The sequence below is a fragment of the Streptomyces graminofaciens genome, assembly GCF_030294945.1.
Classification (GTDB): Bacteria; Actinomycetota; Actinomycetes; order Streptomycetales; family Streptomycetaceae; genus Streptomyces; species Streptomyces graminofaciens.
The window spans coordinates 10,878,292-11,602,651 of sequence record NZ_AP018448.1 but is presented as its reverse complement, the minus strand read 5'-3'; the positions used below and the strand labels follow the sequence as shown (position 1 = coordinate 11,602,651).

General features: G+C 70.2%; 588 protein-coding genes, 46 pseudogenes and 1 riboswitch (1 of these 635 cut by a window edge). Of the genes and pseudogenes, 309 read left to right on the top strand and 325 right to left on the bottom strand.

What is annotated here, in order from left to right; all coding sequences use genetic code 11:
* The 3 genes and pseudogenes from SGFS_RS51175 to SGFS_RS51665 all read left to right on the top strand — a co-directional run.
* Positions 1-806, top strand: a pseudogene (locus SGFS_RS51175) (LuxR family transcriptional regulator); the annotation flags it as partial.
* A 171-nt stretch (positions 807-977) separates the two neighbouring features.
* Positions 978-1,985, top strand: a complete 1,008-nt coding sequence (locus tag SGFS_RS51170; protein ID WP_286259717.1) for a hypothetical protein — start codon at positions 978-980, stop codon at positions 1,983-1,985.
* The gene (locus tag SGFS_RS51665; protein WP_350284066.1) at positions 1,871-2,218 is read left to right on the top strand and encodes a response regulator transcription factor; all 348 of its coding nucleotides are present in this window, start codon (positions 1,871-1,873) and stop codon (positions 2,216-2,218) included. The genes SGFS_RS51170 and SGFS_RS51665 overlap by 115 nt, the downstream gene beginning before the upstream one ends.
* Before the next feature lie 355 nt (positions 2,219-2,573).
* Here SGFS_RS51665 and SGFS_RS51165 read toward each other — a convergent pair whose 3' ends face one another.
* The gene (locus SGFS_RS51165; RefSeq protein ID WP_286259716.1) at positions 2,574-2,744 is read right to left on the bottom strand and encodes a hypothetical protein; all 171 of its coding nucleotides are present in this window, start codon (positions 2,742-2,744) and stop codon (positions 2,574-2,576) included.
* A gap of 774 nt (positions 2,745-3,518) precedes the next feature.
* On the opposite strand from SGFS_RS51165, the gene SGFS_RS51160 reads away from it, so the two are divergent.
* Positions 3,519-3,674 (top strand): hypothetical protein, encoded by a 156-nt coding sequence (locus SGFS_RS51160; protein ID WP_286259715.1) that lies wholly within the window; start codon positions 3,519-3,521, stop codon positions 3,672-3,674.
* 217 nt (positions 3,675-3,891) lie between these two features.
* Here the strand turns inward: SGFS_RS51160 and SGFS_RS51155 are convergent, their stop codons facing one another.
* Positions 3,892-4,251: a hypothetical protein gene (locus SGFS_RS51155; RefSeq protein ID WP_286259714.1), complete on the bottom strand. Its 360-nt coding sequence runs from the start codon at positions 4,249-4,251 to the stop codon at positions 3,892-3,894.
* Positions 4,252-4,312: 61 nt separating this feature from the next.
* Between SGFS_RS51155 and SGFS_RS51150 the strand changes: the two are divergent.
* From SGFS_RS51150 to SGFS_RS51660, 3 genes and pseudogenes are all read left to right on the top strand, one after another.
* Positions 4,313-4,718 (top strand): annotated as a pseudogene (locus SGFS_RS51150) (transposase); the annotation flags it as partial.
* A 1,011-nt stretch (positions 4,719-5,729) separates the two neighbouring features.
* Positions 5,730-6,089 carry a hypothetical protein gene (locus SGFS_RS51145; RefSeq protein ID WP_286259713.1) on the top strand — a complete coding sequence of 120 codons (360 nt, stop codon included), beginning with the start codon at positions 5,730-5,732 and terminating at the stop codon, positions 6,087-6,089.
* Positions 6,090-6,461: 372 nt separating this feature from the next.
* A pseudogene (locus SGFS_RS51660) lies at positions 6,462-7,585 on the top strand (MFS transporter).
* Between the two features lie 326 nt (positions 7,586-7,911).
* Here the strand turns inward: SGFS_RS51660 and SGFS_RS51965 are convergent.
* Both SGFS_RS51965 and SGFS_RS51120 read right to left on the bottom strand, forming a co-directional pair.
* Positions 7,912-8,339, bottom strand: a pseudogene (locus SGFS_RS51965) (ISAzo13-like element transposase-related protein); the annotation flags it as partial.
* Positions 8,340-8,982: 643 nt separating this feature from the next.
* Entirely contained in the window at positions 8,983-9,408 is a 426-nt protein-coding gene (locus SGFS_RS51120) for a hypothetical protein (protein WP_286260447.1), read from the bottom strand.
* Between the two features lie 259 nt (positions 9,409-9,667).
* Between SGFS_RS51120 and SGFS_RS51655 the strand changes: the two are divergent.
* Together SGFS_RS51655 and SGFS_RS51650 are read left to right on the top strand one after the other, a co-directional pair.
* Positions 9,668-10,033, top strand: a pseudogene (locus SGFS_RS51655) (VOC family protein); the annotation flags it as partial.
* Positions 9,955-10,278: a VOC family protein gene (locus SGFS_RS51650; RefSeq protein WP_350284107.1), complete on the top strand. Its 324-nt coding sequence runs from the start codon at positions 9,955-9,957 to the stop codon at positions 10,276-10,278. The pseudogene SGFS_RS51655 and the gene SGFS_RS51650, both read left to right, overlap by 79 nt.
* Before the next feature lie 193 nt (positions 10,279-10,471).
* On the opposite strand, the gene SGFS_RS51110 is transcribed toward SGFS_RS51650, so the two are convergent.
* From SGFS_RS51110 to SGFS_RS51095, 4 genes and pseudogenes are all read right to left on the bottom strand, one after another.
* Positions 10,472-11,065 carry an isochorismatase family protein gene (locus tag SGFS_RS51110; RefSeq protein WP_286259763.1) on the bottom strand — a complete coding sequence of 198 codons (594 nt, stop codon included), beginning with the start codon at positions 11,063-11,065 and terminating at the stop codon, positions 10,472-10,474.
* Positions 11,066-12,076: 1,011 nt separating this feature from the next.
* Positions 12,077-12,217, bottom strand: a complete 141-nt coding sequence (locus SGFS_RS51105; RefSeq protein ID WP_286247418.1) for a hypothetical protein — start codon at positions 12,215-12,217, stop codon at positions 12,077-12,079.
* A 292-nt stretch (positions 12,218-12,509) separates the two neighbouring features.
* Positions 12,510-13,567 (bottom strand): annotated as a pseudogene (locus SGFS_RS51100) (PP2C family protein-serine/threonine phosphatase).
* A gap of 25 nt (positions 13,568-13,592) precedes the next feature.
* Positions 13,593-14,210, bottom strand: a complete 618-nt coding sequence (locus SGFS_RS51095; RefSeq protein ID WP_286259710.1) for a PAS domain-containing protein — start codon at positions 14,208-14,210, stop codon at positions 13,593-13,595.
* An 818-nt stretch (positions 14,211-15,028) separates the two neighbouring features.
* On the opposite strand from SGFS_RS51095, the gene SGFS_RS51090 reads away from it, so the two are divergent.
* Positions 15,029-15,337 (top strand): transposase family protein, encoded by a 309-nt coding sequence (locus SGFS_RS51090; RefSeq protein WP_286247422.1) that lies wholly within the window; start codon positions 15,029-15,031, stop codon positions 15,335-15,337.
* Here SGFS_RS51090 and SGFS_RS51085 read toward each other — a convergent pair.
* Positions 15,300-15,557, bottom strand: coding sequence for a hypothetical protein (locus SGFS_RS51085; RefSeq protein WP_286247424.1), 258 nt, complete (start codon positions 15,555-15,557; stop codon positions 15,300-15,302). The genes SGFS_RS51090 and SGFS_RS51085 overlap by 38 nt on opposite strands.
* A gap of 287 nt (positions 15,558-15,844) precedes the next feature.
* A pseudogene (locus SGFS_RS51645) lies at positions 15,845-16,030 on the bottom strand (transposase family protein); the annotation flags it as partial.
* Between the two features lie 707 nt (positions 16,031-16,737).
* Here SGFS_RS51645 and SGFS_RS51080 point away from each other — a divergent pair.
* Positions 16,738-18,007: pseudogene (locus SGFS_RS51080) on the top strand (MFS transporter).
* 518 nt (positions 18,008-18,525) lie between these two features.
* On the opposite strand, the gene SGFS_RS51070 reads toward SGFS_RS51080, so the two are convergent.
* Positions 18,526-18,759 carry a hypothetical protein gene (locus SGFS_RS51070; protein ID WP_434026096.1) on the bottom strand — a complete coding sequence of 78 codons (234 nt, stop codon included), beginning with the start codon at positions 18,757-18,759 and terminating at the stop codon, positions 18,526-18,528.
* 108 nt (positions 18,760-18,867) lie between these two features.
* Entirely contained in the window at positions 18,868-19,524 is a 657-nt protein-coding gene (locus SGFS_RS51065) for a TetR/AcrR family transcriptional regulator (RefSeq protein ID WP_286247427.1), read from the bottom strand.
* Positions 19,525-19,600: 76 nt separating this feature from the next.
* Here SGFS_RS51065 and SGFS_RS51060 point away from each other — a divergent pair, with 76 nt between their 5' ends.
* The 3 genes and pseudogenes from SGFS_RS51060 (at position 19,601) to SGFS_RS51050 (ending at position 20,872) form a co-directional block, all read left to right on the top strand.
* A complete protein-coding gene (locus SGFS_RS51060; RefSeq protein WP_286247429.1) occupies positions 19,601-20,293 on the top strand; it encodes an NAD(P)-dependent oxidoreductase in 693 nt (230 codons plus the stop codon).
* 15 nt (positions 20,294-20,308) lie between these two features.
* Positions 20,309-20,643, top strand: a pseudogene (locus tag SGFS_RS51055) (pyridoxamine 5'-phosphate oxidase family protein); the annotation flags it as partial.
* A 67-nt stretch (positions 20,644-20,710) separates the two neighbouring features.
* On the top strand, positions 20,711-20,872 hold the full coding sequence (locus SGFS_RS51050; RefSeq protein ID WP_286260448.1) for a hypothetical protein: 162 nt from the start codon (positions 20,711-20,713) through the stop codon (positions 20,870-20,872).
* A 94-nt stretch (positions 20,873-20,966) separates the two neighbouring features.
* On the opposite strand, the gene SGFS_RS51640 is transcribed toward SGFS_RS51050, so the two are convergent.
* Positions 20,967-21,215, bottom strand: coding sequence for a hypothetical protein (locus SGFS_RS51640; protein WP_350284108.1), 249 nt, complete (start codon positions 21,213-21,215; stop codon positions 20,967-20,969).
* Between SGFS_RS51640 and SGFS_RS51635 the strand changes: the two genes are divergently transcribed.
* Positions 21,138-21,431: a hypothetical protein gene (locus SGFS_RS51635; RefSeq protein WP_350283966.1), complete on the top strand. Its 294-nt coding sequence runs from the start codon at positions 21,138-21,140 to the stop codon at positions 21,429-21,431. The two genes, SGFS_RS51640 and SGFS_RS51635, sit on opposite strands and share 78 nt — an antisense overlap.
* Positions 21,432-21,749: 318 nt before the next feature.
* On the opposite strand, the gene SGFS_RS51630 is transcribed toward SGFS_RS51635, so the two are convergent.
* The 3 genes from SGFS_RS51630 to SGFS_RS51035 all read right to left on the bottom strand — a co-directional run bounded on the left by SGFS_RS51630 (position 21,750) and on the right by SGFS_RS51035 (position 25,546).
* On the bottom strand, positions 21,750-22,178 hold the full coding sequence (locus SGFS_RS51630; RefSeq protein ID WP_350283967.1) for a transposase family protein: 429 nt from the start codon (positions 22,176-22,178) through the stop codon (positions 21,750-21,752).
* Between the two features lie 412 nt (positions 22,179-22,590).
* The gene (locus tag SGFS_RS51040; RefSeq protein ID WP_286259705.1) at positions 22,591-23,145 is read right to left on the bottom strand and encodes a tetratricopeptide repeat protein; all 555 of its coding nucleotides are present in this window, start codon (positions 23,143-23,145) and stop codon (positions 22,591-22,593) included.
* Between the two features lie 79 nt (positions 23,146-23,224).
* The gene (locus SGFS_RS51035; RefSeq protein ID WP_286259704.1) at positions 23,225-25,546 is read right to left on the bottom strand and encodes an alpha/beta hydrolase; all 2,322 of its coding nucleotides are present in this window, start codon (positions 25,544-25,546) and stop codon (positions 23,225-23,227) included.
* 222 nt (positions 25,547-25,768) lie between these two features.
* On the opposite strand from SGFS_RS51035, the pseudogene SGFS_RS51960 reads away from it, so the two are divergent.
* Positions 25,769-26,074, top strand: a pseudogene (locus SGFS_RS51960) (helix-turn-helix domain-containing protein); the annotation flags it as partial.
* Positions 26,075-26,530: 456 nt separating this feature from the next.
* On the opposite strand, the gene SGFS_RS51955 reads toward SGFS_RS51960, so the two are convergent.
* The 3 genes from SGFS_RS51955 to SGFS_RS51010 form a co-directional block, all read right to left on the bottom strand.
* Positions 26,531-27,615 (bottom strand): IS630 family transposase gene (locus SGFS_RS51955; RefSeq protein ID WP_434028169.1). Its coding sequence is split into 2 segments (ribosomal slippage): positions 26,531-27,117 and positions 27,117-27,615, totalling 1,086 coding nucleotides; the frame shifts between segments, so codons are not numbered across the junction.
* Positions 27,616-28,116: 501 nt separating this feature from the next.
* Positions 28,117-29,031 carry a hypothetical protein gene (locus SGFS_RS51015; protein WP_286259702.1) on the bottom strand — a complete coding sequence of 305 codons (915 nt, stop codon included), beginning with the start codon at positions 29,029-29,031 and terminating at the stop codon, positions 28,117-28,119.
* A gap of 316 nt (positions 29,032-29,347) precedes the next feature.
* Positions 29,348-29,599: a hypothetical protein gene (locus SGFS_RS51010; protein WP_286259701.1), complete on the bottom strand. Its 252-nt coding sequence runs from the start codon at positions 29,597-29,599 to the stop codon at positions 29,348-29,350.
* A 479-nt stretch (positions 29,600-30,078) separates the two neighbouring features.
* On the opposite strand from SGFS_RS51010, the gene SGFS_RS51005 reads away from it, so the two are divergent.
* Complete coding sequence (locus SGFS_RS51005; protein WP_286259699.1) at positions 30,079-30,762, top strand: protein-arginine deiminase family protein; 684 nt, start codon at positions 30,079-30,081, stop codon at positions 30,760-30,762.
* On the opposite strand, the gene SGFS_RS51000 is transcribed toward SGFS_RS51005, so the two are convergent.
* Entirely contained in the window at positions 30,648-30,956 is a 309-nt protein-coding gene (locus SGFS_RS51000) for a transposase (protein ID WP_286260441.1), read from the bottom strand. The genes SGFS_RS51005 and SGFS_RS51000 overlap by 115 nt on opposite strands.
* A gap of 183 nt (positions 30,957-31,139) precedes the next feature.
* Here SGFS_RS51000 and SGFS_RS50995 point away from each other — a divergent pair, with 183 nt between their 5' ends.
* Complete coding sequence (locus SGFS_RS50995) at positions 31,140-31,454, top strand: DUF6980 family protein (protein ID WP_286259697.1); 315 nt, start codon at positions 31,140-31,142, stop codon at positions 31,452-31,454.
* A 757-nt stretch (positions 31,455-32,211) separates the two neighbouring features.
* Here the strand turns inward: SGFS_RS50995 and SGFS_RS50990 are convergent.
* Together SGFS_RS50990 and SGFS_RS50985 are read right to left on the bottom strand one after the other, a co-directional pair.
* Positions 32,212-32,685: a hypothetical protein gene (locus tag SGFS_RS50990; RefSeq protein WP_286259696.1), complete on the bottom strand. Its 474-nt coding sequence runs from the start codon at positions 32,683-32,685 to the stop codon at positions 32,212-32,214.
* 390 nt (positions 32,686-33,075) lie between these two features.
* Positions 33,076-33,901 (bottom strand): annotated as a pseudogene (locus SGFS_RS50985) (IS5 family transposase).
* On the opposite strand from SGFS_RS50985, the gene SGFS_RS50980 reads away from it, so the two are divergent.
* The gene (locus SGFS_RS50980; protein ID WP_286260481.1) at positions 33,789-34,070 is read left to right on the top strand and encodes a hypothetical protein; all 282 of its coding nucleotides are present in this window, start codon (positions 33,789-33,791) and stop codon (positions 34,068-34,070) included. The pseudogene SGFS_RS50985 and the gene SGFS_RS50980 sit on opposite strands and share 113 nt — an antisense overlap.
* 637 nt (positions 34,071-34,707) lie before the next feature.
* On the opposite strand, the gene SGFS_RS50975 is transcribed toward SGFS_RS50980, so the two are convergent.
* Entirely contained in the window at positions 34,708-35,100 is a 393-nt protein-coding gene (locus SGFS_RS50975) for an ester cyclase (RefSeq protein WP_286259694.1), read from the bottom strand.
* A gap of 126 nt (positions 35,101-35,226) precedes the next feature.
* Between SGFS_RS50975 and SGFS_RS50970 the strand changes: the two genes are divergently transcribed.
* Positions 35,227-35,805 carry a PadR family transcriptional regulator gene (locus SGFS_RS50970; protein WP_286259693.1) on the top strand — a complete coding sequence of 193 codons (579 nt, stop codon included), beginning with the start codon at positions 35,227-35,229 and terminating at the stop codon, positions 35,803-35,805.
* A gap of 20 nt (positions 35,806-35,825) precedes the next feature.
* Complete coding sequence (locus tag SGFS_RS50965; protein ID WP_286259692.1) at positions 35,826-36,809, top strand: NADPH:quinone reductase; 984 nt, start codon at positions 35,826-35,828, stop codon at positions 36,807-36,809.
* 38 nt (positions 36,810-36,847) lie between these two features.
* On the opposite strand, the gene SGFS_RS50960 is transcribed toward SGFS_RS50965, so the two are convergent.
* Together SGFS_RS50960 and SGFS_RS50955 are read right to left on the bottom strand one after the other, a co-directional pair.
* Positions 36,848-37,387 carry an ATP-dependent DNA ligase gene (locus SGFS_RS50960; protein WP_286259691.1) on the bottom strand — a complete coding sequence of 180 codons (540 nt, stop codon included), beginning with the start codon at positions 37,385-37,387 and terminating at the stop codon, positions 36,848-36,850.
* Positions 37,388-37,533: 146 nt separating this feature from the next.
* Positions 37,534-37,683, bottom strand: coding sequence for a hypothetical protein (locus SGFS_RS50955; RefSeq protein WP_286259690.1), 150 nt, complete (start codon positions 37,681-37,683; stop codon positions 37,534-37,536).
* Positions 37,684-37,802: 119 nt separating this feature from the next.
* On the opposite strand from SGFS_RS50955, the pseudogene SGFS_RS50950 reads away from it, so the two are divergent.
* Positions 37,803-38,294: pseudogene (locus tag SGFS_RS50950) on the top strand (LacI family DNA-binding transcriptional regulator); the annotation flags it as partial.
* A gap of 216 nt (positions 38,295-38,510) precedes the next feature.
* Here the strand turns inward: SGFS_RS50950 and SGFS_RS50945 are convergent.
* Positions 38,511-39,470 carry an acyl-CoA dehydrogenase family protein gene (locus tag SGFS_RS50945; RefSeq protein WP_286259688.1) on the bottom strand — a complete coding sequence of 320 codons (960 nt, stop codon included), beginning with the start codon at positions 39,468-39,470 and terminating at the stop codon, positions 38,511-38,513.
* A gap of 26 nt (positions 39,471-39,496) precedes the next feature.
* On the opposite strand from SGFS_RS50945, the gene SGFS_RS50940 reads away from it, so the two are divergent.
* A complete protein-coding gene (locus tag SGFS_RS50940) occupies positions 39,497-40,378 on the top strand; it encodes a CaiB/BaiF CoA transferase family protein (protein WP_350284105.1) in 882 nt (293 codons plus the stop codon).
* Positions 40,379-40,897: 519 nt separating this feature from the next.
* Here the strand turns inward: SGFS_RS50940 and SGFS_RS50935 are convergent.
* Positions 40,898-41,464 carry a substrate-binding domain-containing protein gene (locus tag SGFS_RS50935; protein ID WP_286259687.1) on the bottom strand — a complete coding sequence of 189 codons (567 nt, stop codon included), beginning with the start codon at positions 41,462-41,464 and terminating at the stop codon, positions 40,898-40,900.
* Positions 41,465-41,713: 249 nt separating this feature from the next.
* Between SGFS_RS50935 and SGFS_RS50930 the strand changes: the two genes are divergently transcribed.
* Both SGFS_RS50930 and SGFS_RS50925 read left to right on the top strand, forming a co-directional pair.
* A complete protein-coding gene (locus SGFS_RS50930) occupies positions 41,714-42,895 on the top strand; it encodes an FAD-dependent monooxygenase (RefSeq protein WP_286259686.1) in 1,182 nt (393 codons plus the stop codon).
* Positions 42,895-44,433 (top strand): hypothetical protein, encoded by a 1,539-nt coding sequence (locus tag SGFS_RS50925; protein WP_286259685.1) that lies wholly within the window; start codon positions 42,895-42,897, stop codon positions 44,431-44,433. Before SGFS_RS50930 ends, SGFS_RS50925 begins: the two co-directional genes overlap by 1 nt.
* Positions 44,434-44,816: 383 nt before the next feature.
* Here SGFS_RS50925 and SGFS_RS50920 read toward each other — a convergent pair whose 3' ends face one another.
* Positions 44,817-45,053, bottom strand: a complete 237-nt coding sequence (locus SGFS_RS50920; RefSeq protein ID WP_286259684.1) for a hypothetical protein — start codon at positions 45,051-45,053, stop codon at positions 44,817-44,819.
* The gene (locus tag SGFS_RS50915; protein WP_286259682.1) at positions 45,050-45,307 is read right to left on the bottom strand and encodes a hypothetical protein; all 258 of its coding nucleotides are present in this window, start codon (positions 45,305-45,307) and stop codon (positions 45,050-45,052) included. The genes SGFS_RS50920 and SGFS_RS50915 overlap by 4 nt, the downstream gene beginning before the upstream one ends.
* A 360-nt stretch (positions 45,308-45,667) precedes the next feature.
* On the opposite strand from SGFS_RS50915, the gene SGFS_RS50910 reads away from it, so the two are divergent.
* Positions 45,668-46,222, top strand: a complete 555-nt coding sequence (locus SGFS_RS50910; RefSeq protein WP_286259680.1) for a CAP domain-containing protein — start codon at positions 45,668-45,670, stop codon at positions 46,220-46,222.
* 487 nt (positions 46,223-46,709) lie between these two features.
* On the opposite strand, the gene SGFS_RS50905 is transcribed toward SGFS_RS50910, so the two are convergent.
* Entirely contained in the window at positions 46,710-46,919 is a 210-nt protein-coding gene (locus SGFS_RS50905; RefSeq protein ID WP_286259679.1) for a hypothetical protein, read from the bottom strand.
* Positions 46,920-47,003: 84 nt separating this feature from the next.
* On the opposite strand from SGFS_RS50905, the gene pdxR reads away from it, so the two are divergent.
* Positions 47,004-48,413 (top strand): MocR-like pyridoxine biosynthesis transcription factor PdxR, encoded by a 1,410-nt coding sequence (gene pdxR / locus SGFS_RS50900; RefSeq protein ID WP_286259678.1) that lies wholly within the window; start codon positions 47,004-47,006, stop codon positions 48,411-48,413.
* Positions 48,414-48,546: 133 nt separating this feature from the next.
* Positions 48,547-49,671, top strand: coding sequence for a S8 family peptidase (locus SGFS_RS50895; protein WP_286259676.1), 1,125 nt, complete (start codon positions 48,547-48,549; stop codon positions 49,669-49,671).
* A 689-nt stretch (positions 49,672-50,360) separates the two neighbouring features.
* Here SGFS_RS50895 and SGFS_RS50890 read toward each other — a convergent pair.
* The 4 genes and pseudogenes from SGFS_RS50890 to SGFS_RS50875 all read right to left on the bottom strand — a co-directional run.
* Positions 50,361-51,047, bottom strand: a complete 687-nt coding sequence (locus tag SGFS_RS50890) for a response regulator (protein WP_286259675.1) — start codon at positions 51,045-51,047, stop codon at positions 50,361-50,363.
* Positions 51,044-52,462, bottom strand: a complete 1,419-nt coding sequence (locus SGFS_RS50885) for a sensor histidine kinase (protein ID WP_286259673.1) — start codon at positions 52,460-52,462, stop codon at positions 51,044-51,046. Before SGFS_RS50885 ends, SGFS_RS50890 begins: the two co-directional genes overlap by 4 nt.
* A 10-nt stretch (positions 52,463-52,472) precedes the next feature.
* Positions 52,473-54,464 carry an APC family permease gene (locus SGFS_RS50880; protein ID WP_434028252.1) on the bottom strand — a complete coding sequence of 664 codons (1,992 nt, stop codon included), beginning with the start codon at positions 54,462-54,464 and terminating at the stop codon, positions 52,473-52,475.
* Between the two features lie 174 nt (positions 54,465-54,638).
* Positions 54,639-54,982: pseudogene (locus SGFS_RS50875) on the bottom strand (ATP-binding protein); the annotation flags it as partial.
* Between the two features lie 904 nt (positions 54,983-55,886).
* Here SGFS_RS50875 and SGFS_RS50870 point away from each other — a divergent pair.
* Positions 55,887-56,450, top strand: coding sequence for a hypothetical protein (locus SGFS_RS50870; protein WP_286259671.1), 564 nt, complete (start codon positions 55,887-55,889; stop codon positions 56,448-56,450).
* A 254-nt stretch (positions 56,451-56,704) separates the two neighbouring features.
* Complete coding sequence (locus SGFS_RS50865) at positions 56,705-56,842, top strand: hypothetical protein (RefSeq protein WP_286259670.1); 138 nt, start codon at positions 56,705-56,707, stop codon at positions 56,840-56,842.
* Positions 56,843-56,980: 138 nt separating this feature from the next.
* Here the strand turns inward: SGFS_RS50865 and SGFS_RS50860 are convergent, their stop codons facing one another.
* Positions 56,981-57,673 carry a hypothetical protein gene (locus SGFS_RS50860; protein WP_286260439.1) on the bottom strand — a complete coding sequence of 231 codons (693 nt, stop codon included), beginning with the start codon at positions 57,671-57,673 and terminating at the stop codon, positions 56,981-56,983.
* 539 nt (positions 57,674-58,212) lie between these two features.
* Between SGFS_RS50860 and SGFS_RS50855 the strand changes: the two genes are divergently transcribed.
* Positions 58,213-58,608: a hypothetical protein gene (locus SGFS_RS50855; protein ID WP_286259669.1), complete on the top strand. Its 396-nt coding sequence runs from the start codon at positions 58,213-58,215 to the stop codon at positions 58,606-58,608.
* A gap of 171 nt (positions 58,609-58,779) precedes the next feature.
* Here SGFS_RS50855 and SGFS_RS50850 read toward each other — a convergent pair whose 3' ends face one another.
* From SGFS_RS50850 to SGFS_RS50840, 3 genes are all read right to left on the bottom strand, one after another.
* Positions 58,780-59,406: a class I SAM-dependent methyltransferase gene (locus tag SGFS_RS50850; RefSeq protein WP_286259668.1), complete on the bottom strand. Its 627-nt coding sequence runs from the start codon at positions 59,404-59,406 to the stop codon at positions 58,780-58,782.
* A 781-nt stretch (positions 59,407-60,187) separates the two neighbouring features.
* A complete protein-coding gene (locus SGFS_RS50845; protein WP_434028251.1) occupies positions 60,188-61,021 on the bottom strand; it encodes an alpha/beta hydrolase in 834 nt (277 codons plus the stop codon).
* A 658-nt stretch (positions 61,022-61,679) separates the two neighbouring features.
* Positions 61,680-62,219, bottom strand: a complete 540-nt coding sequence (locus SGFS_RS50840) for a MarR family winged helix-turn-helix transcriptional regulator (protein WP_286259666.1) — start codon at positions 62,217-62,219, stop codon at positions 61,680-61,682.
* 329 nt (positions 62,220-62,548) lie between these two features.
* Between SGFS_RS50840 and SGFS_RS50835 the strand changes: the two genes are divergently transcribed.
* The 11 genes from SGFS_RS50835 to SGFS_RS50785 all read left to right on the top strand — a co-directional run bounded on the left by SGFS_RS50835 (position 62,549) and on the right by SGFS_RS50785 (position 76,360).
* On the top strand, positions 62,549-63,052 hold the full coding sequence (locus SGFS_RS50835; RefSeq protein WP_286259665.1) for a flavin reductase family protein: 504 nt from the start codon (positions 62,549-62,551) through the stop codon (positions 63,050-63,052).
* A 42-nt stretch (positions 63,053-63,094) separates the two neighbouring features.
* Positions 63,095-64,546, top strand: coding sequence for a 4-hydroxyphenylacetate 3-monooxygenase, oxygenase component (hpaB, locus tag SGFS_RS50830; protein WP_286259664.1), 1,452 nt, complete (start codon positions 63,095-63,097; stop codon positions 64,544-64,546).
* Positions 64,546-65,979, top strand: coding sequence for a fumarylacetoacetate hydrolase family protein (locus tag SGFS_RS50825; RefSeq protein WP_286259663.1), 1,434 nt, complete (start codon positions 64,546-64,548; stop codon positions 65,977-65,979). The genes hpaB and SGFS_RS50825 overlap by 1 nt, the downstream gene beginning before the upstream one ends.
* A complete protein-coding gene (gene dapA, locus SGFS_RS50820; RefSeq protein ID WP_286259661.1) occupies positions 65,976-66,908 on the top strand; it encodes a 4-hydroxy-tetrahydrodipicolinate synthase in 933 nt (310 codons plus the stop codon). The genes SGFS_RS50825 and dapA overlap by 4 nt, the downstream gene beginning before the upstream one ends.
* On the top strand, positions 66,905-68,386 hold the full coding sequence (hpaE, locus tag SGFS_RS50815; RefSeq protein ID WP_286259660.1) for a 5-carboxymethyl-2-hydroxymuconate semialdehyde dehydrogenase: 1,482 nt from the start codon (positions 66,905-66,907) through the stop codon (positions 68,384-68,386). Before dapA ends, hpaE begins: the two co-directional genes overlap by 4 nt.
* Positions 68,383-69,384, top strand: coding sequence for a 3,4-dihydroxyphenylacetate 2,3-dioxygenase (gene hpaD, locus SGFS_RS50810; RefSeq protein WP_286259659.1), 1,002 nt, complete (start codon positions 68,383-68,385; stop codon positions 69,382-69,384). Before hpaE ends, hpaD begins: the two co-directional genes overlap by 4 nt.
* 61 nt (positions 69,385-69,445) lie before the next feature.
* On the top strand, positions 69,446-70,390 hold the full coding sequence (locus tag SGFS_RS50805) for an AraC-like ligand-binding domain-containing protein (RefSeq protein ID WP_286259658.1): 945 nt from the start codon (positions 69,446-69,448) through the stop codon (positions 70,388-70,390).
* A gap of 304 nt (positions 70,391-70,694) precedes the next feature.
* Positions 70,695-72,041 carry an MFS transporter gene (locus tag SGFS_RS50800; protein ID WP_286259657.1) on the top strand — a complete coding sequence of 449 codons (1,347 nt, stop codon included), beginning with the start codon at positions 70,695-70,697 and terminating at the stop codon, positions 72,039-72,041.
* Positions 72,042-72,237: 196 nt separating this feature from the next.
* Positions 72,238-73,194, top strand: a complete 957-nt coding sequence (locus SGFS_RS50795; protein ID WP_286259656.1) for an AraC-like ligand-binding domain-containing protein — start codon at positions 72,238-72,240, stop codon at positions 73,192-73,194.
* Positions 73,195-73,361: 167 nt separating this feature from the next.
* The gene (locus SGFS_RS50790) at positions 73,362-74,909 is read left to right on the top strand and encodes a GMC family oxidoreductase (protein ID WP_286259655.1); all 1,548 of its coding nucleotides are present in this window, start codon (positions 73,362-73,364) and stop codon (positions 74,907-74,909) included.
* A 14-nt stretch (positions 74,910-74,923) separates the two neighbouring features.
* Complete coding sequence (locus SGFS_RS50785) at positions 74,924-76,360, top strand: aldehyde dehydrogenase family protein (RefSeq protein ID WP_286259654.1); 1,437 nt, start codon at positions 74,924-74,926, stop codon at positions 76,358-76,360.
* Between the two features lie 32 nt (positions 76,361-76,392).
* Here the strand turns inward: SGFS_RS50785 and SGFS_RS50780 are convergent, their stop codons facing one another.
* Together SGFS_RS50780 and SGFS_RS50775 are read right to left on the bottom strand one after the other, a co-directional pair.
* Positions 76,393-76,704, bottom strand: a complete 312-nt coding sequence (locus SGFS_RS50780; protein WP_286259653.1) for an SDR family NAD(P)-dependent oxidoreductase — start codon at positions 76,702-76,704, stop codon at positions 76,393-76,395.
* Positions 76,705-76,975: 271 nt separating this feature from the next.
* Complete coding sequence (locus SGFS_RS50775; RefSeq protein ID WP_286259652.1) at positions 76,976-77,857, bottom strand: LysR substrate-binding domain-containing protein; 882 nt, start codon at positions 77,855-77,857, stop codon at positions 76,976-76,978.
* 71 nt (positions 77,858-77,928) lie between these two features.
* Here SGFS_RS50775 and SGFS_RS50770 point away from each other — a divergent pair, with 71 nt between their 5' ends.
* The 5 genes from SGFS_RS50770 to SGFS_RS50750 all read left to right on the top strand — a co-directional run bounded on the left by SGFS_RS50770 (position 77,929) and on the right by SGFS_RS50750 (position 82,567).
* Positions 77,929-79,134: a thiolase family protein gene (locus SGFS_RS50770; protein WP_286259651.1), complete on the top strand. Its 1,206-nt coding sequence runs from the start codon at positions 77,929-77,931 to the stop codon at positions 79,132-79,134.
* Positions 79,131-79,826, top strand: coding sequence for a 3-oxoacid CoA-transferase subunit A (locus SGFS_RS50765; protein WP_286259648.1), 696 nt, complete (start codon positions 79,131-79,133; stop codon positions 79,824-79,826). Before SGFS_RS50770 ends, SGFS_RS50765 begins: the two co-directional genes overlap by 4 nt.
* Positions 79,823-80,515: a 3-oxoacid CoA-transferase subunit B gene (locus SGFS_RS50760; RefSeq protein WP_286259647.1), complete on the top strand. Its 693-nt coding sequence runs from the start codon at positions 79,823-79,825 to the stop codon at positions 80,513-80,515. The genes SGFS_RS50765 and SGFS_RS50760 overlap by 4 nt, the downstream gene beginning before the upstream one ends.
* Before the next feature lie 105 nt (positions 80,516-80,620).
* Positions 80,621-80,770, top strand: coding sequence for a hypothetical protein (locus tag SGFS_RS50755; protein ID WP_286259645.1), 150 nt, complete (start codon positions 80,621-80,623; stop codon positions 80,768-80,770).
* Between the two features lie 9 nt (positions 80,771-80,779).
* A complete protein-coding gene (locus SGFS_RS50750) occupies positions 80,780-82,567 on the top strand; it encodes a serine/threonine-protein kinase (protein ID WP_286259644.1) in 1,788 nt (595 codons plus the stop codon).
* A 39-nt stretch (positions 82,568-82,606) separates the two neighbouring features.
* Here the strand turns inward: SGFS_RS50750 and SGFS_RS50745 are convergent, their stop codons facing one another.
* Positions 82,607-82,738 carry a hypothetical protein gene (locus SGFS_RS50745; protein ID WP_286259642.1) on the bottom strand — a complete coding sequence of 44 codons (132 nt, stop codon included), beginning with the start codon at positions 82,736-82,738 and terminating at the stop codon, positions 82,607-82,609.
* Between the two features lie 157 nt (positions 82,739-82,895).
* On the opposite strand from SGFS_RS50745, the gene SGFS_RS50740 reads away from it, so the two are divergent.
* The 3 genes from SGFS_RS50740 to SGFS_RS50730 all read left to right on the top strand — a co-directional run bounded on the left by SGFS_RS50740 (position 82,896) and on the right by SGFS_RS50730 (position 86,157).
* Positions 82,896-84,044: a hypothetical protein gene (locus SGFS_RS50740; RefSeq protein WP_286259641.1), complete on the top strand. Its 1,149-nt coding sequence runs from the start codon at positions 82,896-82,898 to the stop codon at positions 84,042-84,044.
* A 291-nt stretch (positions 84,045-84,335) separates the two neighbouring features.
* Complete coding sequence (locus SGFS_RS50735) at positions 84,336-85,025, top strand: hypothetical protein (RefSeq protein WP_286259640.1); 690 nt, start codon at positions 84,336-84,338, stop codon at positions 85,023-85,025.
* Positions 85,026-85,491: 466 nt separating this feature from the next.
* The gene (locus SGFS_RS50730) at positions 85,492-86,157 is read left to right on the top strand and encodes a lysophospholipid acyltransferase family protein (protein WP_286259639.1); all 666 of its coding nucleotides are present in this window, start codon (positions 85,492-85,494) and stop codon (positions 86,155-86,157) included.
* Positions 86,158-86,198: 41 nt separating this feature from the next.
* Here SGFS_RS50730 and SGFS_RS50725 read toward each other — a convergent pair whose 3' ends face one another.
* Positions 86,199-86,762, bottom strand: a complete 564-nt coding sequence (locus tag SGFS_RS50725; RefSeq protein ID WP_286259638.1) for a 3'-5' exonuclease — start codon at positions 86,760-86,762, stop codon at positions 86,199-86,201.
* Positions 86,763-87,053: 291 nt separating this feature from the next.
* Between SGFS_RS50725 and SGFS_RS50720 the strand changes: the two genes are divergently transcribed.
* Both SGFS_RS50720 and SGFS_RS50715 read left to right on the top strand, forming a co-directional pair.
* Positions 87,054-88,094, top strand: coding sequence for a glycoside hydrolase family 5 protein (locus tag SGFS_RS50720; RefSeq protein ID WP_286259637.1), 1,041 nt, complete (start codon positions 87,054-87,056; stop codon positions 88,092-88,094).
* Positions 88,095-88,336: 242 nt separating this feature from the next.
* Positions 88,337-88,999, top strand: a complete 663-nt coding sequence (locus SGFS_RS50715; protein WP_286260438.1) for a DUF6629 family protein — start codon at positions 88,337-88,339, stop codon at positions 88,997-88,999.
* A gap of 48 nt (positions 89,000-89,047) precedes the next feature.
* Here SGFS_RS50715 and SGFS_RS50710 read toward each other — a convergent pair.
* The 8 genes and pseudogenes from SGFS_RS50710 to SGFS_RS50675 form a co-directional block, all read right to left on the bottom strand.
* A pseudogene (locus SGFS_RS50710) lies at positions 89,048-89,452 on the bottom strand (flavin reductase family protein); the annotation flags it as partial.
* Positions 89,453-89,490: 38 nt separating this feature from the next.
* Entirely contained in the window at positions 89,491-90,369 is an 879-nt protein-coding gene (locus SGFS_RS50705; protein WP_286259636.1) for a DODA-type extradiol aromatic ring-opening family dioxygenase, read from the bottom strand.
* 61 nt (positions 90,370-90,430) lie between these two features.
* Positions 90,431-91,438, bottom strand: coding sequence for a quinone oxidoreductase family protein (locus SGFS_RS50700; protein WP_286259635.1), 1,008 nt, complete (start codon positions 91,436-91,438; stop codon positions 90,431-90,433).
* Entirely contained in the window at positions 91,438-93,327 is a 1,890-nt protein-coding gene (gene asnB / locus SGFS_RS50695; protein WP_286259634.1) for an asparagine synthase (glutamine-hydrolyzing), read from the bottom strand. The genes SGFS_RS50700 and asnB overlap by 1 nt, the downstream gene beginning before the upstream one ends.
* A gap of 36 nt (positions 93,328-93,363) precedes the next feature.
* Positions 93,364-94,914 carry a 4-hydroxyphenylacetate 3-hydroxylase family protein gene (locus tag SGFS_RS50690; RefSeq protein WP_286259633.1) on the bottom strand — a complete coding sequence of 517 codons (1,551 nt, stop codon included), beginning with the start codon at positions 94,912-94,914 and terminating at the stop codon, positions 93,364-93,366.
* Positions 94,911-95,774 (bottom strand): TauD/TfdA dioxygenase family protein, encoded by an 864-nt coding sequence (locus SGFS_RS50685; protein ID WP_286259631.1) that lies wholly within the window; start codon positions 95,772-95,774, stop codon positions 94,911-94,913. The genes SGFS_RS50690 and SGFS_RS50685 overlap by 4 nt, the downstream gene beginning before the upstream one ends.
* On the bottom strand, positions 95,764-96,843 hold the full coding sequence (locus SGFS_RS50680; protein ID WP_286259630.1) for an isocyanide synthase family protein: 1,080 nt from the start codon (positions 96,841-96,843) through the stop codon (positions 95,764-95,766). Before SGFS_RS50680 ends, SGFS_RS50685 begins: the two co-directional genes overlap by 11 nt.
* 139 nt (positions 96,844-96,982) lie before the next feature.
* Positions 96,983-99,943 carry an AfsR/SARP family transcriptional regulator gene (locus tag SGFS_RS50675; protein WP_286259628.1) on the bottom strand — a complete coding sequence of 987 codons (2,961 nt, stop codon included), beginning with the start codon at positions 99,941-99,943 and terminating at the stop codon, positions 96,983-96,985.
* Between the two features lie 216 nt (positions 99,944-100,159).
* Between SGFS_RS50675 and SGFS_RS50670 the strand changes: the two genes are divergently transcribed.
* The 12 genes from SGFS_RS50670 (at position 100,160) to SGFS_RS50615 (ending at position 107,036) form a co-directional block, all read left to right on the top strand.
* Positions 100,160-100,654: a phage holin family protein gene (locus tag SGFS_RS50670; RefSeq protein ID WP_286259627.1), complete on the top strand. Its 495-nt coding sequence runs from the start codon at positions 100,160-100,162 to the stop codon at positions 100,652-100,654.
* A 199-nt stretch (positions 100,655-100,853) separates the two neighbouring features.
* A complete protein-coding gene (locus SGFS_RS50665; RefSeq protein ID WP_286259626.1) occupies positions 100,854-101,141 on the top strand; it encodes a gas vesicle protein GvpO in 288 nt (95 codons plus the stop codon).
* Between the two features lie 75 nt (positions 101,142-101,216).
* Positions 101,217-101,642, top strand: a complete 426-nt coding sequence (locus tag SGFS_RS50660) for a gas vesicle structural protein GvpA (RefSeq protein WP_286259625.1) — start codon at positions 101,217-101,219, stop codon at positions 101,640-101,642.
* Positions 101,639-102,394, top strand: coding sequence for a GvpL/GvpF family gas vesicle protein (locus tag SGFS_RS50655; RefSeq protein ID WP_286259624.1), 756 nt, complete (start codon positions 101,639-101,641; stop codon positions 102,392-102,394). The genes SGFS_RS50660 and SGFS_RS50655 overlap by 4 nt, the downstream gene beginning before the upstream one ends.
* A gap of 9 nt (positions 102,395-102,403) precedes the next feature.
* Positions 102,404-102,667, top strand: a complete 264-nt coding sequence (locus SGFS_RS50650) for a gas vesicle protein GvpG (protein WP_286260437.1) — start codon at positions 102,404-102,406, stop codon at positions 102,665-102,667.
* Positions 102,664-103,230, top strand: coding sequence for a DNA primase (locus SGFS_RS50645; protein ID WP_286259623.1), 567 nt, complete (start codon positions 102,664-102,666; stop codon positions 103,228-103,230). The genes SGFS_RS50650 and SGFS_RS50645 overlap by 4 nt, the downstream gene beginning before the upstream one ends.
* A complete protein-coding gene (locus SGFS_RS50640) occupies positions 103,227-104,270 on the top strand; it encodes an SRPBCC family protein (RefSeq protein ID WP_286259622.1) in 1,044 nt (347 codons plus the stop codon). Before SGFS_RS50645 ends, SGFS_RS50640 begins: the two co-directional genes overlap by 4 nt.
* On the top strand, positions 104,267-104,608 hold the full coding sequence (locus SGFS_RS50635) for a gas vesicle protein (protein WP_286259621.1): 342 nt from the start codon (positions 104,267-104,269) through the stop codon (positions 104,606-104,608). Before SGFS_RS50640 ends, SGFS_RS50635 begins: the two co-directional genes overlap by 4 nt.
* A complete protein-coding gene (locus SGFS_RS50630; protein ID WP_286259620.1) occupies positions 104,605-105,459 on the top strand; it encodes a GvpL/GvpF family gas vesicle protein in 855 nt (284 codons plus the stop codon). Before SGFS_RS50635 ends, SGFS_RS50630 begins: the two co-directional genes overlap by 4 nt.
* The gene (locus SGFS_RS50625) at positions 105,456-105,644 is read left to right on the top strand and encodes a gas vesicle protein (protein ID WP_286259619.1); all 189 of its coding nucleotides are present in this window, start codon (positions 105,456-105,458) and stop codon (positions 105,642-105,644) included. Before SGFS_RS50630 ends, SGFS_RS50625 begins: the two co-directional genes overlap by 4 nt.
* Complete coding sequence (locus SGFS_RS50620; RefSeq protein WP_286259617.1) at positions 105,641-105,925, top strand: gas vesicle protein K; 285 nt, start codon at positions 105,641-105,643, stop codon at positions 105,923-105,925. Before SGFS_RS50625 ends, SGFS_RS50620 begins: the two co-directional genes overlap by 4 nt.
* 121 nt (positions 105,926-106,046) lie before the next feature.
* The gene (locus SGFS_RS50615; RefSeq protein ID WP_286259616.1) at positions 106,047-107,036 is read left to right on the top strand and encodes an AraC family transcriptional regulator; all 990 of its coding nucleotides are present in this window, start codon (positions 106,047-106,049) and stop codon (positions 107,034-107,036) included.
* Between the two features lie 51 nt (positions 107,037-107,087).
* Here the strand turns inward: SGFS_RS50615 and SGFS_RS50610 are convergent, their stop codons facing one another.
* On the bottom strand, positions 107,088-107,210 hold the full coding sequence (locus SGFS_RS50610; protein ID WP_286259615.1) for a hypothetical protein: 123 nt from the start codon (positions 107,208-107,210) through the stop codon (positions 107,088-107,090).
* 50 nt (positions 107,211-107,260) lie between these two features.
* Positions 107,261-108,154, bottom strand: coding sequence for a helix-turn-helix domain-containing protein (locus SGFS_RS50605; RefSeq protein ID WP_286259614.1), 894 nt, complete (start codon positions 108,152-108,154; stop codon positions 107,261-107,263).
* Positions 108,155-108,322: 168 nt separating this feature from the next.
* Between SGFS_RS50605 and SGFS_RS50600 the strand changes: the two genes are divergently transcribed.
* The 4 genes from SGFS_RS50600 (at position 108,323) to SGFS_RS50585 (ending at position 111,472) form a co-directional block, all read left to right on the top strand.
* Positions 108,323-109,189 carry an SIR2 family NAD-dependent protein deacylase gene (locus SGFS_RS50600; RefSeq protein WP_286259613.1) on the top strand — a complete coding sequence of 289 codons (867 nt, stop codon included), beginning with the start codon at positions 108,323-108,325 and terminating at the stop codon, positions 109,187-109,189.
* A 76-nt stretch (positions 109,190-109,265) separates the two neighbouring features.
* A complete protein-coding gene (locus SGFS_RS50595) occupies positions 109,266-110,123 on the top strand; it encodes an SDR family oxidoreductase (RefSeq protein ID WP_286259612.1) in 858 nt (285 codons plus the stop codon).
* A 64-nt stretch (positions 110,124-110,187) separates the two neighbouring features.
* A complete protein-coding gene (locus SGFS_RS50590; RefSeq protein WP_286259611.1) occupies positions 110,188-111,186 on the top strand; it encodes a protein-ADP-ribose hydrolase in 999 nt (332 codons plus the stop codon).
* 70 nt (positions 111,187-111,256) lie between these two features.
* On the top strand, positions 111,257-111,472 hold the full coding sequence (locus tag SGFS_RS50585; RefSeq protein ID WP_286259610.1) for a hypothetical protein: 216 nt from the start codon (positions 111,257-111,259) through the stop codon (positions 111,470-111,472).
* A 43-nt stretch (positions 111,473-111,515) separates the two neighbouring features.
* Here SGFS_RS50585 and SGFS_RS50580 read toward each other — a convergent pair whose 3' ends face one another.
* The 4 genes from SGFS_RS50580 to SGFS_RS50565 are packed head-to-tail and all read right to left on the bottom strand — an operon-like array spanning position 111,516 to position 116,495.
* Positions 111,516-113,138, bottom strand: a complete 1,623-nt coding sequence (locus SGFS_RS50580) for an ABC transporter ATP-binding protein (RefSeq protein WP_286259608.1) — start codon at positions 113,136-113,138, stop codon at positions 111,516-111,518.
* The gene (locus tag SGFS_RS50575; protein ID WP_286259606.1) at positions 113,135-113,941 is read right to left on the bottom strand and encodes an ABC transporter permease; all 807 of its coding nucleotides are present in this window, start codon (positions 113,939-113,941) and stop codon (positions 113,135-113,137) included. The genes SGFS_RS50580 and SGFS_RS50575 overlap by 4 nt, the downstream gene beginning before the upstream one ends.
* Positions 113,938-114,957 (bottom strand): ABC transporter permease, encoded by a 1,020-nt coding sequence (locus SGFS_RS50570; protein WP_434028168.1) that lies wholly within the window; start codon positions 114,955-114,957, stop codon positions 113,938-113,940. The genes SGFS_RS50575 and SGFS_RS50570 overlap by 4 nt, the downstream gene beginning before the upstream one ends.
* Positions 114,942-116,495: an ABC transporter substrate-binding protein gene (locus SGFS_RS50565; RefSeq protein ID WP_286259604.1), complete on the bottom strand. Its 1,554-nt coding sequence runs from the start codon at positions 116,493-116,495 to the stop codon at positions 114,942-114,944. Before SGFS_RS50565 ends, SGFS_RS50570 begins: the two co-directional genes overlap by 16 nt.
* 288 nt (positions 116,496-116,783) lie before the next feature.
* Between SGFS_RS50565 and SGFS_RS50560 the strand changes: the two genes are divergently transcribed.
* The 6 genes from SGFS_RS50560 to SGFS_RS50535 all read left to right on the top strand — a co-directional run bounded on the left by SGFS_RS50560 (position 116,784) and on the right by SGFS_RS50535 (position 123,776).
* The gene (locus SGFS_RS50560) at positions 116,784-117,773 is read left to right on the top strand and encodes a TauD/TfdA family dioxygenase (protein WP_286259603.1); all 990 of its coding nucleotides are present in this window, start codon (positions 116,784-116,786) and stop codon (positions 117,771-117,773) included.
* On the top strand, positions 117,770-118,792 hold the full coding sequence (locus SGFS_RS50555; RefSeq protein WP_286259602.1) for an ornithine cyclodeaminase family protein: 1,023 nt from the start codon (positions 117,770-117,772) through the stop codon (positions 118,790-118,792). Before SGFS_RS50560 ends, SGFS_RS50555 begins: the two co-directional genes overlap by 4 nt.
* Positions 118,789-120,135: a type III PLP-dependent enzyme domain-containing protein gene (locus SGFS_RS50550; protein WP_286260435.1), complete on the top strand. Its 1,347-nt coding sequence runs from the start codon at positions 118,789-118,791 to the stop codon at positions 120,133-120,135. Before SGFS_RS50555 ends, SGFS_RS50550 begins: the two co-directional genes overlap by 4 nt.
* An 18-nt stretch (positions 120,136-120,153) precedes the next feature.
* Entirely contained in the window at positions 120,154-121,212 is a 1,059-nt protein-coding gene (locus SGFS_RS50545; protein WP_286259601.1) for a cysteine synthase family protein, read from the top strand.
* Positions 121,212-122,621, top strand: a complete 1,410-nt coding sequence (locus SGFS_RS50540; RefSeq protein WP_286259599.1) for an MATE family efflux transporter — start codon at positions 121,212-121,214, stop codon at positions 122,619-122,621. The genes SGFS_RS50545 and SGFS_RS50540 overlap by 1 nt, the downstream gene beginning before the upstream one ends.
* Positions 122,622-122,822: 201 nt before the next feature.
* Positions 122,823-123,776, top strand: a complete 954-nt coding sequence (locus tag SGFS_RS50535) for a cyclase family protein (protein ID WP_286259598.1) — start codon at positions 122,823-122,825, stop codon at positions 123,774-123,776.
* Between the two features lie 124 nt (positions 123,777-123,900).
* Here the strand turns inward: SGFS_RS50535 and SGFS_RS50530 are convergent, their stop codons facing one another.
* Positions 123,901-125,013 (bottom strand): hypothetical protein, encoded by a 1,113-nt coding sequence (locus tag SGFS_RS50530; protein ID WP_286259597.1) that lies wholly within the window; start codon positions 125,011-125,013, stop codon positions 123,901-123,903.
* A gap of 225 nt (positions 125,014-125,238) precedes the next feature.
* On the opposite strand from SGFS_RS50530, the gene SGFS_RS50525 reads away from it, so the two are divergent.
* On the top strand, positions 125,239-128,361 hold the full coding sequence (locus SGFS_RS50525; RefSeq protein WP_461852183.1) for a beta-N-acetylglucosaminidase domain-containing protein: 3,123 nt from the start codon (positions 125,239-125,241) through the stop codon (positions 128,359-128,361).
* On the opposite strand, the gene SGFS_RS50520 is transcribed toward SGFS_RS50525, so the two are convergent.
* Positions 128,362-129,150, bottom strand: coding sequence for an SIS domain-containing protein (locus SGFS_RS50520; RefSeq protein WP_286259596.1), 789 nt, complete (start codon positions 129,148-129,150; stop codon positions 128,362-128,364). It lies immediately after the preceding gene.
* A gap of 170 nt (positions 129,151-129,320) precedes the next feature.
* Here SGFS_RS50520 and SGFS_RS50515 point away from each other — a divergent pair, with 170 nt between their 5' ends.
* The 6 genes from SGFS_RS50515 to SGFS_RS50490 all read left to right on the top strand — a co-directional run bounded on the left by SGFS_RS50515 (position 129,321) and on the right by SGFS_RS50490 (position 138,759).
* Positions 129,321-130,205, top strand: coding sequence for a MurR/RpiR family transcriptional regulator (locus SGFS_RS50515; RefSeq protein WP_286259595.1), 885 nt, complete (start codon positions 129,321-129,323; stop codon positions 130,203-130,205).
* 106 nt (positions 130,206-130,311) lie between these two features.
* Entirely contained in the window at positions 130,312-134,622 is a 4,311-nt protein-coding gene (locus SGFS_RS50510) for a glycoside hydrolase family 38 N-terminal domain-containing protein (RefSeq protein ID WP_286259594.1), read from the top strand.
* Positions 134,619-135,317, top strand: coding sequence for a peptidyl-prolyl cis-trans isomerase (locus SGFS_RS50505; protein WP_286259593.1), 699 nt, complete (start codon positions 134,619-134,621; stop codon positions 135,315-135,317). The genes SGFS_RS50510 and SGFS_RS50505 overlap by 4 nt, the downstream gene beginning before the upstream one ends.
* A 150-nt stretch (positions 135,318-135,467) precedes the next feature.
* Complete coding sequence (locus SGFS_RS50500; RefSeq protein ID WP_286259590.1) at positions 135,468-136,841, top strand: extracellular solute-binding protein; 1,374 nt, start codon at positions 135,468-135,470, stop codon at positions 136,839-136,841.
* Between the two features lie 2 nt (positions 136,842-136,843).
* Complete coding sequence (locus SGFS_RS50495; RefSeq protein ID WP_286259588.1) at positions 136,844-137,860, top strand: carbohydrate ABC transporter permease; 1,017 nt, start codon at positions 136,844-136,846, stop codon at positions 137,858-137,860.
* A complete protein-coding gene (locus tag SGFS_RS50490) occupies positions 137,857-138,759 on the top strand; it encodes a carbohydrate ABC transporter permease (protein WP_286259587.1) in 903 nt (300 codons plus the stop codon). Before SGFS_RS50495 ends, SGFS_RS50490 begins: the two co-directional genes overlap by 4 nt.
* On the opposite strand, the gene SGFS_RS50485 is transcribed toward SGFS_RS50490, so the two are convergent.
* Both SGFS_RS50485 and SGFS_RS50480 read right to left on the bottom strand, forming a co-directional pair.
* Positions 138,723-141,008, bottom strand: a complete 2,286-nt coding sequence (locus SGFS_RS50485) for a glycoside hydrolase family 3 N-terminal domain-containing protein (RefSeq protein ID WP_434028167.1) — start codon at positions 141,006-141,008, stop codon at positions 138,723-138,725. The genes SGFS_RS50490 and SGFS_RS50485 overlap by 37 nt on opposite strands.
* Before the next feature lie 78 nt (positions 141,009-141,086).
* Positions 141,087-142,118 (bottom strand): BadF/BadG/BcrA/BcrD ATPase family protein, encoded by a 1,032-nt coding sequence (locus tag SGFS_RS50480; protein ID WP_286259586.1) that lies wholly within the window; start codon positions 142,116-142,118, stop codon positions 141,087-141,089.
* Positions 142,119-142,140: 22 nt separating this feature from the next.
* Between SGFS_RS50480 and SGFS_RS50475 the strand changes: the two genes are divergently transcribed.
* Positions 142,141-143,421 (top strand): glycoside hydrolase 5 family protein, encoded by a 1,281-nt coding sequence (locus SGFS_RS50475; RefSeq protein ID WP_434028250.1) that lies wholly within the window; start codon positions 142,141-142,143, stop codon positions 143,419-143,421.
* Between the two features lie 22 nt (positions 143,422-143,443).
* On the opposite strand, the gene SGFS_RS50470 is transcribed toward SGFS_RS50475, so the two are convergent.
* The 3 genes from SGFS_RS50470 to SGFS_RS50460 all read right to left on the bottom strand — a co-directional run bounded on the left by SGFS_RS50470 (position 143,444) and on the right by SGFS_RS50460 (position 146,832).
* Positions 143,444-144,937 carry a glycoside hydrolase family 3 N-terminal domain-containing protein gene (locus SGFS_RS50470; protein WP_286259584.1) on the bottom strand — a complete coding sequence of 498 codons (1,494 nt, stop codon included), beginning with the start codon at positions 144,935-144,937 and terminating at the stop codon, positions 143,444-143,446.
* Between the two features lie 73 nt (positions 144,938-145,010).
* Complete coding sequence (locus SGFS_RS50465) at positions 145,011-145,229, bottom strand: hypothetical protein (RefSeq protein WP_286259582.1); 219 nt, start codon at positions 145,227-145,229, stop codon at positions 145,011-145,013.
* Positions 145,230-145,314: 85 nt separating this feature from the next.
* Positions 145,315-146,832: a hypothetical protein gene (locus tag SGFS_RS50460; protein WP_286259580.1), complete on the bottom strand. Its 1,518-nt coding sequence runs from the start codon at positions 146,830-146,832 to the stop codon at positions 145,315-145,317.
* Positions 146,833-147,372: 540 nt separating this feature from the next.
* On the opposite strand from SGFS_RS50460, the gene SGFS_RS50455 reads away from it, so the two are divergent.
* Positions 147,373-149,592: a M4 family metallopeptidase gene (locus SGFS_RS50455; protein ID WP_286260431.1), complete on the top strand. Its 2,220-nt coding sequence runs from the start codon at positions 147,373-147,375 to the stop codon at positions 149,590-149,592.
* Between the two features lie 93 nt (positions 149,593-149,685).
* Here SGFS_RS50455 and SGFS_RS50450 read toward each other — a convergent pair whose 3' ends face one another.
* From SGFS_RS50450 to SGFS_RS50425, 6 genes are all read right to left on the bottom strand, one after another.
* Positions 149,686-150,186 carry a GNAT family N-acetyltransferase gene (locus SGFS_RS50450; protein WP_286259577.1) on the bottom strand — a complete coding sequence of 167 codons (501 nt, stop codon included), beginning with the start codon at positions 150,184-150,186 and terminating at the stop codon, positions 149,686-149,688.
* A gap of 132 nt (positions 150,187-150,318) precedes the next feature.
* Positions 150,319-151,098, bottom strand: coding sequence for an alpha/beta fold hydrolase (locus tag SGFS_RS50445; protein ID WP_286259575.1), 780 nt, complete (start codon positions 151,096-151,098; stop codon positions 150,319-150,321).
* A gap of 62 nt (positions 151,099-151,160) precedes the next feature.
* The gene (locus SGFS_RS50440; RefSeq protein WP_286259573.1) at positions 151,161-152,303 is read right to left on the bottom strand and encodes an alpha/beta hydrolase; all 1,143 of its coding nucleotides are present in this window, start codon (positions 152,301-152,303) and stop codon (positions 151,161-151,163) included.
* Positions 152,300-154,657 (bottom strand): thioester reductase domain-containing protein, encoded by a 2,358-nt coding sequence (locus SGFS_RS50435; RefSeq protein WP_286259571.1) that lies wholly within the window; start codon positions 154,655-154,657, stop codon positions 152,300-152,302. The genes SGFS_RS50440 and SGFS_RS50435 overlap by 4 nt, the downstream gene beginning before the upstream one ends.
* Before the next feature lie 52 nt (positions 154,658-154,709).
* Positions 154,710-168,644, bottom strand: a complete 13,935-nt coding sequence (locus SGFS_RS50430) for a type I polyketide synthase (protein WP_286259569.1) — start codon at positions 168,642-168,644, stop codon at positions 154,710-154,712.
* Between the two features lie 202 nt (positions 168,645-168,846).
* Positions 168,847-170,595, bottom strand: coding sequence for a fatty acyl-AMP ligase (locus SGFS_RS50425; RefSeq protein ID WP_286259567.1), 1,749 nt, complete (start codon positions 170,593-170,595; stop codon positions 168,847-168,849).
* 314 nt (positions 170,596-170,909) lie between these two features.
* Between SGFS_RS50425 and SGFS_RS50420 the strand changes: the two genes are divergently transcribed.
* Together SGFS_RS50420 and SGFS_RS50415 are read left to right on the top strand one after the other, a co-directional pair.
* Positions 170,910-171,875, top strand: a complete 966-nt coding sequence (locus tag SGFS_RS50420) for a DUF1152 domain-containing protein (protein ID WP_286259566.1) — start codon at positions 170,910-170,912, stop codon at positions 171,873-171,875.
* Between the two features lie 98 nt (positions 171,876-171,973).
* Entirely contained in the window at positions 171,974-172,957 is a 984-nt protein-coding gene (locus SGFS_RS50415; RefSeq protein WP_286259564.1) for an aldo/keto reductase, read from the top strand.
* A 170-nt stretch (positions 172,958-173,127) separates the two neighbouring features.
* On the opposite strand, the gene SGFS_RS50410 is transcribed toward SGFS_RS50415, so the two are convergent.
* The gene (locus SGFS_RS50410) at positions 173,128-173,571 is read right to left on the bottom strand and encodes a hypothetical protein (protein WP_286259562.1); all 444 of its coding nucleotides are present in this window, start codon (positions 173,569-173,571) and stop codon (positions 173,128-173,130) included.
* Between the two features lie 243 nt (positions 173,572-173,814).
* Here SGFS_RS50410 and SGFS_RS50405 point away from each other — a divergent pair, with 243 nt between their 5' ends.
* Both SGFS_RS50405 and SGFS_RS50400 read left to right on the top strand, forming a co-directional pair.
* A complete protein-coding gene (locus SGFS_RS50405; RefSeq protein WP_286259559.1) occupies positions 173,815-175,179 on the top strand; it encodes an FAD-dependent oxidoreductase in 1,365 nt (454 codons plus the stop codon).
* A gap of 143 nt (positions 175,180-175,322) precedes the next feature.
* The gene (locus tag SGFS_RS50400) at positions 175,323-175,943 is read left to right on the top strand and encodes an L-threonylcarbamoyladenylate synthase (RefSeq protein ID WP_286259558.1); all 621 of its coding nucleotides are present in this window, start codon (positions 175,323-175,325) and stop codon (positions 175,941-175,943) included.
* A gap of 19 nt (positions 175,944-175,962) precedes the next feature.
* On the opposite strand, the gene SGFS_RS50395 is transcribed toward SGFS_RS50400, so the two are convergent.
* Positions 175,963-177,024 carry a DUF6745 domain-containing protein gene (locus SGFS_RS50395; RefSeq protein ID WP_286259557.1) on the bottom strand — a complete coding sequence of 354 codons (1,062 nt, stop codon included), beginning with the start codon at positions 177,022-177,024 and terminating at the stop codon, positions 175,963-175,965.
* Positions 177,025-177,075: 51 nt separating this feature from the next.
* Positions 177,076-177,402, bottom strand: coding sequence for a hypothetical protein (locus SGFS_RS50390; protein WP_286259556.1), 327 nt, complete (start codon positions 177,400-177,402; stop codon positions 177,076-177,078).
* 243 nt (positions 177,403-177,645) lie between these two features.
* On the opposite strand from SGFS_RS50390, the gene SGFS_RS50385 reads away from it, so the two are divergent.
* The 6 genes from SGFS_RS50385 to SGFS_RS50360 all read left to right on the top strand — a co-directional run bounded on the left by SGFS_RS50385 (position 177,646) and on the right by SGFS_RS50360 (position 185,322).
* On the top strand, positions 177,646-178,614 hold the full coding sequence (locus SGFS_RS50385; RefSeq protein ID WP_286259555.1) for an STM4015 family protein: 969 nt from the start codon (positions 177,646-177,648) through the stop codon (positions 178,612-178,614).
* A gap of 54 nt (positions 178,615-178,668) precedes the next feature.
* Positions 178,669-179,808: an STM4014 family protein gene (locus SGFS_RS50380; RefSeq protein ID WP_286259554.1), complete on the top strand. Its 1,140-nt coding sequence runs from the start codon at positions 178,669-178,671 to the stop codon at positions 179,806-179,808.
* A 49-nt stretch (positions 179,809-179,857) separates the two neighbouring features.
* Positions 179,858-180,664 (top strand): STM4013/SEN3800 family hydrolase, encoded by an 807-nt coding sequence (locus SGFS_RS50375; RefSeq protein WP_286260430.1) that lies wholly within the window; start codon positions 179,858-179,860, stop codon positions 180,662-180,664.
* Entirely contained in the window at positions 180,661-182,001 is a 1,341-nt protein-coding gene (locus SGFS_RS50370; protein ID WP_286259553.1) for an STM4012 family radical SAM protein, read from the top strand. Before SGFS_RS50375 ends, SGFS_RS50370 begins: the two co-directional genes overlap by 4 nt.
* An 8-nt stretch (positions 182,002-182,009) precedes the next feature.
* Complete coding sequence (locus SGFS_RS50365; RefSeq protein WP_286260429.1) at positions 182,010-182,906, top strand: STM4011 family radical SAM protein; 897 nt, start codon at positions 182,010-182,012, stop codon at positions 182,904-182,906.
* A 202-nt stretch (positions 182,907-183,108) separates the two neighbouring features.
* The gene (locus tag SGFS_RS50360) at positions 183,109-185,322 is read left to right on the top strand and encodes a hypothetical protein (RefSeq protein ID WP_286259552.1); all 2,214 of its coding nucleotides are present in this window, start codon (positions 183,109-183,111) and stop codon (positions 185,320-185,322) included.
* Positions 185,323-185,390: 68 nt separating this feature from the next.
* On the opposite strand, the gene SGFS_RS50355 is transcribed toward SGFS_RS50360, so the two are convergent.
* Together SGFS_RS50355 and SGFS_RS50350 are read right to left on the bottom strand one after the other, a co-directional pair.
* The gene (locus SGFS_RS50355; RefSeq protein ID WP_286259550.1) at positions 185,391-186,092 is read right to left on the bottom strand and encodes a response regulator; all 702 of its coding nucleotides are present in this window, start codon (positions 186,090-186,092) and stop codon (positions 185,391-185,393) included.
* Positions 186,089-187,738, bottom strand: a complete 1,650-nt coding sequence (locus tag SGFS_RS50350) for a sensor histidine kinase (RefSeq protein ID WP_286259549.1) — start codon at positions 187,736-187,738, stop codon at positions 186,089-186,091. Before SGFS_RS50350 ends, SGFS_RS50355 begins: the two co-directional genes overlap by 4 nt.
* 320 nt (positions 187,739-188,058) lie before the next feature.
* Here SGFS_RS50350 and SGFS_RS50345 point away from each other — a divergent pair, with 320 nt between their 5' ends.
* On the top strand, positions 188,059-189,042 hold the full coding sequence (locus SGFS_RS50345; RefSeq protein ID WP_286260427.1) for a Bug family tripartite tricarboxylate transporter substrate binding protein: 984 nt from the start codon (positions 188,059-188,061) through the stop codon (positions 189,040-189,042).
* Between the two features lie 116 nt (positions 189,043-189,158).
* On the opposite strand, the gene SGFS_RS50340 is transcribed toward SGFS_RS50345, so the two are convergent.
* From SGFS_RS50340 to SGFS_RS50295, 10 genes are all read right to left on the bottom strand, one after another.
* Positions 189,159-190,475 carry an esterase-like activity of phytase family protein gene (locus SGFS_RS50340; protein ID WP_286259548.1) on the bottom strand — a complete coding sequence of 439 codons (1,317 nt, stop codon included), beginning with the start codon at positions 190,473-190,475 and terminating at the stop codon, positions 189,159-189,161.
* 32 nt (positions 190,476-190,507) lie between these two features.
* A complete protein-coding gene (locus tag SGFS_RS50335; RefSeq protein WP_286259547.1) occupies positions 190,508-191,443 on the bottom strand; it encodes an ABC transporter permease in 936 nt (311 codons plus the stop codon).
* Positions 191,440-192,552, bottom strand: a complete 1,113-nt coding sequence (locus tag SGFS_RS50330; protein ID WP_286259546.1) for an ABC transporter permease — start codon at positions 192,550-192,552, stop codon at positions 191,440-191,442. Before SGFS_RS50330 ends, SGFS_RS50335 begins: the two co-directional genes overlap by 4 nt.
* A complete protein-coding gene (locus SGFS_RS50325) occupies positions 192,549-194,132 on the bottom strand; it encodes an ABC transporter ATP-binding protein (RefSeq protein WP_286259544.1) in 1,584 nt (527 codons plus the stop codon). The genes SGFS_RS50330 and SGFS_RS50325 overlap by 4 nt, the downstream gene beginning before the upstream one ends.
* Before the next feature lie 33 nt (positions 194,133-194,165).
* Complete coding sequence (locus tag SGFS_RS50320; protein ID WP_286259542.1) at positions 194,166-195,257, bottom strand: BMP family lipoprotein; 1,092 nt, start codon at positions 195,255-195,257, stop codon at positions 194,166-194,168.
* A 114-nt stretch (positions 195,258-195,371) separates the two neighbouring features.
* Positions 195,372-196,118 carry a purine-nucleoside phosphorylase gene (deoD, locus tag SGFS_RS50315; RefSeq protein WP_286259541.1) on the bottom strand — a complete coding sequence of 249 codons (747 nt, stop codon included), beginning with the start codon at positions 196,116-196,118 and terminating at the stop codon, positions 195,372-195,374.
* Positions 196,115-196,864, bottom strand: a complete 750-nt coding sequence (locus SGFS_RS50310) for a glutamine amidotransferase (protein ID WP_286259540.1) — start codon at positions 196,862-196,864, stop codon at positions 196,115-196,117. The genes deoD and SGFS_RS50310 overlap by 4 nt, the downstream gene beginning before the upstream one ends.
* A gap of 95 nt (positions 196,865-196,959) precedes the next feature.
* A complete protein-coding gene (locus SGFS_RS50305) occupies positions 196,960-197,997 on the bottom strand; it encodes a LacI family DNA-binding transcriptional regulator (RefSeq protein WP_286259538.1) in 1,038 nt (345 codons plus the stop codon).
* Positions 197,987-199,372, bottom strand: coding sequence for an amidohydrolase (locus SGFS_RS50300; protein ID WP_286259537.1), 1,386 nt, complete (start codon positions 199,370-199,372; stop codon positions 197,987-197,989). The genes SGFS_RS50305 and SGFS_RS50300 overlap by 11 nt, the downstream gene beginning before the upstream one ends.
* A 94-nt stretch (positions 199,373-199,466) precedes the next feature.
* Positions 199,467-199,997 carry a hypothetical protein gene (locus SGFS_RS50295; protein WP_286259536.1) on the bottom strand — a complete coding sequence of 177 codons (531 nt, stop codon included), beginning with the start codon at positions 199,995-199,997 and terminating at the stop codon, positions 199,467-199,469.
* 423 nt (positions 199,998-200,420) lie between these two features.
* Here SGFS_RS50295 and SGFS_RS50290 point away from each other — a divergent pair, with 423 nt between their 5' ends.
* Together SGFS_RS50290 and SGFS_RS50285 are read left to right on the top strand one after the other, a co-directional pair.
* Positions 200,421-202,355, top strand: coding sequence for an AMP-dependent synthetase/ligase (locus SGFS_RS50290; protein ID WP_286259535.1), 1,935 nt, complete (start codon positions 200,421-200,423; stop codon positions 202,353-202,355).
* A gap of 161 nt (positions 202,356-202,516) precedes the next feature.
* Positions 202,517-203,764 (top strand): DUF4032 domain-containing protein, encoded by a 1,248-nt coding sequence (locus SGFS_RS50285; protein ID WP_286259533.1) that lies wholly within the window; start codon positions 202,517-202,519, stop codon positions 203,762-203,764.
* Positions 203,765-203,830: 66 nt separating this feature from the next.
* On the opposite strand, the gene SGFS_RS50280 is transcribed toward SGFS_RS50285, so the two are convergent.
* On the bottom strand, positions 203,831-204,703 hold the full coding sequence (locus SGFS_RS50280; RefSeq protein WP_286259532.1) for a universal stress protein: 873 nt from the start codon (positions 204,701-204,703) through the stop codon (positions 203,831-203,833).
* A gap of 66 nt (positions 204,704-204,769) precedes the next feature.
* Here SGFS_RS50280 and SGFS_RS50275 point away from each other — a divergent pair, with 66 nt between their 5' ends.
* The 5 genes from SGFS_RS50275 to SGFS_RS50255 all read left to right on the top strand — a co-directional run bounded on the left by SGFS_RS50275 (position 204,770) and on the right by SGFS_RS50255 (position 210,048).
* A complete protein-coding gene (locus SGFS_RS50275; protein ID WP_286259531.1) occupies positions 204,770-205,123 on the top strand; it encodes a VOC family protein in 354 nt (117 codons plus the stop codon).
* Between the two features lie 84 nt (positions 205,124-205,207).
* Positions 205,208-206,884, top strand: a complete 1,677-nt coding sequence (locus tag SGFS_RS50270) for an NAD(P)/FAD-dependent oxidoreductase (RefSeq protein WP_286259530.1) — start codon at positions 205,208-205,210, stop codon at positions 206,882-206,884.
* A 19-nt stretch (positions 206,885-206,903) separates the two neighbouring features.
* Positions 206,904-208,370 (top strand): ATP-binding protein, encoded by a 1,467-nt coding sequence (locus SGFS_RS50265; protein ID WP_286259529.1) that lies wholly within the window; start codon positions 206,904-206,906, stop codon positions 208,368-208,370.
* The gene (locus SGFS_RS50260; protein ID WP_286259527.1) at positions 208,370-208,723 is read left to right on the top strand and encodes a UBP-type zinc finger domain-containing protein; all 354 of its coding nucleotides are present in this window, start codon (positions 208,370-208,372) and stop codon (positions 208,721-208,723) included. The genes SGFS_RS50265 and SGFS_RS50260 overlap by 1 nt, the downstream gene beginning before the upstream one ends.
* 83 nt (positions 208,724-208,806) lie before the next feature.
* Positions 208,807-210,048, top strand: coding sequence for a 4-hydroxybenzoate 3-monooxygenase (locus tag SGFS_RS50255; RefSeq protein ID WP_286259525.1), 1,242 nt, complete (start codon positions 208,807-208,809; stop codon positions 210,046-210,048).
* A gap of 39 nt (positions 210,049-210,087) precedes the next feature.
* On the opposite strand, the gene SGFS_RS50250 is transcribed toward SGFS_RS50255, so the two are convergent.
* Both SGFS_RS50250 and SGFS_RS50245 read right to left on the bottom strand, forming a co-directional pair.
* Complete coding sequence (locus tag SGFS_RS50250) at positions 210,088-213,276, bottom strand: amidohydrolase family protein (RefSeq protein ID WP_286259523.1); 3,189 nt, start codon at positions 213,274-213,276, stop codon at positions 210,088-210,090.
* 65 nt (positions 213,277-213,341) lie between these two features.
* Complete coding sequence (locus SGFS_RS50245; protein WP_286259522.1) at positions 213,342-213,845, bottom strand: DUF6328 family protein; 504 nt, start codon at positions 213,843-213,845, stop codon at positions 213,342-213,344.
* Between the two features lie 159 nt (positions 213,846-214,004).
* Here SGFS_RS50245 and SGFS_RS50240 point away from each other — a divergent pair, with 159 nt between their 5' ends.
* Positions 214,005-215,741 carry a cholesterol oxidase substrate-binding domain-containing protein gene (locus SGFS_RS50240; protein ID WP_286259521.1) on the top strand — a complete coding sequence of 579 codons (1,737 nt, stop codon included), beginning with the start codon at positions 214,005-214,007 and terminating at the stop codon, positions 215,739-215,741.
* A gap of 19 nt (positions 215,742-215,760) precedes the next feature.
* On the opposite strand, the gene SGFS_RS50235 is transcribed toward SGFS_RS50240, so the two are convergent.
* Both SGFS_RS50235 and SGFS_RS50230 read right to left on the bottom strand, forming a co-directional pair.
* Positions 215,761-216,531: a DUF1206 domain-containing protein gene (locus SGFS_RS50235; RefSeq protein ID WP_286259519.1), complete on the bottom strand. Its 771-nt coding sequence runs from the start codon at positions 216,529-216,531 to the stop codon at positions 215,761-215,763.
* Positions 216,532-216,553: 22 nt separating this feature from the next.
* On the bottom strand, positions 216,554-216,940 hold the full coding sequence (locus tag SGFS_RS50230) for a hypothetical protein (RefSeq protein ID WP_286259518.1): 387 nt from the start codon (positions 216,938-216,940) through the stop codon (positions 216,554-216,556).
* 171 nt (positions 216,941-217,111) lie between these two features.
* Here SGFS_RS50230 and SGFS_RS50225 point away from each other — a divergent pair, with 171 nt between their 5' ends.
* The 6 genes from SGFS_RS50225 (at position 217,112) to SGFS_RS50200 (ending at position 222,669) form a co-directional block, all read left to right on the top strand.
* Positions 217,112-218,035, top strand: a complete 924-nt coding sequence (locus SGFS_RS50225; RefSeq protein WP_286259517.1) for a MurR/RpiR family transcriptional regulator — start codon at positions 217,112-217,114, stop codon at positions 218,033-218,035.
* Between the two features lie 287 nt (positions 218,036-218,322).
* Complete coding sequence (locus SGFS_RS50220; protein WP_286259516.1) at positions 218,323-218,706, top strand: hypothetical protein; 384 nt, start codon at positions 218,323-218,325, stop codon at positions 218,704-218,706.
* A gap of 94 nt (positions 218,707-218,800) precedes the next feature.
* Positions 218,801-219,094 (top strand): YkvA family protein, encoded by a 294-nt coding sequence (locus SGFS_RS50215; RefSeq protein WP_286259515.1) that lies wholly within the window; start codon positions 218,801-218,803, stop codon positions 219,092-219,094.
* Positions 219,095-219,137: 43 nt separating this feature from the next.
* The gene (locus SGFS_RS50210) at positions 219,138-220,514 is read left to right on the top strand and encodes a CAP domain-containing protein (RefSeq protein ID WP_286259514.1); all 1,377 of its coding nucleotides are present in this window, start codon (positions 219,138-219,140) and stop codon (positions 220,512-220,514) included.
* 200 nt (positions 220,515-220,714) lie between these two features.
* Positions 220,715-221,953, top strand: coding sequence for a serine hydrolase domain-containing protein (locus SGFS_RS50205; protein WP_286259513.1), 1,239 nt, complete (start codon positions 220,715-220,717; stop codon positions 221,951-221,953).
* Positions 221,954-221,970: 17 nt separating this feature from the next.
* The gene (locus tag SGFS_RS50200; protein WP_286259512.1) at positions 221,971-222,669 is read left to right on the top strand and encodes a nucleoside/nucleotide kinase family protein; all 699 of its coding nucleotides are present in this window, start codon (positions 221,971-221,973) and stop codon (positions 222,667-222,669) included.
* Positions 222,670-222,787: 118 nt separating this feature from the next.
* On the opposite strand, the gene SGFS_RS50195 is transcribed toward SGFS_RS50200, so the two are convergent.
* From SGFS_RS50195 to SGFS_RS50165, 7 genes are all read right to left on the bottom strand, one after another.
* The gene (locus SGFS_RS50195) at positions 222,788-225,064 is read right to left on the bottom strand and encodes a hypothetical protein (protein WP_286259511.1); all 2,277 of its coding nucleotides are present in this window, start codon (positions 225,062-225,064) and stop codon (positions 222,788-222,790) included.
* Between the two features lie 74 nt (positions 225,065-225,138).
* On the bottom strand, positions 225,139-227,010 hold the full coding sequence (locus tag SGFS_RS50190) for a hypothetical protein (RefSeq protein WP_286259510.1): 1,872 nt from the start codon (positions 227,008-227,010) through the stop codon (positions 225,139-225,141).
* 46 nt (positions 227,011-227,056) lie between these two features.
* A complete protein-coding gene (locus SGFS_RS50185; protein ID WP_286259509.1) occupies positions 227,057-228,775 on the bottom strand; it encodes a hypothetical protein in 1,719 nt (572 codons plus the stop codon).
* 2 nt (positions 228,776-228,777) lie between these two features.
* On the bottom strand, positions 228,778-229,680 hold the full coding sequence (locus tag SGFS_RS50180) for a carbohydrate ABC transporter permease (RefSeq protein WP_286259507.1): 903 nt from the start codon (positions 229,678-229,680) through the stop codon (positions 228,778-228,780).
* Positions 229,677-230,597, bottom strand: a complete 921-nt coding sequence (locus SGFS_RS50175; RefSeq protein ID WP_286259506.1) for a carbohydrate ABC transporter permease — start codon at positions 230,595-230,597, stop codon at positions 229,677-229,679. The genes SGFS_RS50180 and SGFS_RS50175 overlap by 4 nt, the downstream gene beginning before the upstream one ends.
* A gap of 128 nt (positions 230,598-230,725) precedes the next feature.
* Entirely contained in the window at positions 230,726-232,048 is a 1,323-nt protein-coding gene (locus tag SGFS_RS50170; protein WP_286259504.1) for an extracellular solute-binding protein, read from the bottom strand.
* A gap of 277 nt (positions 232,049-232,325) precedes the next feature.
* The gene (locus tag SGFS_RS50165) at positions 232,326-233,456 is read right to left on the bottom strand and encodes an ROK family transcriptional regulator (protein ID WP_286259503.1); all 1,131 of its coding nucleotides are present in this window, start codon (positions 233,454-233,456) and stop codon (positions 232,326-232,328) included.
* 321 nt (positions 233,457-233,777) lie between these two features.
* Here SGFS_RS50165 and SGFS_RS50160 point away from each other — a divergent pair, with 321 nt between their 5' ends.
* Positions 233,778-234,692 carry an N-acetylglucosamine kinase gene (locus tag SGFS_RS50160; protein ID WP_286259502.1) on the top strand — a complete coding sequence of 305 codons (915 nt, stop codon included), beginning with the start codon at positions 233,778-233,780 and terminating at the stop codon, positions 234,690-234,692.
* A gap of 110 nt (positions 234,693-234,802) precedes the next feature.
* Positions 234,803-236,713, top strand: a complete 1,911-nt coding sequence (locus tag SGFS_RS50155) for a phosphatase PAP2 family protein (protein ID WP_286259500.1) — start codon at positions 234,803-234,805, stop codon at positions 236,711-236,713.
* Positions 236,714-236,767: 54 nt separating this feature from the next.
* Here the strand turns inward: SGFS_RS50155 and SGFS_RS50150 are convergent, their stop codons facing one another.
* The 3 genes from SGFS_RS50150 to SGFS_RS50140 form a co-directional block, all read right to left on the bottom strand.
* The gene (locus tag SGFS_RS50150) at positions 236,768-239,152 is read right to left on the bottom strand and encodes a SpoIIE family protein phosphatase (RefSeq protein WP_286259498.1); all 2,385 of its coding nucleotides are present in this window, start codon (positions 239,150-239,152) and stop codon (positions 236,768-236,770) included.
* 189 nt (positions 239,153-239,341) lie between these two features.
* Positions 239,342-240,130 carry a peptidoglycan-binding domain-containing protein gene (locus tag SGFS_RS50145; protein ID WP_286259496.1) on the bottom strand — a complete coding sequence of 263 codons (789 nt, stop codon included), beginning with the start codon at positions 240,128-240,130 and terminating at the stop codon, positions 239,342-239,344.
* Positions 240,131-240,201: 71 nt separating this feature from the next.
* Positions 240,202-241,449: a sensor histidine kinase gene (locus tag SGFS_RS50140; protein WP_286259495.1), complete on the bottom strand. Its 1,248-nt coding sequence runs from the start codon at positions 241,447-241,449 to the stop codon at positions 240,202-240,204.
* Between the two features lie 160 nt (positions 241,450-241,609).
* Between SGFS_RS50140 and SGFS_RS50135 the strand changes: the two genes are divergently transcribed.
* The 4 genes from SGFS_RS50135 to SGFS_RS50120 all read left to right on the top strand — a co-directional run bounded on the left by SGFS_RS50135 (position 241,610) and on the right by SGFS_RS50120 (position 245,654).
* On the top strand, positions 241,610-241,978 hold the full coding sequence (locus tag SGFS_RS50135) for a hypothetical protein (RefSeq protein ID WP_286259493.1): 369 nt from the start codon (positions 241,610-241,612) through the stop codon (positions 241,976-241,978).
* A 30-nt stretch (positions 241,979-242,008) separates the two neighbouring features.
* Positions 242,009-242,692: an ABC transporter ATP-binding protein gene (locus SGFS_RS50130; RefSeq protein WP_286259492.1), complete on the top strand. Its 684-nt coding sequence runs from the start codon at positions 242,009-242,011 to the stop codon at positions 242,690-242,692.
* A gap of 145 nt (positions 242,693-242,837) precedes the next feature.
* Entirely contained in the window at positions 242,838-244,841 is a 2,004-nt protein-coding gene (locus SGFS_RS50125) for an FtsX-like permease family protein (RefSeq protein WP_286259491.1), read from the top strand.
* Between the two features lie 114 nt (positions 244,842-244,955).
* A complete protein-coding gene (locus tag SGFS_RS50120) occupies positions 244,956-245,654 on the top strand; it encodes a response regulator (RefSeq protein WP_286259490.1) in 699 nt (232 codons plus the stop codon).
* 27 nt (positions 245,655-245,681) lie between these two features.
* Here SGFS_RS50120 and SGFS_RS50115 read toward each other — a convergent pair whose 3' ends face one another.
* Positions 245,682-246,068, bottom strand: coding sequence for a PPOX class F420-dependent oxidoreductase (locus tag SGFS_RS50115; protein ID WP_286259489.1), 387 nt, complete (start codon positions 246,066-246,068; stop codon positions 245,682-245,684).
* A 70-nt stretch (positions 246,069-246,138) separates the two neighbouring features.
* Positions 246,139-246,771 carry an HAD family acid phosphatase gene (locus SGFS_RS50110; protein WP_286259488.1) on the bottom strand — a complete coding sequence of 211 codons (633 nt, stop codon included), beginning with the start codon at positions 246,769-246,771 and terminating at the stop codon, positions 246,139-246,141.
* A gap of 197 nt (positions 246,772-246,968) precedes the next feature.
* Between SGFS_RS50110 and SGFS_RS50105 the strand changes: the two genes are divergently transcribed.
* The 4 genes from SGFS_RS50105 (at position 246,969) to SGFS_RS50090 (ending at position 250,887) form a co-directional block, all read left to right on the top strand.
* On the top strand, positions 246,969-247,973 hold the full coding sequence (locus tag SGFS_RS50105; RefSeq protein WP_286259486.1) for a hypothetical protein: 1,005 nt from the start codon (positions 246,969-246,971) through the stop codon (positions 247,971-247,973).
* 91 nt (positions 247,974-248,064) lie between these two features.
* Positions 248,065-248,895 carry an SAM-dependent methyltransferase gene (locus SGFS_RS50100; protein ID WP_286259485.1) on the top strand — a complete coding sequence of 277 codons (831 nt, stop codon included), beginning with the start codon at positions 248,065-248,067 and terminating at the stop codon, positions 248,893-248,895.
* Positions 248,895-249,416: a GNAT family N-acetyltransferase gene (locus tag SGFS_RS50095; protein ID WP_286259484.1), complete on the top strand. Its 522-nt coding sequence runs from the start codon at positions 248,895-248,897 to the stop codon at positions 249,414-249,416. The genes SGFS_RS50100 and SGFS_RS50095 overlap by 1 nt, the downstream gene beginning before the upstream one ends.
* Positions 249,417-249,516: 100 nt before the next feature.
* Entirely contained in the window at positions 249,517-250,887 is a 1,371-nt protein-coding gene (locus tag SGFS_RS50090) for a S1 family peptidase (protein ID WP_286259482.1), read from the top strand.
* An 80-nt stretch (positions 250,888-250,967) separates the two neighbouring features.
* Here SGFS_RS50090 and SGFS_RS50085 read toward each other — a convergent pair whose 3' ends face one another.
* A complete protein-coding gene (locus SGFS_RS50085) occupies positions 250,968-251,138 on the bottom strand; it encodes a hypothetical protein (RefSeq protein WP_286259481.1) in 171 nt (56 codons plus the stop codon).
* 90 nt (positions 251,139-251,228) lie between these two features.
* On the bottom strand, positions 251,229-252,395 hold the full coding sequence (locus SGFS_RS50080) for an ROK family transcriptional regulator (RefSeq protein WP_286259480.1): 1,167 nt from the start codon (positions 252,393-252,395) through the stop codon (positions 251,229-251,231).
* A 165-nt stretch (positions 252,396-252,560) separates the two neighbouring features.
* Between SGFS_RS50080 and SGFS_RS50075 the strand changes: the two genes are divergently transcribed.
* Positions 252,561-253,763, top strand: coding sequence for a Gfo/Idh/MocA family protein (locus SGFS_RS50075; protein ID WP_286259479.1), 1,203 nt, complete (start codon positions 252,561-252,563; stop codon positions 253,761-253,763).
* A gap of 143 nt (positions 253,764-253,906) precedes the next feature.
* Here SGFS_RS50075 and SGFS_RS50070 read toward each other — a convergent pair whose 3' ends face one another.
* Complete coding sequence (locus SGFS_RS50070; RefSeq protein WP_286259478.1) at positions 253,907-254,602, bottom strand: L,D-transpeptidase family protein; 696 nt, start codon at positions 254,600-254,602, stop codon at positions 253,907-253,909.
* A gap of 134 nt (positions 254,603-254,736) precedes the next feature.
* On the opposite strand from SGFS_RS50070, the gene SGFS_RS50065 reads away from it, so the two are divergent.
* Positions 254,737-255,222: a carboxymuconolactone decarboxylase family protein gene (locus tag SGFS_RS50065; protein ID WP_286259476.1), complete on the top strand. Its 486-nt coding sequence runs from the start codon at positions 254,737-254,739 to the stop codon at positions 255,220-255,222.
* An 87-nt stretch (positions 255,223-255,309) separates the two neighbouring features.
* Here SGFS_RS50065 and SGFS_RS50060 read toward each other — a convergent pair whose 3' ends face one another.
* The 6 genes from SGFS_RS50060 to SGFS_RS50035 are packed head-to-tail and all read right to left on the bottom strand — an operon-like array spanning position 255,310 to position 263,323.
* Complete coding sequence (locus SGFS_RS50060) at positions 255,310-256,104, bottom strand: aminotransferase class IV (RefSeq protein WP_286259475.1); 795 nt, start codon at positions 256,102-256,104, stop codon at positions 255,310-255,312.
* An 11-nt stretch (positions 256,105-256,115) separates the two neighbouring features.
* Positions 256,116-257,297, bottom strand: coding sequence for an FAD-dependent monooxygenase (locus SGFS_RS50055; protein ID WP_286259474.1), 1,182 nt, complete (start codon positions 257,295-257,297; stop codon positions 256,116-256,118).
* Positions 257,294-258,871, bottom strand: coding sequence for a class I adenylate-forming enzyme family protein (locus SGFS_RS50050; protein WP_286259473.1), 1,578 nt, complete (start codon positions 258,869-258,871; stop codon positions 257,294-257,296). The genes SGFS_RS50055 and SGFS_RS50050 overlap by 4 nt, the downstream gene beginning before the upstream one ends.
* Before the next feature lie 54 nt (positions 258,872-258,925).
* The gene (locus SGFS_RS50045; RefSeq protein WP_286259472.1) at positions 258,926-260,554 is read right to left on the bottom strand and encodes an AMP-binding protein; all 1,629 of its coding nucleotides are present in this window, start codon (positions 260,552-260,554) and stop codon (positions 258,926-258,928) included.
* Positions 260,551-262,668, bottom strand: a complete 2,118-nt coding sequence (gene pabB, locus SGFS_RS50040) for an aminodeoxychorismate synthase component I (RefSeq protein WP_286259469.1) — start codon at positions 262,666-262,668, stop codon at positions 260,551-260,553. Before pabB ends, SGFS_RS50045 begins: the two co-directional genes overlap by 4 nt.
* Positions 262,669-262,699: 31 nt before the next feature.
* Positions 262,700-263,323, bottom strand: a complete 624-nt coding sequence (locus SGFS_RS50035; RefSeq protein WP_286260426.1) for a hypothetical protein — start codon at positions 263,321-263,323, stop codon at positions 262,700-262,702.
* Positions 263,324-263,508: 185 nt separating this feature from the next.
* Between SGFS_RS50035 and SGFS_RS50030 the strand changes: the two genes are divergently transcribed.
* Complete coding sequence (locus tag SGFS_RS50030; protein WP_286259467.1) at positions 263,509-264,303, top strand: DUF3050 domain-containing protein; 795 nt, start codon at positions 263,509-263,511, stop codon at positions 264,301-264,303.
* Between the two features lie 11 nt (positions 264,304-264,314).
* Here the strand turns inward: SGFS_RS50030 and SGFS_RS50025 are convergent, their stop codons facing one another.
* On the bottom strand, positions 264,315-265,091 hold the full coding sequence (locus SGFS_RS50025) for an aminotransferase class I/II-fold pyridoxal phosphate-dependent enzyme (protein ID WP_286259466.1): 777 nt from the start codon (positions 265,089-265,091) through the stop codon (positions 264,315-264,317).
* A 170-nt stretch (positions 265,092-265,261) separates the two neighbouring features.
* Between SGFS_RS50025 and SGFS_RS50020 the strand changes: the two genes are divergently transcribed.
* Positions 265,262-265,801, top strand: a complete 540-nt coding sequence (locus SGFS_RS50020; RefSeq protein WP_286259465.1) for a hypothetical protein — start codon at positions 265,262-265,264, stop codon at positions 265,799-265,801.
* A gap of 46 nt (positions 265,802-265,847) precedes the next feature.
* Here SGFS_RS50020 and SGFS_RS50015 read toward each other — a convergent pair whose 3' ends face one another.
* A complete protein-coding gene (locus tag SGFS_RS50015) occupies positions 265,848-266,762 on the bottom strand; it encodes an SDR family oxidoreductase (RefSeq protein WP_286259464.1) in 915 nt (304 codons plus the stop codon).
* 136 nt (positions 266,763-266,898) lie between these two features.
* Here SGFS_RS50015 and SGFS_RS50010 point away from each other — a divergent pair, with 136 nt between their 5' ends.
* A complete protein-coding gene (locus SGFS_RS50010; RefSeq protein WP_286259463.1) occupies positions 266,899-267,726 on the top strand; it encodes a PP2C family protein-serine/threonine phosphatase in 828 nt (275 codons plus the stop codon).
* Between the two features lie 73 nt (positions 267,727-267,799).
* Here the strand turns inward: SGFS_RS50010 and SGFS_RS50005 are convergent, their stop codons facing one another.
* Together SGFS_RS50005 and SGFS_RS50000 are read right to left on the bottom strand one after the other, a co-directional pair.
* Complete coding sequence (locus SGFS_RS50005) at positions 267,800-268,429, bottom strand: MBL fold metallo-hydrolase (protein WP_286259462.1); 630 nt, start codon at positions 268,427-268,429, stop codon at positions 267,800-267,802.
* Complete coding sequence (locus tag SGFS_RS50000) at positions 268,429-269,517, bottom strand: S-(hydroxymethyl)mycothiol dehydrogenase (protein ID WP_286259461.1); 1,089 nt, start codon at positions 269,515-269,517, stop codon at positions 268,429-268,431. Before SGFS_RS50000 ends, SGFS_RS50005 begins: the two co-directional genes overlap by 1 nt.
* Before the next feature lie 253 nt (positions 269,518-269,770).
* On the opposite strand from SGFS_RS50000, the pseudogene SGFS_RS49995 reads away from it, so the two are divergent.
* From SGFS_RS49995 to SGFS_RS49985, 3 genes and pseudogenes are all read left to right on the top strand, one after another.
* A pseudogene (locus tag SGFS_RS49995) lies at positions 269,771-271,114 on the top strand (MBL fold metallo-hydrolase); the annotation flags it as partial.
* Positions 271,115-271,186: 72 nt separating this feature from the next.
* On the top strand, positions 271,187-271,705 hold the full coding sequence (locus SGFS_RS49990; RefSeq protein WP_434028249.1) for a rhodanese-like domain-containing protein: 519 nt from the start codon (positions 271,187-271,189) through the stop codon (positions 271,703-271,705).
* On the top strand, positions 271,702-272,448 hold the full coding sequence (locus SGFS_RS49985; RefSeq protein ID WP_286259460.1) for a sulfite exporter TauE/SafE family protein: 747 nt from the start codon (positions 271,702-271,704) through the stop codon (positions 272,446-272,448). Before SGFS_RS49990 ends, SGFS_RS49985 begins: the two co-directional genes overlap by 4 nt.
* A gap of 61 nt (positions 272,449-272,509) precedes the next feature.
* Here the strand turns inward: SGFS_RS49985 and SGFS_RS49980 are convergent, their stop codons facing one another.
* Positions 272,510-272,797 (bottom strand): metal-sensitive transcriptional regulator, encoded by a 288-nt coding sequence (locus tag SGFS_RS49980; protein ID WP_286259458.1) that lies wholly within the window; start codon positions 272,795-272,797, stop codon positions 272,510-272,512.
* A 143-nt stretch (positions 272,798-272,940) separates the two neighbouring features.
* Between SGFS_RS49980 and SGFS_RS49975 the strand changes: the two genes are divergently transcribed.
* The 4 genes from SGFS_RS49975 to SGFS_RS49960 all read left to right on the top strand — a co-directional run bounded on the left by SGFS_RS49975 (position 272,941) and on the right by SGFS_RS49960 (position 276,666).
* Positions 272,941-273,525, top strand: coding sequence for a rhodanese-like domain-containing protein (locus tag SGFS_RS49975; protein ID WP_286259457.1), 585 nt, complete (start codon positions 272,941-272,943; stop codon positions 273,523-273,525).
* Positions 273,526-273,954: 429 nt separating this feature from the next.
* Complete coding sequence (locus tag SGFS_RS49970; protein ID WP_286259456.1) at positions 273,955-275,709, top strand: ABC transporter ATP-binding protein; 1,755 nt, start codon at positions 273,955-273,957, stop codon at positions 275,707-275,709.
* 379 nt (positions 275,710-276,088) lie between these two features.
* Positions 276,089-276,454 (top strand): nuclear transport factor 2 family protein, encoded by a 366-nt coding sequence (locus SGFS_RS49965; RefSeq protein ID WP_286259454.1) that lies wholly within the window; start codon positions 276,089-276,091, stop codon positions 276,452-276,454.
* 11 nt (positions 276,455-276,465) lie between these two features.
* Positions 276,466-276,666 (top strand): hypothetical protein, encoded by a 201-nt coding sequence (locus SGFS_RS49960; RefSeq protein WP_286259453.1) that lies wholly within the window; start codon positions 276,466-276,468, stop codon positions 276,664-276,666.
* Between the two features lie 14 nt (positions 276,667-276,680).
* Here the strand turns inward: SGFS_RS49960 and SGFS_RS49955 are convergent, their stop codons facing one another.
* A complete protein-coding gene (locus SGFS_RS49955; protein ID WP_286259452.1) occupies positions 276,681-278,069 on the bottom strand; it encodes a hypothetical protein in 1,389 nt (462 codons plus the stop codon).
* A 50-nt stretch (positions 278,070-278,119) separates the two neighbouring features.
* Positions 278,120-278,206: riboswitch (ZMP/ZTP riboswitch) on the top strand.
* A 30-nt stretch (positions 278,207-278,236) separates the two neighbouring features.
* On the opposite strand from SGFS_RS49955, the gene SGFS_RS49950 reads away from it, so the two are divergent.
* On the top strand, positions 278,237-279,118 hold the full coding sequence (locus tag SGFS_RS49950) for a bifunctional 5,10-methylenetetrahydrofolate dehydrogenase/5,10-methenyltetrahydrofolate cyclohydrolase (RefSeq protein ID WP_286259451.1): 882 nt from the start codon (positions 278,237-278,239) through the stop codon (positions 279,116-279,118).
* Between the two features lie 171 nt (positions 279,119-279,289).
* On the top strand, positions 279,290-280,513 hold the full coding sequence (locus tag SGFS_RS49945) for a glycosyltransferase (protein ID WP_286260423.1): 1,224 nt from the start codon (positions 279,290-279,292) through the stop codon (positions 280,511-280,513).
* A 155-nt stretch (positions 280,514-280,668) separates the two neighbouring features.
* Here SGFS_RS49945 and SGFS_RS49940 read toward each other — a convergent pair whose 3' ends face one another.
* Complete coding sequence (locus SGFS_RS49940; RefSeq protein WP_286259450.1) at positions 280,669-281,328, bottom strand: TetR/AcrR family transcriptional regulator; 660 nt, start codon at positions 281,326-281,328, stop codon at positions 280,669-280,671.
* A 214-nt stretch (positions 281,329-281,542) separates the two neighbouring features.
* On the opposite strand from SGFS_RS49940, the gene SGFS_RS49935 reads away from it, so the two are divergent.
* On the top strand, positions 281,543-282,805 hold the full coding sequence (locus SGFS_RS49935) for a YncE family protein (RefSeq protein ID WP_286259449.1): 1,263 nt from the start codon (positions 281,543-281,545) through the stop codon (positions 282,803-282,805).
* Between the two features lie 4 nt (positions 282,806-282,809).
* Here the strand turns inward: SGFS_RS49935 and SGFS_RS49930 are convergent, their stop codons facing one another.
* The gene (locus SGFS_RS49930) at positions 282,810-284,672 is read right to left on the bottom strand and encodes a glycoside hydrolase family 5 protein (protein WP_286259448.1); all 1,863 of its coding nucleotides are present in this window, start codon (positions 284,670-284,672) and stop codon (positions 282,810-282,812) included.
* Between the two features lie 313 nt (positions 284,673-284,985).
* On the opposite strand from SGFS_RS49930, the gene SGFS_RS49925 reads away from it, so the two are divergent.
* Positions 284,986-286,092: an XdhC family protein gene (locus SGFS_RS49925; protein ID WP_286259447.1), complete on the top strand. Its 1,107-nt coding sequence runs from the start codon at positions 284,986-284,988 to the stop codon at positions 286,090-286,092.
* Here SGFS_RS49925 and SGFS_RS49920 read toward each other — a convergent pair.
* Positions 286,022-286,597, bottom strand: a complete 576-nt coding sequence (locus tag SGFS_RS49920; protein WP_286259446.1) for a metallophosphoesterase family protein — start codon at positions 286,595-286,597, stop codon at positions 286,022-286,024. The genes SGFS_RS49925 and SGFS_RS49920 overlap by 71 nt on opposite strands.
* A gap of 84 nt (positions 286,598-286,681) precedes the next feature.
* Here SGFS_RS49920 and SGFS_RS49915 point away from each other — a divergent pair, with 84 nt between their 5' ends.
* Positions 286,682-287,884 (top strand): barstar family protein, encoded by a 1,203-nt coding sequence (locus SGFS_RS49915; RefSeq protein WP_286259445.1) that lies wholly within the window; start codon positions 286,682-286,684, stop codon positions 287,882-287,884.
* A gap of 55 nt (positions 287,885-287,939) precedes the next feature.
* Here SGFS_RS49915 and SGFS_RS49910 read toward each other — a convergent pair whose 3' ends face one another.
* Positions 287,940-290,372, bottom strand: a complete 2,433-nt coding sequence (locus SGFS_RS49910; protein ID WP_286259444.1) for a SpoIIE family protein phosphatase — start codon at positions 290,370-290,372, stop codon at positions 287,940-287,942.
* 405 nt (positions 290,373-290,777) lie between these two features.
* On the opposite strand from SGFS_RS49910, the gene SGFS_RS49905 reads away from it, so the two are divergent.
* Positions 290,778-292,931: a SpoIIE family protein phosphatase gene (locus SGFS_RS49905; RefSeq protein ID WP_434028166.1), complete on the top strand. Its 2,154-nt coding sequence runs from the start codon at positions 290,778-290,780 to the stop codon at positions 292,929-292,931.
* 199 nt (positions 292,932-293,130) lie between these two features.
* On the opposite strand, the gene SGFS_RS49900 is transcribed toward SGFS_RS49905, so the two are convergent.
* Entirely contained in the window at positions 293,131-294,708 is a 1,578-nt protein-coding gene (locus SGFS_RS49900) for a S1 family peptidase (RefSeq protein ID WP_286259443.1), read from the bottom strand.
* 206 nt (positions 294,709-294,914) lie between these two features.
* Between SGFS_RS49900 and SGFS_RS49895 the strand changes: the two genes are divergently transcribed.
* The 5 genes from SGFS_RS49895 (at position 294,915) to SGFS_RS49875 (ending at position 302,011) form a co-directional block, all read left to right on the top strand.
* The gene (locus SGFS_RS49895) at positions 294,915-295,328 is read left to right on the top strand and encodes a PaaI family thioesterase (RefSeq protein WP_286259442.1); all 414 of its coding nucleotides are present in this window, start codon (positions 294,915-294,917) and stop codon (positions 295,326-295,328) included.
* A gap of 501 nt (positions 295,329-295,829) precedes the next feature.
* The gene (locus tag SGFS_RS49890; protein WP_286259441.1) at positions 295,830-296,045 is read left to right on the top strand and encodes a type A2 lantipeptide; all 216 of its coding nucleotides are present in this window, start codon (positions 295,830-295,832) and stop codon (positions 296,043-296,045) included.
* A 110-nt stretch (positions 296,046-296,155) separates the two neighbouring features.
* Positions 296,156-296,962 (top strand): HlyD family efflux transporter periplasmic adaptor subunit, encoded by an 807-nt coding sequence (locus SGFS_RS49885; RefSeq protein WP_286259440.1) that lies wholly within the window; start codon positions 296,156-296,158, stop codon positions 296,960-296,962.
* On the top strand, positions 296,959-299,187 hold the full coding sequence (locus tag SGFS_RS49880; protein WP_286259439.1) for an NHLP family bacteriocin export ABC transporter peptidase/permease/ATPase subunit: 2,229 nt from the start codon (positions 296,959-296,961) through the stop codon (positions 299,185-299,187). Before SGFS_RS49885 ends, SGFS_RS49880 begins: the two co-directional genes overlap by 4 nt.
* A 1-nt stretch (position 299,188) precedes the next feature.
* Positions 299,189-302,011 carry an NHLP bacteriocin export ABC transporter permease/ATPase subunit gene (locus SGFS_RS49875; RefSeq protein WP_286259438.1) on the top strand — a complete coding sequence of 941 codons (2,823 nt, stop codon included), beginning with the start codon at positions 299,189-299,191 and terminating at the stop codon, positions 302,009-302,011.
* 241 nt (positions 302,012-302,252) lie between these two features.
* Here SGFS_RS49875 and SGFS_RS49870 read toward each other — a convergent pair whose 3' ends face one another.
* From SGFS_RS49870 to SGFS_RS49855, 4 genes are all read right to left on the bottom strand, one after another.
* Positions 302,253-303,512 (bottom strand): MDR family MFS transporter, encoded by a 1,260-nt coding sequence (locus SGFS_RS49870; RefSeq protein WP_286259436.1) that lies wholly within the window; start codon positions 303,510-303,512, stop codon positions 302,253-302,255.
* Positions 303,509-305,263 (bottom strand): ABC transporter permease subunit, encoded by a 1,755-nt coding sequence (locus SGFS_RS49865; RefSeq protein WP_286259435.1) that lies wholly within the window; start codon positions 305,261-305,263, stop codon positions 303,509-303,511. The genes SGFS_RS49870 and SGFS_RS49865 overlap by 4 nt, the downstream gene beginning before the upstream one ends.
* Positions 305,260-306,753 (bottom strand): ABC transporter substrate-binding protein, encoded by a 1,494-nt coding sequence (locus tag SGFS_RS49860; RefSeq protein WP_286259434.1) that lies wholly within the window; start codon positions 306,751-306,753, stop codon positions 305,260-305,262. Before SGFS_RS49860 ends, SGFS_RS49865 begins: the two co-directional genes overlap by 4 nt.
* Before the next feature lie 86 nt (positions 306,754-306,839).
* Entirely contained in the window at positions 306,840-307,397 is a 558-nt protein-coding gene (locus tag SGFS_RS49855) for a GNAT family N-acetyltransferase (protein ID WP_286259432.1), read from the bottom strand.
* A gap of 212 nt (positions 307,398-307,609) precedes the next feature.
* Here SGFS_RS49855 and SGFS_RS49850 point away from each other — a divergent pair, with 212 nt between their 5' ends.
* Together SGFS_RS49850 and SGFS_RS49845 are read left to right on the top strand one after the other, a co-directional pair.
* Positions 307,610-308,671, top strand: a complete 1,062-nt coding sequence (locus tag SGFS_RS49850; protein WP_286259431.1) for a Ppx/GppA family phosphatase — start codon at positions 307,610-307,612, stop codon at positions 308,669-308,671.
* Positions 308,672-309,029: 358 nt separating this feature from the next.
* A complete protein-coding gene (locus SGFS_RS49845; protein WP_286259430.1) occupies positions 309,030-309,221 on the top strand; it encodes a hypothetical protein in 192 nt (63 codons plus the stop codon).
* Between the two features lie 192 nt (positions 309,222-309,413).
* Here the strand turns inward: SGFS_RS49845 and SGFS_RS49840 are convergent, their stop codons facing one another.
* Positions 309,414-309,860 carry a subtilase-type protease inhibitor gene (locus SGFS_RS49840; protein WP_286259429.1) on the bottom strand — a complete coding sequence of 149 codons (447 nt, stop codon included), beginning with the start codon at positions 309,858-309,860 and terminating at the stop codon, positions 309,414-309,416.
* A 458-nt stretch (positions 309,861-310,318) separates the two neighbouring features.
* Here SGFS_RS49840 and SGFS_RS49835 point away from each other — a divergent pair.
* Positions 310,319-310,615: pseudogene (locus tag SGFS_RS49835) on the top strand (alpha-hydroxy-acid oxidizing protein); the annotation flags it as partial.
* A gap of 303 nt (positions 310,616-310,918) precedes the next feature.
* Here the strand turns inward: SGFS_RS49835 and SGFS_RS49830 are convergent.
* The 5 genes from SGFS_RS49830 to SGFS_RS49810 all read right to left on the bottom strand — a co-directional run bounded on the left by SGFS_RS49830 (position 310,919) and on the right by SGFS_RS49810 (position 319,601).
* The gene (locus SGFS_RS49830; protein ID WP_286259428.1) at positions 310,919-312,733 is read right to left on the bottom strand and encodes an RICIN domain-containing protein; all 1,815 of its coding nucleotides are present in this window, start codon (positions 312,731-312,733) and stop codon (positions 310,919-310,921) included.
* Positions 312,734-313,262: 529 nt separating this feature from the next.
* Positions 313,263-313,640, bottom strand: a complete 378-nt coding sequence (locus SGFS_RS49825; protein ID WP_286259427.1) for a toxin Doc — start codon at positions 313,638-313,640, stop codon at positions 313,263-313,265.
* Between the two features lie 3 nt (positions 313,641-313,643).
* Positions 313,644-313,889, bottom strand: coding sequence for a hypothetical protein (locus SGFS_RS49820; RefSeq protein ID WP_286259426.1), 246 nt, complete (start codon positions 313,887-313,889; stop codon positions 313,644-313,646).
* Between the two features lie 131 nt (positions 313,890-314,020).
* Positions 314,021-316,264 (bottom strand): glycoside hydrolase family 9 protein, encoded by a 2,244-nt coding sequence (locus tag SGFS_RS49815; protein ID WP_286259425.1) that lies wholly within the window; start codon positions 316,262-316,264, stop codon positions 314,021-314,023.
* Positions 316,265-316,493: 229 nt separating this feature from the next.
* Positions 316,494-319,601: a glycoside hydrolase family 2 TIM barrel-domain containing protein gene (locus tag SGFS_RS49810; RefSeq protein WP_286259424.1), complete on the bottom strand. Its 3,108-nt coding sequence runs from the start codon at positions 319,599-319,601 to the stop codon at positions 316,494-316,496.
* Positions 319,602-319,831: 230 nt separating this feature from the next.
* Here SGFS_RS49810 and SGFS_RS49805 point away from each other — a divergent pair, with 230 nt between their 5' ends.
* Positions 319,832-322,243, top strand: a complete 2,412-nt coding sequence (locus SGFS_RS49805; RefSeq protein WP_286259423.1) for a SpoIIE family protein phosphatase — start codon at positions 319,832-319,834, stop codon at positions 322,241-322,243.
* A gap of 171 nt (positions 322,244-322,414) precedes the next feature.
* On the top strand, positions 322,415-323,674 hold the full coding sequence (locus tag SGFS_RS49800) for an SLC13 family permease (RefSeq protein ID WP_286259421.1): 1,260 nt from the start codon (positions 322,415-322,417) through the stop codon (positions 323,672-323,674).
* 19 nt (positions 323,675-323,693) lie between these two features.
* On the opposite strand, the gene SGFS_RS49795 is transcribed toward SGFS_RS49800, so the two are convergent.
* On the bottom strand, positions 323,694-324,608 hold the full coding sequence (locus SGFS_RS49795) for a helix-turn-helix domain-containing protein (RefSeq protein ID WP_286259420.1): 915 nt from the start codon (positions 324,606-324,608) through the stop codon (positions 323,694-323,696).
* A gap of 64 nt (positions 324,609-324,672) precedes the next feature.
* On the opposite strand from SGFS_RS49795, the gene SGFS_RS49790 reads away from it, so the two are divergent.
* Positions 324,673-325,470 (top strand): phytanoyl-CoA dioxygenase family protein, encoded by a 798-nt coding sequence (locus SGFS_RS49790; protein WP_286259419.1) that lies wholly within the window; start codon positions 324,673-324,675, stop codon positions 325,468-325,470.
* A 99-nt stretch (positions 325,471-325,569) separates the two neighbouring features.
* Here the strand turns inward: SGFS_RS49790 and SGFS_RS49785 are convergent, their stop codons facing one another.
* From SGFS_RS49785 to SGFS_RS49760, 6 genes are all read right to left on the bottom strand, one after another.
* Positions 325,570-326,277, bottom strand: a complete 708-nt coding sequence (locus tag SGFS_RS49785) for an alpha/beta fold hydrolase (protein ID WP_286260420.1) — start codon at positions 326,275-326,277, stop codon at positions 325,570-325,572.
* 164 nt (positions 326,278-326,441) lie between these two features.
* Complete coding sequence (locus tag SGFS_RS49780) at positions 326,442-327,110, bottom strand: response regulator transcription factor (protein ID WP_286259418.1); 669 nt, start codon at positions 327,108-327,110, stop codon at positions 326,442-326,444.
* Complete coding sequence (locus tag SGFS_RS49775) at positions 327,107-328,360, bottom strand: sensor histidine kinase (protein ID WP_286259417.1); 1,254 nt, start codon at positions 328,358-328,360, stop codon at positions 327,107-327,109. Before SGFS_RS49775 ends, SGFS_RS49780 begins: the two co-directional genes overlap by 4 nt.
* 106 nt (positions 328,361-328,466) lie before the next feature.
* Positions 328,467-329,615, bottom strand: a complete 1,149-nt coding sequence (locus SGFS_RS49770) for an ABC transporter substrate-binding protein (RefSeq protein WP_286259416.1) — start codon at positions 329,613-329,615, stop codon at positions 328,467-328,469.
* Positions 329,616-330,008: 393 nt separating this feature from the next.
* Positions 330,009-330,596 (bottom strand): flavoprotein, encoded by a 588-nt coding sequence (locus SGFS_RS49765; RefSeq protein ID WP_286259415.1) that lies wholly within the window; start codon positions 330,594-330,596, stop codon positions 330,009-330,011.
* A gap of 24 nt (positions 330,597-330,620) precedes the next feature.
* The gene (locus tag SGFS_RS49760; protein WP_286259413.1) at positions 330,621-331,649 is read right to left on the bottom strand and encodes a helix-turn-helix transcriptional regulator; all 1,029 of its coding nucleotides are present in this window, start codon (positions 331,647-331,649) and stop codon (positions 330,621-330,623) included.
* Between the two features lie 509 nt (positions 331,650-332,158).
* On the opposite strand from SGFS_RS49760, the gene SGFS_RS49755 reads away from it, so the two are divergent.
* The 5 genes from SGFS_RS49755 (at position 332,159) to SGFS_RS49735 (ending at position 338,461) form a co-directional block, all read left to right on the top strand.
* The gene (locus tag SGFS_RS49755; RefSeq protein WP_286259412.1) at positions 332,159-333,193 is read left to right on the top strand and encodes a sugar ABC transporter substrate-binding protein; all 1,035 of its coding nucleotides are present in this window, start codon (positions 332,159-332,161) and stop codon (positions 333,191-333,193) included.
* A 9-nt stretch (positions 333,194-333,202) separates the two neighbouring features.
* Positions 333,203-334,948 (top strand): sugar ABC transporter ATP-binding protein, encoded by a 1,746-nt coding sequence (locus SGFS_RS49750; RefSeq protein ID WP_286259411.1) that lies wholly within the window; start codon positions 333,203-333,205, stop codon positions 334,946-334,948.
* Positions 334,945-335,946, top strand: coding sequence for an ABC transporter permease (locus tag SGFS_RS49745; protein WP_286259410.1), 1,002 nt, complete (start codon positions 334,945-334,947; stop codon positions 335,944-335,946). Before SGFS_RS49750 ends, SGFS_RS49745 begins: the two co-directional genes overlap by 4 nt.
* 43 nt (positions 335,947-335,989) lie before the next feature.
* The gene (locus tag SGFS_RS49740; RefSeq protein WP_286259409.1) at positions 335,990-337,687 is read left to right on the top strand and encodes an amidohydrolase; all 1,698 of its coding nucleotides are present in this window, start codon (positions 335,990-335,992) and stop codon (positions 337,685-337,687) included.
* Between the two features lie 201 nt (positions 337,688-337,888).
* Complete coding sequence (locus SGFS_RS49735; RefSeq protein ID WP_286259408.1) at positions 337,889-338,461, top strand: MarR family winged helix-turn-helix transcriptional regulator; 573 nt, start codon at positions 337,889-337,891, stop codon at positions 338,459-338,461.
* A gap of 457 nt (positions 338,462-338,918) precedes the next feature.
* Here the strand turns inward: SGFS_RS49735 and SGFS_RS49730 are convergent, their stop codons facing one another.
* From SGFS_RS49730 to SGFS_RS49685, 10 genes are all read right to left on the bottom strand, one after another.
* Positions 338,919-339,650, bottom strand: coding sequence for a gamma-glutamyl-gamma-aminobutyrate hydrolase family protein (locus tag SGFS_RS49730; RefSeq protein WP_286259407.1), 732 nt, complete (start codon positions 339,648-339,650; stop codon positions 338,919-338,921).
* A complete protein-coding gene (locus SGFS_RS49725) occupies positions 339,647-341,137 on the bottom strand; it encodes an aldehyde dehydrogenase (RefSeq protein ID WP_286259406.1) in 1,491 nt (496 codons plus the stop codon). The genes SGFS_RS49730 and SGFS_RS49725 overlap by 4 nt, the downstream gene beginning before the upstream one ends.
* A 90-nt stretch (positions 341,138-341,227) precedes the next feature.
* Complete coding sequence (locus SGFS_RS49720; RefSeq protein WP_286259405.1) at positions 341,228-342,688, bottom strand: APC family permease; 1,461 nt, start codon at positions 342,686-342,688, stop codon at positions 341,228-341,230.
* 272 nt (positions 342,689-342,960) lie between these two features.
* Positions 342,961-343,563: a TetR/AcrR family transcriptional regulator gene (locus SGFS_RS49715; RefSeq protein ID WP_286259404.1), complete on the bottom strand. Its 603-nt coding sequence runs from the start codon at positions 343,561-343,563 to the stop codon at positions 342,961-342,963.
* Positions 343,564-343,591: 28 nt separating this feature from the next.
* A complete protein-coding gene (locus tag SGFS_RS49710; protein WP_286259402.1) occupies positions 343,592-344,437 on the bottom strand; it encodes a fumarylacetoacetate hydrolase family protein in 846 nt (281 codons plus the stop codon).
* Between the two features lie 10 nt (positions 344,438-344,447).
* Positions 344,448-345,395 (bottom strand): 3,4-dihydroxyphenylacetate 2,3-dioxygenase, encoded by a 948-nt coding sequence (locus SGFS_RS49705; RefSeq protein ID WP_286259401.1) that lies wholly within the window; start codon positions 345,393-345,395, stop codon positions 344,448-344,450.
* The gene (locus SGFS_RS49700) at positions 345,388-346,848 is read right to left on the bottom strand and encodes an aldehyde dehydrogenase (RefSeq protein ID WP_286259400.1); all 1,461 of its coding nucleotides are present in this window, start codon (positions 346,846-346,848) and stop codon (positions 345,388-345,390) included. Before SGFS_RS49700 ends, SGFS_RS49705 begins: the two co-directional genes overlap by 8 nt.
* 124 nt (positions 346,849-346,972) lie before the next feature.
* Entirely contained in the window at positions 346,973-347,785 is an 813-nt protein-coding gene (locus SGFS_RS49695; protein ID WP_286259399.1) for an acetoacetate decarboxylase family protein, read from the bottom strand.
* A 12-nt stretch (positions 347,786-347,797) separates the two neighbouring features.
* Complete coding sequence (locus tag SGFS_RS49690) at positions 347,798-349,030, bottom strand: NAD(P)/FAD-dependent oxidoreductase (RefSeq protein ID WP_286259398.1); 1,233 nt, start codon at positions 349,028-349,030, stop codon at positions 347,798-347,800.
* A 1-nt stretch (position 349,031) separates the two neighbouring features.
* On the bottom strand, positions 349,032-349,220 hold the full coding sequence (locus tag SGFS_RS49685; protein WP_009314194.1) for a ferredoxin: 189 nt from the start codon (positions 349,218-349,220) through the stop codon (positions 349,032-349,034).
* 370 nt (positions 349,221-349,590) lie between these two features.
* Here SGFS_RS49685 and SGFS_RS49680 point away from each other — a divergent pair, with 370 nt between their 5' ends.
* The 6 genes from SGFS_RS49680 to SGFS_RS49655 all read left to right on the top strand — a co-directional run bounded on the left by SGFS_RS49680 (position 349,591) and on the right by SGFS_RS49655 (position 355,159).
* The gene (locus tag SGFS_RS49680; RefSeq protein WP_286259397.1) at positions 349,591-350,946 is read left to right on the top strand and encodes a glutamine synthetase family protein; all 1,356 of its coding nucleotides are present in this window, start codon (positions 349,591-349,593) and stop codon (positions 350,944-350,946) included.
* 17 nt (positions 350,947-350,963) lie between these two features.
* On the top strand, positions 350,964-352,247 hold the full coding sequence (locus SGFS_RS49675) for a cytochrome P450 (protein WP_286259396.1): 1,284 nt from the start codon (positions 350,964-350,966) through the stop codon (positions 352,245-352,247).
* 156 nt (positions 352,248-352,403) lie between these two features.
* A complete protein-coding gene (locus SGFS_RS49670) occupies positions 352,404-353,036 on the top strand; it encodes a LysE family transporter (protein ID WP_286259394.1) in 633 nt (210 codons plus the stop codon).
* A gap of 95 nt (positions 353,037-353,131) precedes the next feature.
* Positions 353,132-353,581 (top strand): nitroreductase family deazaflavin-dependent oxidoreductase, encoded by a 450-nt coding sequence (locus tag SGFS_RS49665; protein WP_286259393.1) that lies wholly within the window; start codon positions 353,132-353,134, stop codon positions 353,579-353,581.
* 225 nt (positions 353,582-353,806) lie between these two features.
* Positions 353,807-354,823, top strand: a complete 1,017-nt coding sequence (locus SGFS_RS49660; protein WP_286259392.1) for a glutathione S-transferase family protein — start codon at positions 353,807-353,809, stop codon at positions 354,821-354,823.
* Between the two features lie 24 nt (positions 354,824-354,847).
* Positions 354,848-355,159, top strand: coding sequence for a DUF4235 domain-containing protein (locus SGFS_RS49655; protein WP_286259391.1), 312 nt, complete (start codon positions 354,848-354,850; stop codon positions 355,157-355,159).
* Positions 355,160-355,192: 33 nt separating this feature from the next.
* On the opposite strand, the gene SGFS_RS49650 is transcribed toward SGFS_RS49655, so the two are convergent.
* Positions 355,193-355,585, bottom strand: a complete 393-nt coding sequence (locus SGFS_RS49650; RefSeq protein ID WP_286259390.1) for a VOC family protein — start codon at positions 355,583-355,585, stop codon at positions 355,193-355,195.
* 156 nt (positions 355,586-355,741) lie between these two features.
* Between SGFS_RS49650 and SGFS_RS49645 the strand changes: the two genes are divergently transcribed.
* Both SGFS_RS49645 and SGFS_RS49640 read left to right on the top strand, forming a co-directional pair.
* Positions 355,742-356,104, top strand: a complete 363-nt coding sequence (locus SGFS_RS49645) for a DUF1304 domain-containing protein (protein WP_286259389.1) — start codon at positions 355,742-355,744, stop codon at positions 356,102-356,104.
* The gene (locus SGFS_RS49640) at positions 356,101-356,655 is read left to right on the top strand and encodes a TetR/AcrR family transcriptional regulator (protein WP_286259388.1); all 555 of its coding nucleotides are present in this window, start codon (positions 356,101-356,103) and stop codon (positions 356,653-356,655) included. The genes SGFS_RS49645 and SGFS_RS49640 overlap by 4 nt, the downstream gene beginning before the upstream one ends.
* A gap of 113 nt (positions 356,656-356,768) precedes the next feature.
* Here the strand turns inward: SGFS_RS49640 and SGFS_RS49635 are convergent, their stop codons facing one another.
* From SGFS_RS49635 to SGFS_RS49625, 3 genes are all read right to left on the bottom strand, one after another.
* Positions 356,769-357,635, bottom strand: coding sequence for a hypothetical protein (locus tag SGFS_RS49635; RefSeq protein WP_286259387.1), 867 nt, complete (start codon positions 357,633-357,635; stop codon positions 356,769-356,771).
* A 182-nt stretch (positions 357,636-357,817) separates the two neighbouring features.
* The gene (locus tag SGFS_RS49630; protein ID WP_286259386.1) at positions 357,818-358,927 is read right to left on the bottom strand and encodes an NAD(P)-dependent alcohol dehydrogenase; all 1,110 of its coding nucleotides are present in this window, start codon (positions 358,925-358,927) and stop codon (positions 357,818-357,820) included.
* 155 nt (positions 358,928-359,082) lie between these two features.
* Positions 359,083-360,540, bottom strand: coding sequence for an aldehyde dehydrogenase family protein (locus tag SGFS_RS49625; RefSeq protein ID WP_286259385.1), 1,458 nt, complete (start codon positions 360,538-360,540; stop codon positions 359,083-359,085).
* A 105-nt stretch (positions 360,541-360,645) separates the two neighbouring features.
* Between SGFS_RS49625 and SGFS_RS49620 the strand changes: the two genes are divergently transcribed.
* Together SGFS_RS49620 and SGFS_RS49615 are read left to right on the top strand one after the other, a co-directional pair.
* Positions 360,646-361,074: a MarR family winged helix-turn-helix transcriptional regulator gene (locus tag SGFS_RS49620; RefSeq protein ID WP_286259384.1), complete on the top strand. Its 429-nt coding sequence runs from the start codon at positions 360,646-360,648 to the stop codon at positions 361,072-361,074.
* 147 nt (positions 361,075-361,221) lie between these two features.
* Complete coding sequence (locus SGFS_RS49615; RefSeq protein WP_286259383.1) at positions 361,222-361,605, top strand: anti-sigma factor antagonist; 384 nt, start codon at positions 361,222-361,224, stop codon at positions 361,603-361,605.
* A gap of 62 nt (positions 361,606-361,667) precedes the next feature.
* Here the strand turns inward: SGFS_RS49615 and tuf are convergent, their stop codons facing one another.
* Together tuf and SGFS_RS49605 are read right to left on the bottom strand one after the other, a co-directional pair.
* Positions 361,668-362,861 (bottom strand): elongation factor Tu, encoded by a 1,194-nt coding sequence (tuf, locus tag SGFS_RS49610; protein WP_286259382.1) that lies wholly within the window; start codon positions 362,859-362,861, stop codon positions 361,668-361,670.
* A gap of 68 nt (positions 362,862-362,929) precedes the next feature.
* The gene (locus SGFS_RS49605; RefSeq protein WP_286259381.1) at positions 362,930-363,883 is read right to left on the bottom strand and encodes a ribose-phosphate diphosphokinase; all 954 of its coding nucleotides are present in this window, start codon (positions 363,881-363,883) and stop codon (positions 362,930-362,932) included.
* Positions 363,884-364,090: 207 nt separating this feature from the next.
* Here SGFS_RS49605 and SGFS_RS49600 point away from each other — a divergent pair, with 207 nt between their 5' ends.
* Both SGFS_RS49600 and SGFS_RS49595 read left to right on the top strand, forming a co-directional pair.
* Complete coding sequence (locus SGFS_RS49600; RefSeq protein ID WP_286259380.1) at positions 364,091-364,747, top strand: DUF4230 domain-containing protein; 657 nt, start codon at positions 364,091-364,093, stop codon at positions 364,745-364,747.
* Positions 364,748-364,892: 145 nt separating this feature from the next.
* Entirely contained in the window at positions 364,893-365,537 is a 645-nt protein-coding gene (locus tag SGFS_RS49595) for a VanZ family protein (protein WP_286259378.1), read from the top strand.
* Here the strand turns inward: SGFS_RS49595 and SGFS_RS49590 are convergent.
* On the bottom strand, positions 365,534-365,782 hold the full coding sequence (locus SGFS_RS49590; RefSeq protein ID WP_286259377.1) for a hypothetical protein: 249 nt from the start codon (positions 365,780-365,782) through the stop codon (positions 365,534-365,536). The two genes, SGFS_RS49595 and SGFS_RS49590, sit on opposite strands and share 4 nt — an antisense overlap.
* A 128-nt stretch (positions 365,783-365,910) precedes the next feature.
* On the opposite strand from SGFS_RS49590, the gene SGFS_RS49585 reads away from it, so the two are divergent.
* Complete coding sequence (locus SGFS_RS49585) at positions 365,911-366,924, top strand: PHP domain-containing protein (RefSeq protein WP_286259376.1); 1,014 nt, start codon at positions 365,911-365,913, stop codon at positions 366,922-366,924.
* A gap of 376 nt (positions 366,925-367,300) precedes the next feature.
* Here SGFS_RS49585 and SGFS_RS49580 read toward each other — a convergent pair whose 3' ends face one another.
* The 4 genes from SGFS_RS49580 to SGFS_RS49565 all read right to left on the bottom strand — a co-directional run bounded on the left by SGFS_RS49580 (position 367,301) and on the right by SGFS_RS49565 (position 369,788).
* Positions 367,301-367,579 carry a hypothetical protein gene (locus SGFS_RS49580; RefSeq protein WP_286259375.1) on the bottom strand — a complete coding sequence of 93 codons (279 nt, stop codon included), beginning with the start codon at positions 367,577-367,579 and terminating at the stop codon, positions 367,301-367,303.
* Positions 367,580-367,651: 72 nt separating this feature from the next.
* Entirely contained in the window at positions 367,652-368,620 is a 969-nt protein-coding gene (locus tag SGFS_RS49575) for a phosphotransferase family protein (protein ID WP_286259374.1), read from the bottom strand.
* 63 nt (positions 368,621-368,683) lie between these two features.
* Complete coding sequence (locus SGFS_RS49570) at positions 368,684-368,932, bottom strand: hypothetical protein (protein ID WP_286259373.1); 249 nt, start codon at positions 368,930-368,932, stop codon at positions 368,684-368,686.
* Positions 368,933-368,978: 46 nt separating this feature from the next.
* Positions 368,979-369,788 carry a DUF3626 domain-containing protein gene (locus tag SGFS_RS49565; protein WP_286259372.1) on the bottom strand — a complete coding sequence of 270 codons (810 nt, stop codon included), beginning with the start codon at positions 369,786-369,788 and terminating at the stop codon, positions 368,979-368,981.
* A gap of 212 nt (positions 369,789-370,000) precedes the next feature.
* On the opposite strand from SGFS_RS49565, the gene SGFS_RS49560 reads away from it, so the two are divergent.
* On the top strand, positions 370,001-370,495 hold the full coding sequence (locus tag SGFS_RS49560) for an FBP domain-containing protein (protein ID WP_286259370.1): 495 nt from the start codon (positions 370,001-370,003) through the stop codon (positions 370,493-370,495).
* Positions 370,496-370,505: 10 nt separating this feature from the next.
* Here the strand turns inward: SGFS_RS49560 and SGFS_RS49555 are convergent, their stop codons facing one another.
* Positions 370,506-371,846 (bottom strand): erythromycin esterase family protein, encoded by a 1,341-nt coding sequence (locus SGFS_RS49555; protein ID WP_286259369.1) that lies wholly within the window; start codon positions 371,844-371,846, stop codon positions 370,506-370,508.
* A 176-nt stretch (positions 371,847-372,022) separates the two neighbouring features.
* On the opposite strand from SGFS_RS49555, the gene SGFS_RS49550 reads away from it, so the two are divergent.
* The 3 genes from SGFS_RS49550 (at position 372,023) to SGFS_RS49540 (ending at position 375,767) form a co-directional block, all read left to right on the top strand.
* Positions 372,023-373,279, top strand: a complete 1,257-nt coding sequence (locus SGFS_RS49550) for an aromatic acid exporter family protein (RefSeq protein WP_286259368.1) — start codon at positions 372,023-372,025, stop codon at positions 373,277-373,279.
* A gap of 35 nt (positions 373,280-373,314) precedes the next feature.
* Positions 373,315-374,394, top strand: coding sequence for a hypothetical protein (locus tag SGFS_RS49545; protein WP_286259367.1), 1,080 nt, complete (start codon positions 373,315-373,317; stop codon positions 374,392-374,394).
* A gap of 140 nt (positions 374,395-374,534) precedes the next feature.
* On the top strand, positions 374,535-375,767 hold the full coding sequence (locus SGFS_RS49540; RefSeq protein ID WP_286259366.1) for a lactonase family protein: 1,233 nt from the start codon (positions 374,535-374,537) through the stop codon (positions 375,765-375,767).
* Here SGFS_RS49540 and SGFS_RS49535 read toward each other — a convergent pair.
* Both SGFS_RS49535 and SGFS_RS49530 read right to left on the bottom strand, forming a co-directional pair.
* Positions 375,735-376,460, bottom strand: a complete 726-nt coding sequence (locus SGFS_RS49535) for a DUF2470 domain-containing protein (RefSeq protein ID WP_286259365.1) — start codon at positions 376,458-376,460, stop codon at positions 375,735-375,737. The two genes, SGFS_RS49540 and SGFS_RS49535, sit on opposite strands and share 33 nt — an antisense overlap.
* Before the next feature lie 95 nt (positions 376,461-376,555).
* Positions 376,556-377,164, bottom strand: a complete 609-nt coding sequence (locus tag SGFS_RS49530; protein WP_286259364.1) for a TetR/AcrR family transcriptional regulator — start codon at positions 377,162-377,164, stop codon at positions 376,556-376,558.
* 108 nt (positions 377,165-377,272) lie between these two features.
* On the opposite strand from SGFS_RS49530, the gene SGFS_RS49525 reads away from it, so the two are divergent.
* Positions 377,273-378,739 carry a cytochrome P450 gene (locus SGFS_RS49525; RefSeq protein WP_286259362.1) on the top strand — a complete coding sequence of 489 codons (1,467 nt, stop codon included), beginning with the start codon at positions 377,273-377,275 and terminating at the stop codon, positions 378,737-378,739.
* 15 nt (positions 378,740-378,754) lie between these two features.
* Here the strand turns inward: SGFS_RS49525 and SGFS_RS49520 are convergent, their stop codons facing one another.
* The 10 genes from SGFS_RS49520 to SGFS_RS49475 all read right to left on the bottom strand — a co-directional run bounded on the left by SGFS_RS49520 (position 378,755) and on the right by SGFS_RS49475 (position 389,573).
* Entirely contained in the window at positions 378,755-379,576 is an 822-nt protein-coding gene (locus SGFS_RS49520; protein ID WP_286259361.1) for a pentapeptide repeat-containing protein, read from the bottom strand.
* A 73-nt stretch (positions 379,577-379,649) separates the two neighbouring features.
* Positions 379,650-380,393 (bottom strand): PIG-L deacetylase family protein, encoded by a 744-nt coding sequence (locus tag SGFS_RS49515; RefSeq protein WP_286259359.1) that lies wholly within the window; start codon positions 380,391-380,393, stop codon positions 379,650-379,652.
* Between the two features lie 40 nt (positions 380,394-380,433).
* Positions 380,434-381,735: an alpha/beta fold hydrolase gene (locus SGFS_RS49510; protein WP_286259358.1), complete on the bottom strand. Its 1,302-nt coding sequence runs from the start codon at positions 381,733-381,735 to the stop codon at positions 380,434-380,436.
* Positions 381,736-381,867: 132 nt separating this feature from the next.
* The gene (locus tag SGFS_RS49505) at positions 381,868-382,893 is read right to left on the bottom strand and encodes a LacI family DNA-binding transcriptional regulator (RefSeq protein WP_286259356.1); all 1,026 of its coding nucleotides are present in this window, start codon (positions 382,891-382,893) and stop codon (positions 381,868-381,870) included.
* Positions 382,894-383,004: 111 nt separating this feature from the next.
* A complete protein-coding gene (locus tag SGFS_RS49500; protein WP_286259354.1) occupies positions 383,005-384,429 on the bottom strand; it encodes a BNR repeat-containing protein in 1,425 nt (474 codons plus the stop codon).
* A gap of 73 nt (positions 384,430-384,502) precedes the next feature.
* Positions 384,503-384,823, bottom strand: a complete 321-nt coding sequence (locus tag SGFS_RS49495; RefSeq protein ID WP_286259353.1) for an L-rhamnose mutarotase — start codon at positions 384,821-384,823, stop codon at positions 384,503-384,505.
* 17 nt (positions 384,824-384,840) lie between these two features.
* Positions 384,841-385,923 carry a rhamnose ABC transporter substrate-binding protein gene (gene rhaS / locus SGFS_RS49490; protein WP_286259352.1) on the bottom strand — a complete coding sequence of 361 codons (1,083 nt, stop codon included), beginning with the start codon at positions 385,921-385,923 and terminating at the stop codon, positions 384,841-384,843.
* Between the two features lie 71 nt (positions 385,924-385,994).
* Positions 385,995-387,026 (bottom strand): ABC transporter permease, encoded by a 1,032-nt coding sequence (locus tag SGFS_RS49485; protein WP_286259350.1) that lies wholly within the window; start codon positions 387,024-387,026, stop codon positions 385,995-385,997.
* Positions 387,019-388,059 (bottom strand): ABC transporter permease, encoded by a 1,041-nt coding sequence (locus tag SGFS_RS49480; protein WP_286259349.1) that lies wholly within the window; start codon positions 388,057-388,059, stop codon positions 387,019-387,021. The genes SGFS_RS49485 and SGFS_RS49480 overlap by 8 nt, the downstream gene beginning before the upstream one ends.
* Positions 388,056-389,573, bottom strand: a complete 1,518-nt coding sequence (locus SGFS_RS49475) for a sugar ABC transporter ATP-binding protein (RefSeq protein ID WP_286259348.1) — start codon at positions 389,571-389,573, stop codon at positions 388,056-388,058. Before SGFS_RS49475 ends, SGFS_RS49480 begins: the two co-directional genes overlap by 4 nt.
* 258 nt (positions 389,574-389,831) lie before the next feature.
* On the opposite strand from SGFS_RS49475, the gene rhaI reads away from it, so the two are divergent.
* The 6 genes from rhaI to SGFS_RS49445 all read left to right on the top strand — a co-directional run bounded on the left by rhaI (position 389,832) and on the right by SGFS_RS49445 (position 397,863).
* Positions 389,832-390,992 (top strand): L-rhamnose isomerase, encoded by a 1,161-nt coding sequence (rhaI, locus tag SGFS_RS49470; protein WP_286259347.1) that lies wholly within the window; start codon positions 389,832-389,834, stop codon positions 390,990-390,992.
* Between the two features lie 157 nt (positions 390,993-391,149).
* Positions 391,150-393,189 (top strand): bifunctional aldolase/short-chain dehydrogenase, encoded by a 2,040-nt coding sequence (locus SGFS_RS49465; RefSeq protein ID WP_286259346.1) that lies wholly within the window; start codon positions 391,150-391,152, stop codon positions 393,187-393,189.
* Complete coding sequence (locus SGFS_RS49460) at positions 393,186-394,628, top strand: rhamnulokinase (protein ID WP_286259345.1); 1,443 nt, start codon at positions 393,186-393,188, stop codon at positions 394,626-394,628. Before SGFS_RS49465 ends, SGFS_RS49460 begins: the two co-directional genes overlap by 4 nt.
* 345 nt (positions 394,629-394,973) lie before the next feature.
* Positions 394,974-395,729: a (Fe-S)-binding protein gene (locus SGFS_RS49455; RefSeq protein ID WP_286259344.1), complete on the top strand. Its 756-nt coding sequence runs from the start codon at positions 394,974-394,976 to the stop codon at positions 395,727-395,729.
* Entirely contained in the window at positions 395,726-397,213 is a 1,488-nt protein-coding gene (locus SGFS_RS49450; protein ID WP_286259343.1) for a LutB/LldF family L-lactate oxidation iron-sulfur protein, read from the top strand. The genes SGFS_RS49455 and SGFS_RS49450 overlap by 4 nt, the downstream gene beginning before the upstream one ends.
* The gene (locus SGFS_RS49445) at positions 397,210-397,863 is read left to right on the top strand and encodes a LutC/YkgG family protein (RefSeq protein ID WP_286259342.1); all 654 of its coding nucleotides are present in this window, start codon (positions 397,210-397,212) and stop codon (positions 397,861-397,863) included. Before SGFS_RS49450 ends, SGFS_RS49445 begins: the two co-directional genes overlap by 4 nt.
* 120 nt (positions 397,864-397,983) lie before the next feature.
* On the opposite strand, the gene SGFS_RS49440 is transcribed toward SGFS_RS49445, so the two are convergent.
* Positions 397,984-398,472, bottom strand: coding sequence for a hypothetical protein (locus tag SGFS_RS49440; RefSeq protein ID WP_286259340.1), 489 nt, complete (start codon positions 398,470-398,472; stop codon positions 397,984-397,986).
* A gap of 227 nt (positions 398,473-398,699) precedes the next feature.
* On the opposite strand from SGFS_RS49440, the gene SGFS_RS49435 reads away from it, so the two are divergent.
* Positions 398,700-399,494, top strand: coding sequence for an SAM-dependent methyltransferase (locus SGFS_RS49435; RefSeq protein ID WP_286259339.1), 795 nt, complete (start codon positions 398,700-398,702; stop codon positions 399,492-399,494).
* 12 nt (positions 399,495-399,506) lie between these two features.
* Here the strand turns inward: SGFS_RS49435 and SGFS_RS49430 are convergent, their stop codons facing one another.
* Complete coding sequence (locus tag SGFS_RS49430) at positions 399,507-400,166, bottom strand: UdgX family uracil-DNA binding protein (protein WP_286259338.1); 660 nt, start codon at positions 400,164-400,166, stop codon at positions 399,507-399,509.
* A 286-nt stretch (positions 400,167-400,452) separates the two neighbouring features.
* On the opposite strand from SGFS_RS49430, the gene SGFS_RS49425 reads away from it, so the two are divergent.
* From SGFS_RS49425 to SGFS_RS49400, 6 genes and pseudogenes are all read left to right on the top strand, one after another.
* Positions 400,453-402,423 carry a protein-arginine deiminase domain-containing protein gene (locus SGFS_RS49425; protein ID WP_286259336.1) on the top strand — a complete coding sequence of 657 codons (1,971 nt, stop codon included), beginning with the start codon at positions 400,453-400,455 and terminating at the stop codon, positions 402,421-402,423.
* Between the two features lie 228 nt (positions 402,424-402,651).
* Positions 402,652-404,610 (top strand): PAS domain S-box protein, encoded by a 1,959-nt coding sequence (locus SGFS_RS49420; RefSeq protein ID WP_286259335.1) that lies wholly within the window; start codon positions 402,652-402,654, stop codon positions 404,608-404,610.
* 31 nt (positions 404,611-404,641) lie between these two features.
* Positions 404,642-404,825 (top strand): annotated as a pseudogene (locus SGFS_RS49415) (polyphosphate kinase 2); the annotation flags it as partial.
* Positions 404,826-404,907: 82 nt separating this feature from the next.
* Entirely contained in the window at positions 404,908-406,029 is a 1,122-nt protein-coding gene (locus SGFS_RS49410; protein WP_286259334.1) for a Rieske 2Fe-2S domain-containing protein, read from the top strand.
* A gap of 123 nt (positions 406,030-406,152) precedes the next feature.
* Positions 406,153-406,791 carry a TetR family transcriptional regulator gene (locus SGFS_RS49405; protein ID WP_286259333.1) on the top strand — a complete coding sequence of 213 codons (639 nt, stop codon included), beginning with the start codon at positions 406,153-406,155 and terminating at the stop codon, positions 406,789-406,791.
* An 82-nt stretch (positions 406,792-406,873) separates the two neighbouring features.
* Positions 406,874-408,538, top strand: coding sequence for an MDR family MFS transporter (locus SGFS_RS49400; protein ID WP_286259331.1), 1,665 nt, complete (start codon positions 406,874-406,876; stop codon positions 408,536-408,538).
* Positions 408,539-408,736: 198 nt separating this feature from the next.
* On the opposite strand, the gene SGFS_RS49395 is transcribed toward SGFS_RS49400, so the two are convergent.
* The 3 genes and pseudogenes from SGFS_RS49395 to SGFS_RS49385 form a co-directional block, all read right to left on the bottom strand.
* Positions 408,737-410,116, bottom strand: coding sequence for an LCP family protein (locus tag SGFS_RS49395; protein ID WP_286259329.1), 1,380 nt, complete (start codon positions 410,114-410,116; stop codon positions 408,737-408,739).
* Positions 410,117-410,325: 209 nt separating this feature from the next.
* A pseudogene (locus SGFS_RS49390) lies at positions 410,326-410,475 on the bottom strand (M56 family peptidase); the annotation flags it as partial.
* 53 nt (positions 410,476-410,528) lie between these two features.
* On the bottom strand, positions 410,529-410,918 hold the full coding sequence (locus SGFS_RS49385) for a BlaI/MecI/CopY family transcriptional regulator (RefSeq protein WP_286259327.1): 390 nt from the start codon (positions 410,916-410,918) through the stop codon (positions 410,529-410,531).
* 242 nt (positions 410,919-411,160) lie between these two features.
* On the opposite strand from SGFS_RS49385, the gene SGFS_RS49380 reads away from it, so the two are divergent.
* From SGFS_RS49380 to SGFS_RS49360, 5 genes are all read left to right on the top strand, one after another.
* On the top strand, positions 411,161-411,421 hold the full coding sequence (locus SGFS_RS49380; RefSeq protein ID WP_286259325.1) for a twin-arginine translocase TatA/TatE family subunit: 261 nt from the start codon (positions 411,161-411,163) through the stop codon (positions 411,419-411,421).
* 97 nt (positions 411,422-411,518) lie between these two features.
* The gene (locus SGFS_RS49375) at positions 411,519-413,327 is read left to right on the top strand and encodes a methylmalonyl-CoA mutase subunit beta (protein WP_286259324.1); all 1,809 of its coding nucleotides are present in this window, start codon (positions 411,519-411,521) and stop codon (positions 413,325-413,327) included.
* Positions 413,327-415,501 carry a methylmalonyl-CoA mutase gene (gene scpA, locus SGFS_RS49370; protein WP_286259323.1) on the top strand — a complete coding sequence of 725 codons (2,175 nt, stop codon included), beginning with the start codon at positions 413,327-413,329 and terminating at the stop codon, positions 415,499-415,501. The genes SGFS_RS49375 and scpA overlap by 1 nt, the downstream gene beginning before the upstream one ends.
* Positions 415,498-416,472 (top strand): methylmalonyl Co-A mutase-associated GTPase MeaB, encoded by a 975-nt coding sequence (gene meaB / locus SGFS_RS49365; RefSeq protein WP_286259322.1) that lies wholly within the window; start codon positions 415,498-415,500, stop codon positions 416,470-416,472. The genes scpA and meaB overlap by 4 nt, the downstream gene beginning before the upstream one ends.
* Positions 416,473-416,483: 11 nt before the next feature.
* On the top strand, positions 416,484-416,948 hold the full coding sequence (locus SGFS_RS49360) for an SRPBCC family protein (RefSeq protein WP_286259321.1): 465 nt from the start codon (positions 416,484-416,486) through the stop codon (positions 416,946-416,948).
* 85 nt (positions 416,949-417,033) lie between these two features.
* Here the strand turns inward: SGFS_RS49360 and SGFS_RS49355 are convergent, their stop codons facing one another.
* The gene (locus tag SGFS_RS49355; RefSeq protein WP_286259320.1) at positions 417,034-420,057 is read right to left on the bottom strand and encodes an MGH1-like glycoside hydrolase domain-containing protein; all 3,024 of its coding nucleotides are present in this window, start codon (positions 420,055-420,057) and stop codon (positions 417,034-417,036) included.
* A 610-nt stretch (positions 420,058-420,667) separates the two neighbouring features.
* Here SGFS_RS49355 and SGFS_RS49350 point away from each other — a divergent pair.
* Complete coding sequence (locus tag SGFS_RS49350) at positions 420,668-422,716, top strand: alpha-L-fucosidase (RefSeq protein WP_286259319.1); 2,049 nt, start codon at positions 420,668-420,670, stop codon at positions 422,714-422,716.
* Between the two features lie 422 nt (positions 422,717-423,138).
* Here the strand turns inward: SGFS_RS49350 and SGFS_RS49345 are convergent, their stop codons facing one another.
* Together SGFS_RS49345 and SGFS_RS49340 are read right to left on the bottom strand one after the other, a co-directional pair.
* A complete protein-coding gene (locus SGFS_RS49345) occupies positions 423,139-423,732 on the bottom strand; it encodes a VOC family protein (protein ID WP_286259318.1) in 594 nt (197 codons plus the stop codon).
* Positions 423,733-424,070: 338 nt separating this feature from the next.
* Positions 424,071-424,826: a FadR/GntR family transcriptional regulator gene (locus tag SGFS_RS49340; RefSeq protein WP_286259317.1), complete on the bottom strand. Its 756-nt coding sequence runs from the start codon at positions 424,824-424,826 to the stop codon at positions 424,071-424,073.
* 329 nt (positions 424,827-425,155) lie between these two features.
* Between SGFS_RS49340 and SGFS_RS49335 the strand changes: the two genes are divergently transcribed.
* From SGFS_RS49335 to SGFS_RS49325, 3 genes and pseudogenes are all read left to right on the top strand, one after another.
* Positions 425,156-426,520 (top strand): ABC transporter substrate-binding protein, encoded by a 1,365-nt coding sequence (locus SGFS_RS49335; protein ID WP_286259316.1) that lies wholly within the window; start codon positions 425,156-425,158, stop codon positions 426,518-426,520.
* Positions 426,517-427,431 carry a carbohydrate ABC transporter permease gene (locus tag SGFS_RS49330; protein ID WP_286259315.1) on the top strand — a complete coding sequence of 305 codons (915 nt, stop codon included), beginning with the start codon at positions 426,517-426,519 and terminating at the stop codon, positions 427,429-427,431. Before SGFS_RS49335 ends, SGFS_RS49330 begins: the two co-directional genes overlap by 4 nt.
* 124 nt (positions 427,432-427,555) lie before the next feature.
* Positions 427,556-427,693 (top strand): annotated as a pseudogene (locus SGFS_RS49325) (carbohydrate ABC transporter permease); the annotation flags it as partial.
* 132 nt (positions 427,694-427,825) lie between these two features.
* On the opposite strand, the gene SGFS_RS49320 reads toward SGFS_RS49325, so the two are convergent.
* Positions 427,826-428,989 (bottom strand): pentapeptide repeat-containing protein, encoded by a 1,164-nt coding sequence (locus tag SGFS_RS49320; protein ID WP_286246900.1) that lies wholly within the window; start codon positions 428,987-428,989, stop codon positions 427,826-427,828.
* A 168-nt stretch (positions 428,990-429,157) separates the two neighbouring features.
* On the opposite strand from SGFS_RS49320, the gene SGFS_RS49315 reads away from it, so the two are divergent.
* The 6 genes and pseudogenes from SGFS_RS49315 (at position 429,158) to SGFS_RS49290 (ending at position 438,015) form a co-directional block, all read left to right on the top strand.
* Positions 429,158-430,060 (top strand): transposase family protein, encoded by a 903-nt coding sequence (locus SGFS_RS49315; RefSeq protein ID WP_286246902.1) that lies wholly within the window; start codon positions 429,158-429,160, stop codon positions 430,058-430,060.
* Between the two features lie 55 nt (positions 430,061-430,115).
* Positions 430,116-430,826: pseudogene (locus SGFS_RS49310) on the top strand (carbohydrate ABC transporter permease); the annotation flags it as partial.
* Between the two features lie 50 nt (positions 430,827-430,876).
* Positions 430,877-432,877 (top strand): hypothetical protein, encoded by a 2,001-nt coding sequence (locus SGFS_RS49305; protein ID WP_286259314.1) that lies wholly within the window; start codon positions 430,877-430,879, stop codon positions 432,875-432,877.
* Positions 432,874-435,981 (top strand): RICIN domain-containing protein, encoded by a 3,108-nt coding sequence (locus SGFS_RS49300; protein WP_286259312.1) that lies wholly within the window; start codon positions 432,874-432,876, stop codon positions 435,979-435,981. The genes SGFS_RS49305 and SGFS_RS49300 overlap by 4 nt, the downstream gene beginning before the upstream one ends.
* Positions 435,982-436,132: 151 nt before the next feature.
* Positions 436,133-437,005, top strand: coding sequence for an amidohydrolase family protein (locus tag SGFS_RS49295; protein WP_286259310.1), 873 nt, complete (start codon positions 436,133-436,135; stop codon positions 437,003-437,005).
* Positions 437,006-437,034: 29 nt separating this feature from the next.
* Positions 437,035-438,015 carry an aldo/keto reductase gene (locus SGFS_RS49290; protein ID WP_286259309.1) on the top strand — a complete coding sequence of 327 codons (981 nt, stop codon included), beginning with the start codon at positions 437,035-437,037 and terminating at the stop codon, positions 438,013-438,015.
* Between the two features lie 78 nt (positions 438,016-438,093).
* Here the strand turns inward: SGFS_RS49290 and SGFS_RS49285 are convergent, their stop codons facing one another.
* Genes SGFS_RS49285 through mhpA form a run of 5 tightly spaced genes read right to left on the bottom strand, consistent with a single transcriptional unit; the run spans position 438,094 to position 443,483 of the window.
* Complete coding sequence (locus SGFS_RS49285) at positions 438,094-438,852, bottom strand: EthD domain-containing protein (protein WP_286259307.1); 759 nt, start codon at positions 438,850-438,852, stop codon at positions 438,094-438,096.
* A gap of 49 nt (positions 438,853-438,901) precedes the next feature.
* Positions 438,902-439,957: a maleylacetate reductase gene (locus tag SGFS_RS49280; RefSeq protein ID WP_286259306.1), complete on the bottom strand. Its 1,056-nt coding sequence runs from the start codon at positions 439,955-439,957 to the stop codon at positions 438,902-438,904.
* Complete coding sequence (locus tag SGFS_RS49275; protein WP_286259304.1) at positions 439,954-440,823, bottom strand: dioxygenase family protein; 870 nt, start codon at positions 440,821-440,823, stop codon at positions 439,954-439,956. Before SGFS_RS49275 ends, SGFS_RS49280 begins: the two co-directional genes overlap by 4 nt.
* Before the next feature lie 9 nt (positions 440,824-440,832).
* Positions 440,833-441,930, bottom strand: a complete 1,098-nt coding sequence (locus tag SGFS_RS49270; protein ID WP_286259302.1) for an alpha/beta hydrolase family protein — start codon at positions 441,928-441,930, stop codon at positions 440,833-440,835.
* Positions 441,927-443,483 carry a bifunctional 3-(3-hydroxy-phenyl)propionate/3-hydroxycinnamic acid hydroxylase MhpA gene (gene mhpA / locus SGFS_RS49265; protein WP_286259301.1) on the bottom strand — a complete coding sequence of 519 codons (1,557 nt, stop codon included), beginning with the start codon at positions 443,481-443,483 and terminating at the stop codon, positions 441,927-441,929. Before mhpA ends, SGFS_RS49270 begins: the two co-directional genes overlap by 4 nt.
* 177 nt (positions 443,484-443,660) lie before the next feature.
* Here mhpA and SGFS_RS49260 point away from each other — a divergent pair, with 177 nt between their 5' ends.
* Positions 443,661-444,308: a TetR/AcrR family transcriptional regulator gene (locus SGFS_RS49260; protein WP_286259300.1), complete on the top strand. Its 648-nt coding sequence runs from the start codon at positions 443,661-443,663 to the stop codon at positions 444,306-444,308.
* A gap of 303 nt (positions 444,309-444,611) precedes the next feature.
* Here SGFS_RS49260 and SGFS_RS49255 read toward each other — a convergent pair whose 3' ends face one another.
* The gene (locus SGFS_RS49255; RefSeq protein WP_286259299.1) at positions 444,612-446,912 is read right to left on the bottom strand and encodes an alpha-L-fucosidase; all 2,301 of its coding nucleotides are present in this window, start codon (positions 446,910-446,912) and stop codon (positions 444,612-444,614) included.
* Positions 446,913-447,308: 396 nt separating this feature from the next.
* Between SGFS_RS49255 and SGFS_RS49250 the strand changes: the two genes are divergently transcribed.
* The 3 genes from SGFS_RS49250 (at position 447,309) to SGFS_RS49240 (ending at position 452,881) form a co-directional block, all read left to right on the top strand.
* Positions 447,309-448,748 (top strand): RICIN domain-containing protein, encoded by a 1,440-nt coding sequence (locus tag SGFS_RS49250; RefSeq protein WP_286259298.1) that lies wholly within the window; start codon positions 447,309-447,311, stop codon positions 448,746-448,748.
* Positions 448,749-449,284: 536 nt separating this feature from the next.
* Positions 449,285-451,240, top strand: a complete 1,956-nt coding sequence (locus SGFS_RS49245) for an alpha-L-fucosidase (RefSeq protein WP_286259297.1) — start codon at positions 449,285-449,287, stop codon at positions 451,238-451,240.
* A 210-nt stretch (positions 451,241-451,450) separates the two neighbouring features.
* Positions 451,451-452,881: a glycoside hydrolase family 43 protein gene (locus tag SGFS_RS49240; RefSeq protein ID WP_286259295.1), complete on the top strand. Its 1,431-nt coding sequence runs from the start codon at positions 451,451-451,453 to the stop codon at positions 452,879-452,881.
* Positions 452,882-453,016: 135 nt separating this feature from the next.
* On the opposite strand, the gene SGFS_RS49235 is transcribed toward SGFS_RS49240, so the two are convergent.
* Positions 453,017-454,828, bottom strand: coding sequence for a glycoside hydrolase family 6 protein (locus SGFS_RS49235; RefSeq protein ID WP_286259294.1), 1,812 nt, complete (start codon positions 454,826-454,828; stop codon positions 453,017-453,019).
* A 61-nt stretch (positions 454,829-454,889) separates the two neighbouring features.
* Positions 454,890-455,069, bottom strand: a complete 180-nt coding sequence (locus SGFS_RS49230; protein ID WP_286259292.1) for a hypothetical protein — start codon at positions 455,067-455,069, stop codon at positions 454,890-454,892.
* A gap of 548 nt (positions 455,070-455,617) precedes the next feature.
* Between SGFS_RS49230 and SGFS_RS49225 the strand changes: the two genes are divergently transcribed.
* From SGFS_RS49225 to SGFS_RS49215, 3 genes are all read left to right on the top strand, one after another.
* Complete coding sequence (locus tag SGFS_RS49225) at positions 455,618-458,536, top strand: glycoside hydrolase family 48 protein (protein ID WP_286259291.1); 2,919 nt, start codon at positions 455,618-455,620, stop codon at positions 458,534-458,536.
* A gap of 402 nt (positions 458,537-458,938) precedes the next feature.
* The gene (locus tag SGFS_RS49220; RefSeq protein ID WP_286259290.1) at positions 458,939-459,961 is read left to right on the top strand and encodes a LacI family DNA-binding transcriptional regulator; all 1,023 of its coding nucleotides are present in this window, start codon (positions 458,939-458,941) and stop codon (positions 459,959-459,961) included.
* Positions 459,962-460,195: 234 nt separating this feature from the next.
* A complete protein-coding gene (locus tag SGFS_RS49215) occupies positions 460,196-461,335 on the top strand; it encodes a GH12 family glycosyl hydrolase domain-containing protein (RefSeq protein WP_286259289.1) in 1,140 nt (379 codons plus the stop codon).
* 188 nt (positions 461,336-461,523) lie between these two features.
* Here SGFS_RS49215 and SGFS_RS49210 read toward each other — a convergent pair whose 3' ends face one another.
* The 11 genes from SGFS_RS49210 to SGFS_RS49160 all read right to left on the bottom strand — a co-directional run bounded on the left by SGFS_RS49210 (position 461,524) and on the right by SGFS_RS49160 (position 472,927).
* Complete coding sequence (locus SGFS_RS49210; protein ID WP_434028248.1) at positions 461,524-462,474, bottom strand: expansin EXLX1 family cellulose-binding protein; 951 nt, start codon at positions 462,472-462,474, stop codon at positions 461,524-461,526.
* A 275-nt stretch (positions 462,475-462,749) separates the two neighbouring features.
* On the bottom strand, positions 462,750-464,516 hold the full coding sequence (locus tag SGFS_RS49205) for an alpha-L-fucosidase (protein ID WP_286259286.1): 1,767 nt from the start codon (positions 464,514-464,516) through the stop codon (positions 462,750-462,752).
* Positions 464,517-464,844: 328 nt separating this feature from the next.
* Entirely contained in the window at positions 464,845-465,480 is a 636-nt protein-coding gene (locus SGFS_RS49200) for a LutC/YkgG family protein (protein ID WP_286259285.1), read from the bottom strand.
* Positions 465,477-466,991 carry a lactate utilization protein B gene (locus SGFS_RS49195; RefSeq protein ID WP_286259284.1) on the bottom strand — a complete coding sequence of 505 codons (1,515 nt, stop codon included), beginning with the start codon at positions 466,989-466,991 and terminating at the stop codon, positions 465,477-465,479. The genes SGFS_RS49200 and SGFS_RS49195 overlap by 4 nt, the downstream gene beginning before the upstream one ends.
* The gene (locus SGFS_RS49190) at positions 466,988-467,728 is read right to left on the bottom strand and encodes a (Fe-S)-binding protein (RefSeq protein WP_286259282.1); all 741 of its coding nucleotides are present in this window, start codon (positions 467,726-467,728) and stop codon (positions 466,988-466,990) included. The genes SGFS_RS49195 and SGFS_RS49190 overlap by 4 nt, the downstream gene beginning before the upstream one ends.
* Positions 467,719-468,627, bottom strand: coding sequence for an amidohydrolase family protein (locus SGFS_RS49185; RefSeq protein WP_286259280.1), 909 nt, complete (start codon positions 468,625-468,627; stop codon positions 467,719-467,721). Before SGFS_RS49185 ends, SGFS_RS49190 begins: the two co-directional genes overlap by 10 nt.
* Entirely contained in the window at positions 468,624-468,935 is a 312-nt protein-coding gene (locus tag SGFS_RS49180) for an L-rhamnose mutarotase (protein ID WP_286259279.1), read from the bottom strand. Before SGFS_RS49180 ends, SGFS_RS49185 begins: the two co-directional genes overlap by 4 nt.
* Complete coding sequence (locus SGFS_RS49175) at positions 468,932-469,972, bottom strand: aldo/keto reductase (protein WP_286259273.1); 1,041 nt, start codon at positions 469,970-469,972, stop codon at positions 468,932-468,934. The genes SGFS_RS49180 and SGFS_RS49175 overlap by 4 nt, the downstream gene beginning before the upstream one ends.
* Positions 469,969-470,727: an SDR family NAD(P)-dependent oxidoreductase gene (locus tag SGFS_RS49170; RefSeq protein ID WP_286259272.1), complete on the bottom strand. Its 759-nt coding sequence runs from the start codon at positions 470,725-470,727 to the stop codon at positions 469,969-469,971. The genes SGFS_RS49175 and SGFS_RS49170 overlap by 4 nt, the downstream gene beginning before the upstream one ends.
* A complete protein-coding gene (locus SGFS_RS49165) occupies positions 470,724-472,061 on the bottom strand; it encodes an L-fuconate dehydratase (protein WP_286259271.1) in 1,338 nt (445 codons plus the stop codon). The genes SGFS_RS49170 and SGFS_RS49165 overlap by 4 nt, the downstream gene beginning before the upstream one ends.
* 14 nt (positions 472,062-472,075) lie before the next feature.
* A complete protein-coding gene (locus SGFS_RS49160) occupies positions 472,076-472,927 on the bottom strand; it encodes a fumarylacetoacetate hydrolase family protein (RefSeq protein ID WP_286259270.1) in 852 nt (283 codons plus the stop codon).
* A gap of 855 nt (positions 472,928-473,782) precedes the next feature.
* Here SGFS_RS49160 and SGFS_RS49155 point away from each other — a divergent pair.
* The 4 genes from SGFS_RS49155 (at position 473,783) to SGFS_RS49140 (ending at position 478,403) form a co-directional block, all read left to right on the top strand.
* Positions 473,783-474,832: a sugar ABC transporter substrate-binding protein gene (locus SGFS_RS49155; RefSeq protein ID WP_286259268.1), complete on the top strand. Its 1,050-nt coding sequence runs from the start codon at positions 473,783-473,785 to the stop codon at positions 474,830-474,832.
* 122 nt (positions 474,833-474,954) lie between these two features.
* Complete coding sequence (locus SGFS_RS49150; RefSeq protein ID WP_286259267.1) at positions 474,955-476,568, top strand: sugar ABC transporter ATP-binding protein; 1,614 nt, start codon at positions 474,955-474,957, stop codon at positions 476,566-476,568.
* Between the two features lie 2 nt (positions 476,569-476,570).
* Positions 476,571-477,614: an ABC transporter permease gene (locus SGFS_RS49145; protein WP_286259266.1), complete on the top strand. Its 1,044-nt coding sequence runs from the start codon at positions 476,571-476,573 to the stop codon at positions 477,612-477,614.
* A gap of 87 nt (positions 477,615-477,701) precedes the next feature.
* Positions 477,702-478,403, top strand: coding sequence for a FadR/GntR family transcriptional regulator (locus SGFS_RS49140; RefSeq protein ID WP_286259265.1), 702 nt, complete (start codon positions 477,702-477,704; stop codon positions 478,401-478,403).
* 263 nt (positions 478,404-478,666) lie between these two features.
* Here the strand turns inward: SGFS_RS49140 and SGFS_RS49135 are convergent, their stop codons facing one another.
* Positions 478,667-480,865: an MMPL family transporter gene (locus SGFS_RS49135; protein ID WP_286259263.1), complete on the bottom strand. Its 2,199-nt coding sequence runs from the start codon at positions 480,863-480,865 to the stop codon at positions 478,667-478,669.
* Between the two features lie 348 nt (positions 480,866-481,213).
* Between SGFS_RS49135 and SGFS_RS49130 the strand changes: the two genes are divergently transcribed.
* From SGFS_RS49130 to SGFS_RS49120, 3 genes and pseudogenes are all read left to right on the top strand, one after another.
* A complete protein-coding gene (locus tag SGFS_RS49130; RefSeq protein WP_286259261.1) occupies positions 481,214-482,620 on the top strand; it encodes a flavin monoamine oxidase family protein in 1,407 nt (468 codons plus the stop codon).
* 85 nt (positions 482,621-482,705) lie between these two features.
* A complete protein-coding gene (locus SGFS_RS49125; protein WP_286259260.1) occupies positions 482,706-483,191 on the top strand; it encodes an SRPBCC family protein in 486 nt (161 codons plus the stop codon).
* A gap of 227 nt (positions 483,192-483,418) precedes the next feature.
* A pseudogene (locus tag SGFS_RS49120) lies at positions 483,419-483,586 on the top strand (transposase); the annotation flags it as partial.
* Between the two features lie 180 nt (positions 483,587-483,766).
* Here the strand turns inward: SGFS_RS49120 and SGFS_RS49115 are convergent.
* A complete protein-coding gene (locus SGFS_RS49115) occupies positions 483,767-484,975 on the bottom strand; it encodes an MFS transporter (RefSeq protein ID WP_286259259.1) in 1,209 nt (402 codons plus the stop codon).
* Positions 484,976-485,183: 208 nt separating this feature from the next.
* Here SGFS_RS49115 and SGFS_RS49110 point away from each other — a divergent pair, with 208 nt between their 5' ends.
* A complete protein-coding gene (locus tag SGFS_RS49110; protein ID WP_286259258.1) occupies positions 485,184-486,266 on the top strand; it encodes an AraC family transcriptional regulator in 1,083 nt (360 codons plus the stop codon).
* Between the two features lie 40 nt (positions 486,267-486,306).
* Here SGFS_RS49110 and SGFS_RS49105 read toward each other — a convergent pair whose 3' ends face one another.
* The 3 genes from SGFS_RS49105 to SGFS_RS49095 are packed head-to-tail and all read right to left on the bottom strand — an operon-like array spanning position 486,307 to position 489,940.
* Positions 486,307-487,719 (bottom strand): aldehyde dehydrogenase family protein, encoded by a 1,413-nt coding sequence (locus SGFS_RS49105; protein ID WP_286259257.1) that lies wholly within the window; start codon positions 487,717-487,719, stop codon positions 486,307-486,309.
* Positions 487,716-488,597: an SDR family NAD(P)-dependent oxidoreductase gene (locus SGFS_RS49100; RefSeq protein ID WP_286259256.1), complete on the bottom strand. Its 882-nt coding sequence runs from the start codon at positions 488,595-488,597 to the stop codon at positions 487,716-487,718. Before SGFS_RS49100 ends, SGFS_RS49105 begins: the two co-directional genes overlap by 4 nt.
* Positions 488,594-489,940, bottom strand: coding sequence for a flavin-containing monooxygenase (locus tag SGFS_RS49095; protein WP_286259255.1), 1,347 nt, complete (start codon positions 489,938-489,940; stop codon positions 488,594-488,596). The genes SGFS_RS49100 and SGFS_RS49095 overlap by 4 nt, the downstream gene beginning before the upstream one ends.
* Positions 489,941-490,462: 522 nt before the next feature.
* Here SGFS_RS49095 and SGFS_RS49090 point away from each other — a divergent pair.
* On the top strand, positions 490,463-492,406 hold the full coding sequence (locus SGFS_RS49090) for an alpha-L-fucosidase (protein WP_286259254.1): 1,944 nt from the start codon (positions 490,463-490,465) through the stop codon (positions 492,404-492,406).
* Positions 492,407-492,537: 131 nt separating this feature from the next.
* On the opposite strand, the gene SGFS_RS49085 is transcribed toward SGFS_RS49090, so the two are convergent.
* The 3 genes from SGFS_RS49085 to SGFS_RS51950 all read right to left on the bottom strand — a co-directional run bounded on the left by SGFS_RS49085 (position 492,538) and on the right by SGFS_RS51950 (position 495,002).
* Positions 492,538-493,260, bottom strand: coding sequence for a FadR/GntR family transcriptional regulator (locus SGFS_RS49085; protein ID WP_286259253.1), 723 nt, complete (start codon positions 493,258-493,260; stop codon positions 492,538-492,540).
* A 256-nt stretch (positions 493,261-493,516) separates the two neighbouring features.
* Entirely contained in the window at positions 493,517-494,146 is a 630-nt protein-coding gene (locus tag SGFS_RS49075) for a TetR/AcrR family transcriptional regulator (protein ID WP_286259252.1), read from the bottom strand.
* Between the two features lie 172 nt (positions 494,147-494,318).
* Entirely contained in the window at positions 494,319-495,002 is a 684-nt protein-coding gene (locus tag SGFS_RS51950; protein ID WP_434028247.1) for a cellulose binding domain-containing protein, read from the bottom strand.
* Here SGFS_RS51950 and SGFS_RS51945 point away from each other — a divergent pair.
* From SGFS_RS51945 to SGFS_RS49060, 3 genes are all read left to right on the top strand, one after another.
* Complete coding sequence (locus SGFS_RS51945) at positions 494,926-495,105, top strand: hypothetical protein (RefSeq protein ID WP_434028254.1); 180 nt, start codon at positions 494,926-494,928, stop codon at positions 495,103-495,105. The genes SGFS_RS51950 and SGFS_RS51945 overlap by 77 nt on opposite strands.
* A gap of 778 nt (positions 495,106-495,883) precedes the next feature.
* The gene (locus tag SGFS_RS49065) at positions 495,884-497,509 is read left to right on the top strand and encodes a glycoside hydrolase family 43 protein (protein ID WP_286259250.1); all 1,626 of its coding nucleotides are present in this window, start codon (positions 495,884-495,886) and stop codon (positions 497,507-497,509) included.
* Positions 497,510-497,564: 55 nt separating this feature from the next.
* Positions 497,565-499,601 carry a non-reducing end alpha-L-arabinofuranosidase family hydrolase gene (locus SGFS_RS49060; RefSeq protein WP_286259248.1) on the top strand — a complete coding sequence of 679 codons (2,037 nt, stop codon included), beginning with the start codon at positions 497,565-497,567 and terminating at the stop codon, positions 499,599-499,601.
* On the opposite strand, the gene SGFS_RS49055 is transcribed toward SGFS_RS49060, so the two are convergent.
* The 5 genes from SGFS_RS49055 to SGFS_RS49035 all read right to left on the bottom strand — a co-directional run bounded on the left by SGFS_RS49055 (position 499,544) and on the right by SGFS_RS49035 (position 504,965).
* Entirely contained in the window at positions 499,544-500,830 is a 1,287-nt protein-coding gene (locus SGFS_RS49055; protein ID WP_350284104.1) for a hypothetical protein, read from the bottom strand. The two genes, SGFS_RS49060 and SGFS_RS49055, sit on opposite strands and share 58 nt — an antisense overlap.
* 676 nt (positions 500,831-501,506) lie before the next feature.
* A complete protein-coding gene (locus tag SGFS_RS49050) occupies positions 501,507-502,124 on the bottom strand; it encodes a DUF732 domain-containing protein (protein WP_286259247.1) in 618 nt (205 codons plus the stop codon).
* A gap of 634 nt (positions 502,125-502,758) precedes the next feature.
* On the bottom strand, positions 502,759-503,571 hold the full coding sequence (locus SGFS_RS49045; RefSeq protein ID WP_350284065.1) for a GNAT family N-acetyltransferase: 813 nt from the start codon (positions 503,569-503,571) through the stop codon (positions 502,759-502,761).
* Positions 503,572-503,595: 24 nt separating this feature from the next.
* Positions 503,596-503,841, bottom strand: coding sequence for a hypothetical protein (locus SGFS_RS49040; protein WP_286259246.1), 246 nt, complete (start codon positions 503,839-503,841; stop codon positions 503,596-503,598).
* Positions 503,842-504,173: 332 nt separating this feature from the next.
* Positions 504,174-504,965: a hypothetical protein gene (locus SGFS_RS49035; protein ID WP_286259245.1), complete on the bottom strand. Its 792-nt coding sequence runs from the start codon at positions 504,963-504,965 to the stop codon at positions 504,174-504,176.
* A 1,231-nt stretch (positions 504,966-506,196) separates the two neighbouring features.
* On the opposite strand from SGFS_RS49035, the gene SGFS_RS49030 reads away from it, so the two are divergent.
* The 3 genes and pseudogenes from SGFS_RS49030 to SGFS_RS49020 all read left to right on the top strand — a co-directional run.
* A complete protein-coding gene (locus SGFS_RS49030) occupies positions 506,197-507,228 on the top strand; it encodes an FAD-dependent monooxygenase (protein WP_286259243.1) in 1,032 nt (343 codons plus the stop codon).
* 31 nt (positions 507,229-507,259) lie between these two features.
* Positions 507,260-507,469 (top strand): AMP-binding protein, encoded by a 210-nt coding sequence (locus SGFS_RS49025; protein ID WP_286259242.1) that lies wholly within the window; start codon positions 507,260-507,262, stop codon positions 507,467-507,469.
* A gap of 29 nt (positions 507,470-507,498) precedes the next feature.
* A pseudogene (locus tag SGFS_RS49020) lies at positions 507,499-507,981 on the top strand (AMP-binding protein); the annotation flags it as partial.
* A gap of 101 nt (positions 507,982-508,082) precedes the next feature.
* Here the strand turns inward: SGFS_RS49020 and SGFS_RS49015 are convergent.
* Positions 508,083-509,399, bottom strand: a complete 1,317-nt coding sequence (locus tag SGFS_RS49015; protein WP_286259241.1) for a ferredoxin reductase family protein — start codon at positions 509,397-509,399, stop codon at positions 508,083-508,085.
* A gap of 342 nt (positions 509,400-509,741) precedes the next feature.
* Positions 509,742-511,634, bottom strand: coding sequence for an amidohydrolase (locus SGFS_RS49010; protein WP_286259240.1), 1,893 nt, complete (start codon positions 511,632-511,634; stop codon positions 509,742-509,744).
* Between the two features lie 120 nt (positions 511,635-511,754).
* Between SGFS_RS49010 and SGFS_RS49005 the strand changes: the two genes are divergently transcribed.
* Positions 511,755-512,807 carry a LacI family DNA-binding transcriptional regulator gene (locus SGFS_RS49005; RefSeq protein ID WP_286259238.1) on the top strand — a complete coding sequence of 351 codons (1,053 nt, stop codon included), beginning with the start codon at positions 511,755-511,757 and terminating at the stop codon, positions 512,805-512,807.
* Positions 512,808-512,995: 188 nt separating this feature from the next.
* On the opposite strand, the pseudogene SGFS_RS49000 reads toward SGFS_RS49005, so the two are convergent.
* From SGFS_RS49000 to SGFS_RS48975, 6 genes and pseudogenes are all read right to left on the bottom strand, one after another.
* Positions 512,996-513,424: pseudogene (locus tag SGFS_RS49000) on the bottom strand (non-reducing end alpha-L-arabinofuranosidase family hydrolase); the annotation flags it as partial.
* Positions 513,425-513,442: 18 nt separating this feature from the next.
* Complete coding sequence (locus tag SGFS_RS48995; protein ID WP_286259237.1) at positions 513,443-515,878, bottom strand: SpoIIE family protein phosphatase; 2,436 nt, start codon at positions 515,876-515,878, stop codon at positions 513,443-513,445.
* A 314-nt stretch (positions 515,879-516,192) separates the two neighbouring features.
* A complete protein-coding gene (locus tag SGFS_RS48990) occupies positions 516,193-516,756 on the bottom strand; it encodes an MBL fold metallo-hydrolase (RefSeq protein ID WP_286259235.1) in 564 nt (187 codons plus the stop codon).
* Between the two features lie 55 nt (positions 516,757-516,811).
* Positions 516,812-517,426 (bottom strand): TetR/AcrR family transcriptional regulator C-terminal domain-containing protein, encoded by a 615-nt coding sequence (locus SGFS_RS48985; RefSeq protein ID WP_286259233.1) that lies wholly within the window; start codon positions 517,424-517,426, stop codon positions 516,812-516,814.
* Between the two features lie 206 nt (positions 517,427-517,632).
* A complete protein-coding gene (locus SGFS_RS48980) occupies positions 517,633-519,699 on the bottom strand; it encodes a SpoIIE family protein phosphatase (protein ID WP_286259231.1) in 2,067 nt (688 codons plus the stop codon).
* Between the two features lie 335 nt (positions 519,700-520,034).
* Positions 520,035-520,190: pseudogene (locus SGFS_RS48975) on the bottom strand (pirin family protein); the annotation flags it as partial.
* On the opposite strand from SGFS_RS48975, the pseudogene SGFS_RS48970 reads away from it, so the two are divergent.
* Positions 520,177-520,329, top strand: a pseudogene (locus SGFS_RS48970) (transposase); the annotation flags it as partial. The pseudogenes SGFS_RS48975 and SGFS_RS48970 overlap by 14 nt on opposite strands.
* Positions 520,330-520,636: 307 nt before the next feature.
* On the opposite strand, the gene SGFS_RS48965 reads toward SGFS_RS48970, so the two are convergent.
* Positions 520,637-521,134 (bottom strand): flavin reductase family protein, encoded by a 498-nt coding sequence (locus tag SGFS_RS48965; RefSeq protein WP_286259228.1) that lies wholly within the window; start codon positions 521,132-521,134, stop codon positions 520,637-520,639.
* A gap of 133 nt (positions 521,135-521,267) precedes the next feature.
* Positions 521,268-522,440, bottom strand: coding sequence for an acyl-CoA dehydrogenase family protein (locus SGFS_RS48960; RefSeq protein WP_286259226.1), 1,173 nt, complete (start codon positions 522,438-522,440; stop codon positions 521,268-521,270).
* Between the two features lie 179 nt (positions 522,441-522,619).
* Here SGFS_RS48960 and SGFS_RS48955 point away from each other — a divergent pair, with 179 nt between their 5' ends.
* Entirely contained in the window at positions 522,620-523,519 is a 900-nt protein-coding gene (locus SGFS_RS48955) for a LysR family transcriptional regulator (protein WP_286259224.1), read from the top strand.
* Positions 523,520-523,647: 128 nt separating this feature from the next.
* On the opposite strand, the gene SGFS_RS48950 is transcribed toward SGFS_RS48955, so the two are convergent.
* From SGFS_RS48950 to SGFS_RS48940, 3 genes are all read right to left on the bottom strand, one after another.
* Positions 523,648-524,178 carry a cupin domain-containing protein gene (locus SGFS_RS48950; RefSeq protein ID WP_286259222.1) on the bottom strand — a complete coding sequence of 177 codons (531 nt, stop codon included), beginning with the start codon at positions 524,176-524,178 and terminating at the stop codon, positions 523,648-523,650.
* A 74-nt stretch (positions 524,179-524,252) separates the two neighbouring features.
* Entirely contained in the window at positions 524,253-525,305 is a 1,053-nt protein-coding gene (locus tag SGFS_RS48945; protein ID WP_286259221.1) for a phosphotransferase family protein, read from the bottom strand.
* Positions 525,305-526,306 (bottom strand): C-terminal binding protein, encoded by a 1,002-nt coding sequence (locus SGFS_RS48940; protein WP_286259220.1) that lies wholly within the window; start codon positions 526,304-526,306, stop codon positions 525,305-525,307. Before SGFS_RS48940 ends, SGFS_RS48945 begins: the two co-directional genes overlap by 1 nt.
* Positions 526,307-527,033: 727 nt before the next feature.
* Here SGFS_RS48940 and SGFS_RS48935 point away from each other — a divergent pair.
* Positions 527,034-528,314 carry an MFS transporter gene (locus SGFS_RS48935; RefSeq protein ID WP_286259219.1) on the top strand — a complete coding sequence of 427 codons (1,281 nt, stop codon included), beginning with the start codon at positions 527,034-527,036 and terminating at the stop codon, positions 528,312-528,314.
* 224 nt (positions 528,315-528,538) lie between these two features.
* On the opposite strand, the gene SGFS_RS48930 is transcribed toward SGFS_RS48935, so the two are convergent.
* Entirely contained in the window at positions 528,539-529,318 is a 780-nt protein-coding gene (locus SGFS_RS48930) for a fumarylacetoacetate hydrolase family protein (RefSeq protein ID WP_286259218.1), read from the bottom strand.
* Between the two features lie 185 nt (positions 529,319-529,503).
* Here SGFS_RS48930 and SGFS_RS48925 point away from each other — a divergent pair, with 185 nt between their 5' ends.
* Complete coding sequence (locus tag SGFS_RS48925; RefSeq protein ID WP_286259217.1) at positions 529,504-530,535, top strand: LacI family DNA-binding transcriptional regulator; 1,032 nt, start codon at positions 529,504-529,506, stop codon at positions 530,533-530,535.
* Between the two features lie 91 nt (positions 530,536-530,626).
* Here the strand turns inward: SGFS_RS48925 and SGFS_RS48920 are convergent.
* Positions 530,627-531,192 (bottom strand): annotated as a pseudogene (locus SGFS_RS48920) (NADPH-dependent FMN reductase).
* 478 nt (positions 531,193-531,670) lie between these two features.
* On the opposite strand from SGFS_RS48920, the gene eno reads away from it, so the two are divergent.
* From eno to SGFS_RS48890, 6 genes are all read left to right on the top strand, one after another.
* The gene (gene eno / locus SGFS_RS48915; RefSeq protein WP_286259216.1) at positions 531,671-532,981 is read left to right on the top strand and encodes a phosphopyruvate hydratase; all 1,311 of its coding nucleotides are present in this window, start codon (positions 531,671-531,673) and stop codon (positions 532,979-532,981) included.
* 88 nt (positions 532,982-533,069) lie between these two features.
* Positions 533,070-534,080, top strand: a complete 1,011-nt coding sequence (locus SGFS_RS48910) for a VOC family protein (RefSeq protein ID WP_286259213.1) — start codon at positions 533,070-533,072, stop codon at positions 534,078-534,080.
* Positions 534,081-534,106: 26 nt separating this feature from the next.
* Positions 534,107-534,658: a carboxymuconolactone decarboxylase family protein gene (locus SGFS_RS48905; RefSeq protein WP_286259210.1), complete on the top strand. Its 552-nt coding sequence runs from the start codon at positions 534,107-534,109 to the stop codon at positions 534,656-534,658.
* Positions 534,659-534,719: 61 nt separating this feature from the next.
* On the top strand, positions 534,720-535,826 hold the full coding sequence (locus tag SGFS_RS48900) for an alcohol dehydrogenase catalytic domain-containing protein (protein WP_286259208.1): 1,107 nt from the start codon (positions 534,720-534,722) through the stop codon (positions 535,824-535,826).
* Positions 535,827-535,957: 131 nt separating this feature from the next.
* On the top strand, positions 535,958-536,866 hold the full coding sequence (locus SGFS_RS48895) for a LysR substrate-binding domain-containing protein (protein WP_286259207.1): 909 nt from the start codon (positions 535,958-535,960) through the stop codon (positions 536,864-536,866).
* 259 nt (positions 536,867-537,125) lie between these two features.
* Positions 537,126-537,992, top strand: coding sequence for a 3-hydroxybutyryl-CoA dehydrogenase (locus SGFS_RS48890; protein WP_286259206.1), 867 nt, complete (start codon positions 537,126-537,128; stop codon positions 537,990-537,992).
* A 572-nt stretch (positions 537,993-538,564) separates the two neighbouring features.
* On the opposite strand, the gene SGFS_RS48885 is transcribed toward SGFS_RS48890, so the two are convergent.
* The 9 genes and pseudogenes from SGFS_RS48885 to SGFS_RS48845 all read right to left on the bottom strand — a co-directional run bounded on the left by SGFS_RS48885 (position 538,565) and on the right by SGFS_RS48845 (position 546,796).
* The gene (locus SGFS_RS48885; protein ID WP_286259205.1) at positions 538,565-539,530 is read right to left on the bottom strand and encodes an electron transfer flavoprotein subunit alpha/FixB family protein; all 966 of its coding nucleotides are present in this window, start codon (positions 539,528-539,530) and stop codon (positions 538,565-538,567) included.
* A 43-nt stretch (positions 539,531-539,573) separates the two neighbouring features.
* Positions 539,574-540,356: an electron transfer flavoprotein subunit beta/FixA family protein gene (locus SGFS_RS48880; RefSeq protein ID WP_286259204.1), complete on the bottom strand. Its 783-nt coding sequence runs from the start codon at positions 540,354-540,356 to the stop codon at positions 539,574-539,576.
* Between the two features lie 86 nt (positions 540,357-540,442).
* Positions 540,443-541,621 carry an acyl-CoA dehydrogenase family protein gene (locus SGFS_RS48875; protein WP_286259203.1) on the bottom strand — a complete coding sequence of 393 codons (1,179 nt, stop codon included), beginning with the start codon at positions 541,619-541,621 and terminating at the stop codon, positions 540,443-540,445.
* Positions 541,622-541,680: 59 nt separating this feature from the next.
* Positions 541,681-542,940 (bottom strand): CaiB/BaiF CoA transferase family protein, encoded by a 1,260-nt coding sequence (locus SGFS_RS48870; RefSeq protein WP_434028164.1) that lies wholly within the window; start codon positions 542,938-542,940, stop codon positions 541,681-541,683.
* 59 nt (positions 542,941-542,999) lie between these two features.
* Positions 543,000-543,425 (bottom strand): Zn-ribbon domain-containing OB-fold protein, encoded by a 426-nt coding sequence (locus SGFS_RS48865; protein WP_286259200.1) that lies wholly within the window; start codon positions 543,423-543,425, stop codon positions 543,000-543,002.
* Positions 543,426-543,648: 223 nt separating this feature from the next.
* Positions 543,649-543,945 (bottom strand): annotated as a pseudogene (locus tag SGFS_RS48860) (hypothetical protein); the annotation flags it as partial.
* A gap of 831 nt (positions 543,946-544,776) precedes the next feature.
* Positions 544,777-545,139: pseudogene (locus tag SGFS_RS48855) on the bottom strand (carboxylesterase family protein); the annotation flags it as partial.
* A 127-nt stretch (positions 545,140-545,266) separates the two neighbouring features.
* Positions 545,267-545,557: pseudogene (locus SGFS_RS51620) on the bottom strand (carboxylesterase family protein); the annotation flags it as partial.
* Between the two features lie 54 nt (positions 545,558-545,611).
* Positions 545,612-546,796, bottom strand: coding sequence for a thiolase family protein (locus SGFS_RS48845; RefSeq protein ID WP_286259198.1), 1,185 nt, complete (start codon positions 546,794-546,796; stop codon positions 545,612-545,614).
* 253 nt (positions 546,797-547,049) lie between these two features.
* On the opposite strand from SGFS_RS48845, the gene SGFS_RS48840 reads away from it, so the two are divergent.
* On the top strand, positions 547,050-547,574 hold the full coding sequence (locus SGFS_RS48840; RefSeq protein ID WP_286259197.1) for a helix-turn-helix domain-containing protein: 525 nt from the start codon (positions 547,050-547,052) through the stop codon (positions 547,572-547,574).
* Here SGFS_RS48840 and SGFS_RS48835 read toward each other — a convergent pair whose 3' ends face one another.
* The 8 genes from SGFS_RS48835 to SGFS_RS48800 form a co-directional block, all read right to left on the bottom strand.
* On the bottom strand, positions 547,575-548,408 hold the full coding sequence (locus SGFS_RS48835) for a citryl-CoA lyase (protein WP_286259196.1): 834 nt from the start codon (positions 548,406-548,408) through the stop codon (positions 547,575-547,577).
* On the bottom strand, positions 548,401-549,591 hold the full coding sequence (locus SGFS_RS48830) for a CaiB/BaiF CoA transferase family protein (protein WP_286259195.1): 1,191 nt from the start codon (positions 549,589-549,591) through the stop codon (positions 548,401-548,403). Before SGFS_RS48830 ends, SGFS_RS48835 begins: the two co-directional genes overlap by 8 nt.
* Before the next feature lie 3 nt (positions 549,592-549,594).
* On the bottom strand, positions 549,595-551,070 hold the full coding sequence (locus SGFS_RS48825; protein WP_286259194.1) for an amidohydrolase family protein: 1,476 nt from the start codon (positions 551,068-551,070) through the stop codon (positions 549,595-549,597).
* A 4-nt stretch (positions 551,071-551,074) separates the two neighbouring features.
* Positions 551,075-551,593 (bottom strand): DoxX family protein, encoded by a 519-nt coding sequence (locus SGFS_RS48820; RefSeq protein WP_286259193.1) that lies wholly within the window; start codon positions 551,591-551,593, stop codon positions 551,075-551,077.
* Complete coding sequence (locus SGFS_RS48815) at positions 551,590-552,471, bottom strand: dioxygenase family protein (RefSeq protein WP_286259192.1); 882 nt, start codon at positions 552,469-552,471, stop codon at positions 551,590-551,592. Before SGFS_RS48815 ends, SGFS_RS48820 begins: the two co-directional genes overlap by 4 nt.
* 216 nt (positions 552,472-552,687) lie before the next feature.
* Positions 552,688-553,677 (bottom strand): nuclear transport factor 2 family protein, encoded by a 990-nt coding sequence (locus SGFS_RS48810; RefSeq protein WP_286259190.1) that lies wholly within the window; start codon positions 553,675-553,677, stop codon positions 552,688-552,690.
* A gap of 108 nt (positions 553,678-553,785) precedes the next feature.
* Complete coding sequence (locus SGFS_RS48805; RefSeq protein WP_286259189.1) at positions 553,786-554,508, bottom strand: YceI family protein; 723 nt, start codon at positions 554,506-554,508, stop codon at positions 553,786-553,788.
* 124 nt (positions 554,509-554,632) lie between these two features.
* The gene (locus SGFS_RS48800) at positions 554,633-555,598 is read right to left on the bottom strand and encodes an SDR family NAD(P)-dependent oxidoreductase (RefSeq protein WP_286259187.1); all 966 of its coding nucleotides are present in this window, start codon (positions 555,596-555,598) and stop codon (positions 554,633-554,635) included.
* A gap of 100 nt (positions 555,599-555,698) precedes the next feature.
* On the opposite strand from SGFS_RS48800, the gene SGFS_RS48795 reads away from it, so the two are divergent.
* Positions 555,699-556,274 (top strand): TetR/AcrR family transcriptional regulator, encoded by a 576-nt coding sequence (locus SGFS_RS48795; RefSeq protein WP_286259185.1) that lies wholly within the window; start codon positions 555,699-555,701, stop codon positions 556,272-556,274.
* A 228-nt stretch (positions 556,275-556,502) separates the two neighbouring features.
* On the opposite strand, the gene SGFS_RS48790 is transcribed toward SGFS_RS48795, so the two are convergent.
* From SGFS_RS48790 to SGFS_RS48750, 9 genes are all read right to left on the bottom strand, one after another.
* On the bottom strand, positions 556,503-557,294 hold the full coding sequence (locus SGFS_RS48790; protein ID WP_286259183.1) for a class III extradiol dioxygenase subunit beta: 792 nt from the start codon (positions 557,292-557,294) through the stop codon (positions 556,503-556,505).
* 49 nt (positions 557,295-557,343) lie between these two features.
* The gene (ligA, locus tag SGFS_RS48785) at positions 557,344-557,700 is read right to left on the bottom strand and encodes a protocatechuate 4,5-dioxygenase subunit alpha (protein WP_286259181.1); all 357 of its coding nucleotides are present in this window, start codon (positions 557,698-557,700) and stop codon (positions 557,344-557,346) included.
* Positions 557,701-557,731: 31 nt separating this feature from the next.
* Entirely contained in the window at positions 557,732-558,484 is a 753-nt protein-coding gene (locus SGFS_RS48780) for an SDR family NAD(P)-dependent oxidoreductase (RefSeq protein ID WP_286259180.1), read from the bottom strand.
* The gene (locus tag SGFS_RS48775) at positions 558,481-558,762 is read right to left on the bottom strand and encodes a muconolactone Delta-isomerase family protein (protein WP_060905174.1); all 282 of its coding nucleotides are present in this window, start codon (positions 558,760-558,762) and stop codon (positions 558,481-558,483) included. The genes SGFS_RS48780 and SGFS_RS48775 overlap by 4 nt, the downstream gene beginning before the upstream one ends.
* An 18-nt stretch (positions 558,763-558,780) precedes the next feature.
* On the bottom strand, positions 558,781-559,497 hold the full coding sequence (locus SGFS_RS48770) for an alpha/beta fold hydrolase (RefSeq protein ID WP_286259174.1): 717 nt from the start codon (positions 559,495-559,497) through the stop codon (positions 558,781-558,783).
* Entirely contained in the window at positions 559,494-560,552 is a 1,059-nt protein-coding gene (locus tag SGFS_RS48765) for an aromatic ring-hydroxylating dioxygenase subunit alpha (protein WP_286259173.1), read from the bottom strand. The genes SGFS_RS48770 and SGFS_RS48765 overlap by 4 nt, the downstream gene beginning before the upstream one ends.
* A 121-nt stretch (positions 560,553-560,673) precedes the next feature.
* Positions 560,674-561,711 carry a PDR/VanB family oxidoreductase gene (locus tag SGFS_RS48760; protein WP_286259172.1) on the bottom strand — a complete coding sequence of 346 codons (1,038 nt, stop codon included), beginning with the start codon at positions 561,709-561,711 and terminating at the stop codon, positions 560,674-560,676.
* Positions 561,712-561,853: 142 nt separating this feature from the next.
* Positions 561,854-562,192, bottom strand: a complete 339-nt coding sequence (locus tag SGFS_RS48755; protein ID WP_286259171.1) for a hypothetical protein — start codon at positions 562,190-562,192, stop codon at positions 561,854-561,856.
* Positions 562,189-562,938, bottom strand: a complete 750-nt coding sequence (locus tag SGFS_RS48750; RefSeq protein WP_286259170.1) for a PIG-L deacetylase family protein — start codon at positions 562,936-562,938, stop codon at positions 562,189-562,191. The genes SGFS_RS48755 and SGFS_RS48750 overlap by 4 nt, the downstream gene beginning before the upstream one ends.
* A 267-nt stretch (positions 562,939-563,205) precedes the next feature.
* Between SGFS_RS48750 and SGFS_RS48745 the strand changes: the two genes are divergently transcribed.
* Entirely contained in the window at positions 563,206-563,577 is a 372-nt protein-coding gene (locus SGFS_RS48745) for an FCD domain-containing protein (RefSeq protein WP_286259168.1), read from the top strand.
* A gap of 30 nt (positions 563,578-563,607) precedes the next feature.
* Here SGFS_RS48745 and SGFS_RS48740 read toward each other — a convergent pair whose 3' ends face one another.
* Positions 563,608-565,248, bottom strand: a complete 1,641-nt coding sequence (locus tag SGFS_RS48740) for an AMP-binding protein (protein WP_286259167.1) — start codon at positions 565,246-565,248, stop codon at positions 563,608-563,610.
* 373 nt (positions 565,249-565,621) lie between these two features.
* Here SGFS_RS48740 and SGFS_RS48735 point away from each other — a divergent pair, with 373 nt between their 5' ends.
* The 3 genes from SGFS_RS48735 to SGFS_RS48725 all read left to right on the top strand — a co-directional run bounded on the left by SGFS_RS48735 (position 565,622) and on the right by SGFS_RS48725 (position 568,964).
* A complete protein-coding gene (locus SGFS_RS48735) occupies positions 565,622-567,277 on the top strand; it encodes a sensor histidine kinase (protein WP_286259166.1) in 1,656 nt (551 codons plus the stop codon).
* Between the two features lie 17 nt (positions 567,278-567,294).
* Positions 567,295-567,912 carry a response regulator gene (locus SGFS_RS48730; RefSeq protein ID WP_234441052.1) on the top strand — a complete coding sequence of 206 codons (618 nt, stop codon included), beginning with the start codon at positions 567,295-567,297 and terminating at the stop codon, positions 567,910-567,912.
* A 140-nt stretch (positions 567,913-568,052) separates the two neighbouring features.
* Positions 568,053-568,964 carry an SDR family NAD(P)-dependent oxidoreductase gene (locus SGFS_RS48725; RefSeq protein ID WP_286259165.1) on the top strand — a complete coding sequence of 304 codons (912 nt, stop codon included), beginning with the start codon at positions 568,053-568,055 and terminating at the stop codon, positions 568,962-568,964.
* Positions 568,965-569,016: 52 nt separating this feature from the next.
* On the opposite strand, the gene SGFS_RS48720 is transcribed toward SGFS_RS48725, so the two are convergent.
* Complete coding sequence (locus tag SGFS_RS48720; protein WP_286259164.1) at positions 569,017-569,808, bottom strand: IclR family transcriptional regulator domain-containing protein; 792 nt, start codon at positions 569,806-569,808, stop codon at positions 569,017-569,019.
* A gap of 284 nt (positions 569,809-570,092) precedes the next feature.
* Here SGFS_RS48720 and SGFS_RS48715 point away from each other — a divergent pair, with 284 nt between their 5' ends.
* Positions 570,093-571,574: an aldehyde dehydrogenase family protein gene (locus SGFS_RS48715; RefSeq protein ID WP_286259163.1), complete on the top strand. Its 1,482-nt coding sequence runs from the start codon at positions 570,093-570,095 to the stop codon at positions 571,572-571,574.
* A gap of 129 nt (positions 571,575-571,703) precedes the next feature.
* Here the strand turns inward: SGFS_RS48715 and SGFS_RS48710 are convergent, their stop codons facing one another.
* Positions 571,704-572,648 carry an NHL repeat-containing protein gene (locus SGFS_RS48710; protein WP_286259162.1) on the bottom strand — a complete coding sequence of 315 codons (945 nt, stop codon included), beginning with the start codon at positions 572,646-572,648 and terminating at the stop codon, positions 571,704-571,706.
* A gap of 367 nt (positions 572,649-573,015) precedes the next feature.
* On the opposite strand from SGFS_RS48710, the gene SGFS_RS48705 reads away from it, so the two are divergent.
* From SGFS_RS48705 to SGFS_RS48695, 3 genes are all read left to right on the top strand, one after another.
* On the top strand, positions 573,016-574,476 hold the full coding sequence (locus SGFS_RS48705) for an aldehyde dehydrogenase family protein (protein ID WP_286259160.1): 1,461 nt from the start codon (positions 573,016-573,018) through the stop codon (positions 574,474-574,476).
* A 369-nt stretch (positions 574,477-574,845) separates the two neighbouring features.
* Positions 574,846-575,652, top strand: a complete 807-nt coding sequence (locus SGFS_RS48700; protein ID WP_286259158.1) for an SGNH/GDSL hydrolase family protein — start codon at positions 574,846-574,848, stop codon at positions 575,650-575,652.
* A 251-nt stretch (positions 575,653-575,903) separates the two neighbouring features.
* Positions 575,904-576,353 (top strand): hypothetical protein, encoded by a 450-nt coding sequence (locus SGFS_RS48695; RefSeq protein ID WP_286259157.1) that lies wholly within the window; start codon positions 575,904-575,906, stop codon positions 576,351-576,353.
* A 70-nt stretch (positions 576,354-576,423) separates the two neighbouring features.
* On the opposite strand, the gene SGFS_RS48690 is transcribed toward SGFS_RS48695, so the two are convergent.
* A complete protein-coding gene (locus SGFS_RS48690; RefSeq protein WP_286259156.1) occupies positions 576,424-576,999 on the bottom strand; it encodes a PadR family transcriptional regulator in 576 nt (191 codons plus the stop codon).
* A gap of 125 nt (positions 577,000-577,124) precedes the next feature.
* On the opposite strand from SGFS_RS48690, the gene SGFS_RS48685 reads away from it, so the two are divergent.
* Both SGFS_RS48685 and SGFS_RS48680 read left to right on the top strand, forming a co-directional pair.
* Positions 577,125-577,517, top strand: a complete 393-nt coding sequence (locus tag SGFS_RS48685) for a nuclear transport factor 2 family protein (protein WP_286259155.1) — start codon at positions 577,125-577,127, stop codon at positions 577,515-577,517.
* Positions 577,518-577,826: 309 nt separating this feature from the next.
* A pseudogene (locus tag SGFS_RS48680) lies at positions 577,827-579,306 on the top strand (ATP-binding SpoIIE family protein phosphatase); the annotation flags it as partial.
* A 96-nt stretch (positions 579,307-579,402) separates the two neighbouring features.
* On the opposite strand, the gene SGFS_RS48675 reads toward SGFS_RS48680, so the two are convergent.
* Complete coding sequence (locus SGFS_RS48675) at positions 579,403-580,449, bottom strand: AraC family transcriptional regulator (protein WP_286259154.1); 1,047 nt, start codon at positions 580,447-580,449, stop codon at positions 579,403-579,405.
* A 118-nt stretch (positions 580,450-580,567) separates the two neighbouring features.
* Here SGFS_RS48675 and SGFS_RS48670 point away from each other — a divergent pair, with 118 nt between their 5' ends.
* From SGFS_RS48670 to SGFS_RS48640, 7 genes and pseudogenes are all read left to right on the top strand, one after another.
* The gene (locus SGFS_RS48670) at positions 580,568-581,503 is read left to right on the top strand and encodes an AraC family transcriptional regulator (RefSeq protein ID WP_286259152.1); all 936 of its coding nucleotides are present in this window, start codon (positions 580,568-580,570) and stop codon (positions 581,501-581,503) included.
* Between the two features lie 172 nt (positions 581,504-581,675).
* Positions 581,676-582,581 (top strand): alpha/beta hydrolase, encoded by a 906-nt coding sequence (locus SGFS_RS48665; protein WP_286259151.1) that lies wholly within the window; start codon positions 581,676-581,678, stop codon positions 582,579-582,581.
* A 55-nt stretch (positions 582,582-582,636) separates the two neighbouring features.
* A complete protein-coding gene (locus SGFS_RS48660; RefSeq protein WP_286259150.1) occupies positions 582,637-583,077 on the top strand; it encodes a tautomerase family protein in 441 nt (146 codons plus the stop codon).
* Between the two features lie 97 nt (positions 583,078-583,174).
* Positions 583,175-583,429 carry a hypothetical protein gene (locus SGFS_RS48655; RefSeq protein ID WP_286259149.1) on the top strand — a complete coding sequence of 85 codons (255 nt, stop codon included), beginning with the start codon at positions 583,175-583,177 and terminating at the stop codon, positions 583,427-583,429.
* A gap of 388 nt (positions 583,430-583,817) precedes the next feature.
* On the top strand, positions 583,818-584,702 hold the full coding sequence (locus SGFS_RS48650; RefSeq protein WP_286259148.1) for an MBL fold metallo-hydrolase: 885 nt from the start codon (positions 583,818-583,820) through the stop codon (positions 584,700-584,702).
* A gap of 74 nt (positions 584,703-584,776) precedes the next feature.
* Positions 584,777-586,243, top strand: a complete 1,467-nt coding sequence (locus SGFS_RS48645; RefSeq protein WP_286259146.1) for a class I adenylate-forming enzyme family protein — start codon at positions 584,777-584,779, stop codon at positions 586,241-586,243.
* A gap of 355 nt (positions 586,244-586,598) precedes the next feature.
* Positions 586,599-587,011, top strand: a pseudogene (locus SGFS_RS48640) (MFS transporter); the annotation flags it as partial.
* 455 nt (positions 587,012-587,466) lie between these two features.
* Here SGFS_RS48640 and SGFS_RS48635 read toward each other — a convergent pair.
* Genes SGFS_RS48635 through SGFS_RS48620 form a run of 4 tightly spaced genes read right to left on the bottom strand, consistent with a single transcriptional unit; the run spans position 587,467 to position 590,825 of the window.
* Positions 587,467-588,093 carry a TetR family transcriptional regulator gene (locus SGFS_RS48635; protein WP_286259145.1) on the bottom strand — a complete coding sequence of 209 codons (627 nt, stop codon included), beginning with the start codon at positions 588,091-588,093 and terminating at the stop codon, positions 587,467-587,469.
* Between the two features lie 35 nt (positions 588,094-588,128).
* Positions 588,129-588,887 (bottom strand): SDR family NAD(P)-dependent oxidoreductase, encoded by a 759-nt coding sequence (locus SGFS_RS48630; protein WP_286259144.1) that lies wholly within the window; start codon positions 588,885-588,887, stop codon positions 588,129-588,131.
* Positions 588,888-588,903: 16 nt separating this feature from the next.
* Complete coding sequence (locus SGFS_RS48625) at positions 588,904-589,641, bottom strand: SDR family NAD(P)-dependent oxidoreductase (RefSeq protein WP_286259143.1); 738 nt, start codon at positions 589,639-589,641, stop codon at positions 588,904-588,906.
* Positions 589,642-589,679: 38 nt separating this feature from the next.
* Positions 589,680-590,825 (bottom strand): acyl-CoA dehydrogenase family protein, encoded by a 1,146-nt coding sequence (locus tag SGFS_RS48620; protein ID WP_286259142.1) that lies wholly within the window; start codon positions 590,823-590,825, stop codon positions 589,680-589,682.
* Positions 590,826-591,399: 574 nt separating this feature from the next.
* Between SGFS_RS48620 and SGFS_RS48615 the strand changes: the two genes are divergently transcribed.
* Both SGFS_RS48615 and SGFS_RS48610 read left to right on the top strand, forming a co-directional pair.
* Positions 591,400-592,617, top strand: coding sequence for an acetyl-CoA C-acetyltransferase (locus tag SGFS_RS48615; protein ID WP_286259141.1), 1,218 nt, complete (start codon positions 591,400-591,402; stop codon positions 592,615-592,617).
* Between the two features lie 231 nt (positions 592,618-592,848).
* Complete coding sequence (locus tag SGFS_RS48610) at positions 592,849-593,208, top strand: hypothetical protein (protein WP_286259140.1); 360 nt, start codon at positions 592,849-592,851, stop codon at positions 593,206-593,208.
* A gap of 127 nt (positions 593,209-593,335) precedes the next feature.
* On the opposite strand, the gene SGFS_RS48605 is transcribed toward SGFS_RS48610, so the two are convergent.
* Complete coding sequence (locus SGFS_RS48605; RefSeq protein WP_286259138.1) at positions 593,336-593,944, bottom strand: hypothetical protein; 609 nt, start codon at positions 593,942-593,944, stop codon at positions 593,336-593,338.
* Positions 593,941-594,510 (bottom strand): RNA polymerase sigma factor, encoded by a 570-nt coding sequence (locus tag SGFS_RS48600; protein WP_286260416.1) that lies wholly within the window; start codon positions 594,508-594,510, stop codon positions 593,941-593,943. The genes SGFS_RS48605 and SGFS_RS48600 overlap by 4 nt, the downstream gene beginning before the upstream one ends.
* Before the next feature lie 321 nt (positions 594,511-594,831).
* Between SGFS_RS48600 and SGFS_RS48595 the strand changes: the two genes are divergently transcribed.
* From SGFS_RS48595 to SGFS_RS48570, 6 genes are all read left to right on the top strand, one after another.
* Positions 594,832-595,401, top strand: a complete 570-nt coding sequence (locus SGFS_RS48595) for a TetR/AcrR family transcriptional regulator (RefSeq protein WP_286259137.1) — start codon at positions 594,832-594,834, stop codon at positions 595,399-595,401.
* Between the two features lie 536 nt (positions 595,402-595,937).
* Positions 595,938-596,816, top strand: a complete 879-nt coding sequence (locus SGFS_RS48590; RefSeq protein WP_286259136.1) for an alpha/beta fold hydrolase — start codon at positions 595,938-595,940, stop codon at positions 596,814-596,816.
* Positions 596,817-596,920: 104 nt separating this feature from the next.
* The gene (locus tag SGFS_RS48585) at positions 596,921-598,594 is read left to right on the top strand and encodes a CocE/NonD family hydrolase (protein WP_286259135.1); all 1,674 of its coding nucleotides are present in this window, start codon (positions 596,921-596,923) and stop codon (positions 598,592-598,594) included.
* Between the two features lie 228 nt (positions 598,595-598,822).
* Positions 598,823-599,731: an enoyl-CoA hydratase/isomerase family protein gene (locus SGFS_RS51615; protein WP_350284064.1), complete on the top strand. Its 909-nt coding sequence runs from the start codon at positions 598,823-598,825 to the stop codon at positions 599,729-599,731.
* A gap of 189 nt (positions 599,732-599,920) precedes the next feature.
* Positions 599,921-600,178, top strand: a complete 258-nt coding sequence (locus tag SGFS_RS48575; protein WP_286259133.1) for a hypothetical protein — start codon at positions 599,921-599,923, stop codon at positions 600,176-600,178.
* A 131-nt stretch (positions 600,179-600,309) separates the two neighbouring features.
* Complete coding sequence (locus SGFS_RS48570) at positions 600,310-600,672, top strand: hypothetical protein (RefSeq protein WP_286259132.1); 363 nt, start codon at positions 600,310-600,312, stop codon at positions 600,670-600,672.
* 529 nt (positions 600,673-601,201) lie between these two features.
* Here SGFS_RS48570 and SGFS_RS48565 read toward each other — a convergent pair.
* From SGFS_RS48565 to SGFS_RS48530, 8 genes and pseudogenes are all read right to left on the bottom strand, one after another.
* Positions 601,202-601,828, bottom strand: a complete 627-nt coding sequence (locus SGFS_RS48565; RefSeq protein ID WP_286259131.1) for a peroxiredoxin — start codon at positions 601,826-601,828, stop codon at positions 601,202-601,204.
* 456 nt (positions 601,829-602,284) lie between these two features.
* On the bottom strand, positions 602,285-603,457 hold the full coding sequence (locus tag SGFS_RS48560; RefSeq protein ID WP_286259129.1) for a thiolase family protein: 1,173 nt from the start codon (positions 603,455-603,457) through the stop codon (positions 602,285-602,287).
* A gap of 56 nt (positions 603,458-603,513) precedes the next feature.
* A pseudogene (locus SGFS_RS48555) lies at positions 603,514-604,190 on the bottom strand (3-oxoacid CoA-transferase subunit B).
* A complete protein-coding gene (locus tag SGFS_RS48550) occupies positions 604,187-604,945 on the bottom strand; it encodes a 3-oxoacid CoA-transferase subunit A (RefSeq protein ID WP_286259128.1) in 759 nt (252 codons plus the stop codon). Before SGFS_RS48550 ends, SGFS_RS48555 begins: the two are co-directional and overlap by 4 nt.
* 852 nt (positions 604,946-605,797) lie before the next feature.
* The gene (locus SGFS_RS48545) at positions 605,798-606,424 is read right to left on the bottom strand and encodes a CGNR zinc finger domain-containing protein (protein WP_286259127.1); all 627 of its coding nucleotides are present in this window, start codon (positions 606,422-606,424) and stop codon (positions 605,798-605,800) included.
* Between the two features lie 121 nt (positions 606,425-606,545).
* Positions 606,546-607,334 (bottom strand): enoyl-CoA hydratase/isomerase family protein, encoded by a 789-nt coding sequence (locus tag SGFS_RS48540; RefSeq protein WP_286259125.1) that lies wholly within the window; start codon positions 607,332-607,334, stop codon positions 606,546-606,548.
* Between the two features lie 69 nt (positions 607,335-607,403).
* Positions 607,404-608,660: an alpha/beta fold hydrolase gene (locus tag SGFS_RS48535; protein WP_286259124.1), complete on the bottom strand. Its 1,257-nt coding sequence runs from the start codon at positions 608,658-608,660 to the stop codon at positions 607,404-607,406.
* Positions 608,621-609,343 (bottom strand): flavin reductase family protein, encoded by a 723-nt coding sequence (locus SGFS_RS48530; protein ID WP_286259122.1) that lies wholly within the window; start codon positions 609,341-609,343, stop codon positions 608,621-608,623. Before SGFS_RS48530 ends, SGFS_RS48535 begins: the two co-directional genes overlap by 40 nt.
* A 304-nt stretch (positions 609,344-609,647) precedes the next feature.
* On the opposite strand from SGFS_RS48530, the gene SGFS_RS48525 reads away from it, so the two are divergent.
* The 3 genes from SGFS_RS48525 (at position 609,648) to SGFS_RS48515 (ending at position 612,531) form a co-directional block, all read left to right on the top strand.
* Complete coding sequence (locus SGFS_RS48525; protein ID WP_286259121.1) at positions 609,648-610,514, top strand: alpha/beta hydrolase; 867 nt, start codon at positions 609,648-609,650, stop codon at positions 610,512-610,514.
* Positions 610,507-611,403: an alpha/beta hydrolase gene (locus SGFS_RS48520; RefSeq protein ID WP_286259119.1), complete on the top strand. Its 897-nt coding sequence runs from the start codon at positions 610,507-610,509 to the stop codon at positions 611,401-611,403. The genes SGFS_RS48525 and SGFS_RS48520 overlap by 8 nt, the downstream gene beginning before the upstream one ends.
* 276 nt (positions 611,404-611,679) lie before the next feature.
* On the top strand, positions 611,680-612,531 hold the full coding sequence (locus SGFS_RS48515; protein WP_286259118.1) for an MBL fold metallo-hydrolase: 852 nt from the start codon (positions 611,680-611,682) through the stop codon (positions 612,529-612,531).
* Between the two features lie 532 nt (positions 612,532-613,063).
* On the opposite strand, the gene SGFS_RS48510 is transcribed toward SGFS_RS48515, so the two are convergent.
* The 14 genes from SGFS_RS48510 to solA all read right to left on the bottom strand — a co-directional run bounded on the left by SGFS_RS48510 (position 613,064) and on the right by solA (position 628,207).
* Positions 613,064-613,417: a cupin domain-containing protein gene (locus SGFS_RS48510; RefSeq protein ID WP_286259116.1), complete on the bottom strand. Its 354-nt coding sequence runs from the start codon at positions 613,415-613,417 to the stop codon at positions 613,064-613,066.
* Positions 613,418-613,524: 107 nt separating this feature from the next.
* Positions 613,525-614,934 carry an aspartate ammonia-lyase gene (aspA, locus tag SGFS_RS48505; protein WP_286259114.1) on the bottom strand — a complete coding sequence of 470 codons (1,410 nt, stop codon included), beginning with the start codon at positions 614,932-614,934 and terminating at the stop codon, positions 613,525-613,527.
* 154 nt (positions 614,935-615,088) lie between these two features.
* Complete coding sequence (locus SGFS_RS48500) at positions 615,089-616,372, bottom strand: NAD(P)/FAD-dependent oxidoreductase (protein ID WP_286259113.1); 1,284 nt, start codon at positions 616,370-616,372, stop codon at positions 615,089-615,091.
* Positions 616,373-616,418: 46 nt separating this feature from the next.
* The gene (locus SGFS_RS48495) at positions 616,419-617,084 is read right to left on the bottom strand and encodes a haloacid dehalogenase type II (RefSeq protein WP_286259111.1); all 666 of its coding nucleotides are present in this window, start codon (positions 617,082-617,084) and stop codon (positions 616,419-616,421) included.
* Positions 617,085-617,127: 43 nt separating this feature from the next.
* A complete protein-coding gene (locus tag SGFS_RS48490) occupies positions 617,128-618,066 on the bottom strand; it encodes an aldo/keto reductase (protein WP_286259109.1) in 939 nt (312 codons plus the stop codon).
* Complete coding sequence (locus SGFS_RS48485; protein WP_286259108.1) at positions 618,063-619,523, bottom strand: aldehyde dehydrogenase family protein; 1,461 nt, start codon at positions 619,521-619,523, stop codon at positions 618,063-618,065. The genes SGFS_RS48490 and SGFS_RS48485 overlap by 4 nt, the downstream gene beginning before the upstream one ends.
* Positions 619,520-620,473, bottom strand: coding sequence for a succinylglutamate desuccinylase/aspartoacylase family protein (locus tag SGFS_RS48480; protein ID WP_286259107.1), 954 nt, complete (start codon positions 620,471-620,473; stop codon positions 619,520-619,522). Before SGFS_RS48480 ends, SGFS_RS48485 begins: the two co-directional genes overlap by 4 nt.
* A 23-nt stretch (positions 620,474-620,496) precedes the next feature.
* Positions 620,497-621,888, bottom strand: coding sequence for an aminotransferase class III-fold pyridoxal phosphate-dependent enzyme (locus tag SGFS_RS48475; protein WP_286259106.1), 1,392 nt, complete (start codon positions 621,886-621,888; stop codon positions 620,497-620,499).
* Positions 621,885-622,751 carry an ABC transporter permease gene (locus tag SGFS_RS48470; protein WP_286259105.1) on the bottom strand — a complete coding sequence of 289 codons (867 nt, stop codon included), beginning with the start codon at positions 622,749-622,751 and terminating at the stop codon, positions 621,885-621,887. Before SGFS_RS48470 ends, SGFS_RS48475 begins: the two co-directional genes overlap by 4 nt.
* Positions 622,748-623,680 carry an ABC transporter permease gene (locus tag SGFS_RS48465; protein WP_286259104.1) on the bottom strand — a complete coding sequence of 311 codons (933 nt, stop codon included), beginning with the start codon at positions 623,678-623,680 and terminating at the stop codon, positions 622,748-622,750. Before SGFS_RS48465 ends, SGFS_RS48470 begins: the two co-directional genes overlap by 4 nt.
* 1 nt (position 623,681) lies before the next feature.
* Positions 623,682-624,827 (bottom strand): ABC transporter ATP-binding protein, encoded by a 1,146-nt coding sequence (locus SGFS_RS48460; protein ID WP_286259101.1) that lies wholly within the window; start codon positions 624,825-624,827, stop codon positions 623,682-623,684.
* Positions 624,820-625,926: an ABC transporter substrate-binding protein gene (locus SGFS_RS48455; RefSeq protein WP_286259100.1), complete on the bottom strand. Its 1,107-nt coding sequence runs from the start codon at positions 625,924-625,926 to the stop codon at positions 624,820-624,822. Before SGFS_RS48455 ends, SGFS_RS48460 begins: the two co-directional genes overlap by 8 nt.
* A 77-nt stretch (positions 625,927-626,003) precedes the next feature.
* Positions 626,004-627,071 (bottom strand): M14 family metallopeptidase, encoded by a 1,068-nt coding sequence (locus tag SGFS_RS48450; RefSeq protein WP_286259099.1) that lies wholly within the window; start codon positions 627,069-627,071, stop codon positions 626,004-626,006.
* Positions 627,068-628,207, bottom strand: coding sequence for an N-methyl-L-tryptophan oxidase (gene solA / locus SGFS_RS48445; protein WP_286259097.1), 1,140 nt, complete (start codon positions 628,205-628,207; stop codon positions 627,068-627,070). The genes SGFS_RS48450 and solA overlap by 4 nt, the downstream gene beginning before the upstream one ends.
* Before the next feature lie 282 nt (positions 628,208-628,489).
* On the opposite strand from solA, the gene SGFS_RS48440 reads away from it, so the two are divergent.
* Together SGFS_RS48440 and SGFS_RS48435 are read left to right on the top strand one after the other, a co-directional pair.
* Positions 628,490-629,236, top strand: a complete 747-nt coding sequence (locus tag SGFS_RS48440; RefSeq protein ID WP_286260415.1) for an IclR family transcriptional regulator — start codon at positions 628,490-628,492, stop codon at positions 629,234-629,236.
* Between the two features lie 334 nt (positions 629,237-629,570).
* Positions 629,571-630,314: an IclR family transcriptional regulator gene (locus SGFS_RS48435; RefSeq protein WP_286260414.1), complete on the top strand. Its 744-nt coding sequence runs from the start codon at positions 629,571-629,573 to the stop codon at positions 630,312-630,314.
* A 132-nt stretch (positions 630,315-630,446) separates the two neighbouring features.
* On the opposite strand, the gene SGFS_RS48430 is transcribed toward SGFS_RS48435, so the two are convergent.
* The 3 genes from SGFS_RS48430 to SGFS_RS48420 are packed head-to-tail and all read right to left on the bottom strand — an operon-like array spanning position 630,447 to position 636,024.
* Complete coding sequence (locus tag SGFS_RS48430) at positions 630,447-631,886, bottom strand: NAD-dependent succinate-semialdehyde dehydrogenase (RefSeq protein ID WP_286259096.1); 1,440 nt, start codon at positions 631,884-631,886, stop codon at positions 630,447-630,449.
* On the bottom strand, positions 631,883-634,759 hold the full coding sequence (locus SGFS_RS48425) for an FAD-binding and (Fe-S)-binding domain-containing protein (RefSeq protein WP_286259094.1): 2,877 nt from the start codon (positions 634,757-634,759) through the stop codon (positions 631,883-631,885). Before SGFS_RS48425 ends, SGFS_RS48430 begins: the two co-directional genes overlap by 4 nt.
* Positions 634,756-636,024, bottom strand: a complete 1,269-nt coding sequence (locus SGFS_RS48420; RefSeq protein ID WP_286259092.1) for an aspartate aminotransferase family protein — start codon at positions 636,022-636,024, stop codon at positions 634,756-634,758. The genes SGFS_RS48425 and SGFS_RS48420 overlap by 4 nt, the downstream gene beginning before the upstream one ends.
* Before the next feature lie 293 nt (positions 636,025-636,317).
* Here SGFS_RS48420 and SGFS_RS48415 point away from each other — a divergent pair, with 293 nt between their 5' ends.
* A complete protein-coding gene (locus tag SGFS_RS48415) occupies positions 636,318-637,937 on the top strand; it encodes a PucR family transcriptional regulator (protein WP_286260413.1) in 1,620 nt (539 codons plus the stop codon).
* Between the two features lie 683 nt (positions 637,938-638,620).
* Here SGFS_RS48415 and SGFS_RS48410 read toward each other — a convergent pair.
* A pseudogene (locus SGFS_RS48410) lies at positions 638,621-639,520 on the bottom strand (S8 family serine peptidase); the annotation flags it as partial.
* Positions 639,521-641,272: 1,752 nt separating this feature from the next.
* Between SGFS_RS48410 and SGFS_RS48405 the strand changes: the two are divergent.
* The 4 genes and pseudogenes from SGFS_RS48405 to SGFS_RS48390 form a co-directional block, all read left to right on the top strand.
* Positions 641,273-641,843: pseudogene (locus tag SGFS_RS48405) on the top strand (IS30 family transposase); the annotation flags it as partial.
* Between the two features lie 378 nt (positions 641,844-642,221).
* Positions 642,222-642,623, top strand: a complete 402-nt coding sequence (locus SGFS_RS48400; protein WP_286259091.1) for a transposase — start codon at positions 642,222-642,224, stop codon at positions 642,621-642,623.
* Between the two features lie 71 nt (positions 642,624-642,694).
* Entirely contained in the window at positions 642,695-643,951 is a 1,257-nt protein-coding gene (locus SGFS_RS48395) for a hypothetical protein (protein ID WP_286259090.1), read from the top strand.
* A gap of 22 nt (positions 643,952-643,973) precedes the next feature.
* A pseudogene (locus SGFS_RS48390) lies at positions 643,974-644,210 on the top strand (transposase family protein); the annotation flags it as partial.
* A gap of 33 nt (positions 644,211-644,243) precedes the next feature.
* Here SGFS_RS48390 and SGFS_RS48385 read toward each other — a convergent pair.
* Positions 644,244-645,440, bottom strand: coding sequence for a tetratricopeptide repeat protein (locus SGFS_RS48385; protein WP_286259089.1), 1,197 nt, complete (start codon positions 645,438-645,440; stop codon positions 644,244-644,246).
* Between the two features lie 1,001 nt (positions 645,441-646,441).
* Here SGFS_RS48385 and SGFS_RS48380 point away from each other — a divergent pair.
* Together SGFS_RS48380 and SGFS_RS48375 are read left to right on the top strand one after the other, a co-directional pair.
* On the top strand, positions 646,442-646,783 hold the full coding sequence (locus tag SGFS_RS48380; protein ID WP_286259087.1) for a hypothetical protein: 342 nt from the start codon (positions 646,442-646,444) through the stop codon (positions 646,781-646,783).
* Between the two features lie 63 nt (positions 646,784-646,846).
* On the top strand, positions 646,847-647,035 hold the full coding sequence (locus SGFS_RS48375; RefSeq protein WP_286259085.1) for a hypothetical protein: 189 nt from the start codon (positions 646,847-646,849) through the stop codon (positions 647,033-647,035).
* Between the two features lie 267 nt (positions 647,036-647,302).
* On the opposite strand, the gene SGFS_RS48370 is transcribed toward SGFS_RS48375, so the two are convergent.
* Together SGFS_RS48370 and SGFS_RS48365 are read right to left on the bottom strand one after the other, a co-directional pair.
* Positions 647,303-648,913, bottom strand: a complete 1,611-nt coding sequence (locus SGFS_RS48370; RefSeq protein ID WP_286259083.1) for a class I adenylate-forming enzyme family protein — start codon at positions 648,911-648,913, stop codon at positions 647,303-647,305.
* A 1-nt stretch (position 648,914) separates the two neighbouring features.
* A complete protein-coding gene (locus SGFS_RS48365) occupies positions 648,915-649,862 on the bottom strand; it encodes a crotonase/enoyl-CoA hydratase family protein (protein WP_286259082.1) in 948 nt (315 codons plus the stop codon).
* Positions 649,863-650,034: 172 nt separating this feature from the next.
* Between SGFS_RS48365 and SGFS_RS48360 the strand changes: the two genes are divergently transcribed.
* Positions 650,035-650,634 carry a TetR/AcrR family transcriptional regulator gene (locus tag SGFS_RS48360; protein WP_286259081.1) on the top strand — a complete coding sequence of 200 codons (600 nt, stop codon included), beginning with the start codon at positions 650,035-650,037 and terminating at the stop codon, positions 650,632-650,634.
* A gap of 198 nt (positions 650,635-650,832) precedes the next feature.
* On the opposite strand, the gene SGFS_RS48355 is transcribed toward SGFS_RS48360, so the two are convergent.
* Positions 650,833-651,780, bottom strand: coding sequence for a helix-turn-helix domain-containing protein (locus SGFS_RS48355; RefSeq protein WP_286259080.1), 948 nt, complete (start codon positions 651,778-651,780; stop codon positions 650,833-650,835).
* A 245-nt stretch (positions 651,781-652,025) separates the two neighbouring features.
* Between SGFS_RS48355 and SGFS_RS48350 the strand changes: the two genes are divergently transcribed.
* Positions 652,026-653,048 carry a zinc-dependent alcohol dehydrogenase family protein gene (locus tag SGFS_RS48350; RefSeq protein ID WP_286259079.1) on the top strand — a complete coding sequence of 341 codons (1,023 nt, stop codon included), beginning with the start codon at positions 652,026-652,028 and terminating at the stop codon, positions 653,046-653,048.
* 121 nt (positions 653,049-653,169) lie between these two features.
* Here SGFS_RS48350 and SGFS_RS48345 read toward each other — a convergent pair whose 3' ends face one another.
* Positions 653,170-653,448: a hypothetical protein gene (locus SGFS_RS48345; RefSeq protein ID WP_286259077.1), complete on the bottom strand. Its 279-nt coding sequence runs from the start codon at positions 653,446-653,448 to the stop codon at positions 653,170-653,172.
* Between the two features lie 173 nt (positions 653,449-653,621).
* Between SGFS_RS48345 and SGFS_RS48340 the strand changes: the two genes are divergently transcribed.
* Entirely contained in the window at positions 653,622-653,765 is a 144-nt protein-coding gene (locus tag SGFS_RS48340; RefSeq protein ID WP_286259076.1) for a hypothetical protein, read from the top strand.
* A 170-nt stretch (positions 653,766-653,935) separates the two neighbouring features.
* Here SGFS_RS48340 and SGFS_RS48335 read toward each other — a convergent pair whose 3' ends face one another.
* The 3 genes and pseudogenes from SGFS_RS48335 to SGFS_RS51605 all read right to left on the bottom strand — a co-directional run.
* The gene (locus SGFS_RS48335; protein WP_286259075.1) at positions 653,936-654,463 is read right to left on the bottom strand and encodes a GntR family transcriptional regulator; all 528 of its coding nucleotides are present in this window, start codon (positions 654,461-654,463) and stop codon (positions 653,936-653,938) included.
* Between the two features lie 19 nt (positions 654,464-654,482).
* Positions 654,483-654,758, bottom strand: coding sequence for a hypothetical protein (locus tag SGFS_RS48330; protein ID WP_286259074.1), 276 nt, complete (start codon positions 654,756-654,758; stop codon positions 654,483-654,485).
* A gap of 70 nt (positions 654,759-654,828) precedes the next feature.
* Positions 654,829-655,140, bottom strand: a pseudogene (locus tag SGFS_RS51605) (PAS domain-containing protein); the annotation flags it as partial.
* 418 nt (positions 655,141-655,558) lie between these two features.
* Between SGFS_RS51605 and SGFS_RS48320 the strand changes: the two are divergent.
* Positions 655,559-657,169 (top strand): alpha/beta hydrolase, encoded by a 1,611-nt coding sequence (locus tag SGFS_RS48320; protein ID WP_286259070.1) that lies wholly within the window; start codon positions 655,559-655,561, stop codon positions 657,167-657,169.
* On the opposite strand, the gene SGFS_RS48315 is transcribed toward SGFS_RS48320, so the two are convergent.
* Complete coding sequence (locus SGFS_RS48315; RefSeq protein WP_286259068.1) at positions 657,126-657,917, bottom strand: hypothetical protein; 792 nt, start codon at positions 657,915-657,917, stop codon at positions 657,126-657,128. The two genes, SGFS_RS48320 and SGFS_RS48315, sit on opposite strands and share 44 nt — an antisense overlap.
* A 578-nt stretch (positions 657,918-658,495) precedes the next feature.
* Between SGFS_RS48315 and SGFS_RS48310 the strand changes: the two are divergent.
* Together SGFS_RS48310 and SGFS_RS48305 are read left to right on the top strand one after the other, a co-directional pair.
* Positions 658,496-658,972, top strand: a pseudogene (locus tag SGFS_RS48310) (zinc-binding dehydrogenase); the annotation flags it as partial.
* Positions 658,973-659,122: 150 nt separating this feature from the next.
* Positions 659,123-659,634: pseudogene (locus SGFS_RS48305) on the top strand (aldo/keto reductase); the annotation flags it as partial.
* Positions 659,635-659,777: 143 nt separating this feature from the next.
* Here the strand turns inward: SGFS_RS48305 and SGFS_RS48300 are convergent.
* The 3 genes and pseudogenes from SGFS_RS48300 to SGFS_RS51600 all read right to left on the bottom strand — a co-directional run.
* Entirely contained in the window at positions 659,778-663,068 is a 3,291-nt protein-coding gene (locus SGFS_RS48300; protein ID WP_286259066.1) for a S8 family serine peptidase, read from the bottom strand.
* Positions 663,069-663,889: 821 nt separating this feature from the next.
* On the bottom strand, positions 663,890-664,180 hold the full coding sequence (locus SGFS_RS48295) for a VOC family protein (RefSeq protein WP_286259064.1): 291 nt from the start codon (positions 664,178-664,180) through the stop codon (positions 663,890-663,892).
* Positions 664,181-664,244: 64 nt separating this feature from the next.
* A pseudogene (locus SGFS_RS51600) lies at positions 664,245-664,331 on the bottom strand (VOC family protein); the annotation flags it as partial.
* A 136-nt stretch (positions 664,332-664,467) separates the two neighbouring features.
* Between SGFS_RS51600 and SGFS_RS48290 the strand changes: the two are divergent.
* The 5 genes and pseudogenes from SGFS_RS48290 to SGFS_RS48270 all read left to right on the top strand — a co-directional run bounded on the left by SGFS_RS48290 (position 664,468) and on the right by SGFS_RS48270 (position 670,257).
* Positions 664,468-664,812 (top strand): hypothetical protein, encoded by a 345-nt coding sequence (locus SGFS_RS48290; RefSeq protein ID WP_286259063.1) that lies wholly within the window; start codon positions 664,468-664,470, stop codon positions 664,810-664,812.
* A 516-nt stretch (positions 664,813-665,328) separates the two neighbouring features.
* Positions 665,329-665,877, top strand: a complete 549-nt coding sequence (locus tag SGFS_RS48285) for a PadR family transcriptional regulator (RefSeq protein ID WP_286259062.1) — start codon at positions 665,329-665,331, stop codon at positions 665,875-665,877.
* A 104-nt stretch (positions 665,878-665,981) separates the two neighbouring features.
* A pseudogene (locus tag SGFS_RS48280) lies at positions 665,982-666,343 on the top strand (nuclear transport factor 2-like protein); the annotation flags it as partial.
* Positions 666,344-666,401: 58 nt separating this feature from the next.
* Positions 666,402-668,426, top strand: a complete 2,025-nt coding sequence (locus SGFS_RS48275; protein ID WP_286260412.1) for an NADPH-dependent 2,4-dienoyl-CoA reductase — start codon at positions 666,402-666,404, stop codon at positions 668,424-668,426.
* Positions 668,427-668,529: 103 nt separating this feature from the next.
* A complete protein-coding gene (locus tag SGFS_RS48270) occupies positions 668,530-670,257 on the top strand; it encodes an acyl-CoA dehydrogenase (RefSeq protein WP_286259060.1) in 1,728 nt (575 codons plus the stop codon).
* 46 nt (positions 670,258-670,303) lie between these two features.
* Here SGFS_RS48270 and SGFS_RS48265 read toward each other — a convergent pair.
* Positions 670,304-670,560: pseudogene (locus SGFS_RS48265) on the bottom strand (IS110 family transposase); the annotation flags it as partial.
* Between the two features lie 84 nt (positions 670,561-670,644).
* Between SGFS_RS48265 and SGFS_RS51595 the strand changes: the two are divergent.
* From SGFS_RS51595 to SGFS_RS48230, 7 genes and pseudogenes are all read left to right on the top strand, one after another.
* Entirely contained in the window at positions 670,645-671,031 is a 387-nt protein-coding gene (locus tag SGFS_RS51595) for a hypothetical protein (protein ID WP_350284109.1), read from the top strand.
* A 776-nt stretch (positions 671,032-671,807) separates the two neighbouring features.
* The gene (locus SGFS_RS48255; protein ID WP_286259059.1) at positions 671,808-672,419 is read left to right on the top strand and encodes a TetR/AcrR family transcriptional regulator; all 612 of its coding nucleotides are present in this window, start codon (positions 671,808-671,810) and stop codon (positions 672,417-672,419) included.
* A 44-nt stretch (positions 672,420-672,463) separates the two neighbouring features.
* Entirely contained in the window at positions 672,464-673,135 is a 672-nt protein-coding gene (locus SGFS_RS48250) for an enoyl-CoA hydratase-related protein (RefSeq protein ID WP_286259057.1), read from the top strand.
* An 89-nt stretch (positions 673,136-673,224) separates the two neighbouring features.
* The gene (locus SGFS_RS48245) at positions 673,225-675,474 is read left to right on the top strand and encodes a molybdopterin-dependent oxidoreductase (protein ID WP_286259055.1); all 2,250 of its coding nucleotides are present in this window, start codon (positions 673,225-673,227) and stop codon (positions 675,472-675,474) included.
* A gap of 125 nt (positions 675,475-675,599) precedes the next feature.
* Positions 675,600-675,954 (top strand): annotated as a pseudogene (locus SGFS_RS48240) (molybdenum cofactor biosynthesis protein MoaE); the annotation flags it as partial.
* A complete protein-coding gene (locus tag SGFS_RS48235; protein ID WP_286260410.1) occupies positions 675,949-676,596 on the top strand; it encodes a PaaI family thioesterase in 648 nt (215 codons plus the stop codon). The pseudogene SGFS_RS48240 and the gene SGFS_RS48235, both read left to right, overlap by 6 nt.
* Positions 676,597-677,202: 606 nt before the next feature.
* Positions 677,203-678,150, top strand: a complete 948-nt coding sequence (locus tag SGFS_RS48230; RefSeq protein WP_434028163.1) for a LacI family DNA-binding transcriptional regulator — start codon at positions 677,203-677,205, stop codon at positions 678,148-678,150.
* Positions 678,151-678,363: 213 nt separating this feature from the next.
* On the opposite strand, the gene SGFS_RS48225 is transcribed toward SGFS_RS48230, so the two are convergent.
* The 7 genes from SGFS_RS48225 to SGFS_RS48195 all read right to left on the bottom strand — a co-directional run bounded on the left by SGFS_RS48225 (position 678,364) and on the right by SGFS_RS48195 (position 687,727).
* Positions 678,364-679,392: a Gfo/Idh/MocA family protein gene (locus SGFS_RS48225; RefSeq protein ID WP_286259052.1), complete on the bottom strand. Its 1,029-nt coding sequence runs from the start codon at positions 679,390-679,392 to the stop codon at positions 678,364-678,366.
* Positions 679,393-679,722: 330 nt separating this feature from the next.
* On the bottom strand, positions 679,723-681,087 hold the full coding sequence (locus SGFS_RS48220) for a GH1 family beta-glucosidase (protein ID WP_286259050.1): 1,365 nt from the start codon (positions 681,085-681,087) through the stop codon (positions 679,723-679,725).
* A gap of 112 nt (positions 681,088-681,199) precedes the next feature.
* Positions 681,200-682,036: an ABC transporter ATP-binding protein gene (locus SGFS_RS48215; RefSeq protein ID WP_286259048.1), complete on the bottom strand. Its 837-nt coding sequence runs from the start codon at positions 682,034-682,036 to the stop codon at positions 681,200-681,202.
* Entirely contained in the window at positions 682,033-683,772 is a 1,740-nt protein-coding gene (locus SGFS_RS48210) for a dipeptide/oligopeptide/nickel ABC transporter permease/ATP-binding protein (protein ID WP_286259047.1), read from the bottom strand. The genes SGFS_RS48215 and SGFS_RS48210 overlap by 4 nt, the downstream gene beginning before the upstream one ends.
* A gap of 17 nt (positions 683,773-683,789) precedes the next feature.
* On the bottom strand, positions 683,790-684,731 hold the full coding sequence (locus tag SGFS_RS48205; RefSeq protein ID WP_286259046.1) for an ABC transporter permease: 942 nt from the start codon (positions 684,729-684,731) through the stop codon (positions 683,790-683,792).
* A gap of 9 nt (positions 684,732-684,740) precedes the next feature.
* Entirely contained in the window at positions 684,741-686,291 is a 1,551-nt protein-coding gene (locus SGFS_RS48200; protein ID WP_286259045.1) for an ABC transporter substrate-binding protein, read from the bottom strand.
* Positions 686,292-686,713: 422 nt separating this feature from the next.
* The gene (locus SGFS_RS48195) at positions 686,714-687,727 is read right to left on the bottom strand and encodes a LacI family DNA-binding transcriptional regulator (protein WP_286259043.1); all 1,014 of its coding nucleotides are present in this window, start codon (positions 687,725-687,727) and stop codon (positions 686,714-686,716) included.
* 243 nt (positions 687,728-687,970) lie between these two features.
* On the opposite strand from SGFS_RS48195, the gene SGFS_RS48190 reads away from it, so the two are divergent.
* The 4 genes and pseudogenes from SGFS_RS48190 to SGFS_RS48175 all read left to right on the top strand — a co-directional run bounded on the left by SGFS_RS48190 (position 687,971) and on the right by SGFS_RS48175 (position 694,855).
* Positions 687,971-688,744 (top strand): alpha/beta hydrolase, encoded by a 774-nt coding sequence (locus SGFS_RS48190; protein ID WP_286259041.1) that lies wholly within the window; start codon positions 687,971-687,973, stop codon positions 688,742-688,744.
* 32 nt (positions 688,745-688,776) lie between these two features.
* Complete coding sequence (locus tag SGFS_RS48185; RefSeq protein ID WP_286259040.1) at positions 688,777-691,380, top strand: alpha-L-rhamnosidase; 2,604 nt, start codon at positions 688,777-688,779, stop codon at positions 691,378-691,380.
* Between the two features lie 26 nt (positions 691,381-691,406).
* Positions 691,407-693,677 carry a glycoside hydrolase family 3 C-terminal domain-containing protein gene (locus tag SGFS_RS48180; RefSeq protein WP_286259039.1) on the top strand — a complete coding sequence of 757 codons (2,271 nt, stop codon included), beginning with the start codon at positions 691,407-691,409 and terminating at the stop codon, positions 693,675-693,677.
* Positions 693,678-694,137: 460 nt separating this feature from the next.
* Positions 694,138-694,855: pseudogene (locus SGFS_RS48175) on the top strand (SDR family oxidoreductase).
* Between the two features lie 150 nt (positions 694,856-695,005).
* On the opposite strand, the gene SGFS_RS48170 reads toward SGFS_RS48175, so the two are convergent.
* Positions 695,006-695,440 (bottom strand): hypothetical protein, encoded by a 435-nt coding sequence (locus SGFS_RS48170; protein ID WP_286259038.1) that lies wholly within the window; start codon positions 695,438-695,440, stop codon positions 695,006-695,008.
* 91 nt (positions 695,441-695,531) lie between these two features.
* Between SGFS_RS48170 and SGFS_RS48165 the strand changes: the two genes are divergently transcribed.
* Both SGFS_RS48165 and SGFS_RS48160 read left to right on the top strand, forming a co-directional pair.
* Positions 695,532-696,533, top strand: coding sequence for a TerC family protein (locus SGFS_RS48165; RefSeq protein WP_286259037.1), 1,002 nt, complete (start codon positions 695,532-695,534; stop codon positions 696,531-696,533).
* Positions 696,534-696,660: 127 nt separating this feature from the next.
* On the top strand, positions 696,661-696,819 hold the full coding sequence (locus tag SGFS_RS48160; RefSeq protein WP_286260480.1) for a hypothetical protein: 159 nt from the start codon (positions 696,661-696,663) through the stop codon (positions 696,817-696,819).
* A 112-nt stretch (positions 696,820-696,931) separates the two neighbouring features.
* Here the strand turns inward: SGFS_RS48160 and SGFS_RS48155 are convergent, their stop codons facing one another.
* Positions 696,932-697,969 (bottom strand): LacI family DNA-binding transcriptional regulator, encoded by a 1,038-nt coding sequence (locus SGFS_RS48155; RefSeq protein ID WP_286259036.1) that lies wholly within the window; start codon positions 697,967-697,969, stop codon positions 696,932-696,934.
* Positions 697,970-698,293: 324 nt separating this feature from the next.
* Between SGFS_RS48155 and SGFS_RS48150 the strand changes: the two genes are divergently transcribed.
* From SGFS_RS48150 to SGFS_RS48120, 7 genes and pseudogenes are all read left to right on the top strand, one after another.
* Complete coding sequence (locus SGFS_RS48150; protein ID WP_286259035.1) at positions 698,294-699,241, top strand: carbohydrate ABC transporter permease; 948 nt, start codon at positions 698,294-698,296, stop codon at positions 699,239-699,241.
* Positions 699,238-700,059 carry a carbohydrate ABC transporter permease gene (locus SGFS_RS48145; protein WP_286259033.1) on the top strand — a complete coding sequence of 274 codons (822 nt, stop codon included), beginning with the start codon at positions 699,238-699,240 and terminating at the stop codon, positions 700,057-700,059. Before SGFS_RS48150 ends, SGFS_RS48145 begins: the two co-directional genes overlap by 4 nt.
* A 31-nt stretch (positions 700,060-700,090) precedes the next feature.
* The gene (locus tag SGFS_RS48140; protein ID WP_286259031.1) at positions 700,091-701,362 is read left to right on the top strand and encodes an extracellular solute-binding protein; all 1,272 of its coding nucleotides are present in this window, start codon (positions 700,091-700,093) and stop codon (positions 701,360-701,362) included.
* A 161-nt stretch (positions 701,363-701,523) separates the two neighbouring features.
* Positions 701,524-702,057 carry an alpha-L-rhamnosidase N-terminal domain-containing protein gene (locus SGFS_RS48135; protein WP_286259029.1) on the top strand — a complete coding sequence of 178 codons (534 nt, stop codon included), beginning with the start codon at positions 701,524-701,526 and terminating at the stop codon, positions 702,055-702,057.
* Positions 702,027-702,256 (top strand): annotated as a pseudogene (locus SGFS_RS51940) (IS630 family transposase); the annotation flags it as partial. The gene SGFS_RS48135 and the pseudogene SGFS_RS51940, both read left to right, overlap by 31 nt.
* A 306-nt stretch (positions 702,257-702,562) precedes the next feature.
* Positions 702,563-703,312 carry a glycoside hydrolase family 1 protein gene (locus SGFS_RS48125; RefSeq protein ID WP_286259028.1) on the top strand — a complete coding sequence of 250 codons (750 nt, stop codon included), beginning with the start codon at positions 702,563-702,565 and terminating at the stop codon, positions 703,310-703,312.
* 14 nt (positions 703,313-703,326) lie between these two features.
* Positions 703,327-704,262: an NADP-dependent oxidoreductase gene (locus SGFS_RS48120; protein ID WP_286259027.1), complete on the top strand. Its 936-nt coding sequence runs from the start codon at positions 703,327-703,329 to the stop codon at positions 704,260-704,262.
* Between the two features lie 191 nt (positions 704,263-704,453).
* On the opposite strand, the gene SGFS_RS48115 is transcribed toward SGFS_RS48120, so the two are convergent.
* From SGFS_RS48115 to SGFS_RS48095, 6 genes and pseudogenes are all read right to left on the bottom strand, one after another.
* The gene (locus tag SGFS_RS48115) at positions 704,454-704,849 is read right to left on the bottom strand and encodes a MerR family transcriptional regulator (protein WP_286259026.1); all 396 of its coding nucleotides are present in this window, start codon (positions 704,847-704,849) and stop codon (positions 704,454-704,456) included.
* A 10-nt stretch (positions 704,850-704,859) separates the two neighbouring features.
* A complete protein-coding gene (locus SGFS_RS48110) occupies positions 704,860-705,696 on the bottom strand; it encodes a hypothetical protein (RefSeq protein ID WP_286259025.1) in 837 nt (278 codons plus the stop codon).
* 141 nt (positions 705,697-705,837) lie between these two features.
* On the bottom strand, positions 705,838-705,990 hold the full coding sequence (locus SGFS_RS48105; RefSeq protein WP_286259024.1) for a hypothetical protein: 153 nt from the start codon (positions 705,988-705,990) through the stop codon (positions 705,838-705,840).
* 37 nt (positions 705,991-706,027) lie between these two features.
* Positions 706,028-706,264: pseudogene (locus SGFS_RS51585) on the bottom strand (SDR family NAD(P)-dependent oxidoreductase); the annotation flags it as partial.
* Between the two features lie 466 nt (positions 706,265-706,730).
* Entirely contained in the window at positions 706,731-707,177 is a 447-nt protein-coding gene (locus SGFS_RS48100) for a hypothetical protein (protein ID WP_286259023.1), read from the bottom strand.
* 161 nt (positions 707,178-707,338) lie between these two features.
* Positions 707,339-708,232 carry a helix-turn-helix transcriptional regulator gene (locus tag SGFS_RS48095; RefSeq protein ID WP_286259022.1) on the bottom strand — a complete coding sequence of 298 codons (894 nt, stop codon included), beginning with the start codon at positions 708,230-708,232 and terminating at the stop codon, positions 707,339-707,341.
* 211 nt (positions 708,233-708,443) lie between these two features.
* Here SGFS_RS48095 and SGFS_RS48090 point away from each other — a divergent pair, with 211 nt between their 5' ends.
* The 4 genes and pseudogenes from SGFS_RS48090 to SGFS_RS48075 all read left to right on the top strand — a co-directional run.
* Positions 708,444-708,767 (top strand): carboxymuconolactone decarboxylase family protein, encoded by a 324-nt coding sequence (locus SGFS_RS48090; RefSeq protein WP_286259021.1) that lies wholly within the window; start codon positions 708,444-708,446, stop codon positions 708,765-708,767.
* 29 nt (positions 708,768-708,796) lie between these two features.
* Entirely contained in the window at positions 708,797-709,636 is an 840-nt protein-coding gene (locus SGFS_RS48085; RefSeq protein WP_286259020.1) for an SDR family oxidoreductase, read from the top strand.
* Between the two features lie 30 nt (positions 709,637-709,666).
* Positions 709,667-710,077, top strand: a complete 411-nt coding sequence (locus tag SGFS_RS48080; RefSeq protein ID WP_286259019.1) for a (R)-mandelonitrile lyase — start codon at positions 709,667-709,669, stop codon at positions 710,075-710,077.
* Positions 710,078-710,244: 167 nt separating this feature from the next.
* Positions 710,245-710,592 (top strand): annotated as a pseudogene (locus SGFS_RS48075) (enoyl-CoA hydratase/isomerase family protein); the annotation flags it as partial.
* 140 nt (positions 710,593-710,732) lie between these two features.
* Here SGFS_RS48075 and SGFS_RS48070 read toward each other — a convergent pair.
* Complete coding sequence (locus tag SGFS_RS48070) at positions 710,733-711,620, bottom strand: SDR family NAD(P)-dependent oxidoreductase (RefSeq protein WP_286259018.1); 888 nt, start codon at positions 711,618-711,620, stop codon at positions 710,733-710,735.
* 907 nt (positions 711,621-712,527) lie between these two features.
* Here SGFS_RS48070 and SGFS_RS48065 point away from each other — a divergent pair.
* The 4 genes from SGFS_RS48065 to SGFS_RS48050 all read left to right on the top strand — a co-directional run bounded on the left by SGFS_RS48065 (position 712,528) and on the right by SGFS_RS48050 (position 718,661).
* Positions 712,528-713,439, top strand: coding sequence for a LuxR C-terminal-related transcriptional regulator (locus tag SGFS_RS48065; RefSeq protein ID WP_286259016.1), 912 nt, complete (start codon positions 712,528-712,530; stop codon positions 713,437-713,439).
* Positions 713,440-714,481: 1,042 nt separating this feature from the next.
* Positions 714,482-715,078, top strand: coding sequence for a hypothetical protein (locus tag SGFS_RS48060; protein WP_286259015.1), 597 nt, complete (start codon positions 714,482-714,484; stop codon positions 715,076-715,078).
* 514 nt (positions 715,079-715,592) lie between these two features.
* A complete protein-coding gene (locus SGFS_RS48055; protein WP_286259013.1) occupies positions 715,593-717,164 on the top strand; it encodes a class I adenylate-forming enzyme family protein in 1,572 nt (523 codons plus the stop codon).
* Between the two features lie 558 nt (positions 717,165-717,722).
* Positions 717,723-718,661, top strand: coding sequence for a cyclase family protein (locus tag SGFS_RS48050; protein WP_286259011.1), 939 nt, complete (start codon positions 717,723-717,725; stop codon positions 718,659-718,661).
* A gap of 836 nt (positions 718,662-719,497) precedes the next feature.
* On the opposite strand, the gene SGFS_RS48045 is transcribed toward SGFS_RS48050, so the two are convergent.
* From SGFS_RS48045 to SGFS_RS48025, 5 genes are all read right to left on the bottom strand, one after another.
* The gene (locus SGFS_RS48045; RefSeq protein ID WP_286259010.1) at positions 719,498-720,394 is read right to left on the bottom strand and encodes a zinc-binding dehydrogenase; all 897 of its coding nucleotides are present in this window, start codon (positions 720,392-720,394) and stop codon (positions 719,498-719,500) included.
* Between the two features lie 560 nt (positions 720,395-720,954).
* Positions 720,955-721,896, bottom strand: a complete 942-nt coding sequence (locus SGFS_RS48040; RefSeq protein ID WP_286259009.1) for a hydroxymethylglutaryl-CoA lyase — start codon at positions 721,894-721,896, stop codon at positions 720,955-720,957.
* The gene (locus SGFS_RS48035) at positions 721,893-723,107 is read right to left on the bottom strand and encodes a CaiB/BaiF CoA transferase family protein (RefSeq protein ID WP_286259007.1); all 1,215 of its coding nucleotides are present in this window, start codon (positions 723,105-723,107) and stop codon (positions 721,893-721,895) included. Before SGFS_RS48035 ends, SGFS_RS48040 begins: the two co-directional genes overlap by 4 nt.
* A gap of 61 nt (positions 723,108-723,168) precedes the next feature.
* Positions 723,169-723,534, bottom strand: coding sequence for an AMP-binding enzyme (locus tag SGFS_RS48030; RefSeq protein WP_286259005.1), 366 nt, complete (start codon positions 723,532-723,534; stop codon positions 723,169-723,171).
* A 247-nt stretch (positions 723,535-723,781) separates the two neighbouring features.
* Positions 723,782-724,360, bottom strand: the 3' portion of a protein-coding gene (locus tag SGFS_RS48025; RefSeq protein WP_286259003.1) for a hypothetical protein. Its footprint extends 192 nt past the window's final position; the window shows 579 of its 771 coding nt (coding positions 193-771); its start codon lies off the right edge, out of view; it ends in the stop codon at positions 723,782-723,784.

Sequence of the window (724,360 nt, the reverse complement as noted above, 5' to 3'; positions counted from 1 at the left end):
CCCTCGTCCGGGGCCACAACGACACCGTGACCGGGGTGCCGAGCGGACTCGCCTCCCTACTCCTGGAGGAACTGACCTCGCTGACCGTGGCACAGCGCCATACCATCCAGGCGGTGGCGGTCCTCGGCGACCATGCCACGCCCGCCATGGTGAGCCTGACGACCGGGACCCCCACGGCGGCAGAACTCGACGACTGCGTCGGTGCGCTGGCGCGGCGCGATCTGCTGCGCATGGGATCCGACGGCCGCTGGACCCTGCGCCACCCGCTGCTGCGGGCGTTGGTCTACGAGCACACCCCCGCACCCCGCCGCGCCGAGATCCACCGCACCGCCGCGGACGAACTGGCCCGGACCGGCGCCTCCGCCGCCGAACGCGCCCACCACGTGGAGAGGTCGCTGGTGGAATGGGACCCCGCGTCGGCCGCCGTACTGAGCGAGGCGGCCGCCCGGTTCGCCCACACGGCACCCGCCACGGCCGCCCACCTGCTGGATGTCGTCCTCCGGCTCATGCCGGACACGCCCACATACTCCAGGCGGCGCGGCGAGCTGACACTGGCCCGCGCCAGAGCGCTCGGTGTGGGCGGCAGCCTGCGGGAGAGCCGTGATCTGCTATACACGCTGATCAGCGGGCCCGGGCAGGACGACGCATCGCTGCGCGGGGATGCGACAGCGCTGTGCGCCATGGAACGCCACCTCGGACACTCCCGGAAGCGATCGCCCTGCTCCAGCGAGAACTGGTCCGCACTCCCGGTCCCGAGCCCCGCCAGGCGGTCTCCCTGGGACTCGCCCTGGGCATGGCCGCCCTGAACACCGTCTCCTACCCCGACGTACGAGACGACATCGCGAGAACGCTCGCTGTGGCCCGCTCCCACGGCGATCTCATGGAGAGATGGCGGCCCTGGCGCTGGGGCGCTGGGAGAGGCCTACGAAGGACAGGCCGCGGCGGCCCGCCGGTTCACCGATGCCGCCGCCGGGCTCGTGGACGGTCTGACCGATCCCACCTTCACGGAAGCGTCCGAGTCGCTGGTGTGGCTGGCCTGGGCGGAAGCCCTCCTCGAACGCTACGCCGACGCTGAACGCCACGCCGACCGCGGGCTGGACATCGCCCGCCGCAGCGGCCAGGTCCACGTCCTGCCCCACCTGCTGAGCGCCAAGGCCTTCGTACACCTCACCACCTGTCGGCTGCCGTCCGCCCTGGAGTCGGCCGAGGAGGCGGAATCCGTCGCACGAGCCATAGGCAGCAGCGATCTCCTGGCCTTCACGCTGTGCTTCAAGGCGCTGATCCTCCTCCTGCACAGCCCCCTGGGAGACACCGGAGCCCTGAGGACGGCGCAGGAGGCCGTGGCCGCGGCCGGCGGAAGCAGACACTGGTGGGCCTCGCTGGCCAGATGCGTGCTCGGCCACACGGCCCTCGTGAGCGGTGACCCGCACCGGGCACAGAACGCCATCCTGACAGCGGGCGGTCCCGAACTGCTGGACCTGCAGCCCTCGATCCGCCCCGGCCAGCTGGAAACCCTCGTCAACACCGCCCTCGCAGTCGGCAACACCGATCAGGCGGCGCGCTGGGCTGCACGGGCCCTCGCGGAGGCCGAACGGATGGGTCTGCGCGGTCAGCTGGGGGCGGCACTGCGCGCCGAAGCGGCGCTCGCCCAGCATCGGGGCGACACCCGCGCGGCCGCCCGCCTCTTCGAGCGCGCCGCGCAGGCGTACGCACCCTCCGGTGCGACGCTCTGGGAGGCGTACTCCATGCTCCTGGCTACTCCCAGGCACAGGCCGCGGGCGACGCCCCGCGCGCCGCCGCGATGTGGGAGCGGGCCCGCCGTCTCGCCGACGACGGCGGCGCACGTCTGCTGTCCGACCTGGCCGCGGTCGTGCGGCCACAAGACGTGGAAGCCTCGCGTAGGCCGACGGAACTGGACCGACTCACCGAAAAACCAACACGCACGGAAGAACCCCTGCGCACACCGACAGAGCTCGACCAACTGACCAAACGGGAAAGGGAGATAACCGAACTCGTCGCGCAAGGGCTGAGCAACCAGGCCATCGCGACGAAGTTGTACATCAGCTGCCGCACGGTCGAGAGCCACCTGTCGGCCATCTACCGCAAGACCGAATTGCCTTCCCGTTCAGCACTGGCGAGCCTCGCGACACGCGCCGCCCTCGACCGACGGTCCGAACCAACCCCGAACCACCGCTCGTTGGAACGAAACGACCGCTGAGCATGAACTTGCTGGCCGGTTTGGCCGGGGTGGGGTGGGGTCCTGCTCGCTTTCCACCTAGCAGTTCCACCTCGCAGTTCCACCCACCGTCGGCCATCTGCTGGCCAAGGGTCGCTCGACGACCCGCGCGACGTCCATGCCGAAGTAGGCTCCGAGCGCCAGGGACCGGCCGTTGACGCACGACTCCACTCCCCGGAGAAGAACAGCTCGCCGTTGTGCTCCCACTGGACGTTCTCGCGCACCAGACCGACGACGTGGCGCGCCGCCAACAAAATCCCCGCGTTGTCCGTTGCCGCAAGTCAGGCGACCTCGACCGGCTGAAGAGTGACCGGGTGGCCGAGTTGGTTGAGCCGGCTCACCAGCCGGGTCTGCCTGGCACGGCCGGCGCTCTGAGGAAATGAATGGAGGGTGCCAGGGCGACCAGGGCTCGCTCCTTGCCGCGGCCGACGGCTTGCGCGCCGTCCGGGTCGGCCTCTGGGATCAGCCGGTCGACATGGCCCTGCGGCTCCGGCCCGGCCGCAGTCATGCCCGCTGCCCCGCGGACCAAATACGTAGCGGATTACGTGTTTTCCCCGATGGCCCGCTCTCGCCGATGCGGCACCCTCGGATCACAGACCGTGACCGTCGGGAGACGAAGTGCGCAACGCGTGGATCTGGTTCGCGCTGCTGCTGGGCATCGCCCAAATTCTGTACTACACCCACAACGGCTTTCCCTGAACGGCCCACCGGCACGCCGCGAGGTGGCCTGAGCGCCGGCCCACGAGGCATCTGGGCTGCGGCTCCGGCAATTCGACGCCGCGACAACTGAGTATCGTGCTTCGCGTGCGGCGCAGCCTGCCCTGTGGCACCGGAGCCGTTGCATGACCACCGGCGTCATGCAGGACATCCCGAGGAGACACCACTCGTGAACATGGGACAACCGCTCGAGTTCCAAGCCTCATGCGGACACTTGCTGGCGGTGCCGAGCTACCGGGTGGGTCAGGACGTGCGCTGCCCCCACTGCCACCGGGTGGTTCCCGTGCCACCGCCGGAGGTGCCGTACGCCTCTGCTGTCCCTGTGCCCGCCGGTGCCCGGAACCGGCCGCTTTGAATGTCCTTTACGCCATACTCCTGCTGGGCGGCCTGGCAGGGGCCGCCCTCATCTACCTGGTGCTGTTCAACGAACTGTCGGAGTCTCAGCTGGTCACCTACACGCCGCTGTTTCTTTCCCGTGGTGTTCGGCCTGTACGGATTCGTCTCGCAGCGGCTGCTGCGCCTTCTCGCGGCAGGCCGGGCAAGAACACTCAGTGAGGCTGCCCACATGTCCATCGGCGTAGGAGGTTTCTGGGCCGCCTTGGCCATGTTTCCGTTCCTGGTACTGAAGTGGCGCAGCTCCCTGCTTGTCTCCATGGTCGCGGCGCTGTTCTGGGCAGTGCTGCTCTGGCTCTTCTTCGCGCTGGTCTTCCCGGTCCTCTGAGTACAAGGTGGCGCCAGGGTCTCGCCCGCGCTGCGGGCCGCGTCCAGGCAGTCCCCCGGCCGTGGCCAGTCCTGCTTCGAGCAGGAAGACGGCGACACTGTGGGCGTAGCCCAACTGGGTAATGGCGAGGGAGGAGTCGAAGTCGGCCGGAACGGCCCAGAACGTACCGTCATCGCCGTGCTCGGCCGCGGCCAACAGGCCGTCGGCACACCCCCCATTACCTTCTTCGTGGCTCCGCAACGGGGCCTCCGGCCTTCGGGTCCGGCATGACTTCCCCTCCCGTGTTGTTGATGATCCGGGGGGTGGTGTCACCGGGCCCGGAGGCATCGACGGACCGCTGATGTGGGGCTTGAGCACCGGCTTCACCCCGGCCGGAAGAGCTCTCCGTAACATGGATGTGGCAGCTCGTTGCCGTGGCAGGCCGGACGAGCCTGAGCGCAGGGGCCTGCACGTGATCGACACCGGCGGCATCGACGTCTTCCTCGGCCTGGACGTCGGCAAGGGCGAACACGATCGCCAAGCTGGAGATGATCGTCGGACGCGACGACGACCCGGCCGGCGAGGCCACCAGGGTCACCAACCTGCTCCATGGCCCGCTGACCCACATCCATCCGTCCCCGGAGCGGGTGCTCGAGGAACTCCCGGAGGCCCACCCTCTTTCCAAAGTCCTGACGTCCATGCCGGGAATCGGCGTCAGGACCGGAGCACGGATCCTCATCGAGGTCGGCGACGGCACCACCTTCCCCACCACCCACCACCTCGCCGCCCACACCGGCCTCACCCCGCGACCCGCAGTTCAGGCTCGTCGATCCACGGCGAACAGCCATCCAGGCGAGGAAACAAGCAGCTCAAGAGCGCTTCCGTCCCTCCGCGTTCACCGCCCTCAGCGACCCGGCATCGCGGGCCCAGTACGACAAGAAGATCACCCAAGGCAAGCACCACACCCAAGCCCTGCTGTGCCCCGCCCGCCGCCGGGCCGACGTCCTCTTCGCCATGCCCCACGACGGAATCTTCCACGAACCCCAGGCACCCGGAGCGGGCTGAAGGCAACCAGACCCGTCTGCGAGCGAAACCCCTACATCTTGTGAACCTCCACGAGAACCCCTCCGCAAGGACGGAGTCCAGGTGCTCCGCATGCGCACCGAACCATTGGCGAGTGTCGGCGAACGGTGCCGTCAGTTCGACGAGCACGTAATCCTCGGAACCATCAGTCGGCCCACCACAAACGCAGCAACGGAGGCGCTGGCTCACCACGCCCGTCCACTCTCGTCCGCCCCCGCCCACTGCCACCGTCTGATCATCAACATCCATGCGGCACATCGTTCCAGACGCCCTGAAGCAGAACCCATCCACCTTGGCCAAGACAGGGGCACCCCCCCACGCACGGTCCCGGAACACCTGCCGTCCGGTCGCCCGCCAGAAGCGCAGCTGGTTTCATCCGGCTCCGGCCACTCCGTGAAGCACGTCCGGTTGCCCAGCGCAGGGGCAGGGCCAAGGCAAGGCGTACGGCCCGCCGGCCGCGAATGTGGCTGACACTCCAGTGGCGCACTACGTGGTTCCACGGATGCAGCTTCAAGGGGCGATAGGCCAGCGTCAGCCAGGTACCGGGGGTTTGCGGTGCACGAGTCCGCGGGCCCGGCGAACCTCTCTGCGACCATCTGGGAGGAGAGCCAGAGATGAGCGACAACCAGCCGGCCCCATGCGGCGGGCAACTCCAGCAGGCCGAGGCACCGCAGGGGGTTCCGCCGCAGACCCCAGCGCCGGCGGCGGCAAGAGAAAGGCCGGCATCTTCATCGGCTCAATCGCGGTGCTCGCCGTCATCGGTATGGGTGTGTTCTTCACCATCGGTGGATCGGGCGACTCGCACATCGCCGATGACGGGGGCACAAACTGTCGGCGCCCCGGACGATCCTCGACGGGAGGTACAAGAGGGTCAGCGCCCAGAGCGACTCGCTGACGGAGAATGAGATCAAGGAATTCGAGTCGTGGGGGGTCCATGACCCCAGGGACGTCACTGCCGTCTACACCACGGAATCGGGCATCACCACGATCGCCGTGACGGTCTCGGGCTTCTACGGCACCATCGACGATCCGGAGAGGGCCGTCGACGCGATGTACGCCAAGCTGAAGGCGCAGTCGGAGAAGGATTCCGGCCACGGCAAACTCGTAGGCAGCCTGAAGGAGTTCAAGCCATCCGACTTCGAGAACGGCATCATGAAATGCCAGCAGACCGAGACCATCGACGTGGTGACAAAGACATACGCGTTCTGCATCTGGGGTGACCACAGCACGCTCAGCTATGTCACGTCGTACGACCCGGTCTCGCTCGGCGCCGTCTCTTGGAACTCCATGTCGCTGGAGGACGCCGCCGATCTGACCGCCAAAGTCCGCAAAGATGTGCGAGTCAGGGCCTGATTGGGCACCGCCGTATCGGGCCGCACCGCGCACCTCGGCAGAACCCGACCCACATGGCCGTCACCGAGGCAGGGCACCGAATCCGCATGGTCGCGTGGTCGCGTGGTCGCGTGGACTACGCGGTTTCACGGATGTCACTTCAAGGCGATCTGCCAAGGTCAGCAGGGTACGGGGGTTGCGGTGCACGAGTCCGCGGGCCCACCGAACCCCTCTGCGGCGCACCGGTGTTGCGGACGATCGCCTCGAAACGGTGGTTGCCCCAGAAGAGTTCGCGCACCGCGAGCAGCGCCCACTTCTCGCCCACCACGTGGAGCCCAGCGGCGGCGGAACAGGGGCGTCGGAACAGGGGCGACCGCGCAATGCGACCACATCATGACCGCCCATGCGGACAGGGTTGGCATTTCAAACTCGCCAGGCTACGTTGCCGCTCGTGATAGTTGGAGATTCAAACTCACTAGCTTTCGGGCGGGCCACCGTCTGGATCGTCTCGGTCGGCGTCTTCGTAGTGAACCTGGACCTGTTCATCGTAAATGTGGCGGTCCCGCCCTCAGCAGCTCCTTCGACGGTACCTCGCTCGCCTCGCTGTCCTGGGTACTCAACGCCTACGCGATCATCTTCGCCGCGCTGCTCGTCGTGGCCGGCCGGCTCGCCGACCGGTACGGACACCGCCGCGGCTTCCTCCTCGGACTCGCGCTCTTCACCGCTGCCTCCGCACTCTGCGCCGTCGCCCCCGGTGCCGGCTGGCTGATCGCCGCCCGGGCGCTGCAGGCCGCCGGAGCCGCCGCCCTCATGCCGACATCGCTCGCGCTGCTGCTCGACAACACCCCGCCCGAACGCCGCCCCGGGCCATCCGGGGATGGGCGGCCATCGGCGGTGTAGCGGCCGGTCTGGGGCCTGTGGCCGGTGGACTGCTCGTCGAGGCCGACTGGCGCTGGGTGTTCCTCGTCAATGTGCCGGTCGGCCTGGCCGGTCTGGTAGCCGGAGCGCGGCTGCTGCCCGACCCCCGCCCGGACCGCGAAGGACCGCTGCCGGACCTCGTGGGGGCTGCCCTGCTCACCCTCGGGATCGGCGCGCTGGCTCTCGGTCTGGTCAAGGCCGATGCCTGGGCTGGAGTTCGCCCGGTGTCGTCGGCGCACTCGCCGCCGTGGTCGTTCTCGGCGCGGCCTTCTGGCTGCGGTCGGCGCGCCCACGCCGCGCCGGTCGTCGAACTGCCTCTGCTGCGCATCCCTGCCTTCACCGCCGCCACCGTCGCGGCGCTGCTCTTCACCGTTGCCTTTGCCGCGATGCTGCTCACCTCCGTGCTGTGGTGCCAGCAGGTCTGGAACTACTCGGCGATCCAGACGGGCCTGGCGATCGCACCGGGACCGCTGGTCGTTACCGTGCTCGCCATGACCCTGGGACCGGTCGTGCAGCGATTTGGCGCGGGACGGACGGCCCGCACTCGGTTGCCTGCTGTTCGCCGGAGGTCTCGTCTGGTGGGTTCTCGCACTCGGTAGGGATCCGCAGTACTCGACCGCGTTCCTCCCCGGCATGCTGATCACCGGCATCGGAGTGGCTTCGCCCTGCCGACCCTGGTTGGCGCGGCCGCCGCAGCTCTCCCGCCGCACCGCTTCGCCACCGGGTCGGCCATCACCACGATGGCCCGCCAGACAGGTTCCGTACTGGCGTCGCGGTCACAGTCACTCTCCTCGGTGAACCCCGCACCGCCCACGCTGTACTTACCGGGTTCCGTCACGGCTGGACAGCGGCTGCGGCGGCCGCCGGGATCGCAGCCTTGGCGGCGCTCGCTCTGCGCCGACCCGCAGCCGCTACGCCTCAGCGCTCAGTGGGAAAGCCGGTCGCGGAGCCCGATAACGGTACGTACGGCGATGGCGCCTCGGGCCACGCCGCCGGTGGATCTACGACCCGGCGGCTGAGGAGGTTTTGAGTTGCCGTTCAGGGTCCTGCAGCGAACGCCCGCCTGAGGCAAGGCGGTCTGTTCGCCGGGGCCTGGCCTGGGGCGCTGTTGATCGCCGTCACGTCCAGCGGATGCTGGGGGTTGGGGGGTGCAGTTCCAGTCGCCGTGGAAGCGGTGCCGGGTGATCGGCAGGGCGGCGATCTCGTCGTCACTGATCTGGATGCCGGTGGGGTACGGGTTGGTGTCGAGTTCGGCGTGCACTGTCAGGCCGGTTTGGCGGCAGTCGCAACGATGCTCTCGACGATGACTCCATGTGTGGTCAGAGGCCTTCCACGCCAGTTCATGGTGATGTGGAGGTGACGTGGGAGAACCGCCTGTGGTGAAGTCGGCCAGAGCGCGGTCTCGTCTTTCGACCGAGCCCTTTCTCCGGGCCGCTTCCCGCACCCCGGCGTGCCACTCTCGCGGCACCGGGCGCTCCATAAGTCCCGTCCGGCTGTTGATGATTGTCTTCAACCGGCGGTTTGCCAGGGAGAAGGGATGGCTGTCCCTCGGCCGATGCGGGCGCAGGCCGGGGACCGGTAGGGTGCCGTGGCCCCCTACCGGCAGGCCGCCGACCACGGCGACGTACGTTCTGAGCGACTTGGGCACGAGGCGGGTACTCGAAAGGCTTTGGCCGTACGGCCTGGATCCGGACGGTACGCCGACGCCCCGATGGTGATCGCCGTAGCCAAGGTGGGCCACCACCGCCGCACACCGTCGGCCGGAGCACGGGCGCCTCCCGTTCCGGACGTGTGGCGCTGTCCCAGCGGCTGACCACGGCTCTCTCCTCCGTCGTCGCCCTGCGCCTGGTCCCCAGACTGGGCGCGCGTTCACGAAGGCCGACGACTCCCACACGCCCGCCGGGGGCGATGCCGTGGTGGAGGTCGTGGCGGGCACCACCCGGCACACGGTCGTCACCGTGGTACGCCTGCGCTGACCCGCGACAGGTCCATGTGGTCAGACCACGCACGAGCCCAAGCGGGGTGGGATGTGGGTGTCGATCCCGTCCTGCGTACAGCCGGTGATGTCGAACAACAGGCCATCCAGCGGACCGCCGACCAGTTCGGCGTAGGCGCGGCCGGGGCGTGGGCCGGGGTGGGGGTCGTCCGCGTCGTGGCCGTAGACCCGGCCGCGCAGCAGCTGCTCATCGTCGCTGTCCATGCCGTCCAGCCTCCCAGCCGCCACCGACAACGAGGGCTTGCCCAGGAACTCCTGGGCAAGCCCCGGACCGGCTGGGAAGGCTTGGCCGGGTCTGGCACGGAAGCGTCCGAGCCAACCGTCGGCCTTCGACGCGGGCGGCGCCTCCTGCTGCTCCTGGTGCTCGCGCTCGTCCTGTCCGGCCGGGCATGCCGCCTCGATGGCCCGCGTATCCACGCGTCGCACGCACACGCCCATCGCAGGCGCTGACCTGCCGTGGTCGACGCTACGCGCGGCGCGACCTGGCCCGGGTCAGGGTCAGGGTCAGCGAGCCTGAATTCGTACGCCTGCCCGATTGTGGATCACCTAAAGTACGCGGCATGACGCTGCAACTTGTTCAGGTGAACTTCAAGGCCCGGGACGACTCGGCGCTCGGCCGGTTCTGGGCGGAGGTGCTCGGCTGGGTCTTTCCAGCGAAGGGCCCGGCGTCACCAACCTGGAACCCGTGGGCTTCGACTGGCCGGACCCGTCCGCCGTCTGCATCGATCTCGTCCGCGTCCCGGACCCGGAGACGGTGAAGTACCGCGTGCACATCGAGCTCGCCACCACCTCCGACGCCCATCAGGCGGAGTTGGTCGCACGTCTGAAGGAGCTCGGGGCGACGCCCGCCGATGTGGGCCCGGGCGACGCGCCGTGGACGGTGATGGCCGACCCGGAAGGCAACGTGTTCAGCGTCCTGGAGCCCCGAGAGCTCTACCGGGACACCGGGCCGATAGCCGCCGTGGTTGTCGACTGCGCCGACCCAAGAACCATGGCCCGGTTCTGGGGCGAAGCAATCGACTGGACCGTCCACGAGCTGACCGACGACCGCGCCCTGCTGCGCTCCGTCAAGGGTGTCGGGCCGTACTTGGAGTTCCGCCGTACGCCCGACGACGAGTCGTATGGACCCGCGTCCATCTCGACGTGATGTCCGACCCCGTCGAGGATCAGGCGAGGGAGGTCGCCCGGCTCGAGGGCCTCGGCGCGATACGGGCGGACGTGGGTCAGGGTGACGTCTCCTGGGTCGTCCTGGCCGACCCGGCGGGGAACGAGTTCTGCGTCCTCGGCCGGGGCTGACGCGGAAGTCCGTCCGCGCCCTCATGGCGGTGCGCCAGCGCGCGGCGCCGGGCCCCGCCCTCCCCGGCCACCAACTCACGACAGCCTGCCCCACGCATACGGCAGGAAAGCCCTAGAAGTGCGCCCTGTCACTGTTTCTCGGCGGCAGGGCGCACCACAGTTCGCTCCGGTCCGGGCCAGGCCTGGTGCGGGACTACTGCGGTAGGGGTGCCTCGCCGGATACGGCGATACCTGCCTGGTGGAAGTCGTCCACGGCTGCGGCTGTCGTGTCGGGTGCGACTCCGACGGAGTAGTCCAGGCGTACCCGTGCGCGGAAGCCGGCCTTCACCGCGTCCAGCGCAGTGGCACGAACGCAGTGGTCCGTGGCGATGCCCACCACGTCGACGTCGTCGACCCCGTGGGTGCGCAGCCAGTCCGCGAGGGGGGTTCCTTCTTCGTCGGCTCCTTCGAAGCCGCTCTTGGATGCGCTGTGGGCGCCTTTGTAGAAGACGGCGTCGACCTTTCCGCCGGTGACGGCGGGGGCGAAGTGGGGGTGGAATTCGCTGCCTTCGTTTCCTGCCACGCAGTGGACGGGGAAGCTGTCCTTGAAGTCCGGGGTCTCGGAGAAGTGACCTCCCGGGTCGATGTGGTGGTCGCGGGTGGCGACGATGTACTGGTAGTCACGGCCCGCGGTCTGCTCCACCAGGTCGGCGATCTTGGTAGCGATCCGCGCACCGCCCTGTACGGGGATACTGCCTCCTTCACAGAAGTCGTTCTGCACGTCCACGACGATCAAGCCTCGGCTCACCATGGCCACCCTTCATCACGACGGAACACCCCCCTGCGTTCTACCGGCCCTCGCACGCCCCCGGGGACATAGGCGGCTGCGTTCACCCACACGGCCCATGGTCTTCACCGCAGGAACGATTCGCATTCGTCGAAGGCCATACCGCGCTCAGAGCCGGTGCCCTCTGTCTGGTGTCACCGCACCGGCGACGCGGCGGCGCCGGCCAGAGGCCCCGTCAGCCAGAGGCCCCGCCGGCCAGCTGCGGCGGGTTGGGCAGGTCGGTTCTGCGATGCTTCTAGCGCCCGGGCCTTGCAGTCGTCGCACAGGTACGGGTGGCTGTCCCCGCGGCCCCATTCGACCGCGGTGCCGGCCTTCCACCGGCCGTCGGTGAACTTGGTCCCGCAGTCCCCGCACACCGGGCACTGGGCCTCGCGTTCGGCTGCTTCCTGCGCTTGGCGGCGCCGCGCGGCTTCGGCGCGGCGGGCGAGGGTGGCATCCCGGCGAGGGTTGCCGATCGCGTCCCAGAGGTTCTGGCGTCCTCCCGGCCGAAGCGCCGGAACGCGGGCCCGCCACCCCGTGCTCCCGCAGCCGCTCCAGCGTCGTCGCCACGATCCGCATCTTCGCACCGCAGGAGTGGAAGCCACCCCAGCTGTTCCAGTCGCCCTGACAGTGCTCGCGGGTGAGTTCGGCGACCCGCTCCATCTCCTTCCATGCGGTCCGCTTGCCGACCTGGTGAAAGACGAGCAGGACCGGCCGGTGCGACGCGTCGCCCCACCGGGGATCGCGCGCACTCCAACGGGTGCGCCACATCGGCTTGTCCTGGCCGTCGCTGTCCTTCACCTTGCGGCGGAAGTGGCCCATGTACTTATCGAACTTCAAGGCGATGACCGGGGCTTCCTCGGTGCGGTCGTCGGCCTCGACGAACAACAGCGCCAGCCCGGCCTCCGGCCCGATGAGGACGATGTCGGCCCACGCACATCCCACGCCCGGGTTCTTCCACGCGCCCGTCGCCGGGAGGGCGACTTCGGTGGCCTAGGAGGTGATGGCGCCAATCCCGTCGGGCGCGGCCACACAGGCCCGGGCGGCCGCGGCGTCTTCGGCCGGCTCACCGGCCACCAGGTCCAGGCCGGGCTTCGGACGGATCATCGCAATCACGGTCTCGTTCACCGTCATCGGTCACCGTGGCCACCTCATCATCCGGACGGCGGCACGCCGCGAAAGTGCGTCGGCCCGGGCAGCGGTGAGCGCGGCGAGGGCCAAAGTGCCCACGTCCCACTCCCAGCGATGACAGGGGTCGGGTAGGAGAACTGCGTCCAGGCCTCCGGGCCGTTGGTCCTGCGGTCCCGCTCGGTCACCTGGCCGGTCGACATCCGCCGGAACATCCGCCGCTTGAGCAGTACTCCTGACCGCGTAGCCGGGCCTCGGCCACTTCAGGGGCGCCTCCTGCCGCCCGCTGAGATGCGGGTCACTCATTCTCGGCGCGCTGGCGGGCGGCGAGGATCGCGACGTCGTCCTCGTAGGCACCGTTGGCGAGGCGGGCCAGGAACGTGTCGAGCATGTCGTCCAGAGGGCCGTCCGCTGACAGGCTCAGCGACTCAAGCGCTTGCACCGAGACGTCGATGTCAGTACCGCGGCGTTCCACCAGCCCGTCGGTGTAGAGCAGCAGCGTGGTGCCGTGGTCCATTCGTACGGTGAACGATTCGTAGCCTCCGAGTCCGGTGCCGATGGCGGGCCGGCCGGGAGCCACACGATCTCGATGCTGCCGTCTGGTCGTAGGGCGGCCGGTGGTAGGTGCCCGGCGCTGGCCGCCGTGCAGGTGCCCGCTCGGGGATCCATGATCGCGAGAAGGCAGGTGGCGAGGCGGTCGAGGCCGAGCTGCGCCACCTGGCGGTCGAACTCGCCGAGGATCTTGTCGACGCTCGTGCCGGAAGCGGCAATGGTGCGTAGCAGGGAGCGGTACTGGCTCATGGCGACAGCGGCCTGGAAGCCGTGGCCCATCACATCGCCCATGACCAGCAAGGTGCGGGAGTCCGTCAGGGGGATCGAGTCGTACCAGTCGCCACCGACGAGGACGCTGCGGCCGGAGGGGATGTAGCGGGCGGCCACTTCCACGGCGGGGTGGGGGGTTCTGGGTTCGGACAGCAGAGCCCGCTGGAGTTCCAGCGCCATGGTGTGTTCGTAGCTGTAACGGCGCGCGCTTTCGATGGAGAGGGCGGCACGGTCGGCCAGCGCCTGGATCGTCACGAGGTCGTCGTCGTTGAAGGGCTGCGATGCTCCGGCCCGCCCCAGAAGGGTGACGCCGACCGGTCGGCCTGTAGTGATCAGGGGAGCGATGAGGAGCGAGTGGATGCCGGCCGCACGGAAGAGTTTGGTTCGTTCGGGTCTACGGTCACCTTCTGGAACAGCTCGTCCGAGGCCAGGTTGCCCAGCCAGAGCCGCCCGCTGTCCAAGCAATGCCGGGTGGCGACGCCCCGGGGAACGTCGACGTACGGTCCTGGTCCGCCCAGCTGATGCAGCAGCCATTCCATTCCAGGGGGCGCTGAACCCCTCACCTTGCGCAGCCGCAGAAAGCCCGGAGGAGGCGGAGGAGCACTGGTGAACTCCTCCTCGACGATTCCCACCGCGGCCATGTCGACCAGCGAGGGGCCAAGAGGTCGACCAGTTCCTGGCACGTGGTTTCGATGTCGAGTGTGGTGCCGACGCGCGTGGCTGCGGCATCCAGCAGGGCAAGCCGCTGATGCGCGGTCTCCAGGTCGTCCAGATAGCGGCGCAGGTTACTGATCTCCACGCCGATCCCGCACAGACACACATCCCCTTCCGGCAGATCCACCCGGTGATAGACCGCTCGCCAGAGCCTTTGCCCCAGCGGCGAGGGGACTTCCGTCGTTCCTGAGATGGTTGCCTCCCGGGGCTGCCCGTCCGCGAGTACCTCGAACAGGACGTCGTCCGGGCGCTGGAGGTCCGGCAGCACTTCCCCGAGCGTTCGTCCCAGGAACGCGGCGGCGGGCACGCCACTGGCCTTGACCCATGCCGGGTTGACGTACAGATGGCGCAGCCGCGCGTCGAGAACGACGACGGGGGCCAGCGTCCCCTCTACAAGCTGACGCGCCGGAAAGCCATCACCTTCCGGAAAGCCATCACCTTCCGGAATGTGCCACTGCGGCATGGGGCCCTCACCGTTCACAGGTTCCCTCTCGCTGTCTTCACTGGAGCCAATCCATACCCCGTCGATGGAGAGACCTCTCGCGGTGAGGTGAGCTTCCTCCACGCGCGTTAAATGCGGGGCATGCACGTCAGAGGCCGGCAGAGCCCCGTTGGGCGTTGGCGACACAATCGCAAAGGGCATACGGTGATGGATGGCTCGAGGTCCTGGCCCGGACCCTGCACGGCCTCCTGTTCACCCCGGGACCGAGACCTGCGCGGGGATAAGGCGACTACCGAGGACCGATGATGGGCGCTTCGCAGAAAGGGGATCCCCAAGTCACCATGAACAATCCATCGCCGCGACTGCTGGAGGTACCCGTGGTCCGGCCGTTCGTCTTAACCGGAAGTTTCTTGTTCATCGGAATTTTCTGCCACTATCTCATTCCGAATTTCACGGGTGTTCGGTCCGAGGCCTTGGCGCCCATGAGCCTCGGACTTGTTGTGTCCGCAGGATATTTTCTGGGATGGCCGTCGATGCTCGCCCTCGGAACGAATCCTGCATCGCCATGGACAGATGTCATGGCGGCAATCACGGAGGCGACAGTTCTCTACTGGTTCGGGGTGGTCACCAACATGCCGTCTGTGACTTCGAAGGCTCCAGAGGCTTCCGATCATGCCTACTCCCCGTCAGCAGCCCGATGAGTTGCGCGAGCATGCGACGACGCCGGCGGCTGAAGCCCAGGAGCGCCGCGGGATTGTGCCGGTACGCTCCGCCATCACCGGGCTGTCGGCGAGGTGCGGCCCCTGCTCGCTGAGCGGGGGTGCGCAATCAGCCCCGACGTGCGGCTGCGAAGCCTGGCCGAGGTCGTGGACCATCTCGGCGCGACCGGGAAGACCGGCAATATCGACGGCACCAAAATCCGGGTCCGCCGTCCGGCCCTCGGACGCAGAGACCGGGACAAGTTCATCTCCGGCAAGAGCAAGCAGAACGCCGTCAAGACCATGGTGGTCACAGACGAGGACGGCAGGGTGCTGTTCTGCAGCCCGACCAAGCCCGGCAGCTGCGCGGACATCACCCACGCCCGTCAGTTGGGGCTGGTCAAACCGTTACTCAGCCGGTGGACGCGAAGTACTTGCACGCGATCGTAATGGTGCAGTAGCGCCGGAACTCGTTCTGAACTGTCAGACAGGCAGAGTGGGTTCCGAACGGCCCCTGCCATTTCAGGCTCTGGACGCCGACGCTCCCCCTGTAGTCAATCTGCTGCACCGTCTGTTCGCTGGCGTGCGCGGTCGCAGCGGCGCCGGTAATAGCGCTTGCGGCAAGCACCAACGCCGCCGCCGCTGTCGTCTGCATGATTTTCCTGAACATCGGTTTCCCCTGAACGAGTCACCAGAAGTGCGATACCGGTTCGCCGCAGACCCGGGTTCCGGTTTCGGGTTTCGGGTTTCGCTTGTGCTCGACTCGGTGGTAGGGGCGACTCCTTTCGGTCTGGGTCGAAACAAGACATAGCCCGGCGTGCCACCGCAGCAGGCGACGGTCGGACTTCCCCTTCGGGCGGCGGACCGGGACGCGTGTATCCGATGCCGGCGCCGATGTATCCCTTGTCGGCCAGGGTGGGCAGGCCGTCTGCGGCTGCCTTGCAACAACGCGGGCAGGACGTGCAGCCGGGCGGCGGTGATGTCCGGGGTGGAGCCCGCCTCGACATCGGAGACCCACAGCGGGGTGCCGTCCGGGGCGGACAGGAACTGGACGTTGCCGCCGAAGCTCTTGTGTTTCCGGCTGAACCACAGGTCGTTGCCGTTGTCCCGGGTGCCGGCCAGGCGGTCGCTCTCGATGAGCATGCCGTCGAGGATCACGTGACTCTCTCCTCCTCGCGGCAGCGGTCCAACACCTCGTGCAGATCGGGTGCTTGGGCCGCGAGGATGTCGATGCCCTCGTGCAGGTAGCGATAATGGTGGCCTGGGAGATGCCAGCGTCCTTGGTCAGGCAGTGCACGCAGCCCCGCTCACGGAACCAGCGCCGCACGAGGACCGCCTGCCGGAACGTGCCCAGTGCCCGCGAGCCCCGCGGGGTGCCCAGACGACGGCGACGCGCGGCAAGCAGCCGGGAGAGGTGCACCACGATGTGGCGCGGGACATCGAGCGTGGCAGCATAGGTGACCAACGTGAAGCCTCTGGTTCAGCGGACGATCTTGTGGTGAGAACCGCCCTACCAGGGGTTTCACGTCTCTCGACGATCGGGGCCCACCTGCCCCACCCGTCCCGAATCGAGCGGTTCACATAGCTTCGCGAAGATCATTTCTCAGTGACGAGGTCTGGGATTTCCCTGACTTCACGCCCACGCTGGCTCCAAGATGTACGCAACCGTCTCCAGAAGATGCGCGCTACCGTCTCCAGCATTTGACACCCGCCACCGGGGATGGCCGCGGCGCCGGCAACGGTTCCCGGATGGCCGGCCCAATATCCTGCGCGAAGTATGGACTGGAGGTTCCGGTCGGCGGCGGAGGCCCAACACCAATGATCACCGGAGTAACCAGGGAGCCCGCAGCATGACCGGCACCACGGAGGCCCTTGGCGGGTCGGCTGCAGTCGGCAATGCAGCACGAAGTGTCACGCGCCCGTTCTACGTATACGCCGTGCTCACCAACTCGCTGTTCCAGCGCGGCGTATTCGTCATCTTCCTTTATCAGCGCGGCTTCTCCGCCGCGCAAGTGGCCCTGCTGCAGACACTGCTCTACCTGGTCAGCGGACTTGCTGAGTTGCCGACGGGAGTCATCGCCGACCGAATCGGCAGGCGTGCCAGCATCGTGACCGGCCAGATGCTGATAGCTGGATGTCTGCTCGGTCAGGTGGCGTTCTCCAACTACTGGGTGTTCCTGGCGCTGTTCATCGGGCAGGGTGTGGGCATGGCATGTGTGTCCGGTTCGGACACCGCCCTGCTGTACGACCTGCTCGTGCGTCGTGGTGCAACGGCCAGCTACATCAAGATCAAGTCCCGGTTCACCATGCTCGGGACGGTCACCTCGGGAGCCGCCATCGTCCTCGGCGGCCAACTGCAGCAGATTTCCTGGGGAGTCGTCTACGTCGGTTCGGCGGCGTGCCTCGTCCTGGCCGTGGTGGTGCTGATATCAAGGGTGCCCGAGATCCGCGGCGCGGACGCGGTGGACGAGCAGGAGGGAGCCGAGGAGGAGCACGGCGACGTCACAGCATGGCGGGCGATGCTTCGGGTCGCCACACCGGCGCTCGTGACGCTTGTCGTGGTGTCCGGATTGATGCATGCGACTTTGACGCCGTACATCATTTTTACTCAGAAGACCCTCTCCGATCAGGGAGCGGGCACCGCATTGGTCAGCGTGGTCATAGCGGCGGGATTCATCGCCGGCGGGCTCACTCCGCTGCTGTCGGACCGCGCGGACCGGCGCATCGGGTATCGGATCATAGTCCGGTGTCTCTCCTGACGCTCGCCGCGGCACTCGGCCTGAGCGGCCTCGGCCTTGCCTGGGTCACCATCGCCGCGTTCCTGGCCCTGGCCGGGATTCCCGAGATCACCGCCGTGATCGTGGACAACGTGTTCAACGAGGCCGTGCCGTCGCGCCACCGGGCGAGCCTGCTGTCGATGATCGCATTCGTGGAGTCGGCGCTCATCGGCATCGGCTATCTCGTCCTCGGCGCGCTCATGGACGGGATGGGCTCCAGTGTGGGCATGGCAACCTACGCCGCAGTCCCCTGCTGGCATGTCTCCTGTGGCTCCCGGTGCTCTTCCGAGGGGCACGGGTGGCCACCGAGACCGAGAAGCCCGCCGGCCAAAAGGCATCCTGAAACAGACCATCTCGCGCAACGTCCTGCCCGATGGCAGGGGCGCTGCTCGTTGACATGTCGCTCCCAGTCAGCGACGGAGCTGTCATCGCGACGATCAGCGCCAAACGGGATGGGAAGAATCGCGCCACTGAGAAAACCTCACTGATACAGATGCGCGAAACAGAGGCCTGGTTGCACGGGAGTTGTGGCTCGGGTGTGAGTAGTCGAGGTGCAGGAAATCCCGGTGCGAACGATCATGCTCGGCTGGCGCACCGGCCGGAGGCTCTGCTGGAGTTCGCGGAAAGATCGCTGGACGGGCGCCGGTGCTGGCTACGGTCCGCTTCGTGCCGGTGGTGGGCAGCGTCGCCGACGCATCCCGTGCTCCTCGGTGCCCGTCCCCGCGGAGGCGGGGATCAGGCGATCAGGCGATCAGGCGATCAGGTCGAGGGTGGACTCGACGGAGTTGAGCTGGGCCACCATGCGGCGGCCCCACTTGTCCTCGGGGGCGAGTGGCGCGTGCGGGGTGACCGTGCCCGTGATCAGCCTGCGGATCTCGGTCGGCTTTCGTGGATCACTCCCACCTCGTACGCCTGCAGGACGTCGCCGTCGGCGGTGAACTGGTAGCCGTCGGCGCGTGTGCAAAAGAGGGGCCGCCAGCCCTTCTTGGCGATGACGTCGCGCAGCATCGCCAGCCCTGAGCGGACTTGACTGCAGGTCAGCTCGGTGGCCAGCATCAGCTGCGGCATGTGCAGGTCGGCAGGGCTGGCCGACATCAGCACCCGCCAGAGGGCCTCGGCGTACTCGCGGGCGGTATCGCCAAAACTCCCTGCACCGCTACCTACAGGGGTAGCCGCACCGGATGTGTTGAGGTGGTCAGGTGGTCAAGGCCGGACGGCGCCTCCACCGGAGAATGGCGAGCCCTGACGGCCCGCGCTGGTGGTTGCCGCGGTGCGCGGCCTCGGGGTCAGTGCCGCGCGCAGCGCCGGGGTGAGGATGCGGCGGGTCTCGGACGGGGTGAGGGCGGCTAGGGTCGGGAGCGGGTTGAGGTAGCGGGTGTAGATGAGGCCGCCGAGGATCGTCACCACGGCCGTGGCGCGGGCGGTTGCGTCCCGGCCGCCGAGAAATTCAACAAGCCGGGCCATCAGCTCGCGTTCCAGGTATTCGCGGATCACCTCGGCAGCCTCCTCGCTCTGGGTGGTGAGCTGTAGGAAGTCGGCGTCCTCCCACAGGTCCGTCACCGCGTCGATCAGGCGGTCGGGGAGGGTGGCCGGGTCACCGCCGAGGACTTCGTCCACCGCCAGCGCATTGGCGCACTGGAACTGCATCACGTCCGCGAACAGGCCCTTCTTCGAGCCGAAGTGGTACGCGATCAGCGCCGGGTCGACCCCTGCGGCTCCGGCCACCGCGCGCAGAGTGGTGCCCCGATAGCCGCGCTCCAGGAACAGCGCCCGGGCCGCTGAGACGATCGACCCGCGGGTCGGCGGGTTGCCGCGGGGGCGGCCTCGGGTGCGGGCGGGGGCAGGGGCGGCGTTATTCATCAGCGTTGAGCCTGCTTTTCGTGATCGGCACAGTCAAGGGCGTTCCGGCAACCACACGAAGGGATGACCCGACGCCATGCGTATCGCAGTCTTCGGTGCCAATGGACCCACCGGCCGCCACCTCACCGACCAAGCCCTCGCTGCCGACCACGAGGTCGTCGCCGTGACCCGCCGCCCCAGCTCCCTCCCCACGCGGCCCGGCCTCGCTGTGGCCGTCGCCGACGCCACCGACCCGGCGGATGTCGACGCCGCGATCGAGGGGACGGACGCCGTCCTCTCCGCATTGGGCGCGCGCTTCAGCAAGGAGACCATCACCACGTACTCGGCGAGCGCCACGGCCATCACCGGGGCCATGGCCCGCCACGGCATCAAGCGGTTGCTCGCCGTAAGCTCCAGCATCGCCGACCCGAACTGGCGTCCCACGGGCGCGCACTTCTTCAATCATGTGCTCGACCCGCTGGTGAACCGACGCCTCGGCCGCACCCTCCACGAGGACATGCGCCGCATGGAGGCCGTGATCCGTCAGACGGACCTCGACTGGACCTTCGTCCGGCCCTCAGGCCTCTTCGAGCACCCCGTCGTCACGGACTACCACACCGCCGAGACCAGCGCCGACGGCGTCTTCACCGCCCGTGCCGACCTCGCCGCGAGCATGCTGCGCGAGCTGGAGGAGCGGCGGTACGTCCGTACGGCCATGGGTGTCATCACCACGGCCGTGAAGCCGAACATCGCCAAGCTGATCTGGAACGAGGGCGTGAAGAAGAAGTGAGCGAATGTCGAACTCTTGGCCGCCACACGGGCGTTCCTCACTCGCGCCCACTCGGCCACCCTCACCACCCTCCGCCCCGACGGCACCCCACACGTCACCCCTGTCCGCTTCACCTTCGACGCGGCCACCGGCCTGGTCGGGTGACCACCTGGGCGGGAGCGCGCAAGGCCAGGAACGTGGTGGCGGGCGGCCCGACGGCCCGTGTCGCGCTCTGCCAGGCGGACGGCTTCCGTTGGGTCACCCTCGAAGGCCGGGCAGCCGCGACCGACGACCCCGGGCGCTCGGCCGAGGCGGCCCGCCGCTACACCGTCCGCTACCGCGCGGCGCCGCCCGCCCCGCTGGACGTTACGCCGCCTGGCCGGCCTCCAGCCCGAAGTCCCCAAGCTGCTCGCCGCGTTCGAGCCGGGCCCGGGCGCCATGACCGACCAAAAGGCCGTGGACTGGTGCGAGGAGAACATCGCCGGCCTGGAGGTATCCCGCCACGGCCGCGCCGGCCACCACTCCCCGGAGGATCGCCCCGAGGAGCTGGCCGCAGCGATCAACGCCTGGGCCGACCGCCACGGGCTGGCGCGCCAGTAGGTGTCCTCGATCACGATGGTGCCGATCGTCCCGCGGCCGGCTCGGCCGCCACTGACGGATGTACGCGCCGCGATCGCCTTCACCATCAAACGCCTCAGCGAACGGGACCTTTCGGACGCCGCCTCCCGGGCAGCTCTTGGAAGCCCAAAAACCGCCCCATGTGGTCCAGCCCCAGATAGTTCGGCACGCTGAAGATCGCGGTGTGGATGCCCAAAGAGCGCACGAAGCGCTCCTCGGGGCCGAAGACCAGCGCTCTGGCCCGCGAGTGCAGCCTGTCTGCGCCGACCAGCAGGTCGAACCGGCGCGGCGGCCCGCTCCTCAGTCGGCCCTGCTCGTGCCGCACGGCATGCGGCACATCGACTGGCGCCTGGCCGCCCTGGACGGCCTAGGGCTGGACGCCAACACCTGTACGCACGCGGCCGTCACCCTCTTCGGACATGGCCGAGGCCAGGCGGTCGACGCGGAACCCCAAGCACGAGCCGGCCAGGCCAAGCCAGGCCAGGCCAGGCCAGCCGCATCACCGCAGAGCAGTGGATGGACACCCAGCACGACCGCATGACCACCCTGCCGGCCCAGGGCCGCCTCCCCCATTTCGCTTCCGTCACCCCTGAAGCCGACCTCTCGTCCACATCGCTGTACCGGTTCGGCCTAACAGTCCTGCTCGAAAGCCTCGCAGCACGAATCAACGCGGTGACACCAATGACACCGTGGTCTGAGACACCCTCAGGTGCTGCGCCGAATGGGGCAACAACGCCATGTCTGTCAAGAGGCCCCTCATGCTGCAGCCCCGGGGTTCAGAACACCTACTTGGTTCAGAGAAGAGCAGCAGGCCGTCCAGCGGGCCGCTGACCGGTTCGGCGTTACTGAATTCGGCTCGTCAGGGTGAATCATCGCGAAGTCCCTGAAGGTCTTCGGGTGGTGGCTGTATTCCGTGGTGTGTGAGGTATGCGGATGGGGGTGATGGGGATCTCTGAAATCCGGTCAGTCCGGTGCTGGAGCGGCGGTGCCGCTCGGACAGGCCCGGCACCTGCTCGACGAACGTCTTGCGGGAACAGTTCTTCCGATCACAGAAGTACCGACGGACCCGCAGCCGGACTATGACTCGGCGTGGCCCCAACGGCCTTTCATCCAGGGATCGTTGATACGTGCTATGCATGCGCCTCGCCTGTTTCCTGCAGTCTGGGCACCGGCCCGGGCGAGCGGTGGACACGGCCTCCACCACGAGGACATCGGAGGAGTCGGTGACGCGCTCCACTCGCACATCGATCCCGGGAAACAGCACAGCCTCGACCGTCTTGCTTGCCATGCCGGGACATACTCTGCCGAAACGATCCCTCGCTCACCTCCCTGACCTGGGGATTCACGGAACTGCGGACAGAGCCCTGAAATCGGCCAGTGCCGCTCGTCGCCCCACTCGATCCAGCGCTCAACGGAGTGGGGTTTCAGCGAGCGGTGCGCGCGTCGGCCGGAGCCACCCACTCATGGAACATGCGGGCCGTGCTGGCCGGTCAAGGGCGCCTCGGCGACCCTGCACCCTGGCCTTCGGCCACGTTGGACAGTCCGTCCCGCTCCTGGACCCGGCTGGCTGTCGGGCGGCCCCTTCCTTATGGCGTCCGTCCAGGGCCACCGCCGAATTTGTTGACCTGGGGTATTGGCAGTGGGGTGGCTGCTCTTCTACCGCCGTGAAGCCGATGGCTTCCCGGGATGAGAGGGTGCCGTCAGCCGTTGGTGTCCAAGCCCTCGCCGCTGCGTTCCTGCCAATGGGCAAGGGCATTGCGGGTCTTGAGGGTGTGGGGGTGGTCGGGGCCCAGTACCCGCAGCCGATCATCCAGCAGCTCGGCAAACGCCGTCACAGCTCCCGCCACATCGCCCGCTTCCCCTTGCGAGCGAGCCAGGTTGTGGCGGGCGGCGAGGGTGTGGGGGTGGTCGGGGCCCAGCACCCGCACATAGTCATCCAGCAGCTCGGCAAACGCCGTCACAGCTCCCGCCACGTCCCCCGCGTGGCCTCGCCAAAAAGCCAGGTTGTGGCGGGCGGCGAGGGTGTGGGGGTGGTCGGGGCCCAGCACCCGCACATAGTCATCCAGCAGCTCGGCAAACGCCGTCACAGCTCCCGCCACGTCCCCCGCGTGGCCTCGCCAAAAAGCCAGGTTGTGGCGGGTGAGGAGGGCGTCGGGGTGGTCGGGGCCCAGTACCCGCAGCCGATCATCCAGCAGCTCGGCAAACGCCGTCACAGCTCCCCCCGCATCCCCCGCCTCCCCCCGCCAAAAAGCCACGTCGTGGCGGGCGGCGAGGGTGTGGGGGAGTCGGGGCCCAGCACCCGCACATAGTCATCCAGCAGCTCGACAAACGCCGTCACAGCTCCCGCCACATCCCCGCTTCCCCTTGCGAGCGGGCCAGGTTGTGGCGGGCGGCGAGGGTGTCGGGATGGTCGGGGCCGAGGTGGTGGCGAGTAGTGCCGGCCAAGTACTGGTAGTACGTGACGGCGGCGGTGACCTGACCGAATTCGCCGAAGCTGCGGCCGGTGCGGTTCAGGATGTCGTGGGCGCGGGGCTGGTGGAGGGCGGCTTCGGCGTGGGTGGCGAGGACGGTGGCGCCTGCGCGCAGGGTTTGGGCCAGGACGGTGTCGCGTTCGACGTCGGGCCAGGCCGCCATCAAGGCGTCAGCGGCGGTGCGTGCTGCATTGTGGTACTGCTCCGTGGTGAGGGTGTCGCGGACGGCGCGCTGGATCAAAGCGTGGATACGAACCTCACGGTGGGACACATCTGGGGTGTGGTCGATCAGGCTCAAACGGTGCAGCACCCGCAGTCCTGCGGTGACCTCCCCCTCCGTGACCTCCCTCGTGGTGGCGTCGCCGGAGGCGGGGTCGTGCAGGGGAAGGCCAGCGGAGCTGGCTCGCTCTTGGGTCAGGTAGGTCAGGGCGGGCGAGGTGGCCAGGACAGCGGCGGGGATGCCGTTCGGATCGAGGAACGCGGCCAGATGGAGAAGCAGCGGAGCCAGCCCGGCCGGGCGCATCCGGCCAGCGCGCCCGATCGACAAGTCCCAGGCGGCGGCCATTTCTTGCGTGTGGCCGGGCGGCAGCGGCTGCGGGCTGGCCTCGGCAAGCGAACCCGTCCGGTCGGCCAGCAACACCCGGTAGTCTGAGACGCCCATATCGGCATCCGCCATAAATGCGGCCGCTTGAGACAGGGCTAGCGGGAGACGCCCCAGATCCTCCGCCAACGCGGCCAACTGCTCTGCGGGTTCACTGCGGCCGTGGATAGCCAGCACAGCACCCAAGTAGGACACGGCTTCAGCCTCGGTGAACACACCGACGTCGATGCGGGTCCGGCCGTCGTGGGCGAAGGCCGCGTCGCGGCGCCGGGTCGTGATCAGGGTCCGCCCGTGCGGGCTGGCGGGGGGCCAGAGTCCTTCGAGGTCGGCGGGGTCGGAGACGTCGTCCAGCACGACCAGCCACCGGTACACCTCCTGTCCGGCTTTGGGCTCCAGCCACGCCGTGAACGCCTCAGCCGCCGCCTCCAGGTCGCCCGGCTGCGCGCCCGCTATCTCGATGCCGGCCCGGCCCAGACCCACCACCAGGGACGTACGGTCGGCCGCGGTCACCCACACCAGCAGGTCCACCTCACCACCGGTCAGCGCCGAACGGGCATGGTCGGCGGCGAGCTGCGTCTTGCCGACCCCGCCCATCCCCGACAGCACCTGCCCACGGTCCGGCCCCTGGACACCTTGAGCCGCTGCGACCTGGCCGAGCACGGCCGTGCCACCGCCGGCCACCGGCCGGCGCAAGCGCGCTCGTTCCGCCCGGTCCTGGAACGCCCCCGCCGGCGGCGGGATCACCCCCACCTGGCGAGGCCGGACCACCTCCTCCAGGCCGGCAGAACGAGCCGGGCCGTCGGGAGCCTTTCCGGGGGGCTGGTCCGCTGCGCTGCGGGCCGAGGCGGTTTCGTGCAGGTGGCGGCGCAGGGTGGTGAAGGTGCGGTGCTCGGGTGTGACGGCTTCGAGGATGCTGAAGTGGTCACCCGGCAGAGCCGCGGCGTCGCTGAAAACGGACCGGGCGGATTCCACCGACACGATGCCGTCGCTTTCCCCGGCGTAGACGAAGAACGGGACGGGGCAAGTCCGGTCGGTGATCGCGGTTGCGCGCAGCACCTGGTTCACGATGACCCGCCGGGTCTCGGCGACCTCCTTGTTCAGCGGCCGCAGCTCTCGCTCTTGCGGATTCCTGCCGCGGCGTCCGAAGACGGCGTGGCGCAGCGAGCGCAGCAGCTCCGAACCGTCGTTGGGGCAGGCCAGCATCACCACCCGCCGGATTCGGGCCAGCTCCGAACCGTGTCCATCGGTGAGCATCCGCGCCAGATACCGCTGCACGACCAGCCCACCCATGCTGTGGGTGATGATCACCAGATCATCGAACGGGCCGCCCTCGGTCCGCAGATACTCCTTGAGGCTGTCGGCGATCGTGCTGATCTCCGGGAACACCCGGATCCCCAGCGGACCCCACTTCGCGACCCCTGTCGCATAGTGAAACGACAGCAACCGCACGGCGCCTAGCGACTGGTCCTGCTCGATGCGCTCCTGCACGTGCCCCCAGGTCTCCGGACCGGAATTGAACCCGTGGACCAGCACCACACCTAACTGTCCGTCCCCCACCAGCGCGCTCCCCTTCTGCACCTCCACGCACTGCACACGTTATCCGCCGCCCCCCGACGACTGCTGCGGAACCGCACAGATGCCCAGGAAGCCGCAAGCCAGCCCAGAGAACACCACATCATTCCGTCACCCGCGAACCACCATTTCGTCGATCCCTCTCCACGGGTCAGGTGCCAGATGGGTGGGGAGATCCACTGAGCAGGTGTGGGGTCGCCCCGGAGCCGGGGGTGGCCGCTTTCAAAGAGTGCCATCAGGGGTGGGCTGACCGCTGCGGGACGTCGGCGCCGGGAGTCGGTACGGCTGCAGGCGGCCGAGTTGTTCGAGCAGGGGATCAAGCCGTCGGAGGTGGCACGGTGCCTGCGGGTGAGCTTGAAGTCGGCCTATCGGTGGCAGCAGTTGTGGCGGGACGGCGGCGTGCAGGCTCTGGCCTCCCGTGGCCCGAGCGGATCGCGGTGTCGTCTGTCCCCGCGTTGTCTGGAGAAGCTGGCCGGGTATCTGGAGCAGGGGCCGGCCGCGCATGGCTGGGTGGAGGACCAGGTGTGGACCGCGGCGAGGAGCGTACCGGGCTGGCGGAGTTCTCGCCGGAGAGGTTATGCAGGAGGAAAAATGTACCCACAGGCAGCGGCGATAACAGACAACTGGCAGGCAACCATCGTCATGTTGCTCCTCGGAGGCGCTGTCATCGCATTCTTCCTGATCAAGGGGAAGAAGAGGTAGAAACACCTCTCACGTTGCGTCTGCCGCCCCTGCTGCGCGGGGCGGCAGACGCGCAGCCGCGGCTGGTTCCCGCCGCTTGCCGCAGCAGAGGACCGCAGATGTCCTCGCGCTGGCGGACGAAGTCGGCACAAAGGCCGGCACCTACGCCTGCCGTCCCAGCGGCGTCACCCGCGCGTCGACGTCGGAGCACACCGGCCTCCACCACTTTCGCCGCCACTGCTACGAGGCCAAGACGCCCACAGACACGGCGCCCGTGCTGAGTGCATTCCAGTCTCCTGCGTCCATGAGGCGAAGCTAGTGCTGTGGTGACGCTGGTTCGTCGAGTGCCAGGCCGGTGCCCGCTATGAAGCCATCGAGGGTGTCGGGCCGGTACTGAAGACGCTTGAGTCGGTTGCGGACGAGGGCCTCAAGCCGGTCGAGGGCGACCACGGCGAGGTTGGCCAGGCTGCGCTTGACGTGCGCCCATACCCCCTCGACGGGGTTGAGGTCGGGCGAGTAGGCGGGCAGCAGGAACACCGTCAGCCATGCACGCTCGGCGATCAACTCACGCATAGCATGGGAGACGTGGGTATTCAAACGGTCCCACACCAGCACGATCGGCGCTTTGACGAGCTGGTGGACGCCGTCGATCAGCGCGATGAAGTCGCGCTCGCCCATGCTGCGGCGCTTGCCTTTGCCCGCGGGGTGGACGCGCAGGCGGTGGCACAGCCGGGTGCGGGAGCCGGGCCGCATCGCGATCAGCCCGGCCACCGACAGCCGCCCCGAGCGTCGCCCGCTGACCGCCACTTGCGGAGTCACGCCACGCCGGCCCCAGGTACGTCCTTTGGGCGGCCGTCGGGTGAAGCCTGCCTCGTCCTCGAAACAGACGTAGCCTCCGCAAGCCGCCCGGGCTCTTTTACCTCGGTCCAGGTCGCCTCCTTCCACGCGGTGACGGCCTGCTCGTCACGCTCGGCGACCCGCCGCGCGGGGACCTGCGGGCTGAAGCCGAGCCGGTGCATCAGCCTCGTCGCCCCGGAGACGCTGTAGGAGACGTGGAACTTCCTGCCGATCAGCGTGGCCACCCTAGCCGCGGTCCACACCTGGTCCTCCACCCAGCCATGCGCGGCCGGCCCCTGCTCCAGATACCCGGCCAGCTTCTCCAGACAACGCGGGGACAGACGACACCGCGATCCGCTCGGGCCACGGGAGGCCAGAGCCTGCACGCCGCCGTCCCGCCACAACTGCTGCCACCGATAGGCCGACTTCAAGCTCACCCGCAGGCACCGTGCCACCTCCGACGGCTTGATCCCCTGCTCGAACAACTCGGCCGCCTGCAGCCGTACCGACTCCCGGCGCCGACGTCCCGCAGCGGTCAGCCCACCCCCATCCGCATACCTCACACACCACGGAATACAGCCACCACCCGAAGACCTTCAGGGACTTCGCGATGATTCACCCTGACGAGCCGAAGTCAGTAGGCGCCGCCGGGTCGTGGGCCGGGGTGGGGGGTGGGGGTGGGCTCGGTGGCCGCCGCGGAGGGGGCGGCGTTCGTCTGCGTCATGGCCGTAGACCCGGCCGCGCGGCCTTCGAGGCCTGCGCCGACTCCGTCTCCTGGCGCTCCTGCTCCTGGCGCTCGCGTTCGACTTGTTAGGCCTGCCGGGTGCAGTTCCTCTCGAGGGATGGGCTGAGCCGGGTCCGACAACGAGCGCCGCAGGGCCTCCTGATACTGCGGACTTCGACGTCCCTGCACTACCAAGGGCCCTGCGTTTATGCGCCGCACCGGTCGAGATCACCCGGTCAGGTACCTGGTTCGACCCGATCGCCCTCGTGATCGATGGGCCAACGGCATCTCACCACTCAAAGTCCGGACAAAGGCCCGGGTGAAACGTTCGGGCCGATGCTCACAGCTCGGTCTTGGGGCTGCTGTTACTGGGGTCCAAGAACAGTTTCCAGAGGGCGGCGATGAGGACCGCCCACTCCGACGCCTGGTTGTCGCCCCTCTGCTGCGCTATCCCCAGGAGGTCACTGTTGCTTGCTTCGAACTCCGGGTTGTTGACGGGGGCGTCATTGCTGTCGGGGCCGGGGGTCGTCGGCCCTTCGGCGGGCTGGTCGGCCAGTTCCTCGGCCGTGGGCGTCTCCTCCGTGACCCGCAGATCGGCAGCGCCTGCTGTGGGGTTGGGGCAGGTGATGGACCCCCCGCTCTCCCGGCACACAGGGGCGGGCACGGGCATGGTCACGTCCGATGCGTTGGGGCCCTCCAGGTACTGATAGAGGTGGAAATCCGTGTAGTGGTTGGGGGTGTAGAAAATGAAGCCGTTGACGTTGTCCCGGACGATCCGCTCGTCACCACGATTCGTGCCCCGGGTCGGCCGGATGTCGATGTCGTACTCAAGGAGCTGCGGCTCCTGCGTCCCGGGCATGTTCCGGATGAACTCGGTGAGATCCCCGGAGGCGGCGTCGAGGAAGAAGCCTCCCCGCATGATGAAGCCGACCCGATTTGTCGCCGAGTTCGTGGGGTCGTTGGGGTCGGTCATGTCGATTCTGTCGGTCCGCCTGCCGAAGGGGAAGCCCCGGCTCATCCAGTAGGCGATCGCGGTATCCAGTTTCTCCGTCGGGAACTGGAAGGTCTTACCGTCGTCGACGGCTGCGCTCGCCTGCTGCCCCTGGGACGCGGCAAACCACGTTCCGCCACCCAGCAGCGTCGCCACAGCAAGGAAGATCGCCAGGAACTTCCCGCTGAGCCATCGGGAACGGCGCTTGTGCGCACGGGTGCCGGACGCCCGTCCAGCGCCGGTGGGCGGGGTTGTCATTTCCATTGTTCGCTCCCTGGATCGTGATCTTGTTGGCCGTGGGCTTGACGGCCGCGTCGGCCATCCGGCGGGCGGGCGAGGCTTTCAGTGACCTCCGCGAGGCATCGCATCGGGGCGCGGAGCGTGCCCACCTCCCTTCCTTCCGATGTCTCCGTCGACCACTCGAGGGAGGCGGACGACTCCGTGCAAACGCATCCAGGAGTTGCCTCCGGCTCGACACTTGGGAGGTAGGGATGTGTACAGGCCTTGTTGCACCAGCCCCTCGAATCACAGCAACCCCACTGGCCGTATATTCAGAGGAGGCACACTTCCGGCACCAGGGTCATTTGTCCCAACCTCCGAGTAAAGCTTGATACTTCAAGATCAGCTCTGCGGGTCTCCGATGCAGTACGTCGGTGCCGCCCCCGGTAGCGCCGAGGAGCGAGAGTGCGGCGATGCCGCAGGTGGTCTGGTGACCGATCATCATCGTGGCGAGGTGCGGCCAACGGGTCGCGTCGGTGTGGCGGGCGCGTTCGAGGTAGGCCCGCACGACGCGGTTGGCGGTGCAGTCCAGGATCAGATCGTAGGAGTGCACGTCCGTTCTCGCCGGGTCCGGCACGGCCTCGGGACGGAGCAGGCCCCCCGCCGGACGGCCAACCTCTGAGATCCATGCGGTCCTGCTGAATCGGCAGTCGAGAGGTGTTCGGTTCAGAACGCCTCATGTCCGGTCGGCATGCGGGCACATCGCCTCTACCGCCCGCGACTCCCCGCCCGGCCGGGTGTGTGCCGGTTGACCGTCGCGATCACGGTGGCGTACGAGGAGCGACGCGGATGCCGGGGACGGCAAGCATCGTGCCGCTGCGCAGGCAGCCACCCCCTGGCACCGCCGCCGCGTAAACCGTCCGACGGCCCCGGAGCAGTGGCCGGGGTGCGATCTTCCTGCCGAACACCGGCGACAAGCAGCGGCGTTGTAAGACAAGGACGCCGGACGGCCGCTGGCTGTCGAACGTCGAGCTGGAGGCGTGCAACGACGCCGAGGGCAACGTCGTACGGGCGCCCGGATACCTGGCGCCTTTGCTTACGCTCCCGGTCGGCGACGTCTCGGACACCGCCACCGGAAGCCTCCAACTGGTCGGCGCGGACAAGTCCAAGGTCCGGCTGTTTTTCAAGAGCGGCGACACCTGGACGTACGTCACAGCCGGCACCGGCGTCACCGCCGCCGAACTGCGCGCCGGTCTCGAACTGGGCGTGGACGGGCATCACCTGCAGCGGGTGAAGCAAGCGCTGGTGGTCGACGGAAGCCGCCAGAACCCGAACCAGAGGAAGTTCACCTCGGAGTTCCCCAAGGAGGTGCGAAAGGCCGGTATCACCAAGCCGACGTACAAGTTCAAGGACGACTCGGACATCTGGCCGCAGGACTTCGTCGAGCCCGGCTACGTCAGCATTCCCGGCCCGGGCGGCAAGCCCCGTGTCCTGCATGTGATGATCCGTTCCGCGCAGATGGACCGCAAGGCCGGCAAGCAGGTCTTCGAAATGCGCGGCCCCGGCGTGGGCGTCGCGCAGGTCAACGAGGGGACGAACGACCAGATCAACTCCACGGGCAACCTGGAGACCACCCCGCCGTACACGCACAACGGCAAGTCTTACCCGGCAGCCGGATCATCACCGGCCGGCACGGGTCCCGGCTGCTCGCGCACACGGTCTTTCTCAAGGCCCAGGGCACGCAGGACCGCTGATGGCGACTCCGCCAGGGGGTGATCAGATCTTTCGTGCCGGCCCGTGCCTGCAAGGCAGTGAAGATCCGATGCCAGGTGCCGTCCCGTTGTCAGCGACGGAACAGGTCGTACACCCGAGCCCAGCAGGTCGTACACCCGAGCCCAGGAACCGTAGTCTGCGGGCATGTCCCGCCACGGGATACCGGTGCGGACCCGGAACCGTATGCCGTCTGCCATCTGCCGTCTGCCGTCTGCCCGTCGGGCTCCATACCGGTTGCCGACCAGGCTCCTTACCCTTCGGCAGCAGCATCTCCAGCGCCGCCCATCGCGCGTCAGCCAGATCTCCAGGTGCCACTCGGTGATCATCACAGACCGTGATCTACTTCTGGTCAGGGCGCCGATCTGGGAGAAGCCGAGGTCATGACCAATCACTGTTGCGAGGCGATGACCAGCCGCGTGAACGTACGCTGCGACCAGCACGCCGACCCCTTCGCCTGCCCGGACGCGCTGGTTGACTTCAGCGCCAAGTTCCAGGAGTACGGGCTGATCATTCATGACGGCGGTACGTCGAGCATCACGATCGACTTCTGCCCCTGGTGCGGACGACGCCTCCCCGAGCCACAGCGGGACCGGTGGTTTGACGAGCTAGAGCGCCGCGGGATCGATCCCTGGGAGGACGAGGTGCCCGCTGAGTTCCAGGACGACCGCTGGCTCGCGTCTCTGCGCCAGGAGTAACGGACCAGCAACCTCGGGGCCATTTCTTTTCGGGCCAGTGTCCAGGGCCTGTCCCCGCGCTCCCATGCGTCTCTGGTAACGGCGGGGTTGGAAGCGGAGCGTTCGAGCCCAGGGGTGCCTCGGTCATCGAGGAGCCCCGGGTGGGGGGAAGGCTGAGCGGGTGAACGCGGGTGAACCCTCGATGATGCCCCGGAGGTGTCCCCGAGGTTCAGGTGCCCGAGGTGAGACAGACACTGCGCCCTGAAACTGGCAGCAGCGCGTAATTTCTACACGGGTTCCTACTCAACTGACCACGTGGAGGCCCCAACACATACGCCACCCCTTACGGACCATGGCAGCCGGAGCAGCAATCTCGTGGGGGGGACCGAACCGTCGTCGCCGCGTTGGCAGCCTTGGTGTGGGCGGTCGACTTTGCGTCTCTTGCCTGGCTGACGTGTCTCGTGGGCAGAGCACCGGTCTGGGGCGCGGCGGCGGGGGTACCCGTCGGAGGCATCCTTCTGCGAGTCTTACTGACCGTCACCGGCGCTGCTGGCGCTCTTACCGCACTGGCTTTCGCGCCAGGCATCCGCCGGCTGTCCGCAGCGAGCCGTCTGCTCCTCGTGGGTGCTCCGGTATGCCTGGTCCCCACAGGCCTTGCGATCTGAACCTGGTTCCAGGCGGGCTGACCCCCATCCAGCACCGGGCGACCGCACCGGTCACCACAGGGCCGAACAGCACTGCGAGGTGACACCACCGGCCCGTTGCCGCCGCCGGCCGTTCACGACTGCGCGGGCCAGAACTGCACAAGGTAGCGCTCTACACCGTGTCCGGTGCCCTCGCCCTCTGACAGAGCCGCAGCGGCGGCGCGGCCCGCGCAGCTGACACGCACCCGCCATGATCCGCCGGAATCAGCCAGCGTGATGAGGTCGTCGGTGCGGCCCGTGTGCATCGACCACACGGCGACCTCGCCGCTGGTGGATGTGAAGTCAGCTTCGGCCTGCTCATCCCAGCCGGTCAGATCCTGCTGGGGCGGCGGCCCCTCCCACACTTCGACACTGACAGTGGCGGTGTGCGTGTGACCGCCGCTGGTGATGTCCAGCCGCCCAGGATGCGCGCTGAGAAAGACGCCGAAGTCGAAGTCGTCCGGGAACGGAACCGGCAGGTCGGCGTCGTCGCTTTCCTGAAGCCCGAAGGCGTGGAACCCCACGTGGGCGTCCACGTACTGCTGCCGGACAAGCTCGGCCACGGGCATCCCCTCAACTCACTCAACAGGTCACTCTCGAGACCCTACGCCTGAGTTTCAGCGTCCTGGCGCGAGCGGTACGGCCTCCTTCCGGGCGCCTAAGTGGGCGTTTGATGTTGATTCGCACCTACTGTTTCGATGCGGTTTGCTTGCATTCATCGTCAACGTGCACAGCTTGAAATGCCCGGAAGGTCCCGATGAATGGGGAGCTTCCAGGCCATCGCTAAACCAGACGGAATCCGGGACTGAGAAGCGGAGCAAACGGACGGCCGGGCCGATGTGTCGAAGGGCGCGAAGCGGTAGGTCCGGCACGGACCATCCCAAAGCCCCTGACCGCAAAGGGAGCTGATCGCCAGAAACTATGCCTAAACGCCCACTAAGAGAGCATCTGATCAGCGTTCAGGCCGTTGCGAGAGAGATGTCCGTTTCGATTCGCCAGGTTGGTGCGGATTCTCCGGTCAGTTCGCGGGACATTGTGTTAGCCATCGCCCAGTGGATCATTGCTCTCGATCTCTGCGGGAGAGCTTCGTAGTCTCGCGCCAGGCGACGGTGCTGCATCAGCCAGCCGAAGGTCCGCTCGAACATTCACCGCTTGGGCAGCGGCTCGAACCCCTTCGCCCGTGGCCGCTGCACCACCTCGACATCGATGCCCAGCCGGGCGCCGTGGTTGAAGATGTTGTTCTGGTAACCGCCGTCGGCCCAGACCTTGGGTCACACCAGGATGTGCCGCGGCCAGGTCGTCGGGCAGGAGCTTGCCGCCGGTGGTGTCGTGCACGTTCGCGGCGGTGACCAGGACGGCCCGCACAGGACCGAGCGTGTCCGTGATCAGGTGCCGCTTGCGGTCTTTGATCTTCTTGCCGGCGTCGATGCCCTGGCTCGTCTCGGCGACGTTCGCCGAGGTCTTCACGCTCTGCGCGTCCACCACGGCCGCGGTCGGCTCCGCATTGCGGCCATGCGCTCGGCGGGTCTTGTCCCGTAACAGGTCGTGAACTCGCTGGGTGGTGCCGTCGGTCTCCCACTTCGCGTCGTAGTCATAGACGGTCTTGTACGGCGGGAAGTCGTGCGGCAAGTACTCCCACGGGATGCCGGTGCGGTTGACATAGAGGATCGCGTTGACGATCTCCCGCAAGTCGTGCACCCGCGCCGCGGTGCCCGGTCCCGTCCGTCTCGCCCGCCAGGCTGTGAAAACCGGTTCGGCCGCGTTCCGTGACCGCCTGGTGGCCACCGCCGCCGAAGCGGGTGCCCCTGACCCGCAGAGCCTGGGCAGGCAGCTGGCCGTGATCTACGAAGGGGCGAACTCGCTGTCGGCTTCGTGCAACGACGCCGAGGCGTTCGAGGATGCCCGTCGCGCCGCCGAGGCACTGCTGAAGACCGCCCTGGAGCAGACTGCATAAGAGTTCAGCCACCGGCGCCTGAGCGTACGCCGATGGCAGTGCGGTGGCGGCGGTCGACGTGGCCGGATGGCGGTGGGCGACGAACTCGGCGACCGTGTCCGGCCGGACCGGGCGGTACTCCAGTTCGTCGTGCGTTCCGCACCTGGCGCTGAAGTTCCGCCCGTGCCAAGGGTGTTCGGACCCGGCGGCCACCAGGCGTTCGCCCAGCTCGCGCCGCGTCGCGGTGTTGAGGGCGGTGCTGCGGGCGACCAGCCGCAGCACGCCGGCTTCGTCGTAGCGGTCCAGGAGAAGGGTGAGCGGGTTCTTCACCGTGCCGGTGACACCGCCGATCACCGCTTCGGACGCCACCTGGGCACACTGTGGACTGTCGGTATTCGAGGGTTGCCGTATTCGCCGTAGAGCGAGCAGTTCCGTACCGGCTCGGTCACGTCAGCGGTGACAAGGTGTAAAGGCTCTCGCCGCAACGGGGGCTGTCTGCGCGAAGACGCCGGATCAAGAAGAAGACCGGCCTCTTGCGGTGAGCCCGCGCCGGCGCCCGCGCTCCGGTGCGGGCCTTCGCCCTCTGCCACCGCGTCGTACGGGCCCCTCCCGGCAGCGGCATCCCGCGCGGCAGAAGGCTCACCCGGCGCTACGAGGTTCACGGCGTCGGTAGGGCACCGATCTGCTGCATCACCCCGAGGAGGTCGGGCTGGCCCCGTTCGCCGAGGATCCGGCCGTCGGCCAGGTAGTAGAAGTTCATGGCCTGCACCGAGATCTTGTTGCCGCTCGCCGGGATCCCGAAGAACTCACCGTCGTGGGTTCCCCGCATGGTGAACCGCGCGGCCACTGTGTCGCCTTCGGTGACCGTCTCCTCCAGCGTCCACTGGACGTCGGGGAAGGCGCTGCGCATCATCCCGAGGACTTCCATGTACCCATCGGGTCCCCGCAGTGGTTCCGGGTGGCTTGGCGCGTGGAACACCGCGTCCGGAGAAATGACCTCGCGGGCGAGATCCTCGTTGCCCGTGTTGATGAACTCGATGAAACGGTTCATCACTGACTCGGTGGACTGCGATGGCATCTTGCTGTGCCTCTCCAGAGACGTTTGGACGGGTATCTGCGAGCGTAACATCGAATCGATGTTCACATCGATTCGATGTTCGCGTGCGAAGATGGACTCATGCTGGAACTCGCGATACTCGGCTTCCTCGCCGAGGGACCCCTGCCTGGACACGAGCTGCGCCGCCGCATCTCACAGCTGACCGGCTACACGCGGCCGGTCAGTGACGGCAGCCTGTATCCGGCGATCAATCGTCTGACCAGGGCGGGCTTGATCGAGCGGCGCGCCGACCCGGCCGCGGGGGCGGCCCGGTACGTGCTCAGCCTGACCGCGGCCGGACGGGCCGAAATGCTTCAACGCCTGCGCATGCCCGCCGACCACGAGATCACCGACTTCACCCGGTTCTACGTCGTCCTGGCCTTCCTCTCCCACCTGCCCGACGTGGCCGAACAGCACGCGGTGCTGCGCAGACGGCTGGAGTTCCTGGAGGAACCGGCGAGCTTCTTCTACGACAATGAGCGGCCCCTGCGTGCCGAGGAGATCGCCGACCCCTACCGGCGGGGCATGCTGCTCACCGCCCGCGCCACCAGCCGCGCCGAACGGACCTGGCTGCGCGAGGCCCTCGGGGAGAAGGCGCCCGCATTCGACACCGCATGCACCGACAGCGATCCGCATGCGCCCGCCGCTCCCGCGAGCTGACTGTCCACGGAGGTACCCCCATGCTTGCTTCCTGGTATGACGACCAGGGCCCCGCCGCCGATGTCCTGCACGTCGGTGAACTCCCTGATCCCGTCCCCGGCCCCGGCGAGGTCCGCGTCCGCGTCACCGTCTCGGGCGTCAACCCCGGCGACACCAAGAAACGGCGCGGCTGGCTCAGCTCGTCCATGCCCTTCCCGCGGGTGATCCCGCACAGCGACGGCGCCGGAGTCATCGACGCCGTGGGCGCCCAAGTCGACGCCCGCCGCGTCGGACAGCGGGTCTGGGTATACGGCGCCCAGTCCTACCGCCCCTTCGGCACAGCCGCCCAGTACACCGTCGTACCTGACCACCAAGCCGTACCTCTGCCAAATCATCTGAGTGATGAGCTGGGGGCGAGCCTCGGCATCCCCGGCATCACCGCCCACCGCACCGTCTTCGCCGACGGCCCGGTCGACGGCCAACTGGTCCTGGTCCACGGAGTTCTCGGCGGCGTCGGCTCCCTGGCCGCCCAGCTCGCCCACTGGGCCGGCGCGACTGTGATCGCCACCGTCCGCCGAACCGCGGACCTCAACCGCGTCGACGCGGCCGTCGTCTCCCACGCCGTCGCCCTGGATACCGGCGACCCCGCCGCGGCCATCCGCTCGTACGCGCCGCGGGGCGTCGACCGGATCATCGAGGTCGCGCTGTCCGACAACGCCGATCTCGACAACGCCGTCGCCGCCAACAACGCCGTCATCGCCGCCTACGCCACCCGCACGGACCGCACCGAGATCCCCTTCTGGCCGCTGCTGTTCAACAACGTCACCCTGCGGCTGCTCGGCAGCGACGACTTCCCCGCCGAGGCCAAGCGCCAGGCCGCCCGCGACCTCACCTCCGCAGCCGCCGTCGGCGCCCTCACCGTCGCCGTCGGCGACCGTCACCCGCTGGACGACATCGCCAAGGCCCACGACCGCGTCGACGTCGGCGGTGGCCACGGCCGCATCCTGCTCACCATCCCCCAATAGCGCGGACTCGGAACACCGCCCTGCTCAACTGCCTAGCCCTACGGAGCGGCCCGTCGCGCTGCCAAGTAATCGGACCAGTTCCCGCCGGCGAGGGTGGCCCAGCGTGCCGTGCCGCGGTCGGTCGTGTTCGGGCACAAAGTGAACGGCGCGCCGAGCACATCGCGGGCGAACAGGTCCTCAAGGAGCGCGCGTCGCTCGCGGTAGGGCCGGGCCAGCCGCTCGGTCCCGGCGGCCTCCAGAACGTCGAAAACGATCAGGTAGGCCGGATGAAGCGCGGCAACCTCGGCGGCACTTCGGCCCCGGCGGCGCGCGCGGCGCTGGAGCTCGGGGAAGTCCAGCCGGCCCCTGTGGGGGACGACGAGTTCACCGTCCAGGATCAGCACCTCGCCCAGGGCCAGAGCCGCAGCGGCGATGTCCGGGAAGGCGGGGGTCAGGTCCGATCCCCGGCGCGACTGGATCAGTACACTGCCGGGACGAGCGAAGACCAGGGCGCGGAACCCATCGGCCTTCTGCTCTGCGACCAGCCCGCCGGGCAAAGCACCCTCCGGGGGCAGGACCCGCCGGGCTTCGGCGAGCATCGGTGCGACCGGAGGGATCAGTGCCACGCCGCCACATGTCCGCGGCTTCCTGGCGGTCCGCACGCTGAGCGGCACGGGGCGCGGCGCGTCCCACCGAATGAACGCACCTCCCCCCTGAGGTTCCCCCGCTGCACGGGAGTGGCTGACTAGCAGGTCAGGGCGGGTTGACGTCGTTTCAGGTTCACTGGTTCGGCCGTTGCCTGGTCGGCGTAGTGCTTCTCCTCGAACTCGATGGGGCTGAGGTAGCCGAGGCGCTTCTGGATAGCCTCGGCGGCGGCCTGCCCGGACGGCAGCATGCCGATGTCGTCGACGACGATGAGGTCGCACCTGGTGATCTTCGCGACAGCCTTGGAGACCGTGTTGTCGACGATGGCCCGCCCGAGGTGGGCGGTCAGCGATTCCAGGGTGAAGGCCCCACCGGAACATCGCCCACATCGCTGGACAGGGCGTCGTCGGCGAACTGCGGCGGCGCAGCTTCGAGACGGTCATGCGCGAACACGCACTCGCCGGTCTCGCGACCGTGGAACAGGGCGATGTGACGGAGGAGGGCGACTACCGGGCGATGGTCAGGCTGCTGAGTGCCCCGCAGTGGCCGAGCGCCGTCTTCGCCTTCAACGACATCGCGTGCGTGGGCGCCCTGTCCGCGGCCGAAGAGTCGGGTCTCCAGGTGCCGCGGGACCTCTCCCTCGTCGGGTACGACAACACATACCTCTCGCGCCTGCGCCACCTGTGGCTCACCACGGTCGACAACGCCAGCCACGACGTCGGTCGCCGTGCCGCGCAGTACCTCCTCGACCGGATCACGGACCCGGCCCGTCCGAGCGAGACCGTCCTCGCGACACCGGCGCTCGAAGTGCGGGGTACGACGGCGCCTCCCACGACCGTGCACTCGACGCCGCGCGCCTGACCGGTGTCGGGACGATGCCGGGTAGCCGTCTGCCATGTCCACGAATTATGTGAAGTCATACGGGGCCCGGTCGGGACCCGGCGGTAGCCGAGATGCTGGTAGAGGGCGTTGCTGGTGAGTTGCCCGCATCCGTGAACAGCACGACCTCCGTGGCGTCCGCAGTAAGGGTGGCTCGGTTGACCTCGGCTGTCACCGCGGCCGGCGCAGGAGGCGGGATCAGCCCGTGACGTCCCTGCCGATGAGGCGGCGCGAAATGATCCACTGCTGGAGCTCATTGGCTCCTTCGAAGATCTCCAGAACCTTGGCGTCGCGGTACATCTCTTCAAGACGCACCGACTCGCCCGTGGCACCGACCTGGCGGACGAATCCGAGCGCCCCGTGGACCTGAACGGCGTCACGGACCACGTCCCCTGCGGCCTTCGTCGCGTACGACTTGGCCATGGCGGCTGCGGCTTCCGCGTCGTGGCCCCGGTCGAGCAGGGTTGCAGCTTTCTGGTAGAGGCTGCGTGCGCACTCGATGCTGGTGGCGTGCCCCGCCATGACGTACTGCCAGTGCTGCATGGCGCCCAGCGGGGCGCCGAAGGCGTGACGGGTGCGCAGGCGCGCGACGGCGAGGTCGAGCGCCGCCTGGGCAAGGCCGACGCCGGCGGCCCCGATGCCGATCCGGCCCCGGACCAGGGCTGCGAGAGCGACGCGCATGCCCTGTCCCGGGGCGCCGAGGACGCACTCGTCCGGCACCGCGACGTCGTCGAGGACGATGTCGGCCGTGATCTGGCCTCGGTGACCCATCTTGAGGTCCGGGGGGCCGATCGTCACGCCGGGGGACTTGAGGTCGATCAGCAGCATGACCGCCCGGTCGCCGTCCTTGCCGTCACGGCACAGAACGGAGGCCCAGCCGGCGACGACACTGTTGGTGATCCAGCGCTGGCGCCCGTTGACCGTGTATCCCGAACCGGTGCGCTCGGCCACGGTCGACAGTCTCCGAGCGGTCAGATCAGAGCTGGTCTCAGGCTCGGACGTGGCGAAGGCGAAGGCGGTGCTGCCGGAGACCAGCTCCGGGATCAGCCGCTTCCGTAGGGCCGGTTGGGCGGCGGCGAGGGTCTGCGGGACGAGAATGCACTGGCCGTCGTAGACACCGGCCATCGACGAGGACTCGTAGGCGATCTCCTCCGCCACCGTGCACGTGGCCAGCAGCGGATGCGCTGCAGCTCATCGAGGAAGCCGACATCCTCCTCGAAGGGATGCGTCCCGGGGTCACCGAGCGCCTGGGCCTGGGCCCGGACACCTGTTCCGCGCGCAACCCCCGGCTCGTCTACGGGCGCATGACAGGGTGGGGACAGACCGGACCGCTGGCACATGCTGCGGGTCACGACCTCACGTATATCGCGATCACTGGCGTGTTGCACGGTCTCGGGCAGACAGCCGACAGGCCGCAGTTTCCCATCAACCTGCTCGGTGACTTCGGCGGAGGATCCACCTTCCTCGTCATCGGCGTGCTGTCGGCTCTCCTGAGAGCCCGGATGACGGGTCAGGGCCAGGTGGTCGATGCCGCGATCATCGATGGCACCTCCTATCTGGATCTGATGACGGCCGGGCTGCGTGCGTCCGGCAGGCACTCGCTGCTGCGGGGCAGGAACATGCTGGACGGCGGAGTACCGTACTACCGCCTGTACCGGACGCTCGACGACCGTTGGGTCGCGGTCGGTGCCCTGGAACCGCAGTTCTTCCGGACGCTCGTCGATCGACTCGGTGTGGCCGACATCATTCCCGCGCAGGACGAGGTAGAGCGCCACGGCGAGATGGAGTCCATCTTCGAAGCCACGTTCGCGTCCCGGACCATGGCCGACTGGACTGCCCGTTTCGAGGGAACCGACGCCTGCGTCGCACCCGTTCTCACGCCGGTCGAGGCGGCGCAACACACCCACCTCAGGGCACGCAATACCCACATCGTCATCGACGACGTCACGCAGCCCGCACCTGCACCGAGATTCAGCGGCACCCCCACGGCGATGCCGACAGCCCCACGCAAGTCCTCTGCGGACCGAGTACTCGCCCGCTGGACCGCCAAGTCCGTTCAGCCATGACCATGCGTATCCGCGGGGTACTGGCTGGACAGGCCCGCCTCACACCGACTCGGGTCGGGTGCAGATTTTCTGAGCTGGTCTGTCCAGCCAACGCTCCTGTCTCACCATCGGTGGTGACGGAGTGTGCCGCTATCCGAGGAGGATGCGGTGGCGAAGTAGGGTGAAGCCTGACCCGGAGCACGCGCCTCCGCGGCCATCAACAGCCGCCGCTGCCGCTCGTCAAAGCTCCGCAGCAACACCGCGAGCTGCACCGTGAGTTGGGCATTGTCTCGTCCTGGATGCGCGTACACATCAAAGATCCCCAGAGCGGGAAGCAACACCGGTTGCGTCCAGGGAAGTTATGTACGGCCGTCGCTTCGGTGCCTGGTCCCGGTGGGGGCTGGGCGGTGGTGGTGGCCGCGTCATTGAGGCCCGGGCTTGTTCATCAGCTTCTCCGTGATGATGCAGCCGGGGAGGCGGTTGGCTCACGCTCCGGGACGGGTCGATTCACGCACTCGCAGATGCATCGGTTCCAGGTACTCACCGGGCGGCGGCGCCGTCCAGCGCGAGCTCGACCGCGCGTCGCCCCATCGCCTCGAACGGGAGGGCGGCAGTGCTCAGACGTGGGCGGAGGAAGGAGACGATGTCGTCGTCGAAGGAGACGACGGACCTATCCTCGGGGATGCGGAGTCCCACCGATCGGAACGCCTCGTAAGCGCCTGCCGCGATCGCATCGTTCAGTGCGACTACGGCGCGGACCGGTGCCGCGTCCCGCAGTGCGCGCGAGGCGGTGTCGAACCCCGCGTCGGCGTCCCAGCACTCGGGCTCGTGCGGCACGGAGACGGCTTCGATGCCCGCGTCCCGGAACGTTTTCGCAAGACTCTGGATGCGCCGGTGCACCTGAGCGGTGAGGCGAGCGGGATCGTCAAGGTGCGTCGGCACGCCGAACAGGTGCACTTTGCGGTGCCCCAGGCTGATCAGGTGCTCCGCCGCCTGCCAGCCGCCCGCCGTCTCGTCGGGGAGGACCGAGATGTGGCTCCCGTCCGGGCTGACGGCCGTTGAGCAGGACCACGGGCACGCCAGGCCGCCGCTCGGGAAGCTGGACACGGCTGGTGACCGTCGCGAGCACCAGTGCGTCCACTCCGCGGTCGAGCAGTGGCTCCACCGCGCGTCTTTATGAGCTGCATGTACGGCGCGGACCTGCGGGTCCACCCCTCGGCACGTTGACAGGCACCTGCCGACATGTTGCTATGAGGCGCTGCTCAGCCGGACCTGCGCCGCGTCGCATGCCGCCCGGGCACCGGATTGACGGCCAAGTGACCGGGGGCGGCGTCCCCGAATTCAGAGCGAGGACCCATGCCGCAGCGCGCCGCAACCATCGTCGGCGGCGGTATCGGCGGGCTCGCGGCGGCCATCGCCCTGCATCGCCGGGGCTGGCGTGTCGAGGTGCTGGAACGGGCCCCGGAGTTCACCGAGATCGGCGCCGGCATCTCCCTGTGGCCGAACGCGCTGCACGCGCTCGAGGTGCTCGGCCTGGCCGACGCCGTCCGGGCACTCGGCGCCGTCGAGGCCGTAGGCGGCGTACGCGACCGCCAGGGCCGTTGGCTGTCCCGTACGGACAACGCGGAGCTGGCGCGCCGCTTCGGCCATCCCCTGGTGGTCCTGCACCGCGCGGATCTGTTGCGGGCGCTCACCGATGCGCTGCCCGCTGACAGCCTGCGGCCGGGCAGTGAGGTGTCCGCGGTCCGCGACGAAGGACACTGCCTTGTCGTCGATCACCGTGGGGGCGAGTCCCGGCCCGACCTCGTGGTCGGCGCCGACGGGCTGCGCAGTGCGGTCCGCCGCGCCCTGTGGCCCGCCGCGGCCGGCCCCCGGTACGCCGGCTACACCGCTTGGCGCATGGTCACCGAGCCCCTCGCCGAGCCGCCCTCCGAGGGTGCGGCGACCTGGGGCCGTGGGGCGAGGTTCGGCTACACGGCGCTGCCCGGCGGGCGGATGTACTGCTTCGCGACCGCGTCGCTGCCGGCGGGAGCGGCCTCCGGCTCGTCCGAGTACGCCGAGCTGCTGCGCCGGTTCGGGTCCTGGCCGGATCCCACCCCCGCCCTCCTGGCCGCCGTCCCCGCGGACACGGTGCTCCGACACGACCTGTACGACCTGCCGCCGCTGCCCTCCTTCGTCCGCGGGCGGGTCGCGCTGATGGGCGACGCGGCCCATGCCATGACCCCCAATCTGGGCCAGGGCGCATGCCAGGCGCTGGAGGACGCGGTCACTCTCGCCCACTGTCTCGACGGCACCCCGGAGGTGGCCGCCGCGCTCCGCTCGTACGACCTGCTGCGCCGTCCGCGGACACAGGCCATCACGCGCCGTTCCGCCCGGCTGGGCGCGATCGGCCAGCTGTCGTGGCCGCCCGCGGTGCTTCTTCGCGACACGGCCGCCCGGCTGACGCCGAATCGGGCGACGCTGCGTTCCATGACTTCGGTGCTCGGCTGGACCGCGCCCGGTGACCCTGTGACCGCGACGACGAGCGAGAGCCACTGATGCCGGACTGGACGTACCACCCGCTGCGCGGCCTGGCCGCTGCCGTCCTCGGCCGACGCCGTTCGCAGCGGACCGCACTGCGGCTGCTGGCCTCGATCGGCTCCCGTCCCGCCGGCGCGCGGCTGATCGCCGGGGGGTTCGGCCACCGTCATCCGCCCGAGCGCCTCGCCGGCGAGATCGCAGGCGTGCCCGTGACCGTCCGCCTCGGCATATCCGTCCCGCCCTCGCTCGCCCGCGAAGCGGTACGCGCCATGCCCCCGCTCGGGGCTGGTCTCGTCGAGGTGGCGCCCGTCTCGGCGGCCGACACGGAGACCGTGCGCAAGGCCGCTGCCGGGCGCTCGATCCCGCTGGTTGTCCGAGCCTGCGACCCGGAGACCGAGGCCGCCCTCAAGCCCCATGTCGACGGGTTCACCAGCAGCGACGACCCGCACGTGGTCCATGTGTCCGACCCATCGGTCACCGCCGCGGCCACCGCGCTCGAGGAGCCCGGCGCCGTCGTGCTCGCCCGGCCCGGGGTGCTCGTCGCGGCCGGACCCGGCTGGTTCCAACGGGTCACCGAGGCAGCCACGCCCACCACGCCCGCTCCGCGGCTACGGGACGTCGGCCGCGATCCCCGCCGCTGGCCCGCCTGGTGGTGGGCGCTGCTCGTCGGGCTGGGTATGACGGGCGCCGGACTCGGCGCCGCGGCGATCACGCTCGGGCCGGTGCTGCTCTGGTACGACCGCGACTACCTCGGCATGACGCTGCACGAACTGCATGGCGCCAACCACCACCTCGTGCACTTCCTCCAGCACGACCGGATCACCATGGCCGGCACGATGGTGGCGATCGGCGCCCTCTACACCGGCCTCGCCGTGGGCGGGATCAGACGCGGCCGGCCCTGGGCCCGCGAGGTGTATCTGCTCTTGGGGGCGATCAGCTTCCCCACCTTGTTCTACTTCCTGGCCACCGGTTTCGTGGAACCTCTGCACACGGCCACCACCATCGTGCTGTTCCCGATGTTCGTGGCCGCGGTCCGTCGGACCCCGCACGCACCGAGGTGGCGCCTGGCCCCCGAGGGGCCTGAGCCGGAACGCCGACGGGCGCTGGTCGGCCAACTGCTGCTGATCGTCACGGGAGCGGGGCTGTTCGTCGGCGGAGCGGTGATCTCGGTGGTCGGTCTGACCGGTGTCTTCGTGCCGACCGACCTGGTCTTCCTGGGCACCAGCGCGCGCACGCTGGACGTGGTGAACCCCCGGCTTGTGCCGTTCGTCGCGCATGACCGCGCGGGGTTCGGCGGCGCCCTGATGGCCGCCGCGGTGGCGATCACTCTGCTCAGCGCGTGGGGCTGGCGGCGGGGTGAGGCCTGGGTGTTCTGGACCCTGGCCACTGCGGCGGCCGCCGGCTTCCTGCCGGCTGTCGTGGTGCACGGTGCGATTCACTACACCGACTTCATCCACCTCGCGCCGGTCTACTTCGGCATCGCCACGACCGCCACCGGCCTGCTGCTCGCGCGTCCGTACCTCTGCGCCAAGGCGTCGGCGAGGCCGAAGGACTGACCGGGCCGCCCCGGTCGGCGCTCCACCACGAGCGCATGGACGACTCGGGCGCCCCCGATCCACCGGACCGGCAGCTGTACAGGTTGGCCTTCTGGGGCTCGGCGAAAGTTCCGATCGTCGGCGAGAGCGGGCGGCGTCGTACATCCGCCGCGAAGTCCTCCGACGGCACGGGACTTCGTCCAACTCCCCTGCGTTCGATGGAGGAGGCGACGTATCGGTGTCGACGGCATGCCCCACCCTCGCGCCTGTGGCCATACCTGCAGCAGGGACAGCCGGCACCCCGAACGCCGGCGGCGGCTCCCGCCGGCGTTCGGCCCGTGCGGCAGACGGTGTACCGGTGCTTCGCCCAACCAGGTGCCATGTCGGTGGGCGAAGCGCCGTGGTCAGCGGCTGAATGTCTCCACGACATACTTGTGGAATTCAGACGTGCTGTTGACATCGATCAGATGCTCCGGAACCTCGACCTCTTGAACAGTCTGGCCCTGCAGGGGGACGATGAATGCCACCGGCTGGGTGTCCGCCTTAGAAGCTTCCGTTCCCACATCCTCGGGAATTCCGATCGGCCCAGATGTCGCCGCAACCAGTTCCCCACGCTCGTTGATGAGCACGTTCAGCTTCATGCGCCTCCACCACCCTGCAGGTTGTGCCAAGCGCCCCCAGGACCACGGTTCGCGATGGTTACAAAGTACGCAGCCGTCCCGTCGTTGAACCGCGACTTGCCCTGCTCGTCCGCTACGTGCTGCCCGCCCGCGTTGGGAGTCTTGACGTCGGCACCCGCCTGCTGAAACCCTCTGTCGGAGCCCCATGAATAGTTCCAGCGAACCTGCTGCCCAGCGGCGAGAAACGTCAATGTTCCCGCGTTGGAAAACGCCATCTCTTCAATCCTTTCGACTGTTTTCCAGATGAAGCCGACGGAACCGACTCTATGAGTCGGTGAGTCCGTCCGCATTTCGCAGTCGTCCGATTGAGTAAATACGGAAGGTCGCCCGCTCTCGGGGGTTTACCTCTCCTCCCGCTCTCTTCCGTAGCGGGTCACCCGCAACCGCAGGGTGCCAGGTGGCGGCACGGCAGACCGGGTGTCAGGCTGGGAAACGACGTCGTAGCGCTGCGTCGCCCTCTCCGTACCGCTTTGAACCATCTGTTCGCGGGAGGTCGAACCACCGTGAGAAGGCACGCAACACACAGCAGAGCCGCGTTGACTCTCGCCGCGGCCGGCGTTCTCTCAGCCACCCTCGTGCCCGCTACCGCATCGCAGGCCACGGCCGTCTCGGAATGCGACAGTGCGGCGGCCTACTACGACCGGAGCCCAGGAGGTGGCACCGGCACCCTCGGGACACGGCAGGCGCTGGTCTGTCTCATCAACGCCGAGCGCGCACGGCACGGGCTGCCGGCGCTCACGTACAACCAGTCCCTGACGGACGCGGCGTTTCAGCACACCGACCAGGCGGTGCGCCTGAAGTGGTGGGGGCCCGGCAAGGACTCGCACACCAACCCTCAGACCGGCTCGACGCCAGTGAGTCGTATCAAGGCCGCGGGCTACTGTCCGAACCCTCGGTCCTGGAAGGTCAACGAGATCACCTACACCGGCTGGGGCGGCGGGGGCACACCACGGGCGGCCGTCAACTGGTGGGTGAACGTCAGCACATGGGGGCACCGCCAGATCGTCCTCGACCCGTCGCTCAGGGAGATCGGGCGCTGGGGCCTGGGAGGCGCGGCCGACCCGGCCGGCGCCGGCGCGAGCGAAGCGGGAACCTACGTCGTGACGTTCGGAAGCTGCCAACCGGCCTGAGCTTTCAGAGAACGTTCAACAGGCTCTCGAGAGCGACGGATTCGGAGAGTTCCCGTCGGCAGTGCTCCGCTGTGGTCTGTGCGTAGGGCATGACGAACCATCAGCAGGTTCGGGTCTACGTCGGGGACAGGCGTGGTGTGAGGGTGACCCTCGAGGTAACGGCCACGGTGATGGTGATTTCGCGCGCCGTGCGGGCGGTCTGCAGTAGTGCCCGGGTACGGGTACTTGTCGCGCAGTTGTTCGCGCACCGGCGGGTGGCTGCGCAGTAGCCCGCTGAGCACCGACAGACGGCGATCTCCTACGAGGTGCACCGGATCCTGGCCTCCGCGCCGGACCGGTTCGAGCTGATCCAGCACCCTCTGCTGAGCGCACCCGGCCGCCCGCCGGTGGAGTGCGGAAGTGGCCAAGAAGACGTGCCCGTCGAGTGACGCAGTCGGGGCCGACAGACGCCCCTACACGTCTGTTCGGCCCTACGCGGGCCAAGAGGCTACGTCCCCTCTATGCGCCGCCCGAGTCGGGCCCGCAGCCAGCGCCTCGCGGGCCCGCTCCGGCGGTCGTCGTCCGGTACGACCGGCGCGTCCGGCAGCGCCGACAGGGCGCCGGCCTTGGCGTACCAGTGGTCGAACACACCGCGGAACAGCGGATGGGCCTGGGCCGGTGGTGAGCTCCGTACGAAAGCCACGGTCTTCTCCCTCATGTGCGCGTCGGTGCCGACCAGTTGTCCCTTGTGCCGACAGAGCCGAAGTTACCGAGGAATGGCTCGCTGATACCGTCCAATAACATGCGGGTATCACAGACCAATCTGGCAGGGGATCTCCTGCTCCACCTGGGTCAGCCCAGCGACGGACCGCTGCACGAGAGGGTCAAGCGGGCGCTGCGCTCCGCGATCAGGGACGGGCGTATCGAGGTCGGCACCGCACTGCCCCCCAGCCGGCAGCTCGCCGCCGACCTCGGCTGCTCGCGCTGGACGGTGACCGAGGCCTACAGCCAGCTCGTCGCGGAGGGTTACCTGGAAGCCAAGACCGGCTCCGCCACCCGGGTGCGCTGGTCGAACAACCCCGACGCCGACGCCCGGCACCCCGCCCAGCGCGACGCTCCCCCGGCCCGCTTCGACCTCGCTCCGGGCCTGCCGGACCTGCGCGCGTTCCCGCGCCGCCAGTGGGCCGACGCCGTCCGCGGTCAGGTGACCACCGCGGCGTTCACGGAGTTCGGTTACCCGCCGCCCGGTGGCCATGTCCGCCTCAGGCGGCTGCTGGCCGCGAACCTGGGCCGTTCCCGCGGCGTCGTGGCAGGGCCACAGGACGTGACGGTGTGCACCAGCGTGACCGACGGGGTGCGGCGCGTCTGCCACGCCCTGCGAGCCGAAGGCATCACCGCCGTCGGCTGCGAGGAACCGGGCTGGACACGGCTGCGTGAGGTGATCCGCGCCGCGGGCCTGGAGCCGGTGCCGCTGCGCACGGACAGCGGCGGCCTGCGCACAGAGGACCTCGCCCGACACCCCGGCCTCCGGGCGGTACTGACCGCCCCCGCGCACCAGTTCCCCCTGGGCACCGTGCTCGCCCCCGAACGCCGCGCCGCCCTGCTGCACTGGGCCCGCCAGGCGGACGGCGTCGTACTGGAAGACGACTACGACGCAGAGTTCCGCTACGACCGACGCCCGGTCGCGGCCGTCCAGGGCATGGACCCGTCCCGCGTCATCCTGTTCAAATCACTCAGCAAGACCCTGTCCCCCGCGCTCGGCATCGGATGGATCGTGGCACCACCCCGCTGGTCCCACCACCTGCACCGAACCGACCAGACGGCAACCCAGCCCGCGCCTCTCGACCAGCTCGCCTTCGCCGCACTCCTGGAATCGGGCGCCTACGACCGCCATCTGAGGGCCTGTCGAAGGCGCTATCGCAACCGCCGCGACGCACTCGTCCAAGCCCTCGCCCAGCAGCTCCCCACCGCCCCCGTCTCCGGCATCGCAGCCGGCCTCCACCTCATCCTCCGCCTGCCCGCCACAGTGGACACCCAAGCCGTGGTCGCCGCAGCAGCCTCCCGTTCGCTACGCGTCGCCGACCTCGCCGACTACCACGCCACCGGCGACCACGCCGACCACGGGCTCGTCCTCGGGTACGGCAACCTCGCCGACAGCGCGGTGACCGAAGCCGTGCGCCACCTCCACGAGGCAATCCAGTACAGCCGATAACACATGGTGCGCGGCCGGACAGGATTCAATCGAGCGCGTCAACCGACCCACCCCTACGTCCCACCGGAACCGCCCGCCCCCTGTGGTCGTCTTGTGCGCTGACTGTGTACGAAGCAGGGATGTGGGGGACGTTGTGACGCGGAACGTGACGAAGGCCGGTCTGCTGATAGTGGCCATGGTGACGGTGCTCGGGGCCTCGGCCTGCGGCGGGGAAGCCGGCGCGGCGGCCGGGGGGACCGGCGGGACGCTCCCCGCGCACGGGAACGGGAAGTCCGTGGCGCCCTTCGGGGACGGGGCGTCGTCCGGCTCGGCACCGACGTCTCCCGGCACCGTGGAGAAGTTGTCCGGGACCGCGCGGACCGCAGGGTCGCCCATCACCCGGAACGTGCCGTGGAACCTGGACATTCTGGACCAGCGGAAGCGGCCGCTGAACGGGAAGTTCACCACCACCGCCACGGGCAAGGGCGTTCACGTCTATGTGATCGACACCGGGATGGACATCTCCCACAAGGAGTTCGGTAAACGCGCCCACCTCGGCGCCGACTTCGTGGGCCCGAAGGACTCCGGTGACTGCTTCAGCGAGGACGGCATCGGCCACGGCACGTTCGTCGCGGGCATCATCGGCGGGGCGAAGTACGGGGTGGCGCCCAAGGCGAAGCTGGTACGGGTTCAGGGCATCCTGTGCGAGAGCGGGGGCGGCGGTTCCCCGGCGGCGGCCGAGGCGGCCGTGGTGAAGTCGGTCAAGTGGGTCACCGCGCACGCCCAGAAGCCTGCGGTGGTGAACATGTCGCTCAACTTCGACCACCGGTCGGCGGCCGTGGAGTCCGCCGTGAAGAAGATGGTCGACGCAGGCATCCCGACGGTGGTGTCGGCCGGCAACTTCAATGACGACGCCTGCAAGCACTCCCCCGCCGGCGTCCCCGGCACGATCGTCGTGGCAGCCTCCACCTCGAACGACCGCGCGTGGAGCGACGGCGGCTCCTACGGATCGGGGTACGGACGGTGCGTGGACCTGTACGCCCCCGGCCAGAAGGTGACAGCCGCCCTCGCCGGCGGCGGTACGACCAGGCAGGACGAGGGCGCGACGTCCTGGGCCGCGCCGCATGCGACCGGCGTGATCGCCCTGTACCTGTCGGCACACCCCCACGCCACGGCTCACGAAGTCCACGTCTGGCTCGACCGCACGGCCACCCGTGGTGTCGTGCGCGGCGTCCGCTCCGACACTCCCAACCGGCTGCTCAACACCGGCGGCCTCTGACCTGCCCCGGCCGCCTCTGGCGGTCAGCCGCCGAAGTCCGACCCGGAGGGCTGCAAGGCTCGACACGCAGGCGAACGCAGCATCAAATCTGCCTCGAACGGCACCGCGCTACGGCCACGAGGTAGGACTGGCTCGCAGTCGCGTCCGACCAGTTCCTCACCCCGCCCGGCTTTCCTGGCGGGGCGCCGATGGAGCGACGGCCGTCCGGCGGCCGGAAGCCGACCGTCGAGCGTCGTCGACGATCTCGGACGTCTCGCTGGGGCAGGGCTCACTGTCTGCACCCTCTGGATTCCGAGTGCGGAGGGGCATCTGGAGTCAAGTGCGCAGTCCCGGCCCAGTTCGTGGCGGGCCGGGACGACCGTGCGCCCCCTACGCTGGAACCTTCCACCAAATCCTCCACGGTCCCTGCGTCGGCCGACACCCTTCGAGAACCAGCACCCCGACAACAACCGGCGCCAGGCGGCCAGAGTGCCCGACGAGATCGGACGTGTCTCCAAGACCAGGCTGGCCCCGGGCCGCTGGACCGGCTGGCCTCCTGGCCGCCGAGGGGTGAGCCGAGGGTGCGGGTGATCGTGGCCGACGCCGGCTACGGCCGCAGCGTCTCTCGATAGGAACTGGCAACGCTGAGGGACCCGTCGCGACGGGCCGACTGGACGGTCGTCGGGCGTTGGGGTGTGCCGACCGTGGAGTCAGGCGGGGGTGTCGGGGGTGAAGCGGTAGCCGATGCCAGGCTCGGTGATGAGGTAGCGCGGGTTGGAGGGTACGGGTTCCAGTTTGCGACGGAGGTTGGCGAGGTGGACGCGCAGGTAATTGGTCTCCTTTTCGTAGCGTGGTCCCCATACCTCGTGGAGGAGTTGGCGCTGGGTGACCAGGCGTCCGGGGTTGCGGACGAGGGTTTCCAGCAGGTGCCATTCGGTGGGGGTGAGCCGGATCTCGCCGCCGCCAGTGGTGACGCGTTTGGCGGCCAGGTCGATGGTGAAGGCCGCGGTGGTGATCAGGGGTTGTTCGTCGGCGGGGGCGGCGCGGCGGAGGGCGGCGCGGATGCGGGCGAGGAGTTCACCCATGCCGAAGGGTTTGGTCACGTAGTCGTCGGCGCCGGCGTCCAGGGCGTTGATCTTGGCGGTCTCGTCGTGGCGGGCGGACAGCACGATGATCGGGGCGGTGGACCAGCCGCGCAGGCTTTCGATGATGTTGATGCCGTCGAGGTCGGGCAGGCCGAGGTCGATGACGGCCAGGTCCGGTGCGGTGGTGGCGGCGGCCTGGAGGGCGGCGGTGGCGTCCGGTGCCGGGCTGGTGTGGTAGCCGCGGGCGTTGAGGGCGATGGTCAGGGCGCGCAGCAGGTGTGGGTCGTCGTCGACGACGAGGATGCGGGTCATGGTGCCACCGGGAGGGTGAGGGTCATGGTCAGGCCGCCGCCGGGGGTGTCGGTGGGGGTGAGGGTGCCGTTCATGGCTTCGGTGAAGCCGCGGGCGATGGCCAGGCCCAGGCCGAGGCCCTGGTGGGTGGTGTGGTCGTCCAGGCGTTGGAAGGGGGCGAAGGTGCGTTCCCGCTCCTCGGCGGGGATTCCTGGTCCGTGGTCGATGACCTTCAGATGGACCAAGTGTGCTTCCTGTCGTGCGTGCAGGTGGACCGGTTGGTCGGGCGGGCCGGCCTGGAGCGCGTTGGTGAGGAGGTTGGCGACTACTCGCTCCAGCAGTCCGGGGTCGGCCCATGCGGGCGGCAGGTCGTCCGGGACATCGACGTCGAGGACGCGGCCGGGAGGCGCTGGGGTGTGCAGCAGAGCGGCGGCCGTGATCTCGTCGAGCGCGGTGGCGCGCGGGTGGACGCTCAGGGCCCCGGCCTGCAGGCGGCTGAGCGCGAGGAGGTTTTCCACCAGGTCGCTCATCTTGTCCGCGGAGGCGTCCACGCCGGCCAGGAGCTCGGTCTGCTGGGCTTCGGTGAGCTGCAGGTCGGGTTCGCGGAGGACGGAGACGGATGCTTTGATCCCGGCGAGCGGGGTGCGCAGGTCGTGGCCGACGGCGGCCAGCAGGGCGGCCCGCAGTCTGTCGATCTCGGTCAGTTCCCGCGTGCGGGCGGCCTGGGTGGCCAGCCGCTCGGCCTGCAGCGCGCGGGCGGCGGCGGTGGCCAGCAGGGTGAGGAAGCGCTGGTCGGCGGCGAAGACCTCGGGGCCGTCGGCCACCAGCCGCAGGTGTTCCCCCGCCGATGCGGACAACGCGGGATCGGCCGACGGCGGTTGGCCGACGACGGCGACCGGGTGCTCGCCGTCGGCGTCGCTCTCCAGCAGAGCGGCGCCGCTCATGCCGAAGGTGTCCCTCACGTGTTCCAGCACCGCTTTCAGGGGCCGTTCCTCCAGCGGCGCCTCGGTGATCCGGGCCAGCAACGCGGCTTCGACGCCGCTGCGGGCGGCGGCGGCGCGCTGCCGGGCGGCCAGGTCGACCGCGACGCTGACGGTGGTTGCGACCGCCACGTAGACGGCCAGGGTGATGACCAGGTCCCGGTTTTCCACGGTCAGGGTGTGGAAGGGCGGCACGAAGAAGAAGTTGACCAGGACATCGGAAGCCACCGCCGCCGCCAGCGCCAGGAGCAGGCCGCCGGTGGCGGCGACGATGACCACCGCGGTGAGGTAGATCAGCACGATGCTGGCCAGCGACAGCGAGTCCCTCGCAGGCACGAGGACCGCGGTGAGGAGCGCCAGGCCCGCCGCGGCCCCGCCGGCCACGGCCAGCCGACGGCCCGCGCCCCTGTGGCGGCGCCGCTCACCGCCGTCTCGCGGCAGATCCAAACTCTTCATGATCGAAACGCTAGCCGACCTTGGGCCCGGCGCCAGATGAGCCGTACGCCTGTTGCTCGGCCGCACGGTCGCTGGAGTCCAGCTGCCACGGCACGCTGATGACCATCACCCCGCGCTGGAACAGCAGCCGGGCCTTGAGTCGCAGCGCGGACTGGTTGTGCAGCAGATGCTCCCACCAGTGGCCGACCACGTATTCGGGGATGTACACGGCGATCAGATCCTCGGGGTGCTCGCGGTGCAGGCGGGCGATGTACTCCAGCACCGATCCGGTGATGTCACGGTACGGGGACGCCATCATCGCCAGCGGAACCTGGATCTCCCGCTCCTCCCACTCGGCGCGCAGCGCGCTCACCTCCTCCTCGCTGATCTCGACCGTCAGCGCGGTGAGGGTGTCCGGGCGGGTGGCCTTGGCGTAGCCCAGCGCGCGCAGGGTCGGCTGGTGCAGCTGGGAGACCAGCACCACGGCGTGGGTGCGGATGGGCAGCACGATGCCGCCCGGCTGCGGGAGCAGCTCGCGGGCCACCCGGTCGTAGTGGCGGCGGATGCCGCGCATCATCGCGAAGAGCACCGGCATGGCGATCACCACCACGTACGCGCCGTGGCTGAACTTGGTGACCAGGACCACGATGAGCACCAGCGCGGTAAGGCAGGCGCCGACCGCGTTGATCGCCCGCGAGCGGTGGATACGCCGACGCCGTACCGGGTCGGTCGTTCCGCCCAGTTCCCGGTTCCAGTGCCGGACCATGCCGGCCTGGGAGAGGGTGAAGGAGGTGAACACGCCCAGGATGTAGAGCTGGATCAGACGGGTCACCGACCCGTCGAAGGCATAGATCAGGGCGCCTGCGACCACTGCCAGGATGACGATGCCGTTGGAGAACGCCAGCCGGTCCCCGCGGGTGTGCAGCTGGCGCGGCAGGTAGCGGTGCTCGGCCAGGATCGCCGCCAGCAACGGGAAGCCGTTGAAGGCGGTGTTGGCCGCCAGGATCAGGATCAGCGCGGTCGCGGCCTGGATGTAGAAGAACATCACCGTATCCGTGCCGCCGAACACCGCCGCGGCGAGCTGGGCGATCACCGTGCGCTGGCTGCCGGTCGCACAGTCGCCGGGAAAGCCGACCAGCTGGCAGGCGTCCTCGGTGTAGCGCACGTCCGCGATCAGGGCCAGCGCCGTGATACCCGCGAACATGGCGATCGACAGGCCGCCCATCACCGCCATAGTGGTGGCGGCGTTGCGCGCCTTGGGCGGCCGGAACGCCGGCACTCCGTTGGAGATCGCCTCCGCGCCGGTCAGCGCCGTGCAGCCGGAGGAGAAGGCTCGCAGGGTCAGCAGCACCAGTGCCATACCGGTCAGCCCGAGCTGTCCCGGCTCCGCGTGGACCTGCCACCCGGCGCTCTCGGCCACCGGCGCGTGACCGAACGCCGTCTGGAGCAGCCCGATCGCGACCATGGCCAGCACACCGGCGATGAACAGATAGGTCGGCACCGCGAACAGCCGCCCCGACTCGCGTACCCCGCGCAGGTTCATCGCGGTCAGCAGCGCCACGAAACCGAGGTTCACCACTACCCGATAAGGGCCCAGTGACGGCACCGCGGAGATGATGTTGTCCACGCCCGCGGCCACCGACACGGCCACGGTCATGACGTAGTCCACCATCAGGGCCGAGGCCACCACCAGACCGGCCCACGGTCCCAGATTGCGCGAGGCCACCTCGTAGGACCCACCGCCGGACGGGTAGGCCTGCACCACCTGCCGGTACGACAGCACCACCACGGCCAGCAGCACCACCACCGCCGCAGCCACCCACGGCGCCAAATGCAGGTACGCCAGCCCGCCCAGCGTCAGCACGAGCAGGATCTCCTGCGTCGCATAGGCCACCGACGACAACGGGTCACTGGCAAAAACCGGCAAAGCGATCCGCTTGGGCAGCATCTGCTCACCCAGGCGGTCACTACTCAGCGGGCGGCCCACAATCAACCGCTTGAACGATATCGACACATCCGGCAGCCAACGCGTCCGTCCGAACAGCACCCGAATCTTTGCGCCCTCTTAACGCCACCACCTGCGATCTTCACGCCCTCTTGGCGCGCCGTCGTCCAGCCGAGGCCCTGCGTGGTTGTCCCCGCGCCCTCGGTGGGCGCGGTCTCGTACGACTCAGCGGAGGCCCGGGAGCCGGGTGTGGCAGAGCGGCAGGCCCTTTCTTGCCCAGTCGCAGGTGGCCGGCGTGTGGATGACAGCCGGGTCGATCTGGGGGTTGCTTCGAAGTCGAAGCCCCACATGGATTTCTCCCACGGGAAGGCGGCGGCCTTGATCCGCCGCTCGAAGCGTCGGCGTGCCCGGTCACAGCACTCGGCCATCAACAGCTCGGCCAAGAACCCGCGAAACGACATCTGGTCGCGGGCGGCGGCTTCGGCCACGTCGGGGAACCGTCCCCGGAGGGTCGGCAACCGCAGCATGCGGCATGCCTGGTTGACGGCGGCGTCGGCGGCCTGTTCCACCCACCCGCGGTGGCGTTGGAACGTCACGGCGTCACGGCGTCACTCTCCCAACACCTCGGCACCCGCCACGACGGCACCGTCTCGTCCGGCCTGCCGCTGCCCACAGCTCAGGCGTGGCCGAGGCCTGCGATGCGCCGGCCGTCGGCGGCCTTCGAGCCGGACTCGACCGGATCGAGGACACGGCGGCGGCTCTCGGGCGGATGGCTGGGGGCATGGCGGCCTCCGGTAACTGCTGAACAGTCAAATGCTCCAGCGGCACGACCCCATCAGTTCCAGGGCAGACCACTATGCGTTGCATCCAGCCGCCGGTTGGGACTGACGCGCTACACCCCGTCTTGTGTCGGTGTCATGGGAACGGTGCTTCTGATCCTTTTGCGGCGCGTGTGGGTTCACAGTGGTGTCAAAACTGAGCCGCGGGGACGCGGTCCCACACCCCCACGATCCACGACTACATCACAACAGCGCCGGGCAGAAGCATCGGAAGAAGGAGGGGTGTGAGCGGCGACCACAGCATCGGCGTCCGCCAGGGCAGCAACGGCATCGGCATCATGGACAGTTCGGAGGCGACCGCTGTCAGCACGGGCGTTCTCGCATCCGTCACCTCCGGCGACCCGCCCGTGGACACGGACGGGGGGCGCCCCAGGAGTCGCTCAAGGGGCTGCGCGACGTGTACGCCGAGCACGGCAGGCAATGGCAGGCGCCGACCGCGCACGTGCACGCGGTGAGGTGAAGAGGTGGCCGGCGACTCGCTGCCGACGAACCGAACCGCGGCCGCCTGGCCGGTGGCCCGTCCGGCGGCGGCACTCGGGTCGGTCCGCCGCTGCCCAGGCGCTGAAGCCGGCCGCCGCCAAGCTCTTCGGATGACCAGCGGACGGGTCGCCCCTGCGGCCCGGAAACGTCCCATCGCATCACAAGGAGGCACCGCTCAGTGTTGAGAGAGTTCAGACAGCTGCAGAAGATCGTCGGGAGACGGGACGCGATCAGGTACGGGGGACTCGGCCTGGTAGGTCTCGCGCTCGCCGCGTGCGGCAAGAAGAACGACGATGGCGGGCCCGGCGCCACGACGTCGGACAAGCGCGGTAAGGCCACCCTCGCCGGGGCGACTGTCGAGGCGTTCGTGCGTGGTTCGTGGAACCTATCGTTCACCCCGCAGGGACAGGTCAACGACGAATACGCGCTGATCGAGATCACGGGTCGCAGGTGGAGCCTCGACAACGGGGACACGACGGGCTCGTTCGAACTCTCCGGGGACAGGGTTCAGGTCCGGTTGGACCAGGTCAGCACGGACAACGTCTGGACCGCTTCAGGGATGCCGGGGAGGGTCGCCGACAGCGCCTCGCTGACCCTGCAATGGGGACACGACGAATCGGCCGGCCAGGGGGATCCCGGCTCGCCGGTGGACACCACACCGTTTCCGCTGCCGGTGACGTGGGACGGGACGACATTGAAGATCCAGGCCAAGGGCGGAGTGCTGATTACCGCCGTGCGGGCGTGAACACGGCGGGGCCTTCCTCATCGACTCCTTCGGCGTCCGTTGGAAGGCCCTGCCGCCTCGCGCCACCTCGCCGCCGTCCTCGCCGTCAACCTCACCGATGCCTTGTTGAACCCGCCGCGGCCACCCCCGTGTTGATGACTTGCCCACCGCCTGCCACCCGCCTGGCGCGAGGGCCTGTTCACCCGCGGCTCCCTCTCCCCCGCCTCCACTCGCCCGGTGACACGGGAGGTCCCGACGACCGTGAGCGTGGCGCCGTGCGTGAGCGTGGCGCCGTGCGTGAGCGTGGCGCCGTGCGTGAGCGTGGCGCCGTGCGTGAGCGTGGCGCCGTGCGTGAGCGTGGCGCCGTGCGTGAGCGTGGCGCCGTGGTGAAGCTGGTGTTGTCCACGACGTGAACCAAGGTGCCGCGGAACGAACGGCGATCGCTGCCCGCGCGGCGCAGCACCTTCGGCTCTTGGGTCTCCTCGGCCAGGGCACGGTCCAGCTCCAGAGCGTCGTCCGGGTGTAGGACATCGTCCCTCGCGCACGTCTTTCTACGGCGTGTACGGGGCGTCGCTGTGGTGCAGCTCAACCATGGCGGGCTCGCTGACCTCGTACACCGCGGTACGGGTGAGGGTGACGACGGCCGCCGGATCGTCCTCGCCGCGTGTCCGGTAGACAACGGTCACCTGTCCCGGTCCCCCGGCGGACGCGATGTCGATGGAGACCACGGGTGTGCGGTCGCCGAGCTCGGCGGCGGCCGCGGGGACGGGGGTGCCGTCGTCGTTGCGCCACGTCACCAGCGTGTAGAACCTCCCGGTGCCCCCGGTCGAAATCTTCAACACACCCACGGCGTCGTGCGCGCTGTCCCCGGTGACGTCACCGATGGCGCACTGCGGCTGCAGCTCGATCACGACATCGTCCGCGCCCTCCCAACGTCCTCCGCTGAGAGCGGCTCCCGAAATGCCGTACCCCTCCAGCCCTCCGCCTTCCAGGGACGCGTTCTGCAACTGCTCGCAGGTTAGGGCCTTGGCGCCGCCCCCGGCTGCTGTGCCGCTGGGCTTCGGGGACGGGGTCTTGGTGGGGGTGCCGGGCGTCTTCGCCGGACTGTCGGGGGTCTTTGCCGGTGTGGCGGTCGCGGGCTCCGAGGCCTTGCCCGGCTTCCCGCTCCCCGCCGCTTCTCCCGGGGCCAGATCCTTCGGCCCGCAGGCCACGACCAGCCCCGAGATCAGCCCCGCGGCGACCATCTGGGACACCCGTCTCGCACATCCCCTGGATCGGTTCACTCGTCACTCCCAGTCGCACTTTGGCCCAGCATTCCCGCTGGGCACGGTCGGAGACGCGGGCGGGTGGTACACGGTTGCACCGAGTTGTCCCCGTCCTGTAACTCCCGAACCCTCCCCGACCACCTCACACACCACCCCACCCCGTCGAACCGGTGAAAGCAGCCGCCAGCCCTCGGATCGGCCTGACCTGGGGCTTATCTGGCAACTCGCACAGGATGCGGGCTTCCCGCATCTGATGCGAGTCACGGAGAGTGTCGAGGTCGGCGAATTCTGCTCCCGGTGGTCGACGACCCCACTTCAGCGCATGTATACGCGCCTGGGCCGAACAGGTCGGGCACATCGACGCCCCGGTCGCCGCCGCGAGCGTCACCGCTGCCCGGGCGGACGCCGTACGCCGGGCGCCCGCATCGACACGTAGAGCAAGGATCAGTCCGGTCGCGGCCGCGCAGCGCAGCGCAGACGCTTGACGTCTCGTCCACGGCATTGTCTGTGCTTCGTCCTTGACGGCGTCTCAAGCGGAAGGAGGACGTGGACCACCTGAACATTCCTCATGGCCTGCGTCACGTCACGAGCCCGCGCGAGCGGCGGGGACCGCCCTGCGCAGGGACAGAGCGAAAGCCGCCCGCTTCGAACTCAGCCTGGAGGCAGCCCGTCGGCCGGAGCTACGTGCCGACCTGCGGAACGCGGGCCTCGCCGCACGGTCCCGGGCCACCGCCCTGCTGGCAGCGCTCGGGGCTCCCCGGCCGGCGCCGGCAGCGGATCTGCTCGTCGCCTGGACCGACGGCCTGCTGTACGACCGGCTCGCCGGCGCGCTGGCCACGACCCGCCCGCTGCCCGATGTGACCGAGCTGACCACAGTGGTCCGGCGGATGCTCGAAGCCGCGCTTTCCACCTGACCGAAGCCGACGACCTCGCCGGTGTGAGGACGTGTTCACCCTGGCGATCACTCTCATGATCATGTTCACGTGGCTGTCAGCGGTGTCCTGAGTGGTGGGTTGCCTGCTGGTCGGTGAGGAGTCCGGCGACGACCGCGGTCCAGGGGACCAGCCAACACGCAGGGCTCGGACTCAGTCGATGGGGCGGGCGTGCACGCTGACGGCATAGCCGCCGCCCTGATGGTAAGGGTCGCCGTCCCAAGTGGCGAAGCGCTGCCGCAGGGTTAGTCCAGCCTGCGCGCACCAATGGTCGAATTCCGTCAGGCTCACTGGCGGTTCCGGCAATGGCAGGTGTTCCGCGTCCAGTCCCATGCCGGTGATCAGCAGTCCGCCGGGGCGCAGGACGGCGGCCAGCTGCCGGACAACAGCTGGTTCGGTGCCGGGTGCCAGCAAGGGGATGACGTTTCCGGCGGCGAGCGCCAGGTCGAAGCCGGGTTCCAGACCGAGGCTGTCCAGGCAGGCCAGGTCACCGTGGAGCCAATGCTGCGTGGGGGCGTTGCGACGGGCGACCGCGAGCATGGAGAGGTCGACGTCCACGCCCGTGCAGTGGTGGCCCAGCTCGGCCAGCCGGATCGCGATCCGCCCGGTGCCACAGCCGGCATCGAGTATTCGGGCGGCGGGTTTCAGCAGCGCGGCACAGAAGGCGGCCTCGCCGTGAATGTCGTGGCCTGATTCAGCGAGTTGCGCGAACCGTCGGGCGTACTCCTCACCAGTTTGTCCGCCTGTCAGTTCCGCCCAGCGGTCCCGCTGCTTTGCCATGTCCTGCACACCTTCCGGTCGGCCCCGGTGTGAGAGCGAGGGCGGCGCCATCACTCATTTCCCATCGTAGGTATGGACCTCGCTGGCTAGAAAGGCGCCAGGGCGAAGCCTCGCAGTGCCCGCTGCGGCGTGACCGGGAAGGGCAGGTGACCACCGTCCGACGCCGCGACTCCCGACGAGCAACCGCCCTTCGTCCGCCTGACCCCGGACAGGGTGCGTCGAGCATCAGCCTTCCTGGCGGACGTCTCGCTCGGCGTCCGCTGGAGGCCGCGGGCCCCAACCTGCACACAGCGTTCGGTCCTGGCTGGGCCGAAGAGGGCGTCAGGGACATCCATGTCCAGCACCATGCTGGCCTCCGCGCCTTCTACGTATATCCCTGGGCTCGGCCAGGGTGGTGCCGAGCAGGCCCTGATCGAGGACGTGCGCATCCGCGCGGACCGGCGAGGCGGCGGGCCCGGCCGGACCTTGATGGGGCGCGTGATCGCGCGGGCGAGCGCGCGTGGCTGCGCGCTTCTCCACTTGACGAGCAACTGTCCAGTTGACGAGCAACAAGCGGCGCGAGGACACGCACCGCTTCCATGCCGCACTGGGCTTCGCGCGCAGCCACGACGGCTTCAAGCTCGGGCTCCAGGGTTCGCCGCCGGCCGTCATCATGCGGGCGGAGGCAGCGACTCTCGGCCGTGGCCAGCAGCCCTGCGATCGGCACGCCCCGCTCCTCGAACGCATGGGCGGGGCACCACGGTTCATGTCGGTCGGCTCTCGACAACGCAGCCCGTCAGCGTCAGTCGCTGAGTGCCGTGCGCAGGGTGGTGGCCATCAGATCGATGGCTTCCTTTCCGGCCGGTACCGGACCGGTGTGGGTGAAGTAGTGGTCGACGCCCTCGAAGCAACGGTGGGTGACCGGAACGCCGGCAGCCTCCAGGGCCTTGGCGTAGGCGTCGCCCTCGTCGCGCAGGCGGTCGTTTTCCGCGGTGATGACCAGGGCCGGCGGCAGTCCGGCAAGGTCGTCGGCCAGTCCGGGCGACACCAGCGGATGGGCGAGGCCGGCGGGATCCGGGACGTAGGCGGCGGTGAAGACCCGCATGAGCGAAGGGGTGAGCAGGGGCTTGGCAATGGGTGACTGCTTGGTGGCGGGGTCGGCGAGCTGGTCGAGGGGTGCCGAGTCGATGATCTGGAGGCGGGGCGTGAAGGTGCCGCGGTCCCGAGCTGTGCGGCAGACCGCGGCGGTCAGGTTGGCCCCGGCACTGTGTCCGCCCACGGCGAGTCGCGAGCCGTCCCAGTTGTTGGCGGAGCCGTTCTCAGCCACCCAGGCGGTGACGTCGTAGGCCTGAGTGACGGGTACGGGGTACGGCCTCTGCGGGGCGACGGCGTAGTCCACGTTGATCACCACGCATCCGGCCGTGGCTGCTATGTAGCGGCAGATGTGGTCGTCCTGCTCGGGGCGGGCGACCACGAAACCGCCGCCGTGGAAGTTGACGTACACGGGAGCAGGGGCTGCGGCGGCCGACGGGCGGTAGACGGTGCAGGTCACCGGCCCGGCGCCGGTCTCCACCCGGATGGATTCCGTGCGCTTCGGGATGTCGGTGAAGCGCAGATCCTTGTGCACGCGGCTCATCATCGGGCCGAGCAGCAGCTGGATCCCTCTGGCCTGAATTCTGGACTTGAATGGCACGGCTCAACCTATCGCTACAGAGTTAAAGTAACAGGATTCCTGATAATGGAGCCTCGTCTCCGATCGCACAAGGGGAAACATGGGGCGACTGCTCCACGGTGGATGGACGCCTCAAGGCGTAGTGCCCCGCCTGCTCATCCAGGCCGCATGGGGCTCCGAGCCGGCCTGGCCGCGCAGGCGGACCCCGGGTCGGGAGCACGTCGGACAGCGGCGGTGTGACGTTCCAGCACGACAGGTTCTCCGCCTTCCGCCACCACCGCGGGCGCGCTCCCGAGTTCGGCCCACGGCTTCCGTCGGAGGCAGCCGAGGCCGCAGCGTACGAGGAGGACCATCGACCGAGTCGCCGACACAGTGGGCGGACAGGCGTCCTCGACGCCGTGCGGCACGGTGCGGGTCACCGCGCCCCAGGCAAGGGTGCCGTGCCTGACACAGATCAGTACTCCGCCATCGTCCCCTTCGTCACTCACGAGGGTTCCGGGCTCGGCAGCTCACTGGACGTCCTTGACCAGTACTGCCCGCGCCCACGAAGGGGCCATGGCCTCTCGGAAACGGCGCGTTTCAGTGCTGATGGCGTCTGCCGAGTGTTCCAGGGTCGGCTCCGTCACGCACGATGACGTGCTTCGAAGTGCACCGAGTGCGCTGTCAGCTTCCCGAGCAGGGCGATCAACGTAGCCTGTTCCTCCCTGCTCAGCGAGCCCGCCCATTCCTGTTCGCGCGCGTTGTGCTCGCGGAAGGCCTCACTGATCGCTGCCCGGCCCTGCGGGGTCAGGGTCAGGTGAACGGCACGCTTGTCGTGCGGGGCGCGCTCCTTGGAGAGGAGGCCGTCCCGCTCCAGTGTGGCCACCAACGCGGAGACGGCGGCACGGCTCATTCCGGACAGCTCGGCAACCTTCTTCGCCTCGACCGTCCCGGTGAGCCAGACCGCGAAGAGCACCCGGAAACCCGCCCAGGACCACCCGCGTGGTCGATGGACGGTGGATTCCAGGTCATAGACCAGCATGTTCGCGGCCCTGTGGAGAGTGAGCACCAGGCGCATGGCGAGCGGGTCCACGTCCGGAATCTCCCGGGCGGTGCGCGAGATCGCGTGGTCGATGAACGACCAGAAGTCCAGTTGTTCGTTGTCCGGCTGCTCCTGGGGCACATCCGGAGTGTAGGCCGAAGGCCCCGGTAGCCGTCCGCCCGTCCACTCACCCCCACCTTGCGCCGGCGTCAGCCTGCCGCCTGCCGCCTGGCCCGTGTGGCACAAGGACGTGTCGGCCGCCACCCCGCAAGGTTTCCGGCGAGCGGAAACTTCGGCGTCGGGGGTTCCCAAGCGAGGTTCCCGGGGGTACGGTCCCGAATTAATCAAAGCATTGATTACATACTTTGATCCGCTTACCTAACGATTCGCCCCCCCCTCACGGCACCAGTCGGACTGCGGCCGGGCATCCCGCTCGATGCCCGGCCGGGCCTTGCCAAGGGAGTAACCCCATGCCCGAAGCCCTCGCTCCACCGAGCCCCGGCGCCCTGCGCGCCTGTATGTCCCGCTTCACCACCGGCGTCACCGTCGTGACATACGAAGGAGACGACGGACCGCGCGGCGCCACCATGAACTCCTTCACCTCCGTCTCGGCCGAGCCCCCGCTGGTGCTGATCAGCGTCGCCCGACGCGCCCGCTGCCACGACCAGCTGCTCGACCGGCCGTTCTGCGTGAACATCCTCGGCGCCGAACAGGAGCCCCTGGCTCGGCAGTTCGCCGGTGTCCAGGGCGCGGCCGAGCCCCGCTGGGCGGCCGACGCCCGCGTCCCGCGCCTCGCGCATCCACTGGCCTGGATCGAGTGCGAGACCTGGCGCACCTACGACGGCGGCGACCACACCCTCGTCCTCGGCCGCGTCACCGACCTCGGCCACCGCGACGGTGACGCCCTCACCTACGCCTGGAGCCGATTCGGTACCGCGACCGAGGCCACCGACGGCATCGAACACCTCATCTGACCTGCCCTTCTCCCCGCCCACGCACATCCCAGGAGCACGAACATGGCCGCACGCACCGGCAAGGAATACCTCGAGCGACTCTCCGCCTCCCGCCCCACCGTCCACATCCAGGGCGAGACCGTCACCGGCGGCATCCAGGACCACCCGGCCTTCCGCAACGTGGTGCGCAGCTACGCCGAGTTGTACGACCTCCAGCACTCCGCCGAGCACAAGGACGTCCTGACCTACACCTCGCCCACGTCCGGCGAGCCGGTCGGCACCTCCTTCCTCACCCCGAAGACCCCGGAGGACCTGGTCAAGCGGCGCAAGGCGTTCAAGGTGTGGGCCGACCACAGCAACGGCATGCTGGGCCGCACCGGCGACTACATGAACAGCTCGCTGATGGCGCTCGCCTCGGCCGCCGACTGGTTCGCCCAGGCCAACCCGGCCTTCGGCGAGAACATCCTGCGCTACTACGAGAAGGTCCGCGAAGAGGACCTGCTGTGCACCCACACGCTGATCCCGCCGCAGGTCAACCGCTCGGTCGCCGGCACCCAGCAGGCGGGCGGCAAGCTCGCCGCGCGGATCGTGAAGGAGGACGACAACGGCATCGTGATCCGGGGCGCGCGCATGCTCGCCACCATCGCCCCCTTCGCCGACGAGATGCTGGTGTTCCCCTCGACCGTGCTGCGCGGCACTCCCGAGGACAAGCCGTACTCGTACGCCTTCGCCATCCCCAACGACGCCCCGGGTCTGCGCTACGTCGCCCGCGAGCCCCTCGACTACGACCGCCCGCGCCACGACCACCCTCTCGCCTCGCGCTTCGAGGAGTCGGACTGCGTGGTCGTCTTCGACGACGTGCACGTGCCCTACGAGCGGTGTTTCGCCATCGGCGACGCCGACCTGTGCAACGGCTTCTACTCGCAGACCTCCTCCGTGGTGCACATGACCCACCAGGTCGTCACCCGCACCACCGCCAAGACCGAGTACATCCTCGGCCTGGTGACGCTGCTCACCGAGGCCATCGGCATCGAGCAGTTCCAGCACGTGCAGGAGGACATCGCCGAGATCATCACCACGCTGGAGATGCTCCGCGCCTTCCTGCGCGCCGCCGAGGCCGACGCCCAGGTCAACGAGTACGGCGTGCTCACCCCCGCCTTCGCCCCGCTCAACGCGGCCCGCAACCTCTACCCCAAGCTCTACCAGCGCTTCCCGCAGATCCTGCGCAAGCTCGGCGCCTCCGGCCTGATGGCCACCCCGACCGAACTCGACATCAACGGACCGGCGGCCGCCGACATCGAGGCGTACCTGCAGTCCGCGACCCTGACCGGCCCCGAGCGCGTCAAGCTGTTCCGGCTCGTGTGGGACACCTGCATCTCCGCGTTCTCCAGCCGCCAGGCGCTGTACGAGTACTACTTCTTCGGCGACCCGGTCCGCATGGCCGGCGCGTACGTGAAGTCCTACGACCGCGAGCCCTACAAGGCCAAGGTGCAGGCGTTCCTGGAGCGTTCCTGATGGCGCACCCGCTGGGGAATCCCCCATCGAAGATCATCGCCGTTCACCTCAACTACCCCAGCCGAGCCAAGGAACGGGGCCGCGTCCCCGCCCAGCCGTCGTACTTCCTCAAACCGCCGTCGTCACTGGCGGGCACCAAGGAAGCGATCGTCCGGCCGGCGGGCTGTGAACTCCTCGGTTTCGAGGGGGAGATCGCCCTCGTCATCGGCTCGCGTGCCCAGCGCGTGGCGCCGGAGGACGGCTGGTCGTACGTCCGCTGGGTGACGGCCGCCAACGACGCGGGCGTGTACGACCTGCGGTACGCCGACCGGGGCTCCAACCTCCGCTCCAAGGGCGCCGACGGGTTCACGCCCCTGGGGCCACGGCTGCTGGACGCCCGCGAGGTCGAACCGGCCGGGCTGAGACTGAGCACCTGGGTCAACGGCGAGCTGGTGCAGGACGACACGACGGACACGCTGCTGTTTCCCTTCGGGCAGCTGGTCGCGGACCTGTCCCGGCTGGTCACCCTGGAGCCTGGGGACGTGATCCTCACCGGTACGCCGGCCGGCGCTTCGGTCGTCCGTCCCGGTGACCTCGTCGAGGTCGAGGTCACGTGCGGGGAGCTGTCCACCGGGCGGCTGCGCAACCCGATCGCCGACGGCGACCCGCTCGCCCCCTACGGGGCCATGCCCAGGAACGACGAAGCCGAGCGCGAGTCGGCATACGGCTCGGCCTACCTACCGGAGCCGCTGCTCGACCCGCTCCTCGCGGACGGACTGCGCTCGGTCGCCGTGGCCACGCTCAGCGCCCAGCTGCGCGCACGCGGCCTGCCGCACATGTCCGTCGACGGCATACGACCGGTCGGATCCGACGGCGGGACGATGGTGGGTGTCGCCCACACGCTGCGCTATCTGCCGCTGCGCGAAGACCTGTTCAAGCGGTACGGCACCGGCATGAACGCCCAGAAGCGGGCGATCGAAGAGGTGCGGCCCGGCCATGTCCTGGTGATGGACGCCCGCCGCGACGCGACCGCGGGCACACTCGGCGACATCCTCGCGCTGAGGGCCCTCAAGCGCGGGGCGGCCGGCGTCGTCACCGACGGTGCCGTGCGCGACGCCGCCGCCATCGCGGACCTCGGCCTGCCGGTGTACGCGGCCGGCGCCCACCCCTCGGTCCTCGGCCGCCGGCACGTCCCGTGGGACACCGGTGTGCCGATCGCCTGCGGCGGCGCCCTGGTCCAGCCCGGGGACCTGATCGTCGGGGACTCCGACGGCGTGATCGTCGTCCCGCCGGACCTCGTCGAGGAACTGCTCGTCGACTGCCGGGAGCAGGAGCGCCAAGAGCGCTTCATCACCGAGCGGGTCGCGGCGGGCGAGAGCGTCGAAGGCCTGTATCCGCTGGGGCCAGCCTGGCAGGACGCCTACCAGAACTGGTGCAAGGGAGAGACACAATGAAGTTCCGCAGCGACCCGTCGGGCATCCGCGGGTCCATCGCCCCCGTCGTCACACCATTCACCGCGGACGGTGCCGTCGACCACGACAGCCTGCGCGGCCTGATCCGCTTCCAGCTCGAGTCCGGCTCGCACGGCATCTCGCTGGGCGGTTCGACCGGCGAGCCGAGCGCGCAGAGCGTCGCCGAGCGGATCGCGGCCATGCGTACGGCGGTGGAGGAGATCGGCGACCGGGTGCCGTTCCTGCCCGGCACCGGTTCCCACAAGCTCGACGAGACCCTTGAACTCACAGCATCTGCAAGGGAGTTGGGGGCAGACGCGGCGCTCGTCATCACGCCGTACTACGCGCGCCCCACCCAGGAGGCGCTCTATCAGTGGTACGCGACAGTGGCCCGCGAGTTCCCGGACCTGCCGATCGTGGCCTACAACGTGCCCTCGCGCACGGCCGTGGACATCGACCCGGAGACGGTGAAGCGGCTGTTCACCGACTTCGACAACTTCGTCGGAGTCAAGGAGACGACGAAGGACTTCGAGCACTTCTCGCGTGTGCTGCACGCGTGCGGGCGTTCACTGCTGGTGTGGTCGGGCATCGAGCTGCTCTGTCTGCCGCTGCTGGCGCTGGGGGGTGCCGGGTTCGTGTCGGCCGTCGCCAACCTGGCCCCGACCGCCGTGGCACGGATGTACGAGCTGTGGGAGGCGGGCGACTTCGACGCCGCGCGTGACCTGCACTACCGGCTGCACCCGCTGGTGGACCTGCTGTTCGTCGAGACCAACCCCGCCCCCGCCAAGTGGGTGCTCGCCCAACAGAGCCGCATCGCCTCGGACTTCGTCCGCCCGCCCCTCGTATCTCCGACCGACGCGGGCCTGGCGAAGATCCGCGCGCTGCTCGCGGAGGGCGGCGACCTCACCGCACAGATCGGAACCGAGAAGTGACTCCTGAGAACCTGCCTTCGATCATCCGGCACTGGATCGGCGGTGAGCTAGTCGACGCCGCCGACGGGCGGACGTTCGACGTCTGCGATCCGGTGTCCAACACCGCCTACGCCCAGGCCGCGCGCGGTTCGGCGGCCGACGTCGAGCGTGCGGTGGCAGCGGCGAGCGCCGCCTTCCCCGAGTGGGCCGGGCTGTCCAACCGGGCCCGCGCGAACACGCTGTACCGCATCGCGGACGCCGTCGAGGCCCGCCACGACAAGCTCGGCGCCTTCGAGTCCTACGACACCGGGCTCCCCATCAGCCAGGCGCGTGGCCAGGCCCGGCGGGCGGCGGAGAACTTCCGCTACTTCGCGGACGTGATCGTCGCACTCGGTGAGGAGGCGTTCCGGCAGGGCGAGGAGCAGTTCTCCTACGCCGTGCGCCGGCCGGTCGGGGTCGCCGGGCTGATCACGCCCTGGAACACCCCGTTCATGCTGGAGAGCTGGAAACTGGCACCGGCCCTGGCCTCCGGCTGCACGCTCGTCCTCAAGCCCGCCGAGTGGACGCCGCTGTCCGCGTCCCTGTGGCCGGAGATCTTCGCCGAGGCCGGCGTCCCGGCCGGGGTGGTGAACATCGTGCACGGCATCGGCGAGGAGGCGGGCCAGGCACTCGTCGACCACCCGGACGTCCCGCTGATCTCCTTCACCGGGTCGACCGACACAGGCCGCCACATCATCCGCTCCTCCGCCCAGCACCTGAAGACCACCTCCATGGAACTGGGCGGCAAGTCTCCGGCCGTCGTCTTCGCCGACGCCGACGTCGAAGCCGCCCTCGACTCGGTCGTCTTCGGCGTGTTCTCCCTCAACGGCGAGCGCTGCACGGCCGGTTCACGGGTCCTCGTCGAGCGCCCGTTGTACGAGGAGTTCACCCGGCGACTGGCCGAACGGGCGGCGAACGTCCGCGTCGGGCTGCCCGCCGACCCCGCCACGGAGGTCGGCGCACTGGTCCACCCGGAGCACTACGCGCGGGTCCTGAACTACGTCGAGATCGGCAAGAAGGAAGCCCGACTCGTCGCCGGCGGCACCCGCCCCGACCACCTGCCGGACGGCAACTACCTCCAGCCCACCGTCTTCGCCGACGTCGAGCGCGACGCCCGGATCTTCCAGGAGGAGATCTTCGGCCCCGTCGTCGCCGTCGCCCCGTTCGACGACGAGGCCGAGGCGATCGAGCTGGCCAACGCCACCCAGTTCGGCCTGGCCGCCTACATCTGGACCTCGAACCTCAAGCGCGGCCACCGCATCGCCCACGCCGTCGACTCCGGAATGATCTGGATCAACTCCCACAACGTCCGTGACCTGCGCACCCCCTTCGGCGGGGTCAAGGCGTCCGGCGTGGGCCGCGAGGGCGGCGCGCACTCCATCGACTTCTACACCGAGTCGAAGATCGTCCACGTCGCCCTCGGCGACGTCCACACTCCCCGTTTCGGAGCCATTTCATGACCGCACCGGCACCTGACGTCATCCGGTCCGCCTACGCCCAACTGGCCGTCACCGACCTCGGCGCCGCCCGCTGGTTCTGGGTCGACATGCTCGGCTTCCACGTCCAGTACGAGGACGCCGAGTCGCTGTACCTGCGCGGCACCGACGAACTCACCCACCACTCCCTGGTGCTACGCAAGGGTGAGATCGCGGCCCTGGACCACATCGCCTACCGGGTCCGCACACCGGAGGACGTCGACAAGGCGGAGAGGTTCTTCAGCGAACTCGGCCGCCCGGTCAAGCGGGTGAAGAAGGGCGAGGGCACCCACGGCATCGGTGACGCCGTCCGCGTCATCGACCCCCTGGGCTTCCCCGTGGAGTTCTTCCACGAGATCGACCGCGCCGAACGCCTCATCCAGCGCTACGACCTCCGCCACGGCGCCGAGATCGCCCGCCTCGACCACTTCAACATCTGCACCCCCGACATCCCGGCCGCCTACGCCCACTACAAGTCCCTCGGCTTCGGCTGCTCCGAGACCATCGAGGGCGACGAGCACGAGCTGTACGCCGCCTGGATGTACCGCAAGCAGACCGTCCACGACGTCGCCTTCACCGGCGGCGCCGGGCCACGCCTGCACCACCTCGGCGTTGCCACCCACGAGTCCCACCAGGTCCTGCGCAGCGCCGACATCTTCGGCGCCCTGCGCAAGGAGCACCACATCGAGCGCGGGCCCGGCCGGCACGGTGTCTCCAACGCCTTCTACCTCTACCTGCGTGACTGCGACGGCCACCGGGTCGAGATCTACACCTCCGACTACTACACCGGCGACCCCGACCACGAGACGTACCGCTGGAACGTCCACGACGACCGCCGCCGCGACTTCTGGGGCAACGCGGTCATCGAGTCCTGGTACAAGGAGGCCACGCCGGTCCTCGATCTGAACGGACGGCCGCAACCCGTCTCCGACGCCCTGCTCGACGAGTCCGCCGTGCAGGTCGGCGCGGACGGACTCGGCTGAGTCACCCGGGGGCCCCGAGCCGCGGGGCCCCCGAGCCGCTGAGGAGACCACCATGCCGTCAATGACGACGCCACGGAACGACACGTCCGCCGGGCGCTTCGAGCTCTGGCGGGAGACCGTCCGCCGGAGCTTCGTACCGTTGGAGGCTCTGCCGGGCGAGGCCCGCGACTTCCACGCGTCCCTGCACACCGCACACCTCGGCGCCGTGCAGGTGTCCGTCGTGACCGCGCAGCCGCACGGGATCATCCACACTCCCCGGCACATCGCGGCCGACCAGCCCGACTTCGTCAAAGTGAGCCTTCAACTGGCCGGCCGCTGCCGACTGGCCCAGGCAGACCGTCAAACCGAGCTCGCCCCCGGTGAGCTGGCTGTGTACGACACGCGCCGGCCGTACAGCCTCGACTTCGACCTGCCGTACCGCATGCTCGTGCTGATGTTCCCCCGCGCCCTGCTCCGGCTGACCGATCAGGAACTGGCACGCCTGAACGCGACCGCCATTTCCTGCCGTGCAGGGCTCGGACCGGTGGTCCAGCCCTTCCTGCGCGGCCTCGCCAACCAGGTTCGGGAGCTGGAGTGCCTGGGCTCACCCCAGGTCGCCGACAGCGCCGTCGACCTGGTCGGCACCCTGCTCGCACAGCACAGCCGCGCGTCGCACACTCTGGAGGCCGACGGGCGGGAGGTGCTCCGGCAGCGCATCTTCACGTACATGGAGCAGCGGCTGGCCGACCCCGAACTGGGCCCGGACCGGGTCGCGGCCGCCCACCACATCTCCCGCCGCTACCTGTACAAGCTCCTGGCCGAGCAGGGGCACACCGTCTCCGGCTGGATCCGGGAGCGGCGGCTCACCCAATGCCGACGCGACCTCACCGACCCCGCGCTCGCCCATCTGCCCGTCGGCGCCGTGGGCAGCCGGTGGGGCTATCCCGACCCGGCCCAGTTCAGCCACACCTTCAAGGCGGCCTACGGGGTCAGCCCCCGGGATGCGCGTACCACCGGGTACGTGTAGTCGGCCGGGCGTAGCAGCCATGCCCGGCTTCACAAGAACCCGTGCACACCACGGCAAGCCCGTCGGCTCCGCCGGGCGCACCCTTCCGACAGGAATTCCGCCCGTGGCCGTGCGTCTTTCGTCCAGTCGCCGGTCGGCGGTCTTCCGGCACGGGCGCCCCGGCGCACGAAGACAGCGCCGCAGGCCGCTCCGGCGGCGCTGAGGGGCGCGGCGACCGTCCGGCAGCCGCTCCGGCCCTCGACTCCCCCACGAGTCCGGCCGCCCATGCCATTCAGGGACACCACTCAAGCCCGCAAGCGAGGCCATGATGCTCGACCCGACTCCCCCGCCCGGCTCCGACCGTGGCGCGGACCGCGCGGCGCGCCGCTACGAGAACAAACTGCTCTTCATCCTCTTCCTCACCTTCGGCTTCGTCTTCTTCGACCGGCAGGCCCTGCTCTTCCTCGTCCCGTTCATCAACGAGGACTTCCACCTGTCCAACACGGCGCTGGGCACTCTCTCCGGCATGCTGGCCCTGGCCTGGGCGCTGTCGGGCATGTTCTCGGGCCGGCTGGTGGACCGCCTGGGCAGACGCAAGCCCGTCATCATCGCCGCCGTGCTGCTGTTCTCCGCCTTCTCGGCGGTGGGCGGCCTGGTCGCGGGATTCGCGGCGCTGCTGGTGGCGCGAGCCCTGATGGGAATCGCCGAGGGCGCCGTGCTGCCGTCGGCGCAGTCCCTGATGGTCGAGGCGTCTCAGGAGCACCGGCGCGGGCTGAACATGGGACTGCTCCAGGGTTCCTCGGCCGGCCTGCTCGGCGGGATCCTGTGCCCCCTGGTGGTCGTGTGGGTCGCGGAGCACTACCACTGGCGCACCGCGTTCCTCGTGACCATCGTCCCGGGCCTGCTGCTCGCCCTCTGGATCTGGCGGTCCGTGAAGGAGGTACCGCCCGGTGGCGTCGTGGCGGCCGCGAAGGCCGCGCCGGGCGACGCGGCCGATGCGGCCGGCCGGAAACCGACGATCCGCGAGATCCTCGGGCACCGCAACATCGTCCTGTGCGTGCTGATCTCCTGCGCCTACATGACCTGGTTCTTCGTCATCATCACCTTCACCCCGGTATACCTCACCACGGTGAAGGGCTTCTCGCCGGGCACGATGAGCACGGTCATGACCTGCTTCGGAGTCGCCTGGGTCATCTGGGGCTTCCTCACCCCGGCCGTCTCGGACCGGTTCGGGCGGAAGGCCACCCTGATCGCGTTCACCGCCGTCGCCGCGCTCTGCCCGCTGGCCGTGATGTACGTGGGCAGCCCGCTGCTGCTCGGCGTGCTCGTCCTCCTCACGTACACGGGTCTGGGCTGCTTCACCCTGTTCATGGCGACGATCCCCGCCGAGACCGTGCCGCGCGGCGCGCTCGCCACCGCGCTGGGACTGGTCATGGGCATCGGTGAGCTCGCGGGCGGCTTCCTCGCCCCGGTGATCGCCGGGTGGGCGTCGGACACCTGGGGACTGCGGGCCGCCATGTACATCTCCGCGGCGGGCGCGGTGGTCGTCGTCCTGCTGTCGCTCGGGCTGCGCGAGACGGCCCCGGCGGTCCTGCGCCGCCGGTCCGGGTCCGCGCCGTCCGGCCCGAGCGCGTCGCCCGACCCGGCTCCGGCCGGCTCCGGGGCCGCCTGAGCACCAGGCGATCGGCCCCGGCTCCCCTCTGACAAGAGGCGGGGCCGGGGCCGTTTTCCGTGGATGGGGCGAGGACCTCCTGGAGCGGTGCGCGGTGGGCGCGGGTGGACACTGTCCTGCCCCGGGGCCTGCGACGACTGTTGCGTTGGCACTGGTTTGTCGTACTGTGCACCAACCTTTTGGAAGGAGGACTGCCGTGCCCACCGTGACCACACCGCCGGACGGGAGTCCTGCGGAACGTTTCGACTTCTGGCGGACGCTCATCAAGAGCAGCTTCGTCCCCCTGGACGCGGTGCCCCGCGAGACGCCGGACTTCCGGGGCCGTCTGCGCAGCGCCCGGCTCGGCCCCGTCCAGGTCTCGGTCGTCGAGGCGGATCCGCACGGTGTGACCCATACGCGTCGGCACATCGCCCCCGACCTGCCGGACCTCGTGAAGGTGAGCCTGCAGTTGTCGGGGCAGTGCGTGCTGGCGCAGAAGGACCGGCAGGTGCTTCTGGGACCGGGCGGACTGGCCCTCTACGACACCCGCTTCCCGTACACCCTCGAGTTCGAGCACCCCTATCGCCAACTCGTCCTCATGCTCCCCAGAGCCCTGCTCAGGCTGCCCGAGGCGGGGATCGAGCGGGTCACAGCGGTCCCCGTGCCCTGCCGGACGGGTGTCGGGCCGGTCGTCCTGCCTTTCCTGAGAGGGCTGGCGCAGCAGGTGGAGGAGCTGGAGTCCGTGGCGGCGCCACGGTTCGCGGACACCGTCGTCGACCTGCTCCAGGCTCTCCTGGCACCGTACGGCGAGGTCCCGCCGGGAGCCCGCGAAGAAGGCCGGGACGTGCTGACCCGGCGGATCCTCATGTACATGGAACAGCGGCTCACCGATCCGCACCTCGGTCCGGACGAGATCGCCGCCGCCCACCACATCTCCCGCCGCTACCTCTACAAACTGCTCGCCGAGCAGGGCCACACCGTCTCCGGCTGGATCCGGGAGCGGCGCCTGACCCAGTGCCGACGCGACCTCACCGACCCCGCCCTGGCCCATCTGCCGGTCGCCGCCATCGGTGGCCGCTGGGGCTACCCCGACCCGGCCTATTTCAGTCACGCCTTCAAGTCCGTGTACGGCATGAGCCCGCGCGAGGCGCGCACGACGCCACAGTGCCCGTAGCCGGTCGTCAGCGCCCCGCACAGGCCTTCGCCGATGCCCGGGACTTCGCCGGTGCGCGCCGCTCGCGGCAGTGAGAAGGAGGCGGCGGGCCCTTCGTGCCCGCCGCAGCAAGGCTTCGTGCACAGGACCACAAGCCCGCACCCCACCGGTGGAGCGACGCTCACCCCATGGGAGCCGCACACACTGATTACGACCACATCGTGGTCGGCGCCGGGTCCGCGGGCTGCGCCATCGCGCGCAGGCTCGTCGACGCCGGCCGAAGCGTTCTGCTGATCGAGACGGGTGGACGGGACGACAACCCGGCCATCCACGACCCGGGCCGCCTGTGGGAACTCTGGAACTCTCCCCAGGATCACGCCTACACCACCGAGCCCCAGCGCCATGCGGACGGAACCCAGGTGTTCTGGCCGCGCGGCAAGGTCCTCGGCGGATCCAGTGCCCTCAACGGCATGATCTACGTCCGGGGCCACCGCTCCGACTACGACGACTGGGCTGCGCGGTACGGCGCGACCGGCTGGTCGTACGACGAGGTGCTGCCGTACTTCAAACGCTCGGAGGACTTCGAGGACGGCCCGTCCGCCTACCACGGCGCCGGCGGCCCGCTGCCCGTCACCCGCAACCACGCGCCCAACCCGGTCACCAGCGCGTTCATGGCGGCCTGCGAGCAGTACGGCATCCCCAACAACGACGACTGCAACGCCGAGGAGATCCTCGGTGTGAACCTCATCCACCGCACCATCCGCGACGGCAGACGGGTCAGCTCCTGGACAGCCTTCGTGCAGCCGGTCCTCGACAACCCTCTCCTCACGGTACGGACCGGGGCGCTGGTGACCCGTGTCCTCGTCGAGGGCGGCCGCGCGGTCGGCGTCGAGCTGCTGCACCAGGGCCGCACGGACACCGTTCGCTGCTCGGGTGATGTGGTCCTGTCCGCCGGAACCATAGGCTCGGCGCAGTTGTTGCTGCTCAGCGGCATCGGCCCCGCCGACGAACTGCGTGCCCTCGGTATCGGTGTGACCACCGACCTGCCCGGGGTGGGCGGGAACCTGCACGACCACACCCTCACGCCGGTGGTGTGGGAGTCGGCCAGGGCCGTGCCCGAGGGCACCGCGAACAAGCTGGAGGCCCACTACTTCGCCAAGACCGACCCCTCGTTGCCAGCACCCGACCTGCAGCCCCTGATGTCACACGTACCGGTGCCCGTCGCGGGGCAGACGGTGCCGGAGGAGGGCCACGGGTACTCCGTGCTGGCGGGCACGATCCGCCCGCTCAGCCGGGGCCGGCTGTGGCTGCGCTCCGCCGACCCGACGCAGGCGCCGGCGCTCGACCCGAACCACTTCGCCGAGCCGAGCGACCTCGCCGCCATGGTGGAGGCGGTCAAGCAGGTCCGCGAAATCGGGGCTCAACAGGCGCTCGGCGACTGGCGGTCGAAGGAGATCGCACCCGGCCCCGGCATCCACACGGACACCGAGATCGCCGCGTACATCAAGCGCAATCTACTCAGCTACCACCACCAGGTCGGCACCTGCCGCATGGGCACCGGCCCGGAGGCGGTCGTCGACCCTCGCCTGGCCGTCCACGGCCTTACGGGACTGCGGATCGCCGACGCCTCCGTCATGCCGGCCGTCACCTCCGGCAACACCCACGCACCCGCCGTCATGATCGGCGAGCGGTGTGCCGACTTCGTCCTTGACGCATCAGGATTCGACGCACAGTAATGAGGAGCACAGCAATGGGGCAGACCCTCTTCATCGGCGGCACCTGGCTGTCGGCCGCCAACGGCGCCGAGTTCGACACCGTCGACCCGGCGACCGGTCAGACGCACGCCCGCTGCGCCGACGCCGGACCACTCGACGTGGACAACGCCGTCACCGCCGCGCGAGCTGCGCTCGAAAGCCCCGCCTGGGCAGGGCTCGCACCCGCCGAACGCGCCCGTGTCCTATGGCGCGTCGGCGACCTCATCGACGAACACGCTGAGGAACTGGCCGCGTTGGAGACCCGCGACCAGGGACAGCCGCTCGGGATCTCGCGGATGGTGAGTGTCAGGAGCGCGGCGGAGCACTTCCGTTACTACGCCGGATGGGTCACCAAGCTCTACGGTGAGACGGCACCCGTGTCCTTCCCGAACGTGCTGCAGTACACGAAGCGGGAGCCGGTCGGGGTCTGTGCCCTCATCACACCGTGGAACTTCCCGCTGATGATCGCCAGTTGGAAGATCGCACCCGCCCTGGCGTGCGGCAACACGGTCATCGTGAAGCCCGCCGAACAGACGCCCATGACGACGGTCCGGCTGGTCGAGCTGTGCCGGGAGGCGGGCGTGCCGGACGGTGTGGTGAACCTGCTGACCGGCGGGCCGGAGGCCGGCCGCGCCCTGGTCGAGCACCCGGGCGTCGACAAGGTGTCCTTCACCGGCTCCACGGAGACCGGACGCGCGATCGTGCGGGCCTCGGCCGGCAATCTGAAGCGGGTCTCGCTGGAGCTGGGCGGCAAGGCGCCGAGCATCGTGCTGCCCGACGCCGACCTCGACGCGGCCGTCGCAGGCTGCCTGCAGGGCTCGCTCCTCAACAGCGGGCAGGTGTGCGCCGCGTACACCCGCTTCCTCGTCCACCGCTCCCTCGCCGACGAGTTCGCCGAGCGCTGCGCCAAGGCCGTCGGCCAGATGCGGCTCGGACCGGGCAGCGCGCCGGAGACGGAACTTGGCCCGCTGGTCACCGCCGACCACCTCGACCATGTGGACGCACTGGTCCGCAGCGGCGTCGAGGAGGGGGCGACCCTGCTCACCGGTGGATCCCGCGCCGAGGACCTCCCCGGCTTCTTCTACCGGCCCACCGTGTTCACCGGTGTCAGCGACGACATGCGCATCGCCCGTGAGGAGATCTTCGGCCCCGTACTCTGCGTCCTCCCCTACGACGACGAGGACGAGGCGGTCGCCCGCGCCAACGACACCGAATACGGCCTCGCCGCCGCCGTCTGGACCCGTGACGTGGCCACCGCCCACCGCGTCGCCGGGAACATCCGCGCCGGAACGGTCTTCATCAACATGCCCAACCCCGTGGACGCCTCGGCCCCCTGGGGCGGCTTCGGCGCCAGCGGCTGGGGACGCGAGATGGGCAGCGGGGCGCTCGACCTGTACACCGAGGTCAAGAGCGTGTGGACGTCTCTGGCATAGCCCCGTGCCCGGCGCTTCGCCGACGGCCGTCCTCAGCAGGGGCGCCGCTGACCGGCCCAGGACTCGGGCTCGGGCTCGGGCTCGGGCTCGGGCTCGGGCTCGGCGGCAGCCTCGGCCCACTGACCCGGCGAGGTGACGTCGAGCCGCTGGTCCCGCACCCGCCCTCCTGCGGCGCGGATCTCCTCGGCGCCGCGACGAACGCCCTCGGCGTCCAGGTCGGTGACGAGGACGGACGCTCCGTCCGCCGCCAGTCGGCGGGCGGTGGCCGCCCCGATCCCGGAGGCGGCCGCGGTGAGAAGGGCCGTACGGCCGGTGAAACGCGCCGGTGCGGCGGCGGCGGTCATGGCGTTCCTCCTGGTCCTGCCGGTCCGGCCGTGGAGCCGCGCGGCACCAGCCGCGGGTCGCATGGTTATGGGCGCGTACGTCGGAGTCCGGCTGCGGCCGGACCAAGTGGTGAAGGCCGGCCCGAGGGAGGTACGGCCGTTGGGGCGGCGGTGCCGCAGGCCGATGGCGTCAGCGGCTCGGTCCGACGCCCGCACCGGGCCGACTGGGTCGCCCGACGTCGCCAGGCAGGGTTGCGCCAGGCCGGGGCGCCCTGTCCGGCGCGGTGATGTCTCAGAATGTCGCCTGGATGATCGCCACGGTGCGCGCCAGGTGCGGCTCGGAGCGGTCGGCGCGGTGGGCCACGGCCAGCTCCACGCGTGCGTCGGCCCCGGCCAGCGGTAGGTAGGCGACGCCGTCGAGCGCCAGCGCGGTCACGGGCTCGGGTACGACGGCGACACCGAGGCCGCCGGCCACGAGCGTGACCAGCGTCGAGGTTTCGCCGACCTCGTGGCGGATGCGTGGCTCGACCCCGGCGTCGCGCAGAAGGCCCAGGACGATCTCGTACATCACCGAACGGCGGTCGGCGGAGTGCACGATCAGGTCGGCACCGGCGAGGTCCGCTGCCCGCAGCCGTTTCCGGCGGGCGAGGGGGTGGTGGACCGGTACGGCGACGACGAGCCGGTCCCGTCGCAGGGTGCGCACGGTGAGGGAGAGGTCGGCCACCGGAGGACGCAGCAGCGCGACGTCGATCGCGCCGGTGCGCAGCGCCTCGGCCTGGTCGGGCGCGAGCATCTCGCCGCGGAAGGAGAAGTCGACGCCGGGAAGTTCCTCCGAGAGCCGCCGCGAGAGTGTGGGCAGGAGGCTGTACGTCGCCGAGCCCACGCACCCGATCGTGAGGTGGCCGACCGTGCCGGCGGCGACACGCCGTGCGTGGTGGGCGGCCTCGTCGACGTCGGCGAGGATCGCGCGCGCCCGTTGGAGGTAGGCCCGGCCGGCCTCGGTGAGGTCGACGCGGCGTGTGGTGCGTTGCAGCAGTTCGACGCCGAGCTCGGCCTCGAGCTGGCGGATCTGCTGGGAGAGCGGCGGCTGGGCCATGTGGAGCCGCTCGGCGGCGCGACCGAAGTGGCGTTCTTCGGCCACGGCCACGAAGTAGCGCAGATGTCGCAGATCCATATGTCGTCCATATCAATCGGCTCGGATATGCGTACTTCAGAATATCGCGTCCCGGAATTAGCGTCGTTGTCATGAGTGCTTTCCTCTACGCCGCGACGCGGACGCCGTTCGGCCGTTTCAACGGCGCGCTGGCCGGGGTGCGCCCCGACGATCTCGCCGCCGCCGCCATCACCTCGACGCTCGCCAAGGTGCCGGGCCTGGACCACGCCGCGATCGACGACGTGGTGTGGGGCAACGCCAACGGCGCCGGCGAGGAGAACCGCAACGTCGGCCGTATGGCGGCGCTGCTCGCCGGGCTTCCGGTGAGCGTGCCCGGCACCACGGTCAACCGGCTGTGCGGCTCCAGCCTCGACGCGGCGATGACCGCGAGCCGGACGATCGAGTCCGGCGACGCCGAGGTGGTGCTGACCGGTGGCGTGGAGTCGATGACGCGTGCGCCGTGGGTGCTGCCCAAGTCGGCGAAACCGTTCCCGGCCGGCGACGTCACCGCGGTCTCGACCACGCTCGGCTGGCGACTGGTCAACCCGCGGATGCCGAAGGAATGGACGGTCAGCCTCGGCGAGTCCAACGAGCAGCTCCGGGAGCACTTCGGGATCTCCCGCGAGCGGCAGGACGAGTTCGCCGCCCGCTCCCACCGACTCGCCCACGCGGCCTGGGAGTCGGGCTTCTACGACGACCTGGTGGTGCCGGTCGAAGGCGTCGACCTGACCCGCGACGAGGGCATCCGAGCCGGATCCACGCCGGAGGTGCTGGCCGGGCTCAAGCCGGTCTTCCGTACACCGGAGCAGGGCGGCACCATCACCGCGGGCAACGCCAGCCCGCTCAACGACGGCGCCTCCGCGGTGCTGCTGGGCAGCGAGCAGGCCGCAACCACGATCGGGGCCGACCCGATCGCGCGCATCGCCGGCCGCGGCGTGATGGCGCTGGAGCCGCAGTCCTTCGGCTACGCCCCGGTCGAGGCCGCGAACCGTGCGCTGGTCCGGGCCGGCATCGGCTGGGACCAGGTGGGCGCGGTCGAGCTCAACGAGGCCTTCGCCGTGCAGTCGCTCGCCTGCCTCGACGCGTGGAAGATCGACCCCGCCATCGTCAACCAGAAGGGTGGCGCCATCGCGATCGGACACCCGCTGGGCGCCTCCGGCGGTCGTGTCCTCGCCACGCTGGCCAAGGTGCTGCGCGAGAAGAGGCAGCGCTACGGCGTCGCCGCGATCTGTATCGGGGTCGGTCAGGGGCTGGCCGTCGTACTCGAGAACTGCGACGTCACGGAGGCGGGCAAGTGAGCAGGGCGGAGATAGTCGAGAGCGCCGACGCGGCGGTGGCCGGGATCGAGGACGGGTCCACGATCCTCGTCGGCGGCTTCGGCTTGGCCGGGATGCCGTTCGACCTGATCGACGCGCTCATCCGGCAGGGTGCGAAGGACCTCACCATCGTGTCCAACAACGCGGGCAACGGCGAGGTAGGGCTGGCCGCGCTGCTGGCCGCCGGCCGGGTGCGCAAGGTGCTCTGCTCCTTTCCGCGCCAGGCCGACTCCTGGGTCTTCGACGGCCTCTATCGCGAGGGGAAGATCGAGCTCGAGGTGGTGCCGCAGGGCAACCTCGCCGAGCGGATGCGCGCGGCAGGTGCCGGCATCGGCGCGTTCTACTGCCCGACCGCGGTCGGCACGCCGCTGGCCGAGGGCAAGGAGGAGCGTGAGATCGACGGTCGGAAGTACCTGCTGGAGTACCCCATCAGGGGCGACTACGCGCTGATCGGCGCGCACGTCGCGGATGCGCTGGGCAACCTCGTCTTTCGCAAGACCGCCCGCAACTTCGGACCGGTCATGGCCACGGCCGCGACGACGACCATCGTCCAGGTCGACGAGGTCGTCGAGCCCGGGATGCTCGACCCCGAGGCCGTCGTCACCCCGTCCATCTACGTCGACCGCGTCGTCCAGGTGGCGGCCCGTCACTACACCGTGCAGGGGGCACGATGACCACCACGTCAACCACCACGTCGAGCGGCCAGCCGTACGCCGGGGTGCCGAGGAGCGCCGACCACCGGCTCTCGATGGACGAGCTGGCCGCCGTCGTCGCGCGCGACATCCCGGCCGGTGCTTTCGTCAACCTCGGTATCGGGCAGCCCACCAAGATCGCCGACCATCTGCCTGCCGACTCCGGGGTGGTGCTGCACACCGAGAACGGCATGCTCAATATGGGCCCGAAGGCCGAGGGCGACGCGGTCGACCCCGACCTGACCAACGCCGGCAAGGTGCCGGTGACCGAGCTGCCGGGGGCGGCGTACTTCCACCACGCCGACTCCTTCGCGATGATGCGCGGCGGGCACCTCGACGTCTGCGTCCTCGGGGCGTACCAGGTCGCCTTCGACGGCGACCTCGCCAACTGGCACACCGGCAGGCCCGACGACATCCCTGCCGTCGGCGGCGCCATGGACCTCGCCATCGGCGCCAAGGACGTCTACGTGATGATGACGCTCTTCACCCGCTCGGGTGAGCCGAAGCTCGTGCCCCGGTGCACCTACCCGCTGACCGGCACCGGCTGCGTCAGCCGTGTCTACACGGACCACGGCGTCTTCGACGTCGGCCCCGACGGCGTACGGATCCGGGAGACCTACGGCGTCAGCGCCCACGAACTCGCGGAGCGACTCGGCATCACGCTGTCCTGAGCTCGTGACACCACCCGCGACAGCGAGCACGGTCTTCCCGTGGGACTTCCTGCCACCGTAGCCCTGGTACTCGGTGCCCTCGCAGACGAAGGAGACCAAGGTGGGTTGGACCGTCGGTACCAGGTCGCCGCTCAGGTCGACGGCGTGCTGCTTCCCGCCCCGCGCGCCGAACCGGCCTGTTCCTCCACCCCATGCAAGGGGCTGTCGGCCCGGCCGGTCCGCGGGGCGGCGAAGGCTGTCGGTGACGGCAATTAGGATCCGCCCATGAACGAGGACGACAGAGGACCCGAAAGACGAGTCGTCGACGGGCGCTTCGAGTTGGAGACCCGCCTTGGCGGCGGCGGGATGGGGACGGTCTGGCGGGCCAGGGACCTGGTGCTGCACAGGCTCGTGGCCGTCAAGGAGGTCCGCCCGCCCGACCGGGACCTCGCCGAGTACGACCCCGACGGCGCGCGGATGCTGCGCGAGCGGGTGCTGCGTGAGGCCAGGGCACTGGCCCGTATCGACCATCCGAACGTCGTCACCATCCACCACATTGTCGACGGCGGCGACGGCACGTACCCGTGGATCGTGATGGAACTGGTCAGCGGTGGCTCGCTGGCCGACCGGCTGGCCCAGGGCCCGATGGCGCCGGCCGAGGCGGCGCGGATCGGTCGGCAGGTGCTGGCCGCACTGACCGCCGCGCACGACGTCGGTATCCAGCACCGGGACGTCAAGCCGGCCAACGTCCTGCTGCGCCCCGACGGGCGTCCCGTCCTCACCGACTTCGGTATCGCCGCGATCCGCGAGACGACCGGCCTCACTGCCACCGGCTCCATCATCGGTACGCCCGACTTCATGGCACCGGAGCGCATATCGGGGCACGAGGGCGGATCCGCCTCCGACCTGTGGTCGCTGGCGATGATGCTGTACACCGCAGTGGAGGGCCACCACCCGCTGCGCCGGGGCACCACCCTGGCCACCCTCGCCGCTGTCCTCAACGACGACGTCTCACCTCCGGTGCGCGCCGGTGCCCTGGGCGACGTCCTGATGAGTGTGCTCGTGCGAGATCCGTCGGCACGGCCGTCGGCAGCCGTACTGGACCTGCGACTGGCCGAGGTCGAGTCGGGGCCGACCGCTCCGGCGGCGTGGGACGAGCCCACCTCGTTTCCGCTGAATCCGCCGTCGCCCTCCCCCCACCCGGCCCCTCCACACCCGGGCGGCTTCGGCTCGCCGACCACGTTCGCCCCGTCCGGCGTTCCCTCCTCGCCGTACCCTTCCTTCGGGGTCGGCATAGGCGCTGCCGACCCGGCGCGTGCCGCCACCGCCGGGTTCGGCCCGCCGCCGGTCCAGTCAATGCCGGGGCATGCTCCGCACCAGCCGGTGACCGCACCCGTAGGCGCGGTACGCCGACGCGCACCGCGCCTCGCCGTCCTGCTGAGCATGTCGGGAGCCTCGCTCGCCGGAGCCCTGGTCCTGCTGTGGTGGCTGCTGCCCTTGGGAGCCGACGCTCGCGACTCGGACGCGAGCGACTCGCCCACCACCTCGGCCCCGAAGTCGACCGCCTCACCGACCGATGCCACCCCGACGACCCAGCAGCCGAAGGACTCGAACACCGACGACATGCTGACTCCGGACGGCATCCGCACCGCGATCAAGGCGTTCGAGGAGGAGACCGGCCGGGACATGTTCGGTGACTTCACGGTCTACCCGGATTTCGTGTCGGCCCAGCTCATGGTCGAGGGCAGTGACACGAAGTACGACACCTACACCTACCGGCCGGGGCAGGGCGTGGAGAAGGGCATCATCAAGGGCACCCTCGCAGGCGGCGAACAGCCCATCAGCCTCGACGACTTCAACTGGGACAAGGTTCCCGCACTCCTCAAGGAGGCGGAGAAGAAGCTCAACGTCGCCGATCCCGAGAGCCGCTACCTGGTGGTGAGACAGCCCAACGACATCTTCGACACCCCGGCCGGAATCGCCGTCTACCTGAGCGACGAGTACAACCAGTCCGGCTATCTTGAGGCCGACACCGACGGCAAGGTGACCCGCGTGTTGCCCGCGGAGGACTGACAACTCACGCCACGCCGATGAGGGACTCGAGCAGCGCCTTCACCCGAGCGGGACGATCGCCGCGGCGCGGGAGCAGACCGAGTTGCCTTCACCGGCGTCCAGGGCCTGTCTCTTGCCCGGTGACAGTGATCGCGAGCCGATGACGAGGGGCGTCCACGAGACGAAGGCCAAGCCGGGGAGCATGAGCAGTAAGCCGGTTCGCCGAAGTCTGGGGTTGCTCGGGAAGGTCGGCGCGGTGCAGGCGGAGGCCGGCGGGACCCCGGTGATCTCCACCGGGCCGCGGCGGCGATACTGTCATGCGCACGTGCCCCTGCTTCCCGGTGGACTTATGCCGACCTCCCCCATAGCCCGTCCCACGACTCCCCCCACGGTGTGGCCGGCTCGCGGCCGCCACGTCGGACCCGACGCGGAAGGCGTACTCCGTCGCACCCTGCGGCAGCTCAAGGACAGCCAGGTCATCGACGACTTCCTGGAAGTGCCCGACGCCGGGGGCGACTCACCGGAGCGGGTCTTCGAGGCCCGCTGGCGGGCTTCCGACGAAGTGACCGTACGTGCCCGGCTGAGCCTCGCGCCCGACCTGGGCGGCGGGCGGGAGTGGACCCTGCTCGCGGAGGCGGAACAGCCGTGGGACCCGGCATGGCCGTCCCCCGTCACCCGGTTCTGGCCGGAGTACGGCGACTGGGACCACGACGCCGCCACAGGCTTGTCGCTGAGCAGGATCACCACCCTGCCGGAGGAGGACAAGGACACACGGCGCCTGCTCAGGGACTCCGGGCGCGGCGGATGGTGCGTCCACGTCGTGATCCACGAAGCCATGACCACGGACGAGCGCGGTCGGCTGCCTCTTACGCGATGGCTGCCGCCGAGCCTGCGTCACCGCGTCGTGGAACACCGGGCCGCGCCGCACCAGCTGCGGGTCTTGAACTGGGCGCTGCGGGAGTTCGACGTGGAGGTGCCGCGCGGCGGCGCGGCGGTGCTGCCCGGCACCCCGGCCCCGTCCGGCTACGACGCCGAGGACTTCACCGTACGCACGGTGTTCCTGGACGGTTCGGAGCCGGCCGACCTCGTCGCTGCGGTGACACGGTTCGCCGCGCTGCCGCGGCCGCTGCCGGACGGCGCCGACGAGGCCCTCGCCGCGCTGCGGGAGGACTGGCACCTCCTCACTCTCGAGGAGGAACTCGCCCGGGAACGGAAACGGGTGGCGATGTACGCCGAGGCGCTGGAGGCCATGACGAAGTCCCGGGACCTGTACCGGGAGGCGACCGACCGCGCCCACGAGGCGCTCGCCGCCTACCGCGAGTCCGCCGAGGCCGCTGTCGCCGGACAGCAGCGGCCCGGGACGCGGACGACGTCGCCGTTCCAACAGCTGACGCGCACGCTGGAGCGCCTGAAGAACAACACCAAGGCCCAGCGCCCCGCCGCCACGGCCCAGGGCCAGGAGGACACGGACACCCGGCCGACCACCTCCGAGCGCTAGCGTGTCGGCGCCATAAGGCCGGCCCGGGGCATCGGGTCGGCCCTCTGGGCGTATGGGTATCGAATACCAAGGCCAGGCGGGACAAACTCGGCCAGGACCGGCAAACCGCGCTGTCAAAGATGGGGATGCGCCGGACATAACGCCAACCGCCGCCGGTCCATGGGTGCATGCCGGTGGTCATCGTGCAGAATCTGGCCAGGACGTGCAACTGCCGATGGCTGAAACTCGTCCCTTCCTCCCGAGCCGACGAGGCTCACGGAGACGTCGAACAAGCAAGATGGGGGACGAACCATGTACCTGACGCCGAGGAAGAGCCGCCGCAGACCGGGCGCCGTCCGAGCAGTCGTGCTGGGTGTATGCGCCGCAGGGGCGCTGGGCCTCACAGGCTGCTCCGGTGACGGCGGCACGGAGGGTGCGGACAGTGACGTGAAACCGAGCGCGACGGTTTCGAGCGGCACCGACGACAAGACGGGAGCGAGCGCCGACACTACGGGCAAGAAGCCCGGCGCAGAGGCTTCCGCGGGCACAGGAAGCGGCGTCAAGTCCCCCGGGAGCACTCCGGCTTCCAAGCCGTCGGCGCCCACGGCGACGGGCTCAGGGGGTGCTGACGGCGCTGACGGCGCTGGTGACGACTGTGACCACAAGATGCCCATCTCGCCCGACGAGATCGCGGTCTACCGCTACACCCCGGAAGGGGGATCTCTGAGCTTGATCGTCAAGCACGGCAATTGGGGATGCGGCACCCCTGACTCGGACGGCGCACCGTTCGAGACAGTCGGCAAACAGACCTACATCCCGATGGATCAGGCCGCATTCGTCACGGTGACCAACCCCATCGTGGAAAGCACCGAGAATCAGCACATCGGGGTCCAGGAGTTCCTCGACTGGCTCGATGCACACCCTGACTCCGGGCTGGTGTTCACCTACCACCTGGGCAGCAACGGAGCCATCGACCGCCTCGAAGAGGTCTTCACCCCTTAGTGGGTCTCCGTGAGGTCCGTCTCGAGCTTGAGGTACGCAAGGACCTGGCCGTCCTCGACGTCGACGACCGCGAGCGGCCCGTTTTCGAAACGCGGATCGGCGCCGCCCGCCGGGGTGTTCGCCGGGGCGGCCCTTTTCGTGCCCGGCGGCCGTGGCTCGGACTTGGCGGCGCGTCGACCGCGTCGAACAGCTCGGACCTGAAGTGGGCGGAGGGAGCGATTTGGTGTGAGATCCGGAAGGGCGGACCGCCACCGTGCGCCAGCCGTCGCAGTGGCAGAACGCTCGGGGCGGGCATGCCCATACGGGGGTGGCCTCGGTGCCCCCGCCCCCACCTCGACGGACTTCAGCGGCAGCACGAAACCGAGCCTGGGTACCGGCCCCCGTGGAATTGAGTACGAGCGCTCAGGCCGGGCGCCGCCCGCCCGCCGACGATGAAGGTCACCACCGTTCAGACCGGGAGACCCACATGCTCAGCCGCCTCGCCGACATCCTGGTGCCTGCCGTCGGTCGTCTCAGCGTCACCGCCGATGCCGGTGCCGACCTGGCGCCGGGCAGCATCATCGCCGCGAACCACACCTCGCTCGCCGACCCCGCCGTCGTCTGCGCCGCGCTGCACCGTCTCGGTGTCCAGCCGGTCGTCATGGCTGCCGCCGGCCTGTGGCGCATCCCCCTGCTCGGCCGCGCGCTCGCCCGTGAAGGGCACATCCCTGTGTACCGCAACGACCGGCGCGCCGCCCACGCACTTGACCTCGCTGCGGCCGCGCTGGAGAAGGGGCGGCTCGTCCTCATCTATGCCGAGGGTGGGCTCCCGCTCCGCAAGGACGCCGCCGAAGCCGCACCGGAAGCGTTCCGCAGCGGCCTGTCCCGGCTCGCCGAGCGCACCGGCGCGCCCGTCGTCCCGGTCGGCCAGGCCGGGGCACGCCGGGTTACCTCGGGCACCACGGCCAAGCAGCTCGCGGGGCTGGTCACCGCGCCACTGCGCCGGCCGGGCCTGCACGTCCACATAGGGGCACCGCTCACCCTGACCGGCGGTCATGCCCCAAGCACCGCGCAGGCGCATACCGCGGTGACGGCCGCCTGGCAGACGGCGGCCGCCCGCCTCGGCGAACCGGCCGCGCTCGCCGCCTGGTAGGACTCCGTCAGGTCCTCCTGTCGGGCCTGTCCCACGCGACCTCAGCCCTCGGGCCAGTCTCCACGCCCGGCCAGATCCAGCACCAGGGCCGCGATGTTCCACGCGTCGTCGTCACCTCGGTGGTGGCGGCCCTCCAGCGGGAGGCCGGCCGCCCTCAGCGCCTCGGCCATTCCGGGGCGTCGGCGCAGGCCGTAGGAGGCGGTGAACGCGACCTTGGCATTGGTGTGGCGGTGGCCGAAGGGGTACTGGGTACGTGTGCGCCGGCATTGGCGAGTGAACTGGTTACGGTCGTAGTCGCCCCAACTGGCCCACGGCAGCAGGCCCGCTCGATGCTGGGCTGCCAGCGCCCGGCACGCCTCGGCGAAGGGCAGGCCCGCGTCCACGTCGGTCTGCGTCAGCCCGGTCAGCTCCGTACAGAACGGGCTCACTTCCGATCGGGCCGGGCGTACCAGCAGGCGGTGTTTGGCGAGGCGCTCCCGGGCACGCAGATCGACCACGGTGAGCCCGATCTCGATGATCTCGCTCACCTGGCCGGGTGGGGGCTGCCCCTCCCAGCACGTCGCTTCGACATCGACCACGTTCAGTAGGTGCTGATCCACGTCCATGAGGAGAGAGCATAGGAACCGCCTCGCGCCAGGTCATTCTGAATTCCGCCGCCCGTCTTGTGGCCCCGCCCGGGGTCAGTTCGACGTTCGTGACGACGGCAACGCGGACCTGCGGCTGCGGTGCTGACGGGCTCGCGTCTGACCCTGCTCACGTCGTGATCCTGTGTTCTTGATGAAATTTGATGTGAAGATGTGTTGACCTCTGTTCGATGTCTCTTCTACTTTGCGGGAGCCACAGAGCCGCCGACCTGCAGTAAGGGTCGCGAACTCAACTGCCCAGAAAGGGACTTCGTGCGTCGAAAGAACCATCGCGGGACAGCTTGCCTTGGGGCGTTCCTGGCCGGTGTCACGGCCTTCGGCGGGGCTCTCGCCTCCCCCGCGTCCGCCGCTCCCGCAGCCGCCTCCCGCCACGCCTCGCCGCCGCCCGTCAGCGACTTCCGCGGGGTCAACTGGGCCGACCCGCGCGACAACTACGCCGACGACGCGGTCGTGCCCTCGGGCCTGTCCACCTCCGACAGCTATGCCACGACCTACGCCAAGTCCGAGGCGATCATCGGCGGGTTCGCCAAGCTCGGCGCCAACACGGTCCGCCTTCCGGTCAACCCCACTTCCGTGAACGGCCCGTTCTGGAAGTCGTACCAGGCCGCGATCGACGCCGCCACCGCCAAGGGCTTCAAGGTCATCCTGGGCTACTGGGAGGCCGACAACGCCAAGGACGGCAAGATCGACGACCAGGCCTCCTGGGACCGGATGTGGGCGCGGATCACCTCCGCCTACAAGGACAACTCCAAGGTGTACTTCGAGCCGATGAACGAGCCGTTCGGCTACACCTCCCAGGAGTGGCGCGACGTGGCCGCGCGCTGGCTGACCACGCACCGCTCCATCCCCCGCGACCGGGTCCTCATCGGAGGCATCAAGTACAGCGAGGACGTCAAGCCCGTCTGCGCCGACAGCCGGCTCGACGGCACCCGGATCGCCCTGCACAACTACGGCTTCTGGCACACCGACTGGACCAGCGTCGACCAGTGGAAGCAGGACTTCAAGGCGCGCATCGGCAACTGCGCCTCACGCACCGTCCTCGACGAGTTCGGCGCGACCATGACCTCCGGCCTGAACTACAACGGCCCGGTCAACGGCTCCAGTGAGGTCGCCTACATCCAGGCCGCGACCGACACCATCCGGGAGCTGGGCCTGGGCTCGGTCTACTGGCCCGGTCTGCGCAACGGTGACACCTACTCCCTCACCACCCTCCAGGGCACGGGCACCCGCCTCAGCCTGAAGGTGAACAACCAGAGCGGGCTCGATCGCCTGCACTGGGCCTGGAAGAAGTGACAGCGGTGCGATAGCCATCGTGTCCCTTCCGGGTTCGGCGCCTCAGGGCAACACAACCGACCCCGGAAGGGAGCCGAGCCGGTCGCCGCTCGTGCCGCCCGCTGCGGTGGCGGTGTTCTTGTACGAGCCCGTCCCTACCGGTCCGGTCCACGACGCGTGTCACCCGGGCCGCCGGCCGAGCGCGACGTAGCGTGGGCCGCGGCAAGGTGGATACGCGCGGCGGTGGACCCCCTGGTGGCGTGATGTGTTGGAGTGGGACGGCCGATCTTGTGGCGGGTGCCGGGGTCGGGGTCATCGGGGTGGTCTGTGTGGCGGGGGTGCGTGACCGCCGGGATCTGCCGCTCGCCGCGCTGCCCCTGGGGCTCGGGGCGCATCAGATCGTCGAGTCGATGGTCTGGGACTCGGGCGGTGGTGTCGGCCCCGCCACCGTCGTCTGGGCCGTCATCGCGCTGCCCCTGCTGGCGGTGTGGGTGCCGGCCGGGGTGTGGTGTGCCGCCCCGGCGTATGCCCGGCGTCGGCTGGGGTTCCTTGTCGTGGTCGGGAGCGGGACAGCCGCGGTGCTCGCGTACGACCTGGCGACCGGTACGGTGACCGCCGAGCTCCGCGGCCGTACGGTCGGGTACGCGTTCGAGCTGTCCCACGCTCCGCTGCTCGTGGCGGGCTATCTGCTGGCGACCCTGGGCTCTCTACTGCTGTCCGGCGACCGGAGGCTGTCGGCGCTGGGGATCCTGCTCGCCGTCGGTGCGTTGGCCTGCTGGGTGCTGTGGCGGCTGGAGTTCGTGTCGACGTGGTGTGCGTTGGCCGCCCTGTGTTCGGTGGTGCTGCTCGGTTGGGTTCGCGCCCGGCCGGCCACTCCGGACATGGTGTCCGGTTCGGGCGTGGGGCGCCGGCGCGGAGTGGAATGAGCTGCGGTAGTAGAGCAGGGGGACGTTTTCGGGGTGGTGGGTCATGTGCTCGACGTGGCCCAGGAAGAGGACGTGGTCGCCGCCGTCGTAGGTGGCCCAGGGTGAGCAGGCGAACGTGGCCAGGGAACCGCTGAGGGCGGGGGCCAGGGGCGCCGGTGCGGGGAGCCAGGAAGGGGCGGGGCCCGAGGCCTGGGGGCTGCCCGCGAAGTGCAGGGCCAGGTCGTGCTGGTCCTCGGACAGGATGTTGACCGTGAACGGCCGGCCGGGCAGCAAGCGGGCCGCCTTCGAGGTGCGGGCCAGGGAGATCAGGACCAGTGGTGGGTCCAGGGAGACGGCGGTGAAGGCGTTCACCGTCGCGCCGTGGCAGGTGTCGGCCGCCGTGCAGCTGACGACGGTGACGCCGGTGGCGAAGTAGCCGAGGCAGGTGCGGAGTTGCTGCGGATCGATCGCCACCGGGTCTCCTTGTCATGGGTCGATGGGTGGGGCGTGGGTCAGTCCGTCCAGCCTCCGGCGGGGCGGTCGAACCAGAGGTGTACCTGGCCGGTGCCGATCGCGTTCTCGTACTCGCCGTAGCGGCGGCCGGGTGCGATGCAGCGGAGGCCGCCGAGGGCGCCGGCCAGGGTCAGGTAGTGGCCGAAGTCGCCTTCGGGGGCGTGTCGGCGGTACTCCGGCATGGTGGTGATGACCTGGTCGTGGCGGCCGGTCTCCAACCAGGCGATGCGTTGTTCGTCGGCGGCGCGGGCCGCCGGGCTGATGATGTTGGCCGGGTCGCCGGCCATCCGGTCACGGAGTTCGGACAGGGGCCAGAAGCGGTGCGAGAGGCCGCCGGAGGCCAGTACCAGTACCCGCCGGGCCACTCCGGCCACCGCGTCCACGACGGCCTCGCCCAGGCGCAGATGGTCCTCGGCGGTCGCGGTCTGGCAGACCGACATCGACAGCCATGGCACGTCGGGGCGGCCGAGGTAGCTCCAGAGGTTGAGGGTGGCGTAGTGGAGAGGGAGGTGGGGGTCGTCGTTGGCCGTGAGGAAGAGGGAGTTCTTCTCGGCTGCCGCGGCCACCGCGTGGGCCAGTTCCGGATCTCCCGGGATGGCGTACGGGACCTGGCTCACCTCGCTGGGCATCTCGTCGGAGGTGAAGCGCCCCGACCGGTGCCGGTGGGCGGTGACGACCGTCTCGGTCGTGGTGGCCCAGTGGGTGTCGAGCACCAGTACGGCGTCGTGGCCGGTGGTGTCGATCACCTCACTGCGGAGTCGTATGAGGCCGGTGGCCAGGGTGAAGTCGTGGCCGCCGTTGACCTCGACGCGCTGCGCTTCGGGGAACATGATGACGGGGGCGTGGGAGAGCAGTCCCGCGCCGACTATCGCGCCCATGGGCGGTTCGCCTTCCTGAAGAGGCACTTCTTGAAGAGGCATGTCCTGAAGAGGGACGTGGCTAGGGGACGAGCAGCAGCTTGCCCGTCGTGCGGCGGGCGGCCAGGTCGGCGTGTGCCTCGCGGGCGCGGGCCAGCGGGTACGTGCCGCCGATCGTGATGCGCAGAGTGCCGTCGGCGATGCCTTCGAAGACCTCTCCGGCCCGCCAGGTGAACTCCTCCACGGTGGCCCTGAAGTGCTCCAGGTAGGGGCGTGTCAGGGTCAGTGAGCCGCCCCAGAGCAGCCGCATCACGTCGACGGGGGGTACGGGGCCGCTCGCGCCGCCGAAGACGACGAGGGTGCCCCGGCGGCGCAGGCTGTCCAGGCTCGCGTCGAAGGTGGCGGCGCCCACTCCGTCGTAGACGGCGTGCACGCCCTCGCCGTCGGTCAGGCGTTTCACATCGGCGGCGAGGTCCTCGCAGTGGTCGTAGCGGATGACCTCGTCCACGCCGTTGGCCGCCGCCAGTTTCTCCTTCTCGCCGCTGGAGACCGTGCCGATCACGCGTACCCCGCGCCGCTTGAGCAGCTGGGTGAGGAGCAGGCCCACTCCGCCCGCCGCCGCGTGCAGCAGGACCGTCTCGCCCGGGCGGGCGCGGTAGGAGTCGTTGGCCAGGTAGTGGGCCGTCATGCCCTGGACGAGTGCGGCGGCCGCGGTGTGCAGGTCGATGCCGTCGGGGACGACGACGGCCTTCTCCTCGGGGACGAGGAGCTGGCCGGCGTAGCTGCCGAGGACGGTGGTCCAGGCGACGCGGTCGCCGACCGAGAAGCGGGTGACGCCGGGACCGACGGCCAGTACGGTGCCGGAGCCCTCCTCGCCCGGTACGGCGGGCAGGGGCAGCGGATAGCGGCCCTCGCGGCGGTAGATGTCGATGAAGTTCACGCCGGCGGCGGCGAGTTCGACCAGGATGTGGCCCTCGCCGGGCTCGCCCGGTGCGGGCCGGTCGACGGGGAGGAGGACATCGGGGCCGCCGGTCTCCCGGATCTCGATCGCCGGGATCGTCGACGTCGATGTGGTGGTCCGCGGTGGCATCAGTTCGCTCCCTGCAGGGTGAGACGGTCGGGGTCGAGGTCCAGGTCCACCCCGTAGGTGGTCAGCCAGTCGGCGAGACGGACCGTGGACTCCAGGAGGATGCGTTCGAACTCGGAGAGGGTGGCGGTCGTCGTCCGGTCGGTCAGCCGGCGTACGGCGGCCGGGTCCAGGTGGGCGGCGAGCGGGCCCTCCGCGTCGGTGGCCGCGCCGGTCAGGCCGGTGATGAGGGCGCGGTCGTAGGCGGGGTCCTGGATGGAGGGGTACGCGGCCTTGGTCCGGCGGAGGACGGACCGCGGCAGCAGGTCGGCGGCCGCCTCGCGGAGCAGGCCCTTCTCCTGGCCGGTGCAGGTCTTCATCGCCCAGGGGACGTTGAAGAGGTACTCCACGAGACGGTGGTCGCAGAACGGCACCCGGCCCTCCAGTCCGTTCGCCATGCCCATGCGGTCCTTCTTGTCGAGCAGGATGGGCAGCCAGCGGGTGAGGGTGAGGTGGCCGAGTTCGCGCGTACGGCGTTCCTCGGGGTTCTCGCCGTCGAGCCGGGGCACCTCGGCCAGGGCGGTGCGGTAGAGGTCGGCCTGGTAGGTCGCGAGGTCGATGCCCTCGACGAAGCCGGGGCGGAACAGTGCGCGGGGGTCCAGGCCCCGGTGCGCGCCGAGTTCCAGCCAGGGGAAGGTCTCGGCCGCGCGGGCGGCGGGGTCGGAGAACCAGAGGTAGCCGCCGAAGACTTCGTCGGCGCCCTCGCCGGAGAGGGCCACGGGGGCGTGTTCGCGGACTGCCGCGAAGAGCTGGTGCAGGGAGACGTCGAGGTCGGCGAAGTTGAACGGCAGGTCCCAGGCCGCGAGGACGGTCCGGCGTACGGCCGGGTCGAGGAGGCGGGACCGGTCCAGGGTGATCGTGTGGTGTGCGCTGCCGACGTGTTCGGCGACCGCGCGGGCGTAGGGGCCGTCGGGGGTGGGGCGGATGGCGTCGCCGCGGAAGTTCTCGCTGTGGCCGGCGAAGTCGACGGCGAAGGTGGAGATCCGGCCGCCCTCGGCGGCGCGGACGCGCTGGGCCAGGGCGGTCACGGTGCTGGAGTCCAGGCCGCCGGAGAGCAGTGCGACGAGGGGGACGTCGGCGACCATCTGGCGCGGCACGATGTCGTCCAGCAGGTCGCGGACGGTGGCGATGGTGGTGGGCAGGTCGTCGGTGTGCGGGCGTGCCTCCAGTGCCCAGTACCGCTGCTCGCGCAGGCCGTCGCGGCCGACACGCAGCAGATGGCCGGGCTTCAGCTCCCGCATGCCTTTGAACGGGACCCGGCCGGGGGTGCGCAGGAAGAGCAGCGCGTCGCAGAGTTCCTCGGCGGAGGCGCTCGGTGTCACCAGCGGGTTGGCCAGGATGGCCTTGGGTTCGGAGCCGAAGAGCACGCCGTGCGGGGTCGGGTGGTAGTAGAGGGGTTTGACGCCGAGGCGGTCGCGGACGAGGAGGAGTTCCTCGCGGGCGGTGTCCCAGACGGCGATGGAGTACATGCCGTTGAGGCGGTGGACGAAGTCGGCGCCCCACTGAAGGTAGGCGCGCAGTGCGACCTCGGTGTCGCTCGTGGTGGTGAACCGGTGTCCGTGCAGGGCGAGTTCGGCGCGCAGTTCGCGGTAGTTGTAGATCTCGCCGCCGTAGGAGATCACGGCGCGGGGCAGGTCGCCGCGCGGGCCGCGTTCCGGGGTGGCCATGGGCTGGGCGCCGCCCTCGAGGTCGATGACCGCGAGGCGCCGGTGGCCGAGGGCGGCGTGGGTGTCGAGCCAGCTGCCGCCGGCGTCGGGGCCGCGGCGGACCAGGGTTCGCACCATGGCGTCGAGGGTGGTGGACTCGGCGGTGAGGTCGCGGGAGAAGTCGACCCAGCCGGTGATGCCGCACATGGTTCGCTCCTTTCTCAGTGCGGTGGCAGTCCTGTCTCAGGCCTGGTCGGGGCCGAGCCAGGGGCCCCGGCGCCAGCCGTCGGTGTCGTAGTCGTCCAGGCACTCCTGGACCAGCGCCTCGTGGTCGGCGAGGCCGCCGCGGCGGGTGGCCCAGCGCAGGGCGTCCAACCGGATCTGCTCGCCGTTGCCGGAGTAGTTGCGCTCGTAGAGTTCGTGGCGGGCGCCGAACTCGGTGCCGATGGCGTCCCAGACCAGCTTGAAGAGCTTGATCCGCTCCAGCGCCGAGGTGTCGGCGCCCCGGTAGTAGCGGTCGATGAGCGGCCGCAGCTCGGGGTTGGCGAGATCCCGGACGCTGGAGGGCACGACCAAGGGGGCGCCGCCGAGCAGGGTCTCGAAGAGTTCGTGCACCCGGTTCCAGATGTGGGCGTTGGCCATCCGCATCGCCGAGGCGTGCTCCAGGCGTGGCAGGACCGTGCCGCCGGGGCCCGGTTCGGGATCGTGGGCCATGGCGGAGGTGAGCGCTCCGACCAGATGGCGCAGGGTGAGGAGTTCACCGAGGCCGGCCTGGACGCCGCGGAACGCGTCGGTGCCGTTGGCCCTGGTGGCGCGGGAGAGCAGCCCGGCCATCAGCTCCAGCTTCACGCCCAGGCGGATGCCGGACTGGAAGTTGTAGAGGTTGGGGAAGCCGGAGCCGGCGTAGAAGCCGGTGGCGCGCTCGGTGTCGCGGTGGACGAGGACGTCCTCCCAGGGGATCAGGGCCTCGTCGAGCAGCAGCACGCTGTCGTTCTCGTCGAACCTGCTGCTCAGCGGGAAGTCGAAGGGGCTCTCGGCCCGCCGTTCGTAGGGGGTGCGGCAGATCAGCCGTACGCCGGGGTTGTCCATGCGGACGAAGAAGACCAGCGCGAACGGGTCCGCCTTGCCCTTCTCCAGTTGGGCCGAGCCGACCGGGGCGACGAAGCCGGCGTTGGTCAGCGCGGACCCGGTGGCGAGCATCTTCGCCCCGCTGACCACCACCCCGGCGTCCGTCTCGCGCACGGCGTGCACGAAGACGTCGCCCATGTCGTGGATGGCGCGTTTGCGGTCGATGGGCGGGTTGATGATGACGTGGTTGAGGTGGAGCGCCTTGCTCGCGAACCTGCGGTACCAGGCGGTGGCGTTGCCGGCGAACGGGCCGTAGTAGTCGGCGTTGACGCCGAGTCCGGCCATGAAGGCGGCCTTGTACTCGGGGGTGCGGCCGAGGAAGCCGTAGCTCGTCCGCGCCCACGTGGCGATGGCCTCCCCCGCCCCGACGAGGTCCGCGGAGGAGCGGCTGGGCTTGAAGAAGCGGTGGGTGCGGATGCCGGTGGCCGGGTCGACGCCGGTGAGGACGTCGGCGGTGGCGGGGTCGTGGAGGCCGTCGTAGAGGCGGGCGATCGAGCGGGCCGAGTTGCGGAAGGCGGGGTGCGCGGTCACGTCCTTCACCCGTTCGCCGTCCACGAAGACGGCGCGGCCGTCGCGCAGGCTGTCCAGGTACTCGGCCCCCGTCATCAGGGTGTCGGTGGTCGCGGTTCGGGTGGTCGTCCGCTGCCGCGGTTCGGTCGTCGTCATCGGATCAGCCCCGGGTTGGCCAGCGGCGGATCGGCGAGGACCTGGACACGGCGCAGGTGCCGGGGTGCGCCGCTGGTGAAGGCGTTGCGGCCGTGCAGCAGGGTGTAGTTGTCCGTCACCACCACGTCGCCGGTCCGCCAGGCGTGTGCGTAGAGGTGGGACGGGTCGTACAGGGCGGCACGCAGGCCGGCGTGCAGTTCGGCGACTTCGGAGTCGTCGGCGAGACCGGAGAACTCCAGGTCGGGGTGGTTCACGAAGGTCTCGCCGGCCTCGACGGTGGGCTCGTTGTAGCGGATGACCGGAGTGCCGTGGACCGGGTGGGCCGTCACCACCGGGGAGACGCACGTGCCGTCGTAGTACTCCATCTTCCGGTGGTAGGTGCCGGTGGCCCTGGACCACAGGGCGCGGGTGGCCTCGTCGGTGTCGGTGAGTACGGCGGTGGTGTCGGCGAAGGTGGTCTCGCCGCCGTTGCCCTCGCCGGGCGCGTGGACGCACTGGAAGATCTGGAACTCGGGTATGTGGTCGCGGTACATGCCGTCCCAGTGCATGGGCATGTGGCTGTGATCGAAGATGTGGTCGGCCGGGTCGGGCTGCTGAACCAGTTCCAGGACGGTGCCGAACGGCCACACGCTGAGCTGCCCCCAACGCTCGCCGTACGCGGAGAGTTCGGCGGGCTCGGCGAACCCGGCGAAGTCGCGGAGCAGGAGCAGGCGGTGCTCACGGACGAGGGCGCGCAGCGGCTCGACGGGGAGATCGGTCAGGGCGCGACCGGGGTCGACGGCGTGGACGGCGATTCCGAACGGTTCGAGGGGGGTGATGCTCAGGCGCCGGTCGCCGAGCGGGGCGTGGTCAACGGTCATGGCGGGCGGCTCCTGTGGTGGGGGCGAGCGTGGGGGCGTGGGCCAGTGCGGGGGCAGTGGCCTGCGTGGGGGCAGTGGCCTGCGTGGGGGCAGTGGCCTGCGTGGGCACGGTGGCGGGGGCTCCGGGCAGCGCGAAGTGGCTCGGGCGTCCGTGTGCCGTCACCAGCCGGGCCCCGGCCGCCTCGGCGTCGGCGCGTTTCATGAGGGTGAAACGTCCGTCGCCCGTGTCGACGGCGACGCTGTGCCAAGGCGTGAGCCAGGCATCGGGGGTCTCCGCCAGCAGCAGCCCGATCTTCCGTGTGCTGCACGGCTGCGGGTGGATGGACAGCCGGACCGTGTCCGGGAACAGCTCGGCGAGCAGCTCGTCCCAGGCACGGCTGCGGGCGATGACCCCGTAGGCGAGTTCACGGCAGTGGCGCTGCAGGGCGGCACGGCTTCCCGTGTATCCGGGGACCGACAGGTCCTCCAGCATGAAGCGGGTGATGCCCCGGTACATGTGGACCAGATCCCCGCCCCGGCGCACCTCGGCGCGCAGTTCGTCGGTGCTCGGGCCGCGGCCGGCCGTGAGTCTGGCCCGCAGTTGTGCGTGGTCTGCGCCCGGATAGACGTCGTCCAGCGTGAACTGGCCGAGACGGGTGGCGCCGATCCGGTCGATCATCCGGTTGATCTCGCGGGCGTACCGGGTCACGTTCTCGTCGCTGACCCCGATGAGGTCGTTGAAGACCCGTCCGTCGGAGCAGATGAGGACGCGGGCGCCGGGCGGGTAGACCTCGGCGATGCGTTCGCAGAGCGATTCGAGGAACCTGAGCGCGAGTTCCTCGGCCAGGTCGGGGAGCGGGCCCAGGACCTTGGCTGGGTTGGGGGACTTGGTGGGAAACGCCGGGAGCAGGAACTCGATGGTCCGGCCCTGTGTCATGGCCTCGGCGATCGCGTTCCGGTGGTGACGCAGGCACCTCAGGCAGACCCTGCCGGTGCAACCGCTGCCGCGCAGCCTCCGCTGGTGTACGAGCACCTCGCGGATCACTTCGATGGCGGCCAGTTCGGTATCGAGGGTGGCGAGTTCGAACACCGCACCTCCTGATAGTGGGGACTTCAACCACCCTCGCCCCACGGCGCACACAAAACGCACAAGGCCGAACTGGTTTCGTAGGACGCAACAGGAGACGACAGTCTCAGTGAGCCCGAGTGCCGCGACCGCCTCGGTGGGGTCAGCCGTCGAGAGCGCAGAGTTCCTTGCGGGCGCTCTTCTCCCAGTCGGGCATGCGCAGTGCGCCGAACCCGGCCAGTGCCACCCCGAAACAGGCCTCCGCCCGCTCCCGCTGGCCCAGGGCGGCGTACGTGCGGGCCTGCATGAACGCGGTCAGTGCCTCGCCGCGTCGCTCACCGAGTTCGGCGAACACCTCCGCGGCCTCGGCGAGCGGGCGGAGTGCCTCGGCGGCCCGTCCCGGTTCCCTGGCCACCCGCAGCCGCCCGATCGTGTACAGCGCGTACGCCTCGCCGGGACGGTGCCGGACCCGGCGGTAGTGGACGAGCGCCCGGTCCAGGTGGCGGGCGGCCGTCCGGTAGCGGCCCAGGGAGATCTCGGACACGGCCAGGGCCTGCAGGACATCGGCCAGCGCCAGCGGATGCCCCAGTCGTTCGGCCGTCTCCAGGGCGCTCTCCAGCACGGGCACGGCCTCGGCCTCCCGGTGCAGGCAGAGCAGCACCGCGCCCAGGCTGCGCAGGGCCAGTACCTTGCCGTGCGGGTCGCCCAGCGTGCTCAGGGCGGCGACGGCCGCGGACGCGTCGGCGTGGGCATGCTGTGCCATCCCCCGGTCCGCGACCGCGAAACTGCAGTGGACGCGCAGGTAGGCGGCCCGGCGCCGTTCCCCCAGCTCGTCCAACTGCTTGATGGCGGAGGCGAACCAGCGCACCGCCTCGTCCGCCCGGCCGCGCCCCACGGCGGCCCGGGCGAGCGAGCCCTCGGCCATCGCGACACGTCTGCGGTCACCGTCGGCCGACGCCCGGGCCAGCACGGCCCGCGCCATGCGCTCCCAGTCGTCCCACCAGTTCCGCTGATGACATATGTCGTCCAGGGCGGCGGCGAGTTCGCTCGCCTGTTCACCGTGACCGGCGCGCGCGGCGAACTCCACGGTGGCGGCCAGACCCGTCCGTTCGAACTCGAGCCACGCGGTGGCGGTGTCCGCGCCCGTTCGCCGCAGCTCCTCCCCCACCGTGACCACCCGCCGCAGCCAGCCGTCCAGGACCCGTGCGACGATCTCCCGCTGCCGTGCCGGGGACTCCTCCTCGGCGGCACGTTCCGCGGCGTAGGCACGCAGCAGGTCGTGGACGCGGTAGCGGGGCCGACCGTCCGGGCCGATCTGGTGGACCCGGATGAGGTTGGCGTGGATCAGCGTGTCGAGGATGTCGTCGACCCGGTCGTCCGTTTCCTCGTCCCCGGCCGGGCCGGACATGATCACCGAGGGTACCCAGGACGGGAACTCGCCCGTGGGGAGCAGGCCGAGGGCGCGGAACGCCCGGGCGGTGTCCGGGTCCAGCCCGCGGTACGCGGTGGCGACACAGGCACGCATGGCGAGGTCACCGGCGCGCAGCTCGCCCAGCCGGCGTTGCTCGTCGGCCAGCCGTTCGGCCAGCCAGCGCACGGGGCGGTGCGGATTTCCGGCCAGCCGGGCGCCCGCCACCCTGAGGGCCAGGGGAAGGCCCGCGCATCCGTCGAGGAGACGTCCCGTCGCCTCCGGCTCGACGGCGAAGCGCCGCGTTCCCGCGATCCGGTCGAGCAGGGTACGCCCGTCGGTGTCGTCCAGCGGCTCCACGTCGAGCAGGTGCGCGCCGGGGATGGCGGTCAGCCGCGCCCGGCTGGTGACCAGGACGGCACAGCCGGCGCTCCCGGGCAGCAGGTACTGGATCTGGGAGGTGTCCGGTGCGTCGTCCAGGACGACCAGCACCCGGCGGCCGGCGAGCCTCGAACGGAACAGGGCGGCCCGCTGGGACTCGGTCCTGGGGATCGCCGAACCCGGCACCCCGATACCGAGCAGCAGATCGGCCAGGACGGTGGCCGACGTGCGGTACGGCCCGCGAGCGCCGTCGAGCTGGACGTAGAGCTGGCCGTCGGGGAAGGTGCCGCGGAGCCGGTGGGCGAGGTGGGTGACCGCGGCCGTCTTGCCCACACCGGGCAGACCGGTCAGGACCAGGACCGGCACCAACGGCGGCGGCCTTTCGCCGTTCGGCGTGGCGAGCAGTTCTGCCGCGCGCTCGAGCAGCTTCTCGCGGCCGACGAAGTCCGGTATGAGCGTGGGAAGTTGGCAGATCGGCCAGCCTGACGCCGGTCCTGGCCTGCCGCCCGTGTGCGCGGCGGGCGGGGGCGGTCGGAGGGGTTCGGCAGGGGCCGCCGGTGGTGATCCGGCGGCCGGCGGCAGGTCACGGGCGAGTACGGCCTGGTGCAGCCGTCGCAGTTCGGCGCCGGGGTCGAGTCCGAGCTCGTCGCGGAGCGTCCGGCGGGCCCGGGCGTAGGAGCGGAGCGCGTCGCCCGGACGTCCGCAGTGGTACTGGGCGGTGATCAGCAGTGCCCATAATCGCTCGCGCAGCGGGTGTGCCGCGGTCTGGGCCCGTAGCTCCGGGACGAGTTCCTCGTACTCGCCCAGCGCGAGGCGGGCCGCGGCGTGATCCTCGAAGACGGCGAGCCGGGACTCCTCCAGCCGCAACGCCTCCATGTGCAGGGCGGAGTGATGTGCCAGTCCGTCGAAGGCGGCGCCGCGCCACAGGTCCAGGGCGGCGCGCAGCCGGTCGGCCGCCGAGCGGTGATCTCCTGCGGCCAGGGCGGCCCGGCCGCGTGTCGTCAGGTCGTCGAAGAGCCGCAGGTCCAGTTCGTCCGGCTGGAGCCGGAGACGGTATCCCTGGTGGCCGTGGCTGAGTCGGTCGCCGTCCGAGGCCGTGTTGAGCGAACGGCGCAGGCCGGCGGCGTAACTGCGCAGGTTCGCCTGCGCGGAGGCCGGTGGGCTTCCGGTCCACAGCACGTCGCAGAGCCGGTCGGCGGGGATCGCGGTGTTCGCGTTCAGCAGGAGGGCCGCGAGGAGCGTGCGTGGCTTGGGTCCGCCGAGCGTCAGCGTCCCGCCGGCGCCGACGGCCTCGACGCGTCCCAGCACCCTGAACTCCACACGGCTCAGCTCCACGGTCCGAACACCCCTCCGCTCCTCTCGGGGCGGGGCGTTTCCCGCAGTAGTCAGCCTTCCGCCGTAGCGGTGGAATCACTCCGGTGACTCGTGCGAACCGCCCTCGCCCACGCCTCGTCAGGGCGTCGCCGATTCGGGCCATGCCCGTGCGGGGCAGAGCTTGTTGGCCGGTGGGGGTGGACGTTACGGGCGGGTGACCACGGGTACCCGGCGGGCATGAAGCGCATGGATCACCTGGAGCATCTGGACAAGCACCTGGTCGACGAACTGGCACAGGTGGCGCGCGAGACGATCCGCGACGAGTTGCGCGAGCAGACCCGCAAGCAGCGCCGGAAGGCCACGCTGTACGCGGCGTCCGGCGCCGTGGCTCTCTACGCGGGCGCCTCCGTCGCGTTCGCCCTGGGGCTGGCCCTCGACATCGGGCTGCCCGGCTGGGCCGCCGCGCTGATCACCGCGGCGGTCCTCGGCGTCGTGGCGTACGTACTGCGCGGCGCCGCCCGCCCGCACGCGCCGTCCCGGCCCACGCCCGAACGAGGGGCCGGGCCGCCCGCCTCGGAGCGGGGCCAAGGCGTCGGAGGGAAGACACCGTCCGGGCCGGCCGACGGTCTCGGCACGCCGTATCCCCATCCGCCGATGCCACCCACCGCGCCCGGCACCCCGGCACCGCGCCCGGACACCGTCGACCCCGAGAGCCCGCACCACCGGACGTGACACCTGTCCGAGAACCCTTGCTGACGGAGGCTCACACGGGCCGTACGTCGTCGTAGCCCCCGAAGCCCGGGCCCGTGAAGGTTTGGCCACGAGGCTCCGGGCCACTCGGGGGACACGAACAACACATCGTGGACACGGACTTCACGTAACCCCCGGAACGTATGGAACGCGACAGATCTCGACGAGCCAGGACGGCGGTATGACGGACGACGAGCGGCCGAACCCGATGGAGGTACTGCGTCAGGCGCGGGCCCAACTCGCCGAGTTGACCGGCATGACCGCCGAGACCGTCTCGTCCTTCGAGCAGACGGAGGACGGGTGGTCCTTGGAGGTCGAGGTCCTCGAACTCGCGCGGGTTCCCGACACGATGAGCCTGATGGCGAGTTACCGGGTCGACCTGGATCCGAGGGGACAGCTCACCGGCTACCGGCGTCTCCGCCGCTACGAACGGGGGCGGGCCGACCCGCACCCGCGCGGCGGGCGTTAGCGCCGTTCCCGGCACTCCCCCGAGCACCCGCACGTTCCGGACCCACCGTTCCCGAGACAAGGAGGCACGGCCCACATGACCGTCGTACCGGCACAACAGACCGGCGGTGGAGGCGGCAGCAGCGGCCTCTACGACGTGCTGGAACTGATCCTGGACAGGGGCCTCGTCATCGACGCGTTCGTACGGGTCTCCCTGGTCGGCATCGAGATCCTCAAGATCGACGTACGCGTGGTCGTGGCCAGCGTCGACACCTATCTGCGGTTCGCCGAGGCGTGCAACCGCCTCGACCTGGAGGCCGGCCCGCGCAAGAGCCCCGGCCTGCCCGACCTCGTCGGTGAGATCACCGAGTCCGGTGCGCGCGGCAAGTCCAAGGGCGCGCTGTCCGGAGCGGCCGAGACCATCTCCGACGCCTTCAAGCAGGCCCGTGGGGAGGCCGACGCCGAGCCCGGGCCGCGCGCCCGCAAGAGCACCGCGTCACGCCGGAAGGAGGAGCAGGAGTGAGCACGTACGTCTACGGGATCAGCGCGAGCTCGCACCCGGCTCTCCCCGAGGGCATGGCCGGCGTGGGCGACCCGCCGGTGACCGTGCGTGTGCTCAAGGAGCAGGGCCTGGCGGCGGTCGTCAGCGACGCGCCCGAGGGGCTGCGGCCCAAGCGCCGGGACCTCCTCGCCCACCAGAACGTGCTCGCCGAGGCGGGCGCCGCCGGCTGCGTGCTGCCCATGCGGTTCGGCAGTGTCGCCCCCGACGACGACTCCGTCACCGGGGTGCTCGCGGAGCGCGCCGGGCACTACGAGGAGCGGCTGCGGGCCCTCGACAACAAGGTCGAGTACAACGTCAAGGCCATCCATGTCGAGAACGCCGTACTGCACACGGTGATGGCGGGCAGCCCCGAGCTGCGGGCCTTCGTCGAGGCCAACCGGCAGGCGGGCGGCGGCAGTTACGAGCAGAAGATCCAGCTCGGCGAGATGGTCGCCGCCGCGGTCAAGGCACAGGAGGCCGAGGACGCGGCCGCCGTGCGGCAGGCCCTGGAGCCGCTCGCCGCGGCCGTCGGCGTGGGGCCGGAGTCGACCGGCTGGCTGACCAACGTCTCTTTCTTGGTGGACCGGGACGCGGCCGCGGGCTTCACAGAGGCGGCGGACGAGTTCCGCAAGGCCCATCCGCACCTCGACCTCCGCCTCAACGGCCCGCTGCCGCCGTACAGCTTCGTCGAGCCCGGACCGGCCGAGCCCGCCGGGACGGCCGACGAGGAGTAGGGGCGCGTGGTGGGGCTGATCGGAGAGGTGCTGCTGCTGCCGTTCGCCCCGGTGCGCGGCAGCGCGTGGGTGATCGGACAGGTCGTCCGGGAAGCCGAACGGATCTACTACGACCCTGCCGCGGTACGGGCCGAACTGTCCCGGCTGGAGGAGCGGCTGACGGACGGGGAGATCACGGAGGAGGAGTTCGACCGGGCGGAGGACGAGCTCCTCGACCGGCTGGAGATCGCGACGCGCGGCAGCGCGGGAACGGACGACGGGACGGCACGATGAACCGAACGGGACTGGGCCTCGCGATGGGGGCCGGATACGCCCTCGGACGTACGAGGAAGCTGAGACTGGCGCTCGTGGTCGGTTCGCTGGTGGCGGCCAGGCGGCTGCACCTGACCCCGCGGGCCGTCACGGACCTGGTGGCCGGCCGACTGCGGGACAACCCCCGGTTCAAGGAGATCGGGAACCAGCTGCGCGAGGATCTGCGGGGCGCCGGCAGGGCCGCGTCCGGTGCCGTGGTCGAGCGGCAGTTGGACGCGTTCGCCGACCGGCTGCACGTCCGTACGGCCGAAGTGCGGGACCGCCTCGTCGGCGTCGTGCCCGGCGGGCGGGACGAGGAGGACGTGCAGGGCGAGGGCGAAGACGTGGGCGACCGGCCTCGGCGGAAGGGCGCCTCCCGCAAGGCACCGGCGAAGAAGGCCGTCGCGAGGGCCCCCGCGAAGAAGACCGCCCGTAAGGCTCCCGCCAAGCAGTCCGCCCCTCGCGGTGCGGCCGGGAAGAAGACGGCGGCGGCGCAGAGGACCGGGGCCGGAGCCCGGGTGCAGAAGGGGGGCGGAGGCCGATGACCGGGACCCTCGGATCGGCGACCTCCGCCGCGGGCAGGGCCGTCGGCGGCGATCCGCCGGCCGGCCTGGCGCGGAGCGCGGCGGCGGACCGGCTCAGGGCGGAGGTGCGGGAGTACCTCGCCGTGCAGGCCCAGCGGCTGCTCGTGGGCGCGGGGCGCAAGCTGGGCGAGGCCACGGTCAAGCTGAACGACATCGCCGAGGGCGACAGCCCCGGATTCGCCCGGCTCGCCCTCGACGGCGGCCGCAAACTCGCCCAGGGCAAGGGCCCCGTGCGCTCCGCGCTGGAACTCGGAGCCGCACACGCGAAGGACACGCTGGTGGGCGCCCTGAAGAACCTCGGGGGCGGCAAGGGCGGGCGCAACGGCGGGGCGGGCCGGAAGCCCACCGCCATCGTCGAGCGGATCGACGTCGGCGTGCCCCTGCGCACCGCCTACGACCAGTGGACGTGCTACCAGGACTTCAGTGCCTTCGCCCAGGGCGTCGAGAGCGCGAGCCGCACCGACGACACCCGGTCCGACTGGCAGCTCAAGGTGTTCCGGTCCCACCGCAGTTGGCGGGCGACGACCACCGAGCAGATCCCGGACGACCGGATCTCCTGGACGTCGGAGGGAGCCAAGGGCACGGCGAAGGGTGTCGTCTCCTTCCACCGGCTCGCCGACAACCTCACCCGCGTACTGCTGGTCATCGAGTACCACCCCTCGGGCCTGTTCGAGAAGACCGGCAACCTGTGGCGCGCGCAGGGCCGCCGTGCCCGTCTCGACCTCAGGAACTTCGTCTGCTTCCTCACCCTCGAGGGGGAGGCGGAGGACGGCTGGCGGGGCGAGATCCGGGACGGCGAGACGGTCCGCTCGCACGAGGACGCGGTCGCCGAGGAAGAGGATCACGCGGAGAGCGACGAGAGCCCCGAGGCGCGGGACGTCGAGGAGGACGACGAGGCGTACGAGGAGGAGGGCCCGTACGACGAGGATGGCGACCCGGACGCGTACGAGGAGGACCCCGAGTACGAGTCGGAGTACGCCGAGGGCGGGAGCCGTCGATGACCGTGCCGAGCCGGCTGCCGGAGCCCTACGGTCAGGGCGGCGGAGCCAATCTCGCCGACATCCTGGAGCGTGTCCTCGACAAGGGCGTCGTCATCGCGGGCGACATCCGGATCAACCTCCTGGACATCGAGCTGCTCACCGTCAAGCTCCGGCTCGTCGTCGCCTCCGTCGACAAGGCGAAGGAGATGGGCATCGACTGGTGGGAGGACGACCCGGCCCTGTCCACCCGGGCCCGCCGTGACGCTCTCGCCCGGGAGAACACCGAGTTGCGTGAGCGTCTGGCACGGCTGGAGGAATGGAAGAAGGCCCCTTCGGACGTCCGTGAGGAGACCCCGTGACCGGACAACTGCGTTACGTCTACGCCGTGTGCCCGCCCCTCGGCGCGGCCTCCGCCTTGCCCTCCGACCTGGCGGGTGTGGCGGGCGGCGCGCCCACGCCGCTCACCCACCACGGCCTGACCGCCGTCGTCGGCACCGTGCCGGAGGGGGACTTCGCCGAGGAGCCGCTCCGCCGCCGTCTGGAGGATCTGGACTGGCTGACGGCGACCGCCCGTGCCCACCAGCAGGTCGTCGACGCCCTCATGACCGTCACGACCCCGCTGCCCCTCCGGCTCGCCACGGTGTTCCGGGACGACAACGGGGTCCGCGTGATGCTGGAGGAACGCGCAAGCCACTTCCGTGGCGCTCTGGAGCGGCTGGAAGGGCGGGTCGAGTGGGGTGTGAAGGTGTACGTCGAGCCCGAGGCCGAGCCGACGGACAGCGGTGATGCGGTGACCAGGCCGGCGTCCGGCCGGGACTATCTGCGCCGGCGGCGACAGCGGGCGACCGCCCATGAGGACGCCTGGCAACGGGTCGAACACTTCGCCGGCCGGTTGCACACGACGCTCTCCGCGCACGCCGAAGCCGCCCGCCTCCACCCGCCGCAGAACGCCGCACTGTCCGGTGCCGCCGGGCGGAACGTCCTCAACGCCGCCTATCTGGTGCCGCGTACGCGTTCCGAGGAGTTCACCGCAATCGCGGACGGCGCGAAGCACGGCGAACCGGGAACTCGTGTCCAGGTCACCGGGCCTTGGGCGGCCTACTCCTTCCTCGACTCCGACTCCGGCTCCGACTCCGGCTCCGGCTCCGGCTCCGACGGGGACGGGGACGGGGACGGAACAGGACCGGACGGCGAGGAGAGGAAGCCATGACCGTCGTGGAGCGCCGCGAGGTCGCCCTCGTGGACCTGCTCGACCGGCTGCTGGCGGGCGGGGTCGTCATCACGGGGGACATCACGCTGCGCATCGCGGACGTGGACCTCGTCCGTATCGACCTCAACGCGCTGATCAGCTCCGTGAACGAACAAGTGCCGTCGCCCTGGAGGTCCCCGCTGTGACCGCCCGCCGCGAACGCCTCGACCTCGACCCCGACACCGTCGAGCGCGACCTGGTCAAGCTCGTCCTCACCGTCGTCGAGTTGCTGCGCCAGCTGATGGAACGACAGGCGCTGCGCCGCTTCGACCGGGGCGATCTGAGCGAGGAGCAGGAGGAGCGCATCGGGCTCACCCTGATGCTGCTCGACGAACGCATGACCGAGCTGCGCGAGCGCTACGGTCTGCGGCCGGAGGACCTGAACCTGGACCTCGGCCCGCTCGGATCACTGCTCCCCAGGGACTGAGAGGCTTGCCGACGACGACGGCGGCGCACATGCTGTCGGGCTCCGCCGTCCCGGCCGAAAACTCCGCGTGCGAGGATGTCGGCGCCATCCACCGGACGGAGGAAACGGAGGGTCGGGCGGAATGATCGGGACCGTGTTCCGGAGCGAGGACGTTCCTGCGGAAGACAGGTTCGACCACTGGCGGCAGGTGATCGGCCGGACGCGCGCGAGCGATGTGATCAGTGCCCACTCCGCCGACTTCTGGGCGGAGTCCCGGTTGCTGGAACTGGGGCCGGTGACCGTGTGCCCGATGTCGTTCCTGCCGACGCGCTACCGACGGAGTTCGACGATGGTGCGTCAGTCCGATCCCGAGCTGTATCACCTGACGCTGCTGGTCGACGGAAGTCTGACGCTCGACCACGCCGGGCGGACCGACACGTTCCGTCCGCGTGATCTGCATCTGGCCGACAGTTCGCGGCCGTACGACCTCCGGCCCACGGACGACCGGGAGTGCCGGGCCTTCAAGGGCGTGGGGGTGGACTTTCCGAAGGTGCTGCTCCCTCTGCCGCCGCATCAGGTCCGGGAGTTGCTGGGGCGGGGCCTGTCGGGGCGGGAGGGCATCGGCGCGCTGCTGGCGGACTTCCTCCTCGGTCTGGAGCGGCAGGCCGACTCCCTCCAGCCGTCCGACGCGGCCCGTCTGGGTACGGTCGTCCTCGACCTGGTGTCGGCCTGGTTCGCGCAGGCGCTGGAGGCGGAGGCCGCGCTGCCGCAGGAGACCCGCCGCCGGGCCATGGTGGAACGCGTCCAGGCGTTCATCCGGCAGAACCTGCACGACCCGGAGCTGACGCCGCCCGTGATCGCCGCCGCGCACCACATCTCCCTCAGCTATCTGCACCGGATCTTCCAGCAGCAGACACAGGAGACGGTGGCGGCGTGGATCCGCGCCCGGCGTCTGGAGGGAGCCCGCCGCGATCTGGCGGACTCCTCGCTGCGCGCGATGCCGATCCACGCCATCGCCGCCCGGTGGGGCATCCCCCGCGCCTCCGACTTCACCCGCGCCTTCCGTACCGCCCATGGGTTCTCCCCCAAGGAGTACCGGCTCCGGGAACTCACCGAGCCCGAGCGGAAGTAGCCGCCGCGTCGCCCCGGCATCGGCTCGCACCCCGAACGGGCGGCTGTGTCTTCAGGCTCCGATCGACCGCTGGACGGCTTTCAGCGCCCGGCCCGCTCCGTCCTCGGTCGCCATGTGGAGCCTTCGTACGGTCACCCCGGCGAACGCCGAGACCTGCCCCACGGAGTACCCCATGCGTCTGCCCTTTCGTCAGGCTCAGTCTTGAGCCTGACGTCAGGTGAGGGTCAACTCGTCTCGCGTCGCACGCTTCTGCGGAAGTCGATCGGGGACCGGCCGGTGCGCTGGTGGAAGTACTTGCTGAACTGGGTGGGGTTGGCGAAGCCCAGTTGGCCGGCGATCTGGGCGGCGGTCCGGTCGCTGTGGGCGAGGAGGCGTTTGGCCTCCAGCACCACCCGGCGGTCGACGAGTTCCTTCGCGCCCAGGCCTGCCGCGGCGAGGGTGGCTCTGGACAAGGTGCGGGCGGAGTAGCCGAGCGTGCGGGCGTAGTCCTCCACCCGGCGGGTCCGGGTGAAGTCCCGTTCGAGCGCGTCCCGGAATCTCAGGTAGGTCTCGTCCGGTCCGGGAACGGGACTTCCGGCCGGTGAGCGCACATGGGCCAGGCGCAGCACGAGCACGGACAGCAGTTGGCGCAGGGCGGCCGTGTGCGCCTCCAGGGGCAGTTGCCCGAGGGAGTGGAACTCGTGGGTGAGGTGTTCCTCGGCGATCCGCAGGGCCTCGGCCTCCTCGGGTGACGGAGTGCTGAGCGCGGGAGCGTGCGGGTCCTCCACGCGTGCGGCGGAGGCGGTGGCCCGGTCCAGGAAGTCCTGCCGGAACAGGATCAGCGTGCCGTGTGCGCGGGTCACGTCGCCCCACTGCTGTACCTGCCCGGGCCGCACCCAGAGCCAGGACCCGGGCCGGAGGAGGTGGCCGGTGAAGTCGACCGTCTGCCGAAGTTCGCCGGACGCGAGGGTGATGAGCTGGTGGAACTCGGGCCGCTGTGGCTTGGCCAGGGCCTCGGGCGAGACGCGGCGGCGCAGGTCGGCCAGTGACAGCACCTCGACTCCGGCCGGGGTGCCGGGTGGGGCGGCGAAGGCGATCTCCGGGATGCCGCGCGCTGCGGGCTGTCTCTTTCTGGCCATCACTGACGGGATCATAGCGAGGTCCGCGCCGACGTCGCCCAGACGGACACGGGCGAGGCCGGTGCCCGCGTTGTCGGATATTGACCATCAGCAGTCGCAATCCCTCCCCCTTCCCGGTGATCCCCCTTCCTAGCCTTGAGGGGCAGCAGGTCGAAAGGATCCCGAAAGATGACCGTCCAGAGCGATGCCCCGAGGGCTTCCGTGCAGCCCGTCGACACCCTGCGTACCTGGCTCGACGAGGCCGACCGGGTGCTGGTCGCGGCCGGTGCGGGGCTGAGCGCGGCCGCCGGGTACGACTACGGGGACGCCGAGCGCTTCAAGGAACTGCTCCCGGCGCTGCACCGGCTCGGGCTGCGCTCGCGCTATCTGCTGGGCGTGCCGCTCCCGGACGACATGATGTGGGGCTACTGGGCCGTCCACATCGACGACATCCGCTTCGGGGCACAGCCGAACCCCCTCTACCGGCGGTTGCGCGCGCTCGTCGGGGACCGCGACCACTGGGTGATGACGTCGAACGTCGACGCGCTGTTCGCCCGCAACGGCTTCGATCCGGACCGGATCTTCACGCCCCAGGGCGACTACGGGCAGTTGCAGTGCACCGTGCCCTGTGTGCGGGAGACCTGGGACGCGAAGCCGTACCTCGACCGGATCCTCGCCGCCTACGACCGGGAGTCGGGGCGGGTGACCGACCGGGCGGCCCTGCCCGTCTGCCCGAACTGCGGAGCGGACGTGTTCCCGAACGTGCGTGTGGGGCCGGAGTTCGTCGACAGCGCGTTCATGCCCGCCGGGGACCGGCTGACGCGGTGGCTCGGCGACGCGCCCCGCTCCGGCCGGCTGCTCGTCCTGGAGATCGGCGCCGGGTTCAACACCCCCGGCGTGATCCGGTGGCCCATGGAGAACGTCGTCCGTCACACCCCCGGGGCGCGTCTGGTGCGGGTCAATCCCGGGCACCCGGATGTCCCCGCCGACCTGGGGGACCGGGCCCTGGCCGTGCCGTTCGCCGCGGATCTTCTCCTGGACGCGCTCGCCGGGTGACCATGGACCTTCCAGGAGCCTCCCCGATCCCCGTACACCCGCACCTGCACCCGCACGTCAGGACGTGAAGCCACCCATGACCGCATCCCCCGAACCGACGCTGGTGGTCACCGGAGCCACCGGACGCCTCGGCGGGCGAGTCGCCCGCCGCCTCGCCGAGCGAGGCGTGGCGCAGAGACTGCTGGCGCGCAGCCCCGAGCGGGCGCCCGCGCTGCCCGGTGCCACGGCGGCCCGCGGCGGATACGGCGAGTTCGACGCCGTCGTGCGCGCCCTCGGCGGTGCGAGGACCGTGTTCATGGTGTCCGCCTCGGAGAGCGTCGACCGGGTCGCCGAGCACAGGTCCTTCGTGGACGCCGCCGTGGAGGCGGGCGTCGAGCATCTGGTGTACGTGTCCTTCTTCGGTGCCGCGCCCGACGCCGCCTTCACCCTGGCGCGCGACCACTTCCACACCGAGGAGCACATCCGGGCGAGCGGGCTGGCGTACACGTTTCTGCGCGACAACCTCTACGCGGAGATCGTCCCCGAGCTGGTGGGCGAGGACGGTGTCATCCGTGGGCCCGCCGGGCAGGGGCGGGCCGCGTTCGTCTCCCAGGACGACATCGCCGACGCCGCCGTGGCCGTCCTGGCCGGGCCCGCCGACCACTCCGGGATCGTCTACGACCTGACCGGGCCCGAGTCCCTGACGCTGGACGAGGCCGCCTCCATCCTCTCCGAGCGGCTCGGACGGACCGTGCGCTATCTGCCGGAGACGGTCGAGGAGGCGTACGCGTCCCGGGCCTCCTACGGTGCCCCGCCCTGGCAGCTCGACGCCTGGGTGTCCACGTACACGGCCATCGCGGCGGGCGAACTGGACGCCGTCAGCGACGCCGTACCCCGTCTCACCGGCCGCCCCGCCAAGTCCCTGGCCGACGTCGTTCGCGCCACCCGGGGCTGACGCGGGGCCCGCGCGCCGCCCCCCTTTCCCTGTCCCACCTCAGCCACATCGCCCGGAGCCATTCATGACGATTTCGCGGACTTCCGACAGCGGCTTCGCCGAGACGGAGGCCCGGCCCTCGGCCCTGCCGCCGGCCGTGTACCGCTCCGCGATCGCCCTGGACGAACCGTTTCGGCCGTCCGTGGCGCCTGCCCCGGCCGAGCGGCTGGACGAGTACGTGGGCTCCGCGCTGAGGCTGCTCGGCGCCGACCCGGCGGTGCTGCAGCTGGGGCTGCGAGGCGGCTCCCTGGCGGATTTCGCCAGCGCCGACGCGACGACGGCGCGCCGGGTGCTGCGCGCCCTGCTGACCGTACGCCCGCCCGGCCCGCTGCCCGAGGGGGCCGCGGACGCGTTGGACGCCGTCCTCGGGGCGGAGCGCGGGCTGCGGCCCACCGTCTCGGCTCTCCGGCTGCCCACGATCGCCGAGGAGTTCCCGCACACGGCCTTTCGGGCGGCCGGTCGTACGGCACTGTGGCGGGGAGACATCACCACCCTCGCGGCGGACGCCGTCGTCAACGCGGCCAACAGCGCCCTGCTCGGCTGCTTCCGCCCGCTGCACGCGTGCATCGACAACGCGATCCACAGCGCCGCCGGGCCGCGGCTTCGGGACGACTGTCACACGATCATGGAGCTGCAGGGCCTCTCCGAGCCGACCGGCACAGCCAAGATCACCCGGGGTTACCACCTGCCGTCCCGCTACGTCCTGCACACCGTCGGCCCCGTCGTCGACGGCCGGCCCCGTCCGGCCGACGCGGAGGCGCTCACCGCGTCCTACCGGGCCTGCCTCGACGTGGCCGCCGAAGTGGAGTCGATCCGTACGATCGCCCTGTGTGCCGTGAGCACCGGCGTCTTCGGCTACCCCAAGGACGAGGCCGCCCCTGTCGCCCTGCGGGCCGTGGCCGACTGGCTCGACCGGCACCCCGGCCGGTTCGACCGGGTCGTCCTCACCGTCTTCGAGGAGGCCGACGAGACCGCCTACCGGCGCGCTCTCGGCGGACGGGCAGTCGACCAGGGGGTGTCTTGAAAGTCCTGGCGGGCGGGGCCGGTGCCTGTGTCGAGCTGCGCCCGAGCCCCATCCGGCGCATGGTGGTGCCATGGACGAGCGTCCTCCCGTCGTCGTGCTGCCGCCCTCGGACGGTGCGCGGCAGGTGATGATCCAGGGCAAACGCGTGGGCAGCGCCCACAACCTGTTCGACGTCATGGAATACCTGCACCAGGCAGGCCTTCCTGCCAAGGAGACGGCCGTCGACGACCCCGAGCTGATCGAGTGGCAGGGCGGCGGACCGTACGACTGGAACTACTCCACGTAGCGGGCCGCCGCCAGACCCCGTCCGACCGGCCGACGCGCCCCGCTCAGGGCCGCCCCGCAGCCGCGGGCGTTCCCAGCAGCGCTCGCGTCGCCTCGTGCCGAGGCGTGGTGAAGACGTCGCCGGTGCGGCCCGCCTCGACGACGTGGCCCGCGTCCAGGACCGTGACGGTGTCGGTGCGGTCGGCGATCAGGGGAAGGTCGTGGCTGATGAGGACGAGGGTGGTGCCGCGCCGCTCGCGCAGGCCGGTCAGCAGGTCCATGATCGCGCGGCCGGTGTCGGCGTCCAGCGCGGAGGTGATCTCGTCGCAGATCAGTACGTCGGGGTCGGCGGCGAGGGCCCGCGCGATGGCGACCCGCTGACGCTGGCCGCCGGACAGCTCATGCGGATGGCGGTCGGCGTACTCGGGCGGCAGGCCGACCTGTTCGAGGAGGTCGGCGACCCGTTCGTGGATCTCCCCACCGGCACAGCGGCGGTGCAGACGAAGCGGGCGGCCGACGGCGGCTCCGATCGTACGGCTGGGGTTGAGCGCGCCGAGCGGGTTCTGGGTGACGAGTTGCACGGCGCGGCGCTGTTCGCGGGTACGGCCGCGCAGGCCGGTGCTCAGGGGTGCGCCGGCCAGGTGGATCGTCCCCGAGGTGCTGCGGTGGAGTCCCACGACCGTGCGGACGAGGGTGGTCTTGCCGGAGCCGGAGACACCGACGATGCCGGTCGCGGAGCCGGCGGCGACGGCGAAGCCGACGTCGGTGAGGGCGGGGACGCCCCGGAAGTGGGCGTGGAGGTCGCGGACTTCGAGGAGGGGCGTGCTCTCGGTGGGGGCCTCCTGGGCCGAATCAGCGATCACGTCCGGATCGGCTTCCCGGCCCCCCTCGGCCGTCCGGCTCGGGTCACCTGCCTCTTCCGGGCCGCGCATACGTTCCCTGTCCCGCGCCCCGAGGTTCCGGCGCGGCCCCGGCAGCGGCGCCGTGAGGGCCACCGCCTCGTCCGCGAACCGCTCCACGACCGCCGGGTCATGGCAGGAGAAGGCGATGGCCAGGTGGTGTTCGCGGGCGAGGTGGCTCAGCAATGTGCCGATGTCGTCGCGGAGTTCGGGGTGGAGCCCGGCGGTCGGCTCGTCGAGGAGCAGGACGTCGGGGCGGCGGGCCAGGGCCCGGGCGAGGGCGACGCGGCGCTGTTGTCCGCCGGAGAGGGCGCCGGGGCGGCGGGCTGCGAACCGGCCGTCGTCCGGAAGGTGGACCTCGGCCAGGAGTGCGGTCACCGCCTGTGCGCTTCGGTCGGCGGCGAGTTCGCGGACGAGGCCACGGACGCGCATCCGGGGGTTGAGGCCGGAGCCGGGGTCCTGGCCGACGTAGGCGAGGCGGGTGCCGCGCAGGGTGCGCAGCTCTCGGTCGCCGAGGGCGTGGACGTCGTGGCCGAGGACGTCGATGTGGCCGGCGGTGCGGGAGGTGCCGGGGGGCAGCAGGCCCGTCACGGCACGCAGGAGGGTCGTCTTGCCCGCGCCGGAGGGGCCGGTCAGGGCGACCAGTCGGCCGGGGCGCAGGGTGAGGTCGGCGTCCCGCAGGAGCAGTCGTCCGTCGGAGGCGGCGACCGTGAGGCCGGTGACGGTGACGGCCGGGGTGTCGCCGGGTGGTCCCTCGGGTTGCGCGTACCGGTCGCGGGTGTGGCTCACAGGACGGTCACCGCCTTCCGGCCGGTCTGGGGGGCGAGGGTGGCGGCCGCGAGGTTGACGCTCAGGGCGAGCAGGCCGATGGCGATGCCGGGGGCGACGACGGACCAGGGGTTGAGGAGGATGCCGGAGGAGTTCTCCCGGATCATCAACGCCCAGTCGGCGGCGGGTGGTTGGGGTCCCACTTGGAGGAAGCCCGCCGTGGCGACGAGGTAGACGGCGGCGACGAACCGCAGGCCGAACAGGGCGAGCAGGGTGGCGCGCAGATTGGGCAGGATCTCGCGGACGACGAGGTACCAGAGGCGTTCGCCGCCGGCGGCGGCCGCTTCGACGTACCCGGTCGCGGCGACGGGACTCGCCGCGCTCGCCGCGAGCCGGACGGCGTACGGCACGCCGAGGACGACGGCGGCCGCGATGACGGCGAATCGGCCGCCGCCGGGCCAGGACAGGGTGACGAGGAGGATGCCGAGTACGGCAGGGAGCAGCATCAGTACGTCGGCGGTCCGCTCCACCAGGCGTCCGACGATCGGGCGTACGGCGCCGATCGCGCCGAGCACCGCGGCCGTGCCGGTGACGAGGACCGCGACGAGCAGCGAGGACAGGACGAGGTCGCGGCCGCCGGCCAGCAGGCGGCTGAGTACGTCCCGGCCGAGCTGGTCGCCGCCGAGGACGGCGGCGGAGCCGGGTTCGGCGTAGGGCGCGGTCACCGGAGCGTCCACGGCGTGCGGGGCGATCCAGGGGCCGGCGAGGGCGAGGCCGAGCAGGAGCAGGGCCGGGGTGATGCGCAGGGCTGTTCTGATGCTCACCGTCGGGCTCCCGTCACCGTGTCGCGGACCAGGTCGGCCAGGAGCAGGACTCCGGTGATGACGGCGCCGGAGAGCGCCGTGACGCCGGCGATGACCGGGCTGTCCCGGTCGGTGACGGCGGAGGCCAGCACGGAGCCGATGCCCGGGTAGTTGAAGATGGTCTCCACGACGACCGCGCCGCCCAGCAGCATGCCGGTGGAGGTGGCGAGGCCCGCGGCGATGGCGGGCAGGGCCCCCGGCAGCACGTGGTGGGTGAGGACGCGGTGCGGTGGGAGCCCGTCGAGGACGGCGGTCTCCACGTGCGGTGCGCGTGCCTCGTCGGCGAGGGCGGCGCGCACGATGCGGATGTTCCAGCCGGCCTGCGGGATGGTCAGGGCGAGGGCGGGCAGCACGAGCATGTCCCAGGAGGCGGGGGTTCCGTCGGCGCCGGTGAGGGTGACCGCGGGCAGCCAGCCGGTCCACAGCGACAGGACGAGGACGAGGGCGACGGCGACGACGAACTCGGGCAGGGCGAGGACCGCGGTCGCCGTGCCGGAGACGGCCCGGTCGAGACGGCCGGCGGGGCGCAGCGCGGCCCAGCAGCCGAGGGCGAGGGACACGAGCGCGGTGAGCAGCAGGGCGATGCCGCCGAGCAGCAGGGTGTTGGGGAACGCGGTGGAGAGGAGGTCGGTGACCTTCTCGCCGCGGGCCGAGGTGCCTAGGTCGCCGGTGGGCAGGCCGGTCATCCAGTCCCGGAAGCGTTCGAGTACCGGGCGGTCCAGGCCGAGCAGTTCACGGCGCGCCGCGAGGTCGGCGGCGCTCTCGCCGCGTTCGCCGGTGGCCGTGGCCGCGTCGCCGGGCAGCATTTCGACGGTGCCGAAGACCAGCGCGAGGAGCAGCGCGAGCAGGACGGCCCGTTTCAGCAGCACCGTGCCGACGCGGGCCAGGACCCGGACAGGGGTACGCGCCGTCCGCCTCCCCGGGGTGACCGGGGAGGCGGACGGCGCGGTGGTGTCGGGGGTCAACTGGCCAGCCACGCGCCTTCGAGCAGCACCCTTCCGTACCCGGGCAGCGTCGGCAGCCCGCGCACCTTGGAGCCGGCGAGGTCGATGCCGTCGGCCATACCCCACAGCAGATAGCCGGAGCTGTCGTACTCGATCTGCTGGAGTTCCTTCAGCAGCGCGGTGCGCTCGGTCGCGTCGGCGGTGCCGATGGCCTTCTCGTACGCCGTGTCGAAGGCCTCGTCCTTCCAGCCGGCCTCGTTCTGGCCGCTGTCGGAGACCATGGTCTTGCTGGCGAAGAAGACCACGGAGTCGTTGGTGCCCCAGTAGGTGGTGTAGAGGTCGCCCTTGAGCCAGGTCTTGTCCCAGAAGACGGCCGACTCCTGCTTGACGACCTTGATCTTGACGCCGGCCTCGCGGACCTGGGTGGCGAAGAGGGTGGCCGACTCGGCGAGGCCGGAGATGTCCTCGGTGGTGTACAGCTCGTAGGTCTTGGAGGTGTCGAACTTGGCCTCCTTCAGCAGTTCCTTGGCCTTGGCGAGGTCGCGGGCGCGCTGCGGGAGGCTCTTGTCGTAGGCGGGGTCGCCGGTGCCGAGGACGTCGTTGGCGACGGTGCCGTAGCCGGAGAGGACCTGGGTGACCATGGCCTCGCGGTCGACGGCGAGGCGCAGCGCCTCGCGGACCTTCGCGTCGGCGAACGGGCCGTCGGCGGTACGCATGACGATCGGCATCGCCATGTCGTTGGGGCGGCGGACCGTCTGGACGTCCTTGCGGCCCTTGGCCGTGCGGGCGGCGACCGCGCCGACGTTGGAGGCCACGTCGATCTGGTTGGCCAGCAGGGCGCTCGCCATGGCCTGCGGGCTCTCGAAGATCTTGACCTCGATGGCGTCGAGGTGGACCTCGCCGCCGTACCAGTCGTCGTTGCGGACGAGGCGGGCGTTGCCGCCGCGGAACCAGTCGAGCTTGAAGGGGCCTGTGCCGGGGGCCTTGGCTATGTCCTTGTCCTTGGTGCCCTTCGGGACGACGAAGGTGGTGAGGCGGACCAGCAGGGGCAGTTCGGCGTTGGCGTAGTCGGAGACGACGACCACGGTGTCGTCGCCGTCGGCGGTGATGTTCTTCGCCTGGATGCCGGGCAGCCGGGAGGCGCCCGCCGGAGTGGCGCGCAGCCGCTTCAGCGAGAAGACGACGTCCTCGGCGGTGACCGGGGTTCCGTCGTGGAACTTCGCGCCCTTGGCGATCGTGAACCGCCAGGTCTTGAGGTCCTTGGAGGCGGTCCAGTCGGAGGCGAGCCGGGGCTCGGTGTTGGGCTTGGTGCCGGGGACGGTGAGGGTGTCGTAGATCAGGCTGATGATGAGGTAGTCGCTCTCGTTGGCCTGACTGCCGTGCGGGTCGCGGGTGATGGCGCCGGCCCGGCCGAGGGCGCCGACTCTCAGGGTGCCGCCCTTGCGGGGCTTGCCCGAGTCTCCGGAGGCGGACCCGGTGGGCTCCTCGTCGCTGCCGCCGCAGGCGGTGAGCATGACGCCCGCGCCGATGGCGCCGCCGGCCCAGAGCAGTTGACGTCGCGTCAGGTCCACTTGTCCCTCATTTTCCTGCGGTTGGCTGATTTGCTTAGCCTTACCTATCTTGTATGACGCCTGTGTGACAAGACCGTCCGGCGTGTGATCTAGATCAAACTTAGGTAAGCCTTGCCTGTTTTCTGTTGGCTGGCTATGTTTCCGGAGGTCGACCGGCGCCGCACCTGACCCGTGCGGCCCGCTTCGGGCGGCCTTCTTCGCCATGCCCGCAGACCACCCACAGACGCACCCGTAGACCGCTGCACCGCGCCCGCACACGCATCCCGCACTGGAACGGACGGACCCCCCATGCCCACGGGTATCGCCCCCGTACGCCTGCTCGATCCCGCCTCGGTGGCAGAGCTGACCGCCGCCGCCCGCACCCTTCTCACCTCGTACGACGGCTCCCCCACCCATCCGGGCCTGCTGGCCCAGGTACCAGCTGTCGCCGCCGCGTTGAGCGACCCGATACGCCACGCCTGCCGCCCCGTCGACACCCCCGACGGCCTGTTCGTGCTGCGCGGCCTGCCCGTCGACGACGAGGCGATCGGCGCCACCCCCGGCCACTGGTCGACCGCAGGCGACGCCGGAGCCGTGTACGACGTGGTCCTGCTCCTGCTGTCGACGGTGATGGGCACACCCATCGCCTGGGAGGGCCAGCAGGACGGCCGTTTCGTACACAACATCGTGCCCAGTCCCGGCCACGAGGAGGAGCAGACCGGCGCCAGCAGCAGTGTGCTGCTCAGCCCGCACACCGAGGACGCCTTCCACCCGGGCCGCGCCCATCTGCTGGTCCTCGGTTGTATGCGCAACCCCGACTCCGTCGCCACCACGGCCGCCGGTGTCCGCCATGTCGAACTCTCCGACGCCGACGTGGAGTTGCTCAGCCGCCCGATCCTGCCGATCCTGCCCGACGACGCCTACGAGGAGGCCCAGGCGTACCAGGGAGCCCCGCCGGCCGTACCCACGCTGTGGGAGTCGGAGGAGGGCCTGACCCTGCGCTTCGACCCGGCGTACACCCCGCTCGACCAGGCGCCCGACGACCACCGCGCGGCCTACGCCCGGCTGGAGGACGAACTCGCCCGGGTCAGCGTGGCGGTGAGCCTCGAACCCGGTGAAGTCCTCGTCGTGGACAACGACCTGGTCGTGCACGGCCGGGTCCCGTTCAAGGCGCGCTACGACGGCACGGACCGTTGGCTGAAACGTTCCTCCGTGCGGGTGAAGGGCCGCCGGACCCGGCCGCCCGCCGAGGAGTCGGAGCACGGTTACGGCCAGGCCGCCGTGGAGGCCCACGCATGACCGGCACCGACCACACGGGAGGGAACACCATGGCGTCCGACGACACGACCCTGCGGATCCTCAGCACCAGCGACGTGGCCGGGATCGACATCTCCCTGTCCGACGTCGTGTCCGTGGTGGAGCAGGCGTACCGCACCCTGGCCGACGGCCGGTCCGACAATCCGCAGAAGCTCACCGTCAAGCCGGAGGACGGCCACTCGGTGGCGTACGCGATGCTCGGGCGCGACGGGGTGCGCGGGGTGGTCGCGGTGAAGACGTCGTACAAGTACGGCCTGCACGAGGACCGCGACAAGCAGCACTACTACACGACGCTGACGCTGTACGACGACGAGACCGGGCTGCCGGTCGCCATGCTGGACTGCGGCCGGGTGGGCGCGTTGCGCACCCCGGCGGTCTCGGCGCTGCTGGCCCGCGAGCTGGCCGTGCCGGGCGCCCGCAGCGCGCTGGTCATCGGCACGGGTACGCAGGGGCGGCTCGCGCTGCCGTTCCTGCTGACCACGCGGCCGGACCTGGAGCGGCTGATGCTCTTCGGCACTCATCCGGACGGCATCCGGGCGGTGCGCGAGCAGCTGCACACGTACTTCCCCGACCGTGAGCTGGAGGTCGTGACCGATCTGCGCGCCGCGGCCGGCGACGCGGACATCGTGCTGGCCACGGCCGGCCCCAACACCCCTGCCTCCGTGGACGCGGAGTGGCTCAAGCCCGCCGCGCTGTCCGTCCTCATCGGCTACGGCATCGCCGCCTCGACCCTGCACCGGGCCGACCGGGTGATCGCCACCAGCGCGGCGCAGATGCGGGTCACCGGCGTCGACATGGCCGACGCGGACGGGCGGCTGCGGGACGTGGACGCCGAGTTCCCCGAGGTGCTGGCGGGACGCGCCGAGGGCCGTACGGACGCGGGGCAGCGGATCTTCGCGTACAACAGCGGGCTCGTCGTCACCGACATCGCGCTCGGGCACCGGTTCGCCCAACTGGCCCTCGCCCAGGGGCTGGGCACGGCGGTGTCCCTGTGGAAGTGACGACGGCGCTCGCCTCGCACACCACGCCCGAGGTGCGCTCCCTGCTGGGCGACGCGCTGCTGCACGAGCTGAGCCACGGTTTGGGCGGCCCGTACCACGTGCTGTTCCCGGAGCGCTTCGACGCGTGCGCGGCGGCGTTCCGGGCCGTGTTCGCCGAGGCGGGTGTGGACGGCCAGGTGTACTTCGCGAAGAAGGCCAACAAGGCGGCCGTCTACGTCGAGCGGGCGGCCGTGGCCGGGCTGGGCGTGGATGTGGCGAGCCACGGCGAGCTGCGCGAGGCGCTGGCGGCCGGGGTGCGCGGCGAGGACCTGGTGGTGACCGGCCCGGCCAAGGCTGACGACCTGCTGCGGGTCGCCGTCCTCCAGGGCGCGCTGATCGCGGTGGACGCGCTCGACGAACTGGACCGCCTCATCGTGCTCGCGGCCGGACTCGGCCGTAGGGCACGGGTGTTGCTGCGTCGGCTGCCCGCGGAGCAGCCGCACAGCCGCTTCGGCCTGGACGACGGCGAGCTGGCTGCGGCCCTGCGGCGGTGCGTCGACGGGCCGGTGGACATGGAGGGCTTCAGCTTCCATCTCTCCGGCTACGACGTCCGTCAACGCACGGATCTGGCCGCCGAGTCGATCGGCTGGTGCACCGAGGCCCGGGCTCTCGGGCTGCGCGCCGACCGGATCAGCGTCGGCGGCGGCTTCGCCGTGGACTATGTGGACGCCGAGGACTGGCGGCGGTTCGAGGAGAGCAGCCGGCCCGAGCACTTCCACGCGGGGAAGTCCTTCGGGGGCTTCTATCCGTACCACTCCCCCGTGGCCGGGGCCGACGCCCTTCGTACGATCCTGGCGGCCGCCCCGTCCGGCTCAGGCGAGGGCACCACTCTCGCCGAGCTGTTGCGGTCGGCCGGGGTGACGCTGCTCGTCGAGCCGGGCCGGGCGCTGCTGGACCAGGCCGGGTTCACGGTGTTCCGGGTTCAGGGCGTCAAGGACCGGGACGGGTACGCCGTCCTCACCGTCGACGGCAGCAGCCTGAGTCTGTCGGAGCAGTGGTTCGACAGCGAGTTCCTGCCGGACCCGGTGCTCGTGCCGGGCGGTGCCGGGCCGGTCGCCGACGCGGGACCGTACCCGGCGTGCGTCGGGGCCGCGACCTGCCTGGAGTCGGACATGCTGACCTGGCGCAAGATCCCCTTCCCGGTGCGGCCGGCCGTCGGTGACCTGCTCGTGTACCTCAACACGGCGGGCTACCAGATGGACTCCAACGAGTCGCCGTTCCACGAGCTGCCGCTGCCGCCGAAGGTCGTCGTCGAGCCTTCGGGATCCCGTTTCCGCTGGCGTCTCGACCGCCACCCCCACTGAAGGATCACAGGAGCCCCCATGGTCGACCCCCTGTACCGGCCGCCCGTCGTGCGGCAGGTCTCCGAACTCATCGGCGCCACCCCGCTGTTCGAGCTGGCCCGCTCGGAGAGCGACGCCCGGCTGCTGCTGAAGCTGGAGCAGTTCAACCCGACCGGCACGGCCAAGATACGGATGGCCCGGCAGATGGTCGTCGACGCCGAGGAGCGCGGGCTGCTGCGCCCGGGCGGCCGGATCATCGAGTCGACCTCCGGCAACACCGGGCTCGGCCTGGCCGTCGTGGCCGCCGAGCGCGGCTACACCTTCACCGCCGTCGTCGACCACCACGCGGCCGTCGACAAGCTGCGCGCGATGAAGGCGCTGGGCGCGGAGCTGGTCTATGTCGCCGCCGACGGGGACGAGGAGCTGGCCACCGCAGCCCGCGAGGACCTGGCGGAGAAGATGGCCGCCGAATCCGACAACGCCTACTTCACCGAGCAGCACAACAACATGGCGAACGGGGTGGGCTACCACCCGGTGGCCCGGGAACTCCACGCCGCGCTGGACGGCCGTATCGACATCCTCATCGGCGCGGTGGGCACCGGCGGCGGGCTGTTCGGAACCGGGGGCCCGCTGCGCGAGACCGTGCCCGGGGTGCGGATCGTCGGGGTGGAGCCGAAGGGCTCGATCGCGTTCGGGCCGCCCGCGCACGACTACTACCAGTCGGGCACCGGCACACCCGAGGGCGCGACGATCGGGGCGATGGTCGACTACTCGCTGCTCGACGAGGGTGTGAAGGTCGGGGACGTCGAGGCGTTCGCCACCGCGCGGGCCGTCGCCCGGCGCACCGGTCTGCTCCTCGGCGGCTCTGCGGGCGGGGTCGTGCACGAGGCCCTGACCCGGCTCTCCTCGCTGCCGCCCGGCACGACTATGGTCGCGTTGATCAACGACGGCGGTGAGAAGTACATGGACACCGTCTACGACGACGACTGGATGGCCGCCCGTGATCTGCTCTCCCCGCAAGTGGAGCGCGAGGTCGACGAGTTGCTGACCAAACTCCGCCGCACCGCAAGCCCCGATTCACCGCAGGAAAGCAACTGATGCCACCCGCTCTCACCCGCCTGCTCACCGACGGCCGTGCCCTGGCCACGCTCGCCGTCCCACTCGCGCTCACCCAGCTCGCGCAGGTCGCGCTCACCACCACCGACACGGTCATGATGGGCCTGCTCGGTACGGAGGCCCTGGCCGCCGGCGGCCTCGCCATGGTGATCTTCAACCAGCTGCGGACCATGGGCGTCGGCCTGGTCACGGCCGTCGGCAACCAGGTCGCCGCGGCCGACGCGCGCGCCGAGACGCAGGGCACGGAAGCGGCGGGCGCCGACGCGGAGGCCGCTCGTGAGGAGGTCCGGGACCTGGTCCGGGCGAGCCTGCTGCTGTCCACGCTCGCGGGTCTCGCCGGAGCCGTGCTGATGGTGCTGATCGGGCACGCCGTGGTGTTCCTCGGCCAGGACGCGGACGTGGTCGACGCGGCGAAGCCGGTGCTGTACGCGATGGCACCCGGTCTGGTGCCCTGCCTGTGGTTCCAGGCGATCCGCCAGTTCACCGTCGGTATGCGCCGTCCGCAGGCCCTGCTGCGCATCACCATCGCCTCGATCGCCGTGAACGCGGGCCTGAACTGGGTGTTCATCCACGGCACCTGGGGTCTGCCGAAGCTGGGCCTGCCGGGTATCGGGCTCGCCACGACCTCGGTGTACGCGATGTCGTTCCTGGCGCTGTACCTCTCCGCCCGCCGCGATCCGCGGCTGGCGCCGGTGCTGTCGCTGAGCATCTGGAAGACCCGCCCGGCCACCCTGCGCCGACTGGCCGGTCTGGGCGCGCCGATCGCCGCCACCTACGGCTCGGAGGCGGGTTTCTTCTCCGTCGTCGCCCTGCTGGTGGGCAGCTTCGGCACGGCCGCGCTGGCCGCGCACACCGCCGTCAACCAGCTCGTGTACATCGTCTTCCAGATCGCCGTCGGCCTCTCCCACGCCGCCTCTCTCGGCGTCAGCCGTGAGCTCGCCCTCGGCAACACGGCGGCCGCGCAGCGCCTGAAGTCGACGGCCCTGGCGTGCGCCGCCGCGGTCATGGCGGTCGTGGCGCTCGTGTACGTCGTACTGCCGGGTGTGGTGCTGGCGCCGTTCTTCGAGGGTGAGAACGAGTCGGCCATCGATCTCGCCACGCGGCTCCTGCTGGTCGCCGCGGTGATGCAGTTCTTCGACTGCGCCCAGAACATAGGCGTCGGCCTGCTGCGGGGCCTCGACGACACCAAGGGCGGCTTCCGGGTCACCCTGATCGGCTACTGGCTCGTCGGCCTGCCCGCCGCCGCGCTCCTCGGCTTCGCCACGGGCTGGGAGACCGTCGGCATCTGGCTGGGCCTGCTCACCGGCCTCGCCACGACCGCGCTGCTCCTGCTGCGCCGCTTCAACCGAGGGGTGGGGCAGCTGCGCGAGGCCGCGACCGTGACGCCGTGACGCCGCCGGGGCGGGGAGCTGACCGGGGCGATAAAGCCGCCGAGGGGAAAGCCCGGGTCGCTTGCACTCGCCGTCGGCGCACGCGATCGCTACCGTCGGGAGCGGCCGGACCGCCGCGCCCCGCGGTGCCCGGGCCGACCGTGACGCGCCCGCCGCGCGGGCCGACCGCGGACCCTCCGAGCCCTGGAGCGCTCAGCAGCCATGAACAGCAGCCCGCACGCTTCCCCGGACAACGGCCCGGCCGTGACCCGCGCGGAGTTCGACGCCCTGTTCGAGCGGGTGCGGAGCTGGGGACGGTGGTCCCCCGAGGAGGCCGACCGCGGGGCGTGGAACCTGGTCACCCCCGGCCACGCCCGGCGGGCCGCGGCCCTCGTCCGCACCGGCACCACCGTCCCGATGGGCCTGCCCTGGAACACGGTGTCGGGCCCGGACAACGGCAGGCCCGCCCTGCACTACATGTCCGACCTCGGTGACGTGGAGGCCCCGGAGCCCTCCTGCCACAAGGATTTCATCGCCGCCGACTACCACGGCAAGGGCGTCAGCCACCTGGACGCCCTGTCCCACATCGCCTACCGGGGCCGACTCTTCGACGGCCGCACGGCCCGTGACGTGGTCGACGCCGGGGGCGCCCGCTTCGGCGCGGTGTCGGCCCTCGGCCCGCTGGTCACCAAGGGCGTCCTGCTGGACCTGCCCGCGGTACTCGGCACCGACTGGCTGGAGCCCGGCCAGGCCGTGCACGCGGGGGACGTGCTCACCGCCGAGAAGGCGCTCGGGGTGAGCATCGGCCACGGCGACGCGGTGCTGCTGCGCTCCGGGCACTTCCGCCGCCGCGCCGCCCTGGGCGCCTGGAACCCGGACACGGCCAGCGCCGGCTTCCATGTGGACGCCATGCCGCTGCTGGCCGAGCGCGAGATCGCCCTGCTGGGCGCCGACGGCGACAGCGACGTACGGCCCTCCCCGGTGGCGGGACTGCACTCCCCCGTCCATGCCCTCGCCATCACCGCCATGGGCGTACCACTGCTGGACAACCTCGACCTGGAGAAGCTCTCCGGGGCCTGCGCGCAGGCGGGGCGCTACGAGTTCCTGCTGGTCGTCACCCCCCTCAACATTCCGGGCGGCACCGGGTCGCCCGTCAATCCGGTCGCGGTGCTGTGACGGCGAACTGACGCCGATGCAGCCGGGTGCCGGTCGGGTGGGGTTCGACGCGCTCGCCCGACATGGTCAAGGACCGGGAGGCGGCCCGTGACCACGCCCGCTCGACGGGTGTCGCGTCGGTGTCTTAACTCGCCCGCCACATCAGCGACTTCACGGCCTTGCCCTCGCTCTCGCCTTCGCCCTGGAAGGACACCATGGCCGGGCGGTCGCCCTTCGGGAGCAGGTGGATGGTGCACAGGCTCAGGGTGGAGTCCGGCTCCAGGCGGGTGTGGGGGACGCTGCCCCGGCACTGGTCGATGCCCTCGCCCTCGGCGGTGTCGGAGAAGGACAGGTCGAGCAGGGCGAGGGGCTGGATGTCCCGGCCGCCGGCGCTGCGCAGGCCGACTCCGTCGTCCATGGTCGGCAGGAGCTTCTCCTTGCCGGCGTTGCGGTACTCGAAGGTCACGTACCAGGGCACCAGGTTCTTCTGGGCGGCGCTCAGCTCATAGCCGCTCAGGTCGTCGAGACTTCCGGTGCGCACGCTCTTCGGGGTGACACGGATCGGCACGGCACCGCTCTTGGTGGAGATGTTCTCGTACACCGAGTCGGCGGTCGTGCCCTCGGCCAGCAGTCGGCCGGCGTCGTCGTCGCCCTTGCCGTCGCCGACCTTCCACAGGAGAGTGCCGCTGTCGTCGGCGTACGCGACGGTGGCGGGCTTGTGCCCCTTGGGCAGCAGCACCAGTCGGCACACCTTGGCCGTGTCGCCGGCGGCCACCGATGCGGGGCCGGCCTTGTCGCAGTCGTCGGGCAGGGCCGAAGAGGACGCGGTGGCGAGGGGGTTGGTGTTCCACAGGGAGATCGCCCTGCCGGGTGTTCCGTCCGCGAGGGTGACCGTGAAGTTCGCCTCGGGAGCCGGCTGCGTCAAGGGCGCCGAGCCGGTGTTGGTGTAGGCGACGGTCAGGTAGTACGGGACCATCCCCTTCATGTCGTCGTCCAGCTGTACGTGTTCCAGATCCGCCGCCGTGCCCCGGGCGAGCCGTTCGGGCGCGAGCTTCAGCTGGTGTGCCGTGCTCCGGTCGGTCCAGGTCGCCTTCCGTACGGTCGACTCGACCGGCAGCGCCGTGGCCTCGGCGGCTTTGCTCGTTTTCGTGCCGGAATTCTTCCCCGTCGCCCCGCTGGATCCGCCGGAGTCCGAGCCTCCCGCACCGCAGGCCGTGACGACCAGGGCGAGCGCTCCAACCCCCGCGATTCGGGACATGGTTCTGCGAAACATGATGTGCACCCCCGTGCCTTTCCGCTGTTCCGTTCGCAACGCGATCAGCTTACGGGCCGTGCCGCCGTGGTCTGCGGCACGGTCACCGCGTACGAACGCCGGGAGGTGCGGGCCGGGTTCGGCGACGGCCGAGCCATCGGCCCCATGGCGAACCCGCTCCCTCGCTCCCCGACCATTGAATGCTTGATTCAGCACCTCTAGCATCTTCCGGTGACTTCAATCACCTCTTTCCTCCCCCACCCCCCTCTCCCCCACAGACCCCGCCGTCTACGCCGGGCGTTGCTGCTGGCCCTCGCCCTCACGGTCCCCTCCTTCCCGGCCGCCGCCGCGCCGACCGCACCCACCAGCCCGGCGATCCCCCAGGTATGGCCGACACCCCGGCACATCGAGAGCGCTGGACGTCAACTCACCGTCCCCGACCGGGTGGTGGAGGTGGTCGGCCCGGACACCGACCCCTCCGCCCGCCGGGTCGTCGAGGCCGCGCTGCGGGCCGCCGGTGCCGATCGGATCGTCACCGTCCCGGCCGACGCGCGCCCGCCCGCCGCCGGACTCACCGTCTTCGTCGGCGGCCCCGGCGAAAACCCCGCCACCAAGGGCGCGTTGAAGCGCCTGGGCGTCAAGTCCCCGGCCGGGCTGCCTCCGGAGGGCTACGTCCTGGCCTCCGGCCGCCACTCGGGCCGCGCCCTGCTCGCGCTCTCCGGCACCGACACCACCGGCACCTTCTACGCCGCCCAGACCCTCCGCCAGCTCCTCGGCGGCCGACACCTCCCCCAGGTCACGGTCCGCGACTGGCCCACAGCCAAACTGCGCGGCGTCGTCGAGGGCTTCTACGGCACTCCGTGGACCCACGCCGAACGGCTGCGCCAGCTCGACTTCTACGGCCGCACCAAGCAGAACGTGTACGTCTACTCCCCCAAGGACGACCCGTACCTACGGGAGCGTTGGCGCGACGAGTACCCGGCCGCCGACCTGGGCCGACTGCGTGAACTCGTCGACCGGGCCGCCGCCGACCACGTCCGCTTCACCTACGCCCTCTCGCCCGGCCTGTCGGTCTGCTACTCCTCCGACAACGACATCAGCGCGCTGGTCCGCAAATTCGCCTCGCTGTACGACATCGGCGTGCGCTCCTTCGCGATCCCGCTGGACGACATCAGCTACACGAAGTGGAACTGCCCGGCCGACGAGGAGAAGTTCGGCAGCGGGGGCGGCGGCGCCGGTGCCGCCCAGGCCCATCTGCTGAACCGGGTGTGGGAGGAGTTCTCCGCCCGCCGCTCCGGTCTCGAACCGCTGGAGATGGTCCCGACCGAGTACTCCGACCTCGCCGACACCCCGTACAAGAAGGCGCTGCGCGAGCGGTTGGACCCGGACGTGGTCGTCGAGTGGACGGGAGTCGGCGTCATCGCGCCGACGATCACCGCCGCGCACGTGCGGCAGGCCCGCGAGGTGTACGGGCACCCGATCCTGGTCTGGGACAACTACCCGGTCAACGACTACGTCACCAGCCGCCTCCTGCTCGGCCCCTACACCGGCAGGGAGGCCGACGTGGCCCGTGAGTCCGTCGGCGTCACCGCCAACCCGATGGTCCAGGCCGAGGCGAGCAGGCTGGCGCTCTTCACCTCGGCGGCCTACCTGTGGAACCCGGACTCCTACGACCCCCGGTCCGCCTTCCTCGCCTCCGTCCGCGACCTGGCGGGCACGGCCAAGGCCGCGAACTGGCTGCGGATCTTCGCCGAGAGCAACTACTCCTCCCAGCTCGACGCCACCGAGTCCCCGACCCTGAGCAGGCTCATCGCCGCGTTCCGCACGGCGTACGAGGAGGACAGCGGCCTCGACCGGGCGGCGGCCGCGCTGCGGTCCTACTTCACCGACATGGCCGCGACGCCCGCGAAGCTGCGCGCCGACCTCGCCAACCCCGGGTTCCTGGCGGAGACCTCGGCCTGGCTCGACAAGCTCGGCCGGTACGGCACGGCGGGCCGGACGGCCGTCGACCTGCTGCTCGCCAACAAGCGGGGCGACACGGACGCGGTCTCGGCGTACTGGACCGAGTTGCGGGGCGAGCGCAGGGAACTCGATGCCATACCCGAGCAGGTCTCGCCCGGGGTGATGGACCAGTTCCTGTACACGACGATGCTGGAGAACGCCCCCGACCCGGGCGTCGACGCCTCCTTCGCCCCTGGCTCCCTCAGCCTGAAGCCGGGCGCATCCGAGACGGTGACTCTCCGCTTCTCGGACAAGGACGCCCGGACGGTCACCTGGAGACTCGACGTGCCGGACGGTGTCACCGCCTCGCCGACCGAGGGAACCGTGACGGTCCCGGCCGGGGGCGGCGCCTCGGCCACCGTCACCTTGACCGGTGTCACCGAGGGCGTCCACTCCGTCGTGGTGTCCGGCACCGGCATCCTCGACCGGGCGATCCCGGTCCGGGTCACCGACGGGAACGGATCACCGAGAGCCCTGACCGCCAACTTCAGCGGCGCGTCGGTCAGTTCGATCGACCTGTCCTCCGGGAAGAGCACCGCCATCGCCGTGGGCGACAACCCCGGCGAGGTCGTCGTGAGCGCCGACGGCCGCACCGCCTACGCAGCGAACCAGGGCTCCCACACGGTCAGCGTCATCGATGTGGCCCGCGACTCGGTCACCGCCACGGTCGCCGTGGGCCGTGTTCCCGCCGGGCTGGCGCTCACACCGGACGGCGGCACGCTGTGGGTCGCCAACTACTCGGACGGCACGGTCCAGCCAGTGGACACCGGCACTCTGAAGGCGGGAGCGACCGTCGCGGTCGGGTCGGGGCCGGAGAACATCGCGATCACTCCGGACGGCCGGACGCTGTACGTGGCGAACATCCAGGACAACACCGTCACACCGGTCGACCTCGACACCCGGAAGGCCGGGCCGGCGATCCCCGTCGGCCCCCGCCCCTTCAACATCGTCGCCGCGCCGGACGGGAAGACGGTCTACGTGTCCAACTCCGGCGGCTCGACGGTGACTCCGATCGACACCGCGACCGACGACACCGAGCCGACACTCCTGGTCTCCGGCCAGGCGTACGGTCTCGGCCTGTCACCCGACGGGCGGACGTTGTGGGTGAGCCCCAGTACCGGGGACTACGTCACGCCCGTCGACACGGTGACCGGCGCGCCCGGCGCGCGGATCACCGTGGGCAGGTCCGCCTTCGATGTCGGCCTGGACTGGAACGGCGGCACGGCTTACGTCACCACGGCCGACGGCAACAAGCTGGTACCGGTCGACACCGCGTCCGGCGCCGCCGGGGCGCCGCTGACGACCGGCGCCTATCCGCTGGCGGTCGCGCTGACGCCCCTACCGGTGGAGTGATCAGCTCGCGGTACGCCGGATCCGTCCGGCGTACCGCTTCTCCAGCTCCAGGTTGCCCTCGAAGCCGCCGGGCACGTTGGCCGAGACGTAGACCGGGGGGCGGGCGCCGGAGGCGAGGAGCTGGGCGGCGGCCTCGGCGACCGTCATCTGGACGAGCATGACTCCGGTCAGCGTGGACAGCGCGCACACGGCACCTCCGCCCGGAAGTTCCAGCAGCGCGTCACCGCACGGGGCCGCGTTGTCGAGGACGACGTCGGCGAGGTCGGCGAGCTTCTTGCCGCTGGGGTGGGTGGCGGGGACGGAGCCGGTGTGGGCGAGGGAGGTGATGGCGAGGAGCCGGTGGCCGCGTTCCTTGGCGTGCAGGGCCATCTCGACGATCACGTTGTTGACGCCGGAGTTGGAGATGACGACGAACAGGTCCTGGGGGCGGGGGGCGGCCAGTTCGTAGAGGCGGACCGCCAGGCCGGGCTCGCGTTCGAGGAGCGGGTTGTCGAGGTCGCCGGGGTGGTCGCCGCCGTACAGGACGAGGTCCGCCATCTGGAGGCGGTTGGTGGGCACGAAGCCGCCCGCGCGGCCGGCGAGTTCGAGGACGAGGGCCTGGGAGTGGCCGGTGCCGAAGGCCTGGACGACACCGTCCTCGCGGACGCAGTCGGCGATCAGTGCGGCGGCGGCGCTCACATCGGCACGCGCGGACTCGGTGAGGCGGTTCAGGACGGCCAGGCCCTCGCGCGCGAAGCGGTCGGCGCTCACCGGCTCTGTCACGGACTCGTTGGCGGACTCGACGGACACCTGAGACTCCCCACTGGTGGATTGAACCACCTCACGCACATATATCAGTGAATCACTGAATCACAGGCGTCGCATCGAGGGCAATGGCGCAGTTCACCCCCGCATGCGCGAGCCGATCCCGGTCCTGGTATTCAGCCACTGCCCCAACGGGTGGCTGGTACCTTCTCTGCATGCCCTCGACCGATGTCACCACCCTGATCCGCACCGAGTTGCCCCGGCTGGCCGGCTCCCTGCGGAAGGTCGGCGAGCTGATCCTGGAGGATCCGGCCGCCGTCACCCACTGCTCGGCCGCGGAGCTGGGCCGCCGCACCGGCACCTCCCAGGCCACGGTCACCCGCTTCTGCCGGGCCATCGGCCTCGACTCCTACCAGCACCTGCTGATCGAGCTGGCCCAGGAGCGGGGCCGCGGCGAGTCCTCGGAGTGGGGCAGTGCCGAGATCGGCCCGGACATCTCCCCCGACGACAGCCTGGAGCGGGTCGTCCAGGTCGTCGGCACCGCCGATCTGCGGGCCATCCAGCAGACCATCGACCGGATCGACCTGGACTCGGTCGAGCGCGCGGCCCAGGCCGTGGCCCGCGCCCGGCGTGTCGACGTGTACGGCGTGGGCGGCAGCGGCGCGGTCGCGCAGGAGACGGAGACCCGGCTGTTCCGCATCGGCTGCGCGGTGCGCGGCTGGACCGAGGTGCACGCGGCGACCACCTCCGCGGCTCTGCTCACCCCGGCGGACGTGGCGATCGGCATCTCCCACTCCGGCGCCACCCGGGAGACCATCGAACCGTTCGAACTGGCCAGGGAGCGCGGCGCCACCACCATCGCCCTGACCGCCGACCCGCGCTCGCCGCTGGCGCGCGCCGCCGACGTACGGCTGATCTCCTCCTCCTCGGAGACCAGTTTCCGCACCGGCAGCATCGGCGCCCGCCACTCGGTCCTGATGCTCATCGACTGCCTCTACGTCCGCGTCGGTCAGCTCTCCTACCAGCGGGCGAGCGCCTCCCTGGCGCTGACCGACCACATCGCGGGGGCACACGCGGTGAAGTCGCGGCGGGCCCGCTGAGCCATCCGCCATTGCATGGATGAATCAACCAACATGCCATTCCATGGTTGATTGAACCACCCCACGCTGCCAGGATGGGGCTCCGCCGAGCACTCGTAGGAGCCCCATGCGTGTCATCTCTGTGGAGTCCACCGAGCTCTTCGTCGGCACGGAGGACCAGCCGCACCAGGTGGTCGCCGTCGACATCGAGCACGAGCCCGGGCGGCCGGTCCGGCTGAGCCTGGAGGGCCCGGGCGTGCGTGGTGTCGGGGAGAACGTCGTCGCCGCCGGCGAGGACGGAACCGTACGCGCCGAGATGCCCGTGGCCGTCGACGGCCTGGTCCCCGGCGACCGCCGGGAGATCACCGTCACCGCCGTCGACGGGGACCGGGCCGCCCGGCAGACGGCCGAGTTCACGGCCGCCGAGCCCGGCTGGACCATGTTCATGGTCAGCCACTTCCACTACGACCCCGTCTGGTGGAACACCCAGGCCGCCTACACCGAGACCTGGGACGTCGCCGACGACCCGGCCGTCACGGGCCTGCCCGCCCGGACCTTCGACTCGCGCGGCCAGAGCGGCATGAGTCTGGTGCGGGCCCACTGCGATCTGGCCCGGCGCGACCCCGCGTACACCTTCGTGCTCGCCGAGGTGGACTACCTCAAGCCCTACTGGGACGCCTTCCCCGAGGAGCGGGCCTTCCTGCGGCAGCTGATCCGCACCGGCCGGGTCGAGATCATGGGCGGCACCTACAACGAGCCCAACACCAACCTCACCGGCGCCGAGGCGACCGTGCGCAACGCGCTGTACGGCGACGGCTTCCAGCGCGGGATCATCGGGGCCGCGCCGGAGACCGCCTGGCAGTTGGACGCGTTCGGGCACGACCCGCAGTTCCCGGGGCTGATGGCGGACGCGGGGGTCACGTCGAGTTCGTGGGCGCGCGGGCCGTTCCACCAGTGGGGGCCGACCCTGTCGGTCTTCGGCGAGGAGCCGCGCGATCCGCAACGGATGCAGTTCCCGGCCGAGTTCAGCTGGATCGCCCCCTCCGGGCGCGGCCTGCTGACCGCGTACATGGTCAACCACTACGGCGCCGGCTGGGCCATCGACAACGCGCCCACCCTCCCCGAGGCGGAGGCCGCCGCGCTCAAGCTCTTCCGGGGGCTGAAGAAGGTCGCGCTCACCCGTAACGTCCTGCTGCCGGTCGGCGGCGACTACGCTCCGCCGTGCCGCTGGGTGATGGGCATCCACCGCGACTGGAACACCCGTTACGTCTGGCCCCGGTTCGTCAGCGGCATCCCCCGGGACTTCTTCGCCGCCGTACGGGCCGAGCTGGAGCGGGAGGGGCGCACGGCGTCCCCGCAGACCCGGGACATGAACCCGGTCTACACCGGCAAGGACGTCTCGTACATCGACACCAAGCAGGCCCAGCGGTACGGCGAGGCGCTGCTCGCCGACGCCGAGGCCTGGGCGACCCTCGCCTCCCTCACCACCGGGCACCCCTACCCGGACGCGGCCCTCGACAAGGCCTGGCGGCAGCTGATCTACGGTGCCCACCACGACGCCATCACCGGCTCCGAGTCGGACCAGGTGTACATCGACCTGCTCACCGGCTGGCGGGAGCTGTACGACCTGGCGGAGGAGGTGCACGCCGACGCGACCCAGGCGCTCGCCGATCGTGTCGTGCCGCTGCCGGGCGACGGCGCCGATCTGGTCGTCTTCAACTCCGCGACCTGGCAGCGCAAGGACGTGCTGACCGTCGCCGACCCCGGACGGGTCCCGCTGGACCACACCGGGCTGCCGCTTCCGGCCGTGCGCGAGGACGGCGAACTGCGGGTCGTGGTGCCCGAGGTGCCCGGCATGGGCCTCAAGGCGCTCTCCCTCGCGGAGGGTTCGATCTCCGGCTGGACGGCCGGCGAGGGGACGACGATCCGCAACGAGTTCTACGAGGTGACCGTCGACCCGGCGCGGGGAGGCGGCGTCAGCAGTCTGCGGGCGCTCGCCGAACCCGGGGGCGAGAACGGTCGGGAGCTGCTGCGCGCCGGGGACATCGGCAACGAGCTGGTGGTACAGGAGGAGTATCCGAGGCACCCGCGCTTCGGTGAGGGCCCCTGGCACCTCACGCCGACCGGCACCACCGCCGCTCGCAGCCGGGATGTGACAGCTGACATCGATGTCGAGCACTCTGCGGCAGGCTCCCGCATCACCGTCCGCGCCGACCTGGGCCTCTTCCGCTACACCCAGCGGCTCACGCTCTGGGCGGGCGTCGACCGGCTGGACGTGACGACGACCGTCGACGGCTACGACGGCGCCGACCGGCTGATCCGGGTGCGCTGGCCCTCGGACGTGCGCGGCGCACTGCCGGTGCACGAGGTCGCGGACGCGGTGATCGGGCGGGGCTTCGGGTTCGTGGAGGTGGACAGCGAACGGTTCCCGTGGACGCTGGACAACCCCGCGAACACCTGGTTCGGGCTCAGCTCAACGGCCCGCGTCGCCGTCCACGACGACTCCGGCGCGCTCCTGGGTCATCGGTCGATCGGCGTGGCCGAGCTGATCTTCAGCGACTGGGACACCGCCGGTGAACTGGGCACCCCGCTCGCCGCCGCCCTGGTCCGCACGGGCGTCACGGCCACCTCGACGATCGCGGGCGGCCCGCGCTACGGCGACCTGGAGGTCGACTCCAACCTCCCCGACATCCGCATCGCCGTCGGCGGCCCGGAGCGCAACTCCCTGGTCGCCGAGGCCCTCGGCTGGGACCCGGCCGCCGCCCGCGAACTGCGCCGCCGACTCGCCGAGGACGGCCTGGCCTCGGTGTGGGTGGCGCCGCGTGCCTCCCTCCGCGAGGAGTGGGTGCCCGGCGCCGACCTGCGCGACCTGGAGCGGCTGCCGCTGCTCGTGGTGGCGGGCGCCCGCCCCGAGGACGACGCGAAGGCCGTGGACGCGCTGATCGCCGACCTGGACGACGCGACCGTACGGGCCACGGCAGCCGGTGGCGGCGAGGCGCTGCCGCCGGGCGACGCCTGGGACGGGCGGGGCTTCGCGATCCTCAACCGGGGCACCCCCGGCTGCGTGGTCACCACCTCAGGCGACCTCTACATGTCGTTGATGCGCTCCTGCACCGGCTGGCCCTCCGGCATCTGGGTCGACCCGCCCCGCCGTACGGCCCCGGACGGCTCGGGCTTCCAGTTGCAACGCTGGTCGCACACCTTCGAGTACGCGGTCGTCGCCGGCGAGGGCGACTGGCGCGACCTGGGCTGGCCGCGTGCCGGGCATGCTTTCAACCGTCCGCTGACGGCGCGGTTGCGGGAGCCCGATCACCCGCTCACGGTACGGCTGCGGGAGCCCGCCGGGACGCCGGCCGGCCTACCGAGGACCGCGGCCCTGCTGGCGCTGGAGCCCGAGGGCCGGGTGCTGTTGGACGCGCTGAAGCCGGCCGGGTCGCCGCTGGCCCGGGGCGGTACGGCGCCTGCGGACCCCGCGCGCGGAGTCGTCGTACGGGCGCACGAGGTGGACGGACGGCCGGTGCGGGCGCGGGTGGCGGGGCCGTCGGCCTGGGCCGAGGGCAGCCGGGCGGACGTCCTGGAACGGCCCGGTGAGGCCCTGTCCCCCGGCGTGGACGGGGCGTTGGAGCTGGACCTGACGGGGTTCGAGGTGGCCACGGTGCTGGCCTCGCCGGTGGACGGCAAGCAGGCCCCGGGCCCCGGCGTCGCCGCGCACGAACCCGCCCAGCCCGTGCACACCCGCTACTGGCTGCACAACTCCGGCCCCGCGCCCCGGGGGAACATGCCCGTGGCCGTGTACCTGTCGCCCACCGCGCTGACGGCCGACGGCCCGGTCACCTCGGTGGTCCGTATCTCCTCCGAGCTGACGGACGCGCCCGTGTCGGGCACGGTGGCCCTGGAGGTGCCGCCCGGCTGGAGCATCGAGCCCGCCGCACTGCCGTACGCGCTCGGCCCGGGCGGTTTCTCGCTCACCGAGGTCACCGTGACGCCCCCGCCGGACCCGGTGCCGGGCCGCTACTCGCTCGCCGCGCGGCTGGCGTACGACGGGCAGACGTTCGAGGACGTGATCGCCCTGGACGTGCCCGGCGAGGCGGCGGAGGGCGAGCCCGACGGTCGGACCGGGCCGAGTCTGGTGATGGAGCTGGGCGTCGACCGTGTCGAGGTGCGCCGGGGCGAACGGGTGCGGGTGCCGGTGAGCGTGCGCAACACGACCCGGGGGCCGGTGAGCGGGCAGCTGTGGGCACTGTCTTCCTGGGGAACCTGGGCGGGCGTCGGGCCGGGCCTTCAGGGGTTCGCCCTGGGCGCCGGGGAGAGCGCCGAGTGCGTGGTCCAGGTGGACGGCTCGGCGGTACCCCCGGGGTCCTACTGGCTGATGGCGAAGGCCGGCTGGCACGGATGCGTGGCCTATACGGAGACGATCGTGCTGGAAGTGACGCCATGAGCGAGCCTCCGGCGCGCGACGGTCGTTCGGGGCCGGGCCACCACGCCGCGCCGCACAGGCATCCGGCCCCGAGCGGGCACGCGGTGCTCGTCGATGGTGAGCCCGTCCCCCGGTACCGCGTCGACGCCGTACTGGACGCCGTGCCCGCCCGGGACCACGAGACGCGGCCGGAGGGACAGGCGCGGGCGGAGCGGCAGCGAAGGCGGTGGGCCACGCAGGTCGTGGTCGCCGACGAGCTGGCCCGCCGGGCCTGCGCCGAGCGCGGGCTCGCGCCGCCGCCCGAGGTGTCACCGGCCCCCGCGCTCGCGGTGTCCGGGACCGAGGTCGCCGACCTGGGCAGCATCATCGCGGTGGCGCTCGCCCACTCCCCCGCCGCGCGCACCCTGCTGGCGGCACTGGAGGCCGAGCAGAGCGTGCCCGACCAGGCCGCACGGGCCTACTACGACCGCAATCCGGACCGCTTCCTCACCCGGGAGGCTCTGCGGCGCGGCGTCGACCCGTACGGCGGGGCGGGGCCGGGCGACTTCCTGCCGTACGACGACGTCCACGACGACGTGGTGCGGGAGCTGCGGCGGGCCATGGGCCGGCAGGCCTTCTTCGACTGGCTGGACCGGGCCCGCGCCGACGTGGAGTACGCGCCGGGACACGAGCACCCGGGCGACCCGACGCACCCCGACCACGAGCACCGGCACTGAACACCCGGCCGACGACTCGGAACCGAAAAGCAACACGGCAAAGCATTGACCTCCGATGAATTCTGGTCCACCTTTTCATCAATCGAAGTCCAAGTTGGTGATTTGAACCAGCAGCTGGGTCCAGCGGGCTGACTGATCGCAGGAGGCAACATGCGCGCGAGAAGAGTGACCGGATGCGTGGCGGGCGTCATCGCCCTCACCCTGACCGCCGCCGGCTGCGGCCTGTCGGGCGGTGGTTCCGACAGCGGGGACGCCACGGCCGGCGGCTGCAAGGTCGACCAGGGCAACGTCGGTTCCGGGAAGCTCACGGGGGACGTCAAGGGGAAGATCACCTTCCAGACGACCAACCTGAAGAAGGACTTCGGCGGCTACTTCAACGGAGTCATCAAGGCTTTCGAGAAGGCCCACCCGGACACCACCGTGAAGTGGGTCGACGACCCGGGCGACGCCACGTTCACCCAGCGCCTGGTGGCGGACGCACAGGGCTGCACGCTGCCGGACGTGGTGAACATCAACGTCAACACGGCGATCGCGCTCACCAAGAACGGCTATCTGCTGGACCTCGACAAGAAGGCACCGGACGCGGGCGAACCGTTCGTGCCCAACCTGTGGAAGTCGAGCATGTACGCGGACGCCTCGGGCTCCAAGGCGCACAGCGTGCTGCCCTGGTACTCCGGCGGCATCGTGCAGACCTTCAACACCGACCTGATGAAGAAGGCGGGCCTGGATCCGGCCAAACCTCCGACGACCGTCCTCGGGCTGTTCGAGGACGCCGAGAAGATAGCGAAGGTCTCGGACGGCAAGTACTACGCGTTCCTCGCCAATCCGCAGCTGCGCATCCCGGCCGACTGGCAGCAGATGGACATCAAGGTCCTGTCCTCCGACGGCAAGAAGTTCACCTTCGCCGACGACCCGAAGACCGCGCGGTGGGTCGAGGCCATGACGAAGCTCTACAAGAGCGGCGGCATGCCGAGGGACTCGCTCTCCTCCACCCAGGACCCCGCCAATGTCTACGGTCAGGGCAAGCTGGTCTACGGCCCGACGAACCCCAACTTCCTGCGGTTCATCCAGCAGAACAACCCGAGCGTCTACAAGAAGACCGGTGTCGCCCGCTTCATGCTGGACGACCTGGGCCACACCGTCGGCGCCCCGCAGTACATCGGCGTCGCGTCGACCAGCAAGAACGCGGCGACCGCGCTGTCCTTCGCCCAGTTCCTGACCAACGCGCGGAACCAGCTGGAGTGGGCGAAGGACCCGAACGTGGTCATCTTCCCCTCCACCACGGCCTCCCTCGACGACCCGTTCTTCCAGTCGGTGAAGGGCGACGACCCGTTCGCCGAGGCCCGCAAGATCGTCGCCAGTGACCGCAAGACCTCGACGGCCGACGAGATCGCCCTGACGCCCGGCGAGTTGAACGCCATCACGGCCCAGATCCAGCTGGCCATGCAGGGCAAGAAGAGCGCCCAGGACGCCTTGGACGAGGCCCAGAAGAAGGCCAACGAGCTGATCGAGCAGGGCAGCTGAGTATGACCACCCTCTCTCCCCCCACCAAGGGATCGGGGGTCGCGCTCCCCCGCGGCCCCCGACCCGGGGAACCGAGCGGCCGGCGCCGCCTGCTCCGGGCCGTCAGGCCCGGACCCACCGCCGACGCGGGCGGCGCCGCGCTCTACCGTCGCTGGTGGCTGCCGTGGCTGTGGATGTCACCGGCGATCGTCGGCGTCACCGTCTTCGGCGTGTACCCGTTCCTCAACACGCTGCTGCTGTCCTTCACCGACGCCAAACCGCTCGGCGGAGCCGCCTCGTTCGTGGGCCTGGACAACTACACGCGCATGCTGGGCGACTCCGACTTCTGGCTCGCCACCCGCAACAGCGTGCTGTACGCGCTGATCGTGGTCCCGCTGATGGTGCTGCTGCCGCTGATGCTGGCCGTGCTGGTGGAGAAGAACCTGCCGGGCATCGGCTTCTTCCGCTCCGCCTTCTACACCCCGGTCCTCGCCTCCAGCGTGGTCGTCGGTCTCAGCTGGCAGTGGCTGCTCAGCGACCAGGGCCTGGTCAACACATGGCTGCAGAAGGCCCACCTGATCAGGTCGGCGATCCCTTTCCTGTCCGACTCCTGGCTGATCCTGCTGTGCGCGATGGGGCTCACCCTGTGGAAGGGCCTCGGCTGGTACATGATCTTCTACCTGGCCGCGCTGGGGAATGTGCCCAAGGAGCTGCACGAGGCCGCCGCCGTGGACGGCGCGGGCGCGATCCGCCGCTTCTGGCACGTCACCATGCCCGGCGTACGCACCTCGATGATGCTCGTCGGCACCCTCACCGGCATCGGCTCGCTGCGCGTGTTCACCGAGATCTACATGCTCGGCGGCTCCACCGGCGGTCCCGGCGGCGCCGACCGCACCCTCCCCTTCTACATCCGGGACGTCGCCCTCGACCCGCTGACCGGTAATGCCGGTTACGGCTCGGCGGTCAGCGTCGCCCTCTTCGTACTCACCCTGGGCCTCACGCTGCTCGCTCAGCGCCTGACGAAGGAGGACGAGGCATGACGACGACAGCCGTGACGTCCGTGGAGCCCACGGAGGAGAAGCGGCGGCGCCTGATGCCGCGCTGGCGGGACTACGGTCGCCCGCGCGAACTCGTCGTCCGCTACCTGCTGTTGCTGTTCGTCCTCGGCATCACCATCGGCCCGCTGCTCTGGCAGCTGCTGTCGTCGCTGAAGGGCGTCGGCGAGGACGTGTTCGGCTCGAACGCCTCCCTCTTCCCGCGTGATCCGACCCTGCGCGCCTACCGCGAGGTGTTCGCCCAGGTCCCGGTGTGGACCTACATCCGCAACAGCCTGGCCGTCGTCGTGCTGTCGGTCACCAGCCAGCTGGTCTTCTCCACGCTCGCCGGCTACATGCTCTCCAAGCCGAGCTGGAAGGGCCGCAAGCTGGTCTGGGTGCTGCTGATGGCGTCCATGATGTTCCCCTTCGAATCGATCATGGTCTCGCTGTTCCTCAGCATCCGCGACCTGGGCCTGGTCGACAACGTGGTCGGGGTCTGGCTGCCCGGCTTCGTCGCGGCCATCAACGTCCTCATCATGCGGGCCGCGTTCCTCGCCGTACCGCGCGAGATCGAGGACGCGGCGATGCTGGACGGGGCGGGCGAGTGGAAGCGGTTCCGGTATCTGTATCTGCCGTCCGCGTGGGGCGCGATCCTCGTCGTCACCATCAACACCTTCATCAGCGCCTGGGACGACTTCCTCTGGCCCCTGATCGTGCTGCGTACCGAGGACCACTTCACCCTCACACTGGGCCTGTCCCGTCTGCAGTCCTCGTCCTTCGGCTACGACCAGCGGATGGTGATGGCGGGCTCGGTGATCTCCGTGATCCCGGTGCTGGTGCTGTTCGTGATCACCCAGCGGTGGTTCTACAAGGGGGTCTCCTCCGGGGCCGTGAAGCTCTGAGGGCGGTCTCTCAGGTCCAGGACCAGGGGCGCCGCGGTGAGCGCCGCCCGCGCGGACTCGGCGACGCGGATCTCGACGGCACCGGCCCCGGGGGGCACGTCGAAGGACAGTGAGACCGTACGGCGCTCACCCGGCGCAAGGTTGACACCCTCGAACGCGCACAGTTCGAGGGTGCGCGGCCATACGGGAGTGATCAGCCGCCGGAGGTACACCTGGACGACCGCACGCCCGTGCCGTCTCCCGGTGTTGGTGACGTCGACCTCGACGGCGGACCCCACGAGGCGTGGTGTGCCGTACGCGAAACTCGTGTACGACAGCCCGTGCCCGAAGGAGTGGAGCGGCTCGGCGCTCTCGTCCACGTAGGCGCCGTACTCGGTGTCCTTGTGGTTGTAGTAGACGGGGAGTTGGGCGACCGAGCGCGGCACCGAGACGGGCAGTCGGCCCGTGGGGTCCGCGAGTCCCAGCAGCACCTCGGCGATCGCGTCGCCGCCCCACGGGCCCGGATACCAGGCGGTGAGCACCGCGCCCCCCGAGTCGGGCACCACGTGCGGGCGGCCCTGGATCAGGACCACCGCCGTCGGCGTACCCGTCGCCACGACCGCGTCCAGGAGCGCGTACTGCGCGGCGCCGAGCCGGAGCCCGGCGAGGTCGACGCCCTCCCCGCAGGTCATCTCGGACACAGCCGTGAGCGCGGCCCCGTTGGCGTCGAACACGGTTCCCGCGGTGCGGGCGCTGCTGCCGCCCAGGACCAGTACGGCCAGGTCGCAGGAGGCGGCCTCGGCGATCGCCTCGGGGATGCCGGAGAGGTCGTCGCCGGTGAGGGAACAGCCCGGGGCATGGCGGATGTCGATGCCGGGCGGGGCGAGCCGCCGCAGCGCGTCGAGCACACTCGCGTCGGCGCCGGGGGGCTGCGGGGCGGTGTAGTCGCCCGACTGATGTGCCGCGGTGGCGGATTGGGGCCCGATGACGGCGATACGGGAGACCGTCGCCGGTACGGGCAGGATGCCGTCGTTGCGCAGGAGGGTGACCGCGGCCCGCGCGAGGGCGGTGCTCACCTGCCTGCCGCCCACGGGCGGCGCCGTCGTCGGACTCCGCTCGTCGAACAGCCCCAGGCGGAACTTCAGACGCAGAACGCGGGCGACGGCGACGTCGAGGGTCTCCTCGCTGACCAGCCCTCGCTCGACCGCCTCCTCCAGATGCGTGAAGCCCTCGTCCCAAAGGCTCAGATCGACACCGGAGTTGAGCGCGAGCGCTCCGGCGGAGATCTTGTCACCGGTGATGCGGGCCAGCCGGTCCACGGCAAGGCCGTCGGCCATGACGAGCCCCTCGAAACCCCAGTCGTCCCTGAGGATTCCGGTGAGCAGGGCCCGGTTGCCGGAGCACGGCACGCCGTCCACCTCGTTGTAGGCGGCCATGACGGCGGCGGCACCGGCCCGGACACCGGCCCGGGCGGCCGGGAGATGGATCTCGTGCAGTTCACGCAGGCCGAGTTCCGATTCCGCGGAGTTGCGGCCGCCGACCGTGGCGCCCTGACCGGCGAAGTGCTTGAGGACGACCGGGGCCTTGTCCGCGGCGAAGAGCTCCCGCGTTCCCTGCATGCCCCGCACCAGTGCCTCGGTCAGCCGGGCCGCGAGGTACGGGTCCTCGCCGAAGCACTCCTCGGTGCGACCCCAGCGCGGGTCCCGGGCGATGTCCAGCGCGGAGACGAGGGCCACATGGCCGCCCCGGGCGCGCAGTTCCGCGGCGGCGTGGGCGGCGGCGCGCTCGTACAGGTCGGGGTCCCAGGTGGCGCCGACGGCCAGATTGACGGGGAGGACCGTGCCGTCGAGGGCCATGTGGCCGTGCGGCACCTCCTCGACGAACAGGGCGGGGATCCCGAGGCGGCTGCGCTCCAGCACATGGCGCTGGACCAGGTCGGCGAGGTCGGCACTGTCCTCGGCGCCGGGTCCCCGGCCGTGCTCGACCCCGGACCAGGCATCGGCGCGCATCAGGCCGTAGAGGGCGCCGAGGCCCGCGAAGCGCTCGGTCTCGGCGTACAGGGCCTCGGTGAGCTCGAAGTCCCCGTCCGGGGTGCGGCGGTAGGCGTCCCAGCCGTACATCCTCTGGTTGAGCTGGCCCACCTTCTCACGCGGGGTCATACGGGAGAGGAGGTCGGTCACGCGGGTGTCGAGGGGGGTGGCCGGGTCGAGGTACGGGGGTTGCGCGGAGGCGTCGGCGGCCGGGGCGCCCGTCCGGTCCTGAGGTGGCATGGGTCGTCCTTGTGGGCGTGGGGAGGGGCCTTGCAGGCCTGGGGTCCGGCGCTGCGGTTGTCGGGTGGGTGAGGCAGGTCAGCCGACGGCGCCGTGGGCGAGGCGGGCCAGGGCGACGGCGCCCGGGGAGCCGTCCGCCACCGGGGTCACGGCGAGTCCGAGGGGGGCCAGGCGTTCGGTCAGCGGGGGTAGCAGGGGGCCGTTCGGGGCGAGCAGGCCGCCGGTGGCGACGAGGGGTTCGCCCGGACGGGGCGCCAGGGCCGCGACGGTCTCGGCCAGGCGCCGGGCGGCCTCCTGGAGGATGTGTACGGCGACGGCGTCCTTCTTCTCGGCCGTGCGCACCACCGCGGGCGCGTGGTCGGCCAGCCGGACGGGAGACCGGTCCATCACTGCGGGCAGCAGGTGGGCACGGTAGGCGGTGCGGCGCTCGGCGCTCCAGTGCGCGGCGTCCGTGACCCCGTAGCCCTCCGGCGGCAGGACCTCCCCGGGCAGCCCGAGGTCCCGGCCGACGGCGAGGACGAGTGCGGTGGGTCCGCTCCGGCCGTCGGCGGCCCGCAGGACCGCCCGTACGGCCGCTCGGCCGATCCAGAAGCCGCCGCCGTCGTCTCCGAGGAGCCAGCCGTCGCCACCGGAGGTCGCGGTCGGCACGCGTCCGGCGATCCGGGCCGCGACCGCGCCGGTGCCGGCCACCAGGACCAGCCCGTCGGCGGGATGACCTGGAGCCGCGGCGAACGTGGTCTCGATGTCGCTGTGGACGCCGACCGTGGCCGCCGCGATGCCGAGCCGGGCGAGCGCGGCGGACAGGGCGGCCCGCGCCCGCAACCGGCCGGGCTCGTCGGCGCCCTGGGCCTGGTGACCGGCCCCCGCGAAACCACCCGCCACCGCGACCACCCGCCCGCGCAGCGCTTCGGGCACGGCTCGGCCGATGGCTTCGGCGAGATGGTCGGCGAGCACCGGCCCGGGCACGGTCAGCGAGTTCCCCGGCCCGGCCGATCCCTCGCCCCGGGTGCGGCCGTCGCCCAGGTCGGCGAGGACGGCACGGGTACGGGTACCACCGGCGTCGAGGCCGACCACGAAGGCGGCGAAAGCTTGGTTCAAATCACTATTCATCGCCGTCCATGGTGGTTGATACATTCGCCGGAGACAAGGTCCATCTCTTGAGGAGGACGCCATCAGCACGCCGCCCTCGCCCGCGCCCACACTCCGCTTCGGGGTCAACTACACCCCACGCCGGGGCTGGTTCCACGCCTGGCACGACTTCGATCCCGGGCTCGCGCGTGAGGATCTGGCGCAGATCGCCGGGCTGGGCCTGGACCACGTCCGGGTCTTCCACCTCTGGCCCCTGCTCCAGCCCAACCGCGCTCTGGTCCGGGCGTCGGCCGTGGACCAGCTCGTCCGGCTGGTGGACCTGGCGGCCGAGTGCGGCCTCGACGTCCTCGTGGACGGCGTCCAGGGCCACCTGTCGAGCTTCGACTTCTACCCGGAGTGGACACGCAGCTGGCACCACCGCAACGTCTTCACCGACCCCGAGGCGATCGAGGCCCAGGCCCTGCTGCTGCGCACGCTCGGCGGCGCCCTCTCCGGCCACCCCCACCTCATCGGCCTCCAGCTCGGCAACGAGCTCAACAACCTGGTCGAGCACAACCCGGTGTCCGTGGCCGAGGTCGACCACTACCTGGACACCCTGCTGGCCGCCGCGCGGGGCGGGCTGGGCGAGGGCGGCGGCCTGGTCACGCACTCGGCGTACGACGCCGCCTGGTACGGCGACGACCACCCCTTCACCCCCGAGGCCTCGGCCCGCAAGGGCGACCTGACCACCGTCCACCCGTGGGTCTTCTCCGCGAACTGCGCCGGCCGCTACGGCCCGCGCTCACCGCAGGTGCACCATCTCGCGGAGTACGGCACGGAACTGGCCGCCGCCTACGCCACCGACCCGGCCCGCCCGGTCTGGGTCCAGGAGACCGGCGCCCCCGAGCCGCACATCCCGGCGGCCGACGCCCCCGACTTCGCCCGCGCGACCCTCCTGAACGCGGCCGGCTGCACACACTTGTGGGGCGTCACCTGGTGGTGCTCCCACGATGTCGACCGCTCCCTGGCCGACTTCCCCGAACTGGAGTACACGCTCGGTCTGTTCGACTCCACGGGCCGCCCCAAACCGATCGCGGAGGCCCTGTCCACCACGGTCGCCGGACTCCGGGCGGCACCGGCGCCTCCCGAGCCCCGCAGCACGGCTCTGGTCCTGGACTGCACCCCGTCCACCCGCTCGGTCTCCGGCCCGGGCGGCGCCTTCTTCGAGGCCTGGATGCGCCTGCGCCAGGAGGGCGCCCGCCCGGCGGTGGTCCTCGCGGAGCGCGCGCAGGACACGGCGTACCTCTCAGCGAGGGGGATCACGGAGTTGATCGAGGGGAAGTGAGAGTGCCGAGGGGCGGACGCCGTCAGAGCGTCCGCCCCGCCAGCACCTCCGCCACCGCCCGCAGATTGACCCGCCCCCGGCCGTACGCGCAGACCGCGCTGCCCGGTTCCGGCAACCCGGTGGAGACCACCAGCGCGTCCGGTCGCGCCGTCGCCAGCATGTCCCGCAGGCGCCTCTGCCAGGGATACAGCTCCGCGTCGCACACGGCGACGACCAGCGGCCGCCCCTGCGCCGCCCGCAGCGCCTCCTCCACGACCGCCCCGACGTCCTCCGGCTCCCCGGCGACCGCCGTCCCCGTGGCCGATACGTCGAGCGCACGCACCTCGGTCAGGAGGTCCTCGCCGCCCCAGTTGAGGGCGGGGTGCGGGGGCGGGAAGCAGTCGACGACATGGGCGCCCGACACCGGTTCCGGCAGCGGTCCGTCGCCGCGTACGGCCCGCCGCGCCGCCGTCAGCCCGGCGTCCGCGTCCCACGCGGCCACGGCACCCGGCCGGTACGGCACCGCGTACCGCAGCGCGAGCCGCCGTACCCGCTCGGCGGCCTCGGTGACGCGCCCCTCTGACAGTTCGCCCCTCCGCAGTGCGTCGAGCACGGCGTCCCGGCAGGCGAGGGTGACCGCCGGATCCGGTACGGCGACGATGACCTGGTCCGCTCCGGCGGCGAGCGCGAGCCGGGCGCCGGCCGCCTCGCCGTAGCGGTCGGCGATGGCCTTCATCTCCAGCGCGTCGCTGACGAGGACGCCGTCGAAGCCGAGTTCGCCGCGCAGCAGCTCGGAGAGGATGCGCGGGCTGAGGGTGGCGGGCCGGTCCGGGTCGAGGGCCGGGAAGACGACATGGGCGCTCATCAGCATGGGCACACCCGCGTCGACGGCGGCCCGGAAGGGCGCGAGGTCGAGCCGGTCGTACGGCCTCGGGTCGACCGCCAGCTCGTGGTGGCTGTCGGTGACGGTCCCGCCGTGGCCGGGGAAGTGCTTGGCGCAGGAGGCCACGCCGCGTGCCTCGGTGGCCTCGATCCAGGCGCGCAGATGCCGGGAGACCAGCCCGGGGTCGCCGCCGAAGGCGCGGGTGCGCACGATCGGGTTCTCGGGACGGCTCTGGACGTCGGCGACGGGGGCGTAGGAGGCGGTGATGCCGAGGGAGAGCAGGTGTCCGGCCAGGGCGTCGGCGCAGGAGGCGGTGAGCCGGGGGTCGTCGGCGACGCCGAGCGCCCAGGAGCCCGGTACCTCGGGGGCGCCCGCGGCCACCAGGTGGCCGATGCCGCCGCCCTCGTTGTCGATCGCGACCAGCAGGTCAGGGCGCAACGCCCGCAGTGTCCCGGTGAGTTCGCGGACCTGGTCGGCGTCGCGGACGTTGCGGGTGAAGAGGATGACCCCGCCGAGCCCACGGTCGACGAGCCGCTTCAGGGGGTCGGGCACGGTCGTCGTCCCGCCGAAGCCCGCGACGAGGCAGCGATGGGCCGCCTCGTCGAGGGCGGCGGGGAGAACCGGGCCGTCGGACCCGGGGGCGGAGTGCGTCACCCCCGGAATCCTCTGGCTCGACAAGCCGAAAGTCAACCTTCAGATGGCTGAATGATTCAACCGCTGTCGGCGGTCAGAGACCCAGCGCGAGCCAGGCCACCTCGGGGGCGAGCACCGGCTGCTCGGGGAGGGCCGGAGGCTCCTCGCCGCGGCCGGTGTGCGTGGGCGGGACGACACTCAGTGCCTTGACTCCACCCGCGGCCCACTCCGCGTCCGTCGCGGGGAGCGACAGGGTCATGCGCCGCCCGTCGGGCAGGGTGGTCTCGAGCTGGGACGGGTCGTTCGTCTGCATGGCAACTCGCTTCCGTCGTACACCATGATGGTCCGGCCTCGCGGTGAAGTACGGACGCACCACGAGAGAAGTTCCCGGTGGGGGATCAGGAGTTCGCGCCGTAGCCCGACGTCATGTAGGCGCACTCCGTGTAGATGTAGCCCGAGGACAGCTTCGCCGTGTCCGTCGCCGGCGTGGAGGTGGAGCCGCTCTTCGGCTTGTGCACGAAGTACGTCGTGCCCGTCGGCAGGCTGATCGTCTTCTGCGGATACTTCTTGTTGTCGTTGCACGGCTTGAAGTTGGTGAGCAGGGTGCTGCTCCACGAGTAGGTGGTGCAGCTGCCGCAGCCCTTCAGCTTGAAGCTGCCCGTGACCGGGCCGGTGTACATCACCGTGATGTCCTCGGGGCTGTCGTTCTTGACCGTGACGGAGATGCTGCCGCCGGAGCGGGTGGTCGGCAGGCGCTTGCCCGCCGCGGGGATCTCCTGGGCGACCTCGGCGGCTATCGCGATCTTCTTGGCGCGGGGCGCGTTCTTGTGGCTCTTGTGGGCGGCGACGAAGTCGTTCATCGACGTCACGGCCTCCTCGAAGTCACCGTCCTTGTACTGGTCCACTCCGCAGGCGTAAACACCCGTCGAAGCCGCGCTGTCCGCTCGGGAGGCGTCGTCGTCGAGCGCCTTGTCGATGCCCGCCTCCGCCCCGCCGAGACCCTGTACCTGGGTGCTCAGCGACTTCAGGCTGTCCACGGCCGCGCAGGGATCGTCGCCGCCGACGTCCTTCACCGCATCGTCGACCACCGCCTTCACGGCCGGTTCCACCTTGGCGGCCTGATCGGATTTCGGGAAGGTGTCGAGGAGGTTGTTGAACATGGTCGACCAGTTGGCGTCGTCGTTGCCGTTCAGGCCGTAGCTGCCGCACTCGTACAGGGAGGTCGCCAGTCGGTCGTCGGGCCAGGTGGCCAGTGAGCCGAGCTCCTTCTTGCTCACCGTACGGGGGACCGTGCGCAGGAACTCCAGGGGCTCGACGGCCTCGCAGTAGTTCTTCTCCTCGTAGGGGGCGCCGACCGTCGTGTAGAAGGTCTTCAGACGGGCGGGGATCTTCTCGGCCGCCCGGGAGTCGGGGTGGTCGGCGGTGAGGCCCTGATAGGCGTTCAGCGCCTTGCGGTACTTGGGCTCGGCCGTGCCGAAGGACTGGCCCGAGGCCTTCTCGACCAGGCCGTCGGCGTCGTCCAGCCGGTCCAGGAGCATCTTCTCGATCGCTTCCTGCCGGGCGCTCTCGTAGAGCACGCCGCTCGCGGCCGGCAGGGCCAGCAGGACCACGCCGAGCAGGATGGCGAGCGGGGAGCTCGTGGGCCACACCAGGCGGGTGCGCAGACCGACGTAGGCGCCGTGCGCGGCCGCGAGGAGCAGGAACAGGCCGTACAAGGCGAGCGTTCCGCCCGAGACGCCGTCCGGGTCGGCCGGCAGCACCACGAACAGGAGGACGGCCGTCGCCGCCCAGCAGACCAGCATCAGCAGCCAGCGGCGCATGAAGGCGTAACCGAGTCCGAGACCGCTCAGGTTGAGCACGGCCACGGCGGCGGCCCGCAAGCCGTCCGCCGGCGCGGGTGGTGGTGCCGTCGGCATCGGCGGCACCGCGAATGCCCCATATCCTCCCGGATATCCACCAAATCTGTCGTACTGGTCTCCGGACATGCCGTGTCCCCCCGTCAACTACGCCCCCATGGCTACGAATTGTCAGTGTACGGCTGAGACGAGCTGCTGCGACAGTTGGTTCCGGAGGGCGGGACGAGGGTGATATCCGCACCAGTCGGGCGATCAACTCCCCTACTGGGCTTGCGAATTGACCGATCAGCGGAGATTTCCGTTCGGGAAGCGGACGGCTTCCGGCCAAACACTTGATATGCCCCTGACATGCGCCACCCGGGTCTGACACTCTGTGCCCATCCGCCTCACTGAGGCGCACGCGCACCCGCTTCGCAGTTCCGCCTGCACCACCCGACGCAACCAATCCGTGCGCCGGGTCCTTCGTACGGCCGCCCGTCCGACGGCCGCAGCAAAGGAGTTCGCGTGAGAAAGACCCCCCACAGATCCACCGGTACCTCCACCCGCAGGTCTCCCCGCACCCGCCTCGCGGCCACCGCCGCGCTGGTCGCCGCGGCGGCCATGATCACCGCGGCCCTGCCGAGCGCTTCCGCCAGCGCCCGCGACGACGGCACCGAAGGCAGTGCCCGTCCCGCGGCCGCCGCACCGGACCGCGGGTCGCTGCCCGCCAAGCTCAGCCCGGCCCAGCGCAAGAGCCTGATCCAGCGGGCCGAGAAGGCCACGGACAGGACCGCGGGCCGCCTCGGTCTCGGGGCCAAGGAGAAGCTGCGGGTCCGCGACGTCACCAAGGACGCCGACGGCACCGTGCACACGCGTTACGAGCGCACCTACGCCGGTCTTCCCGTGCTCGGTGGCGACCTGGTCGTCCACACCTCGAAGAGCGGCGCCGTCGAGAGCGTCACGCGGGCCCGCAAGGCGAAGCTGAAGGTGTCGGACCTGAGCGCCGACGTCAGCAAGGCCACCGCGGAGAAGCAGGCCGTCGCCGCGGCGAAGAAGGAGGGCTCCACCAAGACCGAGGCGGACAGCGTCCGCAAGGTCGTGTGGGCCGCGAAGGGCACGCCGACGCTCGCGTACGAGACCGTCGTGAGCGGGTTCCAGCACGACGACACCCCCAGTGAGCTGCATGTCGTCACCGACGCGCAGAGCGGCGAGAAGCTGTTCGAGTACGAGGGGGTGCACACCGGCACCGGCAACACCCGCTACAGCGGGACGGTCACGCTCGGCACCAGCCAGTCCGGGTCGTCGTACACGCTGACCGACGCGGAGCGCGGCAACCACCGGACGTACAACCTGAACCGCGGCTCGTCCGGCACGGGCACGCTGTTCAGCGGGTCCGACGACGTCTGGGGCGACGGGACCACCTCCAACCTGGAGACCGCGGGCGCCGACGCGCACTACGGTGCGGCCCTGACCTGGGACTACTACAAGAACGTGCACGGCCGCAACGGGCTGCGCAACGACGGGGTGGCGCCCTACAGCCGGGTCCACTACGGCAACGCGTACGTCAACGCGTTCTGGCAGGACGCCTGCTTCTGCATGACGTACGGCGACGGCTCGGGCAACGCCAACCCGCTGACCTCGATCGACGTGGCCGCGCACGAGATGACGCACGGCCTGACCTCGGTCACCGCCGGGCTCAACTACAGCGGTGAGTCGGGCGGGTTGAACGAGGCGACGTCCGACATCTTCGCCGCCGCGGTCGAGTTCGCCGCCGGCAACGCGAGCGACGTCGGTGACTACCTCGTCGGCGAGAAGATCGACATCAATGGCGACGGCACCCCGCTGCGCTACATGGACAAGCCCAGCAAGGACGGCTCCTCGCGCGACTACTGGTCCTCCACGCTCGGGAACGTCGACGTCCACTACTCCTCGGGTCCGGCGAACCACTGGTTCTACCTCGCCTCCGAGGGCAGCGGCGCCAAGGTCGTCAACGGCGTCTCCTACGACTCGCCGACCTACGACGGTCTTCCGGTGACGCCGATCGGCCGCGCCGCGGCCGAGAAGATCTGGTTCCGGGCGCTGACCACGTACATGACGTCCACGACCAACTACGCGGCCGCCCGCACCGCCACCCTGCAGGCCGCCGCCGACCTGTACGGGCTCGGCTCGGTCACCTACAACAACACCGCCAACGCCTGGGCCGCGATCAACGTCGGCGCCAGGATCCTCGACGGGGTGACGGTGATCCCGCCGGGCAGCCAGTACTCCCTGGTGGGCCAGGCCGTCACGCTGGACGTCCAGGCGTCCTCCACCAACGCCGGCGCGCTCTCCTACGCGGCCACCGGTCTGCCGGACGGGCTGTCCATCGACGCCGCCACCGGACGCGTCTCGGGTACGCCGACCACGGCGGCGAGCTACAGCCCGACGGTCACGGTGACGGACGCGACCGGGGAGACCGGTACGGCGAGCTGGACCTGGCGGGTCGACGAGGAGGGCAACCAGTCGGTCTTCGAGAACACCGCCGACTACCAGATCCCCGACAACAGCACGGTCGAGTCGCCGATCAACGTCAACCGGGCCGGAGCCGCGTCCAACCCGCTCACCGTGGACGTGAACATCGTCCACACCTGGCGCGGTGACCTGGTCATCGACCTCGTGGCGCCGGACGGCACGGAGTACCGGCTGAAGAACTCCTCGTCCTCCGACTCCGCGGACAACGTGATCGCGACCTACACCGTCAACGCCTCCTCGGAGACGGCCGCGGGTGTCTGGAAGCTGCGGGTCCAGGACGTGGCCAGCCTCGACACCGGCTACATCAACAGCTGGAAGCTGACGTTCTGACCCACTGAGGGTTGTTCTTGGACTGAGGGTTCGTCGTCGACAGCGGCGGCCGGTCCCGCGCGAGCGGGGTCGGCCGCCGCCTGCCGTGGGCGCTCACACGGCGCGTTCCATGCACACCAGCTGGTCCCGCTCGTCCCACGACTCGGTGACGGCGAAGCCGAGGCGTTCGTACAGGGCGATGGCCGTGGTCCGCCACTTCCACACCGACAGCCGGACCGTGCCCACGCCGTTCCCGGCGGCGTGCGCGAACGCGGCGTCGATCAGGCCGGACGCGACGCCCCGGCCCCGGAACGCCGGGTCCGTCCAGAGCCGCTTGATCTCCGACCCTCCGCCGGTGGGCGCGGTCACCACCAGACAGCCCACGGCGGTGTCACCGCTCAGCGCCAGCAGCACGACGTCGTCGGCGAACGCCGCCCCCGGGTCGGCGACCTCGGCCCGATACCGCTCCGGCAGCCCGTCCACACCGGCGACGGCCTCGCCCTTCTCGGCCTCCGTCCGCAGGTGGTAGGCCGCGAGCAGCGCGGCGAGCCCGTCGGTGTCGGAATCACTGCTGGCCGTCCAGTGGACGACGGTGATCTCGGCTTGTCCAGTCATGGCCTCAGCATCACACGACGTGCACCACGCGTCGTACGGGGCTGTGGCAGCCCGGCCGCGTGCCGGAGCTGCGCGAACACCGGGCCCGTCCGGACCCGAAGCTGGACCCGAAAGCTGGAGCTGGAGCCGAGATCACGCCTTGGTGGTGAGGAAGCCCTCCAGTGCCCTGGTCAGTTCCGCGGGCTTCTCCACCGGGAGTTCGTGGCCCGCGTCGATGATGCGGACCACGGCGTCCGGGTAGGCCTTGGCCATGCGGAGCATCTGGGAGACGGGCAGCTGGATGTCGTGGTAGCCGTGGATCAGGAGGGTGGGGGCGGTGATCTCGGGGACCCGGTCGAGGACGTCGAAGGCGCGCATGGCGCCGTAGAGGGTCATGACGACCTCGCGCGGGGTGGTCCCGGAGGCGCGGATGTACTCCTGGATCCGCTCGCGGGGGTAGCCGGGGGCGAAGGCGCGCTGGATGTTGGCGGCGACGAAGAGCTTGAAGGGGACCCGGGCCGAGGCGGCCATGAGCAGGCCCCTGCCCTTGTTGTACGTCATGCGGCTGATCGAGTTGACCAGCACCATGCGCTCCACCCGCTCCGGGTGGGACAGGGCGAGGGTCTGGCTGATCATGCCGCCCATGGAGTGGCCGACGGGAATGAAACGGTCGACCTTGAGGTGGTCGAGAAGGGCGAGGACGTCTCGCGCCAGCTCCTCGATCGTGCGCACTCCGGCGCCGCTGCTCTCCCCGTGCCCGCGCAGGTCGAGGCGGATGACCCGTCGTTCGCCGGAGAAGTGCGCCACCTGGTGGTCCCAGCGGTGGCGGTTGGCCGTCCAGCCGTGGATGAACACCAGGGGTACACCGTCGCCGTCGCGGGGGCCCTCGTCGTCGTACGTCAGTGTCGCGCCGTCGACTTCGAGCTGCGGCATGGGGGCCTCCTGCGGTGCGGTCCGGTTACTGTCCGGTACGTTAACCGGCCGCCGGGCGCGCGTCACCGTCGTTCGCCGAGGAAATCGAGGATGTGGCCGAAGACGTCCAGGGCCGCGCCCCGGCCCAGGAAGGTGTCGAGGTGACCGTAGCCCGGGATCTCGGTGTACGTCACGTCCAGCTGGGGCTGTCGGCGGGCGAGGATGTCGTGGCAGAGCTGCTGGGAGTCCAGCCACAGGCCGTTGTCACTGCCGGCCATCAGCAGGACGGGGGTGTCGATGCGGGCGGCCGCGTCCAGCGCGTTCGGGGGCAGGGCCTGGTAGCGGTGGTCGGTGTCGTGCCAGCGGACGACGCTGCGGGCCAGTTCGATCCGGCGCAGATGCGGGAGGATCCACAGCGGGGCGGGGCCGAGGAGGTCGGCGAGCCGGTTGTGGGTGGTCTCCGACAGATGCTCGTGGACGAAGAGCGAGGCGCCGGTGCCCCAGGCCGAGTTGTGCAGGATCTGGCAGGTGGGGTCGGGGCAGTCCGCCTTGCGGGAGGCGAGGGCGAAGAGCGCCGTGTACTTCGACCGGAGGCCGACCTTGCGGAAGTCGACCGGTATGTGGTCGATGCGGGACTTCAGCAGCTCCCCCGCCACCGTCATGCGCAGGGACGTGCGGCCCGCGAGCTTCGGGGTCAGGAACACCCCCTGCGAGACCACTCCCGCGAGACCGGGGACCAGACCCGCCGTCATGCTCAGCGACAGGGTGAGCGAGCCGATGCAGTGGGCGACCACGAACAGCGGGCGGTCGCCGATACGGCCGCGGATGTGGTTGACGGCGGCCGGGATGTCGTACAGCGCCACGTCGTCGTACGTGTACCTCTGGCCGGTCTCGTTGTACGGCAGCCGGCAGCTGCCCCGCCAGTCCAGCAGCCAGGGTTCGTAACCGTCGTCGAGGAGGGCGTCGACGAGGTTGCGGGTCTCGGGCAGCAGGAACATGTCGGCGGACGCCGTGTGCCCGTGGAGGAGGAGTACGGCGGGGCGGTTCGGTTCGCCGCTGTCGACGCGGGTGAGGCCCAGGCGTACGCCGTCGGCCGCCTGGAAGGGGATCTCCTCGACACGGGCCGGATCCAGGCGGTGCTGGAGCGGGCGCAGGGCCGCGGTGGTCCTGACCCGGCGGAGCGCGGGTCGGGTGGTGGTCCGGGGACCGGCCGTTCTGAAGATCATCGGTGGCGCTCCGTGAGGGTGGTGGGGCGGCGCAGGTCGAGCAGGTCCGCGGCGGCCCGGGCGAACGGGCCGAGCAGTCCGCGGCCCATCTCCAGACCGAACCAGGCGAGCCAGGTCAGCTTGGCGGCCCGCTTCTCCTGACCGGTCAGGCGCGGGTCGACGTGGATGCCGTCGATCTGGTCGCGGACGTAGGAGTCGGCGGGGACGACGACCTCGCCCGCCAGGCTCGCCGGTTCGCCCGCGCGGCCGATCTCGACGGTCAGGGCACGGGTCTGGCGCCACACGTCACGGCGGGCGCGGGCGTACTTGCGGCCGCGCAGCCACCAGCGGCCACCGTCGGCGTCCACCAACTCCAGCTGGTAGCTGATGAGTTGGTGGCGCATGCCGTGCTGTTCGGGGATGCCCTCCTCGGGGCGGACGACGAGGTCGCCGCGTTCGACGACGACCGGTTCGGGGTGGAGGGCCGGGCAGGTGAGTTCGCCCTGCACGTCGACCCGGCGTTCCTTCACCAGCTGGTGCATCCCGGCGATGGAGAGGGTGAGTCGCATGGCGCAGGGTGTGTCGGCGGGGGCGCCGACCGGGCCGACCGTGCCCTCGGTGTTCTCGGTGAACCACAGGTAGGGGGTGTCGTCCTTCTGGGGCAGCCGGGCGAGGCCGTCGTCGGCGAGCTTTTCGAACGTCTTCAGCTGGGCCTGCGCGTCATAGCGGGCGGCGGGCGGCAGACCGAGCGCCTCGACGAGGGCGGCGGTGCGGTCGTCGACGGCCGCCGGGCCCTTCAGGGTCGCCTCGCACAGCTTCAACGCGCTGGGGCTCTGCAACACCCGGGTGAGGAAGGTCAGTTCGGGAACCGGCTCGGCCTGGAGGCGGGCCAGGGCGTCGGCCCGCCATGCGTCCCAGTCCTGCACGCGGACGTGCATACCGCCGAGGGCCATGTCGCGTACGACATCGTCGAGGGTGTTGGGGACGCCGGTGAGGTTGTAGTCGTAGCCCCAGGCGTCGGGTTCGCAGATGACGGCGACGGCGGTGCGGCTCACCCAGTCCACCGGCGCCGCGTTGAGGTAACGGAAGGCAGGGACCGTGCGGAAGCGGGCGAAGGCGGAGATCAGGCCGCTGCTGAGGTCCTGCGGGTTGTACGCGCCGGTCCTGGTGTGGCCGCCGATGCCGCCCGGGCGCATGGCCGTCACCAGCAGGCCGTGGTCGCGGGCGCGGCGCAGCGCGACCTCGGCGGTCCACTTGGTCTGGTCGTAGCCGGCGATGAGGCGGTCGATGTGGGCGAGCGGGTCGTCCTCGCCCATGGCGGTGATGCCGACCTCGTTGAAGACGGCGATGGAGGAGATGTGGTGCAGCGGCTTGGGGCGGCCGGTCGCCGCCAGTTCGGCGAGCGTGAGGGCGCCGAGGACGTTGCTGGTGCGCAGCGAGTGGTAGCCGCGTAGGAAGTCCACGGCCGCCGCGACGCCGACGACGCTGTCCAGTTCGTGGGCGAGGCGGTGCCACAGCTCGTCGTCGAGGCCGAGGCGGGGCAGGCGGATGTCGCCGGGGAGGACCGTGATCCGGCGGCGGATCTCCGACGACCAGGGCAGCCGGTAGCTCTTCAGCGCTTCGCCGAGCCGGGCCGTGGCCGTCTCCTGGTCGGCCGCGCGCACCAGGCAGTAGACGTGCGCGTCGCTGTGCCGCAGCAGGTCCAGGAGCATATGGCTGCCGAGGAAGCCGGTGGCTCCGGTCAGCAGGACGCGGCGGGGCGGCAGCGGCTCGGGCGAGCGGGTGAAGGGGAGGCGGTCGGCGAGGGCGAGGTCGGCGAGGATCTGTTCGAGGTCCTCGGGGCGGGCGGTGGTGTAGGGGGCGGCGGGGGCAGTGGCCGGCAGGACCGGGGGCGGCGGGGCGTAGGGCGCGGCGGCCGGAAGGGTGAGCGGGGCGGGGGCGGTCGGAGAGACGACCGGGGCTGCCGGCGGGGCGTGTGTGGCCCCACTCGCCTCCAGCCACCGCCGGGCCAGGCTGATCGGCCTCGCGTCGGCGAACACCTCGTCCAGGTCGAACTCCATGCCGAGTTCGCTCTCCAGCTCCGCGACGAGTTCCACGGCGTGGACGGAGGTGCCGCCCGCGTCGAAGAAGTCCGCGTCGGGTGAGAGACGGCCCTCGGGGAGATGGCGGCCCGCCGCGGTGGCGATGGTGGCGGCCAGGGTGTCCACGTCCAGGGCACCCTCGGCGGCCGGTGCGGCGGCCTGAGCTGCGATCTCCCCGGACTCGGACGCACCCGCCGTCATGACCTTCGCCAGCAGGTCGTCCACGCCGAGCCCGCCACCGCCCCGCTCGATCGACTCGGCGTATGCCCGCGCGCCGTCGTTCACGTCACCCATGAGAGCCCTTCACGTTGTCCGCCGTCCTTTCCCTCACTGCTGCCGCGCCCCCTCACTGCCGCCAGGAGCGGAACGCCCGCAGGTGTTCCGGTGTGACCACGAGGTCCAGTCGCTCGTCGTCCACGTCCCCGCCGCCGAGCGCGGCGACGATACGCCGGGCCGGTGTGTTGCGCGGGGTTCGTTCCGCCGTCAGGTGGACCTTGGCGCAGCCCAGTTCGTCGGCGTGGTCGGCGAGCCACCCCAGCAGGCGTTCCTCGACGCCCCGGCCGAGCGCGCGGCAGCTCATCATCCAGGCCAGGACCTCGAGTTGGTCGCCGTCGGGGCGCAGGGCGAGCAGGCCGATCTGGCCGTAGTCGCCGAACCGGTCCCGGGCCGCCGCCGTCCACACCTCGCCGCGCTCGCGCCAGCGGGCGACGTCGCCGCCGTCGGCGGAACGGGCGCGCAGGGTGAACTGGTTGGTGCGGCGGACGAGTTGTTCGGCCCGCTGGACGTCGTCGTCGGTCAGGGCCCTGATGTCGACCTCCAGTTCCAGCTCGGCCAGGAACTCCTCGAAGTCGGCCTGCTGCTCGCGTACGGAGTCACGCTCGCGCTCCTGCTCGTAGAAACGTGCCCGGAGCGCGTCCTCGGCCGTCGCGGCGGCCGGGACGAGCGGCCACAACCGGCACAGGAAATCGGGCATTTCGGGCGTCGGCGGGCAGGTCACGGACAGCACCTGCGGCAGGGCGGCACGCATCTTGGCGATCTCGGCCGGGTTGTCGTCCAGGAAGAGGAAGCTGTCCAGGCCCAGGTTGAGAGTGCTCGCCGCGTCGGCCAGGCGGACCGGCTTGGGGCCCCAGGCGGCGGACAGGACGCTGAAGTGTTCCGGCTTGAGGAGGCTGTCCGGGCGATCCAGTACGGCACGGACGGTGTCCTCGTCGTTGTTGCTGACCAGCGCCAGCAGCGCGCCCGCCGCCCGCCACTGGAGCAGCCTGCGGGCCAGCAGCGCGCGTGGGCCGGTCAGGTCCACCGCCTCCGGTCCGATCTCCCCGGCGACCCCGCCCCACAGGGTCTCGTCGCCGTCGACGGCGATCACCTTCGGCGCGGGGCGCCCCACCGCCCGTACGGCCTCGGCGAGGCGCAGGGCCACCGCCGCCTGGAAGTGCGCGGTGAAGGGCAGGTGGGCGAGGCGTTCGGTGCGCTCGTCGAAGCGTTCGGCGACGGAGTGGTGGCGGGTCCAGTCGTCGGGGCCGAGTACCGCGATGCCGGGCTGTTCGGCCAACTCTGCGGCGATCTCGCGCTCCCATCGTGCGAGGCGTTCGTCGTCGCGGCCGGAGGGCAGGAAGCCGACGATCAGCGACTTGCGGGTGCGCTCGGCGACGGCCCGCAGCGCGGCCGGGTACGCGGTGCGCAGCTCGGCGAGGAGTGCGTCGTCCACCGGGCCGAACCGTTCCAGGTCCGTCGCCCGCAGCAGCGCCACGCCCACGGTGGTCGTGGGGTCGGCGAAGACGCCGGAGGGATCGCGGAGGCTTGCCAGCACCTGGTGGTAAGGGGCTTCGGCGACGGTCGGGCCGCCGTCGGGCGCACCCTCGCCGACCGCCGTCCCGATCATCAGGGGAAGGTTGCCGAGGGCGAAGGTGGCGGCGAGGGCGAGGCCGCGGCGCGGGGCCGCTGTGACCGGGGTGCTCTCGGCCGTCGTACGCACCGGTGCCGTTGGGTCCTCGACCGTCACACGCACCGGCGCCGTCGGATCGTCCACCGCCGCCGCGAGCAGCCCCAGGAACTCCTCCCCCAGTCCCGTCGCGGTCGCCGCGTCCAGGATGTCGAGGTTGTGGTCGAGGCGGACGCTGCCCGCGTCCGGCGTCATGGTGATCATGAGGTCGAGGTCGGAGTAGCCCGTGCCGACGGGCAGCACCTCCAGGTTCGTCAGTCGACCCGAGGCCGACCGTACGTAGTTGAAGTACACCTCGACCAGGGGCGCGTCGGCCCGATACAGGCCCTGCTTGGCCAGGGTCGGCAGGACGTCGGAGAACATGACGCCCTTGGCGAGGACCTTCGCGAGACGGGCGTCGGTGCGGCGCAACACCTCCTCGATCCGCTCCCCCGCACGGGCTTCCGCCGGGAACGGCACCGGGACTCCGAAGAAGCCCACCGCGTCGAACGCGTCGGCGTGGATGCGGGTGTCCACGGGCACGGCGAGCACGAAACGCTCACGTTCGCGCCTGCGGGCCAGCAGGACGGTCAGGGCGCCGAGGCAGAAGGCGGCGGGGGTGACGGCGAGGCCGCCGGCGGCCGCCGAGACCTGCGCCATGAGTCCGTCGGGGATCGTGACGGTGACGCTTCCGGCGCGGTACGACCGCTGCTGCGGGCGTGGCCGGGCGAGGGTCAGGTCGAGGCGGGCGCTGCCGTGGAAGGCCTCGCGCCACTCGTCGGGTCCGTTCGACGCGGCTGTGCGCGGCCCTGGTTGCTGCGCCTCGATCAGCAGGTCGATGTCCCGGTTGGTGACCGTGTCGCCGAGCGGGGTGCCGGTGAGTTCCGCGTCGATCTCGCCCGCGACCAGCAGGAGCGACTGGAGGTCGCTCACCGCGTGGTGGGCGCCGAAGACCAGGGTCTGGCCGTGGTCCGTACCGCCGTCGAGCAGTTCGAAGCGCCACAGGGGTGCCGTCGCCAGGTCGAACGGCGGTTCCAGCAGCGCGCGCAGCCGGTCGCCGGCGTCGAGTCCGGCATCGGCGGTCGCGGTCGTCCAGCGCAGCAACGGCTCCGCGGGCTCCCGCTCGACCCGCAGCTGCCGTGCGCCACCGGTGCTCCCGGAGACGATCGCCGTGCGCAGGGCCGCGTGCCGTCCGGCGAGCCTGGTGAGGATGCCGGTGAGGGCGTCGCGGGTGGTCGGGGTGGTGAGGCGTACGGCGAGGCCGACGGCGTGCGCGGCGCCCGGCATGTTCGCCGACGCGCTCCTGAGCAGTCGTACGACATCGCGGGTGGCGGGCCGCAGTTCGCTGTCGGGCACGGTCTCCGGGGTGGGCTGTGTCGCCGTGTCCGTGGCCCGTTCGGGCAGGGCGGCCGCGAGGGTCCGGGCGAGGCCCCGGATGTCGGCGGCCGAGAAGACGGCGGCGGCCGGGAGTTCCACGCCCAGTTCGCGGGCGAAGGCGTTGCGGAGCCGCACCAGCATCAGGGAGTCCAGGCCGAGTTCCTTCAGGGCCGTGGTCGCGGACACCTCGGCGCCGCCGCCGGAGACATCACGGACCCTGGCCCGTACGTACGCTTCGATCCGCTCGGCGCGCTCGGTGTCCGTCGTGGCGTCGAGGACCTGCTCGACCAGGGCGTCCGGTGTCTGTGAACCGCCCGTCGGGAGGGTGATCAGGTCACCGAGGATCGGGCGCGTGCGGGCGGCGCCTGGGTCGAGGGCGAGCATCTCCCAGTCCAGGGCGAGGGGTGCGAGCTGGCGGCGCTCGGTGGACAGGACCCGGTCGAAGAGTTCGCCGCCGTCCTGCGGGGAGAAGGCGACCAGGCCGGAGCGGGCCGTCTCGGTGGCGCGGGTGCCGGATTCGGCGACCATGCCGACGCCCGTCCAGGCACCCCAGTCCAGGCTCAGCGCCCGGCGGCCGGTGCGGGCGAGGTGGTGGGCCCACGCGTCGAGGAAGGCGTTCGCCGCCGAGTACGGACTCTGCCCGGCGGAACCGAGGAGACCGGCCGCCGAGGCGAACAGCACCAAGTCATGTGCTTCGGGGACCAGTTCGGTGAGGAGGGTGGTGCCGAGGACCTTGGGGGCGAGGACGCGCAGGACGCGTTCGTCGGTCAGGTTCGCCACGGTCGCGTCGTCGAGGACACCGGCCGCGTGGACGACTCCGGCGATCGGCCCGGCTTCGTGTCGTACGGCGTCCAGGGCGGTCCTGAGACCGGCGCGGTCGGCGACGTCGGCGCGGGGCAGGAGCACGGTGACGCCGCGTTCCTCCAGGCCCTTGATCCAGTCGGCGGTGTCCGGGCCCGGGGTTCCCCGGCTCAGCAGGGCGAGGCCGCGGGCGCCGCGCCGGACCAGTCGCTCGGCGACGACCCGGCCGAGGCCGCCGAGGCCACCGGTGATCAGATACACGCCGTCGGGGGTGATCCGGCCGTGTCCGCCGTCGTCGGGGCGGGTGCGGGTCAGGCGGGGCACCAGGCGGCCCGCTCCGCGCAGCGCGACGAGGCGTTCGTCGTCGGCGTGGCGCAGCTGGGTCCACAGGGCGTCGATGCCGTCGATGGGCGGCAGGGCGTCCGTACCGTCGCGGGGAGGCAGGGCGTCCGTACGGTCACCGAGAGGCAGTGCGTCCGTACCGCTGCTGGGCGGCAGGTCGATGAGGGTGGTCGCCAGTTCCGGGTGCTCCTGGGCCACCGCGAGGCCGAAGCCCCAGGCCAGGGCCTGCTCCGGGTGCGTCACCCGCGTACTGTCACCGGCGGCCTGGCTGCCGCGGGCGACCACGAAGAGGCGTGGCGCCCGGCCGTGCGCCGGCCGTTCGGCGAGGGTCCGCACCAGGTGCAGTGTGCTCAGGCAGGCCAGGCGGGCCGCCTCCTCGGCCGTACGGTCGTCGGTCACCGCGGGGGCGTCGAGTGCGGAGAGTTGGACCACTCGGCCGGGCGGCGCGTCCGGGTAGGCCTCGTCGAACAGGCGGGCCAGGTGCCGCTGATCGGCCGGGTCCAGGACGTAGCGGCCGGGGCCCTCGACCGCGAACCCCTCGCCCCTGCGGGCGATCACATGCGGCACGGCGGCCTGGCTCAGCCGGTCGGCGAGCGCGGCGGCCACACCCGTGTCGTCGGCGAGGATCAGCCAACTGCCGCCGCCGGGAGCCTCCTTCGCGGCCGGGCGGGGCTGCCAGCGGGTCTCGAAGAGGGCGCCGTCCAGCGGCGAGAGCGCGGCGAGCCTGAACTCCACGGCCTCCAGGACGAGTTGCTCGTCCTCGTCGAACAGGGCGAGGTCGAGGAGCGCGGTGTCGCCGTCCACGGAACGCAGTCGGCAGGTCACCCACGTGGGCGTGGTCGTCAGCCCCGTGAACCGCAGGCGTCCGACCCCGGCGGGCACGAAGGCCCGGCCCTCGGGTGCGTCCCCCGGCAGGGCGGCCGTGTGGAAGGCGGCGTCGAGGACGGCGGGGTGCAGGAGATGTCCGGCGGCGGGCTTCGGCGCGAGCCGGCCGAGGGCGGCGCCGCCCGCGCGGTGACCTTGTGCGAGTCCTCGGAAGGCGGGGCCGTAGTCGATGCCGAGGGCGCCGAGTCCGGTGTAGACCGCCGACAGGTCGACGTCCCGCCTGCACTCGGCGCGCAGCTCGGCGAGCGGCTCGGTCCTCGGGGGTGTGTCGTCCGCGCTTGGGGCGACACGCCCGGTGACGTGCCGCTCCCATCGTGCTTGCCCGGTGCCGGTGGCCGCCGAGGAGATGGTGAACTCCCGCCGCCCGTCCTCGGCGGGCCGCAGCACCAGTTGCAGCCGTGCGGGCCGCTCCGCGTCCAGGCGCAGCGGCTGGAGGAACGCGACGTCGGTCAGGCGTATGTCGCTCCGGCCCAGCGCGGACACGGCCTCCAGGGCCATGTCCAGGAAGGCGGCCGCGGGCAGCCACACCTCGCCGGTGACCCGGTGGTCGGTGAGGTAGGCGAAGCGGGGGTCGCGCAGGTCGATGTCGGTCTGGAAGAGGTGCCGGTCGGGTTCGTCGCTGGCCTCGATGTGCGTGCCCAGCAGCGGTGCGCCCGCGTCGGTGCGGGGGGCGGGGGCGAGCCAGTGGCGTTCGCGGGCGAAGGCGTAGGTGGGCAGGTCGACGCGGCGGCCGGCCGGGAACAGGGGCGCCCACTCGGGTGTGTGCCCGGCCGCGTACAACTCGCCGAGTCCCCGCAGCAGAACGCCCTGGCCGTCCTGTCGCCTGCGCAGGGACGCGACGCTCACGGCGTCGATGCCCGCCTCGGCGGCCACGGCCTCGATCGACGAGCCGAGCGAGGGGTGGGGGCTCAGCTCGACGAAGTAGCGGTAGCCGTCGTCCAGCATCCGCCGGATCGCGTCCGCGAACCGCACGGGTTCGCTGAGGTTGGCGTACCAGTACCCGGCGTCCAGCCGTTCCCCGGACACCGGCTCCGCCAGCACCGTCGAGTACAGCGGGACCGGGGTCCGAACGCCCCGGACGGCGGCGAACCGGTCGAGGAGTTCCTCGCGGACCGGGGCCATGAGGGGGGTGTGCGAGGCGAAGGCCGTGGACAGTGGCCGGGCGGGGATGTCCTGGTCGTCCAGGTGTCGGCGCAGTGCGGCCAGGGCGTCGGCCTCGCCGGAGACGGCCGTGGAGTCCGGGCTGTTGACGGCCGCGACGAACAGGCGGCCCGCGTACGGCGTGAGCAGTTCCTCGACCTGGGGGCGGGGCAGGTGCACGGCGAGCATGCCGCCCTTGCCCGCCAGCGGTACGACGGCCCGGGCACGCCCGGTGATCACGGTCACGGCGTCGTCGAGGGTGAGGGACCCCGCGACGTAGGCGGCGGCGATCTCGCCCAGGCTGTGCCCGACCACGGCGTCCGGGGCGACGCCGAGCGCGCGCCAGGCAGCGCCCAGGGCGGCGTTGACGGCGAACAGCACCGGCTGGAGGATCTCGGTCCGCTCCAGCTCGGCTTCTCCGTCCCGCAGGACGTCGAGCACGGACCAGCCGGCACGCGCGTGGATCGCCCGGTCGATGCGGGTCAGTTCCGCACGGAAGGCGTTCGAGTCGGTCATCAACTCCAGGCCCATGCCCGGCCATTGACCGCCGTGGCCGGCGAACACGAAGGCCACCTTGCCGGTCTGATCCTCGCGAGGCGCGGGCAGGGGTGTCCGCCCGTCCGCCAACTCGTCGAGCCGGGCGCGCAGTTCGCCCCTGTCCCCGGCCACGATCGCCGTACGCCGCTCGAAGTGGCTGCGGTGCCGGGCCAGGGTGAAGGCGACGTCGGACAGCTCGGCACGCTCGTCGTGCACATACTCGGCGAGGCGTGCGGCCTGGCCGCGTACGGCCGCCTCGCCGCGCCCGGAGAGCACGAACAGCCGCTTCCCGGGTGCGGGGCGTTCCGTCGGCTCCGCCTCGACGGCTCCCGGCGCCTCCTCCACGATCACGTGCGCGTTGGTGCCGCTGATGCCGAAGGCGCTCACACCGGCCCGCCGGGTCCGTCCGTCGGCCGGCGCCCAGGCCACCGCGTCGTGCAGCAGGCTCAACCCGCTGCCGTCCCAGTCGACGTGCCGACTGGGGGTGCCGGCGTGCAGGGTGCGCGGGAGGGACCGGTGGCGCAGCGACTGGACCACCTTGATCAGGCCGAGGACGCCGGAAGCGGCCTGCGCGTGGCCGATGTTGGACTTGAGCGAGCCCAGGTACAGCGGCCGGTCGTGCGGCCGGGAGGCGCCGAAGACCTCGGCCAGGGCGTTCGCCTCGATCGGATCGCCGAGCGTGGTGCCCGTGCCGTGGGCCTCGACGTGGTCGATGTCGGCGGGCTCCAGACCGGACTGTTCCAGCGCCCGCCGGACGACCTGCTCCTGTGCGGGGCCGTTCGGGGCGGACAGGCCCTGGCTGCGGCCGTCCTGGTTGACGGCCGTGCCGCGCAGCACGGCCAGTACCTCGTCGCCGTCGCGCCGGGCGTCGCTCAGCCGCTTCAGTACGACCATGCCGGCGCCCTCGGACCAGATGGCGCCGTCGGCGTCGTCGGAGAAGGAGCGGCAGCGGCCGGTCGGCGACAGGCCGCGCAGTCGGCTGAACTCCACGAAGGTCTGCGGGGTCACCATCAGGGTGACGCCACCGGTGAGCGCCAGGTCGCACTCGCCGGAGCGCAGCGCCTGGGCCGCCAGATGCACGGCCACCAGCGACGACGAGCACGCCGTGTCCACGGTCAGGGCCGGTCCGTTGAGTCCCAGCGCGTACGCGAGCCGCCCCGAGGCCACGCTCAGCGCCGAGCCGGTGCCGACGTAGCCGTCCAGCTGGTCGAGGCGGGAGCCCGCCAGATACTCGCTGCCGAACATTCCGACGTAGACACCGGTGGTGCTGCCCGCCAGCTCGGCGGGCACGATCCCGGCGCGCTCCAGCGCCTCCCAGGCCGTCTCCAGCAGCAGCCGCTGCTGCGGGTCCATGGCGGCGGCCTCCTTCGGGGTGATCCCGAAGAAGCCCGCGTCGAAGGAGTCGATGTCGTCGAGGAAGCCGCCCTCGCGGGCGTAGGACTTGCCCATGGCGTCCGGGTCGGGGTCGTAGAGCGACTCCACGTCCCAGCGGTCGGCGGGGAAGGGCCCCACCGCGTCCCGCCCCTCGGCGACCAGCCGCCACAGGCCCTCCGGGTCGGTGACTCCGCCGGGCAGCCGGCAGGCCATGGCGACGACGGCCACCGGTTCGTCGACGGCGGGCGTTTTCGCGGCGGCGGGCCGGGCGACGGCACGACGGGCGGTCGCCGTACGGCCGTCCGTGGCGAGCGCGGTGCGCAGCAGGTGCTCGGCGAGCCGTGCCGGAGTGGGGTGGTCGAAGAGGAGGGTCGCGGGGAGCTTGGCGCCGATACGGGTGCCGATACGGTTCCGCAGTTCGACGGCGGTCACGGAGTCCATGCCGAGGTCACGCAGCGGCTGGTCGGGGCGGACGGACTCCGCCGAGCGCAGGCCGAGGGCGCGGGAGGCCTCCTCGCGGATCAGGGCGAGGACGCGTTCGGCGCGTTCGGCCTCCGGGAGCCGGGCGAGGCGGTCGGCGAGACCGTCGCCCTCTCGGCTCGTGCGGGGCGCGGGCAGCAGGGAACGCCACAGGGCGGCCGAACCGCCGTCCGAGTGCGCCGTGCCGGCCCGCAGCCGGGGCAGGTCCAGGGCCCAGGCGACCAGGTGCGGGGTGCCCCGGCGCAGGGAGAGTTCGACGAGTTCGCGTCCCTGGTCGGGGGTGAGGGCACGGTGGCCGAGACGGGCCATCCGCTCCAGGTCGGCGTGCTCGACGGCGAGGCCCTCGCCCGCCCAGGCGCCGAAGGACACCGATACACCGGGCAGGCCCAGGGCCCGTCGGTGGTGGGCGAGTTGGTCGAGGAAGACGTTGGCCGCCGCGTAGTTGCCCTGACCCGCGTTGCCGACGACACCGGCGGCCGAGGAAACCAGCAGGAACAGGTCGAGCGGCAGCTCTGCGGTGAGCCGGTGCAGATGCGCGGCGCCGTCGACCTTGGGGCGCAGCACCTCGGCGAGGCGCTCGGGGGTCAGCTCGGTGACCACACCGTCGGCCAGGACACCGGCGCAGTGCACGACACCGCGCAGCGGCCACTCGTCGCCGATCCGGCCGAGTAGGTCCGCCACGGCCGCCGCGTCCGCGATGTCGCACGCCGCCACCTCGGCCTCGGCGCCGAGCGCGGCGAGTTCGGCGGTGACCTCGGCGGCACGCGTGTCGGCAACGCCCTGACGAGACGTCAACAGCAACCGCGGAACACCGCGTTCGGCGAGGAGGTGCGCGATGTGCCGTCCGACCGCGCCGAGGCCGCCGGTGATCAGCACGGTGCCGTCGGTGGGCACCGCCGTGCGCCTCGGCACGCGGGACTCCGCTGGGCGAGGCGCCGGTTCCGCCGTCAGGTCGACCGGCTCGTACCGGTCCCCAACCGGGACGCGGGGCACAGCCGCGGCACGGGCACGCACCAGCCTGGGGGCGAGCAACGCGCCTGCCCGAAGGGCGAGTTCGGGCTCGTCCGCGCAGGCGACCGCCCTCTCCAGCCCCGCCGGGGAGTCGACGTCGAGCAGGGTCAGCCCCAGGTCCGGGTGCTCGGTGCGGGCACTGCGCGCCAGGCCCCACAGCACCGACTGGGCGAACCCGGACGCCAGGTCGCCGTCACCGGTCGCGACCGCGCCCCGGGTCACCCACACCGTCCGGGCGGGCGTCTCCTCCGGCGGGAGTGCGATGAGCGCCTGGAGTTCGGCCAGCGCCGTGGCAGCCAACTCCTGTGCCAAGGCGGCCGGTTCGGCCTCGTCCGACGGCTGCGGCCAGAACCGTACGAGGATGTCGCCGCCCGTGTCGGCCACCTCGATCCCCGACTCGGCGAGGCCGCCCAAGGCCGCCGCGATCTCCGGGTCCGAGGTGTCGCCGGACACCGACCACGTGGTGGGCGACGCCCCGCTCGGCCCGTCGGGCACCGCCGTCCACACCACCTCGTACAGATGACGGGCGTTCTCCGAACCGCTGTCGAGGTCCGCCGGGTCGGCGGCCCGCAGTCGTACGCCCTCCAGCCGGCCCACCGGAAGCCCGTCGGTGTCCCACAGGGCCACGTCGAGCGTGAGGTCGCTGTCGGAGGCGCCGGTGCGGCGCACGGACGCGATCAGGTCGGTGGCTCCGCCGGGCGGCAGGACACAGCGGCCCACCGCGACCGGGAGCAGTACCCGGCGGTCGGAGGGGTCGAGCGCGGCCGCCACGTGGAGGGCGGCGTCCAACAGCGCGGGGTGGACGGGATAGGGGTCGGCCGTGTCGCGGGCCTCGGTGGGCAGGACGAGCCGGGCGAGGAGCTCGCCGTCGGCGGTCACGACCGCTTCCCGTACGCCTCGGAAGGCGGGGCCGTAACCGAGGCCGAGCGCGGTCAGGCGGTCGTACGTGTCCGGGGTCCAGGACGGTTCGGCGGCCCCGGGCCACTGCGGAGGCGGTCCGGAGTCCGCCGGGGCGGAGTCGGCCGCGGAGGCGGTGGCGTGCAGGGTCCAGCCCTGGATCTCCTGGCCGCGCGGCCGGCTGTGCACGGTGATCTCGGGAACGGGGCCGGCGGTGACGACCTCCACGGACACCTCGACCGTGCCGGAGGACGGCAGGGTGAGGGGCGTGAGGACGATCAGGTCGGTGACGTCGCAAGGGGCGTCCGGGCGGGCCACCTCCAGGGCGGCACGGCACAGCTCCATCAGGGTCGTGCCGGACACCACGGTCCGGCCGAACACGGCGTGGTCGGGCAGCCAGTCGGCGGTGGCCGGCGACCACTCGCCCCGGAAGGTCCAGCGGGACTCGTCCGCCGACTGCAGCTGGACGCCGAGGAGCGGGTGCGCGGCACGGTCGAAGAGTCCGGGGGCCCCGGCGGCCGACTCCGGCTCGATCCAGTGCCGCTGGAGATCCCAGGCGTACGTCGGCAGCTCGGCCGCCGGGGCGATTCCGGAGCTGAGCCTGCGCCGGTCGACGGTCCGGCCGTGGACGTGGAGTTCGGCGGCGGCCCGGTCCAGGCAGGCGGGGCCGTCCTCGTCGCGGCGGAGCGAGCCGACGGCGACCAGGTCCTCGTCGATCGTGCGCACGGCGGTGAGCAGGGACGGGTGGGGGCTCAGCTCGACGAAGTACCGGTAGCCGTCGGCCGCCATCCGCTCGACGGTGGGCGCGAAGCGGACCGGTTCACGGAGGTTGGTGTACCAGTAGTCGGCCTCCAGCTCCTCGGTGACCGGTTCGCCGGTGACCGAGGAGTACCAGGCCACGGAGGCCGGGTAGGTGGTGACGCCGTCGAGTTCGTCGAGGATCGTGGCGCGTACCGGTTCGACCTGGTCGCTGTGGGAGGCGTAGTCGACGTCGAGGCGACGGACGAAGACCTGCTCGCGTTCGAACTCGGCGAGCAGGGCCAGCAGCGGTTCGACCTGGCCGGCGATCACCGTGGAGCGGCCGCTGTTGACGGCGGCGACGAAGACGTGGTCGGGGAGGCGGGGCTCGACCTCGGTGTGCGGCAGGGCCACGACGGCCATGGTGCCGGTGCCGGACAGTTCGGTCAGGGCCTGGCTGCGCAGGGCGACGACCGCGGCGGCGTCGTTCAGGCTCAACGCCCCGGCGACACAGGCGGCGGCGACCTCGCCCTGGCTGTGCCCGATCACGGCGTCGGGACGGATGCCCCGGGCCCGCCACACGGCGGCGAGGGACACCATCACGGCGAACAGGACCGGCTGCACGACGTCCACACGGTCCAGGGAGGGCGCGTTCGCGTCACCGCGCAGGACGGCCGCGACGGACCAGGTGGTGAAGGGGCGCAGGGCGGCGTCGCAGCGGTCGAGTTCGTCCGCGAACACCGGGTCCCGGTCGAGCAGGTCGCGGGCCATGCCGGTCCACTGGGCGCCCTGGCCGGGAAAGACGAAGGCCAACTTGCCCGGGGGGAGGGTGTGCTGGGGGCCGACGGTGAAACCGGGGTCGGGCTGTCCGTCGGCGAGGGCGCGCAGCGCGGTCAGCAGGTCGTCCCGTTCGGCGGCCTGGACGACGGCCCGGTGCTCGAAGTGCGTGCGGTGGTGGGTGAGCGTGGCGGCGACGGAGGGCAGGGGCAGCTCGGGGTCGGCCGCGAGCGCCGCGTGGAGGCGGGCGGCTTGGCCGTGGAGGGCGGGGAGGGTGCGGGCGGAGAGGGGGAAGAGGTGCGGACGAAGCGTTTCTTCCGAACCGGCGCCGGGCCGGGCCGCCAGGCCCTCCGGTGCATCGCCGGGCCGGGCCCGCACATCATCCGGCGCCTCCTCGGGTGCTTCCTCCAGCACCACGTGCGCGTTCGTCCCGCTGATCCCGAACGCGCTCACCCCGGCCCGGCGCACGCGGCCCTCGCCGCGCGGCCACGCCACCGCGCCGGTGTGCACGCGCAGGCCGCTGTCCGCCCAGTCGATGTGCTCGGTCGGGGTCTCGGCGTGCAGGGACGCGGGCATCTGCCCGTGTCCGAGGGCGAGGACCGTCTTGATGACGCCGCCGATGCCCGCGGCGGCCTGGGTGTGGCCGATGTTGGACTTCAGGGAGCCGATGCCGAGGGGGCGGTCGGCCGGGCGGCCCGGGCCGAAGACGGCGGCCAGGGCGCGGCCCTCGATGGGGTCGCCGAGCTTCGTGCCGGTGCCGTGGGTCTCGACGTGGTCGAGGTCGTCGGGGTGGAGCCCGGCCGCGTCCAGGGCGGCGCGCAGGACGCGTTCCTGGGCGGGGCCGCTGGGCGCGGACAGGCCCTGGCTGCGGCCGTCCTGGTTGATCGCGGAGCCCTTGACGACGGCGAGGACCCGGTCGCCGTCCCGCCGGGCGTCCGCGAGCCGCTTGAGCAGCACCAGACCACAGCCCTCGGCCCACACCACACCGTCCGCGTCGGCCCCGAACGGGCTGCACTTCCCGGAGGGCGAGAGGCCGCGCAGGCGGCTGAACTCGACATGGCCGCGCGGGGTCACGAGCAGCGTCGCGCCACCGGCGATCGCGAGGTCGCACTCACCGGCCGCGAGGGCCCGGGCGGCCAGGTGCAGGGCGACCAGGGAGGAGGAGCAGGCCGTGTCGACGGTGACCGCCGGGCCCTGGAGGCCGAGGGTGTAGGCGATGCGCCCGGAGGCCACGCTGGACGCCGAGCCGGTGCCCACGTGCCCGTCGAGTTGGCCGAGCGCGGCCGAAGCGAGGTATCCGCTGTCGTACAGGCCGATGTAGACCCCCGTGGAACTGCCGTTCAGGGTGTCGGGGACGATGCCGGCGCGTTCGATCGTCTCCCAGGTGGTCTGCAGGAGCAGCCGCTGCTGGGGGTCCATGGCCGCGGCCTCGCGGGGCGAGATACCGAAGAAGGACGCGTCGAAGCGGTCGATGTCGGTGAGGAAGCCGCCGCGCAGGGTGTAGGCCTTGCCGGTGGCCTCCGGGTCGGGGTCGTACAGGCCCTGGGTGTCCCAACGTCCCGCGGGTACCTCGGTGACGGCGTTCCCGCCCGTGGTCAGCAGCCGCCACAGCGCCTCGGGGTCGTCGGCGCCGCCGGGGAAGCGGCAGGCCATGGAGATGATCGCGATGTCGTCGTCGGGCCGTACGCGTGGCGCGGCCGTCTCGGTCCGGGTGCCGGTGGACCGGTCGTCGAGGACCGCTTCGGCGATCGCCGCGATGGTGGGGTGGTCGTAGACGAGGGTGGGGTCCAGGGTGCGGCCGATCCGCTCGGACAGACCGGCGGCCAGAGTCACCAACTGGCGTGAGCCGAGGCCGAATTCCGCGATCGGTCGCTGTGGGTCGACGGCCAGCGGGTCCAGTCCGGCCGCGTCGGCGACGGCCGACGCCAGCCAGGTCCGCACATCCTCCACGGTCGTGGCGGACGTCTCGGGGGTGTGCTTCGGTGACTCGTTCGCAGGCATCTGGGCAGGTGTCCTCGTGAACTGGGGCTCAGGAGCGGATTTCCGGTTTCCGGCTGTCGTACGACCGCTCACGGCCGGTGGACCGGACGGGGTGTACGGCCGTGGCGGGGACGGCTGCCGTACGCCGTGACGTGTGGATGGGCCGGTACGGCCTCTCGGGGCGCCGCCGACGCGGTGGGGGGCGCGTCGGCGGCCGGTGAGATCAGCCGGTGGCGGGGATGTGGACCACCGACAGGCCGCCCGCGAGGTAGGCGGCGCGGGTGGCGTGGCGCTGGATCTTGCCGCTGGACGTCTTCGGGATGGTGCCGGGGTGGACCAGCACGACGTCGCGTACGGCCAGGCCGTGGGCCTCGCCGATCGCGCCGCGGATCACGTCGACGATCTTCTCGGCCTCGCCGGCGGCGTCCGGGGCGACCTCGGCGACGAGGACGGGCTGCTCGCCGCCGACGACGCCGTCCACCACACCGTCGGCCGCGGTGTCCACGGAGAACGCGGCTGTGCAGCCGGGGCGCAGGGCGGGGTGGGCCAGCTCGGCGGCGAGTTCGAGGTCCTGCGGGTAGTGGTTGCGGCCGTCGACGACCATCAGGTCCTTGAGGCGGCCGGTGACGAACAGTTCGCCGTCGCGCAGGAATCCGAGGTCACCGGTGCGCAGGAAGCGGCCCTCGCGGCCGGTGAGGGTGGCGCGGAAGGTTTCGCGGGTGGCGAGGGTGTTGCGCCAGTAGCCCTTGGCGACGCTCGCGCCGGCGACCCAGATCTCGCCGACCTCGCCGTCGGGGAGCTCCTCCCCTGCCTCGGGATCGGCGATGACCACGGTCACCCCGGGTCCCGGCCGTCCGGAGCCGACCGCCGCGGCGTCGGCGGCGCCCGCGAGCGGACCCGTCTCGGCGGTGTCGATCAGGACGGGCGGGGTGTCCTTGGTGCTGCCGGTGACCATCAGGGTGGCCTCGGCCAGGCCGTAGCAGGGGTAGAGCGCCTCCCGGCGGAAACCGGCCGGGGCGAAGGTCTCGGCGAAGCGGCGCAGGGTGGCGGCCCGTACCGGTTCGGCGCCGTTGAAGGCGACCTTCCAGCTGCTCAGGTCGAGGCCGTCGAGGAGTTCGGGGGTGGCGTGCTTCAGGCACAGCTCGTAGGCGAAGTTGGGGCCGCCGCTGGTGTGCGGGCGGTAGCGGCTGACGGCCTCCAGCCAGCGGCCGGGCTGCTGGAGGAAGTGCAGCGGGGAGAAGAGGGTGCTGGTCACACCGAGCTGGAAGGCGTTCAGGACGGGGCCGATGAGACCCATGTCGTGGTAGACGGGCAGCCAGCTGACGAACACCTCGTGGCCGTACTCCTCGATCACGTCCGGGGTGTGGCCCATCCGCTCCGCGATGACCCGCCCGTTGTCCAGCAGGTTGCCGTGGGTGACGACGACACCGCGCGGGGCGGAGGTGGAGCCGGAGGTGTACTGGAGGAAGGCGACCGAGTCGGCGGTGAGGTCCGGTTCGCGCCAGGAGGCCGCCAGCTCGTCGGGGATGTCCTCGGTGGCCACGCAGGTGATGTCGGCCAGTTCGGGCAGGTTCTCCGCCATGGTGCCGAGGGCGGTGAGGACCTCGCGTCCGCCGAGGATCACCTTGGTGTCGGCGTCGGCCATCAGACGCTTCATCCGGGTCAGGGCGCGGTGGTTGCGCGAGCGGCCCTGCGGGGGCACTCCGGGTACGGCGACGACGCCCGCGGCGAGGCAGCCGAGGTAGCTGCTGATGAATTCGAGGCCGGGCGGGTGGAGCAGCATGGCGCGCGATCCGGCCAGGCCGCGGTCCTGCAGCCAGGCCGCGACGGCCCGGGAGCGGTCGGCCAGCCGCCCGTACGAGATCTCCTGGACCTCTCCGTCGCTGTCGCCCGTGACGAGGTAGCGGTAGGCGATGCGATCGGGGTGGTTCGAGGCGTGGGCGGTCAGCAATTCGACCAGGGTAGGAGCCATGTGACGAGTCTCACCTGTCTGAACTAGCGGTAGATGAACTGGAGTTCGAGGGCCTCGTTTCAACTTGCTACTGACGGGTAGCGGCGACCGTATCAACATCTTCGGGCGCCCGACGGGCGAACCAATGACGGGCCAACAAGATGTAACCCAGGAGTAACCGGGAGGCCGTCGCACTGCGCGGCCCGACCATATCCCCCAGCGCGCCCAACCCCTTGAACCCTAAAAGGAACTTACCGGGAGTATCGCCGCCGGATTGGCGAACTCCTTTTGCTGGATGGCGAGTTCCACCCCACCCATCTTGGTAGCGTCCCCCGGTGTTCTCCCTCCGACAGCCCGCCCTGTTCACCCGGCTCCAGGATGCGCGGCGCGTCCTCGTCGCCGGTGCCGGCGGCGGTTTCGACATCTACGCCGGGCTTCCGCTCGCCCTCGCCCTGCGCGAGGCGGGCAAGGAGGTCCACCTGGCCAATCTGTCCTTCGCCGACCTGTACGGCCTCGACACGGGCGTCTGGGTGGAACGGGACGTGGCCGCCATCGGCCCGGAGACCACCTTCCGCGGCGACTACTTCCCCGAGCGCGCCCTCGCCCAGTGGCTCGCCCTGCACCGGCTGCCCGCCACGGTGTACGCGCTCTCCCGCACGGGCGTGGCACCGCTGCGGACCGCCTATCGGGCACTCCTGGACCATCTGGGCGGGGTGGACGCCATCGTGCTGGTCGACGGCGGCACCGACATCCTGATGCGCGGGGACGAGCACGGACTCGGCACCCCGGAGGAGGACATGGCGAGCCTTGGCGCGGTCGCGGGGCTCGACGAGGTGCCGCACCGGCTGGTGGCCTGCCTCGGCTTCGGCGTGGACGCCTACCACGGCGTCAACCACTCGCTGGTCCTGGAGAACCTGGCGGCGCTGGAGCGCGACGGCGCCTACCTCGGCGCGTTCTCCCTGCCCCGCGACAGCCGCGAGGGCGCCCTCTATCTGGACGCGGTGGCCCACGCCCAGCGGTGCACACCGGACCATCCGAGCATCGTCAACGGCTCCGTCGCCGCGGCCGTGCGCGGCGACTTCGGCGACGTGAGGTTCACCGAGCGGACCCGGGGCGGCGAACTGTTCATCAACCCGCTGATGGCCCTGTACTTCTGCGTGGACGCGGTCGGCCTCGCCCGCCGCAACCTCTACCTCGACCGGTTGGAGAAGACCGAGCTGACCCGGCAGATCAGCTCGATCATCGCCGAGTTCCGGGACGAACTGCCCCGGCAGCGCCCACCGCGCGCGTTCCCGCACTGACCGGGCGCCATGGACCGGGCGGCACGGCTCGGACCGGGCGGCACGGCTCGGACCGGCGCACGCGCAGGTGACAGTGGGCGGGTGACAGACTGACCCGCATGGAAGAACGTGCATTCGGTAGGTCGGGCCGACAGGCGTCCGTCGTCGGCCTCGGTACATGGCAGCTGGGCGCCGACTGGGGAGACGTCGACGACAAGGAAGCCCTCGCGGTGCTGGACGCGGCGGTCGAGTCGGGGGTGACCTTCTTCGACACGGCCGACGTGTACGGGGACGGGCGCAGCGAGCAGACCATCGCCGCGTTCCTGCGCGACAGGCCGGACCTGAACGTGTTCGTGGCGACGAAGATGGGCCGCCGCGTCGAGCAGATCCCCGCGAACTACGTCCTCGACAACTTCCGGGCCTGGAACGACCGCTCCCGCCGCAACCTCGGCGTCGACCGCCTCGACCTGGTGCAGTTGCACTGCCCGCCCACCCCCGTCTACTCGTCGGACGAGGTGTTCGACGCCCTGGACACCCTCGTCGACGAGGAGCGCATCGCCTCGTACGGCGTCAGTGTGGAGACCTGCGCCGAGGCGCTGACGGCGATCGCCCGGCCGAACGTGGCGAGCGTGCAGATCATTCTCAACGCGTTCCGCATGAAGCCGCTGCTGGAGGTCCTCCCGGCGGCCGAGCAGGCGGGCGTCGCGATCATCGCCCGGGTGCCGCTGGCCTCCGGGCTGCTGTCCGGCAAGTACACGAAGGACACGGTCTTCCCCGCCAACGACCACCGCACCTACAACCGGCACGGCGAGTCCTTCGACCAGGGCGAGACCTTCTCCGGCGTCGACTACGAGACGGGGGTCGAGGCCGCCGCCGAGTTCGCGGCGCTCGCCCCCGAGGGGTACACCCCGGCTCAGCTGGCGCTGCGCTGGGTCGTCCAGCAGCCCGGCGTGACGACCGTGATCCCCGGCGCCCGCTCCCCCGAGCAGGCCCGCGCCAACACGGCCACCGCCGCGCTGCCGCCGCTCTCCGAGGAGACGCTCGCGGCGATCAGGGACATCTATGAGCGCCGGATCAAGGAGCAGGTGGAAGGCCGCTGGTAAAGCCGCTGGTAGGACCGGGCGGGTTTGTCGCACCGGTTTGACGCACCGGTGCACAGCGCTCGTTCATCGTTCTCGTGCAACGCGCTCGTATAACGCGCTCGGGAAGCGGCCGCGCGTGCCGCTTCCCGAGCGTCGCTCTGCCCCTGCCCGGCCGGTGGGCGGTGGGCGGGTCAGATGCGTCCGCCGGTGAGGCGGGTGAGCGGGCCGTGCACATGGCGTTCGGCACGGCGGCCGGCCACATAGGAGGCGGCCGACAGCGCGGTCAGGCCCGCGCCCACGCCGGCGGCGACGAGCTTGCGGTGGGCGAGCACGGTGATGGCGGTCCTGGCCGTGGCCGCGACATGGCCGGAGGCCTGGACGACCGCCTGGCGGCTCGCCTCGACACTCTTCACCGCGCTGCGCACGGCGCCGCCCGTGGTGTCGGCCGCGTGCGCGGCACCGGCCGCGGCAGCCGACGCCGCGTCATCCGTCTTCGACGCGACCGCCTTCGCGGACCTGGTGGCCGGCGCCGTCGCCTTGCCGGTGGCGCGACGGGCCTCGGCCGCGGTGGTCGAGGCCGCGTCGGACTTGTCGGGGTCGGGCTTGTCGTTGGGGTCCTTGTGCGTTCGGTTCATGGGAACCGCGTTGCCGTTCACGGCGCGGGCAAACCCATCGCGTCGGCGTCCATGCCCGCCGGCCCGTGCCGACCGGGGTCATGTCCACTGGCCGCGAGGCGCTACCCTGCCGTCCGGATCGGGTGCTCGCATGCCATAAGATCGCTTTATGAGGTCATAGGCCCGACCCCCGTACCTGGTAAGGGTTGCCTTAGTTTAGGGTTGCCGACGAGTCGCTTTTCTCCGCTCGAAGGGAACCTGAACATGCCCCGCCCTCTGCGGGTAGCCATTGTCGGAGCCGGACCCGCCGGGATCTACGCCGCCGACGCGCTGCTGAAGTCCGACGTCGCCACCGAACCCGGTGTGTCCATCGACCTCTACGAGCGGATGCCCGCCCCGTTCGGACTGATCCGTTACGGCGTGGCCCCCGACCACCCCCGCATCAAGGGCATCATCACCGCCCTGCACCAGGTGCTCGACAAGCCGCAGATCCGTCTCTTCGGCAACGTCGACTACCCGACCGACATCAACCTGGACGATCTGCGCGCGTTCTACGACGCCGTGATCTTCTCCACGGGTGCGACGGCCGACCGCGCGCTCGACATCCCCGGCATCGACCTGGACGGCTCCTACGGCGCCGCCGACTTCGTCTCCTGGTACGACGGCCACCCGGACGTCCCGCGCACCTGGCCGCTGGAGGCCGAGAAGGTCGCTGTCCTCGGCGTCGGCAACGTGGCGCTCGACGTGGCGCGTGTCCTCGCCAAGACGGCGGACGAGCTGCTGCCGACCGAGATCCCGGCGAACGTCTACGAGGGTCTGAAGGCCAACAAGGCGCTGGAGGTCCACGTCTTCGGCCGCCGGGGCCCGGCGCAGGCGAAGTTCTCCCCGATGGAGCTGCGGGAGCTGGACCACTCCCCCAACATCGAGGTCATCGTCGACCCCGAGGACATCGACTACGACGAGGGTTCGATCGCGACCCGGCGCGGCAACAAGCAGGCCGACATGGTCGCCAAGACCCTGGAGAACTGGGCGATCCGCGACGTCGGCGACCGCCCGCACAAGCTGTTCCTGCACTTCTTCGAGTCGCCCACCGAGATCCTCGGCGAGGACGGCAAGGTCGTCGGCCTGCGCACCGAGCGCACCGCCCTCGACGGCACCGGCAACGTCAAGGGCACCGGCGAGTTCAAGGACTGGGACGTCACCGCGGTCTACCGCGCGGTCGGCTACCTCTCCGACAAGCTGCCCAAGCTCCCCTGGGACGTCGAGTCGGGCACCGTGCCGGACGCGGGCGGCCGGGTCGTCGAGGAGACCGGGGCGCACCTGCAGTCCACGTACGTCACCGGCTGGATCCGGCGCGGTCCGGTGGGCCTCATCGGGCACACCAAGGGCGACGCCAACGAGACCGTCTCCAACCTGCTGGACGACTTCGCGAACGGTCGTCTGCACGAGCCCGCCTCGCCGGAGCCGGAGGCCGTCGACGCCTTCTTCGCCGAGCGCGACGTGCGCTTCACGACGTGGGACGGCTGGTACAAGCTCGACGCCGCCGAGAAGGCGCTGGGCGAGCCCCAGGGCCGGGCGCGCGTGAAGATCGTCGAGCGTGAGGACATGCTGCGGGCCAGCGGCGCGTGACGCTTCGCTGAAGTGCTGGGGGACTGCGGGCCGTCGTCGAACCGCGAGTCGTTCGTGGCTGGTCGCGCAGTTCCCCGCGCCCCTTTTCGGGGCCTGCGGCCCCATCAACGGGTGCGGGGCTCTCGTGGGCATAAGCTCGGCAGATGGCCAAGTATTTCGACGTGCACCCCGACAACCCCCAGCCGCGCGCCATCGGTCAGGTGGCCGACAGCGTCCGTCAGGGTGGGCTCATCGCGTATCCGACGGACTCCTGCTTCGCGCTGGGGTGCCAGCTGGGCAGTCGTGACGGCATCGAGCGCATCCGGGCGATCCGGCAGCTCGACGACCGTCACCACTTCACCCTGGTGTGCGAGAACTTCGCGCAGCTGGGCCAGTTCGTACACGTCGACAACGACGTGTTCCGCGCCGTGAAGGCGTCGACGCCCGGCAGTTACACCTTCATCCTCCCCGCGACCAGGGAGGTGCCCCGCAAGCTCCTCCACCCCAAGAAGAAGACCGTCGGGGTGCGCATCCCCGACCACCGCGTGGTCCAGGCCCTGCTCGCGGAGCTCGGCGAGCCCCTCGTCTCCAGCACTCTGCTGCTGCCCGACGAGGAGGAGCCGATGACGCAGGGCTGGGAGATCAAGGAGCGCCTGGACTACCTGGTCGACGCGGTGGTGGACTCCGGTGACTGCGGCACGGAGCCGACGACCGTCATCGACTTCTCCAGCGGCGAGGCCGAGATCATCCGCAAGGGCGCGGGCGACACGTCACGGTTCGAGTGACCGACGGCGACGGTGGCGCTCACGTCTGCTTCAGCGGCTCGTACACCTCGGCGTCCAGGCCGAACGTCCAGGCCACTCCCTCCCTGGCCGTACGCGTCGTGGGCGGCACGCGCAGCCAGTAGGTGCGGCTCGTGCCGTCGGGCTCGGGCGTGGAGTTGACGACCTCGACCATCACCACGTCCTCGTCGCCGGACAGTTCTATGCGCCAGAGGACGCCCGTCTCGTCGCGGTCCACCGGCTTCGCCCCGGACTCCTCCAGATAGCGCTCGTAGCCGTAGAACTCCAGCATCACGCGGCGCAGCTCCGCGTTCTCCTCCTGCCGGATCTGCTCGGGTGTGAGCGCGCCCAGCCGGTCGAGGAACTCGGCGGGTACGGGCAGTCCGCGCCAGGCGTGCAGGGCGAAGCCGTCGGCGTAGGCGAGCGCGGGGCCGTCGCCGCGGTCCAGACGGCCCGCCTCGTCGCGGTGCAGCTCCGTGGGCCGTTCGGTGAGGACCGCGACGTTCTCGTACGGCCACCACCAGCCCGCCGTACGGGCCACCTCGGCCAGTGCGTCGAGCCCGGAGCCGGCGTCGCTCGCCGTATCGGCGTCCGCGTCGGTGTCGGTGTCGAGGGCGTACAGCCAGGCGGCGTCGTGCTGGCCGAGGACGGCATCCAGGAGGAGGAGTCTGATGCGGGTCTCCTCCTCGCGGTCGCTCGGGGCCAGCGCCTCGACGACGCCGGTGCGGACGCGGTCGACGAGCGGGCGGGTGGTCTCCCACAGGTTCTCGCCCGTCGCGCGCCAATGGCCGCTCCAGCCCGCCGGGCCGAGGCCGCTGTGAAGTCGCTCGCGGGCGGCGGCGAGAGGTCTGTTGCGCAGGGCGTCGCGCACGCTCGCCCCGGTCGGCAGGGGCGTCGTCACGCCTTCCGGCACGTCACCGGAGAGCAGCCGCACCGCCTCCAGCGGGGAGCGCGCCCACACGATCATCTCCGGCTCGTCGAGCCCCGCCCTGCGGTAGGCGAGGCGGACACCCGCCTCCGCCCCGGCACGCTCCCCCGTTCCCGTGGCCGCCGCCACCGCCCGCCAGTTCGTCTCTTCCGTCACGGCCTCGCCCCTCACTCCTCGTCGTTCTTCCCGCTCGTCCCGCCCCGCGCCTCAGTCGGCGACGATCCGCACCGACCCCGGCACGTACTCACGCTGTCGTACGACTCGGTACCAGCCCTTGGGCAGGGATATCGCCGCGTGCTCCTCGTGGACGACCCGGGCGCCCTCCGGCACGTGCAACAGCATCGGGCCGAAGACGCCCGCCTCGCGGATCAGCCGGCCCGGGCCCACCACGGCGTGGGCGTGGCCGGTGACCTCGCCGAGGGCGAGGACGAACCTGCCGCGCCCGTCACGCGGCTCCGACACGGCGTCATGCGCGCTCTCGGGCACCGCGTGCTCCGCGAGCGGCACGATCAGGACATCTCCCTGCCGGTACATGGGTCTTCCTCCCGTTCGGGGCACTCGGGTGTGCCATGGAGAAGACCGTAGAGGCACCCACTGACAACCGCCCTCGGCAAGGCCGCGACCAGACCGAACAAGGGTCCGCCGTACGCGTTGTCAGTGGGGCTTGGTAGAACTCCCCTACCCGGCGGCGCTGTCCGCGCACCGGGTGTTCAGCGAGCGGTTCCGGCCACCGGGTCGGATCCATCGGCCGGCAGCAAGGCGAAGAGGCGGGCGCACATGACCATCGGAGACCACCTGCGGGAGTTCCACGACCTGCCGGCCTTCACCTTCCCGGACTCGGTGAAGGGGCCCGAGGACGCGGCCGGACTGCCGAACCCCGAGTCGGTGGCGTGGCGGGTCGCCGTGGAGTCGTACGAGAGCGACGAGGAGTGGGAGGACGCGTTCGGGCGGTTCCTCGCCTCGGTCGACACCACGAAGGTGCGGGCCCTGGTGGTGGGCGCCTGGAGCGACGCGTACGACAACGGTCCGGAGAAGATCATCGAGGCTCTGGTGGCCGCGAAGGACCGGCTGCCCGCCCTGCGCGCGCTGTTCCTCGGGGACATCGTGATGGAGGAGTGCGAGATCTCCTGGATCAACCAGGGCGATGTGTCCCCACTGCTCAACGCCTTCGGCGAGCTGGAGGAGTTCGGGGTCCGCGGCGGCCAGGGGCTGGTCTTCCCCGCCGTGCGCCACGAGCGGCTGCGGACGCTGACGGTCGAGACCGGCGGCATGCCGGTAGAGGCGGTGCGGGGTGTCGCGGCGAGTGAGCTGCCGGCCCTCGTCAAGCTGGATCTGTGGCTGGGCACCTCCGAGTACGGCGGCGACTCCGAGGTGGCCGACCTGGCGCCGATCCTGGCGGGCACACGTCTCCCGGCGCTGAGGCATCTGGCGTTGCGCAACAGCGAGATGCAGGACGACATCTGTACGGCGCTGGCCGCCGCGCCGGTGGTGGCCCGTCTCGCCGTCCTCGACGTGTCGATGGGCGTGCTCACCGACGACGGCGCGACCGCGCTGCTCACGGGCCAGCCCCTCACCCACCTCATCACCCTGGACCTGCACCACAACTACCTGAGCGCGGCGATACGTGACCGGCTGCGGGACTCCCTGGAGGCGGAGGGCGTCCAGGTCGACGTGGACCCGGACGACGCGGAGTCGGACGAGGAGGACGACGGCACGGTGTGGCGTTTCGTCGCGGTGGGCGAGTAGGCGCGACGGACCGAGGGGGGCGGCATGGGGGACGGCTTGAGGGGGGAGGTCGGTATGTTCGGTCCCGGGGGCGCGGGTGCGCCGTGGGTGGTCGTCGGCAACGGGGAGAACCGGCGGGTGCGGTTGTTCGTCGCGGCCGCCGAGGCCGCCGGTGCGGGCACGCCCCGGATCGTCGAGTGGCGGGACGTCCTGCGCGACGGCGGTCACGACTTCGCCGACGACGAGATCGTCCGGCTGGACTCGCCGGGCGAGAATGCCGAAGTGGACCGGCTGCTGCGCGGGGTCGACGAACCGACACGGGTGGAGGGTTCGGCCACCTGGTACGGCAGGTTCCTGGACGCCGTCGGGTCGTTGCGGGGCGGGGTCCGGCTGGACGATCCCGCGGAGCTCGCCGTGCTGTTCGACAAACGGCAGTGCCATGCCCGGCTCGACGCGGCGGGCGTTCCGGTGCCGCCGTCGCCCACCTCGGGCGGTGTGCTGCCGGTGCGCGGCTGGGACGACGTACGGGCGGCCATGCGGGAGCACGGCATGCCGCGTGTCTTCGTCAAGCTCGCCCATGGTTCGTCGGCGTCCGGGGTGCTGGCCGTCGAGACGGCGACGTCGGGACGGATCAGGGCCACGACCTCGGTGGAGGTGGCGCCGGACGGCCGTCTCCACAACTCCCTGCGGGTGCGGCGCTACACCGACGAGCGGGAGATCGCCGCCGTCGTCGACGCGCTGGCGCCCGACGGGCTGCACATCGAGCGCTGGCTGCCAAAGGCCTCCGCCCAGGGCAGATCGGCGGACCTGCGGGTCCTGGTCGTGGCGGGCCGCGCCACGCACGCCGTGGTACGCACCAGCCGGTTCCCTCTCACCAACCTCCATCTGGGCGGGGCGCGGGGCGACCTGGCGTCGGTGGTCGACGCGGCGGGCGACCGGTGGGCGCGGGCGCTGGACATCTGCGAGCAGGCCGCGGCCTGTTTCCCCCGCACGCTGTCCGTCGGCGTCGATCTGCTCCCGTCGATCGGCTGGCGCCGGTTCGCCGTCGGCGAGGTCAACGCCTTCGGGGACCTGCTGCCCCGGTTGACCGGGCTGCCGGGAAGCCCGGCGGAGGGCCTGGACACCTACGCGGCGCAGCTCGCGGCGGCCCGGGGCTTCGCGCTCCCGGCGGCCTCGCACCACCCCCGGCCGAGGAACGACCATGCACGTATCTGACCTGCACGTAGCCGAACCGAACCCCGGGGCCGCGGCCCCGGAGCCCGACATGAACGAGGTGGTGGGCCGCGACGACCTGCTGCTGCTCACGCTCGACACACTCCGGTACGACGTGGCCGTGGAGCTCGCGGCGGCCGGCCGGCTGCCGAACCTGGCCGCACATCTGCCGGGCGGCACCTGGGAGAAGCGGCACGCGCCCGGCAGCTTCACCTACGCCTCGCACCAGGCCATGTTCGCGGGCTTCCTGCCGACCCCGGCGGCCCCCGGACCGCACCCGCGCCTCTTCGCGAGCCGGTTCGCCGGCAGCGAGACGACAGCGGGGCGCACATTCGTCTTCGACCGGCCCGACCTGGTGTCGGCGCTCGCCGAGCGCGGTTACCGCACGGTGTGCGTCGGCGGTGTCGGCTTCTTCAACAAGCAGGGCGCACTGGGCAGCGTCCTGCCGGGCCTGTTCCAGGAGAGCCACTGGGAGCCGGAGTTCTCGGTCGCCTCCCCGACCTCCTTCGAGTCCCAGGTGGCCCTCGCCGAACGGATCGTGGCCGAACTGCCCGCCGAACAGCGGCTGTTCCTCTTCCTCAACGCCTCGGCCCTGCACCAGCCCAACTGGTTCCACCTGCCCGGCGCCACCCGCGAGGCAGGCGACAGCCTGGTCACCCACGCGGCGGCCCTGGAGTACATCGACCGGCACATCGGGCGGCTCTTCACCGCGATGAGCTCACGCCGCCGCTGCTTCGCCGTCGTCTGCTCCGACCACGGGACCACGTACGGGGACGACGGATACACCGGGCACCGGCTCGGCCACGAGGCCGTGTGGACCGTCCCCTACAGCCACTTCTTCCTGGAGCCGTCCGCATGACCGTGACCGAGACACCGGTTCGCCCCTATCAGCACTACGTGTACGCCTACCCGCACAAGACGGCGTACCGAAAGCTGCCCGGCAGTCCACGGCTCGCGGACCTGTGGGCCGGCGAGTCCCGAGCGGCCCTGTCCCTCTACGCGCACATACCGTTCTGCGAGGTGCGCTGCGGGTTCTGTAACCTGTTCACCCGGATCGGTGCTCCGGACGGGCTGACCGGCCGTTACCTCGACGCGCTGGAACGGCAGGCGATCGCGGTGCGCGAGGCGCTGGGTGACACGGCGCCGGTGCGGTTCGCGAACGCCGCGTTCGGCGGGGGTACGCCGACCTATCTGGAGGCCGCCGAGCTGGAACGGCTGTGCGACATCGCCGAGCGGCACATGGGCGCGGACCTCCGGGCGATCCCGCTGTCGGTCGAGGCCTCCCCCGCCACCGCGACGGCCGACCGGCTCGCGGTACTGGCCGAGCGGGGCACCACGCGGCTCAGCCTCGGAGTGCAGAGCTTCGTCGAAGCGGAGGCACGCGCGGCAGTACGACCGCAGCGCCGCGCCGACGTCGAGACGGCCCTCTCCCGCGTCCGCGACACCGGCATCCCGGTCCTCAACATCGACCTGATCTACGGCATCGACGGGCAGACGGCGGCCAGTTGGCGGCTCTCCCTCGACGCGGCCCTCGCCTGGCGGCCGGAGGAGATCTATCTCTACCCCCTGTATGTACGGCCGTTGACGGGCCTCGGCCGGCACCTCGACCCGGAGGTCGCGGACCGTGACTGGGACGAGGCACGGCTGCGGCGCTACCGCGAGGGCCGCGACCACCTCCTCGCCCATGGCTACGAGCAGGTGTCGATGCGGATGTTCCGCCGCGCGGACGCGCCACCGCAGGGCCCGGACGACTACACCTGCCAGACCGACGGCATGATCGGCCTGGGCTGCGGCGCCCGCTCGTACACGTCGAAAGTGCACTACTCCTTCGACTACGCGGTCGACATGCGGGAGATCCGCGCGATCATCGACGACTACGCGGCCACCGAGGACTTCAGCCGCGCGTCCGTCGGCCGCGCGGTCGACGAGGGCGAGGCGCGGCGCCGCCATCTGCTGCAGTCGCTGCTCCAGGCGGAGGGACTGCCGGTGGCCGACTACCGGCGCCGGTTCGGGGCGGAGCCGTACGAGGACTTCCCGGCGGAGCTGGAGACGCTGGCCTCCCGTGGCTGGCTGGCGGACACCGGGACCGAGCTTCTGCGGCTCACTCCCGAGGGGCTGGCGCACTCGGACGCGATCGGTCCCGAGTTCTTCTCCCCGGGCGTGCGGGCCGCGATGGCCGACTACGAGCTGCGGTGACGGCCGCCGTGGACCTGACGATCCTGTACCGGGGCCCGCTCGCCTCCTGCGACTACGACTGCCCGTACTGCCCGTTCGCCAAGAGGCGTGACTCGACGGCGCAGTTGCGGGCCGACCGTGCCGCCCTCGACCGTTTCGCCGGCTGGGCGCGGGCGCAGACGGACGACCGGCTGTCGGTGCTGTTCACCCCGTGGGGCGAGGGACTGGTGCGGTCCTGGTACCGGCGGGCCATGGTGGAGCTGTCGCGGGAGCCGCACATCGACCGCGTGGCGATCCAGACGAACCTCAGCTGCCGTACGGAGTGGCTGGCCGAGGCGGACCTGGACACGGTGGCCCTGTGGTGCACGTACCACCCGGGGCAGACACCGTACGAGCGGTTCCTCGACAAGACGCGGCGGCTGGTCGGCATGGGGGTCCGGTTCAGTGTGGGGATCGTCGGGCTGCCCGAGCACCTGGAGCACGCGCGGCGGTTGCGCGCCGAGCTGCCGGAGCAGGTGTATCTGTGGGTGAACGCGGCGGAGGGCCACTCGTACACGGACGAACAGGCCGCGCTCTGGACCGAGTTGGACCCGCTGTTCCCGTTCAGCCGTGAACCGCACCGCTCTGCGGGCCTGCCGTGCCGTACGGGCTCGACGGTCGTGTCCGTCGACGGCGACGGGACAGTGCGGCGCTGTCACTTCGTCCGGGCCGAGCTGGGCAACCTCTACGACGGCTCGTACCGCGCGGCCCTCGCGCCCCGCCCGTGCCCGCTCGCCGTCTGCGACTGCCACATCGGCTATGTCCACCTCGAAACGCTGCCGTTGTACGACACGTTCGCGGGCGGCGTCCTGGAACGGGTACCGACGGCCGAGGCCCGGCTCGGGAAGTACCCAGCGGTGCCGACATCGCACACCGGCACCCCCTGATGCGGGCTCGGATCCACGACCCCCATGGCCCGACCGTCACCGCCCATGACCCAACCGGACTATTGCGGCATCCCGGCTTCCGCAGGAGGTTGAGCCGGTAACGAAACTGTCACATGCAGCCCACGCCCGGGGCTCAGGGGCGGAATCGGTCGGCCGGGGGGCGCCTTCTGCCACCCCATGCTTCGGCCCCGGGAGGGCGAACATGAGCAACGACCCAGCACGAACGTACGACTCCGAACCACGAGTCCTGCCGAACAACGCGAACGTCACCCCGTCCGGGATCCCGGTCGCGGCCCCGATCCTCGTCGAGGACGCGTCGGCCGGAGCCCAGGGCGACGATCAGGGCGCGGCCGGCGCACAGAGCGGCCTGCCCGTCCCCGTCCCGCTCCCGCGACTGCGGCCGTGCCGGATCGACTTCCGCAACGGGTGCTACCAGGTGACGATCAGGCCGAACCAGCCGTCCCTGCCGAGCACCGTCGGCACCCTGCGCGTCGACCGCGGGGCACCGGCCGCCGGAGAGGACGGCGTGATCGTCAGCGGCGACCTGTACCGGCTGCCGCAGTCCGTGGTGGCCGGGCCGGAGGACGCCGCGCTCGCGGGTGCGATGCCCGGCCAGGACGAGGCGGCCGGGTCCGGGGCCAGGGGCGAGTCCGTCGCCGCCGCGGCCAGCCGCGCGGGCGCGCTGCCGCCCCTGCTGCGGCCTCGTATCCCGATCTTCCCCCGGGACCGGTATCAGTCGTACCTCAAGGGCACCCGTCTCGCGGTGCCGATCTTCGAGCTGCCCGGGCGGCGGTGCCAGGTCACCATCGACCTCGACGAGTTCGACTACACCCAGCCCCCCGCGGGCCAGTTCAAGGGCACGTTCCCCGCCACGCCCAGCCGGTCGCTGCGGTTCGTCGTCTCCCAGGTGCCGAGCACCTTCCCACTGCCGGGCCTCGGCGGGCCGCGCTTCGAGGGCACCGTGCTGGAAGGCGGAGTCGTGCGCGGGAGGGTCACCCTGACCAGGGTGTCGAGCTTCCTGCGCCGGGCCGTGCTGGAGATCGACACCCTGCGCGGTGCCGTGGCACCCCAGCCGGTGCCGGCCGCGTCGGGTACCGGCACGGAGTTCTTCGACACCGTGTACGCGACCGCCGGCTGGCAGCTCACCATCGACCGGACCGAGGCGCAGATCGACATCCCGGTGCCCACCGGCGTCAACCCCGACATCTGCTGGTCGGCGGCGAATCTGCACGCGCTCATGGCGAGCGTGCGCAGGGCGAGCACCGACCTCGACGCCGAGTGGCGCACCCACCTCGTCGTCGTCCCCGCCGCGCTGGGCTGCTCGCGCGGAGTCATGTACGACCAGATCGGCGTGCCGCGCGAAGGGTCGGCGAGCTTCAGCGACGACGGATACCCGTCGGCCGACTCGTCGAACTTCGGGGCGGCCTCGAACCAGCAGCAGCGCAACGTGCCCCGCGCCTTCCTGAGGTCGGCGACGCATGAGGTCACCCACGCCTTCAACCAGATCCACCAGGAGAGCGAGACCGTCGCCGACAACTCGATCATGACGACCACGCCGAGCGTGGCCGACGTCCTCGGCGGGCCCGCGTCCGGCGCGCCCGGGGTGTTCCCGGACCAGATCAACCTGGGCTTCAACCCGACCGTGCGCAACCACCTCGCCCATATGCCCGACCCGGTGGTACGGCCGGGCGGCTGGCCGTTCGCCACCTGGTTCCCGGCCGGTTCGCCACAGGCCGCCGACCGCAACCTCTTCCGGTCGAGCGAGCTGGAGCTGGAGGTCTGGTCGGAGACCGACCGTGCCCCGCTCGGCGCGCCCGTCACCGTGTCCTGGCGGCTGACGAACAACTCCGACAACGAGTTGCTGGTGCCCAACGATCTCCGGCTGGAGGCGCTCTTCGCCAGCATGTCCTGCCTGGACGAGAGCGGCCAGGAGCGGCCGGTGCGGCCGTTCGTGATCAGGTGCGAGGCGGCGAAGCTGGCCCCGCTGGCGCCCGGCGAGTCCCTCGGGGCCGAGTACCGCGTGTTCTGGAGCACCGAGGGGTTCCCGCTGGAGCGGCCCGGCCGGCACACGGTGACGGTGACGGTCGCCTGGTCGGCCGGTGGCGTGCCGGTCGCGGTGACCGGCCGCACCGACCTGTGGGTGGACCGGCCCACGTCCGACGCCGAGAACCGTGACGCCTCGCTCGTCATGCACCCGGAGGTCGGCAAGTGGGTCGTCCTGGGCGGCGGCGCCTACCACCTCCCGGAGGCGGTCGACCGGCTGCGCACCCTCGACGGCGGCGGCATCTCGCCCCTGGCCGCGGCGGCCGGCGACACCGGCGAACGCTCCCGCGTCGCGGACGCCTTCGACGCCCTCGCACTGCTCCCGGGCGCGACGGATGTGAAGAACGGGACGAGTGGAGGCGATGGCGGCTGACAGCGGGCCTCACCGATGTCGGCGCCGGTGCCGGACGGCACAGCCCTCCCGGCACCGGCACCACCCCGTCACACCCGCCAGCTGTACCGCCGCTCCGGCCGCCCCGCCACCCCGTACCGCAGGGAGACGTCCGCGCTCCCCGTGGTGTGGAAGTGCTCCAGGTAGCGGCGGGCGCTGACGCGGGAGATGCCGGTGAGGGTGGCGCACTCGGTGGCGGAGAGGGTGCCGTCGGCGGTGCGGAGGGTGCGTTCGATGAGGTCGGCGGTCTCGACGCTCATGCCCTTGGGCAGGGCGTCGGCCGCCGACGCCTGGGTGCCCGCTCCGGCCATGACCCGGTCGACGTCGGCCTGGCTGCGGACGACGGTGGTGAGCAGCCGGCCGCGCTGGGCGGCGTACCGCTGGAGCCGGCCGCGCAGGTCCTCGAACTCGAAGGGCTTGAGGAGGTAGTCGACGACGCCGTGGCGGACGGCGCCGCGCACGGTGTCGGCCTCGCGGGCGGCGCTGATGACCATGACGTCGCAGTCGTGCCCGGCGGCGCGCAGCCGGGGTATGACGTCGAGGCCGAACCCGTCCGGAAGGTACAGGTCGAGCAGGACCAGGTCGGGGCGGAGTTCGTCGACGGCGGCGGCCGCCTGTTCGCCGGTGCTGGCCACGCCGACGACCCGGAACGGCTGGACGCGTTCGACGAATGCGTGGTGGACCCTGGCCACCATGAAGTCGTCGTCGACCACCAGGACGTCTATCGCGCCGGGTGTACGCGTCGTAGTCATGAGGGCACTCCTTCCGCCACCGCGTCGGCGAGGTGACTGACGGTCATGCGTGCGGTGAACATGGCACCGTCGGGGGTGTTGGTCACAGAGATCTCACCGCCGTGGCGTTCGCAGACCAGCCGGGTGAGGGCCAGACCGATGCCACGTTCGCCCTCCCGGGCGGCCTTGGTGGTGAAGCCGTGCGAGAAGACCTCGCGGGCGAGTTCCGGTGCCACGCCGGGCCCGGAGTCACGGACCACGATCTCCACGCTGGAGGCGTCCTGGCACAGCTCGACCTCGACCCAGGCCTCACGGTCGTCGGGCGTGCCCGTGGTGGCGGCCGCGTCGACCGCGTTGTCGACGAGGTTGCCGACGACGGTCGCCACGTCGGCGGCGTCCTCCGGGGCGAGCCGGTCGAGGGCGGTGCTGTCGGAGATCCGCAGGGTGACCTTGCGTTCGGCGGCGAGGGACGCCTTCGCCGTCAGCAGCGCGGCAATGGCGGTGTCGCGGACGCGGCGGCTGAGGACGACGTCGAGGGACTGGCGGCGCTGGTTCAGGGCGCGGATGTAGCGGACCACCTCGTCCTGCTCGCCGATCTGGATGAGCCCGGAGATGGTGTGCAGCTGGTTGGCGAACTCGTGGGCCTGGGCGCGCAGCAGTTCCGAGGAACTGCGGAAGGAACCGAGCTCCCGTTCCAGACGGGCGAGCTCCGTGCGGTCGCGCAGGGTGGTGACGGAGCCGAGGGGGCGGCCGTCCTTGGTGACGGTCATGCGGTTCATGACCAGGACGCGGCCGCGGCGCAGAACGACCTCGTCGCGGTCCGCGGCGCCTTCCCGGTCGCCCATCAGCACGTCCCGCAGCCGCCCCTCGATCCGGAGTTCGGCGAGGCTCTGGCCGACGCAGTCCTCGGGGAGGTCGAGCAGGCGGCGGCCCATCTCGTTGACCAGGGTCAGCCGGTGCTGCGGGTCCAGGGCGATCACGCCCTCGGCGATGCCGTACAACATGGCCTCGCGGTGTTCGGCGAGGCCGGCGATCTCGCGGGGCTCGAGACCGAGGGTCTGTCGCTTGACGCGGCGGGACAGCAGCCAGGACCCGGCGATGCCGAGGCCGCTGGCGACGCCCAGATAGGCGAGGAGGTAGGAGGAGGCGCCGCTGAGCCGCTGCCAGACGGTCGGGGAGGCCTCGCCGATCATGACCGTGCCGAGGAAGCGGCCGAGGTTGTCGTCCGTGGCGCCGAGGACGGGGACCTGGGCGACCAGCTCGCGGGTGCCGTCGAGCGTGAGCGAGCCGGACCAGCCGCGGCCCCGGGCCGCGCCCTCGCCGCGCGGGAGGCGGTCGCCGATCGCGGTGGGGTCGGTGGAGCTGACGATCCGCCCCTCGGCGTCGGCGACGGTCACCGAGGTGACGCCGGACTGGGTCTGGGTGGAGTTCACCAGCGGCGCCAGGGCCTCCTGCGGCAGGGCCTGGGCGAGCCGGGACCGTACGAGCGGGTTGGCGGCCAGTTGCTCCGCGAGTGCGGTGACCCGGCGGCCCTCGACCCGGTTGAAGGTCGCCGCCGACTGTGTGAGGGAGACCGCGGCGACCGCGAGCAGCACGACCACCACGATGGCGAGCTGGAGGACCAGCATCTCGCCCGCGAGGGTATGGCGGCGGAAGGTGGCGACCACGACGGACTCAATCTCTCGTGCCGGCACGATGTACGGCTGCTGCTGCGGGTACGGCGGCTCGGGTGCCGGTTCGCGCGGCGGGTCGCCCCATCATGGCGCTCGCGTGTGCCGGGGGAAAGGGAGGTGTGGGGAGAGTGCTCATACGGTGACGGAGACCGTGACCACAAAGACCACAACCTCCGTTGCTTCCGTAAGTGGGCCGGACCTCCCACCCGAGAGCACGATATGGCACAGGTCACTCTCCGATCGGGCGATCCGACGGCACAATGACCCGACCGACGGCACCAGGCCCATGGACGTAGCGACAGGTGGTGGCACTCGTGCGGCTGCGCACCCCCCTCGCCCTGCTGGGGGCCGCCGTGCTCGTGCTCGTGGGGCCGCCGCTGGTGACCACGGGCAGCGGCGGCGAGACGGGCACCCAGATCCCGGGCCTGCGTTTCATGGTGCCGAACACGCCCGGCGGCGGCTACGACATCACGGCGCGGACGGCCGCGAAGAACGCCCAGGAGGCGGGGCTCACCCACGACGTCGAGGTGTTCAACCTGCCTGGTGCCGACGGCACCGTCGGGCTGGCCCGCCTGGTGGGCGAACGCGGCAACGGCAAGCTCGTCATGGCCATGGGCCTCGGCGTGGTGGGGGCCGTCCGCTCCAAGGACGCGCCCAGGACCCTCGCCGACATCACCCCGATCGCCCGGCTCACGGAGGAGCAGGGGGTCGTCGTGGTCGCCAAGGACTCCCCGTACAGGACCGTGGACGACCTCACCGACGCCTGGCGGGAGAACCCCGGCGGGCTCTCGGTCGGTGTCGGCTCCGCACCCGGCGGGGGTGACCACACCGCGCTCATGCTCATGGCGAGGGCCGTCGGGATCGCGCCCAAGGACGTCGACTCCGTCCGCTTCGACGGCGGTGGCGAACTCCTCACCTCAGTCCTCGACAACAAGGTCGCGTTCGGGGTCTCGGGTGTCGGCGAGTACCTGGACCAGATCAAGGCGGGTGAGTTGCGTCCGCTCGCGGTCACCGGCTCCGAGCGCGTCGACGGACTGGACGCACCCACCTTGCAGGAGTCCGGCTACGACGTGAGCTTCACCAACTGGCGCGGCGTCGTGGCCCCGCCCGGCCTCTCCGACGCCGAACGCGACAGGCTCACCCGCCTGTTCGACGCACTTCACGACTCGCCCGAGTGGCAGCGGTCCCTGAAGCACAACGGCTGGGACGACGCCTTCCTCACCGGTGAGGAGTTCGGCGCGTTCCTGGACGCCCAGGACAAGCGGGTGGTGTCAGTACTGAAGGAACTGGGGCCGTGACCGCGCACGGCACCGGTGGCGCCGACCGCCATTGAGCTGTACGGCATACGACAGGGCCCCTGCTGAAGCGGCGGTCACACGGGACCGCACCACCGCCTCCGCAGGGGCCCTGCCGCCTACGCCGTCGGGAACTTCTTCGTGTACGTCAGCCAGAGGCGGATGTCCTTGGCGTTCGTGCGGCCGTTCCCGTCGAGGTCTCCGGCGCGCCCGGCGGTCGGTATGGCGGCGAGATCCCGGGCGTCGACGACGCCGTCGCCGTTGACGTCGGGGGTGCGCGCGGCCAGCAGTCCGGAACGCACGGACAGCAGATGGAACTTGGTGGTGCTGCCGTTGAAGCCGAAGTTGTCGTCGGCGACGAGGACGAGGGAGCGGGAGCCGTCGGGCAGGGTCGGGCCCCAGGTGATGCCCTCGACGTTGTCGGCGTCGGCGCCGGTGGTGGTGAAGTCGAACAGGAGCTTCTTCGTCATCGGGGTCTCGGTGCCGGACAGGGCCTCCTCGCCCCTGACATCCGTGGCGCCGAGCGTGCTGGTCCAGTAGACGCGGATGGCGAAGCCCACGCCCGAGGCGAAGGAGCGTTCGACGGTGAGGTAGTCGGTCTCGTTGATCGCGAGGATCTCCGAGACGCCCCGGTCCGCCGAGTACGTGTTGACCGGCGGCGGCAGTGGCGCGGTGGGCGCGTCCGAGATCGGGTCGACCTCGTAGACGCGCTCGGCGACCGGCTCGCCCGTACGGCGGTCCGTCACCAGCAGCCGGGAGGGGCTCTTGGCGACCAGACTGGCTGCCGGCCCGTCCTGGACCAGGGCGTTCTCGGTGATCGTGACGGCCTTGCCGCCGTCCGGGGAGAGGGTGAGCCCTTCCAGGGCCTGGTTGTTGCGGACGCCGGCGGTCAGCGTCCCCGAGGCGGACCGGACTGGCGCGTACGCCGACGGCAACGGGAGTTCTGTCACGTATCCGCCGGAGGTGGTCGCCTCCCGCACGAACGCGGGCTTCCCCGCACTCGACGCGCCCTCGCTGGTCCACAGCACGCTCCGCGCGCCCGGCGTGAAACGGATGGCCTCCGGGTCGACCGTCTTGGCGGCGAAGGGCGCGCCGTCGGTGTCCGCGAGGACCGACAGACTTTCGACGTCCGGTGCGCTGCCCGCGAATGCACCGCCCGCGAGTGGCAGCCGGAGCGTGTAGAAGCGGGCCTTGCCGTTCTCCGAGCGGTCGTCGCTGACGGCCACGTAGGTGCCGGATCCCGGGTCGTAGTCGATGCCGGACAGTCCGCCGAACGGCATGCCCAGCTCGGTGCCGCCGACCGGGACGGAGATCGTGTCCAGGAGCCGGACGTCCGGTGCCTGCCCGGAGGAGGCGGAGGCGGAGGCGGGGAGCGAGGCGGCGAAGAGGGTGGTCGTGGCGGCGAGGCCGCCGACGAGCGCGCGTGCGTGTCGCATGTGTCCTGTTCCAGGAGTCAGGTCGGTGCGCGTCAGAGCGAGACCGGGGCGGGCTCGCCCGTGCCCCGGCGCTTGCGACGCCAGGCGTACAGCGCGAGGGCTACCAGGGTCATGACGTACGGGATCGTCGAGACCAACTGGGGTGGTACGTCGAGGGTGCCGAGCTGTACGGCCAGGGCCTCGGCGGCGCCGAAGCCGAGGGCGGCGAGGAAGACGCCCCAGGGGCGCAGGCCGCCGAGGAACACGGCGGCGAGGGCGATGAAGCCGCGGCCCGCGGTCATGTCCCGGACGAAGAACGAGACGTAGCCCATGCTGAGGTACACCCCGGCGAGGCCCGCGAGCGCGCCGCTGAGGGCGAGGCCCGCGTACTGGACCCGGCGTACGGGGATGCCGACCGACGCGGCGGCCTCCGGCATCTCGCCGACCGCGCGCAGGTGGAAGCCGAAGCGGGTGCGGTAGAAGAGCCAGGCGACGAAGGGGGCGGCGAGGAACGCCAGCCAGGTGACCATGTTCTGGTCGCTCAGCACGTCTCCGAGCACCGGGACGTCCTCGATGCCGGGCAGCGGGATGGTCGGCAGGGTGCCGCTCTTCAGGCCCGAGGTGCCGCCCTTGTCGTCGAGGAGGCTGAAGACGGCGTAGGCGGTGGCGCCGGAGGCCAGCAGGTTGAGGCCGATGCCCGCGATGATCGCGTCGGCGCCCAGTTCCAGGCGCAGGGCCGCGAGGAGGAGGCCCAGCAGCATCGCCACGGCGACGCCGGACAGTGCGCCCAGGGCGACCGAGCCGCTGTAGCCGGCGACGAGTGCGCCGGTGCAGGCGGCGGAGAGCATCTGGCCCTCCAGGGCGATGTTGCTGATTCCGGCGCGTTCCGCGACCAGCCCGCCGAAGGCGGCGAGCAGGTACGGGGTGGCAACCCGCAGTACGGCGGCCAGGAAGGCGCTGCTGAGGACGACGTCGAGTACGGAGTTCATCGGGCGCCCACCTGCTTGCGGATGAGCCGCCGCTTGAGCAGGTCGGGCAGGGCCTGGGCGGTGACCAGCAGCACGATGACCGCCTGGATGACGACGACGATCTCGGTGCCGACGTCCGTCTGCTGTTCCATGATGTCGCCCCCGGCGCGCAGATAGGAGTAGAAGAGCCCGGCGACCACGACGACCAGCGGGTTGTTCCTGGCCAGCAGGGCGACGACGATCCCCTCGAAGGCGAGGCTTCCGGCGAGGCCGGGTTCGAGGCGGCCGTAGACGCCCTGCACGAGGTGGGCTCCGGCGAGGCCCGCGACGGCGCCGCCGATGACGAAGCTCCACTCGATGGCACGGGGCACCCGGATGCCGCCGTACTCGGCGAAGTCGGGGTTGGAGCCGGTCATGCGGATGCGGTAGCCGAGCGGGGTGCGGGTGATCAGCAGCCACAGGGCGACGGCCGTCAGCAGCATGAGGACGAAGCCGATGTTGGCGCGGCCGAGCGGGACGCCGAACCAGTCGGTGAGCGGGGTGAGCGCCGAGTCCGGCTGGATGGGCTTCGAGTGGACGGCGCTGCTGCCGGGCTGCTTGAGCGGGCCGTTGACCAGGTAGTCGTAGACGCGGACGACGATGGCGTTGAGCATCAGCGTGGCGACGATCTCGTTGGCGCCGAGGCGGGCCTTCATGGAGCCCGGTACGAAGCCCATGCCGGCCCCCGCGGCGGCGGCCGCGACCAGCGGAAGGATGACGGCCGCGACCGGTGGCAGCGGCAGGAGGATCGCGACGGCGGCTGCCGCCAACGCCCCTGCGTACAGCTGGCTTTCGGCGCCCAGGCTGATCTGGCGGGCCCGGAAGGGGATGGCGACGGACAGGCCGAGGAGGATGAGGGTGGTGGCGTCCTCCAGCCAGCGGCCGACGCGGAAGGAGCGCTCCAGCGGGCCGGTGAGGAGGGCCTCGTACGCGGCGACCGGGTCCTTGCCCGTGGCGAGTATGACGAGGAAGCCGATGATCAGGGCGGCCAGGATGGTGGCCAGGGTCATGCCGAGGTCCACGGCGAGGTCGCGGCGCCGGGTGGCGCGGTACTCGCGGCGGTCCTCCTTCTCGATGAGGGTCGTGGTCATACGGCGTCCTCCGCGTCGTCGAGTCCGGCGGTGAGCCGCTCCCGGTCGTGGTGCTCGACGCCGAGCATGTAGAGGCCGACCTTTTTCTCGGTGAGGCCGGTGGTGTCGTCGAAGCGGGCGACGAGGCGGCCGTCCTTGAGGACGAGCAGCCGGTCGGAGAGGGCGAGCAGTTCGGTGAGGTCGGCGGAGATCAGCAGTACGGCGGCGCCCGCGTCCCGGGCCTCGACCACGCGCTCGTACATGAACCGCATGGCCCCGATGTCCACGCCCCGGGTGATCTGGGAGGCGATCAACAGTCGTGGTCCGGCGGAGAGTTCGCGGGCGACGATCACCTTCTGCATGTTGCCGCCGGACAGGGCGCGGACCGGGACGGCCGGGTCGGGGGTGCGGATCGCGTAGTCGTCGATCAGCTGCTCGGCGTGGGCGCGTACGGCCTTGGGGTGCAGGATGCCGTGCCGGGCGAGGGGTGGGCGGGTGTGTCGGTCGACGACGAGGTTGTCGGCGATCGACTCGTCCAGGGCGGCGCCGTTGTGGAGGCGGTCCTCGGGGACGTATCCGATGCCCGCGCGGCGGTGGCCTGCGACGTCGAGCCCGGCGGTGTCGGTGTCGCCGACGCGGACCGTGCCGTCGGTGGGGCGGCGCAGCCCGGCGAGGATCTCGGCGAGTTCGCTCTGCCCGTTGCCCTCGATGCCGGCCACGCCGACGATCTCCCCGGCGCGGACGTCGAAGTCGAGGTCGTGCAGGGACTGGCCGACCGGGGCCGCGTACCGCAGCTTCCTCACCCGGAGGGTGACTTCGGTGGGGCGGGCGGGGGTGCGGGCCACGTCGAGGGTGAGGTCGCGGCCGACCATCATGGCGGCGAGGGAGCGTTCGGTGGCGTCGGCGGTGGGGACGGTGCCGACCAGGGTGCCCGCGCGCATCACGGTGACCGTGTCGCTGATCTCCCGCACCTCGCGCAGCTTGTGGGAGATGAACAGCACGGTCATGCCGCCGTCGCGCAGCCGTCGTACGGCGGCGAAGAGGTCCTCGGTCTCCTGCGGGGTGAGCACGGCGGTGGGCTCGTCGAGGACCAGGACGCGGGCGCGGCGGTGGAGCGCCTTGAGGATCTCGGCGCGCTGCCGCATGCCGACGGACACCTCGTCGACGCGGGCCCTCGGGTCGACCGCGAGCCCGGACTCCTCGGCGAGCCTGGCGGTCGTCTCGATCGCGGCCTTGGTGTCGACCATGCCCCGGCGGCCGGGTTCGACGCCGAGGACGACGTTCTGGGCGACGGTGAAGGAGGGCACCAGCATCAGGTTCTGGTGGACCATGCCCACGCCGAGCGCGATCGCGGAGGCGGGGCCGCGCAGGACACGGGGTCTGCCGCCGATGGCGATCTCGCCCGAGGTGGGCTGCTCCAGGCCGTAGAACATCTTCATCAGCGTGGACTTGCCCGCGCCGTTCTCTCCGACGACCGCGCGGATCTCACCGGGCGGGACAGCGAGGTCCACACCTCGGACCGCGCGCACGCCGTTGGCGTAGGTCTTGGTGACCGCGCGGGCGGCGACGGCCGGTCCGGCCGTGTCCCATGACTCGTTCATCTCAAGGCCGTTCAGGGATCGGGTCAGTGGGTGTCAGAAGGCGCTGGGGACCGTGACGGAGCCGGACTTCACCTTGTCGGCGGCGTCCTGGAGTTCCGTGCGGATCTTCTCCGGGACCAGCTCCCGGAAGTGGTCGTCGTCCACATAGCCCACGGCGTCCTCGGCGAGACCGACGGTGTCGACGGCGCCGTACTTCAGGGAGTCCTTCTTGTCGGCGTCCGCGGCCTTGTAGAGGGCGTTGCCGACGTTCTTGAGGATGGAGGTGACGACGGTGTCCTTCTGTGCCTGGTCGGTGAGGGTCCGGTACTGGTCGGAGTCGACGCCGAACGTGTAGCGCGCGGCGGTGACGGCGGACTCGAAGGTGCCGAGGCCGGAGAGACCGGCGACCGGCCACACCAGGGCAGCACCCTGGCCGTACATGGCGGTGGAGATCTCCTTGCCCTTGGCGGGGTCGCCGAACGGCTTGTCGCCGCCGACGTACTGCACGAGCACATCGGAGTTCTTTCCGCCGGCGGCCTTGAATCCCGCCTTGAAGCCGACGACGAAGTCCTCGATGACGGGGATCTTCACACCGCCCATCACGCCGGCCTTATTCTGCGATTCGGCGCCCTTGAGGGCCTTTTCGGCGACCAGCTTCTCGGCGAGGAATCCGGCGAGATATCCGCCCTCGTTCTGCTGGAAAGTCACGGAGTAGACGTTCTCGCACTTGTTGGAACAGGTGCCGTTCTTTCCGCTGTAGTCGACGGCCGAGTCGAAGACCCAGAACTTCTTGTCCAGGTATTGCGGAGCGAGATCGCCGATGTAGTCGGTGACGTCGAAGGTTCCGGCCGCGAGGATGTCGTAGTCGTCGGCCGCTGCGGCGTCCTCGAAACCGGGCTCCCACTTGGTGCGGTCCGAGCCCAGCTCGACGACCTTCAGCTCATAACCGAGGTCCTTCTCGGCCTTCTTCAGCCCCTCGTAGGCGGAGTCGAAGAACGACTTGTCGCCGAGGCCTCCGTTGACGACCAGCTTGATACGGGTCTTTCCGGAGGAGGCGGCGGTGGAGTCGTCGCCGCCCGATCCGCCGCATGCGGTAAGGGCGAGCATCCCGGCCACCATGACGGCGGCGCTTCTTCCGTATCTCATCATCGATCTCCTGATCATCGGATATTTTGCGGTGTGGGGTTGCGTCGACAGTAGGAAGTGCAAAACGTTTTGGCTACGTTGCCCGGTTTCCGTTTGATTTCTTCTGCGGGACATTCAGACGTCGGCCAGAAGTGCGGCCGCGGCGATACGGACGGCCCGGTCGAAGCACGTCTCGCGTTCCTCGGCGGAGAGTGCCTCGCCGGTGCGGACGTGGTCGGAGGCGGTCAGCACGGCCAGCGCCTCGCCGCCCTCGGCGCCCGCGACGGCGTACAGCCCGGCCGCCTCCATCTCGACGGCGAGGGTGCCTCGGCCCGCCAGTGCGTCGAAGACGCCCGGGCGGTCGAGGTAGAAGTGGTCGCTGCTGAACACCGGCCCGATGTGGACGGGTTCCTCCCACCGGGCGGCGTCGGCGGCGGCGCGCAGCAGCCGGTAGGAGGGGGTGAGGGACAGCGTCACCCCGCCCACGAGCAGTCCGCTCACGCTGGAGTCGGTGTGGGCGGCGGAGGCGATGATCACGTCCCGCAGGGAGACGGAGAGCGGGATCGCCCCGGCTGTGCCGACCCGGACGATCCTGCGGACGTCGTAGTGCCGGAACAGTTCCGTCGCGTAGATCGACATCGAGGGGATGCCCATGCCGGACGCGAGCACCGACATGGGTACGCCGAGGTGGGTCCCGGTGTAGCCGAGGATGCCGCGTACGTCGGTGACCTGGCGCGCGTCCTTCAGGAACGTCTCGGCGATGTGGCGGGCGCGACGGGGGTCCCCCGGCATGAGGACGAGCGGGGCGAAGTCGCCGGGTGCGGCGGCGATGTGGGGAGTACCTGTCGGCGGTGTACGGGTGGTGGTCGTCTCCTGCTTCACAGCTCCGCCCCCGCCAGCCAGCGCACCAGCCGGTCCCACAGCTCCGCGTACCCGTCCCAGGCCAGGAACGGCGGTGGTGCCCAGTGCGGAGCCACGTCCGAGGTGAAGGCGCCGGAGCGGCCGTCGCCGTAGTCGCCGACGACGAGGAGCGGGTGCCCGGCGCACTCGGCCAGCAGCGTGGCCTCCGGCCGTGCGGTGACCTCGTTGAGGCCGAGCAGCGCGGGCCAGGACCGCTCCAGGCCCTGTACGACCGTGTGCTCGCCGACCACCTCGGGGACGGCTCCGGCGGGGAGTTCGACCCGGTCGTCGCGGTCGACCATGAGCACGGGAAGGGCGGGGGCGAGCGGGGTGCGGCCCCAGCGGGCGCGGGCGTCGATGCCGCTGAAGGTGAGGTAGCCGCCGATCATCAGCACCCCGCCGCCGCGCTCCACGAAGGCGCGTACGAGTTCCGAGCGGTCGGGGGCGGGGACGGAGGCGCCGAAGGTCTGGGGCGGGAGCTGGAAGCTGTTGGCGCCGACGTCACTGATGGCGACCACGTCGTAGGCGTCGAACCCGTCGGCCGTGTCCGGCACCCGCGTCGCTATCTCGTGCGAGGGCACGTACGTCACCTCGTGGCCGCGTGCGCGCAGCGCGTCGAGGAAGACGCCGCCGCCCTCGGTGTACTCGGCGGTGTGGAAGGCGTCGAAGCCCTTCTGATGGACGGTGTACGTGAACCAGGACTCGCCGATGACGAGGACTCTGGGCATGGCGGAGCTCCTTTCGGGGAGAGGGTTTTCGGGCACGGGGGCGGCGCGGCACGGCGGCGCACCGTGCCGGTCGGGAGATCGGGAGAAAGGGGACGTCAGCGGGCAGGCGGTGCCGTGCTGGCGCGGACCTTGAGTTCGACGGGGAGGGTGTGCCGGGAGGCGGGCGGGACCTCTCCTCGGGAGACGTACTGGAGGAGTTGCGCGGTGGCGGTGCGGCCCACGTCGTAGGCGGGCTGGTGGACGGTGGTCAGGGGCGGGTGGATCAGGGAGGCGGCCCGGATGTCGTCGAAGCCGACCACCGAGATGTCTCCGGGGACGGAGAGTCCGGCCTCGCGGAGCGCGGTGAGGGCGCCGAAGGCCATCAGGTCGTTGGCGGCGAAGACGGCCGTGCAGTCCAGGCGGCCCTCTTCGAGGCGTCCGGCGACGAGTCGGTGACCGGAGGCCTCCTTGAAGTCGCCGACGCGTTCGACGACCTTGCCCTTGAAGGCCTTCACGAAGCCGTTCGCCCGGTCGGCGCCGCTCTTCAGGGCGCGCGGGCCGGTGAGCATCAGGGCCCGGCGGTGACCGAGTTCGCGCAGATGTTCGCCGACCAGCCGGCCGCCCGCCTCGTGGTCGGCGGTGGCGATGAGGGCGCCCTGGAGTCCGTCGACCTCCTCGTCGGCGAGGGCGATCGGGAACTTGCCCATCAGCGCCTCCAGCCTCCGCCGGGAGGGCGGCGATCCGGAGGCGTACACCATGCCGTCGATGAACCGGCTGCGGATCATGCCGAGATAGCGGTCCTCGCGGTCGGCGTCGAACTCGGTGTTGCAGAGGATCAGCCCGTAGCCCAGGTCGTGGGCGGCGTCCTCGGCGCCCTTGGCCAGCTCGGCGAAGAAGGTGTTGCTGATGTCGGGGATGAGCAGGCCGATCACGGAGGTGGAGCCGGCCTGGAGGCTGCGGGCGAGCGAGGCGGGGACGTAGCCGAGGCGGTTGACGACACTGCGGACACGGGCGGCGGTGTCCTCGTTGACGGGCCGGTTGCCGCTGAGGACGTGCGAGACGGTGGTGGGGCTTACCCCGGCCGCGGCGGCCACGTCCTTGATGGAGGCGGGCCTGCGCACGACCGAACGGTCCCCGAGGTGCTCACGGGTCATAGTGCTGCACCGCCCTCCCGTGGGAGGTGTCCAGGATGCGGGCCACCCGGGCGTCGACGTCCACGAGCAGGGCGCTCTCGTCCACGGTCAGCAGTCGGCCGTCCCGCATGAGGACGCGCCCGTCGACGACGACCGTGCGTACGTCACTGGCGCGGGCGCTGTAGACGAGGGCGGCACGCGCGTCGTGCAGTGGACGGCAGTGCGTGCCGGTCAGATCCGTGAGGACGATGTCGGCCCGCATGCCCGGTTCCAGGGCGCCGATCCGGTCCTGGAGGCCGAGCGCGCGGGCGCCGCCCCGGGTGGCCAGGCGCAGGGTGTCGGAGACGGTCATCCAGGTGGCGTCCCGTACGGCCTGCTTCTGGGTCAGCGCGACCAGCCGCAGCGCCTCCCACACGTCGAGCGTGTTGTGCCCGGCGGCCCCGTCGGTGCCGACCGCGACGCCGACTCCTGTGTCCAGCAGGTCGCGGACCGGGGTGAGCGGGGACAGGGCGTGTTTGAGGTACACCTTCGGGCAGCAGGCCACGGCGGTCGTCGCGGCGTGCTCGGCCAGCAGCGGCAGGTCCTGCTCGACGATGCCGCAGCCGTGCGCGATGAGGGCGCCCGCGTCGAGCACGCCGGTCTCGTGCAGGACCCGGATGGGGGTGATGCCGCGCCGCTGAAGGCTGGACTCGGTCTGCTCCAGGTGCTCGGCGGCGTGGATGTGCAGGCGAAGGCCGAGCCGTCGAGCGTGGTCGGAGAGGGCGCGCAGGTCCTTGTCGTCGACGGTGTACGGGGCGTGCGGTCCGAGCGAGACCGTGATCCGGCCGTCGGCGTCGCCGTGCCGGGCCTCGGCGAAGGCGACGGTCTCCTCCAAAGCCTTTTGGCCCCGGCTGCTGAAGTAGGTGGGCGCGATGTCGGCGCGCAGGCCGGTCTCGGCGACGGCGTCCGCGATGCGCTCGGGGAAGAAGTAGTGGTCGGCGAAGGCGGTGACGCCGGATCGGATCATCTCGGCGCAGGCCAGCAGGGCGCCGGCGTGTACGTCGTCGGGGGTGAGGTTGCTCTCCATCGGCCAGACGCGGTCGTTGAACCAGCCCTCGACCGTGACGTCCTCGGCGGCGCCGCGCATCAGCACCATCGGGCTGTGCGTGTGCGCGTTGACCAGGCCGGGGACGGCGAGGAGGCCGCGGCCGTCGATCACGTCCGCCTCGGTCTCGGTGGCGCTTCCGGTCGGGGATACGGCCTCGATGACGCCGTCCGCGACCACGATGTCCCGCGCCCGCAGCACCTCGCACTCGCCCTCGGCCGGGACGCGCAGCACATCGCAGCCGCGGATCAGGAGGCGGCGGGTCGGCTCGGGCGTGGGGAAGCCTGCCGACAGGGGCGTTCTGTCGCTCATGCCGGACAAGCTAGATATCCAAAACGTTTTGCACAATGGCCGGATTTCGACCATCCGTTACGTTGCTCGTCCGGCACGGGGTGGGCGGGCTCCCTCAGCCCGCGCCCCGCTCCGCCTCCTCGTGCAGGAAGGCGCTCACCTGCCCCGCGATGCCCTCGCGGGCGGTGCCCGTGGCCGGGTCGAGGAAGTCCTCGTCGATGCCGATGCCGATCCCGCCCGACCACAGATGGCGGTCGGCCCACTCCTCGTCGGCCCTGAGCTGCACCTGGATGTCGAGATGGGTGAGACACGCCTCGGAGGCGGCCGCGTACAGCACGGCCGTGGCGCGGCGCAGCGGGTAGACGTCGAAGCCCTCGATGAACTGGGAGTTGCGCCAGTCCAGGAAGGCGCTCTCGCCGTCGGGGCCGGTGCGGATGTCGAGCTGGCCGTCCTCGAGGTGGACGCAGACGTCGTCGGCGCCCCGGTTCTCGACGGTCACCCGGAAGCGGAAGTAGGTCTGGCCCTCGGTGGCGTCGTCGCGTCCCTTGGGGGGTTCCGCGCGCTCCACGCCGTGGACGCGCACGCGCAGGCCGGCCAGATCGCCGTCGTACTCCTGCCAGTCGCCGATGACGTTGGGCTCGCGCACCGTCCACCTCTCTACCCTCGGCGGGGGCACCTCCCACTCCCGCGCGCACCACAGTGCCACACCCGCCAGAGACCCCGAGACCAGGTCGTTCCACCCTGGTTTGCGGTGATCAAGCCGTGGACAGCGACGATTCCCGCAGGGGATCACGGGCGGGGGCACGGCACGTGCCGCACATCACGTTCCGGGCCACCCGGACCCGCCGATTCCGCCCGGCCTCCCACCACGTTTCCCTCGTCCCGTCCGCTCCCCGGCCGTGCGGCTTCGGCCCGGATCTCCGGCGGACTCGATACGGAGACGACTTGCCGAATCCACTGACCGTCGCCGGAAGCATGCGCTACCTTGCCAGGCGCCATGGCCGGTCACCGCCGGTCACGGAGGCGACGGAACCATCGGCAAGGTCGTGGGAAGGCTCGGGAGCGGCGCATGGGCAACTTCGGCATCGCTCGATCGGCGGCCCCGGTGATGGCCGGAGGACTCGCCGACTCCCTCTTCGAGACGGCCCACCGTGATCCGGCGTTGCCGCAGATCGCGCGGCGCGACAAGGAGAACCCGGGTACGTGGAACCCGGTGAGCGCGTCCGAGGTACGGGACGAAGTGGTGGCCCTGGCCAAGGGGTTGGTCGCGGCCGGGATCCGGCCGGGCAACCGGGTGGCCGTGATGGCGCGCACCCGTGACGAGTGGACCGTGCTCGGTGTGGCCCTGTGGTCGGTGGGGGCCGAGATCGTGCCGGTGTATCCGACATCGTCGCGCGACCAGGTCGAGTGGATCCTCAGGGACGCGTCCTGTGTGGGCGTGGTCGTCGAGGACGAGGCGGGTGTGATGACGGTCGGCTCGGTGTGCGCCGGGCTGCCCCTGCTGCGGCATGTCTGGCAGCTCGACGCCGACGCCCTGCCCCACTTGATGGAGGCGGGCCGGGAGGTACCGGACGCGACGGTGGACTCGCTGCGCCGGATCGTGCTGCCGGAGTCGACGGCGGTCGTCGCGTACACGTCCGGCACGACCGGGCGCCCCAAGGGCTGCGCGCTGTCCCACCGCAGTCTGGCCGCCCCCTGCGACGTGCTGCTCGCCGGGTGGCGGCACACCGCGGCGGCCCCCGGGCAGCAGCCCGCGATCCTCGCCTTCCTGCCGTTCTCCCACGTCTACGGCCTGATGATCCAGCAGCTGTGCCTGCGCGGCGGGCTGCTGCTGGCCCACGAGCCGGAACTGACCGAACAGGCCCTGTCCGCCGCCCTGCTGTCCTTCCGGCCCACCTTCCTCTACGGCGTGCCGTACATCTTCGAGAAGATCTACAAGAACTTCCTCCGCAAGGCCCAACAGACCGGCAAGGGCCCGCTGTTCGAGCGCGCGGTGCGCACGGCCCAGGACTACGCCGTCGCCACCGAGCGGCAACGGCTGGACCAGGGCCCCGGCCCCGGCGTCGACCTGCGTCTCCAGCACGCCTTCTTCGACCGGACCGTGTACCGCAAACTGCGCGCGGCGCTCGGCGGCCGGGTCAGGGGAGGCTGCTCGGCCGGCTCCCCCCTCAACCGTGACCTCACGCTCTTCTACGCCGGCATCGGCATCTTCCTCCACGACGGCTACGGCCTCACGGAGACCGGGGGCGGCATCACGGCGCAGCCCGTGGGCCGGGAGAAGTTCGGGACCGTCGGGCGTCCGCTGCCGGGTACGGAGGTCCGGGTGGCGCAGGACGGGGAGATCCTGGTGAACGGGCCGTCCCTGTTCCAGGGGTACGTCAACGACGAGCGGGGCACCCGGGCCGTGTTGCAGGGCGGTTGGCTGGCCACGGGCGACATCGGACGGCTGGACGCCGAGGGGTATCTGTCGATCACCGGGCGCAAGAAGGAGATCGTCATCACCAGCGGCGGCAAGTGTGTGGCCCCCGCTCCGCTGGAGGAGCAGCTGCGGGCGCATCCGCTCATCCACCAGGCGGTCGTCGTGGGAGACAACCGGCCCTGTGTGGGCGCCCTGATCACCCTGGACCCAGAGTTCCTCGCACACTGGCGGGGCGCGCTGGCCACGTCCGGGGACGTGCCGGGCCGGGAGGTGCGTGAGGCCCGGGAGGAGAACGCGCTGCGGCAGGAGGTGCTGCGCGCGATCGCGGCGGCCAACAGCACGGTGTCCCGTTCCGAGTCCATCCGGGTCTTCCGGGTCCTCCAGGAACCCTTCGCCCCGTCCAACGGCCTGCTGACGCCGTCGATGAAGCTGCGCCGGGACGCCATCGTGCGGCGGTACGGGCCGGAGATCGACGCGATGTACGCGACGGCCGCACGGGCGGACCGGGGTGGCTTCGCCGGCACAACGGAGGACTTCATGAGCTGGGACGAGGCCGACGACGTGTTCCGGCGCGCCCGGCCCTGATCTCCCGCACTTCGCCGCACCCCTTCACCACACCCTTCCGCGCTTCCCCTCACGGTTGACGAAACGGTCCTTCAAATGCGGTGATGCTCCAGCGAGCGCGACACACCGCACCACCGTCGCCGGCACACCCGTACGACCGTGAGAACGAAGGCAGAGGACCCATGGCACTGCAGATCAGCGCCACCAACCCGGAACACCCCGCGCTGCTGCTCGAACTGCCGTGGCACCTGCCCCTGGAGGAGTGGCCCGAACACCACCTCGTACCGCTCCCCCGCGGTATCTCCCGCCACGTGGTGCGCTATGCCCGTGCCGGTGACGAGGTGGTGGCGGTCAAGGAGCTGGCCGAGCGCCCGGCGCTGCGCGAGTACGAGCTGCTGCGCGACCTGGACCGGCTCGGCATACCGGCCGTGGACGCCCTCGGCGTGGTCACCGGCCGCACCGACGACGCCGGTGATTGGCTGGAGCCCGTACTGATCACCCGGCATCTGGGCGGCTCCCTGCCGTACCGCTCGATGTTCGAGACGACCATGCGTCCGGCGACGATGCACCGGCTGATGGACGCGCTCGCCGTGCTGCTGGTGCGGCTGCACCTGGCCGGGTTCGCGTGGGGCGACTGCTCACTGTCCAACACCCTGTTCCGGCGGGACGCGGGGGCGTACGCCGCGTATCTCGTGGACGCGGAGACCGGCGATCTGCATCCGCAGTTGAGTAGCGGGCAGCGCGAGTACGACCTCGATCTCGCGCGGGTCAACATCAGCGGGGAGCTGCTGGACCTGGAGGCGTCCGGGGCGCTGCACCCGTCGGTCGACCCGATCGACTTCGGCATGGAGATCTGCGCCCGCTACCAGAAGCTGTGGCAGGAGCTGACCCGCACCTCCGTGTACCCGGCCGGGAAGTACCACTACATCGAGCGCCGGATCCGCCGCCTGAACGACCTCGGTTTCGACGTCGCCGAGATGCAGATCGAGCACTCCTCCAACGGCGACACGGTGACCTTCGTGCCCAAGGTCGTCGACGCGGGCCACCACCAGCGGCAGCTGCTGCGGCTGACCGGTCTGGACACCGAGGAGAACCAGGCCCGCCGGCTGCTGAACGACCTGGAGAGCTGGATGGCCACCCAGGACGACTACGCCCCGGGCGACCCGCTCGGCGCCCGCCCCGAGGTGCTCGCCCACCGCTGGGTGCGGGAGGTGTTCCGCCCGACCGTCCGCGCCGTACCGCTCGAACTGCGCGGTGCCATGGACCCGGCGGAGATCTACCACCAGCTCCTCGAACACCGCTGGTACCTGTCCGAGCGCGCCCAGCACGACATCGGCCTGGACACGGCGGTGAAGGACTACATCGACAGCGTCCTGCCGAACGCGCGGGCGGTGCTGCCGCCGCCGGTGGACGACGTCACGGCGATGTGACACAGGACCCGTCGTGCGGGACCACGCCCCGCGGCCAAGGCGTGATCCGAACGACAGGCCCCGGGGTCAGTCGTGCGGGACCACGGCCACCGGGCAGTGCGCGTGGTGCAGTACGCCGTGGGCGACCGAGCCGATGCGGGCGCCGACGGCCGTGCGGCGGGCGCGACGTCCGACCACCATCAGCTGGGCCCGCCCGGCGACGGACAGCAGGACCTGCCCGGCGCTGCCCATCTCGACATGCTGGGTGACCGGTACCTGCGGGAAGCGCTCGCGCCAGGGTTCCAGCGCGTCCGCGAGGGCGTTCTTCTCGTACGGCTCCAGACCGCCGGCGTCGTCGAGGAGTTTCATCGAGGCCGGGCTGTAGGCGTACACCGGCGGCAGGGTCCAGGCGCGGACGGCACGCACGGAGGCACCGCGGGCGGCCGCTGTCTCGAACGCGAACCGCAGGGTCTCGGCACTGTCCTCCGGTCCACCCTGCTGGCCCACGACGACCTCGCGCCCGGCGGCCTCACCCGCCGGGTCGTCCTCGGCGCGGACGAGCACGACGGGACGCGTCGACTCGACGATCACCTGCTGCCCCACGGAACCCACCAGGAACCCGACGACCGCGCCGTGCCCACGTGAGCCGAGCACCAGCGTCTCGGCTTCCGCAGCGGCGCCGACCAGGGTCGCGACCGGGCCGCCCTCCAGCACCTCGGTGGACACCTGGAGGTCCGGGTGCCGCCCGGTCACGGTCCGCGCGGCCTCCGCGAGCGAGTCCCGCGCCCACTGGGCCTGGCCGTCCCGGTCCACGGTGATCGCCGCGTGCGGCTGCCACTGCCAGGCGTGCACGACGCGCAGCTCCAGTCCCCGGCGTACGGCCTCGCGCCCCGCCCAGGCCAGTGCGGCGAGGCTCTCGGGCGTTCCGTCCACTGCGGCGGTGATCGCGCGCGTCGGCATGGGGCCACCTCTCTGTGTGTCATACAACGGTCAGCTGACGGGACCAGTCTTCACTACGCTCGTGCCATGACCGTTGAGTGGGAGCAGGTAGTGATCGACTCGGCGGATCCGGTGGCCCTGGGCCGCTGGTGGCTGGAGGCGCTCGGCTGGGTGGTCCTCAATGACGCGCCCGACGAGTACGAGATCCGTCCGGCCCCGGACCGGCTCCCCGGCCTGGTCTTCGTACCGGTCCCGGAGGGCAAGACCGTCAAGAACCGCCTGCACCTGGACTTCCGCCCCGCCGACCAGGAGGCCGAGGTCGCCCGTCTCCTCGCCCTCGGGGCCCGGCACGCGGACGTCGGCCAGGGCGAGCAGCCGTGGGTGACGCTCGCGGACCCGGAGGGCAACGAGTTCTGTGTGCTCGCCGCGCGCCGTTCCTGACGGCCGGATCACTGCTTTTTCCAGACCGAGCGAACCTTGACGTTCGAACATACGATGGGCGCATCGGTTCGGGGTGGGAGGCATATGACTCAGGCGGTCGGTCCGGCGCGGAACGTGATCCTCACCGTGGATGACGATCCGGGGGTGTCGCGTGCGGTGGCACGGGATCTGCGCCGCAGGTACGGCGAGTCGTACCGCATCGTGCGGGCCGAGTCCGGGCAGACCGCGCTGGAGGCGCTGCGCGAGCTGAAGCTGCGCGGGGACCAGGTGGCGGTGATCCTCGCCGACTACCGGATGCCCGGGATGAACGGCATCGAGTTCCTGGAACAGGCCCTGGACGTGTATCCGGGGGCGCGCCGCGTCCTGCTCACGGCGTACGCGGACACCAGCGCGGCGATCGACGCGATCAACGTGATCGACCTCGACCACTATCTGCTCAAGCCCTGGGACCCGCCGGAGGAGAAGCTCTACCCGGTCCTGGACGACCTGCTCCAGGCGTGGCGGGCCGCCGACCGCACCTGCGCGGGCACGACGAAGGTGGTCGGGCACCGCTGGTCGGCGCGTTCGTCGGGCGTACGGGAGTTCCTGGCGCGCAACCAGGTGCCGTACCGCTGGTTCTCGTCCGACGAGCCGGAGGGGCGGCGGCTGCTCGCGGCGGCCGGGGAGGACGGGGAGCGGCTGCCGCTCGTCGTCACTCCGGACGGTACGCCGCTGATCGCGCCCGAGGACCCCGAGCTGGCTCAGAAGGTGGGGCTGGCGACGACGCCGGACGCGGAGTTCTACGACCTGGTCGTCATCGGCGGTGGTCCCGCCGGGCTCGGCTCGGCCGTCTACGGGGCGTCGGAGGGGCTGCGGACCCTGCTCGTGGAGCGGTCGGCGACGGGCGGGCAGGCCGGGCAGAGTTCGCGGATCGAGAACTACCTCGGGTTCCCCGACGGGGTGTCCGGGGCGCAGCTCACCGACCGGGCACGGCGGCAGGCGACGAAGTTCGGCGCGGAGATCCTGACCGCCCGCCAGGTGAGCGGCCTGGAGGTGAACGGGGCCGCACGCACCGTCCGCTTCTCCGACGGCTCGGCGGTCGCCGCGCACAGCGTGATCCTCGCGACCGGTGTGTCGTACCGGCAGCTCGACGCGCCGGGCTGCGCGGACCTCACCGGGTGCGGGGTGTTCTACGGCTCGGCGCTCACTGAGGCCGCCGGCTGCCAGGGGCACGACGTGTACATCGTGGGCGGCGCCAACTCGGCCGGGCAGGCCGCGATGTATCTGTCGCGCGGCGCCAAGTCGGTGACCCTGCTCGTCCGTGGGGAATCCCTGGCGGCGTCCATGTCGCACTATCTGATCCAGCAGATCGCCGAGGCGCCCAACATCTTCGTGCGCACGGGAACGGTCGTCGAGGCCGCGCACGGTGAGAACCAGCTGGAGCAGCTCACGCTCAAGGACATGACGACCGGGCGCAGTGAACTCGTCGACGCGCAGTGGCTGTTCGTGTTCATCGGCGCCCAGCCGCTGACCGACTGGCTGGAGGGCACGGTACTGCGGGACGAGCGGGGGTTCATCCTGGCCGGGCCCGACCTGGCCCCGGACGGTGGCCCGCCGTCCGGCTGGGAGCTGGACCGGCCGCCGTACCACCTGGAGACCAATGTGCCCGGCGTGTTCGTCGCCGGGGACGCGCGGTACGAGTCCGCCAAGCGGGTCGCGTCCGCGGTGGGAGAGGGAGCCATGGCCGTGATGCTGGTGCACCGCTATCTGGAGCAGTCGTGAGGACCGCAGGGGGGCTGTCGTGAGCGGGCAGCCGATGTCGTGCGACCGGGCCGAGCTGGGCACGCTGTTCCTGTTCGAGAAGCTGGACCCGGAGCAGTTGGACCGGTTGTGCCGCGAGGGCCGGGTGGAGCGCTTCGAGCCCGGCCCCGTCTACCAGGAGGGCGAGCCCGCCACCTGCTTCTTCGTGCTCATGGAGGGCACGGTCGTACTGTCCCGGCGGGTCGGCGGCGACGACGTGGAGGTCAGCCGCAGCTCGCAGCGCGGGGTGTACGCGGGTGCCTTCCAGGCGTATCTGGGCGGCGGGCAGGACGAGGCCCGGTACAAGGGCTCCATGCGCGTGACCGTGCCCTCACGGTTCTTCGTGCTGCCCGCGCCCGCCTTCGCGGCGATCATGCGCGACTGGTTCCCCATGGCCGTCCATCTGCTGGAGGGCCTGTTCTTCGGCAGCCAGAACACCCAGCGGACCATCAACCAGCGTGAGCGGCTGCTGGCGCTGGGCTCGTTGTCGGCCGGTCTCACCCATGAGCTGAACAACCCGGCCGCGGCGGCCGTCCGGGCGACCTCGGCGCTGCGCGAACGCGTGGCCGGGATGCGGCACAAGCTGGGCGCGATCGCCTCCGGGCCGTACAAGCGCGCCACCCTCGAATCGCTGGTGGAGCTCCAGGAGCGTACGGCCGAGCAGGTCTCCAAGGCCACGCCGCTCAGCGCGCTGGAGGCCGCCGACCGGGAGGACGAGCTGACCGACTGGCTCGACGACCACGGCATCACGGGCGGCTGGCAGCTCGCCCCGAACTTCGTACAGGCCGGGCTGGACACCGCCTGGCTGGACCAGGTCGCGGCAGCCGTCGACGAGCACACCCTTGAAGGCGCGGTCCGCTGGCTCAACTACACGGTCGAGACCGAGCTGTTGATGAACGAGATCGACGACTCCACGACTCGCATCACGCAGCTGGTCGACGCCGCCAAGCAGTACTCGCAACTGGATCGCGCCCCGTACCAGAACGCCGACGTCCACGAACTCCTCGACAGCACCCTGCTGATGCTCTCCGGCAAGATCGGCAAGCGCATCGCGGTGGTGAAGGAGTACGACCGCGGGCTGCCGCGCATCCCCGCCTATCCCGGTGAGCTGAACCAGGTGTGGACGAATCTGATCGACAACGCGGTGGCGGCGATGGCGGAGGTGGGCGGCGAGGGCACGCTGACGGTCCGTACGGCGCTGGACCACCGCGACCAGCTGCTGGTCGAGTTCCGGGACACGGGCCCGGGCATCCCGGCGGACATCCGGGGCCGCATCTTCGACCCCTTCTTCACCACCAAGCCGGTCGGGCAGGGCACCGGGCTCGGCCTCGACATCTCCTGGCGGATCGTCGTCAACAAGCACCACGGGCACATCGAGGTGCGGTCGCGGCCCGGCGACACGCGCTTCCAGGTCTTTCTGCCGCTGACGGCGCCCGCGCCCGACCTCGACAGCGCCGAGGAGGCGTGATGGACGTGACGACCGACGGAATCGACCCCGCCGTGCCGCCGAGCGGGGACGGGTGTGTGGAGTGCGACGAGGTCGGGGGCTGGTGGTTCCATCTGCGCCGGTGCGCTCGGTGCGGGCATGTCGGCTGCTGCGACTCCTCGCCGGCGCAGCACGCGACGGCGCATGCGCGGGCCACCGGCCATCCGCTGGTCCGCAGCTACGAGCCGGGCGAGACATGGTTCTGGAACTACGACACGTCCGAGATGTACGAGTCGGGTCCCGAGCTGGCGCCACCCCTGAGCAGGCCCGCGGACCAGCCCGCGCCGGGCCCTGCGGGGCGGGTGCCGAAGGACTGGGCGGCGGCGCTCCACTGACCGCCGGGGCGCCCCATCCGCGCCGTCGTGGGGAGCTCGGGTGAGCCGGCAGGCGTCCCCCACCCGCCCTGCATAATGCTCGGATGACCTCCCCCACCCCCGCGTCTTCCTCCCCCGCGCCTTCCTTCCCCGTACCGGTCGAGCGCGTCCCCGTCGTCATCGTCGGTGCCGGCCCCGCCGGTCTGACCGTCGGCAACATCCTGCGGGCCGCCGCCGTGGACTGTGTGGTGCTGGAGAGCGAGAGCCGGGCGTTCATCGAGCAGCGGCCGAGGGCGGGGTTCCTGGAGGAGTGGGCGGTAAGGGCGCTGGAGCGGCGCGGGCTGGCCGCCGGCATCGCGGAACGGGCGCCGGTGCACACCGAGTTCGAGTTCCGCTTCGACGGCGAGCGGCAGCGCTTCCCGTACACGGACATCACCGGGCACCACCACTTCGTGTATCCGCAGCCCCTCCTCGTGACGGACCTGGTGCGGGAGTACGCGGACGTCCGGGGCGGCGACATCCGGTTCGGCGTACGCGATGTGGAGCTGCACGACCTCGACGGCGAGCGGCCCGCCGTCTCGTACACGGACCCGGAAACCGGTGAACGGCGGCTCCTGCACTGCGAGTTCGTCGCGGGCTGCGACGGCGCGCGCGGCGTCACCCGCACCGCCGTCCCGGCCGAGCACGCCACCGTCGCCCGCCACGACCACGGCGTGGGCTGGCTGGCGCTGCTGGCCGAGGCCCCTCCGTCGTCCGACTGCGTCGTCCTCGGTGTGCATCCGCGCGGCTTCGCCGGCCACATGGCGCGCAGCCCGGAAGTCACCCGCTACTACCTGGAGGTCCCGGCCGGCGACGATCCGGCGAACTGGCCGGACGAGCGGGTCTGGTCCGAGCTGCACGCGCGTCTCACGGTGCCCGGCACCCGGCCGCTCACCGAGGGCCGCCTGGTCGAGAAGCGGGTCCTCGACATGCACAACTACGTCACCGAGCCGATGGCGTACGGGCGGCTGTATCTGGCGGGCGACGCCGCGCATTTGGTGGCGCCGATCGCCGCGAAGGGCATGAACCTCGCCCTGCACGGCGCCCTCCTCCTCGCGGACGCGTTGGTCGCGTACCTCGGCCAGGGCGACGACAGCGGTCTGCGCGGCTACTCGGCGGCCTGTCTGCGCCGGGTCTGGCACTACCAGGAGTTCTCCCAGTGGCTGGCGGAACTGCTGCACGGCCCGTCGTCCGGCGACCCGTTCCGGGCGGGGGCGGCGAGTGCCCGGCTGCGCCGGATCCTGGGCTCGCCCGCCGCCGCGTCGACGTTCGCGCAGCTGTTCATCGGCAAGGACACCGACCACTAGGGTCTGCCCTCGAATTCCCGTCTGCCGCGCGGCGGTCCCTCAGTGGGCGTCGCAGCACCCGTCCATGCGCATCAGCCGCCCCACCTCCAGCCAGTCCTCCTCTACGGCCTTCGTCCGTCGCACCGTCGGCTCGTACGCCGTGACCAACTCCTCGGTGGTGTGCGGGACTCCGCCGACGAGGACCGAGGTCGTGCGGACCAGGGTGGCGAAGTCCGTGAAGGGGTCGCCGTCGACGACGGTCAGGTCGGCGAGCTTGCCCTGCTCGACCGTGCCGAGGTCGGCGTCGAGGCCGAAGAGCCGGGCCGGCATCACGGTCGCGGTGCGCAGGGTCTCGGCGGGGGTCAGCCCGCCGTCGTGCAGGGCGCGCAGGGCGAGGTGGAGGGAGAGTCCGACGGCGACGAGGGGCTGGTCGGTGCCGAGGGCGACGATGCCGCCCGCCGCGAGGATCCGCCGGTAGATGTCGGTCTCCGTGCGCAGCGCGGCGAGCTGGGCGGCCGTCGGCGGGACGCCTGCGGACTGGCGTACGGAGGCGGAGTCCCACGGCGGCATGACGACGGTGACGCGCGGGTCGTCGGCGAGGGACGGGTACGCGCCGACGAGGGGCGCGGCGGTGAACGGCGTGGCGATGAGGGAGAAGCCGACGCCCTGGGCGCTGTAGGTCTCCACCACGTCCTGGTGGGCGCGCCCGGCGGCGGTGATGGCGTGCCCGAACTCGGCGCGCTGGGTGGCCTGCAGATGGGTCGTCAGGTCCTGCCCGAGCTGCACCCCGGGTGAGAGGAGGTGGCCTCCGGTGCGTACGCCGAGCCGGTCGTGTGCGAAGCGCGCGGCCTCGCTCATCACCCAGCCCGGCGCCCGTACGTACGTCTTGACGAAGTCCCAGTCGAGTGCCGCGCCCCGCTCCAGTGAGCGCCGCAGTCCCGCTTTCGTGCGGTGGGCGCGGCCCATGCTGTACGCGACGCGGGCGCCGTCGAGGAGTTCGCCGGTGGTGAGCAGGCGGGGTCCTGCGAGGGCTCCGGCGAGGACCGCCTCCCGGATGCGGGCCTGTTCGTGGGCGAAGCCGCCGAGGGAGACGGCGGTGGTGATGCCGTAGGTGAGCTGGCCGGTGGTCTGCCGGCCGCCGTAGGTGTACTGCCAGGGGTGGGTGTGGGTGTCCCACAGGCCGGGGAGCACGGTGTGCGTGGAGGCGTCGATGCGGCGGTGGGCGGGCCGGCGGGTGCTCCGGTGGGGTTCAACGGAGGTGATGCGGCCGTCGCGTACGACGATGTCGACGTCGTCGCGGACGGTATCGCCGGTGCCGTCCCACAGTCGTCCGGCGTGGACGACGGTGTCGGCGGGTGTGGGCCGGGTGCGGTCCAGCGGGACGCGGACGGTTCTGGCCCGGCCGCCGTCGATGTCGATGAGGCGCAGCCGGGTGCCGGAGAGGTACAGCAGGGTCTTGGAGTCGCCGGACCAGGTGGGGTTGTCGGCGGGTTCGGTGGTGAGGGTGCGCAGTGCGCCGCGCGGGGTGCCGTCGGCGTCGACGGGCAGCAGGCACAGCGCGGACTCGACGATCACCGCCATCCAGCGGCCGTCGGGCGACCAGACGGGCCCGGAGTCGTACCGGTCGGCGATGGAGGTGTGGCGAGCGACAGCGTGCAGCCGGTCGGCGCCGGTCGTGGTGTCGACGACCCGGATCAGGTTGTAGCCCTCCCGGAAGCGGGCGGCCAGGCGGTTGCGATCGCACAGGGCGAGGTGGCGGCCGTCGGGCGACCAGCTCGGCCGGCCGGGCAGTCCGCCGCCGTTCAGCGGGGTGACGAGGATGTGTTCCTCGCCCGTGCCCAGGTCCCGGACGACGAGCCGTCCGGTCATGTCCAGGCAGGCGAGGCGCTGTCCGTCGGGCGAGAGCGCGGGGTGGACGCGGCCGCCGGTCGCGAGCGTGGTCTCCTCGCCGGTGGCGAGATCGTGGCGGTGGACGCCGAGGAGGCCGTCGCGGTCGTCGGCGTAGACGAGGGACCGTCCGTCGCGTGCCCAGGACGGGCCCAGCAGATAGCGGGTGGGCGGCGACTCGCGCAGCCGCTCGGGTCGTCCGCCGCCCGAAGTCCCGGCCAGCCAGAGCGAGTTGAGTGCGGCGAAGGCGATCTTCCGACCGTCGGGCGACAGCGCGGGCAGATGGACGCCGCGCACCGGGCGGACACGGGCCTGGCCGAGGTCGTACTTCTTGACCCGGTAGCGCGGCCGGTCCACGGGGAGCGTGCCCTCGAAGGGGACGGTCTCCGGCCGGGCGGGTTCCTCGGGTCGCACGAGCGTGAACCGGCCGTCCAGCGTGAGGAGCAGTTCGCCCGCCGCCGACCAGCGCGGGGGCACCGGGGCGATGTCTCCGGTGACGGGGACGGGCTCGCCGTCGACGACGAGGGCGCAGGAGCCGTTCGGTGAGGCCGTGGTGCGCAGATACGCGAGGCGACGGCCGTCGGGGGCGAGGGCGGGGGTCATGATCTGCGCGGCCGCCGTCTCGGTGTGCCGGACCGTGACCGGGCCGTCGCCGTCGGAGGGAACGGCGGCCACGGTCCTGGCCTCCAGGACGGGGCCGGTGGCCGTAGTCGTGACCTTTGCGCGGACGAACAGCAAACTATCGCCGTCCGGTGACCAGGTGGGGTCGAAGTCCTCCCACGGGCCGTCCTGGAGGGGGCCGTCCTGGCCGGGGCGGCCGGTGAGACGGGTGAGGTCGCCGGTGCGCAGGTCCAGGACGTGAATGCGGTACGGACTACCCGTCACCGGGTCGCCCCCGCGTTCGGAGGCGAAGGCGAGGCGGGTGCCGTCGGGCGACCAGGCCGGTCCCCGGTCGTCCCAGGGGCCGTCGGTGCGCTGTCGCAGCCCGGAGCCGTCGGGGCGAACCGTCCACAGATGGAAGCCGCCGTCCCGGTAGGCGCAGAACGCGACGAGGGTGCCGTCCGGGGCGTGGGTGGGCCGGTTGGGTTCGAGGTCGGCCGGGGTGAGGGGGACCGCTGTGCCGCCGGTGCGCGGCAGGGACCACAGGGTGCTCTGGACCTCCGCGATCAGTGTGTCGCCGGCCGGTGCGAGGGTCGCCGCGCCGTTGGTGGCCCGGGTGAAGGACAGGGAGAGGCCGTCGGTACGGGGCCGGGCGCCGGCGACGGCCGCGGTGGTGGCTCCGATGACCGCCACCGCCCCGGTCGCTGCGAGGAGTTGACGGCGGGTCATGGCGAGCGAGGGGTGGGTGTGGTCACGGTCCATGCCCCCTCACGCTGGCGCACCACGAGGCCCACCGGCAACAGCGTCATTCGCGCCACCGGGGTGTCTCATTCGTCGGTGTGCCGGTGTCGGATCCACGCGGGCAGCGCGAACCAGCACAGCAGGTACCAGAGCACGACGCACGCCACCAGCCAGGGCACATACGCGTCGTGGGTCGCCACCCGCAGGATCAGCAGCAGTGCCGCCGTCATGGTCGCCAGCAGCAGGATCAGGCCGGTGAAGGTCAGCCGGGCGGCCCAGCGCACGGCCGCCGACTTGATACGGCGGCCGGAGACGATCCGGTGGAAGGAGACGGGCCCGATGAGGGCGCCGGTCGCGGCGGCGCCGAGGACGACCGTGACGATGTAGATGTTCCTCTCGGTCTGCGGCAACTGCTCGTAGCGGGGGGTGAACACGACGGTGAGCAGAAATCCGAAGAGGATCTGCACACCGGTCTGGGCGACCCGTACCTCCTGGATCAGCTCGCTCCACCGCCGGTCGGCGCGCTCGTCCTCGGTCTCGTCACGGCCCCGGCCCCGGTCCCGGTCCCCGCTCTCGTTCCACTGCGACACGGTGTCCTCCAGGTTCGGTCGATGTCCCTGCCCTGTCTCCTTCCCCGGACGGCGCGGTGGATGGGACCACGCAGCACACACATCTGCCACTTCACTCACACGAGTGAATCCGGTTGACACAACTGCTCTTTCTGTACGCGACCGCCTAGCGTCGGAAGGATGACCTCTTCTTCTGCGAACACAGAGGGTGCGCCCTGGTCGCGCCGGGGATTCCTGCTGAGCGCAGCCTCGCTGGCCGTCGCGCCGCAGTTCGTCCTCCAGGACCGGGCCGCCGCGGCCGAGCTGCCCGGTTTCCCGGAGGGCGTCGACCTGTACCGGTCGGCGTACCGCAACTGGGTCGGGGAGATCACAGCCGACGGGCTCTGGGCCTGTGCGCCCGCCGACGCCGACCAGGTGGTCGCGGTGGTCGACTGGGCCTGGCGGCAGGGCTGGACGGTGCGTCCGCGAGGGCTTTCGCACGGCTGGTCGCCGCTGACGATACCCGCCGGCACCGAGTCCGGCGCGCCCGTGCTGCTCGTCGACGCGGCGACGCACCTCACCGGTCTGGCTCTGGAGTCCGCCGACCCGGCCGCGGTGCGGGTGGGCGCCGGTGTCTCGATGGAGGCGCTGCTCACCTTCCTGGAGGACCACGGTCTCGGTGTGACGGCCTGCCCCGCTCCCGGCGATCTCACGGTCGGCGGTGCCCTGGCCGTCGACGCCCACGGCACGGCCGTACCGGCCGACGGGGAGACGCTGCCGCCGGGTCACACGTACGGCTCGCTCAGCAATCTGGTGCTGTCGTTGACGGCGGTGGTCTGGGACGCGGACCGCGAGGCCCATGTGCTGCGGACGTTCACGCGCGACGAGGCGGACTGCGCCGCGCTCCTCACCCACCTGGGGCGCACCCTGGTCACCGAGGTCGTGCTGCGGGTGGGCGCCGACAGCAACCTGCGGTGCGTCAGCCGGACCGACATCTCCGCCGGGGAACTGCTGGCGGCGCCGGGCGACGGTGACGACGAGGGGCGTACGTTCGCGAGCTTCTTGGACAAGGCGGGTCGGGTCGAGGTGATCTGGTTCGCGTTCACCGAGTTCCCCTGGCTGAAGGTGTGGAGCGTGGCTCCGACCCGCCCGCTCACCTCGCGGCGCGTGACCTCGCCGTACAACTACCCCTTCTCCGACAACGTGCCGACGCCCGTGGCGGACCTCGTCGGGCGGATCGTGTCGGACGGCGCCTGGTATCTGGCGCCGGTGCTGGGCAACACACAACTCACCACGGCCTCGCTCGGGCTGGTGACCACGCTGTCGGCGGACATCTGGGGGCCGTCGAAGAACACGCTGCTGTATCTGAAGCCGACGACGCTGCGGGTGACGGCCAACGGGTACGCCGTGCACACCTCGCGGGACCAAGTGCAGCGCGTGGTGGCCGAGTTCACCGACTTCTACCGCGAGCGGCTCACCGTGTACGCGGCCCGGGAGAGCTTCCCCGTGAACGGCTCGGTGGAGATCCGGGCGACCGGCCTCGACGACCCGGCGGACGTCGGTACGGCCGGGGCGCGCGCCCCGCTGCTGTCGGCGCTGCGGCCGCGCGCCGACCACCCGGAGTGGGACACCGCCGTGTGGTTCGACGTGCTGACGCTGCCGGGGACGCCCGACGCCGAGGCGTTCTTCCGGGAGCTGGAGCAGTTCATGCTGACGACGTACGACGGCGGCCACGCCCTCGTCCGCGTCGAGTGGTCGAAGGGCTGGGGCTACACCGCCGAGGCCGCCTGGAGCGACGAGGAGGTGGTGGGCTCCGTCGTCCCCGCCTCGTTCGACGACGGCGAGGGGCCCGGGTGGGACGGGGCGACGGAGATCCTGGACCGCCTCGATCCGCATCGGGTGTACGGGAACGTGTTCCTGGACCGGCTGTTCTCCTAGGGCCTGTTGCACACCGGGTTCACACCTCGCGCCATCGCGCCTCGGCGAAGGAGAACAGTCCGAACAGCACCAGGCCGGCCGCGACGCACGCCAGGAGCAGTCGGCCGAGTGGGGCGTCGGCGAAGGAGCGGAGGGTGTCGTCCAGGCCCTTGGCCTTGTCGGGCTGGTAGTCGACCGCGGCCCGGACGAGGAAGGCGCCCGCCACAGTGAACACCGCGCCGCGCGCGATCCCGCCGGTCACACCGGCCACGTCGACGGCCCGGCGTTCCCAGCGGGACATCCCACCGAGCCGAAGGTGCTCGCGGTACGAGCGTGTCCCGGCCCGGACGCCGACCCACACGCCCCCGAGCGCCACGCCGATCCCCGCCGCGGCCACGAGCCACTGTCCGCCGGGCAGTTCGAGAGCCCTGGCCGTCACGTCCCGGGACTGCTCGTCGCTGGAGGCTCCGCGCCCGGCGTCGGCCGCGAAGGCCGACACCGAGTGGGCGACGAAGGTGTAGAAGACACAGCGTGCGGCTGCGGACAGCCTCCTGCGCCAGGTACGGCCGTCCGGGCCCGCCGCGCCGAAGAGTGCCTCCGACAGCCGCCACAGGGCCATGCCCACGAGGCCGATGGCCAGGGACCACAGCAGAACGGCGCCCATCGGTCTCGCCGAGATCTCTTCGAGCGCCCCCTGCCGGTCCGCCTGACGCGAGCCGTCGCCGGAGGCGATCCGCAGGGCCAGCGCACCGACCAGGGCGTAGATCACGCCACGTGCGGCGAGGCCCGCCCGCGCCGCCCCCGCGGTCATGGCTCCCGTCGCCTCCGCCACCTCAGCGGGAACGCCGCGCCCCCTCCACCTTCAGCTGGAGTTCGACCTCCTGGTCGCCCGCGTCCACGCCCACCTCGTGCACGGTGAAGTTGTCCTCCAGGACCTCGCGCAGCAGCCGTACCGCGCGGGGACTGCCCTGGGCGTCGACCGTGACCGGGGCCGACAGCGGACCGGGGTGGACCTCGGCCTCGGGGGACGCGGCCGAGGTGTCGAAGGTGCCGGACCAGGCGGTGGGGCGGTCGCGGGAAACGTCGTGCGGCGGGTCGTCGGTGCGGCGGTCCGAGTCGAAATGGGTGCACAGAGCCGCGAAGACGCGCTCGGCGTCCTCGACCGCACAGTCGCCGAGCACGACCTCGACCTGGGACACGGGCAGCCGGGGCAGGGTCACGACGTCCTCCCTCGTGTGGACGGCAGGGTCCGGGTACCCCCATGGTGTGGCCGAAACCCGGTCCGCGCAGGTCGTGGGAGCCGGCCGGCCCCGGGTGGGGCCGCACTCTCGCTGACCCGCCCGGGCCGTCGGCTATGTTGAGTGCTCGTGGGAGACGAAGGAGACACACGGGTGCCATCGCCGCAGCAGGCCCGCGCCCAGGCATCGGCGATCACGTCCGGGCGGACCGCCCCGGAGACCGAGCAGGCGCCCACGTCCCGGCTCAGGGAGTTGTTCGACAAACCCCGCCTCTCCCCCGGGCAGCGACGCATCGCGCAGTATCTGATCGAGCACATCACCGAGGCCGCGTTCCTGTCGATCACGGATCTCGCCGAGCGCGTCGGGGTGAGCCAGCCCTCGGTGACCCGGTTCGCCGGGGCCGTCGGCTTCAGCGGCTACCCCGCGCTCCGCGAGCGGCTCCAGTCGATCGCGCTCGCCGGCCTGGGCAGCACCCCGGGCACGGTCGCGCAGCACCGCAGCAACGAACTCCAGTCGGCCGTGGACGCCGAGATCGAGAACCTGGAGAACCTGCGGCGCGACTTCGCCGACCCGGACCAGATCATCGAGGTCGGCCGCGCCCTGTCCCGCTCGACCCCGCTGACGGTCCTGGGGCTGCGCATCTCCGGCTCGCTCGCCGAGTACTTCGCCTACGCCGCCCGCCGTATCCACCCCGACGTACGGCTGGTGACCAAGGGAGGCAGCGTCGCCTACGACACGCTGCTGCAGTCACGGGAGGCGGGCGGCACCTGGGTGCTGGCGTTCTCCATGCCCCGACACGCGCAGGAGACGCTCACCGCGCTGCGGGTCGCGCACGGCGCGGGGCTGAAGGTGGCCCTGGTGACCGACCTTGGGCTCGGCCCGCTGGCGGACGAGGCCGACGCCGTCTTCGCCACCGGCACCGGCTCCCGGCTCGTCTTCGACTCCTACGCGGCCCCCGTGGTGCTGTCCTCCGCGCTGCTCCAGGCCATGACCGACGCCGATCCGGAGCGGACCCAGGCCCGGCTGGAGTCCTATGAGCAGGTCTCCGAACAGCAGCAGTTCTTCCTCAAGGACTGATCCCGTCCCCTCCCCCCACCCTCCCGTTCCCTCCCACCCCGGACAGCACGGGAGTATTCACAACTTTCCCGGCATGAATTTTTTCATTTCCTTGCAAACTCATCGGTATATATAAATACTGCTCGCGGATCGTGATCCGGCGGGACTCCGGGTCACGACGTCCGCCCGGGACCGTCCGCTCCTACCCGCCACGGCGCCCCGGGTCGGCGGCCCCGGCCATCCCCTAGACCGGGGCCGCCCAGACACCTCACACCCTTTGGCGTCGATGCAAGACCGGAGCGTTGAACATGGCCCTCACCACAGCACCGATCCGTACTGACTGGCCGTGTCAGGTCAAGACACCCGGCAGCTACGACTGGGAGCGGTCCGCGGCCAAGTGGCTGCGGGAGCTGGTGCCGGCCCGTTACGGCAGCTACCCGGCGCTGATGCGCCACCCCGTGCTGCTCGCCCGGCACGCCCAGATCCAGGTCCAGCAGGAGATCAGGGTCGCCCGCACCGCCCTGCAGACGGCACGCGCCGAGCTGCCCGCGCTCGGGATGTCCGAGTCGGTCATCGAGCACACGATCAAGATGTACGCCGCCGAGGTCATGCAGCTGAGCCACATAGCCCGCAGCATCAGGGCCGTCAGCCAGGCCCTCGTCGAGAACAACCTCGCCCGCGCCTCGCACTGACGCCGCCGGGCGAAGGTCCTGTCGTACGTCGAAAAGGGCCGTACGTTGAAGAGACACGGATTTTCGGCGAGAGCGAGGGGCGGGAGCGGGAGCGATGGATTCCTGGACTTGGGGTGTGCTCGTCGTCATCGTGGTGGTCGCGGTCTCCGTCCTCGTGGTCGCCGTCCGACTACTGCTGCGGCTGGTACGCACCCGTCGTGATCTTCAGCGGGCGGGGCTGCCGACCGGCCCCAAGTGGGTTTTCTGGGGCGCCGTCCTCTATCTCGTCCTGCCGACCGACCTCGTGCCCGATCCGGTGTACCTCGACGACATCGGGGTCCTGCTGCTCGCGCTGAGGTCGATGCGTGCGGGCCGGGCCGAGGAGGCGGGAACCGCCCTGCGGGAGTGAGACGTTGTCGGGCTGACGGTCACTGCGGCGACGGACGGCACCGATGAGCGAGCTGGTACCCGGGGGCAATCTCCCCCTGCCTGGAGGCACCCTGACGATCCGGGTGCCGGGCCCCTTCGATGTGTCCGCGCTCATCACCGACGACAGCGGGAAGGTGCGCGGCGACGCCGACTTCGTCTTCTACAACCAACCGGCCGCTCCCGGCACCCGTCTGTCCGGCGACACCCTGACCGTGGACCCCTCGGCGCTACGCCCCGGGGCGAGCCGCGTCACGGTGGTGATCAGCCCCGCCGACCCCGGTACACCGCTCGGGCGGTTGCCCGCGCCCACCTTGCACGTCACGGGGACGGGCGGCCGGATCGTGGCCCGGTTCACCCCGCCGCGTCCGCAGCGGGAGACGGTGCTGCTGCTCGCCGAGCTCTACCGCCGCGGGCCCGAGTGGAAGGTACGGGCGCTGGGGCAGGGGTATGCGGACGGGCTGGCGGGGGTGGCGCGCGACTTCGGGGTGGATGTGGCCGAGGACGTATCCGCACCCGCGCCCTCCAAGGGGCGCGGGGCTGCGACATGTGCGGCTCCGCCGCGTGGGCGCGACCAGCCCCCGCCGGCCCGCGCCGCGACATCCACCCCGTACGACCGTTCACCGGCACCCGACGGCGTTCTGGGGCTGGTCAACTCCGCACGCGTCTTTGCCGGCTCCCCGCCCGTCACCCTGAACACACGGCTCTCCGCGGCGGCCCGGGCCCATGCCTCCGCCATGGCCGGGCAGGGGCGACTGGCGTCCGAGGGCCCGGACGGCGTCTCCGTCTTCCAACGGATCACCGCCGGCGGCTACGCGTATCTGACGGTCGGCGAGCATCTGGTCTCCGGCCCGCGCACCCCGGCCGAGTTCGTCGACTACTGCCTGTCCGACGAGCAGTCCAGGCGCACGCTCCGCGAGCCCGCGTTCAGTGAGGCGGGCGTGGCGCAGGTGACCGACCAGCGCTCGGGGACGGTGTTCTGGACGGCGCTGTGGGCACGCCCCTTCACTCCGGCGGGGCTGGAGCGCACGGCGGCGGAGGTCCTCGCCCTCACCAACGCCGAGCGGACGGCCGCCGGACTGCGGCCGCTCTCCCCCGACCGGCTGCTCACGGACGCGGCTCAGGGGCACAGCGCCGACATGGTGGCGCGCGCCTTCTACGCGCACACCTCTCCCGAGGGCGGGGAGCCGTGGGACCGGGCCGCCGCCGCGGGCTCACGCATGCGGTCCATCGGGGAGAACATCGCCTGCGGGCAGCGTTCCCCCGCCGAGGTGGTGCGCGGCTGGATGGACAGCCCCGGCCATCGCGCCAACATCCTCAAACCCGGCTTCACCCATCTGGGTGTCGGTTTCGTCGGGGGCGGCGCGGCGGGCACGTACTGGACTCAGCTGTTCGGCGGTTGACAACGGCCGAAGGCCGCCCCCTGCCCCGTCGGCGGAGCGAACTCGCCCGACCACCGGGCTACTTGACTCCAAGTGATCACTCGACTCCAATGCACCGTGCCGGTGCCTGCGACGCGTACAGGTCACGTCGCCGCCCGACCAGCGTCCGCGGTGTGCGCCGCGGCTTTCGCGCCGGCGGACGGAAACGGGAGAAGAAGCTGATGGTTTCGAGAACGCCGGCCACGAGCGCGGTGGCGTCGGCCGCGGTCGTGTTGTCCCTCCTCGCGGTCCCGGCCCACGCCGCCGCCCCGGCCGGCACCGCGAACGGGGCTGTGGCGGCCCCGGATGCCGATGCCCTCGCGGCGCCGGACAAGGAGGAGGTCCGCTCACTGCTGAAGACGGCGCGCTCCCAGGGCGCGCCGGGCGCGTTCGCGCGGATCGACGACAACGGCACGGTCAGCCATATCGCGGAGGGCGTCGCCGACCGCGCGACCGGCCGGGCCATCGGCACGGGCGACCGCATCCGTATCGGCAGCATCACCAAGACCTTCTCGGCGGTGGTCCTGCTGCAACTGGTCGACGAGGGCAGACTCAAGCTCGACACATCGGTGAACAGCTACCTCCCGGGGCTGCTGCCCGACAACCGGATCACCGTGCGCCACATCCTCAACCACCGCAGCGGCCTGTACGACTACACCGACACGCTCTTCGCAAGCACCGTCTCGGGCTTCGAGTCGGCCCGCAACAAGGTCTTCACCTTCCGCCGGCTGATGGACATGTCGCTCGCCGAGGCGCGTACCAACGCCCCCGGGGCGGCGCACTCGTACTCGAACACGAACTACATCGTGGCGGGCATGCTCATCAAGAAGATCACCGGGAAGTCGGTGGTGACGGCGTACCAGGACCGCATCATCAAGCCGCTGAACCTGACGAACACGTTCTACGTCCATCCCGCGACGAGCATCCCGGGGACGTACAGCCGCGGCTATCTCACGGCCGACTCGGCGGGCAAGAAGATCGACTCGACGAAGCAGACGGTTTCCTGGGCGCAGAGCGCGGGCGCGCTGATCTCCAACTCCAAGGACCTCAACAGGTTCATGACCGCTCTGATGCAGGGCGAGCTCATGTCCGCCGCCCGGCTGAAGCAGATGACGACATGGACACCGGTCAGCAGCACCCAGGCGTACGGCCTCGGGCTGCGCCGCCGTGACCTTTCGTGCGGGGTCTCGGTGTACGGCCACACGGGCACCGTGCAGGGCTACTACACCTGGGCGTTCACGTCGAAGAGCGGCAAGCGCAGTGTCACGGCGTTCGCCAACACCTCCAACAACAGTCCCGTGTACGCCACGGTGAACCGCACCCTGGAGGCCACGTTCTGCGGCAAGAGCGCCACGGCGGTGCGCGGCACGCCGGCCTCGCTCGATTACTACGCCACCTTGCCCGACGGCGCTCTGGACTGACGTACTACCGTCTCGGCATGAACCACGGTGCACACAGCGAGCGGCGCGCGCCCTCGGCGACGACGTTCGACGCCCTCCTGGACCGGGCCGCCTCGCTCGTCCGCCCCGGCCACCGCGCGCTGCTCGGCATCACCGGCAGTCCCGGGGCGGGCAAGTCCACCCTGGCCGAGCACCTGGTGCGGGCGCTCAACGGCGACGGGGAACCGTGGGTCGCCCATGTCCCGATGGACGGCTTCCACCTGGCCGACGTCGAACTGACCCGGCTGGGCCGTCTGCACCGCAAGGGCGCCCCCGACACGTTCGACGCGGCGGGATACGCGGCCCTGTTGCAGCGGCTGCGCGGCGACGAGGACGGCATCGTCTACGCGCCGGGCTTCGAGCGCACCCTGGAGCAGCCGATCGCCGGCGCCGTCCCGGTACCGCCGACGGCCCGCCTGGTGGTGACGGAGGGGAACTATCTGCTGCTGGAGGACGGGGCATGGTCCCGCGTCCGCCCTCACCTCGACGAGGTCTGGTTCTGCGAGCTGGACGAGACGGAGCGCGTACGACGCCTGGTCGCCCGGCACGAGGAGTTCGGCAAGGGGCATGAGGAGGCGGTGGAGTGGGTGATGCGGACTGATCAGCGCAACGCCGAGCTGGTGGCGGCGAGCCGGGGGCGGGCGGACTTGGTGGTGGCGGAGTCGGTGATGCCGGGGGACGACACGGGGGCGCAGTAATTCCGGGGAACCGGTGGCGGGCGCCCGCCTGAGCAGCGCGCATGGGCTTGGGCATCACGGTTTTCGAGGTGCTGGGTGCGGCGGCACGGCAGGGGCGGGTTGCCGTTCTGGGCTGTCGTCACTGCCGTCCAACGCGGGGCGGGGTCCTCTGCTGCTGCTTGAACCGGGAGACCGCCGCCGCCTCCCTCTTCGACAGTACGCTTTGCCCCCAGGGCGCCGCCGTCGTCCCATCCGGCTCCAGTCCGAACCGTCGTACGCGGTCCAGTTCCTCGCGCGAGCCGGTCTTCCTCAGGTGGTGCATCAGCTTCTGCATCGACAGCCAGGTCCCCCGGGCACATGCGGCCCTAAGCCTGGCCTCCTCGTCTCCTGGAGAGGAGGGCGGCGGTTCCACACTCAGCTCAGTGACGACGGCTGCCAGAAACCGCGCCCATTCCCAGGACTCCACGCGCACAGCGCTCTCGTAGAGATCGGTCATGTCATCGACGCGGCCCTGCTCCCCGCAGACGCGCACCAGCACGGCCGTACAGTGAGCGCGGAACACGGTCACGTCCTCGGCGATACGAGGGAATCCGGGATCCAGTGCCGATCGCAACAGGCGTTCGGCCTCGGCGTGCTCGCCGACGACCGTCAGCCACTCGGCCAGCGTGACGTACCAGGTGGAGCGTGGCCTGAGCGGGTCCTCATCCGGCTGATCGCGGAGGTCCTCTCGCCAAAGTCTCCGCAGACATCGGATGGCGAACTCGAAGTCACCGCGCTCGCCGCTGCGGGCCGCCATCGCCAAGGTGGCTGCCACGTCTCCGTCCTCCATCTTCGCGACCAGCTCAGCCACGTGGGCCTTCTCCGTATCCCGATGCATTTCCTCCATTGCTACGCGCCTGGCCCTGCGCCCTCTCAACCATTTTCCGCCCGGGACAACCACCATGATCATCATGAACACGGCAGCCCCTATGACGCTGTCACTCGTCCGGAAAACCAGTGCGAGGAAAACACCGTACGCAAGGACGGCGGCACCCCCGAGCGCACGTAGAAGCCACCTGCCTCGCGGACTCGTCCAGCGCGCTTGGTCCTCGCCGATGTCGTACAGCAGGAAGAACGCGCTGAACGTGGCCAGGGCGTTCCCGCGCACCGCAGCTGCCCCATACAGACGAGCCCCGTAGCGATACAGGCCCCGCTGCATGGCGGTGGACGCCAGTTGGTGCAGCGAGGCCGAATCCGCGTAAGGCGTGTAGGCGAGGGCGGCCTCCCACAGCGCCTTCGGACCCCGACAAGCGGGCATCACCGGCACGATCTCCTGTGCGAGGAAATCAGCCACGAGAAAGCCGTCCGTCTCTTTGCCGTCGGGCCTGACCCGCACCAGGGTGAGGGGAGCCACAGCATCCATCACCATCTCGGTGGCATACGCGAGCCCCGCCTCGAACCATGTCTCCGGCAGCGACTCGTCGTCCGACGCATAGGCTTCGGCGGCGGCGCGCAGCATGCCGCGCGGTACAGGCGCGGTCCAGCCCAGCCGCCACGCTTCCAAAGCCGCAGTCATCACCGCTCGCGCGCCGGAATCGGCAATGTGATAGCGGGTGACGAGCTCCGGACCTGCGGCAAGGCTCTGCGTGAGCCGACCGGTGGCGGAGCGTGTTTCGAGCGCTGCGGCGAGAGGCGGCGACTCGGCGGCCAGGCGCTCCGCCTCGTCCAGTTCCCCGCTGTTGAATGCCTCCGCCACATAGATCGCCGGTGCCGCAAGGTTGAGCAGCGCCCGTGCCTGCCCGCGCCTGTCCTCGTCGCTCCCAGGGGCCGGAGAGCGTATCCCGTGCCAGAACTCGGGCCACATCGCGCCGATGACGGCGACGGGTCCCGGCCGCTGCAACAGCAACCGCAGCTTCTCCGCGGCCCGTTCGCCCGCCTCGCCGCGCAGACGGAGGCGCAGGTCGTCCAGCCAGATGACCGTCCTCGGTTCGATCGAGCCATGGTCCAGCAGCGCCACCAGGCTCTCCGCGCCCGGCGGGGCGACGAGCTGCCAGTCCGGGAAGCACTTGCGCACCGCCTCGAAGGCCGCTCGCGACTTGCCGGTGCACGACTTCCCAACGAGTACAGCCATCACGTTGGACTCCGGAGACACGCTCAGGCGGCCGACGAGTTCACGGTCGTGTGCTCGGGCGACGTAGGCGGGCAATCCTCCCTCCGCCTTGATGGACTGGTGCACGCCCAGCACATAGGGGTCCTTCAACGCCTCCTCGACGGTGACGGTCCGCGGTACGGCGAACGCGGCCCGCCCAGGGACCGCGTTCAGGAAGAGTTTTCCGACCTGCCAGAGCTTGCCGACGGACCCGCCCTGCATCGTGTTGTGCACATGAAATGGCGTCGGGTCGTCCTCGCCGTCCCTCACCGCGTCGTCCGCTGCCATACACCGCCCGCCCGCTTCACTCCCCAGGTGAAGACTGGTATACCGCCGGACGGCGCGCCGTACGCGTCAGGAGCTCACGCCCTGCCGCTCACGGTCAGGATCGGTTCGCCCCTCTCGTCACCCGCGATGTTTCCGATCAGCGCGGTGAACGCCTCGGTGCGGACCATCAGGCCCTCCGGGACGCGCGCGAAGGTGGTCTCGAAGGACCGGTCGCCCGGGCCGTACCGCACCGCGAAGACGTTCAGGTCCTCCGGGGCGCCCGGCACCGGGCTCGCCTCGATCGCCGTGGACGCGATCAGGTGGGCCCAGCCCTCGTCCGGGTTGCCGTAGCCACGCGGGTCGGCGGCCAACGCGAACGCCGCCAGCTCCTGGGTGGTCTCCGTGCGGGCGTCGAAGAACTCCGGGCCCTCGGTCGTGGGGTGGGTCACGCGCAGGCCACCCGTCGACGACACCTCGGCCTCCGCGATGCGGCGCAGGCCCTCGCCGTCGTCCGTGACGTACGGCAGGCCCGCCAGCAGGTACGGGTCACCGGGCAGGCGTTCGACGGTCACCGTGGTCCACAGGCGTGTGCCGTCCGTGACGTACAGGGACTGGACGTGGCGCAGGACGTGGTCGCGGGTGACGACCGGCTTGGTGACCAGCTTCGCCGTCAGGCCGTCGGTGCTCACGTCGCGTACGCGGACCTCGCCCATGGGGCGGCACAGCAGGAAGCCGTCGGTCACCGGGCCGAAGCCGTGCTGGCGGTTGACGGCGGCCGGGAGGAAGTACGTGCCGTCGGCCTCGATCAGGGACGGGGTCATCTTCGAGTCGAAGGCGACCGAGACCGTGCCCGCGCGCAGCTGGTGGCGGAAGGCCGCTGTGCGCGGGGTGCGGTGCCAGGGCGTCGGGTCCTGGATCTGCCAGACCAGCATCCACGCGAAGTGGCCGTCGATCCCGCCGTCCGGCTTGACCGCGTACCGGCCCCTGGGGGTACCTCCCACGCCCTTTAGGCAGTGGGGGAGGGTGTCGCCCCGGTAGCGGCCCAGGTCGGAGCCGATGCGCGCGCCGAAGTAGCGCAGGCCGAGGACGGACTCGAAGCCGGAGTGCTGTTCGCTGTAGCGGGGGCCGCCGTTGTCGAAGCCGCCGACCGTCAGGCGTGCGTCGATGTAGCGGGCCAGTGCCTCGCCGTCCTCCGCGAAGATCTCCTCGCCGCTGACCCGGTGGGCCTGGGCGAGGAAGGAGAGGGAGATCGGGCCGTAGTTGTTGTCGTACGCCCCGCCGTGCTCGGGGGGCAGCAGGGCGCCGCGGTCACGGACCCGGTGAGCGCGGATCTTGTCGACGTACAGCTCGATGGCCCGCGACCGCACCGACTCGCCCTGATCGAGCGGCAGATGGCTCGCCAGCATCAGCCCGCCCACCACGCAACCGATTGCCTGGTTGCCCGCCTCCTGCGGGTTGAAGAAGGTCGCCTCGGTGAGCCAGCGCCAGTAGCCGCACGCCACCTCCAGCAGCTCGGCCCGCTGCCCGTCGTCGACCAGTCCCTCGGTCGCGTCCAGCAGATTGACCGCCTGGAGCAGCGCCCACACCGTGCTCGGCCAGTCACCGATGGGGTGCGCGCCCGCCGCGAGGGTGTAACGGGCGTACGGCAGACCGGAGTTGCGGACCCTGAGGTTCGGATAGCCGGGGTTGTCGTCGGTGTGGACCCGCTCGCGCAGATGGAAGGCGAGGCTGCGGCGGACCGCCTCCGGCAGCCGGTCGTCCTTGGTGCGCTGCCAGGTGAACGCAAGCAGCGAGGTGATGCCGAGGGAGGTGTCGCCGATGTCGTCGACGCAGTCGGGGTGTTCGAGGTTGCCCTCGGGCGTGATGCGCGCGAGGGCCTGCTCGGTGACGTCGGCGAGCACGGCGTCGTACGCCTCCGGAGTGTCCGGCAGGTCGTGCAGCGAACCGAGCTGGCGTGGGAGGTGCAACGGATCAATCCTTCATGCCTGGGGTGGCCATGGCGGTTCGTGGGAGTCACACGGCGGGTGCGGGCCGGCGGGCGCGCAGCGCGACGGTCAGTGTGTGCGGGCCGAGTCCACCGATGTAGACGTGGTTCCCGGTCGTCGCATCGGTGCCGCCCACCACGGTGTAGTCCTGCCCCGGGTCGTACCGCAGTACGTCGCTCCGGTCCGGCCCGGCGAGCGGTTCGCCCGCCTCGACGCCGGCCTCGACCCGGATCTCGTCGTCGCCGACCCGGTAGGTCATCGGCCCGGTCGTCAGGCACCAGCGTCCGTCACCGATCGGTACGGCGCCCTCCGGCACGCCGCCCGGCCGGAAGGTCAGTTCGAGGGCCCAGGGCACCCGTGGTCCACTGATGTCGATCCGCAGGTCGGCACCGTCTTCCCGCAGGTCCACCTCGACGCGGGTCGTGTGTGAGACCTCGTCCTGAGGCCGGTCCAGGAAGGCCATCGCGGCCGAGAAGCGTCCCTCGTCCACCAGCCGGTAGACGCCGTCGTCCCGCCTCTGATCCGTCGGGAGCGGCTGGTAGTAGGCGGCCGTGAGTGCTTCGGTGAGCCGGTACCGGTTGTCGGCGAGCTGTTCCATGTCGGCGGCGCGGAACGGGCCCAGGTCGAAGAAGCCTCGCGAGAGACGGACCGCGTCGAGGACGGCGTCGCCGGCGAACAGGCGCAGGAAGGTGGGGTTGCAGGCGAGGCCCGAGCGGATGCGCCGGTGCTCGGGCACGTCGGAGCCGCCGTACACCACCGTGTGCGCGGCGATCGAGGCGCGTGCGGCGAGGCGTGCGGTGGTGAGGTACCGGTCGCGCGGAAGAATCTCCGCAGTCGGGGCCGGCAGGGCGCGGCACAGGTCCGGGGTGAGGAGGGTCTCGGCGAGCAGGTCGGGGTCGTCGATGCCGCCGGCGGCCGCCAGCCGCGCCACCCGTGCGAAGTCGCCCCGGCCGGTGCGGATCGCGAGCAGCCGGTAGTGCGGCAGGTAGGGCGCCAGCGGGAACGGGTGGTTCTGGTCCTGCCGTCGCGAGTGGACGGTCTCCACCGTGCCGTCCGGCCTGATCAGGTCGAGGGTCGTGGCGAGATTGCGTTCGACGGCGTACAGCAGGTCGGCGCGGCCGAGCACTTCGGCCAGCAGCAGCAGCGACGGGTTGGACACATGGGCCGCGTAGTTGGCGCTCCGTTCCGAGTACAGGCCCTCCGCGTCGATGTCGACGCCCTCGGCGAGCCACTGCTCGACGCGGTCGAGCAGCCGGTCGTCCGGGAACGACCGGTGCAGCCGGGCCAGCGCCGCGCACAGCTCCCAGCGGTGGTTCGGGGTGTGCACCCCGCCGGTGAGGAGGCTGCCGGTGGCGGCGCCGGCGATCTCGGCGAGCGCGGCCGTGACGTCGCGCAGTTCCGGGCCCGCGTCGGCGGCGAGGAGGTGCGCGTCGCACACGTCGTTGACGGTGAAGCCGGAGTCCGGCGGTGACTGCACGTTGTCGCCGCCGGCGAAGAGGCCGGTGGTGGTCTGCGTGGCCCGCAGGGCGTGGAGGTGGGTCATCGCGGCGGCGACGGCCTGCCCGCTGCCGTGCAGTGCCGAGTCCGGGGAACGGTAGGCCGCGACCAGGGTCTTCACCCGCCGCGCCAGACCACGGTGCGGAACGCCGGCGGGTTCCTCGTCGGGGCGGGCCGCCAGCGGGGCGGCCGTCCGGTCGGCGGCGCGGGCCGCCGACCGGACGAACTCGTGGTCGAGCGGGGTGGGCAAGGTCAGTCCTTCAGTCCGGCGTTGATGTCGGCGTTCATGACGTACTTCTGGAACACCAGGAAGACGACGATCAGCGGGACCATGGAGATGACCGATCCGCCGAGCAGCACCGACCAGTTGATGTTCTGCGCGCCGACGAGGCTCTGGATGCCGATCTGCACGGTGAACTTCTCGGGGTCGTTCAGCATCAGCAGCGGCCAGATGTAGTCGTTCCACCTCCACTGGAACGACAGGATGGCGAGCGTCAGCATGATGGGCCGGGAGAGCGGCACCATGATCCGCAGGAAGATCGACAGCTCTTTCGCGCCGTCGATGCGGGCGGCCTCGATGAGCTCGTCGGGGACCGTCAGGAAGAACTGGCGGAACATGAAGCACCCGGTCGCGGTGAGCAGGGCCGGGAGGATGATGCCGGAGAGCGAGTTGTAGAGGCCGAGGTCGCGGACCACCAGGAACAGCGGGGCGAGCATGACCTCGGCCGGCAGCATCGTGGTGGCCAGGATGCAGACGAAGAAGGCCTTGAGCCATTTGTTGTCGTACTTGGCCAACGCGTATCCGGTGCAGCAGCTGACGCCCACCGTGAGGATCGTGGCGATCACACACACGATGATCGTGTTGATGAAGTACCCGGAGAAGTTGGCGCTTGCCCACGCTTCCTTGTAACCCGACACGGTGGGGTCGTCCGGGAACAGCGTCAGCGGAAGGGAGAACAGGTCTCCCGCCGGCTTCAAGGAGCTGAGGACGAACCACAGCACCGGAATCCCGTAGAGGGCCGCCAGGACCCACAGCAGAGCGGTCGGGGCAATCGCGCGCCGAAGGCCGCCGCTCGCCGCGCCGCGGGGCCGCTTCCTGGAGACCGCCGGCACGGAGTCGGTGTCGACCTTGCGCGGTGTGTCTGTGGTTGTCATCGGTTCTCCACCCGCCGGTTGACCATCATCTGGATGACCGCGACGACCATCAGGATGAGCATGAGCACGAACGACGCGGCGCTCGCGTAGCCGATCTGGCCCGACTTGAACCCCGTCTGGTAGATGTACTGGACAAGCAGGTTGTTCGACGTTCCGGGTCCACCGTTGTTGAGGGAGGCGAACACCGCGTACTCCTTCATCGCGTGGATCGTGTTGAGCAGGATGACGATGAAGGACGTGGGAGCGATGCTCGGCAGGGTGATGCTGATGAACTGGCGCCACGGACCGGCGCCGTCGAGCGCCGCCGCCTCGTAGTACGACGTCGGTACGTTCTTGATCGCCGCGATGAACAGCAGCATGGAGAAGCCCGTCCAGGCCCAGGCCGCCGCCACCACGACCACGAGCAGTGACAGGTCCGCGTTCGACTGCCAGGGAACGGCGCTTCCGCCGACCTTCTCTATGAAGTAGTTGACCAGTCCGAAGTTCTCACCGAACAGCCACCGCCACAGGACACCCACGATGATGGGCGACAGCAGCCACGGGATGAAGAAGAAGATGCGGGCGACCGACGCGCCCTTGGCGTGCTTGCTCACCAGCACGTTGGCGATGAGCAGCGACAACACGAAGTTCAGCGGGACGAAGAGCACGGTGTACAGCAGCGTGCGGGTCGTCGCGGAGTAGAAGGTCGAGTCCCCGAGCAGCTTCTGGTAGTTGTCCAGTCCGACGAACTGGAAGGACCCCACACCCGTGTAGTTCGTGAAGGAGTAGACGAGCCCGATCACCGCCGGCCAGACGAAGAACAGCGCGAAGAGCACGACATTGCCCGTGATGAGGACGAGCGGTGCGAGGGTGTACTTGCTTCGTCTCCTGGGCGGGCTCACGGACACGTCCGAAGCGTCCGGGGCGCGTTTTGTCATCTTCCTGACTCCGTGCTGGTGGAATGGATCCTGGGGGCTCAGGCCATGAGCCCGGCATCACGTGGGTGGGGTCCGTGGTCCCGGGCGGCGGTGTCTGGACCCCGCCGCCCGGGACTGTCGGCCTGTGATCAGCCGCCGACCTGCTGGTTGTAGCCGTCCACGATGTTCTGCAGGGCCTTGTCGGCCGACTGCTCGCCGTTGATCGCCTTGCCGAGCTCCGCCTTGGTCGGGTCGTCGGCGAGGCTCTTGCCCTTCAGCACCCAGTTCGTCTGCGCGCTGTTGAAGTAGCCGGAGATGGGGTCGTACAGCGGGATCGACTCGTTGTAGAGCTTGAACGCCGCCTGCGCCGCCTCGGACTTGAAGGGGTACTTCGGGTTCAGACCGCTCTCGACCGGCAGGAAGCCGGAGGTCTCGCACAGCGTCTTGTAGTGGTCGGGCTCGTACAGCCAGGACAGGAACTTCTTCGCGGCGGCGGCCGCGTCGGCGTTGTTGTTGAAGCCCACCGTCATGCCACCGCTGTTGACGTCACTGGCCTGCACCGGCTGGGCCGGCGTCGGGACGCTCGCCCAATCGAACTTCGTGATGCTCTCCGAGTAGGCGGCGACCTGCCACACACCGGACCAGTAGGCGACGACGTCACCGCTCTGGAACATGGCCGACGGGTCGGCGCCGCTGGTCCACACCGACTTCGGCATGGTCTTGTCGTCGTTCCATCCGACGAAGGTGTTCACGGCCTTCTTGGTCGCCGCGTCCACCGAGAACTTGCCGGAGTCGTCGGCGTGGACGTACTTCCCGCCCATCTCGTACACCATGGCGCGCAGCCGGGACGGCGACTGGTCGAAGGTCAGGGAGTACTTCGCCTTGGTCTTCTCCCGGACCTTGTTGGCCGCCTTGATGAACTCGGTCCAGGTCCAGGTCTTGTCGGGCGAGGTCGGGTAGTCGACGCCGGCCTTCTCGAAGAGCGACTTGTTGATGAACATGCCGGACGCGGTGACGTCCGAGGGGATGGACAGCACCTTCCCGGACGAGTCCTTGGCGACGAAGTTGGCGTTGATCTTGTTCGTCTTGTTGTTGGCGATGTCCTTGAGGTCGATCAGCTTGTTCGACCAGATCGGGTCCAGCGCCGGCACGGCCGCCACGTCGGGCAGCGAGTTCGCCTGCGCGGAGTTGCGCAGCTTCGTCGCGTAGCCGTCGTAGGGGATGTTGACGAGCTTGACCTTGACGCCGGTCTCCTTCTCGTACTGCGCCACCATCTTCTTCCAGCCCGCGTCCTGCCCCGGAACCGTGGAGATCCAGAACGTCAGCGACTTGGAGGTCCCGCCCGAGTCAGATCCACCTCCGCAGGCGGAGAGCAGCAGGGCACCTGCCGTGGCCACGGCAGCGAGGGGAACAAGGCGGCGCATACCGCCGCGGCCGAGTCGGCTGGAGCGCCGCGCACCTACATTGGTCATCTTCGATCCCTTTTTCGTCGCAGGGGACGGAGCACGGCGCCGACCGAGGCGGCACGGGTGCATTTTGCAGGAAAAGTCACTTTCTGGGGGGCGCGGCCTCGCCCGGCCGCGTCTTCCTGGCGGGCGAGGATCCCCGGCCGCTCTGGCCGTCACCGCACGGGCACGCCCTCGTGCGGTTGCCGTACGTCGCGTACGGGCGGGACGCTCGCTCCAAGTCGGCGTCCCGGCCGACTCAGAAAGCGCTTGTCCGGACATTGGCAGACCGAGCTGGAAACCGTCAATCCTTGGCCCGCGCCACATCGGTCACGGTTTGGACTCCCCGGGCGACCGCGAGCCGAGAGGCGCCCACGACGGTACCGAGATCCCCGACCGTGCTGCTGACCACCTCGGTGGGCCAGCTCAGCCGCGCCATCTCCGCCCGCACCCCCGCCAGGAGCTGCGGATCCGCGCCGGTGCTGCCGCCCAGCACGATCAGTCCGGGGTCCAGTACGGCGGTCACAGCGGCGGCCAGCCGGCCGATGTCGGCGGCGTGGCGGTCCACGACCGTGCGGGCCGTGGGCCGGCCCTCCTGGGCCAGGGCGAAGAGCTCGTCGGCGGTGCGCGGGCAGGGCCCGTCGCCGTCCGGCCAGGCCTCGGCGGCCCGGCGCACCAGCGAGCGGGCGCCGATGTACTCCTCCAGGGCCTCCTGGCGCGGCTCGACGCCGTCGTCCCAGGGGTAGGGCAGCCGGGCGAGCTCACCGGCGGCCCCGTTCGCCCCGCGCAGAACCTGGCCGCCGACCACGATGCCGAGACCGATACCGACGCCGATCCGCAGATAGCCGAAGGAGGCGCGGCCGCGGGCGGCGCCCTCGTGCAGCTCGGCGAGCGCGGCGCAGTTGACGTTGTTCTCCAGGTGGACCGGCACGCCCCGGGGCAGCGCAACGGCCATCGCGTCGAAGACGGGCCCGGCCTTGGCGGTGGCGGGCCGCGCGCCCGCGCCGTCCTGCTCGGCGGTGACATCACCGACGGCGACGACGATCGAACGCAGCGGAGCGCCGTCGGGCAGGGCGAAGACGGCCTCGCGCACAACGTCGGCGGCCTCGCCCCGGGAGCCGGTGGCCTGGGCGAGCAGGGTGCCGTCCAGGGCGCAGCCGCGCACCCGGGTGAGGGCCGGGCCGAGGTCGACAGCGAGCACCGCACCGGCGGCCGGTCCCAGACCGTATACGGCGGCGGAGCGGCCGGTGGCGCCGGAGGCGGTGCCGGAGTGGGCGGCGAGGCGGGCGTTCTCGAGTTCCGCGACGGCGGAGGACACCGTCGGTTTGGACAGGCCCGCCAGGCTCGCGAGCTGCGGGCGGGTCGCCGTGCCGGCCCGGGCCAGCACGGCGAAGACCGCGCTCGCGCTCTCGCTCAGACGGGGGACTTCCGCCACGTCGTGTTCCACAGTTCTCCCACTGAAGATCGAGCGCCGCGCCCCGGGTCCAGACGGCTCCACGGAGTGCGGCGATGGGATGCCATGACGTCACGCGTTCCCGCCCCGCGAGGGCCCGGTGGGGGCCCGCCCGGTGGCCGAGTGCGCGATTCCTCTTGACGCACTGTACTTCGTTAGTTAACTTCCTAACGAACGTCACGGTACTCGCCTGCCGTGGTCCCTCAGAGGCCCGTCCCGGGGCTTCCCTAGTTCTTCAACCCCCTTTCCTCCAGCACGGTTTCGCCCGCCGTCGCAGCTCATCGCAACGGCGAAAGAGAACTCGTGCAGCACTCCACCCCTGTCGCCGTCGGTATCGACGTCGGCGGCACCAAGACCCATCTCCGCGCCTTCGCGGGAACGGAGTCCGTCGCCGACCACGTCCGCACCAGCAGTGGCTGGCGGCCGCACGATCACGTGGCCGCAGCCGCATGGCTCGCGGCGCTGATCGAGGGAGCTCTGCCCGAGCACGTACGCCCGTCGGCCGTGGCCGTCGGCGCGCACGCGTGCGAGACACCCCTCCAGTGCGAGGCGATACGCCTTCTTCTCCAGGAACGCCTCCAGATCCCCTGCCACGTCGTGGGCGACGCCGAACTCCTCGTGCCCGCCGCCGGGTTGGACCGGGGCGTGGGCCTGGTCGCCGGCACCGGTTCGGTGGCCGTCGGCCGCCGTGCCGACGGCACCTCGGTGCAGGTCGGCGGCTGGGGCGCGATCCTCGGCGACGAGGGCGGTGCCGCCGGCCTGGTCCGTGAGGCGGCCCGTGCCGTATGGGCGGCCCATGACCGGGGCGAGGCCCCCGACATACTGGCCCGGTTGCTCCTGAACGCCTTCGAGGTGGACGAAGTACCGGCGCTGTGCGCGGCGTTGGAGAGCGCCACGGACGTGTCTGCCGAGTGGGGCCGCCGTGCGCCGGTGCTGTTCGAGGCCGCCGAGCAAGGGTCCGCGATCGCCGCGGAGGTGATCGCGGCCGGGGGCCGTGCGCTCGCCTCGCTCGTCGTCCGGCTGGACGCGCGCGGAGTACCCGTCGACGACGTGGTGCTCGCGGGCGGCACGATCCTCTCCCAGCCGGCCCTGTACTCCGCCTTCACCACCGCGCTCGCCGAGGCCCTGCCGTCCACGCGGCCACGCACCCTCCAACTACCCCCCGTCGAGGGCGCCTTGGCGCTTGCACGTATTCTCCTCCGACCGGTCACCGGCTGATCACCGCCGCGTCGCCGACCGGCCATGAACCAGCCACGCACCACCCCCACGCTCAGCCCGAAGATCCATCCACCGCGACATCCGTCCACCGCGAAAGGAGCGGCACCTCCATGCCGTCATCAGCCGGGCACCACACGTTCAACAGGCGCTCGTTCCTCAGCACCTCCCTCGGCGCCTCGGCGGGCCTGATCGCCGCTCCGACCCTCGCGACCTGGTGGCAGGCGACCGAGTCCAAGGCCGCGACCGCCTTCCCCGCGTTCGTCGACGACTACACCACCAACATCACGGCGAACCTCACCGCCGAGACCAACGCGGTGGTCCGTGCCCTCGGCGGCTTCGCGCAGATCTGGAAGACGGGGAGCGCCTGGAACACCGGCATCCCGCTCAAGCCGGAGATCCTGCGCGCCAACATGCGCTACTGCGCCCGCCTCACCCAGCGGCGCACCGAGGCGCAGGCCCGCGAGGCGTTCGTCTACGACCGGCAGCACCAGAGCTACGCGATGATCGGCGCCCTCGGCCCGCTCGCCGAGCTGTACCGATCGGGCGCGAAGGCGGTCACGTCGATCACCTCCGCCCCGGACGGCATCCCGGCGACGAAGATCAACGACGCCGTCCCGGCCGACGCGCCCGCCGGGTCCGCGCTGGGCGCCGGCTCGTACGACTCCGACCTCGGCCAGGTCGCGAAGCTCGTCGACACCGTGCGCGGGCCGTTCGCGTCGGGCAACCCGGCCAAGTTCGCCTTCCAGTACCCGCGTCCATGGCGGATGAACGAGGAGAGCGAGGTCGTCGACACCGGTACGACGGACGCGCTCGGCTTCCCGGTGTACGACTCCGAGGTGGTCGTCGTGACGCAGTTGCTGCGGCAGCGCGGTACCGACCCGGCGGAGGACGGCGGCTTCCCCAGCGGGCACACCAACGCCTTCCACCTGGCGGCGCTGGCGTTCGCGTACGCGGTACCGGAGCGGTTCCAGGAGATCGTGACCCGTGCCTTCGAGCTGAGCCACACCCGGATCATGTCGGGCATGCACTCCACGGTCGACGTCCTCGGTGGCCGGGTCATGGCGACGGCGCTCGCCGCCGCCGCGCTCGCCGACCCGAAGAACGCCACGCTGAAGGCCGCCGCGCGCAAGCAGGCCGCCGAGTACTTCCAGGCCAGGACGGGCACGACGGCCGACACGCTGTTCGCCCACGCGCACTCGGCGGACCGGGACTCCGACCCGTACGCCGACCGCAAGGCCAACGCCCGCCTGGTCGAGCCGAAGCTGACGTACGTCCTCACCCGGCAGGGCCGCTCCGAGGAGCTGACCGTGCCCAAGGGCGCCGAGGTGCTGCTGGAGACGCGGCAGCCCTACCTCGACGCGGCGCAGCGGCGCGAGGTGCTGCGCACGACCGCGCTGCCGTCCGGGTACGTCCTGCTGGACGGCTGGGAGCAGTGGGGGCGGCTCAACCTGTTCGCGGCGGCGGACGGCTACGGCGCCTTCGACTCCGAGGTGACGGTCACGCTGAACGCGGCCGACGGTGGTTTCGGTGCCGCCGACACCTGGCGCAACGACATCTGCGGCACGGGTGGTCTCGTCAAGCTGGGCACCGGTTCGCTGACGCTGACCGGCGCCAACCGGTACACGGGCGGCACCACCGTGGAGGCCGGTGTGCTCGTGGCGGGCTCGAAGGAGGCTCTCGGCCGCGGTGACGTCCGGGTGAAGGGCGGCACGCTGAGCACGGGCGACCGTTCCGTCCGGGTGCGCGGCGGGTACGCGCAGGCCGGCGTTCTCGACGTCACGCTGGACCGGGGCGCCGACCCCGCACTCGTGGTGGACGGGCGCGCGGTCCTGGAGCGGGGCAGCAAGCTGGTCGTCCGCTTCGACGCCGAGCAGCCGCCGCGCTCCGGCAGCACGGTGGCGGTCATCGGTGCGCGGTCCCTCCAGGGCCGGTTCGCCGAAATCACCGTCGCCGAGGAGGGCTGGACGGCCCAGCAGATCTTCACGGCGCACGGGGTGTCGGTGCGACTGCTGAAGAAGTAACCCGCTTGATCCGTGGGTTGTCGGGGGTGGCGTGCGCCGCCCCCGACAGCCTTTTCACGGGTTGGGCGGCAGCGACTGCTCGGCCCAGATGGTCTTTCCCTCACCGCTCGGGCGGCTGCCCCAGCGGTCGGTGAGCTGGGCGACCAGCAGCAGGCCCCGGCCGCCCTCGTCGTAGGTGCGGGCCCGGCGCAGATGGGGGGAGGTGCTGCTGGCGTCGGAGACCTCGCAGATGAGGGTGCGGTCGCGGATGAGGCGGAGCTGGATGGGGGCGCCGCCGTAGCGGATGGCGTTGGTGACCAGTTCGCTGACGACGAGTTCGGTGACGAAGACGGCGTCCTCCAGATCCCAGACGACGAGCTGCTCGGTGGCGAGTTTGCGGGCGGTGGCGACCAGCGCCGGGTCGTCCGGCAGGTCCCAGACGGCGACCTGGTCGGCGTCGAGGGCGCGGGTGCGGGCGAGCAGCAGGGCCACGTCGTCGGCCGGGGTGTCGGGCAGCAGGGCCCTGAGGACGTTGTCGCAGGCGATCTCCAGACTCGCCACCTGCCCCTCCAGCGCGGCGCACAGGGCTGCGGTGCCCGTGTCGACGTCGCGGTCGCGGGCCTCGACCAGGCCGTCGGTGTAGAAGGCGAGGACCGAGCCCTCGGGCAGTTCCAGCTCGGTCGCCTCGAAGGGGAGTCCGCCGACGCCGAGCATCGGGCCGGCGGCGACCTCGATGACCTCGACCGGGCCGTCCGGGCGGACGAGGACGGGCGGCGGATGTCCGGCGGCGGCGATGGAGCAGGTGCGGGCCACCGGGTCGTACACCGCGTACAGGCAGGTCGCGCCGATCTCGGTGGTGCCGTCGCCGGCGGCGAGGTGTTCGACGAGGTCGTCGAGGTGGGTGAGGAGTTCGTCGGGCGGCAGGTCGACGTCGGCGAGCGCCCACACGGCCGTACGCAACCGGCCCATGGTGACGGAGGCGTGGATGCCGTGCCCGACGACGTCGCCGACGACCAGCGCGACCCGGGTCCCGGACAGCGGGATCACGTCGAACCAGTCGCCGCCCACCCCGGCCTGCGACAGCGCCGGCAGGTAGCGGGAGGCGAACTCGACGGCGGCCTGGCCCGCCACGGTCTTGGGCAGCAGGCTGCGCTGGAGGGCGAGCGCGGTGGTGCGTTCCTTCGTGTACCGGCGGGCGTTGTCGACGCAGACGGCGGCCCGGCTGGCCAGTTCCTGGGCGAGCGACACATCGTCCTGGTCGAAGGCGTCGGGGTGTTCGGGTGTCAGGAGCCGTACGAAGACGGCCACGCCGAGGGTCGTGCCGCGCGCCGTCAGCGGTACGGCCATCAGGGACAGGTCGTGCTCCTCGGCATCCCGCAGCTTGGCGGAGCGCGCGCCGTGCTCGGCGAACCAGGCGTCGAGGTCCTTGTCGCCGGTCCGGGTGAGCACCGGTGCGCCGGTGGTCAGGGCGCGGGCGGGCGGGGAGAAGAGCGGGTAGTCGTCGGCGGCGCCCAGGCCGATCGCGGCCTCGGGGGCACCGGGTGTACAGGAGTGGTGGGCGGCCCTGCGCAGCATCACTTCGCCGTCCGTCGGGACCGGCTCGGGTTCTTCGCCCTGGAGCACCGAGTCCAGCAGGTCGACGCTGGCGAAGTCGGCGAGGCGGGGGACGACCAGTTCGGCGAGTTCGCGCGCGGTCTGGACGACGTTGAGCTTGGTGCCGATGGACCCGGCGGCCTCGTTCAGCAGGGCCAGGCGCTGGCGCGCCGCGTACTGCTCGCTGCTGTCGAACGCGGCGAGCGCGGTGCCGATGAGCTCTCCGGAGTGGTTCCGCACCGGCCACATCTCTGAGGTCCAGGCGTGCATGCGGCGGCCGGACGGTGAGCGGGTCCAGCTTTCGTAGCGGACCGGCCGCCCGGTCTCCGCCACGATCTCCAGATGGCGCAGGAAGCCGCGGCTGTGTTCGGCGTCCTCCACGGTGTCGGGGAAGTGGCGGTGCCGGAACTCCTCCTCGGGCTGCCCCATGACCTGGCACGCCCATGCGTTCATCCGCAGATAGTGCTGCCCGGTGTCGAAGACCGACATGGACATGGAGGCCTGCTGGAAGGCCAGCTCGCCCAGAGCCCGCTCGGCCGGGTCGGGTGTCGCCGAGACGACGAACCCGCGGGGGGCGCCCGGCCCGCCCAGGAGCGGGCACAGCCGCAGCGCCAGCTCCTGCCGCCGCCCGTCCCGGTACCGCACGGTCACCACCGCGCCCCCGTGCGTCACCAGTTCCCGCCGGGCGGCCGCGGCGTCCCCGGCGACCAGCTCCGCCGCCGGCCGCCCGGTGACCTCCTCGGCCGGGTACCCGGTGAGCCGCCGGGCGCCCTCGCTCCAGCCGGTGACGAGGCCGCGTGCGTCGACCAACGCCATCGGCTCATCACCGGTGGCTGCCCGCGACGCGACGGACCCCTTCGTCACCATATGGCCAAGGATGGTCCGATCAGGGCGGGGCAACAACCCGGATACGGCCGTGCGCCACCGGGGCGAGATCCCGCAGGGGGCCAGGGCCCTTCCGACGGATCTCCGCCGCCGATGTCCATCAGAAGGGCCCTCGGGGGTGTTCCGAAAGTCCCGCACAGCACCACACAGGACTTTCGAAACACCCCATAGCTAGAGGTCGGTGCGGGATTCCAGGTCCTGGCGGGTGTCGTTGCCGTAGACGCCCGTTTCGTCGCCCCGGATGCCGTACCAGAGCTGGAAACGCGCCACCGCCTCCTTCAGTACGGTGTCGTACGTGCCGGAGGTGGCTCCCTGGTCGTACACGTTCGGGATGCGTCGCAGGCGCTGCTGCAGTTCGGACACCGCCGGGCCGCTGTCGCCCTCGCGAAGGGTGCCTGGGCCGTCCGGGTCGTTGTCGTCGGCCGGGGCCGAGGGGGCGGGGGCGGGGGCCGACGCGGTCGGGGTGGGGGTGGGCGTGGGGGTGCGGGCCTCCTCGTTCTTCTCGCCGCCGGGTACGAGCAGTGCGGCGCCGAAGCCGATCAGGGCGGCCGCGCCGACGGCCACGACCGCCGCGGCGCGCTTGAGGCCCGGGCCACGGCGGGGCTCGGCACTGCGGCGTCTGCCGCGCGGGACGCTGTCGCCGGTGAAGTCCTCGCCGACGACGACCGGGGGAAGCTCCTCGGTCTCGGGTTCCTCTTCCTCCGGTTCGGCCAGGAACTGCTCCCGGGACCGGGCCTGCGACCGGATGCGGGCCGCCTCCGTGTCCGGGTCCTGTTCCTGGTCCGCCACGGGTGGTACGGCGACGGTCTCGTACTCGTCGTCCGGGAGGGTCGTCCCCTTGTACAGCTCCATCTCGCGCAGCAGCTCGGCCAGGGCCTCGGTGCGGCGGCGCCGGATCACATAGGTGGGCTCGATCGTGGTGCGCTTGACCCTCTGCCCGGGTTCGGGCGGTACAGACACGCTCGTCTCCTTCCGTGCACGCGGTCTCCCGCCATCCCCGTGAGGAGATACGGCGGGAGCGGCCGGGAAGTTCAGCGCGTCCGGGTGCCGGTCACCGGGAGCGCCGCGACGACCTCCCAGCCGGGACCGTCCGCGCGGCGGCGGGCCTGGATGCGGCCGCCGAGCGCGGTGACGCGTTCGTTGAGGCCGACGAGGCCGAAGCCGCCGCCCCGGGCCGCCTCCGGGAGGCGGGCGCCGCCACGGCCGTCGTCGCGTACCGCGACCCGCAGGGCACCGCCGTCGTAGTGGAGGCCGACCGTGACCTCGGTGGCGTCGGCGGCGTGCCGACGGACGTTGGTCAGGGCCTCCTGGACCACGCGGAAGGCGGCGGCCTGGACCTCGTGCGGCAGGTCGTCGGGGACGCCGGGGGCGAGGTGCAGAACGGCCGTGTGTCCGTCGACTCCGCCGACACCGTCGAAGCCACGGACCAGTTCGTCGATGCCGGCCAGGTCGCCGGCCGGGCGCCGGTCGGCGGTCTCCGGTTCGTCGTCGTGGTCCCGGAGCACCCCGACCGTGCGGCGCATCGAGGCCAGCGCCTCGGTGGCGGCCCGCTCGATGCCCGCGAGCACGGGGTCCAAGCGCTCGGGCTGGGTGGTGGTCATCATCCGCGCGACCTGCGTCTGCACCAGGATCCCGGTGACGTGGTGGGCCACGAAGTCGTGCAGGTCGGCGGCCATGGCGAGCCGTTCGGCGCGCCGGGTCTCGGTGACGGCCTGATTCCGGCGGTGGTCGAGGGTGCGCAGATAGGCGGCGAGGCCCGCCGTGACACCGGTGAACAGCAGGAGCAGGGCGAGCACGCCGTAGAAGCTGCCGTCCGGCTGGACGGCGTAGTACGGCAGCGGGAGCGCCAGCAGGACGATGCCGTCGAGCAGCCCGCAGGCCAGCGCCCAGCCGGGCGGACAGGTGCGGACGGCGACCATCAGCAGGCTCAGCAGAACGGCCGCCTGGCCGGGTCCGAAGCCGCCCTTCTGCCCGGCCACGAGCAAGGTCACGATGTTGGCGGCGGCGGCGAGGGCGGGCACGCCGGTCCGCAGCTGCGGGGTGAGCCAGGCGGGTCGGCGGCGCTCGGGCCACAGCAGCGCGACGAGGCCGATCACCTGGGCGAACAGATGCAGCCACAGATAGGCGGTGTCCTCCTCCGTCCCCAGCATGAGGAAGTCGGTCCCGCAGAGCAGGAACAGGGCCACGACGCCGCCGACGCGTACGCAGCCCGCCTTCGCGGGGCGCCTCGGCCGTTCGGTGCCGACTGCGGATTCCTTGGTGTCGAGCGCGAGGTTCACGCAGATCACAGTAGGCAGCCCGGGTGTGCCCCGGATCGGCCGTACGGCTGAGGAGGTGTGCCGGGCGGGCCGTGAAGCCTGGCCGTTCGGCCGAGGTGCGGGCCCCTGCCGCCGGGAGAGGTTGTGACTCGCAACCTTCCCTCCACGACAGGAGCACCCGATGGAACGCAGGCCTCTGATCATCACCGGTGTCGCGGTGGCCGCAGTGGCCGTCGGCGGCGGCGCCCTCACCTACGCGATGAGCGGCACCGAGTCGACGACCGGGCTCGACAGGTTCAGCTCCGTGTCCGTGGGCGGTGCCCCGGGGCTGAGCGGGAACATCCTCGCCGGTCGCATCGAGTCGAAGTACAGCCCGCTGCCGTGGATCGGCCGCGACCTGTCGGGCACGACGTGCCCCGGTCTCAAGGCGGTGGCCGGAGCGAAGGTGACGTGCACGGCTGAGGGCGACGACGGCAAGGACTTCTCGATCCCGGTGACCGTCGTCAAGGCCGACGCCTCCAGCGTCACCTGGAAGTTCGAGCGCAAGTAACCCCGACCGACAAGGACCCCCGCACCCCTCATGAGCACCGTCCTGGCCGGTCACGGCCTCATCAAGAAGTACGGCTCCACCAACGCCCTCGCCGGGGTCGACGTGGAGGTCGGCGCACGCGAGTCCCTCGCGATCATGGGCCCCTCGGGCTCCGGCAAGTCCACCCTCCTGCACACCCTCGCGGGCATCATCCGGCCCGACGGCGGTCAGGTCCTGCTGCGCGGCGAACGTATCGACCACTGGGGCGAGAACCGGCTCAGCGCCCTGCGCCGCAAGCGGTTCGGCTTCGTCTTCCAGTTCGGCCAGCTGCTGCCCGAACTGCCCGCCGAGGAGAACGTGGCGCTGCCGCTGATGCTGGAGGGCGTCCCACGCCGACAGGCGGTCAAGCAGGCCCGCCGCTGGTTCGCGCCGCTGGGCCTCGCCGGTCTGGAGCAGCGCCGGCCGGGCCAGCTGTCCGGCGGCCAGGCCCAGCGGGTGGCGATCGCCCGCGCCCTGGCGGTGGAACCGGACGTGGTCTTCGCGGACGAGCCCACCGGAGCCCTCGACCAGGCCACCGGCGAGGAGGTCATCCGCCTGCTCACGTCGGTCACCCGCGACCAGGGCGCCTCCCTGGTGATGGTCACGCACGACGCGGAGGTCGCGGCCCACTGCGACCGTGTCCTCCAGGTGCGGGACGGCCGGATCAGCGGACACAGCCAGTACACGGTGGCTTGAGCCGCACCCCGTCAGGGGCGCGGGACTGTCCCCATGTGCGGCTCCGCCGCGTGGGCGCGACCAGCCACGAAGCGACCCGCAGCCGCCGTCCGTCACAGCCCATCGAGCTCTCAGGCTCTTTCACGCCCCTTCCCGGAGCCCCCTCATGCCCTCCCCCGTACTGCCGTTGGCTTGGCACCTGACCCGCGCCTCCGGCCGCCGAGGCCTCCAGAGCCACCTGCTCTCCGCCGCGGCGGCAGCCGCCGGTGCCCTCGTCCTGCTGCTGCTCCTCGCCTCGTACCTCGGCTCCGGCACCCGCGCCGACCGCACGGCCTGGCGCCTGCCGGACGCCGTACCCGCCAAGGAGGCGACGGCCGTCCAGACGACGGGCACCACCTACGTGGGCCACCGCCCCGTGACCGTCGTGTCCCTCGCCCAGCTGCCGAACCGACCGACGACCCCCGCCCCACCCGGCCTGATACGCTTCCCCGCCCCCGGGCAGGTCTACCTCTCCCCCGCCCTGGCGAAGCTGATGGACGAGCTGCCCGCGAAGCGGCTCGCGAACCGCTTCCCCACGAAGAACGGCTACGGCACGATCGGCGAGGCCGGTCTCGCGGCGCCCGAGGAACTGGTCGCCGTGATGGGCCGCGCTCCCGCCGACCCGGCGATCACGCGCGCACCGGAGGGCGGCGACTTCGACACCCAGACGGCTCGCGGTCGGGTCGCCGGCTTCGACGGCACGAAGGCGAGCATGTTCACCGCCTTCGACCAGCAGGCCGCGGTGCTCGGCGGAGCCCTCCTCGTCGTCCCCGTGATCGTGCTGGCGTCGGCGGCCGGGCGGCTCGGTGCCGCGCGGCGCGAGCAGCGGCTGGCGGCGCTGCGGCTGGCCGGGGCGACGCCGAGGCAGATCCTCGCCATGACGGGCGCCGAGTCGGCCGCGGTGGGGCTCGCCGGAGGCCTGGTCGGCGCGTTGGCGTACGTACTGCTGCTGCCGGTGCTGGCTCAGGTGCCCTACGGCATCGGGACCTGGTTCGCGGGGCAGTTGTGGGTGGGCGTGCCGTGGCTGGGGGCCGTGGTCGCGGTCGTCGCCGTGCTCACCTCGGTCAGCGCGATGACGACGCTGCGCGGGGTGGCCCGTTCGCCGCTGGGGGTCGCGCAGCAGGCCGATCCGCGCCGGACGCGGCTGATCCGGCTGGTGCTGTTCGCCGCCGTCGGGCTGTACGTGGTGGTCACCGCCCACGGTGGCTCGCTGACCGCGGGCCAGTCGATCGCGCTGGTCGTCCTGGTGTACGGGGCGTTCTGGATGCTCGGTCCGTGGGTCGTCGACATGCTGGGCAGGGTGCTGAGCCGCTTCGCGCGCCGCCCGGCGACACTGCTCGCGGCGCGCCGCCTCAGCGACGATCCGCGCGGGGCCTGGCGCACGGTCAGCGGGCTGGTGCTGGCGGGTCTGGTCGCCGGGTTCTTCACCGTGGGCCAGGTCGGCATCGTCGGCATGGACTATCCGGGTCAGGTCGCGGTGCGGGCGGAACACGCAAGCCCGCGCGAACTCGCAGGACAGGCGCGCGAACTGCTCGCCGGGGCCGGAGTGAAGGCGACCGTGAAGACGGCGAGCGCCGACGACTGGGACGGCCTCCTGAACGGGTCGAAGGGTGTCGTGGCCCACGTCGAGGGCGGCCGGGCCCAGCTGGACGCCGCCACGACCGCGCTGTCCTCGATCTCGCCGGGGAACCAGCCGTTCACACAGGACCACGTCAACGCCGAGGGAGACGTCACGACCCGGCTCATCGGCGAGATGGGGCTCGCGGTCCTGGCCCTGGGGTTCCTGGTCGCCGCCGCCTCCGCCGGGCTCACCGCGGCGGCCACGGTGCTCGACCGGCGCCGGGTGTACGGTCTGCTGCGGCTCGCCGGTACCCCGCTGAAGGTCCTCGACCGGGCGCGGATCCGGGAGACCGCGCTGCCCCTGGTGGTGCTCGCCGGGGGTACGACGGCGACCGGTATCTACGCCGGGCTGAAGGTCAACGACATGTTCCACCTCTCGCCCGGCTCCTCGGGCGCGGTACGCCTCGCGATCTGCGTCGGCCTCGGCACGGTGACGATGTTCGCGGCCCTCGCCGGGAGCAGGCCGCTGCTGCGCCGCGTCACCGCCGAGCGGGCACAGGATCCCGACTGACCCGAAGGGCCAGAGGCCGGGGCCGCCACGACGGCCCCGGCCCCACTGCTGTCCCCCGCTGTACTCCGCGCCCCCTCTCCGCTGTTCCCCTCCTCCCTCAGGCATGATGCGCCCATGACCGACCGCAGCCCGATCCGTGTGCTGATCGCCGACGACCAGGACATGGTCCGCACCGGCTTCCGTTTCTTCCTCGACGCGCAGCCGGACATGACCGTGGTCGCCGAGGCCGCCGACGGCGAGGCGGCCGTGCGGCTGGCCCGCGAACTGCGGCCCGACGTCTGCCTGTTGGACATCCGTATGCCCAAGCTGGACGGCCTGGAGGCCACCCGGCTGCTGGCCGGGCCGGAGGTCGCCGATCCGCTGCGGGTGGTCGTGGTGACCACCTTCGACCTCGACGAGTACGTGTACGGGGCGCTGCGCGGCGGCGCCTGCGGCTTCCTGCTCAAGGACTCGGGACCGACCCTGCTGGCCGAGGCCGTGCGGGCGGCCGCGGTGGGCGACTCGCTGGTGTCGCCGTCCGTCACGATCCGACTGCTGAAGCACCTCACGGCCGAACCGGCACGGGGCCAGGAGCGGGGGGCGGTTCCGGCCGCGCCGTCGCGCCCTCAGGAACCGCTGACCGACCGCGAGCTGGATGTCGTACGTCTGGTGGCCCTCGGGAATACGAACGCCGAGATCGCCGCGTCGATGTTCGTCTCGCTGTCCACGGTCAAGACGCACCTGGCGAGCATTCAGCTCAAGCTCGCCGCCCGGAACCGGGTCGAGATCGCGGCCTGGGCCTGGCGTACCGGCCACGCGCGCGACGGTTCCTGACCGGGCGACGCGCCCGGCGGGCGCCCCTCAGTCGGTGAGGGTGACGCGGATGCCGACCGTGCCGTCCGTGCCCCGGCGCAGCCGGCTGCCGAGGAGGGTGAGGCGGCCGAGGACGCCGTACTTGCGGGCGAGCAGCCGACGGTAGTGGGAGACGCCGCTCGCGTCGAGGATCTCGGCGCGGGCGGGGACGGAGTCGCCGGTGGGGTTGCCGCGCAGATCGCAGGGGCCGACGAGGACATCGGCGCGGTTGCGGATCCGCTTGACCTTCCAGGAGTCCGCGACCGTCCAGATCCCCAGCGCGTCACCGTCCCGCACCACCCACACCGGGGTCGCGACGGCGGTGCCGTTCTTGCGGTAGGTGGTGATCAGCAGGTATTTGCCCGCGGCGAGCGCGTCGAGCGTGGTCTCGGCCATGGGCGCGAGTCTAGGCGTACGGCCGCCGGTTGCCACCGGGGGCCGTACGCCTGGACGAAGAGCGCGGGTGTCAGTCGAGCAGGCCGTCGTAGTCGGGCAGCTTGAAGGTGCGCTCGGCGTGGCCGCCGACCAGGTCGGTGGTGTTGTTGCCGACGTTGGCGATGATCGTGTAGCCGTCCGACTCGATGTCCGCGCGGGAGGCGGTCTTGTAGGCGGCGACCTCGGCGAACAGGTCGGGCAGGTCGCGGACGTAGAGGCCGTCGACGGGGTAGCCGACGGTCTTCAGGTTCCACTTGGTGACGCTCTCGATGATGCCGGGGCGGGCGGTCACGAAGAAGACGGAGACACCGCGGGACTTGGCGTACGTGGCCAGCTCCAGGGAGGGCTTCAGCGCCGGGGTGGGCAATTGGTACCAGGGCGTGTAGTGCGACTCGAGCGTGGTGTTGTCGATGTCGAAGACGATCGCCAGCTTCTTCCCGGAGGCGTTCGCGGTGCGCGTCGTGATGTACGGCGTGGCCGTGTCGATGACGGCCTTGACGTCCTTCTGCCAGGTCGCGTAGTCGACCTCGGCGGCCGCCGCCGTGCTCGCCGCCTGCGCGGGCGCCGCGATCGCCGGTGCGGCGGCGGTCACCGTCCCGCCGAGCCCCAGGGCCACCACCGCGGCGATCGTCGTGATCCGGCGTCCCGCACCGCTTGCCATCATGCTCGTCCCCTTCACAGGTCAAAGCGGCGAGGGTGGACCACCCTTCGCCGCGTGCGTCATGTTCATGCTCATCAGTGGCCGGGAGACTACATGAAAGTTACCGATTGGTAGAGGGGTCGCGACGATCAAATTCACCGACTCCGGCAAACCCCCGTGCGCGATGATGTGCATGGGACAACGAAGCAGGGGGCAGCGCGGTGACCTGGAGTCGTACGGACCTGACGGGAGCGGTGGCGGGCGGCCGGACCCTGGAGGTGGTCTGCGACGAGTCGGGGTCGGACGGCGAGAACCTCACCACCGGGAACACCGATGTGTTCGCGCACGCGAGTGTCCATCTGTCGGTGGAGTCCGCCTCCGGACACATGCGGGAGATACGCAGCCGCATCCGCTCCCCCGCCGAGGAGTACAAGGCGAACCATCTGCTGCGCGAGAAGCACCGGTCGGTGTTGGTGTGGTTCCTCGGCACCGCCGGGCCGATCCACGGCACCGCCCATGTGCACCTCACCGAGAAACCCTTCTTCGTGGTGGACCGTGTGATGGCCCTCCTCACCGACGAGGACCCCGCAGCCGCCCTCGCCCTCCATCGGCAGGGCCGGACCCTCTTCGGGGCCGAGCCGTGGCGGGAGTTCCTCGAGTCCTCCAACGAAGTGCTGCGCACCCGGAGGAACGAGGAGACCGACTCCCCCGTCGACGCCTTCTTCCGCACGGTGGACGCGTTGCGCGGCGCGCCCGCCGTCGAGCCGGTCGCCGGCATCCTGGACCTGCTCGCCCGGGCCCGGCCCCGCGCCGACGCCCATCGGGCGAGGATCGACGACAGTCCCGAGCTGTTTCCCGTGCTCGATCCGCTGATCCCGGCCATCGGCCACACCGCGGCGTACTGGCGCCGCTCGGGGCTGCCCGTCACGCTGGTGCACGACCGGCAGAACATGCTCACCGACGAGCGCATCGCCCGGATCGAACAGGAGGCCCGGCTGGCCGGTCTCCGGCTCGTCGCCGCGCGCTCGGACCCACGCGTCCTGCTCGCCGACTTCCTGGCCGGTGCCGCCCGCAAGATCGCCTCGGACGAGCTGGGCGGCCGGGGCGACGCGGAACTGACCACGCTACTGCGGCCGTACGTCGGCGCCTCCTCGATCTGGGGCGACGAACGCAGCTGGGCCGCCCTGAGCCCTCACACATGTCACTCCGGCAACAGAAGTCCATGAAGATCGCCGAACTCTCGGCAGCAGACAACTCGCGGGTCTACATTGCCCGTTGAATCAAAGCACCTTCACAGGAGATCCAGGAGCTGATGCCGTGACAGAGAACCCGGCAGCCTCGGGCGTCCCCTTCTCGGCGCTGAACAGTCGCATCGTGACCACGCGGCCGGTCGCGGCGCGGATCTGGAACTACTGGCTCGGCGGCAGGGACTACTACGAGGTCGACCGGAAGGCCGGGGACGAGATACGCCGACTGCATCCGAGCATCCTCGACTACGCCCGCGCGGACCGGCAGTTCCTGCGGCGGGCCGTGCGTCATCTGGCCGCCGACGTGGGGGTCCGGCAGTTCCTGGACATCGGCGCCGGACTGCCGACCGCGGAGAACACCCACGAGGTCGCCCAGCGCATCGCCCCGGACTCGCGGATCGTCTACGTCGACAACGACCCGCTGGTGCTGGTACACGCCCGCGCCCTGCTGACGAGCGCGCCCGAGGGCCGTACGGACCACATCGACGCGGACGTGCGCGACGTCGACTCGATCCTCGAACAGGCCGCGAGCACCCTGGACCTGGGCCGGCCGGTCGCGCTGATGCTGCTCGACGTGATGGCCTTCATCGGCGACGACGAGGACCCGTCCGGCATCGTGCGCCGGTTCCTCGACGCGCTGGCCCCGGGCAGCCATCTGATGCTCTCGCACACGATCACCCGCCCCGACCTGTACGAGGTCGACACGGCGGTCGCGTGGTGGAACGCGCACGGCACGCCGAGGCTGACCCAGCGCACACCTCAGACGGTGGCCCGGTTCTTCGACGGGCTGGACGTCCTCGACCCGGGAGTCGTCTCCTGCTCCCGCTGGCGCCCGGACGACCCGGACGGCTCCGATCAGGAGGAAGTGGCCATGTACTGCGGAGTGGGGCGCAAGCGCTGATGGCGATCGAATGGATCCGGCTGCAACTGGACTCCACCGACTTCGACCTGGCGCGTTTCCGGCCGTATGTCGACAAGTGCCGTACCTCCGGGATCCGTCTGACGACGCTCTCCGAACTGGGCGACACCCCGGAAAACCGTAGGGCGCTGTATGAACTCAACAAGGAGTGCTCGGCGGACATCCCGGAGCGCGGCGAGTTCCACACCTTCGACGAGTACCACCGGCTCCGCATCGACGTGCCCTCCTACGACCCGCGCGGTGTCGTGCTGGCGTTGGACGGCGAGGAGTGGATCGGGATGGCGGCGACCTCGGACCACCGCGGGTCGGGGTATGTGTTCAACGAGATGACGGGGGTCCGGGCCGGCCATCGGGGGCGGGGTGTCTCGATCGCGATGAAGACGTTCGGCATCGGGTTCGCCGGGTTGTGCGGGGTGAGCACGATCCGTACGCTCCACCACCCGGCCAACACGCCCGCGATCGCCATGAACCGGACCTTGGGATACGTCGACGCCGACTGGTGAACGCGCGGGCACCCGCGCGCGTATGAACTGAAGGGCACTCAAGGACCGGAGGCCCTCGCGGCTTTCGAGGCCGTGACGTACGGGGTTCGGGAGCCATGTAATGAGGCACGCACGACGACGAGTCGTGAAGCGAGTGGCACGGCTGGTGGCCGTCGGTGGGGTGCTCTGCGGAGGCCTGATGGTCACACAGGCGGCGATGGCGACCGAGCCCGCCGATACGCCGCCGGTGACACAGAGCTCGACCTTCGCCGCGGCCGGCACCGGCGTCGGCCTGGTGAGCGAGCTGGGCACCTCCCGTACGGCGGGCACCTGGCTCGCCAAGGACGGGCGCCCGGTCGTCGCGGTCACCGACGAGAAGGCCGCCGCCGAGGTCAAGCAGGCCGGTGCGCGCCCCAAGATGGTCGAGTACAGCGCCAAGGACCTGAGGTCCGCGACGGCCGCGCTGCGTTCGGCGCCCCGGGTCTCGGGCACCTCCTGGGCCATCGACCCGGCCTCCAACGAGGTCGTGGTGCGGGCCGACAGCACGGTCTCCAAGTCGGACTGGTCCAAGCTGACGGATCTCGCCGAGGGCATCGGCGGTTCGGTGCGGATGGAGCGCACCGAGGGCACGTACACCATGCGACTGAACGGCGCCCAGCCGATCTTCGGGACCGGCGGCCGCTGTTCCATCGGCTTCAACGTGACCAACGGCGAGAACGACTTCATGCTCACCGCCGGGCACTGCGGTCCGGGTGGTTCCGTGTGGTTCGCGGACAACCAGGGGCAGCGGGAGATCGGCCGGACGATCACGTCGGACTTCCCCGGCGCCGACTACTCCCTCGTGCAGTACCTCCAGGACCAGCCCAGCAACAAGACCAACGTCGTGGAGGTCGGCGACGACGAGGGCGTGCAGATCACCTCGGTCGGCGAGGCGACGGTGGGCCAGCGGGTGTTCCGCAGCGGCAGCACCAGCGGCCTCGCGGACGGCGAGGTGACCGGGCTCGACGCGACGGTGAACTACCCCGAGGGCACGGTGACGGGGCTCATCGAGACCACGGTGTGCGCCGAACCGGGCGACAGCGGCGGCCCGTTGTTCTCGGAGGGGGTCGCCCTGGGCGTGACCTCGGGCGGCAACGGCGACTGCGAGCAGGGCGGTACGACGTTCTTCCAGCCGCTGACGAAGGCGCTCGACGCGCTGAACGTGCGGTTGGCGGGTCTGCCGGAGGCGGCCGGCACTCCGACCGCCGGGGCCGACGATCCGTCTGACCAGGGTGCCGCGGCGCCGGGGGCCGCCGAGCCGGGCGCGGTGCAGCCGGTGGAGAACGACGGGGCCGGATCGACGCTCCTGGAGCGGCTGGCCGATCCGCGGAACGTGGGGCCCGGGCTGCTGGTCGTCGCGGGAAGCCTGGTGGCGCTGGCGGCGACGAGGTTCATCCGCACGGAGAACGACCGGAACGCGTATCGGCGGCAGTATTCGCAGAGTTGGGGCTGAGTTCGGGGGGGCCGGGGCCGGGTTCGGCTCTGTCGGGGATCTTGGAGTGGTCGAGGTGAGCAGCTGAGGGGGGCCGGCCTCTAGGAGGCCGCCGCCCACTCCAGGACGAGCCGCTCGTACACGCGCCGCTGCTCCATGTTCAACGTCCCCCCACTGGAGAACCACAGCGCGCGGATCTCCTCATTGACCTCGGCGGCCGTTCTCTCGGATCTTTCCGCTCTTTCCAGGACGACTTCATGAGTGGTGGACATGATGCAAAGCCTATGGTCCTGGACGTGAAGCCGTTGTGAGTAAAGGTCCCACTTCAGACATTACGGACCGTGAAGCTGATCACTCTCCGTTTAGGACTCGGCGGTCCCGAGCACGAGCACCTGAATGGCCAGTACGGCGGCACCCCTCGCCCAGTCGTGGAAGTCGGACACCTTGGTCTCCAGCGGGACCGGCGCGGCGAGGGGATGACGGTGGCCACGGATCGTCTCCCGCACCGCCTTTCCCGCGACATCCATCAGCCCGACCCCTTCTCCCGCGAGCAGGATCTTCTGCGGCATCACGAAGTTGGAGATCTGCGCCACCAGCGTGCCGAGGGCGCGCGCGGCCTCGGCGATGACACGGGCCGACATCGGCTCCCCGGCGGCGGCACCGGCGAGGATCTCCTCGTATGTCAGATCGCGGCCGGTGGCGGCCTGGATCTGGTAGCGGATGCTGGGGATGGCCAAGAGCGAGACGGCGCTGCCGCGTTCGCCGTCGGGGGTGAGCGGACCGCCGGGGTCGACGATCCAGTGGCGGCCGAAGCCCCGGTCCTCCTCGGCGCCGGGCACCCGCTTGCCGCCCAGGACCAGCCCGTAGCCGATGCCTGCGCCGATGGTCAGGACGACGAACCGGTCGAGTCCGCGGCCGGCGCCGAACCAGGTCTCGGCCTCGACGAGTGCGGCCACGTCGTTCTCGACGACGACGGGGAGTCCGGTGCGCTCCTCGACGAGTTCGGCCAGCGGGACGTCGCGCCAGAGCAGGAAGGGGGACTCGCCGACCGTCGCGTGGCGCCGGACGAGTCCGCCCACTCCGATGCCGATGCCGGCCGGCCCCGGGTGCGTACGGCCGAGTTCGGCGGCCATCTCCGCCAGCTGGTCGGCGACCCGCTCCGGCTCGTGCGTGGTGAGCGGGCGGTCGTACCGGGTGACGATCTCACTCCTGAGGGTGGTGACGACGCCGTACACCATGTCGTCGGTGATCTTGAAGCCGATGAAGGAGCGGGAGTCGGCGACGATGTCCAGCGGTTGCGAGGGGCGCCCCTGGCGGGCTTCGGGGAGTGCGGGGCCTTGGCCTTCCGGGGCCTCGATCAGCAGTCCGGACTCGATCAGCGGTTTCGTCAGGCGGGTCAGGCTGCCTGCGGACAGGCCGAGGCGCCGGGCGAGTTCGGTGCGCGAGAGCGGGCCGTGCACGAGTACCTCGATCGCCACGGCCCGTTCTCCGGGGCTGAGCGGCAGCCAGCTGTCGGCCAGTGCGGTCATGAGGGTCAGGCTCCCACACATCATTTGTTTCACTACAGAAGTAACGTGACTCACTCTATGCCATTCCGACCGACTTTCACAGATGCTCACCCACCCCTTGACGCGACTATTCTTTCGGAGCAAAAGTAAGCGGTCGTCACTCGATCCTTGAAGGGCACCCCTTACATGACGTTCTCCCTAGGCATCGTCGGCGCCGGCCAGTTCTCCGGCCAGTTCGCCACGCTGTTCCAGGCCCACCCCGGTGTCGGCGACGTCTACGTCACCGATCTGCTGCCCGAGCGGGCCGAGCAACTGGCCGCCGCCCAGGGGCTGGCCGGGACCTTCCCCTCGTACGAGGCGATGCTGGAGTCGACAGCGGTCGACGCGGTCGCGATCTTCACCCAGCGCTGGACCCACGGGCCGCTGGTGCTCCAGGGGCTGGGCGCCGGCAAGCACGTGTACTCGGCCGTGCCCATGGCGATCACCACCGAGGAGATAGCCTCGATCATCGACGCGGTCCGGGCGACCGGGCTGACGTACATGATGGGTGAGACGAGTCAGTACAACCCGGCGACCGTGCACGCCCGCAACCAGATCGCGGAGGGCGCGTTCGGGCGGCTCTTCTACGCCGAGGGCGACTACGTCCACGACATGGATCTGGGGTTCTACGACGCGTACCAGTACAGCGGCGGCGAGAACTGGAAGGCGACCGCCAGCTATCCCCCGCTGCTGTACCCGACGCACTCGGTGGGCGGGGTGCTCGGCGCCTGGCGGACGCATGCGGTGAGCGTGTCCGCGATCGGGGTCGTGGACGAGCGCGGGGACGGGGTGTTCGACAAGGAGGTCAGCCAGTTCGGCAACGACTTCTCCAACGCGACCGCGCTGTTCGAGGTCGCGGGCGGTGGGTCGTTCCGTACGAACGAGTTCCGGCGGGTGGGCTACCCCTCGCACATCCGGGAGTCGCGTTTCCGGTTCTTCGGCACGGAGGCGAGCATGGAGCAGCTCGCCACGTTCGCGCTGTGGCAGGACAAGAACGGGGTGAAGGACATCAGCGAGCTGCTTGAGCCCAAGCCCACCATGTCCCCCGACGACCCCTCGCTCCAGCACATCGCGCCGGAGCTGCGGGCCGCGTTCACCTCCGGCTCGGCGCCGGTGCACGACCGGGCGCGGCTCCCGCGCGAGTTCGACCAGCTGCACAACGGGCACGAGGGCAGCCACCACTTCCTGGTGGACGACTTCGTGACCGCGGTCAACACACGGACCCTGCCGTCGGTGAACGCGTGGGTCGCGGCCCGCTACACCCTGCCGGGCATCATCGCGCACGAGTCGGCGCGGCAGGGCGGGGCCAGGCTGGAGATCCCGGACTTCGGGGACGCGCCCGGGGCGTGACGGGGCGAGGCCGGTGCCGGTGCCGGTGTGGCGCCCGGCACGGTGACCGGCGTGCCCTTGACGACCGCGTCGGCCGGGTTGCCGTCGGGGGAGAGTCCGCGTCCCGTTCCGCCCCCACGGCGGGGCGGGACGCGGGCGTTTCGTCAGGTGCCCGGCTTGCGGCCGTACACGAAGACGTCGTCGCCGTTCTTCAGCAGCGACCAGTACTTCTTGGCGTCGGTCTTGGTCATGTTGGCGCAGCCGTGGGAGCCGGGCGGGTTCCACATGCTGACGCCGACGGAGTGGAAGGCCTGGCCGCCGTCGAAGAACTGGCTGTAGGGCATGGGCACGTGGTAGATCGACGAGACGTGGTCGATGTGCCGCCAGTAGATCTTCTTCAGGCCCGTGCGGGTCTCGTAGCCGTCGCGGCCGGTGCGGACCGGGACCGGGCCGTACACGAGCTTCTTGCCGTCCTGGATCCAGCTCAGTTGGAGGGTGAGGTTCACACAGGCGATGCGACCCTTGTTCACCGGGCACTTGCCGTCCGCGTTCGGGTTGTCGCCGACGGCCTTCTGCTTGTTCATCAGGTCCATCACGCCCCAGGTGACGGCGCCGGCGAAGCCGGCGTTCGGGGTGATGCCGTGCTTGGTCTGGAAGGCCTGGATCGCCTTGCAGTCGGCGGCGGACTGCTTGCCGTCGACCGGGCGGCCGAGGAACTTCTCCACCTGCTTCTGGTACGGCCCGGTCTGCGTCGTGCAACTCGCCGACTGCGCGGGCGCGGCGCCCAGCGCGAGCGTGAGCGGCGTCAGCAGGCCGGTGACGGCGAGTGCGATCGCGCTTCTTCTGCCTATGTCCCCCATGGCGGGCCTTTCCCTTTCATGCGATTTGCGGGTTCCGTCTCCGTAGACAGGCCACGGGGCGCGGTGGTTGTGGGGTGCGCCCGGTCGAGACGAAACAGTTACACGACGAGAATTGAAGATATACAGTTCTTCCCATGAGCAACAGCGATTCCATATCTCGCGTGCCCCTGAAGAAAATCACCCCCGACGTGTCCGGGGCGATGGGCTCCCTGCACGGCGCGGCCGTTTCCGCCGCGCGGGACGCGAAGGTCGAACCGGAAATCCTCGAACTGATCAGGATTCGCGCGTCCCAGATCAACGGCTGCGCGTTCTGCCTGGACATGCACACCAAGGACGCCCGCGCGGCGGGCGAGACCGAGCAGCGGATCTACGCCCTGAGCGCCTGGCGCGAGACGCCCTTCTTCAACGCCCGTGAGCGGGCCGCGCTGGCGTTGACCGAGGCAGTGACGCTGGTCCACGACGGGCATGTGCCCGACGAGGTCTACGCGCAGGCCGCGGAGGTCTTCGACGACGAGCAGGTCGCGGCGCTGATCTGGGCGGCCACCGTCATCAACGCGTACAACCGGATCGCCATAGCGACGCGGATGGTTCCGGGGGCTTACCAGCCCGTCCAGAAGTAAATTCGCCGATATCCGAAAACGTCATATCGCGCCGGGCCGTTCAACATTCGGCCCGGCGCTTTCCCATGTCTTTTTGTCTCTTTCCCTTCACTTCTCCGGCAGTGGTTCCAGGATGCCGTCCAGCCATTTCCGCCACTCCGGGGCGTGTACGGCCGGGCCCGCGGTCATCGGGCGGCCGGTCCAGGCGCTCACGGGGCGGATCCCGTGGAGGGCGTTGACGAGCCAGACCTCGCGACCGTCCAGCTCCGCGAGGGAGCGTTCCCGGTGGGCGACCCGGACACCGGTGTGTGCCGCGTGCTCCTGGACGAGCCCCACGGTGACTCCGGCGAGCACGGGCAGCCGGGGCGGCGGCATACAGAGGGTGTCGTCCTCCCACCACACGATGCTGGCGGTGGGGGCCTCCAGCACCACCCCGGAGGGGGCGATCAGCACGGCCTCGTCGGCGCCCACGCCGGACGCCCGGCCGCGCACCCGGGCCAGGGCGTCGAGGTCCGGTCCCTTGCGGCGGGGCACGGTACGCGGGTCGGGCTGGCCGGCCGCCCAGACCCGTATGTCGGTGCCGAGGGGCGGGGCGTGCCGCAGCAGGAGCCTCAGCTCCAACGAGCCCCGGGCGAGTTCCACGCGCGGGAACCACTCACCCGTGCGCGGCAGCGCGGCGGTCATGTCCTGCCAGAACTCGACCAGCCGCCGTGGCTCGGGCGCGCCGCAGTCGCCGCAGGCCCGGAGGAACCGTTCGCGGTGGCGGTCGAAGCCGCGCACCCGGCCGTCGCGCAGTAACCAGGAGTCCGCGACCAGCAGCCGTCCGCTCTCCGCCGGGCATGGGGTGAGGCCGCGATCGGGCGACCATGCCAGCAGTTCCTCCGCGATGGCAGGTTGAGTCAATGGGATTCCTCTCAGTACTTGCGGCCGGCGGCGGCCGGTGAGCCGTGCCGGGGTCCGTAGGGCGCGTGCTCCAGCCACGCGCCGCAGCGCGGCAGGACCGGGGCGAGGGCCGCCGCCGCGCGTTGTTTGACGCGGACGATACTGCGTGTGGGCCGCAGGTGCTCCAGGGCGGTTCCGGCGGCGGCGCTGTTGAACAGGCCCGCCGAGCGGCGGAGTTCGGCGAAGGAGGCCACCGCGTCCGGCGTGCCGTCGGCGATCGCCCGGGCCGCGGCGGCGGCGTCGGCGATGCCGCTGTTCATGCCGCGCGCCCCGAACGGCGGAAAGAGATGGGCCGCCTCGCCGACGAGCAGCACCCGGTGCCGCGGGTCGGTGAAGGAGGCGGCGACCTTCCGCAGGAAGCGGTACGTCGACACCCACAGGACGCGCTCGCCGTACCCGTCCCCGACGACCGCCGGCAGCCAGCGGCGCACGGCGTCCTCGCTGCCGTACTCCTCCGGCGCGTCGTCGTCGCGGCACTGGAGGTCGAGCTGGAAGCCGCCGGTGAACGGCACGCGCATCACGCTGCGGCCGCCGAGGCCCGGGTGTTCGTAGTGGAAGACGCGCTCCAGGGGCAGTTCGGCGCCCGGGATGTCGGCGATGTCCGCGACGACGTGGAAGCCGTCGCCGTGGGTGCCCTCCAGGGGGATGCCGAGTTCACGGCGTACGGCGGAGCGGGCGCCGTCGGCGGCGACGGCGTGGGTGCCGGTCCAGGTGCGCCCGCTCTCGTCGGTCAGCGTCACCCCGGCCGGGTCGACGCGTACGCCGGTCACCTTGGCGTCCCACACGAACCGAACACCCGCGTCCCGGCAGGCGGTGAGCAGGAAACGCTCGGTGTCGACCTGGCGGAGGCTGGTGAAGGGCGGGGTTCCCGTGGGCGGCGGGAAGGTGCGGGCGTACACCTCACGGCCCCGGTACAGGGTCCGCTTGGTGTGCCAGGTGCTGCCGTACTCGGTGATCTCCAGCGCGAGTCCCGGGCTCATGCCGTCGAGGAGTTCGAGGGTCTCGCGGTGGACGAACAGGGCGCGGCTGCCGGGGCGTTCGCGGCCCTCGGGGTCCGCCTCCAGCAGGACCACGGGCAGTCCGTGGGCGCGCAGGGCGAGGGCCGCCGAGAGACCGACGGGGCCCGCGCCCACGACCAGGACGGGGGTCGTCATGACGCGCGGGCGCTCTCGGTCAGCATGCGGGTGATCTCCACGCGCTTCACCTTCCAGGTGGAGGTCATCGGCAGCTCCTCGAACCGCCACTGCCTGGGCTCGGCCATGGTCGGCAGGTCTGCCGTGGCCTCGCGCCAGCGCGCCGGGTCCAGCGGGCGTTCGCCGCGGACGCACACCACGGGCACGGGTTCGCGGTCGACGCCGGGCACGATGACGACCTCGCGCAGCTCCTCCAGGCGGGACATGAGGGTGTCCTCGATCTCGAGGTTGCTGTGCACGGAGTCGATCTGGTCGATCTCGCGGTCGATGAGGTACAGGGCGCCCCAGCGGCTCTGGTAGCCCATGTCGCCCATCTCCCACCAGCCGTCGCTGAGTTGGCGCAGATAGCGGTCGCGGGCACCGAGGTAGGTGAGGATACGGCCGCGGGTGCGGGCCTCGATCCGGCCGGCCGTGCCGGGGCCGACCTTGCGGCCGGAGTCGTCGGCGACGCGTACGCGGGTGAAGCCGGGGATGCCGATGCCGACCCGGCGGCCGTCCGCGCGGGCGGCGCTGCGACGGGTGAACCACTGGAAGGCGACCGGGCCCGTCTCGCTCTGCCCGTACAGCTGGATCAGCCAGGGCGAGCGCCGCTTCGAGGCGTCGAGGAGCCGCTGCACGGTACGCGGGTGGATGGCGTCGAAGGTGGAGCCGTACGAGCGGACGCGGGACAGCGGGGCGCCGGGCGCGTCGGCCAGCTCCTCCCACAGGACGAAGGTGTTGGGGTGGGTCTCGACGATGCCGGGGCGGTGGCGGGCCAGCAGTGGGCCGACGTTCGACGGTTCCGGGTCGATGATGAGGACGAGCGGGCTGCCGAAGTGCAGCAGGACGCCGAGCAGGTGATAGAAGCGCGAGTGCACGAACGACATGTGCAGCGCGGCGGTCTCGCCCCGGGTGGGCCAGCCCATCGCCTTCTGCGGGACGAGCCGGTTCCACATGGTGTTCGGGCAGTGCACGGCCAGCTTGGGCAAGCCGGTGGTGCCGGAGCTGTGGGTGATGAGGGAGGGGTCGCGGGGGTGCAGTCGCACGGCGGCCGGGGTGGCGGCGCCGGCGTACTTCTCCAGGGGTTCGGCGCCGGGGGCGTCGTCGACGGAGAGCGTGCGGCGGACGAGGCCGGTGAGTTCGACGTCGCTCAGCGGACCTTCGAGCTTGGCCCGGTCGGTGATCAGCCAGGGCCGGTGGAGGCGTCCGAGGAGCTGGCCGACGACCGGGCCCGCGAGGCCGGGCGAGAGGAGGACGGGGACGGCGCCGATACGGGAGAGCGCGCAGGTCAGCAACACGATGTCGACGTTGTCCGTCTTGTGGACGACCACCTCCTCGGAGGGGCGTACGCCCGCCTCCCACAGGCGGCCGGAGAGTTCGTCGACCACGTCCGCGAGGGTCGTGTAACTGAGGTCGCGCCCGAGGCCGGGGAGGACGTCGAGGGGCCGGTCCAGGGTGACGAAGACGGCTCCGTGGCGGTCGGCCGCCTCCCTGAACATCGAGCCCAGGTAGAAGCCGCGACCGGAGAGCAGGGCCTGGGGTTGCTGGTCTCGCATGGGGCGAGTCCTTTCTGCGGTGGCGACGACGACGGGGCTGGTGCCGGTCATGGCTCACCACGCCCCTTTCCGGACGAGGTGACGCCGTAACTTGCCGGTCGCGGTGCGCGGCAGTGACGGTACGAAGCTCACGCTGCGGGGCACCTTGAAGGCGGCGAGGTTCTCGCGGGCCAGGCAGATCAGTTCGGCTTCCAGGCCCACCGCGATGGGCGGGACGGGGATGACGAAGGCCCGCAGTTTGTTGGCGCCGCGTTCGTCGGTGACGGCGACCACGGCGACGTCCCGGACCGACGGGTGGCCGCGCAGCAGGGCCTCCACCTCCAGCGGGGAGACGGTGATACCGCCGACCATCTCCATGTCGTCGGCGCGGCCCAGATGCCGGAAGGTGCCGTCCGGTTCGCGGCGGGCCCGGTCCCGGGTGGCGAGCCAGCCGCCGACCAAGGCGTGCTCGGTCTCCTCGGGCCGGTTGAGGTAGCCGGGGGTCACCGTCGGGCCGCGCACCCAGAGTTCGCCTTCCTCGCCGTCCTCCACAGGGGTGCCGGCGCGGTCGCGCAGCTCGACCTCGAAGCCGGGGACGGGACGGCCGACCGTACCGGGGTGGTTGTGGTCGAAGCCGTTGGCGCAGAAGGCGTGTCCGGCCTCCGTCGAGCCGATCTGCTCCAGTACGGGGGCGTTGAGCAGTTCGGTGACCTGTTTGCCGAGTACGCCGGGCATGCCCTCGCCGGCCGACACGGCCGCACGTACGGAGGCGAAGCAGTGCTCGTGTCCGCCTGACCGGTCGGCCACCAGGGCCGCGTACGCCGACGGCACCGAGTAGAGCAGGGTGACGCGGTGCCGGGCGACGAGTTCGTCCACGGCGGCCGGGGTGGGCCGGCGGTCGGTGAGGACGGCGCTGGACCCGGAGAAGAGGGGGAAGACGAAGGCGTTGCCGAAGCCGTAGGCGAAGTAGAGCCGGGAGACCGAGAAGGTGACGTCGTCGGGGGTGATGCGCAGCAGGCGTCGGCCGATGAGGTCGTGGTAGGTCTTCGGGTCGCCGTGGACGTGCACGACTCCCTTGGGGCGGCCGGTGGTTCCGGAGGTGTACTGGATGTAGAGCGGGGTGTGCGCGTCGACCGGGTGGGCGTCGGTCGTGGGCGCGGCCGTGCGGGTGAGGGCGACGAGCTGGTCGGCGCCGAGGCGGGTGCGGCGGGCGAAGTGGTCGTCGAGGCCGGGGCCGGTGACACAGAGCGTGGCGTCGGTGTCCTCCGCCATGAACTGGTGCTCCGGCGGCGTGAGTTCGGGGTTGACCAGCACCGCGACGGCGCCCAGTCGGGCGATGGCGAGGAACGCGGCCGCCCATGTGACGGAGTCCGGCAGCGCGAGCACGACCCGGTCGCCGGGGCGGACCCCGTGGTCGGCCAGCACGGTCGCGGCGCGGGCCGCCAGGTCGTGCACCTCGCCGTGGGAGTAGGCGCGGTGGCCCTGGTGGAAGGCGGGCCGGTCGTTCCATCCGCGCCGCTCGGCGAGGGCGGCGAGGTGCGCGGCGAGGTTGCCGGGGGCGGTGGCTTCGGCGGTGAGGGCCGGTTCGGCCGCGGGGTCTTCCGGGCCGACGCCGTCGAGCGGGAGGCCGACGGAGTCGCCGGGCTCGCCGCCGACGCCGATCAGGGCGGCCGGGAGCAGCGTGCGTTGCGGTGTCGTGGTCATCGTGTCGGCTCCTCCGTGACGGACGGGGCGGAGGCGTGGTCGCGGTGGGCGCGCATGAGGGCCGCGGTCTTCAGGAGCATCTCGTCGTACTCGGCGGCGGGGTCCGAGTCGAGGACGATGGCGCCGCCCGCGCCGAGGTGCATCCGGCCCGCCTGGAACACGGCCGTACGGATGACGATGTTGAGGTCGGCGCCGCCGCCGCAGCCGAGGTAGCCGAGCGCCCCGGAGTACACGCCCCGGGCCTCGGTCTCCAGCTCGTCGATGATCTCCATCGTGCGGAGCTTGGGCGCCCCGGTCATCGATCCGCCGGGGAAGCAGGCGCGTACGCAGTCCACCGCGTCGGTGCCCTCGCGGAGCCTGCCCTCGACCGTCGACACCAGCTGGTGCACGGTGGCGTACGACTCCGTCGCCATGAGGCGGGAGACCCGGACGGACCCGGTCTTCGAGACTCGGCCCAGGTCGTTGCGGAGCAGGTCGACGATCATCAGGTTCTCGGCGCGGGTCTTGGCGTCCGCGGCCAGCTCGTCGCGCAGCCGGTCGTCCTCCTCCGGGGTGCCGCCGCGCGGCGCGGTGCCCTTGATGGGCTTGGCCTCGGCGATGCCGTCCGGGGTGATCCGCAGGAACCGTTCGGGCGACGAGCCCGCCACGTCGAGGTCACCGAAGCGGAGGAAGGCCGCGTACGGGGCCGGGTTGGTGCGGCGCAGCACCCGGTAGAAGTCGTAGGGGTCGTACGGGGCGGGTAAACGGACCGCGTTGGTGAGACAGACCTCGTAGCTGGTGCCCGCGTTGAGCTCCGTCTTGCAGGCCTCGATGTCGGCGAGGTAGGTGGCGCGGTCGCGGACGAGCCAGGGCTCGGCGGCGCGCGGGTACGGCGTGCCCGACGGGGCCGCGGCCGGGGTTTCCGTGGACACGAAGGTGAGCTGGGCGATCGCGGCGTCGAGCCAGTCGCCGGCCTCCCGGGCGGCCTGCGGGGTGTCCTCGGCGAGGCAGACGGCGTAGGTGTCGCCCTCCTCGTGGTCCACCGCGATCAGCCGGTCGGCGAAGAGCCAGCAGGCGTCCGGGGTGTCGGCCTCGTGCTGGTTCGGGGAACCGCAGTCCGCCTTCAGCTCGTACCCGAAGTAGCCGACGTAGCCGCCGGTGAAGTCGAAGGGCAGGCCGCTCGCGTCCACCCGGCGGCTCGCCAGCTGCCGCTTCAGATAGTCGAAGACGCTCGCCTTGACCTTGCGGGTGGGCCGCCCGGCCCGCTCGATCTCGCAGAGGCCGGTGGCGACGTCGTAGCGGACGAACTCGGCGAGCGGGCCGGTGCCGTCGCCGAAGAACGAGAACCGCGACAGGCCCTCCTCGACCCGCGAGCTGTCCAGCCAGAACGCGCGCGGCGCGTCGGCACACATCCGGGTGAAGGCTGCCTCGGTGTCGACGGCGGAGGCGATTCGGCGGGTGTGCAGCTTGTACATGGGGCCGGGGGCCCGGCGCGGGCGGGGGATCCCGGCGCCGAGCGGGGTGACGGCCGTGTTCTTCGTACGGGGGCTGCCGGCCCGTTCCGCCGTGAGGTTGCGGAAGTTGACCAGCAGCCGGTGGCCGTGGTCGGTGAGGATCGACTCGGGGTGGAACTGCACGCCCCACAGCGGCCGGGTGCGGTGGCGCAGCCCCATCAGGACGCCGTCCTCGGCCCAGGCGGTCGCCTCCAGGGTCGGCGGCAGCGGCTCGCGCACGGACAGCGAGTGGTAGCGGACCACGCTGAAGTTCTGCGGCAGCCCCCGGAACAGGTCGCGGCCGTCGTGCCGGACGGTCGAGATGTGCCCGTGGCGGGGCCATGGCGCCGGCTCGACGTCGGCCCGCTCTCCCGCCGCGATGCCCTGATGGCCGAGGCAGACGCCCAGGACGGGGATCGTGGCCTCCGCGATCAGGCGCGCGGCGATGCCGAAGTCGCGGGGTTCGGCGGGGTGGCCGGGACCCGGCGACACCACCACATTGTCGAATTCCCGCAGATCCGGAATGTCATCCACGGCGGCGTCATTGAGCACCACAACCGGTTCCTCGCCGTTGACCTCGGCGATCAGCTGGAACAGGTTGTAGGTGTACGAGTCATAATTGTCGATGAGCAAGGTCTTCAACCCGCCCACCTCCCTCTGATCGTTCTCGGACCTAGGCGGTCCGTCGTTTGTGCCGGCCACGGAGCGCCTGAAGCGGCGGATACAGCCATTTCTTGAGGAATCGCTGGAGCCTCGGCATGAGGATCCAGGTGACGATGGCCGTAACGGCCAGACAAAGCAACAGCGTACGGAAAAGTGGATTGAGCTCGCTGAGGTAAGGAAGTATCAGGAGATTGAATAACAGCACGGGTGGGAAGACCGCGCTCATATTCACCAACCACAGTTTCCATTTGGGGGGCGGGCCTGGTGGCGCGGGCGCGGGGGCCCGGGAGGTCTGGAGGTCGAACCAGGCCTTGGAACCCGCGATGCTGCGCCGCCCGGTCTCCCGGGCCAGCCCTTCGGCGCGGGCCGCCCACTGTGCCCAGACAAGGGAGTTCTCCCAGGCCCGAGCCGTATCGTCGCCGTCGAAACGGTAGACAACATGCCACTCCGCCTCTCCGTCGACGAGCACGCCACCCCCCAGAAAACCCGGTTGCTGCGCACTCGCGCGCAGCACGGCCCACCCCCACGAGTGGAAGTCGGCCTCGCGCCCCGGCACCACGTGGTACGCGATGGTGACGGTAACGGGATTCCTGCTCACGCCGACGAATACGCGAAGAAGTGCCGCCCCGTTCAAATCTTCAACGAACTTTTTCAAGTGTCCAGATCGTTCAAATATGACTACCTTTCAGCCAGCTTGGCGTCTTCTGTGAGGCATGGCGAATAGGTAATTTTCACTAATCCTCGGAAGTCGCTTGTCCGGCGAACAGGTAAAGGCGCACCATCCCGACAAGGGCTCCGCCGAGAAAGCGAAGGAGGGCTATGTCCAGGTACGACTGGGACATGCGGCACGAGGGAATCGACCGGGCGCGGGCCGCGATCGAGCCCGTGCGGAAGGAAGTCACCGCGCATCCGATCTACGAGCGGATCGACGACCGCGCGGACATGGCGGTATTCATGGAGCACCACGTTTTCGCGGTGTGGGACTTCATGTCGCTCCTCAAGTCCCTTCAGCGCGATCTGACGTGTGTCGACGTGCCGTGGGTGCCGCGCGGATCCGCGGTCGGCCGACGGCTCGTCAACGACATCGTGCTGGTCGAGGAGAGCGACGAGTTGAACGGCGGCTTCACCAGTCACTTCGAGCTGTACCGGGCCGGCATGGGCGAGGCCGGCGCGGACACCGGGCGGCTCGACACGTTCCTCGGGCTGATCGGGGAGGGGCACGACGTGTCTGCGGCGCTTCGGGTCGCCCAAGTGCCGCAGCCCGCCGCCGAGTTCGTCCGTACGACCTTCGGGATCATCGCGGAGCGGCCGTTGCACTGCCGGGCCGCCGCGTTCGCGTTCTCCCGTGAGGATCTGATCCCCGACATGTTCGATCAGGTGATCAAGAAGGAGGGGACGGAGCGGTTCCCGTTGTTCTGCGACTATCTCGCGCGCCACATCGAGGTGGACGGGGAGGAGCACACACCGATGGCCATGCAGATGGTGGCGGATCTGTGCGGGGATGAGGAACGGCGGTGGGAGGAGGCGGTGGAGACGGCGGTGGTCGCGCTGGAGGCGAGGTCTCGGTTGTGGGACGGGATCGTGGGGGCGATGGGTCAACCCCGCACCCCTTGAGGGGCGCCGGTTCACCGGGGTTCAAGGCGCCGCAGAATATCCACTGCTCTGGTCAGCGTCTCTTGCGTCGCCGTGAACGGGAGCCTCAAGTGCCGGCTCAGCGTGGTGCGGTCCGACGCGAACAGGGGTCCCGGCGTCACCACCAATCCCTGCGCTGCCGCCCTCCTTTCCAGTTCCGCGGCCGTCGTAGGGTCGTCCAGGCGGATCCACAGCGACAAGCCGCCCTCCGGCACGGTGTACGTCCAACCGCTGTCGGCGAGCAGGGAGGCCAGGTGGTCGCGTTGTGCGCGCAGACGTGTCCGGCGGTCGACGAGGATCTCGTCCAGGCCCTCCCCCAACAGCTCGGCGGCGATGAGCTGTTCCAGGGGCAGCGGTGAGAGCTGCGCCTGGAGTGGGTTACGCCGCAGGGCCCGTACCACCTCCGCGGTGGCCCTGATCCAGCCGACGCGCAGGCCGCTCCAGAGGATCTGGACCGGCAGCAGACGGGCCCGGCGGTGGCGCAGGACGGACAGGGCGCCCGGGTAGGTGGGGCTCTCGATCAGGACCGGTGCCCCGCGGTCGGTGTGCAGCTGGTCGGTGAGGAGAGTGAGTGCGGACTGGGCGCCGGAGGTGACGAGGATCTGCTCGGGCCGGGTGGCGAGGCCCGCGCGGGTGTAGCGCTCGGCGAGCAGTTCGCGCAGCCGGGGCAGGCCCGCGCTCGCCACACCCGAGTCGACGAGCAGGGCGGCGCTGCGGCCGGCCGCCCGGTCGAGTGCCGCGAGGTAGGCGGCGTGCGGTGCCGCCGTCACCGCGAGGGTGAGGTCGAGGTCGAGGTCGGCGTCCCCGGCACCGCCCCGGTCCTGTGACCAGGGGGTGGTGCGCTCGGTGAGACGGGCGGGCAGGCGTATGCAGAACGTAGTGCGCCCGCGATCAAGGGGACAGGTGCCACGCGATCTTCGTACGGCTACGTTATGTGCCCATGTCAGCCTTCATCCAGCAGCTCCCGGCGCTGATCGGCGTGGTCATCGGCGCGCTCGGCTCGTATCTGGTCGTCATGCGGGGCGAGCAGGTCAGGTTCCGTCGTGAGCAGGACGCCCGGTGGGAGGAACGACGGCTCACGGTGTACGCGGAGTACGCGCGCGCCCTGAAGCAGACGATCACCCTGACCTACCGGGTCGCCTCCCACTTCGGGAACGACCCGCACCCGCACCCGCTGTCCCCGGACGAGGCCGCCCCGCTGCTGGCGGAGGCGGCCGTGGCCCGTGACCCGGCGGGTGAGGCACTGCTGATGCTGGGCACGACCGAGGTGGTGGAGAAGGCGCGTGCCTGGGTGGTACTGGTCATCGAGATGGAACGGTTCCTGGACGCGGGGACCCGCGACCCGCGGGCCTGGCAGGCACTCCTCGACCGCCAGCGTGCCGCGCGCGAGCAGTACTACGCGGCCGTACGCACCGATCTCGCACTCCCGCCCGGCCACGCGGCACGCTGGGCCCTCCCGTCACCCCGTACGCACGTCTGACTCGGCCATGTCCGGCCCCGTCACCCCGCACGCACGTCTGACGCCCTCACCGGTATCCCGTCGTGTCGGCCGGTTTGTCCGTGTCCTGGACCTCGACGATGTAGCGCCAGGCGTCGGGGCGGCTGCCGTCGAGGTCGGTGAAGCCGTAGACCCGGGCGAGGCCGCCGCTGGAGAGCGACTCGCCGTTCCAGCGGGCCACTTCGGGGTCGGCGGCGAGGGCGGCGACGGCCCGGCCGACATAGCGCGGGGTCTCGGAGATGGCGAAGTGCGGGACGCTTTCCAGGGCGTCCCGCCAGTTGGCCTCGGTGACGCCGAAGGCGTCGAGCATGATCTCCGAGCGCATCCAGCCGGGGGTGAGCGCGACGGCGGTGGCACCGCGCGGGCCCAGTTCGTGGCCGAGGGAGAAGGCCATGCGCAGGACGGACGACTTGGCGAGGTCGTAGAAGAAGGAGTTGCGGTAGGTGGCACGGTTGTAGTCGGCGGTGCCGTCGGTCATCTCGACGACCAGGCCGCCGGGACGGCGCAGCAGCAGGGGCAGCGCGTGGTGGCTGGTGATCGCGTGGGTCTCGACGGCCAGCCGCAGCAGCCGCAGGCCGTCGTCGAGGTCGTGCTCCCAGACCGGCGCGTCCCATGCGAAGAGCTTCTCGCCGCCCCAGATGTCGTTGACCAGGACGTCGAGCCGGCCCTGCTCCTCGGCGATACGGTCCACGAGCGCCCGGACCCGCGCCGGGTCGAGATGGTCGGTGGGTACGGCGATGCCGTGGCCGCCCGCCGCCGTGACCAGGTCTGCGGTGTCCTCAAGGGTCTCCGGCCGGTCGTACTCCGAGCGTCGCTCGCGCGTGCTGCGCCCGGTGACGTACACCGTGGCCCCGGCGACCCCCAGCTCGACGGCGATCCCGCGCCCCGCCCCGCGCGTCGCCCCGGCCACCAGCGCGACCTTGCCCTCCAGCGGACCTGACATCTCCGACCTCCTGTGCGTACCACTGTCACCTTGACGGACACCGGGTGCGTCCCGGTGTCTCGGACACGAGGATGGCGTGGAAGCCGGACATCTTCTGTCGTGTTTTTCGCACGCTCTCTGCCAGGATGCGTCGGCGATGGACGAGAACACGAGCTGTGTGGTGTGCGGTGGAACGGTCGCCCCTGACGGGCACTGCTGGGACTGCGGGGAGAGTCAGCCGGCGTTCCGCGCGCATGTGGAGACGACGGCGGACGGCGGCGCGGCCGGCGTCAGCGACCGAGGTCTGCGACGTGGTGTGAACGCGGACGCGATGGCGCTCACGACGGCCGGTACGTGGACGATCGGTGTCGTCTGCGACGGTGTGTCCATGGCGCCCCGGGCGGAGCGGGCCGCGCGGGTGGCGGCCGAGGGGGGGCTCAACTCGCTGGTGGAGAGGTTGAGTTCGGGGACTCTTCCGGAAGCCGCCCTCGCCGAGTCGGCTGCCCGCGCCGGACGAGCGGTCACGGCCCTCGCGGGGCCTGAGCGGGCGGCCCGGAGCGGTGCGGAGGTCACCGTCTCCCCGGCCTGTACCTACGTCGCCGGTGTCGCGGGCCCGCAGGGCATCTGGGCCGCCTCGGTCGGTGACAGCCGTGCCTACTGGCTGCCGGAGGAGGGCCCCGGCATGGCCCTCACCGAGGACGACACGGGCGACCTCGACACCCTCACCGCCTGGCTGGGCGCCGACGCCGACGAGCCCGTCCCGCACATCCGCAGCTACCGGCCGCCGTGCCCCGGCCGTCTGCTGCTGTGCACCGACGGCCTGTGGCGCCACCTGCCCCACGTCGAGGAACTGAGCGCGATCGCACGGCGCCCGAGACCGGACGGCGAGGGCCCGTTGGCACAGGCGCGGGACCTGGTCGCGTACGCCCTCGAAGCCGGCGGGCACGACAACATCACCGTGCTCGTCGTCCCCGTCGCCGGGTGAGGCCCGGGGCCGGACTGCCACGCCTTCTTGGCAATCCGGCCCCGGAACGCACGCACCTGGGACGCGTCAGCGGTCAGTGACCGCGGGCGATCCACTCCTGGAGGTGCGGCGCCTCGGCACCGATCGTGGTGCTGTCGCCGTGGCCCGTACGGACGACCGTCTCGGGCGGTAGGGCGAGCAGACGGTCCCGGATCGAGTCGATGATCGTCGGGAAGTGGGAGTACGAGCGGCCGGTGGCGCCCGGGCCGCCGTGGAAGAGCGTGTCGCCGGTGAAGACGGTGCCCAGGGCCGGGTCGTACAGGCAGACCGCGCCCGGCGCGTGCCCCGGCGTGTGCATCACGGTCAGGTCGGCGCCCGCGGCCTCGATGATCTGGCCGTCGGCGAGCCAGTTGTCGGGCTGCCGGTCGGGGTGGGTCTGCTTCCACAGCGGCAGGTCGTCCGGGTGGAGCCAGATCTTGGCGCCGGTGAGCTCCGCGAGGGCGGGCGCGGCGTCGATGTGGTCGTTGTGGGCGTGGGTGCACACGATGGCCGACAGTCTGCGGTCGCCCACCGCCGCCGCGATCGCCTCGGCGTCGTGAGCCGCGTCGATGACGATCACCTCGCGGTCGTCACCCACGATCCACACGTTGTTGTCGACGTCCCAGGTGCCGCCGTCGAGCGTGAACTGGCCCGAGGTGACGAGGTGTTCGATACGCGCCGCCATCAGAACGTCACCACCGAGCGGAGGACGTCGCCGGTGTGCATGCGCTCGAAGGCCTTCTCGATGTCGTCGAGGCCGATGGTCTCGGTGACGAAGGCTTCGAGGTCGAGCCGGCCCTGGAGGTAGAGGTTGATGAGCATGGGGAAGTCCCGGTCCGGGAGGCAGTCGCCGTACCAGCTGGACTTCAGTGCCCCGCCGCGTCCGAAGACGTCCAGCAGGGGCAGCTCCAGCTTCATCTCCGGCGTCGGCACCCCGACGAGGACGACGGTGCCGGCCAGGTCACGGGCGTAGAAGGCCTGCTTGTACGTCTCCGGGCGGCCCACCGCCTCGATCACCACGTCCGCGCCGAACCCTCCGGTCAGCTCACGGATCGCCTCCACCGCATCCGTCTCACGGGAGTTGACCGTGTGCGTGGCACCGATGTTCTTGGCGGTGGAGAGTTTCCGGTCGTCGATGTCCACCGCGATGATCTTCTCCGCGCCCGCGAGCCGGGACCCCGCGATCGCCGCGTCCCCGACACCACCACACCCGATCACCGCGACACTGTCCCCACGGCCCACGTTGCCGGTGTTGATCGCGGCACCGATGCCCGCCATCACACCGCAGCCCAGCAGCCCGGCCACAGCCGGGGACGCGGCGGGGTCGACCTTCGTGCACTGCCCGGCCGCGACCAGCGTCTTCTCCGCGAACGCCCCGATCCCCAGCGCCGGCGACAGCTCCTGGCCTGTGGCGGCGAGCGTCATCTTCTGCTTGGCGTTGTGGGTGTTGAAGCAGTACTGGGGCCGCCCCCGCCGACACGCGCGGCAGTTCCCGCACACGGCACGCCAGTTGAGGATCACGAAGTCACCGGGAGCGACATCCGTGACACCCTCGCCCACCGACTCCACCACACCCGCGGCCTCGTGCCCGAGCAGGAACGGAAAATCGTCGCTGATCCCGCCCTGCTTGTAGTGCAGATCGGTGTGACACACCCCGCAGGCCTGGATCTTCACCACGGCCTCACCGGGGCCGGGATCCGGCACCAGGATCGTCTCCACCCGCACCGGCTCGTTCTTCCCCGGTGCGATCACGCCGCGTACTTCCTGCGCCATGGTGAACCCTTCCGTCGATCAATGGCAGGCGATCTCCGCCCATGGTCACCCTACGGAGTGACCGGCTGGTACAGGCCCCGGGCGAGGCGGATCGCTGGCCGAAAACGACGCCTTCGGCATATGCGCCTAGCCCTTCGCACCACTTCCATAAATACCCCCGGGGGTACCTCTGCTACGGTGGTCACATACCCCCGGGGGTACTCACTCCCCGGTGCTTGAGCGAGCAATGGACAACGAGGAGAGGAGCGCTGCCGTGTACTTCGTCGACACCATCGAGGTGCCTGGCCTGGGCAACCGCAGCTATCTGGCGGGTGGCCCCGCGGGCGCCGTGGCGGTCGATCCGCCGCGTGACATCGACCGGATGATCGCGGCCGCGGCCCGGCGGGGCGTGCGGATCGCGTACGTCGTCGAGACGCATGTCCACAACGACTATGTGACCGGCGGCCTCGAACTCGCCCGGCTGACCGGTGCCGCCTACCTGGTGCCCGCCGGGGCGCGCGTCGCCTTCGAGCGGATGCCGGTGCGGGACGGCGACACGGTGGAGGTCGACGCCGGTCTGACCCTGCGTGCCGTGGCCACGCCCGGCCACACCCCGCACCACACCGCGTACGTCCTGGAGGAGGCGGGCCGGGCGGTGGTCGCGTTCACCGGCGGTTCCCTGCTCATCGGCACGGTCGGGCGGCCGGACCTGGTGGAGCCCCGCCTGACCGGTGACCTGGCACGGGCGCAGCACGCCTCCGCGCACCGGCTGGCCGAGGGGCTGCCGGACGAGACGCGGGTGCTGCCGACGCACGGCTTCGGCAGTTTCTGTTCCGCCGCGCAGGCCACGGGCGAGGCCACGACCATCGGGCGCGAGCGGGTCACCAACGAGGCCCTGGTCAAGGACGCGGACACGTTCGTCGCCGACCTGCTCGCCGGGCTCGACGACGTCCCGGCGTACTACGCGCACATGGGTCCAGCCAACGCCGAGGGCCCCGCTCCCGTCGACCTCACGCCGCCGGCCCCGGCCGACGCGGCGGAGATCGCGGCGCGGCTGGCGGCCGGCGAGTGGGTGGTGGATCTGCGCAACCGGGTCGCGTTCGCCGAGGGGCATGTGGCGGGGGCGGTGAACTTCGAGGCGGAGGGGCAGCTGGCCACCTATCTGGCCTGGTTGCTGCCGTGGGGCAAACCGGTGACCTTGCTGTCCGAGTCGCCCGCTCAGCTCGCCGACGCCCAGCGCGAGCTGGTCCGGGTCGGCATCGACCGGCCCGCCGCTGCCGCCACCGGCTCGCCTGCCGAGTGGCTGCGCGCGGGCGAACGGCCGCGCTCGTTCCCGCGTGGCACCTTCGCCGAGCTGGCCAAGGTCCATGACGCCGACGGGACGGTGGTCCTCGACGTCCGGCGCGACTCCGAGCGGGCGGGCGGACACATCGCCGGGTCGCTTCACATCCCGGTCCACCGGCTGCGCGACCGGCTCGGGGAGATACCCGAGGGCACGGTGTGGGTGCACTGCGCCGGAGGCATGCGGGCGGGTATCGCCGCCTCGCTGCTGGACGCGGCCGGGCGGGACGTCGTGGCCGTCGACGACGGTTTCGCCGCCGCGGCCGACGCCGGGCTCCCCCTGTCACGGATCACCCCGGCGCGGGCCCACGCCCGCACGGGCGCCGAGGGTGACGCCGTACTCCTCGATGTGCGTGAGGCCGAGGAGTGGGCCGCCGGGCACGCGCCGGTCGCGGTGCACGCGCCGCTGTCCGCGCTGGCGGCCGGGGCACCGCTGCCAGGGCCGGCGCACGGTCGCCCGGTGGTCGTGATCTGCCGCTCCGGGCGGCGGTCGCAGCAGGCGGCCGCGCTGCTCAGGGCGCGAGGCGCCGACGTGGTGGATGTCCTCGGCGGGATGCGGGCATGGGCGGAGGCCGGGCTGCCGGTGGTGACCGAAGCACCGAAGACCGAGCTTCAGGCAGCCGGCAAGGCGAGGACCGAAGCACCGAAGACCGAGCTTCAGACGGCCGGCAAGGCGAAGACCGAAGCACCGAAGACCGAGCTTCAGACGGCCGGCAAGGCGAAGACCGAAGCACCGAAGACCGAGCTTCAGGCAGCCGGCGCGGCGAGGGCCGATGCCCCACTGATCGGCGGGGTGTCGAAAACCCCGCATGCGGCAGCGAGCGAGGCACTCGGCGCCGCCTTCGCGCACGGTGAGCCGACGGCGTGAGCACACTCGTTCTCGCCCTGGTCGCCGGGGGCGTGATCGGGCTCTCGCTCGGGGCGCTGGGCGGTGGCGGCAGTGTGCTGGCCGTTCCCGCGCTGATCTACCTGCTCGGCTTCAGCCCGGCCGCGGCCACCACCGCGAGCCTGGTGATCGTCACGGTCACCTCGGCCACCGCGCTGGCCGCGCACACCCGGGAGGGCACCGTCCGCTGGCGCGGCGGGGCGCTGTTCGCGGCGGCCGGTCTGGTGCCCGCTGCACTCGGCGGCGCGCTCTCCGCGCGGCTGCCGACGACCGTGCTGACCGGGGCGTTCGCCCTGGTCGCGGGCCTCGCCTCGTACCGGATGCTGCGGCCCTCCGCGACCCGGCGCGAGGAGTCGACCGTACGGACGAGCCGGGTCGCCCTGTCCGGTGCCGGGCTCGGCGGGGTCACCGGGATCCTCGGGGTGGGCGGGGGTTTCCTCGCCGTACCGGCCCTGGTGAACGTCGTGGGCCTGCGCATGCGCAACGCCGTCGGCACCAGCCTGCTGGTCATCACGGTGAACTCGCTGGCCGCGCTCGCGGCCCGGAGGGGTGCCGCCGAGAGTCTCGACTGGGCGGTCGTCGGGCCGTTCGTCGCGGCGGCGGTGCTCGGCGCCTGGGACGGCAAACGGCTCGCGGCCAAGGTCTCCGGGGACACCCTCCGGCGGATCTTCGCCTGGGTGCTGCTGGCGGTGGCCGCGTTCATGCTGGCCGACGTCCTCGTGTGAACCACGGGCCGCCGACCGCCACACGTCTGGGCTCAGCATGCGCCAACGCCGACGGAGCCCGTCACGCCAGCGACAGGAACAGCTTCTCCAGCCGCGCCCGCATCTGCTCCTTCGTCTCCCCGTTCCGCTCGTTCTTCTCCGAGTCGGTGAGGCACTGCTGCAGTCCGGTCGCGATGATCGCGAAGCCTGCCCGGTCCAGGGCACGCGAGGCGGCGGCGAGCTGGGTGACGACGTCCTCGCAGTCCCGTCCCTCCTCGATCATCTTGATCACCCCGGAGATCTGCCCCTGGGCCCGACGCAGCCGGTTCAGCACCGACTTGAGCTCATCACCTTCGAACTGCAGCTCCACGATCACTCCTCTATATACCCTTGGGGGTATTTTACCTCCCCGGGGACGCACCTCCCTGAATCGCTCCCGATTCGCTCCCGATTCGCGCCGGATTCACGCCCGATTCACTCCCGTTTCCCCTCCCGAAAGGATCGCAGCACACCATGCCCACTCCCCGTACCCCCGACGCCGCCGGCTCCCTCGACGCCGACCAGGCCCGCGAGCGGCTGCCCGAGCTGACCGTCCTCGACGTCCGCACCCCCGGCGAGTACGCCTCGGGGCATCTGCCCGGCGCCCTGAACCTCCCGCTCGACCAGTTGGAGCGCGCGCTGCCCGCCCTGAAGGAGTCGAACGCCGCTCTGCTGATGGTCTGCGCGTCGGGGGCCCGCTCCGAGAAGGCGTGCGCGCTGCTCGCGAAACACGGCGTCACGGCCGCCACGCTCTCGGGCGGTACGAGCGGCTGGGCCTCCCGGGGGCACGAACTGCACCGGCCGGCCACGACCGCGCGGGCCGGCTGGGCGATGGAGCGCCAGGTCCGCTTCACCGCCGGCACGCTCGTCATCGCCGGGCTCGCCCTCGGACTGCTGCACCCCGCCTGGCAGTTGCTCGCCGCGGGCATCGCGGGCGGTCTGGTCTTCTCCGCGGTCACCGACACGTGCGGCATGGCCGTGGCCCTGGGGAAGCTGCCGCACAACCGTCCGCGCCCGGCCGACCTGGACGCGACACTCACGGCGCTCCGGGCACGGTAGTGCCCTTCTGATGGACCTCCGTGGAGGATGGAGCGGCGTTCGGTGCGCACGTCGGCCTCATGGGCGCGGTCGCGGACGCCGCCCTGGCCGGCGGGGGCGAGGCGACCGGCGTGACACCGCGCCGCATGCTGCCGTGCGAGATCACCCACGACGGGCTCAGCGAGCTGGAGTTGCGAGGCCCGGACGGGCGTCGAACTGCTGGGGCAGGACGGGGTGGGCACGTATCTGGAGCCGGGCCCCGGCGACGTGCCGGCCCTGATGCTCGACGAGTGCCAGCCGGGGCGACGGCACCGCGCAGGTCCTCGCACGGCCCGGGACCGGAGGTCGCTGGTCGGCTGACAGAGAACGCGTTCCCGGTGCTCCTCGCCGCAGACGTAGGCTGTGGATTCCGCCCCCGGTCCCCACTCCCCCACTGTCGCGAGGAGCCTCGTGAGCACCCTTGAAGCAAGAGCCGAACAGCCCACGTGGCGGCTGCTGTTGGGCTATGTACGGCCCCACCGGTGGGCGTTGCTGCTGGGCGCGGTGTTGTCGCTCGTCACCGGTGCCGCGGGGCTCGCCCTGCCGCTGGTGGCCCGGGAGCTGATCGACGACCTGTCGCACGACCGGACGGTCACCTGGGCGCTGCTGCTGATGTCCGTGCTGGTCGTCGCCAACGCGTCGGTGGGCGCCCTGGGTTCGTACGTGCTGCGCCGCACGGCCGAGTCGGTGGTGCTCGGCGCGCGGCGCGCCCTGTCGTCGTATCTGCTGCGGCTGAAGATCACGGCGGTGGACCGCAGCGAGCCGGGCGATCTGATGGCGCGGATCACCTCCGACACGACCCTGCTGCGCGAGGTCACCACCGACTCGCTGGTGGGCCTCGGCACCGGCGGTCTCACGCTCGTCGCGACGGTCGTGATGATGGGTCTGGTCGACCCGGTGCTGCTGGCGGTCACCCTCGGCGTGATCGCGGGCGCGGGCGTGGTGCTCGGGGTGATCGTGCCGCGCATCAACCGGGCGAGCCGGGCGGCGCAGAACGCGGTCGGGGCGATGGGTGCCTCGCTGGAGCGGATCCTCGGCGCGCTGCGCACGGTCAAGGCGTCCGGCGCCGAGCACCGCGAGGAGGAGACGATCCACGCGGCGGCGAAGGAGTCGTGGCGGCAGAGCGTACGGGCGGCCAAGTGGTCGGCGGCCGCGGGCAACACGGCCGGGCTCGCCATGCAGATCGCCTTCATCACCGTGCTCGCGGTGGGCGGCGCCCGGGTCGCGACGGAGGCCATCGACGTGGGCACGCTGGTCGCGTTCCTGCTGTACGTCTTCTATCTGATGTCGCCGATCCAGCAGGTCGTGGGCGCGATCACCCAGTACCAGACCGGCGCCGCCGCGCTCTCCCGCATCCAGGAGGCGCTGCACCTGCCCGCCGAACCGGCCGCCCGCCCCGCCCCGCTGCCCGCCCCCGACGAGGCACCGGCCTCGCTCTCCTTCGACGAGGTCCGCTTCCGGTACGCCGACGACCTGCCGTACGTCCACCACGGCGTGACCTTCACGGTCCCCGCGCGCGGCATGACCGCGTTCGTCGGCCCCTCCGGCGCGGGCAAGACCACGGTGTTCTCGCTCATCGAGCGGTTCTACGACCCCGAGGCGGGCGTCATCACGGTCGACGGCCGCGAGGTCACCGAGTGGGAACTGCCCCGGCTGCGCGCCGCGATCGGTTACGTCGAGCAGGACGCGCCCGTGCTGTCGGGCTCCCTGCGCGACAACCTGCTGCTGGGCAACCCGGACGCCGACGAGGACGAGCTCACTCGGGTGCTGAAGACGACCCGGCTCGACGGCCTGGTCGCGAAGCTCCCCCAGGGTCTGGAGACCCTGGTCGGCCACCGGGGCACCAAGCTCTCCGGCGGCGAACGCCAGCGCGTGGCCATCGCCCGTGCCCTGCTGCGCCGGCCACGGCTGCTGCTGCTCGACGAGGCGACCAGTCAGCTGGACGCGGTGAACGAGGCGGCGCTGCGCGACACGGTCGCCGATGTGGCCCGTACGACCACGGTGCTGGTCGTCGCGCACCGGCTGTCGACGGTGACGATGGCCGACCGGATCGTGGTGATGGACGCGGGCCGGGTACGAGCCGTCGGCACGCACCGGGAGCTGGTGGCGGGCGACCCGCTGTACGCGGAGCTGGCGGCCACGCAGTTCCTCGCGGCGGCCGGCTGACGCGGGTCGCGACGGGGGGTGCGGGACGGGCGCGGCCATGTCCGCGACCCGGTGCAGTCGTTGCAGCTGGTTCAGGTCGTGGACCTGCTTGAGGTCGGCGAGCCGGGCGGAGGGGCGCGGCATGGCGGCCTTGTGCTCCTCGGGGATGGCGTACGCCGATGAGCGAGTCGAGCGTCGCCGTCGGGCTGATGCCCGGGTCCAGGGCCTCGGCGGTGCCCGCGCCGGCCATCGGTGCGGCGAGTCCTGTGATACCGGCCGGCCGCCCACCCGTCAGGTCCGTCGGGCTGCGCTTGCCGCGTCCGGCCCGGCGGAGGAGCCTCGTAGGTGAGGCCCTCAAGGCCCGCCCTCCGCCGGGCCGCGGCCTTCGAAGGAGGTCACCATGGGCACTGCGGCAGGCCCCGCGTTCGACACCGAAACGCTGCGCCGGGGCATCGAGGAACACAACGCGACGACGCTGTTGTCGTTGTACGCGGACGACGCGGAAATGCGTGTCGTGGACCGCAACACCCAGCCCAGCCACCCCTTGGTCAAGCACGGGCGCGGCGAGATCAGCGAGTTGCTGACCGACGTCTACGGCCGCGACATGACCCACAAGCTGGAGCAGTGCGTCATCCAGGGCGACCAGGTCGCCTTCACCGAATCCTGTCTCTACCCGGACGGGGTACGGGTCCTGGCCACGTCGATGATGTCCCTCAAGGACGGCAAGATCGTCGACCAGACCGTGATCCAGGCGTGGGACGAGTAGGCGGACATCCGATGGCGGTCCGTCTGACCTGGAACTTCTCGGGCCGGGCCACGCTGGGCGGCCACCGGTTCCGCACGCGGCGGCCGGGGCCGGTGACCGAGACGGGCCGGTGGCTGTCGGCCGCGCTCGTCCGTACGGCCGTGCGCGCGGCCCGCCCGCGCCGGCTCCGTCCGGCGGCGGCACGCGCCCCACGAAGACTCCACCGTCGGTGATCGGGACCCGACGCTCAGGCGGGTACGCCCAGTTCGTCCAGCAGCCGGTGCATCCGAGCCACGGTGAGCGCGGGATTGGAGGCCGCCTGGAACGCGGTCCACTGGTCGCGCAAAAACTCCTCGATCCTGGCCGCCGGGAGCCGGGGATCCGCAGCCGTCTGTCGGCACACCCAGTCGGACTCGTCGCGGCTGAGGCGCTCGATCTGCTCCGGTGTCGCGTCCGGGTCGTGCACGGCGAGGCGTCGCCGGGCGGGGTCGGGATGATCCGCGTACCGGGCGAGGCCCTTCCGCGGGAACTGCGGCAGCCTCAGCATGTCGTAGGTGGTGTAGCCGCTCCATTCAAGGACGGTCCGCAGCAGTACCTCGGCCGGGGCGTCGGGCTGGTACTCGCAGATGAACAGCCGGACCACGAACTGCTCGTCCCCGGCGAGGAGTTCGACGAGGTCGGCCGGGAGCGCCGGATGGACGGCGGCGGTGCGGCGCAGCCAGGGGTGGGCGGAGTTCGCGCAGGCGCGCAGGGCGTCGGAGTCGCCGTCGAGGGCCAGGACCCAGCCGAGCCGGCCCAGGCTGTCCTTGCTCTCGACCTTGTAGTCGATCGCCGCCCGCTGTTCCTCGGTGAGTTCGGGGCGTGCCGAGACCGCCCGTCGTACGTCGTGCTCGGGGTCCGTGGCGAGCCGGGCCACCAGGTCGGGCGGCAGCGACGGGTTGGCGGCGAGCGCCTCCCTGTCGTACGGGTCGTCGAGGTCCAGGAGTCGCTCGGCGGTGGCGCGGGGCAGCCGGGCCTCTTCCAGGACGCCTCGGCGCTCGTGTCTCTCCACACCTGCGAGCACTTCGTCGGTGTGGGCCTCGTCGGTGCGGCAGGCCTGCCGGGCGGCGGCGCGGCGCACGCCGGCGTCGGGGTCGGCGAGCAGCGCCGCGTGGACATCCGGGGCCAGCAGGTCCCAGGCCCGGCACACCGCTTTGCGGACCCAGGGGTCGTCGTGCCCCGCGTTCGCGGCCAGGATGCGGTCGGGGATGCTCGACGAGCAGGCCGCCATCTCGCGTACGACGCGGTCGGGAGCGGACAGCAGCCGCGCGTACGTCTCGTCGGGCAGGGGTTCGACCGTACGGTGGTACGGGCGCGGGCCGTCGGCCAGCTCCAGACGCACCCTGCGTTCGGGGTCGTCCACGAGCCGCGCCCGGTCGGCGGGCGCCGCCCCCGAGCTCTGGGCGAACACGCCGCGCACCCGCCAGTTCTCGTGGGTGACGAGCGCGTCGACGACGTCGGCGGGCAGCCCGGACCGGTTGAGCAGGTAGTCCCAGGCGGCCTTGGCCTCGGGCCGCAGCAGCCGGAGCAGGACGTCGCTGCTCGCGGCCTCGTTCCGGGCCAGCCCCCGCAGAACCTCTTCGCGCGCGTACGTCATCGACCGGCTCCCCCCGTCGCACCGGCCGCTCATCCTACGAGTTACTGTGGGCGGCGAGCCGTGACTGGCGCTGAGGTGGAGTACCACCGGGGAGCGGCCCGAGGTTTGAGTTCCTGCCGCGCGCCTGGGCGATTGTCGACGGTTTCCCGGACGCCCAGGAGCGGCTCATGCCCCAGTCAGCATCCACGACCACACCCACCACGTCCCCGGCCCGCCTCATGGACGGCACGGCTCTCGCCCGGCGGATCGTCGAGACGACGGCCGAGCGCGCCGCCGCGTTCACCGCGCGTACGGGTACGTCCCCTTGTCTGGCGACCGTGCTCGTCGGCGAGGACCCGGCCTCCGTCACCTATGTACGCATGAAGCAGAACCGCTGTCGCAAGGCCGGCATCGTGTCGCGGCACGTGGCGCTGCCCGCCGAGACCACCACCGCGGAACTCGTGCACACCCTCACCGCCCTGTCCACCGACCCGGCCGTGCACGGCATCCTGCTCCAGCACCCCATGGGCGAACACATCGACGAGCGGGCCGCGTTCGAGGCGATCGCGCCGGAGAAGGACGTCGACGGGGTGACCCTCAGCTCGTACGCGGCGATGAGCTTCGGCCTGCCGGGCTTCCAGTCCTGCACGCCAGGCGGGATCATGCGGCTGCTCGACGCGTACGACGTGGACCCGGCCGGGTCACGGGCCGTGGTCGTCGGCCGCAGCGCGATTCTCGGCAAGCCGGTCGGGATGCTGCTGCTCGCCCGGGACGCCACGGTGACGTACTGCCACTCGCGGACGAAGGACCTCGGGGCGGTGGTGCGGGAGGCGGACATCGTGGTGGCGGCCGTGGGGCGGCCCGAGCTGATCCGCGGCGAGGACATCAAGCCGGGGGCGGTCGTGATCGACGCCGGGTACAACCCGGGCAACGTGGGTGACGTCCACTTCGCGTCGGCCGTCGAGCGGGCCGGGCTGATCACGCCGGTGCCGGGCGGAGTCGGCCCCATGACGATCGCCACGCTGATGGAGCAGACCGTCACGGGCGCGGAACGGCAGCTGGGGCTCTGAGAGCCTGCGACGCGGCGAGGGTGCGTGCGTGCCGTGCCATGCGGCGTGCGCTCGGCCGGGGTTCGGACACCGGGCTCCGACGCCCCGGCGGCCTCTTTCGGACGTTCGCCGTACGGTACGGGTGCGCGGCGGGCGTCCGCCGCCATACTGGCCCACGTGCGTGTGGCGATCATGACGGCGGGTTCCCGGGGCGATGTGGCCCCGTACACGGGTCTGGGGCACGGGCTGGCGCGGGCGGGGCACGAGGTCACCCTTGTGACGCACGGGCGCTTCGAGCCGCTGGTGGCGGGATCGGGGGTCGGCTTCCATGCCCTGCCCGTGGATCCGAGGGCCGTGCTGGAATCCCCGCGCGGACAGGGTCTGCACCTAAGCGGCAGCGGGGCGGGAAAGCTGTTCCGGGCGGTACGGATGGCGCGGGACGTGGTCGGCCGGATGGTCGGCGACGTGGTGGCCGCCGCCCGGGCCAGTGACGTACTGCTGCTCTCACCGACCATGGCCCCGCTCGGGCACGCCGTCGCCGAGGGGCTGCGCCTCCCGAGCATGGGGGTGAACCTCCAACCCCTGGCCCCTACAAGGGAGTTCGCGCCGCCGATGACCGGGGTCCGCTCCTGGGGGCCGGTCGGCAACCGCGCGGCCGGGCACGCCGTCAACCTGGCCGTGGAGTCGATCTTCGCCGGGGAGATCCGGAGACTGCCCGCCGCCCACGGCGTTCCGCGCACGGCCACCGGACCGCGCACCCGGGAGCGCCGGGGCTGGCCGGTGTTCCACGGGTTCAGCCCCCGCGTGGTCCCCCGTCCCGGTGACTGGCGGGACGGACTCGACATCACCGGGTACTGGTGGCCGTACGACCGCGAGGACCGACTCCCGCCCGATCTCCTGGACTTCCTGGACGCCGGGCCGCCCCCGGTCTTCGTGGGACTGGGCAGCGCCACCGTGCCCGACCCGGAACGGCTCAGCTCCGAGGTCGTACGGGCGCTGCGGGCGGCCGGGCTGCGCGGGGTGATCCAGCGGGGCTGGAGCGAGCTGCGGGGCGGCGGCGGCGACATGTTCACGGTGGGCGAGGTGCCGCACTCCCTGCTCTTCCCGAGGACGGCCGCGGTCGTCCACCACGCGGGCGCGGGCACCACCGCGGCGGGCCTGCGCGCCGGGGTCCCGGCGGTGCCGGTACCGATCCAGTTCGACGGCGCCTTCTGGGCCTCCCGCCTCACCGCCCTCGGGGTGTCACCGGGCGCTGTCCCGCTGCGGGGGCTCACCGCCGCCGGGCTGGAGACGGCGCTGCGCCGGGCGACCGGCACTCCGTCGTACGGGCGCCGGGCGCGGCAGGTCGCCGAGGAACTGCGGGCGGAGGACGGGGTGGGTCCGGTACTTGAGGCGGTGAACCGGTTGGCGGGGTGAGCGGACGACGGGCCGTGCCCTTGGAACGGACGACGGGCCGTGCCCTTAGGGGTGTGGAAACTGGCGCGACCGGCGCCCCTCGCCCCGCAGCCGCCGCTCATCGGACGCCCCGCCCCCTGACGCGCCGAACGCCCGTCTGAAGGCCGCCGCGCCCGTCACGCCTCCGGCCCCCACCCCACCGGCCGCAATATCCCCAGCAACAGCCCCACCAGTTCGTCCACCACCTCGTCGAGACCCGCGTCCACCCAGCCCGCCTGCCAGTCGTGGAGAAGCCCGTTCACGCTGCCGATGAACGCGGCGGCGGCAATGCGGTAGTCACGGTCGGCGGCCTCTCCCCGGGCGGCGGCCGCCGCGGCCTCGGCGCAGATGAAGTCGATCCAGCGGGAGCGGCGTTCGAGTCGCTGGCGCTCCAGGCGGGGGCTGACGCCGATGATCTCGGTGAAGGTGATGCGCAGGCGGCGCGGGTCACCGGTGACGTTCGCGGCGTAGGCGCGGAACGCGGCGGTGACCCGCTCGTCGACCGGCCGGCCCTCCACCGAGGCGAGCCCGACGAGGGCGGCCTCCTCGGCCCAGTCGTTGACCTGGAGATGGAGCGCGGCCAGCACGTCCTCCAGGGTGTGGAACTCCTCGTAGAACTGGCGGGTCGACAGGCCCGCCGCCTCACTCAGCCCCGCGACCGTCGTCGCCCGGAAGCCGGGGCTGTCGCCGAAGAGCTGGAGGGCGGCGTCGAGGAAACGGCTGCGGCGCTCGGCCCGACGCTCCTCGGCGGACCTGCCCCCGTAACGGCCGGTGGGCTGTTTGAGCCTGCCCGCCACGCTTGTCCTCCCAAAACCTCACCCGTTCGACGACCAGTTCGGCCGTCGGTCGATTTTGTCGTGTCCGTGGGGTTGTGGAAAACCACACCCCTTCCTTACTTTCCAGTAAGTCCACTCTGAACGCCGTTGTATTCAGATTGACATCTTTCCGTTGCCTCTTTTCCCCTTCCCTGAGCCGCCTTGTCATGCCCCCAGCAAGCAGGAGGAACCTCTCATGACCGTCTCCCCCACCCGCCGCCGTCGCAGAACCCGCCACCTGTTCGCCGTCGGCGCCGCTCTCGCGCTGACCGCGTCCGCCGCCGCGACCGCCACCCCGGCAGCCGCGGCCGATCTGCGGGAGGTGATGTTCGTGGGCAACAACTGGGAGGGCACCGCGGACGTCATCAAGTCCACCGGCGACTTCTCGAAGATCGGCCGGATCAATGTCATCCCGGACAAGGCAGCGCGGATGGCGGAGATCAACGCCGACCCGATCAAGTGGATCTACTTCATGGCGATCCGCAACGGCGTGGGCGAGGGCAACGACCAGTTCGTCGACGACATGTACTCGACCCCGGACGGCTCCTCGATGGTCGTCTCCCGGCCGAGCTTCGCCGACGTGGTCTCCATCAACCTCACCACCGGCGCCATCAACTGGCGCTTCCCCGTGTCGGGTTACCGCTCCGACCACATGGCGGTCTCCCCCGACGGCAAGCGCGTCGCCGTCTCGGCCTCGATCTCCAACACCGTGCATGTGCTGGACATCGTCACCGGCAAGCAGCTCGGCTCGTTCAGCACCGGCGACAAGCCGCACGAGAACATCTTCACCAGCGACGGCAAGTACATCTGGAACATGGCCATCGGTGATGTGAACACCTCGACCGACGCCCCGTGGCTGGACTGGACGAAGGGCGACCGCAAGATCACGGTCGTCGACGCGACCACGTACAAGCAGGTCAAGGTCATCGACATGCGGGACCGGCTCAACGCGATCGGGCTGACCGACTACTCGGACGCGGTCCGCCCGGCCGCCTTCTCGCCCGACGAGACGAAGCTGTACTTCCAGGTGTCGTTCTTCAACGGCTTCTTCGAGTACGACATCGCCACCGACAAGATCACCCGCACCAAGACCCTGCCGAAGAACTCGGCGACGAGCGACGACCGCACCACCTACGTCAACGACTCGCGCCACCACGGCCTCTCGATGAAGCCCGACGGCACCAAGCTGTGCGTCGCGGGCACGATGGACGACTACGCGACCGTCGTGGACCGGGCGACCCTCCAGGAGGGCCCGCTCGTCACCGCCTCCAAGCCGTACTGGGCGACCGTCAGCGGTGACGGCAAGTCCTGCGTGATCTCCGAGAGCGGCGCCGACCAGGTCACCGCGATCGACTTCGCCACCGGCAAGAAGACGGTGTCCGTCCCAGTCGGCGACCACCCGCAGCGAGTGCGTCTCGCGCACGTGCCCGCCAACTGGACCGGACCCTCCGGCAGCTGAACCGCTAGCTGAACTCCGAGGCCAGCCACCCCGACAGCTCCGTCCGCGCCGCGTTCAACTGCGCCGCGGTCGGGGCTGTCGCGCCGTTGGTGACCAGGGCGTAGTGCAGCTTGCCCGAGTCGGCGGAGGTGAGCAGCAGCCGGCGGCTGCCGGTGCCGCCCGGCTCCTTGGCCGCGGCGATCGGCGTCGACGTCGTGTACGCCGGCGGGGAGGACGAGACCCCGAGGTCGGACACCACCGTCGTGGAGGCGGTGGGGAAGGACGCCGGCAGATGCAGTTCCGTCGGCTCGGTGCTGCCGTCGGAGCGCCAGACCAGCAGGGCGTACTGCCCGGAGCCGACGAGCGAGGAGACGCCCGGCAGTGAGCTGGGCACCGGGTTCCACGTCAGTGTCGTGGAGCCGTCGCGCGAACGGTCCTCGTAGGTGAAGGCGAGGGCGCTGCCCGCGGTGGCGCTCGGGTAGATCCGGTCCAGCATCCGGGCGTCCTGGCGGAGCACGGCCGTACCGGAGTCGTCGAGGCGTACCGCCGAGAGGTCCTCGTCGTTCCAGCCGTCACCCGCGACCTGCACCTCGTCGGGGTTGTCGTTCATCAGCTCGTGATGGCGGCCGTTGTAGATGTCCCACTGCCACTGGGAGCCGGAGAGGACCGGGCCGGAGGACGCCGGGTCCGACCACCAGTTCACGCCCTTCACCCGGGAGTCGAGCGCCTGGTACATGGCCTTGTAGACCGTGGGCGCCTTGTCGGAGACCGACCCGGAGAGCGGGTGCCCGAACTCGCTGACGATCGCGGTGGTGCCGCCCGCCGTCGCCCGGTCGCGGACGGTACCGAAGTCGTTCACGTACTGGCCGTTCTCCGCCTTGCCCCACATGAAGACGCCGGAGATCGCCTTCTGGTCGTAGAAGTGGGTGTTGAAGACGTAGCGCGGTCCGATCGTGCCCGCGTCGAGCAGTCCGCCCTCCTGTTTCTGGAAGTCGATGTTGGCGTTCCAGAAGAGGTTCGGCTCGACGAAGGCGGGCTTGGACTGCCAGCCCGCCGCGTCCATCCGGGCGCGGAACTTCGTATAGAACGGCCAGAGAACGTTCTTCTCCCAGGTCCGGCTGGTCTGCCCCGAGTCGAGGGTCCCGAAATGCGGCTCGTTCCACGGGTCGAAGCCGACGAGGCCCTGGAACTGGGCGGCGGTGAGGTTCGACTTGAGATACGTCATCGTCTTCTGCGCGGTGTCCAGGAAGGAGTCCTGGACACCGTAGGTGTTGTGCCAGAAGTCGTACGTCGACTTCGTCACGGCCGCGTTCGAGGTGATGTTCTGCCCCCAGAACGGGCAGATCCCGCAGTACTCGTCGGGGTAGTTGCCGAGGTCGACGGCCCACTTGGGGGCGCCGTCGCCGGTGTACCAGCTGTCCGAGTCGAACAGCCAGCGGGAGTAGAGGTCCTGGTGGAAGTCGGGGTAGACACGGATCCCGGCGTCCAGGAAGGCGGCCATCTGTGCGGTGGCGGCCGAGAGGTACGCGGTGTCGACCTGGCCGCGCACGGGCTCGGCGTACGCCCAGGACAGCAGGAAGCGGACGGAGTTGCCGCCGCCGAGCGCCCTCAGCGCGGTGGCCGACTTCTTGGCGTCGGCGACCGAGGCGAAGGGCAGACCGTTGTTCTCCTTGAGTTTCGTCTCGCCGGAGACGTTGTAGCCACGCAGGACGACCTCGCGGCCGAGGCCGTCCTTGAAGCGACCGCCCTCGACGGTGAGGGTCGCCGAAGCGGTCGCGTCGAACCAGAGTTCATCGGGGAGAGCGGAGGCGGGCTGGGTGCCCGCCGTGGTCAGGAAGCCGGTGCAGAGTGCAAGGACACCGAGCAGACGTGAGCGCAGTCTTGACATGTCCGCCACATTCGACATGTCCCCTACCGTCCCAATGGGCAGGCGAACCGTCAATAGCAACTGACGCACGAGTAAGTACCCGCTTTCACAGAAGAGTTCACATGATTCTGCTCACCCGTCTCTCACCCTGGGTGATCGTGCGGTTGGGCGCCCGGGTGCGTTCAAGCGCACAGGGCCGTCGCTTTCGCGACAAGCCCCCACCGACCCGCAGCCGAACAACCGAACCCTGCCCACGGGGAGCGTGGCGGTCCGCCGCTGGTCACTGGTCGGATGCGACGCTGCCCGGCAGGGACGCGTGAGAGGAGCGAAAACCATGCGCGAGATCCTCCCGACCCTCAGCGACTGGTACACGGCGGGCTCCCCCTTCGGTCTGGCCACCGTCGTCGCGGTCAGCAGAAGCGCGCCGCGTGGACCGGGAGCCGCGATGGGCGTCGGCCCGGGTGACGAAGTCGTGGGCAGTGTGTCCGGGGGGTGCGTCGAGGGCGCGGTGTTCGAGCTGACCCAGGAGGTCATGGCGTCCGGTCAGGCCCGGCTGGAGACCTTCGGATACAGCGACGAGGACGCGTTCGCCGTGGGGCTGACCTGCGGCGGGGAGATCACCCTGCTGGTGCGGCGGGTGACGGCCGACGAGGACCCGGCGTTCGGCGCGGTCGCGGAGTCGGTCGCCGCCGGGCGGCCGGTGACCACGGCGACCGTGATCGACGGCCCGGCGCCACGCGGGGCGACCCTCGCCGTTTGGCTGGACGCCGTCTCCGGCACCCTCGGCTCCACAGGCCTGGACGTGGCGGTCACCGCCGACGCGCGCGGCGAACTCGCCCAGGGCGCCACCGGGCAGCGCCACTACGGTCCGCACGGCGAACGGCGCGAGGACACCGTCACCGTTTTCCTGCACTCGTTCGCGCCACCGCCCCGCATGCTGGTCTTCGGCGCGATCGACTACGCGGCCGCGGTGGCCCGCATCGGTGACTTCCTCGGCTACCGGGTCACGGTGTGCGACGCGCGCCCGGTGTTCGCCACGCCGAAGCGGTTCCCGGCGGGGGTGGAGGTGGTCGTCGACTGGCCGCACCGCTATCTGCGCGGCACGGACACCGACGACCGCACGGTGCTCTGCGTCCTCACCCACGATCCCAAGTTCGACGTACCCCTGCTGGAGGAGGCGCTGAGCCGCCCGGCCGCGTACATCGGGGCGATGGGCAGCCGTCGTACGCACGACGACCGGATGCGGCGGCTACGGGAGGCCGGGCTCGGCGAGCCCGAGCTGTCCCGGCTGCGCTCCCCCGTCGGCCTCGACCTGGGCGCCCGTACACCCGAGGAGGTGGCGGTGTCCGTGGCGGCGGAGATCGTCGCGCTCAGGTGGGGCGGGACGGGGGTGCCGCTGACGGCGACGTCGGGCGTGATCCATCCACCGCCCCCTTCGTGAGGCCGGCCCGACCCGGCAGGCGGTGCAGCAGCACCTCCGTCAGCTCGCCCTTCGTCACGGTCGCGGTCATGTATGTGCAGTACGGCTGTCGGCGGCGATCCGTGGGCGAGCCCGGGTTGAGCAGGCGCAGGCCCGTGTCCGTGACCGTGTCCCAGGGGATGTGGCTGTGGCCGAAGACCAGGACGTCGGCGTCGGGGAACCGCTCGGCACAGCGGCGTTCGCGGCCCTGGGCGGCGCCCGTCTCATGGACGACGGCGAGGCGCAGGCCGTCGAGTTCCACGCGGGCCACCTCGGGGAGGCGGGCCCGCAGTTCGGGCCCGTCGTTGTTGCCGTACACGCCGACCAGGCGGCGGGAACGGCCCTCCAGCAGGTCGAGGGTGGCCGTGTCGACCCAGTCCCCGGCGTGCACGACCACGTCGGCGCGCGGGACTTCGGCGAGGAGCTGCTCGGGCAGTGCCTTGGCGCGCTTGGGCAGGTGGGTGTCGGTCGTGAGGAGCAGACGCACGGGTTCAGTGTCTGTCTTCGGGGGGCGGGACAGCCAGTCGGCCCAAGTGTGCGGCTGTGCCGACCGGCCCTAGAGTGGCGCGGGATGACGACCTTTCAATGGCCGGAGGGCGTCGCCCGGTCGGCCGCGCCGCCCCGGTTCGCACTCGTCGCATCCGCGGACTCGCCGCCCTTGGCGGTGTGCGCGCGGGTCGAGGGCCTCTTCGTCGACCCGCCGACCCGGCCGTACGAGCTGATCGGGTGTGCACCGGCGGGGCGACTGGCCGAGGCGGTGAGTGGCAGCCCGGACGGAGCCGAGCTCGGCGACCTCTGGGTGATGCCGGTCGGCGACGAACACTGCCCGCAGGGCTTGGAGCGGCTCTTCCCCTGGCGGCTCGTCGACGCCCGGATGCTCGGCCACCGGCCGAACCCGGCCGACCCGGCGTTGCTGGATGTGGTCGTGGCGGCGGCCTACGACTGGGTCGAACCGCCCGAGGACCCCTACCTCGGGGCAGGCGCTCGCCTCCATGACGAGCGCGAGTGGCTCGGTGCCGTCCAGGACGTGGTGCGGGTGGTGCCGGCGGACTCCGCGGGGGACGGGGACGGGACCGTGTTGCGCCTTCTCGGGTGCGCGGTGGGTGACGAACTCGCGGCGGCGCTCAGCGCCGCCGGTCGGCGGGCACGGCAGCTCGAACGCGCGGAACTGGTCGCCCTCGACCCGTCGGGTACGGCCGTGACGCGGTGGAGTGTCGACGCGGAGATCGTCGACCGGTGCCCGTCGGACCTCGGGCCGGACCTGGTCGATCTCACCCTGCGCCGGGTTCCCTGGGACGCGCCCTCCTTCCGCGCCCGTCCGGTCGTGGAGCAGTGGCTGAGCGGTGTGCCCTCGGCCCCCAACCTCTGGGCGGCGTATGACGCGTGGGGGCGCGATCAGTGGCTCACCCTTGTACGGAGGTCCGGGTGCGCGCGACGGGACCGCCCTGATCGGCCACGGGACAGCACGTATCACCTGGACGGCCGGTACGTCACCGACCGGGCCTCCTTCTACTGCGCCCTCGGTGAGGCGGTCAACGGCCCCGGCGGTTACTTCGGCTGCAACCTGGACGCGCTGGACGACTGCCTGCGAGGGAGGTTCGGGGCGACAGCGCCGTTCACGCTCGTCTGGCACGGCTCCGACATCGCCCGTCGGCACCTGAGCGGTTTCATCGATCCCTGGGACGGCGAGCCGTACGACTGCTTCGACGCGATCCTGAAGGTCTTCGCCGACCACGGCATCGTGGTGGTGCACCGACCGGCAGAGGCTCACTGAACCGCGAACCGTCCCCGCACCCGCACCCGCACCCGCACCCGCACCCGGAAACGCCTCACTCGGCGAGAGCCTCCTCCTCCAGGGGAATCTCGGCCCACACCTGCTTGCCCCCACTGACCGGTACCGTGCCCCAGGTCGTCGACATGGCCTCGACCAGGAGGAGGCCGCGGCCGCCGGTGGCCTCCCAGCCGATGTCGGTGGGTTTGGCGGGGGTGCGGGGTGAGGCGTCCGTCACCGAGACGCGCAGACGGTTGTTGAAGAGGGTCAGGTCGAGGCGGACCCTGCCGTCGGTGTGCACGAGGGCGTTGGTGACCAGTTCGGAGACGACGAGGAGCACGCTGTCCGCCTCGGCCTCGATGCCCCAGGCGCGCAGGACGCGACGGGTGTAGCGGCGGGCCTGACCGACCGCCTGGGGGACGCGCCACACCGTCCAGTTCTCGCGGCGCGGGCGCAGGGCCATGCCGTCGTAGCGCGTGAGGAGCAGGGCCACGTCGTCGTCGCGGTTGGCGGCGCCGAGGAGGGTGTCGGCGACGAGGCCGAGGTGGGCGGGGTCGGCGGCGGACAGTTCGGCGGCGAGGTGGTCGAGCCCGTCCTCGACGTCGATGTCGGCGGACTCCACCAGGCCGTCCGTGGTCAGGGCGAGAAGCGTGCCGGGGGCCAGGCGCAGCGGGGACATCGGGTAGTCGGCCTGGGTGATGACGCCGAGCGGGGGGCCGCCCTCGGACTCGGCGATCTCGGTGGTGCCGTCCGGGTAGCGCAGGACGGGCGGGATGTGCCCGGCGCGGACGCACCAGGCGGAGCCCTCCTCCATGTCGAGGTCGACGTAGCAGCAGGTGGCGAAGAGGTCGGTCTCCATGTCCATCAGGAGCCGGTTGGCGTGGGCGACGACGACGTCCGGCGGGTGCCCCTCGACGGCGTAGGCGCGCAGGGCGGTGCGCATCTGGCCCATGAGGGTGGCGGCGCCGACGTTGTGGCCCTGGACGTCGCCGATGACGAGGGCCACGTGGTTGTCGGGCAGCGGGATCACGTCGTACCAGTCGCCGCCGACCTCCAGACCGGCGGTCGTGGGCAGATAGCGGGCGACGGCGACCGCGCCGGGCAGCTGGGGCAGACGGCGTGGCAGGAGGGTTCGTTGGAGCATGTCGACGAGTTCGTGTTCGGCGTCGAAGGCATGGGCACGCAACAGGGCCTGGCCGGCGAGGCCCGCAGCGGCGGTGAGCAGGGCGCGTTCGTCGGGGGCGAAGTCGTGGGGCGCGTCCCAGCCGATCAGGCAGGCCCCGGCCATCCGGCCGCCGGCCGGGAGCGGAAGGACGGCGAGGCCGCCGGGTCCGACGTCGGCGAGGGCGGGCTCCAGGGCGGTTCCGGCGGGCCAGATGGCGGTGCGGCCCTCGCGCAGGGCCGCGCTGAGGGTGGGCATGGTGCGTACGGGGGCGTCGGGCCACTCGGAGCGCCATTCGCTGCGCCACACCTCGGGCCAGGACTCGGGCTGGGGCGGGTCGAGGACGGTGACGACGAGGCGGTCGGCCTCCAGTTCGGCGAGGGCGATACGGTCGGCGTGGAGAGGCTTGCGCAGGGCGGTGACCATGGCCTGGCTGACGTCGCGGACCGTGCCCGCGGTGGCGAGGGCGGCGGCGAGGCGCTGGATACGGGCCACCTCGGTGACGCCTGAGCGCAGCGTGGAGGCGTCGACGACGGTGCCGACGAGCCGGGCCTGACGGTTCTCCCCCGCGGGCAGCAGGCGGCCGTGCAGCCGGAGCCACTTCGGTTCGCCGGACGGCTGGAGGATGCGGAACTCCAGTTCGCGGTCGCCGCCGACGAACATGTGGTCGGCCTCCACGACGGACATCAGCGCGGGAAGGTCCTCGGGCACGGTCTGCGCCAACAGGGTCTCGACCCGGCCGTCGAAGTCGCCGGCGTCGATGCCGAACAGTTCCAGCAGTTCGTTGTCGGCCTCCACCTGCCCGGTGTCCATGGCCATGGTGAACGCCCCGCCGGGCCCGACGGGGCCGGTGGCGAAGGTGATCGCCTCGGTGAGCAGGTCGAGGCACTGCCGGTCCCCGGCGGCGAAGCCGTTCGCGCCGTCGGTCACGGCGACCAGGCAGCCCCGCTCGCGCAGCGGCAGCACCCCGACGGAGAAGTCCTTGGCCGGGGCGCGGCGGACATCGGCGTCCTCGGCGAGGGCGGCGAAGTCCAGCCATCTCGGCTGCCCGGAGCGGCACACCTCGGCGACGGCAGTGGTGCCTGCGGCGGGATAGCCGTCGCGCAGTCCGTACAGGGTTCCCGGTACGCCGGCCGAGTCGACGAGGCTGAGCGCGTCACCCTCGTCGTCCGGGGTGTACACGGCGGCGAGGGTCGCCTCCGTGAAGACGAGCACCTGTTCGAGTATGCGGCGGAGTCGTTCGCGGGGGTCGAGGTCGCCCGCGAGCGACTTGAGGGCAAGCTCGGCCCGCGGCCTCGTTCCGCGTTCCTCAGCGCCCTCACTGACCACGTGGCAATTACAGCGCTTTCGGCACACTCGCGCAGCCCCTGCGACCGCTCCGGGGCTCCCGTGACGGGGCCGGGCGGCGGGACGGGGACGCGTGCCGGACGGGCCCAGGGACGCGTTCCGCGCGGCCGTACGGGGCGGCCGGGCCGCCGCGACACGGACCCGCCCCACGGGGCGATACGGGTGAGACGACGCGGCTTCGGCGGCACGGTGCACAATGCGCACCGGCGGCCGGCGGCCGGCGGCCCGGACACCACGCGGGCACACGGGGCCCGGACACGCGGGGTACGCGGAATCACACGCCCCGCGGGCCGCCGCTACAGCGACGTGCATCGACGGTTCGCCGTGCGCGCTCGGCCGTCTGGAGGGAGCCTTGTCCCGGGGCCCGTCGCGCGGCCGTGCGAGGAGGTGGTCGGCGTGTCCGACGTGCACATGTCCCGGCGGACGACCGTCGAGACCGCTCGGGCCGGTCAGCCGCTGCTGTCGCTGGCCCTGGCCGCGATGATGGACGACGTGGGCGCCCATTCGGGCGCGGTGTATCTGCTGACGCCCGACGAGCCGGTCCTGGAGATGGCGGTCATCGCGGGGCTGCCGAGATCGTTCGCCGTGCCGTGGGAGCGGGTGGGGCTGAGCGCGCCGGTCCCGGTGGCCGAGGCGGTCCGGGGCCGACGGCTGGTCTGGGTCAGCGGCGAGGAACAGATGGCCCGCCGCTATCCCCGGATCGCGATGGTCCTGCCCTATCCGTTCGCCCTGGCCGCGCTGCCGGTGGCGACCCGGGACACCACCTACGGGGCGGTCTTCGTGACCTGGCCCGGCTCGCATCCGCCGGAGCTGAGCGAGCGGGAGCGGGACCATCTGACCTCGGCCTGCGAACGGCTGGCGATGCGGATGCGGCGCGCGGAGGAGGAGGGCCGGCCGATCATGCCGGAGCCGGATCTGTCGGCCCCGTCGGCCACCGCGGTCGCGGGGACGCTGGGCACGGTGGAGGCGGCGCGGATGGTGGCGCGGCTGCCGTACGGTCTGTGCGCGCTGGATCTGCACGGGCGGATCGCCTTCGCCAACGCGGCGACGGCCGAGCTGCTGGGCATCCCGGTCAGCGGTCTGCTGGGCACCCAGCTGTGGGCGTCGGTGCCCTGGCTCAACGACCCCTCCTACGAGGACCGCTACCGGGCGGCGCTGTTCAGTCAGCAGGTGACGTCGTTCGTGGCGCTGAAGCCGCCGGGCGACTGGCTGTCGTTCCGGCTGTATCCGGGGACGAACGGGCTGAGCGTGCGCATCTCGCGGGCCCGTGCCGTCGCCGAGATGGAGCGCGCGGGGCTGGAGGAGGGCGACGAGAACGGTCCGGGCCGGCTGGTGATCATCAACAGGGTGCTGGCGCTGGCGGGCGCGCTCACCGAGGCGGTGGGCGTGCAGGACGTGGTGGACCTGGTCGCGGGCGAGATCGGGCCGGCGGTCGGCAGTCAGGGGCTCGTCATGCTCGGCTCGCGCGGCGGCCGACTGCACCTCCTCGGGCACCACGGCTATCCGGACCCACATGTCGTGGAGCGCTTCGACGGCGTACCGCTCACCGCCCCCATGCCCGGCGCCCACGTCCTCACCAGCGGCGTACCCGCCTTCTTCGAGACCCGGCAACAGCTGGAGCACCTCTATCCGCTGCGGCGGACCACCCCGGACGGCATGGAGGCCTGGGCGTATCTGCCGCTGATCGTCTCGGGGCGGCCGGTGGGCACCTGTGTGCTGACGTACGCCGAACCGCATCCGTTCCCGACCGAGGAGCGCGCGGTGCTGACCAGCCTCAGCGGTCTGATCGCGCAGGCCCTGGAGCGGGCGCTGCTGTACGACGCCAAGCACCAGCTCGCGCACGGGCTGCAGGCCGCGCTGCTGCCGCACACCCTGCCGTCGATCCCCGGTATCGAGGCCGCCTCCCGCTATCTGCCCGCCACGCAGGGCATGGAGATCGGCGGTGACTTCTTCGACCTGGTGCTCTCGCACGGGCGGGCGTCCGCGGTGATCGGCGACGTGCAGGGCCACAACGTGACGGCGGCGGGGCTGATGGGGCAGATCCGTACGGCCGTACGGGCGTACACGACCGTCGGTCAGGCGCCGGAGGAGGTCATGCGCAGCACCAATCGGCTGCTGATCGACCTCGGCTCCGAGTTGTTCGCCAGCTGTCTGTATCTGCGACTCGACCCGGCGTCCGGTACGGCCGTGATGGCGCGGGCCGGGCATCCGCCGCCGCTGCTGCGCAAGCCGGACGGGCGGGTGAAGGTGCTGGACCTGGCGGGCGGTCCGCTGCTCGGCATCGACGCGTCCGCCACGTATCCGACGACCGAGGTCGCCCTCGCCGAGGGGTCCGTGCTGGTGCTCTACACCGACGGGCTGATCGAGTCGCCGGGCGTGGACATCGAGGACGCCCTCGCCGATCTCGGGAAGCGGCTCGCCGGCGCCGGGGACCGGCCGTTGGACGAACTCGCCGACCTGCTCGTCCGGGAGACGGCGACGGCGGAGGAGCGGCTGGACGACGTGGCGTTGCTGTTGTTGCGGGCGACGGCCGAGGGATGAGCCGGCGGCCGGCCGCCGTGTGAGCGCGGTCGCGCCCGGACGCACATGCGGTCCGGCCCTCCCGCCGGAGGGCCGGACCGTTCCATCTACCGGCCGGAACCGCTGTGTGGCCGGCAGATGGATCGTGGGCACGAGGCCCGGGTGTCAGTGGCCGCTGACCCCGTTGCCGTCGTCCACGCCTTCATCGGCGTCGGCGTCCTTACTGGCCGTTGCCCTGCTCCTGGCCGACGCCCTGCTCCTGCTCCTGGCCGACGCCCTGCTGCTCGTCCTGACCCTGCTGCTCGTCCTGACCCTGCTGCTGGTCCTGGCCCTCGCCGGCCTGCTCGCCGGCGGCGCCTTCCTCCTGGCCCGCGCCCGCACCGGCCGCCGCGCCACCGTCGGCGGCTTCGTCACCGGCGCCCGCGTCCTCGCCACCGGCCGCGCCACCGTCACCGATGGACGCGCCGGTCGCCGCGAGAGCGGTGGTGACCGGCTGGAAGAAGGTCTCGCCACCGACGGTGCAGTCGCCGCTGCCGCCGGAGGTCAGGCCGATCGCCAGGCCGTCCTCGGTGAACAGCGAGCCGCCGCTGTCGCCGGGCTCGGCGCAGACGTTGGTCTGGATGAGGCCGGTGACGGTGCCCTCGGGGTAGTTGACCGTGGCGTCGAGGCCGGTGACCTGGCCGTCGGCGAGACCGGTGGTGCTGCCCATACGGAAGACCTGGAGGCCGACCGTGGCCTCGCCGGCCTCGGTGATGTTCACCGTCTGGCCGTTGCCGAGGTCGACGGTGCTGGTGGCCTGGGTGGCCGGGTCGTTGTACTTGACCAGGGCGAAGTCACCGGTGCCGGGGAAGGTGGCGGTGTCCGCGTCGACGGTGCCGACCGGCTCGCCGTTCTCGGAGTCCGACCACTCGGGTTCCACCACACCGCAGTGACCGGCGGTCAGGAAGCCGGGCGTGCCGTCGGCGTTGGTGACGTTGAAGCCGAGCGAGCAGCGCGCGCCGCCGCCGAAGATGGCGTCGCCGCCGTCGAGGACGCCCTGGCCGCCGGCGCCGGCTTCGGCGCCGCCGTTGCCGGCCTCTTCACCAGCGCCAGCACCACCGTCGACACCGGCCTCTTCACCAGCACCGGCGCCACCGTCGACACCGGCCTCTTCACCAGCACCGGCGCCACCATCGGCACCGGCCTCTTCACCAGCACCGGCACCGCCGTCGGCACCACCGTCGACACCGGCCTCGCCGTCGCCCGGATCGAAGGTCTTGAAGGTGCCCTCGGACTTCTTGATGGTCGCCATGCCCGAGCCGAGCGACTTGACCGTCGACTCGATGGTGTCCCAGTTCTCGCCCGTGACCGTGGAGTCGGCGGTGACCTGGATCTTGTTCGTGCGGGGGTCGACGGCCCAGGCGGTGCCCGGGATGGTGGCCTCGGCCTTCAGCGTCTTCGCGCCCGCCGCGAGCTCGGCGAGGCTGTTGTCGACCTCACGGATCTGCGCGCCGGCCTTCTTGGCCTGGATGATCACGTTGTTGTCGTCGCCGTTGATCTCGAGGCCGTCGACGACGTTGATGATGAGCTGCTTCTCGCCCGAGTCATAGTACGCGCCTGCGAACGCGTCGCCGAGCAGCTCCTCGAGCTGGGCGGCGAGGTCAGGGACGTCCTTCGCCTCGAGGGTCTTCGCCGCGGGGGTGTCCGAATCCGTCTGCGAGGCCATCGCGTTGGGCAGGATGAGGGCCGCCGCTCCGAGCGCCGCCACGCCGCCTGCAGCAATGAAGGCCTTGCGCTTGGTGGTGCGTTTGTGACTCAACTTCCAACCTCCTGGGGACGGGGCCAGTGCCGCCGTCCGGCAGCTGAACTGGGGGCGCCTGGTTGCCAGTTGGTACGGACGGTTCCGGTGGGTTGTTCAACGCCTCGCAAAAAGATTTCAATCTTCCATTTCGCAAATTGGGGTTCGGGGGCAGTTCGGGTGGCATTTCACGACTTCCCGCCCGCGCGGGCGGGAACGATGCTCCCATGACGCTCACATCCGCCGAAGCCGACAAGATCCTCGCCGCCAATTTCGCCCCCTGGGTGCTCGACCTCGGGCTCACCATCGTGGAGTCGGACGAGCGGCGCGCGGTGCTCCGCCTGCCGTGGTCCGACCGGCTCGCGCGCGAGGGCGGCGCGCTGTCCGGTCAGGCTCTGATGGCGGCGGCCGACACCGCCACGGTGATCGCGGTGTCGGCGGCGCGCGGCGCCTTCGTACCGATGACGACGGTTCAGCAGTCCACCAGCTTCCAGCGGGCGGTCGTCGGCGAGGACGTGCTCGTCGAGGCGGCTCTCACCAAGCTCGGCCGCCGGATGGCCTTCGCCGACATCTCCATGACCGCGGCCGGCAGTGGGGAGTTGGCGGCTCGGGCAAGCACGGTTTACGCCCTCCTGGGGTGACAAACGGCCATTCCTGCGGCAATTGGCCACAAGCCGCCGCCCGAACCGACACGCTGGGCGACCTGTCGGTAGCAGCCCGTTCCCGCCGTCGACCTGATTTCCGGCTTCAGGGAATCTCCACACCGAATACCCAGTGAGGTCACGGCACACGAGGGATCTGCACAGTGGTCCCGGGCGTCCCGTGCCTTTCCGGCGGGACTGTCCAATTCGTTTTCCGGATGGCAATGAACGGCGTATGACGATGCCGCGTGGCGTGTGAAGAACCTGCCGCCGTGACGTGCCCGCGCCTGCACGGATGCCTCGTCTTGGACACCAAGTGCCCAGGTGAGAGGCCTGGTTGAGTGGCTGGGCGCGGCGGCGATCTGCTTTGATCCATCGCACCGCGGGGGCCGCCGGGCTCTCGGAGACGAAAGCCCCGGCACCCACGTGTGCGGCCACGTTCTGTCCCCAGAAGGGGGCCGCTCCCCCCTTATGAATAGCTATACGAAGGGAAGTTCCATCATGAACTCCACCCCCCAGGTCGAGACCGCCGAGATCTCGGACGCCGCCCTCGACGCCGTTTCCGGCGGTCTGTCCGTCCACGCTGTCGGCACCGTCACCGGCCTGGTGGACGGCATCGCCCCGGTCTCCGGTCTGGTCGGCACGGTCGTCGACACCGCCGAGGGTGTCACCGGCCTGAACACCGCCCCGGTCACGAACCTGGTCGCCGGTCTCTGATCGAGCCCCAGTGCCGCTGAGTCCCGGAACCGCCCTGACCGGTTCCGGGACTCTCGGGTGCCACAAGGCACGTTGAACCCGTCTCACATCGCGCAGGTGAGGGAAGTCCCGTGCAGTTCCGCCAACAGGCCCTCGCCAAGCTCCAGTCGCCGGAAGAGCTGGACTTTCCGGTGCGCTTCGCCCGCCCGCAGGGCTGGCTCGTGCTGTCCGTGACGGTGGTCGCCATGGCCGCCGCGTCCGTGTGGGCCGTCACGGGTTCCGTCGCGTCCACGGTCAGCGCGCCCGCCGTCCTCACACACGGGCAGGGCAGTTACGTCCTCCAGAGCCCGGTCGCCGGCCAGGTCACCGCCGTACTGGCGAAACAGGGCGAGCGGCTGCCCGCCAGGGCCCCGGTCCTGAAGGTCGCCACCGCCGACGGCGAGAGAGTCGTACGGTCCGTCGCGGCCGGCCGGGTCTCCGCGCTCGCCGCCACGATCGGCCAGATCATCTCCACCGGAGCGAATGTCGCGGCCATCGAGAAGGTCGCCGACGCCGACGACCCGTTGTACGCCACGGTGTACGTCCCCGCCGAGAACGCGGCCTCCATCCCGAAGAACGCCGAGGTGGACCTGACCGTGCAGTCGGCGCCCACCCAGAGTTACGGCGTGCTGCGCGGCCATGTGAAAACGGTGGACCGCGCCGCCCAGACCCCGCAGTCGATCGGGGCGTTCCTCGGGGACAGCCAACTGGGCGAGCAGTTCACGAAGAAGGGCCGGCCGGTGGCGGTGACCGTGCGACTGGACCGCAAGGCCTCCACCGAGTCCGGCTACAAGTGGTCCTCGCAGGACGGACCGCCGTTCAAGCTGACCTCCATGACCCTGGCCACGGGTTCGATCCGGCTGGCCGACGAGCGTCCGATCGATTGGCTGCTCCCGTGACCCGAACCCAGGACACCGCGCACGGCAGACGGAAAGCCACCCCGGCCAAGCGGCGCCCGGTACCCAAGGGCGGCCAGAAGACCGTCCGTACGCCCACGGTCCTCCAGATGGAGGCCGTGGAATGCGGCGCGGCCTCGCTCGCGATGGTCCTCGGCCACTACGGGCGGCACATCCCGTTGGAGGAGCTGCGCATCGCGTGCGGTGTCTCCCGGGACGGCTCCCGCGCCAGCAACGTCCTGAAGGCGGCCCGGAGTTACGGCCTGACCGCCAAGGGCATGCAGATGGACGTGAACGCCCTCGCCGAGGTGAAGGCGCCCGCCGTCCTCTTCTGGGAGTTCAACCACTACGTCGTCTACGACGGCATGGGGCGCCGCCTCGGCCGTCGCGGGGTGCACATCAACGACCCGGGCAAGGGCCGCCGGTTCGTGCCGATGGAGGACTTCGACTCCAGCTTCACGGGTGTCGTCCTCGTCATGGAGCCGGGCGACGACTTCGAGACGGGCGGCCGCAAACCCGGGGTACTGGGCGCGATGCCCGCCCGGATGCGCGGCACCTCCGGCACGCTGCCCGCCGCCGTCCTGTCGAGCCTGCTGCTGGTCGCGGTCGGCGCGGCGGTGCCCGCGCTGAGCCGGACGTACATCGACATGTTCCTGATCGGTGGCCAGACCTCGTTGCTGAGCGTGCTGTTCACGTCGATGGGCGCGTGTGTGCTGCTCACGGTCCTGCTGACCTGGCTGCAACAGGCGAACCTGCTGCGCGGCCGCCTGATCTCGTCCACATTGAGCAGCGCCCGTTTCCTACGGCACCTGCTGCGGCTCCCCGTCACCTTCTTCTCCCAGCGCAGCCCCGCCGACCTCGTCCAACGCCTCCAGTCCAACGACGCGGTCGCCGAGACCCTGGCCCGCGACCTCGCGGCGGTCGGCGTGGACGCCGTCGTGGTCGTCCTCTACGCCGTACTCCTCTATACGTACGACCCCCAGCTCACCTTCGTCGGTATCGCGGTCGCGCTGCTGAACGTGGTGGCGATGCGGGTGGTGATCCGGCTGCGCGCGACCCGTACGGCGAAACTGCGGGCGGACAGCGCCCGGCTCACCAACACGGCGTACACCGGGCTCCAGCTGATCGAGACGATGAAGGCGACCGGCGGTGAGGACGGCTACTTCCGCAAGTGGGCCGGGCAGCACGCCACGACCCTGGAGGAGCAGCAGCGCCTCGGGGTGCCGAGCGCCTGGCTGGGTGTCGTCGCCCCGACGCTCGCCACGCTCAACAGCGCGCTCATCCTCTGGATCGGCGGCATGCGCGCGATCGAGGGTCACATATCGGTGGGCCTGCTGGTCGCCTTCCAGGCACTGGTCACGCGGTTCACCGCGCCGATCACCCGGCTCAACGGCGTCGCGGGCCGCATCCAGGACTTCGCGGCCGACGTGGCCCGCCTCAAGGACGTGGAGAACTTCCAGGCGGACCCGCTGTACGCCCGCCCGGACACCGGCGAGTCCACGCGCCGTCTGCACGGCCACATCGAACTGGAGAACATCACCTTCGGTTACAGCCCCCTCGACAAGCCCCTGCTCACCGGCTTCGATCTGACGGTCGGCCCCGGCCGGCAGGTGGCCCTGGTCGGCGGCTCCGGCAGCGGCAAGTCGACGGTGTCGAGGCTGATCTCGGGCCTGTACGCCCCCTGGGAGGGCGTGATCCGTATCGACGGCCGGCGTCTGGAGGACATTCCACGCGGCGCCCTGGCCGCCTCGGTCTCCTTCGTCGACCAGGAGGTCTTCCTCTTCGAGGGCACGGTCCGCGACAACGTGGCCCTGTGGGACCCGTCGATCCCGGACGAGGCGGTCGTCGAGGCGTTGCGGGACGCGGCCCTGTACGACGTGGTGACCCGCCGCCCTGGCGGCATCCACAGCAGGGTCGAGCAGGACGGCCGCAACTTCTCCGGCGGGCAGCGGCAACGTCTGGAGATCGCCCGGGCGTTGGTGCGCAGGCCCAGCATCCTCGTGCTCGACGAGGTGACGAGCGCGCTCGACGCGGAGACCGAGCTGACCGTCATGGACAACCTGCGCAAGCGCGGCTGCGCCTGTGTGGTGATCGCGCACCGGCTCAGCACGGTCCGCGACAGCGACGAGATCGTCGTCCTGCAGCACGGCACGATCGTGGAACGCGGACGGCACGACGAGCTGGTGCTGCGCGGCGGCGCGTACGCCCAGCTGGTCAGGGAGCGGTGAGATGACGTCGGTACGTGAGGACGGCGACCTCGTCCTCGATGCGCTCGGTGCCATGGGCACGCCCCTCGACTGCGCCGGCCACACCCGCCTCGACCTCGAAGGCCCGCAGGTGCTGTGGCTGGTGGCCTCCGGCGCCCTGGACCTGTTCGCGGTCGACGCGAGGCAGCAGGGCCACTGGCACCACCTGGGCCGCCTCGAAGCGGGCTCGCTGTTGCTCGGCCCGGTCACCGGCCCCCAGCACACCCTGGTCGCCCGCCCGCTGCGCGACTGCGTGGTGCGCCGCATCGGCCTGCGCGAGCTGTACCAGCCGGTGAACACCGAGACCTGGTCGTACGACGAATGGGGCAACGCGCAACTGGTACCCCCGCGGACCAGCCCCCTGGAGTACGCCCTCGCGCTCGGCGTCGGCCGTGGTCTGTCCATCCTCTTCCAGGCGCCGATGGCCACCGAGCAGGCCGCCGCGCCCACCGACGACGACGTGTTCTGGATGCAGGTGCCGCCCGGCAGTGTGCAGTACGGCTCGCTGTACGGCGCGGAGGCGGCGGCGGATCTGCTGATGGACCCCGGGGTCTGGCAGAGCATGGTCGACCAGCAGTACCGGCTGCTGGCCACGCTGGACCGCTGGATCGAGCAGCTGGAGCGCACCCACGAGGACCGTACGGCCGCCGGTATCAAGGCCGGTGAGGCCGTGCGCGCCCAGGCGGACCGGACGCTGCTCGCGTCCATCGGCAAGTCCTCCGCGGCCCGGCGTACGACGGCCGCCGACGCGGACGCCACGTACGCGGCCTGCAAACTCGTCGCGCAGGCGGCCGGGATCGCCCTGGCCCAGCCCGCGCAGAGCGGCACCGAGAGCGACCGGCTCGACCCGGTGGAGCGGATCGCGCTCGCCTCCCGGGTCCGGGTCCGTGCCGTACGGCTCACCGGGCGCTGGTGGCACGACAACGTGGGCCCGCTGGTCGGGCAGCGGGCCCTGTCGGGGGCGCCGGTGGCGCTGCTGTGGCGGCGCGGCGGTTATGTGGCCGTACAGCCGTCGTCCGGCCGGGAGACGCCGATCGAGAAGGAGAACGTGGCGGAGTTCGAGCCGCGTGCCGTGATGTTCTACCGCCCACTGCCCGAGCGCGTGCTGAGTCCGCTCCGGCTGATGCGGTTCAGCCTGCACGGCACCGGCGGCGACATGACGGGCCTGCTGCTGAGCGGCCTGGTGACGGTCGCGCTCGGCTCACTGGTCCCCGTCGCCACGGGCAGGATCCTCGGCGAGTACGTGCCGAAGGCGCAGGAGAGCCTGATCGTCCAGGTCTGTCTGGCGGTGATGTTGGCGAGCGTGGTGTCGGCGGCGTTCCTGCTGCTGCAGAACCTGACGATCCTGCGTCTGGAGGGCCGGATCGAGGCCACGCTCCAACCGGCCGTCTGGGACCGCCTGCTGCGGCTGCCCACGAAGTTCTTCGCGTCCCGTTCGACGGGTGAGCTGGCCGGCGCGGCCATGGGCATCAGCGCGATGCGCCGGACGCTGGCCGGGGTGGGCCCGGTGGTCGCCCAGTCGGTGACGGTGGGCGCGGTGAACCTGGGGCTGCTGCTCTGGTACAGCGTGCCGATGGCCTTGGCCGCGATGGGCATGCTGGTGGTCGTCGCCTCGGTGTTCCTCGGGCTCGGTCTGTGGCAGATCCGCTGGCAGCGCCGCCTGGTGGTGTTGAGCAACAAGCTGAACAACCAGGCGTTCCAGACCCTGCGGGGCCTGCCGAAGCTGCGGGTGGCGGCGGCCGAGAACTACGCGTACGCGGCCTGGGCGGGCGAGTTCGCGCGCAGCCGGGAGCTCCAGCAGAGGGTCGGCGGGATCAAGAACCTCAACACGGTGCTGGGCGCGGTGTATCTGCCGCTCTGCACCCTGTTGATGTTCATGCTGCTGGCGGGCCCGGCGCGGGGCTCGATGTCGGCGGCGGAATTCCTCACCTTCAACACGTCGGTGACCATGCTGCTCACCTCGGTCACCCAGCTCACCGGCGCGTTCGTGTCGGCGGTCGCGGTGCTCCCCCTCTTCGAGGAGATCAAGCCGGTCCTGGAGGCCACACCGGAGGTGCGCACGGCGAGCACGCGCCCCGGGGTGCTGTCCGGCGCGTTGGAGGCCCGACGCCTGTCCTTCCGGTACGCGGACGACGGTCCGCTGGTGCTGGACGACGTGTCCTTCGAGATCAAGCCGGGCGAGTTCGTCGCGATAGTCGGCCCCAGCGGCTGCGGCAAGTCGACTCTGCTCAGACTGTTGATCGGCTTCGACAAGCCGGTCTCGGGCAGTGTGCTGTACGACGGTCAGGATCTGGGCGCGCTCGACCAGTCCGCCGTACGCCGCCAGTGCGGTGTCGTGCTCCAGCACGCCCAGCCGTTCACGGGTTCGATCCTGGACGTCATCTGCGGTACCGAGCCGTACACGCCGGAGGAGGCGATGGCGGCGGCCGAGATGGCGGGGCTCGCGGAGGACATCAAGCGGATGCCGATGGGGTTGCACACGATCGTCCAGGGCAACGGGGCGATCTCCGGGGGCCAGCGCCAGCGGCTGATGATTGCCCAGGCCCTGATCCGTCGTCCGCGCATTCTCTTCTTCGACGAGGCGACCAGTGCGCTCGACAACGAGACACAGCGGGTGGTGATCGAGAGCACGCGGGCCCTGAACGCGACGCGGGTCGTGATCGCGCACCGTCTGTCCACCGTGATGGACGCCGACCGGGTGGTCGTGATGGAGGACGGGAAGGTGGCGGAGGTGGGGGCGCCTGCGCAGTTGTTGGCGGATGCGGGTGGGCGGTTGCACGAGTTGGTTCGGCGGCAGATGGCTTGAGGTGGGGGTGCGTCAGCGGGGTGCCGGGGTCTTCCTCGCCCCCGCCGCCCCTACCCGTTCCCATCCCCAGGGGCGCGGGGCCGTTGCTTTTAGGGGCGCGGGGAACTGCGCGACCAGCCCCACCAAACCCGCACCCGCCAACGCACCCCGCCCACCCGGGCTCTCCCGCGCAGTCGGGGTCGAAGGGGCAGCGCCCTTGGGGATGGGAACGGGTAGGGGCGGCGGGGGCGGAAAAAACGCCCTAGACCCGGCGCGGCAGCAACGCGATCGACGCCATCGGGATCGCCGCGAGGGCCAGCCAGGGGACGGCGGCGGGGAGCCCCGTGTCCATCAAGGAGCCCGTCGCCGCACTGCCCACCAGCACGATCAGACCGGAGACGGAGGACATCGCCCCGGTGTAGAGACCCAGCCGCCCCTCCACCGCCAGATCCGGCACCCACGCACGCGCAGCGGGAGCCACCAGCATCTGCCCCACCGTCAGCAACACCACGAACCCGGCGGCCGGCAACAGCCCCCTGTTCCCCGTCCACTCGGCGGGCCGCGCCACGGCCACCACTGCGAACCCGGCGGCGATCAGCGCCAACCCGGCCGCCATGGACCGACGCAGATCCAGCCGGTCCGCCGCCCACCGGGTGACCGGAAGCTGCGCGGTCACCACGAGCAGCGAGGACAGTCCGAACAGCCACGCCAGCGCCGACTGCGACCCCGTGGCCCGCTCCACCTCGTCCGGCAGGAGAAGGTACAGCTGGTTGTACGCCAGCAGGTACGCGCCGTACGCGCAGCACAGTGCCAGGAAGCGCCGGTTGCGCAGCAGCCCGCGCAGCCCACCCCTCACCTCCACCCGCTCCCGGCCCGGAATGTGCTGCGGCAGCAGCCAGAAGTGCCCGGCGAGGACGAGCACGAAGACCCCGGCGCCCGTGAGGCAGACCACGCGGTAGTCCACGGCCAGCAACAGCGCGCCGATGAGCGGCCCCACGAACGCCCCCGCCTGCCCCGCCACCGTGAACAGCGCCAGTACGCTCGTACGGGGGCCGCCGCCCGACTCCTCCCACACGACCGCCTGCCGGGCGACCTCGGACTCGACGGCCGGGGAGAACAGCGCGGCGGCGAAACCGATCAGCAGGACCGATCCGATGACCGACCAGTCCTCGTCCGCGTACCCGAGCCACGCGAACCCTGCGATGCGCAGCACACAGCCCGCGAGGACGACGGGCCGTACGCCGTACCGGTCGGCCAGCGCGCCGCCCACCACGAACAGTCCCTGCTGGCTGAAGGTGCGCAGCCCGAGCACGAACCCGACCATCCAGCCCGCCATGCCGATCGCCGTACCGAGGTGCTCGGCAAGGAACGGCAGCACGGCGAAGAAGCCGATGTTGAAGGCGAGCTGGGTGAGGATCAGCAGCCGCAGGAGGGGGTTGAGCCGCCCCCAGGCGCGCCGGTGGGAAGGCCTGGTGGCCTCCGGCTGGGGCGTCTCGGCGGGTTGGCGCTGGGACTGGGTCATCCGGTCTCTCCGACGGTGGTACTGGCGAGGGCGGGTTTCGGCTGCCGTACCGCCCGGGCCGACCTCCGTGGCCCTCGTATCCCGCCCGCCGCCGTGACCGCGAGCGCGCCCAGCAGGGCGAGTGCGGCGGCGGGGGCGAGGACGGCCCAGGGGGCGCGTTCGGCGTACGGCAGGTTCTCGGCGAGGAGCAGGCCCCACTCGGGGTCGGGCGGCTGGTCGCCGAGGCCGAGGAAGCCGAGGGAGGTCAGGGCGAGGGCCACCGCGGGCAGCCGGAGCAGGGCGTGGCGGGTGACCGGTGGCAGGACGGCCGGCAGGAGCTCGCGGCGGAGCAGATACGCCGGTCCGGCGCCGAGGCCCTTCGCGGCGGTGATGTGCGTGGTGGCCCGTTCCTGTTCGAACAGGGCCGTGGTGTGCGCGGCGAGCGGCACCCAGGCGACCGCGGCCACCGCGAGCGCGGGGGTCGTGGCCCCGCTTCCCGCGACCGCGGCGACCAGGAGGCCCGCGAGCACGGGCGGTACGGCGTTGACGGTGTCGGCGAGCGGTCCGGACAGCCGGGGCAGCAGACCGAGGAGTACGCCGGTGATCAGCGCGGCCGCGCTGATCGCGACGGCGAGGGCGAGCGTGCTGAACGCGCCGTGACCGATCCGTGCGAGCAGGTCACGGCCCAGGGCATCGGTGCCCAACGGGCGTGCCCAGGAGGGGGGTTGGAGCCGGGCCCCGGTGTCGAGGGCCAGCGGGTCGCGGGTCAGGCCGACCGTGACGACCGCGAGGAGGACGGCGGCGCAGAGCAGCGGTGTGCGGCGTGGCTCGGGCGGCTTCGGGGTGTGGAGGGACCGGAGGGCGCCGTCGCGCAGGGCCGGGCCGATCAGGAGGCGGGCGGTGAGGCGGGCGGCGGCTCCGGCGACGGCGGCCAGCAGGACCAGGGCGAGCGTGCCGGCCTGGAGGACGGGCAGGTCCTGGGCGATGGCGGCCTGGAGGGTGGTGCGGCCCAGGCCGGGTATGTCGAAGATCTGCTCGACGGCGACCGCGCCGCCGGTGAGACCGACGACGAACAGGCCGATGTTCGGCAGGAGTCCGGGTACGCAGCGGCGTACCGCCCGGCGGGCGATGCTCCGATGGCGTACGCCGCGTGCGGCGGCGGCCGTCGCCCAGGGTTCGGCGAAGGCGCCGGGCAGCAGATCGTCGAGCATCCGGCCGAGCAGCGCGCCGGCGGGCAGGCCGAGCGCCAGCGCGGGCAGCACCATCCAGCGCGGTCCGTACCAGCCGAGCGCGGGCAGCCAGCCGAGGTGCACCCCGACGACGACGGCGAGCACGGACGCGGTGAGGAACTCCGGCAGCGCGGCCGTGACGGCCGCCGCGCCTTTGCCCCCGTGTCCCTCGCCGCTCCGCAGGGTGCGGGCGCACACCGCGGCGGCCGTCATGGCTGCGACGACGAGGGCGGCGGCCATCAGCAGCAGGGACACCCCCAGGGCCTGGACGACGGACGGGGTGACCTCGGCTCCGGAGATCCACGAGCGGCCCGCGTCCCCGCGCACCAGCCCGCCGAGCCACTGCCCCAGCAGCTTCAACGGTCCCGCTTCCAGGCCGAGTTCGGCGCGCACGGCGGCCAGTACGTCCGGGGTCGGGTCGCGTTCGGCCGAGCGGGCCTTGAGCACCGTGAGCGCCGGGTCGGTGCGCGACAGCCACGGCAGCAGGCCGATGCCGCACAGCAGGGCGGCGGCGAGCAGGGCGCGCCAGAGTGCCCTGCTCAACGCATGGTCCCCGTGCCGACCAGGGTGCGCTCGTACGGGTCGTAGATCACGCCCCGTACGGAGGTGGCGACGCCGGTGATGATCTGCTGGTGGACAAGCGGGACCGTCGCGTCGGTGGCGAGGATCGCGGCCTCGGCGGTCATCGACGCCTGCTGCCGCTCGGCGGTGTCGGACTCCTGCTCGGCCGCCGCGACGGCCCGGTCGACCTTCTTGTCGCAGAGCAGGGCGAGGTTGTAGCTGCCGTCGCAGGTGAAGTCGCTGGCGAGGACGGACACGGGGTCGCCGGTGTCGAGCAGGGAGTTGCGGGCGCCGACGTGGGCGTCGAACTTCCCGGCGAGAACGTCGCTCTCCAGCCGCGAGTACTCGCGTACCTCCAGCTTCACCTCGAACCCGGCCTTCCGGAGTTGCTGTTGCAGCACCTGGGCGACCTCGGGCAGCTCGGGCCGGTTGTCGTAGGTCGCGATGGTCACGGAGGTGCCGTCGGGGTCGGCGGCCTTCGCGCGCCCGGTCGGTTCGACGCGCTTGCCGGCGGCCCAGGTCACGGCGGGTCCGAAGACGCCGACGCCGGTGTCGGCGTACCCCTCGTACACGTCCTTGGCGAAGACGGCGGGGTCGATGGCATCGCGGGCGGCGGCGCGGAGCCTCGCGTCCTTGAAAGCGCCGTTCTTGGTGTTGAGAAGCAGGCTGGTCGTGCGGGTGGTGGCCGTCTCGTGGCGGGTGCCCTTGGCGAGGGAAGCCGCCTGGGAGACGGGGATCGCCTCGGCGATGTCGACCTGGTCGGTGCGCAGGGCGTTGGTGCGGGCGGTGCCGTCGGATATGAACTTGGCGTCGATGCCGGAGGCCTGGGCGCGGCCGCCCCAGTAGTCGTCGAAGCGGTCCAGGGTGGCGGCGGTGGTGCCGGTGACCTCGGTGAGTTCGAAGGGGCCGGTGGCGGTGCCGACCAGGTTCGGGCGCTTGTCGTCGTAGGCCTTGGCGGAGAGGATCGCGAGGCCTGGGCTGGACAGTCTGAGCGGCAGGGCGGGGTCCGGGTCCTTCGTGGTGACGCGGACCTGGTGGGCGCCGGACTTCTTCGCGGTGAGCGTGACGCCGGAGAGCGCGGCGGTGACGGGCTCGGCCTGGCCGGCGTGGGTGAGGGCGCGGGCGACGGCGGCCGGGGTGACCTCGGTGCCGTCCTGGAAAGCGGCCTCGCGCAGGGTGAAAAGCCAGTTCCGGTCGTTCTCCCGGATCCAGGACTCGGCGAGCGCCGGGGCCGCCGCGCCGTTGGCGTCCAGCTTCGTGAGCCCCTCGGTGACGCCGAGCCGGCTGAGGAGGGTGGCGTCGTCGCCGTACGGGGAGAGGTTCTCGGCGGGCGGGAAGGCGAGGGCGACGCGCAGTCGGGAGCCGTCGGCGGAGTCGTCGGCCGACGAGTCGCCGTCGGAGGCGAAGCAGCCGGTCAGCACAGGGGCGAGGAGCAGGCCGACGACGACGCGACGGCGGCGGGGAGAGCGCATGGTCCTTGGTTCTCTGCGTGAGGGGGGGGACGTGAGGGGACTCTGCGGGCGCGAGCCTCCGCAGACTATATGACAATGATTTTCATCTAGGAGGGGTGGGGCAGCCCCACAGGCACCGACACCTCGAAGTGCACGACCCGCTCCCCGGTCTCCTCGCGCTCGTCGCACACCACCTCGCCCTGCGAGCGCCAGAAGTCCTCGGCGCCGGCCACCGCCGGGTCGGTGTGCAGATAGACGGAGCGATAGCCGCCGTCGGCCGCCGCGAAGTCGAGCAGGGCCGCGACGAGTCGCCGAGCCAGACCGCGCCGACGGTGCTCGGGACGGACGTACACGCGTCGCAGTTGAGCGGTCACGCCGGAGGGGTAACGCTCTGCCAGCGAACGGGGGTTGGGCGGATGGGCGGGGCCGCGCGAGTCCAGCGCGGCGGTGCCCACGACCACCCCGTCCCGCTCGTCGACGGCCACCAGCAGCGCATGGCGGGCCGGAGCGACGTAGGCGCCGTGGAGGTCGATGATGTCGCCGTGCCAGCGCGGCACATATCCGGTGCCGAAGTCCCGGTAGACGGTGTCCAGCATCACCGCACGGGCGCTGTCGAGGTCGCCGGGGCCTGCCACCCTGATGCCGTAGTTCGTTGCGTCATGCATTTGCGCATCATATGCAATAAGGATGATCCGCATGATCACGGGTCCGGCGCCCGGCGCACGACCGGGGCCGTGAGCAGCGCTGAGTCCTCCGGGGAGCGCCCGATGGCAGGCGGGGCGCGTCAACGGCTCATCGATGGCCCGTACACGACCGCGTGCCACCGGCCGCCGCACGGCCCACGCGTGCCCGGGCGGTCGCCGGGTACTCCGGGGTCATGCGGATGAGCGTCGTTGATGTGGGATCGAACACTGTCCGGCTTGTGGTGGCCGATGTGGAGGGAGGGGTACCGCTGCCGGTGCACACCGCCAAGTGGCGACTGCGCCTGTCCGAGCACATGACGCCGGGCCGTCCTGTCCCCGACCCGGCCGTACGCCAGCTGTCGGAAGCCGTCGAGGCCGCGGCCCGGACGGCCGAACGGTGGGGCGCGGCGGCCCCCTTGGCCTTCGCGACGACCGTGGTCCGCTCCGCGCCGAACTGCCCGGACGTCCTGCGCAGCGTGCGCGCCGACACCGGGGTACGGCTGTGCACCCTGCCGGGCGAGGTGGAGGCCGAACTCACCTTCCTCGGGGCGCGGCGGTGGATGGGCTGGCGGTCCGGGCCGCTCGCACTGCTCGACATCGGGGGCGGTTCACTGGAGGTGGCCTTCGGCCGGGGACGGCTGCCGGACTTCGTGGCCTCGCTGCCGCTGGGCGCGGGCCGGCTGACCCACGAGTTCTTCACCGGGCAGGACCCGCCGTCGGCGGAGCGCGTGAAGGCGCTGCGCCGCAGCGTCCGCCATCAACTGCGGGATGTGGCCGCGCGGATCCGCTGGGAGGGCCCGCGCACCGCCGTGGCCACCTCGCGGACGTTCCAGCAGCTCGCCCGGTTGTGCGGGTCCGCGCCGGGCCGCCACGGGCCCTTCGTGGAACGGGAGTTACGCCGCGCCGACCTGGGCCGGGCGGTCGACCGCCTCGCCGCACTCCCCCCGGCCGAGCGCGCCGCCCTCCCCGGCATCTCCGCGCCCCGGGCGGTCCAGAGCCTGGCCGGGGCGCTGGTCGGACACACGACCATGAAGCTGACCGGTCTGCGGACGGTGACCGTCTGCCCCTGGGCGATCCGCGAAGGCGTACTGCTCCGGCACATCGAGGACGGCCCGTCCTGGTGGGCGGAGGTCACTCGGGACATCGCCGAGCAGACGCCCACCCCCGGCTCGGGCTCACTACCAGGGTCAGGAGCTGCGGCGGGGGCGGGGGCAGCGGGCGCGGTGCCGCTGCGGATCGCGACACCGACAGGCTGAGGACGGCACCCGTCAAGGAACAGAACCGAAATCCACCTTGTCGAGTGAAGCGTGATCCGCGGTCGTCGCCGCAGGGATGGCGGTGGCCGTGTCGGGGTAGCCACCGAATTCGAACGCGTCCCACCCCTGACACGGTGGAGTCGCCCATACCGCCGGAAGCGGCTTCGCCTCATCACTGACCAGCCCCGACTCCATCGACTCCCGTGCGCCGCACCGCTGTTGGGCCGCTTCCCACCACTTTCGGAGCTTTCGACGGTGGTCTACCGGCGAAAACCGGCCGCCACGCCCCGAGTAGCTGTTGAATGAAACGATTGAAGGAGCCGCGAACAATACGGAAACGGAAGTGGAGGCGCGCGAAGTGAAGTTCGTTCTCGAGGTCGACCTGGACGGAACCGACTGGAACGAAGGCACCACCGTCCAGGAGTTGGAGCGCATCCTGCGGTACTGGGGCGGAAACCTCCGGCACTGCGAGCTCAAACCCGGCGAGGGCCAGACCCTCCTGGACTCCGACTACCGCGAGGTCGGGCGCTGGACCGTCACATCCGGATGATCGTCACTCCGGATGATCGTCACATCCGAATGATCGTCGAGCGCGAATGATGCCGAGGGCCGGCCGATGGCCCCACTCCGCCGGCCGGCCCTCGTACGGAATCGCATGGCACCTGTGGCAGGGCTCGCACTCCCCATCCGCGAGCCCTCGCTCAACGCTCACGGCAACCACGCGACCCCGGTCCGGGAAGCCCTAGAAGGCGTAGAGGGCGGTTGCGGAGGCGTTCTTCAGGCACTCGTTGGCGAAGGTGCGCTCGTACGCGACGCGCTTGCCCCGCCAGACGCCCTCGACGGTGACGACGACGGGGGCGTACTGCTTGGTGCACTTCGCTTCGGTACTGCCGGCCAGGGCCTCGAAGTCGCCGTCGCTGTCGCGGAGTTCGGCGCAGGCCAGGGCCGCAGCCGGGTGCGTGCCGGAGGGCCTGGGCGCGCAGGTCAGGGTGACCGCGCGCTCGGGGGTGACGGTGGCCGCCGCCTCGCCGCGGCCGGTGGTCAGCACCAGGGCGGAGGGGGCGTAGAGCCCGGCCGGCGAGGGCTCGGCGGCGGCGAGGGCGGCGCCCGCGAGGGGGGCGCAGACGGCGGTGGCCGTCAGGGTCGCGGTGAGGGTGAAAGTGGCTGCCCAGCGCGCGGTGTTCGGCATTGTGTGCATCCTTCCGCTCGGTCGAAGTGCCGGACCGCCCCGTCACGGGTGTCGTGTGTACGGGGCCGGTCCGGGCGGTGCCGGATCGGCGAGCGCGAGTCTGCCGAATCGGGCGCCGGAACACACGTCGACCCCACGAGTTTCGGTAACTTTGAGTATTGAATCAGTGGCGCGAAGTCACGGAAGTCGAACGCGCAAACCCCGAATCTGAGCGGTTCTTGATCGTTGGCACCCAACGGATGGCCGAATCTGCACGGTTCGGCAATCGGCCTGAAACATTCCGCTTCAGCCGGTGGCGGACCCCGGGTCGACGAGGTCGAGCGCCTGGATCCGCGGGATGCGGTCCTGGTCTTCGTCTACGCGCACCTCCCCGTGGACGGGGAAGGGGGACGGGACCCGCCGTACTCGCCAGTGTCGTCGGCGACGCGACGCGCGCTTGATGGCGAGGGGCTGGAGGGATGGCGAAGCACTGGGCTACTTCCAGTACGAGATCTGTCTGGGCGGGATGACGGGCGCCCTGCCCCGGCTGCCCACCCACCTGACCGGAGTGGAGGAGTTGGCGGGCGGAGCACCCGCTGGGCGCAGGGCCGGTCGGCTACGTTGCGGGCGGCGCGGGCGACGGCAGCACCCTCCGCGCCAACCGGGCCGCGCTGGAGCGGCACCGAATCGTGCCGCGTGTGTTGCGGGACGTCGGGCAACGGGATCTGTCCGTGCAGGTGTTGGGCCTCGCCCTGCCCGCGCCGCCGGCCCTCGCGGGTGGGCGTTTGGGGTGGCTGGGCAAGTTGATCGACTGCGGGTCGGTGGGGGTTTCTCGCGCAGTTCCCCGCGCTCCTGAAAGCAACTGCTCCTGCGCGTGAAAAGACCGGGGCGCAGCCCGGTCTTTTCAGGGGCGCGGGGAACTGCGCGAGCAACCCACCACAACCCGCACCCACCAACACACCCCCACCCACCCGAACTCCAAGGCGCAGGCAGGGTCGAAGGGGCAGCCGCCCCTGGGGGATGGGACGGGTAGGGGCGGCGGGGGCGAGAAAATCCGCCCCCCTTACATGCACCCCCACTTACAGATGGATCCCCGAAAGCACATCCGGCAGCCGCAGCGTCAACGGCAGCACAGGCTCGGCATCCGCCCCTGTCCCCCCGTCATCGACCGACAGAACCGACCCCTCCTCCCCCACTTCCGGCACGGCAGGCGGCACGGAGTCACCCGTCCGCTTCGGAAGGGGCGACTCGGAGACGTCGTCCGGAGACGGATCCTCCGTGACGGGCTCGGTCGTCGGGGCGTTCGAACCCGAGACCGACAGCGACTCGGGACTGGCCGTCACCCCGTCCGTCAGCCACCGCTGCGCATCGGAGTGGTCACGGACCTTCACCACGACATCCGTCTTGGGATCGTTGGCGGTGGGCGCGACAGCAAGCCCCTCCCCCCACCGGGGAAGCAACTCCCCCCGCACGGTGAAGTCGTAGCGCACATCCTCCGCCCGCTTCGAGTCCTCGTCGGCACACGTGCCGAGGACGACGACCCCGGCGTCGACCTGGGAGTCGAGGCACAGCTCGGGGTTGGCGACGCTGCGCAGCAGACCGTCCTCCTCGTAGGACCACTTCTGGGTCCAGTCGGAGGAGCAGACCGCCAGTTCGGTCGAGGCACCCTTCTTCGCCTTGCCGCCCTGGATGTCGAGGCACAGGTCGGCGGCCAGGTTGCGCAGTCGCGTCTGCTGGGGCGCCGTGGGGCGCCCGGCCATGGCGGGCGGTGTGGGCGAGGCGCTGGTGGTCGTCTTGTTCTCGGAGCCGGTGTCGGGCGCGGAGACACCTCCGGAGGAGCTCTTGGAGGCCGCGGGGTCGGCTCCGCTGCCGTCGTCCGACAGCAGGGCCGCGCCGAGAACTGCCGCGAGCAGGGCGCCCGAGGTGATGCCGACTCCGGTGAGCAGGGCCTTGGAGTTGCGCGGCCCGGCGGTGATCCGGCGGCGCTGGGTGGGGATCTGGGAGAGCAGACGGTGCCGGCCACCGCTCCCCGGCCGTCTGGAGCTGCCCTTGGCCGACGTGCGGGTCGGCCGGGAGTCGACGTAGCGCCGGGCGCCCCAGCCGAGTACGGCCTCGGCGACGACTCCGCCCAGTCCGCCCTCGAAATGGCTGAGTTGCTCGGCGGCGTACCGGCAGTAACGGCACTCCAGCAGATGCTGCTGGACATCCGGCAGCAGGGCGCCGCCCCGGCGAATCGGGACGTCGAGGAGCCGGTTGTAGAAGCGGCAGTCCTTGGAGGGCGCGAGTTCGCGGTGGGCGCGGACGCACCCCTCGCGGAATTTCTCCCGGGTCTGCTCCAGCGTGGCCTGTGCGCTGTCGGCGTCCAGGCCCAGCAGACCAGTGGGTATGGTTATCAATTCCGCTTCCACCTCGGTGTGCCACAGGAGGCACTGACCGATCGCCGGGAGAGCGAGGAATGACCGCTCGATGAGCTTGCGATTATCCGGGGTCATGGACTTCGCGGCGCGCATACCGCGACCACCGGCGGGTTTCCTCAAGTCCGGCAGAACACCCGCCGTACCCTCCTCCGCGGACCACTCCTTGACGGTGTCCCGCACGGTGACGAGAAGTCGGGGGCGCAGGGCGACACCGGAGTCTCCACGCACGAGTCCTTCCATCACACGGTGAAAGGCGGTCGCGGTCACCATCGACGCGACGTTGGAGGAGGAGGCGAGGCAGATGACCGCGTAGTCGTACGCGGATTGCCAGTGCCGTGCCATCAGCAGCGCGACGGGATCGCCGACTCCGCCTTCCGGCCAGCCTCTCAGCCTGGCGGCGAGAGTCTCGTCCGGCTCCCCGGGAACCGCGCCGGGAGCGGGAGGATAAGACGGGCGAGGCGGATGGGGGGTGTGCACAGAGCGGATTCCTTCCAAGGCACAAGATGGCACACGGAGTTATGGCCGCCGAAAAGGGCCCTGGATTGGTGCGTACCTTTTTGGCGGGCGCCTGGATAGCGGCCCGGGGACTGAGGCCGCACGATGACCGTCGACCGAGAGCCTTTTGGACTCCTCAGCAACCCCGAATGCCAACAGGCGATTCGGACCGGGCCATTGCCCACGCGCAGGAAGTTCACCCTTGCACAAGTTACTCGTGGCTAACAAGGCACTTGGGCAACATGTGTCACACGAAAAGCAACTGGTTTCACCAGGTCAACTGTCCTGATGCGGAAGACATCTCGGGCAGCCCCATGAATATTCAAGCTTTCAAGCACCCCGTGTGAAGCGTACGCACACACCGATGCTCCGCGCACGCTCCCGCCGCGCGGAGCATGAGGAGTTCACTCGAAGCGGCCTTCTCACCAGGCCCCGCGCGGGACGGCGGCTCTCCCGCGCGCGCCGGGCCGCCGACCTTGATCCTCCCGCCCTCGGTCGGCGGCCCCAGGGGTCAGATCTGCCAGGAGCGCAGCCGGTCGGCGGCGCCGTACACATCCGTCTTGCCCGAGATCAGGTCGCGAGCAAGGTCCACGAGCGCCCCGTACGGCGGGTCGATGCCGACGCCGCTGACGAACATGTACGCCACGGCCGTCGCACAGGCGAAGCGCGCGTTGGCGGCCGGCAGGGGCTTGAGCACGGCCAGGGTGTGCAGAAGAGCGGCGGCCCGCCATGCCGGATCGGAGTCGACGCCGAGCCGGGGCGGGTCGACTCGGTGTCGGGCCACGGCGGCGACGAGGGCCGAGAAGTCGTTGATGGTGGGCTGCTCGGGCAGGACCTCTTCGTGGCGCTGGAGCAGCCAGGGCACATCGATATGGATGACGGGAGCCATCGGTCAGACGGCCCGTCCTTCCGCCTTGACGGCGGGTTCGTCGTCCGGGAAGGCGGCGGCGAACTCGTCCGCGTGCGCGGTGAAGAACGTACGGAAGGCCTCCGCGCCCTCCTTCAGCGCCCGGTGTCGCACTATGTCGGCCGCGGCCGCCTCGCGCACGAGCGCCTTCATCGACGTACCGCGCTCCTTGGCTATCTGCCTCAGGTCCTCTAGCTCGCGGTCGCTGAACTCCACATTCAGAGCTGGCATGCGCCAACGGTACCGCGCGGGTACTCAGTCGTAAATATCCGCAGGTCACAGGGCATTGAGTGCGGTACCAAAAAAGGGTGCGGCCGACGCCCGGAGGACGTCGGCCGCACCACAGCGGCGAGCGGGACGGCTCAGGTCTGGTCCGCCACGAAGGACGCCATCCGGGCCAGCGCCGCGTTCCAGTTGATCGTGTGCTCGTTCGTCGACCAGGACTGGATGTCGTCGATGTAGCAGAACTGCCCGACACAGCCCTGGAGTTTGCCCTGTGCGTAGGGGTCCTGGATGCTCGAGTTGGGCCCTCCGGCGAGCGTGCCGCGCGGCGGGTTGGGGAGGTCCGCATCGAGCTGGTGGGCGTACCAGCGGCTGTGCTGGTTGCGGGCGTCGACGTCGCCGTAGCCCGTCACATAGGAGATGTTCAGGGCGTTGCGGCCGAGCAGGTAGTCCATGCTCTGCAGCGCGCCCTCGCGGTACTTCGAGGCGCCGGTGATGTCGTACGCCGTGGCGATCACGACCGCGTTGTTGAGCACCTGGTGGTTGGAGCCCCAGTCGTAGAGGTTGCCGTCGGGCGCGTACGGCATGCCGTACGGCTGTGTCCGGAGCGTGGTCAGGTAGCGGTCGGCGCCCTTGGTCACGGAGTGGCGGACCTTGTCGCGGCCGGGCAGCCTGTTCGGCACGGTCGCGAGGTCGAGGCGGCCCGCGGCGGCGGTCCTGGACCAGTCGAAGCCGAGGGGGCCGAAGATGTCGGCGGTGTGGACGGGCGAGGCGAGGATGTGGTCCTGGAAGGCCTTCTCACCGGTGGTGAGGTAGAGCTGGGCCGCCGCCCAGTAGAACTCGTCCGTCGCGTCGGTGTCCGGGTAGGCGCCGCCGCCGATGCCGTCGCTGGGGTCCGGGTGGATGTCGGGGTGGGCGAGGGCCGCCTTCCAGGCGGTGCGTGCCGCGGCGAGGGATTTCGCCGCGAAGGCGCGGTCGTAGGGCCGGTACAGGCGGGCCGCCTGCGCGGCCGTGGCGGCCAGGTTGAGGGTGGCCTCGGTGGTCGGCGGGTGCAACTGGCGCTTCTGCGGGTCGGCGCTCGGCAGCAGCGGCAGGCCCGTCCACTGCTCGTCATGGATCTTGTGGTGGGCCATGCCCGCTAGCGGCTGCCCCTGCGGCACCTGCATCTTCAGCAGGAACTCCAGCTCCCAGCGGGCCTCGTCGAGCACGTCCGGCACCTTGTTGCCGCTCTCCGGGATGGCGAGCGAGCCGTCACCGAGCTTGCCGGGCCGGCCGGTGCGGGCGTACAGGGAGCGTTCGTAGGTGCTCAGCAGCTCCCAGGTGGAGATGCCGCCGTTGACGACGTACTTGCCGTGGTCGCCGGCGTCGTACCAGCCGCCGGTGACGTCGAGCGTGTAGTCGCAGACGCCGGGCCGGCAGGGCACGTCCTTGTCGCCCTGGTTGGGCGCCGCGCCCACGTGGCCCGCGGCGCGGCCGTAGCCCGGGCGCAGCTCGTCGCTGATCGCGATACCGCTGCGCTGGGTGTAGTAGTACTTCAGCGAGTCGAGCCGCAGGCGTTCGTAGGCGCTCGCGTCGATGTCGAAGGGGTGGCTCGTCTCGCCGTCGACGACCAGCGTGAGGCCCGTGCCGCGCTTGCGGTAGGCGCCGAAGTCGATCGAGTGGACGTTCTGTCCGGAGGAGACGTCGGTGCCGTGCGGCACGGTCCGGCCGTGCGCGACCACCGTTCCGGATTCCTTCTTCAGCTGCCAGGGAAGGGGCCCGGTGGCGTCGGTGACCAGCGTGGCGTTCTTCGGCCCGGCGGGCAGATAGGCGACCTGGTTGACGCGTACCCGGGGCCCGGTGTCCGGCTCGTACTTCTCGGGCGGCACCCCGCCCAGCAGCGACACGTCGTCCATGCAGAAGCGGAAGTCCTCGGCGCCGCCGCCTAGTTGGAAGCCGACCTGGCCCTGAGCGGTGTCGACGGGCGAGGTGAAGGTGTAGGAGTACGAGTCGCCCGAGACACTGAGCTGCGGGCTGACCTCGAAGTATGTGTCGTACGGTGCGACGGACAGACCGACGATCGCGCGCAGGGCGTTGCCCGCCGGGGTTCCGGACGCGCTGAAGCTGAAGCGGTACGACTCCCCCTTCACCAGGGCGATGTCGTTCTGGCCTACGGCCGCGTCCCAGCGGTTGGTGGTGCCGCCCGGGATGTCGGCGCAGAGCGCGCCCTCGGACAGGCCCGCGGTGACGTTGCTCGTGGTCCACCAGGGGGCGGTGCCGGTGTCGAAGGTGCCGTTCTCGACCTGCTCGACCTCGTCGGCCTGGGCCGGCCCGGACGGCAGCGCGGTCAGCGCCGCCGCGAGGAGGGCCGTCATGGCGAGCAGGGCAGTTCTGCGTCGTTTCAACGTCTGGGCTCCTCGGCTCGGGTCTGGGCTCCTCAGGGGAGGCTGGGCGCGCGCACTCCGGCGTCTGGGCAGAGACACTTGTTGTGGGAGCGCTCCCAAAAACGGATGTTGGCCATGCTGTAAGAGACATGACAGCCCGTCAACGGTCCGGACAGGACTGGTTCTTCTGTCGGGTCCTCCGACGCACGCCGGTTTCCTGTCCGGACCGAGGCACCACCACCTCATGCGGTCAGCCCGCGAGCACGTCCAGCCTGCTGATGCGGACCGCGCCCCGGACATCCCCGGGATGGGCGCTCGTCAGCGTCAGCCTGAGCCGCGAGCCGCGCACCGGGGCGAAGGTGATCGCCGTGGGCACGTCGGAGGCCGTTGCCCAGTCGGTCTTCACGTCCTCGGCGGGCACGTACCGTTCTCCGTCCCAGACCGCGACCTCGACCGACGCGGGCAGGCTGTGCGTCGCGTCGACGGTGAAGGAGACCTCGGCCCGGTCGACCGTGCCGGTCCGCCCCCAGTCGACCGAGACCCAGTCCTTCGGCCGGGCCCCGCCGAACGCGGGCAGCAGGGCCGTGGGCGCCTTGTAGAAGGCGTTGGACCAGCCGGTGGCGGGGTCGCCGTCGAGCATGGCGGCGGGCAGGGTGTCGGGGCGCCCTGAGTAACTGGCGTCGGCGAAGGGGTGGTCGGGCGCGAGCGGGGCCTCGGGCTCGAACACGGCAGCCGGTGTCGTCGCCGTAGAGCGCGCCGGCGTGGCCCGCAGGCTCACCTTGCCGGTGCGCAGGCCGTCCGCGTGTGCCGTCACCGTGAGGGGGCCCGGCCGGACCCCCGACCGTACGATCGCGAGGGCCTTTCCGTGGAAGGCGGTGCGCGTGGTCGCCTGGTAGCGCTCGGCGCTCTCCTGGCGCCCGTTGTCCAGGCCCGCGAGGGAGCCGCCGTCGACGTCGAAGGTGAGCAGGTGCTCGGCGTCGGGCACCACCACGCCCCGGGCGTCGACGACCTCGGCGGTCACGAAGCAGAGCGAACGGCCGTCGGCGGCCACGGACCTGCGGTCGGAGGTCAGGCGGATCGCGTGCGGCTTCCCGGCCGTGCGCAGGACGTCGGTGGCGACCCTGCGGCCGTCGCGCCGCGCCACCGCCTTCAGCTCGCCGGGCTCGTACGGGACCTTCCAGGTGAGGTGCAGTTTGCCCGCGCTGCCGCCCGGACTGGTGTAACTGCCGGGGTAGGGCCCGGAGGTGACGGTCTTGTCGTCGCCGGTCGCCTCGGTGGTCTCCAGGTAGGGCCGCCCGTCGGTGGTCTTCTTCTCGTCGAACCTCCTGACTCCGAGCGAACGGCCGTTGAGGAACAGCTCGACGGTGTCGACGTTGGCGTACGCCCACACCTCGATCGTGTCGCCCTTCGCGTGGTTCCAGGTCGTCGGTAGCAGATGGACCATCGGCTCGTCCGTCCACTGGCTTCTGAACAGGTGGTACATGTCCTTGGGGAAGCCGGCCGTGTCGACCGCGCCGAAGAAGGACGCCTTCACCGGGAAAACGTCGTAGGGCGTGGGCTCGCCTATGTAGTCGATGCCGGACCACAGGAACTCGCCCGTGAACCACCTGCGGTCCCGGTCCTTCTTCAGGCCGTACTCGCCGCTCATCGTCCAGGTGGCGAGGTTGTTGTCGTACGAGGAGGTCGCCCGCCTGCCGGGTGTGTGGTTCTCGCCGGTGTTGAGGTTCTCCGGCTCCTGGTACGCGCCGCGCGTCGATGTCTCCGAGGAGGACTCCGACTCGAAGAGGAACAGGTCGGGGTAGCGGGCGTGCAGGGCGTCGACCGAGGCGGCCGTGTTGTAGTTCAGGCCGAGGCCGTCGATCTTGGCGAGGATCAGGTCGGCCGGGGAACCGGGGGCGGGGACGCTGCGGTGGCGGTGGGAGCCGATGACGACCGGACGGGTGTCGTCGAGCCTCCTGATCCCGGCGATGAGGCGGTCAGCGATGGCGAGGCCGGCGGTGGAGGTGAACTCGGAGATCTCGTTGCCGATGGACCACATGAGGACGGCGGGCGAGTTGCGGGCCGCGGCCACCATCTCGGCGATGTCCCGGTCCGACCACTCCTCGAAGAAACGGCCGTAGTCGTAGCGGGTCTTGGGGCTGCGCCAGCAGTCGAAGGCCTCCACCATCATCACCAGGCCGAGCCGCTCACAGGCCTCGATCACCTCGGGGGCGGGCGGGTTGTGGGAGGTACGCAGGGCGTTGACGCCCATGGACTTCATGATCGCCAGCTGGCGTTCGACCGCGTCGGCGTGGACGGCGGAGCCGAGGGCGCCGAGGTCGTGGTGGAGGTTGACGCCACGGAGCTTGACGTGGCGGCCGTTCAGGGTGAGGCCGTCGTTCGCGTCGATGGTGGCCGTGCGGATGCCGAAGCGGGTGCGACAGGTGTCGGTCGTGCGGCCGTCGACACGCAGTTCGGTGCGCAGGGTGTAGCGGCGCGGGGTGTCGATGTCCCACAACCCCGGGTCGGGGACGGTCAGTTCGTGTGTCGCGGTCTCGGCCGCCGCGCCGACGGTGAGCGTGGAGGTCGTACGGGCCACCGGGCGCCCGCCCGGGTCGAGGACGGTGGATCCGACGGTGACCTCGGCCTCGGTGCCGGACTCGTTGACGACGGTCGTACGGGCCCTCAGCACCGCCCGGTCCTCGCTCAGGTCGGTCGTCGTCACCTGGGTGCCCCAGCGCTGGACGTGCACGGGGTCGGTGACGACGAGCCGGGCCTGGCGGTGGATGCCGCTGCCGGAGTACCAGCGGCTGCTGGGTAGGCGGTTCTGGACCTTGACCGCGATCACGTTCTCGGTGGTGCCGTCGGTGTGCAGCAGGTCGGTGAGGTCGAGGGCGAAGCCCGTGTAGCCGTAGGGGTGTCGGCCGGCCTCCGTGCCGTTGCAGTGGACGTACGCGTCCATGTAGACGCCGTCGAACTCGACCGAGATCCGCTTCCCGGCGAGCGAGGGCGGCAGTGTGAACGTGGTGCGGTACCAGCCGAGGCCGCCGGGGAAGAAGCCGGTGCCGCTGGTGGTGCCGTTCTCGGTGGTGGGGGCGAGCTCGATGCTCCAGTCGTGCGGTACGGCCACCTGGCGCCAGGACGAGTCGTCGTAGCCGGGCTTCGCGGCGTCCGCGTACTCGCCGGTCGGGTCGGTGATGCCGCCCGGGTTGACGAGAGCGAAGCGCCAGCCGTCACGGAGGGGGATCGTGCGGCCGGGGGACGAGCCCGAGCCGGTCCGCGCCGCCGCGGCGGCCGTGACGCTCGCGGTGCCCGCCAGCGCTCCCGCCGTAGGTGCGGCGGCGCCCGCGATGAGTAACGACCTGCGCGTGACCGTCATCAGGATTCCCTTCATAAGCAATCACAACTGCTCGCGGCCAAACAGAATCTGACGATGGGGCACTCAAGGTCGTCAAGAGTCCGTCGCGCCACTTCTGCCGATCCGGCCCCTTCAGGCCCGGACATCGCCATTCGCCCCCTCCGCGGCTGCCCGGGTGTGTAGCTTCGTGACGCACTAGGCTTGAATTCGCCCGTAAACCCGTTCGGCCCGGCGGAATGGAACTGGCCACGATGAGGAGCCGCAAGGTAGCGCACGGTGATGCTCCGGCGTATGCCCTGGACGGTGCCGCCACGGCACGGACGGTCGTGGACGGCGACGGCTCGATCGTCGAGTGGAACGAGGGGGCCGAGCGTCTGCTGGGCTGGTCCCCGGCGGAGGTCGTCGGCCGTCCCGCCAAGGAGCTGCTGGCCGCCGGCAGCCCTTTCCCCATGCCCGCGCCGGGCAGTGTCAGCTGGAGCGGCACGCTCACACTCCGTCACCGCGACGGCCGTACGGTCTCGGCCTGGCTCCTCGCCCACCAGCGGCGGCAGAAGGACGCGGACGACACGGGCTGGCTGGTTCTGTGCCCGCTGGACGACCCCGGGCCGCTGGTCCGGGACGATCCGCTGGCCATGGCTGTGCTGATGCAGTCGCCCTGCGCCACGGCGGTCTTCGACGAGCAGCTCCGGCTGCGCGGGATCAACGGCATGATGGCGGACGCCGTGGGCATGCCGGAGGAGAACCTCCGGGGGCTGCACATGTCCGAGATCGTGGGCGGACGGCAGGGCGAGCGGCTGGAGGAGCAGCTGCGCGAGGTGCTCGCCGACGGCAGGCGCAAGGACGTGCAGACCTTCCTGCGGGCCGCCGACGAACACAGCGCCCACGCCTGGTCCGCGGGGATAGCCCCGCTCATCGACGCCGAGGGGGTGCCCATCGGGGTCTGTGTCACCGGCCACGACATCACCGAGCAGTACCGGGCCCGCCAGCGCCTCCAGCTCGTCAACGAGGCGAGCATCCGCATCGGCACCACGCTCGACGTCACCCGCACCGCCCAGGAACTGGCCGATGTGTGCGTGCCCGTCCTCGCCGACTTCGTCAGCGTCGACCTCATGCAGTCCCTGGACCACGGCGACGAACCGCACGAGGGCCCGCTGTCCCCGCCGTTCACCCTGCGCCGGGCCGCCCACCGGTCGATCAACCCCGGCTCCCCCGAGGCGGTGGTCGAGCTGGGGGGCACCCACGTCTACCCCGCGATCTCCCCGCAGGCGGCCTCCCTGGTCGCCGGGCACACGGTCACGACCGCCGACGCGGCCGTCTCGCTGAAGGAGTGGCTGGCCCTCGACCCGGCGCGCGGCTCCCGGGTCGAGGAGTACGGCATCCACGCCACGATGTCCGTCCCGATCCGGGCCCGCGGCACGACCCTCGGGGTGGCCGTCCTCAGCCGCTACAAACGGCTCGACCCGTTCACGCCCGACGACCAGCTGCTGGCCGAGGAGGTGACGGCGCGGGCCGCCGTCTGCATCGACAACGCCCGCCGCTACTCCCGTGAACGCGAGACCGCGCTCGCCCTCCAGCGCAGTCTGCTCCCCCAGACACTCCCCCACATGCCCGCGCTGGAGGCCGCCTCCCGCTATCTGCCGGCGGCCCAGTCCGGGGTGGGCGGCGACTGGTTCGACGTGATCCCGCTCTCCGGTATGCGGGTCGCCATGGTCGTCGGCGACGTCGTGGGCCACGGCGTGCAGGCCTCGGCGACCATGGGGCGGCTGCGGACCGCCGTCCGCACCCTCGCCGACGTCGACCTCGCCCCGGACGAACTGCTCACCCACCTCGACGACCTCGTCGTACGGCTGTCCGCGGAGGCCGGCAGCGAGGGGGTGACCGGTGAGGTGGGCGCGACCTGTCTGTACGCCGTGTACGACCCGGTGAGCCGCCGGTGCACCTTCGCCCGGGCCGGGCATCCGCCGCCGGTCGTGCTGGACCCGGACGGTCGGCCTATGGAGGTGGAGGTACCGGCGGGGCAGCCGCTCGGGCTCGGCGGGCTGCCGTTCGAATCCGCCGAACTCGAACTCGCCGAGGGAACCGTCCTCGCCCTCTACACCGACGGCCTGATCGAGACCCGGGACCGTGACATCGACGCGGGGCAGGAGCTGCTGGCGCGGGCCCTGTCCGGCCGTACGGGCTCGCTGGACGAGGTGTGCCAGGAGGTCATCGGCTCGCTGCTGCCGCCGAACGGCGCCCCGGACGACGTGGCACTGCTGCTGGCCCGGACCCGGGGGCTGCCTCCCGCGCAGGTCGCGACCTGGGCGATCCCCGCCGACCCGGCGTTCGTCTCCCGCACCCGGCAGTACGTGCTGACGCAGATGGCCCTGTGGGGGATCAGCGAGACCGCGTTCACGGCGGAGCTGGTGGTGAGCGAGCTGGTCACCAACGCGATACGGCACGGCGCCCCGCCGATCCAGCTGCGCCTGATCCACGACGACACGACCCTCATCTGCGAGGTGTCCGACGGCAGCGGCACGGCTCCGCATCTGCGCCGGGCGAAGACCTTCGACGAGGGCGGCCGCGGTCTGCTGCTCGTGGCCCAGCTGACCCAGCGATGGGGCAGCCGGCACACGGAGGACGGCAAGACGATCTGGGCGGAGCTGACGCTGGCGGAGGAGTGAGCGGCCGGGGCGGCGGGCCGAAGTCCGTTGCCGCGGCTGCTGTGGGGTTGAAGGCCGTTTCCGCGGCTGCTGTGGGGTTGACGACAAGACCGCACGCCCGTGCGAGGTTTCGGGGCGGACGTCTGTAGGGTGCGTCAGTCTCCGCCCGCCGAACGTCTTGAAAGTCCCCCTGTGAACACCGCCCTCGCCGAGGTCCTCTCCGTCGTCCTGCTGCTCGTCGTCCTCGGCTGCGCGGTCGCGCGTCCGTTCGGACTGCCCGAGGCGGTGGTCGCGGTCCCGGCGGCCGGGCTGGCGGTGGCGACCGGGGCGGTCTCCCTCGATCACGCGCGCGCCGAGGCCGAGATGCTGGGGCCGGTGCTCGGTTTCCTCGCCGCCGTGCTGGTGCTGGCCAAACTCTGCGACGACGAGGGGCTCTTCCAGGCGTGCGGGGCGTGGATGGCGCGCGCCTCGGCGGGCCGGCCCCGGCGGCTGCTCGCCTCGACGTTCGCGCTGGCCTCCGGCATCACGGCGGTGCTCAGCCTGGACGCCACGGTCGTGCTGCTCACTCCGGTGGTGTTCGCGACCGTCGCCCGGCTCGGCGCCCGCCCCAAGCCGCACGCGTACGCCACCGCGCATCTGTCGAACACGGCCTCACTGCTGCTGCCCGTCTCCAATCTGACCAATCTGCTGGCGTTCACGGCGAGCGGGCTGAGTTTCACGCGGTTCGCGCTGCTGATGGCAGCGCCCTGGGCGGTGGCCGTGGCCGCCGAGTACCTGGTGTTCCGTCGCTTCTTCGCGGACGACCTGGACGCACCGGCGCCCGCCGGGCAGAGCCAGGACGAGGCGCCCGAGCTGCCACTGTTCGCCCTGGTCACGGTCCTGTGCACGCTCGGCGGGTTCGTGGCCGCGTCGGTCGTCGGGGTCGACCCCGCCTGGGCGGCGCTGGCGGGGGCCGTGGTGCTCGCGGTACGCGCGCTGGTACGCCGCACCACCGGCCCGCTCGCGCTGTTCAGGTCGATATCCCTGCCGTTCCTCGCGTTCGTGCTGGCGCTGGGCGTCGTCGTCCGGGCCGTCGTCGACAACGGCCTCGCCGACGCGCTCGGCCAGGTGATGCCGAGCGGCTCCGGCCTGGCCGCGCTCCTGGGCATCGCCGCCCTCGCCGCGCTCCTCGCCAACGTCATCAACAATCTGCCCGCGGTGCTGGTCCTCGTGCCGCTCGCCGCCCCGCTCGGCACGGGCGCCGTCCTCGCCGTACTCCTCGGGGTCAACATCGGCCCCAACCTGACGTACGCCGGTTCCCTGGCCACGTTGCTGTGGCGGCGCATCGTCCATCAGCACGAGCACGACGTGGAGCTCGGCGAGTTCACCCGGCTGGGGCTGATCACCGTGCCGGTGGCGCTGGTCTCCTCCGTGGTGGCGCTGTGGCTGTCGCTGCTCGCGTTCGGAGGCTGAGAAGCTTTGAGGCAACAGGTCAGCCGCCGTCCCTGAGACCGTTCCGGTACGCCCCCGGCGGCACCCCGTACCGCTGTCGGAACACACGGCTGAAGTGGAACGGGCTGCCGAACCCGGAGGCGGCGGCCACGCGTTCGACGGGGAGTTCGGTGGCTTCCAGGAGCCGGGCCGCGTGCAGGAGCCGGGCGTGGAGGAGCGCGCGCATCGGGGAGTGACCGAGCTGCTCGGTGAACAGGTGGGCGAATCGGGACGGGGAGAGGGACACGCGCTCGGCGAGGGAGGCCACGGTGTGCGGGGCGCCCGGGTCGGCGGCGATGAGGTCCTCGGCCCGGCGGATCCTCGGGTCGGTGCCGGTCCGGCGCGGCTCGGCCCGGGCGGCGGCCAGCAGCACGACCTCCTCCAACGAGCAGAGGGCGAGCTCGCGGGCGGCCGTGCCGTGCGCCACGGCGACCTCGCCGTCGGGCACGGACTCGGGTGCGGCCCGAGCCGGCGGTGCGCCCTCCCCCGTCCAGCGTGCGTCGGCGAGCATCCGGCGGAAGGCCGCGTCGACGCGCTCGCGGATGCCACCGGGGGCCCGGGGCACGGCGTACAGCAGATCGGCGGTCTCGTACGGGCGCAGCCAGGCCGCCCAGGAGGGTCTGGCCTGGCAGTGCGCCCACCAGAACGCCCAGTTCCCGGCGCCGGGCCGGACCCTGTAGTGCTGGGGTACACCCGGGCCGAGGACCACGAGGTCGCCCGAGGCCGCCGTCGCCTCGGCCGCGCCCTGCCGCAGCAGTCCGGCGCCGCCCGTGGTCCAGGTGAACAGCCAGCTGTCCGATCCTCTGGGCCGTGTGATGGCGTACGGGGGCGGCTGGTCGAAGCGGCCGATGATCATCTGGCCGGCCGGTGGTGACGGGACAGCGGTCTCGGGCAACTCGTCAGCACGCACAGGCATCCCTCCGAAAGGCGCTCCGACCTAGCGTGAAGCAGACAGGACACCGAAGAGAAGGGGTACGCGGATGGCAGTCACGGACAGGGAGGTCTTCGACAGCGACGGCTATCTGGTCGTGCGGGGACTGTTCTCGACCGAAGAGATCGATCAGTTGTGCGACCGGTTCGCCGCCGTGCAGGCGGGCGGCCCGATCCCGGGGCACTTCGCGCCCCGTGCCGCCGCGCTTGAGGAGGCGTCCGTCGATCCCCTGCACGTCTACCCGCGCGTGATGCACCCGCATCGCATCGACGACCTGTCGTTGCGTGTGCTCCTCGACGCGCGGCTGCGGAAGATCCTGGAGAAGCTGCTCGGGGAGGAGGTCCTGGCCGCGCAGAGCATGTTCTACTTCAAGCCGCCGGGGGCCCGTGGGCAGGCCCTGCACCAGGACAACTTCTATCTGCGGGTGGAGCCGGGCACCTGTGTGGCCGCGTGGATCGCCTGCGATGTGATCGACCGGGACAACGGCGGTCTGGAGGTCGTACCGGGCACCCATCGCATGGACCTGTTCTGCCCGGAGGAGGCCGACGAGCAGCTGTCGTTCGTGCGGGAGTACGTGCCGCCGCCGCCCGGTCTCACCGCCGTGGCCGTCGACATGCGGCCGGGTGACGTGCTGTTCTTCAACGGCAGTCTGGTCCACGGCTCCCAGCCGAACCGTACGGCCGAGCGCTTCCGCCGCTCCTTCATCGGCCACTATGTCGGCCGCTCCACCGAGCGCATCGGCCGCTACTACGACGTCCTGACGATGAGCGGAGACCCCGTCCCCCTCCTTGAGAGCGACGGAGCCGGGCCGTGCGGCACGGAGTTCGAGGCGATGGGCGCGCACTGACGGGTGCTCAGGTGCCCGCGGTGAAGCGGAGAATCGTGTCCGCGACCGCCTCCGGGTTCTCCAGGAGCATGGCGTGGGTGCCGTCGATCTCCGCGACCGTCACCTCGGGCTGCTCGTCCGCGAGTTCGGCGAGGTCGCCAGGTCGTGGAGCCAGTCGAGGCCCGGGACGGACGGCACGGGCCGCTGCGCGCGCCCGAGCAGCAGCGGCCGGGGGACGCGTCGGAACAGGGCGAAGAGGTCGAGGGAGTCGATCGCGGCCAGCATCTCCAGGGCGTGCTCGCGCTCGGGCCGCACGTCCCACCGCCCGTCGGCGCGTTCGCGGACCGAGCGCAGGACTCCGGCCTCCAGCAGCTCGTTGGGAATGCCGAGTTGATCTGACATCGCGCGCTGCTGGGCGAGCAGGTCCTTCAGTCCGTCGGCCGGGAGCACCGGGCCCGCCGACGCCCTCGCCGTCTCCCACACCTGTGCGAGGCGTTCCTCGACGTAGGTGGCGTCGAGCCCCATGTACTGGTCGGGCCTGCCCCACCCGTACCCGTCCAGGTTCACCGCGCCGGGCGTCACCTCCGGGTGCTCGGTCGCGTACAGCGCGGCGAGCATGCCGCCGTGGGAGTGTCCGACGGGGAGGGCGCCCGGGACGCCGTACTCGGTGAGTACGGCCTCGATGTCGCCGAGTACGGCGGGGATGCTCCAGGTTCCGGACGGTGAGTGGCCGTGGCCGCGCAGGTCCACGGCGAGTACGCGGTGCCGGTGGACGAGTAAGGGCGCGACGGCCGTCCAGTCGGCGAGGGTGCGGGCGGCGCCGTGGATCAGGAGGAGGGGTGGGCCGTCGCCCCCGTGGTCGTGGACGGCCAGGGGGACGGGAAGTGATCGGTGGTCATGCCCCGACCATAGGCACGCGGCCTCTCGGCCTCCGCGGGCAGGTAACCGGGGCCGGACGTCGGGATCGTGGCCCCCGAAGGGAGGCGGGCGGCTCAGCCCAGTTCCAGCAGCCCCCGGCGGACCGCCTCCGAGACCGTGCTCGCCCGGTTCTCCGTGCCGAGCTTGCGGTAGACGCGGACGAGGTGGGTCTTGACCGTCGCCTCGGTGAGGAACAGGGCGTTGGCGATGGACCGGTTGCTGCGGCCCTCGGCGAGCAGCCGCACGACCTGGATCTCCCGTGCGCTGAGGACGGTCTCCGGCTCGGCCACGTGGCCGGCGAGGTGGCCCGCGGCCTCGGGGGCGAGGCCCATGCCGCCGGAGGCCGCGGCGCGCACGGCACGGAACAGTTCCTCGGGCGGGCCCGCCTTGAGGATGTAGCCGCGGACCCCGGCCTCCATCGCGCGTACGACGTCGCCCTGGCTGCCGTAACTCGTGAGGACGACGACCCGTACGCCCGGAGTGCTCGTGGTGATCTCGCGGGTCACGTCGACGCCGTTCATCCGGGAGCCGGTCGCCGGGTCGTCCGTCAGCCGGAGGTCCATCAGCACCACGTCGGGGCGGAGCCGGGCGACGAGGTCCACCGCCTCCTCGCCGTCGCCGGTCTCGGCGACGACGTCGAAGCCGGGTTCGCCCGTGAGGAGGGCGCGCAGTCCGGCGCGTACGACGGCGTGGTCGTCGACGACGACGATGCGCAGGTCGGGTGTCGCGGTCGTCCCGGTCAACGCGTTCCCGCCAGGGCGAAGGTACTCAGGGGCAGGGTGGCGCGGGCGAGTGTGCCGCGTCCGAGGGCGCTCTCGACCGTGAGGGAGCCGCCGAGCGCGCCGAGGCGCTCACGGACCGCGGCCAGCCCTAGGCCGCGGCCGCCCGGCCGCGCGACTGCGGCCGCCGTGTCGAAGCCCACGCCGTCGTCCCGTACCTCCACGGTGACCGTCTCGCCGTCCTGGTGGTCGAGGGTGACCCACACATGCCGGGCGTGCGCGTGTTCCTGGGCGTTGGCCAGCAGGCCCTGGGCGGCGCGCAGCAGGGCGGTGGCCCGGTCCGCGGGGACTGTGCCGGTCCCGCCCCGGGTGCAGAAGGCGATCCTCGGTGCCGTGGCGGTGGTGCGGGGACGGGTGCACAGCGTGTGCAGCGCGGTCGCGAGGTCGTCGCGCTCCAGGGCGGGCGGGGTCAGGTCGCGGATGATGGTGCGGGTCTCGTCGAGGTTGGCGCCGAGGGCGTCGACGACCGCGCGGACCTGGGTCCTCGCGAGGTCCGGGCGGCGGTCCCAGGCGCGGTCGGCGGACTGCAGGAGCATGCGGCTGCCGGCGAGTTCCTGGGCGAGCGTGTCGTGCAGGTCCCGGGCGATACGGGCCCGTTCGGCGAGCCGGCCTGCCTCGCGCTGACCCCGGGCCAGTTCGGCGCGGGTCCGGTTCAGTTCGGCGAGGAGGCACTGCTGGGTGCGGTAGAGGACGACCGTGGCCCAGAGCGCGGCGGCCGGGGGCACGACCATTTCGAGGTGCGGCGTCCGAGCGGTGTGGGCGATCAGAATCACGAGCAGCACGGTGATCACTCCGACGACGGCGACCGCCGTCCGGGCCGCGAACATGCGCAGCGCGAGGATCGCCAGCGGTAGCGCCAGCCAGGTGTAACTCATGGCGAGCGGCGCGGGCATCGCCCAGGAGACGTAGGCCCACATGCCCAGCAGCGCCGCGAGCCAGACGGGCCGCCCCCAGCGCCCCAGCCGGTCCCAGAGGGCGAGGCCGGCCACGTAGCCCACGGCCAGCAGCGTGATGACCGGGACGAGTTCCCAGCACAGTCCGGAGTTCTGGTCCGCGAGCCGGATCACGCCGCCGATGACGAGGGTCAGGAACACCAGGTCCGGCAGCCGTCGAAGCGACAGCGAACCTCGGCGCACGAAGGCGGGGGCGATGGCGGGCACGGCGGCGATGACGGGCACGGCGGCGATTCCCTCTGCGGCGGTCCGGACTGGCATGGAGCTGGCGAAGCCAGCCGAGTGTAGGCAGTGACCAGTGTGACCGGAGTAAAGGAGTCCGCCGTGCCCGTGGTTTTCGGCCAGGCCGTCGCGTCGGACCGGGCCCTTACCGCCCGGGGCGCAGGCCCAGCACGCCCGGCGTCGGGTCGCCCTTGACCTCACCGAAGTAGAGGGCGAATGTCTGCTTCAGCCGCTCGATGTTCGCGCGGTCCTCCATGAAGCGGGGGAAGCCGTCGACATGCGCGTCGGGGATCTCCCACACCGGCTTCAGCGAGGCGTTCGGGGTGACGTCGGTACGGACCGACCACCCGTTGAAGCTCGCCTTCTGGCGCTCTTCGGACAGTTGCCAGTTGAGGTAGAGCTTGGCGGCCGTGGGGTTGGCGGCCTGCTTGAGGATCGCGGCGCGCTGGCCCCAGGCCATGAAGGGGGCGCCTTCCGACGCGACCCACTTCACGGCGGCCGAGCCGGCCACCGCGCTGCCCGAGGTGCCGACGCCGATGGTCTTCTGCTTGCCGTTGACGGCGACACCGGGGGTGTGGGAGCCGCGGGCGAACTGCGGCTGCTGCGCCGCGAACTTCGCCACCCAGTCCCAGCCGTACGTCTGCTGGTAGAGGGAGAACAGGTAGAGGACCGCGTCGTCGTCGTGCGGGTAGGAGGAGGCGATGGCGCCCTTCCAGCGCGGGTCGACCAGGTCCAGCGGGGTCTTGGGGGCGTCGGCGCCGACCGCCTGGGTGTCGTACATGAAGCTGAAGCCGATGACCGCCAGGGCCGTCCAGGCCCCGTCCGGGTCGCGGAAGCCCTTGTGGACCTTGGAGAATCCGGCGGGCTTGTAGGAGAGCAGCCTGCCCTGGCGCTTCCAGCGGGTGAAGTCCTGGAGCGTCTGGAGCTGGACGAGGTCGGGGACCAGGGTGTCGGTCGCGAACTGGTTGTCGACACGGACGTCGTGGTACTTGCTGTAGTCCACGACGATCGTCAGGTCGATCTCCGGGAAGCGGCTCTTGAAGGCGGCCCGTACGCCCGCCGCCTGGCTGTCGACGTCCCCGCCGGAGTAGATGACGAGCTTGCCGCCCTCGGCGAGGGCCGCCCGGTACAGCTCGTCGAGCGAACGGGTCTCCTCCGCGCCGGTCCGCGAACCGACCCGGCCCGACGCGTCCGAGGCGGTGGCGGCCTGCGCGGCACCGGTCGCCACGAGACCGCCGAGTGCGGCGCCCGCGCCGGTGGTGAGGATCCGTCGTCTACTGAAATTGCTGGCCATCGTGGGGGAAGTCCTTTCCGCGGCCGGTGGATACGGCGGCACGGCAAGTCTGCGATCGGCGGGGCTCGGCGCGCGTCGCCCGGAAGCGGATGACTGTTTCAACCGTTCGATTGAACGGGACACCGGCCGGCCCCCGGGTGCGGCGCCGGGGCGGCCCTGCCCCGCCTCGGCGGAGTCCTGTTCCCCGCCGCCGGCGCGGTCCACTGCACGACGTCCGCCGTCGAGGCCGTACGCCTGCGCCGACTGCCGCGCCCCGCGCACGGCCCTGCCGGTGCGCGAAGGCCTGCGTCACTCATCGGAAAGCCGCACGGCCGCCGAGCGGGGCTCCGGCCGTTGCCCCCGTCGCGGTCCGGGACCTCTTCCGTCGGCTGCTCATGGGGATGACGACGGATCTCAAGGTGTGAGGTCGTCGGGAACGGGCGCGAGCAGGTCCAGCGCCCGTTCCCAGCCGAACTCCGGGCGCCCGCCGCCCTCGTGCGTGTCACCGGCGTACGGATCGCCGAACCGTACGCCCATGCCGCGCAGCCGCTCCAGGCTCGCGCGGTACGCCGGGTGCGCGGCGAGGGCGTCGGCGACACAGGGCAGTACGGCGATGGGGACGCCGAGGCCGTACGCCTCGCACAGGGTGCCGAGGGCGAGGGTGTCGGCCGTGCCCGCGGCCCACTTGTTGATCGTGTTGAACGTGGCGGGCGCGACCACGACCGCGTCCGGCGGCGGGAAGGGGCGCGGGTCTCCTGGCGACCGCCAGGCGGAACGGATCGGGCGGCCGGTCTGCGCCTCCACGGCCGCCGCGTCGAAGAAGCCGCCGCCCATGGCGACCGGGGTCGCGATGACCCCGACCTCCCAGTCCCGCTCCTGCGCCGCCGTGATCAGCTTGCTGACCTCCACGGCGATCCCGGCGGCGCAGACGACGACGTAGAGGAAGGGCTTGTCGGCGGAGGATTCCTGGCTCTGTCCGGTTCCGGGCGCGGTGTCGGTCATCCGTCGAACCTTACTGAAACAGGCTCAGCCTCCGGGCGGTCTCTCGACGAAGCGTTCGATGTCCTCGGCGGTCGGGCGGAGCAGCCCGTCCCGTACGGCGAGGGCCGTGGCCTGCGCGCGGGAGGCGGCGCCGGTCTTGCGCAGCAGGTGCTCGACATGGGTGTGCACGGTGCGCGGGGACAGGTACAGCGCCTGCGCGATGGCCTGGTTGGTCTGTCCGGTGGCCGCCCGGGTGAGCACCTCCAGCTCGCGCGGGCTGAGTCCGTACGGCAACGGCACGGGCGTCTCGTGCACCAGGACCGCCCGGCGTACGACGGCCGTGCCGAGGGTGTGGCGGCGGAGCGTGACCCGGTACCAGTCCTGGCCGACGGGCCACAGCAGGCGCAGGCGTGCGCCGTGCGAGTCGGCGAAGGCGCGCAGCAGGCGGCGGAACTCGGTGTCCTCGAGCACCCGGGCCGGGAGGCGGCCGGGGATGTCGAGGGCCTCGTCGGCGACGACCAGGCTCGCGCCTCCGTCCGCCGGCAGGTCGTGCAGGTCGCCGGCGTGTGCGGTGGGGTCGGCGAGAACGCCCAGGGCGGGCAGGAGGGAGGCCAGCAGGCGGCGGGTGCCGATGTCGTAGGCGTCGGGGTCCGCGGTGGAGAGGGTGATCAGTCCGACGACGCGGCCGTGGTGGCGCAGGGCACCGGTCACGGCGTCGCGGACGCCCGCCGGGCGCATCCGCTCGGCGTAGAACCAGCCGTCGCGGTAGCGCTCCCCCGGGTCCTCGGCGTCCTCGGAGATGGAGGGCGGGATCTCGCTGCGCAGGACGGTCTTGTACCAGGGGGTCGAGACGAACTCGGCGGCCAGTGCCTCGGAGACCTCGGCGTCGTAGCCGATACCCGCGATCTGCACATAGGTGCCGGTCAGCGGGTCCATCTCCAGCAGGGTGGCGCTGTCGAGGGGCAGGGCACGGCCCAGTTCGAGCAGGGCCTGGGCGCAGGCGGACGCGGTGTCGCGTTCGCGGGTGAGCATGCCGATGCGGGTGGCTGCCGCGATCTGGTGGTGGTCGAGCATCCGAGCCTCCCGGGGCCGGCCCGAGACCGTGCTGGTCCTTCGCGAGGCCGTGCAGGTCTTTTGGGCCCTAACGATATGAGGGCCGGAGATCGATGGACAAGGCATTCACCGATCCGTGACCGGGGATGGCCGGTACTCGCCCGCGTACACGGTCGGTGTTCCACCGTCCTTCGCCCCCCCAACGGTCCTGCGCCGTCCGCCGTCCGCCGTCCCTCGACCGTCGGCCCTCGTCCCTCGTCCCTCGTCCGTCGTCCCTCGGCCCCCGGCCCCCGGCCCCCGGCCCCCGGCCCCCGGCCATCGGCCGTCGGCCGTCGGCCGTCGGCCGTCACGCCCAGCGGATTCGCGCCGTCCCTCGCCCCTCACGCCCAGTCGGATCTCCGCCGTCCACCGTCCGCCGCCGCGCAGTCGGTATTTGTACGGATGGCAGCGAGGGGCGCTGGGGTCTTTTCTGTTCGGCACAGCCGGACGCCCGCCGCTTTCGGGCCCACGTCCCCTTGGAGATCCCCGCCATGACCAGTTCCCCGTACTCCGCCGTCCCCGCCTCCCGCAGGAAGTTCCTCGCGTGGTCCGCCGGAGCCCTCGCCACGACCGGGCTGGCCGCCACGGGCTGTAGCGCCCCGGAGGGGAGCGGCTCGGCGAAGGCAGCGGACTCGTCCCCGACCGCCAGAAAGCTCGCGAAGATCGGCCTGGACTACCCCTTCACCCAGATCCCGCTCTACGCCACGCTGGTGAAGCTCTCCACGGCTGCCGCGAAGAAGCACGACGTCAAGCTGCTGACGACGAGCGACGCGAGCAACCCCGACACCCAGGCCACCAACCTCAACACCTGGGTCACCCAGAAGATGCCGGCGATCGTCTCGTTCCCGATGGTCTTCGAGGCCGCCGAGCCGATCGCCAAGGCCGCGCTGGAGGCCGGTCTGATCTGGGTCACGTACGGCGGGACCCTGGAGAACCAAAGCGCCGACATCCAGTTCAGCTTCCGGGAGAGCGGCACGCTGCTCGGCGAGGCGGCGGCGAAGTGGGCCAACGAGGAGCTGGGCGGGAAGGGGAAGATCGCGTTCCTGGTCGACAACACGATCGAGCTGGGCCGGGAGCGCACGAAGGGCATGATCGACGCGTTCACCAAGCTCGCGCCCGGTGTCGACGTGGTCGCGCAGGAGCAGGCCATCGACCCCGACACGGGGCTGTCGAAGTCCAACGCGCTCCTCGCCAAGCACCGCGACCTCAACATCATCCTGGGGATCACGGACGCGGCGGCGTACGGCGGTTACAAGGCCTTCCAGCAGGCCGGGCGGAAGAAGAGCGACGCGAAGACGTTCGTCGGCGGGCAGGACGGCGCGGCCCCCTCGCTCCTCGCCATCAAGCAGGGCACCTTCTACCGGGCCTCCTCCGCGCTCGCCCCGCAGGCCATCTCCAACGCGATCGTCGACGTGCCGCTCGCCGTGGCCGCCGGGAAGAAGGACGCGAGCGTGCAGGTGCCGGTGAAGCTGGTCCAGACGGGCGACACGGCGGAGATCGACGCGCTGCTCGCCCAGAACGCGTAGGGCTCCGCCATGGCTGACATGACCGACCCGACCGGGTGGTCCGGGGTGACGGACGCGGTCGCGGCGACCGGAACGGCCGGGGTCGCCGACGCGGCCCACCCGCCGAATCTGCGGATCACCTCGCTGAGCAAGTCCTTCGGCGGGGTGCGGGCCCTGGACGGTGTGGATCTGACGGTGCCCGGTGGGCAGGTCCACGCCCTCCTCGGGCACAACGGGGCCGGGAAGTCGACCCTGATCAAGTGCCTGGGCGGTGCGTTCCCGCCGGACTCGGGGACGATCGAGGTGGGCGGCGTGCCGTACCCCCGGCTCAGCCCTCGCGAGTCGATCGCGGCCGGGGTGGCGATCATCTTCCAGACGCTGAGCGTCGTGGACTCCCTGACCGTCACCGAGAACATCTTCCTCGGCCAGGAATGGACCCGCTACGGCCGGATCGACCGCCGGGCCCAGGAGAAGGTGGCCGCCGAACTCCTCGACCGGGTCGCCGCGAGCTGCTCGCCGCGCGACCGGGTGGCTGAACTCCCCATGGGACAGCGCCAGTTGGTCGAGATCGCCAAGGCGCTCAGTCGCAGCGCCTCGGTCCTGGTCCTGGACGAGCCCACGGCCGCGCTGTCGGGCGCCGAGAGCGACGCCCTGGCCGCACGGGTCGAGGACCTGCGCGGCCAGGGTCTCGCTATCGTCTACGTCACCCATCTGCTGGCGGAGGTGGAACGGCTGGCGGACGCGGTGACCGTGCTGCGGGACGGCCGGGTCACCCACCATTCGACGGGGGCCGGGCAGAGCCGCCGGGAGCTCGTCGAGGCGATCACGGGGAGCCGGGGTCCGGCTGCGGCGGCCTCGGCTGCCGGGGGCGGCACGGACAAGGGGGCCCGGCCGATCGCCCCCGGGCCCGACCGCGCCGAGACCTCTCCAAAGTCCCCCGCGCCCACTCCCGCCCGCCTCAGCGTCCGTTCCCTGCGCGGCCCCGGCTTCGGTCCCGTCGATCTCACCGTCGGTGAGGGCGAGATCGTGGGGCTGTACGGGCTGATCGGGTCCGGGCGTACCCGGGTGCTGGAGACGCTGTTCGGGCGGCGCCGGGCCTCCGGTGGGACCGTGCGGGTCGGGGAGCGGGTCGTCGCGCCCGCCCGGCCGGCCGACGCGCTCGCCGCCGGGATCGCGCTGGTGCCTGCGGACCGGCGCGCCCAGGGGCTCTTCCCGATGCTGACCGCGCAGGACAACGTGCTGTTGCCGTCCGTGCGCACGCTCGCCCGGCGCGGGGTGCGGGCGCTCGGTGCCGAGCGGCGGGTCTTCGGCTCGCTCGCCGAGGCGGTCGGGCTGCGGCCCGCCCGGCCGGGGCTGCCGGCCGCCGCCTTCTCCGGTGGCAACCAGCAGAAACTGCTGCTCGGCCGGTGGATCAACGAGGCCCGCAAGGTCGACGTCCTGCTGCTGGACGAGCCGACCCAGGGGGTCGACGTCGGTGCCCGCCAGGAGATCTACGACGTCGTCTCCACGCTCGCGCGGCAGCGCGGCACGGCCGTGCTGTTCGCCTCCAGCGACCCGGAGGAGGCCGCCACCCTCGCCCACCGCTGCCTGGTCGTCGACCGGGGACGGATCATCGCCGAACTGTCGGGGGCCGAACTCACCGAAGAGGCCCTGCTGTCGGCCGTGCACGACGCCGGCACGCACACATCCGACGACGACAGCGACCTACCTCCCCCATCCACCACGCCGGCCGACCCGGCCACCCCGCACCCCCCTGCCCGCGAAGGAGCAGCATGACCACCGCGACCACGGCGACCGCCGCCGAACGTGCCGTGCCCGGCCCGCGCGCCCTGGCCGCGCGCGGGCTGGCGACCCTGCGGCGCCACCCGCTCCTTCCCGTTCTCACCCTGATGGTGCTGGTGTTCCAGGTGTCCACGGGCAGCTTCCTCGACCCGGGCAATCTGCGCGGGATCGCCACCGACGCGGCCGCGCTGGCCATCGTCGCCGTACCGCTGGCCCTGCTCGTCATCAGCGGCTATCTCGATCTGTCGGTCGGCTCCACGCTCGCGCTGGGCGCGCTCGTCGCCGGTTGGCTCGCGGGCGAACAGGCCCAGTCCCCCGTCGTCGCCGTGCTCGGCGCGCTCGCCGTCGGCGCGGCCGTCGGGGCCGTGAACGGGGTGCTCTGCTGCTACCTGGGGCTGTCGCCGTTCATCGTGACGCTGGGCATGCTGGCGGCCGTGCGCGGACTCGCCCAGCAGCTCTTCCCACTGCCGCTCAGCGGGTTCGGCGACGGGTTCGCATGGCTGGGCGGCGCGCGGATCGCCGGGATCGCGGCGCCGGTGGTGATCGCCGCGGCCGTACTGGTCGCCGGGGCACTGTTCCTGGCGTACACGCCGACCGGACGGCATGTGTTCGCGATCGGGGTGAACCGGGAGGCCGCGTACCTCTCCGGCATCGACGTCCGCCGTACGCCGTTCGCGCTGTTCGTGGTCACCGGTACGGCGGCGGCACTGGCCGGAGCCATCAAGGCGTCGGTGCTGGACAGTGTGGTCTCGGGCACCTCGGGCGCGGGCTTCGAGCTGACGGTCCTCACCGCCGTCCTGCTGGGCGGCGTGGCGCTCAGCGGGGGCTCCGGTTCGGTCCTCGGTGTGCTGCTCGGCGTGCTGTTCCTCGGCTGTCTGCAGAACGGGCTGACACTGCTGAGCGTGCCGACGTTCTGGCAGCAGATGGCTCAGGGCGTGGCCCTGGTGGCGGGCGCCGCGCTCGCGTACTTCGGCCCACGACCGACCCGATGACGACTCTCCTTCCCCCTTGTTCGACCAACCCAGAGAGGTCCTCGTGAGCGACACTTCCCCCACCCTCGTCCTGACCGGCGGTCAGGTCCTCACCGTCGACTCCGCGTTCACCGTCGCCGAGGGCGTGGCCGTGCGCGGCCGGGAGATCGTCGCGGTCGGCACGGACGCCGAGATGCGCGCGCTGGCCGGGCCGACGACGAGGATCGTGGAGCTGGCGGGGCGGACCGTCCTGCCGGGCATCAACGACTCGCATCTGCACGGCGCCGCGTACGGTCTGTCCAAGCCGCCGTTCGCCATCGACGTCGCCCATCCGACGGTCGGCTCGATCGCCGACATCACCGCGGTCGTGGCCGAGGCCGTACGCAAGGCCCAGCCCGGCGAGTGGATCGTCGGCCTCGGCTGGGACCCCGGCTATCTCGCCGAGTGTCTGGCCGATCAGGGCCGGTTCCCGCACCGCGCGGACCTGGACGCGGTGGCGCCCGACCACCCCGTCTGTCTGACGGACTTCTCGCAGCACATGCTGTGGGCGAACAGCGCGGCCCTGCGCCTGTGCGGCATCGACGCCGACACCGAAGCGCCCGACGGCGGTGTCGTCGACCGGGACGCCGACGGCCTGCCCACCGGCATCCTGCGCGAGTCCGCCCAGGGGCTGCTCCAGGCCGCTCTGCCCTCCCCCACGGTCGCCGACCGCCGCCAGGCCATCCGCAACGTCGTCGCCGAACTCCACTCGCGGGGCATCACCAGCTACACCGAGCCCGGCCTCGGCCCCGGCGGCTCCGAAACCCTCTTCGGCGGGCTGAGCACCGCCAACTGGACCGCGTACGCCGACCTGGCCGCGACCGGCGGCCTTCACGCCCGGGTCAGCGTCCTGCTGTTCCCCGCGCCCATGGGCGGCTCCGCCGCCGACGTACGCAAGGGCCTGCTCGAACTTCACCGTCCCGAGACCGCCGACCCCCGGCTGCTCAACGCCATCGGCGTGAAGATCTTCGCCGACGGCGTCCCCCCGAACCGTACGGCCTGGATGAACGAGCCCTACCTCGACGGCGGCCACGGCTCCCTGTGCGTGCACGGCCGCACGCCCGAGCTGCAGGTGGACGAGCTGTACGACATGATCCGCATCGCGCACGAGGCGGGCTACCAGCTCGGCGTGCACGTCACCGGCGACCGGGCGATCGACACCGTGGTGCAGGCGTTCCTCGCCGCGAACGAGGCCGCGCCCCGGCCCGACGCCCGGCACTACGTCATCCACGGCGACTTCATCAGCAGCGAAAGCCTCGCCGACCTGGCCGCGCACGGCTACGGCGTGAACATGAACCCGGCCATCAAGTGGACGATCTCCGACCTGATGGAGGAGGTCGTGGGCCCGGAGCGCTCGGCGTACGAGTGGCCCGTGCGGTCGGCCTTCGACGCGGGCGTCGCCGTGTGCGCCAGCTCCGACGCGCCCATCACCGAGCCCGACTGGCGGCAGGGCGTCGCCGGGATGCTGCTGCGCGAGTCCAAGGCCAGCGGCCGGGTCAGCGGCCCCGAGCAGCGCGTGGGGCTGACGGAGGCACTGCGGGCGTACACGATCAACCCGGCCCGCCAGGACTTCGCGGAGGACTGGAAGGGGTCCGTCGAGGTCGGCAAGGTGGCCGACCTGTGCGTCCTGGACCGGCCGCTGCTGGACATCGACCCGCGTGACATCACCGGGGTCCAGGTCGACATGACGGTGTTCGACGGAGGGGTCGTCTTCGAGCGTTGAGCGGGCACCCATTCCGATCCCACGGGCCGGTGCCGCAGTCGTCCGGTGACGGCTGCGGCACCGGCCCGTGGAAGATCCGTACAATTTGACACCGAACGACCGGACGGCCCGATCGACTCGCACCACCTGTTCGACTCGCACCCGCTGATCGAGCCGGCCGAAGCCGACCGCAGTCATCTGTAGGCGACCGAAGGAGTACCCGTGCCCGGCCAGCGATCCATCACCGAAGCCGAGAAGCTCGCCGCGGCGAAACTCGGCGGGTTCCCGATCCGCCGGGAGCAGATGGCGGCGGTGGCCAACATCTACCGCGCCGCCTCGGCGGTACGGCAACACCTGGAGAACTCGGTGCTGCGCGGCTCCGACCTCACCTGGACGGCGTTCGTCGTGCTGTGGGTGGTGTGGGTGTGGGGCGAGACCGAGACCCGGCACGTGGCGGAGGAGGCGGGCATCTCCAAGGGCACGCTCACCGGGGTGGCGCGCACCCTGGAGTCGCGCGGGCTGCTGCGGCGGGCCGACCACCCCACCGACGGACGGCTGGTGCTGCTGAGCCTCACCGACAAGGGCGAGGAGCTGATGCAGCGGGTGTTCCCGCAGTTCAACGACGAGGAGGCGTTCGTCACCGGGCGGCTGAGCGACGAGGAGTGCCGCAGTCTCGCGGAGGGGCTGCGCAGTGTCGTGCTCCAGGTCGAGGAGCACGGCGAGGAGCGTCGCCGGACCCTGCTCGACGGCGCCGAACCCGCGCCCCGCCGCAGCGGTCGCCGCCCGAAGGCCTGAGCACCGGGGCCCTTCCGCCCGCCGGGCTGCGGGGCGCCGAGTGACAGAGTGGCCGGTGTTCCGGGCGAGCCCCGGCCCGTGCGCGCCGTCCGGGCCGTCGATCCGGCGGAACACTCCGTGGAGCGGCGGGACCGGCGCGGCGAGGGCGCGGACGCTGATCGCGATGGGTGGGAGTGGCGGTGTGGATGACAGTGGCGGCATGGGAAAACCGTCCCATGCCGCCACTGTCCGCTGTATCGGGACTTTCCCCCATCGAACCCGGTGAGGGGCCCTTAGGGCCCTAGGGCCTGTCGTCAAATTCCCGTCGTCCGCCTGGAGGGCGGGCCGCGCGGCGTCAGGTGCGTGCTCTCGGCGTGCCGGGCGGAGGCCCTCGTACTGGTTGTACGTGGGCCTGTGTCCGGTGCGGTGAGAGTGCGTGCATGGCGTCGCGCGGCAGGCGGGAATTTGACGACAGGCCCTAAGGGTGGTCCGGCAACCGCCCCCGCCGCTCGCCGTGTTGCCGGGCCGCTCGCACCAACGCGTCGAAGAGCCCCTGCTGGGCCGGGTCCTCGTGCGCGGTGTCCTCGGGGTGCCACTGGACGGCTGTGAACCAGCCCCGGGCGCCGGGGAGTTCGAATCCCTCGACGGTGTCGTCGGTGGCGCGCGCGGTGGCCTCCAGTCCGTCTGCGAGGCGGTCGACCCGCTGGTGGTGGTAGCAGGACGCCTCCGCCTTACCGGCTCCGACGGCCTGCTCCAGCAGTGTGCCGCGCCGGATCGCGACGGGGTGGACGACGTGTCTGTGCTCCCGTTCGGGGCCGCCCATGTCCTGCTCCAGGGTGCCGCCGAGGGCGACGTTGACGACCTGGAGTCCGCGGCAGATCGCCAGCAGGGGGACGCCCGACTCGACGGCCCGGCGGGCCACTTCGAGGTCGAAGGCGTCCTGGAGGTCGTCGACGTCGTACACGCTGTCGTGGACCTCGGCCGCGCTGTAGCGGTGCGGGGCGAGGTCGCCGCCGCCGGGGAGGAGGACGCCGTCGAAGCGGGCGAGGCGGGAGGCGACGTCGCTGTCCGCGGGATGGATGGTCGCCGGTTCGCCGCCGGCCCGCCAGACGGCCTCGACCAGCGCGCGGGCGTTGACCTCGGCCGCGTACCGGAGGGCGGACGTGGTGGCCGAGAAGCGGGCCGGTATCGCGATCAGTGGCCGGGTCACAGCTGGATCCAGGTCGTCTTGAGCTCGGTGTACTTCTCCAGGGCGTGCGCGGACTTGTCGCGCCCGTTCCCGGACTGCTTCATCCCGCCGAACGGCACCGTCAGATCGCCCTCCTCGTAGCAGTTGACCCAGACCGTGCCAGCCTTCAGCTCCCGCGAGACCTTGTGCGCGGTCGACAGGTCGGAGGTCCACAGGCCGGCGGCGAGGCCGTACTCGGTGGCGTTGGCGAGCCGTACCGCCTCGTCGAGGTCGTCGAAGGCCAGCACCGACAGGACGGGGCCGAAGATCTCCTCACGGGCGAGCCGGGCGCCGGGGTCGACGCCGTCGAAGACGGTGGGTTCGAGGTAGCTGCCGCCCGACTCGGGGTGGGGGCGTCCGCCGCCGGTGCGCAGCCGCGCGCCCTCCTCGACACCGTGCCTTACGTGTGCGAGGACGCGTTCCAGGTGGCTGTCCCGTACGAGCGGCCCCATCTCGGTGGCGGGGTCGAGGGGGTCGCCGACGCGCAGTTCCCGCGCCCGCCGGACGATGGCCTCGGTGACCTGCTCGGCGACGGAGGAGTGGACGAGGAGGCGGGAGGGGGCGGTGCACATCTCGCCCTGGTTGAAGAAGATGCCCCAGGCGGCGGTGGCGGCGGCCTTCTCCAGGTCGGGGGCGTCGGGGAGGACGATGTTGGGCGACTTGCCACCCAGCTCCAGCCAGACACGCTTGAGGTTGGAGTCGGCGGCGTAGTGCAGGAAGTGGCGGCCGACGGCGGTGGAGCCGGTGAAGGCGAGGACGTCGACGTCGGGGTGGAGCCCGAGGGCGCGGCCGGCCACCGGGCCGTTGCCGTTGACGACGTTGAGGACGCCCGGCGGCAGCCCGGCCTCGGTCGCGAGGCGGCCGAGCAGCAGAGCCGACAGGGGCGAGTTCTCCGAGGGCTTGAGGACGACCGTGCAGCCGGCGGCCAGGGCCGGGGCGACCTTCCAGCTCGCCAAGGTCAGCGGGAAGTTCCAGGGGACGACCGCGCCGACCACGCCGGCGGGTTCCCGGGTGATCAGGGCGAGGGCGTCCGGCGCGGTGTGCGGGGACTCGTCGGTGAGTTTGTCGGCGAGCTGGCCGTACCAGCGGAAGGTGTTGATGGCGGCGCGCAGTTCGATGCCGTACGCGTCCGTGATGGGCTTGCCCATCTCCAGGCTGACCGCGAGGGCGAGTGTCTCGCGGTGCTCTTCGAGCAGGTCGGCGATGCGGAGCAGGGCCCGGCCGCGCTCGGCGGGTGCGAGGCGCGGCCAGGGGCCGGTGTCGAAGGCCCGGCGGGCGGCGGCGACGGCCGCGTCGATCTCGGCGGGCCCGCCGTCGGCGACCTCGGCGACGGTCCGGCCGTCGCGGGGCGAGACGACGGCGAAGGTGTCGCCGCCACCCGGTTCGTCGGCACCGTCGATGTGGTGCGCGCCGGGCACCACCAGCGTCTTGGCGCGGTGGAGCCACTCGTCATGGGTGACGGCGGACATGGGACCTCCAGACCAGGTCGATTATTTGAGGTCAAACAATGCATCGATGATGTCGCACCTGCTCCGGCGGATGCCGGGCGGTGTGTGCGGTCAGCCGTCGGCGGCGGTCGCGGCCGGGCGCTTGAGCCGGGCGCCGACGATGCCCAGCAGCATCACGGCCGGGATCGACAGCTCCAGCCAGATCGCCGTGCCGCTGTCGCCGCCGATGAGGGTGGTGAAGTTCTCGACGACGAGCCAGATCGCGCCGACGATGCCGAGCGCGCCCAGCCCCGGTGCGATCAGGGTGTTCCAGGGCCGGGTGTCGAGGCGCTCCCGGCGGAAGAAGACGACCACGGAGGCCGAGGTCAGGAAGTAGAGCAGCATGATCCCCAGGACGGCCACGCCGCTGCCCCAGGAGAACAGGGTGAGCACCGGGTCCTTGCCGGCCAGCGCGAAGGGGACGACCAGCAGCACGGCGACGGCCGTCTGGACGGTGCCCGCGACGCCGGGCGAGTGACGGCGGTTGATCTTCGTCAGCGCGCCGGGCAGGAGTCCGTCGCGGCCGAGCGAGAACAGGTAGCGGTTGGCGGAGTTGTGGAAGGCGAGGATGCCGGCGAAGAGGGAGGTGGCCAGCAGGATCGGCAGGACGTCGTTAACCCAGGCGCCGAACAGGTCCGCGATGGGGGCGAAGACGAACGCCGTGGAGTCACCGCTCTCCAGTGCCTTGCCGGCGGCCGCGGGGGCCTTCGAGGCGCCGTAGGCGGAGACGAGCATCCACGAGGTGAAGGCGAAGAAGCCGGTGACGAGGGCGACGGACAGATAGGTCGCCCGTGGGACCGTCCTGCGTGGCTCGCGGGCCTCCTCGCCGTAGATCGCGGTGGCCTCGAAGCCGATCATCGACGCGACCGCGAACATCAGTGCCACACCCGGGGCGCCTTCGAGGGCCTCCCCCGGCGAGAACGACTGCGCGAGGCCGAGGCCTTCCGGGCCGCCGCCCTTGAAGAACGTGACGAGCGCGAAGACGCTCAGGATGCTGAACTCCGCCAGGACGAAGACGGCCAGCACCTTGGCGCCCATCTCGATGCCCGCGGCGCCCAGCACCTGGACGATCACCATGGTGACCAGGGAACACAGCCACCAGGCGACGTCGGCGTCCGCGTAGTGCGCGATGAGGCCGCTGACCGTCGCCCCGTAGAGGCCGTACATGGCGGCCTGGATGGCGCAGTAGGCGAAGAGGGCGATCCCGGCGCTGCCGGTGCCGACGGAGCGGCCGAGGCCTTTGCCGATATACGTGTAGAAGGCGCCGGCGTTGACGACGTGCCGGCCCATGGCCACGAAACCGACCGAGAAGAGCAGGGTGATCACACCGGCGGCCGCGTAGGCGGCGGGGGTGCCGGGGCCGTTGCCGATGGCTACGGAGATGGGGACGGAGCCCGCGATGCCGGTGAGCGGCGCCTGGGCGGAGAGGACGAAGAAGAGGATGCCCAGCACGCCGAGGGAGTTGGGCTTGAGCTTGCCTGCGGTGGAGGCCTCGGCCGTGGTCTGGTTCTCGACCGCCGTCGGACTGTCCACTCGGATCACCTGCCTGGAGGGAAGAGGGTCGTTTCAGGCCAAACGAGTTGCCTTATCGTGGGGCTGAACTATCCGTTTGGCAAGGGGTTGAGGTGGGGTGGTTTTCGCCCCCGCCGCCCCTACCCGTCCCGTCCCCGAGAGGCCGGCGCCCTTTCGACCCCGCCTGCTGCGCACGAGAGCTCGAAGGGTGGGGGTGCTTTGGCGGGTGCGGGTTGTGTGTGGTTGCTCGCGCCCGCTCGGCGGAGCCGCACATCGATACGGCCCCGCGCCCCTTACGGGGCTCGGTCCGCCAACATGCGCAGGACCGCGCGCAGCTCGTTCAGGGCGTCCTCGATGACCTCGCGTTCGCCGAAGACCAGCTGGTGCAGGACGAGGCCCTCCAGGGTGGCGAAGACCATCCGGGAGAAGCCCTCGCCCACCGGCTCGGGCAGCATCTGGGTCAGTTCGCGGCGGGCCGCGTCGAAGTACTCCTCGTACAGCTCGCGCAGGTGCGGCAGCAGCTCGGGCCTGCGGCGGGACTCCAGCAGCAGTTCGTACTGGAAGGCCTGCAGGTCGGGCCCGGACTCGACCATCTGTGTGAGACCGGTGGCGAAGTCGGCGGCGTCACCCGTGCCAGGCTCCATCGCGCTGCTGCGCAGGGAGGAGCGGATGGCGTGGGCGAGGGCCTCCTCGATCAGCGCGTCGCGCGAGCCGAAGTGGTGCACGACGAGCCCGTGGGTGACCCCCGCCTCCTCCGCGACCGCCCGGTAGGTGAGCTTGCGCAGCCCGGCCCGGCCCACGACCCGTACGGCCGCGTCGAGCAGGGCCTCGCGGCCGGCGCCGTAGTTCACACGCTTGCGCGGGCGGCGCTCGGACGGCTCGGCGGGCTCGGTCATGCCCGCGACCCTACCCGCGCCGCCCGCCTCAGCGACGCGGCGGCCTGATTCCACGGAACTCCCAGTCGCCGCCGAGCGCGGTGGACAGCACCTCCTCGGACTCGGTGGGCTGGGCGCCCACGTCGGTCCGGATGGCGGTCGGTCCGGTGACGATGTGGTTGGTGAGGCGCCCGAGGCCCTCGACCTCCACCTCGACGACATCGCCGGGCTCCACGGGCCGCGAGTTGGCGGGCGTGCCCGACAGCAGGACGTCACCGGGGTACAGGGTGATCGTGCGGGCGATGTCGGCGACGAGGTAGTGCATGTCCCACTTCATCTCGTCGGTGGAACCGTCCTGGACGACCTCGCCGTTGACGTACGTCCGCAGCCGCTTGCCGTGGAAGTCCCAGTCGGTGACCAGGCCGGGGCCGAGCGGGCACAGGGTGTCGGAGCCCTTCACCCGGAGCATGGAGCCGGCGTCGGTGTCACGGAAGTCGTGCAGGCCGTAGTCGTTGGCGATCGTGTAGCCCGCGATGTACTCCCCCGCCTCGGCCGGGGAGATGTTCCGCGCCGTCTTCCCGATGACGATGGCGACCTCGCCCTCGTAGTTGAGCCACTTGCAACCCTCGGGACGCACGATGGCGCCCTTGTGGGAGTTCAGGGACGAGGTCGGCTTGTGGAAGTACGTCGGCGTCTCGGGCAGGTCGATCTGGAACTCGTCGACGCGGCTGCGGTGGTTGAGGTGGACGGCGACGACCTTGGACGGGACGACCGGGGGCAGGTGCTGCGCCTCCTCGATCTTCACACGGCGGCCGTCACCGGCGACGAGTTCGTCGCCCTCGACGATGACCTCGACGGTGGCACCGTCGAGCAGGATGCGGCGGTATTCGGGCATGGCATGGCTCCTAGACGCGGCTGTGGGGGTCGTGCGGGGCGGCGGCGGTGGCGGTCACGGGGGCGGCGGCCGCGCCGGTCCAGCCGTCGGCCGGGCGGTCGAACCAGAGGTGGACCTGGCCGGTGCCGACGGAGTTCTCGTACTCGCCGTACTGGCGGGCCCTGGCGACACAGTCCTGCTCGCCCAGCGCGCCGGCCATCATCAGATAGTGGAAGAACTTGGCCTCGGGCTTGTGCTTCCAGAACTCGCCCATGGTGTCGAGGACCTTGTCGTGGCGGCCCTCCTTGAACCAGCCGATCCGCTCGTAGTCGGCCTCGCGGGCCTCCGGCGTACGGATGTGGACCGGGTCGCTGGCCTCGTGGTCTCGGATCTCGCGCAGCGGCCAGAACGTGTGGGAGAGGGCACCGGAGGCGATCAGCAGCACCCGGCGCCCGGGGGTCGTGGCGATGCCGTCGGCGAGCGCGCGCCCGAGCCGCAGATGGTCCTCCATGTCACCGGTCTGGCACACGCCGATGGTCACCCACCGCTTGTCCGGCAGCCCTTCGCCCAGGAACTTCCAGAGGTTGATGGTGGCGTAGTAGATCGGCAGGTAGTCGTCCTCGATCGCGGTGATCCAGGTGCCGTGCTTGTCGGCGAACGAGGCGATGTTGTGGGCGAGTTCGGGGTCGCCCGGGAAGTCGTACGGCATCCGGCACATCCCGCGCGGCAGCTCCTCGGAGGTGAAGAGACCGGCGCGGCGCGCCTGCGCGGTGACGACGAACTCGACCGTCGTCGCCCAGTGCGAGTCGAGGACGACGACCGTGTCGTAGTCATCGCGCTCGAAGACGTCCGCACGGAGCTGGTGGAGGCCGGTGACGAGGGTGATCTCCTTGCCCTCGTTCAGTTCCAGCCGGTCGGCCTCGGGGAGCACGATGGTGGGGACGTGGGCGAGCAGGCCCGCCCCGACGATCTCACCCATGGTTGTTCCATCCGTTCGGTGCGGTCACGGTGTTCTTCAGGTCGCAGTAGAAGTCGAAGCTCCAGGTGCCGCCCTCCCGGCCGACACCCGACTGACGGGAGCCGCCGAAGGGCGCCTGGAGATCGCGGACGAAGAAGCAGTTCACCCAGACCGTGCCCGCGACGAGCTGTGCGGTCACCCGCTCGGCGCGCTCCGAGTCGCCGGTGGCGAGGGTCGCGGCGAGCCCGAACCGGGTGTCGTTGGCGAGCCGTACGGCCTCCTCCTCGTCGGCGAAGGTCTGGAGCGTCAGAACGGGCCCGAAGACCTCCTCCTGCACGATCTCGGAGTCCTGGGCGACGTCGGTGAGCAGGGTGGGCGCGTAGAACTGCCCGTCCTTGCGGTGCCCCCCGATGACCACTCGTGCCCCATCGGCGACCGCCCGCTGGACGAACCCGTCGATCTTCTCCAGCTGACGGGGGTGGATGTTGGGCCCGATGTCGGTGGCCTCGTCCCGGGGGTCGCCCTGGACGAGCCGCCCGGCCTTCTCGACGAAGCGGCGGGTGAACTCCTCCGCGACCGTCTCCTCGACGAGGAACCGGGTGGCCGCGAGGCAGACCTGTCCGGCGTTGTCGTACTGCTCCACCGCGAGGTCGACGGCGAGGTCCAGGTCGGCGTCCGCGAACACCAACAGCGGTGACTTGCCGCCGAGTTCGAGGCTCAGAGGCGTCAGGTTGGCCGCAGCCGAGCGGGCGATCCGCTTCGCGGTCGGCACGGACCCGGTGAAGCTGATCCGGCGCACGTCCGGGTGCGAGGTGAGCGCGTCACCGATCTCGGCGCCGTACCCCTGCACGACGTTCAGCACACCGGCGGGCAGCCCCGCCTCGGCGGCGATGTCCGCCAGCAGCGAGGCGGTCAGCGGCGACCACTCGGCGGGCTTGAGCACGACCGTGTCGCCGGCGGCGAGCGCCGGGGCGACCTTCCAGGTGGCCAGCATCAGCGGCGCGTTCCACGGCGTGATGAGCACGCACGGGCCCGCCGGGTCCCACGAGACGTGGTTGGTGTGCCCACGCGTCTCGAAGTCCTCGTGGTCCAGCGAGAGCAGCCAGTCCGCGAAGAACCGGAAGTTGTGCGCGACCCGGGGCATCACACCCCGCCGGTGCGAGCGCAGCAACGCCCCGTTGTCGTTCGTCTCGACGATCGCCAGGTCTTCGATCCGCTTCTCGACCCCGTCGGCGATGGCGTGCAGGATGCGGGCGCGCTCGGCCCGGGAGGTGGCGGCCCAGCCGGGGAACGCCTCACGGGCGGCGGCAACGGCGGCCTCGGCCTCGGCCGGCCCACCGCGAGCGATCTCACCGAGGGTGCGACCGTCGATGGGAGAGACATCGGGGAAGGTCTCGGCGGAGGAGACGCGACGACCGCCGATCCAGTGCCGGGTGTCGACGGAAACACCGGCGACGACGATTTTGTCGGTCATGAGAAGGGGGCTCCTTGTCAACGAAGGGGAGGGCTACTGACCCAGGGGCGCGGGGCTGTGTCGATATGCGGCTCCGCCGCGTGGGCGCGACCGGCCACGACGGACTCGCAGCGACCCACCGGCCCTACTCGGCAGAGGCTCCAGACAAACCGGACTCCAGCAGACGACCGCCGTCCCACACCACCCCGACCTGCCGGTAGTACGCGGCGATCGGCTCCTCGATCGTCAACCGGGCCAGCTCCTCCGTCGGCGCCTCGAACAACTCCAGCTCCGCGTCACCGACCCACGCCTGCCCGCCCTCGAAGTCGGCCGCCCCGGACTCGATCAGCTCGTCCAGCGCCAGCCCCTTCCCCTTCTCGATCGACGGCAGCCACCGGTGATGCGCCATCGGATGCCCGTTCACGAACCCGTTCGTCTCCGACGGCTCCCGGAGCGTCACCACGGCCTGCGCCAGACGCCGGTCCGCGGCGGCCAGCGTCGCCCCGAACCGCGCCCCCGCCGAGATCCGCGGAGCGGGCCCGTACGGATGCGGCCGCGTCTGGTGGATGGACCCGAGCTTCTTCGGATACCCCTGGTGCAGCCCGCGGGCGATGGCGAAGTCCTTGTCGACCCAGATGTAGACGCACCGCGAGTACGTCTGCCCCTTGTACCGGCAGCGGACGACCGCGAAGGCCTCCTTGTACTGGGAGAGCACGGGGTCGAGCAGTTCGTCCCCCGACGCGGAGCAGGACTGCCAGTCGGCCCAGATCAGCGCGACGGCGCCGGGGTCCTCGTCGGCCAGTTCCAGTGGCTCGGGCAGCAGCTCACGCACGCGAGCGGGATCGGTCCGGTACTCGACGGTGAGCAGGTCCCCGGAGTAGCGCCACGGCGGGGACGGGACGAGAGACGAGGCACCGCTCGCCGTCTTGGGGTGGAAGTAACCACGGACACTGGTCATGACGAGGGTTCCTTACGTTGCTGACGAGGCGGGGGCGGGCTGCTTCAGCAGCTGTGCGCGGTAGCGGGCGGCGCTCATCGCGGCGGCCTGGCCGCCGAGGGCCAGGACGCCGACGAGACGGTCGCCCGAGTGGTAGCCGAACAGGACGTCTCCGTCCGGGCGCTCCGGATCACCGTCCAGGACCCGTACGTCGCCCCTGCCGAGGACGGGCGCCCCGAAGGACTGCAGCCGGAAGTCGTGCTGATCGCTCCAGAAAGTGGGCAGCGGCGCGAAGTGCGCGAGGTCCACCTCCGTGCCCGCGAGCCCGGCGACCAGCACCTTCGCCGCGTGCTTGGCGGTGTCCGTGGGGATCGACCAGTGCTCGACCCGGCGGGGCACACCGTCGTAGCGGGCGTTGGGGAAGCGGGCGACATCGCCGACCGCGACCACGTACGGCAGACCGCCGACCCTCAGCTGCTCGTCGGTCAGCACCCCGTCCGTGAGGTCGAGGCCGTTCCCGTCCAGCCACTCGGTGTTGGCGACCGAGCCGACGGACTCCACGACCACATCGGCGGGGAGCACGCTGCCGTCGCCCAGGACGACACCCGTGACCCGGTCCTCGCCCTCGAACCCGGCGACGCCGGTGCCGAGCGCGAAGCGCACCCCGCGCTCCTCGTGGCGGCGCAGCAGCGCGCGGGCGGGGAGTTCGCCGAGCGGGGCCACCATGGGCAGGGGCAGCGGGTCGACGACGGTCACTTCCCGGACGCCGAGTCCTACGGCGGTGGCGGCGACCTCGCAGCCGATGAAGCCGGCGCCGATGACGACGACTCGTACTCCGGGCCGGGTGAGGGCGTCCCGCAGGCCCTGCGCGTCGGAGAGCGTCCGGACGGTGTGGCGGCCCTCGGCCGGCCCGGGGCAGGGCAGTCGCCGGGGCCGCATGCCGGTGGCGACGACCAGTCCGTCGAACGTGAGGGTGTCGCCGTCCGTGAGGACCAGGGTGCGCTCGGCCAGGCGGGCTGCGGCGATCCCGGTGCCGAGCCGCCACTCGATGTCGGTGGCGGACGCCTTCGGGGTGAAGGCGAGGGAGTCGAAGGAGGCCTTGCCCGCGAGGACCTCCTTGGAGAGCGGAGGCCGGTTGTAGGGCATGTGGGGTTCGTCCCCGACCACGGTGACCGCCCCGGTCCAGCCGGCGGCGCGCAGCTGCTCGGCGGCGCGCAGCCCGCCCATGGACGCGCCAGCGACCACCACACGTCCGGTGGTCGTCATGTCAGGCCTCGATCCGGATGGCCTGGAGCGGACACACGTCCGCGGCCTCCTCGACCTCGTCGCGCAGCGCCTCGTCGGGGTCGGAGACGTACAGCAGATGTCCGTCGTCGTCCATCGAGAAGACGTCGGGGGCGGCGAAGACGCACTGGCCGTGGTCCTGGCACTTGTTCATGTCGACGACGACCTTCATGGCCGGTCCTCCTGGAGGTGAGGGCGTCGGAGCGGGAGCGAAGGGGGAAATCGGGGCCCGGCCGGATAGGGCCGGACCCCGGCCAAAGGGGTGCGAGGGCCGTGTACGGCGACCGCACCCCCAACTCGTTTGGCTTCAAACAAGGTAGGCAGACCGGGGACCCTGGTCAATAGCTATCCGGATGGATAAATTCTTGACCGAACCCTCTTGCGGGCCACGCCGCCCACTCTTACCGTTTGACATCAAACAAAGCGCCGGGGTCAATCGCCTTGCTTGTTCCTTCTCCGTCACCCCGGCCCGTCTTCCACGCCACCGGAGCACCGGACCCGAATCCCGGGAGGTGCCCCATCGCCCGTCCGAGGAGACATCGGTGAGCGCATCCGACATCCCAGTAGTCCGGCAGCACATGGCCCGGCTGGCCGCCGACGGCATCGACGTCGTCCGCGTGACCTATCCGGATCTCATCGGCACGGACCGCGCACGTGACGTGCTGCTGGAGGAGCTTCCCCGGGCCTGCGAGCACGGCCTCGCCTTCTGCCGGGCCGTCTACCACACCAGCCCCCAGGGCGACGTCGTCCCCGTCGCGGGCGGCCTGGACGCGGGGCTGCCCGACATCGCCGTACGGCCGGATCTGAGCACCCTGGCCGCGCTGCCCTGGGAGCCCGGGGTGGCCACCTGCCTCGGGGACGTGCTCGACCCCGCCACCGGTTCACCGGCCCCGGAGTCGCCCCGGGACCTGCTGCGGGCGGTCCTGGCCCGGTGTTCCGAGCACGGGCTGCGCCCGGTCGTGGGACCCGAGCTGGAGTACTTCCTCTGCGAGCCCGAGACCGGCGGTGCGGGCGGCTGGCGGCGCTACGGCGCGGACAACGGCGCCGTGTACACCGCCGGCCTGCGCGCCGACGCCGACAACCATCTGCTGCGCACCCTGCGGCACGTCCGCGACCTCGACCTCGGCGTCCTCAGCGGCAACCACGAGTTCGACGGCGGGCAGTTCGAGATCAACCTGCTGCACTCGGAGGCGATGTCGGCCGCCGATCGTGCCTTCCGCTTCAAGGCCGCGATCAAGGAACTGGCCCGCCGGGAGGGCAGACTCGCCACGTTCATGGCCAAGCCCTTCAACGACGCCGGCGGCTCCGGCTTCCACCTCCATCTGTCCTGCGAGGACGAGGAGGGCGGCAACGTCTTCGACGACCCCTCGGGCCCGCACGGGCTGTCCGCGACCGCCCGGCACGCGATCGCCGGCGTCCTCGCGCACGCCCCGGCCCTCGCCGCGCTGCTCAACCCGACGATCAACTCGTACAAGCGCTTCGGGCCCGACACGCTCGCGCCCTGGCTGATCGACTGGGGGCTCGACAACCGCAGCGCGATGGTCCGCATCCCGCCCGAGCGCGGCTCGGGTGCCCGCATGGAGCTGCGGCTCGGCGACGCGAGCGCCAACCCGTACCTGGCGATCGCGGGCACCGTCGCCGCCGCCCTGCTCGGGGTCCTGGCGGGCGAGGAGCCGCCGGCCCCGCTGGAGGGCTACGGCTACGACACCGCCAAGGCCGCCCTGCTGCCCGCCACCCTGCCCGAGGCCCTCGACGCGCTGGAGGCGGACACCGCCCTGGCCGAGGTGCTCGGCAAGGACTTCACCACCTCCTTCCTCACCTACAAACGCAACGAGGTCGAGCGCTTCCAACGGCACGTCACCGACTGGGAGTTCACCGAGTACGCCTACCACCTGTGACCGCCGAGGAGCACCGCATGACCGAGATCCTGACCAGTGCCGTGAACGAACCACTACCGCTCGAAGAGGTCGACCTGGCCGACCTCGACAACTTCACCGACGGCGTCACCCCGTGGCGCATGTTCCACACCCTGCGCCACGAGGACCCGGTGCACTGGCAGCCGGAGGAGGCGCCCAACTCCGGTTTCTGGGCGGTGACCCGGCACGCCGACATCGCCCGCGTGGACCGCGACGCCGAGACCTTCACCTCGATGAAGTTCGTCAATCTCGAAGAGGTCGACGACGACCAGATCAAGAAGCGCGCCTCCATCCTGGAGCTGGACGGCGTCCGCCACCGCGCCCTGCGCAGCCTGCTCCAGCGCCAGTTCGGCGCGAACGTGATCAACAGCTACACCGACTTCCTGCGCGGCCTGACCGCCACGACCCTCGACGCGGCGCTCGCCAAGGGCACCTTCGACTTCGTCAAGGAGGTCTCCGCGGACTTCCCCATCAACGTGCTCGCCCGCCTCCTGGACGTGCCGCCGGAGGACAACCAGCAGCTCATCGACTGGGGCAACCGGATCATCGGCAACACCGACCCCGACTACGCGGACGTCCTCCTGGACAGCGCGGAGAGCGAGAAGTACCGCGATCTGCCGTTCCGCTCCCCCGCCTCCCTCGAAGTCTTCGACTACGGCCGCGAACTGGCCCGGCAGCGGCGCGGCGGCGACGGCACGGACCTGGTGTCGAAGCTGGTCAACACCGTGCCGCGCGACGGGGTCCCGCTCTCCGCGCAGGACTTCGACAACTACTTCCTGCTCCTCGTGGTGGCCGGCAACGAGACCACCCGGCACACCATCACCCACTCCATGCTTGCCCTGCTCCAGAACCCCGAACAGCTCGCCCGGCTCAAGGACGACCCGTCCCTGATCCCGAGCGCGGTGGAGGAGTTCCTGCGCTGGGCCTCCCCCATCTACCACTTCCGCCGCACCGCGACCCGTGACGTCGAGCTCGGCGGAAAGCGGATCAAGGAGGGCGACAAGGTCGTCATGTGGTACGCCTCCGGCAACCGGGACGAGGAGGTCTTCGGCAACCCGTACGACTTCGACGTCGCCCGCGCCGACAACGACCATGTCACCTTCGGCAAGGGCAGCCCGCATCTGTGCCTGGGCAATCTGCTGGCCCGCACCGAGATCCGCATCATGTTCGAGGAGCTGATCCCGCGCCTCGCGGACATCCGTCTCGTCGGCGAGGTCCCGCGTGTCCGCTCCAACTTCGTGAACGGCATCAAGAAGCTGCCGGTCGAGGTGACCGTGGCCTGAGGCCGCCGTAAATCGATTGCGGGGGCACGACGGCCGCCCCCAGGATCTGCCCATGTTCATCATCGACGCCTTCCTGCCGCTGACCCCCGCCACCGTCCTCTCGGTGCGGGGGCAGCAGCAGTCCGGCCGACCGTGGGGGCCGACACCGCCCCGGTCATGACGGCCGCGCTCGTCGCGGGCCTCCTCGCGGGCTACGGCATCGCCGTCCCGGTCGGGGCCGTCGCGACCTACCTCGTCTCCCTCACCGCCCGTACGAACCTGCGCACCGGCGCCTCGGCCGCACTCGGCGTGGCCACCGCAGACGGGCTCTACGCCCTGATCGCCGCCCTCGGCGGCACGGCCCTCGCGGCCGCCCTCCGGCCCGTCCTCGGCCCCCTGCGCTGGGCCTCCGCCCTGGTCCTGCTCGCACTGGCGCTGAGCGGCGCGGTCACAGCCCTGCGCCGGTACCGCGACCACCGGCAGCTCACCGCCCGCACCGACGAAGCCCCACCGAGCCCGGCCCGGGCCTTTCTGAGCCTCCTCGGCATCACCCTCCTCAACCCCACCACGGTGGTCTACTTCGCCGCGCTCGTGCTCGGCAGCCGCGCCACCGAGGCCGTACGCCCCCTGGAACAGGGCGTGTTCGTCCTGGCCGCCTTCCTCGCCTCCGCCACCTGGCAACTGCTGCTCGCCGGGGGCGGGGCGCTGCTCGGGCGGGCCCTGACCGGGCAGCGGGGGCAGCTGGTGACGGCGCTCGTGTCCAGCGCGGTGATCGCGTTCCTGGCCGTGCGGACGGTGGTGCCCTCGTGACCGATCCGCCTTCTCCGCCGTCCGGTGCGGATGATTCCGCACCCCGCGGTTGTTGCACCCGGGACAGCATCGCCACACGACAAGGGACGGTTGCCATGCCATTCGACGGCGAGTACGAGCCCAGCCCGACACAGTGGGTCCGCGAGCAGGTCGAGCTGTACGAGAGCTCGGGCGGCACCGAGGGGACGACGTTGCTGGACTCCGGTATGCCGGTCGTCGTCCTCACCACGCTCGGCGCGAAGAGCGGAAAGATCCGCAAGACTCCGCTGATGCGTGTGGAGCACGAAGGCCGGTACGCGGTCGTCGCCTCGCAGGGCGGCGCCCCCAAGCACCCCGTCTGGTACCACAACCTCAAGTCGCACCCCGTCGCGGAGCTCCAGGACGGGCCCGTGAAGCAGGACGTGTCCGCGCGCGAGGTCACCGGTGACGAGAAGGCCGAGTGGTGGCGGCGGGCGGTAGCCGCCTATCCGCCGTACGCCGACTACCAGGAGCGGACCGACCGGGAGATCCCCGTCTTCGTGTTGGAGCCGCCGGCCGGGGCGTGACGCGACCGGCTGACGGTCACTGAGCGAACCCCGCAGAAATTCTTCGGTGTGCGGCGCATGACGCGCCGGGCACCGGGCACCCGAGCCTCGGACCCCGCCGCGCTCCCCCGTCGCGGCGGGGTTCCCTGTGCCCCCCACCGGTCGGCCGCACCCCGTGGCAACCGAAGAAAAAGGGGAACCCTCACAGAGTCGGATGTATCGGGACACCGAGAGGTGTGGGCGGAAATGGGCGTCGGCGAAGGCAACGAGGAGTACGGGCGGAGGGAGTTCCAGCGGTCCAGGAGCCACTTCACCGACCGGGTCACGGCGGACGGCCGGGACGGCTGGCCGGTGGAGGCGGGCCGCTACCGGCTCGTCGTCAGCCGGGCCTGTCCCTGGGCGAGCCGGGGTGTGATCTCGCGCCGGCTGCTGGGCCTGGAGAACGCGCTGTCGCTGGCGATCGCCGACCCCGTCCAGGACGACCGCAGCTGGCGGTTCACCCTGGACCCGGACGGCCGGGACCCCGTCCTCGGCATCCGCTTCCTCAAGGAGGCGTACGACGCCCGGGCGACCGACTATCCGGACGGGGTGAGCGTGCCCGCGCTCGTCGACGTGCCGAGCGGCAAGCTGGTCAGCAACGACTACCAGCGGCTCACCCTCGATCTCGCCACCGAGTGGACGGCCCTGCACCGCGAGGGAGCGCCCGACCTGTATCCGGTCGCGCTGCGCGACGAGATCGACACCGTGATGGCGGAGGTCTACGAGGACGTCAACAACGGCGTGTACCGGGCGGGCTTCGCCACCGGCCAGAAGCCGTACGAGGAGGCCTGCGCCGGAGTGTTCCGCAGGTTTCAGGCACTGTCGGAGCGGCTGGCGCGCCGGCGGTATCTCGTCGGCGACACGATCACCGAGGCCGACATCCGGCTGTTCACCACCCTCGTGCGCTTCGACGCCGTCTACCACGGCCACTTCAAGTGCAATCTGTGGAAGCTGGCGGAGGACCGGGTGCTGTGGGCGTACGCCCGCGACCTCTTCCAGACCCCCGGCTTCGGTGACACCGTCGACTTCGACCACATCAAGCGGCACTACCACCAGGTGCACACCGGCATCAACCCGACCGGCATCGTGCCGCTCGGCCCCGATACGTCCGGCTGGCTGACGCCCCACCACCGCGAGGAGCTGGGCGGACGCCCGTTCGGCGACGGAACACCACCCGGTCCGGTGCCCGGCCCGGAGGCCGTGCCGCCCACGGGTCGCGCCTGACCACGGTTCACATGGAGGAACCCGATGTCCAAGAACAAGAAGAAGAAGCTGCCGCTCGTCTACCAGCCCGTCGGGCTCGTGCTCGGCCTGGCAGGGGGCGCCATCTCCTCCTTCGCCTTCCGTAAGACCTGGAAGGCCATCCGGCACGAGGACGACACGCCCGACGCGCTGGACCGGGACCGCGGCTGGGGCGAGGTGCTGCTCGCGGCGGCCCTGCAGGGCGCGATCTTCGCCGCGGTCCGCAGCGTGGTAAACCGCGCGGGCGCCAAGGCCATCGAACGGTCCACCGGAAGCTGGCCGACCAAGGAGTCGGCCGAGAAGAACGACCAGGACTGAGCGGCGGGTCCGAGCGGGGTCAGCGGGTCGGGGTCAGCAGGGTTCCGGTGCCGCGGGTATCACGCGGCGCAGGGTGAAGGTGTGGCCGGCCGGATCGGCGTAGGACCGTTCCCCGAGCCCGCCGCCCGGGTCCCTCATCTCGATCGGGCGGCCGCCCAGGGCGACGACCCTCCGCTCGGCCCCGTCCAGGTCCTCGACATAGAAGTCCAGATGGGTGTGGAAGGACTCCTCGGGGCGCGGCCAGCTCGGCGGGGTGGCGAGGGCGTCCCGGCTGAACGCCATGCGCGTACCGCCCGCGCCCCTGATCTCGACCCGGTCGACGGTCGCCTCCGTCTCCTCGGCGTCGAGCAGTTCCTTGTAGAACGTGGCGAGCTGCGTCGGCTCGACGCAGTCCAGCACCACCACTCCGGCCTCGACCAGTGCCATGACTCCTCCGTGGGTCCGCCCCGTCGACCTATGTACTCCCTGTACCCGCCCCGGGTGATCCGACCCCGGTGACTTCATGGACGACTGTCCAGCTATAGTGGACACCTGTCCAAGAGTTAATGAAGTGTCAAGTGTTGGAGAAGGAGTCCGTCGACCATGGAGATCCTGGCGAATGTGCTGGTCGCGCTGGTGGCCGCGCTGCATGTGTACATCCTGGTGATGGAGATGTTCCTGTGGCAGAAGAAGCCGGGGATGAGCTTCCACGGGCTCGACGCCGAGATGGCGCAGCGGACCGCCGCGTTGGCCGCCAACCAGGGGCTCTACAACGGCTTCCTCGCCGCCGGTCTGGTGTGGGGCCTGATCGCCGGTGACCCGACCGGCTACCGCGCGCAGATCTTCTTCCTCGGCTGCGTGATCGTCGCGGGCGTGTACGGGGCGGCCACGGCCAACCGCCGCATCCTGGTCGCGCAGGCCCTCCCCGGCGCCCTGGCCCTGGCCGCCGTGCTCGTCGCCGGATGACCATGGAGGATCCCCGGGCCGCCCGTACCCGGGCCAAGCTGCGGGAAGCCCTCCTCGCCGAGTGCGCCCGGCACCCCTTGGCGGAGGTCAGCGTGGCCGCGCTGGTCCGCCGCGCGGGGGTCGGCCGGGCCACGTTCTATGTGCACTACACCGACCTGGAGGCGCTGGCGGTGGACGCCTGCGCCGATGTCGTACGGGAGGCCGTGGACGCCCTGCACGCCTGGCGCGGGCGCCCCGACCCGGTGCGGGCGCCCGAGGCTCTGGTGGAGTTCTTCGCCTCGCTCGCCCCGCACGCCGCGCTGTACCGCACACTGCTGGCGCCGGGCGGCAGCGGTCCGCTGGGCCGGGTCCTGTACCGGGACCTGCGGGCCTACAGCCTCCGTGAGCGCGAGCTGGCGGGGGCCGCGGACGCCCCGCTGGTGGCGTCGGCCGTGGCCGCCACCTTCGCGGGGGTCCTCGCGGACTGGCTGCACGGGCGGATCGACGCCTCCTCGGAGGAGATCGCCCACCAGTCGTGGCAGCTGCTGGTCGCCCTGCACCGCAGCCGTTGAGAGCCGGTGTCCGGGCCCCGGCCGGACGAGCGTCGTCAATGCGGCGAGCGTACGTGCCAGGCGGCATGCTCCCGGCCCGGGTCCGGACACCGGCTCTGAGCCCCCGTACCGGCTCAGGCGCAGCCCTTGCCCTCGGCGACCGCGGGCCACGCCTCGACGCCGTCCGGTGTGCGGACGTACGCCTTCGACGGGTCGTCCTCGACGAGCCACAGCGACCGGTCCTCGTGGCGGTACCCGGTGTCACGCGCCCCCTCGGGCATACGCGCGTCGCCGTCGTAGGCGGCGGTGAGCATGCCCTCGGGCAGGACCCCGTCCGGATCGCGGCCGTACAGCTTCCCGTCCCCGTCCGCGTCGCTGCCGACCGACAGGAAGTGGGCGTCCTGCCAGTCGCAGTGCTCCGGCCCCTTCGAGGTGTGCACCTTCGTGATCGGGACGCGCTTGCCGTCCTCGTCGGTCCAGATCTCGTACCACTGGGAGTCGGTGAAGCTCGCCGGAAGTTCGGCCGGGTCGCAGGAGGCGCTGGTCTCCGGGCCCCAGCCGGGGCTGTTCTTCCGGTCCTTGGCGACGATCACGGCGACCTTGGTCCTGCCGTCGACGTCGTAGGAGAACAGGACGCGGTTTTTCTCCGCACGCTCGACGCGGTAGCCCTCCCTGGGGACATCGGGCACCTCGATGTCGAAGTACGCCTCCAGGCCCTCCTCGGGCGTGTCACCGCCGTCGTTCTCGCCCCAGCCACCGGGGCCTCCGCCGCCGTCGTAGATCTCGCCGGCGCACTCCAGGGCCTTTCCGGCCGCGCCCGACTCGGTTCTGATCGCCTCGACGCCGTCCTCGTCCACCTCCTTGTGCGGGAGGTGGAGGGGGCCGTCGTAAGGCGTGGCGGGCGGCGTACCGGCTGTCACGGGGTCGTCCTGCTTCCCGGTGCCGCATCCCACCGCCGTCACGGCCACCAGGACCGCCGTCGCCACGAATCTTCCCCGCATGCCCCACCCCTTGCCGTTCACGAAGCCCTTTCACACGCCACGAACGCCGTGTCACTCCTCCGACGTCGCGGGGGCCCCGAACGTTCGACGGCCCTGCGGGCGGACCTGGTGTTCAGGTCGCCCACAGGGCCGTCCGGCCGCGGGGAGAGGCACGGCCGCGGACGCCAATGCCGAGGCGTGGTTCAGAACGTCAGCACTGGCTTGATGGTCTTGCCGCCGCTCATGTCCGCCACCGCCTGGTCGATGTCCTCGAACTTGTAGCGGCTGATCAGACGCTCCAGCGGGAGCTTGCCGTCCTTGACGAGCTGGACGAGGACCGGGATGGCGGTCTGGATCTCGTTGTCGCCGAGGGTGAGACCGACGACCCGCTTGCCGCCGAGCATGCCGTTGACGTCGAGGGAGACCTCGGTGCCGAACGGCGGGGCGCCGACGATCACGAGGGTGCCGCGCGCGGCGAGGGAGTCGACGCCCTTGCGGAGCACGAAGACGCTGCCGGTTGTCTCCACGACACCGTCGGCGCCCCGGCCGCCGGTGATCTCCATGACGGCCTCGGTGAGGTCGTCGACCTCGTTCGCGTTCACCGTGTGCGTGGCGCCCAGCTCCTTGGCCAGCTCCAGGCGTTCGCCGACCTTGTCGACGGCGATGATCGTGGTCGCCGGGGTGAGGGCGGCCGCCATCACGGCGGAGAGGCCGACGGCTCCGGCGCCGAGGACGACGACCGTGCTGCCCGCGCGCGGCTCCAGCACGTTCCAGACGGCGCCGACACCGGTCTGTACGCCGCAGCCGAGGGGGGCGATGGAGTCGAGCGGCACCTCGGGGTCGACCTTGACGAGGCTGCGCTCGTCGACCAGGGCGCGCTCGGCGAACGAGGACTGGCCGAAGAAGTGGCCGCCGAGGTCCTGGCCGTCGCGGCTGATGGTGCTGGTGCCGTCGGCGCGGCGGCCACCGAGCAGGTTCAGCGGGAGCCAGGTGGCGCAGTACGCCGGGTGCCCGTCACGGCAGTTGTGACAGCTGCCGCAGGAGGTGAAGGACAGCAGGACGTGGTCGCCCGGGGCTACGGAGGTGACGCCCGGGCCGACGGCCTCGACGACACCGGCGCCCTCGTGGCCGAGGACTCCGGGGAGCGGGAAGGGCAGGGCGCCGCTGGCGACACCGAGGTCGGTGTGGCACAGCCCGGCGGCGACCATACGGACCTGCGCCTCGCCCGGTCCCGGCTGGTCCAGGACGACCTCGGAGAGGGTGAAGGGCGCGCCCCCGGACTCGACCACGGCGGCACGTGTGGTGGTGGACATTCTCCTGAACTCCTTTTCGATTGTGAGCCTCCGGAGCGCTCCGGCCGGTGTCGGGGGCGCGACCGTGCTCAGCCCCACTTCGTCGGGCCTCCGCGCGCTCGCGCCCTCGACACCGGAGCGCTCCCAGCGGCTCACTGGTGATCCCGGGGAAGTGCTCAGTCGAGCGAGACGACGACGGACTTGACCTTGGTGTAGGACTCCAGGGCCTCGGGGCCGTACTCGCGGCCGAAGCCGGAGGCCTTCACACCGCCGAAGGGCACGGCGGGGTCGAGCATCGGCCAGTCGTTGATCCAGACGATGCCCGCCTGGAGGCGGTCGGCGACGCGGTGGGCGCGGGTGAGGTTGGTGGTCTGGATGCCCGAGGCCAGGCCGTACGGCGTGGAGTTGGCCAGCTCGACGGCCTCGTCCTCGGAGTCGAAGGGCTGCACGGTGAGGACCGGTCCGAAGACCTCCTCCTGGACGACCCGGGAGTCGTTGCCGAGGTCGGCGATGACGGTGGGCTTGTAGTAGAAGCCGCCGTTCAGGTCGAGGCGCTCGCCGCCGCAGACGATGCGGCCGCCCTCCTTGCGGGCCAGCTCGACGTACTCCTCGACCTTCTTCAGGTGCCGCTCGCCCGCCATCGGGCCGATGACGGTCTCGGGCTGCCGGGGGTCGCCGATCGGCACGCCGGGCACGGCGTCGGCGAGGATGCCGACCACGGTCTCGTAGACCGAGCGGGCGACCAGCAGACGGGGGCCGCCCATGCAGAACTGGCCGGTGTTGAAGACGAAGCCCTTGATGATGGCGCCGATGGCCTTCTCGATGTCGGCGTCCTCGAAGACGAGGTGCGCCGCGTTGCCGCCGAGCTCCATCGTGACCTGCTTCAGGCCCTCGCCGGCGACGCTCGCCGCGTGCCTGCCGGTCGCGGTGGAGCCGGTGAAGGCGATCTTGTCGACACCGGGGTTGCGCAGCAGCGCCTCGCCGGCGACCGGGCCCGTGCCGGTGACGACGTTGTAGACGCCGTCCGGGACGCCGGCCTCCTTCAGGAGCCCCGCCATGTAGAGGGCGCTGAGCGGGGTCTCCTCGGCCGGCTTGTGCACGACCGTGTTGCCGGCCGCGAGCGCGGGGGCGATCTTGGAGCCGGCCAGGATCAGCGGGAAGTTGAACGGGGTGATCGCGCCGACCACACCGATGGGGCCGCGCTTGGTGTAGGCGAGGCGGTTGTTCGGGACGTCGCGGGCCGAGCCGTCCAGGGACCAGGCGAGGGAGGCGTAGTACTCGTAGTCGTTGGCCGCGTTGGTCACGTCGACGGCGTGCGCCAGGGTGATCGGCTTGCCCACGTCGCGGCTCTCCAGGGCCGCGATCTCGTCGGCGTTCTCCCTGATCAGCTGGGCGACGCGGCCCAGTATCCGGCCGCGCTCGCGGCCGCTCAACCCGGACCAGGTGCCGTTGTCGAATGCCTCACGGGCGGCCCGTACAGCGGCGTCGACGTCGGCGGCGCCTGCTTCCGCGACGGTCGTGACCACCTGGCCCGTGGACGGGTCGATCACGTCGGCGCGTGCCCCGTCAGTCGCCTCGAGCCACTGTCCACCGATGAACAGCCGCCCGGGCCCGCTCTCGAAGGTGGTCGTCATTGCCCACTCCTCAGCCTTGATCGCTAAGATTTCAACCAACAGGATTCCTGTTGGTTCGCAGTCTCATTACACACAGGTTTCCTGTCAATGCCTTACGCTGACCTCATGGTCAGCACCAAGGCACCGCCCTCCCTCCTCTACATGGTCAAGCAAGTGGAGCTCGTTGTCCGCTCGCATCTGGACGAGCTGGTCAAGCCCTCGGGGATCACGGCGCTGCAGTACACCTCGCTCACGGTCCTGCAGCGGCACGACGGCCTGTCGGCCGCCCAGCTGGCCCGCGACTCGTTCGTCACCGCCCAGTCCATCGCGGATCTGGTGCGAAGTCTCGAGAACCGCGGACTTGTGCGCCGGGAGCGGAATCCCCACAACCGGCGCGAGCTGCTGATCCTGCTGACCGACGAGGGGCGGGAGCTGCTCGACCGCGTCGCCGAACCCGTGCGTGACCTGGAGGAACGCATGATCCGCGACCTCACCGCGCACCAGGCCGACCAGTTCCGGCAGGCCCTGTCGAAGGCGTGGCACGCGTTGTCGTAGGCGGCCCTCCGCAAAACTCCGGACGACTCACCCTCTAAATCGAAGACATATGTCAATCGAACATGCTCAAATTCACTCCATCGAGGGTAACTTGCAGGGCGGGGGCGGGTGTTGCCCGCACGAAAGCCGGTTGGAGGCGATGTCGTCGTGCCGTACGACCCCACACCGCCCGCGACCGAGTTCCTGCGCGTCCGCACGGAGCGCGGGCACACCGTGCTGGAGCTGCGCGGCGAGATCGACATCGCGGCGGCCGTGGAGATCATTCCGCATCTGGACGCGGCGACGGGCAGCGCCGCGGCCCGGGTCGTGATCGACCTCCGCCACATCGCGTTCTTCGACTGCTCCGGGCTGCGCCTGCTCTACCGGGCCCGCCACCGGGTCCTCGACCACGGCGGCGAGCTGCGCCTCGTCTGCACGCACCCGCTCACCCTGCGCGTGCTGAAGGTGACGGGTCTGTCGCGCCTGCTGCCGCCGGCGCCGTCGCTGGACGCGGCCCTGGGGCAGCCCGAGGCCACGTCCGGCACATTATGACCGCGTACCCCCGGGCCGCGGCACGACCGCCGCCTTCGGGGGTGCGCTCATCTGACGGTCCTTCACTTGATGATCCGGATGACCTGCCCGGCGCCCACGGTCCGGCCGCCCTCGCGGATCGCGAACTTCAGTCCCTCCTCCATCGCGATCGGCTGGATGAGCCGGACGAGCATCGTGGTGTTGTCTCCGGGCATGACCATCTCGGTGCCCCTCGGCAGTGACACCACACCCGTCACATCGGTGGTCCGGAAGTAGAACTGCGGCCGGTAGTTCTCGAAGAACGGTGTGTGCCGCCCGCCCTCGTCCTTGGACAGGATGTACGCCCGCGCCTCGAACTCCTTGTGCGGGGTGACCGAGCCGGGCTTGATGACGACCTGGCCGCGCTCCACGTCCTCCCGTTTGACGCCCCGCAGCAGCAGGCCGACGTTCTCCCCCGCCCAGCCCTCGTCGAGGAGTTTGCGGAACATCTCGATGCCGGTGACCGTGGTCCTGGTACTGCGCTCGTGGACGCCGACGATCTCGACCTCGCTGTGCACCCGCAGTGTGCCCCGCTCGATGCGTCCGGTGACGACCGTGCCCCGCCCCGTGATGGTGAAGACGTCCTCGATCGGCATCAGGAACGGCTTGTCGACGTCACGCTCCGGCTCGGGCACGAACTCGTCGACGGCGGCGACGAGTTCGAGGACGGAAGCACTCCACTCCGGGTCCCCTTCGAGGGCCTTGAGCGCGGAGACCCGTACGACGGGCACGTCGTCGCCCGGGAACTCGTACTCGGTGAGCAGCTCGCGCACCTCCAGCTCCACGAGTTCCAGGATCTCCTCGTCGTCGACCATGTCGGTCTTGTTGAGGGCGACGACGATGTACGGGACGCCGACCTGCCGGGCCAGCAGCACATGTTCCTTGGTCTGCGGCATCGGCCCGTCGGTGCCGGCGACGACGAGGATCGCGCCGTCCATCTGGGCCGCGCCCGTGATCATGTTCTTGATGTAGTCGGCGTGCCCGGGGCAGTCGACGTGCGCGTAGTGCCGGCGCTCGGTCTGGTACTCGACGTGCGCGATGGAGATGGTGATGCCGCGCTGCCGCTCCTCGGGCGCCTTGTCGATCTGGTCGAACGGCGTGAAGGGGTTCAGGCCGGGAAACCGGTCGTGCAGCACCTTGGTGATGGCCGCCGTCAGTGTGGTCTTGCCGTGGTCGATGTGCCCGATGGTCCCGATGTTCACATGCGGCTTGGTCCGCTCGAACTTCGCCTTCGCCACTGCGAGCCCTCCCTGGTCAGGTGAGTGGTGCCGAGCGCGAGCACTGTTCAGTTGTCCTCCTACCTGTTCTATTCGCTCGGCGGCGCGTCGAACAGGGCGCTGACGGACTCACCGTTGTGAATGCGGCGCACGGCCTCCGCGAGCGCGGGGGCGATGGAGAGCACCTGTAGTTTCTCGGTGCGCTCCTCCACGGGGACCGGCACGGTGTTGGTGCACACGATCTCCAGGACGTCGGGCTGCTCGCCCAGCCGTTTCAGGGCCCCGGCGGCGAACAGGCCGTGGGTGCACGCCACCCGGATCGAGCGCGGGCCCAGCTCCCGCAGCCGGTCGAGGAGTTCCAGGACGGTGCTGCCCTTGGCGATCTCGTCGTCGAGCACGATGACGTCCCGCCCGGCGATCTCACCGATCACCGAGCTGATCCGCACCCGGTCGTCCGCGAACCGCTGCTTGGCGCCCGCGGCGACCTGCGCGCCGATCATCCGCGCGAAGGCCGCCGCCTCCTTGGCGTTGCCGAGGTCCGGCGAGACGACCGTCGTACGGGACAGGTCGTACCGGCGGAAGTGCGCGGCCAGTTCGCGCAGCGCGTGCAGGTGGTCGACCGGCACCGAGAAGAAGCCGTGGACCTGCGGCGAGTGCAGCGTCATGGCGAGGACCCGGCTGGCGCCCGCCGACACCATGAGGTCGGCGACGAGCCGGCCGCCGATGGAGATACGGGGCGCGTCCTTCTTGTCGGAGCGGGCGTACGAATAGTGCGGCATGACCACGGTGATCCGGCCCGCGGAGGCGCCCCGGGCCGCGTCGCACATCAGCAGCAGCTCGACGAGGTGCTCCTGCACGGGCGCGACCAGCGGCTGGATCAGGAACACGTCCCGCTCACGGCAGTTGCCCTGGAGCTGCACCTCCAGACAGTCGTTGGCGAACCGGCTCACCCGGGTCGGGCTCAGCGGCACCCCGAGGTGCGCACAGACCTCGTCCGCGAGCTCGGGGTGGGCGCTTCCGGTGAAAACGGCGATGTCACGCACGGTCGGCTCCTCGTATGAACATGATCATTACGGGTTGCGCGGCTCATGCTACTGGCCACGACCCGACCGAGAGTCGTACGCAGATTCGACCCGGCACCCCGGACGCGACACACGCCCGCCCTACGGCGAAGTAAGGACAATCCCCAACTCCGCGTTCCCTCAGGGACTTTGAGGGCATTCGTTGAATAGGGAAGGAGGACCGTCGACATGACGACGTCCATCAAGCGCATGCGTCTGCCCGGCTGGGCGAAACTGCTCACCGCCGTGGTCGTCCTCATCGTGGTACTGCTGGCCGCCCTGCGGCTGCTGCTCCTCGGCGGGCTGGACGACGTGTTCGGAACCGAGGAGCACGACCGCTCGGGGCCCACACTCCTGAAGTCCATCCAGGACATGAGCCGTTACGACGCCGCCTCGGGCAACTTCCAGGTGGTCGTCGACCTGGAGAAGGACGCCAAGTACCTGCCGGACGCGATCCGCGGCACCCGCACGCTGTACGTCGGCGCGGGCACCGTGGACGCCTACGTCGACCTCGGCGAGGTGGGCGAGAACGATGTGAAGGTCGACAAGGACCGCACCACGGCCACCATCAACCTTCCGCACGCGAAGCTGGGCACCCCCGCCCTCGACACCGAGCACTCCTACGCCGTCTCCAAGCAACGCGGTCTCCTCGACCGCCTCGGCGACATGTTCTCCGACAACCCCAACAGCGAACAGGCCGTGCAGAAGCTCGCGGTCAAGCACATCGGCGACGCCGCGAAGGAGAGCAGGCTGACCGACCGCGCCGAGTCCAACACGACCGACATGCTCGAAGGGCTGCTGAAGTCCCTGGGCTTCAAGGAGGTGAAGGTGACGTTCTCGTCCTGAGGGTGGCGTCGTGGCGCCAGGCCCCGCCCCGACTCGGCCCGGACTGCGGTCCGGGCCGAGTCGGGCGCGCGAACGGGTCGGCATTGTGGGCCTCCACCGGGGTAACCACCTTGAGACAAAGGGAAGTTGAATCTGGGAGGGTTGTATGGCCCGTACCACGTCACGTTCCCGTTCCACGACCTCCGGCCGCCGGGCGGCACCCGCGGCCCCACCCGCGCGTCGGCCACTCGCACTGCCCCTGCGGCTGCTGGTGATGGCGCTGGCGTTCCTGGCCATGGTGGCGTTCGGCGCGGTACTGGCCGGGCTCACGCTCCAGCCTTCGCCGGCGTCGACGGAGCTCACGCACAGCAATCTGCGCCCCGGCAGCTCCCTGGAGCTCTACCTGAACTACGCCTCCCCGCGTGACGCGCTCAAGCAGATCGGCGGGAACGTCCTGCTCGGCGTGCCCTTCGGCGTGCTGCTGCCGGTGCTGGCGCCCGGGGCGCGCGGGCTGCTGCGCATCCCCGCGCTGACCGCCTTGATGATGCTGATGGTCGAGCTGGTGCAGGGCGCACTGATAACCGGACGCGCGTTCGACATCGATGACGTCATCCTCAACACCGCGGGGGCACTGCTGGGCTATCTGCTGCTCGGCCGACGGCTGGGCCGGGCCGTGCACGTACCCGCCCAGGACAGCGCGCCGCAGGGCGGACCGGCCCGGCGCCCGCGTGCAAGCCGCCGCAAGGGAACGCGCAAGCCGCCCGGCAAGGCGACTGGCAAGCCGGCCGACAAAACAGCCGGCAAGGCCTAGCGCATCTTCTGGTGCAGCCGCCAGGTGAGCTTGTCTCCGCCCACCCAGCGGACCTGCTCCGGGTCGTCGGCGTCGTGGACGGTGATGCCGTACGCCGCGGCGGCCAGGAGCACGTCCGTCAGCGTCCTCGCCTCGCCGACCACCTGACCGTCGATCTCCACGATCCGGAACGGCGGCGTACCCGGCTGAACCCCGAGCACCATGACCCGGGGGTGGGAGATGTGAGGACTCGCGATTTCCGTCATGTCTAGAGCGTAGAGCGGTTCCACCCGATTTGGAGGTGTACGGGCGTCGTGGGCGGCCCACCGTGCGGGCACCCCGAGCTCGGGCGAGGCTGGAGGCGGGGGCTCGGGCGCGCGGGCTGGAGGTGGCGATGGATCCCGTCGAGGCTCTGGAGCGGATCGCGTTCCTGCTGGAGCGGGCCCAGGCCCCCACCTATCGCGTACGGGCCTTCCGCACCGCAGGATCCGTGCTCGGCGCGCTGCCCGCGGACGAGGTGGCGGAGCGTTCGGCCGCCGGGTCGCTGGAGTCACTGAAGGGGGTGGGGCCGAAGACGGCGCAGGTGGTGCGCGAGGCACTGGCCGGGCGGATACCCGGCTATCTGGACAAGCTGGAACGGGAGGCCGCCGAGGCCGCCCCGCCGGACGGCGGCGGGCGGCTGCTGGCGCTGCTGCGGGGCGACTGCCATGTGCACTCGGACTGGTCGGACGGCGGCTCCCCGATCGAGGAGATGGGCCGTACGGCGGCGGAGCTGGGCCACGAGTGGGCGGTGCTCACCGATCACTCGCCACGGCTGACCGTGGCCCGTGGTCTGTCACCGGAGCGGTTGCGGGAGCAGTTGGACGTGGTGACCGCGCTGAACGCGAAGTGGGCGCCCTTCCGGCTGCTCACCGGTATCGAGTGCGACATCCTCGACGACGGCTCGCTGGACCAGGAGCCCGAACTGCTGGACCGGCTCGATGTCGTCGTGGTGTCCGTGCACTCCAAGCTGCGCATGGACGCACGGTCGATGACCCGCCGTATGGTCACCGCCGTGCGCGACCCGCACGCCGACATCCTCGGCCACTGCACGGGACGGCTGCTCGCCGGGCGCGGGCGGCACGAGTCGGAGTTCGACGCGGACGCGGTCTTCGAGGCCTGCGCGGAGACCGGTACGGCGGTGGAGATCAACTGCCGTCCCGAGCGGCTCGACCCGCCGAAACGGCTGCTGCGCCGGGCGGTGGAGGCGGGCACGCTGTTCTCGATCGACACCGACGCGCACGCACCGGGCCAGCTCGACTGGCAGATCAACGGCTGCGCGCGGGCGGAGCAGTGCGGGGTGCCGGCGGAGCGCGTGGTCACGACCTGGCCGGTGGAGCGGCTGCTGGCGTGGGCCGGGGAGAAATGACCTGGTCATGACCTCTCTGCTGGATTTCGGAGGCGTGACGCAGATCACCGCTAATGTCCGGTTCTGGAGGGAACAGCACCTGGTAATTTCCCGTTGAACAAGGAGCGACACCACGCAGACTGCCCCGACCGCGATTCCCCCGTCCGGTCGGGGCTTTTCCCTGTCCTGCGGTGGTCACGAGCTCCTTCGGGCCTCTCCGGCACCCCCGCGCGCAGATGGGCGTAGGCACCCTCGGGATCGGTCCTGCGCCCGTCGACCAGGCGGCCAGGCGGCCATGGGGTGATCATCCCGTGGGTGCGGGCGCTCTTGTGCTGTTTGCGCCAAGCCGTGCCCACCGTGTGCCTCTGCCGCACCCTTGCCGGGTGCGCTGCCCGGATCAGTCGGCGGGTTCGTCCGGTACGGGCTGTTCGGGGTGGACGGATCCCGACCTCGGTGCGCCCTTGCGGCCGGTGCCCGCCACATCCGTGTCGGGCACGTCGTCACCCTCGCCGTCGGCGCCTTCCCCGTCGGCGCCTTCGCCGTCGGCGCCTTCGCCCTCGGCGCTGTCGGGGTTCGCGTCCCAGGGGTCCTCGCCCTCGTGGGCCTGCTGGTCGGGCAGGTCCCGCGGGACGGGTTCACCGCCCTCGCCGGGGCTCTCCGGTCGGTACTCGGTCACGGCGTGCTCCTCTCCCCCCCTTTTTCTGCGTGCGTCGACGCGAGTACCTCCGGGAGGACCGCCGAAACCCCGTCAGAGGGTCGCCAGTGCGTCGAGTGCGGCCGTGAGCTGTGGTGCCACCACCTTCCGTGCCCACGCGTCGTGCTCCTCGCCGGATGCGCGCGGCACCGACTCCACGAGCATGATCAGGTAGAGGTAGCTGCGGTAGAGGGCGTACCGGCGTCGGGTCGACGGCGTGAATGCGACATCCCCGCCCGCCTCCCGGTATCCCGACAGGAACGGCTCGTCCCGCTCGATGTCGTCGAGGAGCGCGAGGGAGACGAAGTCCGCCAGGGGGTCGCCCCAGAACATGCGCTCGCCGTCGATGAGGCCGCCGATGCGCGGAGCGCTCCCTTGTGAACTCCCCTGTTCCACAAGGATGTTGCCGTTCCACAGATCGAAGTGGACCAGGCGTGGGACGGTCACCTCGTCGAGGGTGTCGTACGCGGCCTTCGCCGTACGGGCCGCCTCGTCCACCGGGACCGGCAGCCAGGCCTGGTAGCGGCGGGCGTCGGCGAGCACGGCGTCGTACATGGTGACGAAGGCGGTGCGCCAGTCGGGGGCGAGGGGGCCGAGGGCGCCGGACGGGTACCCGAAGCCGGGGCCGGTCACCCGGTGGAGGCGGGCCACCAGGCCGCCCAGTTCCCGGCGCAGTGCCGCGATCTGCCCCGGCTCGAGCCCCTCCCACGATCCGCCCGGGCAGTGGGTGAGCAGGAGATGCCGGCCCGTGGACGCCGCAGCGACCACCTCCGGCGCGGGTACGCCGACCGTGGCGGCGGCGCGGCAGAACTCGGCCTCGGCGGTGAGCAGGGCGCGCTCGTGGGCCAGGCCGGGGGTGGTGGGCGGAGGGGGGATCTTCACGACGAGGCGGGTGCCGTCGGTGAGGCGCAGTTCCTCGACGGTGTTGTACGTGCCCCCGCTGAGCGGGCGCCGCTCGGCGAGACTCCCGGGCGGCAGTCCTGCCGCCTCCAGGATCAGCCGAGCCCTCTCCTCTTCACCCACCGCAGCCCCCGTCCCGTCGCGTGGGGCCACTCTGCCAGGTGGGCCCCACGCATGTAACCGGGATTACCGGTTACCGAGCGGCCGGCCGGCGGCGTACACATCCTCGACATGGCGGCCGGAGGCGATCAGCTCGTTCGGCCGCTGCTCGGCGTCCGTGCCGGGTGCGCGCTCCGCGCGCAGCGTACGGAAGGCCTCGCGGACGCCGGGCGCGCCCTGCGCGAACCGTGCAGGGCGCCCGCGCCGGAGGGCGCCCCGGCGGAGTGACCGTCGAGGGTCGGCGGCTGCGCAGATCCGCCGCCCATCTCCACCCACGCCAAGCCCCTCCCCTTTGGTTGATCGGGACCCCACCCGAGCCATATCAGATCGACGCGGACCGGTCGTTGACGGAACGAGCCGTTCCAGCGCCCTCCGGCGCCCCGTAACGAGCCAGGCAGTGCCAGACCATCTTCAGGTCCTGCAACGCGTGGCGCCCGCCGCGCGCCGCGTCGCCGATGACGCGCGGGTCCAGTCGGCCGTTCTCGGCGATCAGGGCGCCCAGGTCGACGAACTCCGGGCCGCGATAGTCGGGATGGCGTCTCAGCTCGGCGACGGTGAGCCGGTAGCCGGGGTGCCATTCGAGCGGGCAGGGCAGTCGGCGGGCGGCGGCCTCGACGGGGGTGTCCCGGTAGCAGGCGTCCAGCACGAGCGCCTCCACGTCCCGGTCCAGGGCGACCGGTCCGTGCACCTGCGCCTCGATGTAGTCGTTGAGCGCGTCCTGGTCGTCCGCGTCGGCCAGGGCGATGAGGGACATCCCGGCGGCCACCCCGAAGTCGGCCGGTTCGGCCGCGCTGTCCGGGTAGCAGAACGTGGCGCGGCCCAGCGTCTCGCCGGTCAGCCGGAAGTGCGAGGAGCCGAAGCGGGGTGCGGCGCCCACGACCTGGCGCCGGAAGTCGAGCGCGCCGTACACGGGGCGTTCGCGCGCGGCCGCATTGTCGTACGCCCCGCCGAAGATCCGGCTCTCCCAGCGCCACCGGTCGCCGCCGGGGTGCGCGGTCAGCCCGCCGTTGCTGGTGCCCGTGACGAACTGCGAGCGATATGTGCCGTCCCGCTCCAGCGCTTCGAGGATCGTCAGCCCGCCCACGAGGCGGTCGGGGTGGAAGTTGAGGGTCACCCGCAAGTCCGGGGGCACGGCCGGGCCCGAGGAGCGTGCGGCGACATGACGCAGGGCCAGCTCCTGCGCCGGGCCGACGCGAGGGGCGGCCGATGCGCTTGACGCATCCGATGCGACGCGCGGCGGAACGACGAAATCCATTGGCTCACTTCCGAATTGCCGAATAGGCTAGGCAGAAACCTAGGAACCCTAGGTTTCTGGCCCGTCACCCCCACAGGTAAGGACTCACCATGAAGTCGCTCACCGAGCAGGACATCCGCAACTCATTTATCAACTGCTCCAAGGGCGAGGCGAAGCGGCTCCCGATACCTCGTGACCTCGACGAACGCCCGTGGGACGACCTCGACTTCCTCGGCTGGCGGGACCCGGGCGCGCCCGACCGCAGCTATCTCGTCACCGAACACGCGGGCCGGCTCGCCGGCGTGACCCTGCGGTTCCCCTCCTCCCAGCGCGGCTTCCTGCACCGCAGCATGTGCTCGCTCTGTCTGACGACGCACCGGGGCAGCGGCGTCTCGCTGATGACGGCCCGCAAGGCGGGCCCGGCCGGGCGCGAGGGGAACTCCGTGGGTGTCTACATGTGCGCCGATCTGGCGTGCTCGCTGTACGTGCGCGGAAAGAAGCCCCTCGACTCCGGCAGCCGGTTCGAGGAGACCCTCACGACGGAGGAGCAGGTCGCCCGGACGGTGGGCAATCTGTCGGCGTTCCTGGAGAAGCTGTACGACTGAGGCCGGGGAACTACTGGTCCCGTAGCTTCGCGGCCTCGATGTCATGCAGATGGATCAGCACGTCGTGGCTGCGGGCGAGCGCGATGTCGTACAGGTCGTCGGGGTAGATCGTGCCGATGCTCCGCGTGGGACGCTTCCGGTCCAGCCAGGTCCGGGCGGGCTCCGGCACGGTCCGCAGATCGACGGCGTAGTCCCGCAGGCCCACCCGGTCGAGGGTGCGCTCGTTGGTGCCGGCGGCGGCCGGGCCGACGGTGAAGCGCTCGTTCTTCCCCTCCTCGCCCAGCGCGTTGAACGAACCCCGGTCGAAGGTGAAACCGACACTGACGTACGCGGCCCCGAGGCGGTCGCGCAGGAACGCGCCCTGCATCCGGGGGTAACGGGCGGGGTCGGTGGTCTCATAGGCGAGATGCGCGTTGTGCGCCGACAGCAGGACCTTGGTGCCGGTGTGCTTCTGCCACCAGACCGTGTTGTCCGCCATGACCTGGTCGCGGTAGCGCATGGCGTCCGCGAGCTGCCCTTCGCTCTCGCCGTCGCCGAAGTCGAAGGCGTAGAAGCGCGCGACCTGGTCGACGACCGTGGCGTGCCGCACCGCCCAGTCGTACGCCGTCCGGTCGGCGCCCGGCGACTGCTTGCGCAGCAGCTTCAGGGCCTCGCCGGTACGGGCGGCCATGCCCCGGCGCTCGACGAGCGGCTTGGTCATGTACGCGGCCATGTACTCGCCGGTCGGCACGGTGGGCCTGAGGCCCCGGTACAGCGCGGCGAACCGCTTTCGCAGCCCCGGCTGGGCGCGGGTCACGTAGTCGGTGACCTTGTCGTACAGCTCGGGGCCGGCCCAGCCGAGGTCGTCGCCCATGAACCGGACGGGGTCGTGGGGGTGCTGCCGGTTGTAGGCGCGCATCCAGGTGAGGAGCGCCAGCTGGTCGGTGTTGTTCCACCAGAGGTAGTCGGCCTGGAACTCCTCCCGCATGATCCTCTTCGGGTCCCCCTTGCCGTGGACGACGTAGTCGTTCAGGCGCAGACCGGTGCTCCAGCCGGCCTCCAGGGCGAAGGTGCGGAAGCCCTTCTTCTCGACGAGGTGACGGAAGACGCGGTGCTTCATGGCGAAGAAGTCGTGCGAGCTGTGTGTGGCCTCGCCGAGGCCGACCACGCGCGCGTCGCCGATCATCCGGTCGAGCGGGCGCAGGTCGCCGGTGTCGCCGCGCGGTTCCACAGTACGCAGGGGGTGGGCGAAGCGTTCGAGGGCGGCGACGACGGGGTCGCGGTTCGTCGCCGAGGTGGGTGTCGCTCCGGCCGCCGCTGTGCCGAGGCAGAGGAGCAGGGTCAATAAGAATCCGGTTCGATGCCGCTTCATGCTGCAAGGTTTGCGGGCGGAGCGGGCCCACGCCATAGGGCGGACCGCCGGACACCGGTGGGGACAGCCCCCGTGTGCGGAATTCGGGGCCCTCCCCCTCTCCCACCAGCCACACTTCGCTGGTTAAGGTCCTCGCGCAACAGTTCGACGCACGGCGGAAGGGGCATGGCCCGAGGATGCGAGACGTACGTGGGGTGTGGGCCGCGGCCCGGACGCGGGTCGCCGAGTGGCGGCAGGAACCGGTGGTCGTGCAGTCGGTCCGGTCGGCGGTGGCCGCGACGGTGGCGTACGTCGTGGCGCTGCGGGTCAGTCCGGAGGCGGCGCCGCTGACGGCTCCGCTGACCGCGCTGCTCGTCGTGCAGGTCACCCTCTACGCCACGCTCACCAACGGCATCCGCCGGGTGAACTCGGTGGTCGCCGGTGTCGTCATCGCGATCGGCTTCAGCGTCTGGGTCGGCCTCACCTGGTGGAGCCTCGCCCTGCTGATCCTCGCCTCCCTGGCCGTCGGTCATCTGGTCCGGGTCAGCGAGTACGTTCCCGAGGTGGCGATCAGCGCGATGCTGGTGCTCGGCGTGACCCGGGTCGGGGACACGGCGTGGGCCCGGGTTCTCGAGACGCTGATCGGCGCGGTCGTCGGGCTCGCCTTCAACTTCCTGTTCGCTCCCCCGGTGTGGGTGGAGGCGGCCGGTGAGTCCATCGAGGAGCTGGCGCGCCGGATGCGGCGGCTGATGATCCGGGTCGGCGAGGAGGCCGCGGGCCGCACCGCCGTGGAGGCCGCGGAGGCCCGCCTGGACGAGGCCCGGCAGCTCGATTTCGACCTCGTCGAGGTGGACGCGGACCTCAAACAGGCCGAGGACAGCCTCAAGCTCAACCCGCGCGTACGGGAGGGACTGCTCCACCGGGTCGTGCTGCGCACCGGTCTGGACACCCTGGAGATCTGCACGGTCGTGCTGCGGGTGCTGGCCCGCACCCTCACCGACCTCGCCCGGGAGCGGGAGCCCGAGCCGCTGTTCTCACCGCAGGTGGGGGCGGCGATCGAGCGGCTGCTCGCCGAGATCGGTGACGCGGTGGTGAGCTTCGCGGTGCTGGTCACCACCGATGTCAGCCGCAGCGCGGACGCCGCGGAGGCCCGGCTCACCGCCGAGCTGGCCACGGCGACGGCGACCCGCGACCGACTCGCCAAGCTGCTGCTGGAGGAGATCCAGCGGGACCCACGGCAGTGGCAGCTGCACGGCGCCGTGCTGACGGAGGTCAACCGCGTCCTGGACGAGCTGGACACCGAGCACCGCTCGCAGCGGCTGCTGGAGGAACTCGACCGCTGCACCCGTGAGGAACGCGAACTGTCCCCGCGCCTCACCCGTCTCCTCGGCCGCGTCGGCATCAGGATCCCCCTGCGCCGGAACCGGTCCGGCCCGGTCGGACGTACTAGCTGACAGGCAGGACGGCGAGATCGAGGGGAGCGTACGGAATGGCCGAAGGCACCGTGCGGATCGACGGGACCACACTGCGTCTGCCGGGGGGTGTGCAGGTGCGCTTCAAGCGCACGCTGCGCCTGCCCGAGTCGGGCACGCACCAACTGCCGCCGGGGCTGGGCGACTTCCCGATCCGCCGGGTCGAGGACTACCCGCACACGGCCCCGGAGCAGATGCGGGCGCGCGGCGGGGTGATGCTGCCGGTGTATCTGCGTGAGGCGATGTGGCTGCACTTCGGGGGTGCGACCGAACCGGCCGCCCTCCAGGTGGGGGTCGGCAAGGTGTGCGCGGTCTCGGGCAAGCCGTGGAGCAGCACGCTCACCCGTGATCCGCAGAACTACGTGGTGCTGCCGCGTCAGCCGTGGCTCGACGGGATCAACTCCGGCAAGGGCACGGTCCGCCAGTTCGTGGCCGTCCCGCTGGGGCTGGGGGCGACGGTCGAGGGCCAGGTCACCGGCGAGGAGGTGTTCGGCGGGGTGCAGCTGCAGTCGTTCCCGCTGAACGCCACGAAGCTGGCCGAGTGGCGGGAGCAGCAGTTCTCCCTCGAAACGCTGTCGGTGAAGTCGGCCGGCCTGTTCGGCGGCCTCCCGCTGCCGCCTCCGGGTGCCATGCCGCCGCCCCAGGCCGCGTACGGCGCGCCGACGCCGGGTGCGGCCCCGGTGGGCGGCGCGCCGGCCGGTCCGCCCCGGGCGCCCGCCGCGATGGGGCTCGGCGTGGGCGGTTCGATGCGCCAGGAGGTCTACCAGGACGACCGGCCGCACGGCAGCTGGGCCGAGGAACCCGGCGGCCGGGTCTTCGTGCATCTGGTCACCCCGCCTGAGTGGCGCCGGATCACCGGCGAGGCCCCGCCGCCGTCGCCCGTCGACCGCGCGGCGTACACACGGGCCGGGCTGCCGTGGTTCGACTACTACGACGAGGATGCCCATGACCTGGCCCCGGCGGACGAGCTGGGCGCGGTGAAGCCGGTCGGCGACTGGCTGGGCGACGACCTCGACCCGTGGCAACCGCCCGCCCCCGGCCAGGTGAAGCCGCTCGGTGACACGCCGGGCAAGCCGATCCAGGACGGCGACTGGTAGCGGCCCCGGACAGCGGCCGGCAGGAGACCGGCGGTGGGTGTCGCATGGCGCGCAACGCCCACCGCCGGTCTTTTGCGTCGCGCGGGTCGAACACGTCAAGGTGGATGCCTGCCGAGACGAGCGAGACCCGAGGTGCGCGCATGACGAGTGGGGCGGTAGGGAACCGGGGCGACTGGAGCAGGCGCCGCCTCCTGGGAACGCTCGCGGCGGCAGCCGTTCCGGCGTCCCTGGCGGGCTGCTCGTCCGGCTCCCCCGAGTCCGCCGTACCGGAGTCGGCCACCCCCGAGGCGTACGGGACCTCGAAGCCGTCCGCCGCTTCGCCGTCTCCGGAGCCCACGCCCACCGGCCCCCGCCCGCTCTACATCGGCACGTACACCTCGGTCGAGGGCGGCGGCAAGGGCGTCGGGGTGGCGACGTACGACCCGCGGACCGGCGAGGTCAGCGGGCAGACGACGATCACCGGGGTCGGTGACCCGTCGTATCTCGCGGTGCATCCGGACGGCCGGACGCTGTACGCCGTGGACGAGCGCGCGGACGGCGGGGTGACCGCCGTACGGCTGTCCGACCGTCGTGTCCTGGGCACCCGGAGCACCGGGGGCGAGGCCCCCTGCCACCTCTCCGTGCACCCGGGAGGGCGCTGGCTGCTGAGCGCCAACTACGGCACGGGCAGCGTCGCCGTGCACCCCGTCGAGGACTCGGGTGCCCTCGGTGAGCGCACGGATCTCGTCGTGCACCACAGTCCGGCGCCGGGTCCGGGGCAGGAAGGGCCGCACGCGCACCAGTTCGCCGCCAGTCCCGACGGTGCTCATGTCCTCGCCGTCGACCTGGGCACCGACACCGTCTACAGCTACCGCCTCGACGAGTCGAAGGGCACGCTCACCGAGGTCTCGCGGGCGCGGACCCGCGCGGGCGCGGGGCCACGGCACCTCACCTTCCATCCCGGCGGGCGGTACGCCTACCTGGCGAACGAGGTCGACAACACGGTCGTGGTGTGCGCCTACGACCCCGACAGCGGCGAGCTCACGCCGGGCGAGCCGCAGTCCACGGGCACGGGCGAGGGCACGAACTACCCCGCGCAGCTGCTGGTGACGGCGAACGGACGGTACGCGTTTCTCGCCAACCGGGGGCACGACAGTCTGACCCGGTACGCGGTCGAGGCGAGCGGTGCCCGGTTGAGGCTGCTGGACACCGTGCCGGTGGGTGGGGACTTCCCGCGCCAGATCGCCTTCTCGCCGGACGGTTCCTTGCTGTTCGCCTCGCTCCAGCGGTCTGGCGCGGTCGGTGTCTTCCACGTCGACGCCGACAGCGGTGCACTGCGGCTCGCGGGTGAGCCGTTCGCGTCACCCGTCGCCGTCTGTGCGCTGCCGCTGTAGGGCCCGGGGACAGGAGGCCGCGGCGGCCTGGCCGAGCAGGATGTGCATGCGCTCGGTGAGCTGGGCCACGTCGTCGGCGGGTTTGTGGAAGGTCAGGCGTACGTCGCCGTCGGTTCTGGCCCGCTCGACGCGCAGGGTGAGGCCGTGCCGGTCGACGGCGAGCGGCTGGACGCGTACGGCGCCGTGCAGGCTGTCGTGCGGCACGAGCCGGGTGAGGCGCTCGACCGCGTCGGGGTGCGCGTCCGCGAGGTGGGTGAGCAGCCGGGACTCGGCCGAGGTGAGCGGGTCGGGTTCGGCGGCGGCGAACTCGTCGAGGTCGACGACGACAGCGCCGGACGGTTCCCGCAGCACGATGCGCGTGGGCTGGAACTCCAGCTCCTCGCCCCTCGGCGCGAACGAGCCGGCGAGCCAGAGGCGGGCCCGGATCCGGTTGCGCACGGGGACGGGCGCGACATCGGCGAACTCCAGCACCGCGGTCGGCTCGCCGCGCGGCGCGCAGATCGCGGCCGTGAGGAGCGTGCTGTCCTCGGGTGCGCACAGGAGCACCCGGCCGTCCTCGGTGACGGTGTGCGCGCCGAGGAACTCCTCCCGGCCGCCCTCCGCGGTCACCGAGCAGGACCACGCCGCCGCGAGCACCGAGCGGGCACGCTCCGCCGCGGCGGGCGCGGCCGTCCAGGTGTGACGGTCACCCATCCCAAACCTCCCTTAGGTAAGCCTTGCCTAACCTATCGAAGATCGGGGCGTACGCCAACCGCGATCCGGCATTCGCCGGTTTCTTCAGGACTTCCTCAGGGCTCGATCACACCGAGCAGCGCCCGCGCGCACAGATCCCGCACCTGCTCCCGGGACAGCTCGGAACCTCTCAGCCACTCCAGACACACGGCCGTCGTGAAGGACAGCCACCCCCGGACGGCCATCCGCGCGTCGGGCCGTCCCCGAAGCGCGGCCCCGAACTCCGCGTCCGTCGCGAACGTCTCCAGGATCTGCGCCTCCTGCACGGCCAGCGCCCGCTGGTAGACCTTGCGCACGGCCGGGTCGCCCGTGGCGTCGGCACGGTGGAAGGCGCGGTAGCCGTGGGCGTGCTCCTCGACGTACGCCAGGAAAACATCGAGTCCCGCTGCCAGCCGCTCGCGCGCGGACAGGCCGGGGGCCGGGGCCAGCATCCGCAGCATTCGCTCGCTCTCGCGCTCCACGACGGCCGCGAAGAAGTCCCGCTTGGTCGGGAAGTAGTGGTAGAGCAGCCCGCGCGAGACCCCGGCGATCTCCGCCACCTGCTCGATCCACACCTCGTCGTACGGGCTCTCGGAGAAGAGCCGGGCACCCACCGCGAGGAGCTGCTCCCGCCGTTCCTCGGTACTGAGCCGACGGCGCGTCCGCTCCCCCGGGTTGACTGCCATGCGGTCACTTTACTTGACGTGGCTTCAACAACGGGACGAGACTGATCGCGCTATTGAACCCGCGTACAACAACGTCAACGGGGCACGCCCGCAGAGGGAGACGACGTCATGGCGGACACGACGGAGGCCACGGCCGTCAAAGGTTTCCGTAGCGCCGAGCTGGGCTGGCCCGAGCTGCACCGCATCCCGCATCCGCCGGGCCGTCTCCCCCTCGTCGGGGACGTGCGGGGCGCCAGTCCGCGGACGCCCGTACAGGACTCGATGCGCATGGGCCGGCAGCTGGGCCCGATCTTCCGCCGCAAGGCGTTCGGCAAGGAGATCGTGTTCGTCGGGGGTGCCGAACTCGCGGCCGACCTGGCGGACGAGTCGCGGTTCGCCAAGCATGTGGGCCTCGGGGTCGCCAATCTGCGGCCGGTGGCCGGGGACGGGCTGTTCACGGCGTACAACCACGAGTCCAACTGGCAGCTGGCGCACGACGTCCTGGCGCCGGGGTTCAGCCGCGAGGCCATGGCGGGCTACCACCCGATGATGCTGGACGTGAGCGAACGGCTGCTGGCCCACTGGGACCGGGAGCGGGCGGCGGGCCGGACCGTGGACGTGCCCGCCGACATGACGAAGCTGACGCTGGAGACGATCGCCCGCACCGGCTTCGGCCACGACTTCGGCTCCTTCGAACGTGCCCGGCCGCACCCCTTCGTCTCGGCGATGGTCGGCACCCTGACCTTCGCCCAGCAGCGCAACACGGTCCCTGATCCACTGGCCCCACTGCTGCTCAGGCGCGCCACGCGGCGCAACGACGCGGACATGGCGTATCTCAACGAGACGGTCGACGGGGTCGTACGGGCCCGGCAGGCGTCCGGCGGCGGGGACGGTGACCTGCTGGACCGCATGCTTGAGACCGCGCACCCGGAGACCGGCGAGCGGCTCTCCCCGGAGAACGTCCGCCGTCAGGTCATCACCTTCCTGGTGGCGGGCCACGAGACGACCTCGGGCGCCCTCTCCTTCGCCCTGCACTACCTCTCCGCGCACCCCGAGACGGCCGCCCGCGCGCGGGCCGAGGTGGACCGGGTGTGGGGCGACACGCCCCGGCCGGGCTATGAGCAGGTGGCCCGGCTGCGGTATGTCCGCCGGGTGCTGGACGAGGCGCTGCGGCTGTGGCCGACCGCTCCCGCCTTCGGGCGCGAGGCCCGCCGCGACACCGTGCTGGGCGGTGTGCATCCGATGCGCCGGGGCGCGTGGACGCTGGTGATGACCGCGCTGCTGCACCGCGACCCGGAGGTGTGGGGCGCCGACGCCGAGCGGTTCGACCCGGACCGCTTCGACGCGGCGGCGGTACGCGCCCGGCCCCCGCACACCTTCAAGCCGTTCGGCACGGGGGCGCGGGCCTGCATCGGCCGCCAGTTCGCCCTGCACGAGGCCACGCTGGTGCTCGGCCTGCTGCTGCGCCGCTACGACCTGCGCCCGGACCCCGCGTACCGGCTGCGGATCGCCGAGCGGCTGACCCTGATGCCGGAGGGGTTGCGGCTGCGCCTGGGCGAGCGGGCGAGCAGCAGCTCACCGGGATCCGCCACCTAGGCCCTGTTGTCGGCGTCAGGCTGTCCAGTGACCCGGGCGGGTGACTGACCCCGGCAGCCGTGTCCCGGCACTGCCGCGTGCCGCGTTCACCTGGGGCTGGGTCAGGAAGAAGGCGCCGGTGAGGTCGGCGTCCGTGAGGTCGGTGTCGCGCAGGTCGGCGCCTATCAGATCCGCGCGGCGCAGATCGGCCCCGGTCAGATCGGCGGCTATGAGGTAGGCGCCGCGCAGGTCGGCCTTGCCGAGGTCGGCTCCCTTGAGGCGGGCGCCGATGAGGTCGGCGCCCCGGCGGTTCTTCCTGCGCCCGGCACCGGCCCGCATGAGTTCGCTGGTGCGCAGCAGCAGTTCGTTGACTTCCCGCCGGTGGGCGGGCACGTCCAACGCCGCCAGTTCCTCGGCGGACCGGCGGGTGAGCTCCTCCGTCTCGTCCCGGGTCCGGCGCAGGTCGGCATGGATGGGACGGGCGGCGGGGAGCGTCAGCGCCTCGTTCAAGTACCAGAGCAGTTCGTGGAGTTGGCGTACGACCGGGAACACGTCGAACATCCGCCGGGCGTGCTCCCTGCCGCCCGTACGCCAGTCCCGGCCGCCGAAGGTGACCTGGGAGACCTGCTGTCCGGCGCCGAAGCAGTCGTAGACCGTGCAGCCGGTGAAGCCCTCGTCCCGCAGCCGGGTGTGGATGCCGCACCGGAAGTCCTCCCGGAGGTTCCCGCACGGCTTGCCCGCCGCCTTGTCGACGGCGAAGTCCGCCGAGGCGGCGAAGGGCAGCGCGACACAGCACAGGCCGAAGCAGTTGCCGCAGTCGCCGCGCAGGGCGAGGAGGTCACCGGATGTTTGTTGCATATGGTTCACCCTAACCAGGCCCGGACGAAGACCCGAATCAATAGAGCCGCACCGTCTCGATCGCCGTCACCCGTCACCGGGGGAACAGCTCGAACGCCACCGCCGGTCTGCCGCCGAAGCGCTCGCCCGTGGTCCGCGCGTAGCCGGTCAGGAAGCCGCGTACGTAGGTCTCCGGGTCCTCCTTCGTCAGCACCTCGATGTACGTGCGGTGTTCGAGGAGGGACCGTACGGCGCGCTCCAGGCCAGGGGTCGCCTCCACGGCGTGCGTGGGGTGCGCGGAACCGGCTACGGCGACCCAGCGGACGCCGCTCCAGGGCTCCAGGCCCTGTTCCGTCAGCTCGGGGAAGATCCAGCGGTTGCCCGCGTCGGCCGCCGCGTCCAGGGTGGCTCGGCCGACCGCCACATGGTCCGGGGTGTTCCAGGCGACCCCGCCCCAGGTGTCGCGGTGGTTGAGGGTGATGACCAGTTCGGGGCGGTACTTGCGGATGGCCGCCGCGATGTCCCGGCGCAGGGCGAGGCCGTACTCGACGACGCCGTCCCGGTGGTCGAGGAACTCCACCTGCGACACGCCGACCACAGCCGCGCTCGCCCGCTGCTCCCGCTCGCGCAGCGGGCCGCACCGCGCCGGTTCCAGGGTGTCGATGCCCGCCTCGCCCCTGGTCGCCAGGACGTACGTGACCTCGCGGCCGGCATCGGTCCAGGCGGCGATCGCCGCCGAGCAGCCGTACTCCAGATCGTCCGGGTGGGCCACCACGGCGAGCGCGCGCCGCCAGTCGTCGGGCATGGGCTTCAGCTGGTCGGTCTGTGCTTCGGTCATTCCCGCAAGGTAACCCCGGCCACCGGCAATCGGCCCGCACTCACTCCTCGTCGCGCGTCAGCGCCAGCAGCCGGTCCAGCACCCGCGGTCCCCCGGCCCGTACGCCGTCGTGTTCGAACTCGTCCGTGACCCAGGTGCGCAGGCCCCGGATCGAGCGGGCCGTCTCGAGCGAGTGGGCCGTGTCGACGTACATGTCGTCGTGGTAGATCGCCGCCGCCACCGGGACCTCGTTCGCGGCCAGGCGCGCCGGGTCGTACAGCGGGGCCCAGTCGGTGCGGGCGGCCAGTTCCTCGGCGGTGTCGCGCAGCGGGCGCAGGGCCGGGTCGGTGTCGAAGGTCCAGGGGTGGACGGACTCGCCGGTGAAGAGGAGCGGGCCGTCCCCCGTGAGCGTCTTGGCCGCGTCGAACTGGGGGAACTCGGCGCGCACCCGTTCCGCGGACCAGGCCGTGGGGCGCTCGTCCTGGGCGTAGCAGGCCTCGTGGACCAGGGCGTAGAGCGGGTGGCCGGCGAAGGAGAGGAGGCCCTGGACCTCTTCCTGGAAGGCGTCGGAGAGGACGTGGCCCTGAGGGGTGCGGACGAAGGCGTCCTCCAGGAGGAAGTGCAGCCGGTGGCTGCCGTCGCTGCGGCCGAGGACGATGCCGAGGGACTGGAAGGCCTCGACGGTGAGCTTGTAGCCGCCGTTCAGGACGGGCTCGTGTTCCAGCAGATGCTCGGCGATCCGGCGGGCCCGTTCGACGTCCTGCGGATAGCGGGCGTAGTGCGCGGCGACCTTGCGTTCGATGCGCGGGTAGGCGGCGCGGTACACGTCGTCGGCGTGGCCGTCGAGGGTGGGCAGGCCGCCGGTGATCACGGCGGTGCTGATGCCCTCGGGCGCGGTGGAGAGGTAGCTGACCGTGCAGAAGCCGCCGAAGCTCTGGCCGAGGACCGTCCAGGGGGCGCCGCCGGTGATCTCGGGGCGGATGGCCTCGCAGTCGCGGACGATGGAGTCGGCACGGAAGTGGGCGAGATGGTCGGCCTGTTCGCGGGGGCCGCCGCGCGAGGGGAGCGTCTGACGGTTGGCGGGGCTGGACGCGCCGGTGCCGCGCTGGTCCAGGAGCAGTACGCGGTACTCCCTCAGGGCTCGCTCCAGCCAGGCCTGACGGCCGATGAAACGGTTCGCTCCGAAGCCGGGGCCGCCCTGGAGGTAGACCAGCCAGGGCAGGTCCTGCGCGGCCTTGTCTCCCGCGACGACCTCACGGGCGTAGAGCTCGATCCGCTCCCCCGTCGGGTCGTCGTGGTCGAGGGGGACGCTGAAGCGGCGGTCGGTGAGGACGACACCGGGCTGGCGGTAGCTGACGGACAACAGGGCTCCTCGGGCGCACGGATTCCAGGCCTTGGTCCAGTCCAGCACAGAATTTCCGCCCGGCCGACCCCGTGGATCAAGAAAAGTCCGGGAAACTCACTGACTCATGAGTCAGTCCGCCGTGTCGCCCGGTCAGCGTGCCGACAGGCTGGAGCGGCGCACCACCAGCTCCGGCTGGAGCACCACCCGCCGGTGTTCATGGACGAGGGAGCCGTTCTCGGCCTCGGTCTCCTCCAGGAGAAGTTCGGCGGCGAGCGCGCCCATGGTGACGGCGGGCTGCCGTACGGAGGTGAGGGGGACGGCGGCCGCGGCGGCGAACTCGATGTCGTCGTAGCCGACGATGGCGAGGTCGCCCGGGACGCTGACGCCGGCCGCGTACATGGCCTGGAGCACGCCGAGGGCCAGCAGGTCGTTGGCGCAGAACACGGCCGTCGGGCGGTCGGCGAGGCCGAGGAGGCGGGCGCCGGCGTCGCGGCCCGCGGCCACGTCGAGGCGCTCGGTGGGCAGCTCGCGCAGGGCCTCGTGCCCGAGCCCCGCCTCCCGCAGGGCGTTCAGGGCGCCCGTACGGCGGTCGCGGACCTGGGTGAAGCCGGAGGGTCCGCTGACGTACGCGATGGAGCGGTGCCCGGCGTCGACCAGATGCCGTACGGCGAGGGCGCCGCCCGCCACGTCGTCGACGGACACCGAGCACTCGGTGGTGCCCTCGGCGACCCGGTCGACGAGGACGAAGGGGATGCCGTGGCGGCGGAACGCCTTGATGTTGCGTCCCGTGGCCTCGGCGGGGGTGAGCAGCACACCCCGGACGCGCTGTTCGGCGAAGAGCGAGAGGTACTCGGCCTCCTCGCTCGCGCTCTGCGCGCTGTTGCAGACCATCACGCCGAGCCCGGCGTCGCGCGCGGCCCGCTCGGCACCGCGCGCGACGTCGACGAAGAAGGGGTTGCCCATGTCGAGCACGAGCAGCCCCATGATGCGGCTCCGCCCGGCCCGCAGCTGGCGCGCCGACTCGCTGCGGACATAGCCGAGGCGGTCGATCGCGGCCTGCACACGGGCGCGGGTCTCGGAGGCGACCGAGTCCGGCCGGTTGATCACGTTGGACACCGTGCCGACGGAGACTCCGGCGACACGGGCGACGTCCTTGATACCCACCGACTGGGCCATCAGGCGGGGACCTCCAGGGAGCGAGGAGCGGCGGGTGTACGTTCACATTACCTTCAGGCCGGCACGGGAATGCCCCCGGTCAGGTGCGGGAACGTTCCCGTCGTACGGAAATCAGGCGGGCAGTGCGAAATCGATGACGCGGAGCGCCGAGGGTGTGGTACCGGTCGACTTGAGCTGGTACATCACCGACAGGACATTGTCCTGGGCTATCCGGGACTCGTCGATCACGACCTCGCCGAAGGCGTTGAGGCCGCTGGCGTCGAACAGCACCTTCCAGTCGGTGTAGCCGGAGGCCGCCGAGGCGCCCCATATCCGCCCGAACGGGAGGATGGCGTAGGCGTTGTTGTACTTGTCGAGGGCCAGCTTGGTGCGCTGGCTGGAGCCGAGCGCTACCGGGATCTCGGTCTTCTGCCAGGTGCCGGAGGCGTTCTTGCGGACGTGGAAGGCGCGGCCGTTGTTGGTGCGGTCGGTGACGTAGTTCGTGGTGCACTGGCCGAAGCGGCCGGGGACATAGCTGATGATCGCGTGCGGGCGGCCGGCCGAGTCGGTGAACTGGCTCTCCTGGTTCATCAGCGAGTGGTCCGGGTTCAGCGCGTCGATGACGAGCCCGCTGTCCGTCACCGCGACCTTGTCGGAGCCGCCGGTGGTGCCGACGACGGTGCCCGCGTTGTTGCGCCACGTGCGGCCGAGGTCGTCGGAGAAGACGTAGCCGGTGTCGTGGTTGGTGATGCCGCCGCCGTTGCACATCACGGCGCCGTTCTGCTCCCGCCAGGTGAAGAAGGAGTGCAGGCGGCCGTTCTTGTCGTAGTCGATGCCGTGCAGGTACATGTTGCGGACCGTCGACGAGCCGTGCTCGCTGGTGTACGTGCCGGTGGAGCTGGACCACTCGCCGAGGTTGGTCCAGGAGGTGCCGTTGTACTCGGCGATGGCGTTGCGGCCGTTGCCGGAGATGCCGACGCGGTAGCTGAGCTGGAGCTTGCCGTCGGGCATCGAGATGAACTGCGGGTAGGTGAACTGCGAGGTGAGCGCCAGCCCGTCGAGCGTGGACTGCGGGGCGCCGAAGCGGCTCGTGGTCCAGCTCAGCCCGGACGGGTTGTCCATGAGCCCGGCCACCGACTTGACGTAGGTGAAGCCGTCGCTGTGCGAGTCCATGTTGAGGTGGAGGCGGCCGTCGACCTTGGAGACACCCATGGAGATGACGTTGTGGGAGTCGTTGTAGCGGAGCGTGTGGCCGACCTTGACGGTGGACCAGGTGCTGCCGCCGAGGACCCGGCGGCCGACGACGGCGTTGCGGTCGGCGGTGTACCAGACGGCGTACTGGTAGCCCTTGTACGTCAGCAGACCGTTCTTCTGGAACGAGTTGTTGTTGACGAGGCCGTCGTACGAGACGAAGAAGATGGCCTGGCTGTCGAGCAGGGTGTTGCCGGTCTGGGTGACCGAGGGGCCCGGGTCGGCGGCGCTGGCGGTGGCGGCGCCGAGGACGGGGGTCACCACGGCCCCGGCGAGGGCGGCGCCCAGCAGCGTACGTCTTTTCATCTCGGGAGACTCCATTGTCGAACGAGGTGCGGGTACGGGGAGGGGAACGGACCGAGGGGAGGGGTAACAGGTCTCAGTCCAGGTGGAACACTTCGGTGAGCGGTTTCATGGCCTCGTCGGGGCGGGCGCCGTCCAGCGACTCGAAGAACGGCGCCATCTCCGTCTGCCAGCGGGCGTTGATGTCGGTGGCCTCCATGCCTGCCAGCGCGGCCTCGAAGTCCTCGGTCTCCAAGTAGCCGACCAGCAGGCCGTCTTCGCGCAGGAAGAGCGAGTAGTTGTGCCAGCCGGTGGCCGAGAGCGCCTGAAGCATCTCCGGCCACACGGCGGCGTGCCGCTCGCGGTACTCGTCGAGGCGCTCCGCCCTGACCTTAAGCAGGAAGCACACGCGCTTCATCAACGACCCTCCCTGGATCAGAAGTTGAACTTGTCGATGTTTGCCTTGTTGAACACGGTCGGCTTGCCGAGGCTGATCACGCCATCCTTGCCGATCGTGAACTCACCCATGTCGCCGGCCTTGAAGGTCTCGCCCTCCTTGCCGGTGATCTGGCCGGAGACCAGCGCCACGGACGTACGGGCGGCCAGCTCGCCGAGCTTCGCCGGGTCCCACAGCTCGAAGCCCTGTACGGTGCCGTTCTTGACGTACTTGCGCATGTCGTTGGGGGTGCCGAGGCCGGTCAGCATGACCTTGCCCTTGTACTTGGAGCCCGACAGGTACTGGGCGGCCGCCTTGATGCCGACCGTGGTCGGGGAGATGATCCCCTTCAGGTTCGGGTACTCCTGGAGCAGGCCCTGGGTCTGCTGGAAGGACTTCTGGGCGTCGTCGTCACCGTAGGCGACCTTGACGAGCTTGATGTTCTTGTACTTGGGGTCCTTGAGTTCGTCCTTCATGAACTCGATCCAGGTGTTCTGGTTGGTCGCGGTCTGCGCGGCGGACAGGATCGCGATCTCGCCCTTGTAGTTGATCTGCTCGGCGAGCAGCTGCACCTCGGTGCGGCCGAGGTCCTCGGCGCTGGCCTGCGAGACGAAGGCGTTGCGGCAGTCGGCCTTGGTGTCGGAGTCGTAGGTGACGACCTTGATGCCGTTGCTCATGGCCTGCTTGAGCGCGGTGCACAGGGCGCCCGGGTCCTGCGCGGAGACGGCCATCGCGTCGACCTGCTGCTGGGTGAGCGTGTTGACGTAGCTCACCTGGCCGGCGGTGTCGGTGGCGCTGGAGGGGCCGACCTCCTTGTACTTGGAGCCCAGCTCCGTCAGGGCCGCCTCGCCGCCCTTGTCCGCGGAGGTGAAGTACGGGTTGTTGACCTGCTTGGGCAGGAAGCCGACCGTCAGGCCCTTCTTCAGTTCGGCGTTGGGGTCGGCCTTGCCGGTGGCGGCGGCCTTGGAGCCCTCGCTCTTGACGTCCTCCTTGGTGGTGCCGCCACAGGCGGTGGCGGCCAGGGCGAACGAGGTGACGGCGGCGAGGGCCGCACAGGAGCGGCGGAGGGTTGCCTTGCGCATGAGGTTCCTTCGATACGAGGGGATGGACGGGCGAGCGGACTTGCGGGGTCGGCGGTGGGGGCCAGCCCTTGTCAGGAGGCTGGAGTGGGCGCCTTGGGCACCGGCGCCGAGGCGGCTCTGCGGCCGGCCCTCGCGACGGAGATCTGGCGTGCGACCCGGGGGCCGAGCACGGAGACGACGAGCAGGACGCCGGTGACGACGATCTGCGACTGGGCGGAGACGTCCTGGAGGCTCATCACGTTCTGCAGCGCGCCGAGCAGGAACACTCCCGCGATCGCGCCGCCGAGCGTGCCCTTTCCGCCGTCGAAGTCGATGCCGCCGAGCAGCACCGCGGCGATGACGGAGAGTTCGAGCCCGGTGGCGTTGTCGTAGCGGGCGCTGGCGTAGTGCAGGGCCCAGAAGATGCCGGTGAGGGAGGCCATCAGACCGGTCACCGTGAACAGGATGAGCTTCTGGCGCTTGACGCGGATGCCGGCGAAGCGCGCGGCCTCCTCGCTGGCGCCGGTGGCGAACAGGGAGCGCCCGAACGGGGTGGCGTGCAGGGCGACCACGGCGATCGCGAGCAGTACCACGAAGGGCAGGAAGGCCTGCGGGACGAAGGAGTCGCCGACGCGTCCGGCCGCGAAGTCGAGGTACTGGGTGGGGAAGTCGGTCACCGCGTCGGAGCCGAGCACGATCTGCGCGATGCCGCGGTAGGCGGCGAGGGTGCCGATGGTGACGGCGAGGGAGGGCAGTCCGAGCCGGGTGACGAGCAGGCCGTTGACGAGGCCGCACACCACACCGAGCAGCAGACAGATCGGGATGATCGCCTCGATGGTCAGACCCTGGTTCCACAGGGCGCCCATCACCGCGCCGGACAGACCGGCCGTGGAGGCGACGGAGAGATCGATCTCACCGGCGACCACGAGCATCGTCATCGGCAGGGCCACCAGGGCGATCGGCAGGGTGTTGCCGATGAGGAACGACAGGTTGAGCGCGTTCCCGAAGCCGTCGACGGTGGAGAAGGACAGCAGGATGACGACGATGAGCAGAGCGCCGACAGCTGAATCCCACCTCTTCAAGGCGTACCAGCGGCTCGCACGCGGCGTGGTGGAGTCAGCCATGGCGGGCGTTCCTCTTCTTCAGAGCGGTCGCCACCCGCAGCGCGACCACGCGGTCCACGGCGATGGCGAGGATGAGCAGGATGCCGTTGATGGCGAGCACCCAGACCGAGCTGACGCCGAGGGCGGGCAGCACGCTGTTGATGGAGGTCAGCAACAGCGCGCCGAGCGCCGCGCCGTAGACGCTGCCGGAGCCGCCGGTGAAGACCACACCGCCGACCACGACCGCGCTGACGACGGTGAGCTCATAGCCGTTGCCCGTACCGGAGTCGACGTTGCCGAACCGGGCCAGGTACAGCGCGCCCGCGAGTCCGGCGAGGGCGCCGCAGAAGGTGTAGGCGGCGAGGATCCGCTTGCGGACCGGGATGCCGGCCAGCCGGGCGGCCTCGGGGTTGGAGCCGAGGGCGTACAGCTCGCGCCCGCTGCCGAAGTGCTTCAGGTAGTACGCCGTCGCCACCAGCACCACCAGGGCGATCAGCGCCAGGTACGGCACCGCGGAGATACCGCCGGAGCCGAAGTTCACGAAGCCGTCCGGGAGGTCGGCCGCGGTGATCTGGCGGGAGCCGACCCAGATCGAGTCGATGCCCCGGATGATGTACAGCGTGCCGAGGGTGACGACGAGGGCGGGCACCTGGCCGAGGCTGACGAGGAGTCCGTTCAGCAGGCCGAAGCCGATGCCCAGCAGGACCGCGAGCGCCACGGCCACCACCGGGTTGCCGCCGCCCTGGAGATACGTGCCGGCGGCGAAGGCGCTGATGCCGAGCGTGGAGCCGACCGACAGATCGACGTTCCGGGTGATGACGACCAGCGACTGACCGGTGGCGACCAGCACCAGGATGGTCGCGTTGAGCAGGAGGTCCTTGATGCCCTGCTCGGTGAGGAACTCGCTGTTGCCCGCCTGGGTGACGCCGATCATCACCAGGAAGACGACCAGGATGGCGAGTTCACGCATCTTGAAGACGCGGTCCACCAGCCTCGTGCCGCTGGACTTGGGCACCTCGGCGACGGGGGTGTTCTGAGGGGTGGTCACCGTCATGCGGCGGCCCTCCCGGTGGCTGCGGCCATCACGGATTCCTCGGTGGCGTCGGAGCGAGGGATCTCTGCGGTGAGCCGGCCCTCGTGCATCACGAGCACGCGGTCGGCCATACCGAGGATCTCGGGCAGGTCGGAGGAGATCATCAGGACGGCCACGCCGTCGGCGGCCAGCTCGCTGAGCAGCCGGTGCACCTCGGCCTTCGTGCCGACGTCGATGCCGCGGGTGGGCTCGTCGACGATCAGCACCTTCGGGCCGGTGGCGAGCCACTTGGCGAGGACGACCTTCTGCTGGTTGCCGCCCGACAGGGTGTTGACGGTGTCGGCGATGCGGGCGTACTTCACCTGAAGCTTGACCGCCCAGTCGAGGGAGCGACTCCGCTCGGCTCCGCGGTCCATGAGGCCCGCCTTGACCGTCGTACGCAGACCGGTCAGGCCGATGTTCCGCTCGATGGACATGTCCATCACCAGGCCCTGGGCGCGCCGGTCCTCGGGGACGAGGGCGAGCCCGGCGGCCATGGCGGTGGAGGGGGCGCCGTTCGTCAGGGCCCTGCCGTCGATCTCGACCTCGCCGGCATCCCAGCGGTCGATGCCGAAGACGGCCCGGGCGACCTCCGTACGACCGGCTCCGACGAGCCCGGCCAGGCCGACGATCTCGCCTCGGCGGACGTCGAAGGAGACGTCGGTGAAGACACCTTCGCGGGTCAGTCGGCGGACGCTGAGCGCCACCTCGCCGGCCTCGACCTCCTGCTTGGGGTACAGCTCGTCCAGGTCGCGGCCGACCATGCGGCGAACGAGGTCGTCCTCGGTCATGCCGTCGATCGGCTCGCTGGAGATCCAGGCGCCGTCGCGAAGGGTGGTCACGCGCTGGCAGATCTGGAAGATCTCCTCCAGGCGGTGGGAGATGAAGAGGACGGCCGAGCCCTGCTCACGCAGCGTGCGGACGACACCGAAGAGCCGGGCCACCTCACTGCCGGTGAGGGCTGCCGTCGGCTCGTCCATGATCAGCACGCGGGCGTCGAAGGACAGCGCCTTGGCGATCTCGACGATCTGCTGGTCGGCGATGGACAGGCCGCGCGCCGGGCGGTCGGGGTCGAGTTCGACGCCGAGCCGCTGCATCAGGGCGAGGGTGGCCGCATGGGTGGCCCTGTGGTCGATGCGGCCGAGAGCGCGCCTGGGCTGGCGGCCCATGAAGATGTTCTCGGCGATCGACAGGTCGGGGAAGAGCGTGGGTTCCTGGTAGATCACGGCGATGCCCGCGTCCCGGGCGTCGGCCGGGCCGTGGAAGACGGTCGGCTCTCCGTCGAGGAGCACCTGACCGGAGTCCGGTCGGTGCACGCCTGCGAGCGTCTTGATCAGGGTCGACTTGCCCGCGCCGTTCTCTCCGGCGATGGCGTGCACCTCTCCGGGGAACAGTTCAAAGGACACGCTCCGCAGGGCGCGTACGGCGCCGAAGGACTTCGAGATGTCCGTCAGCGCGAGGACGGGGGCCGGACCCGTATCGGACGGGTGGGTCATGGGGGCTCCTCGACGACGTCCGGTGGCTAGCGGAGAAGCTGCCTCACTGCGTCGTGAAAGGTTTCAACTAGGTTGCCGGGACGTTAGGCACCACACGCAGGTCACGTCAATGGGTTCCGGTCGAAATTTTTTCGACAGGTCAGGTCACGTACTGGTCACGGACAGCAGGCTTGGCCCCAGGGGTTGACAGTGCGGTGAGCCGCTCATAGTTTCCCGTACTGAATCGTTTCAGACATCGAAGTCGGTAGGAGCCCTGACGTGACCGAGCTCGCCGCGGTGAAGGCCGCCCTCAAGACCCAGGCCGTGGAGACGCCGTCGTGGGCGTACGGAAACTCGGGAACGCGCTTCAAGGTGTTCGCCCAGCCGGGTGTCCCGCGCAACCCGTGGGAGAAGCTGGAGGACGCCGCGAAGGTGCACGAGTACACCGGTGTGGCGCCGACCGTGTCCCTGCACATTCCCTGGGACAAGGTCGACGACTACGCGGCGCTGGCGAAGTTCGCCGAGGAGCGCGGTGTGAAGCTCGGCGCGATCAACTCGAACACCTTCCAGGACGACGACTACAAGCTGGGCAGCATCTGCCACCCGGACGCGGCGATCCGCCGCAAGGCCGTCGACCACCTCCTGGAGTGCGTCGACATCCTGGACGCCACCGGGTCGCGGGACCTGAAGCTGTGGTTCGCCGACGGCACGAACTATCCCGGCCAGGACGATGTGCGCGGCCGCCAGGACCGGCTGGCCGAGGGGCTGGCCGAGGTGTACGAGCGGCTCGGCGAGAACCAGCGGATGCTTCTCGAGTACAAGTTCTTCGAGCCCGCGTTCTACACGACCGATGTCCCGGACTGGGGCACCGCCTACGCGCACTGCCTGAAGCTCGGCGAGAAGGCGCAGGTCGTGGTCGACACCGGGCACCACGCGCCGGGCACCAACATCGAGTTCATCGTGGCGACGCTGCTGCGGGAGGGGAAGCTCGGCGGGTTCGACTTCAACTCGCGGTTCTACGCCGATGACGACCTGATGGTCGGGGCGGCCGACCCGTTCCAGCTGTTCCGGATCATGTACGAGGTGGTGCGTGGGGGTGGGTTCACTCCCGAGGTCGCGTTCATGCTCGACCAGTGCCACAACATCGAGGCGAAGATCCCGGCGATCATCCGGTCGGTGATGAATGTGCAGGAGGCCACGGCGAAGGCGCTGCTTGTCGACCGGGAGGCTCTTGCCGAGGCTCAGCGTTCCGGTGACGTTCTCGAAGCCAATGCCGTGCTGATGGACGCGTACAACACGGATGTGCGGCCGTTGCTTCGTGAGGTGCGGGAGGAGATGGGGCTGAACCCCGAGCCGATGGTGGCCTACCGCGCCTCCGGGTGGGCTTCGAAGATCGTCGAGGAGCGGGTCGGCGGGGAGCAGGCGGGGTGGGGGGCGTGACCGCTGCGCCGGGCTGAGGCCGATTGCTGCGTTTCGTCTGCCGGGTAACCGCCGGTTGCAGACTGCGGGCCGTTCGTGGCTGGTCGCGCAGTTCCCCGCGCCCCTGAAAACGGGGCGCGCCCCTTCGTAAGTACGTCACCGTAAGGATTGATCACGCATGGCTACCCACCCCGAAGCCGCCGCCCTTCTCGCCCGGTCCCGTCGGCTCGGTGCCGATGCCCGTAACACCAACTACGCCGGCGGCAACACGTCCGCCAAGGGCACCGACACCGATCCCGTCACCGGTGGCGATGTCGAGCTGATGTGGGTCAAGGGGTCCGGCGGTGACCTCGGGACGCTCACCGAGGCGGGGCTGGCCGTGTTGCGGCTGGACCGGATGCGGGCGCTCGTGGATGTGTACCCGGGGGTGGAGCGCGAGGACGAGATGGTCGCCGCGTTCGACTTCTGTCTGCACGGCAAGGGGGGCGCCGCTCCTTCCATCGACACCGCCATGCACGGGCTGGTGGACGCCGCCCACGTCGACCACCTCCACCCGGACTCCGGGATCGCGCTCGCCTGCGCCGCCGACGGGGAGAAGCTGACGGCCGAGTGCTTCGGCGACACCGTGGTGTGGGTGCCGTGGCGGCGGCCGGGCTTCCAGCTCGGGCTGGACATCGCGGCCGTCAAGCGGGAGAACCCGCAGGCCATCGGGTGTGTGCTGGGCGGACACGGAATCACCGCCTGGGGCGACACCGCCGAGGAGTGCGAGAAGAACTCGCTGCACATCATCCGTACCGCCGAGGCGTTCCTTCAGGAGAAGGGGAAGGCCGAGCCCTTCGGGGCCGTCGTCGAGGGGTACACGGCCCTCTCGGAGGCCGAGCGCCGTGAACGGGCCGCCGCTCTCGCTCCTCACATCCGTGCCATCGCCTCGCAGGACAAGCCGCAGGTCGGGCACTTCAACGACTCCGACGTGGTGCTGGAGTTCCTGGCGCGTGCCGAGCACCCTCGGCTCTCCGCCCTCGGGACCTCCTGCCCCGACCACTTCCTCCGGACGAAGGTACGGCCGCTCGTGCTGGACCTGCCGCCGGCCGCCGACCTGGACTCGGCGATCGCCCGGCTGAAGGAGCTGCACGCCGAGTACCGCGAGGAGTACGCCGCCTACTACCAGCGGCACGCCGAGCCCGACTCCCCCGCGATGCGCGGCGCCGACCCGGCGATCGTGCTGATCCCGGGCGTGGGCATGTTCAGCTTCGGCAAGGACAAGCAGACCGCCCGGGTGGCCGGTGAGTTCTACGTCAACGCGATCAATGTGATGCGGGGCGCCGAGGCGGTGTCGACATACGCGCCGATCGAGGAGTCGGAGAAGTTCCGGATCGAGTACTGGGCGCTGGAGGAGGCCAAGCTTCAGCGGATGCCCAAGCCGAAGCCGCTCGCCACGCGGGTCGCGCTGGTGACCGGTGCGGGAAGCGGGATCGGGAAGGCCATCGCGCATCGGCTGGTCGCCGAGGGCGCCTGTGTCGTCGTCGCCGATCTCAACGGTGAGAACGCCGCTTCCGTCGCCGAGGAGCTGGGCGGGGCCGACAAGGCCGTCGCGGTGACCGTCGATGTCACGGACGAGAACCAGATTTCCGAAGCGTTCAAGGCGGCCGCGCTCGCCTTCGGCGGCGTCGATCTCGTCGTCAACAACGCGGGAATCTCGATCTCCAAGCCGCTGCTGGAGACGTCCGCCAAGGACTGGGACCTGCAGCACGACATCATGGCCCGGGGTTCGTTCCTCGTCTCGCGCGAGGCGGCCCGGGTGATGATCGCGCAGCAGCTGGGCGGCGACATCGTCTACATCGCGTCGAAGAACGCCGTTTTCGCCGGGCCCAACAACATCGCGTACTCCGCCACCAAGGCCGACCAGGCCCACCAGGTGCGGCTGCTCGCCGCCGAACTTGGCGAGCACGGCATCCGGGTCAACGGTGTCAACCCCGACGGTGTGGTGCGCGGCTCCGGGATCTTCGCCGCGGGCTGGGGCGCTCAGCGTGCGGCCACCTACGGGATCGAGGAGGAGAAGCTCGGCGAGTTCTACGCCCAGCGGACCATCCTCAAGCGCGAGGTGCTGCCGGAGCACGTGGCGAACGCGGTGTTCGCGCTGACCGGCGGGGAGCTGACGCACACCACCGGTCTGCACGTCCCGGTCGACGCCGGCGTCGCCGCCGCCTTCCTCCGATGAGCACGGCCGTGAAGTCGTACGCGGCGGTCGACCTCGGCGCCTCCAGCGGGCGTGTCATGGTCGGCCGCGCGGGGCGGGACTCGCTGGAGCTCGTCGAGGCCCACAGGTTCCCCAACCGGCCGGTGCGGACCCCCGAGGGGCTGCGCTGGGATGTGCTCTCCCTGTACGCGGGGGTGCTCGACGGGCTGAAGGCCGCCGGTCAGGTCGACTCCGTCGGGATCGACAGCTGGGCCGTGGACTACGGGCTGCTGGACGCCGACGGGGCCCTGCTGGGCAACCCGGTGCACTACCGGGACACCCGTACCGAGGGGGTCGCGGAGAAGGTGTGGGCCACCGTGCCCGCGGCCGAGCTGTACGCGGCGACCGGGTTGCAGTACGCGCCCTTCAACACGCTGTACCAGTTGGTCGCCGCCCGGTCCTCCGCACAACTGGCGCATGCCGAACGGTTGTTGCTCATCCCGGATCTGCTGTCGTACTGGCTGACGGGTGAGTTCGGGACCGAGCTGACGAACGCCTCCACGACCCAGCTGATCGACCCCGGGACGCGCGACTGGTCGTACGACGTGGCGCAGCGGCTCGGGATCGATCTGAAGCTGTTCGCGCCGCTGCGGCGGCCCGGTGATCCGGCGGGACTGCTTCAGCAGCGGGTGCTGGAGGAGACCGGGCTGACCGGGCCGGTGCCGGTGACGACGGTCGGGTCGCACGACACGGCGTCGGCGATGGCGGCCGTCCCGGCCACCGGGGAGCGGTTCGCGTACATCTGCACCGGCACCTGGTCGCTGGCCGGCCTGGAGCTGGACGCTCCGGTGCTGACCGAGGCGAGCCGGGCCGCCAACTTCACCAATGAGCTGGGCCTCGACGACACGGTCCGCTATCTGCGGAACATCATGGGGCTGTGGCTGCTCCAGGAGTGCGTACGGGAGTGGGGGAACCCCGATCTCGGAGAGCTGCTGCGCGCGGCTGCCGGGGTGCTAGCGCTGCGGTCGGTCGTGGACGCCGGGGACTCGGCGTTCCTCGCGCCCGGCCGGATGCCGGAGCGGATCGCCGAGGCGTGCCGGAAGTCGGGGCAGCCGGTACCGGAGACGCCTGGTGAGGTCACCCGCTGCATCCTGGACTCGCTGGCCCTCGCCCACCGGCGGGCCGTCGCCGAGGCCCAGTCGCTCGCCGACCATCCCGTGGACGTCGTCCACATCGTCGGTGGCGGCACCCGCAACGCCCTGCTGTGCCAGCTGACCGCCGACGCCTGCGGACTGCCGGTGGTGGCGGGCCCCGCGGAGGCGGCGGCACTGGGCAACGTCCTCGTCCAGGCCCGTACCCACGGTCTGGTCGGGGACCGGGCCTCGATGCGGCGACTCCTCGCCCGTACCCAGCCGCTGGTGCGCTACGAGCCGCAGGGCGATGCGGCGGCCTGGCGTGCGGCCGAGGCCCGGCTCGCCTAGGGCGTGTTTCGAAAGTGGCGTCGTCCGCCCGGAGGGCGGGGCCCGCGGCGTCCGGTGCGGTGCATCGCAAGGCGGAGGGTCGTCCGCGTACTGGGCGTACGCGGACGACCCCGACAAGGCGGCGAGGTGCCGCACCAGACGCCGCGGGGCAGACGGGACTTTCGAAACACGCCCTAGCGGTGAGCCGGCACCACCCATGACCGGGGCCCCGCCCGTCGCTGCCCACACGCCGACCCGCGGGGCCCCACCCCCACACGTCTGTGCCTCTACGGCAGGCCTCTCTCCCTGTGCGCGTACGCCTGTCGTACCCTGCACTCATCCGATGACCGACCCCAAGGAGCTGCGATGCGTGTCGCCCTGTTCCTGACCTGTGTCAACGACACGCTCTATCCGGAAACCGGCCGCGCCGTGGTGAAATTGCTGACCAGGCTGGGCGTCGACGTCGACTTCCCGATGGGCCAGACGTGCTGCGGGCAGGCGCACTACAACACCGGTTACCGGCATGAGGCGGAGCCGTTGGCCCGGAAGTTCTCCGATGTCTTCCGGGAGTACGAGGCGATCGTGACCCCGTCCGGCTCCTGCGGGGCGATGGTGCGCGAGCTGTACCCGAGGATGGGTGAGCGGGCGCGGGCCGAGGGCCGGGGCGACACCCTGGCGCGGACGCTGGCGCCGGTCGTGCCGAAGACGTACGAGCTGACCGAGTTCCTGGTGGATGTGCTGGGGGTGACGGACGTCGGGGCGTACTACCCGCACAAGGTGACGTACCACCCGACCTGTCACGGTCTGCGCGGCCTGGGGCTGGGCGAGCGGCCGCGGCGGCTGCTCCAGGCCGTGAAGGGGCTGGAGCTGGTGGAGCTGCCCGGGGCCGACGAGTGCTGTGGCTTCGGTGGCACGTTCGCGCTGAAGAACGCAGATGTCTCGGCGGCGATGGGCGCCGACAAGGTGCGCAACGCCGAGTCGACGGGCGCCGAGGTGCTGTGCGCGGCCGACAACTCCTGCCTGATGCACATCGGCGGCACCATGGCCCGGCTGCGGACCGGGATGCGTCCGGTGCACATCGCCGAGATCCTGGCGAGCACGGAAGAGGAGCCGACGGTATGAGCGGGACGTATCTGGGAATGCCGGCGTTCCCCAAGGCCGCGCACGAGGCCGTGCACAATGCCACCCTGCGCGGGAATCTGCGTCACGCCACCCACACCATCCGTGGCAAGCGAGCCAAGGCCGTGGCCGAGATGTCCGACTGGGCGGAGCTGCGCGAGGCGGGCAAGCTGATCAAGGACCACACGCTGCGCCATCTGGACCGGTATCTGGTGCAGTTGGAGGAGTCGGTCACGGCGGCGGGCGGCACGGTCCACTGGGCCGTCGACGCCGACGAGGCCAACCGGATCGTGGCCGATCTGGTGAAGGCGACCGGTGAGACGGAGGTCGTCAAGGTCAAGTCGATGGCCACGCAGGAGATCGGGCTGAACGAGGCGCTGGAGGCCGAGGGCATCCACGCCTACGAGACCGATCTCGCCGAGCTGATCGTGCAGTTGGGCAAGGACCGCCCCTCGCACATCCTGGTCCCGGCCATCCATCGCAACCGGGGCGAGATCCGGGACATCTTCGCGCGGGAGATGAGCGAGTGGGGCCGCCCGGCCCCGGAGGGGCTGACCGACACGCCCGCCGAACTCGCCGAGGCCGCCCGTCTGCACCTCCGCGAGAAGTTCCTGCGGGCCAAGGTCGGCGTCTCCGGCGCCAACTTCATGGTCGCCGAGACGGGCACGCTGGTGGTCGTGGAGTCCGAGGGCAACGGCCGGATGTGCCTCACCCTCCCCGAGACCCTCATCTCGGTCGTCGGCATCGAGAAGATCGTGCCCACCTGGCAGGACCTGGAGGTCTTCCTCCAGACCCTCCCCCGCTCCTCCACGGCCGAACGCATGAACCCGTACACCTCGACCTGGACGGGCACGACGGACTCCGCCACCGCGGACGGACCGAGCGTCTTCCACCTGGTCCTCATCGACAACGGCCGCACCGACACGCTCGCCGACGAGGTCGGCCGTCAGGCCCTGCGCTGCATCCGCTGCTCGGCCTGCCTCAACGTCTGCCCGGTGTACGAGCGGGCGGGCGGCCACGCGTACGGCTCGGTCTATCCGGGCCCGATCGGCGCCATCCTCAGCCCTCAGCTCCGGGGCACGGCGAGCGAGGTCGACGCCTCGCTGCCGTACGCCTCGTCGCTGTGCGGCGCCTGCTACGAGGTGTGCCCGGTGGCCATCGACATCCCTGAGGTGCTGGTGCATCTGCGGGAGCGGGTCGTGCAGGGCGGCCCGGTCACGGAGAAGGGCAACAAGGTCGTGCTGAAGCCCGCGAAGGGCCATGCCGCCGAGCGGGCGGCGATGCGCGCGGCCCGCTGGGCGTTCAGCCACCCCGGCGCGCTGCGCACCGGGCAGCGGCTCGCGTCCCGCAGCCGCCGTCTCCATCCGCGCACGCTGCCCGGCCCGGGCAGGGCGTGGAGCGCGACCCGGGATCTGCCGACGGTGCCGGCGGAGCCGTTCCGCGACTGGTGGCAGCGGACGAACGGCGGAAAGGGGATGTCCAAGTGAGCAGCAGGGAGCTGATCCTGGGCCGGGTGCGGCGCGCCCTCGCCGACGTACAGCAGGACGACACGCCGTACGAACAGGCCGTTCCGCGCTCGTATCTGCGGGAGCACGGCGGGCTGGGCGTCGAGGAGACGGTGGAGCTGCTGGCCGAGAACCTGGCGGACTACCGGGCGATCGTGCACCGCACGGACACCGCCGGGCTGGCCGGTGTCATCGCCGGGATGCTCGCCGCGCACGGCTCCGAGTCGGTGCTCGTGCCACCGGGGCTGCCCGAGGAGTGGCTCGGCGTGACCGAGGTGCCCCGGGTCCACGACAGTGCCGCGAGCACGGCGCATGAGCTGGACCGCGTCGACAGTGTGATCACCGGCTGCGCGATCGCCATCGCCGAGACCGGCACGATCGTGCTGGACGGCTCCCCCGACCAGGGGCGCCGCCGGATCACGCTCGTGCCGGACCACCACATCTGTGTCGTACGGGTCCCGGAGCAGGTCGTCTCGTCCGTCCCGCAGGCCCTAGAACGGCTCGATCCGACCCGCCCGTTGACCTGGATCTCCGGCCCGTCCGCCACGAGTGACATCGAGTTGGACCGGGTGGAGGGGGTGCACGGGCCCCGGACGCTGGAGGTCGTCCTGGTGACCGCGAGCGAGGACTAGGGGACTTGTGGATCTCCGCCGCGGAGATCCATCACAAGGCCCTGGGGCCAGTCGTTCGGATCACGCCGACTTCGGGCTGCGGCCCTGCGGCCCGGGCGTGACTCGAACGACAGGCCACAGCTAGGGCTTGGTCTTCCTCGCGGTGGCCTCGCGGCCCAGCAGGCCGTACGCCCAGCGTTCGTTGAAGCCGGCGACGAAGCCGACCGCGCACCAGAAGCCCCAGAAGTCGGTGCCGTCGCCGGGGCATCCGTTCGCCGCGCAGATGTCGGCCGGGGTGGCGGGCAGGGCGAGTACGCCGACGTGTCTGTCAGCCGGTGAGTCGGTGAGTCGTGGGTCCCGAAGCACCGTGCGCAGCACACACCCGATCGTGAGTCTCAGCGCCCTTCTCGTTCTCGCCTCGAAGGCGCGCTGTGATGCGCTGTACAGCACCTGGAGCCGGAGCAGCTGCTCGGGAAACGCGTCGCCGAGCTGTGTGTAGAGCCGCTCGTACTTCTCCGGGACGAGGTCGATCAGGCTTCGGGGCCGCGACCCGGCCTCCGTGCCCTCTTCCTCGTCCGGCCTCCTCCCCTTGCGCCACCACCACGGGCGGCTTCCCCCGTTGTCCCCCATGAAGAAGATGTACCGGTGTCGGTCCGCGCCCGGTAGGTGGGCGACCGCACCAGTACGGTCCGGTTCCTCGCGGAATCGTCACTTCGACCAGGACCGGCGTACGAAGATCCCGGCGTGCGGCCGGATCTCGATGGTGCGCGGTGGTCCGAACAACCATCCGCTGATCATGTACGCGGCGATCTTGTTAGGTTGTGTGGCCGCTGCACCCATCAACTCGGGGAGTTTCCATGCCACATGACCGCCCGTTGATCAACAGTTCCGTGCCGCACTCATCCCGGATCTGGAACTACTGGCTCGGCGGCAAGGACTGCTACGAGATCGACCGGCAGGTCGGTGACGCGATCCGCGCGGCGAACCCCCAGATCGTCGACATCGCCCGCGCCCAACGGGCGTTCCTGCGCCGCACGGTCACGGACCTGGCGGCCGAGGCCGGCTTACGTCAGTTCCTCGACATAGGCACCGGACTGCCCACGCTGGACAACACGCACGAGGTGGCCCAGCGTGTCGCGCGCGAGGCGCGGATCGTCTACGTCGATCACGACCCGATCGTCCTGGCCCACGCCTCGGCGCTGCTGAGCAGTGCTCCCGAGGGCGCGACCGACTTCATCGCGGCCGATCTGCGCGACCCGGACACCATCGTCGAGGGCGCCGCCCGCACACTGGACCTGACCCGTCCCGTCGGGCTCATGCTGCTCGGGATCACCGCCCATGTGCCGGACGACAGCGTGTACGGGATCGTCGCCCGGCTGCTGGACGCCCTCCCCTCGGGCAGCCATCTGGTGCTCTGCGACAGCACCGAGGTGTACCGGCCGGAGGCGATGCGCACGATGGTCGAGCAGTGGAACGAGGCGAGCGACAATCCGCGCGTCAACCGCTCCCCCGAGGGGCTCGCCCGTTTCTTCGACGGCCTTGAGCTGCTGGAGCCGGGGCTGGTCCCGGTCGCCCGGTGGCGGGCGGAGCGGGGCGGTGCGGACGAGCCGTGGGACGTGGACTGTTTCGGGGCGGTGGCCCGCAAGCCGTGAGCCTTCGACGTCCTACTTCCTGCCCAGAGCTTCGGCAGCCACCTCCAGGTCCGCGACCAGACCCGCGTACGCGCCCTCCCGGTCGTCGGCGCGCAGTACGGCGGAGGGGTGCAGGGTGGCCACGACGTACGGCTGCTCGTCCTTCCCTTCAACGGGCAGGCTGAGGAGGGCGCCGCGGTCCTTGGTCACCCGGAAGGAGCTGCCCAGCAGTGCCTTGCCCGCGGTCGCGCCGAGGGCCACCACGATCTCGGGCCGCACCAGGTCGAGTTCGGCGAGCAGCCAGGGGCGGCAGGCGGCGACCTCACGCAGCTCGGGTGCCTTGTGGATACGGCGTTTGCCGCCGCCGGGCCGGACGAACTTGAAGTGCTTGACCGCGTTGGTCACATACGCCGCGTCCATGTCGATCCCGGCCTCCTCCGCCGCCTGCCGCAGCAGCCGCCCGGCCGGTCCGACGAAGGGCTCGCCCTGCTTGTCCTCCTGGTCGCCGGGCTGTTCCCCGACGAGGACGAGCCGCGCGGACTCGGCGCCCTCGCCGAAGACCGTCTGGGTCGCGTTCTCATAGAGGGGGCAGCCCCGGCAGTCGGCGGCCGCACGCCGGTACGCGGCGAGGCCGCCACGGCTCGGCAGGTACGGTGACGCGTCGTAGGCCCGGGCGTCGTTCGCGGGACTCATCACCCGGTCATCGTGACTCGGCTCGCGCCGCACCGCCCGCCACGGTCGGCCATCCGGGCCCCCCGGCTGACGCCCCCTCACTCATGGTCCCACAAGGGGAAACCTGTTCCCTACCGCATCCGCGTCGCCCTCTCCGTCACCCTGCGGGGTGATCCGTGACCACGCCTTTCGATCGATCCCGTGAGGCCTCGTCAGACCCCGGAACGAACTCGGATGCCACAGGGAACGCACAGCTCTCTCTTCCCCTCTTGCACGGTGACACACCCCCCTCTGAGAAAGGGACGCCGTGCGCACACGTACGCGTATACGTCCGACCCCCGCCGGTTCGGCGATCCTCGCGCTCGCCGCAGCCGGTTCCGTGCTGGCCACCCCGCTCACTCCCGCCGTCGCCGCGCCCGCGGCGACGGCCGATCTGCGTGCGGATGTGAACCGGGACGGACAGGTCGACGTCTCCGGCGGCACCGACACGGCCGGTGAGGACAGCTGGTCCGTCGGGCGCGGAGCGGTCTATCTGCCCAACATCGACGACGACACCAAGCGCTGCAAGTCCACCGGCCCCAAGGGCAAGCCGCTGTCCGACGCCAAGCTGGCCGCCTGCAACGACGCCTCCGACACCAAGGTCAACGGCGCCGCCGACGCCGCGGACCTCGCCCGGGTCCGCACGGTGCCGCTGCCGAAGCTTGCGGCCGGCGCCACGGGCAGCGTCAAGGTCACCACGGGCGCCGAGCACACCCGGGTCTTCCTCAAGCGCTCCGGGAAGTGGGTCCTCGTCACGGCCAGGACGCGGCTGACCGCAGGCGAGTTGCGCGCGGGCGCGGAGTTCGGTGTCGAGGCCACCGACGTGATCCGGGACAGCGCCAAGTGGGACGGCCGTGCGGTGATCCGTCTGACCGTGAAGTCCGGCAGTACGGCCACGTCGGACACGGTCACGCTGCGCGTCGCCCCGCTGCTCACCCATCACCCGCTGCAGAAGGCCCAGCAGGTGATGGTCACCAAGGTGCCCGGCAAACAGCCCGCCGACGACCCGTTCCGGCAGTTCGTCAAGAACCTGGACAAGGAGGTGAAGAGTGCCGGCATCACCAAGCCGCTCATCACCTTCGACAAGTACAGCGACATCTGGGCGCAGGACTTCGTCGAGCCCGGCTATGTGAGCATGACCGGGCCGGACGGGCGCAGCCATGTGATGCGGGTGCTGCTGCGCTCGGACCAGAAGGACCGCGAGGCGGGCCGTGAGCTGTTCGAGAAGCTGCGCGGCAAGAACGTCGGTGTCGTCCAGGCCTTCAAGTACAAGCCGGACGACTGGACGCTCAACTCCATGGGCAACATGGAGACCATCCCGCCCTACGCGCACGGCGGCCGCTCGTTCCCGGCCGGGCGGATCATCCAGGGCTACCGCAAGGACACCGGGCAGAAGCCGTCGAAGTCGGTACGCACCCTGTTCAAGTCCCAGGGCCTCCAGGACCCGCTGCTGCTGGACACGTCCTGGCTGAGCGTCGGTCACGTCGACGAGTTCGTGCAGTTCCTGCCCGCCGACACCCCGCGCGGCTGGCGGATCGGTGTCGCCGACCCCGAGGCCGGGCTGCGGCTGCTGAAGGACGCCCAGCGTGACGGGCACGGCAAGAAGCGGATGTTCTCGGTCCCGGACAGCGAGGAATTCCTGGCGCCGAAGGAGACCATCGACGAGGCGCTCGGCTCCAAGTACCTGGTGGCCGACAACACCATGGCGGCCAAGCGCATCGCGGCCAACCTCGAGATCCTCAAGCGGGAGACGGGCGTCACCGACGACGAGATCGTCCGGGTGCCCGCGCTGTACACCCGTGACACCGAGCCGGTGGGCGAAAGCCAGGGCATCCCGATGCCGCGCCTGAGCCGGATGGGCGGCGGTGCGCCCCTGGGCGACACGATCGGGAAGTACGGCCAGCAGCAGTGGCTCACGGACGGTGAGAAGGGGACCGACGGGAAGACGCCCTCACCCGCACCGAAGCGCCCGATCATGACCAGCGCCTATGTCCCAGGCGCCGTCAACGGCATCCTGCTCGCCCGCGACCGCTACCTCGCCCCGCGCCAGTGGGGTCCCGTCATCGGCGGCAAGGACATCTTCACCGAGGCCGTCACCGCCGCGTACACACGGGCCGGGCTGAAGGTGTCGTACATCGACGACTGGTACACGTACCACCTGGGCATGGGCGAGGTGCACTGCGGCACCAACGCCCTGCGCGACGCTTCGGCGGCCTGGTGGCAGGGCCCGGCGCAGTGATCCACGGCACCGCCGTCGTCGGCACCGCCGCCGTCCGGACGGTGCGCCTCTGAACCGTGCGCCCGGGGCCACCGCGCCCCGGGCGGCACTCATCGTGCATGTCCACCCGCACTTCGAAGGAGTTCGGCCGGGGAACGGACAGTAAGCGACATTGCCCAGCGGTGGCGGCGGCAATGGACTGGGATGTCCCCGAATCGTCGCAGCCGTCCGGACAGCGCAGGGGTGGGCATGGGTGACACAGTTGCCGTGGAGTCGGTGCCGTCGGCGGGCACGGTGGAGACGTGCACGTGCGGTGGCGCGGGACGGGCCGGCGCGCCGGGGTCGGCCGAGGAGCGGTTCCGGGGGCTGCTGGAGGCGGCGCCGGACGCCATGGTCATCGTCGACGACACCGGGACCATCAAGCTCGTCAACGCGCAGACCGAGGCCCTGTTCGGCTACCGGCGCGAGGAACTCCTCGGCCGTCCCGTCGAGTTGCTGATCCCCCACCGCTTCCGCGGCCATCACACCGGGCACCGCGGCGGCTACACCGCCAACCGCCAGGTGCGGCCGATGGGCGCCGGGCTCGAACTGCACGGGCTACGGGGGGACGGCACCGAGTTCCCCGTCGAGATCAGTCTCAGCCCGCTGGAGACCGCCGACGGGCTGCTCGTCTCCGCCGCCGTCCGCGACGTCAGCGACCGCAAGGCCGCCGAGGCCCGGATCAACGAACTCGCCGCGCTCGTCGAGTCGTCGCAGGACGCGATCCTCGCCAAGACCCTCGACGGGTACATCACGTACTGGAACGCCGCCGCCCAGCGGCTCTACGGCTACACCGCCGAGGAGGTCATAGGCCGGCACGTGTCGCTGCTGTCGCCCGTCGAACTCCAGGACGACATCAGCGTGCTGCTGGAGCGGCTGCGCCACGGCGAGAAGGTCGAGCACTTCGAGACGCTGCGGGTCACGAGGACCGGCGGGCTGCTCGACGTCGACGTCACCCTCTGGCCGACCCGGGACACCGACGGCAAGGTCGTCGGCGCCTGCGCCATCGTCCGGGACATCAGCGACCGCAAGCGCGCGGAGGCCGAGCTCACCGCGTTGCTGGGACAGCAGCGGCACATCGCGCTCACCCTCCAGCGCAGTCTCATGGGCACCCCGCCCGCCATCCCGGGCCTCGCCACCGCCAGCCGCTACCGGCCCGCGACCCAGGGCGCCGGCGTGGGCGGCGACTGGTTCGACCTGATCCCGCTGGGCGCCGGCCGGGTCGGTGTCCTCATCGGCGACGTCATGGGCCGCGGTCTCGAAGCCGCCGCCGTCATGGGCCAGTTGCGCTCGGCGGCCCACGCGCTCGCCAAGACCGGTATGCAGCCCCGCCAGCTGATGCAGGCCCTCGACACCTGCGTCGCCGACCTCGACGTCCCCGACCAGCTCGTCACCTGCTGCTATCTGACCATCGCCCCCGACACCGGCACCGTGACCGCCTGCTCCGCCGGCCATCTGCCGACCCTGGTCGCGGCCCCCGGCGAGGGGATCAGGAGCCTTCCCGTGCCGGTGAACGCGCCGCTCGGCGTCGGCGGCGTCCTGTACGAGCAGTCGTCGTCGGCCGTCCCGCCCGGAGCCACGCTCATTCTCTACACCGACGGCCTCATCGAGACCCCCGGCCGGGACATCGAGGAGCGGGTCGACGAACTGATTTCGGTGCTGGACGACTTCTTCTCCGACCCGCCCTGTCTGGAAGCGGCCGCCGACCATGTGCTCGCCGGTCTGCTGCCCGATCCCGACAGCCACAACGACGACGTCACCCTGCTGTTCGCCCGGCTGCCGGCCGCGCCGCCCGCCGCCATCAGCACCGACCTGCCCGCCGTCCCGTCCTCCGTGCCCGAGGGGCGCGCCTTCCTCAACAAGGCCCTGGCCCTCTGGGACTGCGCCGACAAGGCCGACGAGGCGCTCCTGCTGCTCTCCGAGACCCTCACCAACGCCGTCCAGCACGCCGAGGGCCCCATCGTCGTGCATCTGTGCCGCACCACCACCGACCTGACCATCGAGGTCAGCGACCACAGCTCCCACCTCCCCCAGCCCCGCTCGGCGGGCGAGGACGAGGAGTCGGGCCGCGGCCTGCTGCTCGTCCGCACCCTCGCCGACAACTGGGGCGTACGACCGACGGACGAGGGCAAGACGACGTGGTTCACGCTGAAGTTGCGAGCGGGCTGAAGCGGTGCCCCGTCTTCGAGCGGATGCCGGGGTGGAGAGCGACGACAAGCGCCGGGCCCGGCCCGAACATGATCGCCCATCTGCTGGACTCCGTGCCGTACCACGAGGTCCCGCCAGCCGTGCTGGGGCTGCCGGAGCGTCCGCCGTCAGCCGACTACCAGCGCCCGCCGCGCAATCCGCGGACCTACGTCCCCTACCACGCGGCGGGCCTCTGAGCGCTCGGCCCCGGGTGCGGGCGACCTCGTGGAAACTCTCACGGGGCGCTCCAAGAAGCGGAACCGCCGCTAGCATCTACGCATGCCTTTATGTCGCAGTCATGACAAACTCGCCGCCCTGCCTCGCGATCCCCGCGCCGACGAGTATCCGATGCCGTCCGTCCCGTACGGCTGGTACGCGGTGCTCCGCAGCCGTGAACTGCGACCGGGCAAGGTCGTCAGCCTGCACTACTTCGGGCGGGCGCTCATCGCCTTCCGCGGTGCCGACGGCCGGCCGGCCGTACGGGACGCGCACTGCCCGCACTACGGCGCCCATCTCGGCGCGGGCGGGAAGGTCGTGGACGGCACGGTGGAGTGCCCGTTCCACGGCTGGCGCTTCGGTGCCGACGGCCGCTGCGTGGAGGCCCCGTTCGCGGCCCGCACCCCCAAGGTCTCGCTCGGCGGGTTCCCGGTCCGCGAGCACAGCGGGCTCGTCTTCGTCTACGCCGGGCCGGGCGAGCCGTCGTGGGAGGTGCCGGAGATCCCCGAGACGGGCTCGAAGGACTTCGCCGCACCCATCGACGACACCTGCCGGGCGCGGATCCACATCCAGGAGATGCGCGAGAACATCGTCGACGAGTCCCACTTCCACTTCATCCACGGCCAGAGCGAACCGCCCGTCCAGGAGTGGCGGGCGGACGGCCCGTTCGCCGAGGCCCGCGGCCGGATCTCCCGCCGCGTCCTCGGCTGGGTGATCGACAACACCTTCGACGCGTTCATGTACGGGCCCGGCGTCATGGTGGTGCGTACCCACGGCCCCGTCCTGTCGGTGACCGCCGTCGCCCTCAGCACTCCCGTCGACGACCGCACCAGCGAACTGCGGATGCTGTACTACATCCGCAAACCGGCCCGGCTGCCGTTTCTGACGCCCCTGGCCAAGCTCGTCTTCCGCATGGAGGCCCTGGACGAGGTGCGCGAGGAGGTCGAGATCTGGGACCACAAGATCCATCAGGCGCGTCCCGTCCTGCTGCCGCACGAGAAGGGCATCAAGGCGCTGCGCCGCTGGTACGCGCAGTTCTATCCGTCCGACCTTCCCGTCCATCCGTCCGACCTTCCCGCCCATCCGGGCGACCTTCCCGCCCATCCGGGCGACCTTCCCGCCCATCCGGGCGACCTTCCCGCCCATCCGGGCGACCTCTCCGCCGCCACAGCCACCCGCGACTGAGGGTTCGCCCCAGCCCCAGCAGGGGCGACGCGTCGGCCTCATGGTTCGACGCGTCGCCCCTTTTGCGCTCTCCGTACTCCTTGCGCGGCTCGCAAACTTTGCAGAGTGTGCAAGAATTTCCCCATGGCTTCCACGGGTGAGGGTCTGCGCGACCGCAGGCGCCGAGAGACACGGCGCGAGATCCATACGGCCGCACTGCGCCTGGCGCAGGAACACGGCTACGACAAGGTCACCGTCGACATGATCAGCGCGCAGGCCGGGGTCTCGCCCCGCACGTTCTTCAACTACTTCCCGAGCAAAGAGGCAGCCGTCCTGCCGGGCCCCACCGAACTGCCCCCGGCACTGGCCGCCGAGTTCACCGCGAAGGGCGACGCGCATCCCCGGGATGTACTCGCCGACGTGACCCGGCTGCTCGTACGGAATCTGACCGAGAATCCGCCGCACCGCGCGGAGACCCACGCCGTCTTCGCGCTGACGCGCAGTCACCCCGCCCTGCTGGCCGGGCTGCTGGCCCGGTTCGACGGTTTCCAGCGGTCGATCGCCGAGGCGGTCGCGGGGCGGCTCGGGCAGCGCGCCGAGGACGAGGTGCCGACCCTGATCGCCGCGCTCGCCCTGACGGCGGTGCGCACCGGCATGGAGCGCTGGGTGGGCGAGGAGTCCTCGCACGAGGGCGAGGGTGGGGGCGAGGGTGGGGGTGAGGACTCCCCGGTCCCGTACGTCGAGCGCTCCGCGGAACTCCTGCGCACTCTCCTCACCCCGTGACACCGGACCCCGGGCAACGCTCCGCCCGACATCTCCCCCACTTCTCCCTCTTCTTCTCCCTCTTCGACATCAGGAGCCCCGTGTGAGCGACACGACCCCGGCCGTGGAGGCGGAGGAGCAGAACTCCTCCGGCGCTCCGCGCCATTTCGGCCTCATATTCTCGGCCCTCATGGCCGCGATGCTGCTCGCGTCGCTGGACCAGACGATCGTCAGCACAGCGCTGCCGACCATCGTCGGTGAGCTGCACGGCGTGAGCCATCTGGCCTGGGTGACCACCGCGTACATCCTGGCGGCCACCATCGCCATGCCCGTCTACGGCCGCCTCGGCGATCTCCTCGGCCGCAAGGCGCTGTTCCTCGGCGGTATCGCCGTCTTCCTCGCCGGTTCCGTGATCGCCGGGGCCGCGCAGGACATGACCTGGCTCATCATCGGCCGGGCCGTGCAGGGGCTGGGCGGCGGCGGACTGATGATCACCTCGCAGGCGATCATCGCCGATCTCGTCCCGCCCCGTCAGCGCGCCAAGTACATGGCCCCCATCGGTGCCGTCTTCGGCCTCTCCTCCGTCGCCGGGCCGCTGCTCGGCGGCTGGTTCACCGACGGCATCGGCTGGCGCTGGGCCTTCTGGATCAACCTGCCCGTCGGCGCCATGGCCCTCGTGATCGGTACGTTCGCCCTGCGTCTGCCCCGCAGGGCGACCGGCGTCGCCCTCGACTACCTCGGCTTCGCCCTCATGGCGACCGCCGTGACCTGCACCGTCCTGGTGGCCGACTGGGGCGGCACCGACTACGGCTGGTCCGACCCGGTCATCCTCGGCCTGGCCGGCGGCGGCGTGCTGGCCTGGGTGCTCTTCTTCGTCTCCCAGAACCGTGCCGCGGAGCCGCTCATCCCGCCGTGGCTGTTCCACAGCCGGATCTTCAACATCGCCACGCTGATCGGTCTGCTCGTCATCGGCATCGGCATGTTCGCGATGATCGGCTATCTGCCGACGTATCTGCAGATGGTGTACGGCGTGAGTGCCACCGAGTCCGGGTTGCTGCTGATCCCCATGGTCGTCGGCATCATGGGTACGGCCATCCCGTCCGGACGTCTGATCAGCACCACCGGCCGGTACAAGATCTTCCCGATCGCCGGCACGGTCGTCGTCGGTGTCGCCGCGCTGCTGATGTCCACGCTGGACACCGAGACCTCGCTCGTCGTGCTCTGCGTCTATGTGTTCCTGCTGGGCGCCGGTCTCGGCCTGGCGATGCAGCCCCTGGTGCTGGCCGTGCAGAACGACTTCCCCCGCTCCGCCGTGGGCACCGCGACCTCCGCCAACAACTTCTTCCGCGAGATCGGCGCCACCCTCGGCAGCGCGGCCGTCGGCGCGGTGTTCACCCACCGGCTGGCCGACCAGTTGGAGAACCGTCTCACCGCCGATGCCGCGAGGACGGTCGGCAACACCGACGCGCTCACGCCCGCCCTGGTCCACTCCCTCCCGGAGAAGGTCCAGGACACGGTGATCCTCTCCTACCAGCACGCCCTGACCCCCGTGTTCCGCTATCTGCTCCCGGTGTTCGCCCTCGGCCTGGTCCTGGCCCTCCTCCTCCCGGAGAAGAAGCTCGCCGACGACCACCGCCCCGCTCCGGACACCGACACCGACACCGACACCGAGCCCGGCACCGACTCTGTCGCGGCGGCCGGGGAGCCCGGGGAGCCCGGGGAGAGTGGTCCGGAGGATGCCAAGGCAACGGCGCTGACCGGGAACTGAGCCGCCGGGAGCAGCCGGGCGAGGAAGAGGAGGGGTGACGGGGTGGGGCGGGCGGGGAGAGTCGTCGGCCAAGCGGATTTCGAACGTGGCGAACCCGAGCGGCTGCCCCGCCTCACCCTCGGCCCGTGACCCAGGAGCGGGGTCCCGGGCCCCGGCGAGCGCAAACTCGGCGACGGTCAGGAGCGGTCGCCCCCGCGGTCACCGCAGGTCGTCGAGGTCCAGGTCCGTCCCGACGACCAGGGTCACCACGCCCGCGGCGGCGTCCGCGGTCTGCGCGGCCTTGGTGTCGGGAAGCCGTGAGACCAGCACCTTCGCCTGCTTGTCCAGGCCCTGCGGGTAGGCGACCGTCGTGTCGTCACTGGTCTGCGGCGCGTTGCCGGTGCTCGTGACGGTGAAGCCGGCCTCGCGCAGCTTCTCGGCGACGGCGGCGGCTCGTCCTGTGACTCCGGTGCCGTTGAGGACCTGGACGCGCACGTCGGACGCGTACACCAGGTCGTTCTTGGCCCGCGCCTGCAGCTGCTTCTTGTCGACCTCCTGGTCCTTGGAGAGGGAGGTGAACAGATCGGCGGCCTGCGGGTACTGCCAGACGATGTTGGCCCTGTCTGTGGGTACGTCCGCCTCGCGCGGGTAGTTGGGGACGGTCAGGAAGGTCAGCCGTTCGCTCGGGACGCCCTTGACCTCGGAGGCGAGGTCGTACAGCTGGTCGATGCCGGCGAGGTCCTCGTCCGTGGTCAGGGACTTGGTGGCGGACTGCATGAAGCCGTACAGCGCGCTCGGATCGGCGAGTTTGGACTGGGCCTTCTTCGCCAGGGCCTCCATGAACTCCTGCTGGCGGCCGATGCGTCCGATGTCGGAGCCGTCACCGACGCTGTAGCGGGTCCGTACATAGCCGAGGGCCTTCTCGTCCTTGACCGTCTGGCAGCCGGCCTCCAGGTCGAGGCGGGCCTTCTCGTCGTGGATCGCCTCCTCGGGGCAGACCTCGATGCCGTCCAGGGCGTTGACCATGCCCTTGAAGCCCTGGAAGTCGACGGACATGAAGTGGTCTATGCGCAGGCCGGTGTTGTCCTCGACCGTCCTGATCGTGCACGCGGCGGCCCCGGCGACCTCACCGCCGGCGCCGCCGATCGCGAACGCCTCGTTGATCTTCGCGTGGTGCAGTCCGGACGCCGTGCCGTCGCCCTTGTCGCACGCCGATATCTCGACCCACGAGTCACGCGGGAACGACACCACGGTCGCCCACTCCCGGTTCGCCGGGATGTGCATCACCATCAGCGTGTCCGACTGCATGGTGGTCAGGTCCTTGCCGTACTTCGCGTTGGCGCCGTCGCGACTGTCCGAGCCCACGACGAGGATGTTCTTCGAGCCGGGGCTGAGGTTCACGGGACGGTCCGTGCCGAGCTTGCCGTCGACGTCGGCGGAGGTGATGTTGTCGTCCAGGTCGTTGTACACCCAGGCGCCCACGCCTCCGACGCCGAGGACGAGCACCGCGCAACTCCCCGCGACCCACGCCACTATCCTGCCCCGCCGCGTCAGCCGCGTCGAACCGCCCCCGGCGCGCCGCCTTCCGTTGCCGCTCATCGGCGTTCCCCCCGCCTCGGCCGCACCCGACCGGTCCGTCGCTTGTGCTGTCCGGCAGCTGTGCGTACCGGACCACTGGACTCTACATCTATGTAGATATACGGATGAGTAGCGGGTTCTGCTCAGTGCCAGGTGCCGCGGGCCCTCACCAGCCCTTTCTCATACGCGCGTTCGGCACAGATCCGCGACCACGCGGGACTTCACCGTGACAGAGCCGCGCTCACCACCACACGGCCACGGCGGCCACCGGGCAGCGCGTACGCGTACGGCGTCTCGTCCGGCAGTACGGCCACCTCGGCGCCCGGCAGCCCCGCCAGGGCGCGGCGGGCGCGGCGGGCGCGGCGCACCCTCCCGTGCCGCGCGCGGCCGTCATGAGGGCCAGCGGCGGAAAGACGAACACCCTCATCGGGCCTCAGTCTTCCCCTTCGCTCTTCGTCCGCCCCAGCAGTTCTCTCAGCAGCCGCTCGTCGTCCGGTTCGAGGGAGGTGACGAAGCTGACGAGCACCGCCTCGCGGTCGCTCTGTCCGTCGAGCACCTTGCGCATCTTGTGCGCGGCCAGGCCCGCCTGGTCCGAGGCCGGGGTCCACACGAAGGACCGGCCCGCGCGTTCGCGGGTCACGGCGCCCTTGCCCAGCAGCCGGGTGAGGATCGTGATCACCGTCGTATAGGCGAGATCCCCGCCCAGGTGTTCCTGCACCCATCCCGCGCTGGCGGGGCCGTCCGCCTCGCGGAGGGCGGACAGGACGAGTGCCTCCAGCTCCCCCTGGCCCCGCCGCGGGACGCGTTGCCGCTGGTCCGTCACGCCTTGTCTCCTATCGGCCGCCCCCGCGTTCGCGGGCGGTTCATCGTATGGGCGCCCCTCCCACAGCATCTACGTCAAGGTGAACCCCGCGGGCTCACCCGCCGGGATCGAGCGGATCGTCCTCCCGGTCTCCATCCGCGCCGTACCCTCCTCCGTACCCTCCACGCCGTACCCTCCACGGCACCGCCCCTCGACACGCCCGGCCGGTCCCGGCCAGGGCCGGACAGAAGAACAGGACCCGTATGTTCGGACTGAGTGAACTCGCGATCATCCTCGTCGTCGTGATAGCCGCCCTCGCCGCCAAGAAGCTGCCCGACCTGGCCCGTTCGGCGGGCAAGTCGGCCCGCATCCTCAAGGCCGAGGCCCGCGGTACAAAGGAGGAGGACAGGGCCGGCGCGGATGAGAACACCACACCGCGGGTGATCCGGGGCGAGACCGTCACCCGCCATGACAACACCGGCGCGGGCCGGCCTCCCGCGCCGGGCTCGGCCCCGCGGCCGTAGTACGTGACCCGCTCGGGATTCAAGGTCATCATGGCGAGGGCAAGGTCACAGCCGTGCCCTCTCCTGCTCCTTTGCACATCTGGCCTAGCATCCGAGCATGACGGTCCTGCCTGACGACGGGCTTGAGCTGGCGGCCGAGTTCCCTGACGCGACCCATGACCAGTGGCAACGCCTCATCGCGGGCGTACTGCGCAAGTCGGGCAAGGACGTCGAGGGTGCTCAGGCCGAGGAAGCCCTGTCCACCGCGCTGGAGGACGGGCTGCGCACCCGACCTCTGTACACCGCGCACGACATCGCGCACCCTCCCGGCTTCCCCGGCTTCGCCCCCTTCGTAAGAGGAGGCCGGGCCGAGGGGAACACGGTGGGCGGCTGGGACGTACGCCAGCGGCACACCGCGGCCGACGGCGACGCGGTGCTCGCGGACCTGGAGAACGGCGTCACCTCTCTGTGGCTCGCGATCGGCGAGCTCGGCATTCCGGTGTCGTCGCTCGGCCGGGTCCTCGACGGCGTCTACCTCGATCTCGCGCCGGTCGTCCTGGACGCGGGCTCCGAAGTCGAGCCCGCCGCACGGGAGCTGCTGCGGCTGTACGCGGAGCGGGGCGTCGCCAAGGACGCGGCGCGCGGCAACCTCGGTGCGGACCCCCTCGGACACGAGGCACGCACCGGACAGACGTACGACCTCGCTCCCGTGGCCGGTCTCGCGCGGCTGTGCGCCGAGGAGTACCCGGGGCTGCGGGCGCTGACCGTGGACGCGCTGCCGTACCACGAGGCGGGCGGCTCGGCGGCCCAGGAGTTGGGTGCCTCGCTGGCGACGGCGGTGGCGTACCTGCGGGAGCTGACCGAGGCGGGACTGAGCGTGCGTCAGGCGTGCGCCCAGCTGGAGTTCCGGTACGCGGCCACCGCCGACCAGTTCCTGACGATCGCCAAGCTGCGCGCGGCGCGCCGGCTGTGGGCCCGGGTCGCCGAGGTGTGCGGGGCGCCCGCCGCCGGTGCGCAGGCGCAGCACGCGGTGACCTCGTCGGTGATGATGACGCGCCGCGACCCGTGGGTGAACATGCTGCGGACGACCATCGCCACGCTGGCCGCGGGGGCGGGCGGGGCCGACTCGGTCACCGTGCTGCCCTTCGACCACGCGCTCGGGCTGCCGGACGGGTTCGCGCGGCGCATCGCCCGCAACACCTCGACGATCCTCATCGAGGAGTCCCACCTCTCCCGGGTGATCGACCCGGCGGGCGGCTCCTGGTACGTGGAGCGGCTCACGGACGAACTCGCCCACGCGGGCTGGGAGTTCTTCCAGGAGATCGAGCGCGCGGGCGGCCAGGCCGCCGCCCTGCGTTCCGGGACCGTACGGGAGCGACTCGCCGAGACCTGGACGGCCCGCAGCGCGAAGCTCGCCAAGCGGCGCGAACCGATCACCGGCGTCAGCGAGTTCCCGCACCTGGCCGAGACTCCTGTCGTGCGCGAGAGCGCGCCCGAGCCGCCGTCCGGCGGTCTGCCCCGGGTCCGCCGTGACGAGGCGTACGAGGCGCTGCGGGCCCGTTCCGACACCCACCTCGCCGCGACCGGCGCCCGGCCGCGCGTGTACCTGGCCGCGATCGGCCCCGCCGCCGCCCACACGGCCCGTACGACCTTCGCGGCCAATCTCTTCCAGGCCGGCGGCATCGAACCCGTCACCGAGGGCACGTTCGAGGACAGCGGTGCCGCCGAGGTCTGTCTGTGTTCGAGTGACGCCCTGTACGAGGAGCAGGCGGAGGCCGAGGCCGCGCGGCTGAGGTCGGCGGGCGCCTCGCATGTGTTCCTCGCCGGCCGCCCCGGCTCGTACGCCGGGGTCGACGGTCATGTCTTCGCGGGCTGTGACGCCGTGTCCGTCCTGTCCGCCACCCTCGACCGCATGGGAGTGTCCTGATGGGAATCCCCGACTTCTCCGGGATCGAGCTGGGTTCCCCGTCCGTCGACGGCGGCGCCGACGAGTGGCGTACGGCGGTCAAGAAGGCGGCCGCCGGTGACGACCTGCTGTGGGAGACCCCGGAAGGCATCCCGGTCAAGCCGCTCTACACCGGGCAGGACCTTGAGGGCCTGGACTTCCTGGGCACCTACCCGGGCGTCGCGCCGTATCTGCGCGGCCCGTACCCGACGATGTACGTCAACCAGCCCTGGACGATCCGCCAGTACGCGGGCTTCTCCACCGCCGAGGAGTCCAACGCGTTCTACCGGCGCAATCTGGCGGCCGGTCAGAAGGGCCTGTCCGTCGCCTTCGACCTGCCGACCCACCGGGGCTACGACAGCGACCACCCGCGGGTGACGGGTGACGTCGGCATGGCGGGTGTGGCGATCGACTCGATTCTCGACATGCGCCAGCTGTTCGACGGCATCCCGCTGGACAGGATGACCGTGTCGATGACGATGAACGGCGCGGTACTGCCCGTGCTCGCCCTGTACATCGTGGCGGCCGAGGAGCAGGGCGTATCGGCGGAGAAGCTGGCGGGGACCATCCAGAACGACATTCTCAAGGAGTTCATGGTCCGCAACACCTACATCTATCCGCCGAAGCCGTCGATGCGGATCATCTCCGACATCTTCGCCTTCACCTCGCAGCGGATGCCCCGCTACAACTCCATCTCGATCTCCGGCTATCACATCCAGGAGGCGGGTGCGACGGCCGATCTGGAGCTGGCGTACACGCTGGCGGACGGCGTGGAGTACATCCGGGCGGGCCGTGAGGCGGGCCTGGACGTGGACGCGTTCGCCCCCCGGCTGTCGTTCTTCTGGGCGATCGGCATGAACTTCTTCATGGAGGTCGCCAAGCTGCGCGCGGCCCGCCTGCTGTGGGCGAAGCTGGTCAGGCAGTTCGACCCGAAGAACAGCAAGTCCCTCTCCCTGCGCACCCATTCGCAGACGTCCGGCTGGTCGCTGACCGCGCAGGACGTGTTCAACAACGTGACGCGTACGTGTGTGGAGGCGATGGCGGCCACCCAGGGCCACACCCAGTCGCTGCACACCAACGCCCTCGACGAGGCGCTGGCCCTGCCCACCGACTTCTCGGCGCGCATCGCCCGCAACACGCAGCTGCTGATCCAACAGGAGTCCGGCACGACCCGGGTCATCGACCCGTGGGGCGGCAGCGCCTATGTGGAGAAGCTGACGTACGACCTGGCCCGCCGTGCGTGGCAGCACATCCAGGAGGTCGAGCAGGCGGGCGGCATGGCAAAGGCCATCGACGCGGGCATCCCCAAGCTTCGCATCGAGGAGGCCGCGGCCCGCACCCAGGCCCGGATCGACTCGGGGCGGCAGCCGGTCATCGGCGTCAACAAGTACCGCGTGGAGACCGACGAGCAGATCGACGTCCTCAAGGTCGACAACTCCTCGGTCCGCACCCAGCAGATCGAGAAGCTGCGCCGGCTGCGCGCGGACCGCGACGAGCAGGCGTGCCAGGCCTCGCTGGACGCGCTCACCCGGGCCGCCGGGGGCGAGGGCAACCTGCTGGAGCTGGCGGTGAACGCGGCCCGCGCCAAGGCCACCGTCGGGGAGATCTCCGACGCCCTGGAGAAGGTGTACGGGCGGCACGCGAGCCAGATCCGTACGATCTCCGGCGTGTACCGCAACGAAGCCGGCGAGTCCCCGAACGTGGACCGCACCCGCACCCTGGTGGACGCCTTCGCGGAGGCCGAGGGGCGCCGCCCGCGCATCCTGGTCGCCAAGATGGGCCAGGACGGCCACGACCGCGGCCAGAAGGTGATCGCCACCGCCTTCGCCGACCTCGGCTTCGACGTGGACGTCGGCCCGCTGTTCCAGACGCCGGGCGAGGTGGCCCGCCAGGCCGTCGAGGCGGATGTGCACATCGTCGGGGTGTCGTCGCTGGCGGCCGGCCACCTCACCCTCGTACCGGCGCTGCGCGAGCAGCTGGCCGAGGAGGGACGCGAGGACATCATGATCGTGGTCGGTGGGGTCATCCCGCCGCAGGACGTGCCCACGCTCCTTCAGATGGGCGCTGCGGCCGTGTTCCCGCCCGGGACGGTGATCCCGGACGCCGCACATGACCTGGTGACACGGCTGTCGGCCGATCTCGGGCACGACCTGTGATCGATGTCGACGCGTATGTGAAGGGCGTGCTCGACGGGAAGCGGGCGGTCATCGCCCGCGCCATCACCCTCGTCGAGTCCACCCGCCCCCAGCACCGGGCGTCGGCACAGGAGTTGCTGACCGAGCTGCTGCCGCACAGCGGTCGGGCGCGGCGGATCGGGGTCAGCGGGGTGCCGGGGGTCGGCAAGTCGACGTTCATCGATGCCTTCGGCACGCTGCTGACCTCGCTCGGACACCGGGTGGCGGTGCTCGCCGTCGACCCTTCGTCCAGCCGTACGGGCGGCTCGATCCTCGGTGACAAGACGCGCATGGAACGCCTGGCCGTCGACCCGGCGGCCTTCGTACGGCCCTCCCCCACGGCCGGGACGCTCGGCGGGGTCGCCAAGGCCACCCGTGAGTCGATCGTGGTGATGGAGGCGGCGGGCTACGACGTGGTGCTGGTGGAGACGGTCGGCGTCGGCCAGTCCGAGACGGCCGTCGCGAACATGGTCGACTCGTTTCTGCTGTTGACGCTGGCCCGCACCGGCGACCAGCTCCAGGGCATCAAGAAGGGCGTCCTGGAGCTGGCCGATGTGATCGCCGTCAACAAGGCGGACGGCCCGCACGAGCGGGACGCGCGGGCGGCGGCGCGTGAACTGGCGGGCGCCCTGCGACTGATGCACGGCAAGGACGCGGCCTGGACGCCGCCGGTGCTGAGCTGCAGCGCCCGCGAGTCGACTGGCCTGGACACCGTGTGGGAACGCCTGGAACAGCACCGCTCGCTCCTCGACTCCACGGGCCGGCTCGCCGCCAAGCGCCGGGACCAGCAGGTCGACTGGACCTGGGGCATGGTCCGCGACGAACTCCTGCGCCGGCTGCACGCCGATCCGGCGGTACGGTCTCTCGCGCCCGCTCTGGAACAGCGGGTCAGGGACGGCGAGTTGACGGCGACGCTGGCCGCCGAGCGCATTCTTGAGGCGTTCAGGGACTGACAAGGGGACCCATGACGACGGAGCGGTTCGAGGTGCGGCGTGAGATCGCCGCGCCGCCTGCGCGGATCTTCAGCCTGCTGTGCGATCCGAACGGGCATGTGGCGATAGACAGTTCGGGGATGCTTCAGGCCGCCACGGGCGACCCGGTGGCCGGCGCCGGGGACTCGTTCGTCGTACACATGGATCGGGAGGCGCTGGGCGATCTGCCGATGGGCAGGTACGACGTCACCGTGGTCATCACAGGGTTCGAGCAGGACGCGTTCATCGAGTGGACCCCGACGTCCCCGGACTTCGTTCCCTCCGTCAACCATCACTACGGCTACCGCCTCCGGCCCACCACGACCGGCACCCAGGTCACGTCGTACTACGACTGGAGCCGGATCCACGAACGGTACCGGGCCGCCGGGGTGTTCCCCATCCTCCAGGAGTCCGCGCTGCGCGCCACGCTCGGCATCCTGGCGAGGACCGTCGAGTAGGGCGCACCCAGCGGAAGGCGGCGGCCGGGCCTCGGGGTCCCGAGGCCCGGCCGTAACCGATTAAACCGGTTACTCTGTTACACGGTTACGAGTTGAACGGCGTGGCGCCGTCGTCGGTGATGATGCGCCACAGGTGGTCGGCAGTGCCGGTGTCGCCCCACTGCAGGGCCTGGGCCCCGGACGACGTGGACATGCCGTCGATGCCCAGGACCATGCCGCTGTTCTTGTTCACGAGCTTGCAGTAGCCGCCGCCCGCGTCCACCACGGACCAGAGATGGTCGGCGGTGAGGGTGTCGCCCCACTGGAGCGCGGTGGCACCTGCCGTCGTGGAGGCGTCCTTGATGCCGAGGACCTGGCCGCTGTTGGTGTTGAAGATCTTGTAGTAGCCGTTCTCGGCGGGAACGATCTTCCACCGGTGGTTGGCCGTGGTGTTGGCGGTCTGCTGCTGGACGGCGCCTCCGGGGGCGATCGAGGAGCCGGCTACACCGAGCTCCAGGTTGCTGTTCTTGTTGATGATCTTGACTTCGGGTGTCTCCGGGTACCAGGACTCCAGCTCGGTGACGCCGACGAACTTGCCTGCCTGCGGGGTGAAGACGACCCGGAACTGCGAGGTTGTGATCGTCGGGAAGGTCACCTCGTTGGCGTTGTTGGCCCTTGGTGTGGCCGGGCTCTTCGTCTGGCTCGGGACGTTCACCCACGCGCCGTCCTTGAGGTACTGGACGGTGTAGCTCGCCGGGACGCGGATGTTCGCGCCGTCGTCGTACGTGTAGAACTTCACCTCGTTGATCTTCCGCGGCGCCCCGAAGTCGACGCCGAGGTGGTCGGTGGCGTTCGGGGAGCCGGAGTTGGTCCAGCGGTCGTCGGGGATCTTGTCGTAGCGGATCCAGCCGTCGGTGGCCCGCAGGGGTGCGTCGAAGGTGTTGGGTTTGCACGTCTGGCCGCTGTGGCAGTGCGGGCCGTTGGAGACGGTGTTGGTGTAGGAGGCGAAGGCCTTCGGGTAGGGCTGGGTGATCGTGCGGCCGAGCCAGTCCTGCTCGGCGGTCAGCGGGTTGGCCGCCACGTTCATCAGCCGCTGCTGCGCCGCCGGCGTGACCGGGTCTGCCACGTTCACCGTGGTGTTGCCGACGGTCGAGGACTGGTGGATGCGTTGCCCGTCCTGGAAGATCTGCAGGCCGCTGCCCTTGCCGTAGTGCGAGCCGTCGCGGTCCCAACGGATCGAGAGGGTGTGCCCGTGGTAGGGCACGTTCTCCACTGCGAAGAAGTCCCAGCCGGACGGGATCAGCGGCTTCAGCACCAGCGTGTTGTTCGCCTGGGGCTTGATGCCCAGCAGACCGGAGAGCACCAGGTCGTTGAAGCTGGAGTGGTTGTAGTTCTCGCTGAAGTTGAACCCGTCGTAGATCCAGTCGCCGGTGTCACCGTTGGCGGCCTCGGCGATGTAGGGCTTGCCGTCCTTGTGCTGGAGGTCGGCGAACTGCGCGAGCATGGACTGGTAGTCGGCCTTGGTGACGTAGCTCTGCGCAGGGTAGTCCTGGAGCAGGTTGGCCATGCCGGTGAGGATCTGGCTGGTCTGGAAGGGCCAGCTCGGGCCGTTCCAGTGGCAGCAGTTGGCGTCGTCGCGCTTCTGCTGGGCGGGGATCGCCTCGTAGTTGAAGTACGGGTTCGTCGCGATCCTGTCGAGCTCGGCGAAGCCCGTTCCCTTGGTGAACTTCAGCGTGTTGGCACCGGTCTTCATCGGCACCTGCACGGTGACGGACTTCGCCTCCGAGAAGCTCCCCCAACTGCCGGTGGGGGCGTAGCTGACGGTGACCGGGTTGGCGGTGTCGCCGTTCACGACGACCGTGTGCGTCGACGTGCTGGTGGTGCCGTTGGCGTAGTGGACCGTCACCGGATACGTACCGTTGCCGGGCGCGTCCACGGTGAAGGTGACCGCGCTGTCGTCGAAGTCGATCTGTCCGACGTACTTGCCGTTGGAGGCCGTCGACGCGCTGTGGGTGTTCGCGTGGGTGACGGCGGCCTGCTCGGCCTCGAAGTCGTGCACCCGCTCCAGCGTCGTGGGCCCGAACGCCGCCCCGAACCGCTTCGGGTCCGTCAGGTACTTCCACGCCGACGAGTACTGCGCGTCGGGCAGGTTGAACGCCCAGGGGGCGAATCCCATCGCCTCACGCCAGGTCGTCCTGGTCTGCTTCAGCGTGCCGTTGGTGCTGTTCGTGTTGTAGACCTGCATGAAGAACTCACGCTGCGGGTCCCAGAGCGAGTTCTGCACCCCGGCCTTGAGCGAGGCGGCCTTGTCGCTGTACTCGGTCGCGGTCGCGCTGTCCCCGGTCATGGTGGCGATCTTGCTGATCGCCTGCGCGGCACTGAACATGTACGCGTTGATCGTGGGCCGGTAACCGGGGCCGCCGCTGAACCAGTTGCTGCTGTGCATCGACGTCTCGGTGTACTCCGTGGCGTCGGACAGCGGGGTCTGGTGGTACAGATCGCTGGAGGACTGCGTGCCGTTCACCGTGATGTCGCTGGTGAAGTTCGAGTCCCACTTCTTGTACAACGCGATGAGATGCGGGAGATCGGCCTTGATCTCAGCCGCGTCACCGGTCACCAGGAAACGCTGGTACGCGGCGCTCGTGATCCACTCACTGAAGTTCCGCGCGCCCGAATTGCCCGCCCCGCGCAGCCAGAAGTCCAGATAGTCACCGGCGTAGTCCCGGTTGCGCAGCCAGCGCGCGTCCAGCAGGTGGTAGCCGGTGGCGTCGGGGAGCGCGGTGTACGGGTTCCCGGCGTAACCGATCGGCACGTCGTACTCGGTCGACACGTACCCCGTGCCCGGCACGGTGTAGCGGAGCGCGCGCTTGTAGGTGCTCCACCGGTAGTAGTAGACGTCGTCGATGTCGTTGTCGGGGGTGTCCAGGAACGGAATGTTGTCCTTGTACCACTGCGGCTCGTCGAGCTGGTTGGCGGCGAGGATCGCGTCCTTGTCCAGTGCGACCGCGTTGGGGTCGTCGGCCGCCTGGGCGGGACCCGCCCCCGGCCCTCCGACCAGCAGGGCTGTCGCCAGAATCGAACTGGACAGGGCGGCCGCCACGCGGTTGCCACGTCTGGGTTGGTAGCGCATCGGGGGGTGTCCTCCATTGGGCACGCATTCGAACCGTTCGACAAGTCGAACAGTGTTCGAAATCCTGCGAGACCGTAGCGACATGCCGGGATTGAAGTCAATAGGCGTGACATTGCTGGACCGGATCACGGGGAGGAGCGGCACCCGACAGGACTCAACCAATGAAATCGTGCGGCTTGTTCGCGGCGCCATGACGAACGCCATTGCGCGCCGGTGCCGGCCTTCACCGAACCCCTGCGACTGGATCCGGCACGGGCACTGCACATCACCGCGTAGCGGCGCACTCCCGCTCCGCCCCTGCGAACTGCCTCAGTCGTCCCCCGAGCACGTGAGGCGCATACGGGCCGATGAGTATCCCCCCGAAGAGATCCGATGTATCGCGGTTTGCCTCGCCACTATAGCCGACCTCCACGCCCTCACCCTCGCAGAGAATTCTCCACAGAATCCTTATTTTCCAGGGATTCTCGCCTCAGCTCTAGACAGGGGCATGGCCGTGCTCATATAAATCCATCCGATGTCTCCTCGTGGTACGAGGCTGAGCAGAGTGCCCAGGCCGGCGTACCGCTCGTAACGCCCTGCCTTCCCTCCCCTTGACACATGGAGCCGCACCATGTCCTCTGCCTCCCTCAGCAGACGCTCTCTGATGAAGGCCGCCGCCCTTGCCGGAGGAGTGGCGGCCTTCGGGCTGCCGCAGGTTTTGTGGCCCTCCACCGCCGAGGCGTACACCGTCCCCTCGAAGATGGACTGGTGGTACCAGGCCCGGTTCGGGATGTTCATCCACTTCGGGTCGTACTCGCAGCTCGGCCAGGGCGAGTGGGCGTTCACCAACTCGCAGTGGAGCAAGGCGAACTACCAGACCCAGGTCACCCAGAACTTCAACCCGAGCCAGTTCAACGCCGCCCAGATCGCCGAGCTGGCCAAGAACGCCGGCATGAAGTACCTCGTGATCACGGCCAAGCACCACGAGGGCTACGCGATGTGGGACTCCAACGTCGCGGGCTTCACCGACACCACCGGCACCAAGCTGTACAACCTGCACGACTACAAGGGCTTCCAGACCGACCTGCTCATGCAACTCAAGACCGAGTGCGAGAGCCGCGGGGTCAAGTTCGGCCTGTACTACTCGATCCTCGACTGGAACCACCCTTCCCAGATCGACCGCCACGAGAACGGCCTCTCGACGGTTTCGTCGCAGGCCGCCCGCACGGGCTACATCGCCGACATGAAGGCGCAGCTTCAGGAACTGCTGGACCGCTACGACCCGGCAGTGCTGTGGTTCGACGGCGACTGGTTCGACGAGCCCTCCAGCCCCACCCTGGAAGACTGGTGGCTGGAATCGGACGGCGTCGACCTCTACAACTGGCTGATCGCCCGCAAGCCCGGCCTCATCGTCAACGAACGGGTCAAGCGGGGCCACCGTCTCGGCGACTACGACGTCGCGGAGTTCGGGATACCCGCCGAGCCGATGGGGCGACAGTGGGAGCGGTGCGCCACCATGAACGACGCCTGGGGTTACAACGCGGCGAAGGAGAACTCCTACAGATCCGTCAAGGACATCGTGCAGGAGCTCGTCACGGTTGTCTCCCGGGACGGCAACCTCCTGTTGAACATCGGCCCCAAGGGCGATGGCTCGGTCACAGCGGGAACCCAGACCGTCCTGACCGGCCTGGCCTCATGGATGTCGACGCACAGCGACAGCATTCACGGCACCAGCGGCAGCCCGTTCGCCGGCGAACCCGCATGGGGCAAGGTCACCAAGAAGAACGGCAAGCTCTTCGCCCATGTCTTCACCTGGCCCACGAACGGCCAGCTGCGGATCCCGAGGGTCGACAACACGATCAACCGCGTCTATCTGTTGAACAACCCCTCGGTCTCGCTCTCGTACACCGTCACCGACCAGATCAACGTCACCGTGCCGGCCACCGCGCCGAACGCCACCCTCCCCGTGGTGTGCGTCGAGGTCCAGGGCATGCCCACGAGGGTCTCGCCGTCGGTGTTCCAGAACGTCGACTACCAAGGCACCCGCGGCGTTCTGAAGCTGGGCAGCTACACCTCCTCCCAGCTGTCCGCCGCCGGTCTGGGGCCCGCCATGGCCTCCTCCATCCTGGTGCCCGACGGCTACCAGGTGACGGGCTACTCCGGCGACAACTTCACCGGCACCGCCTGGACGTTCACCTCGAACGCCCCCGACCTTCGGGTGACCGGCAACAATGACGTCATCGCCTCGCTGAAGGTGACGTTCAACCCGGCCACGTACTTCCGCCTGGGCAACGCCACGAGCGGCCTGGTGCTGGACAGCGGCGGCAGTTTCTCCAGCGGCTCGAACCTGAAGCAGTGGGAGCCGATAGACCACCCCAATGTCCAGTGGCAGGCGATCGAACTCGGAAACGGCTACTACCGGCTCGTCAACCGTGGCAACAACATGGCCGCCGACGGCTGGGGCGCCACCAACAACGGCGACCCGGCCCGGCAGGCTCCCTGGAACGGCGGCACCAACCAGCAGTGGCAGATCACCGACCGCGGCAACGGCCGGTACTCGATCGCCAACCGCAACACGGGACTGGTCCTCGACGGCGGCGGCATGGCCCCCGCAGGGTCCGCGGCCAAGCAGTGGACGTGGCAGGACAGCACCAACCTGCTGTGGACGTTCAGGGCTTGACCCGGCTCCTGGACACGGGCTGTGTGGCTGGGGCCAGGGTAGTTGATGTTGTATCGAGTGCTGCCTCGTAGACCGGGACCGCATTGTCCGAGGCTGGAGTGACTGCCTCGGGTGTTGTCGCGGTGCAGCCGGCGGAACAGATCGAGGCGGGCTGCAGGCTCGTCGGCCAGGCACTTCGGCCTCCCGCACGGCGGCAGGTGTCGGTGAACGCGGGGCTCGTGTACCGGGCCCCGCGTTCGTGTGCATGACGGCGTCGCCGAGGCCGCCGCAGCACGGCCTGGCACATGGTGCGGGCGACCGTCTTGTGGTTGGCCAATGGCCGCTCTCACGCAGTTCGGCGGTGCTCCTGGGGGCACGCCGTAGGTGCCCTCCGCGCCCTGATGGACCTTGCGTATCAGGGCCCTAGGTGGGGCCAGACATGGTCAGCACGTGACGTGGAACTCGTTCCCGCCGGCGTCGAGGAACCCGCCGGGTTCCCTGTCGTGATGGGTGACCTCCAGGCGCAGTCTGTTCCGCCCCGACTTCGGTGCCGCAGGCGGTCCCATCACCAGCGAGAGCGTGCTGGTGGGCCTCCGGCGCAGCCGGACGCCCCAGTTGTGGGACTCGACCGCGTGCCAGTCGGCCTGGGACTCCCAAAAGGCCCACTGCGCGTAGCGGTCGTCCTCGGCGACGTCGAGGCAGATCGCGACGAGGCCGGAGTCGGCGAGCACACCGGGGTGACTGGGACGCAGCACACAGAACTCGTTGCCCTCCGGATCGGCGAGCACGTCCCACGGAACGTCCCCCTGGCCGATGTCGACCCGCGTGGCCCCGAGTGTGAGCAGGCGCGCCACCTCGGCCTCCCACTCCGGTCCCCCGGCCAGGTCGAGGTGGAGTCGGTTCTTGTGCGCCGCCTTCGGCTTCGCGGTCGGCACGAACCGCAGCCGCAGGCCGCCCGTCCGGCCCCGCGTCGCGTCCAGCCAGAAGCGGTCCATGCGCGCGGCATCCAGCGCGTCGATCACAATGCCGCTCAGCATCCCGTTCCCCCAAGTCGTCGAACCCGTCGCCTGCTCATTGTCGCCACCGCTGCCGGCGTCACCATCGGAACGGCCGGGTCGGGACGGAGGGATCAGCCCGACCAGCTCGTCGGCCGGCTGGGGAGCGGGTCGGCAGCCCGGCCAGGGCACCGTGACGGTCTGCTGGTCTCCCGCCGCCACGAGCCGGAGCGCGGTGGACCGGGTGACGAGCACAGGCCCCGCGGCTCAAGTCATTCTGAAATGATCAAGACAGAGACGCCCCGTCGGGAAACCAGTCGCGCGGGAGCAGACACCCGGACCGCGGCCGAGGCGCGGCGCGAGCGGCCTGGACCAACCGGCTATCCGAACAGCCGCCGCTGGATGGCGCGACGGTAGTCCTCAAGCGTCTTGTCCAGGTGCACGGCGGTCGCCTGGGCCGCGGCTTCGGGCCGACCGTCCCGAATGGCCTCGTAGATGGCCGCATGCTCCTCGACCGCGGCCTCGGCATGCTCACTCAGCACGTCATGGATACCGATCGCGCTGGACTGTCGCTGCAACCGGCGTGCGTCACGTACGGCCTCGACGAGGAAGGTGTTGTGCGAGGCCGCCGCGACCCCAGCGTGGAAGTCTTCGTCCGCCTGGTTGAACACCTCCACCTGCCCGTGGACGAAGCCGTGGCGGCACGTCTCCACGGCGACCTCGATGGCCCGCAGTTCCGCGGGCGTGGCCCGGGTCGCCGCCAGACTACTGGCCGCCATCTCCTGGACCCTGCGGAACTCGAACAGCGAGAAGATGTGATCGAGATCGGTGGGCCGGAAGAAGCCTCCCCAACGGCTCGCGGTCAACATGCCCTCGTCGTCCGCGACGAAGAGGCCTCGCCCTTTGTGCGCCCGGACTCGTCCGAGCGCGGAAAGGATCTTCACCGCTTCGCGGACCACGGCCCTGCTGGTGCCCAGTCGGCCGGCCAATTCGATCTCGGTGGGCAGCCGGTCACCAGGGGTCAGGCGCGACTCGGCGATGAACTCGAGGATCTGTTCCGCGACGCGCTCGTAACCAGGGCGGTACTCGCCGTTCCCCTCCGTGCCGCCAGTCAGCGCCCCCGCTGTGTCACTCATCCCCGGCCTCCATTGCTGATGTGGCTGAAGCACACCTGATCCGCTTCGCAGTCACTCGACATGTTACAGACGTCCGCCCCATAAATGAGTCGTACTTATTTCAGGAAAGTGCCCAAGGAATCCACCTCTCCATCCTTGGCGAGGTGCTCAGTAATCCGACATAACGCCACAAACAATCCAAAAACGCTTCGCAACTCTGGGAAATTGTGCCTGCACATCCTCTTGACCTGGATCAGGATAGGGCGCCTAATTTCTTCCGCAAGCCGACGTCCCCTCGTCCGGCGACCCCCGCCGCTCTGCTCAGGGCGCCACAACGTAGTGGAGTACTCATGGCCACAAGGAAGCCGTTCACCGATCGCGGGAAACTGTTCCCCAGGAGGCGGTCGGCGCTGCTGGCCGCCTGTGTGGCGACCGGGATCCTGACCGCCGTATCCGCCTGTGGCGGCAGCGGAACCGCCACGACCACGAAAGACGGCTTCGCCCAAGCGCCGCAGAAGGACGGCGCGTTCACGGTCTGGGTGGACTCGACCCGACTGGCCGCCGCGAAGCTGTACCAGAAGCAGCACCCGGACGTAGAGATGAAGATCGTCACCTACGACGGCAACGCCAACGGGTCGAACTACCTGCAGACAAAGGTGCAGCTCTTCAACCGCACCGGCAAGGGCTGGCCGGACGTCGTCTTCAGCTCGCAGAACAACGAGGCGACCTGGGCGGTCGATGCCGACTTCGTCGCCCCGCTCAACAAGGGCCTGGTCCCCGAGAGCACCCTCAGCGGGTTCGCCAAGGGAGCAAACGACGTCTGCACCGTGGACGGCACTCTCTACTGTCTGCGCAACGACCTCTCGCAGGCCGTTCTCTGGTACAACGCGCCGCTGATGAAGAAGTGGGGCTACAAGCTGCCGACGACCTGGGAGGAGTACCAGAAACTCGGCGAGAAGGTGGCCGCGCGGCATCCCGGATACCTCGTGGGTGACGCCGGTGACTCCTACACGCCCGAGGTCTACCTGTGGGCGAGCAAGTGCGGCGCCAACGACATCACGGGGCCCAAGTCGGTCTCGGTGAACACCACGAGCGCCAACTGCACCAGGATGGCCGAGCTCATGGACGTGCTGATCAAGAAGAAGTCGATGTCGATCAGCGGCGTGTTCAGTACCGACTTCGGTAAGAACAAGGCCGACAAGGTGCTGATGATGCCCGGCCCCGCCTGGTACGGCGGCGCACTGTTCAAGGGCACCTTCAAGACGCCGGCCAAGCAGATCGCGGCAGCCCCCATGCCGCAGTGGAGCGGTGAGACCTCCCCGTCCACCGGCAACGTGGGCGGCGGTACCTGGCTGCTGTCCAAGCACTCCGAGCACCTGAAGGCGGCCACCGACTTCCTGACCTGGGTCACGACGGACAGCGCCTACCAGGGAGATATGTCTCCCGGCTTCCCCGCCTACGCGCCGGCGGCCGAGACCTGGCTGCGGCAGCAGAACGCCTCCGGCTACTACGCCGGTGACATCAGCGTCCTCAAGGACGCCTCCACCCAGGTCTGGCCCCAGTGGGGCTCGGGTCAGTTCAGCCAGGAGGCGATCTGGGCCGCCACGGTCAAGCCCGGCATGACGCAGGGCAAGACCATCGTCTCGCTGCTGCCCGCGTGGCAGGACTCCATCGTCAAGTACGCCAAGTCCAACGGATACAAGGTCTCCCAGTGACCGTCACCCACTCCCCGGCCGGCTCCACCCGGCGGCGCCCTCGCGGCGTCTCCCGGCAGAGCCGGGCCGGGGCGGCCTTCGTCGCCGCCTACGTCGTCCTCCTGATCGCCTTCGGTGTCGTCCCCACCGCGTACGCCGTCTGGTTCGCCTTCACCGACGCCCAGGGCGCCTTCACCGGTCTCGGCAACTTCGTCACCACCGCGCAGGACTTCCGCTTCGTTCCGGCCCTCGGTCACGTCGCTCTGTACCTGTTGCTCTGGCTCGTCTCGCTCGTGGTCCTCGTCGTGGGACTGGCGCTGCTGCTGCACCGGATGGCGTCGCAGGGAGCCTCGAAGACACTGAGGTTCCTGTTCTACATTCCCGGAGCGCTCGCCGGCGCCGCGAGCGTCCTGGTGTGGCTGTTCATGCTCGACCCCACGGTGAGCCCGGTCAGCTCCCTGCTGGGTGTCCTGGGCTACGGCACGTTCGGCGAGGTCATCGCCCCCGCCAATCTGCCGGTGCTGTTCACCGGCATCGCGTTCTGGACGGGTGCGGGGGGCTGGATCGTCGTCATCTACGGCGCCCTCAACAACATCCCGAGCGATGTGATGGAGGCCGCCCGGATCGACGGCGCCGGCCCCTGGCAGACGGCGTGGCGGGTGCAGATCCCCATGCTGCGGAAGTGGATCGTCTACATGGTGATCCTCGCCTTCGCGGGCGGCGCTCAGCTCTTCGTCGAGCCGCAGCTCCTCTCGCTCGCCAGCGTCGGGGTGGCCGGCCGGGACTACTCCCTCAACCAGCTCTCCTACGACTTCGCCTTCCAGATGAACAACATCAACGGAGCCGCGGCCATCTCCGTCGAGCTTCTCGTCATCAGCCTGTCGGCCGCCGCCCTCTTCGTCACACGGTCGGGATTCTTCGATGCCGATTAGAACTCACCCGCACCCGCCCGCAGCCGAAACACGTGCCCCCCGGTCCGGTCACGGGACCGCGGGCCACGCCTCTCGGCCTACGCCCCGGCCTCGTCGTACTCCCGTACGACGCCACGCGTCCCGGCTGCTGGTCTGCACCGTACTCGCGGCGTTCGTGGTGTTCTTCGTCCTGCCGGTGCTGTGGCTGGTCCTCGCCGCGACGAAAACGGATCACCAACTCGTCCATGACAACCCGCTCTCGTTCGGTTCCTGGCACGCGCTAACGACCTTGGGAGCGATACCAGCCCCGGATCTGCCTGGCGGTCTGGGCCCCTGCGCGATCAGGACGCCGCTGAGGAGGAGTGGTGCCGTCAGGCGGATCGCGGTCGCCGCTGTCTTGACCGGCGTGTCTTGGTCAGGGAGTGGACCGCAGCGGTGGCGCCTGCCACGTCATCCCCGGGGGCTGGAGTAGGGGCGAGGGCTCGGGGCCAGGGTCATCGGTGTCGACGACTCCGGCGGCCGTGTGGTCGAAGTCGGCGGGCCAGCGGGTGTGCTCGCTGGCCACGGCGCCGGTCAGGCGTGCTTCGACAAGGTTGGCGGTGCTCAAGTCGGTGCCGCGCAAGTCGGCCATGCGGAGATCAGCGCGTTGGAAGACCGCTCCGTGGGCGACGGCCTTGCGCAGGTTCGCCTCGCGCAGGTCGGTCTCAGTGAAGTCGGCGTCACGCAAGTCGGTTTCGACCAGCTTCGCGCCCCGTAGGTCGGCCAGAATGCAGCGAGCCCGGCGGAGAATCGCAGTCGTGAGGTCGGCGTGCCGCAGGTTGACCGAGACCAGGGACGCCTGGGTCAGATTGGCGTGGTACAGGCCCGCGGCCTCCAGGCAAGCGCGGTCGAAGTTGACCTCGGGGAACCAGAGTCCGTCGCAGTCGGCCCGGCGCAAGTCGGTGATGCTGAGATTGACCCAGGACTGCTCCCGGTGCTGGCACAGCACGCCGAGCGCGGTCAGCGCCACCTGGGCGTCGGCGGCGCGAGTCTCCAGGGGTGCGATGTCGTTGATGGGCACGTCTGCCGCCGGTGATTCCGGCCCGGCGGGTGGCCAGGGCAGGTGCGTACGCAGATACGCGGCCTGGATGGAGATGATGGCCTCCCGGTCGCGGGCGGACTGCTCGGCGATCCGCCACAGCGCGTGCAACCCGCCGATGCGCACATCCAGCTTGTCGCTGCCGAGCTGGTCGACGGCCCGGCTGAATCGGTCGGTGACGTAGCCCTCCTGGGTGGCGCGCAAACCGTCCTGACTCACCCGCAGTTGCCGCCAGGTGGCGTACGCGCCGAAGAGCACGACCAGGCCGCCGACCACCTGCAGAAGCGTCGTACGGACATCGTTCACCGCCTTCAGTCGATCCTGTGCGGCGACGCTCGCCCCGGCGAGATCGTGGTCGACCACCACACCCGGCAGTACGACGAACACCGTGCCTAGAACGACCAGCCCCGCCGCCCCGGCCAGCAGAGCCACGGCTGCACGACGCCTGACCAGCCCGTCGCGCCATGCCCGCCGCCCGCGGTCCGGTTCCCCCATCTCCATGGGCACAGGAGCCTAGGCTCCACTCAGTAAACGATCAAGAGTGCTGTGGCACTGGCCCGTGACATGAGAACGGCCTTACGGGTTGGGTAAGTTGTGAGGTTTATTTGGGCCCGTGCGGCCTGTTCCCATCCTGCCCTGTCCGGGGTCCCGCGCGCACACTTCGGCGAGTTGCTCAAAGAACTCGCGCCCCGATGGCAGGCCGCGCGGGAGTCGGCGCTACACGAGCGGCGTGGCGGAGACCGGAGACGGGCGGCCGGCGCCGGGCCCAAGCAGCGCCTGGTCTTCGTCGACCGACTTCTGGTCACGCTGGTCCACCTGCGGCTTGGGATCCCGCACGCCGCTCTAGCCGAGTTGTACGCAGTGGACCGCTCCACCGTCTCCGGAGCGATTCGCGAGGTCCGCCCGCTGCTGGCGGCCCGCGGCTTCGCCGTCCCGGACCGGCCGGGGGTGCGGCTGCGCACGCTGGAGGACCTGTTCGCCTACGCCGGCACGGAGGGCGTTGACCTGCGCATCGACGGCACCGAAGTGCAGGTCCGCCGCCCCCGCGCCCACCGCTCCGGCCGCAAGGCGTTCGTCTCCGGCAAGAAGAAGCAGAACACCATCAAGACCACCACCTTCAGTGACCCGCAGGGTCGCACCCTGTTCAGCGGCGTGGTCCGGCCGGGCCGCATGCACGACCAGACCGCCGTGCGCACCGAGGGCATCGCCGAGCAGTTCCTCCGGCACCCCAAGGTCAAGGCTGTAGTCGACGAGGGCTACCGGGGCCTGGCCAACGAGTTCCCCGGCCAGGTCAGTGCCCCGCCGAAGAAGCCGAAGGACGACGCGCCGCTGGGCGAGCACCACGCCTGGCGCGAGCAGCGACGCCGCCAGTCCTCCGCGCGGATCTGTGTGGAGCACACCAATGCCGAGTACAAGCAGTGGCGGCCCCTGCAGCGGTTCACCGGCCGCCGCGAGACCTACGCCGAGACTCACCTCGCGATCGCCACCCTGGTCTCTGACCGCTCCGCCCGGCGGGCGACCCGCCGCAAGGCGAGCACTGAGCTGGTGCTCGCCCGGCAGGCCGCCTGCTGATCACCCACCAGCCAACCCGCCAGGCCAGCACGCCCCGAACTCAATCGCTCCCAAGGCTGTAAAGGCCAACTGGGACGTCCTGACCGGCTTCCAGGACGCCGCGATCCTGCAGTGGCTGCGCAACTCCGCGCTCTACGCGGGGATCTCCCTGGTGATCACCCTGTGTGTCGCGGTACCGGCCGGTTACGCGCTGGCGACGACCGAGTTCAGGGGTCGGCGCACGCTGCTCGTCTCGACGCTGATCGTGATGCTGATGCCGAACGCGACGCTGGTGGTGCCGCTCTTCCTGGAGATCAACGCGGTCCAGCTCATCGGAACGATGTGGTCGGTCGTCCTGCCCTACGCCTTCTACCCGTTCGGCGTGTACCTGACCTACATCTACTTCACCACCGCCGTACCCAAGGATCTGCTGGCGGCGGCCCGCATGGACGGCTGCACGGAGTTCGGGGTCTTCCGCCACATCGCGCTTCCCCTCGCCGCACCGGTCGTCGCGCTCGTCGGGTTCTTCAGCTTCGTCACCAACTGGACGAACTACTTCCTGCCGTACGTGATGCTCCCCGAGAGCGACCAGATGCCGGTGCAGGTCGGTATCGGCAGCCTGCTGAGCAACGTTCCCTCGTTCAATCCGACGGTCGGCTCCCTCGCCATCGAACGGCCGCAGCTCGCTCTGGCCACGCTGCTGGCCATCACGCCCGTGCTGATCGTCTTCCTCTTCTCCCAGCGCTTCCTGGTCGCAGGAATGCTGGCCGGCGCCACCAAGCAATGACCTCCGCTCACCCGGCGCGAACCGCTCCTTCCCTCCCGAACGGAGACCCCATGCCCTTCAGCCCTGACGACCGTACGTCGGGCGGGGACGCCACAGCCTCCGGTGGCCCCGCGACCTTTCCCGGGGTGCGCGCCAGTGTGCCGCTGCTCGAACCTCCCGGCTGGGCCGTCTCCCAGCGGGCGCTGTTCGACCTGCTCGACCACGCCTGGCGCCGCTTCGCCCGTGACTTCACCGGCCCCGACGGACGCCTGACGTACGACGGCCGGCTCAGTACCCGGGACGGCGTGGACGACTTCTACGAGGTGTTCTTCAACTGGCCCCAGCTGTATCTGCTCGGCGGCGCCGACGACCTGCTGCAGGCGAGCGAGCACCACTGGGAGGGCGTCACCCGGCAGCTCACCGAACTGGGCATGCTCCACGACGAGTACGAGCGTGGCTACGACTGGTTCCACCAGGGTGAGAGCCTGCTCCTGCTCTACTTCCTGTGCATGGCCGCTCCCGACCGCTGGTCCGAGCGTGCCCTGCGCTTCGCCGAGTTGTACGTCGACCCGGCCAAGGGCAACTACGACCCCGAGCACCACATCATCACCCGACCGCACAACGGCAGCGACCCGGACCGTCAGGGGCTGTCCGAAGGGGACGCGTACCCCTGGCTGCCGTCGGAAGCACGTACCTACGGCTTCCCGCTCGACTGGATCCTGCCGGACGACGCGCCGCCTCACCCCCTGTCCGAGGATCCGCGGCTGGGGCAGGAGATGCGCGAGCGGATGGGCGTGGGCGACACCGCGGTCAACCTCGCCGCGGCCGGGCTCGTGCTCAACGCGTGGATCCTCTCGGGCGACCGGCGCTACCGCGACTGGATCGTGGAGTACGTCGGCGCGTGGCGGAAGCGAGCCGAGGCCAACGGCGGGATGATCCCGGACAACGTGGGGCCCGACGGTGTCGTCGGCAGCCTGCACGAGGGCCGCTGGTACGGCGGGCACTACGGCTGGTCCTGGCCGCACGGCTGGCACAGCGTGGGCCACGCCGCCTGTGTCGCGGCGCTGGCCGCGGCCACGGTCACCGGCGACGAGGACTACCTCTCCTTCGTCGGGGGCAGCCTCGACACGCTCCTGGAGCACGGTACGACGATGGCCTTCGCCGAAGCCGACTCCAGCCTTCAGTCCAAGTGGCTCGCCCAGCTCGGGCCGGACATCCACACCCCCACTCTGCACATCCCCTTCCGCCGCAACGACTCGGGGTGGTTCGACCACAACCCGGTCACCCCCGCCGTACCGGTGGCGCTGTGGCACCACACGGCCGCCCCGGCCGACCACGCCCGGCTGGAGCGGATCCGCGAGGGAAGCGGTATCGACTGGCGTACCGTTCGGCCCTTCCGGGCCAAGGAGGAGTCCGGGCACGAAGAGGCGTGGTTCGCCTTCCTCTCCGGCGACGATCCCGACTACCCGGAGCGGATCCTGGCCGCGGCCCAGGCCCAGGTCCGCCACCGCCTAGCCCGTATGGAGCGTTACCGCGACCTCGACGTGCCCGAGGCGGACATCCATCTGTGGCAGCAGTCGAACCCCGTCGTCACCGAGGCGCTCGTCCAGCTCACCTGGGGCGGCCCTCAGGTCCTCTACAACGGCGGTCTGCAGCAGGCCCGGGTGCGGTACCACGACGCCGATGCCCGTCGCCCGGGCCTGCCGCCGGACGTGGCCGCGCTGGTGACCTCCATCGCCCCCGAGTCGACCACCGTGGAACTGGTCAACCTCTCCCCCGAGTCGGCGCGGACGGTGCTCGTACAGGCCGGTGCCTTCGCCGAGCACACCATCCGCTCCGTGCGCTACACGACCTGCGGCGACGACTCATGGGTCGGGGACCTGTACGACTACGGGCACGGGGAACCGGTCGCCGCCGAAACCGAGATGCCCGTCGACGACAACGGGCTCAGGGTCCGGCTCCCCGCCTCCACCCGGATACGGCTCACCCTCCGGCTGGCGCTGCGCACACGGACACCCAGCTACGACACGCCCTTCACCAGCAGGCCCACGGACGGAAGGAACGCGACGTGAGGCGCATCGCCCAGACCATCAGACTCCGGCCCGAACGCCGGCGTGAGTACCTCGACCTGCACGCCACCGTCCCACCCGGCGTCGAGGCCGCGCTTCTGCGGGCCCACGTCCGCAACTACAGCATCTTCCTGCGCGGGGATGTCCTCTTCGCCTACTTCGAGTACCACGGCGAGGACTTCGACGCCGACATGGCGACCATCGGGGCCGATCCCGTTTCCCGCGAGTGGTGGAAGCTCACCGGCCCGTGCCAGGAACCGTGGCCCGATCGGGGCACCGGGGGCCAGTGGTCGGACCTGCCCGAGATCTGGCATCTCGGCGAGTCCGGCCCAGACGGCCCCGCTGACAGCGCAGAGGCATCCCCGGGGCCGCGGTCCACCGCCCCCTGTGCGACCTCGCGACCAAGAAAGGAGAACACCTTGATGAGACCCGCACGGTTTGTCATAGGAATGCTTCAGACGTTGCTGGTGGCATCGTTCGTGGTGCTGCCCGCGCAGTCGGCGTACGCGGCCGATGTCAACTTCTACGTCGATCCCACAGGCGGCAGCGACAGCAACTCGGGAACCAGTACGGCATCGGCCTTCAAGACGATCGAGAAGGCCCGCAACGCGGTCCGGACGGTCAACTCGGCCATGTCCGGTGACATCGTCGTGAACCTGCGCGGCGGTACCTACCCGCTCACCTCCACGGTCGACTTCACGACCGCGGACTCGGGCACCAACGGCCACTCCGTCATCTACAAGGCCTACGGCTCGGAAACACCGGTCGTCACCAGCGCCAAGACGATCACCGGCTGGACCTCGGCGAGCAACGGCCAGTACAAGGCCTCGGTCGGCGCCATCGACTTCCGCCAGCTGTACGTCAATGGTGTGCGCGCCACCCGCGCCCGCTACCCGGACGTCGGCTCGAACTTCCAGCTCCAGGCCAGCGACAAGACGGCCAAGACCCTGAAGGTCCTCAGCTCCCAGATCGCGGGCTGGGACCACTTCGACCGAGTCGAGATGGTGCTGCAACTGCAGTGGGCCGAGAACTACCTGCGGCTGAAGTCGTACACCAACAGCGGTGGCATGGCGGCCCTCTCGATCCAGGACCACGAGGCCGGCATCCTCTTCCAGCGACCGTTCCCGCTGCTGTCCAACGGCTCTCCCCTGCACTTCGAGAACGCCCGTGAATTCCTCACCGAGCCCGGTGAGTTCTACCTCGACAAGGACGCGCAGACGCTCTACTACCTCCCCCGGCCGGGGGAGACCATGACGTCGGCCACCGTGCAGGTCCCGACACTGCAGACCCTCTTCGACGTCAAGGGCGACAGCCTCGGCTCTCCTGTCCACAACCTGCGGTTCTCCGGCATCACCTTCACCCAGACCAACTGGACCGAGGCGAGCGACAACGGCCTGCTCAACGGCCAGGGCGGCAACTACAACATCTCCGCCGATCCCACCAACAAGCAGTACGTCAACCGCCCGCCGGCCGGTGTCTACGCCGCGAACGCCGACAACCTGTCCTTCACCGGCAACACCTTCACCAAGATGGGCTCGACCGCCCTGGACCTGCACCACGGCGTCCACGACTCCGCCGTGACCGGCAATGTCGTCCAGGACATCTCGGGCAACGGGATCATGGTGGGCAAGTTCTCGGATCCCGACGTCGAGTACCACACCGTGTACAACCCGCCCGCCTCACCCGCGGGCGAGGACGCACGCGAGGTCGTCAGCGGTGTCACCGTCACCAACAACCTGATCACCCACACCGGTCAGGACTACTACGGCACCGCAGGCATCAACGCGGGCTTCGTGCACGGCACCACCATCGACCACAACGACATCTCCGACTCCCCGTGGGCCGCGATCTCCCTGGGCTGGGGCTGGCAGTCGGCCGCCAACGCGCTGGGTGACAACTCCATCAGCTACAACCGCATCGCCAACGTCGAAACGATGCTGTGCGACACGTCGGGCATCTACCACCTCTCCAACGACCCCGGCACGGTGATCAACAACAATTACATCCACGATGTGGTTCGCACACCCACCGCGTGCTCCTCGGGCGTGGGCGGCATCTATCTCGACGAGGGCTCGAGCAACATGACCGTTGCGAACAACGTCCTGTCGAACAACACCGACTTCATCATCCGCAACGCCAACGGCCCCAACGTCACCCTCTCCAACAACACGACCACCGGAACCGCGGTGATGCAGGCCTCGGGTCTGCAGTCGGCCTACCGCGGACTGCTGGCGAAGATCAATCTCGCCTACGGCAAGACGGCCACCGCGTCCTCCGTCTTCAACTCCGGCTGGGCGCCGCCCAAGGCCAATGACAACGACCCGGCGACCGGCTGGTCCCCCACCGGTAGCGACACCTCGGCCTGGTGGCAGGTCGACCTCGACAGCGCGTACCAACTCGGCCAGTTCTCCTTCACCACCCGCCAGGACATCGACCAGCCGGAAACCCGCAGCAACTTCGAGATACGAGGCTCAAACGACCCCAGCTTCGCCGACTACACGGTGCTGGGACGCCAGGACGCCGCGACCCTCCCGTACACCTCGACGCTGACGGCCAAGATCGACGCACGACAGAAGTTCCGGTACGTGCGGGTCGCCAAGACCGACGGCGCCTACTTCTACATCGACGACTTCAGCGTGCAGCAGGCCGGCACCGCGCTGGAGAACTCGGGCACCACACCGTCCTTCAACGCGTCGACTTACTACACGATCAAGAACGTCAACAGCGGTCTGCTGGCCGACGTCTACCAGGCTGCGACCACGGACAACGCCAACGTGATCCAGTGGCAGAGCAACTCGGGCACCAACCAGCAGTGGAACATCGTGCGGGTCAGCGGCAACCTCTACAAGATCGTCAACCGCAACAGCGGCAAGGTCCTGGATGTCGCCAACGGCTCCCGTGCCAAGGGCGCGGCGCTCATCCAGTACACCTACAACGGTGGCAACAACCAGCTCTGGTACTTCGAGTCGACCAGCAGCGGATACGTCATCCGCAACTTCAAGAGCAAGCAGGCCTTGGAGGCCTCGGGCGGCTCGACCGCCAACGGGGCAGCGCTCGACCAGTGGACACCGCTGAACCAGAGCAACCAGCTCTGGACGATCCAGTGACATTCCGTGTGTGAGGCGACGGCCCCTCGACGGCCGGCAGGTCAGCTGCCGGCCCGACGGGGCCGTCGTCACAACCAGCGCCCTCCCACGACCGCCGCCCAGCCGCCCCGCCGCCCCGCCGCCCCGCCGCCCCGCCGCCCCGGAGCCTCCCATGCCCGAGCCCGACGCCTCCGCCCTCGTCGACGCCCATCACCACCTCTGGAATCTCGAGCGACGTCCGCAGCCATGGCTCGACGAACCGGCCCTCGCGCCGATCCGACGTTCCTTCACGCTCGCCGACCTGGCCGCGGACACGACCCGCGCGATCGCCGGTCACCGGCTCCGTACCACCGTGGTCGTGCAGTGCCTGACCTCCCTGCCGGAGACCGAGGAACTCCTCGTCCTCGCGGAACGGGAACCGCTCGTCGGCGCCGTCGTCGGCTGGACCGATCTCACCGATCCCGGGATCGGTGACACTCTCGACGCTCTTCTCGCCGGGCCGGGCGGCCCGTACCTGCGGTCACTGCGCCACCTCGTCCAGGGCGAATCCGCCCCCGGTTGGCTGCAACGCCCCGACGTGACTCGGGGCCTGCGGGCGGTACTTGAGCGCGACCTCGCCTATGACGTGCTGGTCTACGCGCACCAGCTGCCGTCGGCCGTCAAGCTCGCCGAAGACCATCCGGATCTCCCGCTGGTACTCGACCACGCCGGCAAGCCGTCCGTCGCGGACGGCGAACTCGGCGAGTGGGAGCGGCAGATACGGCGGCTCGCGGCCCAGCCCCAGGTGACGTGCAAGGTGTCCGGGCTCGTCACCGAGGCGGACTGGGCAGCGTGGACGACCGGCGACATCCGTCCCGTGTGGGAGGTGCTGCTGTCCGCCTTCGGGCCCGAGCGGCTCATGTTCGGGTCCGACTGGCCACTGTGCCAACTCGCCGGAGGCTGGGGCCGCTGGGCCGCCACTGTCGAGGAACTGCTCCAGGACTGCTCCCCCGGCGAGCGCGCAGCGGTGCTGGGAGGCACCGCCACCCGCTTCTACCGTCTGTGAGCCCACCCGACAGCCCGACAGAAGGACACATGAGATCTCGTAAGATCCCGAACGCCCCGCTGGAACTCACCGAGTTGGGCTTCGGCACATCGGCCATCGGGAACCTCTACCGCGTCACCCCGGACCCCGACGCGGCAGCCGCGCTCGCAGCGGCATGGGACGCGGGTATCCGGTACTTCGACACCGCCCCCCACTACGGGCTGGGTCTCGCAGAGGCAAGGCTGGGCGCCTTCCTCCTCGGTCGGCCGCGACAGGAATACGCGGTCTCCTCCAAGGTCGGACGACTGCTCGTCCCCAACGAACACCCGCGAGGAGTCGACACCGAAGGGTTCGCCGTACGGGACGACCTGCGCAGGGAGTGGGACTTCAGCAGAGACGGAGTGCTGCGCTCCATCGAGGAGACACTGCGACGCACCGGCCTGGACCGGCTGGACATCGTGTACCTCCATGACCCCGACGACCACTGGCGGCAGGCGGCGGAAGAGGCCATGCCCGCGCTCGCCGAGTTGCGGGATCAGGGCGTCGTGGGTGCCATCGGCGCCGGAATGAACCAGTCGGCGATGCTCGCGCGGTTCCTCCGGGAAACCGCCGCCGACGTGGTGATGTTGGCGGGCCGCTACACCCTCCTCGACCAGTCGGCCCTGGACGACGTCCTGCCGGCGGCCGAGGCGATGGGCAAGGGCGTTGTCGCGGCCGGGGTGTTCAACTCGGGGTTGCTCGCCGCGGAACGGCCCGCGGCAGGACTCAAGTACGACTACCGCGACGCCCCGCCGGCCGTCGTGGCCCGCGCCTCGGCCATCGCCGAGCTGTGCGACGATCACGGCACGACGCTCCCGGCCGCCGCGATCGTCTTCCCCCTCACCCACCCCGCCGTCGTCAGCGTGACTCCGGGTATGGGAACGGCGGCCGAGGTGACGCGGAACGCGGCACTGCACCGCGAGGGGGTGCCTCGAGAACTCTGGGCGGAACTGCGTGCCCGAGGTCTGTTGCGTGGGGATGCGCCTCTCTGATCTTCGAGGCGCCATGCGCGCCCTGGGGCGGGCGTCCACAGTGCCGGCTGCAGGCCTACGACGATCCGTCCTACGAAGTCACGACGCGGCGCCTCCGTCGGCCAGGTCGTCGAAGATCACGACCTCACGGGTGAGGAGGAAGAAGGACAGCGAGGGCTGGAAATGCGCACCGCGCTTCTCCGCGTGCCCGGCCAGGGCCTCCTGCCAGGCGCGGAAGCCGGTCAGGGCCTCCACCTCGTCGAACCACAGGGCGGAGTAGGCGTCGTACGCGGGCTGCTCCGACACGCCTCCGAAGTACGCGGCCATGCCGTCCCCGGGGAGGGCCGTGTTCCACTCATGGCCGCGCACGTACCGGGCGGGCCCGGCCGGGTCGGCGAGCAGGTCCTCGTACGTCCGTCGCAGGCCCTTCTGGAAGGCCTCCGGGGCGAGCCCGTCGGCGGCCTTGAGGAAGTGGAGGATCTTCACCTTGCCGGTTGCGGATCGGGGCGCCTCGGCCTCGCTCTCCTCGACGAGCAGGCTGAGTGCGGCCGGCTGGTCGCTGAAGTTGACCGCGTCCGGGCCGACGACCTCGCGCGAATACGGGGCCGCGAAGGTCTGCCCCATGGATTCGAGGTCGTCGAAGTACAGCTCGGTCACGGAGTCTCGAGGCAGCTTCACCTGGTAGCCCACGTCCCCGAGCGCCCCGTAGGCGCCGTCGAGCACGTGGTTCTGGACGTACTTGCGCACGGTCAGCTTGTCGGCGAGAGCTATCCCGCCGTGCACCTTCTCGATGTACTCGGCGAACTCGGCGTGCGTCATACCGGGACGCCGCCGTACGGCGGCCACCAACTTGATCATTTGACTCTCCGGGTGTGGTGATGTGTGGCAGATGTCCGTGAAGGCCCGCTCAGGGTGCGAGGGTTCCCTTCAGTGCGTCCGAGAGGAGGAAGCGGAGGGCTTCTTCGGTGACCGGCCGTGGATTGGCGTAGGGATGGGCCTGTGCCTGGACGGTGATCTCGTCGAAGTCGCCCTCGGTCAGCCCTAGTTCGGCCAGGGATCGGGGGGCGCCGAGTTCGGCGGATGCTCGCGCGAGGTGCTTCGGTACGTCGTCCGTGGCCAGCGCGCGGCGCAGGGCCTGCTCGGCGGCCGGTGCGGCGGGGAGGTTGAAGGCGGCCACGTACGGGAGCAGGACGGTGTGGGTGGCGGCGTGGGGCAGGTCGAAGGTGCCGCCCAGGATGTGGCACAGCTTGTGGTGGAGCGACATGGTCGTGGCCCCCAGGCACGCCCCGCACAGCCACGCTCCACGCAGCGCGTCGACGCGGGCACGCATGTCGCCGGGGTCGGCGGCGATGGTCGGCAGTGCTGCGGCGATCGAGCGCGCCCCTTCCTCGGCCATCAGCGACACGATCGGCGAGGCGTCCGGCGCGTACAGGGCTTCCACGGCATGGGCGATGGCGTTGAATCCGCTGGTCACCGACACGTCCACGGGGAGGCCGACGGTGAGTTCGGGGTCGTAGACCACGCTGCGGGGCAGGACGGCCCGGTCGCGGCCGGTGCGCTTGCGACCGTCCTCGGTGAGTCCCCATACGGTGGTCATCTCCGAGCCGGCGTAGGTCGTCGGCACACTGATCACGGGCAGGCCTGAGCTCAGGGCGATCGCCTTGCCCAGGCCGATGGTGGAGCCGCCGCCGATGGCCAGGCAGCCGTCCGCGTCCGCGTCGCGCGCGGCCGCGCGGGCCGCTTCGGCGACTTCGACCGGCACGTGCATCCGCGCTTCGGTGAACAGCCCGACGCACGCGTCGCCCAGCAGGGCGGCCGCGTGCTCGGCGAGAGCGCGCTGGCCGGGGGTGGACAGCACCAGCAGCCGCCGCAGGCCCAACCGCTCGGCCTCCTGGGGCAGTCGGCGCAGGCTTCCGGCGCCGAAGACCACCCGCATCGGCAAGGCCTCGTAGGTGAAGGTCATCGTGCCGACTCTGCTTCCGGGGCCAGCACGATGTCGAACCTGGCGTGTGTGAAGGGCACGCTCACGCCGAAGCGCTCGGCCTCCTGCTCCTCGTACGACTCGGTGAAGTCGGTGATCAGGCCCCGCTTGACCGCGAAGACCGCGTCGGAGTCGACGTACGGGCTGCCCGCGACGAACGCGTGGGTGGTGACCGGCAGGTGGTGACCGGCACTCGCGACGAAGTGGATGTGGGCGGGCCGGTAGGGGTGCCGGCCGGTGGCTTCGAGGAGGCGGCCGACGGGTCCGTCGGTGGGTATCGGATAGTGGGAGGGGACGACGGTACGGAACCAGTAGCGGCCCTCGCCGTCCGTACGGAACAGTCCGCGGCCGTTTCCCGGTGGCTGTACGTCGGGCTGTTGCACGTCGTAGAAGCCGTCCTCGGTGCACTGCCACACGTCGAGTTCGGTGTCCGGCAGCGGCGTGCCGTCGGCGGCGAGCACGCGGCCGGACACCACACACGGGCGGCCGGTGCCGAGGAGGTCGATGGAGTCGCCGAGCTCGCGGCGGGGCGACTCGGTCATGTGGAAGGGGCCGAGGACGGTGCTCTCGGTTCCCTCCTCGGCCCCGTTCAGGGTCTCGACGAGCATGGAGACGCCCAGGACGTCGGAGAGCAGGACGAACTCCTGGCGGGTGTCGTCGCACGTCTGACCGACGGCGGTGAGGAAGCCGATCGCGGCTTCCCATTCCTCCATCGTGGGTTCGATGTCCCGCACGAAGTCATGGAGGTGGCGGGTCAGACTCTCCATGACCTGGCGCAGCCGCTGGTCCTTGGTCTCCCGGAAGCTCTCCACCACCGCGTCGGTGGCGGTCTCGACGGTGAAGTCCACTTGGTGTTCCTAACGTTTCGGGGTGGCTCGGCCGGCGAGGAGGTCGCTGAACCAGTCACCGGTGAGCGCGTCGCGTTCGGCCGCGTGGTTGTAGAGGGTGTGCTCGCCGTCGGGCCAGATCCGCACCTTGGAGGTGGCGGGGTCGGCGGCGCGGAGGAACGGCTCCTGGTCCTCGTAGCGGGCCAGGGGGTCGCGGCCACCGTGCAGCAGGAGGAGCGGGCAGCCGATGTGGTGCTTGTCCGGGTCGAAGCGCAGGCCGTCCATGACCTCCGTCACCCGGTCCAGGTCGTCGGTGCCGACCACGGCGGCCATCTGCTCGCGGGCGGTACGGAATTCCGGGATGGTCGGTACGGCTGGAGCACCGTTGACGACCACCGCGCCGACGCGCGGATCGACGGCGGCCAGGTGGGCGGCGAACAGGCCGCCGAAGCTGACGCCCTGGACGCCGATGGCACCGGCGAGGCGGGGATCGGCCTCGACCAGGTCGACGAAGCGGGCAAAGCCGTCAGTGACTCGCTCGTCGACGTACAGCCCGTGCCCCAGCCGCGACTCGCCCTGGCCGGGGCCTTCCGCCAACAGACAGGCCAGGCCGCGCTCGGTGTACGCGTCGGCGATGGGCAGATACGCGGCTCCCCAACCGCTCAGACCGCCCCACACGATGACGGTGGCCCGGGGCGGTGCGTCCTCCGGCAGGCACAGCCAGCCGCCGAGGACGCCGCCGCGGTGAGTGACCTCCACCCGCTCCACGCCGGGTGCGAGAGCTGCGGTCGCGGCGGTGTGCCGGGCATACAGCTCCCGCTTCTCAGGGGTGTCCCTCTGGTACGCCATCTGCGCGAACATCAGGGCCGCGGAGGCGAACCGGCGCGCCTGCCGGGCGGTGGTGCTGTGCCCCGCGGCCTCCGCCGACCGCGCGCGCTCCAGTTGTACGTCGGCGACCAGCGCGGCGGCATCCTGCCACGGGATTCCGGCAATGGTGTCGGCGAGCAGTCGTCGGGCGTCGGCGGGGTCCATGCCACAGTCGGTGAGCCGGGTGAAAGGCATGGCCCGGTGCTGGGCGGCGACCAACGGCGGCAGCTCGGCCCCCACTTGGGGATCTCCGTTCGTCATACGGCCGCACCCACTGTTCCGGACAGCGCGGCGTCGAGGTCGTCCACCAAAGTGCCCAGGCCCGCGGTGTCGACCGCCGTACCGAACAGCACGAAGTCGGGACGCGCCAGATACGCGACCGCGCCGAGCAGGTGGAGGTACTCGTGGTGCCGTCCGTCGAGGTCCTCGACCGTGTCGAGGGCGACCACGGCGCAGCCCAGGCGCTCCAACCGGGCGAGCCGCTCAGGCCCCAGGGCATCGGCGGGATCCTCGGTGGTGACCAGGGTGAAGCCGTATCCGGTCAGGTCGTCGAGGCGTCCGGTGCGGCCGTCGGGCAGACGGATGCGGCCCTGGGGGGTGAGGGTGCCCACCGGCGTGCCGGCTTCCTTGCGCAGCACCCCGCCGCTCAGCGGCGGGAACGGCGGCGGCGGGGGCACCTTGCCGGCGAAGAAGGCCGCGTCCCGGGCCGCGGCGGCCTCGGTGTCGTGCGTGTTGGCGACCTTGCCCAGGCCGATCGCCGCGTGGGTGATCGCCGTGACGTGCGGGCGGCGCTCGCTCTCGTAGGTGTCCAGGAGTGCGTCGGGTGCCAGGCCGCCGAGGACGAGGTGGAGTTTCCAGGCGAGGTTGGTGGCGTCGCGCAGGCCGCTGCACGCGCCCTGGCCGAGGTACGGCGGCATGGTGTGGGCGGCATCGCCGGCCAGGAAGACCCTGCCGGTGCGCCAGCGGGTGGCGATGCGGGCCTCGAAGCCGTAGACCAGCTGCCGGATGATCCGCACGTCCTCCGGGCCGAGGTCGTGGTACTCGCGCAGGAGCCGCCAGGAGGTCTCCGGAACGGTCATCTCCTCGCGGGTCTCGCCCGGCAGCAGGGCGAACTCGAAGCGCTGACGCGTCGCGCCGATGTTGATGGTCATGTGCCCGCGCGCGGGGTCGCAGTACTGGGTGCCGTATGCGAACTCCGGGGGCTGGGGGCGCAGCCACTCGGCGTCCACGTTGACCCACTGCTCGTTGAAGCCGAAGTCCTGGCGCTCCACGCCGAGCAGTTCACGGATCCCGCTGCGGCTGCCGTCGGCGGCGATCACATAGCGGGCCCGGACGGTGTCGTGCGGTCCGTCCGCGCACATGGCGTCGGCGTTCCAGCCGCGCAGACGCAGGTTGACACCGTCGTCGTCCTGGTCGAGGCCGGTGACCGCCCAGCCCTGACGGACGTCGACCGTGCCGTAGCCGCGCAACCGCTTGTCGATCGCGCTCTCCACATCCGGCTGATACATGGAGATGTGATCCGGATACCCCATCGGGCCATCGGGGTTCGCCGGGATGTTCACAAGGTTCTCGCCCTTGCCGTTGACCCACACGTACTGGCACAGCGACGAGTCACACAACGCTTCGTCGACATCACCGGCCGCCTGCACGGTCCGGGCGGTCTCGTCGTCGATGTGGGTGAGTCTGGGCAGCCCGTACAGAGCGGGCCAGCGCTCACAGACCACCACCCGGTGGCCGAGCCGGCCGAGCAGGGACGCGGCGGTGAGGCCTGTCGGCCCGTAGCCGACGACGGCGATGTCGTAGAGGGGAGCCATGAGACACCTCCAGGAACAGCCCCGCGCCGTTGCGAGGGGTGAGGTGGGAAGAGAGGGGGGCACGGCTCGACCTTGCGCGCCGAGGCCCATATGTGAAGTGCAATTCACATTGCATGCGAGTGGAGATTCACATACTCGCCGGATGGACGTCAAGAGGTAGGTCGATAAACTGCGTGAGTGACCGAGTCCTCCACCGGCAGACCTGCCGCTTTCCAGGAACGCAGCCGCCGTTCGCAGCAGGACATCCTGCAGGCCGGGTACGCACTGCTCGAAGAGGGCGGAGCGGACGCGCTGACGGTGGCCGCCGTCGCCGAGCGGGCAGGCATGGCGGTCGGCAGCATCTACCGACGGTTCGGCGACAAGGAAGGCCTCCTGCTGGCCATCCAGCGCGCCTTCACCGAGAATCTCCAGGCCGGGATCACGGCACGCATGTCCGCGGAGCGATTGCGCATCCTGCGCGACCCAGCCGTGGCGGTCGCCGAGGCGGTGGGCGCGATCACCGACAGCTTCCAGGCGCACGAGGCCCTGCTGCGCGTCTTCCTGCTGCTCGGCACCCGGCACGAGGCGGTACGGGCCGAGGGCTCCCGCGTCAGCATCGAGGGCAATCGCCATTTCACCGAGGCACTGCGTCACGCACCTGTCGCGCATCCCGACCCCGAGGCCGCGCTGGACTTCGCGTACCGCCTGATCTACGCCACGGTCGCGCACCGCATCACCCAGGGCGAGTTCCTGGAGTCCGACCGCCCGCTGCCCTGGAACGAACTGCGCAGCCACCTCCAGACCGCGGTCGTCTCCTACCTCCTCGACGCCCCGGAAGGCCACTGAGCCCGGGCTCACCCTTCACAGAGAGGTGCGCGCACAGCCCTTGACGGGCGATGCGGGTGTATGTGAGCTTTCCCTCCAGCTTTATGTGATCCCTAGTTCACATCTGGAGGTTTGGCGGGCCCCGAATTTGGTTGGCGTTCGGCGAGGACGAGGTCTGCGGGGGCCCGGGGGATCACTGCCGGGAGGGCGATGAGCATGGCCGCGCGCTCCTGGGCGGCCATGACGCCAGGCGGCGCGGCCCCCTGACCGTGAGGGCCAGGGGGCCGCGCCGCAGGGGCACGGGCCCCCTCGCCGCGAACGCCGTCACAGGGCGATGAGCTGCCAGTCCTGGTTCGCCCCGTCGGTGGTGGGCCACTGGATGACCTTGACACCGTCCGCCGTGGAGGCGTCCTTGACGTCGGCGCACCATCCGTTGCGGACGTTGACCAGTCGGTAGTAGCCGCTGGTCTGGGAGGGGACCAGCTTCCACCACTGGTTGTCGCCGCCGTCGTCGGTCGACTGGTCCAGGGGCGCGCCCTGGGTGGAATCGTCCGGGCTCTCCAGGACCTTGCCGCTGCGGACGTTGACCAGCCGGTAGGAGCCGTCGGCATTCGGCAGCAGCTTCCACTGCTGGTTGGTGCCGCCGGTCGAGGGCCACTGGATGATGGCGGCGCCGTCGGCGCTGGAGGCGTCGCTGACGTCCATGACCTTGCCGCTCTTGCGGTTCACCAGCCGGTAGGTGCCCAGATCCGCGGTGAAGGGCCGGTCGTAGACCTCCAGGCTGCGGATGGACGCCCATACTGTGGCAGGGAGCCCGGTGACCGTCACCCGTACGTAGCGGGCCTGCGCCCGGAAGGCGGAGACCTGCACCTGGCTGGTGCTGGTGGTGGCGGTGCGGTCGGCGAGGGTGGTCCAGGTGCTGTTGTCGGTGGAGCCCTCGATCCGGTAGCGATAGTTCGTCGCGTCCAACTCCCAGGCGATACGGGTGCCGGTGAGGGACTTGGTGGTCCCCAGGTCCACCTTCAGCCAGTGTCCGGTGTTGCCGTTGTTCGCGCACCAGCGAGTCGCGGTGGATCCGTCCACGGCCTTCGCCGCGGTGTTTCCCTTGGAGGTCTCCTCGCTGCCGGCCGTGGCCGTCCTGCCGGCGGCGATGTCGGCGGGCTGAACCGGGCGGTCCAGGGTCACCCCGACGACGCTGTCCTCGGGGATGCGGGTGCGGTTGATGCCGGTGATCGTCACCTGCCCTTCCGCGTCCACGGTGTACGACAGGTCGGCACCAGACGCGACGTCGATGACGCCGGTCACGTTCGCGTCCCCGATCGAGGGTGTGGTGAAGCTGGTGCCGCTGTAGCCGGGCAGCAGGTGGATGTAGAAGGTGCTGCCCTTGGACGTGTAGCCGTACCGGCCGTCGACAGGCTGCCAGGGGCCGCCGCTGGTGCCGTAGACGGCCTCGCCGCAGGTGGTCATGAAGGAACCGATCCGGCGCACCAGGTCGGCCTGGGCGGTGGGCACCACGCCGGTGCGGTCCGGACCGACGTTGACCAGGCAGGTCATGTTCCGCACCCAGGCGTTGACCAGGATGTTCATGGCCGTGCCGAAGCCCATCACGCTCGCGCCGGCCTTGTAGCCCCAGGCACCGCCGATGGTGAAGCACTTCTCCGCCACCTTGCCGGTACGGATCGCACCGGACGGGACGGAGGGGCCCTCCTCGCTGGTGAAGTCGCCGATCCAGCCCGAACGCAGGGTGGTGACGATGTCCGGCTGGTGCTTGCGCACCAGCCCGGTCAGGCCCAGCAGCTTGCCGGTGACGGGGTCGGTCTCGCTGTAGGCGGAATCCACCGGCCACTCGTTCGCCGGGTCGCGGAACTTGCCGGGCTCCCAGAAGAAGGCGGCGGCCGCGTCGGAGCCCTGCTGGCCGAGCCAGCCGCCGTCCCACCACAGGTCGTCGATCTTGCCGTACTGGGTGACCAGCTCCCTGACCTGTTGGTACAGCTCGTTCTTCATGATCCGCGCGTTCTCCTTGTGCGCGGGATCCGTGGTGTAACCCCACTTGTTGGGCAGGCAGTTGGTGCCGTGGACGTCGTAGTAGCCCGGGTAGCGCCAGCTCAGCGGCGAGATGTACAGGCCCACCTTCAGCCCGGCATCGCGTACGGCGGTGACGTACTGGCCGATGAAGTCCTTCTGGAGCGGGGCCTGCCCGGCGTGCCAGGCATTCGGGTGGGTGGACGGCCACAGTGCGAAGCCGTCGTGGTGGCGGGCCGTGAGCACCGTGTACTTCGCGCCCATGTCCTTGGCCAACTGGGCCCAGTCGGCCGGGTTGTAGGCGGTGGCGGTGAACTGCTCGCCGGTGGCGTCGGTGACGTACTTCTTGTAGTTCTCCGGGGTGATGGCGGCGTTCTCCATGTACCACTCGCCCTTGGCCGGGCCGGAGTAGACACCCCAGTGGATGAACATGCCGAGCTTGGCGTCCTGCAACCACCGGATCTTGTCGTCCGGCTGCTGTTCGACACCCAGGTCGAGCTTCGGGATACGCAGCGGGGGGAGCGGGAGCGGCTGGGGAGCGGCGGCGTATGCGGGGGTCGCGAGTGTGGGAGTGATGGCCGCGGCGGCCGTCATGGCCGCCATGCCGACAAGCACTCTTCGGCGAGTGATCGGCTGTGACAAGGTCTTCTCCTGACTGTCCGCAAGACAGCACACAGGTGCTGCGGCTCAGCGTCGGGGCCGAACAGATCGGATGCGTCACCACGGAGACGGCGAGACACAGGGGAGCCGTACGGAAGCGTGTGTTTCACCTAGGTGACATCGGATGTATTAATCAGCAACAGACCTTGTCATGTCTAGGGGGTAGACGAAAGCTCGCACAAATCGCGGACTGTCGGATCAGAGAGACGACGCGACCCCGAAGACATCGGATGTGTAATTGAGATCAGGTCGTTGACGAAGCCTCGTTTCCCACCTACCGTCCTCAAACGGAGTCGCACACAACCAAACAATTCACAAGCCTCATTGAGGTGAACCCAGATGCTCCGACGCGCCCTCACCTATGTGTTGGCCGCCCTCCTGAGCCTGACCGCACTTCTTGTCACCGGCTCCCCCGCCCAGGCGGCCACGGTCACCATCACCAACCCCACCCAGTTCACCGACACCAGCGGCACCGTCGTCCACGCCCACGGCGGCGGGGTGATCAAAGTCGGCTCGTACTACTACTGGTTCGGCGAGAACCGCAACGCCGACAACACCTTCAGAGCCGTCTCCGCCTACCGCTCGTCCGACCTGAAGACCTGGGAGTTCAGACGCAACGTTCTGACCCAGGCCAGCGACCCGGAGCTGGCGGTCGCCAACATCGAGCGGCCCAAGGTCGTCTTCAACTCCACCACCGGCAAGTTCGTGATGTGGATGCACAAGGAGAACGGCACCGACTACAACCAGGCTCGCGCCGCCGTCGCCGTCTCCGACACCATCGACGGCGACTACACCTGCAAGGGCAGCTTCCGGCCGCCGACCGGCACCACGTCCCGCGACATGACCCTGTTCAAGGACGACGACGGCACGGCGTACCAGATCACCTCCGCCGCCGGCAACGCCGACCTGCAGATCTGGAGACTCACCGCCGACTACACGGCCTACGACCGTCTGACCGCCAACCCCTGGGCCGGTACCTTCCGTGAGGCTCCGGCGCTGTTCAAGCGCGACGGCGTCTACTTCATGCTGACCTCCGGCAACAGCGGCTGGAAGCCCAACCAGCAGAAGTACGCCACCGCCACCAGCGTCGCCGGCCCCTGGACGGCCATGACCGAGATCGGCGACGACACCGGCTACGGCTCCCAGACCACGTTCGTGCTGCCCGTCCAGGGCACCACGGGCACCTCGTACCTCTACCTGGGCGACCGCTGGGGCAACTCCATGGGCGGCACGGTCAACGACTCGCAGTACGTCTGGCTCCCGCTGACCTTCCCCACCCGGACCACCATGAACATGCCGTGGTACCCGCAGATCGCCATCGACACCGAGGCCGGCACGGTCACCGGCGCGGGCGGCGGCCCCTACTACAACCTGGTGGCACGGCACAGCGGCAAGTGCCTCGACATCTCCGACAACTCCGCCGCCGACGGCGCGGCCGCCCTCCAGTACACCTGCAGCAGCGGCATCAACCAGCAGTGGCGGCTCAAGGACACCGGCAACGGATACGTCCAGGTCCTCGCCCAGCACAGCGGCAAGTGCCTCGACGTCGCGGGCAACTCCACCGCCGACGGCGCCTTCGTCAACCAGTACCGCTGCACCACCGGCACCAACCAGCAGTGGCAGTTCCAGGACCAGGGAGGCGGCTACTACCGGCTCGTCGCCCGGCACAGCGGCAAGTGCCTCGACGTGAAGGACGCGTCCACCGCCAACGGAGCCCGCCTCATCCAGTGGCCCTGTGGCACCGGCACCAACCAGCAGTTCCAGCGGCGCGCGGCGTGACGATGTCCGGGTGCGTACGGAAACATCCGCACCCGGACGCTCGCTCCTGCCGGACCGAACACATCCTATGTATAGCGTGGTTCAGTCCTACCGCTCGACATGCATACCAGCCTCGATCCCCATGTTGATCTGGGTTGATCCGGGATATTTCTGCCACGGCTCTAGACGGACCGACGACCGGTAGCCGTTAATACATCCGATGTTGCTCCGCCGGACACACGCTGTGTGTACGGCCGGTCGTGACACCGCGCACTGTCCTGCGAGCCGCCAGGAAAAGACCTCGTCAGAGCCGATCACGCACCGTCGGAGCGCCGCCTTACCCGTGGGTTCACGCCCCTGTCCACCTGCCCCGCGCCGAAGCCGGAGCCCACCCTCGGGCGAGACCACGTCCCGCACGTCACTTCGTCCCACGCCGATCGCCCCCCAGGGCAACCCGGTCGCCTGCCGCCCGAAAGACCCCGTCAGCCAGGCCCCCGCAGACCGTCCCACCACGTCGTCACCGCAAGCAACGCCATCGATCCACACAGGAGTGGGCCATGTCCTCATCAAGAATGAGTCGCCGTACGTTTCTCGGCGCGGCGGGTGCGGCGGGCGCCGCGACCGCTCTGCCGCTCGTCCCCGGCTTCTCCGGCCTGCTGTCGCCGGCGTCCGCCGCGGACGCGCAGACCAACCTCAGCAAGATGGTCGACATGCGGTTCGGCATGTTCAACCACTTCAGCCTGGGCACGTTCACCAACGAGGAGTGGGCGGAACCCAACCAGAGCCCCACCCGCTTCGCTCCCCCGAGTGTCAACTGCGCGCAGTGGGCCGACGCGGCGGCCGCCGCGAAGATGAGCTACGGCATCCTGACCACCAGGCACCACGACGGCTTCGCCCTGTGGCCGAGCGCCCACGGCACCCAGAACGTCGCGAACAGCTCCTATAAACACGACGTCGTCCAGGCGTACTGCGACGCCTTCCGCGCGAAGGGGCTGAAGGTCGGGTTCTACTACTCGGTCTGGGACCGCACCTTCGGCGTCGAGGCATGGGAGAGCCGGCACAAGGTGTCCGGGCTCCAGATCACCGACGCCATCCAGCCCAGCCACATGACCTTCCTTCTCGGTCAGATCCGCGAGCTGCTCACCAACTACGGCACCATCGACATGTTCATGACTGACGGTTACGCATGGCAGATGGGACAGCAGGCCGTCTCCTACCAGCAGATCCGTTCGCTGGTGAAAGAGCTGCAGCCGGACTGCGTCATGCTCGACATCGGCGGGCTGTCGGAGCCCTTCCTCAGCGACGCGATCTTCTTCGAGGAGCCGCTGGGCGTCACGGCACCTGCGGGCAACACCTACGCCGGTATGCAGGGACAGACCATCAGCAACGGCTGGTTCTGGCACCCCTCCACCCCGACCGAGGGCCTCATGAGCAAGTCCGCGATCCTCGCGCACCTGGCCGACCTGGAACCGAAGTACACCTCGTTCATCCTCAACTGCCCGCCCAACCGCAACGGCCTGCTGGACACCAACATCGTCAACCGGCTCGCCGAGGTCGGCGCGGCGTGGAGCCCGAACGCCTCCAGGCCGCCGCTGCCCACCCAGCCACTGCGCGCAGAGCACCCCGTCACACCGGTCAACGCGTACGCCACCGGCTTCCACACCGGTGAGGGTCCGCTCAACGCCATCGACGGACTCAGCGACGTCCGCTACGAGACCTGCTGGTCGACCTGGGGGCTGCCGGCGCCGCTGCCGCAGTCCATCACCATCGACCTCGGCGGCGTGTGGAGCAACGTCTCCACCCTTGAGTACCTGCCCAAGCAGTGGAGCCGCAACGACTCCACCGACGGCGACATCACCTCCTACACCATCCTCACCAGCACCGACGGCGTCAGCTTCACCCAGGTCGCCACCGGCACCTGGACCGGCGGCAACCGCAAGCCGAAGCTGGCCGAGTGGCCCAACCGGAACGTGGGCTTCGTGCGGATCCAGGCCAACGCCGCCACCGGCGGCTACGCCAACGTCAGCGGCGTCAGGATCGGCGGCCGGTCGCTCAAGCCGGCCCTGGTGTCCACCACACTGCCCGGCGACGGCACCGTCTACCGCCTGGTCAACCGCAACAGCGGCCAGGTCGCCGACGTCATCAACCGGCTCACCGCCGACAACACCAAGATCCAGCAGTGGCCCTGGCTCGGCCAGACCAACCAGAAGTGGACCTTCATCAAGACCGGCGACGGCTACTACAAGATCAAGGGTGTGGGCAGCGGCAAGCTCCTGGAGATCGGTGGCCTGTCCCGCGAGGACGGCGGCCTCGCCGGCATCTGGGGAGACGCCAACGCCCCGCAGCAGCACTGGGCCGTCACCCCCACCGGCGACGGGCACTTCCTGCTGATCAACCGTTTCAGCGGGCTCGCCCTCGCCGTGGACGAGGCCAGCACCGCCAACGCCGCCGCCGTGGAGCAGCAGCCCTACGCCGGCCGCACCGAACAGCAGTGGCTGATCACCCCCTCCTGATCCCACCCCCGTCCCTCTCCTCCTCGGCCTGTGGTGAGGAGTGGCAGTGACGGATCTCTGCGGGGGCGGGGCGCTTAGGCGCCCCGCCCCCGCAGGACACACGCACGCCTGACTCCCCCTCACCGCACGGCCGCACTCCGTGTACTTCGTCGGGCTTCACCCAAGACCTCCCCTCTCATCGAGGCACCCGCAGAAAGACAGGGAACACACATGTCCGCTGTTCTCTCCAGGCTGGCGGCGACACTCGTCGCCGCCTGCCTGCTCTTCACCGCCCAGGTCGTGACCACACCCCAACGGGCCGCCGCCGCCGACCCCGGCTACCTGATGACGCACTTCATCGGGGACGGTTCGAACGGCCAGCAGATGTACTTCTCGTACAGCGCGGACGGTCTGCACTGGAACGACCTCAACGGCGGCGCGATGACCCTGCGCTCCACCGTGGGCACCCGAGGGGTGCGTGACCCCGCCCTGGTCCGCTCACCCGACGGCAGCAAGTACTGGATCCTCGCCACCGACCTGTGCATCGGCTGCGGCCAGTCATGGCCCGACTCCATGTCCAACGGCAGCCGCAACCTCGTCGTGTGGGAGTCCACCGACCTGGTCACCTGGTCCGCCCCCAGGCTGCTCAACGTCGCCGGCGCCATCCCCGACGGACGCAACGCCTGGGCCCCGGAAGCGATCTGGAACCCCGCCACCAACGACTACGTCCTGTACTGGGCCACCAACGCCACCCGCGACGGCGTACTCAAGCACCGCATCTACTACGCCCGCACCACCGACTTCCGCACCATCACCACCCCCCAGCTCTATATCGAGCGCCCCGGCTCCCAGAACATCATCGACACCCAGATCGTCGAAGTCCCCGCCGGAGTCGGCAACTACCGCTACGTGCGGGCCTCCAGCGCCGGCCAGATCTCCCTCGAAGGCAGCAACTCGATCCTCGGCACCTGGACCGACCTCGGCGACCTCTCCGGCATCGGCCTCACCGGCTCCCAGGTCGAAGGCCCGATGTGGATGAAGTACCGCGACCGCAACGAATGGACCCTCTACCTCGACCAGTACGCCTCCGGACGCGGCTACATGCCCGTCACCACCACCAACCCCTCCAGCCCCGGCACCTACCAGCTCCCCGCGTCGGGAAGCTACAGCCTCGGCGGCACCCACAAGCGCCACGGCTCGATCCTGACCCTGACCGCCGCCGAGGACGCCCGCGTTCAGGCCCGCTATGCCAATGTCCCGGGCAAGCGGCTGCAGTCGTACAACTACCAGGACCGCTACGTACGGCACGCCAACTTCGACGTGCGCATCGACCAGAACGTCACCAGCCAGGACGCCCAGTTCCGGCTGCGCCCGGGCCTGGCCGGCACCGGCACCGTCTCCTTCGAGTCGGTCAACTTCCCCGGCTACTACCTGCGGCACGCCGACTACGACTTCCAGCTCGTCCACAACGACGGCACCGCCCAGTTCGCCGCGGACGCCACCTTCCGCCAGGTCGCCGGTCTCGCCGACCCGTCCTGGTCCTCGTTCCAGTCGTACAACCACCCCGACCGCTACATCCGCCACTACGCGTACCAACTGCAGCTCGACCCCATCACCACCGCCACAGGACGCAGCGACGCCACCTTCCGCGTGACGAGCTGACCTGACGGGGACGCTTTGCGGACGGGCCCGGCCGTACTCGGGCGCACTCGACCGCGGTTGCGCGGGATCCGCCGGGATCCGTCCCTCGGCAGGGCCGACGGACGGATCCCGGCGGTCACGCACCGCGTCAGCCGATTACGGCAGCGGCGGGTACGCGTTCCGCGTCAACTGCTGGAACTGGGCGGAGAACCACTGCCCGGCCAGCGGCGAGTTCGGCAGCGAGCCCGTGGGGTTGTTGCCGTTGCGAGGGTTGCCGCCGTACGTCGGGTCGCACATGCGGTCGAAGCCCTTGCCCTCGTCGTTGACGATGGGGGCGCTGTTGCCGTCGGACTCCCCCGGCGGCTTGACCCACACATAGGCGTCGATGCCGGCGGCCGGAGCCGCGGTCGGCCGTTCGCCGATGCCCGCGCCGCTCTGGTTGCACCAGTTGCCGGCGTGGATGCGCCGGTCGATGCGGCTGGCGTCGACGTAGCCGTCCACGGTGGTCTGCGTTCCGGGTCCGCCGGGCCGGGCGGAGCCGCCCCAGCCGTTGCGTGAGGTGTCGATCAGCATGCCGAGTCCGGAGTTGAATCCGGCCGCGACGAGCTTGTCACGCAGCGCCTGGGCGAAGGACTGCTCGTCCACGTACTGGTTCCAGTCCACCCACTTCGACTGACGTACGGTCTGCCCGCCCACCGTGTCGGTGACCTTGAGGTACGGCTCCTTGGTGGGGCTGTAGTTCGCGGTGTTGACGATGAAGCCGGCCACGTCGTTCACGCTCGCGCCGTTCGTCGTCGCCACCTTGTGGAACTGCTGCACCGCGGGACCGAGGTTGCTGTCCCAACCGAGCCAGCCGTGATGGGCGGCGTCGATGTAGTTGTAGACGTTGGGGATGGCGCCCAGCTTGTCCAGAGCGTAGCCGACGCCCTTCTCGTAGTTGCCGTTGCTCTTCATGGTCACGCAGGCGTCGGTGGTGGTGGGGGTGCCGCCGGCGTTGGTGACCAGGTTGGGCAGCGAGTCGGGCTCGATCACGGTGGCGACCCGCAGGCCCGCGTACTTGGACTCGGACAGGATCGACACGATGGGGTCGATGTACTGGGACTTGTACTTGTCGAGGTCGTTGGGCCCCAGCTCGCCGTTGGAGGCGAGGGCGGCGCAGTCGCGGCCGGGCAGGTCGTAGATGACGAGCTGGACGACGAGATCGCCGGAGCCCTTCTGCTTCAAGGCCTCGTCGAGGTGGGCACGCAGGCCCATGCCGCCCTTGACGCCGTTGATGGCGGCGATCCTGTCGAGCCAGACGGCGGTGGGCTGGTCGGCGATGCGGCTGCCGCCCGGTTCGGCGGCGGCCTTGGCCGACCACTCGGGGTTCACGTACACCTTGGCGCCGGTGTAGGGGTTGCCAGCCCGGCCGTTGTCACCACCATCGCCACCGCCGGTGCCGCCACCGGTGCCGCCACCGGTACTGCCGCCAGTCCCGCCGCCGGTGCTGCCACCGGTTCCACCGCCCGTGCTGCCGCCGGTACCACCACCGGTTCCGCCGCCTGTGCCGCCGTCGACGTTGCAGGCGACGCCGTCGAGCGTGAAGGTGGCGGGCACGCTGTTGGTGCCGCTGTAGGAGCCGTTGAAGCCGAAGCTGACCGAGCCGCCGCTCGGGAGGTTGCCGTTGTAGTTCTCGTTGGCGACGGTGACGTCGGCACCGTTCTGGCTGACCTTCCCGTTCCAGAGGTTCGTGACCTTCTGGTTGCCGCCGTACGACCACTTCACCGACCAACTCGTCCTGGCGGCGGCGTTGTTGGTGATGGTCACGGCGGCGGTGAAGCCGGCGTCCCACTGACTCTGCACCTTGTAGTCGACGGTGCAGGGGACGGCCGAGGTCGCAGCGCCGGCCTGACCGACGAGGAGCGCCGTCCCCGTCGTCCCGGCGACCAGCGCCAGGGCGGCGAGCAGCGATGTCCTGGAGTAACTCATGAGTGGGGGTTTTCCTTCTCTTGATGTGGACTTACGGATGGAGGCCGCGCGAGCCTGCGCCCTACGCGGTGGCAGTGCCGTCGTAGGCGGAGATCACGGGCGGAGCGCAGGAGCAGTCCCGCGCGTTCCAGGTCCGGCGGCCGGACAGGAGGAACTCACGGTCGTCGCACCACGTCACGCCCCGGTCGACGAAGGGGCGCGCCCGGGTGTTCTGCCCGAACTCCCCGGCTCGTGTCGGCACGTCACACGGCCGCCTGGCGATGGGTGAAGGCGCCGACCGCCGATGCCCGGTCGGCCGGAGCGCGGCGCATGACCGGCATCGGCTTCCGGCAACTGGTGTGCACGTCCGAGCAGCCGACCGGTGTGCCCGTGTATGACGGGCTCAAAGCCATGGCAGGAGCTGTCTGACTGGCTGGTGACGGCGTATCCCACCGTGCACGCGGCCGTGGCTCCCCGCGCCGGGAACACCGGCGGAACAGCGCTGGAGAGAGCGTCGCTGACTAAAAGTACTGAATGCGGGGGGTGTCGCATGAGCGAGTCCTTACAGCTTGGCGCGCCGCTACGGACGCGTCGAGTGATGGAACCGCTCCCACTGGTGAGGAGGAAGTTAGCGCCAACAGGCGGGGTTTCATAGGGTCCTTGCGAAACTTTCGCTCCCATCAGCCCAGTTCGAACTTTGAACTTCTCGACGTCTTGACCGCACCCGCCTTCGTCTCCACGATGGGAGCGCTCCCACTGGATCAGGCCCTGGCATCTCCATGAGTCGTGTGACGCAAGGAGGAACAGCACATGGATCCCGGACGCAAACGCAGAGCCGCACGAAGGTTCTGGACCGCCGTCGCCGCCGTGTTCGCACTACCCCTGTCGATGCTCGCCACCGGCACGACCACCGCGAACGCGGCGTCCGTGCAGTGCAGCGTCGACTACAAGACCAACGACTGGGGTTCAGGCTTCACCGTCGACCTCACCCTGACCAACCGCGGCACCGCCGCGATCGACGGCTGGACCCTGACCTACGGCTACTCGGGCAACCAGAAGCTCTCGAACGGCTGGAACGGCAGCTGGTCCCAGGCCGGTCAGGCCATCACCGTCAAGAACGCCCCGTACAACGGCACCATCGCCCCGGGCGGCGCCGTCTCCGCGGGAGCCCAGTTCGGCTACAGCGGCACCAACACCGCGCCGACCGACTTCGCCATCAACGGCACCAGTTGCATCGGCGCCCACCAGCCGCCGATCACCGTGCTGACCAGCCCCTCCGCCGGCGCGACCTACTCGCGCGGTGACGCCGTGCCACTCGCGGCGACCGCGGCGGCCGCGGACGCCGCGACGATCAGCAAGGTGGAGTTCTACGACGACACCACGCTGCTGGGCACGGACACGAGCGCGCCCTACACGCTTTCCGCCTCTGATTTGACCGTGGGCAGTCATTCCCTGCTGGCGAAGGCGTACGACAGCATGGGCGCGTCGGCGGAGTCCACGCCGGTCGGCATCACGGTCGCCGCGGGCCCCGCCGTGGTGGCCTCGACCACCCAGCTCGCCGTCCCGCAGGGCAAGACGGCGACGTACGACGTGAAGCTCTCGACCCAGCCGTCGGCCAACGTGACCGTGACGACCGCCCGGGCGGGCGGCAACACGGGGCTGTCCGTGACGGGCGGCGCGTCGCTGACCTTCACCCCGTCGAACTGGAACACCGCGCAGAAGGTGACCATCACGGCGGACTCCTCCGGCACGGGGGCGGCGACCTTCGAGTCGACGGCCGGCGGGCACGGCAAGGCGACGGTGACGGTCACTCAGATCGCGGCGTCCAAGGCGTACGACGCCCGGTTCCTGGAGCTCTACGGCAAGATCACCAACCCGGCGAACGGCTACTTCTCCCCCGAGGGCATCCCCTACCACTCGGTCGAGACGCTGATCGTCGAGGCCCCGGACCACGGGCACGAGACCACGTCGGAGGCGTACAGCTATCTCCTCTGGCTGCAGGCCATGTACGGCAAGATCACCGGGGACTGGACCAAGTTCAACGGCGCCTGGGAGATCATGGAGAAGTACATGATCCCCACCCACGCCGACCAGCCGACCAACTCCTTCTACAGCGCCTCCAAGCCGGCGACCTACGGGCCGGAGGAGGACACTCCGCAGCAGTATCCGACGGCGCTCGACTCGTCCGTCCCCGTGGGTTCGGACCCGCTCGCCGGCGAGCTGAAGTCGGCCTACAACACGGACGACGTCTACGGCATGCACTGGATCCAGGACGTCGACAACACCTACGGCTTCGGCAACACCCCGGGCGGCAAGTGCGAGGCCGGCCCGACGGAGACCGGACCGTCGTACATGAACACCTTCCAGCGCGGCCCGCAGGAATCGGTGTGGGAGACGGTGCCGCAGCCGACCTGCGACGCCTTCAAGTACGGCGGCAAGAACGGCTACCTGGACCTGTTCACCGGGGACAAGTCGTACGCCAAGCAGTGGAAGTACACCACCGCCCCCGACGCCGACGCGCGTGCGGTACAGGCCGCCTACTGGGCGGACCTGTGGGCGAAGCAGCAGGGCAAGGGCTCGGCCGTGTCGGGCACGGTCGCCAAGGCGGCCAAGATGGGCGACTACCTGCGCTACGCGATGTACGACAAGTACTTCAAGAAGATCGGCAACTGTGTGGGGCCCTCGTCCTGCGCGGCCGGTACCGGCAAGGACGCCTCGCACTACCTGATGTCCTGGTACTACGCCTGGGGCGGCTCCACCGACACCAGTGGGGGCTGGGCCTGGCGGATCGGATCCAGCTTCGCCCACAGCGGCTACCAGAACCCGCTGGCCGCGTACGCGCTCAGCGCCCACGCCGACCTGAAGCCCAAGTCGTCGACCGGTGCGGCCGACTGGGCCAAGTCGCTCCAGCGGCAGATGGAGTTCTACCGCTGGCTGCAGTCGGACGAGGGCGCGATCGCCGGCGGCTCGACCAACAGCTGGGCGGGCCGCTACGCGACCCCGCCGGCCGGGAAGTCGACGTTCTACGGCATGTACTACGACCAGCAGCCGGTCTACCACGACCCCCCGTCCAACCAGTGGTTCGGCTTCCAGGCATGGTCCATGGAGCGGGTCGCCGAGTACTACCAGCAGACGGGGAACGCCGCCGCGAAGGCGGTCCTCGACAAGTGGGTCAAGTGGGCGCTGTCCAAGACCACGATCAACCCGGACGGCAGCTACCAGATCCCCTCCACCCTCCAGTGGTCGGGCCAGCCCGACACCTGGAACCCGTCAAGTCCCGGTGCCAACAGCGGACTTCACGTCACCGTCGCCGACTACACCAACGACGTCGGCGTGGCGGCCGCGTACGCCAAGACACTCACGTACTACGGCGCCAAGTCCGGTGACGCGAAGGCGAAGTCCACGGCGAAGGCGCTGCTGGACGGCATGTGGGGCAACTACCAGGACAGCCTCGGTGTCGCTGTTCCCGAGACCCGCAGCGACTACAGCCGGTTCAACGACAGCGTCTACGTGCCGAGCGGCTGGACGGGCAAGATGCCGAACGGCGAGACCATCGACTCGTCCTCGACGTTCTCCTCGATCCGGTCCTTCTACAAGAACGACCCGGCCTGGTCGAAGATCGAGGCCTATCTCAAGGGCGGCGCCGCGCCCGTCTTCACCTACCACCGGTTCTGGGCCCAGGCGGACATAGCCCTGGCCATGGGCTCGTACGCGGAACTCCTCGAGTAGCCCCCGCCGGCGATCCGCGTACACGACCCCGTCACCAGGCGACGGGGTCACCCGGCCGGGCGGCCCCACCCGCACAAGGGGCCGCCCGGTCCTCGCGCGCGATTCCAGCACGACAGCGCCACGGCACGTCGTGCCCGACGCACCTCCTGCCCCCTCTCCGACCTGCCCAGGCCGTCCGTTGAACGGCGCGGCATTCCCCCGCGCAAACGCAAGTCACCGGAGCCCTGGGCGGCGAGGCCGCTTTCGACCACCAGCGATAACACCCATAACCCCCATTACTCGGAACGGGAGCGCTCCCAACCCTTGGGTGCAGGGTGACCGCCTGTACCCGCGCCACTGGTGAAGTCGTGTGCTCGATCCTCTCCGGCCGGTAAGATCGGTGATCTCTTGGGGGAGGTGATCATGGGCAGACGACGCCCGGGGACACCGACGCTGGAGGAGGTGGCCGCCCACGCGCGGGTGGGGCGGGGCACGGTCTCCCGCGTCATCAACAACGCGGCGGGCGTGAAGGAGTCGACGCGCCGGGCCGTACAGCGGGCCATCGAAGAACTGGGTTACGTGCCCAATCTCGCAGCCCGGTCCCTGGCCGGGCGACGGGCCGACGCCGTCGCCCTGGTCATGACGGAGCCGGACTGGCGGCAGTTCGCCGAGCCCTTTTTCTCCGAGATCGTCCGCTCGCTCGGAGACGCGCTGACAGACACCGGGATCCAACTGCTGCTGACCCTGGTCCGCTCGGACGCCGAGCGCCAGCGCTTCCTCGAGTACGCGCGCGGCGGCCGGGTCGACGGAGTCCTGCTGATGTCCGTGCACGCCGGTGATCCGCTGCCGGACATGCTCGCCGAAGCCCGGCTGCCGACCGTGCTGCTGGGACGCCGCTCGGGAGAGGAGTACGTCAGCTACGTCGACGCGGACAACATCGGCGGAGCCCGCAGCGCCGTGTCCCACCTCCTGAGACAGGGCCGCAGAGTGATCGCGACCATCACCGGGCCGCTCGACCTGTATGCCGCCCAATGCCGGTTGCGTGGCTATGAAGAGGCCCTGGCGATGGCGGGCCTGGAGAGCGAGCAGACCCGTGTCGCCGAGAGCGACTTCACGGCGGAGAGCGGACGCCGTGCCATGGCCGAGCTCATCGAAAGACATCCGGACATCGACGGCGTCCTCGCCGCGTCGGACACCACGGCCGCGGGGGCTCTGGAGGCCCTGCGCGCGGCCGGCCGTCGGGTGCCGGAGGATGTCGCCGTGATCGGTTTCGACGACTTTTCGCTGGCCCAGCGGACCGAACCACGACTGACCACGGTGCGGCAGCCGATCGAGGAGATCGGGCGGGCCATGATCCGACTGCTCCTGGAGGAGATGGAGGAGGGCGCCGTGGCCTGGCGTCACGTCATCCTCCGTACCGAGCTGGTGCTACGCGAGTCGACCTGACCTGCGCCCCGGCCGACCCATCCGGTGAGAACTCCCGGAGCCGGCGAGCTGTGTCTCGGTGCCCTCGCCCCACCCGCGTCTCCGAAAACTTTTCGGCAGGTTCATGCCGACAGTCTTGTCAGGGACCTGAACCATCCATACAGTCCCTGCCGAAACCAGGATTGGGAGCGCTCCCATTCACAAGGTTGTTTGGGAGTGCTCCCGTTACCCCCCATCCCTCGGAAGAGGATCCGCATGCGTCCTTCACCGCACCATGCCCACAGCGCGCGTGGCCTGCTCGGCGCGCTGCTCACCTCGCTCGTCTCACTCGCCGCGCTTCTGACCACAGCGTCAGTGGCGCAGGCCGACACCACGATCTGCCAGCCCTTCGGTTCAACGACCATCCAGGGCCGCTATGTGGTCCAGAACAACCGGTGGGGCACCAGCGCCACCCAGTGCATCGCCGTCACCGACTCGGGGTTCCGGATCACCCAGGCTGACGGATCCGTCCCCACGAACGGCGCTCCGAAGTCCTACCCGTCCGTCTACAACGGCTGCCACTACACCAACTGCTCGCCCGGCACCAGGCTTCCCGCTCAGCTCAGCACCATCTCGTCCGCGCCCACGAGCATCTCCTACAACTATGTGAACGACGCGGCGTACAACGCCTCGTACGACATCTGGCTCGACCCGACGCCCCGCACCGACGGGGTGAACCGGACCGAGATCATGATCTGGTTCAACAAGGTGGGATCCATCCAGCCCATCGGCTCCCCGGTCGGCAGCGCCGGCGTGGGCGGGCGCGAATGGCAGGTGTGGTCCGGCAGCAACGGCACGAACGACGTGCTGTCGTTCGTCGCACCGTCGGCGATCAGCAGCTGGAACTTCGACGTCATGGACTTCGCCCGGCAGGCCGTCTCCCGGGGACTCGCCCAGAACAACTGGTACCTGACGAGTGTTCAGGCGGGGTTCGAGCCCTGGCAGAACGGTGCGGGCCTCGGCGTGAACTCGTTCTCCTCCACCGTCAACACGGGCTCCTCCGGTGACCCCGGGGGCCCAGGCAACCCCGGCGGCTCCACGGCCTGCAGGGTGGCGTACGGGGCGAACTCCTGGCAGGGCGGCTTCACCGCCGACGTCACCATCACCAACACCGGCTCCTCCCGTGTCAGCGGCTGGAAGCTCGCGTTCACCCTCCCGTCCGGGCAGCAGATCACCAATGCCTGGAACGCGAACCTGTCCGGGTCGTCAGGAGCTGTCACAGCGAGCAACGTGGGCCACAACGCGGAGATCGCGGCCGGCGGCCAAGCGACCTTCGGGTTCCAGGGCACCTCCAGCGGCACCTTCGCCAAGCCCTCCGGCTTCAGCCTGAACGGCACTGCCTGCACCACCGGGTGACACTCGCTCCCCCTCCGGGGCCCGCCCGGTCCCCACACCGACCGGCGGGCCCCGGAGGCCGCACAGCACCCCCGGCTCCACAGTGTTTCGCCCCCTCCGCCAAAGCCGACGTCGTGCTCGGACGGCCTGCGCGCCCGCGCCGGCCCCGGTCGACGGCTGGTTCGGAGGGGGCTCACTCGGCGGCGGGGTCAGTGCCGGGCGAACTGGACCCCCGTCGGCTGCACGACTTCCGGCCGCAGAGCGATCCCGTTGATGGTCAGCCGTTCTCCGTAGATGTCGGTGATCCTGATCGCTTTGCCGCACCCACTGCCGTCGGGGGAGAGGAAGTAGTTGTAGTCGGTGCGGGCCAGTTGGCGCCAGCCGCCGCTGGTGCGGACCTCCAGCCGAGCGAGCGGGTTGCGGTGGCCGATTGCCTGGATGCCGCACCAGTAGGGGCTGGATCCGTTCTTGTAGCGGATCGAGAGCGTGCCCGGCGAGCTGGGGCTCAACAGGCTCCAGGTGATCGCGATCCGGCCGGTCGAGATCGGGGCCAGTTTGGCGAAGGCCTGTTCGCTGAGGTCGAGTTGTCCGGGCGCACAGGGCAGGGGGCATTCGTTGGTGATACGGACCGTGACGGAGGCGCCGTTCGCCGCGCGGACGCGCACATAGGCCCCGCAGGCCTTGGACGTCTCGTAGTCGGTGGTGTTCATCGCCGCGATCATCATGTCGCTGCTCGGACCGTACGAGCAGGCGCCGTCCCCGACCCCGGCCTTGTAGACCGTGGCGACTCCCTGATACGTGCTCTTGGGGCGGATCCGTCCGGCCGAGGGTGACGTGGCAGGTGCCTTCCGCGGGGCGGCCGTTGACGGCGACGGGGACGGGGAGGCCTTCGGCTTCTTGGCTTTGGCCGACGGGGACGCGGAGACCTCGGACGGGGAGGGTGAGGGGGACTTCTTCTTCCCGGGCGATGCCGGCGGGTGAGTCTCCTGGGAGTCGACGACGGCCGTGGCCGCGGCCCGCCCGGCATCGTCCTCGCGGTCCGGCTGCATCGTCATGACCAGGCAGACGAGAAGACCTGTGACGACCAGCCCCGTGGTGCTGCCCACCAGCAGCCGGCGTCTGTGCCTGCGCTGCCGCGCGGCCTGCCGTGTTTCTTGCATGTCCATCCGTTCGAAGAGCGTGTCGGTGTTGCACTGCTCAGTGGCCACAGGTGGCGAAAAGGTTGCCGTCGATTTTTCGGCGGGTCGGGTCCCGGGACATCGGCAGCCGGACGTTCGACGCCGGTGATGGGATCCCTCAGCCGACGGGACCCCGGCCGGACACTCATGTGCTCCCACCCAAGGACCTCGGGTGGGAGCACGGCCTGCTTCGGGCGCAGGTCACCATTTCTGCTGAGCCGGGGCGGCGGGCCCAGGGTGCGCCGCCCCGGGGCCGCTCAGCCGACCTTGGTCATGTTCCACTGCTGCGGGGCGCCGCCGTTGGGGGTCCACTGGATGACCTGGGTGTTGTCCGCGCCGTTGTTCGCGTTGTCCAGCGCCTTTCCGCTGTGCCGGTTGATGAGCCGGAACGCGCCGTTGCCCAGCGCGGTGACGGCCCACTGCTGCTGACGGCTGCCGTTGTCGGTCTTCTGCACCATCACTCCGCTGTCGGAGGTGCTGTTGTTGTCGTCGAGGGCCTTGCCGCTGCGGACGCAGACCAGCTTGCAGTAGCCGTGGCCCAGGTCGGTGACCGTCCACTGCTGCGGCGTGCCACCGTTGACGGTCCACTGGATGATCGGGGTGCCGTCGCCGCCGACGTTGGCGTTGTCGAGAGCCTTGCCGCTCTGGGCGCAGACCAGCCGGTAGACACCGCCTGCCAGGACGGCGGGCATTCCGTTGACCTCCACACAGACCACGGAGTCGTTCGCGTTGGGCGCTGTGCCCGGCACGCTGACGTTGATCTGCCCGCCGCTGACCGAGTAGCTGAGGTTGGTGCCGGGGTTGTTCATCAGGTACACGCGGTTGATCGTGTTGTACACCGCCGGGATCTGCAGGGTGCCGCCCGTGGGCCAGTTGAAGACGTGGGCGAAGAGCTTGCCGTTCTTCTTGGTGATCTTGCCCCAGGACGGCTCGGTGGCGAAGGGGCTGCCGCTGGTGCCGTGGATGCTGTCGCTGTGGGTGGCCATCCACGAGGCCAGGCCGTTCAGAATGGTCACGGATCCGGCGGTCACGCTGCCATCGCCCTTGGGGCCGATGTTGAGCAGGTAGTTGCCGTCCCGGGAGACGACGGTGACCATCTCCCGGATGATGTCCTTGACGGGACGGTAGAGGCCCTCCGCCCAGTCGGTGTAGCCCCAGTTGCCGTTCATGGTGGCGCAGGTCTCCCACGGCCGGTCCATCGGCTCGGCAGGAACCGTCTGCTCCGGGGTGATGAAGTCACCGAGACCCTGGTCCCGCTTGACACGTTCGTTGACGACGAGGCCGGGCTTGCGCGCCATCAGCCAGGCGTACAGGTCCTCGCCGTCGGCCTTGGTCCACCAGTCGCACCAGTCGCCGTCGAACCACAGGACGGCCGGGTCGTAGCGGTTCAGCAGTTCCTGCAGCTGGCCCTTCATGTCGTTGATGTAGCCGGTACGGGCCGCCGGGTCGATGGTGGAGTCCCAGTTCCCGGGACGACAGGTCTGCGAGGGGTGGTTCCAGTCCATGATCGAGTAGTAGAGCCCGAACTTGACGCCCCGGTTCGTGCACTCGGTCTTCAGCTGGGCCAGCAGGTCGGGCTGGAAGTTGTTGTAGTCGTGCAGGTTGTACTGCTTGGTGCCGGTGGTGTCCTTGAAGCCCGCGACGTCGGAGTCCCACATCGCGTAGCCCTCGTGGTGCTTGGCCGTGATCACGAGGTACTTCATGCCGGCGTTCTTGGCCAGCTCGGCGATCTGGGCGGCGTTGAAGGTCGTCGGGTTGAACTGCTTGGTCACATTGTTCTGCCAGTCGGCCTTGGACCAGTTGTTCTGGCTGAACTCCCACTCGCCCTTGCCGTAGTAGGAGTAGGACCCGAAGTGGATGAACATCCCGAACCGGGCCTGGTACCACCAGTCCAGCTTCGCGTCGACGGTGTAGGCCTCGGCCGTGGCGGGCCACAGGGCCTGCGGCAGACCGAACGCCACGGTACCGCCGGCGAGGGCCGCGGCCTTGATGAGGGAGCGCCTGCTGAGGGGTGCGGAGGACATCGTGCGGCTCCTGGAGGGTGAAGGGACACAGGGTGTCGGTGACTGCTCGTCCGCGGCACCGCACAGACGGCGGAGGACGGCGGCTCGTGTCCGGCCGGGACTCAAGCAACTCCCAGGGACATCGGATGTATTAACAGACACCGCCATGCCCCTTGTCCAGAGCAGAAGAGAGAAAATAGAAAAGTCCTGTTCATCACTCCGCCATCAAGCCCGAACACTGAAGACATCGGAGGTATCGAGGTCTGGTCGGCGGCCCGAAAACGGGCACGGCTTCGTGGCGCGGCCACCCTGCCGCGCCACGAAGCCAGTACGGTCCCGGTGCCGTCGGTTACGCCTCCCCCACCACGACGATGTCGAGCGTCCTGGGCCCGTGCACGCCCTCGACACGGTCCAGTTCGATGTCGCTGGTGGCCGAGGGGCCGGAGATCAGCGTCAGCGGGCGGTACGGATCGAGCAGGCGCAGTGCCTCGGGGACGTCGGGAGCGATCTGGTCCGCCCGGACCACGCAGATGTGCTGGTCCGGCAGCAGGGTCAGCACCCGCCGCCCCTGGCCCGGACCGTGGTCCAGGGCCACGGTGCCGGTGACGGCGATGGCGGTGGCGACGGTGGTGACCACGGCGTCCGCCGCGTCGAGCTGTCCGACGGTCAGCGGCGGGACATCCGTCAGCAGGGACCAGGGGCCCTCCGGGACCAGGTCCGCGGGAAGCCCGGGCGGCACCACCAGGGACCGTGCTCCGGTGCGGGCCAGCGCGCGACCGACGGCCGCCGCGGCATCGGCCGCCGGAACACGGACCACCGTGGCGCGGTACTCGGCGGCCCGCTCGGCGAACAGCCCGACGACGTCCGGTCCCGCGTGGTCGGCGCGGCGGCCGTGCGAATGGGGTGGGTCGTCGGGGCGCTCGGAACCGGGAACGCCGGACAGCGCTCCCCGAATCGCGCTCAGGACGATCTCGCGGCCGTTCATCGTCGCTCCTCCCCCTGCGCCGTCGTACTGCTGTCTTCGCTCCTGGGTGGTCGCGTGCGGCGCCACCAGGCGCGCAGGGACTCGCGGGTCGGCACCGGGGTGTCACGGGTGCCGGACCAGCGGGCGAACGGACCGGGCAGGGCACCGATCCGGCCGTCACGGGCCACCAGCCGGGCTCCCACGGCGGCCAGCCGCTGTACGGCGGCCAGGCGCCGCGGTGAGCCCAGGACGGCACCCGCGGCCTTCATGGCGAGCCCCTCGGATGTGGGGAGCAGCCGGTCCCGGCGTTTTGCCTCCACGGCCTCGGCGCGCAGATGGACCAGCACCTCGGGAATGTTGATCTTCACCGGGCAGGCGTCGTAGCAGGCGCCGCACAGGGTTGAGGCGAAGGGCAGCGAGGCCGCGTTCTCGACGCCGACGAGCTGCGGGGTCAGGACGGCGCCGATCGGCCCGGGGTAGACCGAACCGTAGGCATGGCCACCCGTGCGCTCGTACACCGGGCAGACATTGAGGCACGCCGAGCAGCGGATGCAGGCGAGGGCCTGGCGGCCCACCTCGTCGGCGAGAGTGGCGGTGCGGCCGTTGTCGAGCAGCACCAGGTGGAAGTTCCGGGGACCGTCGCCCTCGGTGACGCCAGTCCACAGCGAGGTGTACGGGTTCATCCGCTCGCCGGTCGACGAGCGGGGCAGGAGCTGGAGGAACACGTCCAGGTCGGCGAAAGACGGCAGGACCTTCTCGATGCCCATGACGGTGATCAGGGTCTCCGGCAGGGTCAGGCACATCCGCCCGTTGCCCTCCGACTCCACGACCGCCACCGTTCCGGTGTCGGCGGCCGCGAAGTTGGCGCCGGAGACGGCGACCTTGGCCCGCAGGAACTTCTCCCGCAGGTGGAGCCGGGCCGCCTCGGCGAGATCGCGGGGGTCGTCGGTGAGGTCCTCGGGGGCGGGCCTGCCCCACTCCCCCATCTCCCGGCGGAAGATCTCCCGGATCTCGGAGCGGCCCCGGTGGATGGCCGGCACCAGGATGTGCGAGGGGCGGTCGCCGCCCAGCTGCACGATGAGTTCGGCGAGATCGGTCTCGTAGGCACGGATGCCCGCGTCCGCGAGCGCCTCGTTGAGGCCGATCTCCTGGGTCGCCATCGACTTGACCTTGACGACCTCGTGGTTCTCGATGTCACCGCCGCCTGTCGCCTTCACCAGGGCGGTCACGATGCGGTTGGCGTCGACGGCGTCCGACGCCCAGTGGACCACTCCCCCCGCTGCGGTCACCGCCTTCTCCAGGCGCAGGAGGTGGTGGTCGAGGTGACGCAGGGTGCGACGCTTGATCGTCGCGGCTGTCTCCCGCAGTTCCTCCCAGTCCTCCAGTTCGGCGGCGACCGCCAGCCGCCTGTCCCGGATGGTGCCGGTGGCCCGGCGCAGGTTCGCCCGCAGCCGGGTGTCGGCGAGCGCGGCGCGCGCCGCCTCGGGGAAGGCCGGGGTGCCCAGCCATACGACGTTGTCGGCGCCGCTCACCGTACGTCCCCTTCCGTGGAGGCCAGGATCTCGGCCAGGTGCATCGTGCCGACGCCGGTTCGGAGCCGGGACAGGCCGCCGCCGATGTGGGTGAGGCAGGAGTTGTCGCCCGCGCTGAGGATCTCGGCGCCGGTGTCCTGCACATGGCGCATCTTGTCGGCCAGCATCGCGTTGGAGACGTCCGCGTTCTTCAGGGCGAAGGTGCCGCCGAAGCCGCAGCAGGACTCCGCGTCGGGCAGTTCGACGAGGTCGATGCCTTTCACCGCGCGCAGCAGCCTGAGCGGCCGGTCACCGACACGCAGCATGCGCAGCGAGTGGCACGTCGGGTGGTAGGTGACCCGGTGCGGGAAGTGGGCGCCGACGTCGGTGACGCCGAGTACGTCGACGAGGAGCTCCGACAGCTCGTACACCGTCGGCACCACCTGCTGGACCGCCTCGGCGAGGGCGGCGTCGCCGTACTGGGCGGCCACCACGCGGTGGTGGTCGCGCACCATGCCCGCGCAGGACCCGGAGGGCGCGACGACGGCGTCGTAGCCCGCGAAGACCTCGGCGAAACGGCGGACCATCGGCAGGGTCTCGGGGCGGTAACCGGTGTTGAAGTGCATCTGGCCGCAGCAGGTCTGGCCCTGGGGGAACTCCACGGTGTGGCCGAGGCGTTCCAGCAGTTCGGTCACGGCGCGGCCGGTGCGGGGGAACATCGTGTCGTTGAAGCAGGTGATGAAGAGGGCTATGCGCATGGAGTTTCCTGAGGCGGGGCCGGCCGTGGGGTGACGGGCAGGTCGTAGGTCCGCACGGCCGTGCCGGTGAAGACGTCGTGACGCTCGGCCGGCCCGAGCCCGGCCGTGAGCTCGCGTGCGACGGCGATCACCTCGGTGTACGTGGCGGCCAGCCGACAGACCGGCCAGTCCGAGCCGAACATCAGCCGCCCGGGTCCGAAGGCGTCGAGGACGGTGTCGGCGTACGGAGTGAGGGCCGCGACGGTCCAGGAGCCCCAGTCGGCTTCGGTGACCATGCCGGAGAGTTTGCAGACGGTGTTGGGGAGGGCCGCCAGGCGCCTGACCTGCTGCGCCCAGGGGTCGAGGTCGCCGGACGCGATGGGCGGCTTGCCGAGGTGGTCGAGGACGAAGGTGAGGCCTGGCAGGCGCTCCGCGGCTTCGACGGCCGCCGCGAGTTGGTGGGGCTTCACCACGAGGTCGTGGACGAGTCCCGCGTCGGCGACCGCGGACAGGCCGCGCAGTACGTCGGGGCGTACGAGCCAGCGCGGGTCCGGCTCGCCCTGCACCTGGTGACGGATGCCCACCAGGTGCTCCCCTCCGAGGCCCGCCCGCAGCCTCGCGAGGGTGTCGGCGACGTCGGGGGCGGTCAGGTCGGTCCAGCCGACGACCCCGGCGACCAGGTCGCTGTCGGCGGCCAGGGCCAGGAACTCCGGGGTCTCCTCCGGCACGGTGATCGTCTGCACCAGCACGGTGGCGGTGACACCGGCCGCGCGGGCCTCCGGTGCCAGGTCGGCGAGGGTGAAGTCGCGTCGCAGCGGGGCGAGCTCGTCTCCGCTGATCCAGTCCTGGTCGCGGACGGACAGGTCCCATACGTGGTGGTGGGCGTCCACGATGCCGGGCCCGGTCTCCGCTCCGGTCACAGTTCCCACACCACCGGCAGCGAGGCGTCCGCGCCCTGCGCGGAATAGTCGTGGACGACGTCGAGCAGGTCGGCCATCCGGGCCTGCCAGGCGATGTTGACGGGCAGCTTGTCGAGTTCGGCGATCATCGCCTGGTAGTCCTCGACCTCCAGCACGTGGAACAGGTCCGTGCCGCTGCGCCAGATCGTCCATTTGGTCACCCCCGCGGCGCGGATGGCGGCGGTGAGTTCCTCGGGCACCTCCCGGTGCGCGGCCTCGTACTCCTCGATGCGGTCGGCACGGACCTTGGTGTGCAGGGCGACCCTCATGACTGCTCCTTCGACGGCGTGGCTTCCCCGATCGGCGCGGCCGGCCCGGTCGGTGCGGGGACGGGGGTGTCCGGGTCCAGCAGGCCCTCGGCGCGCAGCTCGTCCCACAGGGCGTCCGGAATCGGGCGCCGCAGCTGCTCCACCGTGTCGCGCACCTCCTGGGGGGAGCGCGCCCCGGTCAGGACGCTCGCGACCGCGGAATGGCCGAACGGGAAGCGCAGCGCGGCGGCACGCAGCGGCACGCCATGGCGTTCGCAGACCGCGAGGAGCCGCAGCGCCCGGTCGAGGACCGGCTGCGGAGCGGGTGCGTAGTCGTACGTGGCGCCGGGCCGGGGGGCCGTCAGCAGCCCGGAGTTGAACACCCCACCGATGACGACACTCCGGCCACGAGCGGCTGCCTCCGGGAGCAGGTCGGCGAGCGAGTCCTGTTCCAGGAGGGTGTAGCGGCCGGCCAGCAGCACCACGTCGATGTCTGTCTCACGCAGGAACCGGGCGGGCAGGGCGGACTGGTTCATCCCGACGCCGATCGCTCCGATCACTCCTTCGGCGCGCAGCCGCTCCAGCGCCGGGTACGCCTCGCGCAGCGCCTGGTCGGCGTGGTCGTCGGGGTCGTGCAGCAGGGCCACGTCGACGCGGTCGAGGCCGAGGCGTTCCAGGCTGGCCTCCAGGGAGCGCAGCACTCCGTCGGCGCTGAAGTCCCAGACCCGGCGGTGGGTGGCCGGCACGGCGAAGCCCTGGGCGAGGTCGTCGCCGGCGCCGCCCTCCGGGTCCGGCACGAGAAGCCGGCCCACCTTGGTGGAGAGGGTGTAGGTGTCACGGGGGCGGTCGCGCAGCGCGGCGCCGAGCCGCCGTTCCGACAGGCCGAGACCGTAATGGGGCGCGGTGTCGAAGGTGCGGACACCGGCGTCCCAGGCCGCCTCCACCGTGGCGTGGGCGGCCTCGTCCGTGACCGGATGGAAGAGGTTGCCGAGGGCGGCACAGCCCAGCGCCAGTTCCGAGACCGGTACGGAGCTGCCGCCCAGCGTGGTGGTCCTCACGACCGGTCCACCGGCCGCAGCCGCAATCCCTGCATACCGCCGTCCACCGCGAGCGCGGTGCCGGTGACGGACGCCGCGGCCGGACTCGCCAGGTAGACGATGGCGGCCGCGACCTCGTCGGCGGTGACCAGGCGGCCCATGGGCTGGCGGGCGTTGAGGGCGGCGCGCTCGGCCTCGGGGTCGTCGGCGGCGTCGAGGAGCCGGCCGACCCAGGGGGTGTCGGCGGTGCCGGGGTTGACGCAGTTGACGCGAACGCCCTCGCGGACGTGGTCGGCGGCCATGGCGAGAGTCAGGGAGAGGACCGCGCCCTTGCTCGCGCAGTACAGGGCGCGCTGCGGCAGTCCCGCGGTGGCTCCTATCGAGCACGTGTTGACGACCGCCGCGTGCGCGGAGCGGCGCAGGTGGGGCAGGGCGGCGCGCGTGGTGCGCACGATGCCGAGGACGTTGACGTCCAGGACCCGGTGCCACTGCTCGTCCGGGTTGTCCTCGACGGTGCCCACGGCGCCGATGCCCGCGTTGTTCACGAGGATGTCCAGGCCGCCGAGCCGTTCGGCGGCCTGTTCGACGGCGGCGCGCACGGAGGCGTCGTCGGTGACGTCGGCCCGGAGGCCGAGCAGCGGTTCGCTGACGGCGTCCGGATCGAGGTCGAGCACGGCGACCGCCGCGCCCTGCGCCGCCAGTGCGCGTGCCGTGGCGAGCCCGATACCGGACGCTCCCCCGGTGACGACGGCCCTGAGGCCTGACAGACCGGTCATGCCACCTCCTCCTGAGCGGCGCGGTCGGCTACCCAGAACTCGCCGTCCGGGTAGCGGTATTCGGCGATGGACTCCTCCCGCATGGTGGCGGAGAAACCGGGCGCGAGCGGCGCGGTGTAGTGACCGTCGCGCATCACCACCGGGTCGGTGAAGTGATCGTGGAGATGGTCGACGAACTCGATGACGCGGTCCTCGGTGGTGCCGGAGAGGGCCAGGTAGTCGAACATCGACAGGTGCTGGACCAGTTCGCACAGGCCGACGCCGCCGGCGTGCGGGCACACCGGCACCCCGAACTTCGCGGCGAGCAGGAGGATCGCGAGGTTCTCGTTGACTCCGCCGACGCGGGCCGCGTCGATCTGGAGGACGTCGATGGCGCCGGCCTGGAGGAGCTGCTTGAAGACGATGCGGTTCTGGACGTGCTCACCGGTGGCGACCTTCACGGGGGCGACGCCCCGGCGGACGGCGGCGTGGCCGAGGATGTCGTCGGGGCTGGTGGGCTCCTCGATCCAGTACGGGGCGAACTCGGCGAGCGCATTGGTCCACTCGACCGCCTCGTCCACGTTCCATCGCTGGTTGGCGTCGATGGCGATGCGGATCCCGTCGCCGACGGCGGCGCGGGCGGCGCGCATACGGCGGACGTCGTCGGCGAGGTCGGCGCCGACCTTCAGCTTGATCTGGGTGAAGCCGTCGGCGACCGCCTGCTTGGCCAGCCGGGTCAGCTTCTCGTCGGAGTAGCCGAGCCAGCCCGGTGACGTGGTGTAGCCGGGGTAGCCGCGCTCCAGCAGGACGGCCTCACGCTCCGCGAGACCCGGCCGGCCCTTGCGGAGGAGGGTGAGGGCGTCCTCGGGGGTGAGGGCGTCGGCGATGTAGCGGAAGTCGACCTGGGAGACCAGCCACTCGGGGTCGGCGTGGGCGAGCAGCCGCCACAGGGGCTGCCCGGCGCGCTTGGCGGCGAGATCCCACACCGCGTTGACCACGGCGCCGATGGCCATGTGCATCACGCCTTTCTCGGGGCCGAGCCAGCGCAGCTGGCTGTCCCCGATCAGGTCGCGGCTCAGCGAGCCCGGGTCGGCGCACAGGTCCGCGACCGAACGGCCCACGACATGGGGCCGCAGGGCGTCGATCGCGGCGACCTGGACATCGTTGCCGCGTCCGATGGTGAAGGTGAAGCCGTGGCCTTCGAGGCCGTCTCCGGCGTCGGTGCGCAGCACCACGTAGGCGGCGGAGTAGTCGGGGTCCGGGTTCATCGCGTCCGACCCGTCCAGCTCCCGCGAGGTGGGGAACCGGACGTCGTAGGTGTCGACCGCGGTGATCCGGGCGGAGGTTGTAGTCAAGGGGGTGCTGCCTTTCACGCTTGGGCGAAGGTCTGGCGCTGGCTGCCGAGTCCGTCGACGGAAAGCTCGACGGTGTCGCCGGGGCGCAGGAAGGGGGTGCCGGGAAGACCCAGAGCCACGCCCGCGGGCGTACCGGTGTTGATCACGTCACCGGGCTCCAGAACCATGTACTGGCTCAGGTACGACACGATGTGGTCGACCGGGAAGATCATGTTTCCGGTGTGGCCGTCCTGCCGCTTCACGCCGTTGACGCTCAGATGCAGGCCGAGGTTCTGCGGGTCACCGATCTCGTCGGCGGTGACCAGCCACGGACCGAGCGGGTTGAAGGTCTCGCAGGACTTGCCCAGGTCCCACTGCGAGGAGTACTCCAGCTGGAACTCGCGCTCCGAGACGTCATGGCTGATCGCATAGCCCGCGATCACGGCCCGCGCGTCCTGGGGTCCGTCGAGGTAGTGGGCCCGCCGTCCGATGACGACCGCCAGCTCGACCTCCCAGTCGGTCTTCACCGAGCCGCGCGGGATCAGCACCTCGTCGTGCGGACCAACGACCGTGCCCGGATCCTTCATGAAGACCACGGGGCGGGGCGGGATCGCGGCGCCGGTCTCGGCGGCGTGGTCACGGTAGTTCAACCCGACGCAGATGACCTTGCCCGGGCGCGTCACGGGTGCGCCGATCCGCAGGCCCTCCTGGTCGAGCTCGGTCAGCTCGCCCGCCGTGACGGCCGCGCGGGCCCGGTCCACTCCTCCGGAGGCGAGGAAGACGCCGTCGATGTCCGGGGTCACGGAGGACAGGTCCAGCAGCCGGCCGTTGTCGGTACGGACGGCGGGCCGCTCCTCACCGGGGGCGCCGACTCGTAGCAGTTTCACTGGGGGGCTCCCTTGCCATGCGGGGTTCGTCTGAGTGGTGGTCGGCCGTAGGGCTGGGCCGTCTGTAGTGCGCCGGGCCGGACCTGTCGGCGGGCTCCGTTCATCCGCATCGCAGTCATCGGATGTATGGCGGCACAGTGACCTTAGATGCAGGGATCGCACCTGACAATGGATTCCTCGGATGTATTTCGTCGGCGTGGCCGGACAAGCGCCCACAAAGCCAGTTTCACCCTGGCCACACAGGGCCACGAGGTCGACACGCGGTCCGCCATCCGATGAATCCGAAGTGACTTCCAGGGCCACCTCCCCTGGTGGGAGCGATGTCGGCCGACATCCACCGGCCACCCCGAGGGGCCCGTACCCCTCTCGGGGTGGCCGCCCCTCGCCCCGTCCCTACCGCGCCGGGCAGCCCCGTTGCCGAATCGTGAGCTGCCACAGCGCATCGCCCGTCACGCACGGAGGCCGAAACTCTGCAGGTCATACGGGGTTCCAGCGCGGACCCCCGCGGCCGGGACGGCACGTCGGCGCCCCACGGTGCGATGTCCCGCAAATCTCTGGCGGCGAACCCTTGTCAACGTCGGCAACGTCGTCGTAACGTCCTGGACGTCGAGATACATCGGAGGAATGGTTGCACCATCCGGTGCGCCCGTTCGGCTCGCATCAGTGCGGTCGCTTCGCCTCCGCATCCTCGGTCCCCGGCTGACCCGCACATCCGACCCTCACGGGCATGATCCACGCGGTTTCCGCGCCGGATCGACACCTGCCCGTCCGGCGACCTCGCCCCTCCCCGCGCAGGTAAGCCCTCCCACCGTTGCCCTGTGGCCCTGCGCCCCTGGCTAAGGAGAGAACACGGCCATGAAGCTCGCTCGCACCCGCTCCACCGCCGCAGCCGCCACCGCCGTTCTCGCGGTACTGGCCCTCGCCACCGCGTGCAACCGCGAAAGCACCGACTCGGCCGCCTCCGGCGGTGACAAGCCCGCCATCGGGATCGACCTGCCGCGCTCCGACTCCGACTTCTGGAACTCCTACGCCGAGTACCTGAAGAAGGACGTCAAGTCCGAGGGCATCAACGCGCTGCCGCTCAGCAACTCGCAGAACGACGTCACCAAGCTGGTCGCCAACGTACAGGTGTTCCAGAACACGGGTGCCAAGGCCGTGGTCATGGCCCCCCAGGACACCGGGGCCATCGCCTCCACCCTCGACACCCTCGCGTCGAAGAAGATCCCCGTGGTCAGCGTGGACACCCGGCCCGACAAGGGTGACGTCTACATGGTCGTACGCGCCGACAACCGGGCGTACGGCACCAAGGCGTGCGAGTTCCTCGGCGAGCAGCTGGGCGGCAAGGGCAAGGTCGCCGAGCTCCAGGGCGCCCTTGACTCGATCAACGGGCGGGACCGCTCCGAGGCCTTCGCGGAGTGCATGAAGGAGAAGTTCCCGAAGATCAAGGTCTTCGAGCTGCCCACCGACTGGAAGGGCGACGTGGCCTCCGCCAAGCTGCAGAGCCTGCTCGCCCAGCACCCCGACCTGAAGGGCATCTACATGCAGGCCGGAGGTGTCTTCCTGCAGCCGACCCTGGCCCTCCTGGAGCAGAAGGGTCTGCTGAAGCCGGCCGGTGAGAAGGGGCACATCTCGATCGTCTCCAACGACGGCATCCCGCAGGAGTTCGAGGCGATCCGCGCGGGCAAGATCGACGCCACGATCTCCCAGCCCGCCGACCTGTACGCCAAGTACGCGCTGTACTACGCCGAGGCCGCGGCCGAGGGCAAGACCTTCAAGCCGGGCAAGACCGACCACGACTCCACCATCATCCAGCTGCCCAACGGGCTCGAGGACCAGCTGGCGGCGCCGCTGGTGACCAAGGACAACGTGGACGACAAGGCCCTGTGGGGCAACAACGTCGGCTGACGACCCGCACTTCCCGCCCGTCGCGTCGGGGGACGCAAAGCCCCCGACGCCCGCCCCGCCGGCGCGGGTACCCGCCCGCGCCCCTCGGCTCCAGCCTCCGTACACGAAGGACGGTATCCACCATGGCGGACACCGCGACCGCCCCGGCGACCGGCCCCGGCACTCCGGCCCCTGTGGCCGAGGCGACCGGCATCAGCAAACGATTCGGCGCGACCGTCGCGCTGCGCGACGCCCGTATCACCGTCGCCCCCGGCGAGGCGCACGCCCTGGTCGGACGCAACGGCGCCGGCAAGTCGACGCTCGTGTCCATCCTCACCGGCCTCCAGCAACCCGACACCGGAACCCTGCGCTTCTCCGGCGAGCCGGCGCCTGCCTTCGGCGACATCGACGCCTGGCGCTCTCGGGTGGCCTGCGTCTATCAGCGCTCCACCATCATCGGTGACCTGACCGTCGCCGAGAACCTCTTCCTGAACCGGCAGAGCGCCAAAGTGGTGCAGCCCATCCGCTGGAAGCAACTGCGTCGGCGGGCCGAGGAGTTGCTCGGCGAGTACGGCGTGGCCGTCGACCCGACCGTGCGGGCCAAGCACCTCACCGTCGAGCAGCGGCAGTTCGTCGAGATCGCGCGTGCCCTGTCGTTCGGCGCACGCTTCATCATCCTCGACGAGCCGACCGCGAAGCTCGACGCGCGCGGCATCACCCGGCTCTTCGACAAGCTCCACGACCTCCAGCGGCAGGGCGTCGCCTTCCTCTTCATCTCCCACCACCTGCAAGAGGTGTACGACCTCTGCACCACCGTCACCGTCTACCGCGACGCGGCGCACATCCTGACCGCACCCGTCGCCGAGCTCGGCCATCAGGCGCTGGTGGAGGCCATGACCGGCGAGTCGGCCTCCACGGTCACCGCCGCCGTCGACGGTCTTTCGGCCTCGCGGTCCGATTCCACGGAAGTGCTGGCTATCGACGGCCTGACACTGCCCGGCGTCTGCGAGGACATCTCCCTCTCGGTCCGCTCCGGCGAGGTCGTCGGGCTCGCCGGCGCCACTGCCAGCGGCAATGTGCAGGTGGGTGAGGCGATCGCCGGTCTGCACCGGGCCAAGGACGGCCGGATCACGGTCGGCGGCAAGACCGTACGCACCGGCAGTGTGCCCTCCGCGCTCACCGTCGGAGTCGGTCTGGTCCCCGAGGACCGCCACGTCCAGGGGCTGGTGAACAACCGCAGTGTGGCGGAGAACGCGACGCTCACCGTCACCGACCAGCTCGGTCCGTTCGGCACGGTGCTGCCCGCCCGCACCAAGGCGTTCGCCAGACGCATGATCCGGGACCTCGACATCAAGACCCCGGGAGCCGCCACCCCGGTCTCCGCCCTCTCGGGCGGCAACCAGCAGAAGGTCGTCGTCGCGCGGGCCCTTGCCACCGATCCGCACGTCCTGGTGGCCATCCGCCCCACCAACGGGGTGGACGTCAAGTCCAAGGAGTTCCTGCTGGGCCGCATCCGGCAGGTCGCGGACGGCGGCAGGGCCGCGCTGATCGTCTCCGACGAACTGGACGACCTGAAGGTCTGCGACCGGGTCGTCGTCATGTTCCACGGGCGTGTGGTCGCCGAGTTCGACCGCGGCTGGAAGGACGAGCACCTCGTCGCCGCCATCGAGGGCGTCACCGGCGACACGGCCGCCGCCACCGCGTCCCCCGCATCCGCCGTACCCGCCTCAACGGGCGCAGACGAGCACGGAAGGTAGTCATGTCCGCCACCACAGATCTCACCGAGCCCACAGTGAGCACGGCTGAACCGGCCGCCGCGGACGCCACGCGCCGCCGGGTCGACCTCGGTCGCTTCCGTGAGCTGTCCCTGGTCCCGGCGATCCTGGTTCTCGGCCTGATCGGGTTCATCGTCTCGCCGGCCTTCCTGACCGCCGACAACCTGATCGGTGTGGCCCAGCAGTCCACCGAGCTGAGCTTGCTGGTGCTGGCCACCGCACTGATCCTGATCTGCGGACGGATGGACCTGTCCCTGGAGTCCACGATCGGCGTGGCGCCCGTCATCGCCGTGTGGCTGGTCCTGCCGACCAGCGGTGCCCGGTTCACGGGCCTGGGGCTGCTGCCCGAGTGGACCGCCGTGCCGCTCTGTCTGCTGGTGGGTGTGGTGATCGGGGCCGTCAACGGGTTCCTGATCCTGAAGCTGCGCCTCAACGGGTTCATCGTCACCCTCGGCATGCTGACCATGCTGCGCGGACTCCAGGTCGCCCTCTCCGAGGGCCAGTCCATCGTGGAACTGCCGTCCTCCTTCACCTACCTGGGCAAGTCGTCGTGGCTGGGTGTCCCGGCCGCGATCTGGATCTGCGTGGTGCTGTTCGCCCTCGGCGCCGGCGCGCTGGCCTGGCTGCGGCACGGCCGGGCGCTCTACGCGATCGGCGGCAACCCGGAGGCGGCCCGCACCGCGGGCATCCGCGTCGACCGCATCGTGTGGATCGTCCTCATCCTCGGCAGCGTCCTCGCCGCGTTCGCCGGCATCCTCTACAGCGGCCACTACGGCTCCATCTCCGCCACCCAGGGCAGCGGCTGGATCTTCCAGGTCTTCGCCGCGACCGTCATCGGCGGGGTCAGCCTCAACGGCGGCAAGGGCTCGATCTTCGGCGCGCTCACCGGTGTGCTGACGCTGCAACTCGTCGTGAACGTCATGACATTGGCGGGTGTGCCACCGCTGTGGAACCAGTTCCTCAACGGAGCCATCATCATCGTCGCCTTGGTCATCTCCCGGTTCGCCTCCGGCGAGAAGCAGGAATAACCACGTACCGCAAGCGGCTTCGCCGGGCCCGGCTCGGGTCCGGCGGAGCCGTCGGCCGGCGCATCCCCCACTCAGAGAGGCACCCTCGTGGCACTCACGGACGAGGCGATCGACAAGATCAAGGCGATGATCGTCGCCGGCGAACTCGCGCCCGGCTCCCGGCTGCCCAAGGAGGAGATCCTCGCCGGACAGCTCGGCCTGTCCCGGAACTCCCTGCGCGAGGCCGTCCGGGCGCTGACGGCCATGCGAATCCTGATCACCCGGCAGGGCGACGGCACGTACGTCTCCAGCCTTGAGCCCCAACTCCTGCTGGAAAGCCTCTCCTTCGCCGCCGACGTCTCCCAGGGCCACACGGCTCTGCAGCTGCTCCAGGTACGACGACTGCTCGAACCGCAGGCGACAGGGCTGGCCGCCGCGCTGCTGAAGCCGGAAGACCTTCAGGAACTGCGCAACATCCTCGACCGGTCCCGGACCGTCACCACCGCGGAGGAGTTCGTCGCCCACGACATCGCCTTCCACCTCAGGATCGTCGAAGCCGTCGGCAACCCCGTGCTGTCGATGCTGCTGCAAGTGCTCTCGACCCGCACACAGCGTGTCCGCATCGTCCGCGGCAGCCAGACCAGTCACGCTTTGAACAACGCCCACCAGGACCACGAGCAGATCCTCAGCGCGCTTCAGTCACGCGACGCCCTGCTCGCCGCCTCTGCTGCGACCGTTCACGTCGCGGCCGTGGAGCAGTGGCTGGCCACCAGTCTGACCGATGACCCGATACAAGCGATCGAAGACTGACCTCCCGCTCTCCCCTCAGCCCCCGCCGCCATCCGGTCTGCCCCTCCCACACCGCGACCGGGTGGCGGCGGGCCATGTCCGCGCACCGGCGCCACCGGGTACTGGACAGTGAAGTTACGGGCACGGCACCGCTGCTGTGCGGGGTGCCGTCCGGGCCTGCGGTGCGCAGCAGCCAAGGGCACACGCGGCGGAACAGACCGAGGCCCGGCTGGAGGCTTTGTCCTCCAGCCGGGGCCTGATGGGGAAGGTTCCGACCGCGCCGGTCAGCAGACTCGCTCAGGCTCCTTGGGCTCCGCCTCGGGGGCCTTCTGGAGAGACGTGCCCTCGACGTCGAGATCGGGCAGGACACGGCCCAGCCAGGCAGGGAGCCACCAGGCGTGTCGTCCGGCGAGGGCGAGGACTGCCGGTACGAGGGTCATGCGGACGGCGAAGGCGTCGATGGCCACGCCGACGGCCAGCGCGAAGGCGATGGGCTTGATCAGGGCGTCGTCGAGGGGGAAGAACCCGGCGAAGACGGTGAACATGATCAGGGCCGCCGCGGTGACGACCCGCACGCTGTGCCGCGCGCCTTCGGTCACCGACCGGCGTGCCCTGCCGGTGTGGACCCATTCCTCCCGCATCCCCGAGACCAGGAACACCTCGTAGTCCATGGCGAGTCCGAAGAGCACGCCGATCAGGATGATCGGCAGGAAACTGACGACAGGACCGGTGTGGGCCAGGCCGAAGACGTCCGCCAGCCAGCCCCACTGGAACAGGGCGACGACCGTGCCGAGCGAGGCGGCCACCGACAACAGGAATCCGACGGCGGCCTTGAGGGGGATGACCAGCGAGCGGAACACCATGGTCAGCAGGATCAGGCTGAGGCCGACGACGATCGCCATGAACGGCAGCAGGGAGTCGCTGAGCCGGTTGGACACATCGATGTTGACGGCGGTGGTTCCGGTGACCGCGACGGAGGCTCCGGTGGTCTCACGGATGCCCGGTGCGGCGGTACGGATGTCGCGGACGAGTCGGTCGGTCCGGGCGCTGTCGGGACCGGTCTCGGGGATCACCTGGATGACGGTCCGCGCGGGGTCGCGGGTGGGCTGGGGCGGCAGCACCGCCTTGACTCCCTTCAGATCCCCCAGCTTCTTTGCGGCCTGAGCAGCCGCCTGTGCACCGGACTCGTCGTCGGTCTCCGTCAGCACCAGGAGCGGGCCGTTGAAGCCGGGGCCGAACTTGTCGCCGACCACGTCGTACGCCTTGCGCTCGGTGGAGCTGACCGGGGCCGAGGCGTTGTCCGGCAGGGCGAGGCGCAGATCTGTCACCGGGAGGGCAACCACGGTGAGGATGCCCACGACGGCCAGGACGGTCAACCATGGCTTGGCGACGGCGGTCTTCACCCAGCGGACGCCCAGGGTGGCCCTTCCCGTGGATGCGTCGGGGTCGGCGGCCCGCTGAGCCGCCTTGCTGCCGGGCTTGGGAGTCAGCCGAGCGCCGGCGAATCCGGCGATGGCCGGGAGCAGGGTGATCGCGGCCAGGACGGCGATGAGGACGGCTCCGGCGGCACTGAGGCCCATCGTGGTCAGGAACGGGATGCCGATGACACCGAGTGCGGCCAGGGCGATGATCACGGTGCTGCCGGCGAAGACCACCGCGCTGCCGGCTGTGCCGTTGGCCAGCGCCATGGACTCCTGCGGGTCCGTACCGCGGGTGAGTTGCTGGCGGTGGCGGGAGAGGATGAACAGCACGTAGTCGAGGCCGACGGCCAGACCCAGCATCAGCGCGAGGGTGACCGCCGTGGAGGAGATGCTGACCGCCGGGGCGAGGGCGAGCAGCCCGCTCAGTCCCACCGCCACACCGAGCAGGGCCGGCAGCAGCGACATCCCGGCGGCGAGCAGTGAGCCGAACGTGATGACGAGGACGAGCAGGGCGATGACGACACCGATGATCTCCGACGGGCCGATGTGAACGCCGTTGCTGCCGAAGACGCTGCCGCCCACAAAGGTCTTGAGCCCGCTCTGCTCGGCCGCCTCGGCCGCCTGCTCGATCGCGTCCAGCGATGAGGCACGCACTTCGGCCCGCTGCACCGAGTACTGCACCTGCACGATCGCCGTGGTCCGGTCGGCCGAGACGGCACCGGAGTCGCTCGGGCCCATGACAGCACTGACCTGCGGCGCCTTCGCGACCGCCGACTCGACTCCGGCGATGACCGCCCTGTAGGACCTCTCGGTGACGCGGTGGCCCTCGGGCGCGGTGAAGACGATCTGGGCGCCCGCTCCGGAGGCCTCGGGCAGTGTCTTGCCGAGCGTGTCCAGCGCCCGCTGCGACTCGGTGCCCGGCACGGTGAAGCGGTCGTCGAGCTTGGCGCCGAAGACGCTGACGCACGTGATGAGCGCGGCGAGGACCACGAGCCAGATGCCTAGCACCAGCTTGCGGTGACGGTAGGCACTGCGGCCCAGCCGATGGAGCAGGACAGCCATGGGTGACTCCCAGAGTCGGTGAGGGGATTCCCGGACGTCATGACGCGGACGCGGGCGAACAGCGGATCGGTGCGGCTCGCGCAGCCGGGCGGTTGCGGACACGGGGCATTCCGGGCGCCGCAGTCGGCATCGGAACCGCTTCGGTCATTCGACTTTATCAGTCGCTCAAGTCGATCGAACGCGTCGACTGCATAACTTAGATCACACCATCACTCAAACCAGCTCTGAACAGCGGTTTCATAAAAGCCGAACGACCCAATCACACGACATGACCTATCGACCTTGTCACCCGACAAAGTCGTCTGTATGGTGAGGAGCGCCCAGTACCACGGATGACAGGGAGTGATCATGAGCAGCACGCAGACCACGGACGTCGGCACGTCACGTCGGAGCCGCAGGGCGGACGTCGTGGTGATCGGTGCGGGGTTGGCCGGTCTGACCGCGGCACGGGAGCTCGTCGCGGCGGGCAAGTCCGTGGCCGTCCTGGAGGCTCGCGACCGGGTCGGCGGCCGGCTGCTCAACCACGACCTCGGCGACGGCCGAGTCACGGAGATCGGAGGGCAGTTCGTCGGCCCCACCCAAGACCACATCCTGGCGCTGGCCAAGGAGGTCGGTGTGGACACCTACCAGGCAGCCGTCCCCGGCGAGACCGTCTACGTCCACGACGGCAAGGCCAAGCGCTTCTCCGGCCACACCCCGCCGGACCTGCTCGCCCTGCCGGACATGGGCATCGCCCTTGCCCGCATCGCCAAAGAGGCCGCCAAGGTGGACCCGGCGGCCCCGTGGCGGGCCCCTCACGCCCGCGAACTCGACGCCATGACCTACGAGACGTGGCTGCGCAAGGCCGAGATCACCGGCGATGCCGTCGACATGATCAGCCTCTTCCTCAACTCCGCCTACGGCGGCGAGGCACGCGACGCGTCCGCCCTGTTCAGCCTCTGGTACGTCGCCACCTTCGGCAACGAGACCCATCCCGGCACCATGGACCGCGGCACAGGCACCACCGGTGGCGCCCAGGACAGCCGGTTCGTCGGCGGCTCGCAGCTCGTCGCGCAGCGGCTGGCCGAGGAACTCGACGGCCGCGTCCACCTGTCCGCCCCGGTGCGCCGCATCAGCCAGGACTCCACGGGCGCCACCGTGGTCTCCGACGCCGGCGACTGGCGCGCCGACCACGTCATCGTCGCCGTCCCACCCCTGATCGCCTCCCGCATCGTCTGGGACCCCCTGCTGCCGCCCCAGCAGGACCAGCTCTTCCAGCGCCTGCCCTTCGGCACCCTCATGAAGTGCGTCGCCGTCTACGACAAGCCCTTCTGGCGCGAGGACGGCCTGTCCGGCATGGGCCTGCTCCGCGGCGGCTCCCCCATCCGCGAGATGTTCGACAACACCCCGCCCGACGGCGGACCCGGCGTCCTCATGGGCTTCCTCGGCGGCCGGGAATGGCGCAAGTGGGCCCACCGCCCGGCCGCCGAGCGGCGCGGCGCGGTGCTGCGCTCCTTCGCCCAGGTCGTCGGGGACCGCGCCTTCGACACCGTCGACTACGTCGAGCAGGACTGGACCGCCGAGCAATGGACCCAGGGCGGCCCCACCTCCGTCGCCGCCCCCGGCGTGCTCAGCGACTTCGGCCAGTGGATGGGCCGCCAATTCGGCCGCGTGCACTGGGCGGGCGCCGAGTTCTCCCCGTACTGGAACGGCTTCATGGACGGCGCCGTCCGCTCCGGCAAGCACACGGCCACCGAAGTCCTGGACCGGGACTGAGCGCGAGAGACAGCAACAAGAAGCACCGACAGCAGCACCGACGAGTGCACTGCCAAGCAGCACTGCCAAGAAAGGGAACACTGCGATGAACAAGTACGTGGTCACCGAGCAGGCCGTCATCAACGCACCCGTAGGACGCGTCTGGGACGTTGTCTCCCGCACCGACCGGTACGCCGAGTGGGTCGCCGGGGCGATCGAGGTCACCGACCACCACGGCGTCGCCACCGTCGGCAGGACCTACGCCGAACGCAACCGCACTCTCGGCCCCCTGAAGACCGACTCGGTCTGGACGGTCAGAGAGATCGAGCCCTTCAAGCGCCGCGTCGACACCGGCATCGGATTCGCCCCGCTCCAGGACGTGACCAACGTCTTCGAGTTCCGGCCGATACAGAGCGAGGACGGCAGGGAGGTGACGGAGATGCTCTACCAGGTCGAGTACACCATCGGGCTGGGACCACTGGGGGTCTTGTTGAACGGCATCCAGGAGCCGGGGATGCGGGCCGCGATGCGCACGTCCATGACCCACCTCGACAGGTTGCTCCGTTCGGAGAGCTCGACGACGGCCCGTTGACGGGCGGCAAGGTGCCCGCGGCGGCCGACATCCGGCGAAGCGGGCATGGCCGTCCGGCAGCGATACCGGACGACGACGCGTCTCGCCGGCATGGTGCCGCCGATGATCCTCACGCCGGCCGCGTGTGCCTGCGCGATGATGTTCCGGTACCCGCTGGTCGGCGGTGAGGGAGGGGTTTGGAGCTGCTGCCGCTGGAGTGCGTTCAAGAGCGTTGGTGAGCGGGGGTGAGTGTTCCTGGGCGTGAGGAACCCCGCCCCCGCATCCCCGGACCACGGACACGATCCGTGCCGCCCGGACGCGGAGCGAACGCGGGCAACCAGAACGCCCAACACCGTCCGGGGCGTTCGGCCGAGCACGGGACCTGGCAACAGGACTCACTCCCGCTCAGTCCCTAGGAACGGTTGTTGTAGATGTCGTTGATGCCCTCCATGAAGATCACGTTTCGCACGCCCGGCTGGCCGAGGGCATCGTGTGCGAACCGGTCCACACCGGCGCGTCCCTGAGCGCCGAGCGCAGGTTCCTGTACCAGCCGATGCTGTAGCCGCGCTCGTTCCAGCCGCCCAGGTAGCTGATGTTCAGGCCGTGCGACTTGGCACGCCGTCCACTCCGACCAGATGTCGGGCGGCTGCCAGGAGAAGAACCGCCAGCGCGGCCGGTGCCGCATAGGCGAGACGGAACTGACCGGTGGAGCCGAGAAGTCCGCCCGCTGCGCCACCGGTGATGACGCCGACGTAGTTGAAGAGGTTCAGCCGCGCCAGGACCGCCTCCGAAGCGGTGGGACGCAGCCGCGCGGCGGAGGCCAGACACAGCGGAACCAGGACGGACGCTCCCAGCCCCACCGCCCCGGCCGCGAGAACGGCGAAGGGCCAGCTCGGCGCCCCGGCCATGCCGGCCAGAGCGCCCGCGACCAGCAGGGCCGCGGTGCGGACGACGGCGACCGCTCCGAACCGTTGCACGAGGCGGTCGGTGGCGGCGCGGCCGACGACTGTGCCGGCCTGGTAGGAGGCGTAGGCCAGCGGCGCGACCGTGAGGGACGCGGCGAGGGTCTGGCGCAGGTAGACCGCCGACCAGGCCGAGACGGTGGAGTCGACGACGTAGACGACGAGGAGGACCAGGCCGAAGGGGATGAGCCGGATCCACAGGCGGCGCCCCAGCGGCGGCTGCGCGAGGGTGTCCGACGGCCCCTCGGGGGAGGAGGGGAGGGCATGCGTACGTATACAGACGGCGAGGAGCAGGACGATGCCCGCCTGAACGCCCAGACCGGCGGCTACGGGCCACTCCAGGCGGGCGGCCCCGGCAGTGAGCAGGGCCGCGACCACGCCGCCCACGCTCCACGCTGTGTAGAAGGAGCCGAAGACGCTGCGGCCGTAGGCGCGTTCGATCGCCGCTGCCCGGGTGTTGACCCCGACGTCCAGGGCGCCGACAGCGAGCCCGAAGAGGACGTACGCGCAGATGACGGTCACCGCGTCGGGGGCCCACCCGATCAGCACCAACGCGGCGGCGGCCGTCAGCACGGCCCCGCGCGTCGTGGCGACGGGACCGGCGCGGCGGATCGCGGCCAGACCCAGGAAGCTGCCGGCCCCCGCCGTCAGCGCCACGGCGACCATCAGGGTGGTCGTCAGGAGCGGAGCCAGTTTCAGGTGTTCGGTGACAGCGGGGACGGTCGTGTAGACGGCGGCGACGGAGACACCTTGTGCGGCGAACGCGAGGGTCGCGCCCTTCCGGGCGCCGAACCTGGAGACCGGGTGCCCGGCCTCCGCCCGGGCTGGAGCGTTGAAGGACATGATGCTGTCGCGCCCTCGTTTCCTGTGTGCGCTGGAGCGACCGGTCTCAGGACCAGCGAGTCGAATGCCGTGCGGTTACGGAGACCGTATGCAGGCTCGGAAGGCAGGCTCAGGACGCCAGGGGCCTTACAGGGGACTTCGGGGGCCAGAGCGGGCGACCGGTGACGCCCGTTGCCTACGGTGGTCGTTCAAGGAGAAGGTGAGTGCGATGTCCCTTGCACCCGGCCCGGCAGACCCTCCCGGGACCAGCCGCAGCACTTCGGCGACGATCCAGCCGAACATCCTGCGCTATCTCGTCGTGGTCGCCGACGAGCGCGGTGTCGATCTGCGGCCCCTGCTGAAGCAGATGGGACTCGACGAGACGGTGATGCGCTCCGCCGCACTGCGGGTGTCGTACCGGCAGGGCAGCGCGGTGATCCGCCGTGCGCTGGAGCTCACCGGGGACGAGCGCCTGGGTCTGAAGGTCGGCGCGGCTCAGCACCTGACCGCGTGGGGCCTGCTCGGCTTCGCCCTGATGGCCGACGACACGCTGCGGCACGCCATAGAGACCGGGGTGAAGTACCAGAACCTGTCCGGGGCGATGGTGGTGTGGTCGGCCGGTGTGGGTCAGGAGGACGACGCCTTCGTGCTACGAGCCGATCTTCCCGATCCCGCCATGGACCCGGCCGTTGCTTCCTTCCTGAGCGAGGAGGCGTTCGCCTCCGTGGTCACCCTGTCCCGGCTGGCCGTCGGTCCGGCCTTCGCGCCGAGGGGGGTGGAGTTCTCCTTTCCGCCACCACGCCAACGCGACCTGTACGACGCCCTGTTCGGCTGTCCGGTCCGCTTCGGCGCCGCCGCGAACCGCATGGTCATCGACCCGGCGTGGGCCCGTACCCGGATGCCGGGTCGGGATCCGGTGAGCTACGCGTCGACGCTGGAGATGCTCGACGCGCAGATGGCGTCCCGCCGTGACCAGCAGGATCTGCTGGAGGTGCTGGAGATCTCCGTCGCGCAGGGCCTGCCGGTGGTGCCTTCGTTCGGTGAGCAGGCGCGGCGGCACGCGACGAGCGAGCGGACGCTGCGCCGTCGGCTGGCCGACTGCGGTACGACGTACGAGGCACTGGTCGAGGGAGTGCGCCGGGAACGCGTCGAGCAACTGTTGCTCCGCCCGGAACTGACACTGCGCGACATCGCCCGCCAGGCGGGATTCTCCGACGAACGGGCGATGCGCCGCGCGGTACGCCGCTGGCACGGCTCCTCGCCGGTCCAGCTGCGGGAGCGGATGCTCCGGGGGGTGGGGCACACGCAATGACGTTCGGCCACCGCGCCTGCCTGCTGTCTGTCGGCTCGGGTCAGCGGGCGCGGATCCAGATCGTCTTCTCCCGGGTCCACTGGTCGAAGGCGTCGGTGGACTTCTCCACGCCACCGAATCCCGACTGCTTCCAGCCGCCGAAAGGCGTGGTGATGTCGCCCTCGCTGTAGGCGTTGACGGAGACCACCCCGGCCTCGATGCCGCGTGCCAGCCGCAGCGCGACGTCGAGGTCGCGGGTCCAGACCGAGGCGGCGAGCCCGTACTCGGTGGCGTTGGCCCCGCGTACCGCCTCGTCCTCGGAGGTGAAGGTCTGGAGGGTGACGACGGGACCGAACAACTCCTTGGTGAGGACGTCGGCGCCGTCGGGGGCTCGGGTGATCACGGTGGGCGGATAGTAGGCGCCGCGCGGAGGCAGCCCGTGGGGCAGTCCCCCGGTGTGGATCTGGGCTCCGCCGGCCCGGGCGGCCTCCACGGCTCCCGCGACCCGGTCGAAGGCGGTGTGGTTGATGAGCGGCCCCATCCGCGTGCGCGGGTCGGCCGGGTCACCGATGACGAGCTCTCCCGCCGCGGCCGTGAACCGCTCCAGGACCTCCTCGGCGATACTGTGGTGAACCAGGACGCGGGAGCCGGCGGTGCAGTTCTGCCCCATGGTCAGGAACGCGGCCTCGATCATGTTGTCGATGAGCTCGTCGCCGTAGGTGAGCGCGTCGGCCATCAGCACCTGGGGGCTCTTGCCGCCCATCTCCAGCGAGATCCGCTTGAAGTTGGTCTCCGCGGCGTCCTTGAGGATGCGGCGGCCCGTCGCGGTGGACCCGGTGAAGGAGAGCGCCCCCACAAGAGGGCTACGGGCGAGGGCCGCCCCGGCTTCCTGGCCGTACCCCGGCAATACCGTGAGCACCCCGTGGGGAAGGCCGGCCTCCGCGGCGAGTTCGGCCAGGTGCAGGGCCGAGCGCGGGGTCGCATCGGCGGGCTTGACCAACAGACAGTTGCCCGCGGCCAGGGCCGGTCCGACCTTCCACGCGGTCATGGCCAGTGGGTAGTTCCACGGCAGGATCGCCGCGACGACCCCGACCGGTTCGCGGATCATGAAACCCAGACTGTCGGGCCCGCTCGGCGCGACCCGGCCGAAGACCTTGTCGGCCGCCTCGGCGAACCAGCGGATCGACTCGATCGCGCCCGGTACGTCTCCCGTACGGCACTCCGTGATCGGCTTCCCCGCGTCCTCGCTGTCCAGCCGGGCGAGGATCTCCGCGTCGCGTTCCATGAGGTCGGCCAGTCGCAGCAGCACCGTGCCACGCTCCCGGACCGGCAGCCGCGACCACACCCCGGAGTCGTGGACCTGCCGGGCCTGCTCGGCGGCCTTGGCGACGTCGTCGGCGCTCGCGGCGGGCAGGGAGGTGATCGGCTCACCGGTGGCGGGGTTGACGACCTGCAGCATCTCGTTCGTGATCATGCTTCCTCCACCAGCTCCCAGCGCCCCTCCGTCCGGCGGACCAGTCCGCGTCGGCGGAGTTCCTCCAGATAGCGAGCCATGCCGCGGTCACCGCGCTTGCTGAACAGCGGGAGGACCCGGGGCAGCAGGTTCGGCATGAGCATCGCGAAGCGCACCAGACGGGACTCACCGGGCCGGGGGTAGGTCTCCAGTCGGGGCTTGTCCAGCAGGCTCACCACGGCCGCGACGACGTCGGAGGGCCGCTGCGGAGGGTCCTGGAACTGCATGGAGTTGCCGCCTTCCACGGCCTCTTGGCGCAGCATCCGGGTGTCGGTCGCCGACGGCAGCACCGACCCGGCCAGGATTCCCTTGTTCCTCAGGTCCAGCCCGATGGCCAGCATCGCGCCACGCAGCCCGAACTTGGACGCGGTGTAGATCGGTGTCTCGCCCAGCGGGAAGATCCCGCCGAGGGAGACCGTGGTGACCACCCGCGCGTCCCCGGAGGCCAGGAGAAGAGGAAGGGCGATCCGGGTCGCGACCAGCGGTGAGGTCAGGTTGAGGGTGATCTCCCGCTCGATGCTCTCGACGCTGCGGACGTCGAAGCGTTCCGCGCTGGTCATGCCCACGTTGTTGACGAGGACGTCGAGACGACCGTGCTCCTCGGCGACCACCTCGAACAGCCGCTCCACCTGGGCGCGGTCCATCAGGTCGCATCCGATGCCCGTGTGCCCGGCGCCCGGAAGGTCTGCGGCCACCTTCATGGCGCGGACCCCGTCGATGTCGACGACGACGCAGCGGGCTCCGCCGGAGGCGAAGCGACGGCACAGCTCACTGCCGATGCCGCCCGCGCCGCCGGTCACCAGCATGACCTTGTCGGTGAAGTCGAACCTCTTCTTCATGCCGCCGCCTCCGCGCGTCCCAGGGACCGTACCCGCGGAGGCCGGCCCTCGGTGCGCCAGCCCATCTCCGCCGCGACCTTGCCCAGGTACTTCACGAAGGCCGCGCCGTCGACGTAACCGGTGTGGCGGGGCGAGTCGACGAACTTCAGCCCACCGGACAGATCCGGCCGGTCGGCGCGGATCATCTGGGCGAACCGCTCCGCGTTCGGCAGCCGGTGCCGCGCGTCATGGATGTACCCGGCGATCAGCTGCGCCTGGGAGTCGAAGAGCTGGTACGCACCGGAGTTCGTCTCGATGAAGCCGATGCCGAACAGGCCCTCGTGCTCGCGCGAGAACGATGACAGGTACAGGTCGGGGTGCTGCTCGTCGCCGAAGTACCGCTGCGCGACCGGCACTTTGTGGAGGTAGCCCGTGGCCAGGAGGACGAGATCGAAGTGGTCGCTCGTGCCGTCGGTGAAGTGCACGATCCTGCCCTCGGCGCGGGCGATCCCGGGTTTGGCGGTGATGTCGCCGTGCTGCAGGTGGTGGATCAGCATCGAGTTGATGGCCGGGTGGGTCTCGAACAGCTTGTGGTCGGGCTTCGGCAGTCCCAGCCGCGTCGGGTCGCCGTTGATGATCCGCAGGAGCGCCCCGAAGAGCCGCTGCGCCAGCCACATCGGCAGGTGGGGCCCGCTGTTGGCGATGGTGTCCACCGGCCGGCCGAACAGGTGCTTGGGGATGAACCAGTACCCGCGCCGCATGCTGATCACCGCGTGGTCCGCGGTCCGGGCCGCGTCGCACGCGATGTCACAGCCGGAGTTCCCCGCGCCCACGACCAGGACCCGCTTGCCCCGCAGCTCCTCCGCGCTGCGGTAGCCGACGGTGTGCCGGACCTCCCCGCTGAACTCCCCCGGCAGTTCGGGAACGTTGGGGTGCCACTGCGAGCCCGTACACACGACGACCTGCGCGTGCACGCTTTCCCGCCCGTCGGCCCGGGTGACCGTCCAGGTGCCGTCCGCGTTCTTCTCGACGCTTTCGACCTCGACGCCGAACTCGATGCGGTCCGTCAGCCCGTAGGCATCGGCGAAGGACGTCAGATACGACAGGATCTGCCGTCGCGGCGGGTAGTCCGCGAAGTGGTCGGGCATCGGGAAGCCGCCGAATCCCGACAGGGTCCTGCTCGAAATGAAGTGGGCCGACTCGTACATCGGGCTGCCCGGATTGTCTATGTCCCAGATGCCGCCGGGCCCGGTGTGCCGCTCCAGGTGCGTGTACGGCAGATTCCGCTCCGCCAGGGCCCTGGCGACCGCCAGCCCGGCAGGTCCCGCCCCGATCACACATGTGTCCAACTGGCTTTCCTTCACGGGCCTGCCTCCTCGTTCATCCCGCTTCACGGGCTTGGAGGAAACGTATTCACCCGCTGTCCGGCGGGAACTGACCCGCGCGGCCATGGACCGGACCTCAGCGGCCGCGCGACCACGGCATCCGCCTACGGCGCACAGCCCGACTTGCCCGGGTGACCCTCGAAGACGTTGGTGACCAGCTCGCTGACGAGCAGCTCGTTCACCGCAGAGCAACGCCAGACATGCCATGTCTACCCATGAAAGAATGGCGCTATATCTCACATATACGGTCAACCTGCCCTTCGCGCTCGGCTTTTCATCCCTCCAAACCGTTGACAGGCCGGTGTTACATGCCCGAACTTCATGCGTAACACCTGGCGCCCGAGACCCGTAAGTGCCGCGGCACCTGAGTGTCTTTCCGTACCAAGGAGGTCCTCATGCACTTCGGCGGACATGCACTGTCTCTCTCCCCGCAGTCGGAGAGGATCCGGCTCCTTCGGAACGGTCCTACGGCGCTGAAGCCACAGAAATGGGAGTGAGAGCATGTCGCCAGGAAACCTGTCCCGCCGTACGCTGCTCGGTGCCGCCGGCGCCGCTGCCGCCGCGACCGCGCTGCCCGTCGTCCCCGCCTTCTCGGGCCTGGTGTCCGAGGCGGTGGCCGCCGTCCCTCAGACCAACCTGAACAACCTGGTGAACATGCGGTTCGGTATGTTCAACCACTTCAACATGGGCACGTACACCAACGAGGAGTGGGCCGCCCCGAACCACGATCCCGCCCTGTTCGCCCCCACGGCCGTGGACTGTGCCCAGTGGGCGGCCGCCGCCGCGGCGGCGAAGATGAGCTACGGCGTGCTGACGACCAAGCACCACGACGGCTTCTGCCTCTGGCCGACCGCGTACAACAACTACAACGTCGCCAACAGCTCCTACAAGCAGGACATCGTCGCCCAGTACGTCGACGCGTTCCGCGCCAAGGGCCTCAAGGTGGGCCTGTACTACTCGATCTGGGACCGCACCTACAGCGTGCAGGCGTACGACAGCCGACACGGCGTCGCCGCCGACCAGACGATCCAGCCCGGTGACCTCACCTACATGCTGAACCAGATCACCGAACTGCTCACCGACTACGGCACCATCGACATGTTCATCACCGACGGCTACGCATGGCAGATGGGCCAGCAGGCCGTCTCCTACCAGCGGATACGCGAGCACGTGAAGTCGCTCCAGCCGGACATCGTCATGATCGACCACGGTGGGCTGTCGGTACCGTTCCTCGGCGACGCGATCTATTTCGAGGAGCCGCTGGGCATCACCTCGCCGGCCGGAAACACCTACGCGTCCATGCAGGGGCAGACGATCAGCAACGGATGGTTCTGGCATCCGTCGACGCCGACCGAAGGCCTGATGAGCAAGGCGTCGATCCTGTCCCACCTGACGGACCTGGAACCGAAGTACACCTCGTTCATCCTCAATTGCCCGCCCAACCGCAACGGCAAGCTGGATGCCAACGTCGTCACGCGGCTCGCCGAAGTCGGGGCGGCGTGGAGCCCCAACACCTCCAGGGCGCCGCTGCCGACGCAGATGCCACGCGCCGAGCACCCCGTGACACCCGTCAGTGCCTACGCGACCGGATTCCATACCGGCGAGGGCCCGATGAACGCGATCGACGGGCTGAGCGACAAGGGCTTCGAGACCTGCTGGTCGACATGGGGGCTGTCCTCGTCCCTGCCTCACTCGATCACGATCGACCTGGGTGGGGTGTGGAGCAATGTCTCGACCCTGGAATACCTGCCCAAGCAGTGGAACCGCAACAACTCCACCGACGGCGACATCACTTCGTACACCATCTCCACCAGCACCGACGGCACGGCCTTCACCCAGGTCGCCACCGGTTCCTGGGCCGGCGACCGTGTCACCAAGGTGGCCGAGTGGAGCGCCAGGGATGTTGGTTTCCTACGGATCCAGGCCACGGCCGGCACCGGCGGATATGTCAACGTGGGCGGCGTCCGGATCGGCGGCAGGACCGCCAAGCCGGCCCTGGTGTCGCGTGTCCTGCCGGGCAACGGAACGGTCTATCGCCTGGTCAACCGCAACAGCGGCCAGGTAGCCGACGTGTTCGAGGACCGCTCCACCAACGGCACGAGCATCATCCAGTGGCCCTGGCTGAACCATCCCAACCAGAAGTGGACCTTCGCGTCCACCGGCGACGGCTACTACAAGATCAAGAGCGTCAGCAGCGGCAAACTCATGGAAGTGGCCGAGCTCTCGCGTGCGGACGGCGGCAAGGTGGGCATCTGGTCGGACGACAGCGTTTACCAGCAGCACTGGGCTGTGACGCCCACTGGTGACGGCTACTACCACCTCACCAACCGGCTCAGTGGACTGTCACTCAACGTCGACGGCGCCTCCACGGCCAACGGCGCCGGCATCGAGCAGGAGACGTACAACCGGGCAACCCACCAGCAGTGGCAGATCATCGCCGTGTGACGCATCGGTAGGCCTGCCACTCCGGTCCACCGGCACCGCGTGGTGCCGGCGTCCGGTGAATCCTCTTCGTGGCAGCGGCGGCCGGGGTTCGCGCCACAAGGACGGGGGCCTGGGCCCCGGCGTCCGCCTGCTCACTTCCGCGCTGTCGTCCCGAAGAGCAGGGGTTCGCCCGAGCCCAGGTACTCCCTCAGCCAGTGCTCGGTGTTGCTCACGTGCAGCAGCGCTGCGGCCTGGCTGAGGACGGCGTCACGGGTGGACAGGGCTTTGAAGATCGCCTCGTGCTCTGCGAGGGTGCGGCCTGCGGCCTGGGTGTCGACCAGACCGCGCCAGATGCGGGCGCGCAGGGTGCGGCCGGAGATTCCTTCGAGGAGGCTCAGGAGGGTTTCGTTGCCCGTGGCCGAGATGACGGCGCGGTGGAAGGCGGCGTCGTGGGCGTTGAGCCGTTCGACGTCGTCACGGGCGTCGCGCATGGCATCCAAGTGCCGCTTCACTTCGGCCAGCTGAGCGTCGGAGATCCGAGTGGCGGCAAGGGCCGTCGCGGCGGGTTCGAGAAGCCGCCGTGCCTCCATGAGGTCCTGCAGGGCGGCCGAGTCGCCCTGCATCAGCTCCACCGCCCCGCCGAGCCCTTCCAGGAGCACGCTCGGCTGCAGGCTGGTCACATATGTGCCGTCACCCCGCCGGACCTCCAGGACCCGCGCCACTGCCAACGCCTTGACCGCTTCGCGGGCGAGGTTGCGGGACAGGCCCAGCTGGGCGGCGAGGTCCGGCTCCGGAGGGAGCTTCGAGCCCGGGGGGAGGGCACCGGTCCGGATCAGCTCACGGATCTGTTCGATGGCCTTGTCCGTCAGAGACAACGCGAACTCCTTCCGTGACCGCTTCAGCGGGCACGTCCGACCTGATCAGGTTCTGAGCGCGAAGATCGTCCCAGAGACCTTCGGGGATGTGCCGACGATGGAGTTCTACGTTCCTTGCCATCTGCTCGGGATTCCGCATACCCAGGGTGACGTCGATGATAGTCGGATGGCTGTACGGAAAGGCTATGGCTGCGGCCGAGGCGTAGTGCCGTGCGCGGCGCGGACCTCGGCGACCGTTGCGTCGGACGGCCTCGCGTCAGCTCGTCCTGGCGGGAATCGCGGTGGGGTCCAGCCGGCCGTCGGCGAGCGCCAGCACCGCGGAGACGAGGGCTCGCAGGCAGATCTGCTCGGCCTCTTCGTCGGGCAGCGACAGGTGCTGCATCACGAGGCCGTCGAAGCCGGCGAGGAAGTAACGGGCAATGGTCTCCGCGGGCTGGGCGAGCGTCTGCCCCGTTCGCTCGGCCGCCTCGGCCACGACCCTCGCCGCCACTTCGGTCACGTCGCGGTAGTGACTTTGCCGTGCCTCGGCAAGAGTGGGTGTGCGCAATGCGAACATCATCAGTTCCGTCAGCAACTGGTGGCTCGCCGGCTGCTCGTGCACGGTGTGCCACAGGGCGGCTGCCAGAGTGCCGATGGTCTCCTCGAATCCGCCCTTCTCGGGCGTGGCCTGCTCGACCTGTGAGATCAGCTCTGCGGTGAGCTTCTCCATGACGGCGCGGTACAGGCCCTCCTTGGTGCCGAAGATGTAGTGCACGGTGGCCTGTGCCACGCCGAGCTCGGCCGCGATGGCCCGGGTGCTTCCGGCCGCGACGCCCTCCCTGGTCATGAGGTCAATGGCCGCTTTGATCAGCTGGGGGCGGCGCTCAGCCGCGGAAACGTGAGCCATGAAGCAACTATATCGACTTAGTCTACCGATTAAGTTGAGCGACCACATGGTCGTCCGGCTGCGCGGGCTGGACCGCGGCGACCTGGTCCGGCGTCCGCGTGGATGGCACTGGTGATCAGTGAGCTGGCCACCGGCGCACTCCGCTATGGCGCCGCCCCGATCAGGCTGCGGCTCACCCGCCCCATGCCCCGCGCCAAGGTGATCTGGATCGAGCAATCCCTCCGCGTGTGCCGCTGGACCGGACGTGGACATGACCCAGCGCCCTGCTGGACCAAGGGGGTGACGCGGAGTGGTGGCTACCCTGTTCGCGGTCGCGACGCGCGGACCGGTGCCGCACGCCGCCGTCGGCCAAGCGGATGACGGCGTCTCCGTCTCTGACGGCTGCGTCTCTGACGTCTCCAACCGGCGTGTGCCGCCGCCCGGCGGCGTTCGTGAGCAGGAGGTGGCTCCTGCCCGCGGTGTGCCGTCCGGAGCGCGCTCGGGATCCCGTGGTGTGGAAACCGATCCCCACTCGGCGGGCGAAGGTGAGGTCATCCTCTCGACGCCCACGGACTGCGCTTGCGCGCGTGGCCGCCCCCTGGTCACCTCGGTGAACTCCCCTCAACGGCGCAGGCCGTGCCGTTGAGGGTGTACGAGCTCGGCGGGGCGTATCGCCGGTGTGGGCGGCCTGGAAGCCGATGTCGACGGACGCGCCTGGAGCGATGGTGGCGTTGTGGGAGACGTTCCTGGCCGTCACCCGGCCGGACGTGGCCGAGTAGTCGGCGTTCCAGGCGGAGGTGATGGTCTGGCCGCCGGGCAGGGTGAAGAGCAGGGACCAGCCGTCGATCGCGGTGGGGCCGGTGTTGGCGAGGGTGATGTTCGCGGTCAGCCCGGTGTTCCACCCGCTGGCGGTGTGGGTGACCCGGCAGGCCGAAGTCCCCGGTGACGGGGAGCAGAACCGCAACCACGGCGGGCCATAAGAGGGATCTTGTCCTGGTCATCATGCAGCTCCCCTTTTTGGAACATTGCCATGCGCGGACAGAGTCCAAGTGCGCGACGCGCAAGCTCATGAGGACGTGCTCCGGGACCGTGCCATCGGCGTGCGGTCGCGGTGAGGTACAGGTCCCCGTCAGGGCGCGTTCGTGGTACCGAACGCGCTTCGGATCGCCAGACAGTCCCGGACTATAGAGGGGCAGCCGTGCATGTCAACACCTTTCGACTCGTTGAAAGTGGGACTACGACCCTCCGAGAAGGCGAAACGCCCCGTCGAGCGACCCGGTCGCGCCGGTCACGGTTCGAGCGGGGAAGAGACGGCGCCAACTGCGGCCACCGGCGTGACCTGCATCGACCCGGCCCTGCGGAAGGGTCACAGCAAACGGGACCACGGCGGTCGGCCGCCGTGAACGTTTGAGCCAGGCGCGTACCCCTTGAGGCGCGATCGGCGTCCGACCGATCGGAGCGCCCCGGCAGAGCGAAACATTTCGATGTGAAGAGCGAATCATGCGAGAGGTATTGACGGGGTTCACCGGCCTTCTATCATCCTGAATGCTCGATGTGTCGATTGGTGTCCGAGATCGCGAACCAGGGTCGAGAGACCCGGCCGCTGCGCACCGCGAGAAGAAGCAGGCCCCCGCGCGATGCACGTCGACACAGCGCCCAACTCCTCAGCCGTGAGGCTCACGGCGGTCACACGCGCCAACCGCAACGGCTCGGCCGCACAAGGAGAACGACATGGATATGTCATGCCCTCATCAGCACATGGGCCGTCGACGAGCGCTGGCCGCAGCCACCGGTCTGGTGACGAGCGCGTCCCTCCCCCTGGCGGGAGCGTCCCGGAGCGCCGCGGCCTCCGACTTCGCCCGAGGGCCGGCCCTCGCGGCCGCCGCGGAGTACACCAACCCGGTCATCTGGCAGGACTTCGCGGACATCGACGTGATCCGAGTCGGCGGCACCTACTACGCCTCGGCCTCAACGATGCACTACTCACCGGGCGCCCCCGTCCTGCGCTCGTACGACCTGGTGAACTGGGAGATCGCCGGCCATGCCGTGCCGAGCCTCGACTTCGGCGCCAAGTACGACCTGAACGGTGGCCGTGGCTACGTCCGGGGCATCTGGGCGTCGTCGCTCGCCCACCGCCCGAGCAACGGGACCTTCTACTGGCTCGGCCAGATCGACTTCGCCAGGACGTACATCTACACCGCCACCGCCGTCGAGGGACCGTGGAGCAGACTCAGCACGATCAGCACGCCGTACTACGACGCCGGGCTGCTCGTCGACAGCGACGACACCCTGTACGTGGCGTACGGAAACACCACCATCAGCGTGGCCCAGCTCTCGCGCGACGGCCGCACCCAGGTCCGTACGCAGCAGGTGTTCAGCACCCCGTCGAGTGTCGGCACCCTGGAGGGCTCCCGTTTCTACAAGATCAACGGGCAGTACTACATCTTCCTGACCCGCCCGGCCAACGGCCAGTACATCCTGAAGTCGTCCAGCGGCCCCTTCGGTCCGTACACGCTGCGACAGGTCCTGCTCGACCTGCGCGGGCCGATCCCCGGCGGCGGCGTCCCGCACCAGGGCGGGCTGGTGCAGACGCAGAGCGGCGCCTGGTACTACCTGGCCTTCGTGGACGCGTACCCCGGCGGCCGGGTGCCCGCCCTGGCACCGGTCACCTGGACCTCGGACGGCTGGCCCGTCGTGCAGCTCGTGAACGGCGCGTGGGGCACCTCGTATCCCAGCCCGGCCGTGCCCACTCCACCCCGCCAGGTCACCCCCATGGTCGGTGTCGACACCTTCGACGGCACGACCCTGAAGCCGCGGTGGGAGTGGAACCACAACCCGGACAACACCAAGTGGTCGGTCGGCAACGGACTGACCCTGCGGACCGCGACCGTCACCAACGACCTGTACTGGGCCCGTAACACGCTCACCCACCGCATCCAGGGTCCCAGCTCCACTGCCACGGTCGAGCTCGACTTCTCGGCGATGCGCGACGGCGACCGGGCCGGGCTCGCGCTGCTGCGTGACTCCTCCGCCTGGGTCGGTGTCAAACGCGACGGTGGCGTGACGCGGCTGGTGATGGTCAACGGGCTGACCATGGACGGCAACTGGAACACCACCGGCACCGGCACCGAGGTCGCGAGCGCGACCGTGACCGGCAGCCGCGTCCGGCTTCGCGCGACCGCGGACATCCGACCCGGCGCGGCACGCCCCGGAACCTTCTCCTACAGCACCGACGGCACCAACTTCGTCCGCCTCGGCCCCTCCTTCTCCATGGGCAACGACTGGCGGTTCTTCATGGGCTACCGATTCGCCCTCTTCAACCACGCCACCCAGGCACTCGGCGGCGCGGTCCGCGTCCCGCGGTTCGAGCTGTCCACGCCCTGACCCCATCCCACCGACCGCACCAACCCAACCCCCCTCCAACAGTACGAGGAGAACCATGAACCCGCAGAAACGGCTCGGCCGTCGCCGGGCCTCGGTGTTATCCCTGCTGGCATTGGCCGCCCTGGTGACGCCAGGGGCCGCCACCGCCGCGACCGACGCCGTCCGGGCCTCCACACTCGGTGCCCAAGCCGCCCAGTCCGGACGGTACTTCGGGGCCGCGGTGGCCGCCGGAAAGCTCGGCGACGGCACGTACACCGGCATCCTGGACCGGGAGTTCAACTCGGTCACACCCGAGAACGAGATGAAGTGGGACGCCACCGAGCGGTCCCGCAACTCGTTCACGTTCGGCTCCGCCGACCAGATCGTGAACCGCGCGACGGCCCGCGGTCAGCGCGTGCGCGGCCACACGCTGGTGTGGCACTCCCAACTGCCCAGCTGGGTCAGCTCCATCACGGACGCGAACACGTTGCGCAGCGTGATGAACAACCACATCACCACGGTGGCGAGCCGCTACAAGGGCCGGATCCACTCCTGGGACGTGGTGAACGAGGCCTTCGCCGACGGCAGCAGCAGCCAGCACCGCCCCTCGGTGTTCCAGAACCTGCTGGGCAACGGCTTCATCGAGCAGGCCTTCCGCACCGCGCGGTCGGCCGACCCGGCGGCCAAGCTCTGCTACAACGACTACAACATCGAGGACTGGAACGCCGCGAAGACCCAGGGCGTCTACCGCATGGTGCGCGACTTCAAGGCGCGCGGCGTGCCCATCGACTGCGTCGGCCTCCAGGCCCACTTCGGTGCCGGCGGCCCACCCTCCAGTTTCCAGACGACGCTGTCGAGCTTCGCCGCCCTCGGCGTGGACGTACAGATCACCGAGCTGGACATCGCGCAGGCACCGACGAGCGCGTACGCCAACACGGTCAGGGCCTGTATGAACGTGGCGCGCTGCACCGGCATCACCGTCTGGGGCATCCGCGACAGCGACTCCTGGCGCAGCGGGGAGAACCCCCTGTTGTTCGACCGCAACGGGAACAAGAAAGCGGCCTACCGGTCAACGCTCACCACGATGGGCGGCACAGCCGCGACACGGCGGGCTGACGCCCAGCCGGCCGGCTCCCGTTCGCCCGGGTCCGCCGCCGCGCTGCCCTCCCGCTTCTCCTGGAGCTCCAGCGGGTCGCTGATCTCACCGAAGTCGGACGCCACCCACAACATCGCCGGGATCAAGGACCCGACGGTCGTCCAGTACAACGGCAAGTACCACGTGTTCGCCAGTACCGCGAACGCCTCCGGATACAACCTGGTGTACCTGAACTTCAGCGACTGGTCCCAGGCCGGCTCGGCCACGCACCACTACCTGGACCGCAGCGCCATCGGGGCCGGATACCGGGCCGCGCCGGAGGTCTTCTACTACGCGCCGCAACGCCTGTGGTACCTCGTGTACCAGACGGGCAACGCGTCGTACTCCACCAACCCCGATATCAGCAATCCGAACGGGTGGAGCGCACCGCGCAACTTCTACTCGTCGATGCCCGACATCATCAGGCAGAACATCGGCAACGGCTACTGGGTCGACATGTGGGTGATCTGCGACAGCGCCAACTGCTACCTGTTCTCCTCCGACGACAACGGGCACCTGTACCGCTCCCAGACGACCGTCGGCCAGTTCCCGAACGGCTTCACCAACACCGTCATCGTGGCCCAGGACTCCAACAAGTACGCCCTGTGGGAAGCGAGCAACGTCTACAAGGTGCAGGGCTCCAACCAGTACCTGCTCCTGGTCGAGGCGATCGGCTCCGACGGCAGGCGCTGGTTCCGCTCCTGGACCGCCAGCAGTCTCACCGGCTCCTGGACACCCCTGGCCGCATCCGAGAGCAACCCGTTCGCCAGGGCGAACAACACCACCTTCCCCGCCGGAGCCTGGACCCGGGACATCAGCCACGGCGAGATGATCCGCGCCGGCTACGACCAGACACTGACCATCCCCGCCTGCCGACTCCAGTACCTCTATCAGGGCATGAACCCCAACGCGAGCGGCGACTACAACAGCCTCCCGTGGCGGCTCGGCCTCCTCACCCAGACCAACTCGACCTGCTGACCGGCGCAGGCGGCCCGGCACGTCGGGATCAACCTGCGGACCGTCAAGCGATGGCGTAACGGTCGCGACGTGTACGGCAGATCCAAGGCGGCGCCACCGATCGACGCGGTGGCGCCGCCCTCCGGTGAGAGAACGCCGCAAGACGCCGTGGCGGCGCACGTTGCAGTCAGCCGCCGCTGGAGGCGCTCCATTTCTGGGTTCGGGTTACCGGTGCAGTTCCACAGTTGCACCGGCGATCCGTTGGTCGTTCCCATGCCCGTGACGTCGAGGCACAGGCCGGACAGGTCGTTGGTGACGCTGCCGTCCGCCAGCACCTCGCCGCCGTCGGGGTTCTTGTAGGCCTGGGCCCAGATGCCACCGCCGTCGGTGTAGCCGATGCGGGTCGCGCCGGGTACGACGAACTTGGAAAACTGGCCGAGCTGGTAGTAGTTGTCCGTGTATGTCGCCTTGCCGGTCGCCTGGTCGACGGTGACCAGCCCGGTGCAGTTGGTGCAGCCGACGCCCATCTTGGGCCCGCCGCTCGTGTCCAGGGCGAGGTTCCACAGCAGCGCGCCGTTGGCCCAGTTGAAGGTGGACTCCAGAGCGAGCTGGGCGGCGTTCATCGGGGCGATGCCGGGGCCGGTGGAGCACTCGCTCTCGTAGATCCGCTTGTCCGGGGCGGTGTTGTGGATGGTGGTCATCTTGCCCAGGTCGTCCCTGTAGCAGTGCCACGCGGTGCCGTACATCGCGTCGCGTGCCGCCTGGTTGTTCAGCAACGTGTCGGCGTAGTTGAGATCCACGTGGTCGGCGTCGCCGCCGAGGATCTTCGTGTCCCCCAGCATCGCCGAGTAGGAGGGCGGTGAGATGGTGGGCTCGTTCTGCGGCGTGACACCCCAGACCTTGACGCCCTTCGCCTTGTACTCCTGGAGGAACTTCACGTAGTACTGCGCCAGTGGGCCGTACATGTCGGAGCGCAGGGTGCCGTTGTTGGTACCCAGCATGGTGTTGGTCGTCTTCATCCAGGCCGGTGGGCTCCAGTTGTTGGCGAAGAGCTTCATCGCCGGGTTGAGCGCCTGGGCCTGCTTGATGACCGGGATGACGTACGCGTCGTCGTGCGCGGTGGAGAAGTTCGCCAGGGTCGGGTCGGGCTGGCCGTTGTTGTCGTCGTACGAGTACGTACCGGGGTTGCCGGGCGGTGTGACGGTGTAGTCGGACGAGCCCATCGGCACCCGCATCAGCGACAGGCCGATGCCCGAGCCCCTGCTGAAGGGTCTTCGTGTTGTCCAGCTTCAGGTTCACGGCCCCCGAGGAGACCGGCCCGAGAGTGATGCTCGGCTGCGGAGTCAGTGCCTGGCTCAGGTCCGCGGTCGTCAGGGTCACCCCGATCACCGTGTCCGCGGCGACCGCAGGCGTCGCCAGTACCGCCAGGCCGCCCACTGCGACCACTGTCAACGTGGTGACCTGCGCACCGGCTCTACGAAATCGACGTCTGAGAAGCATGGAAGCAGTCCCTCTTCCTGCCCTGGCCCTTCACCGTCCCGCGTCAAATACCACTGCGTTTGTAAGGGCGGTTGATTAATTGGCCCACACTGTTGGGACCGAGAGAGGCCGACGTCAAGCCCCGTGACGTGTGCGACCAGTGCGCCAAAGCCACCCCGGCTCCCGCCGGAAGCCGCCCCGTCACCGCTGATCACAAGGGCCCCACACCCCCTGCCACCTGGGTCGTTCCGGTAATGCGGGATCCCCCCAGCTCGTGCCGACGCAACGATCCCTGGCCTCGAAAGACTTTCGTAATACCTGGGGAGCCGGGCCGTCGACCGTCCCGCCGGTCGCAGAAGCAGGTTGAAGTCGACGCTGCCCCGAACCCCGTCATGCCACGCACCGATCATGAGCGCGCTACGAGTACCCGTGCATACGGCCGGTCGTCTAATCCGTCCCAGCGATACCAGGGCCGGGCTGGTATCCGCATCTGAAGAACACGAACTCCCCCGGCTGTACGCGTACGTCGGTGCGCTCCCAGCGGTAGACACCGCTCTGCTCGCCTTCGTAGGTGAAGGTGTCCCCCGCCTCAATGGTGACGACCGGATCAGCCGTCACGTCTCCGAAGGTCCCCCACGCACCCTCGTCCGGATATCCGTCGGCGAACCAGCGCTGCTGCAGCTGAGCGCGAACGGTGTAGGACGAGGTGTTACGGACCTCCACGCTGTACGAGGCCGTGTGAATCAAGTCGTCACCCGCCTGCTCCCCGATCGAGGCCGTCACCTCCAGGGCGCGAGCCGTCGGGCAGTCCTCCCTCTGCTTGGTCGCCACCGGCTTGCTGTAGACATCGTCGGTCACCGCAGCCATCCGGTCCGGGCAGTAGAACGTGACCGCCTCCACGATGAACCCGGCCTGGTCGACCGGGTCGGTCAGGGGCAGCCCCGCCACGTCGGGCACGTCGTTCATGTCCGTTCCGCCGGTGAGCGCCTCGCAGACGGTTCTCGCGTCCTCAACGACAGCCGTGCGGAAGTCCGCGATGTCACTCCCTCCGGGCGCGGACGACATGACGCCGTAGGACACGGAGCCGCTCGGCCACGTGGAGAACTGCGCGACGTCACCGACGAACGCCGTGTCGCGGGCCGAGGCGGAACTGAACTGTGGAACCGCGACATACGGCGGCCCGTCGCTCGGGGAGGAAGCACTCCTCGACTCGTGTGTCCTCAGCGGAGTGGGTACCGATTGCGGCCGGGCGTCGTCTGTGTGCCGGGTGACAACCGCAGTGGCGCCGACGACGAGCGTGAGAACAACCGCCCCGGCGCCGGCAACCCACCACCGACGGGCCTTGGAACGGGCCGTGACCATGGACTTGGTCGCGCTCGGGACGCGGCGGGATGGCTCTGTCTCATCCGGTCTCGGCCGCGTGTCGGACATGATCGGCATTCCCCCTGACACCCTCACGACCGCAGCGGCCGAAGGCGATCATCCTAACGACGATGTGCGCAGCTTGAGGTTGCGAACAGCTCGGCCAGGGCCGCGTGGGTGAGGTCTCCGGCCGCAGCGCGCGCGAGAGTGACCAGGGACCCGGGCCATGAAGACCAGCCCGTGCCGACGGCCCGCACCTGCGGCCTGCGGGAAGGGGCTTGGGGCTTGGGGCTTGGCCCTTTCGTCACCCGATGCCGCACATTTCGCCGGTGCCCGCTCAGGCCTCGGGGTCGCGCAGGCCGACACAGTCAAAGGCCCAGAAGACCTCTGAGTAGACGAAGGAGCCCGTCATCCACGGCTCGTAGGCGGACAACCGGGCGACCTGGAACGCGGCTTCTGGAATACGCAGCGACGGCGATCGGAAGCCCATCGCGCCGGCACCCTCGAAGCCGCGCGTGCCGTAGTAGCGGGGCGACCCCTCCAGGAACACCAACGGCACATTCTGGCTGTCGGCCGCCGCGAGGGCGGACGCGATGAGCTGAGTACCGATGCCCTGACGCTGGAACTCCGGGAGCACGCCCAGCGGTGACAGGGACAGGACGTCGACGATCCGGCGCGGAGCGTCCAACCGCGTCGCGCTCAGCAGGACATGCCCGACGACCCGGTCGTCAACGGTGGCGACGAAGGAGATCGGCGCCAACGCAGCCTCCGCAACGCGAAGTGCCTCCACGAGCCCGGGAACCCGCTCGCCGTCACCGAAGGCGCGCGTGTGAACCTCGCGTACCTCTCGGTGGTCGTCAGCGGTCTCCTGCCGGATCACCAGCCCGGCACCACCTGCAGCGATCCGGGAGCCTTCAGGCGCAACGTGTGACGTCATGGCCGCGAGGGTAGATCGCGGGGCGGCTCGTGCGCGAGGCAATTGCGTACGTGCCTGGCCCTGGCCGAGTACGGTCGCGTTGTAACGGTTCGTGCCCGCGTCCTCGATCCAGCCGCGCAGCAGCAAGTCATCGCCGACTTCGTCGGTCCGTCCGAAGATCACGGTCCCACTCACCAGTGGCCTTGGGTCGCGTTCGCCGACGGCCGACAGCACCCGCCGCAACCGGGCAGTTCGACCTCAAGGTTTCGCCAGTTCGGCGCGGATCTGGGGAAGCACCTTGGTGCCGAGGAGTTCGATGCCGTGCAGGAAGTCGCGCTGTGGCATGCCGCCGACGTCCATCTGCAGGATCTGGCGGGTGTGGCCGAGCAGTCCGTGCAGGTGGAGGATGCGGTCGGCGATCTCGTCGGGGCTGCCGACGAAGACCATGCCGCCGGGTTCGAGGGCCGCGGCGCGGTCGGCGCGTGACGGGGCGGGGCGGCCCACCTCGGCGCTGCAAGGGGATCTCCTGAAGGTCGCCCGCCCATAGAACCGGCGGCCTCGGGCCCCGTGGGGAGGGGCCCGCCGGTACCGCCGACGCCGATCGCCTTCTGCCGGCGGCAGCCACCTCAACGCCGGGACCATGGTGTGCCGGCCGGCACGACGACACCTCCCGTCCGGCGGCGCGCCGCGGCGGCCCTGCCGACGCGCGGCCCGGGCCGGCGCGCCCCGATCCCCGGGGCGTTCGCGCCGCGCATTGCGCCCTGCCCTCGCCCTCCTCCTCGAACCAGGGGCACGAGCGAAAGCGCCCGCAGCAGGGAGGACAGCCGAACGAGAACTCAGTCGTCGTTCCTGGTGTTCTCGCTCGGCAGGAACGTCTTGCGTGCCCAGAGGCTCAGCAGCACCGTCCCACCGACCAACAGCGGCACCGGGTCATGGGCAGGAGGAGCCAACACATATCCCAGCGCCGTGACCGTGCAGACCGTCAGGGGAATGAACGCCGCCGCACTCTCTATCCCCCATCGCAACGTCGGCTGAGCAGTGCCCAGGACACTCGCCCCGCCGGGCAGCCAAGGGCCGACAGCGATCACCAGCAGGCCCGCGGTATTGCAGGTGTCGACCAGCTGGCTGGACATCGCCTCGGGGCTGTGCGGGCCGACCGTCCACAGTCGCAGGGTGTCGCCGATCAGCATGAGGGACAGCCCGACGATCCCAACCCACAAGGTGACTCTCTGGTCGCTCCGTACGAGACGGCGCAGGGCGAACAGAAAACTGAGGAACACGACCTCCGCGGTCCAGAGGACACCGACCATCCCCGTCCCCAGCCGCCAGCCGTCACCGGCCCCCCGCAGCAGTACCCAACCCGTCATGAACACGGCCCCGGCTGTGACGACCCCGTCAAGCACACGCCGCAGCAGCACATGCCGGCCTTTGCCGGCGTCGGCCGCGACCACCAGACCGGCCATCCCCAGGCCAACCGCCAGCGTCACCCCTGTGACCACCACCGAACCGAGCAGCGATCGCTCGTCCCGTCCCGAACCCGGAGGGTGAGCCGACAGCACGTTGACCGCCCCCCGGTACACGCCACCGGCCACCGCCGAACCACCCAACAGCAGCAGACGCGTCCGCACCCGTCCACTCGCCCCCCACGCACGGAGCACCAGGGAGGCCGCCAACCCCCAGCAACCGGTGGATGGCCCGGAAGCCACCATCCGCGCCGCCACGCTCCCGGCCACCCCCGGCCCGCTGAAAGCCAGCGCTGTTCCCACAAGGCAGGCCACGCCCACCGCGCCCCAGGCCCATGCCCCGTTCCGATGGCATCGGCCCGCCCGGGCCCTGAGCACGTCCGGCGACTTCCCCAACCCCGACATCAGGTGCGCCTTTCCGCCGGTCCCCCGCCCGCAGGGCCTTTCCTGCAGCCTCCGGATCCATGCAGAGACCGTAGAAGACTCGCCACCTGCCCCGAACTGAACAATCGGCTCATTCACCCGTACTGCGTAAGGGAGGAGAGATCACGGGCCCTCGGCTGTGCACGGCCATCACCAACAGCCTCGCCACCACCTGCACCATACCGAACCGACAGGCGACGTCCGGATGTTCCTGTCCGACCTGCTGTGTGCTCCGCCGCGAGCACCGGACGTCAGGCAGTATGCCCTCCTGATGGCGAAGGACGGCGAGCAGTGGCGAACGGCATCGGACACCAGGGGGGGTCCGCAGGGACGAGCCGACTGTGCAGTCCCGGACCCCGCCGCACCGGTCGACTCCGCCGTCGAACCGAGTTGGTGAGGCTGTACGGGGCTCCCTCCAGGGGGCCGGCTATCAGGGACTGGGCGCGCAGACCGGAGGGCGTGTGGTGACGCCACCGCATCGCGAGTTCAAGAAGAACGCCCCCAGCCTGGTACGAGGAGATGCATGAACGCCAGCGTGAGGCGCACTGCTCACGCCGCATCCGGGTCGACAACGGCATCGCACACTTGAAGAACTGGCGGGCCCTCGCACGGCACCACGGCCGCGAGCACATGACCGACACCGTCCAAGCCATCGCTGGACCGGTCTCACACCAGCAGACCCGCCACCATCCCCAGCGATCCGCACATATGAACCCCGAGGGCAGACCGCGATCCTCGACGTGCCACAGGGCAACGCCGATCGCGGCTACCTCGGACCAGCCGGTGGCAGCCGACGCCGAGGTGGATCCGGGCCGGGCGCCCTTGCTTACGGCAGCAGGGCTGTCGAAGTGGATCTCCGACGACGAGGCACTGCTCTACTACTTCATCAACCCCGACGGCCGGGGATCGTTCGCCGGTCGTCCTGTGCGCGATGGGCCCCGACGGGTGGGGACGCGACTCGACCGAATGGGCCGTGCACACCGCTTTCCGCACCGACGACCCGGCACGCCACGACGAGGCCGCGATCCGCGGACGCTTCCGCCGCATGCTCGGCATCCCCGATCTGGAGATCGAGGTGCACGCCGTCAGCCACTGGGAGTTCGAAGGCGTGGTGGCCCGGCGCCAGCGGAAGGGTCCCGTCTTCCAGGCGGGCAACGCGGCCCACCGCCACCCGCCGACCGGCGGGCTCGGCCTGAACACCGCGGTCCAGGACGTGCACAACCTCGTCTGGAAACTCGACGCCGTCCTGTCCGGCCAGGCCTCCGACGTTCTGCTCGACACCTATGAGACCGAACGCCGCCCGGTGGGCGAGTTCAACGTCCGGCACTGTCTCACCAACGCCGGCGGGCATGCCCGTATCGCCACCGCGCTCGGCCTGCGGGCCGACCAGTCCGAGGAGGAGGGCTGGGCCGCCGTCACCGAGTGGCTGGCGGAGACCCCGGAAGGAGAGGCCAAGCGGGCGGCGGTCGCCGAGGCGGTCGCGAGCAACGCCGACGACTACAGCCAACTCGGCGTGGAGCTCGGCTACCACTACGAATCGGGCGCGCTGATTCCCGACGGCACATCCGCACCGGAGCGAAAGCATCCGTTGCGCGATCATGTGCCCACCACCCGCCCCGGTCACTCCCTCCCCCACGCCTGGCTCAGCCACGGCGGATCCCGGGAGTCCGTGCACCGGCTGATCGCCCCGCGCGGCCTCACCCTGCTCGTCGACGCCGAACACGCACCGCGCTGGGAGTCGGCTGCGCAGGCAGTGGCCGAGACCGGTGCGACCGGTGCGACCGGTGCGACCGTCCATGTGCGCGCCATCGGCTCAGGCGCCGAATGGACCGATCCCACCGGCGAGTGGACCGCCCTCCGCGAGGTCGGCGGCGACGGGGCACCGCTCGTCCGCCCCGACCGGCACATCGCCTGGCGGGCGCCGTCCTGGACGGACGACCGCCCCGCCGAACTCGGCCGGGCCGTGCACTCGGTTCTCGGCCTCCAGCCGGCCCACCCGAACTGACGTCCACGGCACCAGCCTTGTGAGGAGCGACATGTTCAGCGACGAACTGTCCCAGCGGATCGCCCGGGTCAGAAGCGCCTCGATCGGAGACCTGCTGCGCCGATCGGCTGCCCGCGTGCCGGACAGGACCGCGATCGTCCACCACGAACTCCGGCAGAGCTACGCCGAGTTGGACGACACCGTCAACCGCACCGCAAACGGCCTGGCCGCCCGCGGTGTCGGCCGGGGCGCGACCGCATAGCCCTGTTCAGCCACAACAACCACGCCTACGTGGTCCTCTACTTCGCCCTCGCCCGGCTGGGCGCGGTGTCCGTACCCATCAACTTCATGCTGACCGGCGAGGAAGCCACCTACATTCTCGACCACTCGGGCGCCATCGGACTCATCGTCGAGGACGCCCTCCTGCCCGTGGCCCGAGTGGCCCTCGAACACGGAGCTCTCGCGGACACCGTCGCGCTCCGCGGCGTGATCGCCGCCGACGCGCCCGACGTGCCCGACGCGCCCGGCGGGACGCGTGCGCCGGGCGCATGGGAATCCGTCGCGGACTGGATGGCGTACGACGATGCGACGCCTCAGGATGTCTTCGTCGCGGAGGACGACCTGGCGCAGCTGATCTACACCAGCGGCACCGAGTCCCGTCCCAAGGGAGCGATGCTCTCCGCCCGCAGCCTGATCGCCCAGTACGTCACCTGTGCGGTCGACGGCGAGATGAGCGGGGACGACATCGAGGTGCACGCCCTGCCGCTCTTCCACTGCGCGCAACTGCACTGTTTCCTCACGCCGGGCATCTATCTCGGCGCCACCAACTCTGCGCTGAGGCTCCGGTGGGCGCGCCCACCGGAGCCTCAGCGCCGTCAGGCCAGACCGAACCGCTCGGCGTGCACTTGCCGACGGGGAACTCTCAGGCCGCGTAGGCCACTGAGTACGGCCGAGGTCATCGCGGGCGGGCCACAAACGTACACGTCGCGTTCGGTGATGTCGGGAACCAGAGCACGGAGACTCTCCGGCTCGAACGGCGGGCTGCCCTCCCCCGTGCGGCCGGTGACCAGGTGCAGCCGCCCACCGAGGTCCGCGACCAGAGTTCGTACCTCGTCGACCAGCACGGCGTCGTCCTCGCTGCGCACCCGGTAGAGCACGACGACGTCGCCGGCCGGTTCCTCCTCCAGCAGGGCTCGAACCGGCGTGATCCCCACTCCTCCGGCGATCAGCAGTGCGCCGGGCCGCGTGCGATGCAGTGAGGTGAACGCCCCGTACGGTCCTTCGACGAACGCGCGGCTCCCGACCGGGACGTGCCGCAGACCGGCGCTGGTGCTGCCGACCGCCTTGGCCGTCAGGCGCAACGTGCGGCCGTCGGGTGCCGCCGACAGCGAGAACGGATTGGCCAGCCACCAGTGGTTGTGCCCGGGGAACCGCCAGATGCAGAACTGACCCGCCCTGGCCGGCAGCCTGTCGAGGTGGCGGCCGGTGACATGCACCGACACCACGTCGTCCGACTCCGGCACCACCGCCGTGACCTCGAACCGGTGATAGGCGTTGCGCCACAGAGGCATCACGATCCGCCCCGTGACCAGGGCACCGAACGCGAACAGCCACAGGGCCCACCAGTAGATCATCGCGGGCGCGGAGGAGCTGAAGGTCGTGGTCTCCTGCAACTGGTGGACGAACGCCAGCCCCAACGCGAGGTACAGCAGCAGGTGCACGCCGTGCCACGTCTCGTACCGCAGCCGCCGCCTCACCTGTCGGGCGGAGACCGCGGCGACCACGACGACGATCGCCGCGGCCAGCATCCCGAGCAGAGAGGCCGGCACTCCGGCCAGCGCGAAGAACGTCTTCGTCATCGACGCGTCATCGAGCCTCGCGTAGCCCAGCACCACCAGCACGGCGTGGGTGAGGAGGGTCCACAGCAGGGTGAAGCCGACCCACCGGTGCCACACCGTCAACCGGTCCATGCCGATACGGCGGTCGAGCCACGGCAGCCGGGCCACCAGCAGCAATTGGAACAGCATCAGCACGGCGGCGTGCAGGCCGAAGAACTTGGCGACCGTGAGCACCCCGTTCTTGCCGGTCCCGGCGGTGAGGAACAAGACCTCGACGATCACCAAGTTGACGATGACAAACGTCCACAGCGCCCACCGCGCCGCGACGACCGGAGGTATGGTGCCCCGTCCCACCTGTGTACTTGTCGCCTCCACCGTTTCCCCTCTTGTCCATGTGACGCACTGGCGCCCGGTGCCCGCGAGGTCGCGGGGACCCGGGCGTCCCGATCTGATACGGCCCCTGGGCGGGGCAAGAGTACGGAACATGGCGAGAAGTTGACCCTACTTGGCCTCGACTGTTCTTGTTCCGCGATCGGCACGCTGGTCGAACAGACCGCACGTGCCTCATGGGGTGCCCTGCGATCACTTCGCGGGGCGCCCTCTCGTTTCCTCGACTTCACCCTCGTGAACCCCGCAGACAGCCGGACCCAGCGGGTCGGCAGCCTACGCGCCGAAGACGCCGACGCGATGCGCGGGTCAGTGACCTTGGCAACAGGAACCGCCCGACGCCCGGCCGGCGCCCAGCGCGTCCATGCGCTGCGCCGCCTCGGCTCGGGCCCGTCCCGTTTCCGTTGCCGCCTCGTGGACCACCCGTCCGGAGATCAGGGTGTATTGGACCTCGATGGCGCGGATCTCCTTCACGGGCACCTTGGTGATGTCCCGGTCGAGGACGAGCAGATCGGCCCGTCGGCCCGGCCGAACGGTTCCCGAGTTCCCGTCATGCAGTTGGTGCGCCGCGCCCGCGGTGTGCATGACCAGCGACTGGGACCGGGTCAGCCCTTCGCGGGCGTTGAGAGGCGGCTGGTTCTCCTCGGGATTGCTGCGGTCGATCGCGGTGGCGATCTGGGTGAAGGGAAGCAGCGGGTCGACCGGCCAGTCCGAGCCACCGGCCAGCAAGGCCCCCGCCTTGGCCAGGCTGCGGGCCGGGTACAGGCGCGCGTACCGCTCCGGCCCGACGTAGGGCCGCAGCGCGTCGTTCGTGAACGAGGAGGGCAGCGCCCACTGCAACTGCATGCCGGCCACCACTCCGGCGCGGGCGAAGCGCCGGTAGTCGTCGGGGTGTACCAGTTGGAGGTGGGTGATGGTGTGCCGTCGGCTACGGCGGCCGGGGCGGGCGACGGCCTCGTAGGCGTTCAGAGCCGTGCGTACGGCGCGGTCGCCGATGGCGTGGGCGTGCATCTGCCAGCCGTCCGCGTCCAAGGCGCGGACGAGGGCCCGGTAGTCCCGGTCGCTGACGTGGAGAGGACCACGGTTGTCGGTCGGCCTGCCCTGGGCGTCCAGGTACGGGTCCAGCAGGGCGGCGCTCTGCGCCGGGAACTCCATCACGCCGTCGAGGAACACCTTGGCCGTGGTCAGCCGCAGCCTGGCCGGTCCGGCGAACCGCCTGCGCACGTCGCGCAGGAACTCGGCCGCCGCCTTGGGCTTCTTGGCGAGTTCCGCGTCGATCAGCAGCGCGGGGGTGATGCGCTGCGGCAGCAGGTCCTTGGCCATGAGGTCGGCGTAGGTCTCGACGGTGTCCTCGCCGCCGGCGGCGTCGAGGAAGGACGTGATTCCGGCGGCCAGGAGCGCGCCGGCCATCTTGACCTGGGCGGCGAGGATCAGGTCGGGACTCGGCGGAGGGATGACCGGGGTAACGAGCCCTTGTGCGTCGTCCTTCAGCAGACCGGTCGGTTCCCCGTCGGCGCCGCGGACGATCTGTCCTCCCGCGGGGTCGGGGGTGGTGCGGTCGACTCCCGCGAGGGCGAGTGCCCTGCTGTTGGCGAGGCTGTTGTGGAAATCGGAACCCTGCAGGTAAATCGGGCGTCTGGTGTTCAGCGAGTCGAGCAGCGACTTGTCGGCCACGGTGCCCGAGGGCAGCAGGCCGACGGGGTTCCAGTCGGTCACCTGGAGCCAGCCGTCCGGTTCCTGCGCCGCCGTGGCGTCCAGCATCTCCTGGAGTCTCGCGCGGAACTGCGGAACCGTCATGCTCGCATTGCCCAGCGACGGGTTCAGGGACTGCGCGGCCGCCCCGAGCGGGTGCATGTGCCCGTCCTGGATGCCCGGCATGACCGTACCGCCGTCGGCGTCGATGACGACGGTACGGGGGCCGATGCGACGGCGTATGTCCGCGTTTCCGCCAACCGCGAGAATTCTTCCGTCACTGCCGACGGCCACCGCCTGCGCCGTCGCGCCGCCCTGGGCCGCGGTGAACACCCGCCCGTTCAGCACCACGGTGGCCACCCGCACCGGGGACCGACGGGTCGCGGCCCGGGCGGCTGTACCGGGACCGGCCACGGCGAGGGCGCCCGCCCCGGCCGCGGCCAGGAACGTCCGCCGTTGCAGCGAGCCGCCCACGGGTTCCGCAGAGGTGCCGTCGAAGACATCTGGCATCTGAAACTCCTCACCCGGCGGCCGTCCCGGCCGCCGTCGCCGGGTACGCTGAGTGATTAAGGCCTTAACCACAAGCCGTCACAGGGCTGTTGGGGAGCAACAGGCGCTGTTGGGGTGCACATGAGAAACTTGCGTGTCTGGCAACGCCCCACGCTCGATGCCGTGGCCGCGCGGGCCGGGGTGTCCACGGCCACGGTGTCGAACGCGCTCAACGGCACCGGGCGGCTGTCCGAGACGACCAGGCAGCGCGTGCTCGCCTCGGCACGCGAACTCGGTTACGCCCCGGCCAGCACGGCCCGTGCCCTGGCCCGCGGCGGCACCGGAGTGCTCGGTCTGACCATGACGACATACGGCGACCTCCCCGTCCCCTACACCGAGATCCCGTACTACGCACAGCTGGCGCTGAGCGGCATCGCCGCAGCGCATGAGCGCGGTTACCTGCTCATGGTGATGCCCAGTTCGTTGTCACCGTGGATGTGGCTCAACACGCCGATGGACGGCGTCATCCACGTCGATCCGCGCGCCGACGACCCGGTGCGTTCCCTCCTGCGGGAGCGTGGCATCCCCATGGTCTGCGACGGCCGACCGCCCCAGCCGCACTGGTGCGACGCGTGGGTCGACACCGACTACGACGCGGGCCTGTCTCTCATGCTCGACCACCTCACTGAGGCCGGCGCCCGGCGGATCGGGCTCTCCCTGCCACTGCACGACGACGAATACCCGCACCTGATCGAACGCGCCTACGCGTCCTGGTGCGCCGAACGCGACCTGCCCGTCCTCGTCGAGGAGTACGCCTCGTTGCCCGACTACTTCACCGCTGAGCGGGACGCGGTCAGTCGGCTGCTCAACCGCGATCCACGACCGGACGCCGTCATCGGCGTCTACTCCGACTCCGGTCACAACATCCTCGCCGCCGCCCGGCACCACGGGCTTCGGGTGCCGCAGGATCTGCTGGTGGCGTGCATCAGTGAGGATTCGGACTACGCGACGACGACCCCGCCCGTCACCACGCTCAGCCTCCGCCCGGACCGGGTGGGCGACGAAGCGGTCGATCTGCTGATCGCTCTCATCAACGCCCGCGGCGGTGTGGACCGGCATCGGCTCGTGCAGCCGGTCCTGACCCCTCGCCGGTCCACACGACGCCCGGTACGGCGGGGGAACGGCACACCCTGACCGCAGGCCCGGACCGCAGGCCCGGACCGCATCGGCGGGGCATTGCCTCGCCATGCGGTTTCGTTCGGATCAGTTCCGGATGCGGCAGGTGACACCGGCTGCGGAGGCACCGCGGCAAGCAGCGCGCCGTCACCCCGCCGGGTGGGATCCCCGGCGGGGTGCGTCGTCCTCGGCGATGGTTCAGGCGGTCAGCAGGTGGAGTTGGTCTGGGTGAGCAGGCCCATCCGCCAGGGCAGGCGGATGTAGTCGCCCTCAGCTCTGGGGTCCAAGCCCTGGTAGACGTACTGCAGTCGGCACGGATTGATGGTCAGGGTCTGGTCGTTGCCGGCGCGGACCATCTCGCCGTGACTGATGTCCTCGGTCCAGACGCCGCCCGGGAAGGTGACGTTGTTGCGGCTGGCGAAGGGTTCGTTCTCCGTGGCGGCGTGGGGGGTCCAGTTACCGGTGAGGCTGGTGGAGGTGAAGGACCGGAAGTAGCGTCGGCCCGACGTGTTGCTGATGGCCTCCTGGAGCAGCAGGTACTGGTCACTGCCGGCGACCTTGTACACGTTGGTCGTCTCGAACAGGTTGTTCTTGGTGTCCGACATGACCATCTGGGTGTTGCCGAAGCCGTTGGGGATCGCTCGCGCGCACGCTCACTCAACCGGCAGGGGCTGCTCCGCCCAGATCGTCTTGCCGACGGAGGTCTGACGACTGCCCCAGCGCTCGGCGACCTGGGCGACGAGCAGCAGTCCGCGTCCGCCCTCGTCGTAGATGCGGGCCCGCCGCAGGTGCGGGGCGGTGCTACTGCCGTCGGAGACTTCGCAGATGAGTGCGTCGGCGCGGATGAGCCGCAGCTCGACGGGGCCGTTGCCATACCGGATGGCGTTGGTGACCAGCTCGCTGACGATCAGTTCGGTGGCGAACTCGAGCTCGGCCAGCCCCCAGGTGTCCAGCTGCTCGGCCGCCACCTTGCGGGCCCCGGCGACGGCCGCGGGATCCATGGGCAGCTGCCAGGTGTGTACCTGGTCCGCGCCGAGCGTGGAGGTACGGGCCAGGAGCAGGACGATGTCGTCGGCAGGGGGCTCGGGCAGTACCTTGCGCAGCACTTCGTCGCAGGTTTTCTCCAGGTCGGCGGCCGGGCGGCGCAGCGCTTCACACAGCAGGTCGAGTCCGACGTCGACATCGCGGCCGGGGGTTTCGATCAGGCCGTCGGTGTAGAGGGCGAGCAGGCTGCCCTCGCCCATCTCGATCTGGGCGGCCTCGAAGGGCAGTCCACCCAGGCCGAGCGGTGGCCCGGCGGGCAGGTCCAGTACTTGCACCGTCCCGTCGGAGGTCACCAGGACGGGCGGCGGGTGCCCTGCCCGTGCCAGGTCGCAGCGGCCGGTGACGGGGTCGTAGACGGCGTAGAGGCACGTGGCCCCGACCTCTCCCGAGGCCCCCTCCGCCTGCCCTCGCACATCCGGGCCTTCCTCCCGGTCGAGGCGGACGACCAGGTCGTCCAGCCGGGTGAGCAGCTCGTCGGGGGCGAAATCTGCGTCGGCGAGGGTCCGTACCGCGGTGCGCAGGCGGCCCATCGTGGCCGAGGCGTGCACGCCGTGGCCTACGACGTCGCCGACCACCAGCGCGACCCGTCCCCCGGACAGGGCGATCACGTCGAACCAGTCTCCGCCGATCTCGTCCCCCGAACCGGCGGGGAGATACCGGTGGGCGAGGTCCACCGCCTCCGCCCCGGTCAGCCGCTCGGGCAGCAGACTGCGCTGGAGGGTGAGCGCGGTCCGGTGCTCGCGGGTGTAGCGGCGGGCGTTGTCGATACTCACCGCCGCCCTGGCGGCGATCTCCTCGGCGAGCGTCAGATCGTCCTGGCCGAAGGGATCCGCAGTGCGGTGCCGCAGGAGGAGCATCACGCCCAGGGTGACGCCCCGCGCGCTCAGCGGCACCATCATCACCGAGTGGATCTGCAATCGCCTGATGCTCTCGGCACGGGCCGGGGAGGCCGTCGACCACTCGCGCAGCAGCGAGTCGCCCACAGTGTGGTAGCTACCCCGGCCGGTGATCAGTGCCTGGGCCTGTGGTGAGCCGGGAGGGCAGACGTCGGTGTCGCCCAGCGGGACCACGGATTCCGGGCATCCCGGGAGCACCGACCGCTGCGCGGTACGGCGGCAGACGACCGGCGTGGCGGGGGGTATCGGTTGCGGCTCGTGTCCCTGGACGACCGATTCCAGCAGGTCGACGGTGGCGAAGTCGGCGAATCCCGTCACCGCCACCTCGGCCAGTTCCTCGGCTGTCCGGGTCACGTCCAGGGTGCTGCCGATGCGCACGCCGGCGTCGTTCAACACCGCCAGGCGGCGACGGGCCCAGTACTGCTCGGTGATGTCGATCACCAGGGCCGACACCCCCAGCACCGCGTCCGCCCGGTCCTTCAGCGGGGAGAGGAACACAGACCACGCGTGATCGCGGACCTCGCCGGAGGCCCGAAAGGGCTGCTCCTCACGGAAGATCATCTCTCCGGTGCGCACGACCTGGTGCTGAAGACGATCGATCTCGTCCAGGGGCGGGTTGGGATAGATCTCCCACAGTGTCCGCCCTCTCATCTCCTCCGGCGTCAGCCCCATGGCCTGGCTCATCACCTGGTTGCAGGTGACGAACCGCGCCTCGCTGTCGTAGACGGCCACGGGCAGCGGGAGCTGCGCGAGCGTGAGGTTCCACAGTTCCGCCGTCCCCACGTCGGTCGGCCGGGAGGAATACGTCAGCGCCGCCGGGGTGACGACCCAGTGGTTCCTGCCGTCCGCGTCCACCAGCGGCGTGCCCCGGAGCTGCACGGTGACACGGTCTCCGTGCCGGTTCCGCAGCGCCAGATCGCTCGTCCACGGCTCCCTGGCGGCCACGTGGTGCCGCATGGCGTAGGGCAGCTCCCCGGCGAGCAGGTCGACGGCCGGCAGCCCCGTCACTTCCTCCGGCTCGTACCCGAGCAGCCGCCCGGCTCCGGCGCTCCACACCATGACGGCTCCGCGGGCGTCGATGACGACCGCGAAGTCGTCGGGTGCGGCTACGCCCCTTACTCCTATGGTCGTGTCGGGCTCGTTGTCCATGGGGTATCCCGACCTCGTTCCTACCGCGCCCCGGCACGGCGCTGCGTCACCCGTCGCGGGGTGCTGCCTCCAGCATCCCGCCGCGGCACACGGCGCTCAACCGGCCGCGGCAGGCCAGGCAGCCGACGGGACTCGGGGCAAGCCGGGCTGGGGCCTGTCGTCACATTCCCGTCGTCCGCCCGAAGGGCGGGCCGAGCGGCGGCGTGGGGGTACCTCCCACGCCCTTGAGGCAGTGGGTGAGCGTGCATGGCGTCGCGAGGCAGACGGGAATGTGACGACAGGCCCTAGCTCGGGAATGTGACGACAAGCCCTAGCTAGAGGGGCGTCGACGACGACGGCACGAAGGGTGCACCGTGTCCCGGCACGATCAGGGCCGGGCCGAGAGCCAGGACCTTCTCCCTGGCTGCCCGCAGTTGATCGCGGTCGGGCGCGAAGGGGTCGTCGGCCGGCCCCTCGGCGGACCACCACAGATGGGTCAGGACCACCAGGCCCTCGTCCGCCGCCACCAGGGTGCTCACGTCCTCGGCGGTGTGGCCCGGGGTCGTCATGAGCGTGATCGACGAGGAGAGCCTGTATCCGTCGGCGTTCCGGTCCTCCCAGACGTCGTCGCGGTAGATGGCCATGTGGTCGTGGAAGCGGGCTTCGGGAAACAGGGCGGCGTTCAGCGTGTGGTCCGGGTGGTGGTGGCTGAAGATCACGTCGGTGACGTCCTCGGGGGCGAGTCCGTGGGGTGCCAGCGGGTCCAGGATGAGCCGGCGGTCCGCGACCATGCCGGGATCGACGATCGCGACGGTCGCGCCGTCGACGAGCAGGGTGACGGTGCCGGCCACCCGCGCGTCGGCGTAGCCGGTGGTCAGGACATGGAACGAGGCGGTCATGACAGGGCTCCTCTGGTGAGGCCTTGAGTGATGGGTGTGGGGCCGTGCGAGCCGGTCACCGGGGAAGGACCGCCCGGAAGCCGGTGATCAGGGCGCGGAGACCGACGTCGAAGGCGAGTTCGGCGCGGCGGTGGTCGGCGGGGGTGTCGTCGAGTACGGCGGTGAGGTGCGGGGCGGTTTCGCGGTTCACGTCGGAGACCATCACCGGCGGGGCCACGAGGTCCAGGGCGGAGCCGAGGATGAAGCTCTCCATCGCGTTGATCAAGGGCATGACCTGGCTAGCGGTGAAGCCGGCGGTCAGCAGGAGTTGGGCGACCTTCTCGTACATGGCGTGCAAGAAGGGTTCGGCGAGCGGGGCGGTGGCGAGCAGGGGCACCGCCCCGGGGTGTGCGGCGAAGGCCTTGCGGTAGGAGCGGGCCCATTCCTCGAGGGCCTGCTCCCAGGGCTGTGACGAGTCCCAGTCGCCGGGGTTGGTCTCCAGGGCCAGCTCTTCCCTCATGAGCGAGATGATCTCGCCCCTGCCGGACACATGGTGGTAGAGCGCGGACGGGGCGACGCCGAGCTCCCTGGCCAGGGCGGGAATGGTGAGGACGCCCTGGTCGTCGGCGATTCTCAGCGCTGCCGCGCCGATGCGTCGGCGGTCCAGCAGAGGGGTGCGCGGCCTTGGCACGAGGGCTCCTCTTCGAATGTCTCCGGGTTCGGCAGGCGGCACGGCCGCCTGCACGACCTCACCCCCGGCTGTTCGAGTGACCCCTACATTACCGAAACCGAATCGGTTTCAGTTCGGTTGTCGTACGACGGAAGGGCGTCACTGCCAGGCCATGCACGCCGACACGCTCAAGCCGGAGGCGCTCGCCGCCCTGTACGGGACGGACATCAGCTCCCGTGCCGGGCGAGGAGCAGCGCCACATCGTCCTCAGGCTCACTGTCCAGGGCGCCGAGGAGCAGGTCACACGTCTCCTCCAGGGGGAGGTGGGTGCCTTCCAGCAGGCGGAGCAGGCGCTGCAGTCCTGCTCCGACGGGTGTCGCGCGGCTTTCCACCAGGCCGTCCGTGAACAACGCGAGCATCGCCCCTTCGGCGAGTTCCCGCTCCTCGACGGTGAACGGCACGCCGCCCACTCCAAGTGGCACTCCGTCGGCGGTGTCGAGGAGTTCGGCTTTCCCGTCCGGGTCGACCAGGGCCGGCGGCAGGTGGCCCGCGCGGGAGAGTTCGCATCGGCCGTGCCGGGGGTCGCAGACGACGTAGAGGCAGGTGGCCAGCGTGTCGAAGTCGCCGAGGGACGTGGCGAGGCCGTCGAGGTGGTGCAGCAGCTCGGCGGGAGGCAGATCGAGCCGGGCGAGGGCGCGAGTGGCCGTGCGGAGCTGGCCCATGATCGCCGCGGCGTGCACACCCTTGCCCATCACGTCGCCGACGACGAGTCCGACTTTGTCGTCCTTGAGCGGAAGCACGTCGAACCAGTCCCCACCCACCTCGCTGATGGCGGGCAGATAGCGGGAGGCGACCTCGATGCCGCCGTGATGCGGTGGCGGCTCCTGGGACAGCAGGCTGCGCTGGAGGGTGAGAGCGGTGTCGCGCTCGCGTCCGTACAGCCGCGCGTTGTCGATGCCGATGGCGGCGCGCGCGGCCAGCTCGGTGGCGAGGGTGAGGTCCTGGTCGTCGAACGGCCGGGGGCTGGCCGTGCGGTACAGGCTGAGCGCGCCCAGTACCTCGCCGCGGGCCACCAGGGGAGCGGCCAGATAGGAGTGGACAGCGGCGTGCCGCAACGTCTCGGCTGCTGAATCGCCCCTCGCGATACGCCGTATCGCCGTGCCGTCCACGCGTTCGAGCAGGATCGGCCGTGCCTCACGTACGCACTGGGTGACAATCTGAGACGAGCTGTACAGGGCCGGCTCCCCGACCGGGTCCGCGGCCTCGATCGCATCGGCGGGACGGCTTGCTTTGAGGGCGAGCGCGCAGAAGTCGAGGGAACCGTCCGCCCGTGGTGCTGCCATGCCGCCAGGGTTGACCACCGAGTCGAGTACGTCGACGGCCGCGAGATCGGCGAGCTCGGGAACGGCCACATCCACGAGTTCATGTGCCGTCCGGCGCAGATCGAGCGTGGTGCCGATACGGACGCCGGCGTCAGCTATCACCGCCAGGCGCTCGCGTGCTTTGGCGATCTCGGCCGCTGCCCGCTGCCGCTCGGAGATGTCGAGGATCGCCATCGCCAGGCCCAGAACACGCCCATTGTCATCCTCGATCCGGTGGTACGACTCCGAGTAGGCGTGATCTTCGCTGTCGGCGGCCGTCCGGCCTACCGTCTGCTGATCCAGCAGTGGCTCACCGGTCCGGAGGACCTTCCGCATCCGCGACTCGATGGCCTCCACGTCGAGAGCCGGCAGCACCTCGCCGACGCGCCGGCCCAGCACCGCTTCCTCGGGGACACCGTTCATGCGTTCCAGTGACGGATTGACACGCACCCACCGCAGGTCCGTGTCGAAGACCGCGATGCCCACCGGCGACTGGCTGACCAGGATGTGGGACAGGGCCAGGTCCCGCTCCACGTTCCGTACGGTCTCGGCGTCGGTACCCAGACCGAGGGCATGGACGTCGCCACGGGCATCGCGCAGCTGCATGGTGCGGAACTCCACCCGGCGCGTGGAGCCGTCCTTGTGCCGCACCGGAAAGACCCCCGCCCAGCGCGCGCCCGTGCGCACGCGGTCGAACAGTTCGTGTGCCCGTGACCGGTTCTCCGGGGCCACCAGCAGTGCACCCGCGTCCTGACCCAGCGCTTCCGCGGCGGGGAAACCGAGCAACGACTCGGCTTCGGGACTCCACAACACGATCCGGCCATCGCTCCCCACGACGAGGGCCGCCACTCGCAGCACGTCCAGCAGCCCACCCGGCGCGGCAGTGACCCGCTCCTGCCCACCGCTCCCGGTCCGGGCCTTCTGCTCACGCATACCGGGGCTCCAATCCTGCGGCAGCACACGGGCGCGCTCTGGCCCCCCTCCCCACCACCGGGCTTAGGTCAGTCATACCTCTACCGACCGAACACCGCACACCCTGGCCGCCTGTGCCGCACGAGTCGGCTCAGTTCCCTGAAGTGAAAGGCGAGCACGGGGCGGACAGCAGAGCGAGGGATGCGGCAGCGAGGCAACGGGCACGCTGTCGCCACACATGCCGCGTCACCCTCGGCCATGTCGTCATGGCTCAGCGCAGGCGTCATCACGGCGAGCCGTGAGAGCCCCGCGCCCCCTGTGTACGTGCTCCGGCCAGGCAGAAGACCTGCCGTAGGTCAGCGCACTCTCCCCCGCGGCTTCAATGGCACGGCCGGCAGTACGGGGGCAGGCAACGGAGCACCGTCATGCCCCTTCACCTCACCGAACCGCGTCCCTTCCCTCCAGTCCTTACGCGCCTGTTCGATCTCCTCCTGCGACCGTCCGATCCAGCGCAACGGCCACCGCGACAAGACGCTCATCTCCCAGGCCGGCAACCTGGACCTCGCGATCCCCGAGCTGCGGTCCGGGAGCTTCTTCCCTGCACTGTTGGAGCGACGCCGCCGCATCGACCAGGACCTGTACGCCGTCATCACGTGAAGACGCTGATCGGGCGCCGCTTCCACCAGAGATCATGGGGACCGCTGTCCGAGCACCTCGGGGCGCCCCCAAGCTCGTCGCGGTAGAACGAGAGGCGGTCACCTCGCACTTCGCGTCGACTTGATCCCTCCAACGACACACGCCGTCCAGGTCAGTACCCGGCAGGCGCAGACCGTGATGGTGACCGGCAAACATCGTCACGGCCGCAGGCGAAGGATCTGACATCGCTTGCGGCCGGCGGTGGCCCTCACGGCATGGAACTACGGGCGGGCGTCGTGCGCCTCGCGCAGCGGCCACCTGCTCATGAGACGGCCAGGCGTCGGAACCTGCTGTTGTGGAACACCAGAGGTTCTGTGTCGGGTTGGGCCTGCAGACCCTGGATTTCCAGTAGGACGATCGTGTGGTCACCGCCGGGAAGTTCGGCGTGCAGTGAGCAGTTCAACCAGAGACTGGCGCCGTGGATGTACACGCCGCCGTCCTCGTCGGCGTCCCAGGCGACCCCCGCGAACCGGTCGCCCTCCTTGCCGGCCAGGGACCGGCAGATCTCGTCCTGTCCCTGCGCGAGCACGCTCACGCCGACGTGGCTTCGCCGTCGCAGTTTCGGCCAGGTCGTGGAGGTGTCCTGCACACAGACCGATATCAGGGCGGGTGACAGGGAGACGGGGGTGAATGTGCTCGCGGCCATGCCCACCGGGGTGCCGGAGTCGAGTGCGCACACGGCTGTCACCCCGGACGGGAAGCAGCCGAATGCCTGGCGCAGCAGGGCAGGGTTGGTCGGTGTCGCATGCAGAGGGCTCATCGGGGGCCACCCTTCCGGTGCCGGTGTGTGCGGTGCGGTGCGGTGCGGTAGAGCTTCGGCGTGGATCGCGGGGGTGCGTGGGACGGGGGTCAGTGGCGTATGCATGGCTTCCTCGGAGGGGTTGAGAGGGGCGTCAGCCCTGTCCCGACAGGACCGCGCCGAGCTGCCGCATCGCGCCCGTGTTGCCGACCACGTGCTGGGAGACGCAGCGGACATCGCGCCAGCGGCGCTGGAGCGGACTCTCGCTGTAGAGGCCCGCGCTGCCCGAGAGGGTCATGATCTCGTTGAGGATCCGGATACCCTCGTGGTGGATGTGCTGGGTGGCGCCCTTGTAGCTGAACCACTCGGCCGAGGTGGGCGCCTCGCCTTTGAGGGCACGGTCCATGACGATGCGTCCGGTCTGCTCCGACAGGGCAGCAAGGGCCCCGGACCTCAACTGCAGCTCGGCGAACTTCTCCTGGAACACCGGGTCTTCACCGAGGAGGGACCTGGGGTTGAACGCCGGCCGCTTGGTGGCGGCGAGATCAGCGAGATCGGCGAGCGCGCCGTCGAGGGCGCCGAGGATGACGGCGTCGTGCGAGGCCCCGGTGGGCGAGTAGGGCAGGTCGTAAAGGGGAGCGGGGACGTTGTTACCCCCGAACATCGGCCCCGTGTGGTGCTCGGGCACGAAGACGTCGTCCATCGTGAAGTCCGTGCTCTGGGTGGCACGCAGGCCGACCGCGTCCCATGTGTCGAGGAAGGTGACCTGCTCGGGCCGGAACAGTGCGACCCGCATGTCCGGGCGGCCGTCCGGCAGCGGAGGCGCCCCTTCGACCAGAAAGCCTCCGAGCATCCAGTCCGGAGCGAACGGGCCGCTCGCCAGCGGCCATCGGCCACTGATCCGGTAACCGCCCTTCACCGGCGTCGCCAGTCCCTTCGGAGCCACCGCTCCTCGGAGCATCGGATCCGCGCCGCTTCCGAACACCTCGTTCTCCAGCGTCTCCCGGGGCAGCGACCGTACGAAGAACCACGCCATCGATGCGGCCTGGACGGTCCAGCCGGTCGAGCCGTCGGCTCGGGCGATCTCCCGCACCACCTGGGCCCCCTCGAGCAGCCCGTACTGTTCACCGCCCCACACCCGGGGCAGGGCCATCCGGAACACACCGGCTTCGCGCAGTGCGGCGACGATCTCCGCCGGAACCGCACGGGCGGCTTCCCCTTCGGCCGAGCGTGCGGCGATCTCGGGAAGGAGCGCGCGGACGCGGTCCAGCACGCTGTCGCCAATTCCTCGCTCAGTGGATCGGGTGGGGTCAAGAAGCGTGGTCATGAAGGTCTCCTCGTTGGGCATGCGGGAGCTTTCTCGTAAGACGAGTCTTTTCCTCAGGTGAACTGCGACTTAGGATGACATCCGAGTTACAGTCGGGAAAACGGAACTTTCCGATAAGGCTTATTGAGAGTTCCCATGGCAGTAGGAGAGAAATGACAGCCAGTTTTTCCCTCCGCCAGTTGGAATACTTCGTCGCTGTGGCGGACACCGGCTCCATGAGCGCGGCAGCGGTGCGGTGCCATGCCTCCCAGGCCAGCATTTCCACGGCGATCGCCGACCTCGAACGCCGCCTCGGCGTCCAGTTGCTGATACGACGTCGGGCGAAAGGGGTCTCTCTCACCGAGGCAGGCAGCCGGATCCTCGGCCGTGCCCAGGCGATGTTGATTCAGGCCGACGAGATAACGGCCGGCGCCCGGGCCGAGGAAGGCCAACTGGCGGGCCGCCTGAAAGTCGGTTGCTATGCGGCCCTGATTCCATTCCTGATCCCGCTTCTGGTAGACGGGTTCACCCGGCTTCACCCGGCGGTCGACCTGGAACTCATCGAGGGTCAGCAGGACGAAATGAGACAAGCCCTGATGCAGGGCTCATGCGATGTCGCCTTGTTGTACGCATTCGGTGACGAAGCCGGCCTGTCCTGTACGACGCTCCGCCGAAGTCGTCCGTACGTCATCGTGGCCACCGACCACCCTGTGGCGGGGCGTGAGTCCGTCTCACTCGCCGATCTGGCAGACGAGCCACTGATCATCTACGCGGAGCCGCCCGCCCGGCAGAACGCCGAACACTGGTTCTCCCTCGTCGGCGCACGGCCGAACATCCGTTACCGGAGCTCGAGCATCGAGGCGGTCCGCAGCATGGTCGCCCGCGGTCTCGGCTTCGCCACGCTGATTCAGACCTGGCCGACCGATAGCAGCATCGAAGGACTCCCCTTGGCATCCGTGCCCCTCAGTGACCCGATCGACAGCGTCGAGCTCGTGATCGCCCACGCTTCGCATGTCACCCCCACGCACCGGGCCCGCGCGTTCCTCCAGTACACCGAGAAATCGCTCGTCGGCCCCACCGGACCGGACACCATCGACTGACGCGTATCCGGTACCAGGGATCCGGCGAACGGCGGTAGCCCCACGGGTCGTCGACACCCATGGGGCTTACATCCGCACGCGCGGTGAACGCGGACCTGGCCTCGCGCCGGGGAACCGCTCCGCCCCCGTCAGCCGTCGCGTTCCGCGCCGACGAGGACGAAGGCCATGGTGACCGGCTGGTCGCTGCGGTTGCGCCAGCTGTGGCGGGTGGCGTTCTGGATCACGATGTCCCCTGCCGAGAGGGGGGTGCGGTGGCCGTCGTCGAGTTCGAGGACGATGTCGCCCTGCAGCACGATGCCGTAGTCCACGGTCGGCGTCGTGTGCATGCCGTCGGGCTCCATGAGGTCCGCGATGCCGGGCGAGTCGGCCCGCTGTTCCCGGTCGAAGGCAACGGGATCGAACGCCGGGTCGGCCATCGCGGTGTCCGGCGGGAAGGTCAGGACGATGAACCGCGTGCCGCCGGGCGCCGGGAGGAGGCTGGTGATCTTCGGTGTGGGGTCCTCGCCGGTACGGCTGACCCGCTCGCCGGGTTCGGTGGCCCACGGCAGGCGGGAGACCCAGCCCGGGAGGCTGGTGAAGTCCCGGCTGCGCGGGATGGGGCCGTCGCTGACGACGACCGACCTGCCGTTCTCGTCATGGCCGGTGACGACTCTGCGCATGCGACTCTCCTCGTTCAGGTCCGTCGGGTCCGCCCGGTCCACCTGACCCGACGAACTCCTCGAATCGGTTGATGTCAGTCGGGCCGGCCGCTGCCGGGCTCGGTCGAGGCATCGAGCGCGGTCGCCCAGGCGTCCAGGGCGTCCGCCACCCTTTGGGCGGGCGCCCGCAGCAGGGCGGATGCCACGGTGCGTACGAACAGCCGGTGCCGGTCGTCCGTGAGGTACTCCGCCGGGGACTTTCCGTCCACGCGCGCGAGCAGCAGTGCGGGGAGCAGTGCCGCGGCCCGCGCATCAAGGGCCTGCCGGGGCTCCCAGTCGACGCACCGGACGTACTGCTCCGTCAGTGCCCGGGCCGAGTCGAGGAGATCGGCTCGGTTCCCGGGTAGCACCAGGCTCTTGAGGAGCAGATGGTTGACGCAGAAGGCCACGTCGAAGGCCGGGTCGCCGTACCAGGCGCACTCGGCGTCCAGCATTACGGGCCCGGCCGGGCCGACGAGGATGTTCTTGGGGCTGACGTCGCCGTGCACCAGGGCCAGGTGGGTCGTGGCGGTACGGTCGGCGAGGCCCTGGAGGGTGTCGCCCAGACCGGGGTGCGCCGCTGCCGTGGCCAGCAGGTACGGCTCGATGCGCAGCGCGTGGAAGTTGTCGTCGGTGGCGAACTCCGCGGCGAGGGTGGCGTCGCCCGCACTCGCGGCGTGCAGGGTGCCGAGCAGTTCTCCGACGGCCGCGGCGGTCGCCACCTCCACTCGGCCGCCGAACAACTGTGCCTTCCACACCGGGTACTGCTCGGGAGGCAGGAACGCCATCGCGAAGAGGCCGGCCTCGGCGTCGTGGGCCAGCAGCTCCGGCACGCTGTCCGGCCGGTGCCGGGACGCGAACCGCATCCACGCCCATTCGTAGGCGTTGCGCGACACCGGTGCCTCCCAGTCGGCGGCGACCCGCAGCCGGGCCAGGGCCCGCTTCACGCACAGGGAGCGTCCCGGCAGATCCACCCGCCACAGGTCGGACGAGACGCCACCGGCCAGCGGCGTCCAGCGCGCGGGCTCACCTGGCTCGGCGAGCCCCTGGGCGAACAGGAAGTCGGCCGGCTCGGTGTGCGGGCTCAACGGCTCGGAGGGCTGGTTCATCACCGGCCACCGGACCCGGCGGGCAGACCACGAGGACTGTTGCGGGCGTGGGCCGGCGCCTGGCCCGCCAGGATCCGCACGACCTCCTCGGCGGCCCGGCGGCGCAGCTCCGTGACCGAGGCGTCGGAAGAGAAGGCGACGTGCGGGGTGAGCAGCGCACCTGGCTGCGCCAGCAGTCCGTCGGGGACGTGCGGCTCGCTCTCCAGGACGTCGAAGGCGGCCCCGTCCAGGTGCCCGCTGTCGAGCGCCTTGATCACCGCGTCGGTGTCCACCAGGCCGCCCCGGCTGACGTTGACCAGCAGGCCGCCCCGCCGCATCAGTGCCAGTTGCTCGGCTCCGATGATGTGGTGCGTGTCCGGTGTGAGCGGCACGTGGAGGATCACCACGTCGCTGCGGCGCAGCAGCTCCTCCAGGCCGACCATCTCCACTCCGGGGGCGTCCTTCGGGGGGTACGGGTCGTGGGCCAGGATCCGGCAGCCGAACGCGCCGAGCCGACCGGCGGTCGCGCGTCCGATGCGTCCGTATCCGACGACACCGCAGGTCAGTGTCGAAAGCCGGCGCAGCCGGGCGCCTGCGGGGTTCCAACGGCCCGCACGGACGTCCCGGTCGAACAGGGCCAGGCCCCTGGTCCAGGCCAGCACCATGCCGACGGCGTGGTCCGCGACCTCCTCGACGCAGTAGTCGGGGACGTTGGTGACCCAGACGCCCCGGTCGGTGGCGGCCTCCACAGCGATGTTGTCGAGGCCGACGCCGAGCCTGGCCACGATCCGCAGGTCCGGCGAGGTTCCGATAGCGGTAGCGGAGACGGGCGCCCAGCAGGTCAGGATGCCGGCGGGCCGGTGCTCGGCCACCAGCCCCTCGATGGCCTCGGCGGAAGCGGGCTCGGCGGGGCCGGTCACCAGAGTGTGCCCCGCCCCCTCGATGACGGATCGCTCGACGGAGTCGTCGGGCCAGGCGTAGTCGGTGAGCAGCACGGTGCCTGGGCGGCTCGATTGGTTCATGGCAGGTCGTCCTCGCAGAGTCGTACGGCCGCGACGGACGGTCGGGCGTCACGCCCGGGTCGCGTCCGGTGAGCGGGTTTGATCGCCACCCGGAACCGCGGCCGACGGCACGTCCGATGGGCCGTCGGCCGCCTTGGGTGGGTCGGAGGGGGCACTGGGCTCGTCGGCGCTCGCCGACTTGTGGTCGGGGCAGGCACCGCGGTACGCACCTGGAACGGATCACGGGATACCAGGACACGTCGAATCACTTTGTCACAGCCACGTAGTGCTAACGATAGCATTCAGAGCCTTCGGCACGTCAAGGGTGCGACGTACACCTGATCGTCGGCATCCGACCGCAGGGCCCATTTCAGGCGAGGGATCCCCGCCGCCTCGGGAAAACGTGAGCCGCCGAAGAAAACCGGTGTGCGCATCTTGACGCGCCAGGCACTTCCCTTCATGGTTTCAGCCAGCGCCGACCGTGTGGCCGACAAGTGTCCGCACGAAGTCCGGCTGTCGAAGACGCCATAGCCACGGACGTCCCGACGGGCGATATACGGCTGAATTCCGCATGCGGTGTCCGACCGCGCGGCACTCCGTCGCCCTCATTCCCTCAGTCGACGACCACATCGCCGTCGCCGGCTCGAGTCCGTGTTCAGCTCACCGCTTCTCGTCATCGCCCGTACGGCCCCGTACGGCGGTGGAACCGCCGCGGCCCGCCGTGGCCCATTCCTTCTCAGGAGCCGCTATGACTCACGCAGCGCAAGTCGACACCAGTGCGGTGCCCGCCGGTGAAGCACAGGTAGGCAACCGGCCCTCCCTTTCCCGCCCCATGATCGGCGTGGGCTTCCTGGTGATCGTCCTCTCCTACATGGTCAACGCCATGGACCGTCAGGTCTTCCCTCCCCTGCTGCCCAACATCCGTGCGGAGTACGGGTTCTCCCTGGAGCAGGGCGGGCTGCTGGCGACGAACTTCACCCTCGGCATGGCCCTGGCAGGCCTTCCCGCGGGCTATCTCTTGGACCGCTTCCGCCGCAAGACGGTGCTGGTGACCAGCATCGTGATCTACTCCCTGGGCACGATGGCCACGCCGCTGGCGACCGGTTTCGCCGACATGACCCTGTACCGGGTCGTCTCGGGCTTCGGTGAGGGCATGCAGTCCGCCGCCATCTTCGCGGCGATCGGCGCCTTCTTCGCCCACCGGCGCGGCCTCGCCTTCGGCATCATCGGCGTGGGCTACTCGGTCGGCGTGTTCATGGCCCCGCTGATCGGCGTCCAGCTCATGAGCGCGCACGGCACCTGGCACTCGCCCTTCTACCTGTTCGGCGCGGCCGGGCTGCTGATCGCCGCCGCCTCCCTGTTCCTCGTGAAGGCCGGCCTGACCGAGCACTCCGTCGAGAAGGTCGCCTCGACCAGGACCTACGAGTACATGCCGGCCTCCGCCTACAACCGCAACACCGTCGCACTCGCCGTCCACTCGGTCATCAGCGGCGTGGCCATCTACGGGTTCCTCGGCCTCTACCCGACGTTCCTCATCACCTCGTTGCACTACGCCCCCGGACAGGCCGCACTGTCCATGAGCTTCCTCGGCTTCGGCGGCATGACAGCCATCTTCGGCGGCTGGCTCGGCGACCGCTTCAACCAGCGCAACCTGCTGATCCTGAGCCTGCTGGCCGTCTCCGCCATCAGCGTGTGCATCTACGAGACGCAGGCCGCCGTAGGCGTGCAGTGCCTGTTCGCCTTCCTCATGGGCGCCTTCGGGCTGGGCTTCATCTACCCCAACACCAACAGCGCGATGCAGCGGGCCGTCCGCCCCGGGCAGATCGGACGCGCCTCCGGCCTCTTCGTCACCAGCTACTACGGACCTGCCGCGTTCTCGGGCCTGCTCTTCGCAGCCCTGGTGGACTCCTTCGGCTGGAGCCGGGCCGGGCTGCTGCAGGTCACGATCCTGCCGCTGGTGGGCGTCGCCGCCCTGGCCTTCGTCCGCACCTCGCAGTTCAACAACGCGACCCGCCAAGCGCTCCGCTAGGGCGTGTTTCGAAAGTAGCGTCGTCCGCCCGGAGGGCGGTTTCGAAACACGCCCTAGAACCTGCGGGCCGGTGGGGCCGGCCGCTCCCACGCGGCGGAGCCGCACATGTCACGTCCCCCCGCCCCTACGGGGGCGCGGGGACACACCCCCGACATTCCACAGGGGCCTGCCCACCGCCGAGCGGTGGGCAGGCCCCTGTGTGGTCGCCCGGCGGGCGGGCGGAGTCAGAGGCTCTCGGCCACCACCGGGTTACGCAGAACGCCGATGCCCTCGATCTCCACCTCGACCACGTCTCCGGGGCGGATCGGCCCGACACCTGACGGCGTGCCGGTCATGATCGCGTCTCCGGGCAGCAAGGTCACGTAGCGGCTGAGGTAGCTGACGATGTCGGGAACGGAGAGCAGCAGGTCGGCCGTGCTCGCCGACTGCATGACGGCGCCGTTCACACGGGTCGTCAGCGACAGCGCCGAGGGGTCGAGTTCGGTCTCGATGACGGGTCCGAGAGGAGCGAAGGTGTCCTGTCCCTTCCCGATGAGAAGCGTGCCGTACGCGCTTTCCCTGCGCTGGATGACGCGGTCGCTGACGTCATTGCCGCACGTGTAGCCGAGGATGTACTCGTGGGCCTCGGAGGGCTTCACATGACGGGCTTCCTTTCCGATGACGACGACCAACTCGCCTTCGAAATGGATCAGTTCACCATCCGCCGGATAGACGATCGAGTCATCCGGACCTACCACCGCGGTACTCGGCTTCATAAAACACACGGGAACTTCCGGAAGCTCACGGTCGGTCTCGTCGACGTGCGAGGCGTAGTTGTAGGCGAACCCGAAGATCCGGGGCCGTTCGAGCGGCGGGAGAATGACTACGTCGCCGATTTCGTCGACCTGCCCGGCGGGGAACAGCCCGGTGAAGGGATCCCCCTCGAATCTCGCGATCCCGGCGTCACCGGATACGAGTTCTCCGTAGTGACGCACACCGCCGACGGCATACCTGATGATGCGCACGGAAACCTCCGCAACTAGGCAGCCGCATACGGCTGCATGAACTCATCCATCAATGCTAACGTTAGCACGCAAAGAATCATCAATCTCGCGACCTCTTCCTCTTGACCGCGGAGCGCAACACAAGCGCTATCGTTGGCACACGGAAAGTGACGGCACGGGATCAGCCAGCTCGAAGGGGCCCTTACGTGATCACGACCAAAGACATCGCCGAACGCCTCGGCGTCTCCGTCTCGACGGTCGGCCGGGCCCTCGCCGACGATCCCCGCATCAGCGAGGAGACCAAGTTCAAGGTCCGCCGGACCGCTTCCGAGATGGGGTACGTCGGCAACCGCGCGGCCCGGATGATGCGCGGAGCCTCCAGCAACGTGGTCGCACTGGTGATCCCGGACATCCGCAACAGCTTCTACTCGACCATCGCGCACGAGCTGTCCAAGAACATGGAGGCCGAGGGCTTCCAGCTGATGCTCGCGGAGACCGACGACGACCGGATGGTGGAGCTGCGCCATCTGCGGGAGCTGTCCGCGACCCGGGTGGCCGGCGTCATCATCGTGCCCACCGCGCGCCCGCACAACGACTCCGTCAAGCTCCTGCGCACGGTGCCGCACCTGCAGCTGCTGCGCCGCCACCCCTCGCTCGGCTCCCAGTGGTTCGGCGTGGACGACCACGAGGCGCTGCGCCGGGCCACGGCCCACCTGGTGACCGAGGGCCACACGCGTATCGCGTACATGGGCGGCCCCGAGGAACTACCCACGGGCGCGGAACGTCTGCGCGGCTTCCGCAGCGCCCTGCGCGAAGGCGGCCTGCCGGACGACGCCGGCCGCACGGAGCTGGGACCGCCGTCGTCCGTGGACCACGGCCGCCAGGCGATGCGCCGGCTGCTGAAGGAACCGGACGCCCCCACCGCGCTCGTGCTGGGATCGATCCAGCTCACCCGGGGGGTCCTGGAAGAACTGTCCGAGCAGGGCGTGAAGGTGCCCGGGGAACTGTCCGTGATCGGGTTCGGAGACGAGCCGGGGTTCTCCTGGTGGGGTCCCGGACTCACCACGATCGGCCTGCCCATCCAGGAGATGGCCACCGGCTGCGCCCTGTGGCTGATGCGTCGCCTCAAGACCAACCCGGGCAACGACGGTCCGTACACGTCGGTCTCCCCCGGATCACTGATCCTGCGCGGCAGCACGGCATCCCCCGGCGGAAAGCCTCCGTCCACGTCCCACTGAACCAGGGGCAGCCGCACACGCACACGCGCAAGGCGCCCGGAGCACACCGCTCCGGGCGCCTTCGCATGAACCCGCCGAATCCGGCGGCGGTTCAGTACGTTCCGCCGCGCAGTCGGCGCATGACACGGGCGGTACGCACGAGTTCGTCGAGCACATGCTCGGCCGCCGCCTCATGGATCTTGCCGGGCCGGAAAGCGCCGTCCTCGACGCGTTCGTTGACGAACGGGATGCTCACGGTCGGGCCGATCGGCAGCATCCTGAGGTTCGCCACGACCTGCTTGCCCATCTGCACCGCCCGCGTGCCCGCCGAGACGCCTCCGTAGCTGACGAACGCGGCCGGCTTGTGCTGCCACTCCACGACGAGGTAGTCCCACGCGTTCTTCAGCGGGCGGGGAAACCGCCGTTGTACTCGGGGGTGACGAAGACGAACGCGTCCGACGCCTCGACGATCCGGCTCCACTTCCGGGTGTGGCTCTTCGTGTACTGCCGCAGGGCGGGCGGATGCGGCTCGTCGAAGAAGGGAAGGGCGAGTTCCCTCAGATCGACGGTGTGCGACTCGAACTGGTCGCACTCCGCGGCCCGGGTGGTGAACCAGTCCGCGACGGACCTTCCCACACGCCCGGGACGCGTACTGGCCACCACAGTGGTGAGTGTCATCGGCGCCACAGAGGGCTCGGCTGCCATATCGGGCTCACTTTCCTTTCGGCCGCGACCCGGCCCGGCGGGCCCGCCCCTTCCTGTGCTGTCCGTCCGTCCAGGAAGCGTGCGGGCCCGTCGGAGTCCTTGCCGGAGCAGGATCGTGCGAACGATAGCATTCACTTCAAGGTGAACCAAGAGGGCAGAGTCACACGCAGACCAAGAAGGATGGAGCACAACCCGCCTCTTGACATCACCGCCGACAGTTCGCACGATTGCGCTATCGTTAGCACGGCGACGAAGAGAGTGGTACGACCCTTCGCTCGCTCGCAGCGCCCTCGTATCGATCCGGGTGGCGCCCCCTCGGGGTCCGCCCGCGCTCGTTCGTCAGTGATGACCTCCGTACACCTTCGGCCGTGCGGACGTCCCACCCCCGATGACAGGCACGGGCATCCCGGCCATCACCCGGATCGCCCGAACTCCGAAAGGTTGCACCGCCATGACAGACGCGCGGATCGCCAAGCTCCACGGCCGCAGAGTGTGGGATTCACGCGGTCGGCCGACCGTCGAGGTCGAGGTGCGCCTCGCGGACGGCGCGGTCGGGCGGGCCATCGCGCCGGCGGGGGCTTCGACGGGCCAGGGCGAGGCGCTCGACCTGCGCGACGGCGGCAGCCGCTTCGGCGGACTCGACGTCCAGCGCGCGGTGGGCTCGGTGAACGACGAGATCGCGCCCGCCCTCGCCGACCGTGACGCGAGTGACCAGGAGGCCGTCGACCGGCTTCTGGTGGACCTCGACGGAACCCCGGACCGCGGCCGTCTCGGCGGCAACGCGATCGTGGCCACGTCCATGGCCGTCCTGCACGCCGCCGCCGCTTCGGCGGGGGAACCGCTGTGGAAGCACCTGGCGGGCGAACGCCCGGTCCGTATCCCGCTGCCGGAGATCCAGATCTTCGGCGGCGGCGCCCACGCGGACCGCCGGGTGGACGTGCAGGACTTCATGGTGATGTGCCCGGCGGCGGACAGTTTCTCCGAGGCCCTGGACTGGACCGCGGAGATCTACCGGGCGGCCGGAAGCCTGATGCGCGCGGCGGGGAAGGCCCAGGGCGTGGCCGACGAGGGCGGCTTCTGGCCGGCCTTCGACTCCAACGAGGAGGCGCTGGAGATGCTGACCCGCGCCATCGAGACCGCGGGCTTCGCCCTCTCGACCGAGGTGGGCATCTCGCTGGACGTCGCGGCCTCGCAGTTCGGCAGCGGCGGGCGGTACACACTGGCCCTGGACGACCGCACTCTGGACACCGCGGCGTTGATCGACATGCTGGGCGGCTGGATCGAGCAGTATCCGATCCTGTCCGTCGAGGACCCGGTGGGCGAGGACGACCACGACGGCATGCTGGAGTTCACCCGGCGGTACGGCGACCGCTGCCAGGTGATCGGCGACGACTACCTGGTCACGAACGCCAAGCGCGTGGAGGCCGCGGCCACCGTCGGAGCGGTGAACGCCGTCCTCGTCAAGCCGAACCAGGCCGGTACGGTCACGGAGGCGTTCCAGGCACTGCGGGCCGGGAAGGAAGCCGGCTTCGGCACGATCGTCTCGGCGCGTTCCGGCGAGACCGAGGACATCACCATCGCCCATCTGAGCGTCGGCTGGGACGCCGGCCAGTTGAAGGTGGGCTCGTTCACCCGCTCCGAGCGCATGGCCAAGTGGAACGAGGTTCTGCGCATCGAGGAGTCCCTCGGTGAATCCGCGGAATTCAGCGGGTGGTCCGCCTTCACATTCGCCGGATCCGATGCCTTCACGGCCGAGCCATAAATCCGAGGCCCTTACAGCCAAGCCGATAAAGGGTCTCGAAGTATTAAAGTCAGCGAAATCCAGAGCCGATCCGAGCACGGAGACCAGCATGCTGCCACCCGTCAATCTGCGTCCGAGTTTCAACATCACCCGCTCCAGCCACGTCCGGCTCACCGTGGCCGATCTGGCCGAGAGCCGGAACTTCTATGTGAACGTGCTGGGACTCGTGGTCAGCGACGAGGACGAGCGCACCTGCTACCTCCGCGGCCTGTCGGAAGCCTGCCACCACAGCCTCGTCCTGGAACTGGACGAAGAGGGCGCGGGCAGGAGCAGGAGGATCGGTTTCCGGGTCTTCTTCGACGAGGACCTCGACATCGCGTACGACTGGTTCCGTGAGCGGGGACTGCCCGCCGAGTGGGTCGAGGCCCCGTACCAGGGCCGCACCCTGCACGTCAGCGACCCCATCGGCACGCCGCTCGAACTCTGTGCGCACATGGAGACCCGGCCGAGGCTGCACATCGACTTCCAGCTCCACAAGGGCGCGCACGCGCAGCGGCTCGATCACTACCAGACCTTCGCGCCCGACACCTACGAGCTGTGCGCGTTCTACGGCGAGCTGGGCTTCCGCAACTCCGAGTACCTGGCGCACGGCGACAAGCTGCTGGGCGCCTTCATGTACCGCAAGGGCACCTGCCTGGACCTGGCGATCGTCGAGAACACCGGGCCGGCCCTGCACCACTTCGCGTACACCGTCTCGGAGAGCCACGACATCTTCACCGCCTGCGACTTCGCGGGCATCCACGGCTACGGCGAGGGCGTGGAGCGTGGCCCCGGCCGTCACGGTCCGGGCGGGATGCTCTTCGCCTACCTCCGCGACCCCGACGGGCACCGGGTGGAGGTCTTCAACAGCCACTACCAGACGATCGACACCGAGATCGAGCCGGTGCGCTGGGACGCGGGATCGCTGAGCACCAACGCCCGCTGGGGCCTGCCGGCGCTGGAGAAGTGGTACTTCGAGGCGTCGCCCTTCGTCGGCGTCAAGCAGATTCCGCCGGCCGAGCCGCCGAAGCCCATGTCGCTGGAGCGGTTCCTGCGCGAACAGCCCCAGTCCACCCGCTGATCTTTTCGTCCCCCGAGGAGACACCCATGGCACGCGTCCCCTATCTGCGCCGCGAGGACGCCGACGAGTCGCAGAAGCCCCTGTACGACCGGCTGGAAGCCGAACGCAAGGTCCCTACGGCGAACATCTTCCTCGCCCTGACCAACGCGCCGACCCAGCTGGACGCCTTCCTGACCTACGCCAACTCGCTGCGGGCCGCCGACCTCAACCCCAGACTGCGTGAACTGGCCATCCTGACCGTGGGGTACGCGACCCGGTCGGCGTACGAGGTCGCGCACCACCAGTCACACGGGCTCAAGGCCGGGCTCACGGAGGAACAGCTCGCGGCGGTGGCCGACTTCGAGTCGTCCGGTCTGTTCGACGACGCGGAGAAGGCGGTGATGGCTCTCGCCAAGGAGTCCACGCTCCAGGTCGACGTCTCGGAGAAGACGTGGCGTGCCGCCGCCGACCACCTGACGGACAAGCAGATGGTCGAACTGTCGTTGTCCATCGCCTGGTACAACTCCGGCGTCCGCATCATGGGACTGCTCGGCATCGACCTTGAGGAAAACTACCCGAACCCTTTCCCCCATTCGTAGGGAATTCTTGATGTCTCCGCCCCCGGCCGCCCGGGACGGAGCAGTTCCAAGGAGTATTTCAATGGCGAAAATGCTCGCTGCACGACTGCACGCGCTCGGTGAGCCGATGTCGGTGGACACGATCGACGTGCCGACGCCGCGCCCGACCGACGTACTGGTGCGGGTGAAGGCGTGCGGGATCGTGCCGAACATGGCCAACGTGATCAACAACTGGCCCACGTGGTTCCCGCACCAGCCGTTGCCGAAGTTCCCCGCTATCTTCGGCCTGGACGCCGCCGGCGTGGTCGAAGCGGTCGGCGAAGCGGTGCTGCACACCAAGCCGGGCGACCGTGTCTACGTCAACCCCCTGCGTTCCTGCGGCAGTTGCCAGGTCTGCCGGGGCGGCGAACTGAGCCGGTGCCGCTACTTCACGTTGAACGGCTACTTCAGCACCTCACGTGACGGCCAGCGGATCTTCGACCTCTACCCGTACGGGGGTTTCGCGGAGTACATGACCGCCCCGCAGTACTCGATCGTCAACCTCCCGGACAACATGACGTTCGAGCAGGCCGGCAAGCTGGGCTACATCGGCACCTCCTACGGCGCCCTCAAGAACGCCGCCGCCGGCCCCGGCCAGGTCGCGCTGATCGACGGGGTCACGGGAACCCTCGGGGTCGCGTCCACCATGCTCGCGCTGGCCTCCGGTGCCTCGCGGGTCCTCGGGACCGGCCGTAACGAGGAACTCCTCAAGCGCGTCAAGGAACTGGACCCGGAGCGGGTCGAGGTCTTCCGGCTGGGTGACGGCTCCACCGGTGAGTGGGCGAAGTCCCGCACCGGCGGCGAGGGCGCGGACTATGTCATCAGCGCGCTGGGTGCCAAGGCCCCGGTGGAGACGATGCTCGACTCCATGCAGGGCGTCCGGCGGGGCGGCAAGGTGGTCAACGTCGGCGGCGTGGCCGACCGGTTGCCCGTGGACGTGAAGTGGCTCATGGACGAGCAGGTCCAGCTGATCGGCTCCAACTGGTTCAGCACCGCTCAGGGGCAGGAGCTCGCCGACATGGTGGCCACGGGCGCTCTGGACCTGTCCTACCTACAGGTCAAGCCCTTCCCGCTGTCCAGGGTCAACGAGGCGATCTCGGGCCTGGAGGATCGCGACGGCGGATTCAGCAACTACGTCGTCATCCCCTGAACCACGGCGCACCGTACTCACCCCGCGGCGGTCCTGTTCTGCCCTGACGCCGCCGCGGGGTGTCCCGACCCACCGGCCGTACACTCGGCCGGTGCACGCCTGAGCACACGCCCAGCAGGACGGAGGGGCCGGTGGAACTGCGCTGGCTGGAGTCGTTCGTCACCGTCGCGGAGGAACTGCACTTCGCGCGGGCGTCGGACCGTCTGCATCTCGCTCCGTCGGCACTCAGCGCCCAGATCAGGGCGCTGGAGTCGCACCTGGGCGTCCGCCTGATCGACCGCGGACGACGCTCCCGGCCGGCACTCACCAGCGCCGGGCGGCTGTTCCTCGAAGAGGCGCGGTTGACCCTCGCCCAGGCCGCGCGGGCCGAGGCCGTGGGCCGACGTGCGGGCCGCGGGGAGCTGGGGCACGCCCAGATCGCGTACGTCGCCTCGGCCGCGTTCTCCGGAGTACTGACCGACGTCCTCACCCGCTGCGCGGCCCCCGGCACGCAGCTCACCCTGCAGGTACGCGAGTTGGAGACACCGGCACAGCTGGAAGCACTGGCCTGCGGGGACATCGACGTCGGGTTCCTGCGCTGGCGGCCGGAGTACCCGACCGAAGTCACCGCCACGTGTCTCCTCACGGAGGAGGTCGTCATTGCGCTGCCGGCCGACGCGCCGCTGGCGGCGTACGAGGCGGTACCGGCGGCGGAGCTGTGCGACGAGCAGTTCGTCGCCCCGCACTTCGACGAGGAGTACGGCTGCCGCGACCAGATCCTTGAGGTGGCGGAGCGGGGCGGTTTCAGCCCGCGGTGTGCTCCCCCGGTGCGGGACTTCATCGCGGCTCTGACACTGGTGGGCGGTGGTCTCGCGGTTGCCCTGGTCCCCGCTTCGCTGCGCCGCGTACAGATCCCCGGGGTGGCCTATCGCCCGCTGGCGGACGTACCGCTGACCACGCGACTGGTGGGCGCCTACCGCAGAGGCGAGACCTCGCCCGCCGTGCGCGGCGTGATCCGCCGTCTGCGGGAGGCGGCTGCCGCCACGGCCGCCGCCGACTGAGGCCACGGAGCCCCGGCAGGCGGCCCGCGCAGGGCGAAGTGCGCGATCCGCAGCCTGTCGGAACCACCCCTGGTCTTGTCGGCGCCGCTTCCGCGCGGCACCCGCCGGCCGACAACGGACCGACGCATCTTTGTACGCGGATAACGCACCGTCCAAGCAGGTCAGAGGGGGTGTGACCGGCCTAGGCTCAACACGGAACCACTGAGCGTGGCAGCGTCCGTCGACTGTCGCGGACGGAGAAGGACAGGCGGAGGAACACATGACATCGATCAAGCACGTGGGCGTCGTCGGCGCCGGGCAGATGGGCCGGGGCATCACCGAGGTCTGTGCCCGGGCCGGCCTACGCGTCACCTTGTGCGACGTGACCGAGGACAGGGCCCGCGCCGGTCTGACCGGCGTGGCGGACTCCCTGCTCAAGGCGGAGAAGCGCGGCGCCCTCACCTCGGAAGGCCGCGCCCATGCCTTGGCCGGAATCACGGTCGCCGCAGACCTCTCCCGTCTGTCCGAGGCGGACTTGGTCATCGAGGCCGCCGTGGAGGACGAGCAGGCCAAGACGGCTCTGTTCCGACAGCTGGACGAGGTGGTCACCAACCCTGCCGCCGTACTCGCCAGCAACACCTCCTCGATCCCCATCGCCCGGCTCGCGGCAGCGACCGGACGACCGGAGTCGGTGATCGGCCTGCACTTCTTCAACCCCGTCCCTGTCATGCCGCTGGTCGAGATAATCCCCTCGCTGCACACCTCGAAGGCCACGGAACTGCGCGTGCGTGCCTTCGCCGACGAGACCCTGGGCAAGAAGGCGATCGTCACGCAGGACCGCGCCGGCTTCGTGGTGAACTCCCTCCTGGTTCCCTACCTGTTGGCAGCGGTACGGATGGTCAGCTCCGGCACGGCGACGGCCGAGGACATCGACACCGGGATGACCGCCGGTTGCGCCCACCCCATGGGCCCGCTGCGCCTCGCCGACCTCATCGGCCTCGACACCGTGGCGGCGATAGGCGAAGCACTGTACGAGGAGTACCGCGAACCGCTGTACGCCCCTCCCCCGTTGCTGCGTCGCATGGTCGAGTCGGGCCTGCTGGGCCGTAAGTCGGGACAGGGATTCTTCAACTACCAGGCGGCCTGAAGGCCGGTAAGGCAAGGTCGTGAGGGCTCACGCGTAGGCCGACTTGAGGGCATGGCTGAAGTGGGCCCATGGACCCTGATCTGCGCCGGTCGCGAATGACCTGACCAGCTGGTTCCTTCGGCAAGCGCCGTGATGCCGTGCAGGGTTGCTTCCGTGTTCGTGCGAGGCTCCGCGAGCCGGAAGGCCACGATCTCCTGCCCCGGTCCGGTTCGCGCTCCACGGCCAGGTCGGCCCCGGAGAGGCCGGCGAAACGGGCTTCCACCGCAGGCGCCTCGGCGCCGTCGAGCCGTTCCACACGCTGCAGCTCAGGGCTCAGGGCTCAGGCGGGCCGGCAAAGCGATGTCCGTCACCAAAGCCCACACCCGTGTGGGGTCGGGGTCGATATACACGTCGCAGCAGGACCTGGGCTTCCCGGTGTACCGCATGGTGTCCTCCCCCATCGTCGTCGGTGTCTCAATGCCCTGATCTCAAGACTGGCATCACTCTCGGTCTGCCGCGGGTGAACGCTCACCGCAGTCGGCGAATGGACGGAGGGGGCGGCCGACGGCCGCCCCCTCCGGTCGCGCAGCACCTCAACCGACGGCGCGGCGGGCGGCCACTTCCTGTGTGAGCTGGGGAGTCACCGCGAACAGGTCGCCCACCACGCCGTAGTCGGCGAGGTCGAGGATGGGCGCCTCCGGATCCTTGTTGACGGCGACGATCGTCTTGGAGGTCTGCATTCCGGCGAGATGCTGGATGGCCCCGGAGATACCCAGGGCGACGTACAGCTGAGGGGAGACGGACTTGCCGGTCTGCCCGACCTGGAACTGGTGCGGGTAGTAGCCGGCGTCCACCGCGGCGCGCGAGGCGCCGACCGCGCCTCCGAAGGCGTCCGCCAGTTCCTCCACCACCTCGAAGCCGTGCGCGCCTCCGACACCGCGTCCGCCGGAGACGACGACGGCGGCCTCGGTGAGCCCGGGCCGGTCACCCGCGAGTACGGTGCGTCGGTCGGTGATACGGGCGGAGGTCGTGGGGTCGACGGCCGGCGGGACCAGTGTCCACTCGGCAGCGCCGCCGGGAAGCTCCTCCGGTTCGAAGGCCCCGGGGCGCACGGTGATCACCGGTGTCCCATGGGTGACCTGGGAACGCACGGTGTACGAGCCCCCGAAGACGATCTGAGTGACGACACCGGAGGAGTCCAGGTCGACCGCGTCGATCAGCAGCCCGGCGTCCAGCCGTGCGGCGAGACGCGCGGCCACCTCCCTACCGTCCGTCGTCGCGGGGACCAGAACGGCGGCGGGGGAGGTTTCGCTCACCGCCAGCTCCAAGGCGTCCACGGCAGGCGTGACGAGGAAATCTGCCGCTTGAGCGAATTCCGCCGCGTGGACACTCGTGGCGCCGTATCGGGCGAGGGACTCCCTGAGGCGCGCCGCCGTGCCGGGGGGTCCCACGACGACAGCGGCAGGGTCTCCCAGCCGCCGTGCGGCGGCCAGGAGTTCATAGGTGGTCTTGTTGACACGTTCCCCGTCGTGGTCGACGAGTACGAGGACATCGGGCATGGGGCCTGTGTTCCTGTGCGGGCGGACAGACAGTTCAGATGGTTCAGACGAGCTTCTGGGCGATCAGGTACGCGGCGAGCTGCCGGCCTGCCGAGCCGTCGTCCGTGATGCGGGTTCCGGCTGAACGCGGGGGCCGCGGGACGGCCTCCAGCACACGGGTGCGCGTCACGAGGAATGCGGTGTGGTCCGCGTCCGGGAACAGGTCGTCGAGGTCGACCGTGTCCACCGGCTTCTTCTTGGCGGCCATGATCCCCTTGAAGGAGGGGTAGCGCGGCTCGTTGATCTTCTCGGTGACGCTGACCAGCGCGGGCAGCGGGGCGTCGAGCGTCACCTCACCGTTCTCGGTCTCGCGCTCGGCGCGCACCCGTCCGGCGTCCACGTCGAGCTTCCGTACGTGGGTCACCTGGGGCAGGGCGAGCAGGTCCGCGACGACCGCGGGGACCGCGCTCGCCCGACCGTCGGTGGTCGTGTCACCGGCGAGTACCAGGTCGACGTCCTCCACGGTCCGCACGGCGGCCGCCAGGGCCTTCGCGGTGGTCAGCACGTCCGCGCCGCGCAGACGGTCGTCGCAGATGTGGATGCCCCGGTCGGCGCCCATCGCCAGCACCTTGCGGATGGCTTCGCGCGCGGAGTCGGGTCCCATGGAGACGACGGTGATGTGGGCGTCCGCCGACTCCTTCAGACTCAGGGCCTCTTCGGTGGCGCGCTCGTTGATCTCGTCCAGGACGAGGTCGGCGTCCTCGCGGTCGAGGAGGTGGTCGGCCTGGGACAGGGTGCGTTCGGCACCCGTGTCCGGGACCTGTTTGACGAGTACGACGATGTTCACGGACGTCTTCCTTCAGCCTGCGGTGATCCGGCCTTCGGTGGTTCGGCCTTCGGTGGTTCGGCCTTCGGTGGTCGGGCTTTCGGTGGTCAGCGGAACGCCGCTTGGCCGGTGAGCGCCTGTCCGACGACCAGGGTGTGCATCTCGCTGGTGCCTTCGTAGGTCAGGACGGACTCCAGGTTGTTGGCGTGGCGCAGCGGCGAGTACTCCAGGGAGATGCCGTTGGCGCCGAGGACGGTGCGGCATTCGCGGGCGATGGCGATCGCTTCGCGGACGTTGTTGAGCTTGCCGACGCTGATCTGTTCGGGGCGGATGCGGTGATGGTCCTTGAGCCGGCCCAGGTGGATGGCGAGCAGGGCGGCGTTGCCGGTGGAGACGCTCATGTCGGTGAGCTTCTTCTGGGTGAGCTGGAAGGCGCTGATGGGCTTGTCGAACTGCACGCGGGAGTCGGCGTACTCGATGGCGGCCTGGATGCAGTCGCGGGCCGCGCCGACCGCGCCGAACAGGATGCCGAAGCGGGCCTCGTTGAGGCAGGACAATGGTCCGCGCAGGCCCTGGGCGAGCGGCAGTCGGGCGGAGTCGGGCAGCCGTACGTTGTCGAAGTACAGCTCCGAGGTGATCGAGGCGCGCAGGGACATCTTCTGCTTGATGTCCTGGGTGGTGAAGCCGGGAGTCCCGCGGGGGACGAGGAAGCCTCGGATGCCTTCCTCGGTCTGCGCCCAGACGGTGGCGACATCGGCGATGCCGCCGTTGGTGATCCACATCTTGGAGCCGTTGAGGATCCAGTCGTCGCCGTCGCGGACGGCCCGGGTGCGCATCCCGGAGGGGTTGCTGCCGAAGTCGGGCTCGGTCAGGCCGAAACAGCCGATGGCCTCACCGGCGGCGAGCCGGGGCAGCCACTCCTGCTTCTGCTCCTCCGAGCCCCACTTCCAGATGGAGAACATCGACAGCGAGCCCTGCACGGACACGAAGCTGCGGAACCCGGAGTCCGCCGCCTCCAGCTCCAGACAGGCCAGTCCGTAGCTGACCGCGTTCGTCCCGGCGCAGCCGTAGCCTTCGAGATGCATACCCAGAACGCCCAACTTGCCGAGTTCCGGGGCGAGTTCGCGTGCGAAGTGCGCGTTCTCGAACCACTCGCCGATGTGCGGGCGTACCCGGTCGGCGAGGAACTTGGCCACGGTGGCCTGGATCTCGCGCTCCTCGTCGCTGAGGAGGGAGGAGATGTCGAGCAGGTCGAGGGGGTCCTTCATCGGCTTGGCGCCGCTCATCGTGAGCTCCTGGGGATTGAGGGTGATCGGTTCGGTCGTGGTGCCAGCGCCTGAAGCGGTCAGCTGACCGCTTCGTTCGGCGGGGAGGCGTGGTCGTGGTCCGAAGGGCGGTGCAAGATCTCCGCGGTGTGCTGGCCCAGGCGCGGTGGCGGCAGGCAGTACTGCGCGGGCGTACCGCTCATCGCGATGGGGCTCGCGACTTGGCGGAAGGGCCTGCCCTCTGCTCCGTCGCCTCCGTCGGCGGATGCGGCGGGTATGTCGACGATGCCGGGAAGCCCGAGCTTCTGAGCGAAGTCGAACGCCTCGTTCAGGGTGTTGACCGGCCCCGCGGGCACACCCGCCGCCAGCAGGACAGTCGACCAGTGGTCCGCGCCGGCGGCGCCCAGCCGCCGCGTCAGGACGGCGCGCAGCTCGGTGCGGTGGGCGACCCGGTCTGCATTGGTGCGGAAGCGCTCGTCGCGAGCGAGACCGGGTTCCCCGACGAGATCTGCGAGCGCGGCGAACTGCCGGTCGTTGCCCACCGCGATCGCGATCGGACGATCGGCGGCCGGGAAGGTCTCGTACGGGGCGATACTCGGATGCGCGTTGCCCATACGCTCCGGGACCACACCGGCGACGGCGAACGCCGAGGCCTGGTTGACCATGGCCGACAGCAGCGAACTGAGCAGGTTCACCTCCACGTGCTGCCCCTCCCCGGTGGCGTCCCGATGCCGGAGGGCCGCGAGGATGCCGAGCGAGGCGTGCAGGCCGGTGATCACATCGACCAGGGCCACCCCCGCCTTGACCGGCTCACCGGCCGGGTCCCCGGTCACGCTCATCAGCCCGCCGACGGCCTGCACGAGAAGGTCGTATCCGGGGATCGCCGCACCCGCGCCGCTGCCGAAGCCGCTGATCGAGCAGTAGACCAACTCCGGGTACCGGGCGAGGAGTTCGCGAGGGCCGAGGCCGAGCCGTTCCATCGTGCCGGGGCGGAAGTTCTCCACCAGCACGTCGGACTCGGCGACCAGGGCGAGGGCCTGTTCACGGCCGGTGTCGGTGGCGAGGTCCAGGGTGACCGACCTCTTGTTCCGGTTGACGCTGAGGAAATAGGTCGAGGTGCCGTCGTGGTCCGCCGGAGGGCTCCAGGCCCGGGTATCGTCCCCGATGCCCGGCCGTTCGACTTTCATCACTTCCGCACCGAGGTCGGCGAGAAGCATGGTGGCGTAGGGCCCCGCGAGAACCCGGGAGAAGTCGGCGATCCGCAGACCCTCCAACGCGCCACGCCCCACTCCCTCGACAACGGCGGCCTGTCCATCCGGCGCGTTGTGCTGGGTGTCCACGCACCCTCCTCTCTGATCGTCCCGCTTGTGCGAGGTGGCTGCGTTCGAGCCGTTTCCCGTCACCACCAGCGGTCCGAAGTCGGCGGGCGAGTGGGCTCGACGACGGGAAGTCCCTGCCCGAGGGGAGCGACGGCCCGTACGACACTCACCCTCGACCCGACGGTGACCGGCGACGCGTCGGTGGCCTGGCAGAGCAGGTTGAAGCCCTCGTTCATCGCGACGAACCACGTGTTGTGCGGGACCTGGCCGTGGCGGCGGACCACGACCCCGTCGCCCGCGCTGCGTTCCCGTCGAAGGGCCACGGACCCGCAGGCACGGCAGAACGAGCGGCGGTAGGCCGGAGTGCCGCACCACAGGCAACGCTGGAAGAACAGCTCGCCGCGGTCCGCCGGCGCGTTCGGAGTGACGAGCGCGGTCGTGGCGACGGCAGCCGCTCCGGGATCTCCCCTGAGTTCGGTGTCTTCAAAGGTGTCTGTCTGGAACATCACGCCTCCTGCACTCAGTTCGGGGACCGGAAACGGGAGATCGGAATCCGATCTGGCTCCATCAGCCTGGCCCTGCCGCGGACCGCCGGTCAACGACGAGCTGACGCATCTTTGTGCGCGGAACGCGTTCCATTGGCCGAGGTCAGAGCTGGTTTCCAGGAGATACCCTCAGAGCGGAGCGCTTGTTGCTGACACGTCCGGTCAGCGGGGCGGTTCACGTCTGCTCGGTGCCGAAGTAGCGGTAGCGGGCCAGGTCGATCGGCCTCCGGTGCTCACATACGGCGTGTACGTCGTAGCGCGTGAAGTCGTCGGCGGTACAGATCAGGCTCGGTCCGCTCCACAGCACCTGGGACGCGGCCGTAGCCCCGAACCTGTCGTGGACCAGGTGCTCGAACTCGGCCCGCTGGTCCATCAGCCACGAGAGGGAGAACAAGCCCTGGTTGATGACGCCAGCGTCGGTGTCGCGCTTGTACTCGATATTACCGACCGCGGTAGCTCGTGCACCGGCTCTGAACTGCAACTTCTCATGGACTGTATGTCCGACGAGGAGTTGGCGGCATTGCTAGAACTCGTTCGAGCGGTCTCGGTTTTGGTGGTGGTCCTGCAGGTCTCCCGCAGTGTCCTTCGAGGATCTGCCGGTGACGCTGTCCTGCCACACGAGCCAGATGCTCAGGCAAAAGAGTTGCGGGCGGCGGCCCGGTTGGCCGAGGCGCTTGGCACCCGTTGCCGCGTTGCAGGCCGTTAGCCTGTCGGTATGTCAGAGCGTGTCCTGCCCGGTCCCACGGACGGCCTGATCACCCTGGTTGCCGCGGACGCTCTGTGGGTCGATTTGACGGCCGACAGTGCTGTGCCGACGGCTTCTGGGGCATTCACCTGCTCTCCTGCCCGTGCCCAGGTGAGGTACGTCCTGCTCGGCGGCCGTGTGGTGGCGATGGTGAGGGCGAGCGGCGGTCAGTGGAGTGTTCCGGAGGATGAGGTGCGCCGGGCGGCCGCGGAACTGAACGCGGTGGGGATGGATCGGCAGGACCTGGTCCGCATCGGTCCGTTTCGTGGGGCGCCGAGGCAGGAATGCGACGAGGAAACGCCGCTGCGTTGGCGTCGGCGCATCACGGGGGAAATGCGGGAGCCGGGCGGCCCCGAGCGGGCAGCACGACTTGAAGTCGGCCGGCAGACGACGGGCCCCGAGGGCCCCGCCGCCTCACTGCGCCCGTACAACAATGAGCTGGAAGGCCAGCTGTACTCGGAGTACGGCTCGGCCGGATGCCTGCGGCCGACACGGGGCACTGGTGCTGACGGTCCGGCCGCGGGAGCGGGAGGGAGCCCGCGCGGCGACGCGCGGGCTCCTGTCCGGCTACGCCTGTCCGAGAGAACGCCAGAAGGAGCAGTGGTGTTCGGCCTCGTAGTCGGGCATGACCGAGACGTTGCCCGGGCTCAACTGCACGATGCCGTTCCCGCCGCCCCGGTACTTCGGCCAGACGGCCTCGCCGTGGCCGTTGGGGCTGCCCTGCCTGGCGAGGTTCGTCCAGTACCGCATGATCTTGTCTGACAACGCCCTCTGCGCGGAGGTGAACGGCGCTGCCTGCTGGGCGAAGCCGTCCTGGAACACGTAGGCGACGTCCGCGCTGTGCGCCGAGCCCATCTGGAAGCCCTTGGGCGCCGGGGGGTCTGTGAGCGGTGGCGCGTTCGGGTCGTACAACTCGTAGAAGTAGGTGGCGGTGTGTGCCGCGAAGACAGCGCGGCCAGTTGGTCGAGGAACCCGTAGTTCCCGGAGTTCCCCTGCTCATGGTCGAGGACTCCAGGGCCAGGAAGCCGAACACACTGACCCGGTAGTTGATGCTCACCACGATCGCGTCGTTCTTCGCGGCGAGTTCGCTGCCGTCGTACAGCCGGGCGGCTCCCGAGCCGTACCCGCCGCCGTGGATCCAGACGAGCACCGGCAACCGCTTCCCGGCTATGTGGGCGGGCCGGTAGACGCTGAGGTACAAGCAGTCCTCGTCCGCAGTCGACTCTCCGGGGAGCAGCCCGCCGGCAGGCTGGGCGCAGGCCGGGGCGTCGGTGGTCGCGTCACGGACGCCCCGCCACGAGGCCGGCGCGGGCGGTGCGGCGTACGGGATACCGAGGAACTTGTCCACCTCGGCGCCGGCGGCCCCACGGACCCAGCCGTTATGGGTTCCAAGGAGCCGAGCTCAGATACGCTCCAGTACCGTCGCGTTGGCCAGCCCGCCCGCCTCGCACATCGTTTGCAGGGCGTAGCGCGCGCCCCGCTCCCGCATGGCGTGAACGAGCGTCGTCATCAGGCGAGCTCCGCTCGCGCCGAGCGGGTGGCCGAGGGCGATCGCGCCACCGTGGACGTTGACGCGGGCCGGGTCCGTGCCTGTTTCGGCGAGCCAGGCGAGCGGGACGCTGGCAAATGCCTCGTTGACCTCGAAGAGGTCGATGTCGTCCAGGCCGAGCCCCGCCCGCCGCAGCACCTTCTCCGTGGCCGGGATGACGCCCGTCAGCATCAGGAGCGGGTCGGAGCCCGTGACGGCGAAGCTGTGCAGTCGGGCGAGGGGCCGCAGGCCGAGCCGCGCGGCGGTCTCGCTGCTGGTGATCAGCACGGCCGCCGCGCCGTCGTTGGTCGGGCTGCTGTTGCCGGCCGTGACCGACCAGTCGATCTGCGGGAAGCGGCGGGCGAACCCCTCGTCCTCGAACGCGGGCCGCAGGCCGGCCAGGATCTCCGGCGTGGTGGTCGGGCGCACGCTTTCGTCCCTGGTGACGAGCCGTCCCTCAGGCGTGGTCAGCGGCGCGGTCTCGGCGTCGAAGAGGCCAGCCTCCCAGGCCCGCGCGGCCTTGGCGTGCGAGTCGGCGGAGAAGGCGTCCATCGTCTCGCGGTCCAGCTTCCAGCGCGCGGCGATCAGTTCGGCGCTGACGCCCTGCGGCGGGAGCCCCTCCGGGTAGCGGGCGGCAATGCCCGGACCGAACGGATCGGCGCCCGGCGGCACGCTCGACCACATCGGGACCCGGCTCATCGACTCGACGCCGCAGGCGATGACGAGGTCGTAGGCGCCGGCGATGACGCCCTGCGCGGCGAAGTGCACGGCCTGCTGGGAGGAGCCGCACTGGCGGTCCACGGTGGTCGCCGGGACCGTCTCCGGGAAGCCCGCCGACAGCACGGCGTAGCGGGTGGTGTTCATCGCCTGCTCGCCGACCTGGTCAACGGTGCCGCCGACCACGTCGTCCACCAGCGCTGGGTCGATCCCGCTGCGTTCGACCAGCGTGCGCAAGGTGTGTGCGAGCAGTTCGACGGGGTGCACGGACGACAGCGCACCGCCCGGCTTGCCCTTGCCGATTGGGGTACGCACGGCCTCAACGATCACTGCATCCCTCATGGCGGCCTCCCTGGCCTCACCAGTCCTACCGGTCGGTATGGAATCTGGACTCACACTATAGATCTGTGAGTAGGAAAATCAAACTCACTTCCGCGTTGCGCGAGGACGACAGCGGCCCGCCCCGTCACCTGGAGCGGCCACGCCCACGCCATCGACCCGACCTGGATGGCCGGTCAAGCGGGTCGTCGACTGGGCGCTGTCCGACGGCCTCCACGCCGAGATCAACGTTCACCACCGGTTGAGGCTCATCCATGTGCCCGGCATGAGCGCCGACCCCCGGTTGCAGGATGTCGTCCGGATCCTCGCCACCGAGACGGCGGGCGGGGAGCCCGGCTCCCGGGCAGTGGCGACCCGTCTGACCGAGGTGCTCTTCGTGCTCGCGATCCGCGCCTGGATCGAACGGGCCGACACCGCCAGCGAGACGGGACCGTCCTGGCTGACCGCCCTGCGCGACCCGCGCATCGGAACCGCCCTGTCACTGATGCACGAAGAGCCGCACCGCGACTGGACGGTGGAGAGCCTGGCCCGCACCGTCACGATGTCCCGCCCGGCCTTCGCTCGCCAGTTCAAGGAGGTGGTGGGCCACACCCCGCTGGCCTACCTCTCTCGCGTGCGGATCGACCTGGCCGCCCGCCTGCTGCGCGACACCGACAATCCGGTCGGCGCCATCGCGCAAGCCGTCGGATACCGCTCCGAGTTCGCCTTCTCGCGGGCGTTCTCCCGGGAACAGGGCATCGCGCCCGGCCGCTACCGTCGTACGGCATCAGGCCCTTACTGATCAGCCGCTTGCTGAAGCTTCGCCTCCGTCGGCAGGGTGCGGTGGTACGGCGCGGTTGTTGAGGTCCACCGAGAGGAAGATGTCGTTCGCGACGGGGTTGCGGATCTCCTCGGCGAGCTGGCCGATGAGTCCGGCCGTGCGGGCGAGCAGGGCGAAGGCGCGCAGCAGTTCCAGCGGGAGGCCGAGGTCGGCGAGCGCGGCGCCGCAGACGCCGGCGCCGTTGAGCGGCAGGGTGCTGCCCAGCACCTGGGGGTGGACCCGGCCTATGGCCGCGAACAGCGACAGGTGCGGGCCGAACAGCCCTTCCTCCATGGCGAGTTGGAACAGTCTCGGAGTGCGGGGGTCACCTTGCTTGTGGATGTGGTGTCCGAGCCCGGGGATGAGCCCCCTGGCCTCTCTTCGGGAGCGTACGGTGGCCAGGGCTAGTTCGTCCCAGCCGGCCTCGTCGGTCGGGTGGCCGTTCTCCAGCGTTGACAGGGCGTCATGCAGGAAGCGGCCGCAGTCCTCGGTCACGCCGAGGAAGCGGGAGCCGCCGCCGAGAAGCCCTGCGGCGATGGCTCCCTGTATCGAGTCGGGGGCTGACAGGTATGTCAGCCGCGCCGTTATGGCGGTCGGGGTGAAGCCGTGGTCGGCGAGTGCGGCGAGCACCGCCTCGAACACCCGTGTCTCCCCGGAGGTGGGGCGGCGCTGCGTGGCCAGCCAGAACGCCAGCTCGCCGAAGCCCACCTCGCCCATCACATCGGCCGCGAGGTCCTGGCCGAGCAGGGTGATGCTGTCCAGGGAGGACGCACCGAGGGCGGTCGGGTACTCGGGCGCATTCGGTTTCTCAGGCATTCTCGTCCTCCGGATCGTCCCCCACTCCGTCCTCCAGCCACTTGCGGAGTTCGGTCCGGTGCTCGTCCAACTCGGGCGGGGGCAGGCGGTAGGCGGCGGGCGTCTCGGAGAAGCGGATCGGGTGCCGTGTCGTGGGTACGGCCCGGTCTCCCTCGCCGACCTCGACGACCGGGTCGAGTCCGAAGCGTTCGGCCATCGCGAACCCACCCTCGATGGTGTTGATCGGTCCGCAGGGGACCCCGGCGTCGACGAGCAGGTCGAACCACTCCAGGGCGGTCCTCGTCTTCAGCCGATCGAGCAGGAGGGGCCGGAGTTCCTCCCGTCGCTCGGTACGGTCGGCGTTGTGCCGGAAGCGGGGATCGTCGGCGGTCTCGGGGATCCCGAGTACTTCGCACAGCTTGCGGAACTGCCCGTCGTTGGCAGCCGTGACGATCAGGTCCTGGTCGGCCGTCGGCAGCGGTTCGTAGGGGAAGACGCTGGGGTGCGCGTTGCCCATCCGGTAGGGCACGGTGCCGCCGGCCACGTAGGAGGAGCTGTGGTTGACCAGCCCGGTCAGTGCCGACGAGAGCAGGTTCACCTCGACGAGCTGGCCCTGGCCGGTCGCGTCGCGGTGCCGCAGCGCGGCGAGGATGCCGATGGCGGCGTGGTTGCCCGCCATCACGTCGAAGACGGAGATGCCCGCCCGGTACGGCGGCCCGTCCGGATCACCGGTGAGGCTCATCAGCCCGGAGATCGCCTGCACCATCAGGTCGTAGCCGGGTACGTTCCGGCCGGGTCCGGCTCCGAAACCGCTGATCGACGCGTACACCACGCCAGGATTCCCGGCGCTCACCGAGGCATGGTCCAGGCCGTACCTGGCCAGCCCGCCCGGCTTGAAGTTCTCGATCACCACGTCCGCGCGCCGAGCGAGCTCCCTCGCAAGCCGCGCGTCCGCCTCGTCGCGGAAGTCGAGCGCGAGCGACCGCTTCCCGCGGTTGATCCCCAGGTAGTAGGTCGACACACCGTCGCGCACCGGCGGCGTCCAGGTGCGGGTGTCGTCCCCCTGGGGGCCCTCGACCTTCACCACGTCGGCCCCGAGATCGGCGAGCAGCATCGTCGCGTACGGACCGGCGAGGATACGGGAGAAGTCCGCCACCAGCAGCCCGTCGAGCGGTCCGCGTGAGCCGCCTGAACCGCCGCTCATGGGCTACGCCCCCTCGTTCTGCACGGCGACGCCCTCGCCGCGGTACTCGCTGTAGGTGTACGGGTTCGAGATCACCTCGGTTGTCGGGATCTGAGGCTCCACGGCCTCCCGCCACGCGTCCTCGCCCATGGTGGTCCGCGCGTAGTCCACGGTCGCGGCGACGGCGGTGCGGGCCCGTTCCAGGTCGACGCCGACCAGTTCGTGCGCGTACTTCACCACGGTTCCGTTGACCAGCACGGTGTGCACGTCGGCGCGGGTGGCCTGGTAGACCACGTGCCCGTAGGGGTGCAGGATCGGGTACATCGCCGGGGACCGGTCGTTCTTGAGCAGGACGAGGTCGGCCTTCTTGCCCGGCGTCAACGAGCCGATGGTGTCGCTGAGGCCGAGCACGCCGGCGCCGCCGATCGTGGCCCACTCCACGACGTCCCGGGCCCGCAGGCTGTGGTGCACCACCGTCTCCCCGGCCGCGTGGGCCGCCATGTGTTCCCGCGTCCGGTCGGCCGACAGCGTGGCGCGCATCGCCGAGAACAGATCGGCGCTGAACCACACGCTGGTGTCCATCGACAGTGACACGGGGATGCCGTGGCGCCTCAGCCGCCAGGTGGGAGGGTAGCCCTGGCCGGCGTTGTGCTCGCTCTCCGCCGACACCGAGACCGTGCCGCCCGAGGCGGCGATCCGGTGGTACGAGTCCTCGCTGAGCGTCGCCGAGTGCACATAGGTGACGTCGGGCGTCATGAACCCGTGGTCCCACATCAGACGTATGCCGTTGTCGTTCGTCGCGCCCCAGACGCCCGCGTGGGTGGTGACCGGCAGCCCGAGCTCGCGGGCCGCCTCGAACGCCGCCTTCTCGGGGAAGGCGTCGTCACCGGTGACGTCGAAGGCGAGCTGCAGGCCCAGCATGTCGTCCCGCCCGGAGAAGTGGCGGTCGACGAAGGACCGGAATTCCTTCGAGCGGGCCCACTCCCAGGGGGCGCCGAGCAGGTTGCCGTAGGCCAGCACGAAGCGGCCCGGCACCGCGCGCAGCGATTCGACGGCCGCGTCCCCGTGCTCCGGCGTCTGCAGGCCGTGCGACCAGTCCACCGTGGTGGTCACACCCGCGTCGAGCGCCTCGATGCCGGACAGCAGGTTGCCGGCGTGGATGTCCTCGGGACGGAAGATCTTGCCCCAGGTGAGGTAGTAGAAGACGAAGTACTGCGACAGGGTCCAGTCTGCGCCGAGTCCGCGCAGCGCCGTCTGCCACATGTGGCGGTGCGTGTCGACCATGCCGGGCATGAGGATGCCGCCGGCGCAGTCCACCACCAACGCGTCGTCCGGTGCCTGGAGGTCCCTTCCGACCTGCTCGATCAGCTCGCCGCGGACCAGGACGTCACCGCGGTCGAGCAGGCCGATCGCGGGGTCCATGGACAGGACGGTCGCGTCGCGGAACAGGACGGGGCGTCCGGGGGTGAAGTCTTCTCTGCGTGGTTGTTCGATCGTCATGTGGTCACCTCGTTGTGGAGTCTGTGGTCCGGGCCCGCAGAACACGGGAGCGGGCGGTCAGGGGTACGGCCGCGGTGGCCAGGCCGAGGGCCGGTGCCGCGCATCCCCATGCGTAGCCGTCGAGTTCCGTCAGCCCGAGGGCGTGGTCGAGTGACCAGGCGCCGGGGCCGGTGAAGGCGAGGACCGCGGCCACCGCGCCGTAGGAGAAGGGCACTTCACAGCCGCCCTGCTGGGCCCAGAAGCCGTTCGGCGCGGTCGCCGCCGCCGCGACCGCCATGGTGCCGACGATCACCGCGCAGCCGCCGGGAGTCAGCAGCCCGGCCGCGACCGTGACCGCTCCGGCGAGTTCGGCCGCACCGGCGACGAGCACCATCCGCCGGCCGGGCACGAAGCCCCACTGGTCGAAGACGGCGGCGGTCCGGGCCCGCCCGGCACCGCCGAACCAGCCGAACAGTTTCTGGGTGCCGTGGCCGAACAGCAGCGCGGCGAGCAGCAGCCGCAGCAGGAGCAGCCCGAGATTCACGGCTGCGGCTCGTCCGTCGTCCGGGGCTGCAGCACGAAATCGAACTCGGCGCGCAGGTACGGCTCGTCGATGGTGCCGCCGTCAGGGGAGGAACCGGCCGGTTCCTCGGTGAAGCGCACGATCAGCTCGTCCTTCGTGCCGAACACGACATCGGTGTCGAGGAATTCGGAACCCTCCCGGAACAGATGGGTGATGAGCTTCTCGTGGCCGGGGTGGTCGATCAGGAAGTGGATGTGCGCGGGACGGAAGTGACTGATGTCCGTCCTGCTGATCAGGTCACCGACCGGACCGTCCATCGGGATCGCGTAGCCGCGTGGCGCGATGGTGCGCACGCAGTACGTGCCGTCCGCTCGCGTCCGGTACAGCGCGCGCAGCCGGGCCTCGTCGATCTCCGGCAGCTGCGCCTCGTAGGCGCCGTCGGCGTCGGCCTGCCATACGTCCAGGACGACGTCGGGCAGAGGCGTGCCGTCGAGGTCGAGGACCCGGCCGGTGATGAACAGCGGCGTGCCCGGGATGCCGTCCGACATGTCGGCTCCGAATTGGGCCGTCGGAGAGCCGTCGATGTGAAAGGGACCGAGCACCGTCGCCGGAGTGGCCTTCGCCGAGAAGTGACGGTTCAGCTGGACGACGAGCGTGCTCAGACCGAGGACGTCGGAGGCGAGGATGAACTCCTGGCGCTTGTCGTCACTGATCCGGCCGGTCGCCGTGAGCCACTCGACGGCCGCCGCCCACTCCTCCTCCGTCAGCCGGACCTCGCGGGCGTACGCGTGGAGGTGCCGCACCAGCGCCGTCATCAGCTCGGCGAGCCGGGGCGAGTGAGCGGTGGCCCAGCGCTTCACCGCCAGGTCGCTGAGGTTGTCCTCCGTCACGAAGGCCATGGAATCCTCCTCGATTCGTTCCGGGCTCGACCGCTGTACGGACCACCGTCCGTACAGCGGACACAGTGGTGCATGAATGACTTGTAAATCAAGCCCTTGGATGGCTACATGCAAAGCCGCAATGGGGTGACCCGGTCGGACTCATGTCCGCTGCCGAGAAATGAGTGGCCCATCACCGGCAGGTGACGGGCCATGGGGCCGCGATGATCGGAGAGGTCAGAACATCGTGTTGTCGTTGGCGGAGGTGGCCGGGACGTCCTGTACGGCGTCCCAGTGCTCGATGACCTTGAGCTTGCCGTTCTTCTGCTTCTTGACCCGGAAGATGTCCACGACGGACTGCCCACGGTCCTCGGGGCTGAGACGGTAGTGGGCGTGGATGGCGACGTAGTCCCTGTCGGCGATGACGCGCTTGCGTTCCACGATCAGGTTCGGGAACTGGCGGAAGAAGTCGGTGAACTGCTCACGCAGGCCGGCCGAGCCGTTGGGGATGGTCGGGTTGTGCTGGTAGTACTCCGGCGCGAGGTACTTGACGGCGTCGGGGTTCTTGTCGACGAGGAGGGTGTCGAAGTAGCTGGTGGCGATCTTCTCGCTGAGGTGTGTCTGCCAGCGGGGACCGCTGGGCTGGTTCGTGTGCGGGTTGCTGACCGTACCGAACATGTCATTGCCGTTGACGGTGGTCGCCGGCACGTCCTGGACCGTGTCCCAGTGCTCGGCGATCATGCCGCTCCTGGGGTCGAAGCGGAAGATGTCGACCACGGCCGCGCCACGGGTGCCGGGCTCGTAGACGGGGTTGGAGTGCACCAGGACCAGGTTGCCCTGGGCGAGGACCCGCTTCACGTTGTACTGGTGGTCCGGGAAGCGCGCGGTCCAGTCACGGATGAAGTTCTTGATCGCTTCCCGGCCGTTGGGCGCGGCGGGGTTGTGCTGGATGTAGTCCTTGCGGATGTATCGGTCGGCGACCGCGAGGTTGCCCTCCTCGAAGAGCTGGGTGAGGACGTGGACGGCGACGCGCTTGTTGCGCTCCTGCGTGGCGGGGCTCGTGTGCGGGGCGTCGAGGCCGAGGGTCAGTCCGCTGTGGGACGGTGCGGAGGCGGTGGCGGCGGGTGCGAAGCCGGCCACTGCTCCTACGGTCGCCACGGCCAGGAGGGTGGCTACGACCTTACGGGTCGTCCGGGTGGTGCTGTTCGACCGTGTGGTGCCGTACATGGGGGGTCTCCAATGCTGTGCGGACGGCGGTGAAGCGCGTCGTTGGGTGTCCGGTGAGAGATCGGGCGTGAGTGAGGGGTCGGTGTAACCCTCTGGCCCCGTATGGGCTCAGGCGCGGTCGAAGGCGAGGAGGAACTCGATGTCTCCCTCGTCCTCCACCGCGATCCCGCCGAAGTTGGGTGCGTCGATGCCGTAGTCGGCGAAGGTGACCGGAATGGAGCCGTTGACCCGGAAGCCGTCGGCGGTGCGCTGGGCGTCGAGGTCGAAGGAGACGGGGTTGGTCTCGCCGTGGACGGTCAGCTCGCCCGTGGCCTCGGCGCTGACCCGCTCGCCCACCTCCGGCGTCGACCCGAAGTCGACGGGCTCGGTGAGCTCGAAGGTGGCCTCGGGGTACCGCTCGGTGTTCATGACCCGGCCGCGGAACTGGCCGTCGCGCTGGTCGGAGTCGCTCTTCACCGAGGCCAGGTCGACGGTGAAGGATCCGCTGACGGCCCGGTTGCCCTTGATCTCCAGCTCGCCGGTGACCTCCTCGGTGCGGCCCACCGCCGTGACGTTCTGTCCGAAGAGGACCTCGTCGACCCGGTAACCGGCCTGCGAGCCGCTGCCCACCCGCCAGGCGCCCTCGACACCCTCCTGCCCGGCCTGCTCCCCGGAACCTGAGGAACTGCCGGAGGAATCCGAGCCTGGCGGGTTGTCGAGCGAGAGGGCGGCCGGTGGCTTGTCCTGGACGTAGTTGATGTAGACGTAGGGGCCCGCCGTGCCCAGCACGACGGCGGTGGCCGCACCAGCGATGAGCCAGCGCTTCCAGTGCCTGCGGATACTGCCTGCCATGGTGTCTCCCTAAGTATTTTAGACTTTCAACTGAAGTTTCAAGTATTTGGTCGGGGGTCGGCCTGGGCGAGAGGGCTGCTACGGGTGTCCGCGGGCTCAGTCGTGGTCGGCGAGCGGCGTGAGGTCAGCCCAGGAGCTGCTCGGAGACCTGCCAGAGTCGCTCGGCCGCCTCCGGGTCCAGGGCGTGCGGCGCGACCCCGGTGTTGGTGCCCGGCTGGTGCGGTGGGGCCTCGTCGCAGTCCTCGAAGTACCGGCCGCTGATGCCGTCGAGCAAGGGTGAGGCGGCCAGCAGGACGGAGGTCGCGGCGCCCTGTTCGACCGATTTGAAAGACATCTCGGGCAGGGGCGCTCCTTCACCGAGGAGGGCTTGCAGGTGGGTCATGAACAGGCCCATCTGCGCTTCGTCCATGTAGCGCCCCAGGTTGGTCCGGATCCCGCCGGGCATCAGCGCGTTGGCCGTGATCCCGTCGTCGGCCCATCGCCGGCCGGCCTCGACCGCGAACAGCACGTTGGCCGTCTTGGACTGCCCGTACGCCAGCCACGGGTCGTAGGGCCGCTCGGTGAAGTGGAGGTCGTCGAAGACGACGGGCGAGAACAGGTGCCCGCTGGAACTCACGGACACCACGCGGGCACCGCCGGCCCCGGCGAGCGCGCCGTGCAGTCCGGCGGTCAGAGCGAAGTGTCCCAGGTGGTTGGTGGCGAACTGCAGCTCCCAGCCCTGGGGTGTGCGGCTCTCCGGGGCCGCCATGACCCCCGCGTTGTTGACAAGGATGTGCAGCGGACCCTGCCACGCGGCCGTGAACGCGCGGACGGATGCCGGATCGGTCAGGTCCAGCGCGGCGACCCGTACGCCTTCGTTGCCGGTGGTGGCCCGGATGGCCTCGGCGGTGCGGTGGCCGGCCTCGGTGTCCCGTACGGCGAGGGTGACCTCCGCGCCGGCGCCGGCGAGCGCCCGGGCGGTCTCCACGCCGATGCCGGACGCGGCCCCGGTGACGACGGCGCGGCGGCCCGTGAGGTCGACGCCCGCGATGACGTCGGAAGCCGTGGACCGGCTGGTGAACGGAGTGGTGATGCCTGTCCTCGTGGCCATTCTCGCCATGCTCCCTGTTTGCTACGCTCGAATCGGAGGTGCCTCCGGTTGCTTGAACCATAAACGGAGGGTCCTCCGATTGTCCAGAGGAAGGAAAGCTGTGACCAGCACCACACGAGGACTGCGTGCCGACGCGAGACGCAACCGGGAACGCCTGCTCGAAGTCGCGGGGCGCGCGTTCTCCGAGGTCGGCACGGACGCGTCCCTCGAGGCCATCGCCAAGGACGCCGGCGTGGGCATCGGAACGCTCTACCGGCACTTCCCCACCCGCGAGGCCCTGCTCGAGGCCGCCTACCGCAACGAACTCGCCCGGGTCTGCGACAGCGCCACGGAACTGCTCGCACAGCTCCCTCCCGACCAGGCCATGCGGCAGTGGATGGACCGGTTCATCGACTACCTGGCCACCAAGCAGGGCATGGCGGACGCGCTGAAGGCCGTCATCGCCTCCGGCGACGAGGATCCGTTCGCCGAAAGTCTGGAACGGATCAGCACCGCCATCAGCACCCTGCTGCACGCCGGGGCCGAAGTGGGAGTTCTGCGCTCGGACGTGGACCCCCTGGACGTCGGCTTCAGCCTCGGCGGTGTTCTGCTGATCACCAGCGACAAAGGGCTGCGCGACCGCGCGGGCCGCATGCTCGACCTCCTGCTCGACGGGCTCCGCTACCGCTCCGGCTGACGGGCCCCGGTGTGAAGGGTGTCCAGGACAGGCCTCGTCGCGCGGCACACCCGTGCCGGGAGCGGTAGGGCCGTCGGGCTCCGTTCGGCCGTCGTCACGCCGCCGTTCGGGGCTCCGACCAGCGGATCGGGCGTCATGCCGATCACGCCGGGCGAAACCCCGAGCAGTCGATCCAGCACCCTGCCGCTCCCACGTCACCAGCGTCGGCCGGTCAGGACTGACGGTGAATCACCGGCTCAGGTTCTCGAACAACACCATGCCGGCCGCCGTGTTGGACGCGGGTACGTGGTAGGTCTCGTGCACGCGTCGGATCCGTGGCCCCAACGCACCGCGCATGATCAGCCACATGATGAGTTCGATGCCCTCGGAGCCGGCCTCGCGGATGTACTGCTCGCGCGTCAGTGCGGCCAGCTTCTCCGGGGCGTGCTCGATGGCGTCCAGGAACATTCGGTCGAAGTCCTGGTTTATCAGTCCCGCGCGGGCGCCCGCGAGCTGGTGGGACATACCGCCCGTACCGAAGACGGCGACCTTGAGGTCCTCGGGGAAGGACCGGATCGCCTCGCCGAGCGCGCGGCCGAGGGCCAGGCACCGTGCGGCGGTCGGCTGCGGGTACTGGATGACGTTCACCAGGAGGGGCACCACCGCGCAGGGCCAGCGTTCGCCGGGATCGGGGCAGTACACCGACAGGGGAACGGTCAGGCCGTGGTCGACGTCGAGTTCCTGATAGACGGTGAGGTCGAAGGAGGCGTCGATCAGGCTGTTGACGAGGTGGTCGGAGAACTCGGGAGCGCCTGTGACCGCGGGTACCGGGCGGCTGCCCCATCCCTCGTCGGCCACCCGGTACGACTCCGCCGTTCCGAGCGCGAAGGTCGGCGTGACGCTCATGTCCACGGCGTTGGCGTGGTCGTTGTAGACGACGACCGCGATGTCGGGCGTGTGCCGGGCCATCCACTCCCTGGCCGGCGCGTACCCGTCGAACAGCGGCTTCCAGTAGGGGTCCTCGGTCTTCCCGCGGTCCATGGCCGCACCGATCGAGGGCACGTGCGATGTGGCCAGACCCCATGTCACCTCAGCCAAAGCTCCGCCCTCCCGCTTTCAGTGCCTGCGCGAACTCCTCGGTGGTCATGCCGGTGAACACCCCGCCGAGGTACTGCATGGATCTCTGGTCGACCATGGCGAGCTTGAAGACGTAGAAGATGGAGCCGCCCAGCTCCATCATCCGGTTCCAGTCCCGTCGCAGGACGGCGTCCCGCTGCTGGACCGTGAGTCCGTATGTCTCGCAGTACGCCACTTCGTCGGCTTTGAACTTCTCCCGGTTCTCGGCCTCCTTGAGGGAACCGCAGAGCCGGTTGAGCGCCCGGGCGCGTCGGCTTTCCGCGGCGTCGAAGACGTAGGTGCCTGGGACCTGGGGTGTGCTGCCGTTCATTCGTTCCTCTCCTCTCCCGTGGTGTCGCCGGTCAGTGCAGGAGCCCGCCGCCGTCGCAGACGAGTGTCTGGCCGGTGACCATGACCGCGTCGGGGGACGCGAGATAGGAGACGAGGCCGGCGAAGTGCTCCGGGGTGACGAACTCCTCGATCGCCTGTCGGCGCATGGTCGCGGCGAACACCTCGTCGTCGGAGTGCGCCCGGGTGCCCGGAGTGGCCACCTGCGCTGGTGCCACAGCGTTGACGGTGATCCGGTGCTCGCCCAGCTCGCGGGCCATCACCCGGGTCATGCCGATGAGCGCGCCCTTGCTGGCCACGTAGGCGATCTGGCCCGGCGCTCCCGTGAAGAAGGTGCGGGACGCGACATTGATCACCCGCCCTCGATACGGGCTTGCGCTCAGCCAGGGCGCACAGGCCTGCACCATGAGCAGCGGGCCGACGGCGTTGACGGCGAAGAATCGGTGCAGTTCCTCCGGGGTCGTCTCCAGCAGTGGTGCCCGTCCGGAGAGCAATCCCGCGTTGTTGACGAGTACATCGATCCGGCCACCGCCGTACGTTTCGGCGATCTCCGTCACGGCCTGGCGGGTCGCGGCCGGATCTGTGACGTCGCAACGCCAGGCCCGGACACCCGGAGTCGGGTCCGTGTCGTCGGGCTCGGCGATGTCCAGGGCGGCGACCGTGAATCCGTCCTCGGCCAGTCTGCGGGCGACGGCGAGCCCCAGGCCACCGGCGGCACCTGTGACCACCGCGACCCGTGGGCTCCGACCGTCAGGGTCGACGGTCACGGCGCCTTCTCCTGCGGATGGGTGGCGAGCGCCTCGACGGTGATGTCCATCCATTTCCACATGGGCAGGGAGACCAGAGCGTCGTGCAGTTCCGCCGGATCGGCTGCTTCGTACAGGCCGATGGTCGCGTTGCGGCCCGGAACCCGCCACAGCCGCTTGAGGATTCCCGACTCCCTGAGCTGCATGGCCCGTTCGCGCTCGCCCTTGCGCAGGGTCTCGCGTACGTCGTCGGGCGTGTCCGGGGGCAGCGTGTTCTCGGTACGGACGAGGAATTCCATGGGGCGTTCCTTCACGGGTCAGGCTGCCGCGATCTCCAGCAGCAGTTCGGCCAGTCGGCCCGGGGCGGTGACCATGGCCTCGTGGCCGGTGGCGATCTCGTGGACCGGCCAGCCACGGGCGGCGGCACGCTCGGCGTGCGGGGTGAACACCCGCATCCAGTCGGTGCACTCGATGAAGGCGCCGGGTACCTGGTCGGCCTTCCCGGTGAGACGGAGGGGTTCGGTGTAGGTCAGCCAGGGGTGTGGGGTCAGCCGCGGGCCGAGCCAGTCCAGGTCCGACTGTTCCTTGACACCCAGCACACTCAGCGAGCGCACCGGGATGAGCCAGCCGAAGCCGGGGCCGGCCACGGACTCCCGGTAGTGCCCGGCGATGCGTTCGGGAAGGAGGTCGATCGCCGCGTCTTTGTCGTCGCCGACGAAGGCGTCGAGGTGCACGCGCCGGGCCAGCCGGTCGGGGATCCGGTCCGCGACCCCGGTGACGACCTGACCGGCGTAGCTGTGCCCGACGAGGACGACGTCCCGGGCGTCGTGGGCCTCGATCAGCGCCACGACGTCCTGGATGTGGGTGCTGAGCCCGACCTGCGGGCTGAGCAGATGGGCACGGTCGCTCACCCCGGTCAGCGTGGGGGAGTGCACTTCGTGCCCGGCCGCACGCAGCAGCGGTGTGATGTGCTGCCATACCCATCCGCCGTGCCAGGCCCCGTGGAGCAGTACGAAGACGTGGTGGCCGCTCATACGGACGCCCTGCTGTGAGGGATGCGGGCGTCCTGCTGTGCGCGCTGTTCGCGGGCGAGCATCTTCGCCACCGCACGGCGTCCGCGGAGGGCGGCGAGGTCGGACTTGATGCTGGACTCGGCGGTGCCGCCCGGATCGGTGGCGTACATGATCTCCTGCGCCTCCAGGGCGTCGACGTCCTCCTGCATCACGGCGAGTTGCTGCTCGTGCTGGAACTTCGTGAGCTCCTGGTCGTCGATGAGGTAGTCGCGGCCCAGCGCGTAGAAGTCGTGCGTCTCGTTGCCGCGCCCCGGTGTCATCCCGTAGAGCACCTTCATGTGGAAGCCGTCCGGCTCCTCGGTGCCGGTGGCCGCGACGCGGATGTTGAGGACGAAGATGCCTGGAGGGTAGAAGTCGCCGTCCTGCCAGCGGTCCACCGGAGAGGTCAGCCCGCAGGACTTCTCGTAGAACGGAGGGGCCTCGATGCCGATCATGCGTCGGCTGAAGCCGACCCGGTCGCCGTCCACGGTCACGTCGATCGGGGTCGCGGCGACGGCGGCGTTGCCGATGCTGGTCGGATGCAGGAACGTCTCATGGGTGAGGTCGAGCAGGTTCTCCAGGAGCAGCATGTGCCGTGCCTTCAGCGGGACGACGCCGTGCACATGGGTCCAGTTCGGGTCGGTCAGCCATGAGGTGTCGGGCAGCAGGCTCTCGTCGGCCAGTTCGGGGTCTCCGGGCCAGATCCATATGGCACCGTCCCGCTCGACCAGGGGAAACCGGCGCAGTGCTGCCTTGGGTCGGTCGGCCTGCTCGGCGACCCCGACGCACACGCCCTGGCCGTCGAAGCGGTAGCCGTGGTAATCGCACTGGAGGGTTCCGTCGTCGTCGAGGTGGCCCAGCGACAGCGGGTACTTGCGGTGGGGGCAGCGGTCCTCGACAGCCGTGACGGTCTGGTCGGGCAGCCGATAGAAGCAGACCGGGATGTCGGTGATCCAGCGCTGCTTGAGGGTTCGGCCGATCTCGTCGGACCAGGCTCCCAGGTACCAGCCGTTGCGCACATGCTGTGTCAATGTCATCGCGGGTCCTTTCTTCGGCGTCGGCCGTCCGGCTCGGGCGTGTGCCGGTTCGGTGATGGGTACTGAGGTGTACCGGTCCGCTTGCGACCGACAGGGCGCTGTCCGGACCGAGTCGGGGGTGTCAGAGATCCAGGACGAGGCGTCCGCCGCGCGCCCGGGAGACGCAGATCAGCATCGTGTCGTTCGCGGCGCGCTCGTCCTCGGTGAGCAGTGAGTCGCGGTGGTCGACCTCGCCCTCCAGGACGGAGGTCTCGCACGAGCCGCAGATGCCTTCCTCGCACGAGGACAGGACAGGGACGCCCGCCTGCTCCACGGCCTTGAGGACCGACAGGCCGGGCGGCACGGTCACTGTGGTCCCGGACGCCCGCAGTTCCACCTCGATCGGCTGCTCGGCCGTGTCGTCGGCGGGCTGTCGGACGGCCGCCGCGGCGAACCGCTCGATGTTCAGCGCACCGGTCGGCCAGTCGGCGCAGTGCGCTTCGACCGCGTCGATGAGCCCTGCGGGGCCGCAGCAGTACACCAGGGTGGACGGGTCGGGATCACCGAGGAAGCCGGCGAGGTCGAGCAGTCCGTGCTCGTCCTGCGGCCGCACTGCCACGCGCTCGCCGTGGCCCTCCAGTTCGGGCAGGAACGCCATGGAGGAGCGTGTGCGGCCACCGTAGAGCAGGGACCACTCGGCCATGGCGGCATCGGCCTCGGCGATCATCGGGAGCAAGGGGGTGATGCCGATGCCGCCGCCGACGAACAGGTAGCGGGTGGCGGGCCGCAGCGGGAAGTTGTTGCGCGGGCCGCGCACCCGAAGTTCGCCACCCTCCTCGACGTGGTCGTGGATCCACTGCGATCCGCCGCGCCCGTCGGGCTCCCGGAGCACCGCGACACGCCAATGAGCCGTGTCTCCCACCGGGCCGCACAGCGAGTACTGCCGCGTGGCGCCCGTGGGCAGGACGACGTCGATGTGCGCGCCCGGCTGCCAGACCGGCAGCGGTTCGCCCGAGCTCGCCGCGAGCTCCAGCGACACGACGTCGTCCGCCACCGCCTGCCGGGCCAGCACCGTGACGGTGCCTTCGAACTCGGTGCCGCGCCGGGTCCCGGACGGCGTTCCGGCCGCGGCGGAACCGAGAGGGCGCGTGTCCGGGGCGGTGGCTGATGGGCTCGTCACGTTCGTCATCTCCTCGGTACGGTCGGCAGGGCGGGCCGCCCGGTGTCGGTGGCGGCACGATCGACGCTAGCCACCGCAGGATGCCCAGGTCATCGCTCGAATGACCGGACCGGGGCGGCGTATGGTCGTGGCCCGGACTACGTCATCCGTCGCGCGGGCCGGGCATGTCGTCGTCCCTGCCTGCCTGCGGGGCCTGGTCGAGGTGGATCCGCACCTGGCGGTCGTCCTCGTTCCAGAGGGCTTCCACGACGGCGTGCAGCCGTTCGACGTCGGTACGCCACATCACTACGCCGTAACGGTCGTCGCGTGTGAGTGCGTCCTCGGGGACGGCCTCGGCCAACAGACTCCGGGGGTCGTACGTTCTGGCCGTTCCGTGCACCCTGTCGGGTTCGTCCGTGAACTGCACGTACAGGGACGTGTCGAGGAAGGGAACCCAGACGTGTGTGGCCTCGCGGGCACCCGTCTCGTTGTGCGCCGTCATGCCAGGACATCCGTCGTTTGCGGGTAGAGCCGCACGTACGCCTCTCCCATGGTTCCGTGTGCGAGGCCGAGGTTGGGTCCGGCGTTGCGCTTCAGCTGGACGCCGCGCCGCTTGGCGAGGTCGGTGTAGTAGTCCCACATGTGCTGCTGTGCGGCCAGGCACTCCATGGCCTTGCGCTTCTTGTCGAAGACGGAGGTGATGTCCATCAGGACGTTCGGCTTGAAGTCGCACTGCTCGGGCTGGTGCGGCTCGAAGAAGAACACCGGAGGAGCGCCGAGCGGTTCACCGGGCGCGTCGTAACCGACCGCCTGGGCGAGCACGCGTGCCTGGAGCGCCATGCGGGCGGCAGCCGGATGGTCGCCGTTGTAGGGGTCCGTGAGGGTGTGGGTGAGGACGACCGCGGGATCCACCTCCCGGTACACGCGCACGACGCGGTCCACCAACTCCTGGGTCTCCAGCAGCGGGTAGTCCCCGGCGTCCAGGAACTCGATCTCCGCACCCAGCGCGGCTGCGGCGTTCGTGGCCTCGGTGCGGCGGAGTTCCTTGATCTCGTCCAGGCGCAGGCCGTCCCGCCAGGCACGGGCGGACTCGCCGCGCTCGCCGAAGCTCAGGCACAGCACCTTCGCGCGCTGCCCGCGTTCGGCGGCCAGGGCGATGGCGCCGCCGGCCCGCCAGACGAAGTCGCCCGCGTGCGCGCTGATCACCAGCAACGCGCCTTCGGACGTGGTGGAGGTGTCGTGGCTCATCAGGACTCCTTGGGTCGAGTGGGGTGGGTGGGTGAGCAGAGGGAAAGGCACGTGGGCCCCGGATGTGGGCCGGAGACGGCTGGGATCGCTGTCGGCGTGCCGAGGCGGGGGTGTCCACGGTCCACGAAGCCATCGGCCGCCGCGGCTTCGCAGGGACCGGTCTGCTGCCGAATCAGCGAAACGTGCGACGCCCGTCCGCACTGCCGTGTGCGCGACATCGTCGGCGATGACACGGCCGAGCAGGTCCTCGAACGGCTGCGGGCGTAGATGGTCCGACACCGTTTCGTGCTCTCCCCGGTGCCGGGGCGGGCCCATGTGTCGCTGCCCCAGCACCCGCGGATCATCGCGGCGATCGTCACCGAGGACCCGGCGGCGGCCGAAGCCGCCGTGCGGGACCATGTGGCCGGTGTGGTGGAGGCACTGCGGACGCTCGAAGCCCGCCAGGGACGCGCGAGCCGAGCCCGGCCGTGGCAGCAGACCACGGCGGACCCGCGGCACCCCCAGTGCCTTCCGCCTTCCGTGAACGGGAACGAGGCCCTTCCGGCCATCGGATCGGGACCGAGGCCGTACGCCTCCTGCGGACCGACGCTGCCGCTGGAACGCCGCGTGGACCGCCGTACGGGCCGCGCGGCGGCGTGATGGTCGGCCATGGCTGCTCGCACCCGGCTGTCACACCCTGTCGCCCGCGTCGGACTCCTGGACGGTCTTCTTGGCCCAGGCGACTTCGAGCTTGCCGGTGGGGGTTCGGGGCAGGACGTCCGTCAGGACCACGGAGCGCGGCACCTTGTAGCCGGCGAGGCTCTGCCGAGCCCAGTCGCGCAGCTCCTCCCCGGTGACGGTCATGTCCGCCCGGACCGCCACGACGGCGGCGACCCGCTCGCCCCAGGTCTCGTCAGGGACGCCGACGACGACACAGTCGGTCACACCGGGGTGGGAGAGCAGGGCATTCTCCACTTCCTGCGGGTGCACCTTCTCGCCGCCCGTGTTGATCACGCCCGAGCCGCGTCCGAGGAACCGGATCGCGCCGTCGGCCTCAAGACGGGCGAGGTCACCGGGGATGGCGTACCGGACTCCGTCGATGGTGCGGAACGTCGTCGCGCTCTTCTCGGTGTCCTTGTAGTAACCGAGCGGCATGGGCCCGCAGTAGGCGAGCTTCCCGACGTCGTCACTGCCGGGTTCGACGAACCGGTCGTTGTCGCCGATCACCCTCGTCGCGGGCACGGGGAAGAATCGGGCGGGCAGGTCTCCGAGGGAGGAGGTGATCGCGAAGGCGAAAGGCCCCCCTTCGCTCGACGCGATGGCATCGATGACCGTGATCTCGGCTCGCTCGTGCAGTCGCCGCTTGAGTACGTCGCTGAGAGCTGTGCCGGAGCTGAGGACCCTGCGCACAGAGCGCAGAGCGTGCGGCGTCCCCGCCTGCTCCGCCCGCACGAGCTCGTCGACGAGCGGTCGGCACACGGCATTGCCCGCGACGATGACCGTCGCGACCCGCTGCTCGGCGACCGTGCGCCAGACGTGCTCCGGGTCGAGGCCGCCCTGCCGCGCGGTGACCGCCCTGCCGCCCACCATCAAAGCGCCCATGGTGTTGAACAGTCCGGTGGCGTGCATCAGCGGCACGACGGGCATCGTGGTCGGCGCGCTGCCTTCGCGGTGTGCCTCGACCGCGATGGCCACGGCCTCGTCGAGCGTCGTCGGCAGCTCGGTGACACCGAGCGGATGGAAGATCGGGACCACCAGGGAGTGCAGCAGATCGCTCTGTCGCCACACCACGCCCTTCGGCTTGCCGGTGGTCCCGCCGGTGTACATGAAGAGCCGGTCGGATCCGGGGCGTGGCTGCGGCTTACGCGGTTCATGCGCCGCCAGCAGTTCTTCCAGCTCGGGTACGACAGGCCCGGCCGGGCCGTCGGCAGGCTCGGCGCCGTCCCTCACGAGCAGCTTCAGCGTGCTCACATGGTCGGCGGCATGCGTGACCCGGGCGGCCAGGGCGCCGCTGAAGACGACCACTGCCGCGTCGGCGTCGGTCAGGAGTTCGGAGAGCTCCTCGTCGGTGTAGCGGTAGTTGGCGTTCACCGGTACAGCACCGAGCTTGAAGGCGGCGAAGACCGTCTCCAGGTAGGTGGCGCCGTTGTACAGGTAGCAGGCCACGGTGTCGCCCTCGCCGACCCCGGCCTCTTCCATCGCGGTGGCCAGCCGTGACGCCCGCTCGTCGAACTCACGGTAAGTGATCTCGCGCCCGGGCTCCGTGATGGCGACGGCATGGGGCAGCGCATGGCACACCGCCTCCCAGATCGTGCCGATGGACACGTCCACGTCTCGGACCTCCTCGTCCTCGATGGCTCGCGCGGACCGCAGGATCGAGCAGGCCGCTCGTGCGGCCCCGCGGACCCTTTCGGGGGAGTGAAACGGTCCGCGGGGCGCCCTTCCAACCTAGGCAGCCGCCCTCAGCAGGGGGAACGCGAGCATTGACTGAACCCGATCGGCGCTTCGTCCCGCCGATGAACAGGTCGAATGACGTAGGACCGCCCGGAATCCGCCGGGCTACGATGCTGTGACCGGCCCTGAGTCGGCATCGTCCCCAGGCCGACCGACGCCTGCCGCGGAGGCACCCGGTTCCACGCCGCGTCCGCCTGGCACAGCGGCCTTCCGGGCAGTTCACCGTTGGTCGACCATGAGGAGATCGGTCATGTCCGCGTCGCCGCTCGTGGGGTGGGACGACATCGCCGCCGCCGCGCCGGACGGCCTCGCCGTTCTGGACTGCGTGGGCCGCTTCGTACGGCTGAACCCGGCGGCCGCCGCGCTGCTCGAGGCGGACTCGGAGGGTGAACTGATCGGTGGGGCGTCCCCGTTCACGCCGGCGGAGGGGGTCGGCGCATGCCGGGCCGGGCTGCTGGAAGCTCGATCGGACGAGCAGGTGGCCCACTGGGAGCCCGCATCCGGACCCCGTCGCGAGTTTGCCTACCGGACCCGCAGTCTGCCGACCGACCCGAAGTTCACGGTGGTGTCGTTCCGCGACGTCACCGACGAATGGCATCGGCAGCGCAGGATCGCGGCGATCGCCCGGACGTCGATAGCGCTGGCTTCGGAAGGCTCGCTCGGCTCGACACTGGACGCCGTGGCCCAGCAGATCGTCCAGGCGGACGGCCTGGCCGGCGTGCAGATCCTCACCCTCGACAGCACCGGCCGAGAACTGAGGCTGATGGGTTCCGCGGGGCTGCGGCACTGGGACGGGTTCCTCGACCGTCTCCTGGAGTGTCGTGACCGGGGCGCCCGGCTGTGCATGCTGGACACCCTGAAGGAGCGCAGGCCGATCGTCGTGCCGCACCGATGGGCCCAGATCCTCGAGGACCCCGCCTGGGAACCGCTGCACGCGTACCTCGGGGAGCTGAACTGGGACTCTTTCGTCAGTGTGCCGCTGATGGCGCGCGGCCGTCCCGAAGGGGTGCTGAACGCCTACTTCGCCCCCGGCCAGGAGATCGGCAGCCGGACACTGGAGTTCCTCGCCGCCATGGCGGAACAGGCCGCCCTCGCCGTCGACCACGCCACGCTGCTCCAGACGGAGCGTGAGGGTGCCCGCCGCAACGAGCGTCAGCGCCTCGCCCGCGACCTGCACGACTCGATCGTTCAGCAGGTGTTCTCCATCGGCATGCAGGCCAACGCCGTGGGAGTGCTGGGTGCGCGGGGCGAAGCGGTTTCCGCGGTGGCGGTCCGGAACTTCGCGGACGAAGTCGGGTCCCTGTCGCGGACCGTTCTCGCCGATCTCCGGGCCATGGTGCACGAACTCCGTCCGTCCGCCTCCCTCCGGCTCGGGCTGGAGGACGCGGTGACCACGCTCGTCAAGAGCACCGAGAACCGGACGGGTCTCGGCATCCGGCTGGAGTGCGGGCAGGAAGTGGACGCGGTCGAACCCGAACTGGCCGAGGACATGTACCGGATCGTCGCCGAGGCCATCCACAACGTGGTCAAGCATGCGGAGGCCACCGCCGTCACCATCCGCCTCGGCATACGCGACCACACACTGACCGCCGTGATCCGCGATGACGGCTGCGGATTCGCGGACTCCGGCGGACGACGGGACGCGCCGGACAGCGAAGGGGGCCGAAGGACCGGTCCCCACCGGCACCACGGCTATGGACTGACGACCATGCGCGAAAGGGCGGAGCGATGGGGCGGCACCATGAGGATCAGATCCGGCGCGAGGAGCGGTACGACGGTCCGGGTCGTCGTACCCCTTCCGGTACGAGTGCCGCAGGCGCCGCCCGCGGACTCGGAGCGCGGCCGGAACGCTCCGTCGGCAGTCCCGCTCAGGGAGGCGGAGCACTCCGCCCGGTCCGGGTCCTGATCGTCGACGACCACGCCGTGGTACGCCGCGGAATCCGCGCCTACCTCGAGGTCCTGGACGACATGGAGGTGGCTGCGGAGGCCGCGGACGGTCAGGAGGCGCTCACCAGGCTGGACGCGATGGCCGCGCACCGGGAACTGCCGGACGTGGTGCTGATCGACCTGCTCATGCCCAGGATGGACGGGGCCACGGCGATCGGAGCGATCAAGCAGCGTCACCCCGGTGTAAGGGTCGTGGTGCTCACCAGCTTCGGCGAAATGGAACGCGTCCACGCGGCGCTCGCCCAGGGAGCCGCCGGCTACCTGCTCAAGGACGCCGAAGCGGGTGAGGTGGTAGCCGCGATCCGCGCGGCCGCCCGGGGCGAGGTCTTCCTCGACCCCGCAGTGGCCAGGGGACTGACCCAGGAGATCGTTTCGCCACCGACCGGGCTCGCCTCGCTCACCGGCCGGGAACGCGACGTCCTCGTCCTGGTCGCCGAGGGGCGGTCGAACCAGCAGATCGCCGACGAGCTGGTGATCAGCGAGCGCACCGCCCGCACCCACGTGAGCAACGTCCTGCGCAAACTCCGGCTCACCTCCCGGACCCAGGCCGCGCTGCTCGCGGTACGGCAAGGGCTGGTGCCCCCGAAGGGCTGACCTCTCCGCCGACCGCGACGGATGTCCCGGACCGGACGGGACAGAGGTCGGCCACAGGTGCCGTCATCAGCGGGATCCTCGCGGGCCCCGGCGTTCCTACGCTCAGAAGGACGCTGTATCGACCAGCTCAGGAGGACATCATGCTCGACGGCAAAGCCGCCATTGTCACAGGTGCGGGCCGAGGCCTGGGACGTGCCTACGCCCGTGCCATGGCGGCGGCGGGTGCCTCCGTCGTCGTGAACGACCTGGACGCCGACGTGGCCAAGGAGACGGTCGACCTGATCACGGACGCGGGCGGAGCAGCTGTCGCGCATGTCGGGGCGGTCGGCGGTTCCGAGTTCGCCGACGGGCTGGTGCGGCGCGCGGTCGACGAGTTCGGCCGGCTCGATGTGATGGTCACCAACGCCGGTGCGCTGCGTGACAGGACCCTGCGCAACACCACCGACGACGACTTCGACGTCGTCGTCAACAGCCATCTGCGCGGTACGTTCACCTGCGGCCGCGCGGCGGCGGCCCACTTCCGGGAACAGGGCGAGGGCGGTCGGCTCATCCTGGTGGGATCGCCGGCGGGGCAGCGCGCCAGCTTCGGCCAGACCGCGTACTCGGCCTCCAAGGGCGCGATCGTCGCGATGACACGCACCTGGGCGCTCGAACTCGCGAAGATCGATGTCACCGTCAACGCCATCGTGCCGACCGCGCTGACCCGCATGGTGGCGACCATGCCCCGGGTCGGTGACCTCGTGGCGAAGGTCGACGCGGGGGAGCCCGTTCCCGACGCCGTCCGGCGGCAGGGGCTGGGATCGCCGGACGACGTGGCACCGGTCATCGTGTATCTGGCGTCGAAGGAGTCGGCCCACATCACCGGACAGGCCATCGCGGCGGGGGGCGACCGGATCGCTCTGTGGACGCACCCCGGTGAGGTCGAGGAGCGGTTCCGGCAGGACGGCTGGACCGCCGGATCAGTCGCGGAACTCTTCTCCGGCACCCATGCGAACCGGCTTCAGGACTTCAGGCCCACGCCCCTCGATCTGGCGGCCTTCGAGGAGGCGTGACGCACACGCGGCCCCTCGACGGCCCTCAGGTCCGTGTAGGGGCAGTGGCTCCTCAGGCCTGCGGCACCGCGGCGACACGGGCGAAATCCGCACTGATGTCCCCCGCCGTCTGCAACAGCCGTGGCAGATGCTCCTCGACAAGTCGCTCGACCGGTGTCTCGGCCGCGTGACAGTTGACATTGAGCGCCGCGATGACCTGGCCGGAGCCGTCACGCAGCGGGGCCGCGACCGACCGGATACCGGGCGCCAACTGCTGGTCCGTCAGCGCCCATCCCCGTGCTCGCACCTCGCGCAGGGCCGCGTCACGTTCGCCGAGGTCGGGCTGCCAGCACGGCGTCAGCCCCGAACGGGAAGGCTCGGCGAGCACCTGCTTCAGCTCATCGGCCCGCAAGGCTGCCAGCAGTACCTTTCCCAGAGAGGTCTGCAGAGCCGGAAACCGCGTTCCGATCTGCACCGACAGGGTCACGAGCTTGGGGACAGCCACCCGTGCCACATAGATGATGTCCGATCCGTCCAGCTGAGCCACGGAGCACGACTCGCCGGTTCGCTCCACCAGGCGCTCCATATGGGGCCGCGCGATGTCCCACAGACCCATGGAGCGTACGTAGGCGACCCCGAGTTCGAGCACCCTGGGGGTCAGCGCGAACCCCGCCTCACACGAGCGGACATAGCCCAGTTCCTCCAGGGTCAGCAGAATCCTGCGGGCGGTCGGCCTGGCGAGCCCGGTGGCGCCGGCGACCTGAGCCAGTGACATCTGCGGCTGCCCGGGCGGAAACGCGGCAATGACCTCGAGCCCTCTGGCCAATGCCTCGATGAAATCCGGTCCTGTTCCCTGGCGTGGCACGCGACTCCTCGGCTGCGGTCGAGCTATGGGTTCCCACAGGCAGCCTAACGGTGTCCGTGCTGCGGACATAAGTTCAGGCGGGACTTCCCAGCGAAGGGGTTGACACCGGAAGTGTCCGAAGTGACGCTGACCCAAAGCTGTCCGCCAGACGGATGATTGTCCGACAGGCGTCATCGCCCCCTCCTTCTCGCGCTTCCTGGTCATCGACGTCCTGCACGCCGAGAGACGGGGAACGGCGCAGAGGCACGGAACGGTGGGGCACATCTGATCCTCTGGAGAGTCACATGTCCGAAAGAGTCCACACCACACCGGCGGAGACCTGGGCGGCACCTGTCCGTACCGGACTGCTCATCGACGGCAAGACCGTTGAGACCGAAGACTGGATGGCCGTCCACAACCCTGCGGCCCCTGATCAGATCGTCGGTCATGCCGCAGCGGCCACCGTTGAGCAGGCCCGGGCGGCGGTAGCCGCCGCGGACGCGGCGTTCCCGAGCTGGGCAGTGATGCCCGCACGCCGGCGAGCGGAGATCATCGGCCAGGCGCTCACCCTCCTCGACGGCAGTGAGGCCGAGCGGGCGGCCCTGATGACCAGGGAGAACGGCAAGGTCTCCTTCGAGAGCCAGGTGGAGATGGGGGTTTTCGTCGCACGCACCCGGGCGGCGATCGACCTGGCCGACTCCCTCGACCAGGTACGACGCCTCGACGGCCCGCCGCTGACCTCGCACATCCATCGGCTCCCCACGGGCGTGGTCACCGTCATCGTGCCGTTCAACTGGCCGATCGCCATCCTCGGGGCTAGCCTGCCGTACGCGCTGCTCGCCGGGAACACAGCCGTGGTCAAGCCCCCGCCCACCGTGCCGCTGGCCATGGTGCGCACGCTGGAGCTGTTCGCCGCGGGGCTCCCGGCGGGGGTGCTGAACGTCGTCACGGGCAGCAACGACGCGGTCGCCCCACTGCTCACCGACCCTCGTGTCCGAAAGATCGTCTTCACCGGTAGCACGGGCGCCGGCAAGCACATCATGGCGGCCGCCGCACAGAACCTCGCCTCGGTGACGCTCGAACTCGGCGGCAACGACCCCGCGATCGTCCTCGACGACGCCGTACTCGACCAGGAGCACATCGGACGGCTCGTCCAGGGCGCTTTCCTGACCAGCGGCCAGGTCTGCATGGCGGTCAAACGGGTGTACGTCCATCGCTCCCGCTACGACGAGCTCGTCGACGCGCTGACCTCCGCCCTCGACACCCATCGCGTGGGCGCGGGAACCGATCCCGCCTCGACCATGGGCCCGCTCAACAGCGCCGCCCAACGCGACAAAGTCACCGCCATGCTGGCCGAGGCCGCCGACGCCGGAGCCGAGGTGCGCGAACGGGGCACCCTGGCCCCCGGCGCCGCCACCTCCGCGGGCCACTTCCTGCGTCCCGCACTCGTCCTCGACCCCGACCCCCGCTTGCGGATCGTCACCGAGGAGCAGTTCGGCCCCGCCCTGCCGATCCTGCCTTTCGACGACGTCGATTCCGTGGTGGACCGGGTCAACAACGACTGGTCGGGACTGTGCTCCTCGGTCTGGAGCGGCGATCCCGCCCACGCGGGCAGGATCGCGGAAAGGCTGCGTACCGGCACCACCTGGATCAACCACGCCAACGCCGTCGCGTGCGACGACCGGGCTCCCTTCGGCGGCTTCCGCCAGAGTGGCATCGGACGGGAGATGGGCTCGGAGGGCCTGCTCTCCTTCACCGAAGCGCACACCATCACGTCGCACGGATAGAAACGGCGAGTGCGGCTGTACCCCGCCGGCCTTGAGTGGGCGGGGTACAGCCGCACTCCGGCCGTACGTCAGAGCAACGGACCCCGCCCGCTTCGAGCGGACGGGGTCCAGCCGTATTCCGGCCGTACGTCACACCAACGGCACGGACACCGCGTTGTAAGGGGTGTTCTCGTCCCGGCCCGGGGTGGTGAAGCGGGAGTTGGGCAGGTAGAGCCGACCCTTGTACGCGGCGGCCGTGGTGGGCAGGTCGAAGCGGTCGTCCCTGATCACCCCGATCGCGGTGCCCCTTGTGCCCGACCGGTTGAGCCGGATCACGTCCACCTGGTTGGGGTTGGGCTGGACCACGTAGAGAGTGCGGCCGATGAGCACCAGCCCGTCGCCGCTGGGCAGCGTCGTGTCACCCAGGTCCACCTTGCGGGCCACGCCGGTGCGGGGGTTGACGCGCATCAGTGATCCGCCGTCCGCGGCCGCGTTGGTGACGAGCAGGGCGCTACCGTCGGGCGTGAGCGAGATGCCGTTGGACGTGAAACCGGACTGCACCCAGTCACCGCTCAGCGTGAGGCTCTCCGGGGCGCCGATGCGGCCCTGCCTGCCCAGGGGCAGCTTGAACAGCTGTGCGCTGAACGACTCGGTGAACCAAGCGGCGTCGCGGGTGAGCAGAACGTCGTTGACGAAACTGTTCTCTCCGGCGACCACGTGGTTGGCGAGCAGCGCACCACTGTGGGCGTCGACGACCCGCAGTTCACCACTGCTGCCGCCGGCCAGGAACAGCCGGCCCCAGGAGTCGACCTTCAGGCCGACCGTCATGCGCCCCAGGCCGCGGTGGACGACCTTGCCCTTGCCGCTCGCGAGGTTCACCCGGTACACGCCGCCGGTGGCGATCGATCCGAAGTAGGCGTACGGCCCGGAGCCGATCGCGACTCCCTCCGGCCCCCAGCCGTTGGGCAGCGAGAACTCCTTGGGCCAGGATCCGGCGGTGCCCGGGGCGGCCTGTGCCGTACCACCGATCAGGGCCGTCGCTCCCAGGGCGATGCCCGCGCCGAGAAGCTGCCTGCGTGCGAGAGAACCTGTCATCGATCGTCCTTCCACGGAAAACAAGACGGGCCGTGCCGGTCCGGCTGGGCTCCTGGATCAATTCTTGAGAGTTCAAGTACCTGTGCACAGCGACGAATGTCCTGACTCTCCTCAGTCCATCGGACGGAAAGCCGCCGGGCGGGTGGGAGCACGACCGCGAAGGCGCGCCACTCGACACCAGACCGACCTCGCAAGGCCGAACGTCGCGCACGAGATACGTCATTCGTCCTTACTTCCAGCGCTCGCCTCCCGGCTCTCTGTCCAGGCCGTCACCGCTGGGCCATCATCCGAAAACCTGCCGGTCGCAGTGGCGCGACCGGCGTGAGTACGGTGACGGCTTCGCGCCGCACCGGGAAGGCGAGCGGGCATGAGCGTGCAGCGACCGCACATCGAACCGGGCAGGCTGTTCATCGGCGGAGAGTGGCGGGACGCGGAGTCCAAGGAGCGGCGCGACGTCGTCGACCCGTCCACCGGCAGAGTCGTCACCACGGTCGCGGAGGCCGACGGGGCGGATGTCGCCGCCGCGGTGGCCGCCGCCCGCGAGGCCTTCGACGCGGGGCCCTGGCCCCGGACACCCGCCCGCGAGCGCGCCCGGGTGCTGCACCGGGTGGCCGATCTGGTGCGCGAACGGGCGGACGAGATCGCCGCCGTGGAGAGCCTCGACGTCGGCAAGCCCGTCTCGCTCAGCCGAGCGGTCGACGTGGAGACCGTGGCCGAGACGTACGAGTACTACTCGGCGCTGGCGCAGTCGATCGACGGGGCCACGCGAGAGATCCCCCTCCCCTCCCACGCCTACACCCGCAGGGAGCCCATCGGCGTGGTGGGAGCGATCACCCCGTTCAACTTCCCGTTGATCCTGAGCACGTCGAAGTTCGCCCCCGCCCTGGCGGCCGGCAACACCATCGTCCACAAACCGGCCGACGAGACCCCCCTCAGCGCGCTGCTGATGGCGGAGATCCTCGCCGACGCCGGCGTTCCCGCGGGTGTGGTGAACGTCGTCACCGGCAGCGGCCCCGTCCTGGGTGAGGCACTGCTGCGTCATCCGGGCGTCGACAAGATCGCCTTTACCGGGTCGACGAGGGTCGGCCGCCTGGCGGCGAGCACGGCCGGCGAACAACTCAAGCCGGTCACCATGGAGTTGGGTGGCAACGCGCCGCACATCGTCTTCGAGGACGCCGACGTCGGGAAGGCGATCGGCGCGATCATCAAGGCCTTCGTCTTCAACACCGGACAGTTCTGCATGGGCGGACCCCGGCTGCTGGTCCACCGGTCCCTGTACGACACCACGCTGGGCATCCTCGCCGACGCGGTTCCGGCGGTCCCCGTCGGCGACCCCTTCGACCCGGCCACCGTCGTCGGGCCGATGGCCGGCGAGCGGCACGTGGAGAACGTCGAGCGCTTCGTGAAAGCGGCCGTCGAGGACGGCGGCCGCGTCGTCGTCGGCGGTGAGCGCATGGAACTCAACGGCGGTTACTACTACAAGCCCACCGTCATCGCCGGCCTGGACAACGACGCCCGCACCGTCCAGGAGGAGATCTTCGGCCCGGTGCTGACGGTTCAGCCCTTCGACACCGAGGAAGAGGCGATCACGCTGGCGAACAGCACGCCGTACGGACTCGCCGCCGGTCTGCAGACTTCCGACCTGGCGCGCGCCCATCGGGTCGCCGCGCGACTGGACGCCGGCATCGTCTGGGTCAACGACTGGGCCATGCTCGATCCCGCCGTGCCCTTCGGCGGCGTCAAGCAGTCCGGCTACGGACGCGAATCCGGGCCGGAGGCGCTGCAGGCGTACACGAGGACCAAGTCCGTCGTCATCTCCCTCGCCTGATCCCTCGACAGGGCCCGCTCCGAGCGCCCGGCCGCCGCCGGCGGGCCCTCCCGGCCGGATCGGCCGGGTGAACTCCGTCCCCGGCTCTCAAGAGCCGGAGGTGAGCCGGGGGCATGGCGGCCTGGCAGTAGGCGTTGTCGCCCGGGCGTGGACGCCACCGTTGAAGGTGACCCGGTACGGGCGGTTCGGCGCGAAACGGCGGGCAGTGGTGAAGCCGACCGTGTCCTCGTTGTGCCTGAGCGGCGTCACTTTGCAGGAAGGTGAGCCCGCAGCTATCCTCATATTCAACAATGCGACTAGGTGCCTAGTTGTTTAGCGATGGCCGTGTGCCACGTCTATCAGCAGCGTTGACGAGAGGCGGTCGGCCCCGTGTCGAGCAGTGGGTATCTGCGCTATGTCGCCCTGGGTGACAGTCACACCGAGGGGCTCGGGGACGGCGACGACGTCCGTGGTCTTCGGGGCTGGGCGGACCGGCTCGCCGAGCAGGTCGCCCGCCACAGCCCAGGCCTGCTCTACGCCAACCTCGCGGTGCGCGGCCGTAAGGCCGGTCAGGTGCGCGCCGAGCAGCTGGCTCCGGCTCTCGCGATGCGGCCCGACCTCGCCACGGTGGTGGCTGGTGTCAACGATGTGTTGCGCCCGGGCTGCGACCTCGACGAGGTGGCCGGCCATGTTGAGGCGATGTTCGCCGCCCTCACGGCGCAGGGCGCCACCGTCGCGACCCTCATGTTTCCCGATGTCGGGCGTATCACGCCGTTGGCCCGCCCGATCGGTCACCGTGTTCTCGCACTCAACGCGCGCATCCGGGAGGCCGCCGACCGCCACGGCGTGGTGGTGGCGGAGACGGCCGCGCACGCGGCGGCGACCGATCCGCGGTTGTGGAGTGCTGACCGGCTGCACGCCGGCCCGCTGGGACACACGCGCATCGCGGCTGCCGTGGCCCAGGCGCTCGGTCTGCCGGGCAGCGACGACAAGTGGACCCTTCCCCTTCCGGCCGCGGGGACAGACATCTCTGTCCGGAGGACCGTGGGTGCCGAACTGCGCTGGGCCGGCACCTTCCTCGGCCCTTGGATCGGCCGCCGCCTGCGTGGCCGTTCCTCCGGCGACGGCCGCCAGGCCAAGCGGCCGGCGCTGCTTCCGGTGGCCGCGTCCGCTGGGGAAACCTCCCCATCGGTGTGATGCTCCGGCTTGCGACGACGCCGGCGGCTCCTCGTGCTGAACTGCTCTTCACCGGACGGGAGCTGGAAATGAGTGACATCCATCCCTTCGCGTACTGCGCGCGAAGCGTCTGCGGATCGTCAGCGACGTGGTCGTAGACGTCGTGGCACTGCTGTTCACCGTGTTCTACGTCAGTCCAACATCGACCCCGCCAGTCACCTCCACAAGCTGCTCATCTGCTGGCCGGCGCGGACGAGGGCGCGAGCGGCCAGGTGGACCACGCCGTCGGCTACGCCCACAGCGACATGGGCACGCTGCGGATCCACAGCCCGCTACTGCGAGCGCCCCGGGTACAGACCCTGGCCCTCAGCAGCACGCTCATGCCGGGGATGGCTGTTCATCACGATCTTCTACATCGCCATGGCGGTACCGACGTCCGGCGCCAAGTCCCCCTCCAGGCACTCCCCGGCTTCCACCGCACCCCCGGCGAGTTCCAGCCCCTGCGTCAGATCACCGGCGTCGCCCGCTCCATCCTCTACTACGACGCCCAGGGCGACGCCGGACTGCCCCGAGGCTGGGTGATCCTGGGCCTGGGACTCGCGGTCGCGTGCCTCTTCGGCTTCGGCGTGACCCGGTTCTACGACCGCAAGGGACTGCATCGCAATCCCGCCGACAAGGAACCGCAGCCGGTCCTCGCTCGGACACAGACCGACGACCCCTGAGAGGCCGGGCTGCTCACGACCGTCCAGATACTAACTTTGTTGCCTGATTGTGTGGGTGGGGCCGCCGCAGTCAGCCGTCGGCCCGGAGCGCGGCCGTGCGCTGTTCGAGCCTGCGCAGCGCCATGTCCCCCCACTGGAGGTTCTCCCGCTCGAACGACATCCCGCGCAGCAAGGTGAGATACGGGCCGATGCGCTCGGCCTCGGCGAAGTACGCCTCCTCGGAGCGCCCGTCGAGCAGGCGCTGCCGGAGCCGCTCGTAGCGGGCCAGCTTGGCAGTGGCCCACTCCATGCGCTCGGTGATGGCGGTCCGGACCGCTTCCATGTCGCCCGCGTCCAGGCACTGCACCTTGACAAGCAACTCGTCCCGGATCACCGCCGGTTTGCCCAAGGGCTCGGCGGTGTAGGCGTGGACGGCCTTCCGCCCGGCCTCCGTCAAGGAGAACAGTCGCTTGTTGGGGCGGCGCTTCTGCTCGACGACACGGGCCGTGACGAGTCCTTCGGCCTCCATGCGATCCAGCTCCCGGTAGAGCTGCTGAGGCGTCGACATCCAGAAGTTGGCGACCGTCGCGTCGAACGCCTTCGCGAGGTCGTACCCGGACGCCTCGCCCTCCAACAGCGCGGCCATCACCGCGTTCCGCAAAGCCATGGGTGCACGCTAGCAGATTAATCAACTAGGTGACTAATGGTTACCCCTTTCCTGTAGACAAGCCCTAACGGGCCCTCTAATCTCCAGCACACCTATTCATATTTCTGAGTATCAAAGGTGGGCTCATGCATCCCTTCCGCAAGGCCGTCGAGAGCGGCGACCTGGACGCTGTGGCCGCTTTGCTGGCCGACGACGTCGTCTTCACCAGCCCCGTCACCTTCAAGCCGTACCCGGGCAAGGCGATCACCGCGGCGATCCTGCGCGGCGTGCTCCGGGTCTTCGAGGACTTCACCTACATCCGTGAGATCGCCAACCCCGACGGCCGCGATCACGCCTTCGTCTTCACCGCCACTGTCGCCGGCAAGCAACTCCAGGGATGCGACTTCCTGCACTTCGACGACGACGGGAAGATCGACGAGTTCACGGTGATGGTGCGCCCGCTCTCCGCCGCCCAGGCGCTCGGCGAGGCCATGGGCGCCCAGTTCGAGCAGATCGCCCGAGAGGCCGCCGAACAGTAACCACCACGACGGACTTCGACGCGGTGGTCATCGGCGCGGGGCAACGCCGGACTGACCGCCGCCACCCTCCAACGCTGGGACCGCGCACCCTCCTGGCGGAGCGCCACAACGTCCCCGGCGGCTGTGCCACCTCGTTTCGATGAGGCCGCTTCGAGTTCGAGACGGCGCTGCACCAGCTGTCCGGAGTCGGCCCGGAAGTCCAGCCGTACACGCTGCGCGAGCTGTTCGAGAAGCTGGGCGTGCCGACTCACTGTAGGAGCACGACCTGCAGTGCTTGCGCTGGGAGCTTCCGAAGGTTTGGGCATACCACTGCAGAGGCGGCTGAGCGTGATCAACGAGGCCAACACGCGGATCGGGACCACCCTGGACACCGCCTGCACCGCCTGCACCGCCCAGGAACTGGCAGACGTCGCTACCGACCGCTTCGCTGATCTCGTCACCGTCGACCTACTCGACTCCGCGCTCCAGGAGGGGGGTGTGGTGCCGACCCACGTTGCGCGGCGGTCCGTCGGGGCGCCCAGCAATCCGTGCTGGATGGCTGCCCGGACTCAGCAGTCGGCACCAGGGAAAGGCACACATATCCCGAGGGGTCGGAGCCTGCTCGCTCACTGGCCACTGGACAGCCCTGCGGCACGACATCGCGGGCTCCGACGTTCCGCCATGGTTGGCGGCTTCCCCGGACCGCAGACGTGCCCTGCGGATCTTCGGCATCCACTCAGTGCTCCTGGTCCCGCTGTGGGCCCGCGGAACCCCCCTGGGCCTCGTGCAGTTCCTCCGCCACCGAACCGCAGTCCCGTTCGACGACGAGGATCTGCTCCTGGCCCACGAGATCGCGTCCAGAGCAGCCGTGTACACCGACAACGCCCGTCGCTACGCCCACGAACGTTCCACGGCGCTCACGCTCCAGCGCAGCTTGCTCCAGCACCAGGTGCCCGAACAGTCCGCCGTCGAGACCGCCTGCCGCTACCTGCCCTGCGGATCCCGGGCAGGCGTGGGCGGCGACTGGTACGACGTGATTCCGCTGTCCGGTGCCCGCGTCGCACTCGCCACCATGGGCCGCCTGCGGACGGCCGTCCGTACTCTCGCGGACATCGACCTGATGCCCGACGAACTGCTCACCCACCTCGATGACGTGGTCATCCGGATGCAGCGTGAGCAGGAACGGGGTGCGGACGAGACAAGCGCCACCTGCCTGTACGCGGTCTACGACCCGGTCTCCCGCCTGTGCTCCCTGGCCCACCGACGGCCTCATCCAAAGCCGCGCTCGCGACGTGGACACCGCACTCACGCTGCTGCGCAACGTCCTTGCCCGAGCACCCGCTTCGTTGGAGGCGACCTGCGAGGACCTGCTGTCCGCGCTGCTGCCCGGCCGCCCCACCGATGACATCGCTCTTCTCGTGGCGCGAACCCGAGCGCTTGACGCCAGGCATGTCGCCACATTGGATCTCCCCTCCGACCCGGCGATCGTGGCCGGCGCCCGCACCCACGCATCCGACCAACTCGCCGCCTGGGGCCTGGAAGAACTGTCCTTCACCACGGAGCTCATGGTCAGCGAACTGGTGACCCACGCCATCCGCTACGGCAAAGCCCCCATACAGCTGCGGATGATCCTCCAATCCACCCTGACGTGCGAGGTCTCCGACGCCAGCAGCACCGCCCCGCACCTGCGCCATGCCCGGGTCTTCGACGAAGGCGGCCGCGGCCTGCTCCTAGTCGCCCAACTCGCCGAGCGCTGGGCGCACGGCACAGTGGCGAGGGCAAGGTCATCTGGGCCGAACAGGCCCTCCCAGGCAGAGGCAGCTCCGAACTCAGACCTGTGACGGCGGACTTGAGACCGTGGAGAGACGAGATCACCCGGGGCCGGCGCGGGGCTCGCGGAGCACGCTCAGTCGATGAGGGCGGACTGACCTTTCGGCTCCTGTCCTTCGCGTCGCAGTCTGGAAGGTGACGTGTCGAACCACCGACGTACCGCACGAGTGAGGCTGGACTGTTCCTGCATCCCCAGGCTGGCCGCGATCTGCGAGAAGGACAGGTCGGTCGTCGTGATCAAGTCCAGGGCCTGACTCCTGCGTACACGATCGACGACGCCGGAGAAGGTCGTGCCCTCCTTGGACAGGGACCGCTGCAGTGAACGCGGGTGGAGACTCAGCAGGCGCGCGACTTTCGACAGGTCCGGACCGCTGGATCCGAGCTGTTCGCTGAGAATCGCTGCGACCAGGTCCGACATCGGCACGTGCTGGCGGCCGAAGTGCGTTTCGAGATGGTCCATCGCGATGTCGTGAAGCAGGTCATCGCCGCCGCTGACCGGTGTCGAGAACAGTTGGCTCGGGACGCGCAGGACCGCGCTCGGACAGTCGAATCGGACCTCGGCCCCGAAGTACTTCCGGTAGGAGCTTTCCTGTGCCAGGCGAGCGTGTGGAAGCAGGACCGAACGAAGTCCGTAGGGTGCGTCGCCGTGGATCAGCGTCAGGACTTGGTGGACGATCCCGATGCCGTAGTCGATCGCCTGTGGGGATGCGTTGATGCCCGTGGTTGTGTAGCGAAGGCCGACCACACCGGGACTTCCCAGCGGATCGTCGGTTTCCTCGAGTGAGAGGGCCGGGCTGTAGACGAACAGGTACCGGCTCGCGCACTCGACGGCCTCGCCGATCGTGCGTGAGTTCTCCATGGCGATCGCCAGCGGTCCCAGCACATGCAGATCCTGCTGCGCCGCCATCCTCAACCCGAGGTCCGGAAGCGCGAATCGGCCGGCCGTTTCCTCGAGGACGCGCTCGACCAGTCGGATACTGACGAACGAGTTGCCCTCGGCGATCCTCGCCTCGTCGAAGCCATATGCCGCGAGGAGTTCGGGGCCCGAGCCGCCGATCTCGGTGACGAGCGCGGACAGCCCATGCAGGGCAGAGCACCGGACAGGAAGATCGGTGTCACGCAAGGACAAATCCTTGTCGCCTCAGGGCAAGTACCGGAATGTTTCGACGAAGCAAACTACGAGTCACGACCGAGAGGACAGCTTCTATCGAGCTGGAGCCGAAGTGACTGTCGCCCCACCCATGCTAAGCCCCGCCAACCTGCTGACACCCGAAGAGTTGGACGTCCGCTGGAGGCTCGCCGTCCGCGACCGCCTTGCCTCCATGGACCTGCGGCTCACAGGGCCGGTCAAGCGCTTCGGATCTGCCGAGGAGCTGGACCTCGGAGACCTTCTCATCACCGACTGGGTGTGCCCGCGGGTCGAAGGGACCCGAGGCAGAAACGCAGTGCGTCAGGACGATGACGCCCTGCTGCTTCTCGCCGCCAACGCCGGCCAACAGATCATCGAGACTTCTGACGAGACCGTCATCCTGCGACCAGGAACGCTTCTCATCATGAGCACCCGCACCACCGGGCGGTTCGTCATCCCGGATCACCTGGCCAAACGAACGGTCCGGGTGCCCATGAGCGCCCTGTCCCCGTTCGACGCGGGGGGCGGTGCACCCGGTTGCCTGCTCCTGGACACGGCTCAGAACCCTTTGGCCAACCTCCTCCACGGCTTCCTCATGAGCATGGACCGTCACATCGGGCGGATGTCCGCGGCGGAGGTCGAGGGAGCGCGCAACGCCCTCCTCGTCCTCATCGCCGGCATGATCCGTGCGAGTCGACCCCACATCGGCGACGACGAGTTCCTGCAATTGTTCCGACGGCGGCTGGAAGACTGGATCATCGACCATCTCGCCGGTGGACCGATCAGAGTCGCCGACCTCGCTGCCGCCCACAGCGTTTCTCCGAGGACGGTCCACCGGGCCTTCGCGTCGACCGGGGACACCGTCGGGGCGGTCATCCGCATGCACCGCCTGGCAGCGGCCAGAGGCGACCTGGTGAACACGAACCTCTGCATTGCCGCGATCGCGCACCGGTGGGGCTTCTGCGATGCCAGCCACTTCGGACGGGAGTTCCGTCGAGAGTTCTCGCTGTCGCCCGGCGACTACCGGGAAGCCCACGGATGCGCCTGACCGTCTCCTCGTAGGCCGTGGCACACCCGTACCACCCCGCGGCGCGATCCTTCTATGAGCCCTCACAGGCATTCGTGGATTCTGGGCCCGCCACCACTACTCGCGAGTGTCGGATCACTCCGAGTGAACCTCCACAGACCGACGGACCATCGCAAGCGAATCGGAAGATCACATGAATCGAGAAGACATCGAGTTCAAGGGCGAGGGCGGCGTCGCCCTCCGGGGCTGGTTCTATCCGGCCAGGAACACCAGCACGCCGGCACCGGTCGTGGTCCTGGCGCACGGGCTGTCATGCGTCAAGGAGATGCACCTCGACGACTATGCCGTGGTCTTCTCCGAAGCCGGCCTCAACGTGCTCGCCTACGATCACCGGAACTTCGGCGACAGTGAGGGAACTCCCCGCCAGGAGGTCGACCCGGTCCTGCAGTACCGGGATTTCCGGAACGCGATCACCTACGCCACCACCCGCCCCGAGGTGGACGCGTCGAAGATCGGCATCTGGGGCTCCAGCTTCTCCGGTGGACACGTCCTCATGGTCGCGGCGATCGACAAGAGGGTGAAGGCCGTCGTCTCCCAGGTGCCGTTCATCACGGGTCCGCGCACCCTGAGCCGGGCGATCCGGCCGGACTTCATCCCGGTCTTCCGTGCGATCCAGGAGGGCGACCGACTCAACCGGTTCACCGGCGGAGAGCCCGCTATGGTCCCGGTCGTCGCGGCCGACCCTACGGCGCAGGCCGTGATGCCCGCGGCCGACGCCTACGAGTGGTTCAGCAAGACGTCGGCGGACCGGGCGCCCAACTGGAAGAACGAGCTGACGGCTCGAAGCATGGAAATGGTGACCGAGTACGCCCCGGGTACCTTCATCAGCCGCATCGCGCCGACCCCGCTCCTGATGATCGTGGCCGACAACGACAGGGTGGCACCGTTCGAGTTGGCCCTCGACGCGTACGAGGAGGCCCGGGAGCCGAAGCAGATCATCGTCAAGCAGGGCGGCCACTTCGACTTCTACAGCGGCCCCGGCTTCGACGAGCTCTCCGCAGCCGCACGGGACCACTTCGTCAAGCACCTCCGGGGCTGAGCCCCCCCTCCTGAGCCGCACCTTCCGTCACCGATCCATCCATCAAGGAGCCGCAATGCCGTACTGGGAGATCTTCACCCCCGAGAACGCCTTCACCCCGCAGGACAAGGAACAGCTGTCCCAGAGGATCACCTCGCTCTACACGGACTACGCCTATGACCTGCCGAAGTTCTATGTCGTCGTCCTGTTCAAGGACATGCCGGCGAACACCATGTACGTCGGTGGTAAGGCAAACCACAACTTCATACGGATCCGCGTGGACCACATCGCCCGGCAGATGGACGACCCCGAGATGCGGTTCCTGTGCATGGAGGTCATCGAGGAGAAGCTGGCGCCGTTGGTCAAGGAGCGCGGCTACGACTGGGAGGTCCACATCGACGAGACCCCCATGGACCTCTGGCGCGTCCAGGGCATCGTTCCGCCTCCGCCGGAGTCCGACATCGAGAAGCTCTGGGCCAGGGAGAACCGGCCCGTCCCCTACGAGCTGACCGGCTGACCCGCTGACCGAGGTCCCGAGGCATCGTGAGGTGCTGTCGACCGTGCGTGCCCCGGGACCTCATCCATCTCCGGATGATCCGTCTGAGGAGCCCATGATGACCACAGCGCGTACCACCCGCGGCGAGGGCACCCGCTACCGCATCGACCGGCCGACCTTCGCGGGCATCATGCGCGATCCGCGGATCCCGGGGGGGGCGATCTGGGAGCCGGGGACAGGATTCCCCGCATCGACCTGCCGACAACTGACGCAGACCGCCAGACTGGAGCCGCTCGAGGAGGCGCTGCGTGCCGTCGTCGCGGGCCGAGCATCCTCGCCTACGCATGTGTGGGGTAGACGACACGCGCACTGACACGGATGACGCCGTATGCGGATACCGCGCTCGCTGCTGCCGGTCGCGGGCCCCTGTGCGATTTCTGGCGAGCCGCACCACCGATCGCAGCGATGATCACGCTGTTCAGACTCTTCCGCTCCCTGCCGAGCGAACGGCGCGTCGCGCCGACCGTCGCGATCACTCTGGCACTCTGCGCTGCCGCTGTCTCCGCGGGGTTGCCTGTCCTGCAGTGAGCCGCATCTACCGCTCCAGCAGCCACGGTGGTGCTTCAGAGCAACGTGGCGCTCGCGTACCAGCGCTCGGCGCACTCGTTCTATGAGTCACCGAGCGTGCGTTCATAACGTGACTTCGCCGCCGACGTGCGCAATGCCGCGTCGGCCGACAACACCGCAACCGGAGGTACCTCGTGACCACTGCCCCCCACTCCTCGCCGGCCGCACCCGTCCGCGCCACGGTCTTCGTCGGTCGCTGGCCGAATGTCCCGGCCGAGGAGTTTCCCGGCGTACCGAACGGCACCTTCTCGCCCACCACGGCCACGCTCGTGAGCGGCGCCTCCGAGGTGGTCCTGATCGACGCGCTCTACCTCAAGGACGACGTCCGTGACCTCGGTGACCTGATCGAGCGCACCGGCAAGAAGCTCACGACGATCTACATCACCCACGATCACGCTGATCACTACCTGGGCTGCGGACCGCTCCTGGAGCGGTTCCCGGAGGCGAAGGCCGTGGCGCTGCCCCACGTGGTCGAGTCCATGAAGCAGAACATGCAGCTTCAGATGGAGCAGTGGCGCATGCTGTTCGGCGACACCTGCATCACGGCGGAGCCGCTTCCGGAACCGCTCGAAGGCGACACGCTGTACGTCGACGGATCTCCCCTGCACATCATCGAGGTGAAGCAGGCCGACATCCATCCCACGAGCATCGTGCACATCCCCGAGATCGACGTCGTCGTGGCCGGTGACTCCATCTACAACGAGATCCACCCGATGCTCGGCCTGTCGACGCCCGATGAGTGGCAGGACTGGCTCGAGACCGTCGACACCGTGGAGAGCCTCCGCCCGCGCATGATCGTGTCCGGACACCGCAGGCCCGACGGCGACGACTACGCGGTCGAGACCATGATCGCCCAGACCCGCGCCTACATCCAGGACTTCGCGGCTGCCTCCGAGGTCGCGAAGGACGCCGAAGAGCTGGTGGCCACCATGGTGGAGAAGTACCCGCACCACGGCAACGTCTGGACGCTCCAGTTCTCGGCCGGCGCGGCGATCGCGAAGCGCGATGCTGCTGAGTGACCGAGCCTGTCACCCGAAGCCCGCACTGTTGCCTTCGCGTTGAAACGCGCCACACCACGATAGGTGACCTCACCATGAAATTCGCCTCTCTGCCCGACCGTCGCGCCGCATCCACTCCGGATGGGCCCGCGGTTGCCGACGGGCGTCAGTCGCTCACCAATGCCCAGTTCCTGACCCGTGTCCGGGCTGCTGCTCGTCACCTTCAGGACCTTGGGATCGGTACCGGCGACGTCGTGGCGCTCAAGCTGAGGAACCGCGTCGAGTTCGTGCTTCTGCTGTTCGCGGTCTGGCGGCTCGGGGCGACCGTCACCCCGGTCAATCCGAGCCTGACCGAGGGTGAGGTCGCACGGCAGCTCCACGACTCGGGCGCACGCGTGCTGGTCGTCGAGGACGGCACGACCGCTGCAGGCGTCGCCACGCTGGCCGTCGACGCCCTGTGCGGAGAGGTGGTGGGGTCGGGTCCGACACCGCAGCTGGACTCGACCGCGCCGGCACTCCTGATCTACACCAGCGGAACGACGGGCGTACCGAAGGGCGTGATGCTCGACCACTCCAACATCGACGCGATGGCGGCGATGGGGTGTCAGGCGGTCGAGACCGGGCCGACCGACCGCTGCTTGCTGATCCTGCCGCTCTTCCACGTCAACGCCATCGTGGTCAGCGTGCTCATGCCGCTGGTCGCAGGCGGCAGTGTCTTCATCACCGACCGGTTCGACCCCAAGACCTTCTTCGATCTCGTCGAGCGGGAGCGACCCACCTACTTCAGTGCCGTGCCCACGATCTACAACGTGCTCGAGGCGCTGCCCGCCGACGTTCGACCCGACACGTCCTCGCTGCGTTACGGCACTTGCGGCGCGGCACCCGCCTCCGCCGAGTTGCCGATCCGATTCGAGGCTCGGTACGGCTTCCCCATCATCGAGGGTTACGGGCTGTCCGAAGGGACCTGCTTCTCCACCGTCAACCCCGTCGCGGGTCCGCGCCGGGCGGGCACCGTGGGGGTTGCCGTCCCGGGGCAGGAGCTCCGGATCGTCGACGAGCAGGGTAACGAGCTGGCGACCGGCATGGATGGTGAGGTCATCGTGCGTGGCCCCAACGTCATGCGTGGTTATCTCGGCCGGCCGGAAGACACGGCGAAGACGATCGTGGACGGCTGGCTGTACACGGGCGACGTGGGCCACCTGGACGCGGACGGCTACCTGACCCTGGTCGGGCGATCGAAAGACATGATCATCCGTGGTGGCGAGAACATCTACCCCAAGGAGATCGAGGACGTCCTCACGGCTGACCCGTCTGTCCTCGAGGCCGCCGTCATCGGTGTGCCTGACGACAAGTGGGGAGAGGTAGTAGTCGCCTACGTCCAGCCGCGACCTGGTATGACTGTCCACCCCGCGGCTCTGGAAGCGCTGACTGCGCAACACCTCAGCGGCTACAAGCGGCCGACGTCGTTCCTCGTGGTCGACGCCATCCCCAAGAACGCTGTCGGCAAGATCGACAAGCCCTCGTTGCGGGCCGCTCACGCCGCAGCCCTGTCATCCCGTTGACCACCAGCAGACGCTCGGTCATCGAGGTCTCGCCATCTTCGAAGGTCGGGTGGCCCGCGGGGCGAGATTCCCTCCCGCCACCCGATCGCCTTCGAAGGTGCCGGCCGGAGGGGCCGGCGTGACGCTTCAGGGGCATGCTCGTGCGGATGGACGACCGCGAGGCAAAGGAGCGAGCATCTGGCGAGCGGTTCTCTGTCCCGCGCCGCGTCCGACCGCCGCAACTCACCACGGCCTGCGCGACCGACGATCCTTCCTGCATCTTGGCCGCGCACATTGGCCATCGCGACGCCCCACGCCGGGATGGCGCGGAGGCGGTCAGGAGGCGGTCAGGAGCCGGCTCACCCAGACTGAGCGCATGCGAGCCGGTGAGACCCCCAGCAGAACTTCGGCCACCGCCGACGCCCGATCGGACGAGCTGTCTCCTGATCCGGATCGGTGGTGGGCCTGGGCGTGATCGCCCTCGCAGCCGATGGTGTCCTTGGACACCACGATCGTGAACATCGCTCTGCCCTCGGCCCAGCGGGGACTGGGGGCGTTCGATGACAGCCGCCAGTGAGTGATTACCGCATACACGCTATACACGCTCGCGTTCGGGAGTCCGCCTGTGGGCGGTCGGATCGCCGACCTGGTCGGACGCGAGCGGACCTTCCTTGTGGGCCTGGTCGGCTTCGCGGCAGCGTCCGCCCTGGCGGCGCCGCGACGGGCCCCGGCCTGCTCTTCGCGGCGCGTGCCTGCAGGGGGTGCCGAGCAGCAGGGTGCTCACCCGCCCGACCGGGTGACGCTCACAGCGGCTCCGCCAGCGATGCAGGTGCCCTACCGAGCCGCTCAGCGGTGGCTGGTTGCCCATCACGCGGGCCGCTTCGATGCCCTGGATGTTCATCGAGGGCCTGGCCTTGAGGACGCCTGGACTCCCGACAGCGGCGATCCAACGGCAGGCGTCCGGCGTCGCGGCCCGGCGGGATCGGCCGAGCCCCCGGCAGGCACAGTGCACGAGATCGTCACCCTTGTCGATCCGGGGCCGATAGTGATGGCGCACCGGAGCGCCAAGCGCCGCCGGGAGGCGTGGGTTCGAACTGCCGGAGAGAGGCAGCGCACCCAGGGAGGTCTGGCAGGCCGACCATCCCCAACTCGGCATCTGGGTGCTCGACTTCTCCGGGAAACCGGGGCGCCCGTGGCTGACCAAGCACGACGTAGCCGTGATGGGAGAGAGTCGACGTCGTTCGTCAGCCTGCGGTCGCGGAACGGTGGTCGGTGCCCAGCATGGCCAGCACCAGCGTCGCGTAGCGGCGGCCGAGGCTGACGGGAGTGTGGTGGCCGCCGGGGGCGTACCACCGGCTGACGTCGACGCCGAGGGAGAGTACCGCCAGCGCGACACCGCCCGGGTCCTCGGTGCGGAACGCCCCGGACGCGATGCCGGCCGCGATCTCGTCGAGCACCACTTCCTCGGTGCGGCGGCGGAGCCGGAGGATCTCGTCACGGTGGTCCGGCGCGAGTGCGCCGAGCTCGTACTGGACGACGCGGGCCAGCTGGTGGTGGCGGGCGTGCCAGGCGGTGTAGTCGTGAACCAGCGCCCGTAGCCGGCCGACCGCCGTCACCTCCTCCCCCAGGGCGCGTTCCACTGCGGCCAGTGCGCTGCGGTGGCCGGCGAGGCTGATCGCGTAGAGGAGGTCTTCTTTCGTGCGGTGGTGTGCGTAGACGGCCGACGGGCTCATCCCGGCGGCGGCGGCGATGTCGCGGGTGGAGGCGCCGTGGTAGCCGCGGGCGGCGAAGGCGGTGAGCGCCGCCTCGAGGATGCGCCGGGAGCCGGGGCCGGCCTCGCCCCACAGGTCGTCGGTTGCGCTGGTTGTCACGCGCCCATTCTTGCGGATCACGTCTGTCGGTCTGCTCAGCTGATGACGAGGCCGCCGTCGACGGTGAGGGTGGTGCCGGTGACGTAGCTGGAGGCGTCGGAGGCGAGGAAGAGCACGGCGGCGGCGAGTTCCTCGGGTTCGCCGGTGCGGGGAAGCGGGATGCGGCGGACGATGTTGTCGATGGTGTCGGCCTCCTGGCGGGCGGTCATTTCGGAGGCGAAGTAGCCGGGGGCGAGGGCGTTGACACGGATGTTCTTGCGTTGGCTCCACTGGGCGGCCAGGTCGCGGGTGAGACCGAGCAGGCCCGCCTTGGAGGAGGAGTAGCCGGCCTGCGGCAGGCCGGTGTTGACCAGGCCGAGGACGCTGGCGATGTTGACGATGGAGCCGCCGCCGGTCATCACTCGGGCTGCCGCCTGGGCCATCCAGTAGGCACCCATGAGGTTGATGTCGATGATGTGCCGGAAGTGCTCCGGTGTCTCCCGGCCGGCCGGGACCGCATCGGCCACGCCGGCGTTGTTGACCAGGACGCCGACGTGGCCGAAGTCCGCGGCGGCCGCCGCGACCGCATGACAGTCGTCGGGCGAGGCGACGTCGGCCTTGACGCACAGGGCGCGGCGGCCCGTGGCCTCGACGAGGCGGGCGGTGTCGGCGAGCCGGTCGGTGCGTCGGGCGGCCAGGACGACGTCGGCCCCGGCTTCGGCGAGGGCCTGGGCGAAGGCGACGCCGAGACCGGAGGAAGCACCGGTGACGATGGCGACGCGGTCGTCGAGGCGGAAGCGGTCGAGGATGTTCACAGGGGCTCCAGAGAGGTCAGATGGACAGGCCGCCGTCGACGGGCAGCACGGCACCGGTGATGTAGCCGGCCTCCTCAGAGGCGAGGAAGGCGACAGCCGCGCACATCTCGCTCGGGTCGCCGAAGCGGCCCATCGGGATGCCGGCAGTCAGCTCGGCGCGCTTCTCGGCGGGGACGGAAGAGACCATGCGGGTCTCCGCGTTGGGGGAGATGGCGTTCACAGTGACGCCGAAGCGGGCGAGCTCTTTGGCGGCGGTGCGGGTGAAGCCGATGATCCCGGCTTTGGCGGTGGCGTAATTGGACTGGCCGATGTTGCCGTGCAGGCCTGAGTAGGAGGTGACGTTGACGACCCGGCCATAGCCCTGGGCGCGGAAGTGGGGGACGCACGCCCGGGTGAACCGGAAGGTGCCGCCCGCGTGGACGGCCAGGACGGCGTCCCAGTCGTCGTCGGTGAGCTTCCACAGGACGCCGTCGCGCAGCATCCCGGCGTTGTTGACCAGGACGTCGACGCGGCCGGTCTCGGCCAGCGCGGTGGCGACGACACGCTCCGCGTCGGAGCTGGAGGTGACGTCCGCGGCCACCCAGAGGGCGTCCAACTCCTTCGCCGCCGCGAGGAGTTCGTCCGCGTCTCGGTCGACCAGGACCACGTCCGCGCCTGAAGTGCGTAGGTGCCGGCCGAGTTCGAGGCCGATGCCGCGGGCTGCGCCGGTGATGATCACGGTGCGGCCGGTGAAGTCGAAGCTGAGGTTGCCCATCGGGCGCTCCAATCCGGAAGATGAGGTGTCCATGGGCCTTACAGGCCGAGGTCGCGGCCGATGAGTTCCTTCATGATTTCGTTCGAGCCGGCCCAGATCTTGGTGACGCGGGCGTCCTGCCAGGCTCGGGCGACCCGGTATTCGTTCATGTAGCCGTACCCGCCGTGCAGTTGGACGCAGGCGTCGAGGACCTCGTTCTGCACCTGGGCGGTCCACCACTTGGCCTTGGCCGCGTCCACCGCCGAGAGCCGGCCCGTGACGTGGGCCGCGACGCACTGGTCGACGAAGGCCTGGGTCACCTCGATCTGGGTGACCATCTCGGCCAGCCGGAACTTGTTGTACTGGAAGGAGCCGACGGACTGGCCGAAGGCCTTCCGCTCCTTCACATACTCCAGCGTCTCGTCCAGGATCTGCGCGGCGTGGGCCAGGTTGAGCACGGCGGCACCGATCCGCTCCTGCGGGAGCCGCTCCATCATGTGGATGAAGCCGCGGTCGACTTCGCCGATGACGTTGGCGCCCGGGACGCGCACGTCGTGGAAGAACAGCTCGGCGGTGTCGGCTTCGTGCTGACCGACCTTCTCCAGCTTGCGCCCGCGCTCGAAACCGGGCATGTCCGTCTCCACGGCGAACAGCGTGATGCCCTTGGCGCCCTTCTCCGGGCTGGTGCGAGCGGCGACGACCACGAGGTCGGCGCCGAAGCCGTTGGTGATGAAGGTCTTGGAGCCGTTGAGGGTCCAGTTCTCGCCGTCGCGCACGGCCGTGGTCCGCAGGGCCGCAAGATCGGAACCTGCCGAGGGCTCGGTCATACCGATCGCGGTGACCAGCTCGCCCGCGCAGAACCTCGGCAGCCAGCGCTCACGCTGCTCCTCGGTGGTCAGCTCGACCAGGTAGGGGGCGACGACCTCGCAGTGGATGGTGAACGAGGAGGCGAATGCCACCGACAGCCTGGCGAATTCCTCGTGCAGAACCGCGGTGAAGCGATAGTCACCCGCCTCGCTGCCGCCGTACTGCTCCGGTATCAGCAGCCCGAGCAGTCCTTGCTGCCCAGCGGCCTTCCACGCGGCGCGGTCGATCGCCCGCTGCTGGATGAACTCCTCCTGGCGCGGCCGCAGCTCGCGCTCCACGAATGCCCGGACGGAGGTCCGGAAGGCCTCGTGGTCGGCATCGAAGACAGTACGGCGCACAGGAGCTCCTCGTCGCTCGCCGGAAATAGGAAGTAAGAAGCAGGGAGTAGGAAGTAGGAAGTAAGCGAGTGCATAGTAACTATGCGGGTGCTTAGTTTTCTTAGGCGGGTCGATTCCGTCAACCCGTCTGCGAGGCAGGCGGACATGACGTACGCCACGGCGGGCCTCCATCGCGCGCAGTGCAGTCCGCCGGCGGTGCCCCCATCAACTCCCCACACATCAACCGTGTTGACGGGTCTGGTCGAGCGGGTGATGGGCGGCCATGCCCGCGGGCAGGCACGGATCGGTGGCGTGTTCGCTCCGCAGTGCCGCCGAACGTCTGTATGCGATTGCCTCGGTCGCCGACGGCATGCGGGAGGGCGGCGGGCCGGGGCGAGGCGCTCACCGAGGTACCTGAACCAAGACGAAACGGGCAGGGGTCGTCTGGCGCGGACGTACCACGGCGAGGCGCGATCGTCCTATGGAGTACCTGTTTCGGGTGGCTACCTTGCTGACGTAACCCCTGTTCTGCCGGAGCTTGAGAGCCGCTCGCCCGGACAGAACCCACCGCCAGATCATCGAGAAGAGCACTCAGATGCCCGAAGCCGTGATTGTGTCCTACGCCCGCTCGCCGATCGGTCGGGCGTTCAAAGGGTCGCTGAAGGAGATGCGCAGCGACGATCTCGCCACCCAGGTGATCGCTGCGGCGCTCGCCAAGGTCCCGGGACTCGACCCCGACGAGATCGGAGACCTGATCCTCGGCTGCGGTCTGCCCGGTGGCGAACAAGGCTTCAACCTGGCGCGCAACGTCGCGGTCCAACTGGGCTACGACAACCTGCCGGGCACCACGGTGACCCGCTACTGCTCATCGTCGCTGCAGACGACGCGGATGGCCTTCCACGCGATCAAGGCAGGCGAGGGTTCGGCCTACATCTCGGCGGGCACAGAGGCCGTGTCCCGGTATGTCAACGGCAACTCGGACTCCTGGCCGGACACGCAGAATCCCGCGTTCGGCGTCGCTCAGGCGCGCTCGGCCGCCAGGCAGGCGAGCCACGAGGCCTGGACCGACCCTCGCGAGTCGGGAGTGGTGCCCGACGTGTACATCAGCATGGGTGAAACCGCGGAGAACGTTGCCTCCCTCACGGGCATCAGTCGCGAAGAGCAGGACCGGTGGGCGGTTCGTTCGCAGCACCGAGCCGAGGAGGCCATCGCGCGCGGCCACTTCCGCAAGGAGATCACCCCGATCACCCTGCCCGACGGCTCGATCGTGACCGAGGACGACTGCCCGCGGCCCGGGACGACGCTCGATGCGGTCTCCGCGCTCAAGCCGGTCTTCCGTGAGAAGGGCTCCGTCACCGCCGGCAACTCGTGCCCGCTCAACGACGGAGCGGCGGCCCTCGTCATCATGTCCGATGTCCGGGCGCGTGAACTCGGCCTGCAGCCGCTGGCCCGCATCATCTCCACCGGCGTGACCGCTCTCTCACCGGAGATCATGGGCCTCGGCCCCATCGAGGCCACCCGTCAGGCACTCGACCACGCAGGCCTGACCATGAGCGACGTTGATCTCGTCGAGATCAACGAAGCATTCGCCGTGCAGGTGCTCGGCTCTGCACGGGTGCTGCAGATCGACGAGGACAAACTCAACGTTTCGGGCGGGGCCATCGCGTTGGGCCACCCCTATGGGATGACCGGAGCGCGGATCACCGGATCGCTCATCAACAACCTTCAGGCCCATGACAAGCAGATCGGCCTGGAGACGATGTGCGTCGGTGGCGGGCAGGGCATGGCCATGCTGATCGAGCGGCTCGCCTAGGGCGTAGCCCGCCGGTCCCGGCACGCGCGGAGATCCACACAGTCGCGCGACGCGGCCGGATCGACCGCGGCCGCCTCAGGCCGGACTTTCGCCGAAGCGGGCCGGCGCAGCCTCTACGCAATCCCTGGACCGAGCGAGGAACCGAGAAAGCGAGGAACCGAGAAGCCGACTTCTCCCGGGCTCACCACCTCAGCCGAGTGGCTGACATGGGCGTCGGTCGGGATGGAGGAGGTGGTCTTCAAGAGGCTGGACGACGCCTACCGCCCGTCGGTGAGGGGCTGGCAGAAATACAAGGTCCGCGAGACGAGCGAGGCGATCGTCGGCGCGATCACCGGCTCTCTGACCGTTCCCCGCACGCTGCTGCTCGGCAGATACGACACCGAAGGCCGCTTTCAGTACGTCGGCCGCACCACCACCCTCGCCCAGGCGGCAGGTGCTGCGGTCGCCACCCCGCACGTCTGCACCGCGCCCGCCCCGACCTCTCCCCCACCGACATCGCCCCCCTGTAGCGCGCCGGTTCTCATCAGACCGCCAGTGAAGGCGGGGGCCGAAGGCGAGCGCCGGCTGCTACTGGGGGGCGGCGTCCGGTGACGTCCCCGCCCAGGTCATCGGGCAGGGCGATGCGAGCGGTGACGCGTTTACCGACCGGCTCCCGCTGAACCTCGCAACGAGGCAACGGCAGACCTTGCGAGACGGAACAGCCGCCGAGCTTGTGCGCTCACTGCCCGAACGCTCGGTCGTAGAGGCTCCGCAGCTTCGGGGTGGCCTCGGCATCGCCGTAGCACACCGGGACCTTGCCGTCCTTGGCGTAGACGAGGTAGGTCTGGCCGACAGCGAACTCCTGGCCGAATGACTCCAGTTGTCCTTCGTGGATGTTGTCGAGCCGGACGGTGGAGGCGTCTTCGCCGCGGTACCAGTGGTCCACTCGGAGAGTGATCTGGTCGCCGTCGATGGAGGTCGCGGTGCCCTCGAAGGCGGTCGTGTACTGGCGCAGGGTGGTGACGTCGAGCTCGGCGCACGCTGTGGCAGGGCCGCCGCCTGTGTCCTGCTGGACGGTCAGGACCAGCGGGGCGGCCGCGGCCGGAGGAGTATCGCGGGTCGCCGTGACTCCCCAGGTGATGCCGGCTCCCACCGTGAGCACAGCGGCGGCTGCTGCGGCCAGCAGCAGGGGGCGGCGGGGGCGGTCCGATGTGCGGGGGGAGGTGCGGACTGTGGTGTCGGCGGTCATGGTGGCCTCCAGGAGACGGTTGATGTCGGGCTGGGGAGCATCAGAGGTCCGCGCCGGGTCGATGGCCCTCATCCGGGCCAGCAGTTCTTCGTCGTTCACCGGTTGCTCCTTCCTTCACCCATCTCATGTCCGGCCTTGTCGTCATTCTTTCGGTCAAGCAGAGCGGCGAGTTTCTTCTTTGCCCTGTGCAGGCGGATGCTGACGGCGTTGGCGGTCAGTCCGGTCACTTCCGCTATCTCGCGCGGGGTCAGCCCCTCCCACGCCCAGAGCAGCACCACCTCACGGTCCAGGGCGCCGAGTGTGCCGAGTGCGGCGTGCAGTTCGGGGTGGTCGGCTTCCCCGGGCATTGGCGGCGGTGCGGTACGGGTCAGCCGCTCCACCAGCCGGAGCCGGCGCCCGTCCGCCCGGCGGGCGTTGGACAGGCAGCCGCGTGCGACGCCGTAACACCAGGGCAGCACGCTGTCGGGATCGGTCACGGGACCCTTCCCGAGCCCGGGCACGTCCTCGAGGCGGCGCCAGAGCACGAGCATCGTCTCCGCGAGGATGTCATCTGCCGCGTCGGCGTCCGCCCGGCGCAGCAGATATCGGTGCAGCGGCTTTGCCACCGCGCGCGCCAGCGCATCGAATCGGGCTTCTCGGGCCCGGGCACGTTCCTGCTCCAGCATGGATTCCACACCCCCACCTGTCCGGCCGGGGCCTGTTCCTTTCATCGCCACGGGCACTGTACTTACCCCGAGCCCGAGGGAGGTCCGCCGTGCCGGCCGAGGCGACGGCCGCATCCCCGACCGTCCCGGCCTGCGAGGTCCGGCACGGGTAGGGGGCTGCACCGCGTCCCCGCCCGGACGAAGCCTCAGAAGACCGCCGCGCCGGCGTAGCGGAACCGTACTCACATGCCCGCCCGGCCCGTGGGCGGCGCGAGAGCGCCCCGGTAGAGCACCGTAAACCGATCGGTTTTCATTTTGTCCACATCGAGTTAACCTCGCGGTATGACCACCGTAGTGAAGCCAAGTGCCAGAGAGCGGCTGCTGGAGGCGGCGGCCACGCTCACCTACCGAGACGGTGTCGGCATCGGCGTCGAGGCGCTGTGCAAGGCGGCGGGGGTGTCGAAGCGCTCCATGTACCAGCTGTTCGAGAGCAAGGATGAACTGCTGGCGGCGAGCCTGGAGGAGCGCGCCGCCGCCTTCGCGGCCGGGCTCCTGCCGGCGGCGGACGACGGCCGTTCACCCCGCGAGCGGATCCTGTACGTCTTCGACCAGTTGGAGGAGCAGGCGGGTACGCCCGACTTCCAAGGCTGTCGGTACCTGGCTGCTCAGGTCGAGCTCAAAGACCAGAGCCACCCTGCAAGCCAGGTGGCCCACCGGGTCAAGGAAAGCCTTTCAGCCTTCTTCCGCGCCGAGGCCGAACGGGGTGGGGCAAGCCATCCCGGTCTGCTGGCCCGGCAGCTCAGCCTGGTCTTCGACGGCGCCAGTGCCCGCGCGGGGATCGGAGCCGACAAGCTGACCGGGCTCGTCACACCTACCGTGACCACCCTGCTCGATGCGGCAGGCATGCACTGACGCATCCCCTTTCGAGCAGGCGCCGTGACCGTGCCCTCCCCAGGCCGATGACTCCCGCCCCTGATTCCCCGCAATCGAGGGGAGCCCGGTGGCCGTAAGGGTGTTGACGAGCATGCCGCGCGCCAGGAAGGCCGTCGTCTCGTCGACATCAGCACCCGACGGCGGGTGCGCGGTTCCCCAGGGCCTCAGACAGCCGGCCCGGACCACTTGGCCGCATCGCCCTTGGCCTCGGCGGCTGGCCACGGCGGCGTAGCCCTACACCTGCATCCGGAGCATTTTAGAGGCGCCGTAGTAGCCCTTGAGTGCGAAATCGGCGACCGCTGCGCGAATGACACTCTCGCGTCTCCCCTGTGCAGTGACCCTGTCGCTGCGGATGGCAACCTCAGCCTTGCGCCCGGAAACCGATCGGTTTACGATGATGGAAACCGGTCGGTTTCTCAATGAATCCAAGGGCTGGTCCGTGGTCACGCCCCCTTCGGGCGGGCCCTGTCCGAATCACCCGTCCGCAGCAGTTCACACAGAGGGAAGCCAGCGAGATGACCAGCTCAGAGTCACGTCCCACGATTCACATCCCGGGGACCACCAGCCACACCATCGCCCCGCGCACAGGACGCCACAGCCGTGAGGGAACACTGCGCTACCTCAAGGCGGGCACCGGTGCTCCCGTGGTCCTGCTGCACACCGTGCGCACGCAGGCCGAGCACTTCCGCTCCCTCATCCCCCTGATCTCGGACCAGTACACCGTGTACGCCCTCGACCTGCCGGGGATGGGCTACTCCGAGATCGTGCCCGGGGCGTCGTACGACGAGCCGGCCATGCGCGCGAGCGTCGAGCGGCTCCTGACCGAACTCGACCTCCACGACGTGACGTTGGTCGGGGAGTCCATGGGGGCGGTGCTCGCCCTGACCACCGCGGCCGATCTGCCCGAGCGGGTACGGCGCGTCGTCGCGGTGAACACGTACGACTTCCCCGGCGGAATCGCCCGCTCCAGTCTTCTCGCCCGTGTGGTGGTCAGCGGTGTCCTCACTCCGGGAGTGGGCCCGGTGGTCGCCGGGGTGGAGCCCAAGCCCGTCGTCCGCAGGATCCTGCAGGGCGGGCTGGTCGACAAGACCGCGCTGCGGGAGGACTACCTCGACGAACTCCTCCAGGTGGGCAGCCGCCCCGGCTACTCGACCGTCGCCCGAGCCGTGTACCAGAGCCTGCCCAGTCTCATCGCCGCCCGCTCGCGCTACCCCGAGGTCAAGGCACCCGTCCACCTCGTCTACGGGGAGAACGACTGGTCCCGACCCTCGGACCGGCAAGCCAACAAGGAGCTGTTGCCCGCCGCCGATTTCACGCAGGTGCCTGGAACAGGCCACTTCATCGCCCTGGAACGGCCCGACCTGCTGGCCGACCTGCTGAACGCGGTGGCCTGACCGCCCCGGGAGCGCCGTGGCCACCCCCGTTCGGGTGTAGTGCGGGACGGGGACCAGGTTCGACCATGTGCCTGACAGCGTCGTCACACGCGGAGGAGCTGTACGTGGCAGAGATTCAGATCGAGTTCGATGTTCCGGCCGAGATGCGTGACGGCACCGTGCTGCGCGCCGATGTCTACCGCCCCGGGGGCACGGGGCCGTGGCCGGTGTTGCTGAGCAGGCTGCCGTACGGGAAGCAGATGGCCCTGGCGATCGCCCTCCTCGATCCCCTGGCGGCGGCTCGGCGTGGCTTCATGGTGGTCATCCAGGACACCCGCGGCCGGTTCGCCTCCGAGGGTGAGTGGGACCCGTGGACGCACGAGGAGAGCGACGGGTACGACACCGTACGGTGGGCGGCCGCCCTTCCCGGCGCCAACGGATCCGTCGGCATGATCGGCGCCAGCTACTTCGGCAACACGCAGTGGATGGCGGCGCTGTCCAAGCCGCCGGAGCTGAAGGCGATCGCGCCGATGGTCACCTGGTCCGAGCCGGACGACGGGCTGTGGACGCGCGGCGGCGCGATCGAGCTCGGCATCACCGCGCCCTGGTCCCTCATGATGGGCGCCGACGCGCTGATGCGCCGGCACAGCACCGACCCCGCCGCGCTCGGCGGCAGCCTCGTCGGTCTCGTACAGGACCTCGACGGCCTGGCCGACGGCGGTTACGGCGAACTGCCCGCCGGGCGGTTTCCCGCGTTCGCCCGGCACGACCTTCCCGAGCTGGGCTATGAGCGTTCCCGGCGCGAGCCCGACTGGGCGCGCACGGCCCGGGTCGCGGGCCGGCACGACGAGGTCGACCTGCCCACCTTCCAGGTCGGCGGCTGGTACGACATCTTCACCCAAGGCACGCTCGACAACTTCACCGCAATGCGCCGGGCCGGCCGGTCCGCCACGCTGATCATGGGTCCGTGGAGTCACGCCAACCAGCAGCACGTCATCGGCGACGTCAACTTCGGGTTCAGCGCGAACTCCGCCTTCATGGGCATGCGCGGACCCCTGAACGGCCTCCAGCTCGACTGGTTCCAGCGCACGATCGGCGACGGCGAGGCTCTGGAGCCGGACACGGGCAACGTGCTGCTGTTCGTCATGGGCGTCAACCAGTGGCGCGAGGAGACGGAGTGGCCTCTGTCGCGGGCCGTGGACACGGACTTCCACCTGCGCGCGGATGGACGCCTGACGCAGGAGCCGCCCGCTGTCGCCGAGCAGGCCGAGGAGTTCACCTACGATCCGGCGGATCCCGTGCCCACCACCGGCGGCGCGCTGCTGATGACCGACGAGTTCCGTCCCGGGCCCCTCGACCAGAGGGACGTGGAGGCGCGCGAGGACGTCCTGGTCTTCACCACCGAACCCCTCGCCGAGGACGTCGAGGTGACCGGCCGCGTCAAGGCCGTGCTCTTCGCCGCCACGGACGGGCCCTCGACCGACTGGGTGGCACGGCTGTGTGACGTCGACGAGAACGGCGTCTCCCGCAATGTGACCGACGGCATCGTGCGGGTGCGCGCGGCGACACCGGGCGAGCCGGCCGAGCACGTCGTGGACCTGTGGTCGACCAGCATCGTCTTCCGGACGGGTCACCGGATACGGGTGCAGATCACCTCCAGCAACTTCCCGCGCTGGGACCGCAACCTCAACACGGGCGAACCCGAAGAGAGCGCGACCACGGCCCGAGTGGCCCGCCAGCAGATCTTCCACGACCCCGACCGGCCCTCCCGCATCGTCCTGCCGGTGATCCCGGGCTGACAGGTAGCGGCGGCGGAGCCGACCGAGCGATTGCGCCGCTGAGCAAGAACGAGAACGAGAACGAGGGGCCGGGGCCGCGGTTGCTTCGACGAAGAAGCGGCAGGCATCCCGCCGCCGGGGGCGATGGTTCCCCGGCGGGCGCCTGCCCGTCGGCGATCTCCGCAGTGAAGCCCGAACCGCTGTACCCCATCGAACCGACCAGTCGACTGGAGAACGCGGCCCCGTCCGGTGGCTGCTGCTCAACCGCCCTCAGCGGCGCAACGCCCTCGATGTCACCCTGACAGAAGCCCTGGACAAACAGATGACCGGCGCCGAGGCCGACCCCGGCACGGCGTCATCGCGGTGGAGGGCAAAGGCCCGAGCTTCTGTGCCGACGGAGACTTCCACCAGTTCCTCCAACTTCACGACGACGGCGACAACCCGGTGGGCTTCCTGACCGACGTGTCGGCCTGCTTCAGCCGAATCGCGGCCGGCCCGAACCCCTCGACCGCCGTACTGCAGGGTCACGCCGTCGCCGGCGGCCTCGAACTCGCACTGGCCTGCGACGTCATCGTCGCCGGCGACGCCACGGTCATCGGCGACGGCCACCTCAACCGGCGCCCGCTACCGTCGGCGGGTCGGGCGTCCGGCTATCCCGAGGCGGTCGGACGGGGCCTGTCCCGCTGGCTCCTGCTCACCGGCGAACTACTGCCCGCGACCGCCTTCGAGCACACCGGCTGGATCCGCGCGATCGTGCCCCAGGCCGACCTCGACGCGACCGCCACCCGGATCTGCCAGCGGTTGGCCGATCCTCACAGCCCCGCAAGCCCCGCCCAGCAACGGCCCATGGCTCTGCTGCACCGATCCGGACATCGCCGACGCCGCCACCGTGCTGTTCGAGCGCACGGACATCACCGGCGTGGTCTCCGTCGAACAGTACCCGGCGATCAGCGGAGGGGACCTGGCCGAGGCGTTCGGCGCCCGGCTCGGGCGGGCCGTGACCTACGAGGCGACCGACCCCCTGTCTTCTTCGCGCCGCTCGCACCCAGTTGGGCGAGCAGGCCACCGCAGCGATCGCGGACATGTACCAGGCCCTCAGCGCGCAGCCGGACCACTCGATCACGGCCGAGCGCTCCGCCCAGAAGCTCCTCGGCGTGACACCCCGGACCGCGAGCCAGTGGCTGGCCGGCATCGATCTCCGACCCGGATCGGCAACGCACGATCACCTTCATCCGCCCCGCACCGTCCGGTGCGGGGCGGGGTACGAGGGAGCCAGGACCGGCACGGCGGGGATGGAGCCCGATGTCAGAAGCGGCCTTGTCGGCCACACACCTTTCTGTACGGCGCGTGGGATACGTGCGTGTTCCATTCCTCTCTCGTGAGATCGATGTTGCCCGCGCGGGCGCAGATCTGGGCCACGGCTCGGCTCGGGTCGACCGTGTAGCGGCGGAGGGGGACGTGGCTTCCGGCAACGAGGAGAGTGGCGTTGTCCGGACTGAAGGCAAGGGAGGTGATCGGCTCGCCGGGGGTGGGGAGGGGGCCCAGGAGCTGTTGGGTGGTGATGTCCCAGAGCTTGATCTCGAGAAGGACATGAGCGTGATCTGAGTGCCGCAGGGCTCGGGCACGCCCTCGTACGCGTCCGTCTCCCATCACGGCGACTACACGACCACGCAGTTCAGCGCGGTCCCGAGGGACGGGGTCCGCCTCAAGGTCGTCTACCACAAGGAGGGCAACTTGTGGGACACCCACTCGTTCCGCTTCGCCGGGCGCGGGGCGTGGTGGCGGAGGCCTGGGGCGACGGCGGCTGGGACTTCCCGCGCCTGGTGACCTGGACCAGGTTCCCGGCCGGCAACAACGGCGTGGACCTCCAGGCCCGCATGCAGAACGCCATGTGGGGCGACGCGAACTCCCCGCTGAAGGACGGCCGCTTCAACGACGAGCTCAGCAGGGCCAAGAAGCAGGCCGCCGCCGACATCCCCCTTCGACCCGTACGGCGCCGGCTGACGGCACACGGACGGCCCGCCGGGTTCCTCCGCACCCGGCGGCCCGTTCGTGCGTACCCCCTCGGAGGTAGGTCGTGCGCGGCGCGTCGGCCGTAACCGCGGCTGACACACCCGTTGCCCTGCCCTGCTTCAGCGGATGCAGGGCAGGGCCTTGTCGGGGTGGGCAGCGTGGACGTAGCGGACGGCGGTTCCGGGGTGGATGCCGAAGAGGTGTACCAGATGTACTGGATCGGCGGTGTGACGGGCACGTCCAGCCGAGGTGGTGACGCCGTATCGCCCTATCTGGCCGGGAAGGTGCCGGGCATCGCCCTCGTCGGACGAGGGCTTGCGGCGGCGCCCGCATATACGAGAAAGGTCATGCCCAGCGTTTCCGCTGGTCAGGACATCTTTTCCGGAAGCGCCCCGGCCGGATTCAAACCTGTGTACATACCTGTGGGCCGCCGCCGGAACGGTCCCCTGCGCACGGATCGTCGACGTGGGATCCGGCCCCGGCGCGATCACGGTGCAGCTGACCGGGATCGCTGCTCCGGACGGCGCGGTCTGGGCCGTCGACCGGGACGGCGACGCGCCAGCGCAGACATCATTGCTTTCTCCGGCCGTATTGGCTGGTATGGGCGGCGGGAGACTACGGCTGGTCCGTCAGGCGCAGGTATGGCTTCACCGTTCGATATCCGGGAAACCGAATGGCTGCCTCTTCGTCACTTACAGCAGCGGTGATGACGACCTCCTGGCCCTGCTGCCAGTCCGCAGGCGTGGCCAGTTGATGCTGAGCCGTGAGCTGCAGAGAGTCCAGTACTCGAAGAATCTCTGCGAAGTTCCGCCCCGTGCTGGCCGGATATGTCATGGTCAGCTTGATCTTCTTGTCGGGCCCGATGACGAAGACGGTGCGCACCGTCGCTGTGTCGGATGCGTTCGGGTGGATCATCCCGTAGAGGTCTGCAACAGACCGATCACTGTCGGCGATCATAGGGAAGTTGACCTGGGCGCCCTGCGTCTCGGCGATGTCCTTCGCCCAGGTGCGGTGGTCCTTGGCGGAGTCGACCGACACCGCAGCGATCTTCGTGTCACGCCTGGCGAATTCGGGTTCAAGTCGGGCGGCCGCACCGAGCTCCGTGGTGCAGACCGGAGTGAAGTCGGCGGGATGGGAGAACAGTATTCCCCAACTCTCGCCGAGCCATTCATGAAAACGCAGTTCACCGGTGGCGGACTCTGCCGTGAAATCCGGGGCGAGGTCACCTATTTGGAGCGTCATTTCGGCGTTCTCCTTCAACCAGAGTTGGGGTGTGGGAAAGGTAATGCGCGGCGAAGTGCCGCTGAAGCACCTGCAGATCGAAACTAACGCGAGGGCGAACAGCACTGGTCCCCAAGCCTCGGTGGCGACGCGGACCGTGCCGAGCCGGCCGCATCGCTTCTGCAAGGGCGGAAAGCTGCGGATCGCGCCGACGGTCCTGTTGCGCGATTCACGGGACTTATCACTGCCCTGTACAGAGGCTTACCTGTCCGTGCAGGAGGGGAGGCCGCTCTTCGTCAGCCGCGGAGATCCCGCCGACGGCCCAGGCGTGCAGCAGGGCTTGTGCGGGGCGTAGGCACGAATGGAACCCTGGGCGGCCATGCGGGCGAAAGCGGTCGCCGACGTCGCCGCCATCTAAAGGATCCCGCTGCACACAGTGGGCGGAAACCCTGCCGTTATCCGTTGTGGTGTGTCTGGTCATGCTTCGAGCACTACTGCGAGTCCCTGGCCGACGCCGATGCAGATGGCGGCGACGCCGATACCGCCGCCGCGTGCGGCAAGTGCGTGTGCGAGGTGCCCGACGATGCGTCCTCCGGAGGCGCCGAGGGGGTGGCCTATGGCGATGGCGCCGCCGTCGACGTTCACCTTCTGGGGATCGAGTTCGGGCCAGAGCCGCATGCAGGCGATGCTCTGGGCGGCGTATGCCTCGTTGAGTTCGACGAGGTCGACGTCCGACCAGGTTCTGCCGGCGCGGGCGAGGGCGCGGTTGGCTGCCTCCACCGGGGCGATGCCGAAGACGTCCGGGTCGTTGCCGGCCACTCCTCGTCCGGTGATGCGGGCCAGGGGTTGTGCTCCGGGCAGTGCGTTCTCGGCTCCGAGCAGTACTGCGGAGGCACCGTCGTTGAGGGGAGAGGAGTTGCCCGCTGTGACGCTTCCGTTCGCGAGGAATGCCGGCTTGAGCGCGGCAAGGGCGGCCATGCTCGTGTCGTCGCGGATGCCCTCGTCGCGGTCGAGGTGGACACCGGGCATACCGATGATCTCTGCCGCGTAGGCGCCGTCGGCGAATGCGCGTGCCGCGTTCTGATGGCTGCGCAGGGCGAAGGCGTCCTGCTCCTCGCGTGAGATGGCGAAGCGTTCCGCGAGGATCTCGGCTGTCTGTCCCAGGGGGATGGTCCACTGCTCGGGCATGCGGGGGTTCACGAGCCGCCATCCCAGGGTTGTGGAGACCATGGTCGCGTTGCCTGCCGGGTAGGCTCGGTCCGGCTTGGGCACGACCCACGGTGCGCGGCTCATCGACTCGACGCCGCCGGCGAGCACGAGCGTCGCGTCACCTGCTTCGATGGCTCGGCTGCCCTGTATGACTGTCTCGACTCCGGAGCCGCACAGGCGGTTGACGGTCACGCCGGGTGTGCTGGTGGGGAACCCTGCCAGCAGGGCGCCCATTCGGGCCACATTGCGATTGTCCTCGCCGGCGCCGTTGGCGTTGCCGAACACGATGTCGTCGATCCGCTCCGGGTCCAGGTCCGGCTGCCGCTCGACGATGGCGCTCATGACATGTGCGGCGAGGTCGTCCGGGCGTACGCCCGCCAGTGCTTTGCCGTACTTTCCGAAAGGGGTTCGTAGAGCGTCGTATACGAAGCTAGCGGTCATGACCTCGTCCGTTTTCGTTCATGGTCGTCGAGTGGCGGAATTGTGCTGGCGTCTTGTCAGGAACGGCCGGCAAGGGGGACAACTCGTCCATCCCTGAGGGGCAGTCCGGTGGCCGAGGTGAGCGCGTCGATCGTGGCGGTGCCGAACAACTCGCGCACCGCAAAGCCGGCGGGGGTGATGTCGAATACCGCGTGGTTGGTGTAGACGCGGGTGACGCAGCCCACGCCGGTGAGGGGGTAGGTGCACTGTGTGACGACTTTTGGTGTGCCGTCCGGGTGAGCAGATCAGTCATCACCCACACCGACTTGGCCCCGACCGCCAGGTCCATCGCCCCGCCGACCGCGGGTATGGCGTCGACGGCGCCGGTGTGCCAGTTGGCCAGGTCGCCGTGCTCGGAGATCTGGAACGCCCCGAGCACGCAGATGTCCAGGTGCCCTCCGCGCATCATGGCGAACGAGTCGGCGTGGTGGAAATAGGAGGCTCCGGGCCGCTCGGTCACCGGCTGCTTCCCCGCGTTGATGAGATCCGGATCGATGTGGCCTGGCACTGGTGCGGGCCCCATCGCCGGCATGCCGTTCTCGGTGTGCAGAACGACTTCCACATCTTCGGGGATGGCATCGGCCACGAGCGTCGGCGCGCCGATCCCCAGGTTCACGACGGATCCCTCGGGAATGTCGAGCGCGATGCGGGCGGCGAGTTCGCGGCGGGAAAGGCCGGAGCTGAGAACGGTCATCGGTTTTCGTCCCGTGATTCGATGGTGCTCGGGTTCGGGTTGCCCCCCGCGTCCGCGGCGCCGACGAAGGCACCCTCACGCAGCCATGTCCGCTCCCCGACACCCACCACCCGATCGACGAAGATCCCCGGCGTGACAACGGTCTCGGGATCGATCGCGCCCAGCTCCACGACACGGTCCACCTGTACGACGGTGCTCTGCGCGGCGGCAGCCATGATCGGCCCGAAGTTCCGCGCGGTCTTGCGGTACACCACGTTGCTCCAGCGGTCGGCCAGACGGCCGCTCACCAGCGCATGGTCGGCGCGCAGAGGGTGTTCCAGCACGTGGTCGCGCCCGCCGATGACCCGATGCTCCTTGCCGGCGGCCAGCGGGGTGCCGAAGCCGGTGGGAGTGAAGAACGCGCCGATTCCCGCGCCTGCGGCTCGGATGCGTTCAGCCAGTGTCCCCTGCGGTGCGAGTTCGAGCACGATCTTCCCCGCCCGGTAGAGGCGGTCGAAGACGTAGGAGTCACTCTGACGCGGGAACGAGCAGATGATCTTGCGGACGCGGCCTGTGGCGAGCAGAGCGGCCAGGCCCGTGTTTCCGTTGCCTGCGTTGTTGTTGATGACCACGAGATCGCGGGCGCCCTGCTCAAGAAGGGCGTCGATCAACTCCACGGGCTGACCGGCTCTGCCGAAACCACCGATCATGATCGTCGCCCCGTCCTCGATGCCCGCCACAGCCTCGGCGGCACTCGGACAGACCTTCGAGATCAAGTGACATCACCCTTTCGCGAAGCGGCCTCAATGCCGCCCTGCTGGCGGTAACAGTACATCGAGAGAGGCGATTCGTACATGGTCAAAATACCAATGACTATGTACAAGACAAGTTGTTGACGGGCTGTGCCGCACTTCCGCCGGGCAAGTGGGCCATGCGTCGAAGGGGTCACCCGGGGGCCGGGTCAGCCGCTTTTGTCCGCCCGTAGTCACGGGCAGCCAGACCGCGAACTGCGAAGAGCCGCCAGCCGCCTTGGAAGGATTCGGCGGCCGTGACCGCCGCGGGTTGCCGAGGACAGCGCGGAGCTGGCGGAGGCTGCGTTGATCGCCGAGCCGAGCGCGTACCGCGCAGGCAGCGACTGGGTGGCGGTTCCGGACTGGTCGGGCAGGGTGAGACCCGCACCGAGCCCGGTCAGCAGCGCGGCGGGCATGGGTCCGAGAGCGGTCGCCGCCCGTGGAACCCCAGGTGCCGATGGCAACCGGCCGACGGCCGACGGGAATTCCGGCCGGATCGGGACGAGTGACGTAGGTGTGACCAGGGCGGCGAAGGCCGCCGGCAGAGCCCGCCCCGCGATCAGCACGCCCGCGTTCGGTGCGAGGCGGCACGGGGCGCAAGCAGGAGACGGCCTGCATGACGAAGCGGCAGTCGGCGAGCATCCCGCGAACTCCGCCGGGCGGATCACACTGTACGGCGAGGTTGCCCAGCGTGCCGCGGCAGGAGGCGTCAGCCAGGCTTCGGGTCGGTTGCCTCGGTTGCTCCGGGACGGACGGTGGCGGGGCGTCGCCGTCCCGCTGGCTGTGCGTCTTCGGCAGCGCCCGCACCGCGCGCGGCGGCGTCCGCTGCGGATCGCATCACCGCGCCGAGGAGAGCCCGCGTTCTTTCAGACGGGCCCGATAGGCCCGTACGTTCTGGGTGTTCCCGCAGGTGGTGACGTCGTGCCAGAGACGCGAGCAGTTCTTGGAGCGGTCGTAGAACGCACCGCGACAGCGAGGGTTCGCACACACCTTCAGTCGCCGCATCGTGTCGGCATAGGTGGCGGCGGCCAGTTGGATCATGACGTACGAGCGGAGAAGTTCGACACCCTTGCCGCGAGCGTGCAGCCGCGCGCCTCCGGCGTCCAGAGTGACGGCTGCCGTCGTCTCGATCGACGGTGCGGCGACGGCGGCGGAAGGTTCGTCGGCATGCCCGGTGGCCAGCGCGGCGCGGAGGTCGTCGCGCAGCGATTGGAGGCGACCGAGGCCCCGTGCATCAAGGGGGCATGGAGCGGAAGGAGCGCTGGAGTCGATACTGCTCAGCGTTGTGAGGGATGACCGAAGCCATTGCTCCGCCGTATCGACGGACTCCAGGAGGTCAGGCTGGCGTGGCTTGCCCAGGCTCGCTGTGTTCAAGAGGTCCTGTACGAATCCCAGCCCGCCTGGGGCGTTGTGTTCGACTTCCTCATAGCGAGCCGAGGCCGGCCATTGGACCGCCGCACTCATCGTGTCCTCCTGGTGCCGTCAGGGTGCTTGCATCGCCTCCGTAAGAGCCTATCGCTTTCACCTGTGACCCATGGCCAGACCGCATGAGCGGGGCCGCCTGCAGACGGCCCCGCGAGGGGACCTATTCCCCGGTGAAGTCGACGGTGGGTCGGGGCCGTCCGGCCTTGTAGGCCGCCACGGCCGACGTGAGAGCGACAGCCACATCCTTGGACTCGAACAAGGGGATGGCGATGTCGAACATCGAGTCGTCGGCGGCCTTCACGCCTCCGGCTTCCCACATCCGCAGCAGCGCCTTGTGCGCGGCGTGCGCCCGGGTGGGCCCTGCGGCCACCTTGCGGGCGAAAGCCCGAGCGGCCTCGAGGACTTCGGCATCGGGCAGGATGTGGTTGACGACTCCGGCCTGCGCCATGGTGGCAGCGGGCACCTGTTCCGAGGTCAGTGCCCATTCGTAGGCCCTGGCACGGCCCGCACGAGCGGCCGATCGGTAGATGCCGCCAAGCAGGGTGACGATGCCCAGGGTCTGCTCGGGGTGCCCGAACCGGGCCCCCTCGCCGGCGAAGATCACGTCGGAGCGCAGCGCGAGTTCGAAGCCCCCGCCGAAGCACAGGCCGTTCACCGCTGCGATCACTGGCACGGGAATCTGCTCGAAGCGGTTGAAGGCGAACATGTACCGCTCGAACAGCATCCGCAGCTGCCGCACGTCGAGGTCGGGCCACGTGACGATGTCCCCGCCGAAGCAGAAGTCAGGCCCTTCGGCCCGCAGAAGGATCGCCCGCGCCCCCGATGACTCCGCCTTCTCTACCGCTGCGAGCAGTTCCTCGGCCATCTGTTCGTCGATACGGTTCTGCGGCGGGTTGTCCAGGACGATCTCGGCGACGTGGTCGTTGATGTCGAAACCAAGATGGCTCATCGGTCTTCCATTTCTTTCCTGCAGGCACGGTTGCTGAAGGTGGCCGCGCGGAACAGACGGGGAACCGGGCTATGCGCCCGGAGCGGGCTGCGGGTCGCCCGCATAGAAGTGATCGGGCGGGACGACGCCGACCAGCCGGTCGCGGACCGTGGCGGAGAATCGCAGGACTGCTCCGAGCGGACGATGGTGGATCGCCGCCCGGACGACATCGCCCTCTGCGTTCTTCTCCAGAAGAGTGACGCCGGAGAACTCCACTCCGCCGAACGCCGTCGCCTTCCACTGCAGGTAGGTCGTGGTTGCGTCGGAGGCCTCGGCCGTGAACTCCAGCGACTCGTAGATCGTGCTCGCAGCCGCGAGAGCAGAGGCGACGAGCGCCCGACCGGCGATAGGCCGGGCAAGAATGCTGGCCTCCAGCACGACGTCCTCGGCGAAGCCCTGCGCGAAGGTGTTTTCGGAATGCTCCGAGAAGCCGCTGCGCCAGCCCGAAGCCGCATCGCCGGCATTCAAGTTCTGGAGGAAGCCCAGGACTTCGCGGGCCAGGGCGTGGGGGTACTCCACGTGCAGCCAGTGCCCACCGCCGGGAACCGTCGCCTGACGCGCAGCAGGGAAACGAGGCGCGATGGCGCCAGTGACAACTTCCTCGGTGACGAAGCCGTCGCTGCCGCCGCGGACGATGAGAACGGGGCCGGAGTACGCGCTCTGTTCCGGTGCCTCCTCGACACCGTTGTTCCAGATGTCGACGTACCGTGCGACCACGGGCGGGGCAACCAGCAGGCCGCTGCGACCCAGCGCGTCCAGTGCCTCCTTGTCGAGCGCCGGCGAGAGCTGGGTGCGAACGGCACGCTGGGCCTCCGCGTTCCCGCCGAGCGCCCGGAACGGCACAACGGCTTCCTCGGGCAGACGGGTGCCCCCGAGCGGGACCGGCGTGAGCAGAACCAGTCCGGCGACGCGCCCGGGCCGGGCGGCGGCCGCGAGTTCGGCAACCTGGGAGCCCATGCTCTGGCCCACCACGACGACGGGTCCCTTGATGTCGTCGACGACGGATGCGACCTCGTCGGCGAACAGGGCCAGGCTCAGCTTCTCCGTGTCCTCGGCAGAGGACGCACGGGTCCCGGAACCCGGAAGATCGATACGCGCCGTCGCCACGGCACCCTTCAGGGCTTCGACGAAGCCGTCCCAAACGGTGGCATCGTCCAGGAAGCCGTGGACGAGCAGCAGTGTCGGCGCATGCGGGAGCGCCTCGCCACCGCCGGTACCGGCTGGGTCGGTGCGAACAAAGTCTCTGGTCATTTCGGTTCCGTCCTCGTTGATCCGGAAGGCGACCATTCCGCCGTGTCGATGGGTGAGAAGTCCGTCGGACGTTCATCGAGCCGCGCGCTGCGCGTCACGCGCAGACGCTCGACGAGCTCCTCGGGAAGGGGGGTGGTGAAGATGTTGTTGACGAGCGAGTACTCGGCGGCCAGACGCCCAACGGCCCCCAGGGCACCGATGTCGATGCGCCCGCCGGGCAGGTAGAGGTCGTCGCGCACGTGGAAGCGCTCCACGCGCCCCCAGACCACGTGGTCCGGCATCGGGGGCATGGGGATGATCCGATCCACCACGCACTCCATGGAAACAGGGGCGTCGGCGATCCGGGGCGCCGCTACGACCTCGCACTTGCCCTTCTCCAGGCCGAGTGCCTCGAATTCGTCGACCTCCGGGTCGAACTCGAAGGCGGAGCGGTGCACCTCGTCGGCATGGCCGATCGACGCCATGTTCACCACGAACTCACCGGTGTCCCGGATGTTGACGAACGTGTCCTTCAGGGTGACCTCGTCGGAGCGGGGCTGAAGGGAGATCGACACGATCGGGGGAAGGCGGCCGACGACGGTGAAGAAGGACACCGGGGCCACGTTGCCGACGCCCGCGGTCGACCGGGTGCTGACCCAGGCGATCGCGCGCGGCAGAACGCTGCCGATGAGAAGTTTGTAGCTCGACCTGGCGTCGAGCGATGCCGTATCGATGATCATTTGCACTCTCCGTTGAACGCCTCATCCGAAGGGCTGCCGGTCTCGGCCTGCTCTCGGCGCCCGCGACGATGGCCGGCTCGATTCCCGGTCGGTACCGGGTGCGGATAGCCCCGGGGAAGCGCGGGGCGAGAGGGACGACCTCTGGTGTGTACAGGAGCGTAGCGCTTACACATGTGACAACACCAGGTGTGCGCCAACTGAAATGCCCGGCGGGGCTCCGGCGAGGGGAGGCCGCTTCAACGCGTTCGAAATGACAGAGTCATACCGTTGTCACCTGTGTACACAGCTGTTAGGGTCCGCCGCTATGAAAGCAACAACGCTTCCAGGTCTCACCGGGGAACCGGCACTGGAGATGCTCCACGCCGCGCCAGTGGGACCCGCGGCACCCGGAACACCCCGGTTGCTGTTCGTGCACGGTCTGGGCTACGCCGCCTGGGTCTGGGAGGACTGGATGGCCGCGGCGGCCGCGGCCGGACACGACAGCTGGGCGGTCTCCCTGCGCGGCCACGGTGGCAGCGGCGGCACCGCCGCCCGCTCCGCGCTGAGCGACTACGAGGCCGACGTCGTCCGCGCCGCACGCTCGCTCCCGGGGCCCGTCGTGCTGATCGGGCACTCCATGGGCGCGCTCGTCGTCCAACGCGCGGCCGCGGCGGCGAACGCCGCTGCCATGATCCTGGTCGCTCCGCTGCCCCCACGCCCTGCGGTGCACACGATTCTGGCCGTACTGCGCCGGCAGCCGTTGGAAGTGCCGCGCTACATAGCCGGCAGGCCGATCAAGCTCGGTCCCCACATCCTCTACGCCTACCCGGACGACCCGGCGACGGCCGAGGCGAGCAAGCGCCTGACCCCCGACTCCCCGCTCGTCCAGTACCAGTTCCTCTTCCACCGGCCGACGCGCGTGCCGCCGCTGCCGGTCCTGGTACTCGCCGCCGCGAAGGACCGGCTCGTGCCCCTCGTCTCCGTACGGGCCACTGCGCGGCGCTACGGGGCGCGACTCCGGAAAATAGCCGGCGTCGGACACACCATGATGCTCGACCCGGAATGGTCCGAGGGCTGGAAGCAGATCGAGTCCTGGCTCGCCGACGGCCCCCCGACGGCAGCCCACCCCACCGGCCCGCCACCCACCCGGCGCGGCAGGAGTGACAGTAAGGAAGAGAGGAACCATGGTTGACAGGCGAGACGTGGCCTTCACCGCCGACGGTGGAGTGACCCTGCGCGGCTGGTACTTCGTACCCGAAGGCGAAGGCCCGCATCCGGCCATCTCCATGGCTCACGGCTACGCGGGCGTCAAGGAGCACGCCCTGGAGAGCTTCGCCCGGCGGTTCGCCGAGGCGGGCTTCGCCGTACTCCTCCACGACCACCGCACGTTCGGCGCCAGCGACGGCGAGCCACGTCAGGACGTCAATCCGTGGGTGCAGGCCGAGGACTGGCGTCGGGCGATCTCCTTCCTGGAGGCGCAGCCCGAGGTCGATCCGGACCGGCTCGGCGTCTGGGGAAGCAGTTACGGCGGTGGGCACGCAATCGTGCTCGGTGCCACGGACCGGCGCCTGAAGGCCGTCGTCGCGCAGGTCCCGAACATCAGCGGCTACCGGCAGGGGCTTCGGCGGGTGCCTCCGCATCTCGTTCCCGCCCTTGAGGAGGGGTTCGCGGAGGAGGAGCGCAGCGCCGCCCGCGGGGAACCGCTCCCGTACCAGCAGATCGTCAGCAGCGATCCGGCGGTCCGCGCGTCCTACTACTCCGGCGACGCGGTCGACTTCTATCTCCAGGAGCTGCCCGAGGGCGTCTGGGAGAACAAGGTGACCGTGCGCTCCACCCGCATGGCGCGCATGTACGAGCCGGGGTCGTTCATCCGCAGGGTGTCCCCCACGCCTTTGTTGATGATCGTTGCCAAGGACGATTTCCTGACGGTGACCGACGTCGCTCTCGAGGCCTACGAGGACGCCCTCGAACCCAAGAAGCTGATCCTCATACCCGGCGGCCACTTCGACCCGTACCGCGCCCAGTTCGAGCGCGCCGGCTCGGAAGCACTCGACTGGTTCCGGAAGTTTCTGCAGGCGTAGATCGAGTGCACCCGCGAGGGAATCGGCGGGTCAGCATCCGGCCTGATGGGTGATCAGACCAGCTCGTCGGTGAACTCCTCGTCGTTCAAGTGGCGGCAGGATCTCGGAAGCGAGCTCCCACCAGTGCCCCCGCCTGGCGAGCCAGGCACCCGGCTGGTCGGCGTCCGGACCCGGTATTCCGGGGGAGCTGGAGCAGTTCACGGAAGGTGCGCCCCAACACGGCCGCCTCGACCGCGGGGCACGGGCCCCATGACGACCAAACGATAGGAGTCGGCCTTGGCCGGTAAGAAGGACCTTCGATACGCGGTCCACATCTCACCCTCGATCCCCACAGAGATCAGTGATCTGCCGCCCGGTGTGGAGCGGCGGATGTGGTCGCCCATCTCCTCGACGCTCATCTACGGCGAGCGGGACGCGGTACTCGTCGACCCGGTCATGACGGTCCAGCAAGCCGTCGCGCTCGCCGAATGGGTGGAAGCGTACGACCGGAATCTGACGACGGTCTATGTCACCCACGGGCATGGAGATCATTGGTTCGGGCTGGCGACCCTCCTCGAGCGCTTCCCGAACACCCGAGCGGTCGCCACGCCGGCGGTCGTCGAGCACATGGCGAAGCAGATGGAGCCGAGCTTCGTCGAGAGCTTCTGGAACGCGAGGTTCCCGGGCCAGATCCCGGACCGCATCGTGGCCGCCGGCCCGATGGAGGAGGGGGTGCTCGAACTCGAGGGCCGGGAGTTGACGGTGGTGCCGCTCGGTCACACCGACACCGACGACACGACCGCACTGCACGTCCCGTCCATCGGACTCGTGGTCGCCGGGGATGCCGCCTACAACGACGTGCACCTCTATCTCGCCGAGTCGCCGAGCGAGGGCCGCAAGGCGTGGAAGGATGCGCTCGGCGTGATTGCCGGCCTCGGAGCCGACCATGTCGTGGCGGGGCACAAGCGTCCCGGCCGGCCCGACTCCCCGGGCATTCTCGCCGAGACCCGCGCGTACATCGATGACTTCGAGGACTGCGTCGCGCGCACCGCCTCCACTGAGGAGCTCTACCAGGCGATGCTGGAGATCCATCCGGACCGGGTCAACCCGGGCGCCCTGTGGGGCTCGGCCCGTTCGGTGAAGGGCTGACGCGACACGCCTACTTTTCCCCTGCGCCATGCGTCCGGCTGACAGCCGATCACCGACCCGTGGTACGCGCAGGGCCACGGGGCCCCCGCGAGGGCGAGCCGCGCGGGTACGACGGCATCCACGCAGTTCATGCTCGACGAGCTCCCTGCGCCGGTCCTGTGCGGCGGTGTCCGGCGTGTTCATGTGCTGTCGGTCCCGGCGCAGCGTGCCCATGACTGGGCGACGTCGAAACGAGGGTCATCGTCGCCTCAGCTGTCGTAGTCAACGTCAACGGTCACCATCTCGGAGACCGGGTAGGCCTGGCCGGTCAGGACGTAGCCGGTGTCGCGCGTTCAGATGAGCTTCGACCAGTTCACCAACCTGGTCGACGACGCACAAGCCGGCAAGCTGGACGGCATCGCACTGCCCTGGCCTCACCGCCGACTGCCGTGCGGGGTCGGGGGCCGGCGCGGTGGCGGAGTAGGTTCGCTCCGTTTCCAGCCCCCGCCGCATCGAACCGGGTGGGCTACGGCCGAGTCGCGCGGCATCAGCATCACGTCACGATCACATAGACCTTGCGCACGGTTTCAATGGTCTTCCAGACACCGACGAAGCCCGGCTTCATGACAAAGCTGTCGCCTGCCTTGTAGACCGCCGGTTCGCCTCCTTCCGGCGTGAGTTCGACGATGCCGGAGAGGATGTGGCAGAACTCGAAGGTCTCGCCCTTGATCGAGCGCGTCTCGCCGGGCGTCGCTTCCCAGACGCCCGTACGGATCGTCTCCCCGCGGGCGACGTCCTGGGCCCAGGTCTTGAAGGCGGGGTTGCCGGAGATCAGGCGTTCCGGGAGCGGGGCGGACTCGTGCGGAGCGGAGGAGGGATTGGTGTCGATGGTCTTCAGAAGGGACATGCCATTTCCTTTCTTGAGCTTGAGAGGTTGGTAGCCGCGGCACCGGTCCACGGCTCACCACCCCGACGAAACCGCCTGCTGCCCGCCGGGCCGGTACGCCGGGCATGTCAGGTCAGGGCCCGACTCCGGCCGGCCACGACCTCGGGGCGCAGCAGGTCGGCGAGGGTCTCGGCCGGCAACAGGCCTTTCTCCAGGACGAGTTCGGCGACGCCCCGGCCGCTGGCGAGGGCCTCTTTGGCGATGTCGGTGGCCGCGGTGTAGCCGATGTGCGGGTTGAGGGCGGTGACCAGGCCGATGGAGTTCTCCACCCTCGCGCGCAGCGCCTCGGTGTTGGCGGTGATGCCGTCCACGCAGCGTTCGGCGAGGGTGAGGCAGGCGGCGCGCAGGTGGGTGATGGACTCCGACAGGGAGTGCAGGATGACAGGCTCGAAGGCGTTGAGCTGGAGCTGTCCGGCCTCGGCGGCCATGGTGATGGTGACGTCGTTGCCGATGACCTCGAAGGCGACCTGGTTGACGACCTCGGGGATCACCGGGTTGACCTTGCCGGGCATGATGGACGAACCGGCCTGCACCGGTGGCAGGTTGATCTCGCCGAGGCCCGCGCGCGGCCCGGAGGACAGCAGGCGCAGGTCGTTGCAGCTCTTGGAGAGCTTGACGGCGATGCGCTTGAGCACGCCGGACATCTGCACGAACGCGCCGCAGTCCTGGGTGGCCTCGACCAGGTTCGCGGCCGTGACCAGCGGCAGTCCGGTGATCTCGGAGAGGTGGCGACGGGCCGACTCGGCGTATCCGGCGGGGGCGTTGAGCCCGGTGCCGATCGCCGTGGCACCCAGGTTGATCTCATGGATCAGCTCGACGGCCTCGGCAAGACGGTGGCGGTCCTCGTCAATCATGACGGCGTATGCGGAGAACTCCTGGCCGAGCGTCATCGGCACCGCGTCCTGCAACTGTGTACGGCCCATCTTGAGGACCTCGCGGAACTCGACGGCCTTGCGGGCGAAGGAGTCCTGGAGGACGGCCATCGCCTTGAGCAGTCCACGGACCGCGAAGACCGTCGCGACCTTGACCGCGGTCGGGTAGACGTCGTTGGTGGACTGGCCGAGGTTGACGTCCTCGTTGGGGTGCACGTACTGGTACTGGCCCTTGTCGTGGCCCAGCAGCTCCAACGCCCTGTTGGCGACGACCTCGTTGGCGTTCATGTTCGTCGAGGTGCCGGCTCCGCCCTGGATGACGTCGACGACGAACTGGTCGTGCAGCTTGCCCTCGCGTATCTCCCGGCAGGCCTCGACGATCGCGGCGGCCTTCCTCGGCTCCAGCAGGCCGAGCTCCTCGTTGGCGCGGGCGGCGGCCTCCTTGACCGCGGCGAGCGCGTCGATCAGGTGCGGGTAGGCGGAGATGGTCATGCCCGAGATGGGGAAGTTCTCCGTGGCGCGCAGCGTGTGAACACCCCAGTAGGCGTCTACGGGAACGTCTCGGTCGCCAAGCAGATCGTGTTCACTGCGGGTGACGGCGGTCATTCCGGAGCGGGCCCTTCCTCGATGCGGTTCAGGTGTGGACGTGAGTGGGTGCGGCAACAGGCCGCGAGACCGGAAAGCCGCGGGGACGTCCCAGGACCCTTGCTGGGGAAGTCCCCGCGGCTTCGACGCCGTCGGCATCGGCATCGCCATCGGCTCAGAGCAGCTTGTCCTTGGCCTTGTAGTAGGCGCCGCCGAACGGCAGGAACCAGGGGGTGCCGTTGTAGAAGGGGACGGGCACCTTCGGGAAGCCGAAGCCGCGCAGGGGGTTGGCCTCCGGCTTGCCGTCCATCATCTCGGCCACGGCCCGGCCCATGTACGTGGCCATCTGGACGCCGTGGCCGCAGTAACCCATGGAGTAGTAGAGGCCGTTGACGTCACCCGCGTGCGGAACGCGGTCCCAGGAGAAGCCGACCATGCCGCCCCATACGTAGTCGATCCGCGTCCCGGCCAGCTGCGGGAAGATCTCCGTCATCTCCCGCTTGAGGATGTCGCCGCTCTTGACGTCGGAGGCGGGGTTGGAGGGGGCGAAGCGGGCCCGGCCGCCGAAGGCGAGGCGGTTGTCCGGGGTGAGGCGGACGTAGTGACCGACGTTCTTGTGGGCGACCAGCAGGCGGCCGTTGGGGATGAGCTCCTTGGCGCGTGCCTCCCCCAGCGGCTCGGTGACGATGATGAAGCTGCCGACGTTGATCAGCCGCTTGCGGAACCACGGCATCGACTTGTCGGTGTAGGCGTCCGTCGCCGCCATGACCTGCTTGGCGCGGATGGTGCCGTTCATGGTTTCCACCAGGAAGCCTCCGCCGGGGAGGCGGGTGAGGCCGGTGGCGGCGTTGCGCTCGTGGATCTCGGCGCCGGCACGCTCGGCGGCGCCTGCCAGGCCGCCGACGAACTTGCCGACGTGCAGGCCCGCGCTGAGCGGGTCGAGCAGGGCACCGTGGTAGTAGTCCGTGCCGAGCTCGGCGCGCAGTTCGCTCTTGCTCAGGACGACCGTCTCGTGGCCGAAGTTGTCGGCCAGGTCGCGCTGCTTGGCCCGCAGGCCGTCGAAGTGCCCGGGCTTGCAGACCGCGCCCAGGCGCCCGGAGCGGTTGAAGTCGCAGTCGATGTTCTCGGTGTGGGTGAGCTCCTCGACGACGTCGACCGCCTCGCGGAAGGCGTCGTACAGCTCACGGGCCCGCTCCTGCCCGTAGCGCTTGCGCGCCTCGGCGGGGCTGATGGTGATGCCCTGGGTGCACATGCTGCCGTTGCGCCCGGAGGCGCCCGAGCCCACCTTGTCCTTCTCGACCAGGACGACCCGGGCGCCCTTGCGAGCGGCGTGATAGGCGGTGGACAGGCCGGTGAGACCGCCGCCGATCACCACCACGTCCGCCTCGTCGGGCAGGTCCTTTCCGGAACGGTCGGGCAGGGCGGGGGCTGTGTCCAGCCAGTAGGGGATCTGCTTCATGGCGTGCGTCCTCTGTGTTCTCGGTCCGTTTCCGTTGCGCCGTCGGTCAGCAGCCGAGCAGCTTCGGCAGGCCCGACAGGTCGGGCAGCTCGTCGTACGGCTGGTAGTCGGCGCTGCCGGGGCGGCCGTAGCGGTTGATCCACACCCGGCGCTTCAGGCCGAGGTCGCGGGTCGGGATGTGGTCGTACTCCCAGCCCTGCGCGGTGTGGATGACCTGCGACGGCTCGACGCCCATGGTCTTGAAGGCGTACTCGAAGGTCTGGCGGTCCGGCTTGTAGGCGCCGGCCTGCTGGGCGGTGATGACGTGGTCGAACTCGACGCCGATGTTCTCCACGTTACGCGCGATCATGTTGTCGTCGGTGTTGGAGATGATGGCGATCTCGTACCTGGTCTTCAGGGCGCGCAGTGCGTCCGGGACCTCCGGGAAGGGGCCGAAGGTGGGGACGGCCTCGACGAGGGCGTCACCGTCGGACTCGCGGTACTCCAGGCCGTGCAGGCGCATGGCGTTGCGCAGGCTGGAGTGCAGGATCTCGTGGTACGGACGGTAGGCCTCCAGGACGGCCTGGAAGCGCATGACGCGGAAGTCGTCGAGGAACTCGTCGACGTCCAGGTTGTCCAGGTCCAGCCGGTCTTCGAGGACCTTCAGGGTCGTGGGGCCGAGCTCGAAGTTGATCAGGGTCGCATAGGCGTCGAAGGTGACGATCTCTCGCATGGTGTTCAGCCTCAATTCGGATGGCGAAGGGGATTCGGTGGCTTCAGATGACACGTTCGCCGGGGGTGACGATCGCGTCGAGTGCGGCCAGGTCGGCCGGGTCGGGGATCCAGTCGGCCGCCGCCGCGTTGGCGGTGACCTGTTCGGGGGTCATGGCGCCGCAGATGACGGAGCCGACGGCGGGGAGCGCGGCCAGCGCGCCCACGGCGACCTGGAGGAGGGTGAGTCCTCGTTCGGCGCCGTACGCGGTGAGCGCCTCGGCCTTGTCGAGGGCCGCGTCGGTGAGCCAGCCCTGCCGCCAGGACAGCCGGCTGCCGGGCGGGGGCTCCTCTCCGCGCCGGTACTTTCCGCTGAGCAGGCCGTTGGCCAGCGGGTAGTACGGCAGGAGGCCGACGCCGTGGCTGACGCAGGCGGGGACCAGGTCCTGCTCCACACTGCGGTCGAGCAGGTGGTAGCGGGCCTGGGTGGACACGAAGGCATCGGTGAGCTGCTCGGCCGGCAGGTTGGAGCAGCCGATGTGGCCGATCTTGCCCTCGTCGACCAGTTCCCGGAGCGCGGCCACCGTCTCCTCCAGCGGAGTCACGCCGTCCGGCTCGTGGTACTGGTACAGATCGATCCGTTCGGTGCCCAGGCGGCGCAGCGACGCCTCGACGGCGTACCGGATGTAGGGGCGGGCTCCCCGCCGGCCGTAGAGATCGGCCTCCTGACCCATCTCCATGCCGAACTTGGTGGCCAGCACGACCTCGTCACGGTGCCCCTTGAGGGCGGCGCCGAGGAGTCGTTCGCCGTCGCCGCGCCCGTTGTCGCTCTCGCCGAACCCGCCGTACATGTCGGCGGTGTCGAAGAGGGTGATCCCGGCGTCGAGGGCCGCGTGGACGACCGCCTTCGTTCCGTCCTCGTCGAGGCGGGAGCCGAAGTTGTTGCCGCCGACACCGACCACGGAGACGGTCGGGCCGCGCTCGCCCAGCGGGCGGTATCTCATGACCGCCTCCCGAATCCGATGCAGACGTTCTTGGTCTGCGTGTAGCTGTCGAGGGCCGCGAGACCCTTCTCCCGCCCCCAGCCGCTGTGCTTGTAGCCGCCGAACGGGAGCTCGACGCCGGTGCCGACGCCGGTGGCGTTGACGTAGACCTGTCCGGCCCGGATGCCCTCGGCCAGGCGCATCGCCTTGTCGATGTCGCGGGTCCAGACGTAGGAAGCCAGCCCGTACGGGCTGTCGTTGGCGATGTCCAGTGCCTCGTCGGTGTCGTCGAACTCGATGACGGTGACGACGGGGCCGAAGATCTCCTCGCGGGCGCACCGGGCGTCGTTGGTGACGCCGGTGAGGACGGTCGGCTCGACGTAGTAGCCGTCGGCCAGGGCCGGGTCGGTCGGAGCTCGGCCGCCGGCCCGTGCCACGGCGCCCTCCTCGCGGGCCAGGCCCAGGTAGCCCAGCACCCGGTCGCGCTGCCGGGCGGCGACCAGCGGGCCGACGTCCGGGTCGGTGAGCCCCGGGCCGACACGCAGGGAGGCGGCATGGGCGACCAGCTTGTCGAGGAACTCCTCGGCACCGCGCTGGAGCAGCAGCCGGGTGCCTGCCGAGCAGGTCTGGCCGGCGTTGCCGAAGGCCGAGGCCGCGACGGCGGTCAGCGCCAGGTCGAAGTCGGCGTCGGCGAAGACGACGACCGGCGACTTGCCGCCCAGCTCGGTGACCGAGGGGACCACGTTGGCGGCGGCGGCCTGGGCGACCTTGATGCCGGTCGGCACCGAGCCGGTGAAGGTGACCTGGTTGATGTCCGGGTGTCCGGCGAGGGCCGCGCCGGTCTCGCCGTCACCGGGGACGACGTTGAGGACACCCGGCGGGAGACCGCACTCCAGGGCGATCCTGCCGATCTCCAGCGGGGTGAGCGGCGCCTCGGGCGACGGCTTGAGCACCACCGTGCACCCGGCCGCCAGCGCGGGGGCGGAGCCCCTCGCGGTGTTCTGCAGCGGGTAGTTGAACGGGATGATCTGGCCGGAGACACCGATCGGCTCACGCACGGTGTAGTCGATCAGGCCGGGCCCGAGGGGGATCGTGGTGCCGCCGAGCTTGTCGGCGACGCCCGCGTAGAACTCGAAGTAGCGGGCGGCGGCCTCGACATCGGCCTTCGCCTGGCTGAGCGGCTTGCCGACGTCCTGGCTCTCCAGCCGGGCCAGCCGTTCGCCCTGGTAGCGGATGGCCTCCGCGATCCGGTACAGGACCCGGCCCCGGTCGGCGGCGCGCATGCGGGCCCAGGCGGGAGAGGTGAGGGCCGAGCGGGCCGCCGCCACCGCCTGGTCCACGTCCGCCTTGCCGGCCAGCGCCACCTGGGCGATGACCGCACCGTCGGACGGGTCGAGGACCGTGAAGAAGCGGCCGTCGGCGGCGGGCACCTGCTTGCCGTCGATGAGCAGCTCGGTCAGCCGCAGTTCGTCGGTCATGGCCGGATCTCTCCCTGCACCTCGCCGAAGATGACGACCTCGTCGCCGGGGCGGACGGTACGGATCCGGCGGACCCAGAGCACGATGCCGTCCTGCGGGGCGAGGACCTCCTCCAGCGTGTTGCCGTAGTGGTCGACGATGTGGGCGATCAGGTCGCCTTCCTTGCAGGTGTCCCCCGGCTCGGCGTGGCCGACGAAGAAGCCGCCGGCGTCGGAGCGGGCGAAAGTGCCGGAGACAGTGGTGTAGGTGTCCCGCAGCTCCGCCGCACCGTCGATCATGCCGAGTTGCCGGAGGATGTTGCGGATGGAGTGCATGTGCAGGGTGACGTTCTCCTCGCGGTAGGTGCCGCCGCCGACCTCGATGGTGATGGCGGGCTTGCCCGCCGCGAGGGTGGGATGGCGCACCGTGCCGCCCCACTTGCCGCCCTTCCAGACCAGCTCGTGCCCGGCCGCGAGGGCCATGTCCGTCGCCAGTTCCTCGTAGCCGCCCTGAAGGATGACCAGCGGGGCGATCTCACCGAACGTGCCGCCGGTGTGCAGGTCGACCAGGGCGTCGATGGCCGGGACGACCTGCTCGACGAAGGTGGCGGCCAGGCGCAGCGAGTACGAGCCGTCCGCGTCACCGGGGAAGATGCGGTTGAGGTTGAGGTGGTCCAGGCCGCTGGTGCGGGCCGCCGCCTCGAAGGCCGGGGTGTTCATGCACGGGATGGCGACGAGCGTGCCGCGCAGGGTGGTCGGGTCGATCTCGGCGACCACGCGGCGGACGGCTTCCTGGCCGTCGTACTCGTCGCCGTGCACGCCGGCGTCCACACACAGGACCGGGCCGTCCTGCGCGCCGTTGACGACGATCAGTGGGATGCCGAGTTCCACACCGTAGCTGCTGGTGCCGACCGGGATGAGGCCTTGGGCGCGCTCGCCGGGGGCGACGGTCAGTGGACCGATGGAGTACATGTCGTTCCTTTCCGAAACATTGATCAGATGCGGGCGGACGCCTCGGCGAGGGTCTCCGCGAGGATGTCGGCGATACGGTCGAGAAGGGCCCGGTCGCTGATCAGCGGGGGCGCGATCTGGACCAGTGGCGCGGACCGGTTGTAGACGCGGGCGAGGAGGCCGGCCTCGCGCAGCCGGCGCGGGATCAGGTCGGCGATCAGGTCGGCGCGGGCGGTGTCGCCGAAGCCGCCGTCCTCGTGGTCGCCGACGAGTTCGCAGGCGTAGAAGAACCCGGCTCCCCGGACGTCGCCGACGATTCTCAGGTCCGCGAGGGATGCCATGCGGCCCGCCAAGTGGCCTTGGAGGTCACGGACGTTCTCCAGGATCCGGTCCCGCTCCATGATCTCCAGGTTGCGCAGGGCGATGGCCGCGCTCAGCGGGTGCCCGGCGAAGGTGTAGCCGTGGTTGAGGACCGCGCCGGGCCGGTTGACGACCTCGACGACACCCTGGCTGACCAGAGTTGCCCCCATGGGGGCGTAACCGGCGGTGATGCCCTTGGCGACGGTGACCATGTCCGGGCGGGCGCCGTAGCGGTCCCCGCCGAACCACTCCCCGAGCCGGCCGAAGGCCGTGATCACCTCGTCGGCGACGAGCAGGAGTCCGTACCGGTCGGCCAGCGCCCGCAGACCCTGCCAGTAACCCTGGGGCGGGGTGATGCAGCCGCCCCGGTTCTGCACCGGCTCGGCGATGAGCATGGCGACGGTCTCCGGACCCTCGGCCAGAATCGCGTCCTCCAGCTCGGCGAGCAGCCGGGCCGTGTACAGGCCGTCGTCCGCGTATTCCGGTGCGAGACCGAAGCGGTTGGTGTTGGCCACGAACCGGGTGTCGATCGCCGGCGGGCCGTACGGCTCCGTCAGGCCGGGGTCGTCGGTGAGGGAGAGGGTGCCGATGGTCAGTCCGTGGTAGGCGCCGCGCCGAGCGATGGCCTTGGTGCGGCCCGGTTCGCCGCGCAGCGCGTGGTAGCGGCGGGCGATCTTCCAGGCGGTCTCGACGGCTTCGGCGCCGCCGCTGGAGAAAAAGGTGTGCTCGATGTCCACGGGGGCGATCCGGGACAGCCGCTCGGCGAGTTCGATCGCCGTCGGGTGAGCGGAAGAGGTCCACAGCGGGCTGTAGCACAGCTCGCGCAGTTGCTTCTCCGCCGCCTCGGCGAACTCGGGGCCGTAGGAGTAGCCGAGCTGGCAGCAGTACAGCCCGGACAGGCCGTCGATGTAGCGCCTGCCGTCGGCGTCGTCGACGTACGGGCCCTCGCCCCGCCGGATGACGAGGAGGTTCTCGCCTTCCGGGCCGAGCGAGCCGTTGGGGGTCATGTTGAGCAGCAGGTGTCTGGCCGCGGTGGCGGACAGTTCACCGGCCGGGGTGCGGGTGCTGGTGGTCATGAGGGCTCACTCCCGGTGGACAGGCCCACCGCGGGCTCCGTCGGCAGCAGACCGTCCTGCTTTCCGCCACCGCCGAGTCGGCGCACGGCGGCGACCAGGACGAGGGCCAGGACGGCGATCGCGATGAGCACCGCGCTGACGGCCGTCACGGACGGGTCGACATCGAACTGGAGGACGTTGAACACCTGGACGGGCAGGGTCGTGGTGTCCACCGAGGACAGGAACTGCGAGATGAAGAACTCGTCGAAGCTGGTGATGAAGGAGAAGACCGCGGCGGCGATCATGCCGGGCATCGCCAGGGGGAGCGTGATGCGACGGGCGACGGTGAGACGGCCGGCGCCCATGCTGGCCGCCGCGTCCTCCAGCCGTTCGTCGATGCCCTTCAGTGTGGCCATGAGGATCATCACGGCGATCGGTGAGGCGAGCACGGTGTGGCCGAGGGCGATGGCGATCGGACTGCCGAGCATGGCGGCCGGCTCGAAGAGAAGGAACAGGCCGAGGGCGATGACCACTTGGGGGATCACCAGCGGGGCGAGGACCAGTCCGTACACCGCCGAGCGCAGCGGCAGGTTGCTACGGACAAGTGCCGTGGCCGCCGTGATGCCCAGGAGGAGCGAGAACGCGGTGGTCAGTGAGGCGATCAGGGCGCTCAGCGACAGCGCCGCCGGCCACTTGCTGCCGTCGGCGAACAGCACCTTGTACCAGCCCAGCGTCCAGGAGTCCGGCGGGAAGGCGCCGAAGGCGTCCTTGCCGAAGGAGGTGACGACGATGAGGACGATCGGCAGGGCGAGGAACAGCAGGATCACCGTGGAGGCGACGGTCAGGAAGATCCGTCCGGCCAGTGTCGAGCGCAGCGCGATCATGAGATACCCCGGTTCTTCGCGGCCTCGCTCAGCACCTTGATCAGCCGCAGCAGGAGCAGACCCCCGAAGGTGAGGAGCAGCAGGATGATGCCGAGCGCGGCGGCGCCGTTCCACTGGCTCTGCTTCATCACCTGCTCGCTGATGAGCGAGGCCACCATGGCCTGCTTGGGGCCGCCCATGAGGGCAGGGGTGAGGTAGTAGCCGAGGCAGAGGATGAAGCACAGGATGCCCGCGTTGACCAGGCCGGGAGCGACCATCGGCAGGTAGACCCGGCGGAAGATCGTCAGCCTGCCCGCGCCCATGCTGGCCGCGGCGGCCGGGAGCCGGCGGTCGATGCCCTTCATGACCGCGTACAGCAGCAGCACGGTGTAGGGCAGCATCACCGAGGTGGTGCCGATGACCACGCCGAGTTCGTTGTAGAGCATCTGGAAGGGCGCACCCGGGACGCCCAGGTCCGTCAGGGCGTCGTTGATGACGCCGTGTTCACCGAGCAGGATGATCCAGCCGTAGGTGCGGACCAGGGCGCTGATGAAGTGCGGCACGATGACGATGATCATCACCAGGCCTGCCCACAGCGGCTTGAGCCGGGAGACGGCGGCGGCCAGCAGGAAGCCGATGACGAGGCTGAGCAGCGAGGTCTCGGCGGAGATCCGCAGGGTGGTGAGGAGGACCTTCAGGTTGGAGCCCTGGAGGGCGTCTGCGTACCAGTGCAGCGTCCAGCCGCCGCCCTCGCCCTTGAGGCTGAGGAGCAGGGTGCTGAAGATCGGGTAGACGAACAGCACCAGCAGATAGATGACCACGGGGGCGGCGTTGAGCAGCCCGAAGCGGGTACGGCGCTCGGACAGCGCGCGGCGGAGCCGTCCCTGGGAAACGGCGGGAGCCTTGGGGCCCGCGGCGGGAGGCGCGGGGGCGAGAACGGATCCGGCCATGTCACCCGCCTCCTTCCGCCGCGAACACGCTGACGTCGTCGGGGTGGGCGGTCAGGCTGACCTGTTCGCCGGTGACCGGGGCCTGTCCGGCCGGGAGTTCCAGCCGTACGAGGCCGGTGCCGGCGTCGCCCGCCGGGCGGACGGTGACGCGGACGAGGGTGCCCACGTAGGTGACCGTCTCGACGGTGCCGGTACAGAACCCGTCGCCGGGGGTACACAGCCGGAGCCGGCCGGGCTGCACTGCGGCCCGTACCCGGGCTCCCTCGACTCCTGTCTGCGGGCGGGCCTTGAGCAGGCCTCCGGTGTCGAGCTTCACGACGGTGCGCTCGGAGGTCTGCTGCTGGACGGTGCCGGGCAGGAAGTTGGCCGCGCCGAGGAAGTCGGCGACGAACGGGGTGCGCGGGCGCTCGAAGAGCTCACGCGGGGTGTCGAACTGGTCGATCCGCCCGTCCCGCATCACCGCGATCCGGTCGGACAGGACCAGCGCCTCCTCCTGATCGTGCGTCACATAGATGACGGTCAGGCCGAGTTCCTGCTGGATGCGCTTGATCTCGGTCTGCAGCTGGTCGCGCAGCTTCTTGTCCAGGGCGCCGAGCGGCTCGTCCATGAGGATCACCGGCGGCCGGTAGACCAGCGCCCGGCACAGCGCGACACGCTGCTGCTGGCCACCGGACAGCTCGCGCGGCCGGCGGCGGGCCATGGCCGAGAGCCCGGCGATCTCCAGGGTCTCCCCCACCCGGCGGCGCAGCTCCGCCTTGGGCACGCCCCGCAGTTGGAGCGGGAAGGCGACGTTCTCCCAGACCGTCATGTGCGGGAAGAGCAGGTACTGCTGGAAGACGAAGCCGAGGCCGCGCTTCTGCGGGGCGAGGCGGGTCACGTCACGGCCGCCGACGACGATGCTGCCGGAGTCGGGCTCGCAGAACCCGGCGATCATCATCAGGGTGGTGGTCTTGCCGGAGCCGGAGGACCCCAGGAAGGTGACGAACTCGCCGCCCGCGATCTCCATGGAGACCGTGTCGACAGCGGTCACGCCGCTGTACGTCTTGCGCAGGTCCGTGACGGAGAGGGGTTTGCCGGTGCCGGTCCCCGGCGGCGGGGAGACCGCCGGGGAGGACTGGTGCGGGGACTTCAGGTTCAGCTCAGGCATTGACCCACTCCTGCCAGCGCTTGGACACGGCCGCCTCGTTCTTGATCCACCACTCGACGTCCAGGTCGAACCCGGACTTCAGGTGCTCGGGCGAGCTGGCCAGGTTCCCGGCGGCGGCCGAGGAGAGCTTCTTGTAGGCGGCGGGCACCACCGGGGCCATCGGGTAGACCTCGGCGTAGGCGGCCTGGATGTCGGGACGCAGTGCGAAGTCGACGAGCTGGTAGGCGGCGTCGAGGTTCGCGGTCCCCTTGGGGATGCAGAAGCCGTTGCTCTGCCGGCGGGCGCCGTTCCACTGGTACGCCAGCGGCGAGCCCCCCTTGATCAGGGCGTCGAGACGGCCGTGCCACACGCTGGTGGCGACGACCTCCTCGCGGCCCAGCAGCACGCCGGGCAGGGCACCGGTGTCCCAGTACTTGCGGACGGATCCCTTGATGTCGTCGAGGGCCTTGAAGGCGCGCTCCACATCGAGGGGGTACAGCTTGTCCAGGGGCACGCCGTCGGCGAGGAGGGCGAACTCCAGCTCGGGCAGGTCCGCGTCGCGGGCCTGGAGGGCGCGGCTGCCCTTGAACACCTTGGTGTCCCAGAAGTCGGCCCAGCTCTCGGGCTTCTTCCCGTCGAAGGCGTCGGTGCGGTACGCCATGACGCTGGCCCAGTAGTTCTTGCCGACGCCGTGGGACATCATCAGCGACTCGGCGATACCCGCGTTCCTGGTGCTCTTCAGCCGGTCGTAGTCGAGCGCCTCGGTCGCGTCCTCGTCCTTGAAGCGCACCACGTCGGCCATCGAGGTGTCGATCACGTCGAACTGCGGGCGGCCCTGCTTGATCTGGGCGAGCAGCTGCGCGTACGCGATGTTCACCACCTTGATCTGGATGCCGGTCTCCTTGGTGAACGCGTCGTAGACCGCCTTCTGGTTGGCCTCGCCGTACGTGCCACCGCTGTTGCGCACGACCAGCGTCTTGGAGCTCTTGCCGCTACCGGCGGTCGTGCTGCGGCTGCTGCCGGTGCCACAGGCACTCAGGGCGGACGCGGCGGCGAGACCCGCCGTGACTCCGCCGACTCCGCGCAGGAACAACCGGCGGTCTATCCGGACATCTCTCATCGTGTGCCTCCTGGGTGGTGCTGCAGGGAAAGGGGGGCAGGGGGTGTGGGGCTCTGCGGGACAGGGAGGTTGAGGTACTACGGGCGGGGAGCCGCCTCGTCGGACCCGCGGCCCGCGCCGGGGGTGCGGAGGGTGTCGGGGCTCGGGGCCGCGTCGGGGTCCCACGGCACGGCGAGGGCGGCGAGTTCGGCGCCGGGGGCGACGGTGAGACCGTGCATGCCGTAGAAGATCCGTCCGCCGGCCGGGGCGCGGACCGTGTGCTCCGTGCCGTCGGCCGGGTCGACGATGCGGCCGAGGAGGTCGCCTTCGGTCACTTCGCCGATGATGTCGGCGTCGAAGGAGAACTCCGGGTACCACAGGCCGGTGGCCTCGGCGGTGACGCCGGCGGACCAGACCCAGGTGCGGACCGGCGCCGGGGCGGAGCCTTCGTGGTCGAGGACTCCCAGGTGGCGCAGTGCCGTGAGGAGTCCGTCGACGCGGCGGAGGGCCGTGGGCTCGTCCCGCTGTCCGAGTGAGCCGACCTCGACCAGGACCGCCGAGATGCCCCGGCGGGCGGCGGCCGCGTGGCTGTTGCCGCCGTCGGCCTTCAGTCCGAGGATGACGTCCTCGATGCCGAAGGAGCCTGCCAGTTCGGCCGTGGTCTTGTCGAGGTCGGGGTCACCGGTGAGGCGGTAGCCGACGAAGTCACTCAGAACCTGGTCGATGCCGCCGCAGTGCAGGTCGACGTAGACGTCGGCGCCGTCGATGAGGTGGGCGAAGAGCCAGGCGGCCAGCCGCTCGGTGGGGCCGCCTGCCGGGTCGCCGGGGAAGACGCGGTTGAGGTTCACGCCGTCGACCGGGGAGATGTTGAGCCGGCCCTCGTACACGGCGGGCGGGTTAACGACGGGGCAGATGATGACCTGGCCGTGCACCTCGCCGGGCTCCAGCAGGTCCGCCAGCCGTACGACGGCGTCGATGGGCGTGAACTCGCCGCCGTGCACGCCCGCCGTGATGACGACTCGGGGTCCGGGGCGGGAGCCGTTGACCAGGGTCAGCGGAATGTCCGCGGTGAGGGTGCCGAGGTCGGCCCGGACGATGCCGCGGGCCTTGGTGCCGGGCTCGGCGTGCAGGGAGCCGACGGAGAGGGTGGCGTCGTTCATGGTCATGCCTCCGTACGGCCGACGGTGGAGATGAAGTCGATGGGCTGGGGCGAGGTGCCGTCCAGCGCCAGGTCTGCGGCGATGTCGCCGAAGGCGGGCGAGAGCTTGAAGCCGTGGCCGGAGAACCCGGCGAGCAGGATCACGTTCTCGGCGCCGGGCAGCGGGCCGACCAGGGGGCGGCTGCTCTCGGTGTAGCCCTCCATGTAGACGGAGAGCCGGGTGGGGTCCGGGTGCAGGTCCGGCAAGTGACGCCCGATCAACTCGGAGAAGATCTCCAGCTCCTCGGGTCGCACCGTCCGGTCCAGCTGGTTCGGGTCGCCCGCGGGCTGGTGCAGGGCGCGGGAGAGGCCGAGCTTGACGGAGATGCCGTCCGGGGAGGGCAGGCCGTAGCAGTGGGTGGGTGCCGTGCGGATGAACGCCGGGCGCTCCTCGCCGAACCAGGCCTCGGGGGCGGTCGGCACGTACCAGGCGCTGACCAGGCGGCGGACGTCCACCTCCCACGGCAGGTCGGGCAGCAGGTCGTTGACCCAGGGGCCGGGGGTGACGACGGCGGTGTCGAAGCGCTCACTGCCGGAGTCGGTGCGGATCTCGACACCACCCGCGACGGGGACGATCTCGCGGACCGTGCTGTAGCGGTGGATCACCGCGCCCAGCTGCTCGGCGCGGCGGGCGGCGCTCTGGATGGTCAGCTCGGGGCGGATGAAACCGGCGCGGCGGTCGAGCACGGCCGCGTCGCCGTCCTCGATGCGGTACTGGGAGAAACGTTTCGCCAGAAGCTCGGCATCCAGCACCTCGTGGTCGAGGTCGTGCTCCGCGATGGACTCCAGGACGGTGGCCATCTGATGGTGCCCGGTCGGCCCCATCAGCAGACATCCGGTCAGCCGGCGCAGCTCACGGCCGGTCTCCTGCTGCAGTTGCTCCCACAGGGCGTCGGCGTGCTTGAGCAGCGGGACGTAGCGGGAGTCCTCGAAGTGCGCGCTGCGGAAGATCCGGGTCTCACCGCCGGCGGCACCGCGGTCGTGGCCCGGGGCGAACCGGTCGTACCCGACGACCTCGGCGCCTCGGGCCGCCAGCCGCCAGGCGGCCTGGCTGCCCATCGTTCCGACGCCGACGACGGCGACGCGCTTCCTGGCAGCTGACACAGGACTTTCCTTTCGTATCGCCGAGGCGCATGCTGAGCGCCCGACGTGAGGCTGGCTGATTCAAGGTGGTTTGGGCGGGGGCCAGGCCCTTTCCTCGGGTCCTCGGCTCACAGCCGCCGTGTCTCGCGGTGCCGGCCCGCTTCTGCGGGACCTTTCCACTGGGCCGTGCCACATTGTGGAACGCTGTGCTAGAATCTGGCACGAGAATGACAGTGGCCAGAGGAGGAGTCAAGAGGTGTCCAGCAGAAATTCCGCGGATTAACGGGGGGAAACCGGATGGAAATGAAGAGCGTCACGAGATCGCTGCGCATCCTGGAGGCGGTCGCCCAGCATCAGCCGGTCACCGTCGGGGAGTTGACGAAACTCTTCGGCTTGCCGAAGTCGACCGTGCAGCGCACTCTGGTCACCCTGGCGGAGGCGGGCTGGCTGCGCGCGAACCGCAAGGACACGACACGCTGGGAGATCGGCGCCCGGGTACTGGCCGTACGGCCCGCCGCCCTCCAGGGCTCCAGCCTGTTCGCCGCCGCCCGCGAACCCATGATCCGACTCCGGGACACGGTCAACGAGACCATCCACCTGTCGGTGCCCGACGCTCTACAGTGCGTGGTCGTGGTGGACCGCGTCGACTGCGACCACCCGGTACGGACCTTCCACACCATCGGCGACACCTCACCCCTGCACGCCACCGCCGTGGGGCGGGCGATCCTCGCCCAGCTTCCGAAGCAGGACGTCGAGGAACTCATCGCCCAGGGCCTGGAGCGCTTCAGCGACACGACCCCCGCCGACCCCGACGAGCTGCGCGCCGAACTGGACCGGATCCGCGCCGACGGCTACGCGGTCAACCGGAATCAGTACCGGCCGGGCGTCTACGCCCTCGCCGCACCCGTGCTCGACGAGAACGGGACGCCGTTGGCCGCCGTGGCCATCTCGATGCCCGACTCCCGGTACGACGTGAAACGGGAGTCCGAGTGGGGTGGCCTCGTGGCCGGCGCGGCAGAGGAGATCAGCGGACGCCTACTGGGCGGCTGACGGAAGGTGGGTCCCCGAGAAGGCCCCGACCGGCGAGGGCCGGCTTGCACGCGTCGAAGCGTGCGAGCCGGCCCTCTCCGCATGTCAGGGCAGCCGTCACCCCGGGCCCGACGGGGGGGTGTCGGGCCCAGGGCGGCCACCGCGCGACACGGCGCGACGGGGGCAGAGTCGCTCCCGCCGCTCGTCGCCGGGAAGGCCATGGGGCCCCAATTCCCCTTCATGCCGTATTGTGGAACGCCATGCTAGAATGCGGCATGAATCGTGCCCGCGGCTCCGGGGAGGGAGTCAAAGGTGAGCGACGAAGCCACGCGACTGATGGGGGCCCCGGATGGAAATGAAGAGCGTCATCAGGTCACTGCGCATCCTGGAGGCGGTCGCCCGGCATCAGCCGGTCACCGTGGGCGAGTTGACGAAACTCTTCGGCCTACCGAAGTCGACGGTGCAGCGCACTCTGGTCACCCTCAACGAGGCGGGCTGGCTCCGGGCCAACCGCAGGGACACCACGCGCTGGGAGATCGGCGCCCGGGTACTGGCCGTACGACCCGCCGCCCTGCAGGGCTCCAGCCTGTTCGCCGCCGCCCGCGACCCCATGATCCGACTCCGGGACACGGTGAACGAGACCATCCATCTCTCGGTGCCCGACGCGCTGCACAGCATGGTCGTCGTGGACCGCGTCGACTGCGACCATCCCGTACGGACCTTCCACACCATCGGCGACACGTCACCGCTGCACGCCACGGCCACCGGGCACGCGATCCTCGCCCATCTCCCGCGTCCCGAGGTCGACGAGTTCGCGACGGGCACCTTCGAGGGGTACGGCGAGGAGACCATCACCGACCCCGAGGAGCTGCGCACGGAGCTCCAGCGGGTCAGGGAGCGTGGCTACGCCGTCAACCACAACCAGTACCTCCAGGGGATCTGCGCCATCGCCGCACCCGTCCTCGACGGTGACGGCGTCCCGCTGGCCGCCGTGGCCGTCTCGCTGCCCGACTCCCGCTTCGAGCCCGGCCGGCTCGCCGAGCTGGGGCAGCTGGTGACCGAGACGGCGGCCGAGATCACCGCCCGCCACCTGCGCTGAGGGCTGCTTCGGCCCGGCCCGCCCACGGCGAGACCGACCTTCCCCGCGCCCGGCCAGGAGGACGGATCGGCCGGGCACGGGGTGGCCCACGCGGTGCGCGACGGGGCGTATGTCAGGGCAGGACCGCCGCCGTCATCGCACGGGCACCGCGAGGTACTGGTACTCGAGGAACTCGTCGATCCCGACCCGGCCGCCCTCGCGGCCCAGCCCGGACTGCTTGACGCCGCCGAAGGGGGCCGCCGGGTTGGAGACGAGGCCGGTGTTGACGCCGACCATGCCGACCTCCAGACGCTCGCTGACCCGCAGGGCGCGGTCCAGGCCCTCGGTGAAGACGTAGCCGACGAGTCCCCAGGGGGTGTCGTTGGCGCGGCGGATCACCTCGTCCTCGTCGTCGAAGGTGAGGATCGCCGCGACCGGGCCGAAGATCTCCGTGTCCATCAGCCGGCTGTCGGAGGCGACGTCCGTGAGCACGGTCGGCGGGTAGAAGCAGCCCGGCCCCTCGGGCGTACGGCCGCCGACGAGCACCCGGGCGCCGCGCTCCACCGCGTCGGCCACCAGTTCCTCGACCTTGGCCCGTCCGACCCTGTCGATCAGCGGGCCGACGTCGACACCGTCCCGGGTGCCGGGGCCCACGACCAGCGCGCCCATGCGCTCGGCCAGGCGCCGCCCGAACTCCTTCGCCACGGAGGAGTGGACGAAGAAGCGGTTGGCGGCAGTGCAGGCCTCGCCCATGTTGCGCATCTTGGCGACCATCGCGCCGTCGACCGCCTTGTCCAGGTCGGCGTCCTCGAAGACGACGAACGGCGCGTTTCCGCCCAGCTCCATCGACGTCCGCACGACCGCCTCCGCGCTCTGGGCGAGCAGCAGGCGTCCCACGTTGGTGGAGCCGGTGAAGGACAGCTTGCGAATCCGCCCGCCGCGCAGGAGCGGTTCGCACACCTCCCCCGCACGGGAGGTGGTGACGACGTTGAGCACGCCGTCCGGCAGCCCGGCCTCCTTGAGGATCGCGGCGAGAGCCAGACTGGACAGAGGGGTCTGCGGGGCCGGCTTGAGGATCATCGTGCAGCCGGCGGCGATCGCCGGGCCGATCTTGCGGGTGCCCATGGCCAGCGGGAAGTTCCACGGGGTGATCAGCAGACAGGGGCCGACCGGGCGGCGGGAGAGCAGCATGCGGTTGCGGCCGTCGGGCAGGACACCGTGACCGCCCTCGATACGCACGGCCTCCTCGGAGAACCAGCGGAAGAACTCGGCCGCGTACGCCACCTCTCCTCTGGCCTCGGCCAGGGGCTTGCCCATCTCTGCCGTCATCAGGTGGGCCAGCTCGTCGGTGCGCTCGACGATGATCTCGTACGCCCGGCGCAGGATCTCGCTGCGCACCCGGGGCGCCGTACGGGCCCACTCCTCCTGCGCCTGGACGGCGGCCTCCTCGGCGCGCTGGGCGTCCTTGGCGCCCGCGTCGGCGACGTGCGCGATGATCTCACCGGTCGCGGGGTCGTCCACGGGCATGGTGGCGCCGTCCGCGGCGTCCACCCAGGCCCCGCCGATGAACAACTGCGTGGGGGTGTCGGTCATGGGGTTCCTCCTGGTCGAGCGGCTTGATCGGCGGTGGGGTCGAGCAGTTCCGCGAGGTGCAGGGCGCGGATGCCCCGGTCACCGGCGAGGTGGTCGATCTGGGTGGCGCAGCTGAAGCCGTCCGCGACGACGACGGTCGGCGTGTCCTGGTCGATGCCGTCGAGGCGTGGCTTCAGGGCCAGGTCGGCGACGGCCATCGAGGTGTCGTAGTGCTGCGCCTCGAAGCCGAAGTTCCCGGCGAGTCCACAGCAACCCTCGGCCTCGTCGACCTTGACGACACCCAATCGGCGCAGCAGGTCGGTGGGGCGGCTGCCCTTGAAGGTGGCGTACTCGTGGCAGTGGGTCTGCAGGACGACGTCGGCCGGCAGCTCGGGGGGCGTCCAGTCGGGGGCGGCCAGGTCGGTCAGGGCGCCGGTGAAGGTGTGGACGCGCTCCGCGACCCGACGGGCGGCGTCCGTGCCGAGGAGCTCGGGCACGTCGCGTTTGAGTGCGGCGGCGCAGCTGGGTTCGGCAACGATGATGGGCCGCTCGTCACCGTTGTCGAGGTGCGCGACCGTACGGGCCATGATGCGGCGGGCGACGGACAGCTGGCCGGTGCTGACCCAGGTCAGGCCGCAGCACAGGCCGTCCTCCGCCGTGCAGGGGATTCCCGCGTCGGCGAGCACGCGGCTCGCGGCGCCCGCCACCTCCGGACGAAACGCACGCGTGAAGCTGTCGATGAAGAGCACAGCCCTCGCTGATTCGCCGCTCTTCGCACCGCGCAGGACCCCGCGCAGTGCGCGCCGGGAGGCGAACGCCGGTATTCGGCGCTTCGTGGTCACCCCTCCCAGCCGGGCGAGCAGCTTGCCGACCGGTCCGCGCAGCAGCGCGTTGAGGGGGCGGGCGGCGAATCCGGCCAGGGCCGAGGTCAGCGGCAGCCAGCCCAGCGAGTAGTGGGAGCGGGGCCGGATCCTGCCCTTGTAGTGCTGGTGCAGGAACTCCGCCTTGTACGTGGCCATGTCGACGCCGACCGGGCAGTCACTGGAGCACGCCTTGCAGGACAGACACAGATCGAGGGCGTCCCGTACCTCCGTCGAGCGCCAGCCGTCCTGGACGATGTCGCCCCGCACCATCTCCTGAAGGAGTCGGGCCCGGCCCCGGGTCGAGTCGGTCTCCTCCCCGGTGGCCCGGTAGCTCGGGCACATCACACCGCCCGCGTCGCTGCGGCAGCGGCCCACGCCGACGCAGCGGCGTACCGCGCCCGCGAAGCCGTCCTCGTCATGCGGGAAGGAGAACTCCGTCGCCAGGGGCTGGATCTGGTGCAGCGCGAGATCGGCGTCGAGCGGGGCCGGGGCCACGATCACGCCCGGGTTGAGCAGCCCGTCGGGGTCGAACACATCCTTGAAGGCGGTGAAGGCCCGGATCATGCGGTGGCTGTACATGACCTCCAGCAGCTCACCGCGCGCCCGCCCGTCGCCGTGCTCGCCGGACAGGGTCCCGCCGTGTGCGACGACCAGGGCGGCCGCCTCGTGCAGGAAGCGGCGGGCGGCAGTGCGGCCCACGTCCGTGGCGAGGTCGAAGTCGATGCGCACATGGACGCACCCCGCGCCGAAGTGCCCGTACATCACGCCGGTGAGTACATGGGAGGCGAGCAGCTCGCGGAAGTCCCGCAGATAGCCGGCGAGGTTCTCGGGCGCGACCGCCGAGTCCTCCCAGCCGGGCCAGGACTCCCCACCGTCGACGAGGCGGGCGGCCAGGCCGGCCCCGTCTTCGCGGACTCGCCACAGGGAGCGCCGTTCGGCCGCGCTCCGCACGACCCGCCCGCCGGTCATCCGGCCCTGTGCCTTGAGCACGTCGAGGAGCTGGGCCGCGCGGGTGTTGACCGTGGCCTCGTCGTCGCCGTCGAGTTCGACGTACAGCCAGGCCCGCCCTTCGGGCAGTCCGGTCACGGAGTCCGGGCCGCGGCGGGCGCGCATGGTGGCGACGATCGCCTCGTCCATGCCCTCCACGGCGGTGGGGTTCCAGCGCAGGATCTCCGACACGTCCTCGGCCGCGTCGACGACATCGTCGTAGCCGAGAGTGAGAAGCGTGGAAGCCTGTGCGGTCGCCACCAAGCGGACCGTCGCGGCGGTGACGACCGCACAGGAGCCCTCGGTGCCGACCAGGGCACGGGCCATGTCGAAGCCGTGCTCGGGCAGCAGGTGGTGCAGCTGATAGCCGGAGACCTGACGGGGAATGCGGCCCAGCTCGGTACGGATCGGCGCCAGGTTGTCCGCGATCAGACGGCGTACGTCCGCCTCGAGACGGGCGACGAGTCCGGCGTCCTGCGGGTCCACCGCGTGCAGTCCGGTGCGGTCGGCGACGGCGCGCACGCCGTCGACCGTCACGATCTCCAGCGCCTCGATGTGCGAGCTGGTACGCCCGTGCCGCACGGACCGGTTGCCGCACGCGTCGTTGCCGATCATGCCGCCGAGCGTGCAGCGGCTGTGCGAGGACGGGTCGGGGCCGAAGGAGAGCCCGTGCAGGGCGGTCGCGCTCTGCAGCGTGTCGAGGACGACTCCGGCCTCGACACGCGCGGTCCCGCCGGCCGGGTCGATGTCCAGGATCCGGTTCATGTACCGGGAGAAGTCCAGGACAACGCCCGGCCCGACCGCGTTGCCGGCCATGCTGGTCCCGCCGCCGCGCGCGGTGACGGGGACGCCCGTCTCCTTGCAGGCCCGCAGCACCGCGACCACGTCGTCGGCGCTGCGGGGGAAGGCCACAGCCTGCGGGGGGACACGGTAGTTGGAGGCGTCGTAGGCGTACTGGCCGAGGGCGCCCGGGCCGGACTCCACCCGCAGGCCGGGAGCCGTCTCGGTGAGGCGGGCGGTCAACCGCGCCACGCTCTCGCTCATCGCGGCGATGCTCCTGAGGTACCGGCTTCCACCGCGGTCGCCCACGCCTGGAGGCCCTCGTCCACCGCCGTCTCGTCGATGACGAGCGCCGGGATCATCCGTACGACCTGGTTCCAGGCGCCGCACAGCAGCAGGAGCAGGCCCTCGTCGATCGCGGCGCGCTGCACGCGGGCGGCGGTCTCGGGGTCGGGGCTGCCGTCCTCGGTGACGAACTCGGTGGCCAGCATCAGGCCCAGGCCGCGAACGTCACCGATGCCCGGCGTGCGGTCGGCCACCGCCTCCAGGCCGTGACGCAGCCGCTTGCCCATGGCCTCGGCGTTCTCGACGAGCCTCTCGTCGCGTACGACGTCGAGGGTGGCGACGGCCGCCGCGCAGGCCACGGCGTTGGCGCCGTACGTGCCGCCCTGCGAGCCCGGCCACGCCTTGGCCATCAGTTCCTCGGAGGCGGCGATGCCGGACAGCGGGAAGCCGCTGGCCAGGCCCTTGGCGGTGACGAGGATGTCCGGGGTGACGCCGAAGTGGTCGTGGCCCCAGAAACGGCCGGTGCGGCCGACGCCGGTCTGCACCTCGTCCAGGATGAGCAGGAAGCCGTGGCGGTCCGCACGCTCCCGCAGGCCTTCCATGAACGCGCGGGTGGCGGGCACGTAGCCGCCCTCGCCGAGTACCGGCTCGACGATGATCGCGGCCGTGTCGGCGGGCGAGGAGATCGTCTGGAGGGTGTAGTCCAGCTCCCGCAGGGCGAAGCGGGTCGCGGTCTCCTCGTCCCAGCCGTAGCGATAGGCAGACGGGAAGGGGGTGACGACCACACCGCTCATCAGCGGCGAGAAACCGGAGCGGAAGCGGGTACCGGAGGTGGTCATGGACGCGGCGGCGACCGTACGACCGTGGAAGCCGCCGTGGCACACGATGACGTTCGGCCGGCCGGTGGCCTGGCGGGCAAGACGCAGCGCGGACTCGACGGCCTCGCTGCCGGAGTTGGTGAAGAACAGGCTGTCCAGGCCGGCCGGCAGCACTTCGCCGAGCTTCTCGACGAGCTGTCGCAGCGGCTGGTGCATGACGGTCGTGTACTGGCCGTGCACCAGCGTGCCCACCTGCTCCTGCGCCGCCGCCACGACCTTCGGGTGACAGTGCCCGGTGCTGGTGACGCCGATACCGGCGGTGAAGTCGAGGTAGCGACGGCCGTCCTCACCGTAGAGGTGGACGCCCTCGCCCCGGACCGCCACCACTGGCGTGGCCTGGCGAAGGTGCGGCGACAGTGCGGTCATGTTCGTCTCCCAGCGTGGGTCGTCGGACTGGTGCGCTCTGCCGAGCATCTCCGTCGCCCGGCGGCGAGCCAACGCGCGATCTGTCCGGTACGGGTCCGCTGTTCGGACGTTCTGTCAAGCACGGGCCGGAAATGCGGCGCTCACTGCCTCATCCACCGAGGCAGGACTGCCCTTGCGCAGGTCAGCGAGGCTTGTCACAGTGGCCGGGCACTCCCCCTCTCGGCTTCGCTCGGGCGGGGCACCCCCATGGAGACACCGTGAACGACAGCCGTTCGACGGCACGACCGCCGGACATGGGCGGCCCGGACCGCACCCCGCCCGCCCGCGCCCTCACCGTCGCCGACGTCCTTGCTCTGCCCGTCCTGGCCGCCGGCCAGCCCCAGGTCGTGACCGGCGTGACCTTGCTCGACCGGCCGGTCCGCTGGGTCCACATCACCGAGCTGACGGATCCCGCGTCATTCCTCAAGGGCGGCGAACTCGTCCTGACCACCGGCATGCCCCTGCCCGAGGAGTCCGCAGGCATCCAACGCTACGTCGACGAACTCGCCCGCATCGGGGCGGCGGCCCTGGTCATCGAACTCGTACGGCGCTACCACCGCCCGCCCGACGCACTCGTCCACGCCTGCCGCACCCGCGGGCTGCCCCTGATCACCCTCGCCAAGGACGTCAACTTCCTCGAGGTCACCCAGGTCGTCCACGGCCTCATCCTCGGCCACCAGGCCGAGGCGATGCGCCGCACCCAGCGCATCCACGAGGCGTTCACCACGCTGACGCTGCGCGGCGCCGGACCGGAGGACGTGCTACGCGCGGCAGCCGAGATGAGCGGCCGCACGGTCGTCCTGGAAAATCTGGTCCACCAGGCACTGATCTGCGAACCCTCCGGCGCCACCCTGGAGGAAGCGCTGACCGACTGGGAGCAGCGCTCGAGAGCGACCCCGCCCGGCGACCGCACGAGCCGACGCGGCCCGGAAGGCTGGCTCACCGCATCGGTCGAGTATCAAGGTGAACGTTGGGGCCGCGTGACCATGCTGCCCGTCCCCACCACCGAACCGGCCTTCGGACCGGAGCACATCACCGTCCTGGAAAGGACGGCGATGGCCCTGACCGTCGCGCGCCTCACCCACCCAACCCCCTGGGAAAGCACCGCTCACCGCAACGCCCTGCGCGACCTCGTCGAGCAGCGCCACCGCTCCGCAGCGGACGCCTGCACCCGGCTGGCCGCACTGGGCCTGCCCACCGAGAACAGCAGCTTCCTCGCGGTCGTGGTGGACCTCCCCGCAATGGACACCACAGCGCATCCCGAGGCCCGCCTCTCCCAAGTCCTGCGCGCCACGGGAATCCCGGCACTCATCGGCGAACTGGCCCCCGGCCGCCTGGGAGTACTGCTCGCCCTGAGCGCCTCACACCCCTGGCAACCGGTGGTCGAACGGCTGAGCCACGTGGCGCGCGACCTCTCCCCGCGGGCCGTCGTGAGCGTCGGCTTGGAGGTCGACCACCTCACCGACACTCCCCGTTCCTTCCACCAGGCGAGCCGCGTGGCCGAGGCCACCCCACCCGACCAGCCTCTCCCCCCGGGCCGCTCCTTCCACGAACTCCGCGATGTCGACCTGCGCCGCCTGCTGTACGCGCTCCGCGAGGACACCCGGATCCAGGAATACGCCGAACGACGACTCGGCCGGCTCCTCGATCACGACGCCCGACACGGCACCGACCTGCTGACGACCCTCCGCCACTACCTCGACGTGGCCGGCAACAAAACCAGCGCCGCCCGCCGCGGCGGTCTGTCGCGCGAGACGTTCTACCAACGCCTGCGCACCATCGAACGCCTCCTCGGCTGTGACCTCGAATCCGGCGCACAGCGCACCGAACTGCACGTGGCCCTCACGGCTCTCGACATGCTGCGAGTCCGCTGACGGCTCCGAGAAACCTCGGCTCATGCAGCGCCGACTGTTGACGCAATAGACGGTTCACATCCCGCTGGGCGGTGACACCACGGGCGGGAACACGCCGAAGAAGATCGCGGCAACCTCGATCGTGTCGGAGCGCGCAGGACGCAGACGGAGCGACCAGGGTTCCAGGACCGGTGGGCGGTGGGCGGTGCGCAGTTCGTGCCGGCTGAGGCGAACCACATCGAGCCAATCTGCGGCATGCTCTCCGCCAGGTCGACCACGCCTCGGCTACACCCACGAGGGGCGCGTTCGGCGCGCCGTCCTCTTCGTGCCGCCTTGCAGCGGAGCCGAGCGCAGCGCACGCTGGTAGGGGCCGCCCACGCTTGATCCCGAGGTGCGAGGAGGCCGGGCGCCGGATTGCGAACCACCATGAACGATGATGCAGTGCCCACGTTCACCGATGCCGGTCCAGCCGCGCCGATGCCGGTGGACGGCGGCGCTCTCGGCGTGGTGATGCCTACGGGGGAGGCGAGCGCGTGGGAGTCCGGCGCTCGTGATCCGCTGGGATTCGAGCCGTGGCAGATGGTGGGCCGCAGTGTATGGGAACTGTTCGCTGAATCTGTGCCTCAAAACCTCGGCCGGTGCTGGCGGGAGAACGAGCCGTGGAGGGGAGAGGCGGTTCTTCGGCGCATGGGCGGTGGTCCGGCCGTGCCGGCCGCCGCGTCGTACAGCACACCCCAGGCGTCGGTGGTGTCGCCGTCCCGGTTCACGTCTCCTTCGGACTCGGTGCCGCTGGTGACGGACTCCCGGAAGACGTTGACCTGGTAAGAGCCGGCGGGCGCCTTCCAGTTCCGGCCGTCGTAGGTGAAGGCGGGCCCGGACACGGAGGTCGTCATGGGGCGCCAGGTGCCGTCGCGGTCGATGACCGGGTCGGTGGCCGTCACCCAGTCGACGATCTTGCGCTCGCCGGTGGTGGTCTTCCGCAGTGCCGGGTGGGCGAGGTCGACCCCTGTGTCGAGAACCCCGATCGTGATCCCTCTGCCGTCGGCCTTCGGGTTCTCCTTCACGAAGTCGACGGCACCCGTCTCGAAGGCCGGGTTGTACGGGTTCTTGGCGGGGGTGTTCTTGTCGGGCGCGGCGTACGTCTTCGCCGTCGACGACGATGGGGTGCCCCGGGCGGCGATGGGAGGCTGAACCGGGTCGTCGAGCCGTATCGTCCGGTCCAGGTCGATCGCGCGCACGGAGGACAACTTCGCGGCGGCGGCGATCGCCGCGTCCGCCCTGCCGGTCGGGACGGTGGCGCGGACATACCCGAGCCTGTCGTATGTGCGGCCCACGGAGCCGCCCTTCACCGCGTCCAACTGGTCGGCGACCTGCTCGATCCGACCGGGCGCGGTGGCGATCATCATGGTGATGTTTCTGGCCTGCTCAGCCTTGGCCTCGGCGAGGAGACCGGCGTCGTCGGAACCGAGCTTGTCAACGGCCGACTTGAGGCCGTCCGCCGGAACGGCGGCCGTTGACGCATCGTCGGCGGCGGAGACCAAGACGAATGGTCCGGTTACGGACAGCACAGCCGCCAAACCGGCGGCGACAGCAGTGCGGGAGATGCGTCTGACGCCCGGTACAGGGGCGCGGTGGGGGTGGAGGGCATGCCGAAATCCCTGATGCTGAAGGAAGGGGGAAGTCGCGGCGGGAACGCTCACCTCGACCGCCGCGGTCCGGGAGACCCCGGATGATCACGCAGCCTGCCAGGCACTCAGGGGTTTTTCATTGAAGATTCATGGGGTTCTTATGAAGGCAAGCTGTCAGCTCTCCTTACGTCCGGCCATACGGGACAACCTCGACCCCATATCTCCTCGCACAGCTCGTCGGGGACGTCCCGCAGGTAGTTGACCAGGGTGATCACGGCGGGCAGGACGGCGAATGCCGCCGAGACAGCCCGACTGCGCCGTCATTCCGCCCACCGTCGCCCGGCGTCTGGCGCACACCCGTGGCGGGCATGCCGGCATCGGCTACTGCCACCTGGACGGGCCACCGACCGGGTACGCGACAGCGCCCGTAACCTGCGCCGCCTCGTGGATGACGTCCTGGAGGTCACCCGCTTGGACGCCGGCGCCGCACCCGTCGAACTGGGGGCCCGCACGCTCGTCAGGTACATGTGGCCGTTGACAGGCGATGACCCTGTTGGTCGGTGGTCGTCAGCCACCGCACCACGGCCCTCTCCTGCGCAAGCCGCCTCGCCGTCCCGTCCGATGTCCGCGCACCCTCGTCCACCGCCGACATGCGAGCCCCTTCCCGTCACCCGCTGACCCGCTGACCCGCGCGGCCCTTCCGGCGGGGCGCCCGGAGAACCGACGCCAGTCGAACATCCGACAACGGCGTCCAACCGATGCCGCCGGTTCGGAAGCCTCGTGAGTCATCGCGGGAGCCGGAGTACCCGGCGAAGGGGCTCCTGCGCCTACCGCTCAGCCCGCGTCACCGTGCTCCTCCGGTGCGGCTCACCCGGACCGCGTCCGCCGCGCTGAGGCAGCCGTCAGCACTTTGCGCCCCGGCGTCCCTCACCGTTGCCCACAGGTCGGCACGTGCGACGTCCACGGAAGGGTGTCGATCTGGGCGAGTCGCAGAAAAGTCCGGTCCAGAAAGCGTTCCTCGGCCCTTTGCCCCGTGTGAGGGCGGCGTGATGTCGACTGCGGGCAGTTCGTCAGTCTGCGTTGCCCGCACCAGGTACCCCGTGACGTTCAAAAGCCCGCGTTCTTATCGCGATTCGGCCATGACCACTTCCCCAAGTCGTCCATGGGAGACGCACCCGGCAGTCGGCGGCGGCGCCAGGTCGACCAGCACGAGAGGCGGTCGCCGGGCGAAGGCCGACGGTTGGCGAGGCGGGTGATCAGGGGCCTCACCTCAACGAGGCCGAAGTGAGTGAATGAGCGGCAGAGAGCCCTGTGCCGGGCGACCAGGACACCCGGCGAGCCGACAGAACGAGCGTCAGATGAGCGTCGAGATTCCTGCGCCGTCTCTACGGGCAGCAGAACACAGCACGTCGTCGTTCACCGGCCGCTGGTCGAAAGCGCAAGTCAGATGCCCTTTGTAACAGGCTCAAGAATCGCCACGCACTCCACGTGCGCCGTCATCGGAAAGATGTCAGCCTGAACGGATCCCAGAAAAGCCCTGTTCAGAGCCGGTTTCTCGGCTCATCATCCTTAATGCAAACGCCGAGAGCGTCAAACGAGCGTCAAGGCCGAGAGTCCGTCCTGCTCAGGGCTGAGCAGGACGGCGGCAACCAGCTCACCCGGGGACCCACCCCCGCTCACTCCGGACGCCAGCTCGCACATCATGACCCTCGCAACGTCTCCGGCCGCCAGCGGCCTGCCGAGGCCGAAGGCCGCGCGGTGCCGGGCCACTGGGAGGGCGACCTCATTATCGGCACCGGCCGGGGCAATCGGCACCCTCGTGGAACGCACGACCCGGTTCACCATGCTGCTGCACCTGCCGCGGATGGACGGCTACGGTGTCGAGCTACGGGTCAAGAACGGCCCGGCCCTGGCCGGCCGCGGCGCCGAGGCCGTGAAAGACGCGATCGCCACCACGATCACCACGCTGCCCGAGCAACTGCGCCGCTCACTGACCTGGGACCGCGGCAAGGAGCCGGCCCAGCACGCCCAACTGAGCGTCGACACCAGGCTGCAAGTCTATTTCGCCGACCCGCAAAGCCCCTCGCAACGGGGCACCAACGAGAACACGAACGGACTCCTGCGCCAGTACTTTCCCAAAGGAACAGACCTGTCGCGATGGGACGCCGACGAGCTCGATGCTGTTGCTCACGCTCTCAACACCAGGCCCCGGAAAACGCTCGGTTGGAACACGCCTGCTGAAGCCCTCAATGAGCACCTGCTATCGGTCCAGGAAGCCGGTATTGCGACGATCGCTTGAGTCCAGGCAATACACGTCCGTGTAGCTCACAACCCGCCTGCTGCGAGCGGGAGTTCAGGCATCCACTGCCTCCGTCGCGGACTCCTATGCCAATGCCCTCGCGGAGAACCTCTGGATGCTCATCCAAACCGAATGCATCCGCGGCCGCACCTTCACCACCCGGGCCGAGGCCAACCTCACGCTCTTCGAATCCATCGACGGACCCTGTTGCCCAATTGGGTGAAGCCGGCGCGATCATGGGGCGTTTTTGCATCCGGGGACGCGAGCGTGGTGGGCAGTGGCTCATGGACGTGAACGGGCGTCTGGCCGTGCAACGGGGGTGGTTGGGTGTCCATGCGGGCGGACTCAGGAGTGGAGGTCCCCGCAGGGACCCGGGAGGTGGCTCGGGCGGCGTTCCCCAAGGGCTGCCTGGCGATGAGGATCCGGGACGGCCTCGGTCCGCTGTTCCAGGACGAGGAGTTCAAGGAGGCTTTCGGGGCTCGGGGACGTCCCGGCATTTCACCCGGCCGGCTGGCCTTGGTCAGCATCCTGCAGTTCGCCGAAAATCTGACCGACCGCCAGGCCGCGCATGCGGTGCGGGCCAGGATCGATGTGAAGTACATGCTCGGCATGGAGCTGACCGACCCCGGCTTCGACCACACCGTGTTGACCGCGTTCCGAGACCGGCTGCTGGCACACGGTCTGGAGGAGAAAATCCTGGACCTGCTCCTGGAGCGGCTGGCCGGGATGGGACTGGTTGCTCCGGCGGGCGGCAGCGCACCGACTCCACGCATGTCCTGACTGCGGTCCGCGCCCTCAACCGCCTGGAGTTCATTGGCGAGACGCTGCGAGCGACGCTGGAGGCGCTTGCCGTGGCCGCGCCGGACTGGCTGTGTGCGTCCATGGCCCCGGCTTGGCAGGACCGCTACGGGACGCGGGTCGACGCCTACCGGTTGCCGGCCGACGAGCAGGAGCGACGCGCTCTGGCCATGGAGATCGCTGCTGACGGATACCGTCTGCTCGAAGCGGTCTTCGTGTCGACGGCGCCGGCGTGGCTGCGGGAGGTGCCCACCGTCGGCATTCTGCGCACGGTGTGGGTGCAGCAGTTCATCCGCACCATCAGCGACGGTGAACAGGAGGTGGCCTGGCGGGGGAAGGATGATCTCCCGCCGAGCAGAGTGCTGGTCGCCTCGCCTTATGACCCGCAGGCCCGGTATGCGAAGAAGCGCGGATCCGCCTGGGTCGGTTACAAGATCCACCTCAGCGAGAGCTGCGACAACACCGAGGAGTCACAGCGCCCTCACCTGATCACTCACGTCGTCACGACCGACGCCACGGTCAACGACGCGATGGTCGTCGAGGACATTCATGACCGCCTCACCAGCAAGGACCTCCTGCCGGCGGAACATCTGCTGGATGCTGGATACACCTCTGCCGAGCTACTCCTCACGGCCCCAACTCTCCGCGGCGTCAACGTCATCGGCCCGGTGCGGTCGAACAACACCCGACAGTCGGCCCAGGGGCGCGGCTTTGGCAAAACTGCCTTCACCATCGACTGGCAGGCCAACCTCGGAATTCGGCCAACTACGCAGGCTGCCCGCCAGCACGCAGGAGTGGTGGGCTCAACACCCATGCACTCCCTCTGCGGTAGAGCGCAGCCGGGCGGCCTGTCGAGGGCATCTGGCCGACGGTCACGACTCTGTGAGACTCACACACGTCAGGCGCTTTGCTCGGCGCACCTTGTCCCCCTCCCCCATGGCCGCACGGGGACCTCTATCGTTGTAGCACCGTCTAGGGTGACGAACCAGACGCGTACGACCGGCAACGTGCGCCGAAATCGAAGAGGACGACTGGCGCCTGGCCGATCTCGGCGACGCGTCGTCGCGGACCTGCTCGTCCCCGACCTCCACACCCTGCCCGTCCTGTGGAAGATCGACGGCAACACGGCGATCGCGAGCTTCCTATCGGAACACTTCGACCTGAAGGAAGGCCGGAACTACTTCCCGTTCCCGTACGGCTGGCGGCGCGACAACCGGGCGGCACCGCGCGCAAACTCGCCGATTAGAGCACCACTTGGCTGCAGAACTGGCGCCGAAATAGCGGCAACTCCACGGCCCAACTGGTCCTGATCGGCCACTCGGTGGGCGGGCTGCCGACCACGCCTACATGGGAGTCAGCCCGCGGTGACGACACCCCTCAGACGCCCGCCCGGCCGCGATCTCATACCAACCCAGCAAGCCGTCAACCGCGCGCTGTCCGCAGCGCGGGCACCCGTGGAGCGCGGCGTGCACGGCTGAAGTCGTGGCGGATCTTCCGAAGGTCGCGATGCAGCCCGAAGCGAAAGTCGTCAATCGCCGCGGCATCCTCACCCTGGAGCGGCACCGCTGAAAGAGTTCAGTGGCTCAGTGGGGTTGCCCGCCGTCAGGACACACGCCACCAGCCCTGGTCGCCTTCCTCCACACGCGGCAACGGATCGGAGTCCCGCACCAGCGCCGCCGGGACGAGCGGCTCCTCGGGTGGCAACGCTTCCCACGGTTCGGCGACGCTGCCGTCCGGCTCCCAGCCGAACCGGCGCAGGCGCTGTGCCTCGTCCGCACGTCCCTGGGCCTGGAGGAGACGGTGGGCCGCCGTCCACCAGGCGCCATACGGCGAGCCCTCGGTCGCCCGGGACCAGCACCAGGCCACAGCCTCGTCGAAGAGGTCGTGCTCGCGCAGGGCCCCCAGGATGTCGTCGGCCTCGTGCAGGACGCCGAACGTGCCGCCGTGCTGTGCTTCCTGAGCCAGTGTGCGCAACATGACCAGGAAGTCCAGGTCGAGGCCGTCGATGGCGAACGGCGGCTCCTGGCTGCGCTGGTCAGTTCCGCGCACACGCGCCAGCAGCCACGGCATCTCCGCGTTCCAGCCATACCCGATCAGCGCCGTCCCGGGGATCCCGGGAGCCCCATCTACCCCATCCCGCTTGCCCTGCTCCTCCTCCAGCGCGTACCGGTCCCCCTTCTCCAGGGCCGCGCGCCGGTACCAAGCGCGGGCCTCGGCCTCACGGCCCGTCCGCGCCAGCAGTCGTGCCACGCACCGCTGGGCGAAGCCGTCGCCCGCCTCGACCGCGCGCAGGTACCAGGTCAGGGCGGCCTCGTCACGGCCCAGTTCGCCCAGCAACCAGCCGGCCTCCCCCATCGCGAAGACATCGCCCCGCTCCGCGTACCGCAGGAGCAGGGCGAGCGCTTCCTCGGCCCGGCCAAGCCGTACGAGCACGACTGCCGCGCCCCGCAGAGCGGTGCTGTCACCTCTCTCGGCCGCGAGGCGGAACCAGATGACGGCGTCCTCGTCCCGGCCCGCCGTCATCGCTGTCTCGGCCAGTTCCAGCGGGGCGACCGTGGTCGCGGGATCGGCGGCACGGGCCAGAGCCTCCTGCGTACGGCCCATCCGCGCCAGCAAGCGGATCAGGTCGTTCACGACGCTGAGGTCGCCCTCGGACACCAGCAGCCGGTACCAGACCAGGGCCTCCTCACAGCAGCCCAGCGAGCTGCCCAGCACTCGGGCGATACTGCCGACGTCCACCGTGTGGCCCGCGTCGGCCGCGTACCGGTACCAGGCCAGCGCCTCGTCCATGCGGCCCATGACCGACAGGAAGCCGATGATTTCGTCCAGCGCTTTGGTATGCCCTTCGGTTGCCAGGTCGCGGTACAGGCCGAAGGAGATCCGGCGCAGGCCACGCTGCTGTGCCAGCTCGGCCGGTTCGGCGCGGTCGGCTGCCAGGGCGTGACCGATCGCCGCCGTCCACAGGGAGGCCGGCGGGCCGAGGGAGGCCCGAGCCCGTAGGCCGTGCTGCTCGAGGTAGTCGGCGAGCCGGTAGTGGGGCTGGGCGGGGGCCGGTTCGCCGTGGCGGGGACGTACCCGTCAGCGCACCACGGGCTCCGCGTACGCCCCTGGCGACGTGGGCCATGGCCTCCTCGAACCAGTCGTCCGGCAGCAGATCCCACTGCGTGGCGGTCAGATGGCCGTCGGCAGCTTCCTCCAGCAGGGCGGACGGCAGGGCTGGGCCGAGGCCAAGACGGCGAGCGTCGATGGCGGCGTCGACAAGGGCTCGTGCCGCGGCCGGTGCAGTGTGGTAGCGCTCCAACAGGGCCGGGCCACCGGCGAGATACTGGGCAATCTGCCCCTCCTCGGCTCGCTCGGCAGCGTGGGCGAGCCGCGGATCGGCAGCAGCGGCAGCACGCAGCCCCTGGACGTCCTCCGGGTCGGTGAACGAGACCGGTACGGGCAGCTCACGGCCGCCCAGAAGTTGCCGGGCCTGAGCATGCGGGTCCGATCTGTCCTGCCCGTCAGCGCGCGGCGGTGTGGTGAGCTGGGCCCAGTACTCGGGCCAGATCGTGCCCAGCACAAGCACCGGCCCCCGGCTCGGATCCCGCAGCAGAGCGCGCAGCCCGGCCGCGACCCGTTCGCCGACGTCAGCGGCCGGGGTGAGCAGGTAGTGCTGGGCCTCGTTGAGCCAGACCACCGTGCGCGGGCCGATCCGCTCCATGTCCGCCAGCGCCGCATCGGGACGCGACGGATCGATGGGGTGCCACAACCGCCAGTCGCCGGGCAGCAGTTCGAGCGCCTCCCAGCATGCCCGGGTCTTGCCCGTGGAAGAGCCGCCCACCAGGACCCTGGTCTCCACGCCCGCCGGCTCCCCCGAGTACTGGGGCGAGGGAATCCTCCGGCGCGCCCTCATCGCCCGCGCCCGCGCGGTTGCCGACCGGATCACCGCCTACACCGACGACCCCGCGAACACCCCCCACCAGCTCATCACCGGCAGCCGCCGCGCCCTGGCCGAGCTCAACTCCCTGCGCACCCGCTGGAACCGCGCCACCACTCCAGTCCCATCGCCCGCCACCCGGCCCTCGGCACGCCCCACCCCGGCACCCCGAGCCGGTCCGCCCAACCGGCCGGCCTTCACCTCCGCACGCACCCACCGATGACCTCAATCACCGGACCCGGCCAACCCACCAGCCGGGACCGAACCCGAATCGAGCCCCACCTTCATGTCCGACCACCCGATCGACGCCCACGTCCGCTTCGACACCCACCCCGCCCACACCAGCGCCATGACCGCCGCCCTCACCGGCACCCACCACCGCGCCGCTCAGGCCCTCCTGGCCGCCCGCGGCTTCGAGAACCTCGACGACCACACCATGGTCCTGGCCCGGATCAACCACGAAGAGTCTCAATGATTCAGTCAAGTGCCAGCGCACTCGCATTGTGATTGCGCGTCGCGCCCCTGCTACAGAACGTTGCTGTGGCGAGTGAGCCTCAGCAACCAGGCCCAAAGCGAAGGCGACACCCGTGCTCAGCTGAGCTTCTTCGCGGCCCTGTTGGCCTTGGCCTCCCACCGCACGTCGGACAGACCGGCGACGTTCGCTTTCACGGACGTGATAGCCCGCCTGCGTGTTCCCCGCCGACGTGTCGGCCCTGCACCAGACCGGAACTGGTCTTCGGGATCAGGCCGGGAGCTGCTTGAGTGCCCCATCGGTGATCTGATCGCGTAGGACGAACTTCTGCAGCTTGCCCATGGCGTTGCTGGGAATCTGCCCGGTGACGTACCAGTCTTTGGGAGTCTTGGCTGGGGCCAGGTGCCTGCGGACAAGCTCGTGCAGCTCGGTGGCCGACGGCGGGTTCGCCGCGTCCTGTAGCTCGATCACCGCCGCGATGATCTCGCCCCACTGCTTGTCCGGGACACCCACGACGACCGCTCTGGCGACGCCTGGATGGCCGGTGAGTACAGCCTCGATCTCGCGTGGGTAGATGTTCTCTCCACCACGGATGATCATGTCCTTCATGCGGCCGGTGACCCGGAGATATCCGCGCTCGTCCAGGACCCCCAGGTCCCCAGTGTGCACCCAGCCCTCGGCGTCGACAGTGTCCCGGGTCTGCTCAGGCATGTCGAAGTACTCGAGCATTGCCTGGTAGCCGCGGGCACAGATCTCCCCCTGCTCACCGATCGGCACGGGCCGGTCTCCGCCCGGCTCGACAAGACGGATCTCCACGTTGGGCAGCGGCCGCCCAACAGTGCCGCACTTGTCCTCCATCGAGTCGTCCGGGCTGGTCTGGGTGATGATCGGGCTGAGTTCGGTCTGCCCGTAGACGGTGGAGAACCTCGCCCCGAAGCGGCGTTCGGCCTCACGCACGAGATCAGGCGGGACCGCGTCGCCCCCGGAGAGGGCGACTTGGACGGAGGACAGGTCGAAGGAGTCGAAGTCGGGGTGGTCCAGCAGCCCGAGCATCATCGCCGGGACGCCGGCGTAGAGGTCGGCGCGGTACTCCTGGATCGCGGAGAGCACCAGCGTGGGATCGAACTGCCGGCAGATCACTACGGTGCCGTGGCTGGCCGCGGTCCCCAGCACCGACATCCCGCACGCCGCGGTATGGAAGAGCGGCAGCGCTGTGGCCCACACGCCATGGCGGGGAAACTGCGCACGCTGGTGGACGTAGTGGGCGGCGGTGATCAGACCACGGTGGTGCAGCAGGGCGCCTTTGGGGAATCCGGTGGTGCCCGAGGTGTACTGCAGTTGGGCGGCAGCAGTCGGCTCGACCGCGGGCAGTGGCTGCGGCAGTCCGTCGAACGCCTGCAGCTCGGCATTCCAGGTCTCGAACCGGATGGCCTCGCGGATCTGTGGCATCTGCCGGCGGAGCTGCTCGGCGATCACGGCCATGTCGGTGCCCCGGAAGGAGTCGCTGTAGGCGATACCGACCGACTTCGACTGGCGCAGCACGTACTCCAGCTCGCCGGCGCGCAGTGCCGGGTTGGCCGTGACCAGGACCAGCCCGGCCAGCGCCGCCCCGTACTGCAGCACGATCCACTCGGGGACGTTCGGCGCCCACACGGTCACGTGCTCACCCGGACGGAATCTCGTGAGCAGCCACTGCGCGGCGCGGTTGGCGTCGGCGAGCAGCTCGCGGTAGGTCCACACCTGCGCCGGTTCCCCCGGTGCACAGGCGATCAGTGCCGGCCGGTCGGGGTCTGCCTCCGCGGCGTCCCGCAGCAGTTCGCCGACGGTGAGGTCGAGGATCATCGCGTCGGTCTGCGCGGGGAGGTACGAGATCCCCGTCATGTCACGCCTCCTTGCCTGACATGTCGGGCGAAGCGCCGTCGGTACGACCCCTCGCGATCTCCTCTGCGGTGGGCACGGGGCCCCCGCCGTTGGGGACCCAGCGGCCCATGTCGCGCCAGCGCACCGCCTCGGCGAAGCCATGCTCGGCAGAGAAGTCACGAAACCAGCGGCCCTCCGGGGAGTGGCGGGTGATGCCGTCGAAGAGCGTGGCAAGGATCTGGGTGCCGTGCAGACCCATGTTGTCGTATGCCTGGTTGACCATCATCTTCTGCATGGCGAGCTGGTTGATCGGCACGCCAGCGATGCGGTCGGCGAGCTCCTCCACCGTGCGGTCCAGGTCCTCGGCGGGGACGGCGTCGACGACCAGGCCCCAGTCGGCAGCCTGGCGGCCGTCGATCTTGTCACCGGTCAGCAGCATGCGCTTGGCCTTCTCCGCGCCGAGCCGGTAGACCCACATCGCCGTGGTCGGGCAGCCCCACACCCGAGCGGGCATGTAGCCGATTTTCGCGTCCTCGGCCATCACCACGAGATCGCAGGACAACGCGATGTCGCTGCCCCCGGCGACAGCGTAGCCTTGAACCTTGGCGATGGTCGGCTTCAGCGAGCGCCACAGGGTGAAGAAGTCGTCGGTGTTGGACTTCATCATCTGGAAGTCCTGGATCGGATCCCACACCGGCGGCTGGGTGTCCACGCCGTCCTCGGCATAGTGGTGCAGGTCGTAGCCGGAGCAGAACGCCCGCCCTGCCCCCTGCAGGATGATCACGTGGACTGACGGGTCCTCATTGGCCCTGGCCACGGCCGCAGCGATCTGGGCAGCCATGTCGTGGGTGATGGCATTGAGCCGCTCGGGCCGGTTCAGCGTCAGGTACGCCTTGCGGTCACGCACCGCGTAGAGCACGACCTGCTCAGGCTCCACGTAGCCCCGCTCCTCCGTCTGCTCCTGCGTCATGCCTCTCCTTTTGATCATGCGTCCACGGATGACGCCGCAACGTCCCGCGGTACGCCAAGGCGCCCCCGCGACCTCACCCCCGGGAAGAGACCTCGGCACCCCTGTTCACTGACAGACTAGTCGGTCGGTGAAATGGCCACAAGGGCTGAGTTCGCACCGTAGGCTCGGGCTCATGACGGCTTCCCTCACCCGTAAGCAACAGCGTGAACAGACCCGAATGCAGCTGCTCGATGCGGCCGTGGACTGTCTGGTGGAGTTCGGCTACGCGGGCACCACGACGCAGCGGATCCAGGACCGGGTCAACCTGTCCCGGGGTGCCCTGTCGCACCACTTCGCCTCAAAGACGGAGCTGCTGGTCGCCGCCATCCATCACATCGCCGAACGGCGCCTGGAACTGCTGCGGTCGGCGGCCGACGAAATCGAGCCGGGGCCGCACGCACTGCCCCAGGTGGTCTCAGTGATCCAAAGCGCGATGTCCGGGCCCCCCTTCCTGGCCGCGCTTGAACTGTGGATCAGCGCCCGCACCGATCCACAACTGCGTGCCGCACTGCTCCCCCCGGAGCGGCGATTGGGCCGCGCCCTGCGTGAGATCTTCGAGAAGGCCACCGCACAGACGGACCCGGCGCAGGTCCGGTTGGCATTCGACGTGTTGCTGATCTTCCTGCGGGGCCTCGCGATCACCAGCATTCTGCGCAACGATGACGACTCCCGTGACGAAGTCGTGAGCTACTGGCTCGATCACATGGCACCCAGGCTGCTCGGTGACGAGTGACCGTCGCTGCCGTCTCTCGCCTGTCGGGCCGACGAGACCACCCCCAATTGCGACGCCTCATGAAACATGATCACCGCGGGGTGAGGTGCAGTGGGAGCGGGTTCCCCATGAGCGACCGCCTATGACACACCGGCGGATCCTTCTGGCGCTGGTGACCCCAAAAGCCGCCATGGATCTTGATTCGTTGAGTGCCTGGCATCATCGGGACAGGTCGCGGGTGTCGGCTTTCTTGTCTTGTCGATCGGCGCGGTTCGCGGGGGGCTTCTGGTGCCCGGCAGGGGAGGCCGTCCAGCTGGCGAGGAGCTTGAGCCGGTCTTCGTCGGGAGTTCCGGGCTCGGCGGTGTAGATGGTCAAAGAGTGTGCCTCGTGGACAGAAAGGGGCAGGTCCAGCGGCTGGTAGGTGAGTTCCAGGGGGCCTGCGTCGGGGTGATGGAAGCTTTTGACGCCGCCGTGGTGAATGCGCACGTCGTGAGCAGCCCAGTGAGTGCGGAAGTCGGTGCTCACGGTGGACAGCTCTCCGATGAGATCGCGCAGTGCCTTGTCGTGCGGGGAGCGCCCGGCTTCGGCGCGCAGCAGGGCGACGGTGGTGGCGACAGCGCCGTCCCAGTCGGCGACGAAGTGATGTGAGCCGGGGTCGAGGAAGTAGTAGCGGGCGAAGTTGGGGCGACCGCGTTCGTTCACGGCCGCCCCGTCGAACATCGACGCGAACAGGGCGCGGGCGAGAGCGTTGGTGGCCACGATGTCCAGGCAGCCGTTGGTGACGAAGGCCGCGGACAGTGTCATGGAGTCGAGCAACCACTGGACACGGGGCGGGACGCCGTCGGCCTTGCGGCGTCGGGGTGTGCGGCTGGCCGGCTGCGCGGCCCTGGCCAGATCGAAGAGGTAGGTACGTTCGTCCTCGTCCAGGCGCAGTGCCCGGGCGACCGCGTCGAGCACGTCATCGGAGACACCGCTGACGTGCCCCCTCTCCAGCCGTGTGTACCACTCGGTGCTCACGCCCGCCAGGACCGCGACTTCCTCGCGCCGCAGTCCCTTGACGCGGCGCCGTCCGCCGGCGGGCAGCCCGGCCTGCTCCGGGGTGATCTTGGCGCGCCGGGTGGCGAGGAAGTCCCGGATCTCAGAACGGTTGTCGGGTCGCTGAGCCATGCCCTCCACGGTAGGCGCCTACCGCCGGGAAGGGAGGTTGAACCTATACCCCCCATAAACGCGACCTTCCTGGCCAGGGACGCAGCCGCTTGTCTGGGTACACAGCCAGGACCACGACTGCCGTTGGGCCCTTCCGGTGGGCTCCGCGGCAGCAGGAACGGCGGTGGACAAGCCGCAGGCGGTCCTGTGCCTTCCTGGACACCAGCCGACGCAGACAGCGCCGACGCACGACAAGGAGATCCCACATGCGTGGAGTAGTGATGCACAAGGCCGGAGACGTCCGGGTCGAGGAGCGCGAGGACCCGAAGATCGTCGAGCCCACCGACGCGATCGTGAAGCTGACCGCGACCTGCATCTGCGGCTCCGACCTGTGGCCGTATCGCGGCATCGAGCCCGCCGACCACACGCTCATGGGCCATGAATACGTAGGCGTGGTCGAGGAAGTCGGCTCGGATGTGACGAGCGTCAAGCCGGGGGACTTCGTGGTCGGCTCGTTCGTCATCTCCGACAACACCTGCGAGATCTGCCAGGCCGGCTTCCAGTCCAAGTGCGTGCACGCCGAGTTCGTCCACGCGGGGATCGGCACCCAGGCCGAGAAGGCCCGTATCCCGCTGGCCGACGGCACTCTCGTCGCCACCCCGGGACAGCCCGAACCGGAGCTGATCCCCGCCCTGTTGGCCGCCTCCGACGTCCTGGGCACCGGTTGGTTCGCCGCCGTCGCCGCCGAGGCCGGACCAGGCAAGACCGTCGCGGTCGTCGGCGACGGCGCGGTCGGCCTCATGGCCGTGCTCGCCGCCAAGCAACTGGGCGCGGATCGCATCATCGCCATGTCCCGTCACCCCGAGCGGCAGAAGCTGGCCCGCCACTACGGCGCCACCGACATCGTCGAAGAGCGCGGCGAAGAGGGCATCGCGAAGATCAAGGAACTCACCGGCGGGCTCGGCGCGCACTCGGTCATCGAGGCGGTCGGCACGCAGGAATCGTTCATGCAGGCCGTCGGCGCCACCCGCGGCGGAGGGCACCTGGGCTACGTGGGCGTCAACTACGACGTAACCATCCCCGGGATCGAGCTGTTCTTCGCCGGCATCCACACCCTCGGCGGCCCCGCCCCGGTGCGCCGGTTCCTGCCCGACCTGATCCGACTCATCTGGGACCGCACTATCGACCCCGGCAAGGTCTTCGACCTCACCCTGCCCCTGGAGCAGGCGGCAGAGGGTTACAAGGCCATGGACGAACGCCGCGCCACCAAGGTGCTCCTCACCCTCTGACACGCCTGCCCACGAGCTCGAGGACCGCTCCGCGCCACGGCGAAGGAGCAACTCCCACAGGCACCCACCTAACCCACCCCTGCGCGGTCGGCGGAGTGCACTGCCGATGGTCCGACAACGTTCAGAGACCGAAGACGTGCTCGGCCTGGTCACGCCCGGTGGTGTGCAGCTCCCAGTTGACGGGGGAGATCTGCTCGGGCAGGGCCGTCGGCAGGCCCGAATGGACGGCGGTGCCGACGTGGGCGGCCTGAACACCGGTACCGGCCAGCTCGTTGCGCAGGTTCATCGCGCAGTTGCGCAGCGCCGCGGCGGCGACGTTGACGTTTGCGACCCGCAGGTCGGGGACGATGGACCCGGCGCCGGTGGTGTAGAGGAGGGTGCCCGAGCCGGCCTCGCGCATCGCGGGGCCTTCGTTGCCGTGATGGCGCCGTAGAGCTGGAAGTTCATCTCGAACTCCACACGCGACGGCTCCGTGCTGGTAGGAGAGGTCAAGGCGGTGGTGTCGAACCTGCCGACCGGGGAGTACGGCAGGACGTCGATGTCGCCGAAGTGCGCGGCGGCGTCCTGCAGCTCATGGGTGAGCAACTCGATCTCGATGATGTCGGCGTGCCGGGTGACGCACCAGAAACCACCGTTGAGCGTGCCCGCTTTCGTCGGCTGCCAGTACAGCCCAGGCAGCTGCCTGACCGCGTCGAGGGCCTGATGGGGTACTGCTGAGGCGAAGGTCGCCGGGTCCGACAGGTCTGGTATCGCCGGGGCGATGGTGTCCGTAGTCATGTCTGCACGTCCTTGTGCTCGTGGTGTTATTGCCGACTTCCTCGGCTTATCGCCGCGTCTTCGGATTTCTGCTCGATGAGCCGTCCGCCGGACAGTTGTCCTCGACGCCGTCAGTCGGCTTCCCGCGTGAGCAGGCTCATCGCGATCTTGGCGGACGCCCGGGCCGCGGATACGTGCCGACGGGCCACCTCCGCCGCGTCTTCGGCGGAACGACGCCGGATCGCCTCGACCAGTTCGGCGTACTCCTGCTTGGTGACGGTCATACGCCCCGGGGTGGCGGCCGAGATCCGACGCAGCGCATGGATCCGGCTGTACAGACTGCCGAGCAGTTCCGCCAGCATGGGATTGCGGCAGCCGGCGAGAAGAACGCTGTCGAAGCGGTCCAACACGTCCTTGTTGGCGTCGCCCGCGGGGTTCAACTCGGTGGTGACGGAGGCGAGTTCGTCGACCTCCTGCTGGGTCGCACGCTCGACGAACAAGCGCACCGCGAGCGGCTCGAGCTCGGCACGGATCTCATAGATCTGTTCGACCTCCTCCGCTGTCGGAATGGTCACCCGCAGCCCTCGGCTGGGCGACTCCTCGACCAGCCCTTCAGCCTGGAGACGCCTCAAGGCCTCCCGCACGGAGGTGCGGCTCACTCCGGTGAGCTCGGTGAGTTCACGCTCGGTGAGTCTGCGACCGGGCTGCAGGGCTCCGTCCTGGAAGGGAGTAGGGCGGCGACTGCGCACTGAGGGCTGCGACCCGCAGCAAGGACATGCCGCTGCCGTCGTGCCCCGCCGGAGGCTGGGCTCCGTCCGTGACGTGCTCCGCGAGGTCGACTGCGACATGGTCCGCGAAGTCGGGGACGACGACCGACGCCAAGTCCCGCGCCGTGCTGACGGCGTCGAGGCTGGTGCCGATCCGGTTGGCGCGGCCGAGAAGCGTGATGCGCACCCCCCGCCTCGTACCGATTCGTGATGTCGAAGGCGGCCTCGCATACCCCGAGTGGGCTTCCGTCCGAGTCCGACAAACGGAAGTACGAACAGGACCAGACCCGCTGGTGGCTCAAGTCGGCCGGTGTGGGACCGCAGTAGAGCACGTCGAAGACGGGATCGCCGGTGTCGCGCACCTGGGCGATGACATCGTCAAGGGCGCCGGTGAATTCCGGGGAGAGGACCGTGCCGTGTGGGAGGACTTCGGTGCTGTAGCGGCCGATGCAGTCGTCGCGCTTCATGCCCAGTTGCTCCTGAAGCACGTCGTTGATCCACCGGATTCGCAGGTCCGGCCCGTAGACGGTCAACGCGACGGGTGACTCTGTGGACAGTCCTCGGAGCATGGACTGGTCGGTCATCCACCTCTGCGCCTGATCGGCCGGGGCTGCCACGACGACGCTCGCCACCCCTGTGGCCCGGTGATCCAGTGGGGTCACTCGCAACACGATGACATCCCGAGACTGGGACGTACTGCTGGCTGCTGGCTGCTGGCTGGCTGCTGGCTGCTGGAAGTGATCAGCCTCCTCGCCGCGCGCAGCAGAGGTACCTCGCCCATCTCCCGCCCGGCTGCAACGCCGGCCAGGACGGGCCGTTCCGCACGGCATTGCGCCCGCGAGCGGAAGTTCACCGCAGTGAACGACGGCATCAACTGGCACTGCCTGCATCGCGCATCTGACGGAGCATCATTTTCCTTGTCCTGCACGCACCTTGCAGGACAAGCTGTGATCCATCTGTGAACTACTGCCCCATGGAGGAACGTCCGTGCCGTTCAACCCCCCACTGGCCCCACGTTCGAAAGGGCGCCGGAGACTGGCCGTCGGAGCCCTGGTCACCTCACTGTTCGGCCAACTGCTCGCCGGCACCGCCGTCGCCGCCCCCTCGGACACGACACCCTCGGCCAAGACTCCGTCGCCCGGGCGCATAGCCTGGGAACCATGTGAATCACCCTCGGGCCAGGGCACGTTCGAGTGCGCCACCATCAAGGTGCCCGTGGACTGGAAGCGCCCGCGCGGCGCCACCATCGACCTGGCCCTCGCCCGCCACCTGGCGACCGACCCGGAGCGCCGCATCGGTTCGCTGCTGATCAACCCCGGTGGCCCGGGCGGCTCCGGTGTGGACTTCGCGCTCGACGCCCCCGACTCCTTCTCGCCCGAACTGCTGGAGCGGTTCGACATCGTGGGCTTCGACCCGCGCGGCATCGGCCGCAGCAACCCGGTGATGTGCGACGAGGACCGGGTGGGCGCGCAGGCCGAGCTGCTCTACCCGGACAGCGCATCATCCTTCGCCGCGCTCCGAGAGGCGAACCGCGCGCTCGGTGAGAACTGCCGCGACCTCACCGGCCCGCTCGTCGACCACATGGACACCGCGAGCGTCATCCGCGACATGGACGCGATCCGCGTCGGCCTCGGCGAGAAGCGGATCAGTTACTACGGCGTCTCCTACGGCACCGGGATCGGCCAGCAGTACGCCGAGCGCTATCCGCACCGCGTCCGCGCGATGACGCTCGACTCGAACATGGACCACAGTCTCGACAACTGGAACTACCAGAAGACCGAGACCGTCGCGATGGAGGAGTCGTACGGCCAGTTCGCCGACTGGTGCGCCCGTACGCCGTCCTGCGTGCTCCACGACCGTGACGCCCGCGCCCTGTTCGACTCGCTCTACCAGCGCGCCGAAGCCGGTGAGCTTGTCCTGCCGGGGGACCCGCCCTACACCGTCACCACCCAGGATCTCCAGGGCGTCGCCTTCGGCTACATGTACGACCCTGCCACCTGGTTCGACTTCGCCCAGTTCCTCTCCGACACGGACGCCGCCGACCCCGCCGCGGGACGGACCCTCCGGCAGCGTGGCGAGCCGACCCCGTTCGGATATCTGCCAGTGATGTGCCAGGACTACGACTTCAACGTATCCTCGTACGCCACCCTCCCTCGCTACGAGCGCAAGCTCGCCCGTCTCGCCCCCGTCACCCGTCTCAACTCCCTGGCCTGGACCGACCTGACCGGCTGCCAGGACTGGCCGACCGAGGTGACCAACCCGCCGCACCGGCTCCGTGTCGACGGGACCCCGCCGATTCTGGTGACCAACAGCCGTTACGACGTGGCCACCCCGCACTCCTGGGGCTCCAACGCGGCCCGCCAGATCGGCCGCGAGGCCGTGTTCCTCACGTACGACGGTGTCGGCCACGGCGACTACTGGCTGAGCCCGTGCGCGCGTGACGCCATCGACACCTACCTCATCACCCTCAAGGCCCCCCGCGAGGGCACCCACTGCCCCGCGATCTGGCCGACCGGGCCCTCCGCCCAGCGGCAGTCGCCGACCGGCGACCTCATCAACCCGCTGCCCGACCTGCTGGGCGCAGGCACGCACCGGTGAGCGCCGCGACGCGGCCTGGTCCGACACACACCTGACCGAGGGGGCGCGGCCCGGCCACCGGAGCCGCGCCCCCGCGCACGCGTCGGACGCCGCTCGTCCAGTCGTCGGCCACGCCGACAACCTTGCAGCAGCACTTCGGGCTGTCACTGCCGCGCCAGGAAACCCTGAATGACCGGCTGCCCGCAGCGGTGACAGCGGCCGTGCCGCCAGAAAACCTGGGGGACCAACGAGCAGGCCGAACGCTGGATGACGCGCACCGGCCGGTGCGGCTCCCGGTGCGCACCGGGAGCGGGGTACACGGCGTGGGCAACACCATGCGCTCGTCGCGCATCGTCTCCAGGGAGTCGGCGGTGTCCGCATGGTCGGGGTCCGGGATGACGTTCACCGTGAAGCGGATGATGCTGCGCGCGATGCCCGGCGCCGCCGTGGTGGGGGAGTTCAGCGCCCAGTCCCGCAGCGCGGACAGCAGCGCGCACCCGACCTCGTCCAGTGCGAAGGAGTCCGCGCACGGGTCGGTGTCCCCGTCCACGGCCGTGACCGGCCAGATGACTTCCTCAGCCAACCGCAGGAGGACGAACGCCAGCTCCGGGTCCGTTTCCGCCCGTCCGGCGATGGCGGAGCCTCCACCCCTTTGCAGCGCCAGGACGTAGTCAAGGCGCGCTCCACCTGTTCGGGCGTAAGCGATGTGCGGGGTGGGATCAGGTACGGCATCAAGGGTCTCCTCACAGGCGGCCACCGTGCCGACCACGGCGACCTCCCCGCAGAGTCCATCCGTCGGCCTGTGGACAGAGGACGGAGATTTCTCCCCGCCCCCAAAGAGGGGTGAACTGGTGCTACATGGGGTGAAGCGGGCCCCCTTGTCAAGTCGGGTCGGCCCGACTTGCCCCCCTATCGAGTCGTGGTCGGGCCGACCACGTACCCCTTGTCCGATTCGGCGCGGGCGGCCAGGGTCGGGCGTTTCCCCTGGACCGACTTCGCTACCGGCCGCCATCAGGTCGCGGACAAGGGGTGGTTGTTCACGATGGCCGCCACGCGACCGCAGGAGGGGCATGCAGCGGCCCCCGAGATCGGGGCGGCACTCCCTCACGCGGGTGCGCCACCGGCCTCACAGGGCCGATGGAAGACGCCAACACACAAAGGGGAGACCGGATGATGACCGACCACAGGCGCCCGCCGTACCCTGACCGCACCGCCGAACAGCCGGCCGCGCGCCCCGCGCTGGGAGGGCTGGTCGGCCGGGTAGGCCGCCGCTGCCTCCTGCCGTCGGCTCTTGCGATCCCACTTCCTTGCCCGGCACGAGCGCTGACCGCATTTCCGCAATAAACAATGCTGGCCGCCCGGCAACTCGGTGCCGAGCGGATCATCGCCATGAGCCGACACGACTCCCGGCAGAAGCTCGCGCTCGACTTCGGCGCGACCGACATCGTCACCGAGCGCGGCGACGAGGGCGTTGAAAAGATCAAGGAACTGACCGGCGGCTACGGCGCGCACTCGGTCATCGAGGCAGTTGGCACCCAGGAGTCGATGCTCCAGGCGATCCGCTCCACCCGCCCCGGCGACCATGTCGGCTACGTCGGCGTCTCCCACGACGTCACCCTCGACGGCCAGGAACTGTTCTTCTCCCACGCCCACCTGCACGGCGGCCCGGCCCCCGTCCGCCAGTACCTGCCACAGCTGATCGACCTGATCTGGACCCGCCGGATAGACCCCGGCAAGGTCTTCGACCTCACCCTCCCCCTCGACCAGGCCGCCTACCAGGCAATGGACGAACGCCGCGCCATCAAGGTCCTGCTCAAGCCCTGACCGGACCCGAACACAGTTGCCGCGTGGCCGGAGCCACGCCTGTGCAAAACAGGCGGCCACCACGTGCCCCGGCGGGCACTGGTGCGTATTCAAGAGATCGAAACAAAAGACCTCAAACACCTTTCGATCCGAACGATGAACGAGGACAACATGAGCAGTTCGTCTGACCGCCGGACCGTGGCGAGCGGCTCCTTCACCATCGGTGGTGACCTGCCGGTGCACAGGCTCGGCTACAGCGCCATGCAGCTCACCGGCGGGAACGTGTGGGGTGAGCCCGCTGACCGTGACGAGGCGATCAGGGTGCTGCGCCGGGCCGTCGAGCTGGGCGTCACCCTCATCGACACCGCCGACGCGTACGGGCCGTACGTCAACGAGAAGCTGATCGCCGAGGCACTCCACCCGTACGCCGACGACCTGGTGATCGCGACGAAGGGCGCGAACACCCGGCCGTCACCTGAGGAGTGGATCCCGAACGGCCGCCCCGGAGTACCTGCGCCAGTGTGTGGAAGGGAGCCTGCAGCATCGGCGCGCTCGCGCAGCTGCGGGACGAGGGCAGGATCCGGCACGTGGACCTGTCGGAGGTGACGGTCGAGGAGCTGGTGGAGGCGCAGCGACACGTACCGATCGTGTCGGTCCAGAACCTCTACAACCTCGCCGAGCGCAAGTAGGCGGGGTCACCTGCGACACCATCGGGGGAAATCGGAGCGGGTGAGGGTTTCGGGCCGACGTGATCCGCCCGCGCACTTGGGGAGTGCGCGGGCGGATCGCTCACCAACGGTTCGCTCCAACGGCTACCGGGTCGCGGCTATGGCGTGACTGTCAACACCGTGTGCCCTAGGCTGGTCGAACCGTCGCCGTACTCGACGGCACCGACGTACCGTTGGCCGCGTGTCGCGTCCGGCCACGCCACCGTGACCTCCGGACGGTCGCCCGCCGAGACGTTCTGCTCGGCCGGAGTGACAGTTGGTGTCACAGCCGGAGCGCCCTGGCCGACCTTCCAGCTCCAGAGGGTGTACTGCTGGCTGGTGGTGCCGGCCGGCAGCTCGTACTGGAGGACGTAGACGTCGTAGTCGCCGGGCGGCAGATCGACGTGCTCGTCGGAGCCGGCACCGGCCCAGTCGCCGATGTAGTTGCCGTCGGTGTCGAAGGCGTACAGGTCGACGTCACTGCCGGGGACGTGGTCCGCGGAGGTGATGGCGAACCGGGTGAAGGGGGCGCCCTCGGGGACGTGGACGCGGTGTTTCACGACGGCGTCGTTGGTGCGCTGACTCTGCGTGAAGTCGGCCTGGTCGGTGCCAGTGAGGGTGCCGGTGGTCTTCTCGCCGGTGTAGAGGGAGGCCTCCGCGGTCAGCTCGCCCTTCCAGCCGACCCCGGGCCTCAGCGTCGCCGAGTCCCCGCCGGTGACCACGATCTCCTTCGGGGCGGAGAACGGAACGGCGCGCAGGGCGATCGGGCTGGTGACCTCGTGGCGGCCGTGCGCGTCGCTCAGCGTCAGGGAGCCGAAGGACCACGTTTCGTGGCCCGCGCTCGTACGCTCGAACGCCACCTTGTACGACGCCGACTCGCCCGGCGCGACCGTCAGCCGCTTCGGAGTGACCTCGGCGCGGAAGCCCGGCGGGGTCTGGAGCTTCGCCTTGTACGTGGCGGTCTTCGTCGAGACGTTGGTGACGATGCGCGTCACCGTCTGCCTGCCCAGCAGGTCACCGACCGCGATCGACGGATAGTTGAGGTCGCTCGGGTCGGTCTTCGTGGCCGTGGCGCAGGCGTCGCCGCTGTCCTCGGTGGCCGGCTTCTGGCCGATGGCGCAGAGGTACGCGGTCCAGTCTGCGGAGGTGGAGTCGTAGACCAGGCCGGGGTCGGCCGCCCGGGTGACCCGGGGCAGGCCCGCGCCGTAGTCGAGGGGCGAGGCGGAGTCGGCAAGGTTGCGGCCGATGGGGTCGCCGTTCTCGTCGGTGGTCGTGGCCGTCGTCATCAGCGCCGACTTGATCTCCATCGGTGACCAGTCGGCGTGCAGCTGCCGCAGCAGGGCGGCGAGGCCGGCGATGTGCGGGGACGACATCGAGGTGCCGTTGGCGAAGCTGAACTGTCCGGTGTAGTAACTGGTGCTGCCGGGCACCACGCCCGCCGGGATGGTCTCGCCGAAGGAGGCGATGTCGGGCTTGAGCAGGTCGCCGTTGCTGAAGTGGTCCGGTCCGCTGGAGGAGAAGGAGGTGATCTCCCGGGTGGCCAGGTGGCTGTTCTTCGAGGGCGTGAACCGGGCGGTCGCGCCGGCAGCGGAGGCGTACGCGTGGACCGCCTTCGCGTCCTTGACGCCGACTTGGATCAGGGGCACCGAGAAGACGTCCGGGGACAGGAACTCTTCGTAGGTCGGGGTGTCGGTGAGCACGAGCCCCTTGCCGCCGACCGCCGAGACCTCGTCCGCCTTGGTGTCTGTCCAGATGCCGTCACCGCCTCGGTCGCAGACGATGATCTTGCCCTTCGCCTGTGCCGGATCAAGTGTGCCCGGCGCGCACAGCGCGGCCCTGCCGGCGTCCGAGCCGTCTTTGCGTACGGCGGCTGCCTCGACCAGCGGGGCAGAGCCGACACCCGGGTTCAGGCTGACGCGGGTGTAGCGGCGGCCGTCGCCGAGGACCAGGGAGGCGGTGTACTGGGTGTCGTGCGTCGACGCGGCGACCGTCGTGACCCACGGGCCGGTGTGGTGCACCGAGTCGGGGCCGCCGTTGTTGGCGGACGCGGCGATGAACACGCCCGCCTTGGCCGCGTTGAACATGGCCTCCATGTCGGGCTGCTCGGTAAGGGTCCCGGTGAGGGAGAAGTTGATGACGTCGACGCCGTCCGCCACGGCCTTGTCGATCGCGGCTGTGAGGTCCATGGTCGGGCAACCGAAGCCCGGCCAGCACGCCTTGTAGTAGGCGAGGCGGGCAGCCGGGGCGACACCGCTGAGCCGGCCCTCGGCGTTGCTGCCGGGTACCGACGCGGCGACGCCGTAATTCCCGGCGGCAGTACTGCCGGTGTGCGTGCCGTGGCTGCTGGTGTCCAGAGGCGAGGGAGCGTCTTCGCGGTCCGCGGGGACGCCCGCACCGAACCACTGCGCGCCGATCACCTTGTTGTTGCAGGTCACCTTGTGCGCGGGGTCGTCGCCTGGGTCGCAGTCGCCACGCCACTTCTTGGCAATGACCTCGGCGTCGGGGCGTGGCTCCGGCAGTGCGGCGAACATCGGGTTCGTGGGGTCGACCCCGGTGTCCACGACCCCGACGATCACGCCTTCTCCCGCGTGCTGGGGGCCGCCCGCCTTCGCCCAGAGACCCTTGTCGCCGGAGAGGCCGAGGAGACGAGGGATGTCGGGGAACTGGGCCGGGCGGGTTGTTCGGGGCGCCTTGGCGCCCGGAGCGTGCGGTTTTCGGACCGCTGCGGGGCCGGTGAGAGCTGATCGCGCCCCTGCGGCGGAGCCGCATGTGTCACACCCCCGCGCCCCTGAAAGACTCTGGCCCTGCGGGCCGCTCACCCCGTCGGGCGAGGGCGGCTGCTGGGCCGCAGGACTCGGGACCTTGCCCTCGGCCCCGTCCCGGCCGTCGGCCACGGTCCGGATGTAGGTTTCCGCCCGGCCATCCGCCCCCGGCCCATCGTCCGGACCCGTCGACGTCAGCTGAGCGACCGTGTTCCGGGTCACTGAGACGACCCCAGGCGTCGAAGTCAGCTTCGCGGCCTGCCGGCCGGTCAGTTCGGCGGCGAATCCGTTGAACGTGTAGGCGTAGTCGTAGAGCGGCTCGACGCCGGGCACGGCGTCGAGGACCCGCTCCCGGCGGTCGTCCAGGTGCGCCACGTACTTCTCGACCGTGGCGGAGTCGGCGTCGAGCCGCTTGCCCGCCGCGGGCGCCGTCCGCTTCAGTCCCGGCAGGTCGCCCCTGTATCCGGCGACGGGTTGACCGTCGAGCTTCACGATGTACATTCCGTCGCCGTAACTAACGTCGCTCCCAGTGGGGTTGGCGTCGGCGGCAAAGGTGGGAGAGATGACCGCCATGACGGTCAGGGCTCCGGCGAGGAGGGACGCGAGAGTGGTGACGGCCGCTCTCGGGCCTATGGGTGTGCGTGTCACTTGTGATCCATATCGATCGGGTGCCGCGGAGGCATCGGGCGCCAGGTGTCCGGCCGCCAACCGCTCCTGCGGCTGTGGGGGTGTGCAGGGGCTACGGCGTGACTGTCGAAACCGTGCGCCCGAGGGTGCTCGAACCGTCGCCGTATTCGACGAGGCCGAGGTACTGCGTGGCCTGCAAAGCGGGCCTGGTCAACTTGGGTTGGAGCCGGTCGCCCCCGGCCCACCGGCCGGGTGGCCGGGTGGCCGGGTGGCCGGGTGGCCGGGTGGCCGGGTGGCCGGGTGGCCGGGGTGACGGTGGCGGGAGCGTCGGGTTCGCCCTGGCCGAACCTCCCAGCTCCAGAGCCCTTCCAGCTCCAGAGCGTGTACTGCGGTGTCGCCCCGGCCTGCACGGCAGACGCGGTGAGTGCGAGCACCACGGCCAGGCGGTGGCGCACCTCGCGCTGATCCCGCGGCTCCAACACCTAGGCCAGCCGCGCCACAGGCCCGGGACCTCCTCGCGAACGACGTCGGAATGCTCGCGGAGTTGGTCAAGGGCAGTCAGGATCAGCAATGGCGCGCCGGCAGGCACGGTCTTCCACTCGGATCACGGGGCGTAGAGAACTCCATGATCTTGAAGCTTTGCCTGCCACACTCCGGGTCCCCGCTGAGCCGACGGAGCGCTCGAACCGGGGCGTCACGCGACAACGCCGAAGCCTTGACCCGAAGATGCTCATTGAGTGCCGGGAACCAGCAAGGTGGCTCCATGAGACGCGGGACACATCACAGCCTCCACCAGCCCCCGAGCGGTTCAAACCGGGCGAGTGCGTCGGGCATCGCTTCGCTTACGTGGATTGGTCGTCCGAGACTTCCATGGCCTGGATGAGCGCCCCGTCGGGGTCGTAGAACAGGAAAGACCGAAGTCCGGGTACCGGGGTCCAGATGTAGTCGGTCTGAACCTCGACACCAGCGGCCTTGACACGCTGAAAGAGGTCATCGATGTCGGGCACTGTGAGCGCCAGCTCCGTGATGCCGGTCGCACCGTAGCGCAGGTACTCGTCCGGAGCCTTGGTGGTGGTCGGGTTGGCGGCCTGTTGCAGTTCCAGCGTCGCGCCGGAGTCGTCGGAGACGATCACGATCCGGGTCGCCGCGTTCTTCGCCGGAATCGAACCAGTTTCCGGGCTCGGTGCTCTCGAACAGCACGTTCTTGAAGCCCAGGAGGTCCTGGTAAAAGGGCAACGATCGCTCCAGATCGCTCACCATGACGCAGATGTGATGGAAGGGCATGATTCTCCTCTGTGGGGTGAGGGAGCGATCGCCGTAGGCACTGGCCAGGCGACACTGATCCAGGCCGATCGGGGGTCAACTCCCGGCTCTGGCCTGCAACTTCAGCCCCAACGGTAGAACCTGACGCTAGCGTCAGGTGCAAGCCCCGGTTTGGCGACGCCCGACCTGGCGGGCGGGATCATCGAGCGCGACACGGCGGGGAGCCCACCGGCATCCTCCAGAACGGCGCCGCCGCCTCATCAGTGTCGTCCTTCCGGCCCCCACCAACGCCGACAACTTCCGGTACGCCGAGGCGGCCCTCGCCGCGCCGCGCGCCCAGGGCGTCACGACCTTCATGGACGCGGCAGCCGACGCGAACATGCTCCGCGCCTACGCCACGTTGGCCGAGCAGCGCAAGCTCACCGCCGCACCCACTTCTGTTGGGCCGATGCACGGGACGAGCCGGGACGGCGGCGTGGGCAGAGCGCGCCGGGGCGGCTGACGGCCGCCGAGCGGATGCTGCCGTTCGTCGACGGCGAGGACGGTCTGGAGCCGGCGATGCTGCGGCTGACGGAGAGTGGCCTGCCGATGGAGTACGCGAGCTGGACGAAGGTCTTCGAGCGGGCGAGCGACCGCTGTGCGGACGCGGGGCTCGAAATCTTCGCAACCCCGAAGATGCCCCGGCACTCCATGGCCATGGCCATGCCGCACGCGACCGCGCAGGGCTGTTCCGGATTACGCGAAGAACAGATGGTCGAAGGGCAGCTCGAGACCCCTCAACGGTCCCAGCGAAGCAGCGCAGCAGTATCGCAGACGACATGCGTCACACGCCCGCCCGTCTTCGAGCTACCGGCAGGACGATCCTCGGTCACGTCAGGAAGCCAGATCAGCCGACACGGACCGGCGCGACACGGCCGCTGCAGGCCACCCCGGGCAGTCGCGGCGCGGTCCACCCCAGCTCACGAAGGACCATATGCATCTAGTTGCACAGCATCCATTTGCATATTACGGTGCGCTCATGGCTTTGGAGCACGCGATTCTTGTGTCCTTGGCGGAAAAGTCCGCCACGGGATACGACCTGGCGCGTCGGTTCGACGCATCGATCGGTTACTTCTGGCAGGCCAGCCACCAGCAGATCTACAAGGTGCTGGGCCGGATGGAGCGCGCCGGCTGGGTCGAGTTCGAGACCGTGCCCCAGGACGGGCGACCCGACAAGAAGGTCTACGTTCTTACATCGGCTGGTCGCGATGAGCTGGGTGCGTGGACATCCAAGGCAACGCCGGTCGAGTACCTGCGCAGCGAGTTCGCGGTCAAACTTCGTGCCCTGCCATTCGGAAACGCGACTGCGATCGTCGAAGATGTCCGCACCCGCCGCCGGGTGCACGAAGAACGCCTCGCCTACTACGCCGAGAGCGCCGCGCGCTTCTATCCCGACCCCGACGCCCTGCGCCCGGACCAGATGGGCGCCTGGCTCGTGCTGCGCGGGGGAATGCTGGCCGAGGAGACCGCGCTGGCCTGGTGCGACGAGATTCTGCAGCGGCTGGCGCCCGAGGAGACGGACCGATGAGCCCCGACGCCCCGGACCAGGGCGCTCAGGCAGGTCAGGACCGTCAGCGCGATCAGCACGACACGGATTGGCAAGCTCGCGGCCGTTCCACCACCGGTTGTCCGGTGCGCGCCTTTCGTAACTCTGTCGAGGCCGGCGACTTCGCCGCGCCGGGCGAGTTACTCGCCGAGGACATCGCCCTCCGCAGCCCCGTTTCGTTCAAGCCCTACTAGGCCGATCGTCGCGGCGATCCTGCGTGGGGTCGGCCGGGTCTTCGTCTGACTTCCGCTATGTCCGCGAGCCCGAGGACTTCGACGGCGACGGCGGGGCGCTGCTCTTCGAGACGTCCGTGGACGGGACGAACTTGAACGGCATCGACCTGATCCGCACGAACGACGCCGGACTGATCACCTAGTTCACCGTCATGGTGCGGCCTCTGTCGGCGGCGACCGCCCTCGCTGCAGCCATGGGCGCCAGTTTTCTCAGATCCAGGCCGAAGCGATCGCCGGCCTCCACAGCACGACACCCGCCCGAGAGTGAGCACCGTGAACCCGTACCCGCACTTGCTGGAACCCCTCGACCTGGGCCACACGACGCTGCGCAACCGCGTCGTCATGGGCTCGATGCACACCGGCATGGAGGACCGCGCCAGGCATCTGCCCGAACTCGCGGCCTACTTCGCCGAGCGCGCGAAGGGTGGCGTCGCCCTGACGGTGACCGGTGGCTATGCACCGAACTGGCACGGCTGGCTGCTCCCGTTCGGAGCGCAGATGACGTCGAAACGGTCTGCCGACAAGCACCGAATCGTGACCGACGCGGTGCACGAGCACGACGGCAAGATCGTGATGCAGATCCTCCACGCCGGGCGTTACGCCTACCATCCGTTCAAGCGGGCGGCGTCGGACATCAAATCGCCCATCACTCCGTTCCGAGCCCCCAAGGCGATGTCGACCAGGGAAGTCGACCGGACCATCGACGACTTCGCCGCCTCGGCGGTCCTCGCCCGCCGCGCGGGCTACGACGGCGTCGAGATCATGGGGTCCGAGGGCTACCTGATCAATCAGATGCTGACCGCGCGCACCAACAACCGCACGGACCGCTGGGGCGGCAGCGCCGCCAACCGGATGCGCTTCCCGGTCGAGATCGTCGAGCGAGTGCGCGAGGCTGTCGGCGACGACTTCATCGTGATGTACCGGATGAGCCTGCTCGACCTGGTCGACGACGCGCAGAACTGGGAAGAGACCGTCGAGCTGGCCCACAGAATCGAGGCCGCCGGCGTCTCGCTCATCAACACCGGCATCGGCTGGCACGAGGCCCGGATACCCACGATCGTGACGTCCGTGCCCCGCGCGGCGTTCGCGTGGGTCACGGCCAAACTCAAGGCCGAGGTCACGGTTCCTGTCGTCGCATCCAACCGGATCAACACTCCCGAGGTCGCCGAGAAGATCATCGCCTTGGGCCAAGCCGACATGGTCTCGATGGCCCGGCCGCTGCTGGCCGACCCGTTCTTCGTCCAGAAGGCAGGCGATGGGCGTGCCGACCAGATCAACACCTGCATCGCTTGCAATCAAGCGTGTCTCGACCACGGCTTCGTCAACAAGCGCGTGAGCTGTCTGGTCAACCCCCGCGCGGGTCACGAGACCACGCTGGTCCTGTCACCGACTCGGACCATCAAGCGGGTCGCGGTCGTCGGCGCCGGTCCAGCCGGTCTCGCCGCCGCGACCGAGTTGTCCGGGCGCGGCCACACCGTCGAGCTCTTCGAAGCGCGCGATGAAATCGGCGGACAGTTCCGACTCGCCATGGAAATACCCGGCAAGGAGGAGTTCCACGAGACGATTCGCTACTTCTCGCGCCGGATGGAGATCAACGGGGTGAAAGTCCACCTCGGCGTCCGCGCGAGCGTCGACCACCTGACCGACTTCGACGAGATCATCGTCGCGACGGGCGTCGAGCCCCGCGTGCCGACCATCCCAGGCGTCGACCACCCATCGGTCGTCGGCTACCAGGACGTCCTTCGTGGCACCGCCACCGTCGGGGAACGGGTCGCGGTGCTGGGTGCAGGCGGCATCGGCTTCGACGTGTCGGAGTTCCTGCTGCACGACGTCGGCGAGTCGGTGCAGCACTGGAACCAGCGCTGGGGCGTGACAGACCCGTCCCTGGCGCGCGGTGGCCTCACAACGAAGGTCAAGGCGCCGCCCCGCCGACAGGTCACACTGCTCCAACGCAAGACAACCGAGCTCGGCAAGGGCTTGGGCAAGACGACCGGCTGGGTCCACCGCCAGACACTCAAGGACTCCGGCGTCGAGATGGTCAAGGGTGTGACCTACGACCGGATCGACGACGACGGCCTGCACATCACGGTCGCCGTCGGCGACGACACCACCGAGTCACGGGTACTCGACGTCGACACGATCATCCTGTGCACGGGCCAGGAGTCGGTCCGCGACCTGATCGAACCGCTCGGAGCGCTGGGCCGCCCGGTCCACGTCATCGGCGGCGCCGACGTCGCCGCCGAGCTCGACGCCAAGCGAGCCATCCGGCAGGCCACCGAGCTCGCCGCCCGGCTCTGACCCCGGCCCGCGGTTCACCACGGTCCCTGAACAAACCTCCCCAACGATGCGGCGCTGTGCCGAACCGCCCCTGATCCACGAGTCCAGAACGGTGAGAACCGCCATGAGCTACACCCCACCGATCAATGAGTACGAGTTCTTCCTGCGCCGCGTCATGAACGGCGCCGAGCACCTGGCGGACGTGACCGACGGCGAATACGACATCGACGACGTCGTGGCCATTCTGTGGCCGGCCGCCAAACTGGCCGCCGAGGTCCTGCAGGACACCAACGTCTCCGGCGACCGGGTCGCAGCGCGCATCGAGAACGGGCAGGTCGTCACCGCACCCGGCATGCGCGAGGCCTACGCGAAGTTCATCGGGGCGGGCTGGAGCAGCGTAGGTGCACCGGTCGAAGCCGGCGGCGCTCCCCGAATCGTCTCGGCAGCTCTCACCGAACTGTGGAGCGCTGCGAACCCTGCATTCGCCATGTGCAGCGGACTGACCCAAGGCGCCGTCGCCGCAATCTCCTGGTCCGGCACACCCGAGCAGAAATCCGTCTACCTCGAGCCGATGGCCGAAGGCCGCTGGACCGGCACGATGAACCTGACGGAACCCCAGGCCGGCACGGACCTCGCCGCAATCCGCACCCTCGCTCGACCGCAGGACGATCAGACATGGCGTGTAAGCGGTCAGAAGATCTACATCTCCTGGGGCGACCACGACCTGACCGAGAACATCGTGCACCTCGTACTCGCTCGAACGCCGGACGCACCGGCAGGGCTACGGGGACTGTCACTGTTCATCGTCCCCAAATTCCTTCCCGACGCCGATGGCCGCCCGGGCCACGCGAACGGGGTCACCCCCATCGCACTCGAGCACAAGATGGGCATCAAAGGCAGCCCGACCTGCGTCCTGCAGTACGAGGACGCAACCGGCTTTCTCCTGGGGGAGCTGAACCAGGGGATCCCGGCGATGTTCGTGATGATGAACCTCAGCCGCCTCGGCGCCGGCATCTGGGCCCTCGGCATCGCCGACCGCGCCCACCAGGCGGCTCACCACTACGCCCACGATCGTGTCCAGGGCAGGGTCCTGGACGAGCCCGAAGGCACACCCATCGCCCGCCACCCCGACGTAGCGCGCCTGTTGTCCTCGTCGGCCAGCATCATCACCGCCATGCGTGGGCTGATGCTGCAAACCAGCATCCACCTCGACCGAGCATTCGCCGGAGACGCCGAGAGCCTCGAGCTCACCGACTTCCTCATCCCCGTCGTGAAGGGCTGGCTAACCGAGGAAGCCATCGGCATCACCTCCGACGCCGTCCAGGTCCATGGCGGCGCCGGCTTCATCGAGGACACCGGCGTCGCCCAGTACTACCGCGACGTCCGCATCGCTGCAATCTACGAAGGCACCACCGCGATCCAGGCCAACGACTTCCTCGGCCGCAAGATTCTGCGAGATCGAGCCAGCACGGCCTCCCGCGTGCTCGACATGATCGAGACCGATGTTCGACAGCTGGCCGAAGCCGAGGACCCAGTAGCCGTCGCCACGTCCGAGCGAATGACGCGGTCCCTCGCCTCGATTCGAGACGTCACCGCCCTTCTGCTGGAGCACGCAGCCGAGGGCCGCCGACGTGACGCCCATGCCGGCGGCGTCCCCTATCTCAAGATGTGGGGCTTGGTCCTCGGAGGCTGGATCCACGTCCGAACGCTCCAGGCCGTCCTCGACACCCGCGACGGCATCACCGACCAGAGCCACCGCCGGATATCCGAAGCCAACGCCTACGGCGCTCACCACCTCAGCCGCGTCGCGGCACACGCGCAGTCCGCGAGCGCAGGAGAAACCGGCTACTGATCCCAATGGAGTTGTCAACTGGTGTCGGTGACAGGCTGTGTGGGTTTCAGGGGAGTGCGATCGCGGGCGACGGTGCGGTGGGCTCGAAGGTACGACCGTCGCGTATCAGGCCCATAAGACGTTCAGACGACGTCGAGCGAGGGCTATGATCGCCTGTTTGTGGTATTTTCCCTCGGCTCTCTTGCGTTCGTAGAAGGCTTGCGAGACAGGGCAGGAGCGGGCGGCGACCATGGCGGACATGTAAAAGACCCGCATAAGGCGGTGGCAGTAGCGCCGTGGGCGGCGCATGTTGCCGCGGTGTCGGCGTACGAGCTGAAGTGGCAAGATTTTCGTAGGCGGAGATCGTCTGGGTGCCGTGGTCGGCCGGTCCGCGTAACGGCGGCGGAGGTGGGCGATCAGGACGACGCGGTGGCGCAGGAGCGGAACGCCGGTGCCTCCGGCCATCAGGCGTTTCTGGAGTTTGACGTCGGTGATGCGGCTTTCGTTGACGCCAGAGTTGTAGGTGGTGGAGATCCCCTGCGCGACGGCGTGCTGGTCTTCGCGCAGGGCTCCGGCGATGCCGGCAAGCGGTGGCAGTCCACTGTGGGAGAGCTCGTCGAGCCAGGACGGCAGGGGTGCGGCGTCACGGTTGTCGAGCATGGCGGCGAACCTGCGGGCCAGGTCGTGGGCGTGCTTGAGTTCCGGACAGTGCTCGAGGAGCCGGTGCAGGCGCTCGGTGACGTGGAGGCCGCGGCGGTCCGGGTGGGTGGCGATCCATCGGGCGGTCTCGCGTGAGGACGGCGGGTGCTCGCGGGGTCCAGCGGCAGTCCGCGTCGCAGGGGCGCGATGGCCATCTTCACGCGCTGGTAGTGCCCGAGGTAGCCCTTGGTGCGGAGTTCCTCGTGGAGGACCATCGCATTGTGTTCGCCTTCGTCCCAGCGTTGTTGCAGGTAGTCGCGGTAGGGGTCCAGGGTGGAGGGCTTGCGGGGGTGGGCGGCGCACGACCTCCTGCCAGGTTCGGGCGCGGGCATACTTGCGCACGGTCCGGCGGTCCAGTCCGAGGTCCCGGGCCACGGCGCTGTAGCTCCGGCCGGATTCGGTCAGGGTGTGCACGGCCTGGAACAGCCCCTGGGCGTGCCGCCCGGCTCGTGTGTCCGCAGCGGCGTCCTCGGTGGCCCAAATACTGCCGGCGGTCCGCTTCAGCCCTTGATCACTCCGGCGATGACGACCTGCACCGGCTCGGCTGGTGCCGCGCCATCGACCGCCACGACGAGGAGCGTCGCAGCTGCTCCGCCTGCTCAACACGCGGAACTTGACAGAGAACTAACGCGCGGCGCCCCGGCTGGGACGGCCCTGCGCCCGCTGCGGGCCCGGGCAGGTGCCGTTGTCCGACAGGCACAGGTCGTGGGGGCCGAGCACACCGAGGTTCAGCGCGTCGATGCGGCGACACTCGTCGGCTCCTACTGAACGGCCTCCCGATCCCCTCTTGCATGTTCTATGCCATACCCCATAAGTTACCGGCAGGTAGCTCGCTCGGCGAGCCACGTCCTCGTCGGAAGGGTGGTGGGCGGGTGAGCCCGCGCAGGAGTGACAGCCGTGACCGGATGATCCTCAGTGCCGCTGCACTGCTGCGTGAGTACGGGGCAAGCGCGACCAGCATCGACCGCGTGCTCGCGCACAGCGGAGCCCCTCGGGGCTCGGTGTATCACCACTTCCCCGGCGGGCGGACTCAGCTCATCGATGAGGCGGTGGCACTGGCGGGGGACTTCATCGCGGGCCTGATCGACGCCGCCATGCAGACGGACGACCCGGTGGAGGCCGTCGACGCGTTCTTCGCGCTGTGGCGCGACCGGCTCGTGGAGAGCGGCTTCCGGGCCGGCTGCCCGATCGTGGCGGTGGCCGTCGAGACCAACGACGACGCACCCCAACTGGCCCTCTCAGCAGCCGCTGTCTTCGCCCGCTGGCAGGAGGCCCTCGCGGCCCTGCTCGTCCGGCACGGCCTGACCGAGGAACGCAGCCGCAGGCTGGGCGCCTTCATCATCGCCGCGGTCGAAGGCGCGGTGATCATGTGCCGGGCCGAGCAGAGCACCGCTCCGATCGAGGCAGCCGCCTCCGAGATCCACGACCTGCTCCTCTACGCCCTGCGCGACCGCCCCGGTGCCGAACCCGGCCCCCGGCCGTAGCCCGCAGTTCCATGCCCCAGTCAGCTCAGCTCGAAGGAGTCGCCATGCCCTCGCTCGACCGCCACGACAACGTCTTCGTCCTCGACCTCGGAGACGGAGAGAACCGTTTCCACCCCGACTGGCTCGCTGCCGTCAGTGCCGCGCTCGACGAGGTGGAGAAGGCCGAAGGCTCCCGCGCTCTGGTCACCGCCGCCACCGGCAAGTTCTACTCCAACGGGCTCGACCTGGACTGGCTGTTCGCCAACGGCGACCAGTACGACGCCTACGTCGTCTCGGTCCACGAGCTGTTCGCGCGGATGCTGTCGCTGCCGGTCATCACGGTGGCCGCACTGCAGGGGCACACCTTCGCCGCCGGCGCGATGTTCTCCCTCGCCCACGACTTCCGCGTGATGCGTGCCGACCGCGGCTACTGGTGCCTGCCCGAAGCGGACATCAACATCCCCTTCACCCCCGGCATGGCCGCCCTCATCCAGTCCCGGCTGACGCCGCAGACCGCCCACGAGGCCATGCTCACCGCCCGCCGCTACGGCGGCTCCGACGCCGCGGCCGCCGGCATCGTCGACCAGGCGGTCAGCGAGGACGCCGTGCGCTCCACCGCGATCGAGATCGCCCAGGCACAGATGAACAAGGCCGGCGACACGCTCGGCACCATCAAGGCCCGCATGTACGCCCCTGCCCTGGTCACGCTGCGAGACGCCACCAATCCCCTGGGCTGACCTCACGGTCCGCCCGTCCCCTACCCGCCGCCCCCCGGCGGCGGGCTCCCAAGCCAACACGGTTGGCGGTGTTGACGAGGAGGAATCACATGACTGACCAGGCCGACACTGCCAGTTGGCACAAGACCGCGTGCATTCTGTGCGAGAACAACTGCGGCATCCAGATCCAGACCGACGGCCGCCGCTTCGCAAAAATCCGTGGCGACAAGGAACATGTCGCCACCAGCGGCTACACCTGCAACAAGGCCCTGCGTCTCGACCATTACCAGAACGGTGTGCAACGCCTGACCACGCCTCTGCGCCGAGAGGCCGATGGCAGCTTCACCCCCATCGACTGGGATACCGCTGTACGTGAGATCTCCGCCCGGCTCAAGTCGGTGCGCGACACTCACGGCGGCAAGTCGATCTTCTTCTACGGCGGCGGAGGCCAGGGCAATCACCTCGGCGGCGCCTACAGCGGAGCCCTGATGGGCGCCCTGGACGCTCGCTACCGCTCCAACCCCCTGGCCCAGGAGAAGACAGGCGAAGGCTTCGTCGACGCCCACCTGACGGGCAGTCACACCGTCGGGGACTTCGAGAACGCCGAGGTCTCGATCTTCATCGGCAAGAACCCCTGGCAGACCCACGGGGTCTCCCGGGCCCGCACCGTGCTCAAGGACATCGCCAAGGACCCCGCCCGCACCATGATCGTCATTGATCCGGTGCGGACCGAAACCGCCGACCTCGCCGACATCCACCTGCAGCTGAGGCCCGGAACCGACGCCTGGTGCCTGTCCGGCATCCTCGGCGTCCTGGTCCAGGAGAACCTCGTTGACCACGCCTTCCTCGACACCCACACGACCGAGGCAGCAACCGTACTCGAGCAGCTGAAGGCTGTGGACGTCGCTCACTGTGCCGCCACATGCGGACTGGACGAGGAACTTCTGCGCACGACGGCCCGCCGGGTTGCAACCGCCTCCAGTGTCTCGACGTACGAGGACCTGGGCGTTCAGCAGGGCCCCAACAGCACTCTCATCTCCTACCTCAACAAGCTGATCTGGCTGCTGACCGGCAACTTCGCCAAGCAGGGCACGATGCAGCCGCACTCGTGGGTCGCACCGCTCGCCCGCTACAGCACCAGCCCGCGCCGCACCCCCGTCACCGGCGCGCGGATGCCCGGCGGTCTCGTGCCCTGCAACGTCATCGCCGAGGAGATCCTCAACGACCATCCCGACCGGTTCCGGGCGATGATCATCGAGTCCTCCAACCCAGCGCATTCCCTAGCCGACTCCGCCGCCTTCGCCAAGGCCCTCGACAAGCTCGACCTGATCGTCGTCATCGACATCGCGCTGACCGAGACCGGGCGCCGGGCCGACTACGTGCTGCCGGCCGCGTCCCAGTTCGAGAAGTGGGAAGCGACCTTCTTCACCTTCGAGTTCCCGCACAACACCTTTCACCTGCGTGCCCCCGTTCTCGACCCGCTGCCCGGCACGCTGGCCGAACCCGAGATCTACGCCCGCCTGGTCCGGGAACTCGGTGCCGTTCCCCGTAGTCGCCTCTCCCTGCTGCGCGCCGCAGCCCGCCTCGGCCGCACCCCGTACAAGCTCGCTATCGCCGCCCTGGCGGTTCTCGACAAGAGCACCATCGCGATGGCCCCGTATCTGCTGTACGAAACCCTCGGCCCCACCTTGCCCAACGGTGCCCGCTCCGCCGCTGTGCTGTGGGCGCTCTGCCAGCGCATCGCCAAGGAGTATCCCAGGGCCATGCGCCGCGCCGGGCACGCCGACGCAGAAGCCCTGTTCGAAGCGATCCTCAAGGGCCGTTCCGGAGTCACCTTCACCGAGGACGAGTACGACGACGCCTGGGGCTATGTGCCTCATCCCGGCCACCGCATCCCGCTGCCCATCCCCGAACTGCTCAACCTGCTCGCCGACCTGGACACCACTCCGGCCGTGCACACCACCGAGGAGTTCCCGATCGTCCTGGCCGCCGGCCAGCGGCGTGCGTTCACCGCGAACACCATCATTCGCGACACCACCTGGCGCCTTCGCGACAAGGGCGGCACCTTGCGCATCAGCCCGCACGACGCCGAGCAGCTCGGTCTCGACAACGGGGCACCCGCCCGCATAACCACCGCGCGCGGCACCGCACACGCCACCGTCGAGATCGACGACCGCATGCAGGCTGGGCACGCCGCCTTGCCCAACGGTTTCGGTCTCGATCTGCCCACCGGGAACGGCGGGACCGAACGCACCGGTGTCGCCCTCAACACCCTCACCGACGTGCGCAGGCGCGACCCCATCGCCGGCACCCCCTGGCACAAACACGTACCCGCCCGCATCGAGGCTCTCCAGGCCTGACCCTCAACCCACGACAGGCCAACACGTCCGCGGGCCCCGCTGCAAGGGTTCGCGGACCCGCGGCATACCCGAGGAGAACGACCGGGACACCTGAGCACCCCGGCTCACGCGCGGCCCGTGACTCGATCAAGCTGCTTGCCATACGCGAGACACAGCTCTCCGTCGACGAGGTCTTGAGCGGTCGGGGATGCCGCCGCCGGCGGTATCGTCTTCTTTGCAGGAACGGTAGGGAATCACGACGGTGGCGCGGATGTCGACGCACTGGGGTACTCGTGCCACCCCAGCGCCGAGGCCGCGATGAGACGGATCACCGAAGGGGTTACCGCCGACCACCCCGTGCGCGCTCTGGCGGCGATTCACCACGTGGGAGACCTGGTAGTGGGCGACCTTGCGGTCGTCGTTGCCGTGTCGTGTGCCCATTCGGGCGGAGCCTTCCCCGCATGCCGACGGCTGATTGACGGCCTCAAGCACGAGGTGCCGCCCGCCTTCGCCAACCCCTTCGGCACCGTCCACGGCGGCGTCGCCGCCACCCTCCTCAACTCCGCCATGTGCTGCGCCGTCCACACCACCCTCCCCGCCGGTACCGGCTACACCACCCCCGAGCTCAAGGTCAACTACATCCGCTCCGCCCGCACTGACGGACAGACCCTCACCGTCGAGGGCACCGTCATCCACGCCGGACGGCGTACCGCCACCGCCGGGGGCATAGGTGCTGGACGACCAGGGCAAACTGATCGCGCACGCCACCACCTGCATGATCCTTTAGGTTGCCCGGCCGGATTCGGCGTCAACTGGCGCAATGGCCGCGTTCCGCATGTGCCGTCGGTGGCCGAGCCGCGCGGGCAGCGCGGGCAGCGCGGGCAGCGCGGGCAGCGCGGGCAGCGCGGGCAGCGCGGGCAGCGCGGGCAGCGCGGGCAGCGCGGGCAGCGCGGGCAGCGCGGGCAGCGCGGGCAGCGCGGGCAGCGCGGGCAGCGCGTGGACGATAGCGGCGCGGTCCTCAAGTTGCTGCGCAGAATCTGGCTCTCGACTATGGCCTGGTGGTGCGGAGCGCCTACAAGGGCTTCAAGAGGTCTCACCCTCAGCACGCAGTCCTTCGACGCCGCATTCAGCAACCAGACCTGACCTCACGGGAAGGTCTCCCATGACGCTTTCGATGCCCCGGCGTGACGGGCCGTTGGACAGAATGCGCCGGGCCGTTCGCAAGCCCGTGTGATTGGAAAAATTCCACCCCGGTCTTCCGGATCCGTATCGGCCGGACTCCTGGCGAGACGCACCCGTTCCGTATCTCATGGTGGTGGCCGCGGCGCGTTCGGCGGCGTCCGGACGGACTGCGGCCCCCGGACCTGGCGGTCAGCGAGCCGAACGCCAGACCCGGCGGACAGACGCCGGCCCGCAAGCGCAGGGGTGAGTCAGTACAGTCCGTCGCCGCAGTGCCGTCGGTACACGCCGCGCCGGACGACAACACCCCGCGAGCACTGCGCGCCGGACCCGGGCATGACCGCTACCGGACGGTGGCCTGGCTTTGAGCCGTCCGGGCGACGGTGAGCAGGCACTGCTCGGGGTGAGAGGCACCTACTCGTTTAACTTACGCGTGCCAGTTGAGTGATCCGGCCGGTAAGCTAACCGCGGCCGTGGGCCTTCAAGGAGGTCCGACCGAGGCGAGGCGGGTGACCAGGGGTGTCGAACGGCAGGCGGGTGACCAGCGCGGATGTGGCACAGGAGGCCGGAGTGTCCCGCGCGACGGTGAGCTATGTCCTCAATGCCGTTTCTCATCAGAAGATCCCCGAGGCCACTCGGCAACGGGTGTGGGACGCGGCCACCCGCCTGGGCTACGCGCCCTCGGCCGCGGCGCGGGCCCTGCGCACGGGACGCTCGGAGATCGTGCTCGGGCTGCTGCCGGACTGGCCGATCGAGCATGTCCTCGGACGCCTCATCCAGCAACTGACCAATGCCTTCGCCGAGAACGGGCTGACCTTCGTGGTGCACTCGTCGGCTCACCCCAGGCGCCCCCTGCGGGACATCTGGAAAGCCATGACCCCTGCGGCGGTGTTGGCCCTCCAGGGGTTCGACGACCTGGAAGCCGAGGCGATGCGGGCGGCGGGCATCGAGGTGGTCATGGCGATGGACGGGTCGATACAGAGTGAGCCCCGGCCTCCCCTGGTGTCCGAGCAGCCGATCGGCGCACTGCAGGCGCGGCACCTCGCCGCACCCCACCGCCGGCTCGGCTACGCCTACCCCGACCTGCCGGGGCTCGACGTCCTGGCCCAGCCGCGGCTGGACGGTGTCCGCAAAGTGTGCGCTGAGCTGGACATGCCGGAGCCGGATGTCCGGACCGTACCCCTCGATGCGCCGGGCGCCGCCGAAACGGTGAAGGCGTGGCTCGCCGCCGACCCACCAGTGACGGGAATCTGCGCCTTCAACGACAATGTCGCCCTCGCGGTGCTCGCAGGCTTGAATCACCTCGGACTGCGCGCTCCGCGGGACCTGGCCGTGATCGGCGTCGACGACATCCCAGGCGCGTCGCTGGCACACCCACCGCTCACCACGGTCGTACGCGACACCGACGCCATCGCGCGGGGCCTGGCCCGCCGGGTCGTCGACACGCTGGACGGCCAGCAGGTCCCGGCCGAACCCCTCCGCGACGAGCTCCTGCTCCGCGTCCGGGAATCCGCCTGACCGGCGCGCGCCGAAACTCTGGAAGTCGGCGCTCAGCCTGGAACTGCCGCCAGGTCCAGCCGACGGTGGACTTCGACAGACCACTGTGTTGCGCCATCGATGTCCGGCACCAGTGGGTGGCGTTCTTCGGCAACACGCCTTAAGTGCCTTCCCTGCCTTCCCCGTATGCTCGAAACCGGACCGTATGGGGCCGCCTTCCGCAGCACTCCGCGGTCAGGGCAGGCGCACCACCCGGCCGTTGCGGGCGCTGGACCGCGCGGCGTCGAGGACGGTGGCGGTGACGACCGCGTCCCAGGGGTCGACGGGAACAGGTCCCTCACCGTGGACCGCGGCGGCGAAAGCTGTATAGAACAGGTCCCACCTGCCGCGGCTCGAGATGACGGGCTCGGCGGTGTCTCCGCGCCGCACCCGGCCCCAGAGGTGTTCCGGCACGGTACCCCAGCTGTCGCCCTCGGATTGCGGGGTCGCACCGGTCATCAGCGCGCGGTCCTGGCTGTCTCTGTGGTCGATGACGAAGGTGCCCGTGGTCCCGGTCACGCGCAGGCTCGGTCCTGGCGCACCCTGCCGCCCACTGCCCCACAGATGGGACTGAACCCCGTTGCGGTGGGTCAGGGCCACAAAGACGTCGTCGTCGAGGCCGTCCTCGTCCTCGCGGTGGTGCATCTCCGCGTACACCCGCTCCACCGGGCCCGACAGCACCAGGGCCTGGTCGACCAGGTGGCTGCCGAAGTCGACAAGGGTGCCACCGCCCGCGGCAGGAGGACCTGCCTCGGGTCGGAAGACCTCGAACCGGGACTCGTAGCGGAGCACGGTCCCGATTCCGCCGCTGTCGAGCAGCGTCCGCAGGGTGAGGAAGTCGGAGTCCCACCGGCGGTTCTGGTACACCGTCAACGGACGACCTTGCTTCTCCGCGAGCTCGACGGTCGCACGTGCCGAGGCGGCGTCGAGTGCGAATGGCTTGTCGCAGACGACAGCCAGCCCCAGTTCCAGCGCCTGCTGCACCAAAGTCACGTGCGTGGCCGCGGGAGTGGAGACGACGACCGCCTCGACGCCGGCGCGGACCAGGTCCTCCAGTGAGTCGAAGGTCGGCCGGCTCAGATCCTGGGCGACCTGGGCTCGGCGCTCCGGGGAATTGGTGACCACGCCCAGAAACTCGTATTCCGGGGCGGCAGCGAGCAGCGGGGCGTGGAAGACACGTCCGCCGAAGCCATAGCCGATCAGTCCAATGCGTACGGGGGCCAAGGGAAGTCCTCTGCGTTCTTCGGGGGGTGTTTTGTGGGCTTGTCCGGGCCTGGGTTGGTAGAGGGTGTGGGTTCACCCCCGGCTGGGGAGGGTGGGTGATCTCCGCGTCCTGGTGTTCGGTGAAACTCTCGGCGCATGCGGCGGCGAGGTCGTCGGCTGCCGGGGAGGCGCCGAGTCAGGGCCAACAACCTTTGTGTTCCGCACAGCTTCGCTTCAAGAACCGCTCCTCCACCAGCTCCATCCACGTTCAGGACACGAATGCCCGGATCTCCTGGGCCGACGATCTTACGAAGGACCGTCCCCGACCCCCGCTGTGAAGGCAGGACAAGCTCAGACGTCGAGTTCGCGGCGCGCGATGACGTCGCGGTACCACTCGAAGGAGGCCTTGGGTTTGCGGTCGAGGGTGTCGGGGTCGACGTGGACGATGCCGAAGCGCTTGCTGAAGCCCGCGGACCATTCGTAGTTGTCCAGGAGCGACCAGAGGTAGTAGCCGCGTACATCGGCTCCCTCGTCGATGGCGCGGGCGATCCACTGCAGGAAGCCGCGGACGTAGCGGATGCGCTCCTGGTCGTCGAACGGGTCTGCACCGTCGGCGTCGATGGTGCCGTTCTCGGTGATGTACACCGGTCCCGTCCAGCCGTATTCGTCGTGCACGAGTGTGATCGCGTCGTAGACGGCCTCGGGGTAGAACTCCATGCCGTTGTCGAGGAAGTTCCCGCCCGGGTGCGTCTCACGATTGACCTCCCACCACTTCTTGTCCGCGTCCTTGGCGCTGGCGACGACCCTGGAGTACACGTTCAGACCGAGGAAGTCGACCGGGGAGGCGATCAGGTCCAGGTCGCCCTCTCGGACCTCGGGCATGGTGCCCTCGCGGGTGAGGCGTTCGACGTTGCGCTCGCTGTACTCCTTCTTCAGCAGCGGATCAAGGAAGAACCGGAAGGAGTCGTCCTCGTTCCGCGCCGCGAAAGCCGCGTCGGCGGGGTCGTCGGTGGCGGGGTGCTGCTTCCAGATGTCCACCACGATGCCGATCTCGGATCCGGGTGCCCCGAGCTCCCGAAAGGCGCGGACCGCCTCACCGTGCGCGAGCAGTGCGTGATGCATGGCCCGCTTGCCCAACCGGGCATCCGCGTGGCCGGGCGCGAACATGCCCATGCCGTAGCCGACCCAGATGGCGATGGGCTCGTTGAGAGTTACCCAGTGGGGCACCCGCTCGCCGAACTCCTCGAACGCCAAGGCGGCGTAGTCACGGAACCATTTCGCCACGTCGCGGTTGCCCCAGCCGCCGCGGTCCTCGAGTGCCTGAGGCAGGTCCCAGTGGTAGAGCGTGACGTTGGGGGAGATCCCGGCCGCGTCCAGTTCGTCGAGGAGGCGGTGGTAGAAGTCGATGCCGGCGCGGTTCACGGCACCGGTTCCCTCGGGGAGCAGCCGGGACCAGCTCAGCGAGAGACGGTAGGAATCGACTCCGAGGTCGCGCATCAGGGCGACGTCCTCGCGGAACCGGTGGTAGTGGTCGACGGCGACGTCGCCGGGGATGTCCAGGTGCACCTTGCCCGGGGTGTGCCCGAAGGTGTCCCAGATCGACGGGCCTTTCCCGTCCTCGTCCCAGGCTCCCTCGATCTGGAACGCGCTGGTGGCCGTGCCGAACACGAAGTCCCCGGGGAACACGATCCGGCTCTCGCCATGTGCGTTGTTCATCGCTGTGGCCTCCTGGCCTGGGTTTCGGTCGGCTGGGCCTGCGCTTCGGTCGGCGTCATGACGACGCCGCCGCGAACTCCAGGCGCTTCGTGTGGCGTGGAACGCTGCTTCTTCATGAGGTTGCTTCCAGCTCAAGTCGCTCGTGTCGACGGCTGCGTTGCAGGACCGGGTCGGGGACGGGTGCGGCCGCCACCAGTCTCCGGGTGTACGCGTGCTGCGGCTGGTCGCAGACGTCGGTGCTGCGTCCCTCTTCGACGATGCGTCCGTGTTGCAGCACCAGGGTGCGCGCCGCGAACTCCTTGACGACGGCGAGGTCGTGCGTGATGAACAGGTATGCACACCCGAGTGACTGCTGGAGTTCGGAGAGGAGGTCCAGGGCGGTGGCCTGGGTGGTTACGTCGAGAGCGCTGGTCGGCTCGTCGCAGACGATGAGCTTGGGCTGCCTGGCGACCGCCCGGGCGATGGCGATGCGCTGGCGTTGACCGCCGCTGAACTGGGCGGGGTAGCGGTCGGCCGCGTCCTCGGGCAGGCCGACGCGGCGGAGCAGGTCGGCGATGTGCTCGCGGACTTCGCCGCGTGAGCGGGTCGAGCCGGCGAGCAGGGGCTCGGCCAGGGTCCGTCCGATCGGCAGGGCCGGATTGAGTGACCCGTACGGGTTCTGGAAGATCGCCTGGAGGTCGGCGGACAGTGCGCGGCGGGCACGGCCGGTATGACGGGTGATGTCCCGTCCGTCGAGCAGCACGCGCCCCCCGCTGACCGGGGTCAGTCCCAGGACGGCCTTGCCGATGGTGGTCTTGCCCGAGCCGGACTCGCCCACGAGCGCGACCGTCTCGGCCTGCCCGACCTCGAACGACACGCTCTCGATGACCGTGTTCGGGGGCTTGCGCAGGCCACGGGACGGGTAGCGGACCGCGAGCCCGTCGACCTGGAGTATGGGTGTGCCGGTCACGCGATCCTGCCCTCGGTTGTCGCGATGCTGGGGGTGCTGTCGATGAGCTTCTTCGTGTACGGGTGCTGGGGCCGGTAGAAGATGTTCTCGACCGGCCCTTCTTCCACGATCCGGCCCTTCTCCATCACGGTCGCCCGGTCGCAGATGTCGGCCACCACTCCCAAGTCGTGCGTGATCAGGATGATCGCCATGCCACGCTCGTCGCGCAGTGACCGGAGCAGATCGAGGATGCCGGCCTGTACCGTGACGTCCAGTGCCGTGGTGGGTTCGTCGGCGATCAGCACCTTCGGTGACCCGGACAGCGCCATGGCGATGGCCACGCGCTGGAGCATGCCGCCGGACAGCTCGTGCGGGTGCCGGCGAGCGACGTCGTCCGGATCGCACATGTGGACGCTGGTCAGCAGCTCGCGGACCCGTTGCCTGACGGCCTGCTTCCCGCCCGACACGGTGCCGGTGCGGCGGATGACCTCGCCCAGCTGGGAGCCGATGGTGAAGTAGGGGTCGAGTGCCACCATGGGTTCCTGTGACACCAGGGCGATCTCGCTGCCGCGGATGCGCTGCAGCTCCCGCTCCGGCAGGCCGCTGATCCGTCTGCCGGCCAGCCAGGCCGAGCCACCCGTCACCGTCCCGTTGGGAGCGAGCAGTCCGAGCAGGGACAGGCCCGTCACCGTCTTGCCGCTGCCGGACTCGCCCACGAGACCGAAGATCTCGCCGGTGTTCACCGTGAAGCTGGCGGAGTCGACGACGGTGCGCGGGCCCTGGGGGGTGGCGAAGGCGATCGAGTAGTCGCGCACGGCGAGCACACCCGCGTCCGGGGGTGTGTCCGACGCTTCGGCGGTGTTCTTGGCGACCACCACGGGGACCGGCCGCTGCGACCGGCTGCCGGTACCTGCTCTCCGGTCCTGAGTGAGGTCGCGCAGCCCGTCGCCGAGCAGCCCGAAGGCGACGGACATGAGGCCGATCAGGCCTCCGGAGATGAGCAGCAGGTAGGGGTTCTGCTCGATGACCTGCGAGGCCTCTCCGACCATGCCGCCCCAGCTGGGGGCGGGCGGCGGGGTGGCCAGGCCGAGGAAGCCGAGGCCGGTCTGCACCATGAGCGCGATGCCCGAGAAGAGGCACATCTGGACGAGCAACAGCCCCACCAGGCCGGGGAGGATATGTCGTGCCATGATCCGCGCCGGGCTGAGCCCGGACACTCTGGCGGCGTCCACGAACAGTTCCTCCCGCAGTGCGATGCACGAGCTTCGGATGATCCGTGCGAGGCCCGCGGAGGAGAGGACGCCGAGCGTGAGCATGGCGGCGATGTTGCTCTGGCTGAAGATCGCCAGGACGGCGAGCATGAGGATGACCGCGGGGACCGAGAGCATGACGTCCATCGCAGCCACGATGACCCGGTCGGTCCAGCCCCGCAGATAGCCGGCGAGAATGCCGAGTGACATGCCCAGGACGACGTAGACGCTCACCGCCACACCCACCCCCAGCAGGGCGGGCCGCCCGCCGTAGAGCAACCGGCTCAGCACGTCGCGGCCGAGCTCGTCGGTGCCCAGCGGGTGGCTGGCCGACGGACCGCCCCGCGCGTGGAGCAGGTCCTGCGCCAGCGGGGGGTGCGGTGCCAGAAGGGGGGCGAGGATCACGGCGACGGTGACTGCCAGGACCACGGCGAGCGCTGCCGCGGTGAGAGGACGGCGCCAGATCCCGGCGAAGGGGTTGGTCCACTTCCGTGATGGCACGCTCACGGGCGGAGCTGTAGCGGTCATGCCACACGCACCTTCGGGTTCAGGAGGCTGTAGAGAACGTCGACGAGAAGGTTGATCACGATCACCATGACCGTGAAGGTGATGGTGAGGCCCTGCACGATCGGCAGATCGTGCTGGTTGGTCGCGTCGACAACCGTCGTCCCGAGCCCCGGCAGGGTGAAGATGTTCTCGACGAGGATCGTGCCGGGGATGTACGCGATCATCGTGAGGCCGACCGCGGTCGCCACCGGCAGCCCGCAACTGCGCAGGGCGTGCTTCCAGACGATGGATGCGGGCCGGACGCCGGAGGCCCGCAGCGTCCTGATGTAGTCGAGGTTCAGGGTGGACAGCATCGCGTCGCGGGTGATCTTGGAGATCAGGGCGACACCCCCGATCGAGAGAGAGATCACGGGCAGCACGAGGCCGGCCGCCCATTGCCCCGGTGACTCGGCGAACGGGGTGTACCCGGTGGCCGGGAAGATCGGGAACTTGACGGCGAACAGGGATACGAGCATCAGCGCGAGCCAGAAGTTGGGCAGGGCGCTGCCCAACAGGGACACCACGTCGAACACCCGGCGGCTGAACCGGCCGCGCGTCGCGCTGTACACGCCGAGCAGGACGCCGACCAGGGTCGACAGCGCGGTGGCCCCGATCACCAGTATCAGCGTGACCGGCAGGCGTTGCTCGATCACCCCCAGCACGGATTCACCGCTGAACAGCGAGTTGCCGAAGTCGCCGTGCAGGATGTCGCGCAGGTACAGCCAGTACTGCTCCACGAACGGCTTGTCGAGATGGAGCGAGGCTCTCAGCGCGTCGTACTGCTCCTTCGTCGCGTTGATACCCAGGATCGTTCGTGCCGGGTCACCCGGCACGAACGACTCCAGAAGCGAGGTGATCGCCGAGACGGCCACCAGAAGCGGTATGGACAGTGCCAGCCTGCGAAAAATGATGGGAAACATCGGTCCTCGTCAGCCGGTGGTCCACATGGTGTTCGAGGTCAGCTGGGCGGAGCCCTCCGGGAACTCCACCCCGCGCAGCTTGCTGTTGTACATGGCGATCGTGTCGGTGGCGGACACCGGCAGCGCGAGCGCCTTCCGCACGATCACATCGGTGAGATCCTTCGCCGTGGCGCCACTGGACTGCGGGTCCGCCTTGGCGAGCTTGGCGTACGCGGCATCGAAGTCCGGGTCGGTAGCGCCGAAGAGGTTCATGAGGCCCGTCTTGGTGAACGGCGCCTGCTGTGCGTAGAAGTTGGTGTCGCCACCCGAGCCCGGCGAGAGCACGGTGGCCGCGTACTTCTTCGTCAACAGGTCGTTGATCCAGCCACCGAAGTTGGCGGCGGCCCTCAGCTTGAGGGTCACACCCACCTTGCCGAGCTGGTCCTGCACGGCCTGGATCATCTTGGTCGTCGAGGGGTCGAACGACCCGTAGTTCACCGGGATGGTCAGTCCCTTCCCGTAGCCCGCCTCCTTCAGCAACTTCTTGGCCTTGGCCGGGTCGTAGGGGTACATCTTCTCGGCCGCGGGGCTGTAGCCGTCGTAACCGGGCATCGCGGGCTGAGAGAGCGGTGCGCCGAAGTCGCCGTAGACCGCCTTCGTGATGGCGGCACGGTCGATGGCGAAGTTCAGCGCCTGCCGGACCCGCTCGTCGCCCAGCCCCTTGACGACGGTGCCCTCGCGGTCCAGGAGGAACAGACCCGCCCAGGTGGTGGGCTTCTTGAGCGTCGTGATCGACTTGTCGCCAGCGAGCGTCGGCGCCACGTCCGGAGTGCCGTACATGAGGTCGATCTGCCCGGACTTCAGGGCCTGTGCCTGCGAGTTGACATTCGGCATCACCCGGACGGTGATCTTCTTGAAATGGATGGCGGACTTGTCGTAGAAGTTCTTGTTCGGCACATAGACGTAGTGGTCACCGGAGACCGACTGCTTGGCGCTGTACACGTACGGCCCGGCACCGAAGGTCGCGGAGGCCAGCTCCTTCGGGTTCTTCAGCCCCGCCGGGCTGATGATGGCGCCGCCCAGGAGCGCGGGCGTGAACAGCGCCCCCATGTCCGGGTTCGGCGTTGGGCTGCTGACCACCACGGTCGAAGTGTCCGGCGTGGAGAAGGTCAGGGGACGGAACCAGGTGCCGCCGGATCCACTGCCCTTCTGGAAGTACTTGATCGAGTTGACGACGTCGGTGGCGGTGATCGGCGTGCCGTCGGCGAACTTCACGCCCTTGCGCAGGTGGAGCTCGAACTTGGTGTTCCCCTTGCCGACGTAGCCCCACTTGTCGGCCAGCCCGGCACCCAGGGTGCCGTCGGCCTTGCGGGTCAGCAGCGTCGCGTAGGCGGGATCCACGTAGTTCAGGAAGGGCCCGACAGCGATCTGGGAGGGGTCCAGGCTGTTGGGCGCCGAGGACAGGGCGATGGTCAGGTTCACCGGGCCGGCGCCGCCGCTGGTGTTTCCGCCGCCGCAGGCGGCGAGCGCGAGCGCTGTCACCACGCCGAGGGAGGATTGGAGGGCGGTTCGTCTCTTCATCGAGATCTCCGTTGGGTCGGGAGGGGTGGGATGTGCGGCTGGGGAAAGCACGGTGAGGCCGGGGAGAACTGGGCGGACGACGTGGGACACGATGGGGCCACCGAGGTGGACGGACCGCGCGGCAGGTGTGGGACTGAGTGGCCTCTTGGAATGGGCGGAGCCATGAGGATCCGCCGCGGTTGAGGTGGGAATCCGGCGCGATAGCTGCTGGAGGTGACGTCGACGCAAAGGTGTCGCCTCCGGCGCGCGTCACTCCGGGGGTATCGGGTCGGCGCTTACACCTTTAAGCGAGAGTGCCCGTAAATTAACTGTGTCGCCTTCGTTGCGCAAGGGGTTCACGGAAGACGATCGCGGTGACGGCCTGGCGCGGGGCGAGCAGGAGTCCGGAGGCGGCAGGTGGACCGCTGCGACAGCGGCGCCGGTCAGGCGGACACTCGAACATGAACCCAAAGCGGTTCCTGGATGGGATCGGCGGAGACCTGCACACCGTCGAGGGCGTCGACGATACGGCAGACCAGGCCCCGCGCGATGGTGTCGGTGTCACGGACGATCGTGGTGAGCGGTGGCTGGGCCAGGGCCGCGCCGGGGATGTCGTCGACGCCGATCACGGCGAGATCCTGCGGCGCCCGCAGTCCCAGTGAACGCACGGCGGCCAGAACGGCCAGGGCGACAGCGTCGTTGTACGCACAGATACCCGACACCGGCGGATCGGCGGCGCGCCACGCCTTCACCGCCTCGACGGCACCGTCCGGATCGACGGGCACAGTCCGAACGTCCGGATCCGGGAGGCCGAGTCCGGCGCACACCTCGCGTACCCCGTCCAGTCGCGGACCGGCCAGGGCACCGAGACCAGCCACGTCCGGGTAGGCATAGCCGAGCCGGCGGTGCGCCTGGACGAGGTAGCGGGCCTGCGCCGTACCGATCGGTTCCTCCGACACGAGCGGAGACCGATGCCCGCTCCGTACCGGGCCGTGCACGGCCATGACGACCTCGATTCCCGCTGCCCGCATGAGGCCGGCCTCCGCCTCGGCCTCCGGGAACGCATCCAGCGCAAGAACCGCTGCAGGCGTCAAGGCTTTCCACACTTCGCGCAGTGGCCGGGCGGGGTGAGCCGCCGAGTGCACAAGAAAGGTCAGCTCATGCTGGGCCAAGGCGTCGGTCAGCTGCTGGACGAGTCGCCCGAGAACGTGCTCGATCGGCCAGTCGGGCAGCAGGCCGAGCACGATGTCCGAGCGCCCCCTGCGCAGCGAGCGCGCCGCGGCCGATGGCGCGTAGCCGAGCCGGGCGGCCGCTTCCCGCACCCTCCGCCGGGTGTCTTCGGGGATCTTCTGGCGTGGCGAGTCGTTGAGGACGTAACTCACTGTCGCGCGGGAGACCTTGGCCTCGCGCGCGACATCCGCACTGGTCACACGTTGCCGGTCGGATCTTCCGGACATTCATCGCCTCCCTCTGACAGGCCTCTTGCCAAAGCCCACTACTGCGGTTAACTTTCCCGATCAGCTTACCTACACGTTTAAGTAGCGCGATGAGAGTGACGTCGCGTACTTCCGCTCCTGGTCGGACCCGCCCCGTCAGGAATCCCCCGTCCCTGTTCGCCGGTGCTGAGCGAGGTGAGGCGCAGCCGCAGCACGCCAACCACCGCACACGCCCGCACTCGACACATCCCGAAAGGCATCCACGTGATCCGCCATCACGACTTCCGCTACGCCGGCATGACGCTGCGCTCCACGGTGCACATTCCCGAAGGGCTGACGGGAACCCGCTGGCCCACAGTGCTGTTCGTGCACGGTTTCACCTCCAACCGGCTCGAACTGCCGAACTTCGTCGCCATGTCCCGGCTGCTGGAGGCCCATGGCATCGCCTCCGTCCGGTTCGACCTCTCGGGCCACGGCGAGAGCGACGGCGACTTCTTCGACGTCACGATCACCGGCGAGATCGCAGAGACCCGCGCGGTGCTCCAAACGGTCCGGACCTTCGACTTCGTCGACCACGACCGGATCGGCCTGGTCGGGATGAGCATGGGCGGGGTGGTCGCCGGCATCGTCGCCGCCGAGGAACCGGGGATCAGCGCGCTGTGTCTGTGGTCGCCGGCCGCGGTCGCCCCTTTCGAGATCGGCAGCGGCTACCTCAAGGGCCGCAGGCTCGCTCCGGAGATCGCGGAGAAGGGTTACGTCGACACCGACGGGCACCGCATGAGCCTTGCGCTCGTCGAGGACATCGCTGGTCTCGACGTCTACGGGCGCTCGAGCGCTTACGCCGGCCCGGTCCACATCCTCCACGGCGACAAGGACGACATCGGCCCCATCGAGTACGTGCGCCGCTACCTGGACCACTACGACGGCAACGCGCACCTCGAGATCGTCGAGGGCGCGGACCACGCCTGGGGATCCGTGCCGCACCGCACCACGCTGCACCAGTCCACCCTGCGATTCTTCCGGGAGCACCTCACGTGATGAAAACGTCCAGCATCGAGGAACCCCACACCATGGACACCACGACTACGGTCATCGGACTGCACACCTCGGACGACTCCGGTCTCGTGGCCACCCCGTACCCGGAACCCCGTCTGTCATGGTCGCTGGCGAGCGAACGGCCGGGCGTCCTCCAGCACGCCTACGAGATCCAGGTGTCAGCCGACCGGTCCTTCGACGACCCTGCGTCCAGCGGAGAGGTCGAGTCCGGCCTGGTGACCGATCACCCGTGGCCGGCGCCTCCGCTGCGCAGTCGCGAGGTCCGCTACTGGCGCGCCCGTGTCCGCACCGACCTCGGGTGGACGGAGTGGAGCGGACCCGCCCAGGTGGAGGCCGCGCTGCTCGACGAGATGGATTGGACGGCCCGCCCCGTCCATGTCCCCAGTGACCGGGGCCGTACCTCCCCCGGCCCGGTGCCGCTGCTCCGCCGGGAGTTCGACCTTCCGGCGGAGCCGGTATCCGCGCGCCTGTATGTGACCTCGTTGGGCGTCCACCGCACCGCGGTCAACGGCCGCCCCGTCTCCGACGAGCTGCTGGAGCCGGGCTGGACGAGCTACCCCAACCGGCTGCTGTACGCCACCTACGACGTCACCGGCCTGCTCGTCCCCGGTCGCAACGCCCTTGCCGCCGCGGTCGGCGACGGCTGGTACCGGGGCCATCTCACCTGGCGCAAGAACCGCAACGTCTACGGCGATACATCGGCACTGCTCGCCCAGCTCGAAGTCACCCTGGCCGACGGCACCACCGTCACGGTCGCCACCGACGACCGATGGCGGGGCGGCTACGGCGACCTGCTGGCGGCGGACCTGTACGACGGCTGCGAGCGCGACCTCCGCCACGTACCCGACGGCTGGCAACTGCCCGGTTTCGACGACCGCGGCTGGGAGCAGGCCGCCGCACTCCACTTGCCCACCGGGCTGGCCCAGCGGGCCCACCCACCGGTGCGCGTCGTCCAAACCATCCGGCCCGAGCGACGAACCTTGCCCGACGGCACGATCGCCCTCGACGCGGGCGAGAACATCACCGGCTGGCTCAGATTCCGCGCGGACGGGCCGGCGGGAAGCACGGTGACCGTCCGGCACGCCGAAGTCCTCGACGAAGACGGACGCCTGTTGACCAGCATCCTGCGCGGCGCACGCGCCACCGACCAGTACACCCTGGCCGGCGGCACCGCCGAACTGGAGCCCGAGTTCACCTTCCACGGCTTCCGGTACGCCGAGATCGACGCCTCCCCCGGCGTCACCATCGAGGCAATCGAAGTCGACGTCATGGCCAGCGACCTGCGCCGGATCGGCGAGTTCCACTGTTCCGACGAGCGCGTGAACACGCTGTACGCCAACGTCGTACGCTCCCAGCGCGGCAACTTCCTCGCCGTCCCCACGGACTGCCCGCAACGCGACGAACGGCTCGGCTGGACCGGCGACATCATGGCTTTCGCCCCCACGGCCTGCACCAACTTCGACAGCCGCACTTTCCTGGACAGCTGGCTCACCGACCTCTCCATCGAGCAACGTCCCGACGGCGCGGTCCCCCTGGTGATTCCCGACGTGGACCTCGGCGACCTGCCGCCGACCGAGCTGCCGTTCGCCGGCACCGCCGCGGGCTGGGGCGACGCCGCCACCGTCGTGCCGACCGCCCTCTTCGACGCCTACGGCCGGCGCAGCCTGCTGCGTCGGCATTACGCGGCGATGCGCGCGTGGGTCGAGTTCACCGCCGGTCGGCTGGACAAGGACGGGACCTGGAGCGGCAACGCGCAACTCGGTGACTGGCTCGACCCGGCCGCCCCACCGGAGCACCCGGAGCGTGCCACCACCGACTCCGCCTATGTCGCCACCGTCTTCGTCGCCAACAGCGCCCGCCTGCTCGCCGACGCGGCCCGGGAACTGGGCCATGTCGAGGACGCCGACCGGTATGCGGCCCTGCACCGGCGCACCGCCGAAGCCGCATGGCGGAAGTGGGCATCCCACGCCCGGACCACCCAGACCGGATGCGCGCTGGCCCTCCAGTTCGGCATCGCGCCCACCGCCGAACGTGCCGCGGTGAGCGAGGACCTCGCCGCCTTGGTCCGCGCCAACGGCGGACGCATCGCCACCGGCTTCCTCGGCACACCGTTCGTGCTGCCCGCCCTCAGCGACACCGGTCATGTGGCCGAGGCGTACCAACTCCTACTCAACACCGAGTGCCCGGGCTGGCTCTATCAGGTCGCACGCGGCGCCACCACCATGTGGGAGCGATGGGACGCCATCCGCCCCGACGGCACCATCGACACCGAGAAGGCCGGCACGATGCTGTCGTTCAACCACTACGCCTACGGCGCCGTCGCTGCCTGGCTCTACCAATCCGTCGTCGGCCTGCGGGCGACGGCTCCGGGCTACCGCACCGTGGACATCGGTCCCCACCCCGGAGGCGGCCTCACCTCGGCGGACGCCTCGATCGTCACCCCGTACGGCACGGCAGCCGTCGCTTGGGCGATCAGCGGCAACACGCTGACGGTGGACATCTCGCTCCCGCCTGGCACGACCGGACGGTTCAGCGCACCCGAGGGATGGCGTTGCCCCACCGGAGGCGGCCGGCTCGGATCCGGCCGCCACCAACTGACCCTCCACGCCGGCTCATGACTCCGCACACCCAAGGAACGCGCACCATGGCCATCAGCCACGACCGCAGCGCCGCCGAGCCGAGTCTCGACGAGAAGACCACTCTGCTCTCGGGTCAGGACTTCTGGTCCACCAAGCCCTCCCCCCGGGCGGGGATCCCTTCGCTCGTCCTGAGCGACGGCCCGCACGGTGTCCGCCGCCAGCGCAAGGACGCCGGCAACCTCGGCCTGTACGACAGTGAGCCCGCTACCTGCTTCCCACCCGCGGTGGCGCTGGCCTCCAGCTGGGACCCCGAACTGGTCGGCCGGGTGGGTGAGGCGCTCGGCCGCGAGGCCCGGGCGCTGGGTGTGAACGTACTGCTCGGCCCGGGCGTCAACATCAAGCGCTCACCATTGTGCGGCCGCAACTTCGAGTACTTCTCCGAAGACCCGCTCCTCAGCGGCGTACTGGGCACGGCGCACGTCGTGGGTGTGCAGAACCAGGGCGTCGGCGCCTCGGTCAAGCACTTCGCGGCCAACAACCAGGAGACCGACCGGATGCAGGTCAGCGCCGACGTCGACGAGCGCACCCTGCGGGAGATCTACTTCCCGGCATTCGAACGGATCGTGGCCCAGGCACGCCCGGCGACCGTCATGTGCTCCTACAACAAGATCAACGGCACCTACGCCTCCGAGAGCCACTGGCTGCTCACCCAGGTACTACGGGAGGAGTGGGGCTTCGACGGACTTGTCGTCTCCGACTGGGGGGCGGTAGGGGACCGTGTCGCCGCGCTGCTGGCCGGCACCGACCTGGAGATGCCCGGCAACGGTCGCGGCACCGATGCGGAGGTCGCCGCCGCGGTGCGGTCCGGAGTTCTGGAAGAGGCCGTCGTCGACACCGCCGTCGCACGGCTCCGCGATGTGGCCGGGCGGGTCCATGCCGAGGCCCGTCCGCCCGCGGTTGACTTCGGGATGCACCACCGGCTGGCCCGCGAGGCCGCCGCCGACTGCCTGGTGCTGCTGAAGAACGAGAACCGGACGCTGCCGCTGGCTCCGACCGGCCGGGTCGCGGTCATCGGCGAGTTCGCCGCTGCCCTGCGCTATCAGGGGGGCGGAAGCTCCCATGTCAACGCCACACAGGTCGACAGCCCGGTGGACGAGCTGCGGGCTCTGCTGCCCGACGCCCAGGTCGACTTCGCCCAGGGGTACGACACCACGGGCCGCTCGGAAGCGGCACTACTGCGTGAAGAAGCCGTCGCGCTGGCCGCCGGGGCCGACACGGCCGTGCTCGTCGTCGGGCTGCGCGAGGCCGACGAGTCCGAGGGCTTCGACAGAGAGAACCTGCTCCTGCCGCCGGAGCAGATCGAGTTGATCCGCGCCGTGGCACGCGCCGCTCCGCGGACCGCCGTGGTGATCCTCAACGGCGGAGTGGTGTCCCTGGAGGACTGGCACGACGAGGTGGACGCGGTGGTCGAGGCCTGGCTGCCCGGCCAGGCCGGCGGCGGCGCCATCGCCGACGTGCTCACCGGCCGGATCAACCCCTCCGGCCGACTGGCCGAGACCATCCCGCTCCGGCTCCAGGACACCCCGTGCCACCTCAACTTCCCCGGTGAACAGGGGCACGTCCGCTACGGCGAAGGCGTGATGGTCGGCTACCGGTACTACGAGACCGCCGATGTCGCCGTCCGCCACCCGTTCGGCCACGGCCTGAGCTACACCACTTTCGCGCAGACCGGCTTCCAGGTCACCGTCGGCGGCCCGGACGCCGCCACGGTCAGCGTCACGGTCACCAACACCGGCGACCGCCACGGCAAGCACGTGGTACAGATCTACGTGACCCCGCCTCGGCGGACGGTCGGCAGCCCGGCCCGGGAACTGCGCGGCTTCACCAAGGTCGCGCTCGCCCCTGGCGAGAGCACCACCGTCGAGATCGCCCTGGACCGCCGCGCCTTCGCCTACTGGGACATCAGCCGTGACGACTGGACCGTAGCGCCCGGCGGGTACCAGGTGCATCTGGCCGACAACGCGCACGACGTCGTCGCCACCGCCGTCCTCGACCTGGCCGGGGACAGGCTCGTGCGGCCGCTCACCCTCGAATCCCCCGTTCGTGACTGGTTCGGCCACCCCTGGGTCGGCCCCGCGCTGACCTCCGCGATGCTTTCCGGGCTGACCGAGGAGGAGGCCGCCGCAGCGGCGGAGGGCAATGCCGACGCACTGCGCCTGCTGTCCTCCATGGCGATGCGCCAGTTCGTGGGTTTCCTGCCCAGACAACTGCCGGATGAGCTGCTGGAAGAGCTCATGGAGACGAGCACGGTGTCGCCGGAGCCTATCGACGACTGATCGCGCGCGGCCGCATGCTCGGCCGGTCCCCCCGTACCGCGGCCCGCTGCGCCCTGACACGCAGCGGGCCGCTTGCACTCCTCGCCGCACGGCCGCCAACGTCACCTGCCACCTGCCACCTGCCACCTGCCACCTGCCAGTTGGGCCGCACGGACCTCATCCGAGCCCTGCTGACGTTTTACGCCGCGACGGACGTGCTCATCTCCGACATCGTCCAGTTCCGCCACCTGGGGATCACCGGCCGGCTCTGAGGCCACCCGGTCCGGCTCCGGTCCGGTGTCGTGGGTCGCCCGCCCATCCGCGCGGAGGCCACTGTGAGACAGCGACGTCTGTCTCCTTGCGGAGTCTCACCCCGAAAGGACTTGCACCTGACGCTAGCGTGAGGTTTTAACGTAGGCGATGTCAGGGATCTCGCGGGCACCCCTGACGACGTACTCCTACGCGAAGGACTTTCCCCCACATGCAGATCGCCAATTCCGTCGCCCTCGTCACTGGTGCGAACCGCGGCCTCGGCCATCACTTCGTCACACAACTGCTGGAGCGGGGGGCTGCCAAGGTGTACGCCACCGCACGCAACCCCGAGAGCGTCAACCTGCCGGGAGCGGAGGTGCTCGGGCTCGACATCACACCGACCCGGCCTCCGTGGCGGCTGCGGCGGCAGCCGCCACGGACGTGACGCTGCTGGTGAACAACGCCGGCATCAACACCATGAACGATCTGGTCAACGGGGATCCGGACCAGATCGAACTGGAGATGAGCACCGCCTTTTACGGCCCGTTGCGCATGATCCGGGCCTTCGCTCCGATCCTGAAGGCGGTGGCGGCGGGGCGATCGTCAACGTCCTGTCGGCGGCCTCTTGGTTCCCTTCCGAGCACTGGGGCGCCTACCACGCGGCCAAAGCCGCTGCCTGGAGCCTGACCAACAGTGTCCGCCTCGAACTCTCCGGACAGAGCACCTTGGTCACCGGTGTGTATCTGGGGCCGACCGACACCGACATGGCACGGGGGCTGTCGTTCCCGTTCGAGCTGAACGACCCCGCCGACGTCATCAGGGCCGTGCTCGACGGAGTTGAGGCAGGGCAGTCCGAAGTCCTGGCCGACGCGATCTCCGCTCAGCTCAAAGCGAACCTCGCCCTCGACCCCGCCACGATCTACACCCCGAGCACGGCCACGGCCTGACCACCAACTGGCGCACCCCCGGGGTGCGACGCCACCAACCGGCGCCGGCCCCCTGCCCACAGAACGAGAGAAGGCATGTCACGGGCACCTTCATGACCTCGTCCAAGCCCAAAGCGCTGATCGTCATCCCGTCGGCCGCTGTTCTGCCGCTCACCGAACCGGCAGGCCACCCCGGCGTCCACCGGGTTCTACCTGGTAGATACGGCGCAGATCCTCAAGTAATTCGGCCACGCCCACGAGTTCACCTTCCCCACCCCCGGCGGGCTCGTTCCACAGCTCGAGATCAACGGTCTGGGCCTGCCGATGCACGCCAGTGCCAGGTCCGGCGCCGCAATGGTCTCGGCCACCACGGCATAGGCGTTCCGCTTCGCTGTCGACACCTTCCGTGCCGAGCGGCCGGAACTCGTCGCCCGCCGGGACAGTGAACTCGCCCTCTCTTGCCCCTACCTGGGCCGCCTGCCCGTGTCCGATGTGCTGCCGAACAGCGCCAAGGAGGTCGTGGTGCTGCGTGACGAGCTGATCAAGTCGATGCAGGACCTGCCGGAGCACACCTTCCCGTCCGTCGAGCAGCTCGCGCACAGGCACCGAGACCCCGAGGACTCCTTCGACCTGGGCGCCTTCGACTCCGGCGCGCGCGACGACGCTGACATTTGCCGTTACGACTGCCGGAGGCGCAGTGGAAGTTTCAACGACCCTATGGGTACTGACCATCGTGGGCCTTGCCGCCCTGATCGCGGTTGATTTCTTCATCGGCCGCAAGCCGCATGACGTCTCGATCAAGGAAGCCGGAATCTGGACGGTCGTCTGGATCACCCTGGCAGGCCTCTTCGGGTTCGGCCTGCTGATCTTCGGTGGCGGACAGGCCGGCGGCGAGTTCTTCGCCGGCTTCATCACCGAGAAGTCCCTCAGTGTCGACAACCTCTTCGTCTTCGTCCTGATCATGGCGAAGTTCGCGGTGCCGTCCCAGTACCAGCAGCGCGTGCTGATGGTCGGTGTCCTCATAGCCCTGGTGCTGCGGGCCATCTTCATCGCCGCGGGTGCCGCCGTCCTCGCCAGCTTCGCCTGGGTGTTCTACATCTTCGGCGCCTTCCTGATCTGGACCGCCTGGAAGCTCATCCAGGAGGCCCGGGCCGGCGACGAGGACGAGGAGTTCGAGGAGAACAAGCTGCTCAAGGCAGCCGAGCGCAGGTTCGGTGTCGCCGACCGCTACCACGGCACCAAGCTGTGGATCCAGGAGAACGGCAAGCGGGTCATGACCCCGATGCTGGTCGTGATGCTGGCCATCGGTACCACCGACGTGCTCTTCGCGCTCGACTCCATCCCTGCGATCTTCGGCCTGACGCAGGACCCGTACATAGTGTTCACGGCCAACGCCTTCGCCCTGATGGGTCTGCGGCAGCTGTACTTCCTCATCGGTGGCCTGCTGAAGAAGCTGGTCCACCTGAGCTACGGCCTGTCGATCATCCTGGGCTTCATCGGCGTCAAGCTGGTGCTGCACGCGCTGCACGAGTCCGGCGTCCACGTCCCCGAGATCAGCATTTCGGTCTCGCTCGGCGTGATCTGCTCGGTCCTGATCATCACCACGATCACCAGCCTGAGGGCATCCAAGAAGCAGGCGGCGCCCGAGGCGGCGCAGGAGAAGAGCGAAGGCGCTCCGAAGGACAATATCGACGTCTGACCACGTCGTACGTAGGAACACCGACACCGGGGGTGATGCCCGGCGAATTGCCGAGCTCCGCTCCCGGTACTTCGTTGTGTGCCTCCACCCCCGGCCTGGGACACCGCGGCCGGGGGTGGAGGCACCTGTGGACGCACCCATGAAGTTCGTGCAGATCATCGACTTCGAGACCGAGCGCATCGACGAGATGCGGGAGCTGGGCCACGAGACGGAACAGCGACTGGCAGGCCGCAGCGGCGGCCCCACGCGCCGTCTCGTCCTCAAGGACCGCAGCCTGTGCCGTTGACGACGTACGCAGGCCCGCAGGTGACGGCGCCCACGGTTCACGGGATGCTCTTGCGCGAGGCCCACTACCGGTGGTCGGCGCGCGGCCGGGGCCGGGGCCGCGCGAACGACGCCTATTCCCCTGGCCTGCCAGTGGTCCGGCGTGGCACGAGAGTGGGGGAAAGCGTGACCTGAACCGACGGCCGGCGACGATCGGTGATCCGTTCCAGTAGGAGGCGGACGGCGTTGCCACCCATCTCGTGCCCGGCCTGGTCGACGCTTGTCAGCGAGATCTGGCCGAGGGCGGCGAAGGTGGTGTTGTCGTAGCCGGCCACCGAGATGTCGCCGGGAACGGACAGCCCGGCCTCGGTGAACGCCTCGAGCACGCCCATGGCGACGATGTCTGCCCCGGCGAAGACAGCCGTGGACCTACGAGGACGGGCCAGCAGCTCTTTGGCACCCTGGTAGCCGCCTTCCTGGGTGTAGGTGGCGGAGACCACGTCGATCCACTCCGCCAGCCCGTGCGCCCGCATCGCCTGCCGGTATCCGTCGGCGCGCCGGGCGTTGGGCATCTCCGCGAGGCGCGTCGGGTCGGTCTCGTGATGCTCGATGTGGGCGATCCGGCGGTGCCCGAGTCGGGCGAGGTGGCCGACGACCAGGGCCGCGCCCTCGTAGTCCTCGTCGGCCACGGTGTCGTACGCAGGCGAGGCCCCTTGCCGGCCGACGACGACCGTCGGCACCGAGGCGGCCACCCTCTCCAGATGGGCGCGCGACGACACGGGTGCGACCAGGATGATGCCGTCCATGCCGCGGTCGATCATCGCCTCGGTGACGCGGGCTTCAGCCTGTTCGCCGTTGCAGCCCGGTCCCAGGAACACCTGGTACTCGGTGTCCTCCAGGGAGGCGGTGATGCCGTCGAGGATCTCGGGGAAGAACGGGTTGCGGATGTCGGGCAGCATCACGCCGATGGTGTAGGTCTGCCCGCGCAGGCCTCTGGCACCCGCGTGCGGCCGGTAGCCGAGCTCGTCTATCGACCGGCGCACCTTGGCACGCATCTCCGGGCTGGCCCCGTAGGCGTTGCGCAGCACCTTCGACACGGCAGTGGTGGACACCTGGGCGTGACGGGCGACGTCGATGATGGTGACCCTGCGGGGTGGTACTGGCAGCCCCATTCGCTCCTTGCCTCTCCGGGAAACGTTGCGGCCGAGTGTAGGGCCGCCGGGCGCGAGAGGATCCCGCAGCTCAGAGGGCGCCTCGTAGCCCTTCGTTGTGACACAAACGCAACTTGCGCGGCATCTTGACGGCACGCGGGGCGCTCTCTAGGGTCCGGCTACACCCTTTGGGAAACGTTACCCACCCACCCTCACAGGTCGGCTCGACCCGGCAGCGGATCACCCCACCCCCAGACGAAGAGGCCGACCGGCGCCTTCCACGCAACGGCGGCCGAAGGAACTGATCAGCAAGCGTTGAAACGTTTCAAGAAAGTTGGTTCGCCGGTGACCCTCGCTCCGCACGAGCAACTTAAGGGCCACGACCGGCCCCTGGACGCGAAGCGTGTGCCGCGCATCCGGCAGGCGCGTACCACCCCACCATGGTGGTTCGCACTGCCTGCGCTGCTGCTGTTCGCCTTCGTGGTCCTGGTGCCGAGCGCCCGCGGTGTCTACTACGCCTTCACCGACTGGGACGGCCTCGATCCCCACTTCTCCTTCGTCGGCCTGGACAACTTCTCCGACATGCTGCGCGATGCCGACGCGACGCAGGCCCTCTGGCACACGCTGCTGATCGCCGTCGCGATCACCGTGATTCAGAACGCGGTGGGGCTGGTCCTGGCCCTGGGCGTCAACTCGGCCATCAAGTCCCGCAACATGCTGCGGGTGTTCCTGTTCGCCCCGGCCGTGATCACCCCGATCGTGACCGCCTACCTTTGGCGCAACCTGCTCGGACCCGACGGCGCGGTCAACAGCATGCTGGGCGCGATCGGACTGAACGGCTGGGAGCAGGACTGGCTCGGGGATCCCGATCTCGCGCTCTGGGCGATCGTCGGAGTGATCGTGTGGCAGTTCGCCGGCTACTCCATGGTCATCTTCCTGGCCGGACTCCAGTCCGTGCCCAGGGAGATCCACGAGGCCGCGGCCATCGACGGAGCCGGCCCCGTACGGCGCTTCTGGTCGGTGACCCGCCCGTTGCTGGCACCGGCCTTCACCATCAATCTCATGCTGTCGATCATCGGCGGCATCAAACTCTTCGACCAGGTCTACGCGCTGACCGGCGGCGGACCGGGGCACGCGACCGACACCCTCTCCACTCTGATCTACAAAGACGCCTTCACTCTGGGCGAGTTCGGCTACAGCATCGCCCTCGCAGTAGTGCTGACGATCATCGTGGCGGTCGTCTCCACCGGCCAGTACCTCATGCTGTCCCGCAACGAGAGGGCCACTTCGTGAACCGCTACCGCCGCCGCACCCTCGCCCTCGAACTGGCGATGATCGCCGGCGCTCTGTTCGTCGCCTTCCCTGTGTACGTCCTGGTCAACCTCGCTGTGCGACCGACGGCCGACACCTCCTCTCCCATCAGCCCGACCACCTCACCCACCCTCGACAACTTCGCCCAGGCCTGGCAGCAGGGCGCGCTGGGCGGGGCGCTGGCAAACAGCGTTCTGGTGACGATGTGCAGCGTCGTCATCGTGCTGGCCGTATCGTCGCTCGCGGCCTACCCGCTGGCCCGCGTGACGGCCCACTGGGCGAGGGGAACGTACCTGCTCGTCCTCCTGGGCCTGGCGCTGCCCTTCCAACTCGCCTCGCTGCCCCTGTACCAGACCATGCGCGACCTCGGCCTGCTCGGCGCCCCGTGGGCACTGGTTCTCTTCTACTCCGGCCTGCAGGTGCCGTTCACCGTCTTCCTCTACGTCGGCTTCCTGCGCGCGCTGCCCCGCGACTTCGAGGACGCCGCCCTGATCGACGGATGCACCCCACTGCAGGGCTTCCGATACGTGGTGCTGCCGATGCTCAAACCCGTCACGGCCACCGCCCTGGTGCTCAACGCCGTCGCCGTGTGGAACGACTTCTTCACCCCACTGCTGTACCTCAGCGGCAGCGCCCAGCAGACCTTGCCGGTCGCGATCGCCGGTTTCGTCGGTCAGTACGTCACCGACTGGAATCTCATCTTCGCCGCACTGGTGATCAGCATCCTGCCCGTCCTGGTCGTCTACTTCCTGCTGCAGCGCAGCATCATCAGCGGCTTCGCGGGAGGGCTGAAGGGATGACGACCCTCGCCTTCTTCTCAAGGGAGACATCATGAACACACGCACACCTGTGGCCCTGATCGCCACGATGACGGCCGCCGCCCTCCTTGCCGCCTGCAGCGGCGGCACCAGCGCTGGTTCAGGCGGAGGCTCGGGCGGATCCAAGACCCTCACGCTCGCGTCGCAGGACCAGGGCTCCATCGATGCCGTCGTCAAGGCGTTCGAGAAGGCCAACCCGGGCGTCAAGGTCCGCTACACCGTCACCGGCACCGATCAGTACCAGCAGCAGATCCGAACCCAGCTGAGCTCGGGCACGGCACCGGACGTGATGTCGGTCTGGCCCGGCAACGGGAACGCTGCGGCCACTCAGGTCCTGGCCAAACCCGGCTATCTGCTCGACCTCTCGGACCAGCCCTGGGTCGCGAAACTGCCCGACGCGGTCAGGGACATGACCGAGTACGAGAACAAGACCTACACCGCGCTCTTCGGGCTCAACGGCATCGGCGCCATATACAACACCCAGGCGATGGAGAAGGCCGGCCTCACCCCGCCGGACACCTGGACCGATCTGCTGGCCTTCTGCCGGGCGGCGAAGGCCAAGGGCACCCCCGCCTTCGCGCTGGGCATTCAGGACGGCTGGGTCGACCAGCTCGTCCAGTACGCACTGGTCGCCACGACCGTGTACGGCCAAGACCGCGACTTCGACAAGAAGATGCAGGCAGGCCAGGCCACCTTCGCCAAGTCGCCGTGGACCACCGCCCTCGACAAATACCTGACGATGGAGAAGACCGGCTGCTTCCAGAAGAAGCCGCTGGGCACCAGCTACGAAGCCAGCCAGCAACTCGCCGCCACCGGCAAGACCCTCGGCATCGTGCAGGGCAACTGGGTAGTCACCCTGCTCAAGCAGAAGAACCCGAAGGCCACCTTCACCCTGAAGGCACTACCCGCCACCGACAACCCGTCCGAGACCCTCATGCCGGCCGGGGCGGGCGCCGGCTACGCGATCAACGCGAAGGCGAAGAACAAGGAACTCGCCCTGAAGTTCGTGAACTTCGTGATGTCGCCCGAGGGCATGAACACGTTCGTCAAGAAGCAGGGCAGTCTGCCCACCCTGCCCGACACGGGCTTCGCGGCGGACCCGTCCCTGGCCGAGGTGACGAAATTCGTCGAGGCGGACCGGACCGTGCCGTTCATGGACCAGCTGTGGCCCAGCGCCAAGGTCGGACAGACCCTGGTCAGCGGCATCCAGGAGATCTTCAGCGGCCAGTCCACCCCCGGGAAACTCCTCGACGAGATGGACACCCACTACAAGGCCGGAAGCTGACCATTGCCTGTGTCCCCAGCGAAGTGTCGAGTCGTAGACAGGTGGTCGCCACCGTGGCCGTGCCGACCGGCGGTGCCGCTGTCGAAACAACGACACGTGCCGGGCCCGGCCCAGCGCGTTGCCGGTGACGACGTCCTTGCGGCCGTTACGCACGAAGGCCGATGCCATCATCGGGGAGCCGAGCATCCACTGCACGGAGGGCGGGACTTCGCACCCTTGCGGCGAGCGGGCCGGGGGGCTCGGGCCGGGCGGCAACGCGCACGTCGAGATCGTCGAGGGCACGGACCACTCCTGGGGAGTGGTCGCACACCGCACCGCGCTGCACCGATCTACGCTGCGACTCCTCCGGAGGCACCTGCCGCGATGAACCGGCGGGTCCGGTCCACACCGACCTCGGCTGGACGGAGTGGAGTGAACCCGCCCGAGTGGAAGCCTCCCTGCTCGACGACGCGCATCGGACGGCTCGCCCCGTCCACCTGCCCAATGACCGGGGCCGAACCTCCCCCGGCCCCGTGCCGCTGCTCCGCCGGGAGTTCAACCTCCCGGCGGAGCCTGCATCCGCGCGCCTGTACGTCACCTCACTCGGCGTCCACCGCACCACGATCAACGGCCGGCCCGTCTCCGACCAACTGCTGAACCAGGCTGGACCAGCTACCCCAACCGGCTGCAACTGCCCTCATACGCACTTGACTTGAATCCAGGGAAGGCGTCTGGTACCTGTTACGGCGCGGCCCACTCGCCAATGTCGCCTTCACCGACGACAACCACCTTGAGCGCACCCTTCACCGCGGCCTGCGCCACGTTCATCTCCGCCGTGATCTGATCGATGGCTGCCTTGCCGGCACCGGATTCACTCTCGCCCAGCGGCCGACAACAACCCGAAGAACTCGGTAGCACCATGCCGGTTCCGACCGTCGAGACCGACGCAGACAACGCGTACGGCCACTGCGACGACCGCCCATCGACATGAACGCGAGCACTGTGGGTGCAGGATGCGCTGGCGACGGAGTGCGGATGGAGTCCAGGCAGCCACTCCTCAGGCGCGATGAGACTCCCAGCATTCCTACGCCCGAAGGCCTTGGCCGGCTGCCGGGGCGCATGTCCCCGGAAGCAGGGGCTGTGTCGTACAAGGCGCTCGCCCACAGCCCGCCGCGGCGTCGTGATGAAGCCGAAACGAATCCATGCCATGAGGCCACAGCGATGAACAGCCCACATGGCGACGGCCGGATCGTGTTCCCCGGGGACTTCGTGTTCGGCACGGCCACCAGCGCGTTCCAGATCGAGGGAGCCTGGGACGAGGACGGGAAAGGCCCGTCGATCTGGGACACCTTCGGGCACACCCCGGGCAAGGTGCACCTGGACATCCCCGGCGACGTCGCCGTCGACCACTACCACCGGTTCCGCGAGGACGTCGCCCTGATGCGCGACCTCGGAGTCGATTCCTACCGTCTCTCGCTGAGCTGGTCCCGGCTGCTCCCCGAGGGAACCGGTGCCGTGAACCGCGCCGGCATCGACTTCTACCACCGCCTCCTCGACGAACAGGACGCGGCCGGGATCTCCCCCAACGTCACGCTCTACCACTGGGACCTGCCCCAGGCACTCGAGGACCGCGGCGGCTGGGGCAACCGCGACGTGGCGAAATGGTTCCGTGACTACGCCGCCTTGGCGTTCGAGGAGTTCGGCGAGCGGGTGCCCCACTGGGTAACTCTCAACGAGCCCATCGCCATCTGGGTCGGCTACGGCATGGGCATGTTCGCGCCCGGCCGCCGGTCGCCATGGCGCAAGCCCACTGACTGCGGCCGGCAGATCGGGACGGTAGACCCACCCGACTTGCATCTGACGTTAGCGTCAGGTTTTAGCGTGGTGGGTGTTGATGCTCCGCAGATCACCGCGGACATCGCTTCCCTGGATCAAAGATCTCCTGCGCCTGCCGCGAGCAGGTGCGGCTAACCGAAGGAAGACTCATGCGCGCAGTCGTTTACCGTTCGCTCGGCAGTCCGGACGTCGTCGAGGTCGCCGATGTCGACAAGCCTGTCCCGGGCCTGAGTGAGATTCGCATCAAGGTCCAGGCGGCCACGCTCAACCCGACTGATGCGGCGGCCTGGAGCGGGGGCTACTTCCCGGCTCCGCCGGAGGGGGCCGCCTATGGCCTCGGCTGGGAGGTCGCCGGTGTTGTCGACGCCGTCGGCCCGGGTATCCACTGGACGCCCGGACAGGCGGTCATCGCGTTCAGCCACGGCGTGCCCCTGGGATTGAACCGGGGGCAGGCCGAGTACATCGTGGTTCCTTCCCAGGCTGTCGCCGCGGCGCCCGCGGGTGTCGACCCGGCCCACGCCGCCACCATCCCCCTCAACGGCCTGACCGCGGCCCAGTCCGTCGAACTGCTCGGTATCCAGGCGGGACAGACCGTGCTCATCACCGGTGCGGAGGGGGCCGTCGGCGGCTACGCGGTGCAGCTGGCCAAGCGCCGGGGAGCTGTGGTCATTGCGAATGACCTCTCGCCCGACGGCGAATTCGCGACCCAGGTAGCGGGGGCCGACGTGTATCTGCCGGCGTCGCAACCGCTGGTCGAGGCCGTCCGCAAGGTGCGCCCAGAAGGGGTCGACGCCGTTCTGGACACGGCCATGCTGGGGCAGGCCGTCATCGGGGCGGTGGCGGACGGCGGCAGGTTCGTGACCACACGGATTGACGCCCTGCCTCAGACCGAGCGGGACATCCGGGTTCTGCTGACGCAAGTCGGCCCGGACGGAGCGATGCTTTCGACACTTTCCGATCTGGCCGCGGCCGGAGACCTGGCGCTGCGCGTGGCCGAGACCTATCCGCTGCAGGACGCCTCAAAGGCCTACGCGCACATGACCAGGGGCGGGTTCCAGGGACGTGTCGTCCTCACCATGGAGTGAGCGCGAGGCCCTTTCGTACGGCTGTGACGCGAAAAGGCCGGAGCGGCGACTGATCGCCGATCCGCCGGTCGCGCCGTAAACGGCGACCGTGCACGTAGCGGACGAGACGTCGGCGGCTACAGCCCGAGGCGAGGTGGGTCGCCGAGGCGGCCTGCCGCACATGGCTTGTGCGCGATGTACAGCAGGCCGCATCAGGCGGTATCGGGGAGACCTGCACGTACGGGGTGGCAGTGGTGGGGGTGGTTGGGGTCCGTCGCCACCGCGATGATCTCGTCGAGGCGGGCACGCACTTCCGTCAGGTCGTTGATCTGGCGGTCGATGCGGGCCCGTTCAGCGATGATGCTCTCGACGAACCCGTAGGTCACGGGGCCCTCGTTCATACACCGCGGCAGGACCTCGCGAACGAGCTTGCTCGACAGACCGGCGGCGTACAGCTGCTGGATCATCCTGACCCGCTCGACCGCGCCGTCCGGGTACTGCCGCTGCCCGCCGCTGGTACGCGTGGAGCCGAGCAGACCCTGCTCTTCGTAGTAGCGCAGCGCCCGAACGCTCACCCCCGCCTGTTCGGCCACCTCTCCGATCCGCATTGCCGCTCCTTTACCGGTTTCGCGTCATGTCAGAGTTACATCTGACGTTGGTGAGAGGTTTTAGCGTAGCTGATGGCGAAATCACGAACCTCCTGTCTCCTCCGGTGGACAGCGTGCTGAGTCCCTGGTGGTCAGGCGGGTCAAAAGGGTGACCTGACGTATGCCAGGGATGGGGAAGTGGGTTCCGGACGATCGGCAACCGCTCTCCCACCGCCGATTGGTCCTCCCCACCACCTCGCCAACGCCACCCGCGAAGTGCTTCCGCCAGCGTTGGCATCAGGGAGATCAGTCGCGCGGCAGGAGGATGCGCAGGGGTGCGGCATGCTCGTCGCTGGCGTGGGGGCCAGTTACTGGTGAGCAATCGGACGCCTTCCTCCCAGACAACCTTGTCCTCGGAGTCGCGGTGCCTGTGCACGAGCTGCTCGACGGACGGGTAGGTGTGCTCCGGCAGGTCCTGCATCGACTTGATCAGTTCGTCACGCAGCAGCACGACTTCCTTGTCGCTGTTGGGCAGCGCCTCGGAGACGGGCAGGCGGCCCAGGTAGCGGCGAGCGAGGGCGAGTTCGCTGTCCCGGCGGGCGACGAGTTCGGGCCGTCTGGTATAGAACACGCCGACATCGAACCGGAACGCCTGTGCCGCGGTGGCCGAGACCCGTGCGGAACCGTACTTGGCCCCGGCGTGCATCGTCAGGCTCAGGCCGTTGATCTCGAGCTGCGGGACATGCCCGCCGAGGGCAGCGAAGGTGAAGTCGTACTCGTCGCCGAATTTCCTTGAGATCTGCGCCATCTCGACCAGGTAGAACCCGGTCGAGACGCCGGGGTGGCCTGCCGGTTCGGTGAGCGGCACGAGAGCAGCCGACGGGATGACGATCAGCGCTTCAGGGGCTTGGACGAGGTAGTGGGGGCGTCCATGGCATGCCTTCTCTCGCTCTGCGGGCAGGAGGGCGCTGGTTGGTGGCGACGCGCCCCGCGGTGCGCCAACCGGTGGTCAGGTAGTGGTCGAGCTCGGGGTGTAGATCGTGGCGGGGTCGAGGGCGAGCTGTGCTTTGACCTGTGCGGAGAGCGGGTCGGCTATGACTTCGGACTGGTTCGCCTCGACCCCGTCGAGTGCGGCCCTGACGACGTCGGCGGGGTCGTTCAATTCGAACGGGAACGACAGTCCCCCGGGCCTGGTCGGTGTCGGTCGGCCCCATATATACGCCGGCCACCAGTGTGTTCTGGCCGGAGAGTTCGAGGCGGACACTGTTGGTCAGGCTCCAGGCAGCAGCCTTGGTCGCGTGGTAGGCGCCCCAGCGCTCGGAAGGGAACCAGGACGCCGCCGACAGGACGTTGACGATCGCCCCGCCGCCACCCGCCTTCAGGATCGGAGCGAAGGCCCGGATCATGCGCAACGGACCGTAGTAGGCGGTGTTCATCTCCGTGCTGCCTCACGGTGGCCCCCGCGCCGTCGTGTGGGTGGGCGGAGGGCGACCGGCGGCTGAGCCGGATCACCAACGCCCGCCCCATCAAGGGGCGTTCGACCACGCGGCGCACATACCGGGAGTGCACGCGACGTCCCGGCCAGCCGCAGTCCGGACAGGCCGGCGGCTGCCCACACGACGACGCCTCCACAGCGTCTCTCTCCTCTGTGGCGTGCACCGCCGTGACACGCACATCGATCCCGGGAAACAGCACGTCCTCGACCGCAGCAGCCCCCATACCAGGGCAATCCACACGAGAAACGTTCCCGCAGTCGTACGCCGACCTGGGGATTCACGGAATCGCGGCCTGAACCAATTGCATGAACGCTCACAGGCAGCAGGGACCACATCAGCGGCCGGCGGTCCTCCAGGAGGACGGCCTGGTGGTGAGGCATCGGGATGCGCAGGGGAGGCAGCGCAGCTACGACTTCGGCACGTTCCCCGTCCCCGAGGCGTTCCAGCGGTCGCTCGCCGCACTGTTCGCCGCGAAGTGCGCCCCGGGCGGCGGCTGGGACAGCGTCGAGTCCAGCGAGGCGAGCTGGTACGTCACGCGCCCGTTCGCGGAGTTCGTCAGCGAGCAGGACGAGGTGCCCTTGGACGTGGACCGGCTGACGGCCGGGCACTGGCAGGCGTGGCGACTGAGCCTGCCGCCGCCCTCGACCGGGTACACCAAATACTCCACCGTGTCCGCGCTGCTGCAGCTGGATGCCCGGCCGGCGCGGCCGGTGCGGGAGGCGATGGCCCGCGGTTCGCCTGGACTTCGGTCCGCGAACTGGCCTACTCCCCGGAGGAGTTCGGTCAGATCCGGCTGGCGGCGCGGCAGACGCTCCGTGCGGCGCTGCTGCGGATCCGGGAGAACACCGCCCACCTGGCCGCCTGGCCGCCTGGCGCCGGAACGCGTCCACAACCAACGAGCGAACGAAACCTGCATCCGCAGTCCGGGCCGCTTCCGCCGACCATTCTTGATCTTGCTCCGGGGCAAGGTCGTTTGTGAGAACAGTCAGGTGTTTCCGGGCCGCGGTGCAGAGTTCACCGCTTCTGCTGGTCGGTGGGAGCGGAGCTGCTGGTAGGGGAGGCGTTCTCGGTGGCAGCCCAAGCAGCAAGAAGTTGCAGGGCTTCGTAGTCGGGGGTGCCAGGAACGGCGCTGTAGGCGGTGAGCGTGAGACCGGGCTGGGCGGGCAGTTCCATGGCGTCGAAATCGAGGGTGATCACGCCGACGGCGGGGTGGCGGAAGAGCTTGCGTCCGGTGTGGTGCAGGCGCACGTTGTGCTTGGCCCAGGCGGTGCGGAACTCCTCGCTGCGGGTGACGAGCTCGCCGATCAGCTGGGTCAGCTCGCTGTCGTGCGGGGCTCGCCCGGCCTCGGTGCGCAGCAGGGACACGGTGGTGTTCAGAGACTGCTCCCAGTCGGGGAAGAAGTCGCGGCCGGCCGGGTCGAGGAACTGGAAGCGGGCGATGTTCACCTGTCCGGTGGCCAGGTCGGGGAACAGGGGTGAGTACAGGGCGCGGCCGAGGGGGTTGGTGGCGAGGATGTCGAGGCGGCCGTTGCGGATGAAGGCCGGGGAGTCGGTCATGGAGTGCAGCACGCGCAAAACGCTGTCGGGGAGCGGGCCGCGGGCGCGCTTGCGGCGGACGGGGCGTTTGGCGGCGGATCGGGCCAGATCGTAGAGGTGGGCGCGTTCGGCCTCGTCAAGCTGGAGGGCGTGCGCGACGGCGTCGAGGACTTCTTCCGATGCGCCGGCGATGTGACCGCGCTCCAGACGGACGTAGTAGTCGACGCTGACGCCGGCGAGCATGGCGACTTCCTCGCGGCGCAGGCCCTTCACTCGGCGGTTGCTGCCGTAGGCGGGCAGCCCGGCCCGCTGAGGGGTGATCTTGGCCCGACGGGAGGCCAGGAACTCGCGGATGTCGCTCTCGGTGCTCATGCCTTCCACGCTAAGCCGGACAGCGCAGATGTGGGGGGCCTGTCAGTACCTGTAACAACAGTCCCTTCCCCACCTCTTTGATCTGCGATTCCTTGGATGTCGTCAGTGGTTGCCGCTCCCGGAACAGGCCGGGAAGCAGGCCGTGGCGTCGGCAGAGGGTCGCCCGCACCTCAGGTACCGGCCTGTCCGTTTTGATCAAGGAGATGTTCGTATGCCAAAGCAATCCGCGCCCCCGGAGCTCGCCGAGATCGCGCCCAAGCTCGTCGCGGTCACCAACAACGTTTTGTTCGGCGACGTCTGGGAGCGTCCCGGTCTCTCTCCGCGTGACCGCAGCCTGGTCACGGTGAGCGTACTGTCCGCCCTCTACCGCAGCGAGCAGCTCGGCTACCACCTCGGTGTGGCCCTGGACAACGGGCTCACGGTGGAGGAGCTGTCCGAGGCGATCACCCACCTGGCGTTCTACGCGGGCTGGCCCAACGCCATGACCGCGATCACCCAGCTCAAGAAGATCGCCGCCGACCGCAACGCTGCCTGACCCCCACCACGTACGGAGCGATCCGCCTCATGAGCAGGGTCTTCTTCATCACCGGCGCCGGGCGCGGACTCGGCACCGAAATCGCCCGCCAGGCCCTGGCCGCCGGGCACCGGGTCGTGGCCACCGGCCGCCGCCCCGAGCGTGTCCTTGACGCCCTCGGCGGCGAGCAGGCGAGCCTTCTGACCCTCGCCCTGGACATCATCGACCCGGACGCCGCCACCACGGCCGCCCAGGCTGCCGTCGACCGCTTCGGCCGGATCGACGTCCTTATCTACAACGCCGCCAACTTCTACGCCGGGTTCTTCGAGGAGCTCTCCGACACGCAGATCCGCGCCCAGATCGAGACGAACCTGTTCGGCCCGATGAACGTCACCCGCGCCGTGCTGCCCGTCATGCGGGCCCAGCGCTCCGGGCATGTCCTCACCCTCTCCTCCCTCGCCGGGGCGGTCGGCGTCGACTTCTGCGTCGCCTACTCGGCCGCCAAGTTCGGTGTCGAGGGCTTCATGGAATCCCTGCACCACGACGTGGCACCGTTCAACATCCACACCACCATCGTCGAGCCGGGCTTCTTCCGCACCGAACTCCTCGTGGACGCCTCCACCACCTACGCCGAGGGCTCCATCGACGACTACGCCGAGCGCACCGCCGAGACCAAGAAGGTCTGGGCATCCATGAACGGCACACAGAGCGGCGACCCCGCCAAGCTCGCCGACGCCCTGCTCAAGGTCGCCGACCTGCAAGCGCCCCCGCAGCGGTTCGTCGCCGGCGACGACTGCCTGCAGGCCGTCGGGGCCAAGGCCAGGGAACTCCTCGCACAGGTCGACGCCTCCCGCGCACTGGGCTCCGGCCTGGCCCACGACGACGCCTGACCACCCGCCCACGACTCCAGAGGAACACGCATGGAACACGTCACCGACACCCCCACGATGAAGGCCCCGGCCGAGCGCTTCACCGGCGATGTCTACCTCAACCTCATCGAGGCGCCCGCCGAGCCCGCACGCCTGGCCGTCGGCCTGGTGCGCTTCACCCCCGGAGCCCGCACCAACTGGCACTCCCACGCCAACGGCCAGACTCTCTACGTCACCGAAGGCGTCGGCCTGGTCGGCACCCGCGACGGCCAGGTGGCCCGCATCACCGCCGGTGAGACCCTCAAGTGCCCGGCAGGCGAAGAGCACTGGCACGGCGCCACCGACACGAACCTCATGGCCCACCTCGCCATCGTCGTCGGCGACGGAAACAGCGACGGCACCACCTGGCTGGAGCCGGTCACCGATGAGCAGTACGCCAAGGCTCTGGTCGCCAACGCCTGAACCCCACCGCTCCGCAGCGCCGCCGACGCTACCGGGCGAAGACTGCGCCCCTGGTGGCCGGGACGCCTGAGCGTCCCGGCCACCACGTCTTCGGCCAGGCCCCGGCCCGAACGTCACGTGGTGGCTGCGGCTACTGCGCCCCGCCAGCGGCGCGCCGCTGCGCGCCCATTGCCCACGACTTCCGCGTGATGCGCGCTGACCGCGGCTACTGGTGCCTGCCCGAAGCGGACATCAACATCCCCTTCACCCCCGGCATGGCCGCCCTCATCCAGTCCCGGCTGACGCCGCAGACCGCCCACGAGGCCATGCTCACCGCCCGCCGCTACGGCGGCTCCGACGCCGCGGCCGCCGGCATCGTCGACCAGGTGGCCGGCGAGGACGCCGTGCACTCCACCGCCATCAAGATCGCTCAGGCACAGATGAACAAGGCCGGCGACACGCTCGGCACCATCAAAGCGCGCATGTACGTCCAGGCCCTGGCGACCCTGCGCGACACCACCAACCCGCTCGGCTGACCAGCACCTGGCCGGCGGGCAGCGCTGTGCCGGGTCTAGTCCGGTGTCCGCGACAGTGGGCGGGCCCGGCGTCGGCGAACACGCCCGAGGAACCCCGAGGCAGGTTGTCGGCCCTGCCCGGATCCTGAAGCAGTGCGTCGTCAGAACTGCACGCCGCGTGAGGCCGCGCCGTCCGTGAGCAGGTTCGTGCCGCTGATCCAGGAGCCGAGCGGGCTCGCGAGCATCGCTACTACGTAGGCCACCTCTTCGGGCCGGCCCATCCGACCCCGCGGGTTCATCCCCAGCCCCGCTGTGAACAGGGCCGGGTCGTGCTCCTCAATGCCCGCCCAGATGCCTCCGGGGGCGTAGATCGTACCGGGCGACACGACGTTGGCCCGGACCCCCTGGGCGGCCAGGTGCCGGGCCACACCACCGACGTAGTGCTGGACCGCCGCCTTCATCACCCCGTACGCACCGTCCGGGAAGTGGATCTCCCGGCCGGCCGTGCTCGACACCGCGACAACTGAAGCTCCTCCCTCGGACGCCTGCGCGCTCGCCAGGAGATAGGGCGTCGCGGCGTCGACCGTCCGCACGGTGTGCATGAGGTCGACATCGAAGGCGGCTCGCCAGTTCTTCTCGTCCGAACCGTGCGCCATCGCACTGACGTTCGTCACCACAATGTCGATGCCGCCGGACTCACCCTCCTCCCGCACCCAGGAGGCGAGCGCCTCGGCATCGGCCACGTCCAAGACCCGGCCGACTGCGCCGGACGCCTCCTCTTTTGCCTTGACCTCGTCGGCGTCGCGTGCGCAGAAGGCCACGCGGGCGCCCTCGGCGGCCAAAAGGTCGACGACCGCCCCGCCGATCCCCTTCGTCCCCCCTGTAACCAGAGCTTTCTTTCCGCCAAGCTGCAGGTCCACGCTGTCCTCCTCGTGTGTCGCGTCGCCACGCCACGCCTCGGCGGCGTGGCGGGATTGCCGACGCCTGGGCTTCGCCCTGGACGCCGTGCCGAGATGTTCAATCCGGTACTGCGGGACCTGGAGGGTCATGTGCGGCTCGAAGATCGCGTCGTACTGGCCGGATCCCTTGGGCAGCAGGTGCCTGCGGTGGTTCTCGACGAGCTGTCGGTGCAGCGGTGTGAGCCTTCATGCGATTCGCCATCGTCGGCACCTTCAGCCATGCGTATTTCCCCAGTTGCTTGCGGCTGGTGACGGGCCGCTCGCCTGCTGGGTGCGGGCTGGGCTCTGCCCTCAAGGGCGCCTTCGGCGACGCTCCGCGCTGGGCATTCGCTCACCCTTGACTGCGCTGACCAACCCTGATGATCTACGGCTGTCGAGCCGGAGAATCCTGGCCTCCGCGGAGGGCACGGAGGCCTCTGCCGTCCGTATGGAGACGAAGGAGTCGGCTCCGCGATGCCCCTGGCCCCTTCCGTGCCGTTCCTGCTGGGGCATTACACGAAGGTCCACAAGTGGCGTCGTCCAGCCGATCGAGCAGTTGGTTCCTCGCATGCATGTTCTTGCTGATGCCGCAGCTGCCCACGCACGTTCCTCCAGCGTTGCGGCACGGGTACTGGATCCGTCGGTTTCATCTCGACTGCGAAGCAACGTATGCCGCATCACATGTCGGTGAGATGTCGAACCACCGGCCTCCAGCCGTGGCGACCGGTGGATCGCGAAATCGACACATGATCAAAGATGGCCCTGCAAGCTGGGCAGACGCAGCCCTGATCCTGGCTGTCGGAGGACGTGAGGTTCACCAAGATCGGAGGTCGGCAAAGTGTTGGCCGTTCTCCGAGGGTGCAGACAGCGGAGGTCGGCCGGGCAGGTCGGGGTGCCTTGCATCCCAGACCGCCACCGTCAACGGCGACCTTGACGCCCATCACTTACACGCGCAATATGCACATCCAAACCGCCTCGAAACAGACTGGCACTGGGCTCTACAGTCAAGGAGGGCGTGATGCATCATGTCCCCGCCCCGGCACCGCTCATTCAGTCGATCCTGTCGGAGTTGGTCGACGCCGCAGGTCTTGATGCTGTCGGATGGCTGGCGCTGCCGTCTGAGCAGGACACGCTCACGCTGACACACCTCCACGGAGACCGGACTGGAGCACTGCACGGCCTGTCCGTCCCCATCGGTCGGGGACTGACGGGGACCGTTGCGCAGAGCGAACGCGCATGCTGGGTCGACGACTACTTCACGTCGGCCGCCATAACCCACGACTTCGACCAGCAGGTCGCGGCCGAGGGAATCTCACGAATGGTGTCGGTGCCGCTGCTTTTGGAATCCGGGAATCGCGGAGCGCTGACCCTTGCCGTCCGCACCCCGGGTACTTTCGCCGACCGGTTTGTCGACCAACTGTCCGTGACGGCGCGAAAGGCAGTCGTGACGGTCTCTCGTGCGTTCCGTGAGTGGAGTTCCACGCCCAATCACACAGCACACTCAACCCCCACAACACGCTTTGTTCCCGACGGCATTGATCCCTTTCTTCTCAGCATCAGTGCCAAGCTGGCCGCCATTCGGCACAAGATCGACAACCGTGAACTCAGCCAACTGCTCGGAGACATAGAGGTCGACGTATTCCAGGCGGCGGGCCAGGTCAGCGAACCGGCAGCGAAGAGGAGAGCGCCGGGCAGTACGAGTAACCAGCCACGACTGACGCCGCGCGAGCACCAGGTTCTCGTGTGTGTCGCTGCCGGCGGTACCAATGCGGCAATCGGCCATCGTCTCGGCCTCACGGCAAACACCGTCAAGACTTATTGGCAATCCGTGATGCACAAGCTGGAGGTGGGAAATCGCGCAGAGGCGGTCAGTCATGCGTACGCGCTTGGACTGCTCGCGCCCCCTCCGAGCGAAGATGTTCCCAACTGATATGACCAGGGTGGTTTGGCCGGTGTTATCGCTGCGTGATGATCTGTCCTGAGGGCCGGCCACCGTCATCACCAAAGATGGGCCGCACCCTGCGGGTCGGGGTGTTCCGGCCCGGTCACACGCACCGGCCCGAAGAACCCGCGCACGGCCAGATTCCACCTCGGTTTTTCATGGCAGTTGTCCTTGCAGTGCGGCCGTTACCCTGCTGGGGTGAGGGCCGGCAAATTGCTCGGCCGTCCACATCGAGATGCTGACCAGGAAGCCCCGGCCCGTGGCGGTCACCGATTATGTCCGAGCAGTACTGCTCCGGGCAGAGGGCAGAGCTTCGGTGTAGTCGCGTGACGTCCGTTCCGTGATCACCCGAGGCCGAGGAGTGCGAGGGGCGTCGAGGGTCGCGGGCGTTGCGGCGGAGGTCGGCCGCGATGTTCTTCACTCCGGCGGCGCGGAGGGCTCCGATGGCCAGGTTGCGCCAGGCGGCCAACGCGCGGGGCGCGTTGCCCATCCGCAACTGGGAGGCGTGGGCGAAGAGGTGTCGCGGACGTGGTGCAGGGCTTCGATCTTCGGCGGTGTCGGCGTACGGGCTTCCGAGCGGTCATGGCCGCTGCCCCCTGTGCGGCCCTGACGCGGGATGTCCTTCCAGGGAAGGGACCCCAGTTGCCGGCGTTGCGCAACCGCGACTCGCTGCGGCGCGCTGCGACGAACAGGCCGCGGAGATGACCGCCTCTCCGCGGACCTCTTCGATTCCGATGTCGCGCGGACGCACCTCGCCCGGTTCGCCAAGTGACCCGGCTGCCCGCCCCACCCGCACGACCAGCGTCTCTCGGCGGAGCGAAGCCAGACAGTGCGGTCCGACACGGAGGGTGCACCGCGCATGGGTGCCCAACCCTCTCCGAACGGAGATGTTCTCCGCACGATGTGATGCACGTAACGTGACGAACGCCAACGCTGCTTCGACCGCTTGTCGGCGTAAGACGGGCTACGCCAAAGGGACGGGCGCCCCCGGGAATCGGCAGTGACCTGGCCTGAGCCAAAAGGAGATGCCATGGCCAAGTTGGACGTAACCATGCAGATCCGAGGGATCGACGCCTTTCTCGAGACCCTCGACAACCCGCTCCACCGCAAGATCATAGAGAACTACCGGCGACACGCGATCTTCGAGATCACGGGCAACAAGGAACAGATCTTCACGCCCGACATGACCGTCGAGCACCCGGTCTACTACGTGAACGTCAACGGCATGAGCCTGACCCTGGAAGGTGAGGAGGCCATCCTGGGCCTCTACTCCTCGCTCGAGGAGCGAGAGGCAACGGTGATGGTCGTAGAGGACGAGAGGTTCATGGTCTCGGACTGGGGCTTCGCCTCGGAGTCTTACTTCAATGCCTTCATGCCCGGCACCCTGGTGCCGCCCAGCTGGGACGCCGACCCGGACAAGCTGTACATCCTCCGTCAGTTCTTCAGCATGATCTGGCCCTACGACGAGAGCGGGCGGATGATCGGTGAGCACGTCTACGAGCACGTCGACAAGTCACAGCTGATTGAAGTCAATCCCGAGGACTACATCACCCTCGCAGAGGCGCGCGAGAAGTTGCTGCCGCTTCTCCGCCCGCTGCCCGAGCTCGACCTGCAGGCACAGACCTGAGAACGACCCATGAGCCGCCTGTCGGCACGGCCCGTCAGAGCGGGGACGTCGAGTACCTGGATGTCGGCGGACAGCACGACCACGCAACGCTCCATCGCTCTTCCTCCCTTTGACGGCAGCGATGATCAGGGCTCCAGCACCCCTCTCGGCATGGACGGGGCTGCGAAGGTGCGATCGCCGGACTGTGCCGCTTCGTCTACTTCGGTGCCGAGCGCGTCCACGGCTCGGCCTACGAGATCTCCGAGCTCGGCCCGGACAACGAGGTCGGCGCTATCCACGACAAAGTCCGCCAGGACGCGCAGGGATGGGACGGATCAGACCAAGCCCGTTCCTACGGCTGACTGTCGGTGGCGTGGTCCTGTCCGCGCCACCGCCTCTCCCGGGAGACCGCACGCCAATCCGCCTCACAGCCGCTCAGGCCGGCCGCCCTCCTCCGGGCGGAGGTGATGCAGGGCGCGTCCGCGGTGACAGAACGCCACCCCAGGATCCGGAACCGACACAAAGGAGTGTTCGTATGAGCACCGTGCCCGAGACGGGGACCCTCGCATTGCCTCCTCTCGACGGTCTGGGCCAGCTCCTGCCCAGGCTCTCGCGGCGCTGGCCCGACCGGACTGCCCTGGTCACCGATGAGCGCACGCTGTCCTTCGCGGACCTCGACCGCGAGTCGAGCCGCGTCGCCCGCGCGCTTCAGGACCGCTCGATCCACCCCGGCGACCGCGTCGCGCTCTTCTCCCAGAACCGATGGGAGTGGATCGTCTCCTACCACGCGGTGCTCAAGGCCGGCGCAGTAGTCAACCCGCTGAACGTCATGCTCACCGGCGAGGAGGTCGCCTACATCCTCGCCGACGCCGGAACCAAAGTCCTGCTGGCTTCGGGCGAGCGGCTGGACGCCGTGGGCGACGAACTCCGTGCCGTTCCCTCACTGGAGCAGGTGGTGTCCTTCGATGACTGCGGGCACCAGGTCGAGCAGTTCTCCGACCTGCTGGCGGTCGACGACGACCCCGGCTTCACACCCTTCCCGGTCGACCCCGGCTCGTTGGCCTGCATCGCCTACACCTCGGGCACCACCGGTCGCCCGAAGGGAGCGATGCAGTCGCAGCGCTCCCTCGTGCTCAACTGCGCCTACGCCGCTACGATGCACGGCCGGACCAGCGACGACGTGGTCATCACCGCACTGCCCGCACCACACGTCTACGGCAACGTCGTCATCAACGCCACGTTCATGGTCGGTGGCAAGGTCGTGCTGAGGAAACGGTTCGACGCCGAGGACACCCTCCAGTGCATCGTCGAGCACCGAGCCACCCTTCTTGAGGGCGTACCCGCGATGTACGCCATGCTGCTCGCCAGCCCGGCCCTCGAAGACGCCGACCTTTCCTCGCTGACCCGCAGCACCGTAGGCGGGCAGACCATCGCCGAGACGGTGATCGACGCCTGGGAAAGCCGCAGTGGCGTCCCCTTGATCGAGTTGTGGGGCATGACCGAACTCTCGGGCCTGGGCACCACTCACGCGATCCACGCTCCCAACGTGCGCGGCTCGATCGGCGTCGCGCTGCCGGGCGTCCAGGTCAAGGTCGCCGACACCCAGGACGTCACCGTGGAGTGCGCGCCGGGCGAACCCGGCGAGCTGCTGGTACGCGGCCCCATCGTGACCATGGGGTATTTCAACAACACCGAGGCAACCGCGGAGACCATCACGCCCGACGGCTGGCTACGCACCGGCGACATCGCCACACACGACGGACAAGGGCACTTCTTCGTGGTCGACCGGCTCAAAGACATGATCATCACCGGCGGCTACAACGTCTACCCCGCCGAGATCGAGCGGGTGCTGATCGGACACGAGTCGGTCGCGCTCGTCGCGGTCGGCCGCGAGCCCGACCCGGTCAAGGGCGAGGTCGCGCATGCCTACGTCGTACTCGCACCCGGTCAACAACCGGACGCGGACGCGCTCATCGCCCACTGCCGCCAACACATGGCGGCGTACAAAGTGCCCCGGGCCGTCCACTTCGTCGACACGCTGCCCACCACCTCCAGCGGCAAGCTCATACGACGCCATCTGCGCTCGTCGGCAACCGCAAATGCCTAAGCAACGCGGACAGCGGCTGCTCGTCTCACTCATGGCGTCGTCGATAGCCTCCAACTCTTGTCGCGGTCGTCCACCGCGTTGCGACTGAAGCTCCGTTGCCGTGGGCCGCCCGGGGTCGGGGCGCTCGTTCGGAGTCACTGGTCGCGGTGGCTGAGCCTGTCTTTTATGGTCCGAGTTGGTTTCGTTCGGCGATGCTCTAGGGGCGTTTCACGGTCTTGCCCACGTCGCAGCGGGTGGCGGGCCGCTTGTTTTCGAGCCAACTGGCCGTCCCGAGCCCGGTCGTGAGGGTCTGGGTTGGATATGACGCCTTCAAATGACTCCGCCGAGACGACTCGAAGCGGCCCCGGAGCGTGAAGGTCCTCTGATGTTCGGACGACTTGAAGTGGCCCCGGGTGTCGGCTTGGGTTGGCCCCATCAGTTGGTGGCGATCTTCAGTTCAGCAACGCCATCGAGCCGTCGTCGGCATGATGGTCCACGTGACGGATGAGGTGTCAAGCACCAGGGGCCTCGAACCGCGCGACCGGAGGAGTCGATGCTGGGATGACGTCAAGGCGACCGATGCCCACACAGGACGATGTGCTTGGGTACTTCAACACGCTGTCGAACTGGGGACGGTGGGGCGAGGACGACGAGCTCGGGACCCTGAACCACATCACCGACGACGTCCGGCTGGCAGCGGCGCGGGCCGTGCGCCACGGCAGGAGCCTGTCGTGCGCATGGGAGGTTGCCGTACCGGAAGAGATGGAGCGGTCGACGACGACGTGCCCGTGCGCCGCCGACATGCCGGGTGCCGAGAACATGCCGGTGCCCGGATTCCGCAACGACCGGCGCTGGGGCTTTTCGAACGAGCGGCTCGGCATCATGTTCCACGGCAACACCATCACTCACGTCGACTCGCCGTGCCACATCTTCTGGGACGGCACGATGTACAACGGGCGGTCGTACTCGTTGGTCGACACCCAAACGGGATCGGCGTGGGCGGCCGTCACCGCAGCGGCGAACGGGATCATCACGCGTGGCGTCCTGCTGGACATTGCGAAGGTCCGCGAGGTGCCATGGCTGGAACCGGGCGACGGGGTGTTTCCCGAGGATCTCGAAGAGGCCGAGCGTCGCCAGGGCGTACGGGTGCGATCCGGCGATGCGGTACTCCTGCGCACTGGCGGTGGCCGCGTCCGGCACAAGGGCGGAGCGGCCGGCGGTTTCACGCAGGCCGGCTGGCACGCGTCCTGCCTGCCCTGGCTGTATGAACGGCAGGTCGCGCTCATCGGTGCCGACACCCCCCAGGACGTTCAACCGTCGGGATACGACGATGTGTTGATGCCGGTTCACGCCGTGAGCCTCGTCGCGATGGGTCTGTGGCTGCTCGACAATTGCGACCTGGAGGCGTGCGCGACGACAGCTGCCGAGCTCGGCCAGTGGGACTTCCACCTCGCAGTCGCGCCAGTGCGCTTCGCCGGTACGTCCGGCAGCCCGGTCAACCCGATCGCCACATTCTGACCGCGGGGACCAGCAAGACGACAACCGGGCTACGTGAACTACGCTCCAGCGAAGCCGCTCAGGGGTGCTTGAGCCGTGCGTTGCCAGGCGCACGCACGGTTCTGAGGGACTGACAACCGCCGCTGCCAGCTATCCCGGCTTATCCACAAACAGCTCCGGTTTGGACAAGGACATTCCAACCAGCACCCCTGCGGGAAACCACCAGGAGCGTCTCACCGCAAGATCCAAGGCGGGGGCCACTTCAAACCAAAACCACCCCCGCCTACGCTCACGTGGCCCGCCGACTGGGGCCACTCGAAGTCGTCATGCCGAGGCCGTTTAACAACGCCACGGCCAGGGTTAGGGGTGAAACGGCGGCCCGGCACATGAAGGAGACGCCGACAACAGCCGTAACGGCTGGTCACGCGTGGACTCGGCTGAGCTCTGCGTAGACGTTTGGCCTCTGCGGGTTGGAAAACCAATCCGCTGGGCACGTTCGACGCCCACCCGGGAGCTGGGCCCGGAACCCAGCCACTTCCGCGAAGCACTCATAATCCGTCGGCCGTGGGTGGGTTCGGAGCACCTACTTTTGTCGAGCGGTATTGGGACCCTGTCACGGCGTCCGTCACGCCTGCCGCCCGGCGCCCCGACTCCCCTGAGGACGCACTGGTGCGGAGCGCATCGGTGGCTGAGCTCCTGTGGGTCGAAAGCCTCACGGTCGGCGCGGAACTCGGTGTGCCCGACGACCTTGACCAGTTGTTCCGCGCTCTGGAGGCCGACCTGCAGGAGCACACCGACCTCAACGAACTGACGCGGTGCAGCACTGGGGCAGGAGGGTCTCCACCAACCAGGACGGTTCAAACGGTGAGGACGATCTTGCCCTGGTGGACCCCGGTCGCCACGAGGTCCTGCGCTTCGGCGGCCGACTCGATCGGAAGGACGTGGTCGACGGCCGGGCGGACGAGGTTGGCGGCGACCTTGTCGAGAACGTTTTTCCTGACCCCCTCGGCGATCGCGGCGTACTCGTCGAGCGTGCGGGTCCGGAACGTGACGCCGCGGACCGTGATGCGGTTGAGCGCCAGCTGGTTCAAATCGGCCGACACCGCCGCACCACCAAGCCGGCCCACGCTGATCAGGCGGCCGCCGACGGCGAGCACACGGAGGTGGGCGGCGAACAGTGACGCGCCGACCTGGTCGACGACCACGTCAATCTTGCGCCCTCCCGTCGCCTCTTCGATCCGCTCGGCCACGTCTTCGGCGGCACCATCAACGGCATGGTTCGCGCCAAGCGCGAGGATCCGCTCGCGGCCTTCCGCCGAGCGCGAGGTCCCTACCACCACGGACGCGCCCCCGGCGCGGGCGAGCTGCACGGCGATACGGCCGACGATCGACGTCGCGGAGCTCACCAACACGGCCTCCCCCGGCGCGAATTCACCAGCACCGAACAACGCGTCATAGGCCGTCATCAGGCCCAGCGGCAGGGCGGCGGCCTCCTCCCAGGACAGGCCTGCCGGTACCGGCAGGAGCAGACGGTGATGGACCACCGCCTGCTCGGCGTAGCTGCCCTCGCACATCGCCATCACCCGGTCGCCGACCTCGACCCCGGTGACTTCGTCCCCGATGGCGAGAACCTCGCCCGCGACCTCCATTCCGGCGACCACCGGTCCCGGCCGCCGCAATGCCTCCTGGACGTACTTTCCGCGCCGCTGCAGCAGATCGGCCCGGTTGACACCACTCGCGTGCACCGCGACCACCACTTCTCCTGACCGTGGTACCGGAGCGGGCACCGCCCGCCAGTCGAGGCGGCCGTCGTCGCCCTCGGGGGTCACCACCATCGCCCGAACAGTCTGTTGCGTCACGGCATCTCCTTTGCGGCCAAGGGATCCATCATGCGCCGCACGCTAAGCACGAATACCTGTCGCTGACGTGTCGGTTCGCCAGACTCAGCGCGCGGTGTTCCTGAGGCTCGCCGCATACACAGCAGCCGCGGACTGGATGTAAGCGGCCATGGCCGGGCCGGATGGCTCGTCCCGACCACCGCACTGTGCCGACTCTCGCGGACCTGGATCTCGCCCGTTGTCCCGGTGGGCACCGGAATCCCCTCGTCGCTGACGACACATACCTGGTGTATCGGCCGCCCGGCCGACGCCAGTCTGGGCAGTCGGCCCGGGGTCGCGCGTCGCGATGGTCTGTCGGCGACAGCGCAGCGAGATCGACATTGCGTGACAGTTCCCTCCGATAGCCGAATACGACGACGTCGGGCTCTCGACGGGTAGAGCCTGCAGCCACCGGGCGCGTCCACGCCCCGCCTCTGCTACGCCGCCGGCACAGGCCGATCCGGAGCGACGAGAGCGCGGTCACCTGCGCGCAACACCCCGGACTCCAGTGGCCGTCCCACCAGCTGCTGGGCCAACGCTGCTGCGGCGACGAGCCGCTCCATGTCGAGGCCGGTGTCCACCCGACAGTCTCGACAAAGGTAGGCGAGCTCCTCGGTCGCGATGTTGCCGCTCGCACCGGGTGCGAAGGGGCATCCACCGAGGCCGCCGATGGAGGCGTCCAGGTCCAGGACTCCAATCTGCATGGCGGCCAGTGCGGTGGCCAAACCCGCACCCCGGGTGTCGTGCAAGTGCAAGCCCACCTGCACGCCACTGCACGCCTCGCGCACCGCAGTGACGAGTTGTGCCATGCGCATCGGCGTGGTGGTCCCGATCGTGTCACCGAGGCAGAGCCTGTCCGCACCGAGATCCACGGCCCGGCGGGCCAGGGCTACGACGTTGTCAGGCGGGGTGGGCCCGTCGAAGGGATCGTCCCAAGCCACCGCGACGATCACTTCACAGGTGCCGCCGGCCCGGTGCACCACCGATGACACTTCCGCGCACTGCTCCAACGCCTCCGCCGTGGTGCGACCGGCGTTGGCGGTGCTGTGCCCGTCGGATGCCGAGACGACGTACTCCACCGTGGTGATACCCGCGTCGATCGCGCGGTGCGCGCCCCGCGGGTTGGCGACCAGTGCGGAGAACTCGATGTCCGGGTACTGCGACAGACGGGCCGCGACCTCGGCCGCGTCGGCCAGCGCGGGAACCGCCCGCGGTGAGACGAATGCCGTCGCCTCAATGCGGCGCACGCCAGTCGCCACGAGCGCGTCGAGCAGCTCCAGCTTCGCCTCCGTCGGGATGGGCTGTTCGATCTGCAGCCCATCCCGGAGGCCGACCTCACGCAGCCGGATCGACTCCGGGAGCCTCAGTGGACCGGTCACATCACACCGTCCTTCACCAGCGTGGCGATAGCATCCGCGTCGAGCCCGAGCAACTCGCCGTAGACCTCGTCATTGTGGGTTCCCGGGCGGGGCGGTCCCGCCCAGCGCACCCGCCCGGGCGTCCCCGAGAAGATCGGGACGACGCCCGGACCCAGCACATCGTCGTCCACGCGCTCGTCGTGGTGACTGACCAGCGCGCCGCGCGCCCGGAAGTGCGGATCTGCCACGATGTCCGCAACCGTGTAGACCGGGCCGACGACGACCCCGGCTGCCTGCAGTTCGGCGGTCGCCTCGGCCGCCGACCGCTTGCCCACCCATTCGCCGACGATGCCCTCGATCTCTTCCTGGTTCTCGCCCCGGGCCTGATGGTCGGCGAAGCGGGGATCGCTTGCCAGCTCCGCTCGGCCCATCGCCGCGCACAACCTCTGGAACACGGTGTCCTGATTGGCGGCGACGACGAGCCACTGGCCGTCCGCTGAACAGAACAGGTTCGACGGGGCGATGCCGGACAGGCGGGTGCCACCCGGCTGACGCACGCGGCCGAGCCGGTCGTACTCGGGCACCATCGACTCCGTCAGCGCAAGGCACGCCTCGGTGAGGGCGATGTCGACGACCTGCCCCTGCCCGGAGCGCGTCCGCTGCAGCAGCGCGGCCAGCACACCCTGGACCGCCACCATCCCGCCCAGGGAGTCGCCGAGCGAGATCGCCATCCGGGGCGGTGCCTCGCCGGGGTGACCGTTGATGGCTCGCAACCCGCCCATCGCCTCGGCCACAGAAGCGTATCCGGGCCGTTCGGCGTAGGGGCCCGTCTGTCCGTAGCCGGACACCCGGGCCAGCACCAGTCCCCGGTTCACCGCCCGTAGCCGCTCCCAGCTCAGGTTCCACCGCTCGAGCGTGCCCGGCCGGAAGTTCTCGATCACGACGTCCGCCACTGCGACCAGCTCGAGCAGTAGCTCCTGCCCGCGCTCCGACCGCAGGTCGAGTGTGATGCATCGCTTGTTGCGAGCGTGGACGGTCCACCACAGCCGGTGCCCTCGGTAGGAGGCCTGGCCCCAGTCACGCATGGGATCCGGGCGGTTCGGTGCCTCGACCTTGATGACGTCAGCTCCGTAATCGGCGAGAATCCGTCCAGCGAACGGCCCGGCCACCACGGTGCCGAGCTCGATCACCCGGATTCCTTCCAGAGGACCGCCAGGAGCGGGCGTGCTCATCGGATCTCCTCTTCTCTCTTCGACTGCGTGCACGTCCGCGGGTGCCAGGCATCGGGCGCCATCAGGTCGATGCGGATCCGAAACGCTCCCGCAGCCGACGCTTGTCGATCTTTCCGTAGGCGTTGCGTGGGATGGCGTCGACGAACTCGAAGCGCCGGGGCACCTTGTACGGCGCGAGCAGCCGCTTGGCGTGCGCGGCGAGCTCGTCTCCCTCGGCGCCGTCGTCGCCGGGCACGAAGACCGCGGTGACCGTCTCCCCCAAGTGCGGTGCGGCGTACCGATCACGGCGACGTCCGCGACGCCGGCGTGCTCGAGCAGCGCCCTTCTCGGCGGTGACGTCGGTCGCGACACCGGGGCCGACGATGTTGTGGAGCCGATGCAGCAGCAGAACCGCATGTTCTGGCACGTCGCGGTGAGGCGTCGCCACGGGGCTCCACCAGGCGTCTCGGCGGAAGCTCTCGGTCCAGAGGCAGCCGTGCGGCAGACCGGGTGGCAACCTCTCAGTCCCCTCGCCACCGGCCAGGCCGATCCGACTCCGTGCGCAGTCGCCGCAGCCGGCCCTGCACCGGCACATGACGACGCCTGCGCACCGCGTACTCGTCAGGATCGACATACACCTGGCCGGCCACCGAGGGGCCTCACCGATGGCCAGGAAGGCTTCGTCGGACGACGGGTCAGGCCGTTCGCCATTCGTCGCCCGGATCTGCGTCGATGAAGTCGGTCACCTTCCGCTCCGCGATCCCGATGAACATGTCTCGATCGACCCACACCTCCTCACCGGTGAGCTTCGGCTCGGTGGCGTGGCGCGGCCAGATGATGAGCTGTCGGCAGGATGCCGCGTAATACGCGTCGGGATCGTCGACCGTGATTCCCATCCCGGCGAGCGTCCGCCCCGGATAGGCCCAGAGGAATTCGCCCTCGGTCGTCACGGCATGCCGGTCCGCGGTCACTCGGTCCACGATGTACTGCAGACGGTGGGCGCCACCCTTGATCAGCAGCTGATCGTAGAACTCGCGGATCGACTCTTGGCTGCCGTTCCCGCTGACGTGCTCGAAACCGGGAACGTGGAATTTGTACTCGGGACTCGTGCAGAGCGTTCCCAGGACCCCGTCGAGGTTCCCCACGGACTCGTACTTCATGTGATCGTGAACCAAGGTGAGGTTCTCGAGAACCACCGGGTCCTTCTCGACCGCGATGCGCTTCTCCACCTCGACCCAGGTCAGATTCGAGTCAATCGTGAGATTTTTCGTTGC

Bases quoted from the DNA above. Each gene is read 5' to 3' on its own strand.
- mhpA (WP_286259301.1), bottom strand. From the start codon at position 443,483: ATGGCTCCCCTCTACGACATCGCCGTCGTCGGCTACGGGCCGACAGGC.
- SGFS_RS50270 (WP_286259530.1), top strand. From the start codon at position 205,208: ATGACTCAGGCGGTCGGTCCGGCGCGGAACGTGATCCTCACCGTGGAT.
- SGFS_RS48365 (WP_286259082.1), bottom strand. From the start codon at position 649,862: ATGACGCAGGAGCAGACGGAGGAGCGGGGCTACGTGGAGCCTGAGCAG.
- SGFS_RS48830 (WP_286259195.1), bottom strand. From the start codon at position 549,591: ATGAGCGGCGGTTCAGGCGGCTCACGCGGACCGCTCGACGGGCTGCTG.
- SGFS_RS48490 (WP_286259109.1), bottom strand. From the start codon at position 618,066: ATGAGATACCGCCCGCTGGGCGAGCGCGGCCCGACCGTCTCCGTGGTC.
- SGFS_RS48655 (WP_286259149.1), top strand. From the start codon at position 583,175: ATGACCACAGCGCGTACCACCCGCGGCGAGGGCACCCGCTACCGCATC.
- SGFS_RS48220 (WP_286259050.1), bottom strand. From the start codon at position 681,087: ATGAACAACGCACATGGCGAGAGCCGGATCGTGTTCCCCGGGGACTTC.
- SGFS_RS49810 (WP_286259424.1), bottom strand. From the start codon at position 319,601: ATGACGGTCACGCGCAGGTCGTTACTCATCGCGGGCGCCGCCGCACCT.
- SGFS_RS50130 (WP_286259492.1), top strand. From the start codon at position 242,009: ATGAGCACCGTCCTGGCCGGTCACGGCCTCATCAAGAAGTACGGCTCC.
- SGFS_RS49375 (WP_286259324.1), top strand. From the start codon at position 411,519: ATGACGGTCCTGCCTGACGACGGGCTTGAGCTGGCGGCCGAGTTCCCT.
- SGFS_RS48500 (WP_286259113.1), bottom strand. From the start codon at position 616,372: ATGAAGCAGATCCCCTACTGGCTGGACACAGCCCCCGCCCTGCCCGAC.
- SGFS_RS49925 (WP_286259447.1), top strand. From the start codon at position 284,986: ATGCGCGAGATCCTCCCGACCCTCAGCGACTGGTACACGGCGGGCTCC.
- SGFS_RS49965 (WP_286259454.1), top strand. From the start codon at position 276,089: ATGGGCACTGCGGCAGGCCCCGCGTTCGACACCGAAACGCTGCGCCGG.
- SGFS_RS49960 (WP_286259453.1), top strand. From the start codon at position 276,466: ATGGCGGTCCGTCTGACCTGGAACTTCTCGGGCCGGGCCACGCTGGGC.
- SGFS_RS50210 (WP_286259514.1), top strand. From the start codon at position 219,138: ATGAGCGAGCTGGTACCCGGGGGCAATCTCCCCCTGCCTGGAGGCACC.
- SGFS_RS50660 (WP_286259625.1), top strand. From the start codon at position 101,217: ATGACCGTCGTACCGGCACAACAGACCGGCGGTGGAGGCGGCAGCAGC.
- SGFS_RS49010 (WP_286259240.1), bottom strand. From the start codon at position 511,634: ATGCCAGATGTCTTCGACGGCACCTCTGCGGAACCCGTGGGCGGCTCG.
- SGFS_RS49745 (WP_286259410.1), top strand. From the start codon at position 334,945: ATGACCACCGCGACCACGGCGACCGCCGCCGAACGTGCCGTGCCCGGC.
- SGFS_RS49645 (WP_286259389.1), top strand. From the start codon at position 355,742: ATGGAGATCCTGGCGAATGTGCTGGTCGCGCTGGTGGCCGCGCTGCAT.
- SGFS_RS50455 (WP_286260431.1), top strand. From the start codon at position 147,373: ATGATCACCGCGGCCCTGCCGAGCGCTTCCGCCAGCGCCCGCGACGAC.
- SGFS_RS48510 (WP_286259116.1), bottom strand. From the start codon at position 613,417: ATGTCCCTTCTGAAGACCATCGACACCAATCCCTCCTCCGCTCCGCAC.
- SGFS_RS49665 (WP_286259393.1), top strand. From the start codon at position 353,132: ATGCCATTCGACGGCGAGTACGAGCCCAGCCCGACACAGTGGGTCCGC.
- SGFS_RS49895 (WP_286259442.1), top strand. From the start codon at position 294,915: ATGACGCTCACATCCGCCGAAGCCGACAAGATCCTCGCCGCCAATTTC.
- SGFS_RS48590 (WP_286259136.1), top strand. From the start codon at position 595,938: ATGACCAGCTCAGAGTCACGTCCCACGATTCACATCCCGGGGACCACC.
- SGFS_RS50065 (WP_286259476.1), top strand. From the start codon at position 254,737: ATGAGCAACAGCGATTCCATATCTCGCGTGCCCCTGAAGAAAATCACC.
- rhaS (WP_286259352.1), bottom strand. From the start codon at position 385,923: ATGCGCAAGGCAACCCTCCGCCGCTCCTGTGCGGCCCTCGCCGCCGTC.
- SGFS_RS50255 (WP_286259525.1), top strand. From the start codon at position 208,807: ATGACCTCCCCCACCCCCGCGTCTTCCTCCCCCGCGCCTTCCTTCCCC.
- SGFS_RS49005 (WP_286259238.1), top strand. From the start codon at position 511,755: ATGAGAAACTTGCGTGTCTGGCAACGCCCCACGCTCGATGCCGTGGCC.
- SGFS_RS48755 (WP_286259171.1), bottom strand. From the start codon at position 562,192: ATGACGGCGCACAACGAGACGGGTGCCCGCGAGGCCACACACGTCTGG.
- SGFS_RS48645 (WP_286259146.1), top strand. From the start codon at position 584,777: ATGAAATTCGCCTCTCTGCCCGACCGTCGCGCCGCATCCACTCCGGAT.
- SGFS_RS48530 (WP_286259122.1), bottom strand. From the start codon at position 609,343: ATGATCATCGATACGGCATCGCTCGACGCCAGGTCGAGCTACAAACTT.
- SGFS_RS48180 (WP_286259039.1), top strand. From the start codon at position 691,407: ATGGCCATCAGCCACGACCGCAGCGCCGCCGAGCCGAGTCTCGACGAG.
- SGFS_RS50995 (WP_286259697.1), top strand. From the start codon at position 31,140: ATGACCAATCACTGTTGCGAGGCGATGACCAGCCGCGTGAACGTACGC.
- SGFS_RS50715 (WP_286260438.1), top strand. From the start codon at position 88,337: ATGTGTTGGAGTGGGACGGCCGATCTTGTGGCGGGTGCCGGGGTCGGG.
- SGFS_RS50445 (WP_286259575.1), bottom strand. From the start codon at position 151,098: ATGCCGCAGCTCGAAGTCGACGGCGCGACACTGACGTACGACGACGAG.
- SGFS_RS48875 (WP_286259203.1), bottom strand. From the start codon at position 541,621: ATGAGCGGCGCCAAGCCGATGAAGGACCCCCTCGACCTGCTCGACATC.
- SGFS_RS50275 (WP_286259531.1), top strand. From the start codon at position 204,770: ATGACCGTTGAGTGGGAGCAGGTAGTGATCGACTCGGCGGATCCGGTG.
- SGFS_RS48865 (WP_286259200.1), bottom strand. From the start codon at position 543,425: ATGTTCCAGACAGACACCTTTGAAGACACCGAACTCAGGGGAGATCCC.
- SGFS_RS48815 (WP_286259192.1), bottom strand. From the start codon at position 552,471: ATGGCCTTCGTGACGGAGGACAACCTCAGCGACCTGGCGGTGAAGCGC.
- SGFS_RS48520 (WP_286259119.1), top strand. From the start codon at position 610,507: ATGGTTGACAGGCGAGACGTGGCCTTCACCGCCGACGGTGGAGTGACC.
- SGFS_RS48685 (WP_286259155.1), top strand. From the start codon at position 577,125: ATGCATCCCTTCCGCAAGGCCGTCGAGAGCGGCGACCTGGACGCTGTG.
- SGFS_RS48545 (WP_286259127.1), bottom strand. From the start codon at position 606,424: ATGAGTGCGGCGGTCCAATGGCCGGCCTCGGCTCGCTATGAGGAAGTC.
- SGFS_RS48465 (WP_286259104.1), bottom strand. From the start codon at position 623,680: ATGGCCGGATCCGTTCTCGCCCCCGCGCCTCCCGCCGCGGGCCCCAAG.
- SGFS_RS51015 (WP_286259702.1), bottom strand. From the start codon at position 29,031: ATGGAAATGACAACCCCGCCCACCGGCGCTGGACGGGCGTCCGGCACC.
- SGFS_RS49715 (WP_286259404.1), bottom strand. From the start codon at position 343,563: ATGACCGAGCCCGCCGAGCCGTCCGAGCGCCGCCCGCGCAAGCGTGTG.
- SGFS_RS49435 (WP_286259339.1), top strand. From the start codon at position 398,700: ATGCCACATGACCGCCCGTTGATCAACAGTTCCGTGCCGCACTCATCC.
- SGFS_RS48485 (WP_286259108.1), bottom strand. From the start codon at position 619,523: ATGACCGACGAACTGCGGCTGACCGAGCTGCTCATCGACGGCAAGCAG.
- SGFS_RS49550 (WP_286259368.1), top strand. From the start codon at position 372,023: ATGCGAGACGTACGTGGGGTGTGGGCCGCGGCCCGGACGCGGGTCGCC.
- SGFS_RS50635 (WP_286259621.1), top strand. From the start codon at position 104,267: ATGACCGTGCCGAGCCGGCTGCCGGAGCCCTACGGTCAGGGCGGCGGA.
- SGFS_RS49205 (WP_286259286.1), bottom strand. From the start codon at position 464,516: ATGTCCTCCGCACCCCTCAGCAGGCGCTCCCTCATCAAGGCCGCGGCC.
- SGFS_RS50410 (WP_286259562.1), bottom strand. From the start codon at position 173,571: ATGAACCGAACGCACAAGGACCCCAACGACAAGCCCGACCCCGACAAG.
- SGFS_RS48810 (WP_286259190.1), bottom strand. From the start codon at position 553,677: ATGTACGGCACCACACGGTCGAACAGCACCACCCGGACGACCCGTAAG.
- SGFS_RS48070 (WP_286259018.1), bottom strand. From the start codon at position 711,620: ATGACCCTCCAGGTCCCGCAGTACCGGATTGAACATCTCGGCACGGCG.
- SGFS_RS48990 (WP_286259235.1), bottom strand. From the start codon at position 516,756: ATGACCGCCTCGTTCCATGTCCTGACCACCGGCTACGCCGACGCGCGG.
- SGFS_RS50625 (WP_286259619.1), top strand. From the start codon at position 105,456: ATGACCGTCGTGGAGCGCCGCGAGGTCGCCCTCGTGGACCTGCTCGAC.
- SGFS_RS49380 (WP_286259325.1), top strand. From the start codon at position 411,161: ATGTTCGGACTGAGTGAACTCGCGATCATCCTCGTCGTCGTGATAGCC.
- SGFS_RS49420 (WP_286259335.1), top strand. From the start codon at position 402,652: ATGGGTGACACAGTTGCCGTGGAGTCGGTGCCGTCGGCGGGCACGGTG.
- SGFS_RS50400 (WP_286259558.1), top strand. From the start codon at position 175,323: ATGGCCAAGTATTTCGACGTGCACCCCGACAACCCCCAGCCGCGCGCC.
- SGFS_RS50045 (WP_286259472.1), bottom strand. From the start codon at position 260,554: ATGACCACGACACCGCAACGCACGCTGCTCCCGGCCGCCCTGATCGGC.
- SGFS_RS50390 (WP_286259556.1), bottom strand. From the start codon at position 177,402: ATGTACCGGCAGGGAGATGTCCTGATCGTGCCGCTCGCGGAGCACGCG.
- SGFS_RS48385 (WP_286259089.1), bottom strand. From the start codon at position 645,440: ATGGGCCGCATGGACGAGGCGCTGGCCTGGTACCGGTACGCGGCCGAC.
- SGFS_RS48995 (WP_286259237.1), bottom strand. From the start codon at position 515,878: ATGGACAACGAGCCCGACACGACCATAGGAGTAAGGGGCGTAGCCGCA.
- SGFS_RS50075 (WP_286259479.1), top strand. From the start codon at position 252,561: ATGACGTTCTCCCTAGGCATCGTCGGCGCCGGCCAGTTCTCCGGCCAG.
- SGFS_RS48790 (WP_286259183.1), bottom strand. From the start codon at position 557,294: ATGGACCGCGGGAAGACCGAGGACCCCTACTGGAAGCCGCTGTTCGAC.
- SGFS_RS49555 (WP_286259369.1), bottom strand. From the start codon at position 371,846: ATGAAGCGGCATCGAACCGGATTCTTATTGACCCTGCTCCTCTGCCTC.
- SGFS_RS49075 (WP_286259252.1), bottom strand. From the start codon at position 494,146: ATGGCTCACGTTTCCGCGGCTGAGCGCCGCCCCCAGCTGATCAAAGCG.
- SGFS_RS49560 (WP_286259370.1), top strand. From the start codon at position 370,001: ATGAAGTCGCTCACCGAGCAGGACATCCGCAACTCATTTATCAACTGC.
- SGFS_RS48565 (WP_286259131.1), bottom strand. From the start codon at position 601,828: ATGACGCTCCAAATAGGTGACCTCGCCCCGGATTTCACGGCAGAGTCC.
- pdxR (WP_286259678.1), top strand. From the start codon at position 47,004: ATGCGGGTATCACAGACCAATCTGGCAGGGGATCTCCTGCTCCACCTG.
- SGFS_RS50180 (WP_286259507.1), bottom strand. From the start codon at position 229,680: ATGACAACCACAGACACACCGCGCAAGGTCGACACCGACTCCGTGCCG.
- SGFS_RS49065 (WP_286259250.1), top strand. From the start codon at position 495,884: ATGGGCCGTCGACGAGCGCTGGCCGCAGCCACCGGTCTGGTGACGAGC.
- SGFS_RS48945 (WP_286259221.1), bottom strand. From the start codon at position 525,305: ATGAACCAGCCCTCCGAGCCGTTGAGCCCGCACACCGAGCCGGCCGAC.
- SGFS_RS50125 (WP_286259491.1), top strand. From the start codon at position 242,838: ATGCCCTCCCCCGTACTGCCGTTGGCTTGGCACCTGACCCGCGCCTCC.
- SGFS_RS49760 (WP_286259413.1), bottom strand. From the start codon at position 331,649: ATGCTCGACCACCACCAGATCGCGGCAGCCACCCGCATCGGCATGCTC.
- SGFS_RS50825 (WP_286259663.1), top strand. From the start codon at position 64,546: ATGGCGCACCCGCTGGGGAATCCCCCATCGAAGATCATCGCCGTTCAC.
- SGFS_RS48890 (WP_286259206.1), top strand. From the start codon at position 537,126: ATGACATCGATCAAGCACGTGGGCGTCGTCGGCGCCGGGCAGATGGGC.
- SGFS_RS50120 (WP_286259490.1), top strand. From the start codon at position 244,956: ATGACCGACCGCAGCCCGATCCGTGTGCTGATCGCCGACGACCAGGAC.
- SGFS_RS50110 (WP_286259488.1), bottom strand. From the start codon at position 246,771: ATGATGGCAAGCGGTGCGGGACGCCGGATCACGACGATCGCCGCGGTG.
- SGFS_RS50380 (WP_286259554.1), top strand. From the start codon at position 178,669: ATGTTCGGTCCCGGGGGCGCGGGTGCGCCGTGGGTGGTCGTCGGCAAC.
- SGFS_RS49180 (WP_286259279.1), bottom strand. From the start codon at position 468,935: ATGAGGGTCGCCCTGCACACCAAGGTCCGTGCCGACCGCATCGAGGAG.
- SGFS_RS49775 (WP_286259417.1), bottom strand. From the start codon at position 328,360: ATGCCAGTCCGGACCGCCGCAGAGGGAATCGCCGCCGTGCCCGTCATC.
- SGFS_RS50030 (WP_286259467.1), top strand. From the start codon at position 263,509: ATGTCCAGGTACGACTGGGACATGCGGCACGAGGGAATCGACCGGGCG.
- SGFS_RS48125 (WP_286259028.1), top strand. From the start codon at position 702,563: ATGAACAGCCCACATGGCGACGGCCGGATCGTGTTCCCCGGGGACTTC.
- SGFS_RS49525 (WP_286259362.1), top strand. From the start codon at position 377,273: ATGGCGGACACGACGGAGGCCACGGCCGTCAAAGGTTTCCGTAGCGCC.
- SGFS_RS49215 (WP_286259289.1), top strand. From the start codon at position 460,196: ATGCGTCCTTCACCGCACCATGCCCACAGCGCGCGTGGCCTGCTCGGC.
- SGFS_RS50250 (WP_286259523.1), bottom strand. From the start codon at position 213,276: ATGGACCGTGACCACACCCACCCCTCGCTCGCCATGACCCGCCGTCAA.
- SGFS_RS49345 (WP_286259318.1), bottom strand. From the start codon at position 423,732: ATGCTGAGCGGCATTGTGATCGACGCGCTGGATGCCGCGCGCATGGAC.
- SGFS_RS50020 (WP_286259465.1), top strand. From the start codon at position 265,262: ATGTCAGCCTTCATCCAGCAGCTCCCGGCGCTGATCGGCGTGGTCATC.
- SGFS_RS48250 (WP_286259057.1), top strand. From the start codon at position 672,464: ATGCCCTCGCTCGACCGCCACGACAACGTCTTCGTCCTCGACCTCGGA.
- SGFS_RS48340 (WP_286259076.1), top strand. From the start codon at position 653,622: ATGGGTGAGCAACTCGATCTCGATGATGTCGGCGTGCCGGGTGACGCA.
- SGFS_RS48765 (WP_286259173.1), bottom strand. From the start codon at position 560,552: ATGACATTGACACAGCATGTGCGCAACGGCTGGTACCTGGGAGCCTGG.
- SGFS_RS51050 (WP_286260448.1), top strand. From the start codon at position 20,711: ATGACCGACCAAAAGGCCGTGGACTGGTGCGAGGAGAACATCGCCGGC.
- SGFS_RS48470 (WP_286259105.1), bottom strand. From the start codon at position 622,751: ATGATCGCGCTGCGCTCGACACTGGCCGGACGGATCTTCCTGACCGTC.
- SGFS_RS49485 (WP_286259350.1), bottom strand. From the start codon at position 387,026: ATGGCTGACTCCACCACGCCGCGTGCGAGCCGCTGGTACGCCTTGAAG.
- ligA (WP_286259181.1), bottom strand. From the start codon at position 557,700: ATGAACGGCAGCACACCCCAGGTCCCAGGCACCTACGTCTTCGACGCC.
- SGFS_RS48420 (WP_286259092.1), bottom strand. From the start codon at position 636,024: ATGACCGCACTGTCGCCGCACCTTCGCCAGGCCACGCCAGTGGTGGCG.
- SGFS_RS49290 (WP_286259309.1), top strand. From the start codon at position 437,035: ATGAGATCTCGTAAGATCCCGAACGCCCCGCTGGAACTCACCGAGTTG.
- SGFS_RS50990 (WP_286259696.1), bottom strand. From the start codon at position 32,685: ATGCCCGTGGCCGAGCTTGTCCGGCAGCAGTACGTGGACGCCCACGTG.
- SGFS_RS50510 (WP_286259594.1), top strand. From the start codon at position 130,312: ATGCGTGTCATCTCTGTGGAGTCCACCGAGCTCTTCGTCGGCACGGAG.
- SGFS_RS48615 (WP_286259141.1), top strand. From the start codon at position 591,400: ATGCCCGAAGCCGTGATTGTGTCCTACGCCCGCTCGCCGATCGGTCGG.
- SGFS_RS50685 (WP_286259631.1), bottom strand. From the start codon at position 95,774: ATGACCGTTGACCACGCCCCGCTCGGCGACCGGCGCCTGAGCATCACC.
- SGFS_RS48905 (WP_286259210.1), top strand. From the start codon at position 534,107: ATGGCACGCGTCCCCTATCTGCGCCGCGAGGACGCCGACGAGTCGCAG.
- SGFS_RS49405 (WP_286259333.1), top strand. From the start codon at position 406,153: ATGGCTTCCACGGGTGAGGGTCTGCGCGACCGCAGGCGCCGAGAGACA.
- SGFS_RS48980 (WP_286259231.1), bottom strand. From the start codon at position 519,699: ATGCGTGAGCAGAAGGCCCGGACCGGGAGCGGTGGGCAGGAGCGGGTC.
- SGFS_RS49135 (WP_286259263.1), bottom strand. From the start codon at position 480,865: ATGGCTGTCCTGCTCCATCGGCTGGGCCGCAGTGCCTACCGTCACCGC.
- SGFS_RS48475 (WP_286259106.1), bottom strand. From the start codon at position 621,888: ATGACCACCAGCACCCGCACCCCGGCCGGTGAACTGTCCGCCACCGCG.
- SGFS_RS50500 (WP_286259590.1), top strand. From the start codon at position 135,468: ATGCGCGCGAGAAGAGTGACCGGATGCGTGGCGGGCGTCATCGCCCTC.
- SGFS_RS48355 (WP_286259080.1), bottom strand. From the start codon at position 651,780: ATGGCTCAGCGACCCGACAACCGTTCTGAGATCCGGGACTTCCTCGCC.
- SGFS_RS48430 (WP_286259096.1), bottom strand. From the start codon at position 631,886: ATGACCGACACCCCCACGCAGTTGTTCATCGGCGGGGCCTGGGTGGAC.
- SGFS_RS48360 (WP_286259081.1), top strand. From the start codon at position 650,035: ATGACGGCTTCCCTCACCCGTAAGCAACAGCGTGAACAGACCCGAATG.
- dapA (WP_286259661.1), top strand. From the start codon at position 65,976: ATGAAGTTCCGCAGCGACCCGTCGGGCATCCGCGGGTCCATCGCCCCC.
- SGFS_RS50785 (WP_286259654.1), top strand. From the start codon at position 74,924: ATGGGGCAGACCCTCTTCATCGGCGGCACCTGGCTGTCGGCCGCCAAC.
- SGFS_RS49440 (WP_286259340.1), bottom strand. From the start codon at position 398,472: ATGGGGGACAACGGGGGAAGCCGCCCGTGGTGGTGGCGCAAGGGGAGG.
- SGFS_RS48455 (WP_286259100.1), bottom strand. From the start codon at position 625,926: ATGAGAGATGTCCGGATAGACCGCCGGTTGTTCCTGCGCGGAGTCGGC.
- SGFS_RS49210 (WP_434028248.1), bottom strand. From the start codon at position 462,474: ATGCAAGAAACACGGCAGGCCGCGCGGCAGCGCAGGCACAGACGCCGG.
- SGFS_RS50590 (WP_286259611.1), top strand. From the start codon at position 110,188: ATGACGATTTCGCGGACTTCCGACAGCGGCTTCGCCGAGACGGAGGCC.
- SGFS_RS49190 (WP_286259282.1), bottom strand. From the start codon at position 467,728: ATGCGCATAGCCCTCTTCATCACCTGCTTCAACGACACGATGTTCCCC.
- SGFS_RS50665 (WP_286259626.1), top strand. From the start codon at position 100,854: ATGACGGACGACGAGCGGCCGAACCCGATGGAGGTACTGCGTCAGGCG.
- SGFS_RS49695 (WP_286259399.1), bottom strand. From the start codon at position 347,785: ATGACCAGTGTCCGTGGTTACTTCCACCCCAAGACGGCGAGCGGTGCC.
- SGFS_RS49500 (WP_286259354.1), bottom strand. From the start codon at position 384,429: ATGAAAAGACGTACGCTGCTGGGCGCCGCCCTCGCCGGGGCCGTGGTG.
- SGFS_RS49455 (WP_286259344.1), top strand. From the start codon at position 394,974: ATGCGTGTCGCCCTGTTCCTGACCTGTGTCAACGACACGCTCTATCCG.
- SGFS_RS50425 (WP_286259567.1), bottom strand. From the start codon at position 170,595: ATGGCTCCTACCCTGGTCGAATTGCTGACCGCCCACGCCTCGAACCAC.
- SGFS_RS50310 (WP_286259540.1), bottom strand. From the start codon at position 196,864: ATGCCCAGAGTCCTCGTCATCGGCGAGTCCTGGTTCACGTACACCGTC.
- SGFS_RS49340 (WP_286259317.1), bottom strand. From the start codon at position 424,826: ATGAGTGACACAGCGGGGGCGCTGACTGGCGGCACGGAGGGGAACGGC.
- SGFS_RS48480 (WP_286259107.1), bottom strand. From the start codon at position 620,473: ATGTACTCCATCGGTCCACTGACCGTCGCCCCCGGCGAGCGCGCCCAA.
- SGFS_RS50595 (WP_286259612.1), top strand. From the start codon at position 109,266: ATGACCGCATCCCCCGAACCGACGCTGGTGGTCACCGGAGCCACCGGA.
- SGFS_RS48035 (WP_286259007.1), bottom strand. From the start codon at position 723,107: ATGAGCACGCCCGCTCCTGGCGGTCCTCTGGAAGGAATCCGGGTGATC.
- SGFS_RS49650 (WP_286259390.1), bottom strand. From the start codon at position 355,585: ATGGCACTGGTCGAGGCCGGAGTGGTGGTGCTGGACTGCGTCGAGCCG.
- SGFS_RS48450 (WP_286259099.1), bottom strand. From the start codon at position 627,071: ATGACCATGAACGACGCCACCCTCTCCGTCGGCTCCCTGCACGCCGAG.
- SGFS_RS48525 (WP_286259121.1), top strand. From the start codon at position 609,648: ATGAAAGCAACAACGCTTCCAGGTCTCACCGGGGAACCGGCACTGGAG.
- SGFS_RS48050 (WP_286259011.1), top strand. From the start codon at position 717,723: ATGCCCACACAGGACGATGTGCTTGGGTACTTCAACACGCTGTCGAAC.
- SGFS_RS50095 (WP_286259484.1), top strand. From the start codon at position 248,895: ATGGCGATCGAATGGATCCGGCTGCAACTGGACTCCACCGACTTCGAC.
- SGFS_RS49110 (WP_286259258.1), top strand. From the start codon at position 485,184: ATGTCCCTTGCACCCGGCCCGGCAGACCCTCCCGGGACCAGCCGCAGC.
- SGFS_RS49825 (WP_286259427.1), bottom strand. From the start codon at position 313,640: ATGGCTCCCGTCATCCATATCGATGTGCCCTGGCTGCTCCAGCGCCAC.
- SGFS_RS49620 (WP_286259384.1), top strand. From the start codon at position 360,646: ATGGTCAGCACCAAGGCACCGCCCTCCCTCCTCTACATGGTCAAGCAA.
- SGFS_RS50540 (WP_286259599.1), top strand. From the start codon at position 121,212: ATGCCACCCGCTCTCACCCGCCTGCTCACCGACGGCCGTGCCCTGGCC.
- SGFS_RS50360 (WP_286259552.1), top strand. From the start codon at position 183,109: ATGAGCAACGACCCAGCACGAACGTACGACTCCGAACCACGAGTCCTG.
- SGFS_RS50530 (WP_286259597.1), bottom strand. From the start codon at position 125,013: ATGTCCCGAATCGCGGGGGTTGGAGCGCTCGCCCTGGTCGTCACGGCC.
- SGFS_RS49700 (WP_286259400.1), bottom strand. From the start codon at position 346,848: ATGACCGACAAAATCGTCGTCGCCGGTGTTTCCGTCGACACCCGGCAC.
- SGFS_RS49170 (WP_286259272.1), bottom strand. From the start codon at position 470,727: ATGACCGGTCTGTCAGGCCTCAGGGCCGTCGTCACCGGGGGAGCGTCC.
- SGFS_RS51000 (WP_286260441.1), bottom strand. From the start codon at position 30,956: ATGGCAGACGGCATACGGTTCCGGGTCCGCACCGGTATCCCGTGGCGG.
- SGFS_RS49250 (WP_286259298.1), top strand. From the start codon at position 447,309: ATGCTCCGACGCGCCCTCACCTATGTGTTGGCCGCCCTCCTGAGCCTG.
- SGFS_RS49600 (WP_286259380.1), top strand. From the start codon at position 364,091: ATGACGACGTCCATCAAGCGCATGCGTCTGCCCGGCTGGGCGAAACTG.
- SGFS_RS50670 (WP_286259627.1), top strand. From the start codon at position 100,160: ATGAAGCGCATGGATCACCTGGAGCATCTGGACAAGCACCTGGTCGAC.
- SGFS_RS48115 (WP_286259026.1), bottom strand. From the start codon at position 704,849: ATGCGGATCGGAGAGGTGGCCGAACAGGCGGGGGTGAGCGTTCGGGCG.
- SGFS_RS50700 (WP_286259635.1), bottom strand. From the start codon at position 91,438: ATGCCACCGCGGACCACCACATCGACGTCGACGATCCCGGCGATCGAG.
- SGFS_RS49685 (WP_009314194.1), bottom strand. From the start codon at position 349,220: ATGAAGGTCGTCGTCGACATGAACAAGTGCCAGGACCACGGCCAGTGC.
- SGFS_RS49240 (WP_286259295.1), top strand. From the start codon at position 451,451: ATGTCCGCTGTTCTCTCCAGGCTGGCGGCGACACTCGTCGCCGCCTGC.
- SGFS_RS49820 (WP_286259426.1), bottom strand. From the start codon at position 313,889: ATGCCAGCTCTGAATGTGGAGTTCAGCGACCGCGAGCTAGAGGACCTG.
- SGFS_RS49225 (WP_286259291.1), top strand. From the start codon at position 455,618: ATGGATCCCGGACGCAAACGCAGAGCCGCACGAAGGTTCTGGACCGCC.
- SGFS_RS49410 (WP_286259334.1), top strand. From the start codon at position 404,908: ATGCCTTTATGTCGCAGTCATGACAAACTCGCCGCCCTGCCTCGCGAT.
- SGFS_RS50490 (WP_286259587.1), top strand. From the start codon at position 137,857: ATGACGACGACAGCCGTGACGTCCGTGGAGCCCACGGAGGAGAAGCGG.
- SGFS_RS48060 (WP_286259015.1), top strand. From the start codon at position 714,482: ATGGCCAAGTTGGACGTAACCATGCAGATCCGAGGGATCGACGCCTTT.
- SGFS_RS50305 (WP_286259538.1), bottom strand. From the start codon at position 197,997: ATGACCCGTGAGCACCTCGGGGACCGTTCGGTCGTGCGCAGGCCCGCC.
- SGFS_RS50450 (WP_286259577.1), bottom strand. From the start codon at position 150,186: ATGACTGGACAAGCCGAGATCACCGTCGTCCACTGGACGGCCAGCAGT.
- SGFS_RS50760 (WP_286259647.1), top strand. From the start codon at position 79,823: ATGACCACCACGTCAACCACCACGTCGAGCGGCCAGCCGTACGCCGGG.
- SGFS_RS49270 (WP_286259302.1), bottom strand. From the start codon at position 441,930: ATGACGAACGGAGATCCCCAAGTGGGGGCCGAGCTGCCGCCGTTGGTC.
- SGFS_RS48595 (WP_286259137.1), top strand. From the start codon at position 594,832: ATGACCACCGTAGTGAAGCCAAGTGCCAGAGAGCGGCTGCTGGAGGCG.
- SGFS_RS50850 (WP_286259668.1), bottom strand. From the start codon at position 59,406: ATGGCAAAGCAGCGGGACCGCTGGGCGGAACTGACAGGCGGACAAACT.
- SGFS_RS49235 (WP_286259294.1), bottom strand. From the start codon at position 454,828: ATGAGTTACTCCAGGACATCGCTGCTCGCCGCCCTGGCGCTGGTCGCC.
- SGFS_RS49465 (WP_286259346.1), top strand. From the start codon at position 391,150: ATGGCTACCCACCCCGAAGCCGCCGCCCTTCTCGCCCGGTCCCGTCGG.
- SGFS_RS49145 (WP_286259266.1), top strand. From the start codon at position 476,571: ATGTCCGCCACCACAGATCTCACCGAGCCCACAGTGAGCACGGCTGAA.
- SGFS_RS49430 (WP_286259338.1), bottom strand. From the start codon at position 400,166: ATGAGTCCCGCGAACGACGCCCGGGCCTACGACGCGTCACCGTACCTG.
- SGFS_RS49530 (WP_286259364.1), bottom strand. From the start codon at position 377,164: ATGGCAGTCAACCCGGGGGAGCGGACGCGCCGTCGGCTCAGTACCGAG.
- SGFS_RS48375 (WP_286259085.1), top strand. From the start codon at position 646,847: ATGTCCGACCACCCGATCGACGCCCACGTCCGCTTCGACACCCACCCC.
- SGFS_RS49320 (WP_286246900.1), bottom strand. From the start codon at position 428,989: ATGGAGATGGGGGAACCGGACCGCGGGCGGCGGGCATGGCGCGACGGG.
- SGFS_RS49770 (WP_286259416.1), bottom strand. From the start codon at position 329,615: ATGGCCAGCAATTTCAGTAGACGACGGATCCTCACCACCGGCGCGGGC.
- SGFS_RS48690 (WP_286259156.1), bottom strand. From the start codon at position 576,999: ATGGCTTTGCGGAACGCGGTGATGGCCGCGCTGTTGGAGGGCGAGGCG.
- SGFS_RS48540 (WP_286259125.1), bottom strand. From the start codon at position 607,334: ATGAGCCATCTTGGTTTCGACATCAACGACCACGTCGCCGAGATCGTC.
- SGFS_RS51070 (WP_434026096.1), bottom strand. From the start codon at position 18,759: ATGTCGGCCAGCCCTGCCGACCTGCACATGCCGCAGCTGATGCTGGCC.
- SGFS_RS48065 (WP_286259016.1), top strand. From the start codon at position 712,528: ATGCATCATGTCCCCGCCCCGGCACCGCTCATTCAGTCGATCCTGTCG.
- SGFS_RS49855 (WP_286259432.1), bottom strand. From the start codon at position 307,397: ATGCATGACGCAACGAACTACGGCATCAGGGTGGCAGGCCCCGGCGAC.
- SGFS_RS50115 (WP_286259489.1), bottom strand. From the start codon at position 246,068: ATGGCCGAGACCACGCTCGACGCGCTCGCCGCGGGCAAATACCTGCTG.
- SGFS_RS48270 (WP_286259060.1), top strand. From the start codon at position 668,530: ATGAGCTACACCCCACCGATCAATGAGTACGAGTTCTTCCTGCGCCGC.
- SGFS_RS50560 (WP_286259603.1), top strand. From the start codon at position 116,784: ATGCCCACGGGTATCGCCCCCGTACGCCTGCTCGATCCCGCCTCGGTG.
- SGFS_RS48435 (WP_286260414.1), top strand. From the start codon at position 629,571: ATGAAGAGCGTCATCAGGTCACTGCGCATCCTGGAGGCGGTCGCCCGG.
- SGFS_RS50005 (WP_286259462.1), bottom strand. From the start codon at position 268,429: ATGGCGGCGCGTATCGAACACCTCGTCACCTCGGGCCAGTTCACGCTC.
- SGFS_RS49280 (WP_286259306.1), bottom strand. From the start codon at position 439,957: ATGACCTTCACCTACGAGGCCTTGCCGATGCGGGTGGTCTTCGGCGCC.
- SGFS_RS50050 (WP_286259473.1), bottom strand. From the start codon at position 258,871: ATGCGAGACCAGCAACCCCAGGCCCTGCTCTCCGGTCGCGGCTTCTAC.
- SGFS_RS50890 (WP_286259675.1), bottom strand. From the start codon at position 51,047: ATGACCCGCATCCTCGTCGTCGACGACGACCCACACCTGCTGCGCGCC.
- SGFS_RS50585 (WP_286259610.1), top strand. From the start codon at position 111,257: ATGGACGAGCGTCCTCCCGTCGTCGTGCTGCCGCCCTCGGACGGTGCG.
- SGFS_RS48900 (WP_286259208.1), top strand. From the start codon at position 534,720: ATGGCGAAAATGCTCGCTGCACGACTGCACGCGCTCGGTGAGCCGATG.
- SGFS_RS49690 (WP_286259398.1), bottom strand. From the start codon at position 349,030: ATGACGACCACCGGACGTGTGGTGGTCGCTGGCGCGTCCATGGGCGGG.
- SGFS_RS49540 (WP_286259366.1), top strand. From the start codon at position 374,535: ATGACGAGTGGGGCGGTAGGGAACCGGGGCGACTGGAGCAGGCGCCGC.
- SGFS_RS50205 (WP_286259513.1), top strand. From the start codon at position 220,715: ATGGTTTCGAGAACGCCGGCCACGAGCGCGGTGGCGTCGGCCGCGGTC.
- SGFS_RS48725 (WP_286259165.1), top strand. From the start codon at position 568,053: ATGCTCGACGGCAAAGCCGCCATTGTCACAGGTGCGGGCCGAGGCCTG.
- SGFS_RS50440 (WP_286259573.1), bottom strand. From the start codon at position 152,303: ATGATCTTCAGAACGGCCGGTCCCCGGACCACCACCCGACCCGCGCTC.
- asnB (WP_286259634.1), bottom strand. From the start codon at position 93,327: ATGTGCGGCATCACCGGCTGGGTCGACTTCTCCCGCGACCTCACCGCC.
- SGFS_RS48415 (WP_286260413.1), top strand. From the start codon at position 636,318: ATGGGCGGCCCGGACCGCACCCCGCCCGCCCGCGCCCTCACCGTCGCC.
- SGFS_RS48195 (WP_286259043.1), bottom strand. From the start codon at position 687,727: ATGTCCGGAAGATCCGACCGGCAACGTGTGACCAGTGCGGATGTCGCG.
- aspA (WP_286259114.1), bottom strand. From the start codon at position 614,934: ATGACCGCCGTCACCCGCAGTGAACACGATCTGCTTGGCGACCGAGAC.
- SGFS_RS49705 (WP_286259401.1), bottom strand. From the start codon at position 345,395: ATGGGTGAGATCGTCGGGGCGGGCCTGCTCGCCCACGTCCCCACCATC.
- SGFS_RS49220 (WP_286259290.1), top strand. From the start codon at position 458,939: ATGGGCAGACGACGCCCGGGGACACCGACGCTGGAGGAGGTGGCCGCC.
- SGFS_RS50170 (WP_286259504.1), bottom strand. From the start codon at position 232,048: ATGACCAATGTAGGTGCGCGGCGCTCCAGCCGACTCGGCCGCGGCGGT.
- SGFS_RS49630 (WP_286259386.1), bottom strand. From the start codon at position 358,927: ATGTCCACCACCACACGTGCCGCCGTGGTCGAGTCCGGGGGCGCGCCC.
- SGFS_RS50480 (WP_286259586.1), bottom strand. From the start codon at position 142,118: ATGAATAGTGATTTGAACCAAGCTTTCGCCGCCTTCGTGGTCGGCCTC.
- SGFS_RS49545 (WP_286259367.1), top strand. From the start codon at position 373,315: ATGGCCGAAGGCACCGTGCGGATCGACGGGACCACACTGCGTCTGCCG.
- SGFS_RS48495 (WP_286259111.1), bottom strand. From the start codon at position 617,084: ATGCGAGAGATCGTCACCTTCGACGCCTATGCGACCCTGATCAACTTC.
- SGFS_RS50260 (WP_286259527.1), top strand. From the start codon at position 208,370: ATGGACGTGACGACCGACGGAATCGACCCCGCCGTGCCGCCGAGCGGG.
- SGFS_RS48950 (WP_286259222.1), bottom strand. From the start codon at position 524,178: ATGCGCAGAGTCGTCACCGGCCATGACGAGAACGGCAGGTCGGTCGTC.
- SGFS_RS50805 (WP_286259658.1), top strand. From the start codon at position 69,446: ATGACGACGCCACGGAACGACACGTCCGCCGGGCGCTTCGAGCTCTGG.
- SGFS_RS50285 (WP_286259533.1), top strand. From the start codon at position 202,517: ATGGCACTGCAGATCAGCGCCACCAACCCGGAACACCCCGCGCTGCTG.
- SGFS_RS49505 (WP_286259356.1), bottom strand. From the start codon at position 382,893: ATGGCCCAGTCGGTGGGTATCAAGGACGTCGCCCGTGTCGCCGGAGTC.
- SGFS_RS49850 (WP_286259431.1), top strand. From the start codon at position 307,610: ATGCGGATGAGCGTCGTTGATGTGGGATCGAACACTGTCCGGCTTGTG.
- SGFS_RS48425 (WP_286259094.1), bottom strand. From the start codon at position 634,759: ATGAGCGAGAGCGTGGCGCGGTTGACCGCCCGCCTCACCGAGACGGCT.
- SGFS_RS48155 (WP_286259036.1), bottom strand. From the start codon at position 697,969: ATGGGGCTGCCAGTACCACCCCGCAGGGTCACCATCATCGACGTCGCC.
- SGFS_RS48825 (WP_286259194.1), bottom strand. From the start codon at position 551,070: ATGACGATCGAACAACCACGCAGAGAAGACTTCACCCCCGGACGCCCC.
- SGFS_RS49875 (WP_286259438.1), top strand. From the start codon at position 299,189: ATGACGTCGGTACGTGAGGACGGCGACCTCGTCCTCGATGCGCTCGGT.
- SGFS_RS51085 (WP_286247424.1), bottom strand. From the start codon at position 15,557: ATGTTCAGGAAAATCATGCAGACGACAGCGGCGGCGGCGTTGGTGCTT.
- SGFS_RS49350 (WP_286259319.1), top strand. From the start codon at position 420,668: ATGTCCTCTGCCTCCCTCAGCAGACGCTCTCTGATGAAGGCCGCCGCC.
- SGFS_RS49125 (WP_286259260.1), top strand. From the start codon at position 482,706: ATGAACAAGTACGTGGTCACCGAGCAGGCCGTCATCAACGCACCCGTA.
- SGFS_RS48085 (WP_286259020.1), top strand. From the start codon at position 708,797: ATGAGCAGGGTCTTCTTCATCACCGGCGCCGGGCGCGGACTCGGCACC.
- SGFS_RS50300 (WP_286259537.1), bottom strand. From the start codon at position 199,372: ATGAGCGACAGAACGCCCCTGTCGGCAGGCTTCCCCACGCCCGAGCCG.
- SGFS_RS50340 (WP_286259548.1), bottom strand. From the start codon at position 190,475: ATGCGACACGCACGCGCGCTCGTCGGCGGCCTCGCCGCCACGACCACC.
- SGFS_RS49305 (WP_286259314.1), top strand. From the start codon at position 430,877: ATGCCCTTCAGCCCTGACGACCGTACGTCGGGCGGGGACGCCACAGCC.
- SGFS_RS49660 (WP_286259392.1), top strand. From the start codon at position 353,807: ATGGGCGTCGGCGAAGGCAACGAGGAGTACGGGCGGAGGGAGTTCCAG.
- SGFS_RS49795 (WP_286259420.1), bottom strand. From the start codon at position 324,608: ATGCCTGTGCGTGCTGACGAGTTGCCCGAGACCGCTGTCCCGTCACCA.
- SGFS_RS50645 (WP_286259623.1), top strand. From the start codon at position 102,664: ATGAACCGAACGGGACTGGGCCTCGCGATGGGGGCCGGATACGCCCTC.
- SGFS_RS51945 (WP_434028254.1), top strand. From the start codon at position 494,926: ATGGTCTGGCCGCCGGGCAGGGTGAAGAGCAGGGACCAGCCGTCGATC.
- SGFS_RS50730 (WP_286259639.1), top strand. From the start codon at position 85,492: ATGCTCAGCCGCCTCGCCGACATCCTGGTGCCTGCCGTCGGTCGTCTC.
- SGFS_RS50775 (WP_286259652.1), bottom strand. From the start codon at position 77,857: ATGGATCTGCGACATCTGCGCTACTTCGTGGCCGTGGCCGAAGAACGC.
- SGFS_RS50055 (WP_286259474.1), bottom strand. From the start codon at position 257,297: ATGACGACCCCCGTCCTGGTCGTGGGCGCGGGCCCCGTCGGTCTCTCG.
- SGFS_RS48120 (WP_286259027.1), top strand. From the start codon at position 703,327: ATGCGCGCAGTCGTTTACCGTTCGCTCGGCAGTCCGGACGTCGTCGAG.
- SGFS_RS50240 (WP_286259521.1), top strand. From the start codon at position 214,005: ATGACCTCTTCTTCTGCGAACACAGAGGGTGCGCCCTGGTCGCGCCGG.
- SGFS_RS50335 (WP_286259547.1), bottom strand. From the start codon at position 191,443: ATGAACTCCGTACTCGACGTCGTCCTCAGCAGCGCCTTCCTGGCCGCC.
- SGFS_RS51630 (WP_350283967.1), bottom strand. From the start codon at position 22,178: ATGGCAAGCAAGACGGTCGAGGCTGTGCTGTTTCCCGGGATCGATGTG.
- SGFS_RS50555 (WP_286259602.1), top strand. From the start codon at position 117,770: ATGACCGGCACCGACCACACGGGAGGGAACACCATGGCGTCCGACGAC.
- SGFS_RS49100 (WP_286259256.1), bottom strand. From the start codon at position 488,597: ATGAAGAAGAGGTTCGACTTCACCGACAAGGTCATGCTGGTGACCGGC.
- SGFS_RS48625 (WP_286259143.1), bottom strand. From the start codon at position 589,641: ATGGGCAACCTCAGCTTCGACTTCACCGGCCGCACCGTGATCATCACC.
- SGFS_RS50485 (WP_434028167.1), bottom strand. From the start codon at position 141,008: ATGCCACCTCAGGACCGGACGGGCGCCCCGGCCGCCGACGCCTCCGCG.
- SGFS_RS48705 (WP_286259160.1), top strand. From the start codon at position 573,016: ATGAGCGTGCAGCGACCGCACATCGAACCGGGCAGGCTGTTCATCGGC.
- SGFS_RS50220 (WP_286259516.1), top strand. From the start codon at position 218,323: ATGGCCCTCACCACAGCACCGATCCGTACTGACTGGCCGTGTCAGGTC.
- SGFS_RS49860 (WP_286259434.1), bottom strand. From the start codon at position 306,753: ATGCGCTCTCCCCGCCGCCGTCGCGTCGTCGTCGGCCTGCTCCTCGCC.
- SGFS_RS49515 (WP_286259359.1), bottom strand. From the start codon at position 380,393: ATGACCGAAGCACAGACCGACCAGCTGAAGCCCATGCCCGACGACTGG.
- SGFS_RS50725 (WP_286259638.1), bottom strand. From the start codon at position 86,762: ATGGACGTGGATCAGCACCTACTGAACGTGGTCGATGTCGAAGCGACG.
- SGFS_RS51105 (WP_286247418.1), bottom strand. From the start codon at position 12,217: ATGACGGTGAACGAGACCGTGATTGCGATGATCCGTCCGAAGCCCGGC.
- SGFS_RS50770 (WP_286259651.1), top strand. From the start codon at position 77,929: ATGAGTGCTTTCCTCTACGCCGCGACGCGGACGCCGTTCGGCCGTTTC.
- SGFS_RS49060 (WP_286259248.1), top strand. From the start codon at position 497,565: ATGAACCCGCAGAAACGGCTCGGCCGTCGCCGGGCCTCGGTGTTATCC.
- SGFS_RS48885 (WP_286259205.1), bottom strand. From the start codon at position 539,530: ATGCCCGATGTCCTCGTACTCGTCGACCACGACGGGGAACGTGTCAAC.
- SGFS_RS49790 (WP_286259419.1), top strand. From the start codon at position 324,673: ATGGCAGTCACGGACAGGGAGGTCTTCGACAGCGACGGCTATCTGGTC.
- SGFS_RS49675 (WP_286259396.1), top strand. From the start codon at position 350,964: ATGACCGAGATCCTGACCAGTGCCGTGAACGAACCACTACCGCTCGAA.
- SGFS_RS48350 (WP_286259079.1), top strand. From the start codon at position 652,026: ATGCGTGGAGTAGTGATGCACAAGGCCGGAGACGTCCGGGTCGAGGAG.
- SGFS_RS50860 (WP_286260439.1), bottom strand. From the start codon at position 57,673: ATGGTCGCCGCGGGGCTGATCTCGGGGCTGGTCGTGGCCTGCGGGCCG.
- SGFS_RS51065 (WP_286247427.1), bottom strand. From the start codon at position 19,524: ATGAATAACGCCGCCCCTGCCCCCGCCCGCACCCGAGGCCGCCCCCGC.
- SGFS_RS49495 (WP_286259353.1), bottom strand. From the start codon at position 384,823: ATGAAGCGCGTGTGCTTCCTGCTTAAGGTCAGGGCGGAGCGCCTCGAC.
- SGFS_RS49450 (WP_286259343.1), top strand. From the start codon at position 395,726: ATGAGCGGGACGTATCTGGGAATGCCGGCGTTCCCCAAGGCCGCGCAC.
- SGFS_RS50735 (WP_286259640.1), top strand. From the start codon at position 84,336: ATGTACCTGACGCCGAGGAAGAGCCGCCGCAGACCGGGCGCCGTCCGA.
- SGFS_RS49335 (WP_286259316.1), top strand. From the start codon at position 425,156: ATGGCCACAAGGAAGCCGTTCACCGATCGCGGGAAACTGTTCCCCAGG.
- SGFS_RS48935 (WP_286259219.1), top strand. From the start codon at position 527,034: ATGACTCACGCAGCGCAAGTCGACACCAGTGCGGTGCCCGCCGGTGAA.
- SGFS_RS48800 (WP_286259187.1), bottom strand. From the start codon at position 555,598: ATGGCCACGAGGACAGGCATCACCACTCCGTTCACCAGCCGGTCCACG.
- SGFS_RS48775 (WP_060905174.1), bottom strand. From the start codon at position 558,762: ATGGAATTCCTCGTCCGTACCGAGAACACGCTGCCCCCGGACACGCCC.
- SGFS_RS48140 (WP_286259031.1), top strand. From the start codon at position 700,091: ATGAACACACGCACACCTGTGGCCCTGATCGCCACGATGACGGCCGCC.
- SGFS_RS49255 (WP_286259299.1), bottom strand. From the start codon at position 446,912: ATGGCGGCCATGACGGCCGCCGCGGCCATCACTCCCACACTCGCGACC.
- SGFS_RS50975 (WP_286259694.1), bottom strand. From the start codon at position 35,100: ATGAACCGTTTCATCGAGTTCATCAACACGGGCAACGAGGATCTCGCC.
- SGFS_RS50415 (WP_286259564.1), top strand. From the start codon at position 171,974: ATGGAAGAACGTGCATTCGGTAGGTCGGGCCGACAGGCGTCCGTCGTC.
- SGFS_RS50235 (WP_286259519.1), bottom strand. From the start codon at position 216,531: ATGACCGCGGGGGCGGCGCGGGCGGGCCTCGCCGCACGTGGCGTGATC.
- SGFS_RS50740 (WP_286259641.1), top strand. From the start codon at position 82,896: ATGCCGACCTCCCCCATAGCCCGTCCCACGACTCCCCCCACGGTGTGG.
- SGFS_RS49725 (WP_286259406.1), bottom strand. From the start codon at position 341,137: ATGTCCGCCGTCACCCATGACGAGTGGCTCCACCGCGCCAAGACGCTG.
- SGFS_RS49090 (WP_286259254.1), top strand. From the start codon at position 490,463: ATGTCGCCAGGAAACCTGTCCCGCCGTACGCTGCTCGGTGCCGCCGGC.
- SGFS_RS49480 (WP_286259349.1), bottom strand. From the start codon at position 388,059: ATGACGGTGACCACCCCTCAGAACACCCCCGTCGCCGAGGTGCCCAAG.
- SGFS_RS49590 (WP_286259377.1), bottom strand. From the start codon at position 365,782: ATGACGGAAATCGCGAGTCCTCACATCTCCCACCCCCGGGTCATGGTG.
- hpaB (WP_286259664.1), top strand. From the start codon at position 63,095: ATGGCCGCACGCACCGGCAAGGAATACCTCGAGCGACTCTCCGCCTCC.
- SGFS_RS50330 (WP_286259546.1), bottom strand. From the start codon at position 192,552: ATGACCACGACCCTCATCGAGAAGGAGGACCGCCGCGAGTACCGCGCC.
- SGFS_RS49955 (WP_286259452.1), bottom strand. From the start codon at position 278,069: ATGACGTACGCGCGCGAAGAGGTTCTGCGGGGGCTGGCCCGGAACGAG.
- SGFS_RS49535 (WP_286259365.1), bottom strand. From the start codon at position 376,460: ATGGGTGACCGTCACACCTGGACGGCCGCGCCCGCCGCGGCGGAGCGT.
- SGFS_RS50790 (WP_286259655.1), top strand. From the start codon at position 73,362: ATGGGAGCCGCACACACTGATTACGACCACATCGTGGTCGGCGCCGGG.
- SGFS_RS50965 (WP_286259692.1), top strand. From the start codon at position 35,826: ATGCTTGCTTCCTGGTATGACGACCAGGGCCCCGCCGCCGATGTCCTG.
- hpaD (WP_286259659.1), top strand. From the start codon at position 68,383: ATGACCGCACCGGCACCTGACGTCATCCGGTCCGCCTACGCCCAACTG.
- SGFS_RS49765 (WP_286259415.1), bottom strand. From the start codon at position 330,596: ATGACCGACACCGCGCCCGGAACCGGACAGAGCCAGGAATCCTCCGCC.
- SGFS_RS49915 (WP_286259445.1), top strand. From the start codon at position 286,682: ATGACGACCTTTCAATGGCCGGAGGGCGTCGCCCGGTCGGCCGCGCCG.
- SGFS_RS49200 (WP_286259285.1), bottom strand. From the start codon at position 465,480: ATGAACGGCCGCGAGATCGTCCTGAGCGCGATTCGGGGAGCGCTGTCC.
- SGFS_RS49025 (WP_286259242.1), top strand. From the start codon at position 507,260: ATGTTCAGCGACGAACTGTCCCAGCGGATCGCCCGGGTCAGAAGCGCC.
- SGFS_RS50015 (WP_286259464.1), bottom strand. From the start codon at position 266,762: ATGTCAGGTCCGCTGGAGGGCAAGGTCGCGCTGGTGGCCGGGGCGACG.
- SGFS_RS50155 (WP_286259500.1), top strand. From the start codon at position 234,803: ATGCCGTCATCAGCCGGGCACCACACGTTCAACAGGCGCTCGTTCCTC.
- SGFS_RS49930 (WP_286259448.1), bottom strand. From the start codon at position 284,672: ATGTCAAGACTGCGCTCACGTCTGCTCGGTGTCCTTGCACTCTGCACC.
- SGFS_RS49975 (WP_286259457.1), top strand. From the start codon at position 272,941: ATGCCCACTCCCCGTACCCCCGACGCCGCCGGCTCCCTCGACGCCGAC.
- SGFS_RS48940 (WP_286259220.1), bottom strand. From the start codon at position 526,306: ATGAACCAATCGAGCCGCCCAGGCACCGTGCTGCTCACCGACTACGCC.
- SGFS_RS49710 (WP_286259402.1), bottom strand. From the start codon at position 344,437: ATGCCCGAATACCGCCGCATCCTGCTCGACGGTGCCACCGTCGAGGTC.
- SGFS_RS49890 (WP_286259441.1), top strand. From the start codon at position 295,830: ATGAACTCCACCCCCCAGGTCGAGACCGCCGAGATCTCGGACGCCGCC.
- SGFS_RS48750 (WP_286259170.1), bottom strand. From the start codon at position 562,938: ATGAGCCACGACACCTCCACCACGTCCGAAGGCGCGTTGCTGGTGATC.
- SGFS_RS49585 (WP_286259376.1), top strand. From the start codon at position 365,911: ATGGATCCCGTCGAGGCTCTGGAGCGGATCGCGTTCCTGCTGGAGCGG.
- SGFS_RS50515 (WP_286259595.1), top strand. From the start codon at position 129,321: ATGCCCTCGACCGATGTCACCACCCTGATCCGCACCGAGTTGCCCCGG.
- SGFS_RS49115 (WP_286259259.1), bottom strand. From the start codon at position 484,975: ATGTCCTTCAACGCTCCAGCCCGGGCGGAGGCCGGGCACCCGGTCTCC.
- SGFS_RS50605 (WP_286259614.1), bottom strand. From the start codon at position 108,154: ATGGCCAGAAAGAGACAGCCCGCAGCGCGCGGCATCCCGGAGATCGCC.
- SGFS_RS49360 (WP_286259321.1), top strand. From the start codon at position 416,484: ATGACGACGGAGCGGTTCGAGGTGCGGCGTGAGATCGCCGCGCCGCCT.
- SGFS_RS50845 (WP_434028251.1), bottom strand. From the start codon at position 61,021: ATGAGCCGCGTGCACAAGGATCTGCGCTTCACCGACATCCCGAAGCGC.
- SGFS_RS49805 (WP_286259423.1), top strand. From the start codon at position 319,832: ATGAGGAGCCGCAAGGTAGCGCACGGTGATGCTCCGGCGTATGCCCTG.
- SGFS_RS50355 (WP_286259550.1), bottom strand. From the start codon at position 186,092: ATGACTACGACGCGTACACCCGGCGCGATAGACGTCCTGGTGGTCGAC.
- SGFS_RS50915 (WP_286259682.1), bottom strand. From the start codon at position 45,307: ATGGCGTTTTCCAACGCGGGAACATTGACGTTTCTCGCCGCTGGGCAG.
- SGFS_RS48205 (WP_286259046.1), bottom strand. From the start codon at position 684,731: ATGTTTCCCATCATTTTTCGCAGGCTGGCACTGTCCATACCGCTTCTG.
- SGFS_RS48345 (WP_286259077.1), bottom strand. From the start codon at position 653,448: ATGCGCGAGGCCGGCTCGGGCACCCTCCTCTACACCACCGGCGCCGGG.
- SGFS_RS48835 (WP_286259196.1), bottom strand. From the start codon at position 548,408: ATGCCTGAGAAACCGAATGCGCCCGAGTACCCGACCGCCCTCGGTGCG.
- SGFS_RS50955 (WP_286259690.1), bottom strand. From the start codon at position 37,683: ATGCTGCCGTCCGGGCAGGCCGCCGCCGAGGCTATCCAGAAGCGCCTC.
- SGFS_RS50430 (WP_286259569.1), bottom strand. From the start codon at position 168,644: ATGCCTGCGAACGAGTCACCGAAGCACACCCCCGAGACGTCCGCCACG.
- SGFS_RS49750 (WP_286259411.1), top strand. From the start codon at position 333,203: ATGGCTGACATGACCGACCCGACCGGGTGGTCCGGGGTGACGGACGCG.
- SGFS_RS49105 (WP_286259257.1), bottom strand. From the start codon at position 487,719: ATGATCACGAACGAGATGCTGCAGGTCGTCAACCCCGCCACCGGTGAG.
- SGFS_RS49950 (WP_286259451.1), top strand. From the start codon at position 278,237: ATGCCCCAGTCAGCATCCACGACCACACCCACCACGTCCCCGGCCCGC.
- SGFS_RS48660 (WP_286259150.1), top strand. From the start codon at position 582,637: ATGCCGTACTGGGAGATCTTCACCCCCGAGAACGCCTTCACCCCGCAG.
- SGFS_RS49395 (WP_286259329.1), bottom strand. From the start codon at position 410,116: ATGAGCGGCAACGGAAGGCGGCGCGCCGGGGGCGGTTCGACGCGGCTG.
- SGFS_RS48460 (WP_286259101.1), bottom strand. From the start codon at position 624,827: ATGCCTGAGCTGAACCTGAAGTCCCCGCACCAGTCCTCCCCGGCGGTC.
- SGFS_RS49655 (WP_286259391.1), top strand. From the start codon at position 354,848: ATGTCCAAGAACAAGAAGAAGAAGCTGCCGCTCGTCTACCAGCCCGTC.
- SGFS_RS48745 (WP_286259168.1), top strand. From the start codon at position 563,206: ATGGTCCGACACCGTTTCGTGCTCTCCCCGGTGCCGGGGCGGGCCCAT.
- SGFS_RS48185 (WP_286259040.1), top strand. From the start codon at position 688,777: ATGGACACCACGACTACGGTCATCGGACTGCACACCTCGGACGACTCC.
- SGFS_RS48805 (WP_286259189.1), bottom strand. From the start codon at position 554,508: ATGGCAGGCAGTATCCGCAGGCACTGGAAGCGCTGGCTCATCGCTGGT.
- SGFS_RS50085 (WP_286259481.1), bottom strand. From the start codon at position 251,138: ATGTCCACCACTCATGAAGTCGTCCTGGAAAGAGCGGAAAGATCCGAG.
- SGFS_RS49285 (WP_286259307.1), bottom strand. From the start codon at position 438,852: ATGATCAAGTTGGTGGCCGCCGTACGGCGGCGTCCCGGTATGACGCAC.
- SGFS_RS48965 (WP_286259228.1), bottom strand. From the start codon at position 521,134: ATGAGCCCTCTGCATGCGACACCGACCAACCCTGCCCTGCTGCGCCAG.
- SGFS_RS50925 (WP_286259685.1), top strand. From the start codon at position 42,895: ATGCCGGACTGGACGTACCACCCGCTGCGCGGCCTGGCCGCTGCCGTC.
- SGFS_RS48665 (WP_286259151.1), top strand. From the start codon at position 581,676: ATGAATCGAGAAGACATCGAGTTCAAGGGCGAGGGCGGCGTCGCCCTC.
- SGFS_RS50750 (WP_286259644.1), top strand. From the start codon at position 80,780: ATGAACGAGGACGACAGAGGACCCGAAAGACGAGTCGTCGACGGGCGC.
- SGFS_RS50080 (WP_286259480.1), bottom strand. From the start codon at position 252,395: ATGACCGCACTGGCCGACAGCTGGCTGCCGCTCAGCCCCGGAGAACGG.
- SGFS_RS48440 (WP_286260415.1), top strand. From the start codon at position 628,490: ATGAAGAGCGTCACGAGATCGCTGCGCATCCTGGAGGCGGTCGCCCAG.
- SGFS_RS50375 (WP_286260430.1), top strand. From the start codon at position 179,858: ATGAACGAGGTGGTGGGCCGCGACGACCTGCTGCTGCTCACGCTCGAC.
- SGFS_RS50280 (WP_286259532.1), bottom strand. From the start codon at position 204,703: ATGCCGACGCGCGCGATCACCGCCGCAGTGGACGGAACGCCCGAGAGC.
- SGFS_RS50325 (WP_286259544.1), bottom strand. From the start codon at position 194,132: ATGAACGAGTCATGGGACACGGCCGGACCGGCCGTCGCCGCCCGCGCG.
- SGFS_RS50460 (WP_286259580.1), bottom strand. From the start codon at position 146,832: ATGCCGACGGCACCACCACCCGCGCCGGCGGACGGCTTGCGGGCCGCC.
- SGFS_RS50435 (WP_286259571.1), bottom strand. From the start codon at position 154,657: ATGGGTGACGTGAACGACGGCGCGCGGGCATACGCCGAGTCGATCGAG.
- SGFS_RS50200 (WP_286259512.1), top strand. From the start codon at position 221,971: ATGAACCACGGTGCACACAGCGAGCGGCGCGCGCCCTCGGCGACGACG.
- SGFS_RS49130 (WP_286259261.1), top strand. From the start codon at position 481,214: ATGAGCAGCACGCAGACCACGGACGTCGGCACGTCACGTCGGAGCCGC.
- SGFS_RS48960 (WP_286259226.1), bottom strand. From the start codon at position 522,440: ATGACCACGCTTCTTGACCCCACCCGATCCACTGAGCGAGGAATTGGC.
- SGFS_RS50640 (WP_286259622.1), top strand. From the start codon at position 103,227: ATGACCGGGACCCTCGGATCGGCGACCTCCGCCGCGGGCAGGGCCGTC.
- SGFS_RS50615 (WP_286259616.1), top strand. From the start codon at position 106,047: ATGATCGGGACCGTGTTCCGGAGCGAGGACGTTCCTGCGGAAGACAGG.
- SGFS_RS48245 (WP_286259055.1), top strand. From the start codon at position 673,225: ATGACTGACCAGGCCGACACTGCCAGTTGGCACAAGACCGCGTGCATT.
- SGFS_RS48710 (WP_286259162.1), bottom strand. From the start codon at position 572,648: ATGACAGGTTCTCTCGCACGCAGGCAGCTTCTCGGCGCGGGCATCGCC.
- SGFS_RS49155 (WP_286259268.1), top strand. From the start codon at position 473,783: ATGAAGCTCGCTCGCACCCGCTCCACCGCCGCAGCCGCCACCGCCGTT.
- SGFS_RS50215 (WP_286259515.1), top strand. From the start codon at position 218,801: ATGGATTCCTGGACTTGGGGTGTGCTCGTCGTCATCGTGGTGGTCGCG.
- SGFS_RS48910 (WP_286259213.1), top strand. From the start codon at position 533,070: ATGCTGCCACCCGTCAATCTGCGTCCGAGTTTCAACATCACCCGCTCC.
- SGFS_RS49475 (WP_286259348.1), bottom strand. From the start codon at position 389,573: ATGACCCACCCGTCCGATACGGGTCCGGCCCCCGTCCTCGCGCTGACG.
- SGFS_RS51160 (WP_286259715.1), top strand. From the start codon at position 3,519: ATGTCCATCGGCGTAGGAGGTTTCTGGGCCGCCTTGGCCATGTTTCCG.
- SGFS_RS50970 (WP_286259693.1), top strand. From the start codon at position 35,227: ATGCTGGAACTCGCGATACTCGGCTTCCTCGCCGAGGGACCCCTGCCT.
- SGFS_RS49595 (WP_286259378.1), top strand. From the start codon at position 364,893: ATGGCCCGTACCACGTCACGTTCCCGTTCCACGACCTCCGGCCGCCGG.
- SGFS_RS50505 (WP_286259593.1), top strand. From the start codon at position 134,619: ATGAGCGAGCCTCCGGCGCGCGACGGTCGTTCGGGGCCGGGCCACCAC.
- SGFS_RS50135 (WP_286259493.1), top strand. From the start codon at position 241,610: ATGGAACGCAGGCCTCTGATCATCACCGGTGTCGCGGTGGCCGCAGTG.
- SGFS_RS49755 (WP_286259412.1), top strand. From the start codon at position 332,159: ATGACCAGTTCCCCGTACTCCGCCGTCCCCGCCTCCCGCAGGAAGTTC.
- SGFS_RS49460 (WP_286259345.1), top strand. From the start codon at position 393,186: ATGAGCACGGCCGTGAAGTCGTACGCGGCGGTCGACCTCGGCGCCTCC.
- eno (WP_286259216.1), top strand. From the start codon at position 531,671: ATGACAGACGCGCGGATCGCCAAGCTCCACGGCCGCAGAGTGTGGGAT.
- SGFS_RS50175 (WP_286259506.1), bottom strand. From the start codon at position 230,597: ATGACAAAACGCGCCCCGGACGCTTCGGACGTGTCCGTGAGCCCGCCC.
- SGFS_RS49870 (WP_286259436.1), bottom strand. From the start codon at position 303,512: ATGACCCAGTCCCAGCGCCAACCCGCCGAGACGCCCCAGCCGGAGGCC.
- SGFS_RS50090 (WP_286259482.1), top strand. From the start codon at position 249,517: ATGAGGCACGCACGACGACGAGTCGTGAAGCGAGTGGCACGGCTGGTG.
- SGFS_RS48770 (WP_286259174.1), bottom strand. From the start codon at position 559,497: ATGAGCGGCCACCACGTCTTCGTACTGCTCCACGGGGCCTGGCACGGC.
- SGFS_RS50195 (WP_286259511.1), bottom strand. From the start codon at position 225,064: ATGGCAGCGGACGACGCGGTGAGGGACGGCGAGGACGACCCGACGCCA.
- SGFS_RS49840 (WP_286259429.1), bottom strand. From the start codon at position 309,860: ATGCCGAACACCGCGCGCTGGGCAGCCACTTTCACCCTCACCGCGACC.
- SGFS_RS50545 (WP_286259601.1), top strand. From the start codon at position 120,154: ATGGTCGACCCCCTGTACCGGCCGCCCGTCGTGCGGCAGGTCTCCGAA.
- SGFS_RS50070 (WP_286259478.1), bottom strand. From the start codon at position 254,602: ATGGGGGACATAGGCAGAAGAAGCGCGATCGCACTCGCCGTCACCGGC.
- SGFS_RS51165 (WP_286259716.1), bottom strand. From the start codon at position 2,744: ATGACTGCGGCCGGGCCGGAGCCGCAGGGCCATGTCGACCGGCTGATC.
- SGFS_RS50150 (WP_286259498.1), bottom strand. From the start codon at position 239,152: ATGGTGACGAAGGGGTCCGTCGCGTCGCGGGCAGCCACCGGTGATGAG.
- SGFS_RS51060 (WP_286247429.1), top strand. From the start codon at position 19,601: ATGCGTATCGCAGTCTTCGGTGCCAATGGACCCACCGGCCGCCACCTC.
- SGFS_RS49245 (WP_286259297.1), top strand. From the start codon at position 449,285: ATGTCCTCATCAAGAATGAGTCGCCGTACGTTTCTCGGCGCGGCGGGT.
- SGFS_RS51095 (WP_286259710.1), bottom strand. From the start codon at position 14,210: ATGCCGCAGTGGCACATTCCGGAAGGTGATGGCTTTCCGGAAGGTGAT.
- SGFS_RS50320 (WP_286259542.1), bottom strand. From the start codon at position 195,257: ATGAGATACGGAAGAAGCGCCGCCGTCATGGTGGCCGGGATGCTCGCC.
- SGFS_RS48200 (WP_286259045.1), bottom strand. From the start codon at position 686,291: ATGAAGAGACGAACCGCCCTCCAATCCTCCCTCGGCGTGGTGACAGCG.
- SGFS_RS49355 (WP_286259320.1), bottom strand. From the start codon at position 420,057: ATGCGCTACCAACCCAGACGTGGCAACCGCGTGGCGGCCGCCCTGTCC.
- SGFS_RS49520 (WP_286259361.1), bottom strand. From the start codon at position 379,576: ATGCAACAAACATCCGGTGACCTCCTCGCCCTGCGCGGCGACTGCGGC.
- SGFS_RS48370 (WP_286259083.1), bottom strand. From the start codon at position 648,913: ATGACGGGGATCTCGTACCTCCCCGCGCAGACCGACGCGATGATCCTC.
- SGFS_RS48600 (WP_286260416.1), bottom strand. From the start codon at position 594,510: ATGCTGGAGCAGGAACGTGCCCGGGCCCGAGAAGCCCGATTCGATGCG.
- SGFS_RS50535 (WP_286259598.1), top strand. From the start codon at position 122,823: ATGAACAGCAGCCCGCACGCTTCCCCGGACAACGGCCCGGCCGTGACC.
- SGFS_RS50000 (WP_286259461.1), bottom strand. From the start codon at position 269,517: ATGGCGCAGGAAGTACGCGGCGTGATCGCACCGGGGAAGAACGAGCCG.
- SGFS_RS50905 (WP_286259679.1), bottom strand. From the start codon at position 46,919: ATGAGGGAGAAGACCGTGGCTTTCGTACGGAGCTCACCACCGGCCCAG.
- SGFS_RS50495 (WP_286259588.1), top strand. From the start codon at position 136,844: ATGACCACCCTCTCTCCCCCCACCAAGGGATCGGGGGTCGCGCTCCCC.
- SGFS_RS48845 (WP_286259198.1), bottom strand. From the start codon at position 546,796: ATGAGGGATGCAGTGATCGTTGAGGCCGTGCGTACCCCAATCGGCAAG.
- SGFS_RS50920 (WP_286259684.1), bottom strand. From the start codon at position 45,053: ATGAAGCTGAACGTGCTCATCAACGAGCGTGGGGAACTGGTTGCGGCG.
- SGFS_RS49670 (WP_286259394.1), top strand. From the start codon at position 352,404: ATGACGGCCGCGCTCGTCGCGGGCCTCCTCGCGGGCTACGGCATCGCC.
- SGFS_RS50405 (WP_286259559.1), top strand. From the start codon at position 173,815: ATGCCCCGCCCTCTGCGGGTAGCCATTGTCGGAGCCGGACCCGCCGGG.
- SGFS_RS48715 (WP_286259163.1), top strand. From the start codon at position 570,093: ATGTCCGAAAGAGTCCACACCACACCGGCGGAGACCTGGGCGGCACCT.
- SGFS_RS49150 (WP_286259267.1), top strand. From the start codon at position 474,955: ATGGCGGACACCGCGACCGCCCCGGCGACCGGCCCCGGCACTCCGGCC.
- SGFS_RS48095 (WP_286259022.1), bottom strand. From the start codon at position 708,232: ATGAGCACCGAGAGCGACATCCGCGAGTTCCTGGCCTCCCGTCGGGCC.
- SGFS_RS50780 (WP_286259653.1), bottom strand. From the start codon at position 76,704: ATGACCGCCGCCGCCGCACCGGCGCGTTTCACCGGCCGTACGGCCCTT.
- SGFS_RS49635 (WP_286259387.1), bottom strand. From the start codon at position 357,635: ATGCGGGGAAGATTCGTGGCGACGGCGGTCCTGGTGGCCGTGACGGCG.
- SGFS_RS48090 (WP_286259021.1), top strand. From the start codon at position 708,444: ATGCCAAAGCAATCCGCGCCCCCGGAGCTCGCCGAGATCGCGCCCAAG.
- SGFS_RS48560 (WP_286259129.1), bottom strand. From the start codon at position 603,457: ATGACCGCTAGCTTCGTATACGACGCTCTACGAACCCCTTTCGGAAAG.
- SGFS_RS50385 (WP_286259555.1), top strand. From the start codon at position 177,646: ATGACCATCGGAGACCACCTGCGGGAGTTCCACGACCTGCCGGCCTTC.
- SGFS_RS50885 (WP_286259673.1), bottom strand. From the start codon at position 52,462: ATGAAGAGTTTGGATCTGCCGCGAGACGGCGGTGAGCGGCGCCGCCAC.
- SGFS_RS49625 (WP_286259385.1), bottom strand. From the start codon at position 360,540: ATGACGACCACCTTCGAGAGCGGGCCCGGGCGGCTGTTCATCGGTGGA.
- SGFS_RS48535 (WP_286259124.1), bottom strand. From the start codon at position 608,660: ATGGTCGCCTTCCGGATCAACGAGGACGGAACCGAAATGACCAGAGAC.
- scpA (WP_286259323.1), top strand. From the start codon at position 413,327: ATGGGAATCCCCGACTTCTCCGGGATCGAGCTGGGTTCCCCGTCCGTC.
- SGFS_RS50610 (WP_286259615.1), bottom strand. From the start codon at position 107,210: ATGGGGTACTCCGTGGGGCAGGTCTCGGCGTTCGCCGGGGTGACCGTA.
- SGFS_RS50010 (WP_286259463.1), top strand. From the start codon at position 266,899: ATGGACGAGAACACGAGCTGTGTGGTGTGCGGTGGAACGGTCGCCCCT.
- SGFS_RS49050 (WP_286259247.1), bottom strand. From the start codon at position 502,124: ATGTCGTCCGCGCCCGGAGGGAGTGACATCGCGGACTTCCGCACGGCT.
- SGFS_RS49935 (WP_286259449.1), top strand. From the start codon at position 281,543: ATGACCGTCTCCCCCACCCGCCGCCGTCGCAGAACCCGCCACCTGTTC.
- SGFS_RS49295 (WP_286259310.1), top strand. From the start codon at position 436,133: ATGCCCGAGCCCGACGCCTCCGCCCTCGTCGACGCCCATCACCACCTC.
- SGFS_RS50835 (WP_286259665.1), top strand. From the start codon at position 62,549: ATGCCCGAAGCCCTCGCTCCACCGAGCCCCGGCGCCCTGCGCGCCTGT.
- SGFS_RS50370 (WP_286259553.1), top strand. From the start codon at position 180,661: ATGACCGTGACCGAGACACCGGTTCGCCCCTATCAGCACTACGTGTAC.
- SGFS_RS50705 (WP_286259636.1), bottom strand. From the start codon at position 90,369: ATGGGCGCGATAGTCGGCGCGGGACTGCTCTCCCACGCCCCCGTCATC.
- SGFS_RS48135 (WP_286259029.1), top strand. From the start codon at position 701,524: ATGCCATCATCGGGGAGCCGAGCATCCACTGCACGGAGGGCGGGACTT.
- SGFS_RS50690 (WP_286259633.1), bottom strand. From the start codon at position 94,914: ATGACGACGACCGAACCGCGGCAGCGGACGACCACCCGAACCGCGACC.
- SGFS_RS48285 (WP_286259062.1), top strand. From the start codon at position 665,329: ATGGCTTTGGAGCACGCGATTCTTGTGTCCTTGGCGGAAAAGTCCGCC.
- SGFS_RS48055 (WP_286259013.1), top strand. From the start codon at position 715,593: ATGAGCACCGTGCCCGAGACGGGGACCCTCGCATTGCCTCCTCTCGAC.
- SGFS_RS50930 (WP_286259686.1), top strand. From the start codon at position 41,714: ATGCCGCAGCGCGCCGCAACCATCGTCGGCGGCGGTATCGGCGGGCTC.
- SGFS_RS50960 (WP_286259691.1), bottom strand. From the start codon at position 37,387: ATGCTCGCCGAAGCCCGGCGGGTCCTGCCCCCGGAGGGTGCTTTGCCC.
- SGFS_RS48735 (WP_286259166.1), top strand. From the start codon at position 565,622: ATGTCCGCGTCGCCGCTCGTGGGGTGGGACGACATCGCCGCCGCCGCG.
- SGFS_RS49640 (WP_286259388.1), top strand. From the start codon at position 356,101: ATGACCATGGAGGATCCCCGGGCCGCCCGTACCCGGGCCAAGCTGCGG.
- SGFS_RS50290 (WP_286259535.1), top strand. From the start codon at position 200,421: ATGGGCAACTTCGGCATCGCTCGATCGGCGGCCCCGGTGATGGCCGGA.
- SGFS_RS49945 (WP_286260423.1), top strand. From the start codon at position 279,290: ATGACGGCGGGTTCCCGGGGCGATGTGGCCCCGTACACGGGTCTGGGG.
- SGFS_RS50600 (WP_286259613.1), top strand. From the start codon at position 108,323: ATGACCGTCCAGAGCGATGCCCCGAGGGCTTCCGTGCAGCCCGTCGAC.
- SGFS_RS50465 (WP_286259582.1), bottom strand. From the start codon at position 145,229: ATGCAGACGAACGACCCGTCCCAGCTCGAGACCACCCTGCCCGACGGG.
- SGFS_RS48080 (WP_286259019.1), top strand. From the start codon at position 709,667: ATGGAACACGTCACCGACACCCCCACGATGAAGGCCCCGGCCGAGCGC.
- SGFS_RS48670 (WP_286259152.1), top strand. From the start codon at position 580,568: ATGCTAAGCCCCGCCAACCTGCTGACACCCGAAGAGTTGGACGTCCGC.
- SGFS_RS50800 (WP_286259657.1), top strand. From the start codon at position 70,695: ATGATGCTCGACCCGACTCCCCCGCCCGGCTCCGACCGTGGCGCGGAC.